At 66.5% G+C, this 819,382-nt stretch carries 754 protein-coding genes, 4 tRNA genes, 2 other RNA genes, 4 pseudogenes and 1 riboswitch; of the genes and pseudogenes, 379 read left to right on the top strand and 385 right to left on the bottom strand.

What is annotated here, in order from left to right; genetic code table 11:
• Positions 1-295 precede the first annotated feature (295 nt).
• The 4 genes from dapD to GGR25_RS18550 all read left to right on the top strand — a co-directional run bounded on the left by dapD (position 296) and on the right by GGR25_RS18550 (position 4,000).
• Positions 296-1,144: a 2,3,4,5-tetrahydropyridine-2,6-dicarboxylate N-succinyltransferase gene (gene dapD / locus GGR25_RS18565; protein WP_183400295.1), complete on the top strand. Its 849-nt coding sequence runs from the start codon at positions 296-298 to the stop codon at positions 1,142-1,144.
• Between the two features lie 100 nt (positions 1,145-1,244).
• The gene (locus tag GGR25_RS18560; RefSeq protein WP_183400294.1) at positions 1,245-2,192 is read left to right on the top strand and encodes a carbohydrate kinase family protein; all 948 of its coding nucleotides are present in this window, start codon (positions 1,245-1,247) and stop codon (positions 2,190-2,192) included.
• A 53-nt stretch (positions 2,193-2,245) separates the two neighbouring features.
• Positions 2,246-3,415, top strand: a complete 1,170-nt coding sequence (gene dapE / locus GGR25_RS18555; protein ID WP_183400293.1) for a succinyl-diaminopimelate desuccinylase — start codon at positions 2,246-2,248, stop codon at positions 3,413-3,415.
• A gap of 6 nt (positions 3,416-3,421) precedes the next feature.
• The gene (locus GGR25_RS18550; protein ID WP_183400292.1) at positions 3,422-4,000 is read left to right on the top strand and encodes a hypothetical protein; all 579 of its coding nucleotides are present in this window, start codon (positions 3,422-3,424) and stop codon (positions 3,998-4,000) included.
• Here the strand turns inward: GGR25_RS18550 and truA are convergent.
• The 3 genes from truA to def are packed head-to-tail and all read right to left on the bottom strand — an operon-like array spanning position 3,953 to position 6,245.
• Positions 3,953-4,738: a tRNA pseudouridine(38-40) synthase TruA gene (gene truA, locus GGR25_RS18545; protein ID WP_183400291.1), complete on the bottom strand. Its 786-nt coding sequence runs from the start codon at positions 4,736-4,738 to the stop codon at positions 3,953-3,955. The genes GGR25_RS18550 and truA overlap by 48 nt on opposite strands.
• Positions 4,739-4,746: 8 nt before the next feature.
• Positions 4,747-5,679: a methionyl-tRNA formyltransferase gene (gene fmt, locus GGR25_RS18540; RefSeq protein ID WP_183400290.1), complete on the bottom strand. Its 933-nt coding sequence runs from the start codon at positions 5,677-5,679 to the stop codon at positions 4,747-4,749.
• Positions 5,680-5,693: 14 nt separating this feature from the next.
• The gene (def, locus tag GGR25_RS18535; RefSeq protein WP_183400289.1) at positions 5,694-6,245 is read right to left on the bottom strand and encodes a peptide deformylase; all 552 of its coding nucleotides are present in this window, start codon (positions 6,243-6,245) and stop codon (positions 5,694-5,696) included.
• Positions 6,246-6,400: 155 nt separating this feature from the next.
• Between def and GGR25_RS18530 the strand changes: the two genes are divergently transcribed.
• Both GGR25_RS18530 and GGR25_RS18525 read left to right on the top strand, forming a co-directional pair.
• Entirely contained in the window at positions 6,401-7,573 is a 1,173-nt protein-coding gene (locus tag GGR25_RS18530) for a DNA recombination protein RmuC (RefSeq protein WP_183400288.1), read from the top strand.
• 13 nt (positions 7,574-7,586) lie between these two features.
• The gene (locus tag GGR25_RS18525) at positions 7,587-7,985 is read left to right on the top strand and encodes a hypothetical protein (protein WP_183400287.1); all 399 of its coding nucleotides are present in this window, start codon (positions 7,587-7,589) and stop codon (positions 7,983-7,985) included.
• Here GGR25_RS18525 and GGR25_RS18520 read toward each other — a convergent pair.
• The 5 genes from GGR25_RS18520 to ffs all read right to left on the bottom strand — a co-directional run bounded on the left by GGR25_RS18520 (position 7,979) and on the right by ffs (position 11,598).
• A complete protein-coding gene (locus tag GGR25_RS18520; protein WP_183400286.1) occupies positions 7,979-8,590 on the bottom strand; it encodes a DUF924 family protein in 612 nt (203 codons plus the stop codon). The two genes, GGR25_RS18525 and GGR25_RS18520, sit on opposite strands and share 7 nt — an antisense overlap.
• A gap of 10 nt (positions 8,591-8,600) precedes the next feature.
• The gene (gene recR, locus GGR25_RS18515; protein ID WP_183400285.1) at positions 8,601-9,206 is read right to left on the bottom strand and encodes a recombination mediator RecR; all 606 of its coding nucleotides are present in this window, start codon (positions 9,204-9,206) and stop codon (positions 8,601-8,603) included.
• 19 nt (positions 9,207-9,225) lie between these two features.
• On the bottom strand, positions 9,226-9,549 hold the full coding sequence (locus GGR25_RS18510) for a YbaB/EbfC family nucleoid-associated protein (protein ID WP_183400284.1): 324 nt from the start codon (positions 9,547-9,549) through the stop codon (positions 9,226-9,228).
• Positions 9,550-9,579: 30 nt separating this feature from the next.
• A complete protein-coding gene (locus tag GGR25_RS18505) occupies positions 9,580-11,361 on the bottom strand; it encodes a DNA polymerase III subunit gamma/tau (protein WP_246409921.1) in 1,782 nt (593 codons plus the stop codon).
• A 146-nt stretch (positions 11,362-11,507) separates the two neighbouring features.
• Positions 11,508-11,598, bottom strand: an RNA gene (gene ffs, locus GGR25_RS18500) — signal recognition particle sRNA small type.
• Positions 11,599-11,768: 170 nt separating this feature from the next.
• Between ffs and nudC the strand changes: the two genes are divergently transcribed.
• Complete coding sequence (nudC, locus tag GGR25_RS18495) at positions 11,769-12,737, top strand: NAD(+) diphosphatase (protein WP_183400282.1); 969 nt, start codon at positions 11,769-11,771, stop codon at positions 12,735-12,737.
• Between the two features lie 165 nt (positions 12,738-12,902).
• Positions 12,903-13,661, top strand: coding sequence for a glycosyltransferase family 25 protein (locus tag GGR25_RS18490; RefSeq protein WP_183400281.1), 759 nt, complete (start codon positions 12,903-12,905; stop codon positions 13,659-13,661).
• Between the two features lie 15 nt (positions 13,662-13,676).
• On the opposite strand, the gene GGR25_RS18485 is transcribed toward GGR25_RS18490, so the two are convergent.
• Both GGR25_RS18485 and GGR25_RS18480 read right to left on the bottom strand, forming a co-directional pair.
• Positions 13,677-14,525: a prephenate dehydratase gene (locus tag GGR25_RS18485; protein ID WP_183400280.1), complete on the bottom strand. Its 849-nt coding sequence runs from the start codon at positions 14,523-14,525 to the stop codon at positions 13,677-13,679.
• The gene (locus tag GGR25_RS18480; protein WP_183400279.1) at positions 14,522-15,334 is read right to left on the bottom strand and encodes a 3-deoxy-manno-octulosonate cytidylyltransferase; all 813 of its coding nucleotides are present in this window, start codon (positions 15,332-15,334) and stop codon (positions 14,522-14,524) included. The genes GGR25_RS18485 and GGR25_RS18480 overlap by 4 nt, the downstream gene beginning before the upstream one ends.
• A 173-nt stretch (positions 15,335-15,507) precedes the next feature.
• Between GGR25_RS18480 and GGR25_RS18475 the strand changes: the two genes are divergently transcribed.
• The 7 genes from GGR25_RS18475 (at position 15,508) to GGR25_RS18445 (ending at position 25,071) form a co-directional block, all read left to right on the top strand.
• A complete protein-coding gene (locus tag GGR25_RS18475; protein WP_183400278.1) occupies positions 15,508-16,323 on the top strand; it encodes a c-type cytochrome in 816 nt (271 codons plus the stop codon).
• Between the two features lie 153 nt (positions 16,324-16,476).
• Positions 16,477-18,339 carry an extracellular solute-binding protein gene (locus tag GGR25_RS18470; RefSeq protein ID WP_183400277.1) on the top strand — a complete coding sequence of 621 codons (1,863 nt, stop codon included), beginning with the start codon at positions 16,477-16,479 and terminating at the stop codon, positions 18,337-18,339.
• On the top strand, positions 18,336-20,213 hold the full coding sequence (locus GGR25_RS18465) for an extracellular solute-binding protein (protein ID WP_183400276.1): 1,878 nt from the start codon (positions 18,336-18,338) through the stop codon (positions 20,211-20,213). The genes GGR25_RS18470 and GGR25_RS18465 overlap by 4 nt, the downstream gene beginning before the upstream one ends.
• A 2-nt stretch (positions 20,214-20,215) precedes the next feature.
• Complete coding sequence (locus tag GGR25_RS18460; protein ID WP_183400275.1) at positions 20,216-21,322, top strand: microcin C ABC transporter permease YejB; 1,107 nt, start codon at positions 20,216-20,218, stop codon at positions 21,320-21,322.
• Positions 21,323-21,326: 4 nt separating this feature from the next.
• The gene (locus tag GGR25_RS18455) at positions 21,327-22,463 is read left to right on the top strand and encodes an ABC transporter permease (RefSeq protein WP_183400274.1); all 1,137 of its coding nucleotides are present in this window, start codon (positions 21,327-21,329) and stop codon (positions 22,461-22,463) included.
• The gene (locus GGR25_RS18450) at positions 22,463-24,115 is read left to right on the top strand and encodes an ABC transporter ATP-binding protein (protein ID WP_183400273.1); all 1,653 of its coding nucleotides are present in this window, start codon (positions 22,463-22,465) and stop codon (positions 24,113-24,115) included. The genes GGR25_RS18455 and GGR25_RS18450 overlap by 1 nt, the downstream gene beginning before the upstream one ends.
• Entirely contained in the window at positions 24,112-25,071 is a 960-nt protein-coding gene (locus GGR25_RS18445; protein WP_183400272.1) for a 2-hydroxyacid dehydrogenase, read from the top strand. Before GGR25_RS18450 ends, GGR25_RS18445 begins: the two co-directional genes overlap by 4 nt.
• Positions 25,072-25,079: 8 nt before the next feature.
• On the opposite strand, the gene GGR25_RS18440 is transcribed toward GGR25_RS18445, so the two are convergent.
• The 3 genes from GGR25_RS18440 to GGR25_RS18430 form a co-directional block, all read right to left on the bottom strand.
• Positions 25,080-25,958, bottom strand: a complete 879-nt coding sequence (locus GGR25_RS18440) for a C40 family peptidase (protein ID WP_343068115.1) — start codon at positions 25,956-25,958, stop codon at positions 25,080-25,082.
• A complete protein-coding gene (locus GGR25_RS18435) occupies positions 25,955-26,305 on the bottom strand; it encodes a MarR family transcriptional regulator (protein WP_183400271.1) in 351 nt (116 codons plus the stop codon). Before GGR25_RS18435 ends, GGR25_RS18440 begins: the two co-directional genes overlap by 4 nt.
• Before the next feature lie 83 nt (positions 26,306-26,388).
• The gene (locus GGR25_RS18430) at positions 26,389-27,807 is read right to left on the bottom strand and encodes a leucyl aminopeptidase family protein (protein WP_246409919.1); all 1,419 of its coding nucleotides are present in this window, start codon (positions 27,805-27,807) and stop codon (positions 26,389-26,391) included.
• A gap of 173 nt (positions 27,808-27,980) precedes the next feature.
• Between GGR25_RS18430 and GGR25_RS18425 the strand changes: the two genes are divergently transcribed.
• Positions 27,981-28,796 (top strand): tetratricopeptide repeat protein, encoded by an 816-nt coding sequence (locus tag GGR25_RS18425; protein ID WP_183400269.1) that lies wholly within the window; start codon positions 27,981-27,983, stop codon positions 28,794-28,796.
• Between the two features lie 15 nt (positions 28,797-28,811).
• Here the strand turns inward: GGR25_RS18425 and GGR25_RS18420 are convergent, their stop codons facing one another.
• From GGR25_RS18420 to GGR25_RS18380, 9 genes are all read right to left on the bottom strand, one after another.
• Entirely contained in the window at positions 28,812-29,783 is a 972-nt protein-coding gene (locus GGR25_RS18420; RefSeq protein ID WP_183400268.1) for a type II secretion system F family protein, read from the bottom strand.
• An 8-nt stretch (positions 29,784-29,791) separates the two neighbouring features.
• On the bottom strand, positions 29,792-30,793 hold the full coding sequence (locus GGR25_RS18415; protein WP_183400267.1) for a type II secretion system F family protein: 1,002 nt from the start codon (positions 30,791-30,793) through the stop codon (positions 29,792-29,794).
• Positions 30,794-30,798: 5 nt separating this feature from the next.
• Complete coding sequence (locus GGR25_RS18410; RefSeq protein WP_183400266.1) at positions 30,799-32,241, bottom strand: TadA family conjugal transfer-associated ATPase; 1,443 nt, start codon at positions 32,239-32,241, stop codon at positions 30,799-30,801.
• Positions 32,241-33,539: a CpaE/TadZ family protein gene (locus tag GGR25_RS18405; RefSeq protein ID WP_183400265.1), complete on the bottom strand. Its 1,299-nt coding sequence runs from the start codon at positions 33,537-33,539 to the stop codon at positions 32,241-32,243. Before GGR25_RS18405 ends, GGR25_RS18410 begins: the two co-directional genes overlap by 1 nt.
• Positions 33,539-34,264 carry a CpaD family pilus assembly protein gene (locus GGR25_RS18400; protein ID WP_183400264.1) on the bottom strand — a complete coding sequence of 242 codons (726 nt, stop codon included), beginning with the start codon at positions 34,262-34,264 and terminating at the stop codon, positions 33,539-33,541. The genes GGR25_RS18405 and GGR25_RS18400 overlap by 1 nt, the downstream gene beginning before the upstream one ends.
• A 34-nt stretch (positions 34,265-34,298) precedes the next feature.
• Positions 34,299-35,843: a type II and III secretion system protein family protein gene (locus GGR25_RS18395; RefSeq protein ID WP_183400263.1), complete on the bottom strand. Its 1,545-nt coding sequence runs from the start codon at positions 35,841-35,843 to the stop codon at positions 34,299-34,301.
• Positions 35,840-36,652: a Flp pilus assembly protein CpaB gene (gene cpaB / locus GGR25_RS18390; RefSeq protein ID WP_183400262.1), complete on the bottom strand. Its 813-nt coding sequence runs from the start codon at positions 36,650-36,652 to the stop codon at positions 35,840-35,842. The genes GGR25_RS18395 and cpaB overlap by 4 nt, the downstream gene beginning before the upstream one ends.
• Before the next feature lie 118 nt (positions 36,653-36,770).
• Positions 36,771-37,286 (bottom strand): A24 family peptidase, encoded by a 516-nt coding sequence (locus GGR25_RS18385; RefSeq protein ID WP_183400261.1) that lies wholly within the window; start codon positions 37,284-37,286, stop codon positions 36,771-36,773.
• Positions 37,287-37,392: 106 nt separating this feature from the next.
• A complete protein-coding gene (locus GGR25_RS18380; protein ID WP_183400260.1) occupies positions 37,393-37,569 on the bottom strand; it encodes a Flp family type IVb pilin in 177 nt (58 codons plus the stop codon).
• A gap of 482 nt (positions 37,570-38,051) precedes the next feature.
• On the opposite strand from GGR25_RS18380, the gene GGR25_RS18375 reads away from it, so the two are divergent.
• From GGR25_RS18375 to GGR25_RS18365, 3 genes are all read left to right on the top strand, one after another.
• Complete coding sequence (locus GGR25_RS18375; RefSeq protein WP_246410023.1) at positions 38,052-38,573, top strand: pilus assembly protein N-terminal domain-containing protein; 522 nt, start codon at positions 38,052-38,054, stop codon at positions 38,571-38,573.
• Positions 38,574-38,734: 161 nt separating this feature from the next.
• Entirely contained in the window at positions 38,735-39,238 is a 504-nt protein-coding gene (locus GGR25_RS18370) for a TadE/TadG family type IV pilus assembly protein (RefSeq protein WP_183400258.1), read from the top strand.
• Positions 39,232-39,831 (top strand): TadE/TadG family type IV pilus assembly protein, encoded by a 600-nt coding sequence (locus tag GGR25_RS18365; protein WP_183400257.1) that lies wholly within the window; start codon positions 39,232-39,234, stop codon positions 39,829-39,831. The genes GGR25_RS18370 and GGR25_RS18365 overlap by 7 nt, the downstream gene beginning before the upstream one ends.
• Before the next feature lie 4 nt (positions 39,832-39,835).
• Here the strand turns inward: GGR25_RS18365 and GGR25_RS18360 are convergent, their stop codons facing one another.
• Positions 39,836-40,801: a nucleoside hydrolase gene (locus GGR25_RS18360; protein WP_183400256.1), complete on the bottom strand. Its 966-nt coding sequence runs from the start codon at positions 40,799-40,801 to the stop codon at positions 39,836-39,838.
• 192 nt (positions 40,802-40,993) lie between these two features.
• Between GGR25_RS18360 and GGR25_RS18355 the strand changes: the two genes are divergently transcribed.
• From GGR25_RS18355 to GGR25_RS18330, 6 genes are all read left to right on the top strand, one after another.
• Positions 40,994-41,917, top strand: a complete 924-nt coding sequence (locus tag GGR25_RS18355) for a LysR family transcriptional regulator (RefSeq protein ID WP_183400255.1) — start codon at positions 40,994-40,996, stop codon at positions 41,915-41,917.
• Between the two features lie 113 nt (positions 41,918-42,030).
• Positions 42,031-43,194, top strand: coding sequence for an ABC transporter substrate-binding protein (locus GGR25_RS18350; RefSeq protein ID WP_183400254.1), 1,164 nt, complete (start codon positions 42,031-42,033; stop codon positions 43,192-43,194).
• A 232-nt stretch (positions 43,195-43,426) separates the two neighbouring features.
• The gene (locus tag GGR25_RS18345) at positions 43,427-44,428 is read left to right on the top strand and encodes an ABC transporter ATP-binding protein (RefSeq protein ID WP_183400253.1); all 1,002 of its coding nucleotides are present in this window, start codon (positions 43,427-43,429) and stop codon (positions 44,426-44,428) included.
• 3 nt (positions 44,429-44,431) lie between these two features.
• On the top strand, positions 44,432-45,376 hold the full coding sequence (locus GGR25_RS18340; protein WP_183400252.1) for an ABC transporter permease: 945 nt from the start codon (positions 44,432-44,434) through the stop codon (positions 45,374-45,376).
• A gap of 185 nt (positions 45,377-45,561) precedes the next feature.
• Positions 45,562-46,365 carry an ABC transporter permease gene (locus GGR25_RS18335; protein WP_183400251.1) on the top strand — a complete coding sequence of 268 codons (804 nt, stop codon included), beginning with the start codon at positions 45,562-45,564 and terminating at the stop codon, positions 46,363-46,365.
• A 20-nt stretch (positions 46,366-46,385) separates the two neighbouring features.
• Positions 46,386-47,837, top strand: a complete 1,452-nt coding sequence (locus GGR25_RS18330) for a gamma-aminobutyraldehyde dehydrogenase (protein WP_183400250.1) — start codon at positions 46,386-46,388, stop codon at positions 47,835-47,837.
• A 57-nt stretch (positions 47,838-47,894) separates the two neighbouring features.
• On the opposite strand, the gene bfr is transcribed toward GGR25_RS18330, so the two are convergent.
• From bfr to GGR25_RS18315, 3 genes are all read right to left on the bottom strand, one after another.
• Positions 47,895-48,380 (bottom strand): bacterioferritin, encoded by a 486-nt coding sequence (gene bfr, locus GGR25_RS18325; RefSeq protein WP_183400249.1) that lies wholly within the window; start codon positions 48,378-48,380, stop codon positions 47,895-47,897.
• Positions 48,381-48,440: 60 nt separating this feature from the next.
• Entirely contained in the window at positions 48,441-48,713 is a 273-nt protein-coding gene (locus GGR25_RS18320; RefSeq protein ID WP_183400248.1) for a (2Fe-2S)-binding protein, read from the bottom strand.
• Between the two features lie 106 nt (positions 48,714-48,819).
• The gene (locus GGR25_RS18315) at positions 48,820-49,500 is read right to left on the bottom strand and encodes an SRPBCC family protein (RefSeq protein ID WP_246409917.1); all 681 of its coding nucleotides are present in this window, start codon (positions 49,498-49,500) and stop codon (positions 48,820-48,822) included.
• A gap of 222 nt (positions 49,501-49,722) precedes the next feature.
• Here GGR25_RS18315 and GGR25_RS18310 point away from each other — a divergent pair, with 222 nt between their 5' ends.
• From GGR25_RS18310 to lspA, 3 genes are read left to right on the top strand one after another with little or no spacing between them, the layout of a single operon-like run.
• Entirely contained in the window at positions 49,723-50,742 is a 1,020-nt protein-coding gene (locus GGR25_RS18310) for a class I SAM-dependent methyltransferase (RefSeq protein WP_246409913.1), read from the top strand.
• Positions 50,735-51,574, top strand: a complete 840-nt coding sequence (locus tag GGR25_RS18305; protein WP_183400247.1) for a TrmH family RNA methyltransferase — start codon at positions 50,735-50,737, stop codon at positions 51,572-51,574. The genes GGR25_RS18310 and GGR25_RS18305 overlap by 8 nt, the downstream gene beginning before the upstream one ends.
• Positions 51,571-52,077, top strand: coding sequence for a signal peptidase II (gene lspA, locus GGR25_RS18300; RefSeq protein ID WP_183400246.1), 507 nt, complete (start codon positions 51,571-51,573; stop codon positions 52,075-52,077). The genes GGR25_RS18305 and lspA overlap by 4 nt, the downstream gene beginning before the upstream one ends.
• Before the next feature lie 18 nt (positions 52,078-52,095).
• Here the strand turns inward: lspA and GGR25_RS18295 are convergent, their stop codons facing one another.
• Together GGR25_RS18295 and GGR25_RS18290 are read right to left on the bottom strand one after the other, a co-directional pair.
• Positions 52,096-53,316 (bottom strand): URC4/urg3 family protein, encoded by a 1,221-nt coding sequence (locus GGR25_RS18295; RefSeq protein WP_183400245.1) that lies wholly within the window; start codon positions 53,314-53,316, stop codon positions 52,096-52,098.
• Between the two features lie 87 nt (positions 53,317-53,403).
• Positions 53,404-54,660, bottom strand: a complete 1,257-nt coding sequence (locus tag GGR25_RS18290; protein ID WP_183400244.1) for a GTP cyclohydrolase II — start codon at positions 54,658-54,660, stop codon at positions 53,404-53,406.
• A 169-nt stretch (positions 54,661-54,829) separates the two neighbouring features.
• Between GGR25_RS18290 and GGR25_RS18285 the strand changes: the two genes are divergently transcribed.
• Entirely contained in the window at positions 54,830-56,149 is a 1,320-nt protein-coding gene (locus GGR25_RS18285) for an SDR family oxidoreductase (protein ID WP_183400243.1), read from the top strand.
• A gap of 15 nt (positions 56,150-56,164) precedes the next feature.
• Here GGR25_RS18285 and GGR25_RS18280 read toward each other — a convergent pair whose 3' ends face one another.
• The 3 genes from GGR25_RS18280 to GGR25_RS18270 form a co-directional block, all read right to left on the bottom strand.
• Positions 56,165-57,175, bottom strand: a complete 1,011-nt coding sequence (locus GGR25_RS18280) for an aldose epimerase family protein (protein WP_183400242.1) — start codon at positions 57,173-57,175, stop codon at positions 56,165-56,167.
• A gap of 68 nt (positions 57,176-57,243) precedes the next feature.
• A complete protein-coding gene (locus tag GGR25_RS18275) occupies positions 57,244-58,743 on the bottom strand; it encodes a phosphomannomutase/phosphoglucomutase (protein ID WP_183400241.1) in 1,500 nt (499 codons plus the stop codon).
• 132 nt (positions 58,744-58,875) lie between these two features.
• The gene (locus GGR25_RS18270) at positions 58,876-59,376 is read right to left on the bottom strand and encodes a retropepsin-like aspartic protease family protein (RefSeq protein WP_183400240.1); all 501 of its coding nucleotides are present in this window, start codon (positions 59,374-59,376) and stop codon (positions 58,876-58,878) included.
• A gap of 204 nt (positions 59,377-59,580) precedes the next feature.
• Here GGR25_RS18270 and GGR25_RS18265 point away from each other — a divergent pair, with 204 nt between their 5' ends.
• Positions 59,581-60,669, top strand: coding sequence for a DUF1176 domain-containing protein (locus GGR25_RS18265; protein ID WP_183400239.1), 1,089 nt, complete (start codon positions 59,581-59,583; stop codon positions 60,667-60,669).
• Between the two features lie 320 nt (positions 60,670-60,989).
• Here the strand turns inward: GGR25_RS18265 and GGR25_RS18260 are convergent, their stop codons facing one another.
• The 3 genes from GGR25_RS18260 to GGR25_RS18250 all read right to left on the bottom strand — a co-directional run bounded on the left by GGR25_RS18260 (position 60,990) and on the right by GGR25_RS18250 (position 63,200).
• The gene (locus GGR25_RS18260; protein WP_380147329.1) at positions 60,990-61,907 is read right to left on the bottom strand and encodes a polyprenyl synthetase family protein; all 918 of its coding nucleotides are present in this window, start codon (positions 61,905-61,907) and stop codon (positions 60,990-60,992) included.
• Positions 61,908-61,955: 48 nt separating this feature from the next.
• Complete coding sequence (ahpD, locus tag GGR25_RS18255; RefSeq protein ID WP_183400238.1) at positions 61,956-62,483, bottom strand: alkylhydroperoxidase, AhpD family; 528 nt, start codon at positions 62,481-62,483, stop codon at positions 61,956-61,958.
• A gap of 165 nt (positions 62,484-62,648) precedes the next feature.
• Positions 62,649-63,200 (bottom strand): peroxiredoxin, encoded by a 552-nt coding sequence (locus GGR25_RS18250; protein WP_183400237.1) that lies wholly within the window; start codon positions 63,198-63,200, stop codon positions 62,649-62,651.
• A 204-nt stretch (positions 63,201-63,404) separates the two neighbouring features.
• Here GGR25_RS18250 and GGR25_RS18245 point away from each other — a divergent pair, with 204 nt between their 5' ends.
• Both GGR25_RS18245 and mtgA read left to right on the top strand, forming a co-directional pair.
• Complete coding sequence (locus tag GGR25_RS18245; protein WP_183400236.1) at positions 63,405-64,322, top strand: hydrogen peroxide-inducible genes activator; 918 nt, start codon at positions 63,405-63,407, stop codon at positions 64,320-64,322.
• A 56-nt stretch (positions 64,323-64,378) separates the two neighbouring features.
• On the top strand, positions 64,379-65,020 hold the full coding sequence (mtgA, locus tag GGR25_RS18240; RefSeq protein WP_246410003.1) for a monofunctional biosynthetic peptidoglycan transglycosylase: 642 nt from the start codon (positions 64,379-64,381) through the stop codon (positions 65,018-65,020).
• Positions 65,021-65,074: 54 nt separating this feature from the next.
• On the opposite strand, the gene GGR25_RS18235 is transcribed toward mtgA, so the two are convergent.
• The 15 genes from GGR25_RS18235 to GGR25_RS18170 all read right to left on the bottom strand — a co-directional run bounded on the left by GGR25_RS18235 (position 65,075) and on the right by GGR25_RS18170 (position 78,637).
• A complete protein-coding gene (locus GGR25_RS18235; protein WP_183400234.1) occupies positions 65,075-65,596 on the bottom strand; it encodes an SH3 domain-containing protein in 522 nt (173 codons plus the stop codon).
• Between the two features lie 24 nt (positions 65,597-65,620).
• On the bottom strand, positions 65,621-66,040 hold the full coding sequence (locus tag GGR25_RS18230; RefSeq protein ID WP_183400233.1) for a hypothetical protein: 420 nt from the start codon (positions 66,038-66,040) through the stop codon (positions 65,621-65,623).
• A gap of 118 nt (positions 66,041-66,158) precedes the next feature.
• A complete protein-coding gene (locus GGR25_RS18225) occupies positions 66,159-66,836 on the bottom strand; it encodes a GntR family transcriptional regulator (RefSeq protein WP_343068114.1) in 678 nt (225 codons plus the stop codon).
• Entirely contained in the window at positions 66,833-67,237 is a 405-nt protein-coding gene (gene hpxZ, locus GGR25_RS18220; protein WP_183400363.1) for an oxalurate catabolism protein HpxZ, read from the bottom strand. Before hpxZ ends, GGR25_RS18225 begins: the two co-directional genes overlap by 4 nt.
• 3 nt (positions 67,238-67,240) lie before the next feature.
• Entirely contained in the window at positions 67,241-68,656 is a 1,416-nt protein-coding gene (locus GGR25_RS18215; RefSeq protein WP_343068113.1) for an AtzE family amidohydrolase, read from the bottom strand.
• On the bottom strand, positions 68,653-68,841 hold the full coding sequence (locus GGR25_RS24800; protein WP_246409910.1) for a DUF4089 domain-containing protein: 189 nt from the start codon (positions 68,839-68,841) through the stop codon (positions 68,653-68,655). Before GGR25_RS24800 ends, GGR25_RS18215 begins: the two co-directional genes overlap by 4 nt.
• Positions 68,842-68,843: 2 nt before the next feature.
• The gene (locus GGR25_RS18210) at positions 68,844-69,521 is read right to left on the bottom strand and encodes a cysteine hydrolase family protein (protein WP_183400230.1); all 678 of its coding nucleotides are present in this window, start codon (positions 69,519-69,521) and stop codon (positions 68,844-68,846) included.
• 170 nt (positions 69,522-69,691) lie between these two features.
• The gene (locus tag GGR25_RS18205) at positions 69,692-71,227 is read right to left on the bottom strand and encodes an ABC transporter ATP-binding protein (RefSeq protein WP_210300000.1); all 1,536 of its coding nucleotides are present in this window, start codon (positions 71,225-71,227) and stop codon (positions 69,692-69,694) included.
• Positions 71,224-72,369, bottom strand: coding sequence for a cyanuric acid amidohydrolase (gene atzD / locus GGR25_RS18200; protein ID WP_183400229.1), 1,146 nt, complete (start codon positions 72,367-72,369; stop codon positions 71,224-71,226). The genes GGR25_RS18205 and atzD overlap by 4 nt, the downstream gene beginning before the upstream one ends.
• Positions 72,366-73,094, bottom strand: coding sequence for a biuret amidohydrolase (biuH, locus tag GGR25_RS18195; RefSeq protein ID WP_183400228.1), 729 nt, complete (start codon positions 73,092-73,094; stop codon positions 72,366-72,368). Before biuH ends, atzD begins: the two co-directional genes overlap by 4 nt.
• 12 nt (positions 73,095-73,106) lie before the next feature.
• Positions 73,107-74,123, bottom strand: a complete 1,017-nt coding sequence (locus GGR25_RS18190; protein WP_183400227.1) for a formamidase — start codon at positions 74,121-74,123, stop codon at positions 73,107-73,109.
• Between the two features lie 7 nt (positions 74,124-74,130).
• Positions 74,131-75,057 carry an ABC transporter permease gene (locus GGR25_RS18185; protein ID WP_183400226.1) on the bottom strand — a complete coding sequence of 309 codons (927 nt, stop codon included), beginning with the start codon at positions 75,055-75,057 and terminating at the stop codon, positions 74,131-74,133.
• A gap of 2 nt (positions 75,058-75,059) precedes the next feature.
• Positions 75,060-76,172 carry an ABC transporter permease gene (locus GGR25_RS18180; RefSeq protein WP_183400225.1) on the bottom strand — a complete coding sequence of 371 codons (1,113 nt, stop codon included), beginning with the start codon at positions 76,170-76,172 and terminating at the stop codon, positions 75,060-75,062.
• 93 nt (positions 76,173-76,265) lie between these two features.
• Entirely contained in the window at positions 76,266-77,381 is a 1,116-nt protein-coding gene (locus tag GGR25_RS18175) for a BMP family ABC transporter substrate-binding protein (protein WP_183400224.1), read from the bottom strand.
• Between the two features lie 296 nt (positions 77,382-77,677).
• Entirely contained in the window at positions 77,678-78,637 is a 960-nt protein-coding gene (locus tag GGR25_RS18170) for an isopenicillin N synthase family dioxygenase (RefSeq protein ID WP_183400223.1), read from the bottom strand.
• Positions 78,638-78,790: 153 nt separating this feature from the next.
• Here GGR25_RS18170 and GGR25_RS18165 point away from each other — a divergent pair, with 153 nt between their 5' ends.
• Complete coding sequence (locus GGR25_RS18165) at positions 78,791-79,966, top strand: fumarylacetoacetate hydrolase family protein (protein WP_183400222.1); 1,176 nt, start codon at positions 78,791-78,793, stop codon at positions 79,964-79,966.
• An 81-nt stretch (positions 79,967-80,047) separates the two neighbouring features.
• Here GGR25_RS18165 and GGR25_RS18160 read toward each other — a convergent pair whose 3' ends face one another.
• The 3 genes from GGR25_RS18160 to GGR25_RS18150 all read right to left on the bottom strand — a co-directional run bounded on the left by GGR25_RS18160 (position 80,048) and on the right by GGR25_RS18150 (position 84,478).
• Entirely contained in the window at positions 80,048-81,073 is a 1,026-nt protein-coding gene (locus GGR25_RS18160; protein WP_183400221.1) for a nucleoside hydrolase, read from the bottom strand.
• 356 nt (positions 81,074-81,429) lie between these two features.
• Positions 81,430-83,262: an ABC transporter ATP-binding protein gene (locus GGR25_RS18155; protein ID WP_183400220.1), complete on the bottom strand. Its 1,833-nt coding sequence runs from the start codon at positions 83,260-83,262 to the stop codon at positions 81,430-81,432.
• A gap of 166 nt (positions 83,263-83,428) precedes the next feature.
• Positions 83,429-84,478 (bottom strand): zinc-dependent alcohol dehydrogenase, encoded by a 1,050-nt coding sequence (locus GGR25_RS18150; RefSeq protein WP_183400219.1) that lies wholly within the window; start codon positions 84,476-84,478, stop codon positions 83,429-83,431.
• 128 nt (positions 84,479-84,606) lie between these two features.
• Between GGR25_RS18150 and guaD the strand changes: the two genes are divergently transcribed.
• Entirely contained in the window at positions 84,607-85,938 is a 1,332-nt protein-coding gene (guaD, locus tag GGR25_RS18145) for a guanine deaminase (protein WP_183400218.1), read from the top strand.
• Here guaD and GGR25_RS18140 read toward each other — a convergent pair.
• The gene (locus GGR25_RS18140) at positions 85,926-87,332 is read right to left on the bottom strand and encodes a glycoside hydrolase family 1 protein (protein WP_183400217.1); all 1,407 of its coding nucleotides are present in this window, start codon (positions 87,330-87,332) and stop codon (positions 85,926-85,928) included. The two genes, guaD and GGR25_RS18140, sit on opposite strands and share 13 nt — an antisense overlap.
• Before the next feature lie 205 nt (positions 87,333-87,537).
• On the opposite strand from GGR25_RS18140, the gene GGR25_RS18135 reads away from it, so the two are divergent.
• From GGR25_RS18135 to GGR25_RS25115, 6 genes are all read left to right on the top strand, one after another.
• Positions 87,538-88,488, top strand: a complete 951-nt coding sequence (locus GGR25_RS18135; RefSeq protein WP_183400216.1) for a ring-cleaving dioxygenase — start codon at positions 87,538-87,540, stop codon at positions 88,486-88,488.
• Between the two features lie 67 nt (positions 88,489-88,555).
• Positions 88,556-89,215 carry an alpha/beta hydrolase gene (locus tag GGR25_RS18130; protein WP_183400215.1) on the top strand — a complete coding sequence of 220 codons (660 nt, stop codon included), beginning with the start codon at positions 88,556-88,558 and terminating at the stop codon, positions 89,213-89,215.
• A gap of 112 nt (positions 89,216-89,327) precedes the next feature.
• Entirely contained in the window at positions 89,328-89,513 is a 186-nt protein-coding gene (locus GGR25_RS18125; RefSeq protein ID WP_183400214.1) for a 2-hydroxymuconate tautomerase, read from the top strand.
• A gap of 704 nt (positions 89,514-90,217) precedes the next feature.
• Positions 90,218-91,195, top strand: a complete 978-nt coding sequence (locus GGR25_RS18120) for a tyrosine-type recombinase/integrase (RefSeq protein WP_183400213.1) — start codon at positions 90,218-90,220, stop codon at positions 91,193-91,195.
• A 566-nt stretch (positions 91,196-91,761) separates the two neighbouring features.
• Positions 91,762-92,130 (top strand): helix-turn-helix domain-containing protein, encoded by a 369-nt coding sequence (locus tag GGR25_RS18115; protein ID WP_183400212.1) that lies wholly within the window; start codon positions 91,762-91,764, stop codon positions 92,128-92,130.
• A gap of 873 nt (positions 92,131-93,003) precedes the next feature.
• Entirely contained in the window at positions 93,004-93,120 is a 117-nt protein-coding gene (locus GGR25_RS25115) for a putative quorum-sensing-regulated virulence factor (RefSeq protein WP_183400211.1), read from the top strand.
• A 1,041-nt stretch (positions 93,121-94,161) separates the two neighbouring features.
• Here the strand turns inward: GGR25_RS25115 and GGR25_RS18105 are convergent.
• Positions 94,162-94,518, bottom strand: a complete 357-nt coding sequence (locus GGR25_RS18105; RefSeq protein WP_183400210.1) for a hypothetical protein — start codon at positions 94,516-94,518, stop codon at positions 94,162-94,164.
• Positions 94,519-94,576: 58 nt separating this feature from the next.
• The gene (locus GGR25_RS18100; RefSeq protein WP_183400209.1) at positions 94,577-95,146 is read right to left on the bottom strand and encodes a recombinase family protein; all 570 of its coding nucleotides are present in this window, start codon (positions 95,144-95,146) and stop codon (positions 94,577-94,579) included.
• Positions 95,147-95,376: 230 nt separating this feature from the next.
• On the opposite strand from GGR25_RS18100, the gene GGR25_RS18095 reads away from it, so the two are divergent.
• The 4 genes from GGR25_RS18095 (at position 95,377) to GGR25_RS18080 (ending at position 100,384) form a co-directional block, all read left to right on the top strand.
• Positions 95,377-96,339 (top strand): DUF2971 domain-containing protein, encoded by a 963-nt coding sequence (locus GGR25_RS18095; RefSeq protein ID WP_183400208.1) that lies wholly within the window; start codon positions 95,377-95,379, stop codon positions 96,337-96,339.
• Positions 96,340-96,486: 147 nt separating this feature from the next.
• Complete coding sequence (locus GGR25_RS25055; RefSeq protein WP_343068109.1) at positions 96,487-97,488, top strand: type I restriction-modification system subunit M; 1,002 nt, start codon at positions 96,487-96,489, stop codon at positions 97,486-97,488.
• Entirely contained in the window at positions 97,434-100,097 is a 2,664-nt protein-coding gene (locus GGR25_RS18085; RefSeq protein ID WP_183400207.1) for a DEAD/DEAH box helicase family protein, read from the top strand. Before GGR25_RS25055 ends, GGR25_RS18085 begins: the two co-directional genes overlap by 55 nt.
• 197 nt (positions 100,098-100,294) lie before the next feature.
• A tRNA-Ser gene (locus tag GGR25_RS18080) sits at positions 100,295-100,384 on the top strand.
• Between the two features lie 295 nt (positions 100,385-100,679).
• On the opposite strand, the gene GGR25_RS25050 is transcribed toward GGR25_RS18080, so the two are convergent.
• Entirely contained in the window at positions 100,680-100,940 is a 261-nt protein-coding gene (locus GGR25_RS25050) for a site-specific DNA-methyltransferase (RefSeq protein WP_183400206.1), read from the bottom strand.
• 27 nt (positions 100,941-100,967) lie between these two features.
• On the opposite strand from GGR25_RS25050, the gene GGR25_RS25045 reads away from it, so the two are divergent.
• Together GGR25_RS25045 and GGR25_RS18065 are read left to right on the top strand one after the other, a co-directional pair.
• Complete coding sequence (locus tag GGR25_RS25045; protein WP_183400205.1) at positions 100,968-101,993, top strand: LuxR C-terminal-related transcriptional regulator; 1,026 nt, start codon at positions 100,968-100,970, stop codon at positions 101,991-101,993.
• Positions 101,994-102,134: 141 nt separating this feature from the next.
• Positions 102,135-107,015 (top strand): MBG domain-containing protein, encoded by a 4,881-nt coding sequence (locus tag GGR25_RS18065; RefSeq protein ID WP_183400204.1) that lies wholly within the window; start codon positions 102,135-102,137, stop codon positions 107,013-107,015.
• Here GGR25_RS18065 and hemA read toward each other — a convergent pair.
• Positions 106,912-108,087 (bottom strand): 5-aminolevulinate synthase, encoded by a 1,176-nt coding sequence (hemA, locus tag GGR25_RS18060; protein ID WP_183400203.1) that lies wholly within the window; start codon positions 108,085-108,087, stop codon positions 106,912-106,914. The two genes, GGR25_RS18065 and hemA, sit on opposite strands and share 104 nt — an antisense overlap.
• Before the next feature lie 83 nt (positions 108,088-108,170).
• Between hemA and GGR25_RS18055 the strand changes: the two are divergent.
• From GGR25_RS18055 to GGR25_RS18020, 7 genes and pseudogenes are all read left to right on the top strand, one after another.
• A pseudogene (locus GGR25_RS18055) lies at positions 108,171-109,569 on the top strand (aminotransferase-like domain-containing protein).
• A 383-nt stretch (positions 109,570-109,952) separates the two neighbouring features.
• Positions 109,953-110,861: a LysR family transcriptional regulator gene (locus GGR25_RS18045; RefSeq protein WP_183400202.1), complete on the top strand. Its 909-nt coding sequence runs from the start codon at positions 109,953-109,955 to the stop codon at positions 110,859-110,861.
• Between the two features lie 110 nt (positions 110,862-110,971).
• Positions 110,972-111,748, top strand: a complete 777-nt coding sequence (locus tag GGR25_RS18040; RefSeq protein ID WP_281378630.1) for an ECF transporter S component — start codon at positions 110,972-110,974, stop codon at positions 111,746-111,748.
• Position 111,749: 1 nt separating this feature from the next.
• Positions 111,750-113,519: an ABC transporter ATP-binding protein gene (locus GGR25_RS18035; protein WP_183400200.1), complete on the top strand. Its 1,770-nt coding sequence runs from the start codon at positions 111,750-111,752 to the stop codon at positions 113,517-113,519.
• Positions 113,520-113,578: 59 nt separating this feature from the next.
• Entirely contained in the window at positions 113,579-114,343 is a 765-nt protein-coding gene (locus tag GGR25_RS18030) for an energy-coupling factor transporter transmembrane component T family protein (protein WP_343068108.1), read from the top strand.
• Positions 114,340-114,786 carry a nuclear transport factor 2 family protein gene (locus tag GGR25_RS18025; RefSeq protein WP_343068107.1) on the top strand — a complete coding sequence of 149 codons (447 nt, stop codon included), beginning with the start codon at positions 114,340-114,342 and terminating at the stop codon, positions 114,784-114,786. Before GGR25_RS18030 ends, GGR25_RS18025 begins: the two co-directional genes overlap by 4 nt.
• Positions 114,783-115,376 (top strand): NAD(P)H-dependent oxidoreductase, encoded by a 594-nt coding sequence (locus tag GGR25_RS18020; protein WP_183400198.1) that lies wholly within the window; start codon positions 114,783-114,785, stop codon positions 115,374-115,376. Before GGR25_RS18025 ends, GGR25_RS18020 begins: the two co-directional genes overlap by 4 nt.
• 393 nt (positions 115,377-115,769) lie before the next feature.
• Here GGR25_RS18020 and GGR25_RS18015 read toward each other — a convergent pair whose 3' ends face one another.
• The 4 genes from GGR25_RS18015 to GGR25_RS18000 all read right to left on the bottom strand — a co-directional run bounded on the left by GGR25_RS18015 (position 115,770) and on the right by GGR25_RS18000 (position 121,932).
• A complete protein-coding gene (locus GGR25_RS18015; protein WP_183400197.1) occupies positions 115,770-117,599 on the bottom strand; it encodes an amidohydrolase in 1,830 nt (609 codons plus the stop codon).
• A gap of 62 nt (positions 117,600-117,661) precedes the next feature.
• On the bottom strand, positions 117,662-119,491 hold the full coding sequence (locus GGR25_RS18010; RefSeq protein ID WP_183400196.1) for an amidohydrolase: 1,830 nt from the start codon (positions 119,489-119,491) through the stop codon (positions 117,662-117,664).
• Positions 119,492-119,740: 249 nt separating this feature from the next.
• Positions 119,741-120,586, bottom strand: coding sequence for a neuromedin U (locus GGR25_RS18005; RefSeq protein WP_183400195.1), 846 nt, complete (start codon positions 120,584-120,586; stop codon positions 119,741-119,743).
• Between the two features lie 341 nt (positions 120,587-120,927).
• On the bottom strand, positions 120,928-121,932 hold the full coding sequence (locus tag GGR25_RS18000; protein ID WP_183400194.1) for a helix-turn-helix domain-containing protein: 1,005 nt from the start codon (positions 121,930-121,932) through the stop codon (positions 120,928-120,930).
• A 375-nt stretch (positions 121,933-122,307) separates the two neighbouring features.
• Between GGR25_RS18000 and GGR25_RS17995 the strand changes: the two genes are divergently transcribed.
• The gene (locus tag GGR25_RS17995) at positions 122,308-123,174 is read left to right on the top strand and encodes an isopenicillin N synthase family dioxygenase (RefSeq protein WP_183400193.1); all 867 of its coding nucleotides are present in this window, start codon (positions 122,308-122,310) and stop codon (positions 123,172-123,174) included.
• Between the two features lie 73 nt (positions 123,175-123,247).
• Here the strand turns inward: GGR25_RS17995 and GGR25_RS17990 are convergent, their stop codons facing one another.
• The gene (locus GGR25_RS17990; RefSeq protein ID WP_183400192.1) at positions 123,248-124,249 is read right to left on the bottom strand and encodes a LacI family DNA-binding transcriptional regulator; all 1,002 of its coding nucleotides are present in this window, start codon (positions 124,247-124,249) and stop codon (positions 123,248-123,250) included.
• A 283-nt stretch (positions 124,250-124,532) separates the two neighbouring features.
• Between GGR25_RS17990 and GGR25_RS17985 the strand changes: the two genes are divergently transcribed.
• The 32 genes from GGR25_RS17985 to GGR25_RS17830 all read left to right on the top strand — a co-directional run bounded on the left by GGR25_RS17985 (position 124,533) and on the right by GGR25_RS17830 (position 159,049).
• Complete coding sequence (locus tag GGR25_RS17985; protein ID WP_183400191.1) at positions 124,533-125,654, top strand: BMP family lipoprotein; 1,122 nt, start codon at positions 124,533-124,535, stop codon at positions 125,652-125,654.
• Positions 125,655-125,663: 9 nt separating this feature from the next.
• The gene (locus GGR25_RS17980; protein WP_183400190.1) at positions 125,664-127,190 is read left to right on the top strand and encodes an ABC transporter ATP-binding protein; all 1,527 of its coding nucleotides are present in this window, start codon (positions 125,664-125,666) and stop codon (positions 127,188-127,190) included.
• Positions 127,187-128,278: an ABC transporter permease gene (locus GGR25_RS17975; protein WP_183400189.1), complete on the top strand. Its 1,092-nt coding sequence runs from the start codon at positions 127,187-127,189 to the stop codon at positions 128,276-128,278. Before GGR25_RS17980 ends, GGR25_RS17975 begins: the two co-directional genes overlap by 4 nt.
• Positions 128,275-129,189 (top strand): ABC transporter permease, encoded by a 915-nt coding sequence (locus GGR25_RS17970; protein ID WP_183400188.1) that lies wholly within the window; start codon positions 128,275-128,277, stop codon positions 129,187-129,189. The genes GGR25_RS17975 and GGR25_RS17970 overlap by 4 nt, the downstream gene beginning before the upstream one ends.
• Positions 129,190-129,271: 82 nt before the next feature.
• Positions 129,272-130,234, top strand: coding sequence for a nucleoside hydrolase (locus GGR25_RS17965; protein WP_183400187.1), 963 nt, complete (start codon positions 129,272-129,274; stop codon positions 130,232-130,234).
• A gap of 229 nt (positions 130,235-130,463) precedes the next feature.
• Complete coding sequence (locus GGR25_RS17960) at positions 130,464-131,486, top strand: LacI family DNA-binding transcriptional regulator (RefSeq protein WP_183400186.1); 1,023 nt, start codon at positions 130,464-130,466, stop codon at positions 131,484-131,486.
• Between the two features lie 207 nt (positions 131,487-131,693).
• A complete protein-coding gene (locus GGR25_RS17955) occupies positions 131,694-133,178 on the top strand; it encodes a xylulokinase (RefSeq protein WP_183400185.1) in 1,485 nt (494 codons plus the stop codon).
• 65 nt (positions 133,179-133,243) lie between these two features.
• On the top strand, positions 133,244-134,458 hold the full coding sequence (locus GGR25_RS17950; protein WP_183400184.1) for an ABC transporter substrate-binding protein: 1,215 nt from the start codon (positions 133,244-133,246) through the stop codon (positions 134,456-134,458).
• A gap of 70 nt (positions 134,459-134,528) precedes the next feature.
• Positions 134,529-135,386: a branched-chain amino acid ABC transporter permease gene (locus GGR25_RS17945; RefSeq protein ID WP_183400183.1), complete on the top strand. Its 858-nt coding sequence runs from the start codon at positions 134,529-134,531 to the stop codon at positions 135,384-135,386.
• 13 nt (positions 135,387-135,399) lie between these two features.
• Positions 135,400-136,356 (top strand): branched-chain amino acid ABC transporter permease, encoded by a 957-nt coding sequence (locus GGR25_RS17940; RefSeq protein WP_183400182.1) that lies wholly within the window; start codon positions 135,400-135,402, stop codon positions 136,354-136,356.
• Positions 136,353-137,132 carry an ABC transporter ATP-binding protein gene (locus GGR25_RS17935; RefSeq protein WP_183400181.1) on the top strand — a complete coding sequence of 260 codons (780 nt, stop codon included), beginning with the start codon at positions 136,353-136,355 and terminating at the stop codon, positions 137,130-137,132. The genes GGR25_RS17940 and GGR25_RS17935 overlap by 4 nt, the downstream gene beginning before the upstream one ends.
• Positions 137,095-137,805, top strand: a complete 711-nt coding sequence (locus GGR25_RS17930) for an ABC transporter ATP-binding protein (protein WP_183400180.1) — start codon at positions 137,095-137,097, stop codon at positions 137,803-137,805. The genes GGR25_RS17935 and GGR25_RS17930 overlap by 38 nt, the downstream gene beginning before the upstream one ends.
• 11 nt (positions 137,806-137,816) lie before the next feature.
• Positions 137,817-138,935 carry an iron-containing alcohol dehydrogenase gene (locus GGR25_RS17925; RefSeq protein WP_183400179.1) on the top strand — a complete coding sequence of 373 codons (1,119 nt, stop codon included), beginning with the start codon at positions 137,817-137,819 and terminating at the stop codon, positions 138,933-138,935.
• A 3-nt stretch (positions 138,936-138,938) separates the two neighbouring features.
• Entirely contained in the window at positions 138,939-140,162 is a 1,224-nt protein-coding gene (locus GGR25_RS17920; RefSeq protein WP_183400178.1) for a mandelate racemase/muconate lactonizing enzyme family protein, read from the top strand.
• Between the two features lies 1 nt (position 140,163).
• Positions 140,164-141,591: an aldehyde dehydrogenase family protein gene (locus GGR25_RS17915; RefSeq protein ID WP_183400177.1), complete on the top strand. Its 1,428-nt coding sequence runs from the start codon at positions 140,164-140,166 to the stop codon at positions 141,589-141,591.
• An 8-nt stretch (positions 141,592-141,599) separates the two neighbouring features.
• Entirely contained in the window at positions 141,600-143,228 is a 1,629-nt protein-coding gene (locus tag GGR25_RS17910) for a GMC family oxidoreductase (RefSeq protein WP_183400176.1), read from the top strand.
• Positions 143,229-143,651: 423 nt separating this feature from the next.
• Positions 143,652-144,521: a GntR family transcriptional regulator gene (locus tag GGR25_RS17905; RefSeq protein WP_183400175.1), complete on the top strand. Its 870-nt coding sequence runs from the start codon at positions 143,652-143,654 to the stop codon at positions 144,519-144,521.
• The gene (locus GGR25_RS17900; protein ID WP_183400174.1) at positions 144,442-145,476 is read left to right on the top strand and encodes a BMP family lipoprotein; all 1,035 of its coding nucleotides are present in this window, start codon (positions 144,442-144,444) and stop codon (positions 145,474-145,476) included. The genes GGR25_RS17905 and GGR25_RS17900 overlap by 80 nt, the downstream gene beginning before the upstream one ends.
• 22 nt (positions 145,477-145,498) lie before the next feature.
• Positions 145,499-147,031 carry an ABC transporter ATP-binding protein gene (locus GGR25_RS17895; protein WP_183400173.1) on the top strand — a complete coding sequence of 511 codons (1,533 nt, stop codon included), beginning with the start codon at positions 145,499-145,501 and terminating at the stop codon, positions 147,029-147,031.
• Positions 147,028-148,059 carry an ABC transporter permease gene (locus GGR25_RS17890; protein WP_183400172.1) on the top strand — a complete coding sequence of 344 codons (1,032 nt, stop codon included), beginning with the start codon at positions 147,028-147,030 and terminating at the stop codon, positions 148,057-148,059. Before GGR25_RS17895 ends, GGR25_RS17890 begins: the two co-directional genes overlap by 4 nt.
• Positions 148,056-148,952 (top strand): ABC transporter permease, encoded by an 897-nt coding sequence (locus GGR25_RS17885; RefSeq protein ID WP_183400171.1) that lies wholly within the window; start codon positions 148,056-148,058, stop codon positions 148,950-148,952. The genes GGR25_RS17890 and GGR25_RS17885 overlap by 4 nt, the downstream gene beginning before the upstream one ends.
• Positions 148,949-149,509 carry a cysteine hydrolase family protein gene (locus tag GGR25_RS17880; RefSeq protein ID WP_183400170.1) on the top strand — a complete coding sequence of 187 codons (561 nt, stop codon included), beginning with the start codon at positions 148,949-148,951 and terminating at the stop codon, positions 149,507-149,509. The genes GGR25_RS17885 and GGR25_RS17880 overlap by 4 nt, the downstream gene beginning before the upstream one ends.
• Positions 149,506-150,384, top strand: coding sequence for a carbohydrate kinase family protein (locus GGR25_RS17875; RefSeq protein WP_183400169.1), 879 nt, complete (start codon positions 149,506-149,508; stop codon positions 150,382-150,384). The genes GGR25_RS17880 and GGR25_RS17875 overlap by 4 nt, the downstream gene beginning before the upstream one ends.
• A complete protein-coding gene (locus GGR25_RS17870) occupies positions 150,381-151,160 on the top strand; it encodes a nucleoside phosphorylase (protein WP_183400168.1) in 780 nt (259 codons plus the stop codon). The genes GGR25_RS17875 and GGR25_RS17870 overlap by 4 nt, the downstream gene beginning before the upstream one ends.
• Complete coding sequence (locus GGR25_RS17865; RefSeq protein ID WP_183400167.1) at positions 151,157-151,924, top strand: sugar isomerase domain-containing protein; 768 nt, start codon at positions 151,157-151,159, stop codon at positions 151,922-151,924. The genes GGR25_RS17870 and GGR25_RS17865 overlap by 4 nt, the downstream gene beginning before the upstream one ends.
• Before the next feature lie 13 nt (positions 151,925-151,937).
• Positions 151,938-153,395 (top strand): aldehyde dehydrogenase family protein, encoded by a 1,458-nt coding sequence (locus GGR25_RS17860; protein ID WP_183400166.1) that lies wholly within the window; start codon positions 151,938-151,940, stop codon positions 153,393-153,395.
• A gap of 60 nt (positions 153,396-153,455) precedes the next feature.
• Entirely contained in the window at positions 153,456-153,857 is a 402-nt protein-coding gene (msrB, locus tag GGR25_RS17855) for a peptide-methionine (R)-S-oxide reductase MsrB (RefSeq protein WP_183400165.1), read from the top strand.
• A gap of 168 nt (positions 153,858-154,025) precedes the next feature.
• Positions 154,026-154,922: a MurR/RpiR family transcriptional regulator gene (locus tag GGR25_RS17850; RefSeq protein ID WP_183400164.1), complete on the top strand. Its 897-nt coding sequence runs from the start codon at positions 154,026-154,028 to the stop codon at positions 154,920-154,922.
• Between the two features lie 17 nt (positions 154,923-154,939).
• Positions 154,940-155,599: a cysteine hydrolase family protein gene (locus tag GGR25_RS17845; protein WP_183400163.1), complete on the top strand. Its 660-nt coding sequence runs from the start codon at positions 154,940-154,942 to the stop codon at positions 155,597-155,599.
• Positions 155,596-156,933: a glutamine synthetase family protein gene (locus GGR25_RS17840; protein ID WP_183400162.1), complete on the top strand. Its 1,338-nt coding sequence runs from the start codon at positions 155,596-155,598 to the stop codon at positions 156,931-156,933. The genes GGR25_RS17845 and GGR25_RS17840 overlap by 4 nt, the downstream gene beginning before the upstream one ends.
• Positions 156,933-157,709, top strand: coding sequence for an N-formylglutamate amidohydrolase (locus GGR25_RS17835; protein WP_183400161.1), 777 nt, complete (start codon positions 156,933-156,935; stop codon positions 157,707-157,709). The genes GGR25_RS17840 and GGR25_RS17835 overlap by 1 nt, the downstream gene beginning before the upstream one ends.
• A gap of 23 nt (positions 157,710-157,732) precedes the next feature.
• The gene (locus GGR25_RS17830; protein ID WP_183400160.1) at positions 157,733-159,049 is read left to right on the top strand and encodes a M20 family metallopeptidase; all 1,317 of its coding nucleotides are present in this window, start codon (positions 157,733-157,735) and stop codon (positions 159,047-159,049) included.
• Between the two features lie 10 nt (positions 159,050-159,059).
• Here the strand turns inward: GGR25_RS17830 and GGR25_RS17825 are convergent, their stop codons facing one another.
• From GGR25_RS17825 to GGR25_RS17805, 5 genes are read right to left on the bottom strand one after another with little or no spacing between them, the layout of a single operon-like run.
• Positions 159,060-160,076 (bottom strand): branched-chain amino acid ABC transporter permease, encoded by a 1,017-nt coding sequence (locus tag GGR25_RS17825; RefSeq protein ID WP_210299997.1) that lies wholly within the window; start codon positions 160,074-160,076, stop codon positions 159,060-159,062.
• On the bottom strand, positions 160,073-160,948 hold the full coding sequence (locus tag GGR25_RS17820) for a branched-chain amino acid ABC transporter permease (RefSeq protein ID WP_183400159.1): 876 nt from the start codon (positions 160,946-160,948) through the stop codon (positions 160,073-160,075). Before GGR25_RS17820 ends, GGR25_RS17825 begins: the two co-directional genes overlap by 4 nt.
• 7 nt (positions 160,949-160,955) lie before the next feature.
• Entirely contained in the window at positions 160,956-161,669 is a 714-nt protein-coding gene (locus GGR25_RS17815; RefSeq protein ID WP_183400158.1) for an ABC transporter ATP-binding protein, read from the bottom strand.
• Positions 161,666-162,403, bottom strand: a complete 738-nt coding sequence (locus GGR25_RS17810; protein WP_183400157.1) for an ABC transporter ATP-binding protein — start codon at positions 162,401-162,403, stop codon at positions 161,666-161,668. Before GGR25_RS17810 ends, GGR25_RS17815 begins: the two co-directional genes overlap by 4 nt.
• Positions 162,404-162,406: 3 nt before the next feature.
• The gene (locus GGR25_RS17805) at positions 162,407-163,651 is read right to left on the bottom strand and encodes an ABC transporter substrate-binding protein (protein WP_343068105.1); all 1,245 of its coding nucleotides are present in this window, start codon (positions 163,649-163,651) and stop codon (positions 162,407-162,409) included.
• Between the two features lie 197 nt (positions 163,652-163,848).
• Here GGR25_RS17805 and GGR25_RS17800 point away from each other — a divergent pair, with 197 nt between their 5' ends.
• Positions 163,849-164,664: an alpha/beta fold hydrolase gene (locus tag GGR25_RS17800; RefSeq protein ID WP_183400156.1), complete on the top strand. Its 816-nt coding sequence runs from the start codon at positions 163,849-163,851 to the stop codon at positions 164,662-164,664.
• 21 nt (positions 164,665-164,685) lie between these two features.
• On the opposite strand, the gene GGR25_RS17795 is transcribed toward GGR25_RS17800, so the two are convergent.
• The 8 genes from GGR25_RS17795 to alr form a co-directional block, all read right to left on the bottom strand.
• Positions 164,686-165,939, bottom strand: coding sequence for an arsenic transporter (locus tag GGR25_RS17795; protein ID WP_183400155.1), 1,254 nt, complete (start codon positions 165,937-165,939; stop codon positions 164,686-164,688).
• A gap of 157 nt (positions 165,940-166,096) precedes the next feature.
• The gene (locus GGR25_RS17790) at positions 166,097-167,782 is read right to left on the bottom strand and encodes a GH32 C-terminal domain-containing protein (protein ID WP_183400154.1); all 1,686 of its coding nucleotides are present in this window, start codon (positions 167,780-167,782) and stop codon (positions 166,097-166,099) included.
• 21 nt (positions 167,783-167,803) lie between these two features.
• Positions 167,804-168,670 (bottom strand): carbohydrate ABC transporter permease, encoded by an 867-nt coding sequence (locus tag GGR25_RS17785; protein ID WP_246409987.1) that lies wholly within the window; start codon positions 168,668-168,670, stop codon positions 167,804-167,806.
• A gap of 23 nt (positions 168,671-168,693) precedes the next feature.
• Positions 168,694-169,617 (bottom strand): carbohydrate ABC transporter permease, encoded by a 924-nt coding sequence (locus GGR25_RS17780; protein WP_183400152.1) that lies wholly within the window; start codon positions 169,615-169,617, stop codon positions 168,694-168,696.
• Positions 169,618-169,682: 65 nt separating this feature from the next.
• A complete protein-coding gene (locus GGR25_RS17775) occupies positions 169,683-170,990 on the bottom strand; it encodes an ABC transporter substrate-binding protein (RefSeq protein WP_183400151.1) in 1,308 nt (435 codons plus the stop codon).
• Between the two features lie 37 nt (positions 170,991-171,027).
• A complete protein-coding gene (locus GGR25_RS17770; protein ID WP_183400150.1) occupies positions 171,028-172,041 on the bottom strand; it encodes a LacI family DNA-binding transcriptional regulator in 1,014 nt (337 codons plus the stop codon).
• Between the two features lie 319 nt (positions 172,042-172,360).
• A complete protein-coding gene (locus tag GGR25_RS17765; protein WP_183400149.1) occupies positions 172,361-173,614 on the bottom strand; it encodes a D-amino acid dehydrogenase in 1,254 nt (417 codons plus the stop codon).
• Positions 173,611-174,750, bottom strand: a complete 1,140-nt coding sequence (gene alr, locus GGR25_RS17760) for an alanine racemase (protein ID WP_183400148.1) — start codon at positions 174,748-174,750, stop codon at positions 173,611-173,613. The genes GGR25_RS17765 and alr overlap by 4 nt, the downstream gene beginning before the upstream one ends.
• A gap of 127 nt (positions 174,751-174,877) precedes the next feature.
• Between alr and GGR25_RS17755 the strand changes: the two genes are divergently transcribed.
• The 11 genes and pseudogenes from GGR25_RS17755 (at position 174,878) to GGR25_RS17705 (ending at position 186,237) form a co-directional block, all read left to right on the top strand.
• Complete coding sequence (locus GGR25_RS17755; protein WP_183400147.1) at positions 174,878-175,336, top strand: Lrp/AsnC family transcriptional regulator; 459 nt, start codon at positions 174,878-174,880, stop codon at positions 175,334-175,336.
• Positions 175,337-175,957: 621 nt separating this feature from the next.
• A pseudogene (locus GGR25_RS17750) lies at positions 175,958-176,477 on the top strand (DDE-type integrase/transposase/recombinase); the annotation flags it as partial.
• A gap of 411 nt (positions 176,478-176,888) precedes the next feature.
• Positions 176,889-177,257, top strand: a complete 369-nt coding sequence (locus tag GGR25_RS17745; RefSeq protein ID WP_183400146.1) for a hypothetical protein — start codon at positions 176,889-176,891, stop codon at positions 177,255-177,257.
• Between the two features lie 30 nt (positions 177,258-177,287).
• Positions 177,288-178,859, top strand: coding sequence for a phage tail sheath family protein (locus GGR25_RS17740; protein ID WP_183400145.1), 1,572 nt, complete (start codon positions 177,288-177,290; stop codon positions 178,857-178,859).
• 3 nt (positions 178,860-178,862) lie between these two features.
• Positions 178,863-179,390 carry a phage tail protein gene (locus tag GGR25_RS17735; RefSeq protein WP_183400144.1) on the top strand — a complete coding sequence of 176 codons (528 nt, stop codon included), beginning with the start codon at positions 178,863-178,865 and terminating at the stop codon, positions 179,388-179,390.
• The gene (locus tag GGR25_RS17730) at positions 179,390-180,088 is read left to right on the top strand and encodes a hypothetical protein (RefSeq protein ID WP_183400143.1); all 699 of its coding nucleotides are present in this window, start codon (positions 179,390-179,392) and stop codon (positions 180,086-180,088) included. The genes GGR25_RS17735 and GGR25_RS17730 overlap by 1 nt, the downstream gene beginning before the upstream one ends.
• Positions 180,085-180,876 (top strand): hypothetical protein, encoded by a 792-nt coding sequence (locus tag GGR25_RS17725; RefSeq protein WP_183400142.1) that lies wholly within the window; start codon positions 180,085-180,087, stop codon positions 180,874-180,876. The genes GGR25_RS17730 and GGR25_RS17725 overlap by 4 nt, the downstream gene beginning before the upstream one ends.
• 7 nt (positions 180,877-180,883) lie before the next feature.
• Positions 180,884-182,116 (top strand): Pvc16 family protein, encoded by a 1,233-nt coding sequence (locus GGR25_RS17720; RefSeq protein WP_183400141.1) that lies wholly within the window; start codon positions 180,884-180,886, stop codon positions 182,114-182,116.
• Positions 182,113-184,014, top strand: coding sequence for an ATP-binding protein (locus GGR25_RS17715; RefSeq protein WP_183400140.1), 1,902 nt, complete (start codon positions 182,113-182,115; stop codon positions 184,012-184,014). Before GGR25_RS17720 ends, GGR25_RS17715 begins: the two co-directional genes overlap by 4 nt.
• On the top strand, positions 184,007-184,204 hold the full coding sequence (locus tag GGR25_RS17710) for a hypothetical protein (protein ID WP_183400139.1): 198 nt from the start codon (positions 184,007-184,009) through the stop codon (positions 184,202-184,204). Before GGR25_RS17715 ends, GGR25_RS17710 begins: the two co-directional genes overlap by 8 nt.
• Positions 184,201-186,237 (top strand): eCIS core domain-containing protein, encoded by a 2,037-nt coding sequence (locus GGR25_RS17705; RefSeq protein ID WP_183400138.1) that lies wholly within the window; start codon positions 184,201-184,203, stop codon positions 186,235-186,237. The genes GGR25_RS17710 and GGR25_RS17705 overlap by 4 nt, the downstream gene beginning before the upstream one ends.
• Before the next feature lie 427 nt (positions 186,238-186,664).
• Here the strand turns inward: GGR25_RS17705 and GGR25_RS17700 are convergent.
• Together GGR25_RS17700 and GGR25_RS17695 are read right to left on the bottom strand one after the other, a co-directional pair.
• Positions 186,665-186,741 (bottom strand) — tRNA-Arg (locus tag GGR25_RS17700).
• 146 nt (positions 186,742-186,887) lie between these two features.
• Complete coding sequence (locus GGR25_RS17695; RefSeq protein WP_183400137.1) at positions 186,888-187,709, bottom strand: class I SAM-dependent methyltransferase; 822 nt, start codon at positions 187,707-187,709, stop codon at positions 186,888-186,890.
• Positions 187,710-187,983: 274 nt separating this feature from the next.
• On the opposite strand from GGR25_RS17695, the gene GGR25_RS17690 reads away from it, so the two are divergent.
• From GGR25_RS17690 to GGR25_RS17675, 4 genes are all read left to right on the top strand, one after another.
• Positions 187,984-188,847, top strand: coding sequence for an alpha/beta fold hydrolase (locus tag GGR25_RS17690; RefSeq protein ID WP_183400136.1), 864 nt, complete (start codon positions 187,984-187,986; stop codon positions 188,845-188,847).
• 20 nt (positions 188,848-188,867) lie between these two features.
• Positions 188,868-191,294: a putative bifunctional diguanylate cyclase/phosphodiesterase gene (locus GGR25_RS17685; protein WP_183400135.1), complete on the top strand. Its 2,427-nt coding sequence runs from the start codon at positions 188,868-188,870 to the stop codon at positions 191,292-191,294.
• Between the two features lie 64 nt (positions 191,295-191,358).
• Positions 191,359-192,801: a substrate-binding domain-containing protein gene (locus GGR25_RS17680; protein WP_183400134.1), complete on the top strand. Its 1,443-nt coding sequence runs from the start codon at positions 191,359-191,361 to the stop codon at positions 192,799-192,801.
• The gene (locus GGR25_RS17675; protein ID WP_210299996.1) at positions 192,788-193,342 is read left to right on the top strand and encodes a MarR family transcriptional regulator; all 555 of its coding nucleotides are present in this window, start codon (positions 192,788-192,790) and stop codon (positions 193,340-193,342) included. The genes GGR25_RS17680 and GGR25_RS17675 overlap by 14 nt, the downstream gene beginning before the upstream one ends.
• 83 nt (positions 193,343-193,425) lie before the next feature.
• On the opposite strand, the gene GGR25_RS17670 is transcribed toward GGR25_RS17675, so the two are convergent.
• From GGR25_RS17670 to GGR25_RS17640, 7 genes are all read right to left on the bottom strand, one after another.
• Complete coding sequence (locus GGR25_RS17670; protein WP_183400133.1) at positions 193,426-194,562, bottom strand: substrate-binding domain-containing protein; 1,137 nt, start codon at positions 194,560-194,562, stop codon at positions 193,426-193,428.
• 56 nt (positions 194,563-194,618) lie between these two features.
• Complete coding sequence (locus GGR25_RS17665) at positions 194,619-195,608, bottom strand: ABC transporter permease (RefSeq protein WP_246409900.1); 990 nt, start codon at positions 195,606-195,608, stop codon at positions 194,619-194,621.
• Positions 195,605-196,588 (bottom strand): ABC transporter permease, encoded by a 984-nt coding sequence (locus GGR25_RS17660; RefSeq protein ID WP_183400132.1) that lies wholly within the window; start codon positions 196,586-196,588, stop codon positions 195,605-195,607. The genes GGR25_RS17665 and GGR25_RS17660 overlap by 4 nt, the downstream gene beginning before the upstream one ends.
• The gene (locus tag GGR25_RS17655; protein ID WP_246409897.1) at positions 196,585-198,117 is read right to left on the bottom strand and encodes a sugar ABC transporter ATP-binding protein; all 1,533 of its coding nucleotides are present in this window, start codon (positions 198,115-198,117) and stop codon (positions 196,585-196,587) included. The genes GGR25_RS17660 and GGR25_RS17655 overlap by 4 nt, the downstream gene beginning before the upstream one ends.
• Positions 198,118-198,190: 73 nt before the next feature.
• Entirely contained in the window at positions 198,191-199,474 is a 1,284-nt protein-coding gene (locus tag GGR25_RS17650) for a metal-dependent hydrolase family protein (RefSeq protein ID WP_183400131.1), read from the bottom strand.
• 709 nt (positions 199,475-200,183) lie between these two features.
• On the bottom strand, positions 200,184-200,609 hold the full coding sequence (locus GGR25_RS17645) for a cupin domain-containing protein (protein ID WP_183400130.1): 426 nt from the start codon (positions 200,607-200,609) through the stop codon (positions 200,184-200,186).
• A 17-nt stretch (positions 200,610-200,626) separates the two neighbouring features.
• Entirely contained in the window at positions 200,627-202,180 is a 1,554-nt protein-coding gene (locus GGR25_RS17640) for an amidohydrolase family protein (RefSeq protein ID WP_183400129.1), read from the bottom strand.
• A 119-nt stretch (positions 202,181-202,299) separates the two neighbouring features.
• On the opposite strand from GGR25_RS17640, the gene GGR25_RS17635 reads away from it, so the two are divergent.
• The 8 genes from GGR25_RS17635 (at position 202,300) to GGR25_RS17600 (ending at position 210,194) form a co-directional block, all read left to right on the top strand.
• Positions 202,300-203,283: a LysR family transcriptional regulator gene (locus GGR25_RS17635; protein WP_246409894.1), complete on the top strand. Its 984-nt coding sequence runs from the start codon at positions 202,300-202,302 to the stop codon at positions 203,281-203,283.
• An 89-nt stretch (positions 203,284-203,372) separates the two neighbouring features.
• Positions 203,373-204,419, top strand: coding sequence for an ABC transporter substrate-binding protein (locus tag GGR25_RS17630; RefSeq protein ID WP_183400128.1), 1,047 nt, complete (start codon positions 203,373-203,375; stop codon positions 204,417-204,419).
• A gap of 231 nt (positions 204,420-204,650) precedes the next feature.
• Positions 204,651-205,508 (top strand): ABC transporter permease, encoded by an 858-nt coding sequence (locus tag GGR25_RS17625; protein ID WP_183400127.1) that lies wholly within the window; start codon positions 204,651-204,653, stop codon positions 205,506-205,508.
• Positions 205,505-206,299 carry an ABC transporter permease gene (locus GGR25_RS17620; protein WP_183400126.1) on the top strand — a complete coding sequence of 265 codons (795 nt, stop codon included), beginning with the start codon at positions 205,505-205,507 and terminating at the stop codon, positions 206,297-206,299. The genes GGR25_RS17625 and GGR25_RS17620 overlap by 4 nt, the downstream gene beginning before the upstream one ends.
• Before the next feature lie 8 nt (positions 206,300-206,307).
• On the top strand, positions 206,308-207,153 hold the full coding sequence (locus GGR25_RS17615; RefSeq protein ID WP_183400125.1) for a phosphorylase family protein: 846 nt from the start codon (positions 206,308-206,310) through the stop codon (positions 207,151-207,153).
• Positions 207,150-208,259 carry an ABC transporter ATP-binding protein gene (locus GGR25_RS17610; RefSeq protein WP_183400124.1) on the top strand — a complete coding sequence of 370 codons (1,110 nt, stop codon included), beginning with the start codon at positions 207,150-207,152 and terminating at the stop codon, positions 208,257-208,259. Before GGR25_RS17615 ends, GGR25_RS17610 begins: the two co-directional genes overlap by 4 nt.
• Positions 208,256-209,206 carry a carbohydrate kinase family protein gene (locus GGR25_RS17605; RefSeq protein WP_183400123.1) on the top strand — a complete coding sequence of 317 codons (951 nt, stop codon included), beginning with the start codon at positions 208,256-208,258 and terminating at the stop codon, positions 209,204-209,206. Before GGR25_RS17610 ends, GGR25_RS17605 begins: the two co-directional genes overlap by 4 nt.
• Positions 209,207-209,369: 163 nt before the next feature.
• Complete coding sequence (locus tag GGR25_RS17600) at positions 209,370-210,194, top strand: creatininase family protein (RefSeq protein ID WP_183400122.1); 825 nt, start codon at positions 209,370-209,372, stop codon at positions 210,192-210,194.
• Here the strand turns inward: GGR25_RS17600 and eda are convergent.
• The gene (gene eda, locus GGR25_RS17595) at positions 210,189-210,824 is read right to left on the bottom strand and encodes a bifunctional 4-hydroxy-2-oxoglutarate aldolase/2-dehydro-3-deoxy-phosphogluconate aldolase (protein ID WP_183400121.1); all 636 of its coding nucleotides are present in this window, start codon (positions 210,822-210,824) and stop codon (positions 210,189-210,191) included. The genes GGR25_RS17600 and eda overlap by 6 nt on opposite strands.
• On the bottom strand, positions 210,821-211,759 hold the full coding sequence (locus GGR25_RS17590) for a PfkB family carbohydrate kinase (protein WP_183400120.1): 939 nt from the start codon (positions 211,757-211,759) through the stop codon (positions 210,821-210,823). Before GGR25_RS17590 ends, eda begins: the two co-directional genes overlap by 4 nt.
• A gap of 382 nt (positions 211,760-212,141) precedes the next feature.
• On the opposite strand from GGR25_RS17590, the gene GGR25_RS17585 reads away from it, so the two are divergent.
• Positions 212,142-212,897 (top strand): glutamine amidotransferase, encoded by a 756-nt coding sequence (locus tag GGR25_RS17585; RefSeq protein WP_183400119.1) that lies wholly within the window; start codon positions 212,142-212,144, stop codon positions 212,895-212,897.
• Positions 212,898-212,931: 34 nt separating this feature from the next.
• Here GGR25_RS17585 and GGR25_RS17580 read toward each other — a convergent pair whose 3' ends face one another.
• Positions 212,932-215,127, bottom strand: coding sequence for a flavodoxin domain-containing protein (locus GGR25_RS17580; RefSeq protein WP_183400118.1), 2,196 nt, complete (start codon positions 215,125-215,127; stop codon positions 212,932-212,934).
• Between the two features lie 224 nt (positions 215,128-215,351).
• Here GGR25_RS17580 and GGR25_RS17575 point away from each other — a divergent pair, with 224 nt between their 5' ends.
• The 4 genes from GGR25_RS17575 (at position 215,352) to GGR25_RS17560 (ending at position 219,944) form a co-directional block, all read left to right on the top strand.
• Positions 215,352-216,074 (top strand): response regulator, encoded by a 723-nt coding sequence (locus tag GGR25_RS17575; RefSeq protein ID WP_183400354.1) that lies wholly within the window; start codon positions 215,352-215,354, stop codon positions 216,072-216,074.
• On the top strand, positions 216,074-217,492 hold the full coding sequence (locus GGR25_RS17570; protein ID WP_246409892.1) for an ATP-binding protein: 1,419 nt from the start codon (positions 216,074-216,076) through the stop codon (positions 217,490-217,492). Before GGR25_RS17575 ends, GGR25_RS17570 begins: the two co-directional genes overlap by 1 nt.
• Before the next feature lie 83 nt (positions 217,493-217,575).
• Positions 217,576-218,034, top strand: a complete 459-nt coding sequence (locus tag GGR25_RS17565; protein WP_183400117.1) for a MarR family winged helix-turn-helix transcriptional regulator — start codon at positions 217,576-217,578, stop codon at positions 218,032-218,034.
• Positions 218,031-219,944: an FUSC family protein gene (locus tag GGR25_RS17560; RefSeq protein WP_183400116.1), complete on the top strand. Its 1,914-nt coding sequence runs from the start codon at positions 218,031-218,033 to the stop codon at positions 219,942-219,944. Before GGR25_RS17565 ends, GGR25_RS17560 begins: the two co-directional genes overlap by 4 nt.
• A gap of 2 nt (positions 219,945-219,946) precedes the next feature.
• Here the strand turns inward: GGR25_RS17560 and GGR25_RS17555 are convergent, their stop codons facing one another.
• The 5 genes from GGR25_RS17555 to GGR25_RS17535 all read right to left on the bottom strand — a co-directional run bounded on the left by GGR25_RS17555 (position 219,947) and on the right by GGR25_RS17535 (position 222,733).
• Entirely contained in the window at positions 219,947-220,426 is a 480-nt protein-coding gene (locus GGR25_RS17555; RefSeq protein WP_183400115.1) for a DoxX family protein, read from the bottom strand.
• A complete protein-coding gene (locus GGR25_RS17550; protein ID WP_183400114.1) occupies positions 220,423-221,208 on the bottom strand; it encodes an HvfC/BufC N-terminal domain-containing protein in 786 nt (261 codons plus the stop codon). The genes GGR25_RS17555 and GGR25_RS17550 overlap by 4 nt, the downstream gene beginning before the upstream one ends.
• 11 nt (positions 221,209-221,219) lie before the next feature.
• Positions 221,220-222,074, bottom strand: coding sequence for an MNIO family bufferin maturase (gene bufB / locus GGR25_RS17545; protein ID WP_183400113.1), 855 nt, complete (start codon positions 222,072-222,074; stop codon positions 221,220-221,222).
• A 59-nt stretch (positions 222,075-222,133) separates the two neighbouring features.
• Positions 222,134-222,412, bottom strand: a complete 279-nt coding sequence (locus GGR25_RS17540) for a BufA1 family periplasmic bufferin-type metallophore (RefSeq protein ID WP_183400112.1) — start codon at positions 222,410-222,412, stop codon at positions 222,134-222,136.
• A 63-nt stretch (positions 222,413-222,475) separates the two neighbouring features.
• Positions 222,476-222,733 carry a BufA1 family periplasmic bufferin-type metallophore gene (locus GGR25_RS17535; RefSeq protein WP_183400111.1) on the bottom strand — a complete coding sequence of 86 codons (258 nt, stop codon included), beginning with the start codon at positions 222,731-222,733 and terminating at the stop codon, positions 222,476-222,478.
• Between the two features lie 232 nt (positions 222,734-222,965).
• Here GGR25_RS17535 and GGR25_RS17530 point away from each other — a divergent pair, with 232 nt between their 5' ends.
• On the top strand, positions 222,966-223,493 hold the full coding sequence (locus GGR25_RS17530) for a sigma-70 family RNA polymerase sigma factor (RefSeq protein WP_183400110.1): 528 nt from the start codon (positions 222,966-222,968) through the stop codon (positions 223,491-223,493).
• Positions 223,480-224,115 carry an NrsF family protein gene (locus GGR25_RS17525; RefSeq protein WP_183400109.1) on the top strand — a complete coding sequence of 212 codons (636 nt, stop codon included), beginning with the start codon at positions 223,480-223,482 and terminating at the stop codon, positions 224,113-224,115. The genes GGR25_RS17530 and GGR25_RS17525 overlap by 14 nt, the downstream gene beginning before the upstream one ends.
• 4 nt (positions 224,116-224,119) lie before the next feature.
• Here GGR25_RS17525 and GGR25_RS17520 read toward each other — a convergent pair whose 3' ends face one another.
• From GGR25_RS17520 to GGR25_RS17485, 8 genes are all read right to left on the bottom strand, one after another.
• Complete coding sequence (locus GGR25_RS17520) at positions 224,120-225,064, bottom strand: FUSC family protein (RefSeq protein ID WP_183400108.1); 945 nt, start codon at positions 225,062-225,064, stop codon at positions 224,120-224,122.
• On the bottom strand, positions 225,064-228,159 hold the full coding sequence (locus GGR25_RS17515) for a UvrD-helicase domain-containing protein (RefSeq protein WP_183400107.1): 3,096 nt from the start codon (positions 228,157-228,159) through the stop codon (positions 225,064-225,066). Before GGR25_RS17515 ends, GGR25_RS17520 begins: the two co-directional genes overlap by 1 nt.
• A 112-nt stretch (positions 228,160-228,271) precedes the next feature.
• Positions 228,272-229,582: a diguanylate cyclase gene (locus GGR25_RS17510; protein ID WP_183400106.1), complete on the bottom strand. Its 1,311-nt coding sequence runs from the start codon at positions 229,580-229,582 to the stop codon at positions 228,272-228,274.
• Positions 229,583-229,767: 185 nt separating this feature from the next.
• Complete coding sequence (locus GGR25_RS17505) at positions 229,768-230,991, bottom strand: MFS transporter (protein ID WP_183400105.1); 1,224 nt, start codon at positions 230,989-230,991, stop codon at positions 229,768-229,770.
• Positions 230,984-231,406 carry an arsenate reductase (glutaredoxin) gene (gene arsC / locus GGR25_RS17500; RefSeq protein ID WP_183400104.1) on the bottom strand — a complete coding sequence of 141 codons (423 nt, stop codon included), beginning with the start codon at positions 231,404-231,406 and terminating at the stop codon, positions 230,984-230,986. Before arsC ends, GGR25_RS17505 begins: the two co-directional genes overlap by 8 nt.
• A complete protein-coding gene (gene arsB, locus GGR25_RS17495; protein WP_183400103.1) occupies positions 231,403-232,467 on the bottom strand; it encodes an ACR3 family arsenite efflux transporter in 1,065 nt (354 codons plus the stop codon). Before arsB ends, arsC begins: the two co-directional genes overlap by 4 nt.
• Before the next feature lie 10 nt (positions 232,468-232,477).
• On the bottom strand, positions 232,478-233,005 hold the full coding sequence (locus tag GGR25_RS17490) for an arsenate reductase ArsC (RefSeq protein ID WP_183400102.1): 528 nt from the start codon (positions 233,003-233,005) through the stop codon (positions 232,478-232,480).
• Positions 232,998-233,363, bottom strand: coding sequence for an ArsR/SmtB family transcription factor (locus GGR25_RS17485; protein ID WP_183400101.1), 366 nt, complete (start codon positions 233,361-233,363; stop codon positions 232,998-233,000). The genes GGR25_RS17490 and GGR25_RS17485 overlap by 8 nt, the downstream gene beginning before the upstream one ends.
• A 250-nt stretch (positions 233,364-233,613) precedes the next feature.
• On the opposite strand from GGR25_RS17485, the gene GGR25_RS17480 reads away from it, so the two are divergent.
• The 5 genes from GGR25_RS17480 to GGR25_RS17460 all read left to right on the top strand — a co-directional run bounded on the left by GGR25_RS17480 (position 233,614) and on the right by GGR25_RS17460 (position 238,940).
• A complete protein-coding gene (locus GGR25_RS17480; protein ID WP_380147584.1) occupies positions 233,614-236,124 on the top strand; it encodes a sulfatase-like hydrolase/transferase in 2,511 nt (836 codons plus the stop codon).
• 187 nt (positions 236,125-236,311) lie between these two features.
• Positions 236,312-236,785, top strand: a complete 474-nt coding sequence (gene nikR / locus GGR25_RS17475; protein ID WP_183400099.1) for a nickel-responsive transcriptional regulator NikR — start codon at positions 236,312-236,314, stop codon at positions 236,783-236,785.
• Between the two features lie 377 nt (positions 236,786-237,162).
• Positions 237,163-237,627, top strand: a complete 465-nt coding sequence (locus GGR25_RS17470) for a MurR/RpiR family transcriptional regulator (protein WP_183400098.1) — start codon at positions 237,163-237,165, stop codon at positions 237,625-237,627.
• A 451-nt stretch (positions 237,628-238,078) separates the two neighbouring features.
• Positions 238,079-238,396 (top strand): hypothetical protein, encoded by a 318-nt coding sequence (locus GGR25_RS17465; RefSeq protein WP_183400097.1) that lies wholly within the window; start codon positions 238,079-238,081, stop codon positions 238,394-238,396.
• Positions 238,397-238,700: 304 nt separating this feature from the next.
• Positions 238,701-238,940 carry a hypothetical protein gene (locus GGR25_RS17460; protein WP_183400096.1) on the top strand — a complete coding sequence of 80 codons (240 nt, stop codon included), beginning with the start codon at positions 238,701-238,703 and terminating at the stop codon, positions 238,938-238,940.
• Between the two features lie 168 nt (positions 238,941-239,108).
• On the opposite strand, the gene GGR25_RS17455 is transcribed toward GGR25_RS17460, so the two are convergent.
• Entirely contained in the window at positions 239,109-239,615 is a 507-nt protein-coding gene (locus GGR25_RS17455; RefSeq protein ID WP_183400095.1) for a YciE/YciF ferroxidase family protein, read from the bottom strand.
• A 214-nt stretch (positions 239,616-239,829) separates the two neighbouring features.
• On the opposite strand from GGR25_RS17455, the gene GGR25_RS17450 reads away from it, so the two are divergent.
• The gene (locus GGR25_RS17450) at positions 239,830-240,723 is read left to right on the top strand and encodes an SDR family oxidoreductase (RefSeq protein WP_183400094.1); all 894 of its coding nucleotides are present in this window, start codon (positions 239,830-239,832) and stop codon (positions 240,721-240,723) included.
• Positions 240,724-240,873: 150 nt separating this feature from the next.
• Here GGR25_RS17450 and GGR25_RS17445 read toward each other — a convergent pair whose 3' ends face one another.
• Complete coding sequence (locus tag GGR25_RS17445) at positions 240,874-241,242, bottom strand: response regulator (protein ID WP_183400093.1); 369 nt, start codon at positions 241,240-241,242, stop codon at positions 240,874-240,876.
• A 38-nt stretch (positions 241,243-241,280) separates the two neighbouring features.
• A complete protein-coding gene (locus GGR25_RS17440) occupies positions 241,281-242,333 on the bottom strand; it encodes a sensor histidine kinase (RefSeq protein ID WP_343068102.1) in 1,053 nt (350 codons plus the stop codon).
• A gap of 299 nt (positions 242,334-242,632) precedes the next feature.
• Between GGR25_RS17440 and GGR25_RS17435 the strand changes: the two genes are divergently transcribed.
• Both GGR25_RS17435 and ku (GGR25_RS17430) read left to right on the top strand, forming a co-directional pair.
• Entirely contained in the window at positions 242,633-243,034 is a 402-nt protein-coding gene (locus tag GGR25_RS17435) for a low affinity iron permease family protein (RefSeq protein WP_183400352.1), read from the top strand.
• 121 nt (positions 243,035-243,155) lie between these two features.
• Complete coding sequence (gene ku, locus GGR25_RS17430; RefSeq protein WP_183400091.1) at positions 243,156-243,968, top strand: non-homologous end joining protein Ku; 813 nt, start codon at positions 243,156-243,158, stop codon at positions 243,966-243,968.
• A 15-nt stretch (positions 243,969-243,983) separates the two neighbouring features.
• Here the strand turns inward: ku (GGR25_RS17430) and ligD are convergent, their stop codons facing one another.
• Both ligD and ku (GGR25_RS17420) read right to left on the bottom strand, forming a co-directional pair.
• Positions 243,984-246,527 carry a DNA ligase D gene (gene ligD / locus GGR25_RS17425; protein ID WP_183400090.1) on the bottom strand — a complete coding sequence of 848 codons (2,544 nt, stop codon included), beginning with the start codon at positions 246,525-246,527 and terminating at the stop codon, positions 243,984-243,986.
• 33 nt (positions 246,528-246,560) lie between these two features.
• Positions 246,561-247,379: a non-homologous end joining protein Ku gene (ku, locus tag GGR25_RS17420; RefSeq protein WP_183400089.1), complete on the bottom strand. Its 819-nt coding sequence runs from the start codon at positions 247,377-247,379 to the stop codon at positions 246,561-246,563.
• Between the two features lie 180 nt (positions 247,380-247,559).
• Between ku (GGR25_RS17420) and GGR25_RS17415 the strand changes: the two genes are divergently transcribed.
• Both GGR25_RS17415 and GGR25_RS17410 read left to right on the top strand, forming a co-directional pair.
• Positions 247,560-249,383: an alpha-amylase family glycosyl hydrolase gene (locus GGR25_RS17415; protein ID WP_183400088.1), complete on the top strand. Its 1,824-nt coding sequence runs from the start codon at positions 247,560-247,562 to the stop codon at positions 249,381-249,383.
• A 19-nt stretch (positions 249,384-249,402) separates the two neighbouring features.
• Positions 249,403-250,182, top strand: a complete 780-nt coding sequence (locus GGR25_RS17410; RefSeq protein ID WP_183400087.1) for an SDR family oxidoreductase — start codon at positions 249,403-249,405, stop codon at positions 250,180-250,182.
• 150 nt (positions 250,183-250,332) lie between these two features.
• Here GGR25_RS17410 and GGR25_RS17405 read toward each other — a convergent pair whose 3' ends face one another.
• Genes GGR25_RS17405 through GGR25_RS17395 form a run of 3 tightly spaced genes read right to left on the bottom strand, consistent with a single transcriptional unit; the run spans position 250,333 to position 255,218 of the window.
• Positions 250,333-250,863: a GNAT family N-acetyltransferase gene (locus tag GGR25_RS17405; protein ID WP_183400086.1), complete on the bottom strand. Its 531-nt coding sequence runs from the start codon at positions 250,861-250,863 to the stop codon at positions 250,333-250,335.
• A complete protein-coding gene (locus GGR25_RS17400) occupies positions 250,860-254,021 on the bottom strand; it encodes a multidrug efflux RND transporter permease subunit (protein ID WP_183400085.1) in 3,162 nt (1,053 codons plus the stop codon). The genes GGR25_RS17405 and GGR25_RS17400 overlap by 4 nt, the downstream gene beginning before the upstream one ends.
• A gap of 12 nt (positions 254,022-254,033) precedes the next feature.
• Positions 254,034-255,218 (bottom strand): efflux RND transporter periplasmic adaptor subunit, encoded by a 1,185-nt coding sequence (locus tag GGR25_RS17395; RefSeq protein WP_246409889.1) that lies wholly within the window; start codon positions 255,216-255,218, stop codon positions 254,034-254,036.
• Between the two features lie 163 nt (positions 255,219-255,381).
• Between GGR25_RS17395 and GGR25_RS17390 the strand changes: the two genes are divergently transcribed.
• Both GGR25_RS17390 and GGR25_RS17385 read left to right on the top strand, forming a co-directional pair.
• Entirely contained in the window at positions 255,382-256,065 is a 684-nt protein-coding gene (locus tag GGR25_RS17390) for a response regulator (protein ID WP_183400083.1), read from the top strand.
• A complete protein-coding gene (locus GGR25_RS17385; protein ID WP_246409886.1) occupies positions 256,004-257,152 on the top strand; it encodes an ATP-binding protein in 1,149 nt (382 codons plus the stop codon). The genes GGR25_RS17390 and GGR25_RS17385 overlap by 62 nt, the downstream gene beginning before the upstream one ends.
• A gap of 187 nt (positions 257,153-257,339) precedes the next feature.
• On the opposite strand, the gene GGR25_RS17380 is transcribed toward GGR25_RS17385, so the two are convergent.
• Positions 257,340-258,746 carry a DUF1254 domain-containing protein gene (locus GGR25_RS17380; protein WP_183400082.1) on the bottom strand — a complete coding sequence of 469 codons (1,407 nt, stop codon included), beginning with the start codon at positions 258,744-258,746 and terminating at the stop codon, positions 257,340-257,342.
• A gap of 169 nt (positions 258,747-258,915) precedes the next feature.
• Between GGR25_RS17380 and GGR25_RS17375 the strand changes: the two genes are divergently transcribed.
• Positions 258,916-259,932, top strand: coding sequence for an AraC family transcriptional regulator (locus tag GGR25_RS17375; RefSeq protein WP_183400081.1), 1,017 nt, complete (start codon positions 258,916-258,918; stop codon positions 259,930-259,932).
• Between the two features lie 406 nt (positions 259,933-260,338).
• On the opposite strand, the gene GGR25_RS17370 is transcribed toward GGR25_RS17375, so the two are convergent.
• The 10 genes from GGR25_RS17370 to GGR25_RS17325 all read right to left on the bottom strand — a co-directional run bounded on the left by GGR25_RS17370 (position 260,339) and on the right by GGR25_RS17325 (position 270,820).
• Entirely contained in the window at positions 260,339-260,617 is a 279-nt protein-coding gene (locus GGR25_RS17370) for a hypothetical protein (protein WP_183400080.1), read from the bottom strand.
• A 157-nt stretch (positions 260,618-260,774) separates the two neighbouring features.
• Entirely contained in the window at positions 260,775-261,119 is a 345-nt protein-coding gene (cyoD, locus tag GGR25_RS17365; RefSeq protein WP_183400079.1) for a cytochrome o ubiquinol oxidase subunit IV, read from the bottom strand.
• Positions 261,116-261,748: a cytochrome c oxidase subunit 3 gene (locus GGR25_RS17360; RefSeq protein ID WP_183400078.1), complete on the bottom strand. Its 633-nt coding sequence runs from the start codon at positions 261,746-261,748 to the stop codon at positions 261,116-261,118. Before GGR25_RS17360 ends, cyoD begins: the two co-directional genes overlap by 4 nt.
• Positions 261,745-263,874, bottom strand: a complete 2,130-nt coding sequence (locus GGR25_RS17355; protein WP_183400077.1) for a cbb3-type cytochrome c oxidase subunit I — start codon at positions 263,872-263,874, stop codon at positions 261,745-261,747. Before GGR25_RS17355 ends, GGR25_RS17360 begins: the two co-directional genes overlap by 4 nt.
• A complete protein-coding gene (locus GGR25_RS17350; RefSeq protein ID WP_343068101.1) occupies positions 263,871-264,785 on the bottom strand; it encodes a COX aromatic rich motif-containing protein in 915 nt (304 codons plus the stop codon). The genes GGR25_RS17355 and GGR25_RS17350 overlap by 4 nt, the downstream gene beginning before the upstream one ends.
• Before the next feature lie 253 nt (positions 264,786-265,038).
• Positions 265,039-266,310, bottom strand: coding sequence for an alpha/beta hydrolase family protein (locus tag GGR25_RS17345; RefSeq protein ID WP_183400076.1), 1,272 nt, complete (start codon positions 266,308-266,310; stop codon positions 265,039-265,041).
• Entirely contained in the window at positions 266,307-267,488 is a 1,182-nt protein-coding gene (locus GGR25_RS17340) for an HlyD family secretion protein (protein ID WP_183400075.1), read from the bottom strand. The genes GGR25_RS17345 and GGR25_RS17340 overlap by 4 nt, the downstream gene beginning before the upstream one ends.
• Before the next feature lie 97 nt (positions 267,489-267,585).
• Positions 267,586-268,143: a GNAT family N-acetyltransferase gene (locus tag GGR25_RS17335; protein WP_183400074.1), complete on the bottom strand. Its 558-nt coding sequence runs from the start codon at positions 268,141-268,143 to the stop codon at positions 267,586-267,588.
• On the bottom strand, positions 268,133-269,371 hold the full coding sequence (locus tag GGR25_RS17330; protein WP_183400073.1) for an alpha/beta hydrolase family protein: 1,239 nt from the start codon (positions 269,369-269,371) through the stop codon (positions 268,133-268,135). The genes GGR25_RS17335 and GGR25_RS17330 overlap by 11 nt, the downstream gene beginning before the upstream one ends.
• Before the next feature lie 201 nt (positions 269,372-269,572).
• On the bottom strand, positions 269,573-270,820 hold the full coding sequence (locus GGR25_RS17325) for a hypothetical protein (protein WP_210299994.1): 1,248 nt from the start codon (positions 270,818-270,820) through the stop codon (positions 269,573-269,575).
• Between the two features lie 706 nt (positions 270,821-271,526).
• Here GGR25_RS17325 and GGR25_RS17320 point away from each other — a divergent pair.
• Positions 271,527-272,129 carry a helix-turn-helix transcriptional regulator gene (locus tag GGR25_RS17320; RefSeq protein ID WP_183400071.1) on the top strand — a complete coding sequence of 201 codons (603 nt, stop codon included), beginning with the start codon at positions 271,527-271,529 and terminating at the stop codon, positions 272,127-272,129.
• Positions 272,130-272,435: 306 nt separating this feature from the next.
• Here the strand turns inward: GGR25_RS17320 and GGR25_RS17315 are convergent, their stop codons facing one another.
• The gene (locus tag GGR25_RS17315; protein WP_183400070.1) at positions 272,436-273,047 is read right to left on the bottom strand and encodes a cadmium resistance transporter; all 612 of its coding nucleotides are present in this window, start codon (positions 273,045-273,047) and stop codon (positions 272,436-272,438) included.
• 67 nt (positions 273,048-273,114) lie between these two features.
• Here GGR25_RS17315 and GGR25_RS17310 point away from each other — a divergent pair, with 67 nt between their 5' ends.
• The 4 genes and pseudogenes from GGR25_RS17310 to GGR25_RS17295 form a co-directional block, all read left to right on the top strand.
• A complete protein-coding gene (locus GGR25_RS17310) occupies positions 273,115-274,482 on the top strand; it encodes a TAXI family TRAP transporter solute-binding subunit (RefSeq protein WP_246409883.1) in 1,368 nt (455 codons plus the stop codon).
• 34 nt (positions 274,483-274,516) lie between these two features.
• Positions 274,517-275,332, top strand: a complete 816-nt coding sequence (locus tag GGR25_RS17305) for a bestrophin-like domain (protein ID WP_183400069.1) — start codon at positions 274,517-274,519, stop codon at positions 275,330-275,332.
• Between the two features lie 2 nt (positions 275,333-275,334).
• Positions 275,335-276,222 (top strand): hypothetical protein, encoded by an 888-nt coding sequence (locus tag GGR25_RS17300; protein WP_183400068.1) that lies wholly within the window; start codon positions 275,335-275,337, stop codon positions 276,220-276,222.
• Positions 276,223-276,231: 9 nt separating this feature from the next.
• Positions 276,232-276,618, top strand: a pseudogene (locus GGR25_RS17295) (IS5 family transposase); the annotation flags it as partial.
• Between the two features lie 1,008 nt (positions 276,619-277,626).
• On the opposite strand, the gene GGR25_RS17290 reads toward GGR25_RS17295, so the two are convergent.
• On the bottom strand, positions 277,627-278,346 hold the full coding sequence (locus tag GGR25_RS17290) for a phosphatase PAP2 family protein (RefSeq protein ID WP_183400067.1): 720 nt from the start codon (positions 278,344-278,346) through the stop codon (positions 277,627-277,629).
• A gap of 148 nt (positions 278,347-278,494) precedes the next feature.
• Between GGR25_RS17290 and GGR25_RS17285 the strand changes: the two genes are divergently transcribed.
• Entirely contained in the window at positions 278,495-278,716 is a 222-nt protein-coding gene (locus GGR25_RS17285) for a hypothetical protein (protein WP_183400066.1), read from the top strand.
• On the opposite strand, the gene GGR25_RS17280 is transcribed toward GGR25_RS17285, so the two are convergent.
• Positions 278,713-279,564: an undecaprenyl-diphosphate phosphatase gene (locus GGR25_RS17280; RefSeq protein ID WP_183400065.1), complete on the bottom strand. Its 852-nt coding sequence runs from the start codon at positions 279,562-279,564 to the stop codon at positions 278,713-278,715. The two genes, GGR25_RS17285 and GGR25_RS17280, sit on opposite strands and share 4 nt — an antisense overlap.
• Positions 279,565-279,778: 214 nt before the next feature.
• On the opposite strand from GGR25_RS17280, the gene GGR25_RS17275 reads away from it, so the two are divergent.
• A complete protein-coding gene (locus GGR25_RS17275; protein WP_183400348.1) occupies positions 279,779-280,444 on the top strand; it encodes a response regulator transcription factor in 666 nt (221 codons plus the stop codon).
• Entirely contained in the window at positions 280,444-281,745 is a 1,302-nt protein-coding gene (locus tag GGR25_RS17270) for an ATP-binding protein (RefSeq protein WP_183400064.1), read from the top strand. The genes GGR25_RS17275 and GGR25_RS17270 overlap by 1 nt, the downstream gene beginning before the upstream one ends.
• Before the next feature lie 294 nt (positions 281,746-282,039).
• Here the strand turns inward: GGR25_RS17270 and GGR25_RS24945 are convergent, their stop codons facing one another.
• Positions 282,040-282,513, bottom strand: a complete 474-nt coding sequence (locus GGR25_RS24945) for a PepSY domain-containing protein (RefSeq protein WP_183400063.1) — start codon at positions 282,511-282,513, stop codon at positions 282,040-282,042.
• Between the two features lie 327 nt (positions 282,514-282,840).
• Between GGR25_RS24945 and GGR25_RS17260 the strand changes: the two genes are divergently transcribed.
• The 19 genes and pseudogenes from GGR25_RS17260 (at position 282,841) to GGR25_RS17170 (ending at position 306,291) form a co-directional block, all read left to right on the top strand.
• Positions 282,841-283,818, top strand: coding sequence for an iron ABC transporter substrate-binding protein (locus tag GGR25_RS17260; RefSeq protein ID WP_246409969.1), 978 nt, complete (start codon positions 282,841-282,843; stop codon positions 283,816-283,818).
• Between the two features lie 234 nt (positions 283,819-284,052).
• Entirely contained in the window at positions 284,053-285,564 is a 1,512-nt protein-coding gene (locus GGR25_RS17255; protein ID WP_246409880.1) for an ABC transporter permease, read from the top strand.
• Positions 285,561-286,685: an ATP-binding cassette domain-containing protein gene (locus GGR25_RS17250; protein WP_183400061.1), complete on the top strand. Its 1,125-nt coding sequence runs from the start codon at positions 285,561-285,563 to the stop codon at positions 286,683-286,685. The genes GGR25_RS17255 and GGR25_RS17250 overlap by 4 nt, the downstream gene beginning before the upstream one ends.
• Positions 286,686-286,806: 121 nt before the next feature.
• The gene (locus GGR25_RS17245) at positions 286,807-287,073 is read left to right on the top strand and encodes a hypothetical protein (RefSeq protein WP_183400060.1); all 267 of its coding nucleotides are present in this window, start codon (positions 286,807-286,809) and stop codon (positions 287,071-287,073) included.
• A 50-nt stretch (positions 287,074-287,123) separates the two neighbouring features.
• Positions 287,124-287,912, top strand: coding sequence for a COG4705 family protein (locus GGR25_RS17240; protein WP_183400059.1), 789 nt, complete (start codon positions 287,124-287,126; stop codon positions 287,910-287,912).
• 100 nt (positions 287,913-288,012) lie between these two features.
• Positions 288,013-288,687: a winged helix-turn-helix domain-containing protein gene (locus GGR25_RS17235; RefSeq protein WP_183400058.1), complete on the top strand. Its 675-nt coding sequence runs from the start codon at positions 288,013-288,015 to the stop codon at positions 288,685-288,687.
• Positions 288,677-290,029: a sensor histidine kinase gene (locus GGR25_RS17230; protein WP_183400057.1), complete on the top strand. Its 1,353-nt coding sequence runs from the start codon at positions 288,677-288,679 to the stop codon at positions 290,027-290,029. Before GGR25_RS17235 ends, GGR25_RS17230 begins: the two co-directional genes overlap by 11 nt.
• 187 nt (positions 290,030-290,216) lie before the next feature.
• Positions 290,217-290,765: a hypothetical protein gene (locus GGR25_RS17225; protein WP_246409877.1), complete on the top strand. Its 549-nt coding sequence runs from the start codon at positions 290,217-290,219 to the stop codon at positions 290,763-290,765.
• A gap of 1 nt (position 290,766) precedes the next feature.
• On the top strand, positions 290,767-291,426 hold the full coding sequence (locus tag GGR25_RS17220) for an ABC transporter ATP-binding protein (protein ID WP_183400055.1): 660 nt from the start codon (positions 290,767-290,769) through the stop codon (positions 291,424-291,426).
• Positions 291,423-292,112 carry an ABC transporter ATP-binding protein gene (locus GGR25_RS17215; RefSeq protein WP_183400054.1) on the top strand — a complete coding sequence of 230 codons (690 nt, stop codon included), beginning with the start codon at positions 291,423-291,425 and terminating at the stop codon, positions 292,110-292,112. The genes GGR25_RS17220 and GGR25_RS17215 overlap by 4 nt, the downstream gene beginning before the upstream one ends.
• Positions 292,109-294,760, top strand: coding sequence for an ABC transporter permease (locus GGR25_RS17210; RefSeq protein ID WP_183400053.1), 2,652 nt, complete (start codon positions 292,109-292,111; stop codon positions 294,758-294,760). The genes GGR25_RS17215 and GGR25_RS17210 overlap by 4 nt, the downstream gene beginning before the upstream one ends.
• A gap of 52 nt (positions 294,761-294,812) precedes the next feature.
• A complete protein-coding gene (locus tag GGR25_RS17205) occupies positions 294,813-295,436 on the top strand; it encodes a DedA family protein (protein ID WP_183400052.1) in 624 nt (207 codons plus the stop codon).
• A 126-nt stretch (positions 295,437-295,562) separates the two neighbouring features.
• Positions 295,563-296,150: a tyrosine-protein phosphatase gene (locus GGR25_RS17200; protein ID WP_183400051.1), complete on the top strand. Its 588-nt coding sequence runs from the start codon at positions 295,563-295,565 to the stop codon at positions 296,148-296,150.
• 709 nt (positions 296,151-296,859) lie between these two features.
• Positions 296,860-296,994, top strand: a pseudogene (locus GGR25_RS25135) (ParB N-terminal domain-containing protein); the annotation flags it as partial.
• A 666-nt stretch (positions 296,995-297,660) separates the two neighbouring features.
• Positions 297,661-298,230, top strand: a complete 570-nt coding sequence (locus GGR25_RS17190; RefSeq protein ID WP_380147403.1) for a DNA-methyltransferase — start codon at positions 297,661-297,663, stop codon at positions 298,228-298,230.
• Positions 298,227-299,240, top strand: a complete 1,014-nt coding sequence (locus GGR25_RS17185) for a DUF5681 domain-containing protein (RefSeq protein ID WP_183400049.1) — start codon at positions 298,227-298,229, stop codon at positions 299,238-299,240. Before GGR25_RS17190 ends, GGR25_RS17185 begins: the two co-directional genes overlap by 4 nt.
• Before the next feature lie 29 nt (positions 299,241-299,269).
• On the top strand, positions 299,270-300,949 hold the full coding sequence (locus GGR25_RS17180; RefSeq protein ID WP_246409874.1) for an ADP-ribosylglycohydrolase family protein: 1,680 nt from the start codon (positions 299,270-299,272) through the stop codon (positions 300,947-300,949).
• 613 nt (positions 300,950-301,562) lie between these two features.
• Positions 301,563-303,995: an AAA family ATPase gene (locus tag GGR25_RS17175; protein ID WP_183400048.1), complete on the top strand. Its 2,433-nt coding sequence runs from the start codon at positions 301,563-301,565 to the stop codon at positions 303,993-303,995.
• 7 nt (positions 303,996-304,002) lie between these two features.
• The gene (locus tag GGR25_RS17170; protein WP_183400047.1) at positions 304,003-306,291 is read left to right on the top strand and encodes an ATP-binding protein; all 2,289 of its coding nucleotides are present in this window, start codon (positions 304,003-304,005) and stop codon (positions 306,289-306,291) included.
• Between the two features lie 31 nt (positions 306,292-306,322).
• Here GGR25_RS17170 and GGR25_RS17165 read toward each other — a convergent pair whose 3' ends face one another.
• The 3 genes from GGR25_RS17165 to GGR25_RS17155 all read right to left on the bottom strand — a co-directional run bounded on the left by GGR25_RS17165 (position 306,323) and on the right by GGR25_RS17155 (position 309,011).
• The gene (locus GGR25_RS17165; protein ID WP_183400046.1) at positions 306,323-307,315 is read right to left on the bottom strand and encodes a hypothetical protein; all 993 of its coding nucleotides are present in this window, start codon (positions 307,313-307,315) and stop codon (positions 306,323-306,325) included.
• Positions 307,287-308,678, bottom strand: a complete 1,392-nt coding sequence (locus GGR25_RS17160; RefSeq protein WP_183400045.1) for a hypothetical protein — start codon at positions 308,676-308,678, stop codon at positions 307,287-307,289. Before GGR25_RS17160 ends, GGR25_RS17165 begins: the two co-directional genes overlap by 29 nt.
• Before the next feature lie 243 nt (positions 308,679-308,921).
• Positions 308,922-309,011, bottom strand: a tRNA-Ser gene (locus GGR25_RS17155).
• Between the two features lie 255 nt (positions 309,012-309,266).
• Between GGR25_RS17155 and GGR25_RS17150 the strand changes: the two genes are divergently transcribed.
• The 4 genes from GGR25_RS17150 (at position 309,267) to GGR25_RS17135 (ending at position 312,116) form a co-directional block, all read left to right on the top strand.
• Entirely contained in the window at positions 309,267-309,593 is a 327-nt protein-coding gene (locus tag GGR25_RS17150) for a hypothetical protein (RefSeq protein ID WP_183400044.1), read from the top strand.
• A 28-nt stretch (positions 309,594-309,621) separates the two neighbouring features.
• Positions 309,622-310,287: a peptide-methionine (S)-S-oxide reductase MsrA gene (msrA, locus tag GGR25_RS17145; protein ID WP_183400043.1), complete on the top strand. Its 666-nt coding sequence runs from the start codon at positions 309,622-309,624 to the stop codon at positions 310,285-310,287.
• An 11-nt stretch (positions 310,288-310,298) separates the two neighbouring features.
• Positions 310,299-310,922, top strand: coding sequence for a 2OG-Fe(II) oxygenase (locus GGR25_RS17140; RefSeq protein WP_183400042.1), 624 nt, complete (start codon positions 310,299-310,301; stop codon positions 310,920-310,922).
• A gap of 93 nt (positions 310,923-311,015) precedes the next feature.
• Positions 311,016-312,116, top strand: a complete 1,101-nt coding sequence (locus tag GGR25_RS17135; RefSeq protein WP_183400041.1) for an NADH:flavin oxidoreductase/NADH oxidase — start codon at positions 311,016-311,018, stop codon at positions 312,114-312,116.
• A 10-nt stretch (positions 312,117-312,126) separates the two neighbouring features.
• Here the strand turns inward: GGR25_RS17135 and mepA are convergent, their stop codons facing one another.
• Positions 312,127-313,158: a penicillin-insensitive murein endopeptidase gene (gene mepA, locus GGR25_RS17130; RefSeq protein ID WP_183400040.1), complete on the bottom strand. Its 1,032-nt coding sequence runs from the start codon at positions 313,156-313,158 to the stop codon at positions 312,127-312,129.
• Positions 313,159-313,472: 314 nt separating this feature from the next.
• On the opposite strand from mepA, the gene GGR25_RS17125 reads away from it, so the two are divergent.
• Positions 313,473-314,111 carry a peroxiredoxin gene (locus tag GGR25_RS17125; protein ID WP_183400039.1) on the top strand — a complete coding sequence of 213 codons (639 nt, stop codon included), beginning with the start codon at positions 313,473-313,475 and terminating at the stop codon, positions 314,109-314,111.
• 58 nt (positions 314,112-314,169) lie between these two features.
• Here GGR25_RS17125 and GGR25_RS17120 read toward each other — a convergent pair whose 3' ends face one another.
• The 3 genes from GGR25_RS17120 to GGR25_RS17110 all read right to left on the bottom strand — a co-directional run bounded on the left by GGR25_RS17120 (position 314,170) and on the right by GGR25_RS17110 (position 317,291).
• Complete coding sequence (locus GGR25_RS17120; protein WP_183400038.1) at positions 314,170-315,282, bottom strand: AI-2E family transporter; 1,113 nt, start codon at positions 315,280-315,282, stop codon at positions 314,170-314,172.
• Between the two features lie 927 nt (positions 315,283-316,209).
• A complete protein-coding gene (locus GGR25_RS17115; protein ID WP_183400037.1) occupies positions 316,210-316,989 on the bottom strand; it encodes a hypothetical protein in 780 nt (259 codons plus the stop codon).
• Between the two features lie 53 nt (positions 316,990-317,042).
• Positions 317,043-317,291, bottom strand: coding sequence for a hypothetical protein (locus tag GGR25_RS17110; RefSeq protein ID WP_183400036.1), 249 nt, complete (start codon positions 317,289-317,291; stop codon positions 317,043-317,045).
• Positions 317,292-317,391: 100 nt separating this feature from the next.
• On the opposite strand from GGR25_RS17110, the gene GGR25_RS17105 reads away from it, so the two are divergent.
• Positions 317,392-318,315: a hypothetical protein gene (locus GGR25_RS17105; RefSeq protein WP_183400035.1), complete on the top strand. Its 924-nt coding sequence runs from the start codon at positions 317,392-317,394 to the stop codon at positions 318,313-318,315.
• Between the two features lie 146 nt (positions 318,316-318,461).
• On the opposite strand, the gene lepA is transcribed toward GGR25_RS17105, so the two are convergent.
• A complete protein-coding gene (lepA, locus tag GGR25_RS17100) occupies positions 318,462-320,267 on the bottom strand; it encodes a translation elongation factor 4 (protein WP_183400034.1) in 1,806 nt (601 codons plus the stop codon).
• A gap of 53 nt (positions 320,268-320,320) precedes the next feature.
• Positions 320,321-321,229, bottom strand: coding sequence for a LysR family transcriptional regulator (locus GGR25_RS17095; protein ID WP_183400033.1), 909 nt, complete (start codon positions 321,227-321,229; stop codon positions 320,321-320,323).
• Positions 321,230-321,376: 147 nt separating this feature from the next.
• Between GGR25_RS17095 and GGR25_RS17090 the strand changes: the two genes are divergently transcribed.
• The 3 genes from GGR25_RS17090 to GGR25_RS17080 all read left to right on the top strand — a co-directional run bounded on the left by GGR25_RS17090 (position 321,377) and on the right by GGR25_RS17080 (position 323,111).
• Positions 321,377-321,901: a GNAT family N-acetyltransferase gene (locus GGR25_RS17090; RefSeq protein ID WP_183400345.1), complete on the top strand. Its 525-nt coding sequence runs from the start codon at positions 321,377-321,379 to the stop codon at positions 321,899-321,901.
• A gap of 1 nt (position 321,902) precedes the next feature.
• On the top strand, positions 321,903-322,394 hold the full coding sequence (locus tag GGR25_RS17085) for a GNAT family N-acetyltransferase (RefSeq protein ID WP_183400032.1): 492 nt from the start codon (positions 321,903-321,905) through the stop codon (positions 322,392-322,394).
• A gap of 75 nt (positions 322,395-322,469) precedes the next feature.
• Complete coding sequence (locus GGR25_RS17080) at positions 322,470-323,111, top strand: LysE family translocator (protein WP_343068099.1); 642 nt, start codon at positions 322,470-322,472, stop codon at positions 323,109-323,111.
• Positions 323,112-323,160: 49 nt separating this feature from the next.
• Here the strand turns inward: GGR25_RS17080 and GGR25_RS17075 are convergent, their stop codons facing one another.
• Positions 323,161-323,832, bottom strand: coding sequence for a TetR/AcrR family transcriptional regulator (locus GGR25_RS17075; RefSeq protein WP_183400031.1), 672 nt, complete (start codon positions 323,830-323,832; stop codon positions 323,161-323,163).
• Positions 323,833-323,915: 83 nt separating this feature from the next.
• On the opposite strand from GGR25_RS17075, the gene GGR25_RS17070 reads away from it, so the two are divergent.
• A complete protein-coding gene (locus GGR25_RS17070; RefSeq protein ID WP_183400030.1) occupies positions 323,916-325,043 on the top strand; it encodes an FAD-dependent oxidoreductase in 1,128 nt (375 codons plus the stop codon).
• On the opposite strand, the gene GGR25_RS17065 is transcribed toward GGR25_RS17070, so the two are convergent.
• A complete protein-coding gene (locus tag GGR25_RS17065) occupies positions 325,040-325,459 on the bottom strand; it encodes a hypothetical protein (protein ID WP_183400029.1) in 420 nt (139 codons plus the stop codon). The genes GGR25_RS17070 and GGR25_RS17065 overlap by 4 nt on opposite strands.
• A gap of 8 nt (positions 325,460-325,467) precedes the next feature.
• Complete coding sequence (gene rlmN / locus GGR25_RS17060; protein ID WP_183400028.1) at positions 325,468-326,679, bottom strand: dual-specificity RNA methyltransferase RlmN; 1,212 nt, start codon at positions 326,677-326,679, stop codon at positions 325,468-325,470.
• Positions 326,680-326,937: 258 nt separating this feature from the next.
• Here rlmN and GGR25_RS17055 point away from each other — a divergent pair, with 258 nt between their 5' ends.
• Together GGR25_RS17055 and GGR25_RS17050 are read left to right on the top strand one after the other, a co-directional pair.
• The gene (locus GGR25_RS17055) at positions 326,938-327,207 is read left to right on the top strand and encodes a type II toxin-antitoxin system Phd/YefM family antitoxin (RefSeq protein ID WP_183400027.1); all 270 of its coding nucleotides are present in this window, start codon (positions 326,938-326,940) and stop codon (positions 327,205-327,207) included.
• Complete coding sequence (locus tag GGR25_RS17050; protein ID WP_183400026.1) at positions 327,204-327,590, top strand: type II toxin-antitoxin system VapC family toxin; 387 nt, start codon at positions 327,204-327,206, stop codon at positions 327,588-327,590. The genes GGR25_RS17055 and GGR25_RS17050 overlap by 4 nt, the downstream gene beginning before the upstream one ends.
• Before the next feature lie 8 nt (positions 327,591-327,598).
• Here GGR25_RS17050 and GGR25_RS17045 read toward each other — a convergent pair whose 3' ends face one another.
• From GGR25_RS17045 to GGR25_RS17020, 6 genes are all read right to left on the bottom strand, one after another.
• Positions 327,599-329,413 carry a PHA/PHB synthase family protein gene (locus tag GGR25_RS17045; RefSeq protein WP_246409871.1) on the bottom strand — a complete coding sequence of 605 codons (1,815 nt, stop codon included), beginning with the start codon at positions 329,411-329,413 and terminating at the stop codon, positions 327,599-327,601.
• A gap of 89 nt (positions 329,414-329,502) precedes the next feature.
• Entirely contained in the window at positions 329,503-330,462 is a 960-nt protein-coding gene (gene prmB / locus GGR25_RS17040; RefSeq protein WP_183400025.1) for a 50S ribosomal protein L3 N(5)-glutamine methyltransferase, read from the bottom strand.
• Between the two features lie 124 nt (positions 330,463-330,586).
• Positions 330,587-331,807 carry an alpha/beta fold hydrolase gene (locus tag GGR25_RS17035; RefSeq protein ID WP_183400024.1) on the bottom strand — a complete coding sequence of 407 codons (1,221 nt, stop codon included), beginning with the start codon at positions 331,805-331,807 and terminating at the stop codon, positions 330,587-330,589.
• Between the two features lie 78 nt (positions 331,808-331,885).
• The gene (locus GGR25_RS17030; RefSeq protein ID WP_183400023.1) at positions 331,886-332,656 is read right to left on the bottom strand and encodes a hypothetical protein; all 771 of its coding nucleotides are present in this window, start codon (positions 332,654-332,656) and stop codon (positions 331,886-331,888) included.
• 150 nt (positions 332,657-332,806) lie between these two features.
• Positions 332,807-333,208 (bottom strand): CopM family metallochaperone, encoded by a 402-nt coding sequence (gene copM, locus GGR25_RS17025; RefSeq protein WP_183400022.1) that lies wholly within the window; start codon positions 333,206-333,208, stop codon positions 332,807-332,809.
• Between the two features lie 87 nt (positions 333,209-333,295).
• Positions 333,296-333,637 (bottom strand): hypothetical protein, encoded by a 342-nt coding sequence (locus GGR25_RS17020; RefSeq protein ID WP_183400021.1) that lies wholly within the window; start codon positions 333,635-333,637, stop codon positions 333,296-333,298.
• Between the two features lie 158 nt (positions 333,638-333,795).
• Between GGR25_RS17020 and GGR25_RS17015 the strand changes: the two genes are divergently transcribed.
• The 3 genes from GGR25_RS17015 to GGR25_RS17005 all read left to right on the top strand — a co-directional run bounded on the left by GGR25_RS17015 (position 333,796) and on the right by GGR25_RS17005 (position 336,090).
• On the top strand, positions 333,796-334,887 hold the full coding sequence (locus GGR25_RS17015) for an AbrB family transcriptional regulator (protein ID WP_210299992.1): 1,092 nt from the start codon (positions 333,796-333,798) through the stop codon (positions 334,885-334,887).
• Between the two features lie 94 nt (positions 334,888-334,981).
• On the top strand, positions 334,982-335,791 hold the full coding sequence (locus GGR25_RS17010) for a DUF2092 domain-containing protein (RefSeq protein ID WP_183400020.1): 810 nt from the start codon (positions 334,982-334,984) through the stop codon (positions 335,789-335,791).
• Positions 335,788-336,090 (top strand): hypothetical protein, encoded by a 303-nt coding sequence (locus GGR25_RS17005; RefSeq protein WP_183400369.1) that lies wholly within the window; start codon positions 335,788-335,790, stop codon positions 336,088-336,090. The genes GGR25_RS17010 and GGR25_RS17005 overlap by 4 nt, the downstream gene beginning before the upstream one ends.
• 42 nt (positions 336,091-336,132) lie before the next feature.
• On the opposite strand, the gene GGR25_RS17000 is transcribed toward GGR25_RS17005, so the two are convergent.
• From GGR25_RS17000 to GGR25_RS16960, 9 genes are all read right to left on the bottom strand, one after another.
• A complete protein-coding gene (locus tag GGR25_RS17000) occupies positions 336,133-336,867 on the bottom strand; it encodes an N-acyl amino acid synthase FeeM domain-containing protein (RefSeq protein WP_183400019.1) in 735 nt (244 codons plus the stop codon).
• Between the two features lie 243 nt (positions 336,868-337,110).
• On the bottom strand, positions 337,111-337,788 hold the full coding sequence (locus GGR25_RS16995) for a DNA-3-methyladenine glycosylase I (RefSeq protein WP_183400018.1): 678 nt from the start codon (positions 337,786-337,788) through the stop codon (positions 337,111-337,113).
• Positions 337,789-337,810: 22 nt separating this feature from the next.
• Complete coding sequence (locus GGR25_RS16990) at positions 337,811-338,560, bottom strand: GntR family transcriptional regulator (protein ID WP_183400017.1); 750 nt, start codon at positions 338,558-338,560, stop codon at positions 337,811-337,813.
• 109 nt (positions 338,561-338,669) lie between these two features.
• Positions 338,670-339,812: a Gfo/Idh/MocA family protein gene (locus tag GGR25_RS16985; RefSeq protein WP_183400016.1), complete on the bottom strand. Its 1,143-nt coding sequence runs from the start codon at positions 339,810-339,812 to the stop codon at positions 338,670-338,672.
• A 23-nt stretch (positions 339,813-339,835) separates the two neighbouring features.
• The gene (locus GGR25_RS16980; RefSeq protein ID WP_183400015.1) at positions 339,836-340,918 is read right to left on the bottom strand and encodes an ABC transporter ATP-binding protein; all 1,083 of its coding nucleotides are present in this window, start codon (positions 340,916-340,918) and stop codon (positions 339,836-339,838) included.
• Positions 340,919-340,935: 17 nt separating this feature from the next.
• Positions 340,936-341,823: a carbohydrate ABC transporter permease gene (locus tag GGR25_RS16975; RefSeq protein WP_183400014.1), complete on the bottom strand. Its 888-nt coding sequence runs from the start codon at positions 341,821-341,823 to the stop codon at positions 340,936-340,938.
• The gene (locus GGR25_RS16970; protein ID WP_380147420.1) at positions 341,823-342,761 is read right to left on the bottom strand and encodes a carbohydrate ABC transporter permease; all 939 of its coding nucleotides are present in this window, start codon (positions 342,759-342,761) and stop codon (positions 341,823-341,825) included. The genes GGR25_RS16975 and GGR25_RS16970 overlap by 1 nt, the downstream gene beginning before the upstream one ends.
• Positions 342,762-342,795: 34 nt before the next feature.
• Positions 342,796-344,028, bottom strand: a complete 1,233-nt coding sequence (locus GGR25_RS16965) for an ABC transporter substrate-binding protein (RefSeq protein ID WP_183400012.1) — start codon at positions 344,026-344,028, stop codon at positions 342,796-342,798.
• Between the two features lie 80 nt (positions 344,029-344,108).
• Positions 344,109-345,062 carry a sugar phosphate isomerase/epimerase family protein gene (locus GGR25_RS16960; RefSeq protein WP_183400341.1) on the bottom strand — a complete coding sequence of 318 codons (954 nt, stop codon included), beginning with the start codon at positions 345,060-345,062 and terminating at the stop codon, positions 344,109-344,111.
• A 216-nt stretch (positions 345,063-345,278) separates the two neighbouring features.
• Here GGR25_RS16960 and GGR25_RS16955 point away from each other — a divergent pair, with 216 nt between their 5' ends.
• Positions 345,279-346,349 (top strand): LacI family DNA-binding transcriptional regulator, encoded by a 1,071-nt coding sequence (locus tag GGR25_RS16955; protein ID WP_246409869.1) that lies wholly within the window; start codon positions 345,279-345,281, stop codon positions 346,347-346,349.
• On the opposite strand, the gene GGR25_RS16950 is transcribed toward GGR25_RS16955, so the two are convergent.
• A complete protein-coding gene (locus GGR25_RS16950) occupies positions 346,336-347,148 on the bottom strand; it encodes an alpha/beta fold hydrolase (protein ID WP_183400011.1) in 813 nt (270 codons plus the stop codon). The genes GGR25_RS16955 and GGR25_RS16950 overlap by 14 nt on opposite strands.
• Positions 347,149-347,324: 176 nt before the next feature.
• Between GGR25_RS16950 and GGR25_RS16945 the strand changes: the two genes are divergently transcribed.
• From GGR25_RS16945 to GGR25_RS16925, 5 genes are all read left to right on the top strand, one after another.
• Positions 347,325-348,401 (top strand): ABC transporter substrate-binding protein, encoded by a 1,077-nt coding sequence (locus GGR25_RS16945; protein ID WP_183400010.1) that lies wholly within the window; start codon positions 347,325-347,327, stop codon positions 348,399-348,401.
• A gap of 202 nt (positions 348,402-348,603) precedes the next feature.
• The gene (locus tag GGR25_RS16940; protein ID WP_183400009.1) at positions 348,604-349,410 is read left to right on the top strand and encodes an ABC transporter ATP-binding protein; all 807 of its coding nucleotides are present in this window, start codon (positions 348,604-348,606) and stop codon (positions 349,408-349,410) included.
• Positions 349,403-350,230, top strand: coding sequence for an ABC transporter permease (locus GGR25_RS16935; protein ID WP_183400008.1), 828 nt, complete (start codon positions 349,403-349,405; stop codon positions 350,228-350,230). Before GGR25_RS16940 ends, GGR25_RS16935 begins: the two co-directional genes overlap by 8 nt.
• Positions 350,223-351,005 (top strand): ABC transporter permease, encoded by a 783-nt coding sequence (locus GGR25_RS16930; protein ID WP_183400007.1) that lies wholly within the window; start codon positions 350,223-350,225, stop codon positions 351,003-351,005. Before GGR25_RS16935 ends, GGR25_RS16930 begins: the two co-directional genes overlap by 8 nt.
• 25 nt (positions 351,006-351,030) lie before the next feature.
• Positions 351,031-351,819, top strand: coding sequence for an SDR family NAD(P)-dependent oxidoreductase (locus GGR25_RS16925; RefSeq protein WP_183400006.1), 789 nt, complete (start codon positions 351,031-351,033; stop codon positions 351,817-351,819).
• Positions 351,820-351,829: 10 nt separating this feature from the next.
• Here GGR25_RS16925 and GGR25_RS16920 read toward each other — a convergent pair whose 3' ends face one another.
• The 3 genes from GGR25_RS16920 to allB are packed head-to-tail and all read right to left on the bottom strand — an operon-like array spanning position 351,830 to position 355,191.
• Complete coding sequence (locus GGR25_RS16920) at positions 351,830-352,702, bottom strand: amidohydrolase family protein (RefSeq protein ID WP_183400005.1); 873 nt, start codon at positions 352,700-352,702, stop codon at positions 351,830-351,832.
• A 1-nt stretch (position 352,703) separates the two neighbouring features.
• Complete coding sequence (locus GGR25_RS16915; protein WP_183400004.1) at positions 352,704-353,750, bottom strand: Gfo/Idh/MocA family protein; 1,047 nt, start codon at positions 353,748-353,750, stop codon at positions 352,704-352,706.
• Between the two features lie 13 nt (positions 353,751-353,763).
• Complete coding sequence (gene allB, locus GGR25_RS16910; protein ID WP_210299991.1) at positions 353,764-355,191, bottom strand: allantoinase AllB; 1,428 nt, start codon at positions 355,189-355,191, stop codon at positions 353,764-353,766.
• A 168-nt stretch (positions 355,192-355,359) separates the two neighbouring features.
• On the opposite strand from allB, the gene GGR25_RS16905 reads away from it, so the two are divergent.
• The 7 genes from GGR25_RS16905 (at position 355,360) to GGR25_RS16875 (ending at position 360,501) form a co-directional block, all read left to right on the top strand.
• Positions 355,360-356,052 (top strand): GntR family transcriptional regulator, encoded by a 693-nt coding sequence (locus tag GGR25_RS16905; RefSeq protein ID WP_183400002.1) that lies wholly within the window; start codon positions 355,360-355,362, stop codon positions 356,050-356,052.
• A gap of 237 nt (positions 356,053-356,289) precedes the next feature.
• Positions 356,290-357,015 (top strand): pyroglutamyl-peptidase I, encoded by a 726-nt coding sequence (locus GGR25_RS16900; RefSeq protein ID WP_183400001.1) that lies wholly within the window; start codon positions 356,290-356,292, stop codon positions 357,013-357,015.
• Positions 357,012-358,037: an isopenicillin N synthase family dioxygenase gene (locus GGR25_RS16895; RefSeq protein ID WP_183400000.1), complete on the top strand. Its 1,026-nt coding sequence runs from the start codon at positions 357,012-357,014 to the stop codon at positions 358,035-358,037. Before GGR25_RS16900 ends, GGR25_RS16895 begins: the two co-directional genes overlap by 4 nt.
• A 69-nt stretch (positions 358,038-358,106) precedes the next feature.
• Positions 358,107-358,901, top strand: coding sequence for an SDR family NAD(P)-dependent oxidoreductase (locus GGR25_RS16890; RefSeq protein WP_183399999.1), 795 nt, complete (start codon positions 358,107-358,109; stop codon positions 358,899-358,901).
• Between the two features lie 9 nt (positions 358,902-358,910).
• A complete protein-coding gene (locus GGR25_RS16885) occupies positions 358,911-359,852 on the top strand; it encodes a threonine ammonia-lyase (RefSeq protein WP_183399998.1) in 942 nt (313 codons plus the stop codon).
• A gap of 65 nt (positions 359,853-359,917) precedes the next feature.
• Positions 359,918-360,181 (top strand): CopG family ribbon-helix-helix protein, encoded by a 264-nt coding sequence (locus GGR25_RS16880; protein WP_183399997.1) that lies wholly within the window; start codon positions 359,918-359,920, stop codon positions 360,179-360,181.
• A complete protein-coding gene (locus tag GGR25_RS16875; RefSeq protein ID WP_183399996.1) occupies positions 360,178-360,501 on the top strand; it encodes a type II toxin-antitoxin system RelE/ParE family toxin in 324 nt (107 codons plus the stop codon). The genes GGR25_RS16880 and GGR25_RS16875 overlap by 4 nt, the downstream gene beginning before the upstream one ends.
• A 34-nt stretch (positions 360,502-360,535) precedes the next feature.
• On the opposite strand, the gene GGR25_RS16870 is transcribed toward GGR25_RS16875, so the two are convergent.
• The 9 genes from GGR25_RS16870 to GGR25_RS16830 all read right to left on the bottom strand — a co-directional run bounded on the left by GGR25_RS16870 (position 360,536) and on the right by GGR25_RS16830 (position 370,961).
• Entirely contained in the window at positions 360,536-361,804 is a 1,269-nt protein-coding gene (locus GGR25_RS16870; protein ID WP_183399995.1) for a sigma-70 family RNA polymerase sigma factor, read from the bottom strand.
• Positions 361,805-361,902: 98 nt separating this feature from the next.
• A complete protein-coding gene (locus tag GGR25_RS16865; protein WP_183399994.1) occupies positions 361,903-362,325 on the bottom strand; it encodes a YciI family protein in 423 nt (140 codons plus the stop codon).
• 136 nt (positions 362,326-362,461) lie between these two features.
• Positions 362,462-363,925 (bottom strand): amidohydrolase family protein, encoded by a 1,464-nt coding sequence (locus GGR25_RS16860; protein ID WP_183399993.1) that lies wholly within the window; start codon positions 363,923-363,925, stop codon positions 362,462-362,464.
• 105 nt (positions 363,926-364,030) lie between these two features.
• Positions 364,031-364,918 (bottom strand): aldose 1-epimerase family protein, encoded by an 888-nt coding sequence (locus GGR25_RS16855; protein ID WP_183399992.1) that lies wholly within the window; start codon positions 364,916-364,918, stop codon positions 364,031-364,033.
• A gap of 68 nt (positions 364,919-364,986) precedes the next feature.
• The gene (locus GGR25_RS16850; protein ID WP_183399991.1) at positions 364,987-365,211 is read right to left on the bottom strand and encodes a formate dehydrogenase subunit delta; all 225 of its coding nucleotides are present in this window, start codon (positions 365,209-365,211) and stop codon (positions 364,987-364,989) included.
• Entirely contained in the window at positions 365,201-366,031 is an 831-nt protein-coding gene (gene fdhD / locus GGR25_RS16845) for a formate dehydrogenase accessory sulfurtransferase FdhD (RefSeq protein ID WP_183399990.1), read from the bottom strand. Before fdhD ends, GGR25_RS16850 begins: the two co-directional genes overlap by 11 nt.
• A 4-nt stretch (positions 366,032-366,035) precedes the next feature.
• Positions 366,036-368,930: a formate dehydrogenase subunit alpha gene (gene fdhF, locus GGR25_RS16840; protein WP_183399989.1), complete on the bottom strand. Its 2,895-nt coding sequence runs from the start codon at positions 368,928-368,930 to the stop codon at positions 366,036-366,038.
• Positions 368,931-368,940: 10 nt separating this feature from the next.
• The gene (locus GGR25_RS16835) at positions 368,941-370,503 is read right to left on the bottom strand and encodes an NADH-ubiquinone oxidoreductase-F iron-sulfur binding region domain-containing protein (RefSeq protein ID WP_183399988.1); all 1,563 of its coding nucleotides are present in this window, start codon (positions 370,501-370,503) and stop codon (positions 368,941-368,943) included.
• A complete protein-coding gene (locus tag GGR25_RS16830; RefSeq protein WP_183399987.1) occupies positions 370,500-370,961 on the bottom strand; it encodes a formate dehydrogenase subunit gamma in 462 nt (153 codons plus the stop codon). The genes GGR25_RS16835 and GGR25_RS16830 overlap by 4 nt, the downstream gene beginning before the upstream one ends.
• A 168-nt stretch (positions 370,962-371,129) precedes the next feature.
• Between GGR25_RS16830 and GGR25_RS24780 the strand changes: the two genes are divergently transcribed.
• Genes GGR25_RS24780 through GGR25_RS16815 form a run of 4 tightly spaced genes read left to right on the top strand, consistent with a single transcriptional unit; the run spans position 371,130 to position 374,605 of the window.
• Positions 371,130-372,518, top strand: coding sequence for a precorrin-3B synthase (locus GGR25_RS24780; protein ID WP_246409867.1), 1,389 nt, complete (start codon positions 371,130-371,132; stop codon positions 372,516-372,518).
• A complete protein-coding gene (locus GGR25_RS24775; RefSeq protein WP_343068097.1) occupies positions 372,472-373,125 on the top strand; it encodes a precorrin-8X methylmutase in 654 nt (217 codons plus the stop codon). Before GGR25_RS24780 ends, GGR25_RS24775 begins: the two co-directional genes overlap by 47 nt.
• A complete protein-coding gene (locus tag GGR25_RS16820) occupies positions 373,122-373,853 on the top strand; it encodes a precorrin-2 C(20)-methyltransferase (RefSeq protein WP_183399985.1) in 732 nt (243 codons plus the stop codon). Before GGR25_RS24775 ends, GGR25_RS16820 begins: the two co-directional genes overlap by 4 nt.
• A complete protein-coding gene (locus GGR25_RS16815; RefSeq protein ID WP_183399984.1) occupies positions 373,850-374,605 on the top strand; it encodes a precorrin-3B C(17)-methyltransferase in 756 nt (251 codons plus the stop codon). Before GGR25_RS16820 ends, GGR25_RS16815 begins: the two co-directional genes overlap by 4 nt.
• A gap of 194 nt (positions 374,606-374,799) precedes the next feature.
• Here the strand turns inward: GGR25_RS16815 and GGR25_RS16810 are convergent, their stop codons facing one another.
• Positions 374,800-375,546 carry a cobalt-precorrin-6A reductase gene (locus tag GGR25_RS16810; protein WP_183399983.1) on the bottom strand — a complete coding sequence of 249 codons (747 nt, stop codon included), beginning with the start codon at positions 375,544-375,546 and terminating at the stop codon, positions 374,800-374,802.
• A 36-nt stretch (positions 375,547-375,582) separates the two neighbouring features.
• Here GGR25_RS16810 and cbiE point away from each other — a divergent pair, with 36 nt between their 5' ends.
• The 7 genes from cbiE to GGR25_RS16775 all read left to right on the top strand — a co-directional run bounded on the left by cbiE (position 375,583) and on the right by GGR25_RS16775 (position 383,096).
• Positions 375,583-376,806 carry a precorrin-6y C5,15-methyltransferase (decarboxylating) subunit CbiE gene (cbiE, locus tag GGR25_RS16805; RefSeq protein WP_343068096.1) on the top strand — a complete coding sequence of 408 codons (1,224 nt, stop codon included), beginning with the start codon at positions 375,583-375,585 and terminating at the stop codon, positions 376,804-376,806.
• 28 nt (positions 376,807-376,834) lie between these two features.
• Complete coding sequence (locus tag GGR25_RS16800; RefSeq protein ID WP_183399982.1) at positions 376,835-377,224, top strand: cobalamin biosynthesis protein; 390 nt, start codon at positions 376,835-376,837, stop codon at positions 377,222-377,224.
• A complete protein-coding gene (cobM, locus tag GGR25_RS16795) occupies positions 377,221-377,997 on the top strand; it encodes a precorrin-4 C(11)-methyltransferase (protein ID WP_183399981.1) in 777 nt (258 codons plus the stop codon). Before GGR25_RS16800 ends, cobM begins: the two co-directional genes overlap by 4 nt.
• Entirely contained in the window at positions 377,994-379,307 is a 1,314-nt protein-coding gene (locus GGR25_RS16790; RefSeq protein ID WP_183399980.1) for a cobyrinic acid a,c-diamide synthase CobB, read from the top strand. The genes cobM and GGR25_RS16790 overlap by 4 nt, the downstream gene beginning before the upstream one ends.
• Before the next feature lie 166 nt (positions 379,308-379,473).
• Positions 379,474-379,803, top strand: a complete 330-nt coding sequence (gene clpS, locus GGR25_RS16785) for an ATP-dependent Clp protease adapter ClpS (protein WP_183399979.1) — start codon at positions 379,474-379,476, stop codon at positions 379,801-379,803.
• Positions 379,804-379,813: 10 nt separating this feature from the next.
• Positions 379,814-382,261, top strand: a complete 2,448-nt coding sequence (gene clpA / locus GGR25_RS16780; RefSeq protein WP_183399978.1) for an ATP-dependent Clp protease ATP-binding subunit ClpA — start codon at positions 379,814-379,816, stop codon at positions 382,259-382,261.
• Positions 382,262-382,427: 166 nt separating this feature from the next.
• Positions 382,428-383,096, top strand: a complete 669-nt coding sequence (locus tag GGR25_RS16775; protein WP_183399977.1) for a glycoside hydrolase domain-containing protein — start codon at positions 382,428-382,430, stop codon at positions 383,094-383,096.
• Positions 383,097-383,187: 91 nt separating this feature from the next.
• Here GGR25_RS16775 and sigJ read toward each other — a convergent pair whose 3' ends face one another.
• Positions 383,188-384,093 carry an RNA polymerase sigma factor SigJ gene (sigJ, locus tag GGR25_RS16770; protein WP_183399976.1) on the bottom strand — a complete coding sequence of 302 codons (906 nt, stop codon included), beginning with the start codon at positions 384,091-384,093 and terminating at the stop codon, positions 383,188-383,190.
• Between the two features lie 29 nt (positions 384,094-384,122).
• Positions 384,123-384,590, bottom strand: coding sequence for a carboxymuconolactone decarboxylase family protein (locus tag GGR25_RS16765; RefSeq protein WP_183399975.1), 468 nt, complete (start codon positions 384,588-384,590; stop codon positions 384,123-384,125).
• A 193-nt stretch (positions 384,591-384,783) separates the two neighbouring features.
• On the opposite strand from GGR25_RS16765, the gene gndA reads away from it, so the two are divergent.
• Together gndA and GGR25_RS16755 are read left to right on the top strand one after the other, a co-directional pair.
• Positions 384,784-386,220 (top strand): NADP-dependent phosphogluconate dehydrogenase, encoded by a 1,437-nt coding sequence (gene gndA / locus GGR25_RS16760; protein WP_183399974.1) that lies wholly within the window; start codon positions 384,784-384,786, stop codon positions 386,218-386,220.
• 134 nt (positions 386,221-386,354) lie between these two features.
• Positions 386,355-386,570, top strand: coding sequence for a CsbD family protein (locus GGR25_RS16755; protein ID WP_183399973.1), 216 nt, complete (start codon positions 386,355-386,357; stop codon positions 386,568-386,570).
• Between the two features lie 161 nt (positions 386,571-386,731).
• Here the strand turns inward: GGR25_RS16755 and GGR25_RS16750 are convergent, their stop codons facing one another.
• The 6 genes from GGR25_RS16750 to GGR25_RS16725 all read right to left on the bottom strand — a co-directional run bounded on the left by GGR25_RS16750 (position 386,732) and on the right by GGR25_RS16725 (position 393,062).
• On the bottom strand, positions 386,732-387,505 hold the full coding sequence (locus tag GGR25_RS16750) for an SDR family NAD(P)-dependent oxidoreductase (RefSeq protein WP_183399972.1): 774 nt from the start codon (positions 387,503-387,505) through the stop codon (positions 386,732-386,734).
• Positions 387,506-387,561: 56 nt separating this feature from the next.
• Positions 387,562-388,572: an ABC transporter ATP-binding protein gene (locus GGR25_RS16745; protein WP_183399971.1), complete on the bottom strand. Its 1,011-nt coding sequence runs from the start codon at positions 388,570-388,572 to the stop codon at positions 387,562-387,564.
• Positions 388,573-388,609: 37 nt separating this feature from the next.
• Positions 388,610-389,440, bottom strand: coding sequence for a carbohydrate ABC transporter permease (locus tag GGR25_RS16740; protein ID WP_183399970.1), 831 nt, complete (start codon positions 389,438-389,440; stop codon positions 388,610-388,612).
• Positions 389,441-389,443: 3 nt separating this feature from the next.
• A complete protein-coding gene (locus GGR25_RS16735) occupies positions 389,444-390,316 on the bottom strand; it encodes an ABC transporter permease subunit (RefSeq protein WP_183399969.1) in 873 nt (290 codons plus the stop codon).
• 265 nt (positions 390,317-390,581) lie between these two features.
• Positions 390,582-391,892 (bottom strand): ABC transporter substrate-binding protein, encoded by a 1,311-nt coding sequence (locus tag GGR25_RS16730; RefSeq protein WP_183399968.1) that lies wholly within the window; start codon positions 391,890-391,892, stop codon positions 390,582-390,584.
• Between the two features lie 216 nt (positions 391,893-392,108).
• Positions 392,109-393,062, bottom strand: coding sequence for a sugar-binding transcriptional regulator (locus tag GGR25_RS16725; protein WP_183399967.1), 954 nt, complete (start codon positions 393,060-393,062; stop codon positions 392,109-392,111).
• A gap of 165 nt (positions 393,063-393,227) precedes the next feature.
• On the opposite strand from GGR25_RS16725, the gene GGR25_RS16720 reads away from it, so the two are divergent.
• On the top strand, positions 393,228-394,871 hold the full coding sequence (locus tag GGR25_RS16720) for an FGGY-family carbohydrate kinase (RefSeq protein ID WP_183399966.1): 1,644 nt from the start codon (positions 393,228-393,230) through the stop codon (positions 394,869-394,871).
• Here GGR25_RS16720 and GGR25_RS16715 read toward each other — a convergent pair.
• Positions 394,868-396,337 (bottom strand): MFS transporter, encoded by a 1,470-nt coding sequence (locus GGR25_RS16715; protein WP_183399965.1) that lies wholly within the window; start codon positions 396,335-396,337, stop codon positions 394,868-394,870. The genes GGR25_RS16720 and GGR25_RS16715 overlap by 4 nt on opposite strands.
• Before the next feature lie 105 nt (positions 396,338-396,442).
• Complete coding sequence (gene soxR / locus GGR25_RS16710; RefSeq protein ID WP_183399964.1) at positions 396,443-396,916, bottom strand: redox-sensitive transcriptional activator SoxR; 474 nt, start codon at positions 396,914-396,916, stop codon at positions 396,443-396,445.
• Between the two features lie 375 nt (positions 396,917-397,291).
• Between soxR and GGR25_RS16705 the strand changes: the two genes are divergently transcribed.
• The 3 genes from GGR25_RS16705 (at position 397,292) to GGR25_RS16695 (ending at position 399,994) form a co-directional block, all read left to right on the top strand.
• On the top strand, positions 397,292-398,401 hold the full coding sequence (locus GGR25_RS16705) for a lactonase family protein (protein WP_183399963.1): 1,110 nt from the start codon (positions 397,292-397,294) through the stop codon (positions 398,399-398,401).
• A gap of 39 nt (positions 398,402-398,440) precedes the next feature.
• On the top strand, positions 398,441-399,553 hold the full coding sequence (locus GGR25_RS16700) for a hypothetical protein (protein WP_183399962.1): 1,113 nt from the start codon (positions 398,441-398,443) through the stop codon (positions 399,551-399,553).
• 90 nt (positions 399,554-399,643) lie between these two features.
• Positions 399,644-399,994, top strand: coding sequence for a RidA family protein (locus GGR25_RS16695; protein WP_183399961.1), 351 nt, complete (start codon positions 399,644-399,646; stop codon positions 399,992-399,994).
• Between the two features lie 32 nt (positions 399,995-400,026).
• Here GGR25_RS16695 and GGR25_RS16690 read toward each other — a convergent pair whose 3' ends face one another.
• The 6 genes from GGR25_RS16690 to GGR25_RS16665 form a co-directional block, all read right to left on the bottom strand.
• A complete protein-coding gene (locus GGR25_RS16690; RefSeq protein ID WP_183399960.1) occupies positions 400,027-400,728 on the bottom strand; it encodes a VIT1/CCC1 transporter family protein in 702 nt (233 codons plus the stop codon).
• A gap of 102 nt (positions 400,729-400,830) precedes the next feature.
• Positions 400,831-402,216: a sensor histidine kinase gene (locus GGR25_RS16685; RefSeq protein ID WP_183399959.1), complete on the bottom strand. Its 1,386-nt coding sequence runs from the start codon at positions 402,214-402,216 to the stop codon at positions 400,831-400,833.
• Positions 402,209-402,889, bottom strand: coding sequence for a response regulator transcription factor (locus tag GGR25_RS16680; protein WP_183399958.1), 681 nt, complete (start codon positions 402,887-402,889; stop codon positions 402,209-402,211). The genes GGR25_RS16685 and GGR25_RS16680 overlap by 8 nt, the downstream gene beginning before the upstream one ends.
• Complete coding sequence (locus GGR25_RS16675; RefSeq protein ID WP_183399957.1) at positions 402,886-403,458, bottom strand: cytochrome b/b6 domain-containing protein; 573 nt, start codon at positions 403,456-403,458, stop codon at positions 402,886-402,888. The genes GGR25_RS16680 and GGR25_RS16675 overlap by 4 nt, the downstream gene beginning before the upstream one ends.
• An 8-nt stretch (positions 403,459-403,466) precedes the next feature.
• A complete protein-coding gene (locus GGR25_RS16670; protein ID WP_183399956.1) occupies positions 403,467-403,736 on the bottom strand; it encodes a PepSY domain-containing protein in 270 nt (89 codons plus the stop codon).
• Between the two features lie 100 nt (positions 403,737-403,836).
• Positions 403,837-404,463, bottom strand: coding sequence for a LysE family transporter (locus tag GGR25_RS16665; protein ID WP_183399955.1), 627 nt, complete (start codon positions 404,461-404,463; stop codon positions 403,837-403,839).
• Between the two features lie 177 nt (positions 404,464-404,640).
• Here GGR25_RS16665 and GGR25_RS24770 point away from each other — a divergent pair, with 177 nt between their 5' ends.
• Complete coding sequence (locus GGR25_RS24770) at positions 404,641-405,225, top strand: amino acid synthesis family protein (protein WP_183399954.1); 585 nt, start codon at positions 404,641-404,643, stop codon at positions 405,223-405,225.
• Entirely contained in the window at positions 405,222-405,806 is a 585-nt protein-coding gene (locus GGR25_RS24765; protein ID WP_183399953.1) for an amino acid synthesis family protein, read from the top strand. The genes GGR25_RS24770 and GGR25_RS24765 overlap by 4 nt, the downstream gene beginning before the upstream one ends.
• A 40-nt stretch (positions 405,807-405,846) precedes the next feature.
• On the opposite strand, the gene GGR25_RS16650 is transcribed toward GGR25_RS24765, so the two are convergent.
• From GGR25_RS16650 to GGR25_RS16610, 9 genes are all read right to left on the bottom strand, one after another.
• A complete protein-coding gene (locus tag GGR25_RS16650; RefSeq protein ID WP_183399952.1) occupies positions 405,847-407,043 on the bottom strand; it encodes an amidohydrolase family protein in 1,197 nt (398 codons plus the stop codon).
• A gap of 44 nt (positions 407,044-407,087) precedes the next feature.
• Positions 407,088-407,642, bottom strand: coding sequence for a MarR family winged helix-turn-helix transcriptional regulator (locus tag GGR25_RS16645; RefSeq protein WP_246409866.1), 555 nt, complete (start codon positions 407,640-407,642; stop codon positions 407,088-407,090).
• Positions 407,643-407,695: 53 nt separating this feature from the next.
• Positions 407,696-408,340 (bottom strand): cysteine hydrolase family protein, encoded by a 645-nt coding sequence (locus tag GGR25_RS16640; protein WP_183399951.1) that lies wholly within the window; start codon positions 408,338-408,340, stop codon positions 407,696-407,698.
• 21 nt (positions 408,341-408,361) lie between these two features.
• The gene (locus tag GGR25_RS16635; protein WP_183399950.1) at positions 408,362-409,309 is read right to left on the bottom strand and encodes a nucleoside hydrolase; all 948 of its coding nucleotides are present in this window, start codon (positions 409,307-409,309) and stop codon (positions 408,362-408,364) included.
• An 11-nt stretch (positions 409,310-409,320) separates the two neighbouring features.
• Positions 409,321-410,334 (bottom strand): nucleoside hydrolase, encoded by a 1,014-nt coding sequence (locus GGR25_RS16630; RefSeq protein WP_183400337.1) that lies wholly within the window; start codon positions 410,332-410,334, stop codon positions 409,321-409,323.
• Positions 410,335-410,354: 20 nt separating this feature from the next.
• Positions 410,355-411,329 carry an ABC transporter permease gene (locus tag GGR25_RS16625; RefSeq protein ID WP_183399949.1) on the bottom strand — a complete coding sequence of 325 codons (975 nt, stop codon included), beginning with the start codon at positions 411,327-411,329 and terminating at the stop codon, positions 410,355-410,357.
• Positions 411,317-412,360, bottom strand: coding sequence for an ABC transporter permease (locus tag GGR25_RS16620; protein ID WP_380147588.1), 1,044 nt, complete (start codon positions 412,358-412,360; stop codon positions 411,317-411,319). The genes GGR25_RS16625 and GGR25_RS16620 overlap by 13 nt, the downstream gene beginning before the upstream one ends.
• Positions 412,360-413,886 carry an ABC transporter ATP-binding protein gene (locus GGR25_RS16615; RefSeq protein WP_183399947.1) on the bottom strand — a complete coding sequence of 509 codons (1,527 nt, stop codon included), beginning with the start codon at positions 413,884-413,886 and terminating at the stop codon, positions 412,360-412,362. Before GGR25_RS16615 ends, GGR25_RS16620 begins: the two co-directional genes overlap by 1 nt.
• 211 nt (positions 413,887-414,097) lie before the next feature.
• Positions 414,098-415,108 (bottom strand): BMP family lipoprotein, encoded by a 1,011-nt coding sequence (locus GGR25_RS16610; RefSeq protein WP_183399946.1) that lies wholly within the window; start codon positions 415,106-415,108, stop codon positions 414,098-414,100.
• A 476-nt stretch (positions 415,109-415,584) separates the two neighbouring features.
• On the opposite strand from GGR25_RS16610, the gene GGR25_RS16605 reads away from it, so the two are divergent.
• The 7 genes from GGR25_RS16605 to GGR25_RS16575 all read left to right on the top strand — a co-directional run bounded on the left by GGR25_RS16605 (position 415,585) and on the right by GGR25_RS16575 (position 422,653).
• Positions 415,585-416,934, top strand: a complete 1,350-nt coding sequence (locus GGR25_RS16605; protein ID WP_183399945.1) for an ABC transporter substrate-binding protein — start codon at positions 415,585-415,587, stop codon at positions 416,932-416,934.
• 105 nt (positions 416,935-417,039) lie between these two features.
• Positions 417,040-418,005, top strand: a complete 966-nt coding sequence (locus GGR25_RS16600; protein WP_246409865.1) for a sugar phosphate isomerase/epimerase family protein — start codon at positions 417,040-417,042, stop codon at positions 418,003-418,005.
• 13 nt (positions 418,006-418,018) lie between these two features.
• Positions 418,019-418,978, top strand: coding sequence for a carbohydrate ABC transporter permease (locus GGR25_RS16595; RefSeq protein ID WP_183399944.1), 960 nt, complete (start codon positions 418,019-418,021; stop codon positions 418,976-418,978).
• Positions 418,978-419,880 (top strand): carbohydrate ABC transporter permease, encoded by a 903-nt coding sequence (locus GGR25_RS16590; RefSeq protein WP_183399943.1) that lies wholly within the window; start codon positions 418,978-418,980, stop codon positions 419,878-419,880. Before GGR25_RS16595 ends, GGR25_RS16590 begins: the two co-directional genes overlap by 1 nt.
• A 1-nt stretch (position 419,881) precedes the next feature.
• Positions 419,882-420,952, top strand: a complete 1,071-nt coding sequence (locus GGR25_RS16585; RefSeq protein WP_183399942.1) for a Gfo/Idh/MocA family protein — start codon at positions 419,882-419,884, stop codon at positions 420,950-420,952.
• Positions 420,953-420,995: 43 nt separating this feature from the next.
• Positions 420,996-421,829 (top strand): NAD-dependent epimerase/dehydratase family protein, encoded by an 834-nt coding sequence (locus GGR25_RS16580; protein ID WP_183399941.1) that lies wholly within the window; start codon positions 420,996-420,998, stop codon positions 421,827-421,829.
• A gap of 2 nt (positions 421,830-421,831) precedes the next feature.
• Positions 421,832-422,653 carry an SDR family NAD(P)-dependent oxidoreductase gene (locus GGR25_RS16575; RefSeq protein WP_183399940.1) on the top strand — a complete coding sequence of 274 codons (822 nt, stop codon included), beginning with the start codon at positions 421,832-421,834 and terminating at the stop codon, positions 422,651-422,653.
• A gap of 55 nt (positions 422,654-422,708) precedes the next feature.
• On the opposite strand, the gene GGR25_RS16570 is transcribed toward GGR25_RS16575, so the two are convergent.
• Positions 422,709-423,698 carry an aldo/keto reductase gene (locus tag GGR25_RS16570; RefSeq protein WP_183400335.1) on the bottom strand — a complete coding sequence of 330 codons (990 nt, stop codon included), beginning with the start codon at positions 423,696-423,698 and terminating at the stop codon, positions 422,709-422,711.
• A gap of 266 nt (positions 423,699-423,964) precedes the next feature.
• Here GGR25_RS16570 and GGR25_RS16565 point away from each other — a divergent pair, with 266 nt between their 5' ends.
• The 4 genes from GGR25_RS16565 to GGR25_RS16550 all read left to right on the top strand — a co-directional run bounded on the left by GGR25_RS16565 (position 423,965) and on the right by GGR25_RS16550 (position 428,968).
• A complete protein-coding gene (locus tag GGR25_RS16565; protein WP_183399939.1) occupies positions 423,965-425,005 on the top strand; it encodes a substrate-binding domain-containing protein in 1,041 nt (346 codons plus the stop codon).
• Positions 425,006-425,156: 151 nt separating this feature from the next.
• On the top strand, positions 425,157-426,410 hold the full coding sequence (locus tag GGR25_RS16560; RefSeq protein WP_183399938.1) for an LVIVD repeat-containing protein: 1,254 nt from the start codon (positions 425,157-425,159) through the stop codon (positions 426,408-426,410).
• A 12-nt stretch (positions 426,411-426,422) separates the two neighbouring features.
• The gene (locus tag GGR25_RS16555) at positions 426,423-427,952 is read left to right on the top strand and encodes a sugar ABC transporter ATP-binding protein (protein WP_246409864.1); all 1,530 of its coding nucleotides are present in this window, start codon (positions 426,423-426,425) and stop codon (positions 427,950-427,952) included.
• Entirely contained in the window at positions 427,949-428,968 is a 1,020-nt protein-coding gene (locus GGR25_RS16550; RefSeq protein ID WP_183399937.1) for an ABC transporter permease, read from the top strand. Before GGR25_RS16555 ends, GGR25_RS16550 begins: the two co-directional genes overlap by 4 nt.
• On the opposite strand, the gene GGR25_RS16545 is transcribed toward GGR25_RS16550, so the two are convergent.
• From GGR25_RS16545 to GGR25_RS16525, 5 genes are all read right to left on the bottom strand, one after another.
• A complete protein-coding gene (locus GGR25_RS16545) occupies positions 428,969-429,358 on the bottom strand; it encodes a type II toxin-antitoxin system VapC family toxin (RefSeq protein ID WP_183399936.1) in 390 nt (129 codons plus the stop codon).
• The gene (locus GGR25_RS16540) at positions 429,355-429,555 is read right to left on the bottom strand and encodes a hypothetical protein (RefSeq protein WP_183399935.1); all 201 of its coding nucleotides are present in this window, start codon (positions 429,553-429,555) and stop codon (positions 429,355-429,357) included. The genes GGR25_RS16545 and GGR25_RS16540 overlap by 4 nt, the downstream gene beginning before the upstream one ends.
• A 66-nt stretch (positions 429,556-429,621) precedes the next feature.
• A complete protein-coding gene (mtnK, locus tag GGR25_RS16535) occupies positions 429,622-430,881 on the bottom strand; it encodes an S-methyl-5-thioribose kinase (protein WP_183399934.1) in 1,260 nt (419 codons plus the stop codon).
• A 145-nt stretch (positions 430,882-431,026) separates the two neighbouring features.
• Positions 431,027-431,857 carry a hypothetical protein gene (locus GGR25_RS16530; RefSeq protein ID WP_246409862.1) on the bottom strand — a complete coding sequence of 277 codons (831 nt, stop codon included), beginning with the start codon at positions 431,855-431,857 and terminating at the stop codon, positions 431,027-431,029.
• 30 nt (positions 431,858-431,887) lie between these two features.
• The gene (locus GGR25_RS16525) at positions 431,888-432,937 is read right to left on the bottom strand and encodes a substrate-binding domain-containing protein (RefSeq protein ID WP_183399933.1); all 1,050 of its coding nucleotides are present in this window, start codon (positions 432,935-432,937) and stop codon (positions 431,888-431,890) included.
• Positions 432,938-433,192: 255 nt separating this feature from the next.
• Between GGR25_RS16525 and mtnB the strand changes: the two genes are divergently transcribed.
• The 4 genes from mtnB (at position 433,193) to GGR25_RS16505 (ending at position 437,310) form a co-directional block, all read left to right on the top strand.
• A complete protein-coding gene (gene mtnB / locus GGR25_RS16520) occupies positions 433,193-433,843 on the top strand; it encodes a methylthioribulose 1-phosphate dehydratase (RefSeq protein ID WP_183399932.1) in 651 nt (216 codons plus the stop codon).
• The gene (locus GGR25_RS16515; protein ID WP_183399931.1) at positions 433,840-434,397 is read left to right on the top strand and encodes a 1,2-dihydroxy-3-keto-5-methylthiopentene dioxygenase; all 558 of its coding nucleotides are present in this window, start codon (positions 433,840-433,842) and stop codon (positions 434,395-434,397) included. Before mtnB ends, GGR25_RS16515 begins: the two co-directional genes overlap by 4 nt.
• Before the next feature lie 163 nt (positions 434,398-434,560).
• The gene (locus tag GGR25_RS16510; RefSeq protein WP_183399930.1) at positions 434,561-435,640 is read left to right on the top strand and encodes a molybdopterin cofactor-binding domain-containing protein; all 1,080 of its coding nucleotides are present in this window, start codon (positions 434,561-434,563) and stop codon (positions 435,638-435,640) included.
• Positions 435,532-437,310 (top strand): molybdopterin cofactor-binding domain-containing protein, encoded by a 1,779-nt coding sequence (locus GGR25_RS16505; RefSeq protein ID WP_183399929.1) that lies wholly within the window; start codon positions 435,532-435,534, stop codon positions 437,308-437,310. Before GGR25_RS16510 ends, GGR25_RS16505 begins: the two co-directional genes overlap by 109 nt.
• A 19-nt stretch (positions 437,311-437,329) precedes the next feature.
• On the opposite strand, the gene GGR25_RS16500 is transcribed toward GGR25_RS16505, so the two are convergent.
• Positions 437,330-437,983, bottom strand: coding sequence for a methyltransferase domain-containing protein (locus GGR25_RS16500; protein WP_183399928.1), 654 nt, complete (start codon positions 437,981-437,983; stop codon positions 437,330-437,332).
• A gap of 188 nt (positions 437,984-438,171) precedes the next feature.
• On the opposite strand from GGR25_RS16500, the gene GGR25_RS16495 reads away from it, so the two are divergent.
• The 6 genes from GGR25_RS16495 (at position 438,172) to GGR25_RS16470 (ending at position 445,624) form a co-directional block, all read left to right on the top strand.
• Positions 438,172-439,515, top strand: coding sequence for an amidohydrolase family protein (locus tag GGR25_RS16495; RefSeq protein ID WP_183399927.1), 1,344 nt, complete (start codon positions 438,172-438,174; stop codon positions 439,513-439,515).
• Complete coding sequence (locus tag GGR25_RS16490) at positions 439,515-440,468, top strand: nucleoside hydrolase (RefSeq protein ID WP_210299987.1); 954 nt, start codon at positions 439,515-439,517, stop codon at positions 440,466-440,468. The genes GGR25_RS16495 and GGR25_RS16490 overlap by 1 nt, the downstream gene beginning before the upstream one ends.
• A 416-nt stretch (positions 440,469-440,884) precedes the next feature.
• A complete protein-coding gene (locus GGR25_RS16485; RefSeq protein ID WP_210299986.1) occupies positions 440,885-441,946 on the top strand; it encodes a BMP family lipoprotein in 1,062 nt (353 codons plus the stop codon).
• A gap of 143 nt (positions 441,947-442,089) precedes the next feature.
• Positions 442,090-443,637: an ABC transporter ATP-binding protein gene (locus GGR25_RS16480; RefSeq protein ID WP_183399926.1), complete on the top strand. Its 1,548-nt coding sequence runs from the start codon at positions 442,090-442,092 to the stop codon at positions 443,635-443,637.
• Complete coding sequence (locus GGR25_RS16475) at positions 443,634-444,701, top strand: ABC transporter permease (protein ID WP_183399925.1); 1,068 nt, start codon at positions 443,634-443,636, stop codon at positions 444,699-444,701. The genes GGR25_RS16480 and GGR25_RS16475 overlap by 4 nt, the downstream gene beginning before the upstream one ends.
• Entirely contained in the window at positions 444,701-445,624 is a 924-nt protein-coding gene (locus GGR25_RS16470) for an ABC transporter permease (protein WP_183399924.1), read from the top strand. The genes GGR25_RS16475 and GGR25_RS16470 overlap by 1 nt, the downstream gene beginning before the upstream one ends.
• 60 nt (positions 445,625-445,684) lie before the next feature.
• Here the strand turns inward: GGR25_RS16470 and GGR25_RS16465 are convergent, their stop codons facing one another.
• Positions 445,685-446,095, bottom strand: a complete 411-nt coding sequence (locus GGR25_RS16465) for a hypothetical protein (RefSeq protein ID WP_183399923.1) — start codon at positions 446,093-446,095, stop codon at positions 445,685-445,687.
• Between the two features lie 15 nt (positions 446,096-446,110).
• Positions 446,111-446,854: a GntR family transcriptional regulator gene (locus tag GGR25_RS16460; RefSeq protein WP_183399922.1), complete on the bottom strand. Its 744-nt coding sequence runs from the start codon at positions 446,852-446,854 to the stop codon at positions 446,111-446,113.
• A gap of 38 nt (positions 446,855-446,892) precedes the next feature.
• Between GGR25_RS16460 and GGR25_RS16455 the strand changes: the two genes are divergently transcribed.
• The 5 genes from GGR25_RS16455 to GGR25_RS16435 all read left to right on the top strand — a co-directional run bounded on the left by GGR25_RS16455 (position 446,893) and on the right by GGR25_RS16435 (position 451,699).
• On the top strand, positions 446,893-448,029 hold the full coding sequence (locus GGR25_RS16455) for a mandelate racemase/muconate lactonizing enzyme family protein (RefSeq protein ID WP_183399921.1): 1,137 nt from the start codon (positions 446,893-446,895) through the stop codon (positions 448,027-448,029).
• 68 nt (positions 448,030-448,097) lie between these two features.
• Positions 448,098-449,366: an ABC transporter substrate-binding protein gene (locus GGR25_RS16450; RefSeq protein WP_183399920.1), complete on the top strand. Its 1,269-nt coding sequence runs from the start codon at positions 448,098-448,100 to the stop codon at positions 449,364-449,366.
• A 209-nt stretch (positions 449,367-449,575) separates the two neighbouring features.
• Positions 449,576-450,505, top strand: coding sequence for a carbohydrate ABC transporter permease (locus GGR25_RS16445; RefSeq protein ID WP_183399919.1), 930 nt, complete (start codon positions 449,576-449,578; stop codon positions 450,503-450,505).
• Positions 450,506-450,531: 26 nt separating this feature from the next.
• Positions 450,532-451,365, top strand: a complete 834-nt coding sequence (locus GGR25_RS16440) for a carbohydrate ABC transporter permease (RefSeq protein WP_183399918.1) — start codon at positions 450,532-450,534, stop codon at positions 451,363-451,365.
• Between the two features lie 4 nt (positions 451,366-451,369).
• Entirely contained in the window at positions 451,370-451,699 is a 330-nt protein-coding gene (locus tag GGR25_RS16435) for an L-rhamnose mutarotase (protein WP_183399917.1), read from the top strand.
• Positions 451,700-451,878: 179 nt separating this feature from the next.
• On the opposite strand, the gene GGR25_RS16430 is transcribed toward GGR25_RS16435, so the two are convergent.
• From GGR25_RS16430 to GGR25_RS16400, 7 genes are all read right to left on the bottom strand, one after another.
• Positions 451,879-452,988 carry an ABC transporter ATP-binding protein gene (locus GGR25_RS16430; protein ID WP_183399916.1) on the bottom strand — a complete coding sequence of 370 codons (1,110 nt, stop codon included), beginning with the start codon at positions 452,986-452,988 and terminating at the stop codon, positions 451,879-451,881.
• Positions 452,989-452,992: 4 nt separating this feature from the next.
• Positions 452,993-454,105, bottom strand: coding sequence for an ABC transporter ATP-binding protein (locus tag GGR25_RS16425; protein WP_183399915.1), 1,113 nt, complete (start codon positions 454,103-454,105; stop codon positions 452,993-452,995).
• 3 nt (positions 454,106-454,108) lie between these two features.
• A complete protein-coding gene (locus GGR25_RS16420) occupies positions 454,109-454,300 on the bottom strand; it encodes a hypothetical protein (protein WP_183399914.1) in 192 nt (63 codons plus the stop codon).
• 10 nt (positions 454,301-454,310) lie between these two features.
• A complete protein-coding gene (locus GGR25_RS16415) occupies positions 454,311-455,267 on the bottom strand; it encodes a carbohydrate ABC transporter permease (protein WP_183399913.1) in 957 nt (318 codons plus the stop codon).
• A gap of 1 nt (position 455,268) precedes the next feature.
• Positions 455,269-456,159, bottom strand: coding sequence for a carbohydrate ABC transporter permease (locus GGR25_RS16410; protein ID WP_210300010.1), 891 nt, complete (start codon positions 456,157-456,159; stop codon positions 455,269-455,271).
• Positions 456,160-456,377: 218 nt separating this feature from the next.
• The gene (locus GGR25_RS16405) at positions 456,378-457,694 is read right to left on the bottom strand and encodes an ABC transporter substrate-binding protein (protein WP_183399911.1); all 1,317 of its coding nucleotides are present in this window, start codon (positions 457,692-457,694) and stop codon (positions 456,378-456,380) included.
• A 67-nt stretch (positions 457,695-457,761) separates the two neighbouring features.
• On the bottom strand, positions 457,762-458,406 hold the full coding sequence (locus GGR25_RS16400) for a TetR/AcrR family transcriptional regulator (RefSeq protein ID WP_343068093.1): 645 nt from the start codon (positions 458,404-458,406) through the stop codon (positions 457,762-457,764).
• Positions 458,407-458,661: 255 nt separating this feature from the next.
• Between GGR25_RS16400 and GGR25_RS16395 the strand changes: the two genes are divergently transcribed.
• The 7 genes from GGR25_RS16395 to GGR25_RS16365 all read left to right on the top strand — a co-directional run bounded on the left by GGR25_RS16395 (position 458,662) and on the right by GGR25_RS16365 (position 466,293).
• The gene (locus tag GGR25_RS16395) at positions 458,662-459,855 is read left to right on the top strand and encodes a Tm-1-like ATP-binding domain-containing protein (protein WP_183399909.1); all 1,194 of its coding nucleotides are present in this window, start codon (positions 458,662-458,664) and stop codon (positions 459,853-459,855) included.
• A 20-nt stretch (positions 459,856-459,875) separates the two neighbouring features.
• Positions 459,876-460,706: a phosphoenolpyruvate hydrolase family protein gene (locus tag GGR25_RS16390; RefSeq protein WP_183399908.1), complete on the top strand. Its 831-nt coding sequence runs from the start codon at positions 459,876-459,878 to the stop codon at positions 460,704-460,706.
• 84 nt (positions 460,707-460,790) lie between these two features.
• On the top strand, positions 460,791-461,192 hold the full coding sequence (locus tag GGR25_RS16385; protein ID WP_183399907.1) for a cupin domain-containing protein: 402 nt from the start codon (positions 460,791-460,793) through the stop codon (positions 461,190-461,192).
• 359 nt (positions 461,193-461,551) lie between these two features.
• On the top strand, positions 461,552-462,595 hold the full coding sequence (locus tag GGR25_RS16380; RefSeq protein ID WP_183399906.1) for a TIM barrel protein: 1,044 nt from the start codon (positions 461,552-461,554) through the stop codon (positions 462,593-462,595).
• 195 nt (positions 462,596-462,790) lie between these two features.
• Positions 462,791-463,927 carry a Gfo/Idh/MocA family protein gene (locus GGR25_RS16375; RefSeq protein WP_183399905.1) on the top strand — a complete coding sequence of 379 codons (1,137 nt, stop codon included), beginning with the start codon at positions 462,791-462,793 and terminating at the stop codon, positions 463,925-463,927.
• A 317-nt stretch (positions 463,928-464,244) separates the two neighbouring features.
• Positions 464,245-465,093, top strand: a complete 849-nt coding sequence (locus GGR25_RS16370) for a sugar phosphate isomerase/epimerase family protein (RefSeq protein ID WP_183399904.1) — start codon at positions 464,245-464,247, stop codon at positions 465,091-465,093.
• A 462-nt stretch (positions 465,094-465,555) separates the two neighbouring features.
• On the top strand, positions 465,556-466,293 hold the full coding sequence (locus GGR25_RS16365) for an SDR family oxidoreductase (protein ID WP_183399903.1): 738 nt from the start codon (positions 465,556-465,558) through the stop codon (positions 466,291-466,293).
• A gap of 163 nt (positions 466,294-466,456) precedes the next feature.
• On the opposite strand, the gene phnN is transcribed toward GGR25_RS16365, so the two are convergent.
• The 9 genes from phnN to phnG form a co-directional block, all read right to left on the bottom strand.
• The gene (gene phnN, locus GGR25_RS16360) at positions 466,457-467,017 is read right to left on the bottom strand and encodes a phosphonate metabolism protein/1,5-bisphosphokinase (PRPP-forming) PhnN (RefSeq protein WP_183399902.1); all 561 of its coding nucleotides are present in this window, start codon (positions 467,015-467,017) and stop codon (positions 466,457-466,459) included.
• Between the two features lie 10 nt (positions 467,018-467,027).
• Positions 467,028-468,179 carry an alpha-D-ribose 1-methylphosphonate 5-triphosphate diphosphatase gene (locus GGR25_RS16355; protein WP_183399901.1) on the bottom strand — a complete coding sequence of 384 codons (1,152 nt, stop codon included), beginning with the start codon at positions 468,177-468,179 and terminating at the stop codon, positions 467,028-467,030.
• A 224-nt stretch (positions 468,180-468,403) separates the two neighbouring features.
• Positions 468,404-469,111, bottom strand: a complete 708-nt coding sequence (phnL, locus tag GGR25_RS16350) for a phosphonate C-P lyase system protein PhnL (protein ID WP_183399900.1) — start codon at positions 469,109-469,111, stop codon at positions 468,404-468,406.
• Positions 469,112-469,113: 2 nt separating this feature from the next.
• Complete coding sequence (phnK, locus tag GGR25_RS16345; RefSeq protein WP_183399899.1) at positions 469,114-469,896, bottom strand: phosphonate C-P lyase system protein PhnK; 783 nt, start codon at positions 469,894-469,896, stop codon at positions 469,114-469,116.
• Positions 469,893-470,522 carry a GNAT family N-acetyltransferase gene (locus GGR25_RS16340; RefSeq protein ID WP_183399898.1) on the bottom strand — a complete coding sequence of 210 codons (630 nt, stop codon included), beginning with the start codon at positions 470,520-470,522 and terminating at the stop codon, positions 469,893-469,895. Before GGR25_RS16340 ends, phnK begins: the two co-directional genes overlap by 4 nt.
• Positions 470,519-471,394 (bottom strand): alpha-D-ribose 1-methylphosphonate 5-phosphate C-P-lyase PhnJ, encoded by an 876-nt coding sequence (locus GGR25_RS16335; protein ID WP_246409945.1) that lies wholly within the window; start codon positions 471,392-471,394, stop codon positions 470,519-470,521. Before GGR25_RS16335 ends, GGR25_RS16340 begins: the two co-directional genes overlap by 4 nt.
• Positions 471,395-471,498: 104 nt before the next feature.
• A complete protein-coding gene (locus GGR25_RS16330; protein ID WP_183399896.1) occupies positions 471,499-472,605 on the bottom strand; it encodes a carbon-phosphorus lyase complex subunit in 1,107 nt (368 codons plus the stop codon).
• Position 472,606: 1 nt separating this feature from the next.
• The gene (gene phnH / locus GGR25_RS16325) at positions 472,607-473,206 is read right to left on the bottom strand and encodes a phosphonate C-P lyase system protein PhnH (protein WP_183399895.1); all 600 of its coding nucleotides are present in this window, start codon (positions 473,204-473,206) and stop codon (positions 472,607-472,609) included.
• Positions 473,206-473,697, bottom strand: a complete 492-nt coding sequence (gene phnG / locus GGR25_RS16320; RefSeq protein ID WP_281378626.1) for a phosphonate C-P lyase system protein PhnG — start codon at positions 473,695-473,697, stop codon at positions 473,206-473,208. The genes phnH and phnG overlap by 1 nt, the downstream gene beginning before the upstream one ends.
• A 79-nt stretch (positions 473,698-473,776) precedes the next feature.
• Here phnG and phnF point away from each other — a divergent pair, with 79 nt between their 5' ends.
• On the top strand, positions 473,777-474,547 hold the full coding sequence (gene phnF / locus GGR25_RS16315; RefSeq protein WP_246409860.1) for a phosphonate metabolism transcriptional regulator PhnF: 771 nt from the start codon (positions 473,777-473,779) through the stop codon (positions 474,545-474,547).
• 6 nt (positions 474,548-474,553) lie between these two features.
• Here the strand turns inward: phnF and phnE (GGR25_RS16310) are convergent, their stop codons facing one another.
• The 4 genes from phnE (GGR25_RS16310) to phnC form a co-directional block, all read right to left on the bottom strand.
• A complete protein-coding gene (gene phnE / locus GGR25_RS16310; protein WP_183399893.1) occupies positions 474,554-475,444 on the bottom strand; it encodes a phosphonate ABC transporter, permease protein PhnE in 891 nt (296 codons plus the stop codon).
• Entirely contained in the window at positions 475,441-476,325 is an 885-nt protein-coding gene (phnE, locus tag GGR25_RS16305) for a phosphonate ABC transporter, permease protein PhnE (RefSeq protein WP_183399892.1), read from the bottom strand. Before phnE (GGR25_RS16305) ends, phnE (GGR25_RS16310) begins: the two co-directional genes overlap by 4 nt.
• 70 nt (positions 476,326-476,395) lie before the next feature.
• The gene (gene phnD, locus GGR25_RS16300; RefSeq protein ID WP_183399891.1) at positions 476,396-477,325 is read right to left on the bottom strand and encodes a phosphonate ABC transporter substrate-binding protein; all 930 of its coding nucleotides are present in this window, start codon (positions 477,323-477,325) and stop codon (positions 476,396-476,398) included.
• A 59-nt stretch (positions 477,326-477,384) separates the two neighbouring features.
• Entirely contained in the window at positions 477,385-478,194 is an 810-nt protein-coding gene (gene phnC / locus GGR25_RS16295) for a phosphonate ABC transporter ATP-binding protein (protein WP_183399890.1), read from the bottom strand.
• 191 nt (positions 478,195-478,385) lie between these two features.
• Between phnC and GGR25_RS16290 the strand changes: the two genes are divergently transcribed.
• The gene (locus GGR25_RS16290) at positions 478,386-478,997 is read left to right on the top strand and encodes an LbetaH domain-containing protein (RefSeq protein WP_183399889.1); all 612 of its coding nucleotides are present in this window, start codon (positions 478,386-478,388) and stop codon (positions 478,995-478,997) included.
• Positions 478,998-479,000: 3 nt separating this feature from the next.
• Here the strand turns inward: GGR25_RS16290 and GGR25_RS16285 are convergent, their stop codons facing one another.
• Complete coding sequence (locus GGR25_RS16285) at positions 479,001-480,458, bottom strand: glucosamine inositolphosphorylceramide transferase family protein (protein WP_183399888.1); 1,458 nt, start codon at positions 480,456-480,458, stop codon at positions 479,001-479,003.
• 85 nt (positions 480,459-480,543) lie between these two features.
• On the opposite strand from GGR25_RS16285, the gene GGR25_RS16280 reads away from it, so the two are divergent.
• Positions 480,544-481,617, top strand: coding sequence for a glycosyltransferase (locus GGR25_RS16280; RefSeq protein WP_183399887.1), 1,074 nt, complete (start codon positions 480,544-480,546; stop codon positions 481,615-481,617).
• Here GGR25_RS16280 and GGR25_RS16275 read toward each other — a convergent pair.
• Entirely contained in the window at positions 481,609-482,841 is a 1,233-nt protein-coding gene (locus GGR25_RS16275) for a glycosyltransferase (protein WP_183399886.1), read from the bottom strand. The genes GGR25_RS16280 and GGR25_RS16275 overlap by 9 nt on opposite strands.
• An 8-nt stretch (positions 482,842-482,849) precedes the next feature.
• Positions 482,850-483,710 carry a WecB/TagA/CpsF family glycosyltransferase gene (locus tag GGR25_RS16270; protein WP_246409859.1) on the bottom strand — a complete coding sequence of 287 codons (861 nt, stop codon included), beginning with the start codon at positions 483,708-483,710 and terminating at the stop codon, positions 482,850-482,852.
• 280 nt (positions 483,711-483,990) lie between these two features.
• Here GGR25_RS16270 and GGR25_RS16265 point away from each other — a divergent pair, with 280 nt between their 5' ends.
• Positions 483,991-485,073: an endo-1,4-beta-xylanase gene (locus GGR25_RS16265; RefSeq protein WP_183399885.1), complete on the top strand. Its 1,083-nt coding sequence runs from the start codon at positions 483,991-483,993 to the stop codon at positions 485,071-485,073.
• Here GGR25_RS16265 and GGR25_RS16260 read toward each other — a convergent pair.
• The gene (locus tag GGR25_RS16260; protein WP_183399884.1) at positions 485,070-486,143 is read right to left on the bottom strand and encodes a glycosyltransferase; all 1,074 of its coding nucleotides are present in this window, start codon (positions 486,141-486,143) and stop codon (positions 485,070-485,072) included. The genes GGR25_RS16265 and GGR25_RS16260 overlap by 4 nt on opposite strands.
• Positions 486,143-488,299: a GumC family protein gene (locus GGR25_RS16255; protein WP_183399883.1), complete on the bottom strand. Its 2,157-nt coding sequence runs from the start codon at positions 488,297-488,299 to the stop codon at positions 486,143-486,145. The genes GGR25_RS16260 and GGR25_RS16255 overlap by 1 nt, the downstream gene beginning before the upstream one ends.
• Before the next feature lie 360 nt (positions 488,300-488,659).
• Here GGR25_RS16255 and GGR25_RS16250 point away from each other — a divergent pair, with 360 nt between their 5' ends.
• From GGR25_RS16250 to GGR25_RS16240, 3 genes are read left to right on the top strand one after another with little or no spacing between them, the layout of a single operon-like run.
• Complete coding sequence (locus GGR25_RS16250; protein ID WP_183399882.1) at positions 488,660-489,736, top strand: acyltransferase family protein; 1,077 nt, start codon at positions 488,660-488,662, stop codon at positions 489,734-489,736.
• Positions 489,733-491,031, top strand: a complete 1,299-nt coding sequence (locus GGR25_RS16245; RefSeq protein WP_183399881.1) for a VpsF family polysaccharide biosynthesis protein — start codon at positions 489,733-489,735, stop codon at positions 491,029-491,031. Before GGR25_RS16250 ends, GGR25_RS16245 begins: the two co-directional genes overlap by 4 nt.
• Positions 491,025-492,476: a lipopolysaccharide biosynthesis protein gene (locus GGR25_RS16240; protein WP_183399880.1), complete on the top strand. Its 1,452-nt coding sequence runs from the start codon at positions 491,025-491,027 to the stop codon at positions 492,474-492,476. Before GGR25_RS16245 ends, GGR25_RS16240 begins: the two co-directional genes overlap by 7 nt.
• A gap of 53 nt (positions 492,477-492,529) precedes the next feature.
• Here GGR25_RS16240 and GGR25_RS16235 read toward each other — a convergent pair whose 3' ends face one another.
• From GGR25_RS16235 to GGR25_RS16205, 7 genes are all read right to left on the bottom strand, one after another.
• Positions 492,530-493,651 (bottom strand): GNAT family N-acetyltransferase, encoded by a 1,122-nt coding sequence (locus tag GGR25_RS16235; RefSeq protein WP_183399879.1) that lies wholly within the window; start codon positions 493,649-493,651, stop codon positions 492,530-492,532.
• Positions 493,652-493,776: 125 nt separating this feature from the next.
• Positions 493,777-494,718 carry a hypothetical protein gene (locus tag GGR25_RS16230; protein ID WP_183399878.1) on the bottom strand — a complete coding sequence of 314 codons (942 nt, stop codon included), beginning with the start codon at positions 494,716-494,718 and terminating at the stop codon, positions 493,777-493,779.
• 166 nt (positions 494,719-494,884) lie between these two features.
• Positions 494,885-496,936: a glycogen debranching protein GlgX gene (gene glgX, locus GGR25_RS16225; protein ID WP_183399877.1), complete on the bottom strand. Its 2,052-nt coding sequence runs from the start codon at positions 496,934-496,936 to the stop codon at positions 494,885-494,887.
• 3 nt (positions 496,937-496,939) lie between these two features.
• Entirely contained in the window at positions 496,940-498,394 is a 1,455-nt protein-coding gene (glgA, locus tag GGR25_RS16220; protein ID WP_183399876.1) for a glycogen synthase GlgA, read from the bottom strand.
• A 10-nt stretch (positions 498,395-498,404) separates the two neighbouring features.
• Positions 498,405-499,673: a glucose-1-phosphate adenylyltransferase gene (gene glgC / locus GGR25_RS16215; RefSeq protein WP_183399875.1), complete on the bottom strand. Its 1,269-nt coding sequence runs from the start codon at positions 499,671-499,673 to the stop codon at positions 498,405-498,407.
• A 33-nt stretch (positions 499,674-499,706) separates the two neighbouring features.
• Positions 499,707-501,926: a 1,4-alpha-glucan branching protein GlgB gene (gene glgB, locus GGR25_RS16210; protein WP_183399874.1), complete on the bottom strand. Its 2,220-nt coding sequence runs from the start codon at positions 501,924-501,926 to the stop codon at positions 499,707-499,709.
• 20 nt (positions 501,927-501,946) lie between these two features.
• Positions 501,947-504,451: a glycogen/starch/alpha-glucan phosphorylase gene (locus tag GGR25_RS16205; RefSeq protein WP_183399873.1), complete on the bottom strand. Its 2,505-nt coding sequence runs from the start codon at positions 504,449-504,451 to the stop codon at positions 501,947-501,949.
• A 334-nt stretch (positions 504,452-504,785) separates the two neighbouring features.
• Between GGR25_RS16205 and glgX (GGR25_RS16200) the strand changes: the two genes are divergently transcribed.
• Entirely contained in the window at positions 504,786-506,849 is a 2,064-nt protein-coding gene (gene glgX, locus GGR25_RS16200; RefSeq protein WP_183399872.1) for a glycogen debranching protein GlgX, read from the top strand.
• Between the two features lie 37 nt (positions 506,850-506,886).
• Here glgX (GGR25_RS16200) and GGR25_RS16195 read toward each other — a convergent pair whose 3' ends face one another.
• The 7 genes from GGR25_RS16195 to GGR25_RS16165 form a co-directional block, all read right to left on the bottom strand.
• Entirely contained in the window at positions 506,887-508,035 is a 1,149-nt protein-coding gene (locus tag GGR25_RS16195) for an extracellular solute-binding protein (protein WP_183399871.1), read from the bottom strand.
• 288 nt (positions 508,036-508,323) lie between these two features.
• On the bottom strand, positions 508,324-509,481 hold the full coding sequence (locus GGR25_RS16190; protein WP_183399870.1) for a CaiB/BaiF CoA transferase family protein: 1,158 nt from the start codon (positions 509,479-509,481) through the stop codon (positions 508,324-508,326).
• Between the two features lie 5 nt (positions 509,482-509,486).
• Positions 509,487-510,068: a MaoC family dehydratase gene (locus tag GGR25_RS16185; RefSeq protein ID WP_183399869.1), complete on the bottom strand. Its 582-nt coding sequence runs from the start codon at positions 510,066-510,068 to the stop codon at positions 509,487-509,489.
• 357 nt (positions 510,069-510,425) lie between these two features.
• Positions 510,426-511,502, bottom strand: a complete 1,077-nt coding sequence (locus tag GGR25_RS16180; protein ID WP_183399868.1) for a Gfo/Idh/MocA family protein — start codon at positions 511,500-511,502, stop codon at positions 510,426-510,428.
• Between the two features lie 182 nt (positions 511,503-511,684).
• Positions 511,685-512,014, bottom strand: coding sequence for an L-rhamnose mutarotase (locus GGR25_RS16175; protein WP_183399867.1), 330 nt, complete (start codon positions 512,012-512,014; stop codon positions 511,685-511,687).
• Positions 512,015-512,038: 24 nt separating this feature from the next.
• Complete coding sequence (locus GGR25_RS16170) at positions 512,039-512,872, bottom strand: amidohydrolase family protein (RefSeq protein WP_183399866.1); 834 nt, start codon at positions 512,870-512,872, stop codon at positions 512,039-512,041.
• Positions 512,873-512,965: 93 nt separating this feature from the next.
• Positions 512,966-513,748 (bottom strand): IclR family transcriptional regulator, encoded by a 783-nt coding sequence (locus GGR25_RS16165; protein WP_183399865.1) that lies wholly within the window; start codon positions 513,746-513,748, stop codon positions 512,966-512,968.
• A 168-nt stretch (positions 513,749-513,916) separates the two neighbouring features.
• Between GGR25_RS16165 and GGR25_RS16160 the strand changes: the two genes are divergently transcribed.
• The 9 genes from GGR25_RS16160 to GGR25_RS16120 all read left to right on the top strand — a co-directional run bounded on the left by GGR25_RS16160 (position 513,917) and on the right by GGR25_RS16120 (position 521,364).
• Positions 513,917-515,257, top strand: coding sequence for an extracellular solute-binding protein (locus GGR25_RS16160; protein WP_183399864.1), 1,341 nt, complete (start codon positions 513,917-513,919; stop codon positions 515,255-515,257).
• Between the two features lie 184 nt (positions 515,258-515,441).
• Positions 515,442-516,344, top strand: coding sequence for a carbohydrate ABC transporter permease (locus tag GGR25_RS16155; RefSeq protein ID WP_183399863.1), 903 nt, complete (start codon positions 515,442-515,444; stop codon positions 516,342-516,344).
• Positions 516,344-517,189, top strand: coding sequence for a carbohydrate ABC transporter permease (locus GGR25_RS16150; RefSeq protein WP_183399862.1), 846 nt, complete (start codon positions 516,344-516,346; stop codon positions 517,187-517,189). Before GGR25_RS16155 ends, GGR25_RS16150 begins: the two co-directional genes overlap by 1 nt.
• Positions 517,190-517,221: 32 nt before the next feature.
• Positions 517,222-518,331: a mandelate racemase/muconate lactonizing enzyme family protein gene (locus GGR25_RS16145; RefSeq protein WP_183399861.1), complete on the top strand. Its 1,110-nt coding sequence runs from the start codon at positions 517,222-517,224 to the stop codon at positions 518,329-518,331.
• Positions 518,332-518,344: 13 nt separating this feature from the next.
• Positions 518,345-519,079: an SDR family oxidoreductase gene (locus GGR25_RS16140; protein ID WP_183399860.1), complete on the top strand. Its 735-nt coding sequence runs from the start codon at positions 518,345-518,347 to the stop codon at positions 519,077-519,079.
• A 180-nt stretch (positions 519,080-519,259) separates the two neighbouring features.
• Positions 519,260-519,712, top strand: coding sequence for a MaoC family dehydratase (locus tag GGR25_RS16135; protein ID WP_183399859.1), 453 nt, complete (start codon positions 519,260-519,262; stop codon positions 519,710-519,712).
• A 244-nt stretch (positions 519,713-519,956) separates the two neighbouring features.
• On the top strand, positions 519,957-520,487 hold the full coding sequence (locus GGR25_RS16130) for a hypothetical protein (protein ID WP_183399858.1): 531 nt from the start codon (positions 519,957-519,959) through the stop codon (positions 520,485-520,487).
• 145 nt (positions 520,488-520,632) lie between these two features.
• Positions 520,633-521,004, top strand: a complete 372-nt coding sequence (locus GGR25_RS16125) for a PRC-barrel domain-containing protein (RefSeq protein ID WP_183399857.1) — start codon at positions 520,633-520,635, stop codon at positions 521,002-521,004.
• A gap of 120 nt (positions 521,005-521,124) precedes the next feature.
• Entirely contained in the window at positions 521,125-521,364 is a 240-nt protein-coding gene (locus GGR25_RS16120; protein ID WP_246409856.1) for a hypothetical protein, read from the top strand.
• A 4-nt stretch (positions 521,365-521,368) separates the two neighbouring features.
• Here the strand turns inward: GGR25_RS16120 and GGR25_RS16115 are convergent, their stop codons facing one another.
• The 5 genes from GGR25_RS16115 to tal all read right to left on the bottom strand — a co-directional run bounded on the left by GGR25_RS16115 (position 521,369) and on the right by tal (position 527,239).
• Positions 521,369-522,403 (bottom strand): NAD(P)-dependent alcohol dehydrogenase, encoded by a 1,035-nt coding sequence (locus tag GGR25_RS16115; protein ID WP_183399855.1) that lies wholly within the window; start codon positions 522,401-522,403, stop codon positions 521,369-521,371.
• A gap of 90 nt (positions 522,404-522,493) precedes the next feature.
• A complete protein-coding gene (locus tag GGR25_RS16110; RefSeq protein WP_183399854.1) occupies positions 522,494-523,510 on the bottom strand; it encodes a 4-hydroxyproline epimerase in 1,017 nt (338 codons plus the stop codon).
• Positions 523,511-523,542: 32 nt separating this feature from the next.
• The gene (locus GGR25_RS16105; protein WP_183399853.1) at positions 523,543-524,784 is read right to left on the bottom strand and encodes an NAD(P)/FAD-dependent oxidoreductase; all 1,242 of its coding nucleotides are present in this window, start codon (positions 524,782-524,784) and stop codon (positions 523,543-523,545) included.
• Positions 524,785-525,151: 367 nt separating this feature from the next.
• Positions 525,152-526,081 carry a dihydrodipicolinate synthase family protein gene (locus GGR25_RS16100; RefSeq protein ID WP_183399852.1) on the bottom strand — a complete coding sequence of 310 codons (930 nt, stop codon included), beginning with the start codon at positions 526,079-526,081 and terminating at the stop codon, positions 525,152-525,154.
• 189 nt (positions 526,082-526,270) lie between these two features.
• Positions 526,271-527,239, bottom strand: coding sequence for a transaldolase (tal, locus tag GGR25_RS16095; protein WP_183399851.1), 969 nt, complete (start codon positions 527,237-527,239; stop codon positions 526,271-526,273).
• 180 nt (positions 527,240-527,419) lie between these two features.
• Between tal and GGR25_RS16090 the strand changes: the two genes are divergently transcribed.
• Entirely contained in the window at positions 527,420-529,870 is a 2,451-nt protein-coding gene (locus GGR25_RS16090) for a beta-mannosidase (RefSeq protein WP_183399850.1), read from the top strand.
• A 45-nt stretch (positions 529,871-529,915) separates the two neighbouring features.
• Here GGR25_RS16090 and GGR25_RS16085 read toward each other — a convergent pair whose 3' ends face one another.
• Together GGR25_RS16085 and GGR25_RS16080 are read right to left on the bottom strand one after the other, a co-directional pair.
• Complete coding sequence (locus GGR25_RS16085; RefSeq protein ID WP_183399849.1) at positions 529,916-530,230, bottom strand: YXWGXW repeat-containing protein; 315 nt, start codon at positions 530,228-530,230, stop codon at positions 529,916-529,918.
• 90 nt (positions 530,231-530,320) lie between these two features.
• Complete coding sequence (locus GGR25_RS16080) at positions 530,321-531,250, bottom strand: hypothetical protein (RefSeq protein WP_183399848.1); 930 nt, start codon at positions 531,248-531,250, stop codon at positions 530,321-530,323.
• Between the two features lie 153 nt (positions 531,251-531,403).
• Between GGR25_RS16080 and GGR25_RS16075 the strand changes: the two genes are divergently transcribed.
• Positions 531,404-533,077: a thiamine pyrophosphate-binding protein gene (locus GGR25_RS16075; protein ID WP_183399847.1), complete on the top strand. Its 1,674-nt coding sequence runs from the start codon at positions 531,404-531,406 to the stop codon at positions 533,075-533,077.
• Positions 533,078-533,087: 10 nt separating this feature from the next.
• On the opposite strand, the gene GGR25_RS16070 is transcribed toward GGR25_RS16075, so the two are convergent.
• Positions 533,088-533,750 (bottom strand): glutathione S-transferase family protein, encoded by a 663-nt coding sequence (locus GGR25_RS16070; RefSeq protein ID WP_183399846.1) that lies wholly within the window; start codon positions 533,748-533,750, stop codon positions 533,088-533,090.
• A gap of 112 nt (positions 533,751-533,862) precedes the next feature.
• On the opposite strand from GGR25_RS16070, the gene GGR25_RS16065 reads away from it, so the two are divergent.
• The gene (locus tag GGR25_RS16065) at positions 533,863-534,312 is read left to right on the top strand and encodes a MarR family transcriptional regulator (RefSeq protein ID WP_183399845.1); all 450 of its coding nucleotides are present in this window, start codon (positions 533,863-533,865) and stop codon (positions 534,310-534,312) included.
• Here GGR25_RS16065 and xseA read toward each other — a convergent pair.
• Positions 534,309-535,853 (bottom strand): exodeoxyribonuclease VII large subunit, encoded by a 1,545-nt coding sequence (gene xseA, locus GGR25_RS16060; RefSeq protein ID WP_183399844.1) that lies wholly within the window; start codon positions 535,851-535,853, stop codon positions 534,309-534,311. The two genes, GGR25_RS16065 and xseA, sit on opposite strands and share 4 nt — an antisense overlap.
• A gap of 100 nt (positions 535,854-535,953) precedes the next feature.
• On the opposite strand from xseA, the gene GGR25_RS16055 reads away from it, so the two are divergent.
• Positions 535,954-536,709, top strand: coding sequence for a 16S rRNA (uracil(1498)-N(3))-methyltransferase (locus GGR25_RS16055; protein ID WP_183399843.1), 756 nt, complete (start codon positions 535,954-535,956; stop codon positions 536,707-536,709).
• Between the two features lies 1 nt (position 536,710).
• Here GGR25_RS16055 and GGR25_RS16050 read toward each other — a convergent pair whose 3' ends face one another.
• Together GGR25_RS16050 and GGR25_RS16045 are read right to left on the bottom strand one after the other, a co-directional pair.
• Positions 536,711-538,225 (bottom strand): TadE/TadG family type IV pilus assembly protein, encoded by a 1,515-nt coding sequence (locus GGR25_RS16050; RefSeq protein ID WP_183399842.1) that lies wholly within the window; start codon positions 538,223-538,225, stop codon positions 536,711-536,713.
• A 159-nt stretch (positions 538,226-538,384) separates the two neighbouring features.
• Positions 538,385-540,340: an acetoacetate--CoA ligase gene (locus GGR25_RS16045; protein WP_183399841.1), complete on the bottom strand. Its 1,956-nt coding sequence runs from the start codon at positions 540,338-540,340 to the stop codon at positions 538,385-538,387.
• A gap of 201 nt (positions 540,341-540,541) precedes the next feature.
• On the opposite strand from GGR25_RS16045, the gene GGR25_RS16040 reads away from it, so the two are divergent.
• Positions 540,542-542,269, top strand: coding sequence for an AsmA family protein (locus GGR25_RS16040; protein WP_183399840.1), 1,728 nt, complete (start codon positions 540,542-540,544; stop codon positions 542,267-542,269).
• 20 nt (positions 542,270-542,289) lie between these two features.
• Here GGR25_RS16040 and GGR25_RS16035 read toward each other — a convergent pair whose 3' ends face one another.
• From GGR25_RS16035 to GGR25_RS16015, 5 genes are all read right to left on the bottom strand, one after another.
• Complete coding sequence (locus GGR25_RS16035) at positions 542,290-542,898, bottom strand: DUF2239 family protein (RefSeq protein ID WP_183399839.1); 609 nt, start codon at positions 542,896-542,898, stop codon at positions 542,290-542,292.
• A gap of 73 nt (positions 542,899-542,971) precedes the next feature.
• Positions 542,972-543,793, bottom strand: coding sequence for an ABC transporter permease (locus tag GGR25_RS16030; protein ID WP_183399838.1), 822 nt, complete (start codon positions 543,791-543,793; stop codon positions 542,972-542,974).
• Positions 543,794-543,803: 10 nt separating this feature from the next.
• Positions 543,804-544,733, bottom strand: coding sequence for an ABC transporter permease subunit (locus GGR25_RS16025; RefSeq protein ID WP_183399837.1), 930 nt, complete (start codon positions 544,731-544,733; stop codon positions 543,804-543,806).
• 49 nt (positions 544,734-544,782) lie between these two features.
• The gene (locus tag GGR25_RS16020) at positions 544,783-545,934 is read right to left on the bottom strand and encodes an ABC transporter ATP-binding protein (protein WP_210299985.1); all 1,152 of its coding nucleotides are present in this window, start codon (positions 545,932-545,934) and stop codon (positions 544,783-544,785) included.
• Positions 545,935-546,006: 72 nt separating this feature from the next.
• On the bottom strand, positions 546,007-547,086 hold the full coding sequence (locus tag GGR25_RS16015) for a polyamine ABC transporter substrate-binding protein (protein WP_183399836.1): 1,080 nt from the start codon (positions 547,084-547,086) through the stop codon (positions 546,007-546,009).
• Between the two features lie 200 nt (positions 547,087-547,286).
• Between GGR25_RS16015 and GGR25_RS16010 the strand changes: the two genes are divergently transcribed.
• The 3 genes from GGR25_RS16010 to GGR25_RS16000 all read left to right on the top strand — a co-directional run bounded on the left by GGR25_RS16010 (position 547,287) and on the right by GGR25_RS16000 (position 551,608).
• Entirely contained in the window at positions 547,287-548,687 is a 1,401-nt protein-coding gene (locus GGR25_RS16010; RefSeq protein ID WP_343068090.1) for a glutamine synthetase family protein, read from the top strand.
• A gap of 79 nt (positions 548,688-548,766) precedes the next feature.
• Positions 548,767-550,155 carry an aminotransferase gene (locus tag GGR25_RS16005; RefSeq protein ID WP_183399835.1) on the top strand — a complete coding sequence of 463 codons (1,389 nt, stop codon included), beginning with the start codon at positions 548,767-548,769 and terminating at the stop codon, positions 550,153-550,155.
• Positions 550,156-550,333: 178 nt separating this feature from the next.
• Positions 550,334-551,608, top strand: coding sequence for an NAD(P)/FAD-dependent oxidoreductase (locus GGR25_RS16000; RefSeq protein WP_183399834.1), 1,275 nt, complete (start codon positions 550,334-550,336; stop codon positions 551,606-551,608).
• 54 nt (positions 551,609-551,662) lie between these two features.
• Here GGR25_RS16000 and GGR25_RS15995 read toward each other — a convergent pair whose 3' ends face one another.
• Positions 551,663-552,586 (bottom strand): response regulator transcription factor, encoded by a 924-nt coding sequence (locus tag GGR25_RS15995; protein ID WP_183399833.1) that lies wholly within the window; start codon positions 552,584-552,586, stop codon positions 551,663-551,665.
• Complete coding sequence (locus tag GGR25_RS15990; RefSeq protein ID WP_183400326.1) at positions 552,579-556,001, bottom strand: ATP-binding protein; 3,423 nt, start codon at positions 555,999-556,001, stop codon at positions 552,579-552,581. The genes GGR25_RS15995 and GGR25_RS15990 overlap by 8 nt, the downstream gene beginning before the upstream one ends.
• A gap of 285 nt (positions 556,002-556,286) precedes the next feature.
• On the opposite strand from GGR25_RS15990, the gene urtA reads away from it, so the two are divergent.
• The 5 genes from urtA to urtE all read left to right on the top strand — a co-directional run bounded on the left by urtA (position 556,287) and on the right by urtE (position 562,196).
• On the top strand, positions 556,287-557,582 hold the full coding sequence (gene urtA / locus GGR25_RS15985) for an urea ABC transporter substrate-binding protein (RefSeq protein ID WP_183399832.1): 1,296 nt from the start codon (positions 556,287-556,289) through the stop codon (positions 557,580-557,582).
• A 132-nt stretch (positions 557,583-557,714) separates the two neighbouring features.
• Entirely contained in the window at positions 557,715-559,334 is a 1,620-nt protein-coding gene (gene urtB / locus GGR25_RS15980; protein ID WP_183399831.1) for an urea ABC transporter permease subunit UrtB, read from the top strand.
• Between the two features lie 235 nt (positions 559,335-559,569).
• A complete protein-coding gene (urtC, locus tag GGR25_RS15975) occupies positions 559,570-560,730 on the top strand; it encodes an urea ABC transporter permease subunit UrtC (protein WP_183399830.1) in 1,161 nt (386 codons plus the stop codon).
• The gene (urtD, locus tag GGR25_RS15970) at positions 560,727-561,497 is read left to right on the top strand and encodes an urea ABC transporter ATP-binding protein UrtD (RefSeq protein ID WP_183399829.1); all 771 of its coding nucleotides are present in this window, start codon (positions 560,727-560,729) and stop codon (positions 561,495-561,497) included. The genes urtC and urtD overlap by 4 nt, the downstream gene beginning before the upstream one ends.
• Positions 561,498-561,500: 3 nt before the next feature.
• The gene (gene urtE, locus GGR25_RS15965) at positions 561,501-562,196 is read left to right on the top strand and encodes an urea ABC transporter ATP-binding subunit UrtE (RefSeq protein WP_183399828.1); all 696 of its coding nucleotides are present in this window, start codon (positions 561,501-561,503) and stop codon (positions 562,194-562,196) included.
• A 6-nt stretch (positions 562,197-562,202) separates the two neighbouring features.
• Here the strand turns inward: urtE and GGR25_RS15960 are convergent, their stop codons facing one another.
• The 4 genes from GGR25_RS15960 to GGR25_RS15945 form a co-directional block, all read right to left on the bottom strand.
• A complete protein-coding gene (locus tag GGR25_RS15960; RefSeq protein WP_183399827.1) occupies positions 562,203-562,409 on the bottom strand; it encodes a hypothetical protein in 207 nt (68 codons plus the stop codon).
• A gap of 125 nt (positions 562,410-562,534) precedes the next feature.
• The gene (locus tag GGR25_RS15955; RefSeq protein ID WP_183399826.1) at positions 562,535-563,158 is read right to left on the bottom strand and encodes a 2-dehydro-3-deoxy-6-phosphogalactonate aldolase; all 624 of its coding nucleotides are present in this window, start codon (positions 563,156-563,158) and stop codon (positions 562,535-562,537) included.
• Positions 563,159-563,229: 71 nt separating this feature from the next.
• A complete protein-coding gene (locus tag GGR25_RS15950) occupies positions 563,230-564,165 on the bottom strand; it encodes a 2-dehydro-3-deoxygalactonokinase (RefSeq protein ID WP_183399825.1) in 936 nt (311 codons plus the stop codon).
• 160 nt (positions 564,166-564,325) lie between these two features.
• Positions 564,326-565,348 carry a substrate-binding domain-containing protein gene (locus GGR25_RS15945; RefSeq protein WP_183399824.1) on the bottom strand — a complete coding sequence of 341 codons (1,023 nt, stop codon included), beginning with the start codon at positions 565,346-565,348 and terminating at the stop codon, positions 564,326-564,328.
• Positions 565,349-565,756: 408 nt separating this feature from the next.
• Between GGR25_RS15945 and GGR25_RS15940 the strand changes: the two genes are divergently transcribed.
• The 5 genes from GGR25_RS15940 to GGR25_RS15920 all read left to right on the top strand — a co-directional run bounded on the left by GGR25_RS15940 (position 565,757) and on the right by GGR25_RS15920 (position 571,767).
• On the top strand, positions 565,757-567,022 hold the full coding sequence (locus GGR25_RS15940) for an ABC transporter substrate-binding protein (protein ID WP_183399823.1): 1,266 nt from the start codon (positions 565,757-565,759) through the stop codon (positions 567,020-567,022).
• A 159-nt stretch (positions 567,023-567,181) separates the two neighbouring features.
• Positions 567,182-568,150, top strand: coding sequence for a carbohydrate ABC transporter permease (locus tag GGR25_RS15935; RefSeq protein ID WP_183399822.1), 969 nt, complete (start codon positions 567,182-567,184; stop codon positions 568,148-568,150).
• Positions 568,150-568,980, top strand: a complete 831-nt coding sequence (locus tag GGR25_RS15930; protein ID WP_183399821.1) for a carbohydrate ABC transporter permease — start codon at positions 568,150-568,152, stop codon at positions 568,978-568,980. Before GGR25_RS15935 ends, GGR25_RS15930 begins: the two co-directional genes overlap by 1 nt.
• Before the next feature lie 29 nt (positions 568,981-569,009).
• On the top strand, positions 569,010-570,653 hold the full coding sequence (gene bglA / locus GGR25_RS15925) for a beta-galactosidase BglA (RefSeq protein ID WP_183400325.1): 1,644 nt from the start codon (positions 569,010-569,012) through the stop codon (positions 570,651-570,653).
• Positions 570,654-570,675: 22 nt separating this feature from the next.
• A complete protein-coding gene (locus GGR25_RS15920; RefSeq protein WP_183399820.1) occupies positions 570,676-571,767 on the top strand; it encodes an ABC transporter ATP-binding protein in 1,092 nt (363 codons plus the stop codon).
• Between the two features lie 93 nt (positions 571,768-571,860).
• On the opposite strand, the gene GGR25_RS15915 is transcribed toward GGR25_RS15920, so the two are convergent.
• A complete protein-coding gene (locus GGR25_RS15915) occupies positions 571,861-572,511 on the bottom strand; it encodes a hypothetical protein (protein WP_183399819.1) in 651 nt (216 codons plus the stop codon).
• A gap of 206 nt (positions 572,512-572,717) precedes the next feature.
• On the opposite strand from GGR25_RS15915, the gene GGR25_RS15910 reads away from it, so the two are divergent.
• From GGR25_RS15910 to GGR25_RS15900, 3 genes are all read left to right on the top strand, one after another.
• On the top strand, positions 572,718-573,209 hold the full coding sequence (locus GGR25_RS15910; protein ID WP_183399818.1) for a DUF1269 domain-containing protein: 492 nt from the start codon (positions 572,718-572,720) through the stop codon (positions 573,207-573,209).
• A 103-nt stretch (positions 573,210-573,312) separates the two neighbouring features.
• Entirely contained in the window at positions 573,313-574,278 is a 966-nt protein-coding gene (locus GGR25_RS15905; RefSeq protein WP_183399817.1) for an AraC family transcriptional regulator, read from the top strand.
• 206 nt (positions 574,279-574,484) lie between these two features.
• Positions 574,485-574,778, top strand: a complete 294-nt coding sequence (locus tag GGR25_RS15900) for a hypothetical protein (protein WP_183399816.1) — start codon at positions 574,485-574,487, stop codon at positions 574,776-574,778.
• An 89-nt stretch (positions 574,779-574,867) separates the two neighbouring features.
• On the opposite strand, the gene GGR25_RS15895 is transcribed toward GGR25_RS15900, so the two are convergent.
• The gene (locus GGR25_RS15895; RefSeq protein WP_183399815.1) at positions 574,868-575,752 is read right to left on the bottom strand and encodes an alpha/beta hydrolase; all 885 of its coding nucleotides are present in this window, start codon (positions 575,750-575,752) and stop codon (positions 574,868-574,870) included.
• Positions 575,753-575,815: 63 nt separating this feature from the next.
• Here GGR25_RS15895 and GGR25_RS15890 point away from each other — a divergent pair, with 63 nt between their 5' ends.
• On the top strand, positions 575,816-576,358 hold the full coding sequence (locus GGR25_RS15890; RefSeq protein WP_210299984.1) for a MarR family winged helix-turn-helix transcriptional regulator: 543 nt from the start codon (positions 575,816-575,818) through the stop codon (positions 576,356-576,358).
• Positions 576,359-576,399: 41 nt separating this feature from the next.
• On the opposite strand, the gene GGR25_RS15885 is transcribed toward GGR25_RS15890, so the two are convergent.
• Genes GGR25_RS15885 through GGR25_RS15870 form a run of 4 tightly spaced genes read right to left on the bottom strand, consistent with a single transcriptional unit; the run spans position 576,400 to position 580,211 of the window.
• Positions 576,400-577,497 carry an ABC transporter permease gene (locus tag GGR25_RS15885; RefSeq protein WP_183400324.1) on the bottom strand — a complete coding sequence of 366 codons (1,098 nt, stop codon included), beginning with the start codon at positions 577,495-577,497 and terminating at the stop codon, positions 576,400-576,402.
• 41 nt (positions 577,498-577,538) lie between these two features.
• Positions 577,539-578,501 (bottom strand): ATP-binding cassette domain-containing protein, encoded by a 963-nt coding sequence (locus GGR25_RS15880; protein WP_183399813.1) that lies wholly within the window; start codon positions 578,499-578,501, stop codon positions 577,539-577,541.
• A gap of 4 nt (positions 578,502-578,505) precedes the next feature.
• The gene (locus GGR25_RS15875) at positions 578,506-579,480 is read right to left on the bottom strand and encodes an HlyD family secretion protein (protein WP_183399812.1); all 975 of its coding nucleotides are present in this window, start codon (positions 579,478-579,480) and stop codon (positions 578,506-578,508) included.
• Positions 579,477-580,211 (bottom strand): CerR family C-terminal domain-containing protein, encoded by a 735-nt coding sequence (locus GGR25_RS15870; RefSeq protein ID WP_183399811.1) that lies wholly within the window; start codon positions 580,209-580,211, stop codon positions 579,477-579,479. The genes GGR25_RS15875 and GGR25_RS15870 overlap by 4 nt, the downstream gene beginning before the upstream one ends.
• Positions 580,212-580,395: 184 nt before the next feature.
• Here GGR25_RS15870 and GGR25_RS15865 point away from each other — a divergent pair, with 184 nt between their 5' ends.
• The 5 genes from GGR25_RS15865 (at position 580,396) to GGR25_RS15845 (ending at position 590,811) form a co-directional block, all read left to right on the top strand.
• On the top strand, positions 580,396-580,854 hold the full coding sequence (locus GGR25_RS15865) for a DUF4126 domain-containing protein (RefSeq protein ID WP_183399810.1): 459 nt from the start codon (positions 580,396-580,398) through the stop codon (positions 580,852-580,854).
• Positions 580,851-582,227 (top strand): FAD-containing oxidoreductase, encoded by a 1,377-nt coding sequence (locus tag GGR25_RS15860; protein WP_183399809.1) that lies wholly within the window; start codon positions 580,851-580,853, stop codon positions 582,225-582,227. Before GGR25_RS15865 ends, GGR25_RS15860 begins: the two co-directional genes overlap by 4 nt.
• A gap of 171 nt (positions 582,228-582,398) precedes the next feature.
• On the top strand, positions 582,399-587,897 hold the full coding sequence (locus GGR25_RS15855) for an alpha-2-macroglobulin family protein (protein ID WP_183399808.1): 5,499 nt from the start codon (positions 582,399-582,401) through the stop codon (positions 587,895-587,897).
• 7 nt (positions 587,898-587,904) lie between these two features.
• A complete protein-coding gene (gene pbpC, locus GGR25_RS15850; RefSeq protein ID WP_246409848.1) occupies positions 587,905-590,133 on the top strand; it encodes a penicillin-binding protein 1C in 2,229 nt (742 codons plus the stop codon).
• A 72-nt stretch (positions 590,134-590,205) separates the two neighbouring features.
• Positions 590,206-590,811 carry a DUF1345 domain-containing protein gene (locus GGR25_RS15845; RefSeq protein WP_183399807.1) on the top strand — a complete coding sequence of 202 codons (606 nt, stop codon included), beginning with the start codon at positions 590,206-590,208 and terminating at the stop codon, positions 590,809-590,811.
• On the opposite strand, the gene GGR25_RS15840 is transcribed toward GGR25_RS15845, so the two are convergent.
• From GGR25_RS15840 to GGR25_RS15780, 13 genes are all read right to left on the bottom strand, one after another.
• On the bottom strand, positions 590,783-591,298 hold the full coding sequence (locus GGR25_RS15840; protein WP_210299983.1) for an MgtC/SapB family protein: 516 nt from the start codon (positions 591,296-591,298) through the stop codon (positions 590,783-590,785). The genes GGR25_RS15845 and GGR25_RS15840 overlap by 29 nt on opposite strands.
• Before the next feature lie 331 nt (positions 591,299-591,629).
• Positions 591,630-592,820, bottom strand: coding sequence for an L-rhamnonate dehydratase (gene rhmD, locus GGR25_RS15835; protein ID WP_183399806.1), 1,191 nt, complete (start codon positions 592,818-592,820; stop codon positions 591,630-591,632).
• Between the two features lie 14 nt (positions 592,821-592,834).
• Positions 592,835-593,605 (bottom strand): L-rhamnose 1-dehydrogenase Lra1, encoded by a 771-nt coding sequence (gene lra1 / locus GGR25_RS15830; RefSeq protein WP_183399805.1) that lies wholly within the window; start codon positions 593,603-593,605, stop codon positions 592,835-592,837.
• A gap of 9 nt (positions 593,606-593,614) precedes the next feature.
• Entirely contained in the window at positions 593,615-594,379 is a 765-nt protein-coding gene (locus GGR25_RS15825) for an SDR family NAD(P)-dependent oxidoreductase (protein WP_183399804.1), read from the bottom strand.
• Entirely contained in the window at positions 594,379-594,693 is a 315-nt protein-coding gene (locus GGR25_RS15820) for an L-rhamnose mutarotase (RefSeq protein ID WP_183399803.1), read from the bottom strand. Before GGR25_RS15820 ends, GGR25_RS15825 begins: the two co-directional genes overlap by 1 nt.
• 5 nt (positions 594,694-594,698) lie before the next feature.
• Positions 594,699-595,484, bottom strand: a complete 786-nt coding sequence (locus GGR25_RS15815) for an acetoacetate decarboxylase family protein (protein WP_183399802.1) — start codon at positions 595,482-595,484, stop codon at positions 594,699-594,701.
• Positions 595,481-596,269: an SDR family NAD(P)-dependent oxidoreductase gene (locus tag GGR25_RS15810; protein ID WP_183399801.1), complete on the bottom strand. Its 789-nt coding sequence runs from the start codon at positions 596,267-596,269 to the stop codon at positions 595,481-595,483. The genes GGR25_RS15815 and GGR25_RS15810 overlap by 4 nt, the downstream gene beginning before the upstream one ends.
• Positions 596,266-597,078: a sugar phosphate isomerase/epimerase family protein gene (locus tag GGR25_RS15805; RefSeq protein WP_183399800.1), complete on the bottom strand. Its 813-nt coding sequence runs from the start codon at positions 597,076-597,078 to the stop codon at positions 596,266-596,268. Before GGR25_RS15805 ends, GGR25_RS15810 begins: the two co-directional genes overlap by 4 nt.
• 10 nt (positions 597,079-597,088) lie before the next feature.
• Positions 597,089-598,135 carry a Gfo/Idh/MocA family oxidoreductase gene (locus tag GGR25_RS15800; RefSeq protein WP_183399799.1) on the bottom strand — a complete coding sequence of 349 codons (1,047 nt, stop codon included), beginning with the start codon at positions 598,133-598,135 and terminating at the stop codon, positions 597,089-597,091.
• Between the two features lie 35 nt (positions 598,136-598,170).
• Positions 598,171-598,848, bottom strand: a complete 678-nt coding sequence (locus tag GGR25_RS15795; protein WP_183399798.1) for an FCD domain-containing protein — start codon at positions 598,846-598,848, stop codon at positions 598,171-598,173.
• A gap of 41 nt (positions 598,849-598,889) precedes the next feature.
• Entirely contained in the window at positions 598,890-599,879 is a 990-nt protein-coding gene (locus GGR25_RS15790) for an ABC transporter permease (RefSeq protein WP_183399797.1), read from the bottom strand.
• 10 nt (positions 599,880-599,889) lie between these two features.
• Positions 599,890-601,419, bottom strand: a complete 1,530-nt coding sequence (locus GGR25_RS15785) for a sugar ABC transporter ATP-binding protein (RefSeq protein ID WP_183399796.1) — start codon at positions 601,417-601,419, stop codon at positions 599,890-599,892.
• Positions 601,420-601,509: 90 nt separating this feature from the next.
• Complete coding sequence (locus GGR25_RS15780; protein ID WP_246409844.1) at positions 601,510-602,712, bottom strand: sugar ABC transporter substrate-binding protein; 1,203 nt, start codon at positions 602,710-602,712, stop codon at positions 601,510-601,512.
• 379 nt (positions 602,713-603,091) lie between these two features.
• On the opposite strand from GGR25_RS15780, the gene GGR25_RS15775 reads away from it, so the two are divergent.
• Both GGR25_RS15775 and GGR25_RS15770 read left to right on the top strand, forming a co-directional pair.
• On the top strand, positions 603,092-604,216 hold the full coding sequence (locus GGR25_RS15775; RefSeq protein WP_210299982.1) for a mandelate racemase/muconate lactonizing enzyme family protein: 1,125 nt from the start codon (positions 603,092-603,094) through the stop codon (positions 604,214-604,216).
• Between the two features lie 18 nt (positions 604,217-604,234).
• Positions 604,235-604,882 (top strand): SGNH/GDSL hydrolase family protein, encoded by a 648-nt coding sequence (locus tag GGR25_RS15770; RefSeq protein WP_343068088.1) that lies wholly within the window; start codon positions 604,235-604,237, stop codon positions 604,880-604,882.
• On the opposite strand, the gene GGR25_RS15765 is transcribed toward GGR25_RS15770, so the two are convergent.
• Positions 604,852-605,298: a cupin domain-containing protein gene (locus GGR25_RS15765; RefSeq protein WP_183399795.1), complete on the bottom strand. Its 447-nt coding sequence runs from the start codon at positions 605,296-605,298 to the stop codon at positions 604,852-604,854. The genes GGR25_RS15770 and GGR25_RS15765 overlap by 31 nt on opposite strands.
• 210 nt (positions 605,299-605,508) lie before the next feature.
• Between GGR25_RS15765 and GGR25_RS15760 the strand changes: the two genes are divergently transcribed.
• The gene (locus tag GGR25_RS15760) at positions 605,509-606,534 is read left to right on the top strand and encodes a hydroxyacid dehydrogenase (protein ID WP_183399794.1); all 1,026 of its coding nucleotides are present in this window, start codon (positions 605,509-605,511) and stop codon (positions 606,532-606,534) included.
• A 9-nt stretch (positions 606,535-606,543) separates the two neighbouring features.
• Here the strand turns inward: GGR25_RS15760 and GGR25_RS15755 are convergent, their stop codons facing one another.
• Positions 606,544-608,280 carry a metallophosphoesterase family protein gene (locus GGR25_RS15755; RefSeq protein WP_183399793.1) on the bottom strand — a complete coding sequence of 579 codons (1,737 nt, stop codon included), beginning with the start codon at positions 608,278-608,280 and terminating at the stop codon, positions 606,544-606,546.
• A 174-nt stretch (positions 608,281-608,454) separates the two neighbouring features.
• Between GGR25_RS15755 and murJ the strand changes: the two genes are divergently transcribed.
• Positions 608,455-610,110, top strand: coding sequence for a murein biosynthesis integral membrane protein MurJ (gene murJ, locus GGR25_RS15750; protein ID WP_246409842.1), 1,656 nt, complete (start codon positions 608,455-608,457; stop codon positions 610,108-610,110).
• Positions 610,111-610,122: 12 nt separating this feature from the next.
• On the opposite strand, the gene GGR25_RS15745 is transcribed toward murJ, so the two are convergent.
• On the bottom strand, positions 610,123-610,899 hold the full coding sequence (locus GGR25_RS15745; RefSeq protein ID WP_183399792.1) for a universal stress protein: 777 nt from the start codon (positions 610,897-610,899) through the stop codon (positions 610,123-610,125).
• Positions 610,900-611,173: 274 nt separating this feature from the next.
• Between GGR25_RS15745 and GGR25_RS15740 the strand changes: the two genes are divergently transcribed.
• Positions 611,174-613,228: a bifunctional aldolase/short-chain dehydrogenase gene (locus GGR25_RS15740; protein WP_183399791.1), complete on the top strand. Its 2,055-nt coding sequence runs from the start codon at positions 611,174-611,176 to the stop codon at positions 613,226-613,228.
• 15 nt (positions 613,229-613,243) lie between these two features.
• Here GGR25_RS15740 and GGR25_RS15735 read toward each other — a convergent pair whose 3' ends face one another.
• From GGR25_RS15735 to GGR25_RS15710, 6 genes are all read right to left on the bottom strand, one after another.
• Entirely contained in the window at positions 613,244-614,320 is a 1,077-nt protein-coding gene (locus GGR25_RS15735; RefSeq protein WP_183399790.1) for an ABC transporter ATP-binding protein, read from the bottom strand.
• Between the two features lie 12 nt (positions 614,321-614,332).
• A complete protein-coding gene (locus GGR25_RS15730) occupies positions 614,333-615,166 on the bottom strand; it encodes a carbohydrate ABC transporter permease (RefSeq protein ID WP_183400317.1) in 834 nt (277 codons plus the stop codon).
• A gap of 4 nt (positions 615,167-615,170) precedes the next feature.
• Positions 615,171-616,103, bottom strand: a complete 933-nt coding sequence (locus GGR25_RS15725) for a carbohydrate ABC transporter permease (RefSeq protein ID WP_183399789.1) — start codon at positions 616,101-616,103, stop codon at positions 615,171-615,173.
• A gap of 112 nt (positions 616,104-616,215) precedes the next feature.
• Complete coding sequence (locus GGR25_RS15720; RefSeq protein WP_183399788.1) at positions 616,216-617,481, bottom strand: ABC transporter substrate-binding protein; 1,266 nt, start codon at positions 617,479-617,481, stop codon at positions 616,216-616,218.
• A gap of 35 nt (positions 617,482-617,516) precedes the next feature.
• Positions 617,517-618,689, bottom strand: coding sequence for a PLP-dependent transferase (locus GGR25_RS15715; RefSeq protein ID WP_183399787.1), 1,173 nt, complete (start codon positions 618,687-618,689; stop codon positions 617,517-617,519).
• Entirely contained in the window at positions 618,686-619,420 is a 735-nt protein-coding gene (locus GGR25_RS15710; RefSeq protein WP_246409840.1) for a FadR/GntR family transcriptional regulator, read from the bottom strand. The genes GGR25_RS15715 and GGR25_RS15710 overlap by 4 nt, the downstream gene beginning before the upstream one ends.
• 371 nt (positions 619,421-619,791) lie before the next feature.
• Here GGR25_RS15710 and GGR25_RS15705 point away from each other — a divergent pair, with 371 nt between their 5' ends.
• Positions 619,792-620,865 carry an SDR family oxidoreductase gene (locus GGR25_RS15705; protein WP_183399786.1) on the top strand — a complete coding sequence of 358 codons (1,074 nt, stop codon included), beginning with the start codon at positions 619,792-619,794 and terminating at the stop codon, positions 620,863-620,865.
• A 17-nt stretch (positions 620,866-620,882) separates the two neighbouring features.
• Here GGR25_RS15705 and GGR25_RS15700 read toward each other — a convergent pair whose 3' ends face one another.
• The 5 genes from GGR25_RS15700 to GGR25_RS15680 form a co-directional block, all read right to left on the bottom strand.
• Positions 620,883-621,914, bottom strand: a complete 1,032-nt coding sequence (locus GGR25_RS15700; protein ID WP_183399785.1) for an ABC transporter permease — start codon at positions 621,912-621,914, stop codon at positions 620,883-620,885.
• On the bottom strand, positions 621,911-623,413 hold the full coding sequence (locus tag GGR25_RS15695) for a sugar ABC transporter ATP-binding protein (RefSeq protein ID WP_183399784.1): 1,503 nt from the start codon (positions 623,411-623,413) through the stop codon (positions 621,911-621,913). Before GGR25_RS15695 ends, GGR25_RS15700 begins: the two co-directional genes overlap by 4 nt.
• Before the next feature lie 143 nt (positions 623,414-623,556).
• The gene (locus tag GGR25_RS15690; protein WP_183399783.1) at positions 623,557-624,552 is read right to left on the bottom strand and encodes a sugar ABC transporter substrate-binding protein; all 996 of its coding nucleotides are present in this window, start codon (positions 624,550-624,552) and stop codon (positions 623,557-623,559) included.
• 77 nt (positions 624,553-624,629) lie between these two features.
• A complete protein-coding gene (locus GGR25_RS15685; RefSeq protein WP_183399782.1) occupies positions 624,630-625,697 on the bottom strand; it encodes a CapA family protein in 1,068 nt (355 codons plus the stop codon).
• Positions 625,698-625,738: 41 nt separating this feature from the next.
• On the bottom strand, positions 625,739-626,731 hold the full coding sequence (locus GGR25_RS15680) for an isopenicillin N synthase family dioxygenase (RefSeq protein ID WP_183399781.1): 993 nt from the start codon (positions 626,729-626,731) through the stop codon (positions 625,739-625,741).
• A gap of 206 nt (positions 626,732-626,937) precedes the next feature.
• Here GGR25_RS15680 and GGR25_RS15675 point away from each other — a divergent pair, with 206 nt between their 5' ends.
• Positions 626,938-627,618, top strand: coding sequence for a GntR family transcriptional regulator (locus tag GGR25_RS15675; protein ID WP_183399780.1), 681 nt, complete (start codon positions 626,938-626,940; stop codon positions 627,616-627,618).
• A 38-nt stretch (positions 627,619-627,656) separates the two neighbouring features.
• Here the strand turns inward: GGR25_RS15675 and GGR25_RS15670 are convergent, their stop codons facing one another.
• Positions 627,657-628,442 carry a GntR family transcriptional regulator gene (locus GGR25_RS15670; RefSeq protein ID WP_183399779.1) on the bottom strand — a complete coding sequence of 262 codons (786 nt, stop codon included), beginning with the start codon at positions 628,440-628,442 and terminating at the stop codon, positions 627,657-627,659.
• A gap of 9 nt (positions 628,443-628,451) precedes the next feature.
• A complete protein-coding gene (locus GGR25_RS15665) occupies positions 628,452-629,285 on the bottom strand; it encodes an alpha/beta hydrolase (protein WP_183399778.1) in 834 nt (277 codons plus the stop codon).
• A gap of 114 nt (positions 629,286-629,399) precedes the next feature.
• On the opposite strand from GGR25_RS15665, the gene GGR25_RS15660 reads away from it, so the two are divergent.
• Entirely contained in the window at positions 629,400-630,410 is a 1,011-nt protein-coding gene (locus GGR25_RS15660; RefSeq protein WP_183399777.1) for an isopenicillin N synthase family dioxygenase, read from the top strand.
• Positions 630,411-630,461: 51 nt separating this feature from the next.
• Here GGR25_RS15660 and GGR25_RS15655 read toward each other — a convergent pair whose 3' ends face one another.
• Positions 630,462-631,256: a DeoR/GlpR family DNA-binding transcription regulator gene (locus tag GGR25_RS15655; protein WP_183399776.1), complete on the bottom strand. Its 795-nt coding sequence runs from the start codon at positions 631,254-631,256 to the stop codon at positions 630,462-630,464.
• A gap of 385 nt (positions 631,257-631,641) precedes the next feature.
• On the opposite strand from GGR25_RS15655, the gene lsrF reads away from it, so the two are divergent.
• The 14 genes from lsrF (at position 631,642) to prfH (ending at position 650,130) form a co-directional block, all read left to right on the top strand.
• On the top strand, positions 631,642-632,529 hold the full coding sequence (lsrF, locus tag GGR25_RS15650) for a 3-hydroxy-5-phosphonooxypentane-2,4-dione thiolase (protein ID WP_183399775.1): 888 nt from the start codon (positions 631,642-631,644) through the stop codon (positions 632,527-632,529).
• A gap of 53 nt (positions 632,530-632,582) precedes the next feature.
• Complete coding sequence (locus GGR25_RS15645) at positions 632,583-634,535, top strand: SDR family oxidoreductase (RefSeq protein ID WP_183399774.1); 1,953 nt, start codon at positions 632,583-632,585, stop codon at positions 634,533-634,535.
• Positions 634,536-634,620: 85 nt separating this feature from the next.
• A complete protein-coding gene (locus tag GGR25_RS15640) occupies positions 634,621-635,751 on the top strand; it encodes a sugar ABC transporter substrate-binding protein (protein ID WP_183399773.1) in 1,131 nt (376 codons plus the stop codon).
• 76 nt (positions 635,752-635,827) lie between these two features.
• On the top strand, positions 635,828-637,366 hold the full coding sequence (locus GGR25_RS15635) for a sugar ABC transporter ATP-binding protein (protein ID WP_183399772.1): 1,539 nt from the start codon (positions 635,828-635,830) through the stop codon (positions 637,364-637,366).
• The gene (locus GGR25_RS15630; RefSeq protein ID WP_183399771.1) at positions 637,363-638,337 is read left to right on the top strand and encodes an ABC transporter permease; all 975 of its coding nucleotides are present in this window, start codon (positions 637,363-637,365) and stop codon (positions 638,335-638,337) included. Before GGR25_RS15635 ends, GGR25_RS15630 begins: the two co-directional genes overlap by 4 nt.
• 1 nt (position 638,338) lies before the next feature.
• Positions 638,339-639,835: an FGGY-family carbohydrate kinase gene (locus GGR25_RS15625; protein WP_183399770.1), complete on the top strand. Its 1,497-nt coding sequence runs from the start codon at positions 638,339-638,341 to the stop codon at positions 639,833-639,835.
• A complete protein-coding gene (locus tag GGR25_RS15620) occupies positions 639,832-641,568 on the top strand; it encodes a glycerol-3-phosphate dehydrogenase/oxidase (RefSeq protein ID WP_183399769.1) in 1,737 nt (578 codons plus the stop codon). Before GGR25_RS15625 ends, GGR25_RS15620 begins: the two co-directional genes overlap by 4 nt.
• Positions 641,569-641,793: 225 nt before the next feature.
• The gene (locus GGR25_RS15615; protein WP_183399768.1) at positions 641,794-642,903 is read left to right on the top strand and encodes a substrate-binding domain-containing protein; all 1,110 of its coding nucleotides are present in this window, start codon (positions 641,794-641,796) and stop codon (positions 642,901-642,903) included.
• A gap of 179 nt (positions 642,904-643,082) precedes the next feature.
• Positions 643,083-644,045 (top strand): ABC transporter substrate-binding protein, encoded by a 963-nt coding sequence (locus GGR25_RS15610; protein ID WP_183399767.1) that lies wholly within the window; start codon positions 643,083-643,085, stop codon positions 644,043-644,045.
• Positions 644,046-644,105: 60 nt separating this feature from the next.
• Positions 644,106-645,632, top strand: a complete 1,527-nt coding sequence (locus GGR25_RS15605; protein ID WP_183399766.1) for a sugar ABC transporter ATP-binding protein — start codon at positions 644,106-644,108, stop codon at positions 645,630-645,632.
• The gene (locus GGR25_RS15600) at positions 645,629-646,651 is read left to right on the top strand and encodes an ABC transporter permease subunit (RefSeq protein ID WP_183399765.1); all 1,023 of its coding nucleotides are present in this window, start codon (positions 645,629-645,631) and stop codon (positions 646,649-646,651) included. The genes GGR25_RS15605 and GGR25_RS15600 overlap by 4 nt, the downstream gene beginning before the upstream one ends.
• 101 nt (positions 646,652-646,752) lie before the next feature.
• The gene (locus GGR25_RS15595) at positions 646,753-648,114 is read left to right on the top strand and encodes a hypothetical protein (protein WP_183399764.1); all 1,362 of its coding nucleotides are present in this window, start codon (positions 646,753-646,755) and stop codon (positions 648,112-648,114) included.
• A 295-nt stretch (positions 648,115-648,409) separates the two neighbouring features.
• A complete protein-coding gene (locus tag GGR25_RS15590) occupies positions 648,410-649,525 on the top strand; it encodes an RNA ligase RtcB family protein (RefSeq protein ID WP_183399763.1) in 1,116 nt (371 codons plus the stop codon).
• Complete coding sequence (prfH, locus tag GGR25_RS15585) at positions 649,522-650,130, top strand: peptide chain release factor H (RefSeq protein ID WP_183399762.1); 609 nt, start codon at positions 649,522-649,524, stop codon at positions 650,128-650,130. Before GGR25_RS15590 ends, prfH begins: the two co-directional genes overlap by 4 nt.
• Positions 650,131-650,182: 52 nt before the next feature.
• On the opposite strand, the gene GGR25_RS15580 is transcribed toward prfH, so the two are convergent.
• From GGR25_RS15580 to GGR25_RS15530, 11 genes are all read right to left on the bottom strand, one after another.
• Positions 650,183-651,550 carry an FAD/NAD(P)-binding protein gene (locus tag GGR25_RS15580; RefSeq protein WP_210299980.1) on the bottom strand — a complete coding sequence of 456 codons (1,368 nt, stop codon included), beginning with the start codon at positions 651,548-651,550 and terminating at the stop codon, positions 650,183-650,185.
• A 17-nt stretch (positions 651,551-651,567) separates the two neighbouring features.
• Positions 651,568-652,752 carry an FMNH2-dependent alkanesulfonate monooxygenase gene (gene ssuD, locus GGR25_RS15575; protein ID WP_183399761.1) on the bottom strand — a complete coding sequence of 395 codons (1,185 nt, stop codon included), beginning with the start codon at positions 652,750-652,752 and terminating at the stop codon, positions 651,568-651,570.
• Between the two features lie 113 nt (positions 652,753-652,865).
• The gene (locus GGR25_RS15570) at positions 652,866-653,939 is read right to left on the bottom strand and encodes an amino acid ABC transporter permease (RefSeq protein WP_183399760.1); all 1,074 of its coding nucleotides are present in this window, start codon (positions 653,937-653,939) and stop codon (positions 652,866-652,868) included.
• Complete coding sequence (locus GGR25_RS15565) at positions 653,936-655,117, bottom strand: amino acid ABC transporter permease (protein ID WP_183399759.1); 1,182 nt, start codon at positions 655,115-655,117, stop codon at positions 653,936-653,938. The genes GGR25_RS15570 and GGR25_RS15565 overlap by 4 nt, the downstream gene beginning before the upstream one ends.
• Before the next feature lie 20 nt (positions 655,118-655,137).
• Complete coding sequence (locus tag GGR25_RS15560; RefSeq protein ID WP_183399758.1) at positions 655,138-656,169, bottom strand: amino acid ABC transporter substrate-binding protein; 1,032 nt, start codon at positions 656,167-656,169, stop codon at positions 655,138-655,140.
• A gap of 129 nt (positions 656,170-656,298) precedes the next feature.
• On the bottom strand, positions 656,299-657,186 hold the full coding sequence (tauD, locus tag GGR25_RS15555; protein ID WP_183399757.1) for a taurine dioxygenase: 888 nt from the start codon (positions 657,184-657,186) through the stop codon (positions 656,299-656,301).
• A gap of 73 nt (positions 657,187-657,259) precedes the next feature.
• Positions 657,260-658,117 carry an ABC transporter permease subunit gene (locus tag GGR25_RS15550; protein WP_183399756.1) on the bottom strand — a complete coding sequence of 286 codons (858 nt, stop codon included), beginning with the start codon at positions 658,115-658,117 and terminating at the stop codon, positions 657,260-657,262.
• A complete protein-coding gene (locus GGR25_RS15545) occupies positions 658,114-658,887 on the bottom strand; it encodes a taurine ABC transporter ATP-binding protein (RefSeq protein WP_183399755.1) in 774 nt (257 codons plus the stop codon). Before GGR25_RS15545 ends, GGR25_RS15550 begins: the two co-directional genes overlap by 4 nt.
• Before the next feature lie 56 nt (positions 658,888-658,943).
• The gene (gene tauA / locus GGR25_RS15540) at positions 658,944-659,975 is read right to left on the bottom strand and encodes a taurine ABC transporter substrate-binding protein (protein WP_183399754.1); all 1,032 of its coding nucleotides are present in this window, start codon (positions 659,973-659,975) and stop codon (positions 658,944-658,946) included.
• A 344-nt stretch (positions 659,976-660,319) separates the two neighbouring features.
• Complete coding sequence (locus GGR25_RS15535) at positions 660,320-661,630, bottom strand: O-acetylhomoserine aminocarboxypropyltransferase/cysteine synthase family protein (RefSeq protein ID WP_183399753.1); 1,311 nt, start codon at positions 661,628-661,630, stop codon at positions 660,320-660,322.
• 25 nt (positions 661,631-661,655) lie between these two features.
• Positions 661,656-662,702: an isopenicillin N synthase family dioxygenase gene (locus tag GGR25_RS15530; RefSeq protein WP_246409838.1), complete on the bottom strand. Its 1,047-nt coding sequence runs from the start codon at positions 662,700-662,702 to the stop codon at positions 661,656-661,658.
• 440 nt (positions 662,703-663,142) lie between these two features.
• On the opposite strand from GGR25_RS15530, the gene GGR25_RS15525 reads away from it, so the two are divergent.
• From GGR25_RS15525 to GGR25_RS15465, 13 genes are all read left to right on the top strand, one after another.
• The gene (locus GGR25_RS15525) at positions 663,143-664,555 is read left to right on the top strand and encodes an LLM class flavin-dependent oxidoreductase (RefSeq protein ID WP_183399751.1); all 1,413 of its coding nucleotides are present in this window, start codon (positions 663,143-663,145) and stop codon (positions 664,553-664,555) included.
• Between the two features lie 46 nt (positions 664,556-664,601).
• Entirely contained in the window at positions 664,602-665,864 is a 1,263-nt protein-coding gene (locus tag GGR25_RS15520; protein ID WP_183399750.1) for an SfnB family sulfur acquisition oxidoreductase, read from the top strand.
• A gap of 13 nt (positions 665,865-665,877) precedes the next feature.
• Complete coding sequence (locus GGR25_RS15515; protein WP_343068084.1) at positions 665,878-667,140, top strand: SfnB family sulfur acquisition oxidoreductase; 1,263 nt, start codon at positions 665,878-665,880, stop codon at positions 667,138-667,140.
• A gap of 183 nt (positions 667,141-667,323) precedes the next feature.
• Positions 667,324-668,364 (top strand): ABC transporter substrate-binding protein, encoded by a 1,041-nt coding sequence (locus tag GGR25_RS15510; protein WP_183399748.1) that lies wholly within the window; start codon positions 667,324-667,326, stop codon positions 668,362-668,364.
• An 8-nt stretch (positions 668,365-668,372) separates the two neighbouring features.
• On the top strand, positions 668,373-669,368 hold the full coding sequence (locus GGR25_RS15505; RefSeq protein WP_183399747.1) for an ABC transporter permease: 996 nt from the start codon (positions 668,373-668,375) through the stop codon (positions 669,366-669,368).
• A gap of 1 nt (position 669,369) precedes the next feature.
• Entirely contained in the window at positions 669,370-670,158 is a 789-nt protein-coding gene (locus GGR25_RS15500; RefSeq protein WP_183399746.1) for an ABC transporter ATP-binding protein, read from the top strand.
• Complete coding sequence (locus tag GGR25_RS15495; RefSeq protein ID WP_183399745.1) at positions 670,151-670,441, top strand: hypothetical protein; 291 nt, start codon at positions 670,151-670,153, stop codon at positions 670,439-670,441. The genes GGR25_RS15500 and GGR25_RS15495 overlap by 8 nt, the downstream gene beginning before the upstream one ends.
• 19 nt (positions 670,442-670,460) lie before the next feature.
• Positions 670,461-671,336 carry a sulfurtransferase gene (locus tag GGR25_RS15490; RefSeq protein WP_183399744.1) on the top strand — a complete coding sequence of 292 codons (876 nt, stop codon included), beginning with the start codon at positions 670,461-670,463 and terminating at the stop codon, positions 671,334-671,336.
• A gap of 223 nt (positions 671,337-671,559) precedes the next feature.
• Positions 671,560-672,342, top strand: coding sequence for a hydroxyethylthiazole kinase (thiM, locus tag GGR25_RS15485; RefSeq protein WP_183399743.1), 783 nt, complete (start codon positions 671,560-671,562; stop codon positions 672,340-672,342).
• 11 nt (positions 672,343-672,353) lie between these two features.
• Positions 672,354-673,190 (top strand): ABC transporter permease, encoded by an 837-nt coding sequence (locus GGR25_RS15480; RefSeq protein WP_183399742.1) that lies wholly within the window; start codon positions 672,354-672,356, stop codon positions 673,188-673,190.
• Positions 673,191-673,227: 37 nt separating this feature from the next.
• Positions 673,228-674,184: an ABC transporter substrate-binding protein gene (locus GGR25_RS15475; protein WP_183399741.1), complete on the top strand. Its 957-nt coding sequence runs from the start codon at positions 673,228-673,230 to the stop codon at positions 674,182-674,184.
• 11 nt (positions 674,185-674,195) lie between these two features.
• A complete protein-coding gene (locus GGR25_RS15470) occupies positions 674,196-674,957 on the top strand; it encodes an ATP-binding cassette domain-containing protein (RefSeq protein WP_183399740.1) in 762 nt (253 codons plus the stop codon).
• 9 nt (positions 674,958-674,966) lie between these two features.
• Entirely contained in the window at positions 674,967-676,319 is a 1,353-nt protein-coding gene (locus GGR25_RS15465; protein ID WP_183399739.1) for an LLM class flavin-dependent oxidoreductase, read from the top strand.
• Here the strand turns inward: GGR25_RS15465 and GGR25_RS15460 are convergent.
• Positions 676,316-677,326: a GlxA family transcriptional regulator gene (locus GGR25_RS15460; RefSeq protein ID WP_183399738.1), complete on the bottom strand. Its 1,011-nt coding sequence runs from the start codon at positions 677,324-677,326 to the stop codon at positions 676,316-676,318. The two genes, GGR25_RS15465 and GGR25_RS15460, sit on opposite strands and share 4 nt — an antisense overlap.
• A complete protein-coding gene (locus GGR25_RS15455) occupies positions 677,323-677,889 on the bottom strand; it encodes an isochorismatase family protein (RefSeq protein WP_183399737.1) in 567 nt (188 codons plus the stop codon). The genes GGR25_RS15460 and GGR25_RS15455 overlap by 4 nt, the downstream gene beginning before the upstream one ends.
• A 479-nt stretch (positions 677,890-678,368) precedes the next feature.
• Here GGR25_RS15455 and GGR25_RS15450 point away from each other — a divergent pair, with 479 nt between their 5' ends.
• The gene (locus GGR25_RS15450) at positions 678,369-678,833 is read left to right on the top strand and encodes a flavin reductase family protein (RefSeq protein WP_246409835.1); all 465 of its coding nucleotides are present in this window, start codon (positions 678,369-678,371) and stop codon (positions 678,831-678,833) included.
• A 171-nt stretch (positions 678,834-679,004) separates the two neighbouring features.
• Positions 679,005-679,451, top strand: a complete 447-nt coding sequence (locus tag GGR25_RS15445) for an RrF2 family transcriptional regulator (RefSeq protein WP_183400314.1) — start codon at positions 679,005-679,007, stop codon at positions 679,449-679,451.
• Positions 679,452-679,509: 58 nt separating this feature from the next.
• Here the strand turns inward: GGR25_RS15445 and GGR25_RS15440 are convergent, their stop codons facing one another.
• The 3 genes from GGR25_RS15440 to GGR25_RS15430 form a co-directional block, all read right to left on the bottom strand.
• Entirely contained in the window at positions 679,510-679,794 is a 285-nt protein-coding gene (locus GGR25_RS15440; RefSeq protein ID WP_183400368.1) for a hypothetical protein, read from the bottom strand.
• A 148-nt stretch (positions 679,795-679,942) separates the two neighbouring features.
• A tRNA-Glu gene (locus GGR25_RS15435) sits at positions 679,943-680,017 on the bottom strand.
• 94 nt (positions 680,018-680,111) lie between these two features.
• The gene (locus GGR25_RS15430) at positions 680,112-680,513 is read right to left on the bottom strand and encodes a hypothetical protein (protein ID WP_183399735.1); all 402 of its coding nucleotides are present in this window, start codon (positions 680,511-680,513) and stop codon (positions 680,112-680,114) included.
• On the opposite strand from GGR25_RS15430, the gene GGR25_RS15425 reads away from it, so the two are divergent.
• The 3 genes from GGR25_RS15425 (at position 680,512) to GGR25_RS15415 (ending at position 684,500) form a co-directional block, all read left to right on the top strand.
• A complete protein-coding gene (locus GGR25_RS15425) occupies positions 680,512-681,522 on the top strand; it encodes an RluA family pseudouridine synthase (protein WP_183399734.1) in 1,011 nt (336 codons plus the stop codon). The genes GGR25_RS15430 and GGR25_RS15425 overlap by 2 nt on opposite strands.
• A gap of 131 nt (positions 681,523-681,653) precedes the next feature.
• Positions 681,654-682,565 (top strand): RNA polymerase sigma factor RpoH, encoded by a 912-nt coding sequence (rpoH, locus tag GGR25_RS15420; RefSeq protein WP_183399733.1) that lies wholly within the window; start codon positions 681,654-681,656, stop codon positions 682,563-682,565.
• Between the two features lie 123 nt (positions 682,566-682,688).
• On the top strand, positions 682,689-684,500 hold the full coding sequence (locus tag GGR25_RS15415) for a tetratricopeptide repeat protein (RefSeq protein WP_183399732.1): 1,812 nt from the start codon (positions 682,689-682,691) through the stop codon (positions 684,498-684,500).
• 6 nt (positions 684,501-684,506) lie between these two features.
• On the opposite strand, the gene GGR25_RS15410 is transcribed toward GGR25_RS15415, so the two are convergent.
• The 4 genes from GGR25_RS15410 to GGR25_RS15395 form a co-directional block, all read right to left on the bottom strand.
• Positions 684,507-685,448, bottom strand: a complete 942-nt coding sequence (locus GGR25_RS15410; RefSeq protein ID WP_183399731.1) for an ABC transporter substrate-binding protein — start codon at positions 685,446-685,448, stop codon at positions 684,507-684,509.
• 17 nt (positions 685,449-685,465) lie between these two features.
• Entirely contained in the window at positions 685,466-686,248 is a 783-nt protein-coding gene (locus GGR25_RS15405) for an ABC transporter permease (RefSeq protein WP_246409833.1), read from the bottom strand.
• Between the two features lie 79 nt (positions 686,249-686,327).
• Positions 686,328-686,433, bottom strand: a riboswitch (TPP riboswitch).
• 106 nt (positions 686,434-686,539) lie between these two features.
• Positions 686,540-688,591, bottom strand: a complete 2,052-nt coding sequence (locus GGR25_RS15400; protein WP_183399730.1) for a hypothetical protein — start codon at positions 688,589-688,591, stop codon at positions 686,540-686,542.
• A 54-nt stretch (positions 688,592-688,645) separates the two neighbouring features.
• The gene (locus tag GGR25_RS15395; protein ID WP_183399729.1) at positions 688,646-689,938 is read right to left on the bottom strand and encodes an adenylosuccinate synthase; all 1,293 of its coding nucleotides are present in this window, start codon (positions 689,936-689,938) and stop codon (positions 688,646-688,648) included.
• 263 nt (positions 689,939-690,201) lie between these two features.
• On the opposite strand from GGR25_RS15395, the gene GGR25_RS25040 reads away from it, so the two are divergent.
• Positions 690,202-690,798 (top strand): DUF805 domain-containing protein, encoded by a 597-nt coding sequence (locus GGR25_RS25040; protein ID WP_183399728.1) that lies wholly within the window; start codon positions 690,202-690,204, stop codon positions 690,796-690,798.
• A gap of 60 nt (positions 690,799-690,858) precedes the next feature.
• Here GGR25_RS25040 and serA read toward each other — a convergent pair whose 3' ends face one another.
• From serA to glmM, 4 genes are all read right to left on the bottom strand, one after another.
• Positions 690,859-692,445: a phosphoglycerate dehydrogenase gene (gene serA, locus GGR25_RS15385; protein WP_183399727.1), complete on the bottom strand. Its 1,587-nt coding sequence runs from the start codon at positions 692,443-692,445 to the stop codon at positions 690,859-690,861.
• Positions 692,446-692,626: 181 nt separating this feature from the next.
• Positions 692,627-693,802 carry a phosphoserine transaminase gene (locus GGR25_RS15380; protein ID WP_183399726.1) on the bottom strand — a complete coding sequence of 392 codons (1,176 nt, stop codon included), beginning with the start codon at positions 693,800-693,802 and terminating at the stop codon, positions 692,627-692,629.
• Between the two features lie 177 nt (positions 693,803-693,979).
• The gene (locus tag GGR25_RS15375) at positions 693,980-694,726 is read right to left on the bottom strand and encodes an outer membrane protein (protein WP_183399725.1); all 747 of its coding nucleotides are present in this window, start codon (positions 694,724-694,726) and stop codon (positions 693,980-693,982) included.
• A 708-nt stretch (positions 694,727-695,434) separates the two neighbouring features.
• Positions 695,435-696,781, bottom strand: a complete 1,347-nt coding sequence (glmM, locus tag GGR25_RS15370) for a phosphoglucosamine mutase (RefSeq protein WP_183399724.1) — start codon at positions 696,779-696,781, stop codon at positions 695,435-695,437.
• 343 nt (positions 696,782-697,124) lie between these two features.
• Here glmM and GGR25_RS15365 point away from each other — a divergent pair, with 343 nt between their 5' ends.
• The gene (locus GGR25_RS15365; protein ID WP_183399723.1) at positions 697,125-697,685 is read left to right on the top strand and encodes a cysteine hydrolase family protein; all 561 of its coding nucleotides are present in this window, start codon (positions 697,125-697,127) and stop codon (positions 697,683-697,685) included.
• 87 nt (positions 697,686-697,772) lie between these two features.
• Here GGR25_RS15365 and ftsH read toward each other — a convergent pair whose 3' ends face one another.
• The 14 genes from ftsH to ruvC form a co-directional block, all read right to left on the bottom strand.
• Positions 697,773-699,707 (bottom strand): ATP-dependent zinc metalloprotease FtsH, encoded by a 1,935-nt coding sequence (gene ftsH, locus GGR25_RS15360; protein WP_183399722.1) that lies wholly within the window; start codon positions 699,705-699,707, stop codon positions 697,773-697,775.
• A 133-nt stretch (positions 699,708-699,840) separates the two neighbouring features.
• The gene (gene tilS / locus GGR25_RS15355) at positions 699,841-701,121 is read right to left on the bottom strand and encodes a tRNA lysidine(34) synthetase TilS (protein WP_343068081.1); all 1,281 of its coding nucleotides are present in this window, start codon (positions 701,119-701,121) and stop codon (positions 699,841-699,843) included.
• Between the two features lie 7 nt (positions 701,122-701,128).
• Positions 701,129-702,091: a tol-pal system protein YbgF gene (gene ybgF / locus GGR25_RS15350; RefSeq protein WP_183399720.1), complete on the bottom strand. Its 963-nt coding sequence runs from the start codon at positions 702,089-702,091 to the stop codon at positions 701,129-701,131.
• Between the two features lie 197 nt (positions 702,092-702,288).
• Positions 702,289-702,771, bottom strand: coding sequence for a peptidoglycan-associated lipoprotein Pal (pal, locus tag GGR25_RS15345; protein ID WP_380147532.1), 483 nt, complete (start codon positions 702,769-702,771; stop codon positions 702,289-702,291).
• Positions 702,772-702,985: 214 nt separating this feature from the next.
• Positions 702,986-704,359: a Tol-Pal system beta propeller repeat protein TolB gene (gene tolB / locus GGR25_RS15340; RefSeq protein WP_183399719.1), complete on the bottom strand. Its 1,374-nt coding sequence runs from the start codon at positions 704,357-704,359 to the stop codon at positions 702,986-702,988.
• A 79-nt stretch (positions 704,360-704,438) separates the two neighbouring features.
• Positions 704,439-705,395 (bottom strand): cell envelope biogenesis protein TolA, encoded by a 957-nt coding sequence (locus GGR25_RS15335; protein WP_183399718.1) that lies wholly within the window; start codon positions 705,393-705,395, stop codon positions 704,439-704,441.
• A gap of 5 nt (positions 705,396-705,400) precedes the next feature.
• On the bottom strand, positions 705,401-705,859 hold the full coding sequence (gene tolR / locus GGR25_RS15330; protein WP_183399717.1) for a protein TolR: 459 nt from the start codon (positions 705,857-705,859) through the stop codon (positions 705,401-705,403).
• 3 nt (positions 705,860-705,862) lie between these two features.
• On the bottom strand, positions 705,863-706,576 hold the full coding sequence (gene tolQ / locus GGR25_RS15325; RefSeq protein ID WP_210299979.1) for a protein TolQ: 714 nt from the start codon (positions 706,574-706,576) through the stop codon (positions 705,863-705,865).
• Positions 706,577-706,807: 231 nt separating this feature from the next.
• Positions 706,808-707,263, bottom strand: a complete 456-nt coding sequence (ybgC, locus tag GGR25_RS15320) for a tol-pal system-associated acyl-CoA thioesterase (protein WP_183399716.1) — start codon at positions 707,261-707,263, stop codon at positions 706,808-706,810.
• Positions 707,260-708,294 carry a Holliday junction branch migration DNA helicase RuvB gene (ruvB, locus tag GGR25_RS15315; protein WP_183400310.1) on the bottom strand — a complete coding sequence of 345 codons (1,035 nt, stop codon included), beginning with the start codon at positions 708,292-708,294 and terminating at the stop codon, positions 707,260-707,262. The genes ybgC and ruvB overlap by 4 nt, the downstream gene beginning before the upstream one ends.
• Positions 708,291-708,929: a hypothetical protein gene (locus GGR25_RS15310; RefSeq protein WP_183399715.1), complete on the bottom strand. Its 639-nt coding sequence runs from the start codon at positions 708,927-708,929 to the stop codon at positions 708,291-708,293. The genes ruvB and GGR25_RS15310 overlap by 4 nt, the downstream gene beginning before the upstream one ends.
• Positions 708,926-709,384, bottom strand: coding sequence for a hypothetical protein (locus GGR25_RS15305; RefSeq protein ID WP_183399714.1), 459 nt, complete (start codon positions 709,382-709,384; stop codon positions 708,926-708,928). The genes GGR25_RS15310 and GGR25_RS15305 overlap by 4 nt, the downstream gene beginning before the upstream one ends.
• Entirely contained in the window at positions 709,381-709,998 is a 618-nt protein-coding gene (gene ruvA / locus GGR25_RS15300; RefSeq protein ID WP_183399713.1) for a Holliday junction branch migration protein RuvA, read from the bottom strand. The genes GGR25_RS15305 and ruvA overlap by 4 nt, the downstream gene beginning before the upstream one ends.
• 140 nt (positions 709,999-710,138) lie before the next feature.
• Positions 710,139-710,651 (bottom strand): crossover junction endodeoxyribonuclease RuvC, encoded by a 513-nt coding sequence (gene ruvC / locus GGR25_RS15295; protein ID WP_183399712.1) that lies wholly within the window; start codon positions 710,649-710,651, stop codon positions 710,139-710,141.
• Positions 710,652-710,819: 168 nt separating this feature from the next.
• Between ruvC and GGR25_RS15290 the strand changes: the two genes are divergently transcribed.
• Entirely contained in the window at positions 710,820-711,341 is a 522-nt protein-coding gene (locus GGR25_RS15290; RefSeq protein WP_183399711.1) for a hypothetical protein, read from the top strand.
• Positions 711,342-711,410: 69 nt separating this feature from the next.
• Here the strand turns inward: GGR25_RS15290 and GGR25_RS15285 are convergent, their stop codons facing one another.
• The 9 genes from GGR25_RS15285 to GGR25_RS15245 all read right to left on the bottom strand — a co-directional run bounded on the left by GGR25_RS15285 (position 711,411) and on the right by GGR25_RS15245 (position 717,396).
• Positions 711,411-712,160, bottom strand: coding sequence for a YebC/PmpR family DNA-binding transcriptional regulator (locus GGR25_RS15285; RefSeq protein WP_183399710.1), 750 nt, complete (start codon positions 712,158-712,160; stop codon positions 711,411-711,413).
• Positions 712,161-712,276: 116 nt separating this feature from the next.
• On the bottom strand, positions 712,277-713,455 hold the full coding sequence (locus GGR25_RS15280; protein ID WP_183399709.1) for an SEL1-like repeat protein: 1,179 nt from the start codon (positions 713,453-713,455) through the stop codon (positions 712,277-712,279).
• Positions 713,452-714,123: a thiamine phosphate synthase gene (locus GGR25_RS15275; protein ID WP_183399708.1), complete on the bottom strand. Its 672-nt coding sequence runs from the start codon at positions 714,121-714,123 to the stop codon at positions 713,452-713,454. Before GGR25_RS15275 ends, GGR25_RS15280 begins: the two co-directional genes overlap by 4 nt.
• Positions 714,124-714,192: 69 nt before the next feature.
• Positions 714,193-714,981 carry an inositol monophosphatase family protein gene (locus GGR25_RS15270; RefSeq protein ID WP_183399707.1) on the bottom strand — a complete coding sequence of 263 codons (789 nt, stop codon included), beginning with the start codon at positions 714,979-714,981 and terminating at the stop codon, positions 714,193-714,195.
• A 110-nt stretch (positions 714,982-715,091) separates the two neighbouring features.
• Complete coding sequence (locus GGR25_RS15265; protein ID WP_183399706.1) at positions 715,092-715,913, bottom strand: TIGR00282 family metallophosphoesterase; 822 nt, start codon at positions 715,911-715,913, stop codon at positions 715,092-715,094.
• A gap of 14 nt (positions 715,914-715,927) precedes the next feature.
• A complete protein-coding gene (locus GGR25_RS15260; protein ID WP_183399705.1) occupies positions 715,928-716,506 on the bottom strand; it encodes a 5-formyltetrahydrofolate cyclo-ligase in 579 nt (192 codons plus the stop codon).
• 26 nt (positions 716,507-716,532) lie between these two features.
• A non-coding RNA gene (gene ssrS / locus GGR25_RS15255) (6S RNA) lies at positions 716,533-716,691 on the bottom strand.
• Positions 716,692-716,739: 48 nt separating this feature from the next.
• Positions 716,740-717,105 (bottom strand): cell division protein ZapA, encoded by a 366-nt coding sequence (locus tag GGR25_RS15250; protein ID WP_183399704.1) that lies wholly within the window; start codon positions 717,103-717,105, stop codon positions 716,740-716,742.
• Between the two features lie 6 nt (positions 717,106-717,111).
• Complete coding sequence (locus GGR25_RS15245; RefSeq protein ID WP_183399703.1) at positions 717,112-717,396, bottom strand: DUF4164 domain-containing protein; 285 nt, start codon at positions 717,394-717,396, stop codon at positions 717,112-717,114.
• A 289-nt stretch (positions 717,397-717,685) separates the two neighbouring features.
• On the opposite strand from GGR25_RS15245, the gene tkt reads away from it, so the two are divergent.
• The 6 genes from tkt (at position 717,686) to GGR25_RS15215 (ending at position 725,508) form a co-directional block, all read left to right on the top strand.
• Positions 717,686-719,677 carry a transketolase gene (tkt, locus tag GGR25_RS15240; protein ID WP_183399702.1) on the top strand — a complete coding sequence of 664 codons (1,992 nt, stop codon included), beginning with the start codon at positions 717,686-717,688 and terminating at the stop codon, positions 719,675-719,677.
• 94 nt (positions 719,678-719,771) lie between these two features.
• Positions 719,772-720,779: a type I glyceraldehyde-3-phosphate dehydrogenase gene (gene gap, locus GGR25_RS15235; RefSeq protein WP_183399701.1), complete on the top strand. Its 1,008-nt coding sequence runs from the start codon at positions 719,772-719,774 to the stop codon at positions 720,777-720,779.
• Between the two features lie 101 nt (positions 720,780-720,880).
• A complete protein-coding gene (locus tag GGR25_RS15230; protein ID WP_183399700.1) occupies positions 720,881-722,077 on the top strand; it encodes a phosphoglycerate kinase in 1,197 nt (398 codons plus the stop codon).
• Between the two features lie 227 nt (positions 722,078-722,304).
• The gene (locus tag GGR25_RS15225) at positions 722,305-723,336 is read left to right on the top strand and encodes a class I fructose-bisphosphate aldolase (protein WP_183399699.1); all 1,032 of its coding nucleotides are present in this window, start codon (positions 722,305-722,307) and stop codon (positions 723,334-723,336) included.
• 120 nt (positions 723,337-723,456) lie between these two features.
• A complete protein-coding gene (locus GGR25_RS15220; RefSeq protein ID WP_183399698.1) occupies positions 723,457-724,476 on the top strand; it encodes a flagellar motor protein MotA in 1,020 nt (339 codons plus the stop codon).
• 3 nt (positions 724,477-724,479) lie between these two features.
• Positions 724,480-725,508 (top strand): peptidoglycan -binding protein, encoded by a 1,029-nt coding sequence (locus GGR25_RS15215; RefSeq protein WP_183399697.1) that lies wholly within the window; start codon positions 724,480-724,482, stop codon positions 725,506-725,508.
• 7 nt (positions 725,509-725,515) lie between these two features.
• Here GGR25_RS15215 and GGR25_RS15210 read toward each other — a convergent pair whose 3' ends face one another.
• Positions 725,516-727,300, bottom strand: a complete 1,785-nt coding sequence (locus GGR25_RS15210; protein WP_183399696.1) for an ABC transporter transmembrane domain-containing protein — start codon at positions 727,298-727,300, stop codon at positions 725,516-725,518.
• A gap of 233 nt (positions 727,301-727,533) precedes the next feature.
• Here GGR25_RS15210 and rpmE point away from each other — a divergent pair, with 233 nt between their 5' ends.
• Complete coding sequence (rpmE, locus tag GGR25_RS15205) at positions 727,534-727,758, top strand: 50S ribosomal protein L31 (protein ID WP_183399695.1); 225 nt, start codon at positions 727,534-727,536, stop codon at positions 727,756-727,758.
• A gap of 243 nt (positions 727,759-728,001) precedes the next feature.
• Here rpmE and rcdA read toward each other — a convergent pair whose 3' ends face one another.
• Complete coding sequence (gene rcdA / locus GGR25_RS15200) at positions 728,002-728,523, bottom strand: protease adaptor protein RcdA (RefSeq protein WP_183399694.1); 522 nt, start codon at positions 728,521-728,523, stop codon at positions 728,002-728,004.
• Between the two features lie 207 nt (positions 728,524-728,730).
• Positions 728,731-728,922, bottom strand: a complete 192-nt coding sequence (locus GGR25_RS15195) for a DUF1192 domain-containing protein (protein WP_183399693.1) — start codon at positions 728,920-728,922, stop codon at positions 728,731-728,733.
• Positions 728,923-729,017: 95 nt separating this feature from the next.
• Here GGR25_RS15195 and GGR25_RS15190 point away from each other — a divergent pair, with 95 nt between their 5' ends.
• From GGR25_RS15190 to GGR25_RS15180, 4 genes are all read left to right on the top strand, one after another.
• On the top strand, positions 729,018-730,046 hold the full coding sequence (locus GGR25_RS15190) for an NAD(P)H-quinone oxidoreductase (RefSeq protein WP_246409829.1): 1,029 nt from the start codon (positions 729,018-729,020) through the stop codon (positions 730,044-730,046).
• Between the two features lie 48 nt (positions 730,047-730,094).
• Positions 730,095-730,319, top strand: a complete 225-nt coding sequence (locus tag GGR25_RS15185) for a DUF2171 domain-containing protein (protein ID WP_183399692.1) — start codon at positions 730,095-730,097, stop codon at positions 730,317-730,319.
• A gap of 177 nt (positions 730,320-730,496) precedes the next feature.
• Positions 730,497-730,769 carry a hypothetical protein gene (locus GGR25_RS24580; protein ID WP_210299978.1) on the top strand — a complete coding sequence of 91 codons (273 nt, stop codon included), beginning with the start codon at positions 730,497-730,499 and terminating at the stop codon, positions 730,767-730,769.
• A gap of 190 nt (positions 730,770-730,959) precedes the next feature.
• Entirely contained in the window at positions 730,960-731,682 is a 723-nt protein-coding gene (locus tag GGR25_RS15180; RefSeq protein WP_183399691.1) for a DUF1013 domain-containing protein, read from the top strand.
• A gap of 168 nt (positions 731,683-731,850) precedes the next feature.
• Here the strand turns inward: GGR25_RS15180 and GGR25_RS15175 are convergent, their stop codons facing one another.
• A complete protein-coding gene (locus GGR25_RS15175) occupies positions 731,851-732,636 on the bottom strand; it encodes a glucose 1-dehydrogenase (RefSeq protein ID WP_183399690.1) in 786 nt (261 codons plus the stop codon).
• A 216-nt stretch (positions 732,637-732,852) separates the two neighbouring features.
• Here GGR25_RS15175 and rpsU point away from each other — a divergent pair, with 216 nt between their 5' ends.
• Complete coding sequence (gene rpsU, locus GGR25_RS15170) at positions 732,853-733,083, top strand: 30S ribosomal protein S21 (RefSeq protein ID WP_183399689.1); 231 nt, start codon at positions 732,853-732,855, stop codon at positions 733,081-733,083.
• A 158-nt stretch (positions 733,084-733,241) separates the two neighbouring features.
• Entirely contained in the window at positions 733,242-734,099 is an 858-nt protein-coding gene (locus GGR25_RS15165) for a tetratricopeptide repeat protein (protein WP_183399688.1), read from the top strand.
• 30 nt (positions 734,100-734,129) lie between these two features.
• Here the strand turns inward: GGR25_RS15165 and GGR25_RS15160 are convergent, their stop codons facing one another.
• The 11 genes from GGR25_RS15160 to GGR25_RS15110 all read right to left on the bottom strand — a co-directional run bounded on the left by GGR25_RS15160 (position 734,130) and on the right by GGR25_RS15110 (position 743,194).
• Positions 734,130-734,672 (bottom strand): GNAT family N-acetyltransferase, encoded by a 543-nt coding sequence (locus GGR25_RS15160; protein ID WP_183399687.1) that lies wholly within the window; start codon positions 734,670-734,672, stop codon positions 734,130-734,132.
• Between the two features lie 89 nt (positions 734,673-734,761).
• Complete coding sequence (locus tag GGR25_RS15155) at positions 734,762-736,168, bottom strand: NAD(P)(+) transhydrogenase (Re/Si-specific) subunit beta (RefSeq protein WP_183399686.1); 1,407 nt, start codon at positions 736,166-736,168, stop codon at positions 734,762-734,764.
• 10 nt (positions 736,169-736,178) lie between these two features.
• Positions 736,179-736,670, bottom strand: coding sequence for a proton-translocating transhydrogenase family protein (locus tag GGR25_RS15150; protein ID WP_183399685.1), 492 nt, complete (start codon positions 736,668-736,670; stop codon positions 736,179-736,181).
• Positions 736,671-737,867 carry a Re/Si-specific NAD(P)(+) transhydrogenase subunit alpha gene (locus tag GGR25_RS15145; protein ID WP_183399684.1) on the bottom strand — a complete coding sequence of 399 codons (1,197 nt, stop codon included), beginning with the start codon at positions 737,865-737,867 and terminating at the stop codon, positions 736,671-736,673.
• A 106-nt stretch (positions 737,868-737,973) separates the two neighbouring features.
• Positions 737,974-738,099: an aa3-type cytochrome c oxidase subunit IV gene (locus tag GGR25_RS15140; RefSeq protein WP_183399683.1), complete on the bottom strand. Its 126-nt coding sequence runs from the start codon at positions 738,097-738,099 to the stop codon at positions 737,974-737,976.
• A gap of 85 nt (positions 738,100-738,184) precedes the next feature.
• A complete protein-coding gene (locus tag GGR25_RS15135; protein ID WP_183399682.1) occupies positions 738,185-738,358 on the bottom strand; it encodes a YnfA family protein in 174 nt (57 codons plus the stop codon).
• 111 nt (positions 738,359-738,469) lie between these two features.
• Positions 738,470-738,937, bottom strand: a complete 468-nt coding sequence (locus GGR25_RS15130; RefSeq protein WP_210299977.1) for an SMI1/KNR4 family protein — start codon at positions 738,935-738,937, stop codon at positions 738,470-738,472.
• Positions 738,938-739,222: 285 nt separating this feature from the next.
• Positions 739,223-740,608 (bottom strand): ABC1 kinase family protein, encoded by a 1,386-nt coding sequence (locus GGR25_RS15125; protein WP_183399680.1) that lies wholly within the window; start codon positions 740,606-740,608, stop codon positions 739,223-739,225.
• A gap of 68 nt (positions 740,609-740,676) precedes the next feature.
• The gene (locus GGR25_RS15120; RefSeq protein ID WP_183399679.1) at positions 740,677-741,069 is read right to left on the bottom strand and encodes a type II toxin-antitoxin system death-on-curing family toxin; all 393 of its coding nucleotides are present in this window, start codon (positions 741,067-741,069) and stop codon (positions 740,677-740,679) included.
• Positions 741,066-741,290 (bottom strand): AbrB/MazE/SpoVT family DNA-binding domain-containing protein, encoded by a 225-nt coding sequence (locus GGR25_RS15115; protein ID WP_183399678.1) that lies wholly within the window; start codon positions 741,288-741,290, stop codon positions 741,066-741,068. The genes GGR25_RS15120 and GGR25_RS15115 overlap by 4 nt, the downstream gene beginning before the upstream one ends.
• A 74-nt stretch (positions 741,291-741,364) precedes the next feature.
• The gene (locus tag GGR25_RS15110; RefSeq protein WP_183399677.1) at positions 741,365-743,194 is read right to left on the bottom strand and encodes a M3 family oligoendopeptidase; all 1,830 of its coding nucleotides are present in this window, start codon (positions 743,192-743,194) and stop codon (positions 741,365-741,367) included.
• A gap of 195 nt (positions 743,195-743,389) precedes the next feature.
• On the opposite strand from GGR25_RS15110, the gene GGR25_RS15105 reads away from it, so the two are divergent.
• The 3 genes from GGR25_RS15105 to GGR25_RS15095 all read left to right on the top strand — a co-directional run bounded on the left by GGR25_RS15105 (position 743,390) and on the right by GGR25_RS15095 (position 748,483).
• A complete protein-coding gene (locus tag GGR25_RS15105) occupies positions 743,390-744,886 on the top strand; it encodes a sigma-54-dependent transcriptional regulator (RefSeq protein ID WP_183399676.1) in 1,497 nt (498 codons plus the stop codon).
• A gap of 124 nt (positions 744,887-745,010) precedes the next feature.
• The gene (locus tag GGR25_RS15100) at positions 745,011-746,672 is read left to right on the top strand and encodes a L,D-transpeptidase family protein (RefSeq protein ID WP_183399675.1); all 1,662 of its coding nucleotides are present in this window, start codon (positions 745,011-745,013) and stop codon (positions 746,670-746,672) included.
• A gap of 266 nt (positions 746,673-746,938) precedes the next feature.
• The gene (locus GGR25_RS15095; protein WP_183400308.1) at positions 746,939-748,483 is read left to right on the top strand and encodes a peptidoglycan L,D-endopeptidase MepK; all 1,545 of its coding nucleotides are present in this window, start codon (positions 746,939-746,941) and stop codon (positions 748,481-748,483) included.
• A gap of 102 nt (positions 748,484-748,585) precedes the next feature.
• Here the strand turns inward: GGR25_RS15095 and GGR25_RS15090 are convergent, their stop codons facing one another.
• From GGR25_RS15090 to GGR25_RS15080, 3 genes are all read right to left on the bottom strand, one after another.
• On the bottom strand, positions 748,586-748,837 hold the full coding sequence (locus tag GGR25_RS15090) for a DUF2312 domain-containing protein (protein WP_183399674.1): 252 nt from the start codon (positions 748,835-748,837) through the stop codon (positions 748,586-748,588).
• Between the two features lie 101 nt (positions 748,838-748,938).
• The gene (locus GGR25_RS15085) at positions 748,939-749,250 is read right to left on the bottom strand and encodes a DUF1244 domain-containing protein (RefSeq protein ID WP_183399673.1); all 312 of its coding nucleotides are present in this window, start codon (positions 749,248-749,250) and stop codon (positions 748,939-748,941) included.
• Positions 749,247-750,113 (bottom strand): N-formylglutamate amidohydrolase, encoded by an 867-nt coding sequence (locus GGR25_RS15080; RefSeq protein ID WP_183400307.1) that lies wholly within the window; start codon positions 750,111-750,113, stop codon positions 749,247-749,249. The genes GGR25_RS15085 and GGR25_RS15080 overlap by 4 nt, the downstream gene beginning before the upstream one ends.
• Positions 750,114-750,429: 316 nt before the next feature.
• Here GGR25_RS15080 and GGR25_RS15075 point away from each other — a divergent pair, with 316 nt between their 5' ends.
• The gene (locus GGR25_RS15075; RefSeq protein WP_343068078.1) at positions 750,430-750,858 is read left to right on the top strand and encodes a DUF1036 domain-containing protein; all 429 of its coding nucleotides are present in this window, start codon (positions 750,430-750,432) and stop codon (positions 750,856-750,858) included.
• Complete coding sequence (pyk, locus tag GGR25_RS15070) at positions 750,855-752,306, top strand: pyruvate kinase (protein ID WP_183399672.1); 1,452 nt, start codon at positions 750,855-750,857, stop codon at positions 752,304-752,306. Before GGR25_RS15075 ends, pyk begins: the two co-directional genes overlap by 4 nt.
• Positions 752,307-752,357: 51 nt before the next feature.
• Here the strand turns inward: pyk and GGR25_RS15065 are convergent, their stop codons facing one another.
• Both GGR25_RS15065 and ykgO read right to left on the bottom strand, forming a co-directional pair.
• Positions 752,358-752,963: a tetratricopeptide repeat protein gene (locus tag GGR25_RS15065; RefSeq protein ID WP_183399671.1), complete on the bottom strand. Its 606-nt coding sequence runs from the start codon at positions 752,961-752,963 to the stop codon at positions 752,358-752,360.
• Between the two features lie 83 nt (positions 752,964-753,046).
• The gene (gene ykgO / locus GGR25_RS15060; protein WP_073057941.1) at positions 753,047-753,172 is read right to left on the bottom strand and encodes a type B 50S ribosomal protein L36; all 126 of its coding nucleotides are present in this window, start codon (positions 753,170-753,172) and stop codon (positions 753,047-753,049) included.
• Positions 753,173-753,391: 219 nt separating this feature from the next.
• Between ykgO and GGR25_RS15055 the strand changes: the two genes are divergently transcribed.
• The 7 genes from GGR25_RS15055 (at position 753,392) to GGR25_RS15025 (ending at position 762,722) form a co-directional block, all read left to right on the top strand.
• On the top strand, positions 753,392-753,586 hold the full coding sequence (locus GGR25_RS15055) for a con-10 family general stress protein (protein WP_183399670.1): 195 nt from the start codon (positions 753,392-753,394) through the stop codon (positions 753,584-753,586).
• A gap of 405 nt (positions 753,587-753,991) precedes the next feature.
• Complete coding sequence (locus tag GGR25_RS15050) at positions 753,992-754,855, top strand: amidohydrolase family protein (protein ID WP_183399669.1); 864 nt, start codon at positions 753,992-753,994, stop codon at positions 754,853-754,855.
• Positions 754,852-756,387 carry an ATP-binding cassette domain-containing protein gene (locus GGR25_RS15045; protein WP_183399668.1) on the top strand — a complete coding sequence of 512 codons (1,536 nt, stop codon included), beginning with the start codon at positions 754,852-754,854 and terminating at the stop codon, positions 756,385-756,387. Before GGR25_RS15050 ends, GGR25_RS15045 begins: the two co-directional genes overlap by 4 nt.
• Positions 756,384-757,370, top strand: coding sequence for an ABC transporter permease (locus tag GGR25_RS15040; RefSeq protein WP_183399667.1), 987 nt, complete (start codon positions 756,384-756,386; stop codon positions 757,368-757,370). The genes GGR25_RS15045 and GGR25_RS15040 overlap by 4 nt, the downstream gene beginning before the upstream one ends.
• Positions 757,367-758,374: an ABC transporter permease gene (locus GGR25_RS15035; protein ID WP_183399666.1), complete on the top strand. Its 1,008-nt coding sequence runs from the start codon at positions 757,367-757,369 to the stop codon at positions 758,372-758,374. Before GGR25_RS15040 ends, GGR25_RS15035 begins: the two co-directional genes overlap by 4 nt.
• Before the next feature lie 35 nt (positions 758,375-758,409).
• Positions 758,410-759,411 carry a substrate-binding domain-containing protein gene (locus GGR25_RS15030; protein WP_183399665.1) on the top strand — a complete coding sequence of 334 codons (1,002 nt, stop codon included), beginning with the start codon at positions 758,410-758,412 and terminating at the stop codon, positions 759,409-759,411.
• Between the two features lie 362 nt (positions 759,412-759,773).
• Positions 759,774-762,722, top strand: coding sequence for an autotransporter outer membrane beta-barrel domain-containing protein (locus GGR25_RS15025; RefSeq protein ID WP_183399664.1), 2,949 nt, complete (start codon positions 759,774-759,776; stop codon positions 762,720-762,722).
• A gap of 69 nt (positions 762,723-762,791) precedes the next feature.
• Here GGR25_RS15025 and GGR25_RS15020 read toward each other — a convergent pair whose 3' ends face one another.
• Complete coding sequence (locus tag GGR25_RS15020) at positions 762,792-763,817, bottom strand: aldo/keto reductase (RefSeq protein ID WP_183399663.1); 1,026 nt, start codon at positions 763,815-763,817, stop codon at positions 762,792-762,794.
• 266 nt (positions 763,818-764,083) lie between these two features.
• Here GGR25_RS15020 and GGR25_RS15015 point away from each other — a divergent pair, with 266 nt between their 5' ends.
• Positions 764,084-765,124 carry a LacI family DNA-binding transcriptional regulator gene (locus tag GGR25_RS15015; RefSeq protein ID WP_183399662.1) on the top strand — a complete coding sequence of 347 codons (1,041 nt, stop codon included), beginning with the start codon at positions 764,084-764,086 and terminating at the stop codon, positions 765,122-765,124.
• Positions 765,125-765,139: 15 nt separating this feature from the next.
• On the opposite strand, the gene GGR25_RS15010 is transcribed toward GGR25_RS15015, so the two are convergent.
• A complete protein-coding gene (locus GGR25_RS15010; RefSeq protein WP_183399661.1) occupies positions 765,140-766,453 on the bottom strand; it encodes an alpha/beta hydrolase in 1,314 nt (437 codons plus the stop codon).
• 292 nt (positions 766,454-766,745) lie between these two features.
• Here GGR25_RS15010 and GGR25_RS15005 point away from each other — a divergent pair, with 292 nt between their 5' ends.
• Entirely contained in the window at positions 766,746-769,232 is a 2,487-nt protein-coding gene (locus tag GGR25_RS15005; RefSeq protein ID WP_183399660.1) for a tetratricopeptide repeat protein, read from the top strand.
• A 76-nt stretch (positions 769,233-769,308) separates the two neighbouring features.
• Here GGR25_RS15005 and GGR25_RS15000 read toward each other — a convergent pair whose 3' ends face one another.
• From GGR25_RS15000 to GGR25_RS14965, 8 genes are all read right to left on the bottom strand, one after another.
• Positions 769,309-769,905 carry an OmpA family protein gene (locus GGR25_RS15000; protein ID WP_183399659.1) on the bottom strand — a complete coding sequence of 199 codons (597 nt, stop codon included), beginning with the start codon at positions 769,903-769,905 and terminating at the stop codon, positions 769,309-769,311.
• A 34-nt stretch (positions 769,906-769,939) separates the two neighbouring features.
• Positions 769,940-770,362, bottom strand: a complete 423-nt coding sequence (locus GGR25_RS14995) for a hypothetical protein (protein WP_246409825.1) — start codon at positions 770,360-770,362, stop codon at positions 769,940-769,942.
• A 268-nt stretch (positions 770,363-770,630) separates the two neighbouring features.
• Positions 770,631-771,191: a LysE family translocator gene (locus GGR25_RS14990; protein WP_183399658.1), complete on the bottom strand. Its 561-nt coding sequence runs from the start codon at positions 771,189-771,191 to the stop codon at positions 770,631-770,633.
• Between the two features lie 101 nt (positions 771,192-771,292).
• Positions 771,293-771,964 (bottom strand): SGNH/GDSL hydrolase family protein, encoded by a 672-nt coding sequence (locus GGR25_RS14985; RefSeq protein WP_183399657.1) that lies wholly within the window; start codon positions 771,962-771,964, stop codon positions 771,293-771,295.
• 19 nt (positions 771,965-771,983) lie between these two features.
• Complete coding sequence (locus GGR25_RS14980) at positions 771,984-772,931, bottom strand: ABC transporter permease (protein ID WP_183399656.1); 948 nt, start codon at positions 772,929-772,931, stop codon at positions 771,984-771,986.
• A 1-nt stretch (position 772,932) separates the two neighbouring features.
• The gene (locus tag GGR25_RS14975; RefSeq protein WP_183399655.1) at positions 772,933-773,892 is read right to left on the bottom strand and encodes an ABC transporter permease; all 960 of its coding nucleotides are present in this window, start codon (positions 773,890-773,892) and stop codon (positions 772,933-772,935) included.
• 17 nt (positions 773,893-773,909) lie between these two features.
• Entirely contained in the window at positions 773,910-775,412 is a 1,503-nt protein-coding gene (locus GGR25_RS14970) for a sugar ABC transporter ATP-binding protein (protein ID WP_183399654.1), read from the bottom strand.
• Between the two features lie 71 nt (positions 775,413-775,483).
• Positions 775,484-776,560 carry an ABC transporter substrate-binding protein gene (locus tag GGR25_RS14965; protein ID WP_183399653.1) on the bottom strand — a complete coding sequence of 359 codons (1,077 nt, stop codon included), beginning with the start codon at positions 776,558-776,560 and terminating at the stop codon, positions 775,484-775,486.
• A gap of 342 nt (positions 776,561-776,902) precedes the next feature.
• Between GGR25_RS14965 and GGR25_RS14960 the strand changes: the two genes are divergently transcribed.
• Both GGR25_RS14960 and GGR25_RS14955 read left to right on the top strand, forming a co-directional pair.
• The gene (locus tag GGR25_RS14960) at positions 776,903-777,556 is read left to right on the top strand and encodes an SGNH/GDSL hydrolase family protein (RefSeq protein WP_183399652.1); all 654 of its coding nucleotides are present in this window, start codon (positions 776,903-776,905) and stop codon (positions 777,554-777,556) included.
• Positions 777,557-777,613: 57 nt separating this feature from the next.
• Positions 777,614-778,708: an ROK family transcriptional regulator gene (locus GGR25_RS14955; protein WP_183400304.1), complete on the top strand. Its 1,095-nt coding sequence runs from the start codon at positions 777,614-777,616 to the stop codon at positions 778,706-778,708.
• A 61-nt stretch (positions 778,709-778,769) separates the two neighbouring features.
• On the opposite strand, the gene GGR25_RS14950 is transcribed toward GGR25_RS14955, so the two are convergent.
• Complete coding sequence (locus tag GGR25_RS14950; RefSeq protein ID WP_183399651.1) at positions 778,770-779,294, bottom strand: hypothetical protein; 525 nt, start codon at positions 779,292-779,294, stop codon at positions 778,770-778,772.
• A gap of 453 nt (positions 779,295-779,747) precedes the next feature.
• On the opposite strand from GGR25_RS14950, the gene GGR25_RS14945 reads away from it, so the two are divergent.
• A complete protein-coding gene (locus tag GGR25_RS14945; protein ID WP_183399650.1) occupies positions 779,748-780,365 on the top strand; it encodes a YoaK family protein in 618 nt (205 codons plus the stop codon).
• Between the two features lie 4 nt (positions 780,366-780,369).
• Here the strand turns inward: GGR25_RS14945 and GGR25_RS14940 are convergent, their stop codons facing one another.
• Together GGR25_RS14940 and GGR25_RS14935 are read right to left on the bottom strand one after the other, a co-directional pair.
• Entirely contained in the window at positions 780,370-781,098 is a 729-nt protein-coding gene (locus GGR25_RS14940) for an IclR family transcriptional regulator (RefSeq protein ID WP_183399649.1), read from the bottom strand.
• Positions 781,099-781,193: 95 nt separating this feature from the next.
• Positions 781,194-781,970, bottom strand: coding sequence for an SDR family NAD(P)-dependent oxidoreductase (locus tag GGR25_RS14935; protein ID WP_183399648.1), 777 nt, complete (start codon positions 781,968-781,970; stop codon positions 781,194-781,196).
• A 278-nt stretch (positions 781,971-782,248) separates the two neighbouring features.
• On the opposite strand from GGR25_RS14935, the gene GGR25_RS14930 reads away from it, so the two are divergent.
• The 10 genes from GGR25_RS14930 (at position 782,249) to GGR25_RS14885 (ending at position 793,078) form a co-directional block, all read left to right on the top strand.
• A complete protein-coding gene (locus GGR25_RS14930) occupies positions 782,249-783,511 on the top strand; it encodes a sugar ABC transporter substrate-binding protein (RefSeq protein WP_183399647.1) in 1,263 nt (420 codons plus the stop codon).
• 12 nt (positions 783,512-783,523) lie between these two features.
• Positions 783,524-785,050: a sugar ABC transporter ATP-binding protein gene (locus tag GGR25_RS14925; RefSeq protein WP_183399646.1), complete on the top strand. Its 1,527-nt coding sequence runs from the start codon at positions 783,524-783,526 to the stop codon at positions 785,048-785,050.
• A gap of 21 nt (positions 785,051-785,071) precedes the next feature.
• Complete coding sequence (locus GGR25_RS14920; protein ID WP_246409823.1) at positions 785,072-786,061, top strand: ABC transporter permease; 990 nt, start codon at positions 785,072-785,074, stop codon at positions 786,059-786,061.
• A gap of 43 nt (positions 786,062-786,104) precedes the next feature.
• Entirely contained in the window at positions 786,105-786,530 is a 426-nt protein-coding gene (locus GGR25_RS14915; RefSeq protein ID WP_183399645.1) for a cupin domain-containing protein, read from the top strand.
• 25 nt (positions 786,531-786,555) lie between these two features.
• Positions 786,556-787,344, top strand: a complete 789-nt coding sequence (gene attM / locus GGR25_RS14910; protein WP_183399644.1) for an AttM family quorum-quenching N-acyl homoserine lactonase — start codon at positions 786,556-786,558, stop codon at positions 787,342-787,344.
• Positions 787,345-787,366: 22 nt separating this feature from the next.
• Entirely contained in the window at positions 787,367-788,215 is an 849-nt protein-coding gene (locus GGR25_RS14905; protein ID WP_183399643.1) for a fumarylacetoacetate hydrolase family protein, read from the top strand.
• On the top strand, positions 788,215-789,033 hold the full coding sequence (locus GGR25_RS14900; RefSeq protein ID WP_246409821.1) for an SDR family NAD(P)-dependent oxidoreductase: 819 nt from the start codon (positions 788,215-788,217) through the stop codon (positions 789,031-789,033). Before GGR25_RS14905 ends, GGR25_RS14900 begins: the two co-directional genes overlap by 1 nt.
• A gap of 403 nt (positions 789,034-789,436) precedes the next feature.
• Positions 789,437-790,168: a GntR family transcriptional regulator gene (locus GGR25_RS14895; RefSeq protein ID WP_183399642.1), complete on the top strand. Its 732-nt coding sequence runs from the start codon at positions 789,437-789,439 to the stop codon at positions 790,166-790,168.
• A 132-nt stretch (positions 790,169-790,300) separates the two neighbouring features.
• The gene (gene dld / locus GGR25_RS14890) at positions 790,301-792,043 is read left to right on the top strand and encodes a D-lactate dehydrogenase (RefSeq protein ID WP_183399641.1); all 1,743 of its coding nucleotides are present in this window, start codon (positions 790,301-790,303) and stop codon (positions 792,041-792,043) included.
• The gene (locus GGR25_RS14885; protein ID WP_183399640.1) at positions 792,044-793,078 is read left to right on the top strand and encodes an Ldh family oxidoreductase; all 1,035 of its coding nucleotides are present in this window, start codon (positions 792,044-792,046) and stop codon (positions 793,076-793,078) included. It begins immediately after the preceding gene.
• Between the two features lie 23 nt (positions 793,079-793,101).
• Here GGR25_RS14885 and GGR25_RS14880 read toward each other — a convergent pair whose 3' ends face one another.
• From GGR25_RS14880 to GGR25_RS14860, 5 genes are all read right to left on the bottom strand, one after another.
• A complete protein-coding gene (locus tag GGR25_RS14880; protein WP_183400301.1) occupies positions 793,102-793,854 on the bottom strand; it encodes an amino acid ABC transporter ATP-binding protein in 753 nt (250 codons plus the stop codon).
• 47 nt (positions 793,855-793,901) lie between these two features.
• The gene (locus GGR25_RS14875; RefSeq protein WP_183399639.1) at positions 793,902-794,846 is read right to left on the bottom strand and encodes an amino acid ABC transporter permease; all 945 of its coding nucleotides are present in this window, start codon (positions 794,844-794,846) and stop codon (positions 793,902-793,904) included.
• Positions 794,847-794,917: 71 nt separating this feature from the next.
• A complete protein-coding gene (locus GGR25_RS14870) occupies positions 794,918-795,778 on the bottom strand; it encodes an ABC transporter substrate-binding protein (RefSeq protein WP_183399638.1) in 861 nt (286 codons plus the stop codon).
• A gap of 163 nt (positions 795,779-795,941) precedes the next feature.
• Positions 795,942-797,255, bottom strand: a complete 1,314-nt coding sequence (locus GGR25_RS14865; RefSeq protein WP_246409818.1) for an NAD(P)/FAD-dependent oxidoreductase — start codon at positions 797,253-797,255, stop codon at positions 795,942-795,944.
• Between the two features lie 46 nt (positions 797,256-797,301).
• Positions 797,302-798,315, bottom strand: a complete 1,014-nt coding sequence (locus tag GGR25_RS14860; RefSeq protein WP_183399637.1) for an isopenicillin N synthase family dioxygenase — start codon at positions 798,313-798,315, stop codon at positions 797,302-797,304.
• A gap of 100 nt (positions 798,316-798,415) precedes the next feature.
• Between GGR25_RS14860 and GGR25_RS14855 the strand changes: the two genes are divergently transcribed.
• Both GGR25_RS14855 and GGR25_RS14850 read left to right on the top strand, forming a co-directional pair.
• Positions 798,416-799,360, top strand: coding sequence for a nucleoside hydrolase (locus tag GGR25_RS14855; protein ID WP_183399636.1), 945 nt, complete (start codon positions 798,416-798,418; stop codon positions 799,358-799,360).
• Positions 799,361-799,476: 116 nt separating this feature from the next.
• Positions 799,477-800,085 (top strand): TetR/AcrR family transcriptional regulator, encoded by a 609-nt coding sequence (locus GGR25_RS14850; protein WP_183399635.1) that lies wholly within the window; start codon positions 799,477-799,479, stop codon positions 800,083-800,085.
• Positions 800,086-800,105: 20 nt separating this feature from the next.
• Here the strand turns inward: GGR25_RS14850 and GGR25_RS14845 are convergent, their stop codons facing one another.
• The 4 genes from GGR25_RS14845 to GGR25_RS14830 form a co-directional block, all read right to left on the bottom strand.
• Entirely contained in the window at positions 800,106-801,473 is a 1,368-nt protein-coding gene (locus GGR25_RS14845; RefSeq protein ID WP_183399634.1) for an amidohydrolase family protein, read from the bottom strand.
• Entirely contained in the window at positions 801,470-802,309 is an 840-nt protein-coding gene (locus GGR25_RS14840; protein ID WP_183399633.1) for a sugar phosphate isomerase/epimerase, read from the bottom strand. The genes GGR25_RS14845 and GGR25_RS14840 overlap by 4 nt, the downstream gene beginning before the upstream one ends.
• Before the next feature lie 11 nt (positions 802,310-802,320).
• Entirely contained in the window at positions 802,321-802,641 is a 321-nt protein-coding gene (locus GGR25_RS14835) for a 2Fe-2S iron-sulfur cluster-binding protein (RefSeq protein ID WP_183400299.1), read from the bottom strand.
• Between the two features lie 63 nt (positions 802,642-802,704).
• A complete protein-coding gene (locus tag GGR25_RS14830; protein WP_183399632.1) occupies positions 802,705-803,940 on the bottom strand; it encodes a cytochrome P450 in 1,236 nt (411 codons plus the stop codon).
• Positions 803,941-804,054: 114 nt separating this feature from the next.
• On the opposite strand from GGR25_RS14830, the gene GGR25_RS14825 reads away from it, so the two are divergent.
• From GGR25_RS14825 to GGR25_RS14815, 3 genes are all read left to right on the top strand, one after another.
• The gene (locus GGR25_RS14825; RefSeq protein WP_183399631.1) at positions 804,055-804,900 is read left to right on the top strand and encodes a helix-turn-helix transcriptional regulator; all 846 of its coding nucleotides are present in this window, start codon (positions 804,055-804,057) and stop codon (positions 804,898-804,900) included.
• A 224-nt stretch (positions 804,901-805,124) separates the two neighbouring features.
• Positions 805,125-805,553 carry a YeeE/YedE family protein gene (locus GGR25_RS14820; protein WP_183400298.1) on the top strand — a complete coding sequence of 143 codons (429 nt, stop codon included), beginning with the start codon at positions 805,125-805,127 and terminating at the stop codon, positions 805,551-805,553.
• Between the two features lie 8 nt (positions 805,554-805,561).
• Entirely contained in the window at positions 805,562-806,035 is a 474-nt protein-coding gene (locus tag GGR25_RS14815) for a YeeE/YedE family protein (RefSeq protein ID WP_183399630.1), read from the top strand.
• An 18-nt stretch (positions 806,036-806,053) separates the two neighbouring features.
• Here the strand turns inward: GGR25_RS14815 and GGR25_RS14810 are convergent, their stop codons facing one another.
• A complete protein-coding gene (locus GGR25_RS14810; RefSeq protein ID WP_210299975.1) occupies positions 806,054-807,280 on the bottom strand; it encodes an aminotransferase class III-fold pyridoxal phosphate-dependent enzyme in 1,227 nt (408 codons plus the stop codon).
• 151 nt (positions 807,281-807,431) lie between these two features.
• Here GGR25_RS14810 and otnK point away from each other — a divergent pair, with 151 nt between their 5' ends.
• The 10 genes from otnK (at position 807,432) to GGR25_RS14760 (ending at position 818,544) form a co-directional block, all read left to right on the top strand.
• A complete protein-coding gene (otnK, locus tag GGR25_RS14805) occupies positions 807,432-808,709 on the top strand; it encodes a 3-oxo-tetronate kinase (RefSeq protein WP_210299974.1) in 1,278 nt (425 codons plus the stop codon).
• A gap of 1 nt (position 808,710) precedes the next feature.
• Positions 808,711-809,388, top strand: a complete 678-nt coding sequence (locus tag GGR25_RS14800) for a class II aldolase/adducin family protein (RefSeq protein ID WP_183399629.1) — start codon at positions 808,711-808,713, stop codon at positions 809,386-809,388.
• Between the two features lie 105 nt (positions 809,389-809,493).
• The gene (locus GGR25_RS14795; RefSeq protein WP_183399628.1) at positions 809,494-810,216 is read left to right on the top strand and encodes a GntR family transcriptional regulator; all 723 of its coding nucleotides are present in this window, start codon (positions 809,494-809,496) and stop codon (positions 810,214-810,216) included.
• A gap of 361 nt (positions 810,217-810,577) precedes the next feature.
• Positions 810,578-812,113, top strand: a complete 1,536-nt coding sequence (locus tag GGR25_RS14790; protein WP_183399627.1) for an ABC transporter substrate-binding protein — start codon at positions 810,578-810,580, stop codon at positions 812,111-812,113.
• A gap of 31 nt (positions 812,114-812,144) precedes the next feature.
• Positions 812,145-813,158: an ABC transporter permease subunit gene (locus GGR25_RS14785; RefSeq protein WP_183399626.1), complete on the top strand. Its 1,014-nt coding sequence runs from the start codon at positions 812,145-812,147 to the stop codon at positions 813,156-813,158.
• A complete protein-coding gene (locus GGR25_RS14780) occupies positions 813,155-813,991 on the top strand; it encodes an ABC transporter permease (RefSeq protein ID WP_183399625.1) in 837 nt (278 codons plus the stop codon). The genes GGR25_RS14785 and GGR25_RS14780 overlap by 4 nt, the downstream gene beginning before the upstream one ends.
• Positions 813,991-814,971: an ABC transporter ATP-binding protein gene (locus tag GGR25_RS14775; RefSeq protein ID WP_380147594.1), complete on the top strand. Its 981-nt coding sequence runs from the start codon at positions 813,991-813,993 to the stop codon at positions 814,969-814,971. The genes GGR25_RS14780 and GGR25_RS14775 overlap by 1 nt, the downstream gene beginning before the upstream one ends.
• A 1-nt stretch (position 814,972) precedes the next feature.
• On the top strand, positions 814,973-816,004 hold the full coding sequence (locus GGR25_RS14770) for an ABC transporter ATP-binding protein (RefSeq protein ID WP_183399623.1): 1,032 nt from the start codon (positions 814,973-814,975) through the stop codon (positions 816,002-816,004).
• A 17-nt stretch (positions 816,005-816,021) separates the two neighbouring features.
• Entirely contained in the window at positions 816,022-816,867 is an 846-nt protein-coding gene (locus GGR25_RS14765; protein WP_183399622.1) for an SMP-30/gluconolactonase/LRE family protein, read from the top strand.
• Positions 816,868-816,876: 9 nt separating this feature from the next.
• Positions 816,877-818,544 (top strand): N,N-dimethylformamidase beta subunit family domain-containing protein, encoded by a 1,668-nt coding sequence (locus tag GGR25_RS14760; protein ID WP_183399621.1) that lies wholly within the window; start codon positions 816,877-816,879, stop codon positions 818,542-818,544.
• The last annotated feature ends 838 nt before the right edge of the window (positions 818,545-819,382 follow it).

The raw sequence follows: 819,382 nt of genomic DNA, 5'->3' as shown, positions 1-819,382 counted from the left end.
GCGGCCAGCTGGGTGTTCCACGAGACCGCCACATGGTGGGCCGCAGGCGTCGCGGGCTCCATCGTCGGCGCCGTCTGGAACTACCTCCTCAGCGCTTCCCTCGTGTGGAAGAACAAGGCCTGAGGGCTGGAGCTGCGCCAGGCTGGGCCGGCGCAGTGCCAGCGCCAAGCGCCCTTGGCGTGCCATGCGATCCTGCCGCGCGCGGCAGGCGCCGAGACTTCCGTTGACTTGGCCGCGTCCGCCGATATCGTCCGCCGTCCAAGACACTGACAAGAAACGCACTGGAACCCGACCGATGTCGCACGATCACACCGCCCTGCAAGCAACCATCGAGGCCGCCTTCGAGGCGCGCGCCGAGATCGGTACGGACACGAAGGGCGAGGTGCGCGAGGCCGTCGAATTCGCGCTCGAGCTTCTCGACAAGGGCAAGGCGCGCGTCGCGGAGAAGGTCGATGGCAACTGGGTCGTGCATCAGTGGCTGAAGAAGGCGGTGCTGCTGTCCTTCCGCCTGAACCCGATGGGCGCCATCTCCGGCGGCCCCGGCGGCTCGACCTGGTGGGACAAGGTTCCCTCGAAGTTCGACGGATGGGGCGCGGCGGAGTTCGGCGCCGCCGCCTTCCGTGCGGTTCCCGGCGCCATCGTCCGCCGCTCGGCCTATATCGCGCCGAACGTCGTGCTGATGCCCTCCTTCGTCAATCTCGGCGCCAATGTCGGCGAAGGCACCATGGTCGATACCTGGGCGACCGTCGGCTCCTGCGCGCAGATCGGCAAGAACGTGCACCTCTCCGGCGGCGTCGGCATTGGCGGCGTGCTGGAGCCGCTGCAGGCCGGCCCGACCATCATCGAGGACAATTGCTTCATCGGCGCCCGCTCCGAGGTCGTCGAGGGCGTGGTGGTCGGCGAAGGCTCGGTGCTGTCGATGGGCGTGTTCATCTCGTCCTCGACCAAGATCGTCGACCGCGAGAGCGGCGAGATCCATATCGGCCGTGTGCCGCCCTATTCGGTCGTCGTCTCGGGTTCGCTGCCGGGCAAGCCGCTGGCGAATGGCGCTCCCGGCCCCTCGCTCTATTGCGCGGTGATCGTGAAGCGCGTCGACGAGAAGACCCGCTCCAAGACCTCGGTCAACGAGTTGCTGCGCGACTAGGGATCGCAGGCACAGGACCGTCCCGGCGGATCATCCTTTCCTCTGGTGTTTTGGCGCGAAGCGGTTTCCACTCGCGCCAAGGCACAGAGGGGGGAAGCCAATGGTGCACGATGTCTCGGTCATCGGTCTCTACATTCTCGACATTCTCGGCCGTCCGGTCGATCACATCCCGCCGGGCGGCAATGTCGAGTTCATCGACGAGATCCGCCTGACGGTGGCGGGAACCGCCGGCGGAACGGTGGTGGATCTCGCGAAGCTCGGGCTGAACTGCCTGGCGGTCGGTGCGGTCGGCGATGACGAGAAGGCGGATTTCGTGCTCGCGACGCTGGACCGCTTCGGCATCGACCGCAGCGAGATGCAGCGTCTCAAGGGCGTGCCGACCTCGGCGACCATCCTGAACATCCGCAAGAACGGCGAGCGGCCGGCGCTGCATGTGCGCGGCGCGTCAGGACATTTCCTCATTCCCGGAGAATCGCTCGATCGCGTTCTGGCCCCGCCGATCATCCATCTCGGCGGTTCCGGCCTGCTCGACCGCCTCGACGGCGAACCGAGCCGCGCGCTGCTGGCAGAGGCGAAGCGGCGCGGCCGGACTGTGACCTTCGATCTGATTGGCGTCAGCGAGAAGACCCTTCCGGTCATCCAGCCGCTGTTTCCCTTCATCGACTATTTCATGCCGTCGGTGGAGGAAGCCATGGTGCTGTCCGGGCAGACCAATGCCGAGGATGCCGGCCGCTTCTTCCTCGATCGCGGCATCACCCATTGCGTGTTCACGCTCGGCGGCGACGGCGTCTGCTTCATCGACGCCGATGGCAGCATCCTGCGGCAGCCGGCCTTCGCGGTGGATGTCGTCGACACGACCGGCTGCGGCGACGCGTTCAATGCCGGCTTCATCGCCGGCCTGCACCATGGCATGGACCGCGAGACGACGCTCCGCTTCGCGCAGGCCTCGGCGGCGCTCGTCGCAACCGGCCTCGGCTCGGACGCCGGCATCATCTCCTTCGAGGCGACGCGCGAATTCATGAACACCGCTCCCACGCGAAGCGCCTGAGCGCGCCAGCGGGAGACCCTTGATTGCCGGCTGCCGGCATGGCAACGAGAGCCATGCCTTCTCGCGACATCCAAGCCGCCGATCCCGTCCGCATCCTGCAGGATCTCATCCGCTGTCCCTCGGTCACTCCGGCCGAGGGTGGCGCGCTGGCCTATCTCGAAAGCGTGCTCGCTCCCGCCGGCTTCGCGGTCGAGCGGCCCGTCTTCAGCGAGGCCGGCACGCCCGATGTCGAGAACCTGTTCGCGACCATCGGATCGGGTGCGCCGCATTTCGTCTTCGCCGGCCATACCGACGTGGTGCCGCCGGGCGACGCCACGCTCTGGTCGCATCCCGCCTTCGGCGGCGACATCGAGAACGGCCTTCTCTACGGGCGCGGCGCGGTCGACATGAAGGGCGGCATCGCCGCCTTCGTCGCGGCGGCGCTCGATTTCGCCAATGGCGGCCTGCGGGCGGGAACGATCTCGCTGCTGATCACCGGCGACGAGGAGGGGCCGTCGCTCAACGGTACGGTCAAGCTCCTCGACTGGGCCGCGAAGCGCGGACATCGCTTCGACGCGGCGATCGTCGGCGAGCCGACCAACCCGAACCGGCTCGGCGAGGCGATCAAGGTCGGCCGCCGCGGCTCGCTCTCGGGCACGATCACCGTCCATGGTCGCCAGGGCCACGTCGCCTATCCGCATCTGGCCGTCAATCCGGTGCCGCAACTCGTCCGCCTAGTCCGCCGTCTCACCGCCGAGGCGCTCGACCAGGGCAGCGAGCATTTCGACGCCTCGAACCTCGAATTCGTCGGCATCCATGTCGACAATCACGCCTGGAACGTCATTCCAGCCGAGGCGAGGGCCCGCTTCAACGTCCGCTTCAACGACCAATGGACCCGCGACACGCTCTCTGCCTGGATCGAGGCGCGGCTCGACGAGGCCGCCGGCAACGAGATCGCCTATGAGCTCGATTTCGAGCCCGGCTGGAGCGCATCCTTCCTGACCCGCTCGGACGCGCTGATCGGCACGCTTTCCGCGGCGATCGAGGCGGAGACGGGCGTGCAGCCCGCGCTTTCGACCAGCGGCGGCACCTCTGACGCCCGGTTCATCAAGGATTACTGCCCGGTCGTCGAATTCGGACTGGTCGGGCAGACCATGCACCAGGCCGACGAGCGCGTGGCGGTCGAAGATCTCGTCAAGCTGAAGGCCATCTATCGGCGCTTCCTTGACGGCTATTTCGCCTGAGGTCCGATGCTCGACGCCCGCACCACTGCCGCCATCGCGGGCGCCGTCGAGCTCTTCCTCGGTCGTCGCGACGGGCTGCGCCGCTTCGATCTCAGCGTCGACGGCTTCTGGCACTCATTTTCGGCCGCGCTTTACGGCGTGCCGTTCTTTCTCTGCCTGATGGCCGGCGACTGGGCCGTCTTGTCGGCAATGGCGGAACCGCCGACCCTCTCGGCGGTCATCCTGTCGCGCATCGCCGATTTCACCCTCGACTTTCTGTTCCTGCCGATCGTCCTCGCCTTGCTGGCAAAACGTCTCGGCATCACGCGCAGCTACACCGGCTTCGTGATCGCCCGGAACTGGTCGACGCTGGTGATGCTCGCGCCGCAGGCGGTGATTTCGCTGCTGCTCGGCTTCCGCTGGCTCGACCAGGATCTGGCCTCGCTGCTGTCGCTCGTGGTCGCCGGCGTGATGCTGGCCTATGAATACCGCATCGCGCGCTGGACGCTGGGCTGGGACGGCGCGGCAGCCGCCGGCCTCGTCGCGGCCGACGTCGTCTCAGGCCTCGTCCTCGTCAGCCTCGTCAACGGCCTGTTCGGCACGTGAGCCATAGTCGACGCGCATGAGATAGAGGCCGCCGGGCGGCGCCACCGGGCCGCAGGCCTTGCGGTCGCGGGCTTCGAGCACCTCGGCAACGGCCGAAACCGGCCACTTCCGCTCGCCGACCTTCTTCAGCGTCCCGACCATGGAGCGGACCTGGTTGTGCAGGAACGAGCGCGCGGAGACCGAGAACAGCACCTCGTCGCCCGAGCGCGTGATATCCAGCCTGTCCAGCGTCTTCAGCGGGCTCTTGGCCTGACAGTCGGCCGAGCGGAAGGTCGTGAAATCATGCTTGCCGAGCAGCGCATTGGCCGCCTCCTGCATCGCGTCGATATCGAGACGCTTGCGCACGTCCCAGACGCGGCTGATGTCGATCGCCGCCGGCGCACGCCGGTCGAGCACGCGGTAGAGATAGTGCCGGGCCGTCGCCGAACGGCGTGCGTCGAAGCTATCGGCAACCTCCGCCGCCTCGAGGATCGCGATCGGCGCGGGACGAAGCTGGGCGTTCATCGCATCGCGAATGCGCTCGCCGCGCCAAGGGCCGGCGAGGTCGAAATGCGCGACCTGGCCGAGCGCGTGGACGCCCGTGTCGGTCCGCCCCGCGCCGCGCGTCGGCACATCCTCGCCGGAGAAGCGGAAGATCGCCTCCTCGATCGTCTGCTGGACCGAGGGCGCATTCGCCTGACGCTGCCAGCCCGAATAGGGCGTGCCATCATATTCGATCAGGATGCGGTAGCGCGGCATCGCGGCCGCTAGGCGATCGCGGCGCCGGCGGAGACGCCTGCACCGCGCTGGAAATCGGCCGCGCTCATCGGCTTGCCGCCGGCGCGCTGCAATTCGATCAGCCGGACCGCCCCCTCGCCGCAGGCGATCGTCAATGCGCCGTCGAGCACGGTGCCGGGCGCGCCTGCGCCTTCAACCAGAGCGGAGCGAAGGATCTTCACACGCTCCGCCTTGCCGGCGAGCGTCATCTCGCACCAGGCGCCGGGAAAGGGCGACAGGCCGCGAATATGGTTATGCACATCGCGCGCGGGCCGGCTCCAGTCGATCCGCGTCTCACCCTTGTCGATCTTCGCGGCATAGGTGACACCCGCCTCCGCCTGCGGAACCGCGGCGAGGCCACCACGCGACAGCGCCGCGAGCGCGCGCACCATGAGGTCGGCGCCGAGGCGCGCAAGTCGGTCATGCAGATCGGCGGTGGTCCACTCGTCGCGGATCGCGATCCGCTCGGCCATCGCGACGGGACCGGTATCGAGGCCGGCCTCCATGCGCATCACCATAACGCCCGTCTCGGCATCGCCGGCCATGATCGCGCGGTGGATCGGCGCGGCGCCGCGCCAGCGCGGCAGGAGCGAGGCGTGGAGATTGAGGCAGCCCTCGCGCGGCGCGTCGAGCACCGCCTGCGGCAGGATCAGCCCATAGGCGACGACGACCGCGACATCGGCGTCGAGCGAAGCAAATTCCACCTGCTCGGCCTCGCCCTTGAGCGATTTGGGCGTGAAGACCGGAATGCCGAACCGCTCGGCGACCAGATGCACCGGAGACTTCTTCTCCTCGAGCCCGCGGCCGGCGGGCTTGGGTGCGCGCGTATAGACTGCGACCACCTCGTGCCCCTGCCCGATGATCTCGGTCAGCGTCGGCACGGCGAAATCCGGCGTGCCCATGAAGACGATTCGAAGGCTCATGGGCTCGGCTTGTCTCACATTTCTTCGCGCTGGTGCGGCTTGAATTCCGGCTTCACGCCGCTCTTGGCGGCCTTGACGAACTTGCGGACCACCATGTCGCGCTTCAGCCGCGACAGGTAGTCGATGAAGAGCTTGCCGTCGAGGTGATCGACCTCGTGCTGGATGCAGGTGGCGAGCAGGCCTTCGGCCTCAAGCTCGTTCAGCTTGCCGTCACGATCGAGATAGCGAACCCGCACCGAGGCCGGGCGCTCCACCTCGGCATAATAGTCGGGGATCGAAAGGCAGCCTTCCTCATAGATCGAGCGATCGTCCGAGGACGACAGGATCTCGGGATTGATGAGAAAGAGCGGCTTGCGCGCCTCGTCGTCGCGGCCCGACACGTCGATCGTCACGACCCGCCGTGGCTCGCCGACCTGGATGGCGGCGAGGCCGATGCCCGGCGCCTCGTACATGGTCTCCAGCATGTCATCCAGAAACCGCCGCAGATCGTCGTCGACGCGCTCCACGGGGGCGCTCACCAGACGGAGCTTGGGGTCGGGAAGAGTGATGATATCGAGCTTGGCCATGGAACCCTTGACGCCGAAAACCGCAACGCTGGCGGCCTGAAATAGGCGTTCCGCAAAGGTGGGTCAATCGCGCAATGCCGCGGTTCTCTGGGGATGGCGGCACGAATGTTCATGTTTTGATCCCATTTGCCGCCGGAATCGGCTATGGCTCTCCCATGCAGGACGTTCTGATCGACATTTCCGGCCGCCCCATCACTGTCGCCGAAGCGCTGCTGGCGGCGGCGGCGATCGCCATGCTGCTGCTTCTCATGATCCTCATCCTGGTCTGGCGCGGCCATGCGCGGCGCGTCGCCGCGGATGCCGAGCTGCACATGCAGGGCGCAGAGTTCCAGCATCGCGTCGCGGAGCTCGTCCGCGTCCAGTTCGAGATGACCGGCCGCATGCAGACCATGGCTGAAGTGTTTGGCTCGCGGCAGTCCGAGCTGGTGCGCGGCCTCTCCGAACGGCTCGACGGCCTCGGCCACCGCATCGGCCAGTCCATGAACGAGACGACGCGCAACACGCATGAGGGGCTCAGCCGCCTGCATGAACGCCTCGCCGTCATCGACAGCGCGCAGAAGAACATCACCGAGCTGTCGTCGCAGGTCGTCGGCCTGCAGCAGATCCTGGCCAACAAGCAGACCCGCGGCGCCTTCGGCCAGGCGCGCATGGAGGCCATCGTGCAGGACGGGCTGCCGGCGGGCGGCTATGCCTTCCAGGCGACGCTCTCCAACGGCAACCGGCCGGACTGCGTGATCGCCTTTCCGAACGGCGCGCCGGGCCTCGTCGTCGACGCGAAGTTCCCGCTCGAGGCCTGGAATGCGATCCGCGCCGCCGAGGGTCCGGAGATGACGCGCGCCGCCGAAGCGCAGTTCCGTCGCGACATCACCAAGCATCTGAAGGACATCGCCGAGCGCTATCTCATCCCCGGCGAGACGCAGGACACGGCTTTCATGTTCGTGCCGTCCGAATCGATCTTCGCCGAGATCCATGAGCGCTTCGAGGACATCGTGCAGGGATCGCATCGCCTGCGCATCGTGATCGTCTCGCCCTCGCTGCTGATGCTCTCGGTCCAGGTGCTGCAATCAGTGCTGCGCGACGTGCGCATGCGCGAGCAGGCGCATGTGATCCAGGGCGAGGTGCTGAAGCTGATGGAGGACGTGGCGCGCGTGACCGAGCGTGTGCTGAAGCTCCAGACGCATTTCGGGCAGGCCTCGAAGGACATTGACGATATCCTGATCTCGACGCGCAAATTGAAGAACCGTGGGGCGCGGATCGAACAGCTCGAATTCGGCGAAGAGGGCACGCCGGTGCTCGATCGCCAGGGCGATTTGCTGGCAAGCGAATAGGAGGCAAGGCGCGATGCGGATCCTCGTTGCGGGAGCGGCCTATTTCCTGATCGTCTTCGTCGCCGGCATCGTGCTCGGCATGATCCGCGTCGGGGTTCTGGCGCCCAATCTCGGCGCTACGATCGCGGTGCTGATCGAGCTGCCGGTCATTCTCGTGATCAGCTGGTATGTCTGCGCGGCGATCCTCCGGCGGGTCCCGCTCGATTCGGGCCGCAATGAAGACGTGCTGGCCGGCGCGCTCGCCTTCGTGCTCCTGATCGGGGCCGAAGCTTTATTCGCCGTCGGCCTCGGCGGGCGCACGCTGCCCGAATTCTTCGCCCATTTGGTCGCCACGGACGGCCTGATCGGCCTGCTCGGCCAGATCCTCTTCGCCGCCTTCCCGGCGATCCAGACGCGCCGCTTCGTTCAGTAGCCGCGGCCGTTCTCCGCGAGGAACGCAACCTCCTCGGGTGTCGAGGCGCGGCCAAGATCCGCGTTGCGATGCGGGAAGCGGCCGAAGCGACGGATCAGGTCGCGGTGCTTCTGCGCATAGAGCAGGAAATTGCCGTAGATCTCGTGCTGCTCGGCGGGGGCTTCGGCGAGCAGCGCCTCATACAGCCGCACGCAAAGGTCCTGATCCGCGAGCGCCTCGCTGTGCTCGAAAGGCAGATAGAGGAAGACGCGCTCGATCAGGCAGTAGCGCGCCACGCCCCCGGCCACGAGTTCCCGCGCGATGGCCCGGGCGCGCGCGTCATAGGCGAAGGCGCGGGCATCGGCGCGGAAGAGGTTGCGCGGAAACTGATCGAGAAAGATGACGAGGCCGATCTGCGCCTCGCGCGGCAGGCTCGCGAGATCCCAGTCCTTCTGCGCCACCGCGTCGAGCGAACTGCCGAAGGCGCTGCGGATCGCCTCGTCCGTCGCATCCTTGCGCTCGAACCAGAGCTCCGCCTTGTCGGCCGGGTAGTCCTCGATGCTCGCGAGTTCGCCGCACCAGAAGCGATGCGCGGCGAGCAGGATATCGACAGTCGCCTCGGCCATCGCGCTCTCCTCAGAATGGCGTGCGCGCGCGAAGCGCGGCCGCGAGCGTGCCCTCGTCGAGATAGTCGAGTTCGCCGCCGACCGGAACGCCATGCGCGAGGCGCGAGACCTTGACCGGCGTCGCCGTCAGGCGATCGGTGATGACATGCGCGGTCGCCTGGCCATCGACGGTCGCATTGACGGCGAGGATGACCTCGGAGACCTCGCCGCTCGCGCAGCGCCGCACCAGCGCGTCGATGGTCAGATCATCCGGCCCGACGCCATCGAGCGGCGACAGCGTGCCGCCGAGCACGTGATAGCGCGCCTTCATCGCCCCGGCCCGCTCCAGCGCCCAGAGGTCGGAGACGTCCTCGACCACGATCAGCGTGCGCGCATCGCGCTCCGGATCGGAGCAGATGGCACAGGGATCGACGGTATCGATATTGCCGCAGACCGAGCAGACCTTGACCCGCTCGGCTGCGAGGCTCATCGCGCCGGCGAGCGGCACGAGGAGCTGGTCCTTCTTCTTGATGAGCGCGAGCGCCGCCCGCCGCGCCGAGCGCGGTCCGAGGCCGGGCAGCTTGGCGAGCAGCTGAATCAGCCGCTCGATCTCGGGACCGAGGACGGAACGGGCCATGGCGCGCGCGACGGCTCGCTCAGAACGGCAGCTTGAGGCCGGGCGGCAGGCCGAGGCCGCCGGTCAGCGCCTGCATCTTCTCGGCCATGGTGCGCTCCGCCTTGGCGCGGGCATCGGCATGGGCGGCGATGATCAGGTCTTCGAGGATCTCGCCCTCGTCGGCCTTCAGAAGCGACGGGTCGATCGCGATCGCCTTCAGATCGCCCTTGGCGGTCATGGTGACCTTGACGAGCCCCGCGCCGGACGCGCCCTCGACCTCGATCGTCGCGACCTCCGCCTGCATGTCCTGCATCTTGGACTGCAGTTCCTTGGCCTTCTTCATCATGCCCAGGAAGTCGGTCATGCGTGTGAGCTCCTTGATCGTTCCAAAGGTCTAGTCTTCGCCGTCATCCGGCGCTTCGTCGGGATTGTCGGTCGGTACCATGCCCGTGGTGGGGAGCACCATGTCGGCACCCTCCTCCGCCCGGATCTGGACGTCGACGATCTCGGCGCCGGGAAAGCGCGCCAGCACGGCGGCGACGAGCGGATCGGCGCGCGCATCGCTGCGCGCCTTCACCTTCAGCGCTTCCCGCGCCTCGGCAATCGTCGGCTGGCTGGCGCCGCGCCCGAGCACGACCGAGAACCGCGTGCCGGTCCACTCGCTGACCTTGCGCCCGATCTCGGCCGCGAGGCTGCGCGCGGCCCCGTCGACCGGCTCGAATTCGAGTAGCGTATCGTCGAAGCGGATGACGCGAACCTGCGTCTCCAGCGCGATCTTGAGCGGCACGTCGCGCTTCTGCCCGACATAGGCGACGAGATCCTCGAAGCGCTGGAAACGGATCGCCGGAACGGCCTTGGCGCTCGGCGCCGGCGGCGACGGCTGGGCCATCGGCACGGCTGACGGCTCGGCGGATGGCAGCGAACGGAGCGCGGCCGTACCGCGCGGCGCGGCGGGCGGGGGCGGCGCGGATGGCGGCCCCGAACCCGGCGGGGCGGAGATCGCGGCACCGGTTTTCAGCATGCGCAGCGCCTCGTCCGGCGTCGGCAGATCGGCGACATGGGCGATGCGGATCAGCACCATGTCGGCGGCGGCGAGCGGGCGCGACGAGGTCCCGACCTCCTCGATGCCCTTGAGCAGCATCTGCCAGGCCCGCGACAGCACCCGCAGCGAAATCGTCCCGGCGAGCGCCGCCGCGCGCTGGCGCTCCGATTCGGGCAGCGCCGCCTGGTCCGACGGCTCGCCGACAACTTTGAAGCGGGTAACCTGATGGGTGAAGGCGGCGAGATCCTGCAGTACGACGGACGGGTCAGCGCCGATGTCATATTGCCGCTTCAGGAGGTCGAGCGCTTCCGCGGTCCGTCCGGCCATCAGCGTCTCGAACAGGTCGATGACGCGCGCGCGGTCGGCGAGGCCGAGCATGGCGCGCACATCTTCCGCCTGGATGGCGCCGGCGCCATGGGCGATCGCCTGGTCGAGCAGCGAGAGCGAATCGCGGGCCGAGCCTTCGGCGGCGCGCGCGATCATGGCGAGCGCCTCGTCCTCGATCGTGACGTCTTCCTTGAGCGTGATCGACTTGAGCAACCCGATCAGCCGGTCGGCTTCGATCCGGCGGAGGTCGAATCGCTGGCAGCGCGACAGCACGGTGACGGGAACCTTGCGGATCTCGGTCGTCGCGAAGATGAACTTCACATGCTCCGGCGGCTCCTCAAGCGTCTTGAGCAGCCCGTTGAAGGCCGCCCCCGAGAGCATGTGCACCTCGTCGAGGATATAGACCTTGTAGCGCGCGGAGACGGGCTTGTAGCGCACCGCCTCGATGATCTCGCGGATATTGTCGATGCCGTTGTTGGAGGCGGCATCCATCTCGATCACGTCGACATGGCGGCCTTCCATGATCTCGGCGCAATGGACGCCGAGCACCGGCATGTCGATGGTCGGGCGGTCGATCGTGTCGGTCTTGTAGTTGAGGCCGCGCGCCAGGATCCGGGCCGTCGTCGTCTTGCCGACGCCGCGCACGCCGGTCAGCATATAGGCCTGCGCGATGCGGCCCGTCTCGAACGCGTTGGTGAGCGTGCGGACCATCGGCTCCTGGCCGACGAGATCGTCGAAGCTCTTCGGGCGGTATTTGCGCGCGAGCACGCGATAGGCGCCGCCAGCGCCAGCCGTCGTCCCGCTCATCTGATCGCCGCCGTCCATCGCCGGTCCGTCGCCCTGTTCGCAGATGGATATATCCGCGATCGGCCGCAAAGCGCGAGGAGAAATCCTCTGATACGGCAAAGCCCGCCCGGATGGACGGAACGCGCGGAGACGATTGGGGAAAAGTGGGAGGCTGGCACGCGACCCGTGCCGTGGCTCGTTGGGGCTGCTTCCTTCCGGACCTGACCCGGTTGGCGAGTGGCTCGTCCACCACCAACCTCCCGGCGCCACATATCGTCTCTCGACGCGCCGATGGCAAGTCCCTTTCCGCAGGACTGAAGTCCCTTTCGCGGGACTATCGCCATCGGGCGCTCTGTGGCGTAATGCGGGAGCCCGGCCGGGAGCCGTTCTCAGCCCCGGGCGGTCCCGCCCTCTCGCCACCACGCCCCATGACCCGCACCCTTTTTTCCCGCCTCCCGCAGCCCGAGCCGAGCACGCTCACCGGCTTTTCCGGCAACACGCTCGATCGCCGCAGCGAATCGCGCAACGAGGCGACGCTCGCCGCCGCGCTCGCCGATCCTTCGGCCCGGATCTATCTGCTGCGCGGCGACGACGCCCTGCTCCGAAGCGGCGAGGCGGCGGAGGCGCTGTTCACGCTGCGCGAATCGGAGGTGGTGGGCGCCGCGATGGACGACGTCATCCTGCTCGGCTGGGACGGCTCGGCCCCCCGGCTGGCCACGACGCTGACCAGCGAGCTCTCCTTCGACGTCGACATGTTCCGCACCGTCTCGATGCGCTCGCTGGCGATCGCGGGCGCGGCCGGCGGCCTCCTCGCCGATACGGTGGATCCGGCGGCGCTCGGCGCGCTGGCACAGGCCCGCGCGCTCTTGCACTGGCACGCATCCTGCCGCTTCTGCGGCCGCTGCGGCACGCGCACGACGATGGCGCAGGGCGGGTATCGCCGGGACTGCCCCAACTGCAACGCCCTCTATTTTCCCCGCACCGATCCGGTCGCGATCATGCTCGCGATCGACGGCGAGCGCTGCCTCATGGGCCGGCAGGCGCGCTTCGCGCCCGGCACCTATTCTTGCCTCGCCGGCTTCGTCGAGCCGGGCGAGACGATCGAGGACGCCGTGCGCCGCGAGATCAGCGAGGAGGCCGGCATCCGCATCGGCCGCGTCGGCTATCACGCGAGCCAGCCCTGGCCGTTCCCGATGTCGCTGATGATCGGCTGCTTCGCTGAAGCGACGTCGACCGACATCGTGCCCGATACCGATGAACTCGAGGATTGCCGCTGGTTCACGCGCGAGGAAACGCTGGCCATGCTGGAGGGGACGCATCCCGGCGGCCTCGCCACGCCGCCGCGCATGGCGATTGCGCACACGCTGATCCGCGCCTGGGCAGAGCAGCGAATCTGAGGCATCGCCGCAAATCGGCCACGTTCCAGAAACCGACGGATACACTTCTCTACAAATTTCTCACAGACGAGACGCGCAGCCCATTGGAAGCTCCTGTTGCGGGAAAACCCGCAATCGGGGGTGGCCGGCGAGACCGGCTCAATCGGGTCGACGGGGAACCGGTCCTTGCGCGTCATCGTCATCAATCTGGAACGCCGTCCAGATCGTCGCCAGCGCTTCATCGAGTGGAACGGGCGGCAGCCCGTCCGCTTCGAATTCTTCGCCGCCGCAGACGGCCGGCAGATCGATCGCGCCAAGCTCGTGGCGAGCGGGCTGCTCGACGGGCAGGACAGCCGCTTCAATGGCGGGGCGCTCGGCAATGCTCTGTCCCAACACGCGCTGTGGCAGGCCTGCGCGGCCGGACGCGAGCCATTCCTGATCTTCGAGGACGATGCGTGCCTGCGCGGTGATTTCTGGCGCCACGCCAGGCCCATGATGGAGCGCTACCTCTCCGCCCATCACATGATCGTCTTCGGCTTCAATACCGATTGCGTCACGGCGCTGCGCAGTTCGGATGGATTCGTCTCCGCCATCCGGTTCGACGACTCGATCAAGCACCGTCCCGACTATTTTTCCGCCTTTGCCAAGCTGACGGATGCGAGCCCGCAGCTTTTCCAGTGCCTGCAATTCTGGGGCACGCTCGCCTATGCGATCACGCCTGCCGGCGCGCGGGCGCTGCTCAAGGGATGCTTCCCGCTGGCCTCGCGCGAATCGATCGACATCGTGACCGAGGGCCGCGCGATCCTGCCCTATGGCCTCGACGGCATGATCAATCTCGCGCTGCAGAAGCGGGAGCTGGATGTGATCGCGTGCTACCCGCCGCTCGTCCTCGGACCGAACAGCCACGCGGATTCCGACATCCAGGTTCTCGCCAAGAGCGCCTGAAGCGCGCGATGCGCCTCAGCGCAGTTCCGGCACGCCGGCGCGGAACGGCGACGCGGGATAGACGCCAAGGATCCTGACTTCATCGGAGAAGAACGCGAGCTCATTGAGCGCGAGGGCGAGACCGCTGTCGTCGGGATGGCCTTCGACATCGGCATAGAACCGCGTCGCGACGAAGCGTCCACCGAGCTGGTAGCTCTCCAGCTTGGTCATGTTGATGCCATTGGTCGCGAAGCCGCCGAGCGCCTTGTAGAGCGCCGCCGGAATGTTGCGGACGCGGAAGACGAAGCTCGTAATGACCGGACCATTGCCGGACGGGGCATGGGCTGGCTCACGCGAGAGAATGACGAAGCGCGTCGTATTGTGTTCGGCGTCCTCGACGTTCTCCGCGAGGATATCGAGGCCATAGATCTCGGCGGCGAAGCGCGGCGCGAGGGCGGCGCGCGTGATGTCGCCGGACTCAGAGATGATCCGCGCTGCGCCGGCCGTATCGCCGGCCACGATCGCCTGCCAGCCATGCTCGCGCAGGATCCGCCGGCACTGGCCGAGCGCGTGCACATGACTTTCGACCGTGCGGATCGTGGCGAGCGTCGCACCATGCAGCGCCATCAGCTGGAAGCGGATCGGCAGGAAATATTCGCCGATGATGTGCAGCCCCGAATCCGGCAGCAGGTGATGGATATCGGCGACGCGGCCGGCGAGCGAATTCTCGATCGGGATCATCGCCAGATCGACGTCGCCGCGGGCCATCGCCTGGAAGCAATCCTCGAAGGTCGGCGCCGGCACGGCTTCGTAGTCGGGCAGGACATTGGCGCAGGCGATATGGGAATTGGCTCCCGGCTCGCCCTGGAACACAACTTTCTTCATGGGGACGGCTTTTCTTGGCTGGATGACGACCCGGCTGCGCGCTTCGGCGCGCGGGGATCGAGGAGAAGGCGGGCCTTTTCGAGGTCGGCCGGAGTATCGACGCCGAGCGGCACGGCGTCAACGACCTCAACATCGATCCGCATGCCGGCCTCCAGCGCGCGAAGCTGCTCCAGCCGCTCGCGGGTTTCGAGCACCGACGGCAGCAGACCGACATAGCGATCGAGCGCAGCCCGCCGATAGGCGTAAAGCCCGATGTGGTGATAGAGCGGGCCCTCGCCCCAGGGCGCGGTCGCGCGCGTGAAATAGAGTGCCCGCAGCTGGCGCTCCGACAGAACGCCGCCGACGGGCTTCGGCGAGCCGACGATCTTCACCACGCTCTCATTGGTGCGCTCCGCCGCATCCTCGATGAAGGCGGCGATGGTTCCGATATCCACAACGGGGTCGGCGAGCGGGCGGAAAGCGGCGCGCACCGAATCAGGCTCGATGGTCGGGAGGTCGCCCTGCACGTTCACGACGACTTCGAAGGCACGGCCGGGATCGACGAGACCGACAGCCTCGTGGATTCGCGACGAACCATTGGGATGATCGGCCCGCGTCATGACCGCTTCGCCGCCCGCGGCGCGCACGGCGCTGGCAATATCCTCGTCGTCCGTGGCGACCACGACCGGGCCGATCTCGGCCTCGCAGGCCCGCCGCCAGACATGGACGATCATCGGTTCGCCGTGGATATCGGCGAGCGGCTTGCCCGGCAGGCGGGTCGATGCCATGCGCGCCGGAACGAGCACGATGGCGCGGTTCGGATGGGTCATCGGACGGGTTTTCTGCATTCGGATCGGCACCGGGTGTCAAAAGGTCTCAACAAAGGCGTGTTCATACGTATTGCGCCCCGGCGGCGAAAGCTTGTAGTTTCCGCGCCATATGCGACGAGGGAGGGGCTTGCAGTCCCCAATGTCGCGGGAGTGTCGCAGGCCGGGGCTATTCGATGGATTCTTACGAACTCAACAAGATTCTCGGGGCAGTCCTCGGCACGCTCTTGCTGGTGATGTCGCTCGGCATCGTCGCAGGCGCGATCTATGCGCCGGGACATCCCGAGAAGCCCGGCTTCGTGATCGAGGTCGCGGAAGAGGCGAGCTCTGGCGGCGCGGCCGCTCCGGCTGCCGCCGAGGACCCGCCGATCGCGCTGCTCCTCCAGACGGCGAATGTCGAGGCGGGCCAGACGGTCGCCAAGAAGTGCGCCGCCTGCCACAATTTCGTCGAGGGCGCCGGCGCCAAGGTCGGTCCGGACCTCTATGGCGTCATCGATCGCCCGATCGGCGAGGCACAGGGCTTCAAGTACTCCGCCGCGCTCCAGAAGGCGCATGAGGCGGGCGACAAGTGGACCTATGAGCACCTCTACCACTTCCTGAAGAAGCCGAGCGCCGACATGCCCGGCACGGCGATGGGCTTTGCGGGTCTCGCCAAGCCGGAAGACCGCGCCAACGTGATCGCCTATCTCCGCACGCTGGCTGCGACGCCGGCTCCGCTGCCCCCGCCGCCGGCGGCCGATGCAGCCCCGGCTGCTGCGCCTGCAGAGGCCGCTCCGGCCGCGGCGCCTGCTGCCGCACCAGCTCCGGCTGCCGCAGAGCCTGCTCCGGCGCCTGCGCCTGCCCCTGCGGCGACGCCTGCTCCGGCAGCCCCTGCCCCGGCCGAAACCACTCCGGCCGCGCCGGCTCCGGCTCCTGCGGAAACCGCTCCGGCGGCGCCTGCCCCGGCACCGGCTGCTCCGGCGCCCGCACCGGCGGCCCCGGCCAACCCCTGAGGGCCGGCTGGATTAAATCTTGGAAAGGAAAGGCCGGAGGTCACCCTCCGGCCTTTTTCATGCCTCGATTCTCGGCGGCTTAAGGCATAGTCGATTGTCCGATCGACGACCGCCCTTGAGACTGACCGAATTGCCGACGGAGAATCACGCCCGATGAGAGCCGCCGCCCTGGCCGTCCTGACGACCCTGTCGCTGCTCGCGCCTGTGAGCGCGACCCTCGCAGCCGATGCCCCCTGGCGCCACGCGACCTCGCTGATCGGCGAACCGAAATATTCCGAAGGGTTCAAGCACTACGACTATGTGAACCCCGACGCGCCGAAGGGCGGCACGCTGCATCGAGCGGCGGTCGGCACCTTCGACAGCCTGAACCCGTATATTGTCCAAGGGGTGCCCGCGGCGGGCCTCGCCTATTTCGGCGGCGGCAATCTCTACGACACACTGATGGAGCAGGCGACCGACCAGGCCGGCACGAACTACGCGCTCGTCGCCGAGGCGGTGAGCTATCCCGACGATTTCTCCTTTGCGAAATTCCGACTGAATCCCAAGGCGAAGTGGCATGACGGCCAGCCGATCACGCCCGAAGACGTCGTGTGGACCTTCGACACGCTGAAGGCCCAGAGCCCGACCTACAACAAGTACTACAGCCACGTGACCAAGGCCGAGGTGACCGGCGACCGCGAGGTGACGTTCACCTTCGACCAGGCCGGAAACCGCGAGCTTCCGAACATCATGGGCGATCTGCCCGTCCTGCCGAAGCACTGGTGGGAGGGCACGGATGCAAGCGGCAAGAAGCGCGACATCACCAAGACGACGCTGGAGCCGCCGCTCGGATCCGGGCCGTACCGCATAGAATCGGTGAACCCCGGCCGACAGATCGTCTGGTCGCGCGTCCCCGACTACTGGGGCGCCGATCTGCCGACGCGGGTCGGTCGCAACAATTTCGACCGCCTGGTGATCGACTATTATCGCGACTCGAATGCGGAGTGGCAGGCCTTCCAGAAGGGCGGGCTCGAAGACTACCGCGTCGAAAATCGCATCGGCCGCTGGATGACCGAATACACCTTCCCGGCCGTCGTGAAGGGCGACGTGATCAAGGCGGATTTTCCCTATCATGCGTCCGGACGCATGCAGGGCTATTTCCTGAATACGCGCAAAGACAAGTTCGCCGACCCGCGCGTGCGCGAAGCGTTGAACTATGTCTTCGATTTCGAGACGATGAACCGCACGCTGTTCTTCGACAAATATCAGCGGATCAACAGCTATTTCGCCGGCATCGACCTCGCCTCCAGCGGATTGCCCGAGGGCAAGGAACTGGAGATTCTCGAAACCGTGCGGGATTCGGTGCCGCCCGAAGTGTTTACGACGCCGTTCAAGGCGCCGGTCAACGGTACGCCCCAAGCCTTCCGCGACAATCTCCGCAAGGCCGTGGACCTGTTCAAGCAGGCCGGCTGGGAGTTCCAGAACAACAAGCTCGTCAATGCCAAGACCGGCGAGCAGTTCACGATCGAATTCCTGGAGAGCGATCCCTCCTATGAACGGGTGGTGAACCCCTATATCGCCAATCTGAAGCGGGTGGGCATCGATGCGCGCCTGCGCGTCGTCGACTCGACGCAGTATGTCGAGCGCGTCAACAATTTCGACTTTGACGTGGTCTCGTCCGTCATCCCGCAGTCTCAGTCCCCCGGCAATGAGCAGCGCGAGATGTGGAGCGCGGCCTCGGCCGACCAGAAGGGCAGCCGCAACTATGCCGGCATCAAGAACCCGGCCATCGACAAGCTGATCGAGCGCGTTCTCTACGCCAAGGATCGGGACGAACTCGTCGCCGCCACGAAGGCGCTCGATCGCGTTCTGCTGTGGAACTATTATGTCGTGCCGCAATGGTTCAGCGACGAGATCCACATCGCCTATTGGAACAAGTTCGGCATACCCGACAAGCAGCCGGATTATATCGGCATCGACACGGATTCCTGGTGGATCGATCCGGCCAAGGAGAAGGCGCTGGGGGCGAAGCCTTGAGGCAGTTCACGACGACACGACGCCGTTTCCTCGCGGGCGGCGCCGCGCTCGCGCTGGCGCCCCTCCTCCCCCGCACCGCCGCGCACGCCGCGGAGGAGGCGCCGCGCCATGGGCTCTCGGTCTTCGGCGCGCTCAAATATCCGGCTGATTTCAAGCATTTCGACTATGTCCGGCCGGATGCGCCAAAAGGCGGCACGATCATCTTCTCGGCGCCGAACTGGTACTACAACCAGAATCCGAACACCTTCAACACGCTGAACGGCTACACCTTCAAGGGCGACGCGCCGCCGCGCCTGGAGCTCACTTTCGACACGCTGATGACCTCGGCGCTGGACGAGCCCGATTCGCTCTACGGCCTCGTTGCAGAGAGCGTGACCGCCTCGCCCGACGGCAACAGCTATCTCTTCCGCCTCCGCAACGCCGCGCGCTTCCATGACGGCTCGCCGCTGACGGCGGACGATGTGGTCTTCTCGTTCAAGCTGCTGAAGGAAAAGGGACATCCCGACATCGCGCAATCGCTCAAGGAGATGACGGATGCCGTCGTCATCGGTCCGCACGAGGTCGAGATCCGCTTCTCCGGCAAGCAGAACGCCAAGGCGCCGCTGATCGTCGCCGGAACGCTGCCGATCTTCTCGAAGGCCTATTACGGGACGCGCGACTTCGAGGCCTCCTCCCTCGAGCCGCCGCTCGGCTCCGGCCCCTATCGCGTCGCCGACGTCAATGCCGGCCGCTATATCGTCTATGAGCGCGTCGCCGACTATTGGGGCAAGGACCTGCCGGTCGCCATGGGTACCGGCAATTTCGGCCGCATCCGCGTCGAGTTCTACCAGGACGAGGACGTCGAGTTCGAAGCGTTCGCCAAGGGCGCCATCACCTGGCGCGAGGAGTTCTCGTCCAAGAACTGGGCGACCCGCTACAATTTCCCCGCCGCCACCGATGGCCGCGTCAAGCGCCCGCCTTTCCCCGCCGAGCGACGCGGCGACATGTATGGCTGGTTCTTCAATCTGCGCCGGCGGCAATTCTCCGATCCGCGCACGCGTCAGGCGATCGGCATGGCGCTCGATTTTCCCTGGACCAACAAGAACCTGTTCTATGGGCTCTATGAGCGCCAGACCTCGTTTTTTGATGGCTCGGACTTCGCCGCGAGCGGCCTGCCGGACGCGGGGGAACTCGCCTTGCTCGAACCGTTCCGTGCCCAGCTCGCCCCCGCGATCTTTACCGAGCCGCCCTTCACGGCCACGGAAGCCGATGGCAGCGGGCGCGACCGCAAGCAGTTGCGCGCCGCCGCCGCGCTGCTCGCCGAGGCCGGTTGGAAGCGCGACGGCAAGGGGCTGGTGCGCGACGACGGCCAGCGCCTGACCGTCGAATTCCTGATCCAGACCCAGGCCTTCGAGCGCGTGCTCGCGCCCTTCATCGACAATCTCAAGGCGATCGGCGTCGAGGCCTCGATGCGCCTCGTCGATGCGACGCAATATCAACGGCGCAAGAACGATTTCGACTTCGATGTCATGGCCAATCGCATCATGTTCGACGCAACCCCGATCGACGGCATCGACCAGATCTTCGGCTCAGCGAGCGCCGATCTCCCGAGCGGTTCCAATATCGCCGGCCTCAAGAGCCCCGTCGTCGACGCGCTCGTGAGCAAGGCCGGCACGGTCAAGAGCCGCGAGGAACTCGTTGCCGTGCTGCGTGCGCTCGACCGCGTATTGCGCGCGGAGCAGATCTGGATTCCGGCCTGGGGCTCGAGCGAACACCGCGTCGCGGCCTGGGATATGTTCAGCTGGCCGGAGAAGAAGCCCGATTACGGCTTCTCGCCGGAACTGCTGTGGTGGTTCGACGCCGAAAAGGCCGTCGCGATCGGCAAGGCGGACTGACCATGGGCGCCTATATTCTTCGTCGTATCCTGCTCATGATCCCGACCATCTTCGGCATCATGGCCATCACCTTCGCCATCGTGCAATTTGCGCCGGGCGGCCCGATCGAGCGCGTGATCGCGCAGCTTCAGGGCAACGATATTTCCGGCGCCGACCGCCTCTCGGGCGGCGGCGGTGATCCCGGCTCCCGCGGTCAGGAACAGATGGGCGGCGGCCCGATTAATTCGAAATATCGCGGCGCGCAAGGCCTCGATCCCGAATTCATCGCCAAGCTCGAGAAGCAGTTCGGCTTCGACAAGCCGCCGCTCGAGCGCTTCGGGCTGATGCTGTGGAACTATCTGCGCTTCGATTTCGGCCAGAGCTATTTCCGCTCGATCTCGGTCATCGACCTGATCAAGGAGAAGCTGCCGGTCTCGATCTCGCTCGGCCTATGGATGACGCTGCTGTCCTACGGCATCTCGATCCCGCTCGGCGTGGCGAAGGCCGTCCGTGACGGCTCGAAATTCGATGTCTGGACCTCGGCCGTCATCATCGTCGGCTACGCCATCCCCGGCTTCCTGTTCGCCATCCTGCTGCTGGTCCTCTTCGCCGGCGGCAGCTTCCTCGACTGGTTCCCGCTGCGCGGGCTCGTTTCGGACAATTGGGCGAGCCTGTCGCCCGGCGGCAAGGTGATTGATTATATCTGGCACATCACGCTGCCGATCATCGCCATGTCGCTCGCGGCCTTCGCCACGACGACGCTGCTCACCAAGAACTCGTTCCTGGACGAGATCCGCAAGCAGTATGTCGTCACCGCCCGCGCCAAGGGCCTGACCGAGCACCGCGTGCTCTATGGCCATGTGTTCAGGAATGCGATGCTGATCGTCATCGCCGGCTTTCCGAGCGCGTTCCTCGGGGCTTTCTTCGCCGGATCGCTGCTGATTGAGCAGATCTTCTCGCTCGATGGGCTCGGCCTGCTCGGCTACGAATCCGTGCTCGGACGCGACTATCCGGTGGTCTTCGCGACGCTCTACGTGTTCTCGCTGCTCGGCCTCGTCCTCGGCCTGCTGTCGGACCTCATCTACACCTGGGTCGATCCGCGCATCGACTTCGAGCGGCGCGAGGTCTGACGCGATGACCGACGCAACCGCCTTCGTCGTCACGAACGAGAAGCGCCCGTTCCTGTCGCCCATGAGCCAGCGCCGCTGGCGCATCTTCCGCCATCATCGCCGCGGCTACCGCTCGCTCTGGCTGTTCCTGGCGCTCTTCGCGATCACGCTCTGCTCCGAGTTCATCGCCAATGATCGGCCTCTGCTCGTGTCCTACAAGGGCGAGCTGCTGCTGCCGGTCTTCAACGACTATCCGGAAGAGAAATTCGGCGGATTTCTCGCCACCACCAATTATCGCGATCCCTATATCCAGGAAGAGATCAACGCGAATGGCTGGATGATCTGGCCGCCGATCCGCTATTCCTACAACACCGTCAACAACGACATGGCGATGCCGGCGCCGGCAAAGCCCTGGTGGCTGATTCCGGCCGACCAGCGCTGCATCGGCTATCCGCAGGGGGCAGCGGACCCGAACTGTACGCTCGGCAACTTCAACTGGCTGGGCACGGATGATCAGGGCCGCGACGTGGTGGCACGCCTGCTCTATGGCGTGCGCATTTCCGTCCTGTTCGGCCTGATCCTGACCGTCCTCTCGTCCGTGATCGGCATCGCCGCCGGAGCCATCCAGGGCTATTTCGGCGGCTGGATCGACCTGATCTTCCAGCGCTTCATCGAGATATGGAGTTCGCTGCCGGAACTCTACATCCTGCTGATCATCGCCTCGATCCTCGTCCCGAGTTTCTGGATTCTGCTGTTGATCCTGCTCGCCTTCAACTGGGTCAGGCTGGTCGGCCTGGTGCGGGCGGAGTTCCTGCGCGCACGCAATTTCGAATATGTCCGCGCGGCGCGGGCGCTCGGCGTCGGCAATCGCACCATCATCATCCGCCATGTCCTGCCGAACGCCATGGTCGCGACGCTGACCTTCCTGCCTTTCATCCTGAACGGCTCGATCACGACGCTGACCTCGCTCGATTTCCTCGGCTTCGGCCTGCCGCCCGGCTCGCCCTCGCTCGGCGAACTGCTCGCGCAGGGACGCAACAATCTGCAGGCGCCTTGGCTCGGCCTCACGGGGTTCATCGTGATCTCGCTGATCCTCAGCCTCCTCGTCTTCATCGGCGAGGCGGTCCGCGACGCATTCGACCCGCGAAAGACGTTCCGCTGATGGATACGACCAGCACGTCCCCCGCGGACGCCCTCCTCTCCGTCGAGAATCTGCGCGTCGATTTCGTTCAGGACGGCAAGCGCAGCGTGGCCGTCGACGGCGTGTCGTTCACCGTCGGGCGCGGCGAGACCGTCGCGCTTGTCGGCGAATCCGGCTCGGGCAAGTCGGTGACCGCGCTTTCGATCCTGAAGCTCCTGCCCTACCCGTCCGCGGAGCACCCCGAAGGCGGCCGCATCCTGTTTGGCGGGCTGGACCTGCTCAAGGCGAATGAGAAGGATCTTCGCCGGGTCCGCGGCAACAAGATCACCATGATCTTTCAGGAGCCGATGTCCTCGCTCAATCCGCTGCACACGGTCGAGCGGCAGATCGGCGAGATTCTCTCGGTTCATCGCGGCCTGACCGGCAAGAAGGCGCGCGCGCGCATCATCGAACTGCTGAACGAGGTCGGGATACGCGACGCCGAGAAGCGGCTCGGGGCGTATCCGCATCAGCTTTCCGGCGGACAGCGCCAGCGCGTGATGATCGCGATGGCGCTGGCCAATGAGCCGGAACTGCTGATCGCGGACGAGCCGACGACGGCGCTCGACGTCACCGTGCAGGCGCAGATCCTGGAACTATTGAAGAGCATCCAGCAGCGGCGGCGGATGGGGCTGCTCTTCATCACCCATGACCTCGGCATCGTGCGCAAGATCGCAGACCGTGTCTGCGTCATGACCAAGGGCAAGATCGTCGAGCAGGGCCCGACCCGCGCGCTCTTCGCCCACCCCGAGCACGCCTATACCCGCCACCTCTTGGCCGCCGAGCCGAAGGGCGATCCGCCGCCTGCCGACGACACCGCGCCCGTCGTCGTCGCGGCCGATGCGCTCAAGGTGTGGTTTCCGATCAAGGCCGGGCTGCTGCGGCGGACCGTCGATTATGTGAAGGCCGTCGACGGCGTCGATGTCACCGTGCGCCGCGGCCAGACGCTCGGCGTGGTCGGGGAAAGCGGCTCGGGCAAGACGACGCTCGGCCTCGGCATCATGCGCCTCATCTCGTCCGATGGCGCGATCCGCTTCAAGGGCGAACGCATCGACGGGCGCGGCTTCCACGCCATGCGCCCGCTCCGCCGTCATATGCAGATCGTGTTCCAGGACCCCTTCGGCTCGCTCTCGCCGCGCCTCTCGGTCGCCGAGATCATCGAGGAAGGGCTCAAGGTGCATGAGCCCGGCATGTCCGCGAATGAGCGCGAGCGGCGCGTCGCCAAGGCGCTGGAAGAGGTCGGCCTCGACCCGGTCAATCGTCACCGCTATCCGCACGAATTCTCGGGCGGCCAGCGCCAGCGCATCGCGATCGCCCGCGCCATCGTGCTGGAGCCGGATTTCGTCATGCTCGACGAGCCGACCTCGGCGCTCGACATGTCGGTGCAGGCGCAGGTGGTCGATCTGCTGCGCGACCTGCAGCGGCGCCGCGGTCTCGCCTATCTCTTCATCAGCCACGACCTCAAGGTGGTGAAGGCGCTCGCCAATGAGGTGATCGTCATGCGCGGCGGCAAGGTGGTCGAGCACGGCACGTCGCAGCAGATCTTCGGCGCGCCGCAGACCGACTATACGCGCGCGCTCATCGCCGCCGCCTTCTCGATCGAAGCCGCTGCCGAGGGGGTCGTCTCGCAATGACCGGATCCGAACTACCCGGCGTCCTGATCGCATCCGGTCCCTGGGCGCCGGACGATTGGGCGGCTCCCTTCCGCCGCGAGCAGCCGCACCGGCCGCTGATGATCTGGCCGGATGTGCCCGACCGAAACGACGTCCGCTATCTGCTCGCCTGGAAGCCGCCGGAAGAAGCCTTCGAGGGCCTCCCCAATCTCGAAGTCATCTTCTCGCTCGGCGCCGGCGTCGACCACATCGTCGGCGTTCCCAACCTGCCCGACGTGCCGATCGTGCGCCTCGTCAGCGGCGATCTCGCCCAGCGCATGAACGAATGGGTCACGCTGCAGGTGCTGCTGCACCACCGCCAGCACCTCGACTATGCGCGCCAGCAGGCCAGCAGCCTGTGGCGCGAGATCCCGCAGGCCGCCGCGCCGGAAGTCCGCGTCGGCATCATGGGTTATGGCGAACTCGGACGCGCCGCCGCATCCGTCCTCCGCCCGCTCGGCTTCAACCTCGCCGCCTGGAGCCGCAGCCCCAAGGAAGATGCCGACATCCCGACCTTCTCGGGCGAGGCGGGCCTCTCATCCTTCCTCGCGCGCACCGACATCCTCGTCGTGCTGCTGCCGCTGACGAATGCCACGCGCGGCATCCTCAATCGCTCGCTGTTCGAACGGCTCGCGCGCAATGGCCCGCTCGGCGGCGGCGTCGTGATCAATGGCGGCCGCGGCGGGCTTCAGGTCGAGGCGGATCTGCTCGCCGCGCTCGACAACGGCACGCTGGCCGGCGCGAGCCTCGACGTGTTCGAACCGGAGCCGCTGCCGACGACGAGCCGCCTCTGGCTGCATCCGAAAGTGGTGATCACGCCGCATGTCGCCGCGACGAGCGAAGCGGACATCCAGGCGGAGTGGATCTTCCGCACCATCCGGAACTATGAAGCCGGCCGGCCGCTGCCGAACCTCGTCGACGTTGCCCGGCAGTACTGAAGCGGGGATCAGCCGATCCGCCGGACCGCAACCGGCGGCCCGGCGCTCGCCGCGATCCGGGCCAGCGCCGCGCGCAGCGGCTCGGCGACAACCTGCATCTGATAGCCGCTCGCATGGAGCAGCGTGTCGGCGTCGCTGATGATGCCGACATGGCCCTTCCAGAACACGAGATCGCCGCGCCGGGGCGCATCCAGCGCATCCGGTCCGAGGCTCGTGCCGATCGCCGCCGCCTGCTGATCCGTATCGCGCTGGACGGCGTGGCCGGCCGCGGCGAGCGCCAGCTGGACGAGGCCCGAACAATCCACGCCAAGGCTGGTCCGCCCGCCCCAGAGATAGGGCACATTCAGGAACCGCTCGGCGACGGCGACGAAGTCGGGCTCCGGCGGCGCATCGAGCGGTGCAACATGGCGGAGCACGACGGCACCCCCTCCCCCCGCGAGCAGGCCGAACGACGCTCCCCGCGTCTCCGCTTCCCCGCTAATCGCGATTCGCGCCCCGATCGACAGCGCGCCGAGCGGCGGCAGCTTCATGTCAGGGCCCGGATAGAGGAAGGTCCGCAGCGCCGTCACGCCATGCGTCGGCGCCGTGCCCTCCGGCCCGAGCGCGTCGGACGACACATAGCCAACATAGCCGTCGGTCTGGAGTTGGATCCAGGCCCAACCCTCGATCGTCTCCTCGAACACAAGGACCGCCTCGCCCAATAGCGCCTCGGTGTCGATCGCGCTGCCGGGATGCGGTGCGCGTCGGATCGGCGTCGACGGCACGGTGACCCGCATCGGCTTGCCATCCACATAGCGCTCGGCCGCGACCCTCCTTTCGAGACGGCGATCGGCGAGATCCGGCCGGAAGGCGTTGATGCGACGATCCAGCGTGGCGGCCTCGCTCACAATGGCAACTCCCTGTGGCGCGCGATGACGATGTCGCCCAGCCGCTCGACCGCGAGCGCGCCGGCGAGCGTGCGCTGGATGACGACGTTGCGGCGATCCGCCGGGTCGCGGTGGCGCGACACCAGCCCGAGACGGCCCATCGTGTCCAGCGCCCGCGTGATTGCCGGCTTGGTCACGCCGAGCTTCTCGGCCAGCCCGCGCACGGTGTGCGGCGGCAGATCGAGATAGATGGTCAGCAGGACGGCCATCTGCCGCGCGGATAGGTCGTGCTCCGTGTCACGCACCAGATCGAGCGTGACATCGTGCCAGAGACGCAGCGCCTGCGAGGGGCGCAACTCGGCGGGCATGAACGGCTCCGGCGACGCGACAAACCGAATTCGTTTCGGAACCGTTCCATTTAGCCGCATGCTGGCGCCGCCGGCAAGTACCATCACGGCGTCGCGGTCTTGACCGAGACGGGCGTGCTGCCCGGATAGCGCGCCGCGAGCAACGAGAACAGGGCGCGGATCGCCTGCGCCTCGCCGCCCTCGGACCGACCGGGCCGCGCGCTCGGGTTCCAGGCATAGATGTCGGCGTGGATCCAGGGGATCGTCTTGGGTACGAAACGATCCAGGAAGAGCGCCGCCGTGACGGATCCGGCAAAGCCGCCCGAACCGGCATTGTTGATGTCGGCGACCTTCGAATCGAGCATCGACGCATAGGGACGCCAGAGCGGCAGCCGCCAGAGCGGATCGCCGACCCGGTCCGCATGGCGGGTGAGCTCCGCCGCGAGCGCGTCGTCATGGCAATAGAACGGCGGGATGTCGGGGCCGAGCGCCACGCGCGCCGCGCCGGTCAGCGTCGCGAGATCAACGATCAGGTCCGGCTCGTCCTCGGCCGCCAGCGTCAGCGCATCGGCGAGGATCAACCGGCCCTCCGCATCGGTGTTGCCGATCTCGACCGTGATGCCTGCGCGCGAGCGGAACACGTCGCCGGGCCTGAACGCCTTGGCGGAAATGGCATTTTCCACCGTTGGAACGATGAGCCGCAGGCGCACGGGCAGCTTGGCCGTCATGATCAGGTCGGCGAGACCCATGGCGTTGGCCGCCCCGCCCATGTCCTTCTTCATGAGAAGCATGCCGCTTGACGGCTTGATGTCGAGGCCGCCGGTGTCGAAGGCGACGCCCTTACCGATGAGCGTGATCTTGGGATGGGTCGGATCGCCCCATTTGAGATCGACGATACGCGGCGCACGATCATCGGCGGCAGCCGCGCCGACGGCGTGGATCAGCGGAAAATTCGCTGAGAGAAGCGCCGGGCCGACGATCTGGGAGAACTCGGCCTCGTGGCGCTCGGCGAGCTTGTGAATCTCGTCGGCAATCTCGGCCGGACCGAGGTCATTCGCCGGCGTGTTGACGAGGTCGCGGACCCAGTAGATGGCGCGCGCCGCCCGACGCGAGGCGGCGATGTCGACGCCCTTCGGCACGACCAGGCGCGGCTGCGGGGAAGCGCTCGTCTTGTAGCGGGTGAAGCGGTAATTGCCGAGCGCCCAGCCGAGCGTCGCCAGTTCCGGATCCGGCAGGTTGGTGCGGAATTCGTAGTCGCCCTGCGGCAGGATCATCGGCAGCTTGGCGCTGATCAGCCGGTCGACCGGCGCGTCGGTCCGCCCGAGCCCGAACAGCACGCGGCCGATCGTGCCGCGCGCGTCGGCGATCACCGTCACCGCGCCGGCCGCGCCGTCGAAGCCAGTCGCGCGCGCCCAGCTCGCCTCGACATCGGAGAGGGTTGCGAGCAGCCCGTCCAGGTCGTCGACGGTCACGGCGTAGATCGGCACGGAGACGTCGGAAGATTCGATCAGGCTTTCGCTCAAGGCGGCGATCCTCATTGTATGACAGGCCCCGATCATGGACCGGCGCGCCCTGCCCCGCAATCGATCCGGAGCGATGATCCCCATGGGCGCGGCTCCAGCTTAACCATCTGTTAGGGTTAACCAATTATTGATTTCAGCAGCCGACTTCTCGCCCGCAGCCGCCGGAACGCGTCATGAATGTCCTTTTCCCGCCATCATCCGAACGCTCCGCCGGCCGCCGATGGCTGGCCCTGGTCGGCCTGATGGCGCTGGCGACGGCGCTCACCGGCTGCCAGACGGGATCGAAGGGCACCGATTCCATCACGACGGGCTCGGTCTCGCGGCCGGTCACGACGAATGACTTCCAGAAGTCGGTCAGCTATTGGGGCCCACGCTATTCGCGCAATCCGACCGACAAGGTCACGGCGATGAGCTATGCCGCGGCGCTCGGGCGCGTGGGCAGCACGGATCAGGCCGTCGCGGTCCTGCAGAAGACCGCGATTCGCTATCCGACGGATCGCCAGGTTCTCGCGGCCTATGGCAAGGCCCTCGCCGCCGACGGCCAGCTCGAGCAGGCGCTCGACGCCGTGCGCCGTGCCCAGACCCCGGACCAGCCGGACTGGCGTCTGCTCTCCGCCGAGGGCGCGATCCTCGACCAGCTCGGCCAGAACGATGCCGCCCGGCAGCTCTATGCCAAGGCGCTCGTGATCAAGCCGAACGATCCGACCGTGCTCTCCAATCTCGGCATGTCCTATGTGCTGACGCAGGACCTGCCGGACGCGGAGCGCGTGCTCCGCCTAGCCGTCGCCCAGCCCGGTGCCGACAGCCGGGTACGGCAGAATCTCGCGCTCGCGGTCGGCCTCCAGGGCCGTTTCGACGAGGCCGAGGCCATCGCCAAGGCCGAGCTCTCGCCGCAGCAGGCCGAGGCCAATGTCGCCTATCTCCAGTCGATGCTGACCCGTCAGGCCGCCCTGCCGACGAAGAAGCAAAAGGCCGCCGCCAGCGGCTGACCCCCATTCCGTCCGCTACTGCCGGATATGGATGACCTGGATGATCGCGGGTCCGAGGATCACGGCGAACAGAACGGGCAGGAAGAACAGGATCATCGGCACGGTGAGCTTCGGTGGCAGCGCCGCAGCCTTTTTCTCCGCCTCGTTCATCCGGAGATCGCGGCTTTCCTGCGCCATCACGCGCAGCGCATCGCCGAGCGGCGTGCCATAGCGCTCGGCCTGGATCAGCGCCGTCACGACGCCCTTGACCGTGTCCAGACCCGTGCGCTGGGCGAGGTTCTCATAGGCCTGCCGCCGCTCGGGCAGATAGGACAGTTCCGCCGTGGTCAGCATCAGTTCCTCCGCCAGCGGCGGCGACTGGTTGCCGATCTCCTCCGCGACCTTGCGGAAGGCCGTCTCGACCGACATGCCGGATTCGACACAGATCAGGATCAGATCGAGCGCATCGGGCCAGGCCGCGCGGATCGAGATCTGGCGCTTGGAAATGACATTGGCGACATAGAGGATCGGCAGATAAAAGCCGGCCGCCCCGACGAGGATGGATGCGCCGAGCTTGAAGACGAAGGGCTGCTCAAACTTGCCGATCCAGAAGAAATAGACGAGCGCGAGCGCGAAGGCGCAGAACGGCAGCACGAAGCGCGCGAACAGGAAGACGACCAGCGGTGCCTGGCCGCGATAGCCGGCCATGCGCATGCGGCTCAGCGTCTGTTCGTCGACCAGCGCCTCGCGGAGCTTCAGACCCTCGACGACGCGCTTCATATAGGCGCGGGGCTCACGGCGCAGCGACGCGCCCTCGGAGAGCCGCGCCCGCTCGCGCGCCCGAATCCGCTCGCGCTCGATGGCCACGGCCTTCATCCGGGACGACAGACGGTCCCGCTCCAGCATCGGCAGCGCGACACTGAGGATCGTCGCAATGACGGCGAGCGCCGAAAGGGTCGCGATCAGGAACTGCGTATCGGTAAGGAGCGCCATCACGGTGTCGATCATGCCCGCCCTCAATATTTGAAGTCGATCATGCGGCGCATGACGAAGACGCCGAGCGCCATCCAGACCCCGGCACAGGCAAGGATCACATTGCCGATCGGATCGGAGAACAGCAGCATGATGTAGCGCGGGCTGGTGAAATAGGTGATCGCCATGACGAAGACCGGCAGCGCGCCGATGATCCAGGCGGAGGCCTTCGCCTCCATGCTCATCGCCTTGATCTTGCCCTTCATCTTCGCCCGCTCGCGCAGGATGCGCGACAGGTTGCCGAGCGCCTCCGCAAGGTTGCCGCCGGCCCTCTGCTGGATGGTGATGACGATCGCGAAGAAATTCGCCTCCGCCAGCGGCACGCGCTCGGGCAGCCGCGCCACCGCATCCGGCAATGGCAGCCCGAGGCCCTGCTGCTGATCGACAATGATGCGGAACTCGGTCCGCACGGGCTCGCGCGCCTCGGTCGCGATGACGCGGAGGCAGTCGCCGACCGGCAGGCCGGCACGGATACCGCGCACGATCACGTCGACGGCGTTGGGAAACTCGTTGGTGAAGCGGCGGAAGCGGCGCTTGCGAAAGAAGCCGATGATCCAGCGCGGCACGCCGAGCCCGCCGACAATGGCGGCGGCGGCGACGGCATAGAGCGGGATGCCGAAGATCCAGGCGAGGAAGGCAGCAAAGGCGGCGCTTCCGAAACTGATCAGCAGGAAGGTTCGCCGCGACCATTCGAGGCCGGCCTGCTGCAGGCGAAGCGCCAGCGGCGGCGATTTGGACTGCTTCGCCCGCGCCTTCTGCTTCTGCTCGATCTCCTTCAGCGTCTCCTGGATCGTCCGGCGGCGCTTGTTCTGTTCGCTCTGGCGCGGCGCGGCCACGACGGCTGCCCGCGACGTGACCTGGATCCGTCGCTGGTCGACCCGGCCTTCGTCCCGAATGCGATCGGCGAGCAAGAGATAGGCGAGCGCGCCCGCGCTCAGCGTCGACAAGAGCACGATGACGATGACGAGGGCGTTCGAACCCAGCATGCCGCCTACCCTGCCGGCATCGCGGCTTCGCCCTTCTCGGCCGCATCGAGCGCAGCGGCGAGCCGGTTCTCCTCGTTGAAATAGCGGGCGCGATCCCAGAAGCGCGGGCGTCCGATGCCGGTCGAGCGGTGGCGACCCTTCACGCGGCCATCCGCATCCTCGCCGAGTATGTCGTAGACGAAGATGTCCTGCATGGTGATCACATCCGCCTCCATGCCGAGGATCTCGGTGATGTGGGTGATCCGGCGCGTGCCGTCGCGCATGCGCATGACCTGCACCACCACGTCGACGGAGTTGACGATCATCTCCTTCAGCGTCTTCGACGGCAGCGAAAAGCCGCCCATGGTGATCATCGATTCAAGCCGCGACATGGCCTCGCGCGGGCTGTTCGAATGCAGAGTGCCCATCGAGCCGTCATGGCCGGTGTTCATGGCCTGCAGCAGGTCGAACGCCTCGGGGCCGCGCACCTCGCCGACGATGATCCGCTCGGGCCGCATGCGCAGGCAATTTCGGACGAGATCGCGCATCGTGATCTCGCCCTCCCCCTCCAGATTGGGCGGCCGCGTTTCGAGCCGGACGACATGCGGCTGCTGCAATTGCAGTTCCGCCGCATCCTCGCAGGTGATGATCCGCTCGCTCTGTTCGATAAAGGCGGTGAGGCAATTGAGCAGCGTCGTCTTGCCGGAACCTGTGCCGCCGGAGATCAGCACGTTGCAGCGCGAACGACCAATGATCTCCAGCACGGTCGCCCCTTCCGGCGTGATCGTGCCGTACTTCACCAGTTGCGCCAGCGTCAGCTTGTCCTTGCGGAACTTGCGGATGGTGAGGGTCGGCCCGTCGATCGCCAGCGGCGGCGCGATGACGTTGACGCGGCTCCCGTCCGGGAGGCGCGCATCGCAGATCGGCGAGGCTTCGTCGACGCGGCGGCCGACCTGGCTGACGATCCGCTGGCAGATATTCATCAGCTGCGCATTGTCGCGGAAATGCACCGAGGTCGGCTGCATCCGCCCGCCCACTTCGATGTAGGTCGTGTTGGCGCCATTGACCATGATGTCGGTGATATCGTCGCGGGCGAGCAGGGGCTCGAGCGGGCCATAGCCGAGCACGTCGTTGCAGATGTCGTCGAGCATGTCCTCCTGCTCGGCGATCGACATGACGATCGACTTCACCGCGACGATGTCCGACACGATGTCGCGGATTTCCTCGCGTGCCGCCTCGACATCCATCCGCGAGAGCTGCGCCAGGTCGATGGTCTCGATCAATGCAGCGAAGATGCTCGCCTTGAGCTCGTAGAACTCCTCCGACCGCCGCTGGATCAGCCCATCCTGCTGCACGAGGGTGGGCACCGCGGACACGCTCGCCCGCCGCTCGGGCGCGGCGGGACGCGACGGCGCAGGCTGGGGCGCCCGCGCGGGCTCCTGCGAGGCCTGGCCGCGCCTGCCGAACATCAGGCGCCTCCGGCCTTGCGCCCGCGCAGCCGCGCGAGCAGCGGCGCGATCGCCGAGGCCTTCTTCTGCTTAATTTCCGCCTTGCCGCAGACCAGCTGGGCAAGCTGCTCGAAGGCGGCGGCGGCGGAACTCTTGGGATCGGTCTCGGCAATCATCTGGCCATTATTGGACGCGGTGCCGAACAGCTGCGGCTCGAAGCCGATCACAGCCGACGGCTCGATCGCCAGCGCGTCGGCGAAATCGGCGACGCGGATCTCCGGCCGCTTCGCCATGCCTTGCTTGTTGATGACGAGCCGCGGCGCGACATCGCCCGCGCGCAGCGTCCGCATCATGTCGAGCAGGTTCTTGGCATTGCGGAGATTGGCGAGATCGGGCTCCGCGGTCAGCACGATCTCGTCGGCCGAGGCCAGGACGCGGCGCACCCAGCCCGTCCAGACATGCGGCACGTCGAGGATCAGCGCCGGCACGCCGCTCTGCGCCACCTCGATGGTCGCCTCGAACGCCGCCTCGTCGAAATCACAGGTGCGGTCGAGCGTCGCCGGCGCCGCGAGGAGGCTCAGATGGTCCGAGCAACGCGTCAGCAGCCGGTCGAGGAAGGTGTCGTCGAGGCGCTCCGGCGCATGGATGGCGTCGGCCACGCCCTGGGGCGGATCCTGGTTGAAATCGAGCCCGGCGGTGCCGAAGGCGACGTCGAGATCGGCCAGCACGACATCGTTCTGGAGGCTGCGCGCGATCGACCAGGCCACATTGTGCGCGACCATGGACGAGCCGGCCCCGCCCTTGGCGCCGATGAAGGCGATGCTGCGGCCGAGCGGCGCCTTGGCGCTGTCAAGATAGAGATCGGCGATCGAGCGGATGATCTCGCTCGAATCCACCGGCGCCACCAGATATTCGCTGACGCCGCGGCGGATCAGCTGGCGGTAGAGCTCGACATCATTGGCGCGCCCGACCACCACCACCTTGGTGCCGGCGTCGCAGACTTCCGCAAGATGATCGAGCTCCGGAACGAGGCGTTCGGCGGAGAGGTTCGTCTCGACGACGATGAGGTTCGGCGTCGGTGCCGAGCGATAGAACTCGGCGGCGGCGGCGAGGCCGCCCGCTTGCGCCTTCACATGTGCGCGGCTCATGCGCCGGTCCGCTGCCGCACGTTCGATCGCGGCGGCGAAGTCGCTACTTTCGCAGAAAGCCTGGATCGAGACGCGCGGGATTGGCCGCACGCCCGAGAGATCGACCCGCGCCGCGCCGGCGTCGCGGCCCTCGGCGCGATCATCCGTCCTGTCGAGCGCGAGATTGATCATCAATTGCCTCCGATCCCGGTCGCGATGTCGACCTTGTCGAGCCCCTCATAGGTCCCGGACGGGTTCTTGCCGGCTTCGTAATTGCCGAGCACTGCCATGCGGCGCGTGGCGTCGGCCGGCGACATGCCGCGCGGATAGAGCAAGTCGAGCGGATCGGTGACGGAGGCGGCGAGGTTCTGCTGCGTCGCGCAGCCGAAATTGTAATAGCTGCGGTTCTCGGTCTTCATCCACATCGTGCCGTCCTCGGCCGGCCACTGGCCGCAGCCGTCGACATGGGCGGCGATCCGCGCGAAGGCGAGGCGCACCGGCGCTTCCGTCTCGTAGGCGCCGGCGGGATAGGTTCGGACCTCGATCTGGCGCCGCGGCACGCCGGCGGCGACGAGCGCATCGGCAGCCTGGCGCGCGACGCCGTTCGCGACCTTTGCATCCGGCGCGTTGCCGGGAACGACGATCGCCATCTTCGTCGCCCCGGCAATCTTGTACTGCTGCGCGAAGCCCGTGATGTTGCCGCGCATGCGGGTCGAGAGCTTCGGCGCAGCAGGCGCGACCGGCAGGTCCATCGTCGCGATCTGCTGGTTGATCAGGATCGGATGGCGGTAGCGATAATCGTCCGGCCCGAGGATCGCGCCGGTCTTGTCATAGGTCGGCCCGGTGCAGCCCGCGAGCGCCGCCAGGGCCAGCAGCGCGCCGAGGCAGGCCGCGCGTGCCGCGAGGGGCCGGTGCATTCTGGCACTCTCTCTCATGCTGTTTCCCGCCGCCCTAGTCAAAGATGAAGCCGTAATTGCCGGAATAGGTCCCGCGCGGCACGGGATGGCCGACCGTGCCGTAGATGCGGTTCAGCCGGCCGAGGAAGGTCACGGAGGCGTCGCTCGGCGTCTCGAAGCCGTCGTCGGGACGTGCCAGGGCGGACCGGGCCACCGGCCGCGCCATATAGGGCGTGACGATGATCACGAGCTCGGTCTGGTCGCGCTTGAAGTCACGGCTCTTGAACAGCGCGCCGAGGATCGGCACGTCCATCAGCATCGGGAACCCGGTCAGGGCCTGCTGGATATTGTCCTGCAACAGGCCGCCGAGGACCAGCGAGCCGCCGGAGGGGAGCTCGATGGTGCTTTCCGCGCGGCGCACCTTGAGGCTCGGGATCTTGTAGTCGCCCATCGAAACGGCGCCGTCGTTCGAAATGTCCGACGCCTCGGTCTTCACCTTGAGGCTGATCCGCCCCTCGGAAAGGACAACCGGCGTGAAGGCGAGCGAGACGCCATAGGCCTTGTAGGTGACGGTGAGCTGGTTGTTGGTCGCGTCATAGCCCGTCGGCACCGGGAACTCGCCGCCGGCGAGGAACGTCGCGGGCTCGCCCGAGATCGCCGTCAGCGTTGGCTCGGCGAGGACGCGCACCATGCCGTCCTGCTCCATGGCCTGGAGCTGGCCGGTGATCGACGAATTGCCGCTGCTGGCATGGCCGAGCACCTGGTTCACCGGATCGAACAGCGGTCCGGCGATCGCGAACGGATTGTTGGTCGACAGCGCCGCGATCGAGCCGCCGACGGCGGAGATGTTGACGCCGAGCTGCTTGGCGACGTTGCGGTTGATCTCCGCGACGGTGACCTTGAGCTGGACCTGATCCTCGCCCTCGATCGTCAGCAGATTGAGCACGGAGGTATTGCGCGCCTCGCCGACCGAGATCGAGGAAACGCCAGTGCCCATCCCGCCCGACATGGACGACTGGCCGATGCCGGTTCCCGTCACCGACATGCCAGTGTTCTGGCCGCCATTGGCGAACATCTCGGCAATCTGCTGCGCCTTGTTGGAATCGCTGGCATTCTTGACCGTGCCGCTCAGCACGATGTTGTCGTTCATGACCTCGACGCGGATATTCGCGCCCGGGATCATCCGCCTGAGCGAGGATTCGAGCGCGGAATTGTCGCGTTCGACCAGCAAGGCGAGATGCACGATCTGGTTGCCGCCCTGGTCCAGCACGAAGAGATCGGCCTGCCCGATCGCGACGCCCGTCAGGAAGATGCGCCGCGAATCCCGCAGCACCGCGGTCGCGATCGACGGATCGGAGACGATCACGTCGCGTGCATTGCGCGGCAGGTCGATGATCTTCGACTTGTGGAAGCCGAGGCGGAGCGTCTCCGAGGCGCCGAGGGGGAGCGATACCGAGCCGCTCGGCGCGGCGGCAGCCAGCGGAACCGTCCCGCAGGCGAGTGCGAGTACCGCGAGGGAAAGACGCAGGCCCCGGCGAAGCGCCGGGACGAGGGTGCGATGCGACAGGCGGCTCATGCTCGTGATTTCGGACCTCATCATTGCAGCTCGACCTGCTTGGCGACGCCGTTCTTGACCATCGTCACGCCGACCTTCGCCTTGTCGCCGCGGATCAGATGCACGGCATTCGCACCGCCGCTCTCCGAGGCATCGGCGACGCTCCTGAGCGCCAGGGTCAGGCGCTGGCTCATCTGCTGGGCGACCGTGAGGATCTCCGCCTGATCGGCCGAGAGCTCGAGCGTCGCGGTCTGGCCGACCACGACCTTCTCGCCGTTCTTCTCGCCGATGGTCTGGTCAATCGCCAGGACGCGCACATTGCTGAGCACCGTCTCGGTGATGAAGCGCTCGTTACCGTCGGTGCCGCCCTGCAGGCGGCGCGTCATGATCACGTCGACATGGTCATTGGGAAGGATGAAGCCGCCGGCCGATGTATCGGCGCTGATGGCGGTGGCGACCGCGCGCATGCCCGAGGGCAGGATCGCCGACATGAAGCCGCGATCGGAACGGATCAGCTTCGCCTCGTTGATCGGCTCGCCCGCGACGAAGCTCGTGCGCGCGATCGAGCCGGCAAGCGCCTGGTCGGCGTCCGGCTTGTCGCCGCGCGTGAGATAGGATGCGGCGACGCCGGACTTCGGCCAGGCCTGCCAGGAGAAGGCGCCGGCATCCAGCGTCGTCCCCATCGGGATGTCATGGGCAGCGACGAGCACATCGGCCGTGTCAGCGACCGGCGCCGGTGCAGCAGCCTCTTGCGGCGCCTCGACCTTCGGCGCGGTCAGATTGCGCGCGAGGAGCGCCGCCGCCAGTCCGGCCGCGAGGGCAACACCGACCACGGCGATACGTGCCGTCTTCATTGCTTTGATCTCGTTCGGTTGCGGCTGGAAACCCCAGCCCCATCACGCCACGCAATCGTGTAGGTATGGTTAACAAGACGTGAGAATTCTTGGCTAACAAACTGTAAACAGCCGCCTTTCAAGCGCCAGACGCGATCTTGACGAACAGCGTGTCCGGGAAAGCGACAAGAGCCCCGGCGGCGAGTGCGACGCCATAGGGAACGCCCGCGCGCGGGTCGTGCAGCCGCATCAGCCACCCCTGCCCCAACGCGAAGGCCGGCAGCATCTGCCGGCGGAAGAGAAGAACGGCCAGCGTCAGCAACCCGCCAAACAGGGCCGAATAGCTGAGAAAGGGAAGCAGCTGCGGTAGGCCCAGCCAAAGCGCCGCGGCCGCGGCGATCTTCGCATCGCCACCGCCGATCCACCCGCGGGCAAACAGCGCGATGCCGATGGCGAGGACCGTGAGGCCGATCAGAAGATGCGCTCCGATATCGACGAGCGTCAGGCCATAGACCGGAGCGGCAATCATGAAGAGGGCCACGAGGGCCAGGGACAGGCGGTTCGGGATGGTCATGGTGGCGAGATCGGAGACCGCCGCACCGGCCATCGCGGCCGGGAAGGCGAGATAGAGAACCGATTGCGCGAGAGAGATCATCCGGCCATCTCCGTCGAAACCGAGGCACCGCACCGTCCGTTGACGACGCGGTGCGCCCGTTGGGAACCCGCCGCCTCGACGCGAGGCAGCGAAGATTGAGCCGCGATCAGACGTTGGTCGAAGCGAACCGTGCGCCGATGCGCGAGAAGAGATCGCTGAGGTCGTTGCCGAGGACGGTGGCACCCACGATGATGACGCAGCCGATCACGGCAGCGATCAGGCCGTATTCGATCGCGGTGGCGCCGGACTCATTCTTGGCGAAACGAACGACGAGAGACTTCATTATATTGCTCCAGATTGCGAAAGCTTGGCTTGAACTCTGTATTACCCCGAGGCCAGCCCGTTTATTGCTTCGTGGCCCCCAACGACGGTGAATGTAGCAACGACCCACTGCGGCTTAGTTAAATAAAATTCGAGTAAATTGAGCATCGTTTCACACAAAATTAACCAGAAAATCTCCGGCCAAAGCGATGCAATTGCAGATAAATGTCTTTTCAATTCGATGTACTAATATTTACCATTTCTTAAGCATGTTTCTTATGATTTCATTTACCTAGCCGAGAAGTGCCCCTTTCTCCGGGAGGACGGAGGACGGCCCGTCCAGCGACGCACCGTCCATGGGATGAAGCGGATTCGCAGGGGAGCCGGGACGGCTGACCCGGCGCGCGCCCCAGACGTTAACGATCTCGGCTCGATTAAACGTTCATTCACCATCGTCGGGCACTCTTCAGCCATTCTCAGGCACGGAGATGCGGGGTGCTCCCCATGGTGATGAACGGACGGCGGAGCGCCGCCGATCGCGCGGGCGGCAGCGCCGGGCGTCTCGTCCTGCTGGCGGCCGCCGTTCCTCTCGCGATCCTCTTCGCCAGCGGAATCGCCCGCGCGAGCGACCCGCTCGACGTCAAGCTCGACCGCGCCAAGGTGATGCGGATCGCCCGCCCGGCGGCGACGGTCATTCTCGGCAATCCGGCGATCGCCGACGCGACGATCCAGGACCGGATGACACTCATCATCACGGGCCGCAGCTATGGCACCACCAATCTCATCGTGCTCGATCAGGCCGGTGACCCGATCGCGGATCAACTCGTGACGGTCTCGGCGTCGGACGACGACGTGGTCACGGTCTTTGCCGGCGACAGCCGCCGCTCCTTCAGCTGTTCGCCGGAATGCCAGCCCATGCTGGGCCTCGGCGACACGCAGAAAGCGTTCGATACGGTGAAGAGCCAGATGCAGGGGCGCTCGGACGTGATCCAGGGCGCGACGCAGCAACCGGCGGGCGCGAACTGAGGCGCGAGGGTTAACGAGCCCTTTCCGCCAGACGACTGATTTTCACTAAAGCCGACAAAGATTCCGCAAGGGCTCTTTGCTAGCGGTTAACCCGGATTTGCCGCCTCGGGCGGCCGGGAGCCGCCATGCCAAGCCGCAACCTTTTTCGGGGACAATCGCCGTTGGTAGCGTTCCGTCGCGACCGGCGCGGGGCGACCGCGGTCGAGTTCGCGCTGATCGCATTGCCGTTCTTTGCCGTCATGTTGGCGATCCTCGAGACCGGCCTGATCTATCTCGCCGACAACGCCCTCGATACCGCGACGAATGACGCGGCACGGCTCGTCCGCACCGGGCAGGCGCAGGCACAGAAGTTCGATGCGACCGCCTTCCGCGATCAGATATGTGCCGGCGTGACGCCGCTGCTCGCCTGCTCCGGGGTCAAGATCGACGTGCGCACATCGGCCGATTTCTCCGGCGCCGGTTCGTCGCCGCCGCTGAAGGCGGACGGCACGGTCGACGTCTCCAAGCTCAAATATGATGCCGGGCACGGCAAGGACATCGTGGTCGTGCGCGCCTATTACGAGTGGCCCGCCGTGCTGAACCTGCTTTCGAAGAACAGCACGGCCAACGGCACCTATCTGCTCGCCTCGATCACCGCATTCCGCAACGAGCCCTTCACATGGTGAGCTCCGTCTCCCAGCCGGAGGTCGAGCCCTCCGCGGATGGCCGGCACGGCGTCCTCGGCCGACTTCGCAGCTTCCGCGCGGATAGTTCCGGCATCGCGGCGCTGGAATTCGCCCTGATCCTGCCGGTGATGCTGGTGCTCTATCTCGGCGGCATCGAGGTGACGGACGGTCTCATGCTGAAGCGCAAGGTCTCGCATACGGCGAGCGCCATCGCCGATCTCGTCGCCCAGGACACCGCCATCGCCAGCACGGCGGAGATGCAGGACATCTTCAATGCCGGCACCACGATTCTCTCGCCCTATACGACCTCGAAGTTGAAGGTGTCCGTCGTCGCCATCAGCATGGATGCGAGCAAGAAGGCGACGGTGAGCTGGTCGCAGACCTTCAATGGCGGCTCTTGCGCCGCCAAGGGTTCCGTCGTGACCGTTCCTGCCGATCTGCAGAGCGCCAACGGCTTCCTGGTCCGCGTGACGACTGAATATGCCTACACGCCGGATTTCGGCTATGTGCTGACCGGCACGATCCCGCTCAAGGAGCGGTTCTATCAGGCGCCACGTTCCGGCAAGGCGATCACCGGACCGTCCTGCGGCTAGCGACTCAGGCGCCGTGCGGGCGCGCGAAAGTCTCGGCGAGGATATCCACGAAGCGGCGGGCATCGGCATGGAGCGCGAGGTCGGTGTTCGGCCGCCCGCCCGAGCGCGCCTGCGTATCGACGATGCTGGTGCCGACGGTGAGCGGGCTCGCCGTCTCGACCTCGACGAAATAGCGCGTCGTCGAGAGAACCGAGCGATCGATGAGGTAGGCGACGCACACCGCATCATGGACCGGCGCGGAACCGCCATGCTCGCCCATCTTCTGGAACTTGTCGTGCACGCCGATGCGGAAGCCGACGATATCCGCCGTCGCCTTGCCGGCCGGCGTGCCGAGCGCGCCGAGGCGGTCGCAATCCGCATAGGTCATCAGCGCCTCATGCGTCGCGTCGAGCGGCACGAGCGTGAGCTTCTCGAAGCCGGCATTGAGCACGCGAGCCGCAGCCTCGGCATCGGCCCAGAAATTGAATTCGGCCGTGGCGGTCACGTTGCCGAAGGCATAGCCGCCGCCCATGATGATGATCTCGGGGACGCGCTTGACGAAGGCGGGATCGGCGGCGAGCGCCGCGGCGATGTTGGTCAGCGGCCCCGTCGGCATCAGCACGATCGGATCGGTCGCGGCGCGATAGGTCTCGATCAGAAACTCGACCGCGGTCTTGTCGGCCTTCTTCGAACGCGCGGGGGGAACCGGCAGCTCCTCGGGATGATACTTCTCGCCGCCATCCTCATAGCGGTTGATGACCGGAACGCCGCGGCGCACGAACGGGCGGTCGGCCCCCTCATAGACGCGGATATCCGAACGGCCGATATGGTCGAGGACGCGCAGCGTATTGTCGGTGCAATGCTGCACGCCGACATTGCCGTTGACCGTCGTCACCGCGACGAGATCGATGGCCGGGTGCAGCGCCGCCAGCATGATCGCAACCGCATCGTCCGTGCCGGTGTCGACGTCGAGAATAAGCTTCTGGGCCATGGAGTTGCGTCCTGAATGAGGGAAGGCGGTTGCGAGGCGGGCGGAGGTTAGGAGGCGAGGCGCCGCGGCGTCAAGCAACCGCGCCGGAGAGATGCGCGATGCCGCACGCGTGCCCGCGGTTGACCCGCGCGCAACGCTGGGCAAGGCTGCAGCAGGGCGGCGAGACACGCGCGCCGCGACAGCCTTGCACCGATGGCCTTCAAGCTCCGCCAGCTCCAATATTTCGTCGCGGTTGCCGACACCGGCTCGATCTCGGGCGCGGCGCAGCAGCTCTCCGTTTCGCAATCCACGGTCACCGAGGCCGTCAAGGAACTCGAGGCGGATCTCGGCGTCGTGCTGGTCGAGCGGTCGGGCCGCGGCATGGTGCTGACGCGCCACGGCCAGCTCTTCCTGCGCCGGGCCGAGCGGGTTCTCGAAGCCGTCGCCGACGCACGCCGCTCGCTCGGCGACGAGGCCGAAGTCTCGGGCCGGTTGACGATCGGCGTCACCGCGCTGGTCGCCGGCTATGTCCTCTCCGACCTGCTGGCGCGCTTCCGCCGCGCCCACCCGGCCGTCGATGTGGCGGCGATGGAGGATACGAGCGACTATCTCGAACATCTGCTGATCAATGGCGAGCTCGACGTCGCCGTCATGATCATGCCTGACCGCCCGGTCGACCCGGCACTGCGGATGGAAATCCTCGGCGAGACGCCCTACCGGGTCTGGCTGCCACAGGGCCATCGCCTTGCGGCGCTTCAGGCGGTGCCGCTCGCCGAATTCGCGGAGGAGCCGCATGTGATGCTCTCCATCGACGAAATCGAGGAGACGACGCGCGGCTTCTGGCGCGAGCACGGCTTTCGTCCGCGGGTCGCCTTTCGCACGCGTTCCGTCGAGGCGGTGCGCAGCCTGGTCGGAACCGGCGCCGGCATCGCCATCCTGCCCGACCTCGTCTATCGCCCCTGGTCGCTCGAAGGCGACCGCATCGAGGCGCGCGCCACGGTCGAGACGCTGCCCACGGTCAAGACCGGCGTCGTCTGGCGACGCGGCTCCGATGCGGGCCGCGCAACCACGGATTTCATCGCGCTCAGCCGGGCACAACGGCCGGATCGGCGCAATTTCGGATTTTCCGATAGTTAGGTTCTGATTTTTGTATTGGCGAATTCGGCCATTGTGGCGGCATTCTGTTCTCAGCCGGGACGGAGCGCCGCAAAGAAGAGCGATCGCCCGGGTTCATTTGCAGGGAGATCGACATGCGCAGCATCGGAAGGATTGCCGCCGGCGTGGCCACGGCCGCCTTGATCGTTTCACAGACCGCAGCCTTCGCGCAGGAGCCGCTGAAGGCGATCGGCGCCGGCGAGGGCGAAGTCGCCATCGTCGCCTGGGCCGGCTATATCGAGCGCGGCGATACCGACAAGGCCTATGACTGGGTCACGGATTTCGAGAAGGAAACCGGCTGCAAGGTGACCGTGAAGACGGCGGGCACGTCGGACGAAATGGTCGCGCTGATGAACGAAGGCGGCTTCGACCTCGTCACGGCCTCGGGCGATGCCTCGCTCCGTCTCATCGCCGGCAAGACCGTCCAGCCGATCAACACCGATCTGATCCCGAGCTGGAAGGAGGTCGACCCGCGCCTCCAGAGCGCGCCCTGGCACACGGTGAACGGAGTCCATTACGGCGTGCCCTATCAGTGGGGCTCCAACGTCCTCATGTACAACACCAACGTGTTCAAGGAGGCGCCGAAGAGCTGGTCGATCGTCTTCGAGGAACAGACGCTGCCCGACGGCAAGTCGAACAAGGACCGGGTGCAGGCTTTCGACGGACCGATCTACATCGCCGACGCGGCGCTCTACCTGATGGCGCACAAGCCCGAGCTCGGGATCAAGGACCCCTATGAGCTGAACGAGGACCAGTACAAGGCCGCGCTCGAACTGCTGCGGGCACAGCGCCAGATCGTGCCGCGCTACTGGCACGACGCCATGGTCCAGATCGACGACTTCACCAATGAGGGCTTCGTCGCCTCGTCGAGCTGGCCGTTCCAAGTCAACCTGCTCGTCGCCAACAAGCAACCGATCGCCTCGACGATCCCCGAGGAAGGCGCCACGGGCTGGGCCGACACCACCATGCTGCATGCGGATGCGCCGCATCCCAACTGCGCCTACAAATGGCTGGAGCACTCGATCGCGCCGAAGGTGCAAGGTGATCTCGCCGCCTGGTTCGGCTCCGTCCCGGCCGTACCGGCCGCGTGCAAGGGCAATGCGCTTCTGGGCGACGAGGGCTGCAAGACCAATGGTGCCGAAGAGTTCGAGCGCATCCATTTCTGGCGCACGCCGGTCTCCAAGTGCCCGAGCCAGGGCACCTGCGTCCCCTATTACCGCTGGGCGACCGACTACATCGCCATTCTCGGCGGGCGGTAGGAGACCTCGCTTTCGCATCGGCCGACGAGAACGTCGCGCTTTCACCTCTCCCTGAGGGAGAGGTCGGCGCGAAGCGCCGGGTGAGGGTTTACGGGCCATCCGGAGAGGTTGCCGCGCCGCGGCGCCTCATCCTGAGCCGTCCCTAACCCCCCTCCCGCCGGCCTTGGGCCGTCGACCTCCCCCTCAGGGGGAGGTGAAGACGCGGCCAAACCCGCAAGGGAATTGCCTTCGGATGACCACCCCTTCCACCATACCCGCCGTCCGCTTTCGCGCCGTCGCCCGCCATTTCGGCGAGGTCCGCGCGGTCGACTCGGTCGATCTCGACATCGCGGAGGGCGAATTCTTCGCCATGCTCGGGCCGTCCGGTTCGGGCAAGACGACCTGCCTCCGGCTCATCGCGGGCTTCGAGCAGCCTTCCGCCGGCACGATCGAGATCTTTGGCGAGCATGCTGAGGGCGTGCCGCCCTATCGCCGCAACGTGAACACCGTCTTCCAAGACTACGCCCTCTTCCCGCACATGTCGGTGGCCGAGAACGTCGCCTATGCACTCATGGTGCGCGGCGTCGGCAAGGCGGAGCGCCTCGCCAAGGCGAATGAGATGCTCGCCCTCGTGAAGCTGGCGAACTTCGGCGCCCGCAAGCCGGCCCAGCTATCCGGCGGCCAGCGTCAGCGCGTGGCGCTCGCCCGCGCCCTCATCAATCATCCCAAGGTGCTCCTCCTCGACGAGCCGCTCGGCGCGCTCGATCTCAAACTGCGCGAACAGATGCAGGTAGAGCTGAAGACGCTGCAGCGCAGCCTCGGCATCACCTTCGTCTTCGTCACGCATGACCAGGGCGAGGCGCTGTCCATGGCCGACCGCGTCGCGGTCTTCAATGCCGGACGGATCGTCCAGGTCGGGCGGCCGGAAGAGGTCTATGAGCGCCCGGCGACCCGCTTCGTCGCCGATTTCGTCGGCGGCTCCAACGTGATCGAGCCGGAGGCCGCGACGCGCCTTCGCCTGCCTGCCGGCGCATGGAGCATCCGGCCAGAGAAGATCACCCTCTCCGCCACCGGGAACGGCCCGCTCGGACGCGTCGAGAGCCTGCAATATCAGGGCGCGCAGCGGCGCTATGTCGTCGCCGTGGGCCCGGATCGCCTCAGCGTCGTCACGGCGGCGGGCACGACGGCCTTCACCCCGGGCGCGAGCGTCCATGTCGACTGGCCGGCGGATGCGCCGACCCGCCTGGAGGGCTGAGCGATGAGCCTCGCCGCGCCGGGAGCCCCGACCAGAGACGGCCCGCTGCGCCGCCTCTCCGACCTCTTCATGCGCCGGCCGCGCCTTTTCCTCGCGCTGCTGCTGACGCCGCCGCTGCTGTGGCTCGGCGTCGCCTATCTCGGCTCGCTCGCCGCCCTGCTCGCCCAGAGCTTCTTTTCGATCGACGAATTCTCCGGGCTGATCGTCCGCGAATTCACGCTGAAGACCTATGGCGAACTGCTGCAGCCCGCCAATTTCGACATCATCGTGCGCACCGTCGTCATGGCGGCGCTGGTGACGCTGTTCGGTGGCGTGATCGCCTTCCCCATCGCCTATTTCGCGGCGCGCTATGCCCGGGGCCGCGTCAAGGCGCTGTTCTATCTCCTGATCATGCTGCCGCTCTGGTCGAGCTATCTCGTCCGCGTCTATGCCTGGAAGCTGATCCTCGCCAAGGAAGGCGTCATCACCTACATCGCCGACCACACCGGCACGCGCGGCCTGCTCGACGCCTGGCTCTCTCTGCCCGTGGTCGGCGGCCCCTCGCTGTCCATCAGCTATACCGGCACCTTCCTCGTTTTCCTCTATCTCTGGCTGCCCTTCATGATCCTGCCGATCCAGGCCTCGCTCGAGCGCGTGCCGCGCTCGCTGATCGAGGCGGCCGGCGATCTCGGCGCCGATGCGCGCAAGACCTTCTCGACCGTGATCTTCCCGCTGGCACTGCCGGGCATCGTGGCGGGCTCGATCTTCACCTTCGCACTGACGCTCGGCGATTACATCACACCGCAGATCGTCGGCTCCTCGACCCTCTTTCTCGGCCAGGCGGTCTATACGCAGCAGGGCGTCGCCGGAAACATCCCCCTCGCCGCCGCCTTCTCCGTCGTGCCGATCGTCATCATGGGAATCTACCTGACGGTCGCCAAGCGCATGGGGGCGTTCGATGCGCTGTAGAGAACAGAGCGCGCCAGCACTGCCTTCCCCTCCCCCCTTGCGGGGGAGGCCGGGAGGGGGACCCCGCCATCCACTTGGCCCATGCTATCGCGACATGCGCTATGCCCGGCAGGGTTCCCCCTCTCCCGCTCTCCCCCGCAAGGGGGGAGAGGGCGCGCCTCGGCGCCTCGACAGGGAGGCATCCCATGCCTAGCCGCCCGCCTCTTTCCGTCACGCTTGCCGCCGCGGCCGGGCTGCTGTTCCTGCACCTGCCGCTGGCCTTCATCTTCCTCTACGCCTTGACGACGGAGGAGAAGAGCTACCAGTTCCCGCCACCGGGCTTCACGCTGAAGTGGTTCGCGGTCGCCTGGGACCGGCCGGACATCTGGCAGGCGCTCGGCCTCTCGCTGCGCGTCGCATCCGTCGCGACGGCGCTCGCTATCGTGCTCGGCACGCTCGCCGCGGCAGCCATGGCGCGCTATCGCTTCTTCGGCCGCGAGGCGGTGTCGCTGCTCATCACCTTGCCGATCGCGCTTCCGGGCATCGTGACCGGCATCGCGCTCCGCGCCGCCCTCAATCTCGCGGATATCCCGTTCTCGTTCTGGACGATCGTCATCGGCCACGCGACCTTCTGCATCGTCGTGGTCTACAACAACGCCGTCGCCCGGCTTCGCCGTACGCAAGGCTCGCTCATCGAGGCCTCGATGGACCTCGGCGCCGACGGCTTCCAGACCTTCCGCCATGTCGTGCTGCCGCAGCTCGGCACCGCCCTCCTCGCCGGCGGAATGCTCGCCTTCGCGCTCTCCTTCGACGAAGTGATCGTCACCACCTTCACCGCCGGACAGCAGCAGACGCTGCCGATTTGGATGTTCTCCGAGCTGATCCGCCCGCGCCAGCGCCCCGTCACCAATGTGGTCGCCGTCATGGTCATCGCGGTCACGCTCATCCCCATCCTCGCCGCCTATTACCTTACCCGTGACGGCGAAGCCGTCGAGGGCGCGAGCAAGTGAAACCTGAAAGGGAGGTCACCATGTCCCTCGATCTTTCGATCGTGACCGACACGGAAATGCTCATCGGCTCGTCCTTCGAGGGCGGCACCGAGACCGCCGAGCGCGTGCTGGCGCCGAAGACCGGCGAGACGATCCTCGATCTGCCCGAGGCCTCGCCGTCGCAGATCGACAGCGCGGTCGACGCAGCGGAGAAGGCGTTCGCCTCATGGTCGCGAACGCCGCCGGGCGTCCGCGCCGGCCTGCTGCTCAAGCTCGCCGATGCGATCGAGGCGGAGGCCGCCTCCTTCGCCGCGCTCGAAGCGCTCAATTGCGGCAAGCCCTATCGCGCCGTGCTGAACGACGAATTGCCGGCCGTGATCGATTGCTTCCGCTTCTTCGCGGGCGCGGCGCGCGTCCAGACCGGCAGCGCCGCGGGCGAATATCTGGCCGGCCATACCTCGATGATCCGCCGCGACCCGATCGGCGTGGTCGCCTCGATCGCGCCCTGGAACTACCCCCTGATGATGGCGGCATGGAAGCTGGCGCCGGCGCTCGCCGCAGGCAACACGGTAGTCATCAAGCCGTCCGAGCAGACCCCGCTGACGACGCTGAAGCTCGCCAAGATCGCGAGCGGCATCCTGCCCGAAGGCGTGCTCAATGTCGTGGTCGGCCGCGGCGAGAGCGTCGGCAACGCGCTGATCCACCATCCCAAGGTCTCGATGATCTCGCTCACCGGCGACATCGCCACCGGCAAGAAGGTGCTCGCCGCAGCCGCCAAATCGGTCAAGCGCACCCATCTGGAACTCGGCGGCAAGGCGCCGGTGATCGTGTTCGACGACGCCGACATCGATGCGGTGGTCGAGGGCGTGAAGATCTTCGGCTATTACAATGCCGGCCAGGACTGCACCGCCGCCTGCCGCATCTATGCCGGCGCGAAGATCTACGACCGGCTCGTCGCCGATCTCTCCTCGGCCGTATCGAGCCTCGGCTACGGCCATGCGGATGACGACAAGAACGACATCGGGCCGCTGATCTCGGCGCGCCAGCGCGACCGCGTCGCGAGCTTCGTGGCGCGTGCCGCCGAGAACAGCCATGTCGAGGTGACGACGGGCGGCAAGCCCGCTGCGGGCGCGGGCTTCTTCTATGAGCCCACCGTCGTCGCCGGCGCGCTGCAGTCGGACGAGATCGTCCGCCGCGAGGTGTTCGGGCCGGTCGTCTCTGTCACCCGCTTCGATGATGTCGCCGACGCCGTGACCTGGGCCAATGATTCCGACTATGGCCTCGCCTCGTCCGTGTGGACGCGCGACGTCTCGCGGGCCATGGCCGCCGCGGCCGAGCTTCGCTACGGCTGCACCTGGATCAACTGCCATTTCATGCTGGTCAACGAGATGCCGCATGGCGGACTGAAGCAGTCCGGCTACGGCAAGGACCTGTCGACCTATGCGCTGGACGACTATTCGGTCGTCCGTCACGTCATGGTCAAATACGCCTGAACGAACAGGGGCCGCCCGGCATGCCGGGCGGCCCCTGTTCGCGGATAAGCGAAGCGTTTATTCGCCGCCGTCTGCCGCGCCCGACTGGAGCAGCGCATAGCGCTCCGGGCCGATGCTGGCGAGCAGGTCGAGCTGAGTCTCGAGGAAGTCGATGTGATCTTCCTCGTCTTTCATCAGCTGCTCGAAAAGCTGCATGGAGACATAGTCGCCCGCCTCGAAGCAGACGTCGCGTCCATCCTTGTAGAGCGCCCGCGCCTTGTACTCGCCGCGCAGGTCCGCCTCGAGGATTTCCTTGATGTTCTGCCCGATCTCCAGCGGATCGAGCACCTGCATGTTCGGGAAGCCCTCGAGGAAGATGATGCGCGTGACCAGATTGTCCGCGTGCTGCATCTCCTCGATCGACTCGACCCGCTCCTTCTTGGCGAGCTTCGTGAAGCCCATGTCGTCGAGGAGGCGATAATGCAGCCAGTACTGGTTGACCGCAGTCAGCTCAAGGCGGAGCGCGTGATTGAGATACTCGATGACCTTGGCGTCGCCCTTCATGGGAATCCTCTCGTCTGGAACCATTCCAGACTGTGACAGTAAGGATTTAGGGGAGCGAGGTCAAACCCGTCGGGACGCGGATTCCGACAGCATCGCCGGATCGAACTCGTCCTCGCCGACGGTTCCGAGCGGCTCGGGACAGGTCACCAGCAGGCCGGATTCGGCGATGAGCTTGCGCACCAGCGCGAAGCACAGCGTGCATTGCGCCTTGGCGCCGAGGGCGCGGTAGATGCGCGCAGGCGTGATCGGCCGGCCGGGCTGCTCGCTCGCAATCTGTTCCGCCACCTCGAGAACGTGGCGCTTGGTGAGGACATTGCAGGAGCAGACGATCATCGGCCGGACTGAGCGATCCTGTTGAGTTAGGCGAAGATAGGGACGGATGCGCCGCCTTGCCAGACGCCAGGCATCCGTCTTCCCCGATGAAGACGGCCCGGCAGGCTCAGTGGAGCACGGCCAGGATCACGATGACGATGAGAAGGGCGATGAGCCCCCACATATAGGGGCCGCCGAGAAAGCCGCGGCCAGCCGCAACCTCGACCTCTTCCTCGACCTCCTCCGCTGCCTCGGCGACGTTCTCGGCAAAGTTCTCAACGCGATGCTCGAGGCGGTCGATGAGTTCCTCCTCCGCGGCGCTGTCACCCCCCGGCGTCGCCAGCGAAGGCGTCGATGCAATCGTGGGCAGGTCGCCGAGGCGGCCCGCCAGCGCGCCGAGGACGCCTTCGATCATCGTCTTCGCCGTCGCGTCGATCTGGCGCGAGCCGAGCTGCGCCAGCGTGCCACCGAGCTGGGTCCGCAGCACATAGGTCAGCAGCGTGCCGGCGCCGTCATCGACGAGACGGACATCCGCGACGCCCTTGACCGATCCGGCGCTGCCGCCGTCGCCTTCGCCAGTGATCGTGAGGCTCTGGCCCTCGACCACGCTGGCAAGCGCGATGGTGCTGGCAAAGGCCGGCGTGCCGGGGCCCGACGTCGCGACGAAGCGGCCGGACATGCTGCCGTCCGGATTGCGGACGAGATCCTCGCAGCCGGGAATCGCCTCCGTCAGGATCCGCGGATCATTGAGGGCCTTCCAGACCGCGGCGCGATCGACCGGGATCCGGTATTCGCCGGTCATCTCCATGGGCGTACCTTCCATGTGCCGGACAGCCGGCGTTCGTCACCGGTCCGTCTTGTTGCCGAAAAGCGCGCGCCCTCACGGCCGCGTGCTGGGATGGACGCGACGGGGCGCATCCGGGATTGGTCAATATTCGCCCCATGGTCGCATGCCCGCACAGGCGACGGCAAGACGCACAGGCGATAGCAAGACGCGCCTCGAACAAGACGCTTATGAGAAGAGGGCCGCATGATGCTGCGGACGATTGGCTTTCAGCCCGCCGCCCGCTATGAACCGGCCATGCAGGACGCCTCCTCGAAGACGCGCGGCACCGCCGCGGCGAAGGACACCCCCTCCTCCGTCTGGCCAGTCATGCTGGAGACGGAAGGCTGGAGCGACTATGCGCTGATCGACAGCGGCCATGGCCGCAAGCTCGAGCGCTATGGCCGCTACCGCATTGTCCGCCCGGAAGCGCAGGCGCTGTGGACGCCGCGCCTTTCGGAAGCGGAATGGGAGCAGGCCGACGCGGTCTTCACCGGCGCCAAGGACGAGGATTCGGACGGGCGCTGGCGCTATCGTAAGCCGATCGGCGAAACCTGGCCGATGAGCTGGCCGCTGCCGCGCGCCGTCGGCGAGAAGGATGTGCGCTTTCTCGGCCGCTTCACGGCCTTCCGCCACGTCGGCTTCTTCCCCGAGCAGGAAATGCACTGGGCCTGGTTCGCGGGCATCAGCGCAAATGCGCGCCGTCCGCTCAAGGTGCTCAATCTCTTCGGCTATACCGGCATCGCCTCCTTCGTCGCCGCCATGGCCGGCGCGCAGGTCACCCATGTCGACGCGTCGAAGAAGGCGATCGGCTGGGCGCGCGAGAACCAGGAGATGTCCGGCATCGCGGACCTGCCCGTGCGCTGGATCGTCGAGGACGCGATGAAATTCGTGCAGCGCGAGGTACGCCGCGGCTCGCGCTATGACGGCATCATCCTCGATCCGCCGAAATTCGGCCGCGGCCCGAACGGCGAGGTCTGGGACATCTTCGAGAGATTGCCGGAGATGATGCGGCTCTGCCGGCAGCTCCTTTCCGACGACGCGCTCTTTCTGTGCCTTTCCGCCTATTCTATCCGTGCCTCCTTCATGGCGATCCACGAGGTCAGCGCCGAGGCGCTCGCCGGCCTGCCGGGCAAGCTCGAATCGGGCGAACTCCTCCTTCGCGAGGAAGGCGGCGGGCGCTATCTGTCGACCTCCCTCTTCTCCAGGTGGTCCCGCCATGGCTGACGATTCGCCGATCTCCGCACCCGGCGCCATCCGGGCCGTTACGAGCCTCAACAACACGACGATCAAGGAGATCCGCGCGCTCGCCTTGCCGAAGTACCGCAAGGAAAGCGGGCTGTTCGTGACCGAGGGCATGAAGCTCGTCGCCGATGCCGTCGAAGAGGATTGGCCGATCCGCATCCTCGCCTATGGCGCCAAGGTCGCGAACCATCCGATCGTCCGGCGCGTCGCGACGCGGACCCATGCGCGCGGCGGCGAGGTGCTGGAAGTCACCGATGCCGTCCTCGCCAAGATGACCCGGCGCGACAACCCGCAGATGGTCGTCGGCGTCTTCGAGCAGCGCCTGATGCCGCCCTCCGCCATCCGCCCGAGCCCGCGCGGCGTCTGGGTCGCGCTGGAAGGCATCAAGGACCCCGGCAATCTCGGCACGATCATCCGCACGGTCGACGCCTCGGGCGCGGAAGGCGTGATCCTCGTCGGCGATACGGTCGATCCGTTCGGCGTCGAGGCGGTGCGCGCGACGATGGGCTCGATTTTCCACGTGCCGCTCGCCCGCATGACGACCGGCGAGTTCGCCGCCTGGCGCAAGACCTGGCCGGGCATCGTCGTCGGCACGCATCTCTCGGGCACCGAGGATTTTCGCGACGTCGACTATGCGAAACCCGTGCTGCTCCTCATGGGCAATGAGCAATCCGGCCTAGACGACGGCTTCGCCGCGCTCTGCGACCATCTGGTCAAGATCCCGCAGGCCGGCCGCGCCGATTCGCTCAATCTCGCCATCGCGACCGGCGTCATGCTGTTCGAGATCCGGCGGAACGAATTGAAGCTGACATGACGCAATCCGTCTCGACGGCCGCGCGCGTGCCGGGCCCGCTCTCGGCCTTCGGCCTGTCGATCATCGCCGCGGTTCTGGTCATCGACCAGGCCAGCAAATTCGTCGCCGAGCGCACGCTCGACTTCGGCCGCACGATCGATCTACTGCCCATCCTGTCGCTGCTGCGCGTCCACAACACCGGCGTCGCCTTCTCGCTCGGCAACGATCTCGGCAGCCTCGTGCTCGTCGCCGGAACGGCGCTCATCACGCTGTTCGTGCTCTATCTCTGGCGCACGGCGCAGGATGGCGGCCGCCTCGTCGCCGCCGGCTTCGCGCTGATCGTCGGCGGCGCGCTCGGCAATCTGATCGACCGCGTCCGCTTCGGGCATGTGGTCGATTTCCTCTATCTGCATTTCGGCGCGCGCGGCTTCTTCGTCTTCAATCTCGCCGACGTCGCCCTGACGCTCGGGCCGATCCTGCTCGGCTGGTTCTATTTGCTGGGCGGACGCAAGGCGTCCGCCTGAGGGCGCTTTACCGGACCGTCAGAACACCGTCCCGTCCATTTCGAGGCGCAGCGGCGGGCCGCCGCCGACGCGCTTCTCGCGCGCGATCCGCCGGCCGGCCGCCCAAGTTCCGCCTTCGAGCACCTTGGCGAGCGGCAGCGCCTCCGCGTCGAGCCCAGCGCGCTCGCGGACGAGCTTCGCGGTCTCGTCAAGCAGCGCCACGGTCAGGGCACGCCATTCCACGACGAACTCGTTCTCCGCCTTCCAGAGCTTCAGAAAGGCGCTCGGATCCTTGGGCTGGAGCACGCCGAAATCGATGAACAGCCCGCCATTACGATATTCGGGCAGGCCGGTCAGCCCGTCGAGATCGACCACCTCGAGACCCGTCCAGATAAGCGGCTCGAGCAGCGAATAGGTCAGCCATTGCGACAGCTTGTGGAACGGCATCAGCCCGCTGGTCGCATCCTCCGTCACCAGCTTGCCGTGTTTCCAGGTGTCGCCGAGCGCGACGCCGTCGAGCGAGAGGCGGCTCGGCCAGATCGGGCCGAGCCCGTCCAGCACCAGTTCGAGCACCACGGGAGCGGCGATCCGTCCGTCAACGGCGCGCGCGACCACCGCGTCGAACAGACCGCCGGGCCGCGCCTCATCCTCGCCGAAGAGGTCGATCCGCTCGGCGACGACGCGGCCGAGCGCGTTCAGCAGCGTCACGCGGCCTTCGAGGCCCACGATCGGATTGTCGGGGCCGACCTGAAGCCCTTCAGCAAGTTCCTCGACGGTGAGCGCGGCGAGCGCGGCGGCATCAGCGCGCAGCGGATCATCGGGGCGGCTCGAGAAGACGCCGGCGGCGAACATGGCAAAGCTCGCAATCGCGAGCCCCTCCGAGCGGGCGAAGGTCTCGCCGCTCGCCGGCTCGACGAATTTCCAATCCGCACCCGCGCCCGCATCGAGCAGCACGGAGACGATCGCGAGATCATAGGCGGCACGCCCGAAGACCAGCGGATCCGTGATGCCGGCGGCCTCGACCAGCCCGCCCCATCGATCGATGCCGCCCGCCTCGAAATGACGCCAGCGCGAATGAAACGGGATGTCGCCACCCGGATAGGCACTGCGCATCGTCTCGATGACATAGTCGGCAACCGCCGGCAGGCGTGCGAGATCGACGCTGAAATGCTCGAGTTCGCCCCGGACGCCAAGCGCCAGCAGGCGATGCGCCCGCTCGCGGACTGCGGCGGATGTCAGTAACTCACTGGCTGAGGCCAAATGTAACTCCCTCTGGTCGTCATGCGCGCATCCCCTCCTCCTCGCTTTCGCATCCCGTTGGCCTCCCACGGAATGCGACGCGATGGCTTAGTATTTCTCCAGCGACCGTCCCACCGTGCGGGTGAGATCGTCAGAGGACGGCCGCGCAGTCGGCGAGAAATAGCCGGCGGCCTTCTTGGCGTCGATCTCGACCCGCGCGTCGGAGGGGATCAGTTCCTCCGGGATCGGCACGCGCTCGACGATCTCGATCCCGGAGCCGGTGATCGCGTCGTATTTCATGTCGGACATCGAAATGAAGCGGTCGATGCGGCGGATGCCGAGCCAATGCAGCACGTCCGGCATCAATTGCTGGAAGCGCGCATCCTGGACGCCGGCGACGCACTCGGTGCGCTCGAAATAGGTCGCCGCCTGGTCGCCGCCTTCCTGGCGCTTGCGGGCGTTGTAGACGAGGAACTTGGTCACCTCGCCGAGCGCCCGGCCTTCCTTGCGATTATAGACCACGAGGCCGGCACCGCCCTTCTGCGCCTCCCTCACCGCTTCCTCGATGCCCTGGATCAGATAGGGCCGACAGGTGCAGATATCGGAGCCGAACACGTCCGAGCCGTTGCACTCGTCATGGACGCGGCAGGCGAGCGTGCGGCCGGGATCGGAGAGCGCGGCGGGATCGCCGAAGATGTAGATCGTCGTGCCGCCGATCGGCGGCAGGAACACGTCGAGATCGGGCCGGGTGACCAGTTCGGGATACATGCCGCCCGTCTGCTCGAACAGCGTGCGGCGAAGCTGCTCCTCCGAAACCGAGAAGCGGGCCGCGATGCCCGGAATGTGCCAGACCGGATCGATCGCCGCCTTCGTCACCGAGACGTCGCCATTCTCGCGCACGATCTCGCCATCGATCGAAAGGCGCTCCAGGCGGATCGCCTCATGCAGTTCGGCCATGGTGAGCCGGGCCTTGGTGATCGCGATGGTCGGACGGATATCGACGCCCTCGGCGATCTCCTTGGCGAAGATCTCGGCGGCCATGTGCCCGAAGGGATCGAGCGACACGATCCGCGCCGGATCCGACCATTGCGGATGCGGTCCGATGGTGACGACGGGCGAGGTATTGCGCAGGTCCGGACGCTGGATCGGGTTGAGCGCGCCGGACGAGACGGCGAGCGCGCGATAGAGCGAATAGGAACCGCCATGCGTGCCGATCGTGTTGCGATCGGCCGCATTCGCGACCGTGCCGATGATCGGGCCGCGCTTCCGCGGATCGGCCTCACCCCAGCGTATGGGGAAGCGGACCGGCGCTTGGGCGCCGGGGTGGGACGTCAGGCGAATGTGGCTGGAACGGTTGGTGCTCATGGTTTCGAGCCTTGGGCCGGTTTGATCCGACGTTTATTTGAAGTTGAAGAAGAATGCGGCGCTCCGTCACGGAATGGAAGTGGTTTGTTGCAACTGTGGCGGCCACGGCCTAGGACCATGGCCGGGTCGATCGCGGTGATCTGGAGCGCCGTGTCCGGGGGAAGTCGAGATGGAATCCGAACCGCAAAGGCGGCGGCGCATTCTCGTCGTGGGAGCGTACGGTCTCATAGGTGCGTATGTGCTCGCGCGCCTGCAAGCACGCCGCATCGACGTCGTCGCATTCGGACGGGACATCGAGGTCGCCGCCCGGCGCTTCCCCTATGCGCAGTGGATCGCCGGCGACATGGCGACCATGACGAAGCCCGAGGACTGGAACGCGGCGATCGCCGGCGTCGATGCCGTCGTGAACTGTGCGGGCGCGCTTCTGGACGGTCCCAGGGACGATCTCGAGGCAGTCCATGTCGAGGGAACGCTGGCGCTCTACAAGGCCTGCGCGGCCGCCGGCGTGCGCCGCGTCGTGCATGTCTCGGCGGCGGGCATCGCGGCCGGCCGCCCGACGCCTTTCAGCCGCACCAAGCTCGCCGCCGAGGAGGGTCTCAAGGCCCTCGATCTCGACTGGCTGATCCTGCGCCCCGGTTTCGTCCTCGCCCCCACCGCCTATGGCGGGTCGGCGCTGCTGCGCGGCCTCGCCGCCTTTCCGCTTGTGATCCCGGCCGTGCACAGCCGCAGCGTCGTGCAGCCGGTTTCCGTCGAGGACGTCGCCGAGGCCGTTGCGCGCGCGGCCGAGGCCTGGCGCCACGCCCGCGTCTCGATCGATCTCGTCGCCCCCGACAAGACGACGCTGGCCGACCTGCTGGTCGCGATGCGCGGCTGGCTCGGCCTGCCGCCCGCCCGTATCCTCAGGATTCCCGCGGCGATCGCCTGGCCGTTCGCGCTCGTCGCCAATCTCGCCGGCCGCCTGGGCTGGCGCAGCCCGATGCGCACGACGACGCTGCGCCAGATGAAGAGCGGCATTGCGGGCGACAGCGACAGCGCGCAGCGCGTGCTCGGCATCAAGCCGCGCGACCTCGCCTCCATGCTCACCGCCTGGCCCTCCGGCGTGCAGGAGCGCTGGTTCGCCCGGCTCTATTTCCTGAAGCCGCTGGCCATTCTGACGCTGGCGCTGTTCTGGATGGCGTCGGGCGTATTCGGGCTCGTCGGCCATGAGCGCGCGGCCGAGCTTTCCCTCGCCGCCAACTGGCCGCCGCTGCTTGGCACCGCTGCGGTGATCGCCGGCTCGCTGCTCGACATCCTGCTCGGCGCCATGGTGCTCGTCCGGCGGCGCAGCACGCTTGCGCTCCGCGCCATGGTGCTGCTGACGATCCTCTACCTCGTCGCCGCAAGTCTCATCGCGCCGACGCTCTGGCTCGACCCGCTTGGGCCTCTCCTCAAGACGATCCCGGCCGCCCTGCTCGCCCTGATCACGCTGGCGGTGATGGACGAGCGCTAGGCAAGGCCGGAGCGATCAGATCCGGGCGAACGCGAACAGCGTTTCCTGGGCATAGGTCTCGCCGGGACGCAGCACGGCGCTCGGGAAGGCGGGCTGGTTCGGCGCGTCGGGGAAGAGCTGCGCCTCGAGGCAGAGGCCGGCATTGGGGCCGAAGACCTCGCCATTGGTGCCGGGATCATGGCTGTGCACCATGTGCCCGCCATAGAACTGCACGCCCGGCTCGGTCGAAAGCACGTCGAGGGCGACGCCGCTGTTGCGCGATACGAGATGCGCGAGCAGGTGCGGAACGGCGGATTTCTGCCGTTTCACCACGAAATTATGGTCGTAGCTCTCGACCACGCCCGCATGGCCCTCGCCGATCCGCCGGCCGGAGCGGAAATCGAAGACGCTGCCGGCGACCGGCTCGAACACGCCGGTCGGCATCGTCTCGGCATCGACCGGCAGATAGGTCTCGGCGGGAATGGTCAGCTCGTGGTCGACGATCGTGCCGGTTCCGTCGAGGTTGAAATAAGCGTGCTGGGCAAGGTTCACGATCGTGGCGCGGTCGGTCGTGGCACGGATGCTGGTCCTGAGCGTCGCCGGCGCCTCGATCGAATAGGTGAGTTCGACGGCAAGCCGGCCGGGATAGCCATTTTCGCCATCCTCGCCGACGATGGCGAGCGTGACGCTGGACGGCGTGGAGCCCACCAGATCCCAGACGCGGGTGCCGAAGCCGTCCGCACCGCCATGCAGATGGTTCGCGCCCTCGTTCTGCGACAATTGGTAGGTCGCGCCGTCGAGCGTGAAGCGACCCTTGGCGATGCGGTTCGCGAAGCGGCCGGCGACCGCGCCGAAATATTCGGGATTGCGCAGATAGCCCTCGATCGAATCGAAGCCGAGCACCAGCGGATGATCGACACCGTCGAGGCGGATGTCCTGAACCACCGCGCCATAGGTCAGGATCGTCGCCCGCAGGCCGCCATTGGCGATCGAAACGGCGCGAACGGGCGTGCCGTCCGGCATGCGGCCGAAGGAGGTCTCGGTCATGGTCAGGGCGTCTCCAGGCTCTCTTTTCATCGTACGATAGAGCCTGGAGCGCCAGGACGGAAGAGGCCTCAGATCGTCTGGTTGTAGGCACCCACCTCAGGGTTCTCGCGCAGCACGCCATCGACCGCGTGGAACATCTCGCGCATGCGCGCCTCGGAAACGGGGCTCTCGACGACGACGACGAGCTCCGGCTTGTTTGAGGACGCGCGCACCAGGCCCCAGGTGCCGTCATCGGTGACGACGCGCACGCCATTGACCGTCACGAGATCGATGATCGCATGGCCATCGAGCGCCTCGCCCTTCGCCTTCTTGTCCTCGAACCGCTTCACCACCTTGTCGATGACGCCGTACTTCACCTCGTCGTCGCAATGCGGCGACATGGTCGGCGAGCCCCAGGTCTTGGGCAGCGCCAGCTTCAGCTCCGACATCTTCTTCCCGGGATTGCGGTCGAGCATGTCGAGGATGGCGAGCGCCGATACGAGGCCGTCGTCATAGCCGCGGCCGATGGGGGCGTTGAAGAAATAATGGCCCGACTTCTCGAAGCCGGCGAGCGCCGAGAGCGCGTTGACGCGGCGCTTGATGTAGGAATGGCCCGTCTTCCAGTAATCCGCCTTGACGCCATTGGCGATCAGCACCGGATCGGTGGCGAAGAGGCCGGTCGACTTCACGTCGACGACGAACGTCGAGCCGGGATGCAGCGCCGAGAGATCGCGCGCCAGCATGACGCCGACCTTGTCCGCGAAGATCTCGTCGCCGGTATCGTCGACCACGCCGCAACGGTCGCCGTCGCCGTCGAAGCCGAGGCCGACTTCCGCGCCGTGCTCCAGCACCGCATCGCGGATCGCGTGCAGCATCTTCAGATCTTCCGGGTTCGGATTGTAGCGCGGGAAGGTGTAGTCGAGCTCGGCATCCATCGGGATGACGTCGGCGCCGATCAGCTCCAGCACCTTCGGCGCAAACGCGCCGGCCGTGCCATTGCCGCAGGCGGCGATGACCTTGATCGGCCGCGAGAGCTTCGGCCGGTTGGTCATGTCGGCGATGTAGCGCGCCGGGAAGTTCTCGTGGAAGACATAGGAGCCGCCGCCCGAAAGATCGAAGGCGGCCTTCAGCACGATCTCCTTGAGGCGGGTCATCTCGTCCGGCCCGAAGGTCAGCGGCCGCGCCGCGCCCATCTTGACGCCCGTCCAGCCATTCTCGTTGTGCGAGGCGGTGACCATGGCGACGGCCGGCACGTCGAGATCGAATTGCGCGAAATAGGCCATCGGCGTCACGGCGAGGCCGATGTCGTGCACCTTGCAGCCCGCCGCCATCAGGCCGGTCGCCAGCGCCAGCTTGATCGAGGAGGAATAGGAGCGATAGTCGTGGCCGGTGACGATCTCGCGCTTGACGCCCATCTCGCCGAGCAGCGTGCCGAGGCCCATGCCGAGGGCCTGCACGCCCATCAGGTTGATCTCGTCGCCGAACAGCCAGCGCGCATCATATTCTCGGAAGCCCGTCGGCTTCACCATCGGCTTCGATTCGAAGTCGTAGGTGTTCTTGAACAGCTTCGGGGCCGGCGTCGGGAACATGCGGGATACTCCGGTTCTGGATCGGTGCAGGAGAGATTTGCGCTGAAGCGGCCGCCAAAGCAACTGCCGCCTTGGCGAGGCGATACGGACGGGTGGTGTCGTCCTGACGACGGAGCGGCTCGCGGCGCGCGATCATGGCGCGAGCACCATGGTCCGCCCATCCGAACGGAAGCCGCCGAGCCGGCCGAGAAAGCTCATGCCCAGCAGGTCGGTGTCGCTCGCCCCGTCCGGCAGGACGGCCGCGTCGACGCCCATGATCCGGATCGCGCCGACGCGGATATCGGCGAGGCGAACCGGTGCGAACCGCACCGTGCCATTGGCGGTGCGGCTGACGCCGCTGAAATCGGCCGCCGTCGGGCGGATGTCGAGCCGGCGCGCGGTCTCGGCGGAGAGCACGACGAGGCTCGCGCCCGTATCCACCATGAAACGGACGGAGCGGCCGGCCACCGCGGCATCGACGAAGAAATGGCCGCCCGGCCCGGCATCGAGCACAACAGGCCCCGAGGGCGTCGGCCGCGGGTTGGCCGCGATGACATTGACCGCCATGGGCGTCGCGAAGCGCTCGAAGAACCCGGTCTGGGCGGCGACGCCGACGGCCAGCATGACGAGAGCCGCGAGAAGGGTGAAGCGCATCAACATGGGAGGCCGGACCGACTGGGTCTCCGCCCATCGCAGACAACGCGCTAACGGCGCATGAAGGCAACCCTTCGGGATCGCATCATCGTCAATGCGGGACTAACGTCGCGCTGCGCGGGAATAGCATGCCGGTGATCGCGATCACTGGAGGCCGGACCGATTCCGGCTAGACCGTCCGCTCCCGGCCCCGAGGTCACCGCCATGCGTCGCCTGCCCGCTCTCGTCCTGCTGCTTGCCGCCTTCGGCCTGGCCGCGATCGATCCCGCGCGTGCCGAGCTGCCGTCGCGCAACACGATCCGCCACTGGACCGCCGCCTGCGACAACCAGCGCGCCTGCAGCGCCTATGGCTTCGCGACCTTTCTCGACGAGATCATGATCGGCGCCTGGATCCGGCTCGACCGCAGCGGCGCGCCCGACGCCGCGCCGGAACTGACGCTCGCCTTCAGCCTCGCCGATGGCGGCGACGACACGCCGCAATCGCTGAGCCTGACGGCGACAGGCGGGAAGCACTTCGGTCCCTATCGCGTCGAAGAACGGGATCGGTTCTTCGCCGCTGCGGTGCCCGGCGCCGACGTGCCGGCGATCCTCGCTCTACTGCGCAAGGACGATATCCTGGCGTTGAGCGTCGACAAGAGTTCCGGCGGGCCACTCGCAGCGACCCTGTCGCTGGACGGCGCGAGCGCGACATTGCTCTGGCTCGACGACCAGCAGAAGCGCCTCGGCACCGTAACGGCGCTGGCGAAGAAAGGACGGAAGCCGGCCACTGCCGTGCCGCCGGTGCCGCCGCTCCCGGTCATCCACGCCGCCGCGCCGACCGCCGAAGTCCCGCAGACGCTCCCTGCCGCGGTGCTCGATCTCGCGAAGAACGGCGACTGCGCCGACAGCATGGACGCGATCGAGCCGATCGTCGCGGATCTCGGCGGCGGGCGGCGGCTCTACGGCGCGCTGTGCGGCGCCGGCGCGTATAATTTCGCCGCCCAGTTCTGGATGACCCGCAATGGGGGCGCGCCGGAAACCGCCCGCTTCATCCTGCCGCCCGCCCTGGCATCGAACGACGACGAAGGCGGCGGCCTCGAGGAACAGGGCATCCTGATCAATCCCTTCTTCGACGAGAAGACCATGACCCTCGTCGCCTTCGCCAAGGGCCGCGGCATCGGCGATTGCGGCGAGGCGCAGGAATGGGTCTGGGACGGCGAGGCGTTTCAACTCTCGCACATGAGCGCGATGGGGGAATGCGAGGGCGTTCCTTCGGAAGGCTGGCCGGTGCTGTATCGGGCCGAGGTGAAGTAGAGCGGGAGGCGCGCGGCAAGGCCGGGCCTCTCCGCCTTTGCCCGCAAACTAAGGGGAGGACGGGCCGGCGCACTGCATCGGCATCGCTACCCCTCCCCGAAGCCGCTCCGCGCCTTCGGCCCTCCCTCAAGGGGAGGGCTCAAGAGGAGGCAGCCCCTACCATCACGCCAGGATCGCGCCGGCCGATGACGACATTTCCAGAAGCGACACGGACCGTCTCCGCTTGAACCCTCCCCTTGAGGGAGGGTCGAAAGTGCGTCAGCACTTTCGGGGAGGGGCCAGCTTCGGCGACAGCCGAAGCGTTCTTGCGGGGCGCCGCCTCACTTCTGCCGCGCCGCGACGAAGCGCGCCGCCTCGATCAGCGTCGCGCTGCGGTCTCCGAATGGCTTCAGCACGGCTTCGGCCTCGGCGATGAGCTCGCCGAGAGCCTTTTGCGTCGCGCTGATGCCGTGCAGCGCGACGAGCGTGCCCTTGCCGCGGGCGGCGTCTTTCGCCGTCGCCTTGCCCATCGCCTCGGTGGTCGCGGTCGCGTCGAGGAGGTCGTCGGCGAGCTGGAAGGCGAGGCCGATGATCTCGCCATAGCGGCGGATGGCGGCGAGCGCGGCGGGATCGGCGCGGCCGAGGATCGCGCCGGCCTCGCAGGAGAAGCGGATCAGCGCGCCGGTCTTCATCGCCTGCAGCCGGCGTATGCCGGCCTCGTCGGGTGGGTCGCGCTCGGCGTCGAGATCGAGCATCTGCCCGCCCGCCATGCCGCCGATCCCCGAGGCGCGGGCGAGGCCGAGCACGAGCGTGGCGCGGATCGCGGGATCGCCGTCCGTCAGCGGATCGGCCAGAACATCGAAGGCGAGGGTCTGCAGCGCGTCGCCGGCGAGGATCGCCGTCGCCTCGTCGAAGGCCTTGTGGACGGTCGGCCGGCCGCGACGGAGGTCATCGTCGTCCATGGCCGGAAGGTCGTCATGCACGAGGCTGTAGCAATGGAGGCACTCGACGGCAGCGGCGGCGCGCAGCACGCCGTCACCCGCGCGCCCGAAAAGCGCCGCCGTCTCGACGAGCAGCGACGGGCGGAGCCGCTTGCCGCCGCCGAGCGCGGCGTGGCGCATGGCGGCGAGGAGACGCGCCGGCCGCGCGATCTCACCCTCGCCGGGATCGGGCGAAAGCAGGCGGTCGAGGAGATGCTCGACCGCATCGGCGGTCTCGACGAGACGGGTCGCGAAGGGGCGGGTGGCGAAATCTGGCACGATACGAACTCCGGATCGAACCGCAGTTCGCAGCCCGCCGCGCTTCCGTCAAGCGGCTTCGGCAGCCTCCAGCGCGATCGCGGCCGACTGGATGATCGCGGCGAAGCGGACGGCGGCCTGGATCGCCTCGACGGAGAGGTTGGCCTTGCGGGCCACCGCCTCATGGCTGTCCATGCAGGCGCCGCAGCCATTGATCGCCGAGACGGCCAGCGCCCAGAGCTCGAAATCGACCTTGTCGACGCCCGGATTGCCGATGACGTTCATGCGCAGCTTGGCCGGCAGCGTGCGGTATTCGTCGTTCGAGACGAGATGGGTGAAGCGGTAATAGACGTTGTTCATGCCCATGATCGTCGCGGCGGCCTTGGCGGCGGCGAGCGCGGCGGGCGTCAGATGCGGCGCCGCCTCGAGCTCCATCGCGGTGCGCACTTCCTTGTTGCGGCTCGCAATGCCGCAGGCGACGATCAGGCCGTATTTCTGCTGCGGCGTCAGCGTCTCGTCGGAGGCGAGCGCAGAGAGATTGAGCCGGACGTCCTTGGCAAAATCCGGAATGCGGGACTTCAGGCTATCGATCGACATGGGTGCCTCGGCTTTTCACCTCCCCCTGAGGGGGAGGTCGACGGCGGAGCCGTCGGGAGAGGGTTTAGGGAACGATCAGGACGGGCCGTAAACCCTCTCCCGGCCCTTGCGGGCCGACCTCTCCCTCAGGGAGAGGTGGAAGGGTTCACGGCCGTCCTGACAGGATTACGCCGCCAGCGTCTCGCCGCCGACTTCGCGGTTGCAGGCGCACAGCTCGTCCGTCTGCAGCGCGTCGAGGACGCGGAGCGTGTCCTTCGGGTTGCGGCCGACATTGAGGTTGGTCGCGTAGACGTGCTGGATCGTGCCTTCCGGATCGACGATGAAGGTCACGCGATAGGCGACGCCGTCGGGCGAGCGCACGCCAAGGCCGTCGACGAGCGAACCATTGGTGTCGGCGAACGACCAGATCGGCAGCCGGTCGAGATCCTTGTGGTCACGCCGCCAGGCGAGCTTCACGAACTCGTTGTCGGTCGAGCCGCCGAGCACAACCGTGTCGCGATCCTCGAACTCGCTGGCGAGGCGGGCGAACTCGGCGATCTCGGTCGGGCAGACGAAGGTGAAGTCCTTCGGGTAGAAGAAGATGACCTTCCACTTGCCCGGGAAGCTCGTCTCCGTCACGGCCTCGAAGGCGCTCTCGCCGTTCTCCTCGTGGCGGTTGAAGCCGGGTTTGACGCCGGTCACGGAAAAGGCAGGCAGCTTGTCGCCGATACCGAGCATGGTGATCTCCTGTTCAGGGTGGTCGAAAGAGGCCATTGACGCAGTGCACGCGCTACTCGCGCGCCACTGGTGCATGTGCGAAGAAATGACACGCGTCTTTCGATCGGTCAAACCGTAATATCCGAACGGAACGATCGATATTATCGATGCGGCGACCTGCCGCGCCCCTGGACAAAAGCCCCTCCCCCCACGAGCGGACAGCCCATGCAACTCCCGACCCTTCGCCAGATGCAGTACTTCGTGGCGCTCGCCGAGACCGGCTCGTTCAGCCGCGCGGCGAGCGCCAGCAACGTGACGCAATCGACGCTGTCCGACGCGATCCGCCAGCTCGAGGAGACGCTCGGCATCGGTCTCGTCGACCGCTCCAACCGAATCGCGAGCCTCACGCCGGCCGGCGAGACGGCGCTCGCGCGCATGAAGGCGCTGCTGGTCGATGCGCGCGACATGGTCGACGCGGTCCGGGCCGGCCACGCCCCGCTCAACGGCCGGCTGCGGCTCGGCGTGATCCCCTCGATCGCACCGTTCTTCCTGCCGCGGACGCTGCCGCATCTGCGGCGCGCCTATCCCGATCTCAAGCTGCATTTGCGTGAGGACCTGACCCGCGTCATGCTGGAGGACCTGCGCGCTGGCCGGCTCGATACCGTGCTGATCGCGTTTCCGATCGCCACAGAGGGTCTGGTGCACGAGATCATCGCCGAGGACAGCCTGCTTCTCGCCGTCGACGGGGATCACCGCCTGGCGGGCCGCCGCTCGGTCCGTCCGGCGGAATTGTCGGGCGAGACGCTGCTCCTGCTGGAGGACGGGCACTGCCTGTCCGACCATGTGCGCGCCGCCGCGCCCGAGCTGGTCGAGCACCAGAGCGAGGAGATCCGCGCGTCCAGCCTCACCACGCTGGTGCAGATGGTCGACAATGCGCTCGGCGTCACCTTCGTGCCGCGCATCGCCGTCGAGGCCGGCATCCTCTCCGGCACGGACATATCGCTCTGCGAGATCGAGGCGCGGCCGGCCCGCCGCTCGCTCGGCCTCGTCTGGCGCAAGGGATCGAGCCGCGAGGGCGATTTCCGCCTGCTCGCGCATTTCCTGCGCCGCTTCGCGCTCGAGCCCGCCAAGGCGGCCGCATGAGCATCGCCTGGCCCACGGCCCTGTCGGGCGCCTTCTCCGACCGCCGCGGGCTCGTCATGGGAGTACTTAAGGTGTTTCTGGCCATTGCGGCGCTGCCCGTCGTGCTGACGCCGCTCTATGCCGTCGTTCCGCCCGTCTCGACGCTGATGCTGTGGTCGGCGATCACCTTCCAGGGCATGGAGCGCGACTGGGTCTCATTCGACGAGATCGCGCCGGTGATGGTGAATTCGGTGATCATGTCGGAGGATGGCCGCTTCTGTCAGCACAATGGCGTCGACTGGCAGCAGCTCAATCTCGTGCTCGATTCGAAGAAGGGCCCGTCTCGCGGCGCCAGCACCATCCCGATGCAGACGGTGAAGAACCTCTTCCTGTGGCAGTCGCGCAGCTATATCCGCAAGGGCCTCGAGATCCCGCTCGCCTATTACGCCGACTTCGTGCTCTCCAAGCGGCGGATCATGACGATCTACCTGAACATCGCCGAATGGGGCCCCGGCCTCTTCGGCGTCGAGGCCGCGTCGCGGCGCTATTTCAACAAATCCGCCAAGGATCTGACGCCGCGCCAGGCGGCGTTGCTCACCGCGGCGCTGCCCAACCCGATCCTGCGCAATCCGGCCAAGCCCACGCGCGCCATGCAATCGCGCGCCCGCACGATCGAGCAGCTCGCCCGCCAGGCCGGCGGCTACAATGACTGCCTCTAGAGGGGCGGCGGCGCGCGGCTAAACGCGCGCCACCAGCAGCGTGACGGTTCCCGATCAGTAGCGCCGGACAGCGCCGCCGCGGACCGCGGTGTTGCCGCGCGGACCGGTGACGCTGCGCGCGCCGGCGCAGCCGCGCTGGCCGCAGGCGACCGCACCGCTCGTGCTGACGCCGCCGCGATAGTAATTGTTCCAGCTGCCATACCAGGGCCGGCCGACATAATAGCGGTCCCAATAGGCGCGGTTGAACGCCACGACCGTCAGGCCGACAGCCGGCGCAAGCGCTGGCGTCAGCACGACCGGCTGGCCGTTATAGACGACCTTGATATAGGAGGCCGCGACCCAGCCGCGCGCCCCGCCCCAGGCAACATCGCACCAGGAATAATCGGCGAGGCAGCCATAGGTGGTGACCGCCGAACCGGCGGGCATGACGGCCACCGCGGGGTAGCTGGTGCTCGGACCGGCGCGCAGATTGACCTTGGACGTCGTGACGGCGGGCTGCGCCGCCGACGCATCGGCCGGCGCGAGCACGGCGACAGCGGCGAGCCCGAACAGGGCGAGGAACATGGATCGGATCATCGGGGCCTCCCAGTGGATTTGATCTCAGAGATCACTGGGCAAGATGCTGTCGCCGTCAACCTCCCGATTGATCTTTACCGTTCGCCCGCCGGGTCCGACGAGCGTCGCGGTGATCGAGGTGCGCGTGCCTTCGCGCCGCGCGAGGCCCGTTCCCGTCCATTGATTGCCGAGCGGACCGACGCCGCTGCCCGAAAGGTCGCAGCTATGCGTCTCGCGGTGGCACGTCCCGGTGATCGTGTAGGCCGCCTGGCGGCCGGTCGGCAGCGTGATCGTTGCCGAACGCCGCAGTTCGCCCGTGGCGGGGTCGAAGCTCGTCCTGAACGACTGGACGATCTTCCGCCCGTCGAACTCGATGGACGTGGTTCCGTTCCGCTCCGCCGCCGAGGCATCGGCCGCGACGAGGCTGAGGGAGGCGAAGATAAGGCTGGTAGCAGCAATGCGCATGATGGTCTCCTGAAGTGGCTCCGTGAGCGGCCCCTTCCCGAGATCGACCATCGTCCTTGGACTTTGCGCGTCGATTGCCCGAAAGCGCGGTGTTGTTACGTTTTGTATCGCCAGCCCGTCACCGGCCGCCGATATAGCGATCGAAGGCTTCCTTCACGGTGCCGATGTGATCGCGCATCTCGCGCGTCGCCCGGTCGCGGTCGCCGGCCAGGATCGCCTGCACGATGCGGTCGTGCTCGTGGAAGGATTCGGCGAGGCGGCCGCTCTGGCGGAACTGCGCCCGGCGGAACGGGGCGAGGCGCGCACGCGTCGCCTGCGTCATTTCGCCGAGATATTCATTGTGCGAGCCGGCATAGATGGCGCCGTGGAAGCCTTCATTGGCGAGCGCATAGCGCGCCGGATCCCCGGTCTCGACCAGATCGCCGAGCGAGGCATGCAGCTTGGCGAGTTCGCGCCGCTCCAGGATCGACATCGCCTCAGCGGCAAGGCCGGCGCAGAGGCCTTCGAGCTCCGCCATCACGAGAAACATCTCGAAGAGGCGCTTCTCGGACGGCCGCGTGACGATGGCGCCGCGATGCGGGCGGATCTCGACCAGGCCGCTGGCGGCAAGCTGCCGCAGGGCTTCGCGAACCGGCGTGCGCGAGACGCCGTAGCGCGTCGCCAGCCCGATCTCGTCCAAGGGGTCGCCCGGCGCGAAGACGCCGCGCACGATGTCGTCGGCGAGCTGGAGCCGCAGATCCTCCGTCCGGGTACGACGGACAGGAACTTCGCCCTCCTCGCTGTGCTGGACGCTCACCGCCCGCCTCCCCCGGAATCCGGATCGGCGATGATCGAGACATGCGCCGCGACGACCCGCCAGCCCGCATCGGTGCGGAGCCATGTCTGCATCTGGCGGCCGATCTTGCCGGCCGCGCTGTCGCGGCGGAACAGCGTCGAGGCGACGCCGAAATCGCGCCCATAGGTGGTGATCACGGTGCGCTCAAGCGCGCGCATGAGCCCGGCCGGCGAACGGCCGGCGCGGAAGGCCGCGATTTCCTGATAGCCATAAAGGTTCTCCCCACCGCCATAGCGGATGGTGGTCGGCGCATCCAGGAACAGCGCGTCGAGCACGTCGACATCGTTCGTGGTCAGCGCCGTCTCATAGGCCGCGAACGCCGCCTCCAGCTCCGCCTTCACCTCGGGAATATCGATTTCCATCATTCACTCGTCTCGAATCAACGCCGCAACCGGCGCAGACGTTGCACCGGTTGCATGCAACACGTGCGCGACGCGCAGCGCAACGTGCTCGCGCCAGGCCGGCGCGATCACCTGAACGCCGATCGGCAGCGTCGCGCCGGGAAGCCAGACCGGCACGGCGACGACCGGCAGGCCGATAAAGGAGATGGGCTGGGCGAAGAGGCCGATATTCGGCCGCGCCGGAAGGGTTACGCCGTCGAGTTCGACCGTTTTGGTGCCCGAGGGTAGCGCACGGAACGGCGTCGCCGGCGCGAGGATGACGTCGACCGTCTCGAACAGCTTGCGCATTTCGGCGCGGAACAGCGCGCGGAAGCGCTGCGCGGCGATGTACCAGGCGGCCGGCACCATCGCGCCGGACAGAAAGCGATCGCGCGTGTCCGGATCGAAATCCGCCGCGCGCTCCACGAGACGCGGCCAATGCTGCGCCGAGGATTCGCTCGTCGTGATCAGATAGGCCGCTGCGCGGGCGCGATGCGCCTCGAACAGTTCAACCTCCCGGCTCACGCCGAGCGCCTTGGCGACATGATCGACGCCCGCCAGCGCCTCGGGCATGGCCTGGCGGCGGAAATAGCCGCCAGCGACAGCGATCCGCAATCCGTCGATTCCACCCTCCAGCGTCGCGCCGGCGGCGATCGGCGACCGCTCGATCTGGGCGGGATCGTCGGCGTCGGTGCCCTGCAGCGCGTCGAAGAGAAGGGCAAGATCGCGCGGCGAGCGGGCGATCGGCCCGAGATGATCGAGGCTCGCCACGAAGGGGAAGGTGCGCGAGCGGCTGAGCCGGCCGAAGGTCGGCTTGAGACCATAAAGGCCGCAGAAGGACGACGGCACGCGGATCGAGCCGTTGGTGTCGGAGCCGAGCGAGGCCGCCACCATGCCGGCCGCGACCGAAGTGCCGGAGCCGCCGGAGGAGCCGCCCGACATGCGCGAGGGGTCATGCGGGTTGAGCGAGGCGCCGTCATGCGCGTTCTCGCCCGTGAAATCATAAGCATATTCGCCCATGTTGACCGCGCCGAGCAGCACGCCGCCCGAGGCCGTCATCCGCTCGACGAGGCCGGCATCGCGCGGCGCAGGCGGGTTGTCGCGGTTGATCTTCGAGCCGGCCCGCGTGACCACGCCCTCGACATCGAAGAGGTTCTTGACCGAATAGGGCAGCCCGGCGAGCGGCGGCGGCGTACCCCGCCGCACCAGATCATCGACACGGTCGGCCTCGCGCACCGCGCGCTCATGCGTCACATCGGTGAAGGCGTTCAGCTTCGGATTGCCGGCCTCGATCGCGTCGAGCGCGGCCTCGGCCACCTCGCGGGCGGAAAGGCGGCGCGCGGCGACATCGGCCACGATCTCGTGGCCAGGCCGGTGCAGGATATCGGCAAAATCGCTCACGGCTCGAACACCGGCGCCGGCTCGACATGCTCCTCGAGCCTGAACTCCGTGACCAGGCCGGCGGCACGCGCGGTGGCCTTCATATTGGCGACGACGCCCTCGCGCCATTCCGGCCGGATGGTGAGGCCCATCACGCTCGCCATATGCGCGACATGCGCCTCGGCATCGAATTCACGTTCGGCCATGTTCACGCCGCCTCCGACTTTTCGACCGCCGTGCTGAGCGCGGCAAGCGGCGCCACGCAGCCGACAATGGCGCCCTGCGCGGCGATCATCGAGACCGTCGCGGCCTTGTAGGACGGGAAATAGCTCTCGGTCGCATCCTCGATCAGCAGGCAGTCATAGCCGCGATCATTGGCCTCACGCATGGTCGTCTGCACGCAGACCTCCGTGGTGACGCCCGCGAAGACGAGATGGGTAATGCCGAGCCGTTCGAGATCCGCCCCGAGCGAGGTGGCGTAGAACGCGCCCTTGCCCGGCTTGTCGATGACGATCTCGCCCTCGATCGGCGCAAGCTCCGGGATGATCGCGTTGCCGGGCTCGCCCCGCACCATGATGCGGCCCATCGGCCCGGCATCGCCGATGCGCAGGGACGGCTTGCCGCGCCGGATCTTGCTCGGCGGGCAATCGGAAAGATCGGCCAGATGCCCTTCGCGCGTATGGATCACCGGCCAGCCTTCGCGGCGGAACAGCGCGATCAGCTCCGCGACCGTCGGGATGATCGCCCGCAGCAGCGAGACGTCATTGCCGAGCGACTCGCCGAAGCCGCCGGGCTCGACGAAATCGCGCTGCATGTCGATCACGATGAGCGCGACCTTGCCGGGCGGGAAGGCATAGGGAAAGGGATCGGCGGGAACGGTGATCATGATGCGCACCTGGCGTGACGAAGGCCCCCCTCCCCGGCCCTCCCCCACAAGGGGGGAGGGAGAAGAAGGAGCGCGTTGCCGATGAAGGAACCGGACCGCCTCTCCCCCCCTTGTGGGGGAGAGCTGGAGAGGGGGGTTGTCCGATAGAGATGAAACGCGGCAGGCATCGCTCAATGTCCCGCCATGGCCTTGCCGATCGAGTTGCGGTCGGCTTCCGCGATCGGGACGACATAATGGATGGCGCCGCCCGACATGACCGCGACGCGGTCCGACAGCTCGAGGATCTCGTCGAGATCCTCGGAGACGAGCAGCACCGCGGCGCCGCGGTTGCGCTGGTCCATGATCTGCGAGCGGATCTCCGATACCGAGGCAAAGTCGAGGCCGAAGCAGGGATTGGCGACGACCAGCACCTCGACCTCGCCGGAGAGTTCGCGCGCCAGGATCGCGCGCTGGACATTGCCGCCGGAGAGATTCTCGATCGGCTCCTCGGGCGACGGCGTCTTGACGCGGTATTGCGCGATCAGCTCGCGCGCCTTCTGGCGCATCGGCTTCGGCGACATGAAGCCGAAGCGGCCGGCGATCGGCGGCTTGTCGAAGGAGCGGAAGGCGATGTTCTCGGCGACGCTCATGCGCCGCACCGCCGCATTCTTCAGCGGCTCCTCCGGCAGGCCGAACACCTTGAATTCCGCCATCTTCTGCCGCGTCGGCTCGAACGGCTTGCCGTGGATGAACAGCCGCCCGTCGCTCATCTCGCGCTGGCCCGACAGGACCTCGATCAGCGTCGACTGGCCGTTGCCGGAGACACCGGCGATGCCCACGATCTCGCCGGCATGGATCTTGAGATTGACGCCCTTCACCGCCGGCAGGCCGGTGTCGTCATCGGAGAAGATGCCGGCAAGTTCCAGCACGACCGGCTCGCCGCTGAATTCCTTGCGCGCCGCCCGCTCGCGGATCTTGGTGTCGCCGATCATCATGTGGCTCATATCGTCGACGGAGAGTTCGCCGACGCGGCCGCCGCCGACCATCCGCCCGCGGCGCAGCACCGTCACGTCGTCCGCATAGGCCGTGACCTCGCGGAACTTGTGGCTGATCATGAGGATCGTCAGGTCGCCGGCTTCCGTCATGCCGCGCAGCAGGCCGAGCACCTCGTCGGCCTCGCCGGGCGTGAGCACCGAGGTCGGTTCGTCGAGGATTAGCAGGCGCTGGTCGAGATAGAGCTGCTTCAGGATCTCGAGCTTCTGCTTCTCACCGGCCGAAAGGCCGGAGACCGGCACGGTCAGCGGCACCTTGAACGGCATGCGGGAGAGGAATTCCTCCAGTCCCGCGATCTCCTTCTTCCAGTCGATGACGGCGGGCGGATGCGCGCGCGAGATGACGAGATTCTCGGCCGCGGTTAGCGAGGGCACCAGCGTGAAATGCTGGTAGACCATGCCGATGCCATGGGCATGCGCGTCGCGCGGCGAGGCGATCACCGCCTCCTTGCCGTCGACCAGCACCTCGCCGCGGGTCGGCTGGTAGAAGCCCATGATGCATTTGACCAGGGTCGACTTGCCGGCCCCGTTCTCGCCGAGCAGCGCATGCAGTGTGCCGGGCCGCACATGGATCGACACGTCCTCCAGCGCGATGAGCGAGCCGAAGATCTTGGTCATGCCGATCGTCTGCAATTCGACGGCGCGGCGCGGATGCGGGGCGGGAACGGCGCTCATGAGACAAGGTCTCCTCGGCTGGACGTCGGATGCGGGATCAGCTCGGTGCTGGCGATGAGGGCGACGGGACCGCCGCCATCGGGGCCCTGATGCTCGGCGCCGCCGGAGACGAAGATCTCGGCATGGCCGACGAGCGCGGCGAGCGCCCCGGCGACGAAGGCGCGCGCATGGCGGGTCGACGAGATGTCGGAATCGTCCAGCATGGTGTGGCGACGGCCGCGCAGCCGCCCCGTGGTGCCGGCCTCGGCCTTGGCGAGCAGCGCGACGAGGCCGGGCCGCTCCTCCGGCACGAGCTGGCCGCTCGCCCGGAAGCCGAGCCGCTTCAGCGCCGCGCGAACCGGCTCGACATCGATCGAATCGTTCATCACGGCGTGGTCGATGGCAAGCGGACCGGCCCAGCGATTGCTCATGCCGAGCACGACGATCTCGTGGTTCTCCAGCTCGACGCCAGCCGAGGTCGAGGCGCGGCCCGAATAGAGCGCCGTGTCGCGACCGATCGCGTCGTCGCCGATCTCCGCCTCGGTGATCTCGCCAAGCGCCAGCGCCACGCCGAGCGCCGAGGCGCCGCGTGAAAGGCCCATGGATTTCAGCGTCTCGCGCACGGCAACACTCTTGCCGCGCGCCGCGACGGCGGCGATGCGCTCGGCCGTCAGCAGCGGGCACTTGATCTGCACGAAATGCACGTCGGCCGGATCGTCGATGCCGGCGTCGCGCATCGCCGCGCGCACGCCCTCGGCGACGAGGCGGACCTGGCCCATGCGGCCGAGATCCTCGAAGGCGAGCGGCGGCGTATGCGCGCCGCCCACCGCAAGCGCGGGCGAGACGCTCTCGCCCGCAGGCGCTTCAGTGCGGCCGAGCACGATCCAGTGCGGCGCGAGCGCGCCCTCGGTGCCGCCCGACATGACATAGGAGATCCGTTCGACCGCCTGGGGCACAAGATGCGGGCGGAGGGCATCCTTCACCGCGCGCACCGCGAAGGCGCGGGTGAAGTCGTTGACATTGCCATTGCCCTCGGTCTTGCCGAGCACCGCGACAATGCCCTCGGGGCGCAGCAGGCCGCTGCGGATCGCCTCCTCGATCGGCGCGACGTCATCGGGCGCGCGAGCAGGGAAACGATGGACGAAGGCGCTGCGGCGCGTCATGGCAGCACCGCGAGCAGCGCGTCCGACGTGGCGACGGCACCGAACACGCCGCCCTGCATCTTGACCATGTCGAGCGCGGCCAGATGGTTCTCGTGCCTGGTCGCGCCGCAACAATCCGAAAGGATCAGGCACTCGAAGCCGCGATCATTCGCCTCGCGCATGGTCGTGTGCACGCACACATCGGTCGTGATGCCGGTGAGCACGATGTTGCGGATACCGCGCATCCGGAGCACGAGTTCGAAATCGGTGGCGCAGAACGTGCCCTTGCCCGGCTTGTCGATCACCGGTTCGCCCGGCTCGGGCGCAAGCTCCGGGATGATTTCCCAGCCCGGCTCGCCGCGCACGAGGATGCGCCCCTGCGGGCCCTGATCGCCGATACCGGCGCCGATGCGTTGCGAGCGCCAGCGCTTGTTGGCCGGCAGGTCCGAGAGGTCCGGCCTGTGGCCCTCGCGCGTGTGGATGATGTGATAGCCCTTGGCCCGCATCGCGGCGAGCAGGCGGCGGATCGGCTCGATCGGCGCCCGCGTCAGCGAGATGTCGTAGCCCATGCTGTCGACATAGCCGCCGACGCCGCAGAAATCGGTCTGCATGTCGATGACGACCAGCGCCGTGTTCTCGGGCCGCAGATCGCCGTCGAACGGCCACGCATAGGGCTCCGACGCGATCGTGCGGCCGCCGGCAACCTGAACGCCGTCGATGCGCTCGTCGAGGGTTTGCGAACTCATGGCTACGCTCTCCTATTCCGCCGCTTCGGCGCGCTTTTCGCCATAGAGGCGCGTCGGCGCCGGGAAGCCGCAGGACGTGCCGTCGGTGACGACGATCTGGTCCTCCCAGGGCAGGCGGTATGTCCCGGCAGCGAGGTCGGTCATGTAGGTGTAGGGGCAGTCCTGCGCCCCGCCCTTGACCGCGACATAGGCGCGGTGACCGAACTGATAGATATTGTTCTCGACGCCCCAGTTGATGCGGGCCTCGCGCACCAGATCCGGACGCACCTCGGCCGTGATGATCTCGTCCGGCCGCCCGTTCGTGCCATGCGCGATGATCGAGCCGTCGAAATTGACGATCATCCCCTCGCCCATGGAATCGAAGGTGCCGTCGGACCCCGACATGCACACATTCGCCGTCACCATGAGGTTGCAGAAGGAGTTGGACTGGTTGGTGAAGCGCCAGCTCTCGCGGATCGGCGCGGTATAGCCGGCCGTGCGGATCATGATCTCCGCGCCCTTATAGGCCGCCTCGCGCGCCATCTCCGGGAACATGCCGTCATGGCAGATGATGAGGCCGAGCTTGCAGCCCTTCGGCCCGTCGATCACGGGAATGCCGAGATCGCCCGGCTCCCAGGGCTCGACGGGGACCCAGGGATGGAGCTTGCGATAGTAGAGTTTCAGCGCGCCCTGATCGTCGATGATGACGCCGGAATTATAGGGATTGCCGCCGGGGTTATACTCCATGATGGAGAAGCAGCCCCAGATCCGGTGCTCCTTGCAGGCGGCCTTGAAGGCGGCGATCTCCGGCCCGTCCAGCGAGCACATGATCGCCGGATTGGTGTCCATCGACAGGCCGTGCAGCGCATATTCCGGAAAGACGACCAGATCCATGCCGGCATTGTTGCGCCGCGCCTTGCCGACCAGTTCCACGATGCGCGCGGTCTGACGGGCGAGATCGGCCGGCGTCACCGTGACCGGAAGCTGCAACTGCACCAGCCCGATGACGACGCCGTTTGGCGATTTGTTGAGACCTCCGAGACCGTTCATTTCTCACTCACTTGGTGATCGACAGTTCGCCGGGCGCGCCCTTCAGCGAGCGCTTCGGCGAGACCGAGGCGATCATGATGAAGAGCGTCAGCAGGTAGGGCGCGGCGTTGAAGAAGTAGTAGCCCTGCGTGATGCCGACGGATTGCAGTGCCGGGCCGAGCGCGCCGGCCGCGCCGAACAGCAGCGCCGCGCCGAAGCAGGCGAGCGGATTCCAGCGCGCGAAGATGACGAGGGCGACCGCCATCAGGCCCTGGCCGGAGGAAAGGCCCTCGCTCCAGGCGCCGGGATAATAGAGCGACAGGAAAGCGCCGCCGACACCGGCGAAGAAGCCGCCGACCGTCGTCGCGAGGAAGCGCACCCAATCCACCGAATAGCCCATGGCGAGCGCTGCCGGCGCGCTGTCGCCGGTCATGCGCACGATGAGGCCCCAGCGCGTGTTCTTGAACGCCCACCACATGAACACGGCGAGCGCGATGCCGATGAAGAACAGCGGGTTGATCTCCAGCGCCGAGCGGACCTGCGGCAACGACGACCAGCCGCCGAGCGAGATCGAGGGCAGATGCGGCGCCTGTGGCTGGATGAAGGGCTTGCCGAAGAAGAAGGCAAGGCCGGTGCCGAACAGCATCATGGCGATGCCGATCGCGATGTCATTCACCTTGGGCAGCTTGCAGATATAGCCGTGGATCGCGCCGAAGAAGCAGCCGGAGAGGCCGGCGCAGAACACGCCGAACCAGGGCGAGCCGGTGAGATAAGCGACGGCATAGCCAGACATGGCGCCGAAGACGAGCGTGCCCTCGAGGCCGAGATTGATGCGGCCCGACTTCTCGGTCAGGCATTCGCCGAGCGAGACGAAGAGGAAGGGCGTCGAGACGCGGATGGCGCCGGCGAACATTGCGAGCGGGACGCCCCAGAAGCCGATATCGGTCTCGTTCATGGCTAGTTTCCCTTGGGACGGAAGAAGGCGAACCGCCCGTAAAGCGTCTCGCTGACGAGGAGCACCACGAACATCAGGCCCTGCAGCACCAGCACCGTGGCATCCGGCATGCCCATGCGGCGCTGGATCAGGCCGCCGGCCGCGGCGATGCCGCCGAGCAGGATCGAGACCGGGATGATGGCGAGCGCATTCTGCCGGGCGAGGAAGGCGACCAGAATGCCGGTGAAACCGTAACCTGCGGCGAGCGAGGCATTGGCGCGGCCCTGGACCGCCGCGACCTCGAAGAAGCCGGCGAGACCGGCGCAGGCGCCGGCGATGGCGCAGGAGATCACCATCAGGCGGCCGACCGAGAGGCCCTGCGCCCGGGCGGCGCGGACATTGCCGCCCGTGACCCGCGCCGCGAAGCCGAACGTCGTCCGGTTCATCAGGATCCACAGAGCGAGTGCCACCAGGACGCCCGCGGCGAGACCCCAATGGACGCCGACGCCGGGAATATTGCCGATCATGTTCGCGTCGCCGATCGGCAGCGTCGACGGCTTGTTCGGGTTGCCGGGATCGCGCAGCGCGCCCTCGACGAAGAAATTCATGATCGCGATCGCGATGTAGGACATCAGCAGGCTCGCGATGGTCTCGTTGATGCCGCGATAGTGGCGCAGTGCGCCCACGAGACCGATCCAGGCCGCGCCGGTCAGCGTGGCGCAGAGCAGCATGGCCGGCAGCACGACATAGTTCGGCGCCCCGGCATGAACGAAGGGGATCGCCGCCACGGCCGCCGTGAAGCCGCCGAGCACCAGCGCGCCCTCGCCGCCGACGATGGTGAGGCCGAGCCGTGCGGGAATGGCGACGCACAGGCCGGTGAAGATCAGCGGCGCCGCGCGGACCAGCGTGTTCTGCCAGGAGAAGCCCGTGCCGAAGCCGCCGCGCCAGAGCAGCGAAAAGAAGGTCGCCGGCGAATGGCCGAGCGCGAACAGGAACAGCGAGAAGATCAGCCCCGCCACGATCAGGGCGAAGAGCGGGATCACGACATATTCGGACGAGCGGCGGATCCGGTCGAGGAATTCCGCCGGAGCGGAGGCGGCGGGAGCGACGACGCCCTGGTTCACGGTATCGGCCATGGGGCTCTCCGGTCGAGGGAAAAGGGCTGGCACCGATCGCGCGGCGCCAGCCGCTCATGCGCAGACGAGCGGGCCGAGGCCCGCCCGCCAACCTCAGGTGATCGAACCCTGGACGCCCTCGACGAGGAAGTTGATCTGGTCGATCCACGGATCGTAGGGCGCGTGCACCGTTCCGGCCGGAATGACCTCGTTGCCCTTGTTGTCCTTCAGCGGGCCGATATAGATCGGCTTCTTGGCCCGCATGTCTTCCTTGGCCTTGTCGGCGGCCGCGATCGCCTCGGGCGAGGCGCCGGCGCCATAGGCCGTGTTCTGGACATAGTCGAGGTCATAGCCGCCGCCGGTGAAGTTCGGCAGCGGCTCACCCTTGGCCAGCAGGTCGGCGAACTTCTTGTAGATCGTCTCCCACTTGTATTCGGCGCCGGTGATGAAGCCCTTCGGCGCGAGATTGGCCTGCGAGGCATTGTGGCCAACGCTCTTCACGCCGCGGGATTCCGCCGTCTGGATCACGGTCTTCGGGCTGTCGACATGGCAGCCGATGACATCGGCGCCGGCATCGATCAGCGCATTGGTCGCCTCAGCCTCGCGCACCGGCATCGACCAGTCGCCCGTGAAGATTACCTGCACCTCGGCCTTCGGATTGACGCTGCGCGCGCCGAGCGCGAAGGCGTTGGCGTTGGACAGGACCGAGGAGATCGGCTTGGCGGCGACGAAGCCGAGCTTGTTCGACTTGGTCGAGAGGCCGGCGGCGACGCCGTTCACGTAGTGGGCCTGGTCGAGATAGCCGAAATAGGAGCCGGCGTTCGTCGGATCGCCTTCCTTCCAGAGCGGCGCGGCATGACGGAACTGCACGTCCGGATACTTCTTCGCCGCGTCGAGCATGAAGGGCGAATAATAGCCGAACGAGGTCGGGAAGATCAGCTTGGCGCCATCGAGCTCGATCATCGATTCCATCGTCTTGGCGACGGCGATCGTCTCGGGGACGTTCTCCTCCTCGACGACCTTGACGCCCGGAACGGCCGCCAGCGCCTTGGCGGCGACGGCGTGGGCCTGGTTCCAGCCATAGTCGTCGCGCGAGCCGACATAGATGATGCCGATGGTCAGATCCTCGGCATGAGCCGGGCGCCGGGTGAGCAGGCCGGCCGAAAGACCGATGGAGCCGATGGCGGCGCTCTTGAGAAGCGTTCTGCGGGATAGGGTGAAGGCGGACATGGACAGTTACCTCGTAGGACGATCATCGGCGCGGCAGATGGCCGTCACCGGGGTGCACCCGTTCTGGCATTCGCAACCGCCGTGCCAACTGAACGGAGATGGCGCGCGAATCCGAACAATTTTGGCTCAACCTTTTGATGGATCTGAATAATCTCGAATAGTGCAGTCGACGGGCGGGACAGACAGGCTTCATTCAGCGGTTGAGCGGCCATACCTCCCTGCGAGCACTGCATACAATTCGGGTGGATTGCATACATTTTGGCCGACCCCTGATCAGTCCGCCGCCCTCCCTGCCCTCAGGCGATCATGCCCGGCGCATAGGTCCGGCTCAGACGCTCGCGCAGATACGCCGCGCCCGTCGTCGGCGGGTAGCGCGCGGGGCGCTCCTCGGAGACGCAGCTCGGGATCGCGGCGACGGGCGCCTCGGGATTGGGATCGAGGAAGAATGGGATCGAATAGCGCTCGCGCCCGGAACGGTTGACCACGCGGTGCGGCGTCGAGACATAGACGTCATTGGTCCAGCGCATCAGGCAGTCGCCGATATTGCAGACATAGACGTTGGGGATCGGCGGCGCGGCGAGCCAGGTGCCGTCGCGCTTCCTGACCTCGAGCCCGCCGACATCGTCGGTCATCAGCAGCGTCAGGCAGCCATAATCCGTGTGCTCGCCCGCACCGAGCTGGCCCTCCTCGATCGCCGGCGGCTGCGGCGGATAATGCAGCATGCGGAGCGTCGACAGTGACTGGTCGAGCTTGTCCTCGAAGAAGTCCTCGGGCAGGCCGACATCGACCGCCACCGCGCGCTGCAGCAGCCGGCCGAGCGCCAGCACGCGCGCGAAATAGTCGAGCATCGTCTCGCGGAAGCCCGGCATGTCCGGCCACAGATTGAGGCCGCGGAACGGCTCGCCGGCCAGGATGCGCGGGTCGTCCGGCGCGAGGTCGAGGCCGATATTGAAGCCCTCCTTGAGATCGGCGGGCTTGGAGGGGTCGAGCGATTCGCCCTTCATGGCGATGAAGCCGCGATTGTGCTTCGACAGCGCGAAGGCGACCTCCTGCTTCTTCTCCAGCGGCAGCGCAAAGAAGCGGCGGGCGGTGTCGAAGACATGGTCGATCGTCAGCGACGGAATGCCGTGGCCGGCGACATAGAAGAAGCCGATCTCGCGCGCGGCCTTGCCGACCTCCCGCGCGACGGCTTCGGCCGCCCCGGGCTTTCCCGCGACCAGCGCGGAAACATCGATGATGGGAAGGGTCTCGGTCATGGCTGCGCCTCACGCAATGGATCGCCTTCCACGAGCAAGATACGTGCCTGCGCGGATGCGATAAGCGGTTGGCGCCGCCTTCGCGAAGCGTGTAGCGTGCCGCACCCGCGGGCGGCGAACGCCGCCATTTGAAGCGCCATCCGGAGGAACCCCATGCCGTTCGACACCGCCCCCGCCTTCGCCCTGCCCGACGACGCCGAACAGGCGACGCTGGTCGGGCGTGTCTTCCGGCCGGATGTCGACGGCCCGTCGGTCGTCGTGCTGCGCGGCGGCGATCTCTACGACATCACCGAAGAGGCGATCACGCTGCGCGATCTCGCCGAGCGCGACGACCCGGCCCGCACGGCGCGCCTCGCCGGCGGCGAGTTCATCGGCCGCCTCGACGAGATCCTCGACAATACGCCGCGCGAGACGCGCGACCGCTCCAAGCCCTGGCTGATCTCTCCGATCGACCTTCAGGCCGTGAAGGCGGCAGGCGTCACCTTCGCCGTCTCGATGCTGGAGCGCGTGATCGAGGAGCAGGCCCGCGGCCTGCCCGAACGCGCCAATGCGATCCGCGCCGAGATCCAGGCGACGATCGGCGACGATCTCGCCGGGCTGAAGCCGGGCTCGGAGCCGGCCATGGCGCTGAAGAAGCTGCTGATCGAAAAGGGCATGTGGTCGCAATATCTCGAGGTCGGCATCGGCCCCGATGCCGAGATCTTCTCGAAGTCGCAGCCGCTCTCGACCGTCGGCCATCTCGCCGAGGTCGGGATCCACCCGATCTCGAGCTGGAACAATCCCGAGCCCGAGGTCGTGCTCCTCGTCGCCTCGGACGGGCGCATCGTCGGCGCGACGCTCGGCAACGACGTCAATCTGCGCGATGTCGAGGGCCGCTCGGCCCTGCTGCTGTCCAAGGCCAAGGACAACAATGCCAGCGCCTCGATCGGCCCGTTCATCCGCCTCTTCGACGAGAATTTCTCGCTCGACGACGTGCGCGCGACCGATGTGCGCCTGACTGTGACCGGCGACGACGGCTTCCGCCTCGACGGCTCCTCGGCCATGTCGAAGATCAGCCGCGATCCGGCGGATCTCGTGAAGCAGACCATCGGCCGCAATCACCAGTATCCGGACGGCTTCGTGCTCTATCTCGGCACGATGTTCGCGCCGGTGCAGGACCGCGACGGACCCGGCAAGGGCTTCACCCACAAGGTCGGCGACATCGTCACCATCGCCGCGCCGAAGCTCGGCAAGCTCTCCAACCGCGTCGTGCTGACCCATGACGCCGAGCCCTGGACCTTCGGCACCGCCGCGCTGATGCGCAATCTCGCCGGCCGCGGCCTGCTCTAAGGCGGCGCACGCCGCCTCGGAGGCGCGCCATCGGCGCCTTGCCGGGACGAACCGTTCCCGGCAAGGCTGCCTGTCGTCGCCTTACTGATAGCGCCGGGCCGCGTTCACGTCGCGGGTCCACAAACGATGCAGCCCGGCGGGCGAAAGGGCGTTCGGCCCGCTCGGCCGCGGCCCGTAATGCGCACCCACCGGCGCGAAGCGTTCCGGGTGCAGCAGATACATCGCCGCGGTCTGGTCCCACATGAAGGTCTGGCCGCCGGGACCTCCGGCCGAAACAGGCACCTTGGCCGGGTCCCAGGTGTGCTGATTGGCCATCAGCGCCGCCTTGAGCGCACCGGGCAGGCCGTCGGCGCGAAGACCCTGGACCATGCCCAAAGACGGCGCATAGGGCGGATTCGCAGCCTCTGAAATATTGACCCAACTCGTCTTCGTGCCACGCAGCTGCTTCATGGCGATCCGGCATGCCCGCAGATCATAGCCGCAATTGAACAGATATTGGCCCGGCTTCAGCGTGGGGTCGCCGATCGGCTTCCCGGAGATCACCACATGGTCGAGCTTGGGCGCGAGCGCGGCGCTGTAGCGGATGAACGACGTGTAGGGCCCCGTGATCAGGAGATCGATGCGCCGGCAATCGGCGGTGGCGCGGGAAAGCTCCGCCACGAAATCGCGCAAGGGCCGGCGCGAAGGCGGCAGCGGGGCCGTCAGCAGATCGTTGACGCGGCCCATGCTCGCGCGGAAATAGAGCAGCCACGGCCAGTTCTTGCGAATATCGGCTTCCGAGCGGTGCGAGTCCGCACCGATGATGACGGGAATGGCGCGCTCGCTCGGCTCGGCAATCAGGCGGGAAGCGGCTGACGCCCCGGATTGCGCCGTCGAGACGCCCTCCGTGTTGACGATCGCGGCGACATGCCGGTTCCCGATCACCGCGGCGATCGCCATCATGTCGTCAATGTCGAAGTCGTTGTCGATGACCACGCATTTTTCGATGGCCGGACCAGCCTGAGCCGCCGGGGCGGTGACGCCCGCAAGCGGAACCATGAGGGCGAGCAGCGCCGTCAGGCGCCATTTCCAGCCACCGGCTCCACCGGCCCTGTTCGCATTCGTCATCGCTTCGTTCCGTCGTGTCGACATCGGGTTGCATCGCCGCGGCTGCGACGACAGGGTCGGCTGAGACGGGAGAGGACCGAAAGCGACGTACGGAACGAGGCTGCGATCACCCACGGCCTGCCGCGTCCCAGCGGCTTCCGGTGAAGATCGGAGCGGTTGGCGTTCACGATCGCGCGTTGCGGGCGATGGCCTTCAAGACGGCAATTCCTGGATTCCCCCCAGCCGCGAGCGAGGCTAGCACGCGCCGGAGCACGCTCGGAAGAGCCTTCCTGCAGGCCGCGGAGCTGCGCCGCGGCCGCCGTTGCTTCGGCGGCGCCATCACGGAACGGACGGGCTTGGAGATCGTCCCGGCGGGCCTATGCCGCCGGGCTGTGATGCTCGGCGAACTGGTAGCGGTAGAGCTTCTCGTAGAGCCCGCCCTTGCGCACGAGCTCGCCATGGGTGCCGCGCTCCAGAACGATGCCGTTCTCGATCACGGCGATCTCGTCGGCATGCACCACGGTCGAGAGGCGATGCGCGATGACGATCGTCGTGCGGCCCTGGACGAGCTTGTCGAGCGCGATCTGGATCACCCGCTCCGATTCCGAATCGAGCGCCGAGGTCGCCTCGTCGAGCAGCAGGATCGGGGCATTCTTCAGGATGGCGCGCGCGATGGCGATGCGCTGGCGTTGCCCGCCCGAAAGCTGGACGCCGTTCTCGCCGACGGTGCTGTCGTAACCCTTGGGCATCGCCATGATGAAATCATGGGCAAATGCATCGCGCGCCGCCCGCTCGACCTCCTCGTCGCTCGCGTCCAGCCGGCCGATGCGGATGTTGTCGCGCACCGAGCCGGAGAACAGGAACACATCCTGGCTGACGAAGGAGATGTGGTGGCGCAGCGAATTGACGGAGACGTTGCGGATGTCCTGACCGTCGACGCGGATCGCGCCCTTCTGCACGTCGTAGAAGCGCTGGATCAGAGACAGGAGCGTCGACTTGCCGCCGCCGGACGGGCCGACCAGCGCCAGGCGCTTGCCGTGCTCAACGGTCAGGGAGACGCCACGCACCACGGGCTCCTTGGCGCGATAGGCGAAATACACCTCGTCGAGCTCGATATTGCCGCGCGAGAAGGTGATCGGCGGCTTGTCGTCCAGTTCCGTCACGCTCGGCGGCGTGTCGAGCACGGAGAACAGGGCGCGGATGGCGACGAAATTCTCGGCGAGGCCGACATGCACGCGGGCGAGGCGCTTGGCCGGCTCATAGGCGAGCAGCAGTGCGGTGATGAAGGACATGAACTCGCCGGGCGTCTTGCCCGAAGAGATCGTGCTCCAGCCGGCATAAAGGATCACCAGGCCGACCGAGATGCCGCCGAGCGTCTCCATCAGCGGCGAGGTGCGCGCCTGCAGCTGCGAGATCTTGTTGGCGCGCTTCTCGACGAGATCGATCGCCGAGCCCATGCGCGCCTGCATATGGCCGTCGAGCCCGAACGCCTTGACGATCTTCGCGCCGTGCACCGTCTCCTGCATGATCGCGATGATCTGCGTCGCAGAGGTGAACTCGGAGCGGGCGATGCCGCGGATGCGCTTGACGAGGCGCGAGACGCCCACGATCGCGACGGGGGCGAACACGAAGGCGAACAGCGACATCATCGGCGCCTGGATCACCATGACGGCGACGAGGCCGACCAGCGTCACGAAATCGCGCGCGACGCTGACGACGAGCGTGTCGAGCAGACCCCGGATGGCCTGCGCGCCGACCGAATTGGCCATGATGAGCTCGCTCGACGCGCGCTCGTTGAAGAACTCGATGCCGAATTGCAGGCAGCGCTGATAGAAGCGCTTCTGATTCTCCGCCACGATGCGATTGCCGATGCGGCTCTGCACGACCATCTGGCCATAGGTCGCGGCACCCTTGACCACGAACAGCGCCATGACGCCGAACGAGAGCACCCAGAGCATCTCGACGTCGCGCTTGACGAAGATCTGGTTGACCACGTCGCGCATGATCCATGCGGCGAGCGAGGTCGTGCTGGCGACGATCAGCAGGAAGAAGATGGAGATGGCATAGCCGCGCCAATGGACGCGGAAATTGCTGCGCAGGACGCGCGCTATGATGCCGACCGAGCCGTTCTCGTCGGCGAGCGCCCGCTTGAAACCGGCCCAGCTCGGCAGGCGGCGACGGCGCTCCTGCTCCACGGCAGTATTGTTCATTTCGAGATCAGTCATATCACCCGGTCAGGCGCACGACGCGCGGCCGGACCGCTCTTCCGATCCGGTTCCCATAGGCGTCCTTGTACCGGGTGCCCCGTTCCGTGTCCATCGACGCCCGCCGCGGCCTTTGGCAGCGCCCCTTCCGGTGTCGGTCGCGACGTGCGGATCAGGCCGGCTCCACGACCAGTTTCACGCCGGAACGCGCCTTGACCAGCCCGATCCCCTTCTCGAAATCGGCAAGTTTCAGCCGTTCCGAGACAAGAGCCGCCGGATCGACGCGGCCCGATTCGACGAGGCCGATGACGTCGTCCCAGACGCCGGGGCTGCCGAGCGCCCCGCGCAGCATGATGTCGGCGGTCACGATCCGGTCGAGATCCACCCCATCCGCCTTGCGCCCCGCGAACAGGCCCTGCAGCACCAGCCGCCCGCCCGGCGCCACGGCCTCGACAGCCGTATTCACGGCGGCGGGATTGCCGGTCGCCTCGATGACCACGGCCGGACGCTCACCGCCCGCTGCCTCGACGAGGCGCTCGACGACGCGGCCATCGGCGATATCGATGACGGCATGTGCGCCGAGCCGTTCGGCAAGCGCCAGGCGATGCGGCGTCCCCCCGACGACGATGACGCGCCGCGCCCCGAACGCGCGCGCCATCTGCAACAGCAGCAGGCCGATCGGCCCGTCGCCAAGGATCGCCACGTCGTCGCGCGGCGAGACGGCGGCGATGCGCACGCCGTTGAACGCGACGGCGGAGGGCTCGATCAGCGCCGCCGCCTCGATCGGCACGTCACGCGAAATCTTGTGCAGGAAGAGCGCGGGAAAGCGGATCGTCTCGGCGAACGCGCCGGGGCGGTTGAGGATGCCGGTCTCGGTCCGGTTCGGGCAGCGGTGATAATTTCCGGCGAGACACACCGTACACTGCATGCAGCCGACGCTGCACTCGCCGACGACGCGATCGCCGCACTGGAAGCGCGCAACGCCCTCGCCGCAGGCGATCACCTCGCCGACCCATTCATGGCCCGGCACGACCGGATAGCGCGCCATGCCCATGGTGAAATAGGGCATCGTCCCGTCGAAGATCTCGACATCGGTGCCGCAAATGCCGGTCGCCAGCACGCGGATGGACACCTCGCCGAAGCCCGGCGCCTCGTCCGCCAGATTGCGAAGCGCGACGCTGCGCGGCGCATCGATGACGACGGCCCTCATATTTCGACGCATGGCTGCATCATGCCCTCTGGTATTTCCGCCCATGGCGCGAGATCGTTGCGTCTCGCTTGCCGCGAGTGTCATCCGCCGCGGCAGCCCCCGTCAATCGCGCCGATGCGCCGAAACCGAGCCTTGCGACCATGCGACGTGCCATCCGGGGATCCGTCCTCTCCTTCCGGGGCGATCCCTTCCAGCTGCCGCTCGACGAGGCGGTGCTGCATCTCCAGGACGCCGTCGTGCTCATCGAGGACGGCCGGATCGTTTCGGTGGAGCCGGCCGAGCGCGCGCTCGCCGAACTGCCGCCGGGCACGCCCGTCGATCACTATCCCGAAGGCCTGATCTCCGCCGGCTTCATCGACGCCCATGTCCATTATCCGCAGATGCAGATGATCGGCGCCTACGGCGACGAGCTGCTCGCCTGGCTGGAGCGCTACACCTTCGTCGCCGAGCAGGATTTCGCCGACGAGGCCCATGCCCGCGACGTGGCGGGGCGCTTCCTGCGCGAGCTGCTGCGCGCCGGGACGACGACGGCCGCCGTGTATTGCACCGTGCATCCGGGCTCGGTCGAGGCGTTCTTCGCCGAATCCGAGCGCTTCAACACGCGCATGATCGCCGGCAAGGTGCTGATGGACCGCAACGCGCCGGAAGCGCTGCGCGACACCGCCGAGACCGGCTATGAGCAATCCAGGGCGCTGATCGAGCGCTGGCACGGCCGCGGGCGGCAGCTCTATTGCGTGACGCCGCGCTTCGCCCCCTCCTCCACGCAGGCGCAGCTCGAAGCCGCCGCGCGGCTCTGGCGCGAGCACCCCGGCACCTATGTCCAGACGCATCTGTGCGAGAACCGGGGCGAGATCGAGTGGGTGCACGAGCTGTTCCCGGAGCGCTCCTCCTATCTCGATGTCTACGACCATGCCGGGCTGACCGGCCCGCGCGCGATCTTCGGCCATGCCGTGCATATGGACGAGACCGACTTCGCCTGCTGCCACCGGACGGGGTCGGCGCTCGCCCATTGCCCGACATCCAATCTCTTCCTTGGCAGCGGCCTTTTTCGCCTGTTCGAGGCGCGTCGCGCCGATCGGCCCGTTCATGTCGCGCTCGGCACGGATCTCGGCGCCGGCACGGCCTTTTCGCAATTGCAGACGATGAACGAGGCCTACAAGGTCGCCAAGCTCGGCGGCACCACGCTGACGCCGGCGCAGGCCTTCTGGCTGGCGACGCGCGGGGCGGCGGAGGCGCTGCACCTCGCGGACCGCGTCGGCGCGGTCGAGCCGGGCCTCGAGGCCGATCTCATCGTGCTCGACCCCAAGGCGACGCCGCTGCTCGCCTTCCGCACCGCCTATTGCCGCGACCTGCCGGAACTGCTCTCAGTGCTCCTGACGCTCGGCGACGACCGCGCCATCCGCGCAACCTATGTCGCTGGCGAAGCCGTCTACGACCGCGAGCGGGAGGAGCCGTTCCGCTATCCGGCCTGAGGCCCCACCCCGCGCGCGATAATCTCCCGATAGGTCTCGAAGCTCTGCTTCTTCGTGCGCTTCAGCGTGTCGAAATCGACATGCACCATGCCGAAGCGGCGGCTGTAACCCTGCAGCCATTCGAAATTGTCGAAGAGGCTCCAGATCATGTAGCCGCGGAGGTCCGCGCCATTCGCCTTCGCCTCGAGCGCCGCCGTGATGTGGCGGGCGACATAATCGGCGCGGCGCGGGTCCTTCACCGTGCCGTCGGCCATCACCTCGTCGCTCGGCCCGAAACCGGCGCCGTTTTCCGTGATGTAGACGGGCGGATTGCCATAGTCGTCGCGGATGCGCTCCAGCAGGACCTTGAGATAGTCCGGCCGCACCGGGCCGTTGAAGGCCTGGGGCGCCGGATCGGGGTTATAGGCGCCCCAGCGGAAGCCGAGCGGCGCCGCCGCATCGCGCCGCACGAAGGCCGGCGCGTAGAAATTGACACCGAGGAAATCGTGACGGTTCGCGGCGAGGCGCGGGAAATCCTCGACCACGGCCGCGAAGGCGGGATCGCGGCGCGCAAATTCGGCGACGACCTCGTCCGGATAGCGCCCGTTGAACATCGCATCGAGGCACCAGCGATTGATCACCGCATCGGCGAGCGACGCCGCCGCGATGTCCTCCCCCTCCCCCGGCCGTTCGGGCAGGGTCGGCATCAGCGGCAGCGACAGGCCGACCTCGCCCTTGAAGCCGGCGGCGCGAAAATCGCCCACCGTCTCGGCGCTCGCCAGCATCCAGTGATGCATCGCCATCGCCTGGCGCGTCCATTGCGCATCCGTGATGGCGCCGGGATTGCCGATGCTCTCCTTGGCGATCTCGACCAGGGGCTCGATCAGGAAGAGGTTGATGAACGGCTCGTTAAGGGTGACGAAGGTCTCGACCCGGTCTGCCAGGCGATCGCGCACCAGCGCGGCATAGTCGCGGAACCAGCCGACGGATTCGCGATTGCGCCAGCCGCCGCGATCCTCCAGCGCCTGCGGCATGTCCCAGTGGAACAGCGTCGCGACCGGACGGATGCCCGCGGCGAGGAGATCGTCGACGAAGCGGCTGTAATGGTCCAGCCCGGCCTGCAGCACCCGCCCCGTGCCATCAGGGAGGATCCGCGTCCAGGCGAGCGAGAAGCGATAGGCGTTGATGCCGAGCTCCTGCATCAGGGCGATATCGGCGAGATATTGCGTGCGATCGAAGGCGTTGATCGCCACGTTGCCCGTCTCCTGACGGCCCGCGCCCGCCTCGGTGACGTGATAAACGTTCGTGTAGACGTCCCAGTTCGAAAGACCCTTGCCGGCCGCCTGCCAGGCGCCCTCGACCTGATAGGCCGCGCTCGCCGCGCCCCAGAGGAACTGCCGCTCCCGATCCGCCATCTCGCTCTCCCGCTTCTCTCCACCGCCCCTGCCTGACGGGGCCGCATCATCGCGGCGAAACCGGGGCATCGCCTTGCGCGAACGCAACAATCGCGCGGGACTGTTCACCAATCAGAGACAATTTTGTTCCGCAAGGGTCGATTGTGTTTAACCCTCCGCACGACGATCTTCAGCTCCGACAATGAACACAGACGGAGTGACCCCCATGGACCTCTCGCTCGGCGGCTTTCATCATCTGACGGCCATCACGGCCAATGCTTCGGGAAATCTCGATTTCTACACGCGCGTTCTCGGCCTGCGCCTCGTCAAGAAGACGGTGAACCAGGACGATACCACCGCCTATCACCTCTTCTACGGCGACGGCGACGCGACGCCCGGCTCCGACATCACCTTCTTCGACTGGCCGGTCGGCCCCGCGCGCCGTGGCACGCATTCGGTCGTGCGCACCGGCTTCCGCGTCGATGGCGAGAGCCTCGGCTGGTGGCGCGACCATCTGCGCGCCGCCGGCGTCAAGGCCGGTGACGTCGTCGAGGTCGGCGGCCGCCCCACCCTCGCCTTCGAGGATCCGGAAGGCCAGCGCCTGTCGCTCGTCGCCAATGGCGCCCCGGCCGATGCCCATCCCTGGGCGAAGAGCACGGTTCCGGCGGAGCACCAGATCCTCGGCCTCGGCCCGATAACCATGAGCGTGCCGAAGCTGGAGCCGACCGAGACGGTGCTGACGCGCGTCATGAACATGAAGAAGATCGCGGAATATCCCGTGAACGCGATCTCGACCAACCAGGTGCATGTCTTCGAGATGGGCCCCGGCGGCCCGGCGGCGGAGCTGCATGTCGCGGTCGAGCCGGACATGCCCGTCGCCCGCGAGGGTGCCGGCGCCGTCCACCACGTCGCCTTCCGCACGCCGGACTATGAGGGCCTCGCGGCCTGGACCGAGCGTGTCCGCGGCTTCCGCATCCCCTCCAGCGGCGAGGTCGAGCGCTTCTATTTCCGCTCGCTCTATTTCCGCGAGCCGGGCGGCGTGCTGTTCGAGATCGCGACCGACATCCCCGGCTTCACGGCCGACGAGCCGCTCGCCACACTCGGCGAGAAGCTCTCGCTGCCGCCCTTCCTCGAGGGACGCCGCGGCTCGATCGAAGCCAATCTGAAGCCGCTCTAGGCGGCAGCGCCGATCAATGGGCCGGCGGCCACGCGCCGCCGGCCTCGCCATCCGAGGAGACAGAAAGATGACCCTTCAGACGACGCGCGGGCCCGCCCCGCATGGCGGCCGTCCCGTCCTCGCCGCCGGCGCGCCGGCGGCCGAGGCGGGGGGCGCCATGATCCTGCTGCATGGCCGCGGCGGCAGCGCCGACGACATACTCTCGCTCGCCTCCTATTTCGGCCGCGACGACATCACCTATCTCGCGCCCGAGGCCGCCGGCCATGTCTGGTATCCCGAGCGCTTCATGCAGCCGCGCCGGCTGAACGAGCCCTATCTCTCCGCCGCGCTCGCCAATGTCGCCGCGCTCGCCGACGACCTGAACGCGGCCGGCATCCCAGACGACAGGATCGTGCTGCTCGGCTTCTCGCAGGGCGCGTGCCTCGCGCTCGAAAGCGCGATCCGCCGCCCGCGCCGCTATGGCGGCGTCGTTGCGCTGTCGGGCGGACTGATCGGCGCCGACGACGAGGTCGCCGAAGCCGCCCCTGCGCTAGCCGGCACGCCGGCCCTCTTCGGCTGCGCCGAGATGGACGCGCATATCCCGCTAGCCCGCGTCGAACTCTCCGCTGCGCGATTCGCCGCCTCCGGCGCGGAGGTGACCAAGCGCATCTATCGCGGCTCGGGCCATGGCGTGAACGACGACGAAATCGGCCTCATCCGCACGCTGCTCACCGGCCTCGCCGCCTGAGGCCGAACGGAACTCCAGCCGCGAGCCACACGGAAGTCGCGGCGCGGCTTGACGCGAGCCGCCGCGCCGCTACTCCTTTCCTCCCGCCGACGCGGAGGCAAGAGGAGGAACAATGCCCGAAGTTATCGTCTATGCCGTGGAAGGCCGCTCGATCGAGCAGAAGCGCGCCCTGGTCAAAGACATCACCGACGCGGTGGTGAAGAATTTCGGCGCCGCGCCGGAAGCCGTGACGATCCAGATCGTCGAGGCCCCCCGCACCGACAAGGCCAAGGGCGGCGTCCTGTTCTCGGACCGTTAGGGCTTTCTCGAGCGAAGCGGACGCCGGTTCGCGTCAAGAAGACGCGATCCAACAAAGAGATCAAGCCGATCAGCGCTCGGCTGAGCGAAGCGCGCACGGCGATCGATCTCCTGCAATGGCCGGGCGTGACCCGGCCATCCAGCCTTTCTCTCGCCGGTCCTCCCCGACGCGCAGCCAGCTCCGCATGGATGCGCCATGACCGGCCATGAGAGGGACGCGGCTCGCAGCTCGACACCTGTCCGTCGCCAGGAGGCGGTGCGAAGGCCACCGGTTCCGGGAACTGGGGCAGGCGTGTGACTCACCTCGATTTGGCCGAGGCGGGGCGAAACCGACCGTTCTCGAGGCGCGCGACGGACGGACAGCCCGGCGGTTCACGCGCTGGATCGCCAAACCCGGCGCCGGCCTGATCCGGCGATGACGGGAAGACGGCGGCGCCATCCCCAGCCGCCGCAAAAGAGCCGTGCCGAAGGACTTGTCTTCCGCGCCGCACCCATGTATCACCCGCTTCGCGCCCGAGAGCGCCACCGCGGAGAGGTGGCAGAGTGGTCGATTGCACCGCACTCGAAATGCAATCTACCTCACGTCATAGAGATGCTGAGCAGTTAACGTAAGCTACTGCTTTGTCTAGCGAATCTCTCGTGAAATCTCATCGATAGTCCCATCGTCAATCGGCTCGGCACACATCGGGCACAGATTGATTTGCTATGGCTACTATCCGAAAGCGTGGAACCAAATGGCACGCTCAGATCCGCAAGGCGGGCTATCCAAGCCTAACGAAGTCGTTCGGCTCCAAAGTCGCAGCGGTTGAATGGTCGAGGGAACGGGAACGAGAAATTGATCGCCGGGAAGTTGATCCCGGAGCGGGCCGCCTCGGGAACATGACCGTCGGCAACCTGCTCGACCGATACGAACAGACGATCACTTGCACTAAGCGAAGCGGCGATCGAGAGCGCTATAAGCTCGCCGTTCTGAGACGCCATGCCCTCGCACGGACCAAACTGTCTAAGGTCACAAGCGCCTCTGTCGCCGCCTATCGCAACGAAAGATTGACGCAAGTCAAGACGGGCACCGTCCGAAGAGAGCTGGCACTACTAAGCCATTGCTTCGAAGTCGCACGAAACGAATGGGGCGTCCCATTGGGCAGGAATCCGTTGGCCGGTGTAAAAAAGCCGCCTGCCGGACGTGCGAGACAGCGCCGACTCGAGCTGTCGGATATCGAGGCTATCAATGACGCAATCGGACATAGCCCACCGTATTTGCGTCCACTCGTCGAAATAGCCATAGAAACCGGAATGCGGCGAGGCGAACTGCTGGCGCTCCGGTGGGATCATGTCGATTTCGAGAGAGGCGTCGCCCGTTTGCCTATCACGAAAAATGGGGATCGACGTGACGTCCCGCTTAGCTCCCGAGCTAAGTGTATTTTACGCCAGTTGGATCGCTCTGCCAGCTACGTGTTTCCGATAAAGGCTGGCACAGTCGGCCGTGCTTGGGAGCGCATGACCCGCCGAGCCGCTCTGTCTGATTTGAGGTTTCATAACCTGCGCCATGAGGCTATCAGCCGCTTCTTTGAGCAAGGGTTATCCGTCCCCGAGGTCGCCCTGATCAGCGGTCATAAGGACCTTCGAATGCTCTTCAGATACACTCATATTCGCCCAGAAGAGGTCTCAAAGAAGTTGCTATAGTTCCGCTTCCAATATATAAAGTTTTTAGTGCGCTAAATTTTGTCTTCGAGCGCACCAATTTATGCTATATTTGATATATATTCATATATAATATTGCTTGTTCCTGAACAGATACAGAAGGACATAAACGGGGAACCATAGTCCGCCGGTTATCAGGCATATAATAATGTGCAGGACGTGCGGAAACCGACGCAAGGGCGCCGCATATCCGCCGGCGGCTCCACCTCCCCCACCGGCATTCATATAGACGGGCGGAGGGGCTGTTCGCTGATTCTTCAGCAGCTCCATCTCCCGCATTTGTGGATCAAGGATCTCTCCGCAATGCCGGCATTTCTTTGCCTTGGGCGAAATCTCGCCCGAGCAATACGGGCATTCGACAGTACCAGACGATGCCGTGCTCATAGTCCCCCTCGCCAGTCGAAACGCTGCGGCTGACTTGCCGTCAACGGGTTCCCATCCGTCCGGACGAACCACAACTGGATTACCGTCCATATATACCACTTTCAAGAGAAAACTGGTATGTCTGGATATACTCAGTGCTCTCGCTTTGTCCCCATAGATGGAGAATGAGCCCGAGAGAACGAGCACGCATTGCCGCCGAACAGTTGCCGGACCGCCTAAAGGCGGCCCGATCCATGGCCGGCCTTACGCAGGATGAAGTCGTGGCGAAGGCTGACATCTCGTCCGTGACGCTCAGTAAGCTTGAAACGGGCGTGAACCGGCCGAATTTCGAGATTATGATCGCCCTAGCCTATGCGTTGGATGCCTCGCCTAACTTTCTCGCCGGTTGGGATGCACAGCCAAATCCGAGCCAGCCGTCCGACCGCCGCCGCTTGCTCATACGGCTCAACGCAGTCGCCAACCAGCTTCCCGACGAATGGATCGACATGCTAATTTCGATCGCAGAGAAAGCCGCTTCCCAGCAGAATCTGTAGATTCCAGGGTCACGCCTAACTGTCTAAGTGCCCGAGCATTCTATGTTTGATGGGAGGCACAACGGGAAGAAAGACAATAAGAAGATGCTGGAAACGAATTCGAGCTAATTCTGGCCTGCCTTAGTCGAATTGGTCGAAGCGGAGGAGGTCCACGAATTGCATCAATCGTGGCACCGCTGACATGCCGCTCAGGACGGCTCGCTGTCGGCACTGCGTGAATGCCCCATCGGGAACAATACCGTCGGCGCAGCGGCGAGCCACAATGCACAGAGCACGATAACCTAACCGTCTTCCGAGAGCCAAAATCTCTACGGGAGAGCAATCTGCTTCCTGTCAATTATCGAGAAGCCATCTTCAAATAACCTTAGTTCAATTTATACTATTATTTTCATACAGAATGAATATTGCGCCAGTTAATACGCATATTACCACCGTATTTATATATTAAAATAGCGATACATTATATAATAAATCTATATAACCGTGATATCATCTATTATGACTGAACTTTATATTACATAGATTTCAACAAACAAACCAATCATAGCCACAACACACTTGATTTTACTTCGTTTCTGTGCTATAAGTGAGTCATAATTGAAATATTTAGAACATACAAATAATTCATTCATAGACACTGAGGACCGAAAGGTCCGAAGGCGAGCCGGAGGATCGCTTCATTGAATTAAATATAAATCATTATGAAGATCTTTTAACAAACATTAATTTAGAAAACCCGAATACGGAATCATATCGATAATAAACATTATGATACTAGACAATTTTTCCAAATAAAATGTAACCTCGTTCTCTTCGAGAACACGAATTCACTTCGTTCATTCGAACGTACTTTTCTATCTTATCATAATTAAAATGACAAAATCTAGCACAATCAGCAAATGCCCTTTTGGTCGTTACAAGGGAAAAAATTGGTCCGACATTCCTACAGATTATATATTATGGATATTATCACAATATAATAGTTTTTGACCAGATATTCTTTATCACGCTCAACGAGCACTACATATTCGTATGGATACAGACTTCAGCCTATCAATATGCGAAGTCGGAAAAAAATACAGACAAAAGAAATGGATTGATATCCCTCAAAATTACCTAATGTGGATAATAGATAATAAGACTCTATTTAATCTAAAAATCCGACGCATATCGATTTATTACTTGAATATATCGACTATAAGAAATGTCATCGAATCGGCAGACACCCCCAAACCTAAGCGGGTTGTCGAATTCCCCCCCGATCTGCGAGGATACAGCCAAAATCGATTTGGCGGGCACCGAACGCAAAGACTTAGAACGTTCGGCGGTAATTTCGGCGGAGCTATCACAGGTCGTACCCTGTCAGAGGCTGAGAAGCTGCGCTGGGCGACGGATAACGGTTATCGTCTATCTCGAAAACGTCGATGACGTCGCATCAAATCCAAAAATTGGAATACATTAACACTATATTAATCACGATCGATATCAGGTTATGATATCATGCTGTAATATAACATAACAGTTGAAACAATAAAATATTCGATCAGCAATGAAGATGAGATAGACAGCGGCGGGACGCTGCAGCCAGACTCCTGAAATCCGGGTTTACGTCGGCCTCGGCACGTGCCATGCCCTTGGCGGCCACGGTCCAAAACAGTGGGCTCTAGTCGACGGAGGACGGCTGAACTCGGTGTTCAATGTCGAGCGAAGGCCAGAACGCTCTGCTCAGCTAGCTGTTGGGCCATACCGCATTCATGTGATGGAGAGCTTCATTTCTCATATGTTGTCTCTCCCGTCGGACTAAGGACTTCAATGTCCTCTCGTGCGAGAGCGCCATCAAACTCGACCTGGCAATGTGTGTAGAAACCCCAATGGCCAAAGAAGCCTTGCGGCCGCTTCCCAAGGGGCCGCTTTGCCTCTTCCTTTGTGACGAATTCGGACAATCGTCGACGATAATCGTCTTGTGTTAAGGTGTTCATGGTCCTCCTCAACGGGGCGAGCGAGCCCCGCATACCATTGGCTATGTCTGATTCAAGAGCCAGCGCTTCGATAGAAATAGAACGCTTCTTGCTCCTCAACCATGGAATATTGTCCATGTAGGCTCCTGCCCAGCCGATGTGCCATCCAACGATAGATCGGCTCCTTGCGATCGGTAGAGGGTTCGATCCGAAATCCGAACGGCCGCTGGCTAAAGACCCAATCGATAAGGATCGCCTTCACTGAACGGAATAACGGGATCGCCGAGCGGAGGAAGTCGCCATCCTCGATCGAGACGACATCCTCATCATCAAACCAGAAGTGTGGATTGTAGCGGCGCTTCCTCGTGCCGCCCGAAACAATCCGAAAGGTGACGGCGGAGCCGGGTGCGGCCTCAAACAGATAGACCATGCCATCGACGGCGAACCGCCGCTGAATGCAGCCGGCTCTTCTCCGTTGATTCACGCCCTCACGCCCTCGCTTGGTCCTTTGCTGCCGGCAGATACCGATACAGGGTTGGCTGGGACACGCCGAGCCGATCGGCGACCTCCTTCACGGTAATAGCCGGATCGGCCAATAGCGCTCTCGCTGCGGCAAGATCGGCTTCCGAGAGAGCCCGAGGCCGTCCGCCAACCTTCCCCGCCTCCTTGGCCGCCTTAAGACCCGCCATGGTCCGTTCCTTGATCAACGACCGTTCCCATTCGGCGAGCGCTCCAAAGACATGGAAGATGAGTTTCCCGCCGGGGGTCCCGGTCTCAAGATTCTCCGTGATAGATCGGAATTCGACACCCCGTTCGTTCAAAGCCTCGACCGTATCAATCAGCTGCCGCAGCGAACGGCCAAGCCGGTCCAGCTTCCAGACAATCAGCGTGTCGCCAGAGCGGAGGAACGCCAGCGCCTTGGCGAGTTCAGGGCGATCCCGCTGTGCGCCCGATGCCGTCTCGACAAAGATTCGTTCAGCGCCTTCCCGCTCCAGCGCCTGCTGTTGAAGGCCCAAGGACTGATCCGCCGTTGAAACACGTGCATAGCCGATCTTCAAAGGAGCCGCCCTCTCGAAACCCGTCCACTGTCACGTTTCGAGAGTACTAATTTCGAGAGACTGTTTCAAGAATTTTGGACACGGCCTTTCGGCTAGTTTTCCGTGCCGGCGGGGCTGATCTCAAATACCTTCGTTTTTGCAAATGCCTGATCGCCGTCGCTACCCTGATCGAGGGGTAGGGCCTACGATGACAGCTGACTCTAAAATGAAGACCCAAAGGCTGGCTGAGCATGGACGATAAAACCAAAGACCCAAAAGAACTTTTCCACTACACAAGCATCCGAGGATTGTTAGGAATTGTTGAATCTAACAATATTCATGCTTCTCATATAGAATTCATGAATGACCGTAAGGAACTTATATATGCCGATGAAATAATACGACCTATGATGTCGCAAGAATTCGAAAGACGATTTGTTGAATTACAAAACGCCAGTTTAATGACGAATAATTTCGAAATGAAGGACCTGTGCGATAAAGAGACCAGCAATCTCCTATCATCGATCAGGCTAGTCTCGAATCGGCTCAGTCCACTTTTCGTTACGTCATTCTGTCGAGCAGAGACGCAACACAGCGCAGAACATGGACTTCTTAGCCAATGGAGGAGCTATGGCGACGGCGGGGTGGCTATAGTCTTTGACACCAAAAAGCTAAAAAAGATGTGGCGTCGACAAGGGCAGAATTATAAGACATCGGGATCAATGTTTGGTGACGTAGTATATGGGACAACGGACAGTCAATATTCCGAGATCGCTTCTTCTCTCGATATGTTTCGTAAAGCTGTTCCAACGATGATAGAAACAATGATTGAATCATTGTCCGGAAAGAAAGTATCGTTTGAAGGAGATAAGACTTCAATTGATAATCTATTCATGCCCTATGTGACCGTAAAACCTGTATTGAAACATCCTTCATTTCATGAAGAACGAGAATTTCGTATGGTTTTTGGAATCCCAAGGAACGGTTTTTCTACTAAGAAACTTCCAGACAAAAAAATTCAATTCAAGGTTCGGGATAACTACCTACTACCCTACATTGCGATCGATCCATTTGACGGGAAGCAGTTGCCGATCGCAAGAGTGATCGTTGGGCCATCGTCGGAGCCTGATCGCAGGAAGGCGAGTATCGAGATGCTATTGAGCGAAAAAGGCTACTCCGTCCCAGTTTCATTGTCGGAAATTCCGCTGTCGTAGAGGATAATCAGCCCGGCGCCGCCGGCTTAAGCCGAATGGTTCGCTGATCTTACGTCGGACATCCGATCAGCTGCGCCCGGACTTGCCATCCCCGGTTGCCTTCTGGCCATATGAGCCGAATCAAGAGCGATCGGGAGCCTCGCCGCCGTGAACCACCAGACCCTTTCGTCCTTCATTTGGTCCGTCGCCGACCTGCTCCGGGGTGACTACAAGCAATCGGAATATGGCAAAGTCATCCTGCCGTTCACCGTGCTTCGTCGCCTCGATTGCGTCCTTGAGTCGACCAAGGTTGCCGTGCTCTCCGAGTTCGAGGCCAAGTCGAAGGCCGGGCTCAATCCCGAGCCGTTCATGCTCCGGGTCGCCGGGCAGAGCTTCTACAACACGTCGCCGATGGATATGCGCCGCCTGATGGGTGATCAGGACCATATCCGGGAGAACCTGTTCGCCTACATCCAAGCGTTCTCGCTGGCTGTCCGGGACATTTTCGAGCGCTTCGAGTTCTATGCCCAGATCGAGCGTCTGGCGAAAGCCAAGCTGCTCTATCAGGTGACTGAGAAATTCGCCGGGATCGATCTGCATCCCGAGAAGGTCGACAACAGCCAAATGGGGCTGGCCTTCGAGGAACTGATCCGGAAGTTCGCCGAAATCTCCAATGAGACGGCCGGCGAGCACTTCACGCCCCGTGAGGTCATCCGGCTCATGGTCAATCTGCTGTTCGTCGAGGATGACGACATCCTGACCAAGCCGGGCGTGGTTCGCACGATCTATGATCCGACGGCTGGGACCGGCGGCATGCTGTCGGTCGCTGGCGAGCATCTGGAGGCGCTCAATCCGAACGCCCGCCTGACCATGTTCGGTCAGGAACTAAACGACGAATCCTATGCCATCTGCAAAGCCGACATGCTCATCAAGGGGCAGGATGTCGGCAACATCATCGTCGGCAACACGCTCTCCGATGATGGCCATGCCTATCGCAAGTTCGACTACATGCTCTCCAATCCGCCCTACGGCGTCGAATGGAAGAAGGTCGAGAAGGAAGTCCGGAAAGAGCATGAAAGCCAAGGCTTCAATGGCCGGTTCGGTCCGGGCTTCCCGTGGCGACGGCCGAGCTCAAGACGGACTTCACCCAGAGCGTTACGGACGCCATAGACCAGTATCGCTTCGATCGGCACCCGACGCCCAAGGGGCAGGCTCCAGAGCCGCTGTTGGGCTTCCCAAGCGGCGCATTGGTGCATTTCGCCGTCAGCAATACCGAAGTCCACATGGCGACCGAGCTACTCGGTCCGGCGACCCGCTTTCTGCCCTTCAATAAGGGCAATCATGGCGGCAAGGGCAATCCGCTGAACCCGGATGGGCACCGCACGGCCTACCTTTGGGAAGAGGTCTGGGAACGGGAAAGCTGGCTCGAAATTCTCGGCCGCTATCTCGTCACCCAGCGCAACGACAAGAAGCAGATCAAGAGCGTCATCTTCCCCCGCTACCACCAGCTCGACGCCACAAGGAAATTGCAGGCTGCCATTCTGGAGGAAGGCGCTGGCGGCAAGTTCCTGATCCAGCATTCGGCTGGCTCCGGCAAAACGAACTCGATCGCATGGTCCGCCCATTTCCTCGCCGACCTGCACGACGCCAACCATGGCAAGCTGTATTCGACCGTGATCGTCGTTTCCGATCGGAACGTCATCGATTCCCAGCTTCAGGAAGCCCTGTTCGATTTCCAGCGGACGACCGGCGTCGTCGCCACAATCAAGAGCGAAGGCGAGAGCAAGAGTGGCAAGCTCGCCGAGGCTCTATCGCAGGGCAAGAAGATCATCGTTTGCACGATTCAGACGTTCCCCTTCGCCTTGAAGGCCGTCAGGGAATTGGCGGCAACGGAGGGCAAGACCTTCGCCGTCATTGCCGACGAAGCCCATTCCTCACAGGCTGGCGAGACGGCTGCAAAGCTGAAACAGGTCCTGTCACCGGAGGAACTGATTGACCTCAACGACGGCGGCGAGGTCAGCGCCGAAGACATCTTGGCCGCTCAGATGTCGGCTCGGGCGAGCGACAAGGGCATCACCTTCGTCGCCTTCACCGCCACCCCGAAGGCGAAGACCCTCCAGCTGTTCGGTCGAGTGCCGAGACCTGCCGAACCAGCCGGGCCGAACAACCTCCCGGCCCCGTTCCACGTCTATTCGATGCGGCAGGCGATCGAGGAAGGATTCATCCTCGACGTCCTCAAGAACTACACGCCTTATCGACTCGCCTTCCGGCTTGCCCATGGCGGAAAGGACATCGACGACCGGGAGGTCGAACGGGACGCCGCTCTCAAGAGCATCATGAAATGGGTCCGGCTGCACCCATACAACATCAGCCAAAAGGTCGAGATCGTCGTCGAGCATTTCCGGGCGAATGTTGCGGGACTGCTGGACGGCAAAGCCAAGGCGATGGTCGTTCTTGGAAGCCGGGTCGAGGCGGTGCGCTGGCAGATCGCCATCGACAAATACATCAAATCCAAGGCCTATCAGATCGGCACCATGGTCGCCTTCTCGGGCGAGGTCGACGATCCGGAAAGTGGTCCCGACCCCTTCAGGGAGACGAGCAAGGGCCTCAATCCGGGCCTGAAGGGGCGAGATATCCGTGAAACCTTCAAGGGCGACGACTATCACCTTCTCCTTGTCGCCAACAAATTTCAGACGGGCTTTGATCAGCCGCTGTTGGCCGGGATGTATGTCGATCGACGTCTCGCCGGCATTCAGGCGGTCCAGACGCTGTCCCGTTTGAACCGAGCCCATCCCGGCAAGGACACGACCTACATCCTCGACTTCGTCAACAGTTCCGACGAAATCCTTGCAGCGTTCCGGACCTACTACGATACGGCCGAACTCGAGTCCGTCACCGATCCGAACCTCGTCTTCAATCTCCGGGCCAAGCTCGACGCTTCCGGCCACTATGACGAGTTCGAAGTCGATCAGGTCGCCAAGGTCGAACTGGACCCGAAGTCCAAACAGGGCGACTTAATTGCCGCCATCGAACCCGTCGCCGATCGGCTGCTGAAGAAGTTCAAACAGGCTCAGGACCGTTTGAAATCGGCGATCACGAACGGAGATGGCAAGGCCGAAGCGGCGGCCCAAGACGAGATCAACGCCTTGATCCTGTTCAAGGGCGACATGGGCGCCTTCGTGCGGCTCTACACGTTCCTTTCGCAGATATTCGACTACGGCAACACGGCGATCGAGAAGCGCTTCATCTTCTACAAGCGCCTCATCCCCCTGCTGGAATTCGGCCGGGAGCGAGAAGGCGTCGACGTCTCGCAACTGACCCTGACCCATCATGTTCTCCGGACCAAAGGCGCCCTGCCCTTGCCGCTCGGCGATGGGGAAAAGCCAAAGCTTGCCCCGGCGGATGAGGCTGGCTCCGGCGCCGTTCAGGAGAAGGAGAAGGCGCTGCTGAACGAGATCATTGCAAAGGTCAACGACCTGTTTGGAAGCGACACGACCGACGGCGATCAACTCGTCTACGTGAACAACGTCTTGAAAGGGAAGCTGCTAGAGTCCGAAGAACTGGTCGTTCAGGCTGCGAACAACAGCAAGGCGCAGTTTTCCAATTCGCCGACGCTGACCAACGAAATCATGAACGCCATCATCGACGCCCTCACGGCCAACCAGAGCCTGAGCAAGCAGGCGCTGGATTCGGCGAAAGTGAGGGAAGGGCTCAAGGACGTGCTACTCGGGCCGGGACGGCTTTATGAGGCGCTTAGGGAGCGGGCGGGATCAATTTAAACAGGCGTTCACACTTCCATTCTCGCCCAGAGAACCGTCATCTGGCACCGAAGTCTCTGGCACAATGTCGGCACACTCATTGATCAGAACGGCGCAAAACACGATACCCACAGCGACCCTTGCAGACCGTCCTACGATGGGCTAATAACCGCCCCGACCGCCGATTCAGCCTTGGTTCTTAAATGGTTGGATTACACGGAGAGGTGGCAGAGTGGTCGATTGCACCGCACTCGAAATGCGGCATACTCGCAAGGGTATCGGGAGTTCGAATCTCCCCCTCTCCGCCACTAAATAAACCATTGATATTGTTATTCTTTTGGTCTTTTGACGCAGCGAGTTCACCCGTCATTTCCGGGGCTTGCGGACACCTCATCGCAGGGGTGGTTTCGGGAGACGATTTCCCCGCCGAATCCGCGCCGCTTTCTCGGCTGCATCTCCATGCAGGCATTCGGCAGTACCGAAGCCAGGGCCGGTCGGAACTGGGCGTTCGCAGACTGAGCGCTTACGAGTCTGTCTGAGCGCGGCAGGAGGAGACAATAAGGTGTCAGCCCGGCGCCACCGAAGATTATTGGTTTCGCATCGCTACCAGAGGCATCGCTGCCGCCTGAACAACGCGGGCCACGTTGATTGCGGGAGGCCATGGGACACCTCTGGCTGGAGCGACAGCCGCATCGCACAGGCGGTAAACTCGGCTCTAGACATCTCGCCGGAGGCAAAGGCGAACTCGCGATGCCGGATCGAGCCCAGTCCCGCGACATGGCCATCGATCGGCACATTGTAGGGCGGGTCGGTGACGATCAGATCGATCGGTTCTTCCACTGCAGCGGAGGCGATGTCCTCCAATGATCGAGCATCGCCGCAGGCCAGGGGATGCGCTCCGAGTCGCCCAAGATCGCCCGTGCGGGTGACCGCCTGAGCCGGCGGGGGTGGAGCAGGTCCGCGGCCACATCCGGCGTCGACGGCGAGGCCTCAATTTTTTCGCACGCTGGGCTGCGTTGCCTGCCCTCGCACGAGTTTGCAACACGGTCCAGAACAGACCACAAGGTGTACCGAGTCCAGTTATCAACGAGGGATCATCAGGGGCAGACTTGGGTGGATCAGTTGGCACAGGAACGCATTCATCTCATCTGGGACACGCTGTCCGATTTCGAGGCCCGCCAGACTGAACAGGCTGCCAGCTTCCTCATGGGCGCGCTCTGCGAGCTTTCCGGCGCGTGGAATGCAACCTGGGCCGGGGCGGTCCGCCTGGATGGTTCTGGACGCAAGGATCCGCTACAGGGCTGGCGCGTCGGCGCGGTCCAGGCGCTGGTGCCGATCGTGCCCGCGCCGGACGAGCAGCATTTCCGGGACATTCTGAAGGTCTGGGAGCGGCGCGAGATCGACCCCTCCTTCCTGCTGCCGATGCGGGACGTAGGGACCTTCCGCACCTACTCCTTCCGCCGCGAATTGGCGCCTGACTGGTTCGGTTCCCCCTTCTTCGAGCGTCACTATGGCCGGGTCGGGATTCACGACGCCGTGTTCGTGGCGTTTCCGATCAATGAGGATTGCAAATCGCATTTCGGATTTTATTCCGGCGAGGTTTTTTCCGATGTCGCGATCGCACGGCTCACCTATGCGCTCCGTGGCATCAAGTGGTTCCAGCGGCGCATGATGCTGGGCCACGGCCTGCTGACCGCATCCTCGCCGCTGACGCCGATGGAAAGGCGAATCCTGCAGCTTCTCCTGACCGAAGCTTCGGAAAAGGAGATCGGCCGGCTGCTCGACATCGCGCCCTCGACCGCGCACCAGCACGTCACCAGCGTCTTTCGCAAGTTCGGGGTCCGGAGCCGGGCCGGCCTGATGAGCGTCTGGCTCAATCGCCCGCATGGCAAATCTCCCACACCGCGCAACGCTTAGCTGCCGCTTCCTCTGTTTAGCGGATGGGAGACGCATCGCCGTTCGACCTATCCTTCCATCCGCTGAGGCACGAGTGGGGCAATCGCCTTCGGCATGGAAGGCGGGGGCAGGTTCATGCGGCGGGCCGGGCGGAAGATTGTTTTGGGTCGGTCGGCATCGACGCGTGCCGCGCTGTTGGCGAGCGCTACCTATCTCACCCCCTTCCTTCTGGGGATTGGCCTTTCCGGATCGGCGCAAGCCGACGGCACGCTGCCAACCGGAGGGGAGGTCGTTTCCGGCAGCGCCGCGATAGCAGCCTCACCGTCCGGAAATCTGCGCGTCGATCAATCGTCGCCAACCGCGATCCTGAACTGGCAAAGCTTTTCGATTGGCGCGGGCAATTCCGTCACCTTCGCCAATGGTTCCGGCGCGACGCTGAACCGTGTCACCGGCTTCACGCCCTCGCAGATCGACGGTGTGCTTTCCGCCTCCGGCAGCGTCTATCTGGTCAATCCTTCGGGTATCGTCATCGGGTCGAGCGGCGTGATCTCGACCGGCGGCTCCTTCATCGCCTCGACGCTCGACGTCTCGGACGCGGAGTTCAACGCCCAGGGCGCGATGACCTTCAAGGGCGACAGCCAGGCGGCCGTGATCAATTACGGCTCCATCGGAGCCCTGGGCGGTGATGTCGCGCTGTTCGCCCGCAAGGTCGGCAATGAGGGCACGATCACTGCGCCGAATGGCACGGCCGCGCTTGCGGCCGGCTATGAAGTCCTGATGCGCGACGCAGCGCTGTCCGACGGCAAGTTCCTGGTCAAGGTCGGCGGCGGCGATACGGAGGCGAGCACCTCCGGCGTCATCCAGGCGGCGAATGTCGAGCTGCGTGCCAATGGCGGCAATGTTTATGCGCTCGCCGGCAATACCAGCAGCATCACCAAGGCGACCGGCGTCGCCAGCAAAGGCGGGCGGATCTTCCTGACCGCCGGCGACGGCGGGTCGGTCAAGGTCGCGCAGAAGCTGTCCGCCAAGCGATCGGTCGGCAATGGCAAGAGCAAGGGCGGCGACATCCGCATTTCGGGCGGCGACGTGGCCATATCGGCGATGCTCGATGCGGCGGGAGAGGGCGGAGGCGATGGCGGCACCATCGTCGCGACCGGCAAGGGCGTCTCGATCCTCGCGACGGCAAAGCTCGATGTCAGCGGCGCGCTCGGCGGCGTCATCCTGGTCGGCGGCGATTATCAGGGCGGCACCAATGCCGACACCAAATATCTCGCCGAAGCGGTCGCCAATGCTCAGACGACGAGCGTGGCGGCCGGCGCCATCCTCGATGCGAGCAGCAGCGAAGGCGCCGGGGGCAACGTCGTCGTCTGGTCGGATCAGTATACGCAGTTCGCCGGCACGATCCTCTCCACAGGCTCGGGTTCCGGCGCCGGTGGCGATGCGGAGGTTTCGGGCAAGGCGGTGCTCGATTTCACCGGCACGGTGGATTTGAGCAGCGCAAGCGGCGCCTTCGGCTGGCTGCTGCTCGACCCCTACAATCTGACGATCACCGATGCCGCGTCGAGCGGCATGTCCGGCTTCAACGCCAATGCCAACGACAGCGTGCTCAATGCCGTTTCGCTCAGAGGGGCGTTGCAGGGAGCTAATGTCAGGGTGACAACCGGCTCGGGTGGCGAGCAGGCCGGCGACATCACCGTTGCGTCCCTGATCTACTGGGATGGCCTGGGGACGACGCTGGAACTCTCCGCCTATCACGACATCGTGGTCAATGCGGCGATCTCAGCCGGGGTGGGTGGGTCGTTGGTCCTGCGGGCGGACAATACCGGCACCGGCGCCGGCACGGTGTCGTTCGGCTCCGGCGGGTCGATTGTCGTCCCCGGTGGTGTGTCGATCTTTTGCAATCCGTCGAGCTACGCGAACCCGACTGACTATTCCGGCTACATGGGAGGTGGCTACACTCCGCTGACAGCCTATATGCTGGTCAACAATGTCGATGACCTCCAGGCGATCAATACCAATCTCGGCGGCACGTATGCCCTTGGACGCGACATCGACGCGAGCGGGACCGCGACGTGGAACAGCGGCGCCGGCTTTGCACCGATCGGCACGAGCTATGCCACAAGGTTCAAGGGGATCTTCGACGGCCAGGGCCACGTGATCGACGGGCTGACCATCGACCGGCCGGATGATGCTTTCGTCGGGCTCTTCGGCTATACCGACGACGGTTCGATCATTCGTGGCGTCGGGCTGACGAACGTCGACATAACCGCCGATTTGATAGCTGGCGCAGTCGTCGGGTATAGCGGCGGCGCGGTCTCCGACGTCTACGCGTCCGGCTCCATCCAGGGCGCAGCGCAGATCGGCGGCATTCTCGGTCAAAACTACTATTATGGCACGCTCACCAATGCCTATTCCCTCGTCTCGGTCACCTCAGCGGCCGACGGAGGCGGGCTCGTCGGGCGTAATATCGGCAAGATTGTAACCTCCTATGCGTCCGGCCTGGTATCGGGAGACGTCGTCGGCGGGATCACCGGCCTGAATGAGGGACTGATCACCAACAGCTATTGGGACACCGATTCGACAGGACAGGCCAGCCCGACGGCTGGCGATGGAAGCGGCACGACGACAAACGTCACGGGCATCGACGCCTCGAACCGCTACAAGCAGTCGACATACGCCAATCTCGACTTCGGCAGTACCTGGTACATGATCGACGGGGAGACCCGCCCGTTCCTTCGCTCGGAATACCAGACGACTATCACCAATGCGCATCAGCTGCAGCTGATCGCGCTGGACCTCGGCGCGACCTATACGCTCGGCGCCGATGTCGATGCCAGCGCGACCGACGGCGCCAACGCTGCCGACATGTGGAGCACCAGAGGCTTCGTGCCGCTCGGCACCGATAGCGACGGGGCGGCGCTCAATGCGAACAACGGGTTCTACGGCACGCTGGACGGTCAGGGCCATGTGATCGACAAGCTGACCATCGACCGTCCCGACAGGGACAGTGTTGCCCTGTTCGGGCGCGCGGGGAACGCGACGATCCTCGATCTGGGGCTGACCCATATCGATGTGACCGGTAAGGGCACCGTCGGCGGCCTCGTCGGATTCTCGGTAGCCGCTTCGGGCGAGCTCAGCGTCGCGCGGACCTATGTGACGGGCAAAGTCACCTCGACGGGCAGCGTTGCCGGCGGGCTATTCGGCTATTTGTACGCTGCCGTCGACGGAACAGCGAAGATCGAGCAATCCTATGCCGATGTCGTGATCCAAGGCGGTGCTTTGGTGGGCGGCCTCGTTGGTCACGCTTTCGGAGGGTATGGCGGCACGACCATCATCGCCGACTCCTATGCCGTGGGCTCCGTAAGCGGCAGCAGCGATGTCGGCGGCTTAGTCGGGCGCAGCGACACCTTTTCCTCCGGTACCGTCACGATCGAGCGCAGCTATGCTGCCAACCAGGTCACCGGCACCAGCACGGTCGGGGGGCTGGTGGGCTATGACGGCGGCACCACCAGCTATTCCGGCAATTTCTGGGATACCCTGGTGACAGATCAGTCCTGCGGGGTCGGCACCGCCTGTGCCGGCATCACCGGGGTCACCGGCCTGACGATGGCGCAGTTCCAGGACACCGCCTCCTTCATGACGCTGGCCTCGGCCGCAGGCTGGGATTTCGACACGGTCTGGGCGCCGCCGAGCGCCGGCTACTATCCCGAACTCTATGCGGTGACGCCCGTCGTCTGGGTCAGGTCGGCGACCGCAAGTTCGACCTATGGCGATTCGACCGCGACGGTGACATCGACTTCGGGTGCCGGTGGGCCAAATAGCTATGTCTTCGGTCCGGACGGCGACAGCCTCAATCCGCTCGGCACGTCCATCGCCATCGATCCGACGCTCTCGGCCGGCGACCATATCGTCACGCTTGCAAACGGTAATTCGAGCCAGACCAGCGCCGGCGGCGTCACCTATCGCGTCTTCACCTATCATGCCGGTTCGACGGTCAGCGTCGACAAGGCGACGCTGACCGTGACCGCCGACAATGGCCAGATGAACTATGGCGATACGCCTTCGCTTGGCTATTCCGTCTCCGGCTGGAAGAACAGCCAGACCGATGCGCTCCTGACTGGCGTCGATGTTTCGACCAATGCCACGGCGCTTTCCAATGTCGGCAACGGCTACATCACCAGCGCGACCGGCGGCGCCCTCGGAGGTGCGGCGACCGGCAATTATACGATCACCTATGTGAATGGCAGCTTCGAGGTGAAGCCGGCAACCCTGACCGTGACTGCCAACGACGGTCAGATGGACTATGGCGATACGCCCTCGCTTGGCTATTCCGTCTCGGGTTGGAAGAACAACCAGACCGATGCGCTCCTGACCGGCGTCGGCGTTTCGACCGATGCCACGGCGCTCTCCAATGTGGGCAATGGCTACGTCACGAGCGCGAGCGGCGGTTCGCTCGGTGGCGCGGCGACTGGCAATTATGTGCTCAGCTATGTGAATGGCAGCTTCGAGGTGAAACCTGCGACGCTGACCGTGACCGCCGACGATGGCAGCATGATCTATGGCAATTCCGTCCCCTCGCTCGGCTACTCGGTCTCCGGCTGGAAGAATGGGCAGGGCGACAATCTGCTGACGGGCGTCGGAGTCTCCACCGACGCGACCTCAACCTCGAATGTCGGCACGAGCTACGTCACCACCGCTGCCAATGGGATCCTCGGCGGCGCGGCGGCGGGCAACTACATCATCACCTATGAGAACGGCGCGTTCGACGTCACGACCCGCGCGCTGACCGTGACGGCCGACGCGCAGTCGATGATCTATGGCAACAGCGTTCCGGGGCTGACCTACGACATTGGCGGCATGGGTCTCGTCAATGGCGACCAGCTCAGCGGCGGCCTGGCCACGTCGGCGTCCTCGATGTCGAGTGTCGGCGCCTATGCGATCACGCAGGGCTCGCTCGCCGCATCGTCGAACTATGCGCTGACCTATGTCGGCAATGACCTGACGGTGACACCGCGTGGCCGCGCGCGACCGTCGGATAGTTGATCGGCTGCACATAGATGCCATGGTCGGCGATGAGACGCTCGCTCGTCTGCCGGCAGAGATGGGCATCACCGATGATGACCGGCAGGATGTGGCTCGGCGTGTCGAGCACGGGAATGCCCTCGGCCTGCATCATGGCCTTCAACATCGCGACATTGCGCTCCTGGAGGCGGCGCTGTTCCGGATGCGCCCTCACCTCCTCGACGGCGGCCAGCGCTCCGGCGGCCAGATGCGGACAGAGCGACGTGGTGAAGATGAAGCTGTCCGCGAGGCTACGCACGACATCGACCAGCAGCGCGGGGCCGGCGATATATCCGCCCATGACGCCGAACGCCTTGGCAAGTGTCCCTTCGATGATGGTCAGCCGATGCGACAATCCCTCGCGATCGGCAATGCCGCCGCCGCGCTCGCCATAAAGGCCGACGGCATGGACCTCGTCGAGATAGGTCAGCGCACCGTGACGCTCGGCGACATCGCAGATCGCGGCGATCGGCGCGATGTCGCCATCCATGCTGTAGACGCTCTCGAAAGCCACGATCTTGGGACGCGCCGGATCGACCGCCGACATCAGTTCGTCCAGGTGGCTCGGATCGTTGTGGCGGAAGATGAACTTTTCCGCGCCCGAACGGCGGATGCCTTCGATCATCGAATTGTGGTTGAGCGCGTCGGAGAAGATGACGGCATCGGGGAGCACGCGTCCGAGCGTGCCGAGTGCGGCGAGGTTCGAAATCCACCCGGACGTGAAGACGAGCGCTGCCTCCTTGTCGTGCAGATCGGCAAGCGCAGTCTCGAGCGCGACATGCTGGCGATTGGTGCCGGAGATGTTGCGCGTGCCGCCGGTCCCGGCACCCGACGCATCGATCGCCCGGTGCATGGCGCCGAGAACGGCGGCGTTCTGGCCCATGCCGAGATAGTCGTTGCTGCACCACACCGTCACGCGCTGCGCCCCGTCCGGCCCATGCCAGAGGGCCGACGGAAATTCGCCAGCCAGCCGCTCGAGCTCGATGAAGGTGCGATACCGGCCCTCCAGCTTCATGTCTGCGATCAGGCCGGCAAGACGCGCGTCGATGTCCATCTATCACTCCCGGCGCGGGAACATTCGCCACTTGAGGATGCATCAAGAAACATGCAATTTACCTATATTGGGAGATTGAATGCATGACAACCGATCTTGATGCAGCTGCGACAAGTTGGGTACCCCGGCTCTCCAAGGGCGCCGGCCCCCTCTACGCCGCCATCGCCGATGCGCTCGCCGCCGACATCCTCGCCGGCCGCCTTGGTGATGGCTTCCGCCTGCCGACGCAGCGCGCCCTCGCCGAGGCCCTCGGGATCGACTTCACGACGGTCGGCCGCGCCTATGCCGAGGCGGGCCGGCGCGGCCTCGTCGTCGGACGCGTCGGACAGGGGACATTCGTCCGGTCGCGCAGACGCGACGCCTCATCCGATCGCGGCGGCCTCGTCGACATGAGCATGAACCTGCCGCCTCACTTCGATGATCCGGCGCTGGTTGCGCGCATGTGGGAAGAACTCGGCGGCCTCAGGGGCAATGACGGACTGGACCTGCTCCTGCGGTACCAGGCGCCGGGGGGGGACCATGCGCGATCGCGAAGCCGGAGCGCGCTGGCTGGAGGCGCGCCTTGGCACGCGCGCGCCCGAGCGGATCCTTGTCTGCCCGGGGGCTCAGGGCGCCTTGCTGGCGCTCCTCGGTGTTCTCGCAGCTCCGGGAGACACCATCGCCGCCGAGGCGCTGACCTATCCCGGCCTGCTCGCGGCGGCAGCGCATATGAGGCTCGGCGTCGATCCCGTCACGCTCGACGCAAGCGGCATCATTCCCGACGCATTCGAGGAGCTCTGCCTCCGCAGAAAGCCGAAAGTCCTTTGCGTCAATCCGACCCTGCATAATCCGACGACCACGACAGTTCCGCTGGACCGTCGGCGGCGCCTCGTCGACATTGCGCGGCGCCACGGCGTGAGGATCATCGAGGACGATGCCTATGGCGCCCTCGCCCCCGATGCTCCGCCGCCGCTCGCGGCGATCGGCGAGGATGTCGTCTACTACATAGCCGGCCTCTCCAAATGCCTTTCGCCCGCCCTCCGCGTGGCCTATCTCGTGGCCCCCAGCGCCGGGGACGCCGCGTCCCTCATGGTCGCAATCCGCGCCACCGCCTCGATGGCCTCGCCGCTGACGGCGGCACTGGCGACGCGATGGCTCGAAACCGGCACGGCGGACGCGACCCTCGATGCCATCCGACGCGAGACGAAGGCGAGACAGGCAATCGTGCGATCAAGCCTCGACGGTGGTGTCCAGATGTCGCCAGGGGCATTCCACGCCTGGCTGAACTTGCCGGAGCACTGGACGCGCGGGGCTCTCGTCGCGAGGTTGCGAGCCGAGGGTGTCGGTCTCGTCCCCAGTGACGCCTTTGCCGTTGCCGATGCGCCAGAAGCGGTGCGCCTCGGCCTCGGCGCCCCACGCAGCGCCGAGGCCCTGAAGCAGAGCCTCGATATCCTCTCCCATATCCTCTCCCAGCGACCCGACGTCTCGACCCTCGTCGTATGAACTTTTGCCGCAGCGCTTCCATGAGTGTGCGAACCGCATTCTTGTTCGCGGCGTAGGCACCCATTCGGGGAACGATCCGCGCCTTGCCGACGCACCGGCGGATACCTGCAATACGGCCAATCCCGGTGCGCTCAAGCGGATGGGGAAGCAGTTTCATTTCCGCAGGCCGTCGGGCTGGTGGGCGCCGCGGAGAGCGAGGCGTGGAGTGGGGAACGCGATCTGGGCCTTGTCCGCGTGGTTGGCGTTTCGGTATTCAGGTCAGACGGGACTATCGAAGCGGCGACAGCTTCTGAAACCGAGATTGATTCCCGGCAAGCATCACACCAGAGTCGGCCGCGAACGGTCGGGACACCCGTCATTGCTGCCCTGCTGGAGCTGCCTTGATGCTGCATGCGCGTCTGCTGCGTTACCTGGACGAGGTCGCCCGGTCGGGTTCGATCCGCAAGGCGGCAGCCAAGCTGAACGTCGCTTCTTCCGCAGTAAACCGGCAGATCATCGCCTTTGAAGACGAGGTCGGCACACCGCTGTTTGAGCGCCTGCCCCATGGCCTACGTCTTACGGCGGCGGGCGAGATCATCATCGCCCATGTCCGCAAGACGTTGAAAGACTACAAATGGAGCTCGGAGCGCATCGACCGCCTGCGGGACTATCGCTTCCCGAGCGCATCCATAGCGACTGTCGGCGGTCTTGCCTGTGACGTCCTGTCGAAGGCTCTGATGGAACTGCGCGCCGAACGCCCATTCATTCGCCTCATGGTGAGCGTGATGGATGCCGACGACATCATGGGCGTCGTCGCCGCAGGGGACTTCGATCTCGGCTTTGCCTTCGATCTGCCGGATTTCGGCGGCGTGACGCGGGCCAGCTCGCTGGAGACGAGATATGGCGCCGTGATGCTCCCGAGCCATCCGCTCGCCGGCGAACCGGCGTTGCGGCTGAACACCCTCCGGGATTATCCGCTGATCGCGCCACGCGTTGGCGTCCTGATCCGCGACCAGTTCGATGATGCCTGCCAGCGGAACGATATTCAGATACAGCCCGTCATCGAATCCGATTCCTTTGAATTCCTGAAACAATTCGCCGCCTCGAACCAGGGAATCGCCCTCCTCAACGAACTCGATATCGACGCCCCCTTGCGGTCGGGTGCGCTTGTCTTCGTTCCGATCGTGGAGCTCAAGGGCAAGACACAGACGATCTCCGTCGTGCATCGGACGCGAGGCGCCCTCGCACCGCTCCCCGGGCTCGTGGTCGAGCGCCTGTCCGATCTCCTGGAGGCGAGAAGAGGCAGCGGCTGATGCCTTTTCGGTCCATGCCTGCGCGAGAATTGATGCTTTGAGGGCGAACCGAAAGTTCGCAACATCCTGCAGCGGCGCAAAGCCGTGGCAGGGAAAAGCAGGGCGCGCAAATGGCATTCGAGACCGAACAACCGAGGGTCATTAAGGTATCCGCCGGCGTTTCAATCGGCGGGGCACCGGTATCCTACACCGCGTTCATGGCGGCGCTGGTGGCCATCCTGGCCTTCGTGCCGGCGTCCATCGTCGTCGGAGGCATGGGCGGCGGCTGGCCGCTGCATGACGCCATTCATCCGCTGCTCGGACTGCTGCTCGGACCGATCGCGGGGCCGATCGCCTCGGCCATCGGAATCCTGATCGGCGGCGTCATCGCGCCCTATACGAATCTGGGACCCTGGGCGCCGCTGATGGGCGCAATGAGCGCATTCGCCGTCGGCATGGTGACGTACCCCAACCGCTCTCTCTGGTTTGTGCCGTGGATCATCACGCTGGCGGCCAACCTGTTCTATCTCTGGCAGGCGCTCTCGTTCGGCATCAGCTTCCCGCTGTGGCTCAGCAATGTGATCACGATCGACGTCGCCCTGGTGCTGATCGCCATACCGCAGCTTCGCAACTGGAGCATTGACCGGATCCGGAATGGCGGCGTTGGGCTGAAGACCTATGTCGGCTTCTTCATCGTCTTCTTCTTCGGTTCGACCGCCGGCATCCAGCTCAACTGGGTCCCCTCTTTCGCCACCAATCCATGGCCCGCCGAAGTCTGGCCGGTCCTGATCCCGATCATCGCGATCGAGCGCCTCGCCTTCACCGCCATCGGCGCGCTGGTCGGCGTCGGCGTCGTGAGCGCGCTTCGCCGCTCGCCGCTCGCCAAGGCGTCGATGGCCGGATACTGACATGCTGGATGTGAACAGCGGGCTGGGAGACGGGCGGCTTGCGCCGGTCGTCTCCTTCGATCACGTGGCCTACGCCTATCCCGGGGTCGAGGGGAGGACGCTCGATGGCCTCGACCTGACGATATCGTCCGGCGAGTTCGTCGGCATGATCGGAGCAACCGGAGCCGGCAAGTCGACCCTCTGCATGACGCTGAACGGCATCGTCCCGCAGTTCTTCGGCGGCACCTTCTTCGGATCGGTACGGATCGGCGGTCTCGACACGCTGGAGACGGAGACGAACAAGCTCGCGGCCTTCGTCGGCATGGTCTTTGAAGACCCCGAGACCCAGATCACCGCGACGACCGTGGAAGGCGAGGTCGCCTTCGCCCTCGAGAATCTGCGCGTTCCGACGACGGACATGCGGGTGCGCGTCGATGAAGCCCTGCGCGCGGTCGGGCTTGCCGGGCTGGAGCGAAAGCACCCGGCCCGCCTGTCGGGAGGGCAGAAACAGCGTCTCGCCATCGCCGCGGCGCTCGCCCTCTCACCCGATCTCATCGTCCTCGACGAGCCGACGTCCCAGCTCGATCCCGTCGGCACGCGCGATGTCTTCGCGTTGTTGCGCCGCCTCAACCGCGAGCGCGGCATCACCATCATCGTCGCGACCCACGCGAGCGAGGAACTGGCGGCGGCGGCGACCCGCATCCTGCTCCTGTCGGGAGGCCGGATCGTTCGCGATGGCACGCCCGAGGCCGTGCTGGGCGACGTCGAGCTGCTGCGCGAAAACAATGTGAGGCCGCCCGACATCGCGCAGGCCTTCGCGGCCGTTGCGGAGCGGCTCGCTCCCTCGGTTCGCCCTGCGGCGCCGGTCACGGTGGAGGCCGCGCCCGCCGCGTTTGCGGCGCTGCGTCCCGACTTCACGGCAGCGGGCGATCCCGAGGCGGATCGTCCAGTCCGGCATGGCGCGCCGGTGCTGGAAGCCGATGGTGTCTCGCATGTCTATCCCGACGGCACGGCCGCATTGCGTGGCGTGGACCTCGCGATCCGGCGTGGCGAGTTCGTCGCCTTGGCTGGCCGCAACGGCTGCGGCAAGTCCACCTTGATCAAGCATTTCCTGCATCTGCTCAGTCCGACAGCCGGCACGGTGCGCGTCGATGGTTCCGACGTCGCCGGTCTCAAGATCAGCGAACTCGCCAGACGCATCGGTTACGTCGCGCAGAACGCGCACCAGCAGCTCTTCTGCGAGAGCGTCCGGGAGGAAGTGTCCTTCGCCCTGAAACTCATGAAGCGACCAAAGGGGGAGATCGATGCTGCAGTTCACTACGCGCTCACCGCGCTGCAGCTCGTCGACCTGGCCGACCGCCATCCAGCCGCACTGAGCCGGGGCGACAGGCTGCGCGTCGCGATCGCCGCCACGCTGGCCTCCGGTCCGGACATGCTCGTCTTCGACGAGCCGACCACGGGGCAGGATTGGCGCGGGGCCCTGGCGATCCTTGACATCTGCCGTCGGCTGAACGGTCTCGGCAAGACAGTCCTTCTGGTGACGCACCACCTCTATCTCCTTGCCGGATATGCGCAGCGCCTCGTCGTCATGGCGCAGGGCCGCGTTGTGCTCGACGGTCCGCTTGCCGACGTTCTCTACGCAGGACCGACGCTGGAAGCGGCTTCGCTGACGCCGCCTCAGACCGTCAGCTTCGCCTCGACGATCGAGAGCCTCACCCTGCCGGGGCGGCGGCCCTTGTCACCCGCAGCCCTCGCTTCGCTGGTCGTCTCTCCGGTCAGAGGCGTCGCATGACGATGACGGATACCCTTGTCCAGCTTTCGCCGAGCCGCTTCGCCGCCCTGGATTTCCGCGTGAAGCTGGTCGGGCTTCTGCTCGCGAGCACGCTGATCTTCGTCTGGAACAACCTCTTCGCCCAGGCGCTGCTTCTGGCGACGGTCGTTGCGCTGATGCTGGCGGCGAGAACCCCTGCCGCGACGCTCTGGCGGCTCGTCCGGCTGACTCTGCCTGCCCTGGCTCTGATCTGCGTGATCCAGGGCCTGTGGAGCCCCTATGGCATTCACCCCGTCTTCACGGTGCCGGCCACCGTTCCATTCGTCGGTGGCGCGCATGTGTTCACGGTGGAGGGGCTCGTCTTCGGGCTCGTCGTCGGTTGCCGCATTCTGGTGCCACTGCTCGCTTTCCAGCTCGCATTTTCAACGACGGAACCCAACGACATCGTTCTGGGCCTCACGCGGCTCCGCGTGCCCTACCGTGTCGCGCTGCTGTTCTCGACCACATTTCGTTTCGTGCCTCTGCTCCTGGAGGAGTTCCAGTCGATCAAGGACGCCCAGCGCCTGAGAGGCATCGATCTCGACAGCTTCGGCATCCCGCGCAAGCTCCTGGCCATGGGGCGGATGCTTGTGCCGCTGATCACCGGGTGTCTCGCCAAGGCGCAGCTGATGGAAATCGCGCTCCAGGCACGCGGCTTCACCGGCTCGGCGGACCGAACGCAGCTCCATCCGGGGCGCGAGCGTCTGACCGCCGTGGAGCGCAGTCTGATCGGCGGTGCACTCTTCTTCTGGATCGCGGCGATCGCCGCGCGGATCGGCTTGGGCCTGGGAGGAACGGTACTGTGAGCGAGCGTGCGTTCAATGATGCGGACGGCCTGATGGCGATGCTGGAGCGCCAGGCGAATGCCTGGAAGACCGGCGATTTCAGCGCCGCCAGCGCCGACTGGCATCCCGATGGCGTGCTCACCGCGCCCGGCAATCGCGTGCCCTATGCGGCGCTGCCGGAAACCATACGCCGCTTTCATTCCGAATATGGCGATCTCGACGTGACGATCACCAACGCCTTCGCTTCGACCGACGGCAGCAAACTCGCCCTCGAGTGGCTTTGGACGGTGACACGACGACGGGACGGAGCGCGAAGTTCGACGCCCGACGCGATCCTCGTCGACCTCGAGGACGGCAAAATCCTGAGTTGGCGCGAATATTTCGATACGGCCCTAGCCGTGGAAGACTATCACGGTACCGCGTCCGACGCCGGAGCCGTGGCAAAGGACGGCGCGTCGTCGTGAACGTCCTCGTCGTTTATTGCCATCCTTGCGCGGACAGCTTCACCGCCGCCGTCCGTGATGTGGTCGTCGCGGCGCTTCACGAGGGAAATCACGCCTGCCACGAGATCGATCTCTATGGCGAAAAGTTCGACCCCGTCATGAGCGACGCGGAACGGCGCGGCTATCACGACGAGGCGACGAATCTGTTGCCTTTCGCAGAGCATGCCGCTCGTCTGCTCTGGGCGGAAATGGTGGTTTTCGTCTATCCGACCTGGTGGTATGGCCTGCCGGCCATGCTCAAGGGCTGGCTGGAGCGGGTCATGGTCCCCGGCTTTGCCTTCAAGATGCCGACCGCGCATCGGGGATCACGCCCGAATCTCACGAATATCCGGCGGCTGATGGTACTGACGACCTGCGGTGCGACGCCGCTGGTGAGTTGGGTCATGGGACAGCCGGGTCGGAGGACGCTGCTGCGTGGGTTCAGATCGGTCTGCCATATGCGCTGCCGGACGAGCTTCCTGGCGCTCTACAAGATGGATTCGGTGAGCATGGCCAAACGCAACCGCCATCTCGCCCGCGTCCGGCAGGCGGTCCTGGGCATTCCATCGTAGTCGAGCGCAGATACCCAAGGATGTCGTGGCGGGTCGTGGCGCGACGACTGACCGGACGTTTCGAGCCCGACGATCCTGGCCACGCGCAATGTTGCCGGCGGCTGGCCCGATCTCCGAACGGGCCAACTGCGTATCCGCCGGAGCTTTGCGCCAACGCGCCTCCGTCACCCCAATTGCCGCCCAATGGTCGTCCGACTGGCATGAAATCGTCGACCGAGTGCGGAGTGGCTTGACCCGTCCGACGGCAAGAAGGTGCCGCAGCGCCCTTCATCTCGGCTCGGCATGCCTGCCCCGGGACAACAAGAATCCATCAACGTCCGCATCGGACGCGAACGGATAGCCGCCGCCAGTTACAGCGAGCGGCTCTCCGAACGCTCCCGATAGCTGCGGAACTCAGGCCTTCGCCTCGTGGGTCACCTTGCCGTTCATCACCGTCATCGCGACCCTCGTGCTGTGGATGTCCTGAGGCGCGATCTCGAACAGGTTGCGTTCGAGCACCACGAGGTCCGCGAGCTTGCCGGTCTCGATCGAGCCGATCTCCCGCTCCATGCCGATCTGCCAGGCCGGCCCGAGCGTGCTGGCCCGCAACGCTTCCTCCAGAGTAACCGCCTCACCCGCCGGCGCCAGTTGCGGGCCGTCTGGCTTATCGAGTTCGCGACGCGTGATCGCGGATTCGATCGCGTCGAGCGGACGATAGGTGCTGGAGAAGCCGGCAGCCGGCCAGTCGGTACCGAATGAGAGCATGCCGCCATGGTCGAGGATCGACTTCATGCTGTAGAGCGCGTTGCAGCGGGCTTCGCCCCAGCGCGCGTTCGTGACATCGCGCCATTGCTGATCGGGCACGGCCCATTGCGCCGAGAATTGCCCGACAACACCGAGCTTGCCGAACCGCGTCGTGTCCGCCGGATCGATCAGGATCAGATGGGCCAGCGCATTGCGGCGGTCGCGCGGCGGATTGGCCTTGATCGCCGCTTCGAAGGCATCGAGCGACAGGCGGGTGGCGCGGTCAGCATAGGAATGGATGTGGATGTCGATCCCCTCCCGATCGGCACGCCGGATAATGTCGGCAAAGATGTCGGTCGGCAGCAAGGTGTCGCCGCTTGTCTCCGGCTTGTCGGAATAGGGAGCGAGCATGGCGGCGGTGTACTGCGCGTCGCCGCCATCGATGTTCAGCTTCAGCACCGACGCCTTGACCAGCTCAGACTGGAACTGGCGCCGCAAGGCCTGGATCACCGGCACCGGATCGACGGCCGGATTGTTGTGGTAGTAGCAGCCGACCACGCGGAAGGGCAGCTTTCCGTCCCGCTCCGCCTTCATGTAGATGTCGTATCCCTCCGTCTCAGGCATCACCTGCATGCCGGCATCGAAGACGGCGGTGATGCCAGCGGCAGACGCGTTCGGCAGCCATTCGCGAAGCGAGGCGGCGACGTAATCCTTGCTGAACGGCTCGACGGCGTTGTTGACCTGGATGATCGCCGGGACCTCGACCAGATAGCCGGTCGGCTCCCCTGTCTTCGGATCGCGCTCGAAATAGCTGAAGCCCGGTATCGGATCCTTCGTGTCCTTGGTCACGCCGGCGAGTGCCAGGGCCTGCGAATTGACCCAGCCGCAATGCCCGTCGATGGCAAGCAGGATCACCGGCACATCCGGCCAGATCGCGTCGAGATCCTCCTTGCGCGGACCGGTCGCCGGGAACGCGAAATAGCGCCAGCCGAAGCCGCGGATGATATCGGCCTGCCCGATCCGGTCGCGATAGGCGCGGAGCGCGGCGAGGATTTCCTCGCGCGTGCTCAGCTGCAGGTCCACGCCGCGCGTGATGGTCGCACCCACGAGCGGATGGATGTGGCCCTCGACAAAGCCGGGCAGCAGCATCTTGCCGGCGAGATCGACGACGCGGGTCTTCGGCCCAATGAAGGCCGCGGCACCCGCCTCGTCGCCGACATAGGCGATGCGCTTTCCCTTCACCGCGACGGCGCGCGCCCAGGGCTTGGCGCCATCTACCGTGTAGACGGGACCGTTCCTGAAGACGATATCGGCCTCACCGTTCTCGGCCGCGACGGCCTCGGCGACGAAGGACGGCACCGCGCCGGCGGCGGCAACGGCCGAGGCGGCGAATAACGCCCCGCCCCGCAGAGCCTGGCGGCGCGTCAGCCCGCCCGCATTCGACGCCGAAGCATTCGGGAAATAGTCCCGAAAGATGGCCCAGTGGCACCCGATGCACATCGTCGCTACTCCTTGATTGACTAGTTAAATCTATTGCGTGGACGAGGCTGGCGGCACCGATTTCAGGCACGCGCCTCATGCGTGATCTTGCCGTTCATGACCGTCATCAGGACCCTGGTCTTGTGGATGTTTTGAGGGGCAGCCTCGAACAGGTTCCTTTCGAGAACGATGAGGTCGGCCAGCTTGCCGGCCTCAATCGATCCGACATCGCTGTCCATCCGGATTTGATAGGCCGCGCCGATCGTTGCCGCCCGCAAGGCCACGTCGAGGGGGATCACCTCGTCGAAGGGCGGCAGTTGCGGTCCTTGCGGCTTGTCGAGCTCGCGCCGGGTTGTCGCGATCTCGATCGCGTCGAGCGGCTTGTAGGTGCTGTAGGAATTGGCGGCCGGCCAATCGGCGCCGAAGGACAAGACGCCGCCTTGGCGCTGGATCGATCCGATCCGATAGACATTGTCGGCCCGTTCGGGACCGAGACGCGTCCGCGTAACCACCTGCCAGGGCTGATCGGCGACCGCCCATTGCGCCGAGAACTGCGCGATGACGCCGAGTTCGGCAAAGCGCGGCTCGTCCTGCGGATCGACCAGCGTCAGATGGGCGATGGCGTGGCGGCGATCGCGCGGCGGGTTGGCCTTGATCGCCCCCTCGACCGCATCGAGCGTGAGCCGCGTCGCCCGATCGCCGATGCTGTGGACATGAATGTCGATGTCCTCGGCATCGGCGCGCTTGACGATATCTGCCAGAAGTTCCGGGGAAAGCAGCGGCTCGCCGCTCGTGTCGGGCCGGTCGGCATAAGGGGCCAGAAACACGCCCGTGTGAGCATTGTCGCCGCCGTCCATGTTGAGCTTCAGCACCGACGCCTTGACCAGCTCGGACTGGAACTCGCGCCGCAATGCCTTGATGACCGGCAGGGGATCGATGGCCCGGTTGTTGTGGTAATAGGACCCGATCACCCGGAACGGCAGCTTTCCAGCCCGCTCGAAGCGCGTATAGAGAGCAAACCCCTCCGGATCGGGGAGAACCTGGATACCGGCGTCGAACAGGGTCGTGATCCCGGCGGCCGCGGCTTTGGGAAACCACTCCGCGAGCGCATCGCCCACATAGTCGAGGCTGAAGGGTTCGACCGCGTTATTCACCTGCAGCATGACGGGCGGCTCGGCGAGAAAGCCGGTCGGCTCGCCCGTCGCCGGGTCGCGCTGGAAATAGCTGAAGCCCGGTATCGGATCCTTCGTGTCCTTGGTGACACCAGCGAGCGCGAGGGCCTGCGAGTTGACCCAGGCGCCGTGCCCGTCAATGCCGACAAGAATCACGGGGGTATCGGGCCAGATCGCGTCGAGGTCTTCCTTGCGCGGGCCGGCCGATGGAAAGGCGTTGTAACGCCAGCCGAAGCCGCGGACGATGTCGACCGGTCCGAGCTTGTCGCGATAGGCACGGAGCGCGGCGAGGATTTCCGCGCGGGTGTCGAATTGAAGATCGACACCCCGGGTGAGCGCGGCCCCGACGAGGGGATGGGTGTGGCCCTCGACGAAGCCGGGCATCAGCATCTTGCCGGCGATATCGACGACGCGGGTCTTCGGGCCGACGAGAGCCGCGACACCGGCCTCGTCGCCGACATAAGCGATGCGCTTTCCCTTGACCGCGACGGCGCGCGCCCAGGGCTTGGCGCCATCGACCGTGTAGACGGGACCGTTCCTGAAGACGATGTCGGCCTCACCGTCCTCGGCCGCGACGGCCTCGGCGACGAAGGACGGCACCGCGCCGGCGGCGGCAACGGCCGAGACGGCGAATACCGCCCCGCCCCGCAGAGCCTGGCGGCGCGTCAGCCCGCCCGCATTCGACGTGGACGCAGCCGGGAAATAGTCCCGGAAGATGGCCCAGTGACACCCGATGCACATTTGGGCTGCTCCTCTCGCCGCCAGCGCGCCGACGCGCGCATTTCATGGAGACACCGCCGGCGGGAACAGGCCTGTTCCCGCGGAACGGGCAGCGACAGCGGCGTCTCGAATGGGGATTTCGTGAAGAACACTGCCCGATCCCGGGCCAATCGGCACGCCGCGCAGGCCGGATCGCGTGGCCACATCCGAGGACGCTCTCGTCGAGCCGTGCCTGCAGGAAGCCTGCTTTTCGAAACGTGGGTCGGACAGCTAGAAGGCAAGGGTGAGCTGCGAGCTGAGCTGCCAGTCCGCCCCGTCCTGTGGTTTGACCATGTTGTAATAGGCGCTGAGCGAGATATCGACCGGCTGGCTGCCGATATGGAACACCCGGCCGGCGCCGCCTCCGACGGGAACCGTCCACTTCTGTCCGTCGAGCTTCCAGTTCGCCGTTACGTTGGGCGAGGAAAAGGCGTACCAGCCATCGTCGAAGTTGTAAGATACAAACGGGTTGGCGAGGAACGTGCTGTAGCTCGTTCCCGAAGCACCGCCCGTTCCGCCGAACGACCAGATATTGTTGACGAGCGCACCCGCGACCCATGGGCCGCCGGAATAGACCAGGACGGCGCTCGGGCCTGAGCCCCACACCGTCGAACCAAGGGCGACATTGCTGATCGTGGGAGCCTGAACCACGATGCCCGCGCCCCAGAGCCAGCCATTGGTGTCGCGACTGGGCGAAAGGAAAGCCGTGAACGAGGTTGGGGCCGTTCCGGACGTCGCGCCGGCCTGCGGTGCCATGTCGGGGTTCCAGACGACCGGCAGGATCGTCCTCGTAATGACGTTCCAGTCCTCGTTGAGGTGCAGGGGAACGACCGGCTGAATATTGAGAACGCTTTGCGTTCCCTTGTTCGGTCCGTAGCCGAAATTCGCATTGTATTGGAACGGCAGACTGATGAGGTCGCCGACCGGATTCTGGATCTTCTTCGCCAGCTCCGTATCGCTTTCCTTGGCCGCATCGTCACCGACGATCGGCTCTCGCACCGACTGCGCCCATGCCGGCACCGACAGAACACTCGTCGCGACGAGCGTGAGGATACCCACTCTGGAAAGCATGCCCACCCTCTTCATCCTCCAAAATCACCGGCGATTAGTCCTTAAGACCTGACCCAGGCCTGTCTTGCAGGAACCTTCTCGAAAACAATGGATCCGTCAGATTCCATAGTCGACAAAAAAACGAAAATTTCCTTTAATTCTATTTGAGAATAAATCATTTAATACTACTCATAATATTCAATTCTCAAAATAATTCTCGCTCGATTTCGTAGATGCATATTAGTATGTAAACTATCTATGGTTGATTCAGACAAATCCCGGCCGTCTCTGTCGTTCTACATGTTCACAACATAGAGAATGGTTCGGGCTGTTCCAACGTGATCCCAATATGGGGATTCGCGGAACGACTATGCGCTTTCGTCATCATGGAACGACGCGACACCTGAGACCCCTGTTGGCGGACGGCCAAAGCGTCGGGTGAAGGCCAGCGAGAAGTTGCTCGCATGAGCATAACCCAGCCGCCCTGCAACTTCCTTGACGCTCGCCTCCCCGCCCGCCAGAAGCTGACGCCCCAAATCCAGGCGCCACTGCACGAGGCATTGCAATGGAGGCGCTCCGAAGACTTCCCGGAACACATCATTGAGCCGCCGCTGAGAGAGACCAACCTGCCGCGCCACGTCCTCGATCCGGGGTGGATTCGCAGGGTCGGCCATCATGATGTCGCGGGCGGCCAGAGCCTGACGCCGCCCCCGCCAAGAGTGCGAAGAGCCGTCGTTGTCGATCAGGGTTCGCAGCGTCTCCGCCAATAGTTCGAACGCCTTGGCCTCGAGGAAGACCGCAGCCATCGCACCGTGATAGGGATGCCTGTCGATCTGTTCGGCGATAAGCGATTGTGCGGTCGTGGGGCGGGACGCCATGACCCTGGGATCAAAGCGGCCGTCAAGGAATTCATCGATGGGCCCCCAGAGCCGTTGCCCCTGCAGCATGTCTCGCAGCCGCTCCGGCGATACGGCCATCCCCGCCGTCTGATGATACGATGGTGGATAGTCCAGATGGCTGACGGATTCCCGAAGCAAGGCGCAGTACATCATGTTCGGAACAACGCCATCATGCAGGGAATCCCCGTGCCGATAGCCGCTGTTCCCTCTCGAATTGACGGCGAGCCAAAGATAAGGCTGCCCCGTTAGGACGGAATAGCGCATCGTGACTGGCGAGCGGATCGTCGCCGCATATTTGTAGACTTCCAGTCCGGGACGAAGCGAGAACTGATGGTAGCTTATCGAGCCCACGCTCTCCGGTAACTGCGCCGCCTCTGGCGATAGATCGAAGCTTCCAAGGCCGCTCGGCAGAACCCAATGCGATTCCGAAGCGATGCCCATTTCGGCGACTGCGGTCGCCTCCTGATCTTGCATACTAGCCCCCCCCAAGGCCCGAGTATTTGCTATCATATCACTGTTTACTGTACCGAAGAGACCATTGCCGACCTTGGGACGCTATGTCGCGCGTCGGCTACACCCTTCCTCTTCCTGCCGGCGAGATTTTGCCTCCTCCCTGTTGTAGATAATTTTCCGGAATATTGAATTCTCCACTTCGCGCCGACATGCCATCTGGGAAAATGCTTGGGAAGATTGATCTGGCGCAAAGCGGAATCGGGTTAGAGCGCGATACACTTTCAGATTGTATGGAATCGGACTGCCCAAGCGGGCTGCAGGCGTGTGGCGCCCTTGCAAACTCCAGGAAAAGGCGGATGCTACGGTCGGTTAAACGATTACCATGGAGATCTCGATATGGGTGCGGTGAACCTGGGGGCTGAGAGCGGGGTCGTGGCGGTGTCCTATCGGGATCCGGCGGCTCCGGCGCTTTTCACGGAATCGCTGCGGCAAACCGGCTTTGGCGTGATCCGTGATCATCCGATCCCGCAGGCGCTGGTCGAGCAGGTCTATGCCGAATGGCTCGGCTTCTTCGATGGCGAGGCGAAATATGCCTATGCCTCCGGACCGGACCGGCATGACGGCTTCTTCTCGCCGTCCGTCTCCGAGATCGCCAAGGGCAATTCCAAGCGCGATCTCAAGGAGTTCTTCCATATCTTCCCGTGGGGCCGCTATCCGGCCGAAGTGTCGGACGCCGCCCGCCGCTACTATGATCTGGCGAGCACGCTGGCCGGCGAGATCCTGTCCTGGGTCGAAGCACATACGCCACCCGAGGTCAGCGCCGGCTTCTCGATGCCGCTCGCCAGCATGATCGAGGGCAGCCCGGACACGCTGCTGCGCGTGCTGCGCTATCCCCCGCTCACCGGTGAGGAGGAGCCGGGCGCGGTTCGCGCCGCCGCGCATGAGGATATCAACCTCCTCACGGTCCTTCCGGCTTCGAACGAGCGCGGCCTGCAGCTTCTGACCAAGACCGGCGAATGGGCCGACGTCCCGTCCGACTTCGGCTCGCTGGTGATCAATGTCGGCGACATGCTGCAGGAGGCCTCGGGCGGATACTATAAATCCACCACCCATCGCGTGGTGAACCCCTCCGGCGCCGGCGCACGGCGCTCGCGCGTTTCGCTGCCGCTCTTCCTGCAGCCGCGGCCCGACGTTGTCCTTTCCGAGCGCTATACGGCCGGCAGCTATCTCGACGAGCGGCTGCGCGAAATCCGCGGCAAGTAGCGTCGGCGCCTCACCGGCCGGGCCCAGTTCGGACGCCGCCGGAGCGATCGGCGGCGTTCCGATCCCCAAGAACCTATGCGTTCAGTGTGCGCACGCTGTCGCGCTCGATCAGCTCGATTCCCAGCGAGGTAACCAGCGGCACATTTCGCCCCGCCATCAGGGCCAGGATGCGGTCGACGACATGCGCGGCCACCTGCGGGATCGAGGGGGAAACGGTGGTCATGCGCGGCGCGCAGAATTCCGTCTGCTTGCACTCGATATAGCTGATCACCGAAAGCTCGCCGGGAACGTCGATGCCGAGCTGATAGGCGGCCTGCAGCACACCGAAGCTGAACTGGGTGCCGAAGGTGAACATGGCCGTCGGCCGCGGCCCGCGCTCCAGCATCGCCCGCGCCTTGTCGCGGGCATCGCCAAAGGCATAGCTGGTCTCGACCGTCCAGCGCGGATCGATATTGAGGCCGAGTCTCTCTGCCGATTGCCGCGTGCCGGCGAGCAGGCCTTGCGCGCGCTGCAGCATCGGGCCCGTCATCAGCCCGATATCGCGATGGCCGTGCTCGGCGAGATAGGTGAGCGCCATGTCGGCGCCGCGTTCGAGATGCTCGACGACGCCCTGCTTGCGGAAATCGGCCGGCCGGTCCCAGTTGAGCAGCACGCTCGGCAATTGGGCGGCGAGCCCTGCCTCGTCGGTGATCCAGCCGTCCGAATGGCCGAGCACGACCACGCCGGCCGCGCGCTGCAGGAACGAGGCGAGCGCTCCACCTTGCCGCATCCGCTCCAGCGTCGCGATCTGCACGCGCAGCACGTTCAAGTCACGATCGGCGAATCGCTCCTCGATCGCCGCGGAGACATCGTCGAAGAAGGATGTGTCGGCGGGCGCCGTCGCCAGGAAAATGACCGGCACCTCGGCCGTCTTGAACCAGGCGGCGAGGCTGTCCTTGCGATAATCGAGCTCCGCAATGGCCTTGCCGATCCGCTCGGCGGTCGGCGTGCTGACCGCCTTCGTCTTGTTCAGATAGTGCGAAACCGTGGCGATCGATACACCCGCCAGCGCCGCCACATCCTTGATGGTCGCCATGCCTTGCTGCTCCTTCACCCGATCTTGCAGGCCCGGTAGCGCCTGTCCAGCGGCCAGACCGGTTCGCGGGATCGGCGGTCGCCCGATTTCACATCAGATCGCGCCCATCAAATGATCTTGACGGCGCGACGCTGCCGGCTAAGGTAATGGAAAACGTTTAACTGTACACGGAAAAGCGCTCCGCGACGCTCAACCGTCCTCCTTTCACGCAGGGTTTCGCCCGGGGATCGACCTGTCCATCCCGGGCGGGAAGAATTCGTCTGATCAGGGAACAGAGAGAACCATGTCGAACATCACCCGCCGGGGTCTCGCGACCCTTCTCCTCGGTGTCAGCGCCGTTGCCACGCTCGGCTTCGGAATTTTGAGCGGTCCGGCCGAAGCGGCGGACAAGCCGAAGAAGGTCATCTTCCTCGTCAATGGCACGCTTGGCGACAAATCCTATTTCGACCTCGGCGCAGCCGGCATCCAGGCGATCAAGGCCAAGTATGGCGATGCGGTCGAGACCAAGATCCTCGAGATGGGCAACGACCAGACCAAGTGGCAGCCGGCCTTCGAGGACGTATCGGAGCAGGACTGGGACCTGATCTTCGCCTGCACCTATGAGATTTCGGACATCATCGCCGAGGTCGCGCCGAATCATCCGGACAAGACTTATGCCGTCATCGATGCGGTGGTGCCCTATTCGCAGGGCAATCTCGGCAATGTCTATGCGGTCTCCTTCAAGCAGAACGAAGGGTCCTACCTCGCGGGCATCCTCGCTGCGGGCCTTCTGAAGGACGGCACGATTCCGGCCGACCAGGGCACGTCGATCGGCTTCCTCGGCGGCATGGACATTCCCGGCATCAACGACTTCCTGGCGGGCTATATCGAGGGCGCGCAGTCGGTCAATCCGGACATCAAGGTCGCCATCTCCTATGCCGGTACCTTCGACGATGCGGCGAAGGGCAAGGAACTGGCGCTGGCGCAGTATCGTTCCGGCACCGCGATCGGCTTCAACGTTGCCGGCCAGACGGGCCTCGGCCAGTTGGCTGCGGCGAAGGAAGTCGGCAAATGGGCGCTCGGCGTCAATTCCGACCAGGAAGCGATCTTCCGGGACACCGATCCGGCCATGGCCGACTGGGTGGCGAGCTCGATGGTCAAGAAGGTCGATGTCAGCATGCTCCGCGCCTATGACCTCTATGTCGAAGGCAAGCTGCCGGTCGGCCAGGTCGAGGCCATCGGCCTTGCGGAGGATTCGGTCGGCCTTGTCGAGACCGGCAATATGGCGAAGCTGGCCTCGCCCGAGCTCAAGCAGAAGATCGCGGCGGCGAAGGCCGGGATCATCGACGGCTCGATCAAGGTGACGTCCGGCTTCAATCTCGATACCGACAAGCTGAACGCGCTCCGCGACAGCGTCCGTCCCTGAGCGCTGGTGATGACGAACGCGCCTCTGGTCGCCTTTGCCGGCATTTCGAAGACCTACGGCAATGGCACGCTCGCGCTGGACGATGTGTCTTTCTCGATCGCAGGGGGCGTGATCCACGCCATCTGCGGCGAGAATGGCGCGGGCAAGTCGACCCTGATGAAGATCCTGTTCGGCCTCGAGCAGCCTTCGTCGGGCGCGGTGCTGCTCGACGGCAAGGCGGTGGCGATCACGTCGCCCCGCGTTGCCGCCGGGCAGGGCATCGGCATGGTGCACCAGCATTTCTCGCTGGTGCCCTCCCTGTCCGTGACCGAGAACATCGTGCTCGGCCAGGAGCCGCGTCGCGGGGCGTTCATCGACCGCGCGGCGGCGCGCCAGCGGGTCGTCGATCTCGCGCAGCGCTACAATCTCCTGGTCGATCCGGATGCCGTCGTCCGCACGCTCTCGGTAGCGGCGCAGCAGAAGGTCGAGATCCTGAAGGCGCTTTCGCGCGATGTGCGCGTCCTGATCCTCGACGAGCCTACCGCCGTTCTGACGCCGCCCGAGACGGACGAACTGTTCGAGCGGCTGCGCGATCTGCGGGCGGCAGGGCTCACTATCCTGTTCATCTCGCACAAGCTCCGCGAAGTCCGTGCGCTGGCGAGCCACGTTACGGTGCTGAGGGCCGGCCGGCTCGTCGGCGATGCGCCGCTCGATGCGATCGAGGACGATGCGATCGCGCGCCTCGTCATGGGCCAGGCGGAGCGGCCGAAACTGAAGCGCGGCGGCCGCGTGTCCGGCGCCGCGACGGTCACGCTGGCGGACGTCTCGCTTGCCGCGCGCGACGCGGCGGACCGGCTGCACGACCTCGACCTCGCGATCCATGCCGGCGAAATCCTGGGCGTCGCGGGCGTCGATGGCAGCGGGCAGCGCGGTCTCGTCTCCGTGCTGACGGGCCGCATTCAGCCGAGCGCCGGCGCCATCGCCTATGACGGCCATTCGATCGCCGGGCTCGGCACCGCGGCGCTGCGCCAGCGCGGTCTCGCCCACCTGCCGGCCGACCGGTTTCATGATGGCGGCTCGAAGCGGATGTCGCTCGTCGAGAACGCAATCGCCGGCGCCCACCGTCTGGCGGCGTTCTCGTCGGGGCCGTTCCTGAAACGGCGCGCCATGGAGGCGCGGACGGTCCAGATGATCGAGCGCTACAATGTCCGCGCGCCCGGTCCGAAGGCGCCGCTTGCGGCGCTGTCCGGCGGCAATGCGCAAAAGCTCATCGCGGCGCGCGAATTCGCGACGGAGCCGCGCTTCCTGATCGCCGACCAGCCGACGCGCGGCATCGATGTCGCCGCCGCTGCCTTCCTGCATGAGCGGCTGTCGGAGCTCGCCGAAAAAGGCTGTGCTGTCCTGCTCATCACCGCCGATCTCGACGAGTTGCTCGCGCTCTCGGACCGGATCGTCGTTCTCTATGCCGGCCGCATTGTCGCGCGGATGGAGAACGGCCCCGATCTGACGCCGGAGCGGCTCGGTCCCTCCATGCTCGGACTGGAGAGCGCGGCATGATCCGCTCCGCCCTTGCTTCCTTCGTCATCACGGCGGTCCTGCTGGTGGTCGTCGTCGGCATCGTGCTCGTCCCGATCGCGATGCAAATGCCGGATCCGCTCGCCGTCCTCGACATGTTCGTGCTCGGCCCGTTCCGCAATCCGCGCCATACCGGCAACATCATCGAGATGGCGACGCCCGGCATGATGTGCGGTCTCGCCGTCGCGATCATGCTGCGCGCCGGCATGTTCAATCTCGGCGTCGAGGGCGCGTTCTTCCTCGGCGGCCTCGCGACGGTCGCGACCGTGCTGCTCGTTCCGCTGCCCGGCTGGGCGATGGCGCCGGTCGGCCTCGCCGTCGGCGCCGTGGTGGGCTCCAGCGTCTGCGCGGTGCCGGGGCTTCTGCGCGCGCGCTACGATGCGTCCGAGCTCGTCTCCTCGCTGATGCTGAATTTTGCGGCGCTCTTCATCGGCCTCTTCATCGTCAATTATTTCCTGCGCGATCCGACGGCCGGCGCCATGGTGTCCTACAAGATCCCGAATGACGCCCGGCTGCCGCGCCTCGTGGCGGGAACACGCATCCATCTCGGGACGATCATCGCCGTTGCCGGCTGCCTGCTCGGCACCGTCTATCTCTTCATGACGCGCGCCGGCTTCGAATCCCGGATCGTCGGCCTCAATCCCGCCTTCGCGGCCCATCTCGGCCTGCCGATCCGCTGGATTCTGCTCAGATCGCAATTGATCGGCGGATTGATCGCTGCCGGCGCGGGCGGCATCGAGATGCTCGGCCTCTATCAGCGTTTCTCCTGGCAGGGGCTGCCCGGCAATGGCTGGACCGGCGTGGTCGTCGCCATCCTGGCGCGCGACAACCCGATCCTGCTGATCCCCGCGGCGCTCTTCCTGTCCTATCTGCAGGTGGGCGGCGATCTGATCTCGCGCAATTTCGACGTGCCGAGCGAAGCGGTCGGGTTGATCCAGGCGCTGGTGCTGCTCGTCGTCACCTCGTCGGCCATCATGCGCAATCCGCGCCTGCTGCGCTTCATCACCGGCCGGAAAGCCGCCGCGAACAAGACGTCCGGACCGAAGGTCGCCGAAGGGAGCGCCGCATGAGCGACATCGATTTCGTCGGGCTTCTGAGCTTCGTCCCCGCCATTCTGCGCGTCACGACGCCGATCCTGCTCGCCGCGCTCGGCGTGCTGATCTCGGACCGGGCCGGCGTTCTCAATATCGGCGTCGAGGGTATGATGCTGTCGGGCGCCTTTGTCGGCGTCGTCGCGAGCGCCGCGACGGGCAGCGCGGCGGCCGGCCTCATCGGCGCGATCATCGTCGGCGGACTGCTTGGCGCGGTGCTCGCCGGCGCGGTCCATATCCTGAAGGCCGACCTGATCCTCTCCGGCATCGCGCTCAATATCGCGGCGGCGGCCGGCACGACCTTGCTGCTGTTCCTGATGACCGGCGACAAGGGCATGTCGGGATCGCTGGCGAGCCAGGTCCTGCCCAAGGTGACCATTCCGGTGATCGCGGATATTCCGCTGCTCGGCACGCTGCTCTCCGGCCATCATATCCTGACCTATGTCGCGTTCCTCGCCGTCCCCGGCGTCGGCATCTTCCTGACGCGCACGCCGCTCGGCCTCCGTCTTCGCGCCGTCGGCGAGAGCCCGGAATCGGCGGCGATCGCGGGGATCAACGTCGTGCGGGTCCAGGTCATGGCGCTGATCGTCTCGGGCGCCTTCGTCGGCACCGGCGGTGCGTTCCTCTCCATGGGTTATGTCAGCTGGTTCTCGCAGGATATGAGCGCCGGCCGCGGCTTCATCGCGCTGGCCGCCGAAGTCATGGGGCATGGCAGCGCGTCGGGAACGATGTTCGCGTCGCTCCTTCTCGGCGCGGCCGAGGCGATCGCGGTCGCGCTGCAGGGCAGAGGACTGCCGAGCGAATTGATGCAGACCGTGCCCTACATCGTCCCGGTGATCGCCCTCGTCGTCTATGCCCGCCGCCGCCAGCGGCTCCTCGCGCGCGCTTGAGGCCTTCGCCGCGCTCGCCATCCCCCATCCCCGGCTTCATCGCCCGGCCTTGCCCGCGGCGGACAGAAAGGACGTCTTCTCGATGGATAAGATCAAGGTCATCTTCGACACCGACCCTGGCGTCGACGATGCGATGGCGCTCCTCTTCCTGCATCGCGCGCCGCAAGTGGATCTCGTGGGCGTCACGACGACCTTCGGCAATGGCCGGATCGCCACGACGACGTGGAACGCGCTCTACCTGACGGAGCGCTTCGGCATCGACGCGCCGGTCGCCAGCGGCACGGCGGCCCCGCTGGTCGGCCCGGTGCCGGCGCCGACGGAATTCGTCCATGGCGCCAACGCCCTTGGCGACATCGATCTGCCGGAGCGCATCACGCGCGAGGCCGATCCGCGGCCCGCGCATCGCTTCATCATCGACACCGTCCGGGCCAATCCGGGCGAGATCACCATCGTGGCGGTCGGCCGGATGACCAATCTCGCCCTCGCGCTCCGCGAGGACCCGGCGATTGTCGGCCTGGTGCGCGAGATCATCATCATGGGCGGCGCGTTCGGCTATAATGGCTTCCACGGCAATGTGACGCCCGTGGCCGAGGCCAATATCTACGGCGATCCGCTGGCCGCCGACGAAGTGTTCGGCGGCACCTGGCCGATCACGGTGGTCGGGCTCGACGTCACGCAGCGCACGCAGATGACGACCGAATATCTGCAGGCGCTGGCAAAAGACGGCGGCGAAGTCGGCCGGTTCATCTGGGACATCACGCGCTTCTACGTGGCCTTCCATCACGCGGCCGGCGTGCCCAACATGTTCGTCCACGATTCCTCGGCCGTCGCCTATCTGCTGGACCCGACCCTGTTCGCAACGCGCCGCGGCGCGCTCCGCGTTGTCACCGAAGGGCTCGCGATCGGCCAGACGATCCAGAAGCCCGACGACTACAACTTCCCCCCGGGAGCCTGGGACGACCGCCCCTCACACGCCATCTGCATCGACGTCGATCCGGCGCGCCTGCTGGCGCTTTATCGTCGGACGATCGTGGGCGGCGCCTGAGGCGAGCTTGGGACTGCGGCCGCAACCGCGACTGCATGGAGCCACAGTCGGTTACATGACGGCCGCGATAAGGGTCGGCACACGCGACAACTCGGCTTCGTTGCCGCAACCGGCTGCGGCCCGACGGCCAGCCCGGACGCCCCTGCCGCAAATTCCCCCGGGACGGCCTCGAAACTCATTTCGGAGGTGCTATACCCTCGAGTAAATCGATTGTTGAGGGAGAATCGACTTGGTCGGGCCGAAGGTGACGCTGGGGGTTCTTGCGGAGCGGACCGGCTTCGACAAGTCGACCATCTCTCGTGCATTGCGCAACGACCCGACCCTCTCGATCCGGGCCGAGAACCTCGCGCTCATCAAACGGACGGCCGAGGAACTCGGTTATCGTCCCGATCCGGCCGGCCGAAGCCTCAAGGCATCGCGAAGCTATGCACTCGGGGCTGTCGTGCCCTCGCTCCAGAACCAGATCCACGCCCAGATCGTCGAGGGCGCCCAGAGCGCCTGCCTCGCCGCCGGCTATTCCCTGCTCGTCGTGCATGCGGAGCCGGGGCGTCCGCAGCGCGAGCTCTATCGCCAGCTGGTCGAGAAGCACCGGGTCGAGGGGCTGCTTGTGCTGACCTTGCAGAACGAGGCGGCCGAGCTTCCCGAACTCGCGGCGCTCGGCGTGCCGGTGGTGATGGTGAACCGGCGCTCGGAGGGCTTCGGCAATTTCGTCGTGGTGGATGAGCGCGCGGGGGGGGAGCTTGCCACGCGCCATCTGATCGATATCGGCCATCGCCGGATCGCGCATCTCAGCGGCGAGATCGGCCGCTTCAACGCCGGCGAACGCTTCCAGGGTTATCGTGATGCGCTGGACAAGGCCGGGATCGCCTTTGACGCGGACCTCGTCGAGCCGGCCGGCTATTCCTTCGAGCAGGGCGCGGCCGCGATGGAGCGTCTTCTCGATCGCCGTCAGGGGACGTTCACCGCGGTGTTCGTCGTCACGCTGATGGCTGCGGCGGGCGCGATCAGCACCCTTCGCAGGCGCGGCGTCGCCGTTCCGGGCGACGTATCGGTCATGGCATTCCACGATGGCCTGCTGGCGCGCGCCATCTCCCCGACGCTGACCACTATCGCCTATCCGCTCGTCGACATGGGCGCGGCGGCAGCGAAAGGCATGATCGACATTCTCGAGAAGCGCCGCGCTGCCATCACCATGACCTTCGCCGAAGGGCGCGTCATCGAGCGCGAGAGCACGGCGGCGATCCAGTCGTGAGATGCGCTTGACTCGATTTCGCCGGCGCCCTATTGGAGAGTTAGTAAAACGTTGGACTAGTCGATTTTCTGCGATTTCGACACAGTCCGCGCGGAAGGACACCGCAATGGATTGCCTATGGTTGCCGCGCGCGCCGCTGTCGCGCCGCGGGAGAGCGGGGCTGTGCCACGCTGCCCGCTTCCTGCCCCTCAGCGGGGCACGCTAGGCATGTTTCTCGGAATCGATCTCGGCGCCGGCAGTCTCAAGGCGACGGTCATCAGGCGTGACGGCGCTGTGCTGGCGGAGGCCTCCGCGCCGGTCGAGACCGTGCGCCCGAGGCCCGGCTGGGCCGAGCAGGAACCGTCGGGCTGGCTGCACGCCCTGTCGGCCGCCTTGAAGGCCGTGGGCGAGCGGATCGATCTCGGCGGGCTCAACGGCATTTCCTTCACCGGCGGGACGCATACCTGCGTCCTGCTCGACGCCCACGGCGAAGTTGTCCGCCGGCCGATTCTCTGGAGCGACCAGCGCGCCGGGGCGGAGGCCGCCGCCCTCAATGAGCGCATGCAAGACCGGCTCATCGCGATCGCCTATAACAAGGCGGCGCCGACCTGGTCGATCGCGCCGCTGCACTGGCTGGTCAAGAACGATCCGGACGCGGTGCGGCGGACGGCGAAGGTCCTGTTCGTGAAGGACTATCTGCGCCACCAGCTGACGGGCGACTGCCTGACCGACCGGATTGATGCGCAGGGCACGCTGATGCTCGACGGTGGCGATTTCACCTGGTCCGACGAGCTCTGCGACGCGATCGGCTGGGACCGCGCGACGCTGCCCGAAATCCGCAACCCGACCGACCGGGCGGGCGTGGTCACGGAGAATGCCGCCCGGCGCTTTGGTCTGCGCGGCGGCACGGACGTCTATGTCGGCACCTGCGACACCGCCGCCGAAGTCTGGGCGGCCGGCGCCGTCGATGTCGGCAGCGCGGTGATCAAGCTGGCGACCGCCGGCGTCGTGAGCGTCATGGTCGACCGGCCCTATCTGCAGACCGACATCGCCTATAAGAGCTTCGTCGTGCCGCAGAGCGGCTATGTGCTCGCCGCCATCAATTCCTGTGCCTCCGCGCACAAATGGCTTCGGAACGTCATTGGCGGCCGCGGCACGGCGGCGGCGTCCTTCGATGAGCTGGATCGCGAGGCCGGAGCGACCGCGCCGGGCGCCGACGGCCTCCTGTTTCACCCCTATTTGCAGGGCGAGCGGGCACCCTATTGGGACCCGGCGCTGCGTGCCGACTTCCTCGGCTTGACCATGTCGCATGATCGCGGCCATCTCGTGCGCGCCTTCTATGAGGGTGTCGCCTTTGCGCTGCGCGATGCGGCCAGCCGCTTCCGTGCGGCGGGCCTCGGGATCGGCAGCGCAAGCCTCGTCGGCGGCGGCGCGGTCAGCGAAGTCTGGGCGCAGATCATCGCCGACGTCTTCGCCATCCAGGTGCGACGCCCGGTGCATGGGGACGCCTCCTATGCCGCCGCCCTCATGGCGGCCGTCGGAGCCGGGGCCTTCACGGACGAGACCGACGCCGTGCGCCGCGCCGTCGTCTTCGGTCCGGCCATCCGGCCGCGCGAGGACGTCGCCATCACCTATGACCGGCTCTTCGACCGGTACCAGAGATCCAAGCAACTGCTGACCGCACTCAATCACGAGATCAGCGCCGACGCCTGATTTTGCCGGTTGCTGGGCGCTTGGTCCCCGCGACGGCAGAGCGATGAACCTTGGGAGGAGACAAGATGAAGAACTGGATACGATCCGTCGCTCTTGCGACGGCGGTGGCGAGCCTCGCGGCGCCTGCCCTTGCCGATGACGACACCTTCAAGGTCGGCATGGTCACCTATCTGACGGGCGACTGGGGCTATCCCGGCACGTCGACGAAGCGCTCGTTCGAGATCGCGGCCGAGATGAAGGGGACCGTGCTCGGCAAGAAGATCGAGCCGGTGATCGTCGACGCGCAGAACCCGAACAACCAGGTCGCCGAAGCCCAGCGTCTGATGGCCCAGGGCATCAAGTTCTACATCCAGGGCTACAACCTCGTTCCGGTCCCGCTTGCGCGCTATGTCGTCGACAATGGCGGCCTGATGGCGGACGGCACGAGCTGGTTCCCCGACCTCACCGAGGAAGGCGGCTACCAGAACTACTTCATGTTCATGCCGTCCTGGAAAGACTTCTCCAAGACGCTGGTCGATTATTCGCTGAAGTTCGGCAAGGACAATCTCGGCAAGGACCCGAAGGACCTCAAGATCGCCCTGATCGGCAATCCGATCATGAGCTATGTCGGCGACGAGGCAGCCCGCATTCTCGAGGAAAAGGGCATCCCCGCGGCCATCCATGAGACCTATGGCAACGACATCGCCGATTTCACGCCCCTCATCACCAAGATGAAGGAAGCGAATATCGACATCGTCATCCCCTATCAGCTCGGTTCCGATGCGGAGCTGTATCGCCGCCAGGCCGCCGGCCTGCAGGAGACGCCGCCGATCCTGCTCGCCGCGGGCGTCGGCTATGACCAGCCCGAATTCGCCAATATGGGCGATGCCGCGCTCGGTTCGATGTCGCTGTCCTACACCGTTCCGGAGATGAAGGAAGCGTCCGCGCCCGGCCTCAAGGAGTTCAAGGAGCGCTACAAGGCGAAGTATGGCGAGCTTCCGGTCACGCATGGTCTGCAGACCTTCGCGACCGCCATGGCCTTCTTCGAGATGGTCGAGAAGGCAGGATCCTTCGACATCGACAAGGTCCGCCAGACCATGGAGACCATCGAGATCCCCCGCGGCCAGTTGCCGAACTACTGGGGCGTCAAGTTCGACGAGAAGCACAACAACACGCTGGCCAACCCGCTGATCATCGGCCAGTGGATTCCCGGCCCCGATGGCAAGCCGGTCTACAAGGTCGTCTATCCGGCCGAGCTGGCGGTCGCCGATCCGATCATCCCCTACTTCAAGAAGCATTGAGCCGCGGATCCGACGGAGGCGCATCCGCGCCTCCGTCACCCCGGCGCGCCAGGACCGTCCCGCCCAGATCATGACGCCCCAGATCATCATCACGCTGCTGCTGAACGGCCTGTTCACCGGCGCCATCTACGGCCTCTTCGCGAGCGGGCTGACCTTCCAGCTGGGCTCGCTGTCGATCGCCAATTTCGGCTATGGCAGCTGGCTGATCCTGGCGATGTACACGACCTTCTTCGCGCTCAAGATCTGGAACGTGCCGCTTGCCTTCGTCGTGCTCGTCCTGCCGGTCATCTACTTCGCGGCCGGTTATGTCATCCGCAACCGGCTGCTGGTCGGCGGCTCGCTGAACGTCCAGATCCTGTCCACCATCGGCATCGCGATGATCGTCGATGGTCTGATCATCCTGTTCTATTCGCCGGCGCCCCGCACGCTCGGGATCATCGAACCGCTGATCGAGATCGCGCCGGGGATCCGCATCGGCGCCATCCGCCTCACCGTCTTCATCCTCGCCGCGGTGCTGCTCGTCCTCTTCCAGCTCTTCCTGCAGCGCTCGCACCTTGGAAAGGTGATCCGCGCCGTCGTGCTCGAGAAGGAGACGGCGATGCTGATGGGCATCAATTCCGAACGGATCATCGGCATCGCCTTCGGCATCAGCTTCGTGCTCATCGCGATATCCGGGATCATGCTGATCCACCTCTTCCCGGTCACGACCTCTGCCGGCTCGTCCTACCAGTTGATGAGCTTTCTCATCGCGACGATCGCGGGGCTCGGCAACATGCGCGGCGCCTTCTATGCGGGCCTCGCCATCGGCGTCCTGAATGCCTTCCTGCTCTACTTCGCCGCCTCCTTCGTCACGGTCGTGATTTTCAGCCTCTTCGTCGTCGTCCTGATCCTGCGTTCGGGCAGGACGGCGGGCATGCGGCATATCTGAGGAACGCACACCCATGCATCGCAACCTGGCTAGACCGGTCGGCATAGCGATCATCGTCGGCTTGATCGGCGTGCTGCTGACATTGCCGCTGTTTCCCTCGCCATCGACGACCTATTTCATGGGCCTGATCCTGCAGGTCATGCTGTTCGTCTATCTGGCGCAGGCCTGGAATCTGGCCGGCGGGCTCGCGGGTCTCTTCAGCCTCGGCCACAGCGCCTATTTCGGCATCGGCGCTTATGCCTACGCCGTCGGTGTCGCCAAATACGGCCTCCCTCCCCTCGCCTGCTTCGCCATCGGCCTGTTCCTGAGCGCCGTCCTCGCGGTGATCACCGGCCTCATCAGCACGCGCCTGTCCGGTATGTTCTTCGCAATGGTGACGCTGGGGCTCAACGAGATTCTTCTCAATCTCGCCTCGCAGCTGACCTGGCTCACCAAGGGCGACGCCGGCACCTATCTGAGGAAGCAGTTCACGATCAGCTTCACCACGGCCTATTGGGTGTTCTTCGGGCTCTGCATCGCGGCTTTCGTGCTGATGGCGCTCATCCGGCACTCCAAGCTCGGCACGCTGTGCGTCGCGATCAAGGAGAACGAAGCTTTCTCGCGCGCCATCGGCGTGAATACCGGGCTCTGGAAGATCGTGATCCTGCTGATCAGCGCCGCGATGGTGTCGATCGGCGGCGGGTTCTTCGCGATGTACCAGGGCATTGTCGCACCTACGATGGTCTTCTCCTTCTCGATCTCGATCAAGATGCTGATCGTCACGATGATCGGCGGCATGGGCACGGTCTTCGGACCGCTGGCCGGCGCGGTCCTGATCGTGTTCGACGAGTTGGTCCGTGCCTGGCTCGGCAGTTCGTTCGGTGGCGTTTCGCTCGTCGCCTATGGCACCATTCTCGTCATCTGCGTCCTGTTCCTGCCGAAGGGAATCATGGAGCGGCTGCGCCCCGCCAGCCGGGAGGCATCGTCATGAGCATCAACATGGCGAAGTCCCAGCCCATGCTCGAAGTGGTCGGGCTCGGCAAGACGTTCGGCGGGCTGGCAGCCAATGCGGATGTCTCGTTCAGCGTGGCGCGCGGTAGCATCTCCGGCCTGATCGGTCCGAACGGCGCCGGCAAATCCACCCTGTTCAAGACGATCCTCGGTGTCCATCGGCCGGATACGGGTCGTATCATGCTGGACGGCCAGGACATCACCCAGGCCAGCCAGCAAAGCCGGTGCCGCAGCGGGCTCTGCTGCACGTTCCAGATCTCGGAAAGCTTCACGGAGATGGACGTCCGCGAGTCCGCGATGGTCGCGGCGTATTGCAGGACGTCGCGCCGGAGCGAGGCGCGGTCGATCGCCGACGCCATCCTGACGGATCTCGGCCTCGCGGCCCGCGCCGGACGGCGGAACTCGGAACTCAACGCCTTCGAACGGAAGAAGGCGGAACTCGCCACGGCGCTCGCGACGCGGCCGAAGCTGCTGCTGCTCGACGAACTCTTCGCCGGCTGCTCGCTCGGCGAAATCTCGGAGCTGATCGACATTCTCGGACGGCTGAACCAGCGGGACGGCATCACGCTGATCATCGTCGAGCACGTGCTGCACGTGATCATGAGCATGAGCGACCAGGTCATCGTGCTGGAGAGCGGACGGATCATCGAAACCGGAACGCCCGAGCAGGTCTCGACGTCCCCCGCCGTGCTGAAGGCGTATCTCGGAGAAGACTACAATGTTGATGAGCATCAACAATTTAGACGCCCGGGTTGAACGCCTCCCCGTCCTGAAGGGGGTGAGCCTGGAAGTCGAGGAAGGCCGCATCACGGTCATCGTAGGCGCGAACGGCTCCGGGAAGTCGACCTTGCTGCGCACGATCGTCGGGCTCAATCCGGCGAGCGGGGGCTCAATCCGCTTCAAGGGCGAGGAGATCCAGAATCGCCCGGCCTATGAGATCGCCGCGCTGGGCATATCCCTGGTGCCGGAGGGGCGACGCCTCTTTTCCGAGATGACCGTCTCCGAGAACCTCGAGATGGGCGCCTATCTCTGCCGTCACGACAAGGCGAAGGTCCGGGCCAATCTCGATCGCGTCTACGAGCTCTTTCCCGTCCTGAAGGAGCACCGCGACCGCAAGGCCAAGACCTTCAGCGGCGGCCAGCAACAGATGATCACGCTGGGGCGCGGCCTGATGAGCAGCCCCAAGCTGTTGATGATCGACGAACTGTCTCTGGGTCTCGCGCCCAAGGTGATCAGTGAGATCCTCGAGAAGATCGTCGTCCTGAACAAGCAGGGCATGAGCATCTACCTGGTCGAGCAGAACGTGAAGCAGGCCTTGCGCATCGCCGATTACGGCTACGTGCTCGACAATGGCCGCGTCGCCATGAAGGGCACGGCTCATGCTCTTCTCAACGACGAAAACGTCCAGAAGACCTATCTCGGGCTCTAGGGAACAAGACTGTGTACGGAACCGTCAAGAACTCCGCGCTGCGCGTCCTGGGGGCGCCGCGCGAATACATTCAGGGTCCGGGCGCCCTCGATGAATTGCCGCATCTGTGCGGTCGATATGGATCGGGCGGTCTGCTCGCCGTCGTGGATCCCTTTGTTTACGGCACCATTCGCGAGCGCCTCGAATCCGCGTTCGCCCAAGCCGGGCAGCGTCTCGAATGGGCGGTGTTCGGGGGCGAATGCACGGAGGCCGAGGGCGAACGCCTGGCCGGTCTGGCGCGCGACTGCGACGTGGTCGCGGGCATTGGCGGCGGCAAGTGCATCGACGCCGGCAAATATGCGGGATTGCGCTCCGGCAAGGCCGTCTTCTCGGTTCCGACCATCGCGTCGAACGACGCGCCCACCAGCCGTCTCATCGTCCTCTACGACGGGGCGCACGCGGTCACGGGGACGCGGTACCTTTCCTTCAATCCCGATGTCGTCCTGGCCGACACGGACATTATCGCCGCCGCGCCGCCCCGCTTCCTTCGCGCCGGAATCGGCGACGCGCTGACCAAGATGTTCGAGGCGCGCTCCGTCGCCGCCGGCAAAGGTGGCAACAGCTTCTCGGCGCGACCGCCTTTCGTCGCGGCACGGCTCGGCGAGATCTGCTTCGAGACGATCATCCGCTCGGGAGCGCCCTGCCTGCAGGCGCTCGCGCGCGGCGAGCGTCATGCCGATTTCGAGGAGTTGATCGAAGCGCTGATCCTCCTGAGCGGCCTGACCTTCGAGAGCGGCGGGCTATCGATCGCCCACGCCATGGTGCGCGGCCTCACCCGCGTGCCCGAGCTCTCCGCCTATCTGCATGGCGAGCAGGTCGCCTACAGCGTGCTCGTGCAGCTCCTCGTCGACGGCGACGAAGACATGCTTCGCCGATCGATCGCCTTCAACCGCGCGATCGGCCTCCCCGTCGCGCTCGCCGATTTCGGACTTTCCGACGAGCGCCTCGATCAGGCGATCGAGACGATCGCGGCCAGCACGCTGACATCGCCCTTCCTGCGCAACTACCCTACGCCCATTGCGGCAGCTGACCTCGCGGACGCTATGCGCCGCCTGGAGACGCGCGCCGCCCCCGCCCCATCCGAGAGATAATCCATGCCGGTCATCGACCAGATCGAACTCTTCCATGTGACCGTGCCGCTGCCGGCTCCCTTCGAGCCTGCCTGGGTCCCCGGCGGGGCGCGCACCAAGACCAGCTTCTATCTCATCCATCTCGTCACCGATGATGGCGTGGACGGCTGGAGCGCCTTCTCCGCCTCCGGCCGCGAGCGGGCCGGCATCGGCGACAGCCTGGCCGGCCTCTTTCTCGGCAAGGATCCGACCGACATCGACATGGTGCATGAGCGCATCAAGATCATGGCCGTCGGCGGCATTCGCAACTGGTGGATCGAGCCGGCGTTCTGGGACATCAAGGCCAAGATCGCCGGACTGCCGCTCTACCGCCTGCTCGGCGGCACGGACGACACGATCCGCCTCTACCTTTCCTCCGGCGAGGTGCGCGGCCTGTCCGAGCGGCGCGAGGAGGCGGAGGCCCGGCTCGAGGAAGGATTCGGGACCATGAAGGTCCGTGTCCATGACTGGGACGAGGAGGTGGACATCGCCCAGATCCAGGACATCGCAACTCATATGGCAGGCCGCATGAGCATTGCGGTCGACTGCAATCAGGCCTTTCGCCTGACACAGCATGGCGATGCACCGCTCTGGGATCTCCCCCGCGCCAAGCGCTTTGCCGACGCCGCGGCGGATGTCGGACTGGCCTGGGTCGAAGAGCCGCTGTTCATGGAATGGTACGAAGCAATGGCCGAACTCACGGCCTATTCGCGCGTCCCGATCGCCGGCGCAGAGCTGCATACGGCGGGCTACCCCGAGCTCAAATATATGGTCGAGAAGCGGTGCTATGCCGTGTTCCAGCCGGACGCCATGTGGGCGGGCGGCATCCGGCAGTGCATGCAGGTCGCCGAGCTGTGCCGCCAGCATGGGCTGAAATTCAGCCCGCATAGCTGGGGCAATGGTATCGGCTTCATCGTGAACGCGCATATCATGGCGGCGAGCGGCTTTGCCGGCGAGATGCCGTTCGAGTTTCCATATTGCCCACCCGGCTGGACCATCGAGGCGCGTGACGCGCTCCTCGAGGCGCCATGGCAGCACGATCGTGGATCATTTCACATGCCGACCGCCCCCGGTCTCGGCTTCACGATCGACCAGAAAGCCCTGTCGCAGTTCGGCGCCTGCTTCTTCCGTGCCAAACGGCGCGAGAGTCACTGGATGCCCGAGGCGCTGATGGGCGTGGTTGGTACGCGCGAACAGAAGAAGAGCTGACATGACCTATCACTTCGGAACCTTTACCGCGGGAAGCTGGAAGCGTCGCAGCGGCGGCGATTTCGTCACCGTCAATCCGGCGCAGCCCGACGAGGTCGTTGGCATTTATGACGCCACCGATGCCGCCGAGCTCGATGCGATCTTCGCCAATGCGCGCCGGGCGCAGGCGGAATGGGGAAGCGTGCCGGGCATCCAGCGGCACTCCATCCTCGAGGCATGGCTCGATGCCGTAGAGGCGCGGTGCGACGAGATCGCGCTCGCCATCACGCTCGAGATGGGCAAGACGCTGGCGGATGCGCGCGGCGAGATTCTCTACGCGCTGAAGGAGGCCCGCTTCACCATCGGAGAGGCCAGCCGCGCGATCGGCGAGGTCATGCCTTCGGCCCGGCCGGGGGTGCGCAACATGACGTTGCGTCGCCCGCGCGGCGTCGTCGTCGCGGCAACGCCCTGGAACTATCCCGTGCTGACGCCGCTGCGGAAGCTCGCGCCGGCCTTTGCGCATGGCAATGCCGTCATTTTGAAGCCGTCGGAGATCGCGCCGGCCTCCGCCTGCCTGATGGCCGAGATCGCCGACGCCCATCTGCCGCGCGGCCTGTTCCAGATCGTGCTCGGCGGCCCTGCCGTCGGTGCGGCGCTGGTCTCCCACCCCCGCGCCGACGCGGTCACCTTCACCGGTTCGGTCGAGACCGGGCGGCGGATCTATGTGGCGGCGGCCGCCAATCTGGCCGAGGTGCAGCTCGAACTCGGCGGCAAGAATGGCATCGTGGTGCATGATGCCGACGATCTGGACGCCTGCGCGGACGAGATCGTCGCAGGCACGCTGGAAAATAGCGGACAGCGCTGTACCTCGATCAGCCGCGTGATCGTCAGGCGCGCGATCGCGGCCGATCTGGAGCGCGCAATCGCGGCCCGCATGGAGGCGATTGTCGTCGGCGATGGCCGCGATCCGGCGGTCGGCATGGGACCGATGGCCTCGGCCGCGCATTTCGATCGCGTGACCTCCATGATGGCCCGCGGCGCAGGAGAAGGCGCGCGACTGGCCGCCGGTCATGGGCCGCGCCCCACGGGCGGCTTCTTCCTTCGTCCCACGCTCTACGCCGATGTGCGTCCGGATATGTCGCTGGCGCAGCAGGAAGTCTTCGGTCCGGTGCTGTCGCTGATCCCCTATGACACCGTCGACGAAGCGCTGGCGATCCTCAACGGGGTCGAATTCGGCCTCGCCGCGGCGCTGTTCTCGAACCGGCTCGACGTGGTGCAGCGCTTTGTTGCCGAGGCCCAGGCTGGCATGCTGCACGTCAATCACCAGACCGGCGTCGATCCCAACATGCCCTTTGTCGGCATCAAGAATTCGGGCGTGGGCGCGGCTTCGATCGGTCGTTCCTCGATCCATTTCTACACGACCGAACACTCCGTCTACATCAAGTCGTAAAGCCGGCCATGCCCCAGGAATATGACTACATCATCGTCGGCGCGGGCTCCGCCGGCTGTGTGCTCGCCAACCGCCTGACGGAAAACGGCAAGCACTCCGTGCTGCTGCTCGAGGCCGGCGGCACGGACCGCAGGCCCTGGGTGCAAGTTCCCATCGGCTACAGCAAGACCTTCTTCGATGCCGCCGTGAACTGGAAATACACCACCGAGGCCGATCCCGGGATCAACGGCAAGACGGCCTATTGGCCGCGCGGAAAGGTGCTGGGCGGATCGAGCTCGATCAACGCGATGGTCTATATCCGCGGGCAGCGGGAGGATTATGACGGCTGGACCGCGAAGGGCCTCGCGGGCTGGGGCTTCAACGACGTCCTGCCCTACTTCAAGAAGTCGGAAGACAATATCCGCGGCGCGGACGCGTATCATGGCAGGGGCGGACCTCTGGCGGTCAGCGACATCGGCGAGGAAGTCCATCCGCTGACCCGCGCCTTCGTGCAGGCCGGCGTCGAGGCGGGCGTGCCGCGGAACGACGATTTCAACGGCGCGTCGCAGGAGGGGATCGGCCTCTACCAGCTCAACATCCGCAAGGGCATCCGCAGCAACAGTTCGAATGCCTTCCTTCGTCCCGCCATGCGCCGTCCGAACCTGCACCTCGTCACGGGTGCGCACACGACGCGCATCCTGATCGAGAACGGCCGTGCCGTCGGCGTGATCTACAGGAAGGGCGAATTGCACGAGGCGCGCGCGGGGCGGGAAGTGATCCTGGCCGCTGGCGCGATCAACTCGCCGCAGCTGCTCCAGCTGTCGGGCATCGGTTCGCCCGCGCTTCTGCGCCGGCACGGCATCGCCATCAAGGTCGACCTGCCGGCGGTCGGGCGTAACCTGATGGACCATCTCTATGTCTCGTATATCTGGCGCGCGAACCGGAAGACGCTCAATGACAGCTTCCGCTCCAACTGGTTCAAGGCGATGGCGGGGCTGCGTTATCTGACGACGCGCCGGGGACCGCTTTCGATCAGCATCAACCAGGGCGGCGCCTTCGTGCGTACGCGGCCCGGCCTCGACCGGCCGAACATGCAGCTCTATTTCGTCCCGATGAGCTTCGGCGCCGACAGCAGCGCCGATGCGGAGCTGCTCAACTTCCATGATTTTCCCGGCTTCATCATGTCGGCGAGCCCCTGCCGGCCCACGAGCCGCGGCGAGCTGGAAATCCGCAGCGCGGATCCCTTCGCGCCGCCGAAGATCACGCCGAACTATCTTTCAACCGAGGCGGACGTCGAGGACATGCTGGAAGGCGTCGCCTTCCTGCGCCGCCTTGCAGCGGCCCCCGCTCTTGCCAGCGCCATCGTCGAAGAGGTGACGCCGGGCCCGCGCGTGACCGCCCGCGAGGACATCGTCCACGATTGCCGCGACCGCGCCAATACGACGTTCCATCCGATCAGCACCTGCACCATGGGGGTCGACCCAAGGACCTCGGTGGTGGACGCGAGACTTCGCGTTCACGGCATCGCAGGCCTGCGCGTGGTCGACGCCTCCGTCATGCCGGACATGATATCGGGCAATACGAACGCCCCGACGATCATGATCGCCGAGAAGGGCGCCGACCTGATCCTGGCCGACGCGATGAGGGCGAAGTCATAATTCACGCGGCGCATCCGTCTCACGCCAACTATCGCTGACTTTCAGCGGACGGCTCCCGTCGCGATCCTCTTGCGATCTTCGGCAGCACCATCCGTCGCCGCATGGCATTGTATTGAAGGCGGGATTCCGGCTTTCGGGCCAGTTCGATGCGAAGATGCCGGATAGGTCGCCTCCGAGCCTCCACCACGACGCAGTCCTGTCCAAGGCCCTTATGCGAAGCGCAATCTTGCTTGCCCTTCGCCACCTCCAACTGGTCCGGATCCAGGCCGGATTTGGCCCGTTCTGGACCGACGATCGACTATTCCCGCCTCAGTCAGCCCGCACCCCCGAAAAAACCTGTCTCCAACTGCGAAGCCGTCTTGCATTCGGGCGCGTTTCGCCGAATGCTAGGTTGACTGGTCAACCTGATGACTGGATGTGTCGATGGTCCGCTCGCCCGCCCCTCTTGCCGATCCGATGATGGAGCGTCCGCTCTATCGTCAGCTGATCGACAGCCTCCGGCGCGATATCGCGGCGCGGCAGCCGGGGGACAGGATCGACAGCGAGCCACAGCTTTCCCGCCGTTTCGGCGTCAGCCGCTTCACGGTGACCCGCGCCGTCGAGGCGCTGGTCGACGAGGGGCTGCTCTATCGCCGCCAGGGGCTCGGCACCTTCGTCGCGGCCCCCGCGCTGACGCGGGCGCCCTCCTATCTGATGAGCTTCACCGAGGCGGTCGCCGCCGCCGGCCGCGCGCCGGCGCATCGCGTCCTCGCCTTCGGCGCGGCCGAATGGCGTCCCGACCTCCCCTTTGCCGAGGGCGAGGCGCTGGTCGCGCTCGACCGGCTCCGTCTTGTCGACGGCATGGCGACGGCGATCCATCGCTCGGTGCTGTCGCGCGCCGTGGCCGATCGCGTCGGGCTCACCGCCGACATCGTCGCGAACCCCGCCTTCTCGCTTTATCGCCGCTTCGAGGAGGCCGGGCTGTTCGTCGAGCGCGGCGTCGAGATGCTGCGCGCCCGCCCGGCCAGCGACGAGGAGGCGCGCCTGCTGCGCCTGCTCGAAGACCGCGTCGTCATGGCCGTGCGCCGCCAGTCCTTCGCCGCGGATGGAACCATCCTCGATGTCGTCGACGCGGTCTATGACGCGCGCCGCTACGCCTATGAAGCCGAGATTCTGCGCAAGACGGGACCGGCCGAGCAGACAACCAGACCACAGCCTTCCAGGGAAAAGAACCATGTCTTACAAGTGGATAGTGAACAGCGCTTCGGTCCTCGCCTTGGCCCTTGGAGCGACGAGCGCGGCGAAGGCGGCTGACGCGCCGGCCGCCCTCATCATCGCGCAGGGCGGCCTCGGCGATCAGTCCTATAACGACCTCGCCTATGAGGGCTTCAAGAAGGCCGTCGCCGCCGCCAAGATCGAGGGCAAGCCGGTCGAATCGAAGGATGTCGTCGCGCAGGCGGCCGATATCCTCCGCCGCGCCTCGGACGCCGGCTTCGGCCTTCTGGTCGATCTCGAATATTCGCATGGCGAGGCGCTCGCCACCGTCGCCAAGGATTATCCGGACACGAAATACGTCATCCTGAACCAGGTGCAGCCGGGCGCGAACGTCGCCTCGGTGCTGTTCCAGGAGCAGGAAGGCTCCTATCTCGCCGGCGCGCTCGCCGCGCTCGTGACCACCGATACGTCGATCCCCGGCATCAACGACAAGCCGATCATCGGCGTGATCGGCGGCACCAAATCGGTCGGCATCGACAAGTTCATCGTCGGCTACATCCAGGGTGCGCACGACGTGAACCCGAATGTCGAGGTGAAGGTCGCCTATTCCAACAATTTCGGCGATCCGGCGATCGGCCTGCAGATGGCCAAGGCCATGTATGACGAGGGGGCGGACATCGTCTATCAGGTCGCCGGCGGCACCGGCATCGGCGTGATCCAGGCGGCGAAGGAAACCGGCCACTATGCCATCGGCGTCGACACCGACCAGGACGGCCTCGCGCCCGGCTCCGTGCTCACCTCCATGCTGAAGCGCACCGACGTCGCGGTCGAGACCGTGGTCGGCGACTATGCCGGCGATACATTCCCCGGCGGCAAGACCGTGACGCTCGGCCTCAAGGAGAACGGCGTCGCTCTCTCCGACATGAAATATACCAAGGACAAGATCCCGGCGGCGACGCTCGCCAAGGTCGATGAGCTCAAGGCCAAGATCCTCTCTGGCGACATCAAGGTCTGGAACGCGGTCGACCAGGGTTATCCGGACTTCTTCAAGTAAGCCGGCATAGTATCGAGCTTCCATGTCCGCCCCCGCATCCAGGACCCGGATCGGCGCCCGCGCGATCGTGCGCCGCTTCGGCCCCGTCATTGCCAATGACGGCATCGATTTTGCCGCCGCGCCCGGCACGATCCACGCGATCGTCGGCGGCAATGGCGCGGGAAAATCGACGCTGATGCGGATCCTGCAGGGCGTCGATCGTCCGGATGACGGCAGCGTCATCCTCGACGACCGCGAGGTCCGCCTCACCGCGCCGGCCGATGCGTTTGCGCGCGGCATCGGCATGGTGCACCAGGAATTCATGCTGGTGGACGAGCTGACGCTGCTCGAGAACCTGATCCTCGCCCGCGAGCCGGTGCATGCGGGCGGCGTCATCGACCGACGCAAGGCGCTGGCCGAGGCCGAGCGGGTCGCCGCCATGGCCGGCGTCACGCTGGACTGGCAGATGCGCGTCGCCGATGCGCCGGTGCATATCCGCCAGATCCTCGAGATCCTGCGCCTGCTCTATCGCGGCGCCGACGTGCTGATCCTGGACGAGCCGACCGCCGTGCTCGCCCCGACGCAGGTGCGCGAGCTGATCGGATTGATGCGCCGGCTAAAGGCCGAAGGGCGGACGATCCTCTTCATCAGCCACAAGCTGGACGAGGTGATGAACGCCGCCGACTCGATCACGGTGATCCGCCGCGGCCGGGCGATCACGACGGTCCTGCCCGGCGAGACCAGCAAGGCGAAGCTCTCCGAGATGATGGTCGGTGAGCCGGTCGAATTGCCCCTCGTCCACCCGGCCGCGCCGCATGCCGGCGTGCCGGTCCTTGCGATCGACACGCTCGTCGCGCGCGACGGTCGCGGCCTGCCGCGCCTCGGCCCGATCACGCTCAATCTCTATCCCGGCGAAATCGTGGGAATCGCCGGCGTTGCGGGCAACGGACAGGACGAACTCGCCGCCGCCGCCGCGGGACTCGGTGAGATCGATGCCGGCTCGATCCGGATGGACGGGCGCGACATCACGCGGGCCCGCACGGGCAGCTTCCGCGATCTCGGCATCGCCTATCTGAGCGCCGACCGCGCCGGCGACGGGCTGTGCCTTTCCGCCTCGATCCGCGACAATTTCATCGCCGGCAGCGAGCATGCGCCGGCCTTCTCGAAGTCCGGGTTGCTCCGCCTTCGCGCGATCCACGAAGGTGCGCGAAGGGCGCTCGACACGCTCTCCGTCCGCTATGGCGCGATGGGCGATCCGGTGAAGAGCCTTTCTGGCGGCAATCAGCAGCGCGTCGCCATCGCGCGGGAATTCGAGCGGAAGCCCCGTATCCTCATCGCCGCGCAGCCGACGCGCGGCGTCGACATTGCCGGCATCGCCTTCATCCATCGCCAGATTGTCGCCTTCCGCGATGCGGGCGGCGCGGTGCTGCTGATCTCGGAGGAACTGGACGAGATCCTCTCGCTCTCCGATCGCATTGTCGGCCTCTATGGCGGGCGCATCACCGGCGAGCTCGATCGCAGCGATGCGAGCGTCGAGCGCGTCGGCCGCCTCATGCTGGGTGAGAAGGCGGCATGATCCGGGCCGCGCTCGCCAATCTTGCCGCCGCTGCCCTGCCCTTCGTGCTGGCGCTGGCGATCGGCGCCATCGTGCTCGCCGTGACCGGGCACGACCCGCTCTCGGTCTATGCCCTGATGGCGTCGGAGGCCTTTGGCGGCACGCGCCGCATCGCCGCGACGCTGACCGCCACTACGCCGCTGCTCCTGACCGGCCTCGCGACGGCGATCGCCTTCCGCGCGGGCGTGTTCAACGTCGGCGTCGAGGGCTGCTTCTATCTCGGCGGTCTCGCCGCCGCGACGCTCGGCTTCTGGCTGGTCGGCTGGCCGGCGATCGCGATCATCCCCGTCGCGCTGCTCGCGGGCGCGCTGATCGGCGGGGCCTGGATGGTGGCGCCGGCAACCCTCAAAGTGCGGCTCGGCGTCGACGAGGTCGTCACCACGCTGATGCTGAACTTCATCGCCGTCAACCTGACCAGCTGGCTCGTCAACGGCCCGCTGCTGGCGCGCGGCTCGGCCAATTCGGCGACGCCGGCGATCGAGAAGACGGCCGAGCTGCCGCGGCTCCTGCCGCCCTCGACCCTGCATCTCGGCTTCATCATCAGCCTGGCGCTGGTCATTCTCTATGGCTTCTGGGATCGCTTCACCGTCACCGGCTTCCGCTCCCGTCTGGTCGGCCTGAATGCCCGCTTCTGCCGCGCCGTCGGCATCGACGTGCCGTCGCTTCTGTTCCGCATGATGATCCTCTCCGGGCTGATCGGCGGCCTCGCCGGCGCGATCCATGCGCTCGGCCTGGTCCATCGCTTCGTTGCCGGCTTTTCCCCCGGCTATGGCTTCACCGGCATCGCCGTGGCGCTGCTCGGCCGCAATTCGGCGCTCGGCATGATCCTCGCGGCGCTGGTCTTCGGCGCGCTGGCCTCCTCCGGCGCGACGATCCAGCTCTTCTCGGATGTGCCAATCGAGATCGTCGAGGTGTTGCAGGGCACGGTCATGATCTTCGCCGTGGCGAAGCTCGGCCTGCTGCTGCGCGACCGGCGGGGGCTTGCATGATCGACCCGCTCATCCATGCCGCGCTGCTGATGACGACGCCTATCCTGCTCGCAGCGATCGGCGGGCTCGTCAACCGCGTCGGCGGCATCGTCAATATCGGCCTTGAATCCATGATGCTGACCGGCGCGCTGGTCGCCGTCATCGTCTCGGCGGATACGGGCAGCGTGGTGCTGGCGCTGCTCGCCGCGCTCGTCGCCGGCGGGATCGTCGGACTTCTGATGTCGCTGGTGGTGACGCGGCTTGCGGCCAACGAGATCATCGTCGGCCTCGGCTTTTCCGTCGCCGTGGCCGGGCTGGTGCGCTTCCTCTTGAAGAGCGTCTATGGCGTATCGGGCACCTTCAATCCGCCCGGCGTGGTCATGCTGCCGCGGATCGATATCCCCGTCATCGCCGATGTCCCGATCCTCGGCGCGATCCTCTCCGGCCAGGACCCGCTGACCTGGTTCGCCTGGGCGATGGTGCCGGTGACCGCCTTCGTGCTGGCGCGGACGCGGCTCGGGCTGCGGCTGCGCGCCGCCGGCTCGGCCGAGATGACGGCGCGGGCGCTCGGGCTCGATCCGCTCGCGAGCCGCGATGCCTCGACCGTCTTCGCCGGCGCGATGTCCGGCCTTGCCGGCGCGCATCTCTCCATCGGCGTCGTCGGCCTGTTCAACGAGGGCATAACGGGCGGGCGCGGCTTCATCGCGCTCGCCGCCTTCTATTTCGGCCGCAACCGCCCCTGGCGCACGGCGCTCGGCGCCCTGCTCTTCGGCTTCTTCGAAGCGCTGCAGATCCGCCTTCAGGGGCGCGGCGTGCCGGCCGAACTCGTGCAGATGCTGCCCTATCTCATCGTCATCCTCGTCCTTACCGGCCTCGGTCTCGCCAATCGCCGCCGGAGCGGCTCCTCCTCATGACAGCGCCGAAAACCGCCCTGATCCTGGTCGACGTCATCAATTCCTTCTTCCTCGAAGGCCAGCCGAACTTCTATCCGGCGGCGCTCGACGTGCTCGGCCCGCTGCATGACCTGCTGGCCGCGGCACGGGCCGGCGGCCATGTCGTGGTCCATGCCGTCGAGCAGCATTATCCGGAGTTCGACGATTACGAGTTCAAGAAGCTGCCGCGCCATCACATGGAAGGCGCGCTCGACGCCGCCTTCTTCGGCGAGTTCCGGCCGGAGGGACCGCGCGAGATCGTCACGCGCAAGCGCCGTTTCAGCGCCTTCTTCGCCACCGATCTCGCCCTCTTCCTGCATGAGCAGCGCATGGAGCGCGTGATCATCGCCGGCGTGAAGACCAATGTCTGCATCCGCGCCTCGGCGCAGGACGCGTTCGCCCATGGCTTCGACGTCGTGGTGCCGCGCGAGGCGACCAATTCGAACCGCCCGCATCTCGCCGAGGCCTCGCTCGAGGATATCGACCGCTATATCGGCCGCGTCGTGCCGCTCGCCGATGCGCTGGAGATGCTGGCATGAGCCGCGCCGTCGTCACCGGCTTTTCGAGCTCCGACTATGCCCTGCGCCTCCGCGGCCCCATGGTCGCCGACAAGACCACGACGATCGACTGGCGCCCCGGCGAGTGGCCGCGCGTCGGCGGTCCGCCGGCCTTCATCGCCAGCGCCATGGTCCGCGCCGGCTTCGCCGATGTCGTGCCGGTCTCCTGGGTCGGGCAGGACCGCGACAGCGAGACGTTTCGCGCGGCACTATCGGATGCCGGCGTCGATATCGGCGGGATCGCGCAGCTTCCCGGCCGGATGCCAACGAGCGTGCTCGCCTATGGGCCGGACGGCGGCTGCCACTGCCTGTTCGATCCGGCGATTACCGTGCCGCAGCGCCTCGACGAGCGCCAGAGCGCGCTCGTCGCCCGCGCCGATTGGGTCTGCCTCACCGTCGGCCCGCCCGAGGTCACGGAGCAGGTGCTGGCGCTGATCCGCCCGGAGTCGAAGCTCGTCTGGTCGGTCAAGGTCGACGAGCGCGTCATGCCCGGCGATCTCGCGGCGCGCGTCGCGGCCCGCGCCGATATCGCCGCCTGGAGCCGGGGCGAAGCGGAATTCGCGGCCAAGGCCTTTGCCGGCAGCGCCACGGATCGGCCGGACCGGTTGCTGATCGAAACGCGCGGCGGCAACGGCGTCATCCTGCGCGCCGGCGGCGAGGAAGCGCGCTTCCCCGTCCGGGCGATCGAGACCAGCGACACGACCGGCGCCGGCGACACCTTTCTCGGCGGCTTCCTCGCCGCCTTCATTCAAGAGCCGGGCGACGCCCGCGCCGCCATCCGGCACGGCATCGCTGCGGTCGAGGCGCTGCTGAAAGCGCGGCTCCGGAACAACCATCAGGGAAGCGAGACCCCATGACGCAGACAGCCACGACCCGGACCGCCTGGTATATTGGCTGCCGCCAGGACGAGGTCGGCGAGGCAGCGATCCTCGTCGGCGACCGCGCGCGCATCGACCGGATCGCCGAGCATCTGGAAGACCCGCATTTCGTCGAGGAAAATCGCGGCCTGCGCACCGTGACGGGCACGCGCGCCGGCAAGCGCATCACCGTCACCGCCTTCGGCATGGGGGCGCCGATCGCGACCATCGTGCTGCACGAACTGTTCGATCTCGGCATCCGCACCTTCCTGCGGATCGGCACGGCCATGGTGTTCCCGCCGGCCGTGCTCGGCGACTTCGTGCTCGCCGATGGCGGCGTCCGCTCGGAAGGCACGTCGCGCACCTATGCGCCGCTCGCTTTTCCCGCCGTCGCCGATTTCGACCTCGGCCTCGCGCTCCGCGCCTCGTTGAAGCTGCATGACGTGCCGTGGCGGGCCGGCATCTTCGGCACCTATGACGGCTTCTATACCGAGATGTTCGCGCTCTCGGAGGGCGAGAAGCGGATGATCGACGGTCTCCGCTCCGACATCCGCAAGATGGGCCTGATCGGCACGGATATGGAGACGGCGACGCTGCTCACCGCCGGCCGCATCCTCGGCGCCCGCACGGCCAGCCTCTGCCTCGGCACGGTCGACGGGCTCAGCCAGGAAAAGATCGAACCCGCCGCCATGGCGGCGAAGGAACGCCAGATGTTCGAGATCGCGCTCGACGCGGTCGCCGCCAGCCTCTCCTCGCAACAGGATCTCGTCCCGTGACCGCGATCACCGACCGCTATTTCGACAATCTGATCGAGCGCCTCACCATGGTGCGCGACACCCAGGCCGACGCGATCGACCGGGCCGCGAGCGCCTGCGCGGATTCGCTCGCCAAGGACAAGCTCGCCTTCACCTTCGGCACCGGCCATGGCGCCCTGCCCGCGATCGAGAGCTTCCCGCGCACCGGCACGATCGTCGGCTTCCGCCCGATCGTCGAGAGCACGATGATCTCGTTCCATCGTGTCTGGGGCGACATGGGCTCGCGGCAATATCGCTTCATCCATGCCGTCGAGGGTTATGGCAAGGCGATCCTGCGCTCGCATCAGCTCGATCCCGAGGACACGATGGTGCTGTTCTCCCATTCCGGGGTGAATGCGGTGATCCTCGACATCGCGCTCGAAGCGAAGGAGCGCGGCATGACGCTGGTCGCCGTGACCTCGCTGCCGCATTCCTCGGTGACGACATCGCGCCACTCCTCCGGCAAGCGCCTGTTCGAGGTCGCCGACATCGTCGTCGACACCGGCGTGCCGCTCGCCGATGCGGCGATCCGCATCGATGGTCTCGCGCATCCTGTCGGCGCCAATTCAACCTCGATCACCATCGCCATCGCCCATGCCATCGTCTCGGCAACGGCGGAAAAGCTGGTGCAGCGCGGCATTCAGCCCTTCGTGATGGTGAACCCCAACACGGCCGGCAAGGAAGCCGCCAATATCCAGAACGACAAGAACTATGACGAACTCTGGCGCCGCCTGAAGGCGCGCTGACGGGGAGAGAACGATGACGCGCGAGCGCGAGCTTTTCATCGACGGCGCCTGGCGCCCGTCGCTCTCCGGACGCCGGCTGGAGATCTGCGATCCCGCAAGCGGCGAGCGCATCGGCTCCAGCGCGCTGGCCGATGCGGCGGATATCGACGCGGCGGTCCAGGCCGCGCGCCGGGCCTTTCCGGGCTGGGCCGCGACCCATGCCGACGAGCGCGCGCGCATCCTGAAGCGCGCCGCCGACCTGATCGAGGACCGCGTCGGCGACATCGCAGAGCTCCTGACACGAGAGCAGGGCAAGCCCGTTCCCGATGCCGAGAAGGAGATCCGCTTCGGCATCGAAGTCATCCGCTACTATGCCGAGGAAGGCCGCCGCATTGGCGGGTCGCTCCGTCCATCCTCGCGCGCCGATATCCGCAGCCTCGTCGTCACGTCCCCGGTCGGCGTCGTCGGCGCGATCACGCCATGGAATTATCCCGTCGACATCTATGCCTGGAAGCTCGGCCCCGCGCTCGCCGCCGGCTGCACGCTGGTCGTGAAGCCGCCGCACGAGACGCCGCTCGCGATCGGCAAGATCGTCGAATGCTTCGCCGAGGCCGGCCTGCCGTCGGGCGTGCTGAACGATCTGCCCGGGACCGGGCCCGAGGCCGGCGCGGCGCTCGCCGCCCATCCCGGCATCGACATGATGACCGCGACCGCCTCCACCACCGCCGGCCAGTCGATGATGCGCGCGGCGGCCGATACGATGAAGCGGCTGGCGCTGGAGCTCGGCGGCCAGTGCCCCTTCATCGTGCTGGACGACGCCGACATAGCGGAGGCCGCAGCGGCGGCGGCCCGGCGGTCATTCTCGAACATGGGTCAGATCTGCATCGCGGTGAACCGCATCCTCGTCGCCGACCGGATCCATGACGCCTTCGTCGAGGCGCTCGTCGCCGAGACGCGCAAGATCCGGCTCGGCCACGGCATCGACCAGGGCGTCGGCTATGGCCCGATGCTGCTGGAGAGCGGACGTACCCGCGTCGCGCGCCACATCGCCGATGCGGTGCAGCGCGGCGGCAGGCTGCTCGTTGGCGGCGAAAAGCCGAAGGGCGAGGCGTTCGATCGTGGCTTCTTCTTCGAGCCGACCCTCATCGACGACGTGCCGGACGCGGCGCTGGCCATGACCGAGGAAACCTATGGCCCGCTCGCCGCGATCCGCCGCGTCAAGGACGATCGCGAGGCGCTCGCCGTCGCCAATGCCCTGCCCTATGGCCTCGCTGCCTATGTCTTCTCCGGCGACATCGAGCGCGCCTGGACCTTTGCCGAGCGGCTGGAGACCGGCGCCGTCGGCGTGAACATCAATGACACCACCGAGCTGCAGGCGCCCTTCGGCGGCTGGAAGCTCTCCGGCGTCGGCCGCGAACTCGGCCCAGAGGGCATCATGGCCTTCCGCGAATCGAAGCACATCAAGATGCGCATCCGCAGCCGGCTCGGCTGAGACTGGCGAGAGGGCGAGCCACGTCCTATCTAAGGGGCTCACCCCACAGGAGGCTTGGCGATGTCGACAGCCGCGGCGACGTTGGTTCGGACGGATGAGGAATGGCGAAGGCTCCTGACGCCGGAACAGTATTACATCATGCGCCAGCACGGCACGGAGCGGCCGGGCAGCTGCGCGCTGCTGCATGAGAAGCGGCAGGGCACCTTCACCTGCGCCGGCTGTGGTCAGCCGCTCTTCGCCTCGGGCGGCAAGTTCGAGAGCGGCACGGGCTGGCCGAGCTTCGGCGCCCCGATCGAGGGCTCGGTCATCACCACGGTCGATCGCAGCCATGGCATGGTGCGCACCGAAGTCTCGTGCAGCCGCTGCGCCAGCCATCTCGGCCACGTCTTCGACGACGGCCCGCCGCCGACATTCCTGCGCTACTGCATCAATGGCGTGGCGATGAATTTCGAGCCGGCCTGACGCGAACCGCGGACGCTGCGAAGAGCGACCAGAACGATCGAACACCGGGCGGACACTCCGCCCGGTGTTTTCGTTTACGCGTCTTCTGTTTGATCATCTCCAAAAATTGACAGAACGAACCGATTTTGTAATTTTCCTATCAGGCTCAGTGCACAGAGAGGCGCCCGCTTGTCGATCAGGGAGGAGTTGGCGCATACGCCTGTCGTCCTGACTTCGTCGGAAGCCAAGATCGTTCAGGTGCTGCTCGCCGATTATCCGATGTCGGGACTGGGAACCGCGACGCGGCTGGCGAAGCTGGCCGGCGTCAGCGACCCGACCGTGATGCGGCTGATGATCAAGCTCGGCTATTCCGGCTTCGCCGAATTCCAGAGCAAGCTGCTCGCCGAAGTCGAGGCGCGGCTGCATTCGCCCTTGTTGATGATGGAGGCGAAGCGTCCCGCCGACACCAGCGAAGGCACGGCGCTCGCCTATTTCCATTCCGTCGCCGATAGCCTGGAGCGGACGCGGACCCAGATGCCGGCGCAGGCCTATACGCAGGCCTCCTCGCTGCTGCTCGAGGCCAAGGGACAGGTTCTCTTCCTCGGCGGGCGGTTCAGCCGCCATATCGCCTCGATCTTCGCCGGCTATGTCGTCCAGCTTCGGCCCCAGGTGCGCGATCTCGCCAAGCTGGCGCCGTCCGATTTCGACATGCTGGTCGACCTCGGCAAGCGCGACCTGCTCGTCGTCTTCGACTATCGCCGCTACCAGGCGGATGTGGTGGACTTCGCCAAGCAGGCAAAGGCGCGCGGCGTCGCCGTGCTGCTCTTCACCGATCCCTGGCTCTCGCCGATCGCCGAGTTCGCCGACCACACTATGATCGCCGCGATCGACGCGGATTCGCCCTATGACACCATGGCGACGCCGGTGGCGCAGATCGAGACGGTCCTCGCCCACATGATCGCGCAGCACGGCTCGTCCATGCGTCAGCGCATCGAAGGCATCGAGGCGATCCGCGCCGCCAACGCCGTGACGCTCGACCATGACGGCCCCTCGCCGCCCACAAAATTCGCCCGCCTGAAGCCCTGATCACCACAAGAGACCCGATGGCCAGCCAAACGCCCCTGCCGCGCCGCGACCAGCCTTTCGTCAAGGGCGCGACGGCGCTCCTCCTCGTCGACATGCAGCGCATCTGGCTGGAACCGGGCCTCGATCCCGACCATGCCGACTGGCCGGCGGACCATTATTTCTATACCCAGACGCGCGACGTCACGATCCCCAATCAGCGGGAGCTGCTGGCTGCCGCCCGCGCCTCGGGCGTCGAGGTGCTGCACACCATCATCCAGAGCCTGACCGAGGACGGCCGCGACCGCTCGCTCGACCATAAGCTGACGCCGATCCATATCCCGCCGAGCCTCGCCGAAGGCCTGCCGCCGCCAGAACTCGCGCCGGTCGGCGACGAAATCCTGCTGCCGAAGACCTCGTCCGGCGTCTTCAACTCGACCAATCTCGACTATCTGCTCAAGAATCTCGGCGTCCGCCAGCTCGTCGTCGCCGGCGTGCTGACCGACCAGTGCGTCGACATGACGGTGCGCGACGGCGCCGATCGCGGCTATCTCGTCACCTGCGTCGCCGATGCCTGCGCGGCGCCGACGCCCGAGCGCCATGCCGGCGCGCTCAAGGCCTTCGGCGGCTATTGCTGGGTGACGGATACGCAGACGGTGGTGGATCGTTTCGTGGCGCTCGGCGGGGCAAACCAGGCATGACCGAGACGCCCCTCGTCCCGCTCGTCAACATCGTCACCACGGACCTCGCCGCCATCACGCGCGGCCGGCCGGTGACCGCGGCCCGGCTCGCCGGTGCGTTGGAGACCGGCATCGGCTGGGTGCCGGCCAATCTCTGCCTGACGCCGTTCAACACGATCTCGGATCCCAATCCGTGGGGCTCGTCGGGTGATCTCCGCATCCTGCCCGACCCCGATGCCCGCTACACGGCCGTCTCGACCGGGTCGGCGACGCCGCTCGACCTGATCCCCGGCGACATCGTCGAGCTCGACGGCGCGCCTTGGGACGGCTGCTGCCGGGGGCAGTTGAAGGCGGCCATCGCGGCGCTGAAGGGCGCGACGGGGCTTTCGATCCGCGCGACTTTCGAGCAGGAATTCCTGCTGAAGCCGAACCAGCCCGATCCGGACGCCATCGCGCCGCATGCCTTCTCCGTCGGGGCGCTGCGCGCAGCCGACCCGTTCGTGCCGCGCCTCTGGGCGGCGCTGGAGGAAGCCGGCGTCCAGCCCGAAATGGTGCTGGCCGAATATGGCAACGCGCAGTTCGAGGTGACGTCGGCCCCGACCGACGCGCTGGCGGCGGCCGATCGCGCCGTCATCATCCGCGAGGTGACGCGCGAGGTCGCCCGCAACCTCGACGCCCGCGCCTCCTTCGCGCCGAAGCCTGACCCCGACGCGGTCGGCAATGGCGTGCATATCCATTTCAGTCTCGTCGATGCCGATGACGCGCCGGCGACCTATGACAGGCAGGGCCCCGGCGGGCTTTCGCCGCGCGCCGCGTCGTTCTGCGCCGGCGTGCTGCGCCATCTGCCGGCGCTCACCGCGCTGACGGCGCCGAGCCCGCCCTCCTATGATCGGCTGGCGCCGCACAATTGGAGCTCGTCCTATACCTGGCTCGGCGAGCGCGACCGCGAGGCGACATTGCGCATCTGCCCGGTCGTGACGATGGGCGGGCGCGATCCCGCGCGGCAGTTCAACATCGAGTATCGCGCTGCCGACGCGACGGCCAATCCCTATCTGGCGCTCGCCGCCATCATCCGCGCCGGGCTCGCCGGCATCGCCGCCGGGCTCCCTGCCCCGCCGATCGTCTCCGGCGATCCCTCGATCATGTCGCCCGAGGAACTGGCGCGGAACGGGCTCCGCCGCCTGCCGGAGACGCTGGAGCTGGCGCTGGCGGCACTCGCATCCGATCCGGTGGTGACGGGCTGGTTCCCGCCGCGGCTGATCGAGAGCTTCGTCGCGGTCAAGCGGGCGGAAATCGCGCTGATGGAAGGCAAGACCAAGCTGGCGATCTGCGCCGCCTATGGGGAACGCTATTGATGGCGCGACCCGAGCCGCACGGCAGCGAGGATTGGCCGGCCCCGCTGGAGATCCTCAACCCGGATTCGAAGCATCCGGTCGTGCTGATCTGCGAGCATGCCGCGAACCATATCCCCGCCCGCTATGAGCGGCTCGGCGTCGAGCCGGCCGATCTCGAACGCCATATCGCCTATGACATCGGCGCGGCAGCCGTCACGCGCATACTCGCCCGGCGCCTCGGCGCGCCGGCCTTTCTCGGCACCTATTCCCGTCTCCTCGTCGACCTGAACCGCCCGTTCGGCGCGCCCAGCAGTATGCCGGTCCTGTCGGAGGCGACGCGCATTCCGGGCAATGAGGGGCTGGACGAGGCCGAACTGGCGTTTCGCCGGCGGGCGATCTTCGATCCCTTCCACGACGCGATCGCAGCGCTGCTCGATCGCCGCGTCGGGCAGCCGAGCCTGATCGTCACCATCCATTCCTTCACGCCGGTCTTCCTCGGCGTGTCGCGGCCCTGGCATGTCGGCATCCTGCATGACCATCAGCCCGCCTTCGCCCGGCATTTCCTCGCCGGCCTCGCGGCCGATCCCGCGCTCGTCGTCGGCGAGAACGTGCCCTATGTGATCGAGCGCGACAGCGACTATGCGATCCCCGTGCACGCCTCCGACCGCGGCCTGCCGGGCGCCCTGATCGAAATCCGCAACGACCTCATCCGCACCCCCGAGGGGGGGGACGCCTGGGCCGCGCGGCTCGCCCCCATCCTCGACGATCTCAGCCTGACGAGAAGGCCGGCCGCCTGACGGCCGAACCGAAGGGAACCGCCATGTCCGATAGAGAAGCCGTGATCCGGTCCGTCCAGGACTTCATCGAGAAGGACCGTGACTTCGTCATCAACCTGACGCGCGACATGGTCCGCATCCCCTCGGTCAATCCGAAGTTCGAGACCGCCGACGGGCTCAACCGCGAAGCCGATGTGCAGGCGCTGCTCGAGCCGATCCTGCAATCCGAAGGTCTCGCGACGGAGCAGTTCGACGCCCTGCCCGGCCGGCCCAACCTGATCGGCGAATGGGCCGGCTCGGAGGAGAAGAGCCTGATCCTCTGCGGCCATATCGACGTCGTTCCGGTCGGCGCGGTGAAGGATTGGACGGTCGACCCCTTCGGCGGCGAGGTCCGCGACGGAAGGCTCTATGGCCGCGGCTCGATCGACATGAAGGGCGGCGTTGCCGCCTGCGTCGCGGCGCTTCGGGCGATCCGGCGCAGCGGCGTCACGCTCGACGGCCGCCTCGCCCTTCACTCCGTGGTCGACGAGGAAGCTGGCGGCGGCGGCGCGATCGAAAATGTCCGGCGCGGCAAGCTCGCCAAGGCCGTCCTCGTCGCCGAGCCGAGCTGGGGCGACGTGCTTCCGGCCGAAGGCGGACTCGAATGGGCCCGCGTCACCATCCGCGGCAAGAACGGCCATTCGGCCTTCCGCTATAACGAGATCTACCCGCAGCAGCATATTGCGGGGCGGCTGGAGCCGGCCGTCAACGCGATCGAGATCGGCGCGCGCTTCATTGCCGCCGTGCAGCAATTCGAGCGCGACCGCACGCGCGCGCGCTCGCATCCGCTGCTGCCCGCCGGCATGAACACGATCAATATCGGCGTGATGTGGGGCGGAACCGCGCTCGGCCCCAACGGTATTCCGACCGTGATGACCAATCCGGCGATCATTCCGGACGTGGTCGTGATGGACCTTGACATGAAGTTCCTGCCGGACGAGACCTCGGCCGAATACCGCCGCGATTTCGAGGCCTTCATCAATCATTTCTGCCAGATGGACGATTGGCTGCGCGCCCATCCGATCACGATCGAATGGGAGCTCGGCGGGCTGCATTTCGCGCCGATGAACACGGCGCCCGACCATCCGCTGGTGACCTCGCTGATGCGGCGCAAGGCCGAGACCGGCAAGGCGCCGACCATGCGCGGCTTCATCGCGGTCTGCGACGGCGCGCACTATGCCGGCGCGGGCGTCGACGGCGTGATCTTCGGGCCGTCGGGCGACGGCTTCCACGGCACCGACGAATATGTCGACATCGCCTCGCTGGTGGAAAGCGCCAAGGTCATCGCCGCCAGCGTGATCGACTGGTGCGGGACGAAATAGCCCGCCGCGCTCAGGCGCGTCGGCGTGTCGCGAGGCCCCAGAGCGCCTTCAGCATGCCGACGATGCCGCCGGGATAGACGAGCATCACGACGATGATCAGCACCGCCGTGATCATCGGCCGCCAGGCGCCGAAATCGGCCATGGATTCGGCGAAGACGGTCAGCACGAAGGAGGCGATGATCGCGCCATAGATCGTGCCCGTACCGCCGAGCAGCACCATGGACAGCACGATCGTGGCGAGGCTCATGCCGAAGACCTCGACCGAGGCATTGCGCTGATAGGCGGCATAGAACGCCCCGGCGATGCCGGTGAAGAAGGCGGAGGCGGCGAGCGTGATCATGCGCTGGCGCACCAGCGAGACGCCGCGGCTCACCGCATATTCCTCATTGTCGCGCAGTGCCACGACGCTCTTGCCCGTGCGCGAGCGCACGAAGACGCGCAGGAACAGCGTGCTCAGCGCCAGCATGGCGAGCGCGATGTAGAAGTACGCGAACTTCGCGTCGCGGACCATGTTGTGGTCGAACCAGTAGAGACCGGGGATGCGCACGATACCCTGCGTGCCGCCGGTGTAGTCCGACTGGCTCAGGATGACCTGCATCACCAATTGCGCGAAGCCGAAGGTGACCAGGATGATGTAGATGCCCTTCAGGCGCAGGATCGGGATCGTCACCACGACGGCGGCCACCACGGCGATCACGCCGCTCGCCACCAGCGCGACCCACGGGTCGATCATCGCGAGCTTGGTCAGCAGGCTGTAGGCGTAGACGCCGATGCCGAAGAGCGCGAGATGGCCGAAATTGAACACCCCGCCATAGCCAAGGCTCAGATCCCAGTTCGAGGCGACGACGGCGTAGATGAACACCATGATCAGCACATGCCGGCCATAGGCGTCACCGACGACGAGCGGCAGCAGCGCGAGGACGAGCAGGCCGACCAGCGCGCCCGCGAGCTCGGTCATCCAGGGCGTGCGGCCGGGGGCGCGCGGCGGCGCTGACACGGTGGGCGCCGAGGTCTCGATCACGCTCATGCCAGCCCCCGCGAACGGCTTGCGAAGATGCCTTCCGGCTTGATCATCAGCGTCAGGATGAGCGCGGCGAAGAGCAGCGCCGGCGTCCAGTAGAGCCCGAAATAATAGCTGCAGATCGCCTCGAAGAAGCCGATCAGATAGGCGGCGAAGATCGGCCCGGAGATCGAGGAAATGCCGCCGAAGACGACGACGATCAGCGCCTTCAACAGCGGATCGGCGCCCATGACCGGCGTCATGAAGCGATAGCCGCCGAGGAAGATGCCGGCGAGCGCGGCGAGTGACGCGGCGATGGCGAAGGCAAGGCCATAGAGCATGGTGACGTTGAGGCCGACGAGGCGGGCCGCGTCCTCGTTCTGCGCGACCGCGCGCAGTGCCAGGCCGAGCCGCGTCCGGTTGAGGAACAGCCACAGCGCCAAAAGGATGATCGGCGTCACCACGATGATGGCGATCTGGTGCAGCGAGACGCCGACACCGCCGAGCATGGCATTGCCGGCGACGAGCGGTGGGATCTGCTTGGAACGCGGCCCCCAGAGTTCGAGCACGCCATTCTCGATCAGTGAGCCGGCGGCGAGCGTCGTGATCACGACGACGAGGACGAGATTGGCCCGGCCGATCAGCGGCCGAACGACCGTCGCCTGCAGCACCCAGCCGACGCCGGCCATGAGCAGCACGGCGATCGGAAAGGCGAGCGCCGCCGTGAGGCCCCAATCCACCAGTTGCCAGGCGAAATAGGCGCCGAGCATCATCAGCACGCCATGGCTGAAATTGAACACGCCGATGGTCGTCCAGACCAGCGCGAGGCCGACTGCCATCATGGCGTAGAGCGAGCCCTGGAAGAGGCCGCCGAACAGGATGTCCGCGAGGGCGTTCATGCGTGCCTCACTGCCCGAAATACATGGCCATGATGTCGGAATGGGCGAGGCTGTCGCCCGGCTTGATCTCCGTCTCGACCTGGCCGTGATTGATGAAATAGAGGTGGTTCGTCAGCTCCAGCAGGAATTCGACATCCTGCTCGACCACGATCAGCGGAACGCCCGCCTTGGAGATGTCGAGCACGGCCTTGCAGAGCTCGTCCTTGATCTTGGGCGCGAGGCCGAGCGTCGGCTCGTCCAGGATGAGGAGCTTGGGATGGCTCATCAGCGCGACGCCGATCGACACCATCTGCCGCTCGCCGCCCGAGAGCGTGCGGACGCGCTGGCGCCAGCGCTCGGCGAGCTTGGGGAACAGCGCCGCGACGCGTTCCTTGTTCGCCGCTTCATGCGGGCGGGCATGCGGGGAAAAGGCGCCGAGGCTCATGCAGTCCGCGATCGTCAGATCCGGGAACAGCGTATTGCCCTGCGGCACATGCACGAGGCCGCGGGCCACGATCGACCGCGCGCTCTCGCCCGTTATGTCCGCGCCATCGAAGACAATGCTGCCGGCCTTCGGCTTCAGCAGGCCGCTGACGGCGCGCAGCAGCGTCGTCTTGCCGTGGCCGTTGGGTCCGAACAGGCCGACATTGCCATGCTTGCCGGCCTCGATGCCGATGCCGTGCAGCACGGTGACGCGGCCATAGCCTGCGGTGAGCCCGGTGACCGACAGCATGTTCATCATGCGGCCACCCGGCGCGTGCCGAGATAGGCTTCGACGACGCGCGGCTCGGCGATGACCTCGCGCGGATTGCCGAGCGCCAGGACGCGGCCCTGGTTGAGCACGAGCAGATGCTGCGACAGGCTCATCAGGAAGGTCAGCACATGCTCGATCAGAAGGATGGTGATGCCACGTGCGGCGATGCGACGGATCAGTTCGACGGAAAGCTCGATCTCGGGCTTGGTCAGGCTGGACGCCGGCTCGTCGAGCAACAGCATCCGCGGATCGGAGGCGATCGCCGTCGCCAGCATCAAAATCTTGCGCTCGAAAACGGAAAGCTCGCCCGCACGGCGGCCCCAGCTGGGCGCGGCGAGGCCGACGAAGGCGAGCGCCTCCGCGGCGGCATCGCGCGCCTTGGCGCCGCTCCGCGCCTCATTGGCATAGGTCGCGCCGATCTCCGCATTCTCGAAGACGGTGAGCTGGTCGAAGCAGGTTTCGCGCTGGAAGGTCCGCGCCAGTCCCCGCCGGGCGATTGCGTGGCCGGCGAGGCCCTGGATCTCGTTGCCGTCGAAGCGGACCTTGCCGCTGTCGGGACCGAAGGGAATGCCGGTGATGGTATTGAACAGCGTGCTCTTGCCGCTGCCATTGGGGCCGGCGATCCCGAAGATCTCGCCGGCCTCGACCTTGAAGGAGACGCCGTCAACGGCCTTCAGCGAACCGAAGGCCTTGGCGACGTTCTCCACCTCGAGCAGAGCCATGCCTCACTTCATCCAGGGCTGGGTCTGGAATTCACCGGTCGCGTACTTCTCCGGCGAGATAAGGATGCGCTTGCCGTCCTCGATCTGGAAGAAGGTGATCGGGATGTAGTCGTCGCCCTGCATGGCCAGATGGGTGGCGGGGTCGAACTTCAGGCGGCCCGAGGCGATCTGCTTGTCGCTCTCGCCGAGCGCCTTCATGATCGCCTTGTGATCCGCCGGATCGCCAACCTTCTTCAGGGCGTCGAGATAGAGGTTGACCGTCTCGTAGAGCGCGACGCCATAGGTGCCGCTCTCGGTGTTGTACTTGGCCTTGTACTTCGCCGCGACCTCATCGGCGCGCGGGTTCTTCGGCGTCGTCAGCGCGCCGCCGAGGAGGTTGTAGATGACGCCGTTGGAGTTCTTCTTGGTCAGCTCCACGAATTCCGGAACGCTCGGCGCATATTGCAGGAAGACGAGGCTCTTCGTCGGCTGCTCGAGGAACTGGTTCAGGAACGAGGCGGAATTTCCCGGCAGATAGTCGGTGTTGATGACGACGTCCGGCACGTCCTGGCGCACCTTGGCGAGGATCGAGCGCCAGTCGGTGACCTCGCCGAACGGGACGAGCTCGTCGACGGTGATCGTCCAGCCCTTGTCCTTGAAGGTCTTCTTCATGCCTTCCGAGATGGTCTTCGAATAGGCATTGTCCGACGAGATGATGGCGACCTTCTTGGTCGGCAGCTGCAGCTTGCCATCGGCAGCGAGCTTCTCGACGAAGGTGGTGACGTCGGTGTTATAGGCATCGAAGGACGGCGTCAGCGACCAGCAGCACTCATACTTGGCCGGATCGGGCGCGATGATGTCCTTGGTCTGCTGCGAGGTCGCCGACAGCATGTAAGGCATTTCCGCCTCGGCCATGTTGTCGATCTCGAAATTGGTCAGGCTCGCATAGCCGGTCATCATGAAATGCACGTCGGGATCGCCGAGCAGGCGCTCGACGGCGCTGGTGACGTTGCCGGCCGACTGGTCCTTCACGTCGCCCACGACGAGTTCGAAAGTGTGCCCATTGATGCCGCCGGCCGCATTCGCCTCGTCGATTGCGAGCTGGGCTCCGCGCTGGAACTCCTGGCCGTCAGCGGCGGCCGGTCCCGTCAGCGGCGCGAGCAGGCCGATCTTGACGACATCGGCCAGCGCGCCCGTCGCCATCAGGGCGGAGAGCGAGGCGCCGAGAAGCGCTGAACGAAGGAATTTCCCTGTTGATCTCGTCGTCACGACGCGTTCCCCTTTTCCAGCCGACATGCGCACGGCAGGTTTGATGATTGACAATTTACGCATGGCCACGTCAGCTTGAAAAGATACTTTCATCCGGCCAGCCACAGAATTGCTCAAGGGATGGACGGACTTTCAGCCTGCCGTATTTTTGACCATCATCCGGGCCGAGTCGGGCGGCAACCAGAAGGGGGTTAGCGATGAAGAAATACACCTTGCGAACGAGCCACGCCGATATCGGCATTCGCGAGAGCGAAGGCACCGGCATGCCGGTCCTGATGATTCACGGCAATTCCTCGACCGGCGAAGTCTTCCGCAACCAGTTCGAAGGCCCGATCGGCGCCACCTACCGGCTGATCGCAGCCGACCTGCCGGGCCATGGCGACTCCAGCAACGCCTTCGATCCCGACCGCAGCTATTCCATGCAGGGCTATGCCGATGCGCTGACCGAGGTCCTTGCCGAACTCGGTATCGCCGACGCGGCGATCTTCGGCTGGTCGCTCGGCGGGCATATCGCGCTCGAGATGATCGATCTCTATCCCGGCATGCGCGGACTGATGATCACCGGCACGCCGCCGGTCGCCGGCGAGGATATGGGCAAGGGCTTCCGGCCGGGGCCGCATATGGACCTGACCGGCAAGGAGCACTTCACCGAGCAGGACGTCTTCGACTATGCGAGCGGCACCTGCGGCCTGCCCTATGACGAGATGCTGCACGCCGCCGTCGCCCGCACCGATGGCCGCGCCCGCGCGATGATGATCGCGAAGTTCGCGCAGAACGCCGGCAAGAACCAGGCGGAGATCGTCGCCCGCCCCGATACGCCGCCGATCGCGATCCTGAACGGCTCGAACGAGCCCTATATCAATGTCGAGTTCGTCGACACGATCCCGGTCGGCAATCTCTGGGGCGGGCAGAAATTCCTGATCCCCGGCTCCGGCCACGCGCCCTTCTGGGATGCGCCGGACCAGTTCGATCCGATCTTCAAGCGCTTCCTCGACGACATCGCCGCCGCCTGAGAGCTGGCGGCGGCCCTCGCCCTAGCGCGCGAAGACGTGCAGTGCCGCCAGCGCCCCGATCAGGGCCGGCGGCATCACCACGGCGCCGATCTTCAGGAAACGCCAGGCGCCGACGCTCTGCCCCTCGCGCCGCAGCGCCACCAGCCAGAGGATCGTCGCGAGCGATCCCGTGACGGAGAGGTTCGGCCCGAGATCGACGCCGACCAGCACCGCATTGGTGATCGGCGCCGGCAACTGGCCCGCCGCGACGGTCGAACCGGCGATGAGGCCCGCGGGGAGATTGTTCAGGAGATTGCAGGCCAGCGCGACGACGACGCCCGCGCCGGCGGCCGTCCAGCCGATCGACTGCGCGGCGAAGCGCTGCGTGACCGCGGCCAGCGCATCGATGACGCCGGTCGTCTGCAACGCCTCCACCAGGACGAAAAGCCCCGCGACGAGCGGCAGCACGCCCCAGGATATGTCCCGGACCACGGGCCAGGGCGATTGCCGGCTCCCGATCAGGATGAAGGCGGCCGTCAGCACGCCGGCGACGAAGGTGGGAAGGCCCAGCTCCCAGCCGAGCGCGGACGCGATCAGCAGGAGGATCGCCGTGACGGCAATGCCGATCGCCGCCAGCAGGCCGCCGCGCGAGAGGCGGACGGGCGCGATGTCGGTCTTGATCGCCACGGGCAGGCTGGCGCGCAGGACGAGGCGGAGCGAGACGAAGGTCAACGCGATCGCCACGATCGCGGCCGGCCCGAAGGTGGCGAGCCAGACCGAGAGCGGCGGCATCTGGCTGCCATAGATCACCAGATTGGCCGGGTTCGAGATCGGCAGCACGAAGCTCGCGGCATTGGCGATGAAGGCGCAGATCAGCAGATAGGGCAGCGGCTCGGCATCGGCGGCGCGCGCGGCCGCATAGACCGCGGGCGTCAGCACGACGGCCGTCGCGTCGTTGGAGAGAAACACCGTCACGACGATGCCGACGACATAGACCAGCCAGAACAGCCGCGAACCGGAGCCGCGCGCATGGCGGACGGCGATGGTCGCGAGCCAGTCGAAGAGCCCCTCCTTCCGGGCGAGCTCCGCCAGCGTCATCATGCCGATCAGGAACAGATAGACATCCGTTCCCTTCCGCACGCCGATGACGGCGTCGGAGAACGGCAGCAGGCCGAGAACGACCAGCAGCACCGCCCCGCTGACGGCCCAGACCGCCTCCGGCAGCCGCCAGGGCCGCAGGATGACGCCCGCCGTCGCAAGGAGGGCGATGATCCAGATTGCAAGATGCGATGCCATGAATGTCTTTCGCGGCCAGCCGGCGGTTTCGATGCGCGCCGTCCATAATCGGAATCGCGGCGAAAGTCATAGGGCTTTCGCGAAAGACCCCGCGCAGTCGAAACGCGGCAGGCTGGCCGTTGCCGAAGCGGGGTGTCGGCGCGCTTCGGCCGTCCGTTCAGCCCCCCTGCGGGCGCAGATGGTGCAGCCTGGCCGCCCCGATCGTGCCGGGCGCTGCCGTGAGCGTGATCGCCTCGATCGGCGCGTCGCTGTCGATGCGCTTGGTGAGGCACCAGCGGCCATCGTCGACATAGATTTCGATGAGGCCGACATCGACGAAGATGCGGAGGCTCTCCGGCGCGATGTCCTCGATGAAATAGCGCGGCGAGGGACGACTGCCCGGCGCCTTGAAGCCGAGCTCGAGCTTGCCGTCCGCATAGGAGAGCGCGAGACCGAAGTCGGGGTGGCGGAAGGCGAGATCGAATGGCGCGCCCTTCTCCGCAAGGCTGATTTCAATCTCGGCGAGACCATCGGCCAGCGGCACCGCCTGTCCGTCCGCCGCGATCCCGATGGCGGGCTCGGGCCGCCGCAGCGTCTCGATCGTCTCGATGACGGGCGTCGAGAGCGCCCCGTCGCGCCAGACCAGCCGGCGCGGGAAGGTCATCGCGCTCGGATAGTCGCGATCCTTGAAGACATCGGTCCAGTTCGCCGCCCAGGAAATGCCGAAGGGACCCTTCCCCAGCGGCCCGTCGGTGCCGGCGATGCCCTGGAAGGCGTAGCAATCGGTCCCATAGTCGAGTTCTTCACGGGCGATCGGCGTGAAGATGCGGCCGTCGAAACGACCGACCAGCGCGAGCGTGATGTTGCGGCGGCGGCTGATCTCGTCGCGGGAGCCGAGAAGCCCGAAAATGAGGACATGCAGGCCCTCGCCCTCGCCATCGAGCGCCACCATGCAGGGGCATTCGGCGGGCAGATTCTGCGTCGTCGGCTCGCGATGCACCACGCCGGCAAAACGCCAGCCTTCCACACCGGCGGCGTCCTCGGTCTCATAGAGCAGCACCAGCGCGGCTGTGTCATCGCCGGCGCCGAGCAGCATCTTCCAGAGCCCGTCGGGACCCTTGAACACATAGGGATCGCGGAAATTCTTGCCGAGGCCCGGCAGTTCCGGCACCTCCGTCACCACCGGCACGGAGGGGCCGACATCGACGCGGTCGTCCGATACGGCCGTCATCTGCCATTCCCAGTTCGGCGTCCGGTCGTCCTGGCGGTCGGTATAATAGACGCGGAGCCCGCCATCCGGGAGGTTGATGGCCGAGCCCGAGAAGACGCCGCCGACCTTGGCGTCGTCGGCCAGCAGTTCCGGCCGCGGCAACAGGAAGACGGGCTGATGCGTCCAGTCGATGCCATTGGCCGTCACCGCATGACCCCAATGCATGGTGTTCCAGCGCAGGCTATGCGGATAGTGCTGGTAGAAGAGTTGCGCCAAGCCGCCGGCCTGCGAGAGCCCGTTCGGGTCGTTCATCCAGCCAAAGGGCGGCGCGAGATGCAGGCGGTAGCGCGCCGCGTTCGGCCGGTTGCGCTCCGTGGTATAGAGCGTCCGGATGCCCTGCCCCGCAACCTTGGTCGGATCGAAGGCATAGACCAGAGAGACGGCCGTATCCCCCTCGTCGAAGGCGAGCGACGCTGGCCCGCCGGCAAGGCGCGTCGCGATGCTGCGGGTGAAATCATCCGAGGCGGGACCGGCAAGGCGCTGCTCCGCGCCGTCGGCGGTGGTCAGCGTCACGGACGAGGCCGTCGCATCGCCCGCCGGCTTCTGGAAGACATGCAGCGTCTCCCCGGCATTGAGCTCAAGATCGATCTTCATGATGGTCGCATTCCCGGGGGATCAGCCTTTGACGGCCGATGAGATGAATGAACTGACGAACCACTTCTGGAACGCGAGATAGAAGATCAGCACCGGGATCATCATCATGACCGAGGCCGCCATGGCGCTGTTCCAATAGACGCTGTCATGGCCGAAGAACGAGGCGATGCCGACCGAGATCGGGCGCGCCCGGTCGGTCTGCGTCACCATCAGCGGCCACAGATACTGGTTCCAGGTTTCGATGCCGAGCAGGATGGCGACCGTCGCCAGCACCGGCAGGCTGATCGGCAGGAACACCGACCAATAGATGCGGAACGGCCCGGCGCCATCCACCGTCGCGGCATCATAGATGTCGCGCGGCACCTGGATGAAGAACTGGTAGATCAGGAAGATATAGAGCGGGCTCGCCATGAAGGGCAGGATCTGCGCCGCGAAGCTGTCGGACAGGCCGACGCGGTTGACGAGGGTGAGCAGCGGCAGGACGATCGATTCCTGCGGCACGATATAGAGCCCGATCAGCGCGGTGAGGATGATCGCCCGCCCCGGCAGCCGGCCCCATGCCAAGACGAAGGCCGCCATGGAATTGAGAAACACGCCGCCGAGGACCGTGACGAACAGGATGACCAGCGAGTTCAAGAGATAGCGGCCGAAGGGCAGCGCGCCGGAGAAGGTCCAGACCTCGCGGAAATTCTGCAGCGTCGGATCCGACACCCAGAAGGCGCGGAACGAACCCATATCGGCGAGGATCTGGAAGCGATCGGCCTTGAGGCTCGCCACCACCAGCAGGAACAGCGGCGAGACGATCACCAGCGCCAGGATCAGCACGGCGACGAACTTGATGACGGCGCTCCAGTCGCGCGGGACACGCGAGGGCGTCTGTGCGGCCATCTGGGCCGGTCCGGAGATGGTGGTCATTTGCGGTCCCTCACCACGAAGCGCTGCACCAGCGACACGACCAGGACGATGAAGAAGAGAAGGATGGCGACCGCCGAGGCGAGGCCGAGCCGCTGGTCGACGAAGCCGGCCGTGAACATGTAGTGGACCAGCGTATCGGTGGTCCCGCGCGGACCGCCCTGGGTCAGGATGTTCACCTGCGTGAACAGCTTGAACGCCTGGATGGTTGTGATGATCAGCACGAAGACATGGGTCTGGCGCAGCGACGGCATGGTGACATGCCAGAAGCGCTGCCAGCGCCCGGCGCCGTCGAGTTCCGCCGCCTCATAGAGCGATTCCGGAATGCCCTGCAGGCCGGCGAGATAGACGATCATCTGGAAGCCATAGGCCTGCCAGGCCGAGAGCAGCACGATCGCCGGCATCGACCAGTTCGGATCGCCGAGCCAGTCGATGGGCTGCACCAGCCCGAAAGACAGGAAGCCGACGATCTGGTTGAACGGGCCGGTCGGATACTGGAACAAGGTCGCCCAGATCACGCAGACGACGACCATCGAGGTGATCGCCGGCAGGAAGAACAGGCCGCGGAAGAAATTGCGGAAGGGCAGCTTCTGATTGAGCAGCAGCGCGATGGCGAGCGCGAAGCCGCACTGGACCGGCAGCACCATCAGCGTGAAGCGCGCCACGTTCCACAGCGCCCGCCAGAAATCATGGTCGGTCAGGATCTGCTGGAAGTTGCCGAGCCCCACGAAGCGTGGCGGCACCGGGCGCGGGATCAGCCGCTCATTGGTGAGCGCGATGCGGAACGAGGACAGGAAGGGCAGCAGCAGGAAGACGGCGATCAGCGCCAGCGCGGGCAGCAGCATCGCGATTTCCTGCACGCGCCCGTCCCACAGCGCCCTTCGCCGGCGACCGATGGCGGCCGGCACTTCACGGATCGACATGATGCTCCTCCCCAGCTTTTGGATCGCGCCGTATCGTCCGACGCGGCGCGACCGGGCGCGTCGGCCTAGTTGGCCTGGCCGAAGGGCGCGTAGCCCTCATTGTCCTCGATGTCGGCGTCGATCTTCTTCGCCGCCTTGGAGAGTTCCTCCTGGGCGTCGGCACCGTCGAAGATGTTGTTCATCGCCTGCTGGAAGGCGAGCGTGATCGTCGGATAGGCCGGATGCGGCGGACGCGGCACGGCGCTCTTCGAGGCCTGCTCGAAGGCGACGGCCATGGCGCCACCCGAAGCGTAGAGCGGCGAGTCGGCCGCGAACGACTTCAGACCCGGGAAGCCGGCATGCTCGCGATAGGCGGCGCGATACTCCGGATCCTGCAGCATGAAGGAGAGGAACTTGCCGGCGAGCGCCGGATCGGACGCGTTCTTGGTGATCGCGTAGATCCAGGTGCCGTTCGGGCTGGCGCTCTTCTCGCCGAATTTCGGCAGCGGCATCACGACGACATCATCGCCCATCTGGGCCTTGGCCTCGGCATAGAACCAGTGACCGCCCCAGGCGAGACCAGCCGGCCGGCCCTCGGCATAGAACTGGTTGCCGCCCGCCGATTGCGGCACGACCCAGCCCTTCTGCACGAAGCTCTGCAGCAGCTTCGCCGCCTCGACGCATTTCTCGCCGTCGAGCGTGCCGCCGGCCTTCCAGGTGGTGCGATCGATCACGTCGCAGCCCATCGAGACCAGAACCGGCTCATAGGCATAGGTGATCCACTCGGTCTTGGTGCCATAGGCACGGAAGAGATCGATCGGCCATTTGACGCCCGAGGCCGCGAGCTTCTCCAGCGCCGCGACGAATTCATCCTTCGTCCACGCATCGTCGACCGAGGTCGGGATGCGGATGCCGAGTTCGGTCAGCTGCTTGCGGCTGCCATAGAGCGCCACGGTCGAATCGACCAGCGCCGTCGCATAGAGCTGCTTGTCGACCGGATAGGTGCCCTGGCTGATGTTCGACGCTGTCATGTCGTCAAGCACGGCCTTGTCGATATAGGGCGCGATCGGCTGCAGGAAGCCCGACCAGACATAATTGGCGAGGAACGGCGCATCGAGCTCCATGATGTCGGGCAGCGCGCCGGCGGAGACGGCCGCGCCGACCTTCTCATTATAGGCGTCATGCGGCGTGTTGATCAGTTCGACCGTCGTGCCGGGATTGGCCGCCTCGAACTTCTTGGCGGTCTCGGTGATGATCTTCACCTCATAGGGATCGCCCTGGAACATCAGCTTGAGATTGGCCGCCTCGGCCGCCGACAGGCCCGCGAAGCCCGCACCCACGATGGTCGTGGCGCGAAGCACCGTCAGTAAACGATTACTCAGACGCATTTTCATGGCATTTCTCTCCCTCTATGGACCGGACCGCTGCGCCTCAGACCGAAGCGCGTTCGACAAGGCGGAACGGTATCTCCTCGATGGCTCGGGCCGGGGCGCCGTGCCCGGCCAGGATTTCGGCGGCGCGTCGTCCCATGGCCCTGTGCGGCAGCGCCATGGTCGTCAGGGGCGGATCGAGCCGCGCCGCGATCTCGACCTGATTGTCGAAGCTCGCGACGGCGACGTCGTCCGGGATGGAAAGGTTGTGACGGCGCAGCGCGCCATAGACTTCGAGCGCCACGCGGTCATTGCCGCAGAGGATGGCGTCGGGCCGGTCCGGGCCGGCGAAGAGGTCCGCGACATGCTCCAGAACGAGGCTGCGCGCCTGGTTGGAATAGGTGCCGCGCGTCGCCGGACGGATCCAGTCCTGGACCATGGCGACGCCGGCTTCTTGGTGAGCGGCGCGGAAACCTTCGGCGCGCAGCGTGCCGGCCAGCAGTCCCGGCAGGTTGAAGAAGGCGATGCGCCGCCGTCCGGCCTCGATCAGCCGATGCGTGATCGCCTCGGCGGCATCCCGCTCGGCCGGCACCAGGGCCGGAATCGCCTCGTCGGTGCCACGGCAATTGATCATCAGCGCGATCGCATCGCGCGCCGCGGGCGGCAGGTCGACGACCTGGTGATACATGGTGGCATAGGCGATGGCGCGCGGCATGAAGCGCTGCAATTCGCCGACACTCGTCTCGACCGAGCGGCCGCTACCGGTGCTGGTCACCACCACCGAAAGCCCGTCGGTGCGCACGGAGTTGTCGAAGGCGCGCATGATCTCGGTCGCGAAGGGCTGCGTGATCAGCCCGTCCGCGACGATGCCGATGATCGGCATGACGCCCTGCCGCATGCCGCGGGCAACGAGATTGGGTCTGTAGCCGAGCTCGTCGGCCAGCGTGCGGATGCGCTTGCGCGTCTCCTCGGCCATGCGGATCGAGGCATCGCCGCTCAACGCGCCCGAAACCGTCTTGACGGACACGCCAAGCCGGCCGGCCAGATCCTGAAGCGAGACTTTCGAGCGCGCCATGTTGGCGTTCCGCGCTTGGGTTATCGTTTACTCTCGTTTAGAGGAAGCGATGCCGGAGTCAAGGGGGAGAACGGGGTACATGAGCCGGTGGACGCACGACCTTCGACGCTGACTGTCGCGCGCGCGGCGGCGTTGCGACCCGACGGCGCCTCCGCCGGCCCCCAACACCTGCAAGATCAGATCCCACGGTTCCTATAGCGCGCCGGTTGGTCAGTTGATCGGCAGCACATCGATTTCTTGTCGGGTGAGCAGGCGCGCCCCGGTCGGGCGCGTGCGCTCCTGAGGTTGGTCATCGCCGTTCGCCCTGTGCAGCTTGGGGTCAGGCATAGCGTTCCGGGCCGAGGTCGCTCACGTCGATGTCGGGCGTGGTGCCCGAAATGAGGTCCGCGACGACGCGGGCCGAGCCGCAGGCCATCGTCCAGCCAAGGGTTCCATGGCCGGAATTGATGGTGAGATTGCCGAGCTTGCTCTGGCCGAGGATCGGCGTCCCGTCCGGCGTCATGGGACGGAGGCCGGTCCAGAACGTGGCCTTGGCCGTGTCGCCCGCGCCCGGGAACAGATTGTTGACGCAGAAGGCCAGCGTATCGCGCCGCTTCGGCGAGAGGTTGTTGTTGTAGCCCGAGATCTCGGCCATGCCGCCGACGCGGATGCGGTCGCCCAACCGGGTGATCGCGATCTTGTAGCTTTCGTCGAGGACGGTCGAGACCGGCGCCTTGGCGGCGGCAACGATCGGCGCCGTGATCGAGTAGCCCTTGACCGGATAGATCGGCAGGCGAAGGCCGACGGTTCGCCCGAGGATCGGCGAGAAGCTGCCCATGGCCAGGACATAGCTATCGCCGCGGATCGTGCCCGCGCCGGTCTCGACGCTGGCGACCTGTCCGCCTTCGACGCGGAGACCATGGATGATCGTGCCCATGCGGAAGCGCACGCCGAGCGCCTCGGCCATCGCGGCCAGCTGCGTCGTGAACATCTGGCAGTCGCCGGTCTCGTCGCCGGGAAGGCGAAGCCCGCCCGCGATCGTCGCTGCCGATCCGGCAAGGCCGGGCTCGACGCGCAGGCAGCCCTGGCGGTCGAGAACCTCGTAGCCGACGCCATATTGCTCGAGGACCGCAATGTCCTTGGCGGCGGCCTCGACCTGCTTCTGCTCGCGGAAGAGCTGCAGCGTGCCGCCGGTCCGTTCGTCATAGGCGATGCCGGTATCGGCGCGCAGCGCCTTCAGCACGTCGCGGCTATATTCGGCCACCCGGACCATGCGGGCCTTGTTGACCGCGTAGCGGGACGCCGTGCAATTGGCGAGCATCCGCACCAGCCAGTCGAGCATGGCCGGATCCGCCTGCGGGCGCAGGATCAGCGGCGGATGCTTCATCATCAGCCATTTGACCGCCTTCTGCGGAATGCCGGGCGCGGCCCACGGCGAGGCATAGCCCGGCGAGACCTGACCGGCATTGGCGAAGCTGGTCTCCAGCGCCGGACCCGCCTGGCGGTCGATCACCTCGACCTCATGGCCCGCCTTGGCGAGGTAATAGGCCGTCGTGACGCCGATGACGCCGGCGCCGAGCACGATGACTTTCATGAGAGGGACTGCCCGCTATAGATCTTGTGATGGCGCTCGCCGAAGCTGGTCAGGATTTCGTAGCCGATCGTTCCGGCGGCGCGCGCGACATCGTCGGCGCTCTGATGCGGTCCGATGAGTTCCAGCCGGTCGCCTTCCTTGAGTGCGTCGCCCGGCAGCGCCGAGATATCGACCGAGAAACTGTCCATGGAGACGCGCCCGATAATCGGCAGGCGCCTGTCGCCGAAATAGGCGCCGCCGCTCTCGGCAAGGCGTCTCGGCCAGCCATCGGCATAGCCGACGCCGACCGTCGCCAGCCGCATCATGCGGGATGCGCGGAAGGAATAACCATAGCCGACCGCCGTATCGCGCTCGATCGTGCGGATCTGGATCACCGGCGCGGTCAGGCGCAGGACGGGGCGGATCCCGCTCATGCGCGGGCCGGCCTCGATACCATAGAGCGCCGCGCCCGGCCGGCAGAGATCGAAGTGGAAGTCGGAGCCGAGAAACAGGCCGGCCGAATTGGCGAGCGAGGCCGGCACGCCGGGGAAGCGCTCGCGCGCTGACTGGAACGCCTGCCATTGGGCCGCATTGCCCGGATGGTCGGGCTCATCCGCGACGGCCAGATGGCTCATGATCAGACCAAGGTCCAGCTGCGCCAGCAATCCGGGCGTCGCCAGAAGCTGGGCCTGCTCGGCTTCAGAGAGGCCTAGGCGCGACATGCCGGTATCGACCTGCAGCACCGCCTTCCGCCGCTCGCGAACGCCCGAAGCGGCCCAGGCCTTCGCCTGCGCCAGGCTGTTGAGCACGGGCGTCAGCGCGAGCGCCTGACAGGCGGCGAAATCCTCCGCCAGAACGCCGTTCAGGATCAGGATCTCCGGCGCGGCGCCGAGGGCGCGGCGCAGCGCCACAGCCTCGCCGAATGTCGCCACGAAGAAGGGGCCGCCCCCCTCCGCGAGGAGGCGTCGGGCCACCGGTTCGGCGCCGATACCATAGGAGTCGGCCTTCACGACGGCGGCGACGGTCGCCGTCGGGGCCGCCCGGCGGAGCGCCCTATGGTTCTGCACGATCGCATCGAGATCAACATGCAGCACCGGGCCGGCGATGCGCTCTGCCGGAGCATTCTGGATCGGAGGCGGGGCGGTCAACGCGCTCATCGGGAGCTCCTGTGCGGACAGGAAACGATAAGCGCAACGACATTCGAAATTCTCGCGCATTGCTCGCGTGAGATTGCGATTGAGAGGATCTCACGCAATAATCATTCGATGAATGAAAGATAATGGCATGAGCCTCGATACGATCGACCGCCGCATGCTCCAGCTGCTGCGGCAGAATGGGCGCATCAGCAATTCCAAGCTCGCCGAGGCCGTCGGATTGTCGCCTTCCGCATGCCTGCGGCGGCTCCACAATCTCGAGACAAACGGCACGATACGCGGCTACACGGCGATCATCGACGATCCCGGTCCGGACGACGCGTCCATCGTCATCGTGCAGATTTCGCTCGATCGGCAGACCGAACCGGTGATGAGGCATTTCGAGGCGGCGGTGCGGCGCGCCGTCGAAGTGCGCGAATGCTATCTGATGACCGGAACGACGGATTATTTCCTGCGCGTCGAGGCCAAGAACATGGCCGACTATGAGCGCATCCACACCGACGTGCTGTCACGCCTTCCGGGCGTCGCCCGGATCCAGTCAAGCTTCGCCATCCGCAACGTCATCCGGCACGAAAGGCAGCATGTCTGACCACAGATCGCCAGGCAGTCTGTCGCCGAGACGCCTCCCTGAACTCGACCACGTCGGACTGCGACCCGTCACTTGGCTCCCGGAGGGCCTCATCCCGAAGCGAGGCCGTAGCCGGAGTCGAATAGAATCCGGAAATGAGGAGCGGCCGACATGGGGCTGCATCAAACTCGTGCGATCCAATCTCAGGCGTCTCGACGATGTCGCGCTGCGCCAACCCATAGAAATAACGTCGAGTAGCCGGTGTCGAACCGACGTTCCTCTCAGAACCGAATCCTGAAGCCGACGCGTCCATCGAAACGTTCGGACCCAGACCGCCAGCGCTGCAACCGCTTTCGCCGTGACGGCATCTCCGGATTCTCGCCGCGACGAGCGTGCTCAACCCAAATGCCGCGTCAACCCGCAACCGGTCGCCGCGGCAGACCTTGTGACTTAGGATAATTGGCGCGCCGGAGAGGATGAGGCTGGGCACTCTTATGTCATTGTGGTCCCTATGAAATTCAGAGATCACCATTCCTCGTATTAGCATTCGCGTTCGCTGCATACGGGGAGCTTTGCGTCGTGCCATCCAAAACCTGCTTCGGGTCCATTGTGGCCGACCGCACACGGAAATCCTGACAGTCCCCTTGCCCGCTGGATCACGTCAACCGCCAGATCTACGCCCCGGCGCCCAACTGGCTCTGGGTGTCGGACTTCACCTGTGTCGCAACCTGGGCGGGATTCGTCTACGTCGCCTTCGTCATCGATAACCCATGCTCGGCGGATCGTCGGCTGGCGGGCAAGCAGGACAGCCGATGCCAGCTTCGTCCTCGATGCGCTCGAACAGGCGCTTCACGATCGCCGCCTGACCCATCGGAGCGGCCTGGTCCATCCTAGCGATCACAGGTCGCCCAATACGCGTCCAAGTACGCCAAACGCCTCGCCGAGACCGAACCCTCGGTTGGCAGCGTCGGCGATAGCTACGACAACACTTCAGCCGAGACGATCAACGGCTTCCAAGGTCGAGGTCATCCATCGCCGTGGCCCTCGTCGATCCTTCGAAGCGGTGGAATACGCGACCCTCGAACGGGTCGACTGGTTCAACCATCGGCGGCGGCTGGAGCCCATCGGCAACATCCCCCCTGCCGAAGCCGAAGATCAATAATAGGCTGCCGCGGACAACATCGATATGGCAGCGTGACTCACAACCCAACGCCGCCGGTCGACTCGGCGCGGTTAAGCACCGCAGATTCTCTGAGCACCATCTCACATTAAGTGCAACAGCCGCGACACGATTATCAAGTCGAGCGCTCACTCTGAACTACGAGCAAAGTTAAGACTATGATATTATTAACCATTCATTCTCGTGATGAACTGGCAAGCGACAAAGATCCGATATATTGCGTTCGACTTGAATTCGGTGCAAGTTCTCACGAAGCTGGATTCGTCGAAAAATCGGCGTCAATGCTTACTAGACGCTTGTCGAAATCGGCGCTAGCGTGTCGGCTCTGTTGCCTTGACAATTCGCTTGATAGCTTAATTGCGTTGATAAATGTGTATAAGGGAGGGCATCGGCGTGCCCAAGCCTATTGCATGGTCATTCAATGCTGGCTCGTCGGCGGCGAGTGTGGGTTCTACTGGCACCATAGATGTTGAAGCGGTGACAGGCGCATCAGTTGCCGTCGCCAAGGGCGCCCAGGTCGATTTGGCCTTGCAGCTCGAGCACATCGACAAGTTGAAGTTCGTCTACATTGCTGCCGACAACTATAGCGGCACGATCAAGATCAAGGCCGGTGCGGCCGAAGAGATCGGGCTCGAGGGGCCGGTGATCCTGTTCGGCGCCGCCATCGGGCTGTTGGGTCCGTCGTTTGCGACGCTCAGCGTGACCAATGGCGGTGCCGAGCCGGCCAATGTCGAAATCATGATTGGCGGCCAACTCTCGTAAAACTCTGGTTTTTCGGCAGGAGCAGCGACCATGGCAGTGCAGACGAGCTATCCCGGTGTATATGTGAATGAGGTGCAGAGCGGCGTTCGCACGGTGGCGGGGGTGTCGACCTCGGTGACCGGCATTGTCGGGCGGTTCCTGCGCGGGCCGGTAAACGAGCCGGTCAGTTGCTTCAGCTTCGGGGAGTTTTCCAGACGCTTCGGCGGGCTGGCGCTGAACACCCCGGCGGCCTATGCGGTCGACGATTTCTACGCCAATGGCGGCTCCGAAGCGCTGGTCGTCCGGCTGTTCAAGGCGGGCGCCGATGACGGCTTGGCTCGCCTGGTGCTGGGCGGGCTGAAACTGGTCGCCGCGAGCCCGGGCAACTGGGGCGGCAAGCTGCAGGCGCAGGTTACCTATCCCAATGAGGCGGCGGCCAAGGCCTATGTCTATCTCCACCCCGAGCTCGGCCTTGCGGTCGACGACCTGTTCGACCTCGCGGTGGTCGACCAGGGCACCAAGGCGCGCGAACAGTTCCGCAACCTGACGGTCAAGGATGCTGGCTCGCGCCGCGTCGATCGGGTGCTGAAGGCGGAGTCGAACCTGGTGCGCGTCGACCTCAAGGGCGATCTTACGCCCGATTTGCCGGGGGCGCGGCCGGCCGAAGGGGCGATCACCGATTTTCAAGGCGGCAATGACGGGGTGCCGCTGGCGCCGGCCGAGTACAAGGGCGACAAGGTTACCAGGACCGGCATCTATGCGCTGCTCAAGGCCGATATCTTCAACCTGCTGGTGATCCCGCCCGATACGCGGGATGGCGATATCGACCCCACCGTCTGGGAGGAGGCGGCAAGGTTCTGCAGCGAGCGCCGCGCCTTCCTGATCGTCGATCCCCCCGCCAAGTGGGACGCCAACCCGGACAACGCCATCCAGGTCACGGTGGATGCAGCCAGCAACACGCCGCCCTTGAGCCTGACCAATGGCGGCAATGCCGGGCTGTTCTTTCCTCGGCTGCAGCGGCGCGATCCGCTGCGCGGCGGGCAGATCGACTATTTCGTGCCGTGCGGGGCGATTGCCGGCATCATGGCGCGTACAGACGCAAATCGCGGGGTGTGGAAGGCGCCCGCCGGCATCGAGGCGACGATCTCGGGCGCCGACGGGCTGACCTTCAAGATGACCGACGACGAGAACGGCAAGCTTAACCCGCTGGGAGTGAACTGCCTCAGGAGCTTTCCCAATGTCGGCCGGGTGGTGTGGGGCGCCCGCACCATGCGCGGTTCCGACCAGCTGGCCGACGACTACAAGTATATCCCCGTGCGGCGGCTGGCGCTGTTCATCGAAGAGAGCCTGTTCCGCGGCACCAAGTGGGTGGTGTTCTCGCCCAATGACGAGCCGCTGTGGTCGCAGATCCGACTCAATGTCGGGGCCTTCATGCAGCGGCTGTTCAGGCAGGGGGCGTTCCAGGGCGCCAGCCCGAGGCAGGCCTATTTCGTCAAGTGCGACCGCGAGACCACGACGCAGGACGATGTCAACCGCGGCATCGTCAACATCGCGGTAGGCTTTGCGCCGCTGCTGCCGGCCGAATTCGTCGTCATCAATATCCAGCAGATCCGGGAGGCCTAGGCGATGGCGCAGTTTTCGACCAATCCCGAACGGTTCGACCCGTACAAGAACTTCAAGTTCCGCATCCGCAACGAAGACGGCAATTACCTGGCCGGGATCAGCAAGGTCAGCGCGCTGAAGCGTACCACCCAGGTGGTGAGCCACCGCGAAGGGGGCGATCCGTCGTCGTCGCGCAAATCGCCCGGCCAGACCGAGTATGAGGCGATCACGCTCGAGCGCGGGGTGACGCACGATATCGAGTTCGAGCAGTGGGCCAACAAGGTGTGGAACTACGGCTCGGGGCTGGGCGCGGAGTCCTCGCTCAAGGATTTCCGGCGCAACCTGATCCTCGAGCTCTACAACGAAGCGGGGCAGATCGTGCTGGCCTACAAGCTCTACCGCTGCTGGCCCTCCGAGTATCAATCGCTGCCCGAGCTCGATGCGAGCGCCAACGCCATCGCGATCCAGATGCTGAAGCTCGAAAACGAGGGTTGGGAGCGCGATTACGACGTGGCCGAGCCGACCGAGCCCAGCTACGTCGAGCCGATCTAATGCGTGCGCTGGCCGCCGCGGACCTCGTCGAACTGGCCGAGGCTGGGCAGGGGCGCGGACCATCGTTCCTGGCACTCGGCATTCTCGGCCGGGCCGACCCCGGCATCGACGCGGCGGCGCTGACGCTGGGGCAGCGCGATGCCATGCTGCTAGCGGTGCGGGCGCAACTGTGCGGGCCGCACCTCGACTTCGTTTCCGAATGTCCGGCCTGCGGCACGATGCTCGAAATGACGCTGCGGGCCGAAGAGATCGGGCTCGACCTCGCGGCGCAGCCGGCACCGCAGACACGGCAGATCCGCGCCGGCGGTGTAGTCATCGCGGTGGCGCCGCTGACGGCGGGAGCGCTTGCCGCAGCCGAACAGCTCGATGATCCCGACAGTGCCCGGCGGCTGCTGCTGAAGGCCGCGGCGCCCGATGCGCCGGAGGAGGAAACGGCGCTGGCAGCGGTGGAAGCGGCGGTCGAGGCGATGGACCCCGGCGTTGATACGGGGCTCGACTGGTCCTGCCCCACCTGTGCGGCGCGCTGGTCGGAGGCGGTCGATGTGGCGGCGCTGCTGGCCAGCGAAATCACCGTCCGTTCACGCGCCGTGCTCGCCGATGTGGCGGTGCTGGCGCGGGCTTTTCACTGGCCGGAGCGCGATATCCTGGCGCTGCCGGCCGAGCGGCGGCGGTTCTATCTCGATGCGGTGCAGCCATGAGCGGCGTCGTCTCCCGCCTCACCAACCGCATTTTTGGCCTCGCGCCGGTGGCGCGCTTGCGGCTGCCGACCCGGTTCGAGCTGTCGGGCGCCGCCTTCGCAACTGGCGCCGAGCCGGCCGAGATGGCCGCCGAGGCGCCGGCCGTGCTGGCGCCGCAGCCTTGGGTCAGTCAGGTGATCGAGCGCTGGACGGTGCCGGCCCAGCCGCTGCAGCACCCCGAGGCCGGCAAGCCGAAGCAGACGGTGGCGCCAAAGGATGAGCCACGGACAGCGGCCCCGTCCGTGCCGGCGCTGGCGCCACGGCAGGCGACGGAGCGTGACGCGCCGCCTGCGGCCCCGCAACCGGCCGGCGCCCGCGCCCCTCGCGCGGACGCCGTGCCGCGCGCCGCGCCGCCCTTGGCCGGGCCGCAGTCGGTCGCCGCTCAACCGCCGCAGCCACCTGCTGCCGCGGTTGTCGCTGATACGGGCGCCGCGCCGCGCCCGACGCCTTCACGGCTGCCCGGCCTCCCGGCGCTGCCGGAGTTGAGCAGGTCGCGCCGCGAGGCGCCCATCACCGCGCCCGCCGCGGCGGCGCCGGCGCTGCCACCCGTCCGCCCGGCCGTGCCGGTGCAACCGGTGCCGCAAGCGCCCGCACCCCTCGCTGCCGCGCCGGCGGCCGCGCCGCTCGAAATCATCATCGGCCGCATCGATGTGCGGGCGCCGGCCCCCAGGGCCCCGGCGACCCCCGGCGTTTCGGCCGGGCTGCAGCGCGTCCCGAGTCTGGCCGCCTATCTGCGGACGAGGCGCTGAGGCGGCAATGGGCAACACGCTGTCAATTGCCGCCGTCACGGCCTCCATGCAGTTGATGATCCAGGAGGTGGCCGGAGGCGCGACCGTCAAGGTCGGCCGGCCGGGCAATGAAAACGATGCCGATGCCGGGCCGGTGGTGAATGTCTTCCTGTTTCAGGCCACGCCCAATGCTGCCCGGCGCAACGCGCATAACCCTACCCGCAGCAGCAATGGCCAGCAGGTCGCTAATTCGCTGGTGGCGTTCGACCTGCACTACCTCATTTCGTTCATCGGGCGGCCCGACCTCTATCAGCCTGAACTGCTGCTCGGTTCGGTGTCGCGGGGGTTCGAGCATCGCAGCGCCATTTCGCGGCGCACCATCGAAAAGGTGAAGCAGGACAATGCCGGGCTCGTCGATGCCGACCTCGAGAACGAGCCTGAGCCGGTGCGCATTCATCCGGCCGCGATGAGCTTTGAGGAAATGTCCAAGCTCTGGTCGGTGCTGTTCCAGACGCCCTACATTCTGTCGCTAGCCTATACCTGTTCGCCGGTGCTGATCGAGACCAGCACGCCCTTGAGCTCGGGGCCGCCGGTCACCAGCGTCAACAATGCGGTGTTCGTACTCGGCGGGCCGGTGGTGCTGGGGGTCGAGGCGGCGACGGGCGCCACGGCGCCGGTGCTGTGGGGTAGTACGCTCGTGGTGCGCGGCCATTCGCTCGATCGGCATGGCATGAAGGTGAGGATCGGCGGGCGCGACGCGGATCTGGGCACGGCGCGGATAAGCGCTGATCGTATCGAGCTGCAACTCGTCGCCGCGACCTTTGGTGGCGAGCAGCTCGTCGCCGGGCCGTTGGTGCTCGAAACCGTACTGCCGGCGCCGGCCGGCGCGCCCAGTCACCTCGAGCGGATCAGCGACCGAGCGACGTTCCTGCTCAGGCCCGGGATCAAGCTTGCCGCCAGCGCCAACGCAGGCAGCAAGCTGACGGTAGTCGTCTCGCCCGGTGTCGGGCGTGGTCAGACACCGCGACTGGTGCTCAACGGTCAGAGCGCTGCCGCCGCAGCCAGCGTTCAAATCACTCCAGATCCCTTTGATTCCAACTTTCCGGTCGCCAGCCTGAAGTTCCCGCTCGAGGGTGTGCCCAAGGGCAGCTATTACGCGCAGTTGCTGGTCCAGGGTACAGCCAGCGCGCCTCATGTGGAAACGGATCCGACGAGCCCGGCCTTCGGCCACATCGTCGGCCCGATGCTGGAGGTGAAATGAGCGCCCCGGCCCTCGGCGATGCCCTCGCCCAGCTCAAGGCGCGTATCGCCGGAGCGTCGCCGCCTGCTGCCGGACCGACCGCCCTGCCCGAGCGGCTGGCGCGGCTCGCCGAAGCGGTCGGGCTTGGCCGCTTCGAGTGCGAGGTGCTGCTACTCGCTGCCCTGCCGGCGCTGGAGCCGGATGGGGCTGCCGTGCTCGCCGCGGCGCAGGGCGACGCCCGGTTGCGGTTGCCCAGTATCGCCCTCGCGCTTACAAGCCTTGCCGAGGCGAACTGGCAGGCCTTCGCGCCCGAGGCGCCGCTGCGGCGCCTGGCACTGATCGGCCTCACCGACGAGAGCATTGCCAGCCTCGCCGGCATCGCGCTGCCCGAGCGGGTGCTGCACCACCTGGTGGGACTCGACGGCATCGACGCTGAGTTGCTGGCGGTTTCGACGCCGCTCGAGCCGCGCTTCGAACTCGGCGGCTCGCATCATGAGCTGATGCGCCGGTTCGGTGCGCAACTGTCGACCGACAGCAAAGGGTTGGCGCCGGTCCTGGAACTTGTGGGGGCGGACAGGAGCGCGGCGCTGGCGATTGCCGCGGCCGGGGCGCGGGCGGCCGGACGCCGCGCCTATCTCGTGGTCGCCGAAGCCCTGCCGGCCGCCGCCGGAGAGCGGGCGCGGCTGGCCCAGCTATGGTCTCGAGAAAGCGTGCTGGCAGGGGCGCTGCCGGTGCTCGACTTCTGTGACATGACGGCGCCGGGCGAGGTGCGAAGCGCACTACGCTTCGCGGCGGCGATTGCGGGGCCGCTGGCGCTGATCGCGGCTGAGCCGCTGGCGGTGCCGGGGCGCAACAGTCTGCGGCTAGTCGTGCCGCGCTCGACCATAGCCGACCAGCGGGCGCTGTGGGCGGCGGCGGGGGCCGACGCGGCGGATGTCGACCGGCTGGTGGGCACGTTCACGGCGTCGCCTGAGATCATCGCCGACGTCACGACCAATATCGGCGCCGACCTCGCGCCGGGGGCGGGCAGCGCGCCGACGCCACTGGCCGACCGGCTCTGGGCGGAAACCCGCGTCCGGCTCCGCCCCCGGCTCGACGAGCTGGCGCAGCGCATCGACGTGCGTAGCCAGTGGAGCGACCTGATCCTGCCGCAGCAGCAGTTCGAGATGCTCAAGGCCATCGCGGCGCAGGTGCGCCAGCGCCGCCAGGTGCACCATAACTGGGGCTTTGGCGGCAGCAATGGCCGGGGGCTCGGTATCACGGCGCTGTTCTCGGGCCCCAGCGGCACCGGCAAGACGCTCGCCGCCGAAGTGATCGGCGGGGCGCTGCAGCTCGATGTCTACCGGGTCGACCTGTCAGCGGCGGTCAGCAAGTGGATCGGCGAGACCGAAAAGAACCTCCGCCGGCTGTTCGACGCGGCCGAGGACAGCTGCGCCATCCTGCTATTCGACGAGGCGGACCAGCTGTTCGCCAAGCGCACCGAGATCAAGGACAGCCACGATCGCTACGCCAATCTCGAGGTGAGCTACCTGCTGCAGCGGATGGAGAGCTATCGCGGCCTCGCCATCCTCACCACCAACCTCCGCTCCAATATCGACAACGCGTTCCTGCGCCGCATCCGCTTCCTCGTCGATTTTCCGTTGCCCGAGGCGGCCGAACGGCAGCGGATCTGGCGGCTCGCCTTCCCTTCCGGAGCGCCGCTCGACGGCATCGAGGTGGAGCGGCTGGCCCAGCTGACGGTGGCCGGTGGCAGTATCAAGAACATCGCGTTGAACGCCGCCTTCATCGCCGCCGACGAAGGCTCGCCGATCCGCATGGGGCACCTGCAGCGCGCCGCGCGGGCCGAATATTACAAGCTCAGCAAGCCGTTGACCGAAGGCGAGCTGCGCGGCTGGAGCAAGGAGGCACCGCATGGTTGAGGCGCGCCGGGTCCAGATCCAGAGCATCCGGCTCGAAGGCCTGTCGCCGGCCGAGCGGGTCGCGGCGCTCGCCGACATCCGCCGCGCCGTGGCGGAAGCCGTTACAGCCGCCCCGACGACGTCCTCCGCGGCGCTTGGCAAATCCATTTCCCAGGCGCTGCAGCAGCTGGCCAAAGGGGGCGGCAAATGAACCACGCCCCGCTGCGCAGCAAGGTGCGGAGCCCGGAACTGGCGCAGGGCGCACGGGCCGCACCCAGGCCGGCGAGCCAGCTGGCCGACGAGACCGCGCCCCCGACGCCGAAGTTTGGCGGCTCGCTCGCCGGCCTGCCGGCGACGCCGCCGACCGGAGGCAGCGGCGGGCTCGAGCCGGGTCTGAGGGGCGATATGGAGCGCTCGTTCGGCGCCGATTTCTGCGCGGTGCGGCTGCACAGCGATGCGGCGGCGGCGCGCACCGCCGGGCAATACGCGGCCAAGGCGGTGACGGTCGGCGACAACGTCTATTTCGGTGGTGGCCGGTACGCGCCGCAGAGTGGTGAGGGCCGGCGGCTCATCGCGCATGAACTGGCCCATGTGGTGCAGCAGCGGCGCGGCGGGGCAGCCGCGCCACGCTCCGACGGCATGGGCGATCTCGAGCGCGATGCCGGGCGCGCCGCCGATGGGGCGATGGGTGGAGGCAGGGCGATGGTCCGGCTCGGCTCAGCCACGGGGCTGGCCGCCGAGCCCGAGGAGCCCTGGTACAAACGCGCCATCGACAAGGCCAAGGATGTAGGCTCGAGCGTCAAGGACAAGGCGACGAGCTTCGTCCAAGAGGTTGCCAAGAATCCGAATGTACTGATCGACCACGCCGAGAAGCTGCAGCCGGCCGTGCTGCTGGCTGAGGCGACGCAAAAGCTTGCCGATAAGGCCGAAGGCAAGCCGGTGCTGGGCGGGCTGACAAGGAACATCGCCAACATCGCCAAGGCAAACGCCAATCTGGTGACCAAGCCGGCGAAGGCGTTCGGCGAGAAGCTGGTCAGCAAGGACAAGGATGGCTGGCAAGTCCATCCGCTCGACGCCACCAAGGCCTGGAAAGCCGGCGTCGATTCCGGTTTCAAGGGCGTGCACGACGCGACCTTCAAGGCGGTCGACGATTTCGAGGATGTCGAGCCGGCCAAGCCGATGGTCGACGAGAAGGCGCACCCGACGCTGGCGACGCTGGAGCGTGGCAGCCTCGCGGTCTCCAACAACACGTCGAAATACTCGCGTCAGTTCGTCGGCGGCGTCGCCAAGGCGGCCTTCGGCATGGTCGAAGGCATCGGCAAGATGGCGGTGCATCCGTTCGATACGGTCAAGGGGCTCGGACAGCTGCCGGGGCCGAGCCTGGTCAACCCGCTCAAGTTCATCGGCACCTTCGTCCAGCTGGAGGAGGACCTTTACGACGCGACCTTCCCCGACCTTGAGAAGGAGGCCCGCAAGCAGGTCAGCGAGGGCGGCCAACCGTCCGGCAAGCCGGCCGAGCGAATGTCGCACGGCCAGGCACTGCGCAAGTTCGGCGGTGCCTTGCTGCCGGACCAGGAGCGCGATCGTAGGCAGACCGCCGGTCTCGCCAAGGCGCTGGGCGAAAACTACATCGAAGCCTGGAAAGCAAAGCGCTATGCCGAGCTGCCGGGGCTGGCGGTGGTCGATATCGGCAGCTTCTTCGTCGGCGGAGGGGCGGCCGGCGCCGCCGGCAAGGGCGGCAAGGTGGCCGAGGTGGCTTCCGCGACAACAAAGATAGGCGAGCTCGCCAAGACCGGGGAAGTGGCGGGGTCGCTGGCCAAGGCCGAGGAACTGGCCAGCGCCGGCGGGAAGGTCGCCGATGTCGCCAAGGGCACGGAGGCTGCCAAGACCGCCGAGGCGGCCAAGGCCGGCGATGTCGCCGACGCCACCAAGGTGGCCGATGCGCACCCACCGTCGGCGGAGGCGCCGAAGCCGGCAGTAGAGGCGCCGAAGCCCGCAGCAGAGACGCCTAAGCCCGTCGAGCCTGCACCCGAGGCGGTGAAGGCCGAGCCCCCAAGCAAGCTCGAGGTCGATCCACTGGAGCATGCCGAAGGCCGGCTGTGCTGGCCGATCCTTTCCGATGGACAAGCTCGACGATCTGGTTGCGAGCCATCTGGAGGAGCGCCTGCTTCAGCCGAAGCGCCTCGAAACCATCCTCGGCAGTCTCCTCGACCGCCGCGAGGAGCGCGCCGAGCGCCGCCGTGAGCATCTTGCGGAACTCAACCGGCGAATCACGGAAACCGACCAGAGGCTCAACCGGCTCTACGATGCCATCGAAGCCGGGTTGGCGGATTTGAACGATGCGGTGCTGAAGGAGCGCATGGCCGGTCTCAAGGCGATTCGCGATCAGGTCCAGGCCGATGCCGAGCGCATTCAGATGACGCTCGACAGTTCAGGCAATCAATCGGTCACGGTGGACATGATTGGCGCCTTCGCCAGCGAGGCCCGCAAGGGACTGCGGCTCGAAGGGGGCGGCTATCGGCGGGATCACCTGCGCGCCTTTGCTCAGCGCGTCGAGGTGGCGGACACCGAAGTCAGCATCATGGGATCGAAATCGGAGCTACTACGAACGCTCGTGGCCGCTTCGGGAGGGAGATCGGCTGCATTCGGCGTTCATAGTTCTGTTCTGAAATGGCGCACCCGAAGGGATTCGAACCCCTGGCCTCTGCCTTCGGAGGGCAGCGCTCTATCCAGCTGAGCTACGGGTGCATTGCCGGGCGGCCATCGGGCCGCGCGATTTCATAGCGGATGGCAGCCGCCGCTTCAATGGCGAAGGTGGGTCGATCCCCTCCCCTTCCATCCACCGCCCGCCATCCTTGGCGGCGCGGCGGCGTTCGGGGCACGGCGCCTTGGTGTCAGGCCTTGGCCCAGGCGCCGACGAAGCGGGGATAGATGAAGCAGGTGTCGGTGGCGAGCGCGTCGGCGCGCAGACGCTCGGAAAGCGTGTCGATATCGATCTCCTCGGCGGTGGCGATGCCGAGCTTCTGGAGAGCGGGCGACATGGAGCGGATCGTCTCGGCGATATAGTCATACGCGCTCGAATTGGGGCCCGCCTCGATCTTGCACACGCCGTGCAGGCTCGGATCGAGCCCGGCCGCGCGAAAGGTGCCGTATAGCTTCGACGCCATGTCGGGCTCCATCCCAGCCTGCCGGTAGAGCGTCGTGATCCAGCCGAGGCAGCGGTCGAACAGCGCCATGGGCGGCACGGCCGCGGACGAGGAGATATCCATTTCGATGAAGGCGAGAAGGCCGCCGGGGACGACGGCGGTCTTCAGCGCCGAGAGGATCGCGGACGCCTGCGGCAGATGCATCAGGATGAAGCGACCGATCACGGCGTCGTAACTGCCGTCTCCGACGACGGCCTCGATCTCCGAGTCGCGGAACTCGATCTGGGTCAGACCGGCGGTGGCGGCGCGCCGGCGCGCCGTCGCGAGAGCCTCCTGTGCGCGGTCTATCCCGACGACTGCGCCTTCCGGGCCGACCAGGCCAGCTGCCGCGAGCGACACGTCGCCGACGCCGCAGCCGACGTCGAGCACCCGCATGCCGGGTCGGAGCCCGGCCATGTCCAGAATCGCCTCGGTGGCCGCGCCGAAGATCGCCGCCTGCTGTTCCAGCCGCGTCAGCTCCTCGTCCGAGTGGCCGAGAACATAACGCGCCGCACCGTCTTCCAACTTCATGTCAGGCTCGCTTGATGGAATTCACACGCGCGGAATTCGCTTCCGCACCAATTCATGGTCGAAAATGAAAGAATGGACAGCTCAATCTCGCCGCATCCTCTCGCCATCCGCCGCAGGGGCGGAGTGGAATTGTTGGGGCCTTAAGTGTTTGGTAGCCAGCCCTTCCTATTATTCCAAAGTAGTGCGCGACAACGACAACATCCGGCAACCAAAGGTTTCATCACGACTGTCGTGACGGACGACGTGCTGGCGGAGCGGGGCGGTGGGAATCGGGATGGGAACCAAACAGACGATCCATACGAGTCGTGCCGATATCGCCGTTCGCACCAGCGCCGGAACCGGTTTGCCACTGATCTTGCTGCACGGCAATTCGAGTTGCAAGGAGGTGTTCACGCGCCAGATGGAAGGGAGCGTCGGTGAGGCCTACAACCTTGTCGCGATCGACCTGCCCGGCCATGGCGCCTCCTCCGACGCGTTCGATCCGGCCGCCACCTATTCGATTTCAGGCTATGCCGAGACCGTTCTCGAGGTGATCGCCGCGCTCGGCATCAAGCGGGCCGCCATCTATGGCTGGTCGCTAGGCGGACATGTCGCGATCGACCTCATCCCGCGCTTTGCCGGCCTCGCGGGCGTCATGATCACCGGGACGCCGCCGATCCGTCCGACGCTCGAATCGTTCCAGGCCGGCTTCAAGCCCGAGCCCGTTGCCGCTCTTTTCGGCCAGGAGACGCTGAGCGAGGCCGAGATGGATGCATTCGCGCGCGCCGTCTATGGCAGCGCCGACTCCGCTGCATTCCGAGCTGCGCTTGCGCGGACCGATGGCCGGGCGCGCCGGATGATGATCGAGAACATCTTCAACGGACAGACCGCGGACCAGAGGCAGATCGTCGAGACGAGCGACATTCCCGTCGCCATTATCGATGGAGCGCATGACCCCTTCGTCAATCTCGACTATGTCGCGGGCCTCAGCATTCCCAGCCTCTGGGAGAGCCATTGCTTCATCCTGCGCGGCGCGGCCCATGCGCCCTTCCTGACGCACGCCGACCGGTTCGATCCGATCCTCGCGCGCTTCGCAGCCGATGTCGCCAAGCGCACGGCCCGGCGTCGGCGCGCGCCCAAGGGCGCAGCAGCCGCCTGATCCAGGGAGTGATGCCCTCGATGGGTCGCCAGTCGCCGCCAGACGAAACGGACACGCTGCGCCCGCCGCCGGAGCGCGCGCGAGCGCCTGTCTCGCCCAAGGCTCCACCCTCGACGCAGGGCCCGGAGAAGCATGCCGGCGCGCGCGCCGATGGCGAGATTCCGCTCGACATCTACGGCTCGCTGGTCGACGCGCTGTTCGAGGTCCAGACGTCGCTTTTCGTCGGCTCGGCCGCCGCCTCCATCGCGGCGATCGTCACCGCCTGGAAAGCCCAGAGCCTCTTGCTGTTCGGCTTCGGCATCGTCATCGCGCTGGTCGCCTATCTGCGCGCGCTCGACATGCGCGCCTATCGCCGCATCCGCCCCTCCTTCCAGACAGCCGACCAGTTTCGGTACTGGGAGCGGCGCTATGTCGTGGGCGCCGCGATCTATGTCGCCCTGCTCGGCGGCTGGTGCCTTGTCGCCTTCGTTGTCTCGGACGATCCGTTCGTGCGGCTGTTCTCGTTCTCGGTCGTGCTCGCCTACATGATCGGCACGTCGGGCCGGAACTTCGCCAGCCGCTCGCTCGTCATGTCGCAGATCCTCGGCGCCGGCATCCCGCTGACGGCGGCGCTGTTCTATGTCGGCGGCCTGCATTACGTCATGTTCGGCATCGTCGTGATGCCGTTCTTCCTGGGCCTGAAGCTGATCTCCGAGCGGCTGCGCGGTACCCTGCTTTCGGCCGTGATCTCCGAGCGCGAGGTGCGCGACCTCGCCGATCATTTCGACACCGCGCTCAACAACATGCCGCATGGCCTGTGCATGTTCGACGAGCGCAAGCGCGTGCGCGTCGCCAATCGCCGCCTGTCCGCGCTGCTCGAACTTCCCGCCGACATGGAGCTGACCGGCCGCAACGCGCATGAATTGCTGCGCGATTCCGCGGTGCTGCGCCAGGCGCGCGATCTCGATATCGCCGAGTTCATCCAGGAATTCGAGCATCGGCTGTCGGGCGCCAGCGTCGAGTTCTATTCCGAGATCGAGGGCGAGCGTTCGCTGTCCTTCACGACGGAGCCCATGGCCAATGGCGGATCCGTCGTGGTCGTCGAGGACATCACCGAGCGCCGCAATGCCGAGCAGCGCATCCGCCAGCTGGCGCGGTTCGATGCGCTCACGGGACTGCCGAACCGCAACGTGTTCCACGAGGAATTGCAGGACGCGCTGGTCGATGCGGAACGGGGCCAGTCGATGTCGGTGCTGTTCATCGATCTCGACCAGTTCAAGCAGGTCAACGACACGCTCGGGCACCCGACCGGCGATCTCCTGCTGTGCGCCGTGGCCGATCGCCTGCGCAGCGCGCTGTCGGCGGACGAGCGGGTGGCACGCTTCGGCGGCGACGAATTCGCGGTGCTGCAGCTCAAGAGCGGCCAGAATGCCGGTCCGGCGGAACTCGCCGAGCGGATCGTGCAGTCGATCTCGCGGCCCTACCACATCCAGAACCACACGGTGATCATCGGGGCGAGCATCGGCATCGCGACGTCGCCGGACGACGGTACCGACGCCGACGTGTTGCTCAAGAATGCCGACCTCGCGCTCTACCACGCCAAGGGAACGGGACCGCAGCGCTGGCGCTTCTTCGAGCCGGCCATGGACATCGCCGTCCAGGCACGGCGCGCGCTGGAGCTTGATCTGCGCGAAGCACTCGAGAAGGACGGGTTCGAGCTCTATTATCAGCCTCTGCTCAACATCCGCTCGATGAAGATCGTCGGCTGCGAAGCGCTGCTGCGCTGGAACCATCCCCAGCGCGGCATGATCCCGCCGGCCGAGTTCATCCCCGTCGCGGAGGAGATGGGGCTGATCGTCGAGATCGGCGACTGGGTCCTGAACCGTGCCTGCGCCGAATGCCGGAAATGGCCGGAGGATGTCCGCGTCTCGGTCAACCTCTCCTCCGTGCAGTTCAAGCGCAGCGACGTGGCCTCGACCGTCGCGGCGGCGCTGCGTAGCAGCGGCCTGGCACCGCAGCGGCTGGAACTGGAGATCACCGAGTCGGTGCTGCTGCAGGACATGGACCAGGCCCGCCGCACGCTGCAGCAGCTCCGCGATATCGGCGTGCGCATCGCGCTCGACGATTTCGGCACCGGCTATTCGGGGCTTTCCTATCTGCACGCCTTCCCGCTCGACACGGTCAAGATCGACCGCTCTTTCGTCAACGAGATCGATACGCAGAGCCGCTCGCTCATCCTGCTGCGCGGCGTCGCCGAACTCAGTAAGGCGCTCGGCATGAAGGTCACCGTCGAAGGCATCGAGACGGCCGAGCAGCTCGACATCGTCGCCGCCGAGACGGCGGTCGACGAGGTGCAGGGCTTCCTGTTCTCCGTCCCCCTGCCCGCGCGTGCCATCCGCGAGCTCATCGTCTCGGCCCGACCGGCGGCCGGCGCGCCCGCCGCCATGCAGGGCACGACCCGGCACTAAAGATCCCCTCCCCGCTTGAGAATTGCCGGCCCTTCCCGTCCTATTGGGCACGGGAGGAGCAGCAATGAACGATGGGTTGCGGGACGAGGTGGAGCCGACTGCGCCCGCCGAGGGCAGCCGCCGCGGCCGGTCGGTCGCAATCGAGCTGATTGGCCTGCTCGCGGCGCATGAAGGCGCGCTTCGCACCGGGGAGGCTGCGCGGCTTCTGGCGGTCGCGCGCTCCTCGCTCAACCGCATCGCTCACGTGCTCGCTGACCACGGGCTCGTCGATCTCTCGAGGCGCGGCTTGATCGCCCTCGGTCCAGTCGCAGCCAGGCTCGGCCAGCGGCGCGAGACGATGCTGCGGCACGAGGACGAGCACCGCCTGGCGCCCCGGCGCAAACGGCTGTCGCGCGCCCCCGGCGCCAGCTATGTGCTCACCCGCAATCCCGATTGCACGCGCATTCCCGACACCGCCCGCTTCCGCCGCACGCCGAAATTCCGCCTCGGCTTCTCCAACGCCTCGATCGACCATCCCTGGCGCACGGCCCTCGTCCACAGCGTCGAATATGGCGCGGTGCGCCATGACGCGCTCGTCTCCTCGCTGTCGGTGCGCCATGCCGGGCTCGATGCTGAACGGCAAATCCTCGACATCGAGGCGCTGCTCCGCGACGGCGTCGACGGCCTCGTACTGAGCGCGCACGATTCGCAAACGCTGGTCGAAGTGATCACGGAAGCGGAGCGTCGCGGCGTGCCGACCGTGATCGTTGACCGCGGCCAGCCGGAAATCCTGCCGCATGCCAGCTTCGTCACCTGCGACGATCGCACCATCGGCGAGATCACCGCCCGCTGGCTCTGCGAACGCCTGCGTGGCCGCGGCTCGGTCCTGCTGCTGCCCGGCCTCTTTGGCGCCGATCCGGCCCATCGCCGGCTGGAGGGCGCAAGCGCGGTCTTCGCCCGCCATCCCGGCATCCGGGTCCTCGATATCTGCTGGACAGGGTGGCAGCAGCAGCAAGGACGCGAGATCGTGGCGGCACGTCTCGCCGCGGGCGAGGAGACCATCGACGGCGTGTGGTGCGATTCAGGGCTGCAGGCGGTCGGATCGCTCAAGGCCTTCGTGGCCGCCGGCCGGTCCGGCGCGATCCCGCCCCATACCGGCGGCGATCTCAACCTCGCCTACAAGCTGGCGATCCGCCATGGCGTGGCGCAGGCCGCCGTCGACTATCCACCGGCCATGGGATTGCGCGCCGTCGAAGTTCTCATCGACGTGCTGCGGGGCCGCGCCGTGCCGCGCCGCATCGACGTTCCAACCGAAATCGTCGTCACGCGCGGCCACGCGACGCGCTCGGTCAAGCCGGACCTTTGGTCCGATGAGCATGTGCGCTGGGATCTGCCGGATGATCTGATCCTGGCGAGCGGCCTCGGTCCGGCCTATGACCCGCGCTCCTTCCGCGTGCACTACAAGGGCAACCGCTATAATCGCTCGGCGGCCGGCAGCGGCGGGAGGCCAGCCGATGCCGGCACGTGACGAGACGGCGGGCGTCGCGGCCGTGGCGCGGATGCTGGCCCGCCTCGCCGAGGAGAGGCCGCAGACCGTCGCGGAGCTGGCGAGCGCGCTCGGCCTCAGCCGCTCCACGGCTTTCGCTGTCGCGGCGGAACTGGATGCGGCCGGGCTGGTCGAACGTGACGCCGGCGGCGTTCTCGCTCCGGGACCGGCAGCGGCGCGCCTCGCGCTCGCCCGTTTCGGCTTCGGCGCGATGGCGGAAGCATCCGAATCCCTCGTTTCGGCGCTCCGCGACGATACCGATGCATCCGTTGCGCTGCTCCTCTCCGATGGCGAGAACACCGTCATCGCGGCGCAGCGCCGCGCGCCCTGGGATCAGGAGGGCGGGCGGACGCCGAGACAGATCACGGCCGACATCGGCCGATCGGCGAGCGGCCACATGGCGACGCTGCGCCTCTCGCTCCGGCCGAACGCCAGCGAGACGGAGGTCCGCTCGGCCAGCGCTTGCCTCGACCGCGTCGCGGCGGCCCTCGCCGCCTCGCTCGGTGGCGCAAGCCACGACTGAGGCGCGCAGACAAGACGCCGCCAAAGAAAAGGGGCGCCTCGCGGCGCCCCAGTCTTTGCCCCACTCTCTTGTTCGGGAGAGAGCTACTTCTTGCCGCCCCACTTCTCGGGATAGCCGGGCATGTCCTCGCAGCCGCACATCGCGTAGTGCAGCGGCGGCATCTTCTCGTCGACATACTTGTCGAGCGTCTCTTGCGTGATCACCGGCTGCGGCAGCTTCCAGGTCGGGCCGATCACCGGCTCGCCCTTGAGGATCTTGACCGCCGCGATGACGGGCGAGCGCCACTGATAGGTCGGATAGGTCGGCCCGAAGGCGGTCAGGCCTTCCTTCTTCCACTTCACCAGGAAGTCTTCCTGGTCCTCGCCGGTGATGATCGGATAGGGCTGGCCGGCATCCTCGAACGCCTCGATGGCGGCGACGGCCGTGGCGCCGGCATCCATCCAGATCGCGTCGATCTTGCCGAAGCGGTTGATATAGTCCTCGACAATGGCCTTGGTCTTGGCGTTGTCACCATCGGTGAACTCGGCGCCGACCACCTCGATGCCCTTCTCCTTGAAGATACGGTTCGCCGCCGACCAGCGCGTTTCGAGCACGTCGACGCCGGGCAGGATCCGGAGCGCCAGCACCTTGCCGCCCTTGGGCAGCTTCTCGGCGATGAAGTTCGCCGTCTGGATGCCCCAGCCATAGCCGCCGATCGGATTGACGAAGGTCACCGGGCACTCCGTGAGCACGCCGCGGTCGAAGACCACGACGGGCAGCGCCTTGCAGGCGGCCTCGACGGCCGGCGTCAGCGCGGCGGTCGTGTTGGGCGACACGATCAGGATGTCGCACTTGCCCGAGGAGACGAAGGCGTTGATGTCGGAGATCTGCTTGTCGTCCTTGCCCTCGGCATCGGCGTGGGTGAAGGAGGCGATGTCGCCCTTCAACATGTCGACCTGGGCCTGCATGTCTGTCCAGCCGACGACACGCCAGGGATTGTTCACGCCGGCGTTCGAGAAGCAGATGTGATACGGGCCGGGCTTCTTGTACTTGGCGGTATCGACCTCCTTGCCGCCCAGATGCTGCTCCCACGGCTTGCCGGCCGGACCCTCGGGCTTCATCTCGAGCAGTTGCTTCGCGGCGTCGAATTCCTTCGGATCGTCGAAATTCTGGGCCGACGCCACCCCGGCGAAGGCCAAGGTCGCCGCGGCTGCGACGACACCGAGCAGAAGTCTTCTCATGGTCTTCCTCCCATAAACCGCCGCTTTCCGCGGCCTTGAGGACCTCGCGGTCCGGTTCATCCGGCACGGCGCCGGCGCCAGGCGCCGGATGCGACGGCCGAAATCAGAATGACGCCCTGCGCCGTGTCTTTGAGCGGCTGCGGCAGCCCGAGGAGATTGAGCAGGGTGAACAAGGCAAACAACGTGAGCGCGCCGGCCACGGCGCCGATGACGCTGCCGCGACCGCCCATCAGCTGGACGCCGCCGATCACGCAGGCGGCGATCGCCTGCAGTTCGAGGCCCGAGCCGACATCGACAGAGACGCCGCCGAAGCCGCCGAGCAGGATGCCGCCGGTGACGGCAGCGAGCGCCGAGATCACGAAGGCGGCGATACGGGTCGCCTCGACGCGAACACCGGACAGGGCGGCGGCACGCGGATTGTCGCCGATCGCGAAGACGCGCTTGCCGAAGACGGTCTTCTGGAGGCCCCACCAGGCGGCGAGAGCCACCACGACGAGCACCACCACCGCGACCGGAAACGAGCCGACGAGCGGCACGTCGCGAAAGGTGAAGCGGCCGAAAAACCGAAAATTGTCAGGGAGATAGCCGCGCGGCGATCCGCCGGACCACATCATCGCGACGCCGTTCAGCGACAAGAGCATGCCGAGCGTCGCGATGATCGACGGCACGCGCAGCACCGTGACCACCAGCCCGTTGACGAGCCCGACGCCGAGGCCGATCGCATAGAGGACAAGGATGGCCCAGGCTGTATTGCCGGGGTCGTTGTCCGTCAGCATCGAGCCGCCGATCACGGTGAGCGTGACCAGCGCGCCCATCGACAAGTCGAATCCACCCGCAACCAGCACGAAGATCTGTCCGCAGGCCAGAACAGCGAGCGGCGTTGCCCGGCGCAGGAAGTTCGTGATGCCGGCCGGCTCGAGATAATTCGGCTGCAGGATCGCGATGCCTGCATAGAGGATCACGAACACGATGACGGCGATGTTGATCTTCCTGAAGAGGCTCATGCCGCCGTTCCACTTCGGTTCACCCGCCGCTGCCACGCTCATGCCACCGGCCCCTTGTTGCGGATCGCATAGGCGGCGACGGCGAGGATGACGATCGCCCCGCGCATGACCTGCTTCGGGAAGGCCGGAACACCCAGCATGTTGAAGACCGCATCGAGCGTCGCGAACAGGAGCACGCCGGCGAGCGTGCCCCAGACGCCGCCGCGCCCGCCCGAGAGCAGCGTGCCGCCGATGACGACAACCGCAATGGATTCAAGATCATAGACTCCGTCGCGGCCGACCCAGGGCGCGCCGGAACGCAGCCGCGAGGCGAGATAGAGCCCGGTCAGGCCGGCCATCAGGCTGCAGATGACATGGGCGAGGATGGTGATGCGGTCGGTACGGATTCCGGCGAGACGGGCGCCATCCATATTGCCGCCGGTCGCATAGAGATGCGCGCCGAAGCGGGTCGAGCGGAGCAGGAGCGCGCCGATGATCGCCAAGGCGAGCAGGGCGAGGACCGACCAGGGAATGATGCCGATCGTGCCATAGGCGAGGCCCTGGAAGGCTTCGGGGACGGAACCCGCGAAATTGTTGAAGCTCGCCGAGAGCAGGCCCTGCAGGATCAGCCCGACGCCGAGCGTGGCGATCAGCGGATTGACGCCCAGTTTCGCCACCACGCCGCCATTGACGAAACCGACGGCCGCCGAAACGACGAGGACGAGCAGCACGGCCGGCGCGATCATCGCGGGGTCGCCCTGCATGACGAAGGAGGCGAGCACCGCCGAGACGGAGATGAGGTTCGCGACCGAGAGGTCGATCGAGCCGGCGAGGATGACGAAGGTCTGGCCGAGGGCGACGATGCCGAGCCCGACCATGCGCTGCGCGAGACCGACCAGGCCGCTCGCGCCGAGCTGGTTGAGCTGGCCCGTATAGAGCGCCGCGCCGACATAGAGCACGGCCGAGGCGAGAAAGAGCAGCAGCGGCACCGGCAGGCTGCGCCGGGTCCGGCGGGAAGCGGGAAGCGTGTCGGCGAGCGTCATGCCAGGGCTCCTTCGCGAGCGACATCGAGCGGCGCCGGCCGGTGGCCGACGGCGAGCGCCATGACGCCTTCCTCCCCGACCTCCGGAGAGCATTCGCCGGCGATGCGGCCCTGATGCATGACGAGGATGCGATCGGAGACGCCGATCACTTCGGGCAGGTCGGACGAGACCATGACGACGCCGCGTCCGCGCGCGGCGACATCGCGCATCAGCTGGTAGATCGCCGCCTTGGCCGCGACATCGATGCCGCGCGTCGGCTCGCAGAAGACGAGGAGCCGGGGATCGCGCGCCAGCCAGCGGCCGAGGATCACCTTCTGCTGGTTGCCGCCGGAGAGCGCGCCGATCGCCTGGCCGAAATGGGCGGCGCGCACATCGAGGCGACGCATCATCGTGTCCGCCTCGCCATCGGCGAGGGTGCCCGCGCGCGAACCGCGGACCGGGGAAGCGAAGGCGCGGCGCACCAGAAGGAGATTGTCGCGCAGCGATTGCTGCAGCAGGCAGCCTTCGCGCTTCCGATCATCAGAGAGAAAGCCGATGCCGGCTTCGATTCCGGCGCGGGGATGGCGGAGGTCGATCGGCGCGCCGAGAAAGCGCACCGTACCGCGGGTGAAGGGCTGGTCGCCGAAGATCGCGCGGGCGAGCGCCGCCTTGCCGGAGCCTTCGAGCCCGGCAATGCCGACGATCTCGCCGGCGCGGACGGAAAGGTCGATATCGGCCAGCTCCGCATTGCCGCCGCCCGCGATCTCGAGCAGCACGTCGCCCGGCGGCGTATCCGGCCGGGCGGGGTAATAGTCGGACAGTTCGCGCCCCACCATCAGCCGCACGATCCGGTCCGTCGGCATGGCGCCGATCGGCGCGGTTTCGACCTTGCGCCCATCCTTCATGATGGTGACACGGTCGGCGATCGCGGCGATCTCGGGCATGCGGTGCGAGACATAGACGATCGCGACGCCCTCGGAGCGGAGCCGCGCGACCAGATCGAGCAGGCGCTTCGCATTGGTGTCATCGAGCGCGGCGGTCGGCTCGTCCATGACCAGGATGCGCGCATCGAGCGCCAGCGCCTTGGCGATCTCGACGGTCTGCTGTTCGGCGATGGCCAGATCCCCCGCGCGGGCGTCGGCGCTGATCGGCGAGCCGAGCCGGCCGAGCAGGCGCCGCGCGCCCTCCATCATGGCTTTGCGATCCAGCCTGCCGCCCCGCGTCGGCTCGAGGCCGAGATAAATGTTCTCCGCCACCGTGCGATGCGGCAGCAGGCTCAGTTCCTGATGGATGATGCTGATGCCGGCCCGGCGCGCCTCGACGGGATGGGAGAACGCGGCCGGCTTCCCCTCGATCAGGATCGAGCCGGCATCGGGCTGGTAGATGCCGCCGAGCACCTTGATCAGCGTCGACTTGCCGGCGCCGTTCTCGCCGCAAATGGCATGCACCTCGCCATGCGCGCAATCGAAGCTGACGGCTTCGAGCGCCCTGACGCCGGGAAATGACTTGGTGATATCGCGCATTTCGAGCGCGATGGCATCTATGGACAAGGTGGGGGCTCCATAGGAATCGCGAACTGCGGCGGCCCGGCGGGATGCGGCCGGGCCGGTCTTCGGCGGCGGTCTATTCGGCGGCGACGCGGCGGGCCGGCGCCTGATACCGGCGCGGGTCGCGATGCATGCCGCCGTCTTTCATCACCATGGCGAGCAGCGTCGAGCCGACGAGGACCGACTGGTCGACAAGCGGATTGCCATCGACGAGGAGGAGGTCGGCGAGTGCGCCTTCCTTCACCAGGCCAAGCTCGCCCTTCATGCCCATCAGCTCGCCGCCGACCGCGGTGGCGCAGCGCAGCGCTTCGGCGGGCGAATAGCCGAAGAACTTCACGAAATGGCCGATGTCGCGGGCGTTCTGGCCCATCGGCGTGACCGTGAAGCCGTAATCGCCGCCGATCACCACCTTCATGCCGCGCCTCCGCATCTCGTGATAGGTCGCGACCGTGTATTCGAGCTTGCGCGGCAGGCCCATGCGCTCGACCACGGCCTTGGAGAGGCCGACCACGTCGCCCTCGAAGACGCAATTGTGCACGAGGCCGAAGGCCGGTCCGATGATGACGCGATCCTTGACCGCTTCCAGCATGTCGAGCGCTTCCTCATCGGCGAAATCGCAATGATAGATGCAGTCGACGCCGGCCCGGACGGCGCGCTTGACCGATTCCGCCGCGCGGCTGTGGCAGGCGACGCGCTTGCCCCAGTCATGGGCGACCATGACCGCGGCATCGACCTCGGCCTGCGTCATCGAGACGACCTCGGCCCGGGCATGGCCGACGAACTCGTCGCCGGAAATGTTGATCTTCACATTGTCGACGCCCTCGCGGCAGCACAGCCGCACGGCGCGCATCACATCGTCGACGCCATCGGCCACCATGCCGAAGCTCTCGGCATGCATATGCTGCTTGCGCTCGTCGCCGAGGCCGCCGGTGACGGTGATCTCCGGACCCGCAGCGCGATAGCGCGGGCCGGCGAGATAGCCGTCCTCGATCTCCTGCCGCACGACGACATCGATCCGGAGCTTGGCGGACGCCGCCGAATAGCAGGAGGTGAAGCCGTGATCGAGGATGAAGGTGGCATTGCGGCAGGTCCGGAGCAGATGCTCCTCCGGCGGAATCTCGCCGAGATCCTGGTTGCGGCGCGGGCCGACGAAGGAGAGGTGGCAATGGCCTTCGACGAGCCCCGGCATCAGCGTCATGCCGCCGCCGTCGATGACCTCGGCCGCCTGTTCGGACGCGATCTGGTTGCGCCCGCGCGCAACCTTGGTGATGCGATTGCCGGTGACCAGCACCTCGCCGGGATAGCGATCATCATGCTCGCCGTCCCATATCTCCACATTCCTGAAAAGGTAGGACGTCATGGCGTTTCTCCTCCCAAGGTGACGCAGCGCCATGGCCCGCCTCCCGCTCCTCATGGGCCGTTCTGTGACAGCCTTGCCATCATGAGTAAGCGCATCGGCGGCGGGATTGTATCGCCAAGATCGAGTCTCAGTCCCGTATTTGGGACATTGGCGGATCAGAGCTCAACGACCATGGCCGAGGCACAAGGGCGTGACGGACTTGCCTCCCCTTGAGCCCTCCCCTTGAGGGAGGGCCAAATCCGCCTTGGCGGATTTGGGGAGGGGTCACGGCGTCGGGCAGGATCACCATGCCGACGGACAGCGCCTCTTTCGGAACCGCCTCGTTCAAGCGACCCCTCCCCGAAGCCGCTGCGCGCCTTCGGCCCTCCCTCAAGGGGAGGGCTCAAGGGGAGCTCTACGCTATGCGGCACGGCGAAATGGGGCGGGGGCAGTCGACGGGAACGCTTCCTGAGACCGAGCGGACAGTCTCCCCTTGAGCCCTCCCCCTGAGGGAGGGCCAAATCCGCCTAGGCGGATTTGGGGAGGGGTCACGACCTCGGGGCTGGATGAGAACGCCGACGGACAGGCGCTCGTCCGGAGGCGCCTCGTTCAAGCAACCCCTCCCCGAAGCCGCTTCGCGCCTTCGGCCCTCCCTCAAGGGGAGGGCTCAAGAGGAGCTTGACGCCGCAGGGCACGGCGAAATCAGCGCCCCCCACACAAGGGAGCGTGGCTACGCCGCTCCGGTCAGGACCCGCAGGTCTTCCTCGTCCAGCGTCACCGGCGTGCCGCCGCGGATCAGTTCGGCGAAGCCCTGGTTCGGCGTCATCACGGTGAGCGTATAGAGCTTCGAGTCCCCGGTGTTGCGCACGACATGCTCGTTGCCGGGGTTGAGCAGCAGGGCGTCGCCCTTTTTGATCGGCAGTTCCTTGCCGTCGCAGACCGCGATGCCCGAGCCGTGCAGCACATAGAAGAACTCATGCGCGTGCGAATGCTCGTTCGGCGGCGTGGCGCCGCCGCGATTGAAGATCTCGATGACGAAGATGTTCTCGATCCCGTCCTTCGCCTCGTCGAACAGGATCGCGAAATAGTTCGTGTCCGTCGGCGATATCTGGAACGCCTTGGCGCTGGCGACGGTTTCCGTGCTGAAAGCCTTCATCGTTTTCCCCTGGTGTCTCACTCGGCGGCGGCCGGATAGCCGCGATCCTTGGCGTCGCTCGGCGACATGCGCAGCGGCAGATGTCCGGCCGGCACGCTGCGGCGCGTCGCCATGAAGTGCATCTCGTCGAGGTATGGGCGCACCTCGGCGGCGCCCGCGCTCATCGCCGGGCAATAGTCGCGGCGGAACTTCTCGGCGGCTTCCGAAATCTCGGAGCGGATCGCCTCTTCGTCGATCAGCGCGAGCTTCCGATCCCGCATCACCACGCGGCCACCGACAATCGAGGTCTGCACGCTGTCGGAATTGGCCGAGAACGCGATCTGCTGGATCGGGTCGTGCAGCGGCAGGAAGCCCCAGTCATAGCGATCGAGCAGGATCACATCGGCCTTCTTGCCGACCTCCAGCGAGCCGACCTCGTCCTGCATCAGGCTGGAGCGGGCGGCGTTCTTCGTCGCCATTTCGTAGACCTCGTGCGCCGAGACCCATTCGCGATAGTCATGCGTGCCGATCTTGTGGATGCCGGACGCGGCCTTGATCGCCTGGAAGATGTCGGCGCTATCGGCCGAGGCGACGCCGTCGCAGCCGAGCGCGACATTGACGCCGGCTCGCTTCAGCTTGCGGACCGGCGCGACGCCGGAGCCGAGCTTCAGATTGGCCAGCGGATTATGGGTGATCGAGGCGCCGACATCGCCCATCATCGCCATGTCGCCATCGGTGAGCCAGATCGCATGGTTCATCGTCAGCCGATGCGTCATGCAGCCGACCGAGGCGAGGAAGGCCGGCAGCGTCATGCCGTATTTCTCTTCGCCGGTGACCGCCTGCGTCTTGGTCTCCAGCACATGGCAGTGGATCGGCAGGTCCATCGCCTGCGAGAGTGCGGCGACTTCCTCCAGCAGTTCCGGCGAGCAGCGCTGCGGCCCGCACGGTCCGAGGATGATGCGCATGCCGTCCTTGCCGTGCCACTTGCCATGGAGCTCGTGAAACAGCGCGATCTGCTCGGCGCGGCCGGGCGTATGCAGCGCGTTCAGCCGCGCCTTCATCGCCTCCGGCACGATCTTGTCCAGGAAGGGCAGGCTCTTCAGGAAGCCCTCGTCCCACATCGAGGCGGTGAGCCAGCCCTTCAAACCGAGGTCGCGATAGGCGCTCGCCGTCGCGTCGACAGCGTCGGGCGTGAAGGCCATGTTGATGACGTCGTCCTGCAGCGCCGTGACGCCGGAGCGGATCGAGACGATGCCGACCAGCATGGCGCGGAGGTAATGCTCGCGCCAGGTCAGCGTCGGCGCGCCGAAGGGCGGATAAACCTCGGACAGCCAGATCTCGAGGGGCAGATTGTCGTAGCGCCCCATCTCGAAGCCTTCGTTCGAGTGCATATGCGCATCGACGAAGCCGGGCATGACGATGCGCCGCCCGGCATCGATCACCTCGATGCCCGGATGCGCGGCAGCCTCGGCGGAGAGATCGGGGCCGATGGCGGCGATCGTGTCGCCGACGATGAGCACGTCGCCGCGCTCCAGCACGGTTCCCGCCCCGTCATTGGTATGGATCAGGCCCTGGCGGATCAGGATGGACATGGAACGGCTCCCGTCATTGCTGTGATTTTGTGCATGCTTGGTCCTGCGGCACGGTTCCTGCTTAGCTCTTCTGCAGGAACGCGGCCAAGGCGTCGCGGGTCAACGGAAAGGGCTGACCCATGATAGTGCGCTATTCCGACCACGGGCTCGACATCCGCCTGCTGCGCACGCTGCAGATCCTGCTGGACGAATGCAGCGTCTCGCGCACGGCGGCGATCCTCGGCCAGAGCCAGCCGGCGGTGAGCCTTTCCCTGAAACGGCTTCGCGAAATCATCGGCGATCCGCTGCTGGTCCGGAGCGGCGCCCGCCTGGTGCCGACCGAGCGCGGGCTGGAGCTCGGTGCCCGCATCGCCCGCATCCTTGCCGAAATCGACGGCATGGTGAACGAGGAAAAGCCGTTCGAGCCCGCGACCGACACGCGCGCGCTCCGCATCCACGCCGTGAACTGCCTCGGCATCTTCTTCATGCCGCGCATCGTGGAGCTGCTGCGCCGCGAGGCGCCGAACATGCAGGTCGATTTCTGCGGCACGCAGAACGAGCGCGAGATCTTCACCGAGCTGGAGGCCGGCACGATCGACCTCGTGATCGGCAACTGGCCCTCGCCGCGGGAGAGCCTGCGCTTCGCGCCGCTGCTGGAGACCGACATGGTGCTCGTCATGCGGCAGGATCATCCGCTCGCCGACCGCACGCGGCTGACGCTGGACGAATATCTCTCGATCGACCATCTGTCGCCGACGCCCTATATCAGCGCCGAGATCAGCCCGGTCGACGGGCGCCTCGCGCAACTGGACAGGAAGCGCCGCATCGCGCTCACCGTGCCCGAATTCGCGCTCGTCCCGGCGACGCTGGCGCGCACCGACCTCGTCTTCACCTCGAGCCGGCCCTTCGCCGAGCAGATGGCGGCCGTCATGCCCTTCGCACTCGCCGATGCGCCGCGCGAATTCGATACCATGAAGTTCTACATGCTCTGGCATGAACGGGCTCATCATTCGGCCTGCAACCGCTGGCTGCGCAGCCTGGTGCGCCGGATCGCATCGGAAATCGGCGATGCCGGCGAGCTACCATCGCGCAAGTTCTCGCCGCGCGACATAATCGCGGCCTAATAGCGTCTATCAGCGCTGACACACTTCCTCGCTCCCCGCGATCGCCGTCCAATCGGCGGCGTTCACGCGGGAACCAGAGGACCCAAAAAATGCGGGATACGCTTTCCAGACGTGCGATCGCTGCGGCGCTTGCGGCCTCGATCGCCCTGCCGGCCATGATGGCGCCGGCCTTTGCGCAGGATTTCAAGGGCAAGACGCTGGTCGTCGGCGTGTGGGGCGGCGACATCGAGCGCCTGCTGCGCCAGAACGTCGTCGGCCCGCTCGAGGCCGAGACCGGCGCCAAGGTCGAGCTGGTGCTCGGCGGCACGGGCGACCGCCTCGCGCGCATCTATGCCGAGAAGGCCAATCCGACCATGGATATCGCCTTCCTCAACATCTACGAGGCGCCGCAGGCGCTGAAGGACGGCGTCGTCGAGGCGCCCGATCCCAAGAGCCCGCTCTATACCGAGATCTGGGACGGCATGAACAATGGCTGCTACGCCATGTCGCTGGTCGGCCTCGGCATCGCCTACAACAAGAAGCTGGTTTCCAGCCCGCCCGAATGGGCCGACATGTGGAAGCCCGAATACAAGGGCAAGATCGCCGTCGCGTCCTATCCGGGCTCCGAGGGCGACGGGCTTCTCGGCGTCGCCGCGCGCCTTTCCGGCAAGGACGAGCATGACGCCGACGCCGCCTTCGCCAAGGTCTCCGAGCTGAAGCCGATCGCGCTCACCTACACCAATCTCGATGAAGCCTTCGCAATGATGGATGCGGGCGAAGTCGCCATGGCGCCGATGATCTCGGGCTATGTGCTCGCCGCGCTGAAGCAGCATCCCGATATCGGCTTCTCCTTCCCGAAGAACCCGGGCCCGGTGCTGGTCCGCGACATGCTCTGCCTGGTCAAGAACTCGCCCAATCCCGAGCTCGCCAAGAAGTTCGCGGAGCTGGCGCTCGGCGTCAAAAACCAGACTGACTATGCCGAGCAGCTCTATTTCGGCCCGACCAACAAGAACGTGAAGCTGCCCGAGAGCGTCTCCGCCGACGTGATCGACACGCCGGAAGAGGTCTCGAGCCTGCTCCAGCTCGACTGGCCCTATGTGATCACGCAGCGCTCCGACTGGACCCAGCGCTGGAACAAGGACGTGCTCGGGCAGTGAGGCGCGGGCGCTTCCCGCTCTGCTGACGCCCTGCGCGGGAATGCCCGACATTCTCGCGCAGGCACGGCCCCCGAACTGGGCGTCACCCCGGCGAAAGCCGGGGTCCATGCCGCCGAGACGCAGGACGCTGGCCGCACGGCTGAATGGATCCCGGCTTCCGCCGGGATGACGGAAGCCGAATGACGGCACGTTGGGCGAATACAGCTTCCGCCCGTCAAGTCGCGAGACGCCATGCGAAGCTCCACCCCCCTCCTCTTCCTCCTCCCCGCCGTCGCCCTTTCCGCCGTCGTCTTCCTCGCGCCGTTCGCCTGGCTGATCTATGCGAGCTTCAAGACGCAGGGCGCGGGTTCGCTGCTGATGGCCGACGGGTTGACGGTCAAGAACTATGCCCGCCTCGTCGCGGATTCCTATTTCGCCGCCGCCTTTGTCCGCACCATCGGGCTCAGCGCGCTCACGACGCTGCTGACCCTCGTCGTCGGCCTGCCCGTGGCGCGGCTGATCGCGACGGGTTCGGGGCGGGCCAAGGGGCTGCTGCTCGCGCTGATGCTGGTGCCGCTCGTCTGCGGCGCACTGCTGCCCTCGCTCGGCATGATCCACCTGCTGGGACCGCTCGGCGTCGTCAACGGCACGCTCAAGCTGCTGGGGCTCACGACCTCCTCGATCAAGTTCCTCGGCACCACGGGCGGCGTGGTGCTCGGCCTGGTGCAGGCCTTCCTGCCACTGATGGTGCTCCCCCTCGTCAATACGCTCTCGCGCCTGCCGCGCGATGTCGAGCATGCCGCAAGCTCGCTCGGCGCCTCGCCGCTGCGGGTGTGGCGCCGCGTGATCCTGCCGCTCGCCATGCCCGGAATCGTCGCCGGTGCCGTGCTCGTCTTCAGCGCGGCCTTCACCGCCTTCGTCACGCCGCAGGTGCTCGGCCAGGGCAAGATCGCGACCTTCGGCACCGTCGCCTACCAGCAGGCGGCGCTGGTGCTCGACTGGCCCTTCGCCTCGACGCTCGCCGTCGTCGTGCTGGTCGCGATCGGCCTCGCGCTCATCCTCTCGGCGCAGTTCGATCGTCTCCTCAGGCGCCGGAGGCTCGCGGCATGAAGCGTCTTTCGCCCGGCCGTGCGCTCCAGCTCCTCTGGACGGCGCTTGCCTATCTCTTCCTGCTCGCACCGATCCTGGTGCTGATCCTCGCCTCGTTCGACCCGTCGAAGTTCTTCCGCTTTCCCCCGCGCAGCCTCTCGCTCGTCTGGTACGAGGGAGCGCTCGCCAGCGGCGAATATCGGAGCGCCTTGACGGCGAGCGCCATCATCGCGCTGCTGGCCGGCATCATCTCGATCACCACGGGCTCGCTCGCCGCCTTCGCGCTGGTGCGCTTCGATTTTCCCGGCAAGCGGCTGATCGAGGCGGTGCTGCTCGCCCCGCTGGTCCTGCCGCTCATCGTCTGGGCGATCGCGCTGCTGCAGATCTATGCCGTGCTCGGCATGAGCGGCACGCTTCTCGGCCTCGTTCTCGCCCATGCGGTGATCACCGTGCCCTATACGGTGCGGATCATGGTCTCGACCTTCGAGCGCATCGACCCGAGCCTCGAGGCGGCGGCATCGAGCCTCGGCGCTCCGCCGCTCGCCGTGGCGCGTCGGATCGTGCTGCCGCTCGCGATCCCCGGCCTCGTGACCTCCGCCGCCTTCTCGCTGCTGATCTCGTTCAACGACGTGATCGTCTCCTCGCTGATCGCCGGCGCGCGCTGGATCACCTTCCCGGTCCGCCTCTTCTCCCAGCTCCGCAGCGAGGGCGTCGATCCGATCACGCTCGCCATCGGCGCCACGATCATCGCCGTGATCCTGCTCGCAGCGATCATCGGCGAATACACGCTCAAATGGTCGCGCCACCTCTGAGGAACTTCATGACCGCTAACCCGATGACCGCCGGCTACCCCTATCTCGACCGCCTGCCCAAGTTCGAACGCGACGGCATCCCGCTTCTGACGGGGTTCCGCCGCGAGACCATCGCGCGTTCGGTCGTGCTCGCCGTGCGCGATCCGCTGACCGTTGGTGAGGGCGCCGGAGAGGACGCGATCGCTTCGGAGCTGGAGAACGCGGAATTGGTCGCGCGCACCGGCCTCTTCACCACCTTCACCGGCACCTATCGCGGCGTCCTGGTCAGCGTCGTCTCCGGTGGCTCCGGCTCGCCGGAAGCCGAACTCGCGCTGATGGACCTCTTCAACCACACGGATTGCGATACGGTGATCCGCATCGGCGGCTGCGGCGGCTGGGGCAAGGATGTGCGTGTCGGCGACGTCGTGATCTCCTCCGGCGCGGTGCGCGACGAGGGCATGACCAAGGCGCATGTGAAGGTCGAATACCCCGCGGTGGCCGACTGGCGCGTCGTCGCGGCCATGGTCGCGGAGGCCGAGGCGCTCGGCGCGCCGCATCATGTCGGCGTCACGCGCACGGGCGACAGCGAATATACCGGCTGGGGCAAGCCGGGACCGGGCGGCTATTTCCAGGAGGAGCACCGGCAGATCATCGACTATTGGCACCGCGCCGGCATCCTCAACACCGACCGCGAGAGCGCGGCCGTGCTGACGCTCGCCGCGCTCTATGGCCGCCGCGGCGGCTCGGTCTGCTCGGTCGGCGACAATGTCGTCACCGGCGAGCAGCATCGCTCCGGCTCCGGCCAGAACTTTGCGATCCGCGTCGGCCTCGGCGCGCTGGCAAGGCTCGGCACACAGGCAGGACCCGCCGCATGAGCGCGCAGCCGGCAGCCGTTCCGCATCTCGAGATCGATGGCGTCTCCAAGCGCTTCGGCGAGACCGAGGTGTTGCGCGATGTCTCGATCACTGTGCCGCGCGGCACCTTCCTCGCGCTGCTCGGGCCGTCAGGCTGCGGAAAATCGACGCTGCTGAAGATCATCGCCGGCCTCGAAACCCAGACCGGCGGCCATGTGCGGCTCGACGGCGAGGCGCTCGACGGCATGCCCGCCTATCGGCGCGATATCGGCGTCGTGTTCCAGTCCTATGCGCTGTTTCCGCATATGAGCGTGAAGGAGAATGTCCGCTTCGGCCTCGACATGCGCCGGCTCGACAAGGCGGAATCCGCGGCCCGCGTCGACGAGGCGCTGGAACTCGTCAAGCTCGGCGGCTATGGGAGCCGCATGCCGTCCGAACTGTCCGGCGGGCAGCAGCAGCGCGTCGCCATCGCCCGCTCGCTCGCCATCCGCCCCCGCCTCCTCCTGCTCGACGAGCCGCTGTCGAACCTCGACGCGGTGCTAAGGAAGAGCGTGCGCGTCGACATCCGCGAACTGCATGACCGGGTCGGCACCACCACCGTCATGGTGACGCATGATCAGGAAGAGGCGATGAGCATGGCGGATCAGGTCGCCGTGATGGCCGAGGGCCGCGTGCTGCAAATGGGCACGCCCGAGGCGATCTATGAGAGGCCGGCGACGCGCTTCGTCGGCGGCTTCGTCGGCAGCCCGCCGGCAAGCCTCATGAAGCTCTCGCGCCGTTTCGAGGGCGGCTGGCGCTTCGGCGAGATCGAATGGCAGATGGAGCCCGCGCTCGCCAGACGGCTCGACGCGATCCGGCGGATCGAGGTGACGATCGGGCTGCGGCCGGAACGCATGCGCCTGGTCGAGGCCGGCACGGAAGGCGCGCTTGCCGCGGAGCTGCGCTCGTCCGAATATCTCGGCGGCGAAAGGCTGCTTCATGCCGCCGTCGGCCAGGAGCGCATCGCGGCGCTGGTCGGCGGCCATCTTTCCGGCCTGCCGAAGCCCGGCGAGCCGGTCCATCTGCTGCCGGACGCCGACGCCGTCATGCTGTTCGATGCGGAGAACGGGGAGCGGCTGGACCCATGAGCGAGGCAACAGGCGGCGCGCCGCGCATTCATTGCCTGGGAACGCTGGTGTTCGACCGGATCTTCGAGGTCGATCGGCTGCCGGGCCCCGACGACAAGGTCTTCATCCAGGCGAAGCGCACCGAAGCCGGCGGCCCGCCGCGCAATGTCGCGATGGCGCTGGCCGGATGGGGCGACGCGGTCTCGCTCGCCTCGGCGGTGGGGGACGACGCCGTCGGCCGCATGCTGCTGGACCTCGTCGCCGCCGCAGGCATCGATGGCGCGTCGACGCGCGTCGTCGAAGGCATGACGACCGCCGAGACCGTGATCCTCGTCGATGCGCACGGCGAGCGCTCGATTATCATCGACCCGGTTCCCGAGGCGGTTCTCGCCGCGATCGGCAGCGCGCTGGCGCCCGCGACGGGTGACGTGGTGATCTCGAACCTCTTCCATGCGCGCGCCACCGCCGATGCGCTGTCCCGGGCGCGTCAGGCCGGCGCGCTGGCGCTGGTCGACCTCGAGGCGCCGGAGATCGACCGCTGGGGCTGGGACGCCGCGCTCGAAGCCGCCCGCGCCGCCGACATCGTCGCGACCAATGCGCAAGTGCTGCGCGCCTTCGCCGAGCGGGAAGGCATTGCGGCCGATCATGAAGCCGCCTGGAAGCTGGCGGGAATTTTCGAGCCGGCCGGCGGCCGCGTCTGCGTCACGCTCGGCGCCGGCGGCGTGCTGGCGCGCGACGGCGCGGCGCGCCTCACCCTCCCGGCCCTGCCGATCACGCCGCGCAACACCAATGGCGCCGGCGACCGCTTCCTCGCCGGCCTCGCCCATGCACTGCTCGGCGGCGCCGCCTTCGGGCAGGCGCTGAGGCTCGCCAGCGCAGCGGCCGGCCTGCACATCGCCGGCGCGACGCATGGCTGGGACGATATCGAACAGGCGGCACTAGAGCTGGAAAGCGAAGGCGCCGGATGATCGAGCGCCCCTCCCGTTCAGCTCTGTCGTTGCCGGGCTTGACCCGGCAACCCGGTCTTCCTTGCCAGCATGGGGCCGGACGAGAGGCCGCAAGCCCGGATTGCCGGGTCAAGCCCGGCAGTGACATCCTTTATTCTATCAACGAGATCCCAAGGACATCCCGATGACCGCCGCCCTGCCGCCTTCCCGTCTCTGGATGGATCTGACGACCGTCGAGGCCGCCGCCCTGCCGCCCGAGACGGTGGCGCTGCTGCCGGTGACGGCCGTCGAGCAGCATGGGCCGCATCTGCCCGTTGGCACCGACGCCTATATCAATCGCGGGATCGTGACGCGCATGCTGGAGATGCTGCCGCGCGACGTGCCGCTGCTGGTCCTGCCCGAGCAGACGGTCGGCACGTCGGAGGAGCACCGCGATTTCGCCGGCAGCCTGTCGCATCGCCCGGCCCGGCTGATGGAGATCTGGACCGACGTCCTCTCCTGCATCACCAATTCACCCGTCCGCCGGCTGATCATCTTCAACAGCCATGGCGGCCAGACGGGCCTGCTCGCGCCCGCGACACTGGAACTGCGCGTGCGGCACGGCCTGTTCGCGGCCTATGCCAGCTGGTTCGACGCCGGCTATCCGGACGGGCTCTTCACGGATGAGGAAATCCATTACGGCCTGCATGGCGGCACGATCGAGACGAGCCTGATGCTCGCCATCCGCCCCGATCTCGTCCGCATGGGGAAGATCGCCGACTTCCCCTCGCGCGCGATCGAACTCGACACGACGACGCGCCATCTCTCCGCCAATCCCGGCTATGGCCGGCTCGGCGGCTTCGGCTGGAAGGCGCAGGACCTGCAGGCGACCGGCGTCACCGGCAATGCCGCCGCCGCAACGGCGGAGGCCGGGCAGAAACTGCTCGACCATCTCGCCGCCGCGCTCGCCGCCCTCGTCACCGACATGACGGCGGCGAGCCTGATGATGGGCGATGGAAGGCCGCTATAGGGCGCCGAGGATCGCCTTCGCGCGACTGACGCGTGCGGCAAGCTCCGCTCGCCGCCCCTCGTTCGCGTCGAGACCCGCCTGCAACCAGCTGCCGCCGACGGCCGCGACATTCCTGAGCGCCGCATAGGCCGGCAGCTGCGGCTCGCCGATGCCGCCGGTCGGCACGAAGCGCACCGCCGGAAAGACATTGGCATAGTCGCGCAGGATCGCCGGCGCGCCGTTCGGCTCGGCCGGATAGAATTTGAGCGCGGTGAAGCCGAGGCCCTCGGCGGCCATCACCTCGCTCGCCGTCTGCGCGCCGGGCAGCAGCGGCAGCGGCGAGGCCTTGGCGGCGGCGGCAAGCTCCGGCGTGAGACCGGGGCTGACCATGAGATCAGCACCCGAATCCGCCGCCCGCGCGCAGAGCTCGGCCGAGAGGATCGTGCCGGCGGCGATCAGCAGGCGGGGATGCCGCTCCCGGCAGCGGGCGAGCGCTTCCGGCGCGCCCGCGCTGCGGAAGAGGATCTCGACCGCCGCGACGCCCGCTTCGACGAGATCGTCGACCAAGGCCGCGGCCTCGGCAACGTCGCGCACCGTGACGATCGGCATCATCCGCGCCGCCGAAAGCCGTTCTAACCAGTTCGCGCTCATGTGTCTCTCTCTTGAAGGAAGGCCAGCACCTCGGCGCGGCCGGGCGCGCCACGCGGGCCGCCATGGCGGGTGCACTTGATCGCCGCCGCCGCGCTGGCGAAGGTGAGCGCCGCCTCCAGCGCCAGCCCGTCGGCGAGCGCCACGGCGAAGGCGCCGTGAAAGACGTCGCCGGCCGCGTTGGTATCGACCGCCTCGACCGTGAAGGCCGGCATCAGGCGAACCGCACCGTCCTGTACATAGGCGAGCCCCGACTCGCCGCCGGTGACGATGATCGTCGCGCCGAAGCGCTCATGCAGCCCCGCCGCGGCCGCATGAAGACTGTCCGCGCCGGTGAGGATCGCGGCGCCGGCGAGCGAAGCCGCGATATGGCTGGCGCGCGGCGCGAGATCGGCGAGGATTTCCGCCCGGCCGACATCGAGGTCGAGAATGCCGGGCACGCTAGCCGTCCGGGCCGCATCGAGCGCAAGCGCCGCCGCCGCCGGCCAGCGCACATCGGCCAGCACCGCCGCAAAGGCGCCGTCCGCGATCGGCGGCACGGTAGCGGGCGCGTCCATCAGCGCGGGGGCGTAGTAGGGCACCACGATACGCTCGCCATCCGACGCGACGATGATCGAGGCCGTCGCCGACATGGTCGCCGGCACGCGGCGCACATGGGCGGGATCGATCCCCTCGCGGGAAAGCGCACCGACCAGGAAATCGCCGAGCCCGTCATCGCCGGCCGAGGCCCAGAGCGCGACGGGACGGCCGAGCCGGACGACGGCGATCGCCGCGCTCGTCGCCATGCCGGCCGCGACCATGGTGGCGCCGCCGGCGAGGAACTTGCCCGGACCATGCGGCAGCGCCGTGACATTGAACATCAGATCGCAGGTGAGCGCCCCGACGCTCAGGACCGGCCGCCGATCGCCGCCGGCCGCAAGGGGTGCCGCGCCACTCATGATGGCACCCTGCCCTGCACCAGCGCGCAGAAAGGCGGCGGCCCGGCGGGCCGCGCAATCATCATCCTTGTCCTCATATCCTCGCCTTCTCGGACGAACGTGCCGGGCGCGAATCCCGGAACGCCTCCTCCCGTCCGCGCGCATATGAGCGCGCTCCGCCGCGCGCGTCGAGCCCTTCGCCGCGCGTCATCGCGCGAAAGAGCGGCGCGCACTCCAGATGTGCACGACCTCCTCTTGGAAACCGGAGGTGGCTTTACTCGGCACGCCCTGAAACATAGCGTTCATGGCAGGAATTCGGTTGTCGGGGATCGGGGGCGCAGGGGACCCCTGCGGTCCCGCGGACAGCGCGGGTACCCAAGAGAGAACCGACCGGAGCAGACCCATGACTGAACGACGCCGCATCCTTATCGCCGGCGAATCCTGGACCGTCCATTCGATCCACCAGAAGGGCTTCGACAGCTTCACGACGACGGAATATGCCGAAGGCGTGCGCTGGCTGAAGGATGCGCTGGAGGCAGGCGGCTGGGAGGTCGTCTACCAGCCGGCGCATGTCGCGGCGCGCGACTTTCCCCTGACCGCGGAGGCGCTGTCCGCGTTCGACAGCGTGATCCTCTCGGATATCGGCGCCAACACGCTGCTGCTCCATCCCGACACCTTCGTGCGCTCCAAGGCGCTGCCGAACCGGCTCGAATCGATCCGCGACTATGTCGCGGCCGGCGGCGGCTTCATCATGGTCGGCGGCTATTTGACCTTCCAGGGCATCGAGGCCAAGGGCCAATATGCCGGATCGGCGGTCGAGGAAGCCCTGCCCGTCACGCTCGATCGTTTCGACGACCGCCGCGAGACGCCGCAGGGCATCGTGCCGAAGGTTTCGGCCAGCCACCCGATCGTCGAAGGTCTCGAAAACGTATGGCCGGCGCTGCTCGGCTATAACCGGATCTGGCCGAAGGACGACGCCGCTGTCGTCGCGACCGTCGGCGACGACCCGCTCATCGTCGCCGGCACGCATGGCAAGGGCCGCTCGGTCGCCTTCGCCTCGGATTGCGGCCCGCATTGGGCGCCGCCGCCCTTCGTGGAATGGTCCGGCTACGCCAAGCTCTGGCAGCAGATCGCCGACTGGTCGGCCGGCCGGATCTGAGGCCGGGATTGAGCCCCGGCCTCAGATCCGGGGCTCAGTCGAACGCGTCGATCCGGATGCGGCCCTCGGCGAGCCATTCCTCCGTCAGCGCCTCGGCGGCAGCCTCCGTATGGCTGCCGTCGGCGGCGAGGATCGCTGCCAGCGCGCGCATCACGTCGCGCGCCATTTCGCGGCGGCCGCAGATATAGACGATCGCCTTGTCGTCCAGCAGCCAGCGCCGGACGGGTTCGGCCTGCGCGATCAGCCGCGCCGGAATGCGCCCGCCGCCGGCGTCGCGCGAGAAGGCCGTGTCGAGCCGCGTCAGGGACCCGTTGCCGAGCGCCGCCTCGATCCGGTCCTTCCAGAGGAAATCGCCGCCGCGAAGACGGTTGCCGAAGATGAGCCAGGCCGGCCCGGCCCTGAGCGAGGCACGCCGCTCCGCGAGAAAGCCGGGAAACGGGGCGATGCCAGAACCCGTGGCGATCATCAGGATCGGCCAGGACGGATCGCCGGGCGGGTTGAAGCCGGGATGGGCCTCGATATGCCCGTCGATCGTGCCGCCGAGCGGCAGCGTGCGGACGAGCGCGGCGGACATGCGACCGAATCCTGACCTGCCGTCCGCATCGCTCCAGCGATGCAGCCGCACCGTCAGCTCGATCCGGCGCGGATCGACGCGGCTCGAGCTGCCGATCGAATAGGAGCGTTCGCGCTCGCCCGCACCCGGCTTGAGACGCAGCAAGTCGCCGGGACGGAAGGCGAGCTTCGCCTCGCTTTCGAGTGTGACGGCCCAGGTCTCCTGCGTATCGCCGGCCTCGGGATCGTCGAGGCGGCGACGCTCGGCAAGGCGAAGGCGCACACCCTCATCCTTCACCGATGCCTCGGTCCGCACGGCACCGAGCCCGAGCCGCGCTGCCGCACCGGCCAGCCAGCGCGACCAGTCCGCCTGCGGATCGCCATCGACGCGGACGAGCGGCGCGATCTCGGCGGCGCCGGCGCCGACCAGCGCGGTCCGGAGCGTCTCGGCACCGCCGCAGAAATGCGCATAGGACCGATCGCCGAGGCCGAGCATTGCGAAGCGCACGCCGGCGAGCGAGGCCGTCTTGAGGGCACGCAGGAAACGCAGTGCCGAATCCGGCACATCGCCCTCGCCCGTCGAAGCGGCCAACAGCAGCACGGCGCGATAGGGCTTCAACGCCTCCGGCGTCAGCCGCGCAAGCGAAGCGACGTCCGGCCGCAATCCGCTCGCCCGGAGCGAGGCCGCGGTGGCCTCGGCAAGGCGCGCAGCCGTACCGGTCTGGCTCGCATAGGCGACGAGCAGATCGCCGCCGCCCGCCGGCAGCGCGGCGCGCCGCTCGCGACGGAAGCGACGGAACCACGAGAGGACGCCGGTGACGGTCAGGGCAAGAAGGACCAGCGAGATCACCACATTGAGCGCGCCCGACCACGCCCCGGCCCAGGTGCCCTCATGGATCTGCTGGACGAGCCCCTTGCCGCCGGTGAGCGGAACGGCCTTGGCGTCGGTGACGGCATAATTGCCCTCCGCGGTCTGGAGCAGCACGGTGCCGCCGCGGAATGTCCGCGCGGAGACGAGATGCGCAAGATCGATGTCCTTGCCCGCGACGGTGAGCGCCTGCGCGATCGAGACGGGCTGGCTGGCCCTGGGCAGCGGCTGACGCGCGCCTTCGCCGATGCCGAGCACGATCATGACAGCGGTGAGCGGGGCGATGATGGAGAGCGGCAGCAGGCACCAGCCGACGGCACGATGCCAGCCGATCAGCGAATTGCGGAAGCGCAGCAGCGACAGGAACGGCCCGATGATCATGATAGCCAGCATGACGAAGCTCGCCGCCTCGACGACGAAGCCGAGGCCGAGCAGCAGCGACTTGTGCAGCTTCTCGGCGATGCCGAAGACATCGACGCTGGAGGTCGGCGCCGCCGCGCGCGTGCCGGCCTGAACGTCCCAGCGGCCCGCGACATCGGCGCTTCCGCTCGCGACATCCACCGCCGCGCCGCCATTGGCGACCGATATCGACGTGACGCCGCCACCGCCATCGAGACGGGTGATCAGTTGCTGAAGCGCCGTCGCGTCGACCGCGCCGGCGGCGGCCGACGCTGTCGCCAGACCGGAGACGATCGGCCGAAAGGCGAGCACCGTTCCCGACAGGATGATGAGCAGGAACACCGGGGCGAGCACGAGGGCGGCCCAGCGGTGAAGGCGGATGAGAAGCGGCTTGATTGCGGAGAGGGACATCATCGGATCCATGCTGCGGACCCCGTGTCAGATGCGAGGCCCGTGATCGGACCATCGGCTCCGCCTGTCACACACATGTCCCGCGGCACGGCTCTTTTGTCGGCAAAGCTGGCAGAGGCCCCTCTTGCGACAAACTGATACAATTTGCCTCTGGCCCTGCCGCCGGGCCTTCTGCTCTTTCGGATCGGCGCCCGATGCTGCAAAGGGCGCATCGCTGGAACGCCATGGAACGGACGCCGCATATTCTCGTCGTGGACGATCATCGCGAGATCCGCGAACTGCTCGCCAAATACCTCGCCAAGAACGGAATGCGCGTCTCGACCGCCTCGGGCGGGCCCGAGATGCGGCAGGTCATGCGCTCGGCCTCGATCGATCTCGTCGTGCTCGACATCATGATGCCGGGCGAGGACGGGCTTTCACTCTGCCGCCAGCTCCGCCAGGCGAGCGAGATTCCGGTCGTGCTGCTCACCGCCGTCTCCGAAGAGACCGACCGCATCGTGGGCCTCGAACTTGGCGCCGACGACTATGTGACCAAGCCATTCAGCCCGCGCGAACTGCTCGCGCGCATTCGCGCCATCCTGCGCCGTTCCGCCGCCGTGCCGCGGCCGGCGGCCGAGGGCGAAAACGCGCGCTATCGCTTCGAGCGCTGGACGCTCGACACCGCCCGCCGCACGCTGATCGACGAGGATGGCAACGAGGCCCTGCTGGGAACGGCCGAATTCCGCCTGCTGCTCGCCTTCGTGACCCGGCCCGGGATGGTGCTCACGCGCGACCAGTTGCTCGACATCACGGCGGGACGCGCCGCGCAGGTCTTCGACCGCTCGATCGACAATCTGGTCAGCCGCCTGCGGCGCCGGATCGAGCGTGATCCGCAGCATCCGACCCTGATCAAGACCATCTGGGGCGACGGCTATTCCTTCGCCGCCAAGGTCGAGATGCTGCCGTGATGGCGATGCTGCGCCGCCTCTGGCCGTCCAGCCTCGCCGGCCGCCTCGTCGTCCTGCTCGTGGCGGCGCTGGCGCTCGCGCAGATCGCGCTCCTCGTCGTGCTCCGCAGCCAGCGCGATGCGATGGTCGACGGCATCGCGCACAGCCAGGCGCTCAACCAGACGGTCACCTTCGTTCGCCTGCTCGCCGCCTATCCGCCGGACGAGGGCGAACGGATCGCAGCCGCCTTTCGCTCGCGCGAGACCTGCGCCGGCGTCACGCAGGCCGCGCCGCCGCCCGGCGACACCTCCGTCGAACGCGGCCTCGCCCGCATCCTGAAACGCATGCTGCACGGCGTCGAGACCGGTGAGCCGGGCGTCACGATCGACCCGGACGGTGCCGACGAGCATGGCTGCGGCGCCTCGGCCGGGCCACCGGCGCCCCCCGCGCCACCGGACGGCGATGACGACGACGACAACGGTCGTCCGCGCCCCCCGCGGCCGCATGCGGCCGCGGTGATCATGACGGTGCCGCTCGCCGATGGCCGCGTGGCGACGATGCGGAGCCGGATCGAGGTTCCCGGGCAGTGGAACCGCGCCGCGACACTCTCCTTCCTGATTTCGTCCCTGGCCGTCGCCCTCATGGCGGTGATCGTCATTCGGCTCGAGACGCGCTCGCTGCGCACGCTCGCCGCCGCGTCCGAGCGGTTCGGCCGCGGCGAGGCCGTCGAGCGGCTGCCGGAGATCGGCCCCTCGGAAGCCGTGGCCGTGACGCGCGCCTTCAACACCATGCAGGAGCGGCTCAGCCTCTTCCTCAAGGACAGGCTGCGCCTCCTCGCCAGCATCAGCCACGACCTCCGCACGCCGCTGACGACGCTGCGGCTCAAGGCTGAGTTCATCGAGGACGAGGCGATGCGCGAGGATATCGTCGCGACGCTCGACGAGCTGACGGTGATCTGCGAGGCGACGCTCGCCTTCACCCGTGCCGAGGCCACGACCGAGCCGACGGCGACGATCGACCTCGCGGGACTGATCGGCGATGTCGCCGAGGAGTTCCGGCTCGCCGGTGGCGCCGTGGCCGTCTCCGGCGCCGCGCCCCTGCCCTATCCCTGTCGCCCGGTGGCGCTGAAGCGCGCGCTGCGCAACCTGATCGAAAACGCGATCCGCTATGGCGGCCATGCCGATGTCACCGCCGCACCCGACGCGGGCGGCGTCCGCATCACGATCGACGATTCCGGACCCGGCCTCCCCGAAGGGCGGATCGAGGAGGCGTTCCAGCCCTTCGTGCGGATCGAGCCGTCGCGCAACGCCGAGACGGGCGGCATCGGCCTCGGCCTCGCGATCGCGCGCAGCATCATCCGCGCCCATGGCGGAACGCTCGCCCTCGCCAACCGGCCCGAGGGCGGCCTCCGCGCCGAGATCAGCCTCCCGCGCGCCTGAGAAGCAGCCGGCGGCGGCGAGCATCATCCTGTGTCACGGCTATATGATTTGAATATCAATCATTTCTATGTCATTCATATCGGATGTCGGTCACTTCCCCTCCCCGTCCCCGTTTCGGCATGCAGTTCGTGCTGACCGCGCGGCGCTGGCGCGCCGCGCTCGATGAAAAGCTCGCTGCCGTCGGCCTCTCCGACGCGAGCTGGGCGCCGCTGATGCATCTCGCCATATCCGGCGACGGCATCAGCCAGAAGGAACTGGCCGCGCGCATGGGCCTCGACGGTTCGAGCCTAGTGCGCCTCATCGACCTGCTGGAGACACGCGGGCTCGTCGCCCGCCGGACCGACGAGGCCGACCGCCGCGCACGCCACATCGACCTGACTGCGGCCGGCCATGCCGCCGTCGCCTTCATTCGGGAGCGGCTCGACGCCGCCGAGGCGGAGATGCTGGCCGATCTCTCCGATGCGGAGATCGCACAGCTGATGGATGCGTTCGCCCGGATCAACGCCCGTCTTGAGGCCGGCCGCCCGGATGCGGCACCGTGACCGCCGCGCTGGTCAGGCTCGGCTTCGAGCCGGCGCGGCTGCGCTTCTGCCTGCGCACTGCGCTCGCCGCCTGCATCGCGCTGCTGCTGGCCTGGCTGCTCGGCCTCGAGCATCCGCAATGGTCGGCGATGACGGTCTGGGCCGCCTCGCAGCCCGGTCGCGGACAGTTGGCCGAAAAGGCGTTCTTCCGTTTTGCCGGCACGCTCAGCGGCGTGGCCGCCGGCATGCTGATCATGGTGGTCTCGCGCGGCGAGCCGGCCCTGCTCGTCCTCGGCCTCGCGCTCTGGACCAGCCTCTGCGCCGGGATCGGCAATATCCAGCGCGGCTTCGTCTCCTACGGCACCATGCTCGCCGGCTATTCCGCCGCCATGGTGGCGCTGCTCGACACGGCCCATCCCGACCATGTCTTCGCGCTCGGGGCCGACCGTCTCGCCACGATCTCGGTCGGCGTCGCCGTCGCGCTGATCGTCGGCTGGCTGTTGACGCCGCCCGCCGGCGAAGACGCGCTCGCCGGACGGATCCGCCGGCTGCTCGCCGGCATCCTCCGCGCCATGGCGGACCGCCTCGCTTCGGGCGCCGCGGCCGACCCGCGCAAGGTCGAGGCCGATCTCTCCGAGATGGCCGCGATCGACGAGACGCTCGACCCCCATGGCGCCGGCTCGCTGCGCTCGCGTCGATCGGCGCGCAGCCTCCGCGTCGTGCTCGCGGCCGCGATCTCCGCGCTGATCTGGCTGAGAAGCCGGCCGCGCGGCGAAGCGGACCATGCGAGCGCCGCAGCGCTCCGCCGCGCAGCCGAGGCGCTTGAGACGGCGGCCGATCCGCAGCGCGCGCTGGCTGCGCTTACCGAGGCGTCGACGACGAGCGACCCGGCGCTCCGCGACGTATTGGAGCGACTGACGGCAGCCCTCGCGGCCCATTTCGCCACGCCGGCGCCGGACGAGACGCCGCGCCACCAGCATTTTCCCGTGGCGCTGCATCGCGACTGGGTCGGCGCACGCGAGGCGACGATCCGTTCCTTTCTGGTGATGCTGGCGGTCGGCGCCGTCTGGATCGCGACCGGATGGCATGCCGGCCCCTTCGTGCTGCTCGGCGTCGCGATCATGACGTCGCTGTTCTCGACCTTCGACGACCCGGCGGCGACGATGCGCTTCATCTTCCTCGGGCAGATCGTGGGTGCGGCGGGGGCGCTGCTCTGCCGCTGGATCGTGTGGCCGCATGCGCAGGGCGAGCTCGAACTCGTCCTCATGATGATGCCGTTCATCCTCGTCGGCGCGCCGCTGCTCGCGCATCCGCGCACGGCGCCGATCGGCTTCGACTACAACATGGTCATGCTGCTGCTGCTCGTGCCGCATTATCCGCTCACCGGCACGCCCGGCCAGTCGCTCGCCACGGCCGCGGCGGTGGCGCTCGCCCCGCTCGTCGCCCTCGCCGCCTATCGCTTCGTCTTCCCGGCCGGCGCGCGGCGGCGGATGGATACGCTGATCGCCATGATGGTGCGCGAGATCGAGGCGATGGCGGCCGATGCACGGCTTCCGGCGGATCGGGCGCTCTGGCGCGCCCGGCTCTATCATCGCCTGCTGCGCCTGGTGCGCTGGGCTGAGAAGACCGGCAGCGAGCGGGGACCGGCCGTCGAAGGCGGCCTCGCGGTGCTGCGCCTCGGCACGGCGGCGATCAGTCTGCATGCGCTCCGCGGCGAGGATGGCCTGCCGCCGGGCACGTCGCGCAGCCTTTCGGCCGCACTCGAACGGCTGCGCCGGCTTCGCGCCGCGCCCGACAAGGCCGGCGCCGCCCTGGAACGGGCGGCCCGGCGGATCGGAGGCAGCCGTCCGGAGGAGGCCGAGACGCTGCAGGCCGCTGCCATCGGCCTCGCCCGCAACCTGCCCTTCTTCCGGCGCGCCGCCTCGCTCTGAGTTCAGCGCCGGACGCGGCGCGCGATAAGATAATCGAGCGACAGGACGCCCGGCCCCTGCTTCATGATGAAGAGCAGGCAGACGGCCCAGGTGCCATGCGTCGGCCAGGCGTCGGGATAGACGAAGACCTCGATCACCAGCGTCATGCCGAGCAGGGCGAGCGCCGACAGGCGGCTCGCGAGGCCGAGCACCAGCAGAACGGGAAAGAAATGCTCGGCGAAGGCGGCCAGATGCGCCGCCAGCCACGGATCGACCAGCGGCAGGCGATATTCGTTGGCGAAGAGATAGACGGCGCTGTCGGTGACGTGCCAGCCCTCGACCTTGGTCTGGCCCGACTGCCAGAACACGCCGGCGATCGAGAGCCGCGCGACCAGCGCGATCAGATCGGCGGGGATGAGACCGAGGCGCTGGAGCGCGCCGTCCAGGAGCTGCGGCAGATGGCGGGACGCCGGCCTCTCCGCAGTCGAGATCGTGTGGGTCATGGAAACCTCCCTTCAGCGATGCGCGAGAAGACGCCGCTCGAAAGGGCGCCGGTCAGATTGGCGGCGAGATCGAAATGATCCGACGCTACGGCGCCGGCCTCCGCGGCCTCGGCGAGCGTGGCACCGTCTCCCAGCGCCGCGATGAAGGCGGCCCCACCGGACGGCAGGCGATGAACCGCGACGGCCAGATGCGGGCGGACGACGAGCGCGTCCTCGCCCAGCCAGTCGTCGATCGGTCCGGGTTCGCCGCCCTCGGCATTCATGGTCCAGATCGTCACCACGGGATGCGGCGAGCGCACGAGATGCACGGTCGGATGCAGGCGAAAACGCAGGGCCCCCACCGCTTCGGGCGGTATGTCCGCGAGTTCGGCCGGATCGAGCGGCGGCAGGTCGGCCGCGTGGTAGGCGCGGCTTCGCGCCACCTCGATGCGCAGGACGTCGGCGAGATAGGGCACCGAGGCCGCGGGCTCGAACGCCGCGACGAAATCCGGGAAGTCGTCGCCATAGCCGAGCAACACCGGCGAGCGCGGCGGATGGAGCTCGACATAGGTCCGCGCCATGGCCGCGAAGAAATCCGGCCCCACGATCCGCTCGCCGGCCGGAAAGCGGCTCGCCAGCGCACGGGCGAGACCGGCCTGCACATTGTTGCGATAGACCGAAAAGCGCGCCTCGGGCGGCTGCCCGTGCCAGGCCGTCAGCCCGTCGGGCAACGGCCCCGCCACCTGCATCACGGCGGCGGCGAAACCGGACTGGCGATCGGGAACGGCGAGGAATGGCTGCATCGCGCTCATCCTCATGCCGCCACGCGCTTCGCCGAGGCGGCGAGCACGCGCCCGGCCGCCTCCGCCTCACGCCGCAGCACCGGCCAGTCCGGCACGTCATTGTCCCATTCGACGAGGCTCGCGACCGGACCGATGCGCGCGATCACGCTCGCATAGAGCGCCCAGACCGGATCGGGCACCGGCGTCGAATGCGCATCGATCAGCAGCGGCGCGCCGATCTCGTCGGTGTCCGCCTCGTGCCCGGCGAGGTGGATCTCGCCGACGCGATCGAGCGGAAAGGCGGCGAGGTAGTCCTCGGCCGAGCGATGATGGTTGGTCGCGGCGACGAAGACATTGTTGACGTCGAGCAGCAGCCCGCAGCCCGTGCGCCGCACCACGTCGGCGAGGAATTCCGTCTCGGGAATGGTGCTCTCGGCGAAGAGGAGATAGGTCGCCGGATTTTCGAGCAGCATGGCGCGTCCGAGCGTCGTCTGCACGCGGTCGACATGCTCGATGACGCGGGCGAGCGTCGCCTCGGTATAGGGCAGCGGCAGCAGATCGTTCAGGAAGACATCGCCATGGCTCGACCAGGCGAGATGCTCGGAAAAGCTCTCCGGCTGATACCGATCGCAGAGCGCCTTGAGGCGGGCGAGATGCGCGCCGTCGAGCACCTGGTCGGCGCCGATCGACAGGCCGACGCCATGGATCGACAGCGCATAGTCCTGCCGCAGCCGCGCGAGCTGTGCATGCGGCAGGCCGCCGGCCCCCATATAGTTCTCGGCATGGACCTCGAAGAAGGCGAGCGGCTGCGGCTCGGCCGTGATCGCGCCGAAATGCTGCGGCTTGAAGCCGACGCCTGCGCCGGCCGGGAGGTTCGACGGTTTCATGGGATGATCTTCCGGGAGAAGAGAGCGGCGGGCACGGCGCCCGCCGCGGGGGAAGCGGATCAGGCGGGGCGCTTGATCGGCATCAGCGAGCCCGGCCCGAACGGGGTCTGCATCGTCGCGCAGCTTCCCGCCGGAACCAGCTTCCAGGAATTACCCTGGTAATCGACCTTCGAGGTGCCGGCGCAGGTCGTGCCCGGACCGGCGGCGCAGTCGTTCTGGCCCTTGAGGGCGACGCCCCAGCACTTCTCCTTGGCCTCATCGGCCGAAGCCGGCAGGCTCAGAAGCGTGAGGGCGGCGGCGAGCGAGGCGGCGAGAGCGACGCCGTGATTGCGAGACATGGTTGGACTCCGGATCGAGAATGGGAGGAAGGGAGGCCGCCGCTCCAGCGCGGCGGCGCCGGATCACATCTTGTGCGGCTTCAGCGAGCCCTTGATCGTGGTGCAGGTGCCCGTGGGAACCAGCTTGAACGAGCCCTTGTCGTAATCGACCTTGGACATGCCGGCGCAGTTGTGCGAGCCGGCGGCGCAGTCGTTCTGCCCCTTGAGCGCGATGCCGTAGCACTTCTCCGTGTCGGCGGCGGCAGCCGGCGTTGCGGCGAAGGCGGCGAGCGCCGAGGCGAGCGATCCGGCGAGAGCGAGTGCGGCGATACGGGTGTTCATGTTGGTGAGTTCCCTGTCGTGCCGGCCCCGATTGGCCGACATCCGGGGCTACGCGAAGGCCGCAAGGTTCGTTACAGAAGAGGGCGATGTTTTTTTTCGCGCGGTGCGCCGCGACGGCGTTGGCGGACCGAAGCGCGGGAAATTTCGCCGCCTCGGTAACGAAGGCGTGTTCGGCAGCGTAGCTAGGCTTTGAGGGACGTTCTTGGCGAGCGAGGCGGACTGGGCAGACTGGATGCGTCGCGCCGTTGGCGGCGACGCGGAGGCCTATCATCGCTTTCTCCACGCCGTGACGCCCCGGCTGCGCGCTATGGCGCGCCGGCGCTGCGACCAGTTCGGAGCGCCGCCGAGCGAGGCCGAGGACGTGGTGCAGGAAGTATTGCTGGCCATCCATCTGAAGCGCGGCACCTGGGATCCCGCGCGCCCGATCGGGCCGTGGCTCTCGACCATCGTGCGGAACAAGATGATCGACAGCCTCCGGCGGCGCGGGCGGCGGGTTGATATCCCGATCGACGATGTCGTCGAATGGCTCCCTGCGGAGGCGCAGGCGGACGGCTCCGAGCGCGTCGATGCGGAACGTCTGCTCGCGCGGCTCAAGGATCCCCAGCGCGACATCGTGCGCTCGATCTCGGTCGAGGGTGCGGGGGTCCGCGAGACGGCGGAGCGGCTGAAGATGAGCGAAGGCGCCGTGCGGGTCGCGTTGCATCGCGCGCTGAAATCGCTCGCCGCCTTCTATCGGAGAGACAGGCATGAAGACGAATGATCTGATCCGCCTCCTGGAGGAGGACGCACCGGCCGGCATGAGCCTTGGCCGGCGGATCACGCTGGCGCTGCTCGCCGGCGTCGTCGTCGCCGCGCTGCTCCTCATCGTGACCGTGGGCCTGCGTCATAATCTCGCCAGCGTGTTCGAGACGGCCCGCGTGATCTTCAAGGTCGGCGAGACGCTGCTGCTCGCGATCCTCGCCTCGGCGCTGGTCTACCGGATCGGCAAACCCGATCTTCCGGCGCGGACGCGGGCGCTGATGCTGCTGGTGCCGCTCGGCCTGCTCGTCGCCGCCGTCGTCACCGAGCTCGCCCTTTTGCCGCCCGCCGATTGGGTCAGCAGCTGGCGCGGCCAGCATGCGGCGTTCTGCGTCTTCTTCATTCCCGTGCTGGCGCTCGCGCCGCTCGCCGCCTTCCTCGCGGCACTGAAGGCCGGCGCGCCGGAGAACCCGGCGCTCGCCGGCGCCGCCGCGGGCCTCGCGGCCGGCGCCATCGCCGCGGCGGTCTATGCCTGGCACTGCCCGGACGACAGCCCGCTCTTCGTCGCGACCTGGTATGTCATCGCGATCGGCATCGTCACCGCCGCCGGCGGACTGATCGGACGGCGCAGCCTCGCCTGGTGAGGCGTCAGACGCGCCAGAGCGCGGGAGCCCCCGCCAGCGCGATGCGGAGCCCTTCGAGCCCGAGCAGGATCTGGTCGCCCGTCTCGTCGCGGGCCGTCGCGGCGTCGGCGACCGCCGGAGCCGTGGCCAGTGCCGCGCCCGAGGTGCCCGAGAGCGCGGCGTCGATCGCCTCGAACCGCCGCACGATCTCGTCCCGGTGTTCCGGAACGGTGCCCGACAGCAGCGAGAATTCGACGCCCGCGAGCACAAGGCGCAGGTTGCGCTGGATCGTCTCCAGCGCGGAAACCGGGACGCCGGTCTCGCTGGAGACGGACGGCATGAGCGGCCGGAGCTGCTGCAGCGTCGTGTCCAGCGGGCGTTCATCGCCGGCGGCAGCGCCGGGCCCCATGCCGCGGACGAGTTCGGCGCTCTGGCGCAACGCGTCGGCCAGCGTCTCCCGCCAGAACCAGGTCGCATAGAGCGGCGCCGCAAGCGACAGGGCAAGCGCGAGCGCGACGCCGATGATCACATTGACGGCGCGCCACAGCCCCTCGTCGATCGGCTCCGTGCCATGGCCGGCGACGATGACGAGCGTGATCGCTGAGAGGAGCGCCGTATAGCCGCCCTTGCCGACGGCATAATAGGCGCAGACCGCGCTTGCCGCCGCGATCAGCAGATAGGTCAGCACTGAGAGGCCGATGAGCTGCTGCTGCCCGAGGATCAGCACGCCGACCGCGGCGCCGATGAGCGTGCCGAGCGCGCGCTCGATCGCCTTGCGGCGGATATTGCCGTGATGCTGCAGGCCCGCCGTGACGACGAGGAAGGATATGGTGATCCACTGGGCATAGGGCGGATCGATATAGATCGAGATGGCGATGCAGATCAGCACGCCGACCGCGACGCGCAGCGCGTGCACCACCTTGGGATGGCGGAAACGAAGCCGCGCGATGGGCGGCATGAGCGATGCCATCAGAAAAGCCTCAATTGCTGGACCCGCGGGCGGCGCTTTCCGGCGGAGCCGGAGCGCGCCGTCAGCTCGGCCGGCAGCGTTGCCAGGAAGGGTGACGCCGGGAAAGCGCGGACGGCGCCGCGCCAGGAGCGCTCGCCCGCTCGCGTCAGAAAGAGCCGCTCGCGGGCGCGGGTCATCGCGACATAGAGCAGCCGACGCTCTTCGGCCAGCACGCTGTCGTCCGTCGTGCCGTCAAAGGCGAAGGGCATCAGCCCGTTTTCGAGGCCGACGACGAAGACCACCGCGAATTCGAGCCCCTTGGCCGCATGCATGGTGAGGAGCGACACGCGATCGGCGCGGGCATCGCGAAAATCGGCTTCGGTCGAGAGCGCCACCTGCTCCGCCAGACGGGCCGGGTCACCGGCGACGGCATCCGACGCAGCGAGCGAAAGGAGCCAGCCGCGGGCCTCGGCGAGAATGGCCGCATCCGCCGTGCCCGACCGGCGCGCCGCCTCGGCGGCGTGGCCGATGCGATCGGCGAGATCCCCGTCGCTTGGTTCGGCGCCGAGCGCGGCGAGGATCGCGACGACACCGGCATGGCCGGCGATCGAGGCGGGCGTGCTCTTCATGTAGGGAATGCCGGCCCGGTCGAAGGCGGTCCGGAACGCGGCCGCCTGCGCATCGGTGCGATAGAGCACGGCGCAATCGGCGAAACCGAGCGCTCCGGCCGGGCTGCGGACGCCGCGCTCGCGCTGCGCGGCGAGCAGATCGTGCCCGCCGAGCAGATCCTCGATCGTCGCGGTGACGAACTCCGCCTCGCCCGCCTCGTCGGGGCTCGCGTCGAGAATGATCTTCTCGCCCATCGGCCGCGTGATCCCGCGCGCTTCGCGCCCGAGCAGCGCGGCGCTCGCCGCGACGATCGTGCCGCTCGAGCGATAGTTGCGTGCGAGGCGGAGCGTCGGCGCGGACGGGAAATCGCGGGCGAAGCGCTCGAAACAGGCCGCGTCCGCGCCGCGGAAGCCATAGATCGCCTGGTCGGGATCACCGATGACGCAGAGGGCGCCGCCACCCGCGACCAGCTTCAGCAGACGATATTGCTGCTCGTCGACATCCTGGAACTCGTCGGCGACGACATGCGCGAAGCGCCCCTGCCAGAGCGCGGCGATCTCGGGATGGGTCTCGAGCAGGTCCGCGGCGCGCACGACCAGATCATCGAAATCGAGGAAGCCCCCGGCACGGCCGGCCTCGGCCAGCGCCGCGCGCGCTGCCGCTTCCTCGCCTGCGCCCTGCCCGCCGCTCCGCTTCAGGACCGAGACCGCCTTCAGCAATTGCCCCGCCCGGCCATCGGTCACGCCGAGCGCGGAGACCAGCGCGGCACGCCGCTCCGCCTCGGACGCGATGCGGAAATCCGGGTGCAGGCCGAGCCGCGCGCCATGCGCCCTGAGGATCGCCAGACCGAGCGAATGGAAGCTCTCGACCGCGATTCCCGCCCCGCGCTCGCCGAGCAGCGCGAGCAGCCGCGCCCGCAATTCCTCGGTCGCCTTGCGCGTGAAGGTGACGGCGAGGCAGGCGGACGACGGCACGTCCTGTTCCAGGACGATATGCGCCAGGCGATGCGTCAGCATCCGCGTCTTGCCGGAGCCGGGCCCGGCAATCACCATCAGCGGGCCTTCGGTCGCGGCGGCCGCCTCCGCCTGGTCGGCATCGAGCCCGGCCAGCACGCCGCTCCGCCCAGAGGCGGGCGAAGCTGCTGGCGCCTCGGCAGAGGCCTCCGGGCTCGCCTCGGCCGGGACAATCCGCCCGACGGCGCGCTTGCGGCGGGCGAGCGGAGCCTCGAAGAGGAAGTCGCCTTTCGCGAGCCGGTCGAGTTCGCCCGTCTCGAACAGGCGGATCACGCCATATTCGCCGTCATAGCCGGGATCGCGGATCACCTGGCCGGCGCGCAGCCGCGTCACCGCCTCGCCCATCAGCGGATCGATGCGCGCAATGTCCTCGACCGGCAGTTCCGTCAGCATGTCGAGTTCCGGGCCGAGCGCGGCGCCCGTGCGGTCATAGGCGGACGCCACCGCCTTCGAGGCGACGCCGCTGCCGATGATCTCGGAGAGCATTTCCGGCAGCGGCACGAGGCTCGCGACCGCGCCGGCCGTCTGCGGCGGCAACGCCTCTTCCTCGCTGCGATCGGCCAGCATCTCCACCCGATGCGCGACGCCGACGGTCACGGCCTTGCCGCAGACCGGGCAACGACCGCCGAGCGCCAGCGTTTCCTTCGGGTCGAGACGGACGCCGCAATTGCGGTGTCCGTCCATGTGATACTTGCCCTCTTCTGGGAAGAACTCGACCGTTCCGCCATAGCCCTCGCCCGTCTCCAGCGCGCGGCGGATCGCGAAATAGTCGGCCTCACAGGTGAAGCGCGTCGCCTCGCGGCCGAGCTTGCCCGGCGAATGGGCATCGGAATTCGACGTCAGGCGATAGCGGTCGAGGAAGGAGATGCGCCAGTTCATCGCCGGATCCGAGGAGAGCCCCGTCTCGACGGCGAAGATGTGGTCGGCGAGATCGCCATAGCATTCGGCGATCGAATCGAAGCCCGATTGCGAGCCGAGCGCCGCGAACCATGGCGTCCAGATATGGGCCGGAACCAGATAGGAATCGGGACCGGATTCGAGCGCGATCTCCAGCAGGTCGCGCGAATCGAGCCCCAGGATCGGGCGCCCGTCCGAGGCGATATTGCCGATCCGCGCCAGCGACGCGGCGAGGCGATCGGCGGCGTCGAGGTCGGCGGCGTAGATCAGGTGGTGGATCTTCCGCGTCTTGTCGCCCTTCTTGTAGATCGTCGAGATCTCGGTCGAGAGCATGAAGGAGACCGGCCGGCGGCAGCTCGGCGGCAGCTTCTCCCAGACCGCCGCCTCGATCTCCGGCCTGAGGCGGAAGAGCCCGTTGCCGAGCGGCAGCAGCTTGTCCTTGATCTCGGCGAGCCAGGCGGGATGGACGCAGTCGCCCGTACCCACGACCGAAATGCCCTTGCGCGCGCCCCAGAGCGCAAGGTGCTCGAGATCGAGATCGCGGCTGGTGGCGCGGGAATATTTGGAATGGACGTGAAGGTCGGCGTGGAAGGCCATCCGCATTGCCTGTTGCAGGGTGGATCGGTCCGCGTGACGTCAGCTTACAGGAGAAAGCGGGCCGCGCCCGTGGCGGCCCGCCGCAAGTCACAGCAATTGCGCATCACGAAAGTCAGGCGCTCGCCGATCGGCCGGAATGCGCGCGGGCGACGCCGATCCGGTTCCGTCCGGCCCGCTTCGCCTCGTAGAGCGCGTCGTCCGCGCGCTGCAGCAGCCGCTCGGCCGCCTCGCCGGAAGCGAGCGTCGCAAGCCCGATGCTGATCGTGAGCCGGCCGAAGGGGCTTGCCGGATGCGGCTCCGCCAGATGCTCGACGGCCTCCATCACGCGGCCCGCATAGAGCCCGGCCTCGGCCGCGCCGGCCCCGGCGAGCAACACCGCGAACTCCTCGCCGCCATAGCGGCAGACCAGATCGGACCGCGAGGCGGCGCGGGCGAGCAGCGTCGCGACATTGCGCAGGCACTCGTCGCCGGCGAGATGGCCCATGCGATCGTTGAACTGCTTGAAGAAATCGACGTCGATCATCACCAGCGACAGCGCCTCGCCGCGCTCCGCCGATCGCGCCACGAGGAGGCGCCATTCGCGCTCGAAGGCCCGACGGTTCGAAAGTCCCGTCAGCCCGTCGCGATCGGAGAGTTCGGTGAGCTGGCTGTTGAGCGCGGCAAGGCGGCGGCTGATCTCGGCGCTCTCCGCGATGGCCGCCGTCAGGCGCTCCTCCGACTCCTTCTGCCGGTGAACATCGATCGTCGTCGCCAGAAGCCGCTCGGGCCGGCCGTCGGGCCGACGCGTCGCGATGCGCCCGCGGCTCAGGAACCAGCGCCAGCTGCCGTCGCGATGGCGAAGGCGATAGGTCGCCTCGAACATCTCGGCCTCGCCGGCGATCACCCGCTCCGCCATGGCGGCGGCGGCATCACGATCGTCCGGATGGACGATGCCCCAGGGCTCGCCATCGTCGACGCGCTCATCGGCACGAAAGCCGAGCGCGCGCTGCCACCCCTCGGAGCGCCAGACGGTCCGCGTCGCGATATCGAGTTCCCAGATCCATTGCCCCGCGCTCTCGAGCGCGAAGCTCGCGCGCTGCTCCTGTTCGGCAATCTGGCCGTCGACGGACGGGAGGATCGTGACGATCAGGCCCCTGGCGGAAGCGCCACCATGGCCGGTCACCGAAAGCAGGACGGAACGACCACGAACCCGGCCCGTGCCGGGCAGCGGCCGCGAACACGGGGCCATTCCGGACGCGATCCGATCGAGCGCCTCCGCAAGCGCCCATTCCGGCAGGATATCGAGATCGGCGATTGGGCCACCAACTCGCGCGAGCCCCGCAAGCCCGGCAAATGCGCTGTTCATGTCGACCATGCGGCCCTGGAGATCCACGACACAGAGCGGCAGCGGAACGGCCTCTGCCGTGAGCTGCGGTCTGTTCACATCCTCTGGCATCGAGTGATGAGCACCTCTATGCGGCGGCGGCCCGGCAATCCTGCCTTCTGATTCTAGCCGATCATCCTCCGCAATGACATCCGATCCGTAGCCACGACGACGCGATTCCCCCATGCACGGCGCAAGATGGCCTCGAACTTCGCGGGGACGGGTCGGAGGTGCAGATCCGACCGCTAGGGCGGCGGCGATGGCGCCAGGGCGTGGCTCGCCAGCCCTCGGCGCGACGCTGTCACGCGCCAAAGGAGCCCCACGAGGATGACGTTCACGACCGCGGCGCCTGCAACCAGCGCCGTCAATGGGCCGGCGCCGGCATGTTGGAGCAGGACGGCGCTCGCCGGCGGCGCCAGGCTCTGCGCGACGAGCGTGGGCATGGCGAGCTTGCCCATCATCACCGGGAAGCGATCCGGCCCGAACAGGGCGAGCGGCACGGCGCCGCGGGCGATCGACCAGATGCCGTTGCCGGCGCCGTAGAGGATCAGGGCGAGCGCCAGCGCGGGAAGACCCGAGGCGAGCGCCAGCACGCCGGCCGCGATGAGAAAGGCGGCGAAGGCAAGGGTGGCGATGGCTGGAAAGCGCTTGCCGATCGCCATGTCGAAGACGCGGGCGCCAACCTGCGACGGGCCGATGAGCGCGCCGAGCGAAACCGCGACCGCGAGCGAGACGTCCCGCGCCTGCAGGATCGTGATCAGGTGGACGGACACCACCGTGGCAAGGGTGCCGCCGAGCGTGACGATCGCGGCGAGCAGCCAGAAGGCCAATCGCTCCGGAACATCGCCCTGCGCCGCGTCTGTCTCGCTGCCGGACCGGTCGCCGCCCGCCGCGATGCGGTCCACCGGAGGCAGGAAACGCCAGATCAGCGGCACGCCGACGACGAGATGCACCGCCGCATAGACGAGGCACACGGCGCGCCAGCCCCCGTGGTCGAGCAGAAAGGCGGAGAGCGGCCAGCAGATCGTCGAGGCGAAGCCGCCATAGAGCGTCAGCGTGGTGATGGCGCTGCGCGCGCCATAGCCATAATAGCGCCCGAGCGTGCCGAAGGCGGCGTCATAGAGCGTCGCCGACATGCCCGAACCCATGACGAGCCAGCCGAGGAAATAGAGGGGCAGCGTCGGCGCGGCGGCGAGGATCGCAAGACCCACGGACAGCAGCACGAGGCCGCCGATCAGGACATCGCGACCGCCCCGGACACGGATGATCCGCCCGACGCGCGGCGAGAGCAGGCCGGATGCGAGCAATGCGATCGAGAAGCCGCCGGTGACCGCGGCGAGCGGCCAGCCTGTGCTCGCGGCGATCGGCTTGATGAGCACGGCGGGAAGGTAATAGGACGAGCCCCAGGCGAAGATCTGCACGATCCCGAGCGCGGAGATCGTTGCGAGCCGACCCCTCCCCTCACTCACGATCCGCCGCCGCGCCGGTCTCGACGACTTCGCCGTCCTCCTTCACGAAGCGGCCGAAATGCGGATTGGGCAGGATGGCGAGCACGGCCTCCGAAGGGCGGCACAGCCTTGTCCCGAGCGGCGTCTCGACGATCGGCCGGTTGATGAGGATCGGATGGGCCAGCATGAAGTCGACCAGTTCCGTATCGCTCCATTTCGGGTCGTCGAGACCGAGCGCGGCATAGGGCGTTCCCTTCTCGCGCAGCAGCGCGCGGACGGGAATCCCCATCGCCGCGATCAGTTCGACGAGGCGCTCGCGGCTCGGCGGCGTCTTCAGATATTCGATGACCACCGGCTCCTCGCCGCTCGCCCGGATCATGGCGAGCGTGTTGCGCGAGGTTCCGCAGGCGGGGTTGTGGTAGATCGTGATGGTCATGGCGCGGGTCTTTCCTGGCCGGCGGACGGACGCACGGCCTGCCCGCGCTCGTACCAGCCTTTGCTGCGATTGACGATCCACACGACGGACAGCATCACCGGCACCTCGATCAGCACGCCGACGACCGTTGCCAGCGCCGCGCCCGACTTGAAGCCGAACAGGCTGATGGCCGCGGCGACAGCGAGCTCGAAGAAGTTGCTGGCGCCGATCAGGGCCGAGGGGCCGGCGACGCAATGCGCCTCGCCGCTCGCGCGGTTGAGCAGATAGGCGAGGCCGGCATTGAAATAGACCTGGATCAGGATCGGCACGGCGAGCAGCAGGATCACGACGGGCTGCGCGATGATCTCCCCGCCCTGGAAGCCGAACAGCAGCACCAGCGTCGCCAGCAGCGCCACGAGCGAGACAGGTCCGAGGCGCTTCAGCAGGCCGTCGAGCGCCGCCTGCCCGCCTCGCGCCAGCAGGCGCCGGCGCAGGACCTGCGCCACGATGACCGGGACGACGATATAGAGCACCACCGACAGGACGAGCGTGTCCCAGGGGACGGTGATCGCCGAGAGCCCGAGCAGCAGCGCGACGATCGGCGCGAAGGCGACGACCATGATGACGTCGTTGAGCGCCACCTGGCTGAGCGTGAAATGCGGCTCGCCCCTGATGAGGTTCGACCAGACGAACACCATCGCCGTACAGGGCGCGGCGGCGAGCAGGATCAGCCCCGCAACGTAGCTGTCGATCTGGTCGGCCGGCAGATAGGGCCGAAACAGCCAGCCGATGAACAGCCAGGCGAGGAGCGCCATGGAGAATGGCTTGACCGCCCAGTTGACGATGAGCGTCACGCCGATGCCGCGCCAGTGGCGGCCGACCTGGCCGAGCGCGGCGAAGTCGATCTTCAAGAGCATCGGGATGATCATCAGCCAGATCAGCACCGCGACCGGCAGATTGACGCGGGCAATCTCGGCGGCGCCGATGGCATGGAACAGGCCCGGCAGAAAGTGTCCGAGCGCGACGCCGGCAATGATGCACAGCGCCACCCAGAGGGTGAGGTAGCGTTCGAAGGTGGTCATGGAGGGTGCCTTACGCGACGTTCGGACGGGGCGCGCTGGCGCCTTCGATCTGGCCGATTTCCTTCAGCTTGCTGCCGAGCGCGACACTGTCGAGCTTGCGGATGGGCAATGCCGTGAAGATCGAGATCCGGTTCTTCATGTAGCGGAAAGCCGCCACGAACGCCGCCTCGCGTTCGAAATCCGAGCCCTCGACGGCGGCCGGATCCTCGATACCCCAATGCGCGGTCATCGGCTGTCCCGGCCAGACCGGACAGGCTTCGCCGGCCGCGTTGTCGCAGACCGTGAACACGAAATCCATCGCCGGGGCGCCGGGGCGGGCGAACTCGTCCCAAGGCTTGGAACGGAATCCCTCATGCGGATAGCCGAAATGTTCCAGTGTCTTCAGCGCAAGCGGATGCACCGCGCCCTTGGGATGGCTGCCGGCGGAGAAGGCTCGGAAGCGCCCTGCCCCATCCTTGCCGAGAATGCTCTCCGCCAGGATCGAACGGGCTGAATTGCCGGTGCAGAGAAAAAGAACGTTGTAGATCCGGTCAGACATGGTCGACTTCCCTGGCGGGCGTGCAGCAGGCCGCATCGGCGGCGGTAGCGGTGGCGGGCGCGCAGATCTCCGGATGCCCCTGGCAGCAGTCGCGCATCAGGAACGCCACGAGCCCGGACAGCGCGGTGAAGCTGGCGCTGTAAATGATGGAGCGCGCTTCGCGCCGCGACTCGACGAGGCCCGCCCGTTCCAGATGCGCGAGATGGAACGACGCGCCCGAGGCGGAGACGCCGACCTCTTCCGCGATCGTCCCTGCCGGCAAGCCGCCGGGCCCCGCCCGGACGAGAAGGCGCACCATCGCCAGACGCGTCTCCTGCGACAGCGCCCCGAAGGCATCGAGAGCCTGCGTCTGGTCCATTTCATTCCTATATTTCTAGAATCGTTGAATTGACGATAGCCCATGGCTGCGCCACCTGCCAAGCCCCGCGCTGGAATGGCTCGATGGGCTGGCAAAAACGGCGCACATCTTGATCGGGATCAACGAAGTCGTCCGCATTCTGTATACATGTGCAAGGCCTGCTCGATCCGGATGCCCGGCGTCCGGCGGCAGGCCGAGCCGTGGGAGGTGCAGAATGACGAGCCCAATCAGGGCCTTGCTGGCGTCAGCGATGATCGCTATCGGGCTTTCGGCCATGGCGGCGCAGGCGAGCGCCGAGGTTCAGACGACGGGGGCGTCCGGCGCAGCCGATGCGACGACCACCATCCCCGGCAATCAGCTGCCGGCGCCGCAGCCGCCCTTCGGCGGCGTGATCAAGAACGACGCGCTGACCTCGACGCCCTGGTGGGCGCCGCGCATCGTTCCGCCGCAGCAGGCGCCGAACGTGCTCCTGATCATCACGGACGATGCCGGCTTCGGCGTGCCGAGCACCTTCGGCGGCGTCATCCCGACGCCGACCATGGATCGCGTCGCCAATAGCGGCCTGCGCTACAACAACATCTATTCGACGGCGCTCTGTTCGCCGACCCGCGCGGCCCTCATCACCGGCCGCAACCACCATTCGGCGGGCTTCGGCGTGATCTCGGAGCAGTCGACGGGCTTCCCCGGCTACAACAGCATCATCCCCGAGGACAAGGCCACGATCGGCCGCATCCTGCTCGACAATGGCTATGCCACGGCGTGGTTCGGCAAGGATCACAACACTCCGGCCTTCGCCGCGAGCTCCGTCGGCCCGTTCGACCAGTGGCCGACCGGCCTCGGCTTTGAATATTTCTACGGCTTCGTCGGCGGCGACGCCAATCAGTGGCAGCCGAACCTCTTCCGCAACACCACGCAGATCTATCCCTTCGACGGCAAGCCGGGCTGGAACCTCGTCACCGGCATGGCGGACGACGCGATCGACTATCTCAATCGTCTGAACCAGACGATGCCGTCCAAGCCCTTCTTCATCAAATACGCGCCGGGCGCGACCCATGCGCCGCATCATCCGACCAAGGAATGGGTCGACAAGATCCACGCCATGCATCTCTTCGACGGCGGCTACAACAAGCTGCGCGAGCAGATCTTCGAGAACCAGAAGAAGCTCGGCGTGATCGCGCAGGACACGAAGCTCGAGGACTGGCCGGAAGCGATCCTGCCCAGCTGGGACAAGCTGTCGCCCGAGGCGCAGAAGCTGTTCATCCGCCAGGTCGAGGTCTTCGCGGCCTATGCCGCCTATAGCGACCACGAGATCGGCCGCGTCATCGACACGATCCAGGAGATGGGTAAGCTCGACAACACGCTGGTCATCTACATCAACGGCGACAATGGCACGAGCGCCGAAGGCGGCCCGCTCGGAACGCCGAACGAGGTTGCCTTCTTCAACGGCATCAACGAGATGCCGGTCGACGTCCAGATGAAGTGGTACGACGTCTGGGGCACCGAGCAGACCTATAACCACATGTCGGCCGGCTGGGCCTGGGCCTTCGACACGCCCTTCACCTGGTTCAAGCAGAACGCCTCGCGCCTCGGCGGCATCCGCCAGAACATGGCCGTCTCCTGGCCGGCGGCGATCAAGGATGCGGGCGGCCTCCGCCAGCAGTTCATGCATGTGATCGACGTGGTGCCGACGATCCTCGAGGTCACCGGAATACCCGCGCCGCACACGGTCGACGGCATCAAGCAGGCGCCGATCGAGGGGACGAGCTTCGCCTATACCTTCGACAAGGCGAACGCCAACGCGCCCTCGCGCCACAAGATCCAGTACTTCGAAATGATGGGCCAGTGGGCGCTCTATGACGATGGCTGGCTGCTGAGCACCAAGGTCAACCGCGCGCCCTGGGAGGCGTTCGGACCGGCCAATCCCGACCCGCTGAACAACCAGGTCCTGCAGCTCTACGACCTCAATACGGACTTCAGCCAGTCGCACGACGTCGCCGCGGAGCATCCCGACAAGGTCGCGGAACTCAAGACGCTCTTCATCCAGGAAGCCAAGAAATACGAGGTCTTCCCGATGGATGCCTCGGTCGCGGCCCGCATCGTGGCGCCCCGTCCGAACATCACCGCCGGCAGGACCGAGTTCACCTATACCCATCCGATGGTCGGCCTGCCGCAGGGCGACTCGCCGTCGATCCTCGACGCGTCCTACACCTTCACCGCCGACATCACGGTGCCCGAGGGCGGCGCGAACGGCATGATCGTGACCTCGGGCGGGCGCTTCGGCGGCTATGGCTTCTACCTGAAGGACAGCAAGCCCGTCTTCCTGTGGAACCTCGTCGACTTGAAGCGCGTGCGCTGGGAAGGCCCGGCGCTGGCGCCCGGCCGCCATGTCGTCGAGTTCGACTTCAAATATGACGGCCTCGGCATCGGGACGCTCGCCTTCAACGACATGAGCGGTCTCGGCAAGGGCGGCACGGGCACGCTGAAGGTCGACGGCAATGTCGTGGACAGCGAGACCATGGCGCATACGCTGCCCATGATCCTGCAATGGGACGAAAGCTTCGACATCGGCTCCGACACGCTGACCGGCGTCAACGATGCTGACTACCAGCCGCCCTACACCCTGACCGCCACGCTCAACAAGCTGACGCTCAAGGTGAACCGGCCGGTGATGACCGATGCGGACATCAAGAAGCTGCAGAACGCCGAGGCAACCGCGGTCGACGGCAACCCGATCAAGCACGTCCAGCCCGGACCGCAATAGGCGCGCCGGCCCGGCGAGACGCCCGGCTGCACGATACTTCTGAAAGGGCCGAGCCTCACAAGGCTCGGCCCTTTCTTCGTCTCGGTCACCTGCCTCGGGAGGGCGAAGCGGCAAGCCCCACCCCGCGAATTCTTGCGCCGTCAGGGGTGATCGCCTACCGTTCGCCCGCTGACTGGGGAGGGTTTCCATGCAACGGACCACGATCGCCATTGACGACGATCTCGCCGCGCAGCTGGATGCCTATATGCAGGCGACGGGAGCGATGAGCCGCTCCGAGGCGATCCGCGACCTCATCCGGCGCGGCCTCTCCGCCCGTCCGGACGGGCCGGCGGAAGCGCGCTGCTTCGCCGTCATCAGCTGCACGATCGACCAGTCCGTGCGCAACCTCGCCTCCCGCGTGCCGCAGGGCCGGCTCGACCGCCACGACCAGACCATTTCAGCCCTGTCGGTGCCGATCGACCACCGATCCTCGATCGACGTCACCGTGATGCGCGGCAGCGTCGGCGACGTCTCCACCTATGCCGAAGCGCTGTTCCTCGAGCGGGGCGTCATGCACGGCACGCTCAGCCTGATCCCTGTCGCCGAGGATTCCGCCCACCACGTCCACAATCAGGGCCCGGCGCACGAACACACCCACCTGCATATCAAGAGCAGCTTCTAGGGCGCCGTTTCGTTCGGGTGAAGTCGGGTCACGTCGAACCGTCGAACCAGCGTTGTGCGCTCATGGGGCTCGACGCGAACTACTGAGACGCTGGTCAAGCCGGAACATGGGTCAGGCGAACCACATCCTGGTCCACGCGATCATGAGCCACGAGTCGCGGACGTGTGAACAAGCGCCCAAGCAAGCTCCCGTCAGATGGCTTCAATTCGTTGAGAATACTTCAGAAATTCTATGTCTACTGGGGTCTCGATCGGCGCCGAGCGCCTGTTCACACGTCGCAGCGCCGCTCTTCATAGCGGCGGCGAGAACGACTCTCCCTGGCGACGCCGCGATCCTGTATCAAGAGCCTCTGTTCCCTTACGACGCATGGTGCATTGATGAGCCCGAATCGACTTGGTGATCCGCTCGCAACCGAGCGGCAAGTTGACGGCAGCATCCTCAATCGCCTGCAGGACGAGATCGAGCGCTTGCCGAGCGCGCTGGCGCGGATCGCAAAGTATATCGTCGAGAATCCGGAAAAGGCATTGCGGCAGTCCATTTCCCAGCTCGGAGAATACTCCGACAGCGAAGAGGCCAGCATCCTGCGCCTCTGTCGCCAGATCGGCTGCAGGTCATCGGCTTCACGGCCGGGCGACATTGCGGTCCGAACCATGGCGAGCGGCTTCGTGCAGCAGGGGCTACCTTTCTGGCACGCACGACCGAGGAACTATCGGCCATTCTCTCTGCGTGAAGCGGCCGGAGGCTTCAGCTCACATGGATGCGACCTTCGGGAACCCATGCCTAGTTATCCTGCGGTTCGACGCGCCAATATCTTGCAGTATAAAAGTAATAATCCCCGATAGTGCTCGAATATTATACTTCAACAGACGAAATCCGCCGCATCAGCCGGGGGCGCCGCCGACGGCGCTGTGGCTAATCAGGGGGACGACCAGGCCCTTGGGCTTGGCTCTCGCGCCGCCGGGAAATTCCCGGTACCCGGATGGAAGCGGAACTGTGCATCGCAGGACTGACGGTACAATTGTTGCTGATGCGGTGCCGGACAGCAGACGCGGCTCGCCCGCGGATCTCGCCCTACCCCAGCGGATGGGTTCGCCGAACTTCGGCAGCGATCCAGAGCGCCCTCATGCCAGCGCCTGTACATTTTCGTAAAAAACACCTCCGGCGCGGAACAAATCGCTCGTCTGCACGGTTATCATTCCAGTCATCAGCCAGAATATGGCGATTGATAGACATAGCGTATGCGATTTGCTTTCGTTGCGCAGATACTCTGCGCTGGAATTGCATGGAGGAAACATGAAAATCTCTTCTGGATTTCTACGACTCGCCTGTGGCGCGGCCCTTCTGACCTTCTCCGCGTCGCCCTTGTTCGCGCAGGCCGCCGACCCCGCGGCGCCCGCCGCATCGGCGCCGACGCTGAGCGGCCCCACCTCGGGCTCCGACACCAACGTCATCGATGACAACAAGGTCTTCGATTTCGACATCACGAGCGGGACGATGAATCTGACGGACGAGCAGAAGCTCGCCGCCAGCAATGAGTGCAAGCAGACGATCATGACCGATCCGACGCGCTATTCGGTCGCGGTGAAGACGTTCTGCCAGCAGCTGCAGTAGCCGGCCGCGCGATGTTTCGCGTCGGGGCGCGGAGGAGCCTGGACTAGCTGTCACGGCCATCCAGCTTTCCGCACCGCGTGAGCGACGCCTGGCCTCGCGCTTGGCTTCGACAGCGACATTCGCGTCTTGGCACACCATGTTCCCCGCCACCCGCCCAGGGTGGCGGGCTTTATTCGTGTCCTTCTCTTGCAGAACGATGGCGCATCGCGATCGTCAATGCTGCGCTGCACATATACTTTGGGTTGCGCGCACCTCATCGCCATCCTAGGCTGCCACTGCTGGGTGCACGATGAGGAACATAGCCATGGGCACGTCCGATCGTCCGGCCATCGTTCATTTCATGTCCGACGATCCGCCACGCCATTTTGAGCGTGTCGAAGAGGCGGTCGGATTTCTTTCGGGCCCGGATCCGCGCTGCAGGCAAGGTGCTGCCTGGCTGGAAATTGGCCGCCATCGATCGAGCCAACGCGCCATGAGCCTGCGCCGACCTCTCCTCGCGCAAACCTTCGACAGCACTCTATCGTCTATGGCGTCCGCGAGTTAGCGGGCTCAGCCGACACGCGCTGCATATCACCGCAGCTGTGTCGCATCCGGCGATATCGGACCGCCCCCGCGACAGAAACGAAAAAGCCCGAGAGGGCGCTGTTTGCGCGACCTCCCGGGCCTGTTACGCGACGATCAATCGTGTGTTGAGCGGCGGATTGGCGGGGCGCTAGGCGGCCGCTGCCTTCTGATTGTCGCCGCCGGCTTCGGCGAGCTTGGTGAGCGACTGGTCGGTCGCCCGCTCCTCGAGCAGCGTGGTCTGGAGCAGGTCCGCCGCGTCCTTGTGGCCGAGCCGATTCGCCCAGGTCCGCAGCGTGCCATAGCGCGCCATCTCATAGTGCTCCACGGCCTGGCCAGCCGCGATGAGGCCCGCATCCAGCGAGACGGTGCCCGAATAGTCTTCGATGATCGACTTGCCTTCCTCGATGATGCCGAGAATGGCGTCGCAAGTCTTGCCGCGCGCCGGCTTGCCGATGATCTCGAACACCTGCTGCAGCCGATCGATATGCACTTCGGTTTCCGCGAGGTGCTTTTCGAAGCCGGCCTTGAGAGCGGGGTCCTGCGCCGCCTTCGCCATCTTGGGCAGCGCCTTCACGATCTGCCGTTCCGCGTAATAAATGTCCTTCAGCGTATCGAGAAACAGGTCGTCGAGCGTCTTCTCGGATGCTTTGGCCATGGGGATCCTCCTGGGTTGCCTGTCCCTCAACGGGGATCGCCATCTTTGGTTGCCGCGATGAGAGCCCCCTACCCTTGAAACGATGGCTCAGGCGGCGCGCCTCGCCCGCGGCGGAGGATTGCTTCGGCCCACTTACCTTTCCGCAGAAGACGCGGAACCCCGCCTCACCCCAACCGTTGGTCGTGCAATCCCTTCCCGAACGAGGAGCTTTTTCATGCCTGTGCGTCCCCAGATGCAGGACCCTCGAACCCAATACCCGAAGCCGCCATTTCCCACGCAGCCACAACGCATGCCCGGGCTGGCCGCCAAGATGGAGCCGCGTCCCGATCATGGCGAGGACAGCTATGTGGGCTCCGGAAAGCTCGAGGGACGCAAGGCGCTGATCACCGGCGGCGATTCCGGGATCGGTCGCGCCGCCGCGATCGCCTTTGCGCGCGAAGGCGCCGATGTCGCCATCGCCTATCTCCCCGAGGAGCAATCCGACGCGGATGAGGTGATGGAGCTCATCCGCCAGGAAGGGCGGAAGGCCGTCGGGCTGGCGGGCGACGTGAAGGACCAGTCCTGGTGCAACGAGATGGTGAAGCAGGCGCTCGCCGATCTCGGCGGCCTCGACATCCTCGTGGTCAATGCGGCGCGCCAGCAATATCGCGAGACCCTGGAAGACGTGTCGACCTATGATTTCGACGACACGATGAAGACCAATCTCTACGCGCTGCACTGGATCGCCAAGATGGCGACCCCGCATATGCCGCCCGGTGCGTCGGTCATCACCACGGCCTCCATTCAGGCCTATGAGCCCTCGCCAATCCTGCTCGACTACGCCACGACCAAGGCCGGTATCGTCGCCTACACGAAGGCGCTGGCCAAGCAGCTGATCGAGAAGGGAATCCGCGTCAATGCCGTGGCGCCCGGCCCCGTCTGGACCGTGCTGCAGCCGAGCGGCGGCCAGCCCGACGAGAAGGTGAGACAGTTCGGCAAGGACAGCGACTTCGGCCGCCCGGCACAGCCGGCCGAGCTCGCCCCGATCTATGTGCTGCTGGCATCCCAGGACGGCAGCTACCTGAATGGCGAAGTCTTCGGTGTCACAGGCGGAAAGGGTATTGCTTGAGCGCGTCGTCGAGCGTCCGCATCACCGCCCCCTTCCATCAACGTGTCCCCGGTCGACCCATCGGCCGGGGATGCCGTCGATGGCGCCGCGAATTGGGCAACAGGCTTCCGGCATGGCCGGCCCAAGGACAGGGCGGCACCGCGCCTGCGCCTATGGCGTGAACATGCCCCGAATGGCCTCGACGATGGATTGCTCGACATAAGGCTTGGGGAAAAAACGGGCGCCCTCGGGAAGCTGGCTCTGATCAAGAATCGCCATGCCCGATGCCACGATCAGTCGCACCGGCGGCCAGCGCTCGCGAATATAGCGGGAGAGTTTGAGCCCATCCATCGTGCCGGGCATATCGACATCGGTGAAGACCAGACCGATGTCGGAGCGCGCCTCGAGAATTCGGATCGCCTCGTCGGCATCCTTGGCCTCGACGGCTTCGAAGCCCGCCGACTCGACCAGATCGACCGCCCCCATGCGTATGAGGACCTCGTCTTCCACCACGAGGACGACGCCCGCGCGCTCTGTCATGTTTGTCTCGGTCCGGTGAGGTCGGTGGTACAATTTCCCTACGCGGGAACCGACACGGGGCGCCCGATCTCGCTCGAGCAACCCGACTCAACGCAGATAGCCGTCCCTGGTTGCGTATCGACGATCCGGATCTTTGCATTGAGCTGGCCGGCGAGCGCGTCGACGATCCCGGTTCCAAGGCCGGGCTTGGGAGCATCGACGCCATCAGGAATGCCGATGCCGTTGTCACTGACCGAAAGCATCCAATCGGGACCCTCAGACCGGTAGCCGACGACGATCCTTCCCTTTCTATGACCGGGGAAGGCGTGCTTGAGCGCATTGATCACCAGTTCCGTGACGATCAGGCCGAGGCTCAACGACTCTTTCGCATCGACGAGGCTGTCGTCGACCTCCACGGCGATCGACAGCCTTCTCGGGTCGCGGATCATCGACGCGCCGAGGCTGTCGCAGAGCTGGACCAGATAGGGTGCCAGTACAACCTGGCCCAACTCGGACGCCGCGAGCTGCCGCTGGACGGCAGCAATCGACATCACACGATGATGTGCACTCTGGAGATGCCCCCTCGCCTCCTCGGACTGGACCTTGCGGGCGCTGTGCATCAGCACGCTCGCAATGATCTGGAGGCTGTTGGCGACGCGGTGCTGAACTTCCTGCAGCAGGATCGCTTTCTGTCGAACGAGGTCGTCCTTCTGGCGCGCTTCGGAGCGCGCGAGCGTGACGTCCGATATCGCCAGGAGAAGCCGGATGTGATCGGCGTCCCCATCGTCGAGCTTGTGTGCGTTCAAGACCAGGTGCCGCGTCTCGTGCCCTTCGCAGGTCAATTCGAGCTCATAGGCCTCGATCTCGGCGGCGCCCGATGCAGTCGCCCGCAGCAGCGATGTGAGCTGCGGGACGGCCCATTCACCATTCCCCAGATCGGAAATGCGCGTCCCGGGCAGGGTCTCCGGCTGCATTTGGAAGGTGCGGCAGAAAGACCTGCTGGCCGCGATGACGCGGAGATCGGAATCCAGAAACAGGAGCGGCTCATTCGAGGACGCGATCACGGCAAGCGTGCTCGCGGCTTCGACATGATCCGGCGTGGAATGCGGCACGGTGTGGCCCTCAAGGGCCGGAGGCTCGCGAAACGAAGCCATAGCTCGGCGGAGTTCGTGCCTCATCCGGAGGACAAGGCGCCATTGTCCGCACATTAGCACGGGGGGGGGGCCCCACCGCCTGACTCATTTCGCCGACGCGTCGGCGCTTGGCGCTGAGAGCGAAGCGCGCTGGGGTCCTTGGCGGCAAGAACGACTGCCAGCGGATGACCCTATGCGCTGCTCGAACGACACGCGCGGAACCAGACCCGCCCGGCGCCGTTTTCTCCAAACGGCGAAACCACGCTGCGGGCATGACCATGGACAAGGTGTTCGCACGTTTCGCGAATGCGACAGCTCACATCACGGGGACGCCCGGCGCGTTCCTCGTATGTGTGGCGCTCGTCGTCACATGGGCCGTTACCGGACCGTTCTTCGGCTTCTCCGAGACGTGGCAGCTGGTGATCAATACCGGCACGACGATCGTCACGTTCTTGATGGTGTTCCTCATCCAGAACACGCAGAACCGGGATACGGCCGCCATCCAGACCAAGCTGGACGAACTCATCAGATCGTCCGCGGCAGAAGACCAGTTCATCGGCATAGAAAAGCTGACGGATCAGGAACTCGCACGCCTCCACAGCCATTGCGAGCGATTGGCGCAACAATCGCACCAGGCATTGGAACGCGCAGCTTCGGAAAGGCTTCGTCGCCGTTCATGAGGGAGGTTCGATAGGTCGGCATGAGCAGTCGGGCAATGAGACTGGCGGTCCTGGGGCGATGCGGCGACCACGAGTGGATATCATCGCACGACAACCTCTCCGGCCGGACCATGAGGACGTGATGGCGCCAAAATCACACGCATTCTGGCGGGGCTATCTGAAGCTCTCCCTCGTCACCTGCCCCGTCGCGATGACGCCGGCAACGACGGAGAGCGAGAAGGTGCGCTTTCGAACGTTGAATGCGCGGACGGGCAACCGCGTGGTCAGCCACTATGTCGACGCCGTCAGCGGCGAGATCGTGGAAGATGACGACGAGGTCAAAGGCTATCCGAAGGGCGAGGACGACTATGTTCTGCTGGAGGATGACGAGATCGCATCCATCGCGCTCGAAAGCACCCGCACGATCGACATCGAGATGTTCGTGCCCTCCGACAGCATCACCTGGCTCTGGTATGATCGGCCGCATTACCTGACGCCGAACGATCGGGTCGGCGAGGAGGCGTTTGCCGTCATTCGCGATGCCATGGCATCGACGAAGACCGTCGCGATCTCGCGGGTGGTGCTCTATGGGCGCGAACGCGCCGTGATGCTGGAGCCGCGTGACCGCGGCATGGTCCTGTGGACGCTGCGCTATGGCGACGAGGTCCGCGACGCGGATGCCTATTTCGGCGCGCCGGACGGGAAGGATCCCGTCGACAAGGCGGCGCTCGACCTGATCGGGAAGCTCATCGACGACAAGACGAAACCATGGACTCCAGCCATGGCCGCCGATCCGGTCCAGGCGCGGCTGCTCGACCTGATCGCAGCGAAGAAGAAGAAGCGTCGCCGGACGGCCAAGCCGAAGCCGGCGCCCGTTGCGGAGCCCAGCAATGTCATCGACATCATGGAGGCGCTCCGCCGCAGCCTGGCCTCGGAAGGCAAGCGCAAGGGCTAGTTGGCGCGGCGCGCTTCAGGACCCGCCGCGTCGGCGACGCCGCGCGGGCGGCTCCAGCGGCACGGAGGCCGCATGGTAGCCCTCCCATGGATCCTCGGCCGAGGCGCCGAGGCGCGCGGGCATATTGGCGACCGTGAAATAGGCGGGACCGATACTCGCGTCGAGCTCCTCCCATCGCAGCGGCGCCGAGACGGCCGCGCCCGGCCTTGCACGCGTCGAATAGGGCGCCACCGCCGTCGCGCCGCGCTGGTTGCGCAGATAGTCGATCAGGATCTTGCCGCGACGTTTCGACTTGGTGATGGTCGCGACATAGCGATCCGGCGCATCCGCCGCCATCGCCTCGGCGATCGCCTTGGTGAACTGCTTGACCGCAGGCCAATCCGCCTTCGGTTTCAGCGGCGCGACGACATGCAATCCCTTGCCACCCGAAGTCTTGACGAAGGCCGCGAGGCCGGCCTCGGCAAGGCGCTGGCGGATCTCTAGGGCGGCGTCGATGACGGCCTGCCAGGCGACGCCTTCGCCCGGATCGAGATCCATGACGATCGTATCGGGATGCTCCCAGTCGGAGATGGTCGACCCCCAGGGGTGAATCTCGAGCACGGCCGCCTGGACGAGGCCCAGCAGACCATCGAGATCGCTGATGCTGATCATGGCGCCAGCCTGCCGATCGAGCGGGTCCTCCACGAGCTTGATCGCGCGGTTCAGACCCTTCCAGGCGTGCTTCTGGAAGAAGCGCTCGCCCTCGATCCCGTTCGGGCAGCGGAGCAGTGCCAGGGGCCGACCGACGACATAGGGCGCCATGCTCCGCCAGACCTCGGCATAATAGTCGGCAAGGCCGGCCTTGGTCACGCCCGCATCCGGCCAATACAGGCGATCGGGATGCGTCAGCGCAACCCGGCGCTTCTGCGGCGGTGGGTCGACCGATTTCGTGGTTTCGCGGATGATGTCGCGGGCCGGCTTGTCTTCGCGCAATCCCCGGAAGGAGGCGTGCCGCAGATGACCATCCGCCGTCCAGGCCCGGAATTCGATCTCCGCGACAAGCTCCGGGCGAACATAGGTGACGTTGCGGCTCTCCTCTGCCGTCAGGCTGTCCGCGAACGGGCTCGACCCAACGCGCATCGGATTGAGCCGCGCGAACAGCGCCTCGGACGCCGCGTGGCTGAAGCCCGTTCCGACACGGCCGACATGGCGAAGCTTGCCATCCTCATAAACGCCGAGCACGAGCGAGCCGATCGCCTTGCGGGAGACCGTCGAGGGGACGAACCCGCCCACGACGAACTCCTGCCGCGCGGAGCATTTCGACTTGATCCAGGCCTTGCTCCGGCCGCTGCGATAGGGCGCGTCCAGCTGCTTCGAGACGACGCCTTCGAGGCTCAGGCGGCAGGCGTGTCGCAACACCAGCGCACCGCTCTCCCCGAAATGACCGCTGAAGCGTATGACGCCACGGCCGGTGCCGATGATGCGCTCCAGCAGGGCCTTGCGCTCGATCAGCGGCAGAGCCGTGAGGTCGTAGCCGTCGAGATGCAGCAGGTCGAACGCATAATAGACGAAGCGGTTGCTGCGCCCTTCGCTGAGGTCCGACTGCAGCGCCGAGAAGTCGGAGGCGCCCGTGCCGGCTTCGACGACCAATTCGCCATCCAGAATTCCGGCCTGGATCGGCAACTGCTGAAAGCCCTTGGCCAGATCGTCGCCGAAGCGGCTGGTCCAGTCGAGATTGCCGCGGGTCAGGAGCTTCACGCTTCCTCCCTCGATCCTCGCCTGCAGGCGATAGCCATCGAATTTGATCTCGTGCAGCCAGCGCTCTCCCGATGGCGGGCTTGCCGCAAGCGTCGCCAGCATGGGCGGCACGAAGGCCGGCAGCTTGCCCTTTCGCGCGCCCTTGATCGCGGCAAGGTCGATCGCGGGGCCGGGATCGCCGCCGGCCTTCGGCTTGGCTTTGGCCTCTTTCTTCGTCTTTTTCCGAATGCGGCCGGTCTTGGAGGACCAGCCCGGCTCCTCCTTCGCGACCTCGTCGACCAGACGGCCGGTCTGCACCGATTCCGGCCGTTCGGTCAGGATGTCTTCGGCGGAATTGGGCCTTGCCTGGTCGTCGTCGCCCTTGATCAGCAGCCAGTTCTCGCGCTTCTCGCTCGGCCTTCCGCGCATGCGAACCAGATGCCAGCGGCCGCGCAGCTTTTCGCCGTCAAGATCGAAGTCCAGATGGCCCTTGGCGTATCCCGCTTCGGCATCGCCGATGGGCGTCCAACGCCCCCGATCCCAGACGATCACGGTGCCGCCGCCATATTCGCCCTTCGGGATCGTCCCTTCGAAATCGCCATATTCGAGCGGGTGATCCTCGACATGGACGGCGAGCCGCTTTTCGCCCGCAACGAGGCTCGGCCCGCGCGTGACCGCCCAGCTCTTCAGGACACCGTCCATCTCCAGGCGGAAGTCATAATGCAGACGGCGGGCATCGTGCTTCTGCACGACGAACATGCCGCCCGTGCCGGTCGCCGCACCGCCCTTGGGCTCCGGCGTCGCGGAAAAATTGCGCTTGCTGCGGTAGGTTTCGAGCGCCATGCGATCACCTCGCCGAGCCGCGGCCTTGGGGCGTTACGCCGCCGGCTTCCTTCGGGATTTCGGAGTTGAAACGGTCTTGTCGACGCCGGCGCTCTCGCGGAGCGCGGCCAGAAGATCGGCCGCCTTGTCCTGCGCCTTCGCCTTGGGCCGCCTGATCTTTCTGCCTTCGGCCTTCGCTTTGACAAGCTCGGCCAGCGCGGTTTCGTAACGGTCGTCGAATGTCGCGGGATCGAACGTGCCCGCCTTGCTCTTGATGATGTGGCTGGCGAGGTCGCGCATCTCGCCCTTGATCTTCAGGGTCGGAATATCGCTGAAGGCCTCCGCGACCGGCCGCACCTCGTAATCGAAGTTGAGCGTCGTGGCGATGAGTCCGTTGCCATAGGGCCGAATGAGGACGGTGCGAACGCGTCTGAACAGCACGGTCGATGCGATCGCGGCGACCGATTTCGTCTCCATGCCGTCGCGGATCAGCGCGAAGCTTTCGCGGGCCGTTTCGTCGCTCGGAGCCAGATAATAGGGACGGTCGAAATAGATGTCGTCTATGTCGCTGCAGCGCACGAAGGCGGAGACGTCCAGCACCTTGTCGCTCTCGGGCAGAACCGCGGAAATCTCGTCCGGACTGAGCACGACATAGTCGTCATCGCCGACCTCGTAGCCCTTCACCTGATCCTCGCGTTCGACGGGACTGCCCGTCACGCTGTCGGCGAATTGCCGCTGCAACCGGTGCCCCGTCTTGCGGTTGATCATGTGGAAGGCGATGCGGTCCGAACTGGACGTCGCGGAATAGAGCCCGACAGCGCAGGTCACTTCCGCGACCTTGAGATAGCCCTTCCAGTTCGCCCGCACTGTCACGCTCGCCTCGCTGCGATGTGGAGATGCCTCGCATCAGCCCTCCGACCACAGTGGAACGAACAGCGGGGTTGGGAAGTTCCGTCCAGAGCCATCGCCGTCTTGCGATGCGGCATCGGGACGCCGTTTGGGCCACCCGCTTGGCGGCGCGCACTCCAAAGCCGAAATCACCGGGGATCAATCATGAAGTTGGATGTGAATGACTGGGCGCCCGAGCCGCGGCCCGCGGGGATTGCGGCCTCGACGCCCTATCGGTTCGGACCGGTTCTGAGCGAAGGCGGCGCTCTGTTTCGGCTATGGGCTCCGAGCCTCGGCGCGGCGCAGTTGCTGCTGCCCGATCAGCCCCCCATACCGATGAACGTCCCCGAGGAAGAAGGCTGGTTCGAAGCTTTTGTCGAAGGTGTGAAGCCGGGTCAGCACTATCGCTTCGCTGCCGGAGATCACGCTTTTGCCGACCCCGCCTCGCGGATGCAGGCCATGGATGCCGACGGATGGAGCGTGCTTGTCGATGCCTTTCCGCCGTCCTCGCCCAACGCGCGCCGGAGCTGGCATGAGGTCGTTCTGGCCGAGATTCACGTCGGCACCGCGACCCCGGAAGGCACGTTCCGCGCTCTGGCCGAGCGGCTGCCGCATTTCGCCGAAGCCGGCTACACGGCGATCGAGCTGATGCCCATCGGCGACTTCCCGGGCAGCGTCAACTGGGGCTATGACGGCGTACTGCCCTTCGCGCCCGAGGCGAGCTACGGCACGCCCGCCGAACTCCGCAGCCTGGTCGACCGAGCCCACGAGCTCGGTCTCGCCGTGCTTCTGGACGTCGTCTACAACCATTTCGGACCGGTCGAAAACCACATCCCGCTCTATGCGGGCGTATTCTTCGACGCGCATGAGATGACGCCCTGGGGACCGGCGGTCAATCTGGCCCATCCGATGGTGCGACGATACTTCCTCGAGAATGTGCGTCTTTGGCTGAGCGACTATGATTTCGACGGGCTGCGCTTCGATGCCGTGCACGAATACCGCACTGCGGGCGCCGATACGTTCAAGCGGGAACTGGCAACCACCGCCCGAGTCATCAAGGCCGACGCCCTCCTGGTGCTCGAAAATCTGAACTACGACGCGGATCTGGTACGGCGCGGATCTGACTGCCGGCCGATGCTCTTCGATGCGCATTGGAACGACGATATCCACCACGCGCTGCATGTGCTGGCGACCGAGCAAAGCGGCGGCTACTACGGTGCCTTCGCGGCGGAGCCGATGACGCGGGCCCGGGAAGCGTTTTCCAACGGCGTCCCCGGCCGCAGCGCGGAGACAGCCGGCCAGGGCGATCCGGCGCATCTGCCGCCGGAGGCCTTCGTCTCCTTCATTCAGAACCACGACCAGATCGGCAACCAGATCGACGGGCGCCGGCTCGCTACAGAACTGGACGCGGAACGACTGGACTTCCTGCATTTCGTGATCATGTTGTCGCCGCAGATCCCGATGTTCTTCATGGGAGAGGAAGCGCATTTGCGCTCGCCGTTCCCCTTCTTCGGCGATCTCAAAGGACATCTGGCCGACGAGATCCGCGAAGGGCGGCGTCGCCAGGCACAGGATCTCTTCGGGGATGCAGCCCCCGGGATCGAGACGCCGGACCCCCTTTCCGTCGACACGATGGCGATGGCCAAGCTCGACTGGGCTGAATTCGACCGGCCCGAACGTCGCGAGGCCCTTGCGCGGTTTCGCGAACTGGCGGAGCGGCGCGCCGCGCACATCCTGCCGCTGACCACGGCGCGCTATCTCGGCTCCGAAACGATCGAGAGTGCGACGAGCCTCGCAATCCGTTGGCGCTATGCCGAAGGCGCTCTCGTGCTCGCCATGAACCCGTCACCCAACCCGGGGGCTCTCGATATGGCCGTGCTGTCGGCGTTCGCGACGACGGGCGACGTCGTCTTCACCGCGACCGGCCTCTCCTTCTCGCGATGGTCTGCGGCGGCATGGATCGAGCCTGTCGAACCGTCATCAATGTGAGCCCTTGAAGGAGAGCGCCATGGAACTGGCCGGAAAGATCGCGCTGGTCACGGGAGCCGGATCGGGCATCGGCCGAGCATCGGCGATGCGACTGGCGGAGGAAGGCGCGGATGTCGCCGTCCTCAGCCGGACGGCCGAGGAGGTCGAGCAGGTGGCCCTCGACATCAGGAAACTGGGGCGCCGCGCCATCTGGCTTGTCGCCGATGTCGCGGACGCGGACGACATGGCGGAGGCCTGCCGCCGGACGCTGGCCGAACTCGGAGCCATCGACATCGTCGTCGCCAATGCTGGGGTCAACGGCGTCTGGGCGCCAATCCACGAGCTCGAGCCCGCCGAGTGGGACAGCACCATCGCCATAAACCTCCGCGGCACGTTCCTCACGCTTCGATACGCCGTCCCCGCCATGCTCGGTCGCGGCGGATCGATCGTCATCGTCTCGTCGATCAACGGAACGCGGACTTTCACGACGGCCGGCGCTTCCGCCTATGCGACGGCCAAGGCCGGTCAGCTCGCGCTCGGCCAGATGACGGCGCTGGAGCTCGCAAAGCACCGCATCCGCGTGAACGTCATCTGTCCCGGCGCGATCGATACGGAGATCGACGCCAATACCGCGACCCGCAATCGCGAGTCCGCTGCGGTGCCCGCCGAATTCCCCTCCGGTCAGATTCCGCTCACCGGCGACCGACCGGGCACCAGCGCCGAGGTCGCGGAACTCGTGCTGTTCCTGGCGTCGGACCGCGCGCGCCATATCACCGGGACTCCGGTCTGGATAGACGGAGGTCAATCGCTGCTGGTCTGATCCCGCGATCAAGGACGACGGCCGCAGTCCGCCACAGGATTCAGCTGGCGTTGCCCGTCAGGAGACCGAGACGGCGAGAGCCGTTGACGTTCCCCTGCGGCCTAGTCCAGTCAGGCCCTGAGGTGGCTGGCTCGATCCGATGTCGGCGGGTCACATGCGCTTTTCGAAGCGAAACATGCCGCTATCGTCCGGGAGGTCCTGGCTGGGCGGATGGTTGGGATCTGGGTGGCGGGCGTGGTGGTACTCCACGATGTGGAACCCGCAGACGTTGACGTAGAAGTGGATGTTGCGCTTCTCGAAGTAGGGCGTGTGGGTCGTCCAGATTTTGGTGTCGGGATAGCGGGCCTCGATGGCAGCCCAAGCCTTGCGGCCGATGCCGCGGCCCAGTTCGTCGGCACGCACATAGAAGAGGTCGAGTGAGTTGCGCTGTGTCGCGACGTCGATCGAGACAACGGCGCCGCCGACCCACCGTCCATCCTCCAGGATGCGATGAACCACGGCGTTCGGAGCCTTGAAGGAGGCCGCGACATCCTCGTCGGGCGGGATCGGCCCATCGTCGACGGATCCAAACGTTTCCACGACGGCAATCGCGAAAGCCTCTTGAAGATCCCGACGGAAGCGAGGGAGGTCGGCGTCGCTCGCGATATCGAGGGTGATCTTGCCGGTGGGCGAGGCTGTCATGGGTGTTTTCCAGTTCCGGATTCGATGACGGGCGACGCTGAGGACCGCCCGGTCGGGCTCGCCACGACCAGGCGGCTGCCTTTACGCGCGGCAAGACGCATGACGAGTGTGAAGAACACCGGCACGAAGACGACCGCGAGGACGGTGGCCGAAATCATGCCGCCGAAAAGGCCGGTGCCGAGCGCGTTCTGGGTTTCGGAACTCGGCCCTTTCGCGATGACCAGCGGCACGATGCCGAGCGTGAAGGCGAGCGAGGTCATGACGATCGGCCGCAGCCGCAGGCGGGCCGCCTCCACGGCGGCCTCACGAAGCGGGTGCCCCTCCTTCAGCAGCTTGCGGGCGAACTCGACGATCAGCACGGCGTTCTTGGCCGACAGGCCGATCAGCGTGATCAGGCCGACCTTGAAGAACACGTCGTTCTCCAGGCCCCGCAGATGCACCGCCGCGACCGCGCCGAGAATGCCGAGCGGCACGACGAGCATGACCGAGAGCGGGATCGCCCAGCTCTCATAGAGAGCGGCGAGCACGAGGAACACGACGACGAGGGACACCACGACGAGAAGCGGCGCCTGCGCGCCCGATTGACGCTCTTGGAACGACTGGCCGGTCCATTCGACGGCGAAACCGGCGGGAAGCTTCGTGGCGATCCGGTCGATCTCGCGCATCGCCGTGCCGCTCGACACGCCGGGCGCCGCATCGCCCGAAAGGCTGAGCGAGGGATATCCGTTGTAACGGTTGAGCTGCAGCGGGCCGACGGACCATTCCGCCGTCACCACCTCGGACAGGGGAACCATGCCGCCCTTTTCGTTGCGCACATGCAGCTTCAGGACATCCTCGACCTGCATGCGGTCCTTCGCCTGCGCCTGCAGGATGACCTGCTGGAGACTGCCCGCGCGTGGGAAATCATTGACGTAGGTCGGGCTCATCGTCGCGGCGAGTAGGTCGCTGATCGAGGAGAAGGAGACGCCGAGCGCGCCCGCCTTCTGACGATCGACCCGCAGGTCGACGCCGGGCCCGTTGGGCAGTCCGTCCAAGCGCACATTTCGCAGGAGCGCGCTCTTTCCGGCCAATGCGACGAGCTTGTCCGATGCATCCCGCAGCGCCGCCGGACCGGCGCCGGCCCGGTCGACCAGCCGCAGCGCGACGCCCGACGTCGTGCCCAGTTCCTCGATGGCCGGCGGCTTCAGGACGAGGACTTCGCCTTCCGTCGCCTCCTGCATAGCCTGCTCGACCGCCGCGATTTCGGCATCGGTGCTGCCGCTCCGTGCATCGAAATCGCGCAGCGTGGTGAAGGCCATCGCCGCGTTCGGACCGGAACCGGAAAAGCCGAAGCCCATGATGGAGAGATTGTTCGCGATGTCGAGGCGGGTCGCGGCGTGGCGGTCGAAGCGCTCTACGAGCGCCCGCGTGCGCTCGGCGGTTGCGTCGGCCGGCAGCGTGAAGGAGGTCATGAACGTGCCCTGGTCCTCGTCCGGCACGAAGGCGGTCGGCAAGGTGCGGTAGCCGAGCACGAGTGCGCCGACGAGCACGCCATAAACCAGCATGACGCGCCCGGCGCGCTTCACGAGCCAACCGACGCCTGTCGTGTATCGGCCCGTCAGCCGGTCGAAGCCGCGGTTGAACCAGGCGAAGAAGCCCTTGCGCTCGTGATGGGGCGTAACCGGCTTGAGGATCGTGGCACAGAGCGCGGGCGTCAGGCTGAGGGCCAGGAAGGCCGAGAACAGGATCGAGACCGCAAGCGAGACCGTGAACTGCCGGTAGATCGCCCCCACGGAACCGCTGGCGAGGCCCATGGGCAGGAACACCGCGGTCAGGACCAGCGTGATGCCGACGACGGCGCCCGTGATCTCGCGCATGGCGCGGCGAGTGGCGGCACGCGGCGACAGGCCTTCGGTCGCCATGAGCCGCTCGACATTCTCCACCACGACGATTGCGTCGTCGACGATGATGCCGATGGCCAGGACCATGCCGAACATCGTGAGCACGTTGATCGAGTAGCCGATGGCCCACATCACGGCAAAGGTGCCGAGAAGCGCGATGGGCGCGACGATCGCCGGGATCAGAGTGTAGCGAACGTTCTGGAGGAAGAGGAGCATGATCAGGAAGACGAGGACCATCGCCTCGGCGAGCGTCTGCACCACCTTCGAGATCGAGAGTTTGACGAAGGGCGCGGTGTCATAGGACACGGCGTAGGCGACGCCGTCCGGCATGGACGGTGCGAGTTCGGCGAGACGCGCACGCACGCTTTCGGACGTCCTGACGGCATTGGCGCCGGGCGCAAGCTGGATGGCCGCCGCAGTTGCCGGCTTTCCGCCGTCGAAGATCGAGAAGCCCATGGTCTGGGCGCCGATCTCGACCTTCGCGACATCGCCCAGCGTGAGCTTCGAGCCGTCGGGATTGGAGCGCAGGACGATGGCGGAGAATTCGGCCGGCGTCCGCAATTGTCCGCTGAGGCTGAGCGGAACGCTGATCGTCTGGCCCGGAACGGCAGGCGCCTCGCCGAGACGGCCGGGCGCCACCTGAACGTTCTGCGACTGGATGGCCTGCGTGATATCGGCGACCGAAAGGGAGTAGGAAACGAGGCGGGCGGGATCGATCCACACGCGCATCGCAGCCTCCGAACCGAAGGACTGCACGCGGCCGACGCCCGGTATGCGCTTGAGTTCCGGCGCCAGGCGGCGCGCGAGATAATCCTCGAGCGCCAGGGAATCGGCCTTGCCGCCCTCCGAGCGCAGGGACACGATCATCAGGAAGCCCGATGTGGCGGCCTCGACGGAGAGGCCGGTCCGGCGGACGGGCTCGGGCAGGCGCTGCTCGACGGCTTTCAGGCGATTCTGGACATCGATCTGGGCGAGTTCCGGGTCGGTTCCGGGTTTGAACGTGACCGTGATGGAGGCATTGCCCACCGAGTCCGACGAGGACTCGAAATAGAGCACGTTCTTCACCGCCGTCAGCTCGCGCTCGATCGGCGCCGTGACGCTGGCGGTGATGGTCTGCGGCCCGGCGCCGGGATAGGTGGCGTTGATGCTGATGCTGGGCGGCGCGATGACGGGAAAGCGCGAGACGGGAAGCTGCGGGATCGCGGCGATGCCGGCGAGCACGATGAAGATCGCGATGACCCAGGCAAAGACCGGGCGATTGATGAAGAATTGCGGCACGGAGCGATCTCCTCAGATTTCCGGCCCGGACGCGGAGGGCTTGTAGGGGACGGGCTCCAGCGGCTGGCCTCCATCCGTGCGTTCCTGGCCCTCCACGACCACGGTTTCGCCGGCCCTGAGGCCAGACAGGACGACATAGTGCCGGTCGACGAGCGCTCCCAATTCGACATCGCGGCGGCTGGCCGTATTGTCGCTTCCGAGAATCGTGAGAAAGGCGCGGCCCGTCGCATCGCGGCGCACGGCCTGCTGCGGAACGCTCAGAGCGTCCGGATAGATGGCGCTGGGCACCCTGGCGCGCAGAAACATGCCGGGCAGGAGCTGTCGGTGCGGGTTCGGCACCTCCACGCGCATCGCGATGCTGCCCGTGCCTGGATCCACCGTGCTTTCGGAGAAGAGTACGTTGCCGGTGAATTCATAGGCCTTGCCGGTGATCGTGAGGATTTCGACCGGAAGGGACGGAGCATCGGCGCCGCGTTCGCTGTCGATCCGCTCCGCCAGTTCTTCCCACTGGACGGATGACTGACGGACATCGAGATAGACGGTGTCGATCTGCTGCACGACCGCGAGAGCAGCCGAGGCGCCGACGGATGCCAGGCTCCCTTCGGTGGCCAGGGCCTGGCCGATGCGTCCCCGGATCGGGCTCCGCACGGTGGCGTAGGCCACCTCGAGCTTGCGGCGGGTCAGGTTGGCTTCTGCCTCGGCGACGCTGGCGCGCGCTTGCGCCAGCGCCGCTTTGGCGTCTCCGAGCGCCGCCGCGCTCGTGGTCTGGGCCGCTGCCAGCGCCTCGACGCGTTGATGCTTGACCGTGGCATTGGCGAGATCGGCCCGTGCCCGCTCAAGCACGGCGGAGGAGGCCTCGACATCGGCCAAGAACGGTGCGGGGTCGATCTGGAACAGGGGCTGGTCGAGGGAAACCTCGGCGCCCTCCTTGAAGAGCACGGAACGTATGATGCCGTTGACCTGGGGCCGTATCTCCGCCGTCTGGCGCGCCGATACGCGGCCAGGAAGTTCGTCATAGACGACGACCCGGTGCGGCTCGATCTTCAGAACGCCGATGCGGACGGCGGCAGCCGCCGGTTCCGTCTGCGCGTTGCCGCCATCGGACTTCGCTCCGTCCGCGCCGTCCGTGCAGCCGCCGAGAACGATCGAGGTGGTGGCGAGGAGAGCGAGCGTCAGCGTTCGGAAAGGGCGCATCATCGCGATCATCCATCAAAGCGGTCTCGTCGCTCCAGGCGACGCCGCCTCTATCGATCCGCCGCGTTGGTGCCGTGTGGGGGGTGTGTTGCGATTTCATGGAGACGCGGCGCGAGCGCTCGACGCAGGGCGCACCAGATGGCATCCGTTGGAGAAGGAGAACGCCATGACAGCCCTCGTTCTGATTGCAGAAGACGACGAAGAGATTTCCGCGATCCTGGACGCCTATCTCGTGCGGGAGGGATTCCGGACCGTTCAGGCGCGCGACGGCCGTACCGCGCTGGATCTGCATCTCGCGCTGAAACCGGACCTCGTGCTTCTCGACATCTCCATGCCGCGCCTCGACGGATGGGAGACGCTCGCGGAACTGCGGCGACGCGGCAACACGCCGGCGATCATGATCACGGCGCTCGACAAGGACATAGACCGTCTCCAAGGCCTGCGCATCGGGGCGGACGATTATGTCGTGAAGCCCTTCAACCCGATCGAGGTCGTCGCCCGGGCCAAGGCCGTGCTGCGTCGTTCCGGCCTTGCCACGACGGCGGGCGTCCTGCGGGTCGGTGCACTGACGATCGATCTCGACGCCTATCAGGCAAGCCTGGGAGCCGGCGATGCGGCGCGTCAGCTCGCGCTCACGCTCACCGAGTTCCGTATCCTGGCCCATATGGCGCGAAGTCCCGCCAAGGTCTTCACACGAAGCGAGATCGTAGACGCCTGCATGCCGGGCTCAGACGCGCTCGACCGCACCGTGGACAGCCATCTCAGCAAGCTGCGCAAGAAGCTGGAGCTTGCCGGCGCGCCGGGCCTGCTGCCAGGCGTGCGTGGCGTCGGCTACCGGCTGTCGGCGTGAGATGATGGGACCGCGCACCGGATTGGGTCGGCAGATTCTCATTGCCATGTCGGCGATCACCGTGACGACCGGACTTCTGGTCTTCTTCGGAGCCTATCTCGCCTATGCGGCGATCGTCGCGTTCTATCCGATGCCGGATTCCGACAGCTCGCTGACGCTTGCCGACATTCTGATCGTCGGCGGGCTGATCACCGTAACGCTTCCGATCGCGGCGCTGATTTCCATGCGCCTCGCGCGCCGGATCCTGGAGCCTCTGGAGTCGCTCGCGGAAAGTGCGCGGCGCATCGCTGCGGGCGATCTCACCGCGCGCGCAGCGGTCCGCGACCGCCGGCTCGGCGAGACGGTCGCCCTGGTCGACGATTTCAACACGATGGCACAAAGGCTGCAGGATATGGCCGCCGACATGGCCTTGTGGAATGCTACCATCGCGCATGAGCTCCGCACGCCCCTCACCATCCTGAAGGGACGCCTACAGGGCATGATCGACGGCGTGTTCGAGCCGGATGAGAGCTCCCTTCAGGCCCTGGTCCTGCAGGTGGACGGACTGGCCCGGCTGGTGGAGGACCTGCGGACAGTGACGCTCGCCGACAGCGGGCATCTCGATCTGCACATCGAACCGATCCGCCTCGCGCACGCCATCGAGCAGATGACCGAGCTGATGGTTCATGACCTGCGCGCCGCTGGATTCCATTTGCAGCTCGATCTCGCCGACCTCACCGTCGAAGCCGACGCGACGCGGATCCGCCAGGCCATTCTTGCGCTCGTAACCAATGCGCGGCGCTACGCCGTCCGCGGTGCAATCACGATCACGCTGACTGCGCGCGACGATACGGTCGTGCTGGGCGTCGCCGACGAGGGGCCCGGATTGTCGGCCGAGATGACGCCCCGCATCTTCGATCCCTTCGTGCGCGGCGATCCAGCCCACTCGCGGGAACCAGGCGGCAACGGTCTCGGCCTCTCCGTCGTGCGCGCCATCATGGAGGCCCATGGCGGCCGCCTGCACTATCGCCCCGCACCAGGAGGCGGAGCACTGTTCGAGATGATCTTCGCGAAGGCAAGGCGTTCTTCCGCAGCACAGACGCCGTGACGGGAGCGCTGCGGGGGCCCGAGGCCCATCTCAAAGCATGCGCTGGTCTTCGTGTTCAAGGTTGGAACACAATCATACCAACAGCTTCGGCCTCGGGGAGGGAGCCAACTTGCACTTCTCCCTCCCCAAACGGGCCGATCAGTAAAGCCTGGACCGCATCTGGACCCACATTCTTTCAGGGTTCAATTCACCCCTTCTGAATGACAGGCGGCCACCAGGTTCCATCCAGCACCGATGGCGGCGTTTCTTTGGGCCAATACAGCCGGAACATCGGGATGAACGCGCCGTCGGGAGCAGGAAGCCAGTTCGATTCCTTGTCCGGGCCGGGATTGTCCTTCTGGAGGTAAAGATCGATGGAGCCGTCCGGATTGGACTTGAGCGCGTTGCGCTTGCTCAGCGTATAGCGATTGAGCGGATTGGGGATGAAGAAATAGCCGCTGTCGTACATGGTGAGCGACCAGAAGCCATCCGCCGGCGGCAGGTCGTCCTTCGATGCAAAGCGAATGACGTAGTTGTGCTTGGATGCATCGAGCGGCTGCCCATCGGCATCGGCGAGGCCGACCGGGTAGACCGCATCCTTCGGCGCATTCGCCGGGATGCCGAAGGCCGAGAGCCAGGCGCGGGCCATGTAGTCGGTGCCGTAATGGCCGACCTTCAAATTCACGAGCCAGCCTTGCTTCACCACGCCGGACTTCGCCGTATAGGCCTCGATCTTCTCCCATGCGGCCTTGGGCGCCGCTTCGACCGCTGCGGCGATCGCGGGGTCGAGCTTGGCGAGGTCGAAGTCCTTGCCCGGCACGAGGCCGATCTCGGCCATCCTGGCGACGATCGGGCCGTCTTCGGGCGCCGGCGGATTGTCCTTCATCAGCTGCGCCATCCAGCCGAAATACTGGGCGGCGTGGAGGGCGTTCACATTGTCGCGAACCGAACGCTTCATATCGACGGCTGGATCGACCTTGCCGGCGGGCGCAGCGTACGTCTTACCCCAGGCGCTCAGCGGATAGAGCTTGTACTGGTCCTGCAGCGCCCATACGGCCTTGTAGTCCTCCGGTGTTCCCGTCGAATAGGTGCGGCCGAGGATCCACATCGTCGCGGTGGGAGACTTCACTTCCTTCACGCCTTCGGGCAGCGTGCCGCTCCAGCCTGGGCCGGTGATGGCGTATGTCTGCGCATTCTGGCCGGTCGTTCGCGAGCCCGGATCGAAGACCACCGGCACCCAGGCGTCGTAGAACTCCCACACATAGTACCGGTCGCCCATGTCCGGCCAACTGATCACCCACGGTTCCTTGGAAACATCGACGAAGGCGTTGGAATAGAGCGTGTCGGCGTTCGGCGCGGTGACATCGCGGTAGGCGGCGGTGGGATATTCGCGCAAATTGGCGAACTGGCCCATCGGCGCGCGTGTGGTCGTGGGCTTCTCGACGTTGGTGATGACCTTTCGCGACATCTCCACCGAGATCAGGGAATAGCCGTAGATATAGGCGTCCTCGGCAATCGCCTTCGCCTCTTCGGGCGTGACGGCATCCGCGCTCACGATCGTTGCGCCGAACAGCCCGGCTGCAACCACAAGGCTGCCTATGTATTTCGAGATCATGAATTGGCCCTCCGCCTTCGAGCGGCTTCGAAGTTCGTTGGGCGCACCCTGTGGCAATGCAGCAATCTGGTCTACCATCTGAGCGCAATGGCCTACCCGGATTCCGCAAGGATCGAGGGGGCCGGCGCGACAGTGCCGCGACGCCACCCGACCCAACAGGAGCGGATCGATGCTGCCGCTGAACGATAGCCGGATCCTAGCTCAGGCCATCAACAAGCCGCTGGATCGGTTTCCTGTCATCCGCACCGAAAATGTCGATGAGATGAAGGCGACGATCGCCGAATATTACGGCGACGTTCGCCTCGAGGTCTCAGGCAATTCGGATTTCCGCGCGCATGGGAACCATTGCCAGCTGAGCCGCGTCGGCATCTCCTATGCAAGTTACGGCGCCGCCGTCAGCCATTTCTATCCGAGCCTGTCGCCGAGCTACGCCGTGCCTCTCGCCGCGGCGGGGGCCGGTTGGGGCAAGAGTGCCGGCCGGGCGATCGGGGTGAACCGGCGCCAGACCTTGATCGGCTCGCCCGGGATGCCCGGGGAACTGCATGTCGGCCCGGAATTCGAAGAACTCACGGTTCAGCTGGACGCCTCCGCCGTCCGGCAAGCTCTGGCCGGCCTGTTGGGTACAGAGATCGCCTCGGACCTCGGCTTCGAACCCGTCCTGAACTTGGAGGATCCGACCAATCGGCTGTGGCGACGGCTGCTGCAATTCCTGATCGACGAGGTCGAGGCCGGTGACGGCGAACTGCCTCTCGCCGCGCTCGGCGAGATCGAACAGGCGCTCATCGTCATGTTCCTGAAGGCCAACCCGCACCGCTACAGCGCACGGCTCCACGGACAGCCGGTCGCTGCGGCGCCACGGCAGGTTCGGCTGGCCGAGGAATATATCGAGGCCCACTGGGACCAGCCGATATCGGTCGAACTGCTGTCGCAGCTGAGCGGTGTCAGCGCGCGCAGCCTCTTCGATTCCTTCCGGAAAAGCCGGGGCTATTCGCCGATGGCGTTCGTCAAGCAGGTGCGCCTGCGGCACGCGCGACAGATGCTGCTGAGCCGGGATGCCGATACAACGGTCGCCAAAGTCGCGTTCCTTTGCGGATTTGGCAACCTCGGCAATTTTGCCAAGGACTTTCGCGACACGTTCGGTGAACTGCCGTCGCAGACGCTGAAGAGGGTATCGGGTGGCGGATGATCGCCGGCTCAATCCGGCAGAATCCGAACGGTGCCCTGTGAACGTCCCGAGCCCGCCATTAGCGGACGAACCGGGGTCGACGACCGGCAAGCAGCTACCCGATCTGCTCACACAGTAGAGCGATCGCACACGACGAAGTCTCGAAGACGACGGTATCCGGACATTCCAGGCGCCAGCGAAATCCGTCGGCTTTGCGTCAACAGAGGACGTAGGCGCCGGCGCGGGTCGCGCCTCGGCTCGAGGCTCTTCTATGGCCGTCGTTCCGAAGGCGTTGACGGCGAGGAGAATGTTGAAGGCGAGGATCGAGGGTAGCGCTTCCGCCTTCACCGCCCCCACCCTCCTGGTCAGGAACCGTCCGCCGCCCGGCCCCGGACACAGGACGCCGCCGGATCGGCTGATTGCGCGCTCATGGGATCGGCGCCTCCTGGCTCAGGCGGGCAAAGGTGGCGCGGATGTCATTCACCAGCACCTCAGGCCGCTCAAGCGCTGCAAAGTGGCCGCCCTCATTCTCGCCGTTGAAGTAGATCACGTCGGAATAGCGCTTTTCGGCCCATCGCTTCGAGATGCGGACGTGCTCGCCCTTTAGCATCGTGAAGCCTGTCGGCACTGTGATCGGACCCTTGGGCTGTCCGTCTGCCGATCCGCCAGCCTTGGCGAGCTCCCAGTAGAGCCGGGCGGCGGACACGCCGGTGTCGGGAACTGATCGGCTACCGGCTCCACTGCCACTATGGGCGCGAAGGCCGCCGTCTTCTCATGCGTAGCCCGGACGGACTGGGCAGCACGCAGGAGCGGGACGGTCGTCCCGCGGCGTCCCTCAGGCCGGCCTCCACTCATCGGCGCTCTCAGGGCATCATTCGGATGTGCTGGTCGTAGAGGATCCAGACGGTGCCCGATACCATGATCAGCAGGATCAACACGGTGAACAGGATCAGCATCAGGTCGTCGCGATGCGAGCGTTCGAGATCGATGTGCAGGAAGAAGCGCAGGTGCACGACGGCCTGAATGAAGGCGAGCAGCCCTAGCACGGCGAGCGCGGCGCCTCCGCTCAGCAGATCCAGCCAGACCACCGCGAAGGCGCCGGCGGTCAGCGCCAGCGCCAGGACGAGGCCGATCACATAGCTGAGCCGCTCGCGTCGTTCCTCCTCATACGCAGCCGGTAACCTGTCGGCGGGAACCCGGTTGCTCATGACGTGACCCCGAACAGGTAGACAAAGGTGAAGATGCCGATCCAGACCACGTCGAGCATGTGCCAGAACAGGGCGAGGCGCATCAGCCGCAGCTTCACCCGCTTGTCGAAGCCGAACACCGCGATCTGAATCGCCATGATCGCCATCCACACCAGTCCGGATGACACATGCAGCGCGTGCGTGCCGGTCAGGAGATAATAGGCCGACAGGAAGCCGCTCGTCTGCGGGGTCGCAGCATGCGCGGTGACCATGACGTAGTAATCGTGCAGTTCCATGCCGACGAAGGCGATGCCGAGTATGCCCGTCGCGAGGAGCCAGGCCAGCACGCTGCGCCGATTTTCTCTGTATTTCATCGCCAGCAAGGCGAAACCGAAGGCGAAGCTGGAGAGCAGCAGCAGAAGCGTTTCCAGGAATGCGGCCGTCAGATCAAAGACCTGGGCGGGGCCCGGACCTTCGGCAATGCCTTGGACGCTCATCGCGGCATAGGTCGCGAACAGCACTGCGAACAGCACCAGATCGCTCATCAGGAAGATCCAGAAGCCGAACAGGACCTCTTCGGCGGCTTCATGACCTTCGGGATCCGTGCCGGCGAGATTGATGCCGGGATGGAGGCGTTCGGAAAGGCTCATCGCGACACCCCCACAGCAGAGTCGGAAGACAGGGCGCCGGAGCCCCCCTCCAGACCTTCCGGGATGGCCCGGCCCCGATTTGCAGCTGTCATCTCCTGATCGCGCGTCACGCCAGGGGTGGCACGCACAGCGGCGAGGAAAGCCTCGTGCGCCGCCTTCACCGTCGCGGCCGGAATGGTCTCCTCGGTATCGCGCGCGAAGGATCGCGCGATGACCACGGCCCACATCAGCACGAAGGACACCACCACCAGCCACCAGATTTGCCAGACGAGACCGAACGCCCAGGCGCAGGCGAACAGGCCGATCAGCGGCGCCGTCGCGGTATTGCGCGGCACCTCGATATCCTCATAGCCCGCCGGCGAGCGATAGGCGGTGCCGGCCTTCTTGGCCTCATAGAAGGCATCCCTTGAGGACACCTCCGGCAGCACGGCAAAGTTCCAGTCCGGCGGCGGAGAGGGTATCGACCATTCGAGCGCGCGCCCGTCCCATGGATCGCCCAGCGGCGCGGCGAGTTGCGCGCGCCGGCGTACCGACACAACGATCTGCGTCACCATCAGGGCGAAGCCGGTCAGGATCAGGACAGCGCCGGCCATGGCGAGGGCGAGCCAAGGCAGGTAGGTGGGATCCGACCACATATAGGTGCGGCGCGTGGCACCCATCAGGCCAAGCCAGTAGAGGGGGAAGAAGGCCAGCAGGAAGCCCGGCGCGAAGCACCAGAAGGAGGCTCTGCCCAGGCCTTCGTGCAGCCGGAACCCGAAGGCTTTCGGGAACCAGAACTGCACCGCCGCGAACATGCCGAAAAGGACGCCGGGAATGATCATGTTGTGGAAGTGGGCGACCAGGAACAGCGTGTTGTGGACCTGGAAATCGATGCCCGGGTTCGCCAGCAGCACGCCCGTCATGCCGCCGAGAATGAAGGTGAGCAGGAAGTTGATGTGAAACAGCATCGGGGTGGTGAAGCGGATGCGCCCGCCCACCATGGTCAGAAGCCAGTCATAGACCTTCACACCGGTCGGCACGCCGATCACCATCGTGGCGATACCGAAGACCGCATTCACATTGGCGCTCTGGCCCATGGTGAAGAAGTGATGCAGCCACACCGCAAACGAGAGCACGGCAATGCACATCGTGGCGTAGACCAGCGAGGTATAGCCGTAGATGCGCTTGCTGGAGAAGGTCGCGACGATTTCGGACCAGACGCCGAAGGCCGGCAGGATGAGAATGTAAACCTCGGGATGGCCGAACAGCCAGAAGAGGTTCGCATAGTTCATCATGTTGCCGCCGTCGCCGTTCGTGAAGAAGTGAAAGCCGGCGTAGCGGTCGAGGGCGAGCATGATCGTCGCAGCGGTGAGCGGCGCCATCGCAAAGATCATCAGGATCGAGGTGCAGAGCGTCGTCCAGCAGAAAAGCGGCATGCGGAACAGCGTCATGCCGGGACAGCGCTTCTTGTAGATCGTGACAGCGAAGTTGAGGCCCGTCAGCGTCGAACCGATCGAGCCGAGCGACACCGCCCAGATCCAGTAGTCGACGCCTTCGCCGGGGCTGAACTTGATGCCGGTGAAGGGCGGATAGGCCGTCCAGCCGCCAGTGGAGAACTGGCCGATGACCAGGGAAACCATCATCAATATCGCGCCGGCGAGCGTCAGCATCAGCGAGATGGCGTTCAGCAGCGGAAAGGACACGTCGCGAGCGCCGATCTGCAACGGCATGACGTAGTTCATCAGCCCGGTGATGAAGGGCATCGCCACGAAGAAGATCATGATCGTGCCGTGGGTGCTGAACAGCTGCCCGAAATGGTCTGCGGACAGGAAACCGGGGCTGTCATAGGCAGACAGCTGCTGCGCCCTGATCAGCGCCGCCTCGATCACCGCCCGGGCGAACATGACCAGCGCGATCGCGATGTACATGATGCCGACCTTCTTGTGGTCGACGCTGGTCAGCCAGTCGCGCCATAGCGGCACCCACCAACCCTTAACCGTCAGCAGGATGAGCGCAGCGATGGCACCCAGCACCGCAATGGCGCCGGCGCCCGAGGCGATGAACTCGCTGAGCGACGGGTTCAGGATGGCCCCCGAGAAGACGATCGAGGTCCACTTGAGCTGGCCGAAGATCAGTTCCCAGTTCATTGTCCGGTCTCCGGCATGGGCATGCTGTGGTGCGGCGTTTCGCTCGTGGCGGGCGCGGCGGCGGCGCCATGCCCCATGCGTGGCGCGAAGCTGGCGATCACCTGGTCAAACAGACCCGGCTCGAAGCTGCCATAGAGGACGGGCGTATGGACCACGGAAGCCGGGAGCAGGCTCTGGTATCCGGCGGCATCGAGTGCCGTCCCCTGCGCCTTGGTGGCGTCGACCCAATCCTCGAACGCGCTCGGGCTCATCACGCGGGTGGTGAAGGACTGGGTTGCGAAGCCAAGGCCGTTATACTGCGTGTTGCGCCCCGTGAAATCGCCGCTTTGATCCGCCAGCAGATTGAGCTGCGTCTGCATGCCCCCCATGGCGTAGATCTGCCCGGCGAGGCTGGGAACGATGAAGGATTGCATCACCGTGCCGCTGGTCAGCTTCAGCGTCACGGGCCTTCCTTGCGGCAAGGCGAGCAGGTCCAGCGTCGCCACGCCCTGCTCGGGGTAGAGAAACAGGAACTTCCAATCGAGTGCGACGACTTCCACGACCAGTGGGTCGGGACCGAGCGGACGGTAGGGGTCGTTCTGTAGCGTGTGCTTCCACAGGGCCGTGCCAAGCGCGAGTACGAGCGCGACCGGGACAGCCCAGATGAGGATCTCGAGGCCCCAGTTGAACTCCCAGTCGGGCCGATAGGTGCCCTTGCCGCCGCGGCGGTAACGCAGCAGCACGATCGGCAACGCCACGAACATCGGCACGATGACGATGAGCATCAGCGCGCTGATGACGCCCAAATGCGAGATCTGTGCCGCAGCGACCGGTCCGGCGGGCTCAAGGAAGCTTCCGGCGCAGGCGATCCCTGGCCAGGCGACGCCCGGAACGGCTGCGGCAAGCAGCCGGACAATTTGCCTCGACGTCACGTGACCCTCTTCCAACCCATGCACGCCTGCCACAACACAAGCCTTGGCATGCAAAGCCCATTGCCCACAGGAATCAGCCCGTTTCCCAGACGCAGGAAAGCACGAACGTATGAAGATATCATCGTGCTGCGGGCAACGATTATGGAGAATGTGTGGCTGGGCGCTGGCTTGCAGTCCTCACCGGTGCCCAGCCGGGACGCGGGACCGACTGCTCTCGCCGGATAGCGGGTGAGCGTTCCGCCGGACTTCCGCGTTACAGCCTATCGAACCAATTCTTCCAGAGCGCGACGGCCGTGGCGAAGGTGCCGCGGTGGTCGGTCGGACCGGTGGAGATGGCTTCGACCTTGTCGTTGCCGCCGCCGATGCCCTGTTGGTAGTTCATGGCGAGCCGCGCGAGCCCGACCGATACGACTTCGTCGGCCTCGCCATAATAATTGTGCACCGGCGTCTTGATGATCCAGCGATAGGCCTGCGTCGCGAAGGCGATCCGGCCATAGGCCGAACTGGCGAAGAAATCGGGATCGAAATAGTCCGGGCGGATCAGCTTGGTGAGATCGGTCGGAATGTCATTGAAATCATAGGGCTGGCGCTCATAGGCGCGCTTGGCGATGTCGTAGTATTCGTCGGTGAAGAAGGATCGCGCGAGGCCGGGAAGGCCGTAATAGGTCTCGAAGGAGAAGGCGGAGAGAATGTAGAGGAGATTGGTCGAGGCGGCGTCGTTCTTGCGCGGAAAGTCCAGAAAGCCGCTGAGCAAGGAGAACACGTCGGCCGGGCCGCTGGCGGTGGCCGCGCCGCTGACCTTGACGCCGTCCTTCTCCAGACGTTCGAGGAAGGCCATGGTGACGAAGCCCCCCAGCGACCAGCCGCCGAGGAAGAGCTTGCCGGTCGCGATCTGCATCTGCGCCAGCACGGCCTCGGAGGCGCGGAGCATGTCGAGGCTCGCCTGCTGCTGGCTCGCCATGACGCCGAAGGCTTCCGGCTCCGTCGATGCGCCCATGCCGAAATAGTCGGCACCGATCACGACATAGCCCTGGCCGGCGAACTGCGCGACGATCAGCTGCGTCTCCCCCGACTGGTCCGGGAAGGATGGCACCTGCGTCTTCAGGAAGGCCGAGCCGTGCTGATAGGACAGGATGGGGAGGCTGGACGCACCGGTATCCGGCACCGCAAGCAGGCCGGTGGCGACGATCGGCCGGTTGTTCTGTTCCGGCACGACCGAGGCATAGGTGATCCGATAGAGACGGACGGCGTTTCTCGCCGGCGTATAGGGCACGGAAATGCCGAAATATTTCGGCGAGTCGACCGTCAGGATGCGGTTGAGCGTGTCGATGTCCCAGCGGCCGATCAGCTCGGAGCGGACGCCCGACGGAACGGCGATCGGCGCCGCGTCCGCGGCCGCCGCGAGACCCGCATTTGCCCATGTGAGGACGAGGGCGCCGACGAGGCCGAGGAGGCTGACGAGGAGCCGCCACGCCTGCCGGGACGAGGTGGCGGCGCTGCGGGTTTGGGGCGCAAGGACTGTCATGGCCGCTGCTCCACTGCGGGGCCGGGGCCGCCATCCGCCGGAGCCCGAACCTCCAAGGTCGCGAGATCGCCGGAGCCGACCACCCCTTCGGGCGTGTTCGCCGCGAGCGCGATGCGGACGAGATAGACGATGCTGCCGGGGATGAAATAGGCGACGGCATCATCGTCGAAGAACAGGTTGCGGGCTTCGGCGCGCGAAAGCGGCGTCTTCGAGATCGAACGGATCGTGCCGCTGAGGGGGTGATCGATCTCCTTGCGGGCATGAGCGGGCCGCAGCGAGACGGTCATGCCCTGCTTGAGCAGCGGCACATCCGCGATGTCGACGAAGGCATAGGCCTGCAGCGTCGGATTGGCGTTCGACAGCGTGAGCAGCACATCCTTGGCGTCGATGGACGCGCCGCGCGTGATGAAGATCGAATTCACGATGCCGTCGCTGGGCGCGCGAATGGTGCGCAGGAACTCGTACTGGCTCTCCAATTCGCCGAGCGCAATGCGCTGATCCTCGATCTGGCGCGACAGCGGCGCAAACTGCTCGTAGCGCTGCTTCTGCATCTGGGCGATGCGCGAATCGACCTCCAGCAGAGCGAGCTTCTGCTTCATGAGCTCGTTGACGCTCTGGTCGTATTGCACCTGCGCCTGAAATGCCGCGCCGCTGGTCTCCAGGCCCTTGGAGCGGAGTTCCGTCTTTCCCTCGAGGATCCGCTTGTAGCCGTCGCGCTCCCTCTCGATCGTCGCGATCGCCTCGCCGATCTGCCGCCGATACTCGGCTTCGAGCGTCAGCATGGCGTTCTCATACTGGTCCGCGAGCCCGGTAAGCTCTTGAAGATAGTCGCTGCGCCGCTGCAGCGACGCTTTCGTCGTGGCGATCTTTTCGTCGAGGAGCGGCGCGCGCAGCGTCAGCAGCACCTGCCCCTTGGTCACGACCTCGTCGGGGCCGATCTTGATGTCCTCGACGATTGCGGGACCCGCGGCATAGATCGGGTGCACGACGTCGAAATCGGGCGCCTCGGGCAGAAAGATCGCCCGCGCGTCGATGATCGCTGCGCTTGGGGCCGAGGCCGCGCCCGCCGGGGCGGCGGCCAGCAGGGCAGCGGCGAGAAACGACGCGGCGAGGCCGGCCGGCAGCCTCCGCCGCGCCGCGCTTCGGCCCAGAGGATCCATCTTCATCGACTGCGCCATGACGGCTCTCCCATTGGCTGGACGCGACAGATCCTCCCGCGCCGCGAGGCGGCCGCCGCGAAGCATGGAACGGACTGCGCTTCGCGCGCGCGCCGTCTCAAACCGCGCGCTCCATATAGAGCCAGAACGGCAGAAGCGGCGGTGGCGGCTCGGCGCCGGCATAGGGTCCGCGCGGCAGGAAGCCGGACGCCTGATAGATCTTCTGCGCGGATTTCATGAAGACCGCCGTGTCGAGCCGCAGGGTGGCGTAGCCCAGTCGGCGCGCTTCGCCGACCAGATGGCCGACGGACTGGAAGCCCAGCCCCTGGCCGCGGAACTGCGGGCGCGTGAAGATGCGGACGATCTCCGCGGCGCCGTCCGGAAGGCGCCGCAATCCGCCCATCGCCATGATCTGACCGGTCTCGGCCCTCCGGGCATAGATGCCGCCATCCTCCGGCGCAATGCCGGCGGCGATGTCCGCCGTATGGCGGACATAGTCCTCAAGGCTCATGCCGACGATGTCCGGAATGGCGAAATTGCAGAAGCGGATGATCTCGCCATTCATCCAGTCGAAATATTCCTGCGTGACCGCGACGTAGTCATCGCGGACCGCATCCACCCGCATATCCAGCCGGTCGAATGCGGCACCAAGGGCGGACGGCGTCCTATCGGGCATCGAACCATTCCTTCCAGTGCGGGACGGCGGTGGCGAAGGTGCCGCGATGGTCGGTCTCGCCGGTCGAGATGGCTTCGACCTTGTTATTGCCGCCGCCAATGCCCTGCTGGTAGTTCATGACCAGCTTGCCGAGCCCGACCGAGACGATCTCATCGGCCTCGCCATAATAGTTGCGCACCGGCGTCTTGATGATCCAGCGATAGGCCTGCGTCGCGAGCGCGATCTTGCCATAGGCCGAATTGGCGAAGAAATCGGGATCGAAATATTCGGCGCGCACCAGCTTGGTGAGATCCGTGGGGAGATCTTCTATCTTATAGGGCTGGCGCTCATAGACCTTCCTGGCGAGGTCGTAATATTCGTCGGTGATGACCGTGCGGGCGAGGCCCGGCACGCCGTAATAGTTCTCGAAGGAGAAAGCCGACAGGATGTAGAGCACATTGGTCCAGGTGGCGTCGTTCTTGCGCGGAAAGTCCAGGAAGCCGCTGAGCAGCGAGAAGATGTCGGCCGGACCGCTCGCCGTTGCCGCGCCGTCGACCTTGATGCCCACCTTCTCCAGCCGTTCCAGGAAGGCCATGGTGACGAAGCCGCCTTCGGACCAACCGCCGATGAAGAACTTGTCGGTGGCGATCTTCATCTGGCCGAGCACGGCGCGCGCGGCGAGCAGCATGTCGAGACTCGCCTGCTGCTGGCTGCCGATGACGCCATAGCCTTCCGGCTCCGTCGAGGCGCCCATGCCGAAATAGTCCGGCCCGATCACGACATAGCCCTGCCCGGCGAACTGGGCGAGGACCAACTGCGTCTCGGGCGACTCGTCCGGGAACGACGGCACCTGCGTCTTCAGATAGACCGTGCCATGCTGGTAGGACAGCAGGGGGAAGCTCGTCCCGCCGGTGTCCGGCACGGCGAGCAGGCCGGTCGCGACGATCGGCTTGTTGTCCTTTTCCGGCACGACCGAAGCATAGGTGACCCGGTAGAGGCGGACGGCATTCTTTGCCGGCGCATAGGGCACGCTGATGCTGAAGAATTTCGGCGCGTCGACGGTGAGGATCTGGTTGAGCTTGTCGACATCCCAGCGGCCGATCAGCTCATAGCTCACCCCCGAGGGAACGGCGATCGGCGCCGCCGCGACGGCCGTGGTCGCCTCTGTGGCGAGGACCATGGTGGGGCCGGCCAGCGCGATGACCACGCTGCCGGCGAGGCCCGCGAGGAGCCCGAGAATCCGTGACATAGCTGTCTCCTTCCGGCGGCGCCGGCTCTGTGCCGCCCTGCCGGCGGCCATGTGATCGTTGTCCGTTCGCATCGCGCTTCCGCCTTCCAGGCCACCCCACCCAACGCCAAGGGCGGGGAGGCGCCGGGGCGGCCGGCGTTCATGGTCCCGGACGGGGCTCAAACCGCGATCCGGCCCAGGCCGGCGGCCGGCGGTGTGGCGTCATTTCGCGTATTTCTGCAGCAGATATCCCGTCGTCCTCGAAATAGTGCCCGCCGGCTTTCCGTCGACGACGATCCGATCGGCGATCGTCGTCTTGAACCGACCCGGATCCTGATGGAACAGGCCGTTCGGTCCATAGAGCAGCGCGTCGATATAGGTGGCGGACGAACAGGCGTGCTGGCCATATTTCTTGTTGATCTTGAAGTTGTTGACGGATCCGGCAGGCGCACATTTTTCGGCGATCGCGTCCGACAGGCCGGCCGGGCTCGGGATCTGCGCCGCAGCGCCGATCTCCTCGAAGGCATAGCGGACGGAGGCGATGCCGTAGAAAGGGCTCGTGCTGCCGGCGATGCCGGGGTCGCCGCCCTCTGCGAGGCGCGCCCCAATGATCGCTGAATAGGAAGCGAGACACTGCGCCGCGTCGAATGTCGCCGGTCGCGCGATTCTGACGCGCGCGCCGCTGATCAGGTCGCCCGAATCCTGCGCCGGCTGCATCCCGGTCGGGAAGCAATGCGCGCCGCCATCGCCGGGCGGGTTCTCCTGCCGCATCGCCCGGCGCGCATCGTCCTGCCCGAGGCCGAGATAGGTGCGATCGAAGACCGAGAAGGTCCTGCCATTGATCGTCACCGGATAGATATTTCTGGCCGGATCGGGCGCCGCCGTCGTCGGATAGCTGATCTGCATCGACGATCCGCCGACCTCGACGATACCGATCGGCGCCTTGTCCGACCGGAAGGCGTCACGATAGCGGTTGTTCACCTCGATCCAGGTCCAGAGCCCCTCCTCCGCGCTGCCGTCCACGGTGCGGATGTCGCCAGCCGTGAAGCCCTTCGCGCTGATGAACTGGCGAATGCCGTCATAGAACGCATCGACTTCCGACGGGTCATGCGTGCCGACCGGCTTCAGCGTGCTGCGCATGCCGGCCGTGGCGAGGAGATCCACGACGACATCGACGTCGCGCACGCCGCGTCCCTTCAGCGCCGGGGCGATCGCGTCGAGAAGCGGGCCGATCAACGCGTCCCCCACGGCGTCCGGGCCGAGATTCTTCTCCGTCCCGCCGACCTTGTTCAGAAAGTCGTCAATGCCCTCGTCGCCCGCCACGCCCTTGTGGCTCGCGATCTCCTTGATCTCCGGATACGGACCGGGGACGACCTCATAGAGGGAGATGCGCGTTCCGCTGCTGCCGGCGTCGATGACAGCGGTGTAGACCGTCGCGGCAGCCGGCGCGATCCCGACGACCCCGGCCACGAGCATCATAGCCAGACCAAGCGTCGCGGCACGCGCACGCCTCGACCGAGGACTCACCGGCTCGCCGATCTCGACAGAACTCCGCAAACCGTCCGTCTTGCGCAACACGTCACCCCCGCCTGCGCCCTCGTTACGTCGAATAGTTGGATATCGCGACCCAGCGTCAAATATAAGCACCATAGACGACTATATGGCGCGCGACGACGCGTATATATCTGTCTATTCTTATCGCGATCATATCCATCGATGTTCGATGTGTTTATCTTCGTGTATTCTGCGGCACAACATGTATCAGATCATCATATTTACATAGCCTGAATGCCACATTAAATTGCCCGGCAATTGCCCTTCGGCACATCAACCAGGACGTGGCAAGCCATTGCCGTGATGACGCGCAAATGTGCGCCTCGCAGCCATATGTCCGACAAATATTGTTGCACGTTTCAGGCCCCCCCGACCCGGACGCTACCCTACTGCCCATCGCTCCCGTCCAGCCCGAATACTGGAGACGGTACAGCAGGCAGGAACAACCGCCTGTTGTGTATTCCTTGAGCCGGACCAACTCTCAGCCTCTGGCGCCGGGAATCTTCGGATCTCTCGCTTGACAACAAGTTTATGCCGGGAGTGAAAGTTGGCGCTATTGCAAAGACAGCCGCCATGCTAGCAAAAATATACGCTCATATCCGCGCCCGGAAGCCCAGGCCCCATGAATGACGTCGGCATCGGTACGAAGCTGAGGATCTGGCGTCGTTCGAACGGCATCAAGCAGGATGCCATGGCGGCTGCACTCGGCGTAACGCAAGCCACGGTGTCGCGCTGGGAGAACGGGCGCGATATCCCTTCGATCGAGATCTCGCGCCGGATAACGGATCTGATCGCGACGCAGATCCGCGACGAGCTTGCGATCGAGAGCCGCTTCGTCGAGCGACTGTCGTCGGTCCAGGCCATTTTCGATATCGACGGCATTCGGCTTCAGGCGGCCTCGTCGGGATGCGTCCGCGCCTGGCCGCTGTTCTCGCGGCTGGCGGGCCGCGCCTTCGAGTCGCGGATGATCGGCGAGAGCCGGATCATCCTCGATGACGTCGAAACGAGAAACAGCGTCGTCAAAGGCGACATCGCCATAATCGTCGGCATCAGCACCCGGCATCTCGATCTGGCGGGCGACGTGCCCTTCAAGCACCGCTGGATTTCACGCTTCTGGTTTCACGGGCATCGCGTGTTCGCGACACTGGCCTATGAGCCCTGCGACGCCGACACGCCGGTCGGCATCGAACAGGTCTTCCATCTGGAAGACATCGCCAAGCGATAGGCGCAGGCCCATCCCTCCGCCGGTACGGTCTGGCGGGGAAACATCGGTCCGTCCGGCAAAATATACGCGGATATCCGCGCGCGTCGGGTCGAGTCGATTGCGCGCCGCCTCCCTATGGGGCGGAAAAGCCCTGACATTACAGCCTATTGGCCGGGAGCCGGCGATGGATCGCGGTCGCCGGGAAAATCCCCCCGCTGGTGCGCTTGTCATCCCAATGGCCCGCGCGGCCGCTTGACCCGGTCAAGCGGGCAGTGCAACGCTCGGGAAGCACTGCAGCGCGGCAAGCAATGACGACCTCGCACGGCGTCAAAAGAGGTCGATTGCTCCGGACAATATATGAATTCCGAGCGCGATCAGGACGAACGGGAGAATCCGATGACCGTAGCGGCGAATATAATCGCCGAGAAAGCGATTGTTTACTAAAAGGCGCCCCAGATAGCACCAAAGCAATGTCATGATGGCGAAGATGGCGGCGAAGAGCGGGACCCAGGAGGACTTGCTTGCAAAGAGGGGGATGTACACGCCGAGATTATCGCCGCCATTGGCGATGGTGACGCCGGCGATCGCCAGTATCTGCGAATGCAATCCTCTTTCCAGCTCATGCTCTTCGCGATCTGCCGCTTGGACATCCGCTTCCTCATGCTCCGGCCGCCAGAGTGCAACCAACTGCTTGATCCCCAGGCCAAGCGGTACGACGCCGAGCAGTGAAATCAGACCGGGCGGGAGGGCGATGGCAAGCCAAGCCGCCAGACAACTGACGACAACAAGCGTGCCGATGCCTAGAAACTGGCCGAAAACGACCGATCGCGGCCTGATCTTGCTGTCGGAATAGAAGGCCGCCAACAGAAATATGTCGTCGACATTCGTTGACAGGAACACAACAATTGCGAGCGCCGCGTTTGTATAGAATTCGCCCATCGGATTCGGTCTGCTTCATTGCCCTGGAATACGGATTCATTAATTCGTTCACGTCGGTGAAATGTCAATGAATATATTGTCGCATATAAAGCTGTATTCGAAATTTGATCTTGCGCGCGAAGCGTCGGTCTGGAAGAAGATCGGCATATTCTATCTGCCGATCGTCCTACTCATTGCTGTCGCCGCCGCCGCGATCTTCTTCTATGTCGAACCCTTCCCGCGGCAGCACACGGTGCTTGCGACCGAGCAACGCGGCACGGTGACCGATCAGCTGGGTGATGGCTTCCAGTCATTCTTCGAGCGCAATGGTCTCCCGCTTCAGATCGAGAGCCGGACAGGACTCGACGAGATCGAGAAGGACCTGCGCGATCCCGGCTCGAAGATCAACGCCAGCTTCGTGGTCTCCGGCGCCGGATCACCGGCGGACTATCCGGGGCTCGTCTCGCTCGGCAATGTCGCCATTGCGCCGCTGTGGCTGTTCTATCGTGGCGATGCGATCAGCGTGGACGACCCGTTCGAATATTACCGCGACAAGCCGATCGCCATCGGCGCGCCGGGCACGGTCAGCCAGAAGCTGTTCAAGACGCTGATGGAGCTCAACAATCCGGGGACCGGCGACAAGCCCAATTTCCTGAAGCTTCCGCATGCCGAGGCTGCCGACCAGCTGCTGGCGGGCAATATCGACGCGCTCTTCATCGTCGACGCCTTCAGTTCGCCGATCGTCCAGCGCCTGCTGCAAAGCCCCGATATCAAGCTGATGAATTTTCCGCTCGTCGACGCCTATGTGCGACGACTGCCCTTCCTGCAGAAGGTCACGGTTCCCCGCGGCGGCATCGACATCAGCGAGATCCGGCCGCCGCTCGATGTCGCGATGCTGGCCTCGGGCGTCAATCTCCTCGTCGAGAAGGATGTTCACCCGACGGTCCAGTGGGCCTTCCTGCTCGCGGCCCGCGAGATCAACCTGAAGACCAGCAACTTCTTTCCCTCGGCCGGAAACCTGCCGCAATACAAGGATCGCGGCTTTCCGCTGAGCCCGGTGGCGACGCGCTTCTATACCAGCGGTGTTCCGGGGTTCTTTGGCTACCTGCCCTTCTGGCTCGCCTCGCTGCTCGAAAATGTCTGGGTCGTCCTGTTCGCTCTGTTCCTGCTGGCCCTGCCGATCTTCAAGAAGATCGTCGGCTATCGCGGTTTCGCCTCGCAGAAGCTGCTGTGGCTTCACTTCTGGGAGCTGCGCTATCTCGAAGACGAGCTGAAGGACAGCCGCACGGCCGCCGACGTCAAATCCGTTCTCGACCATCTCAGGCGTCTCGACGACCAGGTCGCGGCGACCTGGGTCGTGGACGACCAGATGCGCCATTACTTCAATCTGAGGCGCTGCGTCGCCAGCGCCATCCAGGATGCGGACAAGAGGATTGCCGCCCTTGAGAAGCTCTGACTGCGCCACGCGGCATCCGGGATTTCAGTGATCCATGTATCCATCGTTCATCGAAAAGATGTCGGACCTGCAGCTTCTGCTGCTGTTTCCGATCATCGCCTGTCTGGCCCTCACCCTGGTGACCGTTGCCCTGCGGCTCGCCAACGACAGGCTGAGCTGGCTCGACTATGATAGCGATATCGTCGACACGGCGACCCAAAACAGCATGTCGGGCGCCTATGTCGTTCTCGGCTTCGTCCTGGCGCTGGTGATGGCTACCGCCTCCGGCATCGACGACAAGGTTTCGCAGGAGGCACAGTCGATCAAGAGCCTCAACCGGATGCTGATCCTCGACGGATCGGAGCCGGCCCTCAAGGCGCGCCAGTCGCTGATCGACTATACGCAGTCGATCCTCCGCGACGAATGGCCCGTTCTCAGGCAAGGGCATGGGAGCAGCCTGACCTCGTCCGCGCTCACCGAGGTCTTCCAGCAGATCGACCGGATCAATCCGCAATCGCCCGAGAGCGTCGCCGTCTTCGGCCGGATTCTCGACGCCGCGGACCACGTGGCGCAGGGGCGGAACGACCGGATCATGGGGGTATCCGCCACGCTGCCCGCGATGTTCTACACCGTCAGCCTGCTCAGCATTCTCGGCGTGATCATCATCTGCGCCCTTCGCCTGATCGAGGCGACGCCGCTTCGGGTGATCACGCTGACGGTTCAGCTGATCATGCTGACGCTGATGCTGGGCGCCATCGCCATCATCGATCTGCCCTATCTCGGCGACACGCGTATTTCCGCCGACAGTCTCAGCGCGGTCTACGACGCCATGCTGGCGCAGGACCCGACGCTTCACACTAGCGAGGACTAGCTATGGCCAGCGAGGACTACGAGGTGCTCCGCGCCTCGATCACGGACACGCTGGAGCTGAAGGCCGGCCGGCGCTATGTCGTGATGACGGACGTGCGCGTCCGCAAGGGCGCCACCCTGGTCGTGGAGGATGGAGCGACCATTCTCATCCAGAACGGCGCCGTCTCCTCAAGCGAGATCGGACACGCCGCGCTCATCTTCGAACAGGGATCGGTGCTCAAGGCGGGGCGTCTCTACGTCAGGGCGTGCAATGACCGTTTCAGGCCAATCAAGCGGGCCGACAATGGCGGCCTGTGGTTCTTCGGCGCCTATCGGAGCGCGGCGAAAGACGGGCTGAGCGTGACGGCAGCCCCGGCCACCGACGCCTCGTCCTTCAGCGCCGTCCTGATCGCGACCTATTATCTCGGACATGCCGACCCCGTCTCGGACAGCAACGATCCGATCGAGGATGACCGGGACGGATTCTCGCTGATGGGCGTCGGCCCCCAGGAATGGGACGTCGCCGAGGTGAGAAGCTATCATTCGGCGGATGACGGGCTCGATCTGACGAATTCGCAGATCCGATTGCAGAGGCTGCGGGTCGTCGCACCTGGCGAAGACGGCATCAATCTGAGCAGCAGCACACTCCAGGTGGCGCGCAGCCTGCAGGTCGACGTAGACATCACGGACGTCTTCGACCGCGACATCTTCGACTTCGAGACGGATGACGGCCCGAGCTATGTCGAGATCGCGCAGCACTGCCATGTCGACATCTGCGGCGTGTTCGGCGACCAGCTCCACCTGAAGAGCCCGGACATGCCTGCGCCGAGCGAGGCCGACGGCGTCTCCTACCGCTTCAAGGATTTCCTCCGCCAGTCTCCGGCGCTCGTCTATTCGCTGAACGAGGACTGAGAGCCGCCGATCATCACGCCGTTATTGCCGAACAAGCCGCGGGGCGCACCTCGAGCCGATGATCACACGGTGCTGAACGGCATCGACTGGCGCCTGCGGACCGGATCGCCCTGGGCCGACATTCTGGAGCGCCACGGCCCGGCCACCACCTGCTACAACCGCTTGGTCCGCTGGCGGAAGCTCGGTGTTTGGGATCGCATATTCGCGGCCGTTTCCGCCGCCTATGACGGTGATCTGCAGATGATCGACTCTTCGTCGGTCCGGGTCCATCAGCATGCGGCCAATGTCAAAAAGGGGCCCCGCCTCAGCCGAGGCGGGTACTGGGACGAGCCTCACACCCGATGCATGGGGCGCGCTCCAGGCGGACTGTCCACCAAGATCCATGCCCCAGCGGACCGCGCAAGAATGGAAATGTCGGGCGAATTCGCGGCGTCAAAAGACGCATATAATAACAATATCAATGGGTTATATGGTGGCGGTGGACGCAGTTTGCTGTGAACTCGTCTCCGTCTGCATTCCCTGTTCGGAGCAGAATCGCGAGACAGCGCCTTTCTCGCCACTTCGGGTCGCGCTCTCGCTAGAAAGTGACGCGATTTCCGTGCGTTAACTGAATACGTCTGTTGAACTGATGGGCCGTTTTTTCGACTCTGGAGCGATATTCGCGGTCGCTATCAGGGAAAAGCGATTGTCGTTTGCCGGGATTGCATTGTCGTTCGCCCGGATCTGACTGCACGCTCGCGGGATCCGCTTGCGCGATTGCGGGATCGCATTGCCGGATTGTGGATTGGCTCGGTCGGTATGCGGTGGTGCCCTGCCGCAATGCAGGTCATAATTGCCGTTTCTTGGTATAGGACTGTCAAATTCGGATTGAGCCCGACAAGAACCGACCCAATGACTCGAACGGACGCGCCATCGATGGTCTGCCGTTCATAAGGGGAGAAGTTCAGCAGGGCACATTCGAATGAGCACTCAGTGGAGTGGCCGGTGTTGCCATTGCCTGACACTAGGAACGTCTGCTTCCGCGTTGTTGATTCCCGCGACTTGAGCGACCGGTGTTGGATGGTTTGCGGATAGCCGCGGAGTGTTCCGCCACGTCGATAGCGTCGGTCCGTGGCGGGCGAGGCAAGAAATCAATAATTCCTGCCCTATAATCAATTTCTATAGATTAAACTTAGTATGATCGGATTAAATAATGACCTTTTTTGAAGTAATATATGGACTCTATATTTAAAAATACCGAGATATCAATAATAATATAGCGACAATTTTCGGAGTAAAGGACGATAGGCTATATTTCTGGTCCAGAAAATCACATCTAATCGACATTAGACAACGAGTAGAGACGCGTTGCCCAGGCACAAGCTGCATCTGCCAGATTGCAGAGCCGGTTTGCGACAGCGGCAATCACGGTTGGTCGAGGTGCGTGCCGGCATCTTGGCCGCTACCCGTTCCGCGACCTCCGAGCAACCGGCTGATACCCAGGCAGGCCATGGCCCAGCCTGATCCGAGGACCCAGCCCGCCAGGACGTCGGTTGGATAGTGTACGCCGAGATAGACCCGACTCACGCCGACGGCGAGCGTCAGGAAGACGGCGGTGCCCATCAGGAACGTCTTCAGCCGGGGATTGGGCTCGATGCTTGCCAACAGCGCTCCGAGCGTCAGATAGGTGATGGCCGACATCATGGCGTGGCCGCTCGGGAAGCTCGCGGTCGAGACGTCGACGATATGTGCGACCAATTCCGGCCGCGGCCTGTTGTAAGCGATCTTGAGAACCGAGCTCAGCAAGGTGCCCCCGCCGACGGACACCAACAGCAGCAGCGCCATTTCGCGCTTCCGGGACAGCAGAAGATAGATGATCGAGGCGACCATGATGAATGTCAGCACGGTCGTGCTGCCGAGGCTGGTCGTATCCTTCATCGCCAGTTCGAGCCATGTCGGCCCGATCGGATCCGCGAGATCGCCCGGCACGCGCAGGGCCAGCAGCACGGATTCGTCGAGATGGAGCGTCTCGCCTTCCTTCACCTCATTTCCGAGCATGATGAAGCCGAGTACGAGCCCGGCCGGAACGAACAGTGTCGCCAGGGGTAGGAATTCTCTCAGTCTGACCAGTGGCGGGAATTGCATGGTGTTGTTTCCTCGGATGGGGAGGCTGGAAGGTCACGTCGACGCCCCCATGAGGCCGACAGAGCTAATCGACAGCTAAGAATCGGCGCCGCTAACTGGCGGCCAATGGAGCCTATCCGGGCTTCCTTTCTCGCGTGCAGGTGTGGTCATGCCAAAGGCGATGGTTGCTGCTTCGATTGTTGTGGGAATGCTGTTCGTCATTCTCGCCGGCCTTTATTGGGCGATTCCGGCAGGTTCATTGCCGGCCTGGATGCCGGGCTTCGAAGTTGGGTCGACCCATATCCACTTCAAGCATGGTCTTGGCTCGTTCATTCTCGGTCTCGCGATCTTCGCGTTCGCCTGGTTCCGCAGCGGGCCGAACCGCATCTAGAAGCGCAGCCATGCAAGCGCGAGTGCGCCAGCCGCCAAGCAGTAGATCGCGAAGGGCGTCAGCGTCCTTGTCTCGAAATAGCGCAGCAGGAACCGGATTGAGACGAAAGCGCTGACGGCGGCGCAAGCGGCACCGGCCAAGGCCGGGCCGGCACCCGCAGTTCCGTTGGCGAGCAGGTCCGGGACTTTCAGGACAGCGGCTGCCAAGATGATCGGCGTTGCGAGCAGGAATGAGAAGCGAGCGGCATTGTCATGGGAAAGGCCGGTTGAAAGGCCTCCCGCGATCGTCATGCCGGTTCGCGAAAACCCCGGCAGCAAGGCGAGGCATTGGGCGAGGCCGATGAAGAAGCAACTCGGCCAGGAAAGCGCGGCGATCTTCTCATCGTCATAGGTGCCTTCGTCCGATCTCCGACGCCGAAAGACCGCTTCGGCGATATAGAGGGCCACACCGTTCAGGATGAGCACGACAGCGATGACGTCGGCGGCGGCGAAGAGTTGCTTGAGCCGTTCCTCGAACAAAATACCGAGAACGCCCGCAGGGATGGTGGCGACGATCAACAGCCATCCGATGCGGGCATAGGTGTCCTCGATTCGGATCTCGCGTTGGCGCAAGGACCGAAGGATCCCGGCGACGATGTGCACCCAATCGCGCCAGAAGAAGGCAAGAAGGACAAGAGCCGTCGCCAGATGGGTCAGAACGATGAAGGACAGGAAGGCATCGTTCGACTGGTCGAGGTTCCAGCCGAGCAAGGCGGGGATGAGCACGCTATGTCCGAGGCTCGATATCGGGAACAGTTCAGCGAAACCCTGAAGAAGGCCGAGAAGAATAGCCTCCGGGAATGAAATCATGGGAGATTGCACCCTCTATCGACGCTGATCGGCCTCAGGCCGATCACAGATGTCGCCCGAGTGACATTGGCGGGACCCTGAATTAGTTGAGGCTTAGGAACCACCCCAAATGCCCGAAGCGGTCGCCGAGAAGGCGGAGGTGCCGCGGGCGAGCGATGTCGACTTGTCCGATGTAGCGAATTTCGAGGCGGAGAGACTTGGAGGGCTGCGCATCATGCGCATCTTGCTGATCGAGGACGATGCGATGATCGCCAAGGCGTTGCTGCAGGCTCTGCACGACGCCGGCATGTCGGGTGACTGGGCTCGTGACGGGCAACTAGGTGCCGAGGCGGTGGCGGCGCGCGACCATGCGCTGGTGCTTCTCGATCTCAGCCTGCCGCATGGCAGCGGCATCGACATCCTGCGCGGTGCCCGAGCTGCCGGCAACACCGTCCCTGTCATCGTGATCACCGCGCGGGACGAACTGGAGGATCGCATCGCCGGGCTCGACCTCGGAGCCGACGACTATCTGACCAAGCCGTTTGAGATCAAGGAGTTGCTGGCGCGGATCCGGGCGGTTCTGCGTCGCCATGGCGGCCACGCCGATTCCGTTATCCGCAATGGCGATATCGAGCTCGACACTGCAAGCCGCGAGCTTTCCTATCGGGGCGACATTCAGCCGCTTTCGGCGCGCGAATTCGCGATCATGCGCGCTCTGCTCGATCGGCCGGGAACCATTCTTTCGCGCGGCCAGCTCGAGGAGAAGGTCTATGGCTGGGGTGAGGAGGTCGAGAGCAACGCCATCGACGTGCTGATCTATTATATCCGTCGCAAATTCGCGAAAGAGATCATCAACAATGTGCGTGGCGCCGGCTGGAGCGTTCCGAAGGCGGGTCGCTGATGTCGTTGCGCCGCAGGGCCTTTCTCTGGGTCGCGGCGTTGATGACGCTGGTCGGACTGGCCACGGCGGCGATCGGCTATTTCCTCGTCAGCAAGGAAGCGTCGGAGTTTCTCGACGATCAGATCCGGCAGATCGCCTTTTATGTCGGCGATACGCCCGCCGTGGCAGCCTTCGCCACCGCGCCGTCGAACGATCCGGAGGACGACTTGTTGGTGCAGGTCTGGGACGAGGCGGGTCACCCGCTCCGGCTCTCGGCGGTCGGCACTGGCGTTGAGCGGCAACTGCAGACGGGATTCGCAGACGTCGAGACTCCGGATGGTGGATGGCGCGTCTATAGCCTCGTGACGCCAGACCGCACGGTTCAGGTCTCGCAGCGCCTGCGCGTTCGCGAAGAGATCGCGGCGGGGTCGGCGTGGCGCGCGGCCCTGCCCGTGGTCGCGCTGATCCCGATGGCCTGGCTGATGCTGACCTTCGTCGTCACGCGGATGATGCGCCGTCTGAACGTGACGGCCGGAGCGGTCGGGGCCCGCGCGGCGGACGACGTGGATCCCATCCCGACCGACCATGTCCCCGCGGAAGTCCTCCCCTTCGTTCATGCGATCAACAGACTATTGTCCCGCCTGGCCGGCGTGCTCGAGCGTCAGCGCCGCTTCGTATCGGATGCCGCGCATGAGTTGCGTACGCCACTGGCGGCATTGCGAATCCAGATCGACAATCTTCAGAATGCCAATCGGTCTCCCGAGCTGACGGGTTTGCTGGCGGATATGGACGGCGGTATTCGCCGATCCTCGAATCTCGTCAGTCAGTTGCTGAAACTGGCGCGCTATGATGAGACGCCGGAACCAGACCGGGCCGTGCGGGTCGATCTCGTTGCAGTGACGCTGTCGATCCTCGCCGAGTTCGCGCCGCTGGCCGAACGGAAATCTATCGATCTCGGCGTCGTCCGGCAGGATGAGGCCTTCTGCGTCGGCCTAGCCGATGATTTCGCCGTGATCATCGGGAACTTCGTCGACAATGCGATCCGGTACACGTCGGCTCAGGGCGCGATCGACGTGGCAATCCGTCGTGATGGAGCCGGCATAGTCGTCGAGGTTATCGATACCGGGCCGGGAATCGCACCGGAGGATCTGCCGCGCGTTTTCGAACGCTTCTTTCGATCCGCTGATCCTTCGGGCGAGGGTAGCGGCCTAGGCCTTGCCATAGCCAAGGCAGCCGCGGAGCGAAACGGCGCGGTTCTCCACATAGCCAACCGGACCGATCGGGGCGGATTGGTTTGCGCCCTCTCCGTCCCAGCCGCCTAGCCGTCCAGCCGCGGGCGCCACGCCTCGCCCTCATTTTCTCCTAATCCACGGCCTCTATCAGCGGACCGGCGGGCGATGATCGCGGTTCTGGAGCGCGGTGGCCGCTGGTTCGCTGCTCCTCCATTGGACAGGTATTTCTCGGTCATGACGATCGCAGTACCGCGCGTTTTCGCCGCCGACTTGTGGTCGCAAATGTCGTTGTCTGAGATGCGGCCAAGTGGGGGCCTGACGGAGGCTGAAAGCCTTGCGGTGCCCGGGACCGGGCACCGCTCTTCGCATCAGCCAATCGTTCCGCTATCGAGCGCCGTTCTCGCCATTGTCTCCCTGGTCCCCGGCGTCCTGCTGATCCTGCGCATCGCCGCTCTCTTCGTCCGATCCGGCGAGCTTCATCACCTCGCCCGAGATGGCGTCGACCGCCACGTCCTGCGTGGTGCCGTTCGAGGCGATGAGTTCGACCTGATAATAGGGCGTCGCGGCCGGTCCTTCGAACGAGACACCGGTCGCCTTGCCGCCCATCTTCGTCTCAGCCGCCTGCAGTGCCTGAGACGGCGAGAGTTTGGCCGACAGGAATGCCTGAGTCTCGATGGCACGATCGGCAGTGCCGTTGCCATCCTCGGCATGGGCAAGGCCGGCGCCGCCGAATCCCAGAGCCGGCAGGATGATGGTCAAAGCGATGTACTTCTTCATTGCTGTTCCTTGCTTCGTTGCTCGATCGGGCGAGTGCTCGATCCGGCGCTGAGCAACATCGCGGTCATTCCTGTCCGCCACCCGTCCGGAAGCCTACCGATCGGTAAACTGGGCATCGTGGGCGACAAGGAGTGAGATGGCAATGACGAGTAATAGATCTCGGCGACGCAAAGCCATCATGAATGATCAATAATAATGTTAAACATTGGAATTCCTCTATGGATATATTCCAATCACAGGAATTTCATAATGATTACATCTAGAGTAATTCAAAAAGATAGACGTTGACGATGATTCATCTCGCGCGCTAACAAGCGCGCACTGCCTCGCATTCATCTGGTCTGGTAGGATCCCATGAAAATCATCGCGTTCTCTTTTGCTAGCATCACGGCCATGACGATGGCCCTGATGGCGACCACGGTCACCTCGAACGCAGCAGAGCCTGTCAAGCCGAGCGCGGACGGCATCGTCGTCTACAATGCGCAGCATGAGAGCCTGGCAGAGGCCTGGGCCGCGGCGTTCACCGCCGAGACCGGCATCAAGGTTACTCTCCGCAATGGTGGCGATACAGAATTCGCCAACCAGATCGTTCAGGAAGGCGCGTCGTCGCCCGCAGACGTCTTCCTGACCGAGAATTCGCCTGCCATGGCGCTGGTGGACTCGGCGGGGCTTTTTGCCCCGCTGGACGTCGAGACTCTCGCCGAAGTCCCGGAGAATTTTCGTCCCACCAATGGCAAGTGGACCGGAATCGCGGCGCGCAGCACGGTCTTTGCCTATGACAAGACGAAGCTGACCGAGGACAAGCTGCCGAAATCCCTGCTTGATCTCGCCGATCCGAGCTGGAAGGGCCGCTGGGCCGCGTCGCCGGGTGGCGCGGATTTTCAGGCTATCGTCGCAGCCCTGCTGGAATTGAAGGGCGAAGAGGCGACAGCGGCGTGGTTGAAGGCGATGAAGGAGAACTTCACCGCCTACAAGGGCAACAGCACGGCGATGAAAGCCGTCAATGCGGGCCAGATCGAAGGCGCTGTCATCTATCACTATTACTGGTTCGGCGATCAGGCCAAGACTGGCGAGAATAGCAACAATGTCGCCTTGCACTATTTCCGCAATCAGGACCCGGGCGCGTTCGTCAGCATCTCCGGCGGCGGCGTGCTCGCCTCCAGCAAGCATCCAGCCGAGGCGCAGGCTTTCGTAAAGTGGGTTGCGGGCAAGGGCGGGCAGGAGATCTTGAAGACGGGGACCTCATTCGAATATGCGGTCGGTGTCGGCGCACAATCAAATCTGAAGCTCGTACCTCTGAGCGATCTGCAGGCGCCGAAGGTCGAGCCCTCCAAATTCGACAGCAAGAAGGTAACTGATCTGATGACTGCCGCCGGCATCTTGTAGCCGGCAGCCATTCTGCCAAAGAAGGCCGATTGGCCGGTTGGCCTGCAGCCTTGTGCGGCGTCGACGTCGCGCAAGGCTTTCTTGTTCGAGGTATCCGCTGCCTCGGTCCTGCCGCACCGGCGGCAGGGATGCTTGTGGGACAATGAGATTGGTTGGATGACCGGTTCCACTGAGGTGATGTTGTCGCAGGTGAGTCCGCTCCGGCGCCGCTATCGCGCCGGGCGGCGATGGCCCATGAATTCATGGGCCGGGGTCGCGGCGGCACTCGTCTCCGTCGCGTCGCTGCTGCCGCTTGCCTTCATCATGGGGGTCACGATCCAGACCGGCTGGGCGACGGCGACCGCCATGATATTCCGGCCACGTGTCGGCGAATTGCTCGCCAACACCGTGTTGTTGGTCCTGCTGACCGTCCCGATCTGCATCGTGCTCGCCGTAGCGCTCGCCTGGCTTACAGAGCGCACCGATCTTCCCGGTGCGCGAATCTGGGCCTGGTTCGCTGTCACGCCACTCGCAGTGCCGGCTTTCGTCCAGAGCTATGCATGGGTCAGCCTCGTCCCTAACATCCACGGTCTTGAAGCCGGCGTCCTCATTTCGGTCCTGGCCTATTTTCCGTTTCTCTACCTGCCCGTGGCGGCAACGATGCGCCGGCTCGATCCGGCTTTGGAAGAGGCCGCGGCGGCGCTCGGCGATCCTCCCACCACCATATTTCGCCGCGTGATGCTACCCCAGTTGCGCCTCGCTCTATTGGGCGGCTCTCTCCTCGTCGGGTTGCATCTGCTGGCGGAATACGGGCTGTTCGCCATGATCCGCTTCGACACGTTCACGACCGCGATCGTCGAGCAGTTCCAGTCGACTTTCAACGGCCCGGCCGCGAACATGCTCGCTGGCGTCCTTGTCGTATTCTGCCTCGGGCTGATTGGAATCGAGGCCGGCCTGCGCGGTCGCGCGCGCTATGCGCGTGTCGGCAGCGGCGCAGCGATCCAGCCGCGGCCGGTTCGTCTGGGGTGGGCAACACTGCCGTGCCTGATGCTCCCCGTTGCGGTGTCGGCGCTGGCGCTCGGCGTGCCGGCCCTGACGCTCGGCCGCTGGCTTGCCGCGGGTGGCCTGGACGTATGGCGGCTCGACGCGATCGGCCGCTCACTCGGGCAGACCCTCGTGCTGGCCATCGGAGGAGCCCTCCTCGCGACGCTTTCGGCGATTCCCATGGCCTGGATCGCGATTCGTCGGCCGGGGCCCATTCAACGGCTGCTGGAGGGCTGCAACTATGTCGTCGGATCACTGCCTGGTGTCGTGATCGCCCTTGCCCTGGTCACGGTCACCGTGCGCGTGGCGCTCCCGCTCTACCAGACGCTCATCACGATCCTCGTTGCCTATGCGCTCATGTTCCTACCCCGTGCCTTGGTGAGCCTGCGCGCCAGCATTTCACAGGCGCCCGTCGAACTGGAGCAGGCAGCGGCGAGCCTCGGCAGGTCACCTGCGAGCGCATTCTGGTCAGTCACGCTGCGCCTCGCGGCGCCGGGAGCGGCGGCCAGCATGGCTCTGGTCTCGCTTGGAATCTTCAACGAACTGCCGGCGGCGCAGATGCTGGCGCCCAATGGGACCCGCACGCTGGCTATGGCGTTCTGGGCGTTGAGCGGCGAGCTCGACTATGCGAGCGCGGCGCCCTATGCGCTGATCATGGTCGTCGTCTCTCTGCCATTGACCTGGCTCCTGCATGTGCAGTCGCGGCGGAGTGCAGGGCGGTGAGCTTTCTCGAACTGCGCGCCGTGGAGAAGCGCTACGGAGCAACCCTGGCGCTCGGCGGGATCGACCTCGATCTCGCCGCGGGGAGTCGCACAGCGATCGTCGGGCCTTCCGGATCGGGCAAGACGACGCTGCTTCGGATCATCGCCGGCTTCGAGGCGCCGGATGCGGGGCGCGTCGTTCTCGATGGGACTATGCTGGCCGACGGTCCTCGATCGACGCCGCCACACCGCCGCGACATCGGCATCGTGGCGCAGGATGGAGCTTTGTTTCCGCATCTGAGCGTCGCCGAGAACATAGGCTACGGCCTGTCGCGTCGGTATGTCGGCCGCGATGCCCGCATTCGTGATCTGCTGGCAATGACCGGCCTCGATGCCAGTATCCTGCGGCGACGACCAGACCAACTCTCCGGCGGACAGCAGCAGCGCGTGGCGTTGGCGCGGGCATTGGCGAGGAGCCCGCGCCTGATATTGCTCGACGAACCGTTCTCTGCACTCGACACCGGCCTGCGCGCTCATACCCGTCAGGCCGTATCCGAACTACTGACGGCCGCCGGCATCACGACGATCCTCGTCACGCACGATCAGGCCGAAGCCTTGTCGTTTGCCGATCAGGTTGCGGTCATGCGTCTCGGCCGCCTGCTGCAGATCGGCACACCCCGCCAACTCTACCTGCAGCCGGTCGATCCAATGGTCGCCGAATTCCTGGGTGAGACGATCCGGATCCCGGCCTTGATCCGGCACGGAATCGCCGATTGTGCCCTCGGACGGATCGCTGTCGACGATGATCGGTCAGGCGAGGCAGAGATCATGCTCCGTCCCGAACAATTCGCCATCCAACCTGTCACAGAGCCGGCGGCGCCGGGCGATAACGGAGACGCTCTCGCCGAGGTCATTTCGGTCGACTTCGGCGGCGCCACCTGCACTGCATTGGTACGGCTTCGAACCGGACGAGAGCGGACCGGTGCAGCCAGCAGGACAGACCACGCCATGCTGTTGCGCCTCAGGGTATCGCCGATCGCGCTGCCCGATGTGGGGACGCTGGTCCGTCTCACAGTCGCCGGCCGCGCGCATGTCTTCCCGAAGGATGAGCAAAGCGAACGTCGACCTTACCGATCCGTATAGGATCGGACAGACCCGCGTATGTCGCGGCCTCTACTCGTTGCCCATCGGAAGCGGACGCATGGCGTCGGAAGACTTCCGGAAAGCCTGGCCGTATTCGGCAGGCTGTTTGGGACCTTGCACCATGAAGCAGCTCTTCCGTTCCGCGCTCCTGAGCGCGACTTTCGCCGCCCTGACGATCGCCGCATCCGCTGCCCAGGCCGCGGCACCTGCACCTTGCGAGGACATGCTGAAAGAAGTCCGCGCGGCGGCCGCCACGGCCAAGCTCAGCGACGCCGACAAGGCCAAGGTCGCCGCGCTGCAGGACAAGGGCATCGAGCGTTGCAACGCCGATGACGACAAGCGAGCCGACGACTTCTTCGGCCAGGCCCTCAAGCTGATGGGCAAATAGGCGAGAGCGACGATCGCCGCCCGGTCAATTAGCGCGAGGAAAACACGCCAATGTTTGAGGATTCCAATGCGTCTCCGGTCGCTTATAACCGGGTGCCGGAAGTCACGATCGACTTCTGGCTGATCAAGCTCATGGCCGTGACGGTCGGCGAGACCGCGGCCGACTATCTCGCCGTCAATCTCGGCTGGGGGTTGACGGCCACCTCCCTGATCATGACGGCGGTCTTGCTCGTCGCCATCGCGATCCAGTTCAGCCGGAAGCGCTATGTGCCTTGGAGCTACTGGTTAGCCGTTGTGCTGATCAGTGTCGTCGGCACGCTGATCACCGACAATCTGGTCGACAATTTCGGCGTCACGCTCGAGACGACAACTATCGGCTTCAGCATCGCGCTCGCCGCGACGTTCGTGATCTGGTTCTCCTTCGAGCGGACGCTGTCGATCCATACGATCTTCACGACCCGCCGAGAGATCTTCTATTGGCTGGCGATCCTGTTCACCTTCTCGCTCGGAACATCGGCCGGCGATCTGGTGGCCGAGACGTTCGGCCTCGGCTATTTCGCGACCGGTATCGGGTTCGGCCTCGTCATCGTCGCAATCGCCCTCGCTTACTACGTGTTCCGCGTGAACGGGATAGTTTGCTTCTGGCTGGCCTATATTCTCACGAGACCGCTCGGGGCGTCATTCGGCGATCTGCTCTCCCAGCCCGTCGAATATGGTGGCCTCGGGTTTGGGACGATTGTAACGAGCCTGATGTTCCTCGTCGCCATCGCATTGATCGTCGCCTATATGACGTTCATGAACCGCGAGAGGTCGGTCGAGCCCATGCTGGAGATCGATTAGTCGAGCCTTGGACCACGGAGTGCATACATCGTGGCGGTCGGGAGCGGCCGCCACAACATTTGCCGATGGCCGGCTTCTTCCTGCAAGAGTAGTTTTCAGCATGCGCATTCTCGTCGTGGAAGATGACCGGCCAACTGCTGACTATGTGGCAAGGGGCTTTTCAGAAGCCGGGCACGTCGTGAACGTGGTGGGTGAAGGTCGCAACGCGCTCGCCCATGCACTGCATGAGGTCTACGACGTCATGGTGGTTGACCGGATGCTGCCTGGCCTGGATGGGCTGTCGCTGGTCAAGGCGCTGCGCGCTTCGGGCAATCAGACGCCCATCCTGTTCCTGACAGCGGTCGGCGGCCTCGACGATCGCGTGGACGGGCTGGAGGCTGGCGGTGACGACTATCTGTTGAAGCCGTTCGCCTTTTCCGAACTCATGGCGAGGGTGAACGCGCTGGCACGGCGCCCTCCGACCCAGGCGGAGAAGACCCTCCTGAAGGTAGGCGACCTCGAACTCGACCTGGTTCGGCGAGTGTGCCGGCGCGCTGATCAGCCGATCGATTTGCAGCCGCGCGAATTCGCGCTACTCGAAACTCTCATGCGCAACGAGGGCCGTGTTCTCACGCGAACCATGCTTCTGGAGCGCGTTTGGGATTTTCATTTCGACCCGCATACGAGTGTCGTCGAAACCCATATCAGCCGGCTGCGCAGCAAGATCGATCGCCCATTCGACAAGCCGCTTCTGCATACGATCCGCAACACCGGCTACAGCCTGCATGCGCGTTGATCTCTTCAAGAGCACGCCTTTCCGCCTGACCGTCATACTCGGCGCCGCTTTTCTTTTTGCCCTTCTCGTTGCCGGCGGTATTGCCTTCATCGTCATACGGAACGAACTCGCCGCTCGCGCGGATGCTTCGATCAGCGATACCTATTCCGTGATCCGTCAGTCATTTGGTGACTCCGACATCGCGGATCTCACGGCGCTGGTCCAGAGCCACGCCGACGCCACCGTACGACATGAGCAGGTTTATCTGCTTCGCAACCCGGACGGTACAATTCTGGCTGGGAACATCGTGAGAGCTGAAGTTGGCCAGGGTTGGTCGACGGTCGAAAGCGAAGCTCTGGGATTGGACAACGAGTTCACGTACCGCGTCTTCGTGGGCGATGCGGGCGGCAATGCCATTCTGGTCGGTGTCAGTTCCGCCGAGAGCGATGCGATCGGGTGGCTTGCGCTGGTCAGCTTCGCCTGGGCGGGCGTTGTCTTCCTTGTTCTGGTCGGTGCCGCCGGCCTGATCGTGGCTCGGCGAGGCCAGCGGCGATTGGAAACGATCGCTGGCGTGATGGACAAAGTCGGGCGTGGCGAATTGCATGCGCGCATTCCGATCACGCCAGCGGCGGACGACATCGATCAACTCTCCGGCCAGGTGAATGCGGCGCTCGATCGGTTGCTCGCCCTGGTCGAGGGCATGCGACAGGTCAGCATGGATATCGCTCATGACTTGAAGACGCCGTTGAATCGGCTGGCCATCACGATCGAGGGAGCCATTGCCACAGAGGCGAAGGGCGCATCGGCGGCGACCCTCCTCGCTCAGGCGCAGTCCGAGGGCCGGCAGATCAATGCCACATTCGACGCGCTCCTGCGAATTTCGCAAATCGAGGCAGGGGCCAGGCGGTCGCGCTTCCTCAAGCTGTCCATCGCGCCGGTCCTGCACAACATCTGGGAGGTCTATGCCGACGACGCGGCCGAGCGTGGCCAAAGGCTTGAACTCAGCATCGTGGACAATCTGCCTCCAATCGCCGGGGACCGTGAACTCCTCACGCAGATGGTCGCCAATCTGGTCGAGAATGCCATCCGCCATTGTAGCGAAGGAACGGAAATCCGCATGGCTGCCTTGCTCGCCGGCGATCGCGTCCGGTTCGAGATTTCCGACAATGGGCCGGGTATTCCGCCCGACGAGCGGCAGAGGGTTTTCCAGCGCCTGTATCGGCTCGACAAGAGCCGAACGACACCAGGAACCGGCCTCGGCCTCAGCCTCGTCAAGGCGATAGCGGATCTGCACGGAGCCGCGATCTCGCTGAACGACAACGCGCCGGGACTGCGCGTGCGGATCGATTTCCCAAGGTCTTAATCGCCGGGCTTCGGCTACTTACCGATCCGTAAGTCGGGCGACAGGCCCGCGTGAAGTCGAGCGCAGATGATGGCGACATCAGCTACGGACCAGCGGGACATCGCTCGCAATCTCGCCGGGGTCGTCGCGTCCATCCAAACGCCGAGGTCATCAAATGACTCCGACCTTCCACTCCCGTCGCTTTGCCTTGCTCCTCTCGATCAGCCTGACGCTCGGCGCGCTGCAGCCCTCTCTTCCTGTCCATGCCGAAACAGCCGTTGCTGCTGAGAAGAACCCTCCGGGCGACATACCGGACAGCCAGGTCTTCATCGTCTACTCCGGCCCCTCCGGCGCCTCGATGAAGGTTCCTGAAGGCTGGGCGCGCAAGGACCTGGCGGACGGCGCGCGGTTCTTCGACAAATACAACGCCGTGGAACTCACGATCGGCGGCGCCGCGGTCGCGCCGACGGTCGCGAGCGCTCGCGATGGGGAGGTCGCCGACCTTGTCATGAACGGCCACGCGATCAAGATCATGGCCTTGAAGCCGGTCAAGCTTCCTGGCGGAACCGGAGTCGTCGTCGAATACACGGAGAATTCCGACCCCAACCCGGTAACAAACAAGCAGATCCGGCTTGAGGGGGTCCGCTATCTGATCTTCAGCAACGGCAAGCTGGCTACGCTCGACATGAAAGCGCCGGCCGGCGCGGACAATGTCGACCAGTGGAAGCTCATGGCGACGTCCGTGAGGCTGAAGTGAAATGCCGTCTCTGATCGCCTCTGGCCTCTATCGCTTCTTTCATGACGGCGACAACGAAACGGCGGCGCTTCGCGGGATCGATCTCGCCGTCAATCCCGGTGAATTCGTCGCATTGCTTGGCCCGTCCGGCAGCGGCAAGTCGACTTTGCTCGCGTGCTTGGCCGGCCTCGACGAGCCGGATGGTGGATATGTCGACGTGATGGGGCAGAGGCTCTCGCGCCGCCCGGAAGCGGCGCGAGCCCGGCTGCGCGCCCGACATATCGGCATGCTGATGCAGATGGGAAATCTCGTCGACCATTTGACGGTCGCGCAGAACATCCGATTGCAGCGAAGCCTTGCCGGGCAGAGGGAGCGGGCGCGGCTTCCCGAACTCCTCGCCAGCATCGGGATAGGGGCCCTCGGGGATTCGTTACCTTCGCAGCTTTCCGGAGGAGAGTCGGCCCGCGCCGGCCTCTGCGTCGCGCTGGCCTCCGAACCCTTCATCCTCATCTGCGATGAACCGACGGCCGAGGTCGACGCGGAGACCGAGAAGGACGTGATCACCGTGCTGCGCCAGCATTGCTCGGCGGGCGCTTGCGTCATCGTGGCGACGCACAGCGATGTTCTCGCCCGCGCTGCAAACCGCTGCCTGTCCATCAGAGATGGGAGGCTGGTTGCATGAACAGCGCAGCCCCTCACGCGCCCCTGGTAGACGCGGCCGCGGTTGGACGGATCTTTCGACGCGGATCGGCCGATTTCGTAGCGGTCAAGGCCGCGACGTTCCAGATGTTCGCGGGCGAGACCATCGCGATCATCGGCAGGTCGGGGAGCGGCAAGTCCTCCCTGCTGCACCTCGCCGCCGGCCTGGACCTTCCAAGTTTCGGCAGTATTGATTGGCCTGGTCTCGGGCCGCGAGAGCGCCTGCGCCCAGGGAAGATCGGCATGATGTTCCAGTCTCAGAGCCTCGTCCCATCCCTCGATGTCGTCGAAAACGTGATGCTTCCGTTGGCGCTGCTCGGGGTCCAGAGCGACACGTCGGACCAGGCAATCCGGTCACTCGGTCGTTTCGGAATTAAGGATCTCGTTCGGAAACTCCCCGAAGAATTGTCGGGTGGCCAGGCTCAGCGTGTGTCTCTGGTCCGAGCGCTCATAACCCGTCCACAGCTTGTCATCGCCGATGAACCGACCGGACAGCTCGATCGCGCCTCGGGGTCTGCTCTCATCGACGCGCTGCTCAGTTGGTGCTCCGAAACCAATGCGGCGTTGATCCTGGCAACCCACGATCTCGAGATAGCCGCGCGGATGAAGCGCCAGTGGCGCATGGACCATGGTGCTCTGACGCTGGACAATGCGGCTGCAACGACATGACCCTCATTTGGATATTGGGCTTGTTTCGAACTCGTCTCGGCCGATTCGCCGGCTTCATCGCCGGGCTCGCCATGACCGTGACCTTGGTGGCCTCGCTCGGTTTGTTCATGCAAGACAGCTCCGCCAGCATGACGGCTCGCGCCATCAAAGCCGTCCCGGTGGACTGGCAGGTGGAACTTGTCCCAGGCGCGGACGCCGCGATGGTCGAGGACGCCATTGGCAAGGCCGCGTCGGTTCGGACGGTCAAGACGGTGGGCTACGCACGGATCGACGGTCTCGAGTTCGTCGGTGGCACGGTCCAGACGACCGGCGAAGGCAAGGTGGTCGGCCTCGATCCGAGTTATCTCACGACATTCCCGCAGGGACCCCGGCTATTGGCAGGCAGCTTCAACGGGGCCGTATTGCTGCAGCAGACGGCCGCCAATCTGCATGCCGGCCCCGGCGACACCATCACGCTGCATCGTCTGGGTCTCCCGGACGCAACGACGAGGGTCTCGGGGGTGGTCGACCTCCAGAATGCAGACAGCTTTTTTCAGGCCATCGGTGTCCCGCCGGGTGCCGCGCCGCAGGCGCCGCCGGACAACGCGATTCTTCTGCCTTTCATCGAATGGCAGGCACTATTCGCACCGCAAGCCGAAACGCGCCCCGACAGTGTTCGCCTGCAACTCCATGCCGGGCTTGATCGCACGAAACTGCCGGCTGATCCGAACGACGCCTATGCCGCGAGCCTTCAGCAGGGGCATAATTTCGAATCCCGCGTTGCCGGCTCCGCACTGCTCGCCAACAATATCGCCGCCCGGCTCGACGCGGCGCGTGGCGATGCTCTCTATGCGCGCGTGCTCTTCTTTTTCCTCGGCGCTCCCGGCATTGCATTGGCGGCGCTCCTGTCGATTGCCATTGCCGCTTCGGGCAGCGATCGCAGGAGGAGAGATCAATCATTGCTCCGGTTACGCGGCGCGCCAATCGCCACGATCCTCCGCTTTGCGGCCGCAGAGGCAGTCGCCTTGGGTTTCGGCGGCGTCGTGATCGGATGGCTTCTCGCTGAGATGCTGACGCGTCTACTGTTCGGCCTTACCCTGCTTTCGCCCGAAGGCGCCGTTTGGGCGCTTGGGCCGGGGCTGGTCGGTTTTGCGCTGGCGATCGCCGCTATCCTGATACCCGCTTGGCAAACCGCGCGGTCGCTGTCCGTCCTCTCGGCACGACGGTCCATAGGTCAGGCCCGGCGCCCACTCTGGCGGTCAGTCTGGCTTGACGCGATCCTTCTCGCCATCGCAGCCCTCATCTTCTGGCGGACTGCGTCGACCGGCTACCAGGTTGTGCTCGCGACGGAAGGAGTCGCTGCGACGGCTGTCGACTACAACGCTTTTCTCGCGCCGGTCCTGCTCTGGATGGGCGCCGGGCTGTTGACATTGCGACTCGTCGACGGGTGTCTGGATCGGGGCCGCGCCGCACTCGAGGGGATTCTGGCTCCCTTGGCAGGACCGGTTGCCGGAGCCGTGGCGGCTTCGATCCGCCGCCAGCGTCGCAGACTCGCCAGTGGTGTGGCTCTTACCGCCCTTGCCTTTGCCTTCGCCAGTTCCACGGCGATCTTCAACACGACCTATCAGGCGCAGGCGCGCGTCGACGCCGAACTCACCAACGGCGCAGACGTCACCGTGACCGGCAGCAGCGCTGCGCCGGCCGGATTGAAGCTCGACGAACTAGCCAGGATACCCGGTGTCGCCGCAATTCAAGCGATGCAGCATCGTTATGCCTATGTCGGCAACGATCTCCAGGATCTCTATGGCATTGATCCCGGCACAATCGGGACGGCGACGACCATGTCGGATGCCTTCTTCGCAGGTCGTGGAGCAACCGCCGCGCTGAGGAGGCTGAGCGAAACGCCGGCCGGTGTCCTAGTTTCGGACGAGACGGTCACCGACTACCAGCTCAATCTGGGCGACACACTCAATCTTCGGCTTCAAGGAGCGGACCATCAGTATCATGTCGTCCCCTTTGTCTTCATCGGCGTGGTGCGCGAATTCCCGACGGCTCCGCGCGACAGCTTTCTGGTCGCCAACGCGGCCTATATCGCGAAGATGACGGGTCTGCCGGCGCGCGAAATCATCCTGATGCGTGCATCCGGCGATATGGCGGCCGTCGAGAAAGCCGCGCTCGCTATCACGGATGGATTGCCGGGCATCCAGGTCAGAAGCCTTGCCGAGGCGACCCATCTGATCGGCTCGAGTCTCACCGCCGTCGACCTTTCGGGTCTGACCCGGCTCGAACTCACTTTGGCAGTACTGATGGTGGTTGGTTCGACTGGCCTCGTCCTGGCACTCGGTCTCGCCGATCGGCGTCGGAGTTTCGCGGTTCTGACTGTGCTCGGCGCGAGACATCGCGATCTGGCGGCCTTCATCTGGAGTGAAGGAGCCATTCTTCTGGCTTCAGGTGCGCTGATCGGAACGGCGACAGGCCTTCTGGTTGCATGGATCCTGATCAAGGTTCTGTCGGGAGTCTTCGATCCGCCACCAGAGGCGATCTCGGTGCCATTCGGCTATCTGGCGATCATGTTCCTGATCTCATTGGTCGCGACATCGCTGGCAACGGCCAATGCGCTGCGGGACGCTGGCGTCGACGCGATCCAGAGGATCAAGGAGTTCTCATGATTCCCCCTCGCGTAACCGTTGTGAGCGCCAACCGGCGGGCGCGAGCGATAGGATGAGCGGCTGGATCCATCTCGTCGTCGGCTTCGTCGGCCATCATGCCGATTGGGCAATGGCGCTGGTATTTCTGACGGCCATGGCGGAATCGCTCGCTATTGTCGGTCTGTTCATTCCCGGTACCGCCATCCTTGTCGGCGTTGGTTCGATCGCGGGCCTCGGCGGGCTCGGCCTTTGGCCCGTCGTCCTGTCTGCGATCCTGGGGGCCATCGTCGGCGATGGAATCTCCTATTGGCTCGGCCACACCTACAAGGATCACATCCGCACATTTTGGCCGTTCGACCGGCGGCCGGGTCTGCTCCTGTCCGGGGAGGCCTATTTCCGCAGCCACGGAGCGAAGAGCGTCTTCCTCGGCCGCTTCGTCCCGGCGGTCCGGGCCATCGTGCCGCTCGTCGCGGGCATCACCGGCATGAAGCCGGGTCGCTTCTATATCGCCAATGTCCTCTCCGCGCTGGCCTGGGGGCCGGCGCATATCCTGCCGGGAGCAGCCATTGGTCTGTCGCTTGACGCCTTTGGCTGGCCATCCGGGCCGCTCGTCTGGACCGTGCTGGGCGTGACCATCGCTCTGATGCTCTTCGGCTGGCTCTATTGGTGGAGCCACTCGCGGCGCGGCAGCGGCTGACCCACTCGGGCTTCCTTTATGGTGAGGAAGTCCAGCCACGCGTCTCATTCAGGCCTAAGCCTTGCCGATGATTCAATCGGTTGGGAGAGCTGGTCTGGGTCCGAACGGTGACGGTGAATTGGTGAGATGACGGCGATCAGAATATCCACTTGGCGTCGGCACCGTACGGCAATTGCCTTGGCGGCGATGGTGGCGCTCGCACCGGCGATCGGCATGGGCGCGTGGGCTGTTGGAATCCAACTCGTCGGAAATGTGCACGTCGTTGCGCCGGGACAACTCTATCGATCGGCCCAACTTGACGGCGAGGATCTGACGGAAGTCATCCGCGACTACAACGTCCGGACTGTGGTCAATCTGCGCGGCCGCAACGACGGGCTGCCCTGGTACGACGACGAAATCAAGGTCAGCGCCGCTGCCGACGCGGCTCATGTCGATATCCGCATGTCAGCCAAGGACGAACCCGATGACGCGCTGATATCCGAACTGGTCAGGGTCCTCCGAGACGCGCAGAAGCCGATATTGGTGCATTGCCACAGCGGGTCGGATCGGACAGGCCTCGCCGCGGCGCTCTACGAGTTCGTGGTCGAAGGGAAGCCTGCCGACGAGGCAGCGGGCCAACTGTCCTTCTTCTACGGCCATTTTCCATGGTTCGGCAGCCGAACAGCGGCAATGGACGGGGCGTTCGAGCGGCTCGTGTCGCGGGAGAAGTCCTGAGCTCCGCGTCGCCACTACGACCGGCTTCTCGCACCGCAGCATATGCTACCGGCAAGGACAGCGAACATTCAGCCGAGGAGCGGGAGCATCGTCGACGCGAGGCGGCGGGCAAGAGATCGTCAACAATAATGGCGCCACGATCAGAGCCAGATCGTAGGCGGTGAAGGTAAGGATGGATCGGTGATTGAAAGTTCCAGCGAAGACGCAGGTGAAGCGTCATGTGCTTTCGACAATCCGGAGCTTAAAACTTCTAGTTCGTCACGTTGGCGATTGCCGTAGCAGATGCTCGTCAGCCCTATCGAAAGCGCGTTGCCAATGGCGGTGGGCGGACAGATATTCTCCTGCGCGACGTATCTTGCGTTCGGGTTTGACGCCGGGTGGCGGCCCACAGCACTTTGGAAGCGCCCCGATCTTGAGGTGATCAGCCAGCCATTGAATCAGGTGATTCGGTCTCCGGGGGCAGTATGGCTTCATGGTAGTGGCGCTTCGGGTGCTCCCACAGCGCGTCGGCGGTGGGCCTTTCGACGCTTCTTGACCATTCAAGATCTCTCAAACACCTCTTAGTTAACTCTTAGAACCTCTTTCAAAGCGCAGTCTGTGGTTAGCGGGTGTTCGCGTTGTTTCCACTTGTGTTTTGTCGATTCGTTCTCATCCTGTTCCCATGCGTGGCGACCGATCTGGCCGTCCGAGTTTGTCAGGAAGGACGAGAATGGGAGCCTCCTACCCCTCGATCGAGGTCATGCCGATCGCGTCGCTGCGACCCTATTCGGGTAATGCACGAACACACTCAAGACGACAGGTCCGGCAGATCGCCGACAGCATTGAGCGGTTTGGGTTCACCAACGCGGCCTCGCCGGCATCGAGTATCTCGCGCATGTGACGCCAGTCCATGCAGACAAAGGCGATGGCGCCGTCCTTGGCAACGCGGGCTGCATTCGACAGGGTTAGCGACAGGAAGGCGGTGAACTCGGCCTTCGACATCTCACCGGAGGCGAAGGCGAACTCGCGGTGTCGGACCGAGCCCAGCCCCGAGACGTGGCCGTCGATCGGCACATTATAGGGCGGGTCGGTGAAGATCAGATCGATGGGTTCTCCCGCTGCCAAGCGAGACACATCCTCCGGAGAGCGAGCATCGCCACACAGCAGCCGGTGTGCACCGAGCTGCCAGAGATCGCCCGGCCACGTCACCGCTTGAGCCGGCAGCGGCGGCACGAGGTCGGCGACCGCATCCGGCGTCGACGGCGACGCCTCTCGCGCCCGATCCAGCGTCAGGTCGACCTCGGCCAGCGAGAAGCCGGTCAGCGTCACGTCGAAGTCGACATCGATCAACGCCTGCAGCTCCACCGCCAGGATCTCGGCATCCCAGCCGGCATTGAGCGCCAGCTTGTTGTCCGCCAGCACATAGGCCCGCCGCTCCTCGGCACTCAGATGCGACAGCTTCACCGTCGGGACAGTGGCAATACCCAGCTCCTTCGCCGCCAGCACCCGGCCATGTCCGGCAACGATCTCGTTGTCGTCGCTGATCAGCACCGGGTTCTCGGAACTGAAGAACCTGTGCGTCTGGAATAAGACCAATGGCGGCATGGGCAGCTTCTACCGCTCCAAGCATGAGCTGGTCTTCGTCTTCAAGGTCGGAACGGAACCCCATACCAATAGCTTCGGCCTCGGCGAGACCGGGCGCTACCGCACCAATGTCTGGGACTATGCCGGCATCAGCAGCCTCGGTGCCAACCGCGCCGATGAACTCGCCATGCATCCGACGGTGAAGCCGGTGGCGCTGGTCGCCGATGCGATCCGCGACTGCACAAGGCGCGGCGAGACGGTACTCGATCTCTTCGCCGGCTCCGGCTCGACCCTGATCGCCGCCGAGACCTGTGGACGGCAGGCCCGCGTGCTCGAGTTCGATCCCCTCTATTGCGACACGATCATCAACCGCTGGGAGCGCTATACCGGCAAGCAGGCCTGTCTCGCCGAGACCAGTGCCAGCTTCGAGGCGGTGGCAGCGCAGAGAGGCGTTGTTCCAGCCGCGGCCCAGCCCGCGGCCCACAGCCGATCCGCGAAACGCGGAGGCAAGCGATGAGCGGTGACGATCCGAAGGACAAGGCTCCGACGAACAGGGGGCATCTGCAGCCGGAGACGGCGGGCGCCATGCGCGACGAGTTGCTGCAGGGTGTCGGCTACAAGCGACCGCCGAAGCACAGCCAGTTCCAGCCGGGCCAATCCGGCAATCCGAGGGGACGGCCACGCGGCGCGCCACCGGATCTGACGCTCGCCGATCAACCCGCGCTGGAGGCCGTACTGCGGATCGCCGCGAAACCGGTGACGATCCGTGAGGGCGACCGCGTCACCCAGGTACCGATGCGGGAAGCCATGGTCCAGGCGATCTTCACGAACGGCGCGAAGGGCAATGCCCGCTCGCAGGGGCTCGCCATGGATTTGATGCGGACAGCTGACCAGATGAAGGCCCGCGAAACTATAGCCCGCAACGACTATTGGGCCCGCTACAAGGCGGAAAAGGAGACCGAACTCGCCAGAGCCGCAGCCAAGGGCGAGCCGCCGCCGCATCTCCTGCCGCACCCCGACGATGTCATCATCGACTCCATAAAGGGAGTGCGACTCGTCGGTCCCTTCGATGAAGAGAGTGAGGCCCAGATGGAGGAGATGATCGCCTTGTGCGAGACGCTGCTGATGCAGGACGCGCTCGACCATCGCTCCACCCACCGCCTCGACGGCACGCCTCTCAAGGAGCCTGGCTCTGCCTTGCTGATGTTCTCCGCTCTGCAACAGGCCATCCCACCACGGCTGCGGCTTTCCGATGCTCAGATTGCCGTACGGTTGATGACGTACGAGGACTGGCCGAAGCGGCGGCTCCTGAAGGCCTTGCATCAGGCCTGGCATAAGCTCGGCAAGCCCATGCCGCGGGGCACGGTCATGCCGAATCTTAGCACCACCCGAAACCGCCTCGCCTTCCTGATTGACCTCGCCGCCGCCGCGACCGCGAACAACATCGACATGAGGGCCTGGGGCCGCGGCAAGCCGGATGACGCCACACTCGACATCTTCGACAAGCATGGGATCCGCTTCGGATAGCCGAGACACGATGGCCATCCGCGAGCCAGATGGCGTCGCCGTGTCCTCTCGCCTCTGCTCCGGACCGATCTGCGTGCGCAGACGTTGGTCTCCCTATGGAACCAAGCCGTGGACTTCCGGAGCGAAGCAAGCCTTCATCCGTGGCGCCACCCCGTCGCCGCGCCGCGACAGGATTCGCCGAAATCGCAGGATGTGCAGACATGCAGGGAATGCCGATCATGATGGGGAGGAATGAGAGTCCGTCGCCTCGGATGGAAGCCGTGTGTGTTGGCGCGGGGCTCGGCCGGATTGGGATCGTCATCTCCCCCGGAGCGGCAGGACAACCCGTGCGCCAGGAGACATCCGGCACGGATCTCGCAACGGCATTGGATGCGATGCGCGACTGGGGCGCCGGCGTCGTGGTGTCGCTGGTCGACGCCTCCGATCGAGGTCCTGCCGACGCGTCGGATTGGGCCGCCGCCGTCAGGCGCCGTCACATGGAAGGGCTGCAACTACCCGTCCCCGATCTCCCTGCACCGGGCTCCGCGTTCGAGATCCTTTGGAAACTCCATGGCGAAGGCCTCCGCGCCCGCCTTCGCAGCGGGTTCGATGTCGTTGTCCACCATGACGATGGCTTTGCACATGCAGGCTTGATCGCAGCGCGACTGTTGGTCGAGCTTGGTCACGAAAGCGACATCGCGATCGACAAGGTGGAGCGTCTATGGCCGGGTGCGATCGAGGTTGGCGCGTGGCAGTGTCACGTCCTGGCGGGACGCGCGATCCCCGAACCCGAGCCCGACACCAGCCTCGCTGCGATCCGGGATCGGGCGATCGGTGCCATGCTGGGCTTGGCCGTCGGCGACGCGATCGGCACAACGCTCGAGTTCGAGACGCGCGACAGCTATGAGCCGCTTGACGACATGGTCGGCGGCGGGCCGTTCGACCTCAAGCCCGGCGAATGGACGGATGATACCGCCATGGCGCTGGCGCTCGCCAGCAGCCTTGTCGAATGCGGCGGGCTGGACGAGGCAGATCTGCTCACCCGCTTCACCGACTGGTATCGGAACGGAACCTATTCCTGCACCGGCACCTGTTTCGACATCGGCGGCACGACCGCCTATGCGCTGCAGCGGTGGGAGGCAACGGGTGAGCTCTTTCCCGGCTCCACCGATCCCCGTACGGCCGGCAACGGATCGCTGATGCGGCTCGCGCCAATCGTTGTTCGCCACTGGAGCGACCGTGTTGCGCTCCGGGATGCCGCCGCTCGGCAGAGCCGGACCACGCATGGCGCGCCGGAGGCGATCGATGCCTGTGTCGCCTATGCGGAGATCCTCGCGGACGCCATCGAAGGGCGACCGCGCTCGCAAGTCTTGAGCCCTCGCGGTGAAGGTTACGCCGGTGCTATCGCGCGAATCGTCGGCGGTTCGTGGCGCGGCCGCCTCCGACGGCTCGTCTGGTCTTCCGGCTATGTCGCGCATTCCCTGGAAGCGTCGCTCTGGTCGGTGGGGCGGACGAGCGACTTCCGGTCCGCCGTGCTGACCGCCGCCAATCTCGGCGTCGATGCGGACACGACCGCTGCGATCACCGGCCAGCTTGCCGGGGCGCTCTGCGGCGCGGCCGCGATACCGGTAGGTTTCCTCGATCGTCTCGCCTGGCGCGACCGGATCGAGACGCTGGCCGGACGGTTGTTCGACGCGAGCCTCAATAGCGGCGATTTCGCGGCGAGATAGTTTGCTCGCCAACTTCGTTCGTCAGGACGCAATGGGCTCGTTCTTGCTGGCGATGACTGTTCTCTAGCAATCCCGGACAGTTGCACGGACCCAGTCAAAACCGTGAACTATAATGCTGAATCTCATGCGACCTTGGCGGCCGAATGCACGGAGCGGGGCACACCGCAGGCGCAGAGCCATCCATAGAGTTCTGGTATACGCCGGCAGCTGACCTTGCCAAGTCGGTATCAGGGCGTCCGGTATGGGGCCGGTTTCGGACAGTCCGCTATCGGGGAACTTAAGCGAGAAGCGGACATGTCGTCGAAGGATCATAGGGTCCAAAACCGACCTGTTGTGGGCATTCGGAATGTCTGCCTTCGGTCTGATTGGAAATCCACGCGTGTGCGGCCAACCACCTTGGACGATGATCTGCAGAGACCGAGTTAGTTTCCGGAGGGCATAGGGGCTCGTGTAGGTTCAAGTCTGTCCGGCGGAACCACAACGTTTCACTCTTGCACTGGGGTGCATCGGTCTCAGCAAGCTACGCTTTGCAGCTTAAGATTGCTCAGAGTAATGTTCGGCTATACTGACGTTCTAGCCAAAATAGCCTTTACAGTCGGGAGCCGGGGGAACCATGGCGATCATCAAGAATATTCGCCAGCTCAGAGGAGCCACCGTTCTCGCCGAGCGAAATGCATCTACGCCCTCCGTCGAATTCAGGCGCTTCAATCTGATCTATGGCTTCAACGGCTGCGGCAAGAGCACGCTCTCACGCATTTTTGCGTCGCTGCAGCAAGGCGCTCTGCACCAGCGTCTTCCAGATGCCTGCACCTTCGAAATTGAGATGGATGACGGGGCCAAATATTCTTGCCCCAAGTCTCTCACCGGCCTTGAGAAGCGCGTCTGCGTCTTCAACCAGGACTTTGTCGAGACCAACCTGCGTTGGGCCGAGGGCCAGGCTAGCCCGATCTTCACCATCGGCGCTGACCAGAGCGATGCAGCCGAGAAGCTCAAAGTGACAGAAGGCAAGCTGCCTGCGGCCCTCGCTTTGAAGGCCAGCGAAGCCAAGATCCAAGGCGAGCGCGAGAAGGCTTTCGGCGAGTACAAGAAGACGACGGCGCACGAAATCTCCGGCCGGCTGCGCCAGGCCCAGCGCTATGAGGCCACTCAGTTCAACAATGACGTCAAGGTAGGCGCCGTAGAGGGGGATCTCCTCAGCGAGAGCGATCTCGAGGCGGCAACGGCTACCTGCGCGCGCTCCGAAGCGCCCGCCAAGGTCAAGCTAGTCGATGTTCCGCTCGCTGGCTTGCTCGTTTGTCTTGAGGCCGCAGCTGATCTCTGCCCCAAATCGATCGGCAGCGTCGTTGTCGAAGGGCTCGACGCCCACCCGACTATGGTCCAGTGGGTCAAACACGGCCTTGAGTATCACACCGGGCATGACATCAATACCTGCCTCTATTGCGGGAACGAGGTGTCGGCAGCTCGTCTAGACCTTCTCGCCAGCGCCTTCGACGACAAGGTCAGCGGCTTTATCGCCTCAGTGCAGGAGGCCGCCAAAGCTGGGGCGGAGATCTCGGCTCTGCTCGACATAGCGATCGCCGCCGTGCCGGCGGCAGCCCAGCTGTCGGCCGAGTTTCAGCCGCCCTTCGAAGCCGCTGCCGCCAACTTATCGAAGGCGCTGGCCGCTGCGCTCTCGCTGCTCGACACCGCTCTTCAAGCACTACGGGCGCGAGAAGCCATGCCGACAACGCCTGTCGCAGTGTCGCTGCCTCCACTCGCTGAGATGGAAGACCAGATCCGCGCCCTCGAGGTGAGCTGCAAGGCAGTCAACGCGATCTGCGACCAGCATGCGGCGATGGTCGACAGTTTCAACGAGCATCAAAAGAAGGCGCGCGAGGCCATCCGCAAACACTATGTCGCAGAAACCGACGAGGCCTTCAAAGCCCATGTCGCCGGTATCAAGGAGGCAACTACCAAAGCCACGACGGCGAGCGACGCGGCCTATCAGCTGATGGCCGACATCGACACGCTGCGCGCCCAGGTGCAGCAGCATGGGCCGGCAGCCGACAGGATCAACGCCCTCGTCAAATCCTATCTGGGCCATGCCGAGTTGACGATCGTCCCCGTCGCCAAGGGCTACGAGTTGCATCGCCTCGGCGCCCTTGTCCGCGGCGCGCCGAGCGAGGGCGAGAAGACGGCGATTGCCATCTGCTACTTTCTCTCGACCCTCTCCTCCGAAGACCGGAAAATCAAAGACCTGATCGTCGTCATCGACGACCCTGTCTCAAGCCTCGACACCAAGGCGATGAACTACGCCAGTGCGCTGCTGCTAAACCGCCTGGCCAAGGTTGGCCAGCTCTTCGTCTTCACCCACAACCAGCCCTGCATGAACGAGTTCAAGAAGGCCTGGAAAGGGTGGGCAAAGGTGGAACCGGACAAGCCGCCGACGGCCAGGTTACTCTTCATCGACGTTGCCGTGCCGGAAGGGAAGGCGGCGCGAACCGCTACCCTGATCGAGCTGCCGAAGCAGCTGCGCGAGTTCGATTCCGAATATCACTACCTCTTCCAGAAGGTGCTCGAGTTCGAGAAGGCGGGCGTCGGACATTCCGACTACGCTTTCATGATGCCGAACGTGCTGCGCCGAGTGCTCGAGGTCTTCCTCGCCTTCAAGGTGCCGCGCAGCGGCAATGTCAGCGACAAGCTCAAGACGATCGGGGACAGGCACGACGGCATCGATCCCGATCGTCTTCGCGCTATCGAAAGGCTGAGCCAGGTCGAGTCGCACTCCGACAATCTCGACGATTTGATCGCGCAGTCGTCGATGACCGTCGAGGAGAGCAGAGACGCCACCCTGGCTTTGATCCATCTCTTCGAAAAGGTAGACGCCGACCATCTGAAGGATTTGCGCACCCATTGCAAGCCGGCCGAGCCCCCGCAGGCAGCGCAGCCGGCTCCAGTTGCAGTGCCAACATCCGTGCCTGAACCTGACGCGTCTGCTCCTGAGCCAGCGTCAACACTTGAGACCCCGACTGAAGGTGGGCCTGCGCGACAGCCGGAGACGGTATGAGCGTACAATGAGTTATGACTTCAAGACGCTCTCCGATGCCGACTTCGAAGACCTCGCCCGCGATCTGATCGGTCGCCTGCTCGGTCTGCGTTTCGAAGCATTTTGCACCGGGCCCGATGGTGGCATGGATGGAAGGCACTCGTCGGCCGAGGGGGCTGTGATCCTGCAGGCCAAGCACTATGCGGGTTCGAGCGCGGCGCAGCTCCAGGCCGTGATGAAGAAGGAGAGGACATCGATCGATACCCTCGATCCGGCGCGTTATCTGCTGGCAACCTCGCGCCAGCTCACCCACAAAACGAAGGCCGAGCTTGCCGCGCTCATCGGGCCGAGCCTAAAAAGCGAGGCCGACATCTTCGGCCCGGATGATCTGAACAAGCTGCTGCGGGACTATCCCGATCTCGAGAAGGCCCACATTAAACTTTGGCTGTCGAGCGCCGCTGTTCTTGACCGCGTCGTCAACGCCGCTGCCCACACCTTCGCCGCCATTGCGCGCGACGAGATTGAGGCCAAGGTTCGCGTCTATGCCCAAAACCCAAGCTTCTCGGAGTCGGCCGCCAAGCTCGAAGACCAGCATGTCTTGATCGTCTCGGGGCCGGCAGGCGTCGGCAAAACCACGCTCGCCGAGATGCTCTCCTATGCCTATCTCGCAGAAGGCTGGGAACTGGTCCCAATCCGCAGCCTTGATGACGGCTTCGCCTCGCTCAACGACGCGAAGAAGCAGGTTTTTCTCTTTGACGACTTTCTCGGCCGGGTGGCGCTCGACAAGCATGCCTTGTCGATGAAGGACAGTGACCTAGCCCGCTTCATCAAGCGGGTGAGAAGTAGCGCGAACGCGCGTTTCATTTTGACGACCCGCGCCTACATCCTGGAAGAGGCGAGGCGTGTCTCGGAGTATCTCGCCGACCAAAGGCTGGACGTCTCCAAATACATACTTGACGTCGGAATATATACGCGTCGCATCCGCGCCCGCATCCTCTACAACCATTTGCTCGTCGCCGAGACCCCGGTCGAGCATATCCGGGCGCTGATCGAGAGTGGTAAGCTCGCCGACATTGTCGATCACAAGAACTACAATCCGCGCGTCATCGAATGGATGACCGACCGTTTCCATATCGGCGCACTCTCTGCGGCCGACTACCCCGCCGCCTTCCTAGAGGGCCTGCGGAATCCGAAGGGTCTTTGGGACACCGCCTTCCGCACCCATATCGACGATCGTTGCCGGCACCTGCTCTTCGCACTTTTCTTCTGTTCCGAATATGGCGATGACATCGACAACGCCCGCGTCTCCTATGACGCACTCCACCATGCGCTCTGCAATCGCTACGGTCTGCCGCGGGATCCGAAGGATTTCGAAGAAGCGGTCCGCATTTTGGAGGGGGGCTTCATCGCCGTCAGCGGCGATCGCCTCTCCTTCATCAACCCGTCCTTCCGCGATTATCTGACCGAATACCTCGACGACCAGGTTCTGTTGCGTGGGTTCGCCGGCACCTCACGCCGGTCGGACTGGGCTGAAGCCGTATGGCGACAGGGTCAGCGCGGTGCCACCTTGGGCTCGCTCAATCCAGAGCTGGCGGCGTCGTTCGTCAGTGTCGCGGAGGCCTTCCAAAACTGGCCGACCTGGAAGCGCTACAAAGCGGATCCGCGCAGCATGGTTATAGCCGACGGCTCAAATGCCAGCCGCCTCAAGCTGATCTTGGATTGGTGGAACCATTGCAAGGAGCCGAGGCTGATCGCAGCCGCGCTCGCTCTGGCAAGCTCGCCGCCGGACGGTTGGAATTCATGGCGCGATAGCGAGCCGGCAATCGAACTGATCAGGCAGCTGCGCGACGGCGACTATTTCGACGAATTCCCGGCGGCCGAGGAATTAGCCCAGTTGATCGAAGCCGGACTGCTCAGGATGCTGAAGTCCGGCGTTTCCTCCGACGATATCGAGAAGCTGTCGGACGCCATCGAGGAAAACCAAACCCATCTCGGACCCGATATCTGCACTGCCATGAACCAGCTGATCGCGGACGAGTTCGCCGAGATCTACCAACGCATCTCGGACATGGATTCGGAGAGCACCCTCGACGAGTATCTCAACACGTTGACCCGGTTGGCACCCCGTGCGGGCCTTTCGAAGGCGCAGATCGCAAGGGCGACCGATGCCGTCAGCGAGCGCAAAATCGAGGTTGCTGACAAAGCCGAAAGCGCCGAGGCCCCGGCCTTTGCCCAGAAGCGGGACGACAAGAACCCCTTCGACGATAGCGACTTGATCAACTTGTTCACGCCGCTCTTGAGGCGCGTCAGTTGTTAATGTTTGGGTGAAGTCGACACCTTGCGCCACATCAATGCTTATTGGTGTCCGGCCGCTTGTCGGGCGCGCTGTTCGGCCCATTTGCCCCCCGGCGACGCCGCGGCAGCCGCTGGCGTCGCTGCAGTCGCCGAGATCGGAAGCGATTGTCGATCTGCTCCAGCGTCTCTCTTGCCGTATAGGCTTGGATTTCGACAAGTCGCTCAAAGAGGTCGAGACCGATCTCACGCGTTTCATCTCCGAGGCGATGCAACGTGATCGCTAGATCCACCAGTTCGGCCGCCGAGCCGGCAGTGCTGGTCGAGATGTCGCCCAATTCGTTGCTCCAGGCCTCGATTAAGCGCTTGGCTATTCGGGCAACAAGCGTCGCCTCGTGCGGGAGTAATGACGCGAGGCGGTCAACGACGAATGTCGCGTCAACTTCCGAAGCCTGAGACAGGTTCGCCTCGATAGCTCTGAGCAGTGCGATCCAGGCCGGTTCAGGCGATATCTCATCGACGATGCGGAAGAGATCGAAGAGGTTGCGCCAAGCCTGCCCGCGAACCAATGGGATGATGCGGACCAGCAGCTTGGACGCCCGCTCACGATACTGGGCGTTCGGGAAGAGGTTCACCGCGGTGTTGATGGCGCCGAGGCGAGTCCATGCCGTGCCTCTGTCAAAGATAATGGCTTCAAGCAGCGGGGACGCCCAGGGCAATTCCGGACGAACGAACGCGATCAACGTGGCGAGTTCGCCGGCCAGCTGCTCGAAATAATCGTCGCCAGCCGATGCCCATGCCTCGATGTACCGGCGGACGAAGTCGGGATACCGCCAGTGCAGGTAGGCAAAGAGTTCGGCGAGCTCGTCACTGCGCAGCAGGTCCGGAAACTGGTCTAGCAGCGCCTCCAGGAACTGCTCCATCACGGTGCCGTCGGTAGGCTTCAGATAGCGGAGCCAGTGCAGCAGTGCCTGCCAGATCGCCTCGCTTTCGCCTCGCGCGTTGGCCCGGGTCAGAAGGTCAAGTACGCGGTCGTGCTCCTCGGCCACGCGTCCCGAAACTCGGCTCGAAGCCGCGGATAAGGCGGGCGGCCCGTTGCGGGTCGGTCTTTGCGAACTCCGCAAATGCGCGCGAGAGCTGGATATTGCCCCCCTCAATCATGCGGTTGGGGTGGTCCCAGTCATATTTGTCAGGCACCTCGCGGAAGGCATTGATGATGTCCTCGTCCCGTGCCTTTCTGAGCTGCTCTGCCGAGATCGGCGAGCCTATCCACGACGCGCCCTGTCGACGCACACCACGATCCGATCTCGGGAACCGCCGCTGTTCTTCAAGCACAAGTCGACGGCTCTCGGCCGGCAGGCGGTCGGCGGGCAGCGCGGACAAAAGGCCCAGTCGGATTATGCGAACCGTGTCCTGGAAGTGTCGGCGGCCTTCCGCGTCCAGGTTTGGATAGGGCGGCGGCGCATAGGCGTTGATCAGTGCGACGAAAGCGGCGATCTCAGCATCGGACCAGTTCGGGCTGCTTGCGGCGACCAGCCGCTTGCTTGTGCCTGAGCGGTCCTCATGGTTTCCGAGCAGGAACCGCCGCTGGTCGCCCGTGAGGAAACGGTGCGCGCGCTCCGCATAGTCTTGCGGAGAGAGCGACAGTACGTGAGCGAAGAGCCGCTGGGCTGGCGCAAACTCTTCGCTTTCATGTGCGGCCAGCCAAGCAAGAAACCGCTCCGCATCACTTCGTGCCAGGGTCTCGAGGGCGACGCGAATAGCGCCAAGGATCGGGGGACCAGAGCGATCGCGGCCGGCGTCCTCCTCGGCAAACTTGAAGTCCAGCGTGTAGCGGACGAAATAGTTGACAGGGTCGCCCTCCCTGTCGCTCTCAAGGTCGGCAAGCGCGCTCATCGCCTCCGTGAACCACGGCCAAAGGGCATCGAGGAAAGGCTCGGGCCGAGCCGCCGCGAGCGCTTCTAGCGTGTCCCACACATTTTCGCGCTCCACGACGTCGGTGATCGGCTCTCTGGGGGACGCTGCGATACGCCACTTCCAGTATTCGTCGCCATCGCCCTGCGGCGCCGCGGCGACCCGCTTGGCCGACTCCTCTTTTGCGGCGCGCAGTTCCTTTCTGAGGATCGCTTCGAGGAGCCCGATCGCTACGTCGGGTTGTGTGGTGCCGATCGCGCTTACCGCATATTCGAGGTCGTGAGCGTGAATGGTCGTACGTTCGATGATCTGCTTGGCGACTTCGATCATGCGCGGGGTCCAGACGAGTGCGTGGTCGAAGGCGGCCCAGGTGAGACGATCCCGCTGCGGGTCGCGGGCCCAGTTTTCGACGATCAGCCTCTCGACTTCTGCGCCCGCAAAAGCCCAGGCAAGGGTGAGGACAGTCCCTGCATCGAGCCGAGGCTCTCTCGTCATCAAGCCCAGTCTCCGGCGTCACCGACTGCTTCGCGCGCAGTCCGCAAACCCTTGGTCCCGCGTCGCTCGCGAACCGTACTGCGGAAGGTGGCGACGGAGACGCGGGCGCTAGAGCGGCCGGGAATCGGGGCGGAAGGTGTCTCTGCCGACGGGGGCCAAATCCCCGGCCTCGCAAGCCCCCGGAATGACGGGCGAATTGGCGGGGCTGAAGGCCGAAAAGTATAACAATATCAATAGGTTAATAGGTGGCGGAGGGAGCGGGATTCGAACCCGCGATACGGTTTCCCGTATACACACTTTCCAGGCGTGCGCCTTCAACCACTCGGCCACCCCTCCGTCGTGCGGGAACGTGCCCGCTGATCCGCTTTTGCCGGGCCGGCCGGAGAACTCCGGAACATGGTCGAGCAATGCGCCGGCGGGCCGGCTCGCGAACGAGCGTTGCGCTATCACGAAGCGCGCCTGCCACGCAAGGCCGTCGCGCTGCTTCGCCGGCTCGCAGGCCGCTGTGCGCACAGGCGATTGCCGAACCGGGCCTCTGATCCTATTTATGCTCCATCCGGAAAACTCAGCCTTCTGGGCGAAAGGATCGCCATGTTCCGCTTCCTCGTTCGGCTCGCGGGTCTTTTCGCCTTGGCCGGCGCGGTGATCGCGCTCGTCGTCGACGGCTCCAAATCCATCGCCGCCTCGACGCTGACCTATACCCCTCTCGGCCAGGCCTGGTTTGCCTTCGATCCCGACAGCCTCGCCGCGGCGCAGGCTGCCGTCGCGAGCCAGATCGAGGTCCATGTCGGCAGCTGGGTCTGGTATCCCGTGATCCAGTTCTTTCTCTCGTGGCCGGTCTGGCTGGTTCTGGCGGCGCTCGGCGCGCTCTTGCTGATCGCCGGCCGACCCCTGCCCTTCCGCGCCGCCGTCGCCTGAATTTCCTCCGACCCCAAGGAGACCGCCCATGAACATCCTCGATATCTTCGCCCGCAAGGCGCGCATGCCCGCCCCCGGCGCGGCGCTGCCGGGCCGTTCGACGCCCATCACCGAGCCGAGCCTTCATTTCGTGAACGGCCGCGCCCTCGCCGGCCCCTATGCGAGCGGCCTCGAGACGGCGCTGTTCGGCCTCGGCTGCTTCTGGGGCGCAGAGCGCCGCTTCTGGACCGAGGCCGGCGTCGTGGTGACTGCCGTCGGCTATGCCGGCGGCGAGACGCCGAACCCGACCTATGAGGAGGTCTGCTCGGGCCTGACGGGCCACAATGAGGTGGTGCTCGTCGTGTTCGACCCGAAAGTCGTCTCTTATGAGGCGCTGGTGAAGCGCTTCTTCGAGAGCCATGATCCGACGCAGGGCATGCGCCAGGGCAATGATGTCGGCACGCAGTACCGCTCCGGCATTTATGTCGCCGATGCCGCGCAGCGGGCGACGGCTGAGCGCGTGCGCGACGCCTATGAGGACGAGCTCGCCAAGCGCGGCTTCGGCGCGATCACGACCGAGATCGTCGACCGCCCGCCGTTCTATTTCGCCGAGGACTATCACCAGCAATATCTCGCCAAGAACCCGAACGGCTATTGCGGGCTCGGCGGCACGGGCGTCGCCTGCCCGATCGGCGCCGGCGTCGCGGCCGCCTGAGGATGACGATCATGGCTGCGGCGGATGTGAATAATGATCTCGCCGCAGCCATCGAGCGCCTTTCGGAGGATGGCTTTGCCGTCGTCGACGATTTCGTGCCGCCGGCGCTGGTGCGCCGGCTGGCGGAGCGGCTGGACAATCTGCAGGCGGCCGACGCGCTCGCGACGGCCGGCCTCGGCCGCGAGGGGGAGCGTCAGGTCGATCGCAGCATCCGCCGGGCCGCGATCCGCTGGCTCGACGAAAGCGACGCCGCCGAGGCCGATCTCCTCGCGCTCGCCGAGACGATCCGCATCGCGATCAATGGCCGCCTGTTCCTCGGCCTCTTCCATTTCGAGTGCAATTTCATCAGCTATCCCGTCGGCGGCTTCTACCGCCGCCATCTCGACAGCCTTGCGGGCGCCCGCAACCGCGTGATCTCGTTCACGACCTATCTCGATCCCGACTGGCAGGCGGAAGATGGCGGCGCGCTCAGGATCTGGCGCGCGCCGGACGATGTCGGCCCGCCGGCGCTGGACGTCCTGCCCCGCGCCGGACGGGTCGCGCTCATGCTGTCGGAGGAGATCCCGCACGAGGTGCTGCCCACCAATCGCCCGCGCCGCGCGATCGCCGGCTGGTGGCGCGTCGCCTCAGGCTGAACGCTCCGTTCCATCCCGAAAGCCTACGCCCGCCGCCGGCGCTATCCTGCCCCCACGCTCGCCCCCCCTCCTCCAAGCCACCACGGACTTCCCATGACCTCGTCCCTGTTCTCGCCCATCACGCTCGGCCCGGTGACGCTGCCGAACCGCATCGCGGTCGCGCCGATGTGCATGTATTCCTCCGATGACGGCTCGCCGTCGGATTGGCACATCCAGCACTGGACGCAGCTTGCGATCTCCGGCGCGGCCATGATCACCTTCGAGGCCACGGGCGTCGAGCGGCGCGGGCGCATCTCGCATCGCTGCGTCGGCCTCTATTCCGATGCCAACGAGGCGGCGGTCGCCGCGAAGCTCGCTGTCGCGCGCCGCTTCGCCGCGCCCGGTACCGTTTTCGGCATCCAGCTCGCCCATGCCGGCCGCAAGGCATCGACGCAGGTGCCCTGGCTCGGCGGCGGGCCGCTCGGCAAGGATCAGGATCCCTGGCAGACCGTCGGCCCCTCGGCGATCCCCTTCGCGCCCGGCTGGCATGTGCCCGAAGCGCTCGACGAGGCCGGCATCGAGGCGGTGATCGGCCATTTCGTTCAGGCCGCGCAGCGGGCCGAGCGGGCGGGCCTCGATTTCGTCGAGATCCATGGCGCGCATGGCTATCTGCTGCACGAGTTCCTGTCGCCGCTCTCCAACAAGCGCACGGACCGCTATGGCGGCAGTCTCGAGAACCGCATGCGCCTCGTCCTCGAGGTGACCAAGGCGGTGCGCGCGGCGCTGCCGCCGCGCATGTTCGTCGGCGTCCGCCTGTCCGCGAGCGAATGGACCGAGGGCGGCTTCGAGATCGACGAGGCTGTCGAGGTCGCGAGCGCGCTCAAGGAGGCCGGCGCGGTCTATATCTGCGCCTCGTCCGGCGGCAATGCGCATGGCGCCGACATCAGGGTGAAGCCGCTCTACCAGGCGCATCTGGCCGAGGCGATCCATCGCCGCGCCGGGATCGCCACCCGCGCCGTCGGGCTGATCACGCGTCCGGCGGAGGCCGAACGCCTGATCGCCGAAGACCGGACCGACATGGTGGCGCTCGCCCGCGCCATCCTCGCCGATCCGCGCTGGCCCTGGCGCGCCGCCGCCGAGCTCGGCGCCGACATCCCGATCGTCGGCCAGTATCAGCGCAGCTGGCCGACCATGCGCCACTGGGTCTCGCCGTGAACGTGACGGCTCAATAGAGCGAGCCGTTCGTCCTTTCGGGCGGCACGGCCGCGTCGACCGGATTCTCGGTCGTATCGTCGAGCGCGGCGTCGGCCGCCTGGGCCGGCGCACGCGCCGCGGCCGGGCTGGCGACCAGCACGGAGGGCTCCGGCTTGATGCCGGGCGGCGCGCCGAGGAGCACCTGACGGCAGGCCGGCGGCAGGTCGGAGAGCATAATCGGGCGCGGCTTCACGGCCGGCTTGGTCGGCTTCGACGGCTTCACGGGCTTGGGCGGCTGCAGCCAGGCGTCGAGCTCCGCGCCGCAGCCATCGCCGGGCGGCGGCGCCTTTTGCGGCACGCAGCTCGCCATATTGGCCGGGCAATCGAGCCGCACATGCATGTGATAGGTGTGGCCCCACCAGGGCCGCACCTTGCCGAGCCAGGCGCGGTCGGCGCCGGCGCTGACGCAGAGCTGCTTCTTGATCGCCGCATTGACGAAGATGCGCGCCACCTGCGGGTCGAGCGCCGCGCGACGGATCAGCTTGAACTGGCCGCTCGTCCAGCCGGCCGCATTGATCGTGCGCGCCTTCTCATTGACCATGTTGACCGGCGCCATGGTCTCGCGCTCGTCGGCCGAGAGCGTGCGCTTCGGCATCGGCGTCAGCCAGATGTCGACATCGAGCCCGATCTGATGGCTCGCATGGCCGGTGAGCGCCGGGCCGCCGCGCGGCTGGCCCATGTCGCCGACGAGCAGCCCCGGCCATTTGTCGAGCGTCTTCGACTGCGCGGCGAGGCTCTCCGTGAAGGCGATGAGCTCCGGCGTGCCCCAATAGCGGTTGCGAGACAGGCGCATCGCCTGCCAGTCCGGTCCGCTGACCGGCAGCGCCACGGCGCCGGCAAGGCAGCCCTTGGCATAGGAGCCGATCGACCGCGCTTCCAGCGGGATCGGCGTGTTCATCTGCGAAAACAGGATCTTGGCCGGCGTCGTATCGACCGTTTCCGCCATGGCCGGCCCCGCGATCAGCAAGCCAGCCAGCAATGCTCCCATGCTGCGCGCGAGCATTCGTTTCACCTCATATCGTCCCGGCCCGCCGCCATCATGCCGCATCCGCGTTAACGATTCATTCGTCATCTACGAGCCGCGCCGCGGCGCCGGCATCTGGATGAATTTTCCGGCATGAGGCGGCAATGGCCCACCTGCTGGATCATAATTTCAACATGCCGCCAGTGATGAGCATCGCTTTACAAATCCGACCGGAATTCCGCGATTGCGAGGGTCCGGTGACGGCACTAGATTTGGAACGAATTTTCCACAACGGACCGGCCCGGCGCTTGAGCGTCGCCCGCGATCCCGTTTCCGATCAGGGAGAAAGCAGCATGGCACTCAATCTCGGCGACGTCGTTCCCGATTTCCAGGCCGAAACCACCGAAGGTCCGATCTCCTTCCACCAGTGGCTCGGCGACAGCTGGGGCGTCCTGTTCTCGCATCCGAAGAACTTTACGCCCGTCTGCACGACCGAACTCGGCGAGGCCGCCAAGCTCAAGCCCGAATTCGACAAGCGCGGCGTCAAGATCATCGGCCTCTCCGTCGACCAGCTCACCAATCATGATGGCTGGGTCAAGGACATCAAGGACGCGACCGGCGCGCAGCTCAATTTCCCGCTGATCGCCGACCATGACAAGAAGGTCGCCAATCTCTACGGCATGATCCATCCGAACGCTTCCGACACGACGACGGTGCGCTCGGTCTTCGTGATCGGGCCCGACAAGAAGCTCAAGCTCTCGCTGACCTACCCGGCCTCCACCGGGCGCAATTTCGACGAGATCCTGCGCGTCATCGACAGCCTGCAGCTCACCGCCAAATTCTCCGTCGCCACCCCGGTCAACTGGGAGAAAGGCGAGGACGTGATCATCGTCCCGTCCGTCTCCGACGAGGCGGCCAAGGAGAAGTTCCCCGGCGGCTGGAAGACCGTGAAGCCCTATCTGCGCGTCGTGCCCCAGCCGGGCAGCAACTGACGCCGTCTTCCCAATCCGCAATCAAGGGCAGGCCTCGGCCTGCCCTTTTTGTTTTCCGTCACGGCGCCGGCGCGTTCCCCTCCCCGGCAGCCTCGCCCTCGCCCGGGTGCTGGCGCAGCCATTCCAGCAGCAGCACATAGCCGACGGCGAGCAGCACCGGCCCGACGAAGAGGCCGATCAGGCCCTCCGAGATCATGCCGCCGATGACGCCGATCAGGATCACCGGCATCGGCACGCCGCCGCCGCGCCCGAGCATCAGCGGCTTCAGCGCATTGTCGCTGAGCCCGGCGATGAGGGTCCACACCGCGAAGAGCGCCGCCGTCCCGGTCGTCTCGACCGCGAAGACATAGCCGATGACCGGCAGCGTCAGCAGCAGCGCCGGCACCTGCACGACGCAGAGCAGCAGCGTCGCGAGCGTCAGCAGCCCCGCCGCCGGCAGGCCGATGGCGAAGAAGCCGATGCCGAGCAGCAGCGCCTGGATCGTCGCGACGCCGACGACGCCGATCGCCACGCCGCGGATCGTCGCCGCCGTCAGCGCGACGAGGCGCGTTCCGCGCTCCGCGCTGCCGGTGATGCGCTCCATTAGGCGGCGCGAGAAGGCGGCCGCGCCCTCGCCATAGGCGACGAGCACGGCCGCGAGCGCGCAGGAGACGACGAAGGTCGCCTCGCCCGCCACCAGCCCCTTGGCGAAGGACAGCACCCAGGCGGCCGGGCCGGTGAGCGCGTCGCGATATTTGGCGAGCGCCGCCGGGGCATTGGTCGCAGCGAGCGCCCAGGCTTCGCTGAGCCGCGTCCCGACGAAGGGCAGATCGGCGAGGCGGGCCGGCGGCGGCGGCAGGGTCAGGGCGTGGCTCTGCATCTGCTCGACGATCGCCTTCAGCGTCTCGGCGAGCGAGGCCACAACGACGATCATCGGCACCAGCGTCACCACGACGCCGACCAGCCCGATCAGCAGCGCCGACCAGCGATTGCCGAGCCGCGCGGCGAGGCGCCGATGCAGCGGATAGAGCATCACCGCCAGGATCGCCGCCCAGAGCAGCATGCCCATGAACGGCGTGACGATGCGAAAAGTCGTATAGGCGAGCGCCGCGACGAGCCCGATGCGGAGCGCCGCATCGAGCATGCTCGCGCGCGGCGGCGCACGGTCGGTGTCGGTCAGTTGCTGTTGCATGCTTCAGTCCCCACGCGGATGCTAAAGCAATTCCAGCGAAAGTGGATACCGGTTTCGCGTCCGGAATTGCGCCGGAACAAAGCGTTAGAGCAAATCCGGTGAACCGGGTTCACCGGATTTGCTCTAGCAGCAGCTGCAGCGGGAAGCGATGGGCAGGCGGAAACACCCTGCCGGCCTTGGCCGCAGGGTTTCGAGTGAAGAGGTCGCGCGGGGCGGCCTGCTGCCCGCGCGCGGGCGGCGCGCCGGCGAATTGGATAGATGAGGTGCCCGAGCCGCCCGTTCGAGGCAGCCGGCGCCCCGCGCCGACGAGATCTGCGACCGGTACCGATGGACCGTGGGTGTTTCGTTGCTGGGTCACCCGGCGGCAAGTCCCACGTCCGGAGCCCCCCTTACGGAATGCCCGAACGCCCGCCGCTGGCCCGCGTGTACGGACCCGGCGCATCGGAGTTCCGGCCGCCCATTGGGGCGAGGCTCGTGACCCCTCGCCCCCAAGGCCCGCCGAGCCCCACCCGCAAACGGAACGACCGGTTCGCCCTCTTCGGTGGGCGGGGATGAGCGGAGTATGCGCCCGGCGGGATGGGGCGGGGATAGATTATTTTGGGGGCAGAGCTGAATGTCGACAGAACGTTCGGAAGCAGAAGCTGCCAAGTGCGCGTCCGAACGTCAGGTATGGGCCGGCAGGGGGACCGGCGGCTTTAGAACGAGAGAAGCATGACAGCCGCCGCTCTATAACCTGTGAACCGTGGAGTTCGGTCTCGTGTATCTGGCTCGCATCTTCACGGGATTCTTCGAACAGGGCCGGTCCAATCCGGATCCCGATGGCTTACTCATTCCCTAAGGCGAAGTCGTTTGAACGCTCGTAATATAGTCACTCGTCTTCCCCGTGTGACACAGCGGCCTTTGGGAATTCTACGTCTCAGACCGAGGTCAACTCTCGAGCTGAACGAACCTTTGTCCGCCGTCGAGTTCTTGCCGGATAATGGTTGCGATATCCCATCGACCTTCACCCTCCAAGGTTACGGCTACCTGCTCCAAAATATACTGACCGCCATTCAGCACGGTCGCCCGTACAACAGCGCGTATGACGGATTCCATATCGCCGGCTGCCTGCGGGAGGGAGCGCATTGTGCTGATCAGATCGTCATGGTGCGCAATTGACTTAAGTATCATCGGCGACGCAGGGCGAGCCGACTTCGGTCGGCCCTTCACACGCTTGCGGGCTTCTTTGGCTTGGGGCGGCGTCACTTCGACATCGATCGTCTCTGTCCCGTTGTGGGTAGTAGTCATCTTTCGAAGACGAATGGTGCTACCTGTCTCCTCTGACGCTTTCGCCATAGCGGTAATCGACTTATCAACGCTATCGTCGAATGCACCGATCTGCGCTATGGGGACTTGTGTCGTTGTACACTTGAAACCTTCCTGCAGCTTCCTGGCGAAGATGACAAGATCCTGAACAGCTTGCGCCACACCAGCGGCACCCTTGATCCAGCCGCCGGCTTCGGTAGCGATGTCTATCAGCCATATCCAGGTGGACCCGATTTCGAGACGTGCGACAACGAGATCGCGGCCCGTTATGCGGCGATAGTCAGAGTCAAGCGCCTTCAATATCGCCGAAAGCTGAGTTGCGGATATGGGCTTGCCATTGTGGAAAGAAATTACCAGGAACCGCTCGTCGTCGGAGTCTTTGCGAAAATCGAAATCAGCCATTCAATCCCCCACAGTTGAGGCGAAGCTATAACGACAGGGGGAGAAATCAACGTCTAACGGTTGTTTTCACAACACTTTTTAATCATCGCCAAGGTGCCAGCCTCAATCCGCATATTGCCGCTGACCTTACTCAGGCGCGTAAGGTCACTCTTCTCGAGATAAAAACCCATCGGCTCTCGAATCTCGACGGCAACTTCTGATAGGTAAGGAGCGTCGAAGTAGTGAGGCACTGAAGGAGGAAAAGCTTTGGGCGACCAGACGCAGCTATTGGTCCAGCAGACCCAGGCCATCACGTCGATCATGACTCCGATTCTGCTCCTGACAGCTCTAGCTATCGCTATAGTATTCGGATTGCGCATTCTACGAAATTACGAGCGAAACCAAGCTCTAACTAGAGAACAGATGATATATTCGCTGACTGCCAATCCGGACGGCAAATCACACGGAGCGCGGACCAACATTACCATAGCCGGAGACCCGACTGCCGGAGGCGGCTTTGACTTCGTGCAGGTTCCGGACGAGTTCAAGCCATTATTCCTCGATGCCATGAATGGTTTCTGCGACTACGCGAAGCTCAAAGGCTACACCGTCGATATTTCTACGGATGCGAGCCACCCTGGCAAGGTTGGAATCAAAATCACCATCGTAGATATCGGCGTGACGGTCAGCACGTCCACCGTCCGAAGAGACGTGGACGATTACCTGCGGCGGCTCAAGGAAGAAGATGACTTCAGCGACATGCCCATGCCTGAGAATTCCGCCGAACACGTCATGATCGTGTCGGCGCTTCAAGCTCGTTTTGCCTATGTCAAAACGCAGCTCGAAATGCACAAGATTAGATCCCAATTCTTAGAGAAGATGGTCAAGGATGTGCTGAGAACCGGGCTGGGTGCGATCGGCTATAAGACTGCTCCGCAAGTGCAGACATTGCAGCTCACTTTACAAAACGATGGAGGTAAGAACATGCGCGATTCGTACGAAGCCAGCAACTCCCAAAATATCGCGCAAGGTAAGGGCGCTTCCGCACACACGAACGAAAGCAATATTCAGATTGGAAACAATCATAGCGAACGCAACCAGCGCATCGAGGCCCTTAAAGATTTCGCGAAGAAAATTAAGTCTGAGAACCTCACTAAAGAAACTGAGGGCGAGGTTGTTCGGTATATAGAGAACGCACGGGATGAACTGGAAAATGCGTCCGAGCCAAATCCTGATGAGATTGCTAAGTGGCTAGACCGCGCAAACAAAACGATATCGACGGTTTCGGCCAGTGCCGGTCTCGTGACTAAGCTGCATGACCTCCTGACGATGTTCGGCCTCAGCTAACGGCGAGATGCCCACAAGTCTACTGTAAGGCGATTCGCCCCTTAGGACCTGTGTCCGAGATAGGGACGCAACGCAGCCATTCGCAATGGCGCGCGGGGACGGGCCCCTTCGGGGCAACTACCAACAACCACAAGCCTCCGCCCCCCCTACTCATCCATCTTCAACGCCGCAATGAACGCTTCCTGCGGGATGTCCACCTTGCCGAACTGGCGCATCTTGCGTTTGCCCTCTTTCTGCTTGTCGAGGAGCTTGCGCTTGCGGGTGATGTCGCCGCCATAGCATTTCGCCGTCACGTCCTTGCGCAGCGCGCGGACGGTTTCGCGGGCGATGATCTTGCCGCCGATCGCGGCCTGGATCGGGATGACGAAGAGGTGCTGCGGGATCAGATCCTTCAGCTTCTCGCACATGGCGCGGCCGCGCCGCTCCGCCTGCGTCTTGTGGACGAGCATGGAGAGCGCGTCGACCGGCTCGGCATTGACGAGGATCTGCAGCTTGACGAGATCGCCGGGGCGATAATCCGTCAGCTGGTAATCGAAGGAGGCATAGCCCTTCGAGACGGATTTCAAACGGTCGTAGAAGTCGAACACGACCTCGTTGAGCGGCAGGTCATAGGTGACCATGGCGCGCGTGCCGACATAGGAGAGGTCGACCTGCAGGCCGCGCCGGTCCTGGCACAGCTTCAGGATCGCGCCGAGATATTCGTCCGGCGTCAGGATCGTCGCGCGGATCCAGGGCTCGGCGATCTCCTCGATCTTGACCACGTCCGGCATGTCGGCCGGATTGTGCAATTCCATCTCGGAGCCATCGGTGAGCGTGATCTTGTAGACCACCGAGGGGGCGGTCGCGATCAGGTCGAGATTGAACTCGCGCTCCAGCCGCTCCTGGATGATTTCGAGATGCAGGAGGCCGAGGAAGCCGCAGCGGAAGCCGAAGCCGAGCGCGGCCGAGGTTTCCATCTCGAAGGAGAACGACGCGTCGTTGAGGCGCAGCTTGCCCATCGCGGCGCGCAGTTCCTCGAAGTCGGCGGCGTCGGTCGGGAAGAGGCCGCAGAAGACGACGGGCTGCGCCGGGCGGAAGCCCGGCAGCGGCTCGGCGGTCGGCTTCTTGTCGTCGGTGATCGTGTCGCCGACGCGCGTATCGGCGACCTCCTTGATCGAGCCGGTGAAGAAGCCGATCTCGCCCGGGCCGAGGCTGTCGACGGACACCATCTTCGGCGTGAAGAAGCCAACGCGCTCGACGTCATAGGCCGCATCGGCGCGCATCATGCGGATACGCGCGCCCTTCCTGAGGCTGCCATCGATGACGCGCACCAGCACGACGACGCCGAGATAGGTGTCGTACCAGCTATCGACCAGCAGCGCCTTCAGCGGCGCGTCGGGATCGCCCTCCGGCGGGGGAAGATCGGTGACGATCGCTTCGAGCACGTTCTCGACGCCGAGGCCGGTCTTGGCGGAGATCAGCACGGCCTTGGAAGCGTCGATGCCGATCACCTCCTCGATCTGCGCGCGGATGCGCTCGGGCTCGGCGGCCGGCAGGTCGACCTTGTTGAGCACCGTGACGATCTCGAGATTATTGTCGATCGCCTGATAGACATTGGCGAGCGTCTGCGCCTCGACGCCCTGCGAGGCGTCGACCACGAGCAGCGCGCCCTCGCAGGCCGCGAGCGAGCGCGAGACCTCATAGGCGAAGTCGACATGCCCGGGCGTGTCCATCAGGTTCAGGATGTAGGTCTTGCCATCCTTGGCCTTGTAGTCGAGCCGGACGGTCTGCGCCTTGATCGTGATGCCGCGCTCGCGCTCGATATCCATCGAATCGAGCACCTGGTTGGTCATCTCGCGATCGGACAGGCCGCCGGTCAGCTGGATCAGCCGGTCGGCGAGCGTCGACTTGCCGTGGTCGATATGGGCCACGATCGAGAAGTTGCGGATGTTCGGAACAGGCGCTTTCGTCATGCCGCGCTGCATAGCATCACGCTTCCCGGCCGCAAAGCCGTGAATAGCGCCCTTCAGCGCCGGTCGGCATGGAGAATGCGCAGAGAGGCGGCCGTCTCGACCAGCCGGGAGACGAGTTCGGCGACAAGCGGGCGCTCCATCGCGCCGGCAACGCCCGCGACGAGCGCCGAGTCGCGGTAGAGCGGCGGCATGTCGACGGGGGCGAGATCGACCAGATCGCCGGCCGCGAGCTCGGCTCGGATCGAAGGGCCGAGCAGGTGACCGACCGCATGGCCGCCGGCGATCAGCAGGCGGCCGGGCTCGAAGGGAACATGCGAGGCGGTGCGCGCGCGCCGGCGCATGGCGAGGATCGCCTCCGGCGTCACCTGCCACCAGAAATGCGTCAGGAAATGCGGCGCGATCGCGAAGACGCGCTCCAGCGTCGGCTCGGGGCCGATGCGCGCCGCGAGCTCCGCCGAGGCGACGAGCAGCGCCGGCTCGCGAAAAAGCGCCAGCGGCTCGATCGTATCGAGCAGCGGATCGAAATTCGGCCAGCCGATCACGGCAAGGTCGATCTGGCGGTCATGCAGCCATTCCGCGACGTCGCGATGCCGCCCCTCCTCCACCGTCAGCTCGACCTGCGGGTGATCGGTCAGGAAAGCGGCGACGGAGGGCGCGGTCAGATAGCCGGTCACGCTCCGGAGCGTGGCGAGGCCGATGCGGCCGCGATCGACGGAACGGAGCGCATCCTCGCTCTCGACCAGCGTCGAAAGCACGCGCCGCGCATAGGGCAGGAAGGTCGCCCCGCGCTCGGTGAGCTCGATCCGCCGCCCGCGCGTCAGCAGCGGCCCGCCGACGAGTTCCTCAAGCTTGGCGATACGCGCCGAGATCGTCGCCTGCGTCACGTTCAGCCGGGCGGCGGCCTTGGTGAAGCTGCCGTCGCGCACGACGCGGTCGAAGCTGCGAAGCTGGTCGATATCCATAGAAATTTCCTATGACGCCGTTCGATCCCGTCTATCGCACTGCGTACCGTATTGACTTAATCGATCGCAAGGCGTGAAAGCAATGCGACCCGAACCCGCGTGAGCCTGCGGAGCCTCGCCATGACGGCCATCGAGAAACAGACGGACATGGTGACGCTGCGCGCGCTGACGGCCGCAGAGGCGGAAGCGGCGCTGCCGGCGCTCGGCGCGGTGCTGGTCGACGCGGTGGCGGGCGGCGCCTCGGTCAATTTCATGGCCGGCTTCCGGCAGGACGAGGCGGAGACGTTCTGGCGCGGCCAGATCCCGCTCGTCGCCGAGGGCAAGCGCATCCTGATCGTCGCCGAGCTGGACGGCGCCATCGTCGGGACGGTGGTCGTCACCTTCGCGCCGCAGCCGAACCAGCCGCACCGGGCCGATATCGGCAAGATGCTGGTGCACTCCGCGGCTCGGCGGCGCGGCATCGGCCGCGCTTTGCTCGATGCGGCGGAGGCGGCGGCGCAGGCGGCGGGCCGCTCGCTGCTCGTGCTGGATACGGAAACGGACAGCGCCGGCCACCGCCTCTATGCCGCCTGCGGCTGGATCGAGGTCGGCACCATTCCCGGCTATGCGCTCTCGACGGATGGCCGCCCCTCGGGCGCCACCATCTTCTACAAGACGATCGGAGACGCCTGAGATGGAGATCCGCGCCGCGGCCGAGGCCGACCTTCCGGCGATCCTCGCGATCTATAACGACGCCGTCGTCAACACGACCGCGATCTGGAACGACGATGTGGTCGACCTCGACAATCGCCGGGCCTGGTTCGCGGCACGCAGCGCGCAGGGCTATCCGGTCCTCGTCGCCGAGGCCGACGGCGCCGTGCTCGGCTATGCGAGCTATGGCGATTTCCGCCCTTTCCAGGGCTATCGCTTCACGGTCGAGAATTCGATCTATGTCGCAGCGGCGGCGCGCGGACGCGGCGCGGGCGCGAAGCTGCTCGCCGCGCTGATCGACCATGCGAGCGCGGCCGGCAAGCATGTCATGGTCGCCGGCATCACGGCCGACAATGCCGTCTCGCTGCGCCTCCATGAGCGGCAGGGCTTCGTCGAGACGGCCCGCATGCCGGAGCTCGGCTTCAAGTTCGGCCGCTTCCTCGATCTGGTCTTCCTGCAGAAGCGCCTCGGCTGAAGCAACGCCCCTTGCCGATGCTTGGCCCGCCGCGGCTTCGTGCTATAGATCGCGCCTTCGCACGGGAGCGCGATCATGATGAACTTCGTTCCGGCGACGCCGGTTCTCATCGCCTATGTCATCGCCGTCGTGGCGCTCATCCTGACGCCCGGTCCGGATATGACGCTGTTCCTGGGCAAGGCCGTCAGCCAGTCGCGCCTTGCCGGCGTTGCGGCGATGCTCGGCAATTCGGTCGGCCTCGTGATCCACACCGTGCTGGTCGCGATCGGCCTCGCTGCGCTGCTCGCCGCGTCGGTCACCGCCTTCACGATCCTCAAGGTCGTCGGCGCCGCCTATCTCGCTTATCTCGCCTATCAGGCCATCCGGCATGGCTCGGCGCTCAGCCTCGGCGGCAAGCGCACGGCCGCGCCGCTCTATCGCGTCTTCCTTCACGGGCTGACGGTCAATCTGCTCAACCCGAAGATCATCGTCTTCTTCGTGACCTTCCTGCCGCAATTCGTGACGCCGGGCGATCCGCATGCGAGCGGCAAGCTGATGTTCCTCGGCCTGCTCTTCGTCGCCCTGTCGATCCCGATGAGCCTGCCGATGATCTACTTCGCCGGTTCGATCGCCGAATTCCTGAAGCGCTCGCCGAGGGCGACGCGCTTCGTCGATTATCTCTTCGCGACGGTGCTCGGCGGCTTCGCCGTGCGCCTCATTCTGGCGCAGACGAAGTAGCCGCCGAGAACTTCGAGCGACGGTATCGGACTGGGCAGCGCAAGTCCGCCTATCGGAGATGCGCGATACCATTGAGCAGCAGGTCGATGCCCGCGAGGAACTGCGCCCGATCATCATGGTCGCGCAGTTGTGTCGCCATCTTGCGGACGGCGACATAGTCCTCCGCGTCGGATTCTTCCCATCGCGCAGCGACCGCGGCGAGCAAGCTGGATCGATCGGTCCCCTCCGGGTGCATTCGGGCATTGGCTGCATTCTGGCCGGCGACGCCGAGGATATAGCTCACCAGCGCCGACACGCAGTCGAACAGGGCCTTGTCCGGAACACCGAGCTTCAGCAGGCGAGCCCCTACCGATTCGAACATCTGCAGCATGCCGAAGCGCCAGGGCTCGCGAAACAGCTGGCTCCCGACCCAGGGATGCCGATCGATCGCATCGAATATGCCCAGTGCGATCAGCCGGATGCCCTCACGCGGCTCGCCAGCCATCACCTCGATGCGCATGAGGGGAACAACGATCGCGTCGGCGCAGGCGGCGAGCAACTCACCCTTGTCGGCAACATGCCAGTAGATCGCGCCACTACCGGTCGAGAGACGGCTGGCCAATGCCCGGAAGGTCAGCGCAGCTTCGCCATCCGCGTCCAGGATCTCTATGGCGGCCTCTACGATCCGTTCTCTCGACAGGGCGTCCGTGCGCCGCTCGCTGCGCTGCTTCCGATTGTCCATGCTCCATATTGACAGATATGGAACACCGTTCCAATAGTGATGGATTGGAACGGTGTTCCAAACGTGATGGAAGGTTCAATCTCATGTCGTCAGTTACCATTGTGGGCGCCGGCCTTGGCGGCCTGATGCTCGCACGCGTCCTCGCGGTCCACGGAATCACGGCCGTGATCTACGAAGCTGATGCCTCCGCCGGCTCCCGGACCCAGGGCGGTATGCTCGATATCCACGAGCAGGATGGGCAGCGCGCCTTGGCCATGGCCGGCCTGAAGGATGAATTTCGCGCCCTTGTTCATGTCGGAGGTCAGGCTTCGCGTGTCTTGCGCCGCGATGGTACGGTGCTGTTCGATCAGCCGGACGACGGCAGCGGCGGCCGCCCCGAGGTCTTGCGCGGCGCGCTTCGGCGCATTCTGATCGAGTCTCTGCCAGCCGGCACGATCCGCTGGGGACGCAAGGTGATCGAAATCGTTCCGCTCGGCGAAGGCATGCACCGGCTCATCTTCGCGGACGGCTCCACTGCGACTGCCAACCTGCTCGTCGGTGCCGACGGGGCGTGGTCGAAAGTACGGCCCTTGCTCTCCGATGCCAGGCCGGCCTATGTCGGCACGACCTTTGTCGAGACCTACCTCTCGGATGCCGACTCGCGTCACCCCGCTACGGCCGCTGCCGTGGGCTCCGGCGCCTTGTTCGCAGTGGAGGCCGGCAAGGGCATCTTCGCACATCGCGAGCCGCATGGGGTCCTCCACGCCTACATCGCACTGAGCCGACCGGCCCGATGGATCGAGGACATCGATTTTGCCGATGCCAGCACCGCGCGGACGCGTCTGGTCGCCGAATTCGCCGGGTGGGCACCGGCACTCACGGCCTTGATCACGGACGGCGATACCGCGCCCATGCTACGGATGATCCACAGCCTGCCAAATGACCATCGCTGGAAGCGGCTGCCAGGCCTGACGCTGATCGGCGATGCGGCGCATCTCATGCCCCCGGCGGGCGATGGTGCCAATCTTGCCTTGCTCGACGGCGCCGAACTTGGCGAGGCGCTCGCTGCCCAGCCCGACTCGGTCGAAACGGCGCTCGCCGCCTTTGAGGACAGGATGTTCAAGCGCAGCACCGAAACGGCCCGGGAGGCTCATCGCGTCCTCGGTCTTTGCCTCGGTGAGCGCGCGCCAAATTCCCTGATCGAATTCCTCTCCGGCGCGCTGAACGCCTAGAGTTTCGGTTCGGCGACCGCGCGAAGGCCGGCCCCGCGCCCGGCGATCAGCCAGTAGACGAAGCCCGCGACGAAGCCGGCCGCCAGCGGCGGCGGATAGGCGTCATTGCCGGGAAAGGCGAAGAGATGCGCGCCGAGCCCGAGCGCGCCGCCGAAGACCATCCAGGCGAGCGCCGAGCGGATCGCGAAGATCTCCGAAAGGACGATCGCCGCAAGGAAGGGCAGCACGCAACCCTTGGCGATCTCGGCGACGAGCACCATGACCGGCGCGATGATCACCGGGACATCCCCGAACGGACCACCCCACAGATCCGCCTCGCGGAAGCCGAAGGCGGCGAGATAGACCGCGACCGCGGCCGCGATCGCCGCCATGAAGCCGATCGGGATCAGGAAGAGAATGCGCAGGAAGGCGCGCATGGCAGGGCCTATTCGTCCGCGTCGCCGGCCATCATCGCCTCGAGCGCCAGGCGCTCGCGAGCGCGCATGCGCTCGCTCTCGCTCTTCAATTGCCCGCAGGCGGCGAGGATGTCGCGGCCGCGTGGCGTCCGGATCGGCGAGGCATAGCCGGCGCGGTTGACGATGTCGGAGAAGGTCTCGATCGTCTCCCAATCCGAGCACTGGTAATTGACGCCCGGCCAGGGATTGAACGGGATCAGGTTGATCTTGGCCGGAATGCCCTTGAGCAGGCGGACGAGCTCGCGCGCATCGGCCGGGCTGTCATTGACGTCCTTCAGCATCACATATTCGAACGTGATGCGGCGGGCGTTCGACAGGCCGGGATAGTTGCGGCAGGCGTCGAGCAGTTCCTTGATCGGGTATTTCTTGTTGAGCGGTACGAGCAGGTCACGCAGGTCGTCGCGCACCGCATGCAGCGAGATGGCCAGCATCGAGCCGATCTCCTCGCCGGCGCGCGGGATCATCGGCACGACGCCGGAGGTGGAAAGCGTGATGCGGCGCTTGGAAAGCGACAGGCCCTCGCCATCGGAGGCGATCAGCAGCGCCTCTTTGACATTGTCGAAATTGTAGAGCGGCTCGCCCATGCCCATCATCACGATGTTGGAGACGAGGCGGCCCTCGCTCGGCACGGCCGCGCCGACTGGTGTCGTCGCGTCGGGAAAATCGCCGAGGCGATCCCGCGCGACGAGGATCTGGCCGACGATTTCCTCCGCCGTCAGGTTGCGCACCAGCTTTTGCGTGCCCGTATGGCAGAAGGAGCAGGTCAGCGTGCAGCCGACCTGTGACGAGACGCAGAGCGTGCCGCGACCGATCTCGGGAATATAGACTGTCTCGATCTCGACCGGCCGGCCGGCGCCGCGCGCCGGAAAGCGCATCAGCCATTTGCGCGTGCCATCCTCGGAGACCTGTTCGGCGACGATCTCCGGCCGCTTCAGCGTGAAGGCGCTTTCGAGCGTCGACCGCATGTCCTTCGACACGTTGAGCATGTCGGCGAAATCGGTCACGCCCCGCGCATACATCCAGTTCCAGAGCTGGGCGGTGCGCATGCGGATTTGCTTGCGTTCGACGCCGATGCGCTCGAGTTCCGCGCCGATACCCTCGCGCGAAAGCCCGATCAGCGAGGGCTTCTCGGAAACGGTCGATCGGGCTGCGGCGGGGGCCGTGGCGAGCGGTGCGGTCATGGGCAATCCGGATGAGGCGGTCGGCGGCGAACGGGCGGTGAAAGCCGGCGCGACCTGTTTCGAGCCGCCTCTTAGCAGAAAAGCTGCGGATCTGGAATGTTTGAGATGAGGGCGGCTCGGTCGAGGTTCAAGGCCGGCGCTTCCGATCGGGCGGAACGCAGCGGCTCAATTGACAGCCGCACCGGCGCGTCCCACTTCTGATGATATAGTCGGCGTCATCCGGACGACCGGTCGTCCGGAATCGATCGAGGTTCCCCCATGCGCATTTCCCTCGCAGAGGCCGAGACGCAGCTCGGCGAACTCGTCCGCCGCGCCGAGGCCGGTGACGAGATCGTGCTGACGCGCGACGGCAAACCCTCCGTCCGCCTCGTGCCGGTCGAGCTCCCTGCCCTGACCGAAGAGCAGATCGCTGCGCGGCGCAGGCTGATGGAAGGCATCTGGGAGACCGCCAAGGCCAAGGCACTCGCCGGTCCCAGCGCCGCACGGAGCCAGGATTATCTCTACGATGAGAACGGCCTGCCGGGATGATCGTCGTCGACACGTCGGCCTTGATGGCGATCTGTCTCGGTGAACCGGAAGGACCAGCGTGCATGCAGGCGCTCCAGTCGGCGTCCAGCCTTCTGATTTCCGCCGGAACGCTGTCCGAGGCCATGATCGTCGCCGACGGTCGCGGCCAGTTCGACGCCCTTGAGGCCCTGCTCGAGGGCTTGGGTCCGAGCATCATCCCCGTGACGGCCGAAACGGCACTGCGGGTCCGCGCCGCCTATCGGCGCTGGGGCAAGGGTCGGCATCCCGCCAGCCTCAACCTCGGCGACTGCTTCGCCTATGCGCTGGCGGCCGAGCGCGGTTGCCCGCTGCTCTTCATCGGCAATGACTTCGCGCGCACCGACATCGTCTCCGCGATCGCCTGACCGGCGCGCTATTTCTGCAGCACATAGGTGCCCGGCGCGTCGGCAAGCGGCGGATAGCCGGCCTCCGGCGCGCCCATTGCCGGCGGCGCCACACGGTCGCGCGACGAATGACCGGCGAGCCAGTCATGCCAGGCGAGCCACCATGATCCCGGACGCTGCTCGGCAGTTTCGAGCCATTCCTCGGGGCTGAGATGCAGCGCCCCGTCGCTATGCGTCGCTATTTTGAAGGAGCGACGGGGATGGCCGGGTTCGCTGACGATGCCGGCATTGTGGCCGCCGACCGTCAGCGCGAAGGTGACCTCGGTGTCGGCGAGATAGTGGATCTTGTAGACCGAGCGCCACGGCGCGACATGGTCGCGCTCGGTGCCCACGGCGAAGATCGGCGCCTTGATATTCTGGATCTCGATCGCCTGCCCGTCGACGCGATAACGGCCGGCGGCGAGGTCGTTGTCGAGGAAGAGCTCGCGCAGATATTGCGAATGCATGCGATAGGGCATGCGCGTCGCGTCGGCGTTCCAGGCCATAAGGTCGATCATGGGCTGGCGCTCGCCCATCAGATAGTCGCGAATCACGCGCGACCAGACGAGATCGTTCGAGCGCAGCATCTGGAAGGCGCCGGCCATCTGCTCGGAATCGAGCACGCCGCGCTCCCACATCATCGCCTCCAGGAACGACACCTCGCTCTCGTCGATGAAGAGCTGCAACTCGCCGGCTTCCGTGAAATCCGTCTGCGCGGCGAGCAGCGTCATCGAGGCGAGGCGGTCATCGCCCGTCTCAGCCATCGCGGCGGCGGTGAGCGCCAGCAGCGTGCCGCCGAGGCAATAGCCGGCGGCGTGCACCTTGCGCCCGGGCAGGATCGCCTCGACCGCATCGAGCGCCGCGAGCACGCCGAGGCGGCGATAATCGTCGAGCGAAAGTTCGCGATCCTCGCCCGTGACATTGCGCCAGGAGACGCAGAACACCGTGTGGCCCTGCTCGACCAGGAAGCGCACCAGCGAGTTCTGCGGCGACAGGTCGAGGATGTAGAATTTCATGATCCAGGCCGGCACGATCAGGATCGGCTCGGCGTGGACGGTCTCCGTCGCGGGCGCGTACTGGATCAGCTCGATCAGATGGTTGCGGAACACCACCTTGCCGGGCGTGACCGCGACATCGCGGCCGACCACGAAGGCGTCGGCGCCCACCGGCGGCAGATGCCCGGCAGCGCGGCGTGCATCCTCGGCCGCATTGATCGCACCGCGGAGAAGATTGGTGCCGCCCGTCTCGATCGTCCGCCGGAGCACCTCGGGATTGGTGGCGAGGAAGTTCGCCGGCGACACCATGTCGAGCAGCTGTCGCGCGGCGAAGAACACGACGTCCTCATGATGGCGCGACACGCCGGGCACATCATGTGTCGCGTTGTGCCACCATTGCTGGGTCAGCAGAAACGACTGGTAGAGCATCTTGTAGGCGGGGAGCTGCCATGCCTCGCCGCGGAAGCGGTCGTCGCCCGGCAGCGGCTCGATGCAGGGCGCGGCCTGCGGATCCGCGGCGGCGCGGGCTGCCTGCTCCGAAAGCCGGGCGAGCTTCCGCCACGCCTTCATGACGAGTTCGGCCTGCTTGCCGGGCGCGGCGGCCAGATGCAGCGCCCAATCGGCATAGGCAAGGCCGATCGCGGCGGGCGAGAGGCCGAAGGTCGCCCGCGCCAGCGTGGCTGCGGCCAGCTTGTCGAGATGGCGGAAGGCCTCTTCAGGCAAACCGTCGGCGGCGGGGGACGGTTCGACCGCGCTGAGCGCGCCGGGATCATGCGCCTTATGCGCGGGGCCTCCACTGCGCATGTCCATGTCCGTCGTCCTCACGCCACCGGTCGATGCCAAGGCATCCTGATCCTCGACATCGGGATCGCATTGACCGGTGTCAACGTCGCGGACGATCAGTCGACGGCGCCGATCGTGCTTGAATCCGCGACGCCGAGCGCCTCGGCAGAGAGCCAGAACACTTCGCCCTCGCTCTCCTCGGTGTCGAGCCAGAGGAATTCGAAGTCCGGGAACTCGGCTTCGAGGATCTCGCGCCCGGCGCCGATCTCGCAGAGAATGCCGCCGCCGGGGTTCAGATGGTCGGGCGCCACGGCCAGGATGCGGCGGACGATATCGAGTCCATCGAGGCCGGAGCCGAGCGCCATGGCGGGCTCATGGCGATATTCCTCCGGCAGCTCCTCCATGGCGATTTCGTCGACATAGGGCGGGTTGGTGAGGATCAGGTCGTAGCGCTTGCCTTCGAGCGGCGCGAACAGATCGCCCTCATAGAGTTCGATCCGGCCGGCGAGGCCCTGCTGGTCGACATTGATGCGCGCGACCTCGAGCGCGTCGGACGAGAGGTCGACCGCATCGATCTCGGCATTCTCGAACACGTTGGAGGCGAGAATCGCGATCGCGCCGGATCCGGTGCAGAGGTCCAGCACCGTCTCGACCGAATCCGTATCCTCGACCAGCGTGAAATCCTCGCCGCCGAAGGCATCGGAATAGAGCAGCTCGCAGATGAAGGAGCGCGGAACGATCACGCGCTCGTCGACATAGAGCGGGATGCCCTGCACATAGGCGCGCTTCAGGAGATAGGCGAGCGGCTTGCGCGTAGTGACCCGCGCCTCGATCAGCGCGAGGAGACGGGCGCGTTCATCGGCCAGCAACCGCGCATCGAGGAACGGCTCGAGCTGGTCGATCGGGAGATGCAGCCCCTCGAGAACCAGATAGGCGGCCTCGTCGAACGCCGAGGACGCCCCGTGGCCAAAGGCGATGCCGGCGGCGTTGAAACGGCTCACAGCATAGCGCAGCACATCACGCAGCGTGAGGAGTTCGGGCGCGGCGACGGAGGAATGGGTGTGATCTTCGGTCAATCGAGGCTCTGCGTCTGGAGAATTCGTCTAGCCTCTAGTGCATTCGCCCACGAACTGGAACGCCTTTTCGAGAACGCCGCCGCCTCCTCGCATCGCCGGCGGCCGGTTCAAGCCGCCCGACCCGTCAGCGCAACTCGCCTGCGAACACGGCGTCAAGCCATTCGAAGGTCCGCCGATTGAGCAGCGAACGGTTCTGCATTTCGCAATGGTCGCCGGCGCCCTCGGCGGCCGTGAACGGCATGATCCGATACGGCACCTTGAGTTCGGACGCGACGGCGTTCGTCCCTGCGGCGAGGCCGTCCCGCTCCGCCAGCGTCATCATGACCGGACAGCGGATATCTCCGATCCGGCCATTGATGGTGAAGTCCTCGGCGACGGCGAGATAATCGGCGATCGTTGACAGCCCGTGCACCCAGAGACCGCGTTGGACGATCTTCCATTGCAGCGAAGGATTGCCCGCGACGAAAGCTTGGAAGGCGTCGATCATCGCCGGCTTGAGGCGCCGCAAATCCGCGGCCTCTTCAGGCGTGGCGCCGAATTTGACGGCCACGGAACGAAAGCCGTCGGCAAGGCCAAGCTGGATCGGATCGGCGACGAGCGCCGCGATCCGATGCTCCCCCGTCGCCGCGCGCGTCGCGAGATAGCCGCCGAAGCTCCAGCCATTGAGCGCGATCCGGGCAGGATCGACCAGCGGCAGTTCCAACGCAAAATCGACGACAGCGCGGATCACGACCTCCCAGTCGGGCCGGATCGGCACCCCCTGCTCGTACAGCACGGCGCCCTGTCCGGGACCGTCAAAGATCAGGCTGTGGAATCCGTGCCGCGAGGCGGCGGCGGCCGAGGCGAAATACATATCCGTGACGGTGCCGTCATAGCCGTTGGTGAAGATCACCAGCGGCCGCACTTCGTGTTCGAAGCCCGCAGCCGGAACGAAATAGGCCGGCATGGCGATGCCCTCGAAGGCGATCGTCAGCGGCAGGATCGGGGCTTCGAACAGCGCCAGGCCACGGTTCATCGCCGCAATCTGCTTGCGATAGGCGGCAACGAGGCGCGGATCCGTCGGCGCGCCGTAGATCGGGTGGAACGACGAATTATAGAACACCGAGGCGCGCAGAAAGAGATCGCGGGCATCAGCAGTCCGGCCCTTCGATGCCGCCGCCTCGGCGTCGGCGGCCGCGCGATCACCCGCCGCGATCCATGCCTCGTAATAGGCATCCGGACCATCGTCACCCGTGGCCGCCCCCACTGCCGCGAGTTCGCCGAAGTCGGGGCCGCCATAAGGAATATAGGCCAGCGCCCAGGTACCGAACTCGTCGAGGAGGTCGTCCTTGAACAGCAGCCCCATCTTCGTCTCCCCGGCATGTGCGAATGGAACCGGCGGGAACTGGCCCGCCGGTGACGTCGTGGAATGGACTGGGGGCGATTACTGGCCCTTGGCCTTCAGGCGCTTGTTGCAGTCGCTCCAATATTGCGGCCACTTCGCGCCGGCCGGCAGCGTCCCGGCCTTCTTCTCGGACTGCCATTCGGCGCCGCAGGCGCGCATGCGGGCCCAGGCGGCCTTCTGGCCCGGCGTCGGCTCCTTCTTGCCGGCGACGGCCGGCTTGTTCGGATCGACCTTGGCGGCGACTTCGGGATCGGGCAGCGGCGCGCCGAGCTCGTCGTCATTGGCCTTGGCCGCCTTCGACTTCGCGGTGGACTTCGCCGCAGCTGCCTCGTCAGGATGCGCGGCGGCATAGTCCTTGGCGCACTGGCTCCAGAACTTCGGCCAGGTCTGGCCGGCCGGCACCTTGTTGTCGGCCTTCAGCTTCGCCCACTGGTCGGAACAGGCCGCCATGGCCGGCGACTTGCCCTTGCCGCCGGCAGCGGCGTCATCGGCAGGTGCGGGAGCCGGCGTGGGCGCGGTCTTGGCCGTGGACTTGGTCTTGGCGGGCGGCGGCTCCGCGGGCGCGGCGGCGGTCTTGTCGGCGGCAGCGGCGGCATCGTCCGGATGCGCGGCGGCGTAGTCCTTGGCGCACTGGCTCCAGAATTTCGGCCAGGTCTGGCCGGCCGGAACCTTGTCGTCCGCCTTCAGCTGCGACCACTGGTCGGAGCAGGCTTGCATCGCGGGCGAAGTCGCCGCGGACGCCGCGCCGGCGAACAGGATGCCGAGGGCGAGGCCCGTGCCGGCGAGAGCGAAACGAACTGCAGGAAACATGATGCGAGGATCCTCCGATGCCCGGCGCCGGGAGTGCGCCCTGCCGCCCGTAACGCGAGGGAACATCGCGCCGCACGCGGTGTCAACGATTCACCGTGCGGAGCCCCGCAGGAACGGCGCGGCGGCGTGCCGCCGCGCCGTGAAGATGCCCTATTTGGCGTCGTTCTTGGCGAGCCAGGCCTTCATGAAGGCGATCTCGCTGTCCTGCGCCTTGATGATCGCCTCGGCCAGCTTCCGGATCTCCGGATCCTTGCCGTATTGCAGTTCGACGCGGGCCATGGCGATCGCGCCCTCGTGATGCGGGATCATGCCGCGCACGAAGTCGACATCGGCATTGCCGGTGTAATCGATCATCATGCCCTGCATCATCGCCTTGTCGGCGGCGCGAAACGCCTGCGTCGACGGGCTGGCGTCGGCCCCGTCCATGCCCTGCATGGGCATGTCGCCGCCCATCGCGCCATGGTCCATCATTCCCTTGTCCTGCGCGGTCGCCAGCGCGACCGGCAGCAGAAGCGCGGCCGCGAGTGCCGCAAGCGTACGAGACGTCTTCATCGTCAATATCCTGAATGGTCAGCGGGCATGCGCATGGGCACCGGCGCGGCCCGCGCGCCGCCGGTCCCTCGGCAGATCGTCGATCCGTCAGGCGCGCGGCGGTGGCAGTTCCGGCCCGGGCGCGTCGCCCGCCGGCAACCGGTCGGAGACCGGACGCAGTGCAGGGCTGGCCTGCCGCACGGGAACACGCAGCATCGCCGCCTCGGCGCTGCTCGCAGGCGGCAGGCTGGTGCAGCACGGCATCATCGGCATGGCCGTCGCGGGATGGCCGGGCCTCGGCGCCTTGCCATGATCCGCCAGAGCGGCATGCGGACAATCCGCCATGCCGGCATGCCGATCCGGATCGGCCGAGGCCGGCGAAGCACCGCCGGCCAGCGCGACGCCGACCAACATCAACAGAGCCAGGAATGTGCGGAGCGCACGTTGCATGGCGTCCATCTGACCCGATGCCCGGGCCCGGTCAAGTTCGGGGCGATCACGGATTGGAGAGGATCGGCGCTGCCGCGCGGACGCTTGGTCGCGGTCCATCGTCGCCGCGCGCGGGGCGATGGTGCTATCATGCCCCCGTTCAGAGGCTCCCTCCCCCGATGATGCGCTCCTTCCGCTCTCCAACGATCGGCCTCTGGCCGCGCGCGCTGCAATGGCTCGCGCTCCTTGCCGCGTCGGCGCTCGTGTCGGCGCTGCTGTTCGCGGCAGGGCTGCCGGCGGCGCTGCTGCTCGGGCCGATGATCGCGGCGATCGGCGCCGGCGTGGCCGGCGCGACGGTGCGCGTTCCCGAGGGTCTTTCGCTGGCGGCACAGGCGATCGTGGCGATGCTGATCGCCTCGGCGATCACGCCCGGCATCCTCGGAACCTTCCTCGCCGACTGGCCGCTCTTCGTCGCGATCGTTGCCACGACGGTCTTCGCATCGAGCTTCCTCGGCTTCGTGATGAGCCGTCGCCGCATCCTGCCCGGCACGACCGCCGTCTGGGGCTCCTCGCCGGGCGCGGCCTCCGCCATGGTGCTGATGGCAGAGACCTTCGGCGCCGACGCGCGCCTCGTGGCGCTGATGCAATATCTGCGCGTGGTCATGGTCGCCGGCGCCGCCTCGATCGTCGCGGGATTCTTCGCCGATCTCTCCGCCGCGCCCCGTCCCGCGATCATCTGGTTTCCGGCGCTCGACTGGAGCGCCTTCTCCGCGACGCTGGCGATCGCCGCGGGCGGAACGATCATCGGCAGGTTCAGCCGCATTCCCTCCGGCACGATGCTGGTGCCGATGATCGCCGGCGCGGCGCTGCACGCGGGCGGCGTGATCGACATCGTGCTGCCGGAGTGGCTGCTGTCGATCGGCTATGCGCTGATCGGATGGCGGATCGGGCTCGGCTTCACGCGGCAGATCCTGCACCACGCCGCGCGGATCCTGCCGCATCTCGTCCTGTCGATCCTGGTGCTCATCGCCTTCTGCGGTGCGCTCGCTCTGCTGCTCGTGCGGCTCGTCGGCGTCGATCCGCTCACCGCCTATCTCGCGACGAGCCCCGGCGGCATGGATTCGGTCGCGATCATCGCCTCCTCCGCGCCGGTCGACATCGGCTTCGTCATGTCGCTGCAGGCGCTGCGCTTCTTCCTCATCGTGCTGCTCGGCCCATCGATCGCCGGCTTCGTCGCCCGCCGTCTCGCCGCGAGCGAGAAGGGACACTGACGACAACCTCCGCGTCTGTCGCGAATTCGTTCACCATATCGTCCCGCGAAGCCTACCATCCCGGCAAGACCAACGAAATTCCGGGAGGAATGCGATGACGCACTTGTCCAGCAGCGGCCGCAGGCGCGGATTTCTGCGCCGGGCGGTCCTTGCGTCGGCCGTCCTGGGGCTGGCGCTCGCCGGTGCCGGCGTGGCCCGTGCCGAGGACGACGCGGCGGCGATCGTCAAGGCGATGTCCGACTATGTCGCGAGCCAGAAGGCGCTTTCGATCACCTTCGATACCGCGATCGAGGTCGTGACGCCGCAGATCCAGAAGATCCGCTTCACCTCGTCCGGGTCGCTCGATCTCGACCGCCCCAACCGCATCCACGCCCGCCGCACCGGCGGCTATGCCGATGTCGAGGCCGTCAGCGACGGCAAGACATTCACCGTGCTCGGACGCAATGTCGGCCGCTATGCGCAATTCCCCGTCGAGGGCGCGACCATCGCCGATATCGTTTCGGCCCTGCGTCAGGGTGGCGCCGAACTGCCGGCCGCGGATCTGATCTCGGGTGACGCGTTTGGCGCGCTGATGGGCGGCGTCATCGAGGCGCATCATATCGGCCGCGGCGTGATCGACGGCGTCGAATGCGAGCACCTCGCCTTCCGCACCATCGATACCGACATCCAGCTCTGGGTCGAGGTGGGGCCGAAGCCGATTCCCCGTCAGCTGGTGATCACCAGCAAGGGCGTGGCCGCGGCGCCGGAATATACGCTCCGCATCAAGAACTGGAATGCGAGCCCGAACTTCGCCGCCGACGCCTTCACCTTCACGCCGCCGGCCGGCGCGCAGAAGGTCGATTTCGCCGCGCTCGGCGCCATCGACGAAGTTCCGCCCGGTGCCATCATGGGAGAAGCGAAATGAAACACGCCGCATCGCGCCTTGCCGCCCTCGCCTTCGCTGCCGTGGCGGGCTTCGCGACCCTGACGCCGGATCCGGGATCTTTCATGGGCGCACGTCTTGCGCTCGCCCCGCAAGCCGAGGCGGTGGTCGGACGTCCGCTGACCCCGATGAGCTATGCCGGCGTCGCGCGCCGGACGACCTATCGCGCGGCGACGACGCCGGTCGTGGTCGTGCCGCCGCCGGTGGTCGTCGTCGCCCCGCGTCCCGGCTGCTACCAGGTGGCCAATTCCTACGGGCAGCTCTACTGGCGCTGCCCATAGGGGACGCAGGATCGCTCTGATGCGGTCCCCGGAGGGGCCGCGTCAGGCCGATCGGGCCATGGCCGGCTCGGCCGGCAGCTCGCGTTTCGCCGCGCCGTAGAACGGCTCGAACAGCATGCGCCGCTCGAACGCCGTCGAGCGGAACGAGGGATAGCGCTGCAGCACCTTCTCGCGCGCCGCCTTGAAGTCCAGCATCATCAGGCTGAGCGGCTTGGTCAGCGGCGGATAGGGCCGCGGCTCGCAGATCAGCACGCAGCCGAACACGCGCCGATAGAACGCCTGGTGCTCGGTCCGCACGCTGGCAAGGATCACGTCAGCATCGAAATATTCGGCAGCCATCCAGGCGACGCGGGTGGTCAAATAGGGCATCAGCCCCGGATAGGCGTTCGAGAAACCTTCATCCGTTGCATGCCGGGTCGGGTCGATCAGCACCTTGCCCGCCGCGAGCATGGGATCGACGACATCGGCGAAGGGCGGACCATCCGGGCCGTCCGGCTGCTCGGGCGTCATCACGCTGATGCGGATCGTCGCCGCCAGCGCCCCATCGAGATGGATCGACGTGACCATGGTGTTGGCGAGATCGTCATAACGATCGGAGAGTCGGCGGGTTGGGGTCGGCCCGACCGCCCGCTCCCGCTCATAGGCATCGTAGCGCAGACGGAACACGGCGTCGCGATCCGCCTCGCTCACCGCAGCCCGGTAGTCGACCTTCTCCAGAGCACTGAACAAGCGCTCCGAGAAGCTTGGCGCCGAGGGCGCCAAAGCCGCAACAGACATGACGTGTCTCCTGAAGGGGCAGGCCTTCATGCCCCGAATGCGAACAAGCTTAACAAAGCGTTAACTGACGACAAGGCGGCCAGACGCCTCAACCCGCCGATGTGACGGCAATTTCATGTTTACCTATTGTTAAGGTTAATTTTTGGCGAATTGCGGCGATCCGCGGGCGGGCGCGGTCCGGGCGTCACGGCATGGGAGGGATGAAGGGCGCGAGAGCCTGACCTTGCGGCCCCGGCGCGGGCTTCAGTCGTCGGTGCTCATCGCCAGGATGCGGCTGATCTGGGTCAGGTCGCGGCCCGATTGCGCGGACCAGGCGTTGAACGCGGCCTGGATCGCGGCGAAATCGCGCTTGGCGCTCGGCGCCTTGTCGATCACGCCCTCGCGGATCAGCGCGGCCACCACGGCGCGGGTCGCCACGAAGGCCGGCTTGCCGATGTCGCGCAGCACGCGCATGCCGCTGTCACCGCCGAGATACGCCCCGCGGCGCTTCATGACATCGAGCAGCCCGACGAGATCGGCGTCCGGCCAGTTCGCGAAGAAGCGCGCGGCGCTGCCATGTTCGCGGGCGAGATCCATCAGGAAGGCGGCATTGGCCTGCACCGCGCGGATCTTGGCGCCATTGCGCACGATCGACGCGTCCCGCGTCAGCGCATCGAAGCGCTCGTCATCCATGAAGGCGCAGGCTGCCGGATCGAAGCGATCGAACGCCGCCTCGAAGGCCGGCCATTTCGCCTCGATCATCTTGTGCGAGAGGCCGGCGCTGAAGATGCGCTTGGTCATGGCGGCGAGGATGCGATCGTCGGTCAGCGCCGCGATCTGCTCGGGCGTGCGCGACGGCGTCTCGGCGAGCAACGTCTCCACTGCCGCGATGCCGCCCTTGCGGCTCGCGGCGAGCGCGACGATCTCCGCGAACTGGCGCATGTCCCCTCCCCCCAGAAGGCCGTCAGCGATCGGTGAGCGCGATCCCCGCCATGGTGTCGCGCGTCATATAGCTCTGGATCTGCCGCACGATCTGCGCGGCATGGGCGGCGGCCAGCCCGTCGGCCCGCTCGGCGTCGTGCGCCTCGATGGCCACGACCATGGCCTCGTGCTCGTCGACATATTGGCGCGGCAACCGGTCGTCGAACGAGGAATAATAAAGGCGGAGCAGGCGCCTTCCCTCATCCAGCAGGCGCGTGAAGAGGGTCAGGAAGTAGGGATTGCCGCCGGCCTCGGCGATCGCGACGTGGAACTCGCGGTTCTGCTCGATCATGGTCAGCGCGTCGCGCCGCTCGACGGCATCGGCATAGGCGGCGGCGAGCGCGCGGATCTTCTTCAGGTCCGCCGCGCTCCGATGCACGGCCGCCGCGCGCGTCGTCACGCGATACATCAGCGTCAGCGCCTCGAAATAGACTGGCAGGCGCATGAAATCGATCGGCGAGACGATGGTGTTGCGGTTCGGCAGCGTCGTGACGAGCCCCTCCGCTGCGAGGCGCACCATGGCCTCGCGCACCGGGGTCCGCGACATGTCGAACTCGGCCGCCAGGCTGACCTCGTCGAGCGGGCTGCCGGGCGCGAGCGACAGATCGAGGATCGAGCGGCGCAGCCGCTCATAGACCGTCTGCGCGCCGAGACCGCGCACGCGCCGGCCGCCCTCTTCCGGCGGCTCCGCCTCGTTCGCGCCGCGCCCCTTGCCGCCCGTTCCGACGTCCATTCGCCTCGATCCGCAGTCCAGCCTACCGGCGTTCCGTGCAGCCGAACGCGTTTCGGCTGCAGACGCGCAGTCTAGAGTCAGTCGAGAACAATGGATAGGCCCGCCCGGATCAGGGCGTTACCGTCAGGGCGCGCGCTTCATCTTCGCCGAGTGCCGCCGGCCGCTCCATCGGCGCGTCGATCGCCAGTGTCGTCCCGCCGGCGAGCGCCGATTCGAGCATGGCCTCCATCACGGCGAGCGCATGCAATCCGACATCGCCATTGGCTCGGTGCGGCCGGCCGGTCTCGATCGCGTCCGCCATGTCGGCGAGGCCGAGGCCGCGATAATTGGCGACGTCGCCGGCAAAGGTCGGCCAGTTGGCGCCGCCATAGACCATGCCGCCCGTCGCGACGGCCTCGAACGGCGCCCCGCCGCGCGAGACCTCCACCGCGCCGCCGAACCAGTTCGGATCGGGAACGCGGAGCGAGCCCTCGGTGCCGTGCAGCTCGACATGCGGCATGGAGTGGTTCCACACATCCCAGCTCGCCAGGAACGAAACCTGCGTTCCGTTCGCGAATTGCAGCAGCGCCTGCACGCTGGTCAGCGTCTCGACCTTGATCGTGTTGCCACGGAAGGGCGAATCCGGCGCCGTGATGATGCGCTCGGCATTGCCGATCTGGCCGATGGCGGCGACCGTCGCGACCGGGCCGAGCAGCGTCAGCAGCGTGGCGACGTAATAGGGCCCCATGTCGAGCACGGGACCGCCGCCGGACTTGAAGAAGAAATCCGGGTTCGGATGCCACATCTCCATGCCGTGCGACAGGACGGCCGCCGTGCCGAGCACCGGCCGGCCGAGCGAGCCTTCGTCGAAGAGCCGCCGCGCGGTCTGCACGCCGGCGCCGAGCACCGTATCGGGCGCCGCGCCGACGCGAAGGCCGCGCGCCAACGCGCTTTCGAGGATGAGCCGTCCGGCCGCCGTCGTCGTGGCGAGCGGCTTCTCGGTATAGACGTGCTTACCGGCCGCGAGCGCGGCGAGCGCCACCTCGGCATGGGCCGCCGGGACGGTGAGGTTCAGCACGATATCGACATCGTCGGCGGCGATGAGATCCGCGACCGAGCGGGCCGCGATGCCATGCGCCTCGGCCTTGGCCTTCGCCGCCGCCGGATTGAGATCCGCGCAGGCGACGACGCGGATCGCCGGGAAACGGGCCGCGTTGACGAGGTAGATTTCAGAGATGTTGCCGCAGCCGACGAGGCCGACGCGCTGGGTCATGTGACGATACTCCAGAGGTTGGATCAGAGACGCATCCCGTCCGCGCCGAACAGCGAGGCGCGCGCGACGTCGAGGCCGACGGCGAGGATGTCGCCGGGCGCGACCGTGACCTCGCTCATGATGCGGATCGAGAATGGCCAGCCATCATGCTCGGCCCAGATGACGGCGTCGGCGCCCATCGGCTCGACGACCGAGACGGTGGCCGGCAGAACCGGCGCGCCCGGCGCCGCGGCGAGCGCGACGTGCTCCGGCCGGAAGCCGAGGGTCGCCGGCCCTTCAGCGGGCGGCGCGGTGAAGGGATAGCGCCCGAGGTCGAGCCGCTGGTTGCCCGCAACGAAGACGGGGCCATGCGTCAGGTCCAGCCGCCCCTCGAGGAAGTTCATCGCCGGCGCGCCGATGAAGCCGGCGACGAAGCGGTTGACGGGACGGTGATAGATCTCGGCCGGGCTCGCGAGCTGCTGGATCACGCCGCCCTGCATGACGGCGATCCGGTCTGCGAGCGTCAGCGCCTCGACCTGGTCATGCGTCACATAGACCATGGTATTGCCGAGCTGCTGGTGCAGCTTCTTGATCTCGACGCGCAGCTCGTTGCGCAGCTTGGCATCCAGATTGGAGAGCGGCTCGTCGAACAGGAAGACGTCGACGTCGCGCACCAGGGCGCGGCCGATGGCGACGCGCTGGCGCTGGCCGCCGGAAAGCTCGGAGGGGCGCCGCTTCAGGAGCGGGCCGAGATGCAGCAGCGCCGCCGCCTTGGCGACGCGCGTCTCGATCTCGGCCTTGGGCAGCCCGGCGACGCGAAGGCCGAAGGAGAGGTTCCGCTCCACGGTCATGCGCGGATAGAGCGCATAGGACTGGAACACCATGCCGATCCCGCGCTGGCTCGGCTCGGCCCAGGTGACGTTGTTGCCGGCGATCCAGATCTCGCCGTCGGCGATGTCGATCAGGCCGGCAATGGCGTTGAGCAGCGTGGACTTGCCGCAGCCCGACGGCCCCAGCAGCACAAGGAACTCCCCCGGCGCGATATCGAGCGAAAGGCTCTTGACCACGGTCGCGCCGCCATAGGCGATGTCGAGGTCGCGGACGGATACGGCCGCGTCCGCCGTCATGGCCACATCCATAGGGCTCATCCCTTCACCGCGCCGGCGGCGATGCCGCGCACGAACCACCGCCCCGAGACGAAATAGATGACGAGGGGGACGGCGGCGGCGAGCATGGTCGCGGCCATGTTGACGTTGTAGAAGCGCTCGCCCGTCGTCGTGTTGACGATATTGTTGAGCTGCACGGTCATCGGCAGGTTGTCGCGGCCGGCGAAGACGAGGCCGAACAGGAAGTCGTTCCAGATGCCGGTCGTCTGGAAGATCGAGGCGACCACCACCATCGGCGTCGACATCGGCAGGATCACCTCGAGGAAGATCCGCCAGAAGCCGGCGCCGTCGACCCGCGCCGCCTTGAACAGCTCGACCGGGATCGCGGCGTAGTAGTTGCGGAACAGCAGCGTCACCAGCGGCAGGCCGAACAGCACGTGCACCAGCACGATGCCGGCCAAGGAATCCGCGATCCCGATCGCCGCGAAGCCACGCACCAGCGGATAGATGAAGATCTGGAACGGCAGGAAGGCGCCGAGCATCAGCAGGCCGAAGACGATCTTCGCGCCGGCCGGCCGCCAGAAGGAGAGCGCATAGCCATTGATCGCGCCGATGATCACGGAGAAGGCGACCGAGAGCACGGTGATCTTGACCGAGTTCCAGAAGCCGACGCCGATGCCGTTGCACGTCAGTCCCGTGCAGGCGCCGGACCAGGCCGTGAGCCAGGCCGAGAGGTCGAAATGCGCCGGCCAGGCGAAGATGGCGCCGAGGCGGATCTCGTCCATGCTCTTCAGCGACGTCACGACCATCACATAGGCCGGCAGCAGGAAGAAGGCGGCGGAGATCGCGAGGAAGCCATAGAGGCCAACGCGGCCGACGGTCACGCCCGCCGGCCGGGGGCCGCGCGGATTCTGGGGCGCTGCCATCAGACCGCTCCCCGTGCACGCCGGGCGCGCATCGACTGGGCATAGGCATAGGGCGCGAGGATCGCGAGCACGGTGATCAGCATCACCGTCGAGGCGGCCGTGGCGAGGCCCAGATTCTGGCGTCCGAACAGATTGTCCATGATGAATTTCGCCGGCACTTCGGACGCCGATCCCGGACCGCCATTCGTGAGCGCCACGACGAGGTCGTAAGTTTTCACCACGCCCATGGCCAGCAGCGTCACCGCCGTGGCGAGCGAGGGGCCGAGCTGCGGCAGCACGATCGAGACATAGATGCGCCAGGTCGGGATGCCGTCGACGCGGGCGGCGCGCCAGATCTCACCGTCGACACCGCGCAGGCCCGCGAGCATCAGCACCATGACGAGGCCCGAAGATTGCCAGAGACCGGAGAGCACGACGGCGTAGATGGCAAGGTTGCGATCGACAACCCAATCGAAGGTGAAGGAGGTCCAGCCGAGCGCGCGCATCGTGGTCTGGATGCCGAGCTCGGGATTCATCAGCCATTGCCAGACAAGACCGGTGACGATGAACGACATGGCGTAGGGGTAGAGGAAGATGGTGCGGAACGCGTTCTCGAACCGCACCTTCCGGTCGAGCGAAATCGCCAGCAGCGTGCCGATCACGATGCAGCCGGCGATGAACAGGACGCCGAAGATCACGAGGTTCTGCAGCGAGACGATCCAGCGCGCCGTCGCAAACAGCCGCCTGTACTGCTCGACGCCGACATAGTTCGCCGTCGGCAGCATGCGCGAGGATGTGAAGGAGAGCTGGATCGACCAGATCATGGTGCCGACATAGACGACGAGGACGACGATCCAGGTCGGCACCAGCGTCAGGAAGGCCGTCGCGGCGCGAAGACGCCTCGGCTTCCCGGCAAGGCCGCGCCCCTTGGAGGACGCAGCCTTGCCGGCGCCGGGCAAGCGAGGGGAGGTCTCCCGCCCGGCAGCCATCGGCTCAGCCCTCGGTGACCGCGGCGGCGAACTTCTCCACGACCTCGTCGCCGGTCATGGCGGGGTTCGCCCAGAACTCGCCGATCAGATCGGTGACGGCACCGCCCTTGGCCGGTGAGATGATGATCGCATGCTCGGGCGCCACCTTGCCGGCGGCGAGCATGGCGACGCCCTTCTGCGCGCAGGCGTCGAGGCTCGACGTGTCGACATCCTTGCGGACCGGGAAGGAGCCCTTCTTCTTGGCGAACTCGACCTGGATCTTGGGATCCATGATCACCTCGGCGAGCAGCGCCTGCGCCTTGTCCTGCTCGGCCTTGCCGGTCTTGGGGAAGGCCATGGCGTCGCCGATGATCACCATGCCGTCCGATCCCGGCGCCAGCGCACAGCCATAATCGGTGCCGAGCGTCTTGCCGGCATTGATGAACTCGCCCTTGGCCCAGTCGCCCATGAACTGGACGCCGGCCTTGCCGGAGATGACCATGGCGGTGGCGTCGTTCCAGTTGCGGCCCGCCGCCGACGGATCGACATAGTCGCGCATCTTGCCGAAGATCTCGACGGTCTTCTTGAAGCCGTCGGACTTGATGGTGGCCTCGTCGCCCGCATAGGCCTTGCCGAAGCCCTCGACGCCGAGCTGCGACAGGAGGATGGCGTTGAACACCTTCAGCTCCTGCCAGGCCTGGCCGCCCCAGGCGATCGGCACCAGGCCGGCAGCCTTGATCTTGTCCATGTCGGCGAAGAACTCGTCCCAGCTCGCCGGCTCGGCCGCGATGCCGGCCTTCTCGAAGACGGGCTTCGAATAGAACATCCAGCTCTCGCCATGCATGGAGATCGGCGCGAGATAGATGTGCCCGTCATAGCCGAGCGTCGCATAGAGATTGGCGGGAACCGCGTCCGACCATTTGCCTGCCGCCGCGACCGCGTCGACATAGTTGAGCAGCCCCTGCTCCATCAATTCGCGCTGGTCGAGGCCGAAGATCACGGAGCGGGCCGTCGGCGGATTGCCGGAGAGGATGCGGCTCGTATAGGCGGCATTGGCGCTCTCGAAGCCGGCGATGGACGCATCCGACCATTCGCCGCCGCGGGCGTTGAACGCGTCCACGATCACCTTGACCGCAGCGGCTTCGCCGCCCGATGTCCAGGAATGCATCACTTCGGCCGGCAGCTTGTCGTCGGCATGGGCCGAGGATGCGATCAGCAGCGCGGAACAGCAAAGAAGGGCTTTCGTCAGTCTCGTCATGAAGTCACCTCTGCAAGGAAGGGGCCCTCTTGCGGGGCCTTGCTGGAGGAGGCGGCGGAGGAGCCGCCTCCGGCGAAGGGTCAGATGTAGGTCGGCGCCAGCGCAGTGTTGATGAACTTGAGGCCGGCGGCGATGTCGGCGATGGGATCGGGCGCGGCGTCGAGCTCGAGGATCGCCCAGCCCTCATACTGCGTGTCGCGGAGCAGCTTCACGAAGGCGTGCCAGTCGACGCGGCCGATGCCGAAGCCACAGAAATACGGCCGATGCCGCTCGTGGATCTTCTCGTCGATCGGCGTATCCACCGGCATCGGGCCGATCGCATCCTTCCAGTGCGCAATCACCATGCGCTCGCGGTGGCGCTCGATCACCTTCAGCGGATCGGCGCCGGCGACGATCAGATGCGCGGTGTCCGGGCAGAAATGCACATAGGCCGGGTCGGTCAGCAGCAGGAAGAGATCGACGTCGCGGCTCGAACAGAACATCGAGTGCGCTTCGGTATGGAGCGCCAGCTTGACGCCGTGCTTCGCCGTCAGTGCGCCGAGACGATTGAGGAAATCGGCGATCGGCTGTGCCGCGGCGAGGTCAACGAACTCGACGGGCTCGGCGCCGGGCGTCTGGCGCATCGGCATGCCGATGACCATGGCCTCGCCACCGCAGGCCTTGATGAAGGCCGCGTAGTCGCCGGCGCTGGCCAGGATCCTGGCCTGCACGGCCGGATCGGCGATCGACGCGCCATGCTCCAGCTCGGCGAAGAAGCCCGAGGCGAGCGACAGGCCGCGCTTCGAGAGCTCGGCTGCAAAGGCCTCGACCGAACCATAGGTCTTCACCGCATCGCGCCAGTTGAAGGGCGAGAAGGTCGGCTCGACGCCGGTGACGCCCGATGCCTCGATCGCGTCGAGGATCTTGTCCCAGAACGCACGGGGCTCGGCCTTCGCATGGGCGATGATCGCGTCATAGCTGTCCACACCCCAGAATCCGGGGTGGAAAAACGTCACCAGATCCACGCCGAACTTGAGCTTCTTCGCCTCGACCATCGTCTCTTCCATCCATTCAGCCGGCGCCCGCGCAGCGGACATCCGCGACCTGGCCTTGGCCAGATCATTTCAAAATCAATGCGTTATGGGTTGGCAATCGATTGCCATGCACCTAGATTAGCCGAGTCCGGAAAATGTGCAACGGGGTTGGCAATCGATTGCCAGAAAATTCCGATATCGGTTTCGGCGAGCCGCCGAATCGCGTGGAATGGGGTCATGAAGAAAAGAACGGCAGCAACGCATGAGGGCACCGGCCCGTTGATGAGCGACGTCGCCCGCTTGGCCGGCGTCGCCGTCTCGACGGTGAGCCGGGCGCTCGCCAATCCGGGCCGGGTCAACGAGGAGACACGCCAGCGCATCGCAGCGGCGGCCGAGCAGCTCGGCTATACCCCGAACGCCGCAGCGCGCAACCTGCGCATCGGGCGCTCCGACATCGTCATGGTCGTGCTGCCCGGCCCGCTCTTCTATGGCGCCTCGCAGACCGTGTCCGAGGTCCTCGATGGCGTCGATACTGAACTGACCAAGGCCGGCTTCCATCTCCTCATCGCGAACCTCGACCGTGACGAAGATACGGAACGGCACATTCTCGACCTCGCCTTCGGCGGCACGGTCCGCGGCGCGATCATTCTCGCCTCGGAGCTTCCGCACCACGGCAACCGCACGCTATCGGATGCCGGCATTCCGATCGTCTCGGTGTTGCTGGATCTCACCGGCAAGGGCGTGCCGAGCGTCGTCACCAACGAGCGCGAGGCGATGCGCGCGGCGGCACAGCGCCTGATCGCGACGGGCCATCGGCACTTCTACTTCGTGGCCGGGCCGATCGGCAATTTCCACGATGTCGAGCGTTATGGCGGGCTGATCGAGGCACTGGACGTAGCCGGCCTCGGCGAGGGAGCGGTCCGCCGCTTCGGACAGTTCTATGATTTTCGAGAGGGCTTCGCTTGCGGCAGCGCGGCCGCCGCCGCGTTCCTCGCGCTCGATGAGCGGCCGACCGCAGTGCTCTGCTGCAGCGACGATATCGCCATCGCCTTCATGCACACGATCCGCCGGGCGGGCATCGCCGTGCCGGAGGCCGTCTCGGTGATGGGCTTCGACGGCGCGGCGGTCGGCGAATTCTGCGGTCCGGGCCTCGCGACGATCCGCCAGCCGACGGTCGATATGGGCGCGGCGGCCGCGCAGGGCCTGCTGAAGGCCATTGCCGGCGAGGCAGCCCTCGCCGAGCGCACCGTGCTCCCCAGCGAATGGCTGGAGCGCGGCAGCACGGCGCCGGCGCCTACCCCTTCCTGACGGCCGCCCGATCGAGAAAATCCACCAGCGCCGCGTCGAAGGCCGGGCGCTGCTCGATCGGCGCCATATGGCCCGACCGTTCGATCACGACGAGATCGGCGCCCGGAACCCGGCGTTTGAGATCCTCCAGCGTCGCGACGGAGGCGAAGGGGTCGCGATCGGCCGCGACGAAGCGGACCGGCAGCCGCGCCGCATCCAGCACCGGCCGATAGTCGATGCCGTAACCCGAGCGAAACGCGCGCGTCAGCGCCGCCTGATCCATTGCGGCGCGCCAGACGATGAAGCGCTCGACCGCGTCGGGATGCGCCGCGGCAAAATCCGGATGCCAGATCGCCGCCGCCTGCTCGCGGGCGAAGGCGAGCGGACCGAGCTCGACTGCGCGCGCCAGCATCGCCTCCGTGACGGCCTCGCCTTCCGCCGTCGAATGCACGCCGCAGCAGGCGATCAGCGCCGCCTCGATCCGCGCCGCCGCCTTGCCGATCATCGCCGCCGCGATGATGCCGCCGAGAGAGAATCCGGCGAGCGCGAAGCGCCGCACGCCAAGCGCATCCATCAGCGCCAGCATGTCGTCGGCATAGAGATCGATCGAATAGGGGCTGCCCGGCTTGTCGCTCGCCCCCATGCCGCGGAGGTCCGGCGCGATCACGCGCCAGCCGCGCGCGACCAGCGTCTCGATCTGGCCGGCCCAGAGCGTGTGATCCCAGCCGAGGCCATGCACGAGCAGCAGGGCCGGCCCCGCCGCAGGGCCCTCGATCGCGACATGCTGCGCGATGCCGCTGGCGATGATCGTTTCCGCCATGTCAGCCTGTTCCCTTGCTCAAGAAAGCAACACTTGCTGCGATTTGCGCCATGAACCTCGATTATCGGCAAAATACCATTTTGTAGAAAGTCGGGTTTGCGCGGCTTTCTTGTGGCACGGAGCTTGCTCTTTTGACCAGCGACATTCTCCAGAAGGGATGCCGGAAAGGCCAGCCAATGACCGACAAGAAAAGCACCTCCGACCTGATCACCGCCCCGCTCAAGGCGCCGGCGCTGAAGCTTGATCGCCGCTCGCTGCTGAAGGCCGGCGGCGGCCTCCTCGCCGGCGTCTTCGTCGCGCCCGGCGCCCTCTCCTTCGGCGCGAGGACGGCCTATGCGGCGGACAAGTTCGTCCACCAGCTCGGCTGGATCAAATCCATCCAGTTCGGCGGCCATTTCGCGGCCATCGACCAGGGCTATTTCGCCGATGAGGGCATCGAGGCCGAGTTCCTCTCGGGCGGCCCGGGCACCGATGGCACGGCCGTCGTCGTCAGCGGCCAGGCGATGACCTCCGACAGCGATGTCGAAGGCGTCGTGCGCACGCGCATCTCGGGCGTGCCGGTCAAGGCCTTCGCCGCGATCATGCAGAAGGCGCCGGGCGCGATCATGTCGCTCGCGTCGAAGCCCATCAAGACGCTGCAGGATTTCCCGGGCAAGACGATCGCGCTGCCCAATGCGACGCGCCCGCAGATGGACGTGCTGCTCAAAGCGGCCGGTATCGATCCCTCGACGGTCAATTATGTCCCGGTCGGCACGGATCCCGGTATGCTCGCCGCCGGGCAGGTCGACGGCTATTACGGCTGGGCGACCAATCAGGGTGTCATGCTCAAGGAGCGCGGCGTCGATATCGAGGTCGCCTACATGAACGACCTCGGCCTGCCCGGCTATGCCGGCGTGCTGTTCGCGACCGACGAGTCGATCGATACCAAGGCCGACCTGATCACGCGCTGGCTCAAGGCCGAGATCAAGGGCTGGCAATGGTTCCTCGACAATCCCGACGCCATGGCCAAGCTGATGGTCGACAAATACGGCCAGCGCGGCCTGGACCTGAAGGCGCAGACCGCCGAGGCCGGTGTCTACAAGGACTTCATCCCTGTGGGCGACGCCAAGACGCACGGCCTGCTCTGGATCGAGCCCTCGGTGTTCCAGCAGGGCATCGATTTCTCGATCAAGGCCGGCGAGCTGAAAGAGGGCCAGGTCAAGGTCGAGGACGTCGTCACGCAGAAGCTCATCGCCGCCGCGCACGGGAAGTGAGGCATCAGGCCGAACGAGCAACGACAGAAAGGCTGTCATTGCCGGGCTTGACCCGGCAATCCAGTCCTTCTTCGCAAGACCGGAACCAAAGCCGAAGGCCGCAAGCCAGTCTGGATTGCCGGGTCAAGCCCGGCAATGACAACTGATTGCGGGCCGGGGCGCGCCCACCACGGCGGGCGGCCATGTGGAGTGACTTGATCGCATGACCGAGATCATCCTCGACCACGTCTCCAAGGATTTCGAGATCGACCGCCGGTCGGTCCGGGCGATCGACGATGTCTCGCTGACCTTCCCCTCGGGCAGCTTCTCCGCGCTGATCGGCCCGTCGGGCTGCGGCAAGTCCACGCTGCTCAGGCTCGTCGCCGACATTCTCGGGCCGACCAGCGGCGCGATCACCATCGGCGGCAAACCGCCGGGCGAGGCGCGGCTGCGCCACGATATCGGCTTCGTCTTTCAGGATGCGAGCCTGCTGCCCTGGCGCACCGTGCTCGACAATGTCTCGCTACCGCTCGAGATCGCCGGCGGCCCGATCGGCGACGGCCCGCGGCCGGAGAACCTGATCCGCCTCGTCGGCCTCTCCGGCTTCGAGAATGCCAAGCCCGCCCAGCTTTCCGGCGGCATGCAGCAGCGCGTCTCGATCGCCCGCGCCCTGACGCTGCGGCCCAAGGTGCTGCTGCTCGACGAGCCGTTCGGTGCGCTCGACGAGATCACACGCCAGCGCATGAATCTCGAACTGCTCCGCATCTGGCAGGAGACCGGCACCACGGCGATCCTCGTCACGCACACGATCGGCGAGGCCGTGTTCATGGCCGATCAGGTGCATGTGCTCGCCGCCCATCCCGGCCGTCTGGTCACGACGATCGAGGTCGACCTGCCGCGCCCGCGCCATCTCGCCATGCTGCAGACGGCGGAATTCAACCGGCTGGAAAACGCCGTGCGCGCCGCCCTGTTCGGCGACGAACTGGCGGATGATGGCGCGGCCGCCCGACCGGAGCGCGCCCATGGCTGACGAGGCCGCGCTCGCCGCGCCGCGCCCGCGCGAAGGCGGCGCCATCGGCCGCGCCGCGGGCAGGCTGTTCGCGCCCGCCGCCGTGATCATTGTCATTCTGGCGATCTGGGAACTGGCGAAGGCGGCGAACCTGCTGCCGATCACCGTGCCGGCGCCGAGCGAGATCGCCGGCGCGTTCACCCGCTCCTGGTCGGATCTCTTTTACCACATGGTGCCGACCGTGCTGTCGGCGGCGGCCGGCTTCTTCCTGGCAACCCTCGTCGCGCTCGTCCTTGGAGCCGTCGCCACCTCATGGCGGCGCACCGAGCCGAGCATCATGAAGTTCGCCATCATCGTGGATTCGATCCCGCTGATCGCGCTGACGCCGATCCTGATGGTTTGGGTCGGCAATGGCCTCGCCTCGCGCATCGTCATCGCGACCATCGCGGCGCTGTTTCCCCTCGTTGTCGGCGTGATCCAGGGCTTCAAGGCGATCGACCGCAACGTCTCCGAACTCTTCCACATCCTCGCGGCGTCGCGCTGGCAGCGCCTCGCGAAACTCGCCTTCCCCTCGGCCCTGCCCTACCTGTTCTCGGCGCTGAAGATCGCCGCGCCCCTCTCCGTCCTCGGCGCGCTCATCGCCGAATGGGTCAGCGCCGATCGCGGCCTCGGCATCATGATGACCTATGCGCTGTTCTCCTTCGACGTGCCGCTCGCCTGGCTCACCATCGTCGCCGTCTGCCTGGTCGCGACCATTGCCTATGGCCTCGTCGCGCTAGCCGAGCGGATCGTGATCGGCGCGCCGCAGCAGACAACTGGCGGAGGCGGCGGCCATGGCTGATGTTGCTGCCACCGCGCCGAACCGGGCCGGCAGCCTGCTTCGGGCGGCGCTCGGGCCGCTCGTCTTCGCGCTGGTGATCGTCGTGATCTGGAAAGCGGCGGTCACGGTCTTCGCCGTGCCGCCCTACATCATGCCGCCGCCGGAAGCGACGCTCGCCGCCTTCGAGGCCAATTTCGGCAAGATCGGCCTCTCCGTCGCGCTGACCCTGCGCAACGCCGCGGCCGGCCTCGTCGTCGCCTTCCTCGTCGCCATCGGCCTTGCCGCGCTCTTCGTCAATTCGCAGAAGGCGACTCATGCCGTCCTGCCGATCGTCATTGGCCTCCGCACCGCGCCCGTCCTCGCCATCGCGCCGATCCTGATCATGGTGTTCGGCCGCGGCATCGGCACGGCGATCGTCGTCGTCGTGATCGTCTCGTTCTTCCCCATCATGGTCAACGCCATGAAGGGCTTCTCCTCGACGCGAAAGAACGCGCTCGAACTCATGCATGTGCTCGGCGCGAGCCGCGTGCAGCTCTTCCTCAAGGTGCGGTTTCCCTTCGCCCTCCCCTTCATCTTCGCGGGCCTTCGCAGCGCGGCGACCAGCGCCATCCTCTCGGCCATGCTGGCCGAATGGCTCTCCGGCGCGCCGGGGCTCGGCTCGCTGATCCTCGATGCCGCCTCCTATCGCAAGAACGACCTGCTCTGGGCAGCCGTGGTCGTCTCCATGCTGCTCGCCTATCTGATCTTCTCCGCCACGACGCTGGTCGAGAAGCGGCTGACGAGCTGGCGCAGCTGAACATTCCCGAAAGAGAGAAACCGCAATGCCGCTTCCCCTCGAAGGCCGCGCCATCCTCGTCACCGGGCCGGCCAAGGGCATGGGCGGCGCCATCACCCGCGCGATCGCCGCGGCGGGCGGCGATCTCGTCCTGATCGGTCGCGACATGGCGCCGATCGAGGCGATCGCCGCGGACGTCCGCGCGCTCGGCCGCGAGGCGCTGGCGATCCGCACCGATGTCACCGACGAGGCCGAGGTCGCGCATGCGGTGGCCGAGGCCGCAGCGCATTTCGGAACCCGCCTGCATGGCGCGGTCAATGTCGCCGGCGTCTCCGGCCCGACGGGCAAGAAGCTCTGGGAGCACACCACCGACGATTTCCGCGAGCTGTTCGACGTCAACGTGCTCGGCACCTTCCTCGTCATGAAGGCCATGCTGCCGGAGCTGATGGCGCGGGGCGGCGGCGGCATCGTCAATATCGGCGGCACGTTCGGCTTCAAGGGCGTGCGCAACGCCTCGCTCTACGGCGCCACCAAATGGACGCTGCGCGGCCTCACCAAATCGGCAGCGCTGGAAGCCGGCAGCGCTGGCGTCCGCGTCAACATGGTCTCGCCCGGCGGCGTCGAGGGCCCGCGCATCCTGCGCCAGTTCTTGGAAGAGGCCGCGCTCGAAGGCATCACCTATGAGGAGCGCTATGCCCGCTTCGCCACGACCGCAGCGCTCGGCCGGCTGAGTACGGCGGACGACATCGCCAACGCCGTCGTCTTCCTGCTCTCCGACATGGCGCGCAACGTCACCGGCCAGGACCTGCTCGTCGACGGCGGCACGATCGTGTGATGGTGGGCGATCAGATCCGATAGAGCCGCCGCGCCGTGCCCTGGAACAGCGCGCGCTGCTCGTCGGGCGAAAGATCCGCCACCGCGCGCGCGAACGTCTCATAGCCGCGGGTGAAGGGCACGGTGCGGTCGTGCACCGGGAAGTCGCTGGCAAAGGCGAGGCGATCGACGCCGAACCAGTCCACCAGCGCGCGGATCGGCGCGGCCAGCGCGGCATCGCTCCAGCCGGGCATGCGGCAATGCAGCGCCGAGATCTTCACGCTGATATTCGGCAGCCGCGCCGCCGCCTGCATGGCGCCGGCCCACCGTGCAGAACCTTCCTCCGTCGAAAAATCCGGGCTGCCGGCATGCTCGATGATGATGGAAAGGTCGGGGATCGCCGCCGCGAGGCGGAGCGCCGCGCCCATCTGACAGGGTTCGAGCATGAGGTCGAAGGCGAGGCCGCGCCGCGCGAGTACCTTGAGCCCCGCGGCGAAGGCGGCGCGCTCCAGGAGATCGCCATGCCGGGCGAAGCTCGGAAAGCCCGGTCGCACCGCAACGATGTCGCGAATGCCGCGCAGCGTCGGCGCGGCCTCAGCGAGGCGGTCCAGCCGCGCGGCTAGATCCGGCGCATCCAGCGGCGCATGCGCGATGATCGCGGCGGCGAGACGGGGCTCGGCGGCATTGAGACGCGCCGCCGCCCGCGCCTCGGCGAGCGGATCGGTCGCGACGGCCTCGATCCAGACGCTGGCGACGACATTCAGCGGCGCCGCGGCGGCGAAATAGTCCTCGGCGGAGACATCGCGCGCGAGGGTGGGCTCGCCCGCGAGCCAGGGCAGCAGCGCCGCGTCATAGGACCAGAGGTGGTGATGCGCGTCGACGATCGGGCCGTCATAGCGCGCCATCTCAGCCGTCCAGCCGCACCGGCAGGCCGGAGGCGAGCGAGGCTTCCGCCGCCTCGACGATCCGCACCGCCCGCTCGGCATCGTCGAGCCCGACGAGCGGCTCCGTCCCCTCGCGGATCATACGGATGAAGGCGGCGACTTCCTCGGCGAGCGCGCCGACGACGCGCCCATTGAGGATCGGCTGGTGGCGGATGCCGGCGGCGCGGAAGCCCGCGGCCTCGTCGAAGGCGACGAGTTGCTGGCCGCGGAGGCTCATATCGTTCGAGACCATGCCCAACGCGCCGAACACGTCGAGTCGGTTATTGCCGGCCGGCGACCAGGAGGCGGGCGCGGAAAAGACGCCATAGGGCGCCGGCAGCGTCCAGCCGCTTTCGACCAGCGCGATGGCGCCATCGGCAAAGCGCAATGTCGTCACGACATGATCGTCGAGGCCCGTCTCCGCATGCACCCGTCCGCGGCCAGCCGCGGCATAGACCTGCACGACCGGCACGGGATGGACCCAGGCGACGAGGTCGAAATCATGCACGCCGAGAATGCGCAACGTCGTCGAGAGGCCCTTGAAGCGCGGGGTATCGGCCGCGACGAACTGGCGGCGCGCGGCGATCGTGACGACCTTGCCGCAGACACCCTCATCGACGGCCGCCTTCAATTGCGCCGAGCCGATCTCGAAGCGCTCGACATGGCCAGCCATCACCGGAACACCGGTCGAAGCCGTCGCCGCGCGGATCGCGGCGATGCCAGCCGGATCGGGCGCCACCGGCTTTTCGATCAGCATCGGCACACGCGCCGCAGCGGCGAGGCGCGCCTGCTCCTCATGCACGCGTTCGGGGCTGGCGATGATGACGCCGTCCAGAGCGGCTTCCGCAAAGAAGGCGGCGGCATCGGTGAAGACCGCCGCACCCCATGGCGCGGCCAGCTTGGCGGCGCGATCCGTATCGATGTCGCAGATCGCGGCGAGCACGGCATCGGGCCGCTCGGCGACGATGCGCGCATGCCAGGCGCCGATGGCGCCGGCCCCGATCAACCCGATCCGCAGCGCCTCAGCCATCAGGCCCTCCCCCTCAGCCCCATGGCCGCTGGCCGGGCTCGAGGATCTCCTTCATGGTCGTATTGAGGTTGCGCGGTGCCGGCGGGGCCATGTTCGGCCGCACCAGTTCACCCCAGCCCTTTTCAGCGACGACCTCGCCGTCCTTCGCCACCATGCGCCCACGGACGAAGGTCATGACCGGCACGCCCTTGACCTCCTTGCCCTCATAGGCGGAGACCTTGCCGCGCGAATGCAGCGCCGCCGCCGAAAGCGTCGCGCTGCGGTTCAGGTCGACCACGGCGAGATCGGCATCGGCGCCGACGCGAATCACGCCCTTGCGGCCATAGAGCCCGAAGGCGCGGGCCGGCGCGCCGGAGGTGATCGTCGCGACGCGCTCCAGGCTGAGGCGGCCATCGGCGACCGCGGTCAGCATCAGCGCCATCGACGTCTCGACGCCGGGGAAGCCGCAGGCGAGATCCCAGATGCGCGGCCCGTATTTCTCCTCGATCGCATGCGGCGCATGGTCGGTGGCGATCATGTCGATCGTGCCGTCGGCGAGCGCCGCCCAGAGCGGTTCCTGATGCGCCGCCTCGCGGATCGGCGGGTTCATCCGCAGCACCTCGCCGCCCGGATTCAGCATCATCTCGGCGGAGAGATAGAGATATTGCGGCAGCGTCTCGACGGTCATGTCGACGCCGCGCTCCTTCCAGAAGCGGATGAAGGGCAGCGAGCGCGCGCAGCTCTCATGCACGATATGGATGCGCGCGCCGGTCCAATCGGCGAGCGTGGCGGCGCGGTTGAGCGCCTCGACGGCGACGACGTCGGTGCGCGCCGCCAGATGCGCGAGCACGTCGTCGCGTCCGGCCGCCTTCAGCTTGTTCTGGCGCCAGAACAGGATCGGCGAATTCTCGGCATGGATGGAGCAGCGCAGCCCCAGCGCGGCCAGGATCTCGAAGCCTTCGAGCACCGCGCCGTCCGAGGGGCATGGCAGATCGCCCGTCGTATTGCCAAGAAAGAGCTTGTAGCCGATGACCCCGGCGGCGGCGAGGCTCTCGAGATCACCGAGATTGTGCTCGCCGAGCAGGCCATAGAGCCCGAAATCAACGATCGACTTCGACTTGGCCGCGCCGAGCTTCAATTGGAAATTCTCGACGCTGTCGGTCGGCGGGATGGTGTTCGGCATGTCGAAGACGGTGGTGACGCCGCCCACCGCCGCCGCGGCGCTGCCGGTCGCCCAGTCCTCCTTCTGCGGCATGCCCGGCTCGCGGAAATGGACATGCACGTCGATCGCGCCCGGCAGCACATGCAGGCCATCGACCGCGATGCGCTCGCGCGCCGGCGGCATCAGCCGCTCATCCCCGATGGCGACGATGCGGCCGCCATCCACGGCGATCGACGCATCGACGATGCCGTCTTCATTGACGACTCGCCCGCCGGTCAGCACCATATCGACAGGTTTCACGGAAAGGTCGGCGGAGCTTACGGGAGCTTGCATCAGGCGTCTCGGTTGTCGGGTCGGTGAAAACCTATCAGCAAGTCGATATTGTCGACAACCCGCCTCCGAATCCTAATTTTGTCGATTTTCTAGTGTAGTGGATTATGCGGCCGATGGCCGCGAGAGGAGTTTGCGATGGCTGAGGCGGTTCCCATTCGCGAGGCGGACGAGACGGCGTCGGCGGATGCGTTCACGCTGCTGCGCGCCGACATCATTTCCGGCGCCCTCCAGGCCGGCGCGCGGCTGCGCTTCATCGAGCTGCAGGCGCGCTACGGCATCGGCACCAGCCCGCTGCGCGAGGCGCTGTCGCGCCTCGCTGCCGACCGGCTGGTGGTGCAGGAGGTCAATCGCGGCTTCCGCGTGCCGCCGATCTCGCTCGACGATTTCGAGGACATCGCTGCGCTCCGCATCGAACTGGAGAGCCAGGCGATCGAAGCCGCCGTCCGCTCGGGCGACGAGGCCTGGGAGGAGGGCATCGTGCTGGCGCATCATCGCCTGCGCCGCCTCGGCCGCCAGGAGGCCGCGCCGGAGGAGGATGCGGTTCCCGAGGAATGGGAAACCCGCCACCGCGCCTTCCACAATGCGCTCATCGCCGCCTGCGGCTCGCCCTGGACGCTGCATTTCTGCGCCGTGCTGCACGACCAGTTCGATCGCTATCGCCGTCTCGCCGGCCGTGACCCGGTCGCACAGGTCCATCTCGCCCAGCAGCACGAGGAACTGCTCGACGCCGCCATCGCCCGCGACGCCGCGCGCGCCGGCAAGGTCCTCGCCGACCATATCGACGGCACGCGGCGCGCCGTGGTTGAGCGGCTCAAGCGCCTCGCATAGGCGTTCGGCCTTTGTCGTAAATCATACCGATCATCGACAATGATATATTGTGTCGATGATTTGCGCAGGGTGACGCGATTTTGCGCAGCCGTCTCCGGCGTTCCATTGTAGTCTCCTTGCGTTCCGCCATGGCACGGCTCTTGCCAACCATGGTTCCTGCCGAACCCCACGGCCATCGGAACAGGGAGCGATCATGCGGCAAGCCATCAGGGCGCAGCGAATGCGGGAGGCGGGACGATGACCGGTCCCGTTGCGCTCGTGACCGGGTCCAAGCCCTTCGCGGGCCTGCCGACCAACCCTGCGGAACTGCTGCTCCCCTTCCTCGACGGCATGATGGTCGACGGCATCACCATCATCGCCCGCGCGACGCCGGTCAGCCGGACGGGCCTGCCGGATCACCTTCCGGCGCTCGTCGCCGAGCATCGTCCGGTCTTCGTGCTGGCGCTCGGCCTGGCGCTCGGCGCGCCGGACATCCGCATCGAGACGATCGCGGTGAATGCCTGCCATTTCGCGATTCCCGACAATGAGGGCGTGCGCCCGCTCGGCGGCGAGCCGATCGAGCCCGGCGGCCCGGCGGCGCGCATGGCCAGCTGGGACGCCGGCGCCGTCGTCGAGGCGATCCTGGCGCAGGATATCCCCGCGCGGCGCTCGTTCCACGCCGGCACGCATCTCTGCAATCTCACACTCTACACCTATCTCGGCGCGCTGGAGGCGCTCGGCCTCGCATCGCCCTGCGGCTTCCTGCATCTGCCCTATCTGCCCGAGCAGATCGTCTGGCTGATGCGCCAGCGCGGCAACCAGCCCGGCAGCGCCCAGAGCAGCCCGCTCGAATTGCCGTCCATGGCGCTCGAAACCCAGCTCACCGCCGTCCGCGCGGCGCTCGGCGCGCTCGCGCGCCAGGCCATCGCCTGCGGCGCCGTCCCCGCTTCACCACCTCTCTCCTCGGAGGAACTGCTGCCATGACCCTCGCGGAACTGCCCAAGGCCTATGAGAAGGCCCAGAGCGTCGACGTTTCCGACATCCCGATCATCGATTTCGGCCCGTTCCTGACCGGCAGCGCCGCGGAGCGCGCCGCCGTGGCGGCCGAGATCGGCAAGGCCTGCGAGGAGGTCGGCTTCTTCTATCTCGCGAACCACGGCATTTCGCAGGATCTGATCGACGCGACCTTCGGCGTCTCGAAGGAATTCTACGCGCAGCCCTTCGCCGGGCGCATGAACGCGGCCGCGACGCTGGAACACTGGCGCGGCTATGTGCCGTCGAAGCTGGAAGCCGAGGGCGGCACGGTCGGCGGCGCGATCGAGACCTACCGCTTCATGCTCGACCTCGCGCCCGACGATCCGGACGTGCTCGCCGGCAAGCCGCTGCATTTGCCGAACCGCTGGCCCGAGGGTCTGCCGGCCTTCAAGCCGACGGTGGAAGCCTATTTCGACGCGGTAATGAACCTCTCCAAGCAGCTCCGCGCCGCCTTCGCCATGGCGCTCGGCCTGCCGGAGGACTATTTCGAGCCCTATTACCAGAAGCCCGTCGTGCAGCTCTCGCTGCTGCATTATCGCCCGCCGGCGTCGCTCGACGAGAAGGACATCGAGATCGGCGCGGGCGAGCACCGCGATACCGGCGCCTTCACGCTCTTGATGCAGGACGATACCGGGGGCCTCGAAGTCGAGCGCAAGGACGGCGTGTGGATCGGCGCCCCGCCGGTCAAGGGCGCCTATGTGATCAATATCGGCAATGTCATGATGAAATGGACCAATGGCCGCTTCGTCTCGACGCCGCATCGCGTGGTCAACCGCGCGCTGAAGGCCCGCTACTCGATCCCCTTCTTCGCCAATCCCGACTACGACGTCACGATCGCGCCGATCGCCGAGATCATGAAGAACGGCGAGACGGCACAGTTCGAGCCGTTCGAGAACGGGCCCTACATGCGCGATTTCTACGAGATGGGCATGGCCTATCTCAAGAAGCCGGGCGCGAAGTCGGGCTATTGAGGCGCACGCCTTCACCGCGCAAATGCGCGGTGAAGGCGTCACGCTAGCCCTGCCATCCAAGGAGCGAGAATGGATCTGAAACTCGGCGGCAAGGTCGCCCTGATCACCGGGCCCGCCAAGGGCATGGGCGCGGCGGTCAGCCAGGCCTTCGCCGCGGAAGGTTGCCGCACCGTCCTGCTCGGGCGCGACCTTCTGGCGATCGAGCCCGTCGCGGCGGCGATCCGCGCGGCGGGCGGCGAGACGCTCGTCCAGTCCTGTGACGTCACCGACGAGGCGGCCTGCGAGGCCGCCGTCGCCGCGGCGCAGGCGCGGTTCGGCGGCGCGATCGACATCCTCGTCAATGTCGCCGGCGGCACCGGCCCGATCGGCAAGACGGGCGCCGCGACATCATCGGCGGAGTTCCGCGACATCGTGGACGTCAATATGACGGGCTGCTTCAACATGATCCGTGCCGTGGCGCCGGTGATGACGGCCCAGCGCTCCGGCAAGATCGTCAATGTCGGCGGCACGTTCGGCATGCGCGGCCGCGCCGGACGCGTCGCTTATTCGGCCTCGAAATGGGGCCTCCGCGGGCTCACCAAGAGCTTCGCGCTCGAACTCGGCGCCGCCAACATCAACGTCAACTGCGTCGCACCGGGCATGGTCGACGGACCGCGCTTCCGCGAGAAGGTGTGCCGCAACATGGCGCGCGAGCTCGGCATCAGCGAGGAGGAAGCCGCGCGCCGCCACGCCGAGGACTATGCGCTGAAGCGCGTCTCGACCGATGCCGATGTCGCCAATGCCTGCCTCTTCCTTGCCAGCGACATGTCGCGCCAGATCACCGGCGTCGACCTGCCGGTCGATGGCGGCTGGGCCGCGCTGTAGGAAAACGGAATGATCACCCTCTCCGACGTTCAGGCCGCGCGCGCACGGCTCGGCGCGAACATCCGCCGCACGCCGATGCTGAAGGCCGACAATCTCTCGGCCCCGATCACCGACGCCGCGCTGCATCTGAAGCTCGAATTGCTGCAGGCGACGGGCTCCTTCAAGGCGCGCGGCGCGACCAACCGCCTGCTCGCGACGCCGAAGGAAGAGCTTGCCCACGGCATCGTCACGGCGTCGGGCGGCAATCACGGCGTCGCCGTGGCGCGGACCGGCAAGCTCGCCGGCGTACCGGCGCATGTCTTCGTGCCGAAGAACATCTCGCCGCCCAAGCTCGAAAAGCTGAAGCGCTGGGGCGCCGAGGTCCAGCTGGTCGGCGACGTTTTCGACGAGGCCGACAAGGCCGCCCGCGCCTATGCGAAGGAGATCGGCGCCGTCTATTTCCACCCCTTCGCCGATCCGCTCGTCGTCGCCGGCCAGGGCACGGTGGCGCTCGAAATCCTGGAGGATCTGCCCGAGGTCGACACCTTCCTGATCGCGATCGGCGGCGGCGGGCTCGTCGGCGGCATGGGCACTGCGATCCGCGCGCTGAAGCCGAAGGCGCGCATCATCGGCATCGAGCCGGTCGGCTGCCCGACGCTCAAGGCCAGCATCGATGCCGGCCATGTCGTGACGATCGACAAGATCACGACCATCGTGCCCACCATGTCCTGCGCCCGCACCGACGAGCGCGTGTTCGAGCTCGTGCGCTCCGTGGTCGACGACATCGTCCTCGTCGACGATGCGGCGATGATCGACGCCGCCAGATGGCTCTGGTTCGAAATGGGCCTCGCCGCCGACCTCTCCGGCGCCGCCGCTCTCGCCGCGCTGAAGGGCGGCCTCGTCCCGGTCGCCCCCGGCGAAACCGTCTGCGCCCTCGTCTGCGGCGCCGGACCGGAGGGGATCGCCGCCTGACGGTTGAAGCGATGGCGATCCGACCCTATTGTCTGTGATACGCCGTATTACAGAAGAGGAATGCGATGTCCCAGCTTCGATCCGATCCGGTCGCCATCCGCCTGCCGGAGGATGTGCTGCGCGGTGTCGATGCGGTGGCCGCCGCGCTCGATCGTCCCCGGAGCTGGGTCATGGTCAGGGCGCTGCGCGCTTACCTTGCCCAGGAAGGGCAGCAAGTCCTCGATCTCGCTGCCGGCCATAAAGAGGCGGCAGCCGGGGGCTTGGTCGACGGGACGGAACTTCTCGCCACGCTGGACGATGAGGTCGTGCGCGTCGGCGGAAGAAAATGACCCGCTTCGTTCCCTCCGCGGCAGCGTTCATCCGCCGGGAACGAAATTACCTCCGGCAGCGCAGTCCCGCGGCGGTGCGCCACTTCCTGGCCGATATCGCCAGTGTCGTGGAGATGCTGGACGCGCGCCCCGATATCGGAACGCCGCTCGCCGCGCTGCGCAACACGCCGCTTGCCGGCATCCGTCGCTGGATCAAGGGCGGCTATAGTTTCGACTATGAACTCGACGCCGACGGACGTACGATCGTGATCCTCGTCCGTCACCAGGCGCAGGACGATCAGTTCCTCTTCTTCGTGCCTGACGACACGGATGAGGACTGAGACTGCGCCAGCGCGCTGAACCCCCTTCCCGAGTTCAGCCCCCCTCGCCCGCCGCTGCGGCGCGCGACAGCAGGAACGCCCGCTCGCCGGCATTGCGTGTCAGCGTGGCGGCGCGCTCGAATTGGAGCTTGGCTTCGGCGGCGCGGCCGGCGCGGAGCATGAAATCGCCACGGGCGGCGGCGAGCGGTGCGAAGCCGTCGAGGCGCTCGGCGAGGCCGGGCGCATCGAGCAGCGCCAGGCCGGCTTCGGGGCCGAATGCCATGGAATGCGCCACCGCACGGCCGAGCCCGACGACCGGCGAAGGCTGGACGGCGACGAGGCGGTCATAGAGTTCCGCGATCCGCCGCCAGTCCGTATCCGCCGCGCGCGGCGCGCGGGCATGGCAGGCGGCGATCGCCGCCTGCAGCGCATAGGAGCCATCTGCGCCGCCGAGCGACTCGGCGCGCGCGAGCGCGGCGAGGCCGCGGCCGATCAGCAGGCGGTCCCAGCGGCTGCGATTCTGCTCGGTGATCGGGATCGCCATGCCGTCCGGCCCCGTCCGGGCGGCGAGGCGCGAGGCCTGGATTTCCATCAGCGCCAGCAGGCCGAACACCTCCGCCTCGTCCGGCATGAGCCCGGACAGGATCCGCCCGAGCCGCTGCGCCTCCGCGCAGAGCGCGGGCCGGATCAGATCCTCGCCCGCGGTCGCGGCATAGCCCTCGTTGAAAATGAGGTAGAGGACTTCCAGCACCGATGCGAGCCGCGTCCGTCGCTTCGCTCCGCGCGGCACCTCATAGGCGAGCCCCGATTGCGCCAGCGTCTTCTTGGCCCGCACGATGCGCTGGGCGATGGTCGGCTCGCTCTGCAGGAAGGCGCGCGCGATCTCGTCGGTGGTGAGCCCGCCGATCAGGCGCAGCGTCAGCGCGGCCCGCGCCTCGGGGGTGAGGATCGGGTGGCAGGCGGTGAAGATCAGCGCCAGCAGCTCGTCGCCGACATCATCGTCGAGCCGATGCTCGATCAGCGCCACGGGGTCCTCCTGCGCGTCGTCGAGATCGAGCCCGATCTCGGCGTGCTTGCGATCCTGCAGGGCGCGGCGGCGCAGGAGGTCGATCGCCCTCCGCTTCGCCGTCGCCATCAGCCAGGCGGCCGGATTGGCGGGAACGCCCGATCGCGGCCACTCGGTGAGCGCGATCGCCAGCGCCTCCTGCGCCAGTTCCTCGGCGAGGCCGACATCGCGCACCATGCGCGCCAGCGCAGCGATGAGCCGCGCCTGCTCGATGCGGAAGACGGTCTCGACAGTGCGGTGGGCGTCCTGAGGCTGCACGCTTCCCGACTAGGCAAGGCCGTCCGGATTGGCAAGACCTTCCCACTTGCCAAGACCTTCCGGCCTGCCGAGTCCCGGACGGCGGCGCGCGGCCGGCCTCAGCGGTTTTCGAGGTTCGCGCGGTTGCGCTCGTGCAGTTCCGTCGTCTCCGGGGTCATCACCTCGGCGAAATCCGACATCTCGATCACCGGGCGGATCTCGATCTCGCTCGGGCCCGGCATGGGGTTCGGGCAGCGGCGAACCCATTCGACCGCCTCCGCCATGTCCTTGACTTCCCACATCCAGAAGCCGGCGACGAGTTCCCGCGTCTCGGCGAAGGGACCGTCGATGACGGTACGGCTCGGCCCGTCAAAGGCGATCCGCTTGCCATGCGAGGACGCCTTGAGGCCCTCGCCCGACAGCATGATGCCGGCCTTGATCAGGTCCTCGTTGTAGCGACCCATCGCCTCGACGAGTTCATTGCTCGGCATCACGCCGGCTTCGCTGTCCTCGGTCGCCTTCACCATCACGATCACGCGCATTGCTGTCTCCCTTGTTGGCCGGAAAGGGTCGAAGCGCCCTCTCTGTAGCCTACGACGAACGAGACAACACGGAATCGACAGCGATGTTCGATTTTTCTTAGGTGCCCTTCTTGGCGATCTCGCTACACCGCGCATCTCATCTGAGGCCAGCGCCGAAATGGCAGCCGCAGCCATAATAGCGGCGCACCGCCCGCTTCATCGCCGCCGTAGCCTCGTCGTCGGGCGGCGCGGCGTTCCAGTTCGCACGCGCCTCGGCGAGCAGTTCCGCCTCCAGTGCGGTCCGGTCGATGCCCGTGGCGCGTCCGCCCTCGGCGACGACCTTGCCGCGGACGAGGAGGCGGACAATGTGCTTTCGCGTCGCGCGGGTCAGCAGAACATTGGTCGGGTCGGCCTTGGCGGAGAGCAGATCGGGCGCCATGCCGGCATAGTCGAGCACGAGCAGATCGGCCGGCGCGCCGACCTCGATGCGCCCGCCGCCATCGAGGCCGATCACCGCCCGCCGCCCATCGGCACAGGCCGCCTCGAACAGGCGCGCCGGCGTCAGCACGTCATCGAGGCCGAAGCCGCGATGATTGAGATAGAGGAGCCGCATCTCGCGCAGCATGTCGTCATCGTCGTCCATCGGCTGCGCATCGAGACCGGCACCGAAATCGAGTCCCGCCTTCACGAAGGCGGCCACCGGCGCGATGCCGGAGCGCAGGCGGAAGTTGGACGACGTATTGACCGAGACGATGACGCCGCGCTCGGCAAGCAATTCGCATTCCGCCTCGGTCAGGTAGACGCCATGCGCCAGCGACAGGCGCGGCGACAGCAGGCCGAGCTCGTCGAGCCGGCGTACGATGCCGTCGGGATAGGCATGGTCGGCCCATTCGCGCTGGTAGCGCGTCTCCAGGAAATGCATGTGGATGCGCCGCCCGTTCAGCGCCGAGGCCTCAGCGATCGCGGCGAGCGACGCATCCGAGACCCATTGCGCGCCGACCGGGCAATATTGCAGCGAGAAATTCTCGTGCTCGAAGGCCGCCATCTCGTCGAAGAGGCGCAGGAAGTCGCCAACGGCCTTCGGCGGGGCCAGCCGGCCTTCGAGACGGGGGCGGAGGCTCGGCTCGGCGGCGGCGAGAAAGACCTTCTGGTCGCCATAGACGAGCGGATTGCGGTCCGTGAACGGCGCGGCGAAGGCGACGTGGATGCCGACATCGCGCGCCGCGCGCGACACGGCCTCGGCCTCCTCCAGGATCTTCGTCTCGTCCTGCGGCCCATGCGAATGGTTGGTGGCGCAGATGCCGCCCTCGGCCATGCGCGCAAACGCGACCGCCGCGCGGCGATAGGCATCCAGCTTCGGCTCGCGGCCGAGCGTCGGGATCCAGGATTCGAGCGCGTCGTCGACCGCGCCAAAGGCGAGCGTGCGCAGGCCCCGGCCATGATCATGCGCGTTGACCGGCGCGGCGATCGCCATCAGCCCATTGCCGGAGCCCCCCAGCGGCTCGATCGCGGCAATGCGGCCATGGTCGATGCGGATCAGCGCCGGTCCCGAGGCCGGGCCGCGCCCCGGCGCAGCCAGAACCGCCCCCACTTCCAGCGTCTCGACGATCCGTCCTGCCATGTCGTTCCCCCTCACGCAAAGAGATTCGACAATAGGTCCGATCGTCGTGAATCGTTCAAGGCGTAGATAATTGCAGGTGCTGCCCGAACTGTAGGCAGCGCCCGATCAGACCTCCGGCGCGCCGAGCGTCACGTCCATATGCCGCGCGACGCTCGTCCCCGGCGCGATCTTCATCATGCCGGGAATGTCGCCGACCTCGCCGGAAAAGCCGACCGGCGCGGCATGGCCCTGCCAGGGTTCGATGCAGAGATAGGGCGCGCCCGGCTTCATCCAGAGGCCGAGATGCGGCATGTCCGGGAAGTCGGCCCGGAGCCCCGGCCGCCCCGGAACGCCGAACCAGAGCGAGCGGCTTTTGAGCTGGTCGAAGATGATCGCGTCCTCATCGAACAGCGCCGGCGAGAGCGGCAGGCGACGCCCGACAACCGGCGTCGAGCGCGGGTCGAGCGCCACGCCGGCGCCGCCCGGCACGAGGCGGCGAATGCCGGCCGGCTCGTCCTTCTCGAACAGGACGATGTGCGCTTCCTGCGCCGCGTCGCTCCCCGGCAGCGGCCAGGCGAAGCCGGGATGATAGCCGAAGCAGGCCGGCAGCACGTCGTCGCCCGGATTGGTGATGGTCGCGCGCTGGCGCAGCGTCGCGCCGTCGAGCGCATAGGTCAGCTCAAGCTCGAAATCGAAGGGATAGTGCTGCCGCGTCGCCTCGCTGGCGACGAGGCGGAGCGTCACGGACGCCTCCGTCTGCTCGATCACCGCGAACGCCGAATCGCGCGCGAAGCCGTGCTGGCCGATCGGATAGGCAACACCCCGGTAGCGGATCGCGTCGTTGGTCGCCCGGCCGACGATGGGAAACAGGATCGGCGCATGCCGCCCCCAGACGGCCGGATCAGCCTGCCACAGCCACTCAGCTCCGGCAGCGTCCTTGAGCGAAACCAGCTCCGCGCCTTTGGTCGCAATGACGGCGGAAATCACGCCGTTCGAAAGGGAAACGCTGTCCATGATGCCTTCGTCCTGCCTCGGCCGGCGCACATCCTTTCAGCTTCCCCGCGGCGCTGCAATGTGCGCCGCTATCCGGCCTTCGCATCCGCGGCGAGCAGCGCCACCGCCTTGGCCGCGACCGGATCGAGGCCCGTGCCGCCGGCCGCGACGAAATCGACGATGCCGCGGCGCATGCGCGGTTCCCAGAATTGTTCGAGATGCTGCGCCACCGCGGCCGGCGCGTCCGCCTCGCTCTGGCTCGCGAAGAAGGTCGCGATCTGGTTGGCCATGTAGACGAGCTTCTCAGGCGACATGACGGCCTTCTTCTACGGGTTCGGCGAAACGGATTCGTTCGGGATGGGTGAAGATTTCGAAGCCATCGGCGCGCGCGATCGCCGCGAGCGTGATGCCGGCGGCCTCGGCGGTGCGGATCGCCAGCGCTGTGGGCGCGGAGACGGCGACGATCAGGGCGGCGCCGATGCGCGCGCTCTTCTGCACCATCTCGACCGAGACGCGGCTGGTCAGCAGCACCGCCCCGCCCTGCCCTGTCAGGCCCGCGCGGGCGAGCGCCCCGGCGAGCTTGTCGAGCGCATTGTGCCGGCCGACATCCTCGCGCAGCAGGCCGAGCGGCGTGCCGGGCCGCCAAAAGGCGGCGGCATGGACGGCATGGGTGCGCGCATTCATCGCCTGCAAGGCAGCGATCGAGGTCATGGCGCTGGCGATCGCGGCGGCCTCGAATACCGTCCCGCCCGCGACCATCGGCGCAGCGCGGGCTGCTTCCTCGAGGCTCTCTATGCCGCAGAGCCCGCAACCGACGGGCCCCGCGAGCGCACGGCGCCGCGCCGTCAGCCGTTCGGCACGCGCCTCGGCAAGATCGATGCGCAGCTCGATGCCGAGATCGCTCTCGATCGTCTCGACTGCGAGGATGTCGGCCGGCGATGCGGCGATGCCCTCGGTCAGCGTGAAGCCGACGGCGAAATCCTCGAGGTCGGCCGGCGTCGCCATCATCACGGCCTGCGTCGAGCCGCCATAGGTGAAGGCGACCGCCGTCTCCTCCGGCACGAGGCGCGAGCCGGCGCTGGCCTGGCCATGCCGCCAGACCGTCGTCGCCGCCGCCGTGAACGGCTCGGCCATGGCCCTATTCCGCCGCGTCCAGGGAGCCGAGTACCCGTCGGCTCTCCACGCTGTGCTCGCGATATTCCTCCTGCCACAGGCTCGGCCCGTTGGAGGGCGCCACCTGCACGGCCGTGACCTTGTATTCCGGGCAATTGGTCGCCCAGTCGGAATAATCGGTCGTGATGACGTTCACCTGCGTCAGCGGATGGTGGAACGTCGTGTAGACGACGCCCGGCGCCACGCGGTCTGTGACCTTGGCGCGGAGGGTCGTCTCGCCGGCGCGGCTGGCGACGCGCACGAAATCGCCGTCGCGCACGCCGCGATTCTCGGCATCGTGCGGATGGATCTCGAGCAGGTCTTCCTCGTGCCAGATCACATTCGCCGTGCGCCGCGTCTGCGCGCCGACATTGTACTGCGACAGGATCCGGCCGGTGGTCAGCAGCAGCGGGAAGCGCGGGCCGGTCTTCTCGTCGGTCGGCACATATTCGGTGATCATGAACTTGCCGAGGCCGCGCGCGAAGCCGCCGATATGCATGACCGGCGTGCCTTCGGGCGCCTTCTCGTTGCAGGGCCACTGCACCGAGCCGAGTTCGTCCAGCTTCTCATAAGTGACGCCGGTGAAGCTCGGCGTCGTCGCCGCGATCTCGGCCATGATCTCAGAGGGATGCGTATAGTGCCAGTCGAGGCCCATGGCCTGCGCCAGGCGCTGCGTCACCTCCCAATCGGCCAGGCCGTTCTTGCCGCCCGGGCCGTTGCGCGGCGCCATCACCTTGCGCACGCGGTTGATGCGCCGCTCGGCATTGGTGAAGGTCCCGTCCTTTTCGAGGAAGGTCGAGCCCGGCAGGAAGACATGGGCGTAGTCAGACGTCTCGTTCAGGAAGAGGTCGTGCACGACGACGCATTCCATCGCGGCGAGGCCGGACGTCACATGATGCGTGTCGGGATCAGACTGCACGATGTCCTCGCCCTGGACATAGAGGCCGAGGAAGGAGCCATCGAGCGCGGCATCGAACATGTTCGGGATGCGCAGCCCCGGCTCGTCGGCCAGCGTGACGCCCCAGAGCTTCTCGAAGATGTCGCGCGTCGCGTCGTCGCTGACATGGCGATAGCCGGGCAGCTCATGCGGGAACGAGCCCATGTCGCAGGAGCCCTGGACATTGTTCTGCCCGCGCAGCGGATTCACGCCGACGCCCGGCCGGCCGAGATTGCCGGTCGCCATGGCGAGATTGGCGATGGCCATCACCGTGGTCGAGCCCTGGCTGTGCTCGGTGACGCCGAGGCCGTAATAGATCGCGGCATTGCCGCCGGTCGCATAGAGCCGCGCGGCGGCGCGGATCTCGGCCGCGGGAACGCCGGAGACCTTCTCGACCGCCTCGGGCGAATTGCGTTCCTCGGAAACGAACGAAGCCCAGTGCTCGAACTCGCTCCAGTCGCAGCGCTCGCGCACGAAGGACTCGTCGAAGAGACCCTCCGTCACGATCACATGCGCGATCGCGTCGAGCACGGCGACATTGGTGCCGGGCTTCAGCGCGAGGTGATGCGCCGCCTCGACATGCGGCGTGCGCACGAGGTCGATCCGGCGCGGGTCGATCACGATGAGCTTCGCGCCCTGGCGGAGCCGCTTCTTGAGCCGCGAGGCGAAGACGGGATGGCCGTCGGTCGGATTGGCGCCGATGACGAGGACGACGTCGGAATGCTCGACACTGTCGAAATCCTGCGTGCCGGCCGAGGTGCCGAAGGCGACCTTGAGGCCATAGCCGGTCGGCGAGTGGCAGACGCGGGCGCAGGTATCGACATTGTTGTTGCCGAAGCCGGCGCGGACCAGCTTCTGGACGAGGAAGGTTTCCTCATTGGTGCAGCGCGACGACGTAATACCGCCGATCGCGCCCTTGCCGGCCTTCATCTGGATGCGGCGGAATTCGCTCGCGACATGGGCGAACGCCTCCTCCCACGTCACCTCACGCCAGGGATCGGTAATCTTCGCGCGCACCATCGGATTGAGGATGCGGTCGCGGTGGTTGGTGTAGCCCCAGGCGAAGCGGCCCTTGACGCAGCTATGGCCGCGATTGGCCTTGCCGTCCTTATAGGGCAGCATGCGCACCACTTCCTCGCCGCGCATCTCCGCCTTGAACGAGCAGCCGACGCCGCAATAGGCGCAGGTGGTGACGACCGAGTGCTCGGGCTGGCCGATCTCGATCACGCTCTTCTCGGTCAGCGTCGCGGTCGGGCAGGCATCGACGCAGGCGCCGCAGGAGACGCATTCCGAGCCGAGGAAGCTCTCATGCATGCCGGGCGACACGCGGCTGTCGAAGCCGCGGCCCTCGATCGTCAGCGCGAAGGTGCCCTGCACCTCCTCGCAGGCCCGCACGCAGCGCGAGCAGACGATGCATTTGGCCGGGTCATAGGTGAAATAGGGGTTCGACTCATCCTTGGGCAGGAAGCGGTCGTTTTCCTCGCCCGCCCGGCGCGCGAAGACATGGTTGGCGCCCTCGCCATAGCGCACTTCGCGCAGGCCCACGGCGCCGGCCTGCGTCTGCAACTCGCAATCGCCATTGGCCGCGCAGGTCAGGCAGTCGAGCGGGTGATCGGAGATATAGAGTTCCATCACGCCCTTGCGCAGCTTTTTGAGCCGCTCGGTCTGCGTGCGCACCACCATGCCTTCCGCCACCAGCGTCGTGCAGGAGGCGGGCGTGCCGCGCATGCCGTCGACCTCGACGAGGCAGAGGCGGCAGGAGCCGAAGGCGTCGACGCGATCGGTGGCGCAGAGCTTGGGGATCGAGGTCCCGAGCTCGGCGGCCGCGCGCATCACCGATGTGCCGGCTGGAACGGCAATCGACTGGCCGTCGATGGTCAGCGAGACGGTCTTCTCCGACCGCGAGGCGGGCGTGCCGTAGTCGATCTCGTGGATCAGGCTCATCGCTTGCCTCCTATTCCGCGGCCGTGGCGAGATCCGGCGTCAAGCCGAAATCGCCCGGATAATGATTGAGCGCGCTCAAGACAGGATAGGGCGTGAAACCGCCAAGGGCACAGAGCGAGCCGAATTTCATGGTTTCGCAGAGATCCTCGATCAGCGCGGCATTGGCGTCAACGTCGCGCCCGGCGATGATCTCGTCCATGACCTCGACGCCGCGGATCGAGCCGATCCGGCAGGGCGTGCACTTGCCGCAGCTCTCGATCGAGCAGAATTCGAGCGCGAAGCGGGCCATCTCGGCCATCTCCACGCTGTCATCGAACACGACGACGCCGCCATGGCCGATCAGCCCGTCGCGCGCCGCGAAGGCCTCATAGTCGAAGGGCGTATCGAACAGCGAAGGCGGGAAATAGGCGCCGAGCGGCCCGCCGACCTGCACCGCCTTGACCGGACGTCCGGTGAGCGTGCCGCCGCCGATCTCGTTGACGAGCTCGCCCAAAGTCACGCCGAAGCCGACCTCGTAGAGCCCGCCCTGCCTGATATTGCCGGCGAGCTGCACCGGCATGGTGCCGCGCGAGCGGCCATAGCCGACCGCGGCATAGGCCTCGGCGCCTTCCGACAGGATGAACGGCACGGAGCCGAGCGTGATCAGATTGTTGATCGCGGTCGGCGCGCCGAAGAGGCCTTTATGCGCCGGCAGCGGCGGCTTGGCGCGCACCTGGCCGCGCTTGCCCTCGAGGCTTTCGAGCAGCGCCGTTTCCTCGCCGCAGACATAGGCGCCCGCACCGACGCGCACCTCCATGTCGAAGGCCCGGCCGGAGCCGGCAACATTCGCGCCGAGATAGCCCGCCGCCCGCGCCGCGGCGATCGCCGTCTCCATCCGGGCGATCGAATGGGGATATTCAGAGCGAATATAGAGATAGCCCTTCTCCGCGCCGCAGGCGAAGCCGGCGATCGTCATGCCCTCGATCAGCAGGAACGGATCGCCTTCCATCAGGATGCGGTCGGCGAAGGTGCCGCTGTCGCCCTCATCGGCATTGGCGACGATGAATTTGCGCGGCGCCTCGGTCTCCAGCACCGTCTTCCACTTGATGCCGGTCGGGAAGCCGGCGCCGCCGCGACCGCGAAGGCCCGATTTCGTGACCAGGTCAACGATCGCCGGGCGATCCATCGCCGCGGCCTTGGCAAGCCCCTGCCAGCCGCCATGCGCGGCGTAGTCCGCGATCGAGGCCGGATCGACGATGCCGCAGCGCGCGAAGGTGAAGCGCGTCTGGCTCTTGAGGAAGGGGATCGCGTCGGCCGGGCCATGGAAGAGCCGCGCGCCGCGCCCTTCGAACAGGCCGGCGGCGACCAGTTCGCCGACATCGCCGGGCGCGACCGGACCGTAGGCAACCCGGCCCGCCGGCGTCTCGACCTCAACCAGCGGCTCCAGGAAGGTGGCGCCACGCGAGCCGTTGCGGATGATCTCGACCGCCAGGCCGCGCTCGGACGCCGCGACGCGGATCGCATCGGCGACCGCATCGGCGCCGACGGCCAGCGCGCCGGCATCGCCGGGCACGAAAATACGCAGCGCGCTCATCGCAGCGTCTCCGTCACCAGCTTCCCGACGGCGGCAGCATCGAGCCGGCCTGCCGGCCTGCCGTCGATCATGGCATTGGGCGCCGTGGCGCAGAGGCCGAGGCAATAGACCGGCTCCAGCGTCACCTCGCCATCCTCCGATGTCGTGCCGATCTTCTGGCCGAGCGCGGTCTCGAAGGCCTCGACGATGCGGTGCGAGCCCATCGACTTGCACGCCTCGGCCTTGCAGACGCGCACGACATGGCGGCCGGCCGGGGTGGAGCGGAAGTCGTGATAGAAGGTGACCACGCCATGGATTTCGGCGCGCGTCCGGTTCAGCGCCTTGGCGACGATCGGCACCGCCTCCGAGGGCACATAGCCGAAGGCTTCCTGGATGGCATGCAGGATCGGCAAGGCCGAGCCTTCCATGCCGTCATGCCGGTCAACGATCTCTCCGACCCGCTCCGCGAGACTGTTCATGCGCCGAACTCCTCCCCGATCCGACTTCTAGCTTGGAACGATTCTGTTGTCAGTACCGGCAGTTGCCGGAATGCACGCCGGATTCGTACGCTCAAGGGATACGTCAGCCGATCCCGCGCGGTGCCGTGCCCGGTTGACGGGCCGCCGCATCGGGACCACACCGTCTGCATGGTCAACGCGATCACCCCGCGCCGTGCCTGTCCGACGCTCGCCGTGCCGATGCCGACCGGCGATGGCTGCCTTGCGCGCCTGCCGCCGCTGCTGACGCCGCTGACGCCGGATCAACTGGCCGGACTGGCCCGTGCGGCGACGGCGCATGGCAACGGCCTGGTCGAGATCACCAAGCGCGGCAATTGGCAGATTCGCGGCCTCGCCGAGGATGGCGGGCCGGCGCTGGCCGCCGCCCTCGCCGATCTCGGCCTCGACCTGCCCGACGGCCCGCCCATCTCGGCCGACCCGCTGCTGCCGCCCGAAAACGTCGCGGTAGCACATGGTTTTGCCGAGGTGCTCCGCGCGCGTCTCACGGAAAGCGGCCTTTCGGCCCGGCTCGCGCCCAAGATTGCGCTGACGCTCGATTTCGGCACGGCCCAGGCGCCGCGGGGACTCAACGGCGACATCCGCATCGCCTTTCGCGCCGGGCGCGCCGAGCTTGCGATCGGCGGCGACGAGAACAGCGCGCGCCGCCTCGGCTCGGTGCCGGTCGACGCTGCCGCCGAAGCGGCCTTCGCGCTGCTGGAACAGCTGGCTGGCTATGGCCAATTCGCGCGCCTCTCCGGCGCCGCCGGCATCCATGACGACGCAGCCTTCGCCGCGATCCTTGGCGGCCACCCGGAATTCGCAGATCCGTCTGCCGCAACCGCGGCGCGGGACGGGAGGGAAACGGCAAGCGACCTCGCCATGATCGCCTTCCCCTTCGGTCAGGCCGAGGCCGGGCCACTCGCGGAACTCGCGGCCACGGCACGTGCAGCGGGCATCGCCGCCATCGCCGCGGCGCCGGACCGACGGCTGCTCTTCGCCGGCCCGGCCGCCGCACGTGCCGCCATCCGCGCCGCGGCGGAGCGGCTCGGCTTCATCACGGATGCCGGCGATCCACGCCAATCCGTCTTCGCCTGCGCCGGCTCGGCCGGCTGCGCCTCCGGAGCGCTGCCGACGCGGATCCTCGCCGCGGAGCTCGCCGCGGCCGTGCCCGACCTCCTCGACGGCTCGTTCGCGCTGCATGTTTCCGGCTGCGCCAAGGGCTGCGCGCATCCGGAGGCGGCGGCGATCAGCCTCGCCGCACTCGACAACGCCCTCGCAATCGTGCTTGAGGGACGACCGCGCGACCCCGCACGGGGAATCGTGCCGGCAAAAGAGATCGCCGGACGCCTGGGCCGCCTCGCCGCGGCCGTCGCGCAGGCGCGGATCGCGGACGAGGCATCCGCTCTGGTGCTCCGGCGGCTCGGCGCCGCGGCGATCGAAGACGTCCTGCTCGGTTCAGGGGTGGACGGGACACGGAAGGACGGAAGCGGAAGTGACGGCCGGGAACGCGACAGGCGGCAACCTCGACTATCTGCGTGACGGGCGCGCCATCTATGAGCGCTCCTTCGCGATCATCCGCGCCGAGGCCGATCTCGCCCGCTTCTCGGAAGCCGAGGCGCATATCGTCGTGCGCATGATCCATGCCGCCGGGCTGGTGCCGCTCGCCGCCGATGTCGCCTTCGGACATGGCCTCGCGGAGGCCGCGCGCGCCGCCCTGCAGAACGGCGCGCCGATCTTCTGCGATACCGAGATGGTCGAGCGCGGCGTGACGCGCCGCCGCCTCCCCGCCGAAAACCCCGTGCTGTGCACGCTGAACGATCCCGCCGTTGCGGATCTCGCCGCGCAGCAGGGCACGACGCGCTCCGCCGCGGCCGTCGATCTCTGGGGCGAGCGCCTCGCGGGCGCGCTCGTGGTGATCGGCAATGCGCCCACCGCCCTCTTCCACCTGCTGGGCCGGATCGACGCCGGCGCGCCGCGCCCGGCCGCGATCATCGGCGTGCCCGTGGGCTTCGTCGGCGCGGCGGAATCGAAGGATGCGCTCGCCGCCCATGGCGCCGGCATTCCCTATCTCGTCGTGCGCGGCCGCCTCGGCGGCAGCGCGATCGCGGCCGCCGCCGTGAACGCGATCGCGAGCGACGCACTATGAGCGAAGGCGGCCGCCTGATCGGGGTCGGCGTCGGGCCCGGCGATCCGGAGCTCCTGACGCTCAAGGCCGTCCGCGCGATCGAGCGCGCCGATATCGTCGCCTATTTCGCCAAGGCCGGGAACCAGAGCAATGCCCGCGCCATCGTCGCCGACCGGCTCAAAGGCGTCGCCGAACTGCCGCTGCTCTATCCGGTGACGACGGAGATCCACCGCCACGATCCGCGCTACCGCGACGCGCTCGCCGCTTTCTACGAGCAGGCAGCAGCGACGATCGCGGCGCATCTCGAAGCGGGACGCACGGTCGCGGTGCTCTCGGAAGGCGATCCGCTGTTCTATGGCTCCTATATGCACATCCACACACGCCTTTCGCCGCGCTTTCCGGCAGAGGTGATCCCGGGCGTGACCGGCATGTCCGGTGCCTGGTCGGGCGCGGGCGTGCCGATCGCGCAAGGCGACGACGTGACGGCGATCCTGCCCGGGACGCTGGACGAGGCGGAACTCGCCCGCCGCTTCGCCGATTGCGACGCGGCGATCGTGATGAAGCTCGGCCGCAACCTCGCCAAGGTCCGCCGTGCGCTGGCGACGGCCGGCCGGCTGGAGCGCGCGCTCTATGTCGAGCGTGCGACGACCGCCGTCGCCACGACACTGCCGCTGAGCGCCAAGACGGATGACAGCGCGCCCTATTTCTCGATCGTGCTCGTCCCCGGCTGGGACGGAGGTTCGGCATGACCGGCCGTGTGCTGGTCATCGGTCTCGGCCCGGGCGAGGCCCGCTTCCTGACCGGCGACGCCGTCGCGGCGCTCGAAAGCGCCGATGCGGTCTATGGCTACAAGCCCTATCTCGACCGCGTGCCGCCACGCGACGGGCAGGAACTCGTCCCATCCGACAATCGCGAAGAAATCGCGCGGGCCGGCGCCGCGCTGGAGCGGGCGGCAGCGGGCGCGACGGTCGCGATCGTGTCCGGCGGCGATCCCGGCGTATTCGCCATGGCCGCCGCGGTCTGCGAGGCGATCGAGGCGGGGCCGCCGGCCTGGCGCACCCTTCCGGTGACGATCCACCCCGGCGTCACGGCCATGCTGGCGCTCGCCGCCCGCGTCGGCGCGCCGCTCGGCCATGATTTCTGCGCGCTCTCGCTCTCCGACAATCTGAAGCCCTGGGCCGTGGTCGAGAAGCGCCTCGACGCGGCGGCGCGCGCCGGCTTCGCGATGGCCTTTTACAATCCGATCTCGCGCGCCCGGCCCTGGCAGCTCGGCGCAGCGTTCGACATTCTGCGCACCGCCCTGCCCCCGCATGTGCCGGTGATCTTCGGCCGCGCGATCGGACGCAGCGACGAGCGCGTGACGATCGTGCCGCTGGAGCGGGCCGACCCGGCGCTGGCCGACATGGCGACGCTCATCATCATCGGCACGACGGAGACGCGCATCGTCGAGCGGCCGGGTCTCGAGCCCCTCGTCTACACGCCGCGCTCGCTGCCGCTCTGAAGGGCCGTTTCGAGCCGTTTGGTTCTTGTCGGAAGCTGCGCACGATTCACGGCCTGACCGAACAAAGCTCCGTCATCCCGGGCTCGACACGGGATTCAGCCGTGCTCCTTATCCAAACGCGCCATGCTCCGGCTGCATGGATCCCGGCTTGCGCCGGGATGACGGCAGAGTGGGTGGGACTGGCTGCACTCTCATCAAGGCATCAGGGCCTCGATCCAATCCATCGCCGCATCCACCGAGCCGACCTCCGCAAGGTCGGCCGCCGCCGGCCGGGCCACGAGATAGACCGGGATGCCCAAACGCCGCGCCGCCTCGATCTTGGCGTAGGTCGCCTCGCCGCCGCTGGTCTTCGCGACGAGGATCTCAATGCCCTGCGCGCGCATCAGCGCCATTTCGTCTTCGACGGCGAAGGGACCGCGCGCGAGCAGAAAGGCGGCTCGGGGCAGGCGCAAGGGCGGGTCGATCGGGTCGATCGAGCGGAAGAGATAATGGTGCTGCGGCGCGCGCTCGAACACATGCGCCTCCTGCCGCCCGACCGTGACGAAAACCTTTCGCGGCGCGGGTCCGAGCGCATCGGCGAGGGCTTCGAGCGAGGGAAATTCGTGCCAGTCGTCGCCGGCCTGCCTCACCCAGGCAGGGCGCAGAAGACGGATCGCCGGGATGCCGGTCCGCTTCGCCGCCAAGGCGGCGTTTACCGCGATCCGCGCTGCGAAGGGATGCGTCGCGACGACAAGCGCGCGAATTCGATTATCCGCTATATAGTCGGCCAATCCCTCGGCGCCGCCGAAGCCGCCAATGCGCGTCGGAAGCGGGATGGCGAGCGGCTCGGACGTGCGTCCGGCCAGCGAGAGGATCGCGCGAAAGCGGCGATCCCCGGCGAGCCGAAGCGCCAGTTCGCGCCCTTCCGTCGTGCCGCCGAGGACGAGGATGTCGAGTGTCATGTCGGTCTGGCGTCACGGGTTCGGGGGAATGCAGGGGTGAGCGGGGAAACTGCCGTAAGGGAGCGGTGGCTGTCCATTGTCGGCATGGGCGAGGACGGCGTCTATGGTTTATCGCCGATCGCCCGGCGGCTGATCGAGACGGCGGATTTCGTCTTCGGCGGTGCACGGCACATCGCGCTGGCGCGTAGCGTCATCAAGCGCGAGGCGATCGAATGGCCGACGCCCTTCGACATCGCGCCGCTGATCGCCAAGCGCGGCGAGCGCGTCACCGTGCTCGCCTCGGGCGATCCGTTCCATTTCGGCGTCGGCAACACGATCCTGCGCCAGATCCCGCTCGCCGAGATGCTGGTCGTCCCGGCGCCCTCGGCCTTCAGCCTGGCGGCGAGCCGGCTCGGCTGGCCGCTGGCCGATACGGTGGCGCTGTCGCTGCATGGCCGCTCCATCGATCTGGTCAAGCCGCATCTCTTCGAGGGCGCGCGCATCCTGGCGCTGACCTCGAACGAATCCGCGCCCTGGGAGATCGCCGCGCTGCTTTCGCGCATCGGCTTCGGCCGATCGCGCCTCACCGTGCTCGAAGCGCTCGGCGGGCGCGACGAGGCGATCCGCACCGCCACGGCGGCCGGCTTCGACATCGACAATGTCCATCCGCTGAACATCCTCGCCATCGAGGCGCATGCGGGGCCGGGCGCCCGCATCCTGGCGCGCTCGGCCGGCCTGCCCGACGAACTCTTCGAGACCGACGGCCAGCTGACCAAGCAGGAATTCCGCGCCATCGCGCTCGCCGCTCTGTCGCCGCGCCCGGGGGAACTGCTCTGGGATATCGGCGCGGGCTCGGGCTCGATCGGCATCGAATGGATGCTGGCCGATCGCCGGGCGCGGGCGATCGCGATCGAATCGAACGATGACCGTTCCGACCGCATCCTGCGCAACGCCCTCGCCTTCGGCGTGCCGGACCTCCAGATCGTGCTGGGCCGCGCCCCGGATGCGCTGGCGGGCTTGCCGCCGCCCAATGCGGTGTTCATCGGCGGCGGGCTCACCGAGGGCGGTGTGATCGAGGCGGCACGGGCCGCGCTGCTGCCGCATGGCCGCCTCGTCGTCAACGCCGTCACGCTCGAATCCGAGGCGCTGCTGCTCGGCCTTCATGCCAGTGTCGGCGGCCATCTGATCCGCATCTCCATCGACCGCGCCCGCCCGCTCGGCGGCAAGACAGGCTGGGAGCCGGCGCGGCCGATCCTGCAATGGAGCTGGACCAAGCCGTGAGAGGATGCGCCGTGAGGACATCGAACGCATGATCGTGGCCGGGATTGGCTGCCGGCGCGGGGCGTCGGTTGCGGACGTCTTGTCGGCGATCGACGCGGCGCTCAGCGAGACGGCGCTCGGCGCCGAGGCGCTCGCGCTCATCGCCGCGCCCGCCGAAAAGGGCGGCGAGGAAGGCATCGTCGCGGCGGCGGCACAGCTCGGCCGCCCGCTCGTGCTCGTGCCGCCGGAGAAGCTGAAGGCCGCCGGCGCGCGCACGCTGACGCGGTCCGAGCGCGTGGTGGCGCTGTTCGGCGTCCCCTCCGTCGCCGAGGCCTCCGCCCTCGCGGCGGCGGGCGATGCCTCGGTGCTGCTCGTCGGCCGTCATATCGCCGGCGGCGCGACCTGTGCGCTGGCGACCAGCGCGGGACAGCGCGCGTGAGCGTCCATTTCATCGGCGCCGGCCCCGGCGCGGCCGACCTCATCACCGTGCGCGGCCGCGACCTGCTCGCCCGCTGCCCGGTGTGCCTCTATGCCGGCTCGACCGTGGCGCCGGAGATCCTCACCTGGTGCCCGAAGGACGCGCGGATCGTCGATACCGCGCCGCTCGATCTCGACGCGATCGAGGCGGAGTATCGCGCCGCCCATGCCGCCGGCCTCGATGTGGCGCGGCTGCATTCGGGCGATCTCTCCGTCTACAGCGCCGTCGCCGAGCAGATCCGCCGGCTCGAAAAGCTCGGCATTCCCTATACGCTGACGCCGGGCGTGCCCGCCTTCGCCGCGGCGGCGGCCGTTCTGAAGCGCGAACTCACCGTGCCCGAGGTGGCGCAGAGCCTCGTTCTCACCCGCATTTCCGGCCGGGCCTCGAAAATGCCGGCGGGCGAGACGCTCGCCGCCTTCGCCGCCACGGGCACGACGCTGGCGATCCATCTCGCAGTCCATGCCCTCGAACGCATCCAGACCGAATTGCTGCCCTTCTACGGACCCGACTGCCCGGCCGCGATCGTCTTCCGCGCCAGCTGGCCGGACGAGCGCGTCGTCGAGACGCGGCTCGCCGATCTCGCCGCCGCCATAGACGGGCTCGACATCCGCCGCAGCGCGCTCGTCCTCGTCGGTCCCGCGCTCGGCACGGGCCACGGCACGACAAGCGCGCTCTACAGCACCGATTATGTCCGCCAGTTCCGCGGCGGCGCCTCGCCGGGCGAGACGCGGTGAGCGCCGGCGGCTTCATCCTTTCGGCGCTGCGCTCCGGCGAAGGCAAGACGATCGTGACGACGGGCCTGCTGGCGGCGCTCGCAGCGCGCGGCCTGCGCGTTCGCGCGGCCAAGAACGGACCGGATTATATCGACCCCGCCTTCCACCGCGCGGCGAGTGGCGCGCCGAGCGTCAATCTCGACAGCTGGGCCATGCCGCCGCCCCTGCTCGACGCGCTCCTGCGCCACGCGACCGCCGATGCCGACCTTGTCGTGATCGAGGGCGCGCTCGGCCTCTTCGACGGTGCCGGCGGCGCGCCGGGCCGGCGCGGGGCGACAGCCGACCTCGCGGCGCGCTTTGCCCTGCCCGTCGTGCTCGTCGTCGACGTTTCCGGCCAGTCGCAGACCGTCGCGGCGCTGCTGCGCGGTGTCCGGGCGCATGAAGCGGGCGTGCGCGTTGCCGGCGTGATCCTCAACCGGGTCGCCAGCGAGCGCCACCGGCGCCTCGTCACGGACGCCATCGACGCGATCGGCCTGCCCGTGCTCGGCGCCCTGCCCCGTGACGCCACGTTCGCCCTGCCCGAGCGGCATCTCGGCCTCGTCCAGGCCGACGAGCAGCACGATCTCGGCGAGAAGATCGCCGTCATCGCCGGGCAGATCGCAGCCCATGTCGATCTCGACGCGCTCGTCGCGCTGGCCGAGCCGCCGCGCATCGAAGCCGCGGCGACCGGCCCCGCTCTGCCGCCGCCCGGGAAGCGCATCGCGCTCGCCCGCGACGCGGCCTTCTCCTTCATCTATCCCCATCTCCTGGCGGGCTGGCAGGCGGCGGGCACTACGATCCTGCCCTTCTCGCCGCTGGCGGACGAGGCGCCGCCGGAGGATTGCGACGCCTGCTGGCTGCCTGGCGGCTATCCCGAACTGCATGCGGCCCGGATCGCCAATGCGCGCAATTTTCTGGCCGGCCTTCGCCGCTTCGCGCAGACACGGCCGGTCCATGGCGAGTGCGGCGGCCACATGGTGCTCGGCCGGGCGCTGGTCGACGGCTCGGGCGACAGCCATGCGATGGCCGGGCTCCTCTCGCACACGACCTCCTTCGCGACGCGGCGGCTGCACCTCGGCTATCGCAGCGCGATCCTCGCCGCTCCCGGTCCGCTCGGCGGGGAAGGCGCGACGATCCGCGGCCATGAATTCCATTATTCGACGCTGCTCGAGCGGGGCGAGGATGCACCCTTCGCCAGCCTCTTCGATGCCCGCGGCGAACCGATCGGCCCGGAAGGCGGCCGGCGCGGCCTCGTTTCCGGCAGCTATTTCCACGCGATCGCCGCCACATGAGCGCCGCGCGCCGGCCGCTCTTTCCAAGCGGTGCAACGCATCCCATATAGCCGAGACGTTCCCCTGAAGCCCCGCCGGGCATTGTCGCCAAATCGTCAAACTAAGCGATTGCGCTGCAGCGAGATTACCGGCAGGATTTTCCTCACCGACGTGCGATCGAAACCTGATGAGCAAAGACATCCGTCGATCTGACGATGGCGATACCGGCATCGGAATCGCCACGAAGACCCGGCCGAAAACCAAGCGGCCGAGCCTTTATCGCGTGCTGCTGCTCAACGACGATTACACGCCGATGGAGTTCGTGGTGCACGTGCTCGAGCGGTTCTTCAACAAGAGCCGCGACGAGGCGACTCAGATCATGCTGCATGTGCACCAGCATGGCGTGGGGGAATGCGGGGTCTTCACCTATGAGGTGGCCGAGACCAAGGTCACGCAGGTGATGGATTTCGCGCGCAAACACCAGCATCCGCTGCAATGCGTGATGGAAAGGAAGTGAGGTCCGAGCCGTGCCGTCATTCTCCAGAAGCCTCGAAAAGGCACTCCACCAGGCCCTCGCTTTCGCAAACGAGCGCCATCAGGAATACGCAACCCTCGAACATCTCCTGCTCGCCCTGATCGAGGATCAGGACGCGGCCGCCGTGATGCGCGCCTGCAATGTCGATCTCGACATGCTGCGCCGCAGCCTGATCGACTATATCGACACCGAGCTCGCCAATCTGGCCCGCGGGCCGGACGAGGATTCCAAGCCCACCGCTGGCTTCCAGCGCGTGATCCAGCGCGCGGTGATCCATGTCCAGTCGTCGGGCCGCGAGGAAGTCACGGGCGCCAATGTGCTCGTCGCCATCTTCGCCGAGCGCGAGAGCCATGCCGCCTATTTCCTGCAGGAGCAGGACATGACGCGGTATGACGCGGTCAACTACATCTCGCATGGCATCGCCAAGCGGGCCGGCATGAACGAGAGCCGGCCGGTGCGCGGCGTCGACGACGACGCGGCCACGGTCGAGAGCCGCGACGAGGGCGGCAAGAAGAAGGCCGATGCGCTCGAGGCCTATTGCGTCAACCTCAACGACAAGGCCCGCAAGGGCAAGATCGACCCGTTGATCGGGCGCGACAGCGAGATCGCGCGCACGATCCAGATCCTGTGCCGTCGCCAGAAGAACAACCCGCTCTTCGTCGGTGATCCCGGCGTCGGCAAGACGGCGATCGCCGAAGGCCTCGCCAAGCGCATCGTCGAAGGCGACGTTCCCGACGTACTCGCCGGCTCGACCATCTTCTCGCTCGACATGGGCACGCTGCTCGCCGGAACGCGCTATCGCGGCGATTTCGAGGAGCGGCTGAAGCAGGTCGTCAAGGAGATCGAGGACTATCCCGGCTCGATCCTGTTCATCGACGAGATCCACACCGTGATCGGCGCCGGCGCCACCTCCGGCGGCGCGATGGACGCGTCGAACCTCCTGAAGCCGGCGCTCGCTTCCGGCGCGATCCGCTGCATCGGCTCGACCACCTACAAGGAATACCGCCAGTTCTTCGAGAAGGACCGCGCTCTGGTGCGGCGCTTCCAGAAGATCGACGTCAACGAGCCAACGATTCCGGACGCAATCGAGATCCTGAAGGGGCTGAAGCCCTACTTCGAGGATTTCCACCGCGTGCGCTTCACCAATGACGCGATCAAGACGGCGGTCGAGCTGTCGGCGCGCTACATCCATGACCGCAAGCTGCCGGACAAGGCGATCGACGTGATCGACGAGTCCGGCGCCTCGCAGATGCTGCTGCCCGAGGGCCGCCGCAAGAAGACGATCGGCATCAAGGAGATCGAGGATACGATCGCCACCATGGCGCGGATCCCGCCCAAGACCGTCTCGAAGAACGACGCCGAGGTGCTGAAGAGCCTCGAGACGACGCTGAAGCGTGTCGTCTATGGCCAGGACAAGGCGATCGAGCAGGTGACCTCGGCGATCAAGCTCGCCAGGGCGGGCCTCCGCGAGCCCGAGAAGCCGATCGGCTCCTACCTCTTCGCCGGCCCCACGGGCGTCGGCAAGACGGAAGTGGCGAAGCAGCTGGCCGCCAGCCTCGGCGTCGAGCTGATCCGCTTCGACATGTCGGAATATATGGAGCGCCACACGGTCTCGCGGCTGATCGGCGCCCCGCCCGGCTATGTCGGCTTCGACCAGGGCGGCCTGCTGACCGACGGCGTCGACCAGCATCCGCATTGCGTGCTGCTGCTCGACGAGATCGAGAAGGCCCATCCGGACCTGTTCAACATCCTTCTGCAGGTCATGGATCACGGCAAGCTGACCGACCACAACGGCAAGCAGGTCGATTTCCGCAACGTCATCCTGATCATGACGACCAATGCGGGCGCGGCCGACCTCGCCAAGCCGGCGATCGGCTTCAAGAGCTCGGAACGCGACGGCGACGACCAGGAGGCGATCAACCGCCTGTTCGCGCCGGAATTCCGCAACCGCCTCGACGCGATCGTCCAGTTCGGCAATCTGCCGATCGAGATCGTGCATTCGGTGGTGCAGAAGTTCGTGCTGCAACTCGAGGCCCAGCTGGCCGATCGTGGCGTCACCTTCGACCTCTCGGCCGACGCCGTCGACTGGCTGGCGCGCAAGGGTTACGACCGCCAGATGGGCGCCCGCCCGCTCGGCCGCATCATCCAGCAATATATCAAGCAGCCGCTGGCGGATGAGGTCCTGTTCGGCAAGCTCAAGAAGGGCGGCACGGTCAAGGTCACGGTGGTGAAGGGCGAGGATGGCGACGACATCCTCCACCTCGATCCGATCGAGGACGGCCCGGTGACCCCGAAGCCGGAGCCCGAAGAGCCGAAGGCCAAGGCCGCGAAGCCGAAGCGCAAGGCCGCCACGGCGAAGGCCCCGGCCAAGCCAGCAGCGGAGAAAAGCCCGCCCAAGCGCGGCGGCCTCGTGCCGAAGGTACCGCTGAAGACCGAGTAGCCGTTCTATTCTCTGGAGACTGTACGAGCGAGGCGCCCTTGGCGCCTCGCTTTGTATTTGGAGCGCCGCGAGCGGGAGCGAATGCCGTTCCGATTGGCCATATACAACTATAGATTTTACAATATGATCATTACTCGCGAATAGGTAGAGCGCTGCAGGAGGCGTTATGACTGGTTTTGCGGGATTTGACGTATTGGCCTATCCGGGCACGCCGGAAATGGCTTGGCTGAAGGCCAACACCAATTTCAAATGGACGGGGTTTTATCTGGCGCCGGCTCCGAGCCGTCCGAGTTCGGGCTGGATGACGAATCGTGCGCCCCTCGCCGGTCAAGGTTGGGGATTTGCCCCCATCTATGTCGGCCAACAGGTGACCGGCTCGGGCAGTCATCATACCTCAGGACCTCAGGGGACGATCGATGGGAACGACGCGTGCCACCTGATGGCGACAGCCGGATTTCCCGCGGGCAGCTTTGTCTATCTCGACCTAGAGAACGGGAAACCGTTCACCTCAAGGCAGCAGGACTATGTTGCCAACTGGGTTGACGCTGTCGAACACAATCGGTTTCAGGCGGGGGTCTATTGCTCTCACACCTTCGCCGCCGAGGTGCACAAGCTCCGTTCCACCACCAGGATCTGGGCCTTCAAAGTGGCAACGACGGCCCCACACCCAGTTCCCGGCCCGCCCTACCCCGACATCCATCCGTCAGGCTGCGGATACACGGGCGCCTATGCGTGGCAACTCGGCCAGAACTGCATCATCGACCACCCCATGGCACCGAACCGCAAGCTGAAGGTAGACCTCGACACCGCGCTCTCAGGCGATCCGAGCCAATAGCGGCTGCAGTTCGGCACGGCGTTCCGATCGGCTGGTTACAAGCCGCAGCGGACGCCTGGTTGGTTCGAACTGCTCTGGCGGATGGCGTTGTTCACCGCGCGTTGCCGGTCTGCAGGGCGGCAAGTTCCCCCAGCCCCTTAAGCTTGTCCGGATTGCGCACGGTATAGACCGCCGTGATGCGGCCGTTCTCGATGTCGAGGGCCGTCGTGTGCAGGATGCCGTTCGCGTCGATCGCGACATAGCCGGGGAGGCCCGAGACGGTGAGCGGGCCGGACCAGGACCAGCGGCCCGGACGGCGCTTGGCGGCGATGCCGCGGAAGAAGCGATAGACCTTGTCGCCGCCGCGGACCGGGTTGAGCGTCGCGATGACCTTGCCGCCGCCATCGCTGATCATCACCGCCTGCTCGGCGAGGAGATCGCGGAGCGGGCCGACCTCGCCGGTCTCGACCGCGGCGAAGAAGGCCGCGGCGATCCGCGCGCCCTCCTCCGTGGCGACGGGAAAGCGCGCCTTCGGCTCGCCGACATGGGCGCGGGCCCGCATCAGAAGCTGCCGGCAGGCGCCCTCGCTGCGCTGCAGCGCGGCCGAGAGCTCGCCCATCTCGATATCCATAAGGTCATGCAGCACGAAGGCCGCGCGCTCGAGCGGCGAAAGGCGCTCCATGGCCAGCATCAGCGCGACCGGCGCATCGATGCGCGCATCCGGCGCCTCGCGCTCGGGCGCGGCGAGCGTCTCCACCACGGGATCGGGCAGCCAGGCGCCGACATAGCTCTCGCGCCGCGCCCGGGCGGAGCCGAGCCGGTCGAGGCAGAGCCGCGTCACGACGGTCGCGAGCCAGCCGCGCCGGTTCGCGATATCCGCCTTGGCCGCGCCGTGCCAGCGCAGGAACGCATCCTGGACGATGTCCTGCGCATCGGCGAAGGAGCCCAGCATGCGATAGGCGAGACCCGTCAGGAACGGGCGATCGCGCTCGAATTCGATCGCAGAAGCTTCGCTCATCGTCGATCCGCAGGCCTCGGTCGCAAGGCTTACGCCGCGGCGCGCGCGGCCTTCTTCTCATTCGGATGCACCGTCCGGAAGCCGACCGCAAGCCGGTTCCAGCTGTTGATGGCGCTGATCGCCAGCGTCAGGTCGACCTGCTCGCGCGGCGAGAAATGTTCGGCGAGCAGCGCATAGTCGGCATCGCTCGCCCCGCTCTGCGGCAGCAGCGTCAGCGCCTCGGTCCAGGCGAGCGCCGCCTTTTCGCGCGGGGTGTAGAGCATCGATTCCCGCCAGGCGGACAGGAGATAGATGCGCTCCTCGCTCTCGCCGGCCTTGCGCGCATCGGCCGTGTGCATATGGAGGCAATTGGCGCAGCCATTGATCTGCGAGGCGCGGATCTTCACGAGCTCCGCGAGGCTGTGCTCGATGCTGGACTGGGCGACATACTGGCTGACGCCGAACATCGCCTTATAGGCCTCGGGCGCGGCGGCGGCGAAATTCAGTCTCTCGGACATGGCGGTCTCCTTCGGTGTTTTCACGGGGTTACCCACCCATGACGACGCAGCACGCGCTTGCGTTACGCGGCCGACGCACTTTTTTCCTCGGGTCACGAAGATTCTAGTCCTCGCCCCGGATGGCCCGCGGCGCCCGAGCGTTGTAAGGTCCGGCCATCCGAAGAAACTCACCGAAGCACAAGAGGGTGGAAACGTGGCGGAACTGGCTGATATCGGCGTGCTCGGACTCGCCGTCATGGGCGCGAACCTCGCCCGCAACGCGGCGCGCAAGGGTTTCGGCGTCGCCGTTTTCAACCGGCACGGCGCGCGTACCGACGAGCTGATCTCGCAATATGGCTCGGAAGGCCGCTTCCATCCGGCCAAGGAGATCGCCGACTTCGTCGCCGCGATCGCGCGCCCGCGCCCGATCATCATCATGGTCAAGGCCGGCAAGCCGGTCGACGAGGTGATCGAGGAGTTGATCCCGCATCTCGACGAGGGCGACATCATCATCGACGGTGGCAATTCGCTGTTCACCGACACAAATCGCCGCTTCCATTACCTGACCGAGAAGAAGCTGCGCTTCATCGGCATGGGCGTGTCGGGCGGCGAGGAAGGCGCGCTGGAAGGGCCGAGCATGATGCCCGGCGGCACGCTGGAAGCCTATTCGCGCATCGAGCCGATCGTGACCAAGATGGCGGCGCAGGTCGATGGCGAGCCGTGCTGCACCTATATCGGCACCGAGGGCTCGGGCCATTTCGTCAAGATGGTCCATAACGGCATCGAATATGCCGACATGCAGCTGATCACCGAGGCCTATGACCTGTTCAAGACCGTCTATGGCCTCGACGCCAAGACGATCTCGGACATCTTCGCCGAGTGGAACAAGGGGGAGCTCAATTCCTACCTGATCGAGATCACCGCCGCCGTGCTCGCCAAGGTCGATTCGACCGGAAAGCCGCTGGTCGATTCGATCGTCGATGAGGCGGAGCAGAAGGGCACCGGCCGCTGGACGGCGCAGTCCGCGCTCGATCTCGGCATTCCGCTCACCTCGATCACCGAGGCGGTGTTCGCCCGTGCGCTTTCGGCCCGCCGCGCCGGCCGGGCGGAGGCGGAGAAGCTGCTGCCGCATGCGCCGGTTGCCGCGCGGAAGCCCTCGCCCGCCGATATCGAGGCGATCCGCCAGGCGCTGTTCGCCTCCAAGATCATCGCCTATGCGCAGGGTTTCGAGCAGCTCTCGGTCGCCTCGGCGCAGTTCGGCTGGAAGCTGAAGCTCGACGAGCTCGCCACGATCTGGCGCGGCGGCTGCATCATCCGCGCCCGCTTCCTCAATCGCATCCGCGAAGCCTACAAGGCCGGCGGCGGCGCCTCGAACCTGGTGCTGGAGGATTATTTCCGCGACGCGGTGCTGAAGGCCGAGCCGGCCTGGCGCGAGGTCGTCGGCCTCGCAGTGGCGAGCGGCATTCCGGTGCCGGCATTCTCGTCCTCGCTCGCCTATTATGATGGCCTGCGCCGTGCCCGCGGTCCGGCCAATCTGCTGCAGGGCCTGCGCGATTATTTCGGCGCGCATACCTATGCCCGCCTCGACAAGCCCGGCAAGTTCCATACCCGCTGGGCCCAGGACGGCGAGGAAGTCCAGGTCTCGTCCTGACGCGATCCGAGCGATCCGCCCGCGCGCCGCTTGGTCAAGGCGCGCGGCCTTGATCCTGTCGCTGATCGCGGGAACCAATCCGGCCGCCGGGGGTTTGCTACACGTGTCCCACCCCCGACCAAGGAGGCTCTCCAATGGGCAGCACCACGGACAAGATCAAGGGCGTCGCCAATGAGGCGATGGGCAATGTGAAGCAGGGCGTCGGCCGCGCCACGGGCAATGAGAAGCTCGAGGCCGAAGGCGTCGTCCAGGAAATCAAGGGCGAGACGCAGCAGGCGATCGGCAAGGCCAAGGACGCGGTCAAGAAGACCACGGACAAGGTCGCGGACGCCGCGCACCGCAATCTCTGACGCGCGTTTCTCCTCCCCCGACGCGCGAGGGCCGGCGAAAGCCGGCCCTTTTCGTTTCCAGAGCGTTTTCGAGCGAAGTGGCCCCCGGTTCGCGTGAAGAAAACGCGACCAAATACAGAAGGGAGCCGCTCAGCGATCCCATGAAGCGCTGAACGAGCGCCCTACCAGCAGGTATAGCCGCCGTCGACGACCACGATCGAGCCGGTCATCAGGCTCGACGCCTCGCTGGCGAGGAAGAGCACGACCGAGGCTATTTCCTCGACCTCGCCCATGCGGCCCATCGGCGTGCCGCCGATCCACGCGTCCCACATGGCCGGCTTCGTTTTCACGAAGGCGTTGAGCGGCGTGTTGATATAGGTCGGCGCTACCGCGTTGACGCGCACGCCGCGCGCGCCCCATTCGGCCGCGAGTGACTTGGTCAGATGATGCACGGCCGCCTTGGACGCGTTGTAGAACGCCTGTTCCTGCGGCTTGTTGACGATGAAGCCCGACATCGAGCCGATATTGACGATCTTGCCCGAGCCCGCCTTCAGCATGGCGTTGCCGAAGGCGCGGCAGCACCAGAAGGTGCCGTTCAGATTGACGTCGATGACGTTCAGCCAGTGCTCGTCCGTCACCGTCTCGGCCGGCGTCTCGCTGCGGGCGATGCCGGCATTGTTGACGAGAATGTCGATCTTGCCATGCGTCTTCAGAACCTCGGCGGCGACCGCGTCGACACGCGCCGAATTGGTCACGTCCATGATCGCCACGTCGACGTCATAGCCTTTGGCCTTCATCGCCGCCTGCCCGTTCGCCGCAATCGCCGGATCGCGATCGGCGATGATCACCTTGGCGCCCGCCTCGGCGAGCGCCTCGACCGAGGCGAGGCCGATCGCCTGGCCGCCGCCGGTCACCAGCGCGACCTGTCCGTCCAGACGGAATTTTTCGAGATACATGGCTGCTACTCCTCAAGAAGCGGGACGGAACGGCCGGGCGGCCGGGCGCGTAGGCGTCAGCGCGCGGCGAGCATCGCCTGCCCTTCCGCATCGAAGCGGTGGATACGGTCGGGATCGGGCGTGAGATAGACGCTTTCGCCCGGCTTGAGCGCGAACTCGCCGACGGCGCGCATGGTGATGTCGCCGATGCCCGGCACTGCGACATAGAGGAAGGTGTCGGAGCCGACATGCTCCGCGACCGTGACCGTGCCGGCCCATTCGCCGTCGGTGCGCGAGCCGGCAATGTGCTCCGGCCGGACGCCGATCGTCGCGGCGCCGCGCGCGGCCGCCGCCTGCCCCGTTACGAAATTCATCTTCGGCGAGCCGATGAAGCCGGCGACGAAGAGGTTGGCGGGATGGTCGTAGAGTTCCAGCGGCGAGCCGACCTGCTCGATCTGGCCGGCGGAGAGCACGACGATCTTGTCGGCGAGCGTCATCGCCTCGATCTGGTCATGCGTCACATAGATCGCCGTCGTGCCGAGCGTGTCCTGCAGGCGCGCGATTTCGAGGCGCATATTGACGCGCAAGGCCGCGTCGAGATTGGAGAGCGGCTCGTCGAACAGGAACGCTTTCGGCTCGCGCACGATGGCGCGGCCAATCGCGACGCGCTGGCGTTGGCCGCCGGAAAGCTGGCCGGGTCGGCGATCGAGATAGGGCGTCAGGTTGAGCACCTGGGCGGCAGCCTCGACCTTCCGATTGCGCTCCTCCTTCGGCATGCCGGCCATGCGCAGGCCGAAGCCGATATTGGAGCGCACGCTCATATGCGGATAGAGCGCATAGGACTGGAACACCATGGAGAGGCCGCGCTTGGCCGGCGGCGTATCCGAGACATCGGTGCCGTCGATCAGGATCTTGCCGCCGGTCGTGTCCTCCAGCCCGGCGATGAGGCGCAGCAGCGTCGATTTTCCGCAGCCCGACGGCCCGACGAAGACGACGAACTCGCCATCTTCCACCTGGAGGTGGACGTTACGGATCACGTGGACGTTGCCGAAGGCCTTCTCGACGCCGACGAGTTCGATCTTTCCCATGATCTTCCTGTCCTTTGGATCGGCTATCTGGGGGCGGTTACTTGACCGCGCCGAATGTGAGGCCGCGCACGAGCTGCTTCTGGCTGAACCAGCCGAGCACCAGGATCGGCGCGATGGCGAGCGTGGAGGCGGCCGAGAGCTTGGCCCAAAAGAGCCCTTCGGGGCTCGAATAGGAGGCGATGAAGGTGGTGAGCGGCGCCGCGTCGACCGTGGTGAGGTTCAGCGTCCAGAACGCCTCGTTCCAGGCGAGGATGACGTTGAGCAGCACTGTCGAGGCGATCCCGGGCACCGCCATCGGCGCCAGCACGAAGATGAGTTCCTTGCCGATGGTCGCGCCATCCATGCGCGCGGCCTCGAGGATGTCCTTCGGGATCTCCTTGAAATAGGTGTAGAGCATCCAGACCACGATCGGCAGATTGGCGAGGAACTCGACCATGATCAGGCCGATATGCGTGTCGAGCAGGCCGCCGTCGCGGAACAGCAGATAGATCGGCACGAGCACGCCGACCGGCGGCATCATCTTGGTGGAGAGCATCCAGAGCAGCGTGTCGCGCGTGCGCTTGGTCGGCGCGAAGGCCATCGACCAGGCCGCCGGGATCGCGACCACCAGCGCCACCGCCGTCGAGCCGAAGGCGAGGATGATCGAGTTCATTGCGTGGTGCAGGTAATTGCTGCGCTCCTGCACGATGGCGTAGTTCTCGGTCGTCCAGTGGAAGAACAGGAACTGCGGCGGCGTCGAGAAGGCGTCGAGTTCCGTCTTGAAGCTGGTCAGCACCATCCACAGGATCGGAAAGAAGATCAGGAAGCCGACGAGCCAGCCGGCTGCCGTGGCGGTCACCCTGTGCGTGGTCGAGATGCGGCGTGCCATGGTTCAGGCGTCCAGATTTTTGCCGACGAGGCGGACCAGGAAGATCGCGACGATATTGGCGAGCACCACCGCCACGATGCCGCCGGCAGAGGCGCCGCCGACGTCGTATTGCAGCAGGGCCTGCGCATAGACCAGGAAGGCGATGTTGGTGGTGGCAAGGCCCGGCCCGCCGCCCGTGGTGACGAGGATCTCCGCGAAGACCGAGAGCAGGAAGATCGTCTCGATCAGGATCACGACGGTGATCGCGCGGGCGAGATGCGGCAGCACCAGGAGGAAGAAGAAGGAGATCGCCGGCGTGCCGTCCATCTCGGCCGCCTCCTTCTGCTCCTCGTCGAAGGATTGCAGCGCGGTGAGCAGGATCAGCGTCGCGAACGGCAGCCATTGCCAGGCGACGATGAGGATGATCGACAGGAGCGGCCAGTTGGTGAACCAGTCGATGGCTGGCAGGCCGAGCAGCCCCGCCACCCAGGCGAAGAGCCCGGAGACGGGATGCATCAGGAGGTTCTTCCAGACGAGCGCCGAAACGGTCGGCATGACGAAGAACGGCGCGATGACCATGAGACGCACGATGCCGCGGCCGAAGATCGGCTGGTCCATCAGGAGCGCGATCAGGATGCCGCCGATGACCGTGATGGCGAGGACGGAGCCGACCAGGATCAGCGTGTTGGCGAGCGCGGCGAAGAAGGCCGGGTCGGTCAGGAAATACTGATAGTTCAGCAGCCCGACGAAGCTCTCAGTGCCCGGATCGAGCAGATTATAGCGCAGCAGCGAAAACCAGATCGTCATGCCGAGCGGCACGATCATCCACAGGAAGAGCAGGATGACCGACGGGGCGAGCAGGACGCGCCCGAGTGTCCTTGTCTGCTGCGTGGCCACGATGTTTCTCGCGCTGGTGCTTGGGTTGCTCGGAAAGAGCCGCCCGGCCATGGCCGGACGGCAGTCCTGGGAGGAAGGTGGCGGGAAGACGAGGGCTCCCTGCCCGCATGGGCTCCGTCATCCCGGCGAAAGCCGGGATCCATTCAGCCGAGGCGCTGATCGAATGCCGCTTCGGCTGTGTGGGCCCCGGCTTTCGCCGGGGTGACGCCAGCCCGAGAGGCTTCGGGCGCCATGCCCGAGAGACCTCTCAGACCGGAACCGCCGCCTACTTGATGTAGCCGGCCTTGGTCATCTCGCGGGTCGAGGCCTGCTGCGCCGAGGCGAGTGCCTGGTCGACCGTGGAGGAGCCGGCGAGGGCCGCGGAGAAGAGCTGCCCGACCGTCGTGCCGAGACCCTGGAACTCGGGGATCGCCACGAACTGCACGCCGACATAGGGCACCGGCTTCACCGTCGGATGAGTCGGATCGGCCGAATTGATCGAGTCGAGCGTCATCTTCGCGAAGGGCGCCGCCTTCTGGTATTCCGGGTTCGCATAGAGCGAGGAGCGCGTGCCGGGCGGCACATTGGCCCAGCCCTCCTTGGCGGCGACGAGGTCGAGATAGCCCTTCGACGTCGCCCAGGCGATGAACTTCTCGGCCGCCTCCGTCTTCTTCGAGCCGGCGGGAACGGCGAGCGACCATGCCCAGAGCCAGTTGGCGTTCTTGCCGAGGCCCTTGTTGGGCGCCAGTGCGAAGCCGACCTTGTCCGCGACCTTCGAATCCTTGGGATTGGTCACGAAGGAGGCCGCCACGGTGGCGTCGATCCACATGCCGCACTTGCCGGAATTGAACAGAGCGAGGTTCTCGTTGAAGCCGTTCGACGAGGCGCCGGGCGGTCCGGCATCCTTCATCAGGTCGACATAGAAGGAGAGCGTGTCCTTCCATTCGGGCTGGTCGAACTGCGGCTTCCACTGCTCGTCGAACCAGCGCGCGCCGAACGAGTTCGACATGGCGGTCAGGAAGGCCATGTTCTCGCCCCAGCCCGCCTTGCCGCGGAGGCAAATGCCGTAGACTTCGCCGGGCTTGTCGGTGATCTTCTTCGCCGCGTCCGCGATGAAGTCCCAGGTCGGCGAGTCGGGCATGGTCAGCCCGGCCTTCTCGAACAGGTCCTTGCGGTACATGACCATCGAGCTCTCGCCATAGAACGGCGCGGCGTAGAGCTTGCCGTCCAGCGACAGGCCCGAGCGGATGGCCGGCAGCAGGTCGTCGACGTCATAATCGGCGCCGAGATTGTCGAGCGGCACCAGCCAGCCCTTCTTGGCCCAGATCGGAACCTCATACGTGCCGATGGTCAGCACGTCGAACTGCCCGCCCTTGGTGGCGATATCGGTGGTCACCTTCTGGCGCAGCGCGTTCTCCTCGAGCGTCACCCACTCGACGTCGATACCGGGGTTCTTCGCCTTGAAGTCCTCGGTCAGGCCCTGCATGCGGATCATGTCGCCATTATTGACCGTGGCGATGGTCAGCTTCTCCGCCTGCGCCGGGGCGACGGCCAGCAGCGATGCCGCGCCCAGAAGGGCGCCGTAAAGAATCCTCATATGCTCCTCCCTTGGGTGCCGCGCGCATCCACTGCGTTTGAGCATTTGCTACGACACTGATCATATGCTCAAACGAAGTCGCGACGACTGTCAACGGCAATTCGATTCCGCACAGCAGCGGCGGAATTGGCCGATCGCGCCTCGCGAGAGCCGCAAGTTTGCTATTCGATTGAACAATTGCTCTTCTTGCAGCGCAACACGCGCCGCCGATCGGACTCAGCCGATATCGAGCAGCAGCCGCGCCGTCGACTCGTCGGTGACGAGGCCGTTGATGAGGCGCCCGCGTAGCGCCGCGTGAATCGGCAGCGCCTTGGAGACGCCCTTGGCGACGCCGACGACGAGACCGCGCGCCGGCACGATGCGCGGCACGGAGGTCAGGCGGTCATTGGTGCCGCCCTCGATGATCCGGCCGGTGGCGTCGAACGCCCAGCCCGTGATCTCGCCCGCCGCACCGAGCCGGCGCATGGCCGAGAGCTCGGCGGCGGAGATGAAGCCGTCGATATGCAGCGGCGCGCTCTCGTCCATCCGCCCGATGCCGACCAGCGTCACATCGGCGGCAGCGGCGAGTTCGCGCAGCCGCCGTACCGGCTCGAGATTCAGGAGCTGGTCGCGCTCGGCCCGGCTCGGCACCACGACCGGCAGCGGCATCGGATAATGCGGCGCGCGCACGAGATCGGAGAGCCGCGCCAACACGTCGAAGAAGCTCGCCGAACCCTCCATCGAGATATGGCCGACCAGCGAGACCAGACGGTGCTGCGGGCAGTTCATGCGCGGGATCTGCTCGACGGCGGCGCGCAGCGTCCGCCCCGTGCCGACGCCGACCACCAGCGGCTCCGCCGCGCCGAGCTTCTGCTCCAGAAACGCCGCCGCCGCCTCGGCGAGACCGACGACGGAACTGTCGGAATCGGGATCGGTCGGCACGATCTGGCAATGGGCGAGACCATGGCGCTCGGTCAGCCGCGCGGCGAGCTCCATGCAGGCGGCGATCGGGTGGTCGAGGCGGAAGGTGATCAGCCGCTCGGACAGCGCCAGCGAGACGAGGCGTTGCGCGGTCGGACGCGAGACGTTCAGCTTCTTCGCGATCTCGTCCTGCGTGTTACCGGCGATGAAATAGAGCCAGCCGGCGCGGGCCGCATCGTCGAGGCGGGAGCGTTCGCTGTCCTGGCTCATGCTCTGCCCTCGTCCCTCGCCTTCGCTCTGCCGGCCCATTCCCTATCGATCATTCTTGCACAGGGCGAGCAAATCTGCGCGCCCCTTGACAGGCTCGCGCCGGAACGCTCCCGTGCAGGCAAGCCGGAGACCGGCAGCAAGGCAACCCAAGGGGAGTGAGCCGCCATGGCCTTCTTCATCGGCATCGATGTCGGCACCGGCAGTGCGCGCGCGGGCATTTTCGACGAGGCCGGCCGGCTGGTCGGATCGGCGAAGCGCGCGATCGCGATCTGGCACGAGGCCGGCGAGATCGTCGAGCAATCCTCGAGCGACATCTGGCGCGCCGTCTGTGAATCCGTCCGCGAGGCCGTGCAGGCGGCGTCCGTGACCGCCGACGAGATCGCCGGCATCGGCTTCGACGCCACCTGCTCGCTGGTCGCGATCGGCGAAGGCGGCGCGCCCGTCGCGGTCGGCCCGTCCGGCGATGCGGAGCGCAACATCATCGTCTGGATGGATCATCGCGCGCTGGACCAGACGCGGCGCATCAATGCGTCCGGGCACCGCGTGCTCTCCTATGTCGGCGGCGCCATCTCGCCGGAAATGGAAACGCCGAAGCTGCTCTGGCTGGCCGAGAACATGCCGCAGAGCTTCGCCGCGGCCGTGCATTTCTTCGATCTCGCCGACTGGCTGACCTATCGCGCCACCGGCAGCACGGCTCGCTCGACCTGCACGCTCACCTGCAAATGGACCTATCTCGCGCATGAGAAGCGCTTCGACGAAGGCTATTTCCGCCAGATCGGCCTCGGCATGCTGGCCGACGAGGGCTTCGCGCGGATCGGCACCGAGGTGGTCGAGCCCGGGACGCCGCTCGGCAAGGGCCTGAGCGCGGAGGCGGCGGCCGAACTCGGCCTCCGGCCCGGCATCGCCGTCGGCGCCGCGCTGATCGACGCCCATGCCGGCGGCCTCGGCTCGGTCGGCGGGCGCGACGCCTCGGGCGCTGCCACCGATGCCGCGCGCCAGCTCGCCTATATCTTCGGCACCTCGGCCTGCGCCATGGCGACCACCGCGGATCCCGAATTCGTCCCCGGCGTCTGGGGCCCCTATTTCTCGGCCATGCTGCCCGGCCTCTGGCTGAACGAAGGCGGCCAGTCCGCGGCGGGCGCCGCGATCGACCATCTCGTCACGCTGCACCCCGCGACGCCGGCCGCGCGGATCAAGGCGGGGGAAGAGGGACAGTCGCTCTTCGCCTATCTCGAGGAGCGCATCGCCGCGCTGGCCGACCGGATGGAGGAGACCGTGCGTCTCGCCGCCGAAATCCAGGTGGTGCCGGAATTCCTCGGCAATCGCTCGCCCAAGGCCGAGCCGGATGCGCGCGGCACGATCGCCGGGCTCGACCTTTCGGAAAACACCGACAGCCTCGCCCGCCTCTATCTCGCCGGCCTTTGCGGCCTTTCCTATGGCGCGCGGCAGATCGTCGAGGCGCTCGCCATCCAGGGCATCGAGATCGATACGATCGTGCTCTCGGGCGGCGCCGGGCAGAGCGCGCTGGTCCGCCAGACGCTGGCGGACGCGACCGGCCTCGTCGTCGCCGTGCCGGAAGCGCCAGAGCCCGTGCTGCTCGGCGCGGCGATCCTCGGCGCCGTCGCCGCGGGCCGCTTCGCCGGAACGGGCGAGGCGATCGAGGCGATGTCACGGCTCGGCAATGAATACCGGCCGGCCGGCGGCTTGTCGCGCCGGATCCATGACGCGAAATACGAGATCTTCCTGTCGCTGCAGGACGAAGACCGCCGCTCCCGGGCCCTCATCGGTTCCGTGCTGGCGGGCAGCTAGGACCGCGCGCCGGCGAGGCGGAGCAGCGGGCGGGCCAGCACGATGCTGGCCAGCGGCGCGAGGGCGAACAGGGCGAAGATCCAGAACGCCGCCTTCGATGCCCCCGCGACCCCGCCGGGATCGGCGACGCCGGCGACATTGGCGATCATGCCGGCCAGCGCCGCGCCGAGCGCCGCCGCGAACAGCTGGACCGTGGTCATGCCGCCGGAGGCGAGGTCCTGCTCATCCACAGGCGCGTGGCGATAGACCATGGTGACGAGGCCGGGCCAGGTCAGGCCGATGCCGAAACCGACCAGGATCAACCCGAGGCAGATCGGCGCGAGCCATTGCCAGGCGCCACCGCCGGGGACCGGCATCACGATGGCGAGCAGCACCAGGCCGGCCAGCAGGATCGGCGGCCCGATGATGAGCAGCCGGTCACCGCCGCGGCCCCGGAAACGCGGGCTCAGCAATGAGGCGGTCGACCAGCCGACGGCGACGAGCGCCGCGAGATAGCCGGCCCATAGCGGCGACTGGCCATGCAGCGTCTGGACGAGATAGGGCACGAAGATTTCGGGCTGCACCCCGGTCATCAGCAGTGCGATCATCAGATAGACGAGGCCGAGCGGCGCGCCGCGGCTGAACGAGCCGCGCGGCAGCAGCCGCGCCCCGCCGCTCCGCTCGATCACTACGATCAGCGCGATCAGCACCACCGCCGCCCCGAGGCCGGCGAGGTTCCACAGCAGCACGGGCGAGAGCGATCCGGCCGAGACGATCAGCACGGCCGCCGTCAGCAGCAGGATCTGCGCATAGGCGATCGGCGCGCGCTCCTCCTTGCCGGGGCTGGTGCGCGGCAGGCTGATGAAAGCGATCACGGCGAAGATGGCGATGACCGGCAGCAGCGACCAAAACGCTGCTCGCCAATCGCCGAATTCGGCGAAGATGCCGCCGATGGCCGGGCCGATCAGCGTCGCAATGCCGAACATCGCCCCGATCAGGCCGACCGCCCGCGCCCACAGCGCCGGCGGAAACACGAGCCGCGTCACGGCATAGGCGAGCGCATAGAGGAAGCCGCCGCCGAAACCCTGAATGCTGCGGCCAAGCAGCATCACCGCCATATCGTTGGCCAGTGACGCGACGATGGTGCCGGCAGCGAAGATCAGCAGCGAAACGCAATAGGCGCCGCGCGGACCGAGCGCCTTCAGGAGCTTCGCCGTCAGCGTTGCCGCCAGGATCGACGTCACGACGAAGAGCGTCGTCGCCCAGGCATAGAAGTCGAGGCCGCCAATATCGGCGACCACCGAAGGCATGACCGTGGTCGCGACATACATGTTGCAGGCATGCAGCACGACGCCACCGGCCAGCGCCGCCGAATAAATGCCGTTGCGCCCGGAAAAGAGCTGACCCCAGCGCCCGTCTTCATGTGCCGGATGATCCGTGCCGCCCTTCGCCGGGGCCTCGTTCGTGCTGGGGGAATCGCTCTGCATGTCAGTCCTCGCTTCGGCCACAGCTATGGCCAGACCGACGGTTCCGTACAACCTCAAGCATGGTTCAGGTCAAGTGGCTTTGCGGGACCAGAGGGGAATTCGTCGTCAGCGCGGCCCCGGAACGAGGCGGCGCGGCCCCGGTCCACTCTTGCCGAGCTGGTCATCGCTGTTGCGCAGCGGGCAATCCTCCAGCGACAGGCAACCGCAGCCGATGCAGCTCGTGATCTGGTCCCGGAGCTGCAGCAGGGCCACGATGCGGCCGTCGAGCAGGTCGCGCCAATCGCCCGCGAAGCGCTTCCAGTCGGCCGATCCGGGGACGCGATCATGCGGCAGGCCGTCCAGCGCCGCGCGCACCGCGGCGAGCGAAATGCCGGCGCTCTGGGCGATGCGGATGATGGCGATGCGGCGAAGGACCGAGCGGTGATAGCGCCGCTGATTGCCGCCCGTCCGCCAGCTTTCGATCAGCCCCTTCGTCTCGTAGAAATGCACGGTCGACACGGCGACGCCGCTGCGCCGCGCGACCTCGCCAACCGTCAGCACCGCGCCGCGGTGCCCCTGCTCGTCATCAACCTCAACCATGATTGATGTCTATCCCGCAGGTCCGGCCGGGGCAATCGCATGGTGTTCGCTTCGGGTGCCCGCGCGGATTTCTCTGCAAGACATCGATGCTCCGATTTCGCCCCAGTCTCCGCCGTCATCCCGTGCTCGACACGGGATCCATGCAGCCGAGGCGCGAGACGATCGGGGCCTCAGGCTGAATGGATCCCGGCGTCCGCCGGGATGACGGCGAACTGGACAGAGGTCGGAAACCGATCCCTGTCGCGCACCGCGTCTCTCACGGGCGCGCGCGACACCCCTGCCCCCGTTCCCATTCGCGCGCCGAGGCTCTACGAATGGGCGGGCCGACATCCGATCACCCGACGCCCTTCCCGAGCCTGCCCGAGGACTTCCCCCATGCCCGCCAAGACTTTCGCCTTCGTCGGAACGCTGAACCGCGCCATGCCCGACCTGCCGCCGGCCAAGGGCGCGGGCATCGCAACGTTCCGCTTCGACGAGGAGAGCGGGCGGATGACGCTCGCCAGCACCTTCGAGGGCGTCGACAATCCGAGCTTCCTCGCCGTCGACGCGGCGGGCCGTCACCTCTATGCGACGAGCGAACTCACCGGGCGCAATGAGGGGCTCATCACCGCCTTCGACATCGACCCGGAGACGGGGGCGCTCGACTACATCAACATGCGGCCGACGCTCGGCAGCGTCGCCTGCCATGTCTCGCTCGACCAGACGGGCCGCTATCTGTTCGCGGCCAATTTCACCGTCGCGCCGGAGGGCGCCCGGCCGGGGAAGGCGGTGACGGCCTATCAGGTCCGGGACGATGGCGGCATCTCGCCGCCGCTCGCGACCGTGGCGCATGAGGGCGTGGCGGCCGTGCTGCCCGTCGCCACGCGCTCGCATGCCCATCTGGCGCTCGCCAGCCCGGACAACCGCCATCTCCTCGTCGCCGATCTCGGCATCGACCGCGTGATGGCCTATCGCCTGCCGCCCGCGGGCGAGACGCTCGAACTCGCCGCCGCGCCGTTCGGCGCGCTGCCGCCGGGCAGCGGCCCGCGCCATCTCCTCTTCAATGCGAATGGCACGATCGTCTATGTGATCAACGAGCTCGGCAACACCATGGCCGTGTTCGACTATGACGCGGAAACCGCCGGGCTCGCGCTCCGCCAGGTGATCTCGACCCTGCCGGACGGCTATACCGCCACCTCCTATTGCGCCGAGCTGGCGCTTTCGCCGGACGGGCGCTTCCTCTATGGCACCAATCGCGGCCATGACAGCATCGTGCGCTTCGCCGTCGCACCGGACGGCACGCTCTCCCTGCCCGACTGGACCTCGACCGGCGGCCACTGGCCGCGCAACCTGACCTTCGACCCGTCGGGCCGCTTCCTGCTGGTCGCCAACCAGCATGGCGACAACATCGTGATCTTCCGCCAGGATCCCGTCACCGGCGGCCTGTCGCAGGTCGACGAGGTGCGCCACCCGACGCCGATGCGCCTCGTCTTCACCCGTCTCTGATCCATCCGGAACAACACAAGAAAAGCTCAAGGGGAAACCATGACCACCGCCGATTTTCATACCATCACCGCCAAGGGCATCAGCGCGACGCTGGATCTGCGCGTCGGCCATGTCCGCAGCCTCGTGATCGAGCGTGACGTCAAGCGGATCGAGCCGCTGCACAGCGCGCCCTGGGTCGACGATCCGGCGATCATCGGCGACGAGTCGCTGCTGCCGAATCTCCGCTTCCTCTCGGGCGATTTCTTCTGCGCGCCCTTCTCGACAGCCGATGTCGATGGAGCGCCGCCGCATGGCTGGCCGGCCAATTCGCGCTGGCGCCTGCTCGATGTCACCCCGCACGCAGCCGGCGGGACCACGGCCCGCTACGAACTGGAGCACGATGTCCTCGGCGCGCGCCTCGTCAAGGAATTCACGCTTCTCGACGGTCACCCCTTCCTCTATGAGCGCCACGTCTTCAGCGGCGGTGCCGGTGCACTGCCGGTCGCCAACCACGCCATGCTGCGTTTCGCCGCCGGCGGCACGCTCTCCTTCTCGCCGAAGCGCTTCGCCTTCACGCCCGCAACCGCGCTCGAACCCGATCCCGCGCAGGGTCGCTACGCCCTCGCCTATCCCGCCCGCTTCACCGACCTGGCCGCTGCGCCGCTCAAGAATGGCGGCACCGTCGACCTGACGCGTTATCCGATCGGCGACCGGCAGGAGGATTTCGCCGCGCTGGTCGAGGAAGCCACCGAGGGTCTCGGCTGGGCCACTGCGGCGCGCGCCGACCAGGGCGATCTGTTCCTGAGCCTTCGCAATGTCGCCGAGCTGCCGATCACCATGCTCTGGTTCTCGAATGGCGGTCGCGACTATGCACCCTGGAACGGCCGCCATGTCGGCGTGCTCGGCATCGAGGAGGGCCGTACCTTCGCCGGCGCCGGACACCGCGCCTCGATCAATCCGAACGCGCTGACGGAAGAGGGCATCCCGACCGCGCTCGAACTCGCCCCGGAGGGCGAAGCGAGCGTCGGGAACGTCATCGGCGCGGTGCCTCTGCCCGCCGGATGGGGAAAGATCGCGAGCATCGTCGCCAATGGCGGCCTGCTGGCCATCACGGGCGAAAGCGGCGAAAGGATCGAGCTGCCCTTCGACGCCGGCTTCCTCGGCACCCTCTAAAGAGGCGCATGCACCCTTGACCCGAAGGCGGCTGTCGCCGATAGGACGGCCGTCCAGGGACATCAACCTTCAGACTGCAAGGCATTCACGATGAGCACGATCACCCGTTTCGAGAGCGGCCCCCGCATGAGCCAGGCCGTGGTTCATGGCGACACGATCTACCTCGCCGGCCAGGTCGGCCCCACGGGCGAGACCGTTGCGGAGCAGACGGCGTCGGCGCTGGCCGAGGTCGATCGCCTGCTCGCGCTGACCGGCTCCGACAAGTCGCGCCTGCTGTCGGCGACGATCTGGCTCGCCGACGTCAATGATTTCGCCGAGATGAACTCGGTTTGGGACGCCTGGGTCGACAAGAATAACCCGCCGGCCCGTGCAACCGGCGAGGCGAAGCTCGCCGCACCGAAGTACAAGGTCGAGATCATCATCACGGCCGCCAAGGCCTGATCGGATCAGACTCTTCTTCGGAAGACGTTCGCTCAGACGACCGTTCCGAATACGGCGCCGATGCCGGCTGTAATCGCCATGGCGAGCGCGCCCCAGAAGGTCACCCGAACGGTGGCCTTCACGACATTCGCCCCGCCGGCCCGCGCACCGATCGCGCCGAGCAGCGCCAGGAAAGCGAGCGAGGCGATCGAGACCGCCGGCACGAGATAGGCCTTGGGCGCCAGCAGGGCCATGGCGAGCGGCATGGCCGCGCCGATCGAAAAGGTTGCCGCCGAGGTCAGCGCCGCCTGGATCGGCCGCGCCGCCGTGATCTCCGAGATGCCGAGCTCGTCGCGGGCATGCGCGCCGAGCGCGTCTTTCGCCATCAGCTGGATGGCGACCTCGCGCGCCAGAGCCGGGTCGAGGCCGCGCGCCTCGTAAATCCCTGCCAGCTCTTGTCTTTCCGCCTCGATATCGGTGGCGAGCTCCTTCTTCTCGCGCGCCAGATCCGCGTTCTCGGTATCCGACTGGCTGCTGACCGAGACATATTCGCCCGCCGCCATCGACATGGCGCCGGCCACCAGCCCGGCAACGCCGGCGAGCGCGATCTCGCCGGTTCCGGTCGCCGCCGCAGCGACGCCGACGATCAGGCTGGAGGTCGAGACGATGCCGTCATTGGCGCCGAGCACCGCGGCGCGAAGCCAGCCGATTCGCTGAACCAGATGGTTTTCGCGATGGGATAAAGCGCGTGGCATGTCAGCCTCCTTGGCCGCGGCATCCAGTCGATCGAGCCGCACAATCAATTGAAATCTTTTGCATTTTCGGCATCGAGCCAATGGGCTTCGCCCAAATCTACCCTAGCCGGCCTCTCCGCCCGATGACGGGCTCGGCGACGGCTCGCCGAAGACGATCCGCGCCGTCGTTCGTCGTCCGGGATCGACGTCGAAGATCAGGCGACCACCATGCAGCATCGCGATACGCCGCACGATCTCGAGCCCGATGCCGAGGCGATTGTCGGGCCGGGCCCCTGTCGCGTCGGCGCCGATTGCGGATGCCGGCACGCGCATGAGGCCGGCATCATCCTCGACCGCGATCTCCCGCCCCGGCCCGGCGCGGAGCAGGATGGCCGTTCCGGCCGGCGTGTGAGTCACCGCATTGGTCACGAGGTTGACGAGCGCATCCTCGATCAGCGCCCGGTCGCCCCGGAAAACCTGCCCGCCCTCGTCCTCGGCGAGGCCGATCGTATGACCGCGATCATAGACGAACGGCCCGATCGAGGTCGCGACATTGCGCACCAGCTGCGCCGGGTCCAGCGGCGCGAAGGCGGAGCGGCCGGTGGCCTCCAGCCGTCCGAGCGCCGTGATCTGGCCGACGAAGCGGGCGAGATCGTCGATATCCGCCTCCATGCGGCGGGCGTGGGGATGATCGATCGTCCCGAGTTCCAGCTTCAGCATGGCAAGCGGCGTGCGGATCTCATGCGCAACGGCGGTGGTGAAGAGCTTCTGTTCACGCATCAGGCCACCAATGCGGGCCAGCGCCCGATTGACCGCCTCGCCGAGTTCCGCGATCTCGCGCGGCAGTCCGGCCGTCTCGATCCGCTTTTCCGGATCGAGCGGATCGATCCGCTCCGCCTGCCGCGCCGCCTCCTTCAGCGGCCGCAGCGCCATAACGGTGGAGACGAGCGCGCCGCCGAGCACGAGGGCGAGCTGCAGCGACATCGGGATCGCCAGATGATCGACGAATTCATGGCCGATCGCGCGCCACATCGCCGTTTCCGTTCGGTCGATGACGGCGATCTCGATCGAGACGCGCTCGTCCCCCACCGTCACGGCACGCCCGCCGGCGACGGAGAGCGGCTTGCCATAGGAGAGAAGGCGCGACCACATGTCGGGCGGGTCGACCTGCTCGGGCAGCAGGTGCAGGATGCAGCGATCCTCGCAGTTCGAAAAGATCGTGTTGCCGTCGTCAGCGCGGATACGCGCGATATGTGTCGCCGGGTCGAGGCGATAGGCGATGGCCGCCTCCGGCAGATCGAAGCGGAGGACACCATCTTCGTCGTGCAGACCCGCAGCCAGCGCGACGGTCTCGCGCTCCACGATCAGCGAGCCGAGCTCGACATCGTCGAAATAATAGTCAGCGAAGACGATGACGACCTGAACGACCATGGCGAGCAGGGCGAACGCCATGATCCGGCGGGCCAGCGTCGCGATCAGAGCGGGCCTTGTGCCGCGGACTTCAGCCATTGCGGACTTCGCGCAGCAGATACCCCGCACCGCGCAGCGTCTCGATCGCGAGACCGGAATTGACGCCTTCCAGCCGCTTGCGCAGCCGTGAGACCGCGAGCTCGACCGCATTGGACGAAATCTCGTCGCCGAACTCCGACAGGTTCGCCTCGATCCGATCCTTGGGCACCACCGCGCCGGCATGGCGCAGCAGCAGCGCCGCGACGGAACGCTCGCGCGGCGACATGGCGATGATCTCGCCATCGCAGGTCAGCGTCGCGCTGACCGGATCGAACACGACGCGGCCGAACTCGATCGTCTCGGCGACGCGCCCGGGCGCGCGCCGCAGGACGGCACGGCAGCGGGCGAGCAGTTCGAAATGGTTGAACGGCTTCACGAGATAGTCGTCGGCACCGGCGTCGAGCCCGGCGATCCGCTCGTCGACGGCGCCGCGCGCGGTGATCACCATGATCGGCAGGCTCAGCCCCTTGCCCCGCAGCCTGCGGACGAGATCGAGCCCGTCGCCATCGGGAAGGCCGAGGTCGACGAGCACGAGATCGTATTCCGACACCGCGACGGCGGCGAGCGCCTCGCCGAGGCTCGCCACCGCATCGACGCGCCAATCCGCCTGGTGAATCGAGTCGGCCAGGAGTTCGCGAAGCCGAAGACTGTCCTCGACCAGCAGTACTTTCATGCGCGCTTGCGGCCCGTTACCATGGAGAGCACGAGATTTTCACGGTGGCGCCAGCTCTCGATGATCGCGGCCGCCGCATGCAGGAGCGCCAGAACGAGGATCGAATTGGCGAGCGCGCCGTGCACTTCTTCCAGCCACTCTTCGCCCCAGAACGCATCCAGCCCCATCATCCAGCCTGTCAAGCATACGCTCGCCAGCAGAAGCATGAGAAGCAGCATCATGGCGCCGCCGGCGGGATTGTGGCCGACATAGCGCGGCTCGCGCCCGCGCATCAGATCGCGCAGATAGGGCAGGATGCGCGACGGCGTCGGGAAGAAGTCGGTAAAGCGCGCATGGCGCGTGCCGACGAAGCCCCAGAGGAAGCGGAGCGCCAGCATGACGGCCACGACATAGCCGACGAAGCGGTGCGCCGTCTCGCCCTCCTCGAGGACGAAGAGGTTCAGCACGCAGGCCGTGACGATCGTCCAGTGGAAGATGCGCACGACCGGGTCCCAGACGGCAATCGTGCTCGCCCCTTTCGGGGCGAGCACGACGTCGGCAGAGGACGAGTGGGGCTCGATTTTCCTCATTGCCGAACTCATTCCTTGACGATCGAGCCGTCGACCGGATTGAAGTAGACTTCAGCCTTCTTGTTGTTCTTGTCGTAGCCATAGATCTCGTAGCACGAGCCCGAAACCTTGAAGGTCTTGATCTTCTGGTATCCGAGCTCGGCGATCTTCGCCTTCATGGCGTCTTCGCTCATCCAGGCCGACTTCGGCTCCTTGGTGCAGACCGGATCTGCAAAGGCCGCGCCGGCTCCGAGAACGATCGACGTGCCCGTGAGGGCGAGGAGAAGGGCAATACGCATCAAGTGCTCCAGTTTTCCTGACCGCCGCATCGTGGCGACGGGGGCAATCTGGACGATCAACCTGTCCGCTCGCTGTCAGGAGACGCGCAAGCATCTGCCTTCAGCGCGAGTCAATGAGAAGCCTGAGGCCGAGCAGGCCGATCACGGCCCCGGCGGCGCGGTCGATAATGGTCCGCGCCCGCAGATAAAGCGCGCGCGGGCGCGCCGATGAAAAGGCGAAGGCCACGATCGCGTACCAGGCCGTCTCCTGGACGAAGATCAGGACCGGAAGGACGAGCGCGAGCCATAGCGGATAGTCGGCCGGCAGCAGCGCGGCAAACACGGCCCCGAATACGGCGACGATCTTGGGATTGCTGAACTGCGTCAGCAGGCCGAGCGAAAACGAGCGCAGCGGCGCCGAACGGCTGCCCCCGTCACCGGCCATGGCTTCCAGCGGCGCGCTCGCGCCGAGCCAGATCCGGACGCCGAGATAGACGAGATAGAGACCGCCCGCGATCTTCAGCGCCCAGTAGAGACCGGCCGCCTCGGTCATCAGCGCGCGAAGGCCGAGCAGCGCCAGCGCGCCGAAGGTCATGGCGCCGACGCCCATGCCGACCGCCGCCGCCAGCCCGTCGACGCGGGAGCGGGCAACCGATGTCCGCACGACGAAGACGAAGCTCGGGCCCGGGCTTATCGCGCCGACAAGCAGGGCACCCAGGATGGCGAACAGGGAGGCGAGAGGCGACACGGCGGCGAACTCTGCGGACGGATTGCATACGATAGAAGATCGGAAATCACGATCCAAGCCTCGAAACGCATGGCTGAGCCACGCGCTTCTTGACACCGCGACTGCGAGACCAGATTGTTGATGGTCTAACAAGTTTGCGCAGCATGGACTGCGTCCCCAGCCGAACCAGGAAGCGTCATGGCCGACATCAAGGTCAGGAAATTCGTCACCATCGTCGAGGAAATCCTGCATGAAGGCGGCCCGCCGGCGGCGCATCCGCCGAAGCGTGCGGCGATCGCGGCGGTGATCGAGAATCCCTATGCCGGCGCCTATCATGAGGACATTACGGGGCTGATGGACGATCTGAAGCCGCTCGGCGTCGACATGGCCAAGCGGCTGGTCGCGGCGCTCGGCGGCGATCCCAAGGTCGTCGAGGGCTATGGCAAGGGCGCGATCGTCGGCGAGGCGGGCGAGCTCGAGCATGGTGCGCTCTGGCATGTGCCGGGCGGCTATTCGATGCGCGAGGTGCTCGGTGGCGCCAAGGCGATCGTTCCGTCGTCGAAGAAGGTCGGCGGGCTCGGCACGCGCATCGACATTCCGGTCACCCATATCAACGCCTCCTATGTGCGCTCGCATTTCGACGCCTTCGAGATCGGCATCGGCGACGCGCCGCGGCGAAACGAGATCGTGCTCGTTCTGGTGATGACGACCGGACCGCGCGTCCATGCGCGCGTCGGCGGCCTCACGGTGGACGGCATCTCGGCCGGGGACGGCCTCCGGTGAGCGCCAAGATCCGCAAGATCGTCACGATCCTCGAAGAGACGCTGATCGAGGGCGGCGAGCCGGTCTCGCCGCCGACCCGGCGCGCGGCGGCGATCGCCGTGATCGAGAACCCCTATGCCGGCCGCTATGTCGAGGATCTGACGCCGCTCTATGAGATCGGCGACGAACTCGGTACGCTGCTCTCGGCGCGCGCCGTGGCGGCACTCGGCATTCCCGGCCCTCAGGTCGAGAGCTTCGGCAAGGCGGCCGCCGTCGGCGCCGAGGGCGAACTCGAACATGCGGCGGCGCTGCTGCATCCCAAGATCGGCGCGCCGCTCCGCCGTGCGCTCGGCAAAGGTGCGGCACTCATTCCCTCGTCCAAGAAGCGCGCCGCCCCCGGCTCGACCTTCGACATTCCGCTCGGCCACAAGGATGCGGCCTATGTCCGCTCGCATTTCGACGGCATGGAAGTCCATGTCTCGGACGCGCCGCGCGAGAACGAAGTCGCCGTGGCGATCGCCGTGACGGATTCGGGACGGCCCCATCCCCGCGTCGGCGGTCTGCAGAAGAGCGAGATCAAGGGCGAGGACGGGCTGCGGTAGTCAGCCCGAGCCCCGCTCGAAGGCAGGGCCCGGGAAAGAACTACCCTACGACCTCGGCCATGGTGTTCGCCGGCGGCGTGTTGCGCGAGCGGCCCGTCCGCACGACGCCGTCGATGACGGTCATCGAGATGCCCGGCAGGTCGCCGAGCTTGACGGCCTCCAGCATGGTCGCGCCGGCCGAATGCTGCGGCTTGTCCATCAGCACGAAATCCGCGGAGCGGCCGATCTCGATCAGGCCGCAGTCGAGATCGCGCATGCGCGCCGTATTGCCGGTCGCGAAGCAGAAGGCTATTTCCGGCGCGATGTCGGTGAGCGAAGCGAGCATCGAGATGGTGCGCAGGATGCCGAGCGGCTGCACGCCGGAGCCGGCCGGCGCATCGGTCCCGAGAACGATGCGCTCGAGCTGGCCGAGTTCGCGCGCTGTGTTGAGCGCGAGCAGCGCCGCGCGCAGATTGCCGTTGTGGACGATCTCGAGGCCGCGGCCGCAGCTTTCGCACAGGCAAACGATCTGGTCGTCCGGCAGCGCCGTGTGACCGCCATTGATATGGCCGATGACATCGGTGTCGGCGGCGAGCACGATGTCCTTGTCGATCAGGCCGGAGCCGGGGATCGACGGTCCGCCGGTATGGATGATCGACTTCATGCCGTATTTGCGCGCCCAGGCCACCATCTGGCGCGCCGTCTCGCCATCCTTGACCGAGCCGAGGCCGACCTCGCCGAGCATCGTCACGCCGGCCCGGGCGAGTTCGGCGAAATCCTCCTCGACCATCCCCTTCTCGATCACCGGCGCGCCGGCATGCACCTTCACGCCCGACGGACGGAAGGCGGAGAACTGGCGCTGCGCCGAGATGGCGAGCGCCTTGAGCCCGATGATGTCGGTCGGACGACCCGGCGTATGCACCTCGCCAGCCGAGATCATGGTCGTGACCCCGCCATGCAGGCAGGAATCGATCCAGCCGAGCTGGTTCTGGCGCGGCGTCCAATCGCCGGCGACAGGATGGACATGACTGTCGATGAGGCCGGGCGTCAGCGTCGATCCGCGCGCATCGACGCGCGTCGTCGCACCCTCGAGATCGATATCCCCGCCGTGTCCGAAGGCGACGATCTTGCCGTCGATCGCGACGACCGTATCGCCATCGAGGATGGGATTGCCGAGATCGCCGGAAAGGATGAGGCCGATATTCTCGATGACGAGTTTGGTCGGACCCGCCGGGCCGGTCGGGGCGTCGTGACTCATATTCAGTCCTTTCCGTCAGTGACCGCCGGGGAGGCGGCGGCCCGTTAGTCTCCGGGCGCGATGTCTTCGCCGTCCGCAACTCTGTGCAGCATTTCCATGAACAGCGCGCGCTCGCTCGGCTTGAGCGGCGCCAGCACGCGCCGGCCGACCTCGACGCTCTTGACGAGCAGCGGTGCGGTGTAGTCCATCCCCGCCTTCGTCAGGCGGATGATGGTGAGGCGCTGATCCTCCGGCGAGGCGTAGCGCTGGACCAGCCCGTGCTTCAGCAGCTTGCGGATGACGATGCTGATCGTGGACGGGTCCATCGCGGTCAGCCGGCCGAGCTGGTTCTGCGACAGTTCGCCATGCTTCATGATCGTGGCGAGGGCGGCCATCTGCGTCGGCGTCAGGTCGTGCTCGCCCATCACCTCCTGGAAGCGCATGGTCGCGCGCTGATGGGCACGGCGGATGATATGCGCGGCGTGCTCGCCGAGGTCATAGGCCGATGCCTCATAGAGCTGCTTGGCGCGCTCCATGAGGTCGAGGTCCGCTGAGGCATCGGGCCAGACATCCCGTCCGGCTATTTCCGACGCCGCAACATTCCCTTCATTCGATGCCATGCGGCTCACTCGCCTCTCTTCTCTGTCCGCGGCATGTGCGCCGCCCGCCGCCCTCAGGCCGCGATGGTATGGTTCTCGATGATCGTCCCCGACGTCAGCCCGGCGACGACGGAAGCCGCATCGCTCACCACGCCGAAATGCGTCGCGATGTCATAGAGCGTCGATTCCTGCTCGCGGGGCCCCGTCGCCGCGCAGCAATCGCGCGGAACGACGACTTCATAGCCGTGGAAGAAGGCGTCGTGAACCGTCGAGCGCACGCAGATATTGGTGACGACGCCGAACACCACGAGCTGATGGATATGCATGTCCTTCAACACCAGATCGAGGTCGGTCTGGAAGAAGCTGGAATAACGGCGCTTGATGATGTGGATCTCGTCGTCGCGCGCGCCGAGATCCTCGATGATCTCGGTCGCCCAGGTTCCCTCTTCGCCATGCGGCTTGCGCTTCAGATGCTCCCGGTCGCGACGCATGTTGCGGCGGTGACTGTCATGCACCCAGAGCACCGCCGCGCCGGCCTCGCGCGCCGCATCGATCACGGCGAGCTGCGGCGGCACCAGCACCTCGTAGCCCGGCAGCACCATCTTGCCGCCCGGCTTGCAGAACTCGTTGATCATGTCGACCACGATCACGGCGGTGTGGGCCGGATGAAGCTTGATCTGTTCGGAATGGTGGTGGGCCGAGAAGACGTCGATGGACATGGCGGATTCTCCTCTGATGGATCAGTCGCGCAGCAGCGAATACAGCAGGTCGAAGAAGCGGTCGGCATCGACCTCCTTGCAGATCTCCGCATTCGGCGGCAGGCCGCGCTCGTTCCAGAAATCGGCGACGGTGGCGCCGAAGGTGTAGGTGCCCGAGAGATCGACGCCGATATGGGCCGGGCGCGTGCGCACCAGCGTCGGGTCGATGATCAGAGCGAGAGCGAGCGGGTCGTGCAGGGCGCCGCCGACGCCCATCGAGTTGCGATGCAGCTTCTCGTAGAACAGCAGCCAGTCGTTCACGACGCGGCCGAGTTCCGTGTCGATCTTGCGGAACTCGGCATATTGCTCCTCTTCGACCAGCACCTGCATGGTAACGTCGAGGCCGACCATGGTCAGCTTCACGCCGGAATCGAGCACGATCCGCAGCGCCTCGGGGTCGCAGAAGGCGTTGAATTCCGTCGGCGTGATGATCTCGCTCTTGCGCCAGAAGACGCCGCCCATCCAGGTGATGTCTTTGATCTTCGGCAACAGCTCGGGATATTTCAGGATGAACAGGCCGATATTGCACAGCGGTCCGGTCGCGACGATGCGCAGCGGCTCGTCCCGCTCCCGGAGCGTCTTGGCGATGAAATCGACCGCATGCAGCGGCTCGACGGTCTTCGTCGCCATCGGCAGATAGGGCGAGCCTTCGAGCCCGCTCGGGCCGTCGGCCGTGCCGAGCACCAGCGGGCGCGCCAGCGGGCGATAGCAGCCGGCCGCGACCGGCACGTCGCCGGCGCCGATGAATTCGAGGATGCGCAGCGCATTCGACACGCATTTGTCGAGTTCGGCATTGCCGCAGGTCACGGTCACGCCGAGCAGGTCGACGGCCTTTGAGCGATGCGCCATGACGAGCGCGATCGCGTCGTCATGGCCGGGATCGCAGTCGAGAATGATCGGCGTCGGGCGGGTCTCTGGGGTCAGGCTCATCGGATCCGTCCTCACGCCGCCGTGCCGTAAAGGGCAATGGTTTCCTTGAACAGCTTCATGAAGCGCCGTCCGTCGATATCGGTGCAGATGCGGGTCGTCTTCGGCCCGCCGCCGGGCAGAAGCTGACGGCCGCGATAGGCAACCGTCTGGCCACGCGCGAGCCGTCCGTCGAGGACGATGTCGCAGAATAGCGGTTCGGTCATGGTGCAGAGCGTCGGATCGAAGGCGAGCGCGACGGTGATGATGTCGTCCATCGGGAAGCCGACGAGATCGAAGAACTCACGCCAGATGTCGATATAGATCGGGAAGCGATCCTGCATCATGTCGCGCACCGGATGGGCCGGCGCGGCGTCGAGCAGATCGGCGAGATCGTCGCGCGTCAGCATCGAGGCGGCGGCGCGATTGTCCTCGCACACGTCGAGCGGCACCAGGATCGTCTCGACGCCCTGGTTCAGCACGACGCGCGCGGCCTCGGCATCGGCCCAGATATTGTATTCGCTGAGCGGCGTGATGTTGCCGGGCGTAACGAAATTGCCGCCGAGCAGGCACATGCGCTTCACATTGGCCGCGAGGCGCGGCTCCTGCAGAAAGGCCATGGCGAGATTGGTCATCGGCCCGGTCGCGACCAGCGTGATCTCGCCGGGCGACGCCATGACGGTGTCGATGATGAAATCGGCTGCATGCTTGTCGAGGACGGGATGGGTCGGCGTCGGCGCCGGCGGATTGAACTTCTTCAGCCGCTCGCCGAAGCGTGCGACGAGGCGCTTTTCGAAATGGACCGGCGCCTGCATGTCCTCCTTCGAATTGCCGACGATCGGGCGCCACGCGCCCTTGGCGACCGGGATATCCTCGCGGCCCGCCAGCGTCAGCGTGTTGAGGACGACATTGGTCACCTGCTCGATCGGACCGGCGGCGCCGGTGCAGGTCGTGACGCCTTCGAGCTTCACCGAGGGCGACACGGCGGCGAAGAGCACCGCCAAGATGTCGTCTCCGGCCGAATCCACATCGAGAATGATACGTTCCATCATGTCCTCTGGCCCGGTTCTCAGCTTCCCGAGGCGCCGTTGGGTTTCACGGATAGGGCGCGTCCCATCGTGGCAAGCGTCTCCTGGATGAGTCGTGGTCGCGAACGATAGGAAAGCGCGAAGAGCGCGGCCAGAGCCACCAGATAGGGCACGGCCAGAATGATGTAGGACGAGACGCCGAGCGTCGTCTGCATGCGCAGCGAGAGCGCATCGGAGAAGCCGAACAGCAGGCATCCGGCGAGCAGCTTGAGCGGATCGCCATTCGAGAAGATCAGGATCGCCACCGCCATGAAGCCGCGGCCCGATGACATGTTCTCGGTGAACATCGTCGTGTAGCCGAGCGACAGATGCGCGCCGGCGAGCCCCGCCAGCACGCCGCAGATGAGCGAGGCGGTATAGCGGATGCGCGCAATCGAGATGCCGAGCGCCTCCGCCGCCTCCGGCTTCTCGCCGACGACGCGGATATAGAGCCCGAGCCGCGAGCGCTTGTAGAAGATGATCAGGACCGGGACGGCGAGGAAGGCGACATAAACGAGGGGCGTATAGCCCGAGATGATCTGTCCGAACCAGCCGAGATCCTTGGCGAAGGGCAGGCGGATGATCGGCAGCCCCACCAGGCCATGACCGAAAATGGAGCCGCGCGTGCCGAAGATCGCCTTCATGAGCGATATCGTCATGCCGCTGGCGAGGATGTTGAGCGCGAGGCCGACGACCACTTCATTGGCGCGGAAGGTGACGACGAGCAGCGCGAAGATGTAGGCGAGCACCAGCGCCGCGGCGACGCCGCACAGCACGCCAATCCAGGGCGAGCCGGATACGATCGTGCCGATCACGGCGAAGAAGGCGCCGAGCAGCATCTGGCCCTCGAGGCCGATATTGAAGATGCCGGCCTTGGTCGTGAACGATCCGCCGAGTGCGACCAGCAGGATCGGCGCCGTAGTGCGCAGCATCGCCACGATGAGGGCGGCATTGAAGAGGCGCTCTAGAACTTCCAACGACGTTCTCCAGCGGTCGAGTCCGACGCGCGGCGCCGAACCAGGATCTGCGCCGAAACGGCGAGGATGATGAGCGCCTGGATCACCGTGATGATCTCGCGCGAGGCGGTGGTGTCGACTTCGAGCAGCAGCGAGCCGTTCCGCAGCGCGCCGAAGAAGAGCGCCGTGACGATGGTGCCGATTGGGCTGCCATTGGCGAGCAGCGCGGCGATCACGCCGTCAAAGCCGAAGCCCGGCGCGAAGCCCTCCATGAAGCGGTGATGGACGCCGAGCGACTCGATGCCCCCGGCCAGGCCGCCGACCGCGCCGGAGACGAGCAGCAGCACGAAGGTCTGCCGCTTGATGTCAATGCCGCCATATTCGGCGAATTTCGGGTTCGCGCCCATCTCGGTCACGGCATAGCCGCGCGCCGTCCGCGTGAAGAACAGATAGGCGCCGATCGCCAGCGCGACGCCGATGAAGAGACCCCAGTTCAGCCGCGAGAACGAGAAGATCTGCGGCAGATAGGCGCTTTCGAGGATCGCCGGCGTATCCGGCTGGCCGCCCGGCCGCTTGAACACGTTGATCGTGAGATAGGAGGTCAGCAGGATCGCGACATAGTTCGCGAGGATGGTCGAAACCACCTCATTGGTGTTGAAGCGGGCGCGGAAGAAGGCGGGCACCGCGATCCACAGCATCCCGGCGAGCGCGGCGAAGGCAAGGCCGAACAGCACATGCACCAAGGGCGGCAGCGCGAAGGAGAAGCCGACCCAGGTCGCCGCGAAACCGCCGATGAAAAGCTGACCCTCGATACCGATATTGAACAGCCCGCCACGCAGCGAGATGCAGGCGGCGATGCCGCAGATGAGGATCGGCGTCATCTGGAGCAGCGTGCCGGCGATGCGCTCCGGATTGCCGAAGGCGCCGTCGATCAGCGTGACCAGCACGCGCAGCGGGCTCTCATTGACCGCCAGGATGATGACCGCTCCGATGGCCAGCGCGATCGCGACGGCGATCAGTTGTCCCATCAAGCCCGCGACGCGATCGGACATCATGCGACCTCCGCCGGGGCGCTTTCGACGCCGGCCATCAGCAGGCCAATCGCCTCCTCGCTGACACCCTCGCCGGGCAGATCGCCCATGATGCGCCCGGCGAACATAACGAGGATGCGGTCGGCGAGCGCGATGAGTTCGTCGAGCTGGACCGAGATGAGCAGGATCGCCTTGCCCGCCTCGCGCTGACGCATGATTTCGGAATGGATGGCCTCGGTCGCGCCGATATCGACGCCGCGCGTCGGCTGGTCGACGAGCAGGAAGCCGGCATCGCCGGAGAATTCGCGCGCCAGCACGACCTTCTGGATATTGCCGCCCGAAAGGCTCTTCACCGGCGTTTCCGGCGAACGCGTACGGATATCGAAACGACTGATCAGCCGCTTGGTCTGCTCGTTCAGATAGGTTCGGTCGATGACGCCGAAGCGCGACCAGGGGCTCTGGTCCTGCCGGCCCATCAGGATGTTCTGCGCGACGGAGGCGCCGCGGTCGACGCCGCGCACCAGACGATCGCCCGGCACATGTGCCACGCCGGCATGGCGGATCGCGCGCGCCGAGCGGTTCTGGATCGCCTGTCCGGCCAGCATGATCGTACCGTGCGAGGCCGGGCGAAGGCCGGACAGCACCTCGGCGAGCTCCGTCTGACCATTGCCGGCGACACCGGCGATGCCGACGATCTCGCCGGCGCGGACCTGGAACGAGACGCCCTTCAGCGCCTGCAATCCGCGCTCGTCGCGCGCCCAAAGGTCCGAGACCTCCAGCACCGGCTTGCCCGTCACGGGGCCGCGCGGGCGGCGGTCGAAGGAGACGGCGCGGCCGACCATCATCTGCACGAGATCGGCCTTGGTGAGCTCCGCCGTCGGCCGCGTCGCGACCTCCTTGCCATGGCGCAGCACGGTCACGGTGTCGGAGACCTCCATGACCTCTTCGAGATGATGCGAGATGAAGAGCACGGTCATGCCCTGCGCGACGAAGCCGCGCAGCGTCTGGAAGAGTTCGCGGCTCTCCTGCGGCGTCAGTACGGCGGTCGGCTCATCCAGGATGATGGTGCGCGCGCCACGGGCCAGCACCTTCAGGATCTCGATGCGCTGCTCGATGCCCACCGAGAGCAGCCCGACCCGCTCGCCGGGATCGACCCGCAGGCCGAACTTCTGCGACAGCTCGGCGGTGCGCGCGATCTGTGCCTTGTGGTCGATGAGGCCGCCCTTGCGGATCTCCATGCCGAGAAACACGTTCTCGGCCACGGTGAGCGAGGGCACGAGCTTGAAGTGCTGGTGCACCATGCCGATGCCGGCCGCGATGGCCGCGGCGGGATTGGGCAGCACCTTCTTCTCGCCGTCGATGAAGATCTCGCCCTCGTCCGGCTGCAGCAGCCCGAAAAGGACGTTCATCAGCGTCGTCTTGCCCGCGCCGTTCTCCCCGATGATCGCGTGAATACGACCGCGCTCGACGGCGAGGCTCACATCCTCGTTGGCGACGAAGGAGCCGAACCGCTTCGTGATCGATTTCAGCTCGATGGCGAGGGACATGGTGATCGGTCCGGCGAGCAAGAGACACGTTCTGAACCTCCCCCTTGAGGGGAGGTCGAAGGCGCGGAGCGAAGCGACAGCGGCTTCGGGAGGGGGCTAGCTTGGGCAAGGCCCAAGCGTTCTCGCCGTTGGATCCGGCGGACCCCTCCCCAAAGCCGCTAAGCGGTTTTGACCCTCCCTCAAGGGGAGAGTTCAAGAACGCAGCACCGGCCTACTTCACCGTGGGGACGGTGATCTTGCCGGAGACGACGTCAGCCTTGAGCGCCTCGACCTTCGCCTTCACCTCGGCCGGGATCTTGTCCACGACCTGCGGGCAGAGCAGCAGCTCGACGCCACCCGACTTCAGGTCATAGGTGTGGATCGAACCGGGCTCCGGCGGCTTGCCGTCGACGACATCCTTGACGAGGCTGTAGACGGCGACATCGGCCTTCTTCAGCATCGACGCCATGACATGGCCCGGCGCGACGCCGCACTGGTCGATATCGACGCCGATCGAATATTTGTCGGCCGCGGCGGAGGCCTGCAGCACGCCCTCGCCCGTCGGACCGGCGACGTTGTAGACGATGTCCGAACCCTGGCCGTAGAGCGCCATGGTCAGCTCGGAACCCTTGGCCGGATCGTCGAACGTGCCGGCGAAGACGGCGTCGAGGCGCACATCCGGCGCGGCGGCCTTGGCGCCCGCCTCATAGCCCCCGAGGAAGTCGCGGATCACCGGAATGTCGCGGCCGCCGACGAAGCCGATCGCCTTGCCGTCGCCGAGACCGGCGATGGCGCTGCCCTTCTCGGCCATCGACGCGGCGAGCGCGCCGGCCAGGAACGAACCCTGGTTCTGCGCAAAATTCGCATAGATGATGTTCTTGGAATCGAGCACGCCGTCGATGAACACGAAATGCGTGTTCGGATAGGCGGCGGCGGTCTTCTGCAGCGCGTCGACCAGTTCCCAGCCCATGACGAAGACGAGATCGTAGGATCCGTCCTTGGCGATGTTGTTGAACTGCTCCTCATAGTCGAGCGCACGGTTTCCCGTGTCGACCAGCTTCAGCTTGATGCCGAAATCCTTCTCGGCCTTCTTGAGGCCGTCGACGATCGAGACGCCGAAACCCTGCGCGAAATAGCCCGAGATCGCGGCGATGGACACTTCCTTCGCCGAGGCGGCGTTGGCCGCGAGCGCGAGGGCGGAAGCCCCGGCGAGCGCGATGAGACGGCGAGACCAGCTGGACATGATGATCGGGACCTCTGGAGTTGAGAAACGATCGCGTTTGACGCGCCCATCACCGACCTCCCGGCCCGGCTTGCTTTCCCTGCGCCGATCACCGGATATCGTTGGTGGTCATATGATCCTGCGCGAGTTTTGGCATTTGTCAATCGGGTCGGCACAACCGTGCACGGGGCAATAATGCCTACCGAATGGGCAGAATGGTCGCCGGAACCAGCCGAACGCGCCAGCGGCGCGTGAATCGGCATTCGCCTGCACAGCCGCAGCGCGAGGCTCGAAACTCTAGGCGTTTCAACCAATCGAGGCATGCCGGATCCTGCGCGAACTTGATCACGGCTTGACCAATTTCGATCGGAAACTGCCAAATTTACGTGCGTGCTTACAGGATTGACAAAAATCGAAACCGGCGCACAGGATCGTATGACCATCAATGAATTTGGTCTCGAGGCACTGCCTCGATCTGGGGAACAACGGAGAACCAGATGCCAATCCAGCAGGGAACTACCAAATCATCACGCCGCCTGTTGCGGCGCCGTCTCGCAGCCGGCCTCGTCGGGCTCGGCCTCCTCGCGGCGCCCGCCGCGAGCTACGCCGATGGCGTGACGCTCAAGGTCTTCGGCGCCTCGGCGCTCGATCGCCTCGCGCCGCGCCAGACGCCGGACGAGCAGCAGAAGATCCTCGACGAGGTCGTGAGCGGCTTCATCAAGGCCTATCCGCAGGTCACGGCCGTCGAATGGGATGCGCAGGGCGCCCAGGGCGACGGCATCCAGCGGATGATGACCGCGCGCATGGCCGACCAGGAGATGGACCTCATCGCCTGCCCGGCCTTCTACACCAATGGCGTCTATATCCGCCGCAAGCTGGTCTCGCCGATCACCGACAAGATCGGCCCCTTCAAGGACCGCATCGACCCGGCCGCGCTGGCCGCCTACACGACGAATGGCGAAGTCTATGGCGTGCCGATCTCGACGCTGTCGACCTCGACGATCTACTACAATGTCGATCTGTTCGAGAAGCTCGGCATCCCCGTGCCGAAGACCTATGCCGATCTCAAGGCCGCCGTTCCGAAGCTGAAGGAAGCCGGCGTCATTCCGCTGCTGCACCAGGGCTCGAACACGGTCATGTGGCCGATGTGGTTCTTCGAGACCTTCTCGCAGGCCTCGGGCGACGCCATCGCCAAGACGCAGACCAATCTCGAGGGCACGACCAAGTTCACCGACGCGCCCGATGTCGAGGCGTTCAAGCTGATCAAGCAGTGGGTCGATGACGGCGTCCTGTCGAAGGACTCGCTCTCGGTCGACCAGGACGGCATGCGCGCCGCCTTCGCCGCCGGCAAGAGCGCCATGTATTACGGCGGCACCTGGGAAATTCCCTCGCTGCAGCAGACCGTCAAGGACTTCAAGTGGGGCGTCTTCGCCTTCCCGAAGATGGACGGCACGCCGGGCAATCCCGGCCATGGCGGCGGCCCGGACAACGGCATCTGCCTGTCCTCGAACATCCCGCCGGAGAAGGTCGATGCGGCCATCGGCTTCATCGAATATCTGACGCGGCCCGAGGTCGCGACGCTCTATCTGGCGCCGGAACAGCCGATCGCCGCCTCGATCAAGGGCGTCCCGCAGGTCGACGCGCCCTATGCGATCGAACTGCGCAAGGAGGCCTTCCCGGCCACGATCAAGTTCCTCGACTGGATCTGGCCCTCGGAAGTCGCAACCGCGACGGCATCTGCGATCGCCGGCGTGGTCGGCGGCACGATGACGCCGGAAGCGGCCGCCGCTTCCGTCCAGACCGCCTTCGACGAGGTCAAGGCATCCGGCCAGTGGCCGCCCAAGTGAGCTTCTGACCGGTACTTTGCGCCGCCGCCTTTCCCTCCCGGGCGGCGGCGCCCTTTCCCGCAATTTCCCGAGGCGTTGCGCGTGCAAGGTCCCGGATCCGGCGACATGTCCAAGTCTGGTGAAACCATGACCAAGCCCCGCTCCGAGCGTCAGCGCTTCTCGATCGGCTACCATCTGAACAGCTGGGACCTCACGGGCCAGCCTCTGCGGCCGGCGATCAAGTTCCTCGCCGAGCAGGGCTTCGGCTGGTTCGAGATCCTCGCCTTCACGAGCCTTTCGGACCAGTACGCCCGCAAATATATGCAGCTCGGCAATCAGGCGCCGATGGGCGTCACGACCGACACCGACATTCTGCGCCGCTATGCGCTGCTTTCCGAGGAGCAGACGGCGAACGGCATCCGCCTTTCCTCGCTCTATGTGAATGCGATCTTCACCAACCCGGTCGCCTGGGAATATGAGCGCGACGTGCTCGTCGGGCTCGCCCGGCTGCTGAAGGGCTTCGGCGCGCCGGTGCTCGTGCTCGGCGGCGGCCCCTCGGAAGGCGTCGCCGGCCCGCACACCAAGCAGGACTATGTCGATTTCTGCCGTGCGCTCGAGGATATAGGCCGGCGGACCAAGGATCTGGGCATCGACACCGTCTACCACCCGCATCTCGATACCTTCATCGAGCGGCGCGACCAGCTCGACCGGATGATGGACGAGCTCGACACCTCCGTAGCGGGGCTGTGCATCGACCCGGCGCATCTGGTCCACACCAATTCCGATCCCGTCGACGCGCTGAAGACCTACATCTCGGCGGTGCGCTACATGCACTTCAAGGATTCCGCAGTCGATCCGGCGCTCAAGGGCTATGACCGCTATGCGGCCTTCTGCGAACTCGGCGCCGGCGTCGTCGACCTGCCCGCCCTCGTCGACGTGCTGCTCGACAATGACTATGCGGGCCTTGCCATCATCGAGCTCGACGCGTCGCAGAAGACGGCCGAGCAATCGGCGCTGGAGAGCATCGCCTATATCCGCGACACGCTCGGCCTGGTCCTCACTCCGCCCGGCGCGCCCGGGCGGGTTCCGTAGCCGGCGCGCGGACATGCCGACCGACGTCCTCCCAGAGCAGGCGAAGGCCCCCTCTCCCGGCCGCAAGCCTGCACGTCTCGGGGCGCCACGGCGCCCCGAGACCGGGGACGGCGCGGTCGCCTTCTGGATGATCCTGCCGGCCGGCATCCTGTTCGCGCTGTTCTATGTCTGGCCGTTCCTGCACGGCTTCTGGCTGAGCCTCACCAACTGGGACGGCTTCTCGGAGCCGCGCTTTGCCGGTCTCGCCAATTACTGGCGTCTCGCCCGCGATCCGATCTTCCTCGGCGCGATCGAGAACAATCTGATCTTCGTGCTCTCCGTGCTGGTGCTGAAGAACATCCTCGGCCTCGCGCTGGCGCTCCTCCTCAACCGCGCGCTGCTCGGCCGGGCCTTCTTCCGCGCCGCCGCCTTCATCCCGGTCACCATGTCCTTCGTGGCGGTCGGGCTGCTCTGGTCATGGATCTACAATCCCGTCTTCGGCCTCCTGAATGCCGGCCTCGACGCCGTCGGCCTCGGGGCACTCAAGCAATCCTGGCTCGGCGACGCGCATATCGCGCTCTATTCGGTCATCGCCGTCGATGTCTGGAAATGGCTCGGCTTCCACGCCGTCATCTATCTCGCCGGCCTGCAGACCATCCCGACCGACCTCTATGAATCGGCGACCATGGACGGCGCGAGCCGCGTCCGCCGCTTCTGGCACATCACGCTGCCGCTGATCATGCCGATCGTCTTCATCAACACGATCCTCGGTCTCTCCGGCGCCTTCGTGCGCAATTTCGACATCGTCTATGTCCTGACCAAGGGCGGCCCGAACCACGCGACGGAGGTCGCGCTCACCTATATGATGACCAAGGCCTTCCAGGACGGGCAGATGAGCTATGCCTCGGCCATGGGCTATGTACTGTTCCTGATCGTCGGCCTCGCCTGCGTGCTGCTGCTCGCGCTGATGCGCCGCTCGAGGCTCGCCGTCTGATGGCCGCCGGAACCTCGTCCTTCGCCACTCCGCGACCCGCACGCCGCGGCGTTGCCGATACGCTCGGTGATCTCGGCTGGCGCGGGCTCCTCGAATTCTCTGGCATCTATCTCGCGCTCGGCATCGTCCTGCTGCAGACGGTCTATCCGCTGCTCTGGGTGCTGTTCGGCTCGCTCAAGACCAAGACCGATCTCATCAACAATGTCTGGGGACCGCCGCAGGAACTGGTGTTCCAGAACTATGCGGACGCCTGGCGCATCGCCGGCATCGGCTCCCGCATCGTCAACAGCCTCTCGATCACGGCGGCGGCGCTGGTAGTCCTCGTCGCCGTCGCGACGCCCTGCGCCTATGCGCTCGCCCGGCTCAAGTTCCGCGGCCGCGCGGTCGTGCTCGCCGTCACGGTCGCCGCCATGCTGGTCCCGCCGCAGGTCATGGCGATCCCGCTCTTCCTGGTCGCCCGCGATCTCGGCATGATCAACAACCGCCTCGGCCTCGCCGTGATCTACGCCGCGACGTCGATGCCGCTCTCTGTCTTCATCCTGCGCTCGTTCTTCCTGACGCTGCCGGCCGATCTCGAGGATGCGGCGCGGGTCGACGGCGCGAGCCGCCTCGCCATCCTGACGCGGATCATGCTGCCGCTCGTCAAGCCGGGCGTCGCGCTGGTTGTGATCTTCGCCTTCATCGAGATCTGGAACGATTTCTTCCTGGCGTTCCTGCTGCTCAGGAAGCCGGAGCTGCAGACGATCCCGCTCGGGCTCGTCGCCTTCTTCCAGCAGTATGATTCGCTGTGGAACCTCTATTTCGCGACCTTGATGATCACGACGCTGCCCGTGATCATCATCTTCCTCCTGATGCAGCGGCAGTTCATCGCCGGGCTGACGGCCGGCGCGGTAAAGGCTTGACATGTCTGACAAAGTCATCGGCGTCGGCGTCATCGGCTGCGGCGAGATCGCCCAGCTCATGCACCTCCCCTTCATCCAGGAGCTGCCGGCCTTCCGCGTCGCGGCGCTCTGCGATATCTCGCCCGGCGTGCTGGCGAAGCTCGGCGACCAATATGCCGTTTCCGCGCTCTATTCCGACTATCGTGCCCTGCTCGCCGATCCCGCCGTCGATGCCGTCGCGATCTGCACCTACGACCATGGCGAGATCGTCGCGGCCGCGCTGGCAGCCGGCAAACATGTGCTGGTCGAGAAGCCGCTCGCCTTCACGCCCGAAGAGGCACGCCCCCTGGTCGAGCAGGCTGAGGCGAGCGGTCTCGTCGCGCTGGTCGGCTATATGAAGCTCTACGATCCCGGCTATGAGACGGGCCTCAAGAAGATCGCCGCGATCGGCACCCCGCGCTCGATCCAGATCCATGATTTCGCCGGCCGGTTCGATCGCTACGGCGCGCTCTATACGCAGCATCGCGCGAGCGACATTCCGCCCGACGTCATGGCCACGGCCCGCGCTGCGGCCGCGCAGCGTATCGACGCGGCGCTCGGCCCCGATCATGCCGGCTATCGCGATCATTATTTGCTGCTGCTGATGCTCGGCAGTCATGATCTCGCTGTGCTGCGCGGCGCCTTCGGCACCGAGGCGCATGTCGCCTATGCGCGCCCGGTCGGCAGCGATCAGCTCCTCGCCCTGCTCGAATTTCCCGGCGGTGTTCCGTGTTATCTCGACATCGGCGTCGCGAAGTACGAATGGTGGGACGAGTTCCTGCACGTCCATGGCGACACGGACGAGGTGCGCATCACTTTCCAGAACCCGTACTGGAAGCACGCCTCGGCCTTCGTGACCGTCAAGGAGGCTGTCGGCGAGGCGCCGGTCGAGACGGTGCTGCCCGGAACGCCGGACACCGCCTTCCGCCGCGAATGGCTGCATTTCGCCGATTGCATCCTGAACGGTGCGACGCCGCGCACGCCGCTCTCGGGCGGTCTCGCCGATCTCGATCTGGCGGTCGCCATCATCAAGGCGATGCCGGCGAAAGGCTGAGAGGGGCCGGCGAAATGATGCAGAACCCAGGGGGAACAACGCGATGATCGTCGCCGTGACCGGCTCGAGCGGATTGCTCGGGCGCAGCATCGTCGACGCGCTGATGGCAGCCGGCCATAGCGTGCGCGGCATCGACAGCGTGCCCGCCACGACGAAGCTCACCCAGCACCTGACCGTCGACCTCACCGATTTCGGCGAGGCGGTGCTGGCGCTCCGCGGTGCCGATGTGGTCGTCCATGCCGCGGCGATTCCGCGGCCGACGGGTCGCACGGCGACGGCGGTGTTCTCGACCAACATGTCGATCATGTTCGGCGTCGTCGAGGCCGCAGTCGTGCTCGGCATACGCCGCCTCGTCTATGCCTCCTCCTTCAGCGTGCTCGGCTTCCCGTTCTTCGAAAAGCCGGTGGAGCTTCAATATCTTCCCATCGACGAGGCGCATCCCAACGCACCGCAGGACGCCTATGCGCTGTCGAAGACGCTCGGCGAGGAGGTGGTCGAAGCCGCCGTGCGTCGCGGCGCGCTCGATGCCGTCAGCCTGCGCATGCCGTGGATCCAGGGCCCGGCAACCTTCTTCGAGCAGGTCGGGCCGCGCCGGGCGAGCGCCGAGTCGGGCCGCGACCTCTGGAGCTATATCGATGCGCGCGACGCCGCGGCGGCCTTCCTCGCCGCCGTGGAGGGATCGACGCGCGGCCATATCCGTCTCTTCCTCTCCGCTGCCGACACCTATAGCGAGACGCCGACAGCCGAACTGATCCACGCCGCCTTCCGCGACATCGCGCTGAAGCGCAGCTTCGCCGGTCATGAGGCCGTGATCGACACGCAGGCGGCCCGGCAGGCGCTCGGCTTCGTTCCGCAACACTCCTGGCGGGAGTACTGACCATGGCTGAAGAACGCTTCGCCGGAAAAGTCGTGCTCGTCACCGGCGGCGCCGGTGCGATCGGTTCGGCCGCATGCCGGCGTTTCGCCGACGAGGGCGCTTCGATCGCCGTCGTCGACCGCGACCCGCTCCGAACGGCGAGCTTCGTCGATGCGCTGAAGGCGGCTGGACGCAATGCGGTGGGCATCACCGCGGATATCGCGGATGAAGCGGAGGCCGAGCGCGCGGTGGCCGAGGCCGTGAAGGCCTTGGGACGGCTCGACGTCGTCTTCAACAATGCCGGCATCGCCGGCAAGGTCGCGCCGGTGCACGAGCTCTCCGTCGCCGATTGGGACGAGATCGTGCGCATCAATCTCCGCGGGGTCTTCCTGGTCCAGCGCTTCGCGCTCCGCGCCATGATCGACGCCCGCATCCGCGGCGCGATCATCAACATGGCCTCGTCCATGTCCGGCTGGGACGTGCTGGACGGCGGCGCCGGCTATGCCTCGACCAAGCACGCGATCCTCGGCCTCACCAAGGTCGCGGCCTTCGACATGGCCCGCTACGGCATTCGCGTCAACGCGGTCTGTCCCGGCGTCATAGAGACGACGCTCGGCGTTCCGGCGGCAGACAGGGAAGCCTATCGCAAGGGCATCGAGCGCTTCGCGAACCGCATTCCGCTGCGCCGTATCGGCCAGCCGGACGATGTCGCGGCGGTGGTGGCCTTCCTCGCATCCGACGATGCGCGCCATGTGACGGGCGTCGGCTGGCTGATCGACGGCGGGCAGACCATGCAGAGCTGGGCCAATGCGCCGGACGCCGAGGCCTATCCGCTGATCCGCTGACAGCAAAAGGGCGAAGCGGCAACCGCTTCGCCCTTCGGTTTTGCTTTGACGTCGTTCAGGAACGCAGCGCGAAGGCCTCGAATTCCGGCCAGGCCGCCGCCGGCACGGTCTCCTTGAGCAGGTCGAGATTGCGCTCGAGGCTCGAGGGCTTGGCCGTCCCGATCAGGACGGAAGCGACGACCGGGCTCATCAGCGGGAAGGCCATGGCCGCGCCGCCGAGCGAGACGCCATGCTTCTGCGCGACCGCTTCGAGCCCGCGCACGCGCTCCAGAATATCCTCGGAAGCCGGCTCGTAGTTGAACGGCGCGCCCGGCTTGGCACCGGTGGCGAGGATGCCCGAATTGAACACGCCGCCGATGATCAGCGACGTGCCGGCTTCCGCGCAGCGCGCCAGAAGCTCGGCTTCGGCATTCCGGTCGAGCAGCGTGTAGCGCCCGGCGAGCAGGATGCAGTCGATCGGCGTGCGCGCCATCGTCTCCAGGCAGATCTCGACCTCGTTGACGCCGAGACCGACCGCCTTGATCACGCCGGCGCTCTTGAGTTCGTCGAGCGCCTTCATGCCGCCATCCATCAGATCGCGGAAATGGCGGGCATTTTCCTCCGCGCCATGCGTCAGCGCGCCGATGTCGTGGACGAAGAGGATCTCGACCTTGTTGAGCCCGAGCCGCGCCAGGCTGAACTCCAGCGAGCGCATCACGCCGTCATAGGAATAGTCATAGTCTGCACGGAAGGGCAGCGGATCGACGAAGCCGTAGTCCGGCACCTCGTTCTCCGGCACGGGCTTCAGCAGGCGGCCGACCTTGGTCGAGACGACATAGGCGTCGGACGGCTTGTCGCGGAGGAAGTCGCCGAGACGGCGTTCCGAAAGGCCGTGGCCGTAGCGCGGCGCCGTATCGAAATAGCGGATGCCGGCGCCCCAAGCCATGGCGAGCGTCGCCTCGGCGTCCTCGCGCGATACCGCGCGATAGAGATTGCCGATGCCCGCGCAGCCGAACGACAGCGTGGTGACGTCGAGGCCGGTCCGGCCGATTGTCCTGGTCTCAATCATTCTCAAAATTCCTGCCTGACGGCTCTCGCGAGCCCCTCAGCCCAACTCCGTCCTTCCCGGCCCGCCGGCACGGCCCATCCGGCCATGCCCTGCCGATGACGAGAATAAACGACCCACACCATCTCGAAATCTGGAACAAAATTCCTTATGCCAACCCGTGCCGCTGGCTAATTTCGGTCGCCTCGGACAATTGGCAGACAACAACGGGACGGCCACGGCGCTTAATGCGCCAGCGGGCCGCGCTCCGCAAGGAGGACTGGACCATGAGACGCAGCTTAATCTCCCTCGCCCTCGCGGCAAGCCTTGCCGCCATCGGCGGCAGTGCCTTCGCCGAGGGGATCGCCGGCGCGCCCGCGCCCTTCGACAAGGGCGGCGTGAAGATCGCCGTCGTCAGCTTCCTGGGCTCGGGCGACTGGCTGCAGGCCTTCGAGGCGGGCGTGAAGCGCCAGGCCGAGGCGCTGGGCATCGAGGCGAACATTTCGCAGGCCCGCAACGACATCAACCAGGAACGCGAGCTGATCCAGCAGGCGATCAATCTCGGCGTCAAAGGCATCATCATCAACAATGGCCAGCCGGAAGCGCTGAAGGACGTGGCGCAGGCCGCGCTCGACGCCGGCATTCCGGTCATCGCCTATGACGTGAACCTCGACAATCCGAAGATCCCGCAGGTCGAGCAGTCCGACGCCGACATGGCGCGCCTCGTGCTCGAGCAGGCGCTGAAGGACGAGGGCACCAGCTTCGAAGGCGGCGTGGTCTATGTCGCCGGCTTCGCCCCGCTCGACCGGCGCTATGCGGTCTGGAAGGACATCGTCGCCAAGAATCCCGGCATCAAGGACGTCGCGACCTGGGGCGTCGTGAACGACACGGTCGCCGCCTCCGTCGCGGACCAGACCAAGGCGGTGCTGCGCGCCAACCCGAACCTCTCGGTCGTCTTCACGCCCTGGGACGAATTCGCGCGCGGCGTGAAGCTCGCCGTCGACGAGCTCGGCCTCGGCGACAAGGTCAAGATCTACGGCGTCGACATCTCGACTTCGGACATCCAGGCGATCATCGAGCCCGGCAGCCCCTGGGTCGCGACGGCAGCCACCAATCCCTCCGTCGTCGGCGAAGCCTCGGTGCGCGGCCTTGCCCAGCTCATCGCCGGCCAGGACCCCGGCCATTCGATCCTGATCCAGCCGACGCTCGTCACCAAGAACGACCTCGTCGACAACAACATCAAGACGATCGAGGAACTGCAGGCGAAGTTCCCGGCCTTCAAGGACAGCGACGCCGCCAAGGCGCCCTGGATTCCCGAGCCGAAGTAACGGCGCGCAAGGCGTCGCGGCCGGCAAGACTGTCATCCCCGGGCTTGTCCCGGGGATCCGTTCTTGAGAGGCCACTGCAAAAGAGCTGGATTGCCGGGACGAGCCCGGCAATGACGGCGAACTCGGTTACCCAGACGCTCCGGAATTCTCCATGACCCTGCCCACCCCCGATTTCGCCCGCAACATGCGCCTCATCGGCCATTCCGATCAGGGCGGGCGGCCGGATGCGCTCCAGGTCATGGTGCATCGGGGCTATGCCTATGTCGCGCATCCCTGGTCGCAGGGCTTTTCGATCATCGATGTGCGCGATCCGAAGAACCCCGGCGAGACGGTGTTCGTGCCGGCGCCGCCCAATACCTGGAACATCCATCTCCAGACGCATGACGACCTGCTGCTCGTCATCCATGCGCGCGATCTCTTCGCCGATGCCGCCTTCGCGGTCGACGAGAAGGTCTATTACACGAAGTCGGTCGGCGAGACCGTCGGCACAGCCGCGGGCGGCCGCTCGGCGCGCAATTGGTCGGCGGGCGTCGCGATCTACGACATCGCCAACCCGACGGCGCCGCGCCGGATCGGCTTCTTCCCCGTCGAAGGCGTGGGCGTCCATCGCATCTGGTATGTCGGCGGCCGCTACGCCTATGTCTCGGCGCTGATCGACGGCTATAGCGACTATATCTTCGTCGTCATCGACCTCGCCGACCCGACGAAGCCCGTCGAGGCGGGGCGCTGGTGGATCCCCGGCATGCATCTCGCCGGCGGCGAGACGGCGTCCTGGCCGGATGGCCGCCGCTATGCGCTGCATCACGCGCTGGTCGAGGGCGACACGGCCTATGCCTGCTGGCGCGACGGCGGCCTGACGATCCTCGACATCAAGGACCGCACGGCGCCGAAGCTCCTCACGCACCGCAACTGGTCGCCGCCCTATGGCGGCGGCACGCATTCGGCCCTGCCGCTGCCGAAGCGTGATCTTCTGGTCGTCGCCGACGAGGCGGTGCTCGACCATGAAGAGGACGGGCGCAAGCTCACCTGGATCTTCGATCTGCGCGAGCCGTCCAACCCGATCTCGATCGCGACGCTGCCCGTGCCCGACGAGGCCGACTACACGGTCAAGGGCGGCCATTTCGGCCCGCATAATCTGCACGAGAACCGGCCGGGCAGCTTCCAGTCCGACACGCTGATCTTCGCGACCTGGCAAAATGCCGGCGTCCGCGCCTTCGACATCTCCGATCCCTATCGCCCGAAGGAGACCGGCGCGCTGGTCCCGGCGGGTCCGACCCGCATGGTCGACAAGCGGCAGGGGCGCCCGCCGGTGATCCAGTCCGCCGATCTCTTCGTGGACGCAAACGGGCTGATCTATTCGACCGACTACAATGCGGGCCTTTCGATCATCGAATATGGCGGCTAGAACGAACCCATCTTGAGCGCACCCCAAGCCTCCATCGCCCTGTCCGTCACCGGCATCGAGAAATCGTTCGGCCCGACGCGCGCGCTCGCCGGGGCGGACCTGACGGTTGCCGCCGGCGAGATCGTGGCGCTGATGGGGGCCAACGGCGCCGGCAAGTCGACGCTCGTCAAGATCATCTCCGGCAGCTATTGGCCCGACGCCGGGACCATGACGCTGGGCGGCAAGGCCGTCTCCTTCGCCTCGCCGCGCGAGGCCAAGGCCGCCGGCATCGCCACGGTGCACCAGGCGACGGACCAGGCCGGCGCGGCCGGCCTCACGGTCGCCGAAAACCTGACGCTGGACGAACTCTGCGGCACCGGCCCCCTCTTCGTCTCCGGCCGCTCGATCCGCCGCCGGGCGCGCGCCATCGCGGGCCTCATCGATCTCGACCTGCCGATGGATCGGGATTTCCTCGATCTGCGGCCGGCCGAGCGCCAGCTCGTCGCGATCGCCCGCGCGGTCGCGGCCAAGGCCTCGGTGCTGATCCTCGACGAGCCGACCTCCAGCCTCTCGACGGCGGAGGCCGAGCGGCTGTTCGCCCTGCTGAAGCGCCTTCGCGCGCAAGGCATGGCGATCCTCTATATCTCGCACCGCCTCGGCGATCTCGCCGCGATCGCGGACCGCGCCGTCGTGCTGCGCGGCGGGCGCATCGTCGGCGCCTTCCCCCGCCCGATCGATTTTCCGGCCGCCGTCGCGGCTATGATCGGCCGACCGCTCGAAGCCGCGGCGCATGGCGGCGAACCGTCGACGGCGCCGATCATCGCCGCGCTCCGCAACGTCCAGCTGATCCCGGGCGCCGTGCGGTTCGACCTTGACCTCCGCTCCGGCGAAGTCGTCGCGATCACCGGCACGCTCGGCTCCGGCAAGAGCCGGCTGCTGCGCGTACTCTTCGGCCTCGACACGCCGCATGCCGGCACGGTCACGCTCGACGGCAAGCCCTGGCATTCCGACGGCCCGGGACGCTCGATCGCCAAGGGCGTCTTCATGGTCGCCGAGGATCGCTGGCAATCCTCGCTGCTGCCGCCCGAGACGCCGGGCGCCTCGATCGCCGGCACGATCGCCCTGCCGCATCTGCCGCGCTGGTTTCCGGCGGGCATCATCGACGCGACCCGCGAACGCCTCGTCGCGACCGACGCGATCCGCCGTCTCGGCATCAAGGCGCGCAATGCCGACGCGACGCTCGACCAGCTCTCCGGCGGCAACCAGCAGAAGGTCGTGCTCGCCCGCTGGCAGGCCGAGCCCTGCCGGCTTCTGCTGCTCGACGAGCCGTTCCAGGGCGTCGATGTCGGCGCGCGCGAGGACCTGATCGCCGCGATCCGCGGCAGCCAGGGCGGCTCGGCGACGGTAATCGCGACCTCGGACACCGAAGAAGCGCTCGAGGTTGCCGACCGCATCCTCGTCATGCGCGACCACACCCTCATCTCCGCCGACGGCAGCGAAGGCTCGCTCGCCGCGGCGATCGGCGGCGCCGCGAGCGCCTCGCCGCGAAAGCTCGAACCATGACCACCGACACGTCGCAGAAGTCCGCCCCGCGGGCATCGAACATCGCCGAGACGGCACGGCGCTACGCCCTCTTCGTGCTGCTCGGCCTGATGCTGCTGGGCTTCTGGTGGGCGCAGCCGGCCTTCATTAATTCGGCCAATCTGTTCTCGATCCTGCAGGCGGTCTCCGTCGTTGCGATCCTCGGCGTCGGCGTCTCGATCACCATGTCGGCCGGGGGCTTCGACCTTTCGGTCGGCAGCGTCGCCGCCTCGGCCGTGATGGCCGCGAGCTATGCGATGGTCGTGCTGCAGCTCGACGCCGTCTCGACCTTCATCCTCGTGCTGGCGATCGGCGCACTGATCGGGCTCGCCAACGGGCTGCTGATCGTCAAGGTCGGCGTGCCCGACCTGCTCGCGACGCTCTCGACCATGTTCCTGCTCGCCGGCCTGCAGCTGATCCCGACGGGCGGGCGCTCGATCACCGCCGGCATGGTGCTGCCCGACGGCTCGACGGCCAAGGGCGCCTATGACCCGGCCTTCCTGCTGCTCGGCCGCTCGCGCCTGTTCGACATCGTGCCGCTGCCCGTCGTCATCATGGCTGTCGTGGCGGTGATCGCCTGGTTCCTGATGGAGCGCACCCGCTTCGGCCGCGTCTTCTACGCGATCGGCGGCAACGAGACGGCCGCACATCTCGCCGGTGCGCCGACCAAGGCGTATCGCCTCGCCGCCTACATCATTTCCGGCACCCTCGCTTCGCTCGGCGGCCTGATCATCGCGTCGCGCGTCGGCCGCGGCGACGTCTCGGCCGGCAACTCGCTGCTGCTTGATGCGGTCGCCGCCTCGCTGATCGGCTTCGCCGTGCTCGACAAGCGCCGCCCCCACGTCCTCGGCACCGTGCTCGGCGCGATCTTCGTCGGCGTGCTGCTGAACGGCCTCACCATGCTCAACGCGCCCTATTACACGCAGGACTTCGTCAAGGGCGCGGTCCTCGTCGGCGCGTTGGCACTGACCTTCGGATTGGGCAAGCGGAAGCGGTGATCAATCCCAGATGCGCTCGACCTCGAAGAGATCGAGCGCCGGATCGGCGGACAGGATGGGGAGTCCGTTTGACAGACTCTGCGCCGCCAGCAAGCGATCGAAGGGATCACGGTGGCTGAGGGGCAGCAGCCCGGCCGCCTGAGCATCGCGGAGGGAAATAGCCAGCGAGAGGAGTCCTGCGGATCGGCATTGTGCCTCGAGAGCGCTGGCGAGCGCGCCGACTTCAGGCCATTTCCCGATATTGAACTTCAGGGCGATCTCATAGGCCGATACAGGACTGACGAAGATGTCGTTCTCGTCGCCTGCAATCGCGTCGATCACGCGCGGCGGGAGCTTCTCCCGGTCGTTGAACAACCAGACCAGCGTGTGGGTGTCGGCCAGATAGTTCAATCGCCATACCAACGATCGCGTTCTTCGGGGTCGAGCGGCGCGAGGGCCTGCTCAAGGGAGAGATCGATCTTTCCCTTGAGGGATCCAAAAGCCTTGCGCCGCAAGGCCGCTCTTTCCCGACGCGCCTGAGGATCATCGTCGGCGGGAAGCCCCGGCCATTCATGGGGCGCGCTCGCTCCGGAAGGCTTGTGGTTCATCGCTGCACCAATCTTCGTCGAAGCCGATCTGGTCTTCTCCGATCATATAGGCTTCGAGCAGCCGGCTCAAACCGCCCGCGCCGCTGCGACGATATCTTCCGCCGTTCGGAAGCTCCCCGGCTCCAGCAGGAACTGCCGCGCGAGACGTGCCGCCTTTGCCTCCAGCGGCGCCCGCGTCGCCGGGTCGGCGATCCGCTCGAAGTCGGCATTGTGGGCGAAGCCGAGGATGCGGCGGATCGTCTTGACGCCGGCATAGGCGACGGCATCGGCGAAGATCCGGTCGAGGAAGCGCGTGCGCGCCGCGTCCAGCGCCGCCGCATCGGCGGGGCCGAACATCGCCGGCGGATAGGCGTCGCCCGAAGCCTTGGTCTCCCAGAGCGCGCGGAAGCGGCTGGAAAAGGTGTTCCAGTAGACCGGCACCTGATCGAGGACCCAGTCCGCCGCTTCGCGCCGCTCGTCGCCCGCCTTGGCGTGGCCGGGCTGAGCGATGAAGTTCATCACCAGATTGGCGATGAAGGCGCCGACATCGAAGCCGATCGGGCCGAGGATCGCGAATTCCGGGTCCATGACGCGCGTGTCCGTCTCCGTCACCATCACCGAGCCGGTGTGCAGGTCGCCATGGATCAGCGCCTGGCCATCGGTGAGGAAGCGCCAGCCCCAGTCGGCGACGATCGTCTTCAGCGCTGAATCCGCGCGGAATTCGCGCGCGAGATCATCGAGATGCGGGCTGGTCCAGCGATTGCGCGGCGAGGTGCCGAGCGGATCGGTGAACACAACTTCCGCGGTGATGCGGAGCAGCGAGGTGTTCTTGGCGAAGGTCGAGGCCCACTCCGCCTTCTCCTCGATCGTCGCGCCAAGATCGGACGTCGCGAAAGTCGCCTGTGCCGTGAACTCACCGACGTCGCGGGCGACATTCGGATAGCGCCGTGCCTCGATCAGGCCGCGGCGCAAGATGATGTGCGGCGCCAGCTTCTCCATCACGATCGCATAGAGCGCGGGCTCGTAGTGATAGAAGGCCGGCACCAGGGCGCCGACGACCGGCGCCACGGCGCGGTAATAGGCCTGCTCGAAAAAGGCGCGGTCGAGCGGCAGCGGCCAGCTTTCGCCCGCGGCGCGCACATAGGGCAGCGCCTGCTTGACGCAGACCGAGCCGTCCGGCCCGTCCACGAGAAAGACGAGGTTCAGATTGCCGTCGCCGACTTCGACGACGGTCCAATCCGCCGGCTTGCCGCCGAGCCGGGCCTGGATCTCCGGCAGGCCGTCCAGAAAGGCGCGGACGGATTCCTCGTTGAGGGAATAATAGCCGGGCGGCGTGACGAGCGACATCGAAAGGGTTCTCCCAACGCAACATCGCCCCGCAGGCTGAGGGGCGATGTGAAAGGCGCGGATATTAGGGCAAATTCAGGCGATGCGGATACCGCCTCGCGACAGGACCAAGCGAGGCGAACGAATGGCTGGCACAGTCCGGATCCTAGTTGAACGCGTCCTGCACCAGCTTCGCATAGTCGAACTCGATGGCGTCGAGCGATTTCACGATCTCGGAGCCGGGTCCGCCGAGCTTCTCGACATAGGCCTCGCCTTGCGCCTGCTTGTCCCATTCATTGCCGACGAAGCGCGCCGACGCCGTTCCCGTTCCGTCGATCGTGGGTTGCGGCGGGCCGAATTCCGCTGCCGCCTTGGTGAGGCCGGCGAGGAACGCGGCGTTGTCCAGGCCCGAATAGGGCTTGCCGGCGGAATCGGCCACATTCAGGAAGATCTGGTCGTCGCCAAAGGCGGTATATCCGCCGCCGAGCCCCTTCTCGACGGAGGCGGCTTTCTCGAAGAAGGCTTGCGCGACCTTGGCGTCGAGCGTGTTCTCGGGGAACGTGACGACGACATAGCCGGTATTGCCGCCCTCATCGTCGAGGCCGGAGACCAGCACGCTGTATTGCCGGAAGACATAGCCGAGGCCCGCGGCAAACCGCTCCGCCTCGTCGCTGGAGACCTCTGCGGCGCTCTGCAGCGACGCGTTGGTCTTCAGCAGATAGCCGCCCGGCGTGACCTCGCTGATGATGTTCTCCGAATCGATCCCCACGGCGTCGGCGATGCGCGGGACGATGTCGACGAGGATCTTCTGCGAGAAGGCGGCGCGCTCGTCATAGCTCGCCGCCTTGAGCTTCGGCAGGTCGAAGCCGAAGGACGGGGTCGTCTCATAGGAAATGAGGAAGCTGTCCGGCTCCTCGGCGAGCGCGAGGCCCGCCGGGAGAAGAGCGAAGGCAGCGGCGAGCGCCGCCATGCCGAACCGTGACCGAAGCGTCGCCATCACCCGCACCCCTCCCCTCGTCGTCTGGACTTACTTGGCGGCCGGAATCCAGGGCGCCGTCGCCGCGTCGCTCTGGCCGAATGCCGGCAGCTTGGCGTCGAGGTCCTCGACCGTCTTGATGCCGGCAGCGCGCAGGTCCTTCTGCGTGATCAGAACCGGCTTCACGACGATGTTGTGGCCGGGATCCTCGCCCGCGATCAGCTTGGCGACGGCGCGCACCGAGACGGCGCCGACGACGGCCGGGTTGGTCGCGGCGGTGGCGACCCACGGGCTGCCCTCGGCGGTGATTTCGGTGATGTCGGCGGTCGACACGTCGGCCGAATAGATCTTCACCTTGTCGGAGATGCCGAGTTCGTCGGTCGCGAGCTTCACGCCGCGGGCGAACTCGTCATAGGGGGCGAAGACGACGGTGATGTCGGGATTGGCGCGGAAGGCGGCCTTGGCCTGGTCGGCGGTCGAGGTCGCGGTCGTGTCGTTCACGGCGCCGAAATGCGCCTTCTCGACGATGCCGGGATTGGCCTTCTTCACCTCTTCCCAGATCTCGTTGCGGCGGTCGAGCGGGGCGAAGCCGGCGACATAGACATAGCCCGCGTTGAACGCGGTGCCATTGTCGGCGAGCGCCTGGCCGAGCGCGGCCTTGGCGAGCTCATGGTCGGACTGCTCGACCTGCGGGATCTTCGGATTGTCGAGATTGACGTCGAAGGCCACGACCTTGATGCCGGCATCGAGCGCCTTCTGAGCGACGTCCTTCAGCGCCTCGGGCTGGCCATGGTCGATGATGATGCCCTGGACGCCGAGATTGATCGCCTGCTCGACCTGCTCGCGCTGCGCGGCAGCATCCTGGCGGCCGGAGAAGATCTGGAGATCGATGCCGAGTTCCTTCGCCTGCTTCTGGGCGCCGGCCTGGTAGGCCTGGAAGAAGTCGCCGGCGGAGATGAAGGTGACGAGCGCCACCTTGACGCCGCCCTTGTCGAACGGCGCCGGCGCGCCGGCGATGCCCTCGGCGAAGGCGGAGCCGCCGAGCAGCGAGCCGACGAGAAGCCCGGCCCCGGCAAGGCGGAGAATGGTACGGCGTTTCATGGTGGTCTCTCCCGATGTATCTTCTTCTGCCACGCGCCGTCGAGGGCGCCGTGCTGCGCCCTTTACGACGAGCCCAAAAGAGGTGAACTCGCAATCATTTTTTGATACAGCGGCTGATCTCGGCCGCGGAACGAAGGATTTTCCATTTGAAGGCCGATAAATGGGAAAATCCGCCTCGGATTGCGCCGGATCGCGGAGTTAGGTGAGAAAAAGACGGAGCCGTCGCGCAGCGGCACCGTCCGTTGGAGAATTGGGATGGCAACGACCGTCCATTTGGCGGGCGAAGGCAATGACGAGGCGCATGCGGTCGCCGAGGTGATCGCAGCGGGTCGTCGGGCGTCCGCACGCCATTGGGTGCCCGCGACCTCGGGCAATTTCTCGGCGCGGATCGACGCCGGCCGCATCGCGATCACCCGTTCGGGCGTCGACAAGGGCGCGCTGCTCGCCGCCGACATCCTGATCCAGCCGCTCGATGCGCCGCTGCTGCCGCGCTCCTCGGCCGAGGCGCCGCTGCATGTCGCGCTCTATCACCAGCATCCGGAGATCGGCGCGATCTTCCATGTCCACAGCCCCGCGGCGACCGTGATCGCCCGTCTCGCCGAGGCGGAAGGTCGCGTGATCCTGAACGGCTGGGAGCTGCAGAAGGCGCTCGCCGGCGTCACCACGCACGAGGCGCGCGTCGAGGTTCCGGTCTTCGCCAACGAGCAGGATACGGAGACGCTCGCGGCTCGGGTCGATGCCCGCTTCGCCGCATTCGGCGCCGACGTTCATGCCGCGCCCGGCTATCTTCTCTCGGGCCACGGCCTCTATGCTTGGGGCCGCACCCCGGCCGAGGCCGCCCGCCATCTCGAAGCCCTCGAAGCGCTTTTCGATTTCGAGCTTTCATATCGGAGGTTCACGCCATGACCACGCTCATCATCTATCCCGACAAGAATCCGGACCATCCCGACGTCACGACCAGCGATCCGGCTGAGATTGCCGATCTGCTCGGCAAGGTTGGCGTGCATTTCGAGCGCTGGAAGGCGAGCGCCGAGTTGCCCGAGGGCGCGATGCAGGAACAGGTGATCGCGGCCTATCAGACCGAGGTCGATCGTCTTTCCGCCGCGGCTGGCTACCAGTCCGTCGACGTGATCCGCCTGACGCCCGACAATCCGAAGAAGACAGAGCTGCGCGCCAAGTTCCTCGACGAGCACACCCATGACGAGGACGAAGTCCGCTTCTTCGTCGAAGGGTCGGGCGCCTTCTATCTGCATCTCGGCGACAAGGTCTATCAGGTGGTCTGCACCCGCGACGACCTGCTCTCGGTCCCCGCCGGCACGCTGCACTGGTTCGACATGGGCCCCGAGCCCCGCTTCACCTGCATCCGCCTCTTCACCACGCCGGAAGGCTGGGTCGCCAAGTTCACGGGCGACAAGATCTCCGAATCGATCCCGCGCTTCGCGGAGAAGGTCGCGGCCTGACCAGCCCGCTTCGGCGTCGAGGCGCTCAGCGACGGCATCACGTCGTCACTGCGCGCCTCGCTTCGACAAGTGGTCCTTGACGCAGGAGAGCCTCGGTCGATACACAACCGTTAGGTACACGGGGAGTAATCTTCCCGCTACGCTGAGCGTGTTGGGAATCGGGATGAAGGACCGGATCACTCACTCGGCCCTCTCACGGCGAAGCCTGCTGATCTCAGGTGCTTTCGCCGCAGGTGCCTTGACAGTCGGTTTCTCGCTCGCTGGCCTTGGTAGAAAGTCGGCGCAGCCGAACCCTGCCGACATCGAACTCAACAACTGGGTTGTCGTCACACCACAGAACCGGGTCGTCCTGCGCATCGGCCAGATGGAGATGGGCCAGGGGACGATCACGATGATGGCTCAGTTGCTGGCAGAGGAGCTCGAGGCGGACTGGTCGACAATCGGCTTCGAGTTTGTGCCGGTCTGGCGCAATCTCGCCGAATCGCAGCCTTTCGGGCGAACGACGACCGAAGCAAGCTTCGGTCTGCGCGATTCCGACCTCAGGCTCAGGACGGCGGGAGCTCAGGTCCGTATGATGCTGACCAAAGCCGCCGCGGCGAGATGGCGCGTTCCGAGCGACCGCCTCGTCGCGAAGGACGGAGCGGTCATCGATACCCAGACCGGCAGGAGCCTGAGCTACGGCGATCTGGCATCGGAGGCGGCGACACTTCCGGTGCCCGACGCAAGAAGCGTTCGCCTGAAGGAGGCCAAGGATTGGCGTCATGTCGGGCGATCCGTTCAGCGACTGGACTTGCCCGGAAAAGTGGTCGGTGCCGGGGTCTTCGGTATCGATGTGCAACTGGACGGCATGGTGTTCGCCGCGGTGGCGGCTTGCCCCTATTTCGGCGGGAGCCCCAGGGTCTTTGCCACGAAAGCACTGGCCGAACAGCCCGGCGTGCGTCAGGTCCTTGTGCTCGACGAGCCAGCGCTGCTCGCCGCTGGGTCCCAGCGAGCCGTCGCGGTGATCGCCGGGAACTGGTGGGATGCGAAGCGAGCGCTCGATTCGATTCCCATTGAGTGGGATGTCCCTTCCGACTTGAGGACGAGACGATCAGCGCACAGCTGCTCGCCGGGCTCGAAGGCGCGCCCTACAGGGTGCTACGGCGCGACGGCGACCCGGCAGAGGCGCTGCGGCAGGCGGCGGGCACCTTCGAGGCTGACTATGTCTTTCCCTATCTGGAACATGGCGCGCTCGAGCCCATGAATGCCACCGCTGTGGTGCGCGATGACGGCTTCGAGGTCTGGGCGCCGACGCAAGCTCCGGAAGAGGCGCTGCGCGTTGCGGCCGCCATCACCGGCATGCCTGTCGAGACCGGCCGGCTGCACCCCACGCAGATGGGCGGAGGATTCGGCCGCCGTCTCCATAGCGACGCCATCGCACAGGCCGTAGCTGTCGCCAAGACCATGCGCGGCACCCCGGTCAAGCTGGTCTGGAGTCGTGAGGAGACCATGCGACATGGGATCTATCGCCAGAGCGCGATGGTACGCATGCGCGCCGGCTTCAATGCCAACGGAAGACTCGCGGCTTGGACGCACCGAATCTCCGGCCAGACCAAGGACGATAGCCACGCCATGGTCAATTCGACCTATGGCGCCGATTCCATTCTCTTTTCCATTCCGAACATCCTGGTCGATTGGGCAGCCGAACCGCTCGGCGTCCCCGTCGGACTGATGCGCGGCGTCGGCAATTCGATCGACGTGTTCGCAATACAGAGCTTCCTCGGCGAACTGGCGCACCAAGCAGGCTCCGACGCCTACCGGTTCCAGCGCGCTCTCCTGGACCCAGCGACCACCCCTCCTGAGGTGCCACTTCTGGAGTTCGACCAACCTCTGCCGTCCGCCGAACGCGCGGGCAGGCTGCGTGCGGTGCTGGACGAGGCTGCGAAGCGCTCCAACTGGGACACGCCCATGCCGCGCGGGCGCGGACGTGGCATCGCAGCGCACGAGTACCAGGGCGGCTTCTACGCCGTCGTCGTCGAGGTCACGCTGGACGGCCACGGCAGCCTCAAGGTCGATCGCGTGCTGGTTGTCGCTGACGTCGGCATGCTTGGGAACCCGCGCAATGCAGAGGCGCAAGTAGAGGGCGGCGTCGCATTCGGACTGTCGTCCGCTCTCTACGGACGGATCAGTTTCGAGGACGGCATGGTTCAGCAGGGCAATTTCGACACCTACGAATTGCTGCGCGCCGATGCCATGCCAGATGTCCAGATTCACTGGATAACAGATCGACAGTTCTGGGGGGACGTCTCTCAGGGTGCGGTCAGCGTCGTGCCGCCGGCGCTCACCAATGCGATCTATGATGCTTGGCGGGCCGCGAATCCGCAAGCTGCCCGTCTGCGATCACGCCCTCTTGCCGCGCGAGACATGATGGCTGTCCGGAAGATCAACCTCAGCATAAACGGCGAACAGCACAGCGCGGAAGTCGATGAGGACACACCGCTGCTGTGGGTCCTGCGCGACGTGTTTGGCCTCGTGGGCACGAAATATGGTTGCGGAATCGGCGCATGCGGTTGCTGCACCGTTCATATCGACGGCGAAGCGGCATTCGCCTGCCTGACGCCGATAGGCTCGCTGGAGGGTCGCAATGTCCGCACGATCGAGGGTCTTTCACCGGACGGGACGCACCCGCTGCAGCGGGCCTGGATCGAGGAGCAGGTGCCGCAATGCGGCTATTGCCAGTCGGGCCAACTCATGCGCGCCGCTGCATTGCTGGCGCACAACAACGCGCCGACGCGGGAAGAGATCATCGCCGAGATGCACGCCAATCTCTGCCGTTGCGGTACCTATCAGCGGATCGTCAAGGCGATAGAACGCGCCGGCGCTCTGATCAGAGGTGCGACGATCAGACCCGACGAAAGCAGGTCCTCGGGCTGACACGACCGCGACTTTTCACTCAGGCAGTGACTGAATCACCTGCCTTGCCGAACACAAACACAATACTCCGTTCGTCACCGAACATTTCGGTGCGCACGAGCGCTCGACCGACCGACAGCAAGTTCATGTCCGCGAAGAGTCGTATGACCTCCTCCTCGGTATAGGCGCGGCTGTACATGTCCTGGCCGGCGATATTGACCATCGCTACGGCATCAGCGTCTTCGCCATCGGCCGCTTCGTTGAGCGCGACGAAGCACCGACCTCCCGGCCTTAGCGCCTTGGCGATCTTGGCGGCAACGACACCGAACGAGGCGGGATCCAGGCAAAGCATCGAGTAGCTGGCGACGACCGCATCGAATTCAGCCTGGTAGGAGATCTCCGTCATCGACTGGCAGACGAAGGTCGCGCCTGGAACCGCTTGCCGTGCCGCCGCGATCATCTCTTCGGCGAAATCAACGCCCACAACCTCGAACCCTCGATCAGCAAGCAGCTTGGCAACGGTAGTGCCCGGCCCGCATCCTAGATCGAGCACGCGTCCACCGCCCGGAAGCGCGTCGATGAGGGCCATGAGCCCATCGCGGTAGTGCTGGTAGCCGAGATAGGGCGAAACAACGCTCGCTCCGATCGCCTCCCAGCCACTTCGATTGAGATCGCTCGTCCCCTCGCCGTTCACGGTCCCATCCCTGAAGCGCCGGTCAGAACTTCCGGCCAAGCCCTGCATCACGTCGACGCGATATTTTTCGGCCCTTGCACAACCGTCCTCCGAAGGCGTGGAGCACCTTGTCGACATAGGGTCGCTTCGTGCATCAGTGCAGCAGCATCGCCGACTAAATCAACCCCATCCGTAGTTGAATTGTTATCATGACTCGCATCCTCCTCCACAGCGCCGCACTTCTCACCGTCGATCGCCAGGATCGCGTCATCGATGATGGCTGGCTGGTGATCGAGGACGGGCGGATTGCCGATCTCGGGCCCGCATCGATGCGGCCTGGCGCGCGCGGTTTCGACGAGGTGATCGACCTTTCCGGGCATGTCCTGATGCCCGGCCTCGTCAATGCGCATACCCACAGCGCCATGATCCTGTTCCGCGGCCATGCCGAGGGGCAGAGCCTCCTCACCATGGATGGCTGGTACAATGCGATCCGCGAGCCGGAGCTTGCGATGGTCGCCGAGGATATGGCGCCGGCCGTGGCGCTCTCCTGCGCCGAGATGGCGCTCTCGGGCACGACCACCTTCTGCGACCAGTATTTCTTCGCCGAGGAGATCGCCGCCGCCGCGGCCACGGCGGGCCTTCGCGCCGTCATCGCCTATGGCATCGTGCAGCTCGGCGACGCCGCGCGCGGCACGGAAGAGCTTGCGAAGGCGTCGGCCTTCGTCGAGGGCCAGCGCTCGGCCGATGGGCGGATCATTCCCTGGTTCGGCCCGCATGCGCCCTATGTCGACAATACCGAAGCGCTGCTCACCGAGGAGGTGAAGGTCGCGAACCGGCTCGGCTGCGGCATCCATCTGCATATGGCCTGCGGTCCCGAGGACAACGAGCTGACGCTCGAGCGCTACGGCACAACCGCCTCGGTGGCGCTCGAAAAGGCCGGCTTCTTCAATGGCCGCATCCATGCCGCCCATTGCCTCGATCTTTCGGACGAAGACATCGCCGTCTTCGCCCGCGCGGAAGCCGCCTCGGTCGCGCACTGCGCCTCGGCGGGCCTGCGGTCCGGGCGCGAGGCGATCTGCCCGGTCGTGCCGCTGCGCGAAACCGGCGTCACCGTCGCCCTCGGAACCGACAATGTCGCGGCCAACAATGCCTATGACATGGTGAGCGAGATGCGCGTCGCCGGCCTCGTCGCCTCGCATCGCGAGGGCCGGGCGCAGCCCGTTTCCTCGCGCGAACTCGTTCGCATGGCGACGATCGAGGGTGCGCGGGCGCTCGGCCTCGACCACGAGATCGGCAGCCTCGAGATCGGCAAGTCCGCCGACCTCGTCGCGATCGACATTTCCGGGCCGGGCTATTCCAACACGCCGGACCTTGCAACGCTGCTGGTCTATTCCGGCTCCGGCCGCGACACGCGCCATGTCTTCGTCGCCGGCGAACAGCTCGTGCGCGACCGCCGGCTGACGCGGCGCCCGTTCGGCGCGATCCGCAGCGACTATGACGCGGCCTATCGCGCCTTCTGGGCGCGGGTCGCGGCGGCGAAAAAGGCGGCGTGATGATGCAGAGACAGCTTCTCGTCGATACGGATGGCGGCACGGACGACGCGATGGCGCTCGCCGTTCTGGCCGCGAGCGGCCGGGCGCCGGATTTCGTCACCACGGTCTTCGGCAATGTCTCGCTCGGCCAGGCGAGCGACAACATCCTCGCGACGCTCGCCGTGCTCGGCATCGACGCGCCGGTCCATGCCGGCGCCGACCGCCCGCTGATCGGCGCGGCGATCAACGCGGCCGACGTGCACGGCGATGACGGCCTCGGCGGCGCGCCGCGGCCCGCGCACCTGCCGCCACTCGCCTCAAAGGACGGCGTCGATTTCCTCCGATCTGCGCTCCGTCGGGCGATGACGGAAGGGCCGCTCGACATCCTGGCGCTCGGCCCGCTCACCAATCTCGCTCTGGCGCTCAGGACCGAACCTGCGCTCGTCGCCGGCATCGGCCGGCTGGTGATCATGGGCGGCACGTCGCGGGGCCGCGGCAATGTCACCGGCGCGGCGGAGTTCAACATCCTCGCGGATCCGGAAGCCGCCGCCATCGTGCTCGCGCTGGCCGCGCCGACCGAGCTCGTGCCCTGGGAGCCCTGCGTCGACGCGACGCTCTCCGGCGCGGAACTCGACGCCGTGTTCGCGCGGGCCCGAACCGGCGCGCGCCACGCCTTCCTGAAGGCACTGGTCGACCAGCTCCGCCGCGTCACCATCGCCTATGGCGGGACCGACGGCTTCGCGCCGCCCGACCCGCTCGCCGCCGCCGTGCTCGTCGATCCCGAAATCGCGACGACGATCGTGCGCGCCGGCGTCGCCGTCGAATGCGGCGGCCTCTATGCCCGCGGCGCGACGATCTTCGACGAACCGCCCAAATGGGGACTGCCGCCGATCAGCACCGTCGACGGCATCGATGTGCCGCGCTTCAAGGCGCTGTTCCTCGGCGCGATCGAGCGCCTCTGCGAAACCGGCTGAAGCCGGTTCGCAGCGTCGCTGGCGCCGACCTCGACGCGGTCGCGCATCGGTCGCGGCGAGCCGTCCCACGCGAAAAAAAGCCGTGGATGGAGCGGCCGGCCCCGCCGTGGCCGGCGTCGCATTTTGCCTGCTTTTTGATCATCGCCCCGCCGGCGCTAGCCACATGGCACCCGTGGGGTGGCGTGCCTGCGGACCCAGACAGGCGCGAGCGACCCGGAAATCCACGACCATCGGCTGCAATCGCCCAAGCTTTGCACGCCAGGGCGACAGTTTTTGAGCTTGCACTAAAATTAGGCCCTCATAGGATGGCCTCCCATCCCGGTGTCGCGCTGCGCAGGCGGCGACGGCCCTTGTGGATTCGTCAAGAATGTGGCGTCGTTCGAGCGTCACAGCCAATCGGCAGGGAGACCAGTTCGATGAAGAAGGTTTTGAAGGCGCTGTCCCAGGGCGCCGCGGCGCTGACCGTGGCGACGGGCCTCGGCATGGCAGCCCTTCCGGCACATGCCGAGTCCACCTACACGAAAGAACACCCGCTCAAGGTCGCGCTGGTGCTGAACGGCACGCTCGGCGACAAGAGCTTCTTCGATTCGGCCCAGCGCGGCATGGATCAGGCGATGAAGGAATTGCCTGTCACCGTGAAGACGATCGAGCCCGGCTATGATCGCGGCAAGTGGCAGCCTGCGCTCGCTGACGCGGCCGATGGCGACTATGACGTCATCATCGCCGGCACGTTCGACATGGCCGGCTTCGTCGCCGACATCGCGCCGCAGTACCCGGACAAGAAGTTCATCCTGTTCGACGACACGGTCGACTATTCGAAGGGCGGCTTCGACAACGTCCTCTCGGTCCAGTACCGCACCTCGACGGCGGCCTATCTCGCCGGCTATGCGGCGGCCAAGGTTTCGAAGACCGGCACGCTCGGCCAGATCCTCGGCACCGAGGGCTCCGTGATCCTCGAATTCGTCGTCGGCTTCGAACAGGGCGCCAAGGCGGCCAACCCGAACGCCAAGTTGCTCCGCGCCACTGTCAATTCGGCCACGCCGTTCAATGACCCTGCCAAGGGCAAGGAACTGGCTCTGGCGCAGATCCAGCAGGGCGCGGACGTGATCTTCCCGATCGCCGGCTCGACCGGCATCGGCGCGCTGCAGGCGGCGCGCGACGACAAGAAGCTCGCGATCGGCGTCGACAGCGACCAGGCGACGATCTTCGCCGCGACCGACCCGGCCCAGGCCGAAGTCATCCTGACCTCGGTCGAGAAGCGCGTCGGCGAGTCGCTCTTCCTGATCCTGAAGCAGACCGTGGACGGCACCGCCAAGTATGGCACGTCGTCGATCCTCGGCCTGCAGGAAGGCGCCGTCGGCATCTCCGAGAACAAGTACTACGACGCGCTCGTTCCCGAGGCTGTCCGCAAGGAAGTCAAGGAGCAGGAGCAGAAGATCATCTCCGGTGAGATCAAGGTCGAGACGACCATGAACTAAGGCGCACGGCGGGCGGCCGGGGACATCCGGCCGCCCGCCGGCCTTTGTTCGCCTTTGAGAACCCTTGGGCTCGTTGCCAGAGCCTCGTCACGATCTTGCGGCTTGGTCCCCGGCAATGCCGGCCGCCTGAAGTTCCGGACCCGATGACCCTCATTCTCGAAGCCCGCGGGATCGACAAGACCTATCCGGGCGGCGTTCACGCCAACCAGAACATCGATCTTTCCGTCACGGCCGGCACGGTCCACGCCGTCGTCGGCGAGAACGGCGCCGGCAAGTCGACGCTGATGAAAATCCTGTTCGGCGTCGAGCAGCCCAATGCCGGAGAGATCCTCCTCGACGGCAAGCCGATCGTCCTGCATTCGCCGCGCGCCGCCATCGCGGCCGGCATCGGGATGGTGTTCCAGCATTTCTCGCTCGTTCCCTCCTTCACCGTCGCCGAGAACGTCGTGCTCGGCGTCGAGCCGCGCAGCGGGCTGAAGCTGGATCGCAAGCGCGCCGCCGAGACCGTGCAGGCGCTCGCCGAGCGCTTCCGCCTTCCGGTCGATGTCGAGAGCCCCGTCGAGCGGCTCCCCGTCGGCCAGCAGCAGCGCGTCGAGATCCTGAAGGCGCTCTATCGCGAGGCGCGCGTCCTGATCCTGGACGAGCCGACCGCCGTGCTCGCGCCACAGGAGGTGGTCGAGCTGTTCGCCGCGATCCGCTCTCTGACCGAGCAGGGCCGCACGATCCTCTTCATCGCCCACAAGCTGCCCGAAGTGCTCGAGATTTCCGACCGCATCTCGGTGATGCGCGCCGGCAAGATGGTCGGCGAGGTCGCCGCGAGCGAGGCGACGGAGAAGAGCCTCGCCCGCATGATGGTCGGCCGCGACGTGGCGCTCAAGGTCGAGCGCGCGCATAAGGGCCCGCACGAGCATTTCTGCCGTATCGCCGGCCTCACGGTGAAGAACGACCGCGGCCTCGACGCGATCAAGGACATGGACCTCGTGCTGCGCACCGGCGAGATCGTCGGCATCGCGGCGGTCGAGGGCAACGGCCAGAGCGAGCTCTTCGATGCGCTCGGGGGCCTGCGCCCGATCGAGGGCGGATCGGTCGAACTCGGCGGCATCGACGTCACCGACCTCAGCGTCGAGGAAAAGCGCGACGCCGGCCTCGCCCATATCCCCGAGGATCGCATCGCGACCGGCAGCGCCGGCGGCGCTACGATCGCCGAGAACATCGTCGCGACCGAGCTCGGCGATACGCGCTTCGTGCGCCGCGGCCTGCTCGACGGCAAGGCGATCCGCGACCACGCGGTCGAGCTGATCGCGAAGTTCTCCGTCCGGGCGCCCGGTCCGGATGCGGCGATCGGGACGCTCTCGGGCGGCAACATGCAGAAGGTCGTCGTGGCGCGCGAACTTTCCGCCAAGCCGCGCATGCTCCTCGTGTCGCACCCCACGCGCGGCGTCGATCTCGGCGCCACGGAATTCATCTGGCAAAGGCTCGCCGAGGCCCGTGACGGGGGTGCGTCCATCCTCCTCACCTCCGCCGACCTTTCCGAATTGCTGGCGCTGGCCGACAGAATGATCGTTCTCTACCGCGGCCGCATCGTCGCCGCCTTCGCCAACACGGCTGACCTGACACCGGAAGTGCTCGGCAGCTACATGCTCGGCTTCGCCGCGCAGGGCCACGAGGAACTGAAGGCGGCGCTCGCATGACCCAGGGCAAGCTGATCCTGTCCGAAACCGGCCGCATGATCTTCGCGGCCGTCATCGCCCTCGCCGTGGCGCTGGTGATCATCCTCCTGTCCTCGAAGACGCCGCTCGAAACCTTCCAGACCTTCCTGACTGGCCCGCTCTCCTCGAAGCGCACCGTCGGCACCTGGATCGACGACGCCTCGAAGCTCGCGCTCGCCGGCCTCGCCTTCTCGCTCGTGTTCCAGGCGCGGCAATTCGCGCTCGGCGTGCAGGGACAGGTCTATATCGGCGGCCTGCTGGCCTCGACGATCGCGCTCTCGCCGCTCGGCCTCTCCTGGATTTCGATCCCGCTTGGCGCCATCGCGGCGATGCTTGGGGGCGCCCTCCTCGGCTTCATTCCCGGCTATGCCAAGGCCAAGCTGAACGCCAACGAGATCGTCTCCTCGCTGATGCTCAACTACATCGCGTACGACTTCACGGCGATGATGCTGCGCCTCTACCTCGCCTCGCCGAAAAGCGGCCTCACGGCGTCCGATCCCTTCCCGCCGACGGCCGTCTATCCCGCCTTCATCGCGCGCACGCGCATGGATCTCGGCCTGGTGCTCGCGCTCGTCACGGTCGTCGTCGTCTGGTTCCTGCTCTATCGCACCGCCTGGGGCCTCAAGCTGCGCCTCACGGGCCACAATGCGCGCTTCGCCGCCTATTCGGGCATCCGCTCGAACTTCATCATGGTCAGCGCGATGACGGTCTCCGGCGCGATCGGCGGCCTGCTCGGCGCGCTGTTCGTGCAGGGCACGGGCTTTGCGAAACTCGCCGCCGGCTTCGAGGCAGGCCTCTCCTTCGAGGGCATCCTGATCGCCATCGTCGCCCGCAACCGGCCGCTCGCCATTCCCTTCGTCGCGCTCGGCTATGGCTATCTGCGCCAGGGCGCCGCGCTGATGGGCTACCGGACGGACGTCCCCGCCGAGGTGATCGGCATAGTGCAGGGCATCGTCATCCTGCTCGTCGCATCGTCCTTCACTTTGCCGGGCCGCGCCCTGCTCAATCGCATCATGGGCGGCCGGTCCGCTGCCGAGGCGAGCTAATGGAACTGATCCTCAACACGGTGTTCTCGGCCGCCTTCGTCGCTGCGATCATCCGCACGACGACGCCGATCCTGTTCGCCTCGCTCGGCGGCCTGCTGTCCGATCTCGTCGGCTCGCTCAACGTTGCCCTCGAAGGCATGATGCTGATTTCCTGCCTGACGGCGGTGCTCGTCTCCGCCTATGCGCCCTGGTATGTCGGCGTCGCCGCCGGCATGGTCGCGGGCGGCGCGCTCGGCGCGGTCATGGCGCTCTTCCATCTGCGCTTCAAGGCCGACGTCATCCTGGTCGGCTTCGCCATCAACATCATCGCCGCCGGCGGTACGGTGACGGCACTCAACCTCGCCACGGGCGACAAGGGCACCTCGATCGGCCGCGTCCTTTCGGCGGCGATCCCGGAGCTGGACCTGTCGTTCCTCGACCCCATCCCGGTCGTCGGGCCCGTCGTGACGCAGATGTTCTCCGGCCATTCCTACCTGACCTGGCTCGGCGCCTTCATGGTCTTCGCGATCTGGTATTTCCTGTACCGGATGCCGGGCGGATTGCGGTTCCGCGCCGTCGGCGAATACCCGCCCGCGGCGGAAGCGGCCGGCATCTCGCCGAACAAGCTGCGCACCTACGGCCTCATCGCCTCCGGCATGCTGGCCGGTCTCGGCGGAGCGCAGCTGGCGATGTTCAATTTTGTCGGCTTCACGCGCGACATGACCAATGGCCGCGGCTTCATCGCGCTCGGCGCCGTGCTGCTGGGCCGTCGCCATCCGGTGGGAACGGCCATCGCCGCGGTCCTGTTCGGGGCCTTCGAGGCGCTGTCCATCGCGCTGCCCGGCATCCTCCCCCAAATCCCGGGCGAGGTGATCCACATGATCCCGTTCGTCGTCACCGTCGTGGCGCTGATGCTGTCGTCGAAGCGCAAGCTGACGGCATAGCGGACGGACGGGCAACGCCACGATCGTCTGGACCCATTCCCGATTGGGTCCAGCCCCTGACTAGAAGCAGCGTTCGAGAAACGCCGCAGTCTCGTCCGAGATGCCGATGATCTTGTCGGTCGCCTGGCGATAGAGCTTGAAATTGAGCTCGGTCTCGGGGCGCCCGTCATCCCAGTCGGCATGGGCTCTCAGCTCACGCCGCCCGAGGGCGCGGCGGGCCAATGCGGCACGCTGGATTTCGATGCTGACCCGCGGCGTCTGGCGCTGGAGGTCGGAACGCCGAGGAACGGGCTCCGAAGCCGTCACGATGCCGCGCGCGACGAGGCCGGAGCCGCCCGCGTTTTCACTCGCGAACAGATAGACCAGATCGCCCGCGGCGATCCGCCTGCCGCCATACATGGTCTTCTGTCCGATGAAGACGAAGCGCTCCGCCGTCGGCTCGACGATCGCGGCCTTGATGGCATAAGCCATTTCGCCTCCCCCTTCTCAGAAGATCCCGATCGTCCTTTGCAGCGCATTGCCGAAATGCGCCTGCAGCGCGGCTTCGGCGGCGTCGGCGTCGCGGGCCATGCAGGCGGTAAGCAGGTCGAGATGCTCGCGCAGCGTCCTGAGCGCCAGCGGCGCCGTCAGCGTGCGGTCGAGGCGGATCAGCTGCAGGTAATTGTGCACGCGGCGATAGGTCGATTCGACCAACGGATTGCCGAGCGCCGCGATGATCTCGAAATGCAGGATCTCGTCGAGCTTCACCAGTTCGCGGACGATATCCAGCGAGAAGCCGTCACGCTGCAGCGCTTCGATCGCCCGCTCATGCCGGGCGCTGAGCGCCTCCATCGCGGCGAGGGCGCCGGCCTCGGCATAGGCCCGCACGGCCGGCCGCTCCAGGATCGAGCGGAATTGATAGGTGTTCTTGGCGAACTCGAAATCGGCCTTCACGAAGCGGATGCCGGAGCGCGGATGAATGGTGAGCAGACCCTCGGTCTGCAGCACCCTGAGAGCATCGCGCAGCGGCGCCACCGGCACGCCGACGAGACGGACGAGGTCGTTCTGCGACACGCTCGCACCGGCCGGCAGACCGCGCGCGAACAGGAGTTCGAGGATCCGGCCATAGGCCACCTCGCTCAGCGAGACAGCACCGCCATCGCCCTCGCGGTCCCCGCTCTCCCGCGGTGCAGCGACGCCGGCGTCTTGCAGCTCGGCCCAATCTGATCTATCAGATCGCTTCTGTGGCATATCAAAGCTCGACATTGATCGATTAGGCGACTCATATCATGCGCATCGCGGAATATCGACTGACCCGTTTCCAATTCGCGCGTGACCGCGTCATCGGCGACAGCCAGGTCCGGATCGAGCATGCGCACATGGCGGCGCTGGAGCTCATCAGCGACACCGGCCTCGTCGGCCTCGGCTTCGTGCCCTCGCTCTTCAACGCCCTGCCCTCGCTCGCCGAGATCGACCGCCTGTTCCGCGTCGAGATCTGGCCGGGCCTCGAAGGCCAGGAGCCGGCGGCGCTCGTCCATCGCATCCGCCGTCCGCGCGGCGGCAATATCCGCGGCGCCTCGCTCCCCTTCGCCGAAGGCATCGACCAGGCGCTGTGGGACCTGACGGCCAAGCAGATCGACCTGCCGCTCTGGAAGCTGCTCGGCGGCACCAAGAAGCGGGTCAAGGCCTATGCCAGCGGCCTCGACTATCACCTCTCGGATGATGATTTCTGCGCGCTGTTCGAGCATGCCCGCGCGATCGGCTACACCGCCTTCAAGATCAAGGTCGGCCATCCCGATATCGAGCGCGACCTGCACCGGCTGGCGCTGCTCACCAAGACCGTCGGCAAGGCCGAGGCGATCATGATCGACGCCAATGAGGGCTGGTCGCCGCAGGACGCCGTGCGCCGCCTCAACATCATCAACAAGGCCGGCTACGACATCCTCTGGGTCGAGGACCCGATCCTGCGCTACGATTTCGAAGGCCTGAAGATGGTGCGCGCCGGCTGCCCCTTCACGCTGGTGAACTCGGGCGAATATTTCGGCGCCTCGGACAAGCTGCGCCTCATCGAGGCGCGCGGCACGGACATGATCAATGTCCACGGCCATGTCAGCGAAGTCATGCGCATCGGCTGGATCGCCGCCGAGCAGGGCATCCCGGTCAGCCTCGGCAATTCCTTCCTCGAGATCGGCGTGAACATGGCGATCGCCCTGCCCGAGGTCGAATGGCTCGAATACTCGTTCCAGAATTTCGACCATCTCGTGGAGCAGCCGATCGAGATCCGCGACGGCTACGCCTATGCGCCGGAGCGTCCGGGCCATGGGCTCGTGCTGTCCGAGACGGCACGGCGCGACCACGCCATTCCCGACGTGCTGGCGGCTGAGGAGCTGCCGCCGGCACCGGTCAATACCCGTCTGCCGCACTGAAACGAACGACGCGTCGCCGCACTCGCCGGCCGCGTCTTTCCGAGATCGACTGCGAGGGAGGAGTAACGATGAGACACGCGATGAAGCATCTGCGCGCCGGCACGATCCTGGCCGCCGCGCTGGTCGGCACCGCCGGCTTCGCCTATGCCGAGGACGTGACGCTGACCGTCTGGGACTGGAAGTCGGGCGATCCGACGACGGCGCCCTATTTCGACAAGGTGAAGGCCGATTTCGAAGCGGCGCATCCCGGCGTGACCGTGAAATATGTCATGCAGCCGCATGACCAGTATTACACGCTGCTCGGCACCGCGATCTCGGCCGGCCAGGGCCCCGACGTCGTGCTGCTGCATGGCGGCTCGCAGGCCAAGGAGCGCACCGGCGCCCTCGTCAAGCTCGACGACGCCGTCGCCGACATCAAGAGCCGCGTCGCCGGCTGGCCGGAATTCACCGGCGCCGATGGCAGCGTCTATGCGGTTCCGATCTCGATCCAGGGCTTCGCGGTCTATTTCAACAAGGATCTGTGGACCAAGGCGGGTCTCGATCCGGCCAAGGTTCCCGCGAACTGGGCCGAACTCAAGGCCGATGTCGAGGCGCTGAAGAAGGCGGGCATCACGCCCTTCGCGCTCGGCAACAAGGAAGGCTTCGGCGCCGAATTCTGGTTCTCCGCGCTGGCCGCCAATGGCTGGACGGCGGAGCAGCAGGCGGCCTGGGCCAAGGGCGACCTCAAATGGTCGAGCCCCGAGGTCAAGGCGATCCTCCAGGCCTGGGTCGACGCCAACAAGGATGGCTGGTTCGCCGAGGGCGCCAACTCGACCGCCAAGTTCATGGACGAGTATGAGAGCTTCGAGCGCGGCGAGAACGCCAACACGATCGGCCTCATCTCCGACGTCGCGCACTGGAAGGAGTTCGACGGCTTCCTGGGCGGCGACAAGGTCGGCGTCTATGTCATGCCGCCGGTCGAAGGTGGCAATGGCACGCTGAAGCTGCCGCTCTCGGGCGGCATCGGCTATGGCGTGACGAAGTTCTCGAAGAACCCGGACCTCGCCATCGCGCTCGCCAAGAGCTTCGCTGCGACGCCGGCGATGCAGGTCTTCTTCGAATCCGCCGGCGCGATCCCCTCGGATACCGCCGTCGACACCTCGAAGGTCGACAGCCCCTCCGCCAAGGAGATCCTGGGCTGGCTGAAGGACGGCGTGCCGCTGGCCCATGCCAACATGTCGACCGCCGAGCTCGAAGAGTGGCATCGCCAGAGCCAGCTCCTCTTCACCGGCGAGACCACCGTCGACAAGGCCGCCGCCCGTCTCGACGAGGTCCAGGCGAGCTCGAAGAAGAAGTAGGTCTCCATCACGCCGCCGGTATCGCGCTTCACCTCTCCCGGAGGGAGAGGTCGACGGCGGAGCCGGCGGATGAGGGGTTAGGGAATTCTCCGGGTGGGGCCGTAACCCCTCACCCGGACCTGCGGTCCGACCTCTCCCTCTGGGAGAGGTGAAGAGGCGGAGCAGTGCTCGGTCTCGGCCGCGTCTGAGAACCAATACGAGGCGAGCGGATGACAGCGACCCCGACTTCCAAGGACGCGAGTGATGCCCGCTCGGGCCAACGCAAGCGCCGCGTCGGCGCAAATCCCGAGCGGCTGGCGCTGTTCTTCGTGCTTCCGGCGCTGGCGCTCGTCACGATCTTCCGCATCGTCCCGCTGATCTGGGGCCTCGGCTATTCCTTCACGGATTACAACGGCATCGCCGAGCCGAACTTCATCGGCCTCGCGAACTATGCCGAGCTCGCCCGCGATCCGGCCTTTCTCGACAGCCTCGTCAACATGCTGATCCTGATCGCGACGCTGCCGATCTGGATCGCGCTGCCGCTGGTCCTCGCGATCCTCATTCATCAGGGCGTGCCGGGCGGCAAGCTGTTCCGCGCCGTCTATTTCTTCCCGGCCGTGCTCTCCTCGGTCATCGTCGGCGCGATCTTCAACGTGCTGCTGCGCTATGACGGCTCGTTCAACGCCATGCTGAAGGCGCTCGGCTTTTCGGCCGTCGATTGGCTCGGCAATTCCTCCACCGCCCTGTTCAGCCTGATCGCCGTCCAGCTCTGGGCGACCTTCGGCATGAGCCTGCTGATCTTCCTTGCCGGCCTTTCGACCGTGCCGTCCGACATGCTGGAAGCGGCCAAGCTCGATGGCGCCAAGCTGCTGCAGACCTGGTGGTACATCGTGATCCCGTCGCTGAAGCCGATCATCGAATTCGCCGCCGTGGTGACGACGATCGGCATGCTGACCTCGATGTTCGGCCTCATCTATGTCCTGACCGCCGGCGGGCCCGGCACGTCGACGACACTGCCCGAATTCCTGATCTGGCTCGAGCAGGGCAAGATGAACCGGCCTGGCTATGCGAGCGCGATTTCCATGGTGCTGTTCCTGATGATGGCGGGTCTCGCCGCGATCCAGATCCGCATCATGTCCAAGAACGCCAATCTGTCCTGACGCCCAAGCCCAACCGGGAGCCGCCCATGTCTGCTGTCGCACCGCGTGAGAGGCGCATCCTCTGGGTGATCGCGATCCCCATGGCGCTGCTGGCGCTCTCGGCGGTCTATCCCGTCTTCTTCGCGCTCAACGCCGCGCTGAAATCGCGCAAGGAATTCGTCCTCAACCGCTTCGGCCTCGCGAGCAGCCCGACCTTCGACAATTTCGTCCAGGCCTGGACCCGCTCCCGCCTCTCCGATTATTTCGTGAATTCGGTGACGGTCACCGTCGGCGCCGTGCTGCTGCTGATCATCGTCGCCTCGCTCGCCGGCTATGCCCTGGCGGTACTGCGCTTCCGCGGCTCCAAGCTCGTCTTCACGATCATCCTCGTCTCGCTGATGATCCCGGTGCAGGTCGTCCTGGTGCCGTTCTACCGCACCATGATCGCGCTCGACCTCGTCAATTCCCGCATCGGCCTGATCCTCGCCTATACGGCGTTCTTCCTGCCGTTCAGCGTCTATCTGATGACCGCCTTCTACGCCCGCCTGCCGCGCGAACTCTATGAGGCGGCGCAGATCGACGGCGCCAGCCTGCTGCAGGTCTGGTGGCACATCATGCTGCCGATGGGAAAGCCGGCGCTGATCACGCTCGGCATCCTCAACACGCTCTATTGCTGGAACGACGTGCTGATCTCGCTGCTCGTGCTGCAGGACAACCGCACGCTGATGGTCGGCATCGCGGCGCTGCGCGGCGAATACACGACCAATGTGCCGCTGCTCGCCGCCGGCATCGTGCTCGCCGCCGCGCCGATCGTCATCATCTATGTCGTGTTCCAGCGCCAGATCGTCTCGGGCATCGCCGTCGGCGCCGTGAAGGGATAAGCGAATGCAACGCATGGGCATGGTGATCGGCGTCAAGCCGGAGGCGATCGCCGAATATAAGCGCCTGCATGCGAGCGGCTCGGCAGAGGTCAACGCCCTGCTCTCGGCCTGCGGCGTGAAGAACTATTCGATCTATCTGCGCGAGCCGGAGAACCTGCTCTTCGGCTATTGGGAATATCACGGCGCCGACTGGCCGGCCGACGCGGCCCGCCTCGACAAGGAGCCGGCGATCCGCGCCTGGCTCGCCCAGACCGACCCCTGCCAGCACCCCCTCACCTCGGCGAAGGACGGCGAATGGTGGTCGCTCATGGAGGAGGTGTTTCACCTGGATTGAGGTGCGGCTCTTGAGCCCTCCCCTTGAGGGAGGGCCGAAGGCGCGAAGTGGCTTCGGGGAGGGGTTGCTTGAACGAGGCACTCCGAAAGCGCCCTCGCCCGACCCCACCACCGCGACCCCTCCCCAAATCCGCCAAGGCGGATTTGGCCCTCCCTCAGGGGGAGGGCTCAAGGAAGAACCTACTCCGCCGCCTGCATCACCCTGTCGTCCTCGTCGACTAGGCTCTCTTCCGTCACCGGATCGAAGACGTGCATGCGGGTCTGGTCGAAGACCAGGCGGAGCGGCGCGTCGATCTCGGTGGGCAAGGTCGGCGGCAGCGTCGCGCGGAAGATGAGGTCGCCGGCCTTCAGCGTCACGATCTTCTCGACGCCATGGTTCTCGACGGCCCAGACGCGGGCATGGATCGGACCGTCATCGCTGAGCGCGATCGATTCCGCGCGCACGCCGAGAACGACCTTGCCGCGCGCGGTGCCGAAGCGCCGGCGCGTCGCCGTATCCAGCGAGAAGCCGTTCTTCGCCGCCGGAATATAGACCTCGTTGCCCTCGATCTCCGCCTCGATCAGGTTCATGGCGGGCGAACCGACGAAGCTCGCGACGAACATGTTGCGCGGGTGGTGATAGATGTCGTGCGGCGTGCCGACCTGGGCGAGGCGGCCGCCATTCAGCACGCCGACCTTGTCGCCCATCGACATCGCCTCGATCTGGTCGTGCGTCACGAACAGGAAGGTGGCGCCGAGCTTCACCTGGAGGTCCTTGAGCTCGCCGCGGAGCGACTCGCGCAGCTTGGCGTCGAGATTGCTGAGCGGCTCGTCCATCAGGAAGATGCGCGGGGACCGCACGATTGCCCGGCCGATCGACACGCGCTGCATCTCGCCGCCCGAGAGGCGATCGACCTTGCGGTCGAGCAGATGGCTGATGCGCAGCGTCTTCGCCGCCCGCGTCACGCGATCGTCGATCTCGGGCTGCGGCACGCGCCGCACCTTGGATTTCAGCGGGAATTCGAGGTTCTGCCGCACCGTGTAGCGCGGATAGAGCGAGTATTGCTGCAGCACGAGCGCAACGTCGCGCTCGGCCGCGCCCCAGCCGCCGACATCGACACCGTCGATCTCGATCGTGCCCTCGGTCGGCTTCTCGAGGCCGGCGATCAGGCGGAGCGTCGTGGTCTTGCCGGCGCCGGTCGGCCCGAGCAGGACGAAGAACTCGCCATTCTGGATCTCGAGATCGAAATCCTTGAGCGCCTCGTGCGAGCCGAAGGTCTTGCTGACGCGTCTCAGACGGACATGGGCCATGGTGTCATCCCTGCAGGATGCCGAGCGAGCGCCCGGATCGCGTGTCGAAGAAGTGGGTCTGGCTCGTATCGAGGCTGGCGAAGACGATATCGCCGGGCCGCTCGACGAAGCCGGAGCGGGTGCGGGCGCGCAGCGTCCCCTCCCCCACCTTGAGATCCACAATGTCATAGGAGCCGAGCGGCTCGATCAGCCGCGCCTCCACCGGGACGAAGCCGTCAGATGCTTCATGCGCCACGATCACGCCCTCGGGACGCACGCCGAGCGAGAGCTCGGTATCGCGGCCGGCGGCGGCGCCGAGCCGCTTCTCGAGCTCGGGCGGCAGCGCGAAGCCCTGCGGCGCCCCGCCGAGCCGCACCGTCGTCCGCCCGCCCTCGGTCGCGACCGCCGCCGGGGCGATGTTCATCACCGGACTGCCGATGAACTGCGCCACGAACAGGTTCGCCGGGTTGCGATAGACGTCGAGCGGCGTGCCGACCTGCTGTAGGATGCCCTCGCTCATGACAACGATGCGGTCGGCGAGCGACATGGCCTCGACCTGGTCATGCGTGACATAGACCGAGGTCGCCTTGTTCTCGATGTGCAGGCGCTTCAGTTCCGTGCGCATGTCCTCGCGCAGCTTCGCGTCGAGCGCGCCGATCGGCTCGTCCATCAGGATCGCCTTCGGCCGGCGGACCAGCGCGCGGCCGATGGCGACGCGCTGCATGTCGCCGCCCGAGAGCGCCGAGGGGCGCTTCTTGAGGAAATGCGTGATGTCGAGCGCCCGCGCCACCTCGCCGACCTGCCGGTCGACATCGGCGCGGGATTCGCCGGCCGCGCGCAGCGGAAAGGCGATGTTCTCGAACACCGTCAGATGCGGATAGAGCGCATAGAGCTGGAAGACGAAGGCAATGTCGCGGTTCGACGCCTCGAGGTCCTGCACCGGCTTGCCGTCGATGCGGATCTCGCCGGAGGAAATGTCCTCGAGGCCGGCAATGGCACGCAGGGTCGTCGTCTTGCCGCAGCCGGACGGGCCGAGCAGGACGACGAATTCGCGGTCGGCGATGGTCAGGTTCATGTCGCGGATGACATGAACCGAGCCGAAATATTTCTGCACGTCGTGCAGCACGATCTCGGCCATGGCTCAGCCCTCCTTCTTCTCGGGCTGCGGCACATGGGCCGCGATGTTGAACGCGACGAGGCCGATCAGCGTGATGGTGACGCCATAGCTATGCAGGCCATGATGCCAGGGCTGGCACAGCGCCACGATGCCGGCCACCATCAGGATCATCGAACCCGGCTCGACATAGCGGGCGCAGATCTCGCGAAAGCTCATTGCCGTCCTCCTATTTGCGGATCGCGCCGAAGGTGACGCCGCGCAGGAGATGGCCGCGGAGCGCGAAGGTGAAGATCGCGACCGGCAGCAGGAACAGGAAGGTTCCGGCCGCGATCACGGTCCAGTCGATGACGCCCGAGCCGAGCTGCGAGGGGATGAAGGGCGGCGCGGTCTGGGCGCGCCGGTTGGTCATGATCAGCGCGAAGGCATATTCGTTCCACGCGGTGATGAAGCAGAACACCGCCGTCGCCGCGATGCCCGTCGCCGCCTCCGGCAGCACGATCTTGAAGAAGGCTTCCATGCGCGTATAGCCGTCGACCAGCGCTGCCTCCTCATATTCCTTCGGGATCTCGTCCATGAAGCCCTTCATGAGCCAGACGGAGAAGGAGAGGTTGAAGGCGGTGTAGAGGATGATGAGGCCGATATGCGTGTCGGTCATGCCGACGGCGCGATACATCAGGAACATCGGGATCGCGACGACGACCGGCGGCAACATGCGCGTCGACAGGATGAAGAACAGCATGTCCTTCTCGCCGGCGATGCGGAAGCGCGAGAAGCCATAGGCTGTCAGCGTGCCCATCCCGACCGCGAGCACGGTCGAGGTGATCGCGATGATCAGACTGTTCATGAAGCGGCTCGGATAGGCCGAGAGCTGCACATTCGCCCCGGTGCGCAGCACGCGCTCGCCATTGTCGAGGATGCGCTGCTCCCACCAGGGCGCCGCGTCATAGGCGGCCGGATCGACCGGCTTGGTCAATTGCACGCGCTTGGTGAAGAGCTTGATGAACGGCGTGATCTCCGGCGCGAAGACGACCGTCGGCGGAACCGTGGTCGCGAGCGCGCGCGGCTTGAAGGCGGTCGACGCGATCCAGTAGATCGGCGCCAGGAAGATCAGCGTGATGACGAGCACAGAGGCGATCGCAAGACGATTGCCGACGAGCGCGCCCTTCGACTTGACGGCGGCCATCTCAGCGCTCCTTCACCCGGTTCAGATATTTGACGTAGATGTTGGTGATGGCGAGCACCATGATCAGGACGATGTAGGCGAGCGCCGACGACTTGCCGGTCTGCCATTCCTGGAACGCCATCTTGTAGAGCTTGATCGAGATGAGCTCGGTCGTGTCCTGGCTCGACATGATGTAAGCGAGGTCGAAGGTCTTGAACGCCTCCATCGTGCGGAAGATGATCGCGATCAGCAGGATCGGCGCGACCAGCGGCAGCGTGATGCGGCGGAACGTGTACCATTTGCCGGCGCGGTCGATCGCGGCCGCCTCGTAAAGATGCTTCGGCACCGCCGAGAGGCCGGCGAGCGAGAGCAGCATCACGAAGGGCGACCACATCCAGATATCGGTGATCGCGACGGCATAGAGCGCGGCATCGCGGTTCGACAGCCAGGCGAAATCGCCGAGGCGGAAGATGTAATTGATGATGCCCCAGGAGGGATCGTAGAGCAGCTTCCAGAACAGGCCGACGACCGCCATCGACATCATCATCGGCAGCAGCAGCAGCGTCGTGACGAGGCCCTTGAACGGGAAGGCGCGGTTCAGCAGCAACGCGATGCCGAAGCCGACCAGCACCTGCCCCGCCACCGAGACCAGAACGTATTTCGCCGTGACGACGAAATTGTTCCAGATGAATTCGTCGCCGAGCAGGTCGCGATAGTTCTTGAGCCCGATGAAGTTCGCCGGCGCGTTGGTCGACGCGCGAAAATCCGTGAAGGAATAGCCGAGCGAATAGATCAGCGGGAAAATGTTGAAGACGATCAGGAATGCGAGCGTCGGCAGGATGAAGAGGTTTCGGATCGACAGATCGCTCCAGCCGCGCGCGGCGGCGCGCGATTGCGGATCCAGTCTGGTCATTGCCGCCATGGCCACGGGTGGCTCCTCCGGAGGAAGTCGTCGTTTGAAAAGGCGTTTCGTGCGTCAGGGTCGTCGTTGCCGGGCTCGGCCCGGCAACCCAGACTTGGCTGCAACCGCGGACGCAGTCCCCACGCCCGCGAAAAGGCTGGATTGCCGGGCCGAGCCCGGCAATGACGACAGCCTGCGGACCCGGGCCGAAGCCCGGGCCCGCATGCCACTCAGTTCGCGTAGCGGCCGTATTTGGTGAACGTCTCGGTCCAGTCCTTGGCGAGGCCGTCCAGCGCTTCCTTCGCCGTGCCCTTGTCGCCGACGACATAGGGGCCGAGGCGATTGTTGAGCTGGGTCAGGAGCTCGGCATATTCCGGAACGGCCCAGAAGTCCTTCACCTTGAACATGGTCTCGTAGAAGGCCTTGTTGTACGGCGTCGCGTTCTGGAATTCCGGCGACTTCAGCACGGCCTGGCTGGCGGTGTAGCCGCCGAGTTCAGCCCAGCGCTTCTGCGTCGAGTCCTTGATGAACCACTCCAGGAACTTCTTCGACGCCTCCTGCTTCTTCGAGTAGGTGACGATCGAGATGCCCTGGCCGCCGAGCGCGGCGAACTGCTCGCCCGTCGGGCCCTTCGGATTGGCGAAGAAGCCGGTCACCTTGGCGTTCGGATTGGTCGCCTCGTTGAGCAGCGAGGGGAAGAAGGCGAAATAGTTCATGCTCATCGCCGCCAGGCCCTCGGTGATGGCCTGGTTGTCTTCCTGGAAGAAGGTATTGCCCCAGTTCGGCGGCGTGAACTTGTACAATTCCTTGTACATTTCCAGCGCCTCGACAGCGACCGGGGAGTTCACGATGCCCTCGACCTTGTAGTTCGAATAATCGCCGAGCTCGCCGCCATAGGAGAACAGCGCGTTCTCGAAGCCCATGGCCAGCGCGTCATAGGTCGTCTGGGTGTAGATGGCGATGCCGTAGCGCTTCTCGTCCGGGCGATAGAAGAACTCGGCGATGTCGCGCAGCTGCTTGAAATCCTCCGGCACGGCCAGCTCATAGCCGTATTTCGCCTTGAAGGCTTCCTTCTCCTTCGGATCCTCGAACCAGTCCTTGCGATAGGCCCAGCCGACGGCGTCGCCCTCGAGCGGGATCGCCCAGTACTTGCCGGAATTGGCCGGGTATTCGGCGTAATACTTGACCGTCGCCGGCGCCATGACCTCGGCGAGCTTGTGCTCGTTGAAGAAGTCGGTCAGGTCGACATAGTGCCCGCCCGTCGAGCCGGCACCCAGCCACTGGCTGTCGCCGACGACCATGTCATAGGCATCGCCCTTGGCGTTGAACTCGGTGAAGGCCTTGGTCTGGAAATCCGGCCACGGCGTGGTTTCCACCGTGATGGTGTCGCCGGATTCGGCCGCATATTCGTTGACGAGTTCCTGCAGATAGTTGGCCGGGTCCCATTCGGCCCAGAAGATCGTGAGTTCTTCCGCCGAGGCACTCGCCACGCCGGCAATGGTGAAGCCGACGCCGGCCAGCAAGCCGGCCAGGGTTTTCCTGCGCATTCTGTCTCCTCCCTCTCCTGCGCTGTCCATATTCTTCAGGGGTCGACAGCATGCCCGCCATTTGCGGCTAGGCCCCCTTCTTGCGCGTCTTCCTCCCTCCCGTTCCGGTCTTGCCGGCGCCCGGCTCGGCGGGAGTCTCTCCCTCTCCCGCCTCTTGGAGCGCCTGCCGGATCAGGGCGGAGGCCGCCCAACTCGCAACCTTCTCGGCCTCTTTCGCCTCGAGGCCCCAGATGTCCTTCAGGATGATGATCGCCTCGATGCCGAAGAGCAGCGAGAGCGCCTGCGTCACACGTTCCGAGGCCGCCTTGCCGATCTGCGCCTGCAGCGGATCGATGGCGGTCTTCAGCAGTCCGCGGCGGTTTCCGCGCACGACGCGCGTTTCCGCCCCCAGCGTTCCGGCCTGCCGGCGCTGCCACTGGTCGAGCGCCAGAAGCAGCGCTGCACGGTGGGTCGCCTCATAGGCCTGCATCCGATGGTAGGCGAAGCCGAACAGGTCCGCCACCCGCTTTTCCGCGTCTCCGTCCTGCGGCTGCCAGTCGAGGATCGGGCCGAGCGCCTCGTCCACCGCCGCCTGGATCATCGCCGCCTGGCTCGGGAAATAGCGATAGGCCGTAGCGCGCGACACCTCCGCCGCCTCCGCAACCTCGCTGACCGAAGGCGAGCCGCCCTCCTGCATCAGACGGATCGCCGTCGCCAGCATCAGCCGCTTCATGCGGCCGCGCGGCCCCTTCTCGCTCTCCCCCGGAAGCTGTGCTTGACCTGAGACTGCCATACCAATACGATACGCACGTCTCAGATAAAAAGCAAACAGACATTTCGTCTTCCGGCCATCAGGGAGGATGGCAGGGAGACACAAAAGGCCAGACGAACCAATGCCTTGGGTCCGATGCACCCCGCGTCGGCCAGCGCTTCCGGCTTGCCATTCGGCCGCCCGCCAGTTGCCTCCCACGCACGCGTCGAGGATGCGATGAAGACGATCTATGTCGTCGGTACGGCGGATACGAAGGGCGAGGAACTCGCCTTCCTCAGCGCCCAGGTCGCAGCCTCCGGCGAAGCGGTCCGCCTCGTCGATGTCGGTACCCGCGCGCCGACCTGCCCCGTCGACGTCACCGCATCCGAGGTCGCGTCGCATCACCCGGACGGCGCCGCCGCGGTGCTCAAATCGCAGGATCGCGGCACCGCCGTCGCGGCCATGGGCGAGGCCTTTGCCCGCTATCTCGCGAGCCGCGACGACATCGCCGGCGTGATCGGCATCGGCGGCGGCGGTGGTACGTCGATCATCACCGCCGGCATGCGCCTCCTGCCCGTGGGCCTGCCCAAGCTGATGGTCTCGACGCTGGCCTCGGGCGATGTCGGTGGCTTTGTCGGCGTCTCCGACATCGTGATGATGCCCTCGGTGACCGATCTCGCCGGCCTCAACCGCATCTCGCGCCTCGTCCTGCAGAACGCCGCTCACGCCATCGTCGGCATGGTGCGCTACCCGCTGGTCGAGACGAGCGGCAAGCCGGCGGTCGCACTGACCATGTTCGGCGTCACCACCGACTGCGTCACGGCGGTCACTGACGAGCTGCGCTGCGACTATGACTGCCTGGTCTTCCACGCCACCGGAACCGGCGGCCGCGCGATGGAGAAGCTCGCCGAGAGCGGCATGCTGGTCGGCATGATCGACGCGACGACGACCGAGATCGCCGACCATCTGTTCGGCGGCGTCCTGTCGGCCGGCCCCGATCGCCTCGGCGCGGCGATCCGCACGCGCCTGCCCTATGTCGGCTCGGTCGGCGCGCTCGACATGGTCAATTTCTGGGCCGTGGACACGGTGCCCGAGCGCTTCCGCGGCCGCAATCTCTACCGCCACAACCCCAACGTCACGCTGATGCGCACCACGGCGGAGGAGAACCGCCGCATGGGCGCCTTCATCGCGGAGCGGCTCAACCGCTGCGAGGGCGCGGTGCGCTTCCTGCTGCCCGAGGGCGGCGTCTCCGCGCTCGACGCGCCCGGCCGCCCCTTCCACGATCCGGAGGCCGATGCGGCGCTGTTCGACGCCATCGAGGCGGACTTCATCACCACGGACCGGCGGCGGCTCGAAAGGCTGCCGCTCCACATCAACGACCCGGACTTCGCCAAGGCGCTCGCGATGCGCTTTCGCGAGATCGCAGACTAGACCCGAAGAAAGGAACGCGGATGCCGCGCATTCCCCGCAGCGAGATCCTCGCAAAGTTCAAGGACATGGTGGCGCGCCGCGTGCCGATCGTCGGCGGCGGCGCCGGCACCGGCCTCTCGGCGAAGTGCGAGGAGGCGGGCGGCATCGATCTGATCATCATCTATAATTCCGGCCGCTACCGCATGGCCGGACGCGGCTCCTCCGCCGGGCTGCTCGCCTATGGCAACGCCAACGAGATCGTCAAGGAGATGGCGCATGAGGTGCTGCCGGTCGTGCGCCACACGCCGGTTCTGGCGGGCGTCAACGGCACCGATCCCTTTGTCCTGATGCCTCAATTCCTCGCCGAGCTGAAAGGGATGGGCTTTTCCGGCGTGCAGAACTTCCCGACGATCGGCCTCTTCGACGGCGCCATGCGGCAGAGCTTCGAGGAGACCGGCATGGGCTACGGCCTCGAGGTCGACATGATCGCCGAGGCGCACCGGCTCGACCTGCTGACCACGCCCTATGTCTTCAATCCCGATGAATCGCGCGCGATGGCGGAAGCCGGCGCCGATATCATCGTCGCGCATATGGGCGTCACCACCGGCGGCTCGATCGGCGCCACCTCGGCGAAGTCGCTCGACACCTGCGTCGCCGATATCGACGCCATCGCCGAGGCCGCGCTGAAAGTGCGCTCCGACATCATCGTGCTGTGCCATGGCGGCCCGATCGCCCAGCCCGAGGATGCAGAATTCATCCTGAAGCGCACCGCGAACTGCCACGGCTTCTACGGCGCCTCCTCCATGGAGCGCCTGCCCGTCGAAGCCGCGCTCACCGAGCAGACGCGGAAGTTCAAGGGGCTGAGTTTTTGAGTTCGGAAGGTGGGCCGCGCGCCCTCCTCCCTCCCCTCTGTCTGAGGGCGAGGTGAAAGAGAAGCTGACAGGGAGAAGACACCGATGCCCGGCAAATTCGTTCTGGCCAAGGACACGCCGCAGGAGGCCAATGACTGGGGCCGCCTGCAATGGATCGCCAATCCGCCGACCACCGGCGCGGGCCAGATCACCACGATCGGCGTGACGCTCACGCCCGGAATGGGCCACGACTTCCACAAGCATCCCGACCAGGAAGAGGTGATCTACGTCGTCGCCGGCTCGGTCGAGCAATGGGTCGACCGCGAGAAGAAGATCCTCGGCCCGGGCGACGCGGCCTTCATCCCGGCAGACGTGGTGCACGCCTCGTTCAATGTCGGCACGGGCGAAGCGCGCATCGTGGCCATCCTCGGCCCGTGCGTCGGGTCGATCGGCTACGAGGTGGTCGACGTCGCCGGCGAGGCGCCGTGGAAGGATCTGCGGAAATAGGGGGGGGCGCTTGGCGCCCCGCTTGAGGCTTGCGCGGCGAAAGATCGATCCGTGGCGCCGACCCATTCTCTGCCGTCATCCCGGGCTTGACCCGGGATCCATACAGCCGAGGCGTCAGGCGATGAGGCGCCTCAGGCTGAATGGATCCCGGCTTCCGCCGGGATGACGGAGAATGGGGGTGGGGATCGGAGCATCCTCGGCAGCGGCACGGCGCTCCTTTTGCGAAGGAACTCTCGAGCGGAGGGCTCAGGCGAAGGTTGCCGCGCCGACACGCTGGAATTTGTAAGGCAGGCATGCCACGTTTGACTGTGAAACGACAATGGAGCTGAAGCTCCAGCAAGACGATCTGGGAGGATCGAATGGCCAACAACTATCCCAAGCTGCACAATGCGGCCTGGCCGGGCGTGGTCGGCAAGGGCGGCGACAGCGAGCCGATCATCGCGCTCGACACGCTGCTGCGCCTCACCGCCAATGCCGAGGTCGACGGCGTGAAGTTCGACGGGATCGATCTCTTCATCACCGCGCCGCATTTCGACATCGACAGCGACAAGGACGCCGTGAAGCGCATGAGCGATCACATCGCCTCCTATGGCCTCAAGGTCGGCTCCTTCGTGGCGCCGATCTGGGGCGGGGCCGGCGGCGGCTCGGCCATGGGCTCGGCCGAGGATCGGAAGCGCTTCGTCGAGCAGGTGCGCAAGGCCTGCGCGATCGGCCAGCAGATGCGCGACCTCGGCATCCGCCCGACCGGCGGCATCCGCATCGATTCCTCCGTCGGCGTCGAGGCCTGGGACAAGAATCCCGAGGGCAATACCAAGCTGATCGCGCAGACCTTTTCGGAGGCCGCCGATATCGCCGAGGACTATGACGAGTTCCTCGTCGCCGAGGGCGAGATCTGCTGGGGCGGCATGCATTCCTGGCGCGAGATGGTCAAGCTGCTCGAAATGGTCGGGCGTCCCGGCGTGGTCGGCTACCAGGCCGACATGGCCCATTCGATGCTCTATACGCTCGGCTACAATGCGGAGAACGACCGCATCCTGCCGAAGGACTATGACTGGGCCGACAAGGCGACGCTCGACGCTGCCTATCGCAAGGTCGCCGACGCGCTCCGCCCCTGGACCATGGATTTCCACGTCGCACAGAATGACGGCACCGTCTTCGGCTCGGGCGATCATGAGAAGACCGGCCGCCACTGCCAGGTCGACGACCCGAACGGCCGGCTCGATATCGCCAAGCATGCCGGCTACTGGCTGCGCGACCGCGACGGCAATCTGACCAAGCGCATGCGTCACATCTGCTGGGACGGCTGCATGTTCCCCAACAGCGTCATGGAGAGCCAGGACACCTGGAACAAGGTGCTGGGCGCGATGATCAAGGTGCGCGAGGCGCACGGCTGGAGCGAATAGGCGCCGCCTCTCCCCGAGGGGAGGTCGACGGCCTTCACGCTCCACCGCCGTCATCCCGGCGAAGGCCGGGATCCGTTCAGCCTGAGACGCCGCATCGCCTGACGCCTCGGCTGCATGGATCCCGGGTCAAGCCCGGGATGACGCCATCACAGAGAATGCAGCCGCTGAAGCGGCGCACGGATCCCGGGAGGAAACATGACCAAGACGCTGAATGTGGGCATGGTCGGCTATGGCTTCATGGCCCGCGCCCATTCCAATGCCTGGAGCAAGGTGTCGAACTTCTTCGACACGGGCTATCGGCCGGTGCTCAAGGCCGTCGCCGCGCGCAACACCGGCAAGGCGATGGAGTTCGCCGATCGCTGGGGCTATGAGAGCGTCGAGAGCGACTGGCGGCGGCTGATCGAGCGGCCGGACATCGACGTGATCGACATCTGCACGCCGAATGATTCCCACGCCGAGATCGCGATCGCGGCCGCGGCGGCCGGCAAGATGATCACCTGCGAGAAACCGCTGGCCCGCACCGCGGCCGAAGGCCTGCCGATGGTCGAGGCGGTCGAGAGGGCCGGCGTCGCCAATATGGTCTGGTACAATTACCGCCGCATCCCGGCGGTCATGCTGATCAAGACCATGATCGAGCGCGGCATGCTCGGCCGCGTCTATCACTATCGCGCCAAGTTCCTGCAGGACTGGACGATCTCGCCCGACGTGCCGCAGGGCGGCCCCGGCACCTGGCGCCTCGATGTCGATGCGGCCGGCTCCGGCGTCACCGGCGACCTGCTCGCCCACTGCCTCGACACCGCCATCTGGCTGAACGGCTCGATCGCGAGCCTCACCGCCATGACCGAGACCTTCGTCAAGGAACGCAAGGATGCGCTGACCGGCGCGACGAAGAAGGTCGGCATCGACGATGCCGCCGCCGTGCTGACGCGCTTCGAGAACGGCTCGCTCGGCACCTTCGAGTCCACCCGCTATGCCCGCGGCCACAAGGCGGCCTATACGCTGGAGATCAATGGCGAAAAGGGCTCCTTCGCCTGGGACCTGCATGATCTGAACCGCCTCTCCTGGTTCGATCACCGGACGCCGGGCGAGCTCCGCGGCTGGTCCTCCATCCTCGTCACCGACGGCGACCACCCCTATCTCGGCAAATGGTGGGTCCCCGGCCTCATCATCGGCTATGAGCACTCCTTCGTGCATCAGGTCGCCGATTTCCTCGAAGGCCTCGCCACCGGCAAGCCGGCCGCGCCGACCTTCCGCGACGCGCTGGAAACCGCCAAGGTCTGCGACGCGATCATCGCCTCGGGCGAGACGGGCCAGTGGGTCGAGCTGGGGTAAGGGGGGCGGGTTCGGCGGACGCTTCCGTCGCGTCGCCTCGCCGAGCCTCTTCCTGCCCCGTCCCAAGGGGCCGGCGTCGCTCCACGCTCCGCCGTCATCCCGGCGAAAGCCGGGATCCATTCAGCCAGAGGCGTTCAGGCGTCACGCGCCTCGGCTGTCTGGATCCCGTGTCGCGCACGGGATGACGGAAAATGGGGGGAGCGACGGAGACAGTGTCTCCCGTCGCGCGCGCCCCCCGGCAAAGGCCCACACAAACAACAGGCGGCAGCACGCACCGCCGCGCCTCCATTCAACGAGACGTCCGGGAGGACCCCCTCATGAAATTCGGCTTCAACCTGCTGCTGTGGACCACCCATGTGCGCGAGGAACATTGGCCGATCCTCGATCAGCTGAAGGCCGCCGGCTATGACGGCGTCGAGGTGCCGATGTTCGAGGGAACGCCGGAGCATTTCGAAACGCTCGGCCGGCGGATCCGCGCGGCGGGGCTCGAAGGCAACGGCATCGGCATCATGCCGGGCGGCGGCAGGAGCGCGGTCTCGGCCGATCCCACTGAGCGGGCCGGCGCACTGGCGCATCTGCAATGGCTGAGCGATTGCACCGCCGCGCTCGGCGGCGACATGGTCGCAGGACCGCTGCACCAGCCGCTCGGCGAATTCACCGGCCGCGGCCCGACGGCGGACGAACGCCGGCGCTGCGCCGAGGTTTCGAAGGAAGCCGCGCGCTATGCGGCGAAGCAGGGCGTCGCGATCTCGGTCGAGCCGCTCAACCGCTTCGAATGCTATTTCCTCAACACGGCCGGCGCCGCCAAGGCGCTGGTCGAGGCGGTCGACGAGCCGAATTACGGCTATCTCTACGACACCTTCCACTTCAACATCGAAGAGAAGAACCAGCCCCGCGCCATCCACGCGACACATAGCGCGATCAACCACGTCCACATCTCCGAGAACGACCGCGGCACGCCGGGCACCGGCCCGATCGATTTCGCCGCCGTGTTCAAGGCGCTGAAAGAGGTCGGCTATGACGGCTGGATGACCGTCGAAGCCTTCGGCTCCGCCCTCCCCGACCTCGCCGCCGCCACCCGCGTCTGGCGCCCGCTGTTTGAAAAGCCGGAGGATGTGTATCTCGGGGCGATCAGGCTCATGAAGGAGGGGTGGGAGCGGGCGTGAGGGGACTTCTCTTGAGCCCTCCCCTTGAGGGAGGGCCGAAAACGCTCTTGGCGTTTTCGGGGAGGGGCTAGCTTCGGCGGCGCCGAAGCGTTCTGCCTGTCTGTCGAAGGATAAGGCTGGACGGGAGAGCGCCTCGACGTCGCCCCGAACACCCTCTCCGGAACACTTTGCGGTCTTGGCGAGGCGCGCCCCGTGATGGTCCGCACCGCCGGTGTCTTGCGGAGGGGCCGCGACCCCTCCCCAAAACCGCTTTGCGGTTTTGACCCTCCCTCAAGGGGAGGGTGCAAGAACGCGAGACTTTGCCGGTACAGCTGTCAGCCCCCTCCCTGGCCCTCCCCCGCTCCGCGGGAGAGGGGACATGCGCAGCAACTCCCCATCCCCCACGACAAGGTGCCCCGAATATGCTTCGCTGGCTGCAACGATCGCCGGCGGATTGCGTGGGCGGCTTGAGGGAGGATCGAGATGGGTGTGGTTCTGGTCACCGGCGCGTCGCGCAGCCTGGGCGCGGCGATGGCGAAGGCGCTCGGCGCGGCGGGATGGAGCGTTGCGGTCAATTATGCCCATGACGATGCCGGCGCGGCCGCCGTGGTCGATGCGATCCAGGCGGCCGGCGGCAAGGCGGCTGCCTTCAAGTTCGACGTGACCGACAAGGCCAGCGTGCGCCACGGCATCCACGAGATCGAGGGCAAGCTCGGGCCGCTCGACGTGATCGTCAACAACGCCACCGGCCCGCAGCCCTTCATCGCGATCGAGGCGCAGAGCTGGGACGATCATCTCGACCAGCTTCGCTTCTTCGTGAAGGCGCCGCTTCTGATCCTGCAGGAGGTGCTGCCGGCCTGGAAGGCGCGCCGCTCCGGCAAGGTGATCAATATCGGCTCGGAAGTGGTCGATATGGGCAATCCGGAATTCGCCCACTATGTCGGCGCCAAGGCCGCCATGGTCGGGCTGACGCGCTCCTTCGCGACCGAGCTCGGGCCCTTCGGCATCACGGTGAACCTCGTCGCGCCCGGCTTCATCCCCGTCGCGCGCCATGCCGATGTCACCGAGGACGAGCGCGAGGCCTATCGCCGCCTCGTCCCGCTCGGCTACCAGGGCAAGCCGGAGGATCTCGCCGGGACGATCGTCTTTCTCGCCTCGCCGGCCGCCGATTTCATCACCGGCCAGACCATCGCGGTGAATGGCGGGCGCACATTGGCCTGAACGTCAGGCCGGCTCTGCCTTTTCTTCCCCTCTCCCGCTCGCGGGAGAGGTCGGGTGAGGGTCTTCCTTGCCGAGGCCGACGGCGGGTGCGGAACGAAGCAGAAAGAAAGCCCCTCACCCCGGCCCTCTCCCGCGCTGCGGGAGAGGGAGAAGGTGTAGGATCTCAAGCGTCCTGCGCTTCCTTGAGCCTGCTCAGGAAAGTGATCAGCTCGCCGCTCGTGACCTCGACCGGGCGGTCGTTCATCACGGTCAAATCCGCGCCGACCGGATCGCAGAACGCGGCCTCGCGCGCCAGCCGCTCGCGGATCGCCGCCTCGCTCTCGCGCCCGCGCGCGGCGAGGCGCCCGGCGATCAGCTCCGGCGGCGCGGTGACGAAGACGACGACGACGCGCGGGAAACGGCGCCGCGCCTCGGCGAGCACGCCGCGCGACAGGTTGCAGATGGCGACGGTTCCCGCCTCCACGGCGTCGCGCGTCGTGGCGGGCAGCGCATAGCCGAGCCCATGCGCGCGCCAGGAGAGCGCGAAGCCGTCGCTGGCGTGGCCGGCCGCGAAGGTCGCCTCGTCGATCGTGTCGTGATCCTCGAAGGCGTTGGCCCCGCGCGTCACCATGCGGCGCACGAACAGGAACGCCGGATCGCCGGCGAGCGCTGCCCGCGCATGCGCGATCAGCGTGTCCTTGCCGGCGCCGCTCGGCCCGACGATTGCGACGAAGGCTCCGGCCATGACGCCATCCTCACGAAACGCGGCGGCCCTGGCGCCAGACCTGGCGCACGATCGGCGTCTCGCCCGCGAGGTGCACGCGGACGAGATCGGCGCGCAGCCCGGGCGCGATCGCGCCGCGGTCGCCGAGCCCCGTCGCCTCGGCTGGGGTCAGCGTCACCGTGCGGATCGCCGTCGGCAGATCGATGTTCGGCGCCCGCTGCGGCAGCTGGAAGGCCGACATCAGCAGGCTCGCCGGCACATAGTCCGAGGAGAGGATGTCGAGCACGCCGGCCCGTGCCAGTTGCTCGGCCGCGATGTTGCCGGAATGCGAGCCGCCGCGCACGACGTTCGGTCCGCCCATCATCACGCCGATGCCGGCGCCATGCAGTGCCTCGGCGGCCTCGAGCGTGGTCGGGAACTCGCCGATCGCGACGCCGTTCTCGACCGCCTCGGCCGCATGCGCCGCCGTCGCGTCGTCATGGCTCGCCAGAACCGCGCCGACACCGCCGGCGATATCGATCAGCCGGCGCCGGTTCGGCGCGGCATGGGTCGCGTGCAGTTCCAGCCGCTGGCGGATGAAGCGATCCGCATCCTCCTCGCTCATCGGCTTGCGGCGCATATAGAAGCGCCGCCAGGTCTCGAGGTCGGAGAACTGGCGCTGGCCGGGCGTGTGATCCATCAGCGACATCATGTGGATCGGGAAGCGGTGCGAGAAATCCTCGACCTGCTCGATCACGTCCTCGCAGGCGATCTCGCAGCGCAGATGCGTGCGGTGATCGACGCGCAGATGCCCCGCGCTCTTCGCCTCGTCCAGCGCCTCGGCGAGCTTGATCAGATCCTCGCCGATCGACGCGGAATCAGCGTCGGAGCCGGCGCGGAGCGAATCGAACACCGTCGTGATGCCGGCAGCGGCGATCTGCGCGTCATAGGCCATGACCGAGGCGAGCGGATGCCAGCGCACATGCGGGCGCGGCGCGAAATGCGCCTCGAGATGGTCGGTGTGCAGTTCGACCAGGCCCGGAATCAGATAGTCGCCGGCAAGGTCGATGCCCGTCTCGGGCGCAGCGCCCTCCCCGATCTCGGCGATCACGCCGTCGGCGACGGCCACCCAGCCCGCTTCGACGACGCGGTCGGGCAGCACGAGCGTGGCGTTGGAGAGGACATAGTCGCGCGGGTCGATCATCGGAGCCGGTCTTTCCAATTCAGCTTGAGCCGACGGGATCCTCCCCTTGAACCCTCCCCTTGAGGGAGGGTCAAAACCGCGAAGCGGTTTTGGGGAGGGGTCACGTCTGCTCTTCTAATCTCACAGCCATGGCGAGACCATGACCCCCTCCCGAAAACGCCGAGGCGTTTTCGGCCTCCCCTCAAGGGGGAGGCTCAAGGAGAGCGTCGGCCCCGCCGCACTCATTATGCCGCCTTTTCCGTGGCGAAGCGGGTCACGTCAACGATCCGGTCGGCGACGCGATCACGCACATCCTCGTCGTGGAAGATGCCGATCACCGCGGCGCCGGCCGCCTTCTTCTCTTCAATGAGCCGCACGACGACGGCGCGGTTCGCCGCGTCCAGCGAGGCGGTCGGCTCGTCGAGCAGCAGCACCGGCCGCTCGGCGGCGAGGCCGCGGGCGATGTTGACGCGCTGCTGCTCGCCGCCGGAAAAGGTCGCCGGCGGCAGCGACCAGAGCCGCTCGGGCACGTTGAGCAACGTCAGCAGCCGCTCGGCGCGGCTCCAGGCCTCGCACTCGCCGACCCCGTCGGACTGGGCGGCGCCCGCGACGATATCGAGCGTGGAGACGCGCGGGATCACGCGCAGGAACTGGCTGACATAGCCCATGACGGAGGCGCGGAGCGCCAGCACGCGCCGCGGCTCGGCGGTCGCGACATCGACGAATTCCGCGCCATCGCGCACGAGGATGCGGCCCGCCTCGCAGCGATAATTGCCATAGATCATCTTGAGGATCGACGATTTGCCGGCGCCGGACGGGCCGCCGAGCACCACGCATTCGCCGGGCGAGACGGCGAAGGAGACATTGTCGACGACGCCGATCCGGAGGCCGTCGCGCAGATGCAGCGTGAAGGATTTCGACACGCCTTCGAGGATGACGCTGTGTTGGGTCATGGTCAGGCCGCCAGGACGGAGGAGACGAGAAGCTGCGTATAGGCCTCGCGCGGATCGTCGAGCACCTGATCGGTCAGGCCGGTCTCGATCACCCGCCCTTGCCGCATCACCATGATGCGATGCGACAGCAGCCGCGCCACGGCGAGGTCGTGCGTCACGATGATCACGGCGAGGCCGAGCTCGCTGACGAGGCCGCGGATCAGGTCGAGCAGGCGCGCCTGCACGGAGACGTCGAGGCCGGAGGTCGGCTCGTCCATGAAGACGAGGCGCGGATGGGTGACGAGGTTGCGCGCGATCTGCAGGCGCTGGCGCATGCCGCCGGAAAAGCTCTTCGGCATGTCGTCGATGCGCGAGGGATCGATCTCGACGCGGCCGAGCCAATCCGACGCGGTGTCGCGGATCTTGCCGTAATGGCGCGCGCCGACGGCCATCAGCCGCTCGCCGACATTGCCGCCGGCGGAAACGCCCATGCGCAGACCGTCGCGCGCATCCTGCCGCACGAAGCCCCAGTCGGTCCGCAGCAGGAAGCGCCGCTCCGCCTCGCTGAGCGTGAACAGGTTCCGCGTCACGCCATCGCGCATGCGATAGCCGACGCTGCCGGCGGTCGGATCGAGCTCGGTGGCGAGCAGCGAGAGCAGCGTCGACTTGCCGGAGCCGGACTCGCCGACCACGGCCAGCACCTCGCCCTCGTAGAGATCGAAGGTCACATCGGCGCAGCCGAGCCGCGGCCCGTAATGCTTGGTGAGGGCGCGGGCGGAGAGAAGCGGGAGATCGGCCGGGGTCATGATGCTGCACCGTCGATGAGAGAAGGGACTGCCCCTTCCCCTCTCCCGCTTGCGGGAGAGGTCGGGTGAGGGTCTTGCTGGCAGGCTACAGACGGATCGAAAGAAGCAAGGGAAGGAAGCCCCTCACCCCGGCCCTCTCCCGTTGCACGGGAGAGGGAGGAGGAAGGAGAGGCGCCCTCGCCGAGCTCCAGCCGGAAGCTGAAGCCGTGCTTCTCGAAGCCGAGGGCTTCATAGAAGGCGTGGCCGCGCTCATTGGCGAGGTTGGAGGAAAGCGTCGCCTTATAGGCGCCCTTTGCCTGCGCCAGTGCGCAGGCGGCGTTCATCATCGCGCTGCCGAGGCCCCGCCCCTGCAGCCCCTCGCGGATCACGACATTCTCGATCATCGCCGTGGGCGTGCCCCAATGGGCGATGTTGTCGATGATCATCAGCGCAAAGGTGCCGACGGTCTCGCCGTCCGCTTCCGCGAAATAGATCGCGTAGTCGGGATAGGCCGCGAAGCGCGCGAAGATCGCCTTCGCCGCGTCGAGCGTGATCACGCGGCCCTTGTTGAAGCTCGGCTGCGCATAGAGCGCGATGAGCGCCGGCAGATCGGCCTCGGTGATGGCGCGGAGCGTAAGATCGCTCAAGTTCCGCTCCCCTCGGTGACGGGCACGGCCGCAACGCCCTCGCCCCTTGCGGGGGAGGAAGAAGGAAGGGCCAGCATCGCGCCGACATGGCCGTCCGCGCGGCGCTCCTCGCAGAAATCACTGTCGGAGCACACGAACATGCGCCCGCCGGCATCGTCGAGCACGACTTCGTCGAGATAGACGCCGGTGGCACCGCAGAGCGCGCAAGGCTTGTCGAAGGTCTGGACCGCGAAGGGATGATCCTCGAAATCGAGGCTGCGCACCTTGGTATGCGGCGGCACCGCATAGATGCGCTTCTCGCGCCCGGCGCCGAAGAGCTGCAGCGCCGCGCAATCATCCATCTTGGGATTGTCGAATTTCGGCGTCGGCGAAGGATCCATCACATAGCGGCCGGCGACCTCAACCGGATAGGCATAGGTCGTCGCGATGTGGCCGTGGCGGGCGATGTCCTCATAGAGCTTCACATGCATGAGGCCGTAATCGGCCAGCGCATGCAGCTTGCGCGTCTCGGTCTCGCGCGGCTCGAGATAGCGCAGCGGCTCGGGGATCGGCACCTGATAGACGAGCACCTGGTCGCTTGTCAGCGTGCGCTCGGGGATGCGGTGGCGCGTCTGGATGATCGTCGCGTCGGCGGTCTTCGTCGTCGTCTCGACGCCGGCGGTCTTGGCGAAGAACTTGCGGATCGAGACGGCGTTGGTCGTGTCGTCAGAGCCCTGGTCGATGACCTTCAGCACGTCCTGCGGCCCGATGATCGCCGCCGTCACCTGCACGCCGCCCGTGCCCCAGCCATAGGGCATCGGCATTTCGCGGCTGGCGAAGGGAACCTGATAGCCGGGGATGGCGATCGCCTTCAGGACCGCGCGCCGGATCATCCGCTTCGTCTGCTCGTCGAGATAGGCGAAGTTGTAGCCGGTGCTGCCCTCTCCCCCCTTGTGTTGGGTGGGGGAAGAACGATCGGTAGCTGTGAGCGCAGCACTCATTCCGCCGCCTCCTTCAGTTCGCTGTCCGTCCCTTGCCGGCGTGCGGCATGCTCGGCGCGCATTTTGCGCACCAGGCCGAGCTCGGCCTGGAAATCGACATAGTGCGGCAGCTTCAGATGCTCGACGAAGCCGGTCGCCTGGACATTGTCGCAATGCGACAGCACGAATTCCTCGTCCTGCGCCGGGGCGACGACATCCTCGCCGAACTCGCGCGTCCGGAGCGCCCGGTCGACCAGCGACATCGACATCGCCTTGCGCTCGCTCTGGCCGAAGACGAGGCCATAGCCGCGGGTGAACTGCGGCGGCACGTCCGCCGAGCCATGGAACTGATTGACCATCTGGCACTCCGTCACCGCGACGGAGCCGAGCGGCACGGCGAAGCCGAGCTCCTCCGGCACATACTCCGCCGTGACGGCGCCGAACCTTATTTCGCCGACGAAGGGATGCGTGCGGCCATAGCCGCGCTGCGTCGAATAGCCGAGCGCCAGCAGGAAGCCCTCGTCGCCGCGCGCGAGCGCCTGCAGGCGCAAATCGCGATCGGCGGGGAAGTCGAGCGGCGCCCGCGTCAGGTCGCCGACGTCAGCCATATCGTCCGGAACGTCGCGCTCGATCAGGCCTTCGTCGTCGAGCAAGTCGGTGACACGCGGCGTCGCCTCGTGCGCCGCCTCGACCTCGGCCGGCAGCGGCAGTTCGGCGCCGGCCTCCAGCAGGAAGTCGATCAGGCGGTGCGTGTAGTCGAAGGTCGGCCCGAGCACCTGCCCGCCCGGCAGATCCTTGAAGGTCGCCGAGATCCGCCGCTCGATCGCCATCCGGGCAGTGTCCAGCGGCTCCGAGGCGCCGAAGCGCGGCAGCGTGGTGCGATAGGCGCGCACCAGGAAGATCGCCTCGATCAGATCGCCCCGCGCCTGCTTGATCGCCAGCGCCGCAAGCTTCGGGTCGTAGAGCGAGCCCTCAGCCATCACGCGATCGACGGCGAGCTTCAATTGCGTCTCGATCTGGCGCGGCGCGATCTCGGCCACGTCCTCGGGACCGCGCCGTTCATGCGCCAGCAGCGCATGGGCATTGTCGATCGCGGCCTCGCCGCCCTTTACCGCAACATACATGTCAGACCTCCCTGACCCGGGTGGTACGGGGGAGTGCGGCGAGACGGCGAGGCGCCACCAGCACCAGATCGACGCCGCGGGGAAAGAGGGCCCGGTTCGCAGCGAGCTCCGCCGTCAGGCCGTCACGCCAGGGCGCGATGCCGATTCGCGCCGTCGTCGCGATGCCGGGACCGGCGAGTTCGAGCGGTCCATCCGCCTCGATCGCGTCGACCGCCGCGATGATCGTCGTCGAACGGTCCGGATATTCGTCCGTGCCGAGCGCGAAATTCGCCAATGGCGGCATGCGGGCGAAATCGGCGACGAGGGCGAACGTCGCCGCGGCAGGATCGGCGACGATCTTCGCACCGGTATGGAAACGGAGATACGCCGACACCTCGTCCGAGGCGGCGAGCTGCGGATCGAGCCAGAGCGGCGCCTCATGATCGGCGAGCGCCAGCGCCAGAGACCCGATCCCGGCCGGCAGCGGCGCCGGCGGAAGGAGCTTCGGCGCGAAGGCCTCGATCGTCCCGGGGCGCGCCAAGGCATTCATGAGACTGCGAAAATCGGCCTGCGCCTCGATCACCGGATCGGCGGGGCCGGAGCTTGCCAGAGCGGCGGACATCAATCCTCTCCCCGCACCATCGTGAAGAAATCGACCTTGGTTGCGGCAACGCGGCGGGCCTTTGTCTCGGCCTCGGCGGCGACCCGCTGCCGAACCGTCCTTGCGGCGCGCTCGACCGCCACGTGCTCGTCACCCTGGCAGAGCGCGTCCAGAATGGCGGAAATCCGCGCTTTCTCGCTGTCCCGACCAAGTTGATAGGCAAAGCCGGTCCGCCCGTCGGGAAGCCGGATCGCCGCCCGCGTCACCGTCGCCTCGCCGAGATTGAAGGCCCGGCCATCGCCGCCCGCCCGGCCGCGCAGCATCACCAGCCCGCTCTCCGGCCGGCGAAGATCGACGGCCGCGGCGGCGAGTGCACCCGCTCCGATGTCGCTAAGAATCTGACATATCTCGTCTTTTGTTGCTTCAGCCAGCAGCGCCATCAAGGCCTGCCGCCGCAGGACGAGATAGCCCTCGGTCTTGGGCCGGACTGCGTGGGAAATCGAAGAGGTCATTCTCGGGCTCCGCGATCCGTGCCGGCGCCTTGATGCGGCGGGCTTTCGCTTCGAGTTGTCTAGTGGTATAGATGAATGCATGAAACAGTCCAGTGACGATTTGATGACGGCGCGCCCCGATGGCAGCGGCTCGGTCACCCGCGGTACCGGCATCGCCGCCTGGCGCCAGATCGCCGACGAGGTCGCCGCCGAAATCCGCGCCGGCCTCCTCCAGCCGGAGGCCCAGTTGCCGACGGAAAGCCAGCTGGCGTCTCGCTTTTCCGTCAATCGGCATACGGTTCGCCGCGCGCTCGCCGAGCTGGCCGAACGCGGCCTCGTCCGGGCGACGCAGGGCCGCGGCACCTTCGTTGAGACCCGCCCCATCCCCTACCCGATCGGCCGGCGCACGCGCTTTTCCGAGATCATCTCGCGCGCGGGCCGCGAAGCCGGCGGCCGGCTGATCGACAGTGCCGTCCTCACGGCCGACGCGCTGGTCGCCGCCGCGCTGCATATCCCGCTCGGCGCGCCGGTCATCCGGCTCGACACGGTCCGCTATGCCGACGACGCCCCGATCGCCATGGGCTCCGGCTTCTTCCCGCTGCCGCGTTTCGCAGGGCTGGACGCGGCCTATCTCGCCGGCGGCACGATGACCAAGGCCTTGGAATCGCGCGGTGTTTCTGACTATCGCCGGCTGGAGACGCGCATTTCCGCCCGCCCCGCTTCGCTCGACGAGGCCGCCCGACTCGACCTGGCGCCCGGCCGGATCCTGCTCACCATCGACAGCGTCAATGCCGACGCCGATGGCGTGCCGATCCAGTTCACCCGCGGCGTCTTCTCCGCCGACCGGACCGAGATCCTGATCGAAAGCTGAGGCGCCTCAGACGACCTTCGCCTTGCCGATGATCGCGAGGCGCAGCCGCGTCGAGATGAAGTCGATGATGGCGACGGTGACGAGGATCATCAGGATCAGGAAGGCAACCTGCTTCAGTTCCAGAACACGAATGAGTTCAGTCAGATAGGCGCCGACACCGCCCGCGCCGACAATGCCGATGATCGTTGCCGAGCGCGTGTTTGATTCGATGAAATAGAGCACCTGGCTGGCGATGACCGGCAGCACCTCCGGCACCAGGCCGAAGCGGACCTGTTCCAGCTTGTTGCCGCCGGCCGCGGTGACGCCCTCGCGCGACTTGCCGTCGGTCGCCTCGATCGCCTCGGAGAAGAGCTTGCCCAGCGCGCCGAAATCGGCGCAGGCGATGGCGAGCACGCCGGCGAACGGGCCGAGCCCGACCACGGTGATCCACAGCAGCGCCCAGATCAGCGTATCGACGGAGCGGATCACGTCGAAGGTCCGCCGGACGGCGAAATGCACGAAGATGTTGGGAATGACGTTCCGCGCCGCCAGAAAGGCAATCGGAAAGGCGAGGCAGGCTGCGATCAGCGTGCCCAGGAAGGCGATGCCGAGCGTCTCGCCGAGCGCGATCGAAAAGGCGACGAAGCGCCCCTGCGGCTCCGGCGGGATCATCAGGACGGCGAACTGGCCGAGCCGGTGCAGGCCGCCGAGGATGCGCTGCAGCGAGAAATTGAGTTCGATCATGGCATAGAAGGCGCCGAACACGATCAGCGCCGGAATGCCGATCGCCGCCAGCCGCCGCCGCGGCGAACCGCCGAAATGGCGGCCATGGCGCTGCTTCAGCGCATCCAGATCGGCCAGCGCCGCGTCCGCGAGGCGACCGCGCCCCGATTGGGAAATCGCCGGTACGCCGCTCATTTCACGCCCTCCGGGTTGATCAGGCGATGGCGGATCTGCTCGGTGCCGAGGTCGATCAGGATCACCGTCGCGATGATCATCAAAAGGATGGCCGAGACGTCCGTGTAGTAGAAATTGCGGATCGCGACGAGGAACTCCTGGCCGATGCCGCCCGCCCCGACGAAGCCCATGACACCGGCGCCGCGGACATTGATCTCGAAGCGCAGCAGCGCATAGGAGGCAAAGCCCGGCGCAACCTGCGGCAGCACGGCGAAGCGGATGATCTGGACCCAGGACGCGCCGGCCGCCGACAGGCCCTCGACCGGCTTCATATCGATGTTCTCGACGACTTCGGCGAACAGCTTGCCGAGCGCGCCGGCCGTATGGATCGACAGCGCCAGCACGCCGGCCATCGGGCCGAGGCCGAAGGCGATCACGAAGATCAGCGCGAAGACGATGTCGGGAACCGTGCGGCAGAATTCGAGGAAGCGCCGCGCGGCGATGCGCGACCAGCGGCTCCGCGCGAGATTGGCCGAGGCATGGAAGCAGAGCAGGAAGGCGACGACCGCCCCCATCAGCGTCCCGAGATAGGCGATGAGGATCGTCTGCCAGAGCAGGCCGAGCCATTTCGGGAAGGCCCAATACCATTCGGCGATATCGCCGAAGAAATTGCCGGCGGAGATCTTCGGGATCGTCCGGCCGATGAAGCCGCCGAAATTGCCGATATTCGCAATCAGCGTCAGCGGACGCACATGGGCGAGCTGGGCGCTGACGAAGACGAGCACGACGATGATGGCGAGCACCAGCAGCGTGCGCTGGCGCCGCGCGGCGACGGCCGCCTTATAGGCATCGGCGAGTGCCTTGGCCTGGGCGGCGGGGAGAACGGGGACTGCGGTCGCCACGGGTCGAGCTCCGGCAGGAAGAGGAAGGGCGGCCGCAAGGCCGCCCCGAGACTTGGTCTTCGCGACCGGCTCAGCTCTTCTTGCGCTGCTCGTCGTTGAACTTCACCATATCGACGACCGGCTCGTAATCCTTGGCCGAGGTCGGGGCGAATTCGATGTCCTTGCCGTCGGAGAGCGCGTCGAAGGCAGCCTTGTCCTTCTTCGGCATGGCGAGGAAGGCCTCGGTGATCTGCTTCTTGAGGTCGGCCGGCAGCGAGGCGAGGACCGAATACGGGCCCTCCGGCAGGAAGTCCGACTTGAAGACGATGCGGAAGTCTTCCTTCTTCATCGGATTGCCATTGGCATCCTTGAGGACGCCCTTGGTGATCATGCGGGTCAGGTTGGAATCGTTTTCCGAGTTCCAGGAATTGGCGGCGGCGTCGACCGTGCCCTGCGCCAGCGCGAGGACGGCGTTGTCATGGCTGCCGGCGAAGATCGCCTCGGAGAAGAACGTGTCGACGTCCTTGCCGTCGCGATGCAGGAAGTAGCGCGGCGCATTGTTGCCCGAGGTCGAATTCGGGTCGACCAGGGCGAGCCTCTTGCCCTTGAGGTCGTCGATCGACTTATACGGGCCGCTGGCGAGCGTATAGATGACCGAATAATAGCCGGTCGCGCCGTTCGAGTGACGCGAGACGACGACCGGCTCGGTGGCGACGCCGGTCAGCACGGCGCGGGCATAGGACGCCGGGCCGTAGAAGCCGATCTGGGCATTGCCGGCGCGCTGCGCCTCGATGACCGCGGCATAGTCGGTGGCCACGGCCAGCTTGACCGGAACGCCGAGTTCCTTCGAGAGATAGTTCGTCAGCGGCGTGTAGCGGTCGGTCGTCGTCGAGGCGTTCTCGGCCGGGATGACGGCGAGCGTCAGCTCCGGATACTGGGCCTTCCAGTCCTCGGCATGGGCGGCGCCGGCGATCGCCAGCGTGGCGAAGGCGGCACCGATAAGGGTACGGCGGTTCAGCATCAGATCTCTCCAGACGTTGTCGGCGCGGGACGCACCGGTTGGCATGCCCGTCGGGGCATTCAGACGGCCACGGCGATCGCTTCGCCGGACGTTTCCTGTGGACGCGCGGCAGGCGCGTGATCCATGACCTCGCCGGCTTCGAGGCCGTAGAGTTCGCGCGCGACATCATCGGTGAGGGCCGCGGGCGCGCCGTCGAACACGAGCCGCCCCGCCGACATGCCGATCAGCCGGTCGCAATAATTGCGGGCGAGATCGAGCGAATGCAGGTTGCACAGCACCGTGATGCCGTAGTGCTTGTTGATGCGCAGCAGCGCATCCATCACGACCTTGGTGTTGCGCGGGTCGAGCGAGGCGATCGGCTCGTCGGCGAGGATCGCGTCCGGCTCCTGCACCAGCGCCCGCGCAATGGCGACGCGCTGCTGCTGTCCGCCCGAAAGGCTGTCGGCGCGCTGCGCCGCGAGATTGGCGATGTCGAACTGCTCGAGCGCGGACAGCGCGATGGCGCGGTCCTCCTCGCTCCACATCCGCATCAGCGCGCGCGGCGTCGAGACCTTGTTGAGGCGGCCCATCAGCACATTGGTCAGCACGTCGAGACGGCCGACCAGATTGAACTGCTGGAAGATCATGGCGCATCGGGCGCGCCAGTCGCGCAGCGCCTGGCCGTTCAAGCGCGTGACATCGAGATCGTCGAACCGGATCGAACCCGCCGTCGGATCGACGAGGCGATTGATCATGCGGAGCAGGGTCGACTTGCCGGCACCGGAGCGCCCGATCACACCGACGAAGCTGCCGCTCGGAATTGAAAGGCTCACGCCGGAGACGGCGGCCTTGTTGTTGTAATATCGATCCACCCCGTCAAGGACGAGCATGCACGGACCTCCTGAGTTTGGAAGATCCTGCGCGATCGACGCAAATCTATTGTGACAGCAACACCCCCCTGTGGAAGACTCCACAACCACCTGCGAAGCAAGGGCGATATTCATTCGCCGGCTTCGTCACCGATCTGTCATGGGAATTCTCCACCCTGCAACGGAAATCAAGAATCCATCGGAGCCTATCCATGCGCCTCGGCGAGCAGCCGTCCATCGATCCGACCGCCCGTATCCGCGACTGCCGGCTCGGCTGCTACACCGAGGTGGGCGCCGGCACCAAGCTCGCCGAGACGCAGATGGACGATTATTCCTACATCTCCGAGCATGGCGACGTGATCTACACATCGATCGGCAAGTTCTGCTCGATCGCCGCCTTCGTGCGCATCAACCCCGGCAATCACCCGCACTGGCGCGCCTCGCAATCGCACTTCACCTACCGCGCCTCGTATTATTTCGACGGCGAAGCGGATGAGGACGCCTTCTTCGACTGGCGCCGCTCGAACGGCGTTTCGATCGGGCACGATGTCTGGATCGGACACGGCGTGGTCGTCATGCCCGGCGTGACGATCGGCACCGGCGCGATCCTCGGCTCCGGCGCGGTGGTGACCAAGGATGTCGCGCCCTACGAGATCGCCGTCGGCGTTCCCGCCAAGCCGATGCGCCGCCGCTTTGCCGTGCCCGTCGCGGAACGGATGCAGGCGCTCGCCTGGTGGGACTGGAACCATGACCGCCTGCACGCGGCACTGCCGGATTTCCGCGCGCTCTCGTCCGAGGCGTTCCTGGAGAAATATGAGGGCTGACGCTCAGCGCGGGCCGAAGAGGTCGATCACCTCGAACCGGTTCGTCCGGTCATAGCTGTGCAGGCCGCTATTGCGGCCGAAGGGCTTGGCGCGCGTCAGTACCGCCTGCTGGAATCCGGTCTCGTCGAGTTGCTCGATTGCCGCGAAGGCGAGCCGCGCGCCATAGCCGCCGGCGCAATCCTGTGCCGGACGGACGAGCTTGCCGCCGATATCGAGAATCCGCCCGCCGGGTCGCGCGGCGGTGAGGTCGACCAGCACCGGATTGGCGGGATGCGGCCGCCACGGCCCCTGCAGGCGATCCGCGCGCCACAGCACTAGCGTGTCCCAGCTCGACGCCCAGCGCGCCCGCTCGGCGGCGAACAGCCACCAGCCTTCGTCACGCCGCAGCAGCGTCGCATCGGCAAGGTCCTCGCCCTCGATAAGGGTCGCCGCGAACGTCCAGCGCTCCGGGAACGGATCGGCGCGATAGAGCTCGACCGTCCGCCGGGCCGAGGTCTCCGGGATCATCCAGATCGCCCCCTCCGCCTCGAACACGAACGGATAGGAGAGATGGTCGGGACCTTCGAGGATCGGGACGGGGTGCGACGGCGTTCCGTCCACCGCGAGGCGGCTCAGCGAGAGAATGCCGCGTCCGGTCGCATAGGGATATTCCTCGACGAACAGGAACGTCTCGCCGCCCTGCTCGAACAGGAACGGATCGGCATAGAAGCGGCGGCCATCATCGGCGAGACGGCGGAACCCCTCGGGGCCGAGCGCCGGCAGGCCGTCGCCACGGCGCGGGCGGAGCGCGACATGCCAATCCGGCGCGCGGCCGAGGAGGCGCGCGAGGCGGCCGGCAATGCGCGTCTCCAGCGCGCGAAGAAAGAAGGCGGACGTCGAGCCACTCTGATGGGCCGGCCTTTCGGCCGCACCGAGCGCAACAGGCCGGCCGGCGGCGAGGCGGCGGATCTCGACCGCCAGCATGTCGGCAGCCCGGCCCGCCAGCATGTCGAGCGCAGCAGCAGCGTGATGCGGCGTCTCCACGGCCGGGTGCCAGCGCGAGAGAACGGCAGCGCTTGCGCCATCATCCAGCACCGTCTCGAACACGGGACTACGTGACGCGAGCACCGCATCGGCCGCACCCGGACCGAAGGGAAGACCGTCGCAGACGAGGCGCAGCAAGGGGGCGGTTGCCGCCGAGGCCGGCGCGTCTGTCAGGTCGAGGATGAGATCCGCGAGGCCCGACGCCGTGGCAAACGGCCTTAGAGTCTCAAACGCGACGCTCTCGCAGGCGCCGCCGGGCCGGCCGCCGGAGATGAGCCGCTCCAGTTCGAGGAGCCGCGCCAGCCCGCGCGGGGTGCGCGCGGTTCCCGGCGCCGCGACGACACGCACCCCTGTCCCCGGCATGGCCGCGACGCGCGCGACGAGGTGGCTCTGCCAGAGCTCCACTGCGGCGGGGTCGAGCCGGACCTCGATCAGCATGCGTCCCATCCTCGATTAGCGTCGGCTTTACGGCTCGCAGCCAATATGAGCCGCCGAGCCCTGCGGTTCGCGAAGGACGATCCTATTGGCGAAACGTAAGTATCTCTTCTACACGCGCTCGCTCTCGGGCGGCGGCGCGGAGCCGGTCTGGGCGCAGCTCGCCTCGCTTTTCGCCGAGAATGGCGACGAGGTCGTGCTGGCGCTCGACACCTATGGCGAGCCGGCGACGCCGCCGAGCGCGGCGCTGCGCATCGAGATCGTCGGTGCCGGCGCACGCCAAGGGATCGGCGCACTGGCGCGGCTCATAAGGCAGATGCAGCCGGACGTCGCGCTGTCGGCGATCGCCGCCAACACGCTGAAGCTCACGCTCGCCAGTCTGCTCGCGAGTCGTCGCACGCCGCTCGTCTTCTCGGTGCATGGGCTGGTCGAGCACCGCTCCGGCAAGCTCTCGGCGGCCGCGATGTACGGACTGCCGCTGCTCGGCCGCGCGGCCCGCCGTATCGTCGCGGTCTCGGACGGCGTGCGGGACGCGCTGGTCAACGACTGGGGCGCTGATCCCGCGAAGACGGTGCGGATCTACAATCCCGTCCGCCACCAGCCCCCGATCGGCAGCGCCGTGGCGCTCGCCGCGCGGGCGCCGCATGTCGTCGGCGTCGGCCGCCTGTCGCCCGAAAAGGGCTTCGACGTGCTGATCGATGCCTTCGCGAAGTCCCGTCACGCCGGCGCGACGCTCTCGATCGCCGGTGCGGGCCGCGAGGGTCCGGCGCTGCAGGCGCGGATCGCGGCGCTCGGCCTTTCGGAGCGCGCACGGCTCGTCGGCTTCATCGATCCGGCGGCGCTCTATCGGTCGGCGCGGCTCTGCGTCGTCCCCTCCCGCTCGGAAGCCTTCAGCCTCGTCGCGGTCGAAGCGCTGTCGGCCGGTCTGCCGGTCGTCGCGACCGATTGCGACGGCCCGCGCGAGATCCTCGCGGGCGGCATCGGGCGCATCGTCCCGATCGACGATCCGGCGGCGATGGCGGCCGCAATCGACGCGGCACTGGCCGATCCCGGTGATCCCGCGCCGCGGATCGAGCGGGCGCAGGCATTTTCGACCGAGGCGAGCTTCGCCGAATGGTCGAAGCTGCTCGATGCGGTCGTCAGCGAGAGCCGCTCACGCTAGCCGGCCATCCGCCGTGACGGCGCCGCCCTTGGTCGGCCCGGCGGCGAGCCTCCGATGGCGCTCGAAGAGGCGCGGCATCTGCACCGAAGTCGAATAGGGCACCGCCTTCTGGCGGATCGCCTCGGGATCGAGCCGCCCTCCAGCAATCGCCCGGTGCAGATCGATGAACGCCGCGGCGAGCCGATTGGCTGACGTTGCCGGGTCGGCGCCGCGCTCGATCAGGAAGCCGCTCTCGCCCGCGACCACGAGCGGATCGAATTGCGGCAGGCGGATCGCGCCGATGGGGCGCCCGCTCGCGATCAGCTCGAGCAGATAGCAGGGCATGCCCTCGAAGAACGAGGTGAGGATTCCGGCATGGCTGTTCGCGATGATCGCGGCGACGCCGGCCGCGTCCTGGAAGCCGTGCCGGACCGTGAACGGCTCGATCGCGGCAAACTCGGCATAGCGGTGCGGATCGCTCGTGCCGACATAATGGAACTCGAACCGGCCGCCGAGCGCGGCATGGATCAGCCGCATCGTCTCGAACATGAGCGGCGGATCCTTGAACGCGTCGAGCCGCCCGGCGAAGACGATGCGGAAGACATCGGCCGGCGGGAACGGCGTCGCGCGGAAGCGGTCCATATCGACCGAGACGGTCAGCATTTCCGACTTCGCGGCGAGGCGCGGCGCGATGCGGCTGAGCCGCTCGATGATGTTGTCGTTCACGCAGACGATGCGGCTCGCGAGCGACAGCGCGATCCGCTCATTGACGAGGTTCAGATACCAGAACCGCCGGATGAGCGAATCCATCCGGTCCTTGCGGCTGCCCTCGCCATGGACGATCTGCACCACGGGCCGGCCGAGCAGCCGGCCGATCAGCCCGAACTCGAAGCGCTGCAGCTCGGTCGTCGCGGCCTCGCCCGCCCCGAGGCGGCGGATCGTGCCGAGATGGCGCAGCGCGCCGAGCGCGAAGCGCAGCGTCACGGATTGATGCAGCCGGCGGGCGGCGCCATGGATCTCGGCGTCGGGAATATGCGCCACCGGCAGGAAATCGATCAGGCGTTCGCCCGCCTGGATGCGGATCGGGCGGCCGAGTTCGAGATCGCCGCGCTCGTCGACGCCGACGAGCAGCACGGAGAAATCGGCGGGATGGCGCTGATACATGAGGCGCACATGCGTCTCGATCCCGCCGACCTTGGAGCCGCGCGGATCGATCGGATGAAGCATGGTCAGGCGATGGACCATCGGGGCGCTCAGAGGTCGCGGATCGGCGAGATGTGATGCGGGTTGCGCCGCCGGTCGACACGGAGCCTCCGGTCGTCGCCGCCCTTGAGGCGGTAGCGGAAATAATAGCTGAGCGAGCGGACATAGCGCTTCATCAGCCGGCGCGGCTCCTGCAGCAGGCGCCAGACCCATTCAATCCCGATGCGCTGCCACAGCCGCGGCGCGCGGCGGGTCGCCCCGGCGATGAAGTCGAGCGCGGCGCCGATGCACACGAAGATCACGCCCTCCGACCGGCACACGGCGAGGTTCGCGAACAGCTCCTGCTTCGGCGCGCCGAGCGCCACGAAGCAGATGCGCGCGCCCGACGCCGCGATGTCACCGGCGGCCTGCTGCGCCGCAGCCCCTTCCGGATCGAAGCCGAGCGGCGGCGATTCCGCGCCCGCGACGATGAGGCCCGGCGCCTCCTTCTCCAGGCGCTCGATCGCCCGATCGCGCACGAAATCGGCCGTGCCGAAGAAATAGACGGGGATGTGGGCCGCCGCCGCGGCCTTGCAGAGCGGAATGACGAGATCCGCGCCCGTGACGCGCTCGATCGGCGCGCCGCGATCCTTGGCGATCAGATCCTTGGCCATCACCACGACGGGCGCGCCATCGGCGCTCACATAGCTCGCGCGCTGATAGGCGGCGCGAAAGCGCAGATGGTCGCGCAGCTTGACGAGATGATCGAGATTAAGCGTGAAGACGGTACCGCCGCGGCGATTTTCCGCGTCGTCGACGATCCGCCCGATCAGTTCGCCCTGATCGCGTATGTTGAGACGGCCCTCGGCCATGCGCACGAGATCGAAACGCGCGTCGTCATGATCGAATTCGGAGGCTCTGTTCGGCATCATCCCGGACCCTCGCTTTCATCCAGCGAAGAACCGCAGAAGGCCGGCGCATTCAAGAATAGATTAAAATTGTCCGTGTCTTGCGTTAACGGGGCATCGCGACAATCCAATACGAAATCCAATTCACTCGTCTTTTCAATCTTCTGCGGGAATGGCGCCCGTTAAGGTAAATGACGGGTTTCGGCGCGCCTCCCCGCGCGGGGTGCTATGCGTGGACCGTCCGCTCCCTGGGAAACGAAGCCGGGATCGGGGCCGGAGAATCAAGGCCGGACGATCAAGCCCCATGCGACCGACCCGACGCGATACCCTCGCCCTCCTCGCGGCAGCGCTCGCCGGCGGCATGCCGCGGCTGGCGCGCGCCGAGAGCCCGACGCTTGCCGCAGCGGCGGCCGAGGCCGGCATCACTTTCGGGACGTCGATCGCAGGCGACACGCTCGCCGACCCGGCGCAGGCCGCGCTCTACCGGCGCGAGGCCGCGATCTTCACCGTCGACTACGCGCTGAAGTTCGGCCATCTGCGCCCGACGGAAGACGCGTTCGAGACGGCCGATGCCGATGCGATCCTCGCCTTTGCCGGGTCGACGCCCGTGCGCGGGCACACACTCGCCTGGAACGAGAGCCGCCCCGACTGGCTGATGGCGCTCTCCACCGCCGAGAAGCGCAAGGCGCTCGACCGCCATATCGACGAGACCGCTGCCTATTATGCCGGCCGCCTGCACTCCTGGGATGTCGTCAACGAGCCGTTCTGGCCGGGGCACGGCCTGCCGGGCGGCTTCCGCGACGGGCCGTGGATGGAGGCGTTCGGCGAGGGCTATGTCGAGCGCGCCTTCCGCCGCGCCGGCGCGGCCGATCCGCATGCCCGGCTGGTGCTGAACGAGGCAATGGCCGAGCGCTGGGACGAGACGGGCGCGGCGATCCGCGCCGGTCTGCTGCGCCTCGTCGACCGGCTGCAGGATGCCGGCGCGCCGCTCGATGCGGTCGGTCTGCAAGGGCATTTGCTGCCGCGCTATCCCCATGACGACAATGGCTTCGCCGATTTCCTCGGCGAACTGGCGACGCGGCGCGTCGACATCTACATCACCGAACTCGACGCGGACGATTCGACCTTTCCTAACGACATACCCGCGCGCGACGCCGCAGTCGCGGCGCGCTATCGCGATTTCCTCGCCGCCGTGCTCACCGTTCCCGCGGTGAAGATGGTGATCACATGGCAATTGGCCGACAGCGCCAGCTGGTACGAGCACGCGGCGCGCGAAGAGGATCCGGACGCCACGCGCCTGCCGCGCCCCCTGCCCTTCGACGCGCGCTTCGCGCCGAAGCCGGCGCGCGACGCAATGCTGGGCGCGTTCGGCAGACGGCGGGTCTAGCGTCGAGCCACAGGATCGGGCAGCCCGATCCGCGCCGCCAGACGGGCGATGAGCGCCGCGTGATCCGCTTCGGCGGCCTCGTTCCAGCGCTTGAGATTGGCAAGCGCGTGGCCTGCCGCCCGTTCGAGCGCATCCGGCGCGGCGAGCCGGGCGATGATCGCGGCCGCGGCCGCCGCCGGCTCCGCCGAATCGACCAGCAGGCCGGATGCGCCGAGCACCTCGCGATAAACCGGCATGTCAGTGGCGATCACGTCGAGCCCGCCATGCTGCGCCTCCAGCAGCGTCAGGCCGAGCCCCTCGTCCTTGGAGGTCGAGATCAGCGCGTGCGTCGCGGCGATCTGCGCCCGCGCGGCGTCCGGCTCCAGATAGCCATGCAGCGTCACGCCCGGCGCCTTCTTGAGCGCTTCCGTCTCCTCGCCCCAGCCGAAGCGGCCGATGACGTCGAGCTGCGCCGGACGCCCGGCGGCGCGGAGCGCCGCGACGATGGCGGCGGCGGCTCTCAGATCCTTGCGCGGCTCGACGGTGCCGATCGCGACGAGGCGCAGCGTCTCGCTCGGGTGTGGTGTCCGGCGGTCGCGGGCAAGATCGGCGATGCCGAACACGTCGCGGATGCGCGGACGATAGAGCGCGATTTCGGCGTCGTTCCGCGCGAAGCGGGCGATGTCGGCCCGCGTCGTCTGCGAATTGACGAGCAGGAAAGGCAGCCGCTTCAGCGCGAAGGCGAAGGCGGGCGCCATATAGCGGCGGGCCCGCCAATTGAGGTCCTGCGGCCGCGTCAGCAGGAAGCTGTCGTGGATATAGGGGATGACCCGCCGCCCGAAGAGCGTCATCGGGATCGAGGGCGGAAATCCCGGACAGAGCGCGATCGCCTGTCGGTCGCGCGCCAGCAGCAGCGGCAGGCGCAGCGTCTGCGTCGCGATCATGCCGGCGGTCCCGCCCGAAGAACGCACCGGCACGACGGGCAACGGCGCCAGCGCCTCGGCGGAGAAAAGCTCCAGCGTGATCCGCTCGAGCCCGGTCACGTGGCGGCCGAGATGGCTCTCGTCGACATAGATCCGCGGGGGAAGCATCAGCTTATCGCCCGGGCGCTCGCCACCGCGACGGGAACGGCACGCACAGCGACGATGCCGCGCAGCGCCGGCACGATGGAGGCCAGTTCCTCGAACAGCTCGGCAATATCGTCACGGCCGACTTCGGCGGCATCAACGACCATCAGCACGTCGTCGGCGAGGTCAGCGAGCCGCGAAAAGAGCTCGGGTGGACAGGCGGAGCCGAGGTCCACCACGATATGGCCGAACCCATCGGCGACATCCTCCACGGTCTCGGCAATGCGCGCGCCATGTGTTGCGACCGCACGGCGGAGTTCCGCGCTGGCGGCCGGCAGCAGCACGATCGAGGTCCCGTCCAGCCGCGCACCGATCTCGGTGGCCGGCGCATCGGCCAGCTCGACATCGAGAATGCCGCGCGCCTCCCTTCCGATCAGTGCGCTGGCCGCATTCATGCTGCCGCCATTGACGTCGACCAGGAGCGTCTCGGTGCCATCACGCGCCGCCGTCTCGGCGAGACCGACGGCGACGGCGGCAATCGCGGCGGGCGCCGCCGTGCCGAAGACGATCCGCACAACGGGACCATCGGTCTCGTCGGACCGTGTCAGTGCGGCTGCGAGATCGTCCAGCGCGTCGCCGGCGCCTTCCGTGAAATCGGCCAGTCGCTCGGCAGCCTCACCGGCCGGCAGTTCGGCCCCCGAGAGCAGCGGCGCCGGCATGGGCAGCACGGCCAGCACGGCCGGATGCGCAGGCGCATCCGCCGCCTCGGGTTCGGCCGCCCGCGGCGCATCCGGCGGCAGGGTCCGCGCGACGCGCGCGCGGGGACGGCCGAAATAGAGCGCGAGCGAGACACCCGTGCCAAGGCCGCCGATCAGCGCGAGCGCGAGGATGACGGATTTGCGCGGCTGCACCGGATAGAGCGGCACCTGCGCCGGCGTGACGATGCGCACATCGGGAACCTGCAGATTTTCCTGGAGGCCTGTCTCCTGCGCGCGCGCCACGAAGGCGCGATAGACGTCGCGCCGGATCGTCGCCTCGCCCTCGAGTTCCTTGAGCCCCACGCCGGCCTGGCTGCTGTCGCCGACCTGCCGTGTCGCCGCCGCGAGGGCGGCGCCGGTGGCGTCCGCCTGGGCGCGCGCGAGATCCGCGTCGATCCTGGCCTTGGCGGCGAGGCTCTTCAGCTCCTGCAGGACCAGCGCGCGGGTTCGGACGATCTCCGCTTCCAGCGACGCCATCTTCGGATGCCGGCTGCCGAGGGTCTCGGAGAGTTCCGCCTGCTGCTTCTGGACGATGGCGAGTTCAACCTTGAGCCGGCCGAGCACGGGCGAATCGACGCCGTCCATGGCGGGCCCGAAATCCGGGCTGCCGCTGCGCGCCAGGCTGTCGATCGTCCGCCAGCGCTCGGCGGTCTGGTCGGCCTTGAGCTTCGCCTCGACATTGGCCTGGTTGAGCTGGGTCAGCGTCTGCTCGTCGACCGGTTTGCCGTCGACCTGCAACAGGCCATGCTCGGCGCGGTAGCGCTGCACGCGCTCGTCGGCCTCGCGCGCCTTGTTGCGGAGATCATCGACCTGCCGCAGCAGGAGATCATTGGCCTGCCGCGCCGCATTCTGCTTGGCCTCGGTCGAGCTCGCGACGAAGGCGGACGCCACAGCGCGCGACAGCGCGGCGGCCTTTTCGGGCGAGACCGAGGAGGCGATCACGTCGACGACATAGGTGTCGGCCGTCCGCTCTGCGCGGACATGCTCGGCGAGCGAGCGCACCACGCTATCGAGATCGCCCGCCCGGCCCGTGCCGCCGAATTCGGGATCATCGATGAGGTTTTCGGCCAGGACGACATTCTTCAGCGTCGAGAACGCCGTGACGAGGTCAACCTGCGTCTCGATCCAGCCGGGCTGCGGCCCGCCGCCCTGATTGGCCGTGAGATCGGAGCCGACGATCTGCTTGTCGCGCGGATCGAGCAGCACGCGGGTCGTCGCGCTGTAGATCCGCGTCGCCGTCGCGACATAGGCATAGGCCGCGCCGAGGAAGAGGGCCAGCACGAGTGCGATCACCCACCAGCGCCGCACGAGGATGCCGAACACGGCCGAAAGGTCGATCGCATCGCCCGGCGCGCCGGCCATGGCCGGTGCGTCGGCCGGAATCGGCCTCCGATCGAGCGCACCTGCGAGCGTGCCTACCATGCGATCCGTCGGACAATGCGTTGCTGACATGCCGGCAGGACCGGCGGAAGACCCACGCCGACTATGCCCCGGACGACATTAACGATCTCTAAATCATCATCTTCAGGAACGCGCCCGGCCATCAATGCCTGATTAACGTATTATTAATTACGAAATACGTTCAAATCGATTGGATATTCATATCATCGTTAACAGATCGTGACCCAATCATCATGATTTTCATCAGAACGATCGATAGTTCGTTTAACAATATCCGTACAATTTGAGGCAGTTTGGTCGTTTTCCTTCGTCTCGCCCGAGGCCGCGTTGTAGTTTGCGGCGGGGCAAATCACGAGGGTGTGGAACGGTCGCGACGCCATCATGGAAAGCGGAACCAAGGCGAAGGCTCGCCATGTCGAGACGCTGCGTGGCCTCGCCTGCCTGCTGCTCGTTGCCTATCACGTGATCGGCAATGATGCCGGCCATGGCATGCATGTCTCGGATGGGAGCCCCTGGCGGGCCTTCACCGAGATCTTCATCCATATCCGCATGCCGATGTTCTCGTTCATCTCCGGCTATGTGTTCTCGTCGGCGGTCGCCGATGGCGCGGCGTTCACCACCGCCGTCACGAAGAAGCTGCGCCGCATCGGCATTCCCTTCGTTGTCGTCTCGACCCTGTTCTATTTCACCTTCGGCTCCGTGACGACGACGCCGGTGCAGGTGCCGCTCTGGCAGATCTATGTGCTGCCCTATGAGCATTACTGGTATCTGCAGGCGACGCTGCTGATCATGGTCTTCCTGCTCGCCGTGGCGCTCGCCGCCGGTGTCTGGCGCGCATGGGCTTTCGCCCTGCTGCTGCCGGTCGCCATCGTAATCTTCGTGATGGCGCCGAGCTTCGATCCCAATCTCTTCGCGATCGATTCCGCGCTCTATCTGCTGCCCTATTTCCTGCTCGGCCACCTTCTGAAGCTCTGGTCGCTGGATCGGAAACTCGGCGACGATCCCCGCATCCGGCGACCGGTGTTGCTGGTCGCCGGCGGACTGGCGCTGACGCTGTTCGTGCTCGACGTGCTGAGCGTCGAGAAGCGCATCGCGCTCGACTTCTCGCGCCAATCGGCGGCCGGCCTCGCGCTCGGGCTCTCGGCCTGCCTCGCCCTCTTCTTCCTGCGGCCGAAGAGCCGGCTGCTCGAATGGATCGGCCTCTATTCCTATTCGATCTATCTCTTCCACGTCTTCGCGACCGCGGGCCTTCGGCGCGTCCTGATGACCAATCTGCCGGAGACGCCGCGCCTCGTCTTCTTCGCCCTCGCGCTCGTGGCAGGGATCGGCATTCCCATCGCGATGCACCGCCTCTTCATCCGCTACCGGCTGAGCGCGCTGCTGCTGCTCGGCATCGATCTCAAGCCGCGGCAGGATCGGGCCGCGCCGGAACTGCTGCCGGACATGGTGCGCCGATGAGCTATGGCGCAGCCGCGCAGCCGAGCCGGGTGCTGCCGGTCCCAAGCCTTGCGACGCTGGCCGCGGCCATGACGGCGCTCGCCGTGCTGACGCTGTTCCTGGTCTCGTCCAAGGTGCTGCAATGGCTCGGCCTGCCCTATGCGACGAGCGGCGGTTCCGCGCTCGCGAAATTCCATCCGGCGACCTTCCTCGCCATTGCCGCGCTGCTGCTCGCGGCCGCCGCCACCGGCTTCGGCCGCTTCACGGCAAGGGCCGCGATCGAACGGCCGGGACTCGTGGCCTTCGCCTTCGCGATCCTCCTGCTGCTGTTCCAGGCCGTCATCATCCAGAAACTGCCCCTATCGGCGATCGTCGATACCTTCATGCTGCCGCTGGCGCTGTTTCTTGCGATCTGCGCCCTGTCGGACCGGACCGGCAGCCGGCTGGCGCTCGTGCTGCACGCCGTCTTCTTCGCCAATTCCGCGATCGGCTATCTCGAATACACGACCGGCTTCCGCCTCACGCCCTATTACATGGGCAGCGAGGTGATCACCTATGACTGGCGCGCCACGGCGCTGTTCGGTCATCCGCTGTCGAATGCCCTGATCACGGGTGCCTATCTGCTCGTCCTGGCCAATGGCGGCGGCAAGCGCTTCGACGTCCGCCTCATGGCCTTCCTGCTCGTGTTCCATCTCGGCGCATTGGCGGCCTTCGGCGGCCGCGCGGCGACCATCGTGGTTCTGGCGCTGCTGGCCCTGCGCGGCGGCGTCGCGAGCCTCGGCATCCTGGCGGGACGGCCCGTCTCGCGGCGTGCCGTCATCACGGTCGCGGTGGTCGCGACGCTCGTGGCGACGCTCGGGACGCTGGCCGTCCTCGGCGGCTTCCTCGACAGCTTCCTCGATCGTTTCCAGGACGATCACGGCAGCGCCAATACGCGCATCGCCATGTTCCATGTCTTCGACGGCACGAGCTGGCACGACATGGTCTTCGCGCCGGATCTCAACCACATCGCCGCGAACCAGCGCCGGCTCGACCTCGCCATCGCGATCGAGAGCTTCATCGTCGCCTTCTTCGCTTATTACGGCGCCGTGACGATGATCCTCTTCTTCGCCGGGCTGCTCGCCTTCTGCGCCGAGATCATCCGCGTCACGGGCGCCTCGGCGATCATGCCGATCGTCTATTTCTTCATCGTGTCGTCGACATCGACCGGCATCGCCAACAAGACGGTCGATCTCGGCATGCTGACGGCAATGCTCCTCCTCTTCCTGACGCCGCGCTTCCTCCCCGCGGCGCGAAGGCAAGCCCGTCCATGCTGATCCGCCAGACCATGCGCTACCTGCCGGCCCAGGTGCTGGCGCCGGCATTCCAGCTCCTCTCCATGGTGGCGTGGACCTATTGGCTCGTCCCGCACGAGATGGGCTCCTTCGTGCTGGTCACGGCGACGCAGGAATTCGTCGGCCTGCTGACGCTGTCCTGGTTCTCGGTCTATGCGCTCCGCTACATGCCGTTCGAGCGCAGCGGCCGCGAGCGCGAGGATTATCTCCACACCGAGACTGCGATCGTGCTGCTCTCGCTGCCCGCGAGCCTTGCCGCAGCGGCGATCGCGGCGCTGATCTTCGGCAGCGGCACGCCGACCGCTGGCAGCATCGCGATCGTCGCGCTGTTCTTCGCCAGCCGGGGCACCAATACGCATTATTCCGAACGCGCCCGCGCCCAGTCGAACATCCCGGCCTATACGATCCTGCAGGTCGGCGGCCCGGTCTTCGGCTTCCTGATCGGCCTCGCCTTCGTCGCATTCTATGCGCCGACGGCCGACATGCTGCTGCTCGCCTATGGCATCGCCCAGATCGGCGCGAGCCTGATCGCGGCGCCGATGATCGGCATCCGCCTCGTGCCGCGCCGCGTTCACGCCCGCTTCCTCAAGGCCGCGATCGGCTATGGCGGGCCCGTGCTGGTCCTCTCTGGGCTCGGCTGGGTCGCGGAGAACAATTTCCGCTACATCGTCGAGCATATGGCGGGCGCCGCCGCCTTCGGCCTGATGGCGGTCGGCTGGGGCCTCGGCCGCCGCTGCGCCTCCTTCGGCGCCATGCTGGTCGCCGCCGCCGCCTTCCCCATCGCCGCGCGCCTGCTTAACGAGGGACTACGCGCCGAGGCGATGGCACAGCTCGCCACCAATGCCGCCCTCCTCGTCGGCTTGCTCGCGCCGATCGTCGCCGGCCTCATGCTGGTCGGCGGCCCGGCCACGGATCTGCTGATCGCCGAGTCTTATCGCGAGACGACGCGCGCGATCCTGGGCCTCTCCGCCCTCGCCGGCGCGCTGCGCTTCCTGCACATCCATGTCACGGACCAGCTCTTCGTGCTGGAACGGCGCATCGCCTATGCCGGCATCGTCGACATCGTCGAGATCGCCGCGACGGTGGCGCTCACGGTGGCCGGCCTTGTCTGGTACGGCCCGGTCGGCGGCGTGATCGGCAATGCGGTCGGCTCCGGCCTCGCGACGCTGACGAGCCTCGCGCTGGCGCGGCGCATGGCGTTCCGCTTGCCCGGCACCGATCTCCTGAAGGTCGCGGCAGCGACGGCAATCATGGCGGGCGCGCTCGCCCTGCTGCCGTCTCCGGAAAGCGTGCCGGCACTGGTTGCGACGATCCTCGCCGGCATGGTGGTCTATGGCCTCGCCATCGCCGCGGCCTATGCGCCGCAGGTGCGGGCGATCATCGCCCGGCGCCTCGCCGGCAGGACGCGCGCCGCGCGCGCCGCCTGAAGGCAGCCGCACGGGCGAAGGACCCACAACAGAAGAACGGTCGGTGAAAACGCTCAGGCGGCGCGGCGGAGCGCGCTGCGCACGATGCGGGCGAGCGCCGGATGGCGCTTCACATAGGCCTTGGCATTGCGATAGCCCAGGCTCGGCCAGCCGCGCCAGGAGAGCGGCTCCTCGATCATGGCGAGCGGAATGCGCGCGACCTCGAAGCCACGCTTATAGGCATAGTCGCCGATCGTGAAATCGAACGAGCGGAAGCCGCGGCGAAACAGCGCCTCCATGGTGCGCTCGATCACGAGGCGCCCGGGCGAGCAATTGGCCCAGTCCCCGGTGCCGGTGCTGATCCGCACCATGGCGTAGTGGTCGCCCTGCGCGATGCCGACGAGGCCCGCGACCAGTTCCTCCCCCGCGACGAGGCCGGAGATGAAGGCCGTGCCGTCATCAAGCCCCGCCAGAACGAGGTTGCGATAGAAGTCCGAAAAGACCGGCTCGTCGAGAAAATAGGGCTGGCCGAGTTCGCGCATGCGATCCGCCTGCTGGGCCTCCAGAAGGCTATAGAGCCGCAGCGCCGCGTCGCGATCCGCGGCGATCACGAAGCGGGCATCCTCGTGCCGGGTGAACACGCGCCAGAAGCGCCCGAGTTCCTTGCGATTGTGCTTCTCGAGTCCCTTGAGCCAACCCTCCCAATTCGTATCGATGCGGATGAGATTGCCGAAGAGGTTCGAGGGACTGCCGCCGAGCGCGAGCGGGAGCGGGTTCGGCCGTCCCATCAGCTCGACGGGCAGCTTGTCGGCGCGCAGGAGATCCGCAGCCGGCAGCGTCGCGCGGACGGCGGCCCAGAGCGATCGGGCCGTCTCGGCATCGACCGGCGCGGCGGGTCCCAGTAGCGGCGCGTTGTAATCGGTGATGCCGCCATCGGCGAACTCGACCGTCCGCAGCCGCCCCTCGCGGAGGACGAGCGGCAGCGCAAGCGCCGGCGTGCCGTCGGCAGCGACGACCGAGACGAGCAGCGGCGTAGCGTCGCCGGAGCGCGCGATCTCGCGATACCAGCGCCCCAGCCACGCCTCGGATTGGAACGGCGTCGCCTGCGGCAGATCGAGGAAGGGCCGCCATGACATGGCGGCCTCTTCCCAGGTGCGGTCGACCGTGACGCGCCACGGGCTTGGGCTGGCCTGCATCGCGGCGCCTCCTGAAATGGTCTGATCGAGATGGACACCGGATCGCGGGACGAGACCGCGACCGGTCAAAGCGGAGACACGACCCGGCGTTTCGACGAGGCGCCGGGTCGCTCAAGGCTTCCGGTTCAGCGGACGATATAGGCGGGGATGTCGACGATCGGGTTGTTGGCGCTGCGGCCGAGCCGGAAATCGACCGGCAGCACGCGACGCCGCTCGCGCTTGAACCAGGGGCTGCGGCGCCAGCCCGCCTGCAGCGATGCCTTGGCCCAGAAGGCCGGGCCGGCGATCTGCCGGCGCTTCGGCGCGACGCCGAAATGCTGGCGCAGAATGCCGTTCGCCATCGTCACCATCTGCGAACGACGGATTTCCTCGGTCCAGTGCTCGGTCGTCATCGAGATCGACAATTCGCCGTGGTTCTCGACGCGATGCGGCGCATTGAGCTCCCAGGTCAGCATCTCGCCCGGCTTCAGGTCGAAGACCAGCGCCTGACGCTCGAATTCGGGATCATAACGCAGCCCGACTTCCAGCCCGGTGAGGGCGATCTTCTCGAGCTCGGCCTGCGGCAGATAGGGCTCCTCTGCCGGATAGAGATAGACGCGCTTCGATCCGGCGATCTGCCAGAGCGCCTGGCCCGGCAAATCGGCGTGATAATGCGCTTTGGCATAAGGCGACGAGATCAGGATGCCCATCTCGTGGCCGAAGGAATTGAAGCCCGGTACGCGCTCACGGACCTCGCCATAGATCTCCTGCACGAGATCGTAATAGCGCGGATCGACGCTCTTGAGCTCGCGCAGCTGCAGCCAGAGGCCGCCGGCGGCGATCTTGTCGATCACCTCGCGGCCGGTCAGATCGCCGACCTCGCCGCGCCGCCAGACCTTCTTGGCCTCGCCGACGGACGAGGTGCGGATCAGCGAATAATGCTCGATCGGATAGCGCTGGATGAGTTCAGCGAGACCATCGGGCGAGAAAAGCGGGTGCTCATGCAGAGTGTGGCTGATCTTGAGCGGCTTCTGGCCCCAGCCCTTTGTGCAGTCCTCGGTCCATTCACGGAAGATCGATGCCGTCATTCCGGCCTCCCCAGTAACGCGCTGAATCTTTGAATAGAATTTTAGACAAAGGCGCAGGGAACGGCCACGAAATGGCTGAATCAGAGTAAACGCGAAGGCGTCGGAATCGACGTGTTTTCCGGGTATTTCGGACCAAGTCGCTGGCAGCAAACGCGATCCGGATTCGCTATTCGGTTAGGAGAATCGTCGCCCGTCCGGCGATCGGGATCGTCGAGGGCGCCTCGGTGCCATCGGCATCGGGATCGCGGCTGTCGAGGAGCGTCCGCCAGCCGCGCTGAGCCGGCGGCAGCGTGACCGCCGCATCGCCCTCGCCGCCCTTCAGCACGAGGCAAAGCCGCTCGGCAACGCCGTCGCGGCGGCCGGCGAAGACGGCGACGAGGACCTTGCTGTCCGGGCTCGACCACCCCTCGCCCTCGAGCGGCTGTCCGTCGGCACCGAACCAGGCGACGTCGGGCGCCTCCAGCCCGTCACGCGGCGCGCCGGTCAGCAGGCGGGAATCATGCAGCGCGGGATGATCGCGGCGGAGCGCCACCGCGCGCGCGGTGAAGGCGAGCAGGCCGCGATCCGCGGCGGCCCAATCGAGCCAGGCGAGCGGAGCGTCCTGCGCATAGGCATTGTTGTTGCCCTGCTGGCTGCGGCCGATCTCGTCGCCCATCGAAAGCATCGGCGTGCCGCGCGAGAACAGGAGCGCCGCAAGGAGCGCGCGCATGTCGGCGGCGCGGCGCGAACGGATCGCCGGATCGTCGGACGGGCCTTCCACGCCATTGTTCCAGGAATGGTTCGCATCCGTGCCGTCGCGATTGTCCTCGCCATTGGCGGCATTGGCCTTCCGCTCATAGGAGACGAGATCCGCCAGCGTGAAACCATCATGCGCGGTGACGAAATTGACGCCCGCCGACAATGGCCGATGGCGACCGGCGAAGATGTCGGCCGAGCCGGCGATCCGGGTCGCGAGTTCGCCAACCAGACCGCCCTCCCCGCGGAAGAACCGGCGCAGCGTATCGCGATAGCGGTCGTTCCATTCGCCCCAGCGCCCGGGAAAGCTGCCGAGCTGATAGCCGCCCATGCCGATATCCCAGGGCTCGGCGATCATCACGAGATGGCGCAGCACCGGATCCTGGTCGATCGCGGCAAGGATCGGCGCGGCCGCGTCGAAGCCGTCGGCGCGCCGGGCGAGGGTCGAGGCGAGATCGAAGCGGAAACCGTCGAGACCGGTCGCCGCCCAGGTCCGGAGGCTGTCGAGGATCAGGCGGACTACATGCGGATGTTCCGCGGCCAGCACATTTCCGCAGCCGGCGTCATTGACGTAGAAGCGCCGGTCCTCCGGCACGAGGCGGTAATAGCTCGCATTGTCGAGGCCGCGATACGCGACGGTCGGGCCGAGATGGTCGCTTTCGCCGGAGTGATTATAGACGACGTCGAGGATCACCTTGATGCCGGACGCATGCAGCGCATCGACCGCGGCGCCGATCTCGGCGAAGCCGCCGGGCGCGAGGCGCGGATCGGGCGCGCAATAGGTGATCGGGTTGTAGCCCCAATAATTGGTGAGGCCGAGCGGCCCCAGATGCCGTTCGTCGAGCCAGGCGGCGGCCGGCATGATCTCGACCATGGTGACGCCGAGCGACTTTAGATGCGCCACCGAAGCCGGATGCGCGAGTCCGGCAAAGGTGCCCCGGACCCCGGTCGGAAGCGCCGGATTGAGCCGCGTGAAGCCGCGCACATGCAGCTCATAGATGATCTCGCCATCGAGCGAGACCGGCGCCTTGCGCGCGGCCGGCGGCGCGATCGGCGCCGTCACGATCGCCTTCGGCACGAAGCCGGCGCTGTCGACGCCGTCGCGCTCCGTCAGGCCGTCGCGCCGCAGGTCGAACAGCGGCGGCTCGAGGTCGAAAGGCCGGTCGAGCGCCAGCGCATAGGGATCGACGAGGAGCTTCGCCACGTTGAAGCGATGGCCAGTCTTGGGCTGCCAGGGCCCCTCGGCGCGGAGGCCATAGCGCGCGTCGGGCACAACGCCGTCGATATGGCCATGATGGACGTCGCCCGTCCGTCCGCAAAGACGGATGCGGCGAAGCTCCGTCTCGCCCGTCGCGTCGAACAGGCAGAACAGGATCGCCTCGGCATGCGCGGACCAGACCGCGACATTGACGCCATGGCGCGCGGGCATGACGCCGAGCGGCTCCGGAACGCCAACCCCATCCGACAGTTCGACAGCGACCATGCCTCAGGCCCGCTCCGCCAGGAGCGAGCGATAGAGCGCGGCATAGCTCGCGGCCGCGCGCAGCCAGGACACGTCGGTCTTCATCGCGTTCTTCTGCAGCTTCTTCCAATAGGCCCGGTCGCGCCACAGCACGGCCGCCCGGCGCAGCGCCGCCTCATACTGATCGCCCGTGACGGGCGCGAACTGGATACCCGTGCCGATGCCGGCGGCGCGCGCGACGTCATTGGCATCGATGATCGTGTCGGCCAGGCCGCCGACACGGCCGACGAGCGGGATCGCGCCATAGCGCAGCGCGCAGAGCTGCGTCAGCCCGCAGGGCTCGAAGCGGGACGGCACCAGGATCACGTCGCTGCCGGCCTGGATCAGATGCGCCAGCCCCTCGTCATAGCCATGCGCGATCGCGACGCGGCCGGGATTGCCGATCGAGGCGAGGCCGAAGCCCTCGGCGAGCCCCGGCTCGCCGGAGCCAAGCACCGCGAGCTGGCCGCCATCGGCGAGCAGCGTGCCGAGACGGTCGAGGACCAGATCGAGGCCCTTCTGCCAGGTGAGACGGCTGACAATGCCGAAGAGCTGCGCATCGGGATCGACGGCAAGGCCGAGGCGCTCCTGCAGCGCCCGCTTGTTGGCGGCGCGCGCCGCTCCATTCGCCGCGTCGAAGGGCGCGGCGATATGCGGGTCGGTCGCCGGGTCCCAGACCGAAATGTCGATGCCGTTCAGGATGCCGGTGAGCGCGGTACCGCGTGCCCGCAGCAGCCCGTCGAGCCCCATGCCGCCCTCGGGCGTGCAGATTTCGCTCGCATAGGTCGGCGAGACCGTGGTGATCCGGTCGGCGAGCTGAAGCCCGGCCTTGAGGTACCCAATCGTGCCGAAATACTCGACGCCGCCGACCGAAAAGGCGTGGTCGGGCAGGCCGAGCGCCGGCAGCAGCTCGCGCGGATACTGGCCCTGGAACGCCATGTTGTGGATCGTCATCACGCTCGGCGGATGCGGACGACCGGAATAGCGCAGGAAAGCCGGCGTAAGACCCGTCGGCCAGTCATGCGCATGCACGATGTCGGGCTGATAGGCCGGCACGAAGCTGAGCCCGAGATCCGCCGCGATGCGCGAGAGCGCGGCGAAGCGGATCGGATTGTCCGGCCAGTCGCGCCCGTCGCCGCCGACATAGGGATTGCCCGGGCGGTCATAGAGATGCGGCGCGTCGAGCACCATCAGGTCGAGCCCGGCGGCATGTGCCTTCAGGAGCCGCGCATCGCCGCCATAGAACCAGTGATAGACATAGACTGTCTCGGCGCCCTCGATCGCCTTGAGCACGGACGGATAGCCCGGCACCAGCGTCGTCACGGCGATGCCCTCGGCGGCCAGCGCGCCGGGCAGCGCGCCGACGACGTCGGCGAGCCCGCCGGTCTTGACGAATGGATAGATCTCGGAGGCGACCGAGAGAACCTTCAGCTGTTTCATGCTCGACCATTCATGGCGATGTCAGCGCGTCGATCATCGGCTGCGTGATGAGGCAGATGCCGTTCTCGGAACGGCGGAAGCGCTGCGCGTCGAACTCCGGATCCTCGCCGACGACCAGGCCTTCCGGGATCTGCACGCGCGCATCCACGACGACATTGGACAGGCGCGCCGAACGGCCGATCTCGGCATAGGGCAGGATGACGCTGCTCTCGACATGCGAATAGGAATTGCAGCGCACGCCGGTGAACAGCAGGGCCCGGTTCAGCGAGGCGCCCGACACGATGCAGCCGCCCGAGACCAGCGAGGACAGCGCATAGCCGCGCCGATGCTCCTCATTGTGCACGAACTTGGCCGGCGGCGTCACCTCGCTATAGGTCCAGATCGGCCAGTCGCGGTCATAGAGATCGAGGTCGGGCACGACGCTGGTCAGGTCGATATTCGCCTCCCAATAGGCATCGACCGTACCGACGTCGCGCCAATAGGAGATCGACTCGGCCCGGGAGCGCACGCAGGAATTCTCGAAATGATGCGCGACCGCTTTGCCGTTCTTGACGATGTTCGGGATGATGTCCTTGCCGAAATCGCGGCTCGAATTCGGATCATGCGCGTCGCGGGCGAGTTCCTCCATCAGGAACTTGGTGTCGAACACATAGATGCCCATCGAGGCGAGCGCGCGATCCGGCTTGCCGGGCATCGGCGGCGGATCCTTCGGCTTCTCGACGAAGGCGATCACGCGATCCGTCTCGTCGACATGCATCACGCCGAAGCCGGTCGCCTCCATGCGCGGCACTTCGAGGCACCCGATCGTGACATCCGCGCCCGAGTCGACGTGCTGCTGCAGCATCTTCTCGTAGTCCATCTTGTAGACATGGTCGCCGGCGAGCACGACGATATATTTGGAATCATAGTCCTTCAGAATGTCGATGTTCTGATAGACCGCGTCCGCCGTGCCGAGATACCACAGATCCTCGGAGACGCGCTGGCTCGCCGGGAAGATGTCGAAGATCTCGTTGCGCTCGGGACGGAAGAAGTTCCAGCCGCGCTGCAGATGACGGATCAGGCTGTGCGCCTTGTACTGCGTGGCGACGCCGATGCGGCGTATTCCGGAATTGAGCGCATTGGACAGCGCGAAATCGATGATGCGGGACTTGCCGCCGAAATAGACGGCCGGCTTGGCGCGCCGGTCGGTCAGCTCCATCAATCGGCTGCCGCGCCCGCCGGCGAGCACGAACGCCATAGCGTGGCGGGCCAACGGTGCCTGGGTCGACGGCCTTTCCATATTCGCTCCCTCCCTTGGCGTCCCTCGCTCGTTCTAGCGGGGCGCAGCCTTTGAATCCGGCTTTGGATCAAACTCGAAATAGACCGTCGCGAGCGGCGGCAGGATGACGTCGGCCGATGCGGGCAGACCGTGCGAAGGCAGCGCCGCGGCGTGCACCGCGCCGAGATTGCCGATGCCCGAGCCGCCATAGGCTGCAGCATCGGTATTGATGACCTCGCGCCAGCGCCCGGCGAAAGGCAGCCCGATCCGGTAGCCGAAGCGCGGCACGGGCGTGAAGTTGCTGACGACGCAGACCGGCGGATCGCCGCCCTCGCCGAAGCGCAGGAACGCCGTCACGGACTGGTCGCGATCGTCGGTCACCACCCAGCGGAAACCCTCGCCCTCGCAATCGCGCGCATGCAGCGCACCCTTGTCGCGATAGGCGCGATTGAGGTCGCGGACGAGATCCTTGACGCCGGCATGGCTCGGCGCATCGAGCAGGAACCAGTCGAGCGGCGCATCGAAGTTCCACTCGCGCCGCTGGGCGAATTCCTGCCCCATGAAGAGCAGCTTCTTGCCCGGATGCCCCCACATGAAGCCGTAATAGGCCCGGAGATTGGCGAATTGCTGCCAGTCGTCGCCCGGCATGCGGCCGAGCACCGAGCGCTTGCCGTGCACGACCTCGTCATGGGAGATCGGCAGCACGAAATTCTCGGAAAAGGCGTAGAGCAGGCCGAAGGTCAGCTTGTTGTGATGGAAGCGGCGATAGACCGGATCGAGCGACATATAGTCGAGCGTGTCGTGCATCCAGCCCATGTTCCACTTGAAGCCGAAGCCGAGCCCGTCGGCATAGACCGGCTGCGACACGCCGGGCCATGACGTCGATTCCTCGGCGATCGTCGTGCTGCCGGGATGCTCGCCATAGGCAAGCTGGTTGACCCGCTGCAGGAACGCGACGGCATCGTGGTTCTGGTTGGAGCCGTCCGGATTGGGCAGCCATTCGCCGGGCTTGCGCGAATAGTCGAGATAGAGCATCGAGGCGACCGCATCGACGCGCAACCCGTCGACATGGAAGCGATCGAGCCAGTAGAGCGCGCTCGCCGACAGGAAGTTCGAGACCTCCTTGCGCCCGAAATCATAGATCGCGGTGTTCCAGTCCGGATGGAAGCCGCGGCGCGGATCGGCATATTCGTAAAGCGGTTTGCCGTCAAAATGCGCAAGCCCGTGCGGGTCGGTCGGAAAATGCGCCGGCACCCAGTCGAGGATCACGCCGAGCCCGGCCTGATGCGCGCGGTCGACGAAGCGGGCGAAGCCGGCCGGCTCGCCATGGCGCCGCGTCGGCGCGAACAGGCCGATCGGCTGATAGCCCCATGAGGCGTCGAGCGGATGCTCCGAGATCGGCAGCAGTTCGAGATGCGTGAAGCCCATCTCGACCGCATAGGGGATCAGCTGGTCCGCGAGTTCGTCATAGGTCAGGAAGCGCCAGCCATCGGCCTTGCGCCACGAGGCCATATGGACCTCGTAGATCGACATCGGCTTGCGCCGCGGATCCCCCTGCCCGCGCTCGGCGAGGAATGCGTCGTCCGACCATTCGAAATGGTCGGTACGCGCGACCACCGAGGCTGTCGACGGGCGCAATTCGCTGCCGAAGCCGAACGGATCGGCCTTGAGCGGCAGCACGACACCGTCGGGACCGACGATCTCGTATTTGTACATCACGCCTTCGCCGAGGCCGGGCGCGAAGATCTCCCAGATGCCGCTGTCGACGCGCTTGCGCATCTGGTAGCGGCGGCCGTCCCAGTCGTTGAAATCGCCGACCACCGAGACGCGGCGCGCATCGGGCGCCCAGACGGCGAAATGCACGCCGTCGACGCCGCCATGCGTGATGAGATGGGCGCCGAGCTTCTCGTAGAGCTGCTTGTGCGTGCCCTCGACGAGAAGATAGTCGTCGGTCTCGCCGAGGACGGCCCCGAAGGAATAGGGATCGGCGAAGCGCCACTCCCCGCCGGAATTTCGCGCATGCAGCCGATAGCCGAATCGCGTCCGGCGGCCGGGGATCGGCCCCTCGAAGAGGTCGGTGCCCGGCCGGCGCGGCAGCTCGGCCAGCGGCGATCCGCCGAGATCCTCGACAATGATCGTTTCGGCATTCGGGACGAAGGCGCGGACCACGATCTGGCCCGCCACCTCATGCTGTCCCAGGAAAGAAAACGGGTCGCCGTGGCGCGCCGCTATGAGACTCCGAACGTCATCTTCACTCGCACGCCACTCGCTCATTGCGCCTCCCGGCGCGAGACTCATGCCATCGGCTCTACGGGCACGTTCCAGATCTCCTTCGCATATTCCGCGATCGTGCGGTCGGAGGAGAACCAGGCGACCCGAGCCGTATTGTTGAGGCTCGCTTTCCACCATGCTGCTCTGTCTAGCCACAACGCGTCAACGTCCCGTTGGGCTGCATAGTAGGAATCGAAGTCGGCGGTGACCATGAAGTAGTCGTGATGGCGCAGCGACGTGGTCAGCGCGGCGAAGCGCCCGGGCTCGCCGGGCGAGAAGACGCCGCCGTCGATCGCGTCCAGCACATCGGCCAGATTGCGCGAGGCGGCAATGGTTCCGGCCGCGTCGATGCCGAACCGGCGGCGCTCCGCCACCTCGGCCGTGGTGAGGCCGAAGATGAAGATATTCTCGTCGCCGACATGCTCCTTGATCTCGACATTGGCGCCGTCGAGCGTGCCGATGGTGAGCGCGCCGTTGAGCGCCAGCTTCATGTTGCCGGTGCCCGAGGCCTCCATGCCCGCGGTCGAGATCTGCTCCGACAGATCCGCCGCCGGGATGATCATCTCGGCGAGGGAGACATTGTAGTTCGGCAGGAACACGACCTTGAGCAGGTCGCGGACGACGGGGTCGTTGTTGACGACCTGCGCGACATCATTGGCGAGCTTGATGATGAGCTTCGCCTTGTGATAGCTCGCCGCCGCCTTGCCCGCGAAGATCTTGACCCGCGGCACCCACTCCTTGTGCGGCTGCGCGCGCATTGCCTGGTAGAGCGCGATGGTCTCCAGGATGTTGAGCAGCTGGCGCTTATATTCGTGGATGCGCTTGATCTGGACGTCGAACAGCGCATTCGGATTGACGTGGATGTCAAGGCGGTCGCGGATGAGGCGGGCCAGCGCGATCTTGTTGGCGCGGCGGGCGGACCCGAACGAATCATGCAGCGCCGCATCGCCGACGCGCGGCAGCAGCTTCTCGAGCTTGGTCGCGTCGTCCAGCACCTGCGGCCCGCACACATCGACGAGGATGTCCGTCAGGCCCGGATTGGCGCCCTGCAGCCAGCGGCGGAAGGTGATGCCGTTGGTCTTGTTGTTGATGCGGCCGGGATAGACCGCGTCGAGGTCGCGGAAGATCGTCTCCTTGACCAGCTCCGAATGCAGCGCCGAGACGCCGTTGATCGAGTGGGAGCCGATGAAGGCGAGGTGCCCCATGCGCACGCGGCGGCCGCCGCCCTCGTCGATCAGCGAGACCGAGGCGAGGAAAGCGTCATCCGCCCCCGGCACTTTCTTCGCCTTCTCCAGATGGATGGCGTTGATCAGATAGATGATCTGGATCTGGCGCGGCAGCAGCCGCTCCAGGAGCGCGACCGGCCAGGTTTCCAGCGCCTCGGGCAGGAGCGTATGGTTGGTATAGCCGAGCGTGCGGACGGTGATGTCCCACGCCTCTTCCCAGGGCACGTCGCGCGTGTCGACGAGAATGCGCATCAGCTCCGCGACGGTGATTGCCGGATGCGTGTCGTTCAGCTGGATCGCGACCTTGTCCGGCAACGAGCGGATGTCGCCATAGGTCCGCATGTGGCGGAAGACGAGATCCTGCAGCGAGGCCGAGACGAAGAAATATTCCTGCCGCAGGCGCAGTTCCTGGCCGGCCGGGCTCTCGTCGCTCGGATAGAGGATCTTAGAGATGGTCTCGGCGCGAACCTGCTCGACCAGCGCGCCGATATGATCGCCCGAATTGAAGGCATCGAGGCGGAGCGGATCGACCGCGCGCGCCGACCAAAGGCGCAGCGTGTTGACGTGACGCCCGCGCCAGCCGGCGATCGGCGTATCATAGGCGACGGCCTCGATCGTCTCGCTCGGATGCCAGATATAGCGCGGCACGCCGTTCGACTGCATGGTCGCCTCGACCGAACCGCCGAACTGGATATCGTAGACGACCTCCGCGCGCTCGAACTGCCAGGGATTGCCGAACGAGAGCCAGTTCTCCGGATATTCCTGCTGCCAGCCGCCCTTCACCACCTGCCGGAATAGGCCGTGGTCGTAGCGGATGCCATAGCCATAGGCGGGGATCGCCAGCGAGGCCATCGAGTCCATGAAGCAGGCGGCGAGACGGCCGAGGCCGCCATTGCCGAGCGCGGCGTCGGGCTCGACGGTCTTCAGCTTTTCGAGATCGACGCCGAGATCGCCGAGCGCGGCACGGAACGTCTCGGTGATGCCGAGATTGTTCATCGTGTCGAACAGGAGACGGCCGATCAGGAATTCGAGCGAGAGGTAATAGACCCGCTTCAGCCCCTCGGCATAAGTCTGCTTCGACGAGGCGATCCAGGGATCGACCATGCGGTCGCGGACGGCGAGCGCCGTCGCCACGAACCAGTCGCGATCGCTCGCGGTCACCGCGTTCTTGCCGACCGCATAGGTCAGCTTGGCGTTGATCGCATTGCGCGCCGCGGCCACTTCGGCCTCGCTCGGCGTCTTCCCGATGGTCGGTTCCACGATTGCCGTCACGACGTCATCCCCTGCACCTTCGTTCTGCATCTCGGCTCCCCGACTCCAGCGTTCCCGCCGCGCTGCGGATTCGCGATCCGCTCTCGCCCGGGCCATGCAACAAGAATGCCGCGGTCGCGTCACGGCAAGATGAAGCATAGCGCGTTCCGTCCGCAACCAAACCCTGCTGCGCCGCATTGTCGATCCGGCTGCGCCCCTCATGCGGGCGCCTGGAGCTGCCGGATGCGCTGACGGCGGCTCGCAGCGGGCGATCGGGGCGCGAAGGATTCGGAAGCAGCATGGCAATGGCACCGGGGGACGGCGACAGATCCGCATGGCCTGCGCACAAGGGCGCGCAAGGCAAGAACCGGGGAGCACGTCGCGCATGACCCGCCTTCGCGAGGGATCGCCGTTTCCGCTCGGCGCGACGCCGGATTCGAAGGGTGTGAATTTCGCCCTGTTCTCCGATCACGCCGAGGGCGTGACGCTTTGCCGCTTCTCCGCCGACGGATCGAAGGAGGAGGAACGCATCGCGCTCGAGGAATGCACCAACGGCGTCTGGCACGGCCATATCGGCGGGATGAAGGCCGGCGAGCTTTATGGCTATCGCGTCCAAGGCCCCTGGGACCCCGCCAATGGCCACCGCTTCAATGACGCCAAGCTGCTGATCGACCCCTATGCGCGCGAGCTCGTCGGCGAGCTCCAATGGGACGACGCGCTCTATGGCTACACGATCGGCGCGGAGGGCGAGGCGGATCTCGTGCGCGACGAGCGCGACAGCGCCGCCTTCCTGCCGAAGGCCCGCGTCATCGCGCCGGATGCCTATACGAAGACCGCGCGGCCAGGCGTGCCCTGGCCGAAGACGGTGATCTATGAAAGCCATGTGCGCGGCTGGACCATGCGCATGAAGGGCCTTCCCGACGAGATCCGCGGCACCTTCGCCGCCTTCGCCCACCCTGCCGCGATCGAGCATCTGAAGAAGCTCGGCATCACCACCGTCGAGTTCATGCCGATCCATGCCTTCGTGCAGGATCGTCACCTCGTCGAGCGCGGCCTTTCCAACTTCTGGGGCTACAACACGATCGGCTTCTTCGCGCCGGAGAACCGCTATATCGACGGCGGCGGGCTTCCGGAGATCGCGGCCGCGGTTGACGCGCTGCACGAGGCCGGCATCGAGGTGATCCTCGACGTGGTCTACAACCACACCGCCGAGGGCAATCATCTCGGACCGACGCTCTCCTTCAAGGGCATCGACAATTATTCCTATTACCGGCTGATGCCGGACGACAAACGCTACTACGACAACCTGACCGGCACCGGAAACGCGCTCGACACCAACCATCCGCGCGTGCTGCAGATGGTGATGGACAGCCTGCGCCTCTGGGCCAATGTCTATGGCATCGACGGCTTCCGCTTCGATCTCGCGCTGACGCTCGGGCGCGAGCCGGGCGGCTTCAATCCGCGCCACGCCTTCTTCAATGCCATGTTGCAGGACCCCATCCTCGGCCGCCTCAAGCTGATCGCCGAGCCATGGGATGTCGGGCCCGGCGGCTATCAGCTCGGCAATTTCCCGCCCGGCTTCTCGGAATGGAACGGCGACTATCGCGACGTGGTGCGCGGCTTCTGGCTCGGCGAGGAGGGCATGCTGCCGCGCTTCGCCACGCGCTTCGCCGCCTCCTCCGACCTCTTCAACGAGGGCAGCCGCCGGCCCTGGTCGAGCGTCAACTTCGTCACTGCCCATGATGGCTTCACGCTGGAGGACCTCGTCTCCTTCAACGACAAGCACAATGAGGCGAATGGCGAGGACAATCGCGACGGCCATGACGATAATCGCAGCTGGAACTGCGGTGCCGAGGGGCCGACCGACGACGCGGGCGTGCTGGCGCTGCGCCGGCAGCAGAAGCGCAACCTGCTCGCCACGCTGATCCTCTCGCAGGGCGTTCCCATGCTGCTCGCCGGCGACGAGATCGGCAATTCGCAGGGCGGCAACAACAACGCCTATGCGCAGGACAACGAGATCGGCTGGATCGACTGGCGCAACGAGGATCCCGATATGCGAGACTTCGTGGCCAAGGTCATCGCGCTGCGCCAATCGCGCAGCGCCTTCTCCCAGCCCGAATTCCTCACCGGCGCGCGCACGGAGCACGGGCAGCGCGACGTCAACTGGTTCGGCGCGGATGGCGAACCGATGACCGATGAGGCGTGGAACGACCCCAACGTCAAATGCCTCGCCGTCCGCCTCGCGCCGGCGCGGCGCGGAGAGCCGACCATGCTGGTGCTGCTCAACGCAGCGCATGTCGACGTCGACTTCACCATTCCCCACCAGGGCGGCGAATGGCGCTGCGTTCTCGCCACATCGGAAGGCGGCGAAGGCGCGAGCGTGCCGGAGCAGAGCCACTGGCTGATGCCGGCGCGCTCTATGGCGGTGTTCGAGCAGGTCGGCAAATAGCGCCCTGCCCGACCCCTTTTGAGGGGTTCAGGGACGCTCAGACGTCCCTGAAGCTCTTCTCGAACAGGGCGTTCAGATCGTCGATCAGCTGGACGCCGTCCTCGCCGGCCTTGAGTGCGAGATTGATCCGCTGCGAGGCCTCTTCCTGGAACGGCATGTAGCCGTCATGGCGCGGCCGCACGAAGGCCTCCTCGAGCGTCGCACGCGTGCCGCGATAGAAGTCATGCGTGCGCGCATTCACGGTGTCGTCGGTCCAGGCTGCGGCATGGCCCGGCTGGCCGCCATGCGCCGCATAGGGGCCGCGCTGGACCTCGCCGCTCGCCAGCCAATAGGCGAAGTCGAGCGCCGCTTCCTTGTGCTGCGAATGGGCGGAAACCGCGATGCCCGTCCCGCCGAGCGCCGAGCCGCGCGGCGTCGTGCCGGCCTCGGCGACCGGCATGTCGACAAAGGCGAGGCGATGCGGACGGAAGCCGTCGGTCGCATAGGACACATAGCCATAGAGCAGCGGCGCGACGGCGATCGTGGATCCAGCCTCGGCCATGCGCTCGAACACCTCGATCGGATCGATGTCGAACGCGATTTCCGGCAGGTTGCGGATGACGCGATGCAGCGCCTCATAGGCCCGCACGCCGGCGTTCCGCCCGATCAGCTCCGGCCCCAGCACGTTGCAGGGCGTGCCGAGATGGGCGCAGAAGGTGAAGAACGCCATGAGCGCATGCGGCGGGCGCATCGGCATCAGCACATGCCCGGCTTCGGCCAGCGCCACCACCTCGTCCCAGGTCGCCGGCGGCGTCGCGATGAGGTCGGGGCGATAAGCCATGACCGGCGTGGCCGCATCGATCGGGAAGGCCCACTGCTTCCCGCGCCACGTATAGCTCGGATAGGACGGGCCGACCGAGCCGGCGACCAGCGCCTCGCGCTCATCCTCGCGGCCCGGCACATCGAGCGGCAGCAGGCAGCCCTCATTCGTGACCTGGCCGACATGGGGATGGTCGATGACGATGAGGTCATAGGCGCGGGCGAGTTCGTCGACCGGAAAGGTCTCGAAATCCTGCAGCGAGCGCTTGTCCCACTCGACCGCGACGCCCTTCTCGCGCGCATAGATCTCGGCGCAGGCAACGACCGGGTCATAGCCGCGCGGATGGCTCCAGGTCATGCCCTTGAGGGTGATCGTGGGGGACGTCATGGTCTGGGTCTCCGGGCAGGTAGAGTGCAGTTATCCGACGCGAACGGCCGGAACGGGTTGGGTTTCTCGCCTCGTGGCGAGACTTCACGGGCGTCGCCCCATTCTCGGCCGTCATCCCGGGCTTGACCCGGGATCCATACAGCCGAGACGCAGGACGACAGGGGCCTCAGGCTGGATGGATCCCGGCTTGCGCCGGGATGACGGAGGATTGGACCACCATCAGGACACATCGTCTCGTGGCGCGACACTCCTTTGGCGGTAGAACTACTCAAGGAAAGGCAAAAGCCTTCACAATCCGAACTCGGCGCGGATCGCGTCGGTATGTTCGCCGATGCGCGGTGCGGCAACGCTCGTCAGCGGCCGGACGCCGTCGACGCGCAGCGGCGAGCGGGTCGTGCGGATGGAGACATTGTCGGCGCGCTCGACGGTCTGCAGCATGTCGAGCGCCGTGAAGCCCGGATTGACCATCAGCTCCGGCCAGTCCAGCACCTTGGCGCACCACACATCCGCCGGCTCCAGGATCGACAGCCAATGGTCCGTCGTCTCCGTCGCGAGCTTCGCCGCGATCAGCCGCTTGATTTCGTCGCGGCCCGCAAACCAGCTCTTCGGATCGTCGCGCCAGGGATCGAGTTCGGGCATGCCGAGGAGATCGGCGAGGCGCGGGATCGGCATCATGGCGAGCGCCAGCCAGCCATTCCGGGTCGGATAGATGCCATAGGGCGCCGAGAGATAGGCATGGGCATTGCGAAAGGACGAGCGCTTCGGCTGGCGCTGGCCGTCGTTGAGATAGGTGGTCAGCACCTCGAACTGGAAATCGACCAGCGCCTCGATCAGGCTGGTCTCGACATGGCTACCCTTGCCGGAAACGCCGCGGCGCACGAGCGCGGCCAGCAGGCCCTGGCAGAGCGCGGCGCCGGCCAGCATGTCGGCAATGGCGAGGCCGAACGGCACCGGCCCCTGGTCGCCGTCGCCATTGAGCCAGGTGACGCCGGAGCGCGCCTGCGCCAGCAGATCCTGCCCCGGCCGCCCGACCCATGGCCCCTCGAGGCCGTAACCCGTGATCGACCCGTAGACGACGTCCGGATTGATCGCCTTCACCGCCTCATAGCCGAGGCCGAGGCGATCGATCACGCCGGGACGGAAGTTCTGCATCACGACGTCGGCCTTGGCGAGCAGCGTCTTCAGCGCCGCCAGATCGGCCGGGTTCTTCATGTCGACGGCGAAGCTCTCCTTGCCGCGATTGATCGCGTGAAAGAGCGTCGAGTCGCCGCCGATCTCCGTGTCGGTGAGATAGAGGCGGCGGCAGAGGTCGCCGCCATCCGGCCGCTCCACCTTGATGACGCGCGCGCCGAGATCCATGAGGCGCAGCGCGCAATAGGGTCCGGACAGGAACTGCGAGAGGTCGACGACGACCAGCCCGCTCAGCGGCAATTCCGAATTCGACATAAGCTTCAGGCCTGATGCTTCTCTATTTCGCCGGCAAAGGATGCGGCGTCGCGATATTTGACCGTCTGCAGATGCTCGCAATAAAGCACCAGCTCGCCCTCTCCCTTGAAGACCTCATAGGAGGCGCGAATGAGGCCCATCTCCTTGTATTTCGGTCGCTTCTCGAGATTGGTGCGGATCGAATAGATCGTGTCGCCGATGAAGACCGGCTTGATGAAGCGCAGCCGGTCATAGCCATAGGAAAAGGCGTTGACGCAATTGGTCGCGACGAGCCCCAGCCCGGCCGAGAAGACGAAGGCGCCGGCGACGAGGCGGCGCCCGAACACGCCCTCGCTGGCCGCGAACATCTGGTCCTGCACATAGGGATGGATGTCGGTGACGAGCAGGTTGAAGAGATGCGAATCGCCCTCGGCCATGGTGCGGCGGAGCGAGCGGATCTTCTGGCCGACGGGCCAGTCCTCATAGAACCAGTTCTCGGCATTCCAGACCGGCAGGTCGGAATGCGCCTTCGGCATGTCCTTGGGATGCGTCGACGACACGCCCACAGTGGGAGCGCTCACATCGCCGGCCCCGGTCTTCGTCGTCATGGCTTCCTCCCACATGCCGACCGCCTCATTCTTCATATATCAATCGATAACTCATCTGCAAATCAATGGGAAAGTTGGCTGCCGATGAGAAGGCGCCGCTCCTGCGCTCGCCGTGTGGAAATTCCCCTGCAGCGGTCGAATTCTCCGGCGTCTCCAAGTCTCCGCCGTCATCCCGTGCTCGACACGGGATCCATACAGCCGAAGCGCTGATCGATGCGACGCCTCAGGCTGCATGGATCCCGGCTTTCGCCGGGATGACGGAAGATTGGACCGCCTTCATCGCGCCCATCCCTATGCGCCGCAATGCCATTGACGAAGAGCCGGCCGAGGCAATCCAGCCAACGCACACTGCAGCCCCTAAGGCGCCGCCTTCACCGCGGTCGCCGGCGCCGCGGCGGATTCGAAGGCGGCCTCGACCAGCGCCATGGTGTGCCAGGCATCCTCGACCGAGGTGACGAGGCGCTCGTCCTCACCGCTCGCGAAGCGCTGCAAGTTGGACATGACGCCGATAAAGGCGTGCGGGAACCAGCCGCCGGAGAGGCGCACCTGCCGCCACTTTGCCTGCGGGCCGCGCTCGCCGGTAATCCAGAGCTCGTCCGGCTCGCCCTCGGGATAGTTGAGCAGCAGGCCGAGCTTCACGAGCGCCGCGCCGTCCGTTCCCTCGAAGCGGAAGCTTGCATCCTGGAATCGCCGGCCGAAATCATGATTGTGGTTGATGGACAGCGTGCAGCGCGTATCGCCGCCGAAATCGAGGAGCGCGGAGGTGCGCGTCTGCGCGAGGTCGGTCGAGGGATGGCCGAGCGTGCGCGCATGCACGCCCGTCGGATTGCCGAGAAAGGCGCGGATCAGATCGAGATAATGGATCGAATGGACGGCGATCTCGACGCGCGGCATGCCCTTGAGGAACGGGAAGAGATGCCAGGGCGTGACGAGGTTCAGATGCACCTCGACATCGACCAGCCGCCCGACCACGCCGCGCCGGACGGCATCGGCGAGCGCCAGCATCATCGGCGAGAAGCGCAGCTGGAAATTGACGGCTGCCTTGAAGCCGCGCTCGCGCGACAGCGCGAGGATGGCGCTCGCCTCGTCGAGATCGCGGCCCATCGGCTTCTGGATCAGCACGGCGGCGCCCTTGGGGATGCGCTTCAGCACCTCGACATGCGCCGCCGGCGGCGTCGCGAGATCGAACACCGCGTCGCGCACGGCGACCGTCTCGTCGACCGTGCGCAGCGCCGGCACACCCCAGCGCTCGGCGAGCGCGCGCGCCTTGCCGACATCGCGGTCATAGATGCCGGCGACCGGAAAGCCGGCCATCGCATAGGCGGGCAGATGCGCGTCATTGACGATGCCCCCCGCCCCGATGATGACGATCGGCCGCGGTGCGGCGGGCTTCGGCCAGGTCTGGATCAGGGAAGACGGTTCGAAATCGGCCATGGATGCCTCGGGCATGGGATTGGGCGGCATACGCCCCGATTCTTCACCTCTCCCAGAGGGAGAGGTCGACGCACGGCGTGCGGCGGGTGAGGGGTTAGGGAATGCTCCGGATGAGGCCGTAACCCCTCACCCGGACCTTCGGTCCGACCTCTCCCTCTGGGAGAGGTGAAGACGAATCACCCTCAATCCGTATGGAATACCTCTTCCATCTCCGCCCACCACTCGCCGTCCTTGCGGCTTTCGAGCGGGGACTGGAGCGGCATGCAGACCTTCCACCAGTCTTGCGTCACCGGATCGGCCGCCATCTTGGCGCTGTCGGCGGCGAAATCGGTGCCGTGATATTCGAAATAGGCGAAAAGCAGGTTCTCCGGCTCGCGCAGATAGATCGAATAGTTCTTGATGTTGCAGAGCGCGATGCGCTCCAGCACGCCCGGCCAGACGGCCGCGTGCAGGCGCCTATACTCAGCGATCGCCTCGGGCTTGATGCCGAGAATGAACCCCATCCGCTTCATGTCTTCCTCCCCCGTTGATGCCGTTCAGGCGGTGATCTTGTAGATGCGCTCGGCATTGGTGCTGAGCAGCTTGGTCTTTTCGTCGTCGCTCGCGCCGGCGATCAGCTCATGCGTGGCCGCGACCCAGCGCGTCAGATCGGCGGTCAGCGTGCAGACCGGAAAATCCGAGCCCCAGACGACGCGGTCCCAGCCGAAGGCCTCGATCGTGTGCTCGACAAAGGGGCGGAGGTCCGCGACCGTCCAGTTCGCCGGATCGCCATAGGCGATGACGCCGGAAATCTTCGCCGCGACATTGGGCAGTTCGGCGAGCGCTGTCATGTCGGCGCGCCAGGGATCGAGCGCCTGATCCTTGACGTTCGGCACGCCGCAATGGTCGAGGATGAACTGCACGTCCGGCGCCGCGCGCGCGATCTCGATCGCGATCGGAAGCTGGCGCGCGAGCACGCAGAGATCGAAGGTCAGCCCGAGCGGCGCCAGACGGCGGAGATTCTCCTGGAACAGCGGCCGGCGGCCGAGCTCGTCCGGCGACTGGTGCAGGATACGGCGCAGCCCCTTCACGCCGGGATTGGCCGCATAGCGCTCGATCAGCGCCGGAAAATCTTCGTTCTCCGGCCGGCAGGCGGCGATCGCGCCGACGACCGGCGCGCCGAGACCGGTGACGAAGGCCGTCTCGGCCTCCATGTCGGCCTCGGCGACATCGACCTCCATGTGGAGCGCCGCCTCGATGCCGGCGGCCTTCGCCGCGGGCCAGTACTCGTCGAGCGTGAAGTCGCGGTTCAGCGCCGGCGCGCCGGCGAGCCAGGGATAGCGGACCCGCTCCTGATAGACGAGGTGGAGATGGGTATCGACGATCCGCACCGAAGCCTCCCTGCCCGGCGGCGCGCCGGGCGATGTTTCATTTACTGGTGATCATATCATTCACAAGGAACGGCCCGCCCGCAAGCGATGCGCTCATGCGCTCCCCTCGCCGCGGCCGAGCGCCGTCGACAGCTCGCGTGTCGTGGCGAGCAGGATCGCCAGGACCTCCTCGCGTCCCGGCACATTGGGGCGATCGATTCGCGGCAGGAACGGACAGGTGAGCGCCGCGATGGCGGTATCGTTCGGCCCGAGGATCGGCGCCGAGAGATTGTACACCGCCTCGGACTGGACGCTCGGCATCACCTCGTAGCCGTCGCGGCGGATCTGCACGAGGCGGCGGTCGAGCCCGTCGGGGCGCAGCTTGTCCTCCGCCTGGTCCTCGCGTTCGGCTTCCATCATCGCGCGCTCCTGCGGCGTCGCGAAGGCGAGCAGCACATGGCCCGAGCCGGTGTTGTAGAGGCTGACGCGCGCGCCGACGCGGATCGAATAGCTCCAATAGGAGGGCGCATCCATCTGCGCGACGACCACGACGCGGCCGCGATCATAGACGGCGAGATGGCAGGCCTGCTCGGCGGTCTTGCAGAAGCTGCGCATGATCGGCAGCGCCTGGCTGACGAGGCGGCGCACCGGCGGATGCTGATGCGCGAGCGAGAACAGGCGCAGCGTCAGCTCGTAGCGGTCGCCCATGATGCGCGCGACATAGGAGCGCCGCACGAGCCGGTCGAGCATGCGGTAGATCTCGTTCGGCGAGCGATTGAGCGCCTTGGCGATCTCGGCCTGGGTCAGGCTCTCGTCGGTCGAAGCCAGCAATTCGAGGATATCCAGCCCCTTGTCGAGCGCGGGCGCCCGATAGCGGTCATTGGCTTCGTCCAGCATTTTCTCGTCCCTCCCCGCCACGGTCCGAGCCGGGTGCGAGCGCCAAGTTAGACGTTGACTCGGTTCCGTCAATTTCGCTTATATACGAATACTCCATTCAGCAGTGGAGCATATGCCGGTCGGAATCGTGAGGATGATCCGATGGCGGCGTCGGGAGGGAGATCACCGATGACGATTGCTCGCGGCTTCAAGGCCGCCCTTTTTTCGTGCGCTGCGCTCTGCGCGCTCGCCATCCCCGCTCATGCGGAGGACACGCAGTATGACTGGGGCAAGTTCCCCGGCTACACGCTGAAGGTGAAGCTGATCGGCGGCACCCAGTACGAGAAGCTCTATACGCGCATCCCCGAATGGGAGAAGGCGACGGGCGCCAAGGTCGAGATCGTCTCGTCCAAGAACCATTTCGAGCTGGACCGCGAGATCAAGCAGGACATCGCCTCCGGCGCGATCACCTGGTGCGTGGGCTCGAACCACACCTCCTTCGCGCCGCAGTACGGTGACCTCTACATCGACCTGTCGAAGGTCATCCCGGCGACGACCCTCGCCGAATTCGTCCCCGGCACGCTGAAGAGCGCCGAGGTCGACGGCCGCCTCGTGCAGCTGCCGCGCGTTACCGACGTCTCGAACCTCTACTACCAGAAAGAGCTGTACGAGAACGCCGATAACCAGAAGAAGTACAAGGAGAAGTTCGGCGTCGATCTCGCTCCGCCGAAGACCTTCGACGAGTTCAAGCAGCAGATCATCTTCTTCGCCGCCCCGCCGAACCTCTACGGCACGGCTTTCGCCGGCAAGGACGAGGGCATGACCGGCCGGTTCATGGAGATCGTGCGCGCCAATGGCGGCGACATGTTCGACGAGAAATGGAACCCGATCTTCAATTCGCAGGCCGGCATCGACGCGCTGCAGTGGTTCGTCGACATCTACAACGCCAAGGCGGTTCCCGCCGGCACCGTGAACTACACCTGGGACGATATCGGCCAGGCCTTTGCCGCCGGCACGCTCGCCGTCGACCTCGACTGGCCGGGCTGGGCCGCGTTCTTCAACGACCCGAAGTCGTCGAAGGTCGCCGGCAAGATCGGCCTCGCGGTCGCTCCGGTCGGCACGGCCGGCAAGCGCGGCGGCTGGTCCGGCTCGCACTCCTTCTCGGTCACGGAGGCTTGCGACAACAAGGAAGCCGCCGTTTCCTTCATCACCTTCCTGACGGACTATGAGTCGGAGATGATGGAAGCGCGCGCCGGCAACCTGCCGACCCGCACCAAGGCGTTCGCCGACGTGGTGGAAGAGTTCAAGAAGAACAACAACACCTACATGGCCGACATGTTCTCGACCTGGGAGCAGTCGCTCGCCGAGGCGCGCACGCCGCCGCTCGTCCCGCAGTGGATCGAAGTCTCCAACGTGATCTGGCCGGAGCTCCAGGCCGCCATCGTCGGCCAGAAGACGCCGAAGGAGGCGCTCGATACGGCCGCCGGCAAGGCGAAGCAGATCATGGAAGACGCCGGCGTTCTGAAATAGGCCGCCTTCACCTCCCCCTGAGGGGGAGGTCGGACCGCAGGTCCGGGAGAGGGTTCACGCCCTCCCCCGGATAGTCCGTAAACCCTCTCCCGTCGGCTTCGCCGCCGACCTCTCCTTGAGGGAGAGGTGAAGAGACGGCGGCGTCGCTTTCGGCCCTGATCCAGTGGCTCACCGGACTCCATTGATGCAATCCTTCACGCGCCGCTTTTCGCCACCCTTCCTGCTGCTGTTGCCGGCTTTCGTCATCATCGCGGCGGTCATCCTGATCCCGCTGGTGTTCTCGCTCTATACGAGCTTCACCAATTACCGCCTCGTGCAGCCGGCCTCGCTCTGGCAGTGGGTCGGCCTTCGGAACTACCAGCGGATCTTCTCGGATATCGACTTCTGGTGGGCGTTCGGGCGCACGGTCGTGTTCCTGACGATCGCGCTCAATCTGGAACTCGTGCTGGGCCTCGGCATCGCGCTCTTGATCGACCGGATCACCACCGGCCAGCGCGTCATCCGGACCATCATGATGTTCCCGATGATGTTCTCGCCGATCCTGGTCGGCTTCCAGTTCAAATACATCTTCAACGACAATGTCGGCCTCATCAACAACGCCATCCAGTCGCTCGGCTGGAGCAACGTCACCATCCCCTGGCTCGTCAATGGCTGGACGGCGAACTTCGCGATCCTGACTGCCGAGGTCTGGATGTCGACGCCGGTCTTCGCGATCCTGCTGCTCGCCGGGCTGATGGCGATGCCGCGCGATCCGATCGAGGCGGCCAAGGTCGATGGCTGCAATTCGTGGCAGGTGTTCCGCCACATCACGCTGCCCTTCCTGCTGCCCTTCATCTACATCGCCATGGCGATCCGCTCGCTCGACGTCGCGCGCGCCTATGACATGGTCAAGATCATGACCAATGGCGGCCCGGCGGGACGCACCGAACTGCTTTGGACGTTGCTCGCCCGCGTCGGCTACCAGGATGCCCGCATGGGCATGGCGAACGCCATGTCCTATGTGTCGATCCTGCTCTCGATCTACTTCACCTATTATTTCTTCCGCAAACTCGCGACTGCGCGCGCGAGCCTGGGGAGCATGGCCTGATGGAAACCCCTCTCCAGCGATTCCTGATCCGCCTCGGCGTCTTCGTGGTCATGGTCGTCATCTGCGTGCCCGGCCTCTGGGTCGTGATGACGGCCTTCCGCGACAATGTCGAAGTGATGGCGCGCCCACCGGTCTGGATTCCCCAGGCCTGGACGCTCGACAATTTCCGTTCGATCTTCGGCCTGTCGGCGACGCAGCAGGGCATTCCGGTCGCGAGCTATTTCGTCAATTCGGTCATCATCGCCGTAACGAGCACCGTGCTGGCCGTGCTGATCGGCATGGCGGGCGGCTATGCCTTCGCGCGCTACAATTTCCGCTTCAAGAAGGCGTCGTTCCTGACGCTGATGCTGTCGCGCACCGTGCCCGGCATCTCGCTGTCGCTGCCCGTCTTCATGATCTGGAGCCGGATCGGCCTGATCGACACCGATTTCGGCGTCATCCTGGTCTATCTCGCGCTGAACATCCCCTTCACGATCTGGCTGATCGACGGCTTCTTCCGCCAGATCCCGCATGAACTCTCCGAAGCGGCCAAGATCGACGGCTGCACGGCGTGGCAGGCCTTCTGGAAGATCGAGTTCCCGCTGGCGAAATCCGGCGTCGCCTCGGCCGGCATCTTCGCCTTCCTGACCTCGTGGAACGAGTTCGCGCTCGCCTCGCAATTGACCCGCACCACCGCCTCGAAGACGCTGCCGGTCGGGCTGATGGATTTCACGGCCCAGTTCACCGTCGACTGGACGGGCATGTGCGCGATGGCCGTGATCATCATCGTGCCGGCGCTCGTGCTCACCTTTATCGTGCAGAAGCACCTGATCGCCGGACTGACCTTCGGCGGCGTCAAGGGATAGGCCCGGACAACAGGGCGAAGAAGGAGGATAGGATGGCCAAGATCGTTCGCGTCGAAGGCTTGATGGTCGACCTGAAGCCGAAGGTGAAGCGGGTCGATGCGATCCAGTCCTTCGTCAGCCAGGAAACGCCGATCATCCGCATCACCGATTCCGACGGCGCCGTCGGGACGGGCTACAGCTATACGATCGGCACCGGCGGACCGGCGATCATGTCGCTGATCGAGCGGACGCTCGGACCGGCTCTGATCGGCCGCGAGGCCGGCATGATCGAGCAGATCTGGCGCGACCTCCTGTTTCTCACCCACGCGACCAGCGTGGGCGCGATCACCTCGCTGGCGCTCGCCGCCATCGATACCGCGCTCTGGGACCTGAAGGCCCGCAAGGCCGCCCTGCCCGTCCACATCCTGGCGGGCGGCGCGCAGGAGAAGATCCGCCTCTACACGACCGAGGGCGGCTGGCTGCATCTCGACACCAGCGCGATCGTCGAGGACACGATCCGCGCCCGGGAGTCGGGCTTCGGCGGCGCCAAGATGAAGGTCGGCCGTCCGATCCATGAGGACGTGGCCCGCCTCGCCGCGGTGCGCGAGGCGGTCGGCGGCGGCTTCGAGATCTTCACCGACGCCAACCAGGCCTTCTCCGTTGACGAGGCGATCCGCCGGGCCCGGCACTATGAGGCGGCCGATATCGGCTGGCTCGAGGAGCCGCTGACGGCCGACGATATCGACGGCCATGTGCGCCTCTCGGCGTCGACCACGATCCCGGTCGCGGTCGGCGAGAGCCTCTATTCGGCGCTGCATTTCCGCGACTATCTGCAGCGCCGCGCCTGTTCGGTGGTGCAGGTCGACGTCGCGCGCATCGGCGGCATCACGCCCTGGCTCAAGGTCGCGCATCTCGCCGAGACCTTCAACGTCGTCGTCTGCCCCCATTTCCTGATGGAACTGCATGTCGCGCTCTGTTCCGCTGTTCCCAATGCGCGCTGGGTCGAATACATCCCGCAGCTGGACAGCCTCACGACCAAGGGGATGACCATCGACAACGGCTATGCCATCCCCAGCCAGGAGGCGGGGCTCGGCATCGCCTGGGACTTCGCCGCGATCGATCGGCAGACGGTCGAGGGATCGCGCTTCACGATTGCGAACTGAAGGAACGGAATTCATGAGCGGGAAGCTCGAGGGCAAGGTCGCGCTGGTCACGGCGGCGGCGCAGGGTATCGGCCGGGCGATCGCGGAGAGCGCGGCTGCTGAAGGCGCAATCGTCTGGGCGACGGACGTCAATGCCGAGAAGCTCAAGGAGCTCGACGGCACGCCCGGCATCACGACGCGGATCCTCAACGTGCTGAAGGGCGCCGACGTCGACGCCCTGGTCGCCGAGATCGGCACCGTCGACGTGCTGTTCAACTGCGCGGGCATCGTCCATGCCGGCACGATCGAGCAGGCGAGCGAGGCCGACCTCGACTTTGCCTATGATCTGAACGTCAAGTCGATGTGGCGGACCATCAAGGCCACGCTTCCCGGCATGCTGGCCAAGGGCGACGGCTCGATCGTCAACATCTGCTCCGTCGCGGGCTCGATCAAGGGCGTGCCGAACCGCTTCGCCTATGGCATCACCAAGGCGGCGACGGTCGGCCTGACCAAGTCGGTCGCCGCCGATTTCGTGACCAAGGGCATTCGCTGCAACGGCATCTGCCCCGGCACGGTCGAGAGCCCCTCGCTGCAGGAGCGCCTGAAGGCCCAGGGCGACTACGAGGCCGCCCGCGCCGCCTTCATCGCCCGCCAGCCCATCGGCCGCATCGGCACGCCGCAGGAAATCGCCGACCTCGCCCTCTATCTCGCGACCGCCACCTACACCACCGGCCAGATGCACATCATCGACGGCGGCTGGGTGAACTGAGCCGTAGGAGCGAGGCCGCCCCTCTTCACCTCCCCCCTTGGGGGGAGGTCGACGGCCGCAGGCCGGCAGGAGAGGGTTTAGGGAACCAACCGGAGAGGCCGTAAACCCTCTCCCGGCGCTTCGCGCCGACCTCTCCCTCAGGGAGAGGTGAAAGCAAGGCCCGCAGTTGCGGGACGTGTCATGATCGTCGAGCAATATTTCGAGGACTACGAGATCGGCTTCACCCGCCGCACCATGGGGCGGACGATCACGGAGGCCGACATCGTCATCCATGCCGGCCAGACCGGCGATTTCTTCCCGCACCACATGGATGCGGAATGGTGCGCGACGCAGGACTTCAAGCAGCGCGTCGCCCACGGCACGCTGATCCTGTCGGTCGGCGTCGGCATGACCGCGACGACGATCAACCCGCACGCCATGTCCTATGGCTATGACAAGGTGCGTTTCGTGAAGCCGGTCTTCATCGGCGACACGATCACCGTCGAGGCCAAGATCACCGAGAAGCGCGACCATCCCAAGCGCGCCACTCACGGGATCGTGATCGAGCAGGTCACCGTGACCAAGCAGACCGGAGAGGCGGCACTGGTCTGCGAGCACATCTATCTCGTGGCGCGACGTCAAGCTACAGCTTAAACGCGCATTCTTCTGGCGTTGATTTGCCTGAGATGCCTTTAATTTCAATCATCGCGCAAAGTTCGACGCAAATGCTGCCGACTTCAGGCGTGCGCCGATAACCAGAGCGGCAGCTTGTGCGGGCACAGCTTATGCTGCAGTGCAGCATCTATTGTGCTATACGGCAAAATGTGTTCCTATGCTATTGGGCAGTCCATCGCGGGTCGGGAAAGCTGATTGGCACGCCGTAAAGCGAGGCACTATTATGATCATTGCACGTAAGCATTTAGCCGCTTTGGCGCTAGGAATTGTCGTCTCCTTTGCTGCCGTCGGCGGTTCCACCACCATGGTATACGCGCAGGTCAGCGCCGACATTCAGTCGCAGATCGATGCTGTGAAGAATGATCCGGTCGCGCTGGCCAAGCTGGCAGCCGCTCTCGCGAAGAAGAACCCCTCTCTCGCCGCGAAGATCGCAGCGGCAGCAGCGGCAGCCAATCCGGCCGCGGCGGCAGCGATCGCCAAGGAGGTGGCAGCTGCAGCGCCTGCTGCCGCCGCAGAGATCGCCAAGGAAGTTTCGGCCGTATCCCCCGGCGCCGCGTCGAGCATTGCCAAGGCTGTCGCGTCCGCCGAGGGCGTCACCGCGTCGCCTGAGTCCATCAGCAGTGCGGCAACGACCGGCGCCAAGGCCAGCGGCGGATCGACAACCACGACGACCACGACCACCACCACGACCAGCAGCGGCACGGGCGGCAATATCACGGGCTCGGCGGGCTGCAATTCGGCAAGCTGCAGCTAGTCTTCTGCGATCATCCTCCCTCCCCCCGAAATTCAGAACCCCGCTCCGGCGGGGTTTTTTGTTGCCACACGCTGGCGCATGCATGGGAACGACTTCGCCCCCACCGACGTTCACCTCACACCGAAACACCGATGAGGAGGACGTGATGGAAGCGATGGAACGCCCGGTGAACAGCCTGATCGGCGCCGACAAGGTCGAAGGTACCGCCGTTTACGATCCGACCGGCGAGCGGCTCGGATCCGTGCATGACGTGATGATCGACAAGGTCTCCGGCCGCGTGGCCTATGCCGTGCTGTCGTTCGGCGGTTTCCTGGGAATCGGCGAGAACTACCACCCGCTGCCCTGGAACGCGCTCAAATACGATACCGGGCTCGGCGGCTATGTCGTCGGCCTCTCGCGCGAGCAACTCGAGGGCGGCCCGACCTATGACGAGGGCGAAGAGCCCGCCTGGGGCGACCGCGCCTATGAGAAGCGCGTGCACGACTATTACGGCGTGCCGCCCTATTGGATGGTTTGATCGCCTGCCTTATAATTACCTGCGAGTAACTGCGCCCCGGCCGGCTTCCGGCCGGGGCCTCGCATTTGGAACAATGACCCCATGTATGGCTGGTTCGGTTTGATGCTCGATGCGTCCCGTATGGCGCTCGAGGCTCAGGAAGTCGTTGCGCTTCGGCTGGAGAAACTGGCCAAGGGCGGTCCGGCCGCGCCGGCGGAGGCGCTCGCCATGGTCGCCGAAAAGGGCGCCGCCATGGGCGAAGCCTGGCTCGCCGCCTCGGCCGCCATGCTGAAGGGCGGCGACGTGCATCGCACGACGGCCGCCTTCCTCAACCCCTATCGCAAGCGCGTGCGCGCCAACCGGCGCCGCCTTTCGCGCTGACGCCTCAGCCCATCAGGATCTGAAGCTTGACGTCGTGCGGATCGGCCGACGCCGCGCGTTCGAAGGCGGCGATCGACTCCTCGAATGGATAGACGCCCGTCACCAGCGGCTTCAGATTGACCTTGCCCGACGAGATCAGCGCGATCGCGCGGTCATAGACATTGGCATAGCGGAAGATCGTCTCGATCCGCGCTTCCTTCGCCTGCGCGGACACGATGTCGATCGCGACCGGCTCCACGGGCATGCCGACCAGCACGACGGCGCCACCCGGCCGCAGGAAGCCGAAGATGCCGTCATAGGCGCTGCGTGCGCCAGCGGCTTCGAACACGATGTCGACGCCCCAGCCATCCGTGCCCGCCGCGATCACCTCGCCGACCGACTGCTCGGGAAGCTTGATCGGCTCGATGCCGTCATAGCGCCCGGCGATCTCCAGCTTGGCCGCGCTGTGGTCGGAGATATAGACGCGGCTGCAGCCGCCGGCGAGCGCGGCGAGCGCCACCATGATGCCGATCGGCCCGGAGCCGATCACGAGCGCCGTGTCGCCCGGCGCGATCTTCGCCTTGGACGCGGCCTGCATGCCGACGGCAAAAGGCTCGACCATCGCGCCTTCCGCGAAGGAGACATTGTCGGGCAGCTTGAAGGTGAAGGCTTCCGGGAAGACGACGAAGGGCGTCAGGCAGCCATGCACCGGCGGGGTCGCCCAGAAGCGGACGCTCGGATCGACATTGTAGAGGCCGAGCTTGGACGCGCGCGAGGAGAGATCCGGAATGCCCGGCTCCATGCAGACCCGGTCGCCGACCTTCAGCCCCTTCACCTCGGCGCCGATCTCGACGACCGTGCCCGAGGCCTCATGGCCCAGCACCATCGGCTCCTCGACGATGAACGGCCCGATCCGGCCATGCGTATAATAGTGCACGTCCGAACCGCAGACGCCGACCGTGTGGATCGCGATCTTCACGTCGCGCGGGCCCACCGCCTGCGGCAACTCGATGTCGCGGAGCGACAGCTTCAGACGTTCTTCAAGCACCAAGGCGCGCATCGAATTCCCTCCCGAATGGCTCCCCTGTTCTAGCCAAAGCCGCCCGGGATCGCCAGCATGCGGATGCCGCACCGCGTGGCGTCGTGCGCGTCAGCCCTCGCCGTCGACCACCTGGAAGCCAGCCCAGAACGGGTCCCGATCGTCGACGAAGATCGTGTTGTAGCCGGTGACGCGCGCCCAGCCCTCGATCGTCGGGATGATCGCCGGCACGCCGCCGACGGTCGTCGTTCCGGCGACGCGGCCGGTGAAGGTGGAGCCGATGATGCTCTCATGCACGAAGGCCTCGCCTTCCTTGAGCCGTCCCGTGGCGAAGAGCTGCGCCAGGCGCGCCGAGGTACCGGTGCCGCAGGGCGAGCGGTCGATCGCCTTGTCGCCATAGAAGACGGCGTTGCGGCCCGACGAGCCGGCATGCTTCGGCTTGCCGGTCCACTGCACATGGGTCAGCTGGTTCAGAGCCGGATTGGTCGGATGGACGATGCTGTGCCGGGCATTGAACGCCGCGCGCAGCTTCGGCGACAGGCGCACGATATCGGACGGTTCGAGGTCGGAGAGGTCGGCATAGTTCGCCTGCGGCTCGACGATCGCATAGAAATTGCCGCCATAGGCGATATCGACCTTGAGCGTGCCGATCCCGTCGACCTCGACCTCATAGTCGCGCCCGAGCAGGAAGGACGGCACATTGGTCAGCGTGACGCTGTCGACATAGGGCCCGTTCTGGACATAGCGCGCCTCGACGAGGCCGGCCGGCGTCTCGAGCCGCAGCAGGCCCGGCGTCTTCGGCGTCACCAAGCCGTGCTCGATCATCGTCGTTACCGTGCCGATCGTGCCATGACCGCACATCGGCAGGCAGCCCGACGTTTCGATGAACAGGATCGCGATGTCGTAATCCTCGCTCGACGGCGGATAGAGGATCGAGCCCGACATCATGTCGTGGCCGCGCGGCTCGAAGCAGAGCGATTTGCGGATCCAGTCATATTCGGCGAGGAAGTGCTGCCGCTTCTCGAACATGGTCGAGCCCTTCAGCACGGGAATGGAACCGCCGGTGACGACGCGGACCGGATTGCCGCAGGTGTGGCCGTCGATGCAGAAGAAGGAATGGCGCGCCATGGTCTTGCCTCCGGGCCCAGCGGCCCTCTCCGTCAGAAGCGCTCGGCGAAACGCCGAGGCGAATAGGGGGTGATGTCGATCGCCGGCGGGCGGCCGGCCAGGATGTCGGCCACGATTTCCGCGCTCGCCGCTGCCTGCGTCAAGCCGTAATGGCCATGCCCGAAGGCATAGACGATGCGCGGTTCCGACGGCGCGCTGCCGATCACGGGCAGCGAATCCGGGATCGACGGGCGAAAGCCCATCCAGCGCGTTCCGCCAGAAAGATCCGCATCCGGCAGGAAGGCGGCGAGGCGCTTCAGGATCGCATCGACGCGCCCGAAATTCGGTGCCGCGTCCAGCCCCGCGAACTCGACGCTGCCGCCCACGCGGTCGCCCGTATCGAGCGGCGAGGTCACGAAGCCCTCGCCCTCATACATGATCGGCCGGTTGAGACCGAGCCGGCCGACCGGCAGCGTGACATTGTAGCCGCGCTCGGTATCGAGCGGGATGCGGTCGCCGAGGGAGGCGGCGAGACGCTTCGACCACGCACCCGCCGCGACCACGACCGCGTCATAGAGCGCGATGCCGCCCAGCGAATGCGAAAAGCCGATTTCGCCGCCGCGCCGGAGCGCGAGCGCCTCCATCTGTACGATGCGGGCGCCGCGCTCGCTGGCCCTGAGGCCAAGATCGAGCGTCACGGCGCGCGGATCGGAAACATGGCAGCCGCCGGGATAGAGCACGCCCGACCGCGCGCGCGGTCCGAGCGCCGGCTCGAGCGCGGCGAGCTCCGAGGCGGTGAGCGGCTGGACGTCAATGCCCATGGCGCGCTGCCGCGCGATCAGGCCGTCGGCGGACCGGCGCGCCGCGTCGGAGGCCCAGACCGAGAGGATGCCGTCGCGGCGCAGATGATGCGCAAGGCCGAGCCGGTCGAGGCGCCGCTCCCAGGCCGGCAGCGACAGGCCGTTCAACGCGGCAACAGCCAGCGTCGAGGCCTCGATGCGGGCGGGGCGGCTCGCCGCGACGAAGCGGGCGAACCAGGGGATCAGCTTCGGCAGATAGGTCGGACGGAGCGCAAGCGGCCCGAGCGGATCGAGCATCCAGCGCGGCAGGTTGCGCCAGGCCTTGGGCGAGGCGAGCGGCAGGATGTCCATATGGGCGATCCAGCCGGCATTGCCGGCTGAAGCGCCGGCGGCAATGCCGTCGCGATCGACGAGATCCACGACATGGCCCTCGTCGAGAAGCGCATGGGCGACAGCGACGCCCACGATTCCCGCTCCGATGACGGCTATGCGCATTCCCGTATCCGTCTCGCCGAAGGAAATATGAACCTACATTTCACCTGCCCCGAAAAGGGAGGGCAAGTGCATGGAGCGGCCGTCTCACCTCTCGCCGCATCCCAATCTCCGGCGTCATCCCAGGCTTGACCCGGGATCCATGCAGCCGAGGTGCAGGACAATCGAGCGCCTCAGGCTGAATGGATCCCGGCTTTCGCCGGGACGACGGAGGATCGGACAAAGGCCGGGAACCTCATCCCGGAGGTCCGAGTCCGCCTCTCCCCGAGCAATCTTCAGGGAGAGGTGAAGAAAGGCGAGGCGAACCCCGTCTTTTTCGCCAGCCGTCACCTTCTCCGCTAGGGGAAGGCGCAGCTGCGCATGGCCAATTTCACGCAGCCAGCGGCAGACCGACCTCGGGCAGCGCCGGGCGTTCAGCCAGCGCCTTCTTCATCACGGCGTCAAGCTCCGCCTTCTCGGCGGCGTCCAGCGGCAGGCGCGGGGCGCGGGTGCGGTCGGTGCCGCGACCGATCAGCTTCTCGCAATATTTGATCGCCTGAACGAGGTCCGAGCGGGCATCGAGATGGAGGATCGGCATGAACCAGTCATAGATCGGCATCGCCTCGTCGAAGCGGCGATCGCGGATCAGGCGGAACAGCGTCTCGCCCTCGCGCGGGAAGACGTTGGACATGCCCGACACCCAGCCGACGCAGCCGAGCGCGACGCTCTCCAGCACCACGTCATCGAGGCCGCAGAACGGGATGAACCGATCGCCGGTCATGTTGCGCACATCGACGATGCGGCGCGTGTCGCCGGACGAGTCCTTGAAGGCGACGATCGTGTCGATCTCCGCCAGCGCCGCCAGCATGGTCGGCGTCACGTCGGTGCGATAGGAGGGCGGGTTGTTGTAGATCATGATCGGCGTGTCGGTCGCCCGCGCGATCGTCGAGAAATGATCGAGCGTCTCGCGCGGCTTGGCCGGATAGACCATGGCCGGCATGACCATCAGCCCATCGACACCGATGCGGTTCGCCTCGCGCGCATAGGTCGAGCCGAGCGCGCTGGTATATTCCGCAAGGCCCGAGATCACCGGCAGGCGCCCGGCGACGGTCGAGACCGCCATTTCCAGGAGCGAGAACTTCTCGGCATGCGACAGCGAGCAATTCTCGCCGACCGTGCCGCACATCACGAGACCCGAAACGCCGTCGGCGACCAGCGCCTCGACGACCTTCTTCGTCGCATCGAGATCGACGGAGAAGTCCTCGCGAAACTGCGTCGTCACCGCCGGAAAAACACCCTTCCAGCTCGTCCTCGGATCCATGTCGTGATGTCCTTCGTTTCTGTCGACAGTTTGTATTTAACATCAGTCAGCCGACGGAGCAATGCCGCCACAGCACCAAATCGGCATGGAAAAGCCCGCCATGCGGGGCATGGCGGGCTTGAATGGGGCGGAACGGGGCTGAAGCAGCCTACCCTTCACCTCTCCCGGAGGAAGATGAAAGGAAACGCCTTACGCCGGGACGGCTTCGAGCTTGGCGGCGACGAGGCTGCGCAGCGTGCGCAGGTCCTTGGCGAACTGGCGGATGCCCTCGGAGAGCTTCTCCGTCGCCATCTGGTCCTCGTTGAGCGCCCAGCGGAAGCTCTTCTCGTCGGCAGCGATGGTGGCCGGCGACGTGCCGGGGTTCGCCGGATCGAGCTTGCGCACCAGCGTGCCCTCGTCGGCGGCGAGCTTTTCGAGCAGCGCCGGGGCGATGGTCAGGCGGTCACAGCCCGCCAGAGCCTCGATCTCGCCGGTCGAACGGAACGAAGCGCCCATGACGACGGTCTTGATGCCGCGGGTCTTGTAGTAAGCGTAGATCGCGCGGACCGAGAGGACGCCCGGATCCTCTTCCGGCTCGAACGTCTTGCCGGACGCCTTGACGTGCCAGTCGAGGATGCGGCCGACGAAGGGCGAAATCAGGAACACGCCGGCCTCGGCGCAGGCGGCCGCCTGGGCGAGCGAGAACAGCAGCGTCAGATTGCAGTCGATGCCTTCCTTCTGCAGGATCTCCGCGGCGCGGATACCCTCCCAGGTCGAGGCGAGCTTGATCAGGATCTTCTCGCGCGGAACGCCGAGTTCCTTGTAGGCGGCGATGATCGACCGCGCCTTGTCGAGCGAGGCCTGCGTGTCAAAGGAGAGGTCGGCATTGACCTCGGTCGAGACGCGGCCGGGCACCAGCTTGGAGACCTCGGCGCCGAAGGCGACGGCCAGACGATCCGCGACGGCGGCGGCGATAGCGTCACGCGAGCCACCCTGCTTGGAGCCCCAGGCAACGGCGGCGTCGATCACGTCCTTGTACTGCGGCAGCTCGAACGCCTTCAGCACCAGCGAGGGATTGGTGGTGCAATCGACCGGACGGAAGGTCTTGATCGCCTCGAGGTCACCCGTATCGGCGACGACCACCGTCATGGCCTTGAGCTGTTCGAGTTTCGAGGTCATCGGACATTCCTCCATAGAGCGGCGGCGCATAGTGCGCACATATGAAGGGCATATGAGCATCTTGGCCTCCAAATGGAAGCCGAAAAATCGCGTCATTCCCTGTCGGCGTTTGCCGTCCGCTCCACTCGATCGCTTTCCGTGCTACAGCCTCTCTCCCCCTGCCAGCGATGAGGCGCCGCCATGCCTGATGCCGTCGTAGCCGACATTGACCTCTCCGGCCTCTGGTCCCTCGCGGAGGCGTCCGGCGCACCGCTCGGGCCGATCGCCATTCCCGGCGACATCCACTCCGCGCTGCTCGCGCTCGGTCGCATCCCCGATCCGCACAAGGGGACGCACGAGGCGGAGGTCCAGTGGGTCGGCGAGGCGGAATGGGAGATCGTCCGCAGCTTCGAGCTGGACGCGGAACAGCTCGCCGGCCGCTGGCCGGTGCTGGACCTCGAATTCGTCGACACCTTCGCCCATGTTTTCGTCAATGGCGGCCTGGTGGCGAAACTCGGCTCAAGCTTCATCCGCCACCGCCTCGACCTCGACGGGCTGCTTCGGCCCGGCGCGAACGAGATCCGCATCCGCTTCCTGCCCGCCGGCGCCGAAGCGAGCCGCCTCGCCGCGATCCAGCCCTTCCCGATCCCCTGGAGCGTCGCGAACAATCGCGTCCCGGACCTCAACATGATCCGCAAGGCGCAGTGCCATGGCGGCTGGGACTGGGGGCCCTGCCTGCTGGTCAGCGGCCTCTACGCGCCGCCGGCGCTGCGCCTTCTTGAGCGCGCGCGGATCGAAAGCGTGCAGATTCGCCAGCAGCATCAACAGGATGGAACCGTCGTCGCATTGGCCGAGGTGGAACTGGTCGCGAAGACGGCGACGACCGTGCCCCTCGCCGTCTCGCTCTGCGGCCATACCGAAACCGTCTCCGTATCCGTCGACCCAGTCTCGGGCGGGCGCGTCACGGTCGCGCTGAATGTCGGCAAGCCGGCGCTCTGGTGGCCGGCGGGACATGGCGCCCAGCCGCTGCACGAAGCCGTGGTCACGATCCCCGGCGACCGCGTCACGCGCCGCATCGGCTTCCGTACGCTCGAAGTGGTCACCGAGCCCGACCAAGCCGGCGCCTCCATGACCTTCCGCGTCAACGGTATCGACATTTTCTCCAAGGGCGCCAATTGGATACCGGCAGACGCCCTGCCCTCGCGCATCAGCGGCGAACGCGTCCGCGCGCTGCTCACGGCCGCGGTCGAAGCCAATATGAACATGCTCCGCGTCTGGGGCGGCGGCTTCTACGAGTTCGACGTCTTCTACGATCTCTGTGACGAGCTCGGCCTGCTCGTCTGGCAGGACATGATGTTTTCCTGCTCGCAATATCCCTCGACGCCGGAATTCCTGACCACTGTCGACGCGGAATTACGCTATCAGATCAAGCGCTTGTCGAGCCGGCCGTCGATCGCGCTCTGGTGCGGCGACAATGAGGTGATCGGCTCGCTGACCTGGTACGAGCTGTCGCGCAATAATCGCGACCGCTACCTCGTCAATTACGACCGGCTGAACCGCGTCATCGAGAAGGCCGTGCTCGACACCGATCCCGGCCGCCGGTTCTGGCCCTCGTCGCCCTGCAATGGCGATCTCGACTATGGCGACGCCTGGCACGACGATGGTTCGGGCGACATCCATTTCTGGGATGTCTGGCACTCGAACAAGAATTTCGAGCACTATTACACCGTCAAGCCACGTTTCTGCTCCGAATTCGGCTTCCAGTCCTTCCCCTCCATGACCGCGATACGTTCCTTTGCCGAGCCAAAGGACTGGAACGCCACGGCGCCGGTCATGGAATTTCATCAGCGCGACGGCGCCGGCAATGCGCGCATCATCGATACGATGGCGCGTTACTTCCGCGTGCCTTCGAGCTTTCCCGATTTCGTCTATCTGTCACAGCTGCAGCAGGCCCTCGCCATCGAGACGGCGGTTCGCTATTGGCGCAGCCTCAAGCCGCATTCCATGGGCGCGCTCTATTGGCAGCTCAACGATGTCTGGCCGGCCGTCTCCTGGTCGTCAATCGACTGGACGCTCGCCTGGAAGACCCTGCATCATCACGCGAAACGCTTCTTCGCGCCGGTGATGCTGACCGCGCGCATCGTCGACGGCCGCCTCGTCGCCCATGGCGTCAGCGATCTGCACAAGACGGTTCCGATCGAGGTGAGGCTGCGGACGCTCGACCTGTCCGGGCAATGGCTGGACGAGCGCCGCTGCAAGGCGCAATTGCCGCCGGACCGGGCGGTCGAGCTCTTCTCGCTGCCGGCCGAAGGCGGCACCGACCGCATCTATGTGCTCGACGGACGCCACGGCGACGATTTCGATCCGGCGCTTCAAGTCGTGGTCTTCCCGGCCCCGCCCAAGCGGTTCGAACTGCCGGAGGCGACCGTCACGGTCGCAGCCGACGGCCCCGGCCGCTTCGTGCTGTCATCGGACGCCCCGGCCTTCTACGTCCGGCCCGAGGCCGAAGGGCGGCCCGGCCATTTCGATGATACAAGCTTCCTGCTGCTGCCGGGCGAAGACCGCGTCGTGACGTTCCGCCCCGAGCCGGGCACGACCATGCCGCAGGCGGGAGACCTCACGATCCACCATCTCCGGGCGAGCTATCTCTGAAGCGGAGCGGGCGCGGCGAAAGCCGCGCCCGCTTGTCGATACCGCTTATCGACGGACCCAGCCGCCGGGGACGAACACCCAGCGCGGACCGCGGCGCACCCAGCGCGGCTGCGCATAGTGCCAGCCCGGACGATAGGCGATCCACCGGCCCGGCACCCAGACATAGGCCCCGGCGCGCCAGCCCCAATGGCCGGGAATCCAGACATAGCCCCGGCGCGGCGGCGGGACGCGCTCACGGCGCGGCGGCGGCGGCGCCATCCACATCGTCTGGGCTTCGGCCTCGGCAACGGGCAATCCCGCCAGCGGGGCGGCGACCGCGCCCGCAAACAGACCACGCAACAGATTGCGCCTCGAAATCATGGCTGTTCCTCATGTTGTGGCGCTGATCGCGCCGGTACGCCCGCTCATCTTCAACGCGCCATGCGACGGATTCCGTCGCGCCACGGCCTGTCAGAGCGAATAGCCGTGCTGCTCCAGAAACAGCTTCAGCCGTTCGGGAAACTTGAGCACCTTCTTATCGGTGGCCGGACAGGTGTCGAGATCGGCGCCGGTGAGGCAGGTCTCCTCGCCCTCGTCCTTGCTGGAATCCCAGTGGGCCAGGAGATCCTGATAGGCGGAACGGCCACTTCCGGCCCGGATGCTCGCAGCAACCCAACCCGCGAGGAAGCCCGGCGACGTCCAGCGGGTCTGCGGATCGGCGTCCTCCTCGAGCTGCTTCAGCCAGTCGCGGTGGTTCCTGACGTAGCGCGGGTCTGCGGTGAGATCGACGCGCTTGCCGTCGCGCACCGTATAGATCACCAGCGGCGCCGCGCTGCAGGCATAGCAATCGAAGGCGTACAGGAAGGCGTTGTCGACCGACACGATCTCGGCGACGCCGTCATTGCCGAGATCCTGCAGATAATAGCCGTCACCGTCGAACGAGCCAATCTCGACCGGCACCCAGCCAGAGGCCGTCTTGGTGGCGACGGCGACCTGCGAACAGCAATGCGCACCGCCGGAATAGGAGGAGAAATAGACCTCCTTGCTGTCGTTCGTCGGATCGATCTCGACGATCGAGGCGCTGACCGCGGGAACATCCATGCCAGAGGCAACGCCGACATACTCGAGAACCCTCTTCTCGCCGACGAAGACCTCGAAGACCGGCACGTCGAGATTGGGGTCGACCTTCGGCCGCCGTTCCTGATGGATGCGCACCGTGATGCCGGAATCCGTGACGCTCGCCTCCTTCGCCCCCTCGTCGAATTCGGCGGTCGGGAAGTCGGGTTGATCGTCGCCATCGCTAGCTTGTGCATGACCGGCCGTCTGCCCACCGAGCAGAAGCGCAGCTGCCAGCAGGAGCGCGCGGACAGCTGACGAACCGGCAGTCGGTATGGGGATCACAGGGGGCCTCCCGATTCGCATTTCTTCCGAGTCTAGGCGTGGATCGGAACGCTTGAAAGCGGCTGCATTGCGTCCGCCGCCGCGACACGCGCCCGCTTGAGCCGGGCGAGCCCTCCCCTTAAGAACGAATGTCCCATCCACCGAGAGGCCCCCATGACAGCATCGACCCAAGGCCGCAGTGGCGGCGAACTCATCGTCGACATGCTGGCGGCGAACGGGGTCGAGCGCGTCTTCACGGTTCCCGGCGAGAGCTTCCTCGCCGTGCTGGACGCGCTGCATGGCTCGCCGATCGCGATTACCAATGCCCGGCACGAGGGCGGCGCCGCGATGATGGCCGAGGCCTGGGGCAAACTCACCGGCCGGCCGGGCGTCGCCATTGTGACACGCGGTCCGGGTGCGACGAATGCGGCGAGCGGCATCCATGTCGCGATGCAGGATTCGACGCCGATGATCCTGCTCGTCGGGCAGATCGCGCGGGGCCATCGCGACCGCGAGGCATTCCAGGAACTCGACTATCGCCAGGTCTTTTCGGGCCTCGCCAAATGGGCGACCGAAATCGACGACGCGGCCCGCATCCCGGAGATCCTCGCTCGCGCCTTCCATGTCGCGACGTCCGGCAGGCCAGGGCCGGTGGTGATCGCCCTGCCCGAAGACATGCTGCGCGAGCGCGTCTCGCCGCACCTGCCCGAAGCCTTCGACCCGATCGAGACGTTCCCGGGACTGACCCAGACGGCGCAGCTTCAGAAACTGCTCTGGGCCGCCGAACGCCCGCTGGTCATTGCCGGCGGATCGCGCTGGAGCGACAAGGCCGTCGCCGCGCTCGCGCGCTTCGCCGAGCGCTTCGACCTGCCGGTCGCGGTCTCCTTCCGCCGCCAGGGGCTCTTCGATCACGAACATCCGAACTATGCCGGCGATGTCGGCCTTGCCATCAATCCCGCGCTGGCGGAGCGCATCCGCGACGCCGACCTGCTGCTCCTGATCGGCGGCCGTCTCGGCGAAGTCCCCTCTTCCGGCTATACGCTGATCGACGTGCCGGAGCCGAAGCAGAAGCTCGTGCATGTCCATGCGAGCGCCGAGGAGCTCGGCCGCGTCTATCGCCCGACGCTGGCCATCAATGCGACGCCGAACGGCTTCGCCGCTCAGCTCGAAGTGGTCCACCCGCCCGTCGAGATCCGCTGGCGCGACGCGACGCGCGCCGCCAACGCCAGCTATCGCGCCTGGTCGGAGCCCGCGCCGCGAGCCGTCTCAGGCGTCGAGCTCGGGGCCGTCATTGCACATCTGAACGCCACGCTGCCGGACGACGCGATCCTGACCAATGGCGCCGGCAACTATGCTGGCTGGCTGCATCGCTATTACCGCTTCCGCCGCCCCGGCACGCAGCTCGCCCCGACCTCGGGCTCGATGGGCTATGGCCTGCCGGCCGCGGTTGCCGCCAAGCTGCGCCATCCCCAGCGGACCGTCGTCGACTTCGCCGGCGACGGCTGCTTCCAGATGACGGGCCAGGAGTTCGGGACTGCGGTCCAGGAAGGCGCGGCGATCATCGTCATCGTGGCCGACAACGGCATGTATGGCACGATCCGCGCCCATCAGGAGCGCCACTATCCGGGCCGCGTTTCGGCGACCGATCTCGTCAACCCGGATTTCGCGGCGCTGGCCCGCGCCTTTGGCGGGCATGGCGAAACCGTCCGCACGACCGCAGACTTCGCCCCGGCCTTCGAGCGCGCGATCCAGAGCGGCAAGCCCGCGATCCTGCATCTCCTCACCGATCCGGAGGCGCTCTCGACGCAGACGACGTTGAGCGGCCTCCGGTCAAACGCGGACCGCTGACGCGCGCGACTCAGGCGATGCCCTGCGCGATGATGCCATTCTGTCGCTTCAGGAAGGCGAGCAACCGCTCCTGAAAGTCGGGAACGACGGCGGCCTTGACCGAGGCGCGGTCCCCCAGCGCCTTGCGCCAGGCCTGAACCTTGGGCAGGCCCTCGAACAGTCCGAGATCCCGGACGGCATCAAAGCCCTCGAAGATGCGGAAGATCGGCGCGAAGACCGCATCGACGAGCGAGAAGGACGGGCCGGCGAAGAAAGGACCGTCGCCGAGCTCGGCCTCGACCCGCGCGAACTTCTCCTTGACCGTCTTGACCTTGGCGTCGAATGCCGCCTGATCGGCCGTGGTTTCGAGCACCCAGACGTCGCCCAGGATCGTCGAGCCGAACTCCATCCAGCCACGATGACGCGCCTTCAGCAGCGGATCGGCGGGATGCAGCGGCGCCGGCTGTGTCTCGTCCAGATATTCCGCGATCACCGTACTCTCGAACAGCACCTCGTCGCCGACCTTCAGCAACGGGACCTTGCCGAGCGGCGAGATCGCCATGAACCAGTCCGGCTTGTTCGAAAGGTCGATATTGGTGCGTTCATAGGGCACGCCCTTCTCGCCAAGCACGATGGCGGCGCGCTGGACGTAGGGGCAGAGATCGAAGGAAACCAGGGTCAGCGGCGGACTCATGGGGTACTCCTCAATTGACTGCACCGCAGGTTCGATGCATATGCATTCACTTAGATGCAAGTACATCGACTTGTCAAGATGAATGCATCTGCATCCAGATCGGGAGTGCGCCATGTCCGCGACAGAACCATCGGAGGCCGTCGTCAACGCCTGGGTCGGCCTGATGCGCGCGCAGCAGGTCGCGCTCCAGGCGATCGAAGCCGACCTGAAACAGGCGGGATTGCCGCCGCTCGGCTGGTACGATGCGCTGCTCGAACTGCGCCGGGCCGAGGGCGGCGCGCTCCGGCCGCTGGAACTGCAGCAGCGATTGCTGCTCGCGCAGCACAATGTCTCGCGCCTGATCGACCGGCTGGAAGAGGCCGGTCATGTGCATCGCAGCCCCTGCAGCAGCGACGGGCGCGGACAGATGGTGTCGATCACCGAGAGCGGCCGGGCCTTGCTGGACCGCATGTGGCCGATCTACCGGGCGGCCATCGCAGCCCATGTTGGCGCGCGGCTCGACAATGACGCGGATGCCACCACCTTGGCGCGACTGCTTGGACAGCTCGCGGCACGCGGCTAGAACAGGCTCTCTTGCGACGGCGCCTTCGGACGGCGCTTTGGCTTCGCCGGCGCGGCGGATCCGGCCGCGACCGCGCCGACCTTGCCATCCTGGAGTTCGATCGTCAGTGCGTCGCCGGGAGCGATCGCCGTCACCGAGCGCACCGGCGCGCCGGCGGCATCGGTCACCAGCGCGAAGCCACGGGCCAGCACGCTGCGATAGGATAGGGTGTCGAGCAGGCGCGCCGCGCGATCGAGCCTGTCGCGGCTCTTCTCCACGATCCGCGCAAAGGCACGACGGCCGCGTTCCTCGGCTTGCCCGAGCCGGTCCCTACCGCGCGTCACGCGCTCGGCGAGCGGATCGATCCTGAGCCTGCCGGAGAGCCGGGCGAAGGCTGCGCGCTTGCGTTCGGCATGGACCTCCAGCGCCCGCCCCTGCCGTGTGGACAGGGCGGCCAGCCGTTCGCCGGCGCGCATGATCAGGCGATCGAGCGAAGCAGACTGCAGCCGGCCGGACGAACGCTCCAGCCGCGCGCGATGCGCCAGCGTGTTGGTCGAAAGGCCGCGGGCGAGACGGCCGGCGAGTTCGTCGAAGCTGCGCCGGGGAATGGCGAGGAGATCGTCGAGACGCGGCAGCGCGCGCGCCGCGGCGCGCAGATCCCGGCGGCGTCCTTCGACATGACGGAGCATGGCGCCGTCGAGGCGGCGCGAGAGATCCGATACGGCGCCCACTAGTTCCGAGCGGACCGGCACGGCCATCTCCGCGGCGCCGGTCGGTGTGGGCGCGCGGAGGTCCGCAGCATAGTCGATCAGCGTCGTATCGGTCTCGTGGCCAACAGCGGAGATCAGGGGGATATCCGAGGCCGCGGCGGCGCGCACCACGATCTCCTCGTTGAAGCCCCAGAGATCCTCGAGGCTGCCGCCGCCGCGCGCGACGATCAGCACGTCCGGCCGCGGGATCGGCCCGCCCGGCGCAATCGCGTTGAAGCCGGCGATCGCCGCCGCGACCTCCGCCGCCGAGGTCTCCCCCTGGACGCGCACGGGCCAGACCAGCACGGCGACAGGAAAGCGATCGGCAAGACGGTGCAGGATGTCCCGGATGACGGCGCCGGTCGGCGAGGTGACGACGCCGATGACGCGCGGCAGATAGGGTATCGGCCGCTTGCGGGCCGGATCGAACAGGCCTTCAGCGGCGAGGCGGCGGCGACGCTCCTCGAGCAGCGCCATCAGCGCACCGACGCCGGCCGGCTCCAGCTGCTCGATCACGATCTGATATTTGGACGAGCCCGGGAAGGTCGTGAGCTTGCCGGTCGCGATCACCTCCATGCCCTCTTCGGGACGGAAGCGAAGGCGGCCGAAATTGCCCTTCCAGATCACGGCCTCGAGCTTGGCGCGATCGTCCTTGAGCGCGAAATAGGCATGGCCGGAGGAATGCGGACCACGATAGCCGGAGATCTCGCCGCGCACGCGGACATAGCCATAGGCTTCCTCGACCGTGCGCTTCAGCGCCAGCGAGATCTCGGAGACGGAGTATTCGGCGGCGTTGGAGGCTGTCTCGGTCATGCCGTCTCGGTTGTGGGGCCCTCTGTCCCTGAATGCCCGCCGACCGGACGGTGGTCAAGCCGGACTTGCGGCGCGCCCCCCGCTCGCTTATCGCTCGCGCATGTCCCGCTACGACTTCACCACGCAGAGGCTCTTCCTCGACGCGCCGCTCGCCGCGGATGCGCTCGTCCCGCTCGATCGCGACCAGGCGAACTATCTCGTCAATGTGCTGCGCATGGGCCCCGGCGCCGCCATACTCGTCTTCAACGGGCGCGAAGGCGAATGGCGCGCGACCCTGGAAGGTGACCGCAAGCGTGCACAGTTGCGGATCGTCGAAGAGACCCGCCCCCAGACGCCGCCCGCCGATCTGCACTATCTCTTCGCCCCCCTCAAGCAGGCGCGGCTCGACTATATGGTTCAGAAGGCCGTCGAGATGGGAGCCGGGACGATCCGCCCGGTCATCACCCGCCGCACCCAGGTGACGCGCCTCAATGAGGACCGCCTTGCCGCGAATGCGATCGAGGCGGCCGAACAATGCGGGATCCTCACGATCCCGACCATCGCGGCACCGCGCCCGCTCGCCGACGTGATCGCCGCCTGGGAGGATGAAAGCCCGGACCGCCGGCTGATCTTTTGCGACGAGGATGCCGCCGGCAGCGACCCGCTCGCGATCCTGCATGCGCTGCGCGGCACGCCGCTCGCCGTGCTGATCGGCCCCGAAGGCGGCTTCTCGCCGGAGGAGCGCACGCTGCTCGTAAGCCGCCCCTTCGTCACGACGATACCGCTCGGTCCCCGCATCCTGCGCGCCGACACGGCAGCCGTCGCGGCGCTGGCGCTCGTCCAGGCTGCCGCCGGCGACTGGAACGAGGCGCCCTAGCCTATTTCGAGATCCGCAGCTTCGAGATCTCGCCGGCGATCGATTGGAAGGTCGCCAGCAGTTGCGAGGAATCCTGCACGTCGTAGAACATGTCCGGGCTCGAGGCGCAGTTCTTCAGCACCGTGCTGGAACCCGTCGTGACCTCGACGCGCACCGTATAGATCTGGATGCCCTTGGCCTTCATGTTGGTGCAAAGGGTGGAGAGCCTCGAATCCATCGCCGTCCGGCGCGTCGTATCCGAGCCGGACGTGATCCCCAGCCGATTCTGCCAGATGTAGCCGATCGAGGAATAATACGAGGCGTTGCTGTTGCTGCCGCCGGGATTGGAGTTCTGGTTCTGCCCGTCGGTCATCAGCACCACGATCTTGCTGTGCTCGGTATCGGTATAGGCCACGCCATCGCCGAACGGGCCGGCCGGGGCGAGTGTATTCCAGCCCCAGGCGAGACCGATCGGAATGTTGGTATCGCCGACCGCCGTCATGGCACTGATCGCCGACTTGATGCTCGTCGTGTTGTTGGTCAGGCGCATCAGCGGCGCCAACCCGCAGCCCGAATTGGGTCCATAGGTATAGCCGGTCGAACTGTTGGTGCCGGTCTTGGTGAAGTTCTTCGTGTACTTCGCGGAATAGGTCTCCTGCGTCTTCCAGTTCGTGCTGGTCGTCACATCAGCCAGATAGGAGTTCGGATAGACGGCGGAATTGCCGCTCTTGGTGTCCGGCTCGTCGGGGGCGAAATACGGCACGTAATAGGTCGATGGGTTGGAGGCGCTCGGCAGCGTGTCCTGGACGTCATAGGGCATGGGCCGCGACTCGACACAGCCGCCCCATGCGACCCCCATCTTTTCGAACAGGCTGAAGCGATTGACGCCTGTCTTGTCGAAGATCTCGCTATGGACCGGCGACAGCGCCTGCGTGTCCATCCACGTGGCGGTCTTGTAGGACGCGCCGACCTTGACCGTCATGGAGAACGGAACCAGCGCAACGCGCAGATCGTCGGCCTGCTTGGTGCCCTTGGCGAGCGTATCGACGAGAGAATTCGCCGCCGTGATCAGCGAGGAGAGCTTCGAGCCCGCCATGGAGCCGGTATTGTCGAGCACCAGCGCCAGCTCGATCTTCTTTGCCTGACGGACGGCCTCGGTCGAAACGACGACCGGCAGCGTCTTCACGCCGACGAGGCTCGCGAGAGTCGTCGGAACGCTGCCGGACGCCGTCACATGGATCGTCCCGCCGGTCTGGGTCACGGAATCGACCTGCCAGGAACCGATCGCGGCACCGTTCACCTGCGCATTGACCCATTTCGTGATCGCTGTCTTCGCATCGGCATCGGACATGGCGGGCTGGCTGCCGATCGCAAGCACGGCCGCGTCGATGGAGTCCGCAAGACGCGACCGCGTCACCACCGTCCGGCCATAGTCGACAGCAACACCCAGGCCCATCAGCAACGGGATCGCCGCGACGGCGAAGATAACCGCGACGTTGCCGCGCCGATCGCTCAGCAGATTGCGCCAATGCCCCATAATGTCCCCTCAGAACGCATGAGGACCATAGGCAACCGCGCGCGGTAAACGCGACCTTAACAATCTGTATAGAATTAAGTCTTGTTTAAGCGCTTATTTATTGAATATTGGATTCCCGCAACTGGTATTTAACGTTTCATCAACGATAATTTCAGCCCGTCAGGACTGCAGCTGCGGCAGGTCGGCAAAGAAGGTCAGCGCATCCGGATTGGCGAGCGCCTCGATGTTCTTGACGGGCCGGCGATGGACGACCTCACGCACGGCGAGTTCGACGATCTTGCCGGACTTGGTGCGCGGGATGTCCGGCACGGCGACGATGCGCGCCGGCACGTGGCGCGGCGTGCACCCATTGCGAATGCGGGTGCGGATCGCCTTCTCGAGGGTCTCGTCGAGCTCCAATCCCTGGCGCAGGCGCACGAACAGCACGACGCGGACGTCATTGTCCCAATCCTGGCCGATGGCGAGCGCCTCCAGCACCTCGGGAATCTGCTCGACCTGATTATAGATCTCCGCGGTCCCGATCCGCACGCCGCCCGGATTGAGCGTCGCATCCGAGCGTCCATTGATGATCAGGCCGCCATGCTCGGTCCACTCGGCGAAATCGCCGTGGCACCAGACATTGTCGAAGCGCTCGAAATAGGCCGCGTGGTAGCGCGCACCCTCGGGATCGTTCCAGAAGCCGATCGGCATCGACGGGAACGCCCTGCGGCACACCAGTTCGCCCTTGCCGTGCCCAAGGTGCCGGCCCTCGTCGTCCCAGACGTCGACGGCCAGGCCGAGGCCGGGGCCCTGGATTTCGCCCTTCCAGACCGGCTTGTCGGGAATGCCGAGCACGAAGCAGGAAACGATGTCGGTGCCGCCCGAGATCGAGGCCAGATGAATGTCGTGCTTGATGCCCTGATAGACGAAGGCGAAGCTTTCCGGCGCCAGCGGGGATCCCGTGGAGGTCATCGTCGTCAGCGAAGACAGATCATGCGTCTCGATCGGACGGAGCCCAGCCTTGGCAACGCTGTCGATGAACTTCGCCGATGTCCCGAAAAGCGTCATCCGCTCGGCGTCGGCATAGTCGAACAGGATGTTGCCATTCGGGTGGAACGGCGAGCCGTCATAGAGCAGCAGCGTTGCACCCGTCGCCAGCCCCGAGGCGAGCCAGTTCCACATCATCCAGCCGCAGGTGGTGAAATAGAACAGCCTGTCTCCCTCGCCGATGCCGCAATGGAGATGAATCTCCTTGAGATGCTGCAAGAGCGTGCCGCCGGCCGAGTGCACGATGCATTTGGGGACACCCGTCGTCCCCGAGGAAAACATGATGTAGAGCGGATGCGAAAAAGGCATCGGCGTCGTCTCGACGGGCCGCGCCGCGAAGGGCGCCAGAGCCGCATCGAGCGAGACGGCGTTCGCCAGCCCGGCCGCGACCGCATCGGCCCTGCCGAGATAGGGAACGACGAGGACCAGCCGGACGGAGGTCAGCGCCGGCACGATCTCGGCGAGCTTTGGCGCGATGTCCATCTGCTTGCCGCCATAGTAATAGCCATCGCAGGTCACGAAGACCTTGGGCTGGATCTGGCCGAAACGATCGAGGACGCCCTGCGGCCCGAAATCCGGCGAGCAGGACGAGAAGACGGCGCCGATCGAGGCGGCCGCGAGCATGAGCGCGATCGTCTCGGGCAGGTTGGGCAGCATGGCCGCGACGCGGTCGCCCGGCGCGACGCCGGCCTTGAGCAGCACCTGCTGCAGCCGCGAGATGAGGCCGTGCAGATCGTTCCAGCTGAGCCGCCGGCGCACGCGATCCTCGCCCCAGAACACGATCGCGTCGTCCGCTCCGTGCCGGCGCAGCAGATTGTCGGCGAAGTTGAGCGTCGCGTCAGGGAAGAACCGGGCGCCCGGCATGCGGTGGCCATCGACGAGACGCCGCTCGCCCTTCTCGCCCGAAACGCCGCAGAAGTCCCAGACGAGGTCCCAGAACGCCGCCCGGTCCTCGATCGACCAGGCGTACAGGGCGTCATAGTCTGCGAGCGGCCGGTTGGCGCGTTTCGATGCCTCGGCGCGGAAGCGCGTCATGGGATGGTTGCGGAGGCGCTCTTCGGACGGCGTCCAGAGGGGCGTGGTTTCCATGCGCGTTCGATCCGTCCCTGGGGTCGAGGAATGCAAGATTTCGGCGCGGCAGCGAGGCGCCGCAACACCCTTGGATAAACCGGATCGGGCACTCAAGTCACGCGCCGCCGGAACCGTCAGAGGGCCGACGACATTGCGCCGCGGACGGTTTGTGCCTATCGGAAAGACCGTCGATCACCATGCCAACCGCCGTCGGAGCGAATGAAACGGCTCGCCCTTCTCTCGATCGTTCTCGCCATGCTGGTCGGTGTCTTCATCGTCACCGCGCCCAGCCTCGTCTCGATCGAGGTTGTGCGGCGTTCGATCACCTATGAGATCGCAGGCTGGGGTGGAAAGGCGCTGACATTCGAGGGGACGCCGACGGTCGCGTTCCGGCCCTATCTGACCGTCGGATTTCCGAAAGCCCGCATCGTCTCGATCCAGACCGGCGACACGCTGGTCACGACCGAGATGCTGTCGGCACAGATCCCCCTGCTTCCCCTCATCTTCCAGGGCCGCATCGAGCCGTCAGCCTTCGATCTGCGCGCGCCGGTCTTCCATTTCGTCACCGACGCGGAAGGGCGCCCCAACTGGACATTGCCATACGCGCTCGATGCGACGACGCGGGTGCAGCGCCTCTCGCTGACCGACGGGACGATCCACTATGCGAACGCCGCCGGACGGAGCGTGGAGATCGACCATGTCGATGCCCTTCTCAAATGGCCCGACCCTTCCGGCCCGGCGAGCCTCTCGGGCAAGGCAACCTGGCAAGGCAAGCCCGGGACATTCTCGATCACGATCGGCTCGCTGCTCGACTTCTTCGAGCAGCGCCTGACGACGTTGCAGCTCGCCGTCGACGCGGAACCCGTTCGCGCGACCTTCAACGGCCAGGTCCAACAGCTCGATCGCCCCACGGCGAGCGGCGATATCGCGATCCAGACGCCGGCTCTGCACGAACTCGCGAACCTCTTCGGCCTGTATCTCCCCGATCACGCCGCGTTCGGCGCCGCATCGCTGCAAGGTGCGGTGTCGCTGGCCCGCGGCATCGCCACGCTGCCGGATGCAAAGCTCTCCATCGACGGCAGCGACGGCGAGGGCGGATTGTCGTTCGACTTCACGAGCGCCCGCCCGTCCGCACAGGCGACACTCGCCTTCGACGACCTCGACATCGCGCCGTTCGCAGAGCTCGCCATGGACGCACTGACGGCGGCCCGCGCGCTGGGCGAGCGCGTGCTCGATTTCTCCGCACTCGGGCAGGTCGATCTCGACGTGCGCCTTTCAGCCGATCGACTGCTCTATGGCGGCGACGCGATCGGCCGTGTCGCCGGTTCCGCGGCGCTGCGGGCCGGACGGCTCGATGTCGCGCTGGCCGATATGCGCCTCTTCGACGCGCGCGTGTCGGCGAGCTTTTCCCTCGACACAGGCGGGCCAGCCAGCGAGGCGGCCATCAGGGCGCAATTCGATGCGCTCTCGCTGAAGTCGCTCCCAACGACCCTGCTGCCGTTCCTCGGCACGCGCGGAACGGCCGCGGGCATGTTCGCGCTGACAACGGGCGGCGATCGATGGGACGCCTTGATGAACAATCTGGCAGGCAGCGGCGAGCTGACGCTGAGCGGCGGGACGCTGAACGGCATCGACGCCTCCGCGCTCGCTAAGGCCTGGACCGACAAGACCGCCACCGACGCGCTTTCGGGCAAGACGGATTTCACCCAGGCGTCGATCGGCTTTTCTCTCGGCCGCGACACGCTCTCGATCGAGACCGGCCAATTGCAGGGCCAGGGCTATACAGCCGATTTCAACGGCAGCGCCGACTTCGCGCGACCCGCATTCGATATGCACGGTTCGATCGATTTCGACGCAGGCCGCTTCACGCCGGCGAAGAGCGTGCCCTTCATTCTGCGCGGCGACGCGGATTCGCTCGATATCGCGCCGGGCCAGCCGACGCCCTGAACCGGCGCGCGGGGCCGGCGTCAGACGGCGGCGAAAGCCGCAGCGGCAAGGCGGCGGCTATGGTCGCGGACATCGTCCGGCCAGGCCTGCGTCAGCGCATCGAACTGCTCGGCATCGCCGGCGAAGAGCGCACGGCTCGCCTCCTCGAAACGAGGCTGGTCACCGGCCATCGACGTCATGAAGCGGTTCGCCGATTCCTGGGCGTCGCGCCGGCGATCGAGCGAAGCATTTTCGCGCCGCGCGGCATCGACGAGGCGCCGGAGCGCGACCGAGGCGCCGCCCGGCTGCCGGCTGAGCCATTCCCAATGCCGCGGCAGCAGCGTCACCTCGCGCGCCACGACGCCGAGCCGCGGCCGGCCGCGCCCGCGCGCCTCCCCTGAGGTTTCCGGTTCGCCCTCTTCCGCGACGGGGCCGTCGATCGGAGCCGCCTCGATCCGCTCGCGCACATCCTCCACCGAGCCGCGGAAATCGATCTCGATCGGTCGGCTGGTCGCTTCCTCGAAGACGGCGACCGGCTGCCCGCTGTCGACCAGGCCCTTCACGGCAACGGCTACGTCGCCCACGAGACCGGAGGCCACGCGCTTCACGCCGCAAAATGCCGTGCAATAGATCGTGCGGACTGCCTTCATCTGCGTTCTCCGAACCCCGGGAACCGACATTTAGGCGGCCGAAGGCGGTCCTTCAATATAACCCGGATAAATATCAGCCACCGCGGAGCGCCAGGCGTTCGGCCTTCTGCCTCTCGACCTCGCGACGCTTGCCGACGAGAGAGGCGATCAGCACGCCCGTCGCCACGATCGCGATCAGGATCGTGGAAATGGCATTGATCTCCGGCGTCACGCCGAACTTCACCTGACTGAAGATCTTCATCGGCAAGGTCGTCGCCCCGGGGCCGGTCGTGAAGCTGGCGATGACGAGATCGTCCAGCGACAGGGTAAAGGCCAGCATCCAGCCCGCAATGACGCCGGGCAGGATCAGCGGCAACGTGATGACGAGGAAGGTCTTGAAGGGCGGGCAGCCGAGATCGAGCGCCGCCTCCTCGAGATTGCGATCGAATGCGACGAGGCGCGACTGCACGACGATCGCAACGAAACACATGGTCAGCGTCACATGCGCCAGCGTGACGGTCCAGAAACCGCGGTCGACGCCGAGCGCAACGAACAGCAGCAGCAAGGAGAGGCCGGTGATGACATCAGGCATCACGAGCGGGGCATAGATCATGCCCGAGAAGACCGAACGGCCCAGGAAACGCCCGAAACGCACCAGCGTGATCGCCGCAAGCGTGCCGAGAAGCGTGGCGACCGTCGCCGACACAAAGGCGAGACGCAATGTGATCCAGGCCGCATCGAGCATCGCCTGATCCTGCAGCAATTCGAAATACCAGCGCGTGGAAAAGCCACCCCACACCGTCACGAGCTTCGAATCGTTGAAGGAATACATGACCAGGATGATGATCGGCGCGTAGAGGAACGCGAAGCCGAGCGCGACCGAGGTCGTGTTGAACCAGCTCTGTCCCTTTCTCATCGACCGATCCTCACTTCTTGGCCTCGTTCGCTTGCAGGACGTTCTGGAACAGGACGATGGGCACGACGAGGATCAACAGCAGCACCACGGCGACCGCCGAGGCGAGCGGCCAGTTGCGGTTGTTGAAGAACTCGTACCAGAGCGTCTTGCCGATCATCATCGTGCCGGAACCGCCCAGCAGTTCAGGGATGACGAATTCGCCGGTGATCGGGATGAACACCAGGAAGCAGCCCGCGATCACGCCGGGCAGCGACAATGGGAAGGTGATCTTCCAGAAGGCCTGGATCGGCGGGCAACCGAGATCGGCGGCGGCCTCCAGCAAGGTGTCGTCCATCTTCTCCAGCGTGGCGTAGAGCGGGAGGATCATGAAGGGCAGGTAGGAATAGACGATGCCGATATAGACCGCCCAGTTGGTGGTCAGGATCGTCAGCGGCCGATCGATCACGCCTGTCCAGAGCAGGAAGCCGTTGAGCAGGCCCTCATTGCCCAGAATGCCGATCCACGCATAGACGCGGATCAGGAACGACGTCCAGAACGGCAGGATCACCAGCATGACCAGCGCCCCGCGCCACTCGGCGCGCGTCCGCGCCATGCCATAGGCGATCGGATAGGCGACGACCAAGATCAGAACAGTGGAGATGAGCGCGATCTGCAGGCTGGAAAGATAGGCCTGCCAATATTTGGAATCGCTGACCAGCTGCAGATAGGTCGCCGGCGAGAGCTGCTGGATCTGGGACCAGAGGCCGGAGAGTCCCTCCGAGAGATCGAAGACCGGCTTGTAGGGCGGCAGGGCCCTGGCGCGGGTCGAGAGCGAAATCTTGAAAACGTTGAAGAACGGAATGAGGAAGAAGATCAGCAGCCAGGCAAAGGGAATGGCGACGACGAGCCAGCGCATGCCGCTTCGCTTCGCCGGGGGAGAGACCGTATCCGTCGCCGCCATGTCGTTTGGTTCCCTCGCCCGTCCGCCCTCGCCTGTCGTTGCCGGTGGCCTATCTCGTCAGGATGACGCCCGCATCATGCGACCAGGTCAGCCAGACCTTGTCTTCCCAAGTGATCGGCCGCTCGACCAGGCGCGTCGCGTTGGTGATCGTCGCTTTGAGCGTGGCGCCGGTCGACAGGCGCACATGGTAAATCGACACATCGCCGAGATAGCCGATGTCCCAGACCTCGCCGCGCACCGCATTCACCGACGGATCGGTCGGCGCGTCGAGCGAAATGCGCACCTTCTCCGGCCGGATCGCGAACCACGCCTGGCCGCCCGTCGGTGCGGCGGTCTCCTGGCGAACCTCGACATTGGCGCCGGTCGCGGCGCATTCCAGGCGGGTGGAGCCCGGCGGTGCCGGCGCCAGATGCCCCTCCAGGATGTTGATGTCGCCGATGAAGTCGGCCACATAGCGCGAGTTCGGCTGCTCGTAGATCTCGGCCGGTGTCGCGACCTGGACGATCCGGCCCTGGTCCATGACAGCGATCCGGTCCGCGACGGTCATCGCCTCCTCCTGATCGTGCGTCACGATCAGGAACGTCATGCCGAGCTTCATCTGCAGGTCAGTCAGTTCGAACTGCGTCTCCTCGCGCAGCTTCTTGTCGAGCGCGCCGAGCGGTTCGTCGAGGAGCAGCACCTTGGGTTTCTTGGCGAGCGAGCGGGCGAGCGCCACGCGCTGCCGCTGGCCGCCCGAAAGCTGCTGCGGCTTGCGGCGTGCGAACTTCTCGAGCTTGACGAGAGCCAGCATCTCCTCGACGCGAGCCTTGATCTCGGCCTTCGGCGTGCCGTCCTGCCTGAGACCGAATGCGATGTTGTCCCACACCGACATATGCGGGAACAGCGCATAGGACTGGAACATCATATTGGTGGGACGGCGATAGGGCGGGATGCCCCCGAGGTCCTGTCCATCGAGGAGGACCTGGCCGTCGGTGGGCTCGTCGAAACCGCCGAGCATGCGCATCAGCGTCGTCTTGCCACAGCCCGATGGACCCAACAGCGCGAAGAACTCCCGCTCGTAGATCTGGAGGCTCAGATCGTCCACGGCGACGAATTCGCCGAAACGCTTGGTGACATGACGGAATTCGATGAAGGGCTTGACGCCCGGATCGTTCCACGGCGCAAAGGAGCGCCGGATCGGACCAATTGCAGGACCCACCATCGCCATTCCCTTCGCCGGATGAGGGAGCCGTCCGAGCCTGAGGTTCGGACGGCCGCGATCAACACAAGCCGCTTACTGCGCCGCAAGCACCTTCTGCCAGAGATCGGTCATCTTGTCCTGAACGTCCTCGGGATTCGGCGTCGTCGTATAGAGATGCGCGAACGTCTCGGGCAGCGGGTAGATCGTCGGGTCCTTCAGGATCGTCGGATCGACATATTTCTGCGATTCGAGATTGCCATTGGGGTATTTCACGAAGTTCGTCGCCTTGGCGATCACTTCCGGCTTCTGGATATAGTTGATGAAGGCGAACGCCGCGTCGGGGTTCGGCGCGTCCTTCGGCACGACCATGGAATCCATCCACAGCAGCGCGCCTTCCTTCGGGATCGAATAGTGGACGTCAACGCCGGCCTTGGCGCTGTCCTTGGCCTGCAGGATGTCCCCGGAATAGGAGAAGACGAGGCAAGCCTCGCCCGTCGCCAGCGGATTGATCAGCGAGGAATCGAACTTGCGGATATAGGGACGGACCTTCGTCAGCAGGTCGGTGGCCTTCTGGAAGTCTTCCGGATTCTTGGAATCCGGATTGATGCCGAGATAGTTCATTGCGGCGGGCATCACGTCTTCGGGCGAATTCAGGATGTAGATGCCGCAGTCAGCAAACTTGGCCGCCACTTCCGGCTTGAAGATCATGTCCATGGAATCGACGGGGGCGTCGGGCATGCGGGCATCGATCTTGGCCTTGTCGTAGCCGAGACCGGTCGTGCCCCACATGTAGTTCACGGCGTATTTGTTGTCCGGATCATAGGTCGCGAGACGCTTGTAGATATCCGGCCAGTTGTACTGGAGATTCGGGATCTTCGACTTGTCGAGCGGCTGGAAGACGCCGGCCTCGATCATCAGCTGCATGTTGCGGTCGGTGGGAACGACGATGTCGTAGCCCGAGCGGCCGGCATACATCTTGGCTTCGAGCGTCTCCATGGCATCGTAGACGTCGTAGACGACCTTGATGCCGGTTTCCTTCTCGAAGTCCTTGAGGATGGAATCGTCGATATAGTTCGACCAGTTGTAGATATGGACTTCCTTGTCGGCCGCGGAAGCGGAACCAACCGCCAAGACGCTGGCGCTCAAGGCCAACGCGCCAAGAACCTTCTTCATTCCCTGCACCCTCCGATGGTCGCATGCGGCGATCGACGAGCCCCGCCAGCCCGATTTTCTCGAACGTTATGTGGCTTTGCGGCGGGGCTCAACCGATTCTTCGGCACTGCGACAAAGGCTATGCACAGGCGGGCGCAGTTGACTTCGGAACCCGCCTGGCGTCACCTCCCGAACATTGGAGAGACGCCGCAGGAGGCATCGTGAACAAGCGGAAGAAGCCGCTCAAACCGCGCGAGGATGCCAGGCGTGGCGTGGCTTCGCTGGAAGAAGCCCGCGAGTGGCTGAAGCATCGCGGGATCGAGGACATTGAGTGCGTCGTGCCGGATCAGGCCGGCGTGGCGCGCGGCAAGATGATGCCGGTGTCCAAGTTCCTGGCCGGCCCGACGATGTCGATGCCGGGTTCGATCCTGACCCAGACGATCACGGGCGACTATCCCGATGACGACGCGGACTATCAGAGCGACGTCGCGGATCAGGACATCCTGTTCGAGCCGGACTTCTCGACGCTGACCGTCGTGCCCTGGGAAGGCGATCCGACCGCGCAGCTGATTCATGACGGCTATCACCGCGACGGTCGGCCGGTCGAGACGGCGCCGCGCCAGGTTTTGCGCCGCATGGTGGAGCTCTATCACCATCAAGGCTGGAACCCGGTGGTGGCGCCGGAGATCGAGTTCTATCTCGTCAGGCCGAACCACGATCCGGATTACCAGCTCGAGCCGCCGACCGGGCGTTCGGGACGGCCCGAGGCGGCGCGGCAGTCCTATTCGATCGCGGCGATCAACGAGTTCGACGATCTCTTTGACGACATTTATGATTTCTCGGAGCAGCAGGGTCTGGAGATCGACACGCTGATCCACGAGGAAGGCGCCGCGCAGATGGAGATCAATCTCCTGCACGGCGATCCGCTGATCCTCGCCGACCAGGTCTTCCTGTTCAAGCGCACCATTCGCGAGGCCGCGCTCCGGCATGATATGTACGCGACCTTCATGGCAAAGCCCATGTCGCGCGAGCCGGGCTCGGCCATGCATATCCATCAATCCGTGACGGATCGCGAGACCGGGCGCAATATCTTCTCCGATGAAGACGGCGATCCGACGCCGGAGTTCTTTGCCTTCATCGGCGGATCGCAGAAATATCTTCCGGCCGTCATGTGCATGCTGGCGCCTTATGTCAATTCATACCGCCGTCTCGTGCGCTCTTCTTCGGCGCCGGTGAATACGCAGTGGGGCTACGACAACCGGACCGTCGGGTTGCGGGTACCGAATTCCTCGCCGGCGGGACGGCGGCTGGAGAACCGGCTGCCCTCGTCGGACGCAAATCCCTATCTCGCCATCGCGGCCTCGCTCGCCTGCGGCTATCTCGGCCTGATGGAAGGTCTGAAGCCGGGAGAGCCGGTCACGGGATCCGCCAATTCGGACGAAATCGACCTGCCACGCAGTATCCTCGAGGCGGTTTCGCTGTTCGAGGACTGCGAGGAGCTCGTCGAGATCTTCGGCAAGCGCTTCGTCTCGACCTATCGGGCAATCAAGCAGGCCGAATACGAGACCTTCATGCAGGTGATCAGCCCCTGGGAGCGCGAATACCTGCTGCTCAACGTCTAGCGCCGGATTTCGCCCGCAGGCCGCCATTGGCGAAACTGCGGGCGAACGCCTCCGCCGCGCCGGGATCAGGACCGATCGAGTGACCTCTCTCTCCAACGCCACCGCCGACTATCGCGCCCGCGACGCGGCGCATCACATCCATCCGTTCTCGGACATGAAGTCCCTGAACGCGGAGGGCAGCCGCGTCATCGTGCGGGGCGAGGGTGCCTGGATTTGGGACAGCGACGGTAACCGTATCCTCGATGGCATGTCGGGTCTGTGGTGCGTCAATATCGGGCATGGCCGGCCGGAGATCGCCGCGGCGATCCAGCGGCAGATGGCCGAGATCTCGTATTATAACACCTTCTTCAAGACGACCCACCCGCCGGCGGTCGCCCTCGCGGAGGCGCTGGCCCGTCTTTCTCCGCCGCAGTTCAACCATGTCTTCTTCTGCGGCTCAGGCTCCGAGGCCAACGACACCGTCATCCGGATGGTGCGGCATTATTGGGCGACCCTCGGCAAGCCGAAGAAGACCGTGCTGATCGCCCGCAAGAACGCCTATCACGGCTCGACCATGGGCGGCGGCAGCCTCGGCGGCATGGCGCCGATCCATTCGCAGGGCGGGCTGCCGATCCCCGGCATCCACCACATCGCCCAGCCCTATTGGTTCGGCGAAGGCGGCGAGGCGACGCCCGAGGAATTCGGCATCCAGGCGGCGCGGGAACTGGAAACAGCGATCGAGGAACTCGGCGAGGAGAACATCGCAGCCTTCGTCGCCGAGCCGATCCAGGGTGCCGGCGGCGTGATCATCCCGCCCGCCAGCTATTGGCCGGAGATCGCGCGCATCCTGAGGGGCCGCGAGATCCTGCTCGTCGCCGACGAGGTCATCACCGGCTTCGGCCGCACCGGCAACTGGTTCGGGTCGCAGACCTTCGGCATCGAAGCCGACCTGATGCCAATCGCCAAGGGGCTCTCCTCCGGCTATCTGCCGATCGGCGGCGTCATGGTCTCGGACAAGGTCGCCGACGTGCTGATCGGGCCGGGCGGCGAATTCCACCACGGCTTCACCTATTCCGCCCATCCGCTCACGGCCGCCGCGGCGCTCGAAAACCTCCGCATCATCGAGGAAGAAAAGCTCGTCGATCGGGTCCGGGACGATATCGGGCCGTATCTGCAGAAGCTCTGGCTGGCGCTCGGCGATCATCCCCTCGTCGGCGAGGCGCGCATGACCGGCCTGATGGGCGCGCTCGAACTGGTGCCGAACAAGCCATCGCGGGCGCATGCCTTCCCCGATACCGGCAAGGTCGGCACGATCGCGCGCGATTTCTCGTTCCGCAACGGCCTCGTGATGCGCGCGGTGCGCGACTCCCTGATCCTCGCGCCGCCGCTGACGCTGACCCATGAGGAAGCGGACATTCTGGCGGCGACGGCGAAGAAGACGCTCGACGACACGCTCGCCGAGGTGAAGCGGCTGGGACTGGTCGCGTGATGGGGGGGCGTGGCTCCGTCCTGTCCCCTCCCCCCTTGGGGAGGGCTAGGGAGGGGGGCCCCTCTCGACACCGGGAAATCGTCGCAGGACAGTTCCGTCGTCCGGCAAGCGCCCCCCTCTCCAGCTCTCCCCCACAAGGGGGGAGAGGGCGCGCCACAACCGTTATCGACGTCGCAGCATGACCGACCGGCCGCCCTCCTGGTACGAGGCGACGGCGGATCGCGCGCTCGCCTTTCCTCCGCTCGACGGCGATACGACCGCGCATGTGGCGATCATCGGCGGCGGCTTCACAGGCCTTTCCGCCGCGCTGCATCTGGCCGAGGCCGGAATCGACACCGTGCTGATCGAAGCGAAGGCGATCGGCTGGGGCGCTTCGGGTCGCAATGGCGGCCAGCTCCATACCGGCCAGCGCCGCGATCAGGACTGGCTCGAACGCCAGTTGGGGCGCCCGGCCGCGCATGAGTTGTTCACCCTCGCCGAGGAGGCGAAGGCGCTCGTCCACACGCTGATCGACAGGCACGGCATCGACGCCGAATGGCGGCCGGGGCTGATCGAGGCCGTGCATAAGCCCCGTCTCGTCGACGAGGAACGGCACTATGTCGACAAGCTCAACACCGAATATGGCTATCCGCACGCCGAATGGGTCGAGCCCGACCGCCTCGCCGCGATGATCGGCACCAAGGACTATTTCGGCGGCCGGCTCGATCGCACAGCGGGGCATCTGCATCCGCTGAAATTCGCGCAGGGACTCGCCCGCGCCGCCGCCAAGGCCGGCGCCCGCCTGCATGAGCACACACCGGCGATCCGTCTCGTGGATGGCGCGACGCCGACGATCGAGACGGCGCGCGGCCGCATCCGGGCCGATATCGTCGTGCTCGCCGGCAACGGCCTGCTCGACGGCATCGACGCGGAGACCGAGACCCGCGCCATGCCGATCAAGAACTACATCCTGACCACGGCGCCGATCGGCGCCGGCCAGCCCGGCGGCCTCATTCCCGGCGGCGAGGCGGTCTCGGATTCGCGCTTCGTGGTCTATTACTGGCGCCCCACGGGCGACGGCCGCATCCTCTTCGGCGGCGGCGAGACCTATTCGCGGCGCGACCCGGCCGACATCACCGCCTTCGTGCGCCGACATCTCCTGAAGATCTATCCGGGCCTCCGCGATGTCCGCATCGACCATGCCTGGGGCGGCACGCTCGCCGTCACCGTCAAGCGGCTGCCCTTCCTTCGCCGCCTCAGAACCGGCGTCTATGCCGCGTCGGGCTATTCGGGCCAGGGCGTGGCGCTCGCCCCCTATGGCGGCAAGATCATTGCCGACGCCATCCTCGGCGATCCCGGCCGCCTCGACGCCTTCGCCGCCCTCCCCTGCCCCCGCTTCCCCGGCGGCAAGCTGCTGCGCTGGCCGGCGCTGGTGGCCGGCATGAGCTGGTATGCGCTCAGGGACAGGCTCTAGAGCGCTTCATGCCCTGATTGAAGCGCAGACGGCGCCGCTAACGCCGCCGCCTCCCTATCGCTCCCCGATCGCCGAGAGCGCCACGATGGCCGCCGAGGCCCGGTTTTCGACACCGAGCTTCTGGTAGATCGTTTCCAGGTGCTTGTTCACCGTGCGGGGCGAGAGGCCGAGGATTTCGCCGATGTCGCGGTTGGATTTGCCGCGCGCGATCCACAGGAGCACCTCCGCCTCGCGCTGCGTGACCGCGAACTGGCGGCGAAGCGCCGCCTCGTGGCCGCTCTCGTCATCGGCCGTCAGGCGGAAGAGGAACTCGTCCTCGCCCGTCCTGCCGAGGAAGGAGAGCTGCAGCTGACGGCCGCCCTCGACGGTGATCGGCGTCGGCGGCGAGACAGCGCCGCGCTGGCCGGCGGAAACCTTGAGCCACACGCGCACCGCCTCCGGCAGGTGGATCGTGCCGCCCTCGTTGGGCAGCGCCGCCTCCAGCAGCTTTGCCGCCTGCGGCGTGCACCAAAGGATCGCGCCGGCCCGATTGGCGGCGAGCAGATAGCGTCCGGCCGTATCGAGCGCCATGCGCGCGCTCTGCGCGGTGCGGGCATTGGCGAGATGGACGCGGATCCGGGCGAGCAGCACGTCGAGCACGATCGGCTTCGTCACATAGTCGACGCCCCCGGCTTCGAGGCCCTCCAGAATGTGCTCGGTCTCGGAGAGACCGGTCATGAAGATGATCGGCACATGGGAAAGCCCGGCATTGGCCTTGAGCCGCCGGCAGGTCTCGAAACCGTCCATGCCCGGCATGACCGCGTCCATCAGGATGATGTCGGGCGTGATGCGCTCGACGAGGGCCAGCGCACGCGCGCCTTCGGTCGCGACGAGCACGGTGGCGCCCGAATGCTCCAGCGCATCGGTCAGAAAGCTCAGCGTCTCGGGCGAATCGTCCACCACGAGGACGATGTCGCGGGCGCGCGAAACCTCAGCCATTGGCGTGCGTCGCTTCCCTGTCAGTCGTATCGGCGTTCATGCGCCCGGCGTCCGTGGGTTCCGAAATCAACTGCTCCAGCGCGGCGGTATAGCCGCCGAAATCGAAGCTGCGCACATGGCCGCGCAGCATGGCGACGAAGGCCTGGTTGCCGGCCACGCCGTCGAGCTCCGCGAGCTTGGCTTCGATGCCCCGGACATAGCCGATCGCGCCGAGATCGAGAAGCTGACGCACATGGTCCGCCCCCGGACTGCGGATCGCATCGGCCTCCGCCTCGACCTTGGGGGGCGCCGCGGCCTCGTCGGTCCATTCGAGGCGCAGCAGCGCCTTGATGCGGTCGAGCAGCTGGCGCATGTCGAAGGGCTTCGGCAGCGCCCCGTCATGGACCGCATCCTCCGCCCGCTCGGGCTGCATCTCGCCGATATTGGCCGATACCATCAGGATCGGCGCGCTGTGCCCGGCCTCCCGCAGCCGCACCGCGAGCTCCCAACCCGTCATGCCGGGCATGGAGATGTCGAGCAGAAACAGGTCCGGCCGGATGTCGGCGGCGAGCGCGAGGCTCGACGGGCCATCCGGCATGGCGAGCACGATGAAGCCGAGCGGTTCCAGCATCTGCCGCACGAGATCGCGGTGATCTTCGTCGTCGTCGACGACGAGGATCGTCCGGCGCGGCCCCTCATAGCCGAAGATCCGCTTCGGCAGGGCCGGCGACGGCGTCGGCCGGTCGATGGCGGCGAGCATCACACGGACATTGAAGCGGCTGCCGATTCCGACCTCGCTGGTGACGGTCAGGTCGCCCCCCATGAGTTGGGCCAGCATCTTGGTGATGGTGAGGCCGAGCCCGGTGCCGGGCGTCATCTTGGCGGCGGCGCTGGTGCCACGCTCGAACGGCTCGAAGATGCGATCGAGATCCTCCACGGAGATGCCCGGCCCGGTATCGTCGACCGTGATGGTCGCGATCTGGCTGCGATAGGCGATCCGCAGCGTGACGACGCCGCTCTCGGTGAATTTGATCGCGTTCGACAAGAGGTTGACGAGGATCTGGCGCAGCCGCTTCTCGTCGGTCGCAACGACCTCGGGCAGCCGCTCCGGCCGCTCGAAGCGGAAGGCGAGCCCCTTCGCCTCGGCCTGGAAACGGAACATGTCGACGATCTGGTCGAGGAAATCGTCGAGCCGCACCTCGTCGCGCTGCAGCCGCAACCGCCCGGCCTCGATGCGCGAGATTTCCAGCAGCCCGTCGATCAGGCCGGAGAGATGCTCGGCGCTACGGCGGATGACCGAGATATTGCCCCGCCGCGCGCGCGGGATCGCCTCGTCGCGCTCCAGGATCTGCGCATAACCGAACACGGCGTTAAGCGGCGTGCGCAGCTCGTGCGAGAGGCCGACGAGGTAGCGGCTCTTGGCGAGGTTCGCCGCCTCGGCCGCCTCCTTGGCGCGCTGCAGCTCGGCATCGGTCCTCTGATGCGCGCTGATCTCCTTGAGCAGCAGCGTCGTCTGGCGGGCCGATTCCTCCTGCGCGACGTGGCGGCTCTCATTGGCCAGCACGAGGAACCACGACGCGATGCCGGAGACGATCAACAGGATGAAGAACGCGGCCCAGAGCGTCTGGCCGATGATGGCGCTATGCGCCCCGCCATAGGAGGTCGCCTGGACGTGGATCAGCAGCAGCACGATGCTGATGACGCCCATGAACAGCGTCAGGATACCGAAATACTGGATGATACGCGGGCTGATCTTCACCGCCAGCCGCTTCGGCAGCACGGCCGACACGGCCTCGCCGACCTGCACCTGCAGCCTTGCGTGCGGCTTGCAGAGGTCGTGGCAGCGCGCATCGAGCGAGCAGCAGAGCGAGCAGATCGGCCCGGAATAGGCCGGGCAATAGGCGCTGTCCTCCGGCTCGAAGAAATGCTCGCAGACCGTGCACTGGATCTCGGTCCGCTCCATCCAGTGGGCGCGCGGCTTGCGGGCGAGGTAGTAGCGCCCGCCGGTCGCCCAGGCGATCGCCGGGGCGACGACGAGCGCGAGGCCGAGCGCGATGAAGGGCGCCAGCGCCTTCGCCGTCTCGCCGAGGAGACCGACGGCGGCAATGAGCGAGATCGCGGCCGCGATGCCCATGGAGCCGACGCCGACCGGGTTGATGTCGTAGAGATGGGCGCGCTTGAACTCGATGCCCGGCGGCGAGAGGCCGAGCGGCTTGTTGATGGCGAGGTCGGCGACGATTGTGCCGAGCCAGGCGACGGCGACGACCGAGAACAGGCCGAGCGTCTGTTCGAGCGCGCGATAGATGCCGAGCTCCATCAGGAGCAGCGCGATCGCGACGTTGAACACCAGCCAGACGACGCGGCCCGGATGGCTGTGCGTCAGGCGGGAGAAGAAGTTCGACCAGGCGAGCGAGCCCGCATAGGCGTTCATCACATTGATCTTGAGCTGCGACACCACCACGAAGGCGGCGGTGAGAAACAGCACCGCATCGGGCCAGGGCAGCACATAGCCGAAGGCGACGGCATACATGCGCGCCGGCTCGGCGGCATGCTCGGCCGGCACGGCGTGGCGCAGCGCCAGCACCGCGAGGAAGGAGCCGAACAGCATTTTCGGCGCGCCGACGATGATCCAGCCCGCGCCGGCGAGCAGCATGGCGAGGCGGTCGCGCCAGCCGCGCGGCCCGGCCGGCGGCACGAAACGGAGAATGTCGACCTGCTCCCCGATCTGCGGCATCAGCCCGAGAATGACCGAGCAGGACGCGCCGAAGGCGACGAGGTCGAGGCTCGACCCGCTCGCCGCCGGCGCGAGGCCGGGGAAGTTCAGCCAGTCGGAGACCGAGCCGCCGTCCTGCCACAGGATGAAGCCGACGGGCAGGATGTTGAGGATGATCCAGAGCGGCTGCGTGGCGATCTGGAACCGGCTGATCCAGGTGATGCCATGCGTGACGAGCGGGATCACCGCGGCCGCCGACAGCACATAGCCGAGCCAGATCGGGACGCCGAACGCCATTTCGAGCGCCGTCGTCATGATCGAGGCTTCGATGGCGAACAGGATGAAGGTGAAGGTGGCGTAGATCAGCGAGGTGATCGTCGAGCCGATATAGCCGAAGCCCGCGCCGCGGGTGAGGAGATCGATGTCGACGCCATAGCGCGCGGCATAGCGCGCGATCGGCAGGCCGGTGAGCAGTAGCACCACGCCGACGACGAACGTCGCCGCGATGACGTTGACCGTGCCATGCGACAGCGTGATCGTGCCGCCGATCGCCTCCAGCGCCAGGAACGAGATGGCGCCGATCGCCGTCTGCGCGACGCGCGGCGACGACCAGCGCCGGGCGCTCTTCGCCGTGAAGCGGAGCGCATAGTCTTCCAGCGTCTGGTTGGCCACCCAGCGGTTATATTCCCGGCGCACCGGAAGGATGCGCTGGCGCCCGGCCAAAGTTCCCCTGCTCACGCGATAAGCCTGCCTAGGATTGCGGCACCAGAGTAGCGATCCCGCGCGCCAGCGCAAGGAAGGCGGCACCGCTCACGAAGGACCGCCGCGGCGCACCCTACGTCGTTCGACGTATATGCCGCAGTGCGGAAACCGTCCGAGAGTTGCGCCGGGCGTCGCGGGGTTCCGTCCTTCCAGGGAGCCGTCCGTGTCGTTTCGAGCCTCTCAACGATGGACGATCGCCGCATCCGGTCCCGCCGGCCGGCGTGAAGCAACAGGGGGAATTCAAGCATGTTGAACAAGGTGAGCCGGACAATCGGCGCCCTTGCGACGGCGGCGACGATCGCCGTCGGCGCGACGAGCGCCTTTGCCGCGGACGATACGATCAAGGTCGGCATTCTGCACTCGCTCTCGGGCACGATGGCGATCTCGGAGACGACGCTGAAGGATACGGTGCTCTTCCTGATCGACGAGCAGAACAAGAAGGGCGGCGTTCTCGGCAAGAAGCTCGAGGCCGTCGTGGTCGACCCCGCGTCCAACTGGCCGCTCTTCGCCGAGAAGGCGCGCGAGCTGATCAGCCAGGACAAGGTCTCGGTGGTGTTCGGCTGCTGGACCTCGGTGTCCCGCAAGTCCGTCCTGCCGGTCTTCAAGGAGCTGAACTCGATCCTCTTCTACCCCGTCCAGTACGAGGGCGAGGAGAGCGAGCGCAACGTGTTCTATACCGGCGCCGCGCCGAACCAGCAGGCGATCCCGGCCGTCGACTATCTGATGAGCGAGGAAGGCGGCGCCGTGAAGCGCTGGGTGCTCGAAGGCACCGACTACGTCTATCCGCGCACGACCAACAAGATCCTCGAGGCGTACCTGAAGTCGAAGGGCGTCGCCGAAGAGGACATCATGATCAACTACACGCCGTTCGGCTTCTCCGACTGGCAGACCGAAGTCGCCGCCATCAAGAAGTTCGGTTCGGCCGGCAAGAAGACCGCCGTCGTCTCGACCGTCAATGGCGACGCCAACGTTCCCTTCTACAAGGAGCTCGGCAACCAGGGCATCAAGGCCGAGGACATCCCGGTCGTGGCCTTCTCGGTGGGTGAGGAAGAGCTCGCCGGCATCGACACCGCCCCGCTCGTCGGCCATCTCGCCGCCTGGAACTATTTCCAGTCGATCGACACGCCGGAGAACGAGGACTTCATCAAGAAGTGGCATGCGTTCATCAAGAACGACAAGCGCACCACCAATGACCCGATGGAAGCCACCTATATCGGCTTCAACGCCTGGGTCGCCGCTGTCGAGAAGGCCGGCACGACGCAGCCCGACGCCGTCATCGACGCGCTGATCGGCGTCTCGGTGCCGAACCTGACCGGCGGCTTCTCGACCATCATGCCGAACCACCACATCACCAAGCCGGTCTATATCGGCGAGATCCAGGACAACGGCCAGCTCGACGTCGTCTGGCAGACCCCTGGCCTCGTGGTCGGCGACGAGTGGTCGGACTACCTGCCGGACTCGAAGGACCTGATCTCCGATTGGCGCGCCCCGATGTCCTGCGGCAACTTCAACGTCAAGACCGGAAAGTGCGGCGGCTCCTGATCGAAGCCCGGCACGGATCCTGCTTGGACCCTCTCTGAACCGACGGGGGCGGCGAGCCGCCCCCGTTTCTCCCGGACGAGAAGTCCGGTCCGGCCGATCAATTCTCCTTAAGACGAACTGGTACCGCCGACCATGCGCCCGTTCCCTTCCCGGCTTGCAGCTCTCGCCATCATCGCGCTGACACTGTTCGGCGTGCTCCGCCCGGCCTTCGGCGCCGACCTGACGGCGCAGGTGAATGCGCTCGGCCAGGGCGACTATGCCGCGCTCGAAAAGGCGATCGGCGATCTCGCCGCGACCGGCGATCCGCAGGTCGCGCCCGTCCTCGACGCGCTCTCCAATGGCGATCTCTATGTGCGCAAGTCCGACAACGCCGTCGTCAAGGCAACGAAATCCGGCAGCGGCTTCACGCTCACCGACCCGGTGACCGGCGCAGCGCTCGGCGAGGCCGGGCGCAGCGGCGTCACCAAGATCAAGGTCAACAACAAGATCCGCGGCCTCGTCCGCTCCGCCACGGGATCGCTGACGCTGATGAGCGCCGATCCCGCGCAGCGCCGCTCGGCCGCCGCCGACGTGTTCAGGAGCGGCGACCCGGCGCAGATTCCCCTGCTCGACCAGGCGATCGCCAAGGAAACCGATCCGGGCGTCAAGAAGATCATGACCGAGGCGCGCGCCGCCGCGGTGCTGAAATCCGACATGGGCGACGCCGACAAGATCGCCGCCATCGCGGTGCTGTCGACGCGGGCCGACCAGGACGCGCTCGCCATGCTCGCCTCGACCGCGAGCGGACCGGATGGCGCCGTGAAGAGCGCCGCCGCCGATGCCGTCGCCTCGATCCAGGGCCAGCTCAAGCTCTGGGAAGGCGTCCAGAACATCTGGTACGGCGTCTCGCTCGGCTCGGTGCTGCTGCTCGCCGCCATCGGCCTCGCCATCACCTTCGGCGTGATGGGCATCATCAACATGGCGCATGGCGAGATGGTCATGCTCGGCGCCTACACGACCTTCGTCGTGCAGGAGATCATCCGCAATTCCTATCCCGAGCTGTTCGACTGGTCGCTCGCCATCGCGCTGCCGCTCGCCTTCCTCGTCTCCGGCGCGGTCGGCGTGCTGATCGAGCGCTCGGTCATCCGCTTCCTCTATGGCCGCCCGCTCGAGACGCTGCTCGCCACTTGGGGCATCTCGCTGATCCTGCAGCAGGCGGTGCGCACCTATTTCGGCCCCAACAACCGCGAGGTCGGCAACCCTTCCTGGATGTCCGGCGCCTTCGACCTCGGCAATATCGCGATCACCTATAACCGCATGTGGATCGTGGTCTTCGCGCTCGGCGTTTTCGCGGTGCTCATGCTGGTGCTGAAGCGCACGCCCTTCGGCCTGCAGACCCGCGCCGTGACCGCCAACCGGCCGATGGCCTCTTCCATGGGCATCCGCACGCCGCTGGTCGACGCGCTGACTTTCGGCCTCGGCTCCGGCATTGCGGGCATTGCCGGCGTGGCGCTCAGCCAGATCGACAATGTCAGCCCGAATCTCGGCCAGAGCTACATCATCGACAGCTTCATGGTCGTGGTGTTCGGCGGCGTCGGCAATCTCTGGGGCACGCTGGTCGGCGCCTTCACGCTCGGCATCGCCAACAAGTTCCTCGAGCCCTATGCCGGCGCGGTGCTCGCCAAGATCCTGGTGCTCGTCTTCATCATCCTGTTCATCCAGAAGCGTCCGCGAGGCCTGTTCGCCTTGAAGGGCCGCTCGGTGGAGGCCTGAGCATGATCATGATCGCCCGGGCGATGCGTCTCGTTGATCAGCCGGCGTCACGCATGTCGGCCCCCCTCTCCGGCTCTCCCCCACAAGGGGGGAGAGGGTGGGCCTCGCACGTCATCGATGCCGCATGCTCTTCCTTCTCCTCCCCCCTTGTGGGGGAGGCCGGGAGGGGGGCCACCGGGGCAGCGCACTGTCACGGCAAAAGAGCCGACGAAACATTGCAGCAAAAGGCGACGTCATGATCACCGCCTTCTTCTTCCGCGCGCTCGACGGCAAGACCTGGGCGGTGCTGGCCGTGCTCCTCGGCATCGGCATCGCGCTGCCGCTCCTCAGCCTGACCGACCCGTCCTTCCCGCTCCATGTGCCGACCTATGTCGTCGCGCTGGTCGGCAAATATCTGTGCTACGCGCTGCTCGCCCTCTCCGTGGATCTCGTCTGGGGCTATTGCGGCATCCTCTCGCTCGGCCACGCCGCCTTCTTCGCGCTCGGCGGCTACGCCATGGGCATGTATCTGATGCGCCAGATCGGAACGCGCGGCGTCTATGCCAATCCGATCCTGCCCGATTTCATGGTCTTCCTGAACTGGACCAAGCTGCCCTGGTTCTGGCACGGCTTCGACATGTTCTGGTTCGCTGCCATCATGGTGCTGCTGGTGCCGGGGCTGCTCGCCTTCGTCTTCGGCTGGTTCGCCTTCCGCTCGCGCGTCACCGGCGTCTATCTCTCGATCATCACCCAGGCGATGACCTATGCGCTGCTGCTCGCCTTCTTCCGCAACGACATGGGTTTCGGCGGCAATAACGGCCTGACCGACTTCAAGGACATTCTCGGCTTCAACATCCAGGCGCCGGAAACGCGCGGCGTGCTGTTCTTCGCCTCGGCCTTCGCGCTCGCGCTCGGCTTCCTGATCTGCCGCGCCGTCATCGCGTCGAAGTTCGGCAAGGTGCTGATCGCGGTCCGCGACGCCGAGAGCCGCACCCGCTTCATCGGCTACCGCGTCGAGGGCTACAAGCTGTTCGTCTTCGTGCTCTCCGCCATGATGGCCGGCGTCGCCGGATCGCTCTACGTGCCGCAGATCGGCATCATCAATCCGGGCGAATTCGCCCCCGCCAATTCGATCGAGGCGGTCATCTGGGTCGCCGTCGGGGGGCGCGGCACACTGATCGGCCCGATCGTCGGCGCGCTGCTCGTGAACTTCGGCAAGACCTGGTTCACGAGCGGCGTGCTTGCCGAATACTGGCTCTTCGTCCTCGGCGGCCTGTTCATCGCCGTCACGCTGTTCCTGCCCAAGGGCGTGGTCGGCACGCTGATGGCGCGGGCCCGCAAGAAGCCGGACGAAACCAAGGCGCCGGGGGCGCTGTCGCCGATCGAGGCCAGTCAGGCTGCGGAGGAAGGAGCATGAGCGCACCGGAAAAGAGCCACGAGAAGGCGAAGAACTCGCTGCTCTATCTCGACGGCGTCTCGGTTTCCTTCGACGGGTTCAAGGCGCTGAACGCCCTGTCGCTGGTGATCGAGCCGGGCGAGATGCGCGCCATCATCGGTCCGAACGGCGCCGGCAAGACGACGATGATGGACGTCATCACCGGCAAGACCAAGCCGGACGAAGGCGACGTCTATTTCGCCGGCACGACCGATCTGACGCGCATGGACGAGGCCTCGATCGCCTCGCTCGGAATCGGCCGCAAGTTCCAGAAACCGACCGTGTTCGAGAGCCACACGGTCTGGAACAATATCGACCTCGCGCTCGCCGGCGTGCGCAAGCCCTTCGCGACGCTGTTCCATCGGACGAGCGCAAAGGAAATCGCCCGCATCGAGGAGATCCTCGCCACCATCCGCCTGACCGACAAGAAGGACTGGCTCGCCGCCAATCTCTCGCATGGCCAGAAGCAATGGCTGGAGATCGGCATGCTGCTCGCGCAGGAGCCGCAACTCCTCCTCGTCGACGAGCCGGTCGCCGGCATGACCGATGCCGAGACGATGGAGACGGCGGCGCTGCTGCGCGAGATTGCCAAGACCAAGTCCGTCGTCGTGGTCGAGCACGACATGCATTTCGTGCGCGAGCTGGACGTCAAGGTGACCGTGCTGCACCAGGGCTCCGTGCTCTCCGAAGGCACGCTCGATCACGTCTCCGCCGATCCGACCGTCATCGAAGTCTATCTGGGGCGCTGAGCCATGCTCGAAGCGAAGAACGTCGATCTCTATTACGGCGCCGCCCAGGCGCTGCGCGGCGTCTCGATCAAGGCCGAGACGGGCAAGGTGACCTGCCTCATGGGCCGCAACGGCGTCGGCAAAACGAGTCTGCTGCGCGCCATTGTCGGGCAGAAGCCGATCGCCGGCGGCGAGATCATCTGGGAGGGCAAGCCGCTCGGGCGCTCACCCTCCTATGACCGGGCCAAATCCGGCATCGCCTATGTGCCGCAGGGGCGCGAGATCTTCCCGCTGCTGACGGTGAAGGAGAATCTCGAGACCGGCTACGCGCCGATCGCGCGGAAGGACCGCTACATCCCCGATTATGTCTTCGACCTGTTTCCGGTGCTGAAGGACATGCTCGGGCGGCGCGGCGGCGACCTTTCGGGCGGCCAGCAGCAGCAACTGGCGATCGGCCGGGCGCTGGTGACGCGCCCGCGCCTCCTCGTGCTCGACGAGCCGACCGAGGGCATCCAGCCCTCGATCATCAAGGATATCGGCCGCGCCATCAAATGGCTGCGCGAGCAGGGAACGATGGCGATCCTGCTGGTCGAGCAATATTTCGATTTCGCGCACGAACTGGCCGACACCTTCGCCGTGATGGATCGCGGCGAAATCGTCGCTTCCGGCACCCAGGCCGAAATGGGCTCCGAATCGGTACGCGCTCACCTCACCGTTTGAGTCGCCTCACGGGGTGAAGCAGCGCTCGAACCGCTCGATGCTGCGCCCGTCGCGGCGGGCGCGCGCCAGATCTTTCTCCGCCGCGGTGCGGAACAGCGCGCGAATTTCGTCCGAGCGCACACCGTCGCTCGACATCAGCATCGCAATGATCGGCTCGTGCAGCAATTCGTTCAGCGAAGAATCCCTGCGCAGGCAGGTATCGGCGTCGTTCATGACGGACCTCCCTTTGGGTTCGCACATGAACGCAAGATTACGACGGGATGAGACAATTGTAAGACACGCCCGACGCGGGCGGTTCACAATCGCTTGATGCTGCAAGGCAATAGACGCCGGGCCGCTTATGCTGCGGCGTCGAAGGCGGTTACGATCTCCACGGCGCGGCGGCTCACTTCGGCAGCGTCGAAGCCGATCTTGTACAGGCTGGAGCCGATGCCGAAGCCCGCGCAGCCGGCCTTCAGGAACTCGCCGAAATTGGACGCGCCGGCGCCGCCGACGGCCAGGACGGGGAGCGCGGGCGGCAGCACCGCCTTGATGGCGCGGATGCCGGCGGAGCCGATCAGCTCGGCGGGAAAGAATTTCAGCGCGTCCGCGCCGGCGTCGATCGCGGCGAACGCCTCGCTCGGCGTGAACACGCCGGGGAACGACAGCAGCCGCAGTTCCTTGGTCCGGCGGATCACCGCCGCATTGGCGTTCGGCGACACCACGATCTGTCCGCCGACATCCTTGACCGCATCGACCTCCTGCGCCGTCAGCACGGTTCCGGCGCCGACCAGCGCGCGGCCGGCCGAGATCCGCGCCAGCCGGCCGATCGAATTGAACGGATCGGGCGAATTGAGCGGCACCTCGATCAGCGTGATGCCCGCGGCGACCAGCACCTCGAAGATGGCCTCGACCTCGTCGGGCTTGACCCCGCGCAGAATGGCGACGAGCGGCCGGTGACCGGCGAACAGGGGATGGGACATCGGCGAACCTCGGCAGCGACTTCGGGGCGAAAGGAGATCGGCCGCGACGAACACCGCGGCCGAAGCAGGGTCTACAGCATGCCGTTGGCGCGGGCGAGCTTGACGAGGCCGGCACGGACGAGATCGGTCCCGTCCAGCGTCTCGGCATCCTCGCCGAGAATGTGGAACGCCTTCAGATAGGCGCGCGCCAGTGAGCGCGAGCCGATGATGCGCACCGCCTCGCCGGCCTTGCGGAGGCCAATCTTGCGCGCCGCCGCAATCTCGCCGCCGATCACGAGGCCCGAGAGATAGGCGAGATTGTCGTCGCCGGACACGCCGTTCAGAAGCTGGCGCACCCGCACGGAGAACACCGCGGCGAGGAAGGGCAGTTCCGCCTCGACGCTGCGGCGCACCGCGAGTTCGAAATCGGGCGAGGAAGCGAGATCATCGGCCGATTCGGAGACGGAATGGCGCAGGAACGACTTCTTGGCGAGCAGTTCGAACATCTCGCCGGTCATGAAGGTCTGGAAGGACGTGATCTCGCCGGCGCGCACCGCCGCCCATTTCGAATGGGTGCCGGGCAGGATCGCCAGCCCCTCGAAATCCGGCTCCTTCTCCATCAGCCCCACAAGCTGCGTCTCCTCGCCGCGAATGACGTCGCCGTCGCGCGCTTCGGAGCGCAGCACGAGGCCGGGCACGATGGCGAGCGGGCGATGCTCGCTCGTCTCGAACCGCAGCAGGCCGGCGGTGAGCGCATCGAGCGAGGTCGGCACCGTGACATAGGCCGCCTCGCGCCAGCCCTGGCGGCTGCCGATCATGCCGGCCATGATCGCCGGGCGGTCCGGCCAGCCGGCGACGACGCGGTCGAACGCCTCCTCATGGCCTTGGCCGCCCAGCGCGGCGATGCCGTCGCCGCTCTCGGCCTCGGCCAGGATCGCACCCGTGCGGTCGAGCAGCATCGCACGGCAACGCGAGGTGCCCCAGTCGACCGCGATCAGGGCGGCGGTCTCGAATGGGTCTGCGGTCATCGAAGTTCAACTCCAGCGGGACGGTTGGACGCGTGCATCTGCCCGTCCTCCTCGGCAGACCGCGGACCGGATCGGGAGCCTCCATTGCCGCGCAACGCCGCCGGTCGGTAACGCAGGCGATGTCAGCGCAAAGGCCGCGGGGCGTCAATCGGCTTCGTCGTCACGCGCGCGGCACCGGTCCGGTCGAGCCGCGAATGACGAGTTCGACCGGCCATAATTCGTGGATCGTTCCCGGAGCGCGGCCGCGCAGCAGTTCCAGCATCAGTTCGCCCACCCGCTTGCCGGCGGCGCGAATCGAGGAACGCGTCGTCGACATGGTCGGCACCATGACGTCGGGATTGAGGAACGGAAACACGTCGTCATGCGCGATCATCGAAACGTCGCGGCCCAGTTCCAGCCCGGCCGCACGGATCGCGCGGAAGGCGCCAAGCGACATCATCATCGACGAGACCAGGAGCGCGGTCGGCCGCGGGCGCTCCGCCAGGAAGCGCGCGGTGATGCGATAGCCGATCTCGTCGGTCATCGGACCGCTCGCCAGCAGCCGCTCGTCGGCGACGAGCCCCCGCGCGGCGAGCGCGGCCCGGAACCCGTTCTCCCGGTCGCGGGCGAAGGTGTAGCGCAGATCACCATTGATCAGGCCGATCCGGCGATGGCCGAGATCGAGCAGATGCTTGGTCGCGTGCTGGAACGCCCCCTCGTTGTCGATGTCGAGCCAGGCGTGGTCGACGGGCGCCTCCGTGCGGCCATGCAGGATGAAGGGCAGCCGCAGGTTCGTCAGAAGCGGGATGCGCTCGTCCTCGATGAGCGGGCTCGCCAGCACGACCGCATCGACGCGCCCGTCGACCGCGATCCGCCGGTAGGTCGCCTCGTCCTGGTCCGGGCCGCTCGGCGTCAGAACGATGTCGATCTCCTCGCCGAGCAGCGTCTCGCCGAGGCCCGCCTGGAATTCGATATAATGCGGATCGAGCAGCATGTGGCGATCGGTCGGCATGACGATGCCGATCGCCCCTGCCCTGCCGGTCGCCAGACGGCGCGCGCTCGCATTCGGCTCATAGCCGTGCCGACGCGCGGCCTCCAGCACACGGCGGCGGGTCTCCTCATTGACCTCCGGATAACCGTTCAGCGCGCGGCTGACGGTTGTCTGCGAAAGCCGCAGGTGCGACGCTAGCTCCTTGAGCTTCATTGAGCTCTGTTCCTCCCGAATTAAATCCATTCAAAGCGCTTTCAAAGAGGCTGACAAGTGCCTTTGGCCGACGCCCGGTTGGACGGCGCGTACTTCTGCGCTGCACAACGGAGCCAGCACAATTGATTCCGACGGAACTTCAATGCAATGCACTGATTTATCGTATTATTTAGGGTCCGAATTTGTTGCGACGCAGCGATGAGCGTTCGCGTGCAAGGCTTGACACCGGCCTGCCCAACTGGTCATGTCCCACCTCAAAGCGCTTTGAAGACTTGGCTCCGATGCGAGTCCGAAGGGCGTTTTGGGGCGAGGGGTGCCGATGCTGTCATGGCCCGAGGGCGTCCGTGACGGCTGCCGAGGGACTCATCCGTTCCGCGCAGTCTGAAAATCTCTCTGGGAGGGTTCACAATGAAATTGCGTTCCGCGCTCCTCGGCTTTGCCGCGAGCTTCGTCATGCTGGCCGGCGCCGATGCCGCCAATCTTCAGATCGTGTCTGGCGATACGGGCAACGGCCTGGCAGTGCTTCGCGAGAAGCTCGATCTGTTCGAGAAGGCGACCGGCAACAAGGTCACGATCGTGCCGATGCCGTCGTCGACCACGGACCAGTTCGGCCAGTACAAGCTCTGGCTCGCCGCCGGCAATTCCGACATCGACGTCTATCAGACGGACGTGATCTGGGCGCCGCAGCTCGCCGAGCAGCTCGTCGACCTGACCGACGCGACGAAGGACGTCATCGGGCAGCACTTCCCGTCGATCGTCGAGTCGCAGACCGTGAACGGCAAGCTCGTCGCCATGCCGCTCTTCACCGACGCGCCGGCGCTCTACTACCGCAAGGACCTGCTCGAGAAGTACGGCAAGACCCCGCCGAAGACCTGGGAAGAGCTCGCCGCCACGGCGAAGGAGATCCAGGACAAGGAGCGCGAGGCCGGCTCCAAGGACATCTGGGGCTTCGTGTTCCAGGGCAACGCCTATGAAGGCCTGACCTGCAACGCGCTGGAATGGGTCAAGTCGAACGGCGGCGGCCAGATCGTCGAGGCCGACGGCACGATCTCGATCAACAATCCCAAGGCCGCCGCTGCGCTCGAAGCGGTCAAGGGCTGGGTCAACAATATCTCCCCGCCCGGCGTCCTCGCCTATCAGGAAGAAGAAGCCCGCGGCGTCTGGCAGACCGGCAATGCCGTGTTCATGCGCAACTGGCCCTATGCCTATGGCCTCGGCAATGGCGCGGACTCGGCCGTGAAGGACAAGTTCGACGTCGTTCCGCTGCCGGCAGGCTCGGCCGAAGGTGACAAGTCGGCCGCGACGCTCGGCGGCTGGAACCTCGCCGTGTCCAAGTATTCGAAGAACCAGAAAGAAGCCATCGAGATGGTGAAATTCCTGGCTTCGAAGGACATGCAGAAGCTGCAGGCGATGAAGGCGTCCAACCTGCCGACCATCATCGACCTCTATGACGATGCCGACATCGCCAAGACCGTTCCGATCATCCCGCGCTGGAAGGAAGTTTTCCTGAATGCCGTCCCGCGCCCGTCGGCTCCGACCAAGGTGAAGTACAACGAGGTTTCGTCCAACTTCTGGACCGCCGTGCACAACACGATCAGCGGCAACGGCTCGGCCGCCGACAATCTCGAACTGCTCGAGGCCCAGCTGACCAAGCTCAAGGGCGCCTCCTGGTAGTCGCCTTACGCTGAACTTCGCCTCCGGCCGGTCACGGCCGGAGGCGAATCGATTGACGGACGGCGCCGCTCCGCTACCGTCAGTCCTGACTGATGCGCCCAGAGCCCACAAACCATAATGGAACCGAAGCCGAGACGGCTCGGAGGGGGGATACGCAGGATGGCCGTCGCCGAATCCCTGGACATGCCCGTCGCCAAGGCGGGTTCGGAACTGATCCGCCAGCGCGTACGCGCCGCCTGGATTTTCCTGGCGCCGATGCTGGTCGTCCTCGCGATGGTGGCCGGATGGCCGCTGCTTCGCAGCATCTATTTCTCCTTCACCAACGCCTCGCTGACCAATATCGAAGGCGCGCAGTGGATCGGCTTCGAGAACTATCTCTCGGTCACGACGCTGAAGAGCGGCCGCGTCATCTATGACGGCCTGCTCGTCGATCCGCTCTGGTGGCAGTCGGTCTGGAACACGGTCCGCTTCTCCGTCGTCTCGGTGGTGATGGAAACCATCATCGGCATGATGGTCGCGCTGGTGCTGAACGCCGAATTCCGCGGCCGCGGCATCGTCCGCGCCGCCATCCTGATCCCCTGGGCCATCCCGACCATCGTCTCGGCCAAGATGTGGGCCTGGATGCTCAACGACCAGTTCGGCATCATCAACGACATCCTGCTCCATCTTGGGCTCATCTCGACCAAGATCGCCTGGACCGCCAACGCCGACACCGCGATGCTCGCGGTGCTGGTCGTCGACATCTGGAAGACGACGCCGTTCATGGCGCTGCTGATCCTCGCCGGCCTGCAGATGATCCCCGGCGACATCTACGAGGCCGCCAAGATCGACGGCGTGCATCCGATCAAGGTGTTCTGGAAGGTGACGCTGCCGCTGGTGCGGCCCGCGCTGATGGTCGCCGTGATCTTCCGCATGCTCGACGCGCTGCGCATCTTCGACCTGATCTATGTGTTGACCGCGAACAATTCGCAGACCAAGACCATGTCGGTCTTCGCGCGAGAAAACCTGTTCGACTTCGACAAGTTCGCCTATGGCTCGGCGGCATCCACGATGCTGTTCCTGATCCTCACCGTGATCACGGTCGTCTACATCATCGTCGGCAAGGTCAATTTCGAGGGAGGCCGCTGATGCTCTGGCATGTGATCAAGCGCACGGCCTTCTACCTGCTGGTCGTCGGCATCGTCGTGGTCTCGATCTTCCCGTTCTACTATGCGATCATCACGTCGTTCAAAAGCGGGACGGCGCTGTTCCAGATCGATTACTGGCCGAAGACCTTCTCGCTCACGAACTACAATTCGGTCCTGACGACCGGCTCGTTCGTGCGCAATCTCGGCAATTCGCTGTTCATTGCCTCCGTGGTGGTGGCGATCTCGCTGCTGCTCGCCGTGACCGCCTCCTTCGCCCTGTCGCGCGTGCGCTTCAGCGGCCGTTCGCTGCTCCTGTTCACGATCCTCGCGGTCTCGATGTTCCCGCAGATCGCCGTGCTGTCGGGCCTGTTCGAGCTGGTGCGCTTCTTCGGCATCTTCAACACGCCCTTCGCGCTGATCTTCTCCTACATGATCTTCACCCTGCCCTTCACGGTCTGGGTGCTGACCACTTTCATGCGTGACCTGCCGATCGAGATCGAGGAAGCGGCGATCGTCGACGGCGCCAGTTCCTGGGTGATCGTCACGCGGGTCTTCCTGCCGCTGATGTGGCCGGCGCTGGTGACGACGGGCCTTCTCGCCTTCATCGCAGCGTGGAACGAATTCCTGTTCGCCCTGACCTTCACCTCGTCCAACGAGACGCGCACGGTTCCGGTGGCGATCGCGCTGCTCTCCGGCAATTCCCAGTTCGAGATTCCCTGGGGCAACATCATGGCCGCCTCGGTGATCGTCACCGTGCCGCTGGTCGTGCTGGTGCTCATCTTCCAACGCAAGATCATTTCCGGCCTGACGGCCGGCGGCGTGAAAGGCTGACAATGAACGAGCAGGTTTCCAGCGTCGGGATGGCTGCAGCCCAGCCCGTCGATGCCGACTGGTGGCGCGGCGCGGTGATCTACCAGATCTATCCGCGCTCGTTCCAGGATACGAACGGCGACGGCGTCGGCGATCTCAAGGGCATCACGCAGCGCCTCGACTATGTCGCCGAGCTCGGCGTCGACGCGATCTGGATCTCGCCCTTCTTCAAGTCGCCGATGAAGGATTTCGGCTACGACGTCTCCGACTACTGCGCCGTCGACGGGCTGTTCGGCACGATCGAGGATTTCGACCGCCTGATCGCCGAGGCGCATGCCCGCGGCATCAAGGTCATGATCGATCAGGTGCTGTCGCATACCTCGGACCAGCACGCCTGGTTCAAGGAGAGCCGGTCGTCTAAGGACAATGACAAGGCCAATTGGTATGTCTGGGCCGATGCGAAGCCGGACGGCACGGTGCCCAACAACTGGCTGTCGATCTTCGGCGGCTCGGCCTGGGAATGGGACACGACCCGCTGCCAGTATTATCAGCACAACTTCCTGACCTCGCAGCCGGACATCAATTTCCACTGCATGGCCGCGCAGGATGCGCTGCTGGACACGGTCGAGTTCTGGCTGAAGCGCGGCGTCGACGGTTTCCGCCTCGACACGGTGAACTTCTACGTCCACTCGCAGGGGCTCGAGGACAATCCGCCGTCACTCCCGGAAGACCGCAACTCGCCCGAGGCGCCGGCGGTCAATCCGTATAACTGGCAGGATCATATCCACGACAAGAGCCAGCCGGAGAATCTCGAATTCCTGAAGCGGCTGCGGAGCCTGCTCAACCGCTATCCCGGCCAGACGACGGTCGGCGAGATCGGCGACGGACCGCGCTCGCTGAAGACCATGGCGGCGTACACGTCGGGCGGCGACAAGCTGCACATGTGCTACACCTTCGACTTCCTGTCGCCGATCTTCACCAAGGAACACTTCGTCGCCCGCATCAAGGCGTTCGAGGCGATCGTCGGCGATGGCTGGCCGTGCTGGGCGTTCTCGAACCACGACATCGTGCGCCATGTCTCGCGCTGGACGACCGACGGCGACTATGACGCCGTGGCGAAGCTCGCCAGCGCGATCTTGCTCTCGCTGCGCGGCTCGGTCTGCCTCTATCAGGGCGAGGAACTGGGGCTCACCGAGGCGGTGCTGACCTTCGAGGACCTGCAGGACCCCTACGGCATCCGCTTCTGGCCGGAATATAAGGGCCGCGACGGTTGCCGCACGCCGATGGTGTGGGAATCGAACGGCACCTATGGTGGCTTCTCGACCGCAAAGCCCTGGCTGCCGGTGCCGCAGGAACACATCGCTCGCGCCGCCAATCGCGAGGAGAGCGACCATGCCTCGGTCCTCGCGCAATATCGGCGCCTCATCGCCTTCCGCCACGCCCATCCGGCGCTGATCCGCGGCTCGATCGCCTTTGTCGATACGCCGGACGACGTGCTCGGCTTCGTGCGGGCCGAGGGCGACGAAAGCATCATCTGCCTCTTCAATCTCGGCTCCGGCCCGGTCAGCGTGCCGCTGCCGGCCGGCGCGGTGGTCACCCCGCTCGACGGGCACGGCTTCACGGCGTCGCTCGATGCGGCGACGGGGATCGTCAGCCTCGGCGGACGCGACGTTTTCTACGGAAGAATAGCCTGAACGGCAGGAGAGAGGGACGAACATGGCGGATCTGCTGCTGCGCGGGATCAAGAAGTCCTACGGCAACGTCAAAGTGCTGCACGGCATCGACCTCGACATCAGGGCGGGCGAGTTCATCGTCTTCGTCGGACCGTCGGGCTGCGGAAAATCGACCCTGCTGCGCCTGATCGCCGGCCTCGAGGACATCACGGCCGGCACGCTGCAGATCGACGGCCAGGTCGTGAACCAGCTCGCGCCCTCGAAGCGCGGCATCGCCATGGTGTTCCAGTCCTATGCGCTCTATCCGCATATGACGGTCTACGACAACATGGCCTTCGGCATGAAGCTGGCGAAAGGGCACGACAAGTCGGAGATCGACAAGCGCGTCCGCGAGGCCGCGAACATCCTGCAGATCACGCCCTATCTCGACCGCCTGCCGAAGCAGCTCTCCGGCGGCCAGCGCCAGCGCGTCGCCATCGGCCGCGCCATCGTGCGCGACCCGAAGGTCTTCCTGTTCGACGAGCCGCTCTCCAACCTCGATGCGGCGCTGCGCGTCGCCACGCGCATCGAGATCAACAAGCTGCACGAGAGCATGCCGGGCGTGACGATGATCTACGTCACGCATGACCAGGTCGAGGCGATGACGCTCGCCGACCGCATCGTGGTGCTGAATGCGGGCCGCGTCGAGCAGGTCGGCCCGCCGATGGAGCTTTACCACAACCCGGCGAACCTCTTCGTCGCGCGCTTCCTCGGCTCGCCCTCGATGAACACCATGCCGTGCACGGTCGTCTCGGGTGGCGCGAACCCGGTCGTGAAGCCGGATGGCTGCGACCCGATCGTCGTCCAGGCGACGATCCCCGTCAGCGCGGCCGGCGCCAAGGCGACCTTCGGCGTGCGTCCGGAAGATCTCGACATCAGCACGAATGGCGAGGCGATCTTCCGCGGCAAGGTCGACATCGTCGAGCAGCTCGGCGAAGTCACTCTGATCTATGTCGATGTCGGCGCGCCCGAGCCGATCGTCGCCAAGATCCCGAACGACACCGTGATCGCCAAGGGCGACACCGTGGCTCTGACCTCAGAGCGCCGCCATCTCCAGGTCTTCGACGAGAACGGCATCGCCTATCCGCGGACCTGACCATCCGGCGGGCCGCGCCCGCCGGAGGTTTTCGATATCGCAGCGAACGGGATCACGCAGCCGGCAGCGCCGGCCCCGCGATCCCGCGCCGTTCTACTTCTGCAGCGTCATCAGCGCGTATTTGCACACCGGGTCGAGCGCCGCCGCATTGGCGCGCAGGCACGCGACCGCCCGGCCGCCGCTCAGCGGCTCCATCCGGCAGAACTTCCGATAATCCTGGCGGCACGACTGGCGCACGAAGCGGGCCTCCTGCTTCGGCGTCATCGGCGGCGGAACCGGCGTGAGCGCAGCGGCGGGTGGCGGCGGCGGCGGGGTCTGAGCAGCGGCAGCAGGCGGCGGCGCTTTCTTGGCCGGCGGCGGCGCAGCGGGCGCGGGCGCGGCGGCATTCTTGGTTGCCGGCGGCGGCGTGCTCGCGGCCGGAGGCGGTGGCGCGGCCGGCTCGCTCGCGGCAGCCGGTGCAGGAGCCGGCGCCGGGGCCGCTGCGGCAGGCGCGGCGGCGGGCGCCGAAACGGCCTTCACCGCGGCCTGGCAGGCCGGCGAGAGCGTGGAGAGGTTCTTCTCCAGGCATTGCAGCGCCTCGGCCCCGCCCGGCGAGACGCCGGTGCAATTGGCGCGGAAATCGCCGGGGCAAGCGGACCGTATGGCCTTCTGCTGATCGGCCGTCGGCGCCGCGCCGGCAGGCGCCGCCGCGAAGGCGAGCAGCAAAGCCGGCAAAGCGGCAGCCATCAAATGTCTGTATTTCATGTCATTCTCCCCGATGAACCCGTCCAGCGATCCCACACCGCACGCCCCGCGGCAAGCGCTGAGGCGGCGGTGGCTTTACAGTGTGTTGAACCATTTGCGGCAAATGCGGCCGTGAAGCGCGGCGGCTCCTGTCTTGCCGCTGTCACGGCGCCGTCGGCATGCTATGCGAGACAGTGCGTATCCCATCGGTCAGCAGGAGGCATCTCATGTCCGATCTCGTCGTCATCGTCTATCCCACCCTCGAAAAGGCAGAGGCCGTCCGCAGCGAACTGCTCGAACTGCAGAAGGAATATCTGATCACCCTCGACGACGCGGTGATCGCGACGAAGACCGACGACGGCAAGATCAAGCTGCACCAGATGGTCAACACGACGGCGGCGGGCGCCGCCTCGGGCTCGTTCTGGGGCCTGCTGGTCGGCATGATCTTCCTGATGCCGGTGGTCGGCGTCGTCATCGGCGCGGCCTCGGGCGCGCTCGGCGGCCTGCTCGCCGATTTCGGCATCAACGACAAGTTCATGAAGGACCTCGCCGAGAGCATCCAGCCCGGCAATGCGGCGCTCTTCGTCCTCATCCGCGAGATGACCGGCGACAAGGTGCTGGAGCATATGAAGGGCACTGGCGGCGTGGTACTCAAGACCTCGCTCGACAATGAGAAGGAAGCGGCCCTTCGCGCCGCCATCTCCGGCCCGGCCGCCTGATCGGCCGCACGACTGAACGGCGGCAAGTCCGCCGGTTTTCGGATCGGCCCCTGCCCGTGCTAGCCTCGTTGCCGGAGCTTCTCCGGCAGTTCGGTGAACGGGCATGGCCGATCCGGGCGACATCATCGCGATCGTGACGGACGATCTCGCAGAGCCGCATCGCGAGGCGATGGTGCGCGACTTCTACGGCCGCATCTGCATGCGGCTCGACCTGCAACCGCTCGACCCGGGCGGACTGCGCTTCAATGCGCGGACGACCGTTCTCGCGGGCATGACGGCGACAAGCGGATCCGTTGCGCCCATGGCCTGGGAACGGCACAGCGCGCTGATGGACGATGCCGGCGACGACATCGCCGTGTCCTGGATCGCCGGCGGCTGGCGCTTCGCCCGTCCCGGCCAAGCCGATCTGGAAACCGCGCCGGGTTCGGCCTGCGTCATGCAATTAGACAGGCGCTGGCGTGCCGAAGCACGGAATGGCGACTGGACCGTCTGCTTCCAGGTTTCGCGCGCGCTGCTGACGCCCCTCGTTCCCCATCTGGACGATGTCGAGCCGGACGCCATCCGCGCGGACAGCGCCGAGGCGCGGCTGCTGTTCAACTATGTTCAGGCCGTGACGCGCGAGCCCGTCGCGCCGAAGCTCGCGACGCTCGCCGCGCGCCACATCGCCGATCTGCTCGCCGCCGCGCTCGGCACCACGGCTGAGGGCAGCCGGGTCGTCGAGCGTCGCGGCGTGCGCGCCGCGCGGCTTCGGGCGATCCGGCAGTTCGTCGAGGAGCACCTGCCGAGTTCGCGCCTCTCCGCCGAGACCGTCGCCCGCCGTTTCGGCCTCAGCCCACGCTATGTCCGCGCGCTGTTCGCGGCCGACGGGCTCAGCTTCTCGGACTATGTCCGCGAGCGGCGCCTCGCCCGCATCTATCACCGCCTCACCGATCCACGCTTTGCCGCCCTGCCGATCGCGACCCTCGCCTTCGAGGAAGGTCTGGTCGAGCCCTCGACCTTCTACCGGCAGTTCAAGGCGCGCTATGGCATGCGGCCGTCGGACGTGCGCGAACAGTTCAGAGATCGCTAGGACGCCTTCCAACTCAGCCGATACCAACACGTGCCAAGACGATCGGACCGACCAAGGAGATAGAGTCGGCTGCGACTGCGTTGAGACGTGGGAGGCTCCCGCGATGCGTTCCTCTGGCGCCAGTGCACCGTTCCGCTGGCGCCATACGGCGCCGCCCGTCAGGCACCAATATCCGCCGCGTCACCCCACACGAGGAGGATTCGGCCATGCGCCCCACCCTTTCGAAGCTTCTCGCCCTCGGCTTCCTGGCCTTCGCGACGCTCACCACGTCGCAGGCCAGCGCCGCCTATACCTGCATGAACCCCGCGATCTGCCGCGCCGTCTGCGGCAGCGAGACATGCGGCAAGATCTCGGCCCGCGATCCCGACATGAAGGCGCTGCAATCCTTCAAGCCGGCCGGCCAGATCGCCGCCTCCCCCAATTCTTCGGCCGCGCGCCAGCCCTATACCTGCATGAACCCGGCAATCTGCAAGGCCGTCTGCGGCTCGACGACCTGCTGAGGGACGCCGGACTCCAGCATGCGGCGACGGCAACAACGCTGTCGCCGCCCCGGCTGCGCGGCCTCAGTTGCTCCGCCGATGTGGCCGCGCTAGGCCTCGTCGAGATCGTCCACGAAATCGAGCAGCGCGCCGGCCAGCTCCGCCGGCGCCTCCAGGGCGGCGTAGTGCCCGACGCCATGGAGTTGAACAGAACGAATCCCGTTGGCCGCGACCGCGGCGAGTGTGTCGGCCGTAAACGCGCCGCCGCTGGCGCCGATGGCGAGCACGGGTGCCGTCAGGGCACGCTTGCCGGCTATGGTTCTGATCTCGTCCCCTTCGCGCAGCATGGACCGGTAAAGACCGATCGCGCCACGCCAGCCCTCGGGTCGCGCATAGGTCCGCGCGAACTCGTCGAGATCGGCATCCTCGATCGCCTGCGGATTGGCGCTCATCGATTTGAACAGCCAGCCGATGAAGGCGCGCTCGCGTCCCTCAAGGAGCATTTCGGGAATGCCGGGGGTCGTCAGCGCTCCGATATGCCAGGTGCCGCCATGGGTGATATCGGCCAGCGCTTCCAGCCCGAAGCCGGGCAGGCCCATCTCGATGGAAGTCAGGCTGGCGACATCCTCCGGATACGCCGTGGCAAGGCGAAAGACTGTTGCGCCGCTGATATCCTGGCCGGCGAGATGGACCGGCCCGCAGCCGAGATGGCCGATGAGACGGTGCAGATCCTCGGCCGAAACGGCGCTGTCATAAGTGCCCGGACCGGCGCTTGAGTCGCCGAAGCCGCGCAAATCCACAGTGAAAACACGGTGGCTTGCGGCGAGCCGCGGGATGAGCCGGTGGAAGGTCCACCATGTCTCGGGAAAGCCGTGGACCAGCAGGATCGGCGATCCCTCGGTCCCTGCCGCCACATAATGCAGTTCGGCGCCATCCAGCGACAGCCTGTGATGCGTGACGCCGGGCAGCGTCGCGCCGATCGGAGCGATGTTCATCGCGATCTCCATTTAGACAACAAGGTTGACTTTATGGATCCGATTTAGACAATCAGGTTGTCTATGTCCAGCGCTTTCGCCAACCTGGTTGTCATTCCAGAGGAGCGGCCCTATTCCTGTCGCATGGCCAGAACCGGCGCCGATCTGGCGCTCCTCCTCCTCGGCGGCTTCCGCCACCTTGCCGACGCCGCAACCGCGGAGCTGAGCCGGCGGGGATTCGAGGATGTCCGCCCCGCGCATGATTTCGCCATGCGGGCCATCGCGGCGGGCGCCGACAGCGCATCCGAACTGGCGCGTCGTCTCTCCGTCTCGAAACAGGCCGTAGCCAAGACCGTCGCGTCGCTGGAGGAGCGCGGATATGTGACGCGGGTCGACGATCCCGCCGACGCCCGGCGGCGGCCCCTTCGCGTGACCGACCGCGGCTTCGAGGCGATGCGGGAGGGCGAAGCGATCTTCAACGATCTGCGCGAACGATGGGCGCGCCAGATCGGCGAGGCGGAGCTCACAAGGCTGGAAGCGAGCCTCGCAGCCCTCGTTGGCACGGCCCCTGTGCGACTGGATGCGCCGGGCTGGAGCGCGCAGGATCTCGACACGTCATCCCGCTGAATCCGGCATGTCCGTTTCGACCGCAGCGCCGGTCGGAGGCGTTAATCCAGCGTGCGCCGATACCGCGCGAGCGCGATCGTCGCGACGGCCAGCCAGAAGGCGGCGAGCGGCCAGATCTCGCCGGAAAGTTCCGGGATGCCGTTGCCCTTCAGCATGATGCCGCGAACCGAGCGGATATAGTGGGTGAGCGGCAGGATCACGCCGATCACCTGCGCCCAGTCCGGCATGCCGCGGAACGGGAACATGAAGCCCGACAGCAGGATCGACGGCAGGAACCAGAAGAAGGTCATCTGCATCGCCTGCATCTGCGTCCGCGCGATCGTCGAGAAGGTGTAGCCGAGCGTCACATTGGCGCCGATGAACAGGATCGTGACGCCGATCAGCAGCAGCATCGAGCCCATCATCGGCACGTGGAACAGCACATTGGCGCAGACGAGGATCACGGCGACCTGCACGCAGCCGATGCCGATATAGGGCACGATCTTGCCGATCATGATCTCGAGCGGCGTCGCCGGCGTCGCCATGAGATTTTCGAGCGTGCCGCGCTCGCGCTCGCGCGTCAGCGCCAGCGCCGTCATCAGGATCGTCGTCATGGTCAGGATCGTGCCGAGCAGGCCCGGCACGATGTTGAAGGCCGTGATGCCCTCCGGATTGAAGCGGCGATGGATGACGAGATCCACCGGCAGCGCCGACGGCGCCTTGCCGGCGAGCGGGCCGGCCAGAAAATCGGCGAGCGCCCGGCTGACGATCTCCGGCAGCGCCGCGATCGCATTGGCCGAGGCGGCCGGATCGGTCGCGTCAGCCTCGATCAGCAATTGCGGTCGGAGGCCACGGGCGAGGTCGCGCTCGAAATCCGGCGGGAAGGCGATGACATAGGCCGCGGCCCCGCTGCGAACGAGCGTATCGGCCTCCGCCTCGCTCACAAAGCCGGGACGGATCGCGAAATAGCGCGAGCTCGCGAGCGCGGTCACCACGGCGCGGATAGCCGGGCCATTGTCGGCCGAGACGATGACGGCGGGCAGTTCCTTCGGGTCGGTGTTGATCGCATAGCCGAACAGCACGAGCTGCAGGACCGGGACGACGAGGATCATCGCGAAGGTCAACCGGTCGCGGCGGAGCTGGATGAACTCCTTGATCATCAGCGCGCCGATCCGAGCGGCTGAGAAGGCGGCGCCCGCGCTCAAGCCGCGCCCCCGTTTCCGGCGCTGTCGGCGACGCGCGCCTGCTGCATCAGGCGGATGAACACATCCTCGAGGCTGGTTTCGCCGGCCCGCGCGCGCCCTGTGCTGCCGGTCTCAGCGAGGACGTCGTCGACCGAGGCGCGCAGCAGGGCCGCATCCGGCCCGACGACATGCAGCTCATTGCCGAACGGCGCCACCTGCTCGATGCCCGCCCGCCCCTTGAGCGCGGCGGCGAGCGCCAGCGTGTCGCCGCCCGAGACGACCACCGTCGCAAGCTGGGAGGCGGCGATCACTTCGGCGACCGTGCCGCGCGCGACGACATGGCCATAGGCGATATACACGATGCGATGGCAGCGCTCGGCCTCGTCCATGTAATGCGTCGAGACCAGCACGGTCAGTCCGCCGGCCGCGAGGCGGTGGATCTCGTCCCAGAACTCGCGCCGGGCCTGCGGGTCGACGCCGGCGGTCGGCTCGTCGAGCAGCAGCAGGCGCGGCTGGTGCATGACCGAGGCGGCGAGCGCCAGGCGCTGCTTCCAGCCGCCGGAGAGCGTGCCGGCAAGCTGGTCCTTGCGGCGGGTGAGGCCGAGCCGCTCCAGCGTGTCGCGGACGGTGTCGCGCCGGTGCGGCAGATCGTAGATCCGCGCCACGAAATCGAGATTCTCGCGGATGGTCAGGTCGTCATAGAGCGAGAAGCGCTGCGTCATGTAGCCGACCTCGCGCTTGATCCGTGTCGCCTCGGTCAGGATGTCGAAGCCGAGGCAGGTGCCGCTGCCGCCATCGGGCTTCAGCAGGCCGCAGATCATGCGGATCGTCGTGGTCTTGCCCGACCCGTTCGGGCCCAGGAAGCCGACGATCTCGCCGCGGCTGACCTCCAGCGCGACATCGTCGACGACCTTGCGGGGGCCGAAGCTCTTGGTGAGGCCGCGGATCGAGATCACCTGCTCGCTGGCCGCTTCGCTCACGCCGTCACCCCGCGGGAAGCGTCACGGTGACGGGCTGTCCGGGTTCCAGGCCCAACGCCGCGCCCTCTGGCCGCGCCTCGGCACGGAAGACGAGCTTCGCCCGGCTCTCGGTGGAATAGATCACCGGGGGCGCGAATTCGGCCTGCGACGCGACGCTGGCGACCGTCGCCGCGAGGCCGGAGGGGCAGCCGTCGCAGGCGAGCGCAACGCGGTCGCCCGGATGGAGTGCAGCGCGCTGCGGCTCCGGCACGAAGAAGACGATCTTGCGCCCTTCCGGCGGCAGCAGCGAGACGACCGGCTGGCCGGCCGGCACGATCTCGCCGACGCGGAAATAGGTGTCGTCGATACGGCCCGCGGCCGGCGCGGTGCGCTGGCGCCGCTCGAGCAGCGTCCTGGCGTTCTCCAGCGCCGCGGCACGGGCGGCGACGGTCTGCTCGGCAGCGCGGATCGTCTCGGGCCGCGCCGCGAGCTCGGCGACCGCGCGGTTCTGGTGCGCCGCATCGACCCGCGCTTCCGCGGCATCGAGATCGGCCTTGGCCTGGTCGAGAACGGCGGCCGAAGCGACGGCCTTGTCGGTGAGCGCCTGGCTGCGGTCATAGGTCTTGCGGGCCGCGTCGAGCGCCGCCTCCGCCTCGGCGAGCTGCGCGTCGAGCACGCGGATCTCCTCCGGCCGCTTGCCGGTCTTCAGATCGGCGAGCTGGGCCTCGGCCGCCGCCTTCTCGGCTTCGGCCTCAGCCAGCGCCGCACGCTGGTCGCGATCGTCGACAGCAAAAAGCGGCGCGCCGGCGGCGACGTCCTGTCCCTTGGCGACATCGAGGCGGACCAGCCGCCCCGATGCCTCGGGCGCGATGCGGACGAACGCGCCCTCGACATAGCCCTGCGCCGAGGGGGGCGCCGCGCTGCCGCTGCAGCCGGCCATGACAAGAAGAAAAGGCAGCGCCGCGCCTCGCAGGAAGGAGACGAAGCGCCGGTGGATCATCCCGCGGCGTCTCCGACGAGCGGGACGCCACCGATCCTGTCGATGTTTTCGGTGGCGATCCGTCTGATCAGCTCCCGGTCCGACATGCCGAATTCCTGCTTCCCGAGCGAACGCATCACCATCGGCTGCGCGACGCAGAACATGACCACCTGACCGAGCAGCGTGAAGACGCGTACGGCGACGGCCGGATCATCCTCCCTCTGATCGAGCAGCAGCGCAACGAGGCGACGCATCGTCCGGTGGCCCTGCATCATATAGCTGAAGGTCACGTCGAAGACCGGCGAGGGTTCCATCTGCTCGCGCATCAGGAAGCGCCCCCAGAGATCCACCTCCCGATCGCCCAGCATCGTCTCGACCTGGATATCGACGACGCGCTGCAGCAGGCGGCGGACCGTCGCCTTGTCCACGTCGCCAGCGTCGAGCCGCGCATCGATCTCGATGAGCAGGTCTCCCTTCTTGGCGCGCATCTGCGCGACCACATATTCCGCGACAGCAAGATGAAGGGCCTCCTTGCTGCCGAAATGATAGACGATGGCGGCCAGATTGGCATCGGCGCGCCGGGCGATCTCCCGTGTCGAAGCGCCGTCGAAGCCGTAGCGGCCGAACGCATCCAGCGCCGCCAGCAGCAGACGCTGCCGCGTCTCGGTGCCGCGGTCCTGCTGCGCCCGGCGATAATGGCGCGAGCCGCGCAGCGGCACGTCGGCCGAATCGTCCCTCAACCCGATGGTCATCCGATCACTCCATGCTCCTGCCCCAGGAAGTTGATGAAACGATTTATCCCGATAGTCAATCGATCGATTGAATTACCGATTTGTCGCTGAATGACGCGACATGCGACATTTTGGCGCCCGCGCCCTTGCACGAGCGAACATTCGGGGCAACACTCGCTGCGGGTGAAACCCTGGGGGGAAAGCCATGATCTACGTTCTCGCCTTGCTGATCGGCGTCGTCGCGGGCCTGAGGGCGATGATGGCCCCTGCAGCCGTCAGCTGGGGCGCCTATCTCGGCTGGTTCGCGGTCGGCGGATGGGCCGGCTTCATGGGACACTGGATCGCGGTCGCCGTGTTCACGGTGCTGGCGATCGTCGAACTCGTCACCGACCAGTTGCCGTCGACGCCGAGCCGCAAGGTGCCGCCGCAATTCGGCGCCCGGATCATTTCCGGCGCCTTCTGCGGCGCTGTGCTGGCCTCCGCGACCGGCTCGCTCATTGTCGGGCTGATCGCGGGCGCGATCGGCGCGGTGATCGGCACGCTCGGCGGCGCCGAGGTGCGCGGCCGGCTCGCCACCTCGTTCGGCGAGGATCGGCCGGCGGCCCTGATCGAGGATGCGGTCGCCATCATCGGCGGGTTCGCCATCGTGGCCCTCGCCGTATGACGCAGCGCTTCGATGCGATCATCGTCGGCGCCGGCCAGGCCGGCCCCGCGCTCGCCGGACGACTGACCGCCGCCGGCCGGAAGGTGGCGGTCGTCGAGCGCCATCTCTTCGGCGGAACCTGCGTCAACACGGGCTGCACGCCGACCAAGACCATGGTGGCGAGCGCGCAGGCCGCCCATCTCGCCCGGCGCGGCGAGGATTTCGGCTTTTCAGCCGGCAATGTCGCCGTCGACCTCGCCCGGGTGAAGGCACGCAAGGACGGCGTCGTCTCCAATTCGCGCCGCGGCATCGAGGGGTGGCTGGGCGGCATGGACGGCTGCACGGTCTTCCGCGGCCACGCCCGCTTCACGTCGCCGACGACGATCAGCGTCGGCGAGCAGCTTCTGGAAGCGCCGCAGATCTTCCTCAATGTCGGCGGGCGCGCGGCCTTCCCGCCAATGCCCGGCCTCGACAAAGTCGAGGTCCTGACCAACACCGGCATTCTCGGGCTGGACGTCCTGCCACGCCATCTCGTCGTGGTCGGCGGCAGCTATATCGGGCTCGAATTCGGCCAGATGTTCCGCCGCTTCGGCTGCGAGGTGACCATCGTGGAGAAAGGCTCGCGGCTGATCGGGCGCGAGGACGAGGACGTCTCGAAGGCCGTCGAGGGCATCCTGCTCAATGAGGGGATCAAGCTCAGGCTCGATGCCGAGTGCATCCATTTCGCGCCGCATCCGGACGGCATCGCCGTCGGCGTCGACTGCACCTCCGGCGAGCGCGAGGTGATCGGATCGCATGTGCTGCTGGCCGTCGGCCGCCGTCCGAATACGGATGATCTCGGCCTCGAGGCTGCCGGCGTCGCGGTCGACCCGCGCGGCTACATCATCGTCGACGACCAGCTCCGCACCAATGTCCCGGGCATCTGGGCGCTCGGCGACTGCAATGGCCGCGGCGCCTTCACCCACACCGCCTACAACGACTTCGAGATCGTCGCCGCCAATCTGCTCGACGACGATCCGCGCCGCGTCTCCGACCGGACCGAATGCTACGCGCTCTATATCGATCCGCCGCTCGGCCGCGTCGGCATGAGCGAGAAGGCGGTGCGCGCCTCCGGCCGCAAGGCGCTCATCGGCATGCGGCCGATGACCCGCGTCTCCCGCGCGATCGAGAAGGGCGACACGCAGGGCTTCATCAAGATCCTGGTCGACGCGAAGACGCAGCAATTCCTCGGTGCATCGATCCTCGGCGTCGGCGGCGACGAGGTCGTGCACGGCATCCTCGACCTGATCTATGCCAAGGCGCCGGCCAGCGTCCTGCAGCGCTCGGTGCCGATCCATCCGAACGTGTCGGAGCTGCTGCCGACCGTGGTCGGCGAGCTCAAGCCGCTCGAATAATCCGGCCGCTGCAATCTGTGATGCATGTCACAGGCTGTGTGCGACCGGGAAATTTATCGAACTAAAACAATTACTTACAAATAATTTACAGTTCTCTGCCCGCCTTTACCCCGCTCTGCGGTGGACGTAGACTGCGCGCCATCAAGTGGCGTCTCGTCACGGGAGAGGATCATGTTTCGCAAGACTGTGCTCGCCGGGCTCGCCTTCGGCTTTCTTGCCGCGTTCGCGGGTCTTTCCGGAGCGGCCGCGGCCGACGGCCAGCGGAGCGTGATCACAAGCCGCGACGCCGATTATGCCGGCTTCGACTACCAGACCGTGAAGGATGTCGAGCAGAAGGCCTGCGCCAGCGCCTGCCTCGCCGACAAGTCCTGCCACGCCTTCACCTACAATGTGAAAGCGCGCTGGTGCTTCCTGAAGAGCGATTTCGGCGCGTTGTCGGTGGCGCCCGGCGCCATGGCCGGCCGCGTCATTACCCTGAAGGGCTTCGACAAGACCCTCGCCGACAAGCGCACCGACGAGCTCTCCTTCCTCGGCCCGACGCCGTTCGACGAGGCGCGGCGCCAGGTTGGGAGCCTGGCGGGCGAATATCCGACCGATGGCATGGGCTATGCGGCGATCCGTGCGGAGGTCGACCGGGCCCGCAAGGACGGCAAGGTGGTAACGGCCTCGCACGCACTCGGCGCCCTTCTCGGCATCGCGCCGGAGGATCCCGCCGACTGGCGCGACTTCGCCGCCCTGCTGCTCAAGGTGAAGCCGGCCGACGACAGCGAGAAGCGCGACCTGCCGTCCGAGGCATCCTCGGCGGCGATCAACGCCTATCTCCGCATCGAGGGCGCCCGCGACCAGGCGGTGACGCTCGGCCTTCTCGCCGAGGCGCTCGGCCGCCGCGACATGTGGAAGGAAGCGATCAAGACCTGGCGTCTGGCGCTGACCTATCGCGACGATCCGGAGCTGCGGGCCGCGCTCGACAAGGCTTTGGCCCAGCACGGCTTCCGCGTCGTCTCGAACACGGTCGACGCCGATTCCGAGACGCCGCGCATGTGCCTCGTCTTCTCCGAGGCACTTCCGGTTTCCGATCCCACGCTGACCGATTTCGTCGTCGTCGAGGGTGGCAGCGGCTTCGCGATCGAACCGCAGGACAACCAGATCTGCGTCGACGGGCTCAAGCACGGCCAGCGCTACACGGTCCGCGTCCGCGCCGGCCTGCCGTCGGCCGCGGGCGAGACGCTCGCCCAGAGCGCCGAGATCACGAGCTATGTCCGCGACCGCGCCCCCTGGGCCGGCTTCGCGGGCAACGCCTATGTGCTGCCCGCAGGCCAGGGCGCGTCGATCCCGATCGAGAGCGTCAACGCCCCGCTCATCCAGGCCGAGGTCTACCGGATCGGCGACCGCTCGATCGCCGTAGCCGTGCGCGACGGCACGTTCCTGCGCCAGCTCGACAGCTATTCCGCCGGCCAGATCGCCAGCCAGTCCGGCCAGTCGATCTGGAAGGGCGAGATCGAGGTCAGCGGCAAGCCGAACGAGATCGTGACGACCGCGATCCCGATCGGCGAGGCGCTGAGCAAGGTCGAGCCGGGCGTCTATGTCATCACGGCGCGGGCGAAGACCAACGACACCGAGTATTACGGCGACCTCGCGACGCAGTGGTTCATCGTCTCCGACCTCGGCATCTCCGCCCTCACCGGCAATGACGGCATCCATGCGGTGATCCGCTCGCTCGGCTCGGCCGAGGCGCTCGCCGGCGTCAAGGTCAAGCTCGTCGCCACCAATGACGAGGTGCTCGGCGAGGCGAAGACCAATGCCGACGGCTATGTCCGCTTCGAGCCCGGCCTCGCCCGCGGCGAAGGCGGCATGTCGCCGCAACTCCTCGTCGCCGAGACGGCGGCCGGCGACTATGCCTTCCTCGACCTGAAGAAGACCGCCTTCGACCTGACGGACCGCGGCGTAGACGGGCGCCCGGCACCGGGCAAGCTCGACACCTTCCTGACCACGGAACGGGGCATCTACCGCCCCGGCGAGACGGTGCACCTGACCGCGCTGCTGCGCGACTCGCAGGCGAAGGCCGTCACCGGCCTGCCGCTGACGCTGGTCGTCGACCGGCCGGACGGCGTGCAGTTCCTGAGCGTCAAGCTCGAGGACCAGGGCGCCGGCGGCTACAGCTATGACATGCGCGTGCCCGACGAGGCGCAGCGCGGCGCCTGGCGCTTCGCGCTCTACGCCGATCCCGATGGCGCGGCGCTGACCGAGGTCTCGACGCTCGTCGATGATTTCGAACCCGAGCGCATCGCCTTCGACCTGTCAACGACGGCAGCCCGCCTGACCTCCGGCGAGAGCTTTCCGATCGAGCTGACGGCGAAATATCTCTACGGCGCCAAGGCGATCGGCCTCGGCGTGAATGGCGACTTCATCGCCACGCCGACCAACGCGATGAAGGACTTCCCCGGCTACGTCTTCGGCCTCACCGACGATCCGGTCGAGACTGTGCGCGATTCGCTCGGCGACAGCACGATCACGGATGACGACGGCCACGCCACGCTGAATGCGACCGTGCCGGAACTGCCGGCGACGACCAAGCTGTTCGACGGCCAGATCGTGGTCCGCGTCACGGACACCAATGGCCGCGCCGTCGAGCGGCGGCTGAACCTGCCGGTCATCCCGGCCGGCCCGCATCTCGGCATCAAGGCCGGCTTCGAGGACGGGACCGTCGCCGAGGGCTCCGCCGCCGATTTCGACTTGATCGCGGTCGGCGAGGACGGCGCGCGCATGGCGGCAGAGGGCGTCAGCTGGACCATCGAGCGGCTCGAGACCAACTATCAATGGTACCGCCGCGACGGCGCCTGGAAATATGAGCCGATCACCACGGCGACGCGCGTCGCCAATGGCACGGTGGACATCGCCGCCGACAAGGGCACGCCGGTCTCGGCCAAGGTCGACTGGGGCCATTATCGCCTGACGGTCGCGCTGGCTGGCGACAGCGAGACCTCCTCGTCGGTCGAATTCGACGCGGGCTGGTATGTCGACACCTCGGCGAAGTCCGATACGCCTGACGTGCTCTCCGTGTCGCTCGACAAGCCCGGCTATAAGGTCGGCGAGACCGCCAAGTTCCGCCTCGATCCACGCTTTGCCGGCATCGCGCAGATCATGGTGATCGACGACCGCGTGATCGACATGAAGACCGTCGCGGTGCCCGCTGGCGGGACCGTGGTCGATCTTCCCGTGACGGCAAGCTGGGGTCCGGGCGCCTATGTGACGGCGACGCTGTTCCGCCCGATGGACATCGAGGCGAAGCGCATGCCCTCGCGCGCGCTCGGCCTCGCCTGGGTCCCCGTCGATCCGGGTGATCGCAAGATCGCCGTCGAGCTCGGCACGGAGGACCAGATCCGACCGCGCGGGCCGCTGACGATCCCGGTCACGCTCGCCAATGTCCCGGCCGGAACCGACGCCTATGTCACCGTGGCGGCCGTTGATGTCGGCATTCTCAATCTCACCGGCTTCAAGACGCCGGCGCCCGACGAATGGTATTTCAGCCAGCGCCGCCTCGGCATGGAGATCCGCGACCTCTATGGCCAGCTGATTGACCGCATGCAGGGCGTTCCGGGCAAGCTGCGCTCGGGCGGCGACGGCGGACCGGCGGGCCTCAAGGCACCGCCGCCGACCGAGAAGCTGATCGCCTATTATTCGGGCGTGGTGAAGGTCGGCGCCGACGGCAAGACCGTGATCACCTTCGACGTGCCCGACTTCAACGGTTCCGTCCGGATCATGGCCATGGCCTGGACCAAGGATGGCGTCGGCCATGCCGAGAAGGACGTGATCATCCGCGATCCGGTCGTGGTGATGGCGAGCCTGCCGCGCTTCATGACACCGGACGATACGAGCCGCATCCTCGTCGAGATCAACAATGTCGAGGGCGAGGCCGGCGATTATCGCCTCGCGATCGACGCGCCGGGCCTCGTCATGGATCCCGGCGATGCCGACCGCGGCGTGCGCCTCGAGAAGGAGGGCCGCGCCACGCTGGCGCTGCCGATCACGGCCCGCGATATCGGCGATCACCAGATCAATGTCAGCCTCGCCGGACCGAATGGCGAAAGCTTCGGGCGCAGCTACATGCTGGGCATCCGCCCTGCCGGCCAGCCGGTCTCGCGCCGCTCGCTGATCACGCTCGCGCCGGGGGCGAAGCTCACCGTCGACAAGGGCGCCTTCGCCGAGTTCAAGCCGCAGACGACGAGCGCGACGCTCGGCGTCGGCGGTTCGGCACGGCTCGACGTCGCGGCGATCCTCGCCTCGCTCGACCGCTATCCCTATGGCTGCACCGAGCAGACGACGTCCAAGGCGATGCCGCTGCTCTATCTCAACCAGGTGGCGGCGACGATCGGCCTCGCGCAGGACAGCGAGATCCGCGAACGCATCCAGGGCGCCATCGGCCGCGTGCTCGACAACCAGTCGAGCGCCGGGTCCTTCGGCCTCTGGGGGCCGGGCTATGACGATCTGTGGCTCGACGCCTATGTCACGGACTTCCTGACGCGGGCCAAGGCCGCCGGCTATCAGGTTCCCGAGGTTGCCTTCGGCAATGCCATCGACAACCTCTCGAACCGGGTCGGCTACGCCCAGGACTTCGACAAGGGCGGCGAGGCGATCGCCTATGCGCTCTATGTGCTGGCGGCGAACGGCAAGGCGGCGATCGGCGACCTGCGCTATTACGCGGAGACCAAGCTCGCCAATTTCGCCACCCCGCTGGCGCAGGCGCAGATCGGCGCGGCCCTCGCCCTCTATGGCGACAAGGCGCGCGCGGCCAATGTCTTCAAGGTGGCCGTCGAGAATGTCCGCGCCGGCTATGGGCCGACGGCGTCGCATCGCGAGGATTACGGCTCGTTCCTGCGCGATCAGGCCGCCGTGCTCACGCTGGTGGCGGAGAGCAATGATTCCGCCATCGACCGCAAGGCGCTGGTCGACGAGATCGTCTCGACCCGCGACCTCCGCCGTTTCATCTCCACCCAGGAGCAGGGCTGGATGCTGATGGCGGCGGCCTCGCTGATGAAGGATCTCGAAAAGGCGACGGTCGATGTCGACGGCAACAAGGCTGCGGTGCCGCTCTATCGCAAGCTCCTCGGCAGCGATGTCGACGAGCGCCCGCTGGTCGTCGAGAACATCTCCGACATCCCGCTCGACGCGGCGCTGACGCTGACCGGCATTCCGCTCGATCCCGAGCCCGCCGGCGGCGACGGCTTCACCATCGAGCGGCGCTACTTCACGACGGACGGCACCGAGGCCGATCCCGCGACGGTCGCGCAGAACGACCGCCTCGTGGTCGTGCTCAAGGTGACGGCGAGCGAGGCGCGTTTCGGGCGTCTCCTCGTGGTCGACCCGCTGCCGGCCGGCTTCGAGATCGAGAACCCGAACATCTCGTCCTCCGGCGACACGTCGAGCTATGGCTGGCTCTCGGTCGAGCGCAGCGTGGCGCATACCGAGGCGCGGACGGACCGCTTCGTCGCCGCGCTGACGCGCTCGTCAAGCGATCCGGTCGAGTTCTCGGTCGCCTATGGCGTGCGGGCCGTGTCGCCCGGCAAGTTCGTGCACCCTGCGGCGATCGTCGAGGACATGTACGACCCCGACCGCCAGGCCCATACCGATACGGGCTCGGTCGAGATCGTCGGGCCGACGACGACGAAGTGAGGCGCCGATGACGCGCTCCGACGAGCCCTCTCCCCCCTTGTGGGGGAGAGCTGGAGAGGGGGGTAGTCTTCCGCCCTCTCCAGATGCGACGCTCGCTTCCCCGGCACTCCCCGCTCCCGACCTCCCCCACAAGGGGGGAGGAGAAGGACGGTGGCCGCGCCGTCTCGCTATCGCCGGCCTCGCCGTCGCCACGCTCGCCTGGTTCGGCTATGCCGGCCTCTCCGGCGCCGTGCACGACATGCGCGCAACCCTGCCGGCCGTCCCCCAACCGGCGGAGGTCGCGACCTCGACCATCATCGTCGATCGCAAGGGCGACCTGCTGCGGCCCTATACGATCGCCGATGGGCGCTGGCGCCTTCCCGTGACGCTCGCAGAGGTCGATCCGACCTTCATCGCCATGCTGAAGGCCTATGAGGACCGCCGCTTCGCCGAGCATCACGGCGTCGACTGGCGGGCGCTCGCCCGCGCCGCCGGCCAGATCGCCCGGACAGGCCATATCGTCTCGGGCGGTTCGACGCTGACCATGCAGGTGGCACGCCTGCTCGAGGGCGCGCCGACGCGCGGCTTTCCGGAAAAGCTGCGCCAGGTCGTGTTCGCTGGAGCGATTGAGGACCGTCTCGGCAAGGACGCGATCCTCGATCTCTATCTCCAGCTCGCGCCCTATGGCGGCAATCTCGAAGGCGTGCGCGCGGCGTCACTCGCCTATTTCGGCAAGGAGCCGCGCCGCCTGACCGTCGCCGAATCCGCCCTGCTCGTCGCGCTGCCGCAGGCGCCGGAGGCGCGGCGCCCGGACCGCAATCCGCAGGCGGCCGAGGCCGCGCGCAATCGCGTGCTCGATCGCCTGGTTTCGGCCGGGATGCTCGACGCGGAGACGGCCGTATCGGCGAAGACGGAGCGCGTGCCGGCCGCGCGCAAGGTCTTCCCCATGCTGGCCGCCCATCTCGGCGATGCCGCCCGCAAGAGCCATCCGAGCGAACCTGTCATCCGCCTGACGCTCGATGGCCGGCTGCAGGGAAAGCTCGAACAGCTGGCCGTCGCCCGCGCCGGTGCCATCGGCCCCAAGGCCTCGGTGGCGATCGTCGTCGCCGATCATCTGACGGGCGAGATCCTCGCCTCGGTGGGCTCGGCCGATTTCATGGACGGCGCCCGCAATGGCTTCGTCGACATGACACGCGCGATTCGCTCGCCCGGGTCAACGCTGAAGCCGCTCATCTACGGCCTCGCCTTCGAGCAGGGCATCGCCCATCCGCAAAGCCTGATCGAGGACCGGCCGACGGCGTTCGGCGGCTATGCCCCGGTCAATTTCGACGGGTTCTATCGCGGCACGGTCACGATCCACGATGCGCTGACGGAATCGCTCAATGTCCCCGCCGTGCAGGTGCTCGACGCGGTCGGCCCGGCGCGGCTGGTCGCTCGGCTGAAGCGCGCGGCGGCCAATCCGAAGCTGCCGGATCTCTCCGCGCCGGGCCTTGCCATCGGCCTCGGCGGCGTCGGCATCACGCTCGACGACCTCGTCAGCGTCTATGCCGCGCTCGCCCGGGGCGGACGCCCCGTCACGCTGCATGACGGCACCGAGGCGCCGGGCGCGCCGACTGGCGAAGGCGCGCCGATGCTGGAGCCGCTCGCAGCCTGGTATGTCGCCGACATCCTTGCCGACGTGCCGCCGCCGACCATCGGCGCGGCAGGCCGCATCGCCTACAAGACCGGCACGTCCTATGGCTATCGCGACGCCTGGTCGATCGGCTTCGACGGCCGCACCGTGATCGGCGTCTGGGCCGGCCGGGCCGATGGCGCACCGGTTCCGGGCCTTTCCGGCATCGGAACGGCGGCGCCGATCCTGTTCGAAGCCTTCGACCGGCTCGGCGGCAGCCGCGCACCGCTGCGCGCCGCGCCGGCCGGCGCGCTGATCGCGTCGAATGGCGACCTGCCCGCGCCGCTGAAACATTTCCGCCGCCCCGGCATGTTCGCCGGCAAGGCGCCCGACAATCCCGAGATCGCCTTCCCGCCGGACGGCGTCCAAGTCGATCTCGGCATCAAGGCCGGCGACCCGGCGCCGCTCGTCATCAAGATCCGCAACGGCAAGCCGCCCTTCACATGGTTCGCCAATGGCGCCCCGATCGCGCAGACGCCCTTCGCGCGGTCCGAAAGCTGGGAACCGGACGGGCCAGGATTTGTTACGCTGTCGGTGGTCGATTCGGCCGGCCGTTCCGATCGGGTGACGGTGTTCGTCGAATAGGCCCCGACAGGAGCCACGCCGATTTCCTTCCTCCGCCATTACTGGACGCAGCATTCCCGCTTCTTCATTGCCGTGGCGGCGGGGCTGATCGCCTTTGCCGTGATCCGCGTCTTCTCGCGCGAGATCGCCGCGATCGCGGCCGGCGACGTGTTTTTCGTCGCTTATCTCGGCTCCATGATCTTCATGGCCTCACGCTCCACCCTCGCCAAGCTGCGCAACCGGGCGCGCAACGAGGATGAAGGCATCATCGTCATCGTCGGACTGACTGTGGTGGCGATCGGCTTCTCCTTCAGCTCGATGTTCAGCCTGCTCGGCAAGGACGCCAACCCTTCGACGCTTCACATGATGCTGGCGATCGCCAGCATCCCGCTCGGCTGGGCGGTGCTGCACATGCTGTTCGCCTATCACTATGCGCGGCTCTACTACGCGCCCTCGGGCAAGACCGGCGGCAAGCCGTCGGATGCCGGCGGTCTCGAATTTCTCGATACGCCCGAGCCCGGCATCCTCGAATTCATGTATTTCTCGTTCGTCATCGGATCGACCGCGCAGACCGCCGACGTGAACCTCCGCTCGACCGGTTTTCGCAGGGTCGTGCTGTTCCACGGCATCGCGTCCTTCGTCTTCAATACGGTCTTGCTGGCGCTGGCCGTCAATGTGGCGGCGACTCTGGTCCAGTAGGCGGCGCACCGGCCTCCCCGGCCGGGGCTTCGCCGAAGCGCGCGATGATCCACATCTCGATCGGCTTCGCCACCATCAGGATGACGAAGACGAGCACCAGCGCGATCACGACCAGAGACCAGTTGGCGAGGCCGCAGGCGATGCCGAGCGTCGCCGCCATCCAGACCGTCGCCGCCGTCGTCACGCCGCGGACCATCTCCTCATGCTTGCCCCGCCGCAGGATCGCGCCGGCGCCGATGAAGCCGATGCCGGCGAGGACGCCCTGGATCGCGCCCTGCAGCGCACGACTGAGCGAATCCGGATGGCCGGCGAATTCGGGGACGGAAATCGCCGTCATCGTCACGAGGGCCGCGCCGAGCGCCACCAGCGCCAGCGTCCGCATGCCGGCCGTCTTCTCGCGCGCATCGCGATTGATGCCGATCAGGAAACCGCACAGTGTCGCGAGACCGAGCCGCAGCGCCTGGTCGATGATGACGGAGGTGATCAAGGCCTCTCCCTCAGTGGGCGAAGCATGGATTCTGCTCCGAAATGATGGCGAATGCTATCGGTGCCGGTTGGCGAACGCGGCCGGCGTCGCTGCGCCCGCTCCGGAAGTACGTTCCTGTGCGAGAGGAGGTATGTGGCCGCGATTGAGTGCTCCGGCCGCTCTCCAATTTGCCGTCATCCCGGCGGAAGCCGGGATCCATCCAGCCTGAAGCGTCTCTTCGTCTTGCGCCTCGGCTGCATGGATCCCGTGTCAAGCACGGGATGACGGCGGAGCATGGGGCGGCGCCGGTGAACTGCCGTCTCGCAGCAGAGCCTGCGAGAGCCGAATGCGACTACCCCTCCGCGAAGGGCCGCGTCAGGGTGATCGTCTCGCGCCGCAGCGTCAGGCCGAAGCCGGGGCGGTCGGAGACGCCGATCCTGCCGTTCTCCGGCACGTCGTCGCCGTCGAAGAGGCCGCCGAAGACGGGCAGGACCTCCTCGCCATAGGGGCTCATGTTCACATATTCGCAGAAGGGGATATGCGGCTGCGAAATGACGAAATGATAGGAATAGGCCCCGGAGGCGTGCGGCACGACGGGGATGTCATAGGCCGCCGCCATGGCCGAGACGCGCAGCGCCTCGGTGAGCCCGCCCATCCACATCACGTCGGGCTGCAGGATGTCGATGGCGCGGCCCTCGATCAACTGGCGGAAGCCATAGCGCGAATATTCATGCTCGCCGGTCGTCCACTTCATCCACGGCACGCGCTGCTTCAGGATGCGATGACCCTCGACATCGTCGGGATGCAGCGGCTCCTCGATCCAGTGGATGGCGAGCGGCCGGAGCGCCTCGGCGAGATCGACCGCATAGCCGACATCGAGCGACATGTAGCAATCGACCATCAGCGGGAAATCCGGGCCGATGCGCTGGCGATGATGGGCGAGAAACTCATAGTTCGCCCTGAGACCGGCCTTGCCATCCGAAGGGCCGTGCGGCAGCGGAACCTTGCCGCCCCAAAAGCCCATCTCCTTGGCGATATCGGGCCGCGGGCCGGTGCAATAGAGCGACAATTGCTCGCGCGCCTTGCCGCCGATCATGGCGTAGACCGGCTCGTCGCGGACATGGCCGAGCGCATCCCAGAGCGCGAGATCGACGACCGAGATGGCGGCGAGCGTGATGCCCTTGCGGCCATAAGGCATCGAGGCCCGATACATCTGGTCCCACATCCGGTTGATGTCGTGAATGTCGGAGCCGACGAGGAAACGGCGGAAATGCTTCTCGATCATGAAGCAGGCCGGCGGGCCGCCGAGCCCGGTGGCAACGCCGACGACGCCGCCTTCGGTCTCGATCTCGACCAGGATCGAGCCGAGCACCGCAATGCCCCAGCTGGTGCGCGAGGCCTTGTACTCGGCATAGCCAGACATCGGATTGGAGATCAGCGTGTCGATCAGCCAATGCCCCTTCTCGCGGGCGTGGTAATCGCCACCCGCACCCTGGGCATCGATGGTATAGGCACGGACGTCGACGATCCGGTCGCGGCGCATGGTCTGGGCTATCCTTACTGGAGATTCACGAACATGCCGCCATCGACAAGCAGCGAGGCGCCGGTCACATAGCCGGCGAGGCCCGAGGCGAGGAAGACGACGCAGCGCGCGACGTCGACGGGCTCGCCGATGCGGCCAAGCGGAATGCGCTGGCCGAAATGGTCGAGCTTGTCGGGCGTGAGATCGTCGCGATTGATATCGGTGAGGATCGCGCCGGGCATGACCGAATTGCAGCGTATGCCATGCGGCCCGAGCGCGATGGCGACGGACTGCATCAGCGAATGCACGCCCGCCTTGGTCGGCGTGTAATGCGTCTGCATGCCGCCGCCGACCAGCGCGCTGATCGATGAGACGGCGACGATCGCCCCGCCCTCGCCCTGTTTCACCATCTGGCGGGCGGCCGCCTGGGTCGTGAAATAGGCGCCCTCGAGATTGACGTCTACGACCTTGCGGAAGAGGTCGACCGGCATGTCGAGAAAGGCGTGGAACGGGCAGATGCCGGCATTGGAGACGTGTATGTCGAGCCGGCCGAAATGGGCGACGGCCGCCTCGACCAGACGCTCGCCCGTCGCGGGATCGGCCACGTCGCCATCGACCAGCACCGCCTCGCCACCGACCGCGCGCACCTCGGCGTACGCTTCCTCGCCGGCGGCGGAGCCGCCATCGGCCGCGGCGAACTGGTTCAGCACCACCGACGCGCCGTGGCGCGCGAGCTCCACAGCCGTCGCCCGGCCGATGCCGCGCGAGGCGCCCGTGACGATCGCAACCTTCCCCTCAAGCAGCATGACGCCCTCCTACCCCTCGATCGGCGGCAATCCGGCGGCGGCGCGCAGTTCCGCGTCGCGGATGTCGAGTTCCTTGCCGGCAAAGGCATCGGCCCCGGCGCCGCACAGGAATGCGATCACCCTGGCGGGGACGGCCGCATCGGCGAGGCTCTCGCGCGGCAGCTGGCTCACCGGATTGATACCCGAGGCGCGGATCTCGACCTGCATGCCCGTATCGACCACGCCGGGCGCGAAGCCGAAGACGCGGATGCCGGCCTCGCCATATTCGAGCGCGATCGAGCGCGTCACCATGGCGAGACCGGCCTTGGCCGCGCAATAGGCGGTCCAGCCCTCGAGCGGACGATGCGCGGCGCCTGAGGAGAGGTTGACGATCGTACCGCGCCCCTTCGCCAGCATGCCCGGCAGCACGGCCCGCGCCATCAGCGCGGCGCCCGTGAGCGTCGCATTGATATTGGCCGCGAAGGCGAGCGGATCGACCGTGTCGAGCCTGCCGATCGGTCCGATCAGACCGGCATTGTTGATCAGGATCGTCGGCGGCGACAGGCGGCGCTCGACTTCCTTCACCAGCGCTTCGATCGCGAAGGGGTCGGAGACATCGCAGGCGAGCGAGACGCCGCCCTCGATCTGCTCGGCAACCTTCTCCGCGTCGGCGACCTTGCGCGCCGTCACGATGACGCGGGCGCCGGCCTCGGCCAGCGCCACGGCGGTCGCGGCACCGATGCCGCGCGCGCCGCCGGTGACGATGGCGATTTCACCTTCAAGCGGCTTGGCCATCAGTCCATCCGCCATTGCAGGGGAAGCAGGAAGGGGAAGTTCGTGCGGCTGTCGATCTCGACGCGCATGATCGGCGCCATCCACTCGCCCCAGCGCTTGTTGACCGGATCCTCGGCCAGGATCGCCGCGGTCTTCGCGAAATCGTCGGTCTCGAAATAGCCGAACAGCGTCAGGCCGTGCTTGAAGATGTTGTAGTTGCGGATGCCGGCGGCGGTCAGCGCCGCGACCATCTCGGGCCAGATCTCGTCATGGCGCTTCTTGTACTCTTCCTCGTATCCGGGGCGGATCTCGAGAATCCAGGCGTAATGTCCCATCGTCCTCACCTTGCGAGATAGTCGTGCACGATCCGGCCGGGCACGAGCGTGAAATCGGCGCGCCAATGGACGCCGTCGAGCATGTCGATCACCGGCAGCCGGTGCACCGGCGCCTGCGCATTGGGCCGAAGCTCGACCGTGCACGGCCCGCCCCAGCATTCATGCACGACGACGTCGGAGAGCCGCCGCGCCGTCAGCTGGCGGATCGCCGGCCGGCCGTCGATATGGTCGACGGCTTTGAGATTGATGTTCTCGGCGAAATCGAAATGCGCCTTCAGGCTGTCGAGGCTGTCGCGGCGCTGCTTATAGGCCATCGTCCCGGTCAGGATGTCGATGCCGTTGCGCTCGACCGTGCCGACGACCAGATCGCCGCGATGCTCGAGCTTGGGATGCCCGAGCTTCTTCGGCTGGCCGTGGATCTCGCGGCCATGGCTGACGCCGACTTCGGAGGAGAGGAAGAGATACGGCGAATAGGAGCCGGCAAGCTCCGTTCCCGGCAGGCGGCAGCCGATCGACACGTTCGACTCGCCATAGGGACCGAGCCATTCCGTGTCGTTCATCTTGTAGATATGGGCGAGCACCACATCGCTGGTCGGCACGAGCGGGGGCGGCAGGAGGCGCGCGACAGCGGCCTCGGTGGTCCGCCAGACGAGCGTCAGCACCTCGATGTCGCGGAAGGTGAACGGGAAATGCGGGATGGTCGGCGCATCCCAGGGCGTCGAGAAACCGCCTCGGAGAATGTCCTCCTCCGTCAGGCGATCGAGCCCGCCGCGGCGCAAATCCTTGCTCATGTAACCGGCTCCTTGGGCGGGGCGATGCCGTAGCCGACGAAGCCGCCGGTCACATTGATGAGCTCGCCGGTGACAAAGGAGGCCTCCGGCGAGACGACATAGGAGACCGCGGCGGCGACATCGGCCGGGCGACACCAGCGGCCGACGGGAATGGTCTTCAGCACCTGCGCCTCGAAGGCTTCCCAGGTCAGGCCGAGCTTCTTCGCCTTGTCGCGGAACTGCGCCTCCATGCCCGTACCCGGACCGACATGGCCGGGCGCCACGGCGTTGACCGTGATGCCATAGGAGGCGAGTTCGACCGCGAGGCACTGCGTGAGGCCCCAGACGGCATTCTTCGAGGCGATATAGGCGCTCGAATAGGGGTTCCCGAAGCCGAGCCGCGTCGCGATGTTGACGATCCGGCCGCGCTCGGCGCGCATCATCGGCTTGGTGACGGCGCGGCAGGTGAGGAAGGTGCCGCGCGAATTGACCCGCTGGATGCGGTCCCATTCGTCGACGCTGGTTTCCGAGACAAGCTTCTGTAGATGGATGCCGGCGCAATTGACCAGCACGTCGATGCGGCCATGACGTTCGAGGACGCCGGCAAAGCCCTGCTCGACCGAGGCCTCCTCGGTGATATCGACGCCGAGACCGGCGCCGCCGAGCGGCCCGGCAACGGCGACCGCCTCCGCCTCGTTCCGGTCTGCGACGATCGGGAAATAGCCGTCCGCGGCAAGGCGCTCGGCGATCGCGCGGCCGATGCCGCCGGCACCGCCGGTGATGATGGCGACGGGTTTCTCGCTCATGCCTGCCAGCTCCGCACCAGATCGCGCATGCGGATCGTCTCGGTCAGAATGTCGTCGTAGAGCGAGTTCATGTAGTCCTGGAACGTGTATTCGATGGAGAGACGGCCGTCATAGCCGCTGGCGCGCAGGACGCCGAGCTCGGCGGCGATGTTGATCGTCCCCTTGTCGAGCTTGGTCTGCAGTTCGCCGATCTTGGATTGGCGCAGATGCACATGGGCGGCATAGGGCGCGAGCACGTCGATCTCGTCCTGCCGCCAGCCGAGACAGGTGAAATGGGCATAGTCGAGCGTCAGCTTCAGCCCGGGCACCTGATCGAGCAGATCGAGCACCAGTGCCGGGCTTTCGAGATAGGAATGGACGTGCGGCTCGATGGTGAGCGTGACGCCGGCCTCCTCGGCGATCGGCAGCAGCCGCGCGAGGCTTTCGGCCGATTGGGCGAAGGCGTCGCGCCGGCTCTGGCCCGCATTGACCACGCCCGGCAGCACGAACACGGTCGGGATCGAGGCGGCGGCGCAGAAGCGCGCGACCTGCCGGAAATCGGCGAGGTTCCGCTCGATATTGCGCCGATCGGCGAGATTGCGATCGGAAAGGCTGTCTCCGAACAGGTGATAGAGGTTCGGCAGATCGATGCCGAGACCGAGCACGCGCTCCGCAACCCGCTCCGGCTCGGCGAGCAGCGCCGCCTTGTCGAGCGCCGGCCCGAAGAAATAGCCCAAATCCAGCGCGCCGATGCCGAGCACCTTCGCGATTCCCGCCGCCTCGTCCAGCGAACAGGCTGGCAGCGACCAGGACGTCAGCGAGAGTTCCATTCCCCCTCCCCTACACTTTCTCGAGCTGCCCGCTCACCGCGGAGCGATACATGGCGTCCAGCACCTCGACGGCGCGCTGGCCGACGAGCCCCGGCGCGCGGTTGACGTAGGGCGCACCGCGGCAGATGTCGACGAAGGTCTCCACCGGCTCGACGCAGGCATAGCCGCCCTCGCCCGGCGCCATCTCGACGACCGTGTCATTGCCGTCGCGCCGCCAGACCTCGAGCCGCTGGCGCTCGATATCGAGCAGCAGCATGCCCTCGCTGCCGAAGAGGCGCAGCTCGATATAGACGGAGCGATGCTTCGGCACGGTGGAGGAGCCCGACAGCGCGCCGGTGGCGCCGTTCGCGAAACGCACGACGGCGGCGTCGTAATAATCGACGCCAGAAGGCGACCGACCGAACTGCGCGAAGACGGCTTCCGGCGCGAGATCGGCGATACGGAACAGGAGCCCGAGCGCATGCACGAGCTGGCCCCAGCCATAGCCGCCGGCACGCTTGGGATCGGCCCAGGTCGAGGCCGGCGGGCGGAAGAAGGCGCCCTCGGTCTCCTTCATCGGCCGACCGGCCATCAGATCCTCGAGCGCCGAGGCCATTTCGAGCTTCACATGCTCGACCGTGCCGATCGCGCCGGACGCGACCAGTTCATGTGCCCTGTCCGTGAATCGCTTGAAGTTCCAGCCATAAGGAACGACGACCTCGCGCCCGGCCGCGTTCGCCGCCGCGACGATGTCGCGGGCATCGGCGGCCGTGGTCGCGAGCGGCTTCTCGACCAGGACATGCAGGCCCTTGGCCAGCGCAGCCAGCGCATGCTCGTGATGATTGACATGCGGCGAGGCGATGATCACGCCGTCCATCGGGACGGTGTCCAGCATCGCGCGATAATCCTCGAACGCGGCGGCCACGCCGAATTCGCGGGCCACGGCCGCAAGCTCCTCGGCACCGAGCCGGTTGACCGCGACGATCTCGCAATCCGGATTGGCCTTCAGCAGCGGCAGATGGTTGGCGACCGCCCACCAGCCGGCCCCGATCACGCCGATACGCGCCTTCCTCGTCACGTCTCTCACTCCTCCCGCTTCGCCGCCTGCGCGGTCTATTCCTTCGCCCGCGCCATCGCCTCGAGCGTCGAGCGATGCACGTTCGTCATGTGCACTTCCATCGCCTTGCCGGCGGCGTCCTCGTCGCGGGCCTCCAGCGCGGCGACGATCACCTGATGATCGGCGAAGGACTGGCGCGTGACCCCCGGCGTCTCCGCGGCGAGGCGGCGATATTCCATGCCGAGCACATAGAGCGACGAGGAGATCTGGACGAGAAACGGATTCTTCGTCGATTCCATGATGACCCGATGAAACTCGGAATCGGCGACGCGGAAGCCGAGCGGATCGGTGATCAGGTCCTTCTGCACCACCAGCAGGTTCTTGAGCCGCTCGATATCCGCATCGGGAATCCGCGCCGCGGCCAGACGGCCGATCCGCGCATCGATGATCAGCCGCGCCTCGTAGAGCGCATCGACATTCTCGATGTTGAGCGTGATCAGGAACTGCAGCGGCGCGAGGAGGTCCGATGCATCGAGCGAGGAGACATAGATGCCGCCGCCCTGCTTCACCTTGAGCACGCCCAGGATCTGCAGGCCGCGCAGCGCCTCGCGCACGCTCGGCCGGCTGACCTGCATCATGGCCGCCAGTTCGCGCTCGGGTGGCAGCTGGTCGCCCGGCTTCAGATTCTTGGAGCGCACCAGGTCGAGCAGGTGCTTCGCGACCTTCTCGGCCACGGAACTCCGTTCGATGGGTGCGAAGTCTCCGGAGAGGGTCATCAGTCGCCGAGCGCCCGTGTACGGATCTGGTCGAGGCTGACGGCCAGCATGAGCACGACGCCGCGCGTCACATCCTGCCAGAACGAGGAGACGTTGAGCAGCGTCAGGCCGTTATTGAGCGTGCCGAGGATCAGGATGGCGAGCAGCGTGCCCCAGACCGAGCCGCGGCCGCCATTGAGGCTCGTGCCGCCGAGAATGATGGCCGCGATGACGGTGAGCAGATATTGCCCGGCCGAAGTCGGCGCCGCCGCACCGAGCATGGCGCAGAGGATGATGCCGGCAACGGCGCCCGACAGCGCGGAAATCACGTAGAGCACGATGATCGTGCGGTCGACCGGGATGCCGATCAGCCGCGCCGCCTCGGCATTGCCGCCGGAGGCGTAGACGAAGCGGCCGAAGCGGGTCCGCGTCAGCACCACCCAGAGCGCCACGAAGGTCACGGCCATGATGACGAGCGGGATCGGGATGCCGCCGACGCGGCCCTGGCCGACCCAGTTGAAGGTCGGGAACATCATTGGCCGCGTCAGGCCGCCCGTCAGCACCAGCGACAGGCCGGAGACGATGCTCATCATGCCGAGCGTGACGATCAGCGGGTTGAGGCGGAGGCGCGTCGTGAACAGGCCGTTGACGATGCCGACGCCGGCCGCAATCACCAGCGACAGCGCCACCGCGACCCAGATATCGAGGCCGGCGCCCTGCAGGATCGAGATCGCGACGCCCGTCAGCCCCGCGATCGCCGCGACGGAAAGGTCGAGACCGCCCGCGATGATCAGCGGCGTCCCCGCCGCCGCCATCAGGCCGACAAAGGCGATGTTCTGCCCGATCGACAACATGTTGCGCACGGACAGGAAGAAGGGCGACAGCACCGAGAAGACGATGATCAGCGCGATATAGAAGACGAGCAGGACCGCGACGCCGGACCAGGGCTTCCCGAGCAGGCTGGTCATACGGCGGCGATTGGCGGAATTCACGGTAGTCACGGCGGCCATCTTCGTTTCCTCAGGCGGCGGAAAAGGCGGGGTCATCACTGGTGGCGGCCATCAGCTCGGCCGGGCTCGCGCCGCGCGCGAAACGGCCGACGACGCGGCCGCGATCGAGCACGAGCGTGCGGTCACTGAGCCCGGCGACCTCCTCGACATCCGAGGAGAGAACGAGCACGGCGAAGCCGCGATCGGCGAGCTCGCGGAGCTTGCCATAGATTTCCTTGCGCGCGCCGACATCGACGCCGCGGGTCGGCTCCTCCAGGATGAGGAGCTGGACGCCGTCGACGAGCCAGCGCGCGATGCAGACCTTCTGCTGGTTGCCGCCGGAGAGCGTGCGGATCTTCTGCTCCGGCCCGCGCGTGCGGATGCCGAGCGCGCTGATCCAGTTGTTCGCATTGGCGGTCTCGGCGGCCTCGGAGACGAAGAGGCCGCGCTCGTAGCGCTCCTGGAAGGTGAGCGCCATGTTCTCGCGCACGGTGAGGTCGGCGATGATGCCTTCCTTCTTACGCTCGGCGGCGACGAAGCCGATGCCCGCGAGCTTGCCGGCGCGCGGCGACAACGGGCGGTAGGTCTTGCCGGCCAGCTTGACGTTGCCGTCCTTGAGCGGGCCGAGCGCGCCATAGAGCGCGCGGCCGAGCACCTCGACGCCCGAGCCGACGAGGCCGAATATGCCGAGGATCTCGCCGGCGCGGATCGAGAAGTCGATCTCGCTGAGCTTGCCGGGAATGGAGAGCTTCTCGACGCCGAGCACGTCCGCGCCCGGCGCGACACCACCGCCGACCGCATAGAGGTCGTCGACCGTGTTGCCGAGCATCGCGGAGAGGACTTCGGACTGCCGCGTGGCGGCCGTCGCAAAGGTGCCCGCATTCTTGCCGTCGCGCAGCACCACGATCTGGTCGGAGATCTCGAACACCTCCGAGAGATAGTGCGAGATATAGACGACCGAGACCTGCTGCTCCTTGAGGCGGCGGATGATCTTGAAGATCAGATGCGCTTCCTGCTCGGTGAGCGCGGCGGTCGGCTCGTCCATGATCAGGATGCGGGCCTGGCCAGCGAGCGCGCGGGCGATCTCGACGATCCGCTGCTCGGCCACGGCAAGGCGCTTCATCGGCGTGTCCGGATCGATCGAGCCGAAGCCGAGCTGATCGAGCAGTTCGCGCGAGCGGCGGCGCATGGCGCCGTCATCGACGGTGAGGAAACCGAGGCTGCGCTTCATCGGCAGGTCGCCGACGAAGATGTTCTCGGCCACCGTCATGTCCGGCATGATCGAGATTTCCTGCGGCAGCAGGCGCACGCCGACGGCGACCGCCTCGGCCGGCGAGGCGAAGGTCACCTCGCGCCCGTCGATCGCGATCGTGCCGCCATCGCGGGTATAAAGCCCGGTCAGGATTTTCATCAGCGTCGACTTGCCGGCGCCGTTCGAGCCGAGCAGCGCCACGACCTCGCCGGGCGCGACGGTGAAATCGACATTGGAGAGCACCGGCACGCCGCCGAAGGACTTGCCGATGCCCTTCATGGTGAGACGCGGTGTGTTGGCGGACGTCATCGAGGTGCTATCCGGGATATCGATGCTGCATGCTGGGCGGAGAGAGGACGACGGAGAGGCAAGAGCCCTCCGCCGTCCGTCGTCAGCCGATCAGTTCGTCGGGATCAGGTTCTCGAAGCCCTTGAGCTCCGGCGACTGGCGGATCTCCGCGAGGTGCGCCGCGAACTTCTCCTGCGGGAATTCGAAGGTGATCGGGTCCTTGCCGCTCGTACAGGGGAACTTCTCGTAGTACTTGCAGACATTGTCCTTGGTGACCATGACATGGTTGACCAGGACGGTGTCCGGCGTCGTCTTGCCGGCGAGCTGCATCAGCGCGAGCGGGATCAGGTAATTGCCGTAGCGCTCGGGGAAGTAGCCCACCGAGGCGACGAAGGTCGGCTCGTCCATCATCGTCTGGATCTCGTCGGCGCCCATGCCGACGACGATCAGGTCACCCTCGCGGCCGGCCTGCTTGACGGCGCGCAGCATGCCCGTCGCCGACTGGTCGTTGATCGCCGTCACGAAGATGGGGGCGCCGGCCGGGATGCGGCCAAGCACGTTGTTCATCTGCGTGAAGCTCTCTTCGAGCGTGTTCTTCGAATCGATCTTGATGACGTGGTCGGCCGGGAAGCCGTCGACCGCGGCGAGGAAGCCGGCAACCTGGCCGCCGGTACGCATCGCCGGGATCGCGCCTGACTGCGGCAGCTCGCCGATGACGAGATAGCCGGTCTTGGTCTTGTCGGCGCCGAACTTCTTCAGCGCGGCCTGGCCGAGATAGGCGCCGCCCATGAAGCCCGAACGCGGATTGTTGGCGCCGAAGAAGGTCGCGCCCGGCATCGGAATGTCGATCGCCGTCACCTTGGTGTTGGCGTCGTTCATCTTCTGCATGATCGTGGCGCCGAAATTGGCGTCGGTCTGGAACTCGATCACATAGTCGACCTGGCGCTGCAGGAAGCTCTCGGCATTGGCGAGCGCGGTCGCGCCGTCGAGATGGTTGTCGGTGACGACGACGTCGACGCCGGCTTCCTTGCCATTGGCGAGGATGCCGTCCTCGACCTTCAGCGTGAACGAGACGTCGCGCGTCAGATTGGCGAAGCCGATGACGAGGCCGGTGCCGTTGTTCGGCTTATGGGCGGCGGACGCGTCGGCGACCATGGCCTTGAGCTGGTCGGCCGACAGCATCGCGCCGTCGAACTTCTCCGGATCGAAGCCGTGGAAGTCTTCCGCGAAGGCCACGCCGGCCATCAGCGCCATGGCGGTGGTCGCGGCGGCGCGAAGGCCGATCCGCTTCATGCCGGGCTTGTCCACTTTCATTGTAACTCCTCCCTCGAAATGCGAACCGGACCCCTCGATCCGGAAGCGAAAACTCATCCCCGCCGGGTCACTCAGCCTCGGGCCGGCGACGTGGCGGTTCCATGCGGGCAGTCGGGCGTGGACACCGATGCGGCGGGCCGTGGCACGGCCGGGCGCGAATGACCAAGACACCTTCGGGCTAGGCTTCAATCCTCCCCCGACGCCCCAGCCACCTCCTCGCGGCCACCGGCGCCCCTCTCCCCCACATATCCGATCACCCTGAGAATTGGACTGACCAATTATGTGCGTTGACCACCATAATGGTCGTCGCCTAGCTTGCCAATATGGCTCGGGCAAAAAACCGACATGCGGTCGGAGCGCCTGGCCTGGGAGGATTGCGATGCGGATTTCGGGGGTTGCCTGCCACGTGCTGAAGTGGCCGGAGCCCAATGATTTCAATCATGAACGCATGACCGTGCTGGTGCGCGTCGAGACCGACGCCGGGATTCACGGCTGGGGCGAAGCGATCGCCATGTGGCCCGAGGCCTGCCGCGCGAGCGTGGTGCTGATCGAGGACGGTCTGGCGCCGCTGCTCATGGGCCGCGACCCGCGCGAGACGCTCGCCTGCTGGCAGGCGATGAAGGATCACACCTGGTGGTACGGCGAGGGCGGCATCGCCGCGCTCGCGATTTCAGCGCTCGACATGGCGATCTGGGACATTGCCGCCAAGGACGCCGGCAAGCCGCTGGTCGAGTATCTCGGCGGCGCGGCGCATGAGAGCCTGCCCGCCTGCGCCAGCCTGCACGTCAACCAGGCGACGATCGCGGATTCGGTCCGCGAGATCGCCGGCCATATCGAGGCCGGCTTCCAATCGACCAAGCTCGGGCTCGGCAAGCGCGGCCTCTCCAGGGCCGGCCGCGATCCCGACTATGACGTCGCGCTGGTCGCGGCGCTGCGCTCGGCGATCGGCCCCGAGGCCGGCATCATGGTCGACGCCGGCAACGGCACGAAATGGGATCTCGAGACGGCGATCCGCACGGTGAAGCGGATGGAGGAATCCGGGATCGCCTGGATCGAGGAGCCCTTCCTGCCAGCCCGGGTCGAGGACCATGCCGCGCTCAAGAAGGCCGTTTCAACTCCGGTCGCGGCCGGCGAGCGCGAGTGGAACGAGGCCGGCTATCGCCGCTGGCTCGCGACTGGCGCGATCGACGTCTTCGGCATCGATCCGGCCCGCGTCGAAGGCGTGACGGGCTTTCGCCGCTCGGCCGCCGCGATCGAGGCCGCGGGCAAGACCGTGAACGCGCATGCCTGGTCGAGCGCCGTGCTCACCGCCGCGAGCCTGCATCTCTCGCTCGCCGCACCCTCCGCCATCCTGTTCGAACTGAAGCCCTTGCCGGGGCCAATGCAATTCGAGCTTGTCGAGGAGCCGTTCTGGCATGAAAACGGCGTCGTGCACGCGCCGAACCGGCCGGGCCACGGGGCGGAGCCGATCGCCTCGGCGATCGAGAAATACAGGGTGGGCTGAGGCCCGCGGGAGGATATCGTGAGCACCATTCTCTGCTATGGCGACAGCAACACCTGGGGCGCGACGCCCCAGCCGCGGCGTGGCGATTTCGGCCGCTTTGCCGCCGATGTGCGCTGGCCCGGCGTGCTGCGCGCCCATCTCGGCGCGGGCCATACCGTGATCGAGGAGGGCCTCAACGGCCGCACCACCTGCATCGAGGACCCGGTCGAGGGTTACCACAAGAGCGGCACCGCCCATCTCATCGTCGCGCTCGAATCGCACCAGCCGCTCGACCTCGTCATCATCATGCTCGGCACCAACGATCTGAAGGCGCGCTTCGCGATGCAGCCGGTCGATGTCGGCTTCGGCATGGGGAAGCTCGCCGAGATCGCGCTGAGATCCCCCTTCGGACCGAACGGCACGGCGCCGGAGGTCCTGCTCGTCGCGCCGGCGCCCTTCGCCAAGCTCTCCTGGTTCGAGGAGATGTTCACGGGCGGGACGGAGAAATCGCGCCATCTCGCTGCCGAGATCGCGATCAATGCGCGCGAAAAGGGCGTGCATTTCTTCGACGCGGGCAGCGTGATCAGCTCCAGCGACAATGATGGCATCCACCTCGAAGCCGACGCGCACGCGACGCTGGGCAAGGCACTCGCCGATCAGGTGCGCAGCATTCTCGCCAAGGGCTGAGCCGGCTGGGCGCGACGCGGCTCAAAACGTCGCCGTCCAGATGCCCCGGACCGGAAAGGCCTCGTCGCTGCCCGGCCAGGCGGGGTCGTCGCGGTCACCGCCTCGAAAGGCTCGTCGCCCTCGGCGCGGAACTGAAATGCGGTACCGAGCGGGAGTGAGATCGAATCGCCCGGCCCGACGTCGACGATCGACTCCTGCTCGCCCATCCGACGCCAGATACGGCCCTGCCCCGCCAGGACGTACCAGAGTTCGTCGATCGTCCGGTGGGCCACCGCGATCGTCACCGCACCGGGGGCGAGGCGAATATGGGCAAGGCCCGCCTTGCCGGTGGACACCAGGACGCGGATCTCGGATCCGTCCGGAGCCAGATGGTCCGGCTCATCGGAAAGCGACTTCGTCTCGAACGGCTGGCTCATGGCTCGGGCTCCTGCGGTCGGGACGAAGGCCCAAGCAAGGCCCATGCCCTGCATCGCGGCAGGCTCGACGTAGCAACGCTTTCCCCAAGCGCCCTTCCGGATCTACGGCGATCTATCTCCTTGTTATCGCATCGGATTGAACGGAAACCGGATTCCCCTTCTCGGTCCGATGGTCTAGGCTCGACCCAACGATAAAACGGGGAGGAAACAATGAGCGACCCGATCATTCTGGTCGATCCGCTGCCGCGCACGCTGGATCTGATCATGGAGCCCGCCGTGCGGGCGCGGCTCGACAAGCTCGGCAAGGTCGTCCTGTCCGAGGACCGGCCGATGAGCGACGCGGAGGTCGACCGCCTGCTGCCGGAGACGGTGCTCCTGTTCGGCCAGACGGCCATGCCGCGCGCGCGTCTCGACCGGGCGCCGAAGCTGAAGGCGATCTTCAACGTCGAGACCAATTTCCTGCCCAATGTCGACTACCAGGCGTGCCAGGAGCGGAACATTCCCGTCCTGTCGCCGGGCTCCGCCTTTGCCGCGCCGGTGGCGGAAGCCGCGCTCGGTATGGCGATCGACCTCGCCCGCGGCATCACGGAGGCCGACCGCGATTTCCGCGCCGGCCACGAGAAATACGGGCTCGACGCCAATACGCGGACCTTCCGCCTGATGGGCGCGCCGGTTGGGCTGATCGGCTTCGGCGATCTCGGCAGGAACCTCCGCGATCTCATCCGCCCGTTCAAGAACCGCGTCGCCGTCTATGATCCCTGGCTGCCCGACGAGATCATCCGCCGCCATGACTGCGAGCCGGCCAGCCTCGACGAGGTGCTGTCGACGTCCAAGGTCATCTTCGTCTTCGCCGGCGTCACCAGCGAGAACCAGGGCTTCCTGGGGCCGCGCGAATTCGCGCTGATGCAGCCCGACACGGCCTTCCTGCTGATGAGCCGCGCCGCGGTGGTCGATTTCCCGGCCATGCTGGACGCCATTCGCTCCGGCCATATCCGCGCGGCCATCGACGTCTTCCCGGTCGAGCCCGTGCCGGCGGATGATCCGGTCCGCAGCCTGCCCAACGTCATCCTCTCGGCGCACCGCACCGGCGGCACGACCGACGCGCTCTTCGCCATCGGCTCCATGGCGGTGGCCGACGCGGAGCTGATCATGCACGGCCTGCCGCCGCAGCTCTGCCGCCGGGCGGATCCCGCTGTTGCGAGCCGCCTGCGCTCCAAGCCGGTCGACATCACCTGAGGCGGAGGCTCAGTCCGCCGCCCCCGCCACATCGATCCGGTCCGGCGCGAGGAGGTCGATACGCCCCCTGGGCCCGACCTGGAAGTTCTGGATGTAGAAATAGCTGTCGTCGGCGTCGGTCACATCCATGACCGGCGACGGCGCCGAGACGATCTGGAGGTCGCCGCAGCGCCCGATCCAGTCGACATGGCGGTGGCCATGCAGGATGACGGCATGGCCGGCGAGGCGGCGCATGCGGCGGATGAACCATGTGCCATTGGCAAGCGCCGTGCCGACGCGCTCCGAAAGGCTCTTCGCCGCGCGCGGATATTCGACGACGTGGTGGTGCAGCACCAGCGCCCAGCCGGCATCGGGATAGTCGGCCAGGACGCGCTCGACCGCCTTGGTCTGGTCGCGCGAGACGAGGCCGAGCGCATTGGTGAAGGAGAAATGCGCCTCGGCATTCGAGTTCATCAGCACGAGGCCGAGGCCACCCGGCTCGCTCGGCGGTAGGACCATCGGAAACGCACTGGTCCACAAATCCTCAAGCGGGCGCAGCAGCTTGAACCCGCCCCTGTCGGCGAAATCAGCTATCTGGACACGATGGGACTCGACCGCCTCGGCAAGCGTCGGGCCGATCCCCTTGGCGGGATCGACGAGGCGGACCCGGTCGCCTTGCAGGAGCGCGAAGGCGGAGAGAGCGCGAAGCTGCCGCATGCGGCGATACGGGCTGGTCGGCAGGTCGAGCCGCGCCGGATTGGCACGATCGACGATGTTCAGATCGTGATTGCCGGGGATCGCCACCATGCGGGCGGCGAGCGTGGGATGGGCCCCGATGATGTCGAAGAACTCCGCCCATTCCGAAGAACGTCCGGCATCTGTTAGGTCACCGGAGACGAGCACTACGTCGATGGGCCGCTCATGGTGGACGCGTTCGAGTATCGCGAGCGCGCGCCGCATGCGTTCATTGCCGCGCGGCCCGGCGCGCCCGCTTTCGATGCGAAAGCCGTAGCGCTCGCCGACGATGTGGATGTCCGAAAGATGCGCGACCCGCCAGGTGCGCGCCGAATCGTCCCCGGACGCGAAGGTCGGGAGATCGCGCGGCTGCGGCATCAGCGCATCGGCGAGGCCCCAGGTGACGGCTGCCACGGCGACATAGGCCGAGATGATGACGACGGAATTGCAGATGGCGACGACGACCAGATGCATCGGCAGACCGAGATCGGCGAGCGATCCGGTCCAGCGCGCATAGGGCCAGGCGAGGCGCGCAAGCGCGACCGAAACCACGCAGACGATCAGCCCCGCCAGGGCGGCGCAGAGCGCGCGGACAAGATCGCGCCGCGCCTGCGGCGTGCCGGCCGGCATCAGCTTCTCGGCGAGATGGCGCAGCAATTCGCGCACGAGTGCATAACCGGGCTGCACGGCGAGCGCGTTCAGCGACCAGAAATTCGTCTCGATCAGCCGCCACAGTCGCCGCCCGCCCCACCAGCCGATCGCGCCGAGCACGATGAGGATGAGCGGCGGCCCGAGGCCGGTGAACAGCGTGAAGGCCTGGGCCGAGAGCGACTGCAGCCAGATCGAAGCGAGGAACGGAGCGAGGCCGAGCACGAGGACGGGCAGGCCGATCAGGATCGTCCAGGCGACGACGAGCTTCGGGAAGCTGATCTCGGCCAGGAGGCTGCCCGCCAGCGAGATGAGCGTCCGGCTCTTGGTGCTGGACGCATCGTCCTCGATATCCCCGCCGCGTGGATCGACGATCGGCCGCATGTCCAGTCTCCGCATTTCCATGCGCGAAACTAGAGGCTGCGCACGAGCTTGAACAGAAGAACCGGGATCGCCGCGCGGCCGCGTCGCACCCTGCGCCGGGGACTTGCGCGCCGCGCCGCGTTCGGCGCATACCGGCGAGCCGCCGCTCGTGTCTCTTCCTGATGAGGTTGCCCCTTGGCCGATTCGCCGCCGAGCCCCGCCCCCGCGCAACCCAAGCCCCCCAGCACGGCCCGCACGGTCGGCATCGCCTCGCTGATCTGGGGCACCTCGATCTTCCTGTCGCGCATCATGGGCCTGGTGCGCGAGCAGATCATCGGCCGCACGCTCGGCGCCAGCCGCCAGGCGGATCTCTATTTCGCGTCGTTCACGCTGCCCGACTTCCTGAACTACCTGCTCGCGGCCGGCGCCCTCTCGATCGTCTTCATCCCGATCTTCCTCAAATATCTGCAGGCCGGCGAGGACCGGCGCGGCTGGGAAGCCTTCAGCGTCATCGCCAATTTCATCCTGATCGTCGGCGTCGCCGGCATCGCGGCGATGATGGTGTTCGCGCACCCGCTGGCGGCGATCGTCGCGCCCGGCTTCACCGATCCCGACGAGGTGGCGACGCTGGTGCGGCTGATGCGCATCATCCTGCCGGCCCAGTTCTTCCATGTTCTCGGCGGCCTGCTCTCGGCCGCGCTGATGGCGCAGGACCGGCATGCCCTGCCGGCGCTTGCCCCGCTCGTCTATTCCGGCGCGATCATCGCCGGCGGCCTCTTCGGCGCCTACCATCCGGAACTCGGTGCGGAAGGCTTCGCCTGGGGCGTCCTCGCGGGCTCGATCCTCGGCCCGTTCGCGCTGCCGCTCTATGGCTGCATCCGCACGCGCATGCGCTGGTATCCGGTGTTCTCGCTCAGAAACGAGGACCTCCGCCGCTACCTCGTCCTGTCGCTGCCGATCATGATCGGCTTCTCCATCGTCGTCGTCGACGAATGGATCGTGAAGAACCAGGCCTCCTATCTCGCCGCCGGCGCGCTGTCCTATCTCCAGTATGGCCGCACGCTGATGAAGGTGCCGATCGGCGTGTTCGGCATGGCAGCCGGCGTCGCCTCCTATCCGACCGTCTCGCGCATGGTGGCGGCCGGCGACGTGGTCGAGGCCTATCGCGTGCTCGCCCGCGCCGTGCGTCTGATGCTGGTCGCCATCCTCGGCGCGCAGGTCTGCCTGACCGTTGCCGGCTTCGAGGCGGTCTATGCGATCTGGGGCCTGTTCGGCAGCCGCTTCTCGGTCGCCGATGCGCAGGAGACGGCGTCCGTGCTCGTTCTCCTGTCGCTCGGCCTCGGCGGCTGGGCGGCGCAGACCGTGATCAGCCGCGGCTTCTATGCGCTCGGCAGCACCTGGCTGCCGACGTTGGTCGGCACCACGATCACCATCGCGATGATCCCGCTCTATGTCGTACTGCGGATGCATTTCGGCGCGGACGGCCTCGCAGTCGCCAGCTCCGTCGCCATCCTCGTCTATGTGTTCCTGCTCGGCTGGTCGCAGCGCCGCCGCTTCGATCGCGAGGCGGCGAGCCGCGGCACGAGCCTCGCCGGCGTGCCGGGCATGCTCTCCGCAGCGCTGCGCCTCGCGGCCGCCGCGGCGATCGCGATCGCGGCCGGCCTGGCGCTGCGCGCCGTGCTGGTGCCGCTCGTCCCCGGCGTCGGCTTCGTCGCGCTCTTCACGCGCGGCATCGTGCTCTGCGGCGTCGGCATCGCAATCTATGCGACCGCCGCGCGCCTCTTCGGCGTCCGGGAACTCGTGGATCTCGCCGGAATGATCACCCGCCGCCTGAGACGGCGACGGGCCTGAGGCGCCGCCGTCTCAGTGCGAGACGAGAACGGGCACCAGCATCTGGTGCAGCAGGGCGTTGCTCGGCCCGCCGAACAGGTCCTCGCCGAGCTTCGCATGCCCATAGGCGCCGGCGACCACGAGATCGGCCTCATAGAGGGCCGCGCGCTGCAGCAGTTCGGAACCGATATCGGCCTCGACCGATGGTGTCGTGTCGACCGTGGCGGCCAGCCCGTGGCGCGCCAGCGCGGCAACGAGACGCCCGCCCTTGGCCGGACCTTCCGCGCCGAGCGAGACGACCCGGATCTCCGCCGCGGATGAAAGCAGCGGCAGAGCCTCATGCACGGCGCGCGCAGCGCCGGCGCTGCCGTCCCAGGCGATGATCACGCTGCGGAACGGCGGCGGCGTCAGCCGGCTGATCGGCAGGCCGAGGATCGGGCGCCCAGCCTCGCGCACAATATCGGCCACCTGGAAGCCCTGCGGCTCGGGCCCGATATCGTCGGGCGAGCCGAGCCCGATCAGCGCGAGATCGACATAGCGGATCTGCTCGGCAATATCGGCAGCCAGCGGATGCTCCCCGAGCACCCAGGCGCCATCGAGCCCGCGCACTTCCAGCTGGCGAATGAAGTCCTGATGCAGAGCCTCGGCGATCTCCTCCGGCGAGCCCTCGATCGAGGTCGCGACGGTGGGCGACACATAGTAGCCGAGGAGGTACGCGCGATGCCGCTCCGCGAGCGCAAGCGCATAGTCCAGCCTTTCGCGGCCTGTCTCGGACGCATCGATGCTGACGAGAAGCGACTTGATGGACATGCTTTCAACCCCCGGTCTGAAGCGTTGATGCCGGCACCTTGCGGCCGGCGGACGGGTCATGCACGCCTTGCGCTGGGCGCATCAGTGCCGGTGCCCGTTCCTCCCAGCACAACTTTAGGGAAGGTGCGCCGGGAGGCCTTGACCTGGGTCAATCGCCCGATCTCGTCATGCGCACGCCGAGGGCTTGGCAGGCGCCAGGACGGGTGAGCATTATGCCAGCGCCTAGCCAGCGCGCGATTTGAGACGCGACAACCGTCCAACAGAAGCCGGACCCATGCAGAATCTCTGGAACGATACCGAAGCCGAAGCCATCGTCGCAGCGCATGCGGCGAACGGCGTCGGCCGTGACCTGGCGCTGCGCGTCTACACGACCCGCCTTCTCGGCGGCGTGCCGCAACTCGTCCTGCATGGCGGTGGCAATACCTCGGTCAAGACGCGCGCCGTGGACCTCGTCGGCGACGAATATGACGTGCTCTGCGTCAAGGGCAGCGGCTGGGACATGGCGACCATCGCGCCGGCCGGCCTGCCGGCGGTCAAGCTCGCCCCGCTGCTGAAGGCGCGGGCGTTCGACCGCCTTTCCGACAAGGACATGGTGACGCTGCAGCGCGCCAATCTGATCGATCCCGACGGACCGAATCCGTCCGTCGAAACGCTGCTGCATGCCTTCCTTCCGGCAAAATTCGTCGACCACACCCATTCGACCGCCGTGCTGGCCGTGGTCGACCAGGCCGAGAGCCGCCGCCTCGCCCGCGAGGCCTTTGGCGATCGGATCGGCTTCGTCGACTATGTCATGCCGGGCTTCGCGCTGGCGAAGCAGGCCGCGGCGGTCTTCGACCAGGACCCATCGGTCGAGGCGCTGATCCTCGACAAGCACGGCATCTTCACCTTCGGGGCGAGCGCCCGCGAAGCCTATGACCGCATGATCGACTATGTGACGCGCGCCGAGGAGTTCGTGGCGCGCCGCGGCGTGCGCAAGACGGCGCGCCGGCCGCTGCCGGCAAGCCTCGCCACGCCGGACGCCATCGCGCCGATGCTGCGCGGCGCCATCGCCGTGGACCGTGGCGAGGGCCGCTTCGATCGCATGGTCAGCGAATTCCGCACCTCGCCGGCGATCCTCGATTTCGTCGCTGCACCCGATCTCGAGGACCTCGCCACGCGGGGCGTCTCGACGCCGGATCTCTCGATCCGGATCAAGACGGGGCCGCTGGTGCTCGCCCCTCCGGACGCGGCGGATCTCGCCGGGTATGGCGCGGACATCCGCGCCCGCGTCGCGGCCTTCGCGGATGGCTACCGGGCCTATTTCAACGAGAATGCCGCCCGCAGCCCCGACACGCTGACCATGCTCGACCCGATGCCGCGGCTGACGTTGGTTCCCGGTCTCGGCCTCTTCGGTCACGGACGAAGCGTCAAGGAGGCGAAGATCGCCGCCGATATCGGCGAGATCTGGATCGAAACCGTCGCCGACGCCGAGGCCATCGGCGCCTTCCGCCCGGTCGAACGGCCGGACCTGTTCGATCTCGAATACTGGTCGCTCGAACAGGCGAAGCTTGCCTCGATCAAGACCCTGCCCTTCTCGGGTCAGGTGGTGATCGTGACCGGCGGCGCCGGCGCGATCGGCGCCGCGACCGCCAAGGCCTTCGCCGGCCGCGGCGCGCATGTCGCCGTGGCCGATCTCGACGAGGGGAAGGCGGCGGCCGTGGCGAAATCCATCGGCAATGCCGCCATCGGCGTCGGCTGCGACGTGACGGACCCCGCCTCGGTCCGCGCCCTCTTCGACAGGACGGTCGCGGCCTTCGGCGGCGTGGACATCGTCGTCTCCAATGCCGGCGCGGCCTTCGAGGGGCCCATCGCCACGCTCGACGACGCCGTGCTGCGCCGGAGCTTCGAACTGAACTTCTTCGCGCATCAGAGCGTCGCGCAGAATGCGGTGCGGATCATGAAGCTACAGGGCACCGGCGGCGTGCTGCTGTTCAACGCCTCCAAGCAGGCGGTCAATCCGGGCGCCAGTTTCGGCGCCTATGGCCTGCCCAAGGCGGCGACCCTGTTCCTGTCGCGCCAATATGCGCTGGAGCACGGCAAGGACGGCATTCGCGTCAATGCGGTCAACGCCGACCGCATCCGCTCCGGCCTGCTGTCCGATGCGATGATCGCGAACCGATCCAGCGCCCGCGGTCTCTCGGAGAAGGACTATATGGCCGGGAACCTGCTCGGACAGGAGGTGCGTGCCGAAGACGTGGCACTCGCCTTCGTCCACCAGGCACTCTCCGAGCGCACCACGGGCGGCCTCGACACGGTCGACGGCGGCAACATCGCCGCCGCCCCGCGATAGGGTCGCACCCGGCGGTCAGCCGATCCGGGCGCCGTGCTCGTGGTCGAACAGGTGGATGCGATCGACCGGGAAGGCGACGCTGACCGTGTCGCCGCGCGTGGCCAGTCCGCGCTCCAGCGAGAATGCCTTGACGTCCGACCCGAAGGCGCTCGCATGCAGGATGGTGCCGAAGCCCGTGGGCTCGACGAGGTCGATGAAGGCCTGGATGCCGGGACCGCCGCCGCGCGTCACAACGACATGCTCCGGCCTGATGCCGAGTGTGACCTTGGCCCCGTCGGCGGCGGCGATGCCCTCGCCGACCGGCACGGCGACGCCCTCGGCCAGCTCGACGCGCGGCGCGCCGCCGCTGTTGCGATAGGTGCCAGCGAACATGTTCATCGCGGGGGAACCCATGAAGCCGGCGACGAAGAGATTGGCCGGCCGGTCATAGAGATCGAGCGGGCTGCCGACCTGCTGCACGATGCCGGCGTTCATCGCCACGATGCGATCGGCCAGCGTCATGGCCTCGATCTGGTCATGCGTCACATAGATCGAGGTCGCGCCGAGATCCTGATGCAGCTTCTTGATCTCGCCGCGCATCTGCTCGCGGAGGCGGGCGTCGAGATTGGAGAGCGGCTCGTCGAACAGGAACGCCTTCGGCGCGCGCACGATGGCGCGGCCCATGGCGACGCGCTGGCGCTGGCCGCCGGAAAGGGCCTTCGGCCGCCGTTCCATCAGCGCACCAAGCCCGAGCTTCGCCCCGGCACCGGCGATCGCCGTCGAGATCTTGTCCTTGGCGGTCTTCCGCAGACGCAGGCTGTAGCTCATGTTTTCCGCGACCGTCATATGCGGATAGAGCGCATAGGACTGGAACACCATCGCGATGTCGCGGTCCTTCGGGTCGAGGTCGTTGACGCGCCGGCCGCCGATGCGGATCTCGCCGGACGAGATGTCCTCGAGCCCGGCGATCATGCGCAGCAGCGTGGATTTCCCGCAGCCCGACGGGCCGACCAGGACGACGAACTCGCCATCCTTGATCGTCAGGTCGACGCCATGCAGGACATGCGTGCTGCCATAGGCCTTGCGGATTGCGGCAATGTCGATGGATGCCATGGACGAGGCTCCTCAGCCTTTGACCGCGCCGGCCGTGAGGCCCTGCACGAGATAGCGCTGGATAAAGAAGAAGAAGAGGCAGGCCGGGATCAGGGCGAGCACGCCGGCGGCCATCATCTGTCCGAAATCGACCGAGAATTTCGAGACGAACGACAGAAGCCCGACTGGGAAGGTGCTGGCATCGACGCCGGAGATCAGCATCAGCGCGAACAGGAGCTCGCTCCAGGCGGCGGTGAAGACGAAGCCGAGCGTCGCGGCGATGCCGGGCAGCGTCAGCGGCAGGATGATCTGGCGGAACGCCTTGAAGCGCGTCGCCCCGTCGATCATCGCCGCCTCTTCGAGATCCTTCGGGATGCCGTCGAAGAAGGACTGCATCAGGAAGGTCGCGAAGGGCACGTTGAAGGCGACATAGACGATGATGAGCCCGGTCAGGCTGTTGGTCAGCCCGAGCGGCGACAGGATCTTGAAGATCGGCGCGATCAGCATGACGAGCGGGAACATCTGCGTCAGCAGCATCAGCCCGACGATCCAGAACTTGCCGCGGAAGGCGAAGCGCGACAGCGCATAGCCGGCGATCGAGGCGAGCGCGGTCACGATGAAGGCCGTCGACAGCGACACGATCAGGCTGTTGCGGAAGAACAGCGGGAAATCGCTGTGCTCCAGCACGAAGACATAATGATCGAAGGTCGAGCGCGAGGGCCACATGCGCACGCCCTCGCCATAGAGCAGGTCGTTCGGCGTGATCGAGACCTTGAGCAGCCAGAACAGCGGGAAAAGCGCGAAGGCGATATAGGCGAGGATCGCCGCGCGATGGAGGATGGTGAAGCCGAGGCGCTTGGGTCGCATCATCTCAGGCTTCTTTCAGCAGCGTCTGCCGCAGCAGCACGATCAGCAGCGAATAGACGAGCAGCAGCGCCAGCAGCACCATCGCGATGGCCGAGGCGTAGCCGAAATCGAGCCGGCGGAAGGCCTGCGTGAAGATGTAGCTGGCGATGATCTGCGTGCGATCGGCGGGGCCGCCATTGGTCATGACGACGATGAGATCGGCGAAATTGGCGATCCAGACCGTGCGCAGCATCACGGTGATGGCGATGGTCGGCGCCAGGAAGGGCAGCGTGATCGAGCGGAAACGCTGGAACGGCGTCGCGCCGTCGATCGCCGCCGCCTCGTAGAGGTCGCGCGGGATCGCCTGCAGCGCCGCGAGCAGCGTGATCGCAAAGAACGGGATGCCCCACCAGACATTGGCGACGATCGGTCCCCACATGGCGAGCTTGGGATCGGCGAGGATATTGTCCGGCGCCGGGAGGATGCCGAGGCCGTAGAGCCAGTGCGGGATCGGACCGATGACGGGATTGAACATCCAGGCCCAGTTGAGCCCCGAGAGGAAGCTCGGCACGGCCCAGGGGAGGAAGCAGAGCGCCTGGGCGAGGCCGCGGCCCTTGAAGGGCTGGTCGAGCAGCAGCGCGAGGATGAGCCCGAACACGAATTGCAGCAGCACCGACCATCCGGTCCAGGAGACGGTGTTGCGCAGCGCCAGCCAGAACGCCTTGTCCTTGGCCATCTCGCGGAAATGTTCGAGGCCGACAAAGCCGCCCGAGAACGGATCGAGCAGGATCACATTGCGGAACGCATAGGAGATGCCGATGACCAGCGGCACCAGCATGACCGCGGCGATCAGGATCAGCGCCGGAGCCGAATAGAGATAGGGCTCCGCCGCAATGGCGAAGCGCCGCATGAACGGTCGTCGGTCGCGCCCGATCGGGGCGCGCGCGGCCTCGGTCATCAGATCATCCCCTCTCGTCCGCACGCAGGAAGCCGTGCGGCAAAGTCCCTTTGCGGGTCTGGCATTGGGCCTCCCCCGCGAGCGGGGGAGGCCGTCTCATCGGCGTGTGGCCTTACTTCTTAGAGGCGAGGAACTTCTGCTGCGCCTTGGTCAGGTAGTCGGCCCACTGCTGGCCGAGTTCCTGCGGCGTGATCTCGCCGAGCAGGGCCTGCTGGCTGGTCTTGATCACGAGCGAGTCCTTGAAGAAGGCGAACTCGGGCAGATAGGTCGGCATCACCGTCGGGAAGACGTCCTTGTCGGCGAGCTCGGCGAACCAGCCCTTGAACTGCGGGCTGCCATAGAACGGATCGTTCTCGGCCGACTTCAGCGCCGGCAGCGCGCCCGTCTTCTTGTTCCAGGCGACATTGCCTTCCTTGCCCTCGAGCGTGGCGATCAGCTTCCAGGCGGCGTCCTTGTCCTTGGAGTTGGCGAACATGGACCAGCCGGCATAGCCGATCGTCGGGAAGGTCTTGCCGTCAGGCCCCTTCGGCATGGTGGTGATGCCGTAATCCTCGGGCTTCATGCGCTCGGCGATCGCGATCAGCGCATCGGGATCCTGGTCGAGCATCGCGCAGGTGCCGGAATAGAAGCCGGCGACGATCTCGTTGAAGCCCCAGTTGACGCTGTCCTTCGGCGCATAGCCGTTCTTGTAGAGGTCGACCAGGAAGGTCAGGCCCTTGACCCAGCCGGCATCGGCGAAGGTCGAGGTGCCGTCTTCCTTGAAGAACTGGTTCGAGCCGGCCGCCGTCGCGCCGAACATGACCCAGCCATTGAGGCCGCCCGGACCGCCTCGGAGGCAATAGCCATACTTGCCCGGCAGCGCCGAAACCTTCTTCGAGGCCTCCATGAATTCGTCGAGCGTCTTCGGCGGCTCGGCGACGCCGGCCTCGGCGAACAGCTTCTTGTTGTAGAACATCGCCCGCAGATAGAAGCCGTAAGGCAGCATATAGGCGGTCTTGTCGACGGTGCGGCCGAACTCGAGCGCGCGATCGTTCAGGTCGGACGCCTGGTCCCACTTGGCGAGATAGGGCTCGAGATTCTCGAGCATGCCATGGCCGGCATAGAGCGCCAGCCACGTGTCGGGCATCTCGACGACGTCCGGCGTCTCGCCGGCGGAGACCATGGTCGCGAACTTCTCGAACGCCTCGCCCCAGGGCAGCGAGATGATCTCGACGCTGGTGCCGGGATTGGCCGCTTCATAGCCCTTGACGATCGACTTCAGCGTCTCAGTGCGCTCGGGGCTCGTGATCACCTCGACGAGCTTCAGCTTGGTATCGGCCAGCGCCGTGCCGGCCAGCAGCGCCGTCATGGCCGCCGCCGCGATCAGTCTCTTGAACATGGTTCTCCCCTTTATCGTTCAGGTTCCCGTCAGGATCATGGACGCCGGGCGATTTCGATCGCCTCGGCGAGGTCGCTCCACAGCGCCCCGGCCCCTTCGAGGCCGACATGCAGGCGGACCATGTTCGGGTCGACGCCAAAGTCGATCGCCGAATTGGGGCCCGCCGCCTGTACCCGCACGACCTGGGCGGGCACGACGAGGCTCTCATGGCCGCCCCAGCTCACGCCGAGCTTGAACAGCCGCAAACGGTCGGCGAAGGCGGGAATGTCGATGCCTTCGCGGAAGGTGAAGGAGAAGAGGCCGGAGGTTCCGTAAAGACCCTCGGGCAGAGCATTGCCGAGTCCGGGATGGCTGACGGACACGACGTCGGGATGCGATGCGAGGCGCCTGGCGACGGAAAGCGCCGCCGCCTCATGCGCCTTCATGCGGATCGGCAGCGTGCGAAGGCCGCGCAGCAGCAGCCAGGCATCGAAAGGCGACAGCTTGCCGCCGAGATAGGGCAGCGTCGCGGAGCGGATCCGCCCGATCAGCTCCTTCGAGCCCGCCACGACGCCGGCGACCACGTCGCTGTGGCCGCCGATATATTTCGATGCCGAATGCAGCACGAGATCGACGCCGAGCGTGATCGGCCGCTGGAAGACGGGCGTCGCCCAGCTATTGTCCATGACGGTAAGCACGCCATTCGCCCGAGCCAGCGCAGCGAGCGCCCGCACGTCATGCGTTTCCATGGTCCAGCTCGTCGGGCTCTCCATGTAGAAGAGCTTCGCGCCGGGCAGCGCCTTCGCGACGGCGTCGACATCGCAGCCGTCGACATAGGTGACCGCGACGCCGTAGCGGGCGAGCAGCGTCTCGAACAGGCGATAGGCGTCCGGATAGACATGGCGCACGCAAACGATGCGGTCGCCGGGCGAGACGAAGGTGATGACGGTCGAGGAGATTGACGCCATGCCGCTGGCGAAGCCGAGCGCATCCTCGGCGCCTTCGAGGCCGGCGATTTTCTCCTCGAAGGCCCGCACGGTCGGGTTGAGCCCGCGGCTATAGGTCGGGCGAACCTTGAGGCCCTTATAGGTCTCTTCCATCTCGGCATAGGACGAGAAGGTGAAGAGCGAGGTCTGCACGATCGGCGGAACCACCGCGTCATAAGCGTTGACCCCGTCATGGGCCAGCAGCAGGGAAGCGTGGTCGAACGGATCGACGCTCTCGGTCATTTCAATGCCTTGTCGTTTTCTCCGGACATCTCGCGGATGTCCTCTTCGACGATCTCCAGGATCGCCAATGTCTCGGCCCGCGCCCGCGCCTCGTCCTGCGCGGCGATCGCGTCGAACAGCGTGCGGTGGAACGGGAAGGAACGCCGGGCGAAATCCGGCCGGTCGAACGGCGTCGCCCAGAAGCGCTCGAAGGCCTCACGCATCTGTTCAAGCAGCTGCGGAAACAGCGGATTGTGCGTCGCGTCATAGATCGCGAGGTGGAAGGCGAGGTCTTCGCGGCCGGCCGCGCCCTTCTCGTGATGCACGCTCTCCATCGTATCGAGCCGCGCTTCGATGAGCTTGAGGTCAGCCTCGGTGCGGCGGCGTGCGGCCAGCGCACTGGCCTCGACCTCGAGCCCGCGGCGCACATCGAGCGTCGAAAGCAGCACATCGCGCAGATGCGTCGCGTCGACCGAGAGGGGCATATGGATCGTGTCGGCCGAAATGCCGCGAAGCAGATAGGTGCCGCTGCCCTTTCGCGACTCCATGACGCCGAGCGCCTGGAACTGGCGGATCACCTCGCGCACCGTCGAGCGGCCGACGGCCAGAGCGGTCATCAGCTCGCGCTCCGTGGGCAGGCGGTCGCCCGGCTTGAGGCCGGAGCGGGCGATGAAATCAGCCAGCGCATTCATCACGCTGCGCGCGCGATCCGACGAGGGAAGCGGCATGAGACCGGACAGCGACACGTTCATCGGCCGAGCCCCTCCCGCACCATCCAGCGCGAGGCAAGGCCGGTCACGCAGCACCGCCATGCGCTGTCGCCGCGACCCGATGCGCTCCCCCGCATGGATTCCCCCAAAACCGTCGCAAGGCCAAAATTGGTCTGACATCTGATAAATTACCGATACGGCACGACGCGTCAAGACGAGGCTGCTGAAGCGACTTTCAGCGGCTCGCCGAAGGCCGTGACCGGAGTGGTCCCGCCGTCAGAAGTGTCCGCCAACCCACCAAAGCAGAATCATATATGATGCATGATGTTTGACAGAGGTGTCCCGAACCCCTATCGAGAACAGAGGAGGAGCAGGCTGATGGAGGTCGGCCTGCACAACAGGGAGGGGACGAGATGGACAGGCGCGATGCGCTGGTTGTCGGCGCGACCGGCATCGTCGGAGGCAATCTGAGCGAACGCCTGCTCGCCGGCGGATGGACGGTCCATGCCATGGCGCGCAATCCGTCGCGCGCGCCGAAGGGAACCAAGCCGCTCGCGGTCGACCTCAACGATCGCGAGGCGGTGTTCGACGCCATCGCCTCGGTCCCGATCAGCCACATCTTCCAGACGACCTGGACGCCGGCCGACACGGAAGCCGAGGCGTGCGAGATCAATGCCCGGCATCTGCGCAACGTCCTCGACGCGGCCCGTTCCGCCGGGCACCCGCTCCGTCACGTCGTGCTGGTCACCGGCGTGAAGCACTATCTCGGCCCGTTCAAGGATTTCGGCCGCTTCCTGCCCGACACGCCGTTCCTCGAAGAGACGCCGCGTCTGCCGATCGAGAATTTCTACTACCCGCAGGAGGACGTTCTGTTCGAGGCCGCGGCGCGCGACGGCTTCACCTGGAGCGTGCATCGCCCGAACACGATCGTCGGCTATGCGGTCGGCGCGCTCATGAATGCGGGCGTGACGCTCGCCTGCTACGCCGTGATCGCCAAGGAGACGGGCCGGCCCTTCGTCTTCACCGGCGTCCCCGAGCAATGGAACATGCTGACCGAGATCAGCGATGCGCGGCTGATCGCCCGCCAGCTCGAATGGGCGGCGACGACGCCTTCGGCCGCCAACACCGCCTTCAACACCGGCAATGGCGACATATTTCGCTGGCGTAAGATGTGGGGCCGGATCGCGGACTTCTTCGGCCTCGAAGCAGCTCCCTATGAGGGCAAGCACGTCAAGCTCGAGGAGATCATGGCCGATGCCGGCCCGATCTGGCGCGAGATCGCGGCGCGGCACGATCTGGTCGAGCCCGAGCTCGGCCGTCTCGCGACGTGGTGGCACACGGACGCGGATCTCGGCCGCGTGGTCGAGTGCATCTCCGACATGGCGCGCAGCCGCAAGGCCGGCTTCCTCGACTACCAGTCGTCGTTCGACACCTATCTCGACCTGTTCCGCCGCCTTCAGGACGAGCGCATCATTCCCCGCTATTGAGCGAGCGCGCGGCGGCCTCAGGCCGTCGCGCGAGCCAGTTGCTCGTTGACGCGGCGGCGCTGTTCGAGGCGCGGGGCCAGGAAGGTGCCGAGCGCATCCAGGCTGGCGGCGAAGACCAGCGCCAGACCGCTCGCGACGAGCTGGACGAAGGGCGGCACGTTCAGGAGGACGAGGCCGTTGTCGAGCACGCCGAGAAACACCCAGGCGGTGAAGACGCCGAAGATGCGCCCGCGGCCCCCGGCAAAGGCGACGCCGCCAAGCAGCACGATGGTCAGCGTCTGCAACTCCATCTGGAGGCCGAGCGAGCCCGGCGAGGCACCGTCGAGCCGCGCGACCAGCAGCACGCCGGCGAGCCCGGCCGCCGTGCCGGTCGCGACATAGAGCGCGAGGACCACGGGGCGGACTGGCAATGCGGCCAGAAACGCCGCTTGCGGGTTGACGCCGATCGCATAGACATAGCGCCCCCAGACGGTGAGCGACAGGAACGCCGCCGACAGCAGGAAGACCGCGAACACGACCCAGAGCAGGACCGGCAGGCCGAGCAGCGAGCCATTGCCGATCCAGAAGAAGGTGTCGCCGAGGCCGGCGATCTCGATCGAGTTGATCAGCAGCGTCGCGCCGCGCAGCACCGAGAGCATGCCGAGCGTGACGATGATCGGCGAGAAGCGCAGATACGCGCAGAGCACGCCGTTGACGAGGCCGACCAGCGCCCCGGTGCCGACGCCGATCAGCACGCCGACACCGGCCGGCGCGCCCCAGGACGCCATGGCGATGGCCGTCACCATGCCGGAAAAGCCGATATTGGAGCCGACCGACATATCGACCTGCCCGGCAATCACCAGCAGCGCCATGACGGCGGCGACGACACCGATCGCGGCGTAATTGGTGAGGATGACCTTGAAGTTGGAGACGGTCAGGAAGGACGCGCTCTGCATCGTGAAATAGGCGATGAGCAGTACCAGCGCGATCAGCAGGATGTTGTTGACGACGAGTTCCACTGGCGGACCGCGCCGCACGGGGGAGGATGAAGCGACGGCTGTGGTGCTCATTCGGCGGCTAACCCCTGATGCTCGACCTGATGCGCCAGCATGAGCAGGCGCGCTTCGTCAATTTCGGCATAGTCCACCGTCGCGGCGATGCGCCCTGCGGAGAGGACGATCACGCGATCGGCGATCTGGACCAGTTCTTCGGGCTCGGACGAGGTCACGAGCACGCTCTTGCCCGCATCCGCACTCGCCCGGATCGCCGCATAGATGTCGCGGCGCGCGCCGACATCGACGCCCTGCGTCGGCTCGTCCAGCATCAGCAGGCGGCAGGAGATGGTGTCGTTCAGCCAGCGCGCGATGACCAGCTTCTGCTGGTTGCCGCCGGAGAAGCGGCGGGCCTGCAGGTCGGCGCGCGGCGGCTGCAGATTGAGCCGCTGCGCGGACATGTCGAAGGCCTTGCGCTCGGCCAGCGGATTGCGCAGCCCGGCGGCCGCGAGGCGCAGGAAGGAAGGCAGCAGCATGTTCTCGCCGGCCGAAAGCTGGCCGATGATGCTCTTGCGCAGCCGATCCGACGGCACCAGTGCGATCCCGGCGGCGACGGCATCGCCGGGGCTCGACGCACGGATCCGCGCACCATCGACGCTGACGTCGCCGCCGAAGACCCGGTGGCTGCCGAAGAGCGCTTCGAGCAGCTCGGTGCGGCCCGAACCGACGAGGCCGAACACGCCGAGCACCTCGCCCTCGCGAATGTCGAAATCGACCGGACCGATGCCGGCCGCGACCAGGCCGCGGACCGCGACGGCCGGCTTGCGCACGCCGTCCCGCTGCGGCGGTCGCTCGCGCTGGATGCTCTCGCCCGCGATCGCGGCCACGAGATCGTCGCGCGAGAGGTCGCGCACCTTGCCGGTCAGCACGACCTCACCGCCGCGCAGCACGGTGACGCGATCCGCGAGCGCGAAAACCTCGGCGAGGCGGTGCGTCACATAGAGCAGCGGCAGGTTCTGCTGCTTGAGCTTCAGCATCTGCTCGCCGAGCGCCTCCGCTTCCTTCTCGGAAAGCGCTGCCGTCGGCTCGTCGAGGATGAGGACCTTCGGGCGAGTCCGCAGCGCCTTCGCGATCTCCACCGCCTGCAGCCCGGCATTGCCGAGTGTGGCGAGGGCAGCGGTCGGGCGGATGTCGACGCCGAGCTGGGCCAGCCATTCGGCCGCCTCGCGCCGCTGCGCGCGCCGCCGCACGAAGGGTCCCGAACGCAGCTCCTGGCCGAGGAACATATTGTCGGCGACGTCGAGGCTCGTGGCGAGCGACAGGTCCTGATAGATGACGGCGATGCCGGATTGCTTCGACGATTTCGGCGTGAACGCCTCATAGCGCTCGCGCCCGACGATCATCACGCCCGAATCCGGCTGGATCGCGCCGGAGAGGCATTTGATCAGCGTCGACTTGCCGGCGCCATTGGCACCGAGCAGGGCATGGATCTCCCCGTCGGCGACTTCGAGATCGACGCCTTTGAGGACTTCCACCCCGCCATAGGATTTGCGCAGGGCATGGACGGCGAACGGCATGGGCGCTCCGGACGTGTGGGGTCCCTGACCCTTGGTTTCGGTGCAATTCCGACGCGAGACCTATCCGCTCGCGTTGGAATGGCTCCCCGTGCCGGCCGGGGAGGAGACCCGGCCGGCACGGGGATGCAGCAAGAAGCGGGCCGTTACTCGCCCTGCTGCTTCAGATATTCTTCGGCCTTGGGCGACTTCTCGGTCACCAGCTCAAGCGGAACGATCACGTCGCCCGTCTTCTCGCCCTTCAGCAGCTTGTCGCCGGTCTCGACGATGGCGTAGCCGACCTGAACCAGCGGGATCGCCATCGAGGCGCGGTAGACATTGCCGCCCTCTTTCAGCAGCTTCAGCGCCGGAACCGTGCCGTCCATGCCGCCGATGAAGCCGGCCGGATCGGCCTTGTCCTTGCCGGCCGCGATCCAGGCCTTGTAGGCGCCCTCGGTCGCCGGATCCTCGACGCCCAAGATGATGTTGGCGTCGGGATGCGCCTGCAGCAGCGAGCGCGTGACGTTGAGGCCCTCGGTCGGGGAGATCGCGTCCTGTTCGGCGACGATCTCGACGCCCGGCGCCTTGGCGAGCAGGCCTTCCTTGATGCCGGCGCCGCGCTGCTGGCCCCAGACGCCCTTCTCATAGCCGAGAATGATCGCCTTGCCCTTGCCGCCCTGGTTCTTGGTCACCCATTCGCCGGCATATTCGCCGAGCTGGCGGCCGTCCGGATACTGCGCATAGCCGACGGTCGCGTCCTGGTTCTCGATCTTCTGGCCATAGGTGATCCAGATGATGCCGGCTTCGCGCGCCTGCTTGGCGACGGATTCGAAGGCCGCCGGCTGCAGCGTGTTCACGACGATGACCGGGACCTTCTGTTCGACCCAGGTCTTGATCGTGTTGATCTGCTTGTTCAAATCGGTGCCGGGATCGTCGACGACGACGTCATAGCCCATTTCCTTGCCCTTGGCCTTGGCGGCCTCGAGCGAGGTGATGACGGCGCCGATCACCGAAGCGTTCGGGAAGCTCACCGCGATCTTCTTGTTCTCGGCGAAGGCCGTGCTGCCGAAGGACGCAGCGCCGAGAAGTGCGGCGCCGATGGCCGTGACGGCGAGGCGGCGGGTGATGCCGCGCACCGTGGCGGTCCGGGTCGAGTTGGTCATGATCATTCCCCTGTCTGATGTGAAATGGTCCTGACGAGAGCGGACGGTGTGGGGCCGCGCTCGCAAGCTTCTCGTTCTCAAGCGATCGGACGGACGAGCAGTTCGTCGCCCGATCGCGTGACGTGCGCCCCGAGCGGGCCGGACAGACGTCCGAGCCGCTCGAATATCCGGTCCGCAATGGCGCCTTCGGCGCGGACCGGCAGCCTGTCGGTGTCGAGCGTGGTGGGCAGCAGGCGGATCGCGCTGATCGCGGCGCCTTCGATGGAAAGGCTCGCCAGATAGCCGTCCGGCGACATGCCGGCCCAGAGCGCATGCACGGCTGGCGAAGCGTCGAGGAACACCTGCTGGCCGATGAACGTCCCGGATGAGAAGAAGATCGGCTTGCCGGCATGGAAGCCGATGCCGTGGATCGCGTGCGGATGATGGCCGTGCACCACGTCGGCGCCGGCATCGATCAGCGCCCGCCCGAGCGGAGGCTGATACTCGGCGAGATCCTCGCCGGAGCCGAAGCCCCAATGGATAGTGACGACGAGGAAGTCGCAGACGGCCTTGGCCGCGCGGACCGCATCGATCGCGAAGGCCAGATCGTCGGCCGCCACCTCGGTCCGCACCTTCAGCACCGAGGGATCGCCGGGCTCCTCGACCTGATAGAGCGGATCAACCTCGTAGGAGGTGCGGATGTGGACCGGCGCAAGGCCCGGCCGGTCGGCGGCGGCGCTCATGCCGGCAGGCGTGAGGCAAGAAAACGCGATGACGCCGATCGTCAGCCCACCCACGTCGCGGAAGACGGGCTCGGCGGCAATCGCGCGCGTTTCGCCGACGCCGATCACCGCAAGGCCCGCCGCCGCGAGCCCCGCGCGCGTATCGGCGAGCCCGTCCCAGCCATAATCGACGGCATGATTGTTCGCGAGCGTCACGATGTCGAAGCCGAGGACGGGCACATCCGCGGCGAGCGCTGCGGGCGCGCGGATGTTGAGCAGCTTCTGCACCCGCACGCCACGATCGGTCAGCGGCATCTCGAAATTGCCGATGGCAAGATCGGCCGCCCGCACCCGTTGATAGATCACGTCGGCGCTCGCCGGCGGATTGTTCAACGGCCGGACGGGCAGGATGTCGCCACTCAGAATGATGTCGATCGCCGCCATGGATCTTCAAATCCTTCAGATCAATTCAAAACGGAACACGATCACATCTTCGCCTTCGTGGCGTTCCACTTGTAGCTCCAGTGCTCCTTGTAGGTGATCGCCTCGTATTTGCGCGGATGCTGCGCGTCGAAACAGGAGGGGAGCGTCTCGATCAGCGAGTCGTAATTGGGCTGGTGGAAGAACACGACCGAGTGGCGGCGCGCCGTATCGGCGAGTTCGCGCGGCGGATTGACGACGCGGTGCAGAGTCGAGACCCAGCGGTCATTGGTCCAGATCTGCATGATGTCGCCGATGTTCACGACATAGGTGCCGGGCTCGACCATGACGTCGACCCAATAACCGTCGCGGTGCAGGGCCTGCAGTCCGCCGGCCGCCTTGTCCGCCATCAGGATCGTCAGCGTGCCGTAATCGGTATGCGCGCCGCTGCGCAGCTGTCCCGGCTCCGGCGGCGTGTCCTGCTCGGGATAGCAGATGAGCCTGAGCGCACTGATGTTCTTGTCGAGCTTATCGAAGAAGAAATTCTCCGGCAGGTCGAGTGCATGGGCGAAGATCGCCATCAGATCATTGGCGAGGCGGTTCATGCGCCGGTAATAGCGCTCCATGACCGGCTGGAATCCGGCCGGCTTCTCCGGCCAGAGATTCGGATAGAAATAATAGCCGGCCTCGGGACCGCTGTAATATTCGCCACCCGGCACATCGACCGGACCCATGTCGATCATTTCCTTCAAGTCACCCGGCGCCGCCTTGCCGAGGCCGGCGGCCAGCGTCTCGCCCTTGAAGGGGGTGTAGCCGCGCGGCACGGCGCCCGGCGGCTGGCGGATAGTGAGCTTGTCCTCGACCGGCAGGCGGAAGAACGTCGCCGCCGCATCATAGGTCTCGTCGATGATCGCCTGTTCGACGCCATGGCCCTTGATCACGAAGAAGCCGATCTCCTCTCCGGCCTTGCGGATTTCGGCGGCGACCTGTTCGCGCCCCTCCGCTGTCCCCGCGAGGAAGGGGGCGATGTCGATCACGGGGATGGAAGTCATTTTCATGGACGGCGTCTCCTCGATCTTTTGATCTGGATCAAATCAAAGCAGGACCCATGCCATATCAATTAAATCAGTAAGTTAGGGAAATTCGGATATCTGACGCACTCGATTGTCAACGTATCAATATCGATTGTTGACAATAATTGCCTCTATTGTGAGCACGTTGAGGCTGATATGAGAGGCAGCAGGCAGGCCGCAGCGGGGGCGATATGGACGAGGGAACCATCGAGGACGCGCTGGCGGCGCGCGTCCGTTCGGCCGTCTCCGATGGCCGTCTGCCGCCGGGGACAAAGCTCCCCGAGGAACTGCTGGCCGAGCAGTGGAGCGTCAACCGGGCCCGCATCCGCACCGTGCTGCAGCGCCTCTCCTTCGAGGATCTGGTCGAGCTCAAGCGCAACCGCGGCGCCTTCATCGCCACGCCCGGCATCAAGGAGGCGCGCGACGTCTTCGAGGCACGGAGGGTGATCGAACGCGTGACGACCGAGATCGTGACGCGGACCATCCTGACGCCGCAGCTCAACGCGCTGAAGGCGAGGCTCGACGACCGCGAGCGCACCTTCCTGCATGGCAACCGCCAGCAGGCGATTGCCTCGATCAGCGCCTTCCACCGCTCGCTCGCGGCACTGGCGCACAATGAATCCCTCGCCCAGGCGCTGGAGCGGCTGATCCTGCGTTCGGCGCTGATCCTCGGGCTCTATGGCACTGCGGACACCTTCGCCCGCGCCTCCGCCCATTACGGCACGCTGCTCGACGAGATCGAGCGCGGCGAGAGCATCGTCGCCGCGCGCACCATGGAGCGTTGCCTGTTCACGCTGGAGAAGGGCCTCGATCTGCGGCCCGATGCGCCCCGGGACGTCGACCTCGCCCGCGTGATCGGCCAGGTCGCCTGAAACCTCAGGCCCGATCGCTGTCGAGCGGCCGTCGGCCGCTAGGCATTGCCCGAACGGATCTCGCCGAGCGCCGCGGCGAGGCTGTCCTCCTCGCCATGCATCCCGTGCAGCAGCGCCGCTTCCATATGCTCGAGATGATGGGCGAGCAGATGATCGGCGCGGTCCAGATCCCCCGCATCGATCGCGTCGAGCAGTTCCGCGTGCTCGGAGATCGAGCAGTCGAGATCGTGCGCATGCGTATGCGCGGCCAGCGCCAGCGACATCTGCGCCACGATGTCCTGCAACATGCGCAGCAGCCGCTGATTGCCGGCGAGTGCCGCCATCTTCAGGTGGAACTCGCCCGACAACCGGATCTCGGCGACGCGGTCGCCGGCCGCGATCGCCTCGCTCTCCGCCCCGATATGCCGCCGCAGATGCGAGACGATCATCCGCCGCCGCGCCGGCCCCATCGATGCGAGCGCGCGCACCACGTTCCGCTCGATCAGCAGCCGCGCCTCGAACGCGTCCTGGCACTCGGCATAGGTCGGCCGGGCGACATAGGCGCCGCGATTGGGCTCCAGGCGAACGATATCGTGCTGGGAGAGAACGAGCAGGATGCGGCGGATGCGCTCGCGGCTGACGCCGAATATCCCCGCGAGGTCCTCCTCGACCAGCTTGACGCCCGGCAGCAGGCGCCGCGCGGCGATGGCGTCGATGAGCTTGCGATAGGCCTCCTGCTCGACCGGGGTGAGTCCCGGCGGGCGCAACTCCAGCCCGGCCAGCGCGGGCTCTTCGACCACCGCGCCTGCGGACCGGCGCCGTTTCGGCTTCGCGTTCTCGGCCATCTGAATTCCTCATCCGCCTCGTCCGGCGAGGTCGGCCAGCGCTCTGGATAGCATTCCCTCCGGCGCCGACAACTGCTCCAGCACCGAGAAGTGGTCGCAGCCGGGAACCACGATCCGCTCGACCGGATGGCCGAGAAACGACAGCGCAGCGTGGTAATCCTCGCTCTGGCGCCGGATCTCCGGGATCTCGATGCCGCCATAGGCGAGGATGATCGGCGGCAGATCGGCCGGGATCTGATGGATCGGAGAGAACCGCCGCGCCTCCGCCATGTCCATGCCGATCGGCCCGTTGAGCGACGAGACGCGGATCGGCTCGAGATCATAGATGCCGCTGATCAGCAGCGCGCCGCGCACCGAAGGATGGGCGAGCGCCTGCGCCATCAGATGCGCGCCGGTCGAGATGCCGGCGAGATAGATTGGCGCCCCCTGCCGCCCGCGCCGCGTGAGCTCCTCCGCCAGAAAGCCGACCTGTGCGACCGCTTCGTCGCAGATCGCCGCCATGCCGGCGTCGGGCGCGAGCGTATATTCACCGATCGCCACGTTGAAGCCGTGCGCGAGCAGGCCCTCGGCCACGAAGGCCTGCCCCTCCTTGTCGTTCCACTGCCAATAGCCGCCATGCAGGAACAGGCAGGTCGGCGCGGCGAGATCCTCGGTGAGGAAGAGATCGAGGCGCTGGCGCGGCCGGTCGCCGTAAGGGAGGTCGCGCGCCGTCGCTCGCGCCGCATAGAGCGGCTCGCCCGCCTTGGTCCATCGATCGAGATAGCCCTGCCAATCGGCGACCACGGCCCGGTTGCTATAGGCAACATCCAGCGCCGCCCGGTCCATGCCGCGATATCGTTCCATGCCGCATCCCTTTGCCCGTGCCCGCCCGCACCGGGCGCACCTGTCGAAGGGACTTTACAGACACGCCTATCGATGCGCAAGATTGTGCACAATATGGTTCGCAAGGAGAGCGACATGAGCGAGGCTGCGGCACTGGAGCGGGTACCGATCGTCGATATCGCGCCGTTTCTCGGCGGGTCCGAGGCCGAGCGGCGGGCCGTCGCCGCGATCGTCGACAGGACGAACCGCGACATCGGCTTCCTCGTCATCACCGGCCACGGCTTCGATCTCGACCTGCTGAGCCGCTGGTTCGAGGTCTCGCGCCGCTTCTTCGAAGGGCCAGGATCGATCAAGCGCGCCGTCATGCCGGCAGCGCCGACCATTCATGAGGGCTATCACGGCCAGGGCCTGTCAGGCCTCGCGGCGAAGGAGGGCGAGGAAGCACCGCCGGATCTGCGCGAATATTTCATGATCGGCCAGGTCGATCGGGACGATCCGCTCTTCAAGACCGAAGCGGCCCGCGCCTTTCATCACGACAATCTCTGGCCGTCCGAGCCGGAGGCGTTCAGGGAGCTCGGAACGGCCTATTACCGGGCGATTTCCAAGCTCGGCGCCGATCTGATGCGGCTCTTCGCGCTGGCGTTGGAGCTTCCCGAGACCTGGTTCGACGACAAGATCGACCATCATTTCTCGATCGTCTCGTCGATCTATTACCCGGCTCAGAAGACGCCGCCCCTCCCCGGCCAGCTTCGCGCCGGCGCGCATACGGACTATGGCAGCCTCACCATCCTCGCCCCGACCGACGCGCCGGGCGGGCTTCAGGTCCGCACGCTTGCCGGCGATTGGGTAGACGTGCCCTATGTCCCCGGCGCCTTCGTGATCAATATCGGCGACATGATGCAGCGCTGGACCAATGATCGCTGGCTCTCCAACATGCACCGCGTGGTCAATCCGCCGAGCACGGTCGCCTCGACCAGCCCGCGCCAGTCGGTCGCCTTCTTCCTGCACCCGAACCACGACGCGGTCATCGAATGCATTCCGACCTGTGTCGAACCCGGCGAGGCGCCGCGGCACGCCCCGATCCTCGCCGGCGCCTACATGATGGAAAAGGAAGCGGCCATCGCGACGGCGACGGCCAGGAAGTAGCCGGGAATCAGCGTGGATCGGCAGCGCGGTGACCTGCACCGGGCCTCGCCGTCAGACCAGTTCGAAATTCACCCGAGCCGCCTGTAATTGCTCGAGCACGGGCGGCGGCACCTCTCCGGTGAGCAGAACAAGGTCGAAATCGGTGATCTCGGCGACATAGTTCAGCGCGCTGAACTGGAACTTGGTCGAGTCCGCCAGCAGGAACCGCCGTCGCGCCACCTGCATCATCGCCTGCTTGGCGCGCACCACGATTTCGTCCGGGGTGTAGAGCGACAGGCCGCGGATCGTCGTCGTCGACAGGATCGCGACATCGACATGATAGGAGCGGATCGCCTTCTCGCAATTCGCGCCGAAATAGCCGTTGTAGCCGGGATGATAGCGCCCGCCGGTCGAGATGAGATCGATCTCGGGCACGTGGCGGAGCCGCTCCAGAATGGGCGCGGCATTGGTGATCACCGTCAGCGGCGCGATCTCGGGCAGGTAGTCGCAGAGGTGGTACGAGGTCGTGCTGTCGTCGATGATGACGGCATTGCCGGGCTCGAGGCGGCTCGCGGCTGCCTGGGCAAGGCGCCTCTTCTCGTCGCCGCTCTTGCGGCTGCGGTAGTTGTAGCTGCTTTCGAAGAGGAGCGACTTCTCGGCCGAGACAGAGCCGCGCAGACGCCGCACGAGCCCCTCCTTCTCCAGCGCCGCAAGGTCGCGGTGGACGGTCATCAGGCTGACGCCGAGCGCCTCGGCAAGGTCGCGAATGGCGGCTGAGGAGCCGCTCATCAACGTCTGGATGATCCGCTGGCGTCGGCGCTCGGCCTTGGACAGGTCTTCCGTGGCATCGGAATTGTTATGATCCATCATTTTTCCCCGCGCCGAACTTAACATTTTCTAGAGATGGAACATTCTGGCCCGCCTGTCCAGCCCGCGCGAGCCATCGCGACAGCGCGAAAACCGGCGACCGAAATTGAGCATCAACATCAATGGTATCGGCAAACTGCTCTCCGAGGCCGGTAGATCGGCGCCTTGCCCTCGACGCCTTACGCTGCACCGCAATAACAAAAATCGTGATGTAAATAACAAAATAATTGGTAATTCGAACTGCGTTTCGCTAGGTTCTGCGGCGGAGGATGAGGAGACCTCCACGCAGGACCGGACGCTGCGCCCTGGAGGACAGGGCAGCACCCGCCAAGGGTGAAGCGACGGCTGCCTGGCCGGGTCTCCGCGCAACGGCAGGAAAGACCCGATGGCAGATCTCGACGACATCAAGGACGGCAAGGACTGGGGCCACGATCGGCCCGCCGACACGACGCGGTTCTTCCTGAAGGGCGCGGCGCATCATGATTGGGGCATGAAGGCGCGCCTCGCGCGGATCTTCCGGCCCGATACCGGGCGCACGGTCATGCTGGCCTTCGATCACGGCTATTTCCAGGGCCCGACGACCGGCCTGGAGCGGCTCGACCTGACCATTGCCCCGCTCGCCCCGCATGCCGACGTGCTGATGTGCACCCGCGGCGGCCTGCGCTCGTCGATCCCGCCGGAATCCGGCAAGCCCGTGGTGCTGCGCTGCTCGGCCGGCAATTCGATCCTGACCGAGCTCTCCAACGAACTCGTCGCCGTCGATATCGACGATGCGATCCGTCTCGGCGCGGTGGCCATGGCGGCGCAGGTCTATATCGGCGCCGAATACGAGCACAAATCGATCGCAAACGTGGTGAAGCTGATCGACAGCGGCACGCGCTACGGCATTCCCACCATGGCGGTGACGGGCGTCGGCAAGGATATGGTCCGCGACGCGCGCTATTTCGGTCTTGCCACGCGGATCGCGGCCGAGATCGGCGCGCAGTTCGTGAAGTCCTACTACGTCGACGAGGGCTTCGAGAAGATAACCCTCGGCTGCCCGGTGCCGATCGTCATCGCCGGCGGCAAGAAGCTGCCGGAGGCCGAGGCGCTGGAGATCGCCTATCGCGCGATCGACCAGGGCGCAGCGGGCGTCGACATGGGGCGCAACGTCTTCCAGTCGAGCGACCCGGTCGCGATGCTGAAGGCACTCGCCGCCGTCGTCCATGACGGGCGCACCGGCGCGGAAGCCTATCAGCTCTTCCGCGATGAGCACCGCAAGGCGGCGGCCTGATCTCCCCCGAAACCGACGGCCCCCGACCCGACCCCCGAGACATGGACGAGGCGATGCAAGACCTTTGGGACGACGCCGAGGCGGCGCAGGCACGATCCGGACTGGATCTGCGCGTCTATTCCTCGCGTCTGATCGGCCGCGATCCGGCGCTCGTGCTGCACGGAGGCGGCAACACCTCCTTCAAGGGCCGCGTGACGGATCGCTTCGGGGTCGAGCAAGCCGTCATCTGGGTCAAGGCCAGCGGCTTCGACCTCGGCACCATGGGGCCGGAGGGCTTCACGGCTCTCGCGCTGCCGCCGGTGCTGGCACTTGCCGAACTCGAAAGCCTGTCGGATGCGGACATGGTCAACGAGGTCAAGCGCGCCCGTCTCGACCCGCAGGCGGCGGCGGCCTCGATCGAGGCCATCGTCCACGCGCTGATCCCCTTCGCCTATGTCGACCATTCGCATGCCGACGGGGTCCTGACGATCTCCAACAGCGCGGGCGGCGGCGAGCGGCTTCGCGAGATCTACGGGCCGCGCGTGATGGTGCTGCCCTATGTGAAGCCGGGCTTCGACCTCGCGCGCCAGATCCGCGCGGCGGTGAATTCGCCGGCCTTCGCCGAAACCGACGCGATCATTCTGGAGCATCACGGCGTCTTCACCTGGGGCGAGACGGCGCGCGACAGCTATGAGCGGATGATCGCTATCTGCGGCAAGGCGGAAGCCTGGCTCGCCGCGAAGGTCGGCGCCCTGCCCGCCGCGCCGCCCACCGCGACAGATCCGCTCGCCATCGCCCGGCTGCGCGGCGCGGTCAGCCGTCTTGCCGGCCGCCCTATGGTCTCGCTGCCGGCCGGAACGATCCCGCCGGACGAGATCGGCGCTGTCGCGGCGCTGGCCCGCCACGGCACGCTGACGCCCGAGCACGTGATCCACAACAAGCCCTTCCCCGCCGTGGTCGGTGAGGATCCCGGCCCCGCGCTGGACGCGTTCGCCGAGGAATACCGCGCCTATGTCGCGCGGGGCGAGGCAGGCGTCACGCCGCTCCCGCCGCATCCGCATTGGGCGCTGCTGCCGAACGGCGCGGTGCGCAGCTTCGGCCCCACGCTTGCCCGTGCCCGCGTTTCGGCGGATGTCGCCATGGCCAACCTCAAGGCGCTACGCCTCGCCGCGCGCCTCGGCGGCTGGCAGGGACTCGGCGAAGCGGATCTGCGCGATCTCGAATATTGGGAGCTCGAACAGGCCAAGCTCAGGGCGCAGGGAACGCCGGCGCCGCTGACGGGCAAGGTCGCCCTGGTCAGCGGCTCGGCGACCGGCATCGGCCGGGCCACGGCCGAGGCGCTGCGCGAGCGCGGCGCGCTGGTCGTGGGCCTCGACATCAATCCGGAAATCACGACGCACATGAACCGCCCCGGCTATGAGGGGCTGGTGGTCGAGCTCACCGACGAGGCGGCGGTCGAGAAGGCGCTGGACCATTTCGTCACCAGCTATGGCGGGCTCGACATTCTCGTCTCGAATGTCGGGATCTTCCGCGCCGGCGCGACGATCGAGCAGATGGGCGACGACATCTGGGACCTGTCGCTCGACGTCAACGTGACGTCGCATCGCAAGCTGCTGAAGCGCGCCGTTCCGATCCTGCGCCATGGCATCACGCCGGGCGTGGTCTTCATCGGCTCGCGCAACGTGGCGGCGCCGGGCGTCGGCGCGGCCGCCTATTCGGTGTCGAAGGCGGCCCTCACCCAGCTCATGCGCGTCGCCGCGATGGAACTTGCGCCCGAGGGGATCACGGTCAACGCCGTTCATCCCGACGCGGTGTTCGACACGCCGCTGTGGACCCGCGAGGCGCTGGAGACCTCGGCGCGGCGCTATGGCCTGACGGTCGACGAATACAAGTCGCGCAATCTGATGCGCCAGCCCGTGACCGCAAAGGATGTCGGCCGCGCCGTGGTGGCGCTGGTCGACGGCACCTTCGCGCGAACCACCGGCGCCCAGATCCCGGTGGACGGTGGCAATGACCGGGTTCTTTGAGCGAAAAGCCCGAGCAGGGGAACGCCAAAGCCACGGCAGCCCTGCCCGACGCCTGAACTGACAAACGCAGCAAGAGGAGGAAACGATGCGTAATTATCTCAAGGGCTTCACGGCGGTTGCGGCGCTCTGCGCCGGCTTCGCGCAGGTGGCCGAGGCCAAGGACTACAAGGTCGCGGTGATCCGCTGGGAGCCCAACGACATTTATTTCAATGGCGTGGCGCTCGGTCAGCAGCAGGAAGCCAAGCGCATCCAGACCGAGACCGGTGACACGATCACCTTCAACGTCTTCGGCGCCAACGACGCCGGCGACCAGCTCAACGCCCTGCAGGCGCAGGTGGATCGCGGCGTCGACGGCGTGCTGCTCACCCCCTGGCGCGGCGAGGCGATGCGCGCCATCGTCCAGCAGCTCAATGAGGCGGGCGTTCCGGTCGTAACCAGCAATGCCTGGGTGCCCGGCGTGCCGCAGACCTTCGTCGCCTTCGACAACGAGACGGCCGGCCGCCTCGGCGGCGAGGCGTTGGTCAAGCGGCTCGATACGCTCCGCGGCGAGGGCTGGCGCAAGGATGGCGGCGTCTTCATCGAGCTGCGCTGCATCATCACGGCCTCGTTCGACATCGCCCGGCACAAGGGCTATCGCTCGGCCCTCGACCCGATCGCGGCGGAATATCCCGGCGTGAAGATCGTCGAGCAGGAAGCGGGCTGCGACGGCGGCAAGGCCAGCAAGGCGGTGAACGACATCATCTCGCGCGAAGGTCCGGACAAGATCCTCGGCGTCGCCAGCATCGACGGCACGATGGGCGTCGGCGGCGCGGTGCCGGCGTTCAAGGCGCAGGATCTTCTCTTCCCGATCGACAATCCCAAGCATATCCCGATCGCCACGATCGACGGGACGGTGCCGGAGTTCCAGTCGATGGCGCGCGGCGAGATCGATCACATCTCGGTCCAGCCGGCCACCGGCGAGGGCACGATCACCATGCGCCTGCTCTATGACCTCATGTCCGGCAAGCCCCTGCCGACCGAGGCCAATATCCTGCTGCCGGGCGAGACGCCGCTCTGGGCTCCGGTGAAGGTCAGCCAGCCGGACGCGATCAAGGGTCCGTGGTACCAGACCCAGGCCTACAGCGTTCCGGGCGTCGCCAATTATGACGATCCGCGCAACTGGGCGAACGAGATGGCCGTCGTCACCACCGGCAAGATGCCCGACTTCGGCAAGTAAAGACGATTGACAGCGGCGGGCGGCTCCCCTTGCAGTCGGGCCGCCCGCCGCTTGGCCTGTGGCCACAGGAGTGCACATGACTCTTGATCCCTTGATCAGCTTCGCGGCTGAGGCCGTATCGCGCCGCTTTCCGGGCGTCCTCGCCGTGAAATCCGTCGACCTGGCGGTCCGCAAGGGCGAGATCCACGGCCTGATCGGCAAGAATGGCGCCGGCAAATCCGTGCTCGTCTCGATGGTCGCCGGGCTGCTTCCCCCAAGCCAGGGCGAAATCGTCACGGCGCGCGGCGCGTTGACGCCGCACCAGTCGAGCCCGGCCCGGGCCAAGGGCCTCGGCATCGCCCTTGTGACGCAGGAGCCCGCCTTCGCCGCCGATCTTTCGGTGGCCGACAACCTCTTCATGGGCTGCCACCCGACCCGCTCGCTCCATTTCGTCGCGCCCGGCGAGACGCGGCGCCGCGCCCAAGCGCTCATCGAGCAGCTCGGCCTGCGCGCACGCCCCGAGGACCGCATGGGCGACCTGCCGCTCGAGACGCAGCAGTTGCTGGCGTTCGGCCGCGCCGTCTTCATCGATGCAGCGACGACCATCCTGCTGGACGAAATCACCGCATCGCTGACCAATGAGCGCAAGGAGAGCCTGCTGAGGCTGCTGCGCACGCTGATCGGCGAGCGACCGGACCTCTCCTTCACGCTGATCTCGCATCACGTGAGCGAAGTCATGGGCTTCACCGACCGCGTTTCGGTCATGCGCGACGGCAATCGCGTCGCGACGCTCGACACCGCGGCAACAAGCGCCGCCGAACTCGCCGACTGGATCGTCGGCGACGTGGAGCGTACGGAGATCAACTACACCACCCGCCCCGACGATACCGCCGTGCCGGTCCTGTCGGTGCGCGGGCTCAAGGCGGAGCGCAGCCTCGCCCATCTCGACTTGGACCTCCGCCGCGGCGAAGTCGTCGGCTTCTCCGGCCTCGAGGGCTCAGGCAAGGACGCCGCGATCGAGGCGCTCTATGGCCTGGTTCCAAACCATGACGGCAAGACGCTGATGGACGGCGTCGCGGTGAAGCTCGACAGCCCCAAGGCCGCGCAGCGTGCCGGCATCTCCTTCCTGCCCAAGCATCGCGAGGCGCAGGCCGTGATCCAGAACCGGTCCGTGCTCGATAACGCCGTGATCGCCGGGCTGCCGGTACTGACGACGCGGCTCGGCTTCGTGAAGCGGCGCGAATGCGAGCGCGTCGCGCTGTCGATCGTGACGCGGCTTCGCGTCAAGACGCCCGGGCTTCATGTGCCGATCGACGGCCTCTCGGGCGGCAACAAGCAGAAGGTCATGCTCGGCCGTCTGTCGCTGACCGCCCCCCGGCTCGTGCTGCTGAACGAGCCGACGCGCGGCGTCGACATCTCCGCCAAGCCGGACATCTTGAAGATGATCCGCGAGGACCTCTCGCGCGCGGCGGGCGTGATCATGATTTCGGAAAGCGAGGAGGAGCTGGTCGAGATCTGCGACCGCATCCTCGTCTTCTACAAGGGTCGGGTGGTGCGCGAGCTCATCCGCGGCAGGCCGGGCTTCGATGTCGAAACGGTCTACAAGACGATCCAGGGCGTGGAGTTGCCAGCATGACCAAGAGCAAGAACCTGCTGTTTCTCGTCCTGGAGAAGCATCTCATCTGGGCGCTGCTCGTCCTGCTTTTCATTGCCGGGCTGGCCGTGCCGGGCTTCCTGTCGGTCCGCAACATCCTGAACGTGATGTGGGCGGCGGCACCGCTCGGCTGCATGGTGCTCGGCCTGTTCTTCGTCGTGCTGACCGCCAATGTCGACCTCTCGCTCGAATCCACCTTCGCGCTCGCGCCGACGCTGGCGATCGTCGCCTGTTTCCAGTTGCTGCCGCTGCAGGATCTCTCCTTCATCGCCGTGATCGTGACGCTGCTCGTCGGCGCGGCGCTCGGCCTCGCCAACGGGCTCTTCTCGGTCAAGCTGCGTGTCAGCTCCTTCCTCGTCACCCTCGGCACGCTGCTGCTCATGCGCGGCATCGTCGTCTATCTCATCCCCGAGGGCGTCTATTACCTGCCCGAGGGCTATGTCTATCTCGGTTCGGCCAAGCTTTTCGGCATCCTGCCGGTGGCGGTTCTGGTCTGGATCGCCGTGTTCATTCTCGGCTGGCTGCTCGTCGATTATCACCGCCTCGGCAAGGACATCCTGGCGCTCGGCAACAATGAGGAAGCGGCCTTCATCGCGGGCGTGAGCATCGACCGCACCAAGATCCTCTGCTTCGTCATCGCCGGCACCCTCGCCGCGCTCGGCGGCCTGCTCGAGGTCGGACGGCTGCAGTCGGTCGTCGCGGATATGGGCCAGGGCGACATCCTGATGGTGTTCGCCGGCACGATCCTCGGCGGCACGGCGCTGACGGGCGGCAAGGGCAATGTCGGCGGCGTTTTCGCGGCCGTGCTGGTCATCGCGATCATCGAGAACCTGATGAACCTCTTCGGCGTGCCGCCCTCGATCCGTCAGGTGGTGTTCGGCGCGGTGCTGCTGGTTGCGATCTATCTGGCGAGCCTGCAGGAGAATCTCCGTCACGCACGCATGGAAGGGTGAGATGACGGATTACCTGCTCGGCCTCGACAGCGGACTGACGGTCACCAAGGCGGTCGTCTTCCGCACCGACGGCACCGTGGTCGCCACCGCGCGGCGCGAAATCCGCCAGATCAAGGCCACGCCCCGCCATGTCGAGCGCGATATGGCCGAGCATTGGCGCATTTCGGCCGAGGCGATCCGCGAGGCTTTGGCCCGCGCAAGCGCGGCCGAGGGCCATGCGGTCCAGCCGCTGGCGGTCGCGGTGACGGGCCATGGCGACGGGCTCTATCTGCTCGACAGCCAAGGCGCGCCGCTCGGCCTCGCGGCCACGTCGCTCGACAGCCGCGCCCATGCCGTCCTCGAAGGCTGGGACGCCGACGGCGTATCGGAGCGCGCGCTGGAACTGACCGGTCAGCGGCCTTTTCCGTCCTCTCCCGCGCCGCTTCTCGCCCATCTGCGACAGGCGGAGCCCGCGCGCTATGCCGCCATCGCCGCCGTCCTCTCCTGCAAGGACTGGCTCCGCTACTGCCTGACCGGCCGCGTCGCCACGGATTTCACCGAATCGAGCGTCGCCTTCGTCGATGTGTCGACGCAGGTCTACAGCGATGAGGCGCTGGCGCTTTTCGGCCTTCGGGATATCGGTCACGCTTTGCCGCCGGTGCTGATGCCGGGCGAGACCGCGGGCGCCGTCACGGCGGCAGCAGCTGCCGCAACCGGACTCTCGGCGGGCATTCCGGTCGCCACGGGCCTGCACGACGTCGCCGCCTGCGCCGCCGGATCGGGCGTCGTCGGGCCCGGCACCATCGCCGTGATCGCCGGCACCTATTCGATCAACGAACTGCTCACCGACCACCCACTGGTCTCGCTCGGCTGGAACGCGCGCAACGGGCTCGAACGCGGGCTCTGGATGAACATGTCGGTCTCGCCCGCCTCGAGCGCCAATCTCGACTGGTTCCTGCAACAGGCGGCCCGCGACGCGCTCGCCGCCGCCGATCCCTTCGCCTCGCTCCAGGCCGAACTCGATGCGGTCGCCAGCGACCCCTCGGAGATCATCTATCTTCCCTATCTCTTCGGCTCGCCGCATCGCGAGGATGTCCCCGCGGCCTTCCTCGGACTCCGGGGCTGGCACAGTCGCGGACACATGCTGCGCGCGGTGGCCGAAGGCATCGCCTTCAACCATCGCCACCATATCGACCTGATCGATCCGGAAGGCCGGGTCGGCAGCGTGCGCCTCACCGGCGGCTCCAGCAGAAATCCCTATTTCTGCCAGCTCTTCGCCGACACGCTGAAGCGCCGCGTCGAGGTGCCCGCGACGCAGGAGGCCGGCGCGCTCGGCGCGGCCATGGCGGCGGGTCTCGCGGTCGCGGTCTTCGCCGATTGGCACGACGCGGCGCGTCACACCCGCGCTGAGATCCGCACCTATTCGCCCGGCCCGCAGGCCGAGGCGCTCGCAGCCGGTTATGAACGCTACCGCGCCGCCGCGCTGGCCATGACGAACAGAGACTGGACCGCCCCATGAGTGCGCGTGAGACCGCCCGCCCCGACCTGATCCAGGCTCTCCGCCAGAAGAAGCACGTGCCCGTGCTGATCGTCGGCGGCGGCATCAACGGCGTTGGGACGTTCCGCGACCTCAGCCTGCAGGGTGTCGAGTGCCTCTTGGTCGAGCGGGGCGATTTCTGTTCCGGCGCCAGCCGCGCGCCCTCGCGCATGATCCATGGCGGGCTGAAATATCTGGAGACCGGCGAGTTCCGGCTGGTGCGTGAATCCGCGACCGAGCGCAATCGCCTGCTCGAAAACGCGTCGCACTATGTCGCGCCGCTCGAGATGATCATCCCGATCTACTCCTGGTTCGGCGGCAGCTGGGCGGCAACGCGCAAATTCTTCCGCCTACCGGCGAAGATGACGGAGCGCGGCGCGCTCGTCATCAAGCTCGGCCTCTGGCTCTACGATGTCTATGGCGCGTTCAATCGCGCCGTGCCGCGCCACCGCATGATCGCGCGGCAGGACATGCTGCGCGAGATGCCCGACATGGACCCGGGAATCCGCCTGGCGGCATCCTATTACGACGCCTGGATCATCTCACCTGAGCGTCTCGTGGTGGAACTGGCGCTCGACGGCATGGCCGCCCATCCCGACAGCATGGCGCTGAACCATATGCGCTTTCTGGGTGTCGTCGGCAACGAGGTCGAGCTCGAGGACACGACCAGCGGGGAGACCTTCCGCCTCACATGCGACATCCTCGTCAATGCCGCGGGCGCCTGGATCGACAAGGTCAACACGGCCGCGGCCGCCCCGGCCCGGCGGATGATCGGCGGCACGCGCGGCAGCCATCTGATGCTAGACCTGCCGGCGCTCGCCGAGACGCTGCATGGCCGCATGATCTATTTCGAGGCCGAGGGCGGGCGCATCTGCATCCTGTCCAATTTCATGGGCCATGTGCTGCTGGGCTCGACCGATGTGCCGGTCGATGATCCCGAAGGCGTGATCTGCGAGGACAGCGAGGTGGACTACCTTCTCGCCGCCTTCCGCCGTGTCTTCCCCGATGTGCCGGTCGCGCGCTCGGACATCTTCTTCAGCTATGCCGGCGTGCGTCCCCTGCCGGCCGGCGACGCCTCCGATCCCGGCGCGATCTCGCGCGATCATTCCCTTCCCGAACTGGCGCCCGCCGGAGAGCGGCGCTTCCCGATCCTCTCCCTGGTCGGCGGCAAATGGACGACGTTCCGCGCCTTCTCCGCCGAGGTCACGGACGCCGTCCTCGCGCGGCTGGGGAAATCGCGCCGCTTCACCACCGAATCGACGCCGATCGGCGGCGGTGTCGGCCTGTCGCAAGCCGCCGCGCCGACCGAACGCCTGCTGTCCGCCATCACGCGCGAGCACGGCCTCACCCGCAGCCGCGCGCAGCAATTGGTGACCCGCTACGGCGCCCGCGCTTCAGGCGTTGCGGCGGCGCTCGCCGGCGGCGAGCACCGGCTCGCCGCCCTGCCCGAATTCTCGCGCGAGGAAATCGCCCATGTCTGCGCGAGCGAATTCGTCGAGACGGCCGAGGATTTTCTTTTCGGCCGCACGTCGGTCTTCCTGGAACGTCCGCTCGGCCATGCCGCGCTGAAGGAACTCGTGGCGGTCATCGGCGATCTGCGCGGCTGGGATTCCGGACGGCGGGCGCGCGAGGTCGATGCACTCGTGGCCCGCTATGCGCGCGTCCACCGGATCGACATATCGGAACAACGCGGCGAGCGGCCGCAATTCATCTAGCGAGCGCGCGGCCGGCCGGTTCGCGCCGATGCAACCGCAGCGTCAGTGGCCCGCCCGAATGACAGACCGGCCCCGACCGTCCGATTCGGACCACACTTGACAAAATCCGGCAACTGGCCCTAACTCTCGATCATAATCGTTTAGGTCGCACTTTTGATGTCGTGGTTCGCTCCATCGAGCGACAGCTAAGGCGACCTAAACGATTAGGGAGGATCGGAGGATCCAGTGCGTAAGTCCACGATGCGCGACGTCAGCCGCGCGACCGGCCTGTCCATGTTCACGGTCTCGCGCGCCCTCGCGGGCGCCGATGGCGTGTCCGAGGAGAGCCGCGATCAGGTGCTGAAGGCGGCGCGCGAGCTCGGCTACATCCCGAACCGCGCCGCGCAGGAATTGCGCCGCGCCAGCCGGGACACGGTCGCCGTCATCACGGCCAGCACGTCCAACTCCTATTACCTCGAAATGATGGCCGGCATTCAGCAGGCGCTGCGCCCGTCGAACTGGACGGTGGTGGTCGGCGACGTGGCGATCGACGGCGTCTACGATCCCGGCCTCGAGGACCGGATGGTGAAGCGACTGATCGAGTCGCGCGCGGCCGGCGTGATCTCGACGCTGACGCTGAAGCCCGAGAATACCCGCCTGCTCTCCGCCTGGGACATTCCGGTCGTCTTCGTCGACTCGGCGCCGCCGGCGGACGCACCCGATTTTCCGAGCGTCACCACCGACAATTACAGCGCGAGCCTGCTGGTCGGCGCGCATCTGGCCTCCCGCCGCTTCACCGACTGGCTGCTGCTGATCTATCCGCCGAAATGGTCGACCCGCTTCGATCGCGAACGCGGCCTCGTCGATTCCGCCAAGGACCATGGCGCCACGCTGACCGTGGTCGAGAGCGAGAACGACGCGGAATCCGGGTATCGGACGCTTGCAGACCATCTCGATCGCACGGGACGTCTGCCCGACGTGCTGATCGCGGGCAACAACCCGCTGCTGCTCGGCGTCATGAAGCTCGCCAAGGATCGCCGCATCGTCATCCCCGACCATGTGGCCCTCGTCGGCTATGACGAATTCGCCTGGTCGGAACTCGTCGATCCGCCGCTGACGCTGCTCAACGAGCGCTCGGAGGAGATCGGCAGCAAGGCGGCGCTGACGCTGATGGAGATCATCGAGGCCCAGGCGGAAGCGGAGCGCACGGGCGGCTCCAAGGCGCCCGTCTATCTGCCGCGATACCAGCAGCAGGTCGCCGCGAACCTCGTCATCCGCAGATCCTGCGGCAGCGACGGCACAAGAAACGCAACCGGAAGGGAGGACATGATGCAGCTCTCCGACCCGATGACCTAGCGCTCCCCCGGGAGCCCTGAGACCCGAAATCAAGACGAGCCGCGCCGGGGCCTTGCCCCGGAGGTGAGTGCTTACGCCCGGATCGGGCGGGCTTCCGCGCCCTGTCGGCGCGGTCGTCGATGGCGTTCGCCGGTCACGCCGCGTCCGGACCGGCAACAGAGTGAAACTGGAGGAAAGCCATGAACCTTATAACGTCCCGCCGCGCCATCGCCGCACGTCTCGCCGCTTCGGCCGCCGCCGTCGCCATGCTCGCCATCGCCGGCGGACTGCCGGCCGAGGCCAAGATGCCGGAGAAGATCACCTCGATCGGCCTGATGGTTCAGGACATGTCCAACCCGTTCTTCTCGGCGATGGACAAGGGTGCGAAGGAGGCGGCTGCCAAGATCGGCGCCACGCTGAACACGCAGGACGCTCAGCTCGACCTCGCCAACCAGAACACGCAGATCGACGCCTTCATCCAGCAGGGCGTGAACCTGATCGTGATCTCGGCCGTTGACGAGGCGGGCATCGAGCCGGCGATCCAGCGGGCCAAGGATGCCGGCGTCATCGTGATCGCGGTCGATACGCCCGCCCATGGCGCCGACGCGGTGATCATGACCAATGCGGTCCAGGCCGGCGAGAAGTCGTGCGACTATCTGTTCCAGCAGATGGGCGGCAAGGGCCAGGTACTGCTCGTCGACGGCACGCCGATCCAGACGATCATCGACCGCATCAATGGCTGCAAGACGGTCGCCAAGAACTATCCCGACATCAAGATCGTCGGCCAGCAGGCCTCCAAGAACGACCGCGCTTCGGGTCTCGCCGTCACGACCGACATGCTGACGGCCAATCCCGACGTCACCGGCATCTTCGGCATGAACGACCCGTCGGCGCTCGGCGCGGTGCTCGCGGTCGAGCAGGCCGGCAAGACCGCCCAGATCAAGGTCACCGGCGTCGACGGCAGCCCGGAAGCGGTCGCCGAGCTGAAGCGCGAGGGCTCGCCCTTCATCGGCACGGCGACGCAGAACCCGGCCGAAATGGTGCGCCAGGCCGTGGCGATCGCCGTCGGCATGACGGAAGGCAAGATGCCGACCGAGAAGACGATCCTGATCCCGAGCGTGCTCGTCACGCGCGAGACCGTGAAGGACTATGCCGGCTGGTAAGCCAGCAAAGCAGCGGGGCGGCGGCGCCTGCCGCCGTCCCGTTTCATGACGGAGCGGACCATGAATGACGAGCCCCTCCTGCGGATCGAAGACGTGACGAAGCGCTTCGGCGCGACGCTCGCGCTCGATCATGTGCGTTTCGAGCTCCAGGCCGGCGAAGTCCACGCCCTGATGGGCGAAAACGGCGCCGGCAAATCGACGCTGATGAAGATCCTCTCCGGCAATATCGAGCGCGATTCCGGGCAGATCTACATGGATGGGCGCGCGATCGACATCCGCACGCCGCTCGATGCGCGCGCGCACGGCATCGCGATCATCCACCAGGAACTCAACACCGTTCCGCATATGAGCGTGGCTGAGAACCTGTCGCTCGGCCGCGAGCCTCGCACCCGCTTTGGCGTGCTTGATCGGAGGCGCGTGCGGCGTGACGCGCGCGAAAAGCTGGCCCGGATCGGCTCCGACATCGACCCCGACCGCCCGCTCGGCTCGCTCAGCGTCGGCATGCAGCAGATGGTCGAGATCGCCCGCGCCGTGAGCGAGGAGGCCCGCGTCCTGGTGCTCGACGAGCCGACCGCAGCGCTTTCGCGGGCAGAAGCGCAGCAACTCTATGCACTTATCGGACAAATGCGCACAGCGGGGGTGGGTCTCATCTATATTTCCCACCGCATGGAGGAGGTCTGGCAGCTGGCCGACCGGGTGACCGTGCTGCGCGACGGCGGCTATGTCGGCACCGGCCTGATGGCCGATCTGACGCCCGAGGATGTCGTGCGCATGATGGTCGGCCGCGCCATGGGCGATCTCTACGACCATCCGCGGCGCACGACCGGCAAGCCCATGCTTTCCGTGGAGAATCTGACTGGCGACGGGATCGGCCCGGTGAGCTTCGACGTCCATGCCGGCGAGGTCGTCGCCATGGCCGGCCTGATCGGCTCGGGCCGCACCGAGGTCGCGCGGCTCATCTTCGGCGCCGATCGGCGCAGCGGCGGCCGTGTCACGATCGACGGGCGCGACAGTCGCCCGTCTGGCCCGCACGCCGCCATTGGCGACGGCTTCGGCATGGTGCCGGAGGACCGCAAGGACCAGGGCCTGTTCCTCGACCACACCGTCGAGATCAACATCGCGATCAGCTCGCTCGACCGCCTCTCGACCGCCGGCGTCGTCCACCGGGCCGAGACGCGCGAAGCGGTGCTGGCCGAGATGAAACGGCTGCACCTGCGCCAAAACGCCATCGACCTCGCCGTCAAGGCGCTCTCGGGCGGCAACCAGCAGAAGGCGGCGCTGGCCCGCTGGCTGATGCGCGACTCGCAGGTGCTGATCCTCGACGAGCCGACGCGCGGCGTCGACATCGGTGCCAAGCGCGAGATCTACGAACTAATCGACGAACTGGCGAAGGCCGGCAAGGCCATCCTCGTCATCTCCTCGGACCTGCCCGAGGCGATCGGCATCAGCGACCGGCTGCTCGTGATGCGCGAGGGCCGCATCGTCCACGAGATCCAATCGAGCAGCGCCACCGAAGAGGATGTCATGGCCCACGCCACCGGAACCGCGGTGCGCCGGGTCGGCGCGAGCGAAGGAGTTGAAGCATGAGCGACAATCGCAACGCGGTCGCGCCATCCGCCGCAGAAGCCCACCCCAAGGCGCCGTTCGACTTCGCCAAATGGTGGGACCGCGTCGGCATCCTGATGGTGCTCGTCGCGCTCGTGCTGCTGATGGCGCTGATCGCGCCGAACTTCAACCGGATCGACAATCTGCTCAACATCGCCCGGGCGATTTCGGTCAATGCGATCCTCGCCGCGGGGCTGACCTTCGTCATCCTCACCGGCGGCATCGATCTCTCGGTCGGCTCGATCATCGCCGTCTCCGGCGTCATCGCCGTCGTCCTCGCCATTGCCGGCCTGCCCGCCCCGCTCGCGGTCACGGCCGGCATGCTGGTCGGCGCCGCCTGCGGCCTCGTCAACGGCGCGCTCACCGCCTATCTCGCGCTCGCCCCGTTCATCGTCACGCTCGGCACGATGACCTTCCTGCGCGGCCTCGCCTATACCATCACCGCCGGACAGCCGATCGTCTCCAGCGACCTGAATTTCAAGGGCATCGGCAATGGCTATGTCTCCGGCATTCCCGCGCCGGTCATCGTCATGGCGATCGTCTTCCTCGTCGCCTGGTTCCTGCTGGAGCGCACGCGCTATGGCCGCCATGTCTATGCCGTCGGCGGCAATGCGCAAGCGGCCCGCCTCGCCGGCGTCCGCGTCAACCGCGTGACGCTCTCGGTCTATGTCATCGCCGGCGCCTGCGCCGGCCTCGCCGGCGTCATCTTCGCCGCCCGCGTCATCTCGGCCCAGCCGACGGCCGGCACCGGCTACGAGCTCGACGCCATAGCGGCGGTCGTGCTCGGCGGCACCAGCCTCGCCGGCGGACGCGGACGCATCGTCGGCACGCTGATCGGCTCGATCATCCTCGGCGTGCTCTCGACCGGGCTGATCCTGCTCAGCGTTCCCTTCTTCACCCAGCTGCTGATCAAGGGCGTCGTCATCATCCTCGCCGTCACGATTGACAGCCTGAAGACGAGGCCCCTGCCCTTCCTGACCGCCGGACGGCGGAAAGGCTGAAACCGCTCCCAGCCGCAGTCCTCTCCCCACTGCGGTCCTTGCGGGCGGCGCCGCCCAGGCGGTCGCCGCCCGCCTTCCCCGATTTTCCGGAGTTCGAACCCATGTCCGTCGCCGCGCCGTCCATCACAGTCCGGATCGATGCCCCCCTCCCGGGCCGCCGCACGAGCGAACCCGTCTTCTTCACCGTTCCGGGCCACCTCGCGGCCCCGCTGCGCTACGCCAGGACGGCTGCCGGGGAGACGGTCCTGCTCCAGCGCGTGGACGCCCGCTCGGGCGCCGAGGCGACGACCTTCGTCGCGATCGTCGATATCGAGTCTTCGCTGACATTGACGCTCGGCGAGGCGGCGCCGGCGGAAGTCGCTACGGGCATCCGTATGCTGGAGGGTCGCGAGAGCGATTGCTTCGTCCGCCTCGAGACCGGCGCCTTCGATCTCGAGCTCTGCTCCGGCAAGGCCGAGGGGCTCGGCTCGTCCAAATGGGGCATCCGCCATTTCCGCGGCCTCAAAGACGGCTTCGAACTCCTGCCCTCCGGCAACAATGCGATCGGCGGCTTCTACGGCCCCTTCTTCACGCCGGAAAACGGCCTGATCAATCCGCCGGAACACACGAAGGTCGAGATCGAGATCGTCGAGCGTGGGCCGCTGCTGCACCACTACCGCATGCACGGCCTGATCCCGGACGGGCTGCTGGACGAGCTCAAGGGCAAACGCTTCGCGATCGACTGGCTGTTCTTCCACAAGGCGCCGTTCTTCCAGCGCAAATACACGGTCGATCCGTTCCAGACCGTGATCAACGGCCGCTCCGTCACCAACAAGATCACGGTCGGCGACGAGTTCGAAGGCGGTCCCGGCCACCTCGTCTTCGACCGCTTCGCCGCCTATGGCGGCACGCGCTATCGCGCTGGCGACCCCTATGCCGGCCTGCTGGTCGACATGGTCCGCGAGACGGTGGCGGACTCGGCCAATACCGGCCCGAAATTCGAGGAGTTCCGCGCCGAACTCTCCGACATCGAGGCCGCGCATTGGGACCTCTACTGGCGGCTGTTCTGCGCCTGGGAAGAGGTGCTCGATGAAAGCGAGATCCGCGAACGGCTCGCCCGCGTCCGCGCCGCCGCCCATGTGAAGGCGGACCTCACCGAGCGCGCCTGGACCATCACCGACGCGCCGGTCGACGTCTCGGCAACGCCGCACGAGACGATCTTCCCCGGCCCGGCCTCGAAGACGGTCGAATATGACAGCGCCAGCGGCCGGGCCATGGTCTGGTGGACCTCGCAGCCCTCCGGCGCCTTCCAGATCGTCCAGCGGCGCCAGTCGGGCTGGGTCAACTGGGGCTCGAACGGCGAAAACGAATGCCCCGAACTCCCCATCGGCATCGACATCAAGACCGCCTACGGTCCCTTCGCCAAAAACTGGACGGAGGTCGCCGACCGGCTGGAAACGCCGCTGGTCGTCCACGTCGATTGAGCCGACGCCAAGACGGATCGGCCTCGGCGCCGGCTTCGAGACTGTTGCGTCCCCGCAACGCACGGTAGAGCTTCGTCCGGCAGCGGCTTGCGCACGGCGCGCGATTGGCGCATGACGCTGGCCGTGCGCCGCCGGTTCGGCGCGGAATCCTGAACAAGGGGAGCGAGCATCATGACCATCATCGCCACCCGCGAGGGGATCGCCCTCTAGACAAGCCGCCTCGGGGCCTCGGCCGCCGAAGGTTGTCGCCACGCGCTCGTCTCATGACCGGGCGCGATCAGGATTCTGCTGCTTCATGAATATTCATCATTGGACCGGAGCGGATCGCCGCTTCCGCGTCTTTGCGTCGCCCGCCTCCTGGATCGAAGGGGCGAGCGTGGCCCAGCTCCGTCTGCTCGCGGGCCGGCGCGGCTTTCTCTCCGCCGCGGCCATGGCGGATCTCCACCCCGGCCACAAGGGCCCGGTCGGCTGCGCGATCGAAACGGAGGGTGTCATCCATCCCGATCTCGTGGGAACCGATATCGGCTGCGGCATGGCCCTCTTCGCGCTCGACATCGAGCAGCGCCAGTTGCACATCGACAAGGCCTTCAAGGCGCTGCACGGGTTGCACGAAGCGGTGGATGCGGGGGATCGGGCGCATCAGGCTGCCATCGCACCGGATTATGCGCCCGGCATGGGCACGGTCGGCGGCGGCAACCACTTCGTCGAACTGCAAGTGCTCGACGATCGCGCCGACGAGGCGGCGTGCGACGCCCATGGTCTGCGCCGGGGCGCGCTCTTCCTGCTCGTGCACACCGGCTCGCGCTCGCTCGGTCCAGAGGTACTGGAGCGGCACGGCGTCGGCGAGCGAGGTCTCGACCTGCAATCGCCGGAGGGGATCGCCTATCTCGCCGATCACGACCGTGCGGTCGCCTTTGCCGCAGCAAACCGCAAGCTGCTGGCCGAGACGGCCGCATCGCTCGTTCGGGGCAACGCGCGACTGATCACGGATCAGCCGCACAACTTCGTCGAGCCACGGCCGGGCGGCCGCGTGCTTCATCGCAAGGGCGCGGCTCCGGCCGATCGCGGGCTTTCTCCCCTGCCCGGCTCTCGCGGGGCGCAGAGCCATCTGCTCCTCCCGGAGGCCGGACCGGGCGAGGCGCTCGCCTCGCTGCCGCATGGCGCCGGCCGGAAGCGCGACAGGGCCGGAATGAGCGATCGTGCGAAGGACGGCGATCGGCCGCCGCGGGCTAATCCGCTCGGAAACCGCATCATCTGCGCCGACCGGCGGATGGCCGCGGAGGAAGCGCCGGACGCGTACAAGAACATTGCGCGCGTCCTCGCCGATGTCGAAGAGGCGGGGCTGGCCCGATCGATCGCGCGTTTTCGCCCGATCGTGACGTTCAAGACCGCGGAGGCGCGCGGACGATGACGACGCTGATCATCACCATCACCGCCGGACGGGGTCCGGCGGAGTGCCGCGAGGCGGTTCACCGCGTCTGTCTCGAACTGCTGCGGGAGGCGGAGGAGGCGGGCCTCTCGCCCGCCAGCGACATCGATCCGCGCGAGCGTCCCGCCTCCGTCGTCGTCGCCCTGGGCGGCGACGGCGCCGAGGCCTTCGCGGCCAGTTGGCAGGGAACGGTCCTGTGGTGCGATCCCGGCCAGCGCGGCGCCGGGGCGCGGCGGAACTGGTATGTCGCCGTGCATGCCGCGCCGGCCGGCCCGTCGGCGCCATCGCTGGTGGAGCGGGATGTCCGCTTCGAGACGATGCGCGCGGGAGGACCGGGCGGCCAGCACCAGAATACGACCGACAGCGCGGTCCGGGCGGTTCACGTTCCAACAGGTCTGGTCGCGATCGCGCGGGACGGACGCTCCCAGCACGCCAACCGCCGACTGGCGCAGGAGCGCCTCGCCGCCCTCCTCGCCGCGCTCGACGAACGAACGCGCGCCGCAGCCCTCCGGCAGGACTGGCTTCGCCGCCTCACGGTCGAGCGCGGGAATCCGACGAGGACCTATCGCGACGGCATACGCCAGTGATCGAAACGGCCAGCGGCGATTGTTCGACGCCTGAGAGAACTCGGCGCCCCCGCTACGGGGACAGGGCCTCTGCGATGCGTTTTGCGTAGGCAGCTACCTCCGGGAGACCCATCAGTTCGCCGAAGGTTCCGCGGGCGAGCGGGCCGCCGATGAAGAGGGTGTCGACCGGGGTGCCGTCGGCGCCGATGGCGCGGCCTTGCTCGTCCGTCGCTATGCCGAGGCCCGCTGGATCGGCCTGGACGAGCCCCTGCCTGGCGAGGTCGGCGAGCAGAGGGGCGGTTTCCAGGATCGCGCCATGGGCCGGGCCGGTCGCGACCAGCACGCCGTCAAAATGGTGCAGGACGACTTCGGACGTATGGCGACGGCGCAGCGCGACTTCGAAAACGTCGTCATGCAGTGCCGCACCGGCGATCGAGGCGGCGAAGAGATCGAGCCCGCCCGCCGCGATGCGCCGATCCAGCGCCGCCTCGACCTGCGGCGCGATACGGAAGCGGTGCACGTCCCAATAGGCGCGCAGATGCCGGACGATCCGCCGCCGGTCGGCGAGCGGCAGCGCGGCCCAGATCGCCGCTCCCTGCGTGCGCACCGCGTCCAGCACGGGATGCCAGGTCAGTCCCCTCGCCTCGGCGGCGGCAACCTCGGCGCGGATACGTTTCAGCAATTGAAGCGTCGTGGTCGCCGGCTTGGTGGTGAAGTCGCCGGTCTGCTCCTGAGCGAACGGGGCATGCCCCTTGGAACGCAGGCCGCGGCGCGCGATCGCCGTGATCGGGCCGCGATGGCCGCGCCGGTCGAGCGAGGCGATGACGTCCGCCCCCGTCAGACCCGTGCCGACCACGAGCACGCGGTCGTCGGGATGCACGACATCAAGCGCGCCGGGCGCTGTCGTATCGGCGACGAATTTCGCATGGCTGGCAAAGGCGGCGCGGAGCCGTTCAGGCGGCTGCGGCGGCGGATGGCTGACGGCAAGCACGAGACGATCCACATCCACCGTCGTTCCGTCGTCGACTGCGATGCGGAAGCCCGTCGGCGTCCGCCGGGCGCCGATTGCGCTCGCGCGGCGATGCTCGACGACCCCGTTGTCCAGGAACGGCGAGAGGCGCTCCGCGACATAGCGGCCGAATACCGAGCGCTGCGGGAAGACGCGCCCATCGTCGAGCCGCGCCGCAGCATCGTCATCGACCGCTCCCGCGGTTTCGACCCAGCGCGCGAAATCCTCGATGTCGTCGGGATCGAGACTCATCTTCGCGGCCGGAACATTGATGCGGAAGGCGGGATCTCGCGACGAATAGGCGAGCCCACCGCCGACCCGTTCGCGCGGTTCGACAACGATGATGCGAGCCGCCCGGCCGCCTTCGCGGGCCAAATTCCAGGCGATCGCCGCTCCGGTGAAGCCGCCGCCGATGATGCCGATCGCGGGCAAGCGTCGGCCGGCCCTGCTCACGATGCGGCGCGGGCGGCGGGGCGATGATCGCCGGCGATCGTCTCCCCGAACGGCCCCATATTCACCGAGGTGCTGGCCCTGGGCCCAGGATGGGCAAGCGGCAGGCGCGGCAGCACCAGTTCGCCGAAGCGATAGGCCTCCTCCAGATGCGGGTAGCCGGACAGGATGAAGCTGTCGATGCCGAGGCGGCGATATTCGTCGATGCGCTCGGCAACCGTCTCCGCGTCGCCGACCAGCGCCGTTCCCGCACCGCCGCGCACCAGCCCGACGCCGGCCCAGAGGTTGGGGCTGATCTCGAGCTTGTCGCGGCGTCCGCCATGGAGGCGGGACATGCGGCTTTGACCGACGGAGTCCATGCGGGCAAACACCTCCTGAGCCGAGGCGATTGTCGCATCGTCGAGCCGGCTGATCAATTGATCCGCCGCAGCCCAGGCTGCTTCGTTGGTCTCGCGCACGATGACGTGCAGGCGGATGCCGTAGGAGAGCGTGCGCCCGCGCGCTTCGGCACGGGCGCGGACGATGGCCAGCTTCTCCGCAACCTGCTCCGGCGGCTCGCCCCAGGTCAGATATTTGTCGACCGTCTCGGCAGCCACGTCGATGCCGATCTCGGAGGAACCGCCGAAGTAGAGCGGCGGATGCGGGGTCTGGACCGGCGGGAAGAGCAGCTTTCCGCCTTCTATTCTGAAATGCCGGCTGTCGAAATCGACAGTCTTGCCGGCGAGCACGTCCTTGTAGATATGCAGGAATTCGCGGGTGATCTCGTAGCGCTCGGTGTGGCTCAGGAAGATTCCGTCGCCCTTGTTCTCGACGGGGTCGCCGCCGGTCACGACATTGACGAGCAGCCTTCCGTTCGAGATGCGGTCGAGCGTCGCCGTCATGCGCGCGGCCAGTGTCGGCGATTGCAGCCCCGGCCGCACGGCGACGAGGAAACGCAGCCGCTCGGTTACCGGCACGAGCGCGGAGGCGATGACCCAGCTGTCCTCGCAGCTGCGACCCGTCGGCAGCAGCGCGCCGTAGAAGCCGAGTGAATCGGCGGCCCGGGCGATCTGCGACAGATAGGGCAGGTCGACGGAGCGGCCCCCTTCGGAGGTGCCGAGATAGCGGCTGTCGCCATGTGTCGGCAGGAACCAAAGGACATTGATCTTGTCGGGAATCGTCGCGGTGGAAACGGCAGAGGTCATGGCGTCATCGCTTTCCTGGCATGCAGCGAAGCTATCGCCTCGGACACAGACGAGAAGGTCGGCCATGCTCTTCTGCTGGCACGCCGAAGAAAATCGCTCTTCTGGCCGCCCATTCAGCGAGGCCCCGCCCGCCGTTCCAGCCAGAGCGAATAGCGCGAACCGCCGAAGGCGATGACGAAATAGATCACCGCGACGAAGAGATAGGCCTCGTCATAGCGGCCGATCCAGGCAGGGTCCGATGCGGAGGTCTTCGCTGCGTTGAGCAGGTCCATCATGCCGACGACCGAGACCAGCGTCGTGTTGAGCAGGATGCCGATCGCCAGATTGGCGATGCCGGGAATGACGATGCGGATCGCCTGCGGCATGATCACGAGGCGAAGGTTCTGCCACGGCGTGAACCCTAGCGATGCGGCGGCCTCGCGCTGCCCTGCCGGCACGGCCTGCAGGCCCGCGCGGATCACCTCGGCGAAATAGGCCGCCACGAAGAGCGTGAGCGCGACGAAGATGCGCAGCAGCTTGTCGATCGAGGCGCCGGCCGGCAGCAGCAGCGGGAAGATCAGCATCGCGACGTAGAGCACCGCGATCATCGGGACGCCGCGCACGAGCTCGATGAAGCCGATCGCGAGGCTGCGAACCACGATCATCTTCGAGCGCCGCGCCAGTGCCAGCACCACGGCAATCGGGAATGCGCAGCCGAGGCTGCCGAGCGTCAGCATCAGCGTGAGCGGCAGGCCGCCCCATTCGCCGGTCGGCACCGCCCTTCCGCCGAAGACGCCGGACATGAGCAGCAGCGTCGATACGGCCGTTACGAGCCAGAGCAGTCCGAGGCGGCGGCCCCAGAAGCGCGGTATGGCGGTGAGGACTGCGCAGGCGATCAGGATCAGCGATGCAAGGCCGGCCGCCCATTGTCCGGCGGGCGGATAGAGGCCGAACAGGATGAAGCGCAGCCGGTTGCCGATGAAGGCCCAGCAGGCGCCCGTGCCGGCGGCGCAATCCTGCGGCGTGCCGCTCCAGACCGCGTCGAACACGGCCCAGCGCAGGAGCGGCGGCAAAAGCGCCGCCGCCAGCGCCAGCATGGCGAGCGTGATCGCGATATTGACGGGCGAGCCGAGCAGGCCACGGCGCAGGCGCGGCCAGATCGGCGGGGCCGGCCGGGCCTGCGCGCCGGCGAGCACGGAATCGGTCATCGCGGATGCATCCCTCTGAGCGCCGTGGTCCGGTTGTAGCGGTTCATGACGGCCGAGACCGACAGATTGAGCGCCAGATAGACGCCGACCAGGATCGCCAGCGCCTCGGTGGACTGGCCCGTCGTATTGGCCGTCGTATTCACGACACTGACGAGATCGGGATAACCGATGGCGACGGCGAGGCTCGAATTCTTGGTGAGGTCGAGATAGCTCGAGGTCAGCATCGGCGTGATCACCCGCATGGCCTGCGGCAGGATCACGAGCCGCAGGAGTTGCCCTCGCGACAGGCCGATGGCGCTGCCGGCCTCCCATTGCCCGCGCGCCACCGACTGGATGCCGCTGCGCACGATCTCGGCGATGCCGGCCGAGGTGTTGACGACGAGGCCGACCAGCAGCGTCGCGAACTCGGGCGAGAGACCGGTGCCACCCGCGATGTTGAATCCCTTGAGGACAGGAAGGCTCAGGGTGAGACTTCCGTTCGCCGCGCCGATTGCGATCAGCACGATGGCAAGGGCGGCGACAGCCAGGGCGCCTTGCGCGATCCGTCGGCGTCGCAGTTCGGAACTCTGGGTCAACGCCACGGCGCCGAGCAGCGTCGCGATGAGGAGCGCGGCGATGAGCCAGCCGGCGAGCGAGCCGCTCGGCGCCGGGATGAAGATGCCGCGATTGGAGAGGAAGGCGCCGGGAAACGGCGTCAGCGCCTGCCGCGGACCGGGAAGCGCGCGGATCGTCACGCTCCAGAAGAAGAGCTGCAGCAGCAGCGGCGTGTTGCGGACGATCTCGACATAGCCCTGCACGAAGCCGGCGAGCAGCAGATTGCCCGAGAGACGGGCAATGCCGAGCGCCGTCCCCAGCACCGTCGCGAGAATGCAGCCGCAGACCGCGATCAGAACCGTATTGAGCAGGCCGACGAGGATCGCCCGCCCATAGGTGTCACCGGCCGAATAGGGGATCAGGCTCTCGCCGATCTCGAAATTGGCCGCGCTCGACAGGAAGCCGAAACCCGGCGCAATGCCGAGCTTCGCCATCGATGCGACGCCGTTGTCGGCCAGGAACGCAAACAGCAGCAGAACGCCGAAGAGCAGCCCCACTTGCTCGAGGGGCCGCCCGCCGACGATTTCGGAAATCCGGATCAGGAGGCCGGGCCGCTGGTGGTCCGGCCTGAGGACATCAGCCATGGCGTGTCAACGCGCCGGCTCTAGCGGAACGGGGGCGAATAGAGCAGCCCGCCCTTTTCCCAGATCTGGTTGTAGCCGCGCTCGAAGCCGATCGAGGACCCCGCGCCGAGATTGCGATCGAAGATTTCGCCGTAGTTTCCGAGCGTCTTGACGATGTTGTAGGCGAATTTCGGATCGAGACCGATCGCCTCACCGAGCGAGGTATCGACGCCGAGGAAGCGCTTCACGGCCGGATCCTCGCTCGTCAGGAAGCTGTCGATGTTCTCCTTGGTGATGCCGAATTCCTCGGCCTGGATCGTCACATAGACCGTCCAGTTGACGATCTGCAGCCACCGATCGTCGCCGGCGCGGATCGCGGGGGCGAGCGGCTCCTTGGAGAGGCGCTCCGGCAGCAGCACATAGTCGTCGGGCTTGGCGAGGAGCGTGCGGCGCAATGCCAGGTCCGACGAATCCTGCGTCAGCGCGTCGACGCGGCCGGATTCGAGCGCCTTCAGGAATTCGTTGCTGTCCTCGATGGTGACGGGGGTGAAGGTCTTGCCGCTCTTGCGGAAGAAATCGGCGATGTTGAGTTCGCCGGTCGTGCCACTCTGCACGCCGATCGTCGCGCCGTCGAGATCGCTGCCCTTGGTCACGCCCAGCGACTTGCGGACGAGGATGCCCTGCCCGTCATAGAAGATGATCGGCCCGAAATTGAAGCCGAGCTTGAACGAGCGCGTGATCGTCTCGGTCACGCCGGAAAGGAGGATATCGAACTCGCCGGACTGGAGTGCCGGCAGGCGCTGCTGCGGCGAGGACGAGGTGAATTCCACCTTGTCCTGATCGTTGAAGACGGTGATGGCAAGTGCCCGGCCGAAATCGACGAAGAAGCCTTCCCAGCGCCCATCCTTGTTCGGCGCGAAGAAGCCGGGCGACGTGCCGACGCCGATCTTGATGACGCCGCGCTCCTTGATCTTGTCGAGCGTCTCGCCGGCATGGGCCGAACCCGCCCCGATCAGCGCAACGGCGGCCGCCGTTGCGGCCCAGCGCGCGACGCGCGCCAAAGTATTGTTCATGATAATCCCCGTGCTATTTCACGAATACAAATCGATCATCTGAAACGATCGTCACATCATATTCTTGCATCGGCCGATCATCATGAAGACATCGAAGACTATAATTTGCGCATTTTGACTGATTTCATGTCACGCAACGGTGCGTGACGAGCGGGAAATTCCATCGACCTCCGGGCCCACAGGTCTGTCGCCTAGAATCGTCGCGCGATGCATGATCCGCCGATGCGGCAGATAGTCGGCAAGGGCATAGTGCTGCGTCAGCCGATTGTCCCAGAAGGCCACGTCGCCCTCCTTCCAGCGCCAGCGAATGGTGAATTCCGGCTTGGCCACGTGCGCAAACAAGAGGCGCAGCAAAGCATCGCTCTCGGTTGCGCTTAGTTCGACGATCCGGGTCGTGAAGCCCTCATTGACGAAGAGGCCCTTGCGCCCGGTGACGGGATGAACGCGGACCACCGGATGGATCACCGGTGGGTTCTTCCGCCGGGCCTCCTGCCAGCGATCCTCGTTGCCGCCCGCCGCCCAGCGCTCGAAGGGAAAGGATTTCTGGATGTCATGCACGGCCGTGAGGCCATCAAGCAGCGTTCGCAGAGGCAGTGACAGCGCCTCATAGGCGGCGATCGTCGATGACCAGCTGGTGTCGCCACCGCTCGGCGGCAATTGCTTGGCCGCCAGAAGCGCGCCGAGCGGCGGGTTCTGGATGAAGGTGACGTCGGTGTGCCAGTTGTCGTTGTCCGGCAGATTGTCGGCCGAGGTGTCGAGCACGATGATCTCCGGCACGTCCTCGACATGCGGATAGATCGGGTGGATGTGCAGATCGCCGAAAAGGGCGGCCGCCGCACGCTGCGTCGCGGGCGTCACCGATTGCTGCTCGAAGAACAGCACATGATGCGTGACGAGCGCTGCCTTCAGCGCCTCGACGAGCGCGGGCGTCAGGGGCCGGGCCAGGTCCACGCCGTCGACGATCGCGCCGAGGGCCGGAGCAAGCGGGCGGATGGCGAGGGATACGGGCGCATTCATCGGATTTCCTCCTGGGATTCTTTTATCGTTCGATCGCGAAGCCCCACGCGACGGGGCGTCAGGTCTTGCCCGATCAGGTCTTGCCGAGCCACGGCACGAAGAAGCGCTGCAGGATGCGGATCACCGCCTCGAGCGCGAAGGCGACGGCGGCGATGACGACGATGCCGAGCAGGACGACGTCGGTGACCAGGAACTGCGCGGCGGACTGGATCATGAAGCCGACGCCGCGCGAGGCGGCAACGAGTTCGGCGGCGACCAGCGTCGTCCATCCCGCCCCGAGCGCGATGCGGATCCCGGTCAGGATGTCGCCGATGGCCGAGGGCAGCACCACATGGCCGAGCACCTGCAGCCGGCTCGCGCCCAGCGAGCGCGCGGCGTTGATGCGGTCGCGCGACGTGCCGGCGACGCCGGCGGCGGTCGAGATGACGATCGGCGCCAGCATGGCGAGCGCGATGACGATGATCTTCGACGCTTCGCCGATGCCGAACCAGATGATGACCAGCGGCAGATAGGCAAGCGGCGGCAGCGGCCGCAGAAATTCGATGATGGGATCGAAGATCCCCCGGCCGATCGGCGACAATCCGATCGCGAAGCCGATCGGCACGGCGACGATGATCGAGGCGAACAGCGCCGCGAAGACGCGTCCGAGGCTCGCCACCAGGTGCTGAAGCAGTGTCGCATCGACGAACCCCGTCGTCGCGACGTTCCAGAACGCCTTCGCCACCGCGATCGGCGAGGGAAGGAACAGCGCCGACACAAGGCCGAACGCCGAGGCGGCCGTCCAGAGCGCCAGCAGGACGATGATCGTCGCGGCGCTCGCGACAAGGCGGTGACGATGGCGCGATGCCGGGGCGCGAACCGGCGTTTCCGCGTGGGTGGTTTCGTCCTCGATCGCGGCGCGGTCGCTGATGTCGTCGGCGACGAGTGTCATTGCGCTTCCCTTTCGAAGACGAGATCGAGCAGTTCGGCGCGGGCCTCGATGAAATCGGGCGCCGACTTGACCGCCCGGGCGCTTTCTCCCGCCCTGACCCGGCGGCTGAAATCGACATCCAGCGTCCGTACGATCCGGCCGGGATTGGGGGCCATCACGACGACGCGCGTCGCCAGGAACAGCGCCTCTTCGATGCTGTGGGTGATCAGCAGGATGCCGGCGCGGGTCGCCAGGAAGATGTCGAGCAGCAGCTGCTGCATGTGCTCGCGCGTCATGGCGTCGAGCGCGCCGAGCGGTTCGTCCATCAACAGGAAGGCCGGCTCGATCGCCAGCGCCCGCGCGAGGCCGAGCCGTTGCCGCTGGCCGCCCGAAAGACGCCAGATCGGCCGCTCGTCGAGCCCGGCCAGCCCGACGCGGGCGAGAAGCCCCCTCGCTGCCTCGCGGCGATCGTTCTTCGGCACGCCCTTGAGCTGCAGGCCGAAAGCGACATTGTCGACAGCCGAGAGCCAGGGAAAGAGCGCGTCGTCCTGGAAGACGACCGCGCGTTCCGGTCCGGGACCTCTGACCGGCTGACCGTCGAGGGTGAGCCGTCCCGATGTCGGGAAGGCAAATCCGGCCGCCAGATTGAGCAGCGTGGTCTTGCCGCAGCCGGAACGGCCGATGACAGCAACGAACTCGCCCGCGCCAAGCGCGAGCGAGACATTGGCGAGGACCGGTGCCGCAGCGCCTTCATAATGCGCCGTGACGTTGCTGATCTCGAGCCTGGACAATTGCGGCCTCCAGGCGGCGCAGGCGAGAGGAAGCACCTGCGCCGCCGCGCCCCTCGTCAGTTCGTGGCGCCGCGCGCCCCGTCGACGAAGCTCTTGTTCACATAGGGACCGTAATCGGCCAGGACGGCCGGGATCTTGCCCTGCTCCTTGAGGAAGGCCGACGCGTCGGCGATCGCCTTGGCCGTTCCGCCGCCGAGCAGCGTGGCCGAGGCCTGCTCCTCCAGCGTCGGGAACTGATAGCCCTGCAGGAGCGCCGGGACCTCCTCGAGCTTGGCGCCCGTCAGGCGGGCGATCTTCTCGGCCTCGGCCGATTTCGCGCCCCAGGCGGCGGGATCCTTGAGGAAGGCCGCATAGGCGTCGCCCGTGACCTTGACGAAGCCCTCGACGGCCTTGGGATGCGCGTCGGCATATTCCTTGCGGACGATCCAGGCATCGAAGGTCGGAGCGCCCCACTTGGCGACCTCGGCCGAGGAGGTGATGACCTTGCCGTTCTCCTTGATCTTGCCGAGCGCCGGATCCCAGACATAGGCAGCGTCGATGTCACCGCGCTCCCAGGCAGCCGCGATCTCCGGCGGACGCAGATTGAGGATCTCGACCGACTTCGGATCGATGCCCCAGTGCTTCAGCGCGGCGAGCAGGCTGTAATGGGTCGTCGAGACGAACGGGACGGCGATCTTCTTGCCGACCAGATCCTCCGGCTTCGCGATGCCGGCGCCGTTGCGGGCGACCAGGGCTTCGGATTCGCCGATGAGGCCGACGATGAAGAAGGTCTGGATCGGGAGCTCGCGGCTGGCCGCCGCGGCCAGCGGGCTCGAGCCGACATAGCCGATATCGACCGCGCCCGATGCGATCGCCGTGATCACGTCGGCGCCGGAATCGAACTTCTTCCATTCGATCTTGGCGCCGGTGGCCTTCTCATAGGTCCCGTCCGCCTGCGGAACCTTCGACGGCTCCACAACGGTCTGATAGGCGATGACAAGCTTGTCCTCGGCACGGGCGCCGCCCACGCCGGCGGCAAAGGTCAGCCCGATGGCCGCCGCTGCGGCAAGCGCCGCGCGGCGGGAAAAGCGATGGGTGGAATGGCTCATTTCATGATCCTCAAGAAGCGCGCACCGATCCGTTCGCGGTGACGCGCCGCGTTGTTGAAATCTGTCGATGTGGGGGTTCGCGGTGGTCGCTCAGCAGAGCGTCAACAGAGAAGCCGGGTCATGCGCGTCGTTCCTTCCGCATGGGAACCACGAAGCCATTCGTGGCGCTTTAGCCTTTGGTCCGCGGGGCAAGCTGCTCCCTCAAATCTCCGCGTCAGCCAGTTCCTGACTGCCATGACAGCGTGCATTAGAAGACTATCTCGATAAAGATCGTCGTTTTTAATATGCAGCTGTTCCATGGTGGTTTGTTCCGCGCTGCTGCCCGATGACGAGCCCGCTTTGGCTCAGGCGCGGTCGAGCGCCTGCGCGATGTCGGCGATGATATCGTCGGGATGCTCGATGCCGATCGAGAGCCGCACATAGCCGGGCGTCACGCCGGTCGCGAGCTGGGCTTCCGGCGAGAGCTGCGAATGGGTCGTGGTCGAGGGATGGATCGCCAGCGAGCGCGCATCGCCGATATTGGCGACGTGGTAGAGCAGCGTCAGGGAATCGATGAAACGTCGGCCCGCATCGCGCCCGCCCTCGACCTCGAAGCCGAGCAGCGCCCCAAAGCCGCCATTCAGATATTTGTCGGCCCGCTCGCGGGCGACACCGGTCTGGAAGCCCGGAAAGATGACGCGCTCGACTTTCGGATGGGTCTTGAGGAAGTTCGCGACCTTGATCGCATTCTCATTGTGCTGGCGGATCCGCAGCGGCAGCGTCTCGAGACCCTGGATGAACTGGAAGGCAGCGAAGGGCGAGATCGCCGCGCCGATATCGCGCAGCAGCACGGCACGGGTGCGCAAGATGTACTCCACCGGGCCGAGCGGCTTCGCCTTGTCGAACCAGGTCGCGCCGCCATAGCTGGGATCCGGCTCGTGCAGATTCGGAAAGCGCTCCGGATGGTCGATCCAGGGGAAATTGCCGCCATCGACGATCAGTCCGCCGATCGTCGTGCCGTGGCCGCCGATATATTTCGTCGCCGAATAGACGACGATGGCGGCGCCGTGGTCGAGCGGGCGGATCGTGAGCGGCGCGGCGGTGTTGTCGACGATGAGCGGGATGCCGAGGCTTCGACCGATGGCCGCCACTTCCGCGATCGGAAAGACTTCGAGCTTCGGATTGGGCAGCGATTCCGCGTAATAGGCGCGCGTGCGGCTGTCGGTGGCGCGGCGGAAGCTCTCCGGATCGGACGGGTCGACGAAGCGGGTTTCGACACCAAGATTCTTCAGCGTCGCGTTGAACAGCGCCCAGGTGCCGCCATAGAGACCGGTCGAGGAGACGATATTGTCGCCGGGCCGGGTCAGGTTCAGCAGCGAATAGGCCGACGCCGCCTGGCCGGAGGCGAGCGCCAGCGCCGCGACACCGCCCTCGATCACCGCGATGCGCTGCTCCAGCGCATCCTGCGTCGGGTTGGCGACGCGGGAATAGATGAAGCCGTCCTCTTCCAGCGCGAACAGCCGATCGGCAGCCGCCGTGTTGGGCAATTGGAACGACGTCGACTGGTAGATCGGTACCGCAACGGCGCCCGTGGTCGGGTCGGCCCGGTACGTGCCGCCATGAAGGACGAGCGTCTCGAAGCGCTTGGTTTCGAACTTGGTCGGCTGGTAGGTCATCGGAAAGCTCCGGGTGAAAGGTCCGTCAATAGGCCGAGGCGGGTTCGCGCTTGGCGGTCGGATCGAGGAGATCGGCGTAGTGCCGCTCGGCAACGTCCGGGTGAGAGCGGAGGCGGCCCTTCAGATAGTTCTGGCCGATCTCGCGGAAGAGCGGGTTCTGCGGGTCCGTGGCAGGGCCCAGCGCCTCGGCGGCGAGTGCGGGCGTAATCTCCAGCAGCGGTACCGTCGCATCGAGCGCCGCGCCGAAGAAGAAGGCGACCGAGACGCGGTCGCGTCCGGCCGGCGGCGTCACAACACGGTGGACCGTGGCGCGGAGATAGCCGTTCGAGGCGATCTCCAGGACTTCGCCGATATTGACGATGAAGGTTCCCGGGATCGCCGGGGCGTCGATCCAGTCGCCGGACTGGTCGATCACCTGCAGCCCGCCCTGATTCTCGTCCTGCAGGAGCAGCGTCAGGAAGCCGCCATCCTTATGCGCGCCGACGCCCTGGTCGCTTTCCGTCGCATCGCGGCCGGGATAGCGGATGAGCTTCAGATGCTGGATCGGCCCGGTCTCGTAGATCGGGGCAAAGACGTTCTCGTCCTGCTCGAGCGAAACCGCGAAAGCCTTCAGCAGGCGCACGGCTATGTCGGTGAGGCGGCCCTGCCATTCCGTCACGACGCCCTTCAGTTCCGGCTGCGCTGCCGGCCAGAGGTTCGGTCCCTGCAGCCGCGCCCAGGCCGGCGTATCCGGACCGATGGGCAAGCGCGGACGCTCCGACCCGAAATCGATCTGCTCGCGCCAATCGGCCGCGCCGCGCGTCAGTTCCCGACCAATGCGCGTATAGCCGCGGAAATGCGGCGAGTTGACCATCTCGATGGCCAGCTTGTCCTCGGTCGGCAGCGCGAAGAAGCGACGCGATTGGGCGACGATCTCCCTCGTCAGCGCATCGGGAACGCCATGCCCGCTCAGGTAGAAGAAGCCGACATCGCGGGCGGTATGGCGAAGGTCGCGCAGGAACGCGCCGCGCTCGGCCGGCCCTGCGTCGAGGCGAGAAATATCAAGAATTGGCAGTGTCTTCTCGGCCGTCAAAGACGCCTCCTCAATTGTTCCGCCCATCGGAATGATTTTCCTCGGTGCCGTTCAAGCATCGGCGGGGCGGAGCCCTTCGCCACGACGGCGAAATCAGCTTCTGAAGGCTAGATCGGCGCTGTCAGCGCCGAGAAGCAAAAGCTTTCTCTTTGGCGAGCGAAGTGGAGATCGTTTCTGCTGCTCCGGCGTCCGGTCGCAAAACACGTCGCTGGCCGGGTCGCGCCTTCGCGCCCGCGCAGCCCCCGGTTGATCGGTCCGGATCGTCGCGCTGGTTCCGCAAGGCCGAAGCGGCGGCGATGCGCCGGACCGGCTCGGGACGGAACAAGATTTCTCTACTTAATCGATAAACAAAAACGAAAGGCTCCCCGAGGACCCCGCCGACCGGCAGAATTTATAGCGTTCCCGGAGGACGATCCCCGGGATGCTTTGCCGGAAAGACGATGACCCGCCAGATCCGCTTCAATGCTTTCGACATGAACTGCGTCGGCCATCAGTCGCCGGGCCTCTGGGCGCACCCGCGCGACCGGTCGTGGAAATATAAGGACCTCGACTATTGGCAGGATCTGGCCCGCACGCTGGAGCGCGGCATCTTCGACGGCATCTTCATCGCCGATGTGATCGGCTACTACGACGTCTACAAAGGCAATCTGCGCCATGCCATCGAGCAGGGCGCGCAGATCCCGGTCAATGATCCGCTGCAGCTCGTGGCGCCGATCGCGCTGGCGACCGAGCATCTGGGCATCGGCGTCACCGTGTCGACCTCGTTCGAGCACCCCTACACCTTTGCCCGCCGCCTCTCGACCGCCGACCATCATTCCAAGGGTCGCGTGGGCTGGAACATCGTCACCTCCTATCTGGAGAGCGGGGCAAAGAACATCGGCCAGAGCGGCCTCAACCAGCATGACGACCGCTACGAAATCGCGGCCGAATATCTCGAAGTTCTCTACAAGCTCTTGGAAGGCAGCTGGGAAGACGGGGCGATCCTGCGCGACAAGGAGCGGCGCGTCTTCGCCAATCCCGACAAGGTCCATGAGATCGGCCACAAGGGGCGCTTCTTCGACGTGCCCGGCTATCATCTGAGCGAGCCCTCGCCCCAGCGAACTCCCCTGCTCTATCAGGCCGGCACCTCCGGCCCCGGCCGGCGCTTTGCCGCCCAGAACGCCGAATGCGTCTTCATCGCGGCGCCGACAAAGACGATCCTCAAGAACCATGTTCGCGATATTCGAGAGCGCGCAGCCGCCCTTGGCCGCGATCCGCGCAAGATGTTCTTCTACAATCTCCAGACCGTTATCGTCGGTGAGACGGATGCCGAAGCGCAGGCGAAGTTCGCGGACTATCAGCGCTATGTCAGTTATGACGGCGCGCTGGTGTTCATGTCCGGCTGGACCGGCATCGATTTCGGGCAGTACGCGCCGAACGATCCGATCCGCAAGGTGCAGACCAATGCCGGTCGCGCGGCGATCGACGCGATCACCGATGGCGACCCCGAAAAGCGCTGGACCGTCGATGAGATCGCGCGCTGGGGTGGGATCGGCGGCCTTGGCCCGGTCATCGTCGGTTCGCCGACGACGGTTGCCGACATCTTGCAGGAATGGGTCGAGGAAACCGACGTCGACGGCTTCAACCTCGCTTATGCCGTAACGCCCGAGACCTTCGAGAACGTCGTCGATCTCCTCATCCCCGAGTTGCAGCGGCGCGGCGCCTATCCGACGTCCTATCGCCCGGGAACCTTGCGCGAAAAGCTGTTCGGCGATGGGCCGCGGCTCGCTGCGCCGCATCCGGCTGCCGCCTATCGCGACATCGAAGCCGTGAAGCGCGCCGAGGCCGCCGCGCGCCGGGACTCGGCTGCCTGAGCCACATCGTTCCATCTGCCCGCCTTCCGGGCCAGGAGACATCACCATGTCCGCCGTCGTCGATATCCGCCGCGCCACGCGGGTCAACGCACCCGACGAGAATTTCGCGCCCCGTCCACGGCCCTCCGGCCCGGCTCATGTCATCACCTCGGACGCGGAAGCGATCGAGATCGCCCGTCATCTGGCAGCGGACTTCGCAAAGGACGCTGCGCTGCGCGACCGGGAGGGGCTGCTGCCTCTCGACGAACTCGATGCCTTCTCGCAGAGCGGGCTATGGGGGATCAACATTCCCAAGGCCTATGGCGGCGCGGGCGTCTCCTATGTCACGCTGACCGAGGTGATCAAGATCATCTCGGCCGCCGATCCGTCGATCGGACAGATCCCCCAGAACCATCTCTCCATTCTGGAGCACATCGCCTCCGATGGAACCGAGGAGCAGAAGCGCTTCTTCTTTGGCGAGGTGCTGAAGGGCATCCGCTTCGGCAACGCCTTCTCGGAGAAGAACACCGCCAATGTCGGCACCTTCGAGACGCGGATCGTCGAGGACGGGGATAACGTTGTCGTCAACGGGCAGAAGTTCTACGCGACGGGGGCTCTGCTCGCCCATATCGTCCCGATCGTCGGGCTGGACGAGGACGGCAATTCCTTTCTCGCCTTCGCCGATCGCGACGCGCCCGGCCTCACCGTCATCAACGACTGGTCGAGCTTCGGCCAGCGTACGACGGCGTCCGGAACGGTGATCGCCGAGAATGTCCGCGTGCCGAAGTCGCGCGTGGTCGCGGCCTACAAGGCCTTCGCGCGTCCGACGGCCGCCGGCCCGATCTCGCAGATCATACAGGCCGCAGTCGATACCGGCATCGCGAGGGGAACGATCGAGGACACGATCGCCTTCATCCGGACCCGAGCGCGCGCCTGGGTCGATTCCGGTCGCGACAAGGCGACGGAAGACCCCTTCACCATTTCGGCGGTCGGCGATCTGGAGATCAGGCTTCACGCGGCCGAGGCGATCCTGGAGCGCGCCGCGCGACTGATCGACGTGGCGCTCGCCGATCCGAATGAGGACACCGTTGCCGAGGCGGCGGTGGCAACCGCTGAGGCCAAGGTACTCTCGACCGAAATCGCGATCCTCGCCGCCAACAAGCTGTTTGAGCTCGGCGGCACGCGCTCGACGCTGGCGGCGCACGGCCTCGACCGGCATTGGCGCAATGCCCGCACCCACACGCTGCACGACCCGGTGCGCTGGAAATATTTCCACATCGGCAATTTCTATCTGAACGGCGTGAAGCCGACCCGCCATGCCTGGCTCTGAAGGGACGGCCAAGGTGAGCCAGATCGAACGCCAGAACCATTTCGCGGCAGCACCGCCCGTGGCGAGGCCGGCGCCCTTTATCGCGCCGCGCCGGCTGAAAGCCCACCGCATCACCAGCGACGCGGAGGCGATCGCCATTGCTCGCGAACTGGCGACGGAATTCGCGAAAGGCGCCGCGGACCGCGACCGCGCGCGCCGTCTGCCGATCGCCGAGATCGAGCGTTTCTCGCAGAGCGGATTGTGGGGCATCACCGTCCCCAAGGAATATGGCGGAGCCGGCGTTTCCGCCGTGACGCTGGCGGAAGTGATCGCGATCATCGCGGCGGCGGATGGGAGCCTGGGCCAGATCCCGCAGAACCATCTCTATATCGTCGAAGGCGTGCGCCTCGGCGCCAGCGAGGAACAGAAGCAGGTACTGTTCCAGCGCGTCCTCGATGGTGACCGGTTCGGCAATGCCTTCACCGAGATCGGCACACGGCGCAATGTGGATTTCACCACCCGCATCGAGCGCAGCGGTGATGGCTATGTTCTGAATGGCCAGAAATTCTATTCGACTGGCGCTCTCTTCGCCCATGTCATCGTGGCGATCGCCAACGATGCCGAGAAGCGCTCAAACTTCGTCTTCCTCGAACGGGCGACCGCCGGCCTCAATCTGATCGATGACTGGAACGGTTTCGGCCAGCGGACGACAGGCAGCGGCACCTCGACCTTCGATGACATACCCGTGTCGGAATTCCAGGTGGTGCCACACCAGATCGTCTTCGACCGCCCGACCCCGATGGGGCCGGTCGCGCAAATCATCCATGCCGCGATCGACCTCGGCATCGCCCGCGCGGCGCTGGCCGACACGATCGCCTTCACCAAGACCCATGCCCGGCCCTATCTGGAAACCGACTACCAGCATGGCTCCGACGATCCGCATGTGATCGCAGCCGTCGGCGATCTCGCACTTCGCGTCCATTCCGCCGACGCGCTGACCGAGCGCGCCGGCCGCTACACCGATATTGCCATCGCGGATCCGAATGAGGCGACCGTCGCCGCGGCCTCGATCGCTGTCGCCGAGGCGAGGGCGATCACCACCGAAGTATCGCTACATGTATCGAGCAAGCTGTTCGAACTCACCGGAGCGCGCTCGACTTCGGATCAGTATGGTTTCGACCGCCATTGGCGGAACGCGCGGACCCATACGCTGCATGATCCGGTCCGGTACAAATATGTGAATGTCGGCAACTACTATCTGAGCGACACGCTTCCGCCCCGCCACGGGGCGCTCTGAAACGGCGGGGCCGACGACCGCCGGCCGTGGGTTGCGCTTTTCATGAGGCGCGTCAGCCCGCGATGCTTGTTTCCGGGACGCGGCCAAGAAGAGGCAAAACATCCGGGCCGCGCTTCTCCGTTCAGTCTATAAATATTATCGACTTAAGGCATTCGGCCGATCCGGCCATTCGGGGACAACAGCATGAGCAGCAAGAAGCCAGTTTCGAAGTCGGGCACGTCGATCTCGCGGCGGCAGATCCTCAAGGCGGCCGGCATCGCCGGTGCGGTGGGTGCCGCCGGCGTGCTGGGCAGCCGCTCGGTCGGCTATGCGATCGCGGGCAACGCCCCCAAGATCCGCCTCGCCTGGACGGAAGTGGCGGCCTGCCATTCGCCGCTCGGCTTCGGCGTCGCCAAGGGCATCTACACGAAGCACAATCTTGACGTGGAGCTGTTCTACCAGGGCGCCAGCGGCCAGACGCTGATCCAGGCGCTCGCCACGGGCAAGGCCGATGCCGGCGCGGGGCTGATCGGCGACTGGCTGAAGCCGCTCGAGCAGGGCTTCGACGTCAAGCTCTTCGTGGGTTCGCATGGCGGCTGCCAGCGCCTGCTCGCCTCGAACGCGTCGGGCATCACCGACATCGCGGGCGTCAAGGGCAAGACGATCGCCACCTATGGCATCGGCGCCCCGCCGCAGGTCGCCTTCCAGGTGACGCTCGCCAAGAACGGCATCGATCCGGAAACGGATGTGACGTGGAAGGCCGTGCCGTTCGATCTCGTCGGCGAGACGGTCAACCGTGGCGACGCGGATCTGGCCGCTCATCTCGATCCCTGGGCCTATTCGATCGAGAAGCAGTTCAATTTCACCAAGATCGCGGACACGCAGACCGGTGTCTATGAGGGCGCCACCTGCTGCGTACTCGGCGCGAACGGCCCGTTCCTCGACGCCAATCGCGATGCTATCCGCCGGCTCGCCGAGGCCAATATTGAGTTGCACGAATATGTCGCCGGCCATCCGGACGAAGTTGCGGCCTGGTATCTCGATGCGCTCAAGCCCGCCGGTCTCAGCCTGCAGGATCTCGAAGCCGTCATCGGCGGTCTCGTCAGCCATAACCATCCGATCGGCCCGGAACTCGTCGCGCAGATCCAGCGCGCCTCGGAAGATCTGAAGCTGGTGAAGGTGCTCGATCCGACGACCGATCCGAAGGCCTTCGCCGAACGCATCACGGTCAACCTTCTCGCCTGAGGCTCGTCATGACGGACGCAATACAGGCCCTCGGCAGCGGCGGTTACGCCTCTGCCGAAAGCGCGGCTCGCATCTGGAAGGCGGGCCTGTATGCGGCGCTCGCCTGGGCGGCGACGGCCGTGGTCACGGTCGCCCTGCCAGACGTCGTCCCGTGGGGCAGCGCCGGCTTGTTCGCCGCCATCACCGGCGCGGGAGCAGCGATCCTGACCGTCCTCGCCTTCTCCGTCTCACGCCTCGGCAAGGCGGGAGAGCGGATCATCTATTACGGGCCGTGGTTCATCGCCCTCGGCATCTGGTTCCTCCTCTGGGAGGTGTCGACGGCCAAGCTCGGCTGGTTGCCGAAACCGTTCTTCTCGCCGCCGCATGGCCTCTTGAACGTCTATGTCGTCGACGGGCCGCGCCTTCTGGTCTGCATCCTCTATACGCTGCGCCTCTGGGGGCTCGGCTTCTTCTCCGGCATCGCCGTCGGGTTCATCGCTGGCGTGGCGCTCGGCTGGTCGGCGCGGGTCAATTATTGGGGTATGCCGGTCCTGAAGCTGATCGGGCCGGTGCCGGCCACTGCCTGGATCCCGGCAACCTTCTATTTCTTCCCCACCACCTTTGCCGCGTCGATCTTCATCGTCGCGCTGTCGGCCGGCATTCCGGTCGCGATCCTGACGGCATCCGGCGTTTCCTCGGTGAACCGTGCCTTCTATGACGTCGCGCGGACGCTCGGCGCCGACAACCGCTATCTCGTCTTCAAGATCGCCATACCCGCCTCGCTGCCGCATGTCTTCGTCGGCCTGTTCATGGCGCTGTACTACTCGTTCGCGGTGCTGGTGGTGGCGGAAATGCTCGGCGCGAAATACGGGCTCGGCTGGTACATCCAGTTCCAGCAGGCCTATTCGGGCTACGCCAATGTCTATGCGACGCTGATCATCATGTCGGTCATCTGCGCCGGCATCATCAAGCTGCTGTTCGTCGCCCGCGACCGCTTGCTCGGCTGGCAGAAGGGGATCCTCTAAAATGGCGCTCGCCAATGAGGCGGTCGCCAGGCCGCGCAGCGTTTCCCTGGATGTGCATGCGGTGTCGCATGCCTATGATCTCGAAGGCCGCGTCCTCGACGTCCTGGACGGTATCGAGCTCGCGGTCCGCCCCGGCGAGTTCGTCGCCCTCCTCGGGCCGTCGGGCTCGGGTAAGTCGACGCTGCTGCGCCTCGCCGCCGGGCTGGAGCGCCCGCGCGCCGGCGCCCTGCTCGAGGATGGTCAACCGATCACGGCGCCCGATCCCTCGCGCATCCTCGTCTTCCAGGACCCGACCCTGTTTCCCTGGCGGACCGTCTGGTGGAACGTCGCGACCGGATTGGAGGCCCGCGGGCTGCTGGCCAAGCACCGGCACCGCGTCGACGATGCGTTGGCGCTCGTCAAGCTGGAGACGTTCGCCAACGCCTATCCGCACCAGCTTTCCGGCGGCATGGCGCAGCGCGTCGCGATCGCCCGAGCGCTGGTCAATGACCCGCAACTCCTGCTGCTCGACGAGCCGTTCGGCAAACTCGATTCGCTGACACGGCTCTCGATGCAGAACGAGCTTCTGTCCCTCTGGCAGAAGGTCGGCTTCACGGCGCTGCTCGTGACGCATGATGTCGAGGAGGCGCTGCTGCTCGCCAACCGGGTCATCGTGTTCAGCGACCGCCCGGCGCGCATCGTGGCCGAGATTGCGGTCGACAAGCCCCATCCAAGGCGGCGCGACGATCCGGAGCTCGTCGAACTCCGCCGAGCCGTGCTGGCGACACTCGGGATATCCGCCGATGTCTAGGGATCGGCTCGGCGTCACCGTCTCCGCCACCGGGCTGCTGGCGCTGCTGCTCGCCGTCGCCTGGTGGTGGCTGATCTTCAGCCGTGTGGTCGGCAATGCCTATATGACCTATCCGCAGGCGGCGCCCTGCCTGTTCGGCACGTCGGACCTCTGCGCCCTGGCGCAGGCGCTCTGCAAGAACGATCATCTGCTCGGCATCCGCCGCTATTCGGCAGAGCTGCTCTGGGCCAGTCTCGGCCTCATCGGCGTCGGCGCGGTGCTCGTCACCGGCCGCCGCACCTGACAGGACGTGTACTGAACCGATGCATCTGCCCCCGATTGTCTCGGCGCAATGGCTTGCCGAGCACCTCGATGATCCCGATCTATCGATCTTCGATGCGAGCGTCGAAAAGATCGTCCAGCCCGATGGCACCCGCGTTTGGCGGCCGGCGGTCGACGCCTTCGTCGCCGGGCATGTTCCGGGCGCACGTTTCGCCGATCTCGCGCAGGCGTTTTCCGATCCCGAGGCGCCCTTCAGTTTCACGCGGCCGAGCGCCGAGCGCTTTTCGGATGCCGCGGGGCAACTCGGCCTGACCGGGCAGGAACGTGTCGTGCTCTATGACGGCTCAACCGGCATCTGGGCGGCGCGGCTCTGGTGGCTCTTCCGTGCCTTCGGCCATGAGAACGTCGCCGTCCTCGATGGCGGACTGACAGGCTGGAAGGCCGCGGGCCACGCTCTTGAGGCCGGGCTGCCCGAACCGGTTGCTCCGGGATGGTTCCCCGTCAGAGCCGAGCGGCCCGGCGCCTTCGTCGATGCCGGCGAGGTCGAGGCCATCGTCGCCGGCGAGCGTTCCGGCGTTCTCGCCTGCGTGCTCCGGCCGCCGGTCTTCGCGGGAACGGAGCACAACTATGCCCGCCCCGGCCATATTCCGGGCAGCCTCAACCTGCCCTATGGCCAGCTTGTCGACGCCGAGAACCGCTTCCGGCCGGAGGGCGAACTGCGCGCCACGCTGGCGCCGCTGCTTCAGTCCCCGGATCCCGTCATCGTCTATTGCGGCGGCGGGATTACCGCCGCCGGAACGGCGCTGCTTTTGACCACGCTCGGCGCGCAGAACGTCGCGATCTATGACGGATCGCTCGAGGAATGGACGGCCGACAACCGCCGTCCGATGGCGGTCATCGAGACGACTTCCACCTGATTCCGGAATGATGTCCCAGATCGGACAGGCCAAGCCTGGCCAGCGGGAATTCCTTTCCCTGTCCGGGCGTTTCGGGAGCAAGCGGATTGCCACGGCCGGCGATATTGAGACGCCCCGCCGTTCCGCAGCGCAGCACAGACTATAAAATCCATAGACATTCAGGGATCGATACCACTGCGGCTCATCGATCCCGCTGGATCAGCGTCTGCAACAGAGAAGCAAGATGACCAATCGGATTTGGCCCGACCCGTCGATCGTCGGCGGCCTGGCCGCGGTGCGCAGCGGCCGGCCCCTCGTCTATGGCCTGACCAACTATATCGCCGCGCAGCTGAGCGCCAATGTGCTGCTCGCTGTCGGCGCATCGCCGGCCATTGGCGGTATGCCCGCCGCATCCGAGCATTTCGCCGCGATCGCCGGCGGCGTCTGGATTAATCTCGCCGCGCTGGTCACCGACGAGCCCGACATCCTGATCAAGGTGGCGAAATCCGCCAACGCCGCCGGAACGCCCTGGGTGCTGGATCCGGTCACCGTCGGTGCGGGAGCGACCGAAAACGATCGCGTCGCGGCCGAACTCGTCGCCCTGAGGCCGACGGCCGTGCGCGGCAATGCCAGCGAAGTGATCGCGCTTGCCGGCGGCGCGGGCGGCACCAAGGGCGTGGATTCGACGGCGACGTCGGAGGAAGCGATCCCCTTCGCCAAATCGCTCGCGAAGAAGACCGGCGGTGTCGTCGCGGTCAGCGGACCGATCGACTATGTGACGGATGGCGAACGCGTCGTCGCCGTGCCGGGCGGCCATCCCAATCTCACCCGCGTCACCGGCACGGGCTGCAGCCTCGGCGGGCTCGTCGCGGCCTTTGCCGCGGTGGTTCCGGACAAGCTCGACGCGGCCGTGGCTGCCCATGCCGTGCTCGCCACGGCGGCCGAGCGGGCCGCGCGCACCGCGCCGGGCACGGGGACCTTCGCGGTCGCGCTGCTTGATGAATTGTCCCTGCTTGAGGCAGCCTGAGCGTCCGTGTCATGACGATCGATGTCGATGCCGTCCTGGTTGCGAGTTCGGAGCGCGTTCCGGCTCCTGCCGGGCGTGCGTCCGGCAACCTCCTCGCGCCGTTCACACCGTGGCTGTCGACACTGGCGATCCTGTTGCTGTGGACGGCGGTGTCGGCGGGCGGCCTGATCGGGCCGCGCGCCCTGCCCTCGCCCTTCGATGTTCTGGCGGCGGCCTGGGAGCTGACGGCGAACGGCCGCCTGCCGGCCGCGCTGGTCGCGAGCCTCGCCCGCGTTCTCGCCGGCACGGCGCTGGGTCTCGTCCTCGGTCTCGGTGCCGGGCTTCTCGCCGGCTATTATCGCGTAGGCGAGATGGTCGTCGATCGCCCGCTGCAGATGCTCCGCGCCGTGCCGTTCAACGCGCTCGTGCCGCTCTTCATCGTGGCCTTCGGCATCGGCGAGCTCATGAAGGTGTCGCTGATCGCCGTCGGCGTCCTGGTGCCGATCTACCTGAACACCTTCGCCGGCGTGCGCAATGTCGACAGCAAGCTCGTCGAGGTCGGCCTCGTCTATCGGGTGCCGCAGCGGCTGATCGCGTCGAAGATTCTCTTCCTCGGCGCCCTGCCCTCGATCCTCACGGGCCTGCGCTTCTCGCTCGCCATTGCCTGGATCGCGCTGGTCACCTCCGAGACGGTCAACACCAATGCCGGCGTCGGCTACATCCTGGCCCAGGCGCAGCGCTTCGTGCGCACCGACCAGGTGTTTCTCTGCATCGTCATCTACGCGCTGCTCGGCATCCTCACCGACTACCTCGTCCGCCGCCTCGAAGGCCGGCTCCTGGCCTGGCGCAAATCCTATGACGGCCGCTAGCCGAACCCTCTCCTCCCATAGTCCCAAGGAAGACTCCATGTTCGCGAAGTCCCTCTCCCGCCGCATCGCCATCGCGTCGGTTGGCCTCATTCTCGCCGCCGGCACGGCGCTCGCCGAAGACAATGTGACGTTCCGCGTCGCCTATCTGCCGACCGCCAATTATCTGACCACGGTGCGGACGACCGGCATCCTCGAGGAGAAGCTCGGCAAGGTCGGCGCCAAGGTCGAGTTCATCGGCCCGCTCGACCCCTTCTCTGCCTACAACACGGTGACGGCCGGCAATGCCGACGCCTCGTCTACAGGCACGGGCTATTTCGTCAACCTCTCGGCGCAGAAGAGCCCCTGGGTCGCCTTCGCGCTCGAGAAATATTCCGGCAACAGCCAGGGCCTCGTCGCGGCGCCCGGCTCCGGCGTGAACGAACTCAAGGATCTCTACGGCAAGAAGGTCGGCATCGACGGCGAAGGCGCGACGGGCGACTACATCCTGAACCTCGCCTTCAAGCAGGCCGGCCTCGACGTCTCCAAGGTCGAGAAGGTCACGCTCGACACCACCAGCTTCGCCAGCGCCTTTGCGAGCGGCCAGGTCGCGGCCATCGCCAGCTATGACCAGAACCTCGCCAATGCGATCGCGACGCCGGGCGCGAAGGTGCTCGTCACCAACGACCAGCTTCCCTCCTACAACTGGTCGATTCACATCGTCAGCCGCGACTTCGCCGAGAAGCATCGCGAGGCGCTGAAGGCGGCCTATGAAGGCCTCGTCGCGGAATCCGAGCGCGCGCACAAGAACCCGGCGATCATCACCGATGCCTATAAGGAATTCGGCGCCTCGGACGGCCTCGTCAAGGTCGTCGCAGGCTTCGATACGCCGACCATCCTGCCGCTCGACGAGAAGGCGGTCGCGGATCTGAACAAGCTCGGCGCCCAGTATGTCGAATTCGGATTTATCGACAAGGCGCCTGACATCGCCGACTACGTCGTCGACCTGTCCAAGTAAGGCGCGGGACCGTGCCGGATATCCGCCTCCAACACGTCTCGAAGGCCTTTGACGGCACCGCCGTTCTGCGCGAGGTCGATCTCGACATCGCCGAGGGCAGCTTCGTGGCGATCGTCGGCAAGTCCGGATCCGGCAAGTCCACCCTTCTGCGCATCATCGCCGGGCTCGAAAAGGCGAGCGCCGGGCAGATCGAGACCACGGACCGCCTCGCCGTCGCCTTCCAGGAGGCGCGGCTGCTGCCGTGGCTCTCGGTCGTCGATAATGTGAGCTTCGGGCTGGAAGGCCGCGACCGCAAGAAGGTCGCGCTCGACGCCCTCGTCGAGGTCGGCCTTCGTGCAAAGGCCGACGTCTGGCCGCTGACGCTCTCCGGCGGCCAGGCGCAGCGCGTCTCACTCGCCCGCGCGCTGGTCCGCAAGCCGGAAGTCCTCCTGCTCGACGAGCCCTTCGGCGCGCTCGACGCGCTGACCAAACTCGATATGCAGAACCTCGTCGGTGAGCTGTGGCGCGCCCATGGCTGGACCGTCGTCATGGTCACGCATGATGTCGACGAGGCGGTGCGGCTTGCCGATCGTGTCGTCGTCCTCGGCGACGGCACCGTGCAGGAGATCGTGCCGGTGCCCGGCACGGGGCCGCGCGATCCCGATGATCCCGCTCTCGCGCCGCTCGCCGGGCGGCTTCTCCGTCTCCTTGGCGTCCCGTTCGCGGGCCGCCGTTCACTAGAGCTCGAAACGTCCCCCACGCGCCTCGCCAGCTCGCTTTCTCCCGTCTCATAGAGGTCAGCCATGTCCAGGACGCGAACCGGTCACATCCATCTCGGGGCCTTCATGAATGCGGGGCCCGGCGGCGTCGGCGGCTGGCGCCATCTCGACGCCGAGCTCGGCTGGTTCTCGCCGGCCTACTACCAGAAGATCGGCCGCATCCTCGAAGCGGCGCTGTTCGATTTCGTCTTCTTCGCCGACACGGTCGGCATTCCCCGCTCCTTCGGCAATTCGATCGAGGATCATGTGCGCTATGGCGTCGGCGCGCCGCGGCTGGACCCGATCCCCGTCATCACGCTGATCGCGGCCGCCACCGAGAAGCTCGGCATCGGCGCGACGGTCTCGACCGGCTTCCAGCAGCCCTACAATGTCGCCCGCTCCTTCGCCTCGCTCGATCACCTCTCCGGCGGACGCGTCGGCTGGAACGTCGTCACCTCGTTCCAGGATGCGGAAGCGCTGAACTTCGGCAATGAGAAGCTGCCCGGCCGCGCCGAGCGCTATGACCGGGCCAATGAATTCCTCGAAGTGACGTCCAAGCTCTGGGATAGCTGGGGCGACGGATCGCTGGTGCTCGACAAGGCGAGCGGCGCCTTCGCCGATCCGACGCGGGTCCATTCGATCGATCATGCCGGCAAGCACTTCCAGGTCCAGGGCCCCCTCAGCGTGCCGCGCGGACCGCAGGGCCGGCCCGTGATCATCCAGGCCGGCTCCTCCGTCGAGGGTCGCGATTTCGCAGCGCGCTGGGCGGATGTGATCTTCTGCAGCCATGAATCGATCGAATCCGCGATCGAATTCTATGCCGATCTCAAGGGTCGCGCGGTCAAGCATGGCCGCGATCCCGATCACATCAAGATCCTGCCGGCCGTGACGCCGATCGTCGGGCGCGACCGCGCGGAGGCCGACCGGCTGAAGCGCGAATTCGAGGAACTGGTCCCCGCCGAGGCCGGCCTCGCGCGGCTCTCCTATCACATCGACGTCGATCTTTCGCGCTACGACCTCGACAAGCCGCTGCCGCCGCTCGAGGTCAAGGGCGTGTTCGGCCATTTCCGCGAGGCGCTGGAAGTCTCGGCGCGCGAGGGCTTCACTCTGCGCCAGCTCGGCCGCTGGTACGGCGCGCGCACGGAGGGCAATCTCGTCGGTGCGCCGGTGGAGATCGTCGACCGGATGGAGCAATGGTTCGATCGCCGCGCCGCCGACGGCTTCATGACCATCCCGACCCACGCGCCGGGCGCCTTCGAGCAATTCACGGCGCTGGTCGTCCCGGAACTGCAGCGCCGCGGTCTTTTCCGCACGGCCTATGAGGGCGCGACGCTGCGCGACAATCTCGGCCTTCCGCGGCCGGAGGCGCGCGACCTGCGTCGTAGGGCTGCTGGCTAGCCGCCGCGCCTGGAGCCCTGGCGCAGTTGGCTCGGCGGCGCACCGTACAGCCGCGACCAAGCGCGACGGAACTGGCGTGCCGAGCCGAAGCCGCTGCGCTCGGCGACGCCCTCCATGTCAAGTTCCGTACCGCTGATCAGTTCGCGGGCCAGCGCTATGCGCATCCGGTTGACATAGTCGGTGACGCTCATGCCCGCCTGGTCATTGAACAGGCGGGAGAGGTTGCGTGGACTGGTCACCGCGACATCGGCGAGTGAGGCGACCGACCAGTCGCGCGCCGGGTCGGCGGCGACGGCGTCCTGGACGCGGTGGATCGCTGGATGGAGATGGTTGCGGCCCTCCAGCCAGGGCGAAAGCTGCGGGTCAGCGCCGGCGCGCCGCAGATAGACGACCAGATAGCGCGCGACGGCCAGCGCGGTCGCGGGTCCCGCGAGGCTCGCCACGATATGCAGCATCAGATCGATGCCTGCCGTGATGCCGGCGCTGGTCAGCCGCTCGCCATCTTCGACATAGAGACGATTTTCACGCACGAGCGCAGTCGGCGCGAGACGAACCAGTTCGGCCATGGTGCCGTGATGCGTCGTGCATTCATGGCCATCGAGAAGCCCCGCCCGCGCGGCGAGCAGCGCGCCGGAACAGATCGAGACAAGGCGAACGCCCGGCCGCACGGTGCGGCGCAGCCAGGCGACGATCTGGGCCTCCAGGCGAGCCTCCTCTTCGCGCGGCGTCACCGGCCCGCCCATCGGCAGGTCGGCAGCGCCGGAGATGACGACATAGGCGCCGTCGGGCAGCCGGTCGGGAAGCGGCTCGATGCCCGAGACGCCAAGGCCGATCGAGCTTCCGACGCTTTCGGTTGGTCCCACATAAGTCACGTGGAAGGCGACGCCCTGCTGCTCAAGATTGGCCTTGCGCAGCACCTCCATCGGACCGGCGAGATCGAGCAGCAGCACCCGCGGTGGCACCACGGCAAAGATCGAAATCTCCCGCAGTGCCAGGGTGTTCGTCATGCGGCATCCTTCAGCGCTTCGTCGGCGAGCGCCTCCTCGACGCCGACGATCCGGGCGAAGCGGCCGGCGAGCACCAGTTCGGTGCGGGCGCGGATTTCGGCGGGGCTCCAGATCCGACCGGCCGGATCCGTCATCGGGAAGGTCAGCGTCGCCTCGCCGACATAGTCGACAGCGTAGCCGAGGTCGGACGCGTGACGCGTCGTTGTCTCGCAGCACTGCTCCGTACGGATACCGGAGATGATCAGCCGGCTTATGCCGTGGCGAACCAGCCAGACGTCGAGCCCGGTGCCGACCAGAGCGCTGTGGCGGGCCTTGCGGAAGACCGCGTCGGCCTCGACCCGAAGCGGCGATAGCGGAACGACCAGGCCGGACGCCTCGGAGAAGGGGCCGCTATCCTCGACGTGGAAGATCTGCACGACCGGTATGCCGACGGCCTTCGCCCCGTCGATGAGCGCCTGCTGGCGCTCGACATAGGCAGCGAGGCCAACCTCCGTGAAATAGGGCCGGTGGCGGAACGATTCCTGCGCGTCGATGACGATCAGGGCCGTCGCGGGAGCGGACATTTCAGTATCTCCGGTGGAAGGGACAATAGCGCCATACTATCGGCAGAAAATAGCCGCGAAATGCGCCTTCCAGACAACAGGAGGACGATTCGCGCCAAAATGGCCGAGCCTGAGTCCGGTGCGTCGAAGAGGAGACACGGACCTGACGCATCGAGCCGCTGCCTGTGCGGTTGCGGGCAAGAATAGGGAGGCGGTCAAAAATCTATAAATAAAATAGACTTCATCGAATTATGGGATTTCCTTTCTCCTGGGGCGGAGCGAACGGAAAACGAATGTTCCCGAGCACGCTCGGTTGAGACGCCGAAGTCTCGCTAGGCCTGGCGCTACGTGCTCGAATGAAGTGACCAGACTCCCACATGGCTCATCCGGAGATCGTCATGCCGGCCCTCGCGCCCCTTCCGCCAGAATCGCACTCGCAAGCGGCGTTCGAATCCGAGCGTCGTGATCATCCCGTTGAGAGCGCTTCGTTTCGGCAGGCAATGCGTCACCTCGCCGGCGCCGTGAGCGTGATCACGGTCGGCCGCGGAGCGACCCGCACCGGCTTCACGGCAACATCGGTCTCATCGCTCTCGGCCGATTCGCCGTCGATCATCGTCTCGCTCAACACCTCGTCCTCGTCCTGGCCGGCCGTCCAGCGGCATCGCAGCTTCTGCGTCAACATTCTCGCCGAGGACCAGCAGGGGACCGCCGACAATTTCGCCGGTCGCGGCGGCATCAAGGGTCTGGACCGTTACCAGGACGCGGAGTGGCGCGAATTCGCGACCGGCGCCTCCGGCCTCGTCGGCGCCCTGACCGTGCTCGACTGCGTGCTCGAAGAGGCAATCACGCGCCATTCGCATTCCATCCTGATCGGCAGCGTCCAAGCTGTCGCGATACGGCCGGAGGCCAAGCCGCTGCTCTACTGGCACGGTGCCTATCGACACCTGTCCGATCGGACAGCGTGATCGTCCATGGGATCGCCCAGACCACGAGGGCGTTTCGATGCATCACAGTTGTCTATTGAGACGATAGAAATTATGTCTAACGCTCGCATCCAGGCAGGATTCTCCTTTCTGGACCTGCCGCCCCACGAGAATGCGCCACCCCGGCGCATGCGAGATCGCGAGCCGAGCGACATGCTGACCCGAAAAGGCAAATATGGCCTCAAGGCTCTGGTGCATCTGGCGCGTGTCCCGCCGGGGGAACTGGCGCTCGTCGGCGACATTGCGGCGGCCAACAACATCCCGAAGAAGTTCCTCGACGCGATCCTTGGGGAATTGCGCAATGCGGGCTTCGTAAGCTCTCGCAAAGGCAAGGGCGGCGGCTACCGCCTCGCACAGGCACCCGAGATCATCCGCATCGGCGACGTTATACGCACGCTCGACGGGCCGCTGGCACCGATCGCCTGCGCCAGCCGCACCCGCTACGAGCGCTGCGACGATTGCGACGAGGAAACCTGCCGCGTCCGCCATGTCATGCTGGAGGTCCGCGAGGCGATTGCCGGCGTATTGGACAAGCGCAACCTCGCCGAAATGCGCGACATGACCGGAACGGAAGGCCTCGTCTTGCTGGAACAAGCTTGAACTGCGGCGGGCTTCGTGACCGGGCCATCACGGCATCGATACGATTGCAGTCGGTCACCTAGTGCAGAATCTGCTGACGGCTTCGTTGCCATCGAAGAAACGGCACGGCGGTGATTGGCAACAGCATGTCCGCCGACAGACGCCCCTCATCATGGTGACGGGCGTCAATCGCGGCGGCAAACCGACCTTTCTGCGCTGCGTCGCTTTCGCCCCGCTCGTGATGTAGGTCGGCATGTTCGCGCCCGCCGACATATTTCGTTCGGCGCCGGCGAGCGGCCTCTTCACGCAATGTGCGGGCGAGGAGGACGCGAGCATGCAAAGCGGACGTCGCCGAGGACTTCAAGCGCGACACCGTTCTTCAAATCACAGAGCGAGGATGTCCGGTTGCGGAGGCGGCTGCGCGGCTGGCCAAGGTTCTGGCTGATGGCCTTGAACTCGGCAATCTCAGGCACAACCGATACGGCCAATACCACTAAGCTTGGTGATTTGTTTGGTGCGCCCTAGGGGAATCGAACCCCTGTTTTCGCCGTGAGAGGGCGACGTCCTGACCGCTAGACGAAGGGCGCATCGCGGGTCCGCATTGGCTGCGGACAGGCGCCATATAGCCGAGGCGGCGCGGCTTGGCAAGCGCCGCAGCGGCCTCTTCGCAAGCTCTGTGGATCAGGGCGTGGCGGGCGGTGCCAGACCGTCGAGGCGGAGGCGGCGCAGCACCTTGCCGGTCGCCAGATCGATGACGACGACGCGATGGGCGGCACCTTCGGCATAGGTCAGGGCGAGCGTGCGCCCGTCGAGCGCGGTCGACAGGAGCTGCGCATCGGCCGGCAGCGCACCATCCACCATGGTCTCGCCGGCAACCGCCGTCAGCGCGGGCTTGTCTCGTGAGGGCCCGACCTTGTAGAGGACGGCAGCGACAACAGCGGCAAGACCGACGAAGAGGGTCACGACCGAGATCAGGATCAACCGCTTGAGGCGCTGGCGCACCCGCTCCACCGCGGGGTCGAGCGGCGTTTCCTCATCCTCGTCGGAGGACATCGGTCGGTCAGATCGGGAAGGAAGAACCATGGACGAGGATCCGGAAGAGACGCAGGCGACGATCGACCTGGTGGTTGCACCGGAGGCGGCAGGCCAGCGGCTCGACGCCTATCTCGCTTCCGTGGTTCCCGACATGAGCCGCAGCCGGCTGAAGACGCTCATCGAGGCGGGCCGCGTTTCGATCGGCGGCGCGACCATAGTCGAGGCAAAAAAGGCGGTCAATTCGGGCGACCGGATCCATCTCTCGCTGCCCGAGCCGGAACCGGCCGAGCCGGAGGGCGAGGATATCCCGCTCGATGTCGTCTATGAGGACGACGACCTGCTGGTGATCAACAAGCCGGCCGGCCTCGTCGTGCACCCCGCCGCCGGCAACTGGACGGGCACGCTGGTCAATGCGCTCATCGCCCATTGCGGCGATTCGCTCTCGGGCATCGGTGGCGTGCGGCGGCCCGGCATCGTGCATCGCCTCGACAAGGACACGACCGGATTGATGGTCGTCGCCAAGAACGACCGCGCCCATCGCAAGCTCTCGGCCCAGTTCGCCGACCACGGCCGCACCGGCGCGCTGGAGCGCGGCTATGTCGCGCTCGTCTGGGGCGTGCCCTCCCTGCCCTATGGCCTGGTCGATGCGCCGATCGGCCGCTCGCCGACCAACCGCCAGAAGATGGCGGTGGTGAAGACGGGCGGACGCGAGGCCGTGACGCATTATGTCGTGGAGGAGAGCTTCGGCCCGGATGCGGCGCGCTTTGTGAGCCTCGTGTCGCTGCGCCTTGAAACCGGCCGGACCCACCAGATCCGCGTCCATATGGCGGCGCTCGGCCATCCCCTGCTCGGCGACCAGGACTATGGCAAGGGCTTCCTGACCAAGATCGGGCTACTGCCGGAGCCGGCGCGATCGATCGTGCGCGCCTTTCCGCGCCAGGCCCTGCACGCCTATCTGCTCGGCTTCGAGCATCCCTCGACCGGCGAGACCATGCATTTCGAAAGCGAGCCGCCGGAGGATTTCGCGACGTTGCTGGACGCCTTCAAGGCCTTGTGAAGGGGCGCCCAGTCCGCGCGGCGGCCGCGGCCTTAAAAAGCTGGAAGTAAGCCCTATATATGCTTACGCGGGCCGTTGCGGCCGCGTTCGGCGTCGGCCTTCGGGCGATGCCGGCATGAAGGAGGGGGCTTATGGCTGCCAAGGCAAGTCTTCCCGTCATCGCGTCGGGCGAAGCGGGACTATCGCGCTATCTCGAAGAGATCAGGCGCTTCCCGATGCTGTCGCCTGACGAGGAATATATGCTCGCCAAGGCGTATAAGGAACATGACGATCGCACCGCCGCGCATCGGCTGGTGACGAGCCATCTGCGTCTCGTCGCCAAGATCGCGATGGGCTATCGCGGCTATGGCCTGCCCATCGGCGAGGTGATCTCCGAGGGCAATGTCGGCCTCATGCAGGCCGTGAAGCGTTTCGAGCCCGAAAAGGGGTTCCGCCTCGCGACCTATGCCATGTGGTGGATCAAGGCCTCGATCCAGGAATATATCCTGCGCTCGTGGAGCCTCGTGAAGATGGGCACCACCGCAAACCAGAAGCGGCTGTTCTTCAATCTGCGCAAGATGAAGAGCCAGATCCAGGCGCTGGAAGAGGGTGATCTCCGCCCCGATCAGGTCGAGCAGATCGCGACCAAGCTCGGCGTCACCAACGAGGACGTCATCTCGATGAACCGCCGGCTCGGCGGCGACACCTCGCTGAACGCGCCGCTGCGCGCCGACATCGAGGGCGGCGAATGGCAGGACTGGCTGGTCGACGACAGCGACGACCAGGAGACGGTGCTCGCCAACCAGGAAGAGGCGGACAACCGCCGCAAGCTGCTGCGCGACGCGATGACCGTGCTCAACGAGCGCGAACGCCGCATCTTCGAGGCGCGCCGCCTCGCCGAGGAGCCGATCACCCTGGAGGAACTCTCCGGCGAATTCGGCGTCAGCCGCGAGCGCGTTCGCCAGATCGAGGTCCGCGCGTTCGAGAAGGTGCAGAAGGCCGTGCGGCGGGGCGCCAAGGAGATGGAGCGCACCCACGACGAGGACGACCTCGCCGACGCGTGACCGCCGCATGAGCCGTCGGGGCTGTCCTCGCCCCTGACTTGCCGGAACACGACAAGTTTTCTTGCTTTGCCGCGCCTTGATCGTTAAGGCACCGTTACAGCCTCGGCCTAGGGTGGGAACGGGATGGCGCGTCCACGTCGTCGACTGACGGTGATCGCCGCACTGGATATGGTCGGTTATTCCGAACTCGTCCAGCGCGACGAACTCGGCACGCTGCGGGAAATGCGCCTCATCTTCCGCAATCTGGTCCGCCCCACCCTCACCCGCTATGGCGGCCACATCATCAAGCTGATGGGCGATGGCGGGCTGATCGAATTTCCGAGCGTGCTCGACGCGGTCGAATGGACCATGGGCTTCCAGATCGCGATGGCCGAGCGCAATGCCGAGCCGGACCGGCTGAAGATCGATGTCCGCGCCGCGATCGTCCTCGCCGACGTCATCCTCTCCGACGATGACCGCTTCGGCGCCGCGATCGGTTTCGCCGTGCGGCTGCAGGCGGCTGCCCCTCCCGGCGGCATCGCGATCACCCATTCGGTGCGCTGGCAGCTCCTCGGCGATCCCGCCTCGGCCTTCAAGCCGGTCGGGTTCCTGATGCTCAGAAGCGTGCCCTATCCGGTCGAGGCGTGGTTCTGGGTGCCGCCCGGCCGGACGCTGCCGGACGTGCAGCCCTCGCAGAACCAGATGCTGACGCCGGGCGTTCTGGCGCTGCCGGGCCTTGCCGCCGGCAAGCAGGAGGATCAGCGCCCGCTCGTCGTCGTCCTGCCCTTCGACGATCTGACGGCCGACAGTTCCGCGAGCGAGATCGCCGATGGCGTCGTCGAGGAAACGACGGCGACGCTGTCGCGCGTGCGCACGCTGCGCGTCATCGCCCGCAATTCGGCCTTCCAGTACAAGGGCCGGCCGACGGATGTGCGCTCGCTCGCGCGCGAGCTCGGCGTGCGCTACGTGATCGAGGGCAGCGTGCGCAGATCCGGCGACAAGCTGCGCGTCACGGCGCAGCTGATCGACACAGACAGCGGCGCGCATCTGTGGTCCGGGCGGACCGACGGCGCCATGAGCGATGTCTTCACCCTGCAGGACGATGTCGCCAGCCAGATCGCCGGCGCCGTCCATCCCGCCATCCGCATGGCCGAGATCGAGCGCTCGCGCCGCAAGGAAGCCGAAGGGTTGCGGACGCACGATCTGGTGCTGCGGGCCATGCCGCATTTCTGGGCGCACCGGCGCGAGGACAATGAGATCGCGCTCAAGCTGCTCGACGAGGCGCTCGCCTCCGACCCGCGCTCGGGCCAGGCGCTCGGCCTCAAGGCCTGGTGCCTCAGCCAGCAGGTGACCTATCTCTGGTCGGCCGATATCGCCGCCGACAAGAAGCTGGCGCTGGCGCTGGCCGAGAAGGCGGCAGAGACGAGCGAGGCCGATCCGCTCGTCTATACGATGATCGGCGCCACGCTCTCCATCCTGAATGTCGACCAGTCGCGCGCCCGCGTCTTCATCGAGCGGGCGCTGGCGCTCGACTCGACCTTCGCCTGGGCCTGGACCCGGCTCGGCTACATCCAGGCTTATTCGGGCGAACCGCGGCAGGGTCTCGACAGCCTCAAGCGATCGATCGCGCTTTCGCCCGACGACCCCATCCGCTTCAACGCCTATGCCGGCATCGCCACGTGCCATTTCATGCTCGGCGACTATTCCGATGCCACGCGTTTCGCGCAGCTCGCGCTCGATTCGCGTCCGGGCATGATCTGGGCCTATCGCCTGCTCGCGACCTCGGCAGCCCTTGCCGGCGAGCAGGAGACGGCAGAGCGCGCCGTGGCGCAGCTCGTCAAGGACAGCCCCGGCATGACGCTCGAGGGCGTTCGCCGCGCCGTCCACAATCTCGATCCGACGAGCCTCGAACGCTACATGGAAGGCCTGCGGCGCGCCGGCCTTCCCGAAGCCTGACGGCTCCTAGCGCGGCGCGATGGCGTAGCTCTCGACGGGCGGCAGCGTGTCGATCAGCCCGCGCTCCTTGAGATAGGCGGCGAAGCGGTCATAGCGGCCGGGATCGAGTGCCGCCGGGCGCTTGGCGAAGCGCGGCAGCGTGTCGGCGAAGGCCTTGCGGTTCAGCTCGTCATCGAGATCGGGATGCGCCTTCAGGAACATCGCGAGCGCCTCGTCCGGATGGTTGGTGAGGAAGATTGTGGCGTCCTCGACCGCCGCGATGAAGCGCGCCATGCGCGGATCATCGCGCAGCTCGTTGCGGGTCACATAGATCAGCTCGTCATAGGGCGGCACGCCGTGCTCTTCCGGGAACCAGGCCCGTCCTGCCTTGCCCTCGATCGCGAGCTGCGTCAGCTCGAAATTGCGATAGCCGTCGATCACCGCATCGACCTGGCCCGACATGAGCGCGGTCGAGAGGTTGAAGTTGACGTTGACCAGCTCGACGTCCTTCGAGGTCAGCCCGACCGAGGCGAGGATCGAATCGATATAGGCGTTCTGCAGGCTGGCGACCGAGTAGCCGATCTTCTTGCCCTTGAGGTCTTCCAGCTTCTGGATCGGGCCGTCCTTGAGCGCGATCAGGCAGTTGAGCGGCGTCTCGACCAGCGTGCCGATGCGGGTCAGCGGCAGCCCTTCCTTCACCTGCAGCATCATGTCCGGCTGGTAGGTAACGGCGATATCCGCCTGTCCAGCCGCGACCAGACGCGGCGGAGCACTCGGATCCGCCGGGGCGATGAGTTCGACATCCAACCCGTGCTTTTCGAAGAAGCCGCCTTCCTTGGCGACAACCAGCGGCGCGTGGTCCGGATTGACGAACCAGTCGAGCAGCACCGTGACCTTGTCGGCCGCCGAGGCCTGCGCGGCCGAGACGGCGAGCGCCGCCGCGACGAGAAGAAGACGAAGGGGCTTCATGGGGGTTCCTTCCAGCATCATGCGAGATTTTCAGGCGCCCAGGGCGCGATCCGGCGCGTCGCGACATCGACGGCGGCGCGGAGAAGCACGGCCATCGCGGCCAGTAGCGCGAGGGCGGCGAAGACCACGTCGGTCTGTGCCCGGCCATTCGCCATCAGCATGGCGTAACCGAGCCCGGAAGACGCGCCGACCCATTCGCCGATGAGCGCACCGACCGGCGCATAGACGGCGGCGACGCGGAGCCCGGAGGCGAGCGCCGGCAGGGCGGCGGGAATGCGGAAGAAGGTCAGCTCCTTGAGCCGCCCGACGCGATAGAGATGGGCGAGGTCGAGCAACCCCTCCTCCGTCCGCGTCAGCCCGTCATGAAAGGCCGAGGCGACGGGGAAAAAGATCGCGATCGTCGCCATGACGATCTTCGAACCGATCCCGAAGCCGAACCACAGCACCAGCAGCGGCGCGATCGCGAAGACGGGGAAAGCCTGGCTGACGACCAGGATCGGCATCAGCACGCGCCGGACAAGCGGCGAGAAGGCCATGACGAGCGCAAGGCCGGCGCCGGCGATGGCGCCGGTGGCGAGGCCCATCAGCGTCTCGGTCAGCGTCGTCGCGGCGTCGCGCGTGATGAGTTCGGGCCACGCGACCAGGGCCCGCCACACCCGGAGCGGCGAGGGCAGCATGAAGGGCGGCGGCGCGAAGATGAGGATGGCCGCCTGCCAGAGCACGAGGATGGCGGCGGCGACGAGGAGGGCATTGGCGAGCATGGCCGCGGCGGGCGGCAGCTGCCTGAGGCGTCGTGGCATCGCTGGCTGTCACCTCCTCCGCGGACGAACGGAGGCCATGACAGGACGATGGGACAAACGATCGGATGAGCGAGCCTGATGCGGCGCCATTTCCCGTCCCTCCGCCGGCATGAACCGGATCAGGTTAGAAGGGTTCGGCCCCAGGCCATCTCAGCTCGCGTCAGCGAACACCCCTCGGAATGGGCGGAGAATGGCGGAATGTGACGGGGAACGCAAGGGCGCAGCGCATCCCGAGCGCCCGGGCGTGCAAGCGCCGGCCCGGCTCCCGCGGGAAGGCCGATGCCGGCGTGCTCAGTTGCCCCAGGCAGCTAGCGCCTGCTCGAAGGCCTTCTGGCCGGGCGTGCCCTTTTCGAGCGTCAGGATCGCGCGCTGGTCATTGTCGTAGACGAGCGGGATATCGATCCAGTTGCGCTCGCGCATCAGCGCGATGTTCTGCGCCATCGGCGCGGCATCGCCCGAGAAGGCGATCCAGAAGAAGCCTTCGGCGACCTTGGCGGGTGCGCCGTCGAGCGGCTGCCCGCGGGCCTCCTCGGTCGGCTTCATAACGAAGGCCGGAACCGACTTGATGCCGCCACCGGGGAAATCCGGCGGCGTGTCGACGATCAGTTCGACCAGATGGCTCGCCGGCAGGCTCGAATCGGTGTTGCGGCGGATATTGATCGTCACCTTCATCTTGCGGTCGGGGACGTCGACCAGGGCCTGGATCTCCGGGCCGTTCGACGAATTGGCGTCGAACTTCCACACCACGCTGCCGTTGACCGCGGTGACGCCGGAGGCGCCACCGACCGGCTGCTCGTAGAGAATGGCCTTCTGCGCCACCAGCGCCTGGTCGCCACCATTGTCGGCGGCGGCAGGTGCCGGGGCATCATTGGCCGATTGCGGCGCAAGGCCGGGCAAGGTCTGGTCTGCCGGCGCGGGCGCCGCATCGGCGGCAGGCGCGGCGCCGGCATCCGGCGCGGCCCCATCGGCCGGCGCTGCGGCCGGTGCGGACGCATCCGGTGACGGGCTCATGGCGTCGTCGGGGGCCGGAGCCGCATCGACGGTGCGCACGGCACGCGGCGCTTCCTCCGGCGCGGCGCCGCCGAGGCGGTCCGCATTCTTGCTCGCCGCGGCGCTGTCGGTCGCGGCAGCCGGTGCGGCCGTCGAGCCGCCCTTGTCGGAGGAACTGATCAGATCGCCGATCACGTCCTCGACGACCGAGCGCTGCGACCAGGCGAAGGCGGCGATGCCGCCGATCACCAAGCCGACGAGAATGAGGATGATCAGTGCCGGCCAGCGCGAGCGGCGCGGCTTTTCGCCGAAATAGCGTGCCTCGGCCTCTTCCTCGCGGCGCTTCTTCTTGGCCGGACGGCGACCGCGATCACGCTCGCGCGCATCGTCGGCGAAGCCCTGGTCGAGCGTCGGCGCCTCCTCGAAGGGATCCTGCCATTCGCCGGAGCGATCCACGCCCTGCTGATCGTCGGCGGGCTCGAAGCCCTGATCGTCGATCGGCGGCGGCACCTGTCCGAAGGCAGGCTCCTGACGGAAGGACGGCTCCTGCTGGCGCGGCGGCTCGCGGCGCTGCTGCGGCGGCGGCTGCTGCTGGCGCCCACGCGGCGGCGGCGCATCGGCCGGCTCGACCCGCGGGGCCCATTGCGGCGTGCCGCGCGGCTCCGCCCTCGGCTCCTGGCGGAAATCCGTGGACCGGCTGGCCGGAGCGCCCTGCGCGCCGGGCCCCTGCGGCCAGAACGGCTTGACCACCGGCTCGGCCGGCAGGTCGAGATCGGACTCCTGATAGTCCTCCTCGAGCGGCGGCTCGTCGACGGCGTCGATATGGATCGGCACCGTCGCATCGGGCAGCACCCGGGTCTGTGACGGCTGACGGCTGACCGGAGGCGGTGGCGGCGGCGCGGACTGTACCGGACGGGCCGGCACGCGCGCAGCCTGACGCGGCGGCGGCGGTGGAGGCGGCGGAGCCGGCTCCTCCTCATATTCGGGTTCAGGCTCCGGCTCGGGCTCGGGCTCCGGTTCATATTCCGGTTCGGGCTCGTATTCGGGCTCCGGCGCCTCGGCGAGCACCGCCGGATTGACGGCGAGCGCATCGGCGACGGCCGCAGCCGCCCGCGCGCGGGCCGGCACCGGCCCAGCCGCCGTGATCGCCGCCTCGCGCTCGACCTTGCGGATCGCCTCTTCGAGCTCGAGCCGCTGGCGAGAGATCTCCGAAGTCGTGAGGGGAGGCTGTATCGCCTTCAACTGGCCGATCAGCGCGGTGCGGGCCTTGTCATAGACAGAACGCCTCACCTCGCCGGACTCATGCTCGAGCCCGCTGATCGCCTTCTTGAGTACCGCGTAGTAGTCGGTCATCGCGCCATTCTGCTAAGCCATCCGTGCGATCCGGCATCCCCAACCATGCGAGCGTCAGCTCTGGAAGGGATCCTGCACAAGGATCGTGTCATCGCGCTCCGGACTCGTGGACAGTAGCGCAACCGGGGCACCGATCAATTCCTCAACGTGACGTACATACTTAACCGCCTGGGCGGGAAGATCATTCCAGCTGCGAGCCCCTGCGGTCGATTCCTTCCAGCCTTCGAGCGTCTCGTAGACCGGGACAACCGCGGCCTGAGCAGCCTGTGCGGCCGGCAGATAATCGATCGCCCGACCCTCGAGCGTATATCCGACGCAAATCTTGATTTCTTCAAGGCCGTCGAGGACATCGAGCTTCGTTAGCGCAATTCCGTTGATCCCGGAAGTGCGGATCGTCTGACGGACCAGAACGGCATCGAACCAGCCGCAGCGGCGCTTGCGCCCCGTGACCGTGCCGAACTCGTGTCCGCGCGTGCCGAGGAAGTCGCCCACCTCGCCGGTCTGCTCGCTCGGGAACGGGCCTTCGCCGACGCGCGTCGTATAGGCCTTGGTGATGCCGAGCACATAGCCGACCGCGCCCGGCCCGACGCCGGAACCGGTCGCCGCCTGCCCCGCCACCGTATTCGACGACGTCACATAGGGATAGGTGCCATGGTCGATATCGAGCAGCGCGCCCTGCGCGCCCTCGAAGAGAATGCGCTTGCCGTTGCGGCGGGCCTCGTCCAGCAGCTGCCAGACCGAGTCCATGAAGGGCAGCACCTTGTCGGCGACCGAGGCGAGTTCCTCATAGAGGCCCTTCGGATCGATCTCCGCCTGGCCGAGACCGCGGCGCAGCGCATTGTGATGCGCCAGCAGCCGGTCGATCTTGTCCTGCAGCGTCGGCAGATCGGCGAGATCCATCACGCGGATGGCGCGCCGGCCGACCTTGTCCTCATAGGCCGGGCCGATGCCGCGCTTGGTTGTGCCGATCCGCGTGCCGGAATTCGACGTCTCGCGGAAGGTGTCGAGATCGCGATGCAGCGACAGGATCAGCGCGGCATTCTCGGCGATTCGCAGATTGTCCGGCGTGACCGTGACGCCCTGCGCGGCAAGGCGGCCGATCTCTGCGACGAGGGCGTGCGGATCGACGACGACGCCATTGCCGATCACGCCGAGCTTGCCCGGGCGCACCACGCCCGAGGGCAAAAGGCTCAGCTTGTACGAAACGCCGTCGATGACGAGGGTATGGCCGGCATTGTGGCCTCCCTGGAAGCGGACGACGATGTCCGCGCGCTCCGACAGCCAGTCGACGATCTTGCCCTTGCCTTCGTCGCCCCACTGAGACCCGACGACGACCACATTCGCCATAGACCTGTCCTTCCTGGATGCCGCCCGCCTGCGGACGACAGCACTTCGATCGCACACCAAAAAGCCCGCCGCGGCGCCGAGGCCGGGGCGAGGCGGCAGGACTATAACGAGTCCGACGCCGCGATGCGACCCCTCCCGGCAAAGCTGTCCGCCGCGGACGCCATGGCGGCCAGCTTGCGGCCAGGTCCTGAGACAACTTATCATGTTAGGACACCGGCGACGGACGCTCTCGTCCTCGCTCACCGGTCCAGGGGGAGGTTGGGATGGCGAGCGGATCGCAATGGTTCTACGTCGTCGGCAGCGAGCGGAAGGGGCCGCTCACCGCGGACCAGATGGCCGCGCTGCAGAGCGCCGGCGTCATCGACGAGGCGACGCTCGTCTGGACGGACGGCATGGCGGGCTGGGCCCCGCTCTCCGACACGCCGCTTCATGCGGGACCGAACTTTCCGCCGGTTCCGGGAGCATCGCCTTATGCCGGGGCTGGCGCCGAAACGATCTATGACCCGCCGGTATCCGGCTTCGGCGAGGCGATTTCGACCTGCTTCCGCAAATACGTCACCTTCTCGGGTCGCGCCAACCGGCCAGAATTCTGGTGGTTCACGCTGTTCGGCGTTCTGGGTGGCATCGCCGCCTCGATCGTCGATGCCGCAATCTTCCGGAGCGCCGACTACGGCCCGCTCAACGGCCTCTTCTCGCTCGCCATGCTGTTGCCGAGCCTCGCTGTGTCGATCCGCCGCCTGCACGACACCGACCGCAGGGGCTGGTGGGTGCTGCTCCACTTCATTCCGCTCGTCGGCACGATCATCCTGATCATCTGGTTCTGCGGCCGCGGCACGCCGGGCCGCAACCGTTTCGGTTGAGCCGAAACGAAACGGGCGGCCCGAGGCCGCCCGTCGTCACTCGCGATGATCGATCGCGCTTCAGAAGCTGAGGCGCTTCGCCTGGACGACGCCTTCCAGCGCCGCGACACGGCCAATCACGTCGTCGGAAATCGCCTCGTCGACCTCGACCAGCGCGATCGCATCCTCGCCGGCGGCCCTGCGGCCGAGATTGAAGGTCGCGATATTGATGCCCTCGGCACCGAGCAGGCTGGCGAAGCGGCCGATGAAGCCGGGCTTGTCCTGGTTGGTGATGTAGAGCATGTGCTGGCCGACCTCGGCCTCCATGTTGATGCCCTTGATCTGGATGATGCGCGGCTTGCCGTCCGCGAACACCGTGCCGGCGACCGAGCGCTCCTGCTTGTCGGTCACCACCGTCAGGCGGATATAGTTCTCATAGGCGCCCTGCTGCTCGCGCCGGACATCCTCGACCGCAATGCCGCGCTCGCGCGCGACGATCGGGGCGGAGACCATGTTCACACTCTGGAGCTGCGGACGGAGCACCGCGGCGAGCGCAGCGGCGGTCAGCGCCTTGACGTTCATCGACGCGACGTCGCCCTCATATTCGAGCTTGATCGCCTTGATACCCGTCTCCGTCAGCTGGCCGGCGAAGGAGCCGAGCAGGTCGGCGAGCTTCACGAACGGCGTCAGGCGCGGAGCTTCCTCGGCGGTGATCGAGGGCATGTTCAGCGCGTTGGAAACGGCGCCCTTGGTCAGATAGTCCGACATCTGCTCGGCGACCTGCAGCGCGACATTCTCCTGCGCTTCCGTCGTGGAGGCGCCCAGATGTGGCGTCGCGATGAAGTTCGGCAGGCCGAACAGGACGTTCTCGGTCGCCGGCTCCTCGACGAACACGTCGAAGGCCGCGCCGCCGACCTTGCCGGACTTCAGCGCCTCGGCGAGATCCGCCTCGACGACCAGCCCCCCGCGGGCGCAATTGATGATGCGCACGCCGTCCTTCATCTTGGCGATCGCCGCGGCATCGATGATGCCGCGCGTCTTCTCGATCAGCGGCGTATGCAGCGTGATGAAATCGGCGCGGCGGAAGAGCTCGTCGAGCTCGACCTTCTCGACGCCGAGCGCCAGCGCCCGCTCCTCCGAGAGGAACGGGTCGAAGGCGATGACGCGCATCTTGAGGCCGACGCCACGATCCGCGACGATCGAGCCGATATTGCCGCAGCCGATGACGCCGAGCGTCTTCGCCGTCAGCTCGACGCCCATGAAGCGGTTCTTCTCCCACTTGCCGGCCTGCGTCGAGGCGTTCGCCTCGGGGATCTGGCGGGCGAGCGCGAACATCATCGCGATCGCATGCTCGGCCGTCGTGATCGAATTGCCGAAGGGCGTATTCATCACGATGATGCCCTTCGCCGTCGCGGCCGGAATGTCGACATTGTCGACGCCGATGCCGGCGCGGCCGATGACGCGAAGGTTCTTCGCCGCCGCGATGACCTTCTCGGTCACCTTGGTATTGGAGCGGATCGCGAGACCATCATAATTGCCGATGATCTCGAGCAGCTTCTCCTTGTCCTTGCCGAGATCGGGCTGATAGTCGACCTCGACGCCGTGATCCTTGAAGATCTGGACGGCGGTCTTGGAGAGCTTGTCGGAAATGAGAACGCGGGGTGCCATGGACGTGGTTTCCTTGCGCAGCGCCTGCCGCCATCACCGCCGTCATTCCGGCGCAAGCCGGAATCCATCGAGCTGAAGCCTTTCACGGCTGAATGGATCCCGGCTTTCGACGGGATGACGCAAAACGGAACGTCGGGGCTCATGAGGGGAAGCGGCCGGACGGCATGCCCGGCCGGAGCAATCACGCAGCCTTCTTGAGGCCGGCCTTCTGCGACGCGAAGGCCCAGTCGAGCCATTCGGTCAGGATCTCGAGATCCGACGCCTCGATGGTCGCGCCGGCCCAGATGCGGAGGCCGGGAGGCGCATCGCGATAGGCGCCGATGTCATAGGCGACGCCGGCCTTGTCGAGCGCGGTGGCGAGGCCCTTGGCGAAGGCCGCCTGGCCGTCCGCGTCGAGCGCCTTCACGGCCGGATCGACGACGACGAGGCAGACCGAGGTGTTGGAGCGCGTCGCTTCGCTCTTCGCCAGGAAATCGATCCACGGCGTCTTAGCGACCCATTTGGCGAGTACGGCGAGATTGGCGTCGGCGCGCGCTTCGAGCGCCTTGAAGCCGCCGAGCGCCTTCGCCCAGTGCAGCGCGTCGAGATAATCCTCGACCGCCAGCATGGACGGCGTGTTGATCGTCTCGCCGACGAAGATGCCGTCGATGAGCTTGCCGCCCTTGGTCATGCGGAAGATCTTCGGCAGCGGCCAGGCCGGCTTGTAGGTCTCGAGCCGCCCGACCGCACGTGGGCTGAGGATCAGCATGCCATGCGCCGCCTCGCCGCCGAGCACCTTCTGCCAGGAGAAGGTGACGACATCGAGCTTGGCCCAGTCGAGATCCTGCGCGAAGGCGGCGGAGGTCGCGTCGCAGATGGTGAGGCCCTTGCGGTCCGCATCGATCCAGTTGCCGTCCGGCACGCGCACGCCCGAGGTGGTGCCGTTCCAGGTGAAGACGACGTCGCGGTCGAAATCGACGCGGGTCAGATCCGGCAGGTCTCCGTAATCGGCGGTGAAGGTGCGCACATCCGCAAGCTTCAGCTGCTTGACGACATCGGTCACCCAGCCCTCGCCGAAGCTCTCCCAGGCGAGCAGGTCGACGCCGCGCGCGCCGAGCAGCGACCACAGCGCCATCTCGACCGCACCGGTATCGGAGGCCGGCACGATGCCGATGCGATAATCCGCCGGCACGCCGAGAATCTCGCGCGTCAGCTCAATCGCTTCCAGGAGTTTGGTCTTGCCGATCTTGGCCCGGTGCGAGCGGCCGAGGGCCGCATCCTTGAGCGCTTCGAGCGTCCATCCCGGACGCTTGGCGCAGGGGCCGGAAGAATAATTGGCGTTCACCGGCCGGCGGCCGGGCGTAGCGAGATCTGCCATGATCTACCCTCACAGATAGCAGCGCCTCGTTGGGGAGGCGTGTCCCGCCGATGCGTCTACGCCCGCGCCGGGGGGAAGTCAACGAGATCGAAGGGCCAAATCTCGGACGACAAAAAGGGCGCGCCACCTTGCCGCGGCGCGCCCTTCTCGAAAGAGCGGATGGAGCTTTGGATGCGCTCAGTAGAAGGAGTAGCGCAGGCCGAGGCGAATCTCGTTGGCGTCGATATTGTTGTACTGGATCGTGCCACCGCCGCCCGCCGGGATGTAGCCGGACACGGCGTCACCCAGGTTGAGATAGCGGTAGGAGAGGTCCAGTGCCGTATTGGGCGTGATCGCGTAGGACGCGCCCGCCATGAGGGCCCAGGCGAAATTCCACTGCCCTGCCCCGTTCCAAGTGCCGGTGACGCCATTGGGGTTGATGTAGGAGATATTCGACGTCTCGAGATAGGACGTGCCGATGCCCGCGCCGACATAGGGCGTGAGACCGGCATAGGTGCCGAGGTCGATATAGCCGTTGAGCAGCATCGTCCAGGCGGAGATGTCGGCCGTCTCGATCGAATAGCCAAGCCCGCCGCAGCCGCCGCAATAGCCCTCGCCATAGGCGCCGGCATTGAACTCGTAGTCGACCGTCGCATCGGCGCGGAAATAGTCGTTGAACTTGTAGCCGACGCCGGCGCCGAGCATCCACGTATTGTCGAGGCTCGTATTGTTCCAGGGGTCGGTATAGGTCGGCGTCACGAACGCAATGTTCGGGCTGTTGTAGAACTTGTAGCCGATATCGCCGCGCAGATACCACCCGCCAGTGGCCACCGGCAGTGGCTCGACATAGGGCTGCTCGGCGAGGTCTGCCGCGAAGGCGCAGACCGGCATCAGGAGGCTCGCGCCGAGAGCCGCCGCGAGCGTTGAGATTCTTGCAATAGCCATGGCTGTCTCCCGGTCGACAGGATTGGATCGGGCCGAAGTCCGATCAAGCTTCGTTGTTCGGGATCATCTTTCACGGCGAACGCTTAAGAACGGATTAACCACGTGGCTTAACTACGTTTCTTCATCAAAGCTAACGCCGTCTGTGGCAATTCGGCATGCGGTGATGTCCCATCGAGACCACGATTCGATGCAGGAACTGGACTATGGCATTGGACGTATTGTCATTTGCGAGACCGGACGGGACGCTGTTTCAAGTTCCCAGCGCATGGTGGCAAGAGGCTGGCATGCCGCATTTCGCCCGATCGAGCACGACCTATCCCACCACTTCCGCAGCAACCTTCCACGCTGATCTGGCTGCGATCGAGCCGCCACACCGCCGGCCGGGCGTTGAGTTGGACTATCGTGGATTTCGCAGGGACAAGATGCTTCCGGTCCTCCACGCGATTGCGTCCGGAAGCGCGCTTCCGCCGATATCTTTGGTGAGCGGCCGATCACTCGGATTTCGATACGTGGTCACAGACGGCTTTCATCGATATCACGCGGCCATCGCAGCAGGCTTCTCTTGCATCCCTGCATGCGAAGGCTGGCTTCTGGAAGAGGCGTGATCCAGACCTGCGCCGTACCGTAGTGGCAGCCTGTCGCCGGCCGTGACGCAGCGCGACGGCGCTATGAGATTCGATTGACGCCAGGCGTCCCCTGCGTCTGAACTCAGGCGGCGACGGCCTTCAGCGCGCCGATGATGTCGTCGACCACCTGCTCGACCAGTGCGTGATCATCGCCCTCGGCCATGACGCGGATGAGCGGCTCGGTGCCCGACGGGCGGATGACGAGGCGCCCGGACGCGCCGAGGCGCGCCTCGCCCTCGGCGATCGCCGATTTGACGCCTTTCGCATCGAGCGGCTTGCCGCCGGAGAAGCGGATGTTCTTGAGGATTTGCGGCACCGGCTCGAAGCGCCGGCAGACCTCGCTGACCGGCCGGCCGGTCTTGCGGACCACCGCGAGGATCTGCAGCGCGGAAACGAGGCCGTCGCCCGTCGTCGAGAAATCCGACAGGATCAGATGCCCGGACTGTTCGCCGCCGACATTGAAGCCGTGCTGGCGCATATGCTCGACCACATAGCGATCGCCGACCTTGGTCCGCGCGAGCGACAGGCCGAGCGAGCCGAGATAGCGCTCGAGGCCGAGATTGGACATGATCGTCGCGACGATGCCGGGCTGGGAGAGCTTGCCTTCCTCGGCCCAGGAGGCCGCGACGACCGCCATCAGCTGATCGCCATCGACGATCTCGCCGCGCTCATCGATCAGGATGACGCGATCGGCGTCGCCATCGAGGGCGATGCCGATATCGGCGCGCACCTCATGCACCTTGCGGCGCAGCGCCTCGGTCGCGGTCGAACCGACATCGCGGTTGATGTTGAAGCCGTCCGGCTCGTCGCCGATCGACACGACCTCGGCACCGAGCTCCCACAGCGCCTCCGGGGCGACCTTGTAGGCGGCGCCATTGGCCGAATCGACCACGATGCGGAGCCCAGAGAGATCGAGCGCCCTCGGCAGCGTGCGCTTGGCAAATTCGACATAGCGCTCGCGCGCGCCGTCGATGCGCTTGGCGCGGCCGAGGTCGGACGGCTTGGCGAGGCGGCCGGAAAGATCCTCCTCGATCAGCCGCTCGATCTCGGCCTCGTTCTCGTCCGAGAGCTTGTAGCCGTCCGGGCCGAACAGCTTGATGCCGTTGTCCTCGAACGGGTTGTGCGAAGCGGAGATCATGACACCGAGATCGGCGCGCAGCGAGCGCGTGAGCATGGCAACGGCCGGAGTCGGCAGCGGGCCAAGCAGGAAGACGTCGACACCGGCGGCGGTAAAGCCGGCCGTCAGCGCCGGCTCGATCATATAGCCGGAGAGGCGCGTATCCTTGCCGATCACCACGCGGTGGCGATGGCCACCATTGCGGAAGGCGATGCCGGCGGCGATGCCGACCTGAAGCGCCAGCTGCGGCGTGATCGGGAAGCTGTTGGCCTTGCCGCGAATGCCGTCCGTGCCGAAGAACTTGCGTGCCATGCTGGAGTTCCGTTCGCCTCGTCCGCGCCTTCTTAGACCGAGCATGAGCGCGAATGCGTTCAAGAATGATGAGCGAGTGTTAAGCCGGGGGCGATGTCGCAGACAAGGCCGTCCGAACGGGTCGACGCCGTCGCCCCGCGATCTTTTACCGTAAGGTTCAGATTCATAAGAACTATTGGTGCGCGCGGCCTCGCGTTTCGTTCGGCTGCCGAATATTTCAGCCCGTCACGGAAATTGTCTTCTCGCGGCGGCGCGCGGATGCGAGCGCAGCGGCGTCGCCTTGCGACAGCCCGAATCCGAACGTTCCAGGACGATCGCCTGGAAGCCCGCCAAGGAGCCTGCCATGAAAGCCCTCATCGTCGTCGACATGCTGAATGACTTCTACAACGGCGTCCTCGCCAACGAGGAGCATGCCGCGAAGATCATTCCCGTGATCGCGGATCTGATCGCGCATGCGCGCAAGGACCCGGATTGGCTCGTCGTCTATTCGAACGACGCCCACCGCGCCGATGATGGCGAGATCGCCATCTGGGGACCGCATGCCATGGCCGGCACGCCCGGCGCCGACGTGATCGACGCGCTGCGCCCGACCGGCGCCGAGCGCGAGATCGTCTCGCCGAAGCGCTTCTATGGCGCCTTCGACGAGACCGGCCTCGACGAGATCCTGAAGCGCTATGGCGTCACCAGCGTCGTGATTGCCGGCCAGCACACCCATTGCTGCGTCCGCCATTCGAGCTATGGCGCCTTCATCCGCGGCTATGGCATCGAAATCCCGGCCGACGCCGTCTGCGCCTTCGAGGGCGTCGACCATGACGAGGCGCTCGACTATCTGCGGACGATCTATGGCGCGGAGATCACGACCAGCGCCGCGCTGCTGCGCCCGAACGACCGCGCCGCCGCCTGACGCTGGCCGGTTCGCCAACCGCCGGCCAAACGAAAAGGGCGGGATCCGAGGATCCCGCCCTTTTTGAATTCGTCGCCGGGAAGACCGTCAGGCCTGCGGCTGCGGCTCCAGTCCGGTATCGGACTCCCCGCCCTTCGGCCGCGGACCGCGCGTCGTCGGCACGACCGACGGGCGCGAGGGCGGCGTCGAATCGCCCGAGTCGCGGATCGGCGGCTTGCCCTCGAGCAGGCCACGGATCTCGTCGCCGGTCAGCGTCTCATATTCGAGCAGCGCCTCGGCGATCGCGATGAAGGTGTCGCGGTTCTCGGCGATCAGCCGGCGCGCTTCGCTCTCGCCATGCTCGATCAGCTTGCGCACTTCCTCGTCGATCAGCTTGGCGGTCTCGTCCGACATGTTGCTCGACTGCGTGACCGAATGGCCGAGGAAGACCTCCTGCTCGTTCGGACGGTAGCGCACACGGCCGAGCTTCTCGGACATGCCCCACTCCATGACCATGGAGCGCGCGAGGCTCGTCGCCATCTGGATGTCGCCGGCGGCGCCCGTCGTGACCTTTTCCGGCCCGAAGGTGATGATCTCCGCCTCCCGGCCGCCGAACAGCATGACCAGGCGCGAGATCGCCTTCTCATAGGTCCAGTTGTAGCGATCCGACTCCGGCAGCGTCATCACCATGCCGAGCGCGCGGCCGCGCGGGATGATGGTCGCCTTGTGGATCGGGTCGATCGTCCCGGCGAGCAGCAGCGCGATCAGCGCATGGCCGGCCTCGTGATAGGCGGTGTTGCGCTTCTCTTCCGGCGTCATGGCGAGCGACTTGCGCTCGGCGCCCATCATGACCTTGTCCTTGGCGTCCTCGAACTCGGCCATGGTCACGATGCGCTTGTTGCGCCGCGCCGCGAGCAGGGCCGCCTCGTTGACGAGGTTCATCAGATCCGCGCCGGAGAAGCCGGGCGTGCCGCGGGCCAGCGTCTTAATGTCGACGTCGGGCGACATCGGCACCTTGCGCGCATGGACGCGGATGATCTTCTCGCGGCCATTGACGTCGGGATTCGGCACGGTGATCTGGCGATCGAAACGGCCGGGACGCAGCAGCGCAGGGTCGAGCACGTCGGGACGGTTCGTCGCCGCGATGATGATGACGCCTTCGTTCTGCTCGAAGCCGTCCATCTCGACGAGGAGCTGGTTCAGCGTCTGCTCGCGCTCGTCATTGCCGCCGCCAAGACCGGCGCCGCGATGACGGCCGACCGCGTCGATTTCGTCGATGAAGATGATGCAGGGCGCGTTCTTCTTCGCCTGCTCGAACATGTCGCGCACGCGGCTGGCGCCGACGCCCACGAACATTTCGACGAAGTCGGAGCCCGAGATCGTGAAGAAGGGAACATTGGCCTCACCGGCGACGGCACGCGCGGTGAGCGTCTTGCCGGTGCCGGGCGGGCCGACGAGCAGCACGCCGCGCGGAATCCGGCCGCCGAGCCGCTGATACTTCTGCGGATCGCGCAGGAATTCGACGATCTCCTGCAGGTCTTCCTTGGCCTCGTCGACACCCGCGACGTCGTCGAAGGTGACGCGGCCATGCGCCTCGGTCAGCAGCTTGGCCTTCGACTTGCCGAAGCCCATGGCCTTGCCGCCGGCGCCGCCCTGCATCTGGCGCATGAAGAAGATCCACACGGCCAGGATCAGGAACATCGGGAACCAGGAGATCAGCACGCCGATCAGCGAGGTGCCGCCTTCGGTCGGCGGCTTCGCCGTGATGCCGATATTCTTGGCCTCGAGGCGCTTGACCAGGTCATTGTCCTGCTGCGGCGCGAAGGTCTGGAACGCGGTGTTGTCGCTATAGCTGCCGCTGATCTGCTGCCCGGCGATCACCACGCTCTTCACGCGGCCGCTGTCGACATCGGTCAGGAACTGCGAATACGCAATATCCGACCCTGCGGCGCGCGGCCCGGGATTCTGGAAGAGATTGAAGAGGGCAATCAGCAGCAGGCCGATAATGACCCAGACTGCGAAGTTGCGAAAATTCGCGTTCATCAGAATCCCTTCGAGCGCGGCAGTTCTGTCGTTTGGAACCGCTCGTCGAGCGTAAGATAGGTGGGCGGGGCTGCTAAGCCAAGACGACCAGACCTCAGCATAACGTACAAATTGCGGCGATGGTTGAGGAAGATCATGCTTCTTCCGCCGTGACGGCCTCGCCAAGACGCCGCGCGACCCCCTGCGAGGCCCGCATCGCGTGCTCCCCGCCGGTGAATCCGGCGAGCGGCGCCGCCACGAGATGGCCGTCCCGGAACAGCGCCGGCGTCGTCGCCACGGTGCGCGGCAGGCCGGCCCGCACGGGCTGCGGCAGGGCAAGCCGTCCGGCCTCGCCGAGCGCCGTCAGCACCATTCCGGGTGGAGCATTTTCGATCTCGACCTCGAAGCGCCTGTCCCAAACACCGCGAAAGCCGCCGACGAGCGCGACGCTGGGCAATCCGGCCCGGCCCGCCTCGCGCTCGAAAACGATCCGATCCGCCCGCCGGGATGCCACGGCGCCGGCCAGGGTCCGCCGAACCGGATCATTCCCCGCAAGCACCGCGGCGAGCGCGGTAACGCGTTCGATCCGGGGCACATGCTCCGCGCCGCCGGCGGCACGGAGGATACGCGCCAGCGCGCGGAGGCGGATCTCCTCGGGCTCGGCGAGCCAGAGCGGGCGCGACAGGCGGATCGCGCCGAATTGATCGACGGAAGCGGCCGCCGCAATCAGGCGATCCACATAGTGGTCGATCGCCGCCGCGGCCCGGCGGAGGCGGGATGCCGTCGCAGCGAGGCGCTCGGCCGTCATGCCCTCCCGGGCGAGCACCGGCATGAATGCCCGCATCCGCGCCCGCGCGAAACGAGGATCCCGATTATGCGGATCGTCGACGGGCACAAGCCCCGCGGCAGTGACGATGGCGCGAAGATCGCCGCGCGCCAAGTCGAGCAGCGGCCGGACCAGCACGGCGTCACCGCGTGCCGATTGCCGCGCCATGCCAGCGAGCCCATAGACGCCCGAGCCACGCGCGAGGCGCATCAGCACGGTCTCGGCCTGGTCGTCGCGATGATGCGCGGTCGCACAATGCGTGAGCCGCTGCTCCGCCATCGCGCCGAACAGAAGGCGATAGCGCGCATCCCGCGCGGCGGCCTCGATGCCGGTGTCGGGATGCGGCCCGTCCCAGCGCAGGATGTGGGCGGGAAAGCCGATCGTGCCGGCGATGCGGGCAACCTCGGACGCCTCAGCCGCCGCTTCGGGCCGGAGCCCGTGGTCGACGGTAAGCACCACGATACGCGCCGCCCCGTTCGTCAGCGCCGCCCAGCGCCGGGCGAGGAGCATCAGGGCCATGGAGTCGGCTCCGCCGGAGACCGCCAGCGCGATCCCGTCCGATCCCTCGAGCGGCGCGAAGCACCGCAATAGAGTTGCGTCGTCGATCACGCAGCGCTCAGCAGCTCGCGTTGGCCTGCTCCGTCTTGACGCGCTGGATCAGCGCGTTCGAGCTCTTCGGGTATTTCTTGAGGATCTCGCCATAGGTGCTGCAGGCCGCGTCGCGCTGGCCGAGCCCATAGAGCGAGAGGCCGAGCTTCAGCAGCATGTCCGGCGCCTTGGCGCTCTTGGGGAAATTCTGGTAGCCGGCAAGGAAGGCGTCGGCCGCGCCGCGATAGTCCTGCCGCGCATAGAGGCTTTCGCCCAGCCAATATTGCGCGTCGGCGGCCAGCGGATCGCTCGGATAGCTGGCGAGGAAGCGGCGGAACGACGCCTCCGCGATATCATAGTCGCCCTTGAGCACGAGGTCGTAGGCCGCGTCATAGTCGCCGCTCGCGCTGCCCGTCGGCGCCGGCGGTGCGGTGGCCGCGCCGCTGCCGAGCGCGCCGAGATCGAGCGGCTGCGGATTGGTCGGGTCGACGGCAATCTGGCCGAGCGGGCGCGGCGGGGTGCCCGGGCCGTCGGCAGGCGCAACACCCTGGGCGGCGATGGCCGCCGCAACGGGGTCGGAGGCGGCCGCATTCGGAGCGGGGGCACTCGGAGCGGCGGCCTTCGGAGCCGGCACCGGCGGCGGCGCGGCGGCACGCTTGGCGGCGCCACCGCCCTGCGCGGCGCGGAGCTGATCCTGCAGCTGCCGCACCTGATAGGTCAGTTCCTCGACCTGGCCGGTCAGGGCGCGCATTTGCTGCTCGAGGCGGTCCATCCTGAGCGCCGCCTGCGCCTCGCTGGACGAGGATTGGACGGGAACGAGGCCGGGATCCTGGATCGGCGCGCCCTGCTCGACCGCGGCCGGCGGCACCGGCGCGCTCTGGTCCTGACGCTTGAACATGTCGAAAAGGCCGGCCTCGGCGGGACCCGGCTGCGTGGCGGCGAGCGCCCCGGCGAGCACGACCACGGCCGATAGAATGTGACGCCTGCTCATGGGTGGATCCGCAACTGCCCGCATGTTTCAAGGGATGGGGACGGAACGATCGGCCCGCTCTGCGTATCAGGCCTGCCGCGTTCGGCCAAATTGGGGCGGTGCTGACGATGAACCCGCCGAACGGCCCTCGCGCTCGCCCAAAACGAAACGGCGGCCGCAAGGGCCGCCGTTCCTGGACCGGATGGTGGATGCTGCGCTCAGTTGAGCACGGTCACCGCGCGGCGGTTCTGCGACCAGCAGGAGATGTCGTCGCAAACCGCGACCGGACGCTCCTTGCCATACGAGATCGTCCGGATGCGGGCCGGATTGATGCCGCGCGAGACGAGATAGTTCTTCACATTGGTGGCACGGCGGGCGCCGAGCGCGATGTTGTATTCGCGCGTGCCGCGCTCGTCGGCATGGCCTTCGATCGTGACGGTGTAGTTCGGATAGCGCTGCAGCCAGGCGGCCTGCTTGTCGAGCGTGACGCGGCCCTGGGCCGAGACGTCGGTCTGGTCGGTGTCGAAGAAGACGCGATCGCCGACATTGACCACGAAGTCCTGCTGGCTGCCCGGCGTCGCGGCGCCGATGCCTGCACCTTCGGGACCGCCCGGCTTGTTAGCGCAGGCTGCCAGCAGCAGCGCGCCGGCCAGCGCCGCCACAATGCCGGCGCTGCGCGAAAAATTAACGAATTTCATCATCAGAAGTAACTCCTCGTCCACCATAGCCGGACCTGATCCGCAGATAACAGCGGCTTGGTTAAGCTGGCGTTCAGTAACGTGGTTGACCAACTCTTAACGCCGTGCACGCACGGCGGACGCAACACTGGAACGGCGCGACACACGGCCCGCGCCCGGCCGAACGAATGGCCGATCCGAGCGAGCGCGCGGCCCGCCCGGACCGGATGAGAGGGGCCTAGTCGAGCAGCGGCGACCAGGCGGGATCGGAGGCGAAGGACGGCGTCGGAATGCGCTGCTCGTTATAGCCGGTCAGATCGATCGAATAGAGCTGCGGACCGCCGCTGGCGCCGCCGCCATCACGGAAGAACATGATCACGCGGCCATTCGGCGCCCAGGTCGGGCCTTCATTGTGGAAGCCCTCGGTCAGGATGCGCTCGCCCGAGCCGTCGGGCTTCATGACGCCGATCGCGAAGCCGCCACTGGACTGGCGCGTGAAGGCGATCAGGTCGCCGCGCGGCGACCAGACCGGCGTCGAATAGGAGCCCTGGCCGAAGGAGATGCGCGTCGGGTTCGAGCCGTCGGCGCCCATGACGTAGATCTGCTGGCCGCCGCCGCGATCCGAGGTGAAGACGATCTGCCGGCCATCGGGCGAATAGGACGGGCTGGTATCGATCGAGGCGGAATTGGTCAGCCGCGTCGTCCGGCGCGAGCGCAGATCCATCTCGTAAATATTGGCGTTGCCCTGGTCCTCGAGGCTCATGACGATGCGCTGGCCATCGGGCGAGAAGCGCGGCGCGAACGTCATGCCGGGGAACTTGCCGACCAGTTCGCGCTGTCCCGTCGAGATGTTCAGCAAATAGACGCCCGGCTGATCGCCGGTATAGGACATGTAGACGATCTCCTGCGACGACGGATTGAACCGCGGCGTCAGCACGAGATCATTGCCCTTGGTCAGATAGCGGGAATTGGCGCCGTCCTGGTCCATGATCGCCAGGCGCTTGACGCGCTTGTCCTTCGGCCCGCTCTCGTCGACATAGACGACGCGCGTGTCGAAATAGCCGCCGTCACCGGTCAGGCGCTGGTAGATCTGGTCGGCGATGATATGGGCGATACGCCGCCAGTTCTCGGGCGACGTCGTATATTGCTGGCCCGCCATCTGCTGGCCGGCATAGACGTCCCAGAGGCGGAATTCGACAGACAGCCGGCCGTCGGGCATGCGCGTGACGCCGCCGGTGACGAGGCCCTGCGCATTGATCACCGACCAATCCTGGAAACGTGGCGTCTGGCTGGGGCTGGTGATCTTCTCGATGAAGCCGGCCGGATCGAGCGGCAGAAAAAGGCCCGAGCGCTTCAGATCCGCGGAGATCACGCCGGTGATGTCGGTCGCGACCTGCTGATCGCCCTCGCCGACGCCGATGAAGGTCGGGATCGCCACCGGCAGCGGCTGGACATTGCCCTGCGTCACGTCGAGCTGGACGAGGGCTTCGGCCCGCTGCACCGGGGCGAGGACGCTCACGGCAGCGGCGAGCGCGAGGAGGAGAGCCGCGAGGCCAGGTCGGCCGAGGCGGCGCAGCCCGGCCGCGCCGAGGTCATGGGCATGAACCGTCATGGTGATGTTCCTGTCGTGCGAATCGTATCGATTGCGTCGAATTGTGGCGGAGGATAGCGGCGATGCAGTGGCGGCGACGTCATCCCTGCGGACTGAAGCGCATCTGCACCTCGCTCCACTGATCGTACTTCTCCAGCGGCAGCTGATACGGACCGCATTGCAGGACGGCGCGGACGGCGCCCTCGGCAGCAACGGTTCCGTACTGGCTCGCCGGATATTGCTCGATGCTCGGTATGCCGTTCACCGTGCCGTCCTGGTTCAGCTTGAAGCGGATCGTCACCGTCACCTCGGCCGGATTGGTCCAGCCGACCGGCAGGTTCCAGCAGCGCTGCACCTGGGCGCGGAGCGCGTCGAGCTCGCTCTGCGTCATCATCTGGGTCGGATTGCGCGCCTCGTCCGCGCCGAAGCCGGCCGCCTGGTCGCTCTGCGCGCCGCCGGCCGATTTCTGCTTGTCGAGCAGCGCCTTGATCTGGTCGGCATCGAACTTCGACTGCGCGGTGCTTTTCAGCTGCGACGGCGTGTTGGTGTCGGTCTTGGCCGTCTGCGTGGGCTTGGGCGCCGGCGGCTTGGACCGCGGCTTGGGCGCCGGCGGCGGCGGAGCTTCCGCCTGCTTGGGCGGCTCGGGTGTCGGTTCCGGCGCAGGAGCCGGGTCCGGCGCGGGCGCAGGCGTCTCCGCCTTGGGCGGCTCGGGAGTCTTGGGCGGCTCGGGCGTCGGCTCAGGCGGCTTCGGCTGCTCGGCCGGGGGCGGCGGCGCGGACGGCGCGGGCGCGGCAGGTGTCGGCTTGGGCGGAGCGGGCGTCGGCGCCGGGGTCGGCTGCTCGGCTGCCTTCTTGGTCTGCTCGGGCGCCGGCGGCTTCTTCGGATCGGCCGTCTTCTTGCCCTTCTGCAGGCTGGTCAGCTCGGAAATGGGCACGATGTCGACGGGCAGCGCCTCGACCATGGTCGAGTCGAACGGCTTCGTATCGGGCAGCCCGAAGAGGCCCCAGAGAATGAGGACCAGATGGGCCAAGACCGATGTAATGAGCCCGGCGCGCATCGCTGTCAGCCGCCGTCGGCGTTGAGCGTGACCAGACCGATGTTGCGGAAGCCGGCGCCGGAAATAGCGCCCATGACCTGCATGACGGTGCCGTAGTTCGACGTCTTGTCGCCGCGCACGAAGATGCGCTCGTCATAGCCGTTGCCGGCGACGGCCTTGAGCTTGGGCACGAGTTCGTCGAGCGTGATCTCGGTGTCCTGGATAAAGACCTTGCCCGACGGATCGATCGTCACCGAGATCGGATCCTTGTCGGCCGACAGCGGCTTCGCCTGGCTTTCGGGCAGGTCGATGGGCACGCCGGCCGTGAGCAGCGGCGCCGAGACCATGAAGATGATGAGCAGCACGAGGATCACGTCGACGAAGGGCGTGACGTTGATCTCGCTCATGACGGCGTGGCGGCGGCTGCGGCGGCGACCGCCGCGACGGCCGCCCCCTCCTCCGCCCCCGCCGACGGACATGCCCATCGCTCAGCTCCTCTCGTCGATCTGGCGCGACAGGATCGCCGAGAACTCATCGGCGAAACCTTCGAGGCGCGACGTGATCTTGCCGGCGGAACTGGACAATTTGTTGTAGGCGATAACGGCGGGAATGGCGGCGATGAGGCCGAGCGCCGTCGCCATGAGCGCCTCGGCGATGCCGGGCGCCACGACGGCGAGCGAGGTGTTCTTCGACGCGGCGATGCCCTGGAAGGCGGTCATGATGCCCCAGACCGTGCCGAACAGACCGATGAACGGGCCGGCGGCGCCGACGGTCGCGAGGAAGAGCAGGCGGTTTTCGAGCCGTTCGCTCTCGCGCTGGATCGTCACGTCGAGCACGCGGTCGATACGCATCTGCAGCCCGATCGGCGAGCGCGCGCCGGACTCGAAGGACCGCTTCCACTCGCGCATCGCGGCGACGAACAGCGCGGCCATGGCCGAGGCCGGTCGGCTCGAAAGCGAGCGATAGAGCTCTTCCAGCGACTGCCCCGACCAGAACACCTTCTCGAAGCGGTCGATCTGCCGACGAATCCGCGCATAGAGCAGCGTCTTGTCGATAATGATCGCCCAGCTCCAGATCGATGCGAAGCCGAGGCCCAGCATGACGATCTTGACGATGATGTGCGCTTGCAGAAACAGCGTGATCAGGGAAAGGCTGGCGACGGGCGCGTCGAGCGCTGCCTGGCCCACGTCGGCCGGATTCATTCGCTTCGGACCTCTCGGGGTTGGACCTTCCCGCGTGCCGTCACGGGCAAGGGCGGCACGTAGCGCGGATGCGCCGGCACCTGCGATTGAAAATGTCCTGCAAGCTTCGGGCCGGACACGGCTTTCCGTTCGGGTAAGTCGCCTTCAAATTTGTCGAAATGAGGGCGTTTGCGGCCTGTTCCGGCCGTTTGCCCGCCACCCTATGATAGGGATTTCATGGTTAAGCAATCGTTATTGCGGCGCTGCGGCAAAGCGCTCGGCGAGGCTGTCGGGAATGCGGCACGGACGGCCGTCCTTGGTGACGAGAACCACGGTGACGACGGCCGAGACCAGCACGGTGCTCCCGCGCCGGATCTGCTGGTCCAGGATGATGCGCGCGCCGCGGATCTCCCGCGGTTTCGTGACCACCTCGACGACGTCGTCGATGCGCGCCGGACGGCGGAATTCGATCTCCAGCCGATGCACGGCGAAGGCCATGGGCTCGCCCGCCTCGCCGGCATCCAGCGCCGCATGCATCACGCCGAGCAGGCGGACATATTCCGTCCGCCCGCGCTCCATGAAGCGCACATAGGAGGCGTGATAGACGACGCCGGAAAAATCCGTGTCCTCGAAATAGATCCGCACGGGCAGGACATGCCCGTCCGGGGTATGGCGGCCGGACGACGGCACGTTCTCGTCTTCGCTCATTCGTCCTCCGCACCGAAGAGAGGCATCTGCGTGACGGGAGGCGGGGGCGCCTCCAGCCCGAGATGGCGGAATGCATGAACCGTGAGCACGCGCCCACGCGGCGTGCGCTGCACGAAGCCCTGCTGGATCAGATAGGGCTCCACGATCTCCTCGATCGCATCGCGCGGCTCGGACAAAGCGGCGGCGATCGTCTCGATCCCGACCGGGCCGCCGCCGAACGACATCGCGATCGTCGTGAGATAGCGGCGGTCGAGCTGGTCGAAGCCCATGGAATCGACCTCGAGCCGCTGCAGCGAGCGGTCCGCGACGGCACGGTCGATCTGGCCCTGCCCCTCGACCAGCGCGAAATCGCGCACGCGGCGCAGCAGCCGGCTCGCAATGCGCGGCGTGCCGCGCGAGCGCCGCGCGATCTCGCTCGCCCCATCGGCGGTCATCGGCACGCCCATGATCCGCGCGCCGCGGCTCACAATGTGCTCGAGCTCCTGCACGGTGTAGAACTGAAGCCGGACCGGAATGCCGAAGCGGTCGCGGAGCGGCGTGGTCAGCAGGCCGAGCCGCGTGGTGGCCGCGACCAGCGTGAACTTGGCGAGGTCAATCTTCACCGAGCGCGCGGCCGGGCCCTCGCCGATGATCAGATCGAGCTGGAAATCCTCCATCGCCGGATAGAGCACTTCCTCGACCGCGGGCGAGAGGCGGTGGATCTCGTCGATGAAGAGCACGTCGCGCTCTTCGAGATTGGTCAGGAGCGCGGCGAGATCGCCGGCCTTGGCGATCACCGGACCCGAGGTCGCGCGGAAATTGACGCCGAGCTCGCGCGCCACGATCTGCGCCAGCGTCGTCTTGCCGAGACCGGGCGGACCGACGAAGAGCACATGGTCGAGCGCTTCCTTGCGCCCGCGCGCCGCCTCGATGAAGACGGACAGATTGGCGCGCGCCTGCGCCTGGCCGACGAAGTCGGCAAGCACCTGCGGGCGGAGCGTGCGGTCGTCGTCCGCCTGCTCCTCGGGCGACAGAAGGCGGCCGCCGTTCATCGTCTTGTCCTGATCAGCCATCGGGAGCCTGCGTAGCAGACGAAGCCCGAAATCACCACGGCCGCGACGACGCGGACCCCGATCAGCACGGATTCGCCAAAGGGCGGCGGCGCGAAGATGAAGAGATTGCGCGCGAACAGGATCGCGAAAGGCAAAGCGAAGAGCGCGAACAGGACCAGTGCAAAGAGCGGCGAGGCGCCGCCGCGCTGGTCGCGCCGGGCGATGATGAGCCCGGCAAAGGCAGCCGGAATGATGCCGGCGAGATAGACGGCCCGGAGCGCATAGAAACTGTCCTCCGCGATCCAGCTGGCGAGCCGGCTCGGCGAGAAGCCGCCGCCGGTCGCCTGCTCGAGCGACATGTCGAGCAGCATGAAGAGCGGCGGCGCCAGGAGCGCGAAGAGCGCCGGCGTGCGCCAGTCGAGCCGCGGCGGACCGGACGGCCGCGCCGACGCCTTCGCCGCAGTGCTGCGCGATTTGGCAGGAGAGGCTTGCTTGCCGGGCGACTGGGGCTTCCGCGCCTTGCTCGCACCGGTCTTGGCCGCGCCGGTCTTGCCTGCGCCGGCTTTGCGCGCTCCGGCGGGCTTGGGCGCGCCGGACGGCTCGGGCACGCCCGAAGATCCGGATGCGTCGCTCATGTCCGCGTCCACCGACGCAGCAGCGTCAACGCCAGCCGGCAACCGAGCGCGGCAGCGAGGCCGCTGACGGCGAACAGGCCGACCAGATAGGGGTTGGTCGCCGGAAAGCGACCGAAGGAGAACAGTCCGGCGACGAGCCCGACCAGCAGCCCAATGGCGGCGGTATGACGCCAGGGGACCGGGCCCCCGATCATCCGCTCGCGCAAGACGACGACGATGCCGACCAGCGCCGCCGGCAGCAGGCCGTAGGAATAGGGCAGCCAGGGCGCCGCGGCGAGAATGCTGCCGATGGCCCGGATGACGGAGGGGCCGAGGGTGACGACCGCCAGCGGCACCAGAACGAGCAGCGCGAAGGCCGCCCCGATCAGCGGACCGAGCACCACATGGACGGCGAGCGTCGCGAAGACGCGGCCAAAAGTCGTCGGCGTCGTGCTCGAGCGGGAGCGAACCGTCATCGCGCGAGTTCCTTGAGCGCGAGGCGGATGAGGAGCTCGGTCGAGGCGCCCTCCCCCGCATTGCGCGCCGCCGCCGCGACGGCGGTGCTGGCCTGGACCTGCGCATAGCCGAGATTGACCAGCGCCGAGGCCGCATCGGCGAGCGGCTGTGGCGCGCGGCGCTCGGCAATACCGCTTGCGACGGCGATCGTCCCCGCATCGACGGAGGAAAACGCCGGCGCCTTGTCCTTGAGCTCCGCCACGACACGCGCCGCCACCTTGGGGCCGACACCGGGCGCCCGCGCGATCTGCGCCTTGTCGGCGAGCGCGATCGCATTGGCGAGGTCCGAGGGCTTCAGGATGCCGAGGATCGCCAGCGCCACCTTTGAGCCGATCCCCTGGACGGTCATCAGCAGGCGAAACCACTCGCGTTCCACATCGCTGGCAAAGCCGTAGAGACGAATCATGTCCTCACGGACATAGGTCTCGATCGAGAGCTGCGCCGCTTCGCCGGGCTGCGGCAGGCCCTGCAGCGTGCGCGCCGAGCAAAAGGCCTGATAGCCGACACCGCCGACATCGAGGATCACCCAGTCATCCCCGAAGGAATCGACGATGCCCTTGAGCTTCCCGATCATGACGCGACACCGGATGGAAACGAGGAAGATCCAAGAGTCTTTGAAGCGTTCGCGCCAGAGCGAGTGGACATGGCGCGGCGCAAGGTCTCATCCGCTTCACCCGGTCCTGCGTCCGGAAAACCGGCCTGATCCGACACTCCTCAACCTCCCAACGCCGCCTTGAGCCGCGCCGTGGCGCCACGATGATGGATATGACAGATCGCGACGGCCAGCGCATCGGCGGCGTCGTCCGAATCGAATTCGGCCTTCGGCAGCAGCACATTGACCATCATGCGGATCTGGTCCTTCTCCGCGTGGCCCGTGCCGACGATCGTCTTCTTGACGGCGTTCGGCGAATATTCGGCGACCGAGATGCCCGCGCGGGCCGGCACCAGCAGTGCGATGCCGCGGGCCTGGCCGAGTTTCAGCGTGCCGGCGGCGTCCTTGTTGACGAAGGTCTGCTCGACCGCCGCCTCGTCGGGCTGGAACCGCGCCACGATCTCCGAAAGCCCTTCGTGCAGCACGACCAGCCGATGCGCCATCTCGCCGTCGAGCGGGGCCCGAACGGTGCCCGATGCCACGAAGGAGAGCGCATTGCCGCGCGCCTCCACGAGCCCCCAGCCGGTGCGGCGGAGGCCGGGATCGATGCCGAGGATGCGAATCGCGTGGTTCATGTACAGGCTCTACCCGAAGAGGTGCGCCTTCTCAAGAACATAGAGAGAACGACCGCGCCCCTCTTACCGAGATCATGTTGACCCGGTCGTTCAGAATCGTTGCGTCACCGCCTGCGATGACACATCGCTGTGATTGCGATTCCTAATTTGCGAAAGGAGGATGACGGAATGCTGAAACAGCTTGTCCAGCAATTCATAGACGAATACCGCCCGGATGAGCAGCGGTCCGCGGCCACGATACAGGCCTCGACAGACATTGAGGACGCGATCGTCAAGTCGACCGCTCGCATCAAGACGCATCAAAGACAGTCTAATGAGACCTTGGAGGAGTGGACGAGCGCACTCAAACAAGCCGCAAACCGATTGACCAACGCAAAAGACTTCGATGATCTATTTCGCATTGCCAAAGAGGTCGGCGACCCTATTTGGAATATCGGTCCGCTTGCAGTCTATGACTTCGCCTCCCGGATATCGATATATCTGAAAATTCCTCCGCAGCGGGTTTACCTACATGCTGGTCCGGCCAAGGCTGCCAAATGCCTTAACATCAGGGCTAAGGAGGCCTCGAAAAACGACTTCCCTGACGAGCTGGCACCGCTTTCGGAAGACGAGATAGAGAGCTTCCTCTGCATATTCGCTAACCGAATCTGCGCTCAAGGCGCAGAACGCAAACGCAAACGATCCTGCTGAACCGATTGCCAAACTTAGGGATTGGCTGCGGGCCGTCGGCCAAGGTCCGCAGCAAGTGTAAATAGCCAATCAGGCCGCGGCGAGCTTCTGCATCACCTCTTCGGGGATGTCGAAGTTCGAATAGACCGCCTGGACGTCGTCGTCGTCCTCGAGCGAATCGATCAGCCGCATCAGCGCGCCGGCCTTTTCCTCGTCGACGGGGACGAGGTTCTGCGGCTTCCAGATCGCCTTCACCGACTCGGCTTCGCCGATCGTATCCTCGAGAGCCTTGGCGACTTCGCCCATATTCTCGAAGCTCGCATAGATCGTGTGCGTCTCGGCATCGCTCTGGACATCGTCGGCGCCGGCCTCGATGGCCGCGTCCATGACCTTGTCGGCCGAGCCGGCGGAGGCCTTGTAGACGATCTCGCCGACATGATCGAACATGAACGAGACCGCGCCGGTCTCGCCCAGAGCGCCGCCGGACTTGGTGAAATAGGAGCGCACGGCGCTGGCGGTGCGGTTGCGATTGTCGGTCAGCGCCTCGACGACGACGGCGACGCCGCCGGGACCGTAGCCCTCGTAGCGGATCTCGTCATAGTTCTCGCCATCATTGCCCATCGCCTTCTTGATGGCGCGATCGACATTGTCCTTCGGCATGTTCTCGGCCCGCGCGTTCTGGATCGCGAGGCGGAGGCGGGCATTCATCTTCGGGTCCGGCAGGCCCAGCTTCGCGGAGACGGTGATCTCTCGGGCGAGCTTGGCGAAGAGCTTGGACCGCTTGGCGTCGGCCGCGCCCTTGCGGTGCATGATGTTCTTGAACTGGGAATGTCCCGCCATCTCGGACGTCCTTCGGAAATCGCAAAGCCACTGGCAGCGGCCTCCCGCCGCCACCGATCGCGCCGCTTATAGGGTTTCGCCCGCCCGAAATAAAGCTGCGCGGCGCAGAAGCCGGCTCAGGGCTTGGCGGAAGACTTCTTGCCCGCCGCCTTCTGGGGCGGCTGATCGCCCGCCGCGGCGGCCTTGTCGGCATCCTTGCGGAAGGTCGGCCAGAGCTGGGCTTCCGCCTGGGCGCGCTTCAGATCCGCGTCGGAGAGCGTCTTCATGAACTGGTCCAGCCACGCGTCCTTGAGGCCGGCATTGGACGCGATCAGATACCAGCGCGCCGCCTCGACCGGATTGGGATCGACGCCCTGCCCGCTGGCGAGCACCCGCGCATAGCGGTTCTGCGCGATCGTATTGCCCTTTTCGGCCGCACGCTGCAGCCAGGAGGCGGCGGCGATGATGTCCTTCTTGACGCCCGTGCCGTTGAAGAGGCGGATGCCATATTCGAGCTGCGCGTCGCCATGGCCGTCGGCAGCGGCCCGCGCCAGCCACATGGTCGCGATCCCGTCGTCGAGAATGACCCCGTCGCCGACGCCATAGAGCTGCGACAGCGCATATTCGGCGTCGCTGTTGCCCTGCGCCGCGGCCTTGCCGAAATAGTCGGCCGCCTTCAGCGGGTCGCGCGGCCGCACGTCCCCCTCGAGATAGAGCAGGCCGAGATTGTAGAGCGCGTCCGAATTGTTCCAGATCGCCGCCTGCTCGAAGGCGTCGGCGGCCTTCGCCTTGTCCTTCTTGACGCCCTTGCCGTCGAGATAGAGCAGGCCGAGCGCCAGTTGCGCGGCCGGATCGCCGCCGAGCGCCGCCTTCTGGTACCAGGCAGCCGCGGCCTTGTCGCTCTGCTTGACCCCGAGCCCCTCCTGGTAGAGCCGGCCGATCAGGGTCTGCGACACCGGATCGCCGCGCTCGGCGCGCGGCAGGGCGAACAGGACGGCGCGGTCGTAGAAGCCGCGCTGATAGGCGCCATAGGCGAGGTCGCCCTCGCTGCCGCCGCTGCCCGTATCCTCGGCGAGGCCGCGGCCGGATTTGAGATAGTCCTCGGCCGAGGGCATCACACCGGCGGCGGGCGGCGGCACGCCGAGCATGGCATCCGGCGGCGGCTCGAACAGGATCGCGCGGTCATTGTCCGGACCTGAGGCGCCGGCTGCCGGCGCGGCGTCGGTGCCCGGCTTGGCCGCAGGCTTGGGCGGCCCCGCCGCCAGGGCCGGGCCGGCAGCCAGAACCAGCGCCAGCGCGAGCAGCGGCGCTTTCACGGCGCCGCCTCCATCTGCCGGGCGGCGATCAGCCGGTTCGCTTCGGCGACGGCGGCCGAGGGACCTTCGGGGTGCAGCCAGACCGCGTCGCGCAGCACGACGAATTCGACCCGCGCATCGACGGCCTCGATGACCGATCCGAGCGCCCTGCCACCCATCACCATGGCCGGGATCTCGAACACGACCGACCACCAGGCCGCCATGTCGAGCGCCTTGTCGAAGATCTCGTCCGCCGTATCGCCATCGAGTCGGCCGAAGAAAAGATAGTCGCAGTCGGTTTCGCCGGCGAGCATCGCGTCATGCCGCGTCTTGAGACCGCCACCGCCGACGATCCGGTCGGGATGGAAGGTGTCGACGGCCCGGCGCAGTTCCGCCTGGCCGGCCGCCACATGGACGCCATCCGCGCCGCTCGCCTGAACGAGAGACCAATCGCCGGCGATGATCGCCGCCACGCCATTGGCCTGCGCGATCGGAACGAGCCGCTCCGCCGCGGACAAGGCGGCGTCCGGATCGAGATGTGCGAGGTCGAGGATCAGCGAGGCGACGTCGCCCGATCGCAGCGTCGCGTCGAGCACAGGCGCAAAATGCGCGGCTTCGAACTCTGCCGGCGTGACCAGGCAGAGCCTCGCGAACATCGGTTCCTGTACCGCTTTTTTCTTCTTCGCCATGGGCCGCTCTTCACCTTCGCGGGGATTGCACCGGACCCTTGTGGCGAAAACGGGACGCCGCCGCCGGGATCAGGCCTTGTTGAGCGTTGCGAGCAGCCGGCGATGGATCGACTCGTTGCCGACGCAGATGCTGCCGGTCTCCAGCATGCGGTCGCCGCCCGCCATATCCGAGACGAAGCCGCCGGCCTCGCGCACGAGCAGGAGGCCCGCCGCCATGTCCCAGGGATGGATGTCGGATTCGAAATAGCCGTCGAAGCGGCCGGACGCGACCCAGGCGAGATCGAGCGCGGCAGCGCCGTTGCGCCGCACGCCCGCGACTTCGAGCATGACGCGCTCGAGCTTCTTGAGATAGGCGGGATGGCCCGGACGGCCGAGATGGGGGATGCCGGTCGCGATCACGCTGTCGGCGAGCGAGTTGCGCGTCGCGACGCGCATCCGCCGGTCGTTCATGAAGGCGCCGCCGCCGCGCTCCGCGACATAGAGCTCGTTCATCACCGGGTTGAAGATCACGCCGGCGACGATCTGGCCGTCGCGCTCCAGCGCCACCGAGATGCCGAAGATCGGGATGCCGTGCAGGAAATTGGTCGTACCGTCGAGCGGATCGATGATCCAGCGATGCGACTGGTCCGTGCCCTCGATCACCGCCGATTCCTCGGCGAGGAAGCCATAGCCCGGCCGCGCCCGCGACAATTCCTCGATCAGAGTCTTCTCGGCCTTCTTGTCGGCGGCCGAAACGAAATCGCCGGGGCCCTTCACGGAGACCTGGAGATTCTCGACCTCGCCGAAATCACGGGCGAGCGTGCGGCCCGCCTTCATGACGGCGGCGACCATGACGTTCAAGAGGGCCGAGCGGGCCATGCCTTAACTCCTCGGCGCCCTGCTGCGCGATAATACGCGGGACGCGATGCTGATCGGGGATTGGGCGCTTCTCCGAGCATGGAAGGCGCCCTCGCGTCAACCCCGCATTCTCAAGCCCAGAAGGGCGGCAACCGCTCCTCGAGCACGCCGCCGATCGAAAGCGGCGCCACCGCGACCGCGAGCCCCGAGCTCTCGTCGACCTCGACCGCGATGCCGCAAAGCGTCGCCTCGCCGCCCGCCGGGCTGAAGCGTCCCGACGGAATCTTGGTCAGGAAGCGGCGTACCGGCTCGTCCTTCTCCATGCCGAGCACGGAATCGTAATCGCCGCACATGCCGGCATCGGACTGGTAAGCCGTGCCGCCGGGCAGGACGCGATGGTCGGAGGTCGGGACATGCGTATGCGTGCCGACGACCAGGGTCACGCGGCCGTCGAGGAAATGCGCGACGGCCTGCTTCTCGCTGGTCGCCTCGGCGTGGAAATCGACGATGATCGCATCCGCCTGCTCGCCGAGCGGGCAGGCAGCGACCTCGCGCTCCACCGCCGCGAACGGATCGTCGAGCGCATCCATGAAGACGCGGCCCATGACGTTGACGACGAGAATGCGGGCGCCGTTGCGCGCCGGATAAAGATTGGCGCCGCGTCCGGGTGTGCCGGAGGGAAAATTGGCCGGGCGCAGGAAGCGGGGCTGCCGCTCGGCAAAAACGAGCGCCTCGCGCTGGTCGAAGGCATGGTTGCCGGTCGTCACGACATCGGCGCCGGCATCGAGGAGATCCGTGAGAATTTCCTCGGTGAGGCCGAAACCGCCCGCCGAGTTCTCGCCATTCACCACCACGAAATCGAGGCCGAAGCGCTCGACGAGGCCGGGCAGGCGATTGACGACGGCGGCGCGGCCGCTGCGGCCGACGACATCTCCGAGGAACAAGAGGCGCAAGGAAAGCTCCGGAATCAGGCGTGCGGAGGAGCCGCCATCAGCTCCCGCTCGGTCACGAGGAAGTCGAGCGGGATATCGTGCGGCTCCGCCGCTATCTTTTCGACCTCCTGCACGGCGAAGGCAAGGCCGAGCAGCACGGGACGCCGCCCAGCCTCGATCAGCCGCGCAATGGCACGGTCGAAATGGCCCTTGCCATAGCCGATCCGGTTGAGCGCCCGGTCGAAGGCGGCGAGCGGCACGATCAGGAGATCGGGAACGACCTCGGCCGCCGTTTCGGGCGGGCCATAGGTGCCGAAGCCGGCCGGCACCAGCCGCGCATCGTGCTCGAACTGTCGGAACCGCATCGTGATGGCATCGGCGAGGAAGGGCAGCGCGATCGCGGCACCGACGAGCCGGGCCGCCGCCAGCAGCGGACGCGGATCGGCCTCGGAGCGGATCGGCCAATAGCCGGACACAACGGATGGCGCGAGACGGGCCAGCAGCGGCTCGGCCAGCGCCGCGGCATTCGACGACGCTTCAGCGCGATAATGCTCAGACAGCGCATCGCGACGGGCAAGCGCGGCGGCGCGTTGATCAGCCTTCACGTCGGACATGCTCGCGGCGGGTGGAAGGGGGAAGTGGCGAACCACGATGGGCCGATGGATATATCGATCCCGGGAACCTACAGCGTAGGTGGGCGCCGTGTACCCAAGCCCAGGGGCTCGGACAGGGACAGCTCCCGTTTGGATCGATAAGGCCCCGGGGAATTTGATGATCCTGTCGGGCCGCGCAGTGTCGCCGAAACGGAATATAGGCGACGAAGGACACGGAAGCCAGTGGCAGTGCGTCAGCCGCCGCCGTCGCGCAGCTTCTGCGTCATGCCCTCGATGCGGCCGGCGACATGGTCGATGGCCCGGGCAAAGCCCGCCTCCGCCTCCTCGAAACGGGCGATCACGGCCGATTTGGTCTCGTTGATGCCCGCGATCTCGGTCTCGAGGCGGCGGATGCGCCGATGCGCCTCGGCGAGTTCGTCGCCCATGGTCAGCGCGGACATGACGATCAGGCGCTGGTCGCCGATCTCGCCAAACGAGCCGCGGAGCTGCTCGATGATCTCGTTGAGACGGGCGGCGAGCGATTCGAGATGCGCCTCCTGCCCGTCGTCGCAGGCCATCCGGTAGACCTTGCCGTTGATGGTGATGTTGACCTGCGCCATCGCCCGTTAGCCCTTGCTGCCACGGCCGATCACGGCGCGAATGGTCTCCATCGCCGCGACGAGGCGGCGCGACACTTCCTGATTGGCCGATTCGAGCCGCTCGGCCCGCGATTCCGCGGCATCGACCGACTGGGCGAGGCGGGAGCGGTCGAGGCCGATGCGCTGCAGCTCGCCTTCCAGCTCGCCGAGCTTGGCCTCGGCGGCGAGACGCTCGTCCACCAGCCCCTCCAGCGCGTCGAGGGCCGCCTGCAGGCGGCGCACGGCCCGGTCGATGGGCGAGGCGGGCGACATCTTTGGCTGGTTGCTCCGATTCCCTGCCGCGCGGGATATGGCGCGGATTTCTGGCGCGGAGATTAGGCGGGGGGCCGACACGCCGTCAATCGGCGCGCGGCGGCCGGCCGATCGCGGCAATCGGGGCCGACCCGCGGGCCGTGCCGCGATTGACTAGGTGCCCTGAACTGTTATTTGTCGCTCCGACTTCTCCCCGGCGACCCTGCATCCGCCGGGCGTCGTTCCAGAAACCGAAACGGCTGGTAGCGGCTACTGCGGCGGTTCCGGCCTCTAGCGAAGAAGCGACCCCATGACGGAAACCGAACTCAAGAAGCGCATGGCCAATGCGATCCGCGCTCTGGCCATGGACGCGGTGGAAAAGGCGAAGTCGGGCCATCCGGGCATGCCGATGGGCATGGCCGATGTCGCCACGGTCCTCTTCACGCGCTTTGTGAAATATGACGTGCACGCGCCGCACTGGCCCGACCGCGACCGGTTCATCCTGTCCGCCGGCCATGGCTCGATGCTGCTCTATTCGGTGCTGAACCTGCTCGGCTCCGACGTCGTCTCCATGGAAGAGATCCAGCGCTTCCGTCAGCTTCATTCCAAGACGCCCGGCCACCCGGAGAATTTCGACACGATCGGCGTCGAGACGACCACTGGCCCGCTCGGCCAGGGCCTTGCCATGTCGGTCGGCTTCGCGCTCGCCGAGCGCATGCTCGCCGCCGAGTTCGGCAACGACATCGTCGACCACCACACCTATGTCATCGCCGGCGACGGCTGCCTGATGGAAGGCGTCAGCCACGAGGCGATCGATCTCGCCGGCCATCTGAAGCTCAACAAGCTGATCGTGCTGTGGGACGACAACCGCATCACGATCGACGGCCATACCGATCTCGCCACCTCGATCGACCAGGTCGCTCGCTTCAAGGCGAGCGGCTGGAACGCGGAACATGTCGACGGCTTCGACCAGGAGGCGGTCGCCGCCGCCATCGAGCGGGCGCGCAAGTCCGACAAGCCGTCGATGATCGCCTGCCGCACTATCATCGGCTATGGCGCACCGACCAAGGCCGACAGCCACGCCTCGCACGGCTCCGCGCTCGGCGCGACCGAGATCGCCGGCGCCCGCGAAAAGCTCGGCTGGCCCTATGCCCCGTTCGAGATCCCCGAGGACGTGGCCGGCGGCTGGCACGAGGCAGGACGCCAGTGGGTCGGCGCGCGCGAAGCCTGGGAGAAGCGCCTCGCCGCGCTCGATCACGACAAGAAGGCCGAGTTCAAGCGCCGCTTCGACCGGATCCTGCCGGGCAATTTCGAAGCGGCCATGGAGGCCTACAAGCGCGGCCTGTCGGATTCGAAGCCCAAGGTCGCGAGCCGCAAATCGTCCGAGATGGCGCTCGACATGCTGGCCACGGTCGTGCCGGAACTCGTGGGCGGCTCCGCCGACCTGACCGGCTCCAACCTGACGCGCGGCAAGTCGCAGCAGCCGCTGACGCCGGATGACTATTCCGGCCGCTACATCCACTACGGCATCCGCGAATTCGGCATGTCGGCGGCGATGAACGGCATCGCGCTCCATGGCGGCTTCCTGCCCTATGGCGGCACGTTCCTCGTCTTCTCCGATTATGCCCGCCCGGCGATCCGCCTGTCGGCGCTGATGCGCGCGCATGTCGTCTATGTGATGACGCATGATTCGATCGGCCTCGGCGAGGACGGTCCGACGCACCAGCCGGTGGAGCATCTGGCGGCGCTGCGCGCCATTCCGAACCTCCTGGTCTTCCGCCCCGCCGACGCCGTCGAAGTGGCCGAGGCCTGGCAGATCGCGCTCGAGAGCACGAACCATCCCTCGCTGCTCGCTCTGTCGCGCCAGAATCTGCCGACGCTGCGCGTCGAGCATTCCGTCGTGAACAAGACCGCCAAGGGCGCCTATCTGATCGACGGCCCGGCCAAGGCCGACGTGACGATCTTCGCGACGGGCTCCGAGGTCGCGATCGCGGTCGATGCCAAGGCGAAGATCGAGGCGGCCGGACGCACGGCGCGGATCGTGTCCGTGCCCTGCTTCGAGCTGTTCGAGCAGCAGGACGAGGCCTACAAGGCCGAGACCATCGGCGACTCGCCGGTCAAGGTCGCGATCGAGGCGGCCATCCGCCAGGGCTGGGACCGCTTCATCGGCACGGACGGCATCTTCATCGGCATGTCGACCTTCGGCGCGAGCGCGCCGATCGAGGCGCTCTATCCCTATTTCGGGATCACGGCAGACGCGGCAGCCGATGCTGCACTTGCGAAACTGACGTCGAACGTCTGAAACTAGAGACAACCACACCGGGGCGGCCCGCCCCGGTTCGCGGGTAGAAACGCGGCAAGAGAAGGCGCCGGCCGGCGCTACAAGGAGATCGATGATGGCGGTGCGGGTAGCAATCAACGGGTTTGGCCGGATCGGGCGCAATATTCTGCGCGCGATCGTCGAAGACGGTCGGACCGATGTGGAAGTCGTGACCGTCAACGATCTCGGCCCGGTCGAGACCAACGCCCATCTGCTGCGCTTCGATTCGGTGCATGGCCGCTTCCCGAAGAGCGTCGTTGTCGAGGGCGAGAACATCATCGTCGACGGCAAGCCGATCCGCGTCACCGCGATCAAGGACCCGTCGACGCTGCCGCACAAGGAACTCGGCATCGACATCGCGCTCGAATGCACGGGCATCTTCACCGCCCGCGACAAGGCCGCGGCGCATCTGACGGCCGGCGCCAAGCGCGTCATCGTCTCGGCCCCGTCGGACGGCGCCGACTACACCGCCGTGATGGGCGTGAACGAGGGCGGCCTGACCAAGGACCATCTCGTCATCTCCAACGGCTCCTGCACGACCAACTGCCTCGCGCCGGTCGCCAAGGTCCTGCACGAGACGATCGGCATCGAGCACGGCTTCATGACGACGGTGCATTCCTACACCGGCGACCAGCCGACGCTCGACACGATGCACAAGGACCTCTACCGCGCCCGCGCCGCCGCGCTCTCCTCGATTCCGACCTCGACCGGCGCCGCCAAGGCGATCGGCCTGGTGATCCCCGAGCTCAAGGGCAAGCTGGACGGATCCTCGATCCGCGTGCCGACCCCCAATGTCTCGCTGATCGACTTCAAGCTGGTGGCGAAGCGCGCCACCACCAAGGAAGAAATCAACGAGGCGATGAAGGCGGCGGCCGCCGGCCCGCTCAAGAACATCCTCGGCGTCACCGACCAGCCGAACGTCTCGCACGACTTCAACCACGACCCGCATTCGGCGACGTTCCACCTCGACCAGACCAAGGTCATCGACGGCACCTTCGTCCGCGTGCTGGCCTGGTACGACAATGAGTGGGGCTTCTCGAACCGCATGGCCGACATGGCGGTCACGCTCGCCAAGACGATCTGACGACGACGACCCGGCTTCGCGCCGGGTCCTTTCGATTGCGGACCGGCGGCGCAGGACCTTGCACCGCCGGCTCCCCGGGCAAGCTGACGGGAAGGGTTGCGATGACCGAATTCAGAACGCTGGACGCCGCCGACGTGAAGGGCAAGCGCGTCCTCGTCCGCGTCGATTTGAACGTGCCGACCAAGGACGGCAAGGTCACCGACGACACGCGCATCCGCGCCGTCCTCCCGACGATCACGGAGATCTCCAAGAAGGGCGGCAAGGTCATCCTGCTCGCCCATTTCGGCCGTCCCAAGGGCGAGCGCGTCAAGGAAATGTCGCTGGCGCCGGTCGTCGCGCCGCTGGAGCAGCTGCTCGGCCACGCCGTGGCCTTCGCCGATGACTGCATCGGCAACGACGCCGCGACCGCCATCGCACGGATGAGCAATGGCGACGTGCTGCTGCTCGAGAACACGCGCTTCCACAAGGGCGAGGAGAAGAACGACCCGATCTTCGTCTCCGCGCTCGCCGAGCTCGGCGACCTCTATGTCGACGACGCCTTCTCCGCCGCCCATCGCGCCCACGCCTCGACCGAGGGCATCGCGCACATCCTCCCCGCTTATGCCGGCCGCTCGATGCAGGCCGAGCTCGAGGCGCTCAGCCGGGCGCTGACGGCGCCGAAGCGGCCGGTGATCTCCGTCGTCGGCGGCGCCAAGGTGTCGTCGAAGATCGACCTCCTGCAGAATCTCGTCACCAAGGTCGATGCGCTCGTCATTGGCGGCGGCATGGCGAACACGTTCCTCAACGCCGAGGGCTACAATGTCGGCGCCTCGCTCTGCGAGAAGGACCTCGCCGAGACGGCCCGCACCATCCTGATCAAGGCCGAAGAGGCCAATTGTGCGATCATCCTGCCGGTCGACGCCACCGTCGCCTGGCGCTTCGAGGCCAATGCCCCGAACCAGAACTACAGCGTCGAGGCGATCCCGGCCGACGGCATGATCCTCGATGTCGGCCCGCAGTCGATCGAGCGCATCCGCGCGGCGATCGACGATGCGGCGACGCTGGTCTGGAACGGCCCGCTCGGCGCGTTCGAGCTGGCGCCGTTCGACAAGGGCACGGTCGCCGCAGCGCGCCATGCCGCCGAGCGCACCAAGGCCGGAACGCTGCTCTCCGTGGCCGGCGGCGGCGACACGGTTGCCGCGCTGAACCAGGCCGGCGTCGCGGACGACTTCACCTATGTCTCGACCGCCGGAGGCGCCTTCCTCGAATGGCTCGAGGGCAAGGCGCTGCCGGGCGTCGAGGTGCTCAAGCGCAAGTAAGCGCGCGCCTAGACCCACACGTCTTCACGAAGAATGTTGCGGCGCGAAATGGCAAGATCGCCAGTTCGCGCCGCAGCTGTTTTGTTTGGTCATAGAAATTAAACATTCCAGTCGTTTAATCGATTCGTAGCGCATTATTTTGCGATGCAAAATCGATCGTTGCGCGCTATCCCAAGTGTGCTTGGCTCGGGCAGTCCAGCCAAACTGATTGGAAGAGATCGTCACGTATGACCGAAAGCCTGCAGGATATAGCCCGTCGTCTCGTCACGCCCGGCAAGGGCCTCCTGGCAGCCGACGAGAGCTCGAGCACGATCAAGAAGCGGTTCGACTCGATCGGGCTCGACTCGACTTTCGAAACCCGTCGTGACTATCGCGAGATGCTGTTCGGCGCCGACGAGGCGATGCGGAACTATATCTCCGGTGTCATTCTCTATGACGAGACGATCCGCCAGAACGCTGCCGACGGCACGCCGCTGGTCAAGCTGATCGAGGCCGCGGGCTCGGTCCCCGGCATCAAGGTCGATCTCGGCGCCAAGCCGCTCGCCGCCTTCCCGGGCGAGTTCATCACCGAGGGCCTCGACGGTCTGCGCGAGCGCCTCGCCGAATATCACACGCTCGGCGCCCGCTTCGCCAAGTGGCGCGCGGTCATTCCGATCGCCGAAAGCCTGCCGACCGAGGCCGCGACCATCACCAACGCCCATGCGCTGGCGCGCTATGCCGGGCTCTGCCAGGAAGCCGGCATCGTCCCGATCGTCGAGCCGGAAGTGCTGATGGACGGCGCCGTCGCCACGCATGACATCGCCCGCTGCGACGCCGTCACGCGGCGGACGCTGACGATCGTCTTCGAAGAGCTGATGCGGCTGCGCGTCGATTTCACCGGCATGATCCTCAAGCCGAACATGGTCGTTCCCGGCCGCGACAGCGGCCAGCGCGCCTCCAGCGAGGAAGTTGCCCAGCGCACCGTCGCGGTGTTCCGCGATACGGTGCCGGCCTCCGTTCCCGGCATCGCCTTCCTCTCCGGCGGCCAGTCGGACGAGCAGGCGACGGAGAACCTGTCGCACGTCAACCGCATTCCGAACCTGCCCTGGAAGATCACCTTCTCCTTCGGCCGCGCCTTGCAGGCGGCAGCGCTCAAGGCCTGGGGCGGCAAGAGCGAGAATGTGGCCGCCGGGCGCCATGCGTTCCTGCATCGCTGCCGCATGAACAGCCTCGCCGCGCTCGGTGAGTGGCAGCCCGAACTGGAGCGCGAAGCGGCCTGATCGCCTCTTCTTCGCAGACGACGCCGTCCTGCGGCGTCGTCCCCCTTTCTATCGGCCGTCAAATCACGCTAAACCTTGAGTCCTCGGCGGGTTGATCAGGGCGTGACGCAGCGGCGGACCATGGCAAGAGATTTCGATCCTTACAGGCTGGCCAGTCCGCAGGTCTATCTGTGGCGCATGGTCGTGTTCCTGGTCATCGCGGCCTTCGTCACGCTGATCCTCTATCGCCAGGTCTATGTCTCGTTCCTGGCGAATCCGGCGCTGAACAGCGTCATCATCGCCGTCCTGTTCATCGGCATATTGCTCGCCTTTCGGCAGGTGATCCGCATCTTCCGCGAAGTGCGGTGGGTGAACAATTTCCGCACCTCCGACCGCTCGATGGAGCTCGAGCGCCCACCCGTGCTGCTCGCCCCGATGGCGGCGATCCTGGGTGATCGCATCGGCCGCGTCTCGATCTCGACGCAGACTATGCGCTCGGTGCTCGATTCGATCCTGATGCGCCTCGACGAGGATCGCGACACATCGCGCTACCTGACCGGCCTCCTCATCTTCCTCGGCCTGCTCGGCACGTTCTGGGGCCTGCTGGAGACGGTCGGCGCCGTGGCCGACGCGATCGGCGCGCTCAATGTCGGCTCCGGCGACAGCGCCGTCATCTTCGAGGACCTGAAAGCCGGCCTGCAGGCGCCGCTGAAGGGTATGGGGACGGCGTTCTCGTCATCGCTGTTCGGCCTTTCCGGCTCGCTGATCCTCGGCTTCCTCGACCTCCAGGCGGGCCAGGCGCAGAACAAGTTCTATACCGAGCTCGAGGACTGGCTCTCGACGGTAACCGACCTCGACCCGACCATGATGGACATGCGCGAGGGCGCCTCGTCCGGCGAGGATCTGCGCGTCGCGATCGAGCGGCTGACCCAGGTGGTGCAGGAGGGCGCGGCGCCCGGCGGCGCATCGGGCGGCTCCAACCAGCGCGCCACCACGGCCATGGCCAATCTCGCCGAGGGCATCCAGGGCCTGGTGCAGCACATGCGCTCGGAACAGCAGGTCGTCCGCAGCTGGGTCGAGCAGCAGGCCGATCAGCAGCGCGAGATGCAGCAATTGCTCGAGGTCATTGCACGGGCGCTGAAGCAGCCCGCCGGGGAGTAGCCCGTGGCCCTCCGAGCCCGCCGCCGCGAGGCGCGCAGCGATGTCTGGCCGGCCTTCGTCGACGTCCTGTCGAACCTGCTGCTCGTCTTCATCTTCCTGCTGTCGATCTTCGCGCTGCTGCAATATCTGCAGACCCGCGAGATCAGCGGCAAGGACACGGTGCTGAACCGCCTCAATTCGCAGATCGCCGAATTGACCGAACTGCTCGCCATGGAGCGCTCGGGCAAGCAGGAACTGTCCGACGAGCTCGCCAGCCTGCAGGCAAGCCTCGCCTCCGCCACAGCCGAGCGGGACAAGCTCAAATCCGCGGCCGATTCGTCCTCTGCCGCTGCCTCCTCGGCCGATGGCCAGATCGCGATCATCACCAAGGCGCTCGACGACGAGAAGCTGGTCAGCCAGAAGGCCCTGTCGCAGGTCGAGATCCTGAACCAGCAGATCGCCGCGCTCCGCCGCCAGATCGCCGCGCTCGAGGATGCGCTCGGCGCTTCGGAGAAGCGCGATCAGGAAAGCCAGACACAGATCGCGGACCTCGGCCGACGCCTCAATGTCGCCCTGGCCCAGCGCGTGCAGGAACTCTCGCGCTATCGCTCCGACTTCTTCGGGCGCCTGCGCGAAATCCTCGGCAACCGGCCCGACATCCGCGTGGTGGGCGATCGCTTCGTGTTCCAGTCGGAAGTGCTGTTTCCGTCCGGCTCGGACGAGTTCAACCCCGAGGGCAAGGCGGAACTCGACAAGCTCGCGGACGCGATCAAGCAGCTCGAGACGGAAATCCCGCCGGAGATTCCGTGGGTGCTGCGCGTCGACGGCCATACCGATGCGCGACCGCTTTCCGGCGCCGGGCGCTTCCGCAACAACTGGGAGCTCTCGGCCGCGCGAGCCATCGCCGTGGTGCGTTACCTGATCGACAAGGGCGTGCAGCCATCCCATCTCGTGGCCGCGGGCTTCGGCGAATACCAGCCGATCGAGCCGGGCGACAGCGACGAAGCGAACGCGAAGAACCGCCGAATCGAGCTGAAGCTGACGGAACGCTGATCGGCCGTCAGGCCGCCTCGCTGCCGAACTGGAGTTCGGCGAGGCGGGCATAGAGGCCGGAGCGACGGACCAGTTCGTCATGCGTCCCGGTCTCGACGATCGTGCCGCCATCCATGACGAGGATCCGGTCGGCCTTCAGGATCGTCGCGAGCCGATGCGCGATCACGATCGATGTGCGGCCGACCATCAAGCCTTCGAGAGCCGTCTGCACCGCGACCTCGCTTTCGGCATCGAGCGCGCTCGTCGCCTCGTCCAGAAGCAGCACGGGCGCATCCTTGAGGATGGCGCGGGCGATGGCGATACGCTGGCGCTGACCGCCGGAGAGCATCACGCCGCGCTCGCCGAGCTCGGTGGCGTAGCCCTGCGGCAGCGCCGACAGGAAGCCGTCGGCCTGCGCCGCCACGGCCGCCGCGCGGATCTCCGCTTCGCTGGCGCCCGACCGGCCGAAGGCGATGTTCTCGGCCGCCGACGCGGCGAAGATGACCGTGTCCTGCGGCACGATCGCGATCGCGCGCCGCAGCGCCGTCGGATCGAGCCGCTTGATGTCGACATCGTCGAAGGTCACGACACCGGACTGCGGATCATAGAAGCGCAGGATCAGGTTGAAGAGCGTGCTCTTGCCGGCGCCCGACGGGCCGACGACGGCGACCCGCTCGCCCGGCTCGATGGTCAGATCGACCTCGCGCAGCGCGGCCTCGCGGCCTCCCTCCGGATAGGCGAAGGTGACGCGGGAGAGGCCGATCCGGCCCGATGCGCGCGGCGGCAGCGCCACGGGGGCAGTTGGGGCCGAGACGGACGGCGCCTCGGAGAGAATCTCCGACAGCCGCTCGGCGGCGCCGGCCGCATTGGCGATGTCGCCCCAGACCTGACTGAGCTCGCCGAGCGCGCCCGCGCCAATCACGGCATAGATCAGGAACTGGCCGAGCGTGCCGGCGCTCATGCGACCGGACAGCACGTCCTGCGCCCCCCACCAGAGCACGGCGACCATGCTGGAAAAGACGAGGAAGATGCCGAGCGCGGTCAGGGCCGCCCGCGCGGCGGTCGAGCGCCGTGCCGCGGCGAAGGCCTCCTCGACGACGGCCGCGAAGCGCGTGGAGACCGAGCCCTCGGCCGTGAACGACTGGACGATGCGCATGGCGCCGATCGCCTCGCTCGCATAGGCGGAGGCCTCCGCCAGGCGGTCCTGCGCCCAGCGCGAACGGCTGCGCACCTTGCGGCCGAAGCCGACGAGCGGCAGCACGATCAGGGGAATGGCGAGCAGCACCAGCGCCGAGAGATGCGGGCTGGTCACGACCATCATCGCGACCGCGCCGGCGAACATGACGAGATTGCGCAGCGCGATCGAGACATTCGCCCCAGCGACGGCCTTGATCTGGGTGGTGTCGGCCGTCAGGCGGGACGCGATCTCGCCGGAGCGATTGCGATCGAAATAATCGATGCCGAGGCCGGTGAGGTGGCGGAAGACATCGGCGCGCAGATCCGCGACGACACGTTCGCCGAGCCAGGTGACGAAATAGAAGCGCAGGCTCGATGCGGTCGCGAGAACGGCGACGACGCCGATCAGGCCGAGGAAATAGCTGTTGATTGCGCCCGGATTATCCGCGTTGAAGCCGTGATCGATCATCTGGCGGACGGCGAGCGGCACCGTGAGCGTCGCCAGCGCGGCGGCGACGAGGGCCACGCCGGCGCCGGCGAGCTGGGCCTTGTAGCGCAGCAGATAGGGTAGCAGCATGGCGAGCGGACGGAGCGCGGGACGTCGCGCCCTGCCCTCTTCCGTGCTGCGTTCCGTCATGACGATGCTCCCGCCGATGGCGCCCTGCGGCGATCGGGCGTAGTTGCACGCAAGGCCGCGGCTTTTCAAGGCGTGGCAGGGTCTTGTGTCGGCGGGAGGGGTGGGCTATATCGTCGCCCCGACAGGCGGCCCGGCCAAGGTGCGCCTCATCCACCATTATCCGGCGACAGGGGCCCTTTGGCGAGGGCGCGGCCTGACGGTTCGAAACGGACCGCGCCACCGAGGACCGAGCGATGAAGCAGAACATCCATCCCGACTACCACACGATCAAGGTCGTGATGACGAACGGCACCGAGTACATGACCCGTTCGACCTATGGCGAGGCGGGCGCGACGCTCAACCTCGACATCGATCCGACGACTCATCCGGCCTGGACGGGCGGCAACCAGCAGCTGCTCGACCGCGGCGGTCGCGTTTCGCGCTTCAACAACAAGTTCAAGGGCTTCATCGGCGGCTAAGCTGCCTGATCCCCGTTGGAATCAAGAAAGCCCCGGCCTCTGACCGGGGCTTTCTTTTTGGCGCATGGACGAGCGCGCGGCGATCACGGCCGCGCGCATGGCCGCTCGAAATCAGTCAATGTTCAGGGAAGGACCGGCGTCGAAGGTCCGCCAGCGGAGCGGAAGCCGGCTTGCGGATCGATTCGATGCGAAGAGGCGCAGCGCGATCGCCGGTGAGGCGCGTGCGGTCGGACGCGGTTCGGCTCAGTCGCGGCCGAAAGCGCGGGCGAGGCGGCCAATCTGGCGGTTGACGGGGTTCTCGACCTCGTCGTCGAAGGCGACCGGGCCATAGAGGGCGTCGTCGAGGCGGATGACGCGTTCCTGCAGGCGAATGGAATGCTCGATGAGACCGCGGAGGCGGAGCGGGAGATCCTCCCAGCCGGCGCCCTCGGTCTGCGTGCCGAAGCCGCGCAGGCGCACCTTGGCCTTTTCCTGGACGGCCTGCTCGCGCGACATCTCGCCATCATTGACCGCGCGCTGCAGCAGCAGCCACGACGCGATCTGCATCAGCCGCGTCGTAAGGCGCATGGATTCCGTCGCATAGCCGAGTGAGCCGCCGCGCGACAGTTCACGCGATTCGGCCCGCCCGTCGCCGTCGAGATAGGCCGCTGTCTCCTCGACGAGCGCCATGCCCTCGCGAAACAGATTGCGGAAGGTGTCCGAGTGCGCGAAGTGCCGGCCAAAGACGATCGGAGCGCTCGCTTCGTCAATCGCTTCCTCGGCCATCACCCTCTCCCGATCGTTCCACCGCTCATTGCGCCAGCAGGGCGCGAGGCCCCGGGCACGATGGAGGTCTTATAGGTCAAGCCATTGAGACGAAACAGTGGGGAGTCGCCCCGGGAAACGCTTCAACACGGTCTTCAGCCGGTAAACTTCTGTTAAGGTTAACTTGGCATCGCGATCAGGCCCTGCGTTCCCTGAGATCGTCGGTTCTCAGCGCTTGAAGAAGGATGCGGCCGCGTCCCGCGAGGCGGCCTTGGCGGCATGGGCCTCGCGCAGGCGGGCGATCTCCGCCTCCAGGGCCGCGACGCGCGCGTCGATCTCGTCGAGCGAGAGCCGGGAGAGGTCCTCGCCGAGGGTGTGCACCTTCGGCCGCTCGACGGGAGCATCGTCGAAAAGAGCCATTTGCTTCTGGCCTCCGTTTCTGGTCTGCCTTGCCAAAACTAGCAGAGTTCCCCGTCGCTTCCAGATCGGGAGCCGCAAAGAGCAGAGTACCGGCCATGCCAGAGCGCAGCGAGATCGCCGATCTTCCTCAGATGATGGAAGTCGTCGCCATCACCCAGCCGGGCCCGCCCGAGGTCCTCAAGGTCGAACGACGGCCGCTGCCCGAGTTGCGCGACGGCGAAATCCTGATCGAGGTTGCTGCGGCGGGCGTGAACCGGCCCGACCTGCTACAACGCCAGGGCGCCTATCCGCCGCCCAAGGGCGCGTCCGACCTGCCCGGTCTCGAGGTTTCCGGCCGCGTCGCCGCGCGCGATGCCGCTGCCGGGCGCTATGCTCTCGGCGATGCCGTCACGGCCCTCGTCGCGGGCGGCGGCTATGCGCAATATGTCGCCATCCACGAAAGCAACGCCCTGCCCGTCCCCGCGGGCCTTTCGATGATCGAGGCGGCCGCCCTGCCGGAGACGTTCTTCACCGTCTGGCACAATGTCTTCGAGCGCGGCGCGCTGAAGGCGGCCGAGACGTTGCTCATCCATGGCGGCTCGTCGGGGATCGGGACGACGGCGATCCAGCTCGCCAAGGCCTTCGGTGCGCGCGTGATCGTCACGGCCGGCTCGCCCGAGAAATGCGCGGCCTGTCTCGCGCTCGGCGCCGATCACGCGATCGACTATCGCAGCGAGGACTTCGTCGAGGCGGTGCGGGTGGCGACGGATGGGCACGGCGCCGATGTGATCCTCGACATGGTCGGTGGCGACTATATCGAGCGCAATCTGCAGGCGGCGGCCGTCGATGGCCGCATCGTCCAGATCGCGTTCCTGCAGGGATCGCGGGCGACGATCGACTTCGCGCGGATCATGCTGAAGCGCCTCACGCTGACCGGTTCGACGCTGCGCCCGCGCACCACGGCCTTCAAGGCCGGCATTGCCGCGCAGCTGGAAGAAAAGGTCTGGCCGCTGATCGCGAGCGGCGCGATCCGCCCCCGCATCGACGGCGTCTATCCCCTCGCGGCCGCGGCAGAGGCGCACCGGCGGATGGAGGAAAGAGGCCCCATCGGCAAGCTCGTCCTGGAGGTTCGCGGCGGCGCGTGAACCATCCGGCCCGGACGGCGTTGAGCGGACAACAGAAGGAGAACGCTCATGGCCGAATCCGATCGCATTCAAGCCCACATGCAGGTCCTCGACCAGCGCGGCAATCACGTCGGCACCGTCGACCGGGTCGATGAGGCCGGCGAGATCCGGCTCGCCCGCGCCGACTCCCCGGACGGGCTGCACCACTACATTCCGCTGGATTGGGTGGAGGCCGTCGACGAAGCCGTGCGCCTCAATCGGGTGAGTTCTTCCGTGCTCCGCGACCGCGATTGATGTCGCCGGGATTGCGGCGCCGTTTCTAGTTCACGCCGGACGGAGACGACACAATTCGCGATAATCTTCTTGGCGAATTCAGAGTGTAGACGTACCCTTGCCTCGTCCGTCCGGGAGGCACTTCTTACGAATCATCGCCATTGATCATCGCAATACCGGACGCGGGCATTGGAGGAAATGATGCAGCGCAATAATACCTGGATCTGGATCGTCGTGGTGATCGTCATCGTGGTGGTCGGTTGGTTCTGGTGGCGTTCCAGCAAGACGGAAGCACCACCTCCGGCAGCGACGACCGAGCAGTCCGCCCCGGCGCCCGCCCCCGCTGCACCCGCGCCGGCACCGGCCGCGCCGGCAGCAGCGCCCGCTCCTGCGCCTGCGGCTGAACCGGCCGCGCCCGCTACGCCGGCGCCTGCGCCGGCCACCCCTGCGCCGCAGAACAGCACGCAGTAGAACCGCTCACGCCAGATCAGGCCGCGACATCCGTTGCGGCCTGATCTGCTTAGCCGCATTGGCTAAGGAGCGGCGCTGAAGCAACGTTTGATTTGGCGGGGCAGTCAGCCTATATGGGTATTCACCCCCGTCAATTTGACGATCGACAGGCTCCTTCGGGTCAACCCGGGCGAGCGCTCAGGAGAGAATTATGTCGAGCATTCCGCTGATGCCGAAAGCGACCGCCGTCTGGCTGGTCGAGAATACGTCCCTCGGCTTCGATCAGATTGCCGATTTCTGCAAATTGCACCCGCTCGAGGTAAAGGCCATTGCCGACGGCGAGGCGGCCCAGACCATCAAGGGCCTCGATCCGATCGTGACCGGCCAGCTGACACGCGAAGAGATCGACAAGGCGCAGCGCGATCCGAAGTACCGGCTGAAGATCGCCGAGACGAAGGTCCGCATCCCCGTCCAGAAGCGCAAGGGCCCGCGCTACACGCCGGTCTCCCGTCGCCAGGACCGTCCCAACGCCATTCTGTGGCTGCTGAGGAATCATCCGGAGCTCAAGGACGCGGCGATCATGCGTCTCGTCGGCACGACCAAGCCGACGATCGACTCGATCCGCGGCCGCAGCCACTGGAATTCGACCAATCTCGCGCCGATGGATCCGGTGACGCTCGGCCTCTGCTCGCAGATCGATCTCGACTTCGAGGTCGACAAGGCCGCCAAGAGCCTGCCGCCGCGCGAAGTCGGCGCCGAAGGCGATACGCTGCTGCGCACCGAGGAGACGACGGCCGCCGACGCGCTCGCCGCCGCGGCGCTGCGCTCCTATCGCCTCGAGCCGAAGGAAGAGGAAGAGCTCGACGCCGACGCTGTCTTCGCCAAGCTCAAGTCGCTGAAGGGCCCCGTCGACGAAGAAGAAGACGAAGTCTGATCGTCGGTCACGCCACGCCGCAAGTGCGTGGCCAACGCCCGAACGAGATTGAAACGCCGGCGGAATGGCCATTCCGCCGGCGTTTCCATGTCTGATCTTCCGCTTTCGGCCCCCGGGACCGCGCCTGCGCCAAGCAATGTGCGGCGCGGCTAAAAGCTCCGGGACCGGCTATTCCTTGACCGGCACCGTATAGTTGAGCGGCATCCTGCCGCCATCGGCGTAGATCGTCTGCCCGGTGATGTAGCTGGCGTCGTCGGAGGCCAGGAAGGCGGCGATCGCAGCGATTTCGGACGGCTCGCCGATCCGCCCGAGCGGCGTGCGCGACAGAAGGCGCCGCTTTGCTTCCGGATCTGAATTGACCGTCGAAAGAATATCGGTCGCGATCGAGCCCGGGCCGATGGCGTTGACGCGAATTCCGTGCGTCGCCAGCGAGACGGCCATCGATTTGGTCAGCTGGTTGATGCCGCCCTTCGAGACCGTATAGGGCACCTGGTTCGGCAGGCCGAAGACGGCATTGACCGAGGACATGTTGACGATCGCGCCGGGCGCGCCACCCGCGGCGATCTGGTCGACCATCTGCCGCGCGGCCGCCTGGCCGCAGAGGAAGAAGCCCTTCAGATTGACTCGCAGGACGCGGTCGAAATCCTCTTCCGTCACATCGAGGAAATCGGCGCCCGCGACGATGCCGGCATTGTTCACGAGAACATCGAGGCTCCCGCCGAAGGCGAGCGTCGCCGCGATGAGGTTGGCGACGTCGTCGCGATCGCCGACATCGACGCGCACGAAGCGACAGGCCCCGAGCGCACCCAGCGTCTCGACGGCCTGCGAACCGCGATCCGCGTCAATATCAGCCAGCACGACCCGGGCCCCCTCCTCCAGGAAGCGCTCGGCGATGGCATAGCCGATCCCCTTCGCCGCGCCAGTAACGACGGCGACCTTGTTCTCAAGTCTCACGGCGACCCACTCCGTTCCAATATCGGCGTTCCATAGCCCCAAACGGCCCGAAAACACAGAAAAACCGTCATAAATGGCCCATCCGAGCTTTGACAGCGCTTCCGCCCATCTGCTATGAGAGCGCCGAAATCGGGTCGATACACGGTCAGGCTGTCGCCTGCTGCCAGTCGAGCCGCCGGGAATTCATACGGATCAGCAGCAACAGGACGCTTCCGCGTGCAGATACTCGTTCGCGACAACAACGTCGACCAGGCCCTGAAGGCGCTCAAGAAGAAGATGCAGCGCGAAGGCATCTTCCGGGAAATGAAGCTGCGCGACTTCTACGAGAAGCCGTCGGTGAAGCGCGCGCGAGAGAAGGCGGAAGCCGTCCGCCGCGCCCGCAAGCTGGCACGCAAGCGCGCCCAGCGCGAGCTCGGGATCGTCGCTGCGCCCAAGGGCAAGCACTGATCCGAAGCGGCGCTGAAGCGGTGCCGGTTTCCTCCGGCGCCATTCTTTCGCCTGCCTATCGTCGGAATGATGAAGGGTGATGAACCGGCAGGTGCCGGCTCGTTGCCCTTTCTTGTCATGTGCCCGGCTCTTGGCTGGGCGGTTGGGAGAGCCTCCTGATGCAGGCCGCGACGTCGTCCTTCTCTGATCGATCCTCGCCGCGCCGCGCAGGCTCGATCCTGGCGTCGCTTGCCGGAGCGCTCATCCTGGCCGGCTGCCAGTCGACCGGCATGGGCGGCGCCGAGGGCGACATCGATCCGGCCACCGGCTCCGAGGCCAATATCTCCTCGCTCTCCGCCGTCGTCGCCCAGAACTCGAACGACGCCTCGAGCTACAATGTTCGCGGCACCGCCTTCGGCCGCTCCGGGCGCTATGAAGAGGCGCTCGCCGACTTTACCCAGGCGATCAAGCTCAACCCGAATTTCTACCAGGCCTATGCCAATCGCGCGCTCGTCGAGCGGCGGCTGAAGCAGAATAGTCAGGCGCTCGCCGACTATAACCAGGCCATCGCGATCAATCCGAGCTATGCCGAGGCCTATGTCGGGCGCGGCAATCTCTATCGCTCGCAGGGCCAGATCGATCTGGCGCTCGCCGATTTCACCAGGGCGATCGAGCTCTCGCCGACCGACCCCAAGGCCTATCAGAACCGCGGGCTCATCTATCAGGGCCAGAACCGGCAGGACGACGCGATCCAGGACTTCAATTCCGCGATCGCCAATGCGCCGACCTCGACCGAACCCTATCTCTCGCGCGGCCTCTCCTATCTCGTGACCGGCGATTACAAGGCCGCCCTCGACGACTTCAACATCGTCGTGCGTCGCGACAAGGATTCCTACGAGGGCTGGACCGACCAAGGCCTCGCGCTCGAAAAGCTTGGCGAGCGCGACAAGGCCTTCGCCGCCTTCGCCCATGCGGCCGCGATCAATCCCAACTACACGCCGGCACGCGACGGGATGCGCCGCACGGCGGCCAAATAGGCGTCCGCTGCGCCAGGGCGCGCGAGCGCACTACGCCGCGGCATCTCCGGCGGATCCTGCGGGCGGAAATTCCATCACGAGCAGATGCTCGTCATAGAACAGCCCATCGACGCAGAGCGCCTTCGGGTGCAGGCCTGACACGCGAAAGCCCAGCGATTCATAGAGCGCAGCGGCGGTGTCGTTGCCGACGCGGACACCCGCCTCGAGCACCAGGACATGGGCCGCGGCGTGGTCGATAACGCGCTGCACGAGCTGTCTCCCGATGCCGAGGCCGCGTCCCGCCGGGTCGACATAGACGCCCCACATCTCGCCGCGATGGCGCTGCTTGAGAGCCGGCTGGACGGCGAAGCTCGCGATCCCGATCAGCTTGCCGGAGAGCTCGGCGCCGAAAATGGCGCTCGGCGGCGAGCCGAGCCGCCTTTCAAACCGCTCGATCGGCCAGGCGGATTCTTCCTCGAAGCTCTGGGTGAAGGCCGTCGGCACGTCGCGAAGGCCTCGTAGCCGCACGGCGCGATAGGCTTCTGCGTCGGCGACACCAAGCTGGCGAATGATCAGATCCGGGCCTGATGCCATGGGCGATCCCTCTCTGCCGCTTTGGCGGCAACCACAAACGAAAAGGGCCGCGATGTCGCGGCCCCTCTCTCAACGGTGCGTGTGACGCCTCAGGCGAGCGCCTTGACGATGCTCTCGACCATCTTCTTGGCGTCGGCGAACAGCATCATCGTATTGTCCTTGAAGAACAATTCGTTCTCGACGCCGGCATAGCCCGAGCCCATGCCGCGCTTGACGAAGAGGACGGTGCCCGCCTTTTCCACGTCAAGGATCGGCATGCCATAGATCGGCGACGACTTGTCGGTCTTGGCGGCCGGATTGGTCACGTCATTGGCGCCGATGACGAAGGCGACGTCGGCCTGCGCGAACTCCGAATTGATGTCCTCGAGCTCGAACACCTCGTCATAGGGAACATTGGCCTCGGCCAGGAGCACGTTCATGTGCCCGGGCATGCGGCCCGCCACCGGATGGATGGCGTATTTCACCTCGACGCCGTTTTCCTTGAGGATATCGGCCATTTCGCGCAGCGCATGCTGGGCCTGCGCCACCGCCATGCCGTAGCCCGGCACGATGATGACCTTGGACGCGTTCTTCATGATGAAGGCCGCGTCGTCGGCCGAGCCCTGCTTCACCGGCCGCTGCTCGACCGCGCCGCCCGCTGCCGGGCCGCCCGTCTCGCCGCCGAAGCCGCCGAGGATCACCGAGACGAAGGAGCGGTTCATGCCCTTGCACATGATGTAGGACAGGATCGCGCCCGAAGAGCCGACCAGCGCGCCGGTGATGATCAGCGCCGTGTTGCCGAGCGTGAAGCCGATGCCCGCTGCCGCCCAGCCCGAATAGGAATTGAGCATCGAGACGACGACAGGCATGTCGGCGCCGCCGATCGGGATGATCATCAGGCCGCCGAACACCAGGCTGGCGAGGACGATGAGCCAGAACACCGTATGGCTCTCGGTCAGCGTCAGCACGATGATCAGCACGACGATCAGCGCGGCGAGACTGGCATTGATGACGTGACGGGCCGGCAGCAGGATCGGCTTGCCCGACATGTTGCCGTTGAGCTTCGCGAAGGCGATGACCGAACCGGTGAAGGTCACCGCGCCGATCGCCACGCCGAGGCTCATCTCGACGAGCGCCTGGCCATGGATCGCGCCGACCTCGCCGATGCCGAAGGCCGACGGCGCATAGAGCGCGGCGGCCGCCACCATCACGGCGGAAAGGCCGACCAGCGAATGGAAGGCGGCGACCAGTTGCGGCATCTGCGTCATGGCGATGCGGCGCGCGACGACCGCGCCGGCACCACCGCCGATGGCGAGGCCGATGATGATCAGCCCCCAGGCGAACGGGCCTTTCGGCGCGGCCAGAACCAGCGTGGTCAGGATGGCGATGGCCATGCCGACCATGCCGAATATATTGCCCTGGCGCGACGTCGCCGGGCTCGAGAGCCCGCGCAGCGCCATGATGAACAGGACGCCGGAGACGAGATAAAGCAGCGCCGTGATGTTGGCGGTTGTCATCGGCGCATCCTCACTTCGTCTTCTTCTTGTACATGGCGAGCATGCGGCTGGTGACGAGGAAGCCGCCGAAGATGTTGACGCTCGCCAGCACGAGGCCGACGAAGCCGAAGCCCTGCGCCCAGGCATGGCCGGAGGCTGAGGCAGCATCGGCCGCCTCGACGCCGACGGCGAGCAGCGCGCCGACCACGATCACCGAGGAGATCGCGTTGGTGACCGACATCAGCGGCGTATGCAGCGCCGGCGTCACCGACCAGACGACGTAATAACCGACGAAGATCGCCAGCACGAAGATCGAGAGGCGGAAGATGAACGGGTCGATCACGCCGCCGGAAGCGGCATGGGCGATGGCACCGGCCGCTTCCGCCAGCGGGCTGCCGGAAGCCTGCGCGGCATAAGCCTGCGCGGCGGCGGCAGCCTCATGCGCGGCGGTCGCCGCGGCGCTCGCGGCGTCGGCCGCGGCCTGGGCGGCGCTCGCCGCCTGTTCGGGCGTGAGATTGGCCATTTACGAGCGGCTCCCCTCTGCGGCGGCCGGAGCCGTCTCGGCAACGAGAATTTCCTTCGGCGCCTCCTTGGGCGCGAAGGCGGGATGAACGATGCGGCCATCGCGCGTCAGCACCGTGGCCTTGACCAGCTCGTCGTCCCAATTGACGGCCAGCGCCTGCGCCTTCTTGTCGATCAGCGTCTCGAGGAAGGCATAGAGGTTCTTGGCGTAGAGCTGCGACGCCGTCGCGGCGATCCGGCCGGCGACGTTGAGATGGCCGACGATCTTCTTGCCGTCCGTCACCACGATTTCGCCCGGGCGCGCGCCTTCGACATTGCCACCGCGCTCGACGGCGAGATCGACCAGCACGGAGCCCGGCTTCATCGAGGCGACCATGGCCGCCGAAACGAGCCGCGGCGCCGCGCGGCCGGGGATCAGCGCCGTCGTGATGACGATGTCCTGCTTCTTGATGTGCTCGGCCACCAGCGCCGCCTGCTTGGCCTGGTACTCGGCCGACATCGGCTTCGCATAGCCGGCCGCGGTCTCGGCCTGCTTGAATTCCTCGTCCTCGACGGCGACGAACTTCGCGCCGAGGCTTTCGACCTGCTCCTTGGCCGCGGGCCGCACGTCGGTCGCGGTCACCACCGCGCCGAGGCGGCGGGCGGTCGCGATCGCCTGCAGGCCGGCAACGCCGGCACCCATGATGAAGACGCGCGCGGCCGGGACCGTGCCCGCCGCCGTCATCATCATCGGGAAGGCGCGGTCATATTCCGACGCCGCATCGATCACCGCCTGATAGCCGGCGAGGTTGGCCTGGCTCGACAGGACGTCCATGACCTGCGCGCGCGTGATGCGCGGCATGAACTCCATGGCGATGGCGGTGACGCCCGCGCCGGCCATCGCGGCGACATCGGCCTCGTTGCCATAGGGGTCCATGGTCGCGATGACCAGCGCCCCGGCCTTATAGGCCGGCAGCTCCGCCGGGGCAGGCCGTCGAACCTTCAGCACGACATCGGCACCGGCCACGGCGGTGGTGGCATCGGGTGCGATCTTCGCGCCGGCGGCCTCATAGTCCGCGTCCGGAATGCGCGAGGCGAGCCCCGCTCCCGTTTCGACAACGACTTCGGCGCCGAGCGCGATCAGCTTCTTGACCGTCTCCGGGGTGGCGGCGACGCGGCTCTCGACCGCGCCGTTCTCCGCCGGCACTCCGACCTTCATGGCGAATCCTTGGAAAAGGCCGCGTAACGCACGATTGGGAACCGGCGCAGGGCCGATCCACAAGGCGGAGCGCGACGAAGATGCCGCCGCGGCGGCGACGGGCGGATCAAAGCAGGAAGATCGCCATGAGGATCAGGATGATCACGACGGCGATGGTGCCGTATTTCGTGAGCCCGAGGAACAGGTGGTAGGTGCGGTCGTGCTCGCGGTAGTCCATCGCGGTTTCGGCCATCGCTCTTTGTCCTCGTCTGAAGGGCGGCTGCGGATCGGCGTATATAGCAGTCTCGACAGGGCGGCAATCGGCCACAGTGCCGCGTTCAAATCGTTCGAGGTCCCCACAAAATAACGCCGGCCCCGACGAGCGCGATCAGCGCGCCGACGAGATCCCAGCGATCGGGCCGCACGCCCTCGACGACGAACAGCCAGCCAAGGCTAGCGGCGATGGTGATCCCGCCATAGACCGCCGAGGCGCGCCCAATACCCGACGGCAATCAAAGCGGGGACTTCCCAGACTTGAGCACGGCCTAGAAGGAGGAGCAGCGGGGGATCTCGAACAGGGCGGGGAGGGGAAGAGGAGGATGGTCATCACAGCTGAGGGAATCTCAGTCCTCGCTCATGGCATCCGGAAGGCTGTTGAACGCCTCTATCCACGCACTGAAATTTGTACCGACCGGTTTGACAGTTTCAAAATCATGATCGAACAGCCAAACGCGCGAACTCGAACCTTCTAGGCGATCAAAATAGAACTGGTTCCCCATGCAGTCACTCGCAAAGGCCACAGCAGATTTTGGCAACCCGGCGGGCTGCCAACCTTCTGTATTATCAATGATCTCAGACGGCGAATGAAAATTACTTACATCCGCTATCGGGATCTCATGATCCACAATGCTATGAAGGAGCTTGATGCCCGGTCGCGGGAGACCGCTCGTCAATATCCCAGAACGATAGTCCGAGGGCATCAGGAAGTCCAAATGCCGTTCAACATCAGCCAGCTCTGCTGCCGATACCGGCGTCGGCGGATAGTCGGAATTGCACCAGCGCCGAATGAACGTCTCAAGCAGTTCTTTCATAGCAATGGCATCAGACGCGCTATTCACGGATCGAGCGCCTTCTATGTTCGTGAGCAGACGTTCGAGGGTGTCGCCGCCATCGGTCCGATCCTCAGTGGCCCAAGATCTGACACCAATCCCAGCGCAAAATGCCGGAAAGACCAAAACCGAACGCGAGAGAATCGACAGAAGTCTGCGTCGTCCAGTGCTGAGGCCAGCCATTTCGGTCGCACTCGCTAGGGTGTGACCGCTAGTATGTAATGGTGCAACATTGCTCGCAACGACGATCTCGAGTTCGGCCTTACCTCACCCTAACCCCACGCCCCCCAGCGCCGCCTTCTGCCTATAGCCGAGCATCGTCTCGTCGAAGCCTTCCAGCATCGCCATGAATTCGCGGTGGAAGTTCATCTCGGCGCGCAGGTGCAGGAAGACGGAGCCGAGGCCGATCGCGGCGCGGTCCATGAAGACGAATTCTCGCGGCACCGTGACGGGGCCCTTCTCCTTCAGCACCTGATGCACGCGGAAGGCTTCGCGGCGGCCATATTCGGCCGGGGCGACGCCGTCGGCGATGGTGCGGACACGGTCGTCAAGCAGCGGCGCATAGATGAAGCGCGCCCAGATGTTGAGCGCGTCGATCAGCTCGTTCGAGAGGCCGACGAAGCCCCAGCTCTCATAGGCGGCCACGACGCGCGCGCGGTCGTCCTCCCTGAGGCCGTGGAAGAGATCGACCACGCCGGCGACGAATTTCGCCGGGAAGACGCGGATGCAGCCATAGTCGAGCAGGTTGATACCGCCCGCGACGCCGTCCTCCTCGAAGACGGTGTAGTTGCCGAGATGCGGATCGCCATGGATGACGCCATAGTGCGCGAAGGGCGACCACCAGGCGCGGAACATCGCGGTGGCGATGCGGTTGCGCTCTTCCAGCGAATGGTCGCGGAACTCGAGCAGCCGGCGGCCCTCGAGCCAGGTCAGCGTCAGCAGGCGGCCGGTCGACAGGCGGGGTTCCACCTCGGGAACGCGCACCAGGCTCTCGCCGTCGAGCATGATCTTGTAGAGCAGCGCATGGCGCGCCTCGCGGCCATAATCGAGCTCCTCGCGGATGCGCTCGCCGATCTCATGATAGATCTCGGACGTGTCGATGGAGGGGTCCATGCGGCGATAGACGCCGAACAGCATCTTGAGCTGGACGAGGTCCGCCTCGACCGCCGACTGCATGTCCGGATATTGCAGCTTCACAGCCAGTTGGCGCCCATCCTTCGCCACGGCGCGGTGAACCTGCCCCAGCGAAGCGGCGGCGGCCGGCTGGTGCTCGAAGGAGGCGAAGCGCTTTTCCCATTGCGGTCCGAGTTCGGCCTGCATGCGCCGCTTGACGAAGGGCCAGCCCATGGGCGGCGCATTCGACTGGAGCTGCGACAGTTCCGCGGCATATTCGGGCGGCAACAGATCCGGCACGGTCGACAGGATCTGCCCGACCTTCATCAGCGGCCCCTTGAGGCCGCCGAGCGCCGTGGCGAGATCCGAAGCGTGGCGCCCCTTGTCGAGGCCGGACCCGAACAGCCGCGCCCCCGCGACCTTGGCGGCGACGCCGCCGACATTGACGCCGACCCGGGCGTAACGGGAGAGGCGGCCAGTCAGGCGGTTGCGTTCGGAATCGGACAAGTCGGTAAGCCGCAACGGAGGAAGATCAGACATAAGATGGGCGGCGAAGGCCCGGCCGCAAGACGGCGTGGGGCAGAGCGGCTGCGTCACAGCGCCGTGGGTCAGATCCGGTCCCGTATCCAGCGAGCGAGGCTGTCCTCGGAAATCTCGCCGGCGGCAAGGCCCATGATGGCGGTTACCGCTTCAGCCTCAGGAACCAGAAAATCGATGTCATTCATTCCGAGGAACGTCACGATGGCAACAAGCGCCGTCCGCTTGTTGCCATCGATAAATGGGTGGTTCCGCGCAATCCCGAAAGCGTAGGCGGCGGCAAGCTGGGCAAGGTCGCCGCCCTCATAGGACCAACGATTGAGAGGCCGCCCTAGGGCCGATTCGAGGGCTCCAGGATCTCGAATCCCTGCGGGCCCCCCGAAGGTCCGGAGTTGCCTCTCATGGATGGAGCTGACCATTTGGACGGTCAGCCATTGAGGCTCCGGGCGGATCGGATCCGTCATTTCGCAAGTTCGGCAAGGGCGTTGCGATAAGTCTTCATCGCCCGCTCCGCGATCTGCATCGCCTTGTCGAAATCGGGATCATAGGCCGAGAGGCGGATCGAACCGTCTGCGTTCTCGGTCACGTTGAGCCATTCGCCCTGCTTCAGGTCAAGCTTGGCGAGCAGCTCCTTCGGCAGGATCAATCCCGTCGAATTGCCGATCTTCTTGATTTCGAGCTTCATGGCATGCACTCCGTTATACGAATTGTATAACATGGAGAATGCTGGTCTACAATCGCCCCGCCATTGGTGAGCCCCTACCCCTCCATCGCCTCCAGTTCGCCGATGAAGCCTTCCAGCACCGAGAGGCCCTTCTGCCAGAAACCGGGATCGGTGGCGTCGAGGCCGAAGGGGGCGAGCAACTCGGAATGGTGCTTGGTGCCGCCCGCCTTCAAGAGCGCGAAATACTTCTCCTGGAAGCCCGTCTCGGCGTCGCGATAGACGGCATAGAGCGAGTTCACCAGGCAGTCGCCGAAGGCATAGGCGTAGACATAGAACGGCGAATGGATGAAGTGCGGGATATAGGTCCAGAAGGTCTCGTAGCCGGGACCGAGCCGAACCGCCTCGCCGAGGCTCTCGCGCTGCACGTCCATCCAGATCGCGTTCAGCCGGTCGGCCGTCAGCTCGCCTTCGCGCCGCTCAACATGCACCTTGCGCTCGAAGGAATAGAAGGCGATCTGGCGCACGACCGTGTTGATCATGTCCTCGACCTTCGAGGCGAGCATGGACTTGCGCTGAACCGGGTCGCTCGTCGCGTCGAGGAGCGCGCGGAAGGTCAGCATCTCGCCGAAGACGCTCGCCGTCTCGGCCAGCGTCAGCGGCGTCGGCGCCATCAGCGCGCCCTGCGGCGCGGCGAGCACCTGGTGCACGCCATGGCCGAGCTCATGGGCGAGCGTCATCACGTCGCGCGTCTTGCCCTGATAATTGAGCAGCACATAGGGATGCGCCGACGGAACGGTCGGATGCGCGAAGGCGCCGGGTGACTTGCCGGGGCGAACCGGCGCATCGATCCAGCCCTCGGCGAAGAACCGCTCCGCGATCGCCGCCATTTCGGGCGAGAAGCGGCCATAGGCGGAGAGCACCGTGTCGCGTGCTTCCGTCCAGGGGATCGTCCGGCTCGGCACGCGCGGCAACGGCGCATTGCGATCCCAGTGATCGAGCTTGTCCTTGCCGAACCACTTGGCCTTCAGCGCGTAATAGCGATGCGACAGGCGCGGATAGGCTTCGCGAACGGCCGCGACCAGCGCATCGACCACTTCCGGCTCGACGCGGTTCGCCAGATGGCGCGACGCGGCGACATCCTCGAAGCCGCGCCAGCGATCCGAGATTTCCTTGTCCTTGGCGAGCGTGTTGGTGACGAGCGTGAACAGGCGGATATTCGCCGAGAACGTCGCGGCGAGCGCATCGGCCGCGGCCTTGCGCTTCGTCTCGTCCGGATCCTGCATCAGGTTGAGCGTCGGCTCGAGCGTCAGCTCCTCACCCGCCACGTCGAAGCGCAGCGAGGCCATGGTCTCGTCGAAGAGGCGATTCCAGGCGCCGCGTCCAGTTACGGACTTCTCGTGGAAGAGCTGCTCGACCCGATCCTCGAGCTGATAGGGCTTTTCCTTCCGCACATCCTCGATCCAGGGCCGGTAATGCGCGAGCGCCGGATCGACCGCCATGGCAGCCTCCAGCACGGCATCGTCGATCCGGTTGAGTTCGAGCGTGAAGAACAGGAGATGCGTGCCGGCATCGGTGATCTTCTGCTGCACGTCGCCATAGAACTTGGCGCCGGCCGGATCCGTGGTGTCGCCCGAATAGAGCAGGCCGGCATAGGAGACGATGCGGCCCATCAGCTCTTCGAGCACCTCGAGGGCGCGGATCGGCTCGACAAGCCCGCCTTCGGCGGCCAGCGTCGCCAGCGTTCCCTTCCAGCTGGATTCAAACGCGACCGCGTCCTGCGCCGCCTTCTGGAGGTCCGCCAGCAATTGCGGCGACTGCGTGCCGGGATAGAGATCGGCGAGGTTCCACTCCGGCAGATCGCCGAGCGCAGCCGCAACGGCACGGCCGGAATCGGCAGGATGGAGCGTGGCAAGGGGGCGGGACATCGGCACATCCGTTGGTGGGTGAGTTCGCCTCCTAGATAGGGGTTGCAGGCCCTGGGGATCAACCGCGCATACGGCGCCGTGAAGTAAGGCAGGCTTAACCAACCTGGTCGATTATGCCTCGAAACGGGACAGCCTGCGCTTCCATCGCCGCCTCCCGATCCCCGACAGCCCGACCCGATGGAGCGCCCTGCCCCCATGTCGCAAGAGATCCTCATCGTCGACGACGATCCGGTGCAGCGGCGCCTGCTGCAGTCGGTCGCGACAGGGCTGGGGCACCGCGTGGTGGTCGCCGAGAACGGGCGCGAGGCGGTCGAACTGCTGGCCGCGCCGGATGGCGAGCGTTTCGCGCTGATGATCCTCGACCTCGTCATGCCGGAACTGGACGGCATGGGCGTGCTCGAAAAGTTGCCCGAACTCGGCCGCAGCCTGCCGGTGATCGTGCAGACGGCGCATAGCAGCATCGACACCGTCGTGGGGGCGATGCGCGCCGGCGCTTCCGATTTCCTGGTCAAGCCTGCATCGGCCGAGCGCATTCAGGTGTCGATCGCCAATGCGCTGAAGCTCTCCGTGCTCGAAGGCGAGCTCGCCCGCGTCCGGCGCAGCGCCGCCGGCCTGCTTGGCTTCCGCGACATCATCGCCGGCAGCCCGGCGATGGACCGCGTGATCCGCCTCGGCGAACGCGCCGCCGCGTCCACGATCCCGATCCTCATCGAAGGCGAGAGCGGCGTCGGCAAGGAACTGATCGCCCGCGCGATCCAGGGCTCGGGCGAGCGGCGCAGCCGGCCCTTCGTGACGGTGAACTGCGGCGCGATCCCGGACAATCTCGTCGAATCGATCCTGTTCGGGCACGAGAAGGGCGCCTTCACCGGCGCGACCGACAAGCGCATCGGCAAGTTTCAGGAGGCGCATGGCGGCACGCTCTTCCTCGACGAGATCGGCGAATTACCACTCGACGCGCAGGTGAAGCTGCTGCGCGCGCTGCAGCAGGGCGAAATCGACCCGGTCGGCGGCAAGCGGCCGGTGAAGGTCGATATCCGCCTCATCTCCGCGACGAACCGCGACCTGATCGCCCTGGTCAAAGAGGGGCGCTTTCGCGAGGACCTCTATTACCGGATCAACGTCTTCCCGATCCGCGTCCCGCCGCTGCGCGAGCGGCGCGAGGAGATTCCGGAGTTGGTGCGCCATTTCACCGCCCGCTTCGCGGCCGAGGAGCACAAGACCGCCCTGGCGGGCGTCGCGCCACAGGCGCTCGAACTGCTGATGCGATACCCCTGGCCGGGCAATATCCGCCAGCTCGAAAACGCCGTCTTCCGCGCCGTCGTGCTCGCCGACGGTCCGCTGCTGACGGTCGACGAATTCCCGCAACTCGCCGCGCAGATCGAGGTGGGTCCCGCCGATGCGCTGGCGCCGTCCGCCGCGCCGATGACCATCGAGCGCCAGCTTCCGACGGCCGAGCGGCCCGCCACGATCGCCGAGCCGCCGATCTCGATCGCGGCGCTCACGCCATCCGGCGAGGTGCGGCCGCTCGAAGAAGTCGAGGCCGAGTTGATCCGCTTCGCGATCCACCACCATCGTGGCCGCATGGCAACGGTGGCGCGGAAACTGAAGATCGGACGATCGACCCTCTACCGCAGGATCAAGGAACTCGGCATTGCCGAGGTGCACGATGGCGAAGCGCTCGCGATGGAGTGATCGAGATCGCAGCGCGCGACCCCAAAATGGTGTTGATCGGACCCGCTCCGCGTAGCGAAGCTCGATCGTGGAACGATAGGCCGCCTCGCGCGTCATATCGGCAGGGAAAATGAAGGCAGGGACGATGAAGAACGGGATTTGGCAGTTCGGCCTTGCGGGCATCGCTCTGGTCGCCCTCTCCACCGGCTCGGCCTTCGCCTATCTGCCCGAGGGCAAGACGTTCGGGGAACGCGCCGGCAGCGCCGCGAGCCTGACCCTCGCCGATGTCGCCAGCGACCCGACCGCGCAGGCGCTGAAGGCGCTGCTCGACCAGGTTCCGGCCAAGGAGAGCTTCCTCGAAAAGCGCGATCGCGCCGCGATGAGCGAATTCTACGCCGAGCGCAATTACGAGCCCGTCTGGGTGGCCGACGGCCGCCTGACGCCGGCGGCCAAGGCCGTCATGGCGGCGATCGGTGCTGCCGATGCGGAGGGCCTCGATCCCGCGGCCTATCGTCTGCCGCTCGCCACCATCGGCGACAAGGTGCCGGCCGGCCCGAGCCTCAGCGCGTCCGTCGAGGTCATCCTGAGCGAGGCGCTGCTGCACTATGCGCGCGACGCCTATTCGGGCCGCCTCGACCCTGCCTCGCTCGGCAAGCTAGTGACGATCAAGCCGATGCTGCCCGATTCCGTCGCGGTGCTCGGCTCGGTCTCGTCTTCCGCGGATCCGACCGCCGCCGTCGCGGCGCTGAATCCGCCGCAAGAGGGCTATAGGCGGTTGAAGCTGGCGCTCGCCGAGGCGCGCAAGGCCAATCCGGGACCGCGGCACGAGCCGGTGCCCGAGGGCAAGCTGCTCAAGGTCGGCGTCAGCGATCCGCGCGTGCCGCTGCTGCGCACCCGCCTCGGCGTCGCCGCGCCGGCGAGCGATCCGAACGTCTATGACGAGACGCTCTCCGACGCGGTCAAGACCTTCCAGGCCGGCAAGGGCCTCAAGGCCGACGGCGCCGTGGGCGCGGGAACGCTCGCCTTCCTCAATGCCGAGGGCAAGGACAAGACGAGCGAAATCATCGCGAACATGGAGCGCTGGCGCTGGCTGCCGCGCGACATGGGCGAGTTCCATGTCGAGGTCAACATCCCCGAATTCGAGGTTCGGGTCTTCGACAACGGCAAGGTCGTCCATCAGACCCGGGTCGTGACGGGCAAGGTCACGAATCAGACGCCGATCTTCTCCAACGAGATGCAGTCGATCGTCGTCAATCCGAGCTGGAACGTGCCTGCCTCCATCACGATGAAGGAGATGCTGCCGAACGTCCGCCGCGACCCCAGCTATCTGTCGCGCAAGGGCTATCAGGTGCTCGCCAATGTCGGGGGGAAATACCGGCCCGTCGATCCGTCCATGATCGACTGGAGTTCGGCGAGCGCGCGCAACATCCAGATCCGGCAGCCGCCGGGCGACGACAATGCGCTCGGCTCGATCAAGTTCCTCTTCCCCAACGAGCACTCGGTCTATCTGCACGACACGCCGTCCAAGAGCTTGTTCGCAAAGGATGTTCGGGCGTTCAGCCATGGCTGCGTGCGCGTCCAGAACCCGCTCGAATTCGCCGACGTGATCCTCGCCTATCAGGGCGGCTGGACGCCGCAGCGCCTGCGCAAGATGGTCGGCGGGCGCGAGAGCTGGGTGAACCTGCCGAAGCGCATCCCGATCCACCTCGTCTATTTCACGGCCGTGGTCGACGATGCGGGAACGCTGCATACGCTGCCCGACATCTATGGCTACAACGCTCGCGTGGAGCGTGCGCTCGGCCTCTAGGACGGTCAGCGGGTCGACATTCTGCCCGGAACATGCGAAACCGCATCTGGCAACAGGTGCGGTTTTTCGCATCTGCCGCTTAAATGCCACGATTGGTTCAGAAGCTCATCGGAACGGGTCGATTTGCGTATAGAGTTCCAGGCTGATCCCTCGGCTTTTTCGATCACGGTAAATGCTGGTTAACTCTGTTGGCGCAAACTGCTTGTCACGGGGGAGCCCATTTCGGGCAAGGACGCAGAAGCAAGTTGACTAGTCACATGGATGAAATGCAGCGCAATGGCAGCTGGTTCCGCCGCTGCCGCGCTGGTCTGAAAGTGGCGGTGGCCTCGGCCCTTCTGGCCGGAACCGTGCTTCTTTCGACTGCCGTGGACAATGCCGAAGCCGCTGCGGGTGACCGCGCGATCACTCTTCTCAATGTCCATACCAACGAGCAGGCCACGGTCGTCTTCAAGCGTGGCAACCGGTACGATCAGGCCGGCCTCAAGAAGCTCAATTATCTCCTGCGCGACTGGCGCAAGAACCAGCCCACCAACATGGATCCGCATCTGTTCGACCTCATCTGGGAGGTCTATCGGCAGAGCGGATCGCGTCAGCCGATCCATGTCGTCTGCGGCTTCCGTTCGCCCACCACGAACGAGATGCTCCGCACCCGCAGCCGCTACACCGGCGTCGCCAAACACAGCCAGCACATGCTCGGCAAGGCGATGGACTTCTATATTCCCGACGTCGCCCTGCCGAAGCTCCGCGCGATCGGTCTTCGGATGCAGGTCGGCGGCGTCGGCTTCTATCCGACCTCGGGCTCGCCCTTCGTCCATATGGACACGGGCTCGGTGCGTCACTGGCCGAAGATGACCCGCGAGCAGCTCGTTCGCGTGTTCCCGGACGGCAAGACGCTGCATATCCCGTCCGATGGACGTCCGCTGCCCGGCTATGAGCAGGCGCTCGCCGAGTACAAGGCCCGCAAGGCCAGCGGCGGCGAGATCATGATGGCCAGCGGCGAAGCGCCGAAGAGCAAGTCGTGGTTCGGCAAGATGTTCGGCGGTGGCGCTGATGAGGCCGAGGATACGGCCGATACGGGCGCTCCGGATGGCAAGTCCGCCGAGACCGCGGTTGCGGCGGCCGACGCCGAAGATACGGCTGCGCCGACCCCGGCGAAGAAGCCGGTCGAGGTGGCGCAGGCCGCCGAGGCCGATGTCGCAGCGCCGGAAGCGGAGACCGTGGTCGCCGACATTCCGCTGCCGCGTCCCTCGCCGGTCGCCCGCGACGCAGCCGACGCCGATGTCATGCAGGTCGCCGATGCGGCGGTTCCGCCGATCCCGCGTGCCTCGCCGGTCGCCCGGCCGATGGTCGCCATGGCCAGCGCCACGGGCAATGCCTCGCCGCGGACAGCCGCCGACGCGATTGCCGATGCGGTCGGAAGCCGCAACGACAATGCAGCGCCGGTCATGGCCTATGCGCCGGTCGACGCCGGTTCGCCCCATATCGATGCCTCGAGCGGCGCTTTGGTCGCCGGCCGCGCGGCATCGCTCCGCGGCTCCGCAAAATCGTCCGGCAAGGCCGATGCCCATCTGGTCCCGGTCGGATACAGCGTCGCGACGCTCCAGCTCGTGATGCGCTCCGGCTCGATGCGCCAGATGGACTATGCCGAGCTCGCCATGCCGCATCCCTTCTCCGTGCCGGAATTCTTCGCGGCGGCGGAGACGACCAAGTCTTCGTTCGGACGGGTCGCCTACAACACGAAGCTCCGGGCCGATCGCTCGGCGAGCCTCGTCACGCGCGACAGCACCAACATGAAGGTCGCGTCCAACTGACGGGCTCCGGCCTTCGTTGAAAGGCACCCTAAGCCAGATACGAAAAAGCCGCTGTGACGCCCGTCACAGCGGCTTTTTCGTGAGCGGCAGCTTCAGGTCGGATCAGACCATGCCGAGCGCGGCCTTGTAGAGGTCGAGGATCGCGTCCTGCTCCTCGCGCTCCGATGCATCCTGCTTGCGCAGGCGGATGATGGTGCGCAGCACCTTGGTATCGAAGCCGTTAGCCTTGGCCTCGCCATAGACGTCCTTGATGTCGTCGGCGATCGCCTTCTTCTCCTCCTCGAGGCGCTCGATGCGCTCGACGATGGACTTGAGCTGGGCCGCGGCGATCCCCTGTACGTCATCGTTCGACATGTCGCATAAACTCCTCAAAATCTTGCTGGGCAGGCGTGGGTGATTGCCCGTTTCCGGCTATCGGGTCAAGCAGCACGAGGCATGAGGCCGCAGCCGGAACGTCAGTCGTGGCGCGGCTGGGCGGCCGCGAAGGCGGCGACGGCTTCCGCCGAGGCCTCCTTCTGGTGCAGCTGCCGCCAGGCCTCATAGGGCATGCCGTAGACGCGCTCGCGCGCCTCGTCCTTGCTCATCGCCTGCCCCTCGGCCTCGGCCGCCTCGCGATACCAGTTGGCCAGGCAATTGCGGCAGAAGCCGGCGAGATTCATCAGATCGATGTTCTGCACGTCGGAACGCTCGGAGAGATGCGCCAGCAGGCGCCGGAAGGCAGCCGCCTCAAGCTGCGTGCGCAGCGCGTCGTCGTCGGAAGTCGTCATGCTTGTGCTCCGTCCGCCTCGGGCCAAGGCCGCGCCTCGACCGGTCCGGTCAGGGATCCGAAATAGGAAATGCCATGCGGCGACGACCCGAGATCGAACGCCGCCAGCACGGTGGCGATCCGGTCGACCCATTCATGCACGCCGGCCGAATCGGCGATCAGGTCCTGGCGAACCTCGATCAGCGCATGGGCCAGCCCGCGCCGCGTCGCATGGCGATAGAGCGTGTCGCCCTTGAGGGCGCCGTGATAGGGCTCGTTGTCGCCGACCACCAGATCGCCCCCGGCCGCCAGCCCGTCGATCAGCGGCCGCGCGAGGCGGGGATCGCTGTCCCAGAGAATGCCCGCATGCCAGGGACGCGGACGGCCGCGCCAGATCGGCGTGAAGCTGTGGACCGACAGGACCGCCGGCACATGGCCGCTCGTCAGCGCCCGGCGCAGCACCCGATCGATGGCCTCGTCATAGGGCCGATAATAGCGGTCGATCCGCGCCTGCCGCTCGGCCGCGTCGAGGCGCGCATTGCCGGGCACGACCGACCCATCCGAGAGGCGCATGATCAGCGTCGGATCGTCGAGGCCGCGATTGGGATCGATCAGGAGGCGCGAGAAGCACGAGAGCACCGCCGGAACGCCGAGGCGCTCGGCAAGGCCCCGCGTCAGCGCGGCCGCGCCGATATCATAGCCGATATGGCGCTCCAGCTCCGATGGCGGCAGGCCCAGCGAGCCGTAGCCCGCCGGCAGGCGGTTCGACGCGTGGTCGCACAGCAGCACCAATCCGCCGGCGTCGTCGCCGGGCAGGAACTCAAAGGCAGGCTCGGTATCCCCTGCGGGCGGCACCTTGTCATCATCGGTCGCGGCGGTCGGCATGGCGCGAACATAGTGGCGCGGCGCCCGCCCCGCCAGATGAAATCCGACAGCAATGTCGGGCGTCCAGCCGCGCCGCGCCTCATCCGCGCCACGGCCAAGCCATGATGCCGCCGCGTTTCTTGCGAACATCGGCGCCATGCGAAGCGACCACCCCTCCCCGTCTCCTCCGCGCGGCCCGGCGGCCGTCCGATGCCGGCCATCCGACCCAGATCGGACGTTGACAGCCCGAAATGCGAAAGACCATAAAGCACACGTCTGCCTCAACCGATTGACGGCCGCCTTGATGCGTTTGACCAGTCTTCGATCCGGACCAGGATTGGTCACCGCGTTCGCCGTTTTTGTCTTGGCTACAGCGTTCTTTGATTCGTCACCTGCCTATGCTGATCTGCGGCTGTGCAATCGCACGCAGAACCGCGTGGGTGTCTCGATCGGATACAAAGACAAGAAGGTCTGGATGACAGAGGGATGGTGGAACGTCCCCATGAATAGTTGTGAAACGCTTGTGAGCGGCACTCTCGTATCGCGATATTACTACATATATGCCGTTGATTATGATCACGGCGGTGAATGGAGCGGCAAATACGCGATGTGCACCAAAGACAAGATGTTCACGATCCAGGGCACGGAGGATTGCGTCGCCCGCGGCTTCAACCGCTCCGGCTTCTTCGAAGTCGACACCGGCGAGCAGTCGACCTGGACCATCCAACTCAACGAACCGACCCAGCAGGGAGCGAAGAACCAATGAGACGGTCGCGCAAGGTCAAGATACTCGCGACCCTCGGGCCCGCGTCCTCCGATAAGGCAACGATCGCCCAGCTGTTCCATGCCGGCGCCGACGTTTTCCGCATCAATATGAGCCACACCGCGCATGAGAAGCTGCGCGAGCTGGTCGGCTACATCCGCGCCGTCAGCGCCGAGGTCGGCCGCCCGATCGGCGTTCTCGCCGATCTGCAGGGTCCGAAGCTGCGCCTCGGAACCTTCGCGGACAAGGCGGTCGAAATCGCGGTCGGCCAGACCTTCACGCTCGATTCCGATCCGACGCCCGGCACGACCGGTCGCGTCTATCTGCCCCATCCGGAAATTCTCGAGGCGCTCGAGCCGGGCCATCGCCTGCTCATCGATGACGGCAAGGTGCGCCTGCGCGTCGTCTCCGTCGCGCCCGACGGCAAGTCGGCCCTGACCACGGTCGAAGTCGGCACGCGCCTTTCGGACCGCAAGGGCGTCTCCGTGCCGGATTCGACCATCCGCACCGGCTCGCTGACCGAGAAGGACCGCGCCGATCTCGACGCGGCGCTCGAGGCGAAGGTCGACTGGATCGCCCTGTCCTTCGTGCAGCGCCCTGATGACGTCGCCGAGGTCCGCAAGATCGCGGCCGGCCGCGCCGGCATCATGTCGAAGATCGAGAAGCCGCAGGCCGTCCAGCGCCTCGCGGAGATCATCGAGATCTCCGACGCGCTGATGGTCGCCCGCGGCGACCTCGGCGTCGAAATGCCGCTCGAGCAGGTTCCCGGCATCCAGAAGCAGATCACCCGCGCCTGCCGCCGTGCCGGCAAGCCGGTCGTGATCGCGACGCAGATGCTCGAATCCATGATCACGGCGCCGGTCCCGACCCGCGCCGAGGTCTCGGACGTCGCCACTGCCGTCTATGAAGGCGCGGATGCCGTCATGCTGTCGGCGGAATCGGCCGCCGGTGCGTTCCCGATCGACGCCGTGGCGACGATGGACCGCATCGCGACCGAGGTCGAGCGCGACGTCAACCACAAGAACATCATGCACGCGCAGCGCACCGAGCCGGAGGCGACCGGCGCCGACGCGATCTCGGCGGCGGCCCGGCAGATCGCCGAGACGCTGAACCTCGCCGCCATCTGCTGCTACACCGCGTCCGGCTCCACGGGCCTCCGCGCGGCGCGCGAACGTCCGCGCACGCCGATCATCGCGCTGTCGCCGATCGAATCGACCGCCTGCCGGCTCTCCATTGTCTGGGGCCTGCACTGCGTCGTTTCGGAGGATGCCTACAATCTCGACGACATGGTGAACCGCGCCTGCTACATCGCGGCGCGCGAGGAATTCGCCCAGCCGGGCGACCGCATCATCATCACGGCCGGCGTGCCGCTGCGCACGCCCGGCGCGACCAACATGCTGCGCATCGCCTTTGTCGGCACGGGCAGCGAAGGGACCGTCGGCGCCGGCTAAGGCCGCCCGCAGCGCCTCTGGCGACCAGCACAATAAGTTCCGGAGGGGAGATCAGATCTCCTCTCCGTCCACCTCCGGCTTCAGCTCGTCGATCGTGTCCTGCACGTCGGAATCGAGATAGGGGTCGATGGCGAGCGCCTTCTGGAGCGCCGCAAGCGCATCGGCCTTGCGGTCGACATCGCGCAGGATCAGGCCGAGTCCCGCCAGGGCGCCGAAATGGCGCGGCTCCAGCGCGAGCACCTTCTCGAGGTCGGCGATCGCCTTCCCGTAATCATCCTGCAGATAGAAGATGGTCGCGCGGCGGTTCCACCCTTCCGCATAGTCGGGCTTCAGGGCCGTGACGGCATCCAGGAAGTCGAGCGAGGCGCCATAGTCCTTCGCGGCGAGCGACTGCGCGGACCATTGCATCAGCAGATCGATCGTATCGCTGCCGGAATTCAGCCAGCGCCGCTGGATCTCGTTCTCGGCCGCCTGACCGGCATCGGGATCGCTCTTGTCGGCCAACTGCGCGAAGAGCTGGTCCATCGTCTTGCCCGCAAAGGCATCGGACGGCCGTGCAGCCGGTGGCGCAGCTGCGCGCTCCTGACCGCCCGCTCCATTCAGCGTCAGCGGCAGCAGGGCAGCGAAGAGAACGAGGCCAACACGAAAAACCCGCATCAGGGACAACTAGCCCCCAATGCGGGTTTCGTCAAAGCTATAGACCATAAGGTCCGTATCGACGGGCCTTGCGGCCCGGCCGATCAACCCTGACGCGCCTTGTAGCGCGGGTTGACCTTGTTGATGATGAAGACACGACCCTTGCGACGAACGAGCCGATTGGCCCGATGGCGCCCGAGCAGGGCCTTCAGCGAGTTCTTGATCTTCATGGCGCTTGGCTCGCGAAAGGGTTTCATGAACGAAACGAGCGCCTAAGGCGCCCGCTCGAAAATTCGGCCGGACCATAGGCAGCGCCTCCGCCAATGTCAACCGATCACAACGACGCTTCGATCGGGTGGCGTGGAAATCCCCAGCGACCGCCGCGAGGGAACGATGTTCCCGGCAAAGGATTGATTGGTCGCTGGGAGGATAACGAAAGGACCGACATCATGGCCAATCAGAACGAACAGCGTGGCGGCTCGGGCAATTTCGCGAATGATCCGAAGCGCGCCGCAGAAGCCGGCAAGAAGGGTGGCGAGCACGCGCATGGCTCCGGCCGGCAGCAGGAGCAGGCCACCGACAAGGACAAGCGCCAGCAGGGCGCGCCTGACAAGGACATGGGCAGCAAGGGCGGACAGCGCTGAACTACCTGAAGACGAAGGGTCGTCCAGACCGGGGCCCGCCGCAAGGCGGGCCTTTTCTTTGGGCCCATCGGGCCTCACGCGATCCATGCCGCCGACTGCCATCATCGCTTTGGCGAACGTTTTCATCAGCCAAAACCGCTCTGATGGATTTCGGCAAGGCTCCCGGCACCGGAGGACCACAGCGGGACTCCGGCGATTTTCACGGCTTTCAAGCCATTCATGGCGCCCGACGAGAGGCCGACACCCGTCGAACCTTGCGATTCCCCCCTTGACCTTGGATGCGTTGCGTGTTGACGTTTACACGGGATCGATGCCGCTGTGACGAGACATGAAGAACGGCATCGAAGGGAGGAATGGCGTGAGGACGTCCGATCGAATCGTGTCGGCGGCGGGAGCGGCGTAGGCATGCCGACCGTCCCGATCATCGACACGCACCTGCATCTGTGGGACCCGGCGCGCCTGCGGTACGACTGGCTGTCGGGCAATGCCGTGCTGGACCGGCCCTACCGGCTCGCCGATTACGATCAGGCGACGGAAGGGCTCGACATCGCCGCCATGGTCTTCCTCCAGTGCGAGGTCGATCCGCGCCAGTATCGCGAAGAGGCCGACTGGGTGGCGGCGCTGGCGCTCGAGGATCCGCGCATTCAGGGCCTCGTCGCCTGGGCTCCGCTGGAGAAGGGCGCGGCCGTCACCGACGATCTCGCTCACCTCGCGCGCCACGACATTCTGCGCGGCATCCGCCGCATCATCCAGTTCGAGGACGATCTCGATTTCTGCCTGCGGCCCGATTTCATTGCGGGCGTGCGGACGCTGGCCGAGTTCGGCCTCTCCTTCGATATCTGCATCGACCACCGCCACATGGCGAACACGCTCAAATTCGCGGCGGCGATTCCGGAAGTGCCGATGATCCTCGATCATATCGGCAAGCCGGCGATCCGGGCGGGGGTGATGGAGCCCTGGGCCAGCCAGATGCGCGAACTGGCTGCGCTGCCGCATGTCCATTGCAAGATCTCCGGCGTCGCCACCGAGGCCGACCACGCCGCGTGGCGCGAGGACGACCTCGCCCGCTACGTCGATGTCGCCATCGAGGCCTTCGGCTTTGATCGCGTCATGTTCGGCGGCGACTGGCCCGTGGCCGTGCAGGCCATCGGCTATCGCGACTGGACCGACCTGCTGGACCGGCGCCTTGCCGGCGTTGGGCAAGCCGATCTCGCCCGGTTCTGGAACGGCAACGCCGCGCGCTTCTATCGTCTGGAGCCCCTGACGTGAGCACACCCGGCACAGGACCGCTCGTCGCGGCACGCGGCATTTCGAAATCCTTCGGCGGCGTCGAGGTGCTGCGCAATGTCGATCTCGACCTGGCAGTCGGGGAGATCCACGCGCTGCTGGGCGAGAACGGCGCCGGCAAATCGACCTTCGCGAAGATCCTCGCCGGCGTGCACAGGCCGACGCAGGGCACGATCAGCCTGGCGGGCAGCCCCGTCGAGATCGGCAGCCCGATCGACGCGCAGAGGCTCGGCATCACGCTCATCCATCAGGAGCCGCTGTCCTTCCCCGATCTCTCCGTGGCGGAGAACCTCGTCATCGGCCAGGCCGGTGGCTCGCCGCTGAAGCGGGTGCGCTGGTCAGAGCTCGCCGAGAACGGCAAGCGCCTCATGAGCCTCCTGGGCGTCGCGATCGACGTGCGCCAGCCGATGCGCGGCCTCTCCATCGCCGACCAGCAGATGGTCGAGATCGCGCGGGCGCTGGCCTCGGACAGCCGCCTGATCATCATGGACGAGCCGACCGCGGCGCTGACGCCGAAGGAGGTCGAGACGCTGTTCGTGATCGCGCGGCGCCTCCGCGCGGAAGGCCGCACGATCGTCTTCATCTCGCATCGCCTGGAGGAAGTCCGCGCCATCTGCGACCGCGTGACGATCTTCCGCGACGGCGAGAAGATCGAGACGGCGCCGACCGCGAGCCTCAGCGACGCCGACATCATCCGCCGCATGATCGGCCGGCCGCTCGGCGAGTTCATCCATCGCGGCACGAGCCATGTCGGCGCGGTCGCCCTCTCGGTCAGCGGCCTCACCCTGCCAGGCCGGTTCGAGAACATTTCCTTCGACGTGCGCAAGGGCGAGATCGTCGGCCTCGGCGGCCTCGTCGGCGCCGGCCGCACCGATGTCGCGCGCGCCATCTTCGGCGTCGCGCCCGCCGCCTCGGGCAGCATCGCCGTCAATGGCAAGCCGGTCGCCATCCGCGAGCCGACCGACGCCATCGCGAATGGCATCGCTTTCGTCCCGGAGGACCGCGCCATCGCCGGCATCTTCCGCACGCTCTCGGTCGAATCCAACATCACCGCCGCGGTCCCGGACCGGATCGCCCCGCATGGGCTGATCCGCCGTGCGGCGGAAAAGGCGATCGGGCTCGAACAGGTGCGGAAGCTCCGCATCCGCCTCGCCTCGCTGCGCCAGCCGATCGGCGAGCTCTCCGGCGGCAACCAGCAAAAGGCGATCCTCGCGCGCTGGCTGCTCTCCGAGCCGGAGATCCTGATCCTCGACGAGCCGACGCGCGGCATCGATATCGGCGTCAAGGCCGAGTTCTACGAGATGATCGGCGATCTGGCCGCGGCCGGGCGCGCCATTCTGCTGATCTCGTCGGAACTGCCGGAGTTGCTCGCCCTGTCGAACCGCATCCTCGTCATGTGCGAGGGCCGTCTCACGGCGGAGATTCCGCGCGCCGAGGCGACGCAGGAGGCGATCATGCAGGCCGCCGTGCCCCGCTCCGGCGTCCACAGCCATTCCGCCGGAGCCGCAGCATGAGCCTCGTCCGCCGCCTCGCCCGCGCCCGCGAAGCCGGCATCCTCGTGATGCTGGTCCTGTTCTCGCTCGTCGTCGGGCTGATCGAGCCACGCTTCCTCTCCGGCGAGACCGTCCGGATCGTGCTGCTCGCCATCCCGCTCATCATGGTCGCCGCCATGGGCGAGATGATGGTCCTGCTCGCGCGCCATGTGGATCTCTCGATCGGCTCGATCCTCGGCTTCTCGGCGATCGCAGCTGGCATGGTGTTTCGCGATCACCCGGAATGGCCGCTCTTCATCGGCTTCGCCGTTGCGATCCTCTCTGGCGCCGCGCTCGGCTTCGTGAACGGGCTGATCGTGACGCTGTTCCGCCTGCCCTCGATCATCGTCACGCTCGGCACGCTCAGCCTCTATCGCGGACTGCTCTTCATCCTCTCCGGCTCGAAGCAGATCGATCCCAACGACATTCCCGAGCCGATCATCCGCATGGCGCAGACCTCGCCCTTCGGGATTCCCTGGATCGTGATCATCGCCTTCGCCGTGGCGCTCGCGACCTGGCTGTTCCTGACCTTCACGCAGGTCGGCCGCCAGATCTACGCGATCGGCTCCAACCCCGGCGCGGCGCCACTGCGCGGCATCCGCGTGGTGCCGGTGACGATCCTCGTCTTTACACTCTCCGGGGCGCTGGCGGGCCTCGCCGGCATCATCTATGCGGCGCGCTTCGGCTATGTGAACCCAGGCATCACGGGCGTTGGCTTCGAGTTCACCGTGATCGCGGCCGTGGTGATCGGCGGCGTCTCGATCAATGGCGGCATCGGCTCGGTCGCCGGCACCATGCTCGGCGTCCTGTTCCTCGGCGCCGTGCAGGTCGCGCTGCCGATCCTCGGCGTCTCCGGCTTCTGGCAGAACGCCATCTATGGCGGGATCATCCTGATCGCGCTCGTCATCGACCGCACCGTCCGCGCCGGCGGCATCCGCGGACTTCTGGCGCGGGGGACGGCATGAGCGCGAGCGAACAGAGACAGGGCGTCAACCAGGCCGGACGCGAATCCGCCGCGGCCAAGCCGCGCTGGAAGATCCTGCTCGTACGTCCGGAGAGCGTCACCTTCGTGCTGCTCATCCTGGCGACGATCGTCGCCTCGCACCTCTCGCCCTTCTTCGCCGATCTCGGCTTCATCCTGGAAAGCTCGACCTATTATATCGAGTTCGCCATCGTCGCCCTGGTGCTGACGCTGGTGATCATCGCCGGCGAAATCGATCTTTCGCCCGCCGCCATGATGGCGCTCACCGCCTGCATCTTCGGAACGGTGCTGAAGGCCGGCGCGCCGGTGCCGCTCGCCATGGCCGCGAGCCTCGTCTCGGGCCTCGCCCTCGGCGCCTTCAACGGCTTCTTCGTCACCGTGCTGCGCCTGCCCTCGATCATCGTGACCATCGGCACGCTGATCCTCTATCGCGGCCTCGCGCAGGTGCTGGCCGGCGACAAGTCGATCGGCTCGTTCCCGTCCTGGTTCGTCGGCATCGACTACCGCATGGTCGGCATCGTGCCGGTGCCGGTGATCATCTTCGTCCTCGCCTCGATCGCGCTCGGCCTCTTCCTCGGCATCACGATCTATGGCCGCCAGATCTACCAGATCGGCACCAGCGAGATGGCGGCGATCCACGCCGGCATCCGCGTGCGTCGGATCAAGATGGGGCTCTTTCTCGCCTCAGGCCTCGTCAGTTCGATCGCCGGGCTGATGACCGCCTCGCGCCTCGGCTCGGTGCGCTACGACCTCGCCTCGGGCGGCGAGCTCACCATGGTGCTGATCGTGATGCTCGGCGGCACCTACATTTTCGGCGGCCGCGGCTCGATCCTCGGCACGTTCCTCGCCACCTGGCTGCTCGTCATCATCGCCACCGGCATGACCGTCGCCAACATCGCCATCAATGCGCAGCTCACAGTGATGGGCCTGCTGCTCATCGTCTCGATCGTCGCAACCAACTGGATCTATGCCCGCAGCCAGCGCTAGCGGGAATCGACCATCAGCAAAGGGAGGAAACCAACATGCTGAGGAACAAGTGGATGCTCGTCGCCGCGCTCGGCGCGAGCCTTTTGACCGGCGCGGCCTATGCCGCCGACCCGGTGAAGATCGTCTACATCCCGAAGAACACGGGCAATCCTTACTTCGATTCGATCATCAAGGGCTTCGAGGACGGCTGCAAGAAGCTCGGCTGCGAGTTCACCACCGTCGCCCCGGCCACCGCCGAGGCGACCTCGCAGATCCCGTTCCTGACCGCGCAGCTGCAGCGCGGCGTCGACGTGGTCGCGATCTCGCCCAACAGCCCGGATGCGCTCAACCAGGTGTTCGACCGCGCCCGCTCCAAGGGTACGATCATCCTCTCGGTGAATTCCGACATGCCGGGCAATGAGGATCATCGCGACGCGGCGATCCTCCCGGTCGATTTCACCAAGACCGGCCCCTCGCAGGTCGAGCTGCTCGGCTCGCAGATCGGCTATGAGGGCGACATCGCGATCCTCTCGGCGACCACCGACGCCCCCGACCAGAATGTCTGGATCGCGGCGATGAAGGACACGCTCGAGAAGGATCCGAAATACGCCAAGATGAAGCTGGTCACGATCGCCTATGGCGACGATGACCCGCAGAAGTCGACGACCGAGGCGGAAGCCCTCCTCGCCAACTATCCGAACCTCAGGGGCATCATCTCGCCGACCACGGTCGGCGTCGCGGCCGCCGCGCAGGTCGTCGAGACCGCGAAGAAGGCCGACAAGGTCAAGGTCGTCGGGCTCGGCACACCGAACCAGATGCGCCGCTTCATCGAGAACGGCACGGTCGACGCGTTCCAGCTCTGGAGCCCGTACAATGAGGGCCTGCTCGCCGCCTATTTCGCGGTCGGCGTCAAGAACGGCACGATCAAGAACGAGGCCGGCACGGTCGTCGAGGTTCCCGAGCTCGGCAAGGTCACGATCGGCGACAAGAGCGTCCTGAAGACGCAGGCCGATCTCACCACCTTCGACAAGAAGAACATCGGCGACTTCAACTTCTAGAAGATCGCCACCCTTCCTGAATGAAACTTCGACGGAGGCGCCAGCGTATCGGCGCCTCCTTTTTTGTTTCCGGTGCCTGCCGGCCAACGCGGCTGCGGAGGACGCCATGCATCGACGGGCCATCTCGGCGCGGGATCGGTCATTGGTCCTGTCCCATTCGAGATCAGACAGAATTTAGGGCCAAATTTCTCCAGGGCGACCCAGTCAAAATCGCCCGCAACAACCCCTTCCGCTTGATATTCCGATCAAAAACATCACGGACGGCAAATATTCTGCGCCGGATCATGGCGCGGCATCGCCTGATGGACTGTTGCTCTATAGCCTTCCCTGAACGTCGAATCAGAACGCTTGGGGGGAGCATCATGACAATTGACCGATCGGACATACGGTGCCCGGCAGGAGCCTGGACCCTGCTTGTCGCGGGTCTGAGCGCCGGCGCTGCCGTCACGCCGGCACGCGCGGAGACGCCCCTCCTGTTCAGCTATGTCACGCTGAACTATGGCGATACCGACACGTTCCTGACCGGCATTCGCGGCGACAACATCGTCGGCAACTATGTCATCCCCGGCACCACCGAGACGGGGGGCCTCTATTACAACATGACCTCCGGCACCTGGTCCGCCATGCCGGTGGCGACGCCGAACGGTGTCAACTTCCCCGGCGCGATCGGATCCTCGCCCTATGGTCCGAGCTTCGGCACGCCGTCGGGCATATTGCGGACGGTGGGCAGCTACCAGACCGAGGCGTCCGCGCCCTATGATCTCAGCTATCTCTATGACGGCGCCGCGGCGCCGGGCCAGCAGATCACCTATCTCGCCTATCCCGGCAGCCCCGGCGAGAACACGCTCTTCACGATCGCGCACAGCAATTTCGGCAATCAGGTCGTCGGCGATTACGACACCGATCTCGCGACCGGAAACGCCTTCATCTACAATATCGACACCGGCACCTACACGAACAACAACGTTCCCGGCGCGATCAGCACGACGGCCTACGGCATCTATGGCGACAAGATTGCCGGCGGCTATGCGGCAATCGACCAGGGGTCGGGCCTGTCGCTCGAGCACGGCTACATCTACGACCAGACCACCGGCACCTATACGACCTATGATCACCCCGGCGCGGTCGCGACGCATTTCGAAGGCATCACGGGCGCCGGGCGGGCAGGCGAATATAATCTCGTCGCAAACTGGATCACGGCCGACGGCGTGACGCATCCCGCGGTCCTGCATGTCGCGGCCGACGGCTCCACCACCTGGTACGAGATCGACATTCCGGGCGACGTCGTCTCGTCCAACTCCGCCTATGGCGACAATGTCGTCGGCGTCTATCTCGCGAACGGCAAGATCAATGGCTACGTCGCCACGATCCCCGGCATGTACAACCCGATCCGCAACACGCAGACGCTGACGTCGACCGCCGACGATGACGCCGTTCTGTCGGGCATCAAGGGCGACGACATCGTCAATGAAGGCACGATCAACGTCAGCGGCGCGCGGGGCCTTGCCATCCGGGGCGACACCTATGGCGTATTGACCAACAAGGGCAGCGTCATGGCGTCCGGCTTGGCTGGCGCCGCGGTCGACATGCACGGCAACTACGGAACCCTGCTGAACTCCGGCACCCTGCAAGCAAGCTTCGAGGCCGATGCATTGCGCACCGGCGAGGACAGCAAGGGCAGCGTGATCGTCAACACCGGCATCATCGATGGCCGGATCGCGGCGATGGGCGGCGCCGACAAGCGGTTCGAGAACAGCGGCTGGATCGGCGTGACCGGGACAGGCGTGACGATCACTGACCTGTTTCGCGGAACCTTCGTCCAGACCGCCGCGGGCACACTCGCAGTGCGCGTGAGAGACGAGGGGAACGATAATCTCTACGTCGCCGGAACCGTGCGCCTCGCCGGCACGCTGGAAGCGGACTTCCAGACCTCGAACCTCCTCAAGTCCTACACCGTTGTCGGGGCCACGGAGGGCGTCACCGGTGCATTCGACGCTGTCGCGACGCAGGGTCTGCCGGCTCTGTTCGCGGCGACGGTCGGCTATACCCCGACAGAGGCCATGCTGAACGTCGCCGCCAACCTCGCCGGTCAGCCCGGCAATACGGCAAACCAGAGCGCCGTCGGCGGCGCCATCGACGGCATCATCAACAATACCGGCGACAATACGCTCGCCCCGCTGCCGACGGCGCTGAGCCCGCTCTATGCGCTGAGCGCCAGCCAACTGCCTGCCGCCCTCGGCGCACTGTCCGGCGAAGGCTATGCGAGCGAGCAGACGGTGCTGGCGGGCGACAGCCTCTATAGCCGACAGGCGCTGCTCGGCCGGCTGCGCCAGGGTTCCTATGGCGGCCAGGGCGGCGCCATGGCGTCGCTTTCCGATGGCGGTCCGACGCTCGCCTATGCGGAAGGCACCAAGCAGCCCGCCTCGGTCGAGGCGCTGGGCTATGCGACCACGGAAGGCGGCGCGCGGTCGGCCGGAGCCTCGGGCACGACGCTCTGGGGCCAGGCCTTCGGCGGCTGGGCCGATCTCGACGGCAGCGCCGGAACGTCCGACGTCAGCGAGAGCATTGGCGGCATCATCTCGGGCGCCGATATCCGCGTCGACAACTGGCTGCTCGGCGGCGCGCTCGGCTATTCCCAGTCCAATGCCGATGTCGCGGCACTCGGCAGCTCGTTCAAGGTCGACAGCTTCCTGCTCGCCCTCTATGGCGGCACGCAGGCCGGACCGGTGAACTTCCGCTTCGGCGGCAGCTACGCCTTCAACCAGATCAATGCCGATCGCACCATCGCCTATCCCGGCTTCCTGCAGCAGGCGAGCGCGCAATATGACGGCAGCACCGCGCAGGTCTTCGGCGAAGTCGGCTATGGCCTCGCGGTCCAGTCGGTCGCGCTCGAACCGTTCGCCGGCCTCGCCTTCGTCAATGTCAACACTGACGGCTTCGCCGAGACGGGCGCGTCCGCCGGGCTGACGGGAACGGCCGATAGCATGGGCGTCGGCTATGGCACGCTCGGCATCCGGGCGGCGACGACCATCGCGCTTTCCGGCGGCGCCGTGCTGCAGCCGCGCGCGTCCGTGGCCTGGCAATATGCCTTCGCCGACATCACGCCGACCGCGCAGATGGCTTTCCTGACGACGCCGAGCGCCAATTTCTCCGTCGTCGGCACGCCGCTGGCGGAGAACACGGCCCTGCTCGAGCTCGGCGCCGACCTGCTGGTCGCGCCGCATGCCCGCCTTGGCCTCTCCTATATCGGCCAGTTCGCGCAGGATGTGAGCGACAACGCGGTCCAGGCCAATCTGGCCTGGAGCTTCTGACAGTCTGAGCGGCAAATATCTGCGGAGACGGATCCTGAATGATCCGCCTCCGCAAAGGCGAGCGAAAGCCTAGGGCGTCGGCGCGTCGGCGCGGATCAGGCCTTCATGCTTCAGTTCGGCCCACAGATCGTTCGGGATCGCGGTGCGGACATAGTCGAGATTGGTCTTCACCTGGTCCGGGCGGATGGCGCCGGGGATGACCGAGGTGACCGCCGGGTGATGCAGCGGGAACTGGATCGCGGCCGCCGGCAGCGGCACGCCGTGGCGCTGGCACACCGCGTCGATCCGGCGGGCCTTTTCAAGCACTTCGGGCGTCGGATCGAAATAGTTGTACTTGGCGCCCGGCACAGGTCCGGTCGCGTAGAGGCCCGACGAGAACACGCCGCCGATGACGATGCCGACGCCCTTCTGCTCGCAGAGCGGCAGCTCGGCCGTGAGCGTCTCCTGCTCGCCGAGCGTATAGCGCAGCGCAAGCAGGAAATAATCGAGGTCGAAGAGTTCGAGGAATCGCGGGATCAGGCCGAGCTCATTGATGCCTGCGCCGATGGCGCCGATCCGGCCCGCTGCCCGCAGATCCGAAAGCGCACGGAAACCGCCATTGGCGAGTTGCGTGAAGCCGGCCTGCACCATCGGCTCGGAGCCGCGATGCCACCAGTCGAGATCGTGGATGACCAGCATGTCGACCCGGTTCATGCCGAGCCGCTGCAGGCTGTCCTCATAGGCGCGCATCACGCCGTCATAGGAATAGTCGAAATAATGGTCGAAGTGCAGGCCGCCCGACCAGAAGCCGGTGTCGAAGGAATCCGGATGCGCCACCGGCGCGCGCAGGATGCGGCCGACCTTGGTCGAAAGGATCACCTCGCCGCGCGGCTTCGCATAGAGAAAGCGCCCGACGCGGTGCTCGCTCTGGCCGCGGCCGTACCAGGGCGCGGTGTCATAGAAGCGCACGCCCTCGTCCCAGGCCGTCGAGAGCACGGATTCCGCATCGGATTCGCTGATCTTCGTGAAAAGCTCGCCGAGCGGCGCGGTGCCGAGACCGATCTGCGGCAGTTCGATCCTGGAGCGGCCGAGCCGCCGCTTCTTGAACGGATCCATATGTCTCCTCCTCGATTCGGATCCCGGCGGCACGGCCGAGCCGTCGCCGGGCGACGTCATTCCACCCGTCGGCATCAAAGGCCATCATCGTGTAAACGTCAACACGTAACGCAGGGCCGCGATCGATCGTGGAGCACCTGCCGGTCATAGCCAATCATCCTTGATTTCTCTCGTTTTAGCTGGCAGTTTCACCGTCGGAGAAAACGCGACAGCGAATTCCAGCCGGCCAGCAAGCGCCGGGCAAGGGATGGAGGCATGTAAACGTTATGTCGGGCCGCGCCGGGTTCGGACGAAGCCGCCTGCCGACGATCCACGAGGTGGCGGCCAGCGCCGGCGTTTCGATCGGCACGGTGTCGCGCGTGGCCTCCGAGAGCCCGCGCGTCGCGCCGGAAACGCGGGCCCGCGTCCTCGCGGCGATGGCCGAGCTCGGCTACCAGCCGAACGCCGCGGCGCGCGCCATGCGCACCAACCAGACCAAGACGATCGGCTTCCTGATCCCGGACATGACCAACCAGGTCTTTGCCCGCGTGGCGCAGGGCGCGGAAACGGTGCTGGCGCCGGAAGGCTACATGCTTTTCGCCTTCTCCTCCAACCGTTCGCCCGAACGTGAGGTCGAGTTCCTGCAGGCCGCCCGCCAGCGCCGCATGGACGGGCTGATCGTGACACTCTCCGACGAGACCGCGGCGGCGCCGATCCGCGAGATCGGCCGCATGGGCGTGCCGATCGTGGTGCTCGACCGCGAGATCCCGGTCGAGGCCGACATCGTCTATTCCGAGCACATCCAGTCGATCGAGACGATCGTGCAGCAGCTCGCCGAGCTGGGGCACCGGCGGATCGGCCTCGTCGCCGCCTCGGAGAAGATCCGTCCCGGGCGCGACCGCGTCACCGGCTATCGCCGCGCGATCGCGAAGGCGGGGCTGGAGGCGGATGAATGGCTGATCCGCGCGCGCACGCAGAGCGCCGAATATGGCGCGGCCGAGACCTATGACCTGCTCTCGGGCCCCAACCCGCCGACCGCCATCCTCGCGGCCGGCAGCGACATCTTCCCCGGCGCGCTGCGCGCCGTCCGCATGATGGGCCTCTCGATCCCCGACGACATCTCCTTCGTCGGCGCGGACGATCCCGTGCTGGGGGAGCTCGTCTTCCCGCCGATCACGGTGATCGACCGCGACATGGCCGAGGTCGGACGACAGGCCGCCGGGCTGCTGATCGATCGGCTGAAAAGCCTCGAGGGCCCGCCGCGTCGGATCATGCTCCCGTCGACCATCACGTTGCGCGCCTCGCTGGCAGCGCCGCGCCGTCGTTAAGAGATACGGCCGGCGCTATCCGGGTGCTGCTTGCCCCGTGGCCGTTACGACCGGCGCGCCGCCGGGCGTCTCGATCAGGCGCCAGAACGGCCGGCGGATCTCGACCAGCGGACGACCGGGGTCTCCGGCCTTCAGCCCATCGCGGATGAGGGCGACGAGGTCGGCCTTCACCGCCGGATCCGAGACGAAATAGCTGTGGCCGATCCAGCCGGCATTGCCGGTATATTCGATGAAGTCGATCCACTCGGCGAGCTGCGCGCCATTCGCCTGGGCGAACGGCCTGGCCGCGGCGCGCTTGGTCAGGCTCAACTGGCCAAGACGCGCCTGGCTGCCGAAGATCCGGCCGGAAATGCCGAGCGCGCGATCCTTGGGCGAGGAATAGACCGTGAGCTGGAACGAGCCCTGCCGCAGCGGCGCGGCGGGATCGTGCCCCGCGACGCGTTGCAGATCCGGATCGGAGCCGAAGCCGAACAGCTTGGTGGTCGCGACATCAAGATCGATATCGGCCGCGAACAGGACGATGTTCTCGACCTTGTAGCGCTGCGCGAAGGACGAGCCCGAGGCATAGGCCTCGATGCTCAGCTGCTGCAGCGCGGAGGCCAGCACATCCGTGCCGCGGCTATGGCCGATGAAATGCACCTTCTGGACGCCGGGCGTCGTCGCGATGATGCGGATCGCCTTCTTCACGTCGGCCACGGCGAACTCGCCGGATTCGCGATCGATATTGTAGCCGAAGAACGCGCCGCCCGAGCCTCCCGCCGGCCAGGTCAGCGCGACGCAGACGAAGTCGCGCAGCGCGCGGCAGAGGCTGCCGGTGGTCTCGACCGAGTCGTCGAAATCATTGGCGTAGCCATGAATGAAGAACACGACCTCCTTGCGCGGTGCCTTGGCGAGGCTTTGCGAAACCTCGGCCCGCAGCGCGGCGGCGGCGCGGTCATGGGCGGCGAGCGCCGCCGGGGCGCGGCGCACGGCACCGGGAAGGACATCCATGGCATAGGGCGTGGTCGGAAACGCACCCGCCTCGCTCACCCGTTCGACGCCGAGCGCCGGCTGGCCGCCGGGACCCGTCCGGCTCTCCTCGCGCAGCACCACCTCGCCGAAGCGCATGACCTTGGAGCGCTTGGTGCCATAGGAGATCGCGCCATCGGGCGAAGTGACCTGCGCCCGGTCGGTAACATAGAGGACATCGACGGTGCGGGCGGACGGGTTTGCGACGGATGCGCGCTCGCCCATCGTCGGCGGACCGCTGGTGGAGCAGGCGGCGAGCGCCAGCACGAACAGCATGCCGACAACCCGCGGAATCAGCGAGCGGATGCGCGCCCGTTCCATGCCCCTAGCCCCCCGGCGGGGGCCCGACCGGCCCCAACCTGCCGCACGCCCCCAAAGCGAACCAATGCACAGGACGGAATGCCGCACAAGAGCGCGACCCGAGCGCCCCGGCCGATCGGCGCGCCCTGTCCGTGAATTGGTTTCCGAGGCATCACCGGCGGGGCGGAACGGCCCACTACGGCGTGGTCCGTCACCCGATTGCAACCATCCTCGTCTCGTGGCGACCTTCGGCGCGATTGGTTTGCGGCGCCGGTCCGGCTAGCATCAGTCCCGGTCATGGGAGGAGCGCGACTTGGCGAAGAAGGCGAAGAAGACGGGGGCTCCGGCGCGCGCTGCTCCGCCGAAGCCGGCGCCCGCGCCTCTCCCGCCGCCCCGTGCCCGCCGGCGCTGGCTGCTCCCGGCCATTGGCGGCCTCGTCGTGCTGCTCGCCGTCCTCGGCGTCGGCGCCTTCGAGACGATGCAGCGCGGACCGGCCGAGACGGCCGTCGTAACCCCACCGCCCTCGCCCGTGCCGCCGGCGAGCCCGTCCCCCGCGCCCGCCGCCAGTCCGACACCGGCGCTGACTCCAGCCGCCTTCGTCGGCGGCGAAGCCTGCGCCGCGTGCCATGCGAGCGAGACGGCCGCCTGGAAGGGCTCGCACCATGCGCTCGCCATGCAGCATGCGAGCGCCGCGACCGTGCTCGGCGATTTCGCCGATGCGAATTTCGAGAAGGATGGCGTGACGACGCATTTCTCGAAGCGCGGCGACGCGTTCTGGGTGTCGACGGACGGGCCGGACGGCAAGCCGCACGACTACCGCATCGCCTTCACCTTCGGCATCGCGCCGCTGCAGCAATATCTCGTCGAGTTCGGCAAGGGCCGGCTGCAGGCCCTGCCGGTCGCGTGGGATACGCGGCCGAAGGAGAAGGGCGGCCAGCGCTGGTTCCACCTCTATCCGAACGACCATCTGAAGGCCGGCGACGCACTGCACTGGACGGGCCTCCAGCAGAACTGGAACTTCATGTGCGCCGACTGCCATTCGACCGGCCTTCAGCGCAACTACGATCCCAAGACGGATTCCTTCGCGACCGCCTGGTCGGATGTGAGCGTCACCTGCGAGGCCTGTCACGGACCCGGCTCACGGCATGTCGCCTGGGCCAAGGATGGCGCCAAGCCCGGCGATGACGGCCTGACGGTCCGCCTCGACGAGCGCCGCGACGTGACCTGGACGCTGAATGAGGCGACCGGCAACAGCACCCGCTCGGTGCCGCGCACGACCAGCGTCGAGCTGCAGGTCTGCGCGCGCTGCCATTCGCGCGGCGGACCGATCTGGAATTCACCCGCCGCCTCGACCACGATCGGCGACATCCATCATGTCGCCGCGCTCGACCAGGGCCTCTATTTCCCGGACGGGCAGATCCGCGACGAGGTGTTCGAATATGGCTCCTTCCTGCAGAGCCGCATGAACCATGCCGGCGTCACCTGCTCCGATTGCCACGAGCCGCACAGCGCGACGCTGCGCGCACCCGGCAATGGCGTCTGCCTGCAATGCCATGAGGCGACGAAGTTCGACGTCATCGCGCATACGCATCACGCGGCGGGAACCGACGGCGCTTTGTGCGCGAACTGCCACATGCCGGAGCGCACCTATATGGTCGTGGACCCGCGCCGCGATCACTCGATCCGCATCCCGCGCCCCGATCTTTCGGTGGGCCTCGGCACGCCCAATGCCTGCACCACCTGCCACACCGACCGTGACGCCGCCTGGGCCGCCGCGGCGGTGAAATCCTGGTTCCCGCATCCCTCCGCACCGTTCCAGACCTATGCCGCCCTGCTCGACGCCGGCGACAAGGGCGCGCCGGGCGCGCGGGTGGCGCTGCTCGCCTTCGCGGCGGATCCGTCGGGTCCCGGCATCGCCCGCGCCAGCGCGCTCGACCGGCTCGACACGATCACCAATGCGGCGGACCTCGCGACGCTGCGCCGCCTGCTGGGCGATGCGGACCCGCTGGTGCGCCGCTCGGCGGCCGGCGTCTATGCGCGCCTGCCGGCCGATGTGCAACTGGATCTCCTCCCCGTGCTCGACGATCCCGTGCGCGATGTGCGCCTCGCCGTCGTGCCGCCGCTCGCCGCGCTGCCGGCGGATCGGCTGACACCGGCCGCGCAGGCAAAGCGCGCAGCGGCAATCCAGGAATATGTGACGGCACAGAATTCCAATGCCGACCGGCCGGAGGCGCATCAGAATCTCGGCCAGCTCTATGCGGTGACAGGCCGGCTGCCCGAGGCGGTCGCCGAGTTCCAGACGGCGATCCGCCTCGATCCGACCTTCGTGGCGGCACCGATCGCGCTGGCCGATCTCTATCGCAGCAGCGGTCGCGACGCCGAAGGGGAGGCCGTTCTTCGCGCTGCGGTGGAGGCCAATCCCGGCGAGGCGGGGCCGCATGGCGCGCTGGGGCTCTGGCTGGTCCGGGCCGGGCGCGGCGGCGAAGCGCTCGCGGAACTGAAGCTGGCGGCGGAGATGGGGAGCGCCGATCCGCGCAATGCCTATGTCTATGCCGTGGCGCTGTCGAGCGCGGGCCTGCGCCCGCAGGCGATGGCCGTGCTGGAAGCGGGCCTCGCCCGCCATCCCTATGACCGCGACATGCTGATCGCCGGAGCGACCTTCGGGCGCGACGCGGGCGACATCGAAGCGGCGCGACGCTATGCGCAGACCCTGGCCGAACTGGAGCCGCAGGACCCTTCGGTCGCCGCGCTGCTCAAGGCGCTCGAGGGCGCGCCGATGCAGGGCGGGCCGCTGCGCTGATCAAAGTGAGGTGGCCGCAGCGCGGCCACCCGATCTTGCCGCTCGCCCGTGGACCGGGCGAGGCTGGATTCCCGACTTACTTGCCGGGGAGATACTTGCCGATGGTGAAGACCTGGACGCGACGATTGATCGGGTTGGTCGGGTCCTTCGGCGTCTCGAGCGATTCCTCGCCGAGACCAACGGCCTCGACGCGGTTCGGATCGACATTGTAGGTCGTGACCAGCGCCGAGACGACGGCATCGGCGCGCGCCTGCGACAAAGCGAGATTGTCCTGGCGATTGCCCGTCGTATCGGTATTGCCGGCGACGACGAACTTGTAGCCGAGCAGCAGCGGATGATGCAGCGCATCCGCGATCGAGCCGATCGTCTGATAGGATTCGGGACGGATGATCGCCGAATTGAGCGCGAACTGGATCTGCACGTCGATCTGCGGCAGCGCAGCGACGAGCTGCAGCGGCTTCCAGGTGATCGGCATGCCGGGATTGTCGGCCATGTGCTGCTGGACGGCCTGCTTGATCAGGTCGGCCGTCAGGGGCTGAGCCGAAGGCGCGCTGCCGGCGCTCGACAGGCTCTGGATGATCTGGCTCTCGGTGAGAGCGGTCTGCGCGGAAGCCGCGGCGATGGGGCTGACAAGCGCGACAGCGATGGCGATGGCGCCAATACGGGACATCATGATGGATCTGGTCCTAGATTGAGGGGCCACGGGCTCAGCGCCAGCCGGCATCGGTGAGCGCCTGATTACAGGCAGCGCCGACGACCTTCGAGGCAGCGAGCAGGCAGTCCAGATAATGCGCCTGGCCGGGCTCCGTGCCCTGGCAGTAATTGGCCGCCGCATTGCGGCACGCCTTCGGAGCGGCTTCCTGCGCGGCTTCACGCTTGGCGATCGAGGCGACGACGGTCTTGTAGTCGGCGATGCACTGCGGGCTGATCTTGGTCTCGAACTGGACCATGCAGTCCTTCACGCCGCCACCGCCGAGATTGGCCTTGGGGCAGTACTTCTCGATGTCCTTGCCGCAGCTCTGCGCCAGCAGCGCGCCGGCCTGGGCGTAGCTCATGGTCTGCGCCGTGGCGGCGCCGATCCCCGCACTGGCGAGAATCGCGGCGGCGAGGCCGATGGTCGCGAATTTCATGGATCTTCCCTTCCCCGATGGTGTTCCGGCCTCCTGGCGGAGGCTGATCGCGCGGGCAGGCAGCGGTCGCGATTCGCACCGCCGCACCGGACCCGAGCGTCGCAGAGCACGCTATGGTCCGGTCCCGGCTGTCAACTCCAGAACGCGACAGCGCGGCGATAAATTGCGCCGCCAGGGCCGCCGCGAAGATCGGCCCTGGGGCCGGGGCGCCGCCGCGCCCCGAGTGGTCCCTGCCGACGCCCGTCATCGAGGCCCGGACGAGGTGCTCCTAGATCGACGCCATGCTCGCGACCGCCGCGATTGAGAAGCCGCCGAGGACGATCGCCGCCGCCTTGTAGGCGTGCTTGCGGATGCCCTGCGGCAGCAGCGCGCCGAGCAGGACCCATCCCATGCCGGCGGCGATCGACAGCGCGACATAGGTTCCGATCCAGAGCGGCGCCGCCCCGCCGACATCGCCCGGGATCAGGATCGTCCCGACCAGCATCGCCTTGGGATTGACCATCGTCGTCAGCAGGACACGCGCGAACGAGGACCGGCCGCCAGACCCGCCGCGCGGAAACGGCTCGACCCAGAGCCGATAGGCCGAATAGGCGAGCCAGACGGCGGCGATCAGCCTGATCGCGCCCATCGCGACGGGATCGGCGCGGACAAGGCTCGCGCAAGCGACGAAGATGCCGATGGCGACCGCATAGCCGAGCGCCTCTGCGAGCGGCAGGACCGCTGCCTTCCGAAAGCCGGCGGATGCGCCGCAGGCCGCGAGTATCGTGTTGGTCGGTCCGGGGGTGAGCAGGAGCGCCGTCGAAGCCGCGATGAAGCCGAAAGTGACCATGAGCCGATCTGATCGATTGTCTTGCGACGATCTTAGACGGCTCGCGGCGGGGCCTCCATGATCCAGATCATCCGCCCCCGCCCCTTCCGCTTCGTGCAGCCTCAGGCGGCGAGCCGCCGGTCGAGGATTTCCGCGACCTTGACGGCGAGCGCGGTCCCGAGCGCCGCATTATTCTCGGCCGTGAAATGAATCCCATCGACGCCGCCGGTCGTCACGCAGCTGCCGGCATCGAAGAAATCGACCTTCATGAACGAGGCGAGCGAGCGATATTGCGCGGCGAGCGCCACGGTCTTTTCGCGGCCGCCCTCGAACATGCCCTGGAACCAGCTATGCGGCATGTCCGCCAGCGGCGGCGGCGCGACGACGAGGACCTGCGGCGCCGGATAGACGGTGCCGACGCCGCCAGCCGAGGTCAGCACCTGGCCGACCAGCTTGGACATGCCGAGCGCGATCTCGTAGGGCGTGCGGCGGTAATAGCTCTTGGTGTCGTTCGTCCCGAGCATGATGACGACGAGGTCGAGCGGCAGGTGGCTGGCGAGCGCCGTCGGCAGATAGGCCGAGCCATTGAGGCGCGGATCGATCGGGTCGTCGATCGAGGTGGTGCGCGCGCTCAGGCCTTCCTCGATGATCTCGTAGTCCGGGCCGAGCGCGGAAGCCATCACGCCGGTCCAGCGCTGCTCGAAGGGGAAGCGAACGGTCGGCGCCCCCTCCGGCACCGCAACCCATCCCCATGTCAGCGAGTCGCCGAAGCAGAGAATTCGCCTGGTCGTCATCGAAGCCTAGCCTCCTTCTTCAATTCACTTTTGTCCTGACGCCATAGAAGACGGCGGCGAGGAGGATGATGCAGCCCTGGACCACGAGCTTGCCGGGCTCCTGGATGCCGAGCGAGGTCATGACGACGAAGAGCAGCGCAAAGCAGAGCACGCCGACGAACGGTCCCCAGACCCCGGCGCCGCGCCCGAAGATCACGCCGCCGAGGATGGTCGCGGCGATCGAGTTCATGACGAGCTCGGGGCCGAAACGCACGCTGCCGACGGCGATCGACGCGGTCTGGACGAGGCCGGCGAGCGCCGACATGAAACCGGCGATGATGTGCGCGGCGACGACGGTGCGCTCGACGGGGACGCCGGAGAAATGCGCCGAGACGGGGTTGCTGCCGATCGACGCCACGAAGCGGCCGAAGACGCTGCGCGACAGAACGAGGCTCATCGCAATCGCTAGCCCGACCCAGAAGATCAGCGGCGCCGGAACGCCGGCGGGGCGCGCATTGTAGAGATTGCGGAAGAAGGCCGGGACGTCGCCCGGCGGCTTGCCGTTAGCGAGATATTCGACGAGGCCGATCAGGACGATGCTGACGGCGAGGGTGACGATCACCGCCGAGGCTCGCCGCTTGCCGACGAGGAAGCCGTTGACGCTGCCGACGGCCAGCCCGATCAGCAGGCAGATCCCGATGACGGCGAGCGGATCGATGCCGCCGAGCAGGCCCGACGAGATCAGATAGTTGACGAGCAGGATGACGCCGCCCGCCGACAGGTCGATCGAGCGCGACGAGATCACGAGCAGCTGGCCAAGCACGACGATGCCGAGCGGCACGACCTGGCGGGCGAAGGTCCCCAATATGTTGGGGTTCATCATCGCCGGCTTCAGGACCCAGAGCGCGCCGAGCAGCACGATGAACACGACATAGGAGGGCGGGATGCGCGTGGCGGCCCGCAGGACCGGGTGGCGGAGAGCGCTCATATTATAGGCCGATCGTCTTGCGGGGCTGGATCGCGATGACAGCGAGCAGGATCAGCCCCTTGATCGCCGTCTGGACGAAGGACGAGACGTTCAAGAGGTTCATGCCGTTGGCGAGCATCGAGAGCAGCAGCGTGCCGATGACCGTGCCCTGCAGGCTGCCGATACCGCCCGCGAGCTGCGTGCCGCCGAGTGCCACCGCCGTGATGGAATCGACGGCATATTGCGTGCCGATATTGGGATCACCGGATGCGATGCGCCCGGCGAGGAACATGCCGGCAAGCGCGGCGAAGGTCGAGCAGGCGACATAAGCGAGGAGGATGTTGCGCCGGCTCGCAATGCCGAAAGTGTCGGCCGTGTCGCCGCCGCCGATAGCGAACAGATGCAGGCCGAAGCGCGAGCCATGGATAAGCTTCCAGCCGGCCAGGATAGCGACGACGACCCAGATAAGCGGCATATAGATGCCGAGGAACTCGCCGTTCACGAGAACCGTCACGATCGGTGGGATCGTTCCACCCGCGACGGGTCGGACCAGCATGGTGATGCCCTGGGCGATGCCGGTGACCGACAGCGTCGCGATGATGGGATGGACGTGGAAGCGCGTCACCGCGACGCCGTTCACCAGCCCGACGGCCAGCGCCATCACGAAGACGGCGGGAATGGTCACCGTCGCCGGCGCGTCGATCGAGAGGATCGCCGTCGACAGGCTGATCACCGATCCAACCGAGAGATCCAGCCCGCGGACGAGCACGACCAGCATCTGGCCGATGCTGACCAGAAGCAGCGGCGCGGCCTGGGCCGCGAGGTTCAGGAGGTTCTGCGTCGTCGCAAAGTCGGCGGCCGTCGCCGCGAGCGCGACGCCTCCGATAAGTCCGACCAGAAGCGGCAGGAACCAGAGGCCGTGCCGCGAATCCCGCGCCGACACGACGCCTGCGATCCTGGTGCCCGCGATTTTGGCTGACATCGTTCGCTCCACCTTCTTCAGCGCTGCAGGGCCGCTTCGAGGATCGCGTGCTCGCTCGCCCCCGCCGCCGGCATCTCGGCGACGATGGACCGCCCATGCACGACGTAGAGACGGTCGCAGAGGCCGATGAGTTCGATCGTCTCGCGCGACAGGACGAGCACCGCGCCGCCGCGATTGGCGAAGTCGCGTAGCAGCTTGTACATCTCGGCCTTGGCGCCGATATCGACGCCGCGCGTCGGCTCCTCGACGAGAAGAATGTCGGAGCCGAGCGCCAGATAGCGCCCGAGCAATGCCTTCTGCTGGTTGCCGCCGGACAGCGATCCGACCGGCGCGCTCGGCCGCGACACCTTGATCGCCATGCTCTTGATGGCGTCCTGGATGATGTCGCGATAGCGCCGCGCAATGCTGAGCGCCGAATGGCGGCTGTTGAGGCCGATCGCGATGTTGTGCGCCACGGAGAGATCGAGGAAGAGGCCCTCGTCCTTCCGATCCTCCGGGACGAAGCCGACGCCCAGCGCCTGCATGCGACGCACGCCGGAGGCCGGCGCGATGGGCAGCGCGATGCGCCGTCCCTTGACCTCGACCGTTCCGGCGACGGGCTGGTACTGGCCGATGATCGAGCGGATCAGCTCCCGCTGCCCCTGCCCTTCGAGGCCGGCCAACGCGACGATCTCGCCCTGATGCACGTCGAGGCGGACAGGCGGGGAGTCGGCCGTCAGGCGGATGCCGTCCAGCGACAGCGCGACGGCGGACTTGGCACCATCACCGCGCGGCGGAAACAGTTCCGCGATATCGCGACCGACCATCATCGCGATCAGCTCCTGCGGCGAGACCGACGCGACTGGAACCGTGGCGACGTTGCGACCGTCCTTGAGGACGGAGACGACGTCACAGAGACGGAAGATCTCCTCCATGCGGTGGGAGATGTAGACGATCGCCTTGCCCTGGCTTTTCAGGGCCCGGATATGGCGGTTCAGGATCTCGACATCCGCGGCGTTCAGCGCGGCGGTCGGCTCGTCCAGGATGACCACATCGGCATTGGCCGTGATGCCGCGCGCGATCTCGACGAATTGCCGCTCGGCGATGGTGAGGCCGCCGACGAGGCGGCCGGGATCGAGATCCAGATCGAGCTGCTTCAGCGTTTCGCGCGTCGCGCGCGCCATCGCAGCGTTGTCGATCCGCCCGGACGGCGTGAGCGGCTCGCGGCCGAGGAACATGTTCTCGGCGATCGTCAGGTTCGGTAGCAGCGACAGTTCCTGGAACACGGTCGAGACGCCCGCGTCCAACGCCTCGCGCGGCGAGTTCATCTGGACGGGGACGCCGTTCCTCAGGATCGTGCCGGCATCGGGCCGGACCACGCCGGCGAGGATCTTCATCAGGGTCGACTTGCCGGCGCCGTTCTCGCCCATGAGCGCATGGACCGTACCGGGCAGCAGTTCGAACGACACGTCGCGCAGCGCCAGGCTGCTGCCGAACGCCTTCGAGATCGATGTCATGCTGACGAGAGGGACTGCGGTCATCGCGCGCTCCGCCGTCGACGACGGCCGGATCGGGGAGGCGGCGATGCCCCCTCCCCGATCCGGCCGCGGCGTCAGTTCTTGCCGTAGTACTTCTGGAGGTCTGCTTCGCTCAGGCTGGTCGGGAACCAGACATTGGCGGAGAGATCGGGGCGATAGTGCTTCTTCGCCATCTCGATGTCCCAGCCATCCGGCTCGTAGACATAGCGCTTGTAGAGCTGCTTGCCCTCGAGAAGCGCCTCGGCGGCGCGAACGCCCGCGGCGCCCTGCTCGGGACCATATTCCGGCGCGATCGAATCGATGCCGGTCTCGATCCACTTGCCGAAGAAGCCGTTATTACCCTCGCCGGTGATCGGCGGGATCTTGGCGCCATATTGCTGGAACACATCCATGCAGGCGCGGGTCATGTCGGCGCCGGACGACCAGATGCCGTCGACCTCGGGATTGTTGAGGTAGAAGGTCTCGCAGACCTGCTTGCCCGTGTCGTACTGCCACTTGCCCGCGTCTTCGGCGACGATCTTGATGTCGGTGCCCTTGAGCGCTTCCTGCAGGCCCTTGTAGCGGTTGATGTCTTCCGGATGGGCGGGAAGCCCGCGCAGGACCCAGATATTGCCCTTGCCGCCGAGCTTCTTCACCAGGAAGTCGCCCATCACCTTGCCGAAGTGCTCGCCGCCGCCCTGGATGTCGACGGTGTACTTGTCCGTGCCGGTGAGGCCGGTATGTACGATCACGGGGATGCCCGCGGCGACGGCCTTCTCGATGCCCGCATCCGCCGAGGTTGGCGTCAGCGGCGTGACGATGATGGCATCGACCTTCTGGGCGATCAGGTCCTCGATATCGGCGACCTGCTTCGCCTGGCTGATGTTGGCGTCGAGCAGGATGAACTGCCCGATCCGCGGATCCAGCTTCGCGGCGGCCTCGGCCTCGTGCGCCATCTGGACGGTCCAGGTGTTGGCGTTGACGCCGAAATGGCTCATCCCGATCTTCCAGGGGCCGTCCTTCTTGAACTGGTCGAGCTCGGTCTTCCGGTCGTCGCCGGGCCGAGGCACCACGCCGTTCATCAGCTGGACGTCCTGTGCCGAGGCGGCGCCGACGAGCATCGTCGTCGCGAACAGGAGGCCAACGCCGAATTTCTTCAGGGCTCCACGCATAGCTCTTCCCTCCCATCGGCGCCGTGCGGGACGCCGATCTGTCATGATTGCCGATGTCGGATGGACCGATGCGGACATGCGCGCTTCTGCGCCGGACATGCCAGCTGACGATCGCGAACTGCTCTTCAGGAAATGCCCGGCCGGCGCCTCCTCGCGCCTCGGGACCTGCCTCCGGAGACGGCCTCCAACCCGCCTCCACACGAACTTCATTGCATTGAGACAAGGGGACTGTCAATGATTAGTCAGAATGAATGATTATCTCGTTGCTTGCGGATGCAGATGGCGCGGCCGATGATCCCCAGTGTCGAACCTCTGCCTCCGATCCTGCGACGAGAGCCCGCAATGCGTTCAGTCCTCTGCTTCGGCGACTCAAACACCTATGGCCAGATGCCGGGCCGCGGCCCGCTCGAGCGTTTCGCCCGCGACGCGCGATGGTCCGGGGTGCTGCAGCGCGAGCTCGGGCCGAAATGGCAGGTGATCGAGGAGGGGCTGAGCGGCCGGACGACCGTCCATGACGACCCGATCGAGGGCGCGCACAAGAATGGGCGCTCCTATCTGAAGCCGTGCCTGCAGAGCCACGCGACGCTCGACCTCGTGATCATCATGCTCGGCACCAACGACCTGAAGGCGCGGTTCGGCCAGCCCGCCTCCGAGGTCGCCATGGGCATGGGCTGCCTGGTCTACGACATTCGCGAACTCGCCCCCGGACCGGGCGGAACGGTACCCGAGATCATGATCGTTGCGCCGCCGCCCATGCTCGAGGACATCAAGGAATGGCGCTCGATCTTCGCCGGTGCCTATGAGAAATCGCACCAGCTGGCGCTGGAGTTCGAGATCATGGCCGATTCGCTGGGGGTCCATTTCTTCAATGCGGGCTCGGTCTGCCGGTGCGACCCCGCCGACGGATTCCATATCGGCGCGGAAGCGCATGAGTCGCTCGGCGTGGCGCTCGCCCAGGAGGTCGATGCCATCGGCTGGGTCGATCAGGAGCGGTGATCGGGAAGTCCGTCCGGCCCGTGATGTTCGTAAGAATGAGGTTGCGCCTTGCCTGACATGAGGTTCGCTCCGCCGAATCCGTTGCGGATCGCCGATCGCGCGAGCGGCCTCAACGCGCCCAGCGTCCGCAGCTACAACGAGCGGCTGGTCCTGTCCCTCTTGTTGCAGAACGAGGGCACCACGCGGCTCGAGATCGGCGAGAAGACCGGGCTCTCGGCCCAGACCGTATCGGTCATCGTCCGCTCCCTCGAGCAGGAGGGGCTCGTCGCCAAGGGCGAGGCGCAGCGCGGACGGGTCGGCCCGCCGACCATCCCGATGATGCTGAACCCGGAGGGCGCCTTCTCGGTCGGCGTCAGCTTCGGCGCCTGGTCTGCGGATGTGGTCGTCATCGATTTCGTCGGCGGCGTGCGCTTCCACAAGGCGCATGCCTATGCCGAACTGCACCCCACAGCGACGGAAGCGCCGCTGCAGGCCGCAATCGAGGCGGCCGTCGAGGTCGTGCCGGCCCATTTGCGCGATCGCATCGCCGGCATCGGCCTTGCCGTGCCCGACGAGGCCACGATCGGCGATGACCTGATGCGGCTCGTCGGACGCGATCTGCCGAGCGCCCAGGCGCGGATCGAAAGTGCCCTCGGTTTGCCCGTCTTCATGCAGAACGACATCACAGCGGCGGCCTCCGGCGAGAGCCTGTTCGGCGTCGCACGCTCGCTGTCCGATTTCGTGTTCTTCTATCTCGGTGCGCGGCTCCACAGCCGGCTGATCCTCAACCACCAGATCTATAACGGCAAGGCGGGCGCCAGTTCCGATGTCGGGCTGTCGAACCTCGCCGATGCGCTGGCCGAACTCGGCATGACGTTCCGGCCTCTGAACGAATGGCCGGACCTCACGGGCACGGCCAAGCCGGTCTATGACGCCTGGCGGCTGCGTGCCCGCACGCGGATCAGGTCCTCCGTCGAGGCACTGCTCGACTTCGTCCGCGTGCAGTCGATCGTGCTTTCGACCTATGCGCCGCTAGCCGTCGCTGAATTGCTGCGCGCCGAGATCGCCGAGATGCTGCCCGGCATCGACGTTCAGCTCGGACGCGGGATGATCTCGCCCAAGGCCTGGGGCGCCGCCAGCCTGCCCTATCACTCCCGCTTCATGGTCCAGTAGACGACGCGAAACCCTGCCGAGGATCCCGCGTCGCCGTTCCCTACGCTCGCCCCTCTGAACACTATTTCAGCGCTGCGGCGACCGTGTCGGCGATCCAGTCTTCCGGGCTGATGCCCGCTGCCTTGGCCTTGGCCTGAACCTGCGACAGGACCGAGGGTGCGAGTGGCACGTCGAGCAGGACGGCTTCAGTGCTTCCGAGCGAGAAGACGATGCCGGTGATCAGGGACGCGAACCGGCGTACCAGTTCCGCCTTCTGCGTGTCGTTGAGCGCCGTATTCGCCGCGACCACCGGGCAATAGGCGCCGATCAGATTGTCGATGATCAGGCCCTCGGACAGGCCCTGCCCGCGCAACGTCGCGACGGCTGTATTGAGCTGTGCGGGATTGTCGAGCGGATCGCCGACCGGCAGCAGGCTCTTGATATCCTTGATGCCCGCAGGCTCGTCCGCGACCGGCCGCGAGGGACATTCAAACCCGGCGGCATGGGCTGGGGCGGCCTGAAGGGCAAGGCCCAGCAGCAGCGGCAATGCGACTGTCTGCAGCGCACGCCGCACGCCCCCGACCCGCTCACCGATCTCCGTCGCCATCACGATCTCTCCCGAATAAATCACATGTCATTGCGCGGGCGATGCCGGCGACCTCCACGGGAGGCGCCTCGTCACCCGGTCTCCTCGAAGACGGAACAGCATCGCTTGGATTGCACCACGCCGCAAGATTCGCGCGGCAGGCGTCGCGCCATCCGGCGCTGTTGCGCGGCCCTTGCGGATCCCCGACAATCGCGCGTCTTTCGTGAAGGCACGGGCCACGGGAAGCAGACGCCGCGCCGATAATCTGGAGCTTGCGACGCCCATGAGATTCCGACGCGCGGTCCGCGTGCAGCATGGCGATGTAGCACCGGCGAACCTCATGGCGGCGCGGGCGGCCGCGCGGTGACATCGATGCCGGGAGAACAGTCCGTCGCGCCAGGGATGATCGCCGCCGAAGCAGCCGCCGCAACGAGTGCTAATTCGGCTGCGATGCGGCAGCAGGACCGCCGCCGGATGGTGCTCGCCACCGCGCTGACCGCCGTCTCGGGCTTCGCCGATTCGATCGGCTACATGGAGCTCGGCCGCCTCTATGTCTCCTTCATGAGCGGGAACAGCACGCGCCTCGGCATGATGATCGCCGGCGCCGACTGGTCCGGCGCCCTGCTCGCCGTCATCATCGTCGCGACCTTCGTCGCCGGTTCCGCGGCCGGCACCTTTATCGGCGACCGTTCGGGAGGCCCCGGGCTTTCCCGGGTTCTCGGCGCCGAATGGATCATCGTCGCCGGCTCCGTCGCGCTCGCCTGGCTCGGCTATGACCGGGCGGCGCTCATTCCGATCGCGGGCGCGATGGGCATGCAGAACACCCTGCACCAGGTGGTCGCCAGCGCCGATATCGGGCGCGGCTTTCTCTCCGGCAATCTCTTCAGCCTGGGGCAGTCGCTGGCCCGCCTCCGCCGCGGCCGCGACGAGATCGCGCGTGCCGGCCTCAACGGATTGTCGTGGCTGGTCTTTGTCGGCGGTGTCGTCGCCGGCACGCTCTGCCATGCGACCTTCGGGCTCCAGATCGCGCTGACGACGCTGCTCGTCCTGGTGAGCGGCCTGATCATCGCGGTGCGCGCGCACCAGTCCTGATCGATCAGCCGGAGATCTCGCGCGCGCCGGCGATGAGCTTGGAAGCGATCTCCGGAATATTGGCCTCGTCCAGTTCCGTACGGGGCACGACCAGAACGAGGCAGCCGATCGCCCGCTTCTCGGGGCTCAGGATCGGCGCGGCGATGCCGGCATTGCGCTCATCCACCTCGCCCACGCTGACGGAATAGCCCTGCTTGCGGATCGCCTTCAGCGTCTTGCGAAACTCCGTCCAGTCCCGGCCGAGGCCGGCGGCGGCGATCTCGGCGGCATGGGCGAGCATCAGGCTGCGGAGGCGATGGTCCGGTAGATGCGCGAGGATAGCCTTGCCGGCCGCGCCGCGCAGAAGCGGCATCGGCCGCCCCCGGTCATAGCTCGTCATCACCGTCTGGTCCGGCCAGGCCTGCGCGATGCAGACGACGTTCTTGCCATAGGAGGCGCAGACCATGAGATTGCCGCGGATCTCGCGGATGAGCCGGCTCATCACGGCGCCGGCCCGGTGCAGCAGCGGATCGTTGAGGCGGATCTGCCGGTCGAGCTGCATGATGCGGGCGCCGAGGCCGAAACCGCCCTGGATGTCCGGCGCGATCAGCCCGGCCGTGCTCAGCGTCTTCAGATAGCGATAGGCGGTCGGGATCGAGCAATCGAGCGCGGCGGCGACCTCCTCGACGGTCACCACCGTGCGATCCCCGTCGAAGAGATCGAAGATGCCGATCATCCGGCTCAGGCTGTCCATCAGCCGATATCCCCTCGATAGACTGCCCTGGCGTGTACCGGCCTTCGCGGTGCGAGCCTAGGGAGCACGCAGGGCGGAGGTCAAGCGACGCCCGCTCAATGGATGTGCATACCGCCATTGATGTCGATCGCCGTACCGGTCAGGTAGCCCGATTGCGACGAGGCGAGGAAGAGACAGACATCGGCGACATCCTGCGGCGTGCCGAAGCGGCCGAGCGGGATCGAATCGATCAGCCGCTTCCGCGTCTCCTCGTCGAAGGCATTGGCGTTCATGGCGGTGATGATCACGCCCGGATTGACGCAGTTGACGCGGATGCCGCGCGGGCCGAACTCGCGCGCCATGCTCTTGGCGAGTGACAGAACACCGCCCTTCGATGCCGCATAATGCGGTCCGCCGAGCAGGCCGCCGCCGCGCTGGGCGGCGATCGAGGCGATCGCGACGATGCGGCCGCCATCCGAAAGATGCGGCAGCGCCGCCTGGGTCAGGTTGAGCATGCCGCGCAGATTGACGTCGAGCGTCGACGACCAGTCTTCCGGGCTGATGTCCATCACCTTGCGCGGCTGGGCAATGCCGGCATTGCTGACCAGGACATCGAGCCGGCCGAACTGGTCGACCGTCAGGCGAACGGCCCGCTCAAGCGCGTCGCGCTCGCGCACATCGGCCGCGACGGCGAGCGGCGCGACATGGCTTTGCCCCCGCTCCGACAATTCGGCCGAGAGCTGCCGGACCGCCGCGTCGCAGGCTTCCTGCCGGAGATCGACGATCGAAACCGCGGCGCCCGCAGCCAGCAGGGTGCGCGCGATCGCATAGCCGATCCCCGCCGGATGCGCGGCCCCCGTAATGAGCGCGACCTGACCGTCAAGCTGACTCATAAACTCCTCCAATTTATTGTTATGTGATAAATCCATAATATTTTCGTCTGTCAAGCGCCGGAGGATACGCGCGCCCTGCTCGGGCAGGCCCTGCCTCATGCTGCAGAGCAATAACGTATATGCAGCATTTTTGGCTTTCTCCACGTAGTTTGACGCCTCCCGCAATCAGGGCCGCGCCACTAGGTGTCTGAGCGTCGACAACGTCACAGCTTGACACATCAAGAATTCAGAATTTATTGAATAGCGAGAATTCATTGCTTTCTAACGGGGAGGAACCCATGAGCGACCAAGAGCGCAACATCGTTGCGACCGGATTGGCATTGCCGTCCGGCCTGAGCAGGCGCGTGTTCCTGCAGCTCGCCGGTGCGGCCGGCGTGTCACTGGCGATGACGCCGGCGGTCAGCCGGATGGCCGAGGCAGCTGAGATCGTCCGCGGCAAGATCGCGAACCAGGTCTCGACGCCGGCGAACGATTATTGGGCGGTGTGGACGCGCGCCTTCGACGAGGCCGCCAAGGCGCTGGGCCTCGAGACGCAGGAGCTGTTCCACCAGAACGACACGGCGCGGCAGCTGGCGCAGGTCCGCAGCCTGCCGGCGAGCCAGGCCAAGATGCTGATCGGCTGCGTCGAGCCCGCCGGCTCGCTGCCGACGGTCGCGCGCTTCTGCCAGGACAACCAGATCTTCTATGTGCCGAGCTGGGAATCGCCGGCCTGGTTCACGCCGCCGGACATCGGCGACTACTACGTCTCCTTCGTGACGCCGAACTCGATCGAGGGCGCCTATGAGGTGGCCAAGGCGCTGTTCGAGAGCATCGGCGGCGAAGGCAAGGTCGTGCACATCGCCGGCATGGCGACGCCGACCGACACCTATCGCACGCTCGGCCTCATGCAGGCGGCCAAGGAATATCCGGGCATCCAGATCGTCGGTGGCCTCCGCGCCAACTGGGATCGCGAGCAGGCCCGCAAGGTCATGCTGTCCATGGTCACCGCGCACCCGGACATGAAGGCTGTATTCGCGCAGAACGACAACATGGCGCTCGGCGTCCTGTCCGTGCTGCGCGAGCGTAAGCTGACCAATGTGAAGGTCTCGGGCGTCGACGGCCTGCCGGAAGGCCTCAAGGAGGTCGCGAAGGGCGAGCAGATGGTGGCGACCCACACCTCGCTGCCGCCCTATGGCGCCGGCTTCACCACCGTCCTCGCCTTCGACGCGCTGAACGGCTGGAAGCCGACGCTCGGCGAGCGGCTGCTCTTCACCGGCTCGGCGCTGGCGACGGCCGAGAACGCGGCGAAGATCGAGGCGGCGATCTACGGCAAGGATTCGAAGCCCTTCGACTGGGCGCTGATGAGCCGCGCGCTCAATCCCGAGACCTGGGACCCGCAGAACAAGATCACCGCGATCGATCCGGACACCTATTGGGGTCCGTTCCCGGACGGCAAGGATCGGCTGAACCCGATCTACAAGGGCGCGGCCGAGAGCGGCGCGTTCTCCAAGGTCGATGCGCTCTATGCGGCGCATTACAAGACCGGCCCGGTCAAGGCCTGACGCGCCTTCGCCATGACCAGCCCCGCCCCGGCCCTCGAGCTCCGGGCCGTCACCAAGCGCTATGGCGCCGTGACGGCGCTGGACGGCATCGACCTCGTCCTGCCCCGCCATGGCGTGCTGGGGCTCGTGGGCGAGAACGGCGCCGGCAAATCCACGCTGATTTCGGTCATCAACGGCACCGCGCGGCCGACAGAGGGGCAATTGCTCGTCAATGGCCGCGTGGTCAGCCTCGGCAGTCCCGCCGAGGCGGCCCATGCCGGCATCGCGACGGTGTTCCAGGAGCAGGGGCTGGTCGCCAATCTGCGCGTCTATGAAAACATGCTGCTCGGCCGGGAGCGTCAATTCTCCTGGGCGGGCATTCTCGGCGCGACGGCGATGCGGCAGTTCGCCCGCGAGGTGCTGGACGAACTCGGCATCGCCATCGACCCGCTCGCCGTCACGGGCAATCTGAATTTCGGCGAGCGGCAGCTCGTCGAGATCGCCAAGGCCTTCGCGCTCGGCCATCTCTATCCGGTCGAGCCGATCGTGCTGCTGGACGAGCCGACGAGCGCGCTGTCGGATCGCGAGACCGAGATCCTGTTCGATTCGATCCGGCGCTGGCGCGGCAAGGCGTCGATCATCCTCGTCTCGCACCGCCTCGCCGATGTCTTCGCCGTCTGCGACGCGGTGACGACGCTGAAGGACGGGCGCGTCAGCGGCCATTGGCCGATCGGCGACGCAACGCCCGATCTGCTGCACGAGGCGATCGTCGGCCGTCCCCGCTCGGCCGGCTACTACAAGGAGCACGACCAGCGCGAAACGCTCGGCGACGTCGTGCTGGAACTCGCCGATGTCGACGTCCCCGGCCAGCTCCGCTCGGTCTCGCTTTCGGTGCGGGCCGGCGAAATCGTCGGCGTCGCCGGCGTCCTCGGCTCCGGCAAGACGGCGCTCGGCCATGTGATCACGGGCGCGCTCCGCCCGAGCGGCGGCGAGATCCGCGTGCACGGAAGGCGCCTGCGACCAGGCTCACGCGCGGCGGCGCTCGCAGCCGATATCGGCTCGGTGCCTGCCGAGCGCAACCTTGCCGGCGTCATCGGCATGCACTCTGTCCAGTCGAATCTCGTCCTGCCGAGCATCAGGAGCTTTCGCGCACCTCGCCTTCCCATCCTCTCCGGCCGGCGCCAGGCGGCGACGACCGATCGCTGGATCGAGCGGCTGCGCGTCAAGACCGCTGGCCGCAGCCAGCAGATCCGCAATCTCTCAGGCGGCAATGCCCAGAAGGTCGTGTTCGCCAAATGGCTGGCGCGCGGCGTCCGCGTCTTCGTCCTCGACGATCCTGGCCGCGGCCTCGATGTCGGCGCGAAGGAGGAGATCTACACGCTGCTGCGCAGCCTCGCGAAAGAGGGCGTCGCGATCGTGCTGATCTCCGACAATCTGCCCGAGATCATCGGCCTGTCGAACCGGGTCGTCACCTTCCGCGCCGGCGCCATATCGGCCGAAATCCCGGCCCACGCCCACGACAAGCCGTCCGAAACCTCCGTCGTGACGAACATGGTCTGAACGGCCGAACTGGAGCCTCGCTTGTCCCAAACCGTCCCCCACACGGCATCCGGCACCATGAACCTGCGATCCTTCTTCGCGCGGCACGGCGTCTCGCTCTATCCGCTGCTCGTCATCCTGGCCCTCATCGCGTTCTTCGGGGTGCAGAACCCCTACTTCGCGACCTTCGACAACGCCGTGAACATCGGGCGGCAGTCATCCGTGCTGTTGCTCGTGTCGCTGGCCGGCACCATGGTGATCATGATCGGCTCGATCGACCTCTCCGTCGGCTCGATCGTGACGCTGGCCGGCATCGTCACGGCGCTTGCCATCGATCCGTTCGGACCGGGCGTCGCGATCGCGGCCGGCGTCGGCGTCGGCGTGGCCGTCGGCCTCGTCAACGGCCTGACGCTGATCGCGCTCAAGGTGCCGTCCTTCCTCGTGACGCTCGGCATGCTCTCGGTGCTCTCGGGCATCGCGAACATGATCTGCGGCGGCTCGTCGATCATGTTCATAGACCAGAGCCTGACCGAGCTCGTGAACTCCGAGTTCGTACCCGGCATTCCGAACATCATCCTGATAGCGCTGGTGACAGCCGCCGTGCTGACCTTCATCGCCTTCAAGACCGTGCTCGGCCGCTATCTCTATGCGATCGGCGGCGGGGAGGTGGTCGCGGCAAATACCGGCGTCCCGGTCAATCGCTACAAGGTCTACGCCTTCATGCTGTCGGGTGGCCTCTGCGGCCTCGCGGGCGTCCTGCTCACCGCGCAGGTCGGCGCCGGCACGCCGGCGGCGGGCGCCAACATGCTGCTCGATTCGATCGCGGCGATCGTCATGGGCGGCACGGCACTGTCCGGCGGCATCGGCGGCCCGCAGCGCACCATCCTCGGCGTGCTCGTCATCGCCATCCTGTCCAACGGCATGGACGTCACCGAGGTGTCGAGCTTCACCCAGGAGGTCGTGAAGGGCCTCGTCATCATCCTCGCGGTGGCCTCGACCATCGACCGCAAGAAATACCTCTTCATCAAGTGAGGCGCGGCGCGCGGCGCCGGCCTCCGAACCAAGGAGCGATATGATGTCCGAGAAGGTCGTACCCGTCGTCACCCGTGCCGGGTCGGAGCATACGGGAACCGGACAGTCGGGCGGCGCGGTGCGCGTCTCGGGCGTCAGCCCGCAGCACACCCCGGCCACCAAGATCTGGTTCGGCCGCGTCTCCAACGAGCCCGGCTATCGCTCCTTCCCGCATCACCACGGCGAGGCCGAGACGGGTGGCTATGTGCTCAAGGGCCATGGCCGCATCTATTACGGCGACGATTATGCCGAGTTCATCGACATGACCGAGGGCGACTTCGTCTTCGTGCCGCCCTTCATGCCGCATGTCGAAGTCAACATGAGCACGACCGAGGAACTCGTCTGGCTGACGACGCGCACGCCGGACAACATCGTCGTGAACCTGCCCGACGTGGACGACGCGTCGCTCGTCGGCTATTCGCCCGCCTGAACCAGAGAATTCCGAGGGAGGAGAGATGACCGAGGTTCGCCTCTATATGTTCGATACGGGCATCCTGAAGTGCAAGTATCACGACATCTATCTGAACCAGGGCGGGGATGCCGATCTCGACATCCCCGTCCCGTTCTTCCTGATCACCCACCCGAAGGGCAATGTCGTGATCGACGGCGGCACGCCGGTCGAATGCGCCACCGATCCGATGGGTCATTGGGGCAAGGTCGCCGAGTTCTTCCAGCCGGTCCTGACCGTCGAGCAGGGCTGCGTCGCGCAGGTCGAGGCGCTCGGCATCGACCCGGAGAGCGTGCGCTATGTGGTGCTCTCGCATCTCCATCTCGATCATGTCGGCGCGGTCGGACGCTTCCCGAACGCGACCCATGTCGTGCAGCGGACCGAATATGAATACGCCTTCACGCCGGACTGGTTCGCGGTCCTCGCCTATGTGCGCAAGGATTTCGACGATCCGTCGCTGAAATGGCTGCTGCTCGAGGATGCCTGGGGCGACTTCTACGATCTCTATGGCGACGGCTCGATCATCCTGATCCGCTCGCCCGGCCACACCTGCGGCCACCAGTCGATCCTGGTGCGGACCTCCGCGGGCCAGCATGTGCTGCTCGCCGTCGACGCCGCCGATACGCTCGACCATTGGGAGGAGCGCGCCCTGCCCGGCGCCCTGCACTCGACGATCGACGCCGTCCGCTCGGTCAAGAAGCTGCGCGCCGTGCAGGCCAAGACCGATGCGCTGGTTGTCGCCGGCCATGACGGTCCGCAATGGGCGGGCCTGCGCAAGGCGCCCGAATTCTACTGAGAAACGAAGAGCACCGACGCCGATGAAACTGCTGCGCTATGGCCCCGTGGGTCAGGAAAAACCGGGCCTTCGCCATGACGACGGCACGATCCGCGACCTGACGGAGATCGTGCCCGACATCGCCGGGCCCATGCTCGGCGAGGCGGGCCTCGCCGCGCTCCGCGCCCTCGATCCGGACAGCCTGCCTGTCGTTCCGGGCGAGCCACGCATCGGCGCCTGTGTCGGCGCGGTCGGCAAGTTCATCTGCGTCGGTCTCAACTATGCCGACCATGCCCGCGAGACCGGCAAGGCGCCGCCGGAGGAGCCGATCCTGTTCATGAAGGCGACGAGCGCGATCAGCGGTCCGTTCGACGATGTCGAGATCCCGAGGGGCTCAACCAAGGCGGATTGGGAGGTCGAACTCGGCATCGTCATCGGCACACGGGCGAAATATGTCGCCGAGGCCGATGCGCTCGCCCATGTCGCCGGCTATTGCCTCGTCAACGACCTCTCCGAACGGGCCTTCCAGTCCGAGCGCGGCGGACAATGGACCAAGGGCAAGAGCCACGACACCTTCGGACCGATCGGCCCCTGGCTCGTCACGCGCGACGAGATCGCCGACCCGCAGGACCTGCCGATCTGGCTCGAGGTCGACGGCATCCGCCGCCAGAACGGCTCGACGCGCACCATGATCTTCGACGTCGCAAAGCTCGTCAGCTACATCTCGCAGTTCATGACGCTGCAGCCGGGCGACATCATCGCGACCGGAACGCCGCCCGGCGTCGGCCTCGGCCACAAGCCGCCGATCTTCCTGAAGCCCGGTCAGACGATGCGCGTCGGCATTGACGGGCTCGGCGTCCAGATCCAGCGCACGATCGAGGCGAGGGCCTGATGACCACCCCGAACCCAATCGCCATGACGGATCTCTCCGGACGCGTCGCCATCGTCACCGGCGGCAGCCGCGGCCAAGGCGAGGCGGAGGCGCGCCTTCTGGCGCGCGCCGGCGCCGCCGTGCTGATCGCCGATGTGCTGGACGCCGAGGGAGCTGCCCTCGCCGAGGCGCTCGTCGCGGACGGATATGACGCGCGTTTCGCGCATCTCGACGTCGCGAGCCCGGAAAGCTGGACGGCGGCGATCGACCTCGCGCAGGCGTGGAAGGGACGGCTCGACGTCCTCGTCAACAATGCCGGCATCATCAACCGGACATCGACCAACGATACGACGCTCGATGGCTGGAACCGCCTGCTCGCCATCAACCTCACCGGAACGTTCCTCGGCATCCAGGCTGCGGCGCCGCTGATGCGCGCGACCGGCGGCGGCAGCATCGTCAACATCGCCTCGAACAGCGCCTTCTCCGGCCACTACGATCCGGCCTATACGGCGAGCAAATGGGGCGTACGCGGCCTCACGCGAACCGCGGCAATGGAATATGTGACCTGGGGCATCCGGGTGAACAGCGTCTGCCCCGGCCTGATCGTTACTGGCCTGAACGCCAATGCGCCCCATCTCCAGCCGATGATCGGGCTGACGCCGATGGCACGCAGTGGATCGCCCGACGAGGTCGCGCAGCTCGTCCTGTTCCTCGCATCCGACGCCTCGTCCTTCATCACGGGCGAGGACTTCACGATTGACGGCGGCTTCACCGCCGGCGCCGCCTATCGCCGCGTCGCGGTCGAGAGCGGCCTGCTGCCGCCGGGCAATTCCGGCTAGCTCTCAAGGGCTGATCCCGCCTTGAGCGGGCGTGTCGAGGCCGGGCCTTACCCGGCCACGCCGCCTCTTTGCGCCGACTTTTCCAACACGGACAGCACGTCTGGATGCCGGGTCAAAGCCCGGCAATGGCATTGGGCTGGGCGCATGACGGACCGACGCGTCCCGAGGTCGATCGCCCCCCACTCCCAACCTCCCGCCCCCCGAAAGACCAGCGAACCGGCATCGACGGCCCGCCGATCGAACGCGCGCGCCGCGCCACAATCCGCGTTGATATCTATATCCTATATGATATTAGCTACAGGGTTTCGGCGTGACGCCGCGCTCGATGTCTTGCGGGCGCGGCGCGCTGATCGGGTTTCAGATGTCCGCGGGTCCTTCCGGGATGGCGGATCGGGAGAATGCGATGTTCCCTTCCACACGGCTCAGGAAGGTCAATCTTGCGGCGCAGGCCTATGAGAGCATCCGCAACCTGATCCTCGATCAGGATATCCGGCCGGGTGACCCGATCGGCATCGACACGCTCGCCGCCAGCCTCGGCGTTTCCCCGACGCCGATCCGCGAAGCGCTGGCGCGGCTGGAAGGCGATCGTCTCGTCGTGCGGCTGGATTCGGGGCGCTATCGCGCAGCGCCGGAACTGAGCCTCAAGGATTTCGCCGATCTCTATGACGTGCGGCTGATCATGGAGCCCGTCGCCGCGGCGCTTGCGGCGCGAAACCGCTCCGACGAGACGGCGATGCGCCTGCGGGCTCTCGTCGGCGAGATTGCGCTGGCGGGTCGCGGCCCGCAGAGCCAGGACTTTGCCGAATTCGTCGAGATCGACCGCGTCTTTCACCTGACGATCGCGGAGGCCGGCGACAATTCCTTTCTCGCCTCGACCATGGCGCAGCTTCAGGCAAATCTCCGCGTCGGGCCCTATTATCGCGGCCGTGGCGTGATCGACGCCGAGGTGGTCATCGGCGAGCATGCCCTGATCTGCGAGGCGATCGCGAGCCGGGACGAGGCCGCCGCCGAAGCCGCCATGCGCGAGCACATTACGCGCGCCCGCGACCAGTTGCTCGAATGGATGGCCGCCCGCGAAGGCGCCCCGCCGGGGCGCCGAGGCAGCCCCGCACCGAACCGGCGGGAGGACGCGTGATGCATCGCCTGCAAGCGCGTCGCGAGGGCGCGTCGCCCTCGGCCCGTGGCGCGATCCACGTCTCTTTCTGCTCCGAACACGACCCCAAAAAAAACAACCCCACGACAAGAATGCACAGCGGCAGCGTGAACCATGCCTGAACTCATCGATGAACTGCGCCAGATCGTTGGCCCGCGTCATGTCCTGGTCGGCGACAGGGCAACCCGCCGCTTCCGCAAGGGATATCGCTATGGCGAAGGTCCGGTTCTGGCCGTTGTCCGGCCGGCGACGCTGCTGGAGCAATGGCGCGCGCTCAAGGCCTGCGTCGATCACGACGTGATCGTCATCTGCCAGGCAGCCAATACCGGGCTGACCGGCGGATCGACCCCGCTCGCCGGCGGCTATGACCGGCCGATCGTCATCATCAATACGCTGCGCAACGACCGCATCGATCGCATCGGCAAGGGCGAGCAGGTGCTCTGCATGCCCGGCGCCACGCTCGACAAGCTGGAGCGCAACCTCCGCACGATCCAGCGCGAGCCGCATTCGGTCATCGGTTCGTCCTGCATCGGCGCCTCGGTGACCGGCGGCGTCTGCAACAATTCGGGCGGATCGCTAATCCGCCGGGGGCCGGCCTATACGCAGCTCGCCCTCTATGCCCAGATCGATGCCGACGGCGTGCTGCGCCTCGTCAACCATCTCGGCATCGAGCTCGGCACGGATCCGGAAGTCATTCTCGACCGGCTCGACAAGGGCCAGTATGGCGAGGACGACATCAACAAATCGCCGAACGAATGGGCGTCGGATCGCGAATATCACCTGCACGTCCGCGACGTCGACGCCAGCACCCCGGCGCGATTCAACGCCGATTCACGGCGCCATTTCGAATGCTCGGGCTCGGCGGGAAAGCTCGCCGTCTTCGCGCTGCGCCTCGATACGTTCCCTGCCGACGAGGACGTCACCGTCTTCTATATCGGCTCGAACGACCCGGCCGAGCTCGAGAGCATCCGGCGCGATATTCTGAGCGGCTTCGAGAACCTGCCGATCGCGGGCGAATATCTCCATCGCGGCGCCTATGAGCTGACCCGGCGCTACGGCAAGGACCTCTTCCTGTTCATCAAGCATTTCGGCACCGAGAACGTGCCGAAGGCCTTCGCCGCCAAGAGCTGGTTCGACGGCATCACCGAGCGCCTTGGGCTCGGCACCACGCTGAGCGACCGGCTGCTCCAGGGTTTCGCCAACCTCATGCCGGAGCATCTGCCGGCGCGGATGAACGCATTCCGCGACCGCTATGCGCATCATCTGCTGCTCAAGATGGGCGGGGCCGGCACCGATGAAGCGCGCGCCTATCTCTCGGCGCGCTTCCCCTCCGCCGACGGTGCCTTCTTCGAATGCACGCCCGAGGAGGGAACCGCGGCCTATCTGAACCGCTTCTCCGTCGGAGGCGCCGTCGTGCGCTATCGCGCCGTGCATCCGAAGACGGTCGAGAACATCGTCGCGCTCGATATCGCCCTTCCCCGCAACACGCGGGACTGGTTCGAGACGCTGCCGGCCGAGATCGACGACAAGATCGAGTTCAAGGTCTATTGCGGCCATTTCTTCTGCCACGTGCTGCACCAGGAATATCTCGTGAAGAAGGGCGTCGACTGCCTCGAACTCGAGCACAAGATGTGGGGCCTGCTCGACCAGCGCGGCGCCGAATATCCCGCCGAGCACAATGTCGGCCATCTCTATCCGGCGAAGCCGGCACTGCGTGAATTCTACAAATCGCTCGACCCGACCAACAGCTTCAATCCAGGCATCGGCCAGACGTCGCAGCTGAAGAACTGGAAGGAAGACGAGGCCGCCTCGGCCGTGGCCCAGCTCTTCGGCGCGAAATCGGAAGCCCGTCCCTAGATGAACGAACAGACGATCACGGTCACCGCTTCCGTCCTGGAAGAAAACGTCCGCACGGCCTTCCGCGCCATCGGAACCAGCGAGGCCTCACTCGACGCGGTGACGCGCGCGCTGATGCATGCCTCGCTGCTCGGCGTCGACAGCCATGGCGTTCGCCTCGCGACGCATTATTGCCGCATGCTGGAGGGTGGCCGCCTCAACAAGGCACCCGTGCTCTCGATCGATCAGAGGGGCGCGGCGGCGGCCGTTCTCGACGGCGATGACGGCCTCGGCCATTACGCGGCCTATGAGGCGATGCGGCTTGCCTGCGATCTCGCCGATAGCGCCGGCATCGGCGCCGTGGGCGTGCGCCGCTCATCGCATTTCGGGGCGGCCGGCGCCTATGTGCTCGCCGCGGCCGAGCGCGGCTATGTCGCGATGGCGACGACCAATGCCGATTCCATGGTCCCCCTCTTCGGCGGCGCCGAGCGGTTCCACGGCACCAATCCGCTCGCCTTCGCCGCGCCGGTCGCGGGCGGCGATCCCTGGCTGTTCGACATGGCGACCTCGTCGATCCCGATGAACCGCGTGCTGCTCTACCGATCGCTCGGGAAGGAACTGCCGGAGGGTGTGGCCGCAGATGCGGTCGGCGCCACCGTCACCGATCCGCATTCGGCGGATATGGTGCTTCCGCTCGGCGGCGAGACCTATGGCTACAAGGGTGCGGGCCTTGCCGGCGTCGCGACGCTTCTCTCGGCGATCCTGACCGGAACCACGCTCGATCCCGACTTCATCGCCATGGTCGGCAGCGACGACATCTCGACGCCGCGCAATATGGGTCACTTTGTCCTGGCGATCTCGCCGGATCACTTCATCGGCCGCGCGCTGTTCGACGCGGGCATGCTGCGCTATCTGGACCGCCTCCGTGGCGCAGCGGCCCGGCCGGGCACGAGCGTCATGGCGCCCGGCGACCGGGAATGGCGCGAACGCGACCGGCGCCAGGCCGAGGGCATCCCGATCGACCTCGACACGGCCCGCTTCCTCGGCTTCACCTGATCGGCGGCTGGCCGGTCCGGCGGCTACAGGACCCGCGAGAGAAACTCGCGCGTGCGGGGTGATTGCGGGTCGGCGATCATGTCGCGCGGCAGGCCCTGCTCCACGATGACGCCCTGATCCATGAAGATCAGCGCGTCGCCGACTTCGCGGGCAAAGCCGATCTCATGCGTCACCACCACCATGGTCATGCCGCTGTCGGCGAGGTCGCGCATGACCTGAAGCACTTCGCCGACCAGTTCCGGATCGAGGGCCGAAGTCGGCTCGTCGAAGAGCAACACCTTCGGGTTCATGGCGAGCGCCCGCGCGATCGCGACGCGCTGCTGCTGCCCGCCGGAGAGTTCGCGCGGATAGCTGTTCACCTTCTCGGAGAGGCCGACGCGCGCCAGCAGCGCCTCGGCCCGCGCACGCGCCTCCTGGACGGGGACGCCGCGCACGCGCGTCGGCGCCTCGATCAGGTTCTGCATCACGGTCATATGCGAGAACAGGTTGAACGACTGGAACACCATGCCGATATCGGCGCGGCGCTTGCAGAGCAGGCTGTTCTTGACCTCGTAGAGCTTGCCGTCGCGAAGGTCATAGCCGACGAACTCCCCGTCGACGAGGAGCACGCCGCCCGAGATCTGCTCGAGATGGTTGATGCAGCGCAGGAACGTGCTCTTGCCGGAGCCGGACGGGCCGATGATACAGGCGACCGATCCCGTCGGCACGACGAGGTCGATGCCCTTCAGCACCTCGAGCGGCCCGAACGACTTCCGCACGCCACGCGCGAACACCATCGCATCGGCCGGCGCGCCGAAGCGCCGCTGGTTCTCCTCACCCGCGTTCATGCCCCGGCTCCGGGATGGCGCAGGAGCCCCGTGTTGCGCAACAGGCGATCGATGAGATTGTCCTCGCGCCGGTCGCTGCGCCCATAATAGCGCTCGATGAAATGCTGGCCGAACGACATCACGGTCACGACGAAGAGATACCAGAAGGCAACGACGATCAGCAGCGGGATCGTCTCGAAGGTGCGGGCATAGATGCTCTGCGCCGTATAGAAGAGATCGTCGACGGCGATGAAGGTGACGAGCGACGTCATCTTGAGCAGGCTGATCGCCTCATTGCCCGTGGGCGGAACGATGAAGCGCATCGCCTGCGGCAGGATGATCCGCCACAGGACATGGCGATACGACATGCCGAGCGCGCCGGCCGCCTCCGACTGCCCATGCGGCACCGATTTGATGCCGGCACGGATGATCTCCGCGAGATAGCCGGCTTCGCACAGCGAAAGCGCCACGACCGCCGCGACGAAGGGGGTCATGACGTCATTGGTCTTGACCGAGAAGATCATGCCGACGACCGGCAGCGACAGCGAGACGGTGCGGAAGAGCAGCGAGAGATTGAACCAGAAGATCAGCTGGATCAGCGCCGGCACGCCGCGGAAGAACCAGACATAAGCGCTGGCGAAGCTCTGCAGAACGGTGCTCGGCGAGACGCGCATGATCGCGATCACCGTGCCGATCACGATGGCGCAGGCCATGATGACGACGGTGAGCAACAAGGTATTGCCGAGGCCGCGCATGATCGACGGGTGGAAGAGATAGCCGAAGGCGACATTCCAATCGAAGGCGGGATTGGTCGCGAGCGCACGGATAATGGCGACGGCGACGAGTAGCGCCAGGGCGGTGCCGATCCAGATGCCGTAGTGCCGCCGCGGCACCACGACCAGTTGTTCGACGGCTCCGTCGGGCATGCGCCCTCCGGCCTCAGTCGGCTCGACCACGCTCATCGGCACGTCTCCGCAGGTCGGGTGCTCGGGGCAGCGGACGCCGGGGCCTCGCGACCCCGGCATCTGCGCGATCAATCCTGACGAAGCTTGTCCATGCTGTCGACGAGATAGGGTTCCTTGATGGCGTATTTCCCCATGCCATACTTGTCGAGGATCTTCTGGTAGGTGCCGTCCTTGAACAGTTCGGCGAGCGCGGCGACCATCATGTCCTGCGTGGGCTTGTCGCCCTTGGCGACGGCGAGGCCAAGCGGCGCGACCTCGTAGAGCGTCGGCAGCACGACCAGCTTGCCGCCGCTCGTCACCTCGAAATAGCTCGACGCGGTCGCGTCATCGAGGCGCGCGTCGATGCGGTCGGAGAGCACGCCCTGAACCATGTCTGTCGAGGCGTTGAAGACCGACTTCTCGATCGCCGGCAGGTTCGCCGCCTTGCATTCCTCATTGAGCTTGTCGACCAGGAAGTCCGACGCCGTGCCGGCGGAGACGCCGACGCGCTTGCCGCAGAGCGGATGATCGCCGGTGAACGACGCGACCTTTTCCGGCGAGGTCGAGGCCGCGATGCCGGCCTTCAGGAACATGACGAAATCGACCTGCTTCAGCCGCTCGGGATTGGCCGAGAACGTCTCCCAGGCGATCTTGAAGCGGCCGGCGGCGAGGCCGGGGATCATCGACGGGAACGGCGTGCGCTGGATGTCGAGCTTCGCGCCGACCTTGTCCGCCACGGCCTGCGCCAGTTCCACGATGATGCCGGTCTGCTTGCCGTCGGCGTCGAGATATTCGAACGGCGCATAATCGAGCGTGTTGGCGATGACCAGCGTGCCGCTCTCGGCGACCTCGGGCGACTTGGCCACTTCGGCCGCGAACGCGCCGAGACCCCAGGTCGCGATGCCGGCCGCCAGGCCGAGACCTGCCGCATGACGAAGAAGTCGGTTCATCCTGTTCTCCTCTGGAACGATGTCTGGAAGTTCACGGCTTCAAACCCCGCCGCAGAACGGCGCGGTTTCGGCGATCCGGCTCGCATACTGTCGGTGCGATTGCGGACGTGATCGAGTTGCGAAGGCATAGATTCATCGGGCAGCGCGGCGCGGACCATCGTGGCTAGACCCCCGTCGTCGGTTGAGGACGCGTCCCATCGATGAAGCGTTCGTAGCGGAATGGCGCGGGATCCACCACCGGCCGGCCACCGGTCACGAGATCGGCGACCAGCCGCCCTGCCCCCGGGCCGATGCCGAAGCCGTGGCCAGAGAACCCCGTCGCGATGACGAGGCCCGGATGGCTCGCGACCGTCGAGATCACAGGGATGGCGTCGGGCGTGGCATCGATCATGCCCGCCCATTCCTGGACGATCGGAACGCCGCGGAAAGCCGGAAACGTCGCCTGCAAGGCGGCGTAGCTACGCTTCAGCTGAGCGCCCCACGGTTCGGGGTCGAGAATGCGGGTCTTCTCGAAGACCGCCGTTCCCTTGGCGGCCTTCAGCGCCTCGAAGAAGGGCGCGCCGAAGCGAAGCGCGATGCCGCGCCATTCGAGCTTAAGCACGGGGAGGAAATCGAAGAGATAGCGGAAGCTGTCCGGCACGATGTCGTGCAGGCTGACGCTGCCATTGGCAATGGTGTAGCCGCCGTCGAGACGCTTGCGATAGGCGAAGTGCGGCCCCCAGGCCGCCCCTTCCGGCCCGCCCTTGACCGGGCCGGTGCGGAGGACCGAGGAGCGGACGCCGAGCTGCGGCAGGCGGAGGCCCAGGGTGCGGCAGAGCTGGGAAGACCAGACGCCGCCGGCGACGACGACGTTCGCAGCCGCGATCGGCCCGCGCTCGGTCTGGACCGCCGTGATGCGGCCGCCGCTGGTCTCGACCGCCGCGACGGCACAATTGGGCACGAGGATCGCGCCGGCGGCGGCTGCCGCAGCCGCGATGGCCGGCGCCGCCTTCTGCGGCTCCGCCCGGCCGTCGCTTGCCGTATGGAGCGCCGCGCGGAAGCTGCGTGTCGCGCCGGGAAGAAGGTTCGCGAGCGTCTCGCCCGCGATGATCCGGCTGTCGAGGGCATAGTCGCCGGCCCGCGCGAGCCAGTCCTCGTGCCGCGCTATGTCGGCTTCGCTCTCGCAGAGATACAGGATGCCCGTGCGGCGGAAGCCGACATCGCGCCCGGTCAGCGCCTCCATCTCGTCCCAGAGGCGCATCGCTTCCACGACGAGCGGCAATTCGCGGGGATCGCGGCCCATGCGCCGCACCCAGCCCCAGTTGCGACTCGACTGCTCGCCGGCGAACCGGCCCTTCTCGCAGACGACGACGCTGAGGCCGGCCCGCGCCAGGAAGAGCGCCGCGCTCAAGCCGATGATGCCGCCGCCCACGACGACGACGTCCGCGGACTTCGGCAGCATGTCGGCGACACCGACGGGATCGACGGGCGGTCCCAAATATCTAGCCTCTCAGACGATCACGCGCCCGCACGGCCGGCCGGCTTCAGCTGGTCGCCGCTGCCGCCGCCGCGCCCTTGCGGTAGTGATAATTCTTGTCGATCCGCTCCATCAGATAGTCGCGATAGAGCACGGGCGCGTATTTCGGCTCGGCTCCGGCCGGCACACAGGTCGGCAGCGCCTCGATCATCTCGTCCATCGACGGATCGAAGAAGAAGGGCTGCGAATAGCGCTCGCGGCCCGAGCGGTTGATGACGCGGTGCGGCGTAGACACGAAACGATCGTTCGACCAGCGCGCAAGGATGTCGCCGACATTCATGACGAAGGTGTCGGGGATCGGCGGCGCCGCGATCCACTCGCCGGCCTTGTTCTTGACCTCGAGGCCGCCGACATCGTCCTGCGCGAGCAAGGTGATGTAGCCGTAATCGGTATGCGGGGCCGAGCCGAACAGCCCCTCCTCCGCCGGCTGCGTCGGATAATGTAGCAGGCGCAGGAAGGTGGTCGGCTTATCGAAATAGCGGTCCATGCTGTCGGCCGGCATGCCGATCGAGATCGAGATGGCATGCACCATCTTGCGCGCCAGCGCGCTCATCTCCTCGACATAGCGCTCGATCGTCGCGCGGAAGCCGGGCAGCGCCGTCTCGTCCGGCCACTGGTTGGGGCCCTGCAGGGGCTTGCCGGCCAGCACGTCCGGATCGTCGGCGGCGACCTCATGCATGAAGAAGATCGATTCGCTCTGGTTCGGCTTCGAGACCTTGGCGACCGAGGAGGTCACGATGGTCGACCCGGCGAAGGGCAGAAAGCCGCGGAAGTTCTTGTCGATCTTGAGCTTGAGCTTTTCCTCGTCCGGCAAGGCGAAGAAGGCCTTGCTCATGGAGCGAACCGCCTCGACATCGGCGCGCGAAACGCCATGTCCGGCCACATAGAGGAAGCCGATATTCTCCAGATAGCCGCGCAGCGTCTCGGCCACCTTGAGGACGGCCGCATCATCCCCCGCATAGAGACCCGACACGTCGAGGATCGGAATCTGCGAGAAATCGCCGCGAGCATCGGCACTCATGATGGCCACCCTGCCTTGAACATAAGATACAGTACTGTATTCTTGGCCCTCGCGCTTGGCAAGGGTCGGGCGCCCCGACGACCGACGCGAGGGAGACGACGTGGCACCACGCAAGATCATCATCGATACCGATCCCGGCCAGGACGACGCCTTCGCGATCCTGTTCGCGCTGGGTTCCCCCGCCGAACTTGCGGTGATCGGCATCACCACGGTCGGCGGCAATGTTCCGCTGAAGCTGACGTCGGAGAATGCGCTGAAGGTGATCGAGCTCGCCGGCCGGCCGGACGTTCCGGTCTATGCCGGCTGCCCCGGCCCGATCGTCAAGAAGCTGAAGACGGCGGAATATGTCCACGGCCCGACGGGCATGGACGGCGCCGACCTGCCAACGCCGACGACGCCGCTGCAGGCCGAGCATGGCGTCAACTACCTCGTACGCACGCTGATGGACGCGCCGGAAGGCGAGATCACGGTCTGCACGCTCGGACCGATGACCAACCTCGCCATGGCGATGACCATGGAGCCGCGGATCATCCCGCGCATTCGCGAAGTCGTGCTGATGGGCGGCGGCTTCTTCCAGGGCGGCAATGCGACGCCGGCCGCCGAATTCAACATCTTCGTCGATCCGCACGCCGCCCATATCGTGTTCGAATCCGGCGCGCCGGTGACGATGTGCCCGATCGACTGCACCTATACGGCCGAGATGACGGTCGAGTGGCTGGATACGCTGCGGGCGACGGGCAAGCGCGCGGCCATCGAGGCGGCGAACATGGCGGACTTCTACCGCCAGTATGGCGGCTTCAAGTTCAAGACCAGCGCGCGGCCGATCCACGACGCCTGCGTCACCGGCTATCTGCTCGCGCCCGAGATCTACGAACAGCGGCTCTGCAATGTGACCATCGATATCGTCTCGCCGGAGACGATCGGCATGACCATCGTCGACTGGTGGCATGTCACGGGCAAGCGCAAGAACTGCAACGTGCTGCGCCGGATCGATCCCGACCCGTTCTTCGCGCTCATGCTGGAGCGCATCGGCTCGCTCGGCTAGCCGGCGCGCATCCTTCGCGAGCCACTGTTCGCAACTGCAATATGGTGCATCATGATGCAATGCGCCCCGCGCCGCTCGCCGGCCGGGGCGGGTCGGCAGCGGGGCACGCAGTAGCCATGAGAGACGCGACGACGGATGCGACGCCAAAGCCGGGTGAAGAGCCCAAGCGCCGGACACTGAGCCGGGAGAGCTGGATCGCCGCCGCGCTCAAGGTTCTGGAGCGTCGCGGCATAGCCGCCGTCAAGATCGACTTGCTCGCCAAGCAGCTCCGCGTCACGCGCGGCAGCTTCTATTTCCACTTCGCGGATCTCAATGACCTCCAGCAAGCCATGCTGGAGGAATGGCGGACCCGCAATTGCCGCCCCTTCCTCGAACTCGCGGCCGAGGAAGGCCATGAAGGCAAGGACTTCTTCGACCGGATCGTGACGATCTGGGTCGCCGAAGACCCCTTCAGCCCCATGCTCGACCTCGCCATTCGCGACTGGTCGCGTTCCGCGGCCAAACTCGCCGCCGAGGTGGCGGCGATGGACGATCTCCGCCTCGCGCTCCTCACGCGATCGTTCCGCACGATGGGCTATGACGCCGACGAGAGCCTCGTGCGGGCACGCATCACCTATTTCCACCAGATCGGGTACTACGCGACCTTCTTCAAGGAGAAGGCGGCGGACCGCAGGCGCTACCAGCCGATCTTCGGCAGGGTGCTGCTGGGCCCGCTGGCGGAATAGGCGAAGCAGAACGTCGCGACTCAGCTGATCGGGCTGGTCGCGCCCTCGCTATGCTCGGCGAGCCAGGCCGCGCGGCGGGCGAAGAGGCCGGGCGTCACGGCATGGACGCGGGCGATCAGCTCGGGCATGTCCGCCGTCAGCAGATGCCCGTCCTCGACGAGGATGCGGCCGTCGACCATCGTCAGGTCGACATCGCCGCCGCGCACCGCATGGACGAGATTGTGATGCAGATTGCCATCTTCGCCGCCGAAGAGCGGCGTCATGCGCGGCGTATCGATCCGGACGGCGATGAGATCGGCCTTCTTGCCGACTTCGAGCGAACCGATCTCCTCGTCCTTGCCGATGGCGCGGGCGCCTTCGATCGTCGCCATCCGCAGCACGTCCCAGGCCGGCAGTGCCGCGGCGTCGAGGCTCGCGAACTTGGCCAGCAGTGAGGCGAACTTCATCTCCTCGAACATGTCGAGATTGTTGTTCTCCTTCTCCCCATCCGTGCCGATCCCGACGGCAACGCCGGCCCGGCGCAGCTTCTCGACCGGCGCCGCGCCGCTGGCGAGCTTCATGTTGCTGGCCGGATTATGTGCGACGGCAATGCCGCGCTCGGCCATCAGCGCGATCTCGGCGTCGTCGAGCCAGACGCAATGGGCGAGCAGCGTGCGCGGCGCATCGAGCAGGCCGAGCTTGGCGAGCGCGGGAATGGAGCGGCAGCCATAGCGGCGCTGCATCTCCTTGAGTTCCACCTCGGCCTCGTTGGAATGAGTGTGGAAGCCGGTGCCGAATTTCTGCGCCAGCGCGATCGCGCGCCGATGCGCGTCCTCGGTCGCATAGAAGGCATGCTCGAGACCGACCCAGACCTCGACACGGCCATCGGCCTTGCCGTGCCAGCTTTCGAGCAGCCGCTCGGTGTCGTCGAGATGGTCGAAATAGTCATAGTCCGGATGCTCGCCGACATAGGGAACCATGACGGTCCGGTTGCCGATCGTCTGCGCGGCCCGCGCACTGCCCTCCATGTAGCGCCACATGTCGACGACGGTCGTCGTGCCGGAGAGCACGGCCTCGGCATAACAGAGAAAGCTCGCCGCCTCGGCATCCGCCGCGCCGAGCACGCGGTGCATCGGGTCGATATAGAGGCGAAGCCAGTCCCACACCGGCAGGCCTTCGGCCGTCCCGCGCAGCAGGCCCGAATGGAGATGCGCATTGACGAGACCGGGCATGACCAGCCGGTTGGCGAGCCGGCGCACGGGACTATCGGGATAGGCCGCCCGGATCTCGGCATAGGAGCCGATCGCCGCGATGCGGTCATCTTCGACGACGATCGCGCCGTCCGGGATGACGCGGTTCTGCGGGTCCATCGTCAAGATGTGGTCGGCGTGGAGAAGCGTCGTCGTCATGTGGGGGCTCCGCTCGCGCGCCAGAGCCGGCGCGCCAATTGCTGCAAGATCAGGGAATCCGCCCAGCGGTCGGACAGGTCGCGGCCGTCCGGCCCCGTGACGGCATAGGGGCTCGCGCCGAGTTCGCACAGGAAGCTCAGCCGGGCTGTTTCCGGCGCGCGGCTGCGCCACATCGCGAAGCCGCGCTGCCACCAGGCCGAGAACTGGGCGACCCAGGCCGCATGCTGGGGAAAGCCGATCTCGGCCTGCACCTGCTCGCTGGTCGCCACCCGGCCATGAAAGGCCGCGGCCTGCGCCAGCAGGCGTGCGATGCGCGCATCGGTCTCGGCCGGGACCGGCAGCACGATCTCGTTGCCGACGACATAATGCGAGAGATCGACGGTCAGCCTTAGCCAGGGACAGGCCTCGGCCAGCGCGAGCGTGAACAGGAGATCATTGGTCAGCCGGCCGCGATGGGTCTCGACATGGACCGGAAAATCCACCTGATCCGCAAGCCGCTGGAAGCCTTCGAGGATCGCGACGCCTTCGCCGAGGCTCGCCACGCGCATGTCGGGCTGGACATTGAGGTGGTGCAGGCCGAATTCCGTGCCCCATTCGAGCGCCGGCTTTAGAGCGTCAACTGTCTTCGGCAGCGCGAGCCCTTCGAGCACCAGCCCGCGTTCACCCGCCAGCGACGAGACGAGACGCGCCTCCTCGCGATCGAGCCACAGCGTCCCGACGCCATCGAAGCCTGAAGCCTTGATCAGGTCGAGACGGGCCTCCAGCGTCGGCGGACAGGGCGGGTGGCTCAGGCCTTCAAAGGTCCATAGCGACTGGAGGACGAGAAGTTCCTGCACCGGGCTTGCCCTCAATATTGCGTGGCCGGGACATGGAGCACCAGTCCGTCCAGAGCATCGGTCAGCCGGATCTGGCAGGTCAACCGGCTTTCCTGTCGCGGATCGACCACGCATTCGATCATCGCGGCCTCGGTCTCCGTCGGCGGCGGCAGCCGGTCGATCCAGGTGGCGTCCACATGGCAGTGGCACGTGCCGCAGGCGCAGGCGCCGCCGCATTCGGCGAGGATCGCCTCGATCCCCGCCGCCACGGCCACCGCCATCACGCTCTGTCCCACGACGCCATCGGCCTCCGTGGTGCGGCCGTCGGCCTCGACGAAGGTGATACGCGGCATCATAGGGCTCCGTGGCGATCGGCGAGAGTCAGGCGGAAGGAAGACGACGTCGGGCGAGCCATGTCAGGCAGCCTCGAGGCGCAGTTTCAGCGCCATCGGTCCACGCACGGAAAGGCTGCGCTTGTAGAGTGGCGCCTCGACCAGTTCGATCCGCCGGAAGGTCCGGAAGAGCGTCGAGAAGATGATGTCCATGTCGAGACGGGCGAGGTGATTGCCGAGGCAGAAATGCGCGCCGCCGCCAAAGGCGAGGTGCCGGTTCGGCGTGCGGCCGACATCGAAGCGGTCCGGGTCGGCGAATTGTTCCTCGTCGCGATTGGCCGCGCCATAGAGCAATCCGAAACGCGTGCCGCGCGGATAAAGCGCGCCGCCGACTTCCACCTCCTCCGCCGCATAGCGATCGAAGAACGGCAGGGGCGATTCGAAGCGGAACATCTCCTGCACGGCGGTCGGCATCAGGGCGGGATCGGCCCTCAGCCGCTCCATTTCCTGCGGAAAGCGCAACAGCGCATGCATGCCGCTGCCGAGCACATCGATCGTCGAGCCATGCCCCGCCATCAGGATGAGCATGGCGGTCGAGATGAACTCGTCCTCGCTCATCTCGCCGGCGCGTTCCGCCTCGACGAGGCGCGTGACGAGGTCGTCCTTGGGCGCGCGCAGGCGATCGGCCTTCAGTGCGCGGAGATAATCCGCGAACTCCGCCGCCGTCGCTTCGGCGAGCGCCTTGCGTTCCGCCGAGCGATCGACGTCGAAATACTGCACGATGTTCTCGGACCACCGGCGCAGCATCGGGCAATCAGCGTCCGGCACGCCGAGCAGATGCCCGATCACGTGACCCGGGACATGCACGGCCAGATCGGCGACGAAATCGATCTCGCCTGCGCCGGCGAGGTCCGAGATCAGCCGGCTGACATAGGCCTCGATCGCCGCACGCTGCCCGGCGATCAGCGCCGGCGTGAACATGCGGAAGACCTGCCGGCGCAGTCGGTCGTGCACCGCGCCGTCGCTGTTGAGCATCGAGAACTGTACGAACCGCGCATGGTTCGGCATGTCGTGGAAATTGTCCTGCCGCTGGCGGCGCTTCAGTTCGTCCGCGTCGAGGATGCCCGCCGGCATGCGCGGCAGGCGCATATCGGCCACGATAGCGGCGACGTCGCGCTGCCGCGTGACGAGCAGCATGCCGAGCTCGGGAAAGGGAAAGAGCCCGTCCAGCGCGCGCATCCGGGCATAAACGGCATAGGGATCGGCCGCGAATTCAGTAGAGAGCGGATCGAAGCGAAACGGGGCGGCTTGGGCCGGCATGTGGTGAAGTCCCTGGTGCGGTGCGCAAGAGACTAGTCGGGACCGGACTGAAGAAAATGCACCCCGCTCTCAATCAGATGGACAAAACGCGCATGGCCATGCTTTCGTCCGGACATGCTCGAGGAGCGTCTCCATCTGCGCGCGCCGCACCCGCTCGATCCGGCCGTGCCCTATCAGGTCGTCGGCGGCGGGCAGCGGACGGCGCTGCCGGGCCTGCCGCCGATCACCGCCCGCTACCACGAGCACGCCTTCATGCTGTGCGTCGAAGGTCGGGGCCAGGTCGATATCGACGACGTGACGCACCTCGCCAATCCCGGCGACATCGTCTGGCTGAAGACGGCCGGCCGATACGCACATGGCTGTGCGCCCGGCGCCCCGGGCTGGGCCTATCTCTGGGTCGGAGTCGGATCCGGAACGGGGCTCGATGCCGCGCATGAGATGGGCGGCGCCGCGCGCGATCCGGTCTTCGCCGCCGATCTCGGCGCCGAGATCCGGCCCGTCTTCGACGAGACGATCGCCGCGATCCGATCGCCGAGCCCGGTGGCGCCCGCGCTCATCAGCGCCGGGATCGCCGCGATCCTCGCCGAGGTGCTGCTGCGCCGCTCGCGACGGGACGGGCTGATCGTCGCCGATCCGGCGGGAGGGCGGCTCGGTGCGCTGCTGGACCGTATGCGCGCGGAGGTCGACCGGCCCTGGACCATCCCCGACATGGCGGGCCTCGCGGCCCTCAGCCCATCGCAGCTCCACCGCGTCTTCAGGAAGCAGTTCGGCGTCTCGCCGATCAGCTGGCTGCGCCATGAACGGATCAACCGTGCCAGCCGGCTGCTGGCCGATCACGCGCTCAGCGTCGCCGAGGTCGGACGCCGCTGCGGCTATGCGGACCCCTATCATTTCAGCCGCGACTTCCGCCGCCTGAACGGCCGCAGCCCGACAGGCTTTCGGGCCGAGCATGGCGGATGACGGTTTTCCGGCTCGGCGTGAAGCCGTCACGCCGGGCGCGGCCGACGACGCTGACGCGCACGTCTTTTGCCCAACAGGCCGGTTTCGTGCGCAATCGTTCCCGGAACATCGGCAGCTTTGGAACGAAGCGATGCGTCATCGCGGCTAAATTCGGCAAAGCCGGTTTGACGCGTTCGAGAACGGACGGCTACTGGCTGGATGCAAGCCGCGAGACGAGAAGTGCCATGACCGCCACGACCTTCACACCATGGGCATCCCTGCTCGGCGGAGGGCTCATCGGCTTGTCGGCTGCCGTGCTGATCGTCTTCAACGGCCGCATCGCGGGGATCAGCGACATTGTCGGTCGGCTGCTGCCGCCATGGAGCCGCGACGGCGGCCTCGCGGGGCGCGCCCTGTTCGTCGCCGGGCTGGTCGCCGCGCCGCTCCTGTTCGAGGCCGGCGGCTACGCGATCGAGCAGACCGTCTCGCCGAAGCTCGGCCTGCTGGCCCTGGCAGGAGTGCTGGTGGGCTTCGGAACCATCATCGGCAATGGCTGCACCAGCGGGCACGGCGTCTGCGGGCTGGCGCGCCTGTCGTCCCGCTCGCTGGTCGCGACCCTCGTCTTCATGGCCACCGCGGTCGTGACGGTCTTCGTGACCCGGCATCTGGCATGAGGTCCGCCATGACCCTTCTCGTCTATGCCCTGGCCGGCCTGCTCTTCGGCAGCGGTCTCGTGATTTCCGGCATGCTCGACCCGGCGAAGGTGCTGAATTTCCTGGATTTCGCCGGAAGCTGGGACCCGAGCCTCGCCTTCGTGCTCGGCGGCGCCGTGATCGTCGCAGCGATCGGCTTCCGCATCGCGGCACGCCGCGCCCGGCCCGTCCTGGCGCGTCAGTTCCACTGGCCGAGCCGGTCGGATATCGATGCCCGCGTGCTGATCGGACCGGCGATTTTCGGCATCGGATGGGGCCTTTCGGGCTTCTGCCCCGGCCCGGCGGTCGCCTCGCTCGCCCTGCTCGCCCCCGGTACGATCGTCTTCGTCGTCGCCCTGATCGCCGGCATGGCGCTGGCCCGCTGGATCCTCGATCGGAAGCCCGCGTCGGACGCCGCCCAAGGCGAGGATACCGCCCTCGCCCGGTCGAACGCCCTCGGCTGACGCCGCGCGCGGAAAAGCTCAGAGCCGCGCGACGGCGGCCAGCGCTTCGTCCGTTGCGGCGAGGGTCGCGTCGATGTCGGCCTCGGTATGCGCGGCCGAGAGGAACATGGTGTGGGTCGGGTGCATGTAGACCCCACGCTCCAGCAGCGCCAAGCAGAACGCATGGCCGAGACGCCTGTCGGCATCGCCCTCGAACAGGACGAGCGGCATCTGCACCGGACCGCTCTGCTGCAGGCCGACGCCGTGCCGCGCCGCCTGATGGGCGAGCCCGTCGCGGAGCCGCTGGCCCATCCGCGTCATGATCCCGACGGCATCGATGCGGCGCAGCTTGGAGATCGTGGCGATCGCCGCCGCCATCGAGACGGAAGCCGTCCAGAACGAACCCGTGGTGAAGATCTTCGTCGCTCCTTCGCGGAAGCGGTCATTGCCCGTAACGGCCGCCAGCGCATAGCCGTTGGCGATCGCCTTGCTCCAGGCCGCGAGATCCGGCCGGACGCCGACGCATTCCCAGCTGCCGCCGAGATCGAGCCGGAAGCCGGCGCGCACATCGTCGACGATCAGCGCCGCGCCGGTCGCATCGGCCAGAGCGCGCGCACGGCGGGCGAAATCGACCGTCGGCAGCACATGCTCCTTGCCGAGATCGTGCTTGAACGCCGAGACGAGGATGGCGGCGAGATCATCGCCCGCCTGATCGACGGCGTTTTCGAGGCTCGCTATGTCGTTGTAATCAAAATAGATCAGATGGGCGCGGTCTTCCTCGGTCACGCCGACGACTGACGGCGAGCACCAAGGGATAGCACCGTGATAGGCGCCCCGCGCCAGGATGATCTTGCGCCGGCCTGTCCCCGCCCGCGCGATGGTGAGGCAGGCCGTGGTCGCGTCGGTCCCGTTCTTGGAGAACATCGCCCAATCGGCATGCGGCACCACGTCGACGACGAGTTCGGCAAGCTCGACGAGCCGCGCGCTCGGGCCGTTCATGCCGTCGCCGAGACGGCGCTGCGCCTCGGCCGCGGCCTCGACCTCCGGGTCGCCATAGCCGAGGATCATCGGACCCCAGGCGCAGATATAGTCGATATAGCCGCGACCATTGGCGTCCCAGGTGCGGCAGCCTTCGGCGCGGGAGAAATATTGCGGATAGCCAACCGGCATCCGCGTGATGTTCTGATGGCCCCACATGCCGCCGGGGATGACACGCGCGGCACGGCTGCGCAGCGCCTGGTCCAAATCTTCCAGCGGCAGGTCCATCGGACATCCTCCATGATCATGGCCGGCAGCGATTCGAACCGGTCTCGCTTGCCTGGCGATTTTGAATTTTGATATATCATGTATCATACGGACGCAAGATGAGCCGGATGACGATGCGGCCTCGAACGGGTGCCTGGTGATGGGAGAAGCGATGCAGACGATCATGGGCGTGATCGCTGACGACCTGACCGGCGGCATGGAGACGGCGTCCATGTTCGTGGCGCTCGGGGTCGGCTGCGGCTTCGTGACCAGGCCCGAGCTGGTGGCTTCGAGCGCGCCGGAGCCGGTGATGGTGGTCGCGCAGAAGACCCGCGTCATTCCAGCCGCCGATGCCACACGGCAATGCGCGAGCGCAGCAGAAGCGCTGCTCGGCGCCGGCGCGCGACAGCTTTTCTTCAAATATTGCGCGACCTTCGATTCGACCGATGAGGGCAATATCGGCCCGGTCACCGATCGGCTCCTCGAAATGGTCGGCGAAGATCGTACCCTCTTCTGCCCGACGGCGCCGGCAGCCGGCCGGACTGTCTATAATGGCCACCTCTTCGTTGGCTCCGAGCTGGTCTCGGATTCGCCGAAGCGCTTCGATCCGCTGACACCGATGACCGACCCCGACCTCGTCCGGGTGCTGCAGCGCCAGACGCGGGCCAAGGTCGGTTTCCTCCCCCACCGCCTCGTGCGCCATGGCGGCGAACCGTTGCGCGGCTATGTCGAGGAGGCCGGCGGTCGCGGCGTGAAGTACTGGATCGCCGATGCGATCTATGACGAGGATCTCGCGGCCCTCGCGACGCTGGCCGCCGACTGGCGCCTCGTGACCGGCAATTCCCCGATCGTCCAGCATTTTCCGCCGCTCTGGCGGGAGAGAGGCTGGCTGGACAGCGCGCCGCGCAAACAGGCGCTGCCCGCGATCAAGAGCCCCGGGATTGTGCTGGCCGGAAGCTGCGCCGAGCGCACGCTGGAGCAATTGGCCGCGTTCGAACAGCAGCGCCCGGTGCTGCGCATCGACATTGCGAGCGCAGATGGCCCGGAGGCCGCCATTGGCGAAAGCCTGGCCTGGGCGCGCCAGAATCTGGTCAGCGGACCGGTCGCGATCGCCACCTCGGCGGCGCCCGATGGGGTGAGCGCCGCGCAGGCGCGGCTCGGGCGCGAGGGCGCCGCGAAATTCGCCGAGGAGATTCTGAGCAGGCTCGCTGGCGCCCTGCACGAGATGGGCGTTCGCCGCTTCGTCGTCGCCGGCGGCGAGACTTCGGGCGCGGTCGTGGAGCGCTTGGGGATCGACCGGCTCCGCATCGGCGCCTATCAGGGGCCAGGGGTCGCGCGGGCGACGACGGAGGGGGATGATCCGATCGGGCTCTGCCTCAAATCCGGCAAGCTCGGACCGGTCGGCATGTTCCTGCCGACCCTTGAATCCATGCGGCGAGCGGAGATCTGACATGGCGGCCGATGATGCGCGCAACCCGCGGGATCAAATCCTCTCCGTGCTGGCGCGGCTGGAGGAGAAGAACTTCAACCATGGCAGCAGCGGCAATATCAGCTGTCGCGACGGCGCCTCGATCCTGATCACGCCGACCGGGGCCAACGCCGCCAACATGACGACCGAACGGGTCGTCGCCATGACCGGCGCGGGCGACGTCATCGGCGGCGGCATTCCGTCGAGCGAATTCCACATGCATGTGGCGATCCTGCGCGCCTTCCCGACCGCCCAGGCGGTCGTCCACACTCATGCCGATGCCTGCGTCGCGCTCTCGTGCCTCAGGAAGCCCATCCCCGCCTTCCACTACCAGGTGGCGGCTTTCGGCGGCGACGATGTGCGCTGTGCCCGCTATGCCACCTTCGGCACGCCGGAACTCGCCGAGGCGGCCGTCGAGGCGCTCAGGGACCGGACCGTGTGCCTTCTCGCCAATCACGGGATGATCGCCATCGGCAAGTCGCTCGAAGCGGCGTTCAACAACACGGTCAAGCTGGAGACGCTGGCGCGGCAATATCTGCTGGCGATGCAGGCCGGAACGCCCGTGCTGCTGCCATCCGAGGAGATGGCGCGCGTCGGCGCCCGCTATGGCAATTACGGCGTCGGCCTCCTGTCGGATCCGGATACGCCGCCCCGGCGCTGAGGCGGCACGCGGCCGGATCGCGCCGGCGTGAGCGCCAGCGATTGCGAAATGACAGTTCGATCGTCACACGCTAGAGACCATGGGAGCGGGGTCGGACCGGACAACATGATGCAGCAGCTCAACGGCGTTCAGGCAAGCAGCCTCTCGTCCCAGATCTATTTGCAGCTGCGCCAGCAGTTGATGTCGGCCCGCCTGAAGCCCGGCGAGCGGCTCAAGATCCGCGAACTGGCGCAGCGCCTCGGCACGAGCGAGACGCCGGTGCGCGAAGCGCTGTTCCAGCTCGTCAAGGATGGCGCGCTGGAAATGAAGGCGGGCTACTACATCCGCGTCCGGCGCGTCACGCTGCAGGAATATCTCGAAATGCGCGAGATCCGGCTGATGCTGGAGCCGCACGCCACCCTGCAGGCCATGGCGAATATCGATGATGCCTTCATCGAGGAACTCGCCCGGATGCATGAGCGGCTGGTCGTAGCCGAGCAGACCAAGGATTATCCGGCGGCGCTGGAAGCCAATTACGATTTCCACTTCTCCGTCTACCGCAAGTCGGAGATGCCGCACCTCATCGAGATCCTCGAACGGCTCTGGATCCAGATCGGCCCGCTGCTGACCTTCCTCTATCCGCATGGCCATCCCTCCTACAAAGGGCAGCACCAGCATGTGCAATTGCTGAATGCCCTCAAGGCGCGGGACAAGAAGGCCGTCCGCAAGGCGGTCGAGCAGGATCTGATCGAGGGCAGCCGCACCTTCGTCGCCTATCTGGCCGAGATCGATGGCAAGGATCTCCCGGGGGACGAGGCCGCCGAGCCCGAGAAGCCCGTCCGCGCCTGACGCGAGGCAAAGCGCCCCGCCGCTGTCCTCGTGTGACCTCGGCGGCAGCCCCAGCGGAATGCGGTTCCCCCGTCTTGCGTGCTGGTCAGGCTGACGGGAGACGCACGCACGGGACGTTGCAGCATCGGGCGATGTGACGGGCGTCGCTCAGATGCCGCCGCATCCGGGAAGCCGCAGCGCGGCCTATCCTTGCTGAGCCTCCATGCCTTCGGGCCCGGCGCCGCCGCGGGCGAAACGGGATGTTTTCCGGACTCTTTTTCGGCCCCGCACGAGTTGACATCACGCGCGATTACGGCATTCTCATATATCATATATTAAACGCAGCCGACCTCGGACTGCGAAAAGGGGAAGAGGGACCACGATGAAATCGCTCTCTGGAATCGCGGGAACCGCGCTTCTGCTCATGGCCTCGGCCATGGGCGTGAACAGCGCTTCGGCGCAGGATGCCACGACCTTCGTCTACGCCGACGCCGGCGAGCCGAGCACCATCGATCCCGCCAAGGCCAATGTGAACTGGGAGTTCACGGTCACCCGCAACGTCTATGACCGCCTGGTCGATTTCGATCTCGACGACCCGTCCAGGCTGCTGCCGGCGCTCGCCACCGAATGGAAGCAGGACGGCAAGGTCTGGACCTTCAAGCTGCGCGACGGCGTGACCTTCCATGACGGCACGCCCTTCGACGCCAACGACGTCAAGGCGACGCTCGACCGCCTGCTCAAGGTCGGCCAGGGCCAGTCCTATCTCGTCGACGACATCGCCAGCGTCACGGTCGTCGATCCCAAGACGGTCCAGATCGAGACCAAGGCGCCGACCGTGTTCCTGGCGTCCAATCTCAGCCGCATCGAGATGATGTCGGACGAGGACATCGCCAAGCATGGCGGCGAGGCGGGCGAGGCCTGGTTCTCCGAGAACGCCAACGGCACCGGACCCTATGCGTTCGTCGCCTGGACGCGCGGCACCCAGATCGAGCTGAAGCGCAATGACAAATGGTGGGGCAAGTTCCCCGAGAAGCCGTTCGACCGCGTTCTCGACCGCTTCGTGACGGATGGCGCCAACCGCGCCCGCGGCCTCGAGGGCGGCGAGTTCGATCTCGCCAATTTCGTGCCGCTCGACGAGGCGCTGCGGATCGGCTCGACCAGCGGCTTCCATCTGGTCGAAGGCAATAATCTGTGGGCCTGGCCGGCGATCTATCTCAACATGGATATCCCGCCGACCAACAATAAGGACTTCCGCAACGCGCTCGTGAAGGCGTTCGACTACAACGCCATGGTCCAGTCCTTCCAGGGCAAGGCCGTGGTCGGCCGTGGTCCGATCCCCGCATGGTTCCCCGGCAGCCCGGAAAAGGACCAGCCGGAGATCAAGACCGATCTCGAGGCCGCCAAGGCCGCGCTCGCCGCGTCCGGCCTCTCGAACGCGACGATGAAGTGCTCCGTGCCGGCCGGCTTCCCCGAATTCCGCTTCGCGGCGACGATCCTGCAGGCCTCAGCCGCGCAGATCGGCGTCACGGTCGAGATCGAGGAACTGCCCTTCGTCGAGGCGATCACCGCGATCAAGACCGACAAGAGCAATTGCTTCGTGCTGGGCAACGCCAATCTGAGCCCTCAGGACGCGACCAAGTTCTTCTCGGCCCATTATCTGAAGGGCGGGTTCTTCAACTCCGGCAAGTTCGAGGATCCGGCGCTGCAGGAGCTGATCGCCAAGCTGCCGTCAGTGTCCGACCCCGCCGAGCGCGCTGCCATGCTCAAGCAGGCCTCCGACATCGTGGTGGATTCGCACTACATCATCTGGCCCGCGCGTCCGGTCACGGTCGTCCCGGAGCCGGATCGCATCGGCGGCTATCGCATCGACCCGGCGGAATACATCAACGCCCGCTTCTGGGAGCTCTACAGCAAGTAAGCCGGCGTAATATCGGACTGGAGCGACGCGTGTGGTCAATTTCCTGCTGAAGCGATTTGCGTGGGGCATCCTGGTGCTCCTGCTGGTTGCGGTGATCACCTTCTTTCTCAGTCGCGTCGTTCCAGCCGATCCAGCCGCCTTCCTCGCCGGACAGAATGCGTCCGAGGCGACGGTGCAGAAGATCCGGGCCGAATACGGCCTGGATCGCCCTCTGACGGAGCAGTTCGTCTCCTACATGGTCGGCCTCTCAAAGGGCGACCTCGGCCAATCCATCCGCACGCGCCGCAGCGTCTCGACCGATCTCGCGCAATATCTGCCGGCGACGCTCGAACTCCTGCTGGTCAGCTTCACGATCTATCTGATCGCCAGCTTCTCGCTCGCCGTGACGGCGGCGCGACATCCCGGCGGCTTCGTCGATGGCGCCATCCGCCTGCTCACCATGGTGGGCACGGGCATTCCGGTGTTCTGGCTCGGCATGGCCCTGCAGTTCATGTTCTTCTACAAGCTGCACTGGCTGCCGATCGGCGCGCGCTTTCCGATCCGCGAGACCGCGCCGCCCGTCGTCACCGGCTTCCTGATCATCGATTCGATGCTGGCGGGCAGCCCCTCCGCCCTCTTGGGCACGCTGAAGCATCTCGCGCTGCCGGCGCTCACCATCGTCATCAACCTGCTCGCCGTCGGCACGCGCCTCTCCCGCGCCGCGCTCATCCAGGAGCAGAGCCGGCTCTATGTCCGCACCGCGCGCGGCAAGGGCCTCGGCCCGCGCGTCATCCTTTACAAGCATGTGCTGCGCAATGCGCTCAGCCCGATCCTGACGGCGACCACCATGCAGTTCGGCTACATGATCAGCTGGGTCATCCTGGTGGAGGTCATCTTCGACTGGCCCGGCATCGGCCTCTATGCCTATCAATCGTTCCAGGTCTTCGACTATTCGCCCGTCATCGCGCTCGCCATCGTCTCGACCGCCGGCTTCGTCCTGATCAACCTGCTGATGGACATTCTCTATCCGATCATCGACCCGCGCGTTCAGAGTGTCGGCTCATGAGCGCCGTCCTGCCGACGGCGCGTCCGCGCCGCAGCCGCCCGCGCGGGGTCCTGGCGCCGGTCGCGCTGCTCGTCATTGTGATCCTGATCGCCTTCGCGCTGGTCCCCGGCCTGATCGCGCCCGACAGTCCGGTCGCACTCAACATGGCCGATCGCCTGAAGCCGCCGAGCTTCGCGCATCTCTTCGGCACGGATGAAGGCGGCCGCGACATCTTCTCGCGCGTCGTCTTCGGCACGCGCTATTCGCTCGGCGTCGCCATCGCCATCGTCTTCGCCTCGGCGCTGTTCGGCGTTGTCTATGGCGCCGTCTCCGGCATGGCGCGCGGCTCGGCCGACAATGTGATGATGCGCATCGTCGACCTGTTCTTCGGCTTTCCCGCCCTCGTGCTGGCGCTCGCCGTGGCCGCCTCGATCGGCCGCGGCCTCGGCAGCGTGGCGCTGTCGCTCACCATCATCTGGTGGCCCGGCTATGCGCGACTGGTGCGCGGCGAGGTGCTGCGGCTGCGCGAGCGCCCGCATGTCGAGGCCGCGCGCGCGCTCGGCGTCTCGAACCTCACGATCCTGCGCCGCCACATCCTGCCCTTCGTGGCGCAGGAGGTGAATGTGCGCGTCACCACCGACATCGGCTATGCGCTCGTCGCCGTCACCGCCCTCTCCTTCCTCGGCCTCGGCGCCAATTCGCCGACGCCCGAATGGGGCCTGCTGATCCGCGACTCCCGCCCGTATTTCGGCTCGGCCTGGTGGTATCTCGTGTTTCCCGGAACGATGATCATGCTCACGGCCACCGCCTTCTCGCTGATCGGCGATTCCCTCGCAGCGAGGCGCGGCGGATGATCCTCTCGGTCCGAGACCTCTCGATCGGCTTTCGTCGCATCGGCGGCGATCTCCCCGCTGTCGACAAGATCTCCTTCGACGTGCGCGAGGGCGAGACCTTCGTGATCATCGGCGAATCCGGCTCGGGAAAATCGCTGACCGGCATGTCGATCGCCGGCCTGCAGCCCGCGACCTCCGTCACGTCGGGCTCGATCCGCTTCAAGGAGCGCGAGCTGCTCAATCGCCCGGATGCCGAGCTCCGGCGCATGCGTGGCCGCGAGATCGGGCTGATCTATCAGGACCCGCTCGGCTCGCTCAATCCGGTCTGGCCGGTAGGCGACCAGATCGCCGAGGCGCTGCGCGCCCATGGGCTTGCAAGCGGCGCGGCTGCGGCGCGGCGCGCGGTCGAAATGCTCGACCGCGTCCGCATTCCCGATCCCGCCCGCGTCGCCACGGCCTATCCGCACGAGATCAGCGGGGGCATGCGCCAGCGCGCCATGATCGCCATGGCGCTGATCGCCGGGCCCAGCCTGCTGATCGCCGACGAGCCGACCACGGCGCTCGACGTCACCATCAAGGCGCAGATGCTGGAGCTTCTGGCCGAGCTGCAGCGCGAAATGGCGCTCACCATCATCCTGATCACGCACGACATGGGCGTCGTCGCCGAGGTCGCCGACCGGATCCTGGTGATGTATGCCGGCCGCGTCGCCGAGATCGGCGATGCCGACGCGATCATGCGCACGCCCTCGCACCCCTATACCGCCGCGCTCATGACCAGCGCCATGATCTCGGAAGCCGAGCCGAAGCAGCAATTGAACGCGATCGTCGGCGTCGCGCCCGGTCTCGGCAGCTTCCCGGACGGCTGCCACTTCCATCCGCGCTGCCCGCTGGCGCAGGACGATTGCCGCAGCTTCGTGCCGCCGCTGAGGCGCCTCGGCGACGTGGCGCTTGCCTGCCACCATCCGGTTGGCTCGGACACGGCCCTGATGGCGGAGGCCTGACATGGAACCGCTCCTGACCCTCGACGGCATCGTCAAGACCTTCACGCAGAAGCGCGGCGGCAAGCGCGACGTGCAGGCCGTCGCCGGCGTATCGCTCACGGTCGGCCGCGGCGAGACCGTCGGCCTCGTCGGCGAGAGCGGCTGCGGAAAATCGACCCTGGCCCGGCTTGCGCTGAAGCTGATCGAGCCGACCGCCGGCCGTATCGTCTTCGACGGCGAGGACATCACGGCCAGGCACGGCCGCGCCATGCTGCCGGTCCGCCGCCGCATGCAGGCCGTGTTCCAGGATCCGCTCGCCTCGCTGAACAGCCGCATGACGATCGCGGAGATCCTGCGCGAGCCGTTCGACACGCATGGCATCAAGCTCGGCGCGGCGCTGCAGCCGCGCATCCGCGAACTGCTCTCCTTCGTCGGCATGGAGAACACCGACACCACCAAGCTGCCGCCGCAGTTCTCGGGCGGTCAGCTTCAGCGCATCGCCATCGCGCGCGCGCTGGCGCTCGAACCCGACATCATCGTCGCGGATGAGCCGACCTCCGCCCTCGACCCGTCGATCCAGGCCCAGATCGTCAATCTGCTGCTCTTCATCCAGCGCCAGCGGCAGATTTCCTATGTGATCATCTCGCATGATCTCGACGTGATCGGCCATGTCGCCGACCGGATCGCGGTGATGTATCTCGGCACGATCATCGAGCAGGGCCCGGCCGCCGCCATCATGGGCAGCCCGTGGCACCCCTATACGCAGGCGCTGCTCTCCGCTGCGCCGACGCTGGCCGCCCGGCGCAATCCGGAATGGAAGCGCATCGTGCTGACCGGCGATCCGCCCAATCCGGCCAATGTGCCGACCGGCTGCCGCTTTCATCCGCGCTGCCATCTGGCGCGCGATGTCTGCCGGCAGGTCGAGCCGCCGCTTCGCCCGTCCGAAGATGGCGGACGCCTCATCGCCTGCCACCTCGCACCCGAGGAAACGGCGGAAAAGGGTCGGTGGATCGGCCAGGCCCGGCTCGGCATGCCGGCCGCCGCGACAGCTTGAACGGAAGGAGAGGTCCGATGCGCCGGACGCCCGAGATCCACGTCACCGGCCTCGGCTTTCCCGAAGGCCCCGTCGCCCTGCCGGACGGCTCGATCGCCTTCGTCGATCTCCTGCACGCCAAGGTGCGCGCCTACGGCGAAAAGGGCGTGCGCGAGATCGCCACGCTGCCCGGCGCGCCGAACGGCATGCGGCGCGGCGCCGATGGATCGCTCTACGTCGCCAATAATGGCGGCATCGCGCCAAGGAGCCTCGAGGAGCTCAACTTCGCGGAGCCGCAGATCAGCGGCCGGATCCAGCGCATCGCGCCGGACGGAAGCTGGAGCGACTTCGCCACCGCGCTGCCGGGCGGCAAGCCCTCGCGCCCCAACGACCTCGTCTTCTCGCCGCAGGGCGAACTCGTCTTCACCGACCCGCAGAACTGGGAAGTCCTCGGGTCAGACGCCTCCGCCTATCTCGGCGGCCAATTGCTCGTCGCGGGCGTGGACGGCACGGTCCGCCATCTCGCCACGATGACCGGCTTCCCCAACGGCCTCGTCTTCCATCCCGATGGTTCGCTGCTCGTCGGCATCACCATGGAACACCGCGTCGTGCGCTTTCCCTGGCGGGGCGATCATGTCGGCCCGATGAAGGAATGGTGCCGCCTCGACGATCGCTTCAATCCCGATGGGATGGTGTTCCACGAGGACCGGCTCTACCTGACGGGCAGCGGCGGCGACCGCGTCGCGATCCTCGATACGGCCGGCAGGCTCATCGAGATGATCGACACCGGCCCGGGCAGCGATCCGACCAATTGCTGCGTCCATGACGGCCGCCTGTGGCTGACGCTCGGCATTCCCGGCCAGCTCGTATCCTACCAACTGTAAGAGACCGACATGTCCGAGAAGACCGCCTTCGTCGCGCCCGAACTCGGGCCCCTCAACATCGCGCCGCGCCGCGCGCAGCCGATGCACGCCGACGACCATTGGCACAGCAAGCCCTGGTATGAGGCACCGCGCGACGATCCGGCCTGGCCGGAGGTCTATACCTACACCGATGCGATCTCTTACGACCCCGGCGACGAGGTGGTCTTCCATTCGAGCGCCACGGCACTGGCCTGGACACTCGAGATCTATCGCGACGGCGCGGCGCCGGAGACCGTGCACAAGGTCGACGCGATCGAGGGCCGGCACACGCCGACGCCGGAAGACGCCTATCGCAACGGCTGCAACTGGCCCGTGAGCCATCGCTGGCGCCTGCCCGACGACCTCCGATCCGGCTTCTACCGCGTGGTCTCGACCTGCGCGCGGCCGGATGGCGGCAAGTTCGTGCAGCACCATTTCTTCGTGGTCAGGCCGACGACGCGCACCCGCCAGGCCCGGATCCTCGTGGTCCTGCCGACGGCGACCTGGACCGCCTATAATGATTTCGGCGGCGCCAACCACTATTTCGGCGTGGTCGGCCCCGAGCGCGATCTGCCCTCCCCCATCCTCAGCCTGGAGCGCCCCTGGACCCGTGGCATCGTGTGGCTGCCGGCCGGCGCGCCGCGCATCTGCGCCGATCCGCAGCCCGAAATGGGCGATGCGCCGCGCTATCCGATGAAGGAATGGGCCTTCGCCAATGGCTTCGGCCAGTATTACGCGGCGGCCGGCTGGGCGCAGTATGACCGTCACTTCGTCGTCTGGGCGGAGAAGGAGGGCTATGCCCTCGACATGATCACCCAGACCGACCTGCATTATCGGCCGGAACTGCTGGACGACTATCCCTGCGTCACCATCGTCGGCCATGACGAATACTGGACGCACGAGATGCGCCGCGCGATCGAGGCCTATGTCGAGCGCGGCGGCCGCCTCGCGCGCTTCGGCGCCAATTTCCTCTGGCAGATCCGCCTCGAGGACGAAGGCCGGACGCAGCACTGCTACAAGTTCAAGGCGCACCGCGACGATCCCGTCGCTGGCACAGACAAGGCCCATCTCCTGACCGGCGCCTGGGAGGATCAGGAAGTCCGCTGGCCGGGCGCCTCGACCGTCGGGGTCAATGGCCTGCACGGCGTCTATGCGTCATGGGGCGGCTTCGCGCCGCGCGGACAACGCGGCTTCACCGTCTATCGGCCCGAGCACTGGGTCTTCGACGGGACAGGCCTGCACTATGCCGACATCTTCGGCGACAAGGCGCATATCTTCGCCTATGAGGTCGACGGCCTCGACTATACCTTCCGCCACGGCCTGCCCTACCCGGTTCCGGTCGAAGGGCAACCGGAAAGCATCTCCATCCTGGCCATGGCGCCGGCGGTCCTCGCCGAGGACGAGCCGCAGGGCGAGGGCTTCCGCTATTATGTCCGCGGCAGCGACCATGTCGGCCTGGTCGAACGCGTCACAGGCGACGCCACCGCCGCTGCGCTCGTCAAATATCGCTACGGCTCCGGCATGATGGTGCACATGACCCGCGGCGCCGGCGAAGTCGTAACGGCCGCGACCTGCGAATGGGTCATGGGCCTGAAGCGCGGCGACCCCTTCACGCAGCAGATCACCCGCAACGTGCTCGACCGGTTTATTGCGGGCTGACGGGGGATGGTTCAACCGGCCGTCGGCCTCCCGGCTGCCGGTCGGTATGATACTGGACGATCCGAAGATTGGTGCACCCGGACAGGAAACGCCTCCTGTCATACGAAGTGGCCTCACGATCGTCTTCGATCCCCCAGCGAGCTGTCCGAGGGGGCTTCGCGGCTCGGCCCGGGGATTCGGCACCAGTAGATACTGGCAGCAACCTCGGCGGCTCACTCTGGCTCACCGGCCTTCAGAGCCCAACCCAATTCAGCGACCCGACGGAAGAACCGCAGGCCGTGCCGACGCAAGCCGAGACATGGCAACGTGCTGGAGGGCAGCAACGAGCCGTTCGCTTCGGCACACTTCTCGCCATACCTCTTCGACGAAGTCGCGATCTTCTGATCGACGCTTTGGGGCGATCGTGCAGGGGCATTGGCTCGCTGTCCTCGCACCCCTCCCAGGCTCGCCCACGCTCCACCGCGCTGCGTGCTCCGGCAGTATCTGGCTCGAGCGCACTCTGCTCTTGTTGACGGAGGGGATGTTGGTTTTGTGACGGACGTGGCGGGCCGGGCCACGACGGTAGGATCGTCCCGGCGGGTCGCTGCCGGTCTTGGCCTGGATTGCTGATGCGCTATCGCCCCACCCAGCGCAGCGGCGCTCTCGCCTCCGGTCCGACGCCGCGCCCTGCCCTGCGCCGCGCGATCCGTTTTGCGAGCGACGTGCCTCCCCGCAGTGAGGCGTGCTTGGTGGTTATGCCGTCCGGGCCCCGTGGAGCCTCTTCCGCCGGCCTCTGGAACGACAAAAAGCCCCGGCGGATATTAATCCGGCCGGGGCTTTTTGGATGGGGGACATTGTG

The organism is Kaistia hirudinis (assembly GCF_014196455.1).
Taxonomy (GTDB): domain Bacteria; phylum Pseudomonadota; class Alphaproteobacteria; order Rhizobiales; family Kaistiaceae; genus Kaistia; species Kaistia hirudinis.
Note: the sequence above shows the minus strand (reverse complement) of the source record. Positions and strands in the feature narration are given on the sequence as shown.

Coding starts and splice junctions, on each gene's coding strand:
- GGR25_RS15260 (WP_183399705.1), bottom strand. CDS start 716,506: ATGTCCGACGTGAAGGCTGATCAACGCGCCGCCGCGCTTGCCCGTCGC.
- phnK (WP_183399899.1), bottom strand. CDS start 469,896: ATGACCCCGGCCGATCTCCCGCTTCTCTCCGCCCGCGCCCTCACCAAG.
- GGR25_RS16730 (WP_183399968.1), bottom strand. CDS start 391,892: ATGAGGATTCTTTACGGCGCCCTTCTGGGCGCGGCATCGCTGCTGGCC.
- phnD (WP_183399891.1), bottom strand. CDS start 477,325: ATGCTGAACCGCCGTACCCTTATCGGTGCCGCCTTCGCCACGCTGGCG.
- GGR25_RS16615 (WP_183399947.1), bottom strand. CDS start 413,886: ATGTCCCTCGCCATCGAGCTGAAATCGATCACGAAGCGGTTCGGCTCC.
- GGR25_RS17115 (WP_183400037.1), bottom strand. CDS start 316,989: ATGGCTGATTTCGATTTTCGCAAAGACTCCGACGACGAGCGGTTCCTG.
- GGR25_RS14830 (WP_183399632.1), bottom strand. CDS start 803,940: ATGCCGGCCCAAGCCGCCCCGTTTCGCTTCGATCCGCTCTCTACTGAA.
- GGR25_RS17405 (WP_183400086.1), bottom strand. CDS start 250,863: ATGACAGCCTCGCCCACCGGCAAGATCACCCTCGATATCGCGAGCGAC.
- GGR25_RS15875 (WP_183399812.1), bottom strand. CDS start 579,480: ATGATCCACCGGCGCTTCGTCTCCTTCCTGCGAGGCGCGGCGCTGCCT.
- GGR25_RS16405 (WP_183399911.1), bottom strand. CDS start 457,694: ATGCGCAGGAAAACCCTGGCCGGCTTGCTGGCCGGCGTCGGCTTCACC.
- GGR25_RS15790 (WP_183399797.1), bottom strand. CDS start 599,879: ATGGCCGCCGTGACTACCGTGAATTCCGCCAATCGCCGCCGTATGACC.
- bufB (WP_183400113.1), bottom strand. CDS start 222,074: ATGAAACCGTCGAACCTCCCGGCCGGCGCAGGCGTCGGCTTCAAGCCG.
- GGR25_RS18170 (WP_183400223.1), bottom strand. CDS start 78,637: ATGACCGAGACCCTTCCCATCATCGATGTTTCCGCGCTGGTCGCGGGA.
- GGR25_RS16830 (WP_183399987.1), bottom strand. CDS start 370,961: ATGAACAGTCTCGCGGAGCGGGTCGGAGAGATCGTTGACCGGCATGAC.
- GGR25_RS16540 (WP_183399935.1), bottom strand. CDS start 429,555: ATGAACCACAAGCCTTCCGGAGCGAGCGCGCCCCATGAATGGCCGGGG.
- GGR25_RS15915 (WP_183399819.1), bottom strand. CDS start 572,511: ATGAAATACAGACATTTGATGGCTGCCGCTTTGCCGGCTTTGCTGCTC.
- GGR25_RS16725 (WP_183399967.1), bottom strand. CDS start 393,062: ATGAGCCAGGACAGCGAACGCTCCCGCCTCGACGATGCGGCCCGCGCC.
- GGR25_RS15720 (WP_183399788.1), bottom strand. CDS start 617,481: ATGTTCAAGAGACTGATCGCGGCGGCGGCCATGACGGCGCTGCTGGCC.
- GGR25_RS17905 (WP_183400175.1), top strand. CDS start 143,652: ATGGTCCGCTCGCCCGCCCCTCTTGCCGATCCGATGATGGAGCGTCCG.
- GGR25_RS18420 (WP_183400268.1), bottom strand. CDS start 29,783: ATGATCGACACCGTGATGGCGCTCCTTACCGATACGCAGTTCCTGATC.
- GGR25_RS15910 (WP_183399818.1), top strand. CDS start 572,718: ATGTCCGATCTCGTCGTCATCGTCTATCCCACCCTCGAAAAGGCAGAG.
- GGR25_RS15660 (WP_183399777.1), top strand. CDS start 629,400: ATGAGCGAGGCTGCGGCACTGGAGCGGGTACCGATCGTCGATATCGCG.
- GGR25_RS16425 (WP_183399915.1), bottom strand. CDS start 454,105: ATGGCCGAGATCGTGCTGCACGACGTGCAGAAATATTTCGGCTCGGTT.
- GGR25_RS17570 (WP_246409892.1), top strand. CDS start 216,074: ATGGCGATGCTGCGCCGCCTCTGGCCGTCCAGCCTCGCCGGCCGCCTC.
- GGR25_RS16675 (WP_183399957.1), bottom strand. CDS start 403,458: ATGAGGAAAATCGAGCCCCACTCGTCCTCTGCCGACGTCGTGCTCGCC.
- GGR25_RS17080 (WP_343068099.1), top strand. CDS start 322,470: ATGATGAACTTCGTTCCGGCGACGCCGGTTCTCATCGCCTATGTCATC.
- GGR25_RS18175 (WP_183400224.1), bottom strand. CDS start 77,381: ATGTCCGCCTTCACCCTATCCCGCAGAACGCTTCTCAAGAGCGCCGCC.
- GGR25_RS18205 (WP_210300000.1), bottom strand. CDS start 71,227: ATGAGCGCCGTTCCCGCCCCGCATCCGCGCCGCGCCGTCGAATTGCAG.
- GGR25_RS16890 (WP_183399999.1), top strand. CDS start 358,107: ATGGATCTGAAACTCGGCGGCAAGGTCGCCCTGATCACCGGGCCCGCC.
- GGR25_RS16720 (WP_183399966.1), top strand. CDS start 393,228: ATGGCCTTCTTCATCGGCATCGATGTCGGCACCGGCAGTGCGCGCGCG.
- glgB (WP_183399874.1), bottom strand. CDS start 501,926: ATGAGCGAGTGGCGTGCGAGTGAAGATGACGTTCGGAGTCTCATAGCG.
- ku (WP_183400091.1), top strand. CDS start 243,156: ATGGCGCCAAAATCACACGCATTCTGGCGGGGCTATCTGAAGCTCTCC.
- GGR25_RS17730 (WP_183400143.1), top strand. CDS start 179,390: ATGCGTGCGCTGGCCGCCGCGGACCTCGTCGAACTGGCCGAGGCTGGG.
- GGR25_RS17995 (WP_183400193.1), top strand. CDS start 122,308: ATGGGTGCGGTGAACCTGGGGGCTGAGAGCGGGGTCGTGGCGGTGTCC.
- GGR25_RS17955 (WP_183400185.1), top strand. CDS start 131,694: ATGTTTCTCGGAATCGATCTCGGCGCCGGCAGTCTCAAGGCGACGGTC.
- GGR25_RS17270 (WP_183400064.1), top strand. CDS start 280,444: ATGTCGTTGCGCCGCAGGGCCTTTCTCTGGGTCGCGGCGTTGATGACG.
- GGR25_RS18185 (WP_183400226.1), bottom strand. CDS start 75,057: ATGAACGAGACCGATATCGGCTTCTGGGGCGTCCCGCTCGCAATGTTC.
- GGR25_RS17965 (WP_183400187.1), top strand. CDS start 129,272: ATGGATAAGATCAAGGTCATCTTCGACACCGACCCTGGCGTCGACGAT.
- GGR25_RS17820 (WP_183400159.1), bottom strand. CDS start 160,948: ATGAACGCCCTCGCGGACATCCTGTTCGGCGGCCTCTTCCAGGGCTCG.
- GGR25_RS18375 (WP_246410023.1), top strand. CDS start 38,052: ATGGTGATGAACGGACGGCGGAGCGCCGCCGATCGCGCGGGCGGCAGC.
- GGR25_RS15290 (WP_183399711.1), top strand. CDS start 710,820: ATGCTGAAACAGCTTGTCCAGCAATTCATAGACGAATACCGCCCGGAT.
- GGR25_RS15655 (WP_183399776.1), bottom strand. CDS start 631,256: ATGGATCATAACAATTCCGATGCCACGGAAGACCTGTCCAAGGCCGAG.
- GGR25_RS18150 (WP_183400219.1), bottom strand. CDS start 84,478: ATGCGTCGAAATATGAGGGCCGTCGTCATCGATGCGCCGCGCAGCGTC.
- GGR25_RS16365 (WP_183399903.1), top strand. CDS start 465,556: ATGGGTGTGGTTCTGGTCACCGGCGCGTCGCGCAGCCTGGGCGCGGCG.
- GGR25_RS17535 (WP_183400111.1), bottom strand. CDS start 222,733: ATGAACACCCGTATCGCCGCACTCGCTCTCGCCGGATCGCTCGCCTCG.
- GGR25_RS16490 (WP_210299987.1), top strand. CDS start 439,515: ATGATGCAGAGACAGCTTCTCGTCGATACGGATGGCGGCACGGACGAC.
- GGR25_RS17070 (WP_183400030.1), top strand. CDS start 323,916: ATGTCGTCAGTTACCATTGTGGGCGCCGGCCTTGGCGGCCTGATGCTC.
- GGR25_RS15935 (WP_183399822.1), top strand. CDS start 567,182: ATGGCCGTCGCCGAATCCCTGGACATGCCCGTCGCCAAGGCGGGTTCG.
- GGR25_RS18460 (WP_183400275.1), top strand. CDS start 20,216: ATGGGCGCCTATATTCTTCGTCGTATCCTGCTCATGATCCCGACCATC.
- GGR25_RS15705 (WP_183399786.1), top strand. CDS start 619,792: ATGGACAGGCGCGATGCGCTGGTTGTCGGCGCGACCGGCATCGTCGGA.
- GGR25_RS15590 (WP_183399763.1), top strand. CDS start 648,410: ATGAATATTCATCATTGGACCGGAGCGGATCGCCGCTTCCGCGTCTTT.
- rlmN (WP_183400028.1), bottom strand. CDS start 326,679: ATGACCGCACCGCTCGCCACGGCCCCCGCCGCAGCCCGATCGACCGTT.
- tolB (WP_183399719.1), bottom strand. CDS start 704,359: ATGACGGTTCATGCCCATGACCTCGGCGCGGCCGGGCTGCGCCGCCTC.
- fdhF (WP_183399989.1), bottom strand. CDS start 368,930: ATGAGCCTGATCCACGAGATCGACTACGGCACGCCCGCCTCGCGGTCG.
- GGR25_RS18520 (WP_183400286.1), bottom strand. CDS start 8,590: ATGGCCGAGGCGACTGTCGATATCCTGCTCGCCGCGCATCGCTTCTGG.
- GGR25_RS17215 (WP_183400054.1), top strand. CDS start 291,423: ATGAACAGCGCAGCCCCTCACGCGCCCCTGGTAGACGCGGCCGCGGTT.
- GGR25_RS17055 (WP_183400027.1), top strand. CDS start 326,938: ATGCGCATTTCCCTCGCAGAGGCCGAGACGCAGCTCGGCGAACTCGTC.
- GGR25_RS14835 (WP_183400299.1), bottom strand. CDS start 802,641: ATGCCGCGTATCACCTTCGTCGAGGCCGACGGCCGCACCACGGAGGCC.
- GGR25_RS18470 (WP_183400277.1), top strand. CDS start 16,477: ATGAGAGCCGCCGCCCTGGCCGTCCTGACGACCCTGTCGCTGCTCGCG.
- ykgO (WP_073057941.1), bottom strand. CDS start 753,172: ATGAAGATCAAGAACTCGCTGAAGGCCCTGCTCGGGCGCCATCGGGCC.
- GGR25_RS15490 (WP_183399744.1), top strand. CDS start 670,461: ATGCATCTGCCCCCGATTGTCTCGGCGCAATGGCTTGCCGAGCACCTC.
- GGR25_RS16165 (WP_183399865.1), bottom strand. CDS start 513,748: ATGCTGGACGAAGCCAATGACCGCTATCGGGCGCCCGCGCTCGACAAG.
- GGR25_RS17120 (WP_183400038.1), bottom strand. CDS start 315,282: ATGCAACAGCAACTGACCGACACCGACCGTGCGCCGCCGCGCGCGAGC.
- GGR25_RS17845 (WP_183400163.1), top strand. CDS start 154,940: ATGGCCAGCCAAACGCCCCTGCCGCGCCGCGACCAGCCTTTCGTCAAG.
- GGR25_RS16180 (WP_183399868.1), bottom strand. CDS start 511,502: ATGGCCGATTTCGAACCGTCTTCCCTGATCCAGACCTGGCCGAAGCCC.
- tal (WP_183399851.1), bottom strand. CDS start 527,239: ATGACCTCGAAACTCGAACAGCTCAAGGCCATGACGGTGGTCGTCGCC.
- GGR25_RS14940 (WP_183399649.1), bottom strand. CDS start 781,098: ATGGACAGCCTGAGCCGGATGATCGGCATCTTCGATCTCTTCGACGGG.
- GGR25_RS16255 (WP_183399883.1), bottom strand. CDS start 488,299: ATGGTAGGCACGCTCGCAGGTGCGCTCGATCGGAGGCCGATTCCGGCC.
- GGR25_RS17630 (WP_183400128.1), top strand. CDS start 203,373: ATGCGGGATACGCTTTCCAGACGTGCGATCGCTGCGGCGCTTGCGGCC.
- GGR25_RS17650 (WP_183400131.1), bottom strand. CDS start 199,474: ATGACGTCCTACCTTTTCAGGAATGTGGAGATATGGGACGGCGAGCAT.
- GGR25_RS17305 (WP_183400069.1), top strand. CDS start 274,517: ATGTATCCATCGTTCATCGAAAAGATGTCGGACCTGCAGCTTCTGCTG.
- GGR25_RS15125 (WP_183399680.1), bottom strand. CDS start 740,608: ATGTCTGATCTTCCTCCGTTGCGGCTTACCGACTTGTCCGATTCCGAA.
- GGR25_RS14990 (WP_183399658.1), bottom strand. CDS start 771,191: ATGGTCACTTTCGGCTTCATCGCGGCTTCGACGGCGCTCCTGCTCACC.
- fmt (WP_183400290.1), bottom strand. CDS start 5,679: ATGAGCCTTCGAATCGTCTTCATGGGCACGCCGGATTTCGCCGTGCCG.
- GGR25_RS16820 (WP_183399985.1), top strand. CDS start 373,122: ATGAGCGAAGGCGGCCGCCTGATCGGGGTCGGCGTCGGGCCCGGCGAT.
- tolQ (WP_210299979.1), bottom strand. CDS start 706,576: ATGAATCCGGCCGACGTGGGCCAGGCAGCGCTCGACGCGCCCGTCGCC.
- GGR25_RS17030 (WP_183400023.1), bottom strand. CDS start 332,656: ATGTTTCCTGCAGTTCGTTTCGCTCTCGCCGGCACGGGCCTCGCCCTC.
- GGR25_RS17140 (WP_183400042.1), top strand. CDS start 310,299: ATGGCTGCGGCGGATGTGAATAATGATCTCGCCGCAGCCATCGAGCGC.
- GGR25_RS15230 (WP_183399700.1), top strand. CDS start 720,881: ATGACCGAATTCAGAACGCTGGACGCCGCCGACGTGAAGGGCAAGCGC.
- GGR25_RS17515 (WP_183400107.1), bottom strand. CDS start 228,159: ATGGCCTTCCACGCCGACCTTCACGTCCATTCCAAATATTCCCGCGCC.
- tolR (WP_183399717.1), bottom strand. CDS start 705,859: ATGGGCATGTCCGTCGGCGGGGGCGGAGGAGGGGGCGGCCGTCGCGGC.
- GGR25_RS14895 (WP_183399642.1), top strand. CDS start 789,437: ATGTTCCCTTCCACACGGCTCAGGAAGGTCAATCTTGCGGCGCAGGCC.
- GGR25_RS17710 (WP_183400139.1), top strand. CDS start 184,007: ATGGTTGAGGCGCGCCGGGTCCAGATCCAGAGCATCCGGCTCGAAGGC.
- GGR25_RS16755 (WP_183399973.1), top strand. CDS start 386,355: ATGGGCAGCACCACGGACAAGATCAAGGGCGTCGCCAATGAGGCGATG.
- GGR25_RS17235 (WP_183400058.1), top strand. CDS start 288,013: ATGCGCATTCTCGTCGTGGAAGATGACCGGCCAACTGCTGACTATGTG.
- GGR25_RS15450 (WP_246409835.1), top strand. CDS start 678,369: ATGCGTCACCTCGCCGGCGCCGTGAGCGTGATCACGGTCGGCCGCGGA.
- GGR25_RS17110 (WP_183400036.1), bottom strand. CDS start 317,291: ATGATCGACGTGATGGCCTGGGTCTGCTGGACCAATAGCTGCGTCTGG.
- sigJ (WP_183399976.1), bottom strand. CDS start 384,093: ATGAGCGAAGCTTCTGCGATCGAATTCGAGCGCGATCGCCCGTTCCTG.
- GGR25_RS17685 (WP_183400135.1), top strand. CDS start 188,868: ATGGGTCGCCAGTCGCCGCCAGACGAAACGGACACGCTGCGCCCGCCG.
- GGR25_RS16880 (WP_183399997.1), top strand. CDS start 359,918: ATGTCCCAGCTTCGATCCGATCCGGTCGCCATCCGCCTGCCGGAGGAT.
- GGR25_RS16455 (WP_183399921.1), top strand. CDS start 446,893: ATGCGCATCGCGGAATATCGACTGACCCGTTTCCAATTCGCGCGTGAC.
- GGR25_RS15535 (WP_183399753.1), bottom strand. CDS start 661,630: ATGACCTACCAGCCGACCAAGTTCGAAACCAAGCGCTTCGAGACGCTC.
- GGR25_RS17355 (WP_183400077.1), bottom strand. CDS start 263,874: ATGAACTGGGAACTGATCTTCGGCCAGCTCAAGTGGACCTCGATCGTC.
- GGR25_RS15820 (WP_183399803.1), bottom strand. CDS start 594,693: ATGGGACATTACGCCTGGATTCTCGAGATCCGCCCCGGATACGAGGAA.
- GGR25_RS16270 (WP_246409859.1), bottom strand. CDS start 483,710: ATGATGCCGAACAGAGCCTCCGAATTCGATCATGACGACGCGCGTTTC.
- glgX (WP_183399877.1), bottom strand. CDS start 496,936: ATGGTCGCTGTCGAACTGTCGGATGGGGTTGGCGTTCCGGAGCCGCTC.
- GGR25_RS17220 (WP_183400055.1), top strand. CDS start 290,767: ATGCCGTCTCTGATCGCCTCTGGCCTCTATCGCTTCTTTCATGACGGC.
- GGR25_RS15160 (WP_183399687.1), bottom strand. CDS start 734,672: ATGGCATCAGGCCCGGATCTGATCATTCGCCAGCTTGGTGTCGCCGAC.
- GGR25_RS16440 (WP_183399918.1), top strand. CDS start 450,532: ATGTCTGCTGTCGCACCGCGTGAGAGGCGCATCCTCTGGGTGATCGCG.
- GGR25_RS16190 (WP_183399870.1), bottom strand. CDS start 509,481: ATGTCGAATTCGGAATTGCCGCTGAGCGGGCTGGTCGTCGTCGACCTC.
- GGR25_RS17345 (WP_183400076.1), bottom strand. CDS start 266,310: ATGACAGTCCTTGCGCCCCAAACCCGCAGCGCCGCCACCTCGTCCCGG.
- GGR25_RS18530 (WP_183400288.1), top strand. CDS start 6,401: ATGCAGGACGTTCTGATCGACATTTCCGGCCGCCCCATCACTGTCGCC.
- GGR25_RS16065 (WP_183399845.1), top strand. CDS start 533,863: ATGTCCGCGACAGAACCATCGGAGGCCGTCGTCAACGCCTGGGTCGGC.
- GGR25_RS16640 (WP_183399951.1), bottom strand. CDS start 408,340: ATGTCCATCGACGTCTTCTCGGCCCACCACCATTCCGAACAGATCAAG.
- GGR25_RS14760 (WP_183399621.1), top strand. CDS start 816,877: ATGTCCGAGAAGACCGCCTTCGTCGCGCCCGAACTCGGGCCCCTCAAC.
- GGR25_RS15595 (WP_183399764.1), top strand. CDS start 646,753: ATGTCCGTCGCCGCGCCGTCCATCACAGTCCGGATCGATGCCCCCCTC.
- pal (WP_380147532.1), bottom strand. CDS start 702,771: ATGATGAAATTCGTTAATTTTTCGCGCAGCGCCGGCATTGTGGCGGCG.
- GGR25_RS16690 (WP_183399960.1), bottom strand. CDS start 400,728: ATGCCACGCGCTTTATCCCATCGCGAAAACCATCTGGTTCAGCGAATC.
- GGR25_RS15685 (WP_183399782.1), bottom strand. CDS start 625,697: ATGGCGGCGATCGACATCATTCTGAGTGGCGACATCCTGCCCGTCCGG.
- GGR25_RS16585 (WP_183399942.1), top strand. CDS start 419,882: ATGTCTGACAAAGTCATCGGCGTCGGCGTCATCGGCTGCGGCGAGATC.
- GGR25_RS18095 (WP_183400208.1), top strand. CDS start 95,377: ATGGACGATAAAACCAAAGACCCAAAAGAACTTTTCCACTACACAAGC.
- phnH (WP_183399895.1), bottom strand. CDS start 473,206: ATGTCCGCCGCTCTGGCAAGCTCCGGCCCCGCCGATCCGGTGATCGAG.
- ybgC (WP_183399716.1), bottom strand. CDS start 707,263: ATGAGCGAAGACGAGAACGTGCCGTCGTCCGGCCGCCATACCCCGGAC.
- GGR25_RS16240 (WP_183399880.1), top strand. CDS start 491,025: ATGCTGATCCGCCAGACCATGCGCTACCTGCCGGCCCAGGTGCTGGCG.
- GGR25_RS15890 (WP_210299984.1), top strand. CDS start 575,816: ATGTCCAGCGCTTTCGCCAACCTGGTTGTCATTCCAGAGGAGCGGCCC.
- GGR25_RS16940 (WP_183400009.1), top strand. CDS start 348,604: ATGACCGAGATCATCCTCGACCACGTCTCCAAGGATTTCGAGATCGAC.
- GGR25_RS17915 (WP_183400177.1), top strand. CDS start 140,164: ATGACCTATCACTTCGGAACCTTTACCGCGGGAAGCTGGAAGCGTCGC.
- GGR25_RS17230 (WP_183400057.1), top strand. CDS start 288,677: ATGCGCGTTGATCTCTTCAAGAGCACGCCTTTCCGCCTGACCGTCATA.
- phnN (WP_183399902.1), bottom strand. CDS start 467,017: ATGGCCGGAGCCTTCGTCGCAATCGTCGGGCCGAGCGGCGCCGGCAAG.
- GGR25_RS18285 (WP_183400243.1), top strand. CDS start 54,830: ATGGAATCCGAACCGCAAAGGCGGCGGCGCATTCTCGTCGTGGGAGCG.
- GGR25_RS17550 (WP_183400114.1), bottom strand. CDS start 221,208: ATGCAGCCATTCCTCGCCGTTCCCGATCGCCAGTCCGGTTTCGCCGCC.
- GGR25_RS17860 (WP_183400166.1), top strand. CDS start 151,938: ATGACGCGCGAGCGCGAGCTTTTCATCGACGGCGCCTGGCGCCCGTCG.
- GGR25_RS17620 (WP_183400126.1), top strand. CDS start 205,505: ATGAAGCGTCTTTCGCCCGGCCGTGCGCTCCAGCTCCTCTGGACGGCG.
- GGR25_RS17255 (WP_246409880.1), top strand. CDS start 284,053: ATGAATTCATGGGCCGGGGTCGCGGCGGCACTCGTCTCCGTCGCGTCG.
- GGR25_RS15690 (WP_183399783.1), bottom strand. CDS start 624,552: ATGACCAACTCGACCCGGACCGCCACGGTGCGCGGCATCACCCGCCGC.
- GGR25_RS15710 (WP_246409840.1), bottom strand. CDS start 619,420: ATGAACGTGTCGCTGTCCGGTCTCATGCCGCTTCCCTCGTCGGATCGC.
- GGR25_RS16435 (WP_183399917.1), top strand. CDS start 451,370: ATGCAACGCATGGGCATGGTGATCGGCGTCAAGCCGGAGGCGATCGCC.
- GGR25_RS17680 (WP_183400134.1), top strand. CDS start 191,359: ATGAACGATGGGTTGCGGGACGAGGTGGAGCCGACTGCGCCCGCCGAG.
- GGR25_RS17975 (WP_183400189.1), top strand. CDS start 127,187: ATGATCCGCTCCGCCCTTGCTTCCTTCGTCATCACGGCGGTCCTGCTG.
- ssuD (WP_183399761.1), bottom strand. CDS start 652,752: ATGACCTCTGCCGTTTCCACCGCGACGATTCCCGACAAGATCAATGTC.
- GGR25_RS17520 (WP_183400108.1), bottom strand. CDS start 225,064: ATGGCATCGCTCATGCCGCCCATCGCGCGGCTTCGTTTCCGCCATCCC.
- lspA (WP_183400246.1), top strand. CDS start 51,571: ATGACGCAATCCGTCTCGACGGCCGCGCGCGTGCCGGGCCCGCTCTCG.
- GGR25_RS14795 (WP_183399628.1), top strand. CDS start 809,494: ATGATGCAGCAGCTCAACGGCGTTCAGGCAAGCAGCCTCTCGTCCCAG.
- GGR25_RS17950 (WP_183400184.1), top strand. CDS start 133,244: ATGAAGAACTGGATACGATCCGTCGCTCTTGCGACGGCGGTGGCGAGC.
- GGR25_RS17065 (WP_183400029.1), bottom strand. CDS start 325,459: ATGCGCGCCTTCCTGCGCATTCTCTTCCTGATCCCGATCGGCTTCATG.
- GGR25_RS16395 (WP_183399909.1), top strand. CDS start 458,662: ATGAAGACGATCTATGTCGTCGGTACGGCGGATACGAAGGGCGAGGAA.
- GGR25_RS15780 (WP_246409844.1), bottom strand. CDS start 602,712: ATGAAAGTGGACAAGCCCGGCATGAAGCGGATCGGCCTTCGCGCCGCC.
- phnF (WP_246409860.1), top strand. CDS start 473,777: ATGAAACAGTCCAGTGACGATTTGATGACGGCGCGCCCCGATGGCAGC.
- GGR25_RS16045 (WP_183399841.1), bottom strand. CDS start 540,340: ATGGAAACCACGCCCCTCTGGACGCCGTCCGAAGAGCGCCTCCGCAAC.
- GGR25_RS24580 (WP_210299978.1), top strand. CDS start 730,497: ATGATGCAGCGCAATAATACCTGGATCTGGATCGTCGTGGTGATCGTC.
- GGR25_RS14915 (WP_183399645.1), top strand. CDS start 786,105: ATGTCCGAGAAGGTCGTACCCGTCGTCACCCGTGCCGGGTCGGAGCAT.
- rpmE (WP_183399695.1), top strand. CDS start 727,534: ATGAAGCAGAACATCCATCCCGACTACCACACGATCAAGGTCGTGATG.
- GGR25_RS17900 (WP_183400174.1), top strand. CDS start 144,442: ATGTCTTACAAGTGGATAGTGAACAGCGCTTCGGTCCTCGCCTTGGCC.
- GGR25_RS18425 (WP_183400269.1), top strand. CDS start 27,981: ATGAATGTCCTTTTCCCGCCATCATCCGAACGCTCCGCCGGCCGCCGA.
- GGR25_RS15960 (WP_183399827.1), bottom strand. CDS start 562,409: ATGAACGACGCCGATACCTGCCTGCGCAGGGATTCTTCGCTGAACGAA.
- GGR25_RS17200 (WP_183400051.1), top strand. CDS start 295,563: ATGACGGCGATCAGAATATCCACTTGGCGTCGGCACCGTACGGCAATT.
- GGR25_RS17885 (WP_183400171.1), top strand. CDS start 148,056: ATGATCGACCCGCTCATCCATGCCGCGCTGCTGATGACGACGCCTATC.
- GGR25_RS17800 (WP_183400156.1), top strand. CDS start 163,849: ATGAAGAAATACACCTTGCGAACGAGCCACGCCGATATCGGCATTCGC.
- GGR25_RS14780 (WP_183399625.1), top strand. CDS start 813,155: ATGAGCGCCGTCCTGCCGACGGCGCGTCCGCGCCGCAGCCGCCCGCGC.
- guaD (WP_183400218.1), top strand. CDS start 84,607: ATGCGACGTGCCATCCGGGGATCCGTCCTCTCCTTCCGGGGCGATCCC.
- GGR25_RS14950 (WP_183399651.1), bottom strand. CDS start 779,294: ATGGCGACGGAGATCGGTGAGCGGGTCGGGGGCGTGCGGCGTGCGCTG.
- GGR25_RS15865 (WP_183399810.1), top strand. CDS start 580,396: ATGATCTACGTTCTCGCCTTGCTGATCGGCGTCGTCGCGGGCCTGAGG.
- GGR25_RS15605 (WP_183399766.1), top strand. CDS start 644,106: ATGAATGACGAGCCCCTCCTGCGGATCGAAGACGTGACGAAGCGCTTC.
- GGR25_RS16115 (WP_183399855.1), bottom strand. CDS start 522,403: ATGCGCGCCTTGGTGCTTGAAGAACGTCTGAAGCTGTCGCTCCGCGAC.
- dapD (WP_183400295.1), top strand. CDS start 296: ATGTCGCACGATCACACCGCCCTGCAAGCAACCATCGAGGCCGCCTTC.
- GGR25_RS17210 (WP_183400053.1), top strand. CDS start 292,109: ATGACCCTCATTTGGATATTGGGCTTGTTTCGAACTCGTCTCGGCCGA.
- GGR25_RS17775 (WP_183400151.1), bottom strand. CDS start 170,990: ATGAAAATGCGTCTGAGTAATCGTTTACTGACGGTGCTTCGCGCCACG.
- ahpD (WP_183400238.1), bottom strand. CDS start 62,483: ATGTCGATCGATAGCCTGAAGTCCCGCATTCCGGATTTTGCCAAGGAC.
- GGR25_RS17870 (WP_183400168.1), top strand. CDS start 150,381: ATGACGCAGACAGCCACGACCCGGACCGCCTGGTATATTGGCTGCCGC.
- GGR25_RS16195 (WP_183399871.1), bottom strand. CDS start 508,035: ATGACGTCCCCCACGATCACCCTCAAGGGCATGACCTGGAGCCATCCG.
- GGR25_RS16090 (WP_183399850.1), top strand. CDS start 527,420: ATGCCTGATGCCGTCGTAGCCGACATTGACCTCTCCGGCCTCTGGTCC.
- lsrF (WP_183399775.1), top strand. CDS start 631,642: ATGGCAGATCTCGACGACATCAAGGACGGCAAGGACTGGGGCCACGAT.
- GGR25_RS16025 (WP_183399837.1), bottom strand. CDS start 544,733: ATGGCGGCGACGGATACGGTCTCTCCCCCGGCGAAGCGAAGCGGCATG.
- GGR25_RS17690 (WP_183400136.1), top strand. CDS start 187,984: ATGGGAACCAAACAGACGATCCATACGAGTCGTGCCGATATCGCCGTT.
- GGR25_RS17175 (WP_183400048.1), top strand. CDS start 301,563: ATGGCGATCATCAAGAATATTCGCCAGCTCAGAGGAGCCACCGTTCTC.
- rcdA (WP_183399694.1), bottom strand. CDS start 728,523: ATGGCCGAGGAAGCGATTGACGAAGCGAGCGCTCCGATCGTCTTTGGC.
- ruvC (WP_183399712.1), bottom strand. CDS start 710,651: ATGAACCACGCGATTCGCATCCTCGGCATCGATCCCGGCCTCCGCCGC.
- GGR25_RS16055 (WP_183399843.1), top strand. CDS start 535,954: ATGTCCCGCTACGACTTCACCACGCAGAGGCTCTTCCTCGACGCGCCG.
- GGR25_RS15245 (WP_183399703.1), bottom strand. CDS start 717,396: ATGTCGCCCGCCTCGCCCATCGACCGGGCCGTGCGCCGCCTGCAGGCG.
- GGR25_RS18250 (WP_183400237.1), bottom strand. CDS start 63,200: ATGCTCGGTATCGGCGACAAGCTGCCTGCCTTTTCCGTGACCGGCGTC.
- GGR25_RS14945 (WP_183399650.1), top strand. CDS start 779,748: ATGGTGCTCGCCACCGCGCTGACCGCCGTCTCGGGCTTCGCCGATTCG.
- msrA (WP_183400043.1), top strand. CDS start 309,622: ATGAACATCCTCGATATCTTCGCCCGCAAGGCGCGCATGCCCGCCCCC.
- GGR25_RS16695 (WP_183399961.1), top strand. CDS start 399,644: ATGAGCACGATCACCCGTTTCGAGAGCGGCCCCCGCATGAGCCAGGCC.
- GGR25_RS16155 (WP_183399863.1), top strand. CDS start 515,442: ATGCAATCCTTCACGCGCCGCTTTTCGCCACCCTTCCTGCTGCTGTTG.
- biuH (WP_183400228.1), bottom strand. CDS start 73,094: ATGAGTTCGCAAACCCTCGACGAGCGCATCGACGGCGTTCAGGTTGCC.
- GGR25_RS15505 (WP_183399747.1), top strand. CDS start 668,373: ATGACGGACGCAATACAGGCCCTCGGCAGCGGCGGTTACGCCTCTGCC.
- ftsH (WP_183399722.1), bottom strand. CDS start 699,707: ATGAACGCGAATTTTCGCAACTTCGCAGTCTGGGTCATTATCGGCCTG.
- GGR25_RS16075 (WP_183399847.1), top strand. CDS start 531,404: ATGACAGCATCGACCCAAGGCCGCAGTGGCGGCGAACTCATCGTCGAC.
- GGR25_RS17875 (WP_183400169.1), top strand. CDS start 149,506: ATGAGCCGCGCCGTCGTCACCGGCTTTTCGAGCTCCGACTATGCCCTG.
- GGR25_RS16740 (WP_183399970.1), bottom strand. CDS start 389,440: ATGGCACGCCGCATCTCGACCACGCACAGGGTGACCGCCACGGCAGCC.
- GGR25_RS18140 (WP_183400217.1), bottom strand. CDS start 87,332: ATGGCGGATCGGGAGCGGCAGTTCCTCTGGGGCGCGGCGAGCGCGGCC.
- GGR25_RS15675 (WP_183399780.1), top strand. CDS start 626,938: ATGGACGAGGGAACCATCGAGGACGCGCTGGCGGCGCGCGTCCGTTCG.
- GGR25_RS18275 (WP_183400241.1), bottom strand. CDS start 58,743: ATGTTCCCGACGCCGGCCCCGAAGCTGTTCAAGAACACCTACGACTTC.
- eda (WP_183400121.1), bottom strand. CDS start 210,824: ATGAGCGCGAACTGGTTAGAACGGCTTTCGGCGGCGCGGATGATGCCG.
- arsB (WP_183400103.1), bottom strand. CDS start 232,467: ATGACCACCTTCGAACGCTACCTCACCCTCTGGGTGGCGCTGTGCATC.
- GGR25_RS15095 (WP_183400308.1), top strand. CDS start 746,939: ATGCAGCGCAATGGCAGCTGGTTCCGCCGCTGCCGCGCTGGTCTGAAA.
- GGR25_RS15015 (WP_183399662.1), top strand. CDS start 764,084: ATGTCGGGCCGCGCCGGGTTCGGACGAAGCCGCCTGCCGACGATCCAC.
- GGR25_RS16550 (WP_183399937.1), top strand. CDS start 427,949: ATGACCACCGACACGTCGCAGAAGTCCGCCCCGCGGGCATCGAACATC.
- GGR25_RS16955 (WP_246409869.1), top strand. CDS start 345,279: ATGAAGAAAAGAACGGCAGCAACGCATGAGGGCACCGGCCCGTTGATG.
- GGR25_RS15570 (WP_183399760.1), bottom strand. CDS start 653,939: ATGACCGATTCCGTGCTCGCCGGCGCGCAGGCCCGGCCGGCCCCGCCG.
- mtgA (WP_246410003.1), top strand. CDS start 64,379: ATGGGAGTACTTAAGGTGTTTCTGGCCATTGCGGCGCTGCCCGTCGTG.
- GGR25_RS16865 (WP_183399994.1), bottom strand. CDS start 362,325: ATGCGCGTGATCGTGATGGTGAAGGCGACCGAGGACAGCGAAGCCGGC.
- GGR25_RS15465 (WP_183399739.1), top strand. CDS start 674,967: ATGTCCAGGACGCGAACCGGTCACATCCATCTCGGGGCCTTCATGAAT.
- GGR25_RS17605 (WP_183400123.1), top strand. CDS start 208,256: ATGAGCGAGGCAACAGGCGGCGCGCCGCGCATTCATTGCCTGGGAACG.
- GGR25_RS16140 (WP_183399860.1), top strand. CDS start 518,345: ATGAGCGGGAAGCTCGAGGGCAAGGTCGCGCTGGTCACGGCGGCGGCG.
- GGR25_RS16265 (WP_183399885.1), top strand. CDS start 483,991: ATGCGACCGACCCGACGCGATACCCTCGCCCTCCTCGCGGCAGCGCTC.
- GGR25_RS16380 (WP_183399906.1), top strand. CDS start 461,552: ATGGCCAACAACTATCCCAAGCTGCACAATGCGGCCTGGCCGGGCGTG.
- GGR25_RS17320 (WP_183400071.1), top strand. CDS start 271,527: ATGAATGACGTCGGCATCGGTACGAAGCTGAGGATCTGGCGTCGTTCG.
- GGR25_RS16040 (WP_183399840.1), top strand. CDS start 540,542: ATGAAACGGCTCGCCCTTCTCTCGATCGTTCTCGCCATGCTGGTCGGT.
- lra1 (WP_183399805.1), bottom strand. CDS start 593,605: ATGCTGCTTGAGGGGAAGGTTGCGATCGTCACGGGCGCCTCGCGCGGC.
- GGR25_RS17725 (WP_183400142.1), top strand. CDS start 180,085: ATGAGCGGCGTCGTCTCCCGCCTCACCAACCGCATTTTTGGCCTCGCG.
- GGR25_RS16930 (WP_183400007.1), top strand. CDS start 350,223: ATGGCTGATGTTGCTGCCACCGCGCCGAACCGGGCCGGCAGCCTGCTT.
- GGR25_RS18015 (WP_183400197.1), bottom strand. CDS start 117,599: ATGTGCATCGGGTGCCACTGGGCCATCTTTCGGGACTATTTCCCGAAT.
- GGR25_RS14820 (WP_183400298.1), top strand. CDS start 805,125: ATGACCGCCACGACCTTCACACCATGGGCATCCCTGCTCGGCGGAGGG.
- GGR25_RS16560 (WP_183399938.1), top strand. CDS start 425,157: ATGACCCTGCCCACCCCCGATTTCGCCCGCAACATGCGCCTCATCGGC.
- GGR25_RS17095 (WP_183400033.1), bottom strand. CDS start 321,229: ATGGATATCGACCAGCTTCGCAGCTTCGACCGCGTCGTGCGCGACGGC.
- glmM (WP_183399724.1), bottom strand. CDS start 696,781: ATGGCACGCAAGTTCTTCGGCACGGACGGCATTCGCGGCAAGGCCAAC.
- GGR25_RS16355 (WP_183399901.1), bottom strand. CDS start 468,179: ATGATCGACCCGCGCGACTATGTCCTCTCCAACGCCACGCTCGTGCTG.
- GGR25_RS14905 (WP_183399643.1), top strand. CDS start 787,367: ATGAAACTGCTGCGCTATGGCCCCGTGGGTCAGGAAAAACCGGGCCTT.
- otnK (WP_210299974.1), top strand. CDS start 807,432: ATGCAGACGATCATGGGCGTGATCGCTGACGACCTGACCGGCGGCATG.
- GGR25_RS17000 (WP_183400019.1), bottom strand. CDS start 336,867: ATGTCTGTTGCGGCTTTGGCGCCCTCGGCGCCAAGCTTCTCGGAGCGC.
- GGR25_RS15105 (WP_183399676.1), top strand. CDS start 743,390: ATGTCGCAAGAGATCCTCATCGTCGACGACGATCCGGTGCAGCGGCGC.
- GGR25_RS16580 (WP_183399941.1), top strand. CDS start 420,996: ATGATCGTCGCCGTGACCGGCTCGAGCGGATTGCTCGGGCGCAGCATC.
- GGR25_RS17720 (WP_183400141.1), top strand. CDS start 180,884: ATGGGCAACACGCTGTCAATTGCCGCCGTCACGGCCTCCATGCAGTTG.
- GGR25_RS17645 (WP_183400130.1), bottom strand. CDS start 200,609: ATGAAGGCTTTCAGCACGGAAACCGTCGCCAGCGCCAAGGCGTTCCAG.
- mtnK (WP_183399934.1), bottom strand. CDS start 430,881: ATGTCGCTCGTCACGCCGCCCGGCTATTATTCCCTCAACGAGGAATCC.
- xseA (WP_183399844.1), bottom strand. CDS start 535,853: ATGACCGAGACAGCCTCCAACGCCGCCGAATACTCCGTCTCCGAGATC.
- serA (WP_183399727.1), bottom strand. CDS start 692,445: ATGGCACCCCGCGTTCTCATTTCCGACAAGCTCTCCAAGACCGCCGTC.
- GGR25_RS17740 (WP_183400145.1), top strand. CDS start 177,288: ATGGCAGTGCAGACGAGCTATCCCGGTGTATATGTGAATGAGGTGCAG.
- tkt (WP_183399702.1), top strand. CDS start 717,686: ATGACGGAAACCGAACTCAAGAAGCGCATGGCCAATGCGATCCGCGCT.
- GGR25_RS17360 (WP_183400078.1), bottom strand. CDS start 261,748: ATGAGCCTTTCCGAACGCCTCCATCCCGGCATCAATCTCGCCGGCACG.
- phnG (WP_281378626.1), bottom strand. CDS start 473,697: ATGACCTCTTCGATTTCCCACGCAGTCCGGCCCAAGACCGAGGGCTAT.
- GGR25_RS18135 (WP_183400216.1), top strand. CDS start 87,538: ATGGACCTCTCGCTCGGCGGCTTTCATCATCTGACGGCCATCACGGCC.
- GGR25_RS17705 (WP_183400138.1), top strand. CDS start 184,201: ATGAACCACGCCCCGCTGCGCAGCAAGGTGCGGAGCCCGGAACTGGCG.
- GGR25_RS16745 (WP_183399971.1), bottom strand. CDS start 388,572: ATGGGAAAGATCGAACTCGTCGGCGTCGAGAAGGCCTTCGGCAACGTC.
- GGR25_RS18115 (WP_183400212.1), top strand. CDS start 91,762: ATGAGCCCGAGAGAACGAGCACGCATTGCCGCCGAACAGTTGCCGGAC.
- GGR25_RS15445 (WP_183400314.1), top strand. CDS start 679,005: ATGCTGACCCGAAAAGGCAAATATGGCCTCAAGGCTCTGGTGCATCTG.
- GGR25_RS16685 (WP_183399959.1), bottom strand. CDS start 402,216: ATGGCTGAAGTCCGCGGCACAAGGCCCGCTCTGATCGCGACGCTGGCC.
- GGR25_RS15955 (WP_183399826.1), bottom strand. CDS start 563,158: ATGTCCCATCCCCTGTTCGCCGGTCACCGGCCGCTCGTCGCCATTCTG.
- GGR25_RS16905 (WP_183400002.1), top strand. CDS start 355,360: ATGGCTGAGGCGGTTCCCATTCGCGAGGCGGACGAGACGGCGTCGGCG.
- urtA (WP_183399832.1), top strand. CDS start 556,287: ATGTTGAACAAGGTGAGCCGGACAATCGGCGCCCTTGCGACGGCGGCG.
- GGR25_RS17280 (WP_183400065.1), bottom strand. CDS start 279,564: ATGATTTCATTCCCGGAGGCTATTCTTCTCGGCCTTCTTCAGGGTTTC.
- GGR25_RS18345 (WP_183400253.1), top strand. CDS start 43,427: ATGACCACCCCTTCCACCATACCCGCCGTCCGCTTTCGCGCCGTCGCC.
- GGR25_RS16815 (WP_183399984.1), top strand. CDS start 373,850: ATGACCGGCCGTGTGCTGGTCATCGGTCTCGGCCCGGGCGAGGCCCGC.
- GGR25_RS17455 (WP_183400095.1), bottom strand. CDS start 239,615: ATGGCCAAAGCATCCGAGAAGACGCTCGACGACCTGTTTCTCGATACG.
- GGR25_RS18265 (WP_183400239.1), top strand. CDS start 59,581: ATGCGTCGCCTGCCCGCTCTCGTCCTGCTGCTTGCCGCCTTCGGCCTG.
- GGR25_RS16485 (WP_210299986.1), top strand. CDS start 440,885: ATGAAGAAGGTTTTGAAGGCGCTGTCCCAGGGCGCCGCGGCGCTGACC.
- GGR25_RS16370 (WP_183399904.1), top strand. CDS start 464,245: ATGAAATTCGGCTTCAACCTGCTGCTGTGGACCACCCATGTGCGCGAG.
- GGR25_RS15365 (WP_183399723.1), top strand. CDS start 697,125: ATGAAAGCCCTCATCGTCGTCGACATGCTGAATGACTTCTACAACGGC.
- GGR25_RS17840 (WP_183400162.1), top strand. CDS start 155,596: ATGACCGAGACGCCCCTCGTCCCGCTCGTCAACATCGTCACCACGGAC.
- GGR25_RS17990 (WP_183400192.1), bottom strand. CDS start 124,249: ATGGCGACCATCAAGGATGTGGCGGCGCTGGCGGGTGTATCGATCGCC.
- GGR25_RS18245 (WP_183400236.1), top strand. CDS start 63,405: ATGCAACTCCCGACCCTTCGCCAGATGCAGTACTTCGTGGCGCTCGCC.
- GGR25_RS15425 (WP_183399734.1), top strand. CDS start 680,512: ATGGACGAGGATCCGGAAGAGACGCAGGCGACGATCGACCTGGTGGTT.
- GGR25_RS14815 (WP_183399630.1), top strand. CDS start 805,562: ATGACCCTTCTCGTCTATGCCCTGGCCGGCCTGCTCTTCGGCAGCGGT.
- GGR25_RS14970 (WP_183399654.1), bottom strand. CDS start 775,412: ATGACCGCAGTCCCTCTCGTCAGCATGACATCGATCTCGAAGGCGTTC.
- GGR25_RS15550 (WP_183399756.1), bottom strand. CDS start 658,117: ATGACACTCGTCGCCGACGACATCAGCGACCGCGCCGCGATCGAGGAC.
- GGR25_RS15380 (WP_183399726.1), bottom strand. CDS start 693,802: ATGGCAGATCTCGCTACGCCCGGCCGCCGGCCGGTGAACGCCAATTAT.
- GGR25_RS18415 (WP_183400267.1), bottom strand. CDS start 30,793: ATGCTGGGTTCGAACGCCCTCGTCATCGTCATCGTGCTCTTGTCGACG.
- GGR25_RS17625 (WP_183400127.1), top strand. CDS start 204,651: ATGCGAAGCTCCACCCCCCTCCTCTTCCTCCTCCCCGCCGTCGCCCTT.
- GGR25_RS17670 (WP_183400133.1), bottom strand. CDS start 194,562: ATGAGAAGACTTCTGCTCGGTGTCGTCGCAGCCGCGGCGACCTTGGCC.
- dld (WP_183399641.1), top strand. CDS start 790,301: ATGCCTGAACTCATCGATGAACTGCGCCAGATCGTTGGCCCGCGTCAT.
- GGR25_RS15785 (WP_183399796.1), bottom strand. CDS start 601,419: ATGACGTCCGCCAACACACCGCGTCTCACCATGAAGGGCATCGGCAAG.
- GGR25_RS15900 (WP_183399816.1), top strand. CDS start 574,485: ATGCGCCCCACCCTTTCGAAGCTTCTCGCCCTCGGCTTCCTGGCCTTC.
- GGR25_RS16980 (WP_183400015.1), bottom strand. CDS start 340,918: ATGACGGCGGACGCGGCCGTATCCGTCCGCGACCTCGACATCGCCTAT.
- GGR25_RS17050 (WP_183400026.1), top strand. CDS start 327,204: ATGATCGTCGTCGACACGTCGGCCTTGATGGCGATCTGTCTCGGTGAA.
- GGR25_RS15765 (WP_183399795.1), bottom strand. CDS start 605,298: ATGAGCCAGCCGTTCGAGACGAAGTCGCTTTCCGATGAGCCGGACCAT.
- GGR25_RS15065 (WP_183399671.1), bottom strand. CDS start 752,963: ATGCGGGTTTTTCGTGTTGGCCTCGTTCTCTTCGCTGCCCTGCTGCCG.
- GGR25_RS16715 (WP_183399965.1), bottom strand. CDS start 396,337: ATGCAGAGCGATTCCCCCAGCACGAACGAGGCCCCGGCGAAGGGCGGC.
- GGR25_RS17450 (WP_183400094.1), top strand. CDS start 239,830: ATGCCTGTGCGTCCCCAGATGCAGGACCCTCGAACCCAATACCCGAAG.
- GGR25_RS16175 (WP_183399867.1), bottom strand. CDS start 512,014: ATGAAGCGGATGGGGTTCATTCTCGGCATCAAGCCCGAGGCGATCGCT.
- GGR25_RS18035 (WP_183400200.1), top strand. CDS start 111,750: ATGCTGGATGTGAACAGCGGGCTGGGAGACGGGCGGCTTGCGCCGGTC.
- GGR25_RS15525 (WP_183399751.1), top strand. CDS start 663,143: ATGACCCGCCAGATCCGCTTCAATGCTTTCGACATGAACTGCGTCGGC.
- GGR25_RS16495 (WP_183399927.1), top strand. CDS start 438,172: ATGACTCGCATCCTCCTCCACAGCGCCGCACTTCTCACCGTCGATCGC.
- GGR25_RS17660 (WP_183400132.1), bottom strand. CDS start 196,588: ATGACGCTCGCCGACACGCTTCCCGCTTCCCGCCGGACCCGGCGCAGC.
- GGR25_RS17935 (WP_183400181.1), top strand. CDS start 136,353: ATGAGCATCAACATGGCGAAGTCCCAGCCCATGCTCGAAGTGGTCGGG.
- GGR25_RS18160 (WP_183400221.1), bottom strand. CDS start 81,073: ATGACGAATGCGAACAGGGCCGGTGGAGCCGGTGGCTGGAAATGGCGC.
- GGR25_RS17390 (WP_183400083.1), top strand. CDS start 255,382: ATGACAGCCCTCGTTCTGATTGCAGAAGACGACGAAGAGATTTCCGCG.
- GGR25_RS16935 (WP_183400008.1), top strand. CDS start 349,403: ATGGCTGACGAGGCCGCGCTCGCCGCGCCGCGCCCGCGCGAAGGCGGC.
- GGR25_RS15950 (WP_183399825.1), bottom strand. CDS start 564,165: ATGACCGCAGACCCATTCGAGACCGCCGCCCTGATCGCGGTCGACTGG.
- GGR25_RS17575 (WP_183400354.1), top strand. CDS start 215,352: ATGGAACGGACGCCGCATATTCTCGTCGTGGACGATCATCGCGAGATC.
- GGR25_RS16000 (WP_183399834.1), top strand. CDS start 550,334: ATGACCGACCGGCCGCCCTCCTGGTACGAGGCGACGGCGGATCGCGCG.
- GGR25_RS17395 (WP_246409889.1), bottom strand. CDS start 255,218: ATGATGCGCCCTTTCCGAACGCTGACGCTCGCTCTCCTCGCCACCACC.
- GGR25_RS15870 (WP_183399811.1), bottom strand. CDS start 580,211: ATGACCATCGGGTTGAGGGACGATTCGGCCGACGTGCCGCTGCGCGGC.
- GGR25_RS24780 (WP_246409867.1), top strand. CDS start 371,130: ATGGTCAACGCGATCACCCCGCGCCGTGCCTGTCCGACGCTCGCCGTG.
- GGR25_RS16985 (WP_183400016.1), bottom strand. CDS start 339,812: ATGACCCAGCGCGTCGGCCTCGTCGGCTGCGGCAACATCTCTGAAATC.
- GGR25_RS15815 (WP_183399802.1), bottom strand. CDS start 595,484: ATGAGCAAGGATTTGCGCCGCGGCGGGCTCGATCGCCTGACGGAGGAG.
- GGR25_RS17580 (WP_183400118.1), bottom strand. CDS start 215,127: ATGTCCCTCTCCGCAATCAAGCCGCTTCTCATCCGCCTTCACCGCTGG.
- GGR25_RS25115 (WP_183400211.1), top strand. CDS start 93,004: ATGACAAAATCTAGCACAATCAGCAAATGCCCTTTTGGTCGTTACAAG.
- GGR25_RS15100 (WP_183399675.1), top strand. CDS start 745,011: ATGAAGAACGGGATTTGGCAGTTCGGCCTTGCGGGCATCGCTCTGGTC.
- GGR25_RS15415 (WP_183399732.1), top strand. CDS start 682,689: ATGGCGCGTCCACGTCGTCGACTGACGGTGATCGCCGCACTGGATATG.
- GGR25_RS15620 (WP_183399769.1), top strand. CDS start 639,832: ATGAGTGCGCGTGAGACCGCCCGCCCCGACCTGATCCAGGCTCTCCGC.
- GGR25_RS17085 (WP_183400032.1), top strand. CDS start 321,903: ATGGAGATCCGCGCCGCGGCCGAGGCCGACCTTCCGGCGATCCTCGCG.
- GGR25_RS17380 (WP_183400082.1), bottom strand. CDS start 258,746: ATGATCTCGAAATACATAGGCAGCCTTGTGGTTGCAGCCGGGCTGTTC.
- GGR25_RS15805 (WP_183399800.1), bottom strand. CDS start 597,078: ATGGAACTCTCGCTGACGTCCTGGTCGCTGCCAGCCTGTTCGCTGGAC.
- GGR25_RS17205 (WP_183400052.1), top strand. CDS start 294,813: ATGAGCGGCTGGATCCATCTCGTCGTCGGCTTCGTCGGCCATCATGCC.
- GGR25_RS16460 (WP_183399922.1), bottom strand. CDS start 446,854: ATGCCACAGAAGCGATCTGATAGATCAGATTGGGCCGAGCTGCAAGAC.
- urtB (WP_183399831.1), top strand. CDS start 557,715: ATGCGCCCGTTCCCTTCCCGGCTTGCAGCTCTCGCCATCATCGCGCTG.
- GGR25_RS14870 (WP_183399638.1), bottom strand. CDS start 795,778: ATGAACCGACTTCTTCGTCATGCGGCAGGTCTCGGCCTGGCGGCCGGC.
- GGR25_RS16390 (WP_183399908.1), top strand. CDS start 459,876: ATGCCGCGCATTCCCCGCAGCGAGATCCTCGCAAAGTTCAAGGACATG.
- GGR25_RS15195 (WP_183399693.1), bottom strand. CDS start 728,922: ATGGCTCTTTTCGACGATGCTCCCGTCGAGCGGCCGAAGGTGCACACC.
- GGR25_RS15405 (WP_246409833.1), bottom strand. CDS start 686,248: ATGCCACGACGCCTCAGGCAGCTGCCGCCCGCCGCGGCCATGCTCGCC.
- GGR25_RS15335 (WP_183399718.1), bottom strand. CDS start 705,395: ATGCGCGCCGGGCTCATTACATCGGTCTTGGCCCATCTGGTCCTCATT.
- GGR25_RS14800 (WP_183399629.1), top strand. CDS start 808,711: ATGGCGGCCGATGATGCGCGCAACCCGCGGGATCAAATCCTCTCCGTG.
- GGR25_RS18155 (WP_183400220.1), bottom strand. CDS start 83,262: ATGAACAATACTGCCGTGGAGCAGGAGCGCCGTCGCCGCCTGCCGAGC.
- GGR25_RS16185 (WP_183399869.1), bottom strand. CDS start 510,068: ATGACGACGAAGACCGGGGCCGGCGATGTGAGCGCTCCCACTGTGGGC.
- GGR25_RS17530 (WP_183400110.1), top strand. CDS start 222,966: ATGCGTCGCGCCGTTGGCGGCGACGCGGAGGCCTATCATCGCTTTCTC.
- GGR25_RS16430 (WP_183399916.1), bottom strand. CDS start 452,988: ATGGCCCATGTCCGTCTGAGACGCGTCAGCAAGACCTTCGGCTCGCAC.
- GGR25_RS15310 (WP_183399715.1), bottom strand. CDS start 708,929: ATGAGCGACGCATCCGGATCTTCGGGCGTGCCCGAGCCGTCCGGCGCG.
- GGR25_RS16120 (WP_246409856.1), top strand. CDS start 521,125: ATGGCGCTCGAGGCTCAGGAAGTCGTTGCGCTTCGGCTGGAGAAACTG.
- GGR25_RS17565 (WP_183400117.1), top strand. CDS start 217,576: ATGTCGGTCACTTCCCCTCCCCGTCCCCGTTTCGGCATGCAGTTCGTG.
- GGR25_RS14995 (WP_246409825.1), bottom strand. CDS start 770,362: ATGAAATTCGCGACCATCGGCCTCGCCGCCGCGATTCTCGCCAGTGCG.
- GGR25_RS17185 (WP_183400049.1), top strand. CDS start 298,227: ATGAGCGGTGACGATCCGAAGGACAAGGCTCCGACGAACAGGGGGCAT.
- GGR25_RS15130 (WP_210299977.1), bottom strand. CDS start 738,937: ATGAAAGAACTGCTTGAGACGTTCATTCGGCGCTGGTGCAATTCCGAC.
- GGR25_RS16150 (WP_183399862.1), top strand. CDS start 516,344: ATGGAAACCCCTCTCCAGCGATTCCTGATCCGCCTCGGCGTCTTCGTG.
- GGR25_RS15775 (WP_210299982.1), top strand. CDS start 603,092: ATGCGGATTTCGGGGGTTGCCTGCCACGTGCTGAAGTGGCCGGAGCCC.
- GGR25_RS15520 (WP_183399750.1), top strand. CDS start 664,602: ATGTCCGCCGTCGTCGATATCCGCCGCGCCACGCGGGTCAACGCACCC.
- GGR25_RS15630 (WP_183399771.1), top strand. CDS start 637,363: ATGACCAAGAGCAAGAACCTGCTGTTTCTCGTCCTGGAGAAGCATCTC.
- GGR25_RS15565 (WP_183399759.1), bottom strand. CDS start 655,117: ATGGCTGATGTCCTCAGGCCGGACCACCAGCGGCCCGGCCTCCTGATC.
- GGR25_RS17180 (WP_246409874.1), top strand. CDS start 299,270: ATGGCGTCGCCGTGTCCTCTCGCCTCTGCTCCGGACCGATCTGCGTGC.
- GGR25_RS17635 (WP_246409894.1), top strand. CDS start 202,300: ATGATAGTGCGCTATTCCGACCACGGGCTCGACATCCGCCTGCTGCGC.
- GGR25_RS17600 (WP_183400122.1), top strand. CDS start 209,370: ATGACCGCCGCCCTGCCGCCTTCCCGTCTCTGGATGGATCTGACGACC.
- GGR25_RS15610 (WP_183399767.1), top strand. CDS start 643,083: ATGAACCTTATAACGTCCCGCCGCGCCATCGCCGCACGTCTCGCCGCT.
- GGR25_RS16750 (WP_183399972.1), bottom strand. CDS start 387,505: ATGTATCTCGAAAAATTCCGTCTGGACGGACAGGTCGCGCTGGTGACC.
- GGR25_RS17105 (WP_183400035.1), top strand. CDS start 317,392: ATGATATATTCGCTGACTGCCAATCCGGACGGCAAATCACACGGAGCG.
- GGR25_RS17895 (WP_183400173.1), top strand. CDS start 145,499: ATGTCCGCCCCCGCATCCAGGACCCGGATCGGCGCCCGCGCGATCGTG.
- GGR25_RS14975 (WP_183399655.1), bottom strand. CDS start 773,892: ATGTCAGCCAAAATCGCGGGCACCAGGATCGCAGGCGTCGTGTCGGCG.
- GGR25_RS16070 (WP_183399846.1), bottom strand. CDS start 533,750: ATGAGTCCGCCGCTGACCCTGGTTTCCTTCGATCTCTGCCCCTACGTC.
- GGR25_RS17715 (WP_183400140.1), top strand. CDS start 182,113: ATGAGCGCCCCGGCCCTCGGCGATGCCCTCGCCCAGCTCAAGGCGCGT.
- GGR25_RS17490 (WP_183400102.1), bottom strand. CDS start 233,005: ATGTCTGACCGGATCTACAACGTTCTTTTTCTCTGCACCGGCAATTCA.
- GGR25_RS15000 (WP_183399659.1), bottom strand. CDS start 769,905: ATGATGTCCCGTATTGGCGCCATCGCCATCGCTGTCGCGCTTGTCAGC.
- GGR25_RS14850 (WP_183399635.1), top strand. CDS start 799,477: ATGAGAGACGCGACGACGGATGCGACGCCAAAGCCGGGTGAAGAGCCC.
- GGR25_RS16515 (WP_183399931.1), top strand. CDS start 433,840: ATGACCACGCTCATCATCTATCCCGACAAGAATCCGGACCATCCCGAC.
- GGR25_RS17480 (WP_380147584.1), top strand. CDS start 233,614: ATGATCGCTATCGGGCTTTCGGCCATGGCGGCGCAGGCGAGCGCCGAG.
- GGR25_RS16290 (WP_183399889.1), top strand. CDS start 478,386: ATGCGCCTCGGCGAGCAGCCGTCCATCGATCCGACCGCCCGTATCCGC.
- GGR25_RS17945 (WP_183400183.1), top strand. CDS start 134,529: ATGACGCCCCAGATCATCATCACGCTGCTGCTGAACGGCCTGTTCACC.
- GGR25_RS15905 (WP_183399817.1), top strand. CDS start 573,313: ATGGCCGATCCGGGCGACATCATCGCGATCGTGACGGACGATCTCGCA.
- GGR25_RS16885 (WP_183399998.1), top strand. CDS start 358,911: ATGATCACCCTCTCCGACGTTCAGGCCGCGCGCGCACGGCTCGGCGCG.
- GGR25_RS14980 (WP_183399656.1), bottom strand. CDS start 772,931: ATGAGCGCTCTCCGCCACCCGGTCCTGCGGGCCGCCACGCGCATCCCG.
- recR (WP_183400285.1), bottom strand. CDS start 9,206: ATGGCCCGTTCCGTCCTCGGTCCCGAGATCGAGCGGCTGATTCAGCTG.
- GGR25_RS17285 (WP_183400066.1), top strand. CDS start 278,495: ATGCCAAAGGCGATGGTTGCTGCTTCGATTGTTGTGGGAATGCTGTTC.
- GGR25_RS16400 (WP_343068093.1), bottom strand. CDS start 458,406: ATGAAGCGGCTGATGCTGGCGACGGCGATCCGTCTGATGCAGGAGGGC.
- GGR25_RS17920 (WP_183400178.1), top strand. CDS start 138,939: ATGCCGGTCATCGACCAGATCGAACTCTTCCATGTGACCGTGCCGCTG.
- GGR25_RS16895 (WP_183400000.1), top strand. CDS start 357,012: ATGACCCTCGCGGAACTGCCCAAGGCCTATGAGAAGGCCCAGAGCGTC.
- GGR25_RS17910 (WP_183400176.1), top strand. CDS start 141,600: ATGCCCCAGGAATATGACTACATCATCGTCGGCGCGGGCTCCGCCGGC.
- GGR25_RS17410 (WP_183400087.1), top strand. CDS start 249,403: ATGGAACTGGCCGGAAAGATCGCGCTGGTCACGGGAGCCGGATCGGGC.
- GGR25_RS16835 (WP_183399988.1), bottom strand. CDS start 370,503: ATGAGCGCGCTGCGTATTTTCGTGCCCGGCGATGCCGGCGCGCTGGCC.
- GGR25_RS16450 (WP_183399920.1), top strand. CDS start 448,098: ATGAGACACGCGATGAAGCATCTGCGCGCCGGCACGATCCTGGCCGCC.
- GGR25_RS16900 (WP_183400001.1), top strand. CDS start 356,290: ATGACCGGTCCCGTTGCGCTCGTGACCGGGTCCAAGCCCTTCGCGGGC.
- GGR25_RS16085 (WP_183399849.1), bottom strand. CDS start 530,230: ATGATTTCGAGGCGCAATCTGTTGCGTGGTCTGTTTGCGGGCGCGGTC.
- GGR25_RS15740 (WP_183399791.1), top strand. CDS start 611,174: ATGCAGAATCTCTGGAACGATACCGAAGCCGAAGCCATCGTCGCAGCG.
- GGR25_RS15220 (WP_183399698.1), top strand. CDS start 723,457: ATGGCAAGAGATTTCGATCCTTACAGGCTGGCCAGTCCGCAGGTCTAT.
- GGR25_RS15760 (WP_183399794.1), top strand. CDS start 605,509: ATGAGCGACCCGATCATTCTGGTCGATCCGCTGCCGCGCACGCTGGAT.
- GGR25_RS18340 (WP_183400252.1), top strand. CDS start 44,432: ATGAGCCTCGCCGCGCCGGGAGCCCCGACCAGAGACGGCCCGCTGCGC.
- GGR25_RS18290 (WP_183400244.1), bottom strand. CDS start 54,660: ATGAGCACCAACCGTTCCAGCCACATTCGCCTGACGTCCCACCCCGGC.
- GGR25_RS15560 (WP_183399758.1), bottom strand. CDS start 656,169: ATGAACAATACTTTGGCGCGCGTCGCGCGCTGGGCCGCAACGGCGGCC.
- GGR25_RS15035 (WP_183399666.1), top strand. CDS start 757,367: ATGAGCGCGAGCGAACAGAGACAGGGCGTCAACCAGGCCGGACGCGAA.
- GGR25_RS17540 (WP_183400112.1), bottom strand. CDS start 222,412: ATGTCTCGCAATCACGGCGTCGCTCTCGCCGCCTCGCTCGCCGCCGCC.
- mepA (WP_183400040.1), bottom strand. CDS start 313,158: ATGCTCGCGCGCAGCATGGGAGCATTGCTGGCTGGCTTGCTGATCGCG.
- GGR25_RS17125 (WP_183400039.1), top strand. CDS start 313,473: ATGGCACTCAATCTCGGCGACGTCGTTCCCGATTTCCAGGCCGAAACC.
- GGR25_RS14825 (WP_183399631.1), top strand. CDS start 804,055: ATGCTCGAGGAGCGTCTCCATCTGCGCGCGCCGCACCCGCTCGATCCG.
- GGR25_RS16475 (WP_183399925.1), top strand. CDS start 443,634: ATGACCCAGGGCAAGCTGATCCTGTCCGAAACCGGCCGCATGATCTTC.
- GGR25_RS17485 (WP_183400101.1), bottom strand. CDS start 233,363: ATGGACCAGACGCAGGCTCTCGATGCCTTCGGGGCGCTGTCGCAGGAG.
- GGR25_RS16145 (WP_183399861.1), top strand. CDS start 517,222: ATGGCCAAGATCGTTCGCGTCGAAGGCTTGATGGTCGACCTGAAGCCG.
- GGR25_RS15250 (WP_183399704.1), bottom strand. CDS start 717,105: ATGGCGCAGGTCAACATCACCATCAACGGCAAGGTCTACCGGATGGCC.
- GGR25_RS17940 (WP_183400182.1), top strand. CDS start 135,400: ATGCATCGCAACCTGGCTAGACCGGTCGGCATAGCGATCATCGTCGGC.
- GGR25_RS17315 (WP_183400070.1), bottom strand. CDS start 273,047: ATGGGCGAATTCTATACAAACGCGGCGCTCGCAATTGTTGTGTTCCTG.
- GGR25_RS15010 (WP_183399661.1), bottom strand. CDS start 766,453: ATGGAACGGGCGCGCATCCGCTCGCTGATTCCGCGGGTTGTCGGCATG.
- glgA (WP_183399876.1), bottom strand. CDS start 498,394: ATGAAACAGCTGAAGGTTCTCTCGGTCGCCTCCGAGATCTATCCATTC.
- GGR25_RS15430 (WP_183399735.1), bottom strand. CDS start 680,513: ATGGTTCTTCCTTCCCGATCTGACCGACCGATGTCCTCCGACGAGGAT.
- GGR25_RS17290 (WP_183400067.1), bottom strand. CDS start 278,346: ATGCAATTCCCGCCACTGGTCAGACTGAGAGAATTCCTACCCCTGGCG.
- gap (WP_183399701.1), top strand. CDS start 719,772: ATGGCGGTGCGGGTAGCAATCAACGGGTTTGGCCGGATCGGGCGCAAT.
- GGR25_RS16470 (WP_183399924.1), top strand. CDS start 444,701: ATGGAACTGATCCTCAACACGGTGTTCTCGGCCGCCTTCGTCGCTGCG.
- GGR25_RS15165 (WP_183399688.1), top strand. CDS start 733,242: ATGCAGGCCGCGACGTCGTCCTTCTCTGATCGATCCTCGCCGCGCCGC.
- GGR25_RS18380 (WP_183400260.1), bottom strand. CDS start 37,569: ATGAAGTCTCTCGTCGTTCGTTTCGCCAAGAATGAGTCCGGCGCCACC.
- GGR25_RS17755 (WP_183400147.1), top strand. CDS start 174,878: ATGAGCCTCGATACGATCGACCGCCGCATGCTCCAGCTGCTGCGGCAG.
- GGR25_RS18040 (WP_281378630.1), top strand. CDS start 110,972: ATGGCATTCGAGACCGAACAACCGAGGGTCATTAAGGTATCCGCCGGC.
- GGR25_RS14845 (WP_183399634.1), bottom strand. CDS start 801,473: ATGACGACGACGCTTCTCCACGCCGACCACATCTTGACGATGGACCCG.
- GGR25_RS17245 (WP_183400060.1), top strand. CDS start 286,807: ATGAAGCAGCTCTTCCGTTCCGCGCTCCTGAGCGCGACTTTCGCCGCC.
- GGR25_RS17835 (WP_183400161.1), top strand. CDS start 156,933: ATGGCGCGACCCGAGCCGCACGGCAGCGAGGATTGGCCGGCCCCGCTG.
- GGR25_RS17735 (WP_183400144.1), top strand. CDS start 178,863: ATGGCGCAGTTTTCGACCAATCCCGAACGGTTCGACCCGTACAAGAAC.
- GGR25_RS16925 (WP_183400006.1), top strand. CDS start 351,031: ATGCCGCTTCCCCTCGAAGGCCGCGCCATCCTCGTCACCGGGCCGGCC.
- GGR25_RS16610 (WP_183399946.1), bottom strand. CDS start 415,108: ATGTCCAGCTGGTCTCGCCGTCTCATCGCGCTCGCCGGGGCTTCCGCC.
- GGR25_RS18445 (WP_183400272.1), top strand. CDS start 24,112: ATGACCGGATCCGAACTACCCGGCGTCCTGATCGCATCCGGTCCCTGG.
- ruvB (WP_183400310.1), bottom strand. CDS start 708,294: ATGAACGGCGGCCGCCTTCTGTCGCCCGAGGAGCAGGCGGACGACGAC.
- truA (WP_183400291.1), bottom strand. CDS start 4,738: ATGCCGCGCTACCGCATCCTGATCGAATATGATGGCACGCCCTATTCG.
- GGR25_RS16230 (WP_183399878.1), bottom strand. CDS start 494,718: ATGACGGCATCGATCTTCCGTGAATGGACCGAGGACTGCACAAAGGGC.
- bfr (WP_183400249.1), bottom strand. CDS start 48,380: ATGAAGGGCGACGCCAAGGTCATCGAGTATCTCAATCACGCGCTCCGC.
- lepA (WP_183400034.1), bottom strand. CDS start 320,267: ATGACGAAAGCGCCTGTTCCGAACATCCGCAACTTCTCGATCGTGGCC.
- rhmD (WP_183399806.1), bottom strand. CDS start 592,820: ATGCGCCGCGACCGGATCGTCGACGTCCGTGCCTATACCATCGATGCC.
- GGR25_RS15625 (WP_183399770.1), top strand. CDS start 638,339: ATGACGGATTACCTGCTCGGCCTCGACAGCGGACTGACGGTCACCAAG.
- GGR25_RS17610 (WP_183400124.1), top strand. CDS start 207,150: ATGAGCGCGCAGCCGGCAGCCGTTCCGCATCTCGAGATCGATGGCGTC.
- GGR25_RS17890 (WP_183400172.1), top strand. CDS start 147,028: ATGATCCGGGCCGCGCTCGCCAATCTTGCCGCCGCTGCCCTGCCCTTC.
- GGR25_RS16630 (WP_183400337.1), bottom strand. CDS start 410,334: ATGGAACGTATCATTCTCGATGTGGATTCGGCCGGAGACGACATCTTG.
- GGR25_RS18235 (WP_183400234.1), bottom strand. CDS start 65,596: ATGATCCGATCCATGTTCCTCGCCCTGTTCGGGCTCGCCGCTGTCGCC.
- GGR25_RS16575 (WP_183399940.1), top strand. CDS start 421,832: ATGGCTGAAGAACGCTTCGCCGGAAAAGTCGTGCTCGTCACCGGCGGC.
- atzD (WP_183400229.1), bottom strand. CDS start 72,369: ATGACGCGCCGCAGCGCCTTCGTCCATCGTTTCCCTGCTCGCGCGCCC.
- GGR25_RS16565 (WP_183399939.1), top strand. CDS start 423,965: ATGAGACGCAGCTTAATCTCCCTCGCCCTCGCGGCAAGCCTTGCCGCC.
- GGR25_RS14885 (WP_183399640.1), top strand. CDS start 792,044: ATGAACGAACAGACGATCACGGTCACCGCTTCCGTCCTGGAAGAAAAC.
- GGR25_RS16130 (WP_183399858.1), top strand. CDS start 519,957: ATGATCATTGCACGTAAGCATTTAGCCGCTTTGGCGCTAGGAATTGTC.
- GGR25_RS16810 (WP_183399983.1), bottom strand. CDS start 375,546: ATGACACTCGACATCCTCGTCCTCGGCGGCACGACGGAAGGGCGCGAA.
- GGR25_RS18180 (WP_183400225.1), bottom strand. CDS start 76,172: ATGGCCGATACCGTGAACCAGGGCGTCGTCGCTCCCGCCGCCTCCGCT.
- GGR25_RS14985 (WP_183399657.1), bottom strand. CDS start 771,964: ATGACGACCAGGCGAATTCTCTGCTTCGGCGACTCGCTGACATGGGGA.
- GGR25_RS14965 (WP_183399653.1), bottom strand. CDS start 776,560: ATGCGTGGAGCCCTGAAGAAATTCGGCGTTGGCCTCCTGTTCGCGACG.
- GGR25_RS16420 (WP_183399914.1), bottom strand. CDS start 454,300: ATGAGCTTTCGCGAGATCTGCGCCCGCTATGTCGAGCCGGGTTCGATG.
- GGR25_RS17415 (WP_183400088.1), top strand. CDS start 247,560: ATGAAGTTGGATGTGAATGACTGGGCGCCCGAGCCGCGGCCCGCGGGG.
- GGR25_RS18120 (WP_183400213.1), top strand. CDS start 90,218: ATGGCTACTATCCGAAAGCGTGGAACCAAATGGCACGCTCAGATCCGC.
- GGR25_RS14810 (WP_210299975.1), bottom strand. CDS start 807,280: ATGGACCTGCCGCTGGAAGATTTGGACCAGGCGCTGCGCAGCCGTGCC.
- GGR25_RS17310 (WP_246409883.1), top strand. CDS start 273,115: ATGAATATATTGTCGCATATAAAGCTGTATTCGAAATTTGATCTTGCG.
- GGR25_RS16635 (WP_183399950.1), bottom strand. CDS start 409,309: ATGAGCCTGACCCCAGAGACCCGCCCGACGCCGATCATTCTCGACTGC.
- GGR25_RS18210 (WP_183400230.1), bottom strand. CDS start 69,521: ATGATCACCGTTCCCGCCGATCCCTTTCCCTATGCCTTCCCGCCCGGC.
- GGR25_RS17275 (WP_183400348.1), top strand. CDS start 279,779: ATGCGCATCTTGCTGATCGAGGACGATGCGATGATCGCCAAGGCGTTG.
- GGR25_RS17260 (WP_246409969.1), top strand. CDS start 282,841: ATGGCGACCACGGTCACCTCGAACGCAGCAGAGCCTGTCAAGCCGAGC.
- GGR25_RS16765 (WP_183399975.1), bottom strand. CDS start 384,590: ATGTCCGAGAGACTGAATTTCGCCGCCGCCGCGCCCGAGGCCTATAAG.
- GGR25_RS18400 (WP_183400264.1), bottom strand. CDS start 34,264: ATGCACCGGCCCCTCGCGGCACGCGCGGCCTGCCTCGGCGCGCTGCTG.
- GGR25_RS15665 (WP_183399778.1), bottom strand. CDS start 629,285: ATGGAACGATATCGCGGCATGGACCGGGCGGCGCTGGATGTTGCCTAT.
- GGR25_RS16945 (WP_183400010.1), top strand. CDS start 347,325: ATGACCGACAAGAAAAGCACCTCCGACCTGATCACCGCCCCGCTCAAG.
- GGR25_RS16525 (WP_183399933.1), bottom strand. CDS start 432,937: ATGAAACGCCGTACCATTCTCCGCCTTGCCGGGGCCGGGCTTCTCGTC.
- bglA (WP_183400325.1), top strand. CDS start 569,010: ATGGCTGCAGCCCAGCCCGTCGATGCCGACTGGTGGCGCGGCGCGGTG.
- GGR25_RS15050 (WP_183399669.1), top strand. CDS start 753,992: ATGCCGACCGTCCCGATCATCGACACGCACCTGCATCTGTGGGACCCG.
- fdhD (WP_183399990.1), bottom strand. CDS start 366,031: ATGGCCGAGCCGTTCACGGCGGCGGCGACGACGGTCTGGCGGCATGGC.
- GGR25_RS16105 (WP_183399853.1), bottom strand. CDS start 524,784: ATGCGCATAGCCGTCATCGGAGCGGGAATCGTGGGCGTCGCTGTCGCC.
- GGR25_RS15145 (WP_183399684.1), bottom strand. CDS start 737,867: ATGAAGGTCGGAGTGCCGGCGGAGAACGGCGCGGTCGAGAGCCGCGTC.
- GGR25_RS15400 (WP_183399730.1), bottom strand. CDS start 688,591: ATGACCGACTACTACGCGGTACTCAAGAAGGCGATCAGCGGGCTCGAG.
- GGR25_RS18125 (WP_183400214.1), top strand. CDS start 89,328: ATGCCCGAAGTTATCGTCTATGCCGTGGAAGGCCGCTCGATCGAGCAG.
- GGR25_RS16965 (WP_183400012.1), bottom strand. CDS start 344,028: ATGACGAGACTGACGAAAGCCCTTCTTTGCTGTTCCGCGCTGCTGATC.
- GGR25_RS15730 (WP_183400317.1), bottom strand. CDS start 615,166: ATGCGACCCAAGCGCCTCGGCTTCACCATCCTCCATCGCGCGGCGATC.
- GGR25_RS15190 (WP_246409829.1), top strand. CDS start 729,018: ATGCCAGAGCGCAGCGAGATCGCCGATCTTCCTCAGATGATGGAAGTC.
- GGR25_RS17930 (WP_183400180.1), top strand. CDS start 137,095: ATGTTGATGAGCATCAACAATTTAGACGCCCGGGTTGAACGCCTCCCC.
- GGR25_RS14960 (WP_183399652.1), top strand. CDS start 776,903: ATGCGTTCAGTCCTCTGCTTCGGCGACTCAAACACCTATGGCCAGATG.
- GGR25_RS16275 (WP_183399886.1), bottom strand. CDS start 482,841: ATGGTCCATCGCCTGACCATGCTTCATCCGATCGATCCGCGCGGCTCC.
- GGR25_RS16445 (WP_183399919.1), top strand. CDS start 449,576: ATGACAGCGACCCCGACTTCCAAGGACGCGAGTGATGCCCGCTCGGGC.
- GGR25_RS17375 (WP_183400081.1), top strand. CDS start 258,916: ATGCTGCCGCTGAACGATAGCCGGATCCTAGCTCAGGCCATCAACAAG.
- GGR25_RS17825 (WP_210299997.1), bottom strand. CDS start 160,076: ATGAGCGTGATCGAGACCTCGGCGCCCACCGTGTCAGCGCCGCCGCGC.
- GGR25_RS15480 (WP_183399742.1), top strand. CDS start 672,354: ATGACGATCGATGTCGATGCCGTCCTGGTTGCGAGTTCGGAGCGCGTT.
- GGR25_RS17470 (WP_183400098.1), top strand. CDS start 237,163: ATGAGCCCGAATCGACTTGGTGATCCGCTCGCAACCGAGCGGCAAGTT.
- urtD (WP_183399829.1), top strand. CDS start 560,727: ATGAGCGCACCGGAAAAGAGCCACGAGAAGGCGAAGAACTCGCTGCTC.
- prfH (WP_183399762.1), top strand. CDS start 649,522: ATGACGACGCTGATCATCACCATCACCGCCGGACGGGGTCCGGCGGAG.
- GGR25_RS16235 (WP_183399879.1), bottom strand. CDS start 493,651: ATGCAGGCCAGCCCAAGCCCGTGGCGCGTCACGGTCGACCGCACCTGG.
- GGR25_RS16595 (WP_183399944.1), top strand. CDS start 418,019: ATGCCGACCGACGTCCTCCCAGAGCAGGCGAAGGCCCCCTCTCCCGGC.
- GGR25_RS17665 (WP_246409900.1), bottom strand. CDS start 195,608: ATGAGCGTGGCAGCGGCGGGTGAACCGAAGTGGAACGGCGGCATGAGC.
- GGR25_RS18560 (WP_183400294.1), top strand. CDS start 1,245: ATGGTGCACGATGTCTCGGTCATCGGTCTCTACATTCTCGACATTCTC.
- GGR25_RS15275 (WP_183399708.1), bottom strand. CDS start 714,123: ATGGCGAAGAAGAAAAAAGCGGTACAGGAACCGATGTTCGCGAGGCTC.
- GGR25_RS15695 (WP_183399784.1), bottom strand. CDS start 623,413: ATGCCGTTCGCCGTCCATGCCCTGCGCAAATCCTATGGCGGGGTGGAA.
- soxR (WP_183399964.1), bottom strand. CDS start 396,916: ATGGTTGAGGTTGATGACGAGCAGGGGCACCGCGGCGCGGTGCTGACG.
- GGR25_RS16135 (WP_183399859.1), top strand. CDS start 519,260: ATGATCGTCGAGCAATATTTCGAGGACTACGAGATCGGCTTCACCCGC.
- GGR25_RS14770 (WP_183399623.1), top strand. CDS start 814,973: ATGGAACCGCTCCTGACCCTCGACGGCATCGTCAAGACCTTCACGCAG.
- GGR25_RS16650 (WP_183399952.1), bottom strand. CDS start 407,043: ATGAGTCACGACGCCCCGACCGGCCCGGCGGGTCCGACCAAACTCGTC.
- GGR25_RS17010 (WP_183400020.1), top strand. CDS start 334,982: ATGACGCACTTGTCCAGCAGCGGCCGCAGGCGCGGATTTCTGCGCCGG.
- GGR25_RS15640 (WP_183399773.1), top strand. CDS start 634,621: ATGCGTAATTATCTCAAGGGCTTCACGGCGGTTGCGGCGCTCTGCGCC.
- GGR25_RS16860 (WP_183399993.1), bottom strand. CDS start 363,925: ATGGCAGGACGGATCGTCGAGACGCTGGAAGTGGGGGCGGTTCTGGCT.
- GGR25_RS18165 (WP_183400222.1), top strand. CDS start 78,791: ATGCCGTTCGACACCGCCCCCGCCTTCGCCCTGCCCGACGACGCCGAA.
- nudC (WP_183400282.1), top strand. CDS start 11,769: ATGACCCGCACCCTTTTTTCCCGCCTCCCGCAGCCCGAGCCGAGCACG.
- GGR25_RS18405 (WP_183400265.1), bottom strand. CDS start 33,539: ATGATCAATCTCGCGCTCGACAGGACGGATGATCGCGCCGAGGGCCGC.
- GGR25_RS16705 (WP_183399963.1), top strand. CDS start 397,292: ATGCCCGCCAAGACTTTCGCCTTCGTCGGAACGCTGAACCGCGCCATG.
- GGR25_RS17435 (WP_183400352.1), top strand. CDS start 242,633: ATGGACAAGGTGTTCGCACGTTTCGCGAATGCGACAGCTCACATCACG.
- GGR25_RS16015 (WP_183399836.1), bottom strand. CDS start 547,086: ATGAAGAAGGTTCTTGGCGCGTTGGCCTTGAGCGCCAGCGTCTTGGCG.
- GGR25_RS15305 (WP_183399714.1), bottom strand. CDS start 709,384: ATGACGGTTCGCTCCCGCTCGAGCACGACGCCGACGACTTTTGGCCGC.
- GGR25_RS18270 (WP_183400240.1), bottom strand. CDS start 59,376: ATGCGCTTCACCCTTCTCGCGGCTCTCGTCATGCTGGCCGTCGGCGTC.
- GGR25_RS15155 (WP_183399686.1), bottom strand. CDS start 736,168: ATGACAACCGCCAACATCACGGCGCTGCTTTATCTCGTCTCCGGCGTC.
- GGR25_RS17335 (WP_183400074.1), bottom strand. CDS start 268,143: ATGCCCGATAGGACGCCGTCCGCCCTTGGTGCCGCATTCGACCGGCTG.
- GGR25_RS18000 (WP_183400194.1), bottom strand. CDS start 121,932: ATGCAAGATCAGGAGGCGACCGCAGTCGCCGAAATGGGCATCGCTTCG.
- GGR25_RS16875 (WP_183399996.1), top strand. CDS start 360,178: ATGACCCGCTTCGTTCCCTCCGCGGCAGCGTTCATCCGCCGGGAACGA.
- GGR25_RS24800 (WP_246409910.1), bottom strand. CDS start 68,841: ATGGCCGAACGTGAATTCGATGCCGAGGCGCATGTCGCGCATATGGCG.
- GGR25_RS18305 (WP_183400247.1), top strand. CDS start 50,735: ATGGCTGACGATTCGCCGATCTCCGCACCCGGCGCCATCCGGGCCGTT.
- GGR25_RS18435 (WP_183400271.1), bottom strand. CDS start 26,305: ATGCCCGCCGAGTTGCGCCCCTCGCAGGCGCTGCGTCTCTGGCACGAT.
- GGR25_RS17090 (WP_183400345.1), top strand. CDS start 321,377: ATGGTGACGCTGCGCGCGCTGACGGCCGCAGAGGCGGAAGCGGCGCTG.
- GGR25_RS17615 (WP_183400125.1), top strand. CDS start 206,308: ATGACCGCTAACCCGATGACCGCCGGCTACCCCTATCTCGACCGCCTG.
- GGR25_RS15270 (WP_183399707.1), bottom strand. CDS start 714,981: ATGGCCCGCTCGGCCCTCTTGAACGTCATGGTCGCCGCCGTCATGAAG.
- GGR25_RS16700 (WP_183399962.1), top strand. CDS start 398,441: ATGACCACCGCCGATTTTCATACCATCACCGCCAAGGGCATCAGCGCG.
- def (WP_183400289.1), bottom strand. CDS start 6,245: ATGGCCAAGCTCGATATCATCACTCTTCCCGACCCCAAGCTCCGTCTG.
- GGR25_RS15725 (WP_183399789.1), bottom strand. CDS start 616,103: ATGACCGAGGCCGCGCGCGCCCCGATCGGGCGCGACCGACGACCGTTC.
- GGR25_RS17590 (WP_183400120.1), bottom strand. CDS start 211,759: ATGAGTGGCGCGGCACCCCTTGCGGCCGGCGGCGATCGGCGGCCGGTC.
- GGR25_RS18480 (WP_183400279.1), bottom strand. CDS start 15,334: ATGACCCATCCGAACCGCGCCATCGTGCTCGTTCCGGCGCGCATGGCA.
- thiM (WP_183399743.1), top strand. CDS start 671,560: ATGACCAATCGGATTTGGCCCGACCCGTCGATCGTCGGCGGCCTGGCC.
- GGR25_RS17780 (WP_183400152.1), bottom strand. CDS start 169,617: ATGTCGATCCGTGAAGTGCCGGCCGCCATCGGTCGCCGGCGAAGGGCG.
- GGR25_RS18315 (WP_246409917.1), bottom strand. CDS start 49,500: ATGGAGATGACCGGCGAATACCGGATCCCGGTCGATCGCGCCGCGGTC.
- GGR25_RS15755 (WP_183399793.1), bottom strand. CDS start 608,280: ATGCGGCCGATCGTCGATCCACGCGGCGGGGATATCGAGGACGATGCG.
- GGR25_RS17460 (WP_183400096.1), top strand. CDS start 238,701: ATGGGCACGTCCGATCGTCCGGCCATCGTTCATTTCATGTCCGACGAT.
- tauA (WP_183399754.1), bottom strand. CDS start 659,975: ATGAGCCATTCCACCCATCGCTTTTCCCGCCGCGCGGCGCTTGCCGCA.
- ruvA (WP_183399713.1), bottom strand. CDS start 709,998: ATGATCGGGAAGCTCAAGGGCATCGTCGATTCCTTCGGGGATGACTGG.
- clpS (WP_183399979.1), top strand. CDS start 379,474: ATGAGCAAAGACATCCGTCGATCTGACGATGGCGATACCGGCATCGGA.
- GGR25_RS17015 (WP_210299992.1), top strand. CDS start 333,796: ATGATGCGCTCCTTCCGCTCTCCAACGATCGGCCTCTGGCCGCGCGCG.
- GGR25_RS16035 (WP_183399839.1), bottom strand. CDS start 542,898: ATGAAGGCAGTCCGCACGATCTATTGCACGGCATTTTGCGGCGTGAAG.
- GGR25_RS16775 (WP_183399977.1), top strand. CDS start 382,428: ATGACTGGTTTTGCGGGATTTGACGTATTGGCCTATCCGGGCACGCCG.
- GGR25_RS16510 (WP_183399930.1), top strand. CDS start 434,561: ATGAAGGACCGGATCACTCACTCGGCCCTCTCACGGCGAAGCCTGCTG.
- GGR25_RS16250 (WP_183399882.1), top strand. CDS start 488,660: ATGGAAAGCGGAACCAAGGCGAAGGCTCGCCATGTCGAGACGCTGCGT.
- GGR25_RS15600 (WP_183399765.1), top strand. CDS start 645,629: ATGAGCGACAATCGCAACGCGGTCGCGCCATCCGCCGCAGAAGCCCAC.
- GGR25_RS17585 (WP_183400119.1), top strand. CDS start 212,142: ATGACTGAACGACGCCGCATCCTTATCGCCGGCGAATCCTGGACCGTC.
- phnC (WP_183399890.1), bottom strand. CDS start 478,194: ATGCTCGTCCTTGACGGGGTGGATCGATATTACAACAACAAGGCCGCC.
- GGR25_RS15395 (WP_183399729.1), bottom strand. CDS start 689,938: ATGGCGAATGTGGTCGTCGTCGGGTCTCAGTGGGGCGACGAAGGCAAG.
- GGR25_RS17005 (WP_183400369.1), top strand. CDS start 335,788: ATGAAACACGCCGCATCGCGCCTTGCCGCCCTCGCCTTCGCTGCCGTG.
- GGR25_RS14860 (WP_183399637.1), bottom strand. CDS start 798,315: ATGAGTGCCGATGCTCGCGGCGATTTCTCGCAGATTCCGATCCTCGAC.
- GGR25_RS15030 (WP_183399665.1), top strand. CDS start 758,410: ATGCTGAGGAACAAGTGGATGCTCGTCGCCGCGCTCGGCGCGAGCCTT.
- GGR25_RS17980 (WP_183400190.1), top strand. CDS start 125,664: ATGACGAACGCGCCTCTGGTCGCCTTTGCCGGCATTTCGAAGACCTAC.
- GGR25_RS16050 (WP_183399842.1), bottom strand. CDS start 538,225: ATGGGGCATTGGCGCAATCTGCTGAGCGATCGGCGCGGCAACGTCGCG.
- GGR25_RS25045 (WP_183400205.1), top strand. CDS start 100,968: ATGCGCTCCGAGTCGCCCAAGATCGCCCGTGCGGGTGACCGCCTGAGC.
- GGR25_RS15085 (WP_183399673.1), bottom strand. CDS start 749,250: ATGACGACTTCCGACGACGACGCGCTGCGCACGCAGCTTGAGGCGGCT.
- GGR25_RS16600 (WP_246409865.1), top strand. CDS start 417,040: ATGTCCAAGTCTGGTGAAACCATGACCAAGCCCCGCTCCGAGCGTCAG.
- GGR25_RS18475 (WP_183400278.1), top strand. CDS start 15,508: ATGGATTCTTACGAACTCAACAAGATTCTCGGGGCAGTCCTCGGCACG.
- GGR25_RS15115 (WP_183399678.1), bottom strand. CDS start 741,290: ATGAAGCTCGAAATCAAGAAGATCGGCAATTCGACGGGATTGATCCTG.
- attM (WP_183399644.1), top strand. CDS start 786,556: ATGACCGAGGTTCGCCTCTATATGTTCGATACGGGCATCCTGAAGTGC.
- GGR25_RS18130 (WP_183400215.1), top strand. CDS start 88,556: ATGACCCTTCAGACGACGCGCGGGCCCGCCCCGCATGGCGGCCGTCCC.
- dapE (WP_183400293.1), top strand. CDS start 2,246: ATGCCTTCTCGCGACATCCAAGCCGCCGATCCCGTCCGCATCCTGCAG.
- GGR25_RS15995 (WP_183399833.1), bottom strand. CDS start 552,586: ATGGCTGAGGTTTCGCGCGCCCGCGACATCGTCCTCGTGGTGGACGAT.
- GGR25_RS17330 (WP_183400073.1), bottom strand. CDS start 269,371: ATGTCACGGATTCTCGGGCTCCTCGCGGGCCTCGCCGGCAGCGTGGTC.
- GGR25_RS18355 (WP_183400255.1), top strand. CDS start 40,994: ATGGCCTTCAAGCTCCGCCAGCTCCAATATTTCGTCGCGGTTGCCGAC.
- tauD (WP_183399757.1), bottom strand. CDS start 657,186: ATGAATGCGCCCGTATCCCTCGCCATCCGCCCGCTTGCTCCGGCCCTC.
- GGR25_RS17785 (WP_246409987.1), bottom strand. CDS start 168,670: ATGGCCGCACAGACGCCCTCGCGTGTCCCGCGCGACTGGAGCGCCGTC.
- GGR25_RS18410 (WP_183400266.1), bottom strand. CDS start 32,241: ATGTTCGGCAGGCGCGGCCAGGCCTCGCAGGAGCCCGCGCGGGCGCCC.
- GGR25_RS15930 (WP_183399821.1), top strand. CDS start 568,150: ATGCTCTGGCATGTGATCAAGCGCACGGCCTTCTACCTGCTGGTCGTC.
- GGR25_RS17035 (WP_183400024.1), bottom strand. CDS start 331,807: ATGGGGCTGCTGTTCAAGGACGACCTCCTCGACGAGTTCGGTACCTGG.
- GGR25_RS16030 (WP_183399838.1), bottom strand. CDS start 543,793: ATGAGAAAGGGACAGAGCTGGTTCAACACGACCTCGGTCGCGCTCGGC.
- GGR25_RS18505 (WP_246409921.1), bottom strand. CDS start 11,361: ATGAGCGGGACGACGGCTGGCGCTGGCGGCGCCTATCGCGTGCTCGCG.
- GGR25_RS18385 (WP_183400261.1), bottom strand. CDS start 37,286: ATGATCTCTCTCGCGCAATCGGTTCTCTATCTCGCCTTCCCGGCCGCG.
- GGR25_RS16590 (WP_183399943.1), top strand. CDS start 418,978: ATGGCCGCCGGAACCTCGTCCTTCGCCACTCCGCGACCCGCACGCCGC.
- GGR25_RS15735 (WP_183399790.1), bottom strand. CDS start 614,320: ATGGCATCCATCGACATTGCCGCAATCCGCAAGGCCTATGGCAGCACG.
- GGR25_RS17790 (WP_183400154.1), bottom strand. CDS start 167,782: ATGAAGATCGATCTTGAGCTCAATGCCGGGGAGACGCTGCATGTCTTC.
- GGR25_RS17970 (WP_183400188.1), top strand. CDS start 128,275: ATGAGCGACATCGATTTCGTCGGGCTTCTGAGCTTCGTCCCCGCCATT.
- hemA (WP_183400203.1), bottom strand. CDS start 108,087: ATGGACATCGACGCGCGTCTTGCCGGCCTGATCGCAGACATGAAGCTG.
- GGR25_RS15410 (WP_183399731.1), bottom strand. CDS start 685,448: ATGAAGCCCCTTCGTCTTCTTCTCGTCGCGGCGGCGCTCGCCGTCTCG.
- GGR25_RS14790 (WP_183399627.1), top strand. CDS start 810,578: ATGAAATCGCTCTCTGGAATCGCGGGAACCGCGCTTCTGCTCATGGCC.
- GGR25_RS15920 (WP_183399820.1), top strand. CDS start 570,676: ATGGCGGATCTGCTGCTGCGCGGGATCAAGAAGTCCTACGGCAACGTC.
- GGR25_RS16800 (WP_183399982.1), top strand. CDS start 376,835: ATGATCGTGGCCGGGATTGGCTGCCGGCGCGGGGCGTCGGTTGCGGAC.
- GGR25_RS15040 (WP_183399667.1), top strand. CDS start 756,384: ATGAGCCTCGTCCGCCGCCTCGCCCGCGCCCGCGAAGCCGGCATCCTC.
- GGR25_RS18045 (WP_183400202.1), top strand. CDS start 109,953: ATGCTGCATGCGCGTCTGCTGCGTTACCTGGACGAGGTCGCCCGGTCG.
- GGR25_RS16385 (WP_183399907.1), top strand. CDS start 460,791: ATGCCCGGCAAATTCGTTCTGGCCAAGGACACGCCGCAGGAGGCCAAT.
- GGR25_RS15020 (WP_183399663.1), bottom strand. CDS start 763,817: ATGGATCCGTTCAAGAAGCGGCGGCTCGGCCGCTCCAGGATCGAACTG.
- GGR25_RS15090 (WP_183399674.1), bottom strand. CDS start 748,837: ATGTCGAACGATGACGTACAGGGGATCGCCGCGGCCCAGCTCAAGTCC.
- GGR25_RS17795 (WP_183400155.1), bottom strand. CDS start 165,939: ATGGCATCGCATCTTGCAATCTGGATCATCGCCCTCCTTGCGACGGCG.
- GGR25_RS15120 (WP_183399679.1), bottom strand. CDS start 741,069: ATGACGGATCCGATCCGCCCGGAGCCTCAATGGCTGACCGTCCAAATG.
- GGR25_RS17815 (WP_183400158.1), bottom strand. CDS start 161,669: ATGATGAACATGCTGTCGGTCACCGGGCTCACCGCAGGCTATGGCCGC.
- ligD (WP_183400090.1), bottom strand. CDS start 246,527: ATGGCGCTCGAAACCTACCGCAGCAAGCGCAATTTTTCCGCGACGCCG.
- GGR25_RS14900 (WP_246409821.1), top strand. CDS start 788,215: ATGACCACCCCGAACCCAATCGCCATGACGGATCTCTCCGGACGCGTC.
- GGR25_RS17695 (WP_183400137.1), bottom strand. CDS start 187,709: ATGAAGTTGGAAGACGGTGCGGCGCGTTATGTTCTCGGCCACTCGGAC.
- GGR25_RS15825 (WP_183399804.1), bottom strand. CDS start 594,379: ATGGCCAAGCCGCTTGAAGGTGAAATCGCCATCGTCACCGGCGGCGCG.
- GGR25_RS14935 (WP_183399648.1), bottom strand. CDS start 781,970: ATGAGTCAGCTTGACGGTCAGGTCGCGCTCATTACGGGGGCCGCGCAT.
- GGR25_RS17810 (WP_183400157.1), bottom strand. CDS start 162,403: ATGGCTCTGCTCGAGGTGGAGAACGTCGCCAAGGCCTTCGGTTCGCTG.
- GGR25_RS15860 (WP_183399809.1), top strand. CDS start 580,851: ATGACGCAGCGCTTCGATGCGATCATCGTCGGCGCCGGCCAGGCCGGC.
- GGR25_RS15810 (WP_183399801.1), bottom strand. CDS start 596,269: ATGAGCGAGAAACCCGTCGCCATCATCACCGGCGGTGCCGGCGGCATC.
- GGR25_RS18510 (WP_183400284.1), bottom strand. CDS start 9,549: ATGACCGACTTCCTGGGCATGATGAAGAAGGCCAAGGAACTGCAGTCC.
- GGR25_RS15500 (WP_183399746.1), top strand. CDS start 669,370: ATGGCGCTCGCCAATGAGGCGGTCGCCAGGCCGCGCAGCGTTTCCCTG.
- GGR25_RS16680 (WP_183399958.1), bottom strand. CDS start 402,889: ATGAAAGTACTGCTGGTCGAGGACAGTCTTCGGCTTCGCGAACTCCTG.
- GGR25_RS25040 (WP_183399728.1), top strand. CDS start 690,202: ATGGCGAGCGGATCGCAATGGTTCTACGTCGTCGGCAGCGAGCGGAAG.
- GGR25_RS16620 (WP_380147588.1), bottom strand. CDS start 412,360: ATGTCCGATCGCGTCGCGGGCTTGATGGGACAACTGATCGCCGTCGCG.
- hpxZ (WP_183400363.1), bottom strand. CDS start 67,237: ATGGAAATCGATATTCCCGAGGTGAAGGCGGAGCTGGAGGCGGCGTTC.
- GGR25_RS16950 (WP_183400011.1), bottom strand. CDS start 347,148: ATGGCGGAAACGATCATCGCCAGCGGCATCGCGCAGCATGTCGCGATC.
- GGR25_RS16670 (WP_183399956.1), bottom strand. CDS start 403,736: ATGCGTATTGCCCTTCTCCTCGCCCTCACGGGCACGTCGATCGTTCTC.
- GGR25_RS17765 (WP_183400149.1), bottom strand. CDS start 173,614: ATGAAAGTCATCGTGCTCGGCGCCGGCGTCATCGGCGTCACGACGGCC.
- GGR25_RS15185 (WP_183399692.1), top strand. CDS start 730,095: ATGGCCGAATCCGATCGCATTCAAGCCCACATGCAGGTCCTCGACCAG.
- GGR25_RS17240 (WP_183400059.1), top strand. CDS start 287,124: ATGTTTGAGGATTCCAATGCGTCTCCGGTCGCTTATAACCGGGTGCCG.
- GGR25_RS18455 (WP_183400274.1), top strand. CDS start 21,327: ATGACCGACGCAACCGCCTTCGTCGTCACGAACGAGAAGCGCCCGTTC.
- GGR25_RS17640 (WP_183400129.1), bottom strand. CDS start 202,180: ATGTCCATCCTGATCCGCCAGGGCCTGATCCATACCAATGACGGGGCG.
- urtE (WP_183399828.1), top strand. CDS start 561,501: ATGCTCGAAGCGAAGAACGTCGATCTCTATTACGGCGCCGCCCAGGCG.
- cpaB (WP_183400262.1), bottom strand. CDS start 36,652: ATGAAGACGGCACGTATCGCCGTGGTCGGTGTTGCCCTCGCGGCCGGA.
- GGR25_RS15670 (WP_183399779.1), bottom strand. CDS start 628,442: ATGGCCGAGAACGCGAAGCCGAAACGGCGCCGGTCCGCAGGCGCGGTG.
- GGR25_RS18105 (WP_183400210.1), bottom strand. CDS start 94,518: ATGGTCTATCTGTTTGAGGCCGCACCCGGCTCCGCCGTCACCTTTCGG.
- GGR25_RS17135 (WP_183400041.1), top strand. CDS start 311,016: ATGACCTCGTCCCTGTTCTCGCCCATCACGCTCGGCCCGGTGACGCTG.
- GGR25_RS18450 (WP_183400273.1), top strand. CDS start 22,463: ATGGATACGACCAGCACGTCCCCCGCGGACGCCCTCCTCTCCGTCGAG.
- GGR25_RS16915 (WP_183400004.1), bottom strand. CDS start 353,750: ATGGCTGAGGCGCTGCGGATCGGGTTGATCGGGGCCGGCGCCATCGGC.
- GGR25_RS15510 (WP_183399748.1), top strand. CDS start 667,324: ATGAGCAGCAAGAAGCCAGTTTCGAAGTCGGGCACGTCGATCTCGCGG.
- pyk (WP_183399672.1), top strand. CDS start 750,855: ATGAGACGGTCGCGCAAGGTCAAGATACTCGCGACCCTCGGGCCCGCG.
- GGR25_RS17985 (WP_183400191.1), top strand. CDS start 124,533: ATGTCGAACATCACCCGCCGGGGTCTCGCGACCCTTCTCCTCGGTGTC.
- GGR25_RS16855 (WP_183399992.1), bottom strand. CDS start 364,918: ATGGACAGCGTTTCCCTTTCGAACGGCGTGATTTCCGCCGTCATTGCG.
- GGR25_RS15475 (WP_183399741.1), top strand. CDS start 673,228: ATGTTCGCGAAGTCCCTCTCCCGCCGCATCGCCATCGCGTCGGTTGGC.
- GGR25_RS15025 (WP_183399664.1), top strand. CDS start 759,774: ATGACAATTGACCGATCGGACATACGGTGCCCGGCAGGAGCCTGGACC.
- GGR25_RS15375 (WP_183399725.1), bottom strand. CDS start 694,726: ATGGCTATTGCAAGAATCTCAACGCTCGCGGCGGCTCTCGGCGCGAGC.
- GGR25_RS16100 (WP_183399852.1), bottom strand. CDS start 526,081: ATGGATCCGAGGACGAGCTGGAAGGGTGTTTTTCCGGCGGTGACGACG.
- nikR (WP_183400099.1), top strand. CDS start 236,312: ATGCAACGGACCACGATCGCCATTGACGACGATCTCGCCGCGCAGCTG.
- GGR25_RS17075 (WP_183400031.1), bottom strand. CDS start 323,832: ATGGACAATCGGAAGCAGCGCAGCGAGCGGCGCACGGACGCCCTGTCG.
- GGR25_RS15715 (WP_183399787.1), bottom strand. CDS start 618,689: ATGACCGAGAGCGTCGATCCGTTCGACCACGCTTCCCTGCTGCTGGCC.
- GGR25_RS16410 (WP_210300010.1), bottom strand. CDS start 456,159: ATGACCAGACTGGATCCGCAATCGCGCGCCGCCGCGCGCGGCTGGAGC.
- GGR25_RS15140 (WP_183399683.1), bottom strand. CDS start 738,099: ATGGCCGAAACCGCGATGGACTACCGCGAGCACGACCGCACCTACCAC.
- copM (WP_183400022.1), bottom strand. CDS start 333,208: ATGAAGACGTCTCGTACGCTTGCGGCACTCGCGGCCGCGCTTCTGCTG.
- GGR25_RS16850 (WP_183399991.1), bottom strand. CDS start 365,211: ATGTCGCCTGAGAAGCTCGTCTACATGGCCAACCAGATCGCGACCTTC.
- GGR25_RS17340 (WP_183400075.1), bottom strand. CDS start 267,488: ATGGCGCAGTCGATGAAGATGGATCCTCTGGGCCGAAGCGCGGCGCGG.
- alr (WP_183400148.1), bottom strand. CDS start 174,750: ATGAGCGCGTTGACCGCCCCGCCTCCGATCCAGAATGCTCCGGCAGAG.
- GGR25_RS16975 (WP_183400014.1), bottom strand. CDS start 341,823: ATGGCAGCGCCCCAGAATCCGCGCGGCCCCCGGCCGGCGGGCGTGACC.
- GGR25_RS17525 (WP_183400109.1), top strand. CDS start 223,480: ATGAAGACGAATGATCTGATCCGCCTCCTGGAGGAGGACGCACCGGCC.
- GGR25_RS15885 (WP_183400324.1), bottom strand. CDS start 577,497: ATGATCAAGGAGTTCATCCAGCTCCGCCGCGACCGGTTGACCTTCGCG.
- GGR25_RS18365 (WP_183400257.1), top strand. CDS start 39,232: ATGGTGAGCTCCGTCTCCCAGCCGGAGGTCGAGCCCTCCGCGGATGGC.
- GGR25_RS16990 (WP_183400017.1), bottom strand. CDS start 338,560: ATGGACGTCGGAACGGGCGGCAAGGGGCGCGGCGCGAACGAGGCGGAG.
- GGR25_RS17020 (WP_183400021.1), bottom strand. CDS start 333,637: ATGCAACGTGCGCTCCGCACATTCCTGGCTCTGTTGATGTTGGTCGGC.
- phnE (WP_183399893.1), bottom strand. CDS start 475,444: ATGAGCGGCGTACCGGCGATTTCCCAATCGGGGCGCGGTCGCCTCGCG.
- GGR25_RS17170 (WP_183400047.1), top strand. CDS start 304,003: ATGAGTTATGACTTCAAGACGCTCTCCGATGCCGACTTCGAAGACCTC.
- GGR25_RS14925 (WP_183399646.1), top strand. CDS start 783,524: ATGACCAGCCCCGCCCCGGCCCTCGAGCTCCGGGCCGTCACCAAGCGC.
- GGR25_RS17045 (WP_246409871.1), bottom strand. CDS start 329,413: ATGGACATGCGCAGTGGAGGCCCCGCGCATAAGGCGCATGATCCCGGC.
- GGR25_RS16415 (WP_183399913.1), bottom strand. CDS start 455,267: ATGGCCGCCGTCAAGTCGAAGGGCGCGCTCGTCGGCAATCGTCTTGCG.
- GGR25_RS16605 (WP_183399945.1), top strand. CDS start 415,585: ATGCCAATCCAGCAGGGAACTACCAAATCATCACGCCGCCTGTTGCGG.
- GGR25_RS15225 (WP_183399699.1), top strand. CDS start 722,305: ATGACCGAAAGCCTGCAGGATATAGCCCGTCGTCTCGTCACGCCCGGC.
- GGR25_RS16285 (WP_183399888.1), bottom strand. CDS start 480,458: ATGCTGATCGAGGTCCGGCTCGACCCCGCCGCAGTGGAGCTCTGGCAG.
- GGR25_RS15180 (WP_183399691.1), top strand. CDS start 730,960: ATGTCGAGCATTCCGCTGATGCCGAAAGCGACCGCCGTCTGGCTGGTC.
- mtnB (WP_183399932.1), top strand. CDS start 433,193: ATGGCAACGACCGTCCATTTGGCGGGCGAAGGCAATGACGAGGCGCAT.
- GGR25_RS16110 (WP_183399854.1), bottom strand. CDS start 523,510: ATGGCGCGCCATTCCTTCTTCTGCATCGACGGCCACACCTGCGGCAAT.
- GGR25_RS15745 (WP_183399792.1), bottom strand. CDS start 610,899: ATGTCCATCAAGTCGCTTCTCGTCAGCATCGATGCGTCCGAGACAGGC.
- GGR25_RS17830 (WP_183400160.1), top strand. CDS start 157,733: ATGTCCGATAGAGAAGCCGTGATCCGGTCCGTCCAGGACTTCATCGAG.
- GGR25_RS16530 (WP_246409862.1), bottom strand. CDS start 431,857: ATGGCGACGCTTCGGTCACGGTTCGGCATGGCGGCGCTCGCCGCTGCC.
- GGR25_RS15855 (WP_183399808.1), top strand. CDS start 582,399: ATGTTTCGCAAGACTGTGCTCGCCGGGCTCGCCTTCGGCTTTCTTGCC.
- GGR25_RS18350 (WP_183400254.1), top strand. CDS start 42,031: ATGCGCAGCATCGGAAGGATTGCCGCCGGCGTGGCCACGGCCGCCTTG.
- GGR25_RS18360 (WP_183400256.1), bottom strand. CDS start 40,801: ATGGCCCAGAAGCTTATTCTCGACGTCGACACCGGCACGGACGATGCG.
- GGR25_RS18310 (WP_246409913.1), top strand. CDS start 49,723: ATGATGCTGCGGACGATTGGCTTTCAGCCCGCCGCCCGCTATGAACCG.
- GGR25_RS14930 (WP_183399647.1), top strand. CDS start 782,249: ATGAGCGACCAAGAGCGCAACATCGTTGCGACCGGATTGGCATTGCCG.
- GGR25_RS18525 (WP_183400287.1), top strand. CDS start 7,587: ATGCGGATCCTCGTTGCGGGAGCGGCCTATTTCCTGATCGTCTTCGTC.
- pbpC (WP_246409848.1), top strand. CDS start 587,905: ATGACGCGCTCCGACGAGCCCTCTCCCCCCTTGTGGGGGAGAGCTGGA.
- GGR25_RS16375 (WP_183399905.1), top strand. CDS start 462,791: ATGACCAAGACGCTGAATGTGGGCATGGTCGGCTATGGCTTCATGGCC.
- GGR25_RS15080 (WP_183400307.1), bottom strand. CDS start 750,113: ATGCCGACCGCCGCGACCGATGATGACAAGGTGCCGCCCGCAGGGGAT.
- GGR25_RS15055 (WP_183399670.1), top strand. CDS start 753,392: ATGGCCAATCAGAACGAACAGCGTGGCGGCTCGGGCAATTTCGCGAAT.
- GGR25_RS18330 (WP_183400250.1), top strand. CDS start 46,386: ATGTCCCTCGATCTTTCGATCGTGACCGACACGGAAATGCTCATCGGC.
- GGR25_RS15700 (WP_183399785.1), bottom strand. CDS start 621,914: ATGAGCACCACAGCCGTCGCTTCATCCTCCCCCGTGCGGCGCGGTCCG.
- GGR25_RS15635 (WP_183399772.1), top strand. CDS start 635,828: ATGACTCTTGATCCCTTGATCAGCTTCGCGGCTGAGGCCGTATCGCGC.
- GGR25_RS15940 (WP_183399823.1), top strand. CDS start 565,757: ATGAAATTGCGTTCCGCGCTCCTCGGCTTTGCCGCGAGCTTCGTCATG.
- glgX (WP_183399872.1), top strand. CDS start 504,786: ATGACCCGCCTTCGCGAGGGATCGCCGTTTCCGCTCGGCGCGACGCCG.
- GGR25_RS18335 (WP_183400251.1), top strand. CDS start 45,562: ATGCCTAGCCGCCCGCCTCTTTCCGTCACGCTTGCCGCCGCGGCCGGG.
- GGR25_RS24770 (WP_183399954.1), top strand. CDS start 404,641: ATGGCCGACATCAAGGTCAGGAAATTCGTCACCATCGTCGAGGAAATC.
- GGR25_RS14955 (WP_183400304.1), top strand. CDS start 777,614: ATGAGGTTCGCTCCGCCGAATCCGTTGCGGATCGCCGATCGCGCGAGC.
- GGR25_RS15495 (WP_183399745.1), top strand. CDS start 670,151: ATGTCTAGGGATCGGCTCGGCGTCACCGTCTCCGCCACCGGGCTGCTG.
- GGR25_RS16260 (WP_183399884.1), bottom strand. CDS start 486,143: ATGCTTCCCCCGCGGATCTATGTCGACGAGAGCCATCTCGGCCGCCAC.
- GGR25_RS17445 (WP_183400093.1), bottom strand. CDS start 241,242: ATGACAGAGCGCGCGGGCGTCGTCCTCGTGGTGGAAGACGAGGTCCTC.
- GGR25_RS16020 (WP_210299985.1), bottom strand. CDS start 545,934: ATGGTGGGTCCTGCAATTGGTCCGATCCGGCGCTCCTTTGCGCCGTGG.
- GGR25_RS17880 (WP_183400170.1), top strand. CDS start 148,949: ATGACAGCGCCGAAAACCGCCCTGATCCTGGTCGACGTCATCAATTCC.
- glgC (WP_183399875.1), bottom strand. CDS start 499,673: ATGGAAAGGCCGTCGACCCAGGCACCGTTGGCCCGCCACGCTATGGCG.
- GGR25_RS17675 (WP_210299996.1), top strand. CDS start 192,788: ATGCCGGCACGTGACGAGACGGCGGGCGTCGCGGCCGTGGCGCGGATG.
- GGR25_RS18010 (WP_183400196.1), bottom strand. CDS start 119,491: ATGTGCATCGGGTGTCACTGGGCCATCTTCCGGGACTATTTCCCGGCT.
- GGR25_RS18395 (WP_183400263.1), bottom strand. CDS start 35,843: ATGATGAGGTCCGAAATCACGAGCATGAGCCGCCTGTCGCATCGCACC.
- GGR25_RS14880 (WP_183400301.1), bottom strand. CDS start 793,854: ATGGTGTTCGCGCGTGGCGTGCGGAAGTCGTTCGGGCCGCTCGAGGTG.
- GGR25_RS15680 (WP_183399781.1), bottom strand. CDS start 626,731: ATGAAAATGACTTCCATCCCCGTGATCGACATCGCCCCCTTCCTCGCG.
- GGR25_RS18320 (WP_183400248.1), bottom strand. CDS start 48,713: ATGATCGTCTGCTCCTGCAATGTCCTCACCAAGCGCCACGTTCTCGAG.
- GGR25_RS15210 (WP_183399696.1), bottom strand. CDS start 727,300: ATGACGGAACGCAGCACGGAAGAGGGCAGGGCGCGACGTCCCGCGCTC.
- ybgF (WP_183399720.1), bottom strand. CDS start 702,091: ATGAGCAGGCGTCACATTCTATCGGCCGTGGTCGTGCTCGCCGGGGCG.
- GGR25_RS15945 (WP_183399824.1), bottom strand. CDS start 565,348: ATGAAGCTCAAGGAGCTAGCGTCGCACCTGCGGCTTTCGCAGACAACC.
- GGR25_RS15460 (WP_183399738.1), bottom strand. CDS start 677,326: ATGACGAACACCCTGGCACTGCGGGAGATTTCGATCTTTGCCGTGGTG.
- rpoH (WP_183399733.1), top strand. CDS start 681,654: ATGGCTGCCAAGGCAAGTCTTCCCGTCATCGCGTCGGGCGAAGCGGGA.
- GGR25_RS14765 (WP_183399622.1), top strand. CDS start 816,022: ATGCGCCGGACGCCCGAGATCCACGTCACCGGCCTCGGCTTTCCCGAA.
- GGR25_RS16465 (WP_183399923.1), bottom strand. CDS start 446,095: ATGGCTTATGCCATCAAGGCCGCGATCGTCGAGCCGACGGCGGAGCGC.
- GGR25_RS16330 (WP_183399896.1), bottom strand. CDS start 472,605: ATGTATGTTGCGGTAAAGGGCGGCGAGGCCGCGATCGACAATGCCCAT.
- GGR25_RS16645 (WP_246409866.1), bottom strand. CDS start 407,642: ATGGCATCGAATGAAGGGAATGTTGCGGCGTCGGAAATAGCCGGACGG.
- GGR25_RS16125 (WP_183399857.1), top strand. CDS start 520,633: ATGGAAGCGATGGAACGCCCGGTGAACAGCCTGATCGGCGCCGACAAG.
- GGR25_RS16160 (WP_183399864.1), top strand. CDS start 513,917: ATGACGATTGCTCGCGGCTTCAAGGCCGCCCTTTTTTCGTGCGCTGCG.
- GGR25_RS17150 (WP_183400044.1), top strand. CDS start 309,267: ATGTTCCGCTTCCTCGTTCGGCTCGCGGGTCTTTTCGCCTTGGCCGGC.
- GGR25_RS15110 (WP_183399677.1), bottom strand. CDS start 743,194: ATGTCCCGCCCCCTTGCCACGCTCCATCCTGCCGATTCCGGCCGTGCC.
- cyoD (WP_183400079.1), bottom strand. CDS start 261,119: ATGAGCAACCGGGTTCCCGCCGACAGGTTACCGGCTGCGTATGAGGAG.
- GGR25_RS14875 (WP_183399639.1), bottom strand. CDS start 794,846: ATGAGCGTGGTCGAGCCGACTGAGGCCGGAGGGCGCATGCCCGACGGA.
- arsC (WP_183400104.1), bottom strand. CDS start 231,406: ATGACCATCACGATCTACCACAACCCCGCCTGCGGAACCTCGCGCAAC.
- GGR25_RS18190 (WP_183400227.1), bottom strand. CDS start 74,123: ATGAACGGTCTCGGAGGTCTCAACAAATCGCCAAACGGCGTCGTCATC.
- GGR25_RS16960 (WP_183400341.1), bottom strand. CDS start 345,062: ATGGTCGAGGCGAAGAAGCTCAAGTTCGGCGTGGATCTGGTGACGTTT.
- phnL (WP_183399900.1), bottom strand. CDS start 469,111: ATGACCCAACACAGCGTCATCCTCGAAGGCGTGTCGAAATCCTTCACG.
- GGR25_RS15150 (WP_183399685.1), bottom strand. CDS start 736,670: ATGGCCAATCTCACGCCCGAACAGGCGGCGAGCGCCGCCCAGGCCGCG.
- GGR25_RS16920 (WP_183400005.1), bottom strand. CDS start 352,702: ATGGCGCGCTATGACGGCCCGATCGTCGACGCGCATCACCACCTCTGG.
- GGR25_RS16205 (WP_183399873.1), bottom strand. CDS start 504,451: ATGCAGAACGAAGGTGCAGGGGATGACGTCGTGACGGCAATCGTGGAA.
- GGR25_RS18230 (WP_183400233.1), bottom strand. CDS start 66,040: ATGCGCATTGCTGCTACCAGCCTTATCTTCGCCTCCCTCAGCCTCGTC.
- GGR25_RS17300 (WP_183400068.1), top strand. CDS start 275,335: ATGGCCAGCGAGGACTACGAGGTGCTCCGCGCCTCGATCACGGACACG.
- GGR25_RS15285 (WP_183399710.1), bottom strand. CDS start 712,160: ATGGCGGGACATTCCCAGTTCAAGAACATCATGCACCGCAAGGGCGCG.
- GGR25_RS16245 (WP_183399881.1), top strand. CDS start 489,733: ATGAGCTATGGCGCAGCCGCGCAGCCGAGCCGGGTGCTGCCGGTCCCA.
- GGR25_RS17555 (WP_183400115.1), bottom strand. CDS start 220,426: ATGACCCACACGATCTCGACTGCGGAGAGGCCGGCGTCCCGCCATCTG.
- GGR25_RS18550 (WP_183400292.1), top strand. CDS start 3,422: ATGCTCGACGCCCGCACCACTGCCGCCATCGCGGGCGCCGTCGAGCTC.
- msrB (WP_183400165.1), top strand. CDS start 153,456: ATGTCGACAGCCGCGGCGACGTTGGTTCGGACGGATGAGGAATGGCGA.
- urtC (WP_183399830.1), top strand. CDS start 559,570: ATGATCACCGCCTTCTTCTTCCGCGCGCTCGACGGCAAGACCTGGGCG.
- GGR25_RS18280 (WP_183400242.1), bottom strand. CDS start 57,175: ATGACCGAGACCTCCTTCGGCCGCATGCCGGACGGCACGCCCGTTCGC.
- GGR25_RS17770 (WP_183400150.1), bottom strand. CDS start 172,041: ATGGCGCGCTCGAAAGTCTCGCTTCAGGATCTGGCCGGCCGGCTTGGC.
- GGR25_RS15645 (WP_183399774.1), top strand. CDS start 632,583: ATGCAAGACCTTTGGGACGACGCCGAGGCGGCGCAGGCACGATCCGGA.
- GGR25_RS16480 (WP_183399926.1), top strand. CDS start 442,090: ATGACCCTCATTCTCGAAGCCCGCGGGATCGACAAGACCTATCCGGGC.
- GGR25_RS15895 (WP_183399815.1), bottom strand. CDS start 575,752: ATGAACATCGCTCCGATCGGCGCGACGCTGCCCGGCGTCACGCATCAC.
- GGR25_RS18485 (WP_183400280.1), bottom strand. CDS start 14,525: ATGAAGAAAGTTGTGTTCCAGGGCGAGCCGGGAGCCAATTCCCATATC.
- GGR25_RS16335 (WP_246409945.1), bottom strand. CDS start 471,394: ATGATCCGGCGCGCGGTCCTGAAGGCGATCGCCATCCCCGGCTATCAG.
- GGR25_RS16995 (WP_183400018.1), bottom strand. CDS start 337,788: ATGCGCCAGTTCGCGGAGATCGTCGCGCTCGCCGCGAGCCGCAAGGGC.
- GGR25_RS15455 (WP_183399737.1), bottom strand. CDS start 677,889: ATGTCCGCTCCCGCGACGGCCCTGATCGTCATCGACGCGCAGGAATCG.
- GGR25_RS17465 (WP_183400097.1), top strand. CDS start 238,079: ATGAAAATCTCTTCTGGATTTCTACGACTCGCCTGTGGCGCGGCCCTT.